This window comes from Sorangium sp. So ce448 (assembly GCF_051520915.1).
Taxonomy (GTDB): Bacteria; Myxococcota_A; Polyangia; order Polyangiales; family Polyangiaceae; genus Sorangium; species Sorangium cellulosum_B.
Map to the genome: position 1 here is coordinate 6,732,403 of NZ_CP150343.1, position 922,746 is coordinate 7,655,148.

702 protein-coding genes, 1 tRNA gene and 7 pseudogenes (1 of these 710 only partly in view) are annotated in these 922,746 nt (G+C 71.3%); 313 read left to right on the forward strand and 397 right to left on the reverse strand.

The genetic code is table 11. The features are described 5' to 3' along the window. Nucleotides 1–55 precede the first annotated feature (55 nt). Nucleotides 56–814 (forward strand): class I SAM-dependent methyltransferase, encoded by a 759-nt coding sequence (locus WMF45_RS25350; protein WP_437719394.1) that lies wholly within the window; start codon nucleotides 56–58, stop codon nucleotides 812–814. Nucleotides 815–832: 18 nt separating this feature from the next. On the opposite strand, the gene WMF45_RS25355 is transcribed toward WMF45_RS25350, so the two are convergent. From WMF45_RS25355 to rpsO, 5 genes are all read right to left on the reverse strand, one after another. Then, nucleotides 833–1,876 (reverse strand): hypothetical protein, encoded by a 1,044-nt coding sequence (locus WMF45_RS25355; protein WP_437719395.1) that lies wholly within the window; start codon nucleotides 1,874–1,876, stop codon nucleotides 833–835. 85 nt (nucleotides 1,877–1,961) lie between these two features. Continuing rightward, nucleotides 1,962–3,881 (reverse strand): serine/threonine-protein kinase, encoded by a 1,920-nt coding sequence (locus WMF45_RS25360; RefSeq protein WP_437719396.1) that lies wholly within the window; start codon nucleotides 3,879–3,881, stop codon nucleotides 1,962–1,964. Next, nucleotides 3,878–5,305, reverse strand: coding sequence for a pyruvate kinase (gene pyk / locus WMF45_RS25365; RefSeq protein ID WP_437719397.1), 1,428 nt, complete (start codon nucleotides 5,303–5,305; stop codon nucleotides 3,878–3,880). Before pyk ends, WMF45_RS25360 begins: the two co-directional genes overlap by 4 nt. A 290-nt stretch (nucleotides 5,306–5,595) precedes the next feature. Next, on the reverse strand, nucleotides 5,596–7,869 hold the full coding sequence (gene pnp, locus WMF45_RS25370; RefSeq protein ID WP_437719398.1) for a polyribonucleotide nucleotidyltransferase: 2,274 nt from the start codon (nucleotides 7,867–7,869) through the stop codon (nucleotides 5,596–5,598). 556 nt (nucleotides 7,870–8,425) lie between these two features. Beyond that, complete coding sequence (rpsO, locus tag WMF45_RS25375; RefSeq protein WP_272093461.1) at nucleotides 8,426–8,692, reverse strand: 30S ribosomal protein S15; 267 nt, start codon at nucleotides 8,690–8,692, stop codon at nucleotides 8,426–8,428. A gap of 356 nt (nucleotides 8,693–9,048) precedes the next feature. Here rpsO and WMF45_RS25380 point away from each other — a divergent pair, with 356 nt between their 5' ends. Next, a complete protein-coding gene (locus WMF45_RS25380; RefSeq protein ID WP_437719399.1) occupies nucleotides 9,049–10,617 on the forward strand; it encodes a serine/threonine-protein kinase in 1,569 nt (522 codons plus the stop codon). Nucleotides 10,618–10,624: 7 nt separating this feature from the next. Here WMF45_RS25380 and ruvX read toward each other — a convergent pair whose 3' ends face one another. Next, nucleotides 10,625–11,050, reverse strand: coding sequence for a Holliday junction resolvase RuvX (ruvX, locus tag WMF45_RS25385; RefSeq protein WP_437719400.1), 426 nt, complete (start codon nucleotides 11,048–11,050; stop codon nucleotides 10,625–10,627). Between the two features lie 138 nt (nucleotides 11,051–11,188). Here ruvX and hisS point away from each other — a divergent pair, with 138 nt between their 5' ends. From hisS to WMF45_RS25400, 3 genes are read left to right on the forward strand one after another with little or no spacing between them, the layout of a single operon-like run. Next, complete coding sequence (gene hisS, locus WMF45_RS25390; protein ID WP_437719401.1) at nucleotides 11,189–12,451, forward strand: histidine--tRNA ligase; 1,263 nt, start codon at nucleotides 11,189–11,191, stop codon at nucleotides 12,449–12,451. Further along, complete coding sequence (locus WMF45_RS25395; RefSeq protein ID WP_437719402.1) at nucleotides 12,448–14,232, forward strand: hypothetical protein; 1,785 nt, start codon at nucleotides 12,448–12,450, stop codon at nucleotides 14,230–14,232. Before hisS ends, WMF45_RS25395 begins: the two co-directional genes overlap by 4 nt. After that, a complete protein-coding gene (locus tag WMF45_RS25400; protein WP_437719403.1) occupies nucleotides 14,229–14,840 on the forward strand; it encodes a COMM domain-containing protein in 612 nt (203 codons plus the stop codon). The genes WMF45_RS25395 and WMF45_RS25400 overlap by 4 nt, the downstream gene beginning before the upstream one ends. 110 nt (nucleotides 14,841–14,950) lie before the next feature. Here WMF45_RS25400 and WMF45_RS25405 read toward each other — a convergent pair whose 3' ends face one another. Together WMF45_RS25405 and WMF45_RS25410 are read right to left on the reverse strand one after the other, a co-directional pair. Further along, a complete protein-coding gene (locus WMF45_RS25405; RefSeq protein ID WP_437719583.1) occupies nucleotides 14,951–17,170 on the reverse strand; it encodes a hybrid sensor histidine kinase/response regulator in 2,220 nt (739 codons plus the stop codon). A 47-nt stretch (nucleotides 17,171–17,217) separates the two neighbouring features. Next, the gene (locus WMF45_RS25410; protein ID WP_437719404.1) at nucleotides 17,218–19,620 is read right to left on the reverse strand and encodes a hypothetical protein; all 2,403 of its coding nucleotides are present in this window, start codon (nucleotides 19,618–19,620) and stop codon (nucleotides 17,218–17,220) included. A 242-nt stretch (nucleotides 19,621–19,862) separates the two neighbouring features. Between WMF45_RS25410 and WMF45_RS25415 the strand changes: the two genes are divergently transcribed. Then, the gene (locus WMF45_RS25415) at nucleotides 19,863–21,122 is read left to right on the forward strand and encodes an MFS transporter (RefSeq protein ID WP_437719405.1); all 1,260 of its coding nucleotides are present in this window, start codon (nucleotides 19,863–19,865) and stop codon (nucleotides 21,120–21,122) included. Between the two features lie 25 nt (nucleotides 21,123–21,147). Here the strand turns inward: WMF45_RS25415 and WMF45_RS25420 are convergent, their stop codons facing one another. The 3 genes from WMF45_RS25420 to WMF45_RS25430 form a co-directional block, all read right to left on the reverse strand. Continuing rightward, complete coding sequence (locus tag WMF45_RS25420; protein WP_437719406.1) at nucleotides 21,148–21,519, reverse strand: WD40 repeat domain-containing protein; 372 nt, start codon at nucleotides 21,517–21,519, stop codon at nucleotides 21,148–21,150. 25 nt (nucleotides 21,520–21,544) lie between these two features. Next, entirely contained in the window at nucleotides 21,545–26,524 is a 4,980-nt protein-coding gene (locus WMF45_RS25425) for an nSTAND1 domain-containing NTPase (protein ID WP_437719407.1), read from the reverse strand. A 975-nt stretch (nucleotides 26,525–27,499) separates the two neighbouring features. After that, nucleotides 27,500–28,405: a hypothetical protein gene (locus WMF45_RS25430; protein ID WP_437719408.1), complete on the reverse strand. Its 906-nt coding sequence runs from the start codon at nucleotides 28,403–28,405 to the stop codon at nucleotides 27,500–27,502. 348 nt (nucleotides 28,406–28,753) lie between these two features. Here WMF45_RS25430 and WMF45_RS25435 point away from each other — a divergent pair, with 348 nt between their 5' ends. After that, complete coding sequence (locus WMF45_RS25435; RefSeq protein WP_437719409.1) at nucleotides 28,754–29,731, forward strand: MATE family efflux transporter; 978 nt, start codon at nucleotides 28,754–28,756, stop codon at nucleotides 29,729–29,731. A gap of 188 nt (nucleotides 29,732–29,919) precedes the next feature. Continuing rightward, nucleotides 29,920–30,522: a carbonic anhydrase gene (locus tag WMF45_RS25440; protein ID WP_437719410.1), complete on the forward strand. Its 603-nt coding sequence runs from the start codon at nucleotides 29,920–29,922 to the stop codon at nucleotides 30,520–30,522. 55 nt (nucleotides 30,523–30,577) lie between these two features. Here WMF45_RS25440 and WMF45_RS25445 read toward each other — a convergent pair whose 3' ends face one another. Next, complete coding sequence (locus WMF45_RS25445) at nucleotides 30,578–34,168, reverse strand: SNF2-related protein (RefSeq protein WP_437719411.1); 3,591 nt, start codon at nucleotides 34,166–34,168, stop codon at nucleotides 30,578–30,580. 374 nt (nucleotides 34,169–34,542) lie between these two features. On the opposite strand from WMF45_RS25445, the gene WMF45_RS25450 reads away from it, so the two are divergent. Then, nucleotides 34,543–35,763, forward strand: coding sequence for a serine/threonine-protein kinase (locus WMF45_RS25450; RefSeq protein WP_437719412.1), 1,221 nt, complete (start codon nucleotides 34,543–34,545; stop codon nucleotides 35,761–35,763). 73 nt (nucleotides 35,764–35,836) lie between these two features. Here the strand turns inward: WMF45_RS25450 and WMF45_RS25455 are convergent, their stop codons facing one another. The 5 genes from WMF45_RS25455 to WMF45_RS25475 form a co-directional block, all read right to left on the reverse strand. After that, the gene (locus WMF45_RS25455; RefSeq protein WP_437719413.1) at nucleotides 35,837–36,427 is read right to left on the reverse strand and encodes a Uma2 family endonuclease; all 591 of its coding nucleotides are present in this window, start codon (nucleotides 36,425–36,427) and stop codon (nucleotides 35,837–35,839) included. Nucleotides 36,428–36,534: 107 nt separating this feature from the next. Beyond that, nucleotides 36,535–37,413, reverse strand: coding sequence for a hypothetical protein (locus tag WMF45_RS25460; RefSeq protein WP_437719414.1), 879 nt, complete (start codon nucleotides 37,411–37,413; stop codon nucleotides 36,535–36,537). A 15-nt stretch (nucleotides 37,414–37,428) separates the two neighbouring features. Then, complete coding sequence (locus WMF45_RS25465) at nucleotides 37,429–38,289, reverse strand: hypothetical protein (protein WP_437719415.1); 861 nt, start codon at nucleotides 38,287–38,289, stop codon at nucleotides 37,429–37,431. A gap of 54 nt (nucleotides 38,290–38,343) precedes the next feature. Further along, entirely contained in the window at nucleotides 38,344–39,918 is a 1,575-nt protein-coding gene (locus WMF45_RS25470) for a protein kinase (RefSeq protein ID WP_437719416.1), read from the reverse strand. Continuing rightward, nucleotides 39,912–40,865 (reverse strand): hypothetical protein, encoded by a 954-nt coding sequence (locus WMF45_RS25475; protein WP_437719417.1) that lies wholly within the window; start codon nucleotides 40,863–40,865, stop codon nucleotides 39,912–39,914. Before WMF45_RS25475 ends, WMF45_RS25470 begins: the two co-directional genes overlap by 7 nt. A gap of 233 nt (nucleotides 40,866–41,098) precedes the next feature. Here WMF45_RS25475 and WMF45_RS25480 point away from each other — a divergent pair, with 233 nt between their 5' ends. Next, the gene (locus WMF45_RS25480; RefSeq protein ID WP_437719418.1) at nucleotides 41,099–41,227 is read left to right on the forward strand and encodes a hypothetical protein; all 129 of its coding nucleotides are present in this window, start codon (nucleotides 41,099–41,101) and stop codon (nucleotides 41,225–41,227) included. Beyond that, entirely contained in the window at nucleotides 41,224–41,499 is a 276-nt protein-coding gene (locus tag WMF45_RS25485; protein ID WP_437719419.1) for a hypothetical protein, read from the forward strand. Before WMF45_RS25480 ends, WMF45_RS25485 begins: the two co-directional genes overlap by 4 nt. A 47-nt stretch (nucleotides 41,500–41,546) precedes the next feature. Here the strand turns inward: WMF45_RS25485 and WMF45_RS25490 are convergent, their stop codons facing one another. The 3 genes from WMF45_RS25490 to WMF45_RS25500 all read right to left on the reverse strand — a co-directional run bounded on the left by WMF45_RS25490 (nucleotide 41,547) and on the right by WMF45_RS25500 (nucleotide 46,140). Next, nucleotides 41,547–43,232: a tetratricopeptide repeat protein gene (locus WMF45_RS25490; RefSeq protein WP_437719420.1), complete on the reverse strand. Its 1,686-nt coding sequence runs from the start codon at nucleotides 43,230–43,232 to the stop codon at nucleotides 41,547–41,549. Then, nucleotides 43,219–44,568 carry a hypothetical protein gene (locus tag WMF45_RS25495; protein WP_437719421.1) on the reverse strand — a complete coding sequence of 450 codons (1,350 nt, stop codon included), beginning with the start codon at nucleotides 44,566–44,568 and terminating at the stop codon, nucleotides 43,219–43,221. The genes WMF45_RS25490 and WMF45_RS25495 overlap by 14 nt, the downstream gene beginning before the upstream one ends. A gap of 357 nt (nucleotides 44,569–44,925) precedes the next feature. Further along, the gene (locus WMF45_RS25500) at nucleotides 44,926–46,140 is read right to left on the reverse strand and encodes an NrdH-redoxin (protein ID WP_437719422.1); all 1,215 of its coding nucleotides are present in this window, start codon (nucleotides 46,138–46,140) and stop codon (nucleotides 44,926–44,928) included. 189 nt (nucleotides 46,141–46,329) lie between these two features. On the opposite strand from WMF45_RS25500, the gene WMF45_RS25505 reads away from it, so the two are divergent. Next, nucleotides 46,330–48,744 (forward strand): heavy metal translocating P-type ATPase, encoded by a 2,415-nt coding sequence (locus WMF45_RS25505; protein WP_437719423.1) that lies wholly within the window; start codon nucleotides 46,330–46,332, stop codon nucleotides 48,742–48,744. Here WMF45_RS25505 and WMF45_RS25510 read toward each other — a convergent pair. After that, a complete protein-coding gene (locus tag WMF45_RS25510) occupies nucleotides 48,645–49,325 on the reverse strand; it encodes a phosphoribosyltransferase (protein WP_437719424.1) in 681 nt (226 codons plus the stop codon). The genes WMF45_RS25505 and WMF45_RS25510 overlap by 100 nt on opposite strands. A gap of 312 nt (nucleotides 49,326–49,637) precedes the next feature. On the opposite strand from WMF45_RS25510, the gene WMF45_RS25515 reads away from it, so the two are divergent. After that, nucleotides 49,638–50,117, forward strand: a complete 480-nt coding sequence (locus tag WMF45_RS25515) for a DsrE family protein (protein ID WP_437719425.1) — start codon at nucleotides 49,638–49,640, stop codon at nucleotides 50,115–50,117. A gap of 59 nt (nucleotides 50,118–50,176) precedes the next feature. On the opposite strand, the gene WMF45_RS25520 is transcribed toward WMF45_RS25515, so the two are convergent. Continuing rightward, nucleotides 50,177–50,395, reverse strand: a complete 219-nt coding sequence (locus WMF45_RS25520) for a hypothetical protein (RefSeq protein ID WP_437719426.1) — start codon at nucleotides 50,393–50,395, stop codon at nucleotides 50,177–50,179. Between the two features lie 443 nt (nucleotides 50,396–50,838). Between WMF45_RS25520 and WMF45_RS25525 the strand changes: the two genes are divergently transcribed. The 3 genes and pseudogenes from WMF45_RS25525 to WMF45_RS25535 all read left to right on the forward strand — a co-directional run. Then, nucleotides 50,839–52,872 (forward strand): multicopper oxidase family protein, encoded by a 2,034-nt coding sequence (locus WMF45_RS25525; protein WP_437719427.1) that lies wholly within the window; start codon nucleotides 50,839–50,841, stop codon nucleotides 52,870–52,872. 326 nt (nucleotides 52,873–53,198) lie between these two features. Next, nucleotides 53,199–53,600, forward strand: a complete 402-nt coding sequence (locus WMF45_RS25530; RefSeq protein ID WP_437719428.1) for a hypothetical protein — start codon at nucleotides 53,199–53,201, stop codon at nucleotides 53,598–53,600. A gap of 146 nt (nucleotides 53,601–53,746) precedes the next feature. Beyond that, nucleotides 53,747–54,877, forward strand: a pseudogene (locus WMF45_RS25535) (ferredoxin reductase family protein); the annotation flags it as partial. A 188-nt stretch (nucleotides 54,878–55,065) separates the two neighbouring features. Here the strand turns inward: WMF45_RS25535 and WMF45_RS25540 are convergent. Next, complete coding sequence (locus tag WMF45_RS25540; protein WP_437719429.1) at nucleotides 55,066–55,974, reverse strand: PLP-dependent cysteine synthase family protein; 909 nt, start codon at nucleotides 55,972–55,974, stop codon at nucleotides 55,066–55,068. 397 nt (nucleotides 55,975–56,371) lie between these two features. Between WMF45_RS25540 and WMF45_RS25545 the strand changes: the two genes are divergently transcribed. The 3 genes from WMF45_RS25545 (at nucleotide 56,372) to gcvPB (ending at nucleotide 61,483) form a co-directional block, all read left to right on the forward strand. Further along, nucleotides 56,372–57,859, forward strand: coding sequence for an APC family permease (locus WMF45_RS25545; RefSeq protein ID WP_437719430.1), 1,488 nt, complete (start codon nucleotides 56,372–56,374; stop codon nucleotides 57,857–57,859). 145 nt (nucleotides 57,860–58,004) lie between these two features. Further along, nucleotides 58,005–59,999 carry an aminomethyl-transferring glycine dehydrogenase subunit GcvPA gene (gene gcvPA / locus WMF45_RS25550; protein WP_437719431.1) on the forward strand — a complete coding sequence of 665 codons (1,995 nt, stop codon included), beginning with the start codon at nucleotides 58,005–58,007 and terminating at the stop codon, nucleotides 59,997–59,999. Then, nucleotides 59,996–61,483, forward strand: coding sequence for an aminomethyl-transferring glycine dehydrogenase subunit GcvPB (gene gcvPB / locus WMF45_RS25555; protein ID WP_437719432.1), 1,488 nt, complete (start codon nucleotides 59,996–59,998; stop codon nucleotides 61,481–61,483). Before gcvPA (WMF45_RS25550) ends, gcvPB begins: the two co-directional genes overlap by 4 nt. 304 nt (nucleotides 61,484–61,787) lie before the next feature. Here gcvPB and WMF45_RS25560 read toward each other — a convergent pair. Further along, nucleotides 61,788–62,009 (reverse strand): annotated as a pseudogene (locus tag WMF45_RS25560) (pyridoxal-phosphate dependent enzyme); the annotation flags it as partial. Nucleotides 62,010–62,247: 238 nt separating this feature from the next. Continuing rightward, nucleotides 62,248–64,035, reverse strand: a complete 1,788-nt coding sequence (gene acsA / locus WMF45_RS25565; protein WP_437719584.1) for an acetate--CoA ligase — start codon at nucleotides 64,033–64,035, stop codon at nucleotides 62,248–62,250. A 331-nt stretch (nucleotides 64,036–64,366) separates the two neighbouring features. On the opposite strand from acsA, the gene WMF45_RS25570 reads away from it, so the two are divergent. The 9 genes from WMF45_RS25570 to WMF45_RS25610 are packed head-to-tail and all read left to right on the forward strand — an operon-like array spanning nucleotide 64,367 to nucleotide 70,903. Then, nucleotides 64,367–64,648: an N-ATPase subunit AtpR gene (locus tag WMF45_RS25570; RefSeq protein WP_437719433.1), complete on the forward strand. Its 282-nt coding sequence runs from the start codon at nucleotides 64,367–64,369 to the stop codon at nucleotides 64,646–64,648. Beyond that, nucleotides 64,645–65,322: a F0F1 ATP synthase subunit A gene (atpB, locus tag WMF45_RS25575; RefSeq protein ID WP_437719434.1), complete on the forward strand. Its 678-nt coding sequence runs from the start codon at nucleotides 64,645–64,647 to the stop codon at nucleotides 65,320–65,322. The genes WMF45_RS25570 and atpB overlap by 4 nt, the downstream gene beginning before the upstream one ends. After that, entirely contained in the window at nucleotides 65,319–65,561 is a 243-nt protein-coding gene (locus WMF45_RS25580) for a F0F1 ATP synthase subunit C (protein ID WP_437329463.1), read from the forward strand. Before atpB ends, WMF45_RS25580 begins: the two co-directional genes overlap by 4 nt. A 3-nt stretch (nucleotides 65,562–65,564) precedes the next feature. Then, complete coding sequence (gene atpF / locus WMF45_RS25585) at nucleotides 65,565–66,317, forward strand: F0F1 ATP synthase subunit B (RefSeq protein WP_437719435.1); 753 nt, start codon at nucleotides 65,565–65,567, stop codon at nucleotides 66,315–66,317. Further along, nucleotides 66,304–67,863 (forward strand): F0F1 ATP synthase subunit alpha, encoded by a 1,560-nt coding sequence (locus tag WMF45_RS25590; protein ID WP_437719436.1) that lies wholly within the window; start codon nucleotides 66,304–66,306, stop codon nucleotides 67,861–67,863. Before atpF ends, WMF45_RS25590 begins: the two co-directional genes overlap by 14 nt. Then, the gene (locus WMF45_RS25595; protein ID WP_437719437.1) at nucleotides 67,850–68,725 is read left to right on the forward strand and encodes a F0F1 ATP synthase subunit gamma; all 876 of its coding nucleotides are present in this window, start codon (nucleotides 67,850–67,852) and stop codon (nucleotides 68,723–68,725) included. The genes WMF45_RS25590 and WMF45_RS25595 overlap by 14 nt, the downstream gene beginning before the upstream one ends. A 2-nt stretch (nucleotides 68,726–68,727) precedes the next feature. Beyond that, nucleotides 68,728–70,146 carry a F0F1 ATP synthase subunit beta gene (gene atpD / locus WMF45_RS25600; protein WP_437719438.1) on the forward strand — a complete coding sequence of 473 codons (1,419 nt, stop codon included), beginning with the start codon at nucleotides 68,728–68,730 and terminating at the stop codon, nucleotides 70,144–70,146. Further along, nucleotides 70,143–70,574: a F0F1 ATP synthase subunit epsilon gene (locus WMF45_RS25605; protein WP_437719439.1), complete on the forward strand. Its 432-nt coding sequence runs from the start codon at nucleotides 70,143–70,145 to the stop codon at nucleotides 70,572–70,574. The genes atpD and WMF45_RS25605 overlap by 4 nt, the downstream gene beginning before the upstream one ends. Further along, nucleotides 70,571–70,903, forward strand: a complete 333-nt coding sequence (locus tag WMF45_RS25610; protein WP_437719440.1) for an AtpZ/AtpI family protein — start codon at nucleotides 70,571–70,573, stop codon at nucleotides 70,901–70,903. Before WMF45_RS25605 ends, WMF45_RS25610 begins: the two co-directional genes overlap by 4 nt. A gap of 2 nt (nucleotides 70,904–70,905) precedes the next feature. Here WMF45_RS25610 and WMF45_RS25615 read toward each other — a convergent pair whose 3' ends face one another. Genes WMF45_RS25615 through WMF45_RS25625 form a run of 3 tightly spaced genes read right to left on the reverse strand, consistent with a single transcriptional unit; the run spans nucleotide 70,906 to nucleotide 73,342 of the window. Next, nucleotides 70,906–71,163: an acyl carrier protein gene (locus WMF45_RS25615; RefSeq protein WP_437719441.1), complete on the reverse strand. Its 258-nt coding sequence runs from the start codon at nucleotides 71,161–71,163 to the stop codon at nucleotides 70,906–70,908. A 3-nt stretch (nucleotides 71,164–71,166) separates the two neighbouring features. Beyond that, a complete protein-coding gene (locus WMF45_RS25620; protein WP_437719442.1) occupies nucleotides 71,167–72,363 on the reverse strand; it encodes a dihydrolipoamide acetyltransferase family protein in 1,197 nt (398 codons plus the stop codon). Beyond that, the gene (locus WMF45_RS25625; protein ID WP_437719443.1) at nucleotides 72,356–73,342 is read right to left on the reverse strand and encodes an alpha-ketoacid dehydrogenase subunit beta; all 987 of its coding nucleotides are present in this window, start codon (nucleotides 73,340–73,342) and stop codon (nucleotides 72,356–72,358) included. The genes WMF45_RS25620 and WMF45_RS25625 overlap by 8 nt, the downstream gene beginning before the upstream one ends. Before the next feature lie 399 nt (nucleotides 73,343–73,741). Here WMF45_RS25625 and WMF45_RS25630 point away from each other — a divergent pair, with 399 nt between their 5' ends. After that, nucleotides 73,742–74,338 carry a DUF981 family protein gene (locus WMF45_RS25630; RefSeq protein ID WP_437719444.1) on the forward strand — a complete coding sequence of 199 codons (597 nt, stop codon included), beginning with the start codon at nucleotides 73,742–73,744 and terminating at the stop codon, nucleotides 74,336–74,338. Nucleotides 74,339–74,409: 71 nt separating this feature from the next. On the opposite strand, the gene mgtA is transcribed toward WMF45_RS25630, so the two are convergent. The 3 genes from mgtA to WMF45_RS25645 form a co-directional block, all read right to left on the reverse strand. Continuing rightward, complete coding sequence (gene mgtA, locus WMF45_RS25635) at nucleotides 74,410–76,974, reverse strand: magnesium-translocating P-type ATPase (RefSeq protein WP_437719445.1); 2,565 nt, start codon at nucleotides 76,972–76,974, stop codon at nucleotides 74,410–74,412. Between the two features lie 24 nt (nucleotides 76,975–76,998). Continuing rightward, nucleotides 76,999–77,979 carry a pyruvate dehydrogenase (acetyl-transferring) E1 component subunit alpha gene (gene pdhA, locus WMF45_RS25640; RefSeq protein WP_437719446.1) on the reverse strand — a complete coding sequence of 327 codons (981 nt, stop codon included), beginning with the start codon at nucleotides 77,977–77,979 and terminating at the stop codon, nucleotides 76,999–77,001. Between the two features lie 154 nt (nucleotides 77,980–78,133). Continuing rightward, nucleotides 78,134–79,093, reverse strand: coding sequence for a ribose-phosphate diphosphokinase (locus tag WMF45_RS25645; protein ID WP_437719447.1), 960 nt, complete (start codon nucleotides 79,091–79,093; stop codon nucleotides 78,134–78,136). Nucleotides 79,094–79,357: 264 nt separating this feature from the next. Between WMF45_RS25645 and WMF45_RS25650 the strand changes: the two genes are divergently transcribed. Further along, a complete protein-coding gene (locus tag WMF45_RS25650) occupies nucleotides 79,358–79,813 on the forward strand; it encodes a CBS domain-containing protein (RefSeq protein WP_437719448.1) in 456 nt (151 codons plus the stop codon). A 64-nt stretch (nucleotides 79,814–79,877) separates the two neighbouring features. Then, nucleotides 79,878–81,233: a phosphoribosyltransferase family protein gene (locus tag WMF45_RS25655; RefSeq protein ID WP_437719449.1), complete on the forward strand. Its 1,356-nt coding sequence runs from the start codon at nucleotides 79,878–79,880 to the stop codon at nucleotides 81,231–81,233. Nucleotides 81,234–81,265: 32 nt separating this feature from the next. On the opposite strand, the gene WMF45_RS25660 is transcribed toward WMF45_RS25655, so the two are convergent. Both WMF45_RS25660 and WMF45_RS25665 read right to left on the reverse strand, forming a co-directional pair. After that, complete coding sequence (locus WMF45_RS25660) at nucleotides 81,266–82,414, reverse strand: CapA family protein (protein WP_437719585.1); 1,149 nt, start codon at nucleotides 82,412–82,414, stop codon at nucleotides 81,266–81,268. A gap of 99 nt (nucleotides 82,415–82,513) precedes the next feature. Beyond that, nucleotides 82,514–83,824 carry a hemolysin family protein gene (locus WMF45_RS25665; RefSeq protein WP_437719450.1) on the reverse strand — a complete coding sequence of 437 codons (1,311 nt, stop codon included), beginning with the start codon at nucleotides 83,822–83,824 and terminating at the stop codon, nucleotides 82,514–82,516. A 211-nt stretch (nucleotides 83,825–84,035) separates the two neighbouring features. Here WMF45_RS25665 and WMF45_RS25670 point away from each other — a divergent pair, with 211 nt between their 5' ends. Further along, entirely contained in the window at nucleotides 84,036–84,461 is a 426-nt protein-coding gene (locus WMF45_RS25670) for a CBS domain-containing protein (protein WP_437719451.1), read from the forward strand. Nucleotides 84,462–84,774: 313 nt separating this feature from the next. Here WMF45_RS25670 and WMF45_RS25675 read toward each other — a convergent pair whose 3' ends face one another. The 3 genes from WMF45_RS25675 to WMF45_RS25685 all read right to left on the reverse strand — a co-directional run bounded on the left by WMF45_RS25675 (nucleotide 84,775) and on the right by WMF45_RS25685 (nucleotide 86,077). Next, complete coding sequence (locus WMF45_RS25675) at nucleotides 84,775–85,044, reverse strand: cold-shock protein (RefSeq protein WP_437719452.1); 270 nt, start codon at nucleotides 85,042–85,044, stop codon at nucleotides 84,775–84,777. A gap of 156 nt (nucleotides 85,045–85,200) precedes the next feature. Next, complete coding sequence (locus tag WMF45_RS25680) at nucleotides 85,201–85,638, reverse strand: CBS domain-containing protein (protein ID WP_437719453.1); 438 nt, start codon at nucleotides 85,636–85,638, stop codon at nucleotides 85,201–85,203. Between the two features lie 13 nt (nucleotides 85,639–85,651). Then, nucleotides 85,652–86,077, reverse strand: a complete 426-nt coding sequence (locus WMF45_RS25685; protein WP_437719454.1) for a CBS domain-containing protein — start codon at nucleotides 86,075–86,077, stop codon at nucleotides 85,652–85,654. Nucleotides 86,078–86,376: 299 nt separating this feature from the next. Here WMF45_RS25685 and WMF45_RS25690 point away from each other — a divergent pair, with 299 nt between their 5' ends. After that, on the forward strand, nucleotides 86,377–86,583 hold the full coding sequence (locus WMF45_RS25690) for a hypothetical protein (protein WP_437719455.1): 207 nt from the start codon (nucleotides 86,377–86,379) through the stop codon (nucleotides 86,581–86,583). A 34-nt stretch (nucleotides 86,584–86,617) separates the two neighbouring features. Here WMF45_RS25690 and WMF45_RS25695 read toward each other — a convergent pair whose 3' ends face one another. Continuing rightward, nucleotides 86,618–86,905: a BON domain-containing protein gene (locus WMF45_RS25695; RefSeq protein WP_437719456.1), complete on the reverse strand. Its 288-nt coding sequence runs from the start codon at nucleotides 86,903–86,905 to the stop codon at nucleotides 86,618–86,620. Between the two features lie 341 nt (nucleotides 86,906–87,246). Here WMF45_RS25695 and WMF45_RS25700 point away from each other — a divergent pair, with 341 nt between their 5' ends. The 5 genes from WMF45_RS25700 (at nucleotide 87,247) to WMF45_RS25720 (ending at nucleotide 92,959) form a co-directional block, all read left to right on the forward strand. Beyond that, complete coding sequence (locus tag WMF45_RS25700; protein WP_437719457.1) at nucleotides 87,247–88,416, forward strand: sigma-70 family RNA polymerase sigma factor; 1,170 nt, start codon at nucleotides 87,247–87,249, stop codon at nucleotides 88,414–88,416. A 76-nt stretch (nucleotides 88,417–88,492) separates the two neighbouring features. After that, a complete protein-coding gene (locus tag WMF45_RS25705; RefSeq protein ID WP_437719458.1) occupies nucleotides 88,493–89,266 on the forward strand; it encodes a DUF72 domain-containing protein in 774 nt (257 codons plus the stop codon). Nucleotides 89,267–89,586: 320 nt separating this feature from the next. Then, the gene (locus tag WMF45_RS25710) at nucleotides 89,587–90,978 is read left to right on the forward strand and encodes a glycoside hydrolase family 15 protein (RefSeq protein WP_437719459.1); all 1,392 of its coding nucleotides are present in this window, start codon (nucleotides 89,587–89,589) and stop codon (nucleotides 90,976–90,978) included. Between the two features lie 371 nt (nucleotides 90,979–91,349). Further along, nucleotides 91,350–92,582 carry a class I SAM-dependent methyltransferase gene (locus WMF45_RS25715; RefSeq protein WP_437719460.1) on the forward strand — a complete coding sequence of 411 codons (1,233 nt, stop codon included), beginning with the start codon at nucleotides 91,350–91,352 and terminating at the stop codon, nucleotides 92,580–92,582. Nucleotides 92,583–92,686: 104 nt separating this feature from the next. Then, on the forward strand, nucleotides 92,687–92,959 hold the full coding sequence (locus WMF45_RS25720) for a hypothetical protein (protein ID WP_437719461.1): 273 nt from the start codon (nucleotides 92,687–92,689) through the stop codon (nucleotides 92,957–92,959). A 74-nt stretch (nucleotides 92,960–93,033) separates the two neighbouring features. Here the strand turns inward: WMF45_RS25720 and polX are convergent, their stop codons facing one another. After that, a complete protein-coding gene (gene polX, locus WMF45_RS25725) occupies nucleotides 93,034–94,812 on the reverse strand; it encodes a DNA polymerase/3'-5' exonuclease PolX (RefSeq protein WP_437719462.1) in 1,779 nt (592 codons plus the stop codon). A 296-nt stretch (nucleotides 94,813–95,108) separates the two neighbouring features. On the opposite strand from polX, the gene WMF45_RS25730 reads away from it, so the two are divergent. Continuing rightward, nucleotides 95,109–95,540 (forward strand): archease, encoded by a 432-nt coding sequence (locus tag WMF45_RS25730; protein ID WP_437719463.1) that lies wholly within the window; start codon nucleotides 95,109–95,111, stop codon nucleotides 95,538–95,540. Then, entirely contained in the window at nucleotides 95,506–96,975 is a 1,470-nt protein-coding gene (locus tag WMF45_RS25735) for an RtcB family protein (protein ID WP_437719464.1), read from the forward strand. The genes WMF45_RS25730 and WMF45_RS25735 overlap by 35 nt, the downstream gene beginning before the upstream one ends. A 179-nt stretch (nucleotides 96,976–97,154) precedes the next feature. Here the strand turns inward: WMF45_RS25735 and WMF45_RS25740 are convergent, their stop codons facing one another. Together WMF45_RS25740 and WMF45_RS25745 are read right to left on the reverse strand one after the other, a co-directional pair. Beyond that, nucleotides 97,155–97,832: a hypothetical protein gene (locus WMF45_RS25740; protein WP_437719465.1), complete on the reverse strand. Its 678-nt coding sequence runs from the start codon at nucleotides 97,830–97,832 to the stop codon at nucleotides 97,155–97,157. Further along, nucleotides 97,829–98,326: a hypothetical protein gene (locus WMF45_RS25745; RefSeq protein ID WP_437719466.1), complete on the reverse strand. Its 498-nt coding sequence runs from the start codon at nucleotides 98,324–98,326 to the stop codon at nucleotides 97,829–97,831. The genes WMF45_RS25740 and WMF45_RS25745 overlap by 4 nt, the downstream gene beginning before the upstream one ends. A gap of 165 nt (nucleotides 98,327–98,491) precedes the next feature. Here WMF45_RS25745 and WMF45_RS25750 point away from each other — a divergent pair, with 165 nt between their 5' ends. Together WMF45_RS25750 and WMF45_RS25755 are read left to right on the forward strand one after the other, a co-directional pair. Next, a complete protein-coding gene (locus WMF45_RS25750; protein ID WP_437719467.1) occupies nucleotides 98,492–98,911 on the forward strand; it encodes a CBS domain-containing protein in 420 nt (139 codons plus the stop codon). A 184-nt stretch (nucleotides 98,912–99,095) separates the two neighbouring features. Next, on the forward strand, nucleotides 99,096–100,106 hold the full coding sequence (locus WMF45_RS25755; RefSeq protein WP_437719468.1) for a universal stress protein: 1,011 nt from the start codon (nucleotides 99,096–99,098) through the stop codon (nucleotides 100,104–100,106). A gap of 36 nt (nucleotides 100,107–100,142) precedes the next feature. Here WMF45_RS25755 and groL read toward each other — a convergent pair whose 3' ends face one another. The 3 genes from groL to WMF45_RS25770 all read right to left on the reverse strand — a co-directional run bounded on the left by groL (nucleotide 100,143) and on the right by WMF45_RS25770 (nucleotide 105,245). Continuing rightward, entirely contained in the window at nucleotides 100,143–101,762 is a 1,620-nt protein-coding gene (groL, locus tag WMF45_RS25760; RefSeq protein WP_437719469.1) for a chaperonin GroEL, read from the reverse strand. A 163-nt stretch (nucleotides 101,763–101,925) separates the two neighbouring features. Beyond that, on the reverse strand, nucleotides 101,926–102,798 hold the full coding sequence (locus tag WMF45_RS25765; protein ID WP_437719586.1) for a 2-oxo acid dehydrogenase subunit E2: 873 nt from the start codon (nucleotides 102,796–102,798) through the stop codon (nucleotides 101,926–101,928). A gap of 89 nt (nucleotides 102,799–102,887) precedes the next feature. Beyond that, a complete protein-coding gene (locus WMF45_RS25770; protein ID WP_437719470.1) occupies nucleotides 102,888–105,245 on the reverse strand; it encodes a PAS domain S-box protein in 2,358 nt (785 codons plus the stop codon). A 258-nt stretch (nucleotides 105,246–105,503) separates the two neighbouring features. Here WMF45_RS25770 and WMF45_RS25775 point away from each other — a divergent pair, with 258 nt between their 5' ends. Next, nucleotides 105,504–108,191 (forward strand): cation-translocating P-type ATPase, encoded by a 2,688-nt coding sequence (locus tag WMF45_RS25775; protein WP_437719471.1) that lies wholly within the window; start codon nucleotides 105,504–105,506, stop codon nucleotides 108,189–108,191. Nucleotides 108,192–108,319: 128 nt separating this feature from the next. On the opposite strand, the gene WMF45_RS25780 is transcribed toward WMF45_RS25775, so the two are convergent. The 3 genes from WMF45_RS25780 to WMF45_RS25790 all read right to left on the reverse strand — a co-directional run bounded on the left by WMF45_RS25780 (nucleotide 108,320) and on the right by WMF45_RS25790 (nucleotide 111,776). Next, nucleotides 108,320–108,634, reverse strand: coding sequence for a hypothetical protein (locus WMF45_RS25780; RefSeq protein WP_437719472.1), 315 nt, complete (start codon nucleotides 108,632–108,634; stop codon nucleotides 108,320–108,322). A 205-nt stretch (nucleotides 108,635–108,839) separates the two neighbouring features. Continuing rightward, the gene (locus tag WMF45_RS25785; RefSeq protein WP_437719473.1) at nucleotides 108,840–109,691 is read right to left on the reverse strand and encodes a polysaccharide deacetylase family protein; all 852 of its coding nucleotides are present in this window, start codon (nucleotides 109,689–109,691) and stop codon (nucleotides 108,840–108,842) included. A gap of 141 nt (nucleotides 109,692–109,832) precedes the next feature. Further along, nucleotides 109,833–111,776, reverse strand: a complete 1,944-nt coding sequence (locus tag WMF45_RS25790; protein WP_437719474.1) for a GNAT family N-acetyltransferase — start codon at nucleotides 111,774–111,776, stop codon at nucleotides 109,833–109,835. Between the two features lie 444 nt (nucleotides 111,777–112,220). Between WMF45_RS25790 and WMF45_RS25795 the strand changes: the two genes are divergently transcribed. The 3 genes from WMF45_RS25795 (at nucleotide 112,221) to WMF45_RS25805 (ending at nucleotide 116,497) form a co-directional block, all read left to right on the forward strand. Beyond that, on the forward strand, nucleotides 112,221–113,300 hold the full coding sequence (locus WMF45_RS25795; RefSeq protein ID WP_437719475.1) for an FG-GAP repeat domain-containing protein: 1,080 nt from the start codon (nucleotides 112,221–112,223) through the stop codon (nucleotides 113,298–113,300). A gap of 542 nt (nucleotides 113,301–113,842) precedes the next feature. Beyond that, on the forward strand, nucleotides 113,843–114,379 hold the full coding sequence (locus WMF45_RS25800; protein ID WP_437719476.1) for a cupin domain-containing protein: 537 nt from the start codon (nucleotides 113,843–113,845) through the stop codon (nucleotides 114,377–114,379). A gap of 465 nt (nucleotides 114,380–114,844) precedes the next feature. Continuing rightward, nucleotides 114,845–116,497 carry a pyridoxal-dependent decarboxylase gene (locus tag WMF45_RS25805; protein ID WP_437719477.1) on the forward strand — a complete coding sequence of 551 codons (1,653 nt, stop codon included), beginning with the start codon at nucleotides 114,845–114,847 and terminating at the stop codon, nucleotides 116,495–116,497. Between the two features lie 92 nt (nucleotides 116,498–116,589). Here WMF45_RS25805 and speB read toward each other — a convergent pair whose 3' ends face one another. Further along, the gene (speB, locus tag WMF45_RS25810; protein WP_437707073.1) at nucleotides 116,590–117,540 is read right to left on the reverse strand and encodes an agmatinase; all 951 of its coding nucleotides are present in this window, start codon (nucleotides 117,538–117,540) and stop codon (nucleotides 116,590–116,592) included. A gap of 261 nt (nucleotides 117,541–117,801) precedes the next feature. On the opposite strand from speB, the gene WMF45_RS25815 reads away from it, so the two are divergent. Beyond that, nucleotides 117,802–118,434, forward strand: coding sequence for a pyruvoyl-dependent arginine decarboxylase (locus WMF45_RS25815; RefSeq protein WP_437707075.1), 633 nt, complete (start codon nucleotides 117,802–117,804; stop codon nucleotides 118,432–118,434). Between the two features lie 64 nt (nucleotides 118,435–118,498). On the opposite strand, the gene WMF45_RS25820 is transcribed toward WMF45_RS25815, so the two are convergent. Genes WMF45_RS25820 through WMF45_RS25835 form a run of 4 tightly spaced genes read right to left on the reverse strand, consistent with a single transcriptional unit; the run spans nucleotide 118,499 to nucleotide 123,095 of the window. After that, a complete protein-coding gene (locus WMF45_RS25820) occupies nucleotides 118,499–119,230 on the reverse strand; it encodes an ABC transporter ATP-binding protein (protein ID WP_437707076.1) in 732 nt (243 codons plus the stop codon). Next, nucleotides 119,205–119,990, reverse strand: a complete 786-nt coding sequence (locus WMF45_RS25825) for an ABC transporter ATP-binding protein (protein WP_437707078.1) — start codon at nucleotides 119,988–119,990, stop codon at nucleotides 119,205–119,207. Before WMF45_RS25825 ends, WMF45_RS25820 begins: the two co-directional genes overlap by 26 nt. Nucleotides 119,991–119,994: 4 nt before the next feature. Continuing rightward, nucleotides 119,995–120,951, reverse strand: coding sequence for a branched-chain amino acid ABC transporter permease (locus WMF45_RS25830; RefSeq protein ID WP_437707080.1), 957 nt, complete (start codon nucleotides 120,949–120,951; stop codon nucleotides 119,995–119,997). A 2-nt stretch (nucleotides 120,952–120,953) separates the two neighbouring features. Beyond that, the gene (locus WMF45_RS25835; RefSeq protein WP_437707082.1) at nucleotides 120,954–123,095 is read right to left on the reverse strand and encodes an ABC transporter substrate-binding protein; all 2,142 of its coding nucleotides are present in this window, start codon (nucleotides 123,093–123,095) and stop codon (nucleotides 120,954–120,956) included. A gap of 261 nt (nucleotides 123,096–123,356) precedes the next feature. On the opposite strand from WMF45_RS25835, the gene WMF45_RS25840 reads away from it, so the two are divergent. The 3 genes from WMF45_RS25840 to prdB all read left to right on the forward strand — a co-directional run bounded on the left by WMF45_RS25840 (nucleotide 123,357) and on the right by prdB (nucleotide 127,044). Further along, the gene (locus WMF45_RS25840; RefSeq protein ID WP_437707084.1) at nucleotides 123,357–124,370 is read left to right on the forward strand and encodes a proline racemase family protein; all 1,014 of its coding nucleotides are present in this window, start codon (nucleotides 123,357–123,359) and stop codon (nucleotides 124,368–124,370) included. Between the two features lie 309 nt (nucleotides 124,371–124,679). After that, the gene (gene prdA, locus WMF45_RS25845; RefSeq protein ID WP_437707086.1) at nucleotides 124,680–126,257 is read left to right on the forward strand and encodes a D-proline reductase (dithiol) proprotein PrdA; all 1,578 of its coding nucleotides are present in this window, start codon (nucleotides 124,680–124,682) and stop codon (nucleotides 126,255–126,257) included. 61 nt (nucleotides 126,258–126,318) lie between these two features. Further along, entirely contained in the window at nucleotides 126,319–127,044 is a 726-nt protein-coding gene (gene prdB, locus WMF45_RS25850) for a D-proline reductase (dithiol) protein PrdB (protein WP_437707088.1), read from the forward strand. A gap of 37 nt (nucleotides 127,045–127,081) precedes the next feature. On the opposite strand, the gene ppsA is transcribed toward prdB, so the two are convergent. From ppsA to WMF45_RS25865, 3 genes are all read right to left on the reverse strand, one after another. After that, nucleotides 127,082–129,409 (reverse strand): phosphoenolpyruvate synthase, encoded by a 2,328-nt coding sequence (ppsA, locus tag WMF45_RS25855; protein ID WP_437707090.1) that lies wholly within the window; start codon nucleotides 129,407–129,409, stop codon nucleotides 127,082–127,084. A gap of 797 nt (nucleotides 129,410–130,206) precedes the next feature. After that, on the reverse strand, nucleotides 130,207–130,635 hold the full coding sequence (locus WMF45_RS25860) for a GxxExxY protein (RefSeq protein ID WP_437707092.1): 429 nt from the start codon (nucleotides 130,633–130,635) through the stop codon (nucleotides 130,207–130,209). A 180-nt stretch (nucleotides 130,636–130,815) separates the two neighbouring features. Continuing rightward, nucleotides 130,816–132,051 (reverse strand): IS701 family transposase, encoded by a 1,236-nt coding sequence (locus WMF45_RS25865; RefSeq protein ID WP_437707094.1) that lies wholly within the window; start codon nucleotides 132,049–132,051, stop codon nucleotides 130,816–130,818. A gap of 174 nt (nucleotides 132,052–132,225) precedes the next feature. On the opposite strand from WMF45_RS25865, the gene WMF45_RS25870 reads away from it, so the two are divergent. Beyond that, nucleotides 132,226–133,131 (forward strand): lipase family protein, encoded by a 906-nt coding sequence (locus WMF45_RS25870; RefSeq protein ID WP_437707096.1) that lies wholly within the window; start codon nucleotides 132,226–132,228, stop codon nucleotides 133,129–133,131. A gap of 218 nt (nucleotides 133,132–133,349) precedes the next feature. On the opposite strand, the gene WMF45_RS25875 is transcribed toward WMF45_RS25870, so the two are convergent. Further along, nucleotides 133,350–133,838, reverse strand: coding sequence for a hypothetical protein (locus WMF45_RS25875; protein ID WP_437707098.1), 489 nt, complete (start codon nucleotides 133,836–133,838; stop codon nucleotides 133,350–133,352). A gap of 448 nt (nucleotides 133,839–134,286) precedes the next feature. Here WMF45_RS25875 and WMF45_RS25880 point away from each other — a divergent pair, with 448 nt between their 5' ends. Genes WMF45_RS25880 through hypE form a run of 11 tightly spaced genes read left to right on the forward strand, consistent with a single transcriptional unit; the run spans nucleotide 134,287 to nucleotide 144,697 of the window. Beyond that, a complete protein-coding gene (locus WMF45_RS25880; RefSeq protein WP_437707100.1) occupies nucleotides 134,287–135,504 on the forward strand; it encodes a 4Fe-4S dicluster domain-containing protein in 1,218 nt (405 codons plus the stop codon). A gap of 6 nt (nucleotides 135,505–135,510) precedes the next feature. After that, nucleotides 135,511–135,978, forward strand: coding sequence for a cyclic nucleotide-binding domain-containing protein (locus WMF45_RS25885; RefSeq protein ID WP_437707102.1), 468 nt, complete (start codon nucleotides 135,511–135,513; stop codon nucleotides 135,976–135,978). Beyond that, nucleotides 135,975–136,853: an FAD/NAD(P)-binding protein gene (locus WMF45_RS25890; protein ID WP_437707104.1), complete on the forward strand. Its 879-nt coding sequence runs from the start codon at nucleotides 135,975–135,977 to the stop codon at nucleotides 136,851–136,853. The genes WMF45_RS25885 and WMF45_RS25890 overlap by 4 nt, the downstream gene beginning before the upstream one ends. 5 nt (nucleotides 136,854–136,858) lie before the next feature. Continuing rightward, a complete protein-coding gene (locus WMF45_RS25895; RefSeq protein WP_437707106.1) occupies nucleotides 136,859–137,635 on the forward strand; it encodes an oxidoreductase in 777 nt (258 codons plus the stop codon). Next, nucleotides 137,625–139,088 (forward strand): Ni/Fe hydrogenase subunit alpha, encoded by a 1,464-nt coding sequence (locus WMF45_RS25900; protein ID WP_437707108.1) that lies wholly within the window; start codon nucleotides 137,625–137,627, stop codon nucleotides 139,086–139,088. The genes WMF45_RS25895 and WMF45_RS25900 overlap by 11 nt, the downstream gene beginning before the upstream one ends. Beyond that, nucleotides 139,085–139,642, forward strand: a complete 558-nt coding sequence (locus WMF45_RS25905; RefSeq protein WP_437707110.1) for a hydrogenase maturation protease — start codon at nucleotides 139,085–139,087, stop codon at nucleotides 139,640–139,642. The genes WMF45_RS25900 and WMF45_RS25905 overlap by 4 nt, the downstream gene beginning before the upstream one ends. A gap of 4 nt (nucleotides 139,643–139,646) precedes the next feature. Beyond that, the gene (locus WMF45_RS25910; protein WP_437329410.1) at nucleotides 139,647–139,988 is read left to right on the forward strand and encodes a hydrogenase maturation nickel metallochaperone HypA; all 342 of its coding nucleotides are present in this window, start codon (nucleotides 139,647–139,649) and stop codon (nucleotides 139,986–139,988) included. Nucleotides 139,989–139,990: 2 nt separating this feature from the next. Continuing rightward, nucleotides 139,991–142,318, forward strand: a complete 2,328-nt coding sequence (hypF, locus tag WMF45_RS25915) for a carbamoyltransferase HypF (RefSeq protein WP_437707112.1) — start codon at nucleotides 139,991–139,993, stop codon at nucleotides 142,316–142,318. A gap of 2 nt (nucleotides 142,319–142,320) precedes the next feature. Then, nucleotides 142,321–142,566: a HypC/HybG/HupF family hydrogenase formation chaperone gene (locus WMF45_RS25920; protein WP_437707114.1), complete on the forward strand. Its 246-nt coding sequence runs from the start codon at nucleotides 142,321–142,323 to the stop codon at nucleotides 142,564–142,566. Beyond that, nucleotides 142,563–143,672: a hydrogenase formation protein HypD gene (hypD, locus tag WMF45_RS25925; RefSeq protein WP_437707115.1), complete on the forward strand. Its 1,110-nt coding sequence runs from the start codon at nucleotides 142,563–142,565 to the stop codon at nucleotides 143,670–143,672. The genes WMF45_RS25920 and hypD overlap by 4 nt, the downstream gene beginning before the upstream one ends. Continuing rightward, on the forward strand, nucleotides 143,669–144,697 hold the full coding sequence (gene hypE / locus WMF45_RS25930) for a hydrogenase expression/formation protein HypE (RefSeq protein ID WP_437707117.1): 1,029 nt from the start codon (nucleotides 143,669–143,671) through the stop codon (nucleotides 144,695–144,697). Before hypD ends, hypE begins: the two co-directional genes overlap by 4 nt. 229 nt (nucleotides 144,698–144,926) lie before the next feature. On the opposite strand, the gene WMF45_RS25935 is transcribed toward hypE, so the two are convergent. Next, a complete protein-coding gene (locus WMF45_RS25935) occupies nucleotides 144,927–146,105 on the reverse strand; it encodes a hypothetical protein (protein ID WP_437707118.1) in 1,179 nt (392 codons plus the stop codon). Between the two features lie 113 nt (nucleotides 146,106–146,218). Between WMF45_RS25935 and WMF45_RS25940 the strand changes: the two genes are divergently transcribed. Next, nucleotides 146,219–147,706: an RCC1 domain-containing protein gene (locus WMF45_RS25940; protein WP_437707120.1), complete on the forward strand. Its 1,488-nt coding sequence runs from the start codon at nucleotides 146,219–146,221 to the stop codon at nucleotides 147,704–147,706. Between the two features lie 18 nt (nucleotides 147,707–147,724). On the opposite strand, the gene WMF45_RS25945 is transcribed toward WMF45_RS25940, so the two are convergent. The 5 genes from WMF45_RS25945 to WMF45_RS25965 form a co-directional block, all read right to left on the reverse strand. After that, complete coding sequence (locus WMF45_RS25945; RefSeq protein WP_437707122.1) at nucleotides 147,725–148,390, reverse strand: hypothetical protein; 666 nt, start codon at nucleotides 148,388–148,390, stop codon at nucleotides 147,725–147,727. Between the two features lie 267 nt (nucleotides 148,391–148,657). Beyond that, nucleotides 148,658–150,358 carry an alpha/beta hydrolase family protein gene (locus WMF45_RS25950; protein WP_437707124.1) on the reverse strand — a complete coding sequence of 567 codons (1,701 nt, stop codon included), beginning with the start codon at nucleotides 150,356–150,358 and terminating at the stop codon, nucleotides 148,658–148,660. Nucleotides 150,359–150,957: 599 nt separating this feature from the next. Next, complete coding sequence (locus WMF45_RS25955; RefSeq protein ID WP_437707126.1) at nucleotides 150,958–152,709, reverse strand: NosD domain-containing protein; 1,752 nt, start codon at nucleotides 152,707–152,709, stop codon at nucleotides 150,958–150,960. A 447-nt stretch (nucleotides 152,710–153,156) separates the two neighbouring features. After that, nucleotides 153,157–153,843, reverse strand: a complete 687-nt coding sequence (locus WMF45_RS25960; RefSeq protein WP_437707128.1) for a hypothetical protein — start codon at nucleotides 153,841–153,843, stop codon at nucleotides 153,157–153,159. A 349-nt stretch (nucleotides 153,844–154,192) separates the two neighbouring features. Further along, nucleotides 154,193–155,707 carry a serine/threonine-protein kinase gene (locus tag WMF45_RS25965; protein WP_437707130.1) on the reverse strand — a complete coding sequence of 505 codons (1,515 nt, stop codon included), beginning with the start codon at nucleotides 155,705–155,707 and terminating at the stop codon, nucleotides 154,193–154,195. Between the two features lie 109 nt (nucleotides 155,708–155,816). On the opposite strand from WMF45_RS25965, the gene WMF45_RS25970 reads away from it, so the two are divergent. Both WMF45_RS25970 and WMF45_RS25975 read left to right on the forward strand, forming a co-directional pair. Continuing rightward, the gene (locus tag WMF45_RS25970) at nucleotides 155,817–159,791 is read left to right on the forward strand and encodes a protein kinase domain-containing protein (RefSeq protein WP_437707132.1); all 3,975 of its coding nucleotides are present in this window, start codon (nucleotides 155,817–155,819) and stop codon (nucleotides 159,789–159,791) included. Nucleotides 159,792–159,841: 50 nt separating this feature from the next. Beyond that, the gene (locus tag WMF45_RS25975; RefSeq protein WP_437707134.1) at nucleotides 159,842–161,575 is read left to right on the forward strand and encodes a hypothetical protein; all 1,734 of its coding nucleotides are present in this window, start codon (nucleotides 159,842–159,844) and stop codon (nucleotides 161,573–161,575) included. Nucleotides 161,576–161,623: 48 nt separating this feature from the next. On the opposite strand, the gene WMF45_RS25980 is transcribed toward WMF45_RS25975, so the two are convergent. Further along, nucleotides 161,624–163,057: a sigma 54-interacting transcriptional regulator gene (locus tag WMF45_RS25980; protein ID WP_437707136.1), complete on the reverse strand. Its 1,434-nt coding sequence runs from the start codon at nucleotides 163,055–163,057 to the stop codon at nucleotides 161,624–161,626. Nucleotides 163,058–163,244: 187 nt separating this feature from the next. Then, nucleotides 163,245–164,366: a hypothetical protein gene (locus WMF45_RS25985; protein WP_437707138.1), complete on the reverse strand. Its 1,122-nt coding sequence runs from the start codon at nucleotides 164,364–164,366 to the stop codon at nucleotides 163,245–163,247. An 822-nt stretch (nucleotides 164,367–165,188) separates the two neighbouring features. On the opposite strand from WMF45_RS25985, the gene WMF45_RS25990 reads away from it, so the two are divergent. The 3 genes from WMF45_RS25990 (at nucleotide 165,189) to WMF45_RS26000 (ending at nucleotide 169,218) form a co-directional block, all read left to right on the forward strand. Further along, nucleotides 165,189–166,721, forward strand: a complete 1,533-nt coding sequence (locus WMF45_RS25990) for an endo-1,4-beta-xylanase (protein WP_437707140.1) — start codon at nucleotides 165,189–165,191, stop codon at nucleotides 166,719–166,721. A 185-nt stretch (nucleotides 166,722–166,906) separates the two neighbouring features. Further along, nucleotides 166,907–168,535 (forward strand): non-reducing end alpha-L-arabinofuranosidase family hydrolase, encoded by a 1,629-nt coding sequence (locus tag WMF45_RS25995; protein ID WP_437707142.1) that lies wholly within the window; start codon nucleotides 166,907–166,909, stop codon nucleotides 168,533–168,535. Between the two features lie 149 nt (nucleotides 168,536–168,684). Beyond that, the gene (locus WMF45_RS26000) at nucleotides 168,685–169,218 is read left to right on the forward strand and encodes a hypothetical protein (RefSeq protein WP_437707144.1); all 534 of its coding nucleotides are present in this window, start codon (nucleotides 168,685–168,687) and stop codon (nucleotides 169,216–169,218) included. Nucleotides 169,219–169,367: 149 nt separating this feature from the next. Here the strand turns inward: WMF45_RS26000 and WMF45_RS26005 are convergent, their stop codons facing one another. Both WMF45_RS26005 and WMF45_RS26010 read right to left on the reverse strand, forming a co-directional pair. Then, the gene (locus WMF45_RS26005; RefSeq protein ID WP_437707146.1) at nucleotides 169,368–170,744 is read right to left on the reverse strand and encodes a DUF1552 domain-containing protein; all 1,377 of its coding nucleotides are present in this window, start codon (nucleotides 170,742–170,744) and stop codon (nucleotides 169,368–169,370) included. Between the two features lie 15 nt (nucleotides 170,745–170,759). Continuing rightward, a complete protein-coding gene (locus WMF45_RS26010; protein ID WP_437707148.1) occupies nucleotides 170,760–172,448 on the reverse strand; it encodes a DUF1592 domain-containing protein in 1,689 nt (562 codons plus the stop codon). Nucleotides 172,449–173,297: 849 nt separating this feature from the next. Here WMF45_RS26010 and WMF45_RS26015 point away from each other — a divergent pair. Both WMF45_RS26015 and WMF45_RS26020 read left to right on the forward strand, forming a co-directional pair. Continuing rightward, nucleotides 173,298–173,534 carry a hypothetical protein gene (locus tag WMF45_RS26015; protein WP_437707150.1) on the forward strand — a complete coding sequence of 79 codons (237 nt, stop codon included), beginning with the start codon at nucleotides 173,298–173,300 and terminating at the stop codon, nucleotides 173,532–173,534. A 160-nt stretch (nucleotides 173,535–173,694) separates the two neighbouring features. Beyond that, the gene (locus WMF45_RS26020) at nucleotides 173,695–174,735 is read left to right on the forward strand and encodes a Gfo/Idh/MocA family protein (RefSeq protein WP_437707152.1); all 1,041 of its coding nucleotides are present in this window, start codon (nucleotides 173,695–173,697) and stop codon (nucleotides 174,733–174,735) included. A gap of 89 nt (nucleotides 174,736–174,824) precedes the next feature. Here the strand turns inward: WMF45_RS26020 and WMF45_RS26025 are convergent, their stop codons facing one another. From WMF45_RS26025 to WMF45_RS26065, 9 genes are all read right to left on the reverse strand, one after another. Next, nucleotides 174,825–176,000: a family 16 glycosylhydrolase gene (locus tag WMF45_RS26025; protein WP_437707154.1), complete on the reverse strand. Its 1,176-nt coding sequence runs from the start codon at nucleotides 175,998–176,000 to the stop codon at nucleotides 174,825–174,827. 30 nt (nucleotides 176,001–176,030) lie between these two features. Continuing rightward, nucleotides 176,031–177,785 (reverse strand): glycoside hydrolase family 43 protein, encoded by a 1,755-nt coding sequence (locus WMF45_RS26030; RefSeq protein WP_437707156.1) that lies wholly within the window; start codon nucleotides 177,783–177,785, stop codon nucleotides 176,031–176,033. 276 nt (nucleotides 177,786–178,061) lie between these two features. Further along, nucleotides 178,062–178,247 (reverse strand): hypothetical protein, encoded by a 186-nt coding sequence (locus WMF45_RS26035; RefSeq protein WP_437707158.1) that lies wholly within the window; start codon nucleotides 178,245–178,247, stop codon nucleotides 178,062–178,064. After that, nucleotides 178,244–179,461 (reverse strand): endo-1,4-beta-xylanase, encoded by a 1,218-nt coding sequence (locus tag WMF45_RS26040; protein ID WP_437707160.1) that lies wholly within the window; start codon nucleotides 179,459–179,461, stop codon nucleotides 178,244–178,246. Before WMF45_RS26040 ends, WMF45_RS26035 begins: the two co-directional genes overlap by 4 nt. A gap of 127 nt (nucleotides 179,462–179,588) precedes the next feature. Next, a complete protein-coding gene (locus WMF45_RS26045) occupies nucleotides 179,589–180,965 on the reverse strand; it encodes a DUF1552 domain-containing protein (protein ID WP_437707162.1) in 1,377 nt (458 codons plus the stop codon). After that, the gene (locus tag WMF45_RS26050; RefSeq protein ID WP_437707164.1) at nucleotides 180,962–182,662 is read right to left on the reverse strand and encodes a DUF1592 domain-containing protein; all 1,701 of its coding nucleotides are present in this window, start codon (nucleotides 182,660–182,662) and stop codon (nucleotides 180,962–180,964) included. Before WMF45_RS26050 ends, WMF45_RS26045 begins: the two co-directional genes overlap by 4 nt. 555 nt (nucleotides 182,663–183,217) lie before the next feature. Beyond that, on the reverse strand, nucleotides 183,218–184,357 hold the full coding sequence (locus WMF45_RS26055; protein WP_437707166.1) for a hypothetical protein: 1,140 nt from the start codon (nucleotides 184,355–184,357) through the stop codon (nucleotides 183,218–183,220). 296 nt (nucleotides 184,358–184,653) lie between these two features. After that, entirely contained in the window at nucleotides 184,654–184,854 is a 201-nt protein-coding gene (locus WMF45_RS26060) for a hypothetical protein (RefSeq protein ID WP_437707167.1), read from the reverse strand. Nucleotides 184,855–185,415: 561 nt separating this feature from the next. Further along, entirely contained in the window at nucleotides 185,416–185,559 is a 144-nt protein-coding gene (locus WMF45_RS26065) for a hypothetical protein (RefSeq protein ID WP_437707168.1), read from the reverse strand. Between the two features lie 46 nt (nucleotides 185,560–185,605). Between WMF45_RS26065 and WMF45_RS26070 the strand changes: the two genes are divergently transcribed. The 6 genes from WMF45_RS26070 to WMF45_RS26095 all read left to right on the forward strand — a co-directional run bounded on the left by WMF45_RS26070 (nucleotide 185,606) and on the right by WMF45_RS26095 (nucleotide 192,813). Beyond that, entirely contained in the window at nucleotides 185,606–186,391 is a 786-nt protein-coding gene (locus WMF45_RS26070; protein ID WP_437707169.1) for an alpha/beta hydrolase family esterase, read from the forward strand. Between the two features lie 340 nt (nucleotides 186,392–186,731). Further along, nucleotides 186,732–188,393, forward strand: coding sequence for a DUF1592 domain-containing protein (locus WMF45_RS26075; protein WP_437707170.1), 1,662 nt, complete (start codon nucleotides 186,732–186,734; stop codon nucleotides 188,391–188,393). Then, on the forward strand, nucleotides 188,390–189,832 hold the full coding sequence (locus WMF45_RS26080; RefSeq protein WP_437707171.1) for a DUF1552 domain-containing protein: 1,443 nt from the start codon (nucleotides 188,390–188,392) through the stop codon (nucleotides 189,830–189,832). Before WMF45_RS26075 ends, WMF45_RS26080 begins: the two co-directional genes overlap by 4 nt. A 143-nt stretch (nucleotides 189,833–189,975) precedes the next feature. Continuing rightward, complete coding sequence (locus WMF45_RS26085) at nucleotides 189,976–191,118, forward strand: poly(ethylene terephthalate) hydrolase family protein (protein ID WP_437707172.1); 1,143 nt, start codon at nucleotides 189,976–189,978, stop codon at nucleotides 191,116–191,118. A 24-nt stretch (nucleotides 191,119–191,142) separates the two neighbouring features. Beyond that, a complete protein-coding gene (locus WMF45_RS26090; RefSeq protein WP_437707173.1) occupies nucleotides 191,143–191,304 on the forward strand; it encodes a hypothetical protein in 162 nt (53 codons plus the stop codon). 426 nt (nucleotides 191,305–191,730) lie between these two features. Continuing rightward, complete coding sequence (locus WMF45_RS26095; RefSeq protein ID WP_437707174.1) at nucleotides 191,731–192,813, forward strand: SGNH/GDSL hydrolase family protein; 1,083 nt, start codon at nucleotides 191,731–191,733, stop codon at nucleotides 192,811–192,813. A 263-nt stretch (nucleotides 192,814–193,076) separates the two neighbouring features. Here the strand turns inward: WMF45_RS26095 and WMF45_RS26100 are convergent, their stop codons facing one another. The 4 genes from WMF45_RS26100 to WMF45_RS26115 all read right to left on the reverse strand — a co-directional run bounded on the left by WMF45_RS26100 (nucleotide 193,077) and on the right by WMF45_RS26115 (nucleotide 200,630). Continuing rightward, a complete protein-coding gene (locus WMF45_RS26100) occupies nucleotides 193,077–194,456 on the reverse strand; it encodes a DUF1552 domain-containing protein (protein ID WP_437707175.1) in 1,380 nt (459 codons plus the stop codon). Then, nucleotides 194,456–196,204: a DUF1592 domain-containing protein gene (locus tag WMF45_RS26105; protein ID WP_437707176.1), complete on the reverse strand. Its 1,749-nt coding sequence runs from the start codon at nucleotides 196,202–196,204 to the stop codon at nucleotides 194,456–194,458. Before WMF45_RS26105 ends, WMF45_RS26100 begins: the two co-directional genes overlap by 1 nt. A 545-nt stretch (nucleotides 196,205–196,749) precedes the next feature. Next, on the reverse strand, nucleotides 196,750–197,847 hold the full coding sequence (locus WMF45_RS26110) for a serine/threonine-protein kinase (RefSeq protein ID WP_437707177.1): 1,098 nt from the start codon (nucleotides 197,845–197,847) through the stop codon (nucleotides 196,750–196,752). 44 nt (nucleotides 197,848–197,891) lie between these two features. Continuing rightward, entirely contained in the window at nucleotides 197,892–200,630 is a 2,739-nt protein-coding gene (locus tag WMF45_RS26115; RefSeq protein WP_437707178.1) for a protein kinase domain-containing protein, read from the reverse strand. Between the two features lie 189 nt (nucleotides 200,631–200,819). Here WMF45_RS26115 and WMF45_RS26120 point away from each other — a divergent pair, with 189 nt between their 5' ends. Both WMF45_RS26120 and WMF45_RS26125 read left to right on the forward strand, forming a co-directional pair. Further along, nucleotides 200,820–202,334, forward strand: a complete 1,515-nt coding sequence (locus WMF45_RS26120) for a protein kinase domain-containing protein (protein WP_437707179.1) — start codon at nucleotides 200,820–200,822, stop codon at nucleotides 202,332–202,334. 471 nt (nucleotides 202,335–202,805) lie between these two features. Then, on the forward strand, nucleotides 202,806–203,288 hold the full coding sequence (locus tag WMF45_RS26125) for a hypothetical protein (RefSeq protein ID WP_437707180.1): 483 nt from the start codon (nucleotides 202,806–202,808) through the stop codon (nucleotides 203,286–203,288). A gap of 16 nt (nucleotides 203,289–203,304) precedes the next feature. On the opposite strand, the gene WMF45_RS26130 is transcribed toward WMF45_RS26125, so the two are convergent. Beyond that, on the reverse strand, nucleotides 203,305–204,471 hold the full coding sequence (locus tag WMF45_RS26130) for a hypothetical protein (protein WP_437707181.1): 1,167 nt from the start codon (nucleotides 204,469–204,471) through the stop codon (nucleotides 203,305–203,307). A gap of 236 nt (nucleotides 204,472–204,707) precedes the next feature. Between WMF45_RS26130 and WMF45_RS26135 the strand changes: the two genes are divergently transcribed. From WMF45_RS26135 to WMF45_RS26145, 3 genes are all read left to right on the forward strand, one after another. Then, nucleotides 204,708–205,190, forward strand: a complete 483-nt coding sequence (locus tag WMF45_RS26135) for a peroxiredoxin (RefSeq protein WP_437707182.1) — start codon at nucleotides 204,708–204,710, stop codon at nucleotides 205,188–205,190. A gap of 115 nt (nucleotides 205,191–205,305) precedes the next feature. Further along, the gene (locus WMF45_RS26140; protein ID WP_437707183.1) at nucleotides 205,306–207,315 is read left to right on the forward strand and encodes a DUF4139 domain-containing protein; all 2,010 of its coding nucleotides are present in this window, start codon (nucleotides 205,306–205,308) and stop codon (nucleotides 207,313–207,315) included. Nucleotides 207,316–207,558: 243 nt separating this feature from the next. Further along, on the forward strand, nucleotides 207,559–210,741 hold the full coding sequence (locus tag WMF45_RS26145) for a kelch repeat-containing protein (protein WP_437707184.1): 3,183 nt from the start codon (nucleotides 207,559–207,561) through the stop codon (nucleotides 210,739–210,741). Between the two features lie 57 nt (nucleotides 210,742–210,798). Here WMF45_RS26145 and WMF45_RS26150 read toward each other — a convergent pair whose 3' ends face one another. Both WMF45_RS26150 and WMF45_RS26155 read right to left on the reverse strand, forming a co-directional pair. Next, nucleotides 210,799–211,770 (reverse strand): DJ-1/PfpI family protein, encoded by a 972-nt coding sequence (locus WMF45_RS26150; RefSeq protein ID WP_437707185.1) that lies wholly within the window; start codon nucleotides 211,768–211,770, stop codon nucleotides 210,799–210,801. A gap of 45 nt (nucleotides 211,771–211,815) precedes the next feature. Further along, nucleotides 211,816–212,427: a Crp/Fnr family transcriptional regulator gene (locus WMF45_RS26155; RefSeq protein ID WP_437707186.1), complete on the reverse strand. Its 612-nt coding sequence runs from the start codon at nucleotides 212,425–212,427 to the stop codon at nucleotides 211,816–211,818. 97 nt (nucleotides 212,428–212,524) lie between these two features. Between WMF45_RS26155 and WMF45_RS26160 the strand changes: the two genes are divergently transcribed. Then, a complete protein-coding gene (locus WMF45_RS26160) occupies nucleotides 212,525–213,118 on the forward strand; it encodes a hypothetical protein (RefSeq protein ID WP_437707187.1) in 594 nt (197 codons plus the stop codon). A gap of 433 nt (nucleotides 213,119–213,551) precedes the next feature. Next, nucleotides 213,552–214,415 carry a mechanosensitive ion channel family protein gene (locus tag WMF45_RS26165; RefSeq protein ID WP_437707188.1) on the forward strand — a complete coding sequence of 288 codons (864 nt, stop codon included), beginning with the start codon at nucleotides 213,552–213,554 and terminating at the stop codon, nucleotides 214,413–214,415. Here WMF45_RS26165 and WMF45_RS26170 read toward each other — a convergent pair. Next, the gene (locus tag WMF45_RS26170) at nucleotides 214,351–215,346 is read right to left on the reverse strand and encodes an aminotransferase class V-fold PLP-dependent enzyme (RefSeq protein WP_437707189.1); all 996 of its coding nucleotides are present in this window, start codon (nucleotides 215,344–215,346) and stop codon (nucleotides 214,351–214,353) included. The genes WMF45_RS26165 and WMF45_RS26170 overlap by 65 nt on opposite strands. Then, a complete protein-coding gene (gene gcvPA / locus WMF45_RS26175; RefSeq protein WP_437707190.1) occupies nucleotides 215,343–216,710 on the reverse strand; it encodes an aminomethyl-transferring glycine dehydrogenase subunit GcvPA in 1,368 nt (455 codons plus the stop codon). Before gcvPA (WMF45_RS26175) ends, WMF45_RS26170 begins: the two co-directional genes overlap by 4 nt. Nucleotides 216,711–217,206: 496 nt before the next feature. On the opposite strand from gcvPA (WMF45_RS26175), the gene WMF45_RS26180 reads away from it, so the two are divergent. Further along, on the forward strand, nucleotides 217,207–218,466 hold the full coding sequence (locus tag WMF45_RS26180) for a saccharopine dehydrogenase C-terminal domain-containing protein (protein ID WP_437707191.1): 1,260 nt from the start codon (nucleotides 217,207–217,209) through the stop codon (nucleotides 218,464–218,466). Here the strand turns inward: WMF45_RS26180 and WMF45_RS26185 are convergent. Genes WMF45_RS26185 through WMF45_RS26195 form a run of 3 tightly spaced genes read right to left on the reverse strand, consistent with a single transcriptional unit; the run spans nucleotide 218,367 to nucleotide 221,215 of the window. Next, nucleotides 218,367–219,266, reverse strand: a complete 900-nt coding sequence (locus WMF45_RS26185; RefSeq protein WP_437707192.1) for an amino acid ABC transporter ATP-binding protein — start codon at nucleotides 219,264–219,266, stop codon at nucleotides 218,367–218,369. The genes WMF45_RS26180 and WMF45_RS26185 overlap by 100 nt on opposite strands. After that, the gene (locus WMF45_RS26190; protein WP_437707193.1) at nucleotides 219,263–220,315 is read right to left on the reverse strand and encodes an amino acid ABC transporter permease; all 1,053 of its coding nucleotides are present in this window, start codon (nucleotides 220,313–220,315) and stop codon (nucleotides 219,263–219,265) included. The genes WMF45_RS26185 and WMF45_RS26190 overlap by 4 nt, the downstream gene beginning before the upstream one ends. Before the next feature lie 15 nt (nucleotides 220,316–220,330). After that, nucleotides 220,331–221,215, reverse strand: a complete 885-nt coding sequence (locus tag WMF45_RS26195) for a transporter substrate-binding domain-containing protein (RefSeq protein WP_437707194.1) — start codon at nucleotides 221,213–221,215, stop codon at nucleotides 220,331–220,333. Nucleotides 221,216–221,385: 170 nt separating this feature from the next. Between WMF45_RS26195 and WMF45_RS26200 the strand changes: the two genes are divergently transcribed. After that, nucleotides 221,386–222,006 carry a nuclear transport factor 2 family protein gene (locus WMF45_RS26200; RefSeq protein WP_437707195.1) on the forward strand — a complete coding sequence of 207 codons (621 nt, stop codon included), beginning with the start codon at nucleotides 221,386–221,388 and terminating at the stop codon, nucleotides 222,004–222,006. 81 nt (nucleotides 222,007–222,087) lie between these two features. Here the strand turns inward: WMF45_RS26200 and WMF45_RS26205 are convergent, their stop codons facing one another. Both WMF45_RS26205 and WMF45_RS26210 read right to left on the reverse strand, forming a co-directional pair. Next, nucleotides 222,088–223,488, reverse strand: coding sequence for a phosphatase PAP2 family protein (locus WMF45_RS26205; RefSeq protein WP_437707196.1), 1,401 nt, complete (start codon nucleotides 223,486–223,488; stop codon nucleotides 222,088–222,090). A 451-nt stretch (nucleotides 223,489–223,939) separates the two neighbouring features. Next, the gene (locus WMF45_RS26210; RefSeq protein WP_437707197.1) at nucleotides 223,940–224,677 is read right to left on the reverse strand and encodes a helix-turn-helix transcriptional regulator; all 738 of its coding nucleotides are present in this window, start codon (nucleotides 224,675–224,677) and stop codon (nucleotides 223,940–223,942) included. 103 nt (nucleotides 224,678–224,780) lie between these two features. Between WMF45_RS26210 and WMF45_RS26215 the strand changes: the two genes are divergently transcribed. Then, on the forward strand, nucleotides 224,781–225,893 hold the full coding sequence (locus WMF45_RS26215; protein WP_437707198.1) for a DNA alkylation repair protein: 1,113 nt from the start codon (nucleotides 224,781–224,783) through the stop codon (nucleotides 225,891–225,893). A gap of 57 nt (nucleotides 225,894–225,950) precedes the next feature. Then, nucleotides 225,951–226,604 carry an HD domain-containing protein gene (locus tag WMF45_RS26220; protein ID WP_437707199.1) on the forward strand — a complete coding sequence of 218 codons (654 nt, stop codon included), beginning with the start codon at nucleotides 225,951–225,953 and terminating at the stop codon, nucleotides 226,602–226,604. A 22-nt stretch (nucleotides 226,605–226,626) separates the two neighbouring features. On the opposite strand, the gene WMF45_RS26225 is transcribed toward WMF45_RS26220, so the two are convergent. After that, a complete protein-coding gene (locus WMF45_RS26225) occupies nucleotides 226,627–227,586 on the reverse strand; it encodes a diacylglycerol/polyprenol kinase family protein (protein ID WP_437707200.1) in 960 nt (319 codons plus the stop codon). 657 nt (nucleotides 227,587–228,243) lie between these two features. On the opposite strand from WMF45_RS26225, the gene WMF45_RS26230 reads away from it, so the two are divergent. Together WMF45_RS26230 and WMF45_RS26235 are read left to right on the forward strand one after the other, a co-directional pair. Beyond that, nucleotides 228,244–232,200, forward strand: a complete 3,957-nt coding sequence (locus WMF45_RS26230; RefSeq protein WP_437707201.1) for a M36 family metallopeptidase — start codon at nucleotides 228,244–228,246, stop codon at nucleotides 232,198–232,200. A gap of 112 nt (nucleotides 232,201–232,312) precedes the next feature. Next, a complete protein-coding gene (locus WMF45_RS26235) occupies nucleotides 232,313–232,972 on the forward strand; it encodes a carbonic anhydrase (protein WP_437707202.1) in 660 nt (219 codons plus the stop codon). 95 nt (nucleotides 232,973–233,067) lie between these two features. On the opposite strand, the gene WMF45_RS26240 is transcribed toward WMF45_RS26235, so the two are convergent. Further along, entirely contained in the window at nucleotides 233,068–234,294 is a 1,227-nt protein-coding gene (locus tag WMF45_RS26240; protein WP_437707203.1) for a cytochrome P450, read from the reverse strand. A 520-nt stretch (nucleotides 234,295–234,814) separates the two neighbouring features. Here WMF45_RS26240 and WMF45_RS26245 point away from each other — a divergent pair. Then, complete coding sequence (locus WMF45_RS26245; RefSeq protein ID WP_437707204.1) at nucleotides 234,815–236,005, forward strand: STAS domain-containing protein; 1,191 nt, start codon at nucleotides 234,815–234,817, stop codon at nucleotides 236,003–236,005. A 193-nt stretch (nucleotides 236,006–236,198) separates the two neighbouring features. On the opposite strand, the gene WMF45_RS26250 is transcribed toward WMF45_RS26245, so the two are convergent. Beyond that, a complete protein-coding gene (locus WMF45_RS26250) occupies nucleotides 236,199–236,972 on the reverse strand; it encodes a hypothetical protein (RefSeq protein WP_437707205.1) in 774 nt (257 codons plus the stop codon). A gap of 256 nt (nucleotides 236,973–237,228) precedes the next feature. On the opposite strand from WMF45_RS26250, the gene WMF45_RS26255 reads away from it, so the two are divergent. Then, nucleotides 237,229–238,365 (forward strand): tetratricopeptide repeat protein, encoded by a 1,137-nt coding sequence (locus WMF45_RS26255; protein ID WP_437707206.1) that lies wholly within the window; start codon nucleotides 237,229–237,231, stop codon nucleotides 238,363–238,365. A 66-nt stretch (nucleotides 238,366–238,431) separates the two neighbouring features. On the opposite strand, the gene WMF45_RS26260 is transcribed toward WMF45_RS26255, so the two are convergent. The 5 genes from WMF45_RS26260 to cysK (WMF45_RS26280) all read right to left on the reverse strand — a co-directional run bounded on the left by WMF45_RS26260 (nucleotide 238,432) and on the right by cysK (WMF45_RS26280) (nucleotide 242,903). Next, nucleotides 238,432–238,968, reverse strand: coding sequence for a hypothetical protein (locus tag WMF45_RS26260; protein ID WP_437707207.1), 537 nt, complete (start codon nucleotides 238,966–238,968; stop codon nucleotides 238,432–238,434). A 476-nt stretch (nucleotides 238,969–239,444) separates the two neighbouring features. Beyond that, nucleotides 239,445–240,155, reverse strand: a complete 711-nt coding sequence (locus WMF45_RS26265) for an HPP family protein (RefSeq protein ID WP_437707208.1) — start codon at nucleotides 240,153–240,155, stop codon at nucleotides 239,445–239,447. 248 nt (nucleotides 240,156–240,403) lie between these two features. Further along, nucleotides 240,404–240,826 carry a hypothetical protein gene (locus WMF45_RS26270; RefSeq protein ID WP_437707209.1) on the reverse strand — a complete coding sequence of 141 codons (423 nt, stop codon included), beginning with the start codon at nucleotides 240,824–240,826 and terminating at the stop codon, nucleotides 240,404–240,406. 107 nt (nucleotides 240,827–240,933) lie between these two features. Continuing rightward, nucleotides 240,934–241,917 (reverse strand): serine O-acetyltransferase EpsC, encoded by a 984-nt coding sequence (gene epsC / locus WMF45_RS26275; RefSeq protein ID WP_437707210.1) that lies wholly within the window; start codon nucleotides 241,915–241,917, stop codon nucleotides 240,934–240,936. Then, nucleotides 241,914–242,903 carry a cysteine synthase A gene (gene cysK / locus WMF45_RS26280; RefSeq protein ID WP_437707211.1) on the reverse strand — a complete coding sequence of 330 codons (990 nt, stop codon included), beginning with the start codon at nucleotides 242,901–242,903 and terminating at the stop codon, nucleotides 241,914–241,916. The genes epsC and cysK (WMF45_RS26280) overlap by 4 nt, the downstream gene beginning before the upstream one ends. Before the next feature lie 483 nt (nucleotides 242,904–243,386). Here cysK (WMF45_RS26280) and WMF45_RS26285 point away from each other — a divergent pair, with 483 nt between their 5' ends. The 5 genes from WMF45_RS26285 (at nucleotide 243,387) to WMF45_RS26305 (ending at nucleotide 249,090) form a co-directional block, all read left to right on the forward strand. Then, nucleotides 243,387–244,295: a family 2A encapsulin nanocompartment shell protein gene (locus tag WMF45_RS26285; protein ID WP_437707212.1), complete on the forward strand. Its 909-nt coding sequence runs from the start codon at nucleotides 243,387–243,389 to the stop codon at nucleotides 244,293–244,295. Further along, on the forward strand, nucleotides 244,282–246,243 hold the full coding sequence (locus WMF45_RS26290) for a family 2A encapsulin nanocompartment cargo protein cysteine desulfurase (RefSeq protein WP_437707213.1): 1,962 nt from the start codon (nucleotides 244,282–244,284) through the stop codon (nucleotides 246,241–246,243). The genes WMF45_RS26285 and WMF45_RS26290 overlap by 14 nt, the downstream gene beginning before the upstream one ends. A gap of 188 nt (nucleotides 246,244–246,431) precedes the next feature. After that, nucleotides 246,432–246,746, forward strand: a complete 315-nt coding sequence (locus WMF45_RS26295; RefSeq protein ID WP_272093559.1) for a rhodanese-like domain-containing protein — start codon at nucleotides 246,432–246,434, stop codon at nucleotides 246,744–246,746. Between the two features lie 126 nt (nucleotides 246,747–246,872). Beyond that, on the forward strand, nucleotides 246,873–248,744 hold the full coding sequence (locus WMF45_RS26300) for a DUF885 domain-containing protein (protein ID WP_437707214.1): 1,872 nt from the start codon (nucleotides 246,873–246,875) through the stop codon (nucleotides 248,742–248,744). A 112-nt stretch (nucleotides 248,745–248,856) separates the two neighbouring features. Next, a complete protein-coding gene (locus WMF45_RS26305; protein ID WP_437707215.1) occupies nucleotides 248,857–249,090 on the forward strand; it encodes a hypothetical protein in 234 nt (77 codons plus the stop codon). 47 nt (nucleotides 249,091–249,137) lie between these two features. On the opposite strand, the gene WMF45_RS26310 is transcribed toward WMF45_RS26305, so the two are convergent. After that, nucleotides 249,138–249,653, reverse strand: a complete 516-nt coding sequence (locus WMF45_RS26310) for a hypothetical protein (RefSeq protein ID WP_437707216.1) — start codon at nucleotides 249,651–249,653, stop codon at nucleotides 249,138–249,140. Nucleotides 249,654–249,841: 188 nt separating this feature from the next. Continuing rightward, a complete protein-coding gene (locus tag WMF45_RS26315; RefSeq protein ID WP_437707217.1) occupies nucleotides 249,842–251,482 on the reverse strand; it encodes a di-heme-cytochrome C peroxidase in 1,641 nt (546 codons plus the stop codon). A gap of 423 nt (nucleotides 251,483–251,905) precedes the next feature. Between WMF45_RS26315 and WMF45_RS26320 the strand changes: the two genes are divergently transcribed. The 3 genes from WMF45_RS26320 to WMF45_RS26330 all read left to right on the forward strand — a co-directional run bounded on the left by WMF45_RS26320 (nucleotide 251,906) and on the right by WMF45_RS26330 (nucleotide 254,365). Further along, the gene (locus tag WMF45_RS26320) at nucleotides 251,906–252,820 is read left to right on the forward strand and encodes an alpha/beta hydrolase (protein ID WP_437707218.1); all 915 of its coding nucleotides are present in this window, start codon (nucleotides 251,906–251,908) and stop codon (nucleotides 252,818–252,820) included. Between the two features lie 124 nt (nucleotides 252,821–252,944). Continuing rightward, the gene (gene ybaK / locus WMF45_RS26325) at nucleotides 252,945–253,430 is read left to right on the forward strand and encodes a Cys-tRNA(Pro) deacylase (RefSeq protein ID WP_437540755.1); all 486 of its coding nucleotides are present in this window, start codon (nucleotides 252,945–252,947) and stop codon (nucleotides 253,428–253,430) included. 53 nt (nucleotides 253,431–253,483) lie between these two features. Continuing rightward, the gene (locus tag WMF45_RS26330; RefSeq protein ID WP_437707219.1) at nucleotides 253,484–254,365 is read left to right on the forward strand and encodes a hypothetical protein; all 882 of its coding nucleotides are present in this window, start codon (nucleotides 253,484–253,486) and stop codon (nucleotides 254,363–254,365) included. On the opposite strand, the gene WMF45_RS26335 is transcribed toward WMF45_RS26330, so the two are convergent. Continuing rightward, nucleotides 254,339–254,857, reverse strand: a complete 519-nt coding sequence (locus WMF45_RS26335; protein ID WP_437707220.1) for a DUF2243 domain-containing protein — start codon at nucleotides 254,855–254,857, stop codon at nucleotides 254,339–254,341. The genes WMF45_RS26330 and WMF45_RS26335 overlap by 27 nt on opposite strands. 227 nt (nucleotides 254,858–255,084) lie before the next feature. Between WMF45_RS26335 and WMF45_RS26340 the strand changes: the two genes are divergently transcribed. Beyond that, complete coding sequence (locus WMF45_RS26340) at nucleotides 255,085–255,909, forward strand: hypothetical protein (RefSeq protein WP_437707221.1); 825 nt, start codon at nucleotides 255,085–255,087, stop codon at nucleotides 255,907–255,909. A gap of 37 nt (nucleotides 255,910–255,946) precedes the next feature. Here the strand turns inward: WMF45_RS26340 and WMF45_RS26345 are convergent, their stop codons facing one another. Next, nucleotides 255,947–256,306 carry a hypothetical protein gene (locus tag WMF45_RS26345; RefSeq protein ID WP_437707222.1) on the reverse strand — a complete coding sequence of 120 codons (360 nt, stop codon included), beginning with the start codon at nucleotides 256,304–256,306 and terminating at the stop codon, nucleotides 255,947–255,949. Nucleotides 256,307–256,407: 101 nt separating this feature from the next. After that, nucleotides 256,408–257,790 (reverse strand): MFS transporter, encoded by a 1,383-nt coding sequence (locus tag WMF45_RS26350; RefSeq protein ID WP_437707223.1) that lies wholly within the window; start codon nucleotides 257,788–257,790, stop codon nucleotides 256,408–256,410. Between the two features lie 568 nt (nucleotides 257,791–258,358). Here WMF45_RS26350 and WMF45_RS26355 point away from each other — a divergent pair. Beyond that, nucleotides 258,359–259,303: a hypothetical protein gene (locus tag WMF45_RS26355; RefSeq protein ID WP_437707224.1), complete on the forward strand. Its 945-nt coding sequence runs from the start codon at nucleotides 258,359–258,361 to the stop codon at nucleotides 259,301–259,303. A 54-nt stretch (nucleotides 259,304–259,357) separates the two neighbouring features. Here the strand turns inward: WMF45_RS26355 and WMF45_RS26360 are convergent, their stop codons facing one another. Together WMF45_RS26360 and WMF45_RS26365 are read right to left on the reverse strand one after the other, a co-directional pair. Next, nucleotides 259,358–261,091, reverse strand: a complete 1,734-nt coding sequence (locus tag WMF45_RS26360) for a DUF6178 family protein (RefSeq protein WP_437707225.1) — start codon at nucleotides 261,089–261,091, stop codon at nucleotides 259,358–259,360. 65 nt (nucleotides 261,092–261,156) lie between these two features. Beyond that, nucleotides 261,157–265,044 carry a serine/threonine-protein kinase gene (locus WMF45_RS26365; protein WP_437707226.1) on the reverse strand — a complete coding sequence of 1,296 codons (3,888 nt, stop codon included), beginning with the start codon at nucleotides 265,042–265,044 and terminating at the stop codon, nucleotides 261,157–261,159. Between the two features lie 316 nt (nucleotides 265,045–265,360). Between WMF45_RS26365 and WMF45_RS26370 the strand changes: the two genes are divergently transcribed. Together WMF45_RS26370 and WMF45_RS26375 are read left to right on the forward strand one after the other, a co-directional pair. Next, entirely contained in the window at nucleotides 265,361–265,627 is a 267-nt protein-coding gene (locus WMF45_RS26370; RefSeq protein WP_437707227.1) for a hypothetical protein, read from the forward strand. Between the two features lie 68 nt (nucleotides 265,628–265,695). After that, complete coding sequence (locus WMF45_RS26375; protein ID WP_437540775.1) at nucleotides 265,696–266,520, forward strand: SDR family oxidoreductase; 825 nt, start codon at nucleotides 265,696–265,698, stop codon at nucleotides 266,518–266,520. Between the two features lie 251 nt (nucleotides 266,521–266,771). Here the strand turns inward: WMF45_RS26375 and WMF45_RS26380 are convergent, their stop codons facing one another. The 8 genes from WMF45_RS26380 to WMF45_RS26415 form a co-directional block, all read right to left on the reverse strand. Then, on the reverse strand, nucleotides 266,772–267,539 hold the full coding sequence (locus WMF45_RS26380; protein WP_437707228.1) for a hypothetical protein: 768 nt from the start codon (nucleotides 267,537–267,539) through the stop codon (nucleotides 266,772–266,774). Between the two features lie 181 nt (nucleotides 267,540–267,720). Beyond that, nucleotides 267,721–270,126: a S8/S53 family peptidase gene (locus tag WMF45_RS26385; RefSeq protein ID WP_437707229.1), complete on the reverse strand. Its 2,406-nt coding sequence runs from the start codon at nucleotides 270,124–270,126 to the stop codon at nucleotides 267,721–267,723. Between the two features lie 122 nt (nucleotides 270,127–270,248). Then, nucleotides 270,249–270,752: a CHAT domain-containing protein gene (locus WMF45_RS26390; protein WP_437707230.1), complete on the reverse strand. Its 504-nt coding sequence runs from the start codon at nucleotides 270,750–270,752 to the stop codon at nucleotides 270,249–270,251. Beyond that, entirely contained in the window at nucleotides 270,688–271,479 is a 792-nt protein-coding gene (locus tag WMF45_RS26395; RefSeq protein ID WP_437707231.1) for a hypothetical protein, read from the reverse strand. The genes WMF45_RS26390 and WMF45_RS26395 overlap by 65 nt, the downstream gene beginning before the upstream one ends. Before the next feature lie 181 nt (nucleotides 271,480–271,660). After that, a complete protein-coding gene (locus tag WMF45_RS26400; protein WP_437707232.1) occupies nucleotides 271,661–273,826 on the reverse strand; it encodes a S8 family serine peptidase in 2,166 nt (721 codons plus the stop codon). A 124-nt stretch (nucleotides 273,827–273,950) separates the two neighbouring features. Continuing rightward, a complete protein-coding gene (locus WMF45_RS26405) occupies nucleotides 273,951–276,500 on the reverse strand; it encodes a CHAT domain-containing protein (protein ID WP_437707233.1) in 2,550 nt (849 codons plus the stop codon). Further along, on the reverse strand, nucleotides 276,497–277,270 hold the full coding sequence (locus tag WMF45_RS26410; RefSeq protein ID WP_437707234.1) for a hypothetical protein: 774 nt from the start codon (nucleotides 277,268–277,270) through the stop codon (nucleotides 276,497–276,499). The genes WMF45_RS26405 and WMF45_RS26410 overlap by 4 nt, the downstream gene beginning before the upstream one ends. Next, nucleotides 277,267–277,950, reverse strand: a complete 684-nt coding sequence (locus WMF45_RS26415; protein WP_437707235.1) for an RNA polymerase sigma factor — start codon at nucleotides 277,948–277,950, stop codon at nucleotides 277,267–277,269. Before WMF45_RS26415 ends, WMF45_RS26410 begins: the two co-directional genes overlap by 4 nt. A 669-nt stretch (nucleotides 277,951–278,619) precedes the next feature. On the opposite strand from WMF45_RS26415, the gene WMF45_RS26420 reads away from it, so the two are divergent. From WMF45_RS26420 to WMF45_RS26440, 5 genes are all read left to right on the forward strand, one after another. Then, nucleotides 278,620–279,678, forward strand: coding sequence for a hypothetical protein (locus WMF45_RS26420; RefSeq protein WP_437707236.1), 1,059 nt, complete (start codon nucleotides 278,620–278,622; stop codon nucleotides 279,676–279,678). Between the two features lie 192 nt (nucleotides 279,679–279,870). Then, nucleotides 279,871–280,941, forward strand: a complete 1,071-nt coding sequence (locus WMF45_RS26425) for a hypothetical protein (RefSeq protein WP_437707237.1) — start codon at nucleotides 279,871–279,873, stop codon at nucleotides 280,939–280,941. A gap of 1,255 nt (nucleotides 280,942–282,196) precedes the next feature. After that, nucleotides 282,197–282,391 (forward strand): hypothetical protein, encoded by a 195-nt coding sequence (locus WMF45_RS26430; protein ID WP_437707238.1) that lies wholly within the window; start codon nucleotides 282,197–282,199, stop codon nucleotides 282,389–282,391. Nucleotides 282,392–282,452: 61 nt separating this feature from the next. Then, the gene (locus WMF45_RS26435; RefSeq protein WP_437707239.1) at nucleotides 282,453–283,004 is read left to right on the forward strand and encodes an ATP-binding cassette domain-containing protein; all 552 of its coding nucleotides are present in this window, start codon (nucleotides 282,453–282,455) and stop codon (nucleotides 283,002–283,004) included. After that, a complete protein-coding gene (locus tag WMF45_RS26440) occupies nucleotides 283,001–284,071 on the forward strand; it encodes an ABC transporter permease (protein ID WP_437707240.1) in 1,071 nt (356 codons plus the stop codon). Before WMF45_RS26435 ends, WMF45_RS26440 begins: the two co-directional genes overlap by 4 nt. Before the next feature lie 11 nt (nucleotides 284,072–284,082). Here the strand turns inward: WMF45_RS26440 and WMF45_RS26445 are convergent, their stop codons facing one another. Continuing rightward, nucleotides 284,083–286,503, reverse strand: coding sequence for a substrate-binding domain-containing protein (locus WMF45_RS26445; protein WP_437707241.1), 2,421 nt, complete (start codon nucleotides 286,501–286,503; stop codon nucleotides 284,083–284,085). Nucleotides 286,504–286,999: 496 nt separating this feature from the next. Between WMF45_RS26445 and WMF45_RS26450 the strand changes: the two genes are divergently transcribed. From WMF45_RS26450 to WMF45_RS26475, 6 genes are all read left to right on the forward strand, one after another. Next, the gene (locus WMF45_RS26450; RefSeq protein WP_437707242.1) at nucleotides 287,000–287,797 is read left to right on the forward strand and encodes a polyphosphate polymerase domain-containing protein; all 798 of its coding nucleotides are present in this window, start codon (nucleotides 287,000–287,002) and stop codon (nucleotides 287,795–287,797) included. Continuing rightward, nucleotides 287,797–288,486 (forward strand): DUF4956 domain-containing protein, encoded by a 690-nt coding sequence (locus tag WMF45_RS26455; protein WP_437707243.1) that lies wholly within the window; start codon nucleotides 287,797–287,799, stop codon nucleotides 288,484–288,486. Before WMF45_RS26450 ends, WMF45_RS26455 begins: the two co-directional genes overlap by 1 nt. A 97-nt stretch (nucleotides 288,487–288,583) precedes the next feature. Further along, on the forward strand, nucleotides 288,584–288,970 hold the full coding sequence (locus tag WMF45_RS26460; protein ID WP_437707244.1) for a VOC family protein: 387 nt from the start codon (nucleotides 288,584–288,586) through the stop codon (nucleotides 288,968–288,970). Between the two features lie 690 nt (nucleotides 288,971–289,660). Continuing rightward, nucleotides 289,661–290,680: an SUMF1/EgtB/PvdO family nonheme iron enzyme gene (locus WMF45_RS26465; protein ID WP_437707245.1), complete on the forward strand. Its 1,020-nt coding sequence runs from the start codon at nucleotides 289,661–289,663 to the stop codon at nucleotides 290,678–290,680. A gap of 458 nt (nucleotides 290,681–291,138) precedes the next feature. Beyond that, on the forward strand, nucleotides 291,139–292,602 hold the full coding sequence (locus tag WMF45_RS26470) for an endo-1,4-beta-xylanase (RefSeq protein ID WP_437707246.1): 1,464 nt from the start codon (nucleotides 291,139–291,141) through the stop codon (nucleotides 292,600–292,602). 48 nt (nucleotides 292,603–292,650) lie between these two features. Further along, on the forward strand, nucleotides 292,651–293,283 hold the full coding sequence (locus WMF45_RS26475) for a DUF6151 family protein (RefSeq protein ID WP_437707247.1): 633 nt from the start codon (nucleotides 292,651–292,653) through the stop codon (nucleotides 293,281–293,283). 46 nt (nucleotides 293,284–293,329) lie between these two features. Here WMF45_RS26475 and WMF45_RS26480 read toward each other — a convergent pair whose 3' ends face one another. Both WMF45_RS26480 and WMF45_RS26485 read right to left on the reverse strand, forming a co-directional pair. Continuing rightward, the gene (locus WMF45_RS26480; protein ID WP_437707248.1) at nucleotides 293,330–294,361 is read right to left on the reverse strand and encodes an endonuclease/exonuclease/phosphatase family protein; all 1,032 of its coding nucleotides are present in this window, start codon (nucleotides 294,359–294,361) and stop codon (nucleotides 293,330–293,332) included. Between the two features lie 222 nt (nucleotides 294,362–294,583). Further along, nucleotides 294,584–295,213 carry an MmcQ/YjbR family DNA-binding protein gene (locus WMF45_RS26485; protein ID WP_437707249.1) on the reverse strand — a complete coding sequence of 210 codons (630 nt, stop codon included), beginning with the start codon at nucleotides 295,211–295,213 and terminating at the stop codon, nucleotides 294,584–294,586. Between the two features lie 126 nt (nucleotides 295,214–295,339). Between WMF45_RS26485 and manA the strand changes: the two genes are divergently transcribed. Further along, nucleotides 295,340–296,539 (forward strand): mannose-6-phosphate isomerase, class I, encoded by a 1,200-nt coding sequence (gene manA / locus WMF45_RS26490; protein WP_437707250.1) that lies wholly within the window; start codon nucleotides 295,340–295,342, stop codon nucleotides 296,537–296,539. Between the two features lie 46 nt (nucleotides 296,540–296,585). Here the strand turns inward: manA and WMF45_RS26495 are convergent, their stop codons facing one another. The 4 genes from WMF45_RS26495 to WMF45_RS26510 are packed head-to-tail and all read right to left on the reverse strand — an operon-like array spanning nucleotide 296,586 to nucleotide 300,371. Then, nucleotides 296,586–296,942 (reverse strand): hypothetical protein, encoded by a 357-nt coding sequence (locus WMF45_RS26495; protein WP_437707251.1) that lies wholly within the window; start codon nucleotides 296,940–296,942, stop codon nucleotides 296,586–296,588. Continuing rightward, on the reverse strand, nucleotides 296,939–297,712 hold the full coding sequence (locus tag WMF45_RS26500) for a nitrate reductase cytochrome c-type subunit (protein ID WP_437707252.1): 774 nt from the start codon (nucleotides 297,710–297,712) through the stop codon (nucleotides 296,939–296,941). The genes WMF45_RS26495 and WMF45_RS26500 overlap by 4 nt, the downstream gene beginning before the upstream one ends. Continuing rightward, nucleotides 297,709–300,132 (reverse strand): molybdopterin-dependent oxidoreductase, encoded by a 2,424-nt coding sequence (locus WMF45_RS26505; RefSeq protein WP_437707253.1) that lies wholly within the window; start codon nucleotides 300,130–300,132, stop codon nucleotides 297,709–297,711. Before WMF45_RS26505 ends, WMF45_RS26500 begins: the two co-directional genes overlap by 4 nt. Next, a complete protein-coding gene (locus WMF45_RS26510) occupies nucleotides 300,129–300,371 on the reverse strand; it encodes a hypothetical protein (protein ID WP_012237335.1) in 243 nt (80 codons plus the stop codon). Before WMF45_RS26510 ends, WMF45_RS26505 begins: the two co-directional genes overlap by 4 nt. Before the next feature lie 268 nt (nucleotides 300,372–300,639). Here WMF45_RS26510 and WMF45_RS26515 point away from each other — a divergent pair, with 268 nt between their 5' ends. The 3 genes from WMF45_RS26515 to dsrP are packed head-to-tail and all read left to right on the forward strand — an operon-like array spanning nucleotide 300,640 to nucleotide 303,449. Next, nucleotides 300,640–301,260, forward strand: a complete 621-nt coding sequence (locus WMF45_RS26515) for a hypothetical protein (protein WP_437707254.1) — start codon at nucleotides 300,640–300,642, stop codon at nucleotides 301,258–301,260. Continuing rightward, on the forward strand, nucleotides 301,257–302,159 hold the full coding sequence (locus WMF45_RS26520) for a 4Fe-4S dicluster domain-containing protein (RefSeq protein WP_437707255.1): 903 nt from the start codon (nucleotides 301,257–301,259) through the stop codon (nucleotides 302,157–302,159). The genes WMF45_RS26515 and WMF45_RS26520 overlap by 4 nt, the downstream gene beginning before the upstream one ends. A 15-nt stretch (nucleotides 302,160–302,174) precedes the next feature. Beyond that, on the forward strand, nucleotides 302,175–303,449 hold the full coding sequence (dsrP, locus tag WMF45_RS26525; protein ID WP_437707256.1) for a sulfate reduction electron transfer complex DsrMKJOP subunit DsrP: 1,275 nt from the start codon (nucleotides 302,175–302,177) through the stop codon (nucleotides 303,447–303,449). Nucleotides 303,450–303,573: 124 nt separating this feature from the next. On the opposite strand, the gene WMF45_RS26530 is transcribed toward dsrP, so the two are convergent. Further along, nucleotides 303,574–305,508 carry a hypothetical protein gene (locus WMF45_RS26530; protein WP_437707257.1) on the reverse strand — a complete coding sequence of 645 codons (1,935 nt, stop codon included), beginning with the start codon at nucleotides 305,506–305,508 and terminating at the stop codon, nucleotides 303,574–303,576. Between the two features lie 300 nt (nucleotides 305,509–305,808). Here WMF45_RS26530 and WMF45_RS26535 point away from each other — a divergent pair, with 300 nt between their 5' ends. Further along, on the forward strand, nucleotides 305,809–307,443 hold the full coding sequence (locus WMF45_RS26535) for a carboxylesterase/lipase family protein (protein WP_437707258.1): 1,635 nt from the start codon (nucleotides 305,809–305,811) through the stop codon (nucleotides 307,441–307,443). Nucleotides 307,444–307,611: 168 nt separating this feature from the next. Further along, nucleotides 307,612–308,244 carry an NUDIX hydrolase gene (locus WMF45_RS26540; protein WP_437707259.1) on the forward strand — a complete coding sequence of 211 codons (633 nt, stop codon included), beginning with the start codon at nucleotides 307,612–307,614 and terminating at the stop codon, nucleotides 308,242–308,244. Nucleotides 308,245–308,310: 66 nt separating this feature from the next. Here the strand turns inward: WMF45_RS26540 and WMF45_RS26545 are convergent, their stop codons facing one another. Then, nucleotides 308,311–310,386, reverse strand: a complete 2,076-nt coding sequence (locus tag WMF45_RS26545) for a TonB-dependent receptor plug domain-containing protein (protein WP_437707260.1) — start codon at nucleotides 310,384–310,386, stop codon at nucleotides 308,311–308,313. 507 nt (nucleotides 310,387–310,893) lie between these two features. Here WMF45_RS26545 and WMF45_RS26550 point away from each other — a divergent pair. Beyond that, nucleotides 310,894–311,370, forward strand: coding sequence for a MarR family winged helix-turn-helix transcriptional regulator (locus WMF45_RS26550; RefSeq protein ID WP_437540856.1), 477 nt, complete (start codon nucleotides 310,894–310,896; stop codon nucleotides 311,368–311,370). Nucleotides 311,371–311,386: 16 nt separating this feature from the next. Then, complete coding sequence (locus WMF45_RS26555; protein ID WP_437707261.1) at nucleotides 311,387–312,085, forward strand: hypothetical protein; 699 nt, start codon at nucleotides 311,387–311,389, stop codon at nucleotides 312,083–312,085. A gap of 21 nt (nucleotides 312,086–312,106) precedes the next feature. Here the strand turns inward: WMF45_RS26555 and WMF45_RS26560 are convergent, their stop codons facing one another. Together WMF45_RS26560 and WMF45_RS26565 are read right to left on the reverse strand one after the other, a co-directional pair. After that, entirely contained in the window at nucleotides 312,107–312,700 is a 594-nt protein-coding gene (locus tag WMF45_RS26560; RefSeq protein WP_437707262.1) for a TetR/AcrR family transcriptional regulator, read from the reverse strand. Nucleotides 312,701–312,705: 5 nt separating this feature from the next. Beyond that, the gene (locus tag WMF45_RS26565; RefSeq protein WP_437707263.1) at nucleotides 312,706–312,984 is read right to left on the reverse strand and encodes a hypothetical protein; all 279 of its coding nucleotides are present in this window, start codon (nucleotides 312,982–312,984) and stop codon (nucleotides 312,706–312,708) included. Nucleotides 312,985–313,486: 502 nt separating this feature from the next. Here WMF45_RS26565 and WMF45_RS26570 point away from each other — a divergent pair. The 5 genes from WMF45_RS26570 (at nucleotide 313,487) to WMF45_RS26590 (ending at nucleotide 319,247) form a co-directional block, all read left to right on the forward strand. Further along, nucleotides 313,487–314,542 carry a hypothetical protein gene (locus tag WMF45_RS26570; RefSeq protein WP_437707264.1) on the forward strand — a complete coding sequence of 352 codons (1,056 nt, stop codon included), beginning with the start codon at nucleotides 313,487–313,489 and terminating at the stop codon, nucleotides 314,540–314,542. 129 nt (nucleotides 314,543–314,671) lie between these two features. After that, nucleotides 314,672–315,670 (forward strand): hypothetical protein, encoded by a 999-nt coding sequence (locus WMF45_RS26575; protein ID WP_437707265.1) that lies wholly within the window; start codon nucleotides 314,672–314,674, stop codon nucleotides 315,668–315,670. A gap of 199 nt (nucleotides 315,671–315,869) precedes the next feature. After that, complete coding sequence (locus tag WMF45_RS26580; RefSeq protein WP_437707266.1) at nucleotides 315,870–316,466, forward strand: hypothetical protein; 597 nt, start codon at nucleotides 315,870–315,872, stop codon at nucleotides 316,464–316,466. Between the two features lie 181 nt (nucleotides 316,467–316,647). Further along, nucleotides 316,648–318,006 carry an AAA family ATPase gene (locus WMF45_RS26585; RefSeq protein ID WP_437707267.1) on the forward strand — a complete coding sequence of 453 codons (1,359 nt, stop codon included), beginning with the start codon at nucleotides 316,648–316,650 and terminating at the stop codon, nucleotides 318,004–318,006. Then, nucleotides 318,003–319,247 (forward strand): vWA domain-containing protein, encoded by a 1,245-nt coding sequence (locus WMF45_RS26590; protein ID WP_437707268.1) that lies wholly within the window; start codon nucleotides 318,003–318,005, stop codon nucleotides 319,245–319,247. Before WMF45_RS26585 ends, WMF45_RS26590 begins: the two co-directional genes overlap by 4 nt. A gap of 59 nt (nucleotides 319,248–319,306) precedes the next feature. Here WMF45_RS26590 and WMF45_RS26595 read toward each other — a convergent pair whose 3' ends face one another. The 3 genes from WMF45_RS26595 to WMF45_RS26605 form a co-directional block, all read right to left on the reverse strand. Beyond that, nucleotides 319,307–322,087: a hypothetical protein gene (locus WMF45_RS26595; RefSeq protein ID WP_437707269.1), complete on the reverse strand. Its 2,781-nt coding sequence runs from the start codon at nucleotides 322,085–322,087 to the stop codon at nucleotides 319,307–319,309. A gap of 440 nt (nucleotides 322,088–322,527) precedes the next feature. Beyond that, a complete protein-coding gene (locus tag WMF45_RS26600) occupies nucleotides 322,528–324,069 on the reverse strand; it encodes an NCS1 family nucleobase:cation symporter-1 (protein ID WP_437707270.1) in 1,542 nt (513 codons plus the stop codon). A gap of 227 nt (nucleotides 324,070–324,296) precedes the next feature. Then, nucleotides 324,297–325,223 carry a PAS domain S-box protein gene (locus WMF45_RS26605; protein WP_437707271.1) on the reverse strand — a complete coding sequence of 309 codons (927 nt, stop codon included), beginning with the start codon at nucleotides 325,221–325,223 and terminating at the stop codon, nucleotides 324,297–324,299. Between the two features lie 668 nt (nucleotides 325,224–325,891). Between WMF45_RS26605 and WMF45_RS26610 the strand changes: the two genes are divergently transcribed. Together WMF45_RS26610 and WMF45_RS26615 are read left to right on the forward strand one after the other, a co-directional pair. After that, on the forward strand, nucleotides 325,892–326,614 hold the full coding sequence (locus WMF45_RS26610) for a hypothetical protein (protein WP_437707272.1): 723 nt from the start codon (nucleotides 325,892–325,894) through the stop codon (nucleotides 326,612–326,614). Further along, a complete protein-coding gene (locus WMF45_RS26615; RefSeq protein WP_437707273.1) occupies nucleotides 326,611–326,937 on the forward strand; it encodes a hypothetical protein in 327 nt (108 codons plus the stop codon). The genes WMF45_RS26610 and WMF45_RS26615 overlap by 4 nt, the downstream gene beginning before the upstream one ends. A gap of 803 nt (nucleotides 326,938–327,740) precedes the next feature. Here the strand turns inward: WMF45_RS26615 and WMF45_RS26620 are convergent. The 5 genes from WMF45_RS26620 to WMF45_RS26640 all read right to left on the reverse strand — a co-directional run bounded on the left by WMF45_RS26620 (nucleotide 327,741) and on the right by WMF45_RS26640 (nucleotide 334,980). Next, a complete protein-coding gene (locus WMF45_RS26620; protein ID WP_437707274.1) occupies nucleotides 327,741–329,936 on the reverse strand; it encodes a thrombospondin type 3 repeat-containing protein in 2,196 nt (731 codons plus the stop codon). Nucleotides 329,937–330,343: 407 nt separating this feature from the next. Further along, nucleotides 330,344–331,765, reverse strand: a complete 1,422-nt coding sequence (locus tag WMF45_RS26625; RefSeq protein WP_437707275.1) for a hypothetical protein — start codon at nucleotides 331,763–331,765, stop codon at nucleotides 330,344–330,346. Continuing rightward, entirely contained in the window at nucleotides 331,765–332,799 is a 1,035-nt protein-coding gene (locus tag WMF45_RS26630) for a hypothetical protein (protein ID WP_437707276.1), read from the reverse strand. Before WMF45_RS26630 ends, WMF45_RS26625 begins: the two co-directional genes overlap by 1 nt. A 67-nt stretch (nucleotides 332,800–332,866) precedes the next feature. Further along, nucleotides 332,867–334,354, reverse strand: a complete 1,488-nt coding sequence (locus tag WMF45_RS26635) for a serine/threonine-protein kinase (RefSeq protein WP_437707277.1) — start codon at nucleotides 334,352–334,354, stop codon at nucleotides 332,867–332,869. Nucleotides 334,355–334,509: 155 nt separating this feature from the next. Beyond that, nucleotides 334,510–334,980 (reverse strand): hypothetical protein, encoded by a 471-nt coding sequence (locus WMF45_RS26640; protein ID WP_437707278.1) that lies wholly within the window; start codon nucleotides 334,978–334,980, stop codon nucleotides 334,510–334,512. Nucleotides 334,981–335,144: 164 nt separating this feature from the next. Here WMF45_RS26640 and WMF45_RS26645 point away from each other — a divergent pair, with 164 nt between their 5' ends. Next, nucleotides 335,145–335,936, forward strand: coding sequence for a hypothetical protein (locus tag WMF45_RS26645; protein WP_437707279.1), 792 nt, complete (start codon nucleotides 335,145–335,147; stop codon nucleotides 335,934–335,936). A gap of 172 nt (nucleotides 335,937–336,108) precedes the next feature. Here the strand turns inward: WMF45_RS26645 and WMF45_RS26650 are convergent, their stop codons facing one another. Further along, complete coding sequence (locus WMF45_RS26650; RefSeq protein WP_437707280.1) at nucleotides 336,109–336,351, reverse strand: hypothetical protein; 243 nt, start codon at nucleotides 336,349–336,351, stop codon at nucleotides 336,109–336,111. Between WMF45_RS26650 and WMF45_RS26655 the strand changes: the two genes are divergently transcribed. The 5 genes from WMF45_RS26655 (at nucleotide 336,320) to WMF45_RS26675 (ending at nucleotide 344,437) form a co-directional block, all read left to right on the forward strand. Then, nucleotides 336,320–339,562 carry a hypothetical protein gene (locus WMF45_RS26655; RefSeq protein WP_437707281.1) on the forward strand — a complete coding sequence of 1,081 codons (3,243 nt, stop codon included), beginning with the start codon at nucleotides 336,320–336,322 and terminating at the stop codon, nucleotides 339,560–339,562. The genes WMF45_RS26650 and WMF45_RS26655 overlap by 32 nt on opposite strands. Before the next feature lie 60 nt (nucleotides 339,563–339,622). After that, nucleotides 339,623–340,969 carry a hypothetical protein gene (locus tag WMF45_RS26660; protein ID WP_437707282.1) on the forward strand — a complete coding sequence of 449 codons (1,347 nt, stop codon included), beginning with the start codon at nucleotides 339,623–339,625 and terminating at the stop codon, nucleotides 340,967–340,969. Continuing rightward, nucleotides 340,966–342,675 carry a hypothetical protein gene (locus WMF45_RS26665; RefSeq protein WP_437707283.1) on the forward strand — a complete coding sequence of 570 codons (1,710 nt, stop codon included), beginning with the start codon at nucleotides 340,966–340,968 and terminating at the stop codon, nucleotides 342,673–342,675. Before WMF45_RS26660 ends, WMF45_RS26665 begins: the two co-directional genes overlap by 4 nt. Before the next feature lie 226 nt (nucleotides 342,676–342,901). Next, complete coding sequence (locus tag WMF45_RS26670) at nucleotides 342,902–343,042, forward strand: hypothetical protein (RefSeq protein WP_437707284.1); 141 nt, start codon at nucleotides 342,902–342,904, stop codon at nucleotides 343,040–343,042. A gap of 438 nt (nucleotides 343,043–343,480) precedes the next feature. Beyond that, nucleotides 343,481–344,437, forward strand: a complete 957-nt coding sequence (locus WMF45_RS26675; RefSeq protein ID WP_437707285.1) for a hypothetical protein — start codon at nucleotides 343,481–343,483, stop codon at nucleotides 344,435–344,437. Between the two features lie 113 nt (nucleotides 344,438–344,550). Here WMF45_RS26675 and WMF45_RS26680 read toward each other — a convergent pair whose 3' ends face one another. From WMF45_RS26680 to WMF45_RS26700, 5 genes are all read right to left on the reverse strand, one after another. Next, a complete protein-coding gene (locus tag WMF45_RS26680; RefSeq protein ID WP_437707286.1) occupies nucleotides 344,551–345,534 on the reverse strand; it encodes an aldo/keto reductase in 984 nt (327 codons plus the stop codon). 152 nt (nucleotides 345,535–345,686) lie between these two features. Beyond that, nucleotides 345,687–347,561, reverse strand: coding sequence for a N,N-dimethylformamidase beta subunit family domain-containing protein (locus WMF45_RS26685; protein ID WP_437707287.1), 1,875 nt, complete (start codon nucleotides 347,559–347,561; stop codon nucleotides 345,687–345,689). Between the two features lie 329 nt (nucleotides 347,562–347,890). Then, nucleotides 347,891–348,244 carry a YciI family protein gene (locus WMF45_RS26690; protein WP_437520323.1) on the reverse strand — a complete coding sequence of 118 codons (354 nt, stop codon included), beginning with the start codon at nucleotides 348,242–348,244 and terminating at the stop codon, nucleotides 347,891–347,893. Between the two features lie 105 nt (nucleotides 348,245–348,349). Beyond that, the gene (locus tag WMF45_RS26695) at nucleotides 348,350–348,778 is read right to left on the reverse strand and encodes a DoxX family protein (RefSeq protein WP_437707288.1); all 429 of its coding nucleotides are present in this window, start codon (nucleotides 348,776–348,778) and stop codon (nucleotides 348,350–348,352) included. A gap of 107 nt (nucleotides 348,779–348,885) precedes the next feature. Next, the gene (locus WMF45_RS26700) at nucleotides 348,886–349,206 is read right to left on the reverse strand and encodes a sigma 54-interacting transcriptional regulator (protein ID WP_437707289.1); all 321 of its coding nucleotides are present in this window, start codon (nucleotides 349,204–349,206) and stop codon (nucleotides 348,886–348,888) included. 20 nt (nucleotides 349,207–349,226) lie between these two features. On the opposite strand from WMF45_RS26700, the gene WMF45_RS26705 reads away from it, so the two are divergent. Next, complete coding sequence (locus WMF45_RS26705) at nucleotides 349,227–351,629, forward strand: hypothetical protein (RefSeq protein ID WP_437707290.1); 2,403 nt, start codon at nucleotides 349,227–349,229, stop codon at nucleotides 351,627–351,629. Nucleotides 351,630–351,673: 44 nt separating this feature from the next. Here WMF45_RS26705 and WMF45_RS26710 read toward each other — a convergent pair whose 3' ends face one another. Next, a complete protein-coding gene (locus WMF45_RS26710; RefSeq protein WP_437707291.1) occupies nucleotides 351,674–352,663 on the reverse strand; it encodes a sigma-70 family RNA polymerase sigma factor in 990 nt (329 codons plus the stop codon). Between the two features lie 4 nt (nucleotides 352,664–352,667). Then, nucleotides 352,668–353,090, reverse strand: a complete 423-nt coding sequence (locus WMF45_RS26715; RefSeq protein ID WP_437707292.1) for an ADP-ribosylation/crystallin J1 — start codon at nucleotides 353,088–353,090, stop codon at nucleotides 352,668–352,670. A gap of 289 nt (nucleotides 353,091–353,379) precedes the next feature. Between WMF45_RS26715 and WMF45_RS26720 the strand changes: the two genes are divergently transcribed. Continuing rightward, the gene (locus tag WMF45_RS26720) at nucleotides 353,380–353,928 is read left to right on the forward strand and encodes an EF-hand domain-containing protein (RefSeq protein ID WP_437707293.1); all 549 of its coding nucleotides are present in this window, start codon (nucleotides 353,380–353,382) and stop codon (nucleotides 353,926–353,928) included. Nucleotides 353,929–353,976: 48 nt separating this feature from the next. Here WMF45_RS26720 and WMF45_RS26725 read toward each other — a convergent pair whose 3' ends face one another. The 3 genes from WMF45_RS26725 to WMF45_RS26735 all read right to left on the reverse strand — a co-directional run bounded on the left by WMF45_RS26725 (nucleotide 353,977) and on the right by WMF45_RS26735 (nucleotide 355,869). Further along, nucleotides 353,977–354,471: a hypothetical protein gene (locus WMF45_RS26725; protein WP_437707294.1), complete on the reverse strand. Its 495-nt coding sequence runs from the start codon at nucleotides 354,469–354,471 to the stop codon at nucleotides 353,977–353,979. A gap of 105 nt (nucleotides 354,472–354,576) precedes the next feature. After that, the gene (locus tag WMF45_RS26730) at nucleotides 354,577–354,972 is read right to left on the reverse strand and encodes a hypothetical protein (RefSeq protein WP_437707295.1); all 396 of its coding nucleotides are present in this window, start codon (nucleotides 354,970–354,972) and stop codon (nucleotides 354,577–354,579) included. Between the two features lie 321 nt (nucleotides 354,973–355,293). Beyond that, on the reverse strand, nucleotides 355,294–355,869 hold the full coding sequence (locus WMF45_RS26735; RefSeq protein ID WP_437707296.1) for a hypothetical protein: 576 nt from the start codon (nucleotides 355,867–355,869) through the stop codon (nucleotides 355,294–355,296). Nucleotides 355,870–356,251: 382 nt separating this feature from the next. On the opposite strand from WMF45_RS26735, the gene WMF45_RS26740 reads away from it, so the two are divergent. Then, on the forward strand, nucleotides 356,252–357,046 hold the full coding sequence (locus WMF45_RS26740; protein WP_437707297.1) for a hypothetical protein: 795 nt from the start codon (nucleotides 356,252–356,254) through the stop codon (nucleotides 357,044–357,046). 79 nt (nucleotides 357,047–357,125) lie between these two features. On the opposite strand, the gene WMF45_RS26745 is transcribed toward WMF45_RS26740, so the two are convergent. Both WMF45_RS26745 and WMF45_RS26750 read right to left on the reverse strand, forming a co-directional pair. Beyond that, on the reverse strand, nucleotides 357,126–357,983 hold the full coding sequence (locus WMF45_RS26745; RefSeq protein ID WP_437707298.1) for a hypothetical protein: 858 nt from the start codon (nucleotides 357,981–357,983) through the stop codon (nucleotides 357,126–357,128). A 349-nt stretch (nucleotides 357,984–358,332) separates the two neighbouring features. Continuing rightward, nucleotides 358,333–358,839, reverse strand: coding sequence for a hypothetical protein (locus WMF45_RS26750; RefSeq protein WP_437707299.1), 507 nt, complete (start codon nucleotides 358,837–358,839; stop codon nucleotides 358,333–358,335). Between the two features lie 316 nt (nucleotides 358,840–359,155). Between WMF45_RS26750 and WMF45_RS26755 the strand changes: the two genes are divergently transcribed. The 13 genes from WMF45_RS26755 to WMF45_RS26815 all read left to right on the forward strand — a co-directional run bounded on the left by WMF45_RS26755 (nucleotide 359,156) and on the right by WMF45_RS26815 (nucleotide 367,204). After that, entirely contained in the window at nucleotides 359,156–359,557 is a 402-nt protein-coding gene (locus WMF45_RS26755; protein ID WP_437707300.1) for a hypothetical protein, read from the forward strand. Next, complete coding sequence (locus WMF45_RS26760; protein ID WP_437707301.1) at nucleotides 359,520–359,942, forward strand: HNH endonuclease; 423 nt, start codon at nucleotides 359,520–359,522, stop codon at nucleotides 359,940–359,942. The genes WMF45_RS26755 and WMF45_RS26760 overlap by 38 nt, the downstream gene beginning before the upstream one ends. After that, a complete protein-coding gene (locus WMF45_RS26765) occupies nucleotides 359,939–360,382 on the forward strand; it encodes a hypothetical protein (RefSeq protein ID WP_437707302.1) in 444 nt (147 codons plus the stop codon). Before WMF45_RS26760 ends, WMF45_RS26765 begins: the two co-directional genes overlap by 4 nt. 129 nt (nucleotides 360,383–360,511) lie before the next feature. After that, nucleotides 360,512–361,045 (forward strand): hypothetical protein, encoded by a 534-nt coding sequence (locus WMF45_RS26770; protein WP_437707303.1) that lies wholly within the window; start codon nucleotides 360,512–360,514, stop codon nucleotides 361,043–361,045. 387 nt (nucleotides 361,046–361,432) lie between these two features. Beyond that, entirely contained in the window at nucleotides 361,433–361,660 is a 228-nt protein-coding gene (locus WMF45_RS26775; RefSeq protein WP_437301609.1) for an addiction module protein, read from the forward strand. Further along, the gene (locus WMF45_RS26780; protein WP_437707304.1) at nucleotides 361,657–361,950 is read left to right on the forward strand and encodes a type II toxin-antitoxin system RelE/ParE family toxin; all 294 of its coding nucleotides are present in this window, start codon (nucleotides 361,657–361,659) and stop codon (nucleotides 361,948–361,950) included. Before WMF45_RS26775 ends, WMF45_RS26780 begins: the two co-directional genes overlap by 4 nt. Nucleotides 361,951–362,047: 97 nt before the next feature. Continuing rightward, nucleotides 362,048–362,656 (forward strand): YdeI/OmpD-associated family protein, encoded by a 609-nt coding sequence (locus WMF45_RS26785; protein WP_437707305.1) that lies wholly within the window; start codon nucleotides 362,048–362,050, stop codon nucleotides 362,654–362,656. Between the two features lie 29 nt (nucleotides 362,657–362,685). After that, nucleotides 362,686–363,030 carry a VOC family protein gene (locus tag WMF45_RS26790; RefSeq protein ID WP_437707306.1) on the forward strand — a complete coding sequence of 115 codons (345 nt, stop codon included), beginning with the start codon at nucleotides 362,686–362,688 and terminating at the stop codon, nucleotides 363,028–363,030. Nucleotides 363,031–363,166: 136 nt separating this feature from the next. Continuing rightward, nucleotides 363,167–364,309, forward strand: coding sequence for a penicillin-binding transpeptidase domain-containing protein (locus WMF45_RS26795; RefSeq protein WP_437707307.1), 1,143 nt, complete (start codon nucleotides 363,167–363,169; stop codon nucleotides 364,307–364,309). Nucleotides 364,310–364,365: 56 nt separating this feature from the next. Then, the gene (gene nth / locus WMF45_RS26800; protein ID WP_437707308.1) at nucleotides 364,366–364,998 is read left to right on the forward strand and encodes an endonuclease III; all 633 of its coding nucleotides are present in this window, start codon (nucleotides 364,366–364,368) and stop codon (nucleotides 364,996–364,998) included. A gap of 7 nt (nucleotides 364,999–365,005) precedes the next feature. Beyond that, nucleotides 365,006–365,689 (forward strand): uracil-DNA glycosylase, encoded by a 684-nt coding sequence (ung, locus tag WMF45_RS26805; protein WP_437707309.1) that lies wholly within the window; start codon nucleotides 365,006–365,008, stop codon nucleotides 365,687–365,689. Nucleotides 365,690–365,696: 7 nt separating this feature from the next. Beyond that, entirely contained in the window at nucleotides 365,697–366,461 is a 765-nt protein-coding gene (locus WMF45_RS26810) for a YkgJ family cysteine cluster protein (protein WP_437707310.1), read from the forward strand. A gap of 125 nt (nucleotides 366,462–366,586) precedes the next feature. Further along, entirely contained in the window at nucleotides 366,587–367,204 is a 618-nt protein-coding gene (locus WMF45_RS26815; RefSeq protein ID WP_437707311.1) for a glutathione S-transferase family protein, read from the forward strand. Nucleotides 367,205–367,345: 141 nt separating this feature from the next. On the opposite strand, the gene WMF45_RS26820 is transcribed toward WMF45_RS26815, so the two are convergent. Next, complete coding sequence (locus WMF45_RS26820; protein WP_437707312.1) at nucleotides 367,346–367,840, reverse strand: DUF4351 domain-containing protein; 495 nt, start codon at nucleotides 367,838–367,840, stop codon at nucleotides 367,346–367,348. After that, a complete protein-coding gene (locus WMF45_RS26825) occupies nucleotides 367,833–368,495 on the reverse strand; it encodes a hypothetical protein (protein WP_437707313.1) in 663 nt (220 codons plus the stop codon). The genes WMF45_RS26820 and WMF45_RS26825 overlap by 8 nt, the downstream gene beginning before the upstream one ends. 299 nt (nucleotides 368,496–368,794) lie before the next feature. On the opposite strand from WMF45_RS26825, the gene WMF45_RS26830 reads away from it, so the two are divergent. Continuing rightward, complete coding sequence (locus WMF45_RS26830; protein WP_437707314.1) at nucleotides 368,795–369,832, forward strand: hypothetical protein; 1,038 nt, start codon at nucleotides 368,795–368,797, stop codon at nucleotides 369,830–369,832. On the opposite strand, the gene WMF45_RS26835 is transcribed toward WMF45_RS26830, so the two are convergent. The 3 genes from WMF45_RS26835 to WMF45_RS26845 form a co-directional block, all read right to left on the reverse strand. Next, nucleotides 369,783–371,096: a sigma 54-interacting transcriptional regulator gene (locus WMF45_RS26835; protein WP_437707315.1), complete on the reverse strand. Its 1,314-nt coding sequence runs from the start codon at nucleotides 371,094–371,096 to the stop codon at nucleotides 369,783–369,785. The genes WMF45_RS26830 and WMF45_RS26835 overlap by 50 nt on opposite strands. 57 nt (nucleotides 371,097–371,153) lie before the next feature. Then, the gene (locus WMF45_RS26840) at nucleotides 371,154–372,965 is read right to left on the reverse strand and encodes a protein kinase domain-containing protein (RefSeq protein ID WP_437707316.1); all 1,812 of its coding nucleotides are present in this window, start codon (nucleotides 372,963–372,965) and stop codon (nucleotides 371,154–371,156) included. 168 nt (nucleotides 372,966–373,133) lie between these two features. Beyond that, nucleotides 373,134–374,021: a phosphotransferase family protein gene (locus WMF45_RS26845; protein ID WP_437707317.1), complete on the reverse strand. Its 888-nt coding sequence runs from the start codon at nucleotides 374,019–374,021 to the stop codon at nucleotides 373,134–373,136. Nucleotides 374,022–374,105: 84 nt separating this feature from the next. On the opposite strand from WMF45_RS26845, the gene WMF45_RS26850 reads away from it, so the two are divergent. Then, entirely contained in the window at nucleotides 374,106–375,026 is a 921-nt protein-coding gene (locus WMF45_RS26850; protein ID WP_437707318.1) for a PP2C family protein-serine/threonine phosphatase, read from the forward strand. Between the two features lie 19 nt (nucleotides 375,027–375,045). On the opposite strand, the gene WMF45_RS26855 is transcribed toward WMF45_RS26850, so the two are convergent. After that, nucleotides 375,046–375,927, reverse strand: a complete 882-nt coding sequence (locus WMF45_RS26855; protein ID WP_437707319.1) for an SCE4755 family polysaccharide monooxygenase-like protein — start codon at nucleotides 375,925–375,927, stop codon at nucleotides 375,046–375,048. 356 nt (nucleotides 375,928–376,283) lie between these two features. On the opposite strand from WMF45_RS26855, the gene WMF45_RS26860 reads away from it, so the two are divergent. Both WMF45_RS26860 and WMF45_RS26865 read left to right on the forward strand, forming a co-directional pair. Further along, nucleotides 376,284–377,129 carry an aldo/keto reductase gene (locus tag WMF45_RS26860; protein WP_437707320.1) on the forward strand — a complete coding sequence of 282 codons (846 nt, stop codon included), beginning with the start codon at nucleotides 376,284–376,286 and terminating at the stop codon, nucleotides 377,127–377,129. A gap of 178 nt (nucleotides 377,130–377,307) precedes the next feature. After that, a complete protein-coding gene (locus WMF45_RS26865) occupies nucleotides 377,308–378,192 on the forward strand; it encodes a hypothetical protein (RefSeq protein ID WP_437707321.1) in 885 nt (294 codons plus the stop codon). Nucleotides 378,193–378,268: 76 nt separating this feature from the next. On the opposite strand, the gene WMF45_RS26870 is transcribed toward WMF45_RS26865, so the two are convergent. Further along, nucleotides 378,269–379,726, reverse strand: coding sequence for a thioredoxin family protein (locus WMF45_RS26870; protein WP_437707322.1), 1,458 nt, complete (start codon nucleotides 379,724–379,726; stop codon nucleotides 378,269–378,271). Nucleotides 379,727–379,896: 170 nt separating this feature from the next. On the opposite strand from WMF45_RS26870, the gene WMF45_RS26875 reads away from it, so the two are divergent. After that, the gene (locus WMF45_RS26875) at nucleotides 379,897–380,562 is read left to right on the forward strand and encodes a hypothetical protein (RefSeq protein WP_437707323.1); all 666 of its coding nucleotides are present in this window, start codon (nucleotides 379,897–379,899) and stop codon (nucleotides 380,560–380,562) included. A gap of 131 nt (nucleotides 380,563–380,693) precedes the next feature. Next, nucleotides 380,694–381,440, forward strand: coding sequence for a hypothetical protein (locus tag WMF45_RS26880; RefSeq protein ID WP_437707324.1), 747 nt, complete (start codon nucleotides 380,694–380,696; stop codon nucleotides 381,438–381,440). 14 nt (nucleotides 381,441–381,454) lie between these two features. On the opposite strand, the gene WMF45_RS26885 is transcribed toward WMF45_RS26880, so the two are convergent. Beyond that, nucleotides 381,455–382,309, reverse strand: coding sequence for an alpha/beta fold hydrolase (locus tag WMF45_RS26885; protein WP_437707325.1), 855 nt, complete (start codon nucleotides 382,307–382,309; stop codon nucleotides 381,455–381,457). Between the two features lie 107 nt (nucleotides 382,310–382,416). On the opposite strand from WMF45_RS26885, the pseudogene WMF45_RS26890 reads away from it, so the two are divergent. The 3 genes and pseudogenes from WMF45_RS26890 to WMF45_RS26900 all read left to right on the forward strand — a co-directional run. Next, nucleotides 382,417–382,728, forward strand: a pseudogene (locus WMF45_RS26890) (type 1 glutamine amidotransferase domain-containing protein); the annotation flags it as partial. A 360-nt stretch (nucleotides 382,729–383,088) separates the two neighbouring features. Beyond that, nucleotides 383,089–385,095: an OPT family oligopeptide transporter gene (locus WMF45_RS26895; protein WP_437707326.1), complete on the forward strand. Its 2,007-nt coding sequence runs from the start codon at nucleotides 383,089–383,091 to the stop codon at nucleotides 385,093–385,095. 645 nt (nucleotides 385,096–385,740) lie between these two features. Next, a complete protein-coding gene (locus tag WMF45_RS26900) occupies nucleotides 385,741–385,977 on the forward strand; it encodes a hypothetical protein (RefSeq protein ID WP_437292665.1) in 237 nt (78 codons plus the stop codon). Here WMF45_RS26900 and WMF45_RS26905 read toward each other — a convergent pair. Next, nucleotides 385,914–386,180, reverse strand: a complete 267-nt coding sequence (locus WMF45_RS26905; RefSeq protein WP_437707327.1) for a hypothetical protein — start codon at nucleotides 386,178–386,180, stop codon at nucleotides 385,914–385,916. The two genes, WMF45_RS26900 and WMF45_RS26905, sit on opposite strands and share 64 nt — an antisense overlap. A gap of 116 nt (nucleotides 386,181–386,296) precedes the next feature. Between WMF45_RS26905 and WMF45_RS26910 the strand changes: the two genes are divergently transcribed. Continuing rightward, entirely contained in the window at nucleotides 386,297–387,220 is a 924-nt protein-coding gene (locus tag WMF45_RS26910; protein WP_437707328.1) for a LysR substrate-binding domain-containing protein, read from the forward strand. 70 nt (nucleotides 387,221–387,290) lie between these two features. Here the strand turns inward: WMF45_RS26910 and WMF45_RS26915 are convergent, their stop codons facing one another. Further along, nucleotides 387,291–388,517, reverse strand: coding sequence for a PAS domain S-box protein (locus tag WMF45_RS26915; RefSeq protein ID WP_437707329.1), 1,227 nt, complete (start codon nucleotides 388,515–388,517; stop codon nucleotides 387,291–387,293). A gap of 269 nt (nucleotides 388,518–388,786) precedes the next feature. Here WMF45_RS26915 and WMF45_RS26920 point away from each other — a divergent pair, with 269 nt between their 5' ends. The 3 genes from WMF45_RS26920 to WMF45_RS26930 are packed head-to-tail and all read left to right on the forward strand — an operon-like array spanning nucleotide 388,787 to nucleotide 391,256. After that, the gene (locus WMF45_RS26920; RefSeq protein ID WP_437707330.1) at nucleotides 388,787–389,656 is read left to right on the forward strand and encodes an ABC transporter ATP-binding protein; all 870 of its coding nucleotides are present in this window, start codon (nucleotides 388,787–388,789) and stop codon (nucleotides 389,654–389,656) included. Then, the gene (locus WMF45_RS26925) at nucleotides 389,649–390,482 is read left to right on the forward strand and encodes an ABC transporter permease (RefSeq protein ID WP_437707331.1); all 834 of its coding nucleotides are present in this window, start codon (nucleotides 389,649–389,651) and stop codon (nucleotides 390,480–390,482) included. The genes WMF45_RS26920 and WMF45_RS26925 overlap by 8 nt, the downstream gene beginning before the upstream one ends. Before the next feature lie 57 nt (nucleotides 390,483–390,539). Next, the gene (locus WMF45_RS26930) at nucleotides 390,540–391,256 is read left to right on the forward strand and encodes an aldo/keto reductase (protein ID WP_437707332.1); all 717 of its coding nucleotides are present in this window, start codon (nucleotides 390,540–390,542) and stop codon (nucleotides 391,254–391,256) included. On the opposite strand, the gene WMF45_RS26935 is transcribed toward WMF45_RS26930, so the two are convergent. From WMF45_RS26935 to WMF45_RS26955, 5 genes are all read right to left on the reverse strand, one after another. Further along, nucleotides 391,237–392,181, reverse strand: coding sequence for an alpha/beta fold hydrolase (locus WMF45_RS26935; RefSeq protein WP_437707333.1), 945 nt, complete (start codon nucleotides 392,179–392,181; stop codon nucleotides 391,237–391,239). The genes WMF45_RS26930 and WMF45_RS26935 overlap by 20 nt on opposite strands. Then, the gene (locus WMF45_RS26940; protein ID WP_437707334.1) at nucleotides 392,178–392,810 is read right to left on the reverse strand and encodes a TetR/AcrR family transcriptional regulator; all 633 of its coding nucleotides are present in this window, start codon (nucleotides 392,808–392,810) and stop codon (nucleotides 392,178–392,180) included. The genes WMF45_RS26935 and WMF45_RS26940 overlap by 4 nt, the downstream gene beginning before the upstream one ends. Nucleotides 392,811–393,397: 587 nt before the next feature. Beyond that, nucleotides 393,398–394,669 (reverse strand): hypothetical protein, encoded by a 1,272-nt coding sequence (locus tag WMF45_RS26945; protein ID WP_437707335.1) that lies wholly within the window; start codon nucleotides 394,667–394,669, stop codon nucleotides 393,398–393,400. Further along, entirely contained in the window at nucleotides 394,608–395,657 is a 1,050-nt protein-coding gene (locus WMF45_RS26950; protein WP_437707336.1) for a matrixin family metalloprotease, read from the reverse strand. The genes WMF45_RS26945 and WMF45_RS26950 overlap by 62 nt, the downstream gene beginning before the upstream one ends. 15 nt (nucleotides 395,658–395,672) lie before the next feature. After that, nucleotides 395,673–397,523: a hypothetical protein gene (locus tag WMF45_RS26955; protein ID WP_437707337.1), complete on the reverse strand. Its 1,851-nt coding sequence runs from the start codon at nucleotides 397,521–397,523 to the stop codon at nucleotides 395,673–395,675. A gap of 122 nt (nucleotides 397,524–397,645) precedes the next feature. On the opposite strand from WMF45_RS26955, the gene WMF45_RS26960 reads away from it, so the two are divergent. Continuing rightward, nucleotides 397,646–398,251, forward strand: coding sequence for an FKBP-type peptidyl-prolyl cis-trans isomerase (locus tag WMF45_RS26960; RefSeq protein ID WP_437707338.1), 606 nt, complete (start codon nucleotides 397,646–397,648; stop codon nucleotides 398,249–398,251). A 40-nt stretch (nucleotides 398,252–398,291) separates the two neighbouring features. Here WMF45_RS26960 and WMF45_RS26965 read toward each other — a convergent pair whose 3' ends face one another. From WMF45_RS26965 to WMF45_RS26975, 3 genes are all read right to left on the reverse strand, one after another. Next, complete coding sequence (locus tag WMF45_RS26965) at nucleotides 398,292–399,407, reverse strand: pyridoxal-phosphate-dependent aminotransferase family protein (RefSeq protein ID WP_437707339.1); 1,116 nt, start codon at nucleotides 399,405–399,407, stop codon at nucleotides 398,292–398,294. A gap of 48 nt (nucleotides 399,408–399,455) precedes the next feature. Further along, nucleotides 399,456–400,313 carry a serine/threonine protein kinase gene (locus WMF45_RS26970; protein ID WP_437707340.1) on the reverse strand — a complete coding sequence of 286 codons (858 nt, stop codon included), beginning with the start codon at nucleotides 400,311–400,313 and terminating at the stop codon, nucleotides 399,456–399,458. A gap of 121 nt (nucleotides 400,314–400,434) precedes the next feature. Beyond that, nucleotides 400,435–400,860, reverse strand: coding sequence for a tellurite resistance TerB family protein (locus WMF45_RS26975; protein WP_437707341.1), 426 nt, complete (start codon nucleotides 400,858–400,860; stop codon nucleotides 400,435–400,437). 163 nt (nucleotides 400,861–401,023) lie between these two features. Here WMF45_RS26975 and WMF45_RS26980 point away from each other — a divergent pair, with 163 nt between their 5' ends. Continuing rightward, nucleotides 401,024–401,761, forward strand: coding sequence for a tetratricopeptide repeat protein (locus tag WMF45_RS26980; protein ID WP_437707342.1), 738 nt, complete (start codon nucleotides 401,024–401,026; stop codon nucleotides 401,759–401,761). A gap of 27 nt (nucleotides 401,762–401,788) precedes the next feature. Here WMF45_RS26980 and WMF45_RS26985 read toward each other — a convergent pair whose 3' ends face one another. Both WMF45_RS26985 and WMF45_RS26990 read right to left on the reverse strand, forming a co-directional pair. Further along, a complete protein-coding gene (locus tag WMF45_RS26985; RefSeq protein WP_437707343.1) occupies nucleotides 401,789–402,157 on the reverse strand; it encodes a hypothetical protein in 369 nt (122 codons plus the stop codon). Between the two features lie 10 nt (nucleotides 402,158–402,167). Next, nucleotides 402,168–402,518, reverse strand: coding sequence for a hypothetical protein (locus WMF45_RS26990; RefSeq protein ID WP_437707344.1), 351 nt, complete (start codon nucleotides 402,516–402,518; stop codon nucleotides 402,168–402,170). A 189-nt stretch (nucleotides 402,519–402,707) separates the two neighbouring features. On the opposite strand from WMF45_RS26990, the gene WMF45_RS26995 reads away from it, so the two are divergent. Beyond that, the gene (locus WMF45_RS26995; RefSeq protein WP_437707345.1) at nucleotides 402,708–403,418 is read left to right on the forward strand and encodes a nucleotidyltransferase family protein; all 711 of its coding nucleotides are present in this window, start codon (nucleotides 402,708–402,710) and stop codon (nucleotides 403,416–403,418) included. Here the strand turns inward: WMF45_RS26995 and WMF45_RS27000 are convergent. The 3 genes from WMF45_RS27000 to WMF45_RS27010 form a co-directional block, all read right to left on the reverse strand. Then, complete coding sequence (locus tag WMF45_RS27000) at nucleotides 403,407–404,552, reverse strand: DegT/DnrJ/EryC1/StrS family aminotransferase (RefSeq protein ID WP_437707346.1); 1,146 nt, start codon at nucleotides 404,550–404,552, stop codon at nucleotides 403,407–403,409. The genes WMF45_RS26995 and WMF45_RS27000 overlap by 12 nt on opposite strands. Before the next feature lie 77 nt (nucleotides 404,553–404,629). After that, nucleotides 404,630–405,628, reverse strand: a complete 999-nt coding sequence (locus tag WMF45_RS27005) for an SDR family NAD(P)-dependent oxidoreductase (RefSeq protein ID WP_437707347.1) — start codon at nucleotides 405,626–405,628, stop codon at nucleotides 404,630–404,632. A gap of 175 nt (nucleotides 405,629–405,803) precedes the next feature. Next, nucleotides 405,804–406,166 carry a hypothetical protein gene (locus WMF45_RS27010; protein WP_437707348.1) on the reverse strand — a complete coding sequence of 121 codons (363 nt, stop codon included), beginning with the start codon at nucleotides 406,164–406,166 and terminating at the stop codon, nucleotides 405,804–405,806. A gap of 179 nt (nucleotides 406,167–406,345) precedes the next feature. Between WMF45_RS27010 and WMF45_RS27015 the strand changes: the two genes are divergently transcribed. Then, on the forward strand, nucleotides 406,346–407,206 hold the full coding sequence (locus tag WMF45_RS27015) for an endonuclease/exonuclease/phosphatase family protein (protein ID WP_437707349.1): 861 nt from the start codon (nucleotides 406,346–406,348) through the stop codon (nucleotides 407,204–407,206). 183 nt (nucleotides 407,207–407,389) lie between these two features. Then, nucleotides 407,390–408,280, forward strand: a complete 891-nt coding sequence (gene cysK / locus WMF45_RS27020; protein WP_437707350.1) for a cysteine synthase A — start codon at nucleotides 407,390–407,392, stop codon at nucleotides 408,278–408,280. A 48-nt stretch (nucleotides 408,281–408,328) separates the two neighbouring features. Here the strand turns inward: cysK (WMF45_RS27020) and WMF45_RS27025 are convergent, their stop codons facing one another. From WMF45_RS27025 to WMF45_RS27040, 4 genes are all read right to left on the reverse strand, one after another. Further along, nucleotides 408,329–409,876, reverse strand: coding sequence for a complex I subunit 4 family protein (locus WMF45_RS27025; protein WP_437707351.1), 1,548 nt, complete (start codon nucleotides 409,874–409,876; stop codon nucleotides 408,329–408,331). Beyond that, the gene (locus WMF45_RS27030; RefSeq protein WP_437707352.1) at nucleotides 409,873–411,306 is read right to left on the reverse strand and encodes a proton-conducting transporter transmembrane domain-containing protein; all 1,434 of its coding nucleotides are present in this window, start codon (nucleotides 411,304–411,306) and stop codon (nucleotides 409,873–409,875) included. The genes WMF45_RS27025 and WMF45_RS27030 overlap by 4 nt, the downstream gene beginning before the upstream one ends. Continuing rightward, nucleotides 411,296–414,355, reverse strand: a complete 3,060-nt coding sequence (locus tag WMF45_RS27035) for a YbcC family protein (RefSeq protein ID WP_437707353.1) — start codon at nucleotides 414,353–414,355, stop codon at nucleotides 411,296–411,298. The genes WMF45_RS27030 and WMF45_RS27035 overlap by 11 nt, the downstream gene beginning before the upstream one ends. A gap of 78 nt (nucleotides 414,356–414,433) precedes the next feature. Further along, nucleotides 414,434–416,074 carry a SulP family inorganic anion transporter gene (locus WMF45_RS27040; protein ID WP_437707354.1) on the reverse strand — a complete coding sequence of 547 codons (1,641 nt, stop codon included), beginning with the start codon at nucleotides 416,072–416,074 and terminating at the stop codon, nucleotides 414,434–414,436. 287 nt (nucleotides 416,075–416,361) lie between these two features. On the opposite strand from WMF45_RS27040, the gene WMF45_RS27045 reads away from it, so the two are divergent. Together WMF45_RS27045 and WMF45_RS27050 are read left to right on the forward strand one after the other, a co-directional pair. Then, the gene (locus WMF45_RS27045; RefSeq protein ID WP_437707355.1) at nucleotides 416,362–416,949 is read left to right on the forward strand and encodes an RNA polymerase sigma factor; all 588 of its coding nucleotides are present in this window, start codon (nucleotides 416,362–416,364) and stop codon (nucleotides 416,947–416,949) included. After that, the gene (locus WMF45_RS27050; RefSeq protein WP_437707356.1) at nucleotides 416,946–417,554 is read left to right on the forward strand and encodes a hypothetical protein; all 609 of its coding nucleotides are present in this window, start codon (nucleotides 416,946–416,948) and stop codon (nucleotides 417,552–417,554) included. Before WMF45_RS27045 ends, WMF45_RS27050 begins: the two co-directional genes overlap by 4 nt. Nucleotides 417,555–417,649: 95 nt before the next feature. Here WMF45_RS27050 and WMF45_RS27055 read toward each other — a convergent pair whose 3' ends face one another. Continuing rightward, on the reverse strand, nucleotides 417,650–418,777 hold the full coding sequence (locus tag WMF45_RS27055; protein ID WP_437707357.1) for a sigma-54 interaction domain-containing protein: 1,128 nt from the start codon (nucleotides 418,775–418,777) through the stop codon (nucleotides 417,650–417,652). A 116-nt stretch (nucleotides 418,778–418,893) separates the two neighbouring features. On the opposite strand from WMF45_RS27055, the pseudogene WMF45_RS27060 reads away from it, so the two are divergent. Both WMF45_RS27060 and WMF45_RS27065 read left to right on the forward strand, forming a co-directional pair. After that, nucleotides 418,894–420,145, forward strand: a pseudogene (locus WMF45_RS27060) (phosphoenolpyruvate carboxykinase domain-containing protein). Nucleotides 420,146–420,163: 18 nt separating this feature from the next. Next, on the forward strand, nucleotides 420,164–420,904 hold the full coding sequence (locus tag WMF45_RS27065) for a hypothetical protein (RefSeq protein ID WP_437707358.1): 741 nt from the start codon (nucleotides 420,164–420,166) through the stop codon (nucleotides 420,902–420,904). A gap of 135 nt (nucleotides 420,905–421,039) precedes the next feature. On the opposite strand, the gene WMF45_RS27070 is transcribed toward WMF45_RS27065, so the two are convergent. Together WMF45_RS27070 and mazG are read right to left on the reverse strand one after the other, a co-directional pair. Next, nucleotides 421,040–421,456 (reverse strand): hypothetical protein, encoded by a 417-nt coding sequence (locus WMF45_RS27070; RefSeq protein WP_437707359.1) that lies wholly within the window; start codon nucleotides 421,454–421,456, stop codon nucleotides 421,040–421,042. 339 nt (nucleotides 421,457–421,795) lie between these two features. Further along, nucleotides 421,796–422,650 (reverse strand): nucleoside triphosphate pyrophosphohydrolase, encoded by an 855-nt coding sequence (mazG, locus tag WMF45_RS27075; RefSeq protein ID WP_437707360.1) that lies wholly within the window; start codon nucleotides 422,648–422,650, stop codon nucleotides 421,796–421,798. 166 nt (nucleotides 422,651–422,816) lie between these two features. Here mazG and WMF45_RS27080 point away from each other — a divergent pair, with 166 nt between their 5' ends. Further along, a complete protein-coding gene (locus WMF45_RS27080; RefSeq protein ID WP_437707361.1) occupies nucleotides 422,817–424,076 on the forward strand; it encodes a hypothetical protein in 1,260 nt (419 codons plus the stop codon). Between the two features lie 315 nt (nucleotides 424,077–424,391). Here the strand turns inward: WMF45_RS27080 and WMF45_RS27085 are convergent, their stop codons facing one another. The 3 genes from WMF45_RS27085 to WMF45_RS27095 form a co-directional block, all read right to left on the reverse strand. After that, nucleotides 424,392–425,312 (reverse strand): transposase, encoded by a 921-nt coding sequence (locus tag WMF45_RS27085; protein WP_437707362.1) that lies wholly within the window; start codon nucleotides 425,310–425,312, stop codon nucleotides 424,392–424,394. A gap of 217 nt (nucleotides 425,313–425,529) precedes the next feature. Beyond that, entirely contained in the window at nucleotides 425,530–426,708 is a 1,179-nt protein-coding gene (locus WMF45_RS27090) for a cytochrome P450 (RefSeq protein WP_437707363.1), read from the reverse strand. A 732-nt stretch (nucleotides 426,709–427,440) separates the two neighbouring features. Continuing rightward, nucleotides 427,441–428,739, reverse strand: a complete 1,299-nt coding sequence (locus WMF45_RS27095) for a flavin-dependent oxidoreductase (protein ID WP_437707364.1) — start codon at nucleotides 428,737–428,739, stop codon at nucleotides 427,441–427,443. Between the two features lie 101 nt (nucleotides 428,740–428,840). On the opposite strand from WMF45_RS27095, the gene WMF45_RS27100 reads away from it, so the two are divergent. Continuing rightward, entirely contained in the window at nucleotides 428,841–430,439 is a 1,599-nt protein-coding gene (locus WMF45_RS27100; RefSeq protein ID WP_437707365.1) for a ferritin-like domain-containing protein, read from the forward strand. Here the strand turns inward: WMF45_RS27100 and WMF45_RS27105 are convergent. After that, on the reverse strand, nucleotides 430,400–431,860 hold the full coding sequence (locus WMF45_RS27105) for a hypothetical protein (RefSeq protein ID WP_437707366.1): 1,461 nt from the start codon (nucleotides 431,858–431,860) through the stop codon (nucleotides 430,400–430,402). The two genes, WMF45_RS27100 and WMF45_RS27105, sit on opposite strands and share 40 nt — an antisense overlap. Nucleotides 431,861–431,865: 5 nt before the next feature. After that, complete coding sequence (locus tag WMF45_RS27110; RefSeq protein WP_437707367.1) at nucleotides 431,866–432,555, reverse strand: hypothetical protein; 690 nt, start codon at nucleotides 432,553–432,555, stop codon at nucleotides 431,866–431,868. A gap of 422 nt (nucleotides 432,556–432,977) precedes the next feature. Between WMF45_RS27110 and WMF45_RS27115 the strand changes: the two genes are divergently transcribed. After that, a complete protein-coding gene (locus WMF45_RS27115; protein WP_437707368.1) occupies nucleotides 432,978–434,018 on the forward strand; it encodes a hypothetical protein in 1,041 nt (346 codons plus the stop codon). An 81-nt stretch (nucleotides 434,019–434,099) separates the two neighbouring features. Here the strand turns inward: WMF45_RS27115 and WMF45_RS27120 are convergent, their stop codons facing one another. The 12 genes from WMF45_RS27120 to WMF45_RS27175 form a co-directional block, all read right to left on the reverse strand. Further along, nucleotides 434,100–434,588 carry an FHA domain-containing protein gene (locus WMF45_RS27120; RefSeq protein ID WP_437707369.1) on the reverse strand — a complete coding sequence of 163 codons (489 nt, stop codon included), beginning with the start codon at nucleotides 434,586–434,588 and terminating at the stop codon, nucleotides 434,100–434,102. Between the two features lie 267 nt (nucleotides 434,589–434,855). Continuing rightward, a complete protein-coding gene (locus WMF45_RS27125; protein WP_437707370.1) occupies nucleotides 434,856–435,077 on the reverse strand; it encodes a hypothetical protein in 222 nt (73 codons plus the stop codon). A 264-nt stretch (nucleotides 435,078–435,341) separates the two neighbouring features. Continuing rightward, on the reverse strand, nucleotides 435,342–436,628 hold the full coding sequence (locus WMF45_RS27130; RefSeq protein ID WP_437707371.1) for a pectate lyase family protein: 1,287 nt from the start codon (nucleotides 436,626–436,628) through the stop codon (nucleotides 435,342–435,344). A 384-nt stretch (nucleotides 436,629–437,012) separates the two neighbouring features. Further along, complete coding sequence (locus WMF45_RS27135; RefSeq protein WP_437707372.1) at nucleotides 437,013–437,660, reverse strand: hypothetical protein; 648 nt, start codon at nucleotides 437,658–437,660, stop codon at nucleotides 437,013–437,015. Between the two features lie 104 nt (nucleotides 437,661–437,764). Next, complete coding sequence (locus WMF45_RS27140; protein WP_437707373.1) at nucleotides 437,765–438,472, reverse strand: SDR family NAD(P)-dependent oxidoreductase; 708 nt, start codon at nucleotides 438,470–438,472, stop codon at nucleotides 437,765–437,767. A 109-nt stretch (nucleotides 438,473–438,581) separates the two neighbouring features. Then, nucleotides 438,582–439,730: a PAS domain-containing protein gene (locus tag WMF45_RS27145; protein ID WP_437707374.1), complete on the reverse strand. Its 1,149-nt coding sequence runs from the start codon at nucleotides 439,728–439,730 to the stop codon at nucleotides 438,582–438,584. 87 nt (nucleotides 439,731–439,817) lie between these two features. After that, nucleotides 439,818–440,543, reverse strand: a complete 726-nt coding sequence (locus tag WMF45_RS27150) for a zf-TFIIB domain-containing protein (RefSeq protein ID WP_437707375.1) — start codon at nucleotides 440,541–440,543, stop codon at nucleotides 439,818–439,820. 127 nt (nucleotides 440,544–440,670) lie between these two features. After that, nucleotides 440,671–441,159: a hypothetical protein gene (locus tag WMF45_RS27155; RefSeq protein ID WP_437707376.1), complete on the reverse strand. Its 489-nt coding sequence runs from the start codon at nucleotides 441,157–441,159 to the stop codon at nucleotides 440,671–440,673. Between the two features lie 327 nt (nucleotides 441,160–441,486). Next, the gene (locus tag WMF45_RS27160; protein WP_437707377.1) at nucleotides 441,487–442,689 is read right to left on the reverse strand and encodes an ABC transporter permease; all 1,203 of its coding nucleotides are present in this window, start codon (nucleotides 442,687–442,689) and stop codon (nucleotides 441,487–441,489) included. Next, nucleotides 442,683–443,414 carry an ABC transporter ATP-binding protein gene (locus WMF45_RS27165; RefSeq protein WP_437707378.1) on the reverse strand — a complete coding sequence of 244 codons (732 nt, stop codon included), beginning with the start codon at nucleotides 443,412–443,414 and terminating at the stop codon, nucleotides 442,683–442,685. Before WMF45_RS27165 ends, WMF45_RS27160 begins: the two co-directional genes overlap by 7 nt. A gap of 1 nt (nucleotide 443,415) precedes the next feature. Continuing rightward, on the reverse strand, nucleotides 443,416–444,678 hold the full coding sequence (locus tag WMF45_RS27170) for an efflux RND transporter periplasmic adaptor subunit (RefSeq protein ID WP_437707379.1): 1,263 nt from the start codon (nucleotides 444,676–444,678) through the stop codon (nucleotides 443,416–443,418). Further along, nucleotides 444,675–446,192 (reverse strand): TolC family protein, encoded by a 1,518-nt coding sequence (locus WMF45_RS27175; protein ID WP_437707380.1) that lies wholly within the window; start codon nucleotides 446,190–446,192, stop codon nucleotides 444,675–444,677. The genes WMF45_RS27170 and WMF45_RS27175 overlap by 4 nt, the downstream gene beginning before the upstream one ends. 116 nt (nucleotides 446,193–446,308) lie before the next feature. Here WMF45_RS27175 and WMF45_RS27180 point away from each other — a divergent pair, with 116 nt between their 5' ends. The 5 genes from WMF45_RS27180 to WMF45_RS27200 all read left to right on the forward strand — a co-directional run bounded on the left by WMF45_RS27180 (nucleotide 446,309) and on the right by WMF45_RS27200 (nucleotide 459,520). Then, entirely contained in the window at nucleotides 446,309–447,055 is a 747-nt protein-coding gene (locus WMF45_RS27180) for a response regulator transcription factor (RefSeq protein ID WP_437707381.1), read from the forward strand. A gap of 25 nt (nucleotides 447,056–447,080) precedes the next feature. Further along, a complete protein-coding gene (locus WMF45_RS27185; protein ID WP_437707382.1) occupies nucleotides 447,081–448,439 on the forward strand; it encodes an ATP-binding protein in 1,359 nt (452 codons plus the stop codon). A gap of 390 nt (nucleotides 448,440–448,829) precedes the next feature. Then, nucleotides 448,830–453,260, forward strand: coding sequence for a hypothetical protein (locus tag WMF45_RS27190; protein ID WP_437707383.1), 4,431 nt, complete (start codon nucleotides 448,830–448,832; stop codon nucleotides 453,258–453,260). A 174-nt stretch (nucleotides 453,261–453,434) separates the two neighbouring features. Beyond that, a complete protein-coding gene (locus WMF45_RS27195; protein WP_437707384.1) occupies nucleotides 453,435–459,170 on the forward strand; it encodes an RHS repeat-associated core domain-containing protein in 5,736 nt (1,911 codons plus the stop codon). Between the two features lie 68 nt (nucleotides 459,171–459,238). After that, the gene (locus WMF45_RS27200; RefSeq protein WP_437707385.1) at nucleotides 459,239–459,520 is read left to right on the forward strand and encodes a pyrimidine/purine nucleoside phosphorylase; all 282 of its coding nucleotides are present in this window, start codon (nucleotides 459,239–459,241) and stop codon (nucleotides 459,518–459,520) included. Nucleotides 459,521–459,543: 23 nt separating this feature from the next. Here WMF45_RS27200 and WMF45_RS27205 read toward each other — a convergent pair whose 3' ends face one another. Then, nucleotides 459,544–463,401: a serine/threonine-protein kinase gene (locus WMF45_RS27205; RefSeq protein WP_437707386.1), complete on the reverse strand. Its 3,858-nt coding sequence runs from the start codon at nucleotides 463,399–463,401 to the stop codon at nucleotides 459,544–459,546. A 596-nt stretch (nucleotides 463,402–463,997) separates the two neighbouring features. Here WMF45_RS27205 and WMF45_RS27210 point away from each other — a divergent pair. The 5 genes from WMF45_RS27210 to WMF45_RS27230 all read left to right on the forward strand — a co-directional run bounded on the left by WMF45_RS27210 (nucleotide 463,998) and on the right by WMF45_RS27230 (nucleotide 471,566). Beyond that, nucleotides 463,998–464,888, forward strand: coding sequence for a serine/threonine-protein kinase (locus WMF45_RS27210; protein WP_437707387.1), 891 nt, complete (start codon nucleotides 463,998–464,000; stop codon nucleotides 464,886–464,888). 858 nt (nucleotides 464,889–465,746) lie between these two features. After that, nucleotides 465,747–466,898, forward strand: a complete 1,152-nt coding sequence (locus WMF45_RS27215) for a CgeB family protein (RefSeq protein WP_437707388.1) — start codon at nucleotides 465,747–465,749, stop codon at nucleotides 466,896–466,898. A gap of 65 nt (nucleotides 466,899–466,963) precedes the next feature. After that, the gene (gene rlmN / locus WMF45_RS27220; RefSeq protein WP_437707389.1) at nucleotides 466,964–468,133 is read left to right on the forward strand and encodes a 23S rRNA (adenine(2503)-C(2))-methyltransferase RlmN; all 1,170 of its coding nucleotides are present in this window, start codon (nucleotides 466,964–466,966) and stop codon (nucleotides 468,131–468,133) included. A gap of 92 nt (nucleotides 468,134–468,225) precedes the next feature. Beyond that, nucleotides 468,226–469,626: an acetyl-CoA carboxylase biotin carboxylase subunit gene (locus WMF45_RS27225; protein WP_437707390.1), complete on the forward strand. Its 1,401-nt coding sequence runs from the start codon at nucleotides 468,226–468,228 to the stop codon at nucleotides 469,624–469,626. Nucleotides 469,627–469,790: 164 nt separating this feature from the next. Then, a complete protein-coding gene (locus tag WMF45_RS27230) occupies nucleotides 469,791–471,566 on the forward strand; it encodes a phospho-sugar mutase (RefSeq protein ID WP_437707391.1) in 1,776 nt (591 codons plus the stop codon). Nucleotides 471,567–471,581: 15 nt separating this feature from the next. Here WMF45_RS27230 and WMF45_RS27235 read toward each other — a convergent pair whose 3' ends face one another. Then, nucleotides 471,582–472,358, reverse strand: coding sequence for a chlorite dismutase family protein (locus tag WMF45_RS27235; RefSeq protein WP_437707392.1), 777 nt, complete (start codon nucleotides 472,356–472,358; stop codon nucleotides 471,582–471,584). Between the two features lie 484 nt (nucleotides 472,359–472,842). Between WMF45_RS27235 and WMF45_RS27240 the strand changes: the two genes are divergently transcribed. Further along, nucleotides 472,843–473,448 (forward strand): hypothetical protein, encoded by a 606-nt coding sequence (locus WMF45_RS27240; protein ID WP_437541087.1) that lies wholly within the window; start codon nucleotides 472,843–472,845, stop codon nucleotides 473,446–473,448. A 295-nt stretch (nucleotides 473,449–473,743) separates the two neighbouring features. Beyond that, nucleotides 473,744–474,490: a TenA family transcriptional regulator gene (locus WMF45_RS27245; protein WP_437707393.1), complete on the forward strand. Its 747-nt coding sequence runs from the start codon at nucleotides 473,744–473,746 to the stop codon at nucleotides 474,488–474,490. A gap of 527 nt (nucleotides 474,491–475,017) precedes the next feature. Here the strand turns inward: WMF45_RS27245 and WMF45_RS27250 are convergent. The 5 genes from WMF45_RS27250 to WMF45_RS27270 all read right to left on the reverse strand — a co-directional run bounded on the left by WMF45_RS27250 (nucleotide 475,018) and on the right by WMF45_RS27270 (nucleotide 480,789). After that, entirely contained in the window at nucleotides 475,018–475,401 is a 384-nt protein-coding gene (locus tag WMF45_RS27250) for a response regulator transcription factor (RefSeq protein ID WP_437707394.1), read from the reverse strand. Nucleotides 475,402–475,633: 232 nt separating this feature from the next. After that, nucleotides 475,634–477,244 carry a 3-dehydroquinate synthase gene (gene aroB, locus WMF45_RS27255; protein WP_437707395.1) on the reverse strand — a complete coding sequence of 537 codons (1,611 nt, stop codon included), beginning with the start codon at nucleotides 477,242–477,244 and terminating at the stop codon, nucleotides 475,634–475,636. A 5-nt stretch (nucleotides 477,245–477,249) separates the two neighbouring features. Beyond that, nucleotides 477,250–478,434: a chorismate synthase gene (aroC, locus tag WMF45_RS27260; RefSeq protein ID WP_437707396.1), complete on the reverse strand. Its 1,185-nt coding sequence runs from the start codon at nucleotides 478,432–478,434 to the stop codon at nucleotides 477,250–477,252. Nucleotides 478,435–478,486: 52 nt separating this feature from the next. Next, nucleotides 478,487–479,416 (reverse strand): glutamate racemase, encoded by a 930-nt coding sequence (gene murI / locus WMF45_RS27265; RefSeq protein WP_437707397.1) that lies wholly within the window; start codon nucleotides 479,414–479,416, stop codon nucleotides 478,487–478,489. After that, a complete protein-coding gene (locus WMF45_RS27270) occupies nucleotides 479,413–480,789 on the reverse strand; it encodes a homoserine dehydrogenase (RefSeq protein WP_437707398.1) in 1,377 nt (458 codons plus the stop codon). The genes murI and WMF45_RS27270 overlap by 4 nt, the downstream gene beginning before the upstream one ends. A gap of 86 nt (nucleotides 480,790–480,875) precedes the next feature. On the opposite strand from WMF45_RS27270, the gene WMF45_RS27275 reads away from it, so the two are divergent. From WMF45_RS27275 to ribA, 3 genes are all read left to right on the forward strand, one after another. Continuing rightward, complete coding sequence (locus WMF45_RS27275; RefSeq protein ID WP_437707399.1) at nucleotides 480,876–482,813, forward strand: type VI secretion system contractile sheath domain-containing protein; 1,938 nt, start codon at nucleotides 480,876–480,878, stop codon at nucleotides 482,811–482,813. Nucleotides 482,814–483,405: 592 nt separating this feature from the next. After that, entirely contained in the window at nucleotides 483,406–484,851 is a 1,446-nt protein-coding gene (locus WMF45_RS27280; protein WP_437707400.1) for an NAD(P)/FAD-dependent oxidoreductase, read from the forward strand. 242 nt (nucleotides 484,852–485,093) lie between these two features. After that, entirely contained in the window at nucleotides 485,094–485,852 is a 759-nt protein-coding gene (ribA, locus tag WMF45_RS27285; RefSeq protein ID WP_437707401.1) for a GTP cyclohydrolase II, read from the forward strand. Between the two features lie 108 nt (nucleotides 485,853–485,960). Here the strand turns inward: ribA and WMF45_RS27290 are convergent, their stop codons facing one another. From WMF45_RS27290 to WMF45_RS27300, 3 genes are all read right to left on the reverse strand, one after another. After that, nucleotides 485,961–486,470 carry a hypothetical protein gene (locus tag WMF45_RS27290; protein ID WP_437707402.1) on the reverse strand — a complete coding sequence of 170 codons (510 nt, stop codon included), beginning with the start codon at nucleotides 486,468–486,470 and terminating at the stop codon, nucleotides 485,961–485,963. A gap of 288 nt (nucleotides 486,471–486,758) precedes the next feature. Then, the gene (locus tag WMF45_RS27295; RefSeq protein ID WP_437707403.1) at nucleotides 486,759–487,622 is read right to left on the reverse strand and encodes a phosphatase PAP2 family protein; all 864 of its coding nucleotides are present in this window, start codon (nucleotides 487,620–487,622) and stop codon (nucleotides 486,759–486,761) included. Between the two features lie 52 nt (nucleotides 487,623–487,674). Next, nucleotides 487,675–488,253, reverse strand: a complete 579-nt coding sequence (locus WMF45_RS27300) for a TetR/AcrR family transcriptional regulator (RefSeq protein ID WP_437707404.1) — start codon at nucleotides 488,251–488,253, stop codon at nucleotides 487,675–487,677. 361 nt (nucleotides 488,254–488,614) lie between these two features. Between WMF45_RS27300 and WMF45_RS27305 the strand changes: the two genes are divergently transcribed. Then, entirely contained in the window at nucleotides 488,615–489,835 is a 1,221-nt protein-coding gene (locus WMF45_RS27305) for an acyl-CoA dehydrogenase family protein (RefSeq protein ID WP_437707405.1), read from the forward strand. Nucleotides 489,836–489,846: 11 nt separating this feature from the next. On the opposite strand, the gene WMF45_RS27310 is transcribed toward WMF45_RS27305, so the two are convergent. The 4 genes from WMF45_RS27310 to WMF45_RS27325 all read right to left on the reverse strand — a co-directional run bounded on the left by WMF45_RS27310 (nucleotide 489,847) and on the right by WMF45_RS27325 (nucleotide 492,689). Beyond that, complete coding sequence (locus WMF45_RS27310; RefSeq protein WP_437707406.1) at nucleotides 489,847–490,806, reverse strand: phosphotransferase enzyme family protein; 960 nt, start codon at nucleotides 490,804–490,806, stop codon at nucleotides 489,847–489,849. Between the two features lie 38 nt (nucleotides 490,807–490,844). After that, the gene (locus WMF45_RS27315; RefSeq protein WP_437707407.1) at nucleotides 490,845–491,306 is read right to left on the reverse strand and encodes a hypothetical protein; all 462 of its coding nucleotides are present in this window, start codon (nucleotides 491,304–491,306) and stop codon (nucleotides 490,845–490,847) included. 226 nt (nucleotides 491,307–491,532) lie between these two features. Beyond that, nucleotides 491,533–492,210 carry a class I SAM-dependent methyltransferase gene (locus tag WMF45_RS27320; RefSeq protein WP_437707408.1) on the reverse strand — a complete coding sequence of 226 codons (678 nt, stop codon included), beginning with the start codon at nucleotides 492,208–492,210 and terminating at the stop codon, nucleotides 491,533–491,535. Nucleotides 492,211–492,224: 14 nt separating this feature from the next. Then, nucleotides 492,225–492,689 carry a DUF1348 family protein gene (locus WMF45_RS27325; protein ID WP_437707409.1) on the reverse strand — a complete coding sequence of 155 codons (465 nt, stop codon included), beginning with the start codon at nucleotides 492,687–492,689 and terminating at the stop codon, nucleotides 492,225–492,227. Between the two features lie 286 nt (nucleotides 492,690–492,975). Between WMF45_RS27325 and WMF45_RS27330 the strand changes: the two genes are divergently transcribed. Beyond that, the gene (locus WMF45_RS27330) at nucleotides 492,976–493,368 is read left to right on the forward strand and encodes an MAPEG family protein (RefSeq protein WP_437707410.1); all 393 of its coding nucleotides are present in this window, start codon (nucleotides 492,976–492,978) and stop codon (nucleotides 493,366–493,368) included. 39 nt (nucleotides 493,369–493,407) lie between these two features. Here WMF45_RS27330 and WMF45_RS27335 read toward each other — a convergent pair whose 3' ends face one another. From WMF45_RS27335 to WMF45_RS27345, 3 genes are all read right to left on the reverse strand, one after another. Continuing rightward, on the reverse strand, nucleotides 493,408–494,484 hold the full coding sequence (locus tag WMF45_RS27335) for an MBL fold metallo-hydrolase (protein ID WP_437707411.1): 1,077 nt from the start codon (nucleotides 494,482–494,484) through the stop codon (nucleotides 493,408–493,410). Further along, a complete protein-coding gene (locus tag WMF45_RS27340) occupies nucleotides 494,481–495,056 on the reverse strand; it encodes a TetR/AcrR family transcriptional regulator (protein WP_437707412.1) in 576 nt (191 codons plus the stop codon). Before WMF45_RS27340 ends, WMF45_RS27335 begins: the two co-directional genes overlap by 4 nt. A gap of 106 nt (nucleotides 495,057–495,162) precedes the next feature. Continuing rightward, nucleotides 495,163–496,707: a dockerin gene (locus WMF45_RS27345; protein ID WP_437707413.1), complete on the reverse strand. Its 1,545-nt coding sequence runs from the start codon at nucleotides 496,705–496,707 to the stop codon at nucleotides 495,163–495,165. A gap of 443 nt (nucleotides 496,708–497,150) precedes the next feature. Between WMF45_RS27345 and WMF45_RS27350 the strand changes: the two genes are divergently transcribed. Together WMF45_RS27350 and WMF45_RS27355 are read left to right on the forward strand one after the other, a co-directional pair. Continuing rightward, nucleotides 497,151–499,364, forward strand: coding sequence for a hypothetical protein (locus WMF45_RS27350; RefSeq protein WP_437707414.1), 2,214 nt, complete (start codon nucleotides 497,151–497,153; stop codon nucleotides 499,362–499,364). 189 nt (nucleotides 499,365–499,553) lie between these two features. Then, on the forward strand, nucleotides 499,554–500,531 hold the full coding sequence (locus tag WMF45_RS27355; protein WP_437707415.1) for a hypothetical protein: 978 nt from the start codon (nucleotides 499,554–499,556) through the stop codon (nucleotides 500,529–500,531). Nucleotides 500,532–500,548: 17 nt separating this feature from the next. On the opposite strand, the gene WMF45_RS27360 is transcribed toward WMF45_RS27355, so the two are convergent. The 3 genes from WMF45_RS27360 to WMF45_RS27370 all read right to left on the reverse strand — a co-directional run bounded on the left by WMF45_RS27360 (nucleotide 500,549) and on the right by WMF45_RS27370 (nucleotide 505,217). Continuing rightward, a complete protein-coding gene (locus tag WMF45_RS27360; protein WP_437707416.1) occupies nucleotides 500,549–503,125 on the reverse strand; it encodes an RHS repeat-associated core domain-containing protein in 2,577 nt (858 codons plus the stop codon). Next, nucleotides 503,047–504,714: a PAAR-like domain-containing protein gene (locus tag WMF45_RS27365; protein WP_437707417.1), complete on the reverse strand. Its 1,668-nt coding sequence runs from the start codon at nucleotides 504,712–504,714 to the stop codon at nucleotides 503,047–503,049. Before WMF45_RS27365 ends, WMF45_RS27360 begins: the two co-directional genes overlap by 79 nt. Nucleotides 504,715–504,812: 98 nt before the next feature. Beyond that, on the reverse strand, nucleotides 504,813–505,217 hold the full coding sequence (locus WMF45_RS27370; protein WP_437707418.1) for a VOC family protein: 405 nt from the start codon (nucleotides 505,215–505,217) through the stop codon (nucleotides 504,813–504,815). 396 nt (nucleotides 505,218–505,613) lie between these two features. Between WMF45_RS27370 and WMF45_RS27375 the strand changes: the two genes are divergently transcribed. Beyond that, nucleotides 505,614–506,039, forward strand: coding sequence for a DUF6968 family protein (locus WMF45_RS27375; RefSeq protein WP_437707419.1), 426 nt, complete (start codon nucleotides 505,614–505,616; stop codon nucleotides 506,037–506,039). A gap of 789 nt (nucleotides 506,040–506,828) precedes the next feature. Here the strand turns inward: WMF45_RS27375 and WMF45_RS27380 are convergent. Then, on the reverse strand, nucleotides 506,829–507,665 hold the full coding sequence (locus tag WMF45_RS27380; RefSeq protein WP_437707420.1) for a hypothetical protein: 837 nt from the start codon (nucleotides 507,663–507,665) through the stop codon (nucleotides 506,829–506,831). Between the two features lie 668 nt (nucleotides 507,666–508,333). On the opposite strand from WMF45_RS27380, the gene WMF45_RS27385 reads away from it, so the two are divergent. From WMF45_RS27385 to WMF45_RS27415, 7 genes are all read left to right on the forward strand, one after another. After that, complete coding sequence (locus tag WMF45_RS27385; protein ID WP_437707421.1) at nucleotides 508,334–511,840, forward strand: helicase-related protein; 3,507 nt, start codon at nucleotides 508,334–508,336, stop codon at nucleotides 511,838–511,840. Beyond that, nucleotides 511,837–513,216: an AAA family ATPase gene (locus WMF45_RS27390; protein ID WP_437707422.1), complete on the forward strand. Its 1,380-nt coding sequence runs from the start codon at nucleotides 511,837–511,839 to the stop codon at nucleotides 513,214–513,216. Before WMF45_RS27385 ends, WMF45_RS27390 begins: the two co-directional genes overlap by 4 nt. Before the next feature lie 3 nt (nucleotides 513,217–513,219). After that, nucleotides 513,220–513,867, forward strand: a complete 648-nt coding sequence (gene ptuB, locus WMF45_RS27395) for a retron Ec78 anti-phage system effector HNH endonuclease PtuB (protein ID WP_437707423.1) — start codon at nucleotides 513,220–513,222, stop codon at nucleotides 513,865–513,867. Between the two features lie 2 nt (nucleotides 513,868–513,869). Beyond that, nucleotides 513,870–516,782, forward strand: coding sequence for a DUF1156 domain-containing protein (locus tag WMF45_RS27400; RefSeq protein ID WP_437707424.1), 2,913 nt, complete (start codon nucleotides 513,870–513,872; stop codon nucleotides 516,780–516,782). After that, nucleotides 516,779–517,912 (forward strand): AAA family ATPase, encoded by a 1,134-nt coding sequence (locus WMF45_RS27405; RefSeq protein WP_437707425.1) that lies wholly within the window; start codon nucleotides 516,779–516,781, stop codon nucleotides 517,910–517,912. Before WMF45_RS27400 ends, WMF45_RS27405 begins: the two co-directional genes overlap by 4 nt. A gap of 1 nt (nucleotide 517,913) precedes the next feature. Next, nucleotides 517,914–520,781, forward strand: a complete 2,868-nt coding sequence (locus WMF45_RS27410; protein WP_437707426.1) for an ATP-binding protein — start codon at nucleotides 517,914–517,916, stop codon at nucleotides 520,779–520,781. A gap of 109 nt (nucleotides 520,782–520,890) precedes the next feature. Then, a complete protein-coding gene (locus tag WMF45_RS27415) occupies nucleotides 520,891–521,067 on the forward strand; it encodes a hypothetical protein (RefSeq protein WP_437707427.1) in 177 nt (58 codons plus the stop codon). A gap of 22 nt (nucleotides 521,068–521,089) precedes the next feature. On the opposite strand, the gene WMF45_RS27420 is transcribed toward WMF45_RS27415, so the two are convergent. Beyond that, nucleotides 521,090–523,591, reverse strand: a complete 2,502-nt coding sequence (locus WMF45_RS27420; RefSeq protein WP_437707428.1) for a hypothetical protein — start codon at nucleotides 523,589–523,591, stop codon at nucleotides 521,090–521,092. Nucleotides 523,592–523,713: 122 nt separating this feature from the next. Between WMF45_RS27420 and WMF45_RS27425 the strand changes: the two genes are divergently transcribed. Next, nucleotides 523,714–523,890 (forward strand): hypothetical protein, encoded by a 177-nt coding sequence (locus WMF45_RS27425; protein ID WP_437707429.1) that lies wholly within the window; start codon nucleotides 523,714–523,716, stop codon nucleotides 523,888–523,890. A 40-nt stretch (nucleotides 523,891–523,930) separates the two neighbouring features. On the opposite strand, the gene WMF45_RS27430 is transcribed toward WMF45_RS27425, so the two are convergent. The 5 genes from WMF45_RS27430 to WMF45_RS27450 are packed head-to-tail and all read right to left on the reverse strand — an operon-like array spanning nucleotide 523,931 to nucleotide 528,284. Then, nucleotides 523,931–525,481 carry a sensor histidine kinase gene (locus tag WMF45_RS27430; RefSeq protein WP_437707430.1) on the reverse strand — a complete coding sequence of 517 codons (1,551 nt, stop codon included), beginning with the start codon at nucleotides 525,479–525,481 and terminating at the stop codon, nucleotides 523,931–523,933. A gap of 10 nt (nucleotides 525,482–525,491) precedes the next feature. Next, the gene (locus WMF45_RS27435; protein WP_437707431.1) at nucleotides 525,492–526,187 is read right to left on the reverse strand and encodes a response regulator; all 696 of its coding nucleotides are present in this window, start codon (nucleotides 526,185–526,187) and stop codon (nucleotides 525,492–525,494) included. Further along, entirely contained in the window at nucleotides 526,184–526,870 is a 687-nt protein-coding gene (locus tag WMF45_RS27440; RefSeq protein ID WP_437707432.1) for a hypothetical protein, read from the reverse strand. Before WMF45_RS27440 ends, WMF45_RS27435 begins: the two co-directional genes overlap by 4 nt. Continuing rightward, entirely contained in the window at nucleotides 526,867–527,568 is a 702-nt protein-coding gene (locus tag WMF45_RS27445) for a hypothetical protein (RefSeq protein WP_437707433.1), read from the reverse strand. The genes WMF45_RS27440 and WMF45_RS27445 overlap by 4 nt, the downstream gene beginning before the upstream one ends. Next, entirely contained in the window at nucleotides 527,565–528,284 is a 720-nt protein-coding gene (locus WMF45_RS27450) for a hypothetical protein (RefSeq protein ID WP_437707434.1), read from the reverse strand. Before WMF45_RS27450 ends, WMF45_RS27445 begins: the two co-directional genes overlap by 4 nt. Before the next feature lie 358 nt (nucleotides 528,285–528,642). Here WMF45_RS27450 and WMF45_RS27455 point away from each other — a divergent pair, with 358 nt between their 5' ends. From WMF45_RS27455 to WMF45_RS27465, 3 genes are all read left to right on the forward strand, one after another. Then, the gene (locus WMF45_RS27455) at nucleotides 528,643–529,824 is read left to right on the forward strand and encodes an LLM class flavin-dependent oxidoreductase (RefSeq protein ID WP_437707435.1); all 1,182 of its coding nucleotides are present in this window, start codon (nucleotides 528,643–528,645) and stop codon (nucleotides 529,822–529,824) included. 271 nt (nucleotides 529,825–530,095) lie between these two features. Beyond that, the gene (gene leuA / locus WMF45_RS27460) at nucleotides 530,096–531,787 is read left to right on the forward strand and encodes a 2-isopropylmalate synthase (RefSeq protein WP_437707436.1); all 1,692 of its coding nucleotides are present in this window, start codon (nucleotides 530,096–530,098) and stop codon (nucleotides 531,785–531,787) included. Between the two features lie 385 nt (nucleotides 531,788–532,172). Beyond that, on the forward strand, nucleotides 532,173–533,744 hold the full coding sequence (locus WMF45_RS27465; RefSeq protein WP_437707437.1) for a glycoside hydrolase family 43 protein: 1,572 nt from the start codon (nucleotides 532,173–532,175) through the stop codon (nucleotides 533,742–533,744). 139 nt (nucleotides 533,745–533,883) lie between these two features. On the opposite strand, the gene WMF45_RS27470 is transcribed toward WMF45_RS27465, so the two are convergent. Both WMF45_RS27470 and WMF45_RS27475 read right to left on the reverse strand, forming a co-directional pair. Continuing rightward, entirely contained in the window at nucleotides 533,884–535,968 is a 2,085-nt protein-coding gene (locus WMF45_RS27470; protein ID WP_437707438.1) for a TonB-dependent receptor, read from the reverse strand. 176 nt (nucleotides 535,969–536,144) lie between these two features. Continuing rightward, nucleotides 536,145–537,122: a fatty acid desaturase family protein gene (locus tag WMF45_RS27475; RefSeq protein WP_437707439.1), complete on the reverse strand. Its 978-nt coding sequence runs from the start codon at nucleotides 537,120–537,122 to the stop codon at nucleotides 536,145–536,147. Between the two features lie 374 nt (nucleotides 537,123–537,496). On the opposite strand from WMF45_RS27475, the gene WMF45_RS27480 reads away from it, so the two are divergent. From WMF45_RS27480 to WMF45_RS27495, 4 genes are all read left to right on the forward strand, one after another. Further along, nucleotides 537,497–538,402, forward strand: coding sequence for an RNA polymerase sigma factor (locus tag WMF45_RS27480; RefSeq protein WP_437707440.1), 906 nt, complete (start codon nucleotides 537,497–537,499; stop codon nucleotides 538,400–538,402). Beyond that, nucleotides 538,399–539,445 (forward strand): hypothetical protein, encoded by a 1,047-nt coding sequence (locus WMF45_RS27485; RefSeq protein ID WP_437707441.1) that lies wholly within the window; start codon nucleotides 538,399–538,401, stop codon nucleotides 539,443–539,445. The genes WMF45_RS27480 and WMF45_RS27485 overlap by 4 nt, the downstream gene beginning before the upstream one ends. Next, nucleotides 539,442–542,318: a CHAT domain-containing protein gene (locus WMF45_RS27490; RefSeq protein ID WP_437707442.1), complete on the forward strand. Its 2,877-nt coding sequence runs from the start codon at nucleotides 539,442–539,444 to the stop codon at nucleotides 542,316–542,318. Before WMF45_RS27485 ends, WMF45_RS27490 begins: the two co-directional genes overlap by 4 nt. Nucleotides 542,319–542,411: 93 nt before the next feature. Continuing rightward, the gene (locus tag WMF45_RS27495; protein WP_437707443.1) at nucleotides 542,412–542,894 is read left to right on the forward strand and encodes a hypothetical protein; all 483 of its coding nucleotides are present in this window, start codon (nucleotides 542,412–542,414) and stop codon (nucleotides 542,892–542,894) included. Nucleotides 542,895–543,079: 185 nt separating this feature from the next. Here WMF45_RS27495 and WMF45_RS27500 read toward each other — a convergent pair whose 3' ends face one another. The 7 genes from WMF45_RS27500 to WMF45_RS27530 form a co-directional block, all read right to left on the reverse strand. Then, complete coding sequence (locus WMF45_RS27500) at nucleotides 543,080–544,735, reverse strand: LamG-like jellyroll fold domain-containing protein (protein ID WP_437707444.1); 1,656 nt, start codon at nucleotides 544,733–544,735, stop codon at nucleotides 543,080–543,082. 1,085 nt (nucleotides 544,736–545,820) lie between these two features. Beyond that, a complete protein-coding gene (locus WMF45_RS27505; protein ID WP_437707445.1) occupies nucleotides 545,821–546,357 on the reverse strand; it encodes a hypothetical protein in 537 nt (178 codons plus the stop codon). Next, nucleotides 546,357–546,686 (reverse strand): hypothetical protein, encoded by a 330-nt coding sequence (locus tag WMF45_RS27510; RefSeq protein WP_437707446.1) that lies wholly within the window; start codon nucleotides 546,684–546,686, stop codon nucleotides 546,357–546,359. Before WMF45_RS27510 ends, WMF45_RS27505 begins: the two co-directional genes overlap by 1 nt. A 285-nt stretch (nucleotides 546,687–546,971) precedes the next feature. After that, entirely contained in the window at nucleotides 546,972–548,453 is a 1,482-nt protein-coding gene (locus WMF45_RS27515; protein WP_437707447.1) for a cytochrome P450, read from the reverse strand. Between the two features lie 94 nt (nucleotides 548,454–548,547). After that, nucleotides 548,548–550,095: an SDR family oxidoreductase gene (locus WMF45_RS27520; RefSeq protein WP_437707448.1), complete on the reverse strand. Its 1,548-nt coding sequence runs from the start codon at nucleotides 550,093–550,095 to the stop codon at nucleotides 548,548–548,550. 30 nt (nucleotides 550,096–550,125) lie between these two features. Further along, complete coding sequence (locus tag WMF45_RS27525; RefSeq protein ID WP_437707449.1) at nucleotides 550,126–550,860, reverse strand: 4'-phosphopantetheinyl transferase superfamily protein; 735 nt, start codon at nucleotides 550,858–550,860, stop codon at nucleotides 550,126–550,128. Further along, a complete protein-coding gene (locus WMF45_RS27530) occupies nucleotides 550,857–557,585 on the reverse strand; it encodes an SDR family NAD(P)-dependent oxidoreductase (protein ID WP_437707450.1) in 6,729 nt (2,242 codons plus the stop codon). Before WMF45_RS27530 ends, WMF45_RS27525 begins: the two co-directional genes overlap by 4 nt. Nucleotides 557,586–557,999: 414 nt before the next feature. Here WMF45_RS27530 and WMF45_RS27535 point away from each other — a divergent pair, with 414 nt between their 5' ends. From WMF45_RS27535 to WMF45_RS27545, 3 genes are all read left to right on the forward strand, one after another. Then, nucleotides 558,000–558,539: a MarR family winged helix-turn-helix transcriptional regulator gene (locus WMF45_RS27535; RefSeq protein WP_437707451.1), complete on the forward strand. Its 540-nt coding sequence runs from the start codon at nucleotides 558,000–558,002 to the stop codon at nucleotides 558,537–558,539. 76 nt (nucleotides 558,540–558,615) lie between these two features. Continuing rightward, nucleotides 558,616–559,233 carry an ECF-type sigma factor gene (locus tag WMF45_RS27540; RefSeq protein WP_437707452.1) on the forward strand — a complete coding sequence of 206 codons (618 nt, stop codon included), beginning with the start codon at nucleotides 558,616–558,618 and terminating at the stop codon, nucleotides 559,231–559,233. Beyond that, complete coding sequence (locus tag WMF45_RS27545) at nucleotides 559,217–560,809, forward strand: serine/threonine-protein kinase (RefSeq protein WP_437707453.1); 1,593 nt, start codon at nucleotides 559,217–559,219, stop codon at nucleotides 560,807–560,809. Before WMF45_RS27540 ends, WMF45_RS27545 begins: the two co-directional genes overlap by 17 nt. Before the next feature lie 88 nt (nucleotides 560,810–560,897). Here WMF45_RS27545 and WMF45_RS27550 read toward each other — a convergent pair whose 3' ends face one another. From WMF45_RS27550 to WMF45_RS27580, 7 genes are all read right to left on the reverse strand, one after another. Continuing rightward, the gene (locus WMF45_RS27550; protein WP_437707454.1) at nucleotides 560,898–562,058 is read right to left on the reverse strand and encodes a homogentisate 1,2-dioxygenase; all 1,161 of its coding nucleotides are present in this window, start codon (nucleotides 562,056–562,058) and stop codon (nucleotides 560,898–560,900) included. Next, nucleotides 562,058–563,209 carry a 4-hydroxyphenylpyruvate dioxygenase family protein gene (locus tag WMF45_RS27555; protein WP_437707456.1) on the reverse strand — a complete coding sequence of 384 codons (1,152 nt, stop codon included), beginning with the start codon at nucleotides 563,207–563,209 and terminating at the stop codon, nucleotides 562,058–562,060. Before WMF45_RS27555 ends, WMF45_RS27550 begins: the two co-directional genes overlap by 1 nt. Then, nucleotides 563,206–564,183: a fumarylacetoacetate hydrolase family protein gene (locus WMF45_RS27560; protein ID WP_437707458.1), complete on the reverse strand. Its 978-nt coding sequence runs from the start codon at nucleotides 564,181–564,183 to the stop codon at nucleotides 563,206–563,208. Before WMF45_RS27560 ends, WMF45_RS27555 begins: the two co-directional genes overlap by 4 nt. Nucleotides 564,184–564,474: 291 nt before the next feature. Then, nucleotides 564,475–565,788 carry a hypothetical protein gene (locus tag WMF45_RS27565; protein WP_437707460.1) on the reverse strand — a complete coding sequence of 438 codons (1,314 nt, stop codon included), beginning with the start codon at nucleotides 565,786–565,788 and terminating at the stop codon, nucleotides 564,475–564,477. A gap of 57 nt (nucleotides 565,789–565,845) precedes the next feature. Further along, nucleotides 565,846–566,292, reverse strand: coding sequence for a DUF3237 domain-containing protein (locus WMF45_RS27570; protein ID WP_437707462.1), 447 nt, complete (start codon nucleotides 566,290–566,292; stop codon nucleotides 565,846–565,848). Further along, nucleotides 566,289–567,515, reverse strand: coding sequence for a flavin-dependent oxidoreductase (locus tag WMF45_RS27575; protein ID WP_437707464.1), 1,227 nt, complete (start codon nucleotides 567,513–567,515; stop codon nucleotides 566,289–566,291). Before WMF45_RS27575 ends, WMF45_RS27570 begins: the two co-directional genes overlap by 4 nt. 216 nt (nucleotides 567,516–567,731) lie before the next feature. Beyond that, nucleotides 567,732–568,931, reverse strand: coding sequence for an MFS transporter (locus WMF45_RS27580; protein ID WP_437707466.1), 1,200 nt, complete (start codon nucleotides 568,929–568,931; stop codon nucleotides 567,732–567,734). Between the two features lie 643 nt (nucleotides 568,932–569,574). Here WMF45_RS27580 and WMF45_RS27585 point away from each other — a divergent pair. Further along, nucleotides 569,575–571,176 (forward strand): PAS domain-containing protein, encoded by a 1,602-nt coding sequence (locus WMF45_RS27585; RefSeq protein WP_437707468.1) that lies wholly within the window; start codon nucleotides 569,575–569,577, stop codon nucleotides 571,174–571,176. Between the two features lie 70 nt (nucleotides 571,177–571,246). On the opposite strand, the gene WMF45_RS27590 is transcribed toward WMF45_RS27585, so the two are convergent. Beyond that, on the reverse strand, nucleotides 571,247–572,059 hold the full coding sequence (locus WMF45_RS27590; protein WP_437707469.1) for a hypothetical protein: 813 nt from the start codon (nucleotides 572,057–572,059) through the stop codon (nucleotides 571,247–571,249). A 201-nt stretch (nucleotides 572,060–572,260) separates the two neighbouring features. Further along, the gene (locus WMF45_RS27595) at nucleotides 572,261–573,256 is read right to left on the reverse strand and encodes a zinc-dependent alcohol dehydrogenase family protein (RefSeq protein WP_437707471.1); all 996 of its coding nucleotides are present in this window, start codon (nucleotides 573,254–573,256) and stop codon (nucleotides 572,261–572,263) included. 669 nt (nucleotides 573,257–573,925) lie between these two features. Between WMF45_RS27595 and WMF45_RS27600 the strand changes: the two genes are divergently transcribed. From WMF45_RS27600 to WMF45_RS27610, 3 genes are all read left to right on the forward strand, one after another. After that, nucleotides 573,926–574,603 (forward strand): RNA polymerase sigma factor, encoded by a 678-nt coding sequence (locus WMF45_RS27600; protein WP_437707473.1) that lies wholly within the window; start codon nucleotides 573,926–573,928, stop codon nucleotides 574,601–574,603. 330 nt (nucleotides 574,604–574,933) lie between these two features. Continuing rightward, nucleotides 574,934–576,376, forward strand: coding sequence for a DUF1592 domain-containing protein (locus WMF45_RS27605; RefSeq protein WP_437707475.1), 1,443 nt, complete (start codon nucleotides 574,934–574,936; stop codon nucleotides 576,374–576,376). 73 nt (nucleotides 576,377–576,449) lie between these two features. Then, nucleotides 576,450–578,012 carry a DUF1552 domain-containing protein gene (locus tag WMF45_RS27610; protein ID WP_437707477.1) on the forward strand — a complete coding sequence of 521 codons (1,563 nt, stop codon included), beginning with the start codon at nucleotides 576,450–576,452 and terminating at the stop codon, nucleotides 578,010–578,012. Nucleotides 578,013–578,050: 38 nt separating this feature from the next. Here the strand turns inward: WMF45_RS27610 and WMF45_RS27615 are convergent, their stop codons facing one another. Both WMF45_RS27615 and WMF45_RS27620 read right to left on the reverse strand, forming a co-directional pair. Then, nucleotides 578,051–578,245 carry a hypothetical protein gene (locus WMF45_RS27615; protein ID WP_437707479.1) on the reverse strand — a complete coding sequence of 65 codons (195 nt, stop codon included), beginning with the start codon at nucleotides 578,243–578,245 and terminating at the stop codon, nucleotides 578,051–578,053. Between the two features lie 40 nt (nucleotides 578,246–578,285). Beyond that, nucleotides 578,286–579,074: an SDR family NAD(P)-dependent oxidoreductase gene (locus WMF45_RS27620; protein ID WP_437707481.1), complete on the reverse strand. Its 789-nt coding sequence runs from the start codon at nucleotides 579,072–579,074 to the stop codon at nucleotides 578,286–578,288. Nucleotides 579,075–579,416: 342 nt separating this feature from the next. Between WMF45_RS27620 and WMF45_RS27625 the strand changes: the two genes are divergently transcribed. Together WMF45_RS27625 and WMF45_RS27630 are read left to right on the forward strand one after the other, a co-directional pair. Beyond that, a complete protein-coding gene (locus WMF45_RS27625) occupies nucleotides 579,417–580,367 on the forward strand; it encodes an STAS domain-containing protein (protein ID WP_437707483.1) in 951 nt (316 codons plus the stop codon). A 110-nt stretch (nucleotides 580,368–580,477) separates the two neighbouring features. Further along, entirely contained in the window at nucleotides 580,478–582,028 is a 1,551-nt protein-coding gene (locus WMF45_RS27630) for a pectate lyase family protein (RefSeq protein ID WP_437707485.1), read from the forward strand. A gap of 36 nt (nucleotides 582,029–582,064) precedes the next feature. On the opposite strand, the gene WMF45_RS27635 is transcribed toward WMF45_RS27630, so the two are convergent. The 3 genes from WMF45_RS27635 to WMF45_RS27645 are packed head-to-tail and all read right to left on the reverse strand — an operon-like array spanning nucleotide 582,065 to nucleotide 584,976. After that, nucleotides 582,065–583,084, reverse strand: a complete 1,020-nt coding sequence (locus WMF45_RS27635) for a hypothetical protein (RefSeq protein WP_437707486.1) — start codon at nucleotides 583,082–583,084, stop codon at nucleotides 582,065–582,067. Nucleotides 583,085–583,087: 3 nt separating this feature from the next. Continuing rightward, the gene (locus tag WMF45_RS27640; RefSeq protein WP_437707488.1) at nucleotides 583,088–584,386 is read right to left on the reverse strand and encodes a FecR domain-containing protein; all 1,299 of its coding nucleotides are present in this window, start codon (nucleotides 584,384–584,386) and stop codon (nucleotides 583,088–583,090) included. Beyond that, entirely contained in the window at nucleotides 584,383–584,976 is a 594-nt protein-coding gene (locus WMF45_RS27645) for an RNA polymerase sigma factor (protein ID WP_437707490.1), read from the reverse strand. Before WMF45_RS27645 ends, WMF45_RS27640 begins: the two co-directional genes overlap by 4 nt. 178 nt (nucleotides 584,977–585,154) lie before the next feature. Here WMF45_RS27645 and WMF45_RS27650 point away from each other — a divergent pair, with 178 nt between their 5' ends. From WMF45_RS27650 to WMF45_RS27670, 5 genes are all read left to right on the forward strand, one after another. Continuing rightward, nucleotides 585,155–586,888: a hypothetical protein gene (locus tag WMF45_RS27650; protein ID WP_437707492.1), complete on the forward strand. Its 1,734-nt coding sequence runs from the start codon at nucleotides 585,155–585,157 to the stop codon at nucleotides 586,886–586,888. Nucleotides 586,889–587,131: 243 nt separating this feature from the next. Then, nucleotides 587,132–588,106 carry a GAF domain-containing protein gene (locus WMF45_RS27655; RefSeq protein WP_437707494.1) on the forward strand — a complete coding sequence of 325 codons (975 nt, stop codon included), beginning with the start codon at nucleotides 587,132–587,134 and terminating at the stop codon, nucleotides 588,104–588,106. Further along, nucleotides 588,103–588,300: a hypothetical protein gene (locus WMF45_RS27660; RefSeq protein ID WP_437707496.1), complete on the forward strand. Its 198-nt coding sequence runs from the start codon at nucleotides 588,103–588,105 to the stop codon at nucleotides 588,298–588,300. Before WMF45_RS27655 ends, WMF45_RS27660 begins: the two co-directional genes overlap by 4 nt. 269 nt (nucleotides 588,301–588,569) lie before the next feature. Further along, nucleotides 588,570–590,234, forward strand: coding sequence for a glycoside hydrolase family 5 protein (locus WMF45_RS27665; RefSeq protein WP_437707498.1), 1,665 nt, complete (start codon nucleotides 588,570–588,572; stop codon nucleotides 590,232–590,234). A gap of 654 nt (nucleotides 590,235–590,888) precedes the next feature. Then, on the forward strand, nucleotides 590,889–593,054 hold the full coding sequence (locus WMF45_RS27670; protein WP_437719587.1) for a cytochrome-c peroxidase: 2,166 nt from the start codon (nucleotides 590,889–590,891) through the stop codon (nucleotides 593,052–593,054). Nucleotides 593,055–593,386: 332 nt separating this feature from the next. Here WMF45_RS27670 and WMF45_RS27675 read toward each other — a convergent pair whose 3' ends face one another. After that, nucleotides 593,387–594,205: a TetR/AcrR family transcriptional regulator gene (locus tag WMF45_RS27675; RefSeq protein WP_437707500.1), complete on the reverse strand. Its 819-nt coding sequence runs from the start codon at nucleotides 594,203–594,205 to the stop codon at nucleotides 593,387–593,389. Between the two features lie 263 nt (nucleotides 594,206–594,468). Between WMF45_RS27675 and WMF45_RS27680 the strand changes: the two genes are divergently transcribed. Further along, nucleotides 594,469–594,711, forward strand: a complete 243-nt coding sequence (locus WMF45_RS27680) for an acetyl-CoA carboxylase biotin carboxyl carrier protein subunit (RefSeq protein WP_437707502.1) — start codon at nucleotides 594,469–594,471, stop codon at nucleotides 594,709–594,711. Between the two features lie 386 nt (nucleotides 594,712–595,097). Here the strand turns inward: WMF45_RS27680 and WMF45_RS27685 are convergent, their stop codons facing one another. Next, nucleotides 595,098–596,672, reverse strand: coding sequence for a hypothetical protein (locus tag WMF45_RS27685; RefSeq protein WP_437707504.1), 1,575 nt, complete (start codon nucleotides 596,670–596,672; stop codon nucleotides 595,098–595,100). A 509-nt stretch (nucleotides 596,673–597,181) separates the two neighbouring features. Further along, nucleotides 597,182–598,321, reverse strand: coding sequence for an FMNH2-dependent alkanesulfonate monooxygenase (gene ssuD, locus WMF45_RS27690; protein WP_437707506.1), 1,140 nt, complete (start codon nucleotides 598,319–598,321; stop codon nucleotides 597,182–597,184). Between the two features lie 2 nt (nucleotides 598,322–598,323). On the opposite strand from ssuD, the gene WMF45_RS27695 reads away from it, so the two are divergent. The 4 genes from WMF45_RS27695 to WMF45_RS27710 all read left to right on the forward strand — a co-directional run bounded on the left by WMF45_RS27695 (nucleotide 598,324) and on the right by WMF45_RS27710 (nucleotide 601,360). Further along, the gene (locus WMF45_RS27695) at nucleotides 598,324–598,491 is read left to right on the forward strand and encodes a hypothetical protein (protein ID WP_437707508.1); all 168 of its coding nucleotides are present in this window, start codon (nucleotides 598,324–598,326) and stop codon (nucleotides 598,489–598,491) included. Nucleotides 598,492–598,666: 175 nt separating this feature from the next. Continuing rightward, nucleotides 598,667–599,710: a sulfonate ABC transporter substrate-binding protein gene (locus WMF45_RS27700; RefSeq protein WP_437707509.1), complete on the forward strand. Its 1,044-nt coding sequence runs from the start codon at nucleotides 598,667–598,669 to the stop codon at nucleotides 599,708–599,710. Continuing rightward, a complete protein-coding gene (locus WMF45_RS27705; RefSeq protein ID WP_437707511.1) occupies nucleotides 599,707–600,516 on the forward strand; it encodes an ABC transporter permease subunit in 810 nt (269 codons plus the stop codon). The genes WMF45_RS27700 and WMF45_RS27705 overlap by 4 nt, the downstream gene beginning before the upstream one ends. A 4-nt stretch (nucleotides 600,517–600,520) precedes the next feature. Continuing rightward, nucleotides 600,521–601,360, forward strand: a complete 840-nt coding sequence (locus WMF45_RS27710) for an ABC transporter ATP-binding protein (RefSeq protein ID WP_437707513.1) — start codon at nucleotides 600,521–600,523, stop codon at nucleotides 601,358–601,360. A 123-nt stretch (nucleotides 601,361–601,483) separates the two neighbouring features. On the opposite strand, the gene WMF45_RS27715 is transcribed toward WMF45_RS27710, so the two are convergent. Beyond that, complete coding sequence (locus WMF45_RS27715; protein ID WP_437707515.1) at nucleotides 601,484–602,095, reverse strand: hypothetical protein; 612 nt, start codon at nucleotides 602,093–602,095, stop codon at nucleotides 601,484–601,486. Between the two features lie 486 nt (nucleotides 602,096–602,581). Here WMF45_RS27715 and WMF45_RS27720 point away from each other — a divergent pair, with 486 nt between their 5' ends. Then, nucleotides 602,582–604,426, forward strand: a complete 1,845-nt coding sequence (locus WMF45_RS27720) for a hypothetical protein (RefSeq protein ID WP_437707517.1) — start codon at nucleotides 602,582–602,584, stop codon at nucleotides 604,424–604,426. Between the two features lie 132 nt (nucleotides 604,427–604,558). On the opposite strand, the gene WMF45_RS27725 is transcribed toward WMF45_RS27720, so the two are convergent. Next, a complete protein-coding gene (locus WMF45_RS27725) occupies nucleotides 604,559–604,834 on the reverse strand; it encodes a hypothetical protein (protein ID WP_437707519.1) in 276 nt (91 codons plus the stop codon). A 1,069-nt stretch (nucleotides 604,835–605,903) separates the two neighbouring features. On the opposite strand from WMF45_RS27725, the gene WMF45_RS27730 reads away from it, so the two are divergent. Next, nucleotides 605,904–607,229 carry a DUF6688 family protein gene (locus WMF45_RS27730; protein WP_437707521.1) on the forward strand — a complete coding sequence of 442 codons (1,326 nt, stop codon included), beginning with the start codon at nucleotides 605,904–605,906 and terminating at the stop codon, nucleotides 607,227–607,229. A 415-nt stretch (nucleotides 607,230–607,644) separates the two neighbouring features. Here WMF45_RS27730 and WMF45_RS27735 read toward each other — a convergent pair whose 3' ends face one another. Continuing rightward, nucleotides 607,645–608,565 (reverse strand): transposase, encoded by a 921-nt coding sequence (locus WMF45_RS27735; RefSeq protein ID WP_437707523.1) that lies wholly within the window; start codon nucleotides 608,563–608,565, stop codon nucleotides 607,645–607,647. A gap of 300 nt (nucleotides 608,566–608,865) precedes the next feature. On the opposite strand from WMF45_RS27735, the gene WMF45_RS27740 reads away from it, so the two are divergent. Further along, nucleotides 608,866–609,462 (forward strand): hypothetical protein, encoded by a 597-nt coding sequence (locus tag WMF45_RS27740; RefSeq protein WP_437707525.1) that lies wholly within the window; start codon nucleotides 608,866–608,868, stop codon nucleotides 609,460–609,462. A 7-nt stretch (nucleotides 609,463–609,469) separates the two neighbouring features. After that, the gene (locus WMF45_RS27745) at nucleotides 609,470–610,174 is read left to right on the forward strand and encodes a CTP synthase C-terminal region-related (seleno)protein (protein WP_437707526.1); all 705 of its coding nucleotides are present in this window, start codon (nucleotides 609,470–609,472) and stop codon (nucleotides 610,172–610,174) included. 201 nt (nucleotides 610,175–610,375) lie between these two features. Here the strand turns inward: WMF45_RS27745 and WMF45_RS27750 are convergent, their stop codons facing one another. From WMF45_RS27750 to WMF45_RS27775, 6 genes are all read right to left on the reverse strand, one after another. Beyond that, nucleotides 610,376–612,043, reverse strand: coding sequence for a hypothetical protein (locus tag WMF45_RS27750; protein ID WP_437707528.1), 1,668 nt, complete (start codon nucleotides 612,041–612,043; stop codon nucleotides 610,376–610,378). After that, nucleotides 612,040–612,432: a DUF4150 domain-containing protein gene (locus WMF45_RS27755; RefSeq protein ID WP_437707530.1), complete on the reverse strand. Its 393-nt coding sequence runs from the start codon at nucleotides 612,430–612,432 to the stop codon at nucleotides 612,040–612,042. The genes WMF45_RS27750 and WMF45_RS27755 overlap by 4 nt, the downstream gene beginning before the upstream one ends. A gap of 52 nt (nucleotides 612,433–612,484) precedes the next feature. After that, complete coding sequence (locus tag WMF45_RS27760) at nucleotides 612,485–613,210, reverse strand: DUF3540 domain-containing protein (protein ID WP_437707532.1); 726 nt, start codon at nucleotides 613,208–613,210, stop codon at nucleotides 612,485–612,487. 177 nt (nucleotides 613,211–613,387) lie between these two features. After that, the gene (locus WMF45_RS27765) at nucleotides 613,388–614,461 is read right to left on the reverse strand and encodes a pentapeptide repeat-containing protein (RefSeq protein ID WP_437707534.1); all 1,074 of its coding nucleotides are present in this window, start codon (nucleotides 614,459–614,461) and stop codon (nucleotides 613,388–613,390) included. Then, on the reverse strand, nucleotides 614,458–617,130 hold the full coding sequence (locus WMF45_RS27770) for a DUF2169 domain-containing protein (RefSeq protein ID WP_437707536.1): 2,673 nt from the start codon (nucleotides 617,128–617,130) through the stop codon (nucleotides 614,458–614,460). Before WMF45_RS27770 ends, WMF45_RS27765 begins: the two co-directional genes overlap by 4 nt. 6 nt (nucleotides 617,131–617,136) lie before the next feature. Further along, a complete protein-coding gene (locus tag WMF45_RS27775; protein ID WP_437707537.1) occupies nucleotides 617,137–619,572 on the reverse strand; it encodes a type VI secretion system Vgr family protein in 2,436 nt (811 codons plus the stop codon). A 303-nt stretch (nucleotides 619,573–619,875) separates the two neighbouring features. On the opposite strand from WMF45_RS27775, the gene WMF45_RS27780 reads away from it, so the two are divergent. Continuing rightward, nucleotides 619,876–621,021, forward strand: a complete 1,146-nt coding sequence (locus WMF45_RS27780; protein ID WP_437707539.1) for a hypothetical protein — start codon at nucleotides 619,876–619,878, stop codon at nucleotides 621,019–621,021. 244 nt (nucleotides 621,022–621,265) lie between these two features. Here WMF45_RS27780 and WMF45_RS27785 read toward each other — a convergent pair whose 3' ends face one another. From WMF45_RS27785 to WMF45_RS27800, 4 genes are all read right to left on the reverse strand, one after another. Next, nucleotides 621,266–622,027: a YbhB/YbcL family Raf kinase inhibitor-like protein gene (locus WMF45_RS27785; RefSeq protein WP_437707541.1), complete on the reverse strand. Its 762-nt coding sequence runs from the start codon at nucleotides 622,025–622,027 to the stop codon at nucleotides 621,266–621,268. A 336-nt stretch (nucleotides 622,028–622,363) separates the two neighbouring features. Further along, nucleotides 622,364–623,026 (reverse strand): pectate lyase, encoded by a 663-nt coding sequence (locus WMF45_RS27790; protein WP_437719588.1) that lies wholly within the window; start codon nucleotides 623,024–623,026, stop codon nucleotides 622,364–622,366. An 883-nt stretch (nucleotides 623,027–623,909) separates the two neighbouring features. After that, entirely contained in the window at nucleotides 623,910–625,760 is a 1,851-nt protein-coding gene (gene asnB / locus WMF45_RS27795; RefSeq protein WP_437707543.1) for an asparagine synthase (glutamine-hydrolyzing), read from the reverse strand. 236 nt (nucleotides 625,761–625,996) lie between these two features. Next, complete coding sequence (locus WMF45_RS27800; protein ID WP_437707545.1) at nucleotides 625,997–628,792, reverse strand: DNRLRE domain-containing protein; 2,796 nt, start codon at nucleotides 628,790–628,792, stop codon at nucleotides 625,997–625,999. Between the two features lie 907 nt (nucleotides 628,793–629,699). Here WMF45_RS27800 and WMF45_RS27805 point away from each other — a divergent pair. Next, nucleotides 629,700–631,598, forward strand: a complete 1,899-nt coding sequence (locus tag WMF45_RS27805; RefSeq protein WP_437707547.1) for a c-type cytochrome — start codon at nucleotides 629,700–629,702, stop codon at nucleotides 631,596–631,598. A gap of 460 nt (nucleotides 631,599–632,058) precedes the next feature. Next, nucleotides 632,059–633,027: a hypothetical protein gene (locus WMF45_RS27810; RefSeq protein ID WP_437707549.1), complete on the forward strand. Its 969-nt coding sequence runs from the start codon at nucleotides 632,059–632,061 to the stop codon at nucleotides 633,025–633,027. Here WMF45_RS27810 and bluB read toward each other — a convergent pair. The 6 genes from bluB to WMF45_RS27840 all read right to left on the reverse strand — a co-directional run bounded on the left by bluB (nucleotide 632,979) and on the right by WMF45_RS27840 (nucleotide 640,122). Beyond that, on the reverse strand, nucleotides 632,979–634,838 hold the full coding sequence (gene bluB, locus WMF45_RS27815) for a 5,6-dimethylbenzimidazole synthase (RefSeq protein ID WP_437707551.1): 1,860 nt from the start codon (nucleotides 634,836–634,838) through the stop codon (nucleotides 632,979–632,981). The genes WMF45_RS27810 and bluB overlap by 49 nt on opposite strands. Nucleotides 634,839–635,033: 195 nt before the next feature. Then, complete coding sequence (locus WMF45_RS27820) at nucleotides 635,034–636,677, reverse strand: flavin-containing monooxygenase (RefSeq protein WP_437707553.1); 1,644 nt, start codon at nucleotides 636,675–636,677, stop codon at nucleotides 635,034–635,036. A 64-nt stretch (nucleotides 636,678–636,741) separates the two neighbouring features. Continuing rightward, on the reverse strand, nucleotides 636,742–637,965 hold the full coding sequence (locus WMF45_RS27825) for an MFS transporter (RefSeq protein ID WP_437707555.1): 1,224 nt from the start codon (nucleotides 637,963–637,965) through the stop codon (nucleotides 636,742–636,744). Further along, nucleotides 637,962–638,501, reverse strand: a complete 540-nt coding sequence (locus WMF45_RS27830; protein ID WP_437707558.1) for a glycine-rich domain-containing protein — start codon at nucleotides 638,499–638,501, stop codon at nucleotides 637,962–637,964. The genes WMF45_RS27825 and WMF45_RS27830 overlap by 4 nt, the downstream gene beginning before the upstream one ends. A gap of 2 nt (nucleotides 638,502–638,503) precedes the next feature. After that, nucleotides 638,504–639,775, reverse strand: a complete 1,272-nt coding sequence (locus WMF45_RS27835; protein ID WP_437707560.1) for a hypothetical protein — start codon at nucleotides 639,773–639,775, stop codon at nucleotides 638,504–638,506. Between the two features lie 137 nt (nucleotides 639,776–639,912). Further along, entirely contained in the window at nucleotides 639,913–640,122 is a 210-nt protein-coding gene (locus tag WMF45_RS27840; protein ID WP_437707562.1) for a hypothetical protein, read from the reverse strand. Nucleotides 640,123–640,543: 421 nt separating this feature from the next. On the opposite strand from WMF45_RS27840, the gene WMF45_RS27845 reads away from it, so the two are divergent. Both WMF45_RS27845 and WMF45_RS27850 read left to right on the forward strand, forming a co-directional pair. Continuing rightward, a complete protein-coding gene (locus WMF45_RS27845) occupies nucleotides 640,544–641,050 on the forward strand; it encodes an SDR family NAD(P)-dependent oxidoreductase (protein WP_437707564.1) in 507 nt (168 codons plus the stop codon). A gap of 441 nt (nucleotides 641,051–641,491) precedes the next feature. Next, complete coding sequence (locus WMF45_RS27850; RefSeq protein WP_437719589.1) at nucleotides 641,492–647,842, forward strand: DUF4215 domain-containing protein; 6,351 nt, start codon at nucleotides 641,492–641,494, stop codon at nucleotides 647,840–647,842. A gap of 171 nt (nucleotides 647,843–648,013) precedes the next feature. Here the strand turns inward: WMF45_RS27850 and WMF45_RS27855 are convergent, their stop codons facing one another. Genes WMF45_RS27855 through WMF45_RS27865 form a run of 3 tightly spaced genes read right to left on the reverse strand, consistent with a single transcriptional unit; the run spans nucleotide 648,014 to nucleotide 653,747 of the window. Then, nucleotides 648,014–649,264: a PEGA domain-containing protein gene (locus tag WMF45_RS27855; protein WP_437707566.1), complete on the reverse strand. Its 1,251-nt coding sequence runs from the start codon at nucleotides 649,262–649,264 to the stop codon at nucleotides 648,014–648,016. After that, nucleotides 649,261–652,050, reverse strand: a complete 2,790-nt coding sequence (locus tag WMF45_RS27860) for an FG-GAP repeat domain-containing protein (RefSeq protein WP_437707568.1) — start codon at nucleotides 652,048–652,050, stop codon at nucleotides 649,261–649,263. The genes WMF45_RS27855 and WMF45_RS27860 overlap by 4 nt, the downstream gene beginning before the upstream one ends. Beyond that, nucleotides 652,047–653,747, reverse strand: coding sequence for a serine/threonine-protein kinase (locus WMF45_RS27865; RefSeq protein WP_437707570.1), 1,701 nt, complete (start codon nucleotides 653,745–653,747; stop codon nucleotides 652,047–652,049). Before WMF45_RS27865 ends, WMF45_RS27860 begins: the two co-directional genes overlap by 4 nt. A 304-nt stretch (nucleotides 653,748–654,051) precedes the next feature. Between WMF45_RS27865 and WMF45_RS27870 the strand changes: the two genes are divergently transcribed. Next, nucleotides 654,052–654,834: a hypothetical protein gene (locus WMF45_RS27870; protein WP_437707572.1), complete on the forward strand. Its 783-nt coding sequence runs from the start codon at nucleotides 654,052–654,054 to the stop codon at nucleotides 654,832–654,834. Nucleotides 654,835–654,976: 142 nt separating this feature from the next. Here the strand turns inward: WMF45_RS27870 and WMF45_RS27875 are convergent. Further along, a pseudogene (locus WMF45_RS27875) lies at nucleotides 654,977–655,234 on the reverse strand (Hsp20/alpha crystallin family protein); the annotation flags it as partial. 63 nt (nucleotides 655,235–655,297) lie between these two features. On the opposite strand from WMF45_RS27875, the gene WMF45_RS27880 reads away from it, so the two are divergent. From WMF45_RS27880 to WMF45_RS27890, 3 genes are all read left to right on the forward strand, one after another. Further along, a complete protein-coding gene (locus WMF45_RS27880; protein WP_437707574.1) occupies nucleotides 655,298–656,428 on the forward strand; it encodes a hybrid sensor histidine kinase/response regulator in 1,131 nt (376 codons plus the stop codon). Further along, a complete protein-coding gene (locus tag WMF45_RS27885; protein WP_437707576.1) occupies nucleotides 656,418–658,427 on the forward strand; it encodes a PAS domain-containing hybrid sensor histidine kinase/response regulator in 2,010 nt (669 codons plus the stop codon). The genes WMF45_RS27880 and WMF45_RS27885 overlap by 11 nt, the downstream gene beginning before the upstream one ends. Nucleotides 658,428–658,540: 113 nt before the next feature. Beyond that, the gene (locus WMF45_RS27890; protein WP_437707578.1) at nucleotides 658,541–659,308 is read left to right on the forward strand and encodes a phosphotransferase enzyme family protein; all 768 of its coding nucleotides are present in this window, start codon (nucleotides 658,541–658,543) and stop codon (nucleotides 659,306–659,308) included. A 24-nt stretch (nucleotides 659,309–659,332) separates the two neighbouring features. On the opposite strand, the gene WMF45_RS27895 is transcribed toward WMF45_RS27890, so the two are convergent. Beyond that, a complete protein-coding gene (locus WMF45_RS27895; RefSeq protein ID WP_437707580.1) occupies nucleotides 659,333–660,199 on the reverse strand; it encodes a HEAT repeat domain-containing protein in 867 nt (288 codons plus the stop codon). 303 nt (nucleotides 660,200–660,502) lie between these two features. Here WMF45_RS27895 and WMF45_RS27900 point away from each other — a divergent pair, with 303 nt between their 5' ends. Next, nucleotides 660,503–661,198 (forward strand): transcriptional regulator, encoded by a 696-nt coding sequence (locus WMF45_RS27900; RefSeq protein ID WP_437707582.1) that lies wholly within the window; start codon nucleotides 660,503–660,505, stop codon nucleotides 661,196–661,198. A 19-nt stretch (nucleotides 661,199–661,217) separates the two neighbouring features. Here the strand turns inward: WMF45_RS27900 and WMF45_RS27905 are convergent, their stop codons facing one another. Beyond that, the gene (locus WMF45_RS27905; protein ID WP_437707584.1) at nucleotides 661,218–662,120 is read right to left on the reverse strand and encodes a nucleoside hydrolase; all 903 of its coding nucleotides are present in this window, start codon (nucleotides 662,118–662,120) and stop codon (nucleotides 661,218–661,220) included. A 147-nt stretch (nucleotides 662,121–662,267) separates the two neighbouring features. Here WMF45_RS27905 and WMF45_RS27910 point away from each other — a divergent pair, with 147 nt between their 5' ends. Next, the gene (locus WMF45_RS27910; protein ID WP_437707586.1) at nucleotides 662,268–663,083 is read left to right on the forward strand and encodes a hypothetical protein; all 816 of its coding nucleotides are present in this window, start codon (nucleotides 662,268–662,270) and stop codon (nucleotides 663,081–663,083) included. Nucleotides 663,084–663,299: 216 nt separating this feature from the next. Continuing rightward, nucleotides 663,300–664,463 carry a PAS domain-containing protein gene (locus WMF45_RS27915; protein ID WP_437707588.1) on the forward strand — a complete coding sequence of 388 codons (1,164 nt, stop codon included), beginning with the start codon at nucleotides 663,300–663,302 and terminating at the stop codon, nucleotides 664,461–664,463. Between the two features lie 68 nt (nucleotides 664,464–664,531). Here WMF45_RS27915 and WMF45_RS27920 read toward each other — a convergent pair whose 3' ends face one another. Further along, on the reverse strand, nucleotides 664,532–666,094 hold the full coding sequence (locus tag WMF45_RS27920; protein ID WP_437707590.1) for a hypothetical protein: 1,563 nt from the start codon (nucleotides 666,092–666,094) through the stop codon (nucleotides 664,532–664,534). Nucleotides 666,095–666,494: 400 nt separating this feature from the next. Continuing rightward, nucleotides 666,495–667,163: a glutathione binding-like protein gene (locus WMF45_RS27925; RefSeq protein ID WP_437707592.1), complete on the reverse strand. Its 669-nt coding sequence runs from the start codon at nucleotides 667,161–667,163 to the stop codon at nucleotides 666,495–666,497. Nucleotides 667,164–667,239: 76 nt separating this feature from the next. On the opposite strand from WMF45_RS27925, the gene WMF45_RS27930 reads away from it, so the two are divergent. Then, complete coding sequence (locus WMF45_RS27930; RefSeq protein ID WP_437707594.1) at nucleotides 667,240–668,208, forward strand: LysR family transcriptional regulator; 969 nt, start codon at nucleotides 667,240–667,242, stop codon at nucleotides 668,206–668,208. A 21-nt stretch (nucleotides 668,209–668,229) separates the two neighbouring features. Here WMF45_RS27930 and argC read toward each other — a convergent pair whose 3' ends face one another. The 10 genes from argC to WMF45_RS27980 form a co-directional block, all read right to left on the reverse strand. Next, nucleotides 668,230–669,180, reverse strand: a complete 951-nt coding sequence (gene argC / locus WMF45_RS27935) for an N-acetyl-gamma-glutamyl-phosphate reductase (protein WP_437707595.1) — start codon at nucleotides 669,178–669,180, stop codon at nucleotides 668,230–668,232. Nucleotides 669,181–669,234: 54 nt separating this feature from the next. Beyond that, nucleotides 669,235–669,492 (reverse strand): hypothetical protein, encoded by a 258-nt coding sequence (locus WMF45_RS27940; RefSeq protein WP_437707597.1) that lies wholly within the window; start codon nucleotides 669,490–669,492, stop codon nucleotides 669,235–669,237. Nucleotides 669,493–669,502: 10 nt separating this feature from the next. Further along, entirely contained in the window at nucleotides 669,503–669,580 is a 78-nt protein-coding gene (locus WMF45_RS27945; RefSeq protein WP_437719590.1) for a hypothetical protein, read from the reverse strand. 298 nt (nucleotides 669,581–669,878) lie between these two features. Continuing rightward, a complete protein-coding gene (locus WMF45_RS27950) occupies nucleotides 669,879–670,136 on the reverse strand; it encodes a hypothetical protein (protein WP_437707599.1) in 258 nt (85 codons plus the stop codon). Nucleotides 670,137–670,159: 23 nt separating this feature from the next. After that, nucleotides 670,160–670,747, reverse strand: coding sequence for an RNA polymerase sigma factor (locus tag WMF45_RS27955; protein ID WP_437707601.1), 588 nt, complete (start codon nucleotides 670,745–670,747; stop codon nucleotides 670,160–670,162). Nucleotides 670,748–670,755: 8 nt separating this feature from the next. Beyond that, on the reverse strand, nucleotides 670,756–670,968 hold the full coding sequence (locus WMF45_RS27960; RefSeq protein ID WP_437707603.1) for a YgaP-like transmembrane domain: 213 nt from the start codon (nucleotides 670,966–670,968) through the stop codon (nucleotides 670,756–670,758). A gap of 201 nt (nucleotides 670,969–671,169) precedes the next feature. Next, nucleotides 671,170–674,226 (reverse strand): hypothetical protein, encoded by a 3,057-nt coding sequence (locus tag WMF45_RS27965; protein ID WP_437707605.1) that lies wholly within the window; start codon nucleotides 674,224–674,226, stop codon nucleotides 671,170–671,172. A gap of 181 nt (nucleotides 674,227–674,407) precedes the next feature. Continuing rightward, nucleotides 674,408–674,809 (reverse strand): group II truncated hemoglobin, encoded by a 402-nt coding sequence (locus tag WMF45_RS27970; protein ID WP_012237604.1) that lies wholly within the window; start codon nucleotides 674,807–674,809, stop codon nucleotides 674,408–674,410. Nucleotides 674,810–674,856: 47 nt separating this feature from the next. After that, the gene (locus WMF45_RS27975) at nucleotides 674,857–676,395 is read right to left on the reverse strand and encodes an FAD-dependent monooxygenase (RefSeq protein ID WP_437707607.1); all 1,539 of its coding nucleotides are present in this window, start codon (nucleotides 676,393–676,395) and stop codon (nucleotides 674,857–674,859) included. Between the two features lie 86 nt (nucleotides 676,396–676,481). Next, complete coding sequence (locus tag WMF45_RS27980; RefSeq protein ID WP_437707609.1) at nucleotides 676,482–677,129, reverse strand: TetR/AcrR family transcriptional regulator; 648 nt, start codon at nucleotides 677,127–677,129, stop codon at nucleotides 676,482–676,484. A gap of 374 nt (nucleotides 677,130–677,503) precedes the next feature. On the opposite strand from WMF45_RS27980, the gene WMF45_RS27985 reads away from it, so the two are divergent. Then, on the forward strand, nucleotides 677,504–679,162 hold the full coding sequence (locus WMF45_RS27985; RefSeq protein WP_437707611.1) for a hypothetical protein: 1,659 nt from the start codon (nucleotides 677,504–677,506) through the stop codon (nucleotides 679,160–679,162). Nucleotides 679,163–679,402: 240 nt separating this feature from the next. Here WMF45_RS27985 and WMF45_RS27990 read toward each other — a convergent pair whose 3' ends face one another. The 4 genes from WMF45_RS27990 to WMF45_RS28005 form a co-directional block, all read right to left on the reverse strand. After that, nucleotides 679,403–680,278 carry a peptidoglycan recognition protein family protein gene (locus tag WMF45_RS27990; protein WP_437707613.1) on the reverse strand — a complete coding sequence of 292 codons (876 nt, stop codon included), beginning with the start codon at nucleotides 680,276–680,278 and terminating at the stop codon, nucleotides 679,403–679,405. Nucleotides 680,279–680,471: 193 nt separating this feature from the next. Beyond that, entirely contained in the window at nucleotides 680,472–681,029 is a 558-nt protein-coding gene (locus WMF45_RS27995) for a chlorite dismutase family protein (protein ID WP_437707615.1), read from the reverse strand. 215 nt (nucleotides 681,030–681,244) lie between these two features. After that, nucleotides 681,245–682,270, reverse strand: coding sequence for an S-adenosylmethionine:tRNA ribosyltransferase-isomerase (locus WMF45_RS28000; RefSeq protein WP_437707617.1), 1,026 nt, complete (start codon nucleotides 682,268–682,270; stop codon nucleotides 681,245–681,247). Beyond that, a complete protein-coding gene (locus WMF45_RS28005; RefSeq protein ID WP_437707619.1) occupies nucleotides 682,267–683,079 on the reverse strand; it encodes an SDR family NAD(P)-dependent oxidoreductase in 813 nt (270 codons plus the stop codon). The genes WMF45_RS28000 and WMF45_RS28005 overlap by 4 nt, the downstream gene beginning before the upstream one ends. A 90-nt stretch (nucleotides 683,080–683,169) precedes the next feature. Between WMF45_RS28005 and WMF45_RS28010 the strand changes: the two genes are divergently transcribed. Beyond that, on the forward strand, nucleotides 683,170–683,730 hold the full coding sequence (locus tag WMF45_RS28010; protein ID WP_437707621.1) for a helix-turn-helix domain-containing protein: 561 nt from the start codon (nucleotides 683,170–683,172) through the stop codon (nucleotides 683,728–683,730). 36 nt (nucleotides 683,731–683,766) lie between these two features. On the opposite strand, the gene WMF45_RS28015 is transcribed toward WMF45_RS28010, so the two are convergent. The 11 genes from WMF45_RS28015 to WMF45_RS28065 all read right to left on the reverse strand — a co-directional run bounded on the left by WMF45_RS28015 (nucleotide 683,767) and on the right by WMF45_RS28065 (nucleotide 701,356). Beyond that, on the reverse strand, nucleotides 683,767–684,357 hold the full coding sequence (locus WMF45_RS28015; protein WP_437707623.1) for a TIGR00730 family Rossman fold protein: 591 nt from the start codon (nucleotides 684,355–684,357) through the stop codon (nucleotides 683,767–683,769). 153 nt (nucleotides 684,358–684,510) lie between these two features. Further along, a complete protein-coding gene (gene tssC / locus WMF45_RS28020; RefSeq protein WP_437707624.1) occupies nucleotides 684,511–685,995 on the reverse strand; it encodes a type VI secretion system contractile sheath large subunit in 1,485 nt (494 codons plus the stop codon). Between the two features lie 3 nt (nucleotides 685,996–685,998). Next, nucleotides 685,999–686,490, reverse strand: coding sequence for a type VI secretion system contractile sheath small subunit (gene tssB, locus WMF45_RS28025; protein WP_012237614.1), 492 nt, complete (start codon nucleotides 686,488–686,490; stop codon nucleotides 685,999–686,001). Nucleotides 686,491–686,637: 147 nt separating this feature from the next. After that, on the reverse strand, nucleotides 686,638–688,317 hold the full coding sequence (tssA, locus tag WMF45_RS28030; RefSeq protein ID WP_437707626.1) for a type VI secretion system protein TssA: 1,680 nt from the start codon (nucleotides 688,315–688,317) through the stop codon (nucleotides 686,638–686,640). A gap of 185 nt (nucleotides 688,318–688,502) precedes the next feature. Beyond that, nucleotides 688,503–689,477 carry a type VI secretion system-associated protein TagF gene (gene tagF, locus WMF45_RS28035; RefSeq protein ID WP_012237616.1) on the reverse strand — a complete coding sequence of 325 codons (975 nt, stop codon included), beginning with the start codon at nucleotides 689,475–689,477 and terminating at the stop codon, nucleotides 688,503–688,505. Between the two features lie 337 nt (nucleotides 689,478–689,814). Continuing rightward, entirely contained in the window at nucleotides 689,815–693,531 is a 3,717-nt protein-coding gene (tssM, locus tag WMF45_RS28040) for a type VI secretion system membrane subunit TssM (protein ID WP_437707629.1), read from the reverse strand. Between the two features lie 41 nt (nucleotides 693,532–693,572). Then, nucleotides 693,573–694,250, reverse strand: coding sequence for a DotU family type IV/VI secretion system protein (locus WMF45_RS28045; protein WP_437274698.1), 678 nt, complete (start codon nucleotides 694,248–694,250; stop codon nucleotides 693,573–693,575). Between the two features lie 34 nt (nucleotides 694,251–694,284). Continuing rightward, complete coding sequence (tssK, locus tag WMF45_RS28050; protein WP_437707631.1) at nucleotides 694,285–695,646, reverse strand: type VI secretion system baseplate subunit TssK; 1,362 nt, start codon at nucleotides 695,644–695,646, stop codon at nucleotides 694,285–694,287. A 190-nt stretch (nucleotides 695,647–695,836) separates the two neighbouring features. After that, entirely contained in the window at nucleotides 695,837–696,595 is a 759-nt protein-coding gene (gene tssJ, locus WMF45_RS28055; RefSeq protein WP_437707633.1) for a type VI secretion system lipoprotein TssJ, read from the reverse strand. A gap of 126 nt (nucleotides 696,596–696,721) precedes the next feature. Next, nucleotides 696,722–699,427: a type VI secretion system ATPase TssH gene (gene tssH, locus WMF45_RS28060; protein ID WP_437707635.1), complete on the reverse strand. Its 2,706-nt coding sequence runs from the start codon at nucleotides 699,425–699,427 to the stop codon at nucleotides 696,722–696,724. A 36-nt stretch (nucleotides 699,428–699,463) separates the two neighbouring features. Further along, the gene (locus tag WMF45_RS28065) at nucleotides 699,464–701,356 is read right to left on the reverse strand and encodes a transglycosylase SLT domain-containing protein (RefSeq protein ID WP_437707637.1); all 1,893 of its coding nucleotides are present in this window, start codon (nucleotides 701,354–701,356) and stop codon (nucleotides 699,464–699,466) included. A gap of 240 nt (nucleotides 701,357–701,596) precedes the next feature. On the opposite strand from WMF45_RS28065, the gene WMF45_RS28070 reads away from it, so the two are divergent. Both WMF45_RS28070 and WMF45_RS28075 read left to right on the forward strand, forming a co-directional pair. Continuing rightward, nucleotides 701,597–702,889, forward strand: a complete 1,293-nt coding sequence (locus WMF45_RS28070) for a type VI secretion system-associated FHA domain protein (protein ID WP_437541428.1) — start codon at nucleotides 701,597–701,599, stop codon at nucleotides 702,887–702,889. A gap of 90 nt (nucleotides 702,890–702,979) precedes the next feature. Next, complete coding sequence (locus WMF45_RS28075; protein WP_437707639.1) at nucleotides 702,980–703,669, forward strand: hypothetical protein; 690 nt, start codon at nucleotides 702,980–702,982, stop codon at nucleotides 703,667–703,669. 256 nt (nucleotides 703,670–703,925) lie between these two features. Here WMF45_RS28075 and WMF45_RS28080 read toward each other — a convergent pair whose 3' ends face one another. After that, nucleotides 703,926–704,843 carry a hypothetical protein gene (locus WMF45_RS28080; protein WP_437707641.1) on the reverse strand — a complete coding sequence of 306 codons (918 nt, stop codon included), beginning with the start codon at nucleotides 704,841–704,843 and terminating at the stop codon, nucleotides 703,926–703,928. A gap of 525 nt (nucleotides 704,844–705,368) precedes the next feature. Here WMF45_RS28080 and WMF45_RS28085 point away from each other — a divergent pair. The 5 genes from WMF45_RS28085 (at nucleotide 705,369) to tssG (ending at nucleotide 709,910) form a co-directional block, all read left to right on the forward strand. Beyond that, nucleotides 705,369–705,881 (forward strand): Hcp family type VI secretion system effector, encoded by a 513-nt coding sequence (locus tag WMF45_RS28085; RefSeq protein ID WP_437292882.1) that lies wholly within the window; start codon nucleotides 705,369–705,371, stop codon nucleotides 705,879–705,881. A 137-nt stretch (nucleotides 705,882–706,018) separates the two neighbouring features. Beyond that, complete coding sequence (tssD, locus tag WMF45_RS28090) at nucleotides 706,019–706,504, forward strand: type VI secretion system tube protein TssD (protein ID WP_437707643.1); 486 nt, start codon at nucleotides 706,019–706,021, stop codon at nucleotides 706,502–706,504. Between the two features lie 46 nt (nucleotides 706,505–706,550). After that, nucleotides 706,551–706,970 (forward strand): type VI secretion system baseplate subunit TssE, encoded by a 420-nt coding sequence (gene tssE / locus WMF45_RS28095; protein ID WP_012237628.1) that lies wholly within the window; start codon nucleotides 706,551–706,553, stop codon nucleotides 706,968–706,970. Between the two features lie 73 nt (nucleotides 706,971–707,043). Further along, entirely contained in the window at nucleotides 707,044–708,813 is a 1,770-nt protein-coding gene (gene tssF / locus WMF45_RS28100; protein WP_437707645.1) for a type VI secretion system baseplate subunit TssF, read from the forward strand. Next, nucleotides 708,777–709,910, forward strand: coding sequence for a type VI secretion system baseplate subunit TssG (tssG, locus tag WMF45_RS28105; protein ID WP_437707646.1), 1,134 nt, complete (start codon nucleotides 708,777–708,779; stop codon nucleotides 709,908–709,910). Before tssF ends, tssG begins: the two co-directional genes overlap by 37 nt. 72 nt (nucleotides 709,911–709,982) lie before the next feature. Here tssG and WMF45_RS28110 read toward each other — a convergent pair whose 3' ends face one another. After that, nucleotides 709,983–710,690, reverse strand: a complete 708-nt coding sequence (locus WMF45_RS28110; RefSeq protein WP_437707647.1) for a hypothetical protein — start codon at nucleotides 710,688–710,690, stop codon at nucleotides 709,983–709,985. A gap of 146 nt (nucleotides 710,691–710,836) precedes the next feature. Here WMF45_RS28110 and WMF45_RS28115 point away from each other — a divergent pair, with 146 nt between their 5' ends. Both WMF45_RS28115 and WMF45_RS28120 read left to right on the forward strand, forming a co-directional pair. Beyond that, nucleotides 710,837–711,550: a hypothetical protein gene (locus WMF45_RS28115; RefSeq protein WP_437707649.1), complete on the forward strand. Its 714-nt coding sequence runs from the start codon at nucleotides 710,837–710,839 to the stop codon at nucleotides 711,548–711,550. A gap of 104 nt (nucleotides 711,551–711,654) precedes the next feature. Then, nucleotides 711,655–712,737 carry a hypothetical protein gene (locus WMF45_RS28120; protein ID WP_437707651.1) on the forward strand — a complete coding sequence of 361 codons (1,083 nt, stop codon included), beginning with the start codon at nucleotides 711,655–711,657 and terminating at the stop codon, nucleotides 712,735–712,737. Between the two features lie 13 nt (nucleotides 712,738–712,750). On the opposite strand, the gene WMF45_RS28125 is transcribed toward WMF45_RS28120, so the two are convergent. Together WMF45_RS28125 and lon are read right to left on the reverse strand one after the other, a co-directional pair. Then, nucleotides 712,751–713,905: an FHA domain-containing protein gene (locus tag WMF45_RS28125; RefSeq protein WP_437707653.1), complete on the reverse strand. Its 1,155-nt coding sequence runs from the start codon at nucleotides 713,903–713,905 to the stop codon at nucleotides 712,751–712,753. Between the two features lie 283 nt (nucleotides 713,906–714,188). Further along, nucleotides 714,189–716,642: an endopeptidase La gene (gene lon / locus WMF45_RS28130; protein ID WP_437707655.1), complete on the reverse strand. Its 2,454-nt coding sequence runs from the start codon at nucleotides 716,640–716,642 to the stop codon at nucleotides 714,189–714,191. A 425-nt stretch (nucleotides 716,643–717,067) separates the two neighbouring features. On the opposite strand from lon, the gene WMF45_RS28135 reads away from it, so the two are divergent. Together WMF45_RS28135 and fmt are read left to right on the forward strand one after the other, a co-directional pair. Next, nucleotides 717,068–717,901 (forward strand): formylglycine-generating enzyme family protein, encoded by an 834-nt coding sequence (locus tag WMF45_RS28135; protein WP_437707657.1) that lies wholly within the window; start codon nucleotides 717,068–717,070, stop codon nucleotides 717,899–717,901. Nucleotides 717,902–717,979: 78 nt separating this feature from the next. Then, complete coding sequence (gene fmt / locus WMF45_RS28140) at nucleotides 717,980–718,915, forward strand: methionyl-tRNA formyltransferase (protein WP_437707659.1); 936 nt, start codon at nucleotides 717,980–717,982, stop codon at nucleotides 718,913–718,915. A 79-nt stretch (nucleotides 718,916–718,994) separates the two neighbouring features. Here fmt and WMF45_RS28145 read toward each other — a convergent pair whose 3' ends face one another. From WMF45_RS28145 to deoC, 3 genes are all read right to left on the reverse strand, one after another. Continuing rightward, complete coding sequence (locus WMF45_RS28145; protein ID WP_437719591.1) at nucleotides 718,995–719,834, reverse strand: aldehyde dehydrogenase family protein; 840 nt, start codon at nucleotides 719,832–719,834, stop codon at nucleotides 718,995–718,997. Between the two features lie 131 nt (nucleotides 719,835–719,965). Beyond that, nucleotides 719,966–721,492 carry an aldehyde dehydrogenase family protein gene (locus WMF45_RS28150; RefSeq protein WP_437707661.1) on the reverse strand — a complete coding sequence of 509 codons (1,527 nt, stop codon included), beginning with the start codon at nucleotides 721,490–721,492 and terminating at the stop codon, nucleotides 719,966–719,968. A 64-nt stretch (nucleotides 721,493–721,556) separates the two neighbouring features. Further along, nucleotides 721,557–722,510 carry a deoxyribose-phosphate aldolase gene (gene deoC, locus WMF45_RS28155; protein WP_437707663.1) on the reverse strand — a complete coding sequence of 318 codons (954 nt, stop codon included), beginning with the start codon at nucleotides 722,508–722,510 and terminating at the stop codon, nucleotides 721,557–721,559. Between the two features lie 78 nt (nucleotides 722,511–722,588). Between deoC and WMF45_RS28160 the strand changes: the two genes are divergently transcribed. The 3 genes from WMF45_RS28160 to WMF45_RS28170 all read left to right on the forward strand — a co-directional run bounded on the left by WMF45_RS28160 (nucleotide 722,589) and on the right by WMF45_RS28170 (nucleotide 724,574). Continuing rightward, the gene (locus WMF45_RS28160; protein WP_437707665.1) at nucleotides 722,589–723,341 is read left to right on the forward strand and encodes a peroxiredoxin; all 753 of its coding nucleotides are present in this window, start codon (nucleotides 722,589–722,591) and stop codon (nucleotides 723,339–723,341) included. A 143-nt stretch (nucleotides 723,342–723,484) separates the two neighbouring features. Further along, nucleotides 723,485–724,444, forward strand: coding sequence for an alpha/beta fold hydrolase (locus WMF45_RS28165; RefSeq protein ID WP_437707667.1), 960 nt, complete (start codon nucleotides 723,485–723,487; stop codon nucleotides 724,442–724,444). A gap of 58 nt (nucleotides 724,445–724,502) precedes the next feature. Further along, nucleotides 724,503–724,574, forward strand: a tRNA-Thr gene (locus tag WMF45_RS28170). A gap of 200 nt (nucleotides 724,575–724,774) precedes the next feature. On the opposite strand, the gene WMF45_RS28175 is transcribed toward WMF45_RS28170, so the two are convergent. From WMF45_RS28175 to WMF45_RS28190, 4 genes are all read right to left on the reverse strand, one after another. Continuing rightward, nucleotides 724,775–725,380 (reverse strand): hypothetical protein, encoded by a 606-nt coding sequence (locus WMF45_RS28175; protein WP_437707669.1) that lies wholly within the window; start codon nucleotides 725,378–725,380, stop codon nucleotides 724,775–724,777. After that, nucleotides 725,377–726,498 carry an AAA family ATPase gene (locus WMF45_RS28180; protein WP_437707671.1) on the reverse strand — a complete coding sequence of 374 codons (1,122 nt, stop codon included), beginning with the start codon at nucleotides 726,496–726,498 and terminating at the stop codon, nucleotides 725,377–725,379. Before WMF45_RS28180 ends, WMF45_RS28175 begins: the two co-directional genes overlap by 4 nt. Next, the gene (locus tag WMF45_RS28185; protein ID WP_437707673.1) at nucleotides 726,495–726,914 is read right to left on the reverse strand and encodes a hypothetical protein; all 420 of its coding nucleotides are present in this window, start codon (nucleotides 726,912–726,914) and stop codon (nucleotides 726,495–726,497) included. Before WMF45_RS28185 ends, WMF45_RS28180 begins: the two co-directional genes overlap by 4 nt. Nucleotides 726,915–726,992: 78 nt before the next feature. Continuing rightward, nucleotides 726,993–728,552, reverse strand: a complete 1,560-nt coding sequence (locus WMF45_RS28190) for a serine/threonine-protein kinase (RefSeq protein WP_437707675.1) — start codon at nucleotides 728,550–728,552, stop codon at nucleotides 726,993–726,995. 170 nt (nucleotides 728,553–728,722) lie between these two features. Between WMF45_RS28190 and WMF45_RS28195 the strand changes: the two genes are divergently transcribed. Both WMF45_RS28195 and WMF45_RS28200 read left to right on the forward strand, forming a co-directional pair. Next, nucleotides 728,723–729,031, forward strand: coding sequence for a hypothetical protein (locus WMF45_RS28195; RefSeq protein WP_437707677.1), 309 nt, complete (start codon nucleotides 728,723–728,725; stop codon nucleotides 729,029–729,031). Then, nucleotides 729,028–729,762, forward strand: a complete 735-nt coding sequence (locus tag WMF45_RS28200) for a sigma-70 family RNA polymerase sigma factor (RefSeq protein WP_437707679.1) — start codon at nucleotides 729,028–729,030, stop codon at nucleotides 729,760–729,762. Before WMF45_RS28195 ends, WMF45_RS28200 begins: the two co-directional genes overlap by 4 nt. A gap of 550 nt (nucleotides 729,763–730,312) precedes the next feature. Here WMF45_RS28200 and WMF45_RS28205 read toward each other — a convergent pair. The 4 genes and pseudogenes from WMF45_RS28205 to WMF45_RS28220 all read right to left on the reverse strand — a co-directional run bounded on the left by WMF45_RS28205 (nucleotide 730,313) and on the right by WMF45_RS28220 (nucleotide 733,918). Beyond that, nucleotides 730,313–731,263 (reverse strand): hypothetical protein, encoded by a 951-nt coding sequence (locus WMF45_RS28205; protein ID WP_437707681.1) that lies wholly within the window; start codon nucleotides 731,261–731,263, stop codon nucleotides 730,313–730,315. A gap of 542 nt (nucleotides 731,264–731,805) precedes the next feature. Further along, nucleotides 731,806–732,839, reverse strand: a pseudogene (locus WMF45_RS28210) (synaptic vesicle VAT-1 family membrane protein). 167 nt (nucleotides 732,840–733,006) lie between these two features. Further along, entirely contained in the window at nucleotides 733,007–733,255 is a 249-nt protein-coding gene (locus tag WMF45_RS28215) for a hypothetical protein (RefSeq protein ID WP_437707683.1), read from the reverse strand. 87 nt (nucleotides 733,256–733,342) lie between these two features. Beyond that, nucleotides 733,343–733,918 carry a TetR/AcrR family transcriptional regulator gene (locus tag WMF45_RS28220; RefSeq protein WP_437707685.1) on the reverse strand — a complete coding sequence of 192 codons (576 nt, stop codon included), beginning with the start codon at nucleotides 733,916–733,918 and terminating at the stop codon, nucleotides 733,343–733,345. 56 nt (nucleotides 733,919–733,974) lie between these two features. Here WMF45_RS28220 and WMF45_RS28225 point away from each other — a divergent pair, with 56 nt between their 5' ends. Then, a complete protein-coding gene (locus tag WMF45_RS28225; RefSeq protein WP_437707687.1) occupies nucleotides 733,975–734,847 on the forward strand; it encodes an SDR family oxidoreductase in 873 nt (290 codons plus the stop codon). Nucleotides 734,848–734,895: 48 nt separating this feature from the next. After that, nucleotides 734,896–735,888: pseudogene (locus WMF45_RS28230) on the forward strand (transposase); the annotation flags it as partial. A gap of 241 nt (nucleotides 735,889–736,129) precedes the next feature. Here the strand turns inward: WMF45_RS28230 and WMF45_RS28235 are convergent. The 11 genes from WMF45_RS28235 to WMF45_RS28285 form a co-directional block, all read right to left on the reverse strand. Continuing rightward, on the reverse strand, nucleotides 736,130–736,918 hold the full coding sequence (locus WMF45_RS28235; RefSeq protein WP_437707689.1) for an Imm49 family immunity protein: 789 nt from the start codon (nucleotides 736,916–736,918) through the stop codon (nucleotides 736,130–736,132). A gap of 21 nt (nucleotides 736,919–736,939) precedes the next feature. Next, on the reverse strand, nucleotides 736,940–737,521 hold the full coding sequence (locus WMF45_RS28240) for an imm11 family protein (RefSeq protein WP_437707691.1): 582 nt from the start codon (nucleotides 737,519–737,521) through the stop codon (nucleotides 736,940–736,942). Nucleotides 737,522–737,533: 12 nt separating this feature from the next. Further along, nucleotides 737,534–738,244, reverse strand: coding sequence for a hypothetical protein (locus tag WMF45_RS28245; RefSeq protein WP_437707693.1), 711 nt, complete (start codon nucleotides 738,242–738,244; stop codon nucleotides 737,534–737,536). 2 nt (nucleotides 738,245–738,246) lie between these two features. Then, nucleotides 738,247–739,335, reverse strand: a complete 1,089-nt coding sequence (locus WMF45_RS28250; RefSeq protein WP_437707695.1) for a hypothetical protein — start codon at nucleotides 739,333–739,335, stop codon at nucleotides 738,247–738,249. Next, nucleotides 739,325–739,792: a DUF4150 domain-containing protein gene (locus WMF45_RS28255; protein ID WP_437707697.1), complete on the reverse strand. Its 468-nt coding sequence runs from the start codon at nucleotides 739,790–739,792 to the stop codon at nucleotides 739,325–739,327. Before WMF45_RS28255 ends, WMF45_RS28250 begins: the two co-directional genes overlap by 11 nt. An 8-nt stretch (nucleotides 739,793–739,800) precedes the next feature. Beyond that, nucleotides 739,801–740,970, reverse strand: a complete 1,170-nt coding sequence (locus WMF45_RS28260) for a DUF2169 family type VI secretion system accessory protein (protein WP_437707699.1) — start codon at nucleotides 740,968–740,970, stop codon at nucleotides 739,801–739,803. A 113-nt stretch (nucleotides 740,971–741,083) separates the two neighbouring features. Continuing rightward, on the reverse strand, nucleotides 741,084–742,313 hold the full coding sequence (locus tag WMF45_RS28265; RefSeq protein WP_437707701.1) for a TIGR02270 family protein: 1,230 nt from the start codon (nucleotides 742,311–742,313) through the stop codon (nucleotides 741,084–741,086). Beyond that, complete coding sequence (locus WMF45_RS28270; RefSeq protein WP_437719592.1) at nucleotides 742,310–742,792, reverse strand: DUF6484 domain-containing protein; 483 nt, start codon at nucleotides 742,790–742,792, stop codon at nucleotides 742,310–742,312. The genes WMF45_RS28265 and WMF45_RS28270 overlap by 4 nt, the downstream gene beginning before the upstream one ends. Nucleotides 742,793–743,008: 216 nt before the next feature. Continuing rightward, nucleotides 743,009–745,195, reverse strand: a complete 2,187-nt coding sequence (locus WMF45_RS28275; protein WP_437707703.1) for a type VI secretion system Vgr family protein — start codon at nucleotides 745,193–745,195, stop codon at nucleotides 743,009–743,011. Nucleotides 745,196–745,398: 203 nt separating this feature from the next. After that, the gene (locus tag WMF45_RS28280) at nucleotides 745,399–747,204 is read right to left on the reverse strand and encodes a DUF2169 domain-containing protein (RefSeq protein ID WP_437707705.1); all 1,806 of its coding nucleotides are present in this window, start codon (nucleotides 747,202–747,204) and stop codon (nucleotides 745,399–745,401) included. Nucleotides 747,205–747,334: 130 nt separating this feature from the next. Next, on the reverse strand, nucleotides 747,335–747,454 hold the full coding sequence (locus WMF45_RS28285; protein ID WP_437707706.1) for a thrombospondin type 3 repeat-containing protein: 120 nt from the start codon (nucleotides 747,452–747,454) through the stop codon (nucleotides 747,335–747,337). A 112-nt stretch (nucleotides 747,455–747,566) separates the two neighbouring features. Here WMF45_RS28285 and WMF45_RS28290 point away from each other — a divergent pair, with 112 nt between their 5' ends. Next, on the forward strand, nucleotides 747,567–749,618 hold the full coding sequence (locus WMF45_RS28290; RefSeq protein ID WP_437707708.1) for a B12-binding domain-containing radical SAM protein: 2,052 nt from the start codon (nucleotides 747,567–747,569) through the stop codon (nucleotides 749,616–749,618). A 106-nt stretch (nucleotides 749,619–749,724) separates the two neighbouring features. Continuing rightward, nucleotides 749,725–750,309 (forward strand): Uma2 family endonuclease, encoded by a 585-nt coding sequence (locus tag WMF45_RS28295; RefSeq protein ID WP_437707712.1) that lies wholly within the window; start codon nucleotides 749,725–749,727, stop codon nucleotides 750,307–750,309. Between the two features lie 111 nt (nucleotides 750,310–750,420). Here WMF45_RS28295 and WMF45_RS28300 read toward each other — a convergent pair whose 3' ends face one another. From WMF45_RS28300 to WMF45_RS28310, 3 genes are all read right to left on the reverse strand, one after another. After that, the gene (locus WMF45_RS28300; protein WP_437707714.1) at nucleotides 750,421–750,846 is read right to left on the reverse strand and encodes a type II toxin-antitoxin system VapC family toxin; all 426 of its coding nucleotides are present in this window, start codon (nucleotides 750,844–750,846) and stop codon (nucleotides 750,421–750,423) included. Beyond that, the gene (locus WMF45_RS28305; RefSeq protein WP_437707716.1) at nucleotides 750,827–751,093 is read right to left on the reverse strand and encodes a hypothetical protein; all 267 of its coding nucleotides are present in this window, start codon (nucleotides 751,091–751,093) and stop codon (nucleotides 750,827–750,829) included. The genes WMF45_RS28300 and WMF45_RS28305 overlap by 20 nt, the downstream gene beginning before the upstream one ends. 169 nt (nucleotides 751,094–751,262) lie before the next feature. Then, nucleotides 751,263–752,570, reverse strand: coding sequence for a DUF362 domain-containing protein (locus WMF45_RS28310; RefSeq protein ID WP_437520870.1), 1,308 nt, complete (start codon nucleotides 752,568–752,570; stop codon nucleotides 751,263–751,265). A gap of 420 nt (nucleotides 752,571–752,990) precedes the next feature. Between WMF45_RS28310 and WMF45_RS28315 the strand changes: the two genes are divergently transcribed. From WMF45_RS28315 to WMF45_RS28325, 3 genes are all read left to right on the forward strand, one after another. Next, a complete protein-coding gene (locus WMF45_RS28315) occupies nucleotides 752,991–753,155 on the forward strand; it encodes a DUF1328 family protein (RefSeq protein WP_012237660.1) in 165 nt (54 codons plus the stop codon). Between the two features lie 66 nt (nucleotides 753,156–753,221). Then, the gene (locus WMF45_RS28320) at nucleotides 753,222–753,518 is read left to right on the forward strand and encodes a hypothetical protein (RefSeq protein ID WP_437707718.1); all 297 of its coding nucleotides are present in this window, start codon (nucleotides 753,222–753,224) and stop codon (nucleotides 753,516–753,518) included. Nucleotides 753,519–753,523: 5 nt separating this feature from the next. Continuing rightward, nucleotides 753,524–758,449 carry a translocation/assembly module TamB domain-containing protein gene (locus tag WMF45_RS28325; RefSeq protein WP_437707719.1) on the forward strand — a complete coding sequence of 1,642 codons (4,926 nt, stop codon included), beginning with the start codon at nucleotides 753,524–753,526 and terminating at the stop codon, nucleotides 758,447–758,449. Between the two features lie 82 nt (nucleotides 758,450–758,531). Here the strand turns inward: WMF45_RS28325 and WMF45_RS28330 are convergent, their stop codons facing one another. The 5 genes from WMF45_RS28330 to WMF45_RS28350 all read right to left on the reverse strand — a co-directional run bounded on the left by WMF45_RS28330 (nucleotide 758,532) and on the right by WMF45_RS28350 (nucleotide 764,823). Beyond that, nucleotides 758,532–759,161, reverse strand: a complete 630-nt coding sequence (locus WMF45_RS28330; protein WP_437707721.1) for a hypothetical protein — start codon at nucleotides 759,159–759,161, stop codon at nucleotides 758,532–758,534. Nucleotides 759,162–759,425: 264 nt separating this feature from the next. Next, the gene (locus tag WMF45_RS28335) at nucleotides 759,426–761,348 is read right to left on the reverse strand and encodes a hypothetical protein (protein ID WP_437707722.1); all 1,923 of its coding nucleotides are present in this window, start codon (nucleotides 761,346–761,348) and stop codon (nucleotides 759,426–759,428) included. Nucleotides 761,349–761,873: 525 nt separating this feature from the next. Beyond that, entirely contained in the window at nucleotides 761,874–763,025 is a 1,152-nt protein-coding gene (locus WMF45_RS28340) for a hypothetical protein (RefSeq protein WP_437707724.1), read from the reverse strand. Then, on the reverse strand, nucleotides 763,022–763,681 hold the full coding sequence (locus WMF45_RS28345; protein WP_437707726.1) for an RNA polymerase sigma factor: 660 nt from the start codon (nucleotides 763,679–763,681) through the stop codon (nucleotides 763,022–763,024). The genes WMF45_RS28340 and WMF45_RS28345 overlap by 4 nt, the downstream gene beginning before the upstream one ends. A 59-nt stretch (nucleotides 763,682–763,740) precedes the next feature. Further along, nucleotides 763,741–764,823: a hypothetical protein gene (locus WMF45_RS28350; RefSeq protein ID WP_437707728.1), complete on the reverse strand. Its 1,083-nt coding sequence runs from the start codon at nucleotides 764,821–764,823 to the stop codon at nucleotides 763,741–763,743. 366 nt (nucleotides 764,824–765,189) lie between these two features. Here WMF45_RS28350 and WMF45_RS28355 point away from each other — a divergent pair, with 366 nt between their 5' ends. From WMF45_RS28355 to WMF45_RS28365, 3 genes are read left to right on the forward strand one after another with little or no spacing between them, the layout of a single operon-like run. Continuing rightward, nucleotides 765,190–765,567, forward strand: coding sequence for a hypothetical protein (locus WMF45_RS28355; RefSeq protein ID WP_157906907.1), 378 nt, complete (start codon nucleotides 765,190–765,192; stop codon nucleotides 765,565–765,567). Continuing rightward, nucleotides 765,567–766,259 (forward strand): DUF4166 domain-containing protein, encoded by a 693-nt coding sequence (locus WMF45_RS28360; protein ID WP_437707730.1) that lies wholly within the window; start codon nucleotides 765,567–765,569, stop codon nucleotides 766,257–766,259. The genes WMF45_RS28355 and WMF45_RS28360 overlap by 1 nt, the downstream gene beginning before the upstream one ends. Then, on the forward strand, nucleotides 766,256–766,792 hold the full coding sequence (locus tag WMF45_RS28365) for a hypothetical protein (protein ID WP_437292931.1): 537 nt from the start codon (nucleotides 766,256–766,258) through the stop codon (nucleotides 766,790–766,792). The genes WMF45_RS28360 and WMF45_RS28365 overlap by 4 nt, the downstream gene beginning before the upstream one ends. Nucleotides 766,793–766,829: 37 nt before the next feature. Here WMF45_RS28365 and WMF45_RS28370 read toward each other — a convergent pair whose 3' ends face one another. The 3 genes from WMF45_RS28370 to WMF45_RS28380 all read right to left on the reverse strand — a co-directional run bounded on the left by WMF45_RS28370 (nucleotide 766,830) and on the right by WMF45_RS28380 (nucleotide 770,161). Next, nucleotides 766,830–767,708 (reverse strand): carbohydrate ABC transporter permease, encoded by an 879-nt coding sequence (locus WMF45_RS28370; protein WP_437707732.1) that lies wholly within the window; start codon nucleotides 767,706–767,708, stop codon nucleotides 766,830–766,832. 1 nt (nucleotide 767,709) lies between these two features. Further along, complete coding sequence (locus WMF45_RS28375; RefSeq protein WP_437707734.1) at nucleotides 767,710–768,642, reverse strand: carbohydrate ABC transporter permease; 933 nt, start codon at nucleotides 768,640–768,642, stop codon at nucleotides 767,710–767,712. 115 nt (nucleotides 768,643–768,757) lie between these two features. Continuing rightward, complete coding sequence (locus WMF45_RS28380) at nucleotides 768,758–770,161, reverse strand: ABC transporter substrate-binding protein (protein ID WP_437541524.1); 1,404 nt, start codon at nucleotides 770,159–770,161, stop codon at nucleotides 768,758–768,760. Between the two features lie 744 nt (nucleotides 770,162–770,905). Here WMF45_RS28380 and WMF45_RS28385 point away from each other — a divergent pair. The 3 genes from WMF45_RS28385 to WMF45_RS28395 all read left to right on the forward strand — a co-directional run bounded on the left by WMF45_RS28385 (nucleotide 770,906) and on the right by WMF45_RS28395 (nucleotide 776,751). Next, on the forward strand, nucleotides 770,906–772,186 hold the full coding sequence (locus WMF45_RS28385; RefSeq protein WP_437707736.1) for an isochorismate synthase: 1,281 nt from the start codon (nucleotides 770,906–770,908) through the stop codon (nucleotides 772,184–772,186). Nucleotides 772,187–772,283: 97 nt separating this feature from the next. Next, entirely contained in the window at nucleotides 772,284–774,491 is a 2,208-nt protein-coding gene (gene pabB / locus WMF45_RS28390; protein WP_437707737.1) for an aminodeoxychorismate synthase component I, read from the forward strand. A gap of 31 nt (nucleotides 774,492–774,522) precedes the next feature. After that, nucleotides 774,523–776,751 (forward strand): anthranilate synthase component I, encoded by a 2,229-nt coding sequence (locus WMF45_RS28395; protein ID WP_437719593.1) that lies wholly within the window; start codon nucleotides 774,523–774,525, stop codon nucleotides 776,749–776,751. A 362-nt stretch (nucleotides 776,752–777,113) separates the two neighbouring features. On the opposite strand, the gene WMF45_RS28400 is transcribed toward WMF45_RS28395, so the two are convergent. Continuing rightward, nucleotides 777,114–777,941, reverse strand: a complete 828-nt coding sequence (locus WMF45_RS28400) for a GNAT family N-acetyltransferase (protein ID WP_437707739.1) — start codon at nucleotides 777,939–777,941, stop codon at nucleotides 777,114–777,116. Between the two features lie 294 nt (nucleotides 777,942–778,235). Between WMF45_RS28400 and argG the strand changes: the two genes are divergently transcribed. Then, a complete protein-coding gene (gene argG, locus WMF45_RS28405) occupies nucleotides 778,236–779,588 on the forward strand; it encodes an argininosuccinate synthase (RefSeq protein WP_437707741.1) in 1,353 nt (450 codons plus the stop codon). 150 nt (nucleotides 779,589–779,738) lie between these two features. Continuing rightward, nucleotides 779,739–780,098, forward strand: coding sequence for a phage holin family protein (locus tag WMF45_RS28410; RefSeq protein ID WP_437520919.1), 360 nt, complete (start codon nucleotides 779,739–779,741; stop codon nucleotides 780,096–780,098). 28 nt (nucleotides 780,099–780,126) lie between these two features. On the opposite strand, the gene WMF45_RS28415 is transcribed toward WMF45_RS28410, so the two are convergent. Together WMF45_RS28415 and WMF45_RS28420 are read right to left on the reverse strand one after the other, a co-directional pair. After that, nucleotides 780,127–781,110 (reverse strand): aldo/keto reductase, encoded by a 984-nt coding sequence (locus WMF45_RS28415; RefSeq protein WP_437707743.1) that lies wholly within the window; start codon nucleotides 781,108–781,110, stop codon nucleotides 780,127–780,129. Between the two features lie 49 nt (nucleotides 781,111–781,159). Then, the gene (locus tag WMF45_RS28420; RefSeq protein ID WP_437707745.1) at nucleotides 781,160–782,875 is read right to left on the reverse strand and encodes a MutS-related protein; all 1,716 of its coding nucleotides are present in this window, start codon (nucleotides 782,873–782,875) and stop codon (nucleotides 781,160–781,162) included. A 208-nt stretch (nucleotides 782,876–783,083) separates the two neighbouring features. Between WMF45_RS28420 and WMF45_RS28425 the strand changes: the two genes are divergently transcribed. Further along, complete coding sequence (locus WMF45_RS28425) at nucleotides 783,084–783,953, forward strand: BON domain-containing protein (RefSeq protein WP_437707747.1); 870 nt, start codon at nucleotides 783,084–783,086, stop codon at nucleotides 783,951–783,953. Nucleotides 783,954–784,189: 236 nt separating this feature from the next. Here the strand turns inward: WMF45_RS28425 and WMF45_RS28430 are convergent, their stop codons facing one another. The 5 genes from WMF45_RS28430 to WMF45_RS28450 form a co-directional block, all read right to left on the reverse strand. Continuing rightward, nucleotides 784,190–785,812: a protein kinase domain-containing protein gene (locus WMF45_RS28430; RefSeq protein WP_437707748.1), complete on the reverse strand. Its 1,623-nt coding sequence runs from the start codon at nucleotides 785,810–785,812 to the stop codon at nucleotides 784,190–784,192. Between the two features lie 643 nt (nucleotides 785,813–786,455). After that, nucleotides 786,456–787,517, reverse strand: coding sequence for a 3-oxoacyl-ACP synthase III family protein (locus WMF45_RS28435; RefSeq protein ID WP_437707750.1), 1,062 nt, complete (start codon nucleotides 787,515–787,517; stop codon nucleotides 786,456–786,458). 226 nt (nucleotides 787,518–787,743) lie between these two features. Further along, the gene (locus WMF45_RS28440; RefSeq protein ID WP_437707752.1) at nucleotides 787,744–788,370 is read right to left on the reverse strand and encodes an endonuclease III domain-containing protein; all 627 of its coding nucleotides are present in this window, start codon (nucleotides 788,368–788,370) and stop codon (nucleotides 787,744–787,746) included. Further along, a complete protein-coding gene (locus tag WMF45_RS28445) occupies nucleotides 788,367–789,122 on the reverse strand; it encodes a c-type cytochrome (protein ID WP_437707754.1) in 756 nt (251 codons plus the stop codon). The genes WMF45_RS28440 and WMF45_RS28445 overlap by 4 nt, the downstream gene beginning before the upstream one ends. Further along, the gene (locus WMF45_RS28450) at nucleotides 789,119–790,357 is read right to left on the reverse strand and encodes a YncE family protein (protein WP_437707756.1); all 1,239 of its coding nucleotides are present in this window, start codon (nucleotides 790,355–790,357) and stop codon (nucleotides 789,119–789,121) included. The genes WMF45_RS28445 and WMF45_RS28450 overlap by 4 nt, the downstream gene beginning before the upstream one ends. 275 nt (nucleotides 790,358–790,632) lie before the next feature. Between WMF45_RS28450 and WMF45_RS28455 the strand changes: the two genes are divergently transcribed. Next, nucleotides 790,633–792,252 (forward strand): metallophosphoesterase, encoded by a 1,620-nt coding sequence (locus WMF45_RS28455; protein WP_437707758.1) that lies wholly within the window; start codon nucleotides 790,633–790,635, stop codon nucleotides 792,250–792,252. 73 nt (nucleotides 792,253–792,325) lie between these two features. Here WMF45_RS28455 and WMF45_RS28460 read toward each other — a convergent pair whose 3' ends face one another. Both WMF45_RS28460 and WMF45_RS28465 read right to left on the reverse strand, forming a co-directional pair. Further along, nucleotides 792,326–793,066: a 4'-phosphopantetheinyl transferase family protein gene (locus tag WMF45_RS28460; protein ID WP_012237689.1), complete on the reverse strand. Its 741-nt coding sequence runs from the start codon at nucleotides 793,064–793,066 to the stop codon at nucleotides 792,326–792,328. After that, complete coding sequence (locus tag WMF45_RS28465; RefSeq protein WP_437707760.1) at nucleotides 793,067–793,906, reverse strand: metallophosphoesterase family protein; 840 nt, start codon at nucleotides 793,904–793,906, stop codon at nucleotides 793,067–793,069. Nucleotides 793,907–794,136: 230 nt separating this feature from the next. Here WMF45_RS28465 and gltB point away from each other — a divergent pair, with 230 nt between their 5' ends. From gltB to WMF45_RS28485, 4 genes are all read left to right on the forward strand, one after another. Then, nucleotides 794,137–798,744 carry a glutamate synthase large subunit gene (gene gltB / locus WMF45_RS28470; RefSeq protein WP_437707762.1) on the forward strand — a complete coding sequence of 1,536 codons (4,608 nt, stop codon included), beginning with the start codon at nucleotides 794,137–794,139 and terminating at the stop codon, nucleotides 798,742–798,744. Beyond that, on the forward strand, nucleotides 798,737–800,176 hold the full coding sequence (locus WMF45_RS28475) for a glutamate synthase subunit beta (protein WP_437707764.1): 1,440 nt from the start codon (nucleotides 798,737–798,739) through the stop codon (nucleotides 800,174–800,176). Before gltB ends, WMF45_RS28475 begins: the two co-directional genes overlap by 8 nt. Nucleotides 800,177–800,185: 9 nt before the next feature. Next, the gene (locus tag WMF45_RS28480) at nucleotides 800,186–801,181 is read left to right on the forward strand and encodes an MDR/zinc-dependent alcohol dehydrogenase-like family protein (protein WP_437707765.1); all 996 of its coding nucleotides are present in this window, start codon (nucleotides 800,186–800,188) and stop codon (nucleotides 801,179–801,181) included. Between the two features lie 146 nt (nucleotides 801,182–801,327). Next, nucleotides 801,328–801,738, forward strand: a complete 411-nt coding sequence (locus WMF45_RS28485; protein WP_437707767.1) for a hypothetical protein — start codon at nucleotides 801,328–801,330, stop codon at nucleotides 801,736–801,738. 106 nt (nucleotides 801,739–801,844) lie between these two features. Here WMF45_RS28485 and WMF45_RS28490 read toward each other — a convergent pair whose 3' ends face one another. Both WMF45_RS28490 and WMF45_RS28495 read right to left on the reverse strand, forming a co-directional pair. After that, nucleotides 801,845–803,149 carry a GRAS family protein gene (locus WMF45_RS28490; RefSeq protein ID WP_437707769.1) on the reverse strand — a complete coding sequence of 435 codons (1,305 nt, stop codon included), beginning with the start codon at nucleotides 803,147–803,149 and terminating at the stop codon, nucleotides 801,845–801,847. Nucleotides 803,150–804,110: 961 nt separating this feature from the next. Next, nucleotides 804,111–805,499: a sigma 54-interacting transcriptional regulator gene (locus WMF45_RS28495; protein ID WP_437707771.1), complete on the reverse strand. Its 1,389-nt coding sequence runs from the start codon at nucleotides 805,497–805,499 to the stop codon at nucleotides 804,111–804,113. Nucleotides 805,500–805,705: 206 nt separating this feature from the next. Here WMF45_RS28495 and WMF45_RS28500 point away from each other — a divergent pair, with 206 nt between their 5' ends. Further along, nucleotides 805,706–806,353 (forward strand): hypothetical protein, encoded by a 648-nt coding sequence (locus WMF45_RS28500; RefSeq protein ID WP_437707773.1) that lies wholly within the window; start codon nucleotides 805,706–805,708, stop codon nucleotides 806,351–806,353. 128 nt (nucleotides 806,354–806,481) lie between these two features. Here WMF45_RS28500 and WMF45_RS28505 read toward each other — a convergent pair whose 3' ends face one another. The 7 genes from WMF45_RS28505 to WMF45_RS28535 form a co-directional block, all read right to left on the reverse strand. Beyond that, complete coding sequence (locus WMF45_RS28505; RefSeq protein ID WP_437707775.1) at nucleotides 806,482–807,888, reverse strand: hypothetical protein; 1,407 nt, start codon at nucleotides 807,886–807,888, stop codon at nucleotides 806,482–806,484. Between the two features lie 101 nt (nucleotides 807,889–807,989). Continuing rightward, complete coding sequence (locus WMF45_RS28510; protein WP_437707777.1) at nucleotides 807,990–810,926, reverse strand: carboxypeptidase regulatory-like domain-containing protein; 2,937 nt, start codon at nucleotides 810,924–810,926, stop codon at nucleotides 807,990–807,992. A 206-nt stretch (nucleotides 810,927–811,132) separates the two neighbouring features. Further along, the gene (locus WMF45_RS28515) at nucleotides 811,133–811,570 is read right to left on the reverse strand and encodes an ExbD/TolR family protein (RefSeq protein ID WP_437707779.1); all 438 of its coding nucleotides are present in this window, start codon (nucleotides 811,568–811,570) and stop codon (nucleotides 811,133–811,135) included. 4 nt (nucleotides 811,571–811,574) lie between these two features. After that, nucleotides 811,575–812,036 (reverse strand): ExbD/TolR family protein, encoded by a 462-nt coding sequence (locus WMF45_RS28520; RefSeq protein WP_437707780.1) that lies wholly within the window; start codon nucleotides 812,034–812,036, stop codon nucleotides 811,575–811,577. Next, nucleotides 811,987–812,697, reverse strand: coding sequence for a MotA/TolQ/ExbB proton channel family protein (locus WMF45_RS28525; RefSeq protein ID WP_437707782.1), 711 nt, complete (start codon nucleotides 812,695–812,697; stop codon nucleotides 811,987–811,989). The genes WMF45_RS28520 and WMF45_RS28525 overlap by 50 nt, the downstream gene beginning before the upstream one ends. Before the next feature lie 59 nt (nucleotides 812,698–812,756). Beyond that, nucleotides 812,757–813,524, reverse strand: coding sequence for an energy transducer TonB (locus tag WMF45_RS28530; protein ID WP_437707783.1), 768 nt, complete (start codon nucleotides 813,522–813,524; stop codon nucleotides 812,757–812,759). A 177-nt stretch (nucleotides 813,525–813,701) separates the two neighbouring features. Next, nucleotides 813,702–814,409: a response regulator gene (locus WMF45_RS28535; RefSeq protein ID WP_437707785.1), complete on the reverse strand. Its 708-nt coding sequence runs from the start codon at nucleotides 814,407–814,409 to the stop codon at nucleotides 813,702–813,704. A 251-nt stretch (nucleotides 814,410–814,660) separates the two neighbouring features. On the opposite strand from WMF45_RS28535, the gene WMF45_RS28540 reads away from it, so the two are divergent. After that, the gene (locus WMF45_RS28540; RefSeq protein ID WP_437707787.1) at nucleotides 814,661–815,230 is read left to right on the forward strand and encodes a serine O-acetyltransferase; all 570 of its coding nucleotides are present in this window, start codon (nucleotides 814,661–814,663) and stop codon (nucleotides 815,228–815,230) included. Between the two features lie 151 nt (nucleotides 815,231–815,381). On the opposite strand, the gene WMF45_RS28545 is transcribed toward WMF45_RS28540, so the two are convergent. The 9 genes from WMF45_RS28545 to WMF45_RS28585 all read right to left on the reverse strand — a co-directional run bounded on the left by WMF45_RS28545 (nucleotide 815,382) and on the right by WMF45_RS28585 (nucleotide 828,410). Beyond that, complete coding sequence (locus WMF45_RS28545; RefSeq protein ID WP_437707789.1) at nucleotides 815,382–816,956, reverse strand: PrsW family glutamic-type intramembrane protease; 1,575 nt, start codon at nucleotides 816,954–816,956, stop codon at nucleotides 815,382–815,384. 481 nt (nucleotides 816,957–817,437) lie between these two features. Then, nucleotides 817,438–818,136, reverse strand: a complete 699-nt coding sequence (locus WMF45_RS28550) for a LolA family protein (protein WP_437707790.1) — start codon at nucleotides 818,134–818,136, stop codon at nucleotides 817,438–817,440. Between the two features lie 285 nt (nucleotides 818,137–818,421). Beyond that, a complete protein-coding gene (gene ruvC / locus WMF45_RS28555; RefSeq protein ID WP_437707792.1) occupies nucleotides 818,422–818,961 on the reverse strand; it encodes a crossover junction endodeoxyribonuclease RuvC in 540 nt (179 codons plus the stop codon). A 4-nt stretch (nucleotides 818,962–818,965) separates the two neighbouring features. After that, nucleotides 818,966–820,474: an FAD-binding oxidoreductase gene (locus tag WMF45_RS28560; protein ID WP_437707794.1), complete on the reverse strand. Its 1,509-nt coding sequence runs from the start codon at nucleotides 820,472–820,474 to the stop codon at nucleotides 818,966–818,968. Between the two features lie 168 nt (nucleotides 820,475–820,642). Continuing rightward, nucleotides 820,643–822,817, reverse strand: coding sequence for a hypothetical protein (locus WMF45_RS28565; RefSeq protein WP_437707796.1), 2,175 nt, complete (start codon nucleotides 822,815–822,817; stop codon nucleotides 820,643–820,645). A 41-nt stretch (nucleotides 822,818–822,858) separates the two neighbouring features. After that, nucleotides 822,859–823,050 (reverse strand): hypothetical protein, encoded by a 192-nt coding sequence (locus WMF45_RS28570; RefSeq protein ID WP_044965791.1) that lies wholly within the window; start codon nucleotides 823,048–823,050, stop codon nucleotides 822,859–822,861. A gap of 211 nt (nucleotides 823,051–823,261) precedes the next feature. After that, nucleotides 823,262–824,794: a PQQ-dependent sugar dehydrogenase gene (locus WMF45_RS28575; protein WP_437707798.1), complete on the reverse strand. Its 1,533-nt coding sequence runs from the start codon at nucleotides 824,792–824,794 to the stop codon at nucleotides 823,262–823,264. 878 nt (nucleotides 824,795–825,672) lie between these two features. Next, nucleotides 825,673–826,830: a hypothetical protein gene (locus tag WMF45_RS28580; RefSeq protein ID WP_437707799.1), complete on the reverse strand. Its 1,158-nt coding sequence runs from the start codon at nucleotides 826,828–826,830 to the stop codon at nucleotides 825,673–825,675. 29 nt (nucleotides 826,831–826,859) lie between these two features. After that, nucleotides 826,860–828,410 carry a protein kinase domain-containing protein gene (locus WMF45_RS28585; protein ID WP_437707801.1) on the reverse strand — a complete coding sequence of 517 codons (1,551 nt, stop codon included), beginning with the start codon at nucleotides 828,408–828,410 and terminating at the stop codon, nucleotides 826,860–826,862. A 243-nt stretch (nucleotides 828,411–828,653) separates the two neighbouring features. On the opposite strand from WMF45_RS28585, the gene pdxH reads away from it, so the two are divergent. Next, a complete protein-coding gene (pdxH, locus tag WMF45_RS28590) occupies nucleotides 828,654–829,241 on the forward strand; it encodes a pyridoxamine 5'-phosphate oxidase (RefSeq protein WP_044965793.1) in 588 nt (195 codons plus the stop codon). Between the two features lie 103 nt (nucleotides 829,242–829,344). Next, nucleotides 829,345–829,758: a secondary thiamine-phosphate synthase enzyme YjbQ gene (locus WMF45_RS28595; RefSeq protein WP_437707803.1), complete on the forward strand. Its 414-nt coding sequence runs from the start codon at nucleotides 829,345–829,347 to the stop codon at nucleotides 829,756–829,758. Between the two features lie 56 nt (nucleotides 829,759–829,814). On the opposite strand, the gene WMF45_RS28600 is transcribed toward WMF45_RS28595, so the two are convergent. Continuing rightward, nucleotides 829,815–830,273, reverse strand: coding sequence for a globin domain-containing protein (locus WMF45_RS28600; protein WP_437707805.1), 459 nt, complete (start codon nucleotides 830,271–830,273; stop codon nucleotides 829,815–829,817). Between the two features lie 329 nt (nucleotides 830,274–830,602). Between WMF45_RS28600 and norR the strand changes: the two genes are divergently transcribed. Beyond that, the gene (norR, locus tag WMF45_RS28605; protein WP_437707807.1) at nucleotides 830,603–832,180 is read left to right on the forward strand and encodes a nitric oxide reductase transcriptional regulator NorR; all 1,578 of its coding nucleotides are present in this window, start codon (nucleotides 830,603–830,605) and stop codon (nucleotides 832,178–832,180) included. A 64-nt stretch (nucleotides 832,181–832,244) separates the two neighbouring features. Here norR and thpR read toward each other — a convergent pair whose 3' ends face one another. Further along, nucleotides 832,245–832,832 carry an RNA 2',3'-cyclic phosphodiesterase gene (thpR, locus tag WMF45_RS28610; RefSeq protein ID WP_437707809.1) on the reverse strand — a complete coding sequence of 196 codons (588 nt, stop codon included), beginning with the start codon at nucleotides 832,830–832,832 and terminating at the stop codon, nucleotides 832,245–832,247. A 27-nt stretch (nucleotides 832,833–832,859) separates the two neighbouring features. After that, nucleotides 832,860–834,806, reverse strand: a complete 1,947-nt coding sequence (locus WMF45_RS28615) for a M2 family metallopeptidase (RefSeq protein ID WP_437719594.1) — start codon at nucleotides 834,804–834,806, stop codon at nucleotides 832,860–832,862. Nucleotides 834,807–835,088: 282 nt separating this feature from the next. On the opposite strand from WMF45_RS28615, the gene WMF45_RS28620 reads away from it, so the two are divergent. Continuing rightward, nucleotides 835,089–835,346, forward strand: coding sequence for a hypothetical protein (locus WMF45_RS28620; RefSeq protein WP_437707811.1), 258 nt, complete (start codon nucleotides 835,089–835,091; stop codon nucleotides 835,344–835,346). Continuing rightward, complete coding sequence (locus WMF45_RS28625) at nucleotides 835,343–836,383, forward strand: phosphatase domain-containing protein (RefSeq protein WP_437707813.1); 1,041 nt, start codon at nucleotides 835,343–835,345, stop codon at nucleotides 836,381–836,383. Before WMF45_RS28620 ends, WMF45_RS28625 begins: the two co-directional genes overlap by 4 nt. A 49-nt stretch (nucleotides 836,384–836,432) precedes the next feature. Here the strand turns inward: WMF45_RS28625 and WMF45_RS28630 are convergent, their stop codons facing one another. The 11 genes from WMF45_RS28630 to WMF45_RS28680 form a co-directional block, all read right to left on the reverse strand. Then, complete coding sequence (locus WMF45_RS28630) at nucleotides 836,433–837,275, reverse strand: glutathione S-transferase family protein (protein WP_437707815.1); 843 nt, start codon at nucleotides 837,273–837,275, stop codon at nucleotides 836,433–836,435. 42 nt (nucleotides 837,276–837,317) lie between these two features. Further along, a complete protein-coding gene (locus tag WMF45_RS28635; protein WP_437707817.1) occupies nucleotides 837,318–838,787 on the reverse strand; it encodes an alpha-amylase family glycosyl hydrolase in 1,470 nt (489 codons plus the stop codon). A gap of 195 nt (nucleotides 838,788–838,982) precedes the next feature. Next, nucleotides 838,983–839,903 (reverse strand): MYXO-CTERM sorting domain-containing protein, encoded by a 921-nt coding sequence (locus WMF45_RS28640; RefSeq protein ID WP_437707819.1) that lies wholly within the window; start codon nucleotides 839,901–839,903, stop codon nucleotides 838,983–838,985. Between the two features lie 137 nt (nucleotides 839,904–840,040). Continuing rightward, on the reverse strand, nucleotides 840,041–840,643 hold the full coding sequence (locus tag WMF45_RS28645) for a hypothetical protein (RefSeq protein WP_437707821.1): 603 nt from the start codon (nucleotides 840,641–840,643) through the stop codon (nucleotides 840,041–840,043). A 70-nt stretch (nucleotides 840,644–840,713) separates the two neighbouring features. Further along, nucleotides 840,714–844,037 (reverse strand): hypothetical protein, encoded by a 3,324-nt coding sequence (locus WMF45_RS28650; RefSeq protein ID WP_437707823.1) that lies wholly within the window; start codon nucleotides 844,035–844,037, stop codon nucleotides 840,714–840,716. 19 nt (nucleotides 844,038–844,056) lie between these two features. Beyond that, entirely contained in the window at nucleotides 844,057–844,944 is an 888-nt protein-coding gene (locus WMF45_RS28655; protein ID WP_437707825.1) for a hypothetical protein, read from the reverse strand. 634 nt (nucleotides 844,945–845,578) lie between these two features. Next, nucleotides 845,579–847,762 carry a metallophosphoesterase family protein gene (locus WMF45_RS28660; RefSeq protein ID WP_437707827.1) on the reverse strand — a complete coding sequence of 728 codons (2,184 nt, stop codon included), beginning with the start codon at nucleotides 847,760–847,762 and terminating at the stop codon, nucleotides 845,579–845,581. Continuing rightward, a complete protein-coding gene (locus WMF45_RS28665) occupies nucleotides 847,763–849,025 on the reverse strand; it encodes an ATP-binding protein (RefSeq protein ID WP_437707829.1) in 1,263 nt (420 codons plus the stop codon). Between the two features lie 117 nt (nucleotides 849,026–849,142). Beyond that, nucleotides 849,143–852,343 (reverse strand): hypothetical protein, encoded by a 3,201-nt coding sequence (locus tag WMF45_RS28670; protein WP_437707831.1) that lies wholly within the window; start codon nucleotides 852,341–852,343, stop codon nucleotides 849,143–849,145. A gap of 58 nt (nucleotides 852,344–852,401) precedes the next feature. Then, nucleotides 852,402–853,844: a sigma 54-interacting transcriptional regulator gene (locus WMF45_RS28675; protein WP_437707833.1), complete on the reverse strand. Its 1,443-nt coding sequence runs from the start codon at nucleotides 853,842–853,844 to the stop codon at nucleotides 852,402–852,404. Between the two features lie 162 nt (nucleotides 853,845–854,006). Beyond that, on the reverse strand, nucleotides 854,007–857,192 hold the full coding sequence (locus WMF45_RS28680; protein WP_437707834.1) for a hypothetical protein: 3,186 nt from the start codon (nucleotides 857,190–857,192) through the stop codon (nucleotides 854,007–854,009). Nucleotides 857,193–857,466: 274 nt separating this feature from the next. Here WMF45_RS28680 and mug point away from each other — a divergent pair, with 274 nt between their 5' ends. Then, nucleotides 857,467–857,979: a G/U mismatch-specific DNA glycosylase gene (gene mug, locus WMF45_RS28685; protein ID WP_437719595.1), complete on the forward strand. Its 513-nt coding sequence runs from the start codon at nucleotides 857,467–857,469 to the stop codon at nucleotides 857,977–857,979. A 189-nt stretch (nucleotides 857,980–858,168) separates the two neighbouring features. Here mug and WMF45_RS28690 read toward each other — a convergent pair whose 3' ends face one another. Continuing rightward, entirely contained in the window at nucleotides 858,169–858,675 is a 507-nt protein-coding gene (locus WMF45_RS28690; RefSeq protein WP_437707836.1) for a hypothetical protein, read from the reverse strand. Nucleotides 858,676–858,955: 280 nt separating this feature from the next. Here WMF45_RS28690 and WMF45_RS28695 point away from each other — a divergent pair, with 280 nt between their 5' ends. The 4 genes from WMF45_RS28695 (at nucleotide 858,956) to WMF45_RS28710 (ending at nucleotide 863,614) form a co-directional block, all read left to right on the forward strand. Next, nucleotides 858,956–861,499 carry a PAS domain S-box protein gene (locus WMF45_RS28695; protein ID WP_437707838.1) on the forward strand — a complete coding sequence of 848 codons (2,544 nt, stop codon included), beginning with the start codon at nucleotides 858,956–858,958 and terminating at the stop codon, nucleotides 861,497–861,499. Between the two features lie 129 nt (nucleotides 861,500–861,628). Next, nucleotides 861,629–862,201, forward strand: coding sequence for an OmpA family protein (locus tag WMF45_RS28700; protein ID WP_437707840.1), 573 nt, complete (start codon nucleotides 861,629–861,631; stop codon nucleotides 862,199–862,201). A gap of 359 nt (nucleotides 862,202–862,560) precedes the next feature. Next, nucleotides 862,561–863,055 carry a YtxH domain-containing protein gene (locus WMF45_RS28705; protein WP_437707842.1) on the forward strand — a complete coding sequence of 165 codons (495 nt, stop codon included), beginning with the start codon at nucleotides 862,561–862,563 and terminating at the stop codon, nucleotides 863,053–863,055. Nucleotides 863,056–863,065: 10 nt separating this feature from the next. Next, on the forward strand, nucleotides 863,066–863,614 hold the full coding sequence (locus WMF45_RS28710; RefSeq protein ID WP_012237734.1) for a hypothetical protein: 549 nt from the start codon (nucleotides 863,066–863,068) through the stop codon (nucleotides 863,612–863,614). 213 nt (nucleotides 863,615–863,827) lie between these two features. On the opposite strand, the gene WMF45_RS28715 is transcribed toward WMF45_RS28710, so the two are convergent. Both WMF45_RS28715 and WMF45_RS28720 read right to left on the reverse strand, forming a co-directional pair. Further along, on the reverse strand, nucleotides 863,828–864,952 hold the full coding sequence (locus WMF45_RS28715; RefSeq protein WP_437707844.1) for a CBS domain-containing protein: 1,125 nt from the start codon (nucleotides 864,950–864,952) through the stop codon (nucleotides 863,828–863,830). A gap of 418 nt (nucleotides 864,953–865,370) precedes the next feature. After that, nucleotides 865,371–866,552 (reverse strand): mechanosensitive ion channel family protein, encoded by a 1,182-nt coding sequence (locus WMF45_RS28720; protein ID WP_437707846.1) that lies wholly within the window; start codon nucleotides 866,550–866,552, stop codon nucleotides 865,371–865,373. A gap of 413 nt (nucleotides 866,553–866,965) precedes the next feature. On the opposite strand from WMF45_RS28720, the gene WMF45_RS28725 reads away from it, so the two are divergent. From WMF45_RS28725 to WMF45_RS28740, 4 genes are all read left to right on the forward strand, one after another. Further along, a complete protein-coding gene (locus WMF45_RS28725; RefSeq protein ID WP_437707848.1) occupies nucleotides 866,966–867,562 on the forward strand; it encodes a hypothetical protein in 597 nt (198 codons plus the stop codon). Between the two features lie 532 nt (nucleotides 867,563–868,094). Continuing rightward, on the forward strand, nucleotides 868,095–873,125 hold the full coding sequence (locus tag WMF45_RS28730) for a HAMP domain-containing protein (RefSeq protein ID WP_437707850.1): 5,031 nt from the start codon (nucleotides 868,095–868,097) through the stop codon (nucleotides 873,123–873,125). A gap of 285 nt (nucleotides 873,126–873,410) precedes the next feature. Further along, nucleotides 873,411–873,917: a hypothetical protein gene (locus WMF45_RS28735; RefSeq protein WP_437707852.1), complete on the forward strand. Its 507-nt coding sequence runs from the start codon at nucleotides 873,411–873,413 to the stop codon at nucleotides 873,915–873,917. A 184-nt stretch (nucleotides 873,918–874,101) separates the two neighbouring features. Continuing rightward, nucleotides 874,102–875,973: a serine/threonine-protein kinase gene (locus WMF45_RS28740; RefSeq protein WP_437707854.1), complete on the forward strand. Its 1,872-nt coding sequence runs from the start codon at nucleotides 874,102–874,104 to the stop codon at nucleotides 875,971–875,973. Nucleotides 875,974–876,157: 184 nt separating this feature from the next. Here the strand turns inward: WMF45_RS28740 and WMF45_RS28745 are convergent, their stop codons facing one another. Then, nucleotides 876,158–877,276, reverse strand: coding sequence for a phospholipase D-like domain-containing protein (locus WMF45_RS28745; RefSeq protein WP_437707856.1), 1,119 nt, complete (start codon nucleotides 877,274–877,276; stop codon nucleotides 876,158–876,160). 240 nt (nucleotides 877,277–877,516) lie between these two features. Between WMF45_RS28745 and WMF45_RS28750 the strand changes: the two genes are divergently transcribed. Together WMF45_RS28750 and WMF45_RS28755 are read left to right on the forward strand one after the other, a co-directional pair. Next, nucleotides 877,517–878,215: a hypothetical protein gene (locus WMF45_RS28750; RefSeq protein WP_437707857.1), complete on the forward strand. Its 699-nt coding sequence runs from the start codon at nucleotides 877,517–877,519 to the stop codon at nucleotides 878,213–878,215. Between the two features lie 7 nt (nucleotides 878,216–878,222). Further along, nucleotides 878,223–878,708 carry a DUF421 domain-containing protein gene (locus WMF45_RS28755; RefSeq protein WP_437707859.1) on the forward strand — a complete coding sequence of 162 codons (486 nt, stop codon included), beginning with the start codon at nucleotides 878,223–878,225 and terminating at the stop codon, nucleotides 878,706–878,708. Nucleotides 878,709–878,715: 7 nt separating this feature from the next. Here WMF45_RS28755 and WMF45_RS28760 read toward each other — a convergent pair whose 3' ends face one another. The 5 genes from WMF45_RS28760 to WMF45_RS28780 form a co-directional block, all read right to left on the reverse strand. After that, nucleotides 878,716–880,206 carry a DUF2330 domain-containing protein gene (locus tag WMF45_RS28760; protein ID WP_437707861.1) on the reverse strand — a complete coding sequence of 497 codons (1,491 nt, stop codon included), beginning with the start codon at nucleotides 880,204–880,206 and terminating at the stop codon, nucleotides 878,716–878,718. A gap of 156 nt (nucleotides 880,207–880,362) precedes the next feature. After that, entirely contained in the window at nucleotides 880,363–881,814 is a 1,452-nt protein-coding gene (gene trmFO / locus WMF45_RS28765) for a methylenetetrahydrofolate--tRNA-(uracil(54)-C(5))-methyltransferase (FADH(2)-oxidizing) TrmFO (RefSeq protein ID WP_437707863.1), read from the reverse strand. A 34-nt stretch (nucleotides 881,815–881,848) separates the two neighbouring features. Further along, nucleotides 881,849–884,443 (reverse strand): type I DNA topoisomerase, encoded by a 2,595-nt coding sequence (gene topA, locus WMF45_RS28770; protein WP_437707865.1) that lies wholly within the window; start codon nucleotides 884,441–884,443, stop codon nucleotides 881,849–881,851. A 127-nt stretch (nucleotides 884,444–884,570) separates the two neighbouring features. Next, on the reverse strand, nucleotides 884,571–885,542 hold the full coding sequence (locus tag WMF45_RS28775; protein WP_437707867.1) for a DNA-processing protein DprA: 972 nt from the start codon (nucleotides 885,540–885,542) through the stop codon (nucleotides 884,571–884,573). A gap of 96 nt (nucleotides 885,543–885,638) precedes the next feature. Continuing rightward, a complete protein-coding gene (locus tag WMF45_RS28780; RefSeq protein ID WP_437707868.1) occupies nucleotides 885,639–886,448 on the reverse strand; it encodes a hypothetical protein in 810 nt (269 codons plus the stop codon). A gap of 79 nt (nucleotides 886,449–886,527) precedes the next feature. Here WMF45_RS28780 and WMF45_RS28785 point away from each other — a divergent pair, with 79 nt between their 5' ends. Together WMF45_RS28785 and WMF45_RS28790 are read left to right on the forward strand one after the other, a co-directional pair. Further along, on the forward strand, nucleotides 886,528–887,532 hold the full coding sequence (locus WMF45_RS28785) for a hypothetical protein (protein ID WP_437707870.1): 1,005 nt from the start codon (nucleotides 886,528–886,530) through the stop codon (nucleotides 887,530–887,532). After that, entirely contained in the window at nucleotides 887,529–888,323 is a 795-nt protein-coding gene (locus tag WMF45_RS28790) for a glycerophosphodiester phosphodiesterase (protein ID WP_012237750.1), read from the forward strand. Before WMF45_RS28785 ends, WMF45_RS28790 begins: the two co-directional genes overlap by 4 nt. Nucleotides 888,324–888,353: 30 nt before the next feature. Here WMF45_RS28790 and WMF45_RS28795 read toward each other — a convergent pair whose 3' ends face one another. The 3 genes from WMF45_RS28795 to WMF45_RS28805 form a co-directional block, all read right to left on the reverse strand. Continuing rightward, nucleotides 888,354–889,838 (reverse strand): protein kinase domain-containing protein, encoded by a 1,485-nt coding sequence (locus WMF45_RS28795; RefSeq protein WP_437707872.1) that lies wholly within the window; start codon nucleotides 889,836–889,838, stop codon nucleotides 888,354–888,356. Nucleotides 889,839–889,999: 161 nt separating this feature from the next. Then, nucleotides 890,000–890,887, reverse strand: coding sequence for a LolA family protein (locus tag WMF45_RS28800; protein ID WP_437707874.1), 888 nt, complete (start codon nucleotides 890,885–890,887; stop codon nucleotides 890,000–890,002). A gap of 194 nt (nucleotides 890,888–891,081) precedes the next feature. Continuing rightward, entirely contained in the window at nucleotides 891,082–892,980 is a 1,899-nt protein-coding gene (locus tag WMF45_RS28805) for an HTH domain-containing protein (protein ID WP_437707876.1), read from the reverse strand. Between the two features lie 858 nt (nucleotides 892,981–893,838). On the opposite strand from WMF45_RS28805, the gene WMF45_RS28810 reads away from it, so the two are divergent. Further along, nucleotides 893,839–894,231: a hypothetical protein gene (locus tag WMF45_RS28810; protein ID WP_012237754.1), complete on the forward strand. Its 393-nt coding sequence runs from the start codon at nucleotides 893,839–893,841 to the stop codon at nucleotides 894,229–894,231. Between the two features lie 33 nt (nucleotides 894,232–894,264). Here WMF45_RS28810 and alaS read toward each other — a convergent pair whose 3' ends face one another. The 4 genes from alaS to WMF45_RS28830 all read right to left on the reverse strand — a co-directional run bounded on the left by alaS (nucleotide 894,265) and on the right by WMF45_RS28830 (nucleotide 900,873). Next, complete coding sequence (alaS, locus tag WMF45_RS28815) at nucleotides 894,265–897,021, reverse strand: alanine--tRNA ligase (protein WP_437707878.1); 2,757 nt, start codon at nucleotides 897,019–897,021, stop codon at nucleotides 894,265–894,267. 161 nt (nucleotides 897,022–897,182) lie between these two features. Then, nucleotides 897,183–898,022 (reverse strand): HEAT repeat domain-containing protein, encoded by an 840-nt coding sequence (locus WMF45_RS28820; protein ID WP_437707880.1) that lies wholly within the window; start codon nucleotides 898,020–898,022, stop codon nucleotides 897,183–897,185. A gap of 283 nt (nucleotides 898,023–898,305) precedes the next feature. After that, the gene (locus tag WMF45_RS28825) at nucleotides 898,306–900,513 is read right to left on the reverse strand and encodes a TIGR04551 family protein (RefSeq protein ID WP_437707882.1); all 2,208 of its coding nucleotides are present in this window, start codon (nucleotides 900,511–900,513) and stop codon (nucleotides 898,306–898,308) included. Between the two features lie 195 nt (nucleotides 900,514–900,708). Further along, nucleotides 900,709–900,873 (reverse strand): hypothetical protein, encoded by a 165-nt coding sequence (locus tag WMF45_RS28830; protein ID WP_437707883.1) that lies wholly within the window; start codon nucleotides 900,871–900,873, stop codon nucleotides 900,709–900,711. A gap of 321 nt (nucleotides 900,874–901,194) precedes the next feature. On the opposite strand from WMF45_RS28830, the gene WMF45_RS28835 reads away from it, so the two are divergent. After that, entirely contained in the window at nucleotides 901,195–901,986 is a 792-nt protein-coding gene (locus WMF45_RS28835; RefSeq protein ID WP_437707885.1) for an OmpA family protein, read from the forward strand. Nucleotides 901,987–902,070: 84 nt separating this feature from the next. On the opposite strand, the gene WMF45_RS28840 is transcribed toward WMF45_RS28835, so the two are convergent. Continuing rightward, a complete protein-coding gene (locus tag WMF45_RS28840) occupies nucleotides 902,071–905,946 on the reverse strand; it encodes a protein kinase domain-containing protein (protein WP_437707887.1) in 3,876 nt (1,291 codons plus the stop codon). A 307-nt stretch (nucleotides 905,947–906,253) separates the two neighbouring features. Here WMF45_RS28840 and WMF45_RS28845 point away from each other — a divergent pair, with 307 nt between their 5' ends. Then, nucleotides 906,254–906,550, forward strand: coding sequence for a hypothetical protein (locus WMF45_RS28845; RefSeq protein ID WP_437707889.1), 297 nt, complete (start codon nucleotides 906,254–906,256; stop codon nucleotides 906,548–906,550). 13 nt (nucleotides 906,551–906,563) lie between these two features. Continuing rightward, complete coding sequence (locus WMF45_RS28850) at nucleotides 906,564–908,114, forward strand: ATP-binding protein (RefSeq protein ID WP_437707891.1); 1,551 nt, start codon at nucleotides 906,564–906,566, stop codon at nucleotides 908,112–908,114. 197 nt (nucleotides 908,115–908,311) lie between these two features. Here the strand turns inward: WMF45_RS28850 and WMF45_RS28855 are convergent, their stop codons facing one another. After that, entirely contained in the window at nucleotides 908,312–912,181 is a 3,870-nt protein-coding gene (locus WMF45_RS28855) for a protein kinase domain-containing protein (protein ID WP_437707893.1), read from the reverse strand. A gap of 360 nt (nucleotides 912,182–912,541) precedes the next feature. Continuing rightward, complete coding sequence (gene valS / locus WMF45_RS28860) at nucleotides 912,542–915,247, reverse strand: valine--tRNA ligase (protein ID WP_437707895.1); 2,706 nt, start codon at nucleotides 915,245–915,247, stop codon at nucleotides 912,542–912,544. Between the two features lie 68 nt (nucleotides 915,248–915,315). On the opposite strand from valS, the gene WMF45_RS28865 reads away from it, so the two are divergent. Then, nucleotides 915,316–915,459: a hypothetical protein gene (locus WMF45_RS28865; protein WP_437707897.1), complete on the forward strand. Its 144-nt coding sequence runs from the start codon at nucleotides 915,316–915,318 to the stop codon at nucleotides 915,457–915,459. Here WMF45_RS28865 and WMF45_RS28870 read toward each other — a convergent pair. The 4 genes from WMF45_RS28870 to WMF45_RS28885 form a co-directional block, all read right to left on the reverse strand. Further along, nucleotides 915,450–916,184: a ferredoxin--NADP reductase gene (locus tag WMF45_RS28870; protein ID WP_437707898.1), complete on the reverse strand. Its 735-nt coding sequence runs from the start codon at nucleotides 916,182–916,184 to the stop codon at nucleotides 915,450–915,452. The genes WMF45_RS28865 and WMF45_RS28870 overlap by 10 nt on opposite strands. Nucleotides 916,185–916,398: 214 nt before the next feature. Then, a complete protein-coding gene (locus WMF45_RS28875; RefSeq protein WP_437707900.1) occupies nucleotides 916,399–916,608 on the reverse strand; it encodes a hypothetical protein in 210 nt (69 codons plus the stop codon). 891 nt (nucleotides 916,609–917,499) lie between these two features. After that, on the reverse strand, nucleotides 917,500–918,180 hold the full coding sequence (locus WMF45_RS28880; protein WP_437707902.1) for a hypothetical protein: 681 nt from the start codon (nucleotides 918,178–918,180) through the stop codon (nucleotides 917,500–917,502). A gap of 158 nt (nucleotides 918,181–918,338) precedes the next feature. After that, nucleotides 918,339–919,664, reverse strand: a complete 1,326-nt coding sequence (locus tag WMF45_RS28885) for a flavohemoglobin expression-modulating QEGLA motif protein (RefSeq protein ID WP_437707904.1) — start codon at nucleotides 919,662–919,664, stop codon at nucleotides 918,339–918,341. Nucleotides 919,665–920,022: 358 nt separating this feature from the next. Here WMF45_RS28885 and WMF45_RS28890 point away from each other — a divergent pair, with 358 nt between their 5' ends. Continuing rightward, on the forward strand, nucleotides 920,023–921,483 hold the full coding sequence (locus WMF45_RS28890) for a serine/threonine protein kinase (protein ID WP_437707905.1): 1,461 nt from the start codon (nucleotides 920,023–920,025) through the stop codon (nucleotides 921,481–921,483). Nucleotides 921,484–921,944: 461 nt separating this feature from the next. Continuing rightward, nucleotides 921,945–922,746: the 5' portion of a serine/threonine-protein kinase gene (locus WMF45_RS28895; protein WP_437707907.1), read on the forward strand. 239 nt of this gene lie beyond the right edge of the window; the window shows 802 of its 1,041 coding nt (coding positions 1–802); it begins with the start codon at nucleotides 921,945–921,947; the stop codon falls past the right edge of the window.

A 922,746-nucleotide genomic window follows, 5' to 3' on the forward strand; every position in this document is an offset into this window, starting at 1 on the left:
GCAAGGAGCGCAAGGAGCGCGGGCAGCCCGCGACGGGGAGTACTATAGCGGGCCCATGGGAGCCCAGACGGTAGAGGTCGGCACGGACGAGCACCTGCGCGCGACGCGGGCGTACTACGACGAGTTCTCGGCGCGCTACGACGCCCGGCGCGGAGGGCGCGATCCCGGGGGCTACCACGACCTCGTCGACGCGCTCGAGGTCGACTTCGTGCGCCGCTTCGGCGAGGGCCGCGACGTGCTCGAGGTGGGGTGTGGGACCGGGCTCCTGCTCGCGCGGATCGGCGCGTTCGCGCGCGCCGCGCGCGGGGTCGATCTCTCGCCCGGCATGCTCGAGCGCGCCCGGGAGCGCGGGCTCGACGTCGTGGAGGGGAGCGCGACCGACCTGCCGTTCGCCGACGAGAGCTTCGACGTCGCGTGCTCGTTCAAGGTGCTCGCCCACGTGGAGGACGTCCGTCGCGCGCTGTCGGAGATGGCGCGCGTGGTGCGGCCCGGCGGGCACGTGATCGCCGAGTTCTACAACCCCTACAGCCTGCGCGGGCTCGTGAAGCGGCTCGGCCCGGCGGGCGCCATCAGCGACAGGACCCGGGAGAGCGCCGTCTTCACGCGCTTCGACGCGCCGAGCGCCGCCGCCGCCCTGATGCCGGACGGCGTGCGCGTCGTCGCCTCGCGCGGGGTGCGCATCGTGACGCCGTTCGCGGCCGTGATGCGCGTGCCGGGCCTCGGGCGCCTCCTGCACAGGGCGGAGTGGGCGCTGTGCGACACGCCGCTCGCGCAGCTCGGCGGGTTCTGGATCGCCGCCGCGCGGAAGGCGTGACCCGCGCGGCGCCCCCGGTCAGAACCGTCCGGTGAGCCCCGCGACCATGCCGCCGGGGACCACGGAGATCGTCGGCGCGGCGGTGAAGCTCGGCGGCGGCGGCGGCACGGGGCGCGTCCGGAAGGAGATCCGCTCGGGGACGAACGTGATCTGCGCGTGGGCGATCCCGGCCGCGACGAGCGTCGCGAACGCCCCGAAGGCCACGCGGTTGACGGCGGCGGCGGTCCCGATACGGCTGTTCAGCGCGTCGATGTCGACGCTCTGCCCCGAGGGCCTCTGCGAGATGTCGACGTTCTCGTAGCTGGCCAGCGCGATCGCCGAGACGATCGAGGTCCCGCCGGCGACGGCCTGGCTCACCAGGAAGAACCAGCCGAGCCCCTCGTCGTCGTTCTGGAACTGCCCCACCCCGAAGGGCAGCATCGCGGTCCAGCGGGAGTTCTGCGCCACGACCCGCTCGCGCCCGGCGAGGTGATGGAGCTCGGAGACCCAGCGGCGCTCGTCCTCGCGGCCCCGCTCGACCCGCAGCCGCGCCGCGCGCTGCGCCTCGGCCTTCTGCCGCGTCACCTCCTCGATGCGCGCCCGGATGCGCGCCCGGACCGCGGTGAACCGATCGATGACCTCGGGCTGGAACACCGCCGGGTTCGGCGAGTACACCGGGTTGTCGAGGAGGATCTTCTCGATGTACGCCTCGGCCTCGCTCGTGCGCCGCAGCGCCACGAGCGCCGCGGCGGCGAGGCCGCGCGCCCGCTCGACCAGGCCGGGCTCGGAGATCCTGCACGGCTTGCCCTCCGCCTCGATCGGGCCGCGCTCGCAGGGCGCGTTCGCGGGATCGAGCATCGCCGCGAAGCGGCTCACGGCCTCCTCGTAGTGCCCGGCGTCGAAGCGCGTCTTGGCGAGCTCGAACTGCTGCACGTCGTCGGCGCGCGCCGGCGCCGCGAAGCAGAGCGCGAGGGCGGCGGCGGCCGCCGCCGCGAGGCGCCGCGGCGCGCGCAGGGCGCGGCGGCCCCCGACCGATGGGAAGCGAGCGCCGGGAGATCTCCTGCCTGGAGTTCGCGCAGCCATGCGGAAGGGGTGCGCCGTGATGTAGCGGAGTTTGGACGGGGATGCTGAGAATTCCGGAGCGGACGCCACAATGACGGCAATGCCGTCAGCCGGACGGCCAGGAAACCGTGTTCGGCTCGCCGGCCACCAGCGTCACGTTGCCGACGCGCGGCGCGGCCTCCGGCGTCGCGGGCGTGAAGAGGCAGCTCCCGCTCCAGGACACGTCGTTCAAGGTCACGGCCTGCGGGGTGCCGGCGTAGCCGATCAGGCCGATCTGCGGGCACGCGACCTGCGCGCTCGGCGGCGCGCCGCTCAGGACGACCGTGCTGGGCAGGATCTCCAGCTTGTGGATGATCCGCTGCGGCGCGGAGACGCCGGGCTTCGGCGCCACGACCGAGATGACGCCCGCGTACGGCTTGCAGCACCGCGAGGTCGGCACGCTGATGTGAACGGTGTGTGTGCCGATCTTGAGGGGCGTGACCTTGTTCGCGCCGAACCAGCTGATCTCGACGCCATCGAGCACCAGCCTGGCGCCGCTCGGGACGATCTGGAAGACGACGTCGCGCACCGCCGGAACGTCCTCCGTCGGCGCGGCCGAGGGCGGGATGTGCGGCAACGGTGGCCGCGCGCGGGGCCGCGGCGCGCTCGCGACCTCCCTGGCGCTCGGCGCGACCGCGCGCACGTTCGGCGACGGGATGAGGGCGTCGATGGGCGTCGGCGACGTCGAGGGCGTCGTCGGCGGCTCGGCCGCCGCGAGCGCGTCCCCGTCCACCGGCGGCGGGTCACGGAGCGCGCGGGCGATCGTGAACGCGGCGAGGCCGAGCGCCACCGACCCGAGCGCGACGAGCAGCGCGCGCAGCGCGAGCTTCTGCCGGTTGCGGCTCGCGTTCAGCTTCGCGAGCCGCTTGAGGATGGCGAGGTCGTTCGGCGCGAGGGCCAGCGCCCGGTTGTAGTCGGCGGCCGCGCCGGGCACGTCGCCGCGCTTGCGGCCGGCCTCCGCGCGCGCCACGAGGCACGGGACGAGCCGCGCGACGTGCCGCTCGGCGTAGCCTGCCGGGTCGGCGAAGTAGGCGGCGAGCTCGGCGCGCGGCTCCGCGATCCCGAGCGCCGTGAGCTCGGCCCTGATCTGATCCGCGAGCGCGCGAGGGGTCGCCGGGCGGGCGGCGATGTCGTGCGCGAGGGCGCCCGCCACGATCCGGCTCCAGCGCGCGCCCACGGTGGCTCGCTCGCGCTCGGCCTCCGGGTAGATCCCCTCGAGCACCTTGCGGAGCACCTGCGCCGGGTTCTTGCCCTCGAACGGCAGGTGCCCGACGAGACACTCGTAGAAGAGCACCCCGAGCGCGAACACGTCGGTGCGCGCGTCGACCTCGCCGCCCTCGATCTGCTCCGGCGCCATGTGCGCCGGAGAGCCGAGCACCTGCCCCGTCGACGTGACGCCCTGAGCGTCGAGGATCTTGGCGATGCCGAAGTCGGTGAGCTTGATCACCACGCTCGCGCCGTCCCGGCTCTCGCCGGCGCGGTCGGAGGGCAGCTCGACGAGCACGTTCTCCGGCTTCACGTCGCGGTGGATGATCCCCGACGCGTGCGCGTGCTCCAGCGCGTCGCAGAGCTCGAGCACCACCGCGGCGCCGATCTCGGCCGGCATCTCGCGGTGGGCGCCCAGGATCTTGCGCAGCGTGGCGCCGCGGAGCAGCTCGACGACGAGGTAGCGCTCGCGGTCCTGCTCGCTGGAGACGTCGTACACCTCGACGATGCCGGGGTGGCGCAGCTTCGCCGCCGCGCGCGCCTCGGCGACGAAGCGGGTGCCGACCTCCGCGTTCTCCCGGAGGTGCTTGTGGATGATCTTGACGGCGACATCGCGGCGGAGCCGCGGGTCGCGGGCGCGGTAGACCGTGGCCATCCCGCCGTGGCCTATCTCCTCGATCAGCTCGTATTTCTCGAGCTTCGGGAGGACTTCTGCGCCCGCGTTTCTGGAGAGGGATTCCTGCTCGCCCGACGAGCCCCTATCGCGGGCGGGCAGGCTCATTCAACGACCTTCACCCGAATCGTGTTGGTCGACCCCGAGACGCCGACAGGAGCGCCGAAGATGGTGACGAGCTTGTCGCCCGGCGAGACGAGGCCGTTCGCAAGCAGGTACCCGGTGGCGCGCTCGATCATCTCGTCCGAGTTCCGGAGCGCGTCGACGGGGAACGGCACCACGCCCCAGAGCAGCGCGAGCCGCCGGCGCGTCGTGTCGTTCGGCGAGAAGGCGACGATCGGCACCACGGGGCGCGCCTTCGACGCGTACCGCGCGGTGAGGCCGCTCTCGGTGAACGCGATGATGAGCTTCGCGCCGATGTCCTTCGCGATGTCGCACGCGGCGCGCGCGGTCGCCTCGGGGACGTTGGCGCGCTGGCCGGGCTGCTCGCTCGAGAGATACCGGTAGAACGAGCTCTGCTCGGCCTCGGTGACGATGCGGGCCATCATCCGCACGACGAGCGGCGGGTGCGCGCCGGTCGCGGTCTCCTGCGAGAGCATGACCGCGTCGGTGCCGTCGAAGACGGCCGTCGCCACGTCGCTCGCCTCGGCGCGCGTCGGGCGCGTCGCGGTCACCATCGACTGGAGCATCTCGGTCGCGACGATGACCGGCTTCTGGTGCACGCGCGCGAGGCCGAGGATCTCGCGCTGGATGATCGGCACCCGCTCCGGGTTGAACTCCACGCCGAGGTCGCCGCGCGCCACCATGACCCCGTCCGAGGCGAGGATGATCGACTCGAGGTTGTCGATGGCGCCTGGCGTCTCGATCTTGGAGACGATCGGCGTCGGGCGACCCCAGGCCTCGCAGATGTCGCGCACGTGCCGGACCTCGTCCGCGTTGCGGACGAACGAGAGGGCGACGTAGTCAACCCCCTGCGCAAGGCCAAAGCTGAGGTCGGCCTTGTCCTTCTCGGTCAGCGCGGAGATGCGCACACGCCTGGCGGGCAGGTGCACGCCGACGCGATCGCGCAGGCGTCCGCCCTGCGTCACGCCGGCCTGGACGCGGTCCCCGTCGACCTTGGTGACGGTGACCACGACGCGGCCGTCGTCGATCAGGACGACGTCGCCCGGCTGCAGGTCGGACGCGAGCCCCTCGTAGAGGATCGGGATCTCGCCGGGCGTGGCGACTGGGCTGTCCCTGTTCGCTTCGATCAGGGTGACCGAAGCCCCGTCAGACACCTCGAAGGTGTTGCCGGGGAAGCGACCGGCTCGGATCTTCGGGCCGCAGAGGTCCTGCAGGATAGCCACAGGCTTCCCGCATGCCTCCGCAGCCGCACGGACCGTGGCGATTGCTTTGCCATGATCCTCATGCGAGCCGTGTGAGAAGTTGAGTCGAGCGACATCCATACCGGCGCGGATGAGCTGCTCCAGCGTCGTTTGAGAGTCACACGAAGGGCCAATGGTACAGACGATTTTCGCTCTGCGTACGAGCACGGGCGGAGCATGCCACGAGCAGGGGTCGCGACACTACCCTGATTGTGAACGGGCCATGCGGACTTCACCGGATTCCAACAAAGCAGCTGGGAGATGAGCCGCTGCGCGGCGCGGCGCACGCGCGCGTCAACGCAGCAGCGGAGCGCGGCGTCCGGCCGTGCGCAGCAGCGACCCGCGCGCACGGCCGCGGATCGCTGCGAATCGGAGATCTCTCGGAGGGGGAGTGAGCGGCGGGACGGCTCGGGCGCGCGCCGCAGCGCGGCATGAGGTCCCGCCTTGAGGTCTTGTGACTAGGAGCGGCGCTCTCGGCGCTCGCGCGGCGGTCCGCCACGATCGCGCTCCATGCCGGGCCGCGATCCGCGATCGCCGCCGCGATCGCCGCCTCGCCCGCCCGGCCCATCGCGCCGCGGCGGCGGGCCGGCGTCGCGCGCCTGCGCCATGCGCTCGCGCGCCCGATCGCCCTCTTCGCCTTCCGGGAGCGGGAGGAGCTCGCGCCGGCTCAGCCGGATCTTCCCCTCGCGATCGACGCTCAGCACCTTCACGTCGAGCGAATCTCCCTCCTTGAGGACGTCCTCGACGCGCTCGACGCGCGTGTGGGCCATCTCCGAGATGTGCAGCAGGCCGTCGGTGTTCGGGAGGATCTCGACGAACGCGCCGAAGTCGGTGATGCGCTTGACCGTCCCCTTGTAGGTCGCGCCGACCTCGGGCTCGGCCGTCAGGCCCTTGATGATGTCAAGCGCCCTCTTCACCGCGTCGGAGTCGGCCGACGCGACGTTCACCGTGCCGTCGTCCTCGACGTCGATCGCGACGCCGGTCTGATCGACGATGCCCTTGATGGTCTTGCCGCCGGGGCCGATGATCAGCCGGATCTGGTCGGGCTTCACGCGCACCGTGGTGATCCGTGGCGCGTACTGGCTGAGCTCGGGCCGCGTGGTCGGCAGCGTCTCGAGCATCTTGCCCAGGATGTGGAGCCGCCCCTCGCGCGCCTGATCCAGCGCCTGCGCCAGGATCTGCCGGCTCAGGCCCGCGATCTTGATGTCCATCTGGATCGCGGTCACGCCGCGCGCCGTGCCGCAGACCTTGAAGTCCATGTCGCCGAGGTGATCTTCGTCGCCGAGGATGTCCGAGAGCACCGCGTAGCGCTGGCCCTCCATGATGAGGCCCATCGCGATGCCCGCGACGGGCGACTTGATCGGCACGCCCGCGTCCATGAGCGAGAGGCACCCGCCGCAGACGGCCGCCATCGACGACGAGCCGTTCGACTCGAGCGTCTCCGACACGATGCGGATCGTGTACGGGAACTGATCCGGCGCCGGGATCATCCGGGAGAGCGCGCGCTCGGCGAGCGCGCCGTGGCCGATCTCGCGCCGGCCGGGGCCGCGCAGCGGCTTCGTCTCGCCCGTCGAGAAGGGGGGGAAGTTGTAGTGGAGGTAGAAGCGCTTCCACGTCTCCCCCATCAGGCCGTCGATCTTCTGCTCGTCGGTCGAGGTGCCGAGCGTCGTCGTGACGATCGCCTGCGTCTCGCCGCGCTGGAACAGGGCGCTGCCGTGCACGCGCGGGAGCAGGCCGACCTCGCACATGATCGGCCGGATGCTCCTGCCGTCGCGGCCGTCGATGCGCTTGCCCTCCTCGGTCACGTAGGTGCGGACGACGTGCGCCTTGCGCTCCTCGAACTCCGCCTTCACGAGCCCCTGGATGGGCAGGAGCTTCTCGGCGCCGAGCTCTGCGCTCAGCGTCTCGGTCAGCTTCTTCTTGAGCACGCTGTAGCCGTCGTAGCGCGCCTTCTTGTCGGTCACCTTCGTCGCGGCCTTCAGGTCCTCGTCGACGATCTGGGCGACGCGCCGCTTGATCTCGTCCGGCAGCGCCGGCGCGACGAACTCGCGCTTCGGCTTGCCCACCGCGGCGCGCATCTTCTCGATCAGATCGATCACCGGCTGCGCGGTCTCGTGCGCGAACATCAGCGCGTCGATGATCTCCGCCTCGGTCGCCTCCGCGGCGCCGCCCTCGACCATCACGATCGCGTCGCGCGAGCAGGCGACGACGAGGTCGATGTCGCAGCGCTCGATGTCGGCGACCGTGGGGTACGCCACGAACTCGCCGTCGAGCCGGCCCACGCGCACGCCCACGACCGGCCCGTGCCAGGGGATGTCCGAGATGTGCAGCGCGGCGCTCGCCCCCGTCAGCGCGAGGACGTCCGCCTTGTTCTGCTTGTCGCTGGAGAGGACGGTCGCGATGATCTGCGTGTCCCGCTTGAAGCCCTCCGGGAAGAGGGGGCGGAGCGGGCGATCCATGAGGCGGCTCGAGAGGATCTCCTCCTCGCGCTGTCGCGCCTCGCGTTTGAAGAAGCCGCCGGGGATCTTGCCGGCGGCGTACGTCTTCTCGACGAACTCGCAGGTGAGGGGGAAGAAGTCGAGGCCCGGCCGCTCGTCTTGCGAGACGGCGGTCACGAGCACCATCGTATCGCCGTAGGTGACGAGCACGGCCCCGTGGGCCTGCTTGGCCAGGCGGCCGGTCTCGAGGGTGAGGGCACGGCCGCCCACCATGACGGATTCACGAACGAACATTGGGATTTCAGCTCTCTCTCGCGCGATCGCGAGGCCGCTGCGTGCGGCGCTACGCCGAGCGCGAGGGGCTGCTCTTCTTCCTCGGTTCCTGCGCAGGAGCCGACCTGCTGCGCACGAAGCGAAGACGAAGACGCGCGGAGCCCGCGCTCGGGAACGGCGAGGCCCGATCGCCCCGCCGGTCCGTGGTCAATGAGTGACCTCCTTAGAGCGTCCGCTCCACTCTCGCCAGCGCAAAACGCAGGCGTTCAGGGGTGCGTCCCGCAAAACTCCCGAACGGAAGGGACCGGAACGGCCGCGCGCGCAGGGGCGCCTGTGCAGAAAGGCGCGCGCGGAGCCGCGGATGAGGCAGACCGCGCGCGTGCGGACCGCGAGCAGGGCCGATCCCACGCGGACGAGCCGCTGGGGGGAACCGCCGGTGGTGGGGTGAAGCAGCAGGTGGGACAGACAGGCCCAGCGGGCCGACAGCAGGCGGGGTCACCTGCCCTCGCGCAGCGCGGGCGTGCGACGCACGCCTCGCGCCGGGACCTCGGGCCTGATTCGGCCCGAGGATCGCGCGTTACTTGCGGAGGTTGAGGCGGCTGATGAGGCCGCGGTAGCGCTCGATGTCGACGCGCTTCAGGTAGTCGAGCTGCCGACGGCGCTGGCTCACCAGCTTCAGCAGGCCGCGGCGGGAGTGGTGGTCCTTCTGGTGCGTGCGGAAGTGCTCCTGCAGCTGGTTGATCCGCTCGCTGAGGAGGGCGATCTGGACCTCCGGCGACCCGGTGTCGCCGTCGTGGATCGCGTACTTCTGGATGATGTCCGTCTTCTGAACCGAGTGCAGCATGGCTGGCTCTCCATGGCCCTGCCGGTGCGCTACCGAGCGTCCGGGCCGGCTCGTCTTCTCCGAAAACGGAAGAACGGGACCGGCGGCTGGCCAAGTGACGCCTGAAGGTGAGCCCCGCGCCCGTAGTGGCGGGAGCCCGCGAAGTTCAGGCCAGTGAGCTGAGGAGCGCGCGAGTATACGCAGGTGCCTCGGTCCGTCAACGCGGTCGACGCGGGCCGCGCGATTTGTCACCCCCAGAACGGCCGATTGGTTACCCTCGGTCGGCGATGCCCGGCACCATGCGGCCCCCCGACGAAGCCTCCCGACCGCAGTCGGACGCGCGCGGCTCGCAGTCGGACCTTCATATCGCGAACGCGATGACGAGCCTCTCCTCTTCCGCTTCCGCCACGGCGCTCCCGACCTCCGGGAGCGACAACTCGACCCCCAAGGTCTGCCCCACCTGCGGGGTCCGGTACCCGGCCGAGTTCAGGGTTTGCCCGCGCGACGCCGCGACGCTCGATGAGTCGGAGGACGACGCGCTCCGCGACGACCTCGTCGGCAAGACGCTCAACGAGACGTACACGGTCGTGCGCGTCGTCGGCGAGGGCGGCATGGGGCGCGTCTACGAGGCGCGCCACACGCGGATCTCCAGCAAGCGGTTCGCCATCAAGATGCTGCACCCGGAGTTCGCGCGGCAGCCCCAGGTGATCTCGCGCTTCCAGCGCGAGGCCGAGGCCGCGGCCGCGGTGCAGAGCCCGTACGTCGTCACCGTCTTCGACGTCCACCGCACCGCGGAGGGCCGGCCGTTCCTCGTGAACGAGTTCCTCGAAGGCAGGGAGCTCGCCGACTACCTCAACGAGGCCGGCAAGATGAAGACCGGCCCCGCCGTGCGCATCGTCCGGCAGATCTGCAAGGCGCTCGCCGCGGCCCACGCGAAGGGCGTGGTGCACCGCGACATGAAGCCGGAGAACGTGTTCCTCACCGGCGACCTCGCGATGCCGACGGCCAAGGTGATCGACTTCGGCATCTCCAAGGTCGACGACGCGCCGGGCGCCGCGCTCACGCAGACCGGCATGATCATGGGCACGCCCTCGTACATGGCGCCGGAGCAGGCCCGCGGCGAGCGCGTCGATCACCGTGCGGACATCTACGCCGTCGGCGCGATCCTCTACTGCGCCCTCACCGGCAGCCGCCCGTTCGACCGCAACGATCCGACCGCGACGCTCACAGCGGTCCTCACCGAGGACCCGCCCCGCCCGCGCTCGCTCGAGCCGAGCATCCCCGAGCCGCTCGAGATGATCATCCAGCGGGCCATGGCGAAGGAGCCCGGCCATCGGTACCAGACGATGGAGGAGCTCGACGCGGAGCTCGCGCTCTACGACACCAGCGAGGCCGAGCCCAAGGAGCTCGACGCCCCCGGGTCGCCCGGGCCGCGCGTGTCGATGCCGTCGGCGCCGCGCGTGGCGCCGACGATGCAGCTCCGCCAGGCGCAGCAGGTGAGCATGGCGAGGCCGCTCATCCTGCTGCTCTTCGCGCTCGGCCTCTTCTGGGTCGCCGGCAGCCTGGTCACGCTCGTCACCGCGATCATCCGCCTTTCGCGCGGCGGCCAGGTGACCGACAACCTGACGGGCCTCGAGGCCGTCCTGCTCGCGTCCGGGATCGGCTTCGCGCTGATCACCCCCGCGCTGATCAGCGCGAGCCACGTGCGCAAGACCGTCTGGAACAACAGCATGAAGGCGGTCGATCTGGCCGACAACCTGCGCCGGCCGATCGTGGTCGGCCTGTGCGCGTACGGCTTCGCGTCGCTGCTCGTCCGGGTTGTGGAGGCCGTCGTCCTCCGGCGCGCGGCCGGCGTCGCGTGGCCCATGTGGGACGTCGTGCTGTTCGCGGTCGGCGCTGTCGGCGCCGCCGGCGCGTACCTCTTGCTCCGCAGCGAGAGCCGCTAGCTCCGCCCTACCGCCGTCCGTCGAGCCACGCCTGGAGCAGCAGCGCCGCCGCCGCGCCGTCGACGCGCTCCTTGCTCTTCCGCCCCGAGACGCCCCCGTCGCGCAGCCGCCGTGCCGCCTCGACCGTCGTCAGCCGCTCGTCGACGAGCTCCACCTCGACGCCGGCCGCGTCCGCCAGCGCCTGCGCGAAGGCCACCGCCCGCCGCGCGGCGGGCCCCTCGTCCCCGTTCATCTCGAGCGGCAGCCCCACGAGGAACCGGGTGAGGCCTTCGTCCCGAGCGAGCGCCGCAAGGGCCTCCAGGAGCGCCTTCCGGTTTCGCCCGTCGAGCAGCGGCCGCGGGTGCGCGTAGAGCCCGAGCTCGTCGGTCACCGCCACGCCCACGCGGGCCTTCCCAAGATCGATCGCCGCAGCGCGTGTCTTCGCCTTCGCCATGCCTCTGGAAAGACCCCATAGTCCTCGGGCGACGCGCCGGCGAGACCCGAGCGTAACCCGGAAGCATCCGACCGGCTTGACCCGCTCGCCAGCACCGACCATAAGCGCCGCGCGATGGAACTGCGCGCGGTACGGGGGATGAACGACATCCTCCCCGAAGAGGTGGAGCGCTGGCACAAGCTCGAGGGGGCCTTCCGCCTCCACGCGGAGCTCCACGGCTATGCCGAGGTGCGCACGCCGCTGCTCGAGCCGACGGAGCTCTTCCGGCACCAGATGGGGGAGACGACGGACGTGGTCGAGAAGGAGATGTACTCCTTCGAACGCCACGGCGATCAGCTCACCGTCCGCCCCGAGGGCACCGCAGGCGCCGCGCGCGCCTACGTCGAGCACGCGGTCCACGCGAAGGAGCCGGTCACCCGCTGGTACTACCTCGGCCCGATGTTCCGCGGCGAACGGCCGGCGAAGGGGCGCTACCGCCAGTTCTACCAGGCCGGCTGCGAGCTCTTCGGCGATCCCGGGCCGCTCTGCGACGCCGAGACGATCGACCTCGTCGCCGGCTTCCTGCAGCACATCGGCGTCGGCGAGTTCGTCGTGCACGTGAACTCGCTCGGCAGCGCGGGCACGCGCGAGCGCTACCGCGAGGCGCTGCTCGCCCACTACACGCCGCGCAAGGCCGAGCTCAGCGAGGACTCGCAGCGCCGCCTCGAGAAGAACCCCCTGCGCATCCTCGACTCGAAGGACCAGCGCGATCACGAGGTGTCGCGCGACGCGCCGTCGATCCTCGATCTGCTCGACGACGCGGACCGGGCGCACTGGGAGGGCGTGCGCCGCTGCCTCGACGTGCTCGGCGTGAACTACGTCGTCGATCGGTCGCTCGTGCGGGGGCTCGACTACTACACGCGCACGCTCTTCGAGGTGAAGGCGACCGCGGGCGATCTCGGCGCCCAGAGCACGCTCGCGGGCGGCGGCCGCTACGACGGCATGGTCGCGGGGCTCGGCGGGCCGAGCGTGCCCGCGATCGGCTTCGCGATGGGGATGGAGCGGCTGCTCACGATGATGCCCGGCGCCTCGCCCCGCCGGAGGCCCGGCTGCTTCCTCGCCCCGCTCGGCCAGAGCGGCGCGGATCAGGCGCTCTTGCTGGCGAAGCAGCTGCGCGCGCTCGGCGTCCCGGTCGAGCTCGACGGGCGCGGCGGGCGGCTCAAGGCGATGCTCCGGCGCGCGGACTCCCTCGGCGCGCGGCTCTGCGTGATCCTGGGCGACGCGGAGATCGAGCGCGGTGTGCTCCAGATCAAGGATCTCGTGGCGCACGTGCAGGAGGAGATCCCGCTGGAGGGTGCGGCGCGTGTGCTCGCGGATCGGGCCCTCGAGGCGTCGCCCGGCGGCCAGCGAGGAGCGCGTTGACCTCCGAGGCGATGGGAGCGCAGGGCTGCTCGCGAGGGGCGCTCGGCGCGCCGGCGGGCGAGGTGCGGGGCCGCGCTCGGCGCGCGGGATCGGCGCTGTCGCTCGCCGCGGCGCTGGCCGCGCTCGCCGCGCCGTCCGTCGCGGCGGCGCAGCTCGGCTTCGGCCAGCCCGGCATGACGCAGCCGCCGCCCTCGAGCGCGCCGCCGAAGCCGCCGCCCGGCACGCCGGAGACGCACGCGGCGCCGACGTCCGAGGAGAGCCCGATCCAGACCCAGGAGCCGACCCTGCCGGAGGACCCGCTGGCGGTGCCGCCCGCGGTCAAGAAGCAGATCGGCACGAACGACGTCGGCGAGTGGGAGCGCGGGCGCGCCGCGGAGATCCAGCGCGACTGGTACGGCCCCTATTACAGCGAGCGGAGCGGCAGCTACCAGTTCAGGACGGTCTTCCCCCTGTGGGCGGAGCGCCGGATGCCCGGCGACCGCGCCACGATGGTGACGCCGCTCTACTACAACCGCCGGAGCAAGGACGTCGACGCCGACGTGCTCTTCCCCTTCTTCTGGAAGCTCCGCGACGAGAACACGTACACGACGATCGTCGGCCCGTTCATGCACCGCGAGTCCGAGGGTCGCCCCGCGAGCCCCGGGCGGGCGGCGGAGCCGGGCCGGCACGACAACTGGCTCGCGCCGCTCTTCTTCGAGGGCAAGCGCGACGACGGGAGCGGCTACTTCCACATCCCTCCCCTGCTGACCTTCACGCACCACACGGCGCGGAGCGGCTTCAACCTGATCGGCCCCCTCTACTGCAGCTGGAAGGGCGGCCCCGCGTGCGACACCCGCTCCGCCGACAAGATCGATCTCGGCCTGGCCCCCCTCTACTTCTACGGCCACGACGAGAGCAGCGAGTACGAGGTCATCCCGCCGCTCCTGCACTACTACCACTACAGCGACGTCGGAGACCGCTCCACGAACGTGTGGGGCCCGCTGATGTGGCAGCACTCCCGCAAGGGCGACGTGTTCAACATCATGCCCTTCTACTGGCACAGCTGGGGCAAGAACCACGATCGCACGACGCTGTTCCCGTTCTTCCACTACGGGTACGAGGGCAACAAGAGCCTGCTCATCACGCCGCTCTTCCTGAAGGCGCGCGGCGAGGAGGGCGAGAGCACCTTCGCGACCTGGGGCTACGCTCGCTACCGAGGGCGGACGGAGCTCGACATGATCACGCCGCTCTTCTGGCAATACCGTGATCCGTCCATCGATCTCGAGCGGACGTTCCTGCTCCCGTTCTATTACCGGAACACCTCGCCGCGCAGCGATGATCTCGTGCTCTTCCCGTTCTATGGCCGCTTCAAGCGCCACGGGTTGAGCGACACCACGTGGCTCACGCCGCTCGTGCGGCACACGCGGGATCTCACCGGCTGGGAGACGGACATCTATCCGTTCTTCTACGCGGGGAGGAACCGCGACTCGACGCACCTCGTCGCCGCGCCGTTCCTCTGGGACTTCGCGTCGCCGACGTCGCGCACCACGGTGGCCCTGCCGTTCTTCTTCCGGTTCGCGGATCCAAACTCGGTGACGCAGGTCGCGCTCAACACCGTGTACCGGGAGCATCGGGTGCGGAACGGCAAGGAGTGGGAGTTCCACCTCGTCCCCCTGTTCTCGTACGGCGAGACCCCGGAAGGTCACTGGTGGAACGTCCTGTTCGGCCTCGCCGGGTACACGCGCGCGGGCACGGCGGCGACGATGCGGGCGCTCTACGTCCCGATCAAGCTGAGCCAATGAACCCGCGCGGTGCCGAGCTCCGCTGCCTCGGCGGAGCGCCGCCGCCCCCGGAGCTCGCCGCCGACCTGCGCCGTCTCCTGGAGCTGCCCGAGGGCGCGCGGCAGCGCCTCTGGGAGGCGCTCGGGCCCAGCCTCGGCGAGCCGGTGCCCGCCGCCGTCGAGCGGCTCCTCGACGCGTTCTGCCGCCGGCACGAGGTCGCGCCCGACGCGCTCGCGCGGGTGCTCAAGGCGTGCCGATTCCTCATCCGCGAGGCGAGCAAGCGCGACCTCGACCGCGCCGCGCTCGCGACCGACCTCGCGGCGCTCGCGCCGGGCGAGGGCGCCGAGGAGCTCCAGGCGATCCTGCTCGCCGGCTACGACCAGGCCCGAGCGGTCGTGCGGCGGGAGATCGTGCGCGGCGCGCTGCTCGACCATGGCAAGCTGCTCACCGGCGTCGACTGGCGCGTCGACACGATCGCGGCCGCGAGCCGCGGGGCGAAGATCGCGGCGCCCGTCGTCGTGCTCACGCTGAGCTACCAGGAGGGCGAACACCGCTCCCGGATCACCTTGCAAGCCACCCCGGACTTGCTGCGGGAGCTCCAGCAGATCTGCGCGCAGCTCCTCGGCTGATCTGTCCGTGACCAGCGCGCTCCAGCGGGCGCGCCGGTCGAATCGCGAGCGCGCAACGTGGACGGCGGTGAGGTCCCGCTGGCGACAGCGCGGGCGCTTCTACCTGCTGCTTACCTGCTGCTGTCGCGCGCCTCCGGGCGGGGCGCGGAGTTCGCGGAGACGACCTCGGCGATCGCGGAGAGCGCGTCCTCGGCGGAGAACGGCTTCTCCAGGAGCGGGCGGCCCGACGAGGCGAGGAACCGCTCGACGTCCGCGCCGAAGCCCACGCCGGTCATGAAGATGAACCCCTGCGCCAGCACCGGGTCGCTCTCGCGGATCCGCGTGTAGAAGACGTCGCCCGACATGCCGGGCATGCGCAGATCGCAGAGCACAACGTCGAAGCGCTGGCCGCCCGCGAGCATCCCCATCGCGGCGTCGGCGCTCGGCGCGAGCGCCACCTCGTGCACGCGGCCCAGCTGATCGGACAGCGCGCGGGCGAGCGACGCCTCGTCCTCCACCACGAGCACCCGCACCCGCTTCGAGACGAGCCGCGGCACCGGCGAGACGCTCGGCGTCGCCTCGTCCGTCCGCCCCGCCGCGGGCAGCGAGATGATGAAGCGCGCGCCGCCGGGCGGGACGCGCCCCGGGACCGGGCTCTCCGCCGTGATCTGCCCGCCCGCGCGCTCGATGATCTCGCGGCTGATCGACAGCCCGAGCCCCGTGCCGACCTCCGGACCCTTCGTCGTGAAGAAGGGCGCCCAGATGCGCGGCAGGTTCTCCTCCGCGATGCCGGCGCCGGTGTCGCTCACCACGATCTCGACCGTCTCGCCGTCGCTCCGCGTCTCGACCGTCACCGTCTGGTCGCGGGCCTCGTGCTTCGAGCCCGGCTTCGGGATCGCCTGGGCCGCGTTGACGAGGAGGTTCACGATGACCTGGCCGAGCCGGCCGTCATCCATGAGGATCGGCGGCACTTCGGTGAGGTTCTTCACGATCTGCGCCCGCTCGATGATCTGGCCGCGCGTGAGGCTCAGCGCGGAATCGACCGTGCGGTTCGCGTCCGTCAGCGTGCGGCGCGAGCCCTCGGGCTGCGGCGGGCTCGCGAACAGCTTGAGATCGCGGACGATGTCGACGATGCGCTTGATCGAGTCGCGCAGCTCCTTCACGAGCTCCGACGCGCTGGAGGCGGCGCTGCCCTCCATGCGCACGTTCGGGCCGCGCAGGAGGCGGTCGAGCATGTCCAGGCCGAGCAGGATGAACGCCGCGGGGTTGTTGATCTCGTGCGCCACGCCGGCCGCGAGCGTGCCGAGCGTGGAGAGGCGATCGACCTGGATGAGCCGCGTGCGCGCCGCGTGCTCGGTGCTCACGTCCGCGAGGACGCCCTCGATCGCCACGACGCGGCCGCGATCCGAGACGAGGGGGTACACCGTGCCGCGCGCGGTGATCGCGTCGCCGCCCCGCCGCCGCAGGCGCGCCTCGTAGGAGGCCGACGGGGCGCCGAGCTTGGCCCGCGCGACCGCGTCCTCGAAGCACATCACGCCCTCCGGGTCGGCGTGGGCCTCCCCGAGGAAGCCCGGCGTCCTGAGCGCCTCGGCCACCGGCACGCCCAGGAGCCGCTCGGCGTGCCGGTTCAGGAACGAGAGCTCGCCGGACTCGGGATCGAGCCGGAAGATGATGAGCGGCGCGTTGTCGAGGAGGTTCCGGTGCTGCTCCTCGAGCTCGCGGATCCTGAGCAGCCGCTCGGCGGCCTCGCGCTCCCCGGCGACGACGCGCAGCGAGCGATCCAGGCCGGCGCCGAGCGCGTCGGCGATCTGCTCGAGGAGCGGGATCGGCGCCGAGGCCGCCGCGCCGGCGTCCCCGTAGCCGACGACGAGCGCCGCGATGATCGGGCAGCCGAAGCCGCCGGCCGCGGCGCCGGCCGGCCCGGAGCGCGCGGCGGGGTGGCCGGGCTCGGCGCCCGGAGGCGCGGCCCGCACCGGGAGCGCGACGTACGAGAGGCACCCCTCGCCGGCCCCCATCTGGGCGAGCGCGTTCCCCGCGCGGTTGTCGTCGCAGGAGAACGGCTCGCCCTCGGCGAACACCCGCCGGAAGAGCGCCGCGGGCGCTGGCAGGCGCGCGCCGAACGGCGCGGCGGCGAGCGCGTCGCCCCGGAAGACCGAGTACGCGCGGAGCCCGCCCTCCGGCTCAGGGAACACCACCGCGAAGAGCTGGAACGCGGCGAACCGGCCGACGGCCCCGGCGAGCTCCTCGAACGGCCTCGGCAGGAGCAGGTTCGAGTGGCGGGCCACGACGGTGAGGACGGCGTTCAGCGCGACGAGGCGGCCAACCCTCTCGCTCGCAGGCTCTGCGTGCATTTCCACGACATCTCACCACGTCAGCGCGCAGGGACGAGAGGCATTCTTCACTTTTCTCCGGCCGGCGGGTCGCCCGCGGTCGCCGGGGACGTAGGCCGGGCCGCCGCGCCGGCGCAGCGCTCGAGCAGGCGGAGGGCGGCGTCCCGGCGCTCCTCGCTCACGGCCGGCCCCATGCCGGCGGCCCCGTCGTGCGCTGCGTACTGGGCGAACATCCTGCGGGCGGTCTCGACGTCCTCGACGCCGCACGCGACAACGAGCCGCAGCCGCTCGGCCTCGATCCAGACCCGCTGGATGGGCAGGTGGGCCGCGAGCGCCCGATCCAGGCGATCGGCGGCCTCATCGAAGCGGCCGTCGCTCAGGTAATGGCGGCCAAGCAGGTAGTTCGGCAGGCCGTCGCCGGGGGATTGCGCGGCCCACGCGCCGAGGAGCTCCGCCGCACGGAGCCTGTCGGGAGCGCCGCCGCGCGTGCCGATCAGCAGCTCGACGATGGCCGCGCGGGCGCGCTCGTCGTTCGCGGCGGCGATCTTCACGTCGAGCGTCCGGAGCCGGTCCTCGTCGACGAGCCGGCCGGCGACCTCGCCGTACCGCGCCGCCGCGCGCTCCCGGTCGCCCGCAGCGAGCGCGACGTCGCCGAGCCGCTCCGCCGCGCGATCGCGCAGGTGGCGCGGGATCGACCCGTCCCCGGCGATGCGCTCGAGCTCGCGGATCCCCTCGCTCCGCTCGCCGGGCGCGTCGCTGGCGAGCCGCGTCTCGGCGATGGCGATGCGCGGCGCGGGGCTCCGGTCGAGCGACAGCACGCGCCGGTACGCGGCGATGGCGCCCTCGTGGTCGCCGCGCGCGCGGAGCTCCTCCGCCTCGTGGGTGCACGCGTCGACCACGTGCGGGCAGCGCCGCTCGAAGAGCGCCGGCCGATCGAAGCGGGCCTTCGCCTGCGCCTTCGCCGCGTCGGGGAGCGTGAGCGCGTCGAGATCGGCGTGCCACGCGCGCTCCATCACCTCCCACGAGGCGCCGGTGATCTCCGGCAGCGCCTTGCCGCCGTACCAGGCGCGCACCGCGTCCGCGCCGTACGTCGCGCGCACGTGGCCGACGAACGCGCCGCTCACGGTGTAGGCGGTCGACGAGTTCTCGGCGAGGAAGCCGAGCGCGAACAGGCGCGCGAGCGGCGGCAAGATCCCGAGATCTTTCATCGCCTTGGCCCACGCGCGCGGGCTCAGGTCCTCGCCCTCCCTTGGCGAGCCGGCGACGGCGATCCCCTCGATGAGCCCCGGGTCGGGGAGCCACCCGCCGAGCCGCCCGGCGACCTTGAACGGGCCGCGGGCGAAGGCGCCGGCGAGCACGTGCATGATCTCGTGCCCGAGCGTCGGGTGCGGGTAGCCGGCGGCCTGCAGGTACACCTCGCGGCGCCACGGCTTCGCGACGTACGTGCGCGACGCGCCCATGAGCGCGCCCTTCTGCGCCGCGCTCTCGAACAGGTAGGCGCGGACCCGGAGCGGCTGGCCGTCGACCACCGCGGGCGCCCCGAGCCAGCGCTCGCCGGCCTCGATGTGGGCGTCGCACTCGCGCACGAAGCGCTGCACGTCGGCCTCACGCACGCCGCGCGGGTGGACGACCTCGCAGCGCTGGCCCTTCGAGAGCGCACCGAGCTCGGCCGCGATGCTCTCGGAGGTCTGGAAGTGACCGAGGCGCGCGCCCTCCAGGAGGGTCGCGGCGCTCAGCGCGGCGCTCGCGACGCCGAGCAGGAGCAGCCCGGGCCGGCCCTGCAGCTGGAACGACACCCGCCCGCCCGCGTCGTGCACGAGGTGCTTCGCGAGCACCGACGCGGCGAACAGGGTGGCCAGCGTCCCGGCGCGGTACGTCAGCAGCCCGGACGCGTCGACGACCGTGTCGTAGAGGGTGCCGCTGAAGAAGCCGGCGAAGGGGTCGTAGGCGAAGACGATCGGGCTCGTGTAGAAGCGGACGGCGCTCACGCCGATCGCGCCGAGGGGGGCGGCGAGCGCCGCGAGGACGGCGATGAGCCGGCGCCGCCACGCCGGGCGGGGAGGCGCGGCGTCGTCGCGGCGGATGCCGGCGGCGAGCTCGCCCGCGACGGCGCCCCAGGCGCCGCCGAGCGCCGCGCCGAGCCCGGGTCCGAGGGCGAAGTGCGCCGAGCCGCCGAGCACGTCGCAGAAGCCGGCGCGCAGGCCGTGCGCCAGCGTGGTGGCGTACGCGACGACCGCGAGCAGGGCGCCGGTCGCGACGCCGCGACGGAACGCCTCGACAGGCGGCGGCCGATGCGCGGCGACGTCGAGGGCGGTCACGATCGCCGCGGCGCCCGGGACGATCAGGCCGGCTGCGAGCGCGCTCTCGTAGCCGGGGCCGTCGAAGAGGGGCAGGAAGCCGACGAGCGCCATCGCGATCGCGACGAGCGCGGCGCCGAGCCTGGTGGCCGGTGAACGCAGCAGCGTGGGCATGGTCGCGTGGAACTCCAGGCCTGCCTTCGTAGCCGCGCCTGCCCGGAGAGGCGAGCGGGATGCTGGCGCCCCGGCGCAATCCAGCGAGCTGCGTTCTCGATGGACGGTCCGGGGAGGAGGGCGGTGTCTTCCGAGGATCCGACGAAACCGTGCGCGGTGATCGCATGGCCGCCGATCAGCCGCGTTCGATAGTGCGCGCTTCTCCTTCCCTCCTCGTTTCTGTTCTGCTCACGCCCCAGACGATGTCCCCTCCGTCCCCTCCCCCCGCCGGCCTCTCACACCATCCCGACTTCCTGCGCCTCTGGGCGGCGCAGGCGGTGAGCGCGGTCGGAAGCCGCATCAGCCGCACGGCGCTGCCCGTGATCGCCATCGTGAGCCTCGGGGCCGACGCGTCGGGCGTGGCGGTCCTCTCCGCGGTGTCCACCGCGCCGGCCGTCCTCGTGGGGCTCTTCGCAGGCGGGCTCGTCGATCGCTCGCGCAAGCGGCCGCTCCTCGTCGGCGCGGATCTCGCGCGCGCGGCGCTGATCCTCTCGGTCCCGATCGCGGCCTGGACCGGCACGCTCACCCTGCTCCAGCTCTGCGTGGTGGCCGCGCTGGTGGGCATGGCCACGTCGCTGTTCCAGATCGCCGACAACGCCTACTTGCCGGCGCTTGTGGGGCAGGACCACCTGGTCAAGGCAAACGCCAGGCTGGAGGGGACCGAGGCCGCCGCGGAGATCGCCGGCCCCGGCGCCGCGGGCATCCTGATCCAGGCGCTGACGGCGCCGGTGACGATGGTGGTGGACGCGCTGTCGTATCTCGTGTCGGCGGCGCTCCTCGGGCGCATCCGGGCGGCGGAGGCGCCGGCCGTCCCCGCGGGCGGCGGAGGCGATGGGGGCGCCTCGTTTGTCGAGGATCTCCGGGTGGGACTGCGCCACGGCCTGGGCCACCCCGTGGTCGGGGCGACGTTCCTGGCGATGGCCGCCCACGCCCTCCTGCTCGGCGGGGTCTTCTCCGCGCTGTACATGCTCTATCTCCTGGAGCATCTGCGGCTGGACACGACAACGGTCGGGCTGATCATCAGCGCGGGCGGCATCGGCGCGCTGGGCGGCAGTTTCCTCGCGGGCTGGCTGGGCCGACGCCTCGGCGCCGGGCCGGCGATGATCCTCAGCCTGTTCATGAGTCAGGCCGGCTGCGCGCTCATCCCGCTGGCGGCGCAGCTCGGACGGCTCGCGGTCCCTGCCCTCGTGGTGCACCAGCTCGTGGGAGACGCGTTCCTCATGGCGTTCATGATCCACGCGGTGAGCGCCCGGCAATCTATGCTGCCATTGAACGTGCTCGGCCGGGTCGACGCCACGCTCCATGTGCTCACCGGGGCGCTCCTGCCGGCGGGCACCCTGGCGGCCGGCTGGCTTGCGGGGCGGATCGGCGTGGAGGCGACCGTCTGGGCGTTCGTCATCGCGGGGTTTGCAGCGCCGCTCCTGCTGCTGCGACCCGCGGTGTGGAGGCTGCGGGCGGCGTGAGGGCGCGCTCGAGGGAGGGTGCTTGTCATCGACCGGCGGTGTCGCTCGGATGGCCGACCGAGTCCGGCTGGGACCAGAGGGCGGCCACGCGGGCCGCTGCGACGCGGCGCAGGCAGTCTTCCTGATGGGTCCGGGCCAGGGCTTCTGGCAGACGGAGAAGCTCTATCCGCCGCTCGATCGGCATGCAGTAGGTGGTCGCAGTCCACAGCTTCGGGTCATCGACGCCGTGGAGCGGCTCGAGGTCGGTCCACACCCGGGCGACCTTGTCGTCGGATCCGGTGACGATGCGCTTGCCATCCGAGCTGAATGCCGCGGCATTCACCGGAGAATCGGAGCCACGAAGAACCACTGGCTCACCCGTGCCATCGGCAGCCCATGCCAGCTTCAGGCGAAACATCCTCACCCCGCATCGATAAGGCTCGTCATCGACCGGCCGTGCCGCGCAGCCGGCCCCCCGAATCCGCCTGCCCCCCCGGCACCGCCGCGAGGACCGCGGCGACCTGCCGCAGACACGCCTCCTGGCTCGCCCGGGCGGCCGACTCGGGCACACGAAGGAGCTCGATCCTCCGCTCGACGGGCATGCAGTAGGTCGTCGCCGTCCACAGCTTCGGGTCATCGACGCCGCGGAGCGGCTCGAGGTCGGTCCACACCCGCGCGACCTTGTCGTCGGATCCGGTGACGATGCGCTTGCCATCGGGGCTGTACGCCACCGCGTTGACGGACGCGTCGGACCCGCGCAGCACCAGGGGCTCGCCCGTGCCGTCGGCATTCCATATCCGCGTCGTCTTGTCGTCGGACGCGGTCACGACATACTTGCCATCAGGGCTGAACACCGCAGCATTGACCAGGTGCTCATGACCACGCAGGACCACGGGCTTGCCTGTGCCGTCGGCGTTCCACACCCGCACCGTCTTGTCCCACGACGCCGTGACGACGCGCTTGCCGTCAGGGCTGAACGCCGCCGATACGACCCAACGATCGTGCCCTCGCAGGACCACGGGCTCGCCCGTGCCATCGGCGTTCCACACACGCGCCGTGTTGTCATACGAGGCGGTGACGATGCGCTCGCCGTCGGGGCTGAACGCCGCCGAACGCACCCTGTCCGCGTGGCCACGGAGCGCCACGAGCTCTCCAGACCCGTCGGCGCTCCACACGCGCGCCGTCTTGTCGAAGGACGCCGTGACGATGCGCTTGCCGTCAGGGCTGAACGCCGCCGAACGCACCCTGTCCGCATGACCACGGATCACCAGCGGTTCCCCCGTGCCGTCGGCGTTCCACACACGGGCCGTCTTGTCGTCGGACGCGGTGACGACGCGCTCGCCGTCAGGGCTGAACGCCGCCGAGAACACCTCTCCCTCGTGGCCACGGAGGATCACTGGCGCCCCCGCGACCTCGGCGTTCCACACCCGCGCTGTCCTGTCCCACGACGCCGTGACGATGCGCCTGCCATCCGGGCTGAACGCAGCCGACGAGACCGAATCCTCGTGACCACGGAGGCTGAGGGGCTCACCCGTGCTCTCGGCGTTCCACACCCGCGCCGTCTTGTCATAAGACGCCGTGACGATGCGCCTGCCGTCGGCGCTGAACACCGCAGAGTAGACCCGATCCTGGTGGCCGCGCAGGATCCGGGGCTCCCCCGACCCATCGGCGTTCCACACCCGCGCCGTCTTGTCCCACGACGCCGTGACGATCCGCTCGCCATCCGGGCTGAACGCAGCCGAGTAGACGACATCCTCGTGACCGCGCAGGATCCGGGGCTCGCCCGACCCATCGGCGTTCCACACCCGTGCCGTCTTGTCCCACGACGCCGTGACGACGCGCTTGCCATCCGGGCTGAACGCAGCCGAGTAGACGGCATCCTCGTGACCGGGGAGGACAACCGGCTCGCCCGTGCCATCCGCCTTCCACACCCGCGCGGTCCGGTCGAACGACGATGTCACGATGCGCCCGCCGTCGAGGCTGAACGCCGCGAAATAGACCGGCTCCGCGTGACCCCGAAGGACGAGGAGCTCACCCGTGCCATCCGCCTTCCACACCCGCGCGGTCCGGTCGAACGACGCCGTCACGATGCGCCCGCCATCGGGGCTGAACGCCGCCGAATAGACCCCCTCCTCGTGACCGCGGAGGACGAGCGGCTCGCCCCCACCCGCCGTGCGCCACACGCGCGCGGTCCTGTCGTCCGACGCCGTCACGACGCGCTCGCCGTCGGGGCTGAACGCCACCGAGTTGATCGGCGCGTCGTGGCCACGAAGGACCAGCGGCTCGCCCGTGCCATCCGCGTTCCACACCCGCACGGCCCTGTCCGCGCAGATCGTCGCGATGTGCTTGCCGTCGGGGCTGAACGCCGCGCGGATGACGAAATCCGGATGGGTGAGCACAACGCGCGCGACCCAGCTGTGCAGCGCCCAGCGCGCGAGGGTGGCCCACCCGCGCGGCACCTCGGGCGGCTCGACCTCCCGCAGGAGCGCCAGCACCGTCGTGGGATCGGATTGCAGCTCGCGCGCCGCGGCCATGCGGGTGGCATTGCGCGCCAGGAGCGCGTCCGCCTGCGCGCGGATCGCCAGGTACGACACCATGACCGCGAACGCGCTGAGCGTCGCGATCACGCCGACAGCGAACTGTCGTCGCAAGCGCCGCGCGCGCTCGGCGAGCTCCACGACGGCCAGGAGATAGCGCTCCTCGCGCTTGCTCAGCCCCGCTCGCCCATCGGCGCCCTGCGCGGCGCGCCGGCGCTCGTACCATGCCCTCGCGTCCTGGGCCGCGCGGTCGCGCCAGAGCAGCCCCTCGGCCCAGCCGCTCGCCTCCCACTGCTGCGCCGAGGCGCGCAGCCGGGCCAGGAACTGCGCGTCTTGCTCGCCCTCGGCGAGCCACTGCCGGAGCTTTGGCCACCGCTCGATCAGCGACTCATGCACCAGCTCCGCCGTCGTGCCCTCGCGCTCGCCCCCGGTCTCGATCAGCAGCAGCCGCGCAGCGGCCAGGTGCTGGACCACCTGCTCGATCGCCTCGCCCGCAGGTCCCCCGCCGGTCTGCGCCACCCCATGGAGCTCCTCCAAGCTGACCACCGCGCGCGTGCGCTCCGGCGTGACAAGGCGCACGAGCACCGCGCGGGCCAGCCGCTGCTCGCGCACCGGCAGCGCCGAGAGCACCGCGTCCGCGTGTGCGGACAGGGCGCCGGCCACGCCGCCCAGCCGCTCGTAGCTGTCTCGCGTCAGCAGCCGGTGCTCGCGATCCCGCGCCTCCCACAGCTTGGCGGCCGTGAACTGCAAGAGCGGCAGCGGGCTCCGCGTGCTCTCCAGCGTGCCCAGCATGTCCTCGATCATCTCGGGCGTCTCGAAACGGTGACCGGCCGCCTCCAGCGGCCTCGTCAGCGCGTCGCGCAGGCCGTCACGCCCCATCGGCGGCAGCAGCGACAGACCGCGCGTCACGTCGATCACGAAGTCGTGATCATCGGCCATGTGATCGAGGAAATCCGAGCGAACGGCGAGCAGCACACGCAGGGGCGATGACGCGTCGTCGGCCACGCCTTCCAGGCAGGCCACGAACGCGGCCCGCTCCTCGCGGCTGGCGCCGAGCGTGTACAGCTCCTCGAACTGATCGACGAAGAGCAGGACATGGTGCCTCGTCCCCTCGCGGCGGCAGCGCGCGCGCAGCCGAGCGCCCAGGTGCCCCGGCTGCGCGCGCAGCGTGGCGACGACCCCGTCGTGGTCGGGGAGCTCGGCCGACCCGGAGCCCGTGCTGGCCACCTCGGACTCGGCCACCTGCACGAGCACGTCGACGAGCGCCGAGAGCGGCCGGCGCCCCGGCCGCACGATGAACGTCTCCCACCGCTCGCTGCCGCGCTTCAACGCGGGGATCACCCCCGCGCGCACGAACGACGACTTGCCCGCCCCCGACGGCCCGACGACCGTGAGGAGCGGCTGGTAGCGCAGCCGCGTCGTCGTGGCGGCGATCTGGCGATCGCGGCCGAAGAAGCGCGCCGCGTCCGACTCCTGGAACGCGGACAGCCCGGCGAACGGGCTCTCGTCGTCGCCCAGCTCGAGCGCCTTTCGGCCGGGCAGCAGCGCCTCCAGCTCCGCGAGCAGCTCCTTGGCCGAGCCGATGCGCTCGTGCTGGCGCTTCTTCAAGCACCGGTCGACAAGATCGCCGAGCGCGCCCACGTCCGGGCGCCGAGCGCTCACGCGCGGCATGGGCAGATCGAGCTTCACGATGTCCGCGAGCCGCGCGACCGAGAACGGGTCGAGCGGGTGCGCCCCCACGAGCAGCGTGTACAGGAGGATGCCCACGGCCCAGAGGTCGCTGCGAGGATCGACGTCCCCGCCCAGCAATTGCTCGGGCGACATGTACGCCGGCGTGCCGATGAGCCCGCTCCGGTGGCCATCGCCGTGGCCTCGCGCGAGCGTCGCCTGCGTGCCCGTGAGCGTCGACATCACCCTGGCGTCGAGCTGCTTCGCGATCCCGAAGTCGAGCACCTTGATGCTCCCGGCGTCGTCGATGAGGATGTTCTCCGGCTTCAGATCGCGGTGGACGATCCCGAGCTCGTGCGCGCACACCAGCGCGCGGACGACAGGGATCATCAGCTCCACCACCTGGCCGGGCGACATCGGGCCCGACGGCCCTATCGCGGCGAGCGGCCCCGGCGCGCTCGGGTGCTCGCGCTGGGTCAGCCATTCGCTCAGCGTGCGGCCCTTGATGTACTCGAGCACCAGGTACGGGTGGCCGCGGATCTCATCGACCTCGTGGATCACCACGATGTTCTCGTGACGGCAGCGCGCCGTGGCGCGCGCCTCGTCCAGGAAGCGCTCGTTTCCCTGTCCGCTGAACTCGAGCAGCAGCTTGATCGCCACGAGGCGCCCGAGCTTCGTGTCCCGGGCCAGGTACACGATCCCCATGCCGCCCCGGCCCAGCTTGCGGATGATCTCGTAATGCTTGATCGTGCCGCCGACGTCGGGCAACGCGGAGCCCGGACCGCGCCCCGTCGGCGTCGCTCCCCCCACCGTGGTTGCGCCGTGCGCGTCGTGTACCGACGGCGCTGCCGCCTCGCGCGCTCGCTCCTCGGGCGTCACGCCGGCCGACGCCTCCGTGGGTGCCAGGCCGGCGAGCGCGAACGTGGTCTCGGCCGGTTCGCCACGCTCGCCGCGCATTCCGCTCGATCCCGGCCGGTCCGGCTGTCTCTGCTCCTGGGCCTCGGCGTCGCGGCGCGGGGTCTCCTTGAGCTCGAGCGTCGCCTGCGGCAGGGTCGCGCCGAGCGCGTGCCGCTGCAGGTCGTCCTCCGAAGGCATCACCTCCCGCAGGGTGTGTCCCGGCATGAGCTCGAAGACGGTATAGAGCCGCCCCTCGCCGGCGTGCCCCCAGTCGACGGGCCGGACGATCGGAGCGTGATGGAGGCGCGTGCCAGAGCGCATCTCCCGCAGGAACCGCGAGATGGAGCGCCGCGCAGGGTGCCTGCCGTCTCCATCGCGAGGCAGATGGAGAATCTGGAGGACAACCGGCCGGCCGCCCCCGATGCGCCGGCCCCTGTAAACGACCGTTCGGCCGCTCGCTCGGCAGCAGGACAGGATCTCATAGCGACCCTGGAACACCGTCCCTGGCGCGAGGGTCTCGCGGCTCATCCTGGCCCCTCCGATCGCTGCCACGCCCGCGCGGCGGCTCCGGGCGAAACGTCCCCACCCCCTGTCGACACGCAACGCTCCCGAATGTCGAGCTCGTCGCGCCGCTCTGGCGAGAGAACCCGAAGGCGTACCCGGACCGATGCTCAAGCAGCCAACCGTCGCTGCCTGTTGGAAGGTTCTATAGCATACCCCCCCACATCGTCCGGTGTCGGCGCCTCGGATGCGTCAGCCCCTCTCCTTCACACCGGGGCTTCCGTCGTTCTCCTCCTGTTCTTCCGTCATTTCGGGGCGCTCGGCATTGCAGTAATTCCCAGGCGCCGACCCGTGGAACACGCGAGGAGCCGGGCTGTGGCTCAGGTGAAGAGCCCAGTCATCACTCAGACTCAGGCGAGGAGCCGGGCTGTGGCTCGGGCGACGGGCACAGGGATGGCCCAGGCGACGAGCCCGAGTCGTGGTTCAGGCGACGAGCCCGAGCCGTGGCTCGGACGACGAGCCCAGTCGACGGGGCGAGTCTCCCTTGCAGCGCGGCCGCCTGCACGCAGCCGTGCTCGTGCCGTGCGGGACGTTCCGCCGGGGCCCTCGGAGCGCAACGTTTTGCTGGATGCCGCAAACCATTGCGGAAGAGAGCAAGCGGTTGCGTAGCCGCCTCCGCGGCCTGGCGCCGCGCGGGCTCCCATCCCACGCCACCTGTGCGGCCTGCGCGCGGGATCTGCGCCGGCAGCGTGGGCGCCGCGGGCGCCGGTCCGGCGCCGCGGCGGCCGAGGAGCGTCAGCCGAGCGGCGGCTGCGCGCCGGTGACCTCGCCGTCGGCGCCCTCGTCCTCGTCGAGCGACACCTCCTCCTCGATCACCTCTCCGGCGGCCGCCGTGCGCCTCACGGCCGTGAGGCCGAGCTGGATCTGCGCCTTCACGGGGAAGACTGGCCGCAGGGTCGTCGCCCAGTCGTTGAACCAGTCCCGCAGGCCCTCGAGCCCCTCCCGTTGCTCCCGCCAGGCCCTCGCCAGCTCGGCCGCCGGCACCCGGGGCGGCTGCGCCTGCGCCCCGGCGCCGGCCTCGAGCTTCGCCAGCAGATCGCGCACCTGCTGCACCTTCGCCTCGGTCAGCCCGCGCGCCGCGAGCATCTTGTGGACCTTCTTCGTGTCGCCATCGCTGTTCCTGGCGAGCCCCTCGAGGCGGCGGAGGTACGTCCCGACCGACATGACCACCGTCGACCCGAGCGGCTGCGGCTCCAGGTGCTTGAAGAACGCGGCCTCAAAGCCGTCGCGCCGCTCGCGCTGCACCACGCGGCGGATGATCGCGCGCGTTCGCGGGAACCACGTGTTCTCGAAGACCTCGACCTCCCGGAGCAGCTGCATCCGCTCGGCGCCCTCGACGCCTCCGCCGCTCGCGACCTCCACCGCGGCCTCCGCGAAGAGGTGCTCGAGCGGGCGCTGCTCGCCCGCGGCGAGCTTGAATAGCCGCCACCCCTCGCGGTGCTCGTTCGCCGCGTAGCCCTCGCGCCGCGCCCGCGCGATGAACGGCGCGGCCTGAACGTTGACGAGGAACCGGAGAGCGCGCCCCAGGAGCTCCTGCTCGGCGGCGGTGAGCGCCAGCGGCAGGGACGCCTCGGAAGGCTCGGACGGCCCGGGCCGCGCTCCCGGGTTCCGGGGTGCGCTCGCGGACTTCGCTTTCGGCATGTCGTTTCTCCTCGCTGGCGCTCGCCGACAGGCCTGGAGCGCTCAGCGGCGTCGGCCGATTGCAAGCTGCGCGCCAGCGGGGTGGACGGTGGACGGTCGCCGCGCGTTCCCTACGTTACGCCGCGATTGAACAGCCCACCACGAGGCCGCTCTCCACCCGCTCCCGGGCGAGGAACCTGATGCAATCGAAGTTTGGAACCGATCTGACGACAGGCAGCATCCCGAGACATATCGTGACGTTCTCGCTCCCGATGCTGATCGGGGGCTTCCTTCAGACGACCTACAGCTTTCGCGCCGTCGGTCAGCTATCTCCGCATCTATCTGCTCTCGCTGCCGTTCAGCTTCGGCATGTTCGCGCTCCGGAGCATGCTGCAAGGCACAGGCGACTCCAGGACGCCGCTCTATTTCCTGCTCGGCTCCGTCGTGCTGACGACCGTCCTCGACCCGCTCCTCATCTTCGGGCGGCTGGGGCTGCCGGAGCTCGGCCTGAACGGGACGGCCTGGGCCACGCTCGTCTCTCAGGCCATCGCGCTCGTGGCGCTCAACCTGTACCTCCACGCCCGCAGGTCGCCGATCGCGCCGGGCTGGCCGCGCTTCGGCCAGCTCGGGCCGACGATCCGGAAGACGCTCCGGATCGGCGTGCCGGCGGCCGTCCAGCAGTCGGTGGTGGCGCTGGGCATGGTCGTCGTGACGGGGATCGTGAACGGGTTCGGGGAGATCGCGACCGCCGCGTTCGGCGCGGCCTCGCGCATCGACCAGATCGCCTTCCTGCCGGCGATCAACATGGGGATGGCGATATCGACGCTCGCCGGGCAGAACCTGGGGGCGGGGCACCACGGCCGCGTGCGCGAGATCTTCGCGTGGGGGTGCGTGTTCAGCGGCGGCATGACGCTCCTCATCTCGGCCGTGGCGGTCGCGTTCCCCGAGGCGCTCCTCAGGGTGTTCATCACCGATCCGGCCGTCATCGAGCTCGGCGTGTCGTACCTGCACACGGTCGGCGCGTGTTACGTGTTCTTCGGCCTCACCTTCGTGAGCAACGGCATCATCAACGGCGCCGGCGCGACCATGATCACGACCGCGACGACGCTGCTCAGCCTCTGGGTCGTCCGCACCCCGCTCGCGTACTGGCTCTCGCGCGAGATGCGCAGCGTGAAGGGCGTCTGGTACGCCATCGCGGCGAGCTTCGTCGTGTCGATGATCGCCGGCACGGCCTACTACACCTCGGGGCGATGGAAGCGGGCCCTCGTCCAGAAGGCGCCTCCGGGCGACGCGGCGAGGCAGGCCGACCCCGCCCAGGCGTTTGCGGGCGAGGTCGGAGAGGCGTGAGGGCGGCGAAGCGCCCGCGCAGGGCGGAAGGTCTCTGATCGCCGCCGCTCGGCAGCCTCGCGCCATGGACGCGCGCCCGGTTTCCCTCGTCCTGTTCGCCCGGTTCGAGGGGATGCTTCAGCTCGGGAACCTGACGCGCGCTCGTTCCGACTCATGCGGGGACCGCTCCTGGTCCGCGAGGAGAACCGATGCAGCTCTCGAACAGCAGGTCACCCGGGGCCCCGGCCTCGACGCGGCGGCGGCGCGCAACCGCAGCGCTGGATCCCCGTCATACGCTGCTGATCTCATGCTTCGACGCCGCGCTTCCCCTCGGGCGGATGGGGCTCGCCGCGGACGGGGTCCCCTGCGCGCAGGTCCGATCGCCGGCGCACCTCGTGGCTCCCTGGGAGAACAACGCCCAGAGCGAGAATGCTTCGCTCCTGCTGTCGCTCTCGATGCGGGAGACCCATGACATCGTGATCTGCGGCCACGTCCGGTGCGCGGCGCTCGAGGTGCTCCTCGACGGAGAGCGCGACCGGCAGGCCTTCGGGCTCCTGTCGCAGGTGCCCGCGGCGCGCGCGACGATCGACCTCGTCCGCCGCAACTACGGCGGCCTCCACCGCGACGCCCTCCGCGAGGTGACGGCCCAGGAGAACGTGCTGACCCAGCTCGATCACCTGCTCACCTACCCGCTCCTGGCGCAGGGAGGCGGGCCGCGCGTCCACGCCTGGCTCTACGACGAGCGCGACACGTCGCTCTGGGCCTATTCCTTCGAGGAGTCGCAGTTCGCGCACCAGATCTCGATCCGGTGAGGAAGAGCGCGAGTCGGAGAGCGCACGTCGAACAGCACGGTACGGAGATCCCGAGTCAGAGATCCCGACTCGGAGGGCGCGAGTCCGAGAGCTCGCCGTCCCCGCCCTCGCCGCCGTCCGGCCCCCGGAGCTGCGCCGAGAGCAGGCCGACGAGCTCCTGCGTCGAGAGCTTGCCGGCGGTGTCCTTGCCGCCGAGCACCTGCGCCACGAGCGAGCGCTTCTCCGCGTGCAGCGAGAGCATCTTCTCCTCGATCGTCCCGAGCGCCACCAGGCGATAGATGGTGACCGGCCGCCGCTGGCCCAGGCGGTGCGCCCTGTCCGAGGCCTGATCCTCGACCGCGGGGTTCCACCAGGGGTCGAGGTGGATCACGTTGGTGGCCGCCGTGAGGTTGATGCCGAACCCCCCCGCCTTCAGCGAGATCAGGAAGAGCGGCGCCGACCCCTCCTGGAACTCGCGTACCCGCTCGGCCCGGGCCTTCCGGGGCGTCTCGCCGTCGAGGTAGACGTACGCGACGCCGCGCGCCTCGAGCGCCTCGCGCACCAGCGCGAGGTGCGACGTGAACTGGCTGAACACGAGCCCGCGCTGCCCCTCCGCGCACAGCTCCTCGACGAGCCCGAGGAAGCGCGCGAGCTTGGACGAGTCGAGCGTCGAGCGCGCGTCGTAGAGGCGCGGGTGCGAGGCGAGCAGCCTGAGGCGCGTGAGCGCCGCCAGCACCTCGACGCGCCGCTCCTGCTCGCGCCGGACCGCCCGAGGCGTCTCGAGGTCGGACAGCGCCGCGAGGCGCGCGTCCTCGTAGAGCTGCCACTCGGCGCCCGAGAGCACGACCGGCACGCGCACCTCGGTGCGCGCCGGCAGCTCGGCCTCCACCTGCGCCTTCGTCCGCCGGAGGAGGAACGGGGCGAGCACGCGCGCGAGCGCGGGCCCCGCGGCAGGGTCGATGTGCCGCTCGATCGGCATGGCGTAGCGGTCGCGGAACGCGTCCCAGCCGCCCAGGAGGCCGGGGAAGACGAGCGCGAAGAGGCTCCAGAGCTCGCCGAGGTGGTTCTCGATCGGCGTGCCCGAGAGCGCGAACCTGAAGTCCGCCTGGAGCGCCCTCGCGGCGCGGAAGCGCTGGGTGGTCGCGTTCTTCAGGCTCTGCGCCTCGTCGAAGACGACGGTGGCGAAGCGCCGCGCCGCGAGGCGCGCGGCGTCGCGCACGAGCAGGCCGTAGCTGAGCACCAGCACGTCGCCCGGGCCGAGCCGCGCGAGCGCGTCGTCGCGATCGGCCTCGTCCGCGTAGATCGTGATGCGGAGAGAGGGCGCGAAGCGCCGCGCCTCGTCCTGCCAGTTGAAGGCCACCGAGGTGGGCGCGACGACGAGCGCCGGCCCGCGCTCGCCGCGCTCGATCAGGACGGCGAGCGCCTGCACCGTCTTGCCGAGGCCCATGTCGTCGGCGAGCACGCCCCCCGCGCCCCAGGCCGCGAGCCGCACGAGCCAGCGGTACCCGTCGAGCTGGTAAGGGCGGAGCTCACCCGCGAGCGCCGCCGGCGCCGCGGGGCAGAGCTCGCCGGCGGCCACCACCCGCTCGACGAGCCCCCGGAACGCGCCGTCCGCCTCGATCGCGGCGCCGGCCCGCTCGAGCTCCCACAGCACCGCGGCGGCCGAGGGGCCCACCGAGAGGCCGTGCGGGGAGTCGTGGACGTGATCGGCCAGGCGCTCGAGGTGGGCGCGCAAGGCCTCGCCCAGCTCCACGTAGGTGGTGGCCTCGACCTGCACGTAGCGCTCGTGGCGGCGCGCCGAGTCGAGCAGCCGGGCCAGCTCCACGCGCTCTCCCGCGACGCTCAGGCCGCCGAGGGCGCCGAACCACTCGCGCCGCTTCTCGAGGACGACCTTGAGCGCGCGGGGTCCGCCGTCGCCCACGACGCGCAGGGGCTCGCTGACCCACTCGAGCTCCGGGGGCGGCTCGCGCCGCGCGCAGGCCGCGAGCAGATCGAGCGCGCCCTGCGCGCTGGCGAAGCGGTAGTGGAACGGGCGGTCCTCGAACGGCTCGGCCCCGGCGAGCGGGAGCTCGGCGGCGAGCGCGGCGGCGAAGTCCTGTTCCCGGCGCAGGTCGCGCACCGCGTGCAGGGCCCTGTCGCCGCGCCGCACGTGGACGTCGCGCGCGCCCGCGCCCGGCACGAGCGGCGGGGCGTCGGCGAGCGGCCGCACGCGCAGCTCGACCTCCACGGCGCCGCGGGGCTGGGCCGTGAGCCGAAGCACCGGGAGCAGCTCCGGCGGGACCGACTCGCCCATCACGCTGCGCGGCATGGCCACGGGCACGCGCAGCGCCCACCGCGAGAGCGCGGCGAGCAGCGCGCCGTGGCTCTCGGGCGGGAAGACGTCGCCCTCGCGCGCGAGCACGTCGAGCAGCGCCCGGATCTCGGCCTTGACGTCGAGCAGCGTGAGCCGCCGCGCGCCCTTGTCCCAGTCCCAGAGGAACAGCACCTCCTCGGGCCGGGCCCGGCGCGCGCGATCGAGCAGCGCGGGGGGCAGCGCCGTGCCCTCGACGCCGGCGCTCACCCGCACGGCGCCGTGGCGCTCCTCGGCCACGACGCCCACCGGCGCGCGCTCGATCCGCACGGCGACGTCGGGCGCCTCGTCGAGGAAGAGGCGCGGGTGGCCGATGAGCGCTTCGAGCAGCGCCCGCGAGGCGAAGGCGTTGCCCTCGGGCAGGAGGGACGCGATGCGGGCGTCCTCGGGGGAGAGCTTTCCGCCGTGCTCCAGCAGGAGGCGCTTCTTGCCGAGCCGCGCCCCGGCGCCGCGCTGCGCCTTCTTGCCCAGCCGGTGGATCCAGGGCGCGACCACGACGCCGGCCGCCTCGACGACGTCCAGCCGGAAGGAGAGCTCGACGCCGCCGCGCGCCCCGGGGCCCTCGTCGAGGGCCCTGTCGAGCGCCAGCAAGGCGCGCTCCCAGGCGGGGCGGCCGAGCTCGTCGAGCGCCTGGAAGAAGGCCTCGCTCGGGGGCTGGCGGAGCCAGAGCAGCGCGGCGTCGATGGCCGCGAGCACGTGGACGCAGCCGGCCGCGCCGCAGTCGCACTCGGCGCGGAGGGCCCCGGGCGCGAGGGTCAGCCGCGCCTCCGGCCTGACGAAGCCGGCGCCCGCGCGGTGCGCCTCGAACGGCCGCGGGTCGTCGAGGCGAAAGCCGGGGAGCGCGGCGTCGAACCGCAGCGCGGCGGCCCGGAGCGCCCGCTCGGGGCGCGGGGCCGCCGCCTCCGGCACGCGCGCGCGCAGCTCGCAGAGCCGCTCGTGCGCCGACTGGGCCCGCGGCTCCTCGGGCGCGCGCAGGAGCGACGCGACGGCGGCGCGCGCGAGGGCGGCGTCGTCGCGCTCGTCCTCCAGGAAGCGAGCCACGAGGGGCGGCAGGACGTCGCGGAGGCGCGAGGGCGCGAGCCACGCGAGCGCGCTTGCGAGCGACTCGGCGCTCGCGAGGTCGATGAGCCGCCGCCGCGCGCCGAGGAGCTGCAGCTCGGGCCAGAGCGTGGGGTCGACGCGCGGCGCCACCGCCTCGAGGCTCAGCCGGGCCAGGTGCGCGACGCCGTGCTGCGCGAGCCAGGCGAGGAGGGCCGCGCGGGTCTCGAAGGGCGCCGCGGGGGCTGCGGGGGGAACGGCCTGGGTGTCGCCGGGCATGACGGGCGGCGTAACGTCGTCGGTGCGAGGGCCCGGTTCAAGGGGTTCCGGCGCGCTGCCCGCCGGGAGCGAGCGCGCTGTAGGGCACGGCGCCGCGCGGCTCGGGTTCGCGTCGCTCGACGAAGGCGAGCTGCGCGAGGCCACACGCCGGCTCTGCACCGCGCTGCGCGCCCGCCCCGACATCCAGCGTGGCCGTACGATGTTGTAAGTGCGTATCCGCGATTGGCGCTCTGCTGGAGGAGCGCAGTCCGGGATTCCCAGGATCGTATGTTCGCGATACGCTCTGGGGATGCCCCGGTCCCTGACCCCAGCGCGTCGCCCGAAAGGGACACCGACGTGGCTGGGACACAGAGGCGGCACGGAGGTGCTCGATCGTGTTCCATTCTTCCTCGTTCGATTCACAACCTGATTCCCAGAGGAGAGACAGCGCGCGCGGCGTGGTCGCGCTCGCTGATCGACCGGCTGACTCGCGCCCGGCCTCTTCGCGCCGCTCGGTACGGCTGCGAGGCCGCCTCATCGACGGGCGTTACCAGGTCGATCAGCTGCTCGGGCGCGGCGCGATGGGCGAGGTCTGGCGCGCGCACGACGGCGTCCGCCGCGCCGATGTCGCGCTGAAGTTCCTCACGGTGGCCCGGGGCGGGCGGAACGTCGACGCGATCGAGCGGTTCCGCCTTGAGGCGCGGGTCGCCGCGCAGCTCGGGCAGAAGACCCGCGGCGTCGTCGCCGTGCTCGACGCCGGCGAGGACCTGGCGGCGGGCCCGTACATCGTGATGGAGCACGTGCGCGGCAGGTCACTGCGGCAGTTGCTGGACGAGCGAGGGACGATCCCCGCCGTCGAGCTCGCGTCGCTGCTCCGCCAGCTGGGAGAGGCGCTGTCGGTGGCGCACGGCCTTGGCGTCGTGCACCGGGACATCAAGCCGTCGAACATCCTTCTTGTGGAGGGGAGCGACGGCCATCTATGCGCCAAGATCACCGACTTCGGGATCGCCAAGTGGGTCGGCCAGGATCGGCCGGCCGATTTCCGCCGCCGCACCGCGGACGGCGTGGTGCTGGGTACGCCGGCGTACCTGAGCCCGGAGCACACGTGTGACGGCCTGGGCGGCCCGCAGCTCGACATGTGGTCGCTCGCCGTCGTCGCGCACGAGGCGCTGACCGGGCGGCAGCCGTTCCCGGGCCGCAACCTGGCCGCGGTGCTCGCGGCCATCCTGGTCAGCGGGCGCCCCCCGCTGGCCACGGTGTGCCCTGGAGCGCCGCCCGCCCTCGAGGCGTGGTTCGCGCGCGCCTTCGCCATCAGCCCGTCGGAGCGGTTCCCCAGCGTCCAGGCGATGATCTCTGCCTTCGAGGCCGCGGCGGGGGTGACGGTGGCACCGCCGGCAGCTCCGCGGAGGCGGCGCTGGCGCGTCGCGGCGGCCGGGGCGGCGCTGGCGCTCGGAATCGCGCTGCCCGCGGCGCTGCTCTGGGGGCCGGCGGGGAGCGACGGCGCGCACCGCGTGGACGAGGTGGTCCGCGACGCGGCGCGCGCCGCCACCCGGGTCGCCGACGCCGCGCAGGCGATGACGGCGCGCCTGCTGGAACGCCAGGGCACGGCGCCCTGATCGCGGATCTCGCGCCGCGTCCGCCTCATGGGGACGCGGGCGGGGCCGTCCAGGAGCTCGGGACGGTGGCCGGCTACTTCGCCCAGAGGACCGAGAGGTCGAGCTCGATCGCCTCGAAGGGCTCGACGCGGACGCGAGCGGCATCGCGGTGGACGGCGGCGGGCCCCCACCCCCGACCCGAGGAGAGCGAGAAGACCTCCAACGTCCGCGCGATCGGGTCGACCAACCACACGTGCCGCACGCCCTCACGCCCGTAGATCGGCATCTTCTCGTCGCGGTCCACATCCTCGGTCGAAGGGCTCAGCACCTCGCAAATCCAATCCGGGGCGAGCGGGAAGAAAGCCGTCGTGGGCAGCTCGGGCATGCGTTCTCTACGCCAGCCAGCGATGTCCGGTACGACCGCCTCCACCTCACCCGGCACCGCTGGGTCCGGGAAATGCAGTTCGGGCGCGTCCAGGATCCACCAGCCGCCAGGCCCCCCTTTCCCTGCATCGAACGGACCGCCGAGCTCGATGCCGAGGCGAGACGATGCGCGTGCATGAGGCGGCGCCGGCCTGGGGAACACGTGCAAGGTGCCCGCGATGAGCTCCGCCACCTTGGTCGGCGGGACGGCCTCGAGATCGGCGTACGTCGCGCGGCGCTGCTTGGCGGCGGGCGGGCCCATGGCGGAAGCCTGCCGGGGGACGAGCGGCGCGGCAAGGCGGCGAGGAGCAGGGGTCCGGCGGCGCGCCGGCCGGGGCGCTCCTCGACGCGGGGGCACGACGGCGACCGCTAGCGATCACAGCACAAGACGTGTGTGACGCCGCGTTCCAGGGAACCGCTCACGATCTCGGAGTCGGTCGACGGGGCGCACGTGCCAGGCTCGTTGAACAAGAACACCGATCGCATCGCCGCAAGCCGCGCGCTCGTCGCCCTGGTGCAAACAGGGGGGCTGTGATTGGTGGTGTACTCAGCCACGACCTCGCTGACGCAGTCTGGATCCTGGTACAGCATAACCTCCGCCGTGCAGTTTCCGCCGCTCGGCGCGCCGCAAGAGCACGGAGAGCATTGGCGGGTGTCGTTGAGCATGGGATACTCGAACTTGCGGTCGTAACCCTTCCAGCACTCACCGTTTTCCTGAGGAGGGTAGCACGTCACACTGAGCGTCGGTGCGTACCCGGGAGGATCGGACTTGCAGGCCCTGATGAACCGTAGACTGCCCATCGACGGTTTCGGTACCGGAGACACCGGAGCGCACGGGGCGAGGGTCGACGGCTCGAACGTCACTGTAGCGACGGCGTCTCCCGGGATCGGCTCTTCGGCTGCTGAACAGGAACCGTCCCATGACGCGCCGGCTTCGAGCGTGCCGACGGCGTCCTCGCGAGAACAGACTGACGCGCTGGCGGTCACCTTCGACGGCAGTTCGCACTCGGCCGGCGTACATTCGCAGGGCTCACACTTGTCCTCCGCGCTGAACCCCTCTGCTTCGAAGTACCCTTCCCATACAAGCTCCGCGCTAAACGCCTCGCACTGCTTGAACGCGCCAGCGCCCTCCATGAGGACATATACTTGCTTGGTTAGATCGGGCTCCGGTAGCTCCGGGGGAAGTTCTATCGAGTAGCACCCGAGCAGTGCGAACACTGCAAGGAGGTATGATGCATTCGACCGCATCGTGGGTACCGCCCTTCAGTTGAATTTGTTGGAGCAGCAGAAAACGCGCGGTTCTCCGCTGACGAGATCGCCGATTACCTGGGAGACGGGCGACGTCGGCGTGCACGTGCCCGGATCTTCATGGGTGAGCGCCGCACGCATCGCCGCGATCGGAAGGGGATCGATGTCGGTGCACCGACTGTCGTTCTGGTCGACGCCGAATCCACCTCCGATGATCTTGGTGGTACAGGTGGTTTCGGCATACACGAGCAATTCAGCCTCGCAGTGTCCACCCACCGGAGCCTCGCAGGAACATGGGGCGCATGTGCGCGCGTCTCCGATTCGTTCCTTGAACTCAAATCGCATGTTGAACCCTGGCGGACACAGTCCGTCATCTTCGGGGGAAATGCACGTTTTCCATTGATGCTCTGGCCGAATCCCTAATCCAATCGGACAGGCCTTTGCAAAGTTGCCGAAGATCGGCGGCGGGTCGAACGACGGCGAGGCAGCGCACTCGGCAGCGAGTGCCGGCGGGTCGAAGGTGACCGAGGCGAACACCTCGCTTGGTACAGGAGGAGCAGCCTTGCGGCACACGCCCCGTTGAAGCTCGTCCGCATTGTGATCATCGAAGACGATCTGGGTTCCGTAGTCGCCGCAGCGCAGCGACCTGTGTGCTGTCACGCTCGACGGCAACGTGCACAGGGCCGGTCCGCACGTGCACACGCCGCACTCCTCGACGGCACGCACGTCAGCCCAACCCTCCCAGAAGTCCAGCCGGTGCCCCGGACATGCTGGCGCATCGGGACTCTCGTCAACCCAGAGCCATACGGCGTTGTCGTCCGTCCGCGGGGCATAGACACCGTACGCATCGAGCCCGTCTCCACACGCTGTCAGCATGACGGCGACACTTACAAAACAAGCGCTCGACCGCATCAGAACCCCTCCCGCCGCTCAGTAAAAGTCCTTCTGACAAGGGATCAGGCCGTCGCAGGGATCGAACTCCTGGGTCGGCGTCTTCATGGCCTGCCGTGCGGGAGCGGCGGGGCGGGTCGCGCGAGGCCGCGGCGGGACGGGCGGCGGCGCAGCCTCGGGGAGCGGCTCAGGGCCTCGAGCGAGCGGTCGAGCGGAGGGCGGCGGCGTGGCTCGAACCGCAGCAGCCTGGACCACCGGCCCCAGGCATGGCGCGGCTCGGCGGGGGGGCTCGCGCCAGAGGACCGCGGCCGCGCTGCCCAGCACGAACGCCAGCGCGAGCACCGCACCGTACCAGCGCGCGCGGGAGCGTCGCTCCGGGGTGGTGCTTGACTCCCGAGGGGTCGAGGGCGCCGGCGCGACCGGCAGCAGCGGAGAAGGCGGAGCGATCGAAGGCGCCGACGCTACCGGCAGCCGCGGATCGAGGTCCGGGAGCTCGGGCGCTGGAGGCGCCGACGGCGCAACCGGCGGCGCGTGGGCGACGTGATCCCGCGCGTCCCGCGGCGGGACGGCGCTCTTGAGCGTGTCGGGCGTATCGGGAGGGCGCGGCGGTGCAACCGGCGCCGCGTGGGTGGCGTGGTCCTGCGCGTCCCGCGGCGGCGCGCTCCTGGCCGTGTCGGGCGCTTCCGAGGGGCGCGGCGTGGGCACCGCGCTGGCTCGGCCCACCTGTTCACCCGAGCCGAGCGGTTCCGCCTCGTCCTCCATCGAGATCGGCGCTTCTTCGTCCAGCTTGCGCCGCGCGCCGGACGGCGCGGCGAAGATGTCCGCGTGGGGAAGCTCCGGCGGCTCGCCGAGCTCTTCCCACGCGCGGGCGAAGGGCGTCAGAACAAGGAGCATCCTTCGGACGCTCACCAGCCGTCGCTTGGGGTTCTCCTCGAGGGCCCCCTTGATCATCATCCGAAGCATCAGAGGCATCCCGACGGGGAAGCTCGTGGGCTCGGTCCACATCGAGAGGGGGCGTTGGCACAAGAGCTCGTACATGACGGTGCCGAAGCCGTAGACATCCGCGCGAAGTCCTATGCGTCCACCGGAGAAGCGCTCCGGCGGTGCGTACCCGTACGGATCGCGCAGAGCGTCGTCTGGGCCGAGCTGAAAGAGCCGAACGAATCCGAAGTGCGTTATCGCGTACCGGCCCTCGCTCACGACGAAGACACGGTCCGGACTGAGGGCGCCATGGATCATGGAGAGCTCATGAGCGCGCTCGAGACAGCGGCCAAGGTCGATCAGCACCTTGAGCGCGGCCGAGCCGAGGTCCTGCCCGCGCATGGCGTCGAGGAGCGGGACCGCGCCGCTGAGCACGGGGGTCGCTGCCCACGCGACGGAGCCGCTCACCCCCCCGTAGAGCACGCGGACGATCTCCGGGACGTCGTCGGAGAGGCGCTGCAGGCGCGCGAGTTCCTCAGCAAACGCGCCCGCGTCGAGGCCCGCGCCCTCGTGGACGTGCAACCAGACGAGGTCTCCTTTGTCGCCGACCTGCCGCGCGAGGAAATGACGGACCAGGCCGCGTTCCTCGTTGAGCAGCTCGTGGCCTTCCCAGATTTCACCCGCCGCTACCATACGAGCGTGACCTCCGCGCCGGCGCCTCGCGGGCGGATCTCGGCCTTCCGCGGCCAGACGACGTAGACGATCGTCGCTGCACCGAGCGCGGCGCCGGCGACGAGCGCAGCCGAGCCCAGGCCACGGAACAGGCTCGCTCGCGTGTCGGCCGCATCCGCTTCGTCATAGATCTGGCGGTACTCCGCGCTGCTGTGGAGCATCGAGCCGTCGTTCAGGCGGGCCACCTTGGCGACGGTTTCGCGCCCGGCGAAGTCGCCTGCGACGTGAAGCCCTGCGCCGGCGCCGAGCAGGGCCGCCGATGCGGCCGCGCCGGAGCCGATGATCCAACGATTGCGCGCCTGCGCTGGAGCACTTGCGGCAGCCTTCGTGGTCTTGAAGGCGAGCGACACGTGCTGCGACTCGCCCTCTGCCACCTTCACGGCCGCACGGGCTTCTTGCCCCTGCGGTCCGGTCGCCGTCACCTCGTGCTGTCCGGGCGCGACGAAGACGGAACGGCCCTCGCTCACCTTGCGACCGTCCACGAGGATCCGCGCCGTGCCCCGCGGGGCGCTCACGTGGAGCTCGGCCACGCGTTGCCGCACCGCCGCGAGATCGGCGCGTCTCACCTCGTAGCGACGGCGCTCGACGTCGTTGGTTGGCTCGGGCATCTGCTCGACGCACGCGGTGAGCTCCTCCGCGGCCTTCTCGATGCGCTCGAGCCGCAAGTCGAACACCCCGAGCTGACACACGGCCATCGTCGAGGGCTCGAGCGCGTTGACCCGCGCCCAGAGATCGCGAGCGCGAGCGAGCTCGAGCCGCTTGGCGGCCTTCTCCGCCTCGTCGATGAGCTCCTGGACCTCGCGGGCCCGCGGGGGAGGGTCCGCGGCCGCGGCTTGGAACGTGGAGGCAAGGACGGCTGCCAGGGCGGCCGCTTGCCACAGATGGCCTCGTAGACTAGACGCACGCACGGTTCACATCGGCGCAAACGAGGGGGACCACAACGCCGCGCTGACCCGTTCAGCGCGGCGTTGCCATTGATATCACATCGCTGACCCGGGCGAGCGTGCAGAAGCGCTGCGTGTTCCGTCCTTGCATTGCGCGCACGCGCCGAAATTTCTCATCTGTAGTCGAGAAAAGCGCAGCAACGGGTGACGGCTCACGCGGCGGTCCATGGCCGCGGAGGGGCGAGGCGCACGGAATCATGGTGGCTGCGGGCGCCAGCCATACGTGCGCGATCCGGCATGACGGCTCTCTCACCTGCCGGGGGGACAACTCGTTCGGCCAGCTGGGTGTTCCGCACGCGATGGCGGTCTATCGAGCACGCCGATGAGCGTGCTTTTTCCCGCGTCGCTCGGCGCGGCGACAATCACGCAGATCGCGTTGACCGAGCAGGCGACCTTCGCCATCGACAGCCAGCTCCGACCCCTCGCCAAGGTCGTCGCGGTGAGCGCCGGCATCTTCCACACGTGCGCGCTCGTCGAGGGGGCGTGCGGCCCCACGGGCCCTGGCCAGGTCCTGTGCTGGGGCAGAGGCACCCTGGGTCAGCTCGGCGACGGCACCGGGACGAGCTCCGCGATCCCCGTCGAGGAGCACGCGCCCTGAGCGCTCTCGCGGACACAGGCCGCGACGCGCCCTGAACGGCTGAAGAGTCACGGAGTCGTGGCATCAGGAGGGCTGGGGAGGGCGTAGGGGTCGCGGCCGGCGTCCTGGAGGCGCTGCGAGGCTGCAGCGATGGCCGCCAGGCGGATGGCTTCGGCATGTTCCTGGAGGTCGGCCCACGCCTCGGCGGACAGCGTGCGCTGCGCCTGTTCAAGGAGGGCAGCGTAGTCCTCGGGGAACTCGACCTCGCGGAGGGAGGTGCAGAGATCGCGGAGTAGGAGGGCGGTGGCGAAGGACGCCTCGTCGTCCTGCAGGCTGAAGAGGCGGAGCTGGAGCTCCAGTGTGATTCTCTGACCAAAGCGATCGTATATCCGCCTGCCGATGTCCAGGGCGCGCTCTGCGAGGATCAACGCCTGGTCCGGAGCGCCGACAGCCGCGGCTGTGTGTGCGAGGTAGCCGTGAACAGCCTGCTCGCCAAGTTGATTCCGCATCTCGCGATGGCGGGCGAGCACCTCCAGGAAGCGCTGAAAGGCTTCCTCGGGCTCGCCGGCCGCAAGCGCCACGAGACCAAGGCTCTGAAGGCAGTTGGCCTCGCCGAGGCGATCGCGAATCTCGCGAAAGATGGCCAGAGCGAGGGTGTGGGAGGCGCGAGCGGCATCGAGGTTTAAAACGCGCCTTTCGACGTCGCCAAGGCTCTGAAGGCAGTTGGCCTCGCCGAGGCGATCGCGAACCTCGCGAAAGATGGCCAGAGCGAGGGTGTGGGAGGCGCGAGCGGCATCGAGGTCGTCGACGCGCATGTCGAGGTCGCCAAGGTGCTTCAGGCAGGTGGCCTCGCCAAGGCGATCCTGGGCCGCACGGGAGATCTCCAGGCCATTCTCGTATGCCTTCCTCGAGCGTTCGAGATCGTCACGGAACCTCGCCACTTCGCCTTCAAGGACCAGGGCAGCCGCAACTGCGCCATGATAGCCGATCCCCTCCGCCAGGCGCCTCGCCTCTCTTGCGCTAACCAGCGCTTCGTCGAGGGCATGGTGATGAACCAGCAGCTTCTGCCCGAGATTCAGCCATGCATCCGCCAGCGCGGCCGGCGGCGGCGCCTCCGGCGAAGCCATCGCCTCGTGAAGCCGGGCTGCTGTCGCCCTCAACTCGTCCAGCTCATCGGTGGATCCCGCCGGGCGTCGCGCTTCTTCGGGCAGTGCTGAATCGCCCAGCGTGGCGCCCGGGAGCGCTTCCACCTCGCATGTCCCTGATCGCACGTCGAACAGATCAGGCGCCACCCGGGGCAGATCGGCGGCGCGGTCCGGCGAAAGCACCAGCACGAGCGGTCCCACGATCACGCGCGCCAACGTATCGCGCGCGACGTTGAGCGCCTGAATTGCGCGACCTTCCGCTGTGTCGAGCAACGACGCTGTATCTGGCACGACGACACCCCGGAGCGGCTGGACAGGCCCCGCGGTCTCCAGGAGCTCTTCCACGGCGCGCACGCCCTGCGCTCCATCCGGCAGGAACTGGAACGCCGGGAGCCCCTCCTGCCCGCTCCATCCTCGCATCCGCCGCAACACCTCGGCCCGCGCTGCGCCAGACGCCAGCACCACGAACAACGCGAACCGGTCCGCGCGCCGCAGTCCCCGGCGGAGCGCCCTGAGCCGCTCCTCGGACTCGTCGGTCAGGTCGGCGATGGGCTCGGCAGCCGACCCCGGCAGGTACGCCCCCCCGCCCGCAGGTTCACCCGTGCTCACGGTACTTCCGGCACCGCTCCACGAGCGGGTGGACCGCGTGCCACGGGTCCGGACCGCCGTTCTGATATTCGAGGACGAACAGGTTGAGCAGCAGGTCGCGCTTCACCCCTTCCTCGCACTGATCCGGAAATCGATTCGTCTCTGCGATGTGGCGCAGAATCGGCACATATCGCTCAGGCAGCGCCCGCTCGAAATCGGCCTGCAAGATGGCGGCGGCCCGCTCTACCGAGGCCGCGGTCACCGGAGGGTCATCGTGCTCATTGCTCGCTGCCCGCACCATGTGGAGCGCGTGCCGGATGCAGCCGCCGCTGAGGCGCGCGATTCGCTCCGCCGCCCTGTCGCCTTCCTCGAATAGACGATCGAACTGCACTCGCTTCTTGAGCAAGTCTACCAGCGCGGTCACGCCGCCCTGGTTGTCCCCACCGCCCTCCGCGGCGCGCCGGCGGACCTCGATCATCGGCACGACGACGATCTCGCCGCCGTAGAGCCCGCTCAGCCCCGCGCCGGCCGGCGCGTAACAGAGGTACAGCGGAACCGTGATGACGAGGTGCGCGTCGAGGCTCTTCAGGGCGCCCATCCGCTCCCGGTAGAGCCGCTCCACCCCCTCATGGTGTGCCTGGCTCAGCTTCTCCATGTTGTCGATCAGCACCACCAGCGGACCCGCGCCGTCGTCCGGCGCCTCCCTGGTCGCGGCGAAGGCCTTGTTCAGCCCCTCGATCAGCACGGCCGTCGTGGAACGCAGAGCAGTGCGGATATCCTTCCGGCGCTCCGCGCTCGGCAGTCGGACCTCGCCGAGGATCCGGGTGAGGGCCTCCGAGATGTCGCCGGGAAGGTTGGTGATCGTCTTGCTCAGCGCCTCCTTGATCTGGTCCCTCCACAGCGGCATGAGCACCTTCACGGCCGCCGCCTTCCGCTGCTCATAAACGAGCTTCCACAGCGCGAGGAGGATGTCCTCGAGGTCGATGTCGGTCCGGTTCAGCATCACGTCGGCGTCGAGGAACAGGACCGTCGCGAGCGGAGCGCCGTGAGAGGCCGTCTCCAGCTGGACCTTCATCCGGAGGAGCTCGGTGGTCTTCCCGCTCCCGAGGTGACCGCTGACGAAGTGGAGGGTTGGGATCCCACCGGACCGACGGATGTTGCGGACGATCCGGCCAAGGCGATCGCTGCCGCGGATGGCCGTCAGGTTGGCGAACAGGCTGGAATCTTCCCGGGGGTCCAGCGGCGAGTAGGGGTCGCAGAGGCGGACGGCATCGTCCAGGTTCTGCGCGGGCGGCGGGGTCAGCACGCGGCTGGAGACCGCATGGCCGCGGAGAGTGGCGATCGGGGCGTTGCTCATGGCAGAGGAGCTCCGGGGCGGACGCTACCACAAGCCTGGCTGCACGGCAGCGTCACCGCCGCCCGCGTCCCCCCGCCGGACTGGCGCGATGGCGACGGCTTCCCCCCTTCGCCACGGCGAGCACCCGAGCCGCACGAACCACCCTCCACGCATCGCTGCCTCGGCACAAGCATCCAGCGCGCTCTTCTCGCTTACCTCGGTAGACCGCTCCTCGACGGGGCGATCCATCCTTGATGCGCTGCGGAGCCTGATCCAGAAGAACACGCCTCCAACAAAAGATGGGTCGCACCCATCTCCGGGGTGGACGCGCCTCGGCTCGTCCAGGATCCACCAGCCGCCAGGACCCCTCCCCGGCGATCACGAGGCCAGCCAGGCGGGCTTGAACAGCAGGAGCAGACCGAGCAGCACCATGATCGCTCCGCTCAGCAGCTTGAGCCATCGTCCCTCTCTCTCCTGCAGCTTGCGGCGGCTCAACGTCGCCACCGCGATGCCGACCATGATCATGTCGTCCGCCATGTAGGCCACGTTGTAGAGCCCGAGATAGGCGTAGTGCTGCCACGCGGGGAGGCGCTTCTCGGCGAGGAGCTGGGTGTAGAGCGCCGGCAGGCCCGCGGTGCAGAGCAGCTCGACCACGTTGACCATGACGGCGAGGACGCCCGCGGCCACGAGCGCGGAGGCCAGGCTCTCCGCCCTGACGACGGCCCGCATCCTCGCGTAGATCCCCGGCTTCACCGGCTCAGGGATGCTGAGCGACACGCCCCGCTTCCACGCGAAGAAGTCCTTGATGTGGACCGAACCGGCGAGCACGGCGATGGCTCCCAGCGCGATCTGCACGGCACGCGAGGCGCCGACCAGGAGGAAGAAGTTCAGCCAGGCAGCCATGAAGGCGAAATAGGCGAGACCGCTCACGAGCACGAACACGCCGGCAATCAGCAGCATCTTCGCCCGGCTCCGCAGCGTGGCGAGGAAGGAGAGGAGAAAGAGGAGCACCCACATGGCGCACGGGTTGAAGCCGTCCACGAGCCCCAGGAGGACGGTGAACGCCGGCAGGCCAAGATCGCGGACGTCCAGTCGCCCGAGGACGGGCACGTCGACGACGCCCGCGCGCGGCGCGGCGCCGTTGGCTGGGCACGGCGGCTGCTCCGGCTCGAGCGGACACGACGCGGCAGGCTCGCCGGCCGCGGTGGGCGGCGGCGGCGCGCTGTCGAGCAACGCCTCGATGCGCCGGCCCGTCGCGTCGCGCCCGGCGTACCCAACGACGAGCACCCCGCGCACATAGAACGCGGGGACGCTCACGGCGGCGGTCGACTGCCCCTCCGCGATCGCCCTCAGCCGGTCGAGCGCCGCGCGGTCCTCGACGACATCCGCGACGATCGTACGCAGGCCGGGCCGACGGCCCTCGAGCTCGGTCAGGAAGCGCTTGGCCTCGTCGCATCGAGGGCATCCTTTACGGGCGAACAGCTCCACATCGGCGCGCGGCTCGATCGGCGCAGCTCGCCCGGAGTCGCTCCAGAGAAGCGAGAAGGCGAGCACGCACGCCACCAGCGCTCGCACGACGACGGCAGGTCGCATGCGGAGCGGCTGTCGCACGATGCATGCTCAGCGGATCACGTGAGCAGTCCACGAGCGCAGCCCACGAGCGCGGTTCACAAGCGCAGCGAGCGGCCTCGAACGTGGCTCGTGATGCATAACGCGCGTTTACAGGGCACAGCGATTGCTGGGTCTGGCGGACACATCACAGCGATCCCGCGAGCATAGTCCATGGTGTCACAGCGCGACGCACCTGGGCCCGAGCGGCCGTCCTTGAGGAGCGGCGCGCTCGTCGTGTCGACGCTCTCCGGCTTGCTGGGCGGCGCCGCGGCGCACCTCGAAGGACGCGCGCGTCTAGGAGACATGCTCTGGGCGGCCGGCGCGCTCATCGCGCTCGCCCTGGTGGGCGCGCGCATCCTGGCCGACGTGCTGAAGAAGCGGGCCGGCGTCGACGTCATCGCGCTCCTCGCCATCGGCGGCGCGCTCTTGCTCCGGGAGTACCTGGCCGGCGCGCTGATCGGGGCGATGATGGCGACCGGCAGCGCCCTGGAGGGGTACGCGGCCGCGCGCGCGCGGCGCGAGCTCTCCGCCCTCCTCGCTCGCGCTCCCCGCACCGCCCACCGCCGCGAGGGGACCGACGTCACGACCATCCCGATCGGCGCCGTCGTCCCCGGCGACCGCCTGCTGGTCAAGCCGGGCGAGATCGTGCCGGTCGACGGGGTCGTCGTGGGCGCGCGGGCGCTCCTCGATGAATCGGCGCTGACCGGAGAGCCGCGGCCGGTCGAGAAGGCACCTGGCGACCGCGTGGGCAGCGGGACCACGAACGCCGGCGCGGCCTTCGAGCTCCGCGCCGTCGCGAGCGCGGACGAGAGCACGTACGCCGGCATCGTCCGCCTCGTGCGGCAGGCGTCCGCCTCGAAGGCGCCGCTCGCCCGCCTCGCCGATCGCCATGCCATGGTGTTCGCCGCGCTCTCGCTCGCCATGGCCGCCGCGGCGTGGGGGCTCTCCGGCGACGCCGGCCGCGGGCTCGCCGTGCTCGTCGTCGCGACCCCCTGCCCGCTGCTCCTCGCGGTGCCCATCGCGATCGTCGGCGGCATCTCGCGCTCGGCCCGGCGCGGCATCGTGGTGAAGGGCGGCGCCGCGCTCGAGGCCCTCGCCCGGGCGGAGATACTGCTCCTCGACAAGACAGGCACGCTCACGTTCGGCGGCCCGCGCGTGACCGGAGTCACGTGCTTCCGGTCGATCGAGGACGACACGGAGGTGCTCCGCCTCGCGGCGTCCCTCGAGCAGATCTCGTCGCACCCGCTCTCCGCGGCCCTGGTGCACGCTGCCCGCGAGCGTCGCCTCGCGCTGTCCTTCCCGGAGGGCGCTCAGGAGGCGGCCGGCGCCGGCATGACGGGCCGGGTGGACGGGCGCGCCGTCCGCGTGGGGAGCGCCGAATGGGCGGCGCAGGGCGCGCCGCTCCCGGAGGACGCCCGCGCGTTCCGGCGCCGCGCGTCCCGCGCCGGTGCGATGACCGTGTTCGTGGCCGTGGACAGCAGCGTCGTCGGCGCGCTGACGCTCGACGACCCGATCCGCCCCGATGCGCCGCGGACCTTGCGGGCGCTGCGGCGGGTCGGCGTTCGCCGTGTCGTGATGGTGACGGGCGATCACCCCCTCGTCGCAGAGACGGTCGGCGCCACGCTCGGCGTGGATCGCGTGCTCGCCCAGCGCTCGCCGGAGGAGAAGGTCGCCGCCGTGCGCGAGGCGCGCGCCGAGGGGCTCACCGTGATGATCGGCGACGGGATCAACGACGCTCCAGCGCTCGCCGCCGCCGACGTCGGCGTCGCGATGGGCGCGCGCGGGGCCACCTCGTCCGCCGAGGCGGCCGACGTGGTGCTGGTGGTGGACAGGCTCGATCGCTTCGCCGAGGCCGTGACGATCGCGCGCCGCGCCCGCGCGATCGCCGCGCAAAGCGCGATCCTCGGCATGGGGCTGTCGCTCTTCGCGATGGGCGCGGCGGCGTTCGGCTTCCTGCCGGCCGCCGCCGGCGCGCTGCTGCAGGAGGCGATCGACGTCGCCGCGATCCTGAGCGCGCTGCGGGCGCAGAGCGGCGGGCGCGGCGCGAGGAGGCCAGCCCTCGGGGAGGCCATGAGCCGCCGGCTGGAGCTGGAGCACGACCAGCTCATCCCGATGCTCGATCGGGTGCGGGTCGTCGCCGAGCGCATCGACCACCTGGCGAGGGAGGCGGCGCGCGCAGAGCTCGATGCGCTCGACCGCTTCCTCCGCGAGCGGCTCCTCCCGCACGAGCGCGCCGACGACGCCGAGGTCTATCCGGTCATCTCCCGGCTGCTCGGCGGCGAGGATCCTCTGGCGCCCATGAGCGCGACGCACCGGGAGATCTTCCGCCTGATCCGGCTGTACGAGCAGCTGCTCGGAGAGCTCGACCCGCGCGGGCCCACGGCCGCGGACGTGCAGGATTTCCAGCGGATCCTCTACGGGCTCCACGCGGTGCTGCGGCTCCATTTCGCGCAAGAGGAGGAGCTCTATGCGTCGCTGAGCGAGCGCTACCACGCAGACGCGCCGGCGGCGCCGTGGCGCGATGCGGTCGGATCGAGCGACTCTCCGAGGAGCCGGCAGACATCCTGCTCGGACACCGGCGAGTAATCCTCGTACCAGAGCCCGACCGAATAGACGGGATCCCGGATATAGCAGTACACGAACTCGCGTGCCCGCCCCGAGAGCTGCGCGACCGCGGCATACGATGCGACGGGGACCGCGATGACGATGCCCGCCGGGCCGCCTTGCTCGACGGCCGTCACGGCGGCGCGCATGCTCGCTCCGGTCGCCACGCCGTCGTCGACGAGGAGAAGCGTCCGATCCCGGATGTCAGGCGCCCTGTGGCAGCCATAATAGACGCGCTCCAGGCGCTCCACCTCCCGGGCCTCCACATCGACGAGCCATTGCACCGTCCTGTCCGAGACCCCCAGCGCACGGCAGAGCTCTTCATCGACGACCCGAACGCCGCCGCTCGCGACGGCGCCGATCGTCATGTGATCATTGTCCGGGGCCACGATCCGGCGCGCAATCAGCACGTCCAGCGGCACCCGCAGCAGCTTCGCTACCTCGAAGCCCACTGGCACCCCGCCCCGCGGCAGCGCCAGGAGGGTCACGTCCTCCCGCCCCGCATAGGCGGTCAGCCGCGACGCGAGCTGGCGGCCGGCGTCGGCCCGATCTCGAAACGGCATGTTCCCCTCTCCATCCGGCGTCGCTGGGATCTCCGGCGGCGCTCGGTGCAGGGTGCAATTGTCTCGCCACGCATCGCGCCTGAGACCACCGGGCCGCTCTGGTCTGGCCGCGTCTCTGGCCGCGTCCGCGCGCGATGTCTGGACGCGACGAGCGCAGCGGCACGCGGGCTGCTTATCCATCCTGCTGAGCCGCCAGACTGGACCAACTGTACTACGAGGTGGCAGGCGTGCGATCGAGCGCGAGCTGGCCGCGACGCGAGGCTCAGTGAAGAGTCCACCCGAGCTGGCGGCGCCGATCGAGAGGGAGCAGCAATGTCGAATCGAGCTGTGTATCGCGCATGGATGCTGGGGCTGGCGATCGCTTCCGCCGTCTCGGCCGGGGCCGGCTGCGCCTCGCCGCCGAAGCAGCCCGCCACCGCGGAGGACGCCCGCCAGCGGACCTTGTTGTTCAACGTGACCAGCGGCCAGGAGGATGTGCACGCGGCGACCATGGCCCTCATGGCCGCGAGCAACTCGCTGGATGCCGGGTGGTCCACGATCCTGTACTTCAACGTGCACGCACCCGCGCTCGTGTCTCGAAATCTCTCGGACAGCGTCGCGCTCGCGGGCGAGCGCCCCGTGAAGGAGCTCCTGGCCGCCGCGATGGCCAAGGGAGCCAAGGTGTTCGTCTGCCCGCATTGCATGCAGGTTGCAGGGGTGAAGGCCGAGGAGCTCGTCGAGGGCGCCAAACCCGCGACCCTGCAGGCCGTGCTCGATCAGCTGCGCGGGGACGTCATTTCCCTCTCGTATTGACCCAGGCGCGACGCCGGGGCGGCGGTCGCCGCGCGCTCAGCGCGACAACCATCGCTCGCTCAGCTACTTCTCCGAGCCTCCGCGTGCACCGCGTCGTCGCGGCGATCGACTGCGGCACGCTGGTCAACCCCGATCCAGTTCGCCCTCTGGGCGTGGAGCGCGTGGAGCGCGTGGAGCGCGTGGAGCGCGTGGAGCGCGTGGGGCCCCCGCCCCGGCAGGATGACGCCGGTGGCCGAGCCGTCGCATGCATCCGGGCTGTCGGCCGAGGCGATGCTCACCGTCGACCTCTCGAGCGACGGGAACACGTATGTCGACGGCAACCACGTGGCGGACGCTGCAGCGGTATTGCCGGGGTGCGCGAGGCCCTGGCACGCCCGGACGGAAAGCCCGTGTCAGTGCACCTCGTGTCGGATCCGGGTCACGGGTTCGGTGCGGCCGCGACGAAATGCGCGCTATCGAGCCGATACGTTGCTGCCCGGAACGGTGAGTGGGAGCCGTTCGAGGGCGTGACACAACCTATCACCGTCAATTTCGTGTGCTGACGCTCGCTCGGCGCACGGGCGTGTGCCCGGCGCCGAGGCGCGCGTGTGATTGCAAACATCGGTGTCGGGCGCGGCCTTGCGGCCTCGATGATGAGAGTCGCGTGGTAGGACATCGTGGTTGCGTCGAAGGGAACCGCCTCTATGCTTGCGCGCCAGTGTTCGACACGGGGGGTGGGGGGATGTTCACACGACGTCAGTTCTTCAAGATCGGGGCGGGGGGCACGACCCTTTTCCTCCTCGACAGGGTCGGCGGCTCCGTTCGCACGGCGTGCGCGGCGATCCCCGGCGGCACGCTCGACCCGCTGGTCGTGGACAAGTACGTGACGCCGATGCTCGTCCCGCCCGCGATGCCGCGAGCGGGCAAGATCACGCTCCACGGCGGCCGGTTCATCGACTACTACGAGATCGCCGTGCGGCAGTTCGCGCAGCAGATCCTGCCTCCTCCCTACCCGGCGACGACCGTGTGGGGATACGGGCCGAAGGTCGCCCAGGGCGAGCCCAGTATCTTCCACGCGCCGTCGCTCACGATCGAGGCGGATCACGAACGACCGGTGCGGATCAAATGGATCAACGAGCTGGTGGACGCCGGCGGCAACTACTTGCCTCATCTCTTGCCGGTCGACCAGACCTTGCACTGGGCGAATCCGCCGGGAGGCAGCGAGGGCCGCGACATGCGCCCGGAGTTCAAGGAGACGCCGGGACGTTACACCGGCCCCGTGCCCATCGTCACCCACGTGCACGGCGCCGTGAACGTCGGCGACGAGAGCGACGGTTACGCCGAGGCGTGGTATCTGCCCGCCGACGCCAACATCCCAGCGGGGTACGCGACCGAGGGGACCTGGTACGATTTCTTCGCGGCGAAGGCGCTCGCCAAGTTCGGCGTGACCTGGGGGCCTGGATTCGCGATCGCCCAGTATCCGAACACGGGTCGGGCCTCCACCCAATGGTATCACGATCACACCCTGGGGATGACGCGCGCGAACGTGTACGCCGGTCCGGCGGGCTTCTACCTGGTCCGCGGCGGCCAGGGCGACGTGGTGCTGGACGCGCGCACCCACAGGCCGGCCGTGCTCCCCGGCCCGGCCCCTTCGCGGGGCGACGCCCCCAACACCCACTATCGCGAGATCCCGATCGCGATCCAGGATCGCTCGTTCAACTCGGACGGGTCGCTGTTCTACCCGGACACCCGGGCCTTCTTCGACGGAATCACCGGTCCGTTCATCCCGCAAACCGACGTCCCGCCGATCTGGAATCCCGAGTTCTTCGGCAACATGATCATGGTGAACGGCAATACCTGGCCGTTCCTGGCGGTCAAACAGCGCCGCTACCGCTTCCGCTTCCTCAACGGCTGCCAGTCGCGTTTCCTGATCCTGGATTTCAATCAGATCCCGGGCGTGGAAGTCTGGATGATCGGAAACGAGGGCGGCTTTCTGGATTCACCCGTGAACCTCACCGCGACCAACGGCAACAGGCTGCTCATGGCGCCGGCCGAGCGCGCGGATCTCATCGTCGACTTCGGCCGTGTCCCGAAGGGCCGCCACATCCTCGCCAACGTCGGCCCGGACGAGCCGTTCCGCGGCGGCGTGCCAGGCGTCGATTTCGACCGGGCGGACCCGGCGTCGACCGGGCAGATCATGGCATTCGACGTGATGCGCACGCCGGGATGCGATCACAGCACACCGCCGTGCTTCCTGCAGTTGCCGCCCGCTCCGCCGCTGCCGTGCGAGGACAGGACGCGACCGCTCGTCCTGAGCGAGGCCACGTCGGTGGACTTCCCGGATGCGCCGGTGGCGGCGCTGCTCGGGAGGATCGAGGACGATAAGGTCGAGCTGCTGGCGTGGGAGGACGAGGTCACCGAGAATCCGCAGGTGGGGGAGACGGAGGTCTGGGCGCTCCACAACTTGACGGGCGACGCCCATCCCATCCACATCCACGAGACCGTGTTCGAGGTGATCAATCGGCAGGCCCTGGACATGGAGGCCTCGTCGGAAGGGCAGTTGCCGCCGCTCGTCGGCGCTCCACGTCCGCGGGAGCCGTGGGAGACGGGCTACAAGGACACGGTGATCGCCTATCCAGGCGAGGTGACGCGCATCCGGGCGCGCTTCGCCACCGCCGGCCAGTACGTGTGGCACTGCCACATCCTCGAGCACGAAGACAACGAGATGATGCGGCCGTACCGCATCGGCCCCGTCCAGCGGGGACAGCCGACCTGAGGGGCGCGACGAGGGGCGAGGCCTTCCACGCGCGGCCGCGGGATCGCAGGACGAAGAGCGCCGCGATGGCGGCGACGAGCAGCCCTCCGGGAGGCTCGCCGCCCGGTGCCGCCGACGACGCCCCCCGCTGTCTCGGTCCGCCGTTACGACGTCGAGGTTCATGCCCTCTGCGCGATGTCGACGCAGTGCACCTGGTCGTGACCGCTGTCTTGCGTCTTGCCGACACCCCACTTGCCTGAGCGTGTGCGACCGCTTCATGCCATGGTCCGCGGGCTGCATGACGGGGCGTGAAACCACGTCTGCTGCGTATCCCCGGAGGTCCTGTGATGAGCACCCGCCAGAGCCCGATCGCCGCCGAGCCGTCCACCGCTGCGCGCCAGGCCAGGCGCTCGGTCGTGCCTGGGACCTCCATGCCTTGGAAGCCAGGCTTGCTCACCTGCGCGGCCTGCGTAGGTCTCGTGGCGTGCAGCGAGACCCGCTCGACCGCCTCGCCGGAGCCGGCGCGGTTCACCGATCGGATCGCTCCGCTGGCCGCCGAGCGATGTGACGGCTGTCACGCCACGGCGCCGGGCGGATCCATGGCGGCATACCGCACCGCGAGATCGTTGGTCACGCCCGGCAAGCCCGACGAGAGCCTTTACTACACCCTGCCGGAACGCCATCCGGCCGCGTGGGGAGACGCTGCCGGGCTGGTGCGCGCGTGGATCGAGGCGGGCGCGCCGGAGTAGCCTCGACCGTGGAAGCATGGGAGGCACCGCGGGCAGCACGCGCGCGCGTCGCTCGGCTGCTCTGGATCGCCGCCTACCTGGCGCTCGCCGCGAGCGTCCTCTTGCTGCTGCTCGTCGGCGCCGTCCCGAAAGGACGAGGACTCGCGGTGGAGATCGCGGCAGGGCTCGGCTACGTCGCGCTGGCGCTCCTTTCGCTGCAGCTCGCGCTGGGGGCGCGGGCGCGGCGTATCGTCAACGCGCTCGGCCTGGACGCGGTGCTCCTCTTCCACCGGCAGGCCGGGCTGTGGACCGCGGCCTTCGTCGCCGCGCACGTCGTGCTCCTCGCCGTCGCCGAGCCCTGGTACGTCGCGCACCTCCTCGACCTCTCCGCGAGCGCGCCGCGCGCGCTGGCCCTGGCCTTCGCGCTGATGGGTCTCCTTCTGCTCGTGCTCGTCCCGCGCCAGCTGACCCGGCTGCGCATCCCCTACGAAGCGTGGCGCGTCGGGCATGGGCTGCTGGCGGTGACCGTCGTGGGGATCGCGCTCTGGCACGTGCTCACGCTCGGACGCGCGAGCGCGACGCCGGTGAAGCAGGCCGCCATCACCGCGCTCGTCGCTGTCCCGGCGGCGGCGCTGGTCGCGTCCCACCTGCTGCGTCCGCTGCTGGCGCTCCGGCGACCGTGGCGTGTCGCCGAGGTGCGCCGCGAGCAGGATCGCGTCTGGACCCTGGTCCTCGAGGCGGCCGGGCATGACGGGCTCCGGTTCCAGCCCGGCCAATCGGTCTGGCTCACGCTGGGCCGGTCGCCGTTCTCGCCCCGGCAGCACCCCTTCACCATCGCGTCGAGCGCGGCCTCGCCGCGGCGCGTGGAGCTCACGATCAAGGAGCTCGGCGATTTCACGCGCACGATCGGGCAGACCCCCGTGGGGACGCGGGCGTACCTCGCCGGGCCCTACGGCGCGTTCGCGCTCGATCTCCGGGCTCCGCGCCCGCTCGTCTGCGTCGCCGGCGGGATCGGCATCACGCCGATGATGAGCATGATCCGCACGCTGCACGACCGGGGTGATCGCCGTCCAGTGCTCCTCGTGTACGCGAGCAGCACCGTCGACAAGATCGTGTTCGCGCCGGAGCTCGACGAGCTCGCCCGCGCCATGGACCTCCGCGTTGTGGACGTCATCGAGAGACCGCCCCCCGGCTGGACCGGGCAGGGCGGGCTCATCGGACGCGAGCTCCTCGACCGCCACCTGACCGACCGGTACGCGGGCGCGGAGGTCTTCGTGTGCGGCCCCGAGCCGATGATGAATGTCGTGGAGCGGGCGCTCCGCGACCGCGCCGTGCCCGGCGGGCGCGTGCACGCAGAGCACTTCGTGCTCGTCGGATCGAGGCCGCCCGGGCGGCGATCGGTGCGGGAGGAGCACATCCGCGTCCTCTCGGCGGGCATCGCGCTGATCCTTCTCGTGGCCGTGCTCCTCGTCGCCGCTGTCCGCGCTCAGCGCGAGAACCAGGACTCGCTCAGGTATTTCTCCCCTTCGTCCGGGAACAGGGTGACCACGTTCTTCAGCTCGGGGCTCTTCTCCTTGACCCGCCTGGCGGCCAGGAGGTTCGCGCCCGAGGAGACCCCGACGAAGCAGCCGTGAACGCTCGCGATCCGCCTCGCCTCCTCGATCGCCTCTCCGTCCTCGACCCGGATGACGTCGTCGATGATCTCGATGTTGTCCTCGATGAGCGCGGGCACGAACCCTTCGCCGATGCCCTCGATCCGGTGGGGCCGGCACACCTCGGGCCGGCGGTGCAGGCGCCCGTGGACGAGGGCGCACCGGGCAGGCTCGACGCCGAAGACCTTGACCTCCGGGTTGACCCGCCGGAAGGCCCGCCCGAGGCCGATCAGGGTCCCTCCGGAGCCGATCGCGGCGACGACCGCGTCGATCCGCCGGCGCCCGAAGGCGCGAAGGATCTCCCCGCCGAGGTGCTCGTCGTGGTCTTCGGCGTTCCAGGGGTTTGCGAACTGGTTCACATGGAAATGACCCTTTTCTTTCGCCAGGGCGCTCGCCCTTCGCACGGCGATATCCATCCGATCCCGCGGGACTGTCCGCACGTCGGCGCCGAACGCCTTCATCATCTTGTAACGCTCCCCGGAGAGACCCTCGGCGATGAAGATCGTCACCTTGTAGCCTTTCACGGCGCCGACCATGGAGACGGCAGCTCCCGTGTTTCCGGACGATGCCTCCACGATCGTGGCGCCCTTCTTCAGGAGCCCTTCCCTCTCCGCCTTCTCGATGATGTACCTGGCGAGCCTGTCTTTGATGGATCCAGAGGGGTTGAGGTACTCGCATTTTACGTGAACGCCGTCGAACGTCAGCAGAGGAGTTTCGCCGATCGCATCGAGTATCGTCTTCATGTCCACGGCCCCGCGTTGTCCAGCGCGTGTACCCGCGACAGCCTCGCGCCGCGCTCGCCATGCGCTGCTCTCCTGGCTCGTCGTGCACGACCTGGTCCGCTCGGCTGCATCACCCACGGAATCGCTCGCGAGGTGGTGAGATCCATCCACGGCGCATCGCGCCGCGTCATGGCCGCTCGTCAGCCCGCGCGGCGAGGTCCTCAGCCGCCCGGGCTACGTCTCGAAGGGGGCTGCCATCGCGCCTCAGCCAGCTGCGGGCGTCGCAGGGCCGTCTCCGGGCGCGGGGGCGCTCGGCGCGGCAGGCTCCGCTTGTCCGGCGGCGCGGGGCCGCTCCCGGCTCGACGCCTCCGGCTTGACGTGCCGGGGGCCGGGCCGCAGAGCCAGCAGACCGAAGGCCATGGGGAGCCGGCTTTTCGTCCGCAAACCGCTGTCGGTCATGAGAGAAGAGCTGCATGGGGAGCACCGCCTCCGGCGGGTCCTCGGGCCGCTGCAGCTCACGAGCATCGGGATCGGCGCCATCGTCGGGACAGGCATCTTCGTGCTCACCGGCCAGGCCGCGCACGACAAGGCAGGTCCTTCCCTGATGCTCTCCTTCGTGGTCGCGGGGATGGCCTGCGTGTTCGCGGCCCTCTGTTACGCGGAGTTCGCGGCGATGGTGCCGGTCGCGGGCTCGGCCTACGCGTACTCGTACGCGACGCTCGGCGAGCTGCCGGCGTGGATCATCGGGTGGGATCTCGTCCTCGAGTACGCCGTCGGCGCCGCCACCGTGGCGCACGGGTGGTCCCATTATTTCCAGGACTTCATCGGGATCTTCGGGGTAGAGCTGCCGAGAGAGCTCAGGAGCGCGCCGTTCGACTACCAACCGGCGCTCGGTGAGCTCGTGTCCACGGGGGCGATCATCGATCTCCCCGCCGCTCTCGTGACGATCGCGGTCACGGTGATCCTGCTCAAGGGCATCCACGAGAGCGCGACGCTCAACGCCGTGATGGTCGCGCTCAAGCTCGCGGTCGTGCTCTTCGTGATCGCGGTGGGCGCGTTCCACGTCGACCCGGACAACTGGAGGCCGTTCGCGCCGTTCGGGTTCGCGGGGCTCAGCTTCTTCGGTCACACCGTCTTGGGCGAGACCGGGAAAGGGGGAGAGCCGCTCGGGATGCTCGCCGGCGCCGCGACCATCTTCTTCGCCTACATCGGGTTCGATTCGGTGTCGACCCACGCCGAGGAGGCGAAGCACCCGCAGCGCGATCTGCCCACGGGCATCGTGGCATCGCTCGTGATCTGCACCCTCCTCTACGTCTCCGTCGCGGCGGTCCTGACGGGCATGGTGCCCTACACCGAGCTGAGCATCGACGCGCCTGTCTCCGATGCCTTCGCGCGCGTCGGCCTCCCGTGGGCGCAGTTCATCATCTCCCTCGGGGCGGTCGCCGGGATCACTTCCGTGCTGCTCGTGCTCATGCTCAGCCAGCCGCGCGTGCTGCTCGCCATGGCCCGTGACGGGCTCCTGCCCAGGCGCTTCTTCGGATCGGTGCACCCGGTCTTCAGGACACCGTGGAAGTCCACCTTGCTCACCGGGTTCGTGGTCGCCACCCTCTCGGCGCTCCTCCCGCTGCGGATCCTCGCGGAGCTCGTCAATATCGGGACGCTCCTTGCGTTCCTGTTCGTCTGCGCGGCGGTCCTGATCATGCGCCGGACGGCGCCGGACGCGCCGCGCCCGTTCCGGGTGCCGCTCTACCCGCTCACCCCGATCCTCGGGATCGTGATCTGTCTCCTCCTCATGTTCTCGCTGCCCACCGAGAACTGGCTGCGCCTCGCGGCCTGGCTCCTGCTCGGGTTCGCGATCTACTTCGGCTACAGCCGCAAGCACAGCGCGATGACGGCGAGCCCGTGACGCTGATCCCTGGGTCCCCGCGCTGCCGCGTGGCAAGGGGGCTCGGCCGAGGCCCGCGGAAGTGGGTCGCTCGTCTTCTCCTGGCGCCGCGGCCGGACAGGCAAGGTCGTTTCACGGCACCTGCGCTCAGCCACGCATCCGTCCTTTGGAGCTCGCCGCGCTCCCGGTCGAGGGGCGAAGCCAGGCATTGCGGTCCGCTCCGGAGGGGCTGACCGAGGCCGAAGCGGCGAGGAGGCGGCTCGCTCACGGCGACAACGAGCTCGCGCCGCCCCGGCGTTCACGTCCGCTCCGGACGCTGCTCGCGCAGCTCACCCATACGCTCGCATTGCTGCTCTGGCTCGGCGCGCGCGCCCGGCGGCCGCGGATCGCCGACACCGCGTTCGATGCGCGCCGGCGCTACATGGCGGTGACGTGCGCGGAAGGCGGCGCCACGCGGGACTTCGTGAAGGGGGCGCCCGAGGCGGTCGTCCCGCTGACCGGCGCGCCGGCGCCCGCGGGCCTCGACGAGGCGGTGGTGGCCGCGGCCGAGCGCGGCGAGCGCGTCCTCCTGCTCGCCCTGAGGGAGGCCGGCGGCCCGCTCACGTGCCTGGGCCTCGCCTGCCTGCACGACCCGACGCGGCCGGAGGTCCCCGCGGCGATCGCCGCGTGCAGGCGCGCAGGCGTGCGGGTCGTGATCCTGACGGGCGATCACCCCGCGACGGCGCGCGACGACGCTGATGGGGCACGACCATTGCTTCGAGCTCGATCGCGTCACCCTCTGGAGTTCGTTACGATGGAGAGTCGTCCCGAGCCGCTCATCTGTGGCTACAACGTCCACCGGGAGGCCGACCGCCAGGCCATGTTGGCGGCCCTCGGGCTCACGAGCATCGCTGAGCTCTTCTCCCCGATTCCCCAGGAAGTGCGCCTCGGCAGGGAGCTTCGCCTGCCTGCTCCCCACAGCGAATGGGCGCTCTGCAGGCACTTGCGGGAGCTTGCGTCCAGGAACGCATCGACCCGGAGCCACCTGAGCTTCCTCGGCGGCGGGGTCTACGAACACCACATCCCCGCGGTCGTCGACAGCCTGACCTCCAGCGAGGAGCTGCTGACCGCCTACACCCCCTACCAGCCGGAGCTGAGCCAGGGCGTGTTGCAAATCCTCTTCGAGTACCAGCGCATGCTCTCGCTGCTGACGGGTCTGCGGGTCGTCAATTCCTCGCTCTACGATGGCGCGACGGCGATGGCCGAGGCAGCCTGGATGGCCTGCGCAGCCACGGGCCGGCGGCGCGTCCTCGCCTCCTCGCACGTCTGGCCCGAGTGGAGGTCGGTCCTCGAGCTCTACATGCGCGGGCGCGGGGTCGAGGTGGCCTACGTCGCCGAGGATCCCGTCTCAGGCCGGCTCGATCCGCGCTCGCTCCAGGAGTCCTTCGCCCGCCCCGCGGCCACCTTCATCCTGCAGACCCCCAATTCCCTCGGCATCCTGGAAGACCTCCCGGCCGCGGCGGCCGTCTGCCGGCAGCACGAGGCGCTCCTCAATGTCTCCTGCTACCCGATGATGCTGGCGCTCCTGAAGCCACCGGGCGAGGTCGGGGCGGACATCGTGACGTGCGAGGGGCAGCCCCTCGGCCTGCCGTTGTCGGCCGGAGGCCCGTCGCTCGGTGTGCTCGCCTGCGCGAAGCGGCTGCGCGCGTTCATGCCGGGGCGCCTCGTCGGAGAGGTGAGGGACATCCATGGCCAGCCAGCCCTCGCGCTCATCATGGAGCGGCGCGAGCAGCAGGTGAGCCGCGAGAAGGCCACGAGCAACATCTGCTCGAACCAGGCGCACCAGGCGATGCGCGCCGCCATCTACCTGGCGTCCCTCGGCGAGCGGGGCTTCCGGGAGCTCGCCACGCAGTGCGCCGCCAAGGCCCGTTACCTTCACGAGAGGCTGCTCGCCATTCCTGGCGTCGAGCCTGCGGCGATCGGCCCGTTCTTTAACGAATTCGCGCTCCGGCTCCCCTGCCCCGTGCCGGTGTTCCTGGAGCGGATGCTGGAGCGGCGCGTGTTCGCCGGATTGGAGATGGACGGAAACCTCCTCGTCGCGGTCACCGAGGTGAGAGCGCGCGCCGAGCTGGACGAGGCCGCGGCCCTGTTCGCGGAAACGATCGGAGCGCTGAGGCAATGAAGCAGACGATCTTCGACCTCTCCCGCCCGGGGGTGAGCGGAGCGGGCCTGCAGGATCCCGACTTCGGGGAGCTCGATCCTTCACGGTGGTTCGACGCGGAGTCGCTCCGGACTGAGCCCATCGGACTGCCCGAGGTCAGCGAGATCGAGCTCGTCCGCCACTACACCGCGCTCGGCCACTGCGCCTATGGCGTGGACGATGGCAGCTATCCGCTCGGGAGCTGCACGATGAAGTACAACCCCAAACGCCACGAGCCGCTGGCGAAGCTGGAGGGCTTCGCCCATGCCCACCCTAGGCAACCCGAAAGCACGCTGCCCGGCCTCTGGGAGCTGCTCTTCCACCTCGCCGAATACTTCGCGGAGCTGACGGGGATGGACCACTTCACCCTGCAGCCCGCGGCCGGAGCCCACGGCGAGTTGACGGCGCTCATGGTCATCCGCGCCTGGTTAGAGTCCCGGGGCACGAGGCGGGACATGATCCTCATCCAGGACTCGGCCCATGGCACCAATTTCGCGTCCGCATCCATGGCGGGCTATCGCTGCAGGATGATCCGGACCACCCCGGAGGGATTGACCGACCTCGACGCGCTCGAGGCCGCGCTCGACGACTCGGTCGCAGCGGTGATGCTGACCAACCCCTCGACCTACGGTCTCTTCGAGAAGAACATTCGTGAGATCGCGGAGCGCGTCCACGCCAATGGCTCGCTCCTCATCTGCGACGGCGCCAACATGAACTCGCTGATGGGGATCGTCCGGCCCGGCGACATGGGATTCGACGTCCTCCAGCTCAACACCCACAAGACGTTCTCGACCCCGCACCTGTCTGGAGGAGCGGGCTCGGGGCCGTGCGGCGTCAAGGCGTTTTTGGAGCCCTTCCTGCCGATTCCAGTGATCCGCCGGGATGCGCGCGGATACTTTCCGGATGAAGACCGTCCGCGATCGATTGGCCGGATGAAGTCGTTCTACGGCCACGTCGGCGTCCTGATCCGGGCCTACTGCTACATCCTGACCTCTGGTCCCCAGGGCCTGCGCACGGTATCCGAGAACGCCGTGCTCAATGCGAACTACGTGCAGGCCCGCTTGTCACCCTACCTGCCTCCGGTCTTCGGCGGCCGGTGCATGCACGAGTGTCTGTTGAGCACTGCGGAGCTCCAGGTGAGCGTGTTCGATTTCGCCAAGCGGCTCATCGACTATAAGGTGCATCCCCCGACGCTGGTGGGCGCCGGCTGCGTGTACTTTCCCGGCCACCTGCGCGACGCGATGCTGATCGAGCCGACGGAGACGGAGACGCGGGAGTCTTTGGATCGGATGATCGAGAAGTTCCTCCGTGTCGCGCGCGAGGCCCTCGAGAATCCGGAGCTGGTCCGGACGGCGCCCCATACCTGCAACGTCGGGAAGATTCTTCCGTCGGGCTCCCGCGACCGAAAGCCGGCGCACGAGCAGAAGCGCCCAGCGCCGGAGCCGCCCGGAGCAGAGCCGCCCTGATTCGGAAGCCAGGAGCTGCCACTGGCGAGAGCATGCCGCCGGCTCCGAGCGTGCCCACTCGCTACGGCAGCTCCGATATCATCTTCCGGATCTCGTCCTCGGTGCACGCCCTGAAGGTTTCGGTGCGCACGGGCACGGCCCGCCGGGCGGGCTCCCCTGCGCGGGCGCGCGCTCAGCGCGAGAACCAGGACTCGCTCAGGTATTTCTCCCCTTCGTCGGGGAACACGGTGACCACGTTCCTCAGCTCGGGGCTCTTCTCCTTGACCCGCCTGGCGGCCAGGAGGTTCGCCCCGGAGGAGACCCCGACGAAGCAGACCATGGCGACGGCAGTTCCCGTGTTTCCGGACGATGCCTCGACGATCGCGCCGCCCTTCCCCAGGAGCCCTGCCTTCTCCGCCTTCTCGATGATGTACCTGGCGAGCCTGTCTTTGACGGAGCCAGACGGGTTGAGGTACTCGCATTTTACGTGAACGCCGTCGAACGTGAGCAGGGGAGTTTCGCCGATCGCATCGAGTATCGTCTTCATGTCCACGGCCCCGCGTCGTCCAGCGCGTGCACCGGCGCGACGGCCTCCCGCCGCGCTCCCGCTGCGCTGCTCTGCTGGCTCGGTGTGCACGAGCTGGGCCGCTCGGCTGCGTCACCGCCGTCATCGCTCGCGAGGCGCGAGATCGAAAGCCACGGCGCGTCGCGCCGCGTCATGCCTTCTCGTCGGCCCGCGCGGCGAGGCCCTCAGCCGCCCGGGCGCCTTCCTGTCCGCGGGGCGCTCACGGCGCCTCCTCCCCGGCCGTGCCGGTCGTCCCCGTGGCCGCCTCGAGCGTGGACAGGTCGCCCTCGGGTAGACCGAGCTCGCGCGCCCGGAGCAGCCGCCGCATGATCTTGCCGCTGCGCGTCCGCGGCACCGAGCCGGCGAAGGCGATCTCGCGCGGCGCGACCGCCGGCCCGAGGTGCTTGCGCGCGAAGCCGATGAGCTCCCGCTCGATGTCCGGGGACGGAGCGTGCCCGGGCTTCAGCGCGACGAACGCCTTGACGACCTCGCCGGCGATCGGATCCGGCCGCCCGATGACGGCGGCCTCGGCCACGGCGGGGTGCATGAGCAGCGTGCTCTCCACCTCGAAGGGTCCGATGAGGTGCCCGGCGCTCTTGATGACGTCATCGTCGCGCCCGATGAACCAGTAGTATCCATCCTCGTCTCGCCGGGCGAGATCGCCGCTCAGGTACCAGCCGCCCGCGAAGCACTTCGCATAACGCTCGGGGTTGTTCCAGTAGGCGCGAAACATCGATGGCCAGCCGGGGCGCAGCGCGATCTCCCCCTCCACGTCAGGCTGCTCGATCACCTCGACACCCCCCTCGGGTGTGCGGCGGACGATCGCCGCCTCCACACCAGGCAGCGGGCGCCCCATGGATCCCGGGCGGACATCCACGGAGGCGAGGTTGGCGATCATGATCCCGCCCGTCTCGGTCTGCCACCAGCCGTCATGGAAGGGGCGACCGAACACCTCGTTGCTCCATGACACCGCGTCCGGATTCAGGGGCTCACCCACGCTGGCCATGAAGCGGAGCGCGCGGAGATCGCGGGCGCGGAGCGGCTCAACGCCGGCTTTCATGAGCATCCTGATCGCCGTCGGCGCGGTGTACCAGACCGTGACGCGCTCTCGCTCGAGGATCTCGTACCAGCGCTCGGCGTCGAAATCGGCCTCGTCGACGACCAGGGTCACGCCGTTCGTCAGCGGCGCGAGGATGCCGTAGGAGGTGCCTGTCACCCATCCCGGGTCCGCCGTGCACCAGAAGATGTCGTCCGGATGGAGGTCGAGGGCGAGCCTCCCGGTCACATGGTGCATCAGCACGGCCGCGTGGACGTGGAGGGCGCCCTTCGGCGTGCCCGTCGTCCCGCTCGTGAAGTGCAGCAGGGCCGGCGCTTCCGGGTCGGTCGGCGGGACCTGCGCCGCGGCGGGCGCCCCGTCGAGCAACCTCCGGTAGGAGAGCGTCCCCGGCGCCTCGCCGTCCACGAGGATCACGTGCTCGAGCCACGGCAGCTCGCCGCGGATCGGCGCGACCCTGCGCGCGTAGAGCCGCGACGTGGTCACCAGCACGCGCGCCTCGCCGATGCTCATCCGCGCGCGCAGCGGCTCGGGGCCGAAGGCCGAGAACAGCGGACAGAAGATCGCCCGGTGCCTGAGCGCGCCGAGCGCGGCGACGTAGAGCTCCGGCGTCCTGCCGAGCAGCGTATAGACGCGATCTCCCGGCCGGACCCCCAGGCCGGCGAGCGCGCCGGCGAAGCGGGCCGTGAGCTCGGCGAGCTCTCCGTAGCGGATGTCCACCCGCTCTCCGTCCTTGCCAAGCCAGCGGATCGCGACGCGATCCCTGCCGGCGCCCGCAGCATGGCGGTCCACGGCCTCGTAGGCCATGTTGAGCCCCTGTCCGCCGGGCAACCCGGTCAGCTCGGCCCGCGCCTCCGCCCACGAGAAGCGGCGGCACGCCTCCGTGTAGTCGGCGAGGTTCGGCGGCGGCTCTCCCGCGCCGCGAAGCTTCTTGATCCGCCTCGGCGCCTCCATCATCACCTCCCCTGACCGGCACGCAACCACCGTACCCGGCGCGGGCTCTTGCCCTCGGCGCCGAAGTGGCGACAAAGAGCCCACGCCGCCCCGGCGGACACGGCCGCTCCGCACGCTGCTCGCGCAGCGCACGCACACGCGCGCTGCGGCGCTTCCGCAGCGCCGGGCTGGCCTTCGCCGCGAGCGCCCCAGAGCTCGGGGTCGCCGTCACCTCCGCTCCGGGGCCGTGGGATCACGCCTTTCGATCGGGCGCCGCTCTCTTATTGATCCGACTTGGTCCGGCGCGCCGCCGGCGCGCGGAGCGGGCGGCCCGGAGCGCAAGGAGCACGGCATGTCGTCCCTCATCTGGTCCCTGGTCGGCGCGTCGCTCGCGGCGGCCTTCTTCGGTGCGCTCGCCCGCTCCGTCCGCCGGCTCCTCGCCGAAGGCGCCACCGCGCGGGCGCTGCTGCTGCACGCGGGGCGGTGGATCCTGCTGCTCTCGGCGCTCACCGCGATCGCGCGGCTCCACGGCCGCGCCCTCCTGCCCGTCGCGGCAGGGTTCGCGCTCGTCCAGGCTGCGCTCTGCATGGTCGCGCGGGCATGGCCGCGTCCGGCGGAGGACAGGCGCGCATGAGCTCGCCGCTCGCCGAGCCCGCCCTCTTCCACGTCGGTCCCGTGCCCTTCGCGGAGAGCACGCTCACGAGCGTCGCCATCACGGCGGCGCTCGGGGGCGCGAGCGCCCTGATCGGACGGCGGCTGTCCGTGAGGCCAGGCAGGCTCCAGGCCGCCATGGAGGTCGTCGTCGTCGCGATCGGCGATCAGATCCGCGCCATCCTCCGGCGCGATCCCGCGCCCTACCTGCCGCTCCTCGGCACGCTCTTCCTCTTCCTCGTCACCGCCAACTGCGCCGGCGTGCTCCCCATGGTCCATGCGCCGACCGAGCGCATCGAGACGCCGCTCGCGCTCGCGCTCATCGTCTTCTTCTCCGTCGCGGGCTACGGCGTCCGCGCGCACGGCCCGCTCGGCTACCTCAAGCATTTCCTCGAGCCGAGCCCGCTGCTCGCGCCGATCCACCTCCTCTCGCAGGCGACCCGGACCTTCTCGCTGATGATGCGCCTGCTCGGGAACATCATGAGCCACGGGCTCGTGCTCGCCGTGGTCGTCTCGGTGGCCGGCCTCCTCGTCCCCATCCCCGTCATGGCGTTCGCGCTGTTCGTGGGGATCGTGCAGTCGTACATCTTCACCGTGCTCGCGGCCGTCTACGTCGGCGCGGCGATCGAGGAGCAGGTCGACGGGAGGGCCGCGTGAGCGCGGAGAGCCTGAGCATCCTCGGCGCCGTGCTCGCGGTCAGCGCCGGGGCCGTCGGGCCGGCGTTCGCCGAGGGCCGCGCGATCGTCGCGGCGATGGAGGCGATCGCCCGCCAGCCGGAGGCGAGCTCGACGATCGCGCGGACCCTGTTCGTCGGCCTCGCGATGATCGAGGCCACGGCGATCTACTGCCTCGTGGTCGCGCTCGTCCTGCTCTTCGCCAACCCGTTCGTGCGCTGAGCCATGCACGTCTCCGGCTGGAACATCGCGCTGCAGACGGTCAATTTCCTCGTGCTCGCCTGGCTCCTCCGGCGCTTCCTGTGGAAGCCGGTGGCCAGGATCGTCGAGGCGCGGCAGCGGGACGCCGCGGCCCTGCTCGGCGATGCGCGCGAGGAGCGCGCGCGGGCGCAGCGGGCCGAGCAGGAGGCGCAGGTCAGGCGCGCGGCGCTCGCCGAGGAGGGGCGCCGCGAGCTCGAGGCGTCGGTGCGCCGCGCCGACGGGGAGGCGCAGCGGGTCCGCGAGGAGGCGGAGCAGAAGGCGCGCTGCCTGCTCGAGCAGGCACGGGCCGAGATCGCGGAGGAGCGGGCGCGCGCTCTCCGCGAGCTCGAGGCGCAGGCGACCGAGCTCGCGATCACGATCGCGGAGAGGCTGCTCCGCGAGGCGTCGGCGGGGCAGGACGCCCTCCTGGTCGCCCGGGCCATGCAGACCCTGGACGAGCCGGAGCAGCGGCGGCTCGTCGCCCGGCAGCTCGACCAGCTCGACGAGGCGCGCGTGGAGGTGGTCTCGGCGAGCCCGCTCGGGAAGGACGCGGAGCAGCGGCTCCGCGCGTGGCTCTCGGGGGTCGCCGCGCGCCCTGTGGCCCTGGAGTTCCAGGTCGATCCGTCGATGGTCGCGGGCCTGGAGCTGCGCTTCCCCCACGGGGTGTGGCAGCTCAGCTACCGGGCGTGGCTCCAGCGGATCGCGGCCGCCCTCGAGGTGCAGGATGGGGCTTGCTGAGGACCTCGGCGGCTGGGTGGGGCGGGCGAGAGACCGCGCGCGCGGCCTCCCTCTCGGACCGGAGGCGCGGGAGGTCGGGCGCGTGCTCCGCGTGGCCGACGGCATCGCGACCGTCAGCGGCCTGCCCAGCGCGAAGCTCGACGAGGTCCTCGTCTTCGAGGACGGCACGCGCGGCCTCGCGGTGGCGCTCGATCCCGGCGCGATCGGCTGCGTGCTGCTCGGTCCGGACAGGGGCATCGCCGCGGGCTCCGCCGTCCAGGGGACGGGCACGGTGATCGACGTGCCGGTCGGGGAGGCGCTGCTCGGGCGCGTCGTCGATCCGCTCGGGGCGCCGATCGACGGGGGCGGGCCCCTCGGCGGGGCGGCGGTCTATCGCGCGCGCGCGCCGATCGAGCGCCGGGCGCCGTCCATCGTCGATCGCGCCCCCGTCGCCGAGCCGCTCTTCACGGGGATCCTCCTCATCGACGCGATGCTCCCGCTCGGGCGCGGCCAGCGCGAGCTCATCATCGGCGACCGCGGCACCGGAAAGACCGCGATCGCGGTCGACGTGATCCTGAGCCAGCGGGAGACCGATGTCGTCTGCATCTATGCGGCGATCGGCCAGACCTCGTCCTCGGTCGGCGCGGTGATCGACGCCGTTCGCCGCTACGGCCCGAGGGACCGGACCACGTGCGTCGTCGCCGCGCCGGACGCCACGGCCGGGCTCCAGTGGCTCACCCCTTACGCGGCCTGCTCGATGGCGGAGCACTTCGTCGAGCGCGGCGGGCACGCGCTGCTCGTCCTCGACGACCTCACGAGCCACGCCCTCGTGCACCGGCAGATCTCGCTCTTGCTGCGCCAGCCCCCGGGGCGCGAGGCGTTCCCGGGCGACGTGTTCTACCTGCACTCGCGGCTGCTGGAGCGGGCCGCGAAGCTGACCGGGGCGCTCGGCGGCGGCTCCCTGACCATGCTGCCGATCGCCGAGACGCAGGCCAGCAACCTGAGCGCGTACATCCCGACCAACCTCATCTCGATCACCGACGGGCAGATCTTCCTCGACCCGCGCCTCTACAACGAGGGATGGAAGCCCGCGATCGACGTCGGCAAGAGCGTGTCCCGCGTCGGCGGCAAGACGCAGGCGCCCGCGATGCGCGCCGTCGCGGAGAGCCTCCGGCTCGAGTACGCGCAGTTCCTGGAGCTCGAGCTGTTCGCGCGCGTCGGCGGGGGCGCGGAGGAGGCCACGAAGCGAGCGCTCGACCGCGGTCGAAGGGCGCGCGCGGCGATGGCGCAGCCGCTTCACCGGCCGCTGTCGGCGGGGCGGCAGATCGCCTTGCTGATGGCGCTCCAGGAGGGCTTGCTCGACCCGCTCCCGGCGGCGGCGCTCGACGCGTTCCGCGAGGCGCTCGACCGCGGGCTCCCGGCGCGGTGTCCCGCGACGCTCGCGCGGCTCGAGGCGGGCCTCGAGCCCGCGCCGGAGGAGCGCCGCGCGCTCCTCGCCGAGCTGGCCGCGATGGCGGCCGAGGTCGGCGCTCGCGGCGACGAGGGGCGAGGCGATGGACGCGGCTGAGCTCGCCGCGCGGATCCGCACGCTCTCGCAGGCGGCGAAGGTGGTCGACGCGATGCGCTCGGTCGCGGCGTCGCACCGGCGGCAGGCCAACGACGCCTTCATGGGGTTCGAGCGCTACGCCGCGGCGACGCGGGAGGCGCTCGGCCAGGCGCTCGATCTGCTCGACGCGGAGGAGGGGCGCGCGCCCACCGAGAAGCCCGCCGGCGCCGCCGGCGCCCGGCGCGTCGTGGTCCTCTTCTCGGAGCACGGGTTCGTCGGCGCGCTCAACGAGCGGCTGCTCGGCGCGGCGCTCCGCGTCGCCCGCGAGGATCCGGGGCCGGCGGAGCTCGCTGCGCTGGGCACGCGGGGGCTCCGGCTCTGCCGCGACCGCGGCGTCGCCGCGCTGGCCTCGGGCCCGCTGCCGTCGACGATCGCGGGCGTCGGCCCGGCCGCGGATCGGCTCACGCGGGACCTGTTCGGCGCGATCGCCGGCGGCGCGATCGCCTGCGTCGATCTGGTGTTCGCGCGGCGCGCCGGCGCGCTCGGGTGGGGGCCCGAGGCGCTCCGGCTGTTCCCGCCGGAGCGCGGGTCCGGGGCGGGGGCGGCGCGGGGCGAGCCCCCGCTGCGCACGTTGCCGGCGGCCGCGCTCGTCGCGCGGATCATCGAGGAGCACTGCCTGGCCCAGGTGGTCTGGGCGCTCGGCGAGGCGTTCGCATGTGAGCGCGCGGCGCGCCTCGCGGCCATGGAGGCGTCGCAGCGCAGCCTGCGGGAGGAGCTCGACGAGCTCTCGCGCGCGGAGCGCACCGCGCGGCAGGAGGCGATCACGAGCGAGCTCCTCGAGATCGCCGCCGGCGCGGAGCCGCTGCGCGAGGCGGAGGGGTGACGATGGCGGGCGGCGGCGGAGCCGGCGCGGGGCGGGCCGAGGGCGCCGTGCGCAGGGTGCGGGGATCGGTGGTCGACGTCGCGTTCCCCGCCGGTGCGCTCCCACGCACGGGCGAGGCGCTGACGCTCGATGTCGACGGCCGCCGCCTCGTGCTCGAGGTGCAGCAGCAGCTCGATCCCGAGCACGTGCGGACGGTGGCCCTCGGGTTCACCGGAGGCCTGCAGCGCGGGGCGCGCGTCGCGGCCGACGGGGCGCCGATCACGGTGCCTGTGGGAGAGGCCGCGCTGGGCCGGCTGGTCGACGTCCTCGGTGACCCGCTCGATCGGCGCGGCGCTTTCCCGCCGGACGCCCCGCGCCGCCCGATCTCCCGCCCGGCGCCGCCGCTCGAGGCCGAGGTGCGGGCGCGCGAGGTCTACCCCACGGGCATCAAGGTGATCGACCTGCTCGCGCCGCTCGCGCGCGGGGGCAAGGCAGGGCTCTTCGGCGGGGCCGGGGTCGGCAAGACGGTGCTCTTGATGGAGCTCATCCGGAGCACGATCTCGAAGCAGCGCGGCGTCGCTGTGTTCGCGGGGATCGGCGAGCGATCGCGCGAGGGGAACGAGCTCTGGCTCGAGATGCGCTCCTCGGGGGTGCTCGACCGGACGGTGCTGGTCTTCGGCCAGATGAACGAGCCGCCGGGCGCGCGCTTCCGCGTCGGGATGACGGCGCTCGCGCACGCCGAGTTCTTCCGCGACGAGCGCGGGCAGGACGTGCTGCTGCTCATCGACAACATCTTCCGCTTCGTCCAGGCCGGCAGCGAGGTCTCCGGCCTCCTCGGGCGCCTGCCCTCCCGGGTGGGCTACCAGCCCACGCTCGCCACGGAGATCGCCGAGATCGAGGAGCGGATCGCCTCCACCGCGCGCGCATCGATGACGTCGATCCAGGCCGTGTACGTCCCCGCCGACGACATGACCGATCCGGCGGTCGCGCAGATCCTCACGCACCTCGACGCGGCGATCGTGCTCTCGCGCAAGCTGTCGAGCGAGGGGATCTATCCGGCGATCGACCCCCTGACCTCGAGCTCGATCCTGATGGATCCGCTCGTCGTCGGCGCGGGCCATTACCGGACCAGCGCGCAGGTCCGCCGCACGCTGGCGGAGTACCGGGAGCTCGCCGACATCATCGCGATGCTCGGGATCGAGGAGCTCTCGCCGGAGGACCGGCGCACGGTCGCGCGGGCGCGGCGGCTCCAGCGGTTCCTCACGCAGCCGTTCGTCGTGACCCAGCCGTTCACGGGGCGCGCGGGCGCGATGGTCGAGGTCGCCGAGTGCATCCGGGGGTGCGACGCGATCCTCGCCGGAGAGTGCGACGACTGGCCGGAGGCCGCGCTGTACATGGTGGGCACGCTCGACGAGGCGCGCGCGCGGGTGAAGGGATCATGAGGCTCACGATCGTGACGCCGGCGGCGCTGATCGCGGACGTGGATCCAGTCCGCCACGTCCGCGCCGAGGACCCGACGGGCTCCTTCGGGATCCTCCCGGGGCACGCGGACCTGCTCACGGTGCTCGTCGTGTCGGTGCTCGTGTACCGGGACGACGCGGGGCGCGAGCGCTTCGTGGCGGTGCGCGGCGGTGTGCTGACCGTCCGCGAGCGGCGGGCGGTCGAGGTCCTCACCCGCGAGGCCGTCGCGAGCGACGACCTGGACCAGCTCGAGCGCGACGTGCTCGTCCGCTATCGCCGCGCGGCCGCCGCCGAGGAGGAGGCCGCCCGCGGCCTGCGCCGGCTGGAGGGAGCGCTGCTGAGCAGGGTGGCCGACCACCTGCGGATCACGGGGCCGCGCCATGGGGTCCCTCGGCTGGAGCCGCGGTGACCTCCCCGGGAAGCGAGGGACCGGGGCGCGCGCCGAGGGAGCGCGATCCCTTGCACGAGGGCGTCGTCCGGTTCGGCGAGCGGCGCAGGCGCTGGGCGTGGGAGCGGGGGCGGCCGCTGGGGCTCGCGCTGTCCCTGGTCGGCCTCGGGTGGCTCGTCGTGCTGCCGGCCCTGCTCGGGCTCTTCGTGGGGAGCTGGCTCGACGCGCGTTTGCGGACAGGCGTCATGCTCCGGGCCGGCCTCGGTCTGCTCGGGCTCGCGCTCGGCTGCACGAGCGCGTGGCGGTACGTCGCGCGCCAGCTCCGGCGCGGTGACCGCGGGCACGGCTGACGCTACGCCGCGCGCTGCGCGAGCGTCTTCGCCAGGTAGTCGGTGCACCCGCGGACCGTCGCGATCCGCCGGTAATCCGACTCGGGCACGCCCACGCCGAGCGCCGCGTCGAGGGCCGTCACGAAGCGAAGGAAATCCATCGAATCGATGTCGAGCTCCTCGCGGACGTCACGGTCCGGGCCGAGCGCCCCGACGTCCGCCTCCGGCGCGATGCGCTGGAGCTCCCGGCGCACGACGGCCTCGATCTCGTCCTTGTTCATCGGTCAAAGTCCCTCAGGTCGTTGCAGGAGCGCGTCGAGCGAGGCGAGGTAGGCGGCCGCGCGGTGGCCGTCCGTCACCCGGTGGTCCGCGGCGAGCGTCGCGTTCACGAGCGGCCGCGGCACCACGCGGCCGTCGACGACCCACGGCCGCTCGGCGATCTTCCCGAGCCCGACGATGGCCACCTGCGGCGGAAAGATGACGGGAAACACCGTCTCCACGCCGCGCTCCCCGAGGCTCGTGACGGTGATCGTGGGGTCGCTCATCTCGGAGCTGCGGAGCGTCCCGGCCCGGGCGCGCTGGACCAGGTCCTTCAAGGCGGCCATCAGCTCGTCGAGCGGCAGCCGGTCCGCGTCGTGCAGCGCCGGCGCCACGAGCCCGCCGCCCCGGAGCGACACCGCCACGCCGAGGTGGATCCTCGGGGCGGGCGGCGCCGCATCCCCCTCCCAGCGGGCGTTCAACTCGGGGACGTCACGCAGGGCGAGCGCCGCCGCCTTGAGGAGGAGCGCGCCCGGCAGGAGCCTCCCGGCCACGTTGCGCTCCGCGTTCTCCCGCTCGATCCAGGACATCGCCGTGCGGAGGTCGATGGTCGTGCCGAGGTAGAAGTGCGGCGCCTCGCGCTTCGATCGGGCCATCGCCGCCGCGATCGCCCGGCGCATGCGGGCCGACGCCTCCTTCGTCATGGCATCGGCCGCCGCCTCCTTCGTGCCGGCCGCCGCCGCCCGCTCGACATCCGCGGCCTCGACGGCGCCGTCCGGTCCCGTCCCCTGGACCCGCGCAAGGTCGACCCCGAGCTCCTGCGCCCGCCGCCTCGCGCGGGGAGACACGCGCGGCCCCTGCGCGAGGGCCGCGGGCGGCGGCGCGGCCTCGCGCGGCGCCGCGGCGGCCGCCGGGGGAGGAAACGGCGGCGCGGGCGCGGCGGGCGCGGCAGGCGCGGCGGGTGGGGGCGCGCCGGCCGCAGCCTCATGCCCCTCGAGGATCACGGCCATCGGCGTGCCGACGGGCACCTTCTGCCCGGGCTCCACGAGGAGCCGGTCGATGACGCCGCTCGTGAACACCTCGACCTCGACGAGCCCCTTCTCCGTCTCGACCTCGGCGATCACGTCGTCGCGCGCGACGCGGTCCCCCACCGCGCGGCGCCACTTCACCAGCGTCCCGGCCTCCATGTCCGCGCCGAGCGAGGGCATCAGGAACTCAGACATCGCGCCGCACCGTCCTCTCCACGGCGGAGACGATGCGCGGGACCTGCGGCAGCGCCGCCTCCTCGAGGTGGCGCGCGTAGGGGATCGGCACCTCGGCGCTGCACACCCGCGCGACGGGCGCGTCGAGCTCGTAGAACGCGCCCTCCATGATCCGCGCGCTCACCTCGGCGGCGAGGCTCCCGCTCCGCCACCCCTCGTCGACGAGCACGGCGCGGTGCGTCCGCCGCACGGTCGCGAGGATCGCCTCCTCGTCGAGCGGCCGCAGGCACCGGAGGTCCAGCACCTCGGCCTCGACGCCGCGGCCCGCGAGCTGCTCGGCCGCGGCGAGCGCCTTCGGGACCGAGCCGCCGTGCGCGATCAGGCTCACGTCGCGGCCCCCGCGCCGCACCGCCGCGCGGAAGGGAGCCGCCGGGGGCGCCTCGTCGTCGAGCTCGCCCTCCATGGGATAGAGGTACTGGTGCTCGAAGACGACCACCGGGTCTGGATCGTCGAGCCCGGCGAGCAGCATGTCGCGCGCGTCCTGCACCGTCGCGGGCGCGAGGGCCTTGAGCCCGGGCACGTGCGCGTACCAGTTCTCGAGGCTGTGCGAGTGCTGCGCGGCGAGCTGGCGGCCGCCCCCCGTGGCCATGCGCACGACGAGCGGGATCGTGAACTGGCCGCCGGACATGTGCCGGAGCGTCGCCGCGTTGTTCACGATCTGGTCGAGCGCGAGCAGGCTGAAGTTGACCGTCATCACCTCGACGATCGGGCGCGCCCCGCCGAGGGCGGCGCCGATGCCGGCGCCGACGAAGGTCGACTCGGCGAGCGGCGTGTCGCGGACCCGCTCCGGGCCGAACTCCTCGAGCAGGCCGGCGCTGCACGCGTAGGCGCCGCCGTAGCGGCCCACGTCCTCGCCCATCAGGAAGGCCCGCGGGTCGCGCCGGAGCGCCTCGCGCAGCCCGGAGCGGACCGCCTCGCGGTAGGTCGCCGTCCGCTTCACGTCACGGGTCCTCCCGGGCGCAGAGCAAGCGGGTCAGGGCCTCGACCGGCGGGGCGGGCCCTGCCGTGCTGCGCGCGTTCGTGGTCTGGCCGGGTGCCTCCCCTCATCACATTCAGGCTCCGAGAGACGCGGCCGAGCAACGAGCGTACCGGCGCCGAGGCGCTCGGGGCTGGCCCGCTCGGCGCTGCGAGCTCAGCGGCGAGGTGCGTCGTGATCACCAGGCGAACCTCTCGTCAGGTCGCTCGCGTGACAAGCGCGCTCGAGGAGCGCTGATATGGAGACACGGAGCAGCGCTCATTGACGTGACCATGAGTCCGTCTCCACACTTCCAGACGGGATGGGCAGGCGCGAGCCGCCGCGCCAGCGCTGAGATGGAGGGATGGAAGGAGAGGATGGAGCATGCTGTACATCAATTACCTGACACTCCCCTTGGCGGCGGTCACCGCCGTCCTCCTCCTTGGAGCGTGGTACGTCGCGAGGGCTGAACGGCGCGAGGACCACCGGAGAGCGTTCGCCGCTGCGTTCGGGGCCGGAGGTCTGATCCTGGCCGTGACCGGGTTTCACCTTACGCTCACATGGCCGATCCCGGGGCAGTACAACATCGTCTTCGGCGAGCCTCTGGCCTACTTCGGCACGCTGCTCGTCATCGGCAGCGTCGCGCTCTCGCGCGGCGTGGACCTCGGGCCGCTCTCCATCCTGGGCGCGCTCGGGGGGGTGACCAACCTCGTGGCGGCCGTGGCGATCTTCCGTTATCGCCTGACGTCGATGCCGATGATCGCCGCAGTGATGTTCGGGGCGAGCGGCCTCGCGGCGGTCCTCTTCCCGCTCCGGAGCAGGAGCGCGCTCGTGCGGTCCTCCGTCGCCGTGCTCCTGCTGATCGCCGGCGCGCTCTTCGGGGTGACGGCCTGTGGGGCCTACCTGCACCACCTCGCGCCGGGCTCCTTCGACCGATGGATCCCTGCCCAGGCGAGGGGGACGCCGGCCGCATGCGAGTGAGGCGGATCGGAATCTCGTGAAATCGGTACGGCCCGGCGTCCGGGCACGGGCGGCCGAGCGGCGGCCCCGCGTCACGCGAAGATGCGCCGCATCAGCGCGCGCTTGATCGCCTCGACGAGGGCAAGGTAGGTCAGCGTCGCGCCCGCGAGGAACAGGAAGAAGCCGGGCGGCAGCGGCACGAAGCCGAGCAGCCCGGCGAAGGGGCTGTACGGCAGCGCGAGGGCCACGGCCACGACGCCGAGCGTGGTCGCCGCGAGCGCGCGGCTCGGAGAGCTCTTGAAGGAGCTGCCCATCGTGCGGATCACGAAGATCACAAGCGTCTGCGTGGCCAGCGACTCGACGAACCAGCCGGTGTGGAAGAGCGAGGCCGGCGCGTGGAACACGTGGAGCAGCGCGTAGAAGGTGAGGAAATCGTACACGGAGCTGATCGGCCCGATCACCATCATGAAGCGGCGGATCAGAGCGATGTTCCAGCGCCGCGGCTTCCGGATGAAGCTCGCGTCGACGTTGTCCGTGGGGATCGTGATCTGCGCGAGATCGTAGAGGAAGTTGTTCAAGAGGATCTGCGCGGGCAGCATCGGCAAGAAGGGGAGGAGCACCGATGCCCCGGCCATGCTGAACATGTTGCCGAAGTTCGAGCTCGTCCCCATGAGCAGGTACTTCATCACGTTGCCGAATGCCTTCCGACCCTCGAGGATGCCGGAGCGCAGCACATCGAGCCTGTGGTCGAGCAGCACGATGTCCGCGGCGTCCCTGGCCACGTCGACGGCGCCGGCGACGGAGATCCCGACGTCGGCGGTGTGCAGCGATGGCGCATCGTTGATGCCGTCGCCGATGTAGCCGACCACGTGGCCGCGGGCCTTGAGCGCGCGGATGACGCGGTTCTTCTGCGCCGGCGAGACGCGCGCGAACACGCGGGTGCGCTCGGCAAGGTGTGAGAGCGCCGCGTCGTCGAGGCGGTCGATCGCGTCGCCGAGGACGATCTCGCCAGGATCGAGGCTGACCTGCTGGCAGACGTGCGCGGCGACGAGCTCGTTGTCGCCTGTCAGGATCTTCACGTCGACCCCTTCCTCGCGGAGCGCGCCCACGATCTCGGCGGCGCCGGGGAGCGGCGGATCGACGAACGCGAGCAGCCCCGCGAGCGTGAGCTCGACCTCGTCGTCGCGCCGATACGCCGGTTTGGCCGGGACGCCGCGATAGGCGACCGCGAGCACCCGATAGCCCTGCCGGCCGAGCGCATGGAAGGCCGCCTCGCATCGCGCGCGGGCGCTCTCGTCGAGCGGCCGCACCTCGCCGTCGACCTCGTACGTGGTCGCGATCGCGAAGACGCCCTCCGGCGCGCCCTTGGTCACGAGCAGCCGCTCGCCCAGGCGCTCGGCGACCACGCTCACGCGGCGCCGCTCGAAGTCGAACGGCAGCTCGTCGAGCTTGTGGAAGCCGTTGATGTCGGGGTGCTCGTGGCGCAGCACCGCCGCGTCGAGCGGGCTCACCGTGGACCTGCGGAGCACGGCCGCGTCGACGGGGTTGTCCACGCCGCTCTCGAAGTAGCTGTTCAGGTAGGCGAGGAGGAACGGCCTCTCCGACGGCTCGCCGAGCGGGTCCACGTGGGCCTCGAGCTCCATCTCGCCCGTGGTGAGCGTCCCCGTCTTGTCGCTGCAGAGCACGTCGATGCTGCCGAAGTTCTGGATGGCCGAGAGGTTGGTGACGATCACCCGCTCGCGCGAGAGCCGCACTGCGCCCTGCGCCAGCGTGACGGTGGTGATCATCGGCAGGAACTCGGGCGTGAGCCCCACGGCCAGGGCCACCGCGAAGAGGAGCGACTCGAGCGGGTCGCGCCGGAGCGCGGCGTTGAGCGCGATGACGAAGAGCACGAGGAAGAGCACGAGCCTGAGGATGAAAGCCCCGAACTGTGCGATGCCCCGCTCGAACTCGGTCTGCGGAGGGCGGGTCGCGAGGGTGCGGGCGATGTCGCCGAAGGCCGTGTCGGAACCGGTCGCGAACACGACCGCGGTCGCGGTGCCGCTCACCACCGACGACCCGAGGAACACCGCGTGGGTCATCTCGACCGGGCTCTTCGCCGCCGAGGGCCCAGGGTCGGGGTCCTTCTCGGCGGGCAGCGACTCGCCGGTGAGCGCGGCCTGGTGCATGTGCAGGTCCTTGGCCGTGAGCAGGCGCGCATCGGCGGGGACCAGGTCGCCCGCGGTGAGCCGGAGAATGTCGCCCCGCACCAGCTCGCGCCGCGGGATCTCGCGGAACACCCCGTCTCGCAGCGCGGTCGCGGTGGGCGCGACCTGTGCGCGGAGCCGCTCGACCGCGCGGTGGGATCGCCGCGTCTGCGCCGATTCGACCGCGACGCTCAGCGCCACGATGACCACGACGACGGCCGAGTTCATCAGATCGCCGAGGGCCGCCGACGCCAGGCTGGCAAGCAGGAGGATGCCCACGAGCGGGTTCGCGAAGCGGCGCAACACCTGGACGACGGCCGCCTCTCGCCTCGTGGCCGCGAGCTCGTTGGGCCCGAACCGCCCGAGCCGCTGCCGCGCCTCCTCGCTGGTCAGCCCGCGCGGTGAGGTCCCGAGCCGCTCGAGCAGCTCCGCGAGGGACAGGCCAGAGAGCCCTTGCGCGTTCGCGTCCATGCGCCGACGACATCCCTCTTCACATCACGGCACCTCCCGGGCGTAGACGAAGCGGGTCAGGTCCTCCACCGGCTCGATCGGCGCCTCCTCCGCGGCCTTCACGGCCGCATCGACCTCGGCCTCGACCTCGCCCAGGATCCGGGCGAGCGCGCCGTCGTCGAGCAGCCCCTCGGCGCGCAGCCGCGCGACGAACAGGTCGATGGGGTCGCGCTCCCGCCAGGCGGCCACCTCGCTCTTGTCCCTGTATCGCTCGGCGTCGTACATCGAGTGCGCGCGGAACCGGTACGTCAGCAGCTCGAGGAAGCGGGGGCCGGCCGCCTCCCTCACGGCCGCGGCCGCGCGCCGCGTGGCCTGCTCCACCGCGAGCACATCCATGCCGTCGACCTGCTCGGCCGGCACGTGGTGAGCCGCGGGGATGTCGATGAGCCGCGGGTTCGCGGCGTGGCGCGCGAGCGCCGTCCCCATCGCGTACTGGTTGTTCTCGCAGAGGAAGAGCACCGGCAGGCTCCAGAGCGCGGCGAGGTTCAGCGACTCGTGGAACTCCCCCTCGTCGGTCGCGCCGTCGCCGAAGAACGCCGCCGTGACCCGCCGCCGGCCGGCGAGCTTGTCGGCAAGCGCGAGCCCCACCGCGATGGGCAGGCCGCCGGCCACGATGGCGTAGCCGCCGTAGAAGCGCCGCTCCGCGCAGAACAGGTGCATCGACCCGCCGCGCCCGCGGGCGCAGCCCGTCGCCTTCCCGTACATCTCGGCCATCGCCGCGGCGGGCGAGACCCCGCGCTGCAGCGCATGGCCGTGCTCGCGGTAGGCGGCGACCACCGCGTCGTCGTCCTCGAGCGCCCGCATCGCCCCGACAACGACCGCCTCTTCACCGATGACCAGGTGGAGAAAGCCGCGGATCTTCTGGAGCGTGTACAGCTCGGCGCACCGCTCCTCGAAGCGGCGGATGAGCAGCATCGCCCGCAGCACGGCGAGCGCCTCGGCAGGAGGGATCCCGAGCGAGCTCATGAGGGCTCCTTCGAACGACGCAGCCTCCTGCTCGGCACGGGCGCCTCCATCCAGCACACCTCCGCGACAGGGCTCGGCTCGGGCAACGATCGTACCGGCGCGGGCGCTTCCCGTCCTCGGCGCCGCTCATGGGTCCTCCTGCTCGGGTGCCGGCTCAGCGCGGAGGGCCCGCGGCCTCGCCGCGCGCGAGCAGCGCCTGCAGCGAACCGCCGTCATGGAGGAGCCGGATCGCCTCGGCCAGGAGCCCGTCCAGACGGACGAGCTCGACGGGGATCGCCGCGCCCGTGGCGGCTGCGACGCTGTCGGTCACGAGGAAACGGCGCACCGGGAGCGCGGAGAGCCGGGCCATCGCCGGGCCGACGAAGAGGCCGTGCGTCGCGATGACGGTGATGTCCGGCGCGCAGCCCGCCGCGAGCAAGGCGTTCACGGCGGCCTCGATCGTCCCGCCGGTGCTGATCATGTCGTCGACGAGGAGGGGCGACCGTCCCCGGACCTCGCCCGTGATGGCGTGGACGCTGACGTCCTCGCCGCTCAGGCGGGTCTTGTGCACGACGGCGACAGGCAAGCGGAGGAGCCGCGCATGGCGATCCGCGAGCTTCGCGGCGCCCAGGTCCGGCGCCACGATGACGCTGCGCTCGGAGATCCAGGATCTCGCCGCATCCGAGAGCAGCGGCACCGCGCTCAGGTGCTCGAGCGGGATGGAGAAGAACCCCTCGAGCGCGGCATTGTGGAGGTCGACGGCCACCACGCGCGAGAGGCCCGCTGTCGTGAAGAGATCGGCGACGAGCCGGGCCCCTACCGGCTCCCTCCCCGAGGCGCGGCGGTCGTGGCGGGCATAGCCGAAATACGGCATGACGGCTGTCAGGCGCGAGGCCCCTGCGCGGCGACATGCATCCGCGAGGAACAGGAGCTCGGCGATGTGCTCGTCGACCGGTGGGCTCGTCGGCTGGAGGAGAACCACGTCCCGCCCTCGCACGCTCTCCCGTAGCTGCACGTGAAGCTCGCCGTCCGCGAAGCGGCGCACCAGGGCGTCGCCCAGGCCGATACCGAGGCGCTCCGCCACGGCCTGTGCGAGAGGGAGGTTCGCGTTGCCCGCGAAGAGGCAGATCTCCATGGCTGCTCCGCTGCGCCGCCTTCCGTGTCGTGGGGGCTCATGGCGCTGCTCATTCGAGCTGTGACCGCTCTCCAGATGCAACCCCAGGGCCTGATCTCTCCAGTGACGTCCGCTCGCCTCCGCGTCATCACGCCTTTCCGCCTGATCTGTCTGATCTGTTTGCTCGCCACGTGCCATGGGAGCGCACCGGCCTCCATGCCCCCTCGGGCATGGGCTTCCCGTAGCCGGCGCCGGCTCCATGGAGCGTTCGCTGGGAGGAATGCCGTGACCACTGCTGGGGAGCTCTGCAATCGAGGCGTCGTCACCATCGGCAAGACCGAGACCGTGATCGAGGCCGCCCGCCGCATGCGGGCGCATCACGTCGGCAGCCTGGTCATCGTCGAGGAGCCGGCCGGGAGGACCGTGCCTGCCGGCATCATCACCGATCGCGACATCGTGGTCGGCGTGGTGGCGACCGCGAGTCCCTACCTGGAGTCTCTCCAGGTGGCGGATGTCGCGACCGAGCGGTTGATCACAGCGCGAGAGCAGGAGGACCTCCTGGACGTCCTCGGTAGGATGCGCGCCGAGGGCATCCGGCGCGTGCCGGTGGTGAACGACGAGGGGGTGCTCCAGGGGATCATCGCCTTCGACGATCTCATCGAGTTCCTGTCGGACGAGCTCTCCGAGCTGAGCGCGCTGGTGACGAGGCAGCAGCGGCGGGAAGCGCAGAGGAGGATCTGAGTGCCGGGTGTATCCACAGGGGCGAGGAGGTCACGGTCAGCACGCGACCGGCGCAGGAGGGTTCATGTTGTTTCGAGATCGCGTTGATGCAGGGCGCCGCCTGGCCTTCGCGCTGGGTCGTTACCGCGACGACACGCCCGTCGTGCTCGGGCTCCCGCGCGGCGGCGTCCCGGTCGCCTACGAGGTCGCCCGGGCGCTCAAGGCGCCGCTCGACGTCTGGGTGGTGCGCAAGCTCGGCGCTCCGGGGTACGAAGAGCTGGGCATGGGCGCCATCTCGGAGGGGGGAGAGGTGTACCTCAATGAGGAGGTGGTCGCGGAGCTCGGCGTGCCCCAGAAGGAGGTCGCGGAGATCGTGGACCGCAAGGCCGCCGAGGTCGAGGCGCGCGTGCAGCGCTTCCGGCGCGGCCGACCGCCCGTCGATGTCGAGGGCCGCACGGTCATCGTCGTCGACGACGGCATCGCGACCGGCGGGACCGTACGCGCCGCGCTCCGGGCCGTCCGGCGGCGCGGGCCGAGGCGCCTCGTCCTCGCGGTCCCGGTCGCGTCGGCGACGACGCTCGAATCGCTGCGCCCCGAGGTCGATGAGGTGGTCTGCCTCGACGCGGATCCGCAGCTGTTCGCGATAGGCGCCTATTACCAGGACTTCCGCCAGACCACGGACGAGGATGTCGTGGAGCTGCTCGAGCGGGCGCGCACCGGCGGCGCGGGCGCGGAAGGCGAGGAGGGGCCGGCGGGCCCGCCGGAGCCGGCAGAGGAGCTCCCCGTCGAGCTCGAGCTCGACGACGGCGCGCGCCTCCAGGGCAGCCTGACGATCCCCGCCGGGGCGACAGGCATCGTCCTGTTCGCCCACGGGAGCGGCAGCAGCCGGCATAGCCCGCGCAACCGGTTCGTCGCAGAGGTGCTCCAGAGCGCCGGGCTGGCCACGTTGCTCTTCGACCTCCTCACCGGCGAGGAAGAGGCGGTGGATGAGCGGACTGGCCACCTCCGGTTCGACATCGAGCTCCTCGCGGGGCGGGTCATGGGCGCGGCCCTGGCCACGCGCGAGCAACCCGAGACGAGCGCGCTCCGGATCGGCTACTTCGGCGCGAGCACCGGCGCCGCGGCTGCGCTGGTCGCCGCGGCGAGGCGTCCGGATCTCGCGGACGCCGTGGTGTCGCGGGGCGGGCGCCCCGATCTCGCCGGCGCGTACCTCGAGCAGGTCCGCGCGCCCACGCTGCTCATCGTCGGGAGCGCGGACACCGAGGTGCTCGCGTTGAACCGGCAGGCGCTCCAGCTCCTGCGCGGACCGCGACAGCTCGCGATCGTGGAGGGAGCGACGCACCTGTTCGAGGAGCCAGGGACGCTGGAAGAGGTCGCGCGCGCGGCCAGCGCCTGGTTCGTTCGCTACCTGGCGCCCCGGGCGCTCGATGCGACCGCGTAACTGCGGGAGAGCAGCGGCGCGGTGCTCGCGGATCAGCGCCAGCGCAGCAGCAGGCTGCCTTCCTCCCCGAGCTCGACGCGCGTCCCGAACCGCGCGCCCTCTCGGCTCAGCACGTCCCTCAGCCAGAGCGCGTCCTCTTGCGCGGCGCGGTGGAGGCGAAACTTGCTCATCCGCAGCGGCACCAGCTCCAGACCGGCGAGCTCCCCGGTCCCCGCGCGCAGCGTGGCAAAGTACATCATGGCCAGATCGCCTCGATAGGCCTCGTGTCCGCTGATGCCCTCATAGTCGTTCACGAAGTCGCCGCAGCCGTAGATGATCAGCCGCCCCGCGTGGACCTCGATCGCCTTCGGATGATGCGAGGAGTGCCCGTGAACCACGTCGACGCCGGCGACGTCGACGAGGGCGTGGGCGAGCGCGATCTGCTCCTCCGGGACCTCGTACCCCCAGTTCGGGCCCCAGTGGATCGAGGCCACGACGATGTCGCCCTCCCGCCTGGCCGCCCGCACCGCGTCCAGCACGCGACCGACCTCCGCGGGAGACGACTCATCGACCAGGTGAATGCCCGGGCGGTCCACCGAGGCGCCCCAGCGCCGCGGGACGCCGCTGGTCTCCGAGCCCAGCGAGAAGATGAGGACCCTCCCCTCGCCCTCGATCTCGATGAGCGCCGGCGCCGCCGCCTCATCGAGATTGCGGCCCGCGCCGGCCGTCGTCACGTTCACCGACCGGAGCGCGGCGATCGTGTCGATCAGCCCGGCAACTCCCCAGTCGAGGACGTGGTTGTTGGCCAGCGCGCAGCAGTCGATCTGCGCCGCAGTGAGGCACGAGACGTTCCCTGGGTGCATCCGGTAATTGATACCCTTGAGACACGGCTCATCGCTGGTCGTGATCGCCGTCTCGAGGTTGACCAGCCGGACGGCGGGCGCCCGCCGGCTCCACGCTTCGAGCGCGGCCCCCCAGACGTACGAGAAATCGACGGGCCGGGGAATGGGGCCGCTCGCGCGCTCGGCGAGCTCGACGTACCCCCTCGCGTCCTCCACGGCCAGCTCGTACAGCACCGGATCGCTCGGACATGGCAGGATCTGATCGATCCCCCGGCCGGTCATCACGTCACCGCAGAGAGAGATGGTGACAGCACCCGCAGCCGACGTGCCCTGGGGCCGCTCCCTCGCCACGCCTTGCATCACGGGTCGCCGCTCCATCGAGCTGCACGAGTTGCAAGGAAGAGACCAGGTGCGGCGCGCGGCCTTGGCCTCCGGACCGCGTGAGCGCGCTCGGCGACATCACAGACAGTGAGGCTCCTCATCCTCCCGGGCGGAGTCGGTCGTCCCTCGCTCCTCCTGACCCTCGTGATCGAGCTCCTCGACGAGGATCTCGGCGATCCGACGGCCGTGGACGCGTTCGGCCGTGAACCTCAGGCTCTCGAGCTCCACCTGCTCCCCCTGGGCCGGCAGGTGACCGAGGACGCCGAGCATGAGGCCGCCCACCGTGTCCCACTCGGTCGTCGGCAGCTTCACGTCGAGCACCTCGCTCAGCTGGTCCACCGACGTGCGCGCGTTCACGCGATAGGCCTTCTCGCCGACGGGCTTCACGTTCGGCTCCTCGCGGTCGTACTCGTCGGCGATCTCGCCGACGATCTCCTCGAGCACATCCTCCAACGTCACGAGCCCGCACAGCGTCCCGTGCTCGTCCACGACGAGCGCCATGTGGAACTTGTCGCGCTGCATCTCCTTGAGCAGCTCGGCGACCTTCTTCGACTCGGGGACGAGGTGAGGCGCCTGGGCGATCCCGGAGAGCGGTCGCTCGACGTGGCCGGCGTGAGACTCGCGCACCACGTCCTTCGCATACAGGACACCGACGATATCATCGAGCCCAGCATCGTAGATCGGGATGCGCGAGTAGCCGCTGTTGATGAACAGGCTCATCGCCTCCGGCAGAGGCGTGCTCGCCGGGGCGGCCACGATGTCGGGCCTCGGCGTCATCACCTCGCGGACCACGGTGTCGCCGAACTCGAAGATCGAGTGGATGAGCTGCTTCTCCTCTTCCTTGATGGCCTCCTCCTTCGACGCCACGTCGGCCATGGCTCGGATCTCTGCCTCGGTGACGAAAGGCCCCTCCTTGAGCCCCTTGCCGGGCAGGATGACGTTGGTGACGCGGATGAGCAGGCGCGCGACCGGCCCGAGCATGGCGCCCAGGGCGACGACCATCGGCGCGAGGCGGAGCGCGATCCGGTCCGTGTGCTGCACGGCGAAGGTCTTGGGCATCGCCTCGGCGAGCACGAACAAGAGCACCGTCATGATCAGCGTGGCGACCAGGTCGCCGTAGCCGCCGAGGACCCGCAGCGCCACGGCGCCGGCGAGGGTGGTGCCCGCGAGCTGGAAGAGCAGGGTGAGCAGGAGTACGACGTTCAGGTGAGGCGCTGGGTCGTCGACCAGCCGCACCAGCGACGCCGCCCCGCGCCGGTCCTCCTCGCGCAGCCGGTAGGCGCGGATGCGGCTCATGCGCGTGATCACGACCTCGGCGGCCGCCATCAGCGCCGCCAGAAGGATCAGGACCGCCACCGCCCCGAGGCCCGCCCAGTCCGCGCTTGTCATCGCCAGCTTGCTCCGGATCGCGAGCGCCGCGCCGCCGCCGACGTTTCTTGGCGGCGGCGGGGCGTATCCGCAACTCGAGCGAGACGCAGCATGCGGGCGCGTCCTCCGGGAGCGACCAGCGGGGCCCGACGCAAAGGCAACGTCCGGACGGGGGCGGCGCGGCTCATCGACGGATCGATCGGTCCGCGAGTTGCACCGAGCGTGGAGCGAGATGCCATTGCCCAGGATCCGCGCCGCCAGGCTCATGACCGAGACCCCCCGGACCGTGCGGGTCGACGACCCCATCGGCGAGGCGGTGGACGTGCTCCAGACGACGGATTTTCGGCACCTTCCGGTCGTCGACGAGCTGGGTGAGCTGGTCGGGATGCTCAGCGATCGCGACCTGCGCGCGCTATGGGTGCCCTACGCGGAGGACACCACGGCGGTGGACGCAGCGCTGCAGAAGGCCCGCGTGCCGGTGTCCGTGATGATGAGCAGCAATGTCGTGAGCGCCAGTCCGGACGCGGACGTGACCGAGCTCATGGAGCTCATGCTCGACAACAAGATCGGCGCGGTCCCGGTCGTCGACGGAGAAGGTGTGTTGCTCGGCATCGTCAGCTATGTGGACGTCTTTCGCGGGATCCTCGGGGAGGCGTGACCCGTCTCCCGTTGCTGCGGCGGCCGCCTCGAAGCGCCGCTGCGGCCGAATTCGAAGTTCCCACATCGATGCCAATGATCGCCATGGTCGACCTCCGCGGGCGGCCCGCTCCTCGTCCACCCGCCGGCCAGCCGCCGAGCCTTCGCCGCTCCGACGCCCGGCGACTGCGCCCTCACATGCCGGATCGCCCTCGATCCGCCCTGCGCTCGGACGCTCACGCTGCGGCCCGCTCCTCGAGCTTCCCGACCGCGGCGTAGTCCGTTCATCTCCAGCTCTGCGAAGAGCGACGACGGACCCGAGCCGCAGGACGTCGTCAGCCTTTGCCGGCGATGAAGACCACGCTCGCCTGCGGCCCCTGCTCGCCCTCCTCCTCCACGAACCGCACCTGGGTGCCGACCGAGAGCCGGTTGAACCCGTGGCCGTGGACGCAATGGCCGTGGAAGTACACCTCGCGGCCGTCGGGCATCTCGATGAAGCCGTACCCCCGGTCCGGGAAGAGCTTCGAGACCCGATCGAGCACCGCCGCCTCGATGGCGTCCGAGCGCTCCAGGTTACGAAACGTCACTTCTGGCGGGATGATCATGAGTCGCCCCCCTCGTCCAGGCCGCCGCCCCGGCGTCCGCTCGGTCCGGGAGGCGCTCCCGACCGTGCTTCCACCATCGGCGCTCCGGTCCACACCAGCAACCGACGTGCGCCGGCCCTCGGTGCGGCCTCCGGGGCCGCGGGGCATCGGCTGTGATCATGAGCGCTGCTGGCTCGCCGTCACTTCTTTTCGCACCGCCTCCCCGAGATCGTGGAGCTCCCGACCGAAGAGGTCGATCAGATCGTCGGCCGAGAGCAGCCCGATGACCTCCCCATCCGGCGAGACCACGGGCATCCTGCGCACCCCGAGCTCTCGCATCCGCGCGGTCGTCGCCTCGAGGCGGTCGAGCGGACCTGCGGTGATCGCCGGCTGGCTCATCACGTCCGCAACCCTGGTGTGCTCGGGGTCGCGCTCCGCCGCCATCACGCGCAGCACGAGGTCCCGATCGGTGACGACCCCGACGGGCCGCGTCCCGTCCGCGACGACGACGAGCGCGCCCACGCCCTGATCAACGAGCAGCTCCGCGGCCGCCCCGACGGACGCCTCCGGCCGCACCGTCACCACATCTCTCCGGCAGAATTCGATCAGCGACATCAGCGCCCTCCCGTCATGGGGCCCCGTCCCCTGCTCCTCCGCGGGTCACCGCGGCAATGTCGGAGAGCTCCCGCCCGAGGAGCTCCACGAGGTCGTCGCAGGTCACGATCCCAACGAGCTCGCCGCCCGCGCCGACGACCGGCAGCCGGCGCACCGCGCGCGCGCGCATGAGCGCCGCCGCCTCCGCGAACGAGGCGTCCGCGGACAGCGTTGCCGCCGGCGCGCTCACGATCTCGGCGAGGCGAAGCTGCTTCGGATCATGCCGCTTGGCGAGCACCCGCACGACCAGATCCCGATCGGTCACGATCCCCGGGCCGCCCGCCGTCTGCACGACGACCGAGCCAATCCCCTGGTCCCGCATGAGCCGCGCCGCCTGGGCGGCGGTCGCATCCGGCTGCAGGGTCTCGACCTTCGCGGTGCAATAATCGATGACAGCCATGGACCAACCCCTCTCGTGATCCCTCGGATCACCGGCGGAGAGGAAGCATGGGGTGTGCCCGCCGCTGCCGATGAGCGGCGCGTGGCCCGTTGCAGACGAGCGGCCCGAGCTTGCCGTGCCGGCGAGCGCGCGGGCTCGCCATCCTCCGCACGCTGCCCGAGAGCGCCGGGGCGCCAGCGAACCAGGACGGCCTTCGCGGCAAGCGCTCCCGATAGCGCAGGAGCGGATGACAGCGAGACGCCGCGTCACCATGTGCCCCTCCGTCGTGGGGACATGCCGCTCGCAGATCGCGGAGAGATATGGCCCAGCTTCATTTCGAGCTCGATGAGCGCGAGGCGAAAGACATGAGGACAGCCTTGTCGATCCGGCTCGTGGGGATGCGTGAAGAGCTGGTCCACACCGACAACCGAGAGTACCGGGCGGACCTGAAGGCGGCGATCGAGCGGATCGAAGTGGTGCTCCGGCGCCTCGATGCGATCCTGGCCGGGCTGGCACCGACACCATAGAGCTCCGTCGGTCCGCCCGCCTGTCCTCGGGGATTCATGAGGCGGCGACAGACCTCCACCGCGCGGAGGCCATGTCCGGGGAGACCTCGATCTCGTTGCTCACGTCGTTCACGCCGAAGACGTACCAGGCGTCGTGCTCGGCGGTCCTGCGTTGCTCCTCGCTCGCCACGAGGCCTCGCAGCGTGACGCGCGAGCGCTCGGTGCTGACCCCGATCTCCGATGCGTCGAGGAGCGGATCCTTCTCGAGGACGATGCGCACCGCGTCGGAGATCTCGTCGTCTTTGTCCTCCTCCGGGGCGTCGACCTCAAGCGCGTTCACCACGTCGCGGGTTCCTGGCGCCCACCGCGCCGGGGCCTTCCGCGAGGCGCTCGCGTGGTTATCATGCATTGCGGCGTAGAGCGTCGGACGAGAGAGCGCCCGCGCATGCTCCGCCGCAATCTCCACACGCTGCGCACGACGCTGCGCATGCGCGCAAACTACCCACGATGAGACAGACCATTTCCATTCTCGACACCGACAACCGTGCTATCCGACCTGAAGAGCCCAGCGAGCCGCGCCGGCGCCCCCCTGCCGCGCCGCACTCCCGAAGGCCCCTGGGTGTGGCCCGGCCGCGCCGCGGCGTGACGCCCGGGCGCGAGGGTGCGAGCCTCTATCTCGGCGGGTTGCGCGGGCGTCCCGCCCTGACGCGCGAGGAAGAGGTCGCGCTCGCCCGCCGCGTCGAGGAGGGGGCGGCAGCCATCCTGCGCGCGCTGGTGGGCTCGCCCGTCGCGCTCCGCGAGCTCGCCAGGATCGGCGAGGAGCTCGCGGCGCACAAGCTGCGTGCGCGCAACATCCTCCGCGCCGCCAACGAGGAGGAGCACGTCGCCGGCGAGCAGAGCGAGGCCCGGCTCGTCGCGCTGCTCGAGCGCGCCGGCACGCTCGCCGAGTCGCTCGAGGCCGGCCGGTCGCGGCGACGCGACCGCGACGCGCTCGCCTCCGGGATCGAGCGCGCCCGGCTGCACCGCCGCGTCCTCGAGCGCGTCGTCGACGCCCTCCGGGCAGCCCCGGCGACGGACGAGGCCGCGCGTGCCACCCTCGAGGCGGTCGAGGAGGGCCGGCGGGCAGCCGATCTCGCCCGGGCCGAGCTGGTCGCGTCATGCCTCCCGCTCGTGGTCAGGTTCGCGACCAGGTACCCGCGCGCGGGCCTGTCGCTCCACGACCTCATCCAGGAGGGCAACATCGGCCTGCTTCGCGCGGCCGACAAGTTCGACGCTGGCCGCGGCGTCCGGTTCGCCACCTACGCCGCGTGGTGGATCAAGCAGCAGATGGCGCGCGCGATCTCCGATCAGGCGCAGACCATCCGCGTGCCGGTGCACATGGTGGAGAGCCGCCGAAAGCTCCTCCGCGCGCGGCGCGCGCTCGCCCAGGAGCACGGACGCGAGCCCGAGGGCGATGAGCTGCTCGAACGGACCGGCTTCTCCCAGGCGAAGATCGAGCTCGCCCTCGGGCTCGCGCCCGCGCCGCTCAGCCTCGACGCCCCCGCCGGTGCGGATCGCGAGGCGTGCGTCGGCGACTTCGTCCCCGACCCGAGCGCGCCGACGCCGGACGAGCAGGTCGCCGAGGGCCGGATGCGTGCGCAGGCGATGCGGCTGCTCGACGAGCTCACGCCGCGCGAGCAGGACGTGCTCCGGCGCCGGTTCGGGCTCGACGGCGCGCCCGAGCTCACCCTCGCGGAGATCGGCGCGTCGATGTCGCTGTCGCGCGAGCGCATCCGCCAGATCGAGGCGAACGCGCTGCGCAAGCTCAAGGCCAGGTCGACGCAGGCGCAGCTCGGCAGCTACCTGGTCCAGTGAGGCTCGGGGCGCGTGGCCCCCCGGGGTGGAGGGCGGGTCCAGGGCGGCCGCCTCCGTGCCATAACTCTTGCTTGTCATGCCGGTGCTCGTCGGCACGTCGGGGTGGCAGTACCCCCACTGGCGAGGACGCTTCTACCCCGAGCGCCTGAGCGCTTCGCGCTGGCTCGAGCACTACGCCCAGCGCTTCCAGGCCGTCGAGGTGAACTCCGCGTTCTACCGGCTCCCCGATGCCTCGACGTGTGAAGACTGGTCCGCCCGCACGCCCGAGGACTTCGTGATGGCGGTCAAGATGAGCCGGTTCCTCACGCACATGCGTCGCCTCGGCGCGCCGGCCGAGCCGGTGGCGCGGTTTCTCGATCGCGTGCAGCACCTGGGCAGCAAGCTCGGCCCGGTGCTGCTGCAGCTCCCGCCCCGGATGAAGGCCGACGCGGGCCGGCTCGCGGCCGCCCTCGACTGCTTCCCGCGGTGCGTCCGCCTGGCCGTCGAGCCCCGGGACGCCTCGTGGTTCACCGAGGAGATATCGGCGCTGCTCTCCGCGCGCGACGCTGCGCTGTGCATCGCCGACAGCCCGTGGTTCAAGACACCCTTCCTCCGGACGGCGACGTGGGCCTACCTGAGATTCCACGCGGGGTGCGCCACGCCGAGCCCGTGCTACGGCGGGGCCGCCCTCCGCGCCGCGGCCGAGCGGCTCGCCTCCACGTGGGGCCCTGGCGCAGACGCCTACGTCTTCTTCAACAACGACGGCGCCGGGTGTGCGGTGCGCGATGCCATCGTGTTCGCGCGTGCGGCAGAGCGAGCTGGGCTGGCGGCGACCAGGGTGCCCCCGCGGCGCGAGGTGCGGGTGGGGTGAGAAGACGGCGCCCAGCTGGGTAGTGCTCGAAATTGAACATGAAGGTGGGAAGGCGGGAAGAAAGATCGATATTCTTCCCGCCTTCCCACCTTCACGTGAACTCTCAGGTCCGGATGATGCGCGAAAATCCGGAGGTCCCCAGGAGGCCGCCGGCCAAGCCCAGCTCTTGCAACGCTCAAGAACGATGGCTCCTCCCGGATCACGCGCCGAGGTCCGAGAGGGCGGCTCCTCCCGGATCGCCCTTCGGATCATGGTGGATTGACCGGTTCGAGGCCGGGCGCAGCGAGATCGCCTCCGTGCGAGGTGGCTAGGAGATCGACGTGAGAGCACAGAGCCTGCGAAAATGCCTCCAGCAGGACACGGAGCGCGCCAAGGAGCTCTTGTTAAAGAATGTATCGCCTCCGGGATCCATCCCAGGAGCCATCGTGGCTTCCCCATCTCGATCGAACCCGAACTACTATTTCCATTGGGTTCGGGACTCTGGCATCGCGGTAAAGGCCATCCTCTCCCTGTACCAGTCGGCGACGCAGCTCGCGGCCCGGCAACGGTATTTCGACCTGCTGATGGACTTCGTGGATTTTTCCAGGGACATTCAGCGGACTGCCACGCACAGCCCTGCCGGGCTGGGTGAGCCGAAGTTCACGATAGACGGAGAGCCCTACTCGGGGCCATGGGGACGTCCGCAGCACGACGGACCTGCCATTCGAGCCATCGAGCTCACTCGTCTGGCCTTCGTCCTTCTGAGCGAGGGCAAGCGGGAGCTGGTGCGTGAAAAGCTCTACGATGCGAAGCTGCCGACCGACTCGGTGATCAAGACGGACCTGGAATACATCTCGCACCACTGGCGCGAGCCCTGCTTCGATCTCTGGGAAGAGGTGTGGGGACACCATTTCTTCACGCGGCTCCTGGAGCGGACGGCGCTCGTCGAGGGGGCCGCGCTCGCAATGAAGCTCGAGGATGCCGGCGCGGCCCGCTGGTATCTCGAGCAGTCGCGAGCGCTGGGTGATGAATTGCTCTTGCATTGGGATCCCGGGCGCAATCACCTCGTCGCGACGCGTGATCAGGGTGGATGGCCGAGCCCGCGGAGCGGCCTGGACAGCTCCGTCATCGTCGCGACGCTGGGCGGATATGCCACGGACGAAGATCTCCACCTCGAAGGGGGCTGTGCTCATCCAGTGGACCAGGAGCAGGTGCTCGCGACGGCCGCGGCGCTGGAGAGCACCTTCGAGGTCATGTACCCGATCAACGATCCGTCGAAGCGGATCGAGGGGATTGCCATCGGCCGCTATCCGGAAGACCGCTACGATGGATATCGCACGGATTCGCTCGGCAACCCGTGGCCAAGTCTCACGATCGGCTTCGCGGTGTTTTACTACAAGCTGGCCGAACGCTACCAGAGGCTGGAGAGGGCCGTCCTCACCTCCACGAACCTGCCGTTCTTCCAGAGGCTGCCGCTGGAAGATGCGCGCTTCCGCCCAGGCGAGGAGCTCCTCCTCGGCGACCCGCGCTTCGACGAGGTCGTCGATGCGCTCCGGCGCAAAGGAGATGCGTTCCTGGGTCGAGTGCATCACCACATCAATCCCGATGGATCGCTGTCAGAGCAAATGAATCGATTCACCGGTTGCCAACAAGGAGCTCCCGATCTGAGCATGAACTACGCCGTCTACATTCTCGCAGCTGAAGTGAGCGAGCATCAGCCGTCTTCTCGTTGATCTTCGAAGAGAATCGGTCGTCGCCGTCGCGCGGATCAGGAGGTGGCGTACGTGCCTCCCGGCAGCGCTGCTCGTCTGCGACGCCTCGAGCCTCCACGTCCGCTTCGCGTGGACGGGGCTCCCGGCGCGCTTCAACCATGGGTGCGCCGGCCTCCTCGGCAGCCTCGGCCAGCGCCTGCCCCGCCCCCCGGGCGAGGGCTTCTCGGCGCGGCCTCCGGGACCTAGGTGCCCACCGGGGAGGCGCTCATGGTCAACGTCGCTGATGGTCAACGTCGGCCGGACGGGCTCTCGTGAGCCGGGAGCAGCGGCGCGAGGTAGCGGGAGCAGCGGCGCGAGGTAGATCGCTGGCAGGCAATGTCCGAGGGGGGTCGATGCTCCTGGTCAAGATCCTGGATAGGCTCATCGACGAGGGCGCGCTCACGTTGATCGACGCCCGCGGTGTGGCCCACCGCTTCGGTCGGTGCGCCGATGACAGCGGCGAGGTCGTGGTGAGGCTCTCCGACCGGCGCCTGCACTGGAAGCTCTTGCTCAACCCGGGCCTGTCCCTGGGCGAGGCGTACACGGACGGCTCACTCACCGTCGAGCGCGGCAGCGTGTACGACTTGCTCGATCTCGGCGCGAGGAACATCGCCCGGCTGAAGCCGCTCCAGGCGGCGCACCTCGGCCGCATCCTGGGTCGATCGTGGACCTTCCTCCAGCAGTACAACCCGCCCGTCCGCGCGCGCCGCAACGCCGCCCATCACTACGATTTACCCGAGGCCCTCTTTGACCATTTCCTCGATCCGGATCGACAATATTCATGTGCCTATTTCGCCGACCCCCACATGACGCTCGAGGAGGCGCAGGAAGCCAAGAAGCGCCATCTCACGACCAAGCTCCTCCTCCGGCCCGGGCAGAGGGTGCTGGACATCGGGAGCGGCTGGGGAGGCCTGTGCCTGCACCTCGCCCGGGTCGCGGACGTCGACGTCACCGGGATCTCGCTCTCGACCCGCCAGGTCGCGGCGGCACGCCGGCGCGCCGCGGAGGCGGGCCTCGAGAGGCGGGTGCGCTTCCACCTCTGCGACTACCGGGGCGAGGTCGGCGAGTACGATCGCATCGTCTCGGTCGGCATGTTCGAGCATGTCGGCGTCCCGCACTACGACTCCTTTTTCCGGAAAGTGCGCGATCTGCTGGCCGATGACGGCGTGGCCGTCCTGCACGCGATCGGGCGCATGGAGGGGCCGAGCGACATGGACCCGTGGCTTCAGAGGTACATCTTCCCGGGCGCGCATATCCCTGCGCTCTCCGAGGTCTTGCCGTCGATCGAGCGGGCGGGCCTGTGGGTGACGGACCTGGAGATCCTCCGGCTGCACTACGCCGAGACGCTCCGGCACTGGCGCCGGCGCTTCCTCGCCAATGCCGAGGCGGTGGCCAGGACCCACGACGCGCGCTTTCGCCGGATGTGGGAGTTCTATCTCGCCGCGAGCGAGGTGGGCTTTCGCCGGTGCGGGCTGATGGTGTTCCAGGTGCAGCTCGCCAAGCGCGTGGACGCCGTGCCGCTCACCCGCGATTATCTGTTCGAGGCCGCGCGCCCGCCGGAAGCCCGGTTGGAGCGCGCGGCGTAGGGAGCTCTCGTCCAGCCGATGACAGCGAGGCGTCGCGTCACCAGGTCTCCCTCGATCGCCTTCGGACAGCGAGAACCTGGCGCACTGCGTCGGGAGGAGCAGCGATGAGCGCCAAGCGAGCAAGCATACGAGAGGCACCGGCCGGCGGCTCGAACAAGCCGCGCAGGCCCGGCGGAGGTGCGCAGCTGCAGGAGCCTACCGAGCGGGAGGGCAACGTAGCCGACAGCGCCGCGGGCAGCGGGCAGGAGGAGGCGCGGGCGGGTGAGGCAGGGGACGAGGGCCTCTCCCCGGAAGCGCTCGAAGAGCCGCGGGAAGAGGAGCACGGCGAGCCTCTGGACCGGGGCCACGTGTGCGAGGACAAGGGGCTCGATCGGTAGGGCGCACGCCCAGGAAGCACCGGCACCCCGCGCGGCGTGGGTGGGCCTGCTGGCCTCGGGCTCGCTCCCGACGCCTACGCGCTGGCAGCGCTCCCGGCCGGGCGCGACGCCGGGGCGGCGGTCGCCGCGCGCCTGCGCCTGCGGATGAGCTCGAGGAACTCCGCGCGAGGCGCGGTGTTGGCGATGTCGGCCGCGGCGCACCAACCCCGCCGCGCCTGATCGATCCCGTGGCGCATGAAGTCGAGCTCTCCCACGGCGTGCGCGTCGGTGGCGACGACGAGCTTCACGCCCGCCTCTCGCGAGAGGCGGATATGAATGTCGCAGAGGTCCAGGCGCTCGGGTTGAGCGTTGATCTCGAGCAGCACGCCGAGCTCTCGCGCGGCGCGCGCGATCCGCGGCATGTCGAGCGCGTACGGCTCACGCTTGCCGAGGAGGCGCCCGGTCGGGTGGCCGAGGGCGGTGACGAACGGGCTCTCGAGCGCGCGGAGAACACGGCGCGTCATCGCCGGCTCCGGCATCGTGAGCTTCGAGTGCACGCTGGCGACGACGTAATCGAGCGCCGCCAGCGTGGCGTCGTCGAGGTCGAGCTCGCCGTCCTCGAGGATGTCGACCTCGGCCCCGTGCAGGATCGTGATCCCGCCGATCGTCCGGCGGAGCCTGTCGATGGCCCGAGCCTGCCCGCGGAACCCCGAGGCGTCGAGCCCGCCCGCCACGCGGACCGCCCGCGTGTGGTCGGTGATGGCCACGTAGTCATACCCGCGGGCCGCGCACGCCCTGACCATCGCCTCGAGCTCGTCGCGTCCGTCGGTGTACGTCGTGTGCACGTGGAGGTCACCCCGGACGGCGCCGACCTCGACGAGCTCGGGGAGCCGCCCTTCGCGCGCGGCCTCGATCTCGCCGGCGCCCTCGCGCAGCTCGGGCGGGATCCAGGGCAATCCCACCGCGCGAAAGACGTCCACCTCCGCCTGGCCCGCGATCCGCCGGTCGCGCCGGAAAACCCCGTATTCGTTGATCTTCAGCCCGCGACCCACGCCCAGCGTGCGGACGGCGATGTTGTGGGCCTTCGAGCCGGTGAAATAGTGGAGGGCCGCGCCGTAGGACTCCGGCGGCACGACGCGGAGGTCGACCTGGAGCCCGGACCGCAGGACGACCGAGCACTTCGTCGCGCCGTGGGCGAGCACCTGCTTGATCTGCGGGTACGCCATCAGGCGCGCCGCGATGGGCTCGCCCTGCCTCGCGGACACGAGGATGTCGACGTCGCCCACCGTCTCCTTGCGGCGCCGGAGGCTGCCAGCCACCTCGACCGCCAGGGCCTCGCGCGCGGCCCGGAGGTGCCTGAGCAGCGGCTCGACCTGCGCCTCGGCGTCCGCGAGCCGCACGCGCCCGGCGGTCGCGCGCCGCTTCACGCAGCCGTCGAGGATCGTCGCGGCGAGCTTCTCACCGAACCCGCGCACGCCGAGGAGGCGACCCGACCGCGCGGCCTGCTCGAGCGCGTCGACCGTCTCGATGCCGAGCCTGTCGTACAAAAGGCGCGCGCGCTTCGGCCCGAGCGACGGGATCCGCATCAGCTCGACGAGGCTCTCGGGGGTCCTCGCCGTCAGCTCTTTCAGCAGCGCCAGCTCGCCGGTCTCGAGGAGCTCGACGATCTTGCCCGCGAGATCCTTGCCGATGCCGGGCAGCTCGGTGAGCGCGCCCGCGCCCTCGCGCTCCACGAGCGCCGCCACGGGCTCGCCGCGCGCCGCGAGGGTGCGCGCCGCGGTGCGGTAGGCCCGCACGCGGAACGGGCTCTCGTCCTGGATCTCGAGCAGATCCGCCACTTCCTCGAAAATGCGAGCAATATCGAAGTTTTCCATGTGTCCCCCGTTCACGCCTGGACCAGCCTTCGGAGCTCGTCTTCCGTCAGCAGATGCCGAGCGCCCTTGCCCGAGCCTGCCGCGCGAGGAGCGCGCCGGGCCGATCACGGACGAGTAACCCCGAAGCCGTTCATCCGGTATCTACCGTGGCGACAGAGGGGCATGGCCGACAGCCCTCTGCGCGACAGGAGCACGGCGCGCTCGCGACCTCGGCGCTGGCCGAACCCCGAGCTCACGCCGCCACCTTGTCAGCGCGGTCGGCGCGACCATGCTTCGTCCGGGGAGGTGATCCGCCCGTGACGCCGCGTCCGACCTCTGGTGCCTCGCACGCCTTCGAGGAGCACACGGGCGAGATCCGCCTCCGCGTCGACGCCCCCGCGCTCGCGGAGCTCTTCGCCGAGGCGGGCCGCGCGCTCGCCCGGATAGCATGCGGCGATCGGCCGCCGCCCTCGCCCGACGGCGAGGCCCAGCCGGTCAGCCTGCGGTCGCACGATCGAGCGGCCCTGCTCGTCGACTGGCTGAACGACCTCATCTTCCGCACCGAGGTCGAGGGCAGGGTCTTCAGCGAGTTCCGCTTCACGCGCCTCACCGATCGCGATCTCGACGCCTGGATCCGCGGCGCGCGAGCTCCAGAGGCGCGGGCGCTGGTCAAGGCCGCGACGCTGCACGATCTCGAGATCACGGAGACCTCTCATGGCGTATCCGCAGCCATCGTCCTCGACGTCTGAGGCGCCCGCCCGCGGGATCCCGCTCACGCGGCTCGGCCCCTTCGAGTACGAGATACCGACCTCCTACCGCCGCGACATGCGCGTCCCAGCGCGCGTGTTCGCGGATCCGGAGCAGCTCGCGGCGATCGAGCGCGACCGGAGCCTTGAGCAGCTCGTCAATGTCACCACCCTCCCCGGCATCGTCGGCGCCGCGCTGGGCATGCCGGACATGCACGAAGGGTATGGCTTCCCCGTCGGCGGCGTCGCCGCGACGCTCCTGCCCGACGGGGTGATCTCCCCCGGCGGGATCGGCTTCGATATCAACTGCGGTGTCCGTCTGCTCGTGTCGCGCCTCGACCGGGCGACCATCGCGCCGCACCTCGAAGCGGTCGTGCACGAGCTGAGCCGCAGCGTGCCCACGGGCGCGGGGCACGGCGGCCCGCTGATGCTGTCGGACGACGAGCTCGATCGGCTGCTCAACGAGGGCGTGCCCTGGCTCCTCCGGGCGCACGGCCTCGGTCGGCCCGAAGATCTCGACGCCATCGAGTCGGGCGGCTGCCTGCCCGGGGCCGAAGCGACGCACGTCTCCTCGCGCGCCAAGCAGCGCGGCCGCGGTCAGCTCGGCTCGCTCGGCAGCGGCAACCACTTCGTCGAGGTCCAGGTGGTCGAGGAGATCTTCGACCAGGCCGGGGCGGAGCGGCTCGGCCTCGCGAGCGACCGCGTCGCCGTGCTGATCCACACCGGGTCGCGCGGCCTCGGTCACCAGGTGTGCGCCGACCACGTGCGCCTGATGGACGAGGCGGCCGGGCGCCTCGGCATCGAGCTGCCGGACCGCCAGCTCGCCTGCGCGCCGCTGTCCTCGCCGGAGGGCCGCCGCTACTTCGCGGCGATGTGCGCCGCGGCGAACTTCGGCTTCGCCAACCGGCAGGTCATCGCCGAGACGGCGCGGCGCGTGTTCGCGCGCGTCTTGGGCGACGGGGAGCTCGCCCTGGTCTACGACGTCGCCCACAACACGGCGAAGATCGAGCGCGCCGCGGGCCGCGAGGTCTGCGTGCACAGGAAGGGCGCGACGCGCGCGTTCGGGCCCTCTAGCTCCGAGATCCCCGCGCGCTACCGCGGGCTCGGCCAGCCCGTGTTCATCCCCGGCAGCATGGGGACGGCCTCGTTCGTCCTCGTGGGCACGGACGCGTCGGCGGCGGTGTCGTTCAGCAGCACCTGCCACGGCGCGGGCAGGACCATGAGCCGCGGCGCGGCGAAGCGCCAGGTGACGGGCCACGAGCTGCGCAAGGAGCTCGAACGGCGCGGCATCGTGGTCCGCTGCCCCTCGAACGCCGAGCTCGCGGAGGAGGCGCCCGTCGCCTACAAGGACGTCGAGCGCGTCGTCGAGGTCGTCCATCGCGCGGGCATCGCGCGGAAGGTCGCGCGGCTCCGGCCGATGGGCGTCGTGAAGGGGTGAGGCCCGGCGTGCCCGCGCGGCAGCGAGCCGATCTCGAGAGGCGGAGTCGTCGACGGGCGCCGGGCGCGCCGCACGACGAGAGACGCTCGGGACCGCCTTCGGCTGCGCGGTTCCGAGCCGTCTGGGCGGCCGGCCTCCATCCTGCCGACGCGCGCGCTCACGGGGCCCTCCCGGCCTGTCTACAGCTTGCACGCGGCGGGATCACAGCGCGCGAAGTGCTCGATCGCCGCGGCGCTCTCCTGCGCGCCGCGCTCTAGGACCTGCCGATCCTTGCTGCCGTAGCGATACACCGTGACCCCCTTGAGCCCGAGCTCCCACGCCCTCCGGTACGCGGCCGCGACGTCATCGGCGGTAGCTGTCTCGGGCAGGTTGATCGTCTTCGAGACCGCGTTGTCCACGTACTTCTGGAATGCCGCCTGGATCCGGAGGTGCGCCTCGGGGCTCATCTCCAGCGCCGTCCGGAAGAGCTCCACGATGGCGCGTGGAACGCCGGCGATCGCGGACAGCGAGCCTTTCGCCGCGAGCTCGGCCGCGAGCGCGTCGGACCAGACGCCGAGCTCGCGCGCGTGCGGCTCGAAGAGAGGGCTCGCCTCCACCAGCGTTTGCCCGCCGAGCACGCCGGTGTGCCGGAACACGAGGCCAAAGAGGGGCTCGATGCCCGCCGAGGCGCCCGCGACGAGGCTGATCGTGCCCGTCGGGGCGATCGAGGTGAGGGTGGCGTTGCGTACCCGCCGGCCGCGCGCCGAAAAGACGCTCTGTTCCCAGGCCGGGAATTGGCCGCGCTCGACGGCGAGCTCCTCCGACGTCGCGAGCGCGCGCTCGGCGATGAAGCCCATGACCTCCTCGGCCGTGCTCACCGCCCGAAGGCGCCGAGCGCGGGCGTCGGGTTGGCGCGGTTGGCCGCATCCAGGAAGAAGAGCCCCGGGTCGCCGCTCCGGTGGGCCGCGCGCGCGATGCGCTCGAACAGACCGTGCGCCGGGATGGTTCGAACGATCTCGCCCGTCCGAGGATGGCGCAGCGGATGGGGGCGATCCGCGCGTTCGTCCTCCATGAAGGCGTCGGTCATGGCCACCGAGAGGTTGAAATTGGAGAAGCTCTGCCCGTCGAGCTTGGCATCGACGAACGCTTCGACGTCCGGGTGATCGACGCGCAGCACGCCCATGTTCGCCCCGCGGCGCCTCCCTCCCTGCTTGATGCTGTCCGTCGCGCAGTCGAAGATCCTCATGAACGACACGGGGCCGGAGGCCGCTCCCCCGGTGGAGGCGACCGGGGCGTCCTTCGGCCGGACGCGAGAGAACGAGAAGCCGGTGCCGCCGCCCGACTGCTGGATGAGGGCCGACGGTGATAGCACCTGCAGTCGACGCGCCCTGGGTCCGCTCCCTCGCCGCGCTTTGCATAGGGGTGGTCGTCGCCCCATCCGAGTTGCAAGGGAGAGACCATGTGGCTCACGCCGGCGGCGCGGCTCATCGCAGGATCCGCTGGTCCGCGAGTTGCCTCAAGCGCGGAGGAGATGCCGTTGCCCAAGATCTGCGCCGCCGAGCTCATGACCGAGAACCCCCGGACCGTGCGGGTCAGCGACCCCATCGGCGAGGCGGTGGACGTGCTCCAGACGATGGACTTCCGCCACGTGCCGGTCGTCAACGAGCAGGGTGAGCTGGTCGGGATGCTCAGCGATCGCGACCTGCGCGCGCTCCAGTTGCCCTACTCGGAGGACACCGCGGTGGTCGACAGGGCGCTGCGGAAGGCCCGCGGGCCGGTGTCCACGATCATGAGCGGCAATGTCGTGAGCGCCAGTCCGGACGCGGACGTGACCGAGCTCATGGAGCTCATGCTCGACAACAAGATCGGCGCGCTCCCAGTCGTCGACGGAGAAGGTGCGCTGGTCGGCATCGTCAGCTATGTGGACGTCTTTCGCGGGCTCCTCGAGGAGGAGTGACCCGTCGCCTCCTTCGCGCGCAGGACACGCTGAAGCCACCCGCTGCGCCGCGGACGCCGCGAGAGCAGGAGGTGCGGGTTGGGTGAGGCAGGCACGGCGATTGCTACGAATTGCTACGATTGGTGGATACGACACGCAAAGCCGGTCCCACGGCGATGGGACATGGACCCGCAGGGGGGGCAGCATGCAGCCTGTGCAGCGGATTCTGGCCGCCACGGATCTCTCGGAGCTCTCGGCCGCGGCCGTGAGGGTCGCCCTGGAACAAGCGCGCTCCTGGAGCGCCGAGCTCCGGATCCTCCACGTCGCAGCGTCCGCGCAGGCACAGCCGAGCGCGGCAGACGCGCTGCGCGGCGTCGTCGCAGAGCTCGGCGATGGGGTTCGCATCGTCCCGCTCGTCCGGGTGGGATCTGCCGCGGAGGAGATCGTCAGCTGTGCTGAGGAAGACGACGTCCAGCTGATCGTGATGGGCCGCCACGGGCACACCGGCACCACGGCCGTGCTGATGGGCAGCGTCGCCGAGCGCGTCGCGCGGACCTCGAGCTGCCCCGTGCTGATGGTGCCCCCGGAGAAGGAAGCCCGCGGGACCGGGGTGATCATGGGTCCGCCGCCGTACGCCTCGCGGTTTCGCTGCCTGCGCTGCGGCGTGCGCTCGGAGTACCAGTTCTGCGCCGCGTGCCGAGCCCAATTCCGCATGTTCGATGTGCGCGCAGGAGGGGGCCCTCCGGAGGCCCCTGCGGCGGGCCCCCTCAGCCCGGAGCGGATCGAGGCGCTCCTCGAGCGCGGCGCCTTCGGCCGGCTGGGCTGCCACGCCGAAGGACGAACGTACGTCGTGCCCATGAGCTACGCCTACGAGAAAGGCCGCCTCTACCTGCGCTCGGCGGAGGGGACCAAGGTCCGGATGATGCGTAAAAATCCGGAGGTCTGCTTCCAGGTCGACCACATCCAGAGCCTCGCTGACTGGGAGAGCGTCATCGTGTTCGGGGTGTTCCGTGAGCTCACCGCGCAGGAGGCGGTCGAGGGCCTGCGGCGCATCCACGACCGGCTGGCGTCCCTCGCCGAGGAGGACGCCTGGCCCCGCCCGTCCGAGGCGTCCGCCGACGACAGGCTTGGCCACCGGGCCTACGTGGGGGCGCGCGGCGCGGTCGTCGGTTGCATCGAGCCCGTGGAGAAGACGGGGCGCTATCAGATGCGCTGAACCTCGGCGGCTCGTCGCGAGGGCTGATGGCGCCGCTCATTCGAGCGAGGGCGCGGCCGCCCGTTCCTTCGCCGGCTCGGGCACATCGGTCAACGTCGCCTCCGTCAGGAGCAGCACGCTCGCCACCGACACGGCGTTCTCGAGCGCGACGCGCACCACCTTGGTCGGGTCGATGATGCCCGACTCGACGAGATCGACGTACGCGCCGCTCGCCGCGTCGAACCCGAGATTGCCGCTGCCGGCGCGCATCCGCTCGACGACGACGCCGGCGTCGACGCCGGAGTTGTCCGCGATCTGCCGCGTCGGGGCCTCGAGCGCGCGGCGCAGGATGCGCACGCCCGTGCGCTCGTCGCCGTCGCAGCGCTGCTCCTCGTGCTCCACCGCGACGCTCGCGCGCAGGAGCGCGAGCCCCGCGCCGGGCACGACGCCCTCGACCACCGCCGCCTTGGTCGCGCTGATCGCGTCCTCAAAAGCCTCTTTCCGAGACTTCATCTCCGTTTCGGACGGCGCCCCGACCCGGACGACCGCCACGCCCCCCACGAGCTTCGCCAGGCGCTCCTCGAGCTTTTCGCGATCGTAGTCGCTCTTCGCCTCCCTCCTCTGCCGCCGGAGCAGCTCGACCCTCGTCTGGATGGCGTGCGCGTCGCCGGCGCCGCCGATGATCGTCGTGTTCTCCTGCTTCACGACGACCCGCGCCGCCCGCCCGAGCTGGTCCCGCGTCACGTGCTCCAGCTTCACCCCTGCTTCTTCGGCGATCACCTGTCCCCCTGTCAGGATCGCGATGTCCTCGAGCATCGCCTTGCGTCGGTCTCCGAAGCCGGGCGCCTTGACCGCGACGCACGCGAGCGTGCCGCGCAGCTTGTTCACGACGAGCGTGGCCAGCGCGTCGCCCTCGACCTCCTCCGCGACGAGCAGGAAGCTCTGCCCCTCTTTTGCGACCTCCTCGAGCAGGGGGAGCAGGTCTTTCATGACGCTGATCCGCCTCTCGTGGATCAGGATGAGCGGCTCCTCCAGCACGCACTCCATGCGCTCCGGGTCCGTCACGAAGTAGGGCGAGAGATACCCGCGGTCGAACTGCATGCCTTGCACGACCTCGACCGCCGTCTCTGTCCCCTTCGCCTCCTCGACGCTGATGACGCCCTCTCCACCGACCTTCTCCACCGCGTCGCCGATGAGCTCGCCGATGGCCGCGTCGTTGTGCGCTGCGACCGTGGCGACCTGGATCTTCTCCTGGCGGCTCTGCACAGGGCGGGAGAGCGACCGCACCGCGTCGACGGCCGCGTGGAGTCCCCGCTCGATGCCGCGCTTGAGGTCGATCGCGCTCGCGCCCGCGGCGATGTTGCGGAGCCCCTCCGCGAAGATCGCATGAGCCAGCAGCGTAGAGGTCGTCGTGCCGTCGCCGACCGCGTCGCCCGTGCGCTCGGCCGCCTCGCGGATGATCTGCACGCCGACGTCCTCTTCCGGGTCCTTGAGGCTCAGCTCCTTGGCGATCGAGACACCATCGTTGCACACGGTGGGGCGCCCCCACGCGCGTCCGATGAGCACGCTCTTCGACTTCGGGCCGAGCGTCACGCGGACCGCGTCGGCGAGCGCCGTGGCGCCGCGCAGGACCTTCTCGCGAGCAGCGGCGTGGAAAAGGAGTTGCTTGTGGGGCATCGCGGAAGACCTCCTGGACGAGCGCGGCCGACCTTCTGTGGCCTCCGTCGAGGATGCAACCTCAGGGCCTGCTCTGTCGGGTGCCGGTCGCGCGCTCCGATCGTCGTCTCCCGAGAGATCGACGGCTCGCCTGCGCCCGCGGCGCCGGCGCCCGTGATGTGTGTCAGCGAGAAGCGGAAATCTCGGCATCCAGCCGATCGAAGCAGCGGAACGGGTCCTCCAGCATCTCGCGCACGGTGCGCGCCAGCACGCTCGCGTGGAAGCCGTCGATGAAGCGGTGATCGAACGTGGCGCTCACGCGCATGACCTTGCCGGGCACCACCTTGCCGTCCTCCACCACCGGCTCGTCCCTCACCGCGCCCGGGACCACGAGGATCGGCGTGCGGGTGTAGGGCACGAGCGGCACGTAGGCCTTCTCCAGGCCGAGCGAGCCGATGTTGGTCACCGTGACCGCGCCGAACGGATCGCGCGGAAGCCCGAGCTTCGACAGGTCCAGGTTGAGCGTGTACATCACGAACGAGAGCAGGCGAAGGAAGGCGTTCATGAAGAGAAACGGGATGTGCCCTATCGCGCGCTTCGTCTCTTCCACCGCCCTGTCGCGCCGATGGCGGGCGCGCTCGATCGTCCGGTCCAGCTCGTCGACGATCTGAACCAGATTTTTCTCATGGGCCCGCTCGATCGTGGTCACGGTGAGATCCACCTCGCCGTCGCCGCCGGCCGGCTGCACGACCAGCACCGAGACGGTGACGCCGCGCCGGAGGTAGACCTTGTTCCAGCGCAAGATCGCATTGGCGTCGGGGCAGCGGCGCAGCGCCTCGGCGCAGGCCTTGGCGACCAGGTGTGTCACCGTGAGCCGGCGGCCGGTGCTGTTGCGGAACGCCTTGATGTAGTCGAGCGCGCGATCCATGCGCAGGGTGAGCGTGCCGTACACCGATGGATCGTATGCGGTGTGCCAGGTGCCGATCGCCAGCTTGCGGAAGCTGGAGATCTCCTGCTTGGGCACGAGATCGAGGTTGGGCTTGATCCACCCGGCCATGGGCTCCATGGCTGCACGGCTCGGGCCAGGGCGTGCTGCGCGCTCCGGCTCCTCTTGTGGCGCGGGCACTCGCCCGCCGCGCCGGGGTGTTACCAGGGCTTCCGGTCTGCAGACTGGGCGCGCTGCCGCAGCGGCAGCGTGAACCGGAAGGTCGTCTTCCCGGGCGCGCTCTCGGCCCAGATCCGCCCCCCGTGGGCCTCGACGAGCCCTCGCACGATGTAGAGGCCGAGGCCCAGCCCGGCGGCGCCTCCTGCCTTCGCCTCGCGCGTCCGGTAATAGCGGGCGAAGAGCCTCGGCAGCTCGTCCGGCGCGATGCCCCTCCCCTCGTTCTCGACCGCCACGAGCACCTCGCCGCTCCGCCGTTCCACCGCGATCCTGATCGGCGTCTCGGACGCGCCGTACTTGGCCGCGTTGGACAGCAGGTTGGTGAGCACCTGCTCCAGGCGCCCGGGATCAGCCAGGAGCGGCGGGATGCCGTCGAGCACCTCGACGTCGACCCGATGTCCCCTCGTCGCGTCGGCCGTCCGCTCCACCGTCGCCCGGATGAGCGCTGGCAGGTCGACCTCGACGTGCCTGAGATCCAGCCGATGTGATTTGAGGCGGGAGACGTCGAGCAGATCGTCGATCATCCGGTTGAGCTGCATCGCGCTGGCCAGGATGTGCTGCGCCTTGTCGCTGCACTGCGGTTGCTTCGAGAGCATGGCGGCCTTGAGGACGATCGTGGTGATCGGCTGACGCAGGTCATGGGCGATGACGCTGGTCCACTCCTCGCGCATCCGCGCGAGCTCCTTCAACGGGCTGATGTCCTCGCCAGCGACGATCGCCCCGGTGATCGTCCCCGCGCTGTCGCGGAGCGGCGCGGCGGCGACGAGGAAGGTCCGGCACGAGCCGTCCGTCTTGGCGACGATGACCTCCTCGCCGGGGATCGTCTCGCCGCGCATCGCCCGGCTCGACGGCAGCTCGTCCACTGTGAGGGCCGTGCCGTCCGGGCGCCGCACGCGACCGACGTACTTGCCCCGCTCCTCCGCGCCCCCGGTGAGATCTCGCGCGTGCGGGTTGCCGAGCATGCGCACTGGGTCGTTTCGATCGATGAGCAGGAGCGGGATGGGCGCGCTCTCGAAGACGGTTCGCAGCGTCCTCCGCTCGGCGTCCAGCTGCGCGAGCAGGCGCTCCCGCTCCTCCTCGGCCCGCTTGCGCGCCGTCACGTCCTCCACCTGGGCGATGTAGTGAATGGGCTCGCCGGCCGCGCGGCGCACGACGGACGCGTGCAGGATGACGGGGATGACCCTTCCGTCCTTGTGGATATAGCGTTTGGCGAGCTGATAGCGCGGGATCTCACCGCGGCGCAGCTGCTCGACCAAGCTCACGTCGATGTCCACGTCGTCGGGGTGGGTGATGTCCTGGAAGCGGAGCTTCGAGAGCTCGTCGGCCGCGTAGCCCACGATCTCGCAGTAGGCGCGGTTGACGCGGATGAACCGTCCGTCGAGCCCGATGATGGCCTTGCCGATGGGCGCGTGCTCGAAGCTGAGCCGGAAGCGCTCCTCGCTCTCACGGAGCGCCTGCTCCGTCTGCTTGCGCTGGGTGACGAACTGGAGGGTTTCGTCGAAGATGGCTCGAAAGCGCTGCTCGCTCTCGCGGAGCGCCCTCTCCAGGTGCTTTGTGCGTCGGAGCTCCTGGGCCATGCGGCCGGAGGTCCGCGCCCGTGATAGCGCGAGCGCGGCGTGCTGTCCGAGCAAGGCCGCCGCGCCTTCATCCTCCTCGGTGAACGCGGCGGCGCCGATCTTGTTGGCAAGGTACAGGACGCCGACGAGCTGCCGACCCTGGAGGAGGGGTATGCCGAGGAAGCTCTTGAGCGGCGGGTGCTCGGGAGAGAAGCCATCGAAGCGCTCGTCTTCGCAGAGCTCCGCGAGGCGCAGCGGCGTCCTGTCTCGATGGACCGCCTGGAGTCGCCCGCGCGGGCGGGGGGCTTGCGCCGATGATCTCTCCCACTCGGCCGTGGCGCTGCTGCAGATCCAGAGATCGAAGGGCGCGCAGAGCTCACGCGTCATGGATGGCCCCCGATCGAGCGAGCGCACATCGCTCATCACCTGAACCCGACCGGAGCTCGCCGCCCACGCATCGAGCAGCGGCGCGCTCCGCTCCACCCGCGCGAGGCAGAGACGGATATCGGCGGGTACGTGGCGATGGGAATGGATCGCGAGCTCGCCGGTGTCCTCGGAGGTCAGGAGCAGGTAGGCAGCGCGCGCGCCGAGCTCCATCGCCTGGTCGAGCAGGAGCCCGGAAAGCTCGTTCAGATCGACTGCGCGCGCCATGCGGAGCGCAGCGCGCTTCACGAGCTCGCCCGGCGCAGGGTGCGGCTCGCGGCACCCGCCCTGGCAGGGGGAGACGATGGAGGCGACCTCCTCGCCGCGGCCGGTCGGCGCATCGAGCTCTTCTGTCGACACCATGGTCCTCGCGTTGGTCAGCAGATTGTTGCACGAGAGCCACGCCGCCTGATGGTCAACACGGTCAGGCCCCTAGGGATGACCCTCTCCGGATCTCGATCTGTTCATGCTCGCCGGCGCCAGGACCTCGGTCCAGTGCCGCGAGCAGGTCGCCCCGGCCGCTCTCGTCAGCGCATGTCCAGTGCGCAGGTGGCCCTCCGACCATCGAGGGGCGGACCCGAGGCTTGCTACTTGCTTACTCCGTGGCCGAGGCCCGCGGAAGTGAGTCGTTCGTCTTCTGTCGTCGCGGCCGGACGGGCAAAGCCGTGTCACGACACCGGCACTCAGCCGCGCAGCCACCCGTCGGAGCTCGCCGCGCTCTCCGTCGAGGGGCGAATTCAGGCATTGCGATCCAATCCGACTGGATTGACGGACGTCGATGCCGCGAGGAGGCGGCTCGCTCACGGCGACAACGAGCTCGCGCCGCCCCGGCGTTCACGTCCGCTCCGGACGCTGCTCGCGCAGCTCACCCATACGCTCGCATTGCTGCTCTGGCTCGGCGCCGGGCTGGCCTTCGCCGCGGGCGCCCCGGAGCTCGGGTTCGCCATCATCGCTGTCGTCGTGCTCAACGGCGCGTTCGCGTTCATCCAGGAGCACCGCGCCGAGCAGGTCGTGAGCAGCCTGATGCGCCGTGTGGCGGTGCGCGCCCGCGTCGTCCGGGCAGGCATCGAGCGGCGTGTGCCCGCGCGCGAGCTCGTCCCGGGCGACGTGGTCCGGCTCGCGGCAGGTGAGATCGTGCCGGCCGACTGCATCTTGGTCGGCGCGGACAGCCTCTCGCTCGACCTCTCGATGCTCACGGGCGAGACGGCGCCGGTCGATCGCGACGCCGCGCCGATCGCCTCGCAGGGCCGCGGCGCGGAGGAGCTCGCGCTCCCGAGCCTGCTCCCGAGCGGCGCGTCCGTGGTGACCGGCGCGGGCGAGGCGCTCGTGTTCGCGACAGGCGCGGAGAGCGCGGCGGGCAAGATCGCCAGGCTCCTCGAGCAGGGCGGGCGCGAGGGCTCGCTGCTCGAGCGCCAGGTCGCGCAGCTCTCGCACGTCACCGCGGCCATCGCGGTGATCGCCGGCGCGGCGACGCTCGTGCTCGCGCAGGCGTTTCATCGCGTCGGCCCGCTCGGCGCGCTCACGTTCGCGATCGGCGTGATCGTGGCGCTCGTCCCCGAGGGGCTGCTCCCGACGCTCAGCGTCTCGCTGGCGATCGGCGCGCAGCGCATGGCGGCGCGCGGGGCTCCGGTGCGGCGCCTCTCGGCGGTCGAGGTGGTCGGGTCGGTGACGACCATCTGCACGGACAAGACGGGGACCCTCACGCAGAACGCGCTCTCGGTGCGCGGCTTCATCCCCGCGCGCGGCGCGCCCCCGGACGCGGAACAGGCGGCGCGGCTCGCGGCCGCGCTGTGCAACAACGCGCGCCCGGCGCCGGCGGGCGGCGACTACGAGGGCGATCCGGTCGACGTGGCCCTCGCGCGCTGGGCCGCGGCCGGCGGCGTGGACCTGGCCGAGGCGCGCGCCCGGCGGCCGCGGATCGCGGACACCGCGTTCGATGCGCGCCGGCGCTACATGGCCGTGACGTGCGCGGAAGGCGGCGCCACGCGGGACTTCGTGAAGGGGGCGCCCGAGGCGGTCGTCGCGCTGACCGGCGCGCCGGCGCCCGCGGGCCTCGACGAGGCGGTGGTGGGCGCGGCCGAGCGCGGCGAGCGCGTCCTCCTGCTCGCCGCGAGGGACGCCGGCGGCCCGCTCACGTGCCTGGGCCTCGCCTGCCTGCACGACCCGACGCGGCCGGAGGTCCCCGCGGCGATCGCCGCGTGCAGGCGCGCGGGCGTGCGGGTCGTGATCCTGACGGGCGATCACCCCGCGACGGCGCGCTCCGTGGCCGCCGCCGTCGGGCTGGATGCGGCGGACCGCATGGTCGAGGGGCCCGAGATCGACGCGATGGACGACCGGGCGCTGCTCGAGCTGCTCCAGGCCGGCGCGAGCCTCGCGCGCACGACGCCGGAGCAGAAGCTGCGGGTCGTGCAGGTGCTGCGGCGGTCCGGCGAGGTGGTCGTGGCGACCGGCGACGGCGTGAACGACGCCCCCGCGCTCCGCGCCGCCGACGTCGGCGTGGCCATGGGCCTGCGCGGCACGGAGGTGGCCAAGCAGGCGGCGGACATCATCCTGTCCGACGACAACTTCGCCACGATCGTGGCGGCCATCGAGGAAGGCCGGGCCATCAAGCAGAATATCCGCCGCTTCGTGAGTTATGTGTTCACGAGCAACGTCGCGGAGCTCGTCCCGTTCCTTCTCTACATCTTCTTTCCGATCCCTCTCCCGCTCGCGATCGTGCAGGTGCTCGCGATCGATCTCGGGACCGACGTGCTCCCCGCGCTGGCGCTCGGCGTGGAGCCGCCGTCGCCCGCGACGTTGCTCGCCCCTCCGGAGCCACCGCGCAAGCCGATCCTCACCCGGGAGCTCGCGCTGCGGACCTTTCTCCTTTACGGGGCCGTCGAGGCGTTGCTCGGCACTGTTGCGTACTTCGGTTTTCACTGGGCGCACGGCTGGAGGCCGTTCGACTCGCTTGAGCCCTTCCGTGCGCTGGAGCGGGAGGCGGCGACGATGACCTTCGTCGGGATCGTCTCGGGCCAGATAGGGTGTCTGTTCGCCCAGCGCGACGGGCCTCTACGGAAGCGGCTCGCGTTCTGGTCGAACCCGTGGGCGGCCGCGGGGCTCGCGATCGAGGTTACGCTGGCGGTCGCGCTGCTCTATGTGCCCGGGCTGAATGGGATGTTTGCGATGGCCCCGGTGGGGCCGGCGTGGCTCCTCTGGCTGCCCGGGGGCGCCGCGGCGATGGTGCTCGTCGATGCGCTGCGGCGCGTCGTGGTGGCGCGCGGCCCTGCTTCAGTGGCGGTAGCAGCGGACGCGTGTAAAGTACCATGAGCAGGTTTCGCAGTATCGACCTGTTCCATTTGCTTCGAAACGCCATGTGCCGTGATCGGTCGGTGGGCCATTCTGGGTCCAATCCCAGTCGATGGGGTATTCGTAGCCCATGGATGCACAGAAGAAGTTCAGCTGAAAATGTTGTAGCAGTGCACCTCGCACTGACTCCTGCGGTTCACGCACTCCCGATAGGCTGCAAGAGCGACCCGATAGGCTGCGAGAGCAGCCGGGTTGCCGAAGGGGGAATGAGGGGGAGGGCCAGGAAATCTACAGTAGTTCACCTCGCTGCACCGCTTGATGCACAGCTCGAGACCCGGGTTTTCCGCCGTCAGCGCTTCGCTGTCCACGTCCGTCATCTCCGGATCGTCCATCTGCGCGGCGGCGTGCCCTTGGAGCACCACGGCAGAAGTTCCCACCATGAGCATCGCCATGGGTTTCTTCATGATTCCCTCCCCATCCGAGTGATGTGATGACGCCCGAGGTGAGCCCGGGCCCGCCGCTGTCGGGAGCGTCAGCTTCCATCTCGAACGTGGTGCACCCGCGGGTCCCCCGGGAGAGGCAGCCCCGGCGTGAGCAGGAGGCGGCGACCGGAGCCGCGGGGGTGGAGGCGGCCGCAGGTCGCCCCCGGCCAGCATCGGAGGGCCGCCTTCACTCCGCAGCCAGCCTGCGGGGCGGAGGCGTCGCGCCGCGGATGACCTGCCGCGCCGTGAGGACGGCGACGCGGCCCGCCTCGCGCTCTTTCGCGAGCCAGTCCAGGAGCGTGGAGAAGTCCTCTGCGGAGATGCTGTAGTCGTCGCAGGCGTCGCAGATATGGTGGAAGATCAGCTGTATCCATCCGTCAACCCGCTGCGCGCGGCGGACGAGAGCCTGGATTCTGGGGAGGCTGTGAACTCGACGGAGGGAGCCGGGGGTGCGGGTGGCCATGGGGGCGCGCGGAGGGATGGTCTCCGCCCATGTGCAGAAGATGCATGGAGGCGAGCCAATCCCGCCAACGTCTCTGGCGCTTTCATAACCGCAGGAGCGCACCTGCTCGGCGCTGGCGCTGTCGTATGCGCCAGCGGGGTACGCGAAGTCGCTCACGTCGAAGCCCAGCGCGCGAAGAGCGCGGCGATCATCGCAGATCTGATGGCGCTGCTCTAGGGTGGGGAGCCCGGGCAGCCGCGCGTGAGCGATGGTGTGGCCCCCGATCTCATGGCCGTCGGACGCGAGCGCGCGGAGCTCGGCGACCGTCAGGTAGCCGGGCCGGTCGAGTCGACCGCTGTTCACGAAGAACGTGGCATGCATCCGGTGCTCGGCGAGGATGGAGCGCGCGGAGAACTGATTTGCCAGGGTGTCGTCGAACTCGAGGGACACGACGGCGATGCCCGGGCGAACCCCTGTCAGGAGGACCGAGGCGAGGACGACGGCGGCGAGGCACGCGCCGACGCAGACCAGCACCGCTTGCCCTTGGCGCGTCGGGAGGCGCCGCGCGCCGCCCTTCTCTGTGCGTAGGATCTCCACAGCAGAGATCGCCGTATCATCTGCCGTACCTGCGCCTCGGGCGTCCTTCCGCAGAAACCAGCGCGCGCTGCGCCTTCCGGGAACGCCTGGCGCTCCTTCCGAGACAGCGAGCGAGGAGCACCGGGTCAGTCGTTCCAGACCTCATGACGGCGAGCGGGGCGCGAGAGCGCCTTGAGGCTCGGGGCGCGGCGCGGAGCTGCTCGGGCCGGCCTCAGGCGCGCCGGCGGCGGCCGCCTCGAAGTGGGCGGTGACGTGGTAAACGCCGGCCTGGAGATCGAGGCAGAGGCGCAGGCCGCTCTTCTCGAGCACCCGCATCATCGCCTTGTTGGTGAGCAGGACGTCCGCCTCGAAGCCCGAGATCCCCCGGGCTCTCGCGATCTCCGCCATCCGCCGCATGAGCAGGGTGCCGACCCCCTTGCCCTGCCACTCATCGCGGACAACGAAGGCGACGTCGGCCAGGTTGTTCTTCGGATCGACGTCGTATCGCGCCATCCCGATGAGGGTCTCGCGCTCCGGACCGGCGCAGGCCACGATGGCCATGTTCTGATCGTAATCGAGGTTCACGAGCTGCTGCATCTCCTCGTGATGATGCTCACGCTTGTGGCTCATGAAGCGGCGGTAGGTGCTCTCGTCCGAGAGGCGATAGAAGAGGTCCTGGAGCGCGGCCTCGTCGGAGAGCCGGACCGGCCGGCAGAGCAGCTCCTCGCCCGCCGGCAGGCGCGCGGCGCGCGTCTCCTGCCAGGGGTAATCCGCGCGCGAGATGACCTGATCGACGAACACGTAGCGGCGCTGCTTGGCCGCGGCGAGGAGGTCGGCGCGGTGGTCGGGGTGGGCGATCTCGATGAGCGCGAGCGCGCGCTGCCGGATGTTCCGGCCCCAGAGATCGGCGACGCCGTGCTCCGTCACCACGTAGTGCACGTCCCCGCGGCTCGTCACGATGCCGGCGCCCTGCTCGAACGCCGGCTGAATCCGGCTGATCTTGCCGTCCTTCGCGGTGGACCGGAGCGCGACGATGGGCTTGCCGCCGCAGCTCCGGGCGGCGCCCCGGATGAAGTCGACCTGACCGCCGATGCCGGAGAAGAAGCGGCCCATCAGCGTGTCGGCGGCGACCTGGCCGGTCAGGTCGACGGCGAGGGCCGCGTTGATGGCGACCATCCTGTCGTTCCTGGCGATCGTCAGCGGATCGTTGGTGAAGGCGGACCCGCGCATCTCGATGACGGGGTTGTCGTGGGCCCAATCGTAGAGGGCGCGGCTCCCGAGGAGGAACGACGTCACGAGCTTCCCTGGCAGGAGGGTCTTCCTGCGGCTCGTGATCACGCCGCGCTCGACGAGATCCATCATGCCGTCCGAGAGCATCTCGGTGTGGACGCCGAGATCGTTCCTGTCGCCGAGCGCGGCGAGGACGGCGTTCGGGATCTTGCCGATGCCCGTCTGGAGCGTGGCGCCGTCGGGCACGAGCGACGCCACGTTGCGGCCAATCGCGCGGTCGATCTCGTCGAGCGGCTCGGCCTCGCGCTCAGGCAACTCCCGGTCGACCGGGACGAGGTGGGTGATCCGGTCCACGTGCAAGAACGAGTCTCCGTGGGTGCGGGGCATTCGCGGGTTGACCTCGGCGAGGACCAGATCCGCAGAGTCGACGGCGGCGCGGACGATATCGACAGAGACGCCGAGGCTGACGAAGCCGTGAGCGTCCGGGGGGCTCACCTGGATGAGGGCCACATCGATGCGCACCCGGCGCGACAGGATTAGATTCGGGATCTCGGAGAGGAATACCGGCATGAAGTCGGCGCGCCCTTCGTGGATCGCCTCGCGGACGTTCTGGCCGATGAAGAACGCCGTGTGACGGAAGCGCCGCTCGAGACCGGGGCGGACGTACGGCGCGGGGCCCTCGGTCATCAGGTGGACGATCTCGTTGTCGGCGAGGTGGTCGCCGGACTCGACCATTGCGTTCACGAGATCGCTCGGCTCCGCGGCGCCTGAGCCGACGAGGATGCGGCGCCCCCGCGGGATCGCGCGGATTGCTCGCTCGGCGGTCGTGGTCTTGTCGGCGAAGCGCGTTTGCCAATTCGTGACCGTTTGCTGCATTGTGTGCCTTCTCCCGTGCTCCTGGTGACGTAAGGAGCGGACCATCGGTCGGAGCTTGGCGCGCACGGCGCCCTCTTCAACGTGGCTGAGCGATATGCCCTGAGCCAGCGTTGTACTCACGGCGGCCGAGCGCCAGGGCGTCGGTAGTGTCAGCTGCGCGCCAGCGCCTGGCGATGCCGCTACCAGGACCAGCGCAGGACCGCGTCGGGCTCGGCCGGCGCGGTCCGCTGCAGCGCCCAGAGCAGTCGAGCCCTCGGGCTCCGGCGAGCCCGGGCTGGGTGAGGATTCCACGCACGCGGCCCCGAGCGCCGCTCACGAGATGCCGCGAAGCGAAGGGGCATCGGAGCGAGCGCCTGCCCGAATGCCCGAATCCGATCTCTCCGGTTAAGCCTCCGTCGGGCTGTCAAGGCCGCACACCACCCACATCACGCGAAATGGCCGAACATGCGATTCTTCAGGAAGAAAGCAGCGTTACTGGGCGCGTTTGCCGCCATCGGAGCCGCAGCGGCTTGCGCTGAGAGCGTGGACTCGCCGGCGGAGCCCGGAGCGGCGGACTGCGCGTCGCCGCCGGTCGGCATCGCCGCACAACGGATAAACGACGCCGGATGGAGGATCGTCGAGGCGGCCGATTTCAACCTCGATGGCATGCAGGACGTCATCTGGAACAATCCTGGAGAGAACCTGATGGCCATCACCCTCCTGAACGGGACCCGCCTCGCCGCGCAAGGACCGAGCATCCTGGGGCCTCCTGGGGAGGGATGGGGCGTCACCACGGCGGGCGACTTCAACGGCGACGGCATGGCGGATGCCTTCTGGACGAACCCAGGACGCAGCTTGATGGCCGTATGGCTGATGGATGGAACTCACGTCCTCGCGCGAGAGCCGGAATTCCCGCGCCCCGACACCTTTGAGCCTGTCACGGGCGTGGGCGACGCCAATTTTGACGGCATGGCAGACATCGTCTGGCACAATCCGGACAGGAGCTTGATGATGCTATGGTTGATGAACGGCCCTCGCCCTCTCGCCGCCGGGCCGGAGATCCCGGCGCCGAGCGGCGCGGGCTGGAGCGGCATCGTGATGGCCGACTTCAACTCCGACGGAATGGCGGACGTGCTCTGGAACAATCCCGATCGGAACGTGATGGCCGTATCGCTCCTGCATGAAACGGAGCTCCTCGCGGAGGGCCCGGCGATCCCGGGACCGGCAGGCAACGGCTGGCGCGTCGTCATGGCGGCTGACTTCAACTCCGACGGGATGGCGGACGTGCTCTGGGGCAATCCAACGATCAGCCAGATGGCCGTGTCGCTCATGAACGGCGCTCACCTCCTCGCACAGGGGCCGGAGCTGCCTGGACCACCCGGCCAAAGCTGGGAAGTGCGCACCACCGGCGATACCAATTTCGACGGCATGGCGGATGGAGTCTGGCAGGTGACCGGGACGAATCGAATGGCCGTCTATCTGATGCACAGCACCCAGCTCTTCGTGCCGGGGCCCGAGCTCTCGGGACCGGAAGGGGGCGAGTGAGCGCCTGCGCAGGCGCCGAGGGGCCGAGCGGTCCATTCGCGGGCTCAGTCGCTCACGGCCTCCTTCACACAGCGAGGGCACGCCGTCGTCGAGCCAGGGAGGCTCGGCGGGGCAATGCTCGATGACCTCGGCCAGGCATGACGCTGGTGGTCAAAAGAACGGTACGCCGACGACGGCCACGTCCACGCCGGCCAGATGACGTGTGGCCGCCATCGAGGAAGGCCGGGCCATCAAGCAGGATATCCGCCGCTTCGTGAGCTATGTGTTCACGAGCAACGTCGCGGAGATCGTCCCGTTCTTTTTCTACGTCTTCTTCCCGATCCCCCTCCCGCTCGCGACGGTCTCGCCGATCCCGCCCGGCTGGCGGACGCGGCCGGTCGAACTACATTCCACGAAGAGGAAGCGCCGCGTTGCGAAGGACGGCCGCCTTCAGGCTGCCCATGAGCGCTCCGGGTGTCGGCCTGTGCCGCTGCCACCTGCCGATCCCGAGCTGCACGCAAGTTGGCGTCGCCGAGAGTTGGCGTCGCCGAGAGGGAGGGGTTATGTTCGATGCACAAGGGACGAGGAGCATTCTCGTTGCAGGGCTGATGGTCGTCGGCCTCACGGCGTGCGCCCACCGCCAGGCGGCCTCGCCGCCCGCCGTGCCCGCGACGAGCGGCAGCATCTACCACGCGGACATCCTGAAAGCTGCGCGCAGCAACACGGCGTATCGACGGGTCGTCTTCACCGGCGCGACGATGCAGATCGTGCTCATGAGCATCCCCCCGGGCGGCGACATCGGCGAGGAGGAGCACCGGAGGGTGGAGCAGATTCTGTTCTGCGCGGAGGGCACCGGCCGCGCCGTCATCCGCGGCGTCGATACGCCTTTCCGGCAGGGAGACGTGGTGTTCGTGGCTTCCGGGGTGCGCCACAACTTCGTCAACGACGGCTCGACGCCGCTGAAGATCTACACGATCTACTCGCCGCCGAACCACCTCCACGGTCGGGTCCAGCAGACCAAGGCGGACGCCGAGGCAGACATCGAGAATCAGGAGTTCAACCGCCGGGTGGATGAGCCTGGGCGGAGCCAGGCGCGCTGAAGCGGTGCTCCCGATGGCCCGCGAGGCCCCCCGCGCGCTGCGCCCCGCCGGCGCGGCGCCGCTCCCTGTGGCGGCCCCGGGTAGTGCTCAATTTTGCCCGAAGAGAGTTCACATGAAGGCGGTAAGGCGGGAAGATCATCGATGATTTTCTTCCCGCCTTACCGCCTTCATGTTCAATTTTGAGCACTACCCGGCGGAGCATCGCGAAGATTCCCGCCCCCCCGACCGCTTGACGCCATTGCTGGCGGGCTCAACCGTATACGCGGTGATGCGTTGTTGACGGATCGACAGCGCTGCGGAACGCGAGGTGGAGCGGGCATGAGCGCAGACCATGATACGGGGAGGACGCGGACTGGCGCGGAGCCCGGCCCCGGGAACGAACCGGCCCCGAGCTCGGCAGTCGAGCCCGCGTGCGCTCCGCGCCCCACGCCTCCCGTCGCGGACCCGTGCGCCGTGTACCCCGAGATGCGAGGAATCGACTGTGAGGCCTTCCGTCTCTCCCGGCAGGGCCTGTCGCCCGAGCAGCGCGCCGAGGCGCTCCGGCAGCTGGTTGAGCATGAATCTCGTCAAAAAGCGACTTTCCTCGGCTACCAGACCAACCTGCGTCCCCGCTATGCGGAGGATCTTGGCCGCTTCCTCGATTATCACCTGAACAACATCGGCGATCCGTTCCGCGGCAGCAGGGTCACGACGAACGTCAAGTGGATAGAGCGCGCCGTGCTCGACTACTACGCCGCGCTGTGGCGAGCGCGCTGGCCGCACGATCGCCTCGACGGCGAGTCCTACTGGGGCTTTGTGCTGACCATGGGGTCGACGGAGGGCAACCTCTACAGCCTGTGGAGCGGCAGGGACTACCTGTCAGGACGGTGCCTGCTCGAGGAGCCGGAAGAAGAGCGAGACGCCTCGCGCGCCGATGTGAGCGGCGAGCGCCGCGCGGCGCCGCAGCGCCTCGTCTATGCGCAGGCGCAGGCGCCGGCCGAGAGCCCGAACGCCTACGCTCCTCTCGCGTTCTACTCGGAGGACACCCACTACTCCATCGTCAAGGCGGTGCAGGCCCTCGACATCCGGACATTCTACGAGATCGGCGCCACGCGCTATCCGAACGACAACCCGCTCGCGCCAGGGCGACCCTGGCCGCGAGAGGTGCCCTCCGTCGGCGGCCCCGGCGGCCCCGGCGTCATCGACATCGCCGCGCTCGCCAGGCTCGTGGAGTTCTTCGCGTCGAAGGGCCACCCGATCCTCGTGTGCTTCAATTACGGGACGACCTTCAAGGGCGCCTACGACGATGTGGAGGAGGCGGGCAACGTCCTTCTCCCGATCTTGCGCAGGTACGGGCTCGACGAGCGCAAGGTCCACTGCGATCCCAGGAGGCCGGAGAAGTACGACGTCCGTACGGGCTACTGGTTCCACGTCGACGGCGCGCTCGGCGCCGCTTACATGCCCTTCCTCGAAATGGCCTACCACTCGGGCAAGATCGCCCAACGAGGGCCCAATTTCGACTTTCGTCTGCCATTCGTGCACTCGATCGTGATGAGCGGACACAAGTGGATCGGCGCGCCCTGGCCCTGCGGCGTCTACATGACGAGGACGAAGTACCTGCTGCGCCCTCCCAGCGTCCCGGAGTACATCGGATCGCCGGATACGACCTTCGCCGGGTCGAGGAACGGGCTGTCGGCCGTCGTCCTCTGGGACCACCTGGCGCGCCGCTCGTACGAGGACCAGGTCGACAAGGCGCTCTACACCGAGTCCATCGCCGCGTACGCGCACCGGCGGCTGCTCGAGCTCCAGGCCCGGCTCGGGCAGGATCTGTGGGTCGCGCGTGCCCATCTTTCGCTGGCGATCCGCTTCAAGGCCGTGAACGCCGCGCTGGAATTCAAGTACACGCTGGCGGTCGAGACGATCTACGTGGAGGGCGAGAAGCGGACTTACAACCATATCTACGCGATGGAGCACGTGACCGCCGAGCTGATCGACGCGTTCATCGAAGATCTGTCGCAGCCAGGCGCGTTCCCGGAGCAAGAGACCGCCGTGCCCCCGCCGCCGAGCGACGGCAGCGCCGCCGCCCCGCGCGGCAGGCGTCTCCACGTACCGCACAACGGGCGCGGCTTCCGGGACTGAACGCTCGCGTTCACTATCCTCGCCCGATCGCAGATGAGGGCGCTCTCACGCGCTCGAGCGCGAAGCCCGCCGATCCGGGCTCGACGTCGCCTTCAGGACCGCCGGGCCCGCCGCACGGCCATCAACGACAGCAGCTCGAACGCCAGGTTGGCGGCCAGGATCGAGGTGATATCACCATGATCGTACGGCGGGCACACCTCCACGACATCGCACCCCACGAGCTCGACCCCGCGCAGCCCTCGTACGAGCTGCAGCATCTGCTGGCTGGTGAAGCCGCCCACCTCCGGCGTGCCGGTGCCGGGCGCGAAGGCCGGGTCGGCGGCGTCGATGTCGAGCGAGACGTAGATCGGGCCGCGGAGGGCCTCTCGGATCGTCCGGATGGCAGCGGGCAGGCCGAGCTCCACGACGTCATCCATCGTGATCGCGCGCACGCCGCGCTCGCGCGCCCACTGCCAGTCCACCGCCTCGGGCGTCGGACCGCGCAGCCCCACCTGGACGTAGCGCGAAGGATCGAGGATCTTCTCCTCGATGGCGCGGCGAAACGACGTCCCGTGGCTGTAGGGCTGCTCGTCGAACTCGCGGTGCCAGGTGTCCGGGTGGGCGTCGAAGTGCACGACCCCGAGCGGGCCGAACTTCCTGGCGTGAGCGCGCATCAGCGGCAGGCTGACCGAGTGATCGCCGCCGAGGGCCAGCACCGTCGCGCCCGCCGCCAGCACGGCGTCGGCTCGGGCCTCGATGTTGGCCATCGACTCGGTGATGGATGGAGGAATGACGTTCACGTCGCCGTAGTCCACCACCTTGAGCACGTCGAGCGGCTTGACGGCGAGGGCGTTGTTGTACCCCCACAGCATCACGGACGCCTCGCGGATCCGTCGCGGCCCGAGGCGAGCGCCGCTGCGGTAGGACGTGCCGCCGTCGTACGGTACGCCGACGACGGCCACGTCCACGCCGGTCAGGTCGCGTGTGACCGGAAGACGCATGAACGACGTTATCCCGGCGAAGGGCTCGAGCTCGGCGCCAAAACCAGATTCCGGTGTGGTCATGAGGCGCTCCTGCGATGAGGGGACCCGCGCCATCCTGACCGCTCCCGCGCGCTCCAGCCAGCGCTCCGATCGACGCGCCGGGCAGCGCGGACAGCGCGAGTCCGTCGCCGTGGTCCTCGCGGGCGCCGGAGACGCGGGGGGCAGCGCCGGCATCTCATGCTGCCGGGGCGCGGGCCCGGGCACACGCGCGAGCACCACGGATCTCGCGAGCAAACGCCGGGACGTGCCGCGCGGAACCTGGACGTCCCGGAGGCGAGGCCGATGCAGCGAGAACCAGATTACCTCACCCGCGTGCCGCTGGCCTATTTCGTCACTTCGGGATACGGAGACACCGACTTCGGCGGTGGGCTCGATCCGTGGCATACGGGGTCGTTCGATCTGGCCCTGGCGATGGGCGGCGTCGAGAACTTCAATGTCGTCCTCTGCAGCTCGGTGATCCCGCCGGAGGCGTACGAGATCCCCATCGAGGTCGCAAAGGCCCACTTCCGCCACGGTGCGGTGATGGAGGTGATCATGGCCTCCGTGAACGGGAAGGCAGGCGAGACCGTCACGGCGGGGCTGGGCCGCGTGCGCGTCCGCGATCGGTTGACCGGCGCCTGTATCGGCGGGTTCGCCGCCGAGTACGAGGGGCACGACGACGCCGCCACGGCCGCAAGCACGCTCCGTCGCGAGCTGGAGGGAATTGCGCTGCGCCGCTATGGCGCCGCGCAGGTCGACCTCGAGTTCGCCGAGCCGGCGATCGCCTCGCGCCAGGTACAGAACAAGTACGGCACCGCCATCGCCGCGCTGTGCTGGCTCACCTATTCGCTCCCGCAGCTGACCGAGCCGCAGCGCGAGGCGCTGCGCGCCGCGGAGAAGGTGGATCGCTGGCCTCCGGCGCCCGCGAAACGGTGAATGCGCCCTGGCCGATGCGCTCGAATCCGCGTGGAGCGACGCCGCGGCCGAGGCATGCGATGGGCTATCCTCGACCGCCGAGGTAGGCGGAGCTCACGGCCAGGTCCGTGCTCAGCTCGCCAGCGGAGCCCTGCAGCGTGATGCGGCCCGCCTCCAGGACGTACGCGCGGCTCGCCACGCGGAGCGCCGCGCGGGCGTTCTGCTCGACCATGAGCACGGTCGTGCCTGCCTCGTTGATCTCCCGGACCGTCCGGAAGATGAAGCGCCGCAGGTTCGGCGAGAGCCCCATGGACGACTCGTCGAGCATGAGGAGCACGGGGCGGGCCATCAGCGCGCGCCCGAGGGCGAGCATCTGCTGCTCGCCTCCGGAGAGCGTGCCTGCCATGTGGCTCCGCAGCCCGAGGAGCTGGGGAAACATCCCGTAGATCCGGCGCAGGTCCTCCTTCACGCGCTCTCGCTGCGCTCGGACCGAGAACGCCCCCACGAGGAGGTTCTCCTCGACGGTGAGCGGCTCGAAGATGCGCCGGCCCTCGGGCGCTTGCACGACGCCCATGCGGACGATCTCTTCGGGGCGACGCCCGGTGATGTCCTGGCCCCGAAACAAGATCTCGCCCTGCCTGGGCTTCACGATGCCCGAGATGGCCCCGAGGACCGTGCTCTTGCCCGCGCCGTTGTTGCCCAGGAGGGTCACGATCTCCCCCTCGTCGACGTGGAGGTCGATGCCCTTGAGCGCCTCGACCGTGCCATGGAAGGCATGGACGCCCTTCAGCTCAAGGAGCTTGTTCGATGTCCTCATCCGACTCCCTCCCGAGGTAGGCGTCGATCACCCTCGGGTCGCGCCGGACCTCGGCCGGCGCCCCCTCGGCGAGCTTCTCTCCGTGATCCAGCACGATCAGCCTGGAGGTGATCGACATGATCAAGGTCATGTCGTGATCGATGAGGAGGAGGGTGACGCCGGCGTCCCGGATCCTGTGGATGAGATCCATGAGCGCGATCTTCTCCGGCGTGCTCAGCCCCGCGGCCGGCTCGTCGAGGAGCAGCAGCGTGGGGCGGACCGCCATGGCGCGGGCGATCTCCAGGCGGCGCTGGGCGCCGTAGGGCAGGTTGCCGGCCGCCCGCCTGGCCTCGCCGGCGAGGCCGACGAACTCCAGCCAGCGCCGGGCCTGCGCCCGGGCCTCCCGCTCCTCGCGCACCTGCGAGGGCAGGCGCAGCACGGAGGAGAGGAGCCTCGCCCGGGTGCGGCAGTGCGTGCCGGACAGGACGTTCTCCTCCGCAGAGAGCTGGGGGAACAGGCGCAGGTTCTGGAAGGTGCGGGAGAGCCCCAGGGCCGCGCGCTCGTCGGGGCGCAGGCGCAACAGCGATCGCCCGCCGAACACGATCGAACCGGCGAAGGGACGATAAAAGCCGCTGATGCAGTTGAACACGCACGTCTTGCCGGCGCCGTTCGGGCCGATGAGCCCCAGCGTCTCTCCCGCCTCCACGCAGAAGCTCAGGGACCGGATCGCGGTGTGGCCGCCGAAACGAAGGCTCATGTCCTCGACCTCCAGCAGCGCCACGGCGCTACTCCTCTGCTCTCCTCGGAGCCGGCCACAGCCCGGTCGGACGAAAGAGCATGAGCAGCACGAGCGCTGCGCCGAAGATCAGATATCGAAACCCGGCGACCGGCCGGAGGAGCTCGGGGAGGATCGTGACCAGCGCGCCGCCCAGGATGGCGCCGGGCACGCTGCCGGCGCCGCCCACGATCACGGCCAGGAGAAAGAGGACGGAGCGCATGAAGCTGAAGCTCGCCGGGGCGACCGCGGTCATCTTCATCGCGAAGACCGCGCCGGCGACGCCGGCGCAGAAGGTGCCTATCTGGTAGGCGAGGAGCCGGTAGCTCAACGTGCGGATGCCCATGGCCTCTGCGGCCTCCTCGTCTTCCCGCAAGAAGGCCCATGCTCGTCCGATGCGAGATTCGCGCAGGCGGGCCGCGGCGCACGCGGCGATGACCAGCAATGCCAGCGTCGTGTAGTAGTAGTGCACCGGTCGCTCCAGCCGGAGCCCGAGGAGCGACGGAGGAGCGAGGCCGAAGATGCCGCTGGGGCCGCCGGTCGCGTCCAGGTTGGTGGCGGTGATCCGGGTGATCTCGCCGAAGCCCAGCGTCACGATGGCCAGATAATCGCGGCGGAGCCGGAGCACGAGGAGGCCGATGAGGGAGCCCAGCGCCATGGCGGCGGCGCCGCTGGCGGGCAAGGCCAGCGTGAAGGAGAGCCCGGCGCGCTGGGTGAGGAGCGCCGCCGTGTACGCGCCGACGGCGAAGTATGCGGCGTGCCCGAGATCGAGGAGGCCGGCATAACCGACGACGACGTTCAGGCCCACGGCCACCGTCATGTAAATGAGGGCCATGACCGCGATGTCCATGAGATAAGGATCCTGCACCCCGAGCGGCAGGGCGACCGCGAGCAACAGCAGCGCTGCGGCCCCCCACCGCCGGAGGAGCCGCCTTCCGCCGGAGCCGATCGCAGCGAGGCGCCCCACCCTCACATCCTCTTGCCGACGCGCTCGCCGAGCAGCCCGGTGGGCTTGATGAGCAGGATCGCGATGAGGGCGGCGAACGCGAAGACATCCTTCCACTGGCCGCCCACGCTCCGCGTCCCGATGACCTCCAGGAGCCCGAGCATCATCCCGCCCACCACGGCGCCCGAGAGGTTCCCGATGCCACCCAGGACCGAGGCGGTGAACGCCTTGATCCCGACGATGAAGCCCATCAGGAAGTTGATCTGGCCATAATACAGGCCGGCCATCACGCCCCCTGCCGCCGCCATGACGGCTCCCAGGAGGAACGCGAGGGAGATCATCCTGTCGACGTCGATGCCCATCAGCTGGGCTGTCTCGGCGTCGAAGGCCGTGGCGCGCATGGCCAGGCCGACGGTGGACCCCCCGATGATCCGGCGCAAGGCCCACATCAGCGCGAGCGCGGTCGCCAGGATGGCGATGTGGGCATATCCCACGTGGACGCCCAGCAGCGACGTCCCGGCTCGCGTCAGGACGACGGGATATACACGGAAGCTGGGCCCCCAGGGCTCGAAGAGCATGATGGCATTCTCCAGGAGGAGCGACATGCCGACGGCCGTGATGAGGAGGACGAGCCTGGGAGAGCGGCGCAGCGGGCGATAGGCGACCCGCTCCATCAGCGCGCCCACGCCGCCCGTGACGGCCATGGCGGCGAGCAAGGCAAGGCCGATCCCGAGCGCGCCCGCGCCGAGGAAGGACCCGCTCGCGAGCGCGAGGGCGCTGTAGCCGACGAAGGCGCCGAGCGCGTAGAGGTCGCCGTGCGCGAAGTTGATCATGCGCATGATCCCGTAAACCATGCTGTATCCCAGGGCGACCAGGGCGTAGAACGAACCGATGACCAGCGCGTTCAAGAGCTGCTCGAGCGCGTTCGAGAGGCGGCTCGTGGAGCCAGCGGGGGGCCCGGGCTCCGCCGCCGCGCGCGGCGGCGGAGAGGGCGCGGCATCGGCGCGCGGGGCGGCGGGCCCCTGGACGAGCGTGAATCTGCCCTTCCTGATCTCGAGGACCACGAAGGCCGCGTTCTGTCGCCTGCCGGAGGCGTCGAAGGAGACCGCGCCGGTCACGCCATCGTAGTGAATGGCGCGAATGGCCGCGGCGACCGCGGCGCGGTCGGTGGAGCCCGCCGCCTGGATGGCCGCTGCGACGATCTGCGCGGCGTCGTACGCCTGCGCGCTGTAAGGGCCTGGCTCGCCGTGAGCCGCCGCGTAGCGCCGCGCCCAGCCCGCGGCGCCCGGCAGCTCGGCCGCGCTCGGGGGGCTCGTGACGAACACGCCCTCTGCGCTGGCGAGGCCGGCGGTGGCGATGAGGGCGGCGTCGCGCGAGCCGTCGCCGACCATGATCGAGGCGTCGATGCCCTGACCACGGGCCTGCCTGATGATGAGGCCCCCCTCGGCGTAGTATCCAGTCCAGTAGATGGCGTCCGGGCGCCTGGCCTTGAGGTGCGTCAGCACGGCGGAGAAGTCCCGCTCGCCGGGCGTCACCGCATCGAAGGCGACGACGTCGGCCTTCCCGCGGAGCTCCTCCCGCGTGAGATCGGCCAGCTCCCTTGCGAACGCGGAGTTGTCGTGGAGGATGGCGATCCTCCGTTTGCCCAGCGTGGAGGTGAGGAAGTCGGCGGCCGTGCGGGCCTGGACCTGGTTGTTCGGGAGCATCAGGTTGATGGTGTCAAACCCCTGCATCGTCAGCTTGACGGCGTTGGCCCCCGGGACGACGGCGCCCATGCGGGCGCCGTGATAGACAGGCTCGGCGGGCAGGAGGGCGCCGCTGCAATAGCCGGAGATGGCCGCGACGGCGCCCTGCGCGGCGAGCTTGTGGGCCGCGGCCACCGCGGCCTCTGCGTCGCAGGCGTCGTCCTCGAACCTGACCTCCAGCCTGCGATCCAGCACGCCGCCGCGACCGTTGATCTCGTCGACGGCCATCTCGATGGCCTGTCTCATGTCCTGCCCCATCTTGGCGCTGGAGCCGGTGAGCGGGACCGCCGAGCCGATGACGATGGCGTCGCCAGCGCTGCGTTCGCCACGGATCGGGCCGCACGCTCCGGCGACGAGCGCGACGCACGTAGCAACCAGGCGCAGCAGGCGACCGGGCGAAGGCTTGCTCTCGAGACGCACGTTACCGTCCGGCTATTGGGCGCATGCTGCGCGCGTCAAGGTGCCCGTCAGACACGGCCGGGGGCGGCCATCACCGCGCTCAACCACGCCTGCCCGGCGCCCGGACGCCTGAGGCGCCCCAGGCGACGGCCCTGACGTGACGCTCGCCGTTACGCATCCCATAGTTGCGTAGTTGCGCTCTCGGCGGCTACGGAGCAGCAGGCCGTGCCGCGCTGCGCGTGCTCGATGCGCCGGCGCGAGCAGGCGCACCCAGGAGGAACCATGGCAAGGCTGTCCCATGTTCTCTCTGCCATCGATACCCATAGCGGCGGCGAGCCGAATCGCATCCTCATGAGCGGTGTGCCGCCCCTGCCGGGAGCCACGATGGCCGAGAGGAAGGAGTACATGCGGGCGCACCTGGATCACATCCGTACGCTCGCGGTACAGGAGCCCAGGGGGCACCGTGACATGCTGGGCGCCGTGCTCACGCCCCCCGTGACGGCCGGCGCCCACCACGGCGTGATCTTCATCGAGGGCAGGAGCTACCCCGATATGTGCGGCCACGGGATCGTCTGCATCGCGACCGCGCTCCTCGAGACCGGCGCGATCCTGCCTCACGCGCCGGAGGGCTCCCTCGTCTTCGATACGCCCGCAGGGACCGTCGAAGCGCATGCGCGGATCGAAGGGCATCAGGTGGCCGATGTGACCGTGGTCAATGTCCCCTCCTTCCTTTACGCCGATGGCGTCGAGGTTCAGCTCCCGGGCGGCAGGGAAGTCAAGATCGCCGTGGCGTTCGGCGGCAACTTCTTCGCCCTGGCGAGAGCGGAGGACCTCGGGGTCTCGATCCGCCCCGAGAATGCGGCGAGGCTGGTCCAGCTGGGCGTGGCGCTGAGGAAGGCGGTCAATGAATCGATGCGGGTGCGCCACCCGACGGCGCCGCACATCACCACGGTCGAGATGGTCGAGATCTACGAGGCGCCGGCGCCGGGAGGCCATGGCGCGAAGAACGCGGTCATCTTCGGAGAGGGACAGCTGGATCGGTCGCCCTGCGGTACCGGCACCTCGGCCATCATGGCCATGCTCCACGCGCGAGGGGACCTCCCGCTGGGCGTGGAGTTCGCCAATGAGAGCATCCTGGGAACGAGGTTTCTCGGGAGGCTCACGCGACAATGGCAGATAGGCGAGACTTGCGTGGTCGAGCCGGTCTTCACCGGACAGGCGTACATCACCGGGCTCCAGCAGTTGCTCGTCGACCCGGACGATCCGTTCCGGTTCGGCTTCGTGCTGGGGAGATAGCGGGGTCTTCTTGGCGCCCTTGGCGGCCTGGCGGTTCGCTTCCCCCGCCGACTTCCCGCAGCTCATCTACGCATGGAAGGGTGCCGCCTTCACTCCACAGCCAGCCTGCGGGAGATGGGAGGTGCGGGTGTCGGAGGCGGGCGCGCGTCCGAGGTCATCCGTCTCCCCGCGCCCGGCTCTTGCATGACCATGACGACGACACGAGCCGCGGGAGCGGTGACGAGCCATGGTGCAGTTTCCACACGAGATCTCGGCGATCGAACGCACCCGGCTGGATAGCCCACCAGGAGCCAGAAGAGGGAATGCCGTATGTCCATTTCCTTGAAAGCCGCGAATCTCCACAGGAACGCCCCTGCCGTCCTCTGCTGCCGGGCGCCGAAGGGCGCCGTCATCGGCGCCGTACACCTGGAGGATCCCTCCATTTTCACCGAGCTCGAGGGCTCGGGGCTCCTTTCGATCCCCGCGGGCGCGCTGACCATCGGCCAGGTGCTGGGGGCGACGCTCAAGGAGACCGCCGACGCCCTCACTCCGCTGACCGCGGCGCTCGTCGAAGACCTCCCCGGCTCCGCCGCGTGCTGCGCCGCGCCCCTCGAGCCTGCCGCGCCGCCGGGATGGGTTGTGCGCACGCTCACGCACAGGAACTACGACGTCAGCCGGGTAGAAATCAGTGGCGTGACCTACTTCGAGGACGGGCGGCTGACGGTCCGCGAGTCGCTGTGCAGGGAGTCGCTGAAGGCCGATCCCCTCGTCAAAAAGGTGGAGATGGATGTCATCACGCCCGACAGGCGGCACGTCTTCTCCAATACCATCATGGATGTGATCCCGGTCGCCACGAAGGTGGAGGGCAAGCTCGGCGAGGGCGTGACTCACGTGATGGATGGCGTGGTGTTCATCCTCACGGGCGTGGACGAAGCTGGCATTCAGCTTCACGAGTTCGGCTCCTGCGAGGGATATCTGGATGAGAAGATCAGCTTCGGCCGCCCGGGCTGCCCGGACTCCGGCGACCTCATGGTGCGCGTCAACGTCGTCATCCAGGCCGGCACCGGCATGGAGCGCCGCGGCCCCTATGCGGCGCACAAGGCGTGCGATGCCATCATGCAAGAGGTCCGCGAAGCGCTCAAGAGAGCCCCCACGAGCGGCCGCATCGGGGGGAAGACCTACAGCGACATGAAGAAGCCCGGCAGGCCGCGCGTCGTGCTCGTCAAGGAGATCATGGGCCAGGGCGCGATGCACGAGAAGTTGCTGCTGCCCGCCGAGCCCGCGGGCGTCGAGGGCGGCCGCCGGAATGTCGACCTTGGCAACGTGCCGGTCGTGCTCTCCCCCAACGAGGTGCGCGACGGCGGCATCCACGCGCTGACCTGCGTCGGCCCCGCGACCAAGGAGGGCACGCGCCACTATTTCCGTGAGCCGCTGCTGCGCCTGATGGCGGAGGACGAGGAGATCGGCCTCGTGGGGGTCGTCTTCATCGGCAGCCCGCAAGTCAATGATGAGAAGGCGTTCGTCTCGGCGCGGCTCGGGGCGCTCGTGGAGGCGCTCGACGTGGACGGCGCGATCGTCACGACCGAGGGCTTCGGCAACAACCATATCGACTTCGCCGACAGCATCGAGCAAATCGGCGCGCGCGGGGTCAGCGTGGTCGGCGTGTCGTTCTCTGCCTGTCAGGGCCAGCTCGTCGTCGGCAACCGATACATGGACGCGATGATCGAGCTCAACAAGAACCCGGAGGGCCGTGAGAGCGAGATCCTCGGTGAGAGCACCTTGTGCCTCGAGGACGCGCGGCGCGCCCTTCTCATGCTCAAGACGAAGATGGCGGGTATCCCGATCGCGCCTGCCAACCGCAGGTGGACCCAGTCGGTCATCGACGCAAACCAGAGGCTCGTCAAGTGAGGGAGCGGCATGGAGTACGCGCTGGAGCCCAGACCGCTGCTCTGACGTGAGGAGAGGCGCCATGAAGCTGACGACGGCGACAGGGCTGAAGAGCGAGATAGTTGTTCCGATCACGCCGCCTGCGGTCTGGACCCCCCTCGCGAAGCCGCTGGCTGAGTGCGTCGTGGCCCTCTGCACGGCGGGCGGCGTCCACCTGAAATCCCAGAGGCCGTTCGTCCTGTCCGGCGATCACACGTTTCGCGAAATCCCATCGACGACGCCCTCGTCCGAGCTGATGGTCAGCCACGGCGGCTTCGACAACAGCGACGTCAACAGGGACATCAACGCGATGTTCCCGATTGACCGACTGCGCGAGCTCGAGGCCGAGGGCTTCGTCGGCAAGGTCGCGCCGACGCTGATCGGGTTCATGGGGGGCGGCGGCGACGTGGACAGATTCCGCGGCGAGAGCGGGCCGGCCATCGCAGAGATCCTGAAGGACGAGGGCGTGGACATCGCTGTGTTCACGGGCGGCTGCGGTACATGCCACCGCTCGGCGGTCGTGGTGCAGCGCGCCGTGGAGACCGCGGGCATGTCCACGATCCTCATCGCGGCGCTGCCTCCGATCGCCAGGCAGCAGGGCGCGCCCCGCGTCACCGCGCCCCGTGTGCCCATCGGTTCGAACGCCGGCGAGCCCCGCAACGTGGAGATGCAGACGGCGATCCTCAAGGATACCCTCCGCGCCGTCGAGGAGATGACTCATTTCGGGCAGATGAAGGCGCTTCCGTACGAATACCGGCACGACGTGTGAGCCCGCACGTCCGCTGCCGGTGGTCTCGTCGCCGCCCTCACGGCCGCCGCGCCGCGTCGAGCAAGAGCCGCCGCTCGGCCGCCGCGATGACCTGGCGCGCCGCGGGCTCGGCGTCCGGGTTCACCGAGATCGAGGTGATACCGAGCCGCACGAGGTGCTCGGCGAACTCGGGGCGGTTCGACGGCGCCTGGCCGCAGAGCGACGAGGTGATCCCGGCCGCCCTGCACGCCTGGATGATCCGCCCGATGGCGTCGAGCACCGCCGCGTCGGACTCGTCGAACAGCTCGGCGCACACCGCGGAGTCGCGGTCCACCCCGAGCATGAGCTGGGTCAGATCGTTCGAGCCGATCGAGACGCCGTCGATGCCCATGCGCGCATACTCCGGGATCCAGAACGCGACGGAGGGCACCTCCGCCATGACCCAGCGGTGCAGCCCGCGCTGGCGGCCGAGCGGGCTCCGATCGATGAGCTCCAGACAAGCGGCGAGCTCCCAGCGCGTGCGGACGAACGGGATCATGACATGCAGGTTCGGCGTCTCCTCGCGGACGCGGGCGAGCACCTCGAGCTCGAGCGCGAACAGCTCCGGCTCCCGGACGTACCGGTAGCAGCCGCGGTATCCGATCATCGGGTTCTCCTCGGCGGGCTCGAATTGCTCACCCCCCTTGAGCCCGCGGAACTCGTTGGTGCGGAAATCGTAGGTCCGGTAGATGACCGGACGGGGCTGGAAAGCGCGGGTGATGCGGAGCAGCGAGGCCGACATCTTCTGGAGGAACTCGTCGCGGCCGCCCGACGCGATCAGGGCCTTCGGATGCACGCCGCCGAGCGCGTCGAGCAGCATGAACTCGGCCCGGAGCAGCCCCACGCCGTCGACGGGCAACGCGGCCACCTCCTCGGCGCGCTCGGCGATCGCCAGGTTCACGTAGAGCCGCGTGCCGAGCACCGCCGGCGAAGCCGCGCGCGAGCCGGCGGCGGCCGGCACGCGCTCGGCCGGCGCTTCGGCCTTCGCGGCGGCCCCGGCTCCCGCACCCGCGGGTGCCCCGTCCGGAGCGGCCCTAGGCGCCTCCGCGGCGGGCCGGGCCCCTTCGAGGACCTTGCCGTGCGCGCCGTCGACGGTGACGATCTCGCCGTCCCGCAGGGTCCGCGTGGCGGCGCGCGTGCCCACGACACAGGGGATGCGGAGCTCGCGGCTGACGATCGCGGCGTGGCAGGTCATCCCGCCGCTGTCCGTGACGAGGGCCGCCGCGCGCCGGATGGCGGGCACCCAGTCGGGCGACGTCATGGGCGCCACGAGGACCTCGCCGGCCTTCAGCCGTTGCCCCTCCTCCGGCGAGCGGAGCACGCGCACCGTCCCGGAGGCCGTGCCCGGGGACGCGCCGAGCCCCGAGACAAGGAGCTCTCCGGGGGCGGGGTGCGGCGCGCCCAGCGTGGTGATCGGGCGGGTCTGCACCAGGTACGTCGCCCCGCCCTCGACAGCCCACTCGATGTCCTGGGGAGCGTCGTAATGCCCTTCGACCTGCAGCGCGAGGCGCGCGAGCTCGAGCACCTCGTCGTCCTTGAGCACGCGCCGCGCGCCCTCGTCCTCCGGCAGATCCACGCGCAGCTCTCCGCCGTCCGGCGCGCGCACCAGCTTGAACGCCTTGTGGCCGACGCGCGCCTCCAGCAGCTGCGGCCCGCGCTTCGCGACCGTGTACGTGTCCGGCTCGACCTGCCCGCCCACCACGACCTCGCCGAGCCCGAACGCCGCCTCGATGACGAGGCGTGACGTGTCCTTCGTGGCGGGATCCGCGGTGAAGATGACGCCGGAGCGCTCGGAGCTCACCATGCGCTGCACGACGACCGCCAGGGCGGGCTCCTCCGTCAGGCGCTGGGATTTCCGATAGCTGACCACGCGCTCGCCGAAGGCGGAGGCCCAGCAGTCGCGCACGCGATCCAGCAACGCTTGCTCGCCGGTCACGTCGGTGTACGTCTCGTGCATGCCTGCGAACGAGGTCGACGCCGAGTCCTCCGAGGTGGCGGACGACCGGACGGCCACGATGGTGTCGAGCCCCAGCCTCCGGTAGGCATCGACGATCTCCACCTGGATCTCTGCCGGGAGCGGCGCGGCCCGGACGAGGCGCTGCAGCGCGGCGCAGGTCGCGCGCAGCCCGGCCGGGTCGCTCGGATCGGCCTCGGTGAAGAGCGCTACGAGCTGCTTTCGCACGCCCGCTGCGTCCATCGCCGCGAGGTACGCGTCCGCGGTGATGACGAAGCCCGGTGGCACGGGCAGGCCGGCGCGCGTGAGCTCCCCGAGGTTGCTGCCCTTTCCGCCGGCGGACGCGACGTCCGCGCGAGACAACGAATCGAACCAGAGGACGTGTTCGGTCACCGTGTCTCCTCGTCGAGAGCAGATGAACCCGCTCGGCGCTGCGACGCCGGCGGCACGCTCGAGCACCCGCGCGTGCGCGGGGTACGGGAGCAACATCCGGACCCGGCGCCGCACACACGAGCGCGCTCACGGGCAGTGCGCCACGCCGCCCGGGCTCGTCGGTTGCCCTCGATCTCGCATCGCGTCGCGGTCAGCCTCGTCCCCGACGCTCGTGGCCAGCAGCGAGCGCGCGGGGGGCGTCGTCTCGAACGTCGCCGCGCAGAGCTCGCTGGCGCTCCGGCCCGGACTCTCATCAACCTGCCACCTCGCGCAGGCGGCCTCGGCGTTATACACTGCATCGAAGCCATACGAGCGCGCGAGGTTGGCGGCGCTTGTCCGAGAGTACAGTCCGGCAGGGGCGCATGCGCTGTGTCTCCTTTGCAGGTCCGTTCTCCTCTGGCGAGATCCGTTCGCGCAGCTGAGTGCTCCACGTGCCGAGACACAGCGAGGGATGAGTCATGATCTTGGACGGCATTCATTGCGCGGGCCTGAATAGCTGCAAGCCCTCGTGCACCGGTGAAGAAAAATCGCGTCGGGGTCAACTCGGATCCTCGACGGACATCGCCACGTACTTGGCGGGCCTCAGGAAAGGGATTTATGACCAGAGGGCTGCAGAGATCCTTGCGTTCGCGTCGTCGTGGGCATACTCGGACGTCAGCACGTTTGCGTTTGCGATGGCTCAGCGCGGGCTCTATCACTACTGCGGGAGGTTCGTCGCGGAAAGAGAGGAACCGCCAAGAACGCCAAGAACGCCAAATTTACGGGGAATGAACCACGCGCCTGACACCGGTACGGAGGAAGGCCACTTTGAAGGTGATCAAGAGGCCAAGCCGTAGTCTTGCCGCCTTGAGGTACGACAGAAGCTGCGCAACGTGGATCGGGGCAATGCCCTCGGTGGCCTTGAGCTCGACGACGAGCTGACCATCCACCACGAGATCCAATCGAGCCTGGCCCACCAGATTCCCCTTGTAGTCCACGCCGATGGGCACTTGCCGGGCGAACGGAATGCGGCGCAAGGAAAGCTCGACGCAGAGCGCTTCCTCGTAGATAGCTTCGAGGAAGCCAGGGCCGAGAGTTCGGTGCACTTCAAGCGCGGCGCCGATCACGCAGTGGGCGAGGCGATCCAACTCCGCGTCGGGCTCGCTCCTCACTTCTTCCTTGGCGTCCTTGGTGTCTTGGCGGTTCATCTCGTGTCTATCGACACAACCCCGCCCTCAGTTGTGCACTCCGCCGCAAAAGAATGCAGTTGACCCTTTGGAGAGTGTGGGATCCCTCGACGGTGACACAGAGGGCATCGAGGGAGCCACGCGATGAGGGCGTACGCTATGGCGAGGCGGAGAGTGGTGAAGGAGTCGGCGAAGTGGCGCTCAGGCCGCGCTACGGAGCGCGTAGCCTTGCGCTTCCCCTCGGACCGAGGGGGGAAAATGCCGCACGCGTTCAGCAACAATGAACGCGTAGCAGCACAGGACGACGGACACGTGATGGTGCCATCCAGGGAACGACCGTCCTTCATAGTGGTCGAGCCCCAGCTCCCCTTTGAGCTCCTCGTAGGCGTGTTCGGTGCGCCATCGTTCCTTCAGGGTTCTGACGATCTGCTTCTTGCTCATCCGGCGAGGCAGCGTGGTCAGGGCAAACTTCGTCGGCTTCGTTTCGTCGTGCGGCCACTCGATCACGAGCCACAGGACCTCTCTGTCCTTGGGCTCGGACCCATCGTCATGGGCCGCCTTCACTCTGCGAAAGCAGAAGCGGCTGGCGAGCTTTCCGCGTGTTCCTGTGCGCCACGTCACTCGCCGGAAGGCCTGCAGCCCGAGCTCGATGCCGAGCTTCTGAACGCCGACGGCGGCGCCGCGGCGTCGTTCCTTGGCGTCGAGCAACCACACGCCCGTGGTCGCGTTGACGGCCACGGCGAAGTCAAGCCCATAGCTTCGCAGCGCGTCACGAAAACCGGACGAGGTGCCATAGGCCGCATCCGCGAGAACGATGTCTCCCGGGATCTCGTCGGCTATTGCGCGGGCGATCATGTCGAGCGCGAGATCCGGCTTGGTCTTGAACACCTGATCGGACGGAATCCTGGCCTCCTTCCGGCGCTCCTCGTCATCCAGCCACTGCTGAGGGAGGTACAGCTCAAAATCGAGAGGGACGTGCTCGGTTCTGTTTGCGGCGCAGAGGCTCACGCCAACCTGGCAGTTCGTGATCTTCCCTGCGGTGCCTGTGTACTGGCGCTGGACACCGACAGAGTGGTCCCCTTGCTTGAGGAAGCCCGTGTCATCGACGATCCAGACCGAGATCGGATCCTGTTCGTGCATGGCCCTCGTCACATAGTGCGCAGCCTCACGGCGGACATCGCGATCGCTCCACGGCGAGTCCCTCAAGAAGTGGAGAAGCCGGTCATGGGCGCGCTGCGTCTCGCGTGGCTCTCCGAACGCGCGCGCCGCGATGGGCTCGACGCTCTTTCTCTCCCCCTCGCCCAGAATGCCAAAGGCGTAAGCCGCGAACGACGCCCGCTGCTCCTTTCGTCGTAGGTGGGCGCCGATCTGGGCAAAGTAGTCATCCAACCGAGACTTCGCTGCGTTGTCCAGCGTGTATGTCATCGCGACGCCCATCTTGGGCACCCGACCGCAGATGGAAACCCCCTGTTCTAACTTTCGGAGGACAAAGTGAGAAACAAACGACACCAACCGACCAGGTGGCTGTCGCCGGCCTACTCAGGTCTCACCAACTTCCCGCAGTAGAACTATGGCTGTGATTGCGTATGCATAAGCCTCGCGAACGACACCTTGTTCGTCGACGCGTCCATTTACCTGCTTCAAAGCAAGGATTGCAAGACGACGATCCTTTGCTTTCGGGGCACGGAGCCGAGGAATGCCATCAACTGGCTCTCTGACCTGAGCGCTCGCCCTGAATCGTTCCTCTCTGCCGGAAAAGTTCACGGCGGCTTCCATCGCACCATCCGAGCGATGTGGCCCTTGCTAAGGCCGCTCCTTTGTTCTGCGTCGAAAGGGGAATCGATCTGTAAAAAATTGAAGGCCATGGATGGCCAGTGGCTGAAGCGCTGTCCAGGTACTAAGGTGAGCGGGACGCAGACCCAACTGCAGGAGCCCTCGCCGCAGGAACATCCGGAAGCGTCCTGCGATACACAGGCTGCGAACGAGCCCGAGTTCGAGCCCGCGCTCTACGTTGCGGGGCATAGCTTGGGTGGCGCCTTGGCGGTTCTCGCTGCGGTGCTCATCGACTGGGACGATGACCTCCATAAAAAGAGCAACTTCTTGCGTGGGGTCTACACGTACGGACAGCCCATGGTCGGCGATTACACGTTCTTTCGCGAGCACAGGGAAGGCGTCGGGCAAATGGTGTTCCGCCATGTTTATGGAAGAGATATCGTGCCGCGGTTGCCGCCGCTCGCGATGGGGTGCTTCTGGCACATCGGCCGGGAGTATCGCTCGTCCGACGCAGGGTGGGAGTTGCAGGTGTGGCCTGTGCCGCATGTCCTCACGCTCGGCTTGAGCAATCTCGTCGGCGTGCTGGCCTGGTTTACCCAGGACGTGCTGCCACTCCATGGATTGAAGTTGCCGCTTTCCTGGGGGCATCATTCTCCGATGAACTACATGCGCACGTCGATGATGGCTAGCCCTGGTGCGGAATTCGATCCCTCGGCGCCGGCGCCCACGCCGGAGGACGGCTGATCTGGTGATCTGCGAGCGGCAGCCGCGGGGAAGTGCTGCTCGCTGCGGAGCTGGCTGCCGCCATGGTCGCGCCGCTCCGCGGTGCCAGCGGAGCGCCCATCCAGCGGCGAGAGGTGCACGCTCGGCACGCCGCCGCAGCGATGTGATCGGGCGCCCCCGTGGAGCTCGAGCCGCGTTGGCTCGCTCGGCTCTTCCCGGCGGCCCGTGTACCGCAGATTCTATGTTGGAGCCTGTCGGCGGCGCGCATGATAGCCGAGCAGCCCGTACGCTATCCCGGCGCCTACCAGGAAAAATTTCGCCTGCGCGCACCGGCGCGCGAGCGGCGGCCAGAGCGGTTCGTCGGACCCGCGCAGGATCCTGAGCAAGGCGGCGTTCTCCGTCGCATCCAGCAGGCCGGCGAGCCACTGCCCCCACGCGAGCGGCGCGCCCAGGCCCGCCGCCGGCAGGCCGCGCGTCCTCAGCGCGTCCGCGCCCATCACACAGGCCAGCGCGAGCCCGTTGGCGTAGGCCGCCATGAAGAGATAGTCGACGCCCAGACTGAACGCAGCGCTGAGGCGCGCATCATCACCCCAGGACTCGAGGATGCGGCGGACACGCGCCCTGGTCCCCGCCAGCTCGAACGAGATGATCCCGCACGGAGCAGCCTCGGTCCGCAGGCGTTTGTCGGCGCTCAGCGCCGCCGCACCGCTCGCGACGGCGAGGCCCATGAGCGACCAGAACAGCGCTGTACGTTGTCCCTCTGGAATCGACTCGAACGGATGTCTCACGGTCGAACCCCCCGGAGCATCTAGCACGACGAGGCTCGAGCCGCTCGACGCCGCCGAGCGCTGACGCTCACGACGGGTGCTGCTCGACGACACGAGCGCGCGACGAGCGCGGACACGAGCGCGCGGACACGGGCGCGCGATGGTCGCCGCCCGAGCTCGCCGCCGGAGCCGGTGCGCACATAGAGAGCGGGCCGCCGAACGCCGCCCGCCGGATCTGCGCCAGCTCCTGGCCGGCCGCCCTGTGCGGCGCCGGCGCACGCCGCGGGCGCGCAGCGCCCTCGCGACACCGCACGAGCGCCGGAAGCCGGAAGGGGAGCGGCCTGGAGCACGCGCGCTGGTCGTCTGCGGCTCGAACTCCAGCGGCACGTACCGTGCTCACCGGCCCCGCATGAGCAGCGCAGAGACCGGCTTTCATCCTGGCGATCGCGCCGTCCTCGGTCGGCCGGGGATCGCGGCGCTCCTCCAGGGCCTGCGGGAGGAGGGATACCGCCTCATCGGTCCCACGCTCCGCGGCGGGGCCATCGTGTACGACGAGATCCAGGGCGCGGAGGAGCTCCCCGCCGGCTGGACCGAGCAGCAGGAGGCCGGCCGCTACCGGCTCGCCAGGCGCGCAGACGAGGCGCTGTTCGGCTACGCGGTGGGGCCGCGGTCGCTCAAGCACCTCCTGTTCGTCCCCCGGCTTCGCCTGGTGCAGCTCAGGCGGCGCGGCGGATCCATCTCGCGGACCGACGAGGCCGAGGCCCCTCCGCGCCTCGCCGTCCTCGGCGCGCGGGCGTGTGATCTTGCCGCGATCGACGTGCAGGACCGCGTCTTCGTCGACGGCCCGCATCCGGATCCCGACTATGCGGCGCGCCGCAGGGGCCTCTTCGTGATCGCGGTGCAGTGCGGGCAGGCCGGCGGGACGTGCTTCTGTGTGTCGATGCGTACGGGGCCGCGCGCAGAGCGCGGCTTCGACCTCGCGCTGACCGAGCTCCTCGACGATGGCCACCGTTTCTTCGTCGAGGTGGGCAGCGACGCCGGCGCTTCCTTGCTCGCTCGCGCGGGCGCGTCCAGCGCGGGTGAGGACGACGCCCGCGCAGCCTTCGAGGTCTCGCGCCGCACGGCGACCCAGATGGGCAGGAAGCTCGAGACGGACGGCATCAAGGAGCTCCTCTATCGAAACCTCGAGCACCCCCGCTGGGACGACGTGGCCGAGCGTTGCCTCGGATGCACCAACTGCACGCTCGCGTGCCCGACGTGCTTCTGCAGCACGATCGAGGACGCGACGGACCTCCCGGTCGACGCGGGTCAGGACGTCGTCAACATGGGTCGGGACTCCGCGTCCGCGGGTCCCTCCGCCGAGACGGCCGAGCGCTTCCGGCGCTGGGACTCGTGCTTCTCCCTCGACCACTCGTACCTGCACGGCGGCAGCGTCCGCGCCTCTCTCCGGGCCCGCTACAGGCAATGGCTCACGCACAAGCTGGCCACGTGGATCGATCAGTTCGGCACGTCCGGCTGCGTCGGCTGCGGCCGGTGCATCACGTGGTGCCCCGTCGGGATCGACATCACCGAAGAGGCGGCCGCCATCCGGGCCGGAGACGGCGCCGTCGCCGCCGGGAAGGGATAGGCGCCGATGAAGGCCGAGGAGCTCCTCCCCCCTCTCGGAGCCCACCCGTTCCTGGAAGGGCTCCCGGCCGCGCACCTCGCGCGCCTGGCCGAGGGCGCGTTTGCGCGGAGCTTCCCGGAGGGGGCGTTCCTCCTCCGGGAGGGAGGCGAGGCGGACACGCTCTACCTGCTCGCGCAGGGGCGCGTGACGCTCGAGATCCACCGCCCCGGTCGCGACCCGGTGCAGGTCGAGAGCCTGGCGGGCGGGGACATCCTGGGCCTGCACTGGCTCTTCCCGCCGCGGCGATGGGTGCTCGACGCGCGGGCGGCCACGCCGGTCCGCTCGATCGGGCTCGACGCAGCGCACCTGCGCGCGTGCTCGGACGCCGATCCCGCGCTCGGGTACGCCGTGTCCCTGCGCCTCCTGCGGCAGCTCTACGCGCGGCTGGAGCGCGTGCGGCTGCAGCGGCTCGACGTCTACAGGGCCGAGCCATGACCTTCGTGCCGCGAGACGTCCCCCTGCCCTTCGCGCCGGACGCCGCGATGCCAAGCCCCTGGGCGCCGGAGCCGGCGCGCGTGCGGCGCGTCCACCGCGAGACGGAGACGACCTTCACGGCGACGATCGACCTGCCGGGCCGCCCGGGCGGCCTCGTCTTCGCGCCCGGCCAGTTCAACATGCTCTACGCCTTCGGGGTCGGCGAGGTCGCGATCTCGATCAGCGGGGATCCCGCGCGGCCCGATCGGCTCCTGCACACGATCCGCGAGGCGGGCTCGGTCACGCGCGCGCTCGGGCGCCTCCGCTCGGGCATGGCGCTCGGGCTGCGCGGCCCGTTCGGGAGCCCGTGGCCCGTCGAGGAGGCGCGCGGCGCGGACGTGCTGCTCCTCGCCGGCGGGCTCGGGATGGCGCCGCTGCGGCCGGCGCTCTGCCACATCCTCCGGCACCGGGCCGCCTATGGCCACGTCGCGCTGCTCTACGGCGCCCGCGGGCCCGAGGACCTGCTCTACCGCAGGGAGCTCGATCGCTGGAGCCGTCGCGCCGACCTGCAGGTGCTCGTGACCGTGGACCGCGCAGGGCCCGGGTGGCGCGGGTACGTCGGGGTCGTGCCGGCCCTCCTGCGCCTCGCCGACTTCGAGCCGGGCCGCGCGGTCGCGTTCGTCTGCGGGCCGGAGGTGATGATGCGCTTCACGGCGCGCGAGCTCGAGCGCCGCGGCGTCCCCGGCGAGCGCGTCCACGCCTCGCTGGAGCGGAACATGAAGTGCGCGGTGGGCTTCTGCGGCCGCTGCCAGCTCGGGCCGAGCTTCGTCTGCAAGGACGGCCCCGTGCTCCGCTACGACCGCGTGGGGCCGCTGCTCGCGGTCCGGGAGCTGTGAGCGCCATGGCGCGCCGCGCGAAGCCGAAGCTCGCCGTGTGGAAGTTCGCCTCGTGCGACGGCTGTCAGCTCAGCGTCCTCGACCTCGAGGACGAGCTCCTGTCGCTCGCCGCCGCGATCGACATCGCCTACTTCAAGGAGGCGACGCGCCTCGAGCGCGCGGGGCCGTTCGACCTGTCGCTGGTCGAGGGGTCGATCACGACGCCCGCCGACGCCGAGCGGATCCGCGAGGTCCGGCGGCTGTCGAAGGCGCTCGTCACGATCGGCGCCTGCGCCACGGCCGGGGGCATCCAGGCGCTGCGCAACTTCGCGAATGTACGTGAGTTTTTGTCGGTCGTGTACGCCTCGCCCGCGTACATCGAGACCCTCGCCACCTCCACGGCGATCGCCGACCACGTCCCCGTCGACTTCGAGCTGCGGGGCTGCCCGGTGAACAAGCGCCAGCTCCTGGAGGTGATCAGCGCCTTTCTCCACGGGCGCCGGCCCAATGTCGCGAGCCACAGCGTCTGCGTCGAGTGCAAGAGCCGCGGCAACGTGTGCGTGATGGTGACCGGGACGCCTTGCCTCGGGCCGGTGACGCACGCTGGCTGCGGGGCGCTCTGCCCGACCTACCAGCGCGGCTGCTACGGCTGCTTCGGGCCCATGGAGGCGCCGAACATGGAGTCGCTCTCGCGCGCATTCCAGGCGGCGGGCGTGCCGGAGCGCGACCTCGTGCGGCTCCACCGCACCTTCAACGCGAACGCCCCGGCGTTCCGCGCGGAGAGCGAGCGGCATGAGCGCTGAAACGCGCACCATCGCGGTCGACTACCTCGCCCGCGTCGAGGGCGAGGGCTCGCTGACGCTCGTGATCGAGGACGGGCGGGCGAAGGAGGCGCGCCTGTCGATCTTCGAGCCGCCGCGGTTCTTCGAGGCGTTCCTCCGCGGCCGGGGCTTCGCGGAGGCGCCCGACATCACGTCCCGCATCTGCGGCATCTGTCCGGTCGCGTACATCACGAGCGCGTGCCGCGCGATGGAGGACGCGCTCGGCATCGAGCTCGGCCCGGAGCTCCGCGCGCTCAGGCGCCTCCTCTACTGCGGCGAGTGGATCGAGAGCCACGCCCTGCACGTCTTCCTGCTGCACGCGCCCGACTTCCTCGGCTACCCGGACGCGGTCGCCATGGCGCGCGACCACCGCGACTGGGTCGCGAAGGGCCTCGCCATCAAGAAGGCGGGGAACGCGATCGTCGCGCTCCTCGGGGGCCGCGAGATCCACCCGGTCAACACCCGCGTCGGCGGCTTCTACAGCGCGCCGTCCCGCGCGGACCTCGAGGGCCTGCTCCCCGAGCTGCGCGCCGGGAGTGAGCGCACGCGCGCGTGCCTCTCCTGGATGGCGACGCTGCCGTGCCCGGAGCTCGAGCGGCCCTACGAGTTCGTCGCGCTCCGCAGCGACGACGTGTACGCGATCGCCGAGGGGCGCCTCGTCTCCTCGGGCGGGCTCGACATCGAGGTGCGCGACTACGACGCCCATTTCGTCGAGGAGCACGTCTCCTGGTCGACCGCGTTGAGGTCGAGGATCCGGGGTTCGGGGCGCAGGGCGCCGTCAGGCGACCCGGAGCCCCGAGCGTTGGACCGGGGTTCGGGGCGCAGGGCGCCGTCAGGCGACCCGGAGCCCCGAGCGTTGGACCGGGGTTCGGGGCGCAGGGCGCCGTCAGGCGACCCGGAGCCCCGGACGTCCGAACACAGCGGCAGCTACCTGTGCGGCCCGCTCGCGCGCTTCAACCTGAGCTTCGATCGCCTGCTCCCCGAGGTCCAGGACGCGGCGCGCGCGGCCGGCCTCGCCGTCCCGTGCCGCAACCCGTTCCGGAGCCTGCTTGTGCGCCTCGTGGAGATCCTTCAGGCGTTCGAGGAGTCGATCCGGATCATCGCGGCGTACGCGCCCCCGCCTTCGCCGTTCGTCGCGCCCCCCGCGGTCCGCGCGGGCACGGGCCACGGCGGCTCCGAGGCGCCGCGCGGCTTCCTGTACCACCGCTACACGCTCGACGCCGAGGGGACGATCCTGGACGCCAAGATCGTCCCGCCCACGTCGCAGAACCAGCTCTCGATCGAGGAGGACCTCTGCGCGCTGTCGCCGTCCCTGGCGTCGCTGCCGCTCCGCGAGGCGACCGCGCGCGCCGAGCAGGCCGTGCGCAACCACGACCCCTGCATCTCCTGCGCGACGCACTTCCTCACCCTGCGCGTCGAGGAGGCGCCGCGATGACCGCGCGGATCATCGGCCTCGGGCAACGCGCCGCCGGGGACGACGCTGCCGGGCTCGCCGTGATCGAGGCGCTGCGCCGCCGGGGTCTGCCGGGCGACACGGAGGTCGTCGAGGCGAGGGACGCGACCGCGCTCGTCTCGCTCCTCCAGACGCCCTCGGCGGTCGTGGTCGTCGACGCCGTGCTCGCGTCGCCGCCCGGGGAGGTGCTCGATCTCTCGCCCTCGGACCTCGCCGCCGGTGCGCCCGTCCCGGTCTCGACGCACGGCCTCGGCGTCGGGCAGGCCATCGAGCTCGCTCGCATCACGGCGCCGGATCGGCTCTCACCCGACATCCGCATCGTCGGCGTGAGCATCGGCGGGCCGTGTCAGCGGGGTTCGGGGCGCAGGGCGCCGTCAGGCGACCCGGAGCCCCGAGCGTTGGACCGGGGTTCGGGGCGCAGGGCGCCGTCAGGCGACCCGGAGCCCCGAGCGTTCGACGAGCGCGGCCTGTCGCCCGACGTGGCCGCGGCGGTCCCCCGGGCTGTCGCCCGCGTCCTCTCGTTCGTCGGAGGGTGAGCCCGTGCACGAGTCGTCCATCGCTCGACAGCTGCTCTCCGCCGCGCTGGACCGCGCCGCGGCCGAGGGGGCGACGCGGGTCGTCTCGGTGCGCGGCTGGGTGGCCGAGGCCGAGGCGCTCTCGCCCGAGAGCCTCTCGCTCCACTTCGCGGCGCACGCGCGCGGCACGCCGGCCGAGGGGGCGCGCCTCGATCTGCGGCTCCACCGCGTCGAGGCGCGCTGCCTCTCCTGCGGCGGCACGTACGCGCCCGACCATCACGTGCTGCTTTGCCCGCGCTGCGGCGGCGACCAGGCGACGCTCCTCGGGCGCCTGGGGCTCGGCCTGGATGCCATGGAGGTGGAGTAGCCGTGCCGCGCCTCGCGCTCCGCGTGTACGGCATCGTCCAGGGGGTGGGCTTCCGGCCGCTCGTCTACCGGTGCGCCTCCGCGCTCGGCCTGGGCGGCTGGGTGCGGAACCGCCCCGGCGGGGTCGAGATCGAGGTGCAGGGGCCGGAGCGCAGCCTGCACGCCTTCCTCGCCGGCCTGACCCGCGAGCCCAGCGCGCCCGCGCGCGTCGAGCGCATCGAGCTCGAGCGGCGGGCCGAGGAGGACGCCGGCCCGTTCCAGATCCTCGGCAGCGAGGCGGAGAGCGGTGCGCGCCCGTCGGTGCCCGCGGATCTCGCCGTCTGCGAGCAGTGCGCCCGCGACGTGGACAGCGAGACCGGCCGCCGCCGCCGCTACCCCTTCACGAGCTGCGCCCAGTGCGGTCCCCGCTACACCATCCTCTCGGGGCTCCCGTACGACCGGGCCAGGACCACGATGGATCGCTTCCCGATGTGCCCCGCGTGCGCCGCGGAGTACGCGGATCCCGCGGACCGGCGCTTCCATGCGGAGCCCATCGCCTGCCCGGCATGCGGCCCGCGCGTCGAGCTCGTCGCCGCAGCGGGAGACCCGATGGAGCCCGGCCTTCGGGGCTCCGGGTCGCCCGAGGGCGCTCTCCGCGAGGCCGCGGCCGCGGTGCTGGCGGGGAAGGTGGTCGCCGTGAAGGGGCTCGGTGGTTTCCATCTGCTGGTCGACGCGACGTCGCCGGACGCGGTCGCGCTCCTGCGCCGGCGGAAGCGCCGCGACGCCAAGCCGTTCGCGGTGATGTTCGGCTCGCTCGACGCCGTGCGCGGCGCCTGCAGCGTGTCTCCCGAGGAGGCGGGCGCGCTGACCGGCCCCGAGGCGCCGATCGTGCTGCTGCGGCGCCTCTCCCCCGCCGCCGCGCGGGTCGCCCTCGCCGACGCGGTCGCGCCGGGCATGCCGCGCCTGGGCGCGCTGCTCCCCTACACCCCGCTCCACCGGCTGGTGCTGGAGCTCGTCGGCCGGCCCGTGGTCTGCACGAGCGGCAACCTCTCGGACGAGCCCATCTGCACCGACACATCGGACGCGCTGGAGCGCCTGGGCTGCGTCGCCGACCTGTTCCTCGTGCACGACCGGCCGATCGTGCGCCCGCTCGACGACTCCGTGGCCCGCGTCGGGCCGGCTGGCGTCGAGCTCCTCCGCCGCGCGCGCGGCTTCACCCCGCTGTCTCTCCCGCTGCGGGTCGCTGCCCCGCCGATCCTCGCCCTCGGCGGCCACCTGAAGAGCACGACGGCGCTCTTCTTCGAGGGCCAGGTGGTCGTCAGCCAGCACCTCGGCGACGCGCACACCGCGGAGGGCGCCGCGCTCATCGAGCGCACGGCCCTCGACCTCTTGCGCCTGTTCCGGGTGCGGCCGGAGCGCGTCGCCTGTGATCTCCACCCCGACTACGCGGGGAGCCGCATCGCCGAGCAGCTCGCGGCGGCCTTCCGCGCGCCGCTCGTCCGGGTGCAGCACCACCACGCGCACGTCGCCGCCTGCGTGGCCGAGCACGGCCTCGACGGACCTGTCCTCGGACTCGCGTGGGACGGCGCCGGCTACGGGCTCGACGGCGCCCTCTGGGGCGGCGAGGCGCTGATCGTGGACGGGGCGTCTTTCCGCCGCGCGGCGCACCTCCGCTCCTTCCCGCTGCCAGGCGGCGAGCGCGCCATGAGGGAGCCGCGCCGCTCCGCGCTCGGGCTGCTCTGGGAGCTCCTCGGCGAGGGCGCCCGGGACCACGCGCGCGCCTGGTTCCGCGAGGCCGAGCTCGGCCCGCTGTTCTCCATGCTGTCGCGCGGGACGGGCTCGCCGCGCACGACGAGCGTGGGGCGCCTCTTCGACGGGGTGGCGGCGCTCGCGGGCCTGCGCGGGGCGGCGAGCTTCGAGGGACAGGCCGCCATGGAGCTGGAGTGCCTGGCCGAGGCGGCCGGTGAGCAGGCGGGCTATCCGCTGCCGCTGCGCGCAAGCGCGCCGGGGGCGCCGGCGGTGATCGACTTCGGACCGCTGATCGATGCGGTGCTCGGCGATCGGCGTGACGGTGTGCCGCCGGGCGTCATCGCGGCCCGCTTTCACGCGGCGCTCGCGGACGTCGCCGAGGCGCTCGCCGCCGCGAGCGGCCTCGGGCGCGTCGTGCTCGCGGGCGGGTGCTTCCAGAACGCGCTCCTCGCCGCGTCGATCCGCGAGCGCCTCGCCGCGCGGGGCGTCGAGGTCTTCACGCCGAGGCTCTACCCGCCGGGCGACGGCGGCCTGTCGCTCGGCCAGGTCCTCGTGGCCGCGCGGCGCGGCACAGACGTGGAATCGAACGTGGTGGAGATGTGACGATGTGCCTCGGCGTCCCCGGCAGGGTCCTCGGCGTCACGGGCGGCGACCTCCGGCTCGGCCGCGTCGCCTTCGGCGGGATCGTCAAGGAGATCTGCCTCGCCTACGTGCCGGAGGCGGAGGCCGGCGACTACGTGATCGTGCACGCGGGCTTCGCGATCAGCCGCATCGACGAGGCGTCGGCGCGACGGACGCTCTCCTACCTCGACGAGCTCGGCGCGGCGCGCGAGGGGGAGGAGCCGCGATGAGGTTCATCGACGAGTACCGCGACGCGCAGCGCGTCGGGCCGTACGTGGAGGCGATCCGGCGGGTGGTCTCTCGCCCCTGGTCGATCATGGAGGTCTGCGGCGGTCAGACGCACGCCATCGTCCGCTTCGGCCTGGACGAGCTCTTGCCCCCGGAGATCTCGCTCCTGCACGGCCCTGGCTGCCCGGTGTGCGTCACGCCGGTCGAGCTCATCGATCGCGCGCTCGAGATCGCCTCGCGCCGTGAGGTCACGTTCTGCTCGTTCGGCGACATGCTGCGCGTCCCCGGCTCCAGCGACGACCTGTTCGCGGTGAAGTCGAGGGGCGGCGACGTGCGCGTCGTCTACTCGCCGCTCGACGCGCTCGCGCTCGCCGAGCGCCTGCCGGATCGCGAGGTCGTCTTCTTCGCGGTCGGCTTCGAGACCACGGCGCCCGCGAACGCCATGGCGGTGTTCGAGGCGCGGCGCCGCGGCATCCGGAACTTCTCCCTCCTCGTGTCGCACGTGCTCGTCCCGCCCGCGATGGAGGTGATCCTCCGGGCGCCGGATCGGCGCGTCGACGGGTTCCTCGCCGCGGGCCACGTGTGCACGGTGATGGGCATCGACGCCTACCGTCCGCTCGCCGCCGAGCACCGCGTCCCCATCGTGGTCACGGGCTTCGAGCCGCTGGACATCCTCCAGGGCATCTTCATGTGCGTCCGGCAGCTCGAGGAGGGCCGCGCCGACGTGGAGAACCAGTACGCCCGCTCGGTGCGCGAGGCCGGCAACGAGGCCGCGCAGCGCATGATCCGGGAGGTCTTCGAGATCGTGCCCCGGACCTGGCGAGGCATCGGTCCCATCGCCGGGAGCGGGCTCGGGCTCCGGGCGCCGTACGCGGACCACGACGCAGAGCGGCGGTGGGCGCCGGCAGGCGACCCGGAGCCCCGGGCATCGACCACCTGCAAGAGCGGCCTCGTGCTCCAGGGGGTGATCAAGCCGCCGGACTGCCCCGCGTTCGGTGTGCGCTGCACGCCGGAGACTCCGCTGGGCGCCACGATGGTCTCCTCGGAAGGCGCGTGTGCGGCCTACTACCGTTACCGGAGGGCGGACCCGCCGCGCGGTTCGAGATGAGCTGCCCCGCGCCGCTGCGCCAGAGGACGGTCCAGCTCGCTCACGGCGGCGGCGGGCGGCTCATGCGTGAGCTCATCGAGCACGTCTTCCTGCCCGCGTTCGACAGCGCTCCACTCTCGACACGCCATGACGGCGCCGTGGTGCGGCTCGGCGGCGCGTCCCTCGCGTTCACCACGGACACCTATGTCGTGCATCCGCGCTTCTTCCCCGGAGGCGACATCGGCACGCTGTCCGTCTATGGCACGGTGAACGACCTGGCCATGACGGGCGCCCGGCCCGCTTACCTGAGCGCCGGCTTCATCGTGGAAGAGGGGCTGTCCATCGGCGAGCTCCAGCAGATCGCGCTGTCGATGCGCGCCGCTGCGGACGCGTGCGGGGTCGAGCTCGTGACGGGCGACACCAAGGTGGTCGACCGGGGCAAGGGAGATGGGCTGTTCATCAACACCGCCGGCATCGGCGTGGTGCCCGAGGGCGTGGTCATCGCGCCGCGCCGGGTCCGGCCGGATGATGCCGTGCTCGTGTCCGGCGACGTGGGGCGGCACGGGATCGCGGTGCTGTCCGTGCGTGAGGCGCTGGCGTTCGAGGAGCCCGTGGAGAGCGATTGCGCGCCTGTCGCCGAGCTCGCTGCGGCGCTGATCGAGTCGGGCATCGACGTCCACTGCCTGCGGGATCCGACCCGCGGCGGGCTCGCGGCCGTATTGAACGAGATCGCGCTCGACGCGGGCGTCCACGTCGAGGTGGAGGAAGCGCAGATCCCCGTGGAACCTGCGGTCCTCGGGGCGTGCGAGCTGCTCGGGCTCGACCCGCTGTACGTGGCGTGCGAGGGCCGGCTCGTCGCGTTCCTGCCGGAGGACCAGGCGGAGCGCGCCCTGGCGAGCCTGCGCGACCACCCCCTTGGCCGGGGGGCCGCGCGCATCGGTCGGATCGTCGGAGAGGGGAAAGGGAGCGTCGTCCTGAGGACCCGGCTCGGGACCCGGCGCACGCTCGATCTGCTCTCCGGCGAGCAGCTCCCGCGCATCTGCTGAGGCCGCGAATCGAGGCGCACGAAGCCTTCGTGTCGGGCGAGCCATGCACGGATCGGGATCGAGCGTCACGCGCGCCCAGGCGTCATGGTCCTCCCATTTCGACGAGGAGAATCGGCGGGTCGGGGGCGTGCATTCGCTGGCCGCCGGAAAAAAAAGACGCCAGGAAAACAACAAATCTTGGTGTCTCGACTTCTCGCTGTTTGCGTGCGGCTTCAACCCGTTTGTCGCTCTAATCGGCGAGCTGCCTGGCCCACGCGATGTAGACATCGTAGCGCGGGGGATACGCGACCGTGGGCGGCTGGGCGGCGCGGCGCTCGAAGAGCTCCAGGGCGCGTGCGGCGAGGCCACGGCTGATCTCCGCCGCCTCCGACGCGGTGACGGCCGGCGGACCGGGCTCGTTCTTCAGGCGCCGCTCCGCGAAGGGGTGCGCGCCGTCGGCGACCTGGCGGAACACCTTGGCGACCTTCCACGAGGTGATGGCGCAGAGGTCGTCCACGTGGCTGTCCGCCCGCACCCAGGGCGAGCGCAGGTGCCCCGAGCCGTCGGCGATGGCGCGCAGGCGCAGCAGCGTGCGCCCGGCCTCGGCCGGCTCGTTCGAGGCGAGCAGCGCCTCGTAGCGCAGCGGCAAGAGGCCTGGGATCGCCGCGCCGTACGCCAGCAGGAGGTCGAGCATCGGCAGCGCCTCCGGGTAGGCAGCGCGCGAGACCAGGCGCGTGACCCAGCGCTCGATCACGCCCATGGCGCCCTCGCGCCAGAGCCCCACGCCCTGGCGACACACGGGCAACACGTGTTGCACGAGCAAGCGATGAATGCCGAGCACCTTCGTCGGGTTCTCCCGCATGGCATCGCGCAACCAGTAGAGCGCCTCCAGGCGCTCGAGGGGGCTGGCGCTGCCCAGGAATTCCAGCGGTATCTTCACGAGCTCCACGGTCGAGAGAGCGCTCTTCCCCGCGAAGGCCGCCTTCTGCGCGGCCGGGATCGCGCCGCGGGCGAACGGGTGCTCGCCGTGGATCGACTCGGCGAAGGAGGCGGAGCATCGACACGCGAGGGCCTCGAGCGCATCCGGCAGGGACGCCTCGAGCGTGCGCAGCGCCGACGCCACGGCGTCCGCCTCGAGCAGGCGCTGCATGGGTGCCCACACCGCGCCGTCGAAGTCGGAGAGCGTGGGCAGCAGGATCTCGAGCGCTCGCGCGCGCTCGTCCGGCAGGGCCTGCACCCAGAGCCGGCCGCACAGGCGCTTCCACTCGGACGCGTGCTCCTCGAGCACGCCGCGGCTCGTGGTCAGACGGATCCTCGGCCCGTCGAGGCTCACCTCGTACGGAGGCGCCGCGTCGCCGGGCGCGAAGCTCGCGCCGAACGCGGAGATCAGGCTGTGGACGGCATCGACCGGCGACGGCGCGGGGGACATCGGCCCGGTGTATATCCGCGGCCGCCGCGGGTCGCCAGCGTGGCCCTTCCCCTCTTGCCCTCCGTGCGGTAAGGCTGTTTGAGGGACGCTGGGAGTGTAGCCGGATGCTTGAGATGAAGAGAACCACCCAGACGCGACCGAACTTCTGCTCCTTTCTCGTCGTCGCCGCCACCCTCGCTGCGGGGGCGGGATGCACCGCTGCTGACCGGCGTTTCTCGGACAGCGGCGCGGGTGGCGGAACGGGCGGCGGTCCGAGCGATGCGCAGGGCGGCGGGGGCGCCGGCGCGTCCGGCGGTGGGGGCGAGGGCGGCGGGACCGCGTCCGGCGGTGGGGGCGAGGGCGGCGGGGGCGCGTCCGGCGGTGGGGGCGGAGGCGGCGGGGGTGATCCTGGATGCCAGATCCCGCCGGACAGCCCCACGCTCGCCGACGCCATCATGGTGGCCGCGGGCGGCAGCCATACGTGCGCGATCCGGCATGACGGCTCTCTCGCCTGCTGGGGGGACAACTCGTTCGGCCAGCTGGGTGTTCCGCAGGCGATGGCGGTCTCCTCGAGCACGCCGGTGAGAGTGCATTTTCCCGCGTCGCTCGGCGCGGCGACGATCACGCAGATCGCGCTGACCGAGCAGGCGACCTTCGCCATCGACAGCCAGCTCCGACTCTGGGCCTGGGGAAACAACGAGACCGGCATCCTCGGGAATGGCTCCAAGGACGCGATGGCCCACGACGTGCCCGCGATCGTCAATGACGGTGCGGCCCCGTTGCTCGTGCGCAAGATCGCGCCGGAGTGGTACTCGGCGTGCGCGCTCACCTCGACCAGCAGCATCTACTGCTGGGGGTCCAACCTGTTCTCGAGCCTCGGGCCGGAGGCGACCGGCGAGGAGAGCCTCGTCCCGGTGAAGGCGTTCAACTTCACCGCGACGGCCGGTCCGAGGGCCATCCTCGCGCGGGGCATCGGCTCGATAGGCACCTGCTTCTCGACCGGGGCCGCGGAGGAGGGGCTGCGTTGCTGGGGCGCGATGGGCGGCGGATACATCCTCACGAACACCGCCACCAGCTCCGAGGGCGGCGTGAACTACAGCGCGCACATGCCGCTGATCGCGGCGGGAGCGAAGCTGCCCTTCTCCGAGATCTCCTATGGCACGAACTTCGGCTGTGCGCGCGATGACGTGGGAGGCCTCTTCTGCTGGGGGACGAACAACAGCTCAGGTCAGCACGGCACCGAGGCTCCCCCGGCCGGGACGGCGGCCGCGATCCCGGGTGTCTGGGGTCCGATGTCCACCGGCTACGTCTTCGTCTGCGCGATCGACGACCAGCGGCAGCTCCGCTGCCGTGGCAGCAACGAGCAAGGGCAGCTCGGTCGCAGCACGCCGACCAGGGCCGATCCTATGCGAATGGACCCCGTCGTCCTCGGCGACGGCACCGCGCTCGCCAAGGTCGTCGCGGTGAGCGCCGGCTTCTTCCACACCTGCGCGATCGTCGAGGGGGCGTGCGGCCCCACCGGCCCTGGCCAGGTCCTGTGCTGGGGCAGAGGCACCCTGGGTCAGCTCGGCGACGGCGCCGGGGCGAGCTCCACGGTCCCCGTCGAGGTGAAGGCGCCCTGACGCCACCTGTCCGTGCCGCTACCCAAGGAGCGGCCGGAACACGTCGGGCAGGACGCCTCGATCCGCGGCGCGCCGGAGCGCGTCGCGGCACGCGGCGCACCCCGGCGCGTGCTCGCGGTAGCTCGGCGTGAGGCCGTCCGTGCGGAAGATGCCGGCAGCCGCGGCCTCCGTGTCCGGGTGCACGTGGAGCTGGACCGGCACGCCGAGCGCAACCAGCGGCGCGCCGTCGCTCCGCAGCACGTAAAGCGAGTAAGGCGTGTCATCGCCCGTGCGCCACCCGTCGATGGAGAAGAGATACGGTGCCTCGCCCGCGGCGTCGGCGTGCCGGCGAAGAAAGCCCACGTCGCCCGCATACGAGACGAGCTCGTCGAGGTCGGTCGCCACCGAGACGGGGATCGGGTGCTCCAGCCATCGCTCGAGCGCGAGCCACACGGCCCCGAGGACCGCCGGGTCGGCTGCGGCGTGCTCGTCCACAACGAACGCGCGGTCCACGGCGCTCGCCTCCGAGGGACCGCGCACGCCGTAGACCGAGGCCAGCGCCGAGAGCGCGATCTCGGCGTCGAGCGGCGCGCCGCCTCGCTCCTTGTCGCACGCCGCCGCGAACGCCGCGGCGTCGATCTGGGTCGCGAGGCCCGCGCGTCGCAGGCTCGTGAGCGCTTCCTCGGGGCGGAGGGGGGTCGTCATGCGCTCACGTCCTCCGTCCAGCGCCGCCGCGGGATCGCGGCGCATCCGCAGGGCACCATCGTCCGATGATGCACGATCCCGCCGTGGAAAGATATGCCCGGGAGCGCACTCGATGGCTCGATGGGCACGTCCTTCTCATCATCTTACCCTGTTACCCTGGCTCTCCCTGCGAGCGTGTCGCCCGGCCTGTACCCCCCGGCGCCCACGCGCGGGCTCGAGTGGGCGGCGGCGCTCCACGAGCAAGTAGAGCCCTGAGGTTTCGGGCCGCTACTTCTCCTCGTTCTTCTCGTGGTTCACCATGTCGAGGAGCTGCCCGGCGACGGTCTCCTCCACCCGGATCGGCACGACCCCGAAGCTCGCTGCCACCGCGTCCTGCTCGAACAAGAAGCGCCGCAGCACCTCGCTCGGATACTCCTCGAGCGGCAGCGCGTACGCCCCGTACGGCGTGCCGTCGAGCGCCAGCGCGTGGTGCGCCCGAGCGTTGACGCCACGGAAGCTGTGGCACTTGACGCACCCTTGTTCGCCGATCAGCGCCTCGCGCAGCCCGCCGGAGAGCGAGCGGAGCGGCGCGAGCGGATCGCTCTCTACCCAGCGAAAGCTCGCCGCATTGAGCCCGAATGCCGCGTAGGTCTTGTTCCCCAGGTCCGCGGGCAGCGGCGTCCGGAAGTGCAGGAACGCGCCGAGCGGCCGGATCATCATTGGCATCGGCTCCTCGCCCTCGATCCACGAGTAGGCGCGCTTCAGCCGGTAGAAGTCGACGATGCGGTAGAGATTGTCCTCGTCGTCGAGTCCGACCACGATGACCGCCTGCGCCTTCTTCAGCACCTCGCGAGAGAAGTACTGTTGCTCGCCCCGGAGGTTCGAGACCACCAGCCAGTCCCCCTCGCCCACCTCGGACTTCGGCCGCTCGGCCAGGTAGGCGAGCAGATCGATGGCCTGATACGTCTTGCCGGGCAAGGGGTAGCGCTCGAGCCCCCCCTTGCCGAAAAGGCCGCTGATCGTCTCCCGCAGCGCGGCGTCGACCGGGTAGGTGGCGATGGCCCGGGGATCCTTGCGGAGCTCCGCCATCTCGAGCGGCGGCCGTGAACCCCAGCGGCGGAGCACGCCGAAGGGGTTGTCGACGGAGAGGTCCTTGAGGCCCGAGGCGACGAAGGGGAACACCAGATCGCCGACCATGTCTCCCCTTCCGCCCCAGTGCACGATGCTGTGCGCATCGCGCCTGGGGACGACAAAGTAGTCTATCTCGGGCGCGCCCGCATTCTGGAGCGCGCGCGCGAAGGGGCGAGCGAGGCGCGCCCAGCCGACGTCGTCCTCCGCGCCGAACAGCATCAAGAACGGCGGCGCATCGGACCGCGCGTACGTGATGGGCGAGGACTCCCTGCGATCTTCGATCGAGTTTGCGAAGAACGCCGCGTCGGGGTGCCCCGCGAGCGCCGCCTCGCCGAGGTCGTAGGTGCCACGCAACAGGATGACCCCATCGACGCGCCTGGGATCCATGCCGGCCCCCTCGAGGAGCCGCCGATCGAGCGCAAGGAGGGACGCCATCCACGCGCCGAGGCCGCGACCGGCGAGGACCACGCGCGTCGGGTTGCGCGCGCTCGTGACCTCTTGCAAGACCCGGGCGACGTCCGCCGCGCACGCGCGCAGCGTGTAGCCGGCGTGGATGTTGAACGAGACGGCGGCGGCGGCGACCCCGTTTCGCTGCAGGGAGTCGCCTACGTTCGCGGCGAAGGCGAGCCGCTCGTCGGGCTGCGAGGGCTCGTTCCCCTGCAAGAGGACGACCAGCGGGCCGCCCTTGCTCGCGCGCGGCGGCGCGTAGAGGTCGACGCTGACGTTCGGCCCGTCAGGCCCCTGCCGCTGCATCCAGGCATACGTCACCGTGGCTACGGAGCGGGCTCCAGCGCCTGCGCGCCGCTTGAGGAGCTGTGTGCCGAGGACGATGAGCGCCGCGAGGAGGCCGACGCCCACCCATTGTCGCGTTCGACCGAGCCATTGCCACGTTCGACCGAGCCATTGTCGCGTTCGACCCAGCCATTGTCGCCTTCCAATACCCAACATGGATCCGCTCTGGTGCCCGACGTCGAGCGCGTCAAGCAGCAGCGTCGCCGGTCGCCTCCCGGCGACACCGGGTTGACCAGCGCAAACGAACGCGACTTCGAGAGGGAATGGCGACTGCGCGTGCGCCCGTGGCGGTGGTTTCCGTCGAAGTGCGGTATCGTGGATACCTCTGACACGCCGGTCAAGGTGTCGATCGTGAATGCCGCCGGCTGCGCCGCCTTCGACGGAACCCCGGGGCCCTCCTGGAATACCTTGGTGACGAAGGCTGCGATGGTCGCGCCACGTCGTCGTCAGCGTGTGTCCCCTCAGCCTCGCGGAACGCCGCGGGCGGAACGGCGCGCAGCTGCCATGTGCAGCGAGCTCTCTTCTTCCTCGGGCGAGGAGCGCGCTCGATCTACCCGACCTCCCCGGCCCACAGGCGTTGACCGACCTTCGCGCCGCGTTCTCCTGCATCCGAACGTTCACGTTCACGCCGAAGCGCGCGGCGGCTGCCGAGCCCGGACGGAGGCCTATTTGCAGCGAGCGTGACCGATCACATAATTACAGCTGGAGGACTGGATCGCGCCCTGGGTAGGCGAGCTGCTGTTGCCCGTCGCGCCGCTGCCGCAGTATTGCTTCTCGCTCCCGCCCGTCGCCTGGTCGATGCCGTGACTTCCCAGCTCGTAGTTACAGGAAGCAGCGGGTGAGAAGGCCATGGTGTTATTGAACTGATTGTACGCGATGGTGTTCTGCGAGACGCGGGCGGTCGAGCTCCCAGGAGCGCCCAGAAGCTTGATGTTCGTCTCGTTGTTCTGGACCACGTTGCCCGCCGCGGCGAAGGTGCCGCGCGCGACGCCTATTCCATTGTACGAGCTGCCATAGAGGACGCCGGCGGTCGGCGTCGTCCTCGAGCCCGAGCCGGCCGAGAGCTGGATGCCGACGTTCGCGTTCCTGACGGTGTTGCTCCAGAGGAAGTTGCTGTCGGACTCGGAGAGATGGATGCCAATCGACCCCGCGTGGCTGCGGCCTGGACCATTGACGGTATTTCCCGACACGTCGCAGCTGTGGTCGCGGTGGAACTGGATGCCGCGCGCATTCGCCATGGCTGGCATATTGATGATGTTGCCGCTGATGGTGACCTGGCTGTTGTACCCCTTGACTTGCCCCACCCCCTGCGCGGAAACGTAGGCGTTCCACCTGTCCATGCACTGCTCGGGCGTGTCGTTCGCGGTGCAGCTGCACGCGGGATCTCCGTTGACGCAAGCGGCAAGAAAGCTGCCGTCGAGGCCGATCCCGACGCCGATTCCGTTGATATTGTTGCCGGTGATCTCGATATTGCTGTAGCCGCCATACACGAGGATCCCGTTGAACGCGGTGCTGACGGGCGGGCTGTTCGTGACCGTGCAGCCGTGGACCTTGTTGTGATGCCCCATGACGACGATCGTGTCGCCTGGCACGTTCTCCGTGTAGCAATACTGAACGAGGTTCTTGGCCTCCGCGCTGCTGCCGTTGAACGCCCAGAGCTTCGATCGGAGCTTGCCGATCGCGGCGTCCCACTGTGGGTTCGCCGGGTCGAACCAACCCAGCACGATCGCGCGCGCCGTATCTCGGGCGTTGAATCGCTCCAGCGAGACATTGCCCGTGGACGTGAAGCCCCACAGCGCGTTGTGTACGGCAGGCGACCCGTTGGCGTAGAAGCCCCGGATCTTGATGTTCTTGATGACGATGTTGCTCACGGGCTTGTCCCGATCCGCGTAGGTCGCGTACCCCGCGGGGTCGACCAACATCACACCGGCGGAGAAGGTTTGACCGATGTCGAGCTGCTGGACCCAGGACCCTGCCTCCCACCCGTTGGCGGCGACGGTGCCTTCCACCTGGAAATTCGAGGGGACGAGCACCCCCCCGGTGAGGCCGCCGTAGGCGGGCTGCGGGACCATCCAGAACGGCTTGCTGTCCGGACTCGGCGTTCGATCGAGCCGGATCTGCCTGCGACCATTCACGTAGGGCGCATGGGCGGACGCCCAGGTGATCGCATCCTGCAGCGCCGTTGCGCTCACCTGCTGGCACGTCGTGCTGGAGGACAGCCGGTCGCTGCGGCAGGCCTGCCCTGGAGAGCCGGTGCTGCAGAAGGAGCGGAGCGACGCATCGCTCGCATCCACCACATGGACACATGGAGCGGTCTCATCGATGATCGCGCTGCTCACCGACTCCGTGTCCTCCACGTCCGGGGAGCCGCCACATGCGGCGAGAAGCACGACGAACGCAACGCGAGCGGATTTCATGGGTCCTCCTTGAAGCGCCGGGCAAGGCAGATGCAGACTGATCTTCAGGTCGACGCGCGTGGAGCAAAGCAGCGCATGTACCAACCCGGCCCGCTCCGTCGGTCGAGAGGGGAGCAAGCAAACGTTGCGCGCGAGCGTGGGATCGTGGCGAGCAAGGATTGCCTGACTCGGCAAAGATTGCCGCACACCGCGCCGGGAGTGGCACGGCCGCGGCGGCGCTTCGCGGCAGAGCGCCATCGCAAGCGCCTTGCCAGGACGGCTCTGCCTGCGTCGCGTCCCCCGCCGAGGGCCATGCCCACCGGCGGCGTGGGAGCGACGCGCAGCGAGGCGCCGCTCGCGACCGCCGGTGCGCTCGCTGCAGGACGCTCCGCGCCGCTCGAGCGCCGCGCCTGCCGCAGCCCGGCTGTCCCTGTCACACCGCCCCTGTGCTGCCCCTCGCTGGCCCCCTCAGGGCTGCAGCTCTCTGCAGTGGATCTCCAGGACCCGGATCTTCCCCTCGACCGTATCGTACCTGAGATCCAGCCCCGTCAGCACCTGCTGGGCCGGGCAGTTCAGGGTCACGTTGTTCCCGGCGTACCCGATCGCATAGCTCGTGTGGGAAGACGAGGCGAGGTCGAGCGCCGTATTGGCCGCGTTCCTCGGAGCGTAGTTGATGCGCACGTCCTTCACATAGGTGTTGGCGCCGTCCACCTTGAGCCGCAGACCGGTGGGGTAGTTGGCGCCCGTGACGGCGGCGCTGAGCGCGCCGGCGCGGAAGCCGCCCGGCCACGAGAAGATGGTCTTCGCGTCGATCGCGCCGGTCCGCGGGAGGTTGGGCAGCAGGAGGTCGAACTCCCGGCACACGCCGGACAGCCTGGCGATGAACTCGTCAGGTTCGGTGAGGGGCTCCTGGAACGCGCTGAGGTCGGTCAACATGAATCCAGCGCCATCATCGATGTGGCAGTGGATATACTCCCAGGCCGAGAGGTTGGCGTTCAGGCCCGAGTCCCAGCGCGCGTTGACCGCGGCGTTGCTGACGGTCCAGGTCTCCGACAGGGACGGGGCGTCCTCCATGAGCTCAGGGTCGGCCGCCTCGACGGCGCAGCCAGCGGCGAACAGGGCGACGAGGGGGAACGCAGAGCGAACGATGCGCATGACGAGATCTCCTCAGCTCTCTCGAGCTCTCTTGTTGTCGAACCGGAGGCAGCCCGCCGCGCAGCGCGCCGGGAGCGGCGCGGCCGCGGCGGCGCCTCGCGGCGGAGCCTCATCGCAAGCGCCTTGCCAACGCGCAGCGCTGGCGACCTCGCGTTGCCCCCCGAGGGCGATTCCCACCGATCACCTGGGAGCGACGCGCCGCCGACGCGCCCCTCGCGGCCGTCGCGGTGCTCGCAGCAGGACAGCCCCGCGCCGCAGAGGCGCCCCGCCTGCCACATCCCGGCTGTCCCCTGTCACACCGCCCCTGTGACACCCTGTGGCAGCGCGCGCCCGCGTCAGGCCGCGGCGCTCACGGCGCCACCCGGCGCAGCGCGCCGCCCTCTCCCCGGAGCGGCGCGCGGTCGATCTCCCCCGCCTCCCCGTCCCTCGCCTCCCCCTCCCCGGCCTCCCCGGCGAGCCCCTCGGCGAACGCGTCGGTCACGAACACGCCCGCCCCGGTCGCGGCGGGCGCCCAGCCGCGCAGCGCCTCGGGCTCGGCCGCGTGCAGCGCGAGGCGCGGGAAGACCTCGGGGCTCGCGCCGGCCCGCGCGCCGAGCTCCGCCCAGAGCTCGAGGGCCCAGCCGAGCGCCCGCTCCGGCGCGCGATCGTACGGCGCGGGCAGCGCCGCCAGCAGCGCGTCGGCGCTCTCGACCACGAGCGTCGCCCCGAGCCCGACGAGCGCCGCGCGCGCCGCCTGGACCAGGCGCTCCACGTCGGCGAGCGCCTCGTCGCCGGCGTCGTCCGGCGCCGAGAGCCGGGCCTCGACGAGCAGCGCGGCGCACGGCCCCGCCGGCGCGCAGTGCCCCTGCGCGCAGGTGCCCGCGAGGCGAACGTCGGCCGGCGAGCGCGCCGCGGGCGCCATGATCTGGCGGCCCGGCGCGCCGACCGCCCGGGCGACCGCCTGGCGGAGCGCGGCGAGCAGCTCGGGCACGCCCGCGTACCTGTCCGCCGGCTCCTTGGCGAGGCAGCGGCGCACCACCGCGCCGAACGCCGCCGACACGGGCGCGCGGTCGCTCGGGCAGGGCGGCGGCGCGCGCAGGTGCATCTCCTCGGTCTCGACCGCGTCGGCGCCCTGGAACGGCAGCTCGCCCGTCACGAGCTGGTAGGCGAGCAGGCCCACCGCGTAGATGTCCGTGCGCGCGTCCACCACCCCGCCGAGGATCTGCTCCGGGGCCATCGTGAGCGGCGTGCCGAGGATCAGGCTGCTGCTCTTGGCGCCGCGCGCGGCGCCCGGAGGGCGGAGGAGCTTGGCGATGCCGAAGTCGACGAGCTTCACGCCCGGCGCGCCGAGCCCGCCCGCGCCAGGGCAGACCATGACGTTCTGGGCCTTCACGTCGCGGTGCACGACGCCGATCGCGTGCGCGGCGGCGAGCGCGCCGCCGACCTCCTCGAGCAGGGCGACCGCCTCGGGCGGCGAGAAGGCGCCCCGCGCGCTCAGCTCCGCCGCGAGGCTCCGGCCCTCGACCCACTCCATCGCGATGTACGGCCGGCCGTCGTCCAGGGCGCCCACGCCGCGGACCTCGACGATCGCCGGGTGCTCGAGCCGCGCGAGCACCTCCGCCTCCCGCTGGAAGCGCCGGAGGATCGCCGGCAGGAGCGACAGGCCGCGGCGGAGGACCTTCAGCGCGACCGGCGCGCCGCCCCCGACCGGGACGGCGCGGTGCACGACGCCGAAGCCGCCTCCGAGCCGCACGTCGTCGAGCACGTAACCCCCGACCACCGCGCCGGCAGGGAGCGCGTCGCCGGCGGCGCTCGCCTCGAGCTCCAGCGGTCGGCCCGAGATGACGGCTGTCTCGTCCTGATTGGGCTCGGCAGGCGTCCGCATGGCACCTACCCCAGTATACTCGCGCCCCATGCGCTGCTCCGAGTGCCATCGCCGCCTCCCAGCGCGGGCCGGCGCCGCGTGCCCGGCGCACCCCCTGGCTCCATCGCCGGTGACGAGCGCCGAAGAGCGCGAGCACGAGGCGCTCGAGCAGGATCCGTCGCCGCTGGTCCCCGGGCTCCTCGTCGGAGGGTTCCGTATCGAGCGGCTGCTGGGGCAAGGGGGGTTCGCGCGCGTCTACGCGGCGACGCGCGAGGGCGACGGCCACGCCGTGGCGCTCAAGGTGGCGCGCCGGCGAGACGACGGCCGGATCGAGCGCGAGGCCGCGGCGCTCGCCCGCCTCGCGCCGCCGCTGGTCCCCGCGCTGCTCGGCCGCGGGCGCTCGGGGGAGCTCGGCCCGTTCCTCGTGCTGGAGCGGCTCGAGGGCAGCTCGCTCGCGCGCTGCCTCTCGGACCTGCCGGGCACCGGCGCGATGCCGATCGAGCAGGCGTCGGCGATCGCGCGCGCGCTCTCGGTCGCGCTGGACGCGGCGCACGACGCCGGGCTGGTGCACCGCGATCTCAAGCCCGAGAACGTGTGGCTGCGGCCCGGCGGGGAGGTCGCGCTGATCGACTTCGGCCTGGCCGCGCAGGCGCGCGCCGGCGGCGATGCGCGCGCGGCGCTCGGCCCCGACCTGACGCAGACCGGGGCGATCCTTGGGACGGCGGCGTACATGGCGCCGGAGCAGTGCCTCGGCGCGCGCGCCGTCGACGCGCGCGCCGACATCTACGCGCTCGGCGTGATGCTCTTCGAGCTGCTCACCGGCCGGCCGCCGTTCGTCGGTGAGGCGGCCGAGGTGCGGCAGGCCCACGTGGCGCGCCGCCCCGACCCGCCCTCCTCGCTCGCGCCGCTGCCGGAGGGCGCCGACGAGGCGGTCCTCCGCTGCCTCGCGAAGGATCCCGAGGCCCGCCCGGCCCGCGCCGGCGACGTGGCGCGCGCGCTCGCGGCGTCGCTGGAAGCGCGCGTCGCCCCGTCCCGAGGGCGCGCGGCTTCCTCCGGCGCGCCCGCTCCCGTCCCCGGCCCACGCCGCGCGGTGGCGCTGCTTGCCCTGCGCACGCGCGAGCGCGCGGACGCGCTCGTCGACATCGCCCGCGCCGAAGGGGGCATCCTGGCGCGCTTTCGCGGGGAGCGCATGGTGCTCGCCTTCCCCGCCGCCGACGCGCCAGGCGACGGCGTGCGCGCGGCGGTGCGGGTGGCCCAGCGCGTCGCCGCGGCCGGCGCAGCGGAGCCGCCCCTCGTGGTCCACCTGACTCCGCTCCGGGTGCGCGAGGGCACGCACGGCGTCACGCTCGCGGGCGCCGCGCTCGAGAACGCGGAGACCTGGGGGGCCTGCCCGGGCGACGCGGACGCCATTCCGCCGGCGATCCTCACGGCCGAAGCGCGGCGCGCGCTCGCGGACGGCCAGCACGATACCCCGCCCTCTCCGCGCGGTGTGGCCCCCGATCTCCGCGATCCGCCCCTCGATCCGCGCAACGCGCCCCCCGACGAGCCCGGCGAGACCGCCCTGCGCGGCCGCGATGAGGCGCTCTGCGCGGCCCTCGCGGCCGCGCAGGAGGCGCTCGCCGGCGGCGGGCCGGCGCTCGTCACCGCGCTCGGCGCGGAAGGGCACGGAAAGAGCCGGTTTCTCGGGGCGCTCGCGGCGGCGCTCCACGCCGGCGGCGCGACCGTGCACGCCGCGGCGGCGCTCCGGCCAGAGGCGGCCGAGCACGGCGCGACGCTCGTCGCGCTCCTGCGCGCGTCCCTGGATCTCCCGGCCAGCGGCGAGCGCGACGCGAATGCCCAGGAGGCGCTCGTCCAGCGGCTCGGCGCGGCGGAGGCCGCGCGCGCCTGGCCGGCCGTCGGGCTCGCCCTTGGGCGGCTCGCCCCGGGAGACCCGGCCGCCGCGCCGCTGCTCGGGGCGCCGGGCGCGCGCCGCCACGCCGAGGCCCGCGCGCTCGCGGCCGCCCTCGCGGCCGCCGCGCCGCTCGCGCTGCTGCTCGACGACGCCGACCTCGCCGACGCGTCCGCGCTCGACGCCATCGAGCTCGCCACGGCCGAGGGCAGCGCGGCGCGCCTCGCGATCGTGCTCGCCGCGCGGCCCTCGATCGCGTCGCTCCGTCCGGGGCTCGGGGAGCGCGCCGCCCGCCGCGTGGCGCTCGATCTCGGCCCGCTCGACGCCCAGGCCGCGGGCGCGCTGCTCCAGGACCGCCTCCGCCCCGTCGAGTTCGTCCCCCGCCCCGTGCTCGATCGCCTCCACGCGCTGGCGCGCGGCGTCCCGCGCGACCTCGTCGAGGTGGCGTGCGCGCTGCGCGTCGGCGGCGCCATCCAGCGCGCCCGGGGCGGCGAGGGGTGGACGCTCGCGCCGCATGAGCTGCTCTCCCTGTCGGCCGCGCCGCTCGGCGAGCGCCTCGCCGAGCGCGCGCTCGCGGCCCTGCCGCCGCCGCTCGTGGACCTGCTCGAGCGCGCGTCGATCCTCGGCGACGACCTCTCCCCGGCCGAGCTCGAGGCCGCCTTGCGCGCGGTGGATCGCGCCGCCGACGCGCCGCCGCCGGCCGGCGCGCTGGACCCGGGCGTCGGCCTCGCGCGCCTCGCCCGGGCCGGCTTGCTCGTCGCCCGCTCGGCCTCGCCGCCGCGTTACGCCTTCCGGCACCCGCTCCTGCGCGAGGCCGTCGAGGCGCGCATCCCGCCCGCCCGCCGCCGCGCGCTGCACGCCGCCGTCCTCCAGGGCCTCCTTGGCGCGCCGCGCGCCGCGGGGGCGCGCGCCCGGATCGCCCGCCACGCGGCCGCCGCGGGAGACCTGGCCGCCGCGGCGGCGGCGCACGCAGAGCTCGCGGACGAGGCGCTCGCCCGGCACGACGTCGTCGAGGCCGAGCAGCGCTTCACCGCCGCCCTGCGCCTCGCCGGCCTCCTCGAGCGCGACGACGCCTCGACCCGCGCCCGCGCCCGCGCGCTCGCGGGCCGAGGCCGCGCGCGCTACCGCCTGCAGCGCTTCGAGGAGTCGCTCGCCGATCTGCGCGCCGCCCGCGCGCTGGCCGAGGCCGCGGGCGACCGGGCCTGCGCCGCCGAGCTCCTGCTCGAGGAGGCGACCGCGCTCGACTGGCTCGAGGACTTCCCCGCCTCCGCGGCCCTCGCGGCGCGCGCCGCCGAGCTCTGCGCCGGCCTCGGCGACGCCCGCCTCGACGCGCGCTGCCTGCTCGCGGGCGGCCGCTCGGACTGCCGCGACCAGCGGGTCGACGAGGGGATCCCCAAGCTGGAGCGGGCCGCCCGCGGCGCGCTCGCCGTCGGCGACCACGATGCGCACGTCATCGCCCGGCTGGTGCTCGTCGCGTCGCTCTCGATGGCCCGCCGGCTCGACGAGGCCGAGCGCCACGCCGAGGCCGTCGTCGAGGCCTGCCTGCGCGCCGGCGACGTCTTCCACCTGTGCACCGCGTACATCAACCGCGTCTTCATGTGGGTGAAGCGACGGGAGGAAGGGCGCGCTGTCGCGGACCAGCGGGAGGCCGTCCGCCTCGCCCGCGAGCTCGGGCACGCCCAGCTCGAGCGCTGGGCCACGCTGAACCTGGCGGAGCTGCGGTACTGGCTGGGCGCGCCGGACGAAGCTCTCCCGCTCGCGCGCCGCAGCCTCGACCTCCAGCGGCGTTATTTCAACAAGCGCCCTTCGCCGGACGACGTCCTCCTCCTCGCCCGCATCCACCTCGCCCGGGGCGAGCACGACGAGGCGGCCCGCCACCTGGCCGAGGCCCGCGCGAGCCTCCCCGAGCCCGACCTCACCCCTTGCGCCCGGACGCTGGCACGCCTGGTGCAGCAAGCCCTGGACGACCGGGCAGCCGGTCGGTTCAACGCTGCGGCATGGCGCACGCTCGTGGAGGAGGCGCGGCATACCGCGATCCTTCACGAGCACGCCGAGGCGCTCCACAGCGCGGCCCTCTCGGCGCTCCGCGCGGGCGAGGGCGGCGAAGCGCGCCTGTTCCTCGCCGAAGCGAGGGCGATGTCGGCGGGCTGCTGGCAGCAGCGGTTCGACGAGATCGAGCGCGCCCTGCTCACGCCCGGAGCGACCGGCGCCGCGTGAACCGACCGGTCGGATCGCCCGGACCAGAGACAGGAAAGGAATCTGACCGCGTGAAGATCTACCGGACACGAGGGTTGATTGCGCTGTGCTTCGGGCTCTCGCTCGTGGGCGCGGGCTGCGCCGTCGCGGGCGGCGACGCCTCCCCGCTCGACGGACCGCCGCGCGCGGCGCCGGCGGGGAGCGGCTCATCGACCGGGTCGGTCGTCGGGCCGGCCAGCGGCGGGTCGGCCAGCGGCGGGTCGGCCACCGATCTGGTGGCTTCCATCGCGGACGCGGTGCAGGGCGTCTGGGGCAACGGCCTCTCCGCCGAGGCGCTCACCCGCAACGCGCTGATCACGAACCCGCGGGCCAACCCCGTCATGGTGACCGTCCCGCTCGCGACCGAGAGCTACGCCGACGACAGCAAGTACCCGGAGCTCCGCTACCAGCTCCGCCACGAGCCCACGCGCGAGGTGATGGACTACCTCGTCGCCTGCGCCCTCGAACAGGGCCAGAGCGTCTCGTACACCGACACGTCGACAGGCGAGGAATTCACGTTCGACGGCGAGATCGGGATCTGCCCACTCTGGGCCGTCGACAAGGCGGGGCCGAAGTGCCAGCAGCTCGTCTCGGCGTGCATGCTCTCGCTCGTGAACGCCATGGGCCGCTCGATCACCGTCTCGTTGCGAGGCCAGGCGTTCCCGGAGCACCGGCCGGGGCTCCTCACGCCGGCGCCCTCCGTCCGCGTGGTGAGGAACACGGAGGACGGCGACACCCTTCCGAGCTTCAGGCGGTGCGCGATCGATTCTACGGGCGCGTCGCGCAACTGTGGATGGACGCCCCAGCACGTCGGCTCGTGCACCCCGGGCTCGACCGTGTTCATCGCGACCGGGGACGCGCCCCTGACCGACTGCTCCGACGACCCGGCGAGCGCCGCCGGGCTGCCCGTCAGCGATACGGTGCTTCGCGTCTGCAGCGGTATCCGGGGCTGCGACGCCGACTCACCCGATCACATCGATCCGAGCGAGGTGCGCTGCGACAGCCGCCCCGAGCCCGCGCTCCGCTTCGCCTGCCCTCAAAGCGCCTTCTTCAGCCTCATGAGCGGCCCGCGGACGAGCGGCCGCGCCGGCCTCCTGACGCCGGGCGGAGGAGGCCTCGCCGCGGTGCTGGAGAGGAGCCGCCGCTTCAGCGTCGCGAGCCACGCGCGGCCGGGCCCCACGCCACCGTCCGGCGCCGTCTCCATCAACGAGGCCACGTTCCGCCCCGAGGTGTATCCGGCGGCGGAGGCCGATGTCTTCGGCTGGCGCGAGGGCGCGTTCTTCGGGAACCTGTGGGGCAATGAGCCCCTCCACCCCCGGCTCCAGGTGGGGATGAATGAAGTGGACGAGAAGGGCGAATTCCACCGTGCTCCGACCCCCGGGGAGGACTCCGGGCAGGCCATCTATCAGCACGCCTTCGCCTGCACGGGTGAATACTGGACCGATCACGCCGCGTACGTGGGGGAACGCCTCTGCGCCGGCGCCGAGGGCGAGGTCGACTGCGTCGCGACCCCGGTCGGCGCCTGCGACGAATCGCTCCTCGTCGCGGAGTGTCCGACGCTCCACCAGTGCGCCGTCGACGACGGGGTGCTCGTGGAGGGCGACAGGGACTTCCAGCAGTGCAAGGGCGGCGGGCTCACATGGCGCCATCCGATCACCGTGTTTCTCAACCACCCGTCGGATGTCGTCCGGGACTTCCCGTTCTCCCCGTTCGCGCCGATGTTGCCCGGCAGCGTGCTGTCCGCCGGCGCGCTGTACTGCCCCTGAGCGGCGGCCGCCGCGGCCGCGCTGACGCGCGGCCGACCCACCGCGCGCTCACCCGTCCCTGTAGTCGCCAGGCTCGATGCCATAACGCGCGATCCACCGGTGGATCTGCGTTCTCCCCTTCCCCATCGCCCGCGCCACGGCGCTGACGTTCCCGCGGTGCTCGCGGAAGAGGCGGATGAGCGCCTCGCGCCGCTGCTGGTCCTCCTCGGCGGGCCGCTGGCGGTCGGCGGGCTGGGCGTCGGGCTTCGAGGCCTCGCGCGGGTGGCTGCTCCGCGGCACGACGACGGGCGGCGGCAGGTGGTCGAGCTCCACCCGGCCGCCGCCGGCGAGCACGATCGCGGTCGCCAGGCACTTCTCCAGCTCGCGGACGTTGAGCCGCCACTCGCGCAGGAGGAGCGCGCGCGCCGCCTCGCAGCCGAGCGCGATCGACGCGGCCTTGTCCGGGGCGGCGCGGCGGAGCAGCGCGGCGATGACCAGCCCGAGATCCTCCCGGCGCCTGCGCAGGGGCGGCAGCTCGAGCACGAAGCCCGAGAGTCGCGCGAAGAGATCGCCCCTGAACTCGCCGCGCTCGACCATCGCAGGGAGGTCGCGGTGCGTGGCCACGACCACGCGGAGGTCGACCTTCACGGGGCGCGTCGCGCCCACCGCGACGACCTCCGACTCCTGCAGCACGCGCAGGAACGCGGTCTGCGACGCCGCGGGCAGATCGCCTATCTCGTCGAGGAAGAGCGTGCCGCGGTCGGACGCGCGGATGAGGCCGGGCCGGTCCTCGGCGGCGCCGGAGAACGCGCCCTTCTTGTGGCCGAACAGCTCGGACTCGATGAGGCTCTCGGGCAGCGCGCCGCAGTTGATGGCGACGAACGGGCCGGGCCGCCCCGAGAGCGCGTGGACGGCGCGCGCGACGACCTCCTTGCCGGTGCCGCTCTCGCCCTGGAGGACGACGGGGATGGGCGCGGGCGCGACGGCCCGGAGGGAGGCGAAGCGCTCGGCCAGCTCGGGTGAGAAGGTGGCGAGGCCGAACGGCTGATCCGCCGCCTGGGCCGCGTCGCTCGCCGCCTCGTCGGGCACCGCGACCTCGCGGAACAGGAAGAACGTGTGCCCGAGCTCGATCAGGTCCCCCTCGGCGAGCGTCGCGCTCCGCCGTGGCACGCCGTTCACGAAGGTGCCGTTCGTCGAGCCGAGGTCCTCCAGGCAGAGCTGGCCGCCGTCGCGCGTGATCCGCGCGTGGCGGGACGACACCCAGCCGTCCTCGAGGCGCACGTCGAGCAGCGCCCGGTCCGCCTCGGTCCGCCGGTCGATCGAGCGCACCGGCCCTCGCCCGAACCGCACCTCGTCGACCCCGTCGAGCGCCAGCCGCGCCGGCGGATCCATCGGCCGCTGGCACTGCAAGACGAGGAAGAGGAACGGCCGCGGCTCGGCGGCGGAGCCGGCGCGCCGCCGGGTGCGGACCAGCGTCGACGGCTCGTCCCGACCCGCGCTCATCCTGCCCCTCTCCGCCCCTGGCAGGCCGCGCACGGAGGAGGCGCCAGGGAATCGACCCGAGGCTGCATGCCGCAGGCCCACGATCTATCACGCCCGCCAGCCAGTGGAGCAAGCTCAGGCGCGCGGAGCTCACGCGCTGGTCGTCCTGTCGCGGCGCCCCGGGCTGGCAGGGCGGCTCGCCGCGCCGTCAGCGGTAGGGCCCGTGCGGCGCGGGCGCCGCCAGGGAGGAGACGATCGCGATCGCGCGCTCGATCCGGTCGCGCCCCGTCTCGATGCGGCCGAACACAAGCTTGACCGCGGCCTCATCGCCCACGACGGCCGCCGGGCGGAGCGCGGCGATCTCGCGCCTCACCTCGTCGGTGAGGCGCCACGCCACCCGGTCCGGCGCTTCGGCCTGCACCTCGTACGCCCGCGACAGGCCGCCGTCGTCGGGCTGCCCGGAGTTCGCCCGGTCCGGCCCGCGCCTCTGCCGGCGCTTCACGATGAACCGCTCCGACGGGGACGCGGCGCGGGCGACGCGCACCTGCGTGCCGAACGCCCCCCGCCTTCCATCGCGGCCGAACGTCACGGCGAGGCGCCGGCCGCGGTGCTCGAGCTCGATGGTCATGCCTCCTCCGGGCGAGGTCGTCCCGGCGCCGGACAGGAGGCGCCCGCCGAGCTGTTGCGAGAGCGCCCGCAGCTCCTTCGCGAGCGCCCGGCCGCGGCCGGCGACGAGCGCCGCGGCGCGGATGGCGCCCGCGAGCTTCTCGGCGTCGTCCTCCAGCCCGGCGCGGATCGCGGTCAGCCGGTGCGCCTCGAGCGTGAGCTGGTATTCGGACGCCGCGCGGAGCGCCTCGCGCATCTCCCGCGTGAGCCACCAGCGCGCGAGCGCCGGGCTGCTCGCCTGCACGACGAAGGCGCCGTCGTCCGCCCGGTCGCCGGCGTCCACCCGCCGCGCCCGGAAGCCCCCACCGCTCAGCCGGTCGAGCTGATGCTCGTTGACCCGGAGCCTGAGGCCCGACGGGTTGCTCACCGTGCCCGTGATGCGGGTGCTGTAGCGCACGACGGCCGCGCCGCTGCGATCGACGTCGTGATCGACGAGGAGCGCGACGCCGTCGAGCACCGCGGAGATCTGCATCCGCGGGTCTCCCGATGGGCCCGGACCCGACCGGAACTCCCCCCCGACGAGGGCCGCTGCGCGCTGCCACATGGGCCGTGCGAGCCGCCAGCGGGCCTCGGCCGCCCGCCGCGCGTCGTTGCGCGCGTACGCGAAGAAGCGCGCGAGCCCCGCGATCCCCGAGATGATCATCAGGACGAAGATGGGCTCCATCCTCGCCCAGGGTATCGCCCCCGCGAGGGTGCGCCCAGGCGAGACCGGCCCGAGGGCGGCCGATCTCGCCCGGGCGGGCCGCCGCGCAGCAGGGCGCGGCGGGCCGCCGCCTACCGATCGCCGTGGATCGAGAGAGGATAGGTGTTGCCGGGGTCCACCTGCGAGATGGCGACCGCGTACGTATCGTTGTCTTCTGTCTCGTCCTTCACCGCAGCGCATGGCCAGAGCGGGGCCAGCAGCGATGACGAGCCGAGATATCGCGCGACACGCGGCCGTGTCCGATGAATCTCACGCTCCGTCCCCTGCCGCCGCCGGGCTACGGGACGAGCGGCGTCTGCGCGCGGCGCAGCTGGCGCCTGTTGAGGGAGAAGGGACTCCAATGTAGGAAACGAGGGAGACCCGGTGTGGGAGAATGAACCCCAATGTGGAAGAGCAGAGAGGGAAATCCAACCCCTCCGGAGACGTCAAGTCCCAGCTGCGGAAGCTGCCTTGGACCGACAGAGTATTTTTCCACGCATCCGGCGCCCCTGAAAAAGCGACACTATATCAACAACTTACCCATCGATCGAAGGAGCCGCCTTCCCTCAACAGCCTTCCGTGATTGACATCGGAGATGTGAGCGCTCACATTGGCACTCGTCGGTATTCTTTTGCTTCGTTTCGGAAAGGCAGTCATGCGCACTGAGACCTTCGTCAGCCGAGCGATCTCGGCATCGGTTCCGGTCGCTCGGTCGTCACGGACGCGAGCAACGGTGAGCCAGCGAACGTTCCGGTCGCGCCTTCACGCCACGACGACATTCCCGCTTAAGCACAGGAGAACCTTATGAGAATGCGATTTGAACGCTGGACCCTGCTGACGACGATCGCGCTCAGCGCGTGCATCTCCGCCGAGCAGCTCGATGAAGACGGCTACGAGTTCGAAGAGCTCTCCGAGAGCGTCACCATCGACACCGCGGCGACCTACACGATCACCGGCGTCCAGAGTGGAAAATGCGTCGAGGTGGCTGGAGGCAGCACCGCGGACGCAGCCGCCTTGCAGATCGCCAGCTGCAACGGCTCGACGCGGCAACAGTTCCGCATGGAATCGGCGGGCGGCGGCTATTACCGCATCCGCAACGTCAACAGCAACCGTTGCATGGACGTCGCCGGCGCCTCCACCAGCGACGGCGCCCGCATCCAGCAATACTCCTGCTGGACCGGGGAAAACCAGCAGTGGTCCTTCACGGACGTCGCCAACGGCGTCGTGCGCCTCACCGCACGCAACAGCGGCAAGTCCCTGGACGTCTACGCCCGCGGCACCGCGGACGGCACCGCCTTGGTTCAATGGGCATCGAACGGCGGGACCAACCAGCAATTCCGGATCGCCCCCGTGAGCTCAGGCACCGGCACCAGCACCAGCACTGGCACCGGCGGCAGCGGCGGCACCGGCGGCACCGGCGGCGCCGGCGGCGCCGGCGGCGGCACCGGCGGCAGCGGCGGCGCCGGCGGCGGCACCGCCGGCAAGTTCGTCGGCAACATCACGACCGGCGGGCAGGTGCGATCGGATCTGTCCCGGTACTGGAACCAGCTCAGCCCGGAGAACGAGGGCAAGTGGGGCTCCGTCGAGCCCACGCGGGACGTCATGAACTGGGCCGGCATGGACCGAGTCCGGGATTACGCTCGTCAGAAGGGCATTCCCTACAAGGGCCACACCCTGATCTGGGGTGCCCAGCAGCCGGGCTGGATCGCCAATCTGTCGCAGAGCGAGCAACGCGCAGAGGTAGAAGAGTGGATCCAGGCGTTCTGCCAGCGATACCCGGACGTCGCCATCATCGACGTCGTGAACGAGCCGCCCCCGCACACCACCCCGTCGTACATGAACGCCCTCGGCGGCGCGGGCTCGAGCGGCTACGACTGGATCGTGCAAGCGTTCAAGTGGGCGCGGCAGTACTGCCCGAACGCCAAGCTGCTGCTCAACGACTACAACAACATCGAGTACAGCAACGACAATCAGAACACGCTCAACATCGTCAATCGGATCAGGGCCGCGGGGGCTCCCATCGACGGCATCGGCGCTCAGGCGCACGACGCGTACAAGCTCAACACCAGCACCGTCAAGGGCTTCCTCGATAAGCTCGCCGGCACCGGCCTGCCGGTCTACATCACCGAGTACGATATCAACCTGGCGAACGACACGCAGCAGCTCAACGTGATGCAGAGCCAGTTCCCCATGTTCTACGAGCATCCGAGCGTGAAGGGCATCACGCTGTGGGGGTACATCAGCGGCCAGACGTGGGTGACCAACTCAGGGCTCATGAGCAGCAGCGGCCAGATGCGGCCCGCCATGTCCTGGCTGATGAGCTACCTGGGGCGCTGAGGCCCGACGCGCTCACGCGCGGTTCACGGAGATCCACGCGCCCGGAGATCGCTGCGCAGGCTCGCCGGCTCGGTCGCAGGTCGACGGAGTCGACCCGCGAGGCCAGCGCCTGCGCGGCCGATCCCGGGCGCTTTCCCGTGTGTCTTGCTTCCCGCTTCGTATGCCTTTGAACAGAGGGGATGATGATGAGAATCCGATTCAGACGATGGGCGCTGCTCACGACGCTGGCCGCCACGGCCGCCTGCGTCTCCGCCGAGCAGCTCGATGAAGGCGGCCCCGAGCTCGACGAGCTCGCCGAGAGCGTCACCATCGACACCGCGGCGACCTACACGATCACCGGTGTCCAGAGCGGAAAGTGCGTCGAGGTGGCTGGAGGCAGCACCGCGGACGCGGCGGCCATGCAGATCGCCAGCTGCAACGGCTCGACGCGGCAACAGTTCCGCATGGAATCGGCGGGCGGCGGCTACTACCGCATCCGCAACGTCAACAGCAACCGTTGCATGGACGTCGCCGGCGCCTCCACCAGCGACGGCGCCCGCATCCAGCAATACTCCTGCTGGACCGGGGAGAACCAGCAGTGGTCCTTCACGGACGTCGCCAGCGGCGTCGTGCGCCTCACCGCACGCAACAGCGGCAAGTCCCTGGACGTCTACGCCCGCGGCACCGCGGACGGCACCGCCTTGGTGCAATGGGCATCGAACGGCGGGACCAACCAGCAATTCCGGATCACCCCCGTGAGCTCGGGCACCGGCACCAGCACCAGCACTGGCACCGGAGGCACAGGCGGCAGCGGCGGCACGGGCGGCAGCGGCGGCACCGGAGGCACCGGGGGTAGCGGCGGCACCGGCGGCAGCGGGGGCGGCGAAGGTTGCGGCTTGCCCACCACCTTCCGCTGGCAGTCGAGCGGCGCGCTGGTAAGCCCCAAGTCCGACGCGACTCACAATATCGTGTCCATCAAGGATCCGACGGTCTCCTTCTTCAACGATCGCTGGCACATCTACGCCACCACGGCGAACACCGCCGGGAACTGGCAGATGACGTACCTGAATTTCACCGACTGGTCCCAGGCGGCGTCCGCATCGCACTACTACATGGATCGCACGCCCGGCTTCAGCGGCTATCGGTGCGCGCCGCAGATGTTCTTCTTCAGGCCTCAGAACAAGTGGTACCTCATCTATCAGTCGCAGCCGCCGCAGTTCTCCACGACCAGCGACCCGAGCCGCCCGGACACCTGGACCAGACCCCAGAACTTCTTCGCGTCCACGCCCGCTGGCCTGCCCAGCCTGCCCATCGATTACTGGGTGATCTGCGACAGCGCCAACTGTTACCTCTTCTTCACCGGCGACGACGGTCGGATGTACCGCAGCCAGACCACTGTGCAGAACTTCCCGAACGGGTTTGGCCCGGTCTCGATCGCCCTTCAGGACTCGAACCGTAACAACCTGTTCGAGGGGAGCTCCACGTACAAGATCAAGGGCATGAACAAGTATTTGACGCTGATCGAGGCCATCGGCCCGACGGGCGCCAGGTTCTATCGCTCGTTCACCGCGGATCGCCTCGACGGCGCGTGGACCCCGCTCGCGCATACCTGGAACGCGCCGTTCGCAGGTCAAAACAACGTCACCTACGCGTCAGGCGTGGCGGACTGGAGCGACGACGTCAGCCATGGCGAGCTGGTGCGCGATGGCAACGACGAGACCGCGACGATCGACACCTGCAATCTGCAGTTCCTGTATCAAGGACGCAACCCGAGCTCGGGCGGCGAATACTCGCAGCTCCCGTACCGCCTCGGCCTGTTGAAGGCGGTTCGCTAGAACGCTGTTCACGGCGGAGTCCGGAGAAAGTCAATCGAAGAGAAGACGAACCGGTAGAGTAGCGGGGGGCCGGCGTTTCCGCCGGCCCCTCGCCGGGATCCTTCGCGCGTGTCTCGCCGGGATCCTTCGCGCGTGTTAAGATGCCCCGCATGGTGCGGGTGGTCCTCTTGGGTGCGCTCCTCTTCGCGAGCGCCTGTGAAAGCGCCGTCGACGTTCGCGAGGACGGCCATGGCGCGAGCAGCGACGGCGACGGCGAAACGTCAGCACCAGGCGCCGGGAGCAGCGACACCAGCAGCTCGTCCTCATCACCCGGTTGGACGGTGCCGCCCGATCGGGTCTACAGCCACATCGAGTGCGGCGACGAGGCCGCCGGCACGACGCTCTTCATGGAGATCTCGCCGAGGGGCTCCAGCTGTCTGCCCGCGCCGGACGTCTTGGACGATGTGCTCGTGTTCGGGATCGTGAGGTGGGACGGGCAACCGGGAACGTTCACGCTCGGTGTCGAGACGCCGCACGGCATGGCGCAGGCCGCCAGGGGCTTGCAGCCCGATCGCCTCACCGGCACGCTCACGATCGTGCCCTACGTCGGGACACCTTCGGTGGTCGCGTGGGATCTCTCCGTGGGCGCTGGCCGCACCGACCTGTCCGTTTGCGGCCGCTTCGACGACTTCCCGTGCCGGTGAGCCTCATTCGCGTTTGACGAACGGCACGTCGAACGAGCCCTCCGGCACGCTCGCGAGGTGGGTTGTCTTGGAGCCGGGGACGATGGGGCGGCGCGGGCAGGTCGGCGAGCGCCTGCCGAGCGCCTCCTCCAGACGCGGCGGCGCCGCGCTCAGACCTGGATGCCCGCGAGCGGCGACGTGACCCGCCCCGCGTCGGCGCCGATCTCCGTCACGTTCACGCCCATGACCTGGGCGATCGTCAGGAGCGCCTTGCTCAGGTTGTCGCCGGGGAAGTTGCGGTGCTCGTCGCCGCGCAGCCGCCCTCCGGCCTTGCCGGCGAAGAGCACCGGCCATTCCGTCCTCGTGTGCACCTTACCCCACGCGGTGTCGGACGTGACGTACACGAGCGAGCTGTCGAGCAGGTTCGAGCTGCCGTGCGGCGTGTTCTTGAGCTTCGTCAAGAACTCGTTCAGGCAGCGCATCGTGTAAATCACGCCCTTGTCGACGCGAGGCTGGCTCGATTGATCCCCGGCATCTCCGTGGCAGATGGTGTCGTGGAAGTCGTCGTTCATGTCCTGCGCGAGGTGCCGATAGTAGACGTGCGCGGCGGGCAGCGAGAACATGAACGAGAGCACGCGGGTCCTCTCGCAGGCGAGCGCGAGCGCCGAGAGCTCGACCATCGCGGAGTTCACCGCAGGGGGCGCCTCGCTCTGCGAGTCCTTGCCGGCGGTGGGGGCCGTCGGGCTCTTGCACGCCGCCGTCGCACCGTCGCCGGACGACATGGTATCGAGGCGCTGCTCGATGGCGCGGATCGACTCGAGGTGCTCCTCGATACGATGCCTGTCGGCCGCCCCGAGCCGCTGCTTCAGGCTCGCGCCGTCCTGCTGGACGGAGTCGAGCACGCTCTTCCGGACGTTCGCGAGCTTCTTGGCCTGCTCCGCGCCGTCGTCGCTGGGCTCGGGCAAGCCGCTCATGAACAATCGGTTGAACACGGCCTTCGGATCGAACTCCGGGTTGTTGCGCGCGTTCGGCCCCCTGTGCGAGACCGTGTGCAGCGAGTCCTGAGGGCCGCCCGGCGTCGCCGGCGTCAATCCCACCTCGAGAGAGCGGTACGGCGCCCCCTCCGAGATGGCGTTCGCGACGACCTGGTCGATGGACGCGGCCCGCACGGCGTTCCCGCTGAGCGGCGCGCCCGTCGTGGCCCCCGCCGACCCCGTGGGGTGCTCGACGCCGGAGACCACGAGCTTGTTCTCGAGGCCGCTGATCACCGTGAGGTACGACTTGAGGTCCGCGAGCGGCTGGAGCTCGGGGCTGAGCTCCCAGGCCTGGCCGGCGCCCGTGCGCGTCGGCTTCCAGCGACCGGGCAGCGTGCCGTTCCCGAAGAACCACGTGACGTAGAGCGGCGACACCGGCGTCTTCGTCTGAGCGTGCGCCGTGCCGCTCTCGTTCAGCATGATCTCCAGCAAGGGGAGCGGGATGGTGACGGCGGCGCCCGTCGCCAGCATGCCCCGGAGAACAGTTCGTCGGCTCAAAACTTTGTTCGTCATTGGGGGTACCTGCGATCAGGGTTGGGGGGCGACGGACGAGAAAGCATCGTTGGTCACGACGTCGAGGACCAGCTCGCGCAGCCTGTACCCCGACCCTTCGAACGAGGCGGTCAGCGCGTTCAGCACGCGCTTGTCCACCTTTCTCTCCTCGTGACCCGCTGCATACGTGTAGTACTTGCGGACGAGGCACTCCGCGACCGAGGCGTCCGAGCTGAGGGTCATGCCGAGCGCGCGCGCGTCGGCGACCGGTACCCCGTCGAACTCGCCGCTCGGGTCGATCGGCAGGCCGTGGTCGGTCGTGCGGAAGCGGCCGATCGCGTCGAACGTCTCGAGCGGCAGGCCCAGCGGGTCCATGTACGAATGGCAGCCCGCGCAGGCGGGCTCGGTCCGGTGGATCTCGAGCCGCTGACGCTTCGTGAGGGGCTTGTCCGCGGGCGGCTCCGGGAGCTCGAGGGCGACGTCGCCGGGGGGCGGCGGGATGGGCGTGCACATGAGGGCGTCACGCATGAACTTGCCGCGCAACGTGGGAGAGCCCTCCTTCTGGTTCGCGAACTGCGAGAGGAAGCCCGCCTTGCTGAGGATCCCGATGCGCGGGCCGTCCGCGGGCAGCGAGCGGACCTCGAAGGCGCCCGCGCCGAGGCCGGCCGTGTCGATACCGTAGAGCTGGGCGAGCTCGGTGTTGACGACGACCTTCGTTGTCGAGAACAGGTCGAGCGCGCTCGCCTGATCGTCGAACGCGAGCGCCTCCCAGGTGCCCCGCATGTCGCGGACCATCGCCGCTTGCAGCGCGGGGCTGTACTCCGGAAAGAGCCCCGTGTCTTTTGCCTGCGTGCCGAGCCGATCGAGCCGCATGTACTCCTCGGCGAAGGCGCCGACCGCCTCGCGCCCGGCAGGCGCCTCGAGCAGCCGCGTCGCCGCGGCGCGGAGCCCCTCCACCGTTGCGAGCTCCCCGCTCGCGGCCTGGTCGAGCAGCTCCTGGTCTGGCAGGCTGTTCCACAACAAGAACGCGAGCCGGGACGCCATCTCGTAGCCCGTCAGGCGAAGCGAGCCGTCGGCGCTCGGAGCGCCGAGCTCCGGGCGATACAGGAAGTTCGGAGACGTGAAGAGGGCCACTGTCGCCCAGCGGGCCCCCTCGACGGCGCTCTCGAGCTGGGTCGCGGCGTTCGCGGCGACGGCCGCGAGCCGGTCGACCTCGGCGGCCTCGAGCGGGCGGCGCCACGCACGGAGCCCCAGCGCCTCGATGAAGCCGCGCACACACGCGTCGTTCTCCGCGCCGCTGGGCGTGCAGCCGATGAACTGGTCTCGCCTCGCGCGATCCGCGAACACCGCGTCGACGGCGCCCTCGATGGCCGCGTGGTACTGCTCGACGCCTCGCTCCGAGGTCACGACGGTCGCGGCGCCGATGACTGCAAAGTTCCCGTTCCAGCTGTCGGCGTCGAGGTCATTGAGATTGACCTCCACGCCGAAGACGTCGCGCACGGCATTGCGAAATTGCGTTCTCGTCAAACGGCGCAGCATCCCGGCCGCGGGTTGGAACTGCGGCGGGTTCGAGCCCGTCGGCGGCTCATCTCCCCCGGAAGAGGATGCCCCAGGGCCCTCCGACGGGTCACCCAGCGCGCCCGTGCACGCGGCCGCGAACGCGAGCGCGCAAACGCCGGCGACTTCTCTCGAGAAACGGAGCTCGTGCCATGACGGCTTCTTCATCTTGCTCTCCGATAATGCAAGGGGGGTGACGACGCGCGGGAACCCACATCTCGCGACATGCCTCAGAGCAGGCGCTCGCATCACGGAGCCCATTTCGCCCGGCGTGATGGAGCCTGGAGCGCCAGATACCGGACTGGGCCGGTGTGATGACACTGCTGCGTCCGAGGAGGGGCTGAGCTTGGCCCGCCGCAACATAGGTCACGCCGCCCCCGAAGCTGCCATCCGACCGCTTCGCCGGACTCCCAAGAAAATTCCAGTGAACAGCACCTGGGATTTCACGACAGCCGTCGAATCAGCAAGGCTTGTCGTGGCCTCTGGCGAATCACCTCTGGCGAGACACCAAGCACCATCAAACGTGCAATCGCTCCAGCGACGGCCGAGCGAACGGAATCGGCACCGGGACCGGGACCGATCACGAAGACGAACCTCTCGGCGCGCACGATGCCCCACCGAGGGCAAAGCAAAAGGATGCCCCTGAGCGCAATGTGAACGATCACATCCCGGGAGTCAACGCGAATCGACCGGCAGGCGGGCCCCCTCGAGGCCGGGGGAGGACGACGCTGACGGGGTCCTCCGGAGCCGCGCGCATCCTGGTCGAAGGCAAGCCGGTACAGCGCAAGAGCCCCCTCCGGGCTCCGCGGAACCCACGATCTCGCACAAACCAAGCTCGTGTGACAGCTCACGCGGGCGCCGCGGCCGGCCGCCGCCACGCATCGATTGCAGCCGAGGATGGCTGCGCACCGGTCATTTTTGATTGACCCCCCTCATGTGAACGATCACAATTCGTCGTGAAGCTGCGATCATGCGGCTGAGCTTGCCCCTTCCCTGATCAGGAGACATCGGATGTGGATGAGCGTGAAGCTGATAGGTGCCGTGATGATGAGCGTCGGCACTGGCTTTGCCTTCGGGTTTGCGGGCGGCTTTGCGGGCGCCGCATGGGCCGCGGGCGGGACGGCGGACGTCCCCGCGTCGATTGCCGAAGGGAAGGATTTCAGCTGCGGCGACAAAGGACAGAGAGCCTGTCCGAACCAGGGGCTGGATCAAGACGGCTCTGTACAAGGTGGAGCACGAGGCGAAGCGCCGTGACGACGCCTTCTGAGGCGCCGCGCCCTGCTCTCGCCCTCTCCGCTCCTCGCGCAGGGCGGGCGCTCTCGCTCCAGCGCCTGGCCTGACCCGTCGGGTCGATTCACGTCGAGCGTTCTCAGACGCGCCGTCGGCCACCAGCGTCGCGCGCTGCAAGGTGCCTATGTCCACATCCCCGCAAGATCCGAAGTCGAGCGAATCCATCACCCCCGTGCGCTGGGGCGTCCTCGGGGCGAGCAACTTCGCGTTGAAGGTCAGCCTGCCCAGCATGAGGCGGGGCCCCCTGACCCAGGTCGCCGCGCTGGCCTCGCGCGACGTCGACAAGGCGCGCGCCGCCGCGGAGCCGCTCGGGATCCCGAAGGCGTATGGAAGCTATGATGAGCTGCTCGACGATCCGGAGATCGAGGCCGTCTACATCCCGCTGCCCAACCACCTGCACGTGAAGTGGTCGGCGCGCGCGGCCCGCGCCGGCAAGCACGTCCTGTGCGAGAAGCCGATCGCGCTCAGCGCCAAGGACGCCGCGGCGCTTGTCGACGTCCAGCACGAGACGGGCAAGCGGATCGCCGAAGCGTTCATGGTCCGCTATCACCCGCAGTGGCAGCAGGCCAGGGACTGGGTGCGAAGCGGCCGGATCGGCGAGCTGGTCAGCGTCCAGGCGGCGTTCTCGTATTTCAACCGCGACGCGACCAACATCCGCAACAGGGAGCAGGTCGGGGGCGGCGCGCTCTACGACATCGGCTGTTACGCCGTGAACACGTCGCGCTTGCTGTTCGGACGCGAGCCCGTGCGGGCGATCGCGCTCGTCGAGCGCGATCCCGAGTTCGGCACCGATCGCCTGACCTCGGGCCTGCTCGATTACGGCGGCGCGCACCTGACGTTCACGTGCAGCACGCAGGCGGTGGCCTACCAGCGCGTGAACGCGCTCGGCACCAAGGGCCGCATCGAGATCGAGATCCCGTTCAACGCCCCCGCCGACCAGCCGTGCAAGATCTTCCTCGACGACGGCTCGACGCTGAACTGCAGCTCGGCCAAGGTCACCTCCTTCCCCGTCGTCGACCAGTACCAGCTGCAGAGCGAGGCGTTCTCGCGCGCCATCCGCACAGGCAGCCCGGTCGAGAATTCGATCGATGTCGCGGTCGGCAACATGCGGGTCATCGACGCGCTGTTCCGTTCCGCCGAGAGCCGGCGCTGGGAGAAGGTCTAGCGGCGCCCCGCGGCGCCCGCCCTGGTGACGGCCGCGGCGGCGAGGGAGCCCCTCCCCCGCCCCGCGGCGCCTTCGAGCATCCTGATAGGTCAGCCGCGGGGCCGGCGCCGCCGCATCGCCAGGGCGGAGAGCCCCAGGGCGAGCGCCGCGGCCCACGAGCTCGACGTGGTGCCGGCTCCGGCGGCGGCGCACCCGCCACCTGCGTCGGAGGACCCCTCGTCCGGCGTGGTTCCGCCGACCCCACCTCCCTCGCCCGATGCGTCACCGCTGCCGGACGAGCTGGCCGCCGTCCCTACCGCGCCCACGCCGTTGCCGGAGGAGCTGGCCGCCGTCGCCGCCCCGCCCTCGCCGCTGCCGGACGAGCTGGCCGCCGTCGCCGCCCCGCCCTCGCCGCTGCCGGACGAGCTGGCCGCCGTCTCCGCCCCGCCCGCGCCGGTGGCGGAGGAGCTGGCCGCGGTCGCCGCCCCGCCCGCGCCCGACCCGGTGTCCTCATCGCGGGGCACATTTCCGGTGAACCCGGTCTGCCCCTCCCGTGTCAGCGACAGCACCAGCGTGCCGTCCTTCACCGTCACGTTCTGCGGGTCGAAGTCCACGCGGTTCCCGTCGAACGTCCAGTCCGCTTTGCTCCATCGCGCGCTGTCCACGGAGTTGAAGTCGTCCTGCCACGCGAGCTCGAAGTTCCCGTTGTTGTAGCGATAATACTTGATCCAGTTGACGAACTGGTGCTGCGGGAGGACGGAATCGTCGAACGCTCCGACCCATTCGGTGGCCTCCGAGGACCACATGTTGAAGCGGAAAGACTGGGGATTCTTCAGGGCGGTCACCTGCGCCCCCGTCGACCTCTTGATCTCTCGCCCGTCGATGCTCCAGGACACGTAGTCCGGCGTCCACTCCAGCGCGTAGGTGTGATAGCCGTCCGCGAGGGAGACGCCCGCGTCGTGCACCCCCTCCGACGTCACCCTCGTGCCCATCCCGGTGATGATGTTGGACTGCCAGCTCCGGGCGTTGTTCTTCCCGAAGACCTCGATGTCGATCTCCTCCCAGAACGCGCCGGACATCTCGGAGCCGTTCTTGTAGGTGAAGAAGGTCGACAGGATGCCGCTCCCGCGCGCCATGCGCATGCGCATCTCCATGCGGCCATGAAGATAGCTCTGGGCCGAGTAAAGCTCTGCGCCCTTGTAAGGCTTCGCTGCCGCGGTCGAGCTGACCGCGAGCGCCAGCGAGGCAGCGGCGAGCATCAGACCTGCGCGGACTCTCGTGAACATGATCAAACCTCCAATGATTGCATCAGACCGTCAATTCGCGGCGGATCCGCTCCGCCCGGCTCCTCGGGCACGACGCCGCCGCGCGGCGACCGCGCCGAGCGCGATCAAGGCGGCGAGCGCGCCCGCGGGGGAGCTGGGCCCCGATTGGACCCGGAAGGCGCACCCGCCCTCGTCGCCGCTTTCGCCGTCAGCGGGGGTACCGCCGGCGCCGCCGGCGCCGCCCGTGCCGCTCCCCGCCGTCGCTCCGCTCCCCGCCGTCGCTCCGCTGCCGGTCGTCGCTGCGCTGCTGCTGCTGCTCGCACCCTCGCCCGACCCGCCGCTGCCCGCCGCTCCCCCTTCACCCACGTCCGGAGCGCCCCCCGCCCCAGCGCCCCCCGCGCCGGTCGGATCCGGCACGTCGCGCGGAGTGAACTTCCACCAGTTGACATTGAACAGGAAACCGTTCCCACCGGCGAACTTCAGGTACAGATCGTGGTTCCCTGTCGCACCGTCGACCGCACAGGACGTGGTGGCCCAGGTCTGCCAGCCGCCGGTCCCCTGAACCATGCAGGTCCCCACCAGCGTGCCCGTCGCGCTGCCGAGGCGCAGCTCGATGCTGCCGCCGCTGGTCGCCGAGGCCACCCTCGCGTCGAAGGACACCGCGCCGGTGCCAAAATCGACGCCCTTCACCTTGATGTAGTCCCCGTTCTCGATCGACCCGACATTCATTCCCCCCTCGCCGCACACCTCGGTCTCGATCCCGGATCCCCAGGCGATGGTCTCGGCCTCCGTCATGACATACGGATTCAGGCTGCCGACGCCGGGAGGGCCGTCCTTGGTCATCTTGATCGTGGGGAATGTACCGTCGGCGTTGAACGTGAACCGCTCGACGGCCGCCGAGCGGTGATAACCGCCACCGCCCGGCAAGGCGCCGTTGTGATAGAAGAAGTAGGAGCTCCCCTTGAAGTCGATGACGCCCGCGTGGTTGGTGAAGCTGCTGCCCTCCGTGGGCATGATGACCCCCCGGTACGTCCACGGCCCGGTGGGTTTGGTGCTCGTCGAGTAGGCGATGTATTCGGAGATGGGGCCCGCCGCGTACACCAGGTAGTACAGCCCATCGCGCTTGTAGAGCCACGGGCCTTCCTCGTACTTGGTCTTGTGGCGACCATCGTCGTTCCCGGTGCGCTGTCCGAAGCTCTCCGCCGTCATGGGCACGCGCACGACGTCTCCCTGGTAGGAGATCATGTCCTGGTTCAGCTTCACGTAGCACACGCTCGGGTTTCCCCAGTACAGATACGCCTGGCCATCGTCGTCGATGAACGGCGTCGGATCGATGTCTCCGCAATCGGCCGTGATCAACGGCCGTCCCAGGGCGTCTTTGAACGGACCGGTGGGGCTGTCCGACACGGCCACGCCGATGGTCATCCTGTTCAGCGAGCGGCTCGAGACAGGAACGTAATAGTAGAACTTCCCGTTCCTGTGGATGGCCTGGCCTGCCCACGCGTCTCCCTTTGCCCAGCTGAAATCGCTGAATTTCAGCGGCGACCCGTGATCCGTCCAGTTCACCATGTCCTTGGAGGAGTACACCCTCCATTCGTTCATCGTGAACCAGTCCGTGGCGCTGTCCTCGTCATGCCCGGTATACAGGTATACCGTGTCATCGTGGACCATGGGAGCAGGATCGGGTGTATAAATGGTCTGTACGACGGGGTTGTCTGCCAGGGAGACCGACGGAAACGCGGTCACGCCACAGAGCAACAACGCCGCGAGGAGCTCACGTTGGAGGGAGTTCGTGCTCGTCGTCATTCTTGAATCCTTACTGCTCTACTGAAACTCGGTCAGGCATTGTCCATGTCGTGGGTCGCTCGGCTCGCGGCGCTCCGGCGCATCCCGCCGGGGTGGTTCGCCGCGAAGACAGCCCGCTGGGCGAGCCGGGGGTGCTCTCTTCCGCGGAAGGTGAACATCGGCGGCAGACGACGCTCGAGCTCCCCGCCCGGCGACTCTCCGACGAAGCGCGCCGGGCGCCGTCGCTCAACCCTCAGCTCGGAGCTGCGTAAGGAAATCCCAGACCTCGCGACGATCCTAGATCGACGGCTGGCCGTTGTCCTTCGGCGAGGGGGTGTGATCCCCGTCGAACGCACACCAGCGCGTGGGGTGCCCGCTCGAGCAGCCCGTATACGAAGCGCAGCCGTGCGCGCCGCTGCCCTTGGCCGGCCCGGGCGGCTCTCGCGCCGCCCAGCCGTTGTTCTTCAGCGTGACATCAATCACTGACGATCCAGGAAGTCCATCAGCCATTGCATGGCCGGCCGCATCCTGCCGTCATCATACTGGATGCCGGTGTTGTCACGCCAGGTGGTGCCGACGATGTAGCCCCACAAGGTGATGCCCTGGACCGAGGGGTGGTTCCAGTACATCGTGAACTGCTCCTCCATGATCTGCTTCTGCCTGTTGTCGTTCGCCTCGCCGATGTCGTACTCGGTGATGTACACAGGCTTGCCCAGCGAGGCGAGCTGGTCAACGAAGCCCTTGACGGTGTTGGTGTTGATCTTGTACGCGTCGTGCGCCTGCGCGCCGATGGCGTCGACCGGGGCGCCCGCCCCGATCACCGCCCGCGCGATCTTCATGAAGTTGTTGTGGTCGTTCTGGTACTCGATGTTGTTGTAGTCGTTGAGGATCAGCTTCGCGTTCGGGCAGAACTCGCGGGCCCACTTGAAGGAGTTGACGATCCAGTCCCAGCCGCTGGCGCCGTCGCCGCCGATGCCGTTCTTGTACGAGGGCGTGGTGTGGGGCGGCGGCTCGTTGACCACGTCGATGTACTTCGTATTGGGGTAGCGCTCGCAGAACGACTTCATCCAGTCCCGCACGGCCGCCTGCTGCTCGTTGCCGGGGAGGTTCGCGACCCAGGTGGGCTGCTGGGAGCCCCACACGAAGACGTGGTGCTTGAAGATGATGTTGTTGTCCTGCGCGTACTTGTAGATCCTGTCGAGCTTGCTCCAGTCCTTGTTCCCGCGGCTCTTCTCGACCTCGCCCCACTTCCCCTCGTTCTCGGGCGTGATCTGGTTCCAGTACTTCGCGAAGCCGTCGCGCACGGCGCCGCGCGTCGTGATGTTGCCGACGAACTTCCCCGTGGGCTCGGAGCCGCCGGTTCCGGCGGACGTGCTGGTCGTGCTGCTCGCGGCGTCCGAACCGCCGCCGCCCTCGTTCGAGCCGCCGCTGCTGGAGCTGGTCGCGCCGGGGCCCGTCGTGCTGGCGCTGGTCGAGCCGGGGCCCGTCGTGCCGGCGCTGGTCGAGCCGGGGCCCGTCGTGCCGGCGCTGGTCGAGCCGGGGCCCGTCGTGCCGGCGCTCGTGGTGGTGCTGCCGGCTCCCCCCGAGCCGCCCGCGCCATTGTCGTCGCCCCCATCGCCGCACGCAGAGAGAGTCGCGAGCCCGAGCGCGATCAACGTCGTACCGCGCAGCCATCGAGTAGAACGGTTCTTGTTCATGTTGGATTTCCGCAAAGTGAGCGATTGAAGATGGCGATGCTTTGAGCGGCGAGCCTATAGCCAGCGGCTCGAGCTCCGAAACGTCCGGAATCTTTGCTTCTTCAGGCGATGTCTTCAGGCGATGTCTTCACGCGATGATCGAGTCGACGAGCCCGCCTTCGAGGCTCTCGTCGCCGAAGTCGTCGAGCGGCCCTCCCTGGCTGTTGGTGCATCCGACCGCCGCGCCGATCGTGTTGAGCAGCTTGTTGTTGGTGATCTTGATGTCGACGAACTGGCCCGTCTTCAGGTAGTCCGCGGCGCCGCCGGCGAGGATGTAGGGGACCTTCCGGAACCCGTGGTACTTGTCGGCGTTGTCGTTGAGCCACACCGCCACGCCGTGATCGAGGAGCGTCCCCGAGCCGAGCTCGTACGACGAGAGCCTGTCGAGCAGGTGCTTGAAGAGGCGCGCGTGGATCCGGTCGATCTGGTGGTGCAGCTCCTGAGCGCCCTCGATCGGCGGGCCCGAGGTGCCGTCGCTGTCGATGCGGTGGGAGATCTTGTGGTAGCTCTTCTGCCGGACGCCGTTGATCGTGTACTCGGTCCCGTCGTTGCCGTCGCCCACCTGGAGCGTCGCCGCGCGCGTGACGCCGCACGCCATCGCGAGCGCGATGATATCCATCTGCATCCGCGTGACGGCCTCCACGTTCTCGGATCTGCCGACGTTCGGCGAGATCGCGTCCATCTCGGCGACCTGCTCCTCCGGGAGCTTGCACGCGAGCGCGACCTCGAGATCGCGGATGCTGTCGAAGTGGAGCTGTAGCCGCTCTCGATCGCTCTTGCTGATGTCCTTCCGGCTCATGAGCGCCTTCATCTCCCCGCGCACCAGGTCGTTGACGCTGGTGCGGCGCTCGACCAGCGACTGCTGGACCTCGGTGTCCACGTCGGCGAGCCCGAAGAGCTTCTTGTACGCGTTGGCCGGGTTGCGCTCGGCTGCGCGCAGCTGCTTCGGCCCGCGGTACGAGAGCACCTCGTTGATGTAGCCGGACATCCTGCCCGCGTAGAGCGTCAGCGGCTCGACGCCCGCCGGGTTGAGCTCGGTCGCGATGCGGTTGTCGATCGACTCGCCCATCGCCAGCGACTCGTTGCCCGCCGGCTGGTCCGACACGCGCGCGGCCGTGAGGCACTGGTTGCCGCCGCCGGAGTGGCCGCACCCGTTGGCCTTGAACGCGAATTCCACGCCGCGCAGCATGATGAGCTTGCTCGCGTAGTCCTTGAGCTCGCTGACCGCGCGGTCGCTGTCCCGCTCCATCGACGCGGCGGTCAGCGCGCCTGTCTCGCTGGGCCAGAACATCTCGGGCTCGTCGCCGGCCGCCTGCGCCACGCCGTTCGCCTGGCGCATGAAGATCGCGAAGGGCGGCACGTCCCCCGTGCCGGCCGAGGCGCGCCGCGGCGCGAAGGTCTCCAGGAACGGGAGCGCGACCGTGACGCCGAACAGGCCTCGAAGCACACGTCGTCGGGTGATCATGGCGCCTCCGCGGTAACTCGAGCGAGGAACGGAGTGGACGAGACGATCTCGAGGAGGAGCTCCTTGGTCGAGGAGCCGCCGCGCGACGCCTCGCCGAGCTGCTTGACGAACGCCCTGTCCTTCGCGTCCGCGTCGCGGCCGTGGGCGAACTCGAGCCAGCGCTCCGCGTAGCACGCGTGCGCCTCGCTGCTCTCGGCGAGCAGCTGGCTGAACTCGATGGCATCCGCGTACTTCCGCGACTGGCCGCCGAGCGTGTAGGCGTCGGCGGAGTTGATCGGCATCCCGTTGTCGGTCGTGCGGTATTTGCCGATCGCGTCGTAATGCTCGAAGGCGAACCCCACCGGATTGATGAGCGCCCCATGGCACGACGCGCCGCACGTCCCCTTGCCCGTGTGCGCCTCGACGCGCTCGCGGTTGGTCGCGAGCTCGCCCGGCGGCAGCGAGGTCGCGTCGTCGGGCGGCGGCGGCAGCGCGGCGCAGAGGACCCTGAGGTTCACGAAGACGCCGCGGTGGATCGAGTCCGGCTGCCGCGCCGTCGCCTTGGCCGCGAGGAAGCCGAGGCGCGTGAGCAGCCCCGAGCGCTCGGCCTCGTCGAGCTCCACCTGCTCGAACCCGTCCGAGAAGTCGCCCTCGACGCCATAGACCGCCGCGAGGTGGTCGTTCACGAACGCCGTGCGCGACGTGAGCAGCTCGGTGAGCCCGCCCTCCCTTTCGAAGACGACATGCTCCACGAAGAGCTCCGCCTCGCGCTGCATGTCGTCGCCCATCTCGGGGACGAACTCGGGGTAGAGCGCCTGGTCCTTGTTGAGGTCGTGGTACTGCTCGTAGTCGTAGAGCTGCCGGTGGAACGCGCCGACGACCTCGCGGGCGCGCGGATCCTCGAGCATCCCCTCCGTGTAGGCGCGCACGGCCTCGGGGGTCGAGAGCTCGCCCGCCTTCGCCGCCTCGAGGAGCGCGTCGGACGGCATCGAGTTCCAGAAGAGGTACGAGAGCTTGGCCGCGATCTCGTGGCCGCTCAGCCGGATGAGCCCGCCCTTCGCCGGCCCGGCGCCGCTCTCGACCCGGTAGACGAAATGGGGTGACTGCAGAAACGCCTCGAGCGCCGCGCGCACGCCGGCCGCGAACGGCTCCTCGCCCTCGAAGAGCTCCACGCCGCGACGGAACAGCGCGACATACGTGTCCCGCTCCTCGGCCGTGAGCGGGCGCCGGAACGCCCGCTCGCCGAACCGCTCGATGAACGCCTGCGCCCGCGCCTCCCCCTCGGCCGGCAGGTCCGCCGGCAGGAGCCGGCCGAGCTTGTCCTCGTCGGCGGTCACCATCGCCGCGAGCTCCTCGGCAGCGCGCTGGTAATCGCTCCAGAGGCCCGGCGTCACCAGGAGAGCGGCTTCGTTGTTGTCGAACACGCCGCCGAGCGGATCGGTCGTGAAGGACGCCGAGAGGCCGGGCCTGTCGTCGAGGCGCAGGAGATCGCGCACCGTGTTCTCCCACTGCGCGTGGCTCAGCCGCGGAAACATGCTGCGCTCGGCGACTTGCGGCGCCGCCGCGCCGCCCGGCAAGGGGCCGTCGCCCTCGTCCTCGTCGTGCGCGCCCAGAGAGCCCGTGCACCCCGCGAGCAGGAGCGCCCCAGCGCAGAGCGGCGCGCCCAGCGCGCGCCTCCAGCGCGGCAGGAGGATCATCGAAATAGACGGTGTGGCCATCGTCTCTCTCTCCTGGCGAAGCGCTGGCGACCGGGCGGCCAGTTCAGCGGGGCTCTCAACGCGACGACCATCCAACAGAAGCCGTGGTGTTCACTCCGTCATCGAGCGCGGCGTCGATCTTGCGTGTTGCATGGGACCCGCAGCCGTTAGACACTGGACGATTCAAACACGATCGAAACTCGTGAGCTCGCGTACGAAAGCGATCACGAGAGATCGCGCGGCCCTGCGGCCTCAGGGGCGCCGATCCGACGCCTGCGGCGCGCGCCGCCGAGCGAACGGTGCCGGTGCCGACATCCATCGAAGGACGAAGGTCTCGGTCCGCGTGACGACCCACCCAAGACGAAGCAAAAGGATATCGCTCCGAGGCACTGTGAACGATCACAAGATCGATGTCAAACCCAATCGACCCACCCACATGGTCCCTCCGGCCCGATCGAGGACGCTGGTATGGCCGTGGGACCGTGAGGACTGGAACTTTCCGCCAGTGACACGCATGCTGAGAGCGCCGTTGCGTACGTCGAGCGACGTGAAGGCGCGCGGCGAGCGCGGAGGCTGCTAGCGGTCGAAGAAGTCGAAGACGTCGGGCAGCACGAGCGGCACCATGCCTGGATGGTCCGCGTCGACTTCCTTGTATGTGATCGTGTAGCCGCCAGCCATCATCCAGTCGCGCAGCGCCCGGCTGCCCGCCAGGGAGGGCGTGGCGCCGGTCCCTTCCGTCACGAAGATGGGCACGTCGAGCAGCCGGTCCCATGGATAGCCCGACTCCTGGACGAAGGGGCCGGACATGGGCGCAAGAGCCGTCCAGTAGTCGGCGTACTTCGCGCCGATGTACCAGGTGCCGCCGCTCCCCATCGAGTGTCCGGTGAGGAACATCGCGCTGCGATCGATCGGGTACTCATGCAGCACCAGCTCCAGGACGTTGATGACGTCCTTCTCGCTGAGCTCCTGGGCGCGTTCTCGCTCGGGCGTACGCATGGCCAGGAGCTTCTCCGCCTCCGCGGGTTGCCCGAACACGGCCGGCAGCCGCAGAAAGGTGCCGTAGGCGCCCTGGTAGCCGAGCGGCGAGACCAGGAGAACACCATGCTGGTCGGCCAGATTCACCATCTGCTTGTTGTTCTGATCCAGGTACGAGCTCTCGTCGTTCCCTGCGCCGTGCAAGAACATCACGAGGGGCAGCTTCGACGTGCCGTCCCAGCCATTCGGGACGCAGACGCGGTAAGGAACGTCGGCGCCCGCTTCCGGGAAGCGATACGTCCTGCGCTGGTCCCCTTTGGTCCGCCACTGCGGAGAGCCGGGATCGGCGACGGACTCGGCGAGCGCCCGCGCCTCGAGCACCTGGGTGCGCGGATCGAGCGTGGTCCCGAACGAGATGGTCACCGGCGCGAATTCGTCTGAACCGCCCGCCCCGCCCGCCCCTGGCGCGCCGCCTTCGCCGCCGGCCGCCGTCGTCCCGCCGCTGGGCGCTTCGCCGCCCGTGCCGGCGCCCGCTTGACCTCCCGCGCTGGCCGAGGCGCTTCCAGGAGAGCCCCCGCCGGGGCCGCTGGAGGCGGCGTCCGGCGCGCCGGCGCCGCCCCCACCCTGGCCACCTTGGCCGGTGGAGGCGGCGCCGCTGCCGGCATCATCGCTCCCGCAGGCGGCGAGCGACAGCGCGCAGCCGATGCAGGCCAGTGACGAAAGGAATCGACGTGTCGTCATGCTCACTCCGGGGACGAGATCAGCCCGTTCTGGGCGCCCTGCCGAGCGTTCGTGCCTCTCCGAGGCCCCTTGGCGCGCGACTCGATGGCTTGTTCACGGCTCGCAGAAAAATGCACCGATACCAACCAAGCTCACGTCACGAGGGAGCTGCTGGCGCCCGTAGAGTCCGGGGGCCCCCAGCGCGACGCCTTGAGCCGTTCCGCTGGACCGCCGATTCGCGCATCGCGGCTCGTGTGCCTGCGCAAATACGATGTCAGCAGCAGGACCCCCCGAGGGCGCACCGTGAACGATCACATTCAGGGCGTCAAACAAAATTGAGCCGCCCGCACCTCTCCTCGATCCCGGGTGTTCTGGTCGGGTTCGAGCCAGTTGCGCGACCTGGTGAGGTGCCCCACCGTCCGGTGGCCCGGATCGGGGAAATGGCGGCGCACGGCCGCCTCACCGCCGTGCTGGTCGACCGCGACCACCACGTTCGAATCGACCGGCCTTCTCTCCACACAGCGCCCACCAGATGGTCAGAGATGACGTGGCGGAGCACGTCCACCGTCGTCGCTTCTATTGCGCTGAGGGGCGACTGTTACGATGCCATTGGCACCCTCGTCGTACAGGCCCTCTCTGACGCGCGGCCCGGTGCCCGCTTGACGCGCCGCTTCGTCGGAGGAGCCACGCCGGCCCTGTCCTCCGTCGGGCTCGAGGAACTCCGCGGTCCCGTCGACAGGAGTTGACATCGATCATGTGAACGATCACAATGAACACCTTCCCGCGACGAGCAAAAATCCAGCGAGACGGCTTGTTTACATCAAAGTCGCGCAAGCTCGCTGAATCCCAGCTCGGCCGTCGGACTCGGATCCTTCAATCAACTGGAAACGGCCTCACGCTGCGGGCGAACCTCCTCGTGGAACGCCGCTGGTGAGGAAAAAATCGCGCCTGGGTATTCGAATGACGAACCAATCTACACTCGTTCGAGCCACATTGTTCGCGGCGCTGGCCGGCTCTTGCGCTCTCTCGGCTTGCGCAGGTGGCGCCGATGACGGCGCGAGCTCGTCAGGTGACGACCCTCAGGCCGGGACGGGCGGGGCCGCCGTCTCAGGCAGCACCAGCAGCAGCAGCAGCACCACGACGGGCGGCGCCACGACCAGCGGCGGCACCACGACCGGCAACGGCGGCGCGACCGCCGGTGGAACGGGCGGTGAGGGAGGCACGAGCGGAAGCGGCGGTTCGCCGGGAGCGGGCGGTGAGGGCGGATCGATGGGAGGCAAGGCCCCCCCGGAGCCGAGCACGGGTTGCGGCAAGGCCAACCCGCAGACGGGCAGCGCGCAGAGCCCGCTCACCGTATCGGGTCACCAGTACTACGTGAAGCTGCCGACCAACTACGACGCCAGCAAGCCGTACCCGGTGATGATCATGTTCAACCCGACGGGCAACCCGATCAGCTGGGCAGAGCAGAACGCGGGCTTCGAGGTGACCGGCCCCAAGGAAGCCTGGATCCGCGTCTACCCTCACCCGGCCAACTCCAGCTCCGGCTGGGGGGCGAACGACGTCTCCTTCTTTCAGCCGTTCTACGATCAGATCACCGGCAACCTCTGCATCGACAAGGCTCGCGTGTTCGCGGCGGGCGAGAGCTCGGGCGGCGACTTCTCGAGCATCCTCGGCTGCGAGCACGCGGACAAGCTGCGCGCTGTGGGCCCGTGCGCCACCAAGAACGTACAGGGATACCCGCTCAACGCCGACACCCGGAAGTGTACCGGGCAGGTCACGGCGGTCGTCATCCACGGAAAGCGCGACAACGTGGTCGGGACGGAGAACGGCCCGAAGACGCGCGACTTCTATACCGATCTGAACCACTGCGAGGCGGGCACGACGCCGGTCGACGGGTACACGGACGATCGCTCGAACTGCGTCCTGGCTCAGGGCTGTGACGAGGACTATCCGGTCTACTGGTGCCAGCACGGAGACCCGAACTACAACAACACCAATCATGGCTGGCCCGCGTTCGCGCCCAAGTTCCTCTGGAGCCTGTTCTCGACCTATTGAGAATCGTGGTTGGCCCGGCGGCGCCCGGTGCATGACGCCCGCATCAACCGGCGGGAGGTGGCGGACCTCCCGCGATAGCCCGAGCCCCCGGCGAGCAGAAGCGAGCGAGACGGTGTCCTTATGAGTCGATCTGTGTTTGGACTGAACGTTCTTTTCACCGCCGGCGTGGCGCGGCCTCCCGCAGGCCGTGGAGTGAACGCGATGTCTTCGATGCATGGATTCTCGATTTTCAGATGAACAAGACTGTTGCTGGCTGATGGTTGCATTGTAATTGCGCTGAACAACTGATTTGTCACCCGAGCTTGGTCAGGAGGCTATGATGACCCCACCGTCTTTTTTGATGACCGGCTTGCCACGCGGCAGGCGGGCGCTGGGCGCGGGGCTCTGCGTCACCGCGCTCCTGCTGGCGGGATGCACGGGCGCCCTGGGCGATCTGGATCCGGAGGGGGGCGGCGGCCCTCCTCCGGACGTCGGCGGCGACCCACCCACCGGCGGAGTGGCGCGCGGCATCGATATGCCGGGGGCGCCGCAGTTCCACCGATTCGTGCGCCTCACGAACTCGCAGTGGGCGCGCAGCGTGCAGGTGGTTCTGAATCTCGCCGATCCTTCGTCGCTGTCCGACGGGTTCGAGAAACCTGTCTCGGGCATTACGGACTTCACGAACAACGAGCACCTGCTGAGCGTGAACCAGCGCTCGTGGGGCGACTACCAATCGGCGGCGGAGGCGCTCGCCGAGGAGGTGACGGATTCGGATGCGGCGCTCGCCAGGGTCTACCCGGATAAGGACGAGACCGGCTTCATCGAAACCGTGGGGCGCCGTGCGTATCGCCGTCCGCTGACGGACGACGAGGTCGCCAGGTACTCGGAGCTCTTCGAGACCGGCGCGGCGATGTCCGGCACGAAGAGCACGTTCGCCAAGGGCGCGCAGCTCGTGATCCGGACGATGCTCCAGTCGCCGCACTTCCTCTACCGCACGGAGCTCGGCGAAACGCGCAAGCCGCTCGATGGTTACGAGGTCGCGGCGAAGCTCTCGCTCTGGCTGCGCGACGCCGCGCCGGGCGACGAGCTGCTCGACAAGGCGCCCACGCTCACGACGCCGGAAGCGATCGCCGCGGTCGCCAAGACCATGCTGGAGGAGCCCACCGCGGTCAAGGGCATGCGGTACTTCCATGGCGAGCTGCTCCACTTCGATCGCTACACCACGATCAGCAAGCTCGGCGTGCCGAACTACAACGAATCGTTGAACGCGGAGTACGAGGAGAGCGCGTACCTGTTCTTCGACAAGATCTTCACCGAGGGTCTCGGGGTCAAGGAGATCCTCACGTCCACCAAGGGCTTCGTGGGGCCGGGGATGGCGAGCCTCTACGGCCTGGCGCCGAGCGGGAGCCGCATGGTGGAGCAAGACCTCGGTCCCGATCGCGTCGGCTTCTTCTCGCAGCTCCCCTACCTGACGCTGAACGCCCTGAACGAGGAGTCGGACTCGATCCACCGCGGCGTCAGCATCAACCTCGACATGCTGTGCGCGCCGCTCGGCGCGCCGGCCCCCAACATTCCACCGGTCCCGCCGCTCGAGCCCGGGCAGACGAACCGTCAACGCATCACGCGGCTCACCTCCGGCTGCGGCGGCACGTGCCACAACCAGCTCATCAATCCCGTCGGCTTCGCCTTCGAGCACTTCGACGGCATGGGGCAATATCGCGACGAGGAGAACGGAGGTCTGCCGGTCGACAGCAGCGGCGTCTACGCGTTCTCCGAAGGGACCAAGTCGTTCGCGGACGCCGGCGAGCTGATGCACTACATGGCGGAGGGCGAGCAGGCTCACCTCTGCTACGCGAAGAAGCTCGCGAGCTTCGCGCTCCAGCGCGACGTCGTCCCGGCGGACTTGCCGTTCGTCGAGACGCTTGCCGAGGTGAGCCGCGGCGCCAGCGGCTCGGTGAAAGAGATCATGCTCGAGCTCGTGAAGAACGACGCATTCCGGACTCACATGGGAGGTACGCTGTGAACCCGAAGATCGCAATGAACCTCGCTCCTCCGAGCGCAGCGCCCCGGCGCGGCATGAATCGACGCGCGTTCCTGCGCGCGGGCGGCGTCGCCATCGCCCTTCCGTTCCTCGAGGGTTTGCCGTCGCGCTCCGCCTGGGCCGCGGACAGCTCGCCCGTGTTCAGCCTCTACATCGTGGCGGCGTGCGGCGTGGTGGGTAAGAAGTTCTTCCCGGACAAGACTGGCGAGCTCACCACCGACGGGCTCGCCGCCATGACGGAGAAGGCGACGCACGTGCTCGCGCCTCACGCCCCGAACCTGCTGTTCATCCGCGGGATCAACTTCCCCATGGGGGGCCCCACCAACTGCGGCCACGCGCAGGGCCTGTGTCAGTCGCTCACCGCGCGCCCGGCGCAGGGCGGCGGCAGCACCGCATCCTCGGGCGGCGTGTCCGCGGACGTGCAGATCGCCAAGCTGGTGAACGAGGGCGGCGCCGAGCCGCTCACGCTCTACGCCGGTAACCGCAGGAACGGGTACATCGCCGAGCGCATCTCTTTCAAGGGCGGTGGCGCCGGGCAGGTGCGTTCTGCGGACGACAACCCGTACACGCTCTACGCCAAGCTCGTCGGCCTGGCGGAAAGCGGCGGCGGCAGCAGCGGCGGCAACGGCGGGCAGGTCGCCGACGAGCTCATCCGCAGCCGCAAGAGCGCGAACGACTTCGTGCGCGAGGAGCTGAACAGCCTGATGCGCATGTCGGCGCTGAGCTCCGCTGACAAGAAGCGCCTCCAGCAGCATTTCGAGGCCATCCGCGACGCCGAGGTCACGATGGGCCAGATGGCCAGCACCTGCAGCCAGGCGGGCCTCTCGACGTCGGAGCTCGATGCGCTCAAGAGCGGCTTCGCGTTCAAGACGAACGGCATGATCGAAGACGTCGCGAAGCTCCATCTCGAGCTCGTGGCGCTGGCGTTCGCCTGCAACTTCAACCGCGTGGCGACGCTGCAGCACGGCGACGGCACGGATGGGACGAGGTATTCGGTGCCGGCGAACGCGACGCTCGGGTGGCCCTTCCACCACATCAGCCATCGTGTGCAATCGGACGCCGCTACGGGCAACAACCCGACGGCCGAGCAAGCGCACGCCGAGATCGACGTGCTCCGCATGAAGACGCTGCTCCACGGCCTCGATCAGTTCAAGGCGCGCGGCCTGTTCGACAAGTCCATCATCATGTGGACGAACCACGTGTCGGACGGCCCGTCGCACAGCTTCCAGAACGTTCCGACGATCATCGCCGGGGACGGCGGCGGCTACCTGAAGCAGGGTGCTTACATCGACGCCGGAGGCGTCACGAACAACCGGCTCTTCAACGGCCTCATCGCCGCCGCCGTTCGGGACAAGACCCAGTGGACGGAGAACTTCGGCGAGGGCAAGGGCTCCGGGCCCATCGACGGCATGCTCGCCTGAACGGCACCGCCCGCGGCGTGCCTCCCTGACGTTGTCACACAGAATTGTGCACGCCCCCATGGGCTCCGGGAGACACCCGTGAGCAGACGACGACGCACGTCGTGAGCGTGGCGATCGCACGACAGGAGATCTTGATGCAAGCAATGACGCAAGGAATGGCAGCGGCCATCGCCGTCCTCCTGTTCGGCTGCGGTGCTGACGACGCGCTGCCCTCGGGGACCAGCGGCACCCCGGCGGGGTCGAGCGGAGCTGCCGGCTCCACCGGCTCCGCCAGCGCTGCGACCACAGGCGCTGCGTCCGCGGGCAGCGGCGGCGGCGATGTGAGCGCGACCAGTGGCACGGCGGGTGGGGGCGCCTCCGACGGAGCGGCGGGCGGCTCCAGCGGAGCGGCGGGCCACGGTGGCGCGGGCGGCGCGGGGGCGGGTGGCGCGGGGGCGGGCGCGGGTGGCGCGGCGACGTGTGACCCCGCGGACGAGACCCCCGATCCGACGCCGGTCAACGTGAGAGCCATGGGAGCCGCGTTCACCGGCTCACACGAGGTCGTGGTCGAGAAGGATCCTGGTCTGTCTGGCCGCACGATTTACAGGCCGAAGGACCTGGGCGGCGCCGAGAGGTACCCGATCGTTGCCTGGGGAGAGGGTGCCTGTTCCTTGAACGGCACCACCAACCCAGATTTTCTGGGCGAGCTCGCGTCGCACGGGTACCTGGTGATCTCCGACGGCGAGCCGAACGGCTCCGGCTCGAGGCCCATGGTCGAGGACTACAAGGCCATGGGAAAGCCCCTGATCGAGTCCCTGGATTGGGCCATCAAGGAGAACGGGCGAGCGTGCAGCCAGTACTACCGGAGCCTGGCTGCCGACAAGACCGCGGTCATGGGTTGGTCCTGCGGCGGACTGATGGCCGAGGGGGCTGCCGGCGACCCGCGCGTGACGACCGCGGTGATCTGGAGCAGCGGGATGATCAATCCCGATCAGAAGATCCTCGACGCGCTCCACGCGCCGATCGCGTTCATCCTCGGCGGCCCCGATGACGTCGCTTACCCGAACGGGACCCGGGACTACCGGAACACCCGCGACGTGCCCGCCGTCCTTGCGAGCACCAACGTGGGCCACGGCGGCACCTACGGCCAGGACAACGGCGGAGTCTTCGGCAAGGTCGGCGTCGCCTGGCTGGGCTGGCAGCTGAAGGGGGACATGGGCGCGACCGGCAAGGGCATGTTCGTCGGCGCGAATTGCGGCCTGTGCACCGACCGGGCATGGACCATCGAGTCGAAGAACATGAACTGAGGTGGGGCGCGCGACCGGCGCTAGATGCTCGGCGCGCGCGTGGTGCTCACGGGCATCCGCCCCGAGGTGGCGCCCGCCCTGATCGAGCTCGGCGCGGACCTCACCGGCATCGTCACGACGGGCACCTTGCAGAGCGGCATCGCATACGTGCTCCGGCCCACGGAGCGCCCGCGCGTCGCCCGGTGAAGCGCGCCATGGCTGCATCCTAAAGAGACCGAGACCCCTCCCCCGCGCGTCGCCCGGTGAAGCGCGCGACCCGGCTACGAGCTCGCCCCGACGCTCGCGAACGCGCCGGGCGTGACCGCCGTGCTCGAAGGCCGCGCGCCAGTCCATTTTCTTTGACACCAGCAGTGTGAACGCTCACTGTGCGCCTTGGGGTTTCCTTTCGCGTTGCCCTGAACAGGCCGTCGTTCGCGCCGGCCCTTCGTCCCTGGGCTCGGGCTCGCCCTCTGCGCCGATTCCATTCGCCTGGTCGTCGCGGACGCGAGCAACGGCGAGGTCGCGAGGGCGTCGCGTGTCGTTTCGACGGCTCTCGGTCGATCATCCCGACGGCGCAGCGGAGCTCGCATCCTGCGGCTCTCCGCTTCGGCGTGCGTGGGACGGAGGAATGCGATGCGTATGGTTCAAGAGAATGGTTCGCTGTGTGGGTCGCGCGAGCGGAGCGATGCGGAGATCCGGAGACCGCGCCGCTCGACGTGGGCCACGCTGGTGGGGACTGCCGCGCTGGTGGCGATGCTCTGCGGGTGTTCCGATGATCCGGAAGGAGCGACGTCGACCAGCTCCGGAACCAGCGCAAGCGCTACGACGGGCGCGACCAGCGAGGGGGTGACGAGCGGCGGCGTGACCAGCGGGAGCGCTGGAGGGGGAGTCGCCACGAGCGGCTCGACAGGCTCGGCCGGCGGTGACGGCAGCGGCACCGGGGGCGCCGGCGAAGCGGGCTCGGGTGGCATGGGCGGCGCATCCGACGGTGTCGGAGGTGCCGCGGGCGACGGAGGTGCAGGGGGCAGCGCTGGCGCGGGCGGCGGCCCGGCATTCCAGCCCTGCCCGGCGAGCGGCCCCTGCAAGATCATGCCCTTCGGCGATTCAATCACGCAGGGTTTCAACGTCGCCGGCGGCTACCGCGCCCCGCTGTTCCACCTCGCGCTCGAAGCGAACCGCGACATCACCTTCGTCGGTTCCGCCAATGATTACAGCGTGCCCATGGTGGACGGAGTGACGTTCCCGAGGAACCACGAGGGTCACGGCGGCTGGACGATCGAGGGCAACAACGGCATCGCGAAGCTCGTGGGCACCAGCATTCCGAATTACAAGCCCAACATCATTACGTTGATGATCGGAACGAACGACATCAACGGTAACATCAACCTTGCGGACGCACCGAATCGCCTGGGCAAGCTGCTCGACTCGATTTTCATGCGTGATCCGAACATCCTCGTGGTGCTCGCGCAGATCGTGCCGACGAGAACGGACGGCACGAACAACGCCGTCAAGGCCTACAATGCGGCCATGCCCGACCTGGTTTCGACGCGCGTCAGCAAGGGGCAGCACATCGTGCTGGTGGACATGTACACAGCGTTCACCAACGACACGAACTACAAGCAGTCCCTCTTCGCCGACAATCTCCACCCGAACCAGGCAGGGTATAACCGCATGGCCGAGGTTTGGTTCCAGGCGTTGAGTCCGTACCTTCGCTGAAATCGAAAGGCGAACGCACACCGGATTTCCGACAGCGGAGCTCCCGGACAGGAACCACCCGAACGAGGCCGGCTACGTGCGCATGGCGAACGTCTGGTACGGGGCGATCGGCGACCTCTTGCGGTGAGACGAGGTCGCGGTCGCGCCTTCCCCCGCGAGCCTATTGCTCGCGCCGCGTCGCGTGACGGCGCCGGCCAGTGCATCGAGGAGCGCCGGCCGGCGTCGTCGAGCTCGCGCCGGCCGGCGTTCCGCCCTTGTGATGGCTACGTCAGGTTCGTGAGCGGCCCGGTGCAGAACCTCGCGTCGCCGAACGTGTTCCGGCTGTCGCCGAACAGGTTCAAGATCGAGACGAGCAGATCGTTGTGCGGGCGATTGTTGTACCGGAGCCAGCGTCCAGCGCGCAGGCCTCCGCCGCCGCCGGCCAGCAAGAACGGCATGTTCGACTTGTTGTGGCTCGGCGGATCCTGGAGCTCGGACCCGAAGAAGACGACGCTCTCGTCGAGCAGCGAGTGTCCACCCATGTCGACCTTCGCCATCTCCTGCAGCAGATAGAGGTGCTGCTTCGAATACCAGTTGCAAATGAGCTCGCACTCGTTTGCCCTGAAGCCGCCGTCGTGCTGGTAGAAATGGTGGTGCTCGCTCAGGTTGAGCCAGGGGAAGGTGTGCTTCGCCTCGGTGTCGCTCCACTGCAGCGTGCCGACCGCGGTGATGTCGCAGGCGAGCGACATCACCATCATGTCCATCATCAGCTTGCCGACCTTCGGGATCGCCGCGTCGGTCGAGGTGTCCTTGACCTTGCCGTCGTTGTCCGCGCTGAGCCCCGTGCGCGGGTTGTAGTCGGACGTGTCGACCTTCGTCGGCGCCTTGCACGCGCTCGTCTCGACCGGCGGCGCGCTGTCGAGGCTCTTCTCGATCTCGCGGAGCTTCGTCAGGTGCTGATCGATCTTCTGCTTGTCGGCGGCGCCGAGCCGATTGGACAGGGCGGAGTAGCGCCCGTCGAGGAAATCGAGGATCGATTTCTTTCGCGCGAGTCGGCGGGCGGCGTCGTTGCCGGCGCTGGGATCCAGCGTGCCGAAGAGATCGGTGAAGATCTCCGTCGGATCGAGGCGCGGCGAGATCGGCCTGAACGGCGCGGCGCTCTCGAAATTCGCGGAGTTCATCGGTGACAGCAGGCCGTGGGACTTGCCCGTCGCCCAGCGCACCGCGATCTCGATGCTCGCCTTCGCCTTCTGACCGGCGGAGATCCGGGAGGCGATCACCTGATCGACGGACGGTCCGCCCGCGTAGCCGCCGTTCGGGGCCTGGGTCGTGCCCGAGAGCCAAGCGATGATCCCGGCCTGGTGCTGCTCACCGATCGCGCTCTTCATGTCGAGGCCGTCGACGACGATCAGCTTGTCCTGCACCGGCGCGAGCGGCGACAGGATGGGCCCCAGGGTGAAGTTCGTCTCGTTGCCGGTCGGCCGCCAGCGGTTGAGCACGGTCCCGCCCGGCGTGTAGACGCCGAGGAAACGCTTGGCGGGGGTGGCTTGCGCGCTCGCCGTGCGCTCGGGGCCCATGATCTCCAGCCAGGGGAGCGCGATGGCGATGGCGCCAGCGCCGCGCAGCACGGCACGTCGGCTCAAACGAAAGTTCGACATAACCATCACTCCTCCTGGGCAGCCATGTAGTGGAAGGCATCCGTCTGCGTGAGCTCGATCAGGAGCTGCTTCACATTGTATCCGGACGCCTTGAAGGCGTCCGTGACAGCCTTCTTGGTGCAAGCGTCCCCGGCGCGAAGGGTGAGACCATAGCCGTACTCGGCCCAGTGCGTCGCGAAGCAGTTCTGCACCGCCTCGGTCTGGGCGAGCCCCTGCACCAGCTCGACCGGCCCGTTCACCTTGATGTCCGTGCCCGGGACCGCGCCGCTCGCGTCGATCAGGACGTCGTTCTCCGTCGTGCGGAACAGCCCGACCGCGTCGTAGTTCTCGAGCGCGAACCCGACCGGATCCATGAACTGGTGGCACGTCGCGCAGACCGGATCCTTGCTGTGCTGGCTGAAGCGATCCCGCGCCGTCGCGCCGGTGTACGGATCCGGCGGCTTCACCCTCTCCAGGATGTCGCCGGTGGGGAGCGGGATCTTCTGGCACATCAGCTTGTCGAGCACGAACGCGCCGCGGACCACGGGGTTCGTGTTGTTCGAGTGCGTCGTCCCGGCCATCACGCCCGCCTGGGTGAGGAGCCCGAGGCGCTGGGTCGTGTCGAGCTGCACCCGCTGGAACTCGTCGCCCGTCACGCCGGAGACGCCGTAGAACGCCGCGAGAGGTCCGTTCATGAACGAGTACGGGGCCGTCAAGACGGACGCCCAGGTGCCGTTCTCCTCGAAGATCTCGTGCTCGATCAATCGCTGCGTCTCTTCGTGCAGGAGCGAGCCGATCGTCCGCGAGAAGGTCGGGAACAACTCCGCCTTTCGCTCGAGATCCGCGAGGCTGCTGATGGGGAACAGGTTGTCGAAGAAGTACCGGACGGTGGCCCGCGACCGGGGATCCTCGAGCATGCGCTCGGCATGAGCGCGCACGCCCTCCTTGGTCGAGAGCTCGCCCGCCTGCGCCGCCGTGCGCAGCTTCTCGTCGGGCATCGTGCCCCAGAGCAGGTACGATAGGCGCGTCGCCATCTCGTCGCCGGTGGGCCGTCGGAGGTCGGGGCGCTCCGCGTCGGGCGCGCCAAACTCGATGCGGTAGAGGAAATCCGGCGATTGAAGCAGCCCCTCGATCACCGTCGCGATGCCGACGCCGAACGTGGCGTCCGTCCGGCCGGCGCTGTACAGCGCGAGGAGCTCGTTCGCCTCGCCGTCGGCGAGCGGCCTCCGGTACGCGAGCGGCGCGAGTCGCTCGATGATCGTGCGCGCGCACGCTTCCTCGCCCTCCGCCGTCACGCCGCGCGCGCAAGGGTCGAGCTTCGCGAGCGCCTCCGGGGTGGCGGTCGCGCGCTTGGCGACGCCCTCCGCGACGGTGCCCAGCTGCTCGGCGAGCAGGCTCGAGACCGACAGCGTGTCCGCGTCATTGCCGAAGCCGTTCCCGACATCCTCGCTCGGCAGCGAAATGGCTGGATCGGTCGTGTCGCCCAGGAGGTCGCGGACGGTCTTGTTGTATTCGTAGCGCGTCAGCCGCCGCAGCGGCGCTCGCCCGGGGTACACCGTGCCGTCCTCGCAAGCGGCCGGGTCCGTCGGGCCCGTGCCCGTCCCCGTCCCCGTCGAGGTGGTCGACGGGTCGTTCGGGTCGTTCGGGTTGGAATCCTCGGAGCGAAACCCGCCCAGGTCTCCCGTGCAGCCGCTGGCCACGATCAACGCGATCGAGACAGCTAACCGAGAGCCCAGGAGAGGACGCGCCTTCTCATGATCTGAGGGCCTAACCATGTTCTCTCTCCTCGCCCGCTGTGGGCACGCTAAAGTGGAGCGCAGGCGGGATCTGGTGTTTACCCTCGCCCGTATCGCGACAGATCGTGGCCAGTTCGGCCTGATGATATTTCTACTACCTGCTGAGAAAATCCATCGACCACTCCATGGCGGGCCGCGACTGGCCATCCCTGATGAGGCCCAAGCCCCTCACCGGCGTCGTGCCATGAACGTAGCCCCCAGAGCGTGATGCCTTTGGTGTACGACCGAACGCAGCCGGCACCAGGATCGACCCGATACCCGACCACGGGGCTCGCAATGCGCATGGACCCACCCAGAGCAAAGCGAAAGGATACCTCTGCAATGTGAACGCTCACATAGCGGATGTCAACGCCTATCGACCGATCCGCGCGCGTCCGCCAGGCGGAGGGAGGACAAGGCCGGCGGAGCTTTTCCGGAGCGCCGCGTCACGAGGAGCGGAGGTCGTGCAGCTGAACGAGATTATGGCGATGAGCGTATACCCACGTTCCGGGCTCCCCGCGGAGGCCGGAGCCGCAGCAGCGGACTCAGCCGCGCGAGGGCCGCCGCTGTTCCAGGAGGCCGCCCGATTCCCCCTCACCCACCGGCCCCGCCGCGCACATCGACTGCAAGGCAGCGACGATCTCCTCCGTGACGCACGGCCCGCCCGAGACGTAGGACGGCGCGAGCGGCTTCAGCGGCGGCGGGAGCACCTCGGCGACCCGCGCGCCGATGGCGTCGCGCGACGCCGCGTGCCCCTCCTCCCCGGCCGCGGCCCGGAGCGCCTGCGCGAAATCGGCCGCGGTGGGCCAGCGCGCGTCGCGATCGCGCTCGATCGCCCGCGCGACGGCGGCCGTGACGGCCTGGCCCACACCCTCGCGCTCGCTCGAGAGCGGCGGCACCTCGCGCTCGAGGACGGCGTGGAGGGTCGAGACCATGTTGCCGCCGGCGAACAGCCGCCTGCCCGCCAGCACCTCCCACGCCACGACCCCGAGCGAGAACACGTCCGAGCGCCGATCCAGCGGCCTCGCGTTCGCCTGCTCCGGCGAGAAATAGCTCAGCTTCCCCTTCACCATCCCGGTCTTCGTCCGCGTCGTCCGGCGCAGGGCATACGCGAGCCCGAGATCGCAGATGGACGCCCGACCGTCGACGCCGACAAGGATGTTGGATGGCGAGATGTCCCGGTGGATCACCTGGAGCAGCTCCCCCGAGCTGTCGCGCGCCTCGTGCGCCGCGTGCAGCCCCTCGGCGGCCTGCGCGATGAGCTCGATCGCGTCGCCGACCCCGAGCGCATCGGGAGCCCGGGTCAGGTGCTTGAGGGTGACCCCCACGACGAGCTCCATGACGATGTACGGCGCGCCCTCGTCGAGACCGTAATCGAGGACGGGGACGAAATGGGGGCTCGCGACGCGCGACGCGATGCCCGCCTCGTCGAAGAGCATGGACGCATAGCTCGACTCGTACCGCAGATCGGCCCGGATCCGCTTCACCGCCACGAGCGACGCGCGCTCCAGACCCGCGCCGTCCGCGTCCCCTCCGCCCGCAGCGCAGGCGCGACGCGCGATGAAGACCTCGGCCGAGCCGCCCCTGGCCAGCTGCAACAGCAGCTCGTAAGGACCGACGGCGCCCAGGTCAGAAGAATCCATGCTCACTGCTCCGGGCGGCGGGTTATCACGTCAATGGTTGTTCATCAACCTTGGCCCCCTCGCGCTTCGCTCCGTTCACGCTCTGATTTGCGCTCCGGGGGGCGCCCCTGTCCTCCCCCTCCTCCGCCGCCGCGATCCGGCGCGGGGCCGCGGGCGACGAGGCCCTCGCCGTCCGTGGGGGCGTCGCCGCCGCGCTCGGCGTGCTCGGCCAGCACCCGCTCGTCGGTCTCGCCCACCGAGCGCAGCCAGCGCGCCGCAGCCCGGTGGCCGGCGGTGCGATCGCCGTCCGTGAGCATCCCGTAGGCGGCGTCACGCACGAGGGCGTGACGGAACGTGAGCTCGTCGTGCCCGGGGTAGCGCGAAACGCCGCGCCGGGCGACGAGCTCCTCCGAGAGCAGGCTCTTGAGCCAGCGGTCGAGCGACTCGGCCGAGGTGCCGGCGCCGAGCAGCTGCCGCACGCCGTCCGGCCAGAAGCTGCCGCCGAACAGGCTCGCCGCCCGCAGCGTGCGCCGCGCTTCGGCCGGCAGCGCCTCGATGCGCGCGTGCATCAGCGCCACGACCGTGGGCGGCATGTCGCTCCGGCCCTCCGCGCGCGCGCGCATCAGCTCCTCGAGGAAGAAGGGGTGGCCGTCGGCGTGCTCGACGAGGCGCGCCACCTCGGGCAGCGCGAGCTCCTCGCCGAACACGCTGCGGACGAGCCGCTCGGCCGCGCGCTGGCTGAGCGCGCCGAGCTTGATGTGCTGCACGCCGCGCGAGCCCCAGAGGCCGGGGAACGTCTCCATCACGCTGTGGCGCGCGAAGCCGAGCACGAGGAGCGGGCGATCCGAGAGCGCCTGGAGCGCCTCGTCCAGCACCGAGACCGAGGCGTGATCGCTCCAGTGCATGTCCTCGAGCACCACCACGACCGGCCCCTCGCCCGAGCGCGCGGCGAGCCACTCGAGCACGGCGCGGCGGGCCTGATCGCCCATGGCGACCGCGTCCCCGCGGGGGGCGCGCAGCTCCACATCGGGGTCGTCGAACGGCGTGCCCGCGATCTCGCCGAGGTACCAGGCGACGCGCGGGGCGTCGTCGGCCGGCGCGGGCAGGGTCCGCGCGACGTGCTCGCGGATCTTGGCGCGGCGCGCATCGAGCGCCTCGCCGGGCAGGCAGCCGGCGGCCGCGAGGACGATCTCGCCCAGCATGCCGAACGGCGCGCCCGCGCCGAGGGGGTCGCCCCGCGCCACGTAGACCGACGCGCGCGCGTCGCGCTCGCGCACGGCGCGGATGAGCTCGCAGCGGAGGCGCGTCTTGCCGATGCCGGCCTCGCCGAGGACGAGCGCGGCGCGCGCCACGGGCTCGTCGGCGCTCTGCTCGAAGAGGCCGCACAGCGTCGCGAGCTCGCGGTCGCGCCCGACGAACGAGGTGACGCGGCCGAAGAGCGTGCGCTCGGGCTCGGTGCCGTCGCGCTCGCCCATCAGCAGGAACGAGGGGCCGTCGCCGATCACCTCGAAGCGCGGCGCCGCGAGCCCCGCGGTGACCTCGTCGATGCGCACGTCGCCCTCTGCCTCGCGGAGGCGGGCGACCGCGCGGTCGATCACGTCGCCCGCGGGCAGGCGCTCGCCCACCTGCGCGCGGCCCGTGGCGAGCGCGACCGGGCGCCCGGGCAGGCGCGCCTTCAGCGCGAGCGCGCACTGCGCGGCGCGCGCCGCGAGATCGAAGGCGGCCATCGTGCCGGCGCCGCCGCGGCCGGAGAACACCTCGTCGGTCTGCGAGGACAGGAGCACCAGGCGCGTGCCGCCCGGGAGCCGCACGCGCTCGCCGCCGAACGCCTCGGCGAGCTCCGCGACGATGCGCTCGACGCCGCGATCGCTCGCCGGCTCCGGGTCGGCGGCGCCCAGATCGACGAGGACGACGCTGACGAGCCGCCGCTCGTCGTCCGTGACCGACGCCGGCGCGCCGTCCGCGCCCGCGCTGGACGCGCGCGCGAGCAGGGCGCGCGCCTCCGCGAGCGCGGCCGCCGCGGCGCGGCCGTCCGCGGGGCGCGCCGCCGGGTCCTTCGCCAGGAGGCGCGCGGCGAGCTCGTCGAGGAAGGGCGGCACGTCCGGGCGCCGTTCGACGAGGCGCGGCGCCTCCTCGAGGAGGATGCGGCACACCTCGGCGAGCGGGTCGTCGGCCGCGAAGGGGCGCTGCCCGGCGAGGCACTCGAAGAGCAGGACGCCGAGCCCGAAGACGTCGGCGCGCGCGTCGACCTCGACGTCGCCGCGCGCCTGCTCGGGCGCGATGTAGCCGAGCGAGCCGACCAGCGAGCTAGCCTCCGTGACGAGCGAGGTCGACGCCGCCGCCCGGGCGACGCCGAAGTCGAGCAGGACAACGCCGTCGACCCTGCCGTCGCGCAGGAGCACGTTGCTCGGCTTGAGATCGCGGTGCGTGATCCCGATCGCGTGGATGGCGGCGAGCGCCTCCGCGATCTGGTGAGCGACGAGCAGCGCGTCGGCCACGGGGAGCGCCCCCCCCTCCTCCAGGCGCGCGTCGAGCGTGACGCCCTCGAGCCACTCCATCGCGAGCCACAGGGCGCCGTCGTCGCCCGTGCCGTGCGCGATGTGCTGCACGATGAGCGGGTGCTGCACGGCCTCGAGCATGCGCGCCTCGCGCCGGAAGCGGGCGGCGAGCTCGGGGGGCGCGACCTTGAGCGCGACGGGGCGCCCGGTCAGCTGGTCGATCGCCCGGTAGACCGTGCCCATCCCGCCGGCGCCGGCAAGGCGGTGCACCTCGAACCGGCCGGAAACCAGCGTGCCCTCGCGCATGGTGCCAGCTTATCCGAGAGCTCCCGTCAGGTGCGCGGCGCGAGCGCTCGGTGGTGACGGTCCAGGGTGTTTGTTGTACGCTGTGCGCGCCGACACGCGCCGACACGCGCCAACATCCAGAGCGCCGCGCCGCCCGCACAGGACGCCCCCCCAGGGTCGCCGGCTCGGCCGATCGAAGAGGGACCCCCGATGAACCCCGGACAGCAGGTGACGAGCACGCTCAGGCTGGCGCGCGAGCTCGGGAAGGGGGCGATGGGGAGCGTGTGGGTGGCCGACCACCTCACGCTCGGGACGCAGGTGGCGGTGAAGTTCATGGCGCCGGCCTACGCGGACCAGAGCGGCTTCGTGGAGCGCTTCCGGCGGGAGGCGATGGCGGCCGCGCAGATCAAGAGCCCGCACGTCGCGCAGGTCTTCGACCACGGCGTCACGCCGGACGGGGTGCCGTTCATCGTGATGGAGCTGCTCGAGGGCGAGGACCTCAAGAGCCGCATGCAGCGGCTGGGCGCGCTGCCGCCCGTCGAGGTCACGACGATCGTGTCGCAGACCGCCAAGGCCCTCGGCCGGGCCCACCAGGCCGGGATCGTCCACCGCGACATCAAGCCGGACAATATCTTCCTGCTCGACGTCGAGGGCGAGCTGTTCGTGAAGGTGCTCGATTTCGGGGTGGCCAAGCGGGTCCAAGGCGAGCTCGGCATGACGTCGACCGGGAGCGTGCTGGGCACGCCGCTCTACATGAGCCCCGAGCAGCTGCTCAGCGCGAAGCACGTCGACTTCCGCGCGGATCTCTGGGGGCTCGCGGTGGTCGCCTACCACGCGCTCACCGAGCATGTCCCGTTCCGGGGCGAGACGCTGGGCGCGCTGTCGGTGGTGCTCCACACCGGGATCTTCACGCCGCCGAGCGAGGTGAGGCCGGAGCTCTCTCCGGCGATCGACGCCTGGATGAAGAAGGCGCTGGCGCACGATCCGGCGGCGCGCTTCTCGTCGGCGCGGCAGATGGCGGAGGCGCTGGAGCGCGCGGTCCTCGGGATCGCGCGCACGGCGTTCACGACCGAGCCCTCGTCCGCGGGGGAGCGAGCCCTCCACGGGAGCGCGTCGCAGCCGGTGCTGTTCGGGGAGCCGACGCCGCTGCCGCCGGCGCCGGGCGCGCGGCTCTCGACGACCGGCACGCCGCCGTCGTCGGCGCCGGGCGCGCGGCTCTCGACGGACGGCGCGCCGGGGCGGACGCTCGCCGGCATGGCGACGTCGGGGACGGACGGGGCCCGGCGGTGGGCGCCGGCCATCCTGGCGGCCGCGCTCGCGTTCGGAGCGCTCGTGGCGGCGGTCGTCTTCCTGGCAACGAAGCGGCCGCCCACGGCCGAGGTGACCCCCTCGTCGGAGGCGCCGGCCCGGCAGGCCGCGCCCGTCGTGGCGCAGCCGGTGGTGCCGGCGCCGGCGAGCGCCGCCGCGCCGGTCCCGGCAGGGCCCGCGAGCGCGACGCCCGCGGCCGATACCGCGCAGCCAGAGGCCACGGCGGCGACAGCGCAGCCAGCGGCCACGGCAGAGCCGGCGGCCACGGCGAGCCCGCGCGCGGCGGGGAGGCCGGGCGCGACGGCGGCGCCGCGCGGCACCTCGGAGGGGCGCGGCCGCGCCACGCCGCGGGAGGCGTCGACGGGCCGCCCGACCGGGACGAGGCCGCCACCGGTCGAGGACACGATCGGCTTCTGACGCGGCCTCCGGTCGGAGGGTGAGTCCTTATCCCACCCTCTGGAACCGCCAGGGCGCCATGAGACGCCAAGAACCCTTGTACGCCTCATGGCGACCTGGTGGCTCATGAGACCCACCTTGGGCCAACGTACTACCCCACCCCGCTCGGGCCCCATCACGCTCCAGGCGCCCCAGGCGCCCGTGGACGCGGCCTCCAGACGACCTGGTCAGACAGAGCCCGCCGAAATGGGGCCCTCGCGCCGATCGACGGAGAAATATGGAATCAACCGCGCTGGCACGGGCGATGTCGACATCGGAAGGTGAGGCCCAGGGGGCGCACTGCGACATCCCGCCTCACTCCTCCAGCGGAAGGGGCACTGAAATCGGCGCAAACGCACCGAGGCGCGAGAATTTCGGATTGGCACAGAGCGTGCGGTATCCGTCGCCGGGGCCCTGAGCGAGGACGCGCTCGACGCGAAGGAGGTCTCTTTCATGGAGAAGCTGGTAATTGGCCTGGTGCAGACGCACGACGAGGCGGAAGCCGCGGCGGAACGCATCATCGACTGCGGCTACACCCGACAGGAGGTCAGCCTGCTGATGACCGACGCGACACGCCACAGGTGCTTCCGGACCCCGGACGGAGCGCCGCCGTCACAGACGTTCGGCGCGGCGGTCGCGATGAGCGTCGTGGTCCCCGATCTCGGGTTCGTTGTCGCCGGCCCGCTGGCCGCCGTCGTGGCCAGCGCGGTCGGCGCCGGGATCACGGGCGGCCTGCGCGAGATCCTCATGACCGCGGGCGTCCCGAAGCACTGGGCGGAACGCTACGAGGCCGGCGTCCGGCAGGGCGGGATCCTCGTGAGCGTATTCGCCCGCACGGAGCGAGACGTCGGTCTGCTCCATCTGGTCCTGGACGACAACGGCCTCTACGCGGTCCGGCACGCCGCCGAACGCGAGGCGTACGATATCTATCTCTGATCGAGAGCAGAGCGAATCAACCCCCGAGCGACCTGAGCCGCGCGCGCAACATCAGGGCCCCGATGAGATCTTCCTCCGCGTCGCTCCGGCGCGACCAGCCGAGCGACAGGTAGCGCAGGAGCTCGCCGAACGTCGGCCCGGCCGGCGCCGCGCTCGTGCCGCCGCGGACGACCCAGAGCTGCTCGCCGTCGGCGCCGAGCGCGACGACCGCGCGATCGGCTCGAGCCGCCGCGCCGCCGCCGAGCGCCGAGCCCGAGAGGCGCGCGATCGGGTAGAGCTGGCGCGCCGCCGCCGCCTCCCAGCCCGGCTCGCGGTCGTGGCCGAGGAGCTCGCCCTCGCGGAGGAAGCGCAGCGTGCCCTCGACGGCGCCGATCGCGAGCTCGCGGTAGAGGTCCTCCGGATCCGCCGGATCGGCCCAGTCGTAGGCGCGCACGAACGCCGTGTACGTCGCCGGCGGGGCGACGCCGCGGATGGGCGGCGGGGACGCGGGCGCGCCGCGGCCGTCTTCGCGGCGGAGCACCCGGTTGAGCCGCGCGACCTCGTCGGCGATCGACCCCGGCCCGGGCGCGACGAGGTGCACCTGGACGCGGCGCTCGGGCGCGAAGAGGGCGCCCATGAGCGCGCCCAGCACCGGGGCGCCCAGCTCGGCCGCGAGGAACGTCGAGCCGCGGTGCGGCCGGATCGCCCGGTCCATGGCCTCGCGCTCCTCCGCCGCGGTCGCGCCCTCCGGCAGGTCGACGTCGACCTCGACGAGGTCGCTCCGGTCGGGCGCCTCCACGCCGGCCTCGACGCCCTCGTCCCCTTCCCTCACGAAGTGGCGGACGAACCCGCTCGCCTCGAAGCGCCAGCCGTCGTCGTGGACGACGTCCTCCGAGAACACGAGCGCGAAGACCGTGGCGCCGGGGTGGCCGAGCTCGGCGGCCGCGTCGAGCACGGCGACGGGCGGAGAGAGCTCGTCCTCGAAGAGCTCGGCGAGGTGGTCGAGCTCGTCGTCCCCGCCGCCGGCGGGCTCGCCGCTCGAGTAAAACGCGGCCGAGTGCCCTGGCACGCCGGGGAGCGGCGCGATGAACAGGCGCGGCGAGGCGACGTCCCAGCCACCGAGCGCCACGGCAAAGCCCTGGGACAGCGCGCGGTCCGGGATGTCGGCGGGTCGAAAGATCAACGCAGCGAACGTGGTGGCCATGAGGCGCTCAGGGTAACCCGATCGCCGGCCCGCGGCCGGCGTCCGTCGCGCCCGGCGCGCCTTCATAACCGCTTACTCAAGTTCTCCCTGGTCCGGGGTGCGGGCGCCGCCACGGCGGGAAATCGCGAAGGACGCTGCGGAGAGCCCGGCTCGCCGCGCCCCGCCTGCCGGCGAGCCGCCGCGCTCCGCCCGGGGGACCTTGGACGCGGCGCGGCGTATCGGGTAGAGGACACACCATGCTCGGTAAATCCACCCTGTCCGTCGGTGAGACCGCCCCTGATTTCACCCTGCAATCGCAGAAGCGGGAGACGGTGAAGCTCTCCGACTTCCGCGGCAAGAAGACCGTTGTCCTCTTCTTCTATCCCAAGGACGACACCCCGGGGTGCACCGCGGAGTCGTGCGCGTTCCGCGACCATTACGATGCGTTCGCGGAGGCGGGCGCCGAGGTCCTCGGCGTGAGCGCCGACTCGGCCGGGTCCCACCAGCAATTCGCCGACAAATACCGCCTGCCCATGACGCTGCTCAGCGATCCTGGCGGGGAGACCGCCGCGCGTTACGGCGTCAAGTCGCTCTTTGGCCTCCTCCCGGGCCGCGTGACGTTCGTCATCGATCGCGACGGCATCGTTCGACATGCCTTCTCCTCCCAGCTCCGCGCGACCCGCCACGTCGACGAGGCGCTCGCGGTCGTGAAGCAGCTCGAGGCCTCGCAGCGCGGCTGACGCGCGGCGCCGCGCCCCTTCTCCCGGCCAGCCACCGTCGTTGACGCTCCCCGGAGGGGCGTTATGGACACCCCCAGGGCGGGGCCATCGCACGCCTCCGCCGGGGGAGGCGACGATGAACCATGGATTGAGGACCACAGCGACGCTGCGGGCCGCCGCGATGGATCCGGCCCGATCGGGGGCCGCGTCGGACACGCTGCTGCTGAGGCGGGTGGTGCTCTCGACGGGCGGAGTCGGGTATTTCGAGCACGAGGCGCGCGTGCGCGGCGACGCCGAGCTCCGGCTCGAGGTGCGGCTCGATCAGGTCGACGATGTATTGAAGAGCATCGTTGTCTATGACGATCGCGGCGTGACGGGGAATATCACGCTTCCCGGGAGGGAGCCGCTGCGCGATCTGTTCCGCGAGCTGCCGTTCGACGAGGGCGCGCTCGAGTCCGAGGCCGCCCTGCTGAACGCGCTCCGCGGCGCCGAGGTGCGGACGCGAGGGGCGCAAGGGGCCATCACCGGGCGGATCGTCGGGGTCACCACGGCGCAGGCGGCGCTGCCGCACGGCGGCTCGGAGGACCGGCACCGGCTCGCGCTGATGTCGGAGGGCGCGCTGAAGCAGGTCGTCCTGGAGGAGCTCGAGAGCGTGGAGCTCGTCGAGGAGCGGCTGCGGCAGCAGGTCGGCGCGGCGCTGGTCGGGCTCTCGAGCCGGCGGGAGCGCAACCGCCGCGAGCTCGTCGTGCGCACGGCCGGCGAGGGCGAGCGGGTGGTCCGCGTGGCCTACGTCATCGAGGTGCCGCTCTGGAAGACGACGTATCGGCTCACGGTGCCGGAGGACGCGCAGGCGAAGACGGGGGCGCTCGCCGGGTGGGCCGTCGTCGAGAACCAGAGCGGCAGCGACTGGCAGAACGTGGATTTCACCCTGGTGTCGGGAGACCCGGTGACGTTCCGCCAGGCGCTCTACGAGATCTATTACGTGGCCCGGCCGGAGGTGCCCGTCGACGTCGCCGAGCGCGTGCTGCCGCGGCTCGACGAGGGCGCCGCGGGGCTCGCGGCCAGGGCGGCACGGCGCATGGGCTACCGCGCCGGCGGGAGCGCCGACGAGGCCCGCGCGCCCGCCGCGGCGGTCACCGTGCCCTCCGAGAAGGTCGAGCCGGAGCCCGCGGAGGCGGCGACGCAGGTCGTGTTCCACTTCCCGGCGCCGCTCACGATCGCGAGCGGGCAGACGGCGCTCCTCCCGATCGTCCAGCGCGAGATGCCGGCGGAGCGGCTGTGGCTCTATCAGCCGGAGGCGAGCACGCGCAGCCCGCTCGCCTCGGTCCGCCTGAGGAACGACGGCGACACGACCCTCCCGGCCGGCGCGATCACGGTCTACGAGCGCTCAAGCCGAGGGGTCGTCACCTACGTTGGCGACGCGCGGCTCTCGCCGCTGCCGCCGGGAGAATCGCGGATCGTGAGCTTCGCCGTGGACCGGAAGGTGCGAATCGACCGCGAGGAGCGGGGCGAGGAGGTGTTCTCGCGCGCCAGGATCCAGGGCGGCATGCTCGAGATCGTCAGGACCGCCCGCAAGGTGACGGTCTACACGATCGTGGGCGCGGCGCGCGAGCCGCGCGTCCTGCTCATCGAGCACCCGCGCATCGCCGGCTGGGACCTCGCCGAGCCCAGGGAAGGCGTCGAGGCGACAAGCGACCGCTACCGCGTCCGGCGCGAGGTCGCAGCGGGCGAGACGGCGCGCGTGACCGTGGCGCTGGAGCAGCCCATCTCGCACACGGTGGCGCTCACGGGCCTCTCCAGCGAGCAGATCGAGGTGGTCCTGTCGTCGCGCGAGATCCCCGAGGCGCTGCGCGCGGCGCTGGCGCGGCTCGCGGAGCTCAAGGCCGCGGTCGCCGAGAGGCAGCGCGCGCTCTCGGCCCTCGAGTCCGACCTCGCGGCGCTGCGCGTGGAGCAGGAGCGCGTGCGCAACAACCTCAAGGCGGTGCCCGCGGGGAACGCGCTCCACGAGCGCTACCTCAAGACGCTGGGCGAGCAGGAGGACCGGATCGCGGCCGTGTCGGCGAAGCTCCCGGGCGCGCGGGAGGCGGTGGCCAGCGCCGAGCGGGCGCTCGCCGAGTACGTGCGCGGCCTGTCGCTCACGACGTAGCGAACAGCGGAGGCCGCGCGCGCCCGGCGCGCTCCTGCGCGGCCTCCGCTGCCCTCCTGCGCGGTTGAATGCCACCCACCTCGAGCAAGCGCGGTAAATCGAGCGTTCCGGCGGACGCTGCGGCATCCCGCCGCGAACTTCTGAATTTTTGCGATGCGAGCTGCACCCCACGGAGGGCCGTGCGCGCTGGGCGGCAGGCCCGATGTGCTCGCAGGAGACTCGCTCGCGAGGATCGAGGAGGGTATGGGCTCAAGCAGGGTTCCCTGGGCTGGGTGGCGCTTCGCGCGATGCGTGGCGCTGCTCTGGACTGTCTATCTGATGTGCGCGCTCGGCTGCGCGGCGCCCTCGAGCGAGGCGCTCGACGTCGAGGCGCTGGAGGCGCAGTTCGCGGAGCGCGCCCGCGCCGCGCTCCGCGGCGACGACGCGCTCGTGTCCACCTCAGGGGGCTTCGAGCTCGCGGCGAGCCCGTCGCGCGGCGGCCTGACGCTCGCGTTCCCCGCGGACGGGAGCGGCGCCGTGCGGTTCGACCTGCCGGGTGGCCTCGGCATCGAGGTGCGCGAGCGCGGCGCGCTCGGTGAGGTCCAGAAGATCGGCGCTGCCCTCGCATACCCGCGCGCGGGCGGCTTCGCGCTCTGGACGGCGCAGCGGCACGGCGCGGAAGAGTGGCTCTGGTTCCCCGACGGTGCGCCCGCCGCGGGACCTGTTGCGTCATGGCGAGTCGAGGGGGCGCGCCTCCGCCGTCACGGCGCGAACGTGGAGGTCCTCGACGCGGCAGGGGAGCCGCGGATCATCGTGGCGGCTCCCGAGGCCTATGCGTCGCCGCTCCAGCGCGTCCCGACGCGCCTGGAGGTAGAAGGCGATGAGATCTCGCTCTGGGTCGAGGAGACGGGCTCGCCGCTCCTCGTGGACCCGTCATGGACCGTCACGGCCGCCTCCGAGGCGACGCTCCGCCACGAGCACACCGCGACCACGCTGCCCGACGGCAGGGTGCTCATCGCGGGCGGGCGGCGATGGCTCGGCTCGTCAGACCAGTACCACCTCGCCAGCGCGGCCCTCTATGATCCCGCGCTCGAAGCGTGGTTGCCCGCTGCTCCGATGAGCCAGCCGCGGTCGGCTCACACGGCGACCTTGCTCGCCGACGGCAGGGTGCTGGTCACGGGCGGCGCCATGGCCGGCGCAGCGTGGGTCGACACCGCGGAGCTCTACGATCCGACGACGGACTCGTGGATCCCCGCCGCGACCATGACCTCGCAGCGCTCGGGGCACACAGCGACCGAGCTCGCCGACGGGCGGGTGCTCGTCGCCGGGGGCGCTCCGGCGGGTGCCGCTCCTGCCGCTGCCGCCGAGCTCTACGATCCCGCGTCGGACGCCTGGACGCCGACGCCCGCGGCGCTCGTCGTGCGCAGGGAGCACGCGGCGACGCGCTTGCAGGACGGCCGCGTGCTGGTCGCCGGAGGCAGGATCATAGGAGCCAGCGTGGTGTCGAGCGTCGAGATCTACGATCCCGCGACGGGCGCGTGGACCCCGGGGCCGGACATGCTCCGCGCCAGGTGGATGCTCACGGCGACCTTGCTGGAGGACGGTGACGTGCTGGTGACCGGCTATGACTGGGATTCCGAGGCCGAGACCTACGATCCCGAAGGGAACACATGGACGCTCGCGAAGAACAAGATGAGCTTTCGGCGCGGCTGGCACACGGCGACGCGGCTCTGCGACGGGCGGGTCTTCGTCTCTGGCAACCAGCCGCCCGATCTTTACGATCCGAGCACGCGGACCTTCTCGACAGCGCCCAGGAGCGAAGTGAGCCGCGGCAGCGCCACGGCGACGCTGCTCCCGGATGGCCGGGTCCTCTTGGTCGGCGGGACGTCGACCGCGCCGGGCGCCGAGATCTATGACCCGTCGGTCGCGCCCTCGGGGACGCAGCTCGGCCCCCTGAGCGCCTTGCGGAATTACGCGAAGACCGTGGAGCTGGAGGACGGGAAGATCCTTGTCGCGGGCGGCAACGCCGGCACGAAGACCACCGAGCTCTACGATCCATCGAGCACGACGTTTTCCCTGGCGGCGCCTCTGAACTTCGAGCGGTCTCTCCCCGACCTGACACGCCTCGCCGACGGCAGGGTGTTGATCAGCGGGGGCCGCTTCGATGATTCCGAGACGGATCTGTACAACGAAATCTACGACCCGGCAGCGGATGCCTGGACGCTGGCCGCCCCCGACGAGGAGCGTCGATACAACCACACGGCGACCTTGCTCGGAAGCGGCGACGTGCTCATCGCGGGAGGCGCGGTGATGGATTACCCGATGGAGCCGTTCCGCGTCCGCAGGACCGGATCGGCTGCGCTGTATCGTCCAGCCGACGACACCTGGGTCCCTGTCGAGCCGATGAAAGCAAGCCGGGCGGAGCACGCGGCGACGCTGCTGAACGACGGCAGGGTGCTGGTCGTCGGCGGGATACAGGGATTCGACGATTACGACATCTCGACCGCGGAGCCGCTCGCCAGCGCCGAGATCTACGATCCCGCGACCCGGCGCTGGTCTCTCGTGGCGCCCATGACGGTGCCTCGGGGCAAGCCCACGGCGACGCGGCTCCTGGACGGTCGCGTGCTCGTCGTCGGGGGAGCCGCAGAGACCTACGACCCGGCGATGAACGTCTGGACTCCCACAGGGTCCATGAGCCAGCTGTCGGGTGGCAGTCACATTGCCACGCTGCTGACGACAGGCGAGGTGCTCGTCGTCTCAGGGACGACGGCGCAGATTTACAGCCCCGCGACGAACGCCTGGACACCTGCCCCGTCGACCTTGCTCTCGCATGGCTTTTCCACGTCCGCGCTCCTGCCGAGCGGCCATGTCCTCATCGTCGGCCCCAACAGGGACGCGGAGCTGTACGATCCTCGATGGCACGGCCCCGGGGACAACGGCTGCAGCACGGGCGCCGGCGGCGAGGGCGGCGCTGATTCCGGTGCAGGAGGCGCGGGCGGCGCGGGCGGCGCGGGCGGGGGTGAGCCAGGAACTGGCGGCGTCGGCGGCGGAACGTCCGCGACTGGCGGTGCTAGCAGCGGTGGATCCGGGACCGGCGGCGCCGGTGGTGGTGCGTCCGGTTCTGGCGGCATTGGCGGCGCTGGCGGCGATGCCGGCGCCGGAGGCGAGGGCGGCGTCTCGGCGAGCGGAAGCTCGACGAGCACCACCTCCGGCGATGGCGGCTCGGGGATGGCGACCGCATCCAGCAGCGCTGCAGGTGCCGGCGGCGATGAAACCCCGGGTCCGACGAGCGCTTCGAGCGGCCCCGGAGTGGACGAGCCGGCAGACACTGGCTGCACCATGGCGCAAGGGGCGTCCGGCAACGGCGCGAGCGCCTTCTACCTCGCTGTGATCGGGGGCGCTCTCCGGCGGAGGCTCCGCCGCTCCAGGGCGGCAATCCCGCGGTGAACTCTGATCGCCGGCTGCTCCCGCTGAACTGCATGGCCCTCGCTCTGCCGAGCAGGCCTATCGATCGCCCTCGCGGGCATCCTCGGCGCAGCGGGCGCCGCGCCGGTAGTCGGCCAGGGCCTCCAGATAAAGCGCGCTGAACCGATCCGTGGAGAAGGGATTCTGGCTGGTCACGAGGTTGCAATCCCGCCGCGCGTAGGCGCTCCCGGGGAATGCGGCCTCGTGCTCGTAACCGTGATCCTCGAGCTGCTCGCCGATGCCCCGGACCTGGGCGTCGGCCCCCATCACGAAGGTCTCGATATAAAACTCCTCGAGCGACGAGACCGACGTCACCGTCCGACCGCCGAGCGAATGCGGCTGCCGCATGCGGGTGAGCACCGCCGGCGCGTGGCAGATGAGCCCCACGGGCTGGTGTTTCGCGCCAAAGTGGGCGAGCAGCGCGTGCAGATCCGCGTTGTCGAGCAGGTCGACCATCACGCCCTGTCCCCCGGGAACGACGATGCCGTCGAACGAGTCGGCCGCCGCGCGCGCCGCCTTCAGGCTCAGCGGCGCGCGGACCTCCGGCGCGCGCTCGACGAAGCGCTGCGCTTGCGCGCGCCGCGCCCCGTCTCCCCAGTACCGCTCGCCGAGGCTCTCCGGGTCGATCGCCGGGGCGGCGCCGCCGTCGGTCGCGAACACGACCTCGTGCCCCGCGCCGGTGAGGGCCAGGTACGGCTCGTAGAACTCGCCGAGGAAGGTGCCGGTCGCGCGCTTCGAGCTGTCGGCGAGCGTCTGCTCTCGCGCGGCGCTGAGGACGAACAGGATCTTCCCTCTGGGCTTCTCTGCCACAGGGCGCTCGGGGAACACGGGGTGGAGCCTCGGCGCCGCCGCGCCGCACGCGACAAGCGCCGAGCCGGCGAGCACGACCGCGAGGCCCGCGATCAGCGCCGTCCTTCGGGCCGCGCCGCGCGGCGCACTGCGGCGCTCCGGGCCGCGCGTGGGTTCTGTCGCTGTGCGCTCGCCGTCTCGCTTGGTTCGTTCCGTCGTCATGCGGGAGACCATGACCAGCGGAGCGAGATCGCACCTTGACCTAGGTCAAGAAGCAGCGGTCCTGGTCGCTGCGCGCTTCAGGCGGCTCAGGGCCTCGGGTGTGATGCCGAGATAGGCGGCGATGTGGTAGTCGGGCACGCGGCGCGCCACGGCCCCGTGCTCTGCGAGGAACGCGCGATAGCGCTCGGCGGCCGGATCCATCAGCAGCGACGCCTCGCGGCGCACCTTCTTCAGGTACACCCGCTCCACGATCCGGCGGCTCACCCGCTCCCAGTAGATGTCGCGCTCACAGAGCTCGCTCAGCCGCGAGTAGGGCGCGACGAAGAGCTGCATCGGGGTCAGCGCCTGGATCGTCAGCCGGGCGGGCTCCCTCGTGATCAGCGCCTCCAGCACCGACATGAAGTCCGGCGCGGAGATGAACCCCTTGTTGAACTCCTTCCCATCGCTCCGCGTGTAAAACATCCTCGCGATGCCGGAGTTGACGAGCGCCACCGAGTCGCTCGCCTCGCCCGCCCGCACGAACGCCTCGCCCTTCCTGAGATTCTTTCCGTGAAACAGGGCCGCGAAGGCGTCGAAGCGCGGCGCCGGCCGGGCGTCGAGCGCGGCGATCATGCGCGCGAGCGCCGCGACCTGCTCCGCGCGCGAGAGCTGCACCATGGCAGGGGAGCCTAGCACGGCGCTCCCGGAGCGCGTCTTCCGCTCGCCCAAGCCTTCATCGTGACGGGTCGAGTCGCATGGGCTAGATCACAGATGCATGAACCATTCGGCGGTCACGGCGGTCCTTGTCGGCGCTTGCCTTCTCGTCGGCTCCGCATCGGCGCACGCGGACGGCGTGCCCCCCGCGGGGAGCCCTCCCCCCGTGGTGTATCCCGCGGAAGGTTGGCCCAATGTGGGGCGCCCCGGCGACCCGGTCGTGAGCGTGGGGGGCCTCTTCAGCTATACTGGCCGCGAGAACGCCGATGACGCCGTGGGCGCCGGCGTCGAGGGTAGCCTCGCGTGGTACGGACAACGCTCGTTCGCCTGGATAGGCGCCGTCGTGCAGGCGCAGCTCGTCGCCGACCGCCCGGCCCACGAGAGGTTGGCGCTCGGCTTCCAGGGTGGGTTCGGCCCGGTCGGCGCGGAGCTCTCGATGTACACCGAGGGCGCGGGCCGGTCGAACGCCCGGACGTATGGGGCGCAGATCGTCCCCTTCATCGCGATCCCCATCGCCTACGCGGGCATTCGACTCGCCCTTCCGTTCGACGGGGGAGCTGGCGCGACGATACCTTCCTACGGCACGGAGTACGGGTTGGTCATTGGCTTGAAATTCCCGATCAACCCGAGAGCCTTTGGACATAGTTTTCATTGAGCCGGTTCACGGCCCCGCACGCCGGCCACGCCGTTCTCTGCCCACGCCGCTGGCCCGCGGCCGCTCTCCGCTCGTCGAGCATCACCTCGGCGGCGACCAAGATCGCATCGGCCTGCTCCTTGGCTGGACACACCCGCCTGGCGCGCTCGCTTGCTCCTGTGCCCTTGCACGTCGGCCGCTCGATCGCCGCCGCACGCCGCGCGCGGCCCCGCCGCCCGTTGCTGCTTCGCTACAACGAGGTATCCGCTCCGCGGCCGCCTGATGTCCGCAGGCCGCAGCGCTGAGGCTCGAAAATCTCGGTCACGCCCCTCGCGTAGCGGCCCGCCGCTGTGATAAGGCTGGCCGCCGGGGGGCAGCTCCAGGAAGGCGTGTCGCGCATGCGCCTTGCACGGACGCCCCCGCGAGCGGCGCATACGTCGTCAGGAGGCTTGAGATGGACGAGAGGGTTCAGCGGTACGTGGACATGGGGGTAGCGCTCGGGGTGAGCGTCGGCGGGAAGATCGTGGGCGCGATCCTGGTCTGGGTCATCGGCCGCATGATCATCCGGGGGATCCTGTCGATGATGCAGCGCAGCTCCGCGCTGAAGAAGCTCGACACGACGCTGGCTCATTACCTGGAGTCGGCGGCGTCCGTGCTGCTGAACATCCTGCTCGTCATCGCCGTGCTCAGCGTCTTCGGCGTCGAGACGACCACCTTCGCCAGCCTGCTCGCCGCGATCGGCATCGCCGTCGGCATGGCATGGTCCGGCCTCCTGGCGAACCTCGCGGCCGGCATCTTCATGATCCTCCTGCGCCCCTTCAAGACCGGGGATTACGTGACGGCCGGCGGCGTGACGGGCACCGTTCACTCGATCGGCCTGTTCGCGACCACCCTCGACACGCCCGACAACGTCCGCACCATCGTGGGCAACAACAAGATCTTCAGCGACACGATCCAGAACTTCAGCACGAACCCGGTCCGCCGCGTCGACTGCACCGCGCAGCTCGCCCACGGCGCGGATCACGAGGCGGCGATCACGCGGCTCAAGGCGCACCTCGCGCTCATCCCCAACGTCGCGAAGACCCCTGCGCCCAGCGTCGAGATCCTGGATTTCACCCTCGCCGGGCCCGTGCTGGCCGTGCGGCCGTTCTGCCATACCGATCATTACTGGGACGTCTACTTCGCCACGACCAAGATCATCCGCGAGGAGCTCGGCAAGCTGGGGCTCCCCGTCCCGAGCCAGCACGTGCACATCAACCAGCTCGCGGCGGCGCCTCCCCAGCGCCTTGCGAGCGCGGAGTCGCATCCGACGGCATGATGCCCCGCCGGTCGACCCCGCGCGCGTCCCGGCGGATCACGGGAATCGGAAGGAAGGGCTCCAGAAACGCCTTGACGCCGCACGGCCCCGCGCCCGCTCCACCGGACAGGTGCGGGGTCGAGAACGTCTTGTGGGTGTTGAGCTGGAGGACGTCGACCCCCATGTCGCCGGGCCGGACGATCCCCATCAGCGAGTTCATGTTGGCGCCGTCACCGATGAGGAGCGAGCCATTGTCGTGCACGCGCTCCGCGATCTCCTGGATGTTCTTCTCGAAGAGCCCGAAGGTCGATGGGTTGGTCAGCATCACCGCCGCGACCGAGTCGTCGAGCGCGGCCTCGAGCGCGTCGAGGTCGGTCAATCCCTCCGGGGTGGTCCTGATCATCTCGCAGCGATAACCCGCCATCGACGCGGACGCGGGATTGGTGCCATGGGCCGAGTCCTGGACGAGGACCACGTCCCGCTCGATGCCCCGGGACTCGAACCACGCGCGGGTCATCAGGAGCCCCGTGAGCTCGCCGTGGGCTCCGGCCGCGGGCTGCAGGGTGACGTGGTCCATCCCAGAGATCTCGGCCAGGTGTTCGGCGAGGTGGAAGAGGAGCTCCCAGAGGCCGGGCAGCGTGCTTTCGGGTTGCCTCGGGTGCGCATGGGCGAACCCCGAGAGGCTCGCCAGGGGCTCGTGGCGCTTGGGGTTGTACTTCATCGTGCAGCTCCCGAGCGGATAGCTGCCATCGTCCACGCCGTAGGCGCGGCGGCCGAGCGCGGTGTAATGGCGGACGAGCTCGATCTCGCTGACCTCGGGCAGGCCGATGGGCTCGGTCCGGAGCGGCTCCGCGTCGAACCAATCGGAAGGATCGAGCGCCCCGAATTCGGGATCCTGGAGGCCCGCTCCGCTCACGCCCGGGCGGGACAGGTCGAAGATCGTCTCCTTCATGGTCTCAGCGCTCCGATCGTCTCCGCAAACAGGGCCGCGGCCTCGTCCAGCTCGGCGCGCGCTCTCACCTCGGTGACCGCGACGAGGAGGTTGCCCTCCACCTCGAATCCGGCGAACACGCCCCGCTCCAGCATCCGCTCCAAAAACACCGGCACGCGGCAGGGGAGCCGGAGCGCGAATTCATTGAAGAAGGGGCCGGTCGCCGCGGGCTCGACGCCGGGAATGGCGACCAGCTTCTCGTGAAGGTAACGGGCCTTGGCGGCGCACTGCGCGGCGATCTCCCGAAAGCCCCGCTCGCCGAGGGCCGCCAGGTAGACGGCGGCGCGCATCGCCTGGTGCGCCTGGTTCGTGCAGATGTTGCTCGTGGCCTTCTCGCGGCTCACCTGCTGCTCGCGCCGCTCCAGGACGAGCGCGAGGGCTGGCTTCCCATGGATGTCCCGCACCTCTCCGACGAGGCGCCCCGGCATGAACTCGCGCAGCCGCTTCTCGCAGGCGAGCACCCCGAGATAGGGACCTCCGGCCGAGAGCGGCAGGCCGAGGGGCTGCCCCTCGCACGTCACGATGTTCGCCCCGAGCTCGCCGGGGGGCTTCAGGAGCGCCAGCGTCGTCGGATAGCAGGAGACATTGAGGAGGGCCTCGTGCTGCCGGCAGCGAGCCGCCGCGGCCGGGATGTCCTCCAGGATGCCGAGGGAATTCGGGGTCTGCAGGATGAAGGTGGCCGCGGGGCGCGCGAAGGATGCCTGGAGCGATCGCGGTTCGAGCCGGCCCGAGATGGAATCCGCGGCGACGTAGGCCACCTCGACCCCGCGCCCGCGCATGTAGAGCTCGAGGACCGACTTCCACTCGGGCCAGATGCGCGAGGAGGCGAGGACGCGCCGACGGCCCGTGGCGGCGCAGGCCATCCAGGCCGCCTCGGCCATGGCCGTCGCCCCGTCGTACAGCGAGGAATTGACGACGCGCAGGCCCAAGAGCAGCGAGAGCATGCGCTGGTACTCGAAGAGGATCTGCAGCAAGCCCTGGCTCAGCTCCGGCTGGTAGGGGGTGTAGGCCGTCAGCAGCGCGTCGCTGGAGGTAAGGCTGTCGACGACCGCGGGGATGTGGTGCTCGTAGACCCCGCCGCCAAGGAAGCTCAGGTGGCTCCGGGTCGATGCGTTTTTTCCCGCGAGCTCCCGCAGGTGCTTGCCGAGCGCCCATTCGCTGTGGGGAGCAGGCAGGCGGAGCTCCCTGCCGAGGCGCACTTCCTGGGGAATGGGGGAGAAGAGGTCGACGATGCTCGTGAGCCTGAGGGCCTCCAGCAATGCCTTCCGGTCGGCCTCCCGGTGGACGTTGTAGCCACAGATGAGCGGCTCGGGATGACTCTCCATCGTATCGTGACGGGCTCCGGAGGGTGACGCGCTCGAGCGCGAAGCTGGGGTCGGCCTCCGTGGATCGCAAGACCACGAAGAAAATCGACGACGACACCGGGCGATCGGCTTCGGCTCGGCCTCCCAGGCGCATCGGAGGGTTTGACCAGGCGACGTCGACTGGCCCCAGCGGCGGGAGCGAACGTTCCGGCGCGACGGCGAGCGCCGCCCGAGCCACGGGCGGGGTTGCCGTTCGCCGGCGGAGCAACGACTAAGAACCAAGAATTGCATTGATGACGACGCGGGGTCTTCAATGTCATCTCCAACGTCCCGCCGCAGGCTCCTTGGCGCCGCCGAAATCACCTTCGCCCGCGTGGGCATCATCCCGGGGGAGGGCATTCCTACGCTGCTCGGATCCCGCCGAGCGTCCTGCTGCTCGGGCTCGCTCACCGTGATCGGAGCGCGCTCGAGCCTTGAGATGATTTGACACGCTCGGCGCTGGTCCTATGAGGCAGCGATGAAGATCCTCGTGTTGGGAGCCTCCGGAAAGATGGGTTCGGCCGTGGCTTGGGATCTCGCGAGGGCCCCGGAGGTGAAGCAGATCGGCCTGCTCGGTCGGCGCCGCGAGGCACTGGAGCAGACTCGCCGCTTCATCGGGGCCGGCAACCTCATCTGTCATGCGGTGGACGCCGCCGACCTCCGGGCGGCGCGCGAGGCCATGAAGGGATATGACGCCGGCGCGCTGGCCCTCCCTGATCGCAGGATGAGCTATCGTATCGTCCAGACCGCGATCGAGGCTGGGCTCCCCATCGTGGACATGCTGGAGGAGTATCATCGCACCCCCGACGCCCACGAGACCGAGCGGATCGAGGTGCCCGCCGGCATGAGCCTCGCACGCTATGGCGAGTGGCTCCACGAAGAGGCCGTGGCCCGCGGGGTCCCGTTCATCGATGGAATGGGCTTCTCGCCCGGCCTGGCCAATATCACGGTCGGCGACGGGATCAAGAAGCTCGACCGGGCCGTGAGCGCCGTGGCGCGGGTCGGAGGGATCCCGGAGAAATCGGCGGCAGAGAGGCGGCCGCTCAGCTACATGATCACGTGGGCCTTCCACCATGTCCTCCGCGAGTACATGGTCAAGGTCCTGCTGCGGAGAGGCGGGGAGGTGGTCGAAGTGGAGGCCGGGACCAGCCGCGAGCAGCTCCGCTTCGAGCGGTTCGGCAAGCACGAAGTGCTGGAGTGCGCCGTGACCCCCGGCATGGCCAGCTTCATCACATCGAGGCCCGAGCTCCAGGACTTCGCCGTGAAGACGGTCCGCTGGCCAGGGCACTGGGCCGGTGTGCAGACGCTGAAGGAGTGCGGGCTCCTCGACCTGACCCCGGTCGCGTTTCAGGGCCGCGATATCGTCCCACGGGAGTTCCTGCACTCGCTCCTCGTCCCTCGCCTCCGGGCGGGCGAAGGGGACCAGGACGTGTGCGTCATGGCCAACACCGTGCACGGTACGAAGGACGGCGAGGCCGCGACGGTGGAACATTTCATGTGGGTCGAGTCCGGAGACGGGCTCTCGGCGATGGCGCGAGCGACCGGGTTCCCCGTCGCGATCGCGGCCAGGCTCCTCGCGAGCGGCAGGATCCGGCGAGCCGGCATCCTCCCGCCGGAAGACTGCATCCACGGGGAGCTCTATCGCTGGTTCTTGGGCGAGCTCGAGGAGCGCGGCATCCGGATAGAAGAGGTCGTCTCCTGGGGAGCGGCCCCCCCGCCCGCCTCGCGCGCCGCGTGAGGGCCGGAGCGACCTTCAGCCGCAGGACAGGAGAGGAACCTCCTTGTCCGCGGGTCCTTCGGATCTCCGAACACCGCCTCCGGCGAGCCCTGCTCGACGATCATGCCATCATCCATGAACACGACGCGCGTCGCCACGTCACGCGCGAAGCCCATCTCGTGGGTGACCACGACCATGGTCATCCCGTTCCGCGCGAGCCGCCGCATCACCTCCAGCACGCCGCCCACCAACCTGGGGTCGAGCGCCGAGGTGACCTCATCGAAGAGCATCACGTCCGGCCGCATGGAGAGGGCGCGGGCGATGGCCACCCGCTGCTGCTCGCCCCCCGAGAGCTGCCTGGGATAGCTATCGGCCTTGTGCGAGAGCCCCACGCGCTCGAGCTCGGCCATGGCCCGAGCTCTTGCCCGATCCCGTGGGGCGCGCAGCACCTTCTCCAGGGCCAGCGTGATGTTCTCCAGAGCTGTCCGGTGAGGAAAGAGGTTGAATGCTTGAAACACGATCCCCATGTGCGTCCGGACCTCGTTCAGGTTCACCCGGACATCGGTGATGTCCCGGCCCTTGAACCAGACGTGGCCGGACGTCGGCTCGTCCAGCCTATCGATGCAGCGGAGGAGCGTGGACTTGCCCGACCCGGATGGGCCGATCAGCCCCAGCACCTGACCGGGCATGACGTCGAGGTCGATCCCCCGGAGCACGTGCAGGCCGCCAAACCACTTGTGGATGCCCTCCAGCCGGACGAGCGGCTCGCCCGCCGGGCTTGGCCCGCCCGGCCAGGGGGCGTCCTCGCACACCGTGCTCATGCCCCCACCGCCAGCATCCCGCTCCGCAGCCGCGTCTCGGCCCACGTCACGAGTCGGATCAACGGCAGCGTGACGACGAGGTAACCGAGCCCGGAGGCGATGTAGAACGTAGCGTTGAAGAACTGCGAATACCCCTGCGCGCCGACGGAGAACAGATCACGCTGGGCGAACGAGAGCCCCAGAAAGGCGATCAGAGAGGTGTCCTTGATCAGGATGACGAACTCGTTCATGAGCGGCGGGATGACCCTCCGCACGGCCTGCGGCACGATGACGTGCCGCATTGATTGCAGGTAGGTCAGCCCCAGCCCCCGCGCCGCGTCCATCTGGCCGGGCTCGATCGACTGCAGGCCGGCGCGGAGCACCTCCGCGGAGTAGGCCCCGGTGTTCAGCGTGAACGCCACGACGGCGGCCATGTAGGGCGACAACTCGATGCCGAGGCCGAGGGCGAGGCCGAAGTAGATCAACGAGAGCTGGAGCAGGAGCGGCGTCCCCCGGAGCAGGTTGATGTACACGCGCGCCGGGGCCCGCACGACCGCGCGCCGGGAGATCGTGACCATCGCGAGCAGGAGGCCCAGGATCACGCCGAACAGCTCGCCCGCCCCGGCCAGGATGAGCGTGTTCGCCGCTCCTGCCACGAAGGCCGGGAGCTGCGGGATCACCTGCTCGAAGCTGAGGAAGTTGCGGCAGAACCTCTCCATATCGCCCTGCACGAACACCACCAGAGCGCCCGCGTAGAGGGTGGCCTCCAGGCCCAGCACCGCCCCGGCGATCGCCTGCTCCCGTGACACCCTCGTGGGCATCCGCCGGTAGATTCCCCATCCGAGCGCCATGGATGCCGCGCCGAGGCTCATCCCGATCACGAGGATCGTCGCGAGCTCGCTCGATCGCAGCGACGCAGCGATGAGATCCGCGCGGCCGAGCCCGCCATGGGCCAGCACCACGGCGGTGCCCAGGAGCCCCACCGAGAGGCTCAGCGCCCCCATGGCCGCGCTCACCACCCCGAGGGGCGAGCTCCCCGCGCGGAGCGCCGTGATCCATGCGGGCCCCACCGTGACCCCGCCCGTTCAGCCGCTCACCTTCACGGTGAGCGATAGCAGGGACGCGAAATAGGGCCTCGTGAACGATACGATCTGCTGCCGGGCCTTGACCGTCGCGTACGACGGAGATCCCTCGGGCGCGTACGCCGTCACCGCGGAGGCCACCGCGTCGAACTTGCCGGCCGCGAGGCTGGTGAAGATGGTGTCGAAATTCGTCTGCACCCACCGCGGGGTGAGGCAAAGCTCCCTGGCAACGGCGTTCATGAGGTCGACGTCGAACCCCGTGACGTCCCCGCCCTCGGTGAACATCTCGAACGGTGGAGAGGGGATGTCCGAGCCGATGGTCAGCGTCTCATCGTGCCTTGTCTTCACCTTCGGACAGGCGGAGAAGGGCGCGGCCTTCACCCCCTCCGTGTACGACGGGAGCCGCCGGCCAGGGAAGTATCTCTCGAAGAGCGCCTTGTAGGTGCCGTCCGCGAAGAGGTTCCCGAGCGCGCGGTCGATCTCGCGGAGCAGGCCGGGGTTCTCCTTGTTGACGGCGAACGCGTACCCCTCGGCGGTCTCGATCTGCTGGACGATCTTCAGGAGAGGCTTCTGCTTTATCACCTCCTCGGAGAGGAGCAGGTCGCTGATGACCGCCCGGATCTGCCCCCCCTCGAGCGCGTTGTACATATCGGGCGCCTTGAGGAACGTCACGAGCTTGATGCGCCTCGGCGCCAGGATTTCCTGCGCGTAGAAGGCGCCGGTGGTACCCCGCTGTACGCCCGCTGCCTGTCCGGGCGAGAGGTCGTTCACGCCCGTGATCGGCCCATGATGGGACGAGCCCGCCTCGCCGCCGGAAGGTGCGCCGCGCTCCTGGCACGACGCCCCGGCGGCGAGCAGGATCAGCGGCCAGGCCAACCACGTCTGCATGGCTCCAGGAGTGTGGCTCTCTGTAGAGGGGATGACAACCCCGGCGTGGTCCGATGACCAGGCCTGGATCGGGCAAGCGAGCCGAAGGCAGGCCACGCGCTGCTCGGCAGCCCTCGAGGCCGCCGGGCAGATCCTCTACGCGCGGGCGGCGCGCACGCCGTCGGCGCACCATGCACCTCGAGGAACTGGCACCTTCCGCCGCCACGCTCAGGGCGATCGCCACCGCCATCATCATCCTCGCCGCGGGTGGTCTCGCGAGCCAATGGGCGTACCGGCTCGCCGCCACGGCCCTGGCCAAGACGCACCTGGACGCCGTCGAGGCTCTTGCGCCCGCGCTGGCCGGGGAGCATGGTCGCTGCATGAGCGTCGAGGAGCGCGTCGCGGCGGAACGGCTTGTCCTGGCCGCAAACGAGGCCTTTTACGAGGCGTTCCGCGCCGGGGATTACCAGGCGATGTGCCGGGTGTGGGCCGAGCGGGCGCCCGTGGCCTGCGCCCATCCCGGCATGGAGGCGCTCTCCGGGCGCGCCAGCGTGCTCGAGAGCTGGAGCCAGCTCTTGCGCCAGACCTCGCCCCTGCGCATGCGCTGCCAGGGCGCCTCGGCGCACCTCTTCGGGGACTTCGCCTTCGTCACCTGCTACGAGGCGAACGGCGACGAGCCTGCGCACCTGTGCGCGACCAACGTGTTCGTCCGCGAAGACGGGCAATGGAAGATGGTCCATCACCACGCGGGTCCGCTCTCCGCGCCGCGGCCCGAGCGGTGGGCGCCCGCTCGCTCCCGGCTCATGAACTGAGAGGCTGGCCGGGGCCGGGGCGACGCGCCATGAGGCGACGGATCTCCGCTCGATGGATCGAGCGGCTCCCCGGCGAGCTCGTCAAGGAAGCGGCTGGAGGATCCTGTCGAAGACGGCGTCTCCGACGCGCTTGCCCTGACGGATCCCCTGCTCGCCATCGAACCTCCAGTGGACGCCCAGGTAGATGCGGCTGATCGCGTTCTCCCAGGACGCCTCCTCGAAGCTGGAATAGCAGCGCGTGATCTCGGGGCGGACATTGCCCCGCTCGTCCGTCGTTACCCCGTTGTACTCGTCGGACATGAAGCAGAAGGGGATGCGATCTGTCCCATAATAACGGGTCAACACCTGGAACATGGCAGCCCCGAAGCTCGCGTGCCCGGAGGTGTACGCCGGGAACGCTGGGGTCATGCGCGGCGGGCCCTGGTTGCTGCCGGGGGATCCGAGGGGCGTCCACCTCCTGTCGGCTATCGTGAGCGAGTTGCCATCCCTGTCGGCCCGACGGATCGCGACGATCGGCCGCCAGAATTCGTAATGGTATTTCGTCTCCCACGTGGCGATGGCGGCGTCGGCCAGCGCGACGTTGACGAGCGCAAAGTAACGAGCGTTCGCGATCTCCGAGTTGCGCTCCTTGACCGCGAGGACCCGCGCGATCTGGTTGTAGAGCCGGGGCGGCTCCCCGAGGCCCGGGGCGGCGTCATACGACCAGAAGATCCCGATGACGGTCTGTTCCGGAGTGCGCGCGGTCGGGGTGCGCTGGCCATCGCCCCCCAGCAGGAAGACCTCATAGAAGCTCAGCGCGTACGCCAGGCTCCACAGCGGCGGCGGCGGCGGCGACCGGAACTCGGCGCCGCTCTCGATGGCGAACGGCCGAACCCTCCCCCACCTCGGGGTCAAGTACCCCTGATCGGGATAGAGCGGATCGACGCGATGCCGGCCGGGGGCGATGTCTGGGGTGTAAGGCATCGGGGCGTCTGACCTGTCATTCTCCCGCTCCGCCAGGATCTCGTCGCCGACAGCGCCGCCCAGCGCACGACCGTCCTCCTTGGCGTCGCTCTCGGGGATCTCCTTCAGGTACTCACAGAGCCTCTCGTCGAGCAGCGCCCTCTGCCTCGGGAACAACGCCGTCAGCGTGCGGTGAGCTGCCGTGGCCACCGCCGCATCGATGGATGCATCCGGCATGTCGAGGAGGATGGAGTACGGCTCGTACGTCGGGACGATCGAGTTCACGGCGTCGAAGATCGCCGCATGGACGATCGCGAGGGCCCGTGAGACGCGCGTCGGCCCGCGCTGGTCCGGCCCGCGCGCGCGGGCGGTGTCCTCCGCGACGGCGTCCAGAGCGACGGCGTTCCAGTCGAGGACCGCGTCCCTGTCCGGCGGATCTCCCTGCGCCGCCGGCACGCGCGCGGACGCTGGACCTCCGAGCAGAGAGGCAGTCAGGGCAGCGAAGGAGATGGACGCCCATCTCGCGGCTGAACGGTTCATTCAAGCTCCTTGGTTCGAACCCTCAAGGATGGCCATCACACACAATGGCCCCTTGTTCGTCGGCTGGATGGGGGGCCATCCAGCGACGAGAGGCATGCATCAACAACCTCGGCGAGCACGAAGCCCTTATCTATTCATGCGACACCGGCCAGCGCGCGCAGGCGAGCACGGCCTGAGGGGCATGTGGGCCACGCGCCATCGATCGCTGGTCACTGCTCGGCGGGAGCTCTCTCCCTGCAATCGCCCGGAATCGAGCACACACCCCGTGTACCGGACGTCGCTCTTCGTTGTGGTCACTCGCCAGGATGTCGTGTGTTGTATCAAACCAAAGCTATCAGCCAGAGCCGATGCGCGCAACCATACGACACCGGGACTCCCAGGCTCCGCCGGGTCGAACCGTTGTGGGCACAGGATCGGAGCCTGAACGGTGTCCGTCCGTTTTGGCCGAGCTTCATGGTCGGTCGCCGAGGAGCGGCCGCCACGCGCACTCCTCCGGCAGGAGCGCCCAGATGACATCGGCGCTCGGACGAAACGCGATCTCCCGCAGGACGCGGGGGGTCGAGATGCGATCCATCCTGAACATTCGCGGCTCGCTCTTCCCCGTGTCCAGGGCGAGCACGTACCAGACAGGGCTCTGGATCAGGAGGCCGTGCGGCTCGACGCGTCGCCTCGACGTCCTCCCCTCGCGGTCTTGGTAGTCGAACCCGAGGCCGACGCCGGCGGAGAACGACTCCTCGAAGAGCCTCACCAGCTCTGCAGGGGGCGCGCCGGCTCCGGCGCGCACTGGCCCGCTCGCCGGATCGCCGACGATGACCCTGCGGCAGAGGGCGCGCAGCTCTCGCGCTCGCTCGGGAGGAAGGCTGCTGAGCAGCTTGGCCAGCGCGGAGCTGGCTGCGTCGCTCCACGGGAGGTCGCTCGCGGCCCGAGAGAGGCGCGCGGAGAGCCAGAGCGTCACGATCTCGGCGACCGAGAGGTGCACGGCGGTGACGCCCCGGCCGGCGTCGAGCCGGATCCCCCCGCCGGGGCCGGCCTCGCCCTCGATGTTGAGGCCGCGCTCCCTCAGCGTCGCGAGGTCCCTGCGCACGGTGCGGGCGCTGACCCCGAGCGCGGCGGCCAGCTCGCCGACGGTCGTCGCTCCCCGCGCGCGAAGCAGGTCGGAGAGCTCCATGACGCGGACGGCGCGCGACATATGGTGACAGAATCTGTCAGGGTCTCACGCTAGTCAACGCCCATGTCCAACCTGACGAAAACCTGGCCAATCGGCCTCGTCGTCCTCGCACCGACGGATGCCCATGGCTGACCGGCTGAAGGACCTCTTCGACGAGCGGTGCGTCCGCTCGATCGCCCGCAATCTCCGCTCGGCGCACCCTGGCCTCGACGAGCGCGGCTTCGCCCGCGACTGCCTGGCCGGCCTCTCCGATCTGGAGCTGACGGGCCGCGCCTCCCACATCGCGGACGTGATGCACGACCATCTTCCGCAGCCCTTTCCGGAGACAGCTCGGGTGATCGTCGCCTCCCTCGGGCCCGAGCTCGATCGGAGCGACGCATTCGGCCTCGCGCCGCTGCAGTACATGCCGCACGTGTTCTACGTCGCGAAGCACGGTCTCGATCACTTCGAGGACGCGATGACCGCGCAAGTCGAGCTGACGAAGCGGTTCTCCGCCGAGTTCAGCATCCGCGCGTTCCTGACGAGGTACCCCGACGCGACGCTCCGGCGGCTCCGCACGTGGGCGACCGACCCGAACGTCCATGTCCGGCGGCTCGTCTCCGAGGGGACGCGCCCGCGGCTGCCGTGGGCGCCGCGGCTCCGCGCTTTCCAGCAGGATCCAGGGCCGGTCATCGAGCTGCTCGAGATCCTGAAGGACGATCCGGAGCGCTACGTGCAGCGCTCCGTCGCCAACAACCTCAATGACATCGGCAAGGACCACCCGGACATCGCGGCGAGCCTCTGCCGGCGCTGGCTCGACGGCGCGCCGCCCGGGCGGCAATGGATCGTGCGCCACGCGCTGCGCTCGCTCGTCAAGAAGGGCGATCGCGGCGCGCTCGACGCGCTCGGCTTCGGCGGGGCGCCGAGCGTCGCGATCGCCTCGGCGGCGCTGTCCCCGCGATCGGTGAAGCTCGGCGGCGAGCTACGCTTCTCGTTCGAGCTCGCGTCGACGGCCCCGCGCGACCAGGAGCTGATCGTCGACTGCGCCGTGCACTTCGTGAAGGCGAACGGCGCGACGCGGCCCAAGGTCTTCAAGCTGCGGAAGCTCGTCTTGCCGCCGTCGGGTCGAGCCGAGATCACCGGCAAGGTCTCCTTCGAGGAGATGACGACCCGCCGTCACTATCCCGGTCGCCACAGCATCGATGTGATGGTCAACGGCGTGGCGCACCCCCTCGGGCACTTCGATGTGCGCCGGTGACTCGGGCGCCGCGCCGAGCCGTTGCGCGGGTCGGGGTCCGCGTCTATGAGGCGGGAGATGAAGGACTGGGAAGCGCTCTTCGCAAAGAAGCTCGAGCAGACCGACCTCGGCAAGGATCCGGCCCATGATCTGGCGCACTTCGCGAGGGTGGTCGCCACCGCCAAGGCGCTCGCGGCGGACGAAGGGGCAAGGAGCGAGATCGTCGTCCCCGCGGCGTGGCTGCACGATCTCGTCAACGTGCCCAAGAACGACCCCAGGCGCTCCCAGGCGTCGCGGCTCTCCGCGGAGGAGGCGCTGCGGTTCCTGCGGAGCGTGGAGTACCCCGAGGCGTTCCTCCCCGACATCGCCCACGCCATCGAGAGCCACAGCTACAGCGCTGGGATCGAGCCGACGACCCTCGAGGCCAGGGTGGTCCAGGACGCCGACCGCCTCGACGGCCTGGGCGCGATCGGGATCGCCCGCTGCTTCGCCGTGGGCGGCCTGCTCGGCGTGCGGTTCTACGACCCCGGGGATCCGTTCGCCGAGCGGAGGCCGTGGGACGACCGGGTGAACGCGATCGACCACTTCCACGTGAAGCTGTTCAAGACCGCCGAGAGCCTCACGACGGCCGCAGGGCGCCGCGAGGGCGCGCGACGCGCGGAGTTCATGAGACAGTACCTCGCTCGCCTCGCGCTGGAGATCGGCGGCGAGATGGCGCCCGACGTCGTCTGACGTCACATGACGTCAGTTGACGTCAGCCCGCGCCGGCGACCGTCACCGCGGCCGCCACGGCGACCGGGATCGTGAAGTTGTCGTCCATCCGCGTGGAGAACAGCTCGGTCGCCGCCCCGGCCAGGCCCGCGACGGCGGCCAGGAGCAGCCGCGAGGAGAGCGACGCCGGACCGAGCGCCCACATCACGGCGAGGGCGCTCAGCGCGCCCGCCGCGAAGAAGGCGAGCGTGCCCTCCAGCGAGCGGCCGTCGCGCAGCCGCGTGCGGCCGAAGCGCCGGCCGATGAGGGCCGCCGCGGGATCGGCCACCGCGAGCACCACCACGGCGAGCGACTGGCTCAGCCGCGTCCCGAACAGCGCCAGCAAGAAGAGCGCTGTCACGTACCAGGTCGACGAGTTCACCCGGTAGCGCTCGTGCGGGTGCGCCACGAGCCGGAAAGCCCCCATCAGCCGCTCATTGACCCGCTCGCTGACCCGGCGTGCGATCTCCATCGACCACACCGCCACCACGAACGCGCCGCTCGCGGCCACGAGCCAGCCGCGCTCCGGCAGGAGCTGGATCAGCCCGAGCACCGAGAGCCCCGAGCCCACGTGCCACAGGCTGCGCACATGGTTCGTCGGCCTGACGCTCGGCGGCGCGGCGACCACGCCGCGCAGCGTCAGCAGCAGCGACTCGTAGGCAGGCTGCACCTCTCGCTGGAACGCAATCCACGCCGCCTTGGGCGAGGGTGTTCCGGTCGGGGTCGCCCGCTCGACCGCCGCGAGCAGCACGCGGAGCCGCTCGCGGAGCCGCTCGAGCCTGCCCCCGGAATCGTCGCGCTCGGCCGCCACGACGAGCTCGCGGAGCCGTGACGCCACCCGCTCGACCCGGGCGCGAACCTCGGGTTCGTCGTGGAAGACGAAGACGGCGGGATCGACCTGACGCAACAGTACGCAGAGCTCTTCGGAGACGAGCTTGGTCTCGACGTGCAAGGCGTGGATCACGTTGGGTTTTGCGAAGATAATCCCCGGGGGTCGGGCGCCATGTCAGCGCTTCGTCATACCGGCACCCCGCGCGTGAGCTGGCTCGCGGCGCCAGCCCTGCATGAGTCCGCACCACACGGGCTCGCCCCCCCCACGAGCCGGCGCTGCACGACGCGCCGCGCGAGTCCGCACCCCACGAGCCGGCGCTGCACGACGCGCCGCGCGAGTCCGCACCTTCACGAGCCGGCGCTGCACGACGCGCCGCGCGAGCCGACCCGACGCCGTCCAGTCCCGGAGCAGATCGCGGGCGCGACAACCGCCCTCCTGCCACCCCGCGGCCACCGAGGGAACCGCTCGGCTCGCCTCGCGAGGGCGCATGACACGGCAATTCATGGATTCATGCAATGCGCCAGCAAGGATTGCTTCTCTATTCCATTCTGATGCCGGCGCCGCATGACTCGCGCTCTCGGGAGCGCCCGGACGAAATCGCATGAGAGGCGCCTTACGACGCCGGACAGAGCGAGAGCCGTCGCGCTTTCCCTGCGCGCACGCTGCGGCTAGGTTGCCTCGCGCCGCGGATTCGACGGGTGGGCGCGAGGCGCCCGGGGAGGCCGCGCGCGGCCTAGCCGCGCGCGGCCGGTCATGCGTCGTCCCCTCGGAGTCGGAGAATCGATGAACATGAAGGTCTCAGTTCGGTACACCGCGCTATCGCTCGCGCTGCTCGCAGGCCCCATCGCCCATGCGCGGGAGCGCCCGAACTACGACGCATACTTCAAGGCCCCACCCGCGCCGCCCGTCCGCGCGACGCGCCGCGCGCGCGTCATCGACGTCGACGAGCGCGCGCCGGGCGCCGTCGTCGCGTCGACCGATCCGCAGCGCGGGGTGCCCACCTTCGTGTGGGCGACGTCCCCGGGCCACCGCCCGCCGGCCGCGACCCACGCGACGCCCGAGGCCGCCGCCCGGTGGTACGTGCAGCGGTACGCGCGCCTCTACGGCCTTCCGCAGGCCGCGCTCGATACGGCCGTGGTGCGCCACGTCCACGACACCGGGCGCGGCGGCATCGTCGTGACGCTGGGCCAGGACGTCGACGGGATCCCGGTCTTCCGGAGCGGGCTCAAGGTGCTCATGAAGCGCGACCTCGGGCTCGTCGCCCTCGCGGGCAACCTCCACGCGTCGGCCGTCCCCCTGCCGCCCGGCGCCGCCTCGCCGGCGGCCGGCTCGCTCCGCGGCCGGGCGTTCTCCGGCTCGCCGGCGCAGGCGGTCGTCCGCGCCCTGCGCGACGCGCACCGCATCGACCTCAAGACGGCCGACCTCCGCGAGCTCGGGGAGGCGAAGGGCGGGTATCGGCTCTTCGACATCGCGGACACCGATCACGCGCGCCAGCGCGCCGGGAGCCTGCGCTTCACGCAGCCGGCGCGGGTCAGGAAGGTGCTCTTCCCCCTGCCCGACCGGCTCGTCGCCGGCTACTTCGTCGAGCTCGTCTCGGGCGACGCCGGCGGCACGAGCTCCGCGGCGTACGCCTGGGTGTTCGGGGCCAGCGACGGGCAGATGCTCTCCCGGGAGAACCTCTCCCACGCCGCGTTCGATTACCGGGTCTGGGCGGAGGAAGGGGGCGATCACACGCCGCTCGACGGCCCCCTCGCGGATCTCTCGCCGCACCCGACCGGGCGACCCGACGGCCAGGTCCCTCGGTTCGTCGCGCCGAACCTCATCTCCATCGATGGCTTCAACACGAACCCGGGCGGCGGGGCCGATCCGTGGCTGCCGGCCGACGCGACCTCGACCCGCGGCAACAACGTCGACGCCTACGCGGACCACAACGCGCCCGACGGGTTCTCCAGCGGCGATATCCGCGCGGCGCTCTCGGGGCCGGGCTCGTTCGATCACCTCTATGACCCGCTCGCCGAGCCGCTCGCCACGCCCGAGCAGACCATGGCGGCCGTCACCCAGATCTTCTACGTCACGAACTGGCTCCATGACTGGTACTACGACTCCGGCTTCACGGAGGCGGCGGGCAACGCCCAGCGCGACAACCTCGGCCGGGGCGGCCTCGACGGCGATCCGCTCCTCGCGGAGGCGCAGGACGACGCGACCGGCGGCAGCCGCGACAACGCGAACATGGACGCGACGTACGACGGCGCGTCGCCCCGGATGCAGATGTACCTGTGGTCCGGGCCGGACCAGCGCTCGCTGAGCGTCACGCCGCAGAACGCCAGCTACGCGTCGAACACCGCCCTGTTCGGGCCCCAGCGCTACGAGGTCACCGGCGAGCTCGCCCTCGCCCAGGACGGCGTCGAGCCCCGCGGCGACGCGTGCGGGCCGATCACGAGCGACGTGGCCGGCAAGATCGCCCTCGTCGACCGGGGCGGGTGCACCTTCGCCGAGAAGGCGCAGAGCGCGCAGGCGGCGGGCGCCGTCGGCGTGATCATCGCCAACAACCGGGAGAGCGACGGGGCGCCGCGGCTGTCCGGCGAGGCCCCCGAGGTGACGACCCCCGCCCAGAGCATCTCGCACGAGGACGGCAGCGCGCTCAAGGCGGCGCTCGCCGCCGCGGACGCGCCGCTCACGGTCACCATGACCCGCGAGCCCGGCGTCGAGCGCGACGGCACGATCGACAACACCATCGTGGCGCACGAGTGGGGCCATTACATCCACCTCCGTCAGGTCGCGTGCGGCACGAAGATGTGCGGCGCGCAGAGCGAGGGGTGGGGCGACTTCATCGCCCTGCACATGGCGCTGCGCGACGGCGACGACCTCGACGGCGTCTTCCCGCTCTCGAGCTACGGGAGCGCGGCGCTCGGCGACAGCTACTTCGGCATCCGCCGCGCCCCCTACTCCGTCGACTTCAGCAGGAACGGGCTGACGTTCAAGCACATCTCGGAGGGCGCCCGCCTCCCCGACCACCCGCTCAGCTCCTCTTTCTCCGACAACTCCGAGGAGCACAACGCGGGGGAGGTCTGGGCGAGCATGCTGTTCGAGGCCTACGTCGGGCTGATCCGGCACGGCAGCGGCCTGACCCCGCCGCGCGCGTTCGAGCAGACCCGGCGGCGGATGAGCGATTACGTGGTGGCCGGCATGCAGCTCGCGCCGGTGAGCCCGACGTACACCGAGCAGCGCGACGCCCTCCTCGCCGCCGCGCTCGCCAGCGATCAGGGCGACTTCCTGGCGATGGCGGAGGCGTTCGCCCGGCGCGGCGCCGGCACGTGCGCCGTGTCCCCGCGCGCCGACTCGCACGATTTCTCCGGCGTCGTGGAGAGCTTCAGCGTCCAGCCCGAGATCTCGCTGGTCCGGGCGGAGCTCGACGACAGCGCCGGCTCGTGCGACCGCGACGGGCTGCTCGACGCAGAGGAGTCCGGCACGATCACCATCGAGATCGTCAACCGCGGCGCGGCGCCCCTGACCGGGGCGGTGGCGTCCATCGAGGTGCCTTCCGCCGGGGTGACGTTCCCGGACGGCGCGCGCGCGTCGTTCGGCGACATCGCGCCGTTCGCGACCGGGACCGCGACCGTGGCGGTGAAGCTCGACCGGACCGTGGCGCCCGCCGAGGACCTCGAGCTCGGCCTGACGCTGAAGAGCGCCGCGGCGTGCACGCCGGTGCGGGTCGAGGCCCTGGTGCGCCGCGTGAACTTCGACGAGCGGCCGGCGTCCTCGGCGGTCGACGACGTGGAGGCGCAGAGCACGACCTGGCGCGTCGAGGGGCTCTCCAGCGAGCTCGTCTGGTCGCGCGCCGAGGGGACCGCGCCGAACCGCGTGTGGCGCGGCGTCAACCTCGGGAGCGTGTCCGACACGGCGCTTGTGTCGCCGGCCCTGGAGGTCAGCGATACGGAGCGCTTCGTGCTGACGTTCGCGCACAGGCACCAGTTCGAGACGAGCGACGAGACGTTCTGGGACGGCGCGGTGGTCGAGATCAGCGCCGACGGCGGCGCGACGTGGCGGGACATCGGGAGTCGCGCGCAGCCCGGCTACACCGGGAGGGTCACCGTCGAGTCGGGCAATCCGCTGGGCAGGCGGAGGGCCTTCGTCGGCCAGAGCCCCTCGTGGCCCGAGGTCGACAACGTCGCGATCGACCTGGGGACCGCGTTCGCCGGGAAGACGGTGCAGGTGCGGTTCCGCGTCGGCACGGACGCGGCCGCGGGCGACACCGGCTGGGAGCTCGACGACATCGGGTTCGCGGGCCTGAAGAACAAGCCGTTCGCGACGGTGGTCGAGGACACCGCCTCCTGCCAGGGCGGGCCCGTGGCCGACGCGGGGGCGGACCAGGCGGTCGCGATCGGCGAGCTCGTGACGCTCGACGCCTCGGGGAGCTCGGACCCCGAGGAGGACGCGCTGACGTTCTCCTGGGTGCAGACGGCGGGGCCCGCGGTCGAGCTGACCGGCGACGGCGCGCGGGCGACCTTCGTGGCGCCCGAGGTCGCCGCGACGACGACCCTGGCGTTCGAGGTGACGGTCAGCGACGGGATCCTGGAGGCGACCGACCAGGTCAGCGTGGTGGTCGATCTGGCGAAGGAGCCGGCAGCTGAAGGCTGCGGGTGCGCGATCCCGGGGGGCGCGCCGCGCGGGCCGCTGGCCGCGCTCGGTGCCGCCGCGGCGCTCGCGGCGTTTGCGAGGCGGCGGCGCGGCGGTGGGCCCAGGTGAGCGATGAGCGATGAGCGGTGAGCCATGAGCCATGAGCCCGGCAGCTGACATGGTAGGCGGAAAATTCACCCATTGACGCCCGCGGCCCGGTCCCCCACGGTGGCTGGTCAGCATGGGACTCAGCAACGCTCCGCCCGCCTCTCCCGTCGTGACGGCCGATCAGGCGCTGGAACGCCTGATCGAGGGCAACCGGCGCTTCGCGGAAAACATCCGCGGCGACCACGTCGTGATGGGAGCGCGGGCGCGGGCCGCGCTCGCGGAGGGGCAGCAGCCCTTCGCCATCATCCTCAGCTGCTCGGACTCGCGGGCGCCGTCGGAGCTCATCTTCGACCAGGGGCTCGGGGACCTGTTCGTCATCCGGGTCGCGGGCAACGTGGTGGCGCCCTCGCTCGTGGGCAGCGTGGAGTTCGCCGCCGCCGCCTTCGGGACCCGCCTTGCCGTGGTGATGGGCCACTCGCGTTGCGGCGCCATCGACGCCACGCTGAGCGAGCTGCTCGACGAGGACCACGGCGGCCACCTCACCGACAACATCCGCGATATCGTCGAGCGCTGCCGAGCTCCCGTCGAGACGGTGGTGAGCGCCGCCGGCCGCCACGCCGACAGGAGCTTTCTCATGCGCGAGGCGGTGCGCGCCAACGTGCGCAACTCGTGCGATCACCTCCGGCACGGCAGCCGGCTGCTCGAGCGGCTGTGCACCGAGGAAGGCATGCTGATCGTCGGCGCCGAGTACGCCCTCGAGACCGGCAAGGTGACGTTCCTCCCGCGCGCGTGACGCCCCGGCGCGCCTCGTCGCTGCACGCCAGTCGGCGCCCCGGCGCATGAGACGAGATCACCTGATAAGGCCGCTGCGGAGAAAGCGCTCCGAGATCAGGGTCTGGCGCCGCTCCGGCGCAGGACGAGCGGGAGCGACTCGAACCCGAGCGGCATGATCGCCCGCGTCTGCCGCAGCGGAGGCGCCTCGCCGGGCGTGATGGACTCATAGCAATCGAGGAGCGCGTTCAGGGCGATCCGCGTTTCCATCCGCGCCAGCGCCGCGCCGATGCAGAAATGGGTCCCCTGCCCGAACGCCAGGTGCTCCACCGGAGGCCGGTCGAGCCGGAACGCGTCCGGCGCCTCGAAGACGGCCGGATCCCGGTTCGCCGCGCCGAACACGACGTCGATCAGGTGCCCGGCCGGTATCGTCACGCCGCTCACGTCCACCGGCCGCGTGGCGACGCGCAGGAGGCGCTGCACCGGGCTCGAATGGCGCAGCGTCTCCTCGATGATCGGCTCCACCAGACTCCGGTCCTGCTGCGCGCGCCGGTAGAGCTCGGGCCGCTCGGACAGGAGGTGCGCCATGTTGCCGATGAGGTTCGTCGTCGTGTCATTGCCGGCGACGAGCAGGCCGACGCAGAAGCCGACCGCCTCGGGCGTGTCGAGGCGCGCGCCGTCGATCTCGGCCTCCACGAGCGCCGAGATGAGATCGCCTGACGGCGCGCGCCGTCGCGCCGCGAGCTCCGCCGCGAAGAAGTCGACCATCGCTTTACCGCGGCTCGCGCGCTCCTCCGCCGGGATACGGCTGTAGGACATCACGGACTCGGACCAGCTCCGAAATTGCACATAGCGCTCCGCCGGGATACCGAGCAGGGTGGCGATCACCATCATCGGCAGGGGCATCGCGAAGGTGCCCATGAGGTCTGACGGCCCGTCGCCCGTCGCTTCGAGCAGCGAGGCGGCGAGGCGGCCAATCCACGGCTCGAGCTCTGCGATGCGCCGCGGCGTGAACGATCGGCTGACGAGCCTGCGGAGGTGGGTGTGCCGGGGCGGATCGTCATGCAGCAGCGTGATCCGCGGCAGGACACGGATCTTGTCCGTGACGTTCGACGAAAACGTCTGGGGATCCCGCAGCGCGGCGAGCACCTCCGCGTGGCGCAGGAGCGCGTAGGCACGGATTGGCTCGCCGAGGCCCGCCGCGCCGCCCGCCGGCACGCGCGCATAGAGCACCGGAGATCGCCCGCGCAGCGCGTGGTACGCGGGGTAAGGATCGGCTATCACCGAAGGCGCGGAGAGGTCGATCTGCTCGGGCGAGGGGCTTGGGGCGGTCTCGGTTTCCATGTCAAGCTCACAGCGGCGCGGCCGCGCCGCCGGACAGCACATCCAAGCAATTCGTGGAAGTCAAGTCCTTTCCCCTGGCGGGACGACAGCATAGGTGACCCCATGAAACTCCGGGCGGCGCCCGCTGGATCACCGTCATGAGGCACCGTCGTGAGGCACCGTCATGATCTCGTCTGAATCCCCCTCGCCTCGCGAGCGCTTCCGGGCCGAACGGATTCGACAGCATCCTGGACGCCGATCACGAACACACATCGGGAATGGCCTTAGCGCGAGTTCCGGATCTACCCGGCCTCAGCCAGAGATGTGCGGCTTGTAATCTCGCAATGCAAGCTGGAACCCTCGCTGGGATCGAAGCGTTTGCGTATCTCCGAGCGCTCGTCATCGCGCTCGCGGGTCCTGAGAGGGGTGAGTCTGCTGACGCCGATTCTTGGTCAAAACCATGCGCGATCCACGGCCCCTACGAACGAGGTGAGCACAGGTAGGAGGCTTTAATCGGGCTTGGGGGAGGGCACCATTCGTCATGACACAGCATTACACGAGTACACGCGACACGTGGGAGGCAGCCTATCTCTACTCCCCCGAGGCGCTGTTCGTAGCGAATGTCGACGGCACGCTGTCGCACTGGAGCGAGTCCTTCGGCCACACGGTCGGGCACGCGGCCACGCCGGGGACGGCGTTCTTCCAGCTCTTTCACGACGACGACCGGGAGGCGGCCCGTGCGACGTGGTCCGGGCTCCTGGAGGCGACCGGGGCCGTGGAGCTCCGCGGGCGGGTGATGACGGCGGGGAACGTGTATGCGTCCTTCTCCTGCGTGCTGCGCAGAGCGCCGCACGGCCAGGCGGTCTACGGCTCGCTGCACGCGACGTCCGGCGCCGACGATCACCCCTCCGCCGAGACCGGGAAGGGAGAGGCCGCGGACATGCTCCGGGCCCTCTCCGACAACCTCCCTGTCATCGTCTGGTCGTGCGATCCGGCGGGCGTCATCACCCGCCATGACGGGAGGGGCCTGGCGGGGCTCGGCCTCGAGCGGGGGCAGCTCGTCGGGACGAACCTGTTCGACCTCTTTGCCGACGCCCCCGAAGGCACGGAGAACGTGAGGAGGGCGCTCCGCGGGTCTCCCTCCCATTCCATGAGCCACGTCCCCGCCAACAATTCGTTCTGGGAGAACTGGATGGTGCCGATCCAGAGTCCGCTCGGAAACGTCGAGTCCGTGATCGGGCTCTCGCTCGATGTCTCCGAGGCGAAGAGAGCGGAAGAGGAGCTCCGACTACGGCTGTTGCAGATCCAGAAGCAGCAGGAGGTCATCGGCAAGCTCTCGACGCCCATCATCCAGGTCTGGGACGGGGTGGTCGCGCTGCCCATGGTCGGCGTCGTCGACAGCGCGAGGACCGCAGACGTCATGCAGAACTTGCTCGACGAGATCGTCCGCACCAGCGCGCGGTATGCCATCCTGGATCTCACGGGCGTCGAGATGGTGGACACGCAGGTCGCGAATCACCTGCTCAAGCTCGTGAACGCGATCCGGCTCCTCGGCGCGGACGGGATCATCTGCGGCATCAGGCCGTCGGTCGCGCAGACGATCGTCGAGCTGGGCCTCGATCTGAACAGCATGGTCACGCGGTCGAACCTGCGGGCTGGAATCATGTTCTGCATCAACCAGATGCGCCAGCTCGCGTCAGCGCCGGCGACGAACGGCGCTTCGGGCCGCTGACCCGCGGCGTCTCCCCGCCTGCTCGCGCGGCGCTAGCAGGGGCTCAGGAGAGCGCCTTCGCCATGGCGGCGATGCGCTCGGCGCCGGCGGGGCTGAGCTCGCCGAGCGCGCGGACGAAGCTCGGGTGGGTCATGCCCGAGCCGAGGAACGTCCAGCGGTAGGAGCGCTGCTGCGCCTCGAAGATCTCGGCCTTCTAGACCTCGGCGAGGGGGCGGCCGGCGGCGCGCTCCAGGGCCTCGATGTCGAGCCTGGCCTGCGCGGCGAGGCCGCCGTCGAGCATCGTGCCGATGGATACGTAGTCGTCGAAGGCCCGGGCGATGCCCTCCGGCCCGGCCTCGCGGGCGAGCTTGGCGACGAGCAGCGTGTCGACTTTGGCGTGCTGGGCCTCCTCCATCCAGTGGTGGCGGAGCAGGCTCGAGAACTGCGGGTCGAGGCCCTCGGCGTCACCCTCCTTGACGCTGTCGAGGTAGTGGCGCTGCGTCATCCACTCGAGGTGCAGGGTCACCAACGCGACGCCGAGCGCGCCGTGCTTCAGGATCGCCGCCGCGACGTCCTTCGCGGGGCCGATGGCCCCGCACTCCGCGCCGAAGCCGCGCGCGAACTCCGCGGAGAACCGGCGGAAGAGGTGGATATGCTTCGCCTCCTCGTCGGCGAACGTGACGAGCGCGCGCACCTCGACCGCGTCGGCGCCGTGGACCGCGGTGCGCGCCTGATCGAGCACGAACGGCAGGATGAACTCCTCCACGAAGCCAAAGAGATAAAGATAGCTGTTGCCGCGGATCTGGTTGAGCAGGAGCCTCTCTCGCGCGCTCAGACAGCGGATCGACGCCGTGCCCGCGAGCGACTCGGGCAGGAAGGGCTTCGAGAAATCGAGCTGCTTGTCACCGCCGATGATGTCCTCGACGCGCCAGGCGATCTTGTGTGAATCCGCCAGGGTCGCCTCGTAGGTGTAGCTGTGCGTGAGCATGATCCTCCCTTTCCTGGTCGAGCCGCTCGACGTCGCGCGAAGAGCAGCAGAACGAGAGCACACGAGCGCTCGCCAGACGTCAAGGCGCGCCGGCGCGACGTGCGCGCGATCGCCAACCGCATCTCGTGCCATGTGGTCAATCCGCTCCTCCCTCACGCGCTCGCCGCCCCCTGGCGCGCGCTCGCCGGATCGCCGATCCTCCCTGCCCCATGCGAGACTCCACGATCGTCCTCCTGACCGGCGGCGCCGACAGCTCGTGAGCGCCTCCCCCGCGCCCACCCCTCGCGTGGCGCGGCTGGCGCGGGGACAGGCCGCTGCGGGCGCCCGCGCCTTCCGTGAGCGCGCCCTCCGCCATCTCTCCATGGGCATGCTCGGCGAGGCGCGGTCGGATGCGGGCGAGGCGCTCGCGCTCGTCGAGCGGGAGCTCGGGCCCGCCGACCCGGAGGCGGCCGGCGCGCTGCTCGTGCTCTGGCGGATCGCGGCGGCGTCCGGCGACCCTCCCGCCGCCGAGGCGCACGCGCGCGGCGCCGTCCTCGTGCTCGCGCGGGCGCGGCGGGGCGGCGAGGTCAAGCGGCTCCGCGTCCACGCGTGGCTCGCCCTGGCCGCGACCGCGCGGCTCCAGGGGCGCTACGCAGACGCGGCGGCGCGCGCCCGACGCGCGCTCCGGCTGGCCGAGGCCGCCTTCGGCGCCCGCGACGTCGAGGTCGCCGCCTGCCTCAACGAGCTGGCGATGAGCTGCAAGTACCGCGCGCGCTTCGCCGAGGGGGCGCGCCTCTACCGCCGGGCGATCCGCGTCCTCGAGCGGGTGCTCGGGCCGGATCACCCCGATCTCGCGCCCCTGCTCCACAACCTCGGCGGGCTCGAGCACGCTCGCGGCAGGGCCGCCCGTGGCGAGCCGTTCGCGCGCCGCTCGGTGGCGCTGCGCGAGGCGGCGCTCGGGCCCGAGCACCCGCTCGTCGCCGAGGACGCGGCCGCGCTCGCGGCCATCCTCGACGCGCAGGGCAAGCGCGGCGAGGCGGCGGCGCTCTACCGGCGCGCGCTGGCCATCTTCGAGCGCGCGTACGGCCCCGCGCACCACGAGGTCGCCTTCACCACGAGCAACCTCGCCGCCCTGCTCTACGCCGAGGGCGAGCTCGACGCCGCTGCGCGCCTGTTCCGCAAGGCGATCGGGACGATGGAGGCGCTCCTCGGCCCGACCCACCCTGACCTGGCGATGGCGCTCAACAACCTCGGCGTGCTGCGCCTCCGGCAGGGCAAGCGGGCGGCGGCGCGCCGGCTGCTGGAGCGGGCGCTCTCCATCTACGAGGCGACGCTCGGCCCGGGCCACCCGACGATCGCGGCTTGCCGGGAGAATCTGGCGGAGGCGGGTCATCCTGCCTCGATCGTGGCCTGACGAGCCACCACGCCGCGCCGTCGCTGCGGCTCGCTGGCTCCGGCCCGCGGCGCCACGCGTCGTGGGTCACCGCGCGCGCCGCGTGGAGCGTGCGGCGCCCGCGGTCCGCGCCGGCCGCGCGGCCTTGCGCCCGCCCCTCGGCTTCGCGCCGCCGGCCCGGAGGAGCGTGCCGTTGTGGTTGGCGCCGATGGGAACGACGGCGCTCAGATTGCTGCTGGCAGAGGGCGAGGACGGCCCTCCGCACGTGATGCTGAACGTCGCGGTATAGGTCCCCGGTGACCCTGGCGCAGTGAAGGACACGTCGACGTTCCGCTGGCCTTTGAAGGAGACGGGGCAGTTCGAGACGCCGAAGTGCTGGCTCGAGACGCTGCACTGGCAGCCAGCCAGGGTCACCCCCTGGCTGTCCACGGTGACCGTACGCCAGGCCGTGGTCTGCGCCTGAACTTGCCCGAAGTCACGGAGCGCCGGGCTGGACGCCAGCGCCTGCTCTGCCTCGCCGAGGGCGTCTTCGCCTCCCTCGTTCTCGACGCTCTCCACCACGCAGCCCGCGGTTCCCAGGCTCGCGAGCAGCAGCGTCCCGACCATCACACATGAATGTTTCATAAAACCTCCGTCGATGGACTCCACACATGACGTGCGGGGCCCCAACGACCAAGGCGACGATCGCCGCCGGGCCAGGCCCCAGAGCCCCTCTCGGAGCCGCCCCAGCAATCGGTGCGCCAGCGCCCGGGAAAACACGACCTCTCCGCTGCAGCCGCTCGACGTGGATCTCCGTGGCCCGAGCGGGCGGCGAATCCTGCTGAATCGGGCCCATTCGTCTGACGCAGCGGAGCGCGGAGCCCAACCCCATCTCCGATGGGCGGCCGTGACAAGTCACGCCGCGACCGTGACAAGTCACGCCGCGGCCGTGACATGTCACGCCGCGACCGTGACATGTCACGCCGCGACCGTGACATGTCACGCCGCGACCGTGGCATCGCAGACAGACGCGGCGCGACGCGCGACGAGGCGCCCTGCTGGCATGGAGCGACGACGCGAGTCGCCCGTCCTCGGCCGCCCGTCAACGGGCGGCCCCTGGATCAAGGAGGAGGCGGAGGCGGCGGATCCTGCTCCGGGCGCGCCTGCCGCGGGGCCCACAGCGGGTAGTCGACGCCGGCGAGGCGATTGATGACGATGGCCTGGAGCGTGAGCAGGACGACCCCGCCGAGGAGCACGAGGAGCATCGGGGGCCGCGACAGGATGCCCAGCGAGACGATGAGCGTGGTCGCGCCCGCGGGAGGGTGTGGCGCGCGGGCGAGCACCATGAGGCCGGCCGTGAGCCCCAGCGAGAGCGCCGCGGCGATGGCGCGCGGGAGGGTCACGCCGGTCGCCGTCGCCGGACCTGCGTGCGTGAGCCCGGTGATGAGCAGGCTCATGTACGCGACCGCGATGCCGATGCTGTGCCCAACGATGGTGGTGCGCGGCGCGGCCGACGCCGCCGTGGGAGTGTAAAAGAACAGGAAGGCCGTTGGCCCGAGCGACGGAAAGACGAAGGGCGACTTCGTCACCACGGCGAGGGCCGCCATCAGACCGATGCTCACGAACCCGTTCACGCAGCTGAAGACCGCGAGCACCGGTATCTTGGCGTAGCGCTGGAGGAGCCACGGGAGCCTGAGGCGCGTGAAGATGCCGCGCACCACGTCCGTCATCTCGCCGCCGAGCGGGTGCCGCGGCGAGATCGGGCCGTAACCGCGCCCGTTTCCCCACAGCTCCGCCGCCGCGGGGGTCGATTGCCTGTCTCTCTCTGTCATCCTTCGTTCCTCGCGAGCGGGCCGCGTGTCCACGCGGCGCGCGCTCGCTTCCGCGGCTACACGCTCGCCGACGGGCGCCACGGCCAGCTCACCACGATTCTACCCCGGGCTCCGCGAGATGGATCGGGGATCTCGCCCGGCGCGCTCGGGCCCGCCGGGCAGCGCGCCTGCGCGCGGAGCGCGCGACCGATGGCGCGGCCTGTCGAGTTCGTCCCCGGCTCGGTCCGGAGCTCAGCCCCCCGGAGGAGCTACGGGCTCCCCGGCGCATCCCTCCACTGCCGCACGAAGAACGGCCACGCGTCGTGGAGGTACAGGCCGAAGGGGATCCACCAGACGAGATCGTTCGTCAAGCAGAGGACGGCGGACCGAGGCGGCCACTGCCCGGTGACGAGCAACGCCGCGAGGCCGATCGGCCCGAGCACCTTGCCGAGCAGACCGACGCCCGCAAGGAGGAACCCGCGCTCGGGCGCGCGCGCGACCTCCGCGTAGAGGATGGCGTACACCCCGACGACCATCCCCAGACAGGCGAAGATCGGCGGGTGATTGAGGGGTTCCATGCCCGCGAAGCGAAAGAGCCATTGCGGGTCGGCGGCGGCGTAGAGCCCCCAGCAGGCGTTGTAGAGGGCAGCCAGCGCGAAGACGGCGCGGTGCAGGCGGCGGCGGGGGATCATCGCGGGGCGACCTCGGCGGAAGGCCGGCGCTCATACACCGCGCCGGCGCCGGGCACGAGCCGGATCTCGCCCGCGCCGAGCGCGCCATGACGGCGCGCTCGGACCCGTCAGATGCCGCCGCCGTCCTCGAAGACGTCGCTCCGCACCTGGGCCTGGCTGATACGGCTGTTCGCCGGGACGCTGCGCGTGAGCCACACATTGCCGCCGATGCTCGATCCGCGGCCGATGGTGATGCGCCCGAGGATCGTCGCGCCGGCATACACCACCACGTGGTCCTCGACGATGGGGTGGCGGTCGATCCCCTTGATGGGGTTCCCGCTCGCGTCGCGCGGGAAGCTCTTCGCGCCGAGGGTGACGCCCTGGTAGAGGCGCACGCGCTCGCCGATACGGCACGTCTCCCCGATGACGACGCCCGTCCCGTGATCGATGAAGAAGCTCGCCCCGATCTCGGCGCCGGGGTGGATGTCGATGCCGGTGTCGGCGTGCGCGATCTCGGCGAGGATGCGCGGGATGAGCGGTACGCCGAGCGTGTAGAGCAGGTGCGCGATCCGGTGGTGCATGATCGCCGTGATGCCCGGATAGCAGAACACCGCCTCGTCGATGCTGGTCGCCGCCGGGTCGCCCTCGAACGCCGCGCGCACGTCGGTCTCGAGCAGCTCCTGCACCGCGGGGAGGCCCGCGGCGAAGTCGCGCACGATCTCGGCGGCGCGGCCCTCGCGGCGGGCGGCCTCGCGGGCGTCGAGCTCCCTCGGGAAGCCAAGGCCCCTCCGGACCTGCTCGTGGAGCGCGAGCAGCGCCGCGTCGAGCGTGTGCCCGACGAAGTAGTCGGTCCCCTCGTCGGTGAGATCCGCGGGCCCGAAGTGCGCCGGGAAGAACACGGCGCGCAGATCGCGCGCGATGCCGACGAGCACCTCGCGCGACGGCAGCGCCTGCCGCCCGAGCTTCTGACGCGCGCCGTCGATCCCCCGGCCGGCGGCGCGCAGCTCCGCGACCACCGAGCCGAGCGCCCAGGACGCGCCGGACACGGCGGGCGCGGCGGGCGCGGCGGGCGCGGCGGGCACGCGGAACCCCCCGTGATCGGCCTCGCTCATGTCGCGAGCCCCTTCTCGTCGAAGAGCCCCTCGAAGAGGGCCGTGCTCAGGTAGCGCTCGCCCGAGTCGGGGAGGATGACCACGATCGTCTTGCCCTCGCTCTCCTTGCGCCTCGCGATCCGCGCCGCGACCGCCACCGCCGCGCCGGACGAGATCCCCGAGAGGATGCCCTCCTCGCGCGTCAGCCGCCGCGCATAGGCGATCGCCTCCTCGTTGGTCACCTGCTCGATCTGATCGACGATCGACAGATCGAGCACGTCGGGCACGAAGCCCGCGCCGATCCCCTGGATCTTGTGCGGCCCCGGCCTGAGCGGCTCCCCGGCGCGCGTCTGCGTGAGCACCGGGCTGTGCGCGGGCTCGACCGCGACGGAGGTGATCGCCTTGCCCTTCTGGTGCTTGATGAAGCGCGAAACGCCCGTGATCGTGCCGCCGGTCCCGACGCCGGACACGAGGATATCGACCTTCCCGGCCGTGTCGTCCCAGATCTCCGGGCCCGTCGTCCGCTCGTGGATCGCGGCGTTCGCCGGGTTCTTGAACTGCTGCAGGAGCACGTACCGGCTCGGGTTCGACGCGACGATCTCCTCCGCCTTCGCGATGGCGCCGCTCATCCCCCGGGGCCCCTCGGTGAGCACCAGCTTCGCGCCGTAACCGACGAGGAGCTTGCGGCGCTCGATGCTCATCGTCTCGGGCATGGTCAGCGTGAGCGGATAGCCGCGCGCCGCCGCGACGAAGGCCAGCGCGATGCCCGTGTTGCCGCTCGTCGGCTCGACGATCTCCTTCCCCGGACCGAGGAGCCCCCGCTTCTCGGCGTCCCACACGAGCGCCGCGCCGAGGCGGCACTTCACGGAATACGCCGGGTTGCGTCCCTCGATCTTCGCGAGCACGAGCGCGCCCGCGCCCTCGACGACGCGACGGAGGCGCACGAGCGGCGTGCGGCCGATGGATTCTGCGTTGTCTTCGAACCAGCCGCGTGTGACGTTCGACATGGGCCCTCTGGGGTGCGACGGCATGCCTCCGCGTCCTCGAGGTCGGAGGACGTCGAGCGGGCAGCGAACGCCGCGCTTGATTACCAGCGGATGTTCATCTAACATAACGGACGAAATCCGCCAAGCAATTTGTGTCCCGCCGATGCGGTCTCCGGGGTCGTGGCGCGCCGGTGAATCGAGGCTGTCACTCCATCGCCTGGCTTCTGTCCTCAACACCGCAACGCCGCCGCAACCCCCTTGGGCCTTGAGCTCAGCTGAGGTCCGCCCGCGTCACCACGGCGCGCGCGGCTTTACTCCACGATCATGGAAAACCATCCGTTTTAGAGGAGTCCAGCATGGTGGAAAACACATCTGTTTTACAGGAGGAAAGCGTCCAGGGCGTCATGAGCGCCATTGCGCCAACACGAGTAAAAATTGTAGTAATGGGCCAGCTTTGGCTGAGATAATCCCCCCACACGCCAGAGATCGAGGAAGAGCCCTGCCATGACGAACCACGAAAGCCATTTGCTTGGCGAGCGCGCCGCAAGGCAACACGCCAACACGAGCAAGACGCCGCCCCAGTGGGCCGGTTCCACCCCGCGTTGGCTCGTGCAGCTGCTCCCCTGGACGCCCGTCGAAGCAGGCGTGTACCGCCTCAACCGGGTCGTCGATAACGATTTCGCGGTCGATTGCAGCCCGGATGACGCGGCCGAGCTGCCCACGGCGCGCATCCACTATGAAGAGCAGCCGCGCGAGTTCGTGCTCAACACGGTGACCACGACGATCCAGGTGCACACCCGGATCTCCGACCTGTTCCGCAGCCCGATGGATCAGGTGAAGGAGCAGCTCACGGTCCTCGTCGAGAAGCTCAAGGAGAAGCAAGAGGACGAGCTGATCAACAACGGCAACTACGGCCTGCTGAACAGCGTGCATGAGAGCATGCGGATCAAGCCGCGCGGCGCCGGCCCCACGCCGGACGATCTCGATGAGCTGATCACGAAGGTGTGGAAGGAGCCCGCCTTTTTCCTGGCGCACCCGCGCGCCATCGCGGCGTTCGGTCGCGAATGCACGAAGCGCGGCGTTCCGCCGCCCACGGTGACCCTGTTCGGCTCGCCGTTCCTCACGTGGCGCGGCCTGCCGCTCATCCCCACCGACAAGCTGCACCTCGCGGGCAACAAGACCGATATCCTGCTGGTCCGCACCGGCGAGAAGAAGCGCGGTGTCGTGGGCCTGTTCCAGCCGGGGATCCAGGGCGAGGTGAGCCCGAGCCTGTCGATTCGCTTCATGGGCATCAACCAGCTCGGGGCTGCCTCGTACCTCGCGTCCCTCTATTGCTCGGCGGCGGTTCTGACCGAAGATGCGCTCGGCGTGCTCGAGGGCGTCCAGGTGGACAGCTACTATGAGTACAAGTGAGATCCATACAGCGGATCTCCAGGGTGCTCTGCTGCAGGTGACTCGCGCCGTAGGGAGCTCTGGGATCGCGCCCTTGAACGTGCCTCTCACGGCGCCGGGCGGCGCGCCGTCGCCCGCCGCCGTCGGCTTCGACCCCGCCTCCCTGGCCACGGTGATCGCGCAGCTCGCGAACGAGATGCTCGGCGCGCCGTTCAATCAGGGGGCGGCTGCGCAGGCGGCGCCGCTGCCTGGCGCCGCGCCGTCGCAGTCGCCCGTCCCGCACCTGGCGGCGGCTAGTGCGGCGCCGTCACCTGTCCCGGGGCCGTCCGCGGCGTCGGCCCCCGTCTATCCCGGGTCGGCCCCCGCCTACTCCGGCTCTGTCCCCGCCTATTCCGGCTCTGTCCCTCCCTATTCCGGCGCGGCGCCCGCCTTCCCCGGCTCTGTCCCCGCTCATTCCGGCGCGACGCCCGCCTTCCCCGGCGAGGTGTCGCTGCCGGACTCGACGGTGCGCGCCGGGTTCGTCCGCGTCCCGCTCTTGGGCTCCGATCCGCTGAGCCTGGGAGCGGCCGACGAGGTGCTCCGCATCCCGGTGCTGGGCGATCTCGCGGGCCGCGACGCCGACCCGTACTTCGTGCCCGGCGCGCCCGCGCTGGGCATCGAGTCGCCGGTCGGCCCTCCCCAGGTCGAAGCGCACGAGATCCGCGCCGTGGATCCGGCGCTGGTCCGCGGCGTGAGCGGCTCCGCCGGCATCCTGGACCCCCACGCGATCCGCCGCGACTTCCCCATCCTCGAGGAGCGGGTCCACAGCAAGCGGCTCGTCTGGCTCGACAACGCGGCGACGACCCAGAAGCCCCGGGCCGTCATCGATCGGCTCTCGTACTTCTACGAGCACGAGAACTCGAACATCCACCGCGCGGCGCACGCGCTCGCGGCCCGCGCGACGGACGCGTACGAGGCGGCGCGCGAGGCGACGCGCCGCTTCATCAACGCCCCGTCCACGCGCGAGATCGTGTTCGTGCGCGGCACCACCGAGGGGATCAACCTGATCGCCCAGAGCTGGGGCCGGAGGAACGTGGGCCCGGGCGACGAGATCGTCATCACGTGGCTCGAGCACCACGCCAACATCGTGCCGTGGCAGCAGCTCTGCTCCGAGAAGGGCGCAAGGCTCCGCGTCGCTCCGGTGGACGACCGGGGCCAGGTGATCCTCGAGGAGTACGAGAAGCTGCTCGGCCCGCGGACGCGCATCGTCTCGATCACGCAGGTGTCGAACGCGCTCGGCACCATCACGCCCGCCCGCGAGATGGTGGCGATGGCGCACCGGCACGGCGCGCGCGTGGTCGTGGACGGCGCGCAAGCGGTGTCCCACATGCGCGCGGACGTGCAGCTCCTCGACTGCGACTTCTACGTGTTCTCGGGCCACAAGGTGTTCGGTCCCACGGGCATCGGCGCCGTGTTCGGCAAGAGCGAGGTGCTCGACGCGATGCCGCCCTGGCAGGGCGGCGGCAACATGATCGCGGACGTCACCTTCGAGCGGACGATCTACCATCCGCCGCCCGCGCGCTTCGAGGCCGGCACCGGCAACATCGCGGACGCGGTCGGCCTCGGGGCCGCGCTCGACTACGTGACGCGGATCGGGATCGAGAACATCGGCCGCTACGAGCACGAGCTGCTCCACTACGCGACCCACGCCCTCGCGACCGTCCCCGGGCTGCGGCTCATCGGCACCGCCGCCGACAAGGCGGGCGTGCTCTCCTTCGTCCTCGATGGGCAGCGCACCGAGGACGTGGGCGGGGCGCTCGACCGGGAGGGCATCGCGGTGCGCTCGGGCCACCACTGCGCGCAGCCCATCCTGCGCCGCTTCGGCCTGGAGAGCACCGTGCGCGCGTCCCTCGCCCCCTACAACACCTGCGAGGACATCGACGCGCTGGTTGACGCGCTGCGTAGGATCCAGATCGGAAGGTCGCGCTGACCTGACGCCCGGCGGTTGTCCGCTGAGACGGACACCGCCGGGCTCCCTGCTGACCGACTTCGCCGCCCAACCCCTCGGTCGGGTCTCCAAATCAGGCTGAACACACGGGATTTCGAAGGATTTCGTCTCGACGGCGATCTTGTGTCCCCCGGGTTGCCACTGTCGCAGGCGTCCGTTATAATGGACGCATGATCCAGACGATATCGCCCAGGGACGCGGACGAGCTGATCAAGAGCGGGGAGGTGGACGTTGTGGATGTACGCGAGCCACGCGAGTGGTCGGTCGGACACGTGCCGCACGCGCGGCTGGTGCCCCTCGATCAACTGAGAGCGGATCCGCAGCGGGCCCTGCCGCGCGATCGGGTGGTGTTCGTGTGCGCGAAGGGCGCCCGCAGCCTGACGGCGGCGAAGCTGGCAGAGCGGCTCGGGTTCAACCAGCTCTACAACCTGGATGGCGGCACGAGCGGTTGGGTCAAGGCGGGGCTTCCGCTCGAGCACAGCTGAGCTGCTCGATAAAGAACATCCAGGAGTCGCGCGAAGCGCTGGTGTGGTGCCGCCGATCGCGGCGCGCACCTCGGTTTGCACCGCGCTGCGGTTGGCGCGCGGCGCCGCCGTCACAAGGTGTGCGGCATGCATCTGCGCAGACTCCGCACCTTCGTCCTCGTTCCCCTGTTCGCCGCTGCGTGCGCCCGCGGCGCCCCGCCTCCCGCGGCCGCGCCGGCTCCCCTGCCCTCGCCGGCGCCCACGGCGGCCGCGAGCACGGCGCCCGCCGCGCGCTCGGCACCTGCGACGGCCCAGCGACTCCCGGCCTGGGTCGAGCGCAGCAACGAGCACGCGAAGGTCCTCCTCGACGCGCTCGTCCGGTTCTCGCCGGAGCGCGCCGGCTACCTGGGGATCGAGCGCGCGGACCGGGAGATCTCGGACCTCTCACCCGGGGTCGAGGCGCAGAAGCGCGCGGCCTACCGCGCGGCCATCGTGGAGCTCCAGAAACGACGAGAGACAGAGAAGGACCCGGCGGTCGTCGAGGATCTGCAGATCTTGCTGGACGCCGCGGACCGGGCCGTTCGCAGCTCGGAGCTCGAGGAGAAGCACAGCGTCACCTACGTGAACGTCACGGGGCTCGTGTTCGAGGGCATCTCGAACCTGCTGGACGACCGGGTACCGCCGGCGCGGCGGGCCGCGGCCCGCACGCGCCTCCGGCGTTATGCCGGCATGGAGGCGGGCTACGTGCCCATCGCCGAGCAGGCCATGGCCAGGCTCCTCCAGGACCTCGAGAAGCCCGGATTGCTCGCCCCGCCCAGGATGGAGATCGAGCGGCACCTCGCCACGAATGCCCGCGTGCGGGAGGGCATCGGTGAGCTGTTCAGGAAATACGGCATCAGCGGCCATGACGAGCCGCTCGCGGCGCTGAATCGCCAGCTCGAGGCGTACGACGCGGCGCTGCGCAGCGACGTGCTCCCCCGGGCGCGGACCGACTTCGCGTTGCCGCGGCCGCTCTATGCGTTCGCGCTCGAGTCGTACGGCGTCGATCTGCCGCCCGCCGAGCTCGCGCCCCTGGCCCACGCCGCCTTCGAGGATCTGACGGCGCAGATGCAGGAGCTCTCGAGCTCGGTCGCCCGGGCGCGCAAGCTGCCAGGCGCGGATTACCGCGACGTGCTCCGCGCCCTGAAGAAAGAGCAGCTGGTGGGCGAGGCCATCTTGCCGCATTACAAGGCGCGGCTGGCCCAGATAGAGGACATCATCAGGAAAGAGCGCCTCGTCACGCTGCCCGAGCGGCCTGCGCGCATCCGTCTCGGCACCGCCGCCGAGAGCGCCGAGACGCCGGCGCCACACATGCGGCCGCCGCGGCTGCTCGGCAACCAGGGGGAAGTGGGGGAGTTCGTGTTGCCGCTCAGCCTCCCGGGCCCCCCCGGCGCCGCGGACGATCTGCAGAAGGTCGATGACTTCACCCATGCAGCGGCGTCGTGGACGCTCACCGCCCACGAGGTGCGCCCCGGACACGAGCTCCAGTTCGCCTCGCTCGTCGAGCACGGCGTCTCGATCGCCCGGGCGGTCTTCGCGATGAACAGCGCCAACGTCGAGGGGTGGGGGCTGTACTCCGAGGCCCTCGTGTTCCCGTTCATGCCGCCCGAGGGTCAGCTCGTCTCGCTGCAATACCGCCTGCTGCGGGCCGCGCGCGCCTTCCTGGACCCGGAGCTCCAGGCCGGCAAGATCACGCCTGCGGCCGCGCGCGCGTTCCTCGAGCAGGAAGTGGTGCTGTCGGCGCCGTTCGCTCGGTCCGAGGTGGAGCGCTACACGTTCCGCTCGCCGGGACAGGCGACATCGTATTTCTACGGGTTCACCCGGCTGATGGAGCTCCGGGCAGAGGTCGAGTCCATGATGGGCCCTCGCTTCGATGCGCAGCGATTTCACGATTTCGTGCTCGCCCAGGGGATCCTGCCGCCGAAGCTGCTGCGCAAGGCCGTGTTCGAGCGATTCGTCGGGGATCAGCCGGCGCGCTGAGCAAGGAGGAGCGAGCGAGCGAGGGCGATCGCGATCCAGCGCGGCGTCCCGCTTGCGGCGCGCCTCGCCGGCTCCACCTGTCGTGTCGGGCACGGGAGCGCCGGAGGGTGACATGGGAATGAACGAGAAGAAGGCAGCGGAGCGACAGCCGGAATCGCCTGAAGGCGCCGCGGCCGGCCCCGAGGCGACGAGGGCGAAGACACGCAAGGAGCGGAGCCCGCAGACACCGCTCGATCGCGGCGGGGCGCCCTCGCAGCGCGAGGCGTGGGAGCCGGTGGACGAGGCGTCGGACGAGTCGTTCCCGGCGAGCGACCCGCCGGCCTGGACACCGATCCACCCGGGCTGAGCGCCGCGGCATGGCGGCGGCGAGGCCCCTCGCCGGCCGCGCGCCTGTCACGGCTCGGGAACGCCCTCTTCGAGCCAGGCCCGCGCGCTCTCGGCGGTGAGCTTGAAGTTCGGGGGCACCCTCGACCGCCTGACGGTCTCCCCTGCCGCGTCTCGCCCCGTGAGGATGGCGTGGGGATCGTCCTCGTCGGGCACGATGTCGAGGTCCACCCGCATCCGGGCGCCGCCCCCGACCACCGTCGTCACGCTCCGGTGCAGCTGCGCCCGGCGTTGCTGGTCGTGCCGCGCAAGGATCTCGTTCGCCGTCTTCACCAGGGTGGCGAAGGCGCTCGCGTCGAGCGGCTTCGGGTTCTTCTTGTCACGCCCCATCGTCCACGGCCCCACCAGCGAGGGCTCGCTCTGGCCGTCGCACGTCATCTCGACGGCCCATCCGTCGTCGTCCTCGTTCTTGATCACCCGCGCCGTCCACCCGTTCCCCTTCCACAGCTTGGGGTCCTGATCTTCAGGGCGGATCGGGCGCGTCTGCCCGACCTCGTCGTCCGTCCCGTCGTGCGTCGTGTCCATGGGCGCGTCGGTGTACCCGCTGCGCGCCCGGCGCGTCCACCCCGCCGCGCACGCCTCGGGCATTTCCTGTCAGCACCTGGCAGCCCTGGACCTCCTCCACGGCGATCATCGAGCCCCCTCCGGCAGGCCAGCAGGCGGCGCTCCCCCGCGCCGCCATGGCTCGGCGCGCCTCGCCAGGCGCGCGCCCGTCACAGCGTCTTCAGGTACTCGACCAGATCCCAGCGCTCCTGCTCGGTCAGCGCGGGTCCGATGACGCCGTTTCCGCGCGGCCCGTCGCGGTACTCGTGCCCGGCGTTCGAGTTGCCGGGGGTGTCCGTCACGAGCTCGAACCCTCCCTGGAAGGGCTTCACCCGGAGCCCGACGTACTTCGGGTCGAACTCCCCACTGCCGAGATAGAACCTCTTCGAGCGCCGCTCCGCCGGAAGGAGCAGCTCGTACAGGTTCGGGACGGAGCCATTGTGGAGGTACGGCGCCGTCGCCCAGATCCCGTTGAGCTCCCGCGCCTTGTACGCGCGCGGCGCGCGCCACCGGTTCGGGCGATACCCGTCCCACGCGAGCCGTTGCTCCGCCGACAGGCCGTACTCCTCGTACTTCACGTCGCGGATCGCCGACGTGCCGAGCTCCAGCGCCTGCGCCATCCCCATCTTCCCGAGCCCGAGCGCCCCCAGATCCGCCGTGCGCTCGTTGAAATTCACAGCGTGGGTCGGGTCGGTGCCGATCAGCTCGAGCGGGGACATCGTCGCTATCCGAAGGCGCTTGCCGCGCTCGTCCGGGGGAGTCAGCCCTGGGACGTGGCAGCTCGCGCAGTGCACGCTGTAGAGACGCTCGCCGCGCGCCGCCCGCTCCCGATCGATGCTGCCGAGCAGGTGCTCTGGCCAGCGCGGAGCGCGGAGCTTCTCGACCTGCTGCTCTATCAGGTGCAGGTTGTCCACCCGGATGCTCGACTGGAGTTGCACCCTCGCCCCTTGTGGCGCGGGGTCGATCCGCGTGTGGGTGCCCACCCCAAGGGCCTCCCCGATGTTGCGCCCCATCGGCTGCAGGATGGATCCGTTCCATTGGACCCAGTCGTAGCTCGGCGCATCCCAGAGGTGAGGATAGTCGACCGGCGCGTCGGCCGCGCGCAGGTTCTCCGGATTGAGCTGACCGAACAGCAGGTTGCCGGCGCGCCCGAGCGCGTCCAGCCTGCCAAACCCGGCAACGGCGGCGTGGGGCCCCGCCGCGCCCCCGGTGAACGCCTGCAGCCGGACCACCTCCAGCATCTTCTCCATCTGCGCTCGCAAGGCGCGCGTGGAGTCCTCGCCGTAACGGTCCTTGAGGACCGCCCTGGCGAAGCGATCCAGCTTTTCCGGCGTCTTCAGCGTGCGGTCGAGCGCGCCGAAGATCGCGTCGGTGAAGGCGACAACGTCGATCGCCGCAGGGCCGCCGTCGATCCGGATCCTCGTGCCACGATAGGAGATCTGGCGGGTGTGGCAAGTCCCGCACGTGAACCCGACGTACACCTCGCCCGTCGCGGGATCGACGTCCCTGGCGAACCCCACCGGGAGGCGCTCCGGGTTGTTCTTCGAGTCCCGATCTTCGATGAAGCGATAGCGCGCCACATAGTCGCTCGCGGCGAACCGCTCGGCGCTGTCTTCCCGCTCGAGCGCAAGGAACCACCCGACCGGGACCAGCCTGGCGCCCTGGGAGGTACGGTAGAAGATCCGGCGCTCCTCGGCGCCCCATCCCTGGTCGAGGTACACGACATCGCTCGCGCCTCGGCCGCCCTTCGCGTGCGCGCAGCCGGCCGCCGCGACCGCCGCGAGCGCGATCGCCCCCATCTGGATCCACATGACCGCCCCCCCTTCGACAAGCCCCACTGGCGACGCCCGCGGCCGCCAACACCGCATGTCAGAATATGTCGATAGCTCGTTTTCCCTGATCGGCTCTGTCGAGCACGATACGGTTCCATCCGCGCGCCGCCGCGGTCCATCCAGAACAGCGCGCGGCGGCGCGACACCGTCGCAGGGAGCCTACGACCGCACAAAGCCGAGTCAAGCCGCCGGCAGCGAAGGGGGCGACTCCGGTGCTTCGGTGTTTTGGACGTGCGTTGGAAGAGCGTCTTCCCAGGAACTCTGGGGCTCGATGACCTGGCGTCAGATCCCGAAAGGCCACCGCCCGCGCAGCGCAGCTCCCGGACGCCGCTCGTAGACGCCGCGCGACGCGGATCGGAGGCGCGGGCTGGCTGACGGCCGCGGAGCTGCGACACTCCGCGCATGCTCCTCCACCGGCGCCCCTTCCTGGCCCTGTGCGCCGCCGCCCTCGCCCCGCGCGCCGCCCTGGCCGACCCCGCCGCGCCGCCCTCGCCGCCGCCCCCCGCTTCCCCGCCCGCCTTCGACATCCGCGACCTCCAGGTCCCCGGCGATCGCGCCCTCGGCCGGCGGTTCACGCTGCTCGTCCCGAAGCACCTCGCCCCGGGCGAGCGCGTGCCGCTGCTCGTGCTCCTCCACGGCCTCGGCGAGACCGGCGACGAGCGCCTCGGCGCCTTCGCGTGGCTGGAGCGGTACGGCCTCGGCTCGGCCTACGAGCGGCTGCGCCGCCCGCCGCTCGGCCGCACCTCGCGCCGGAAGGACTGGAGCGACGCACGGCTCGCCGAGGTGAACGCCGCGCTCGCGGCGCGGCCGTTCTGCGGCCTCGCGATCGCGTGCCCCTTCACGCCCAACGTCCGCAAGGCGCCGAACCCCGCCGCGGCGCTCGACGGCTACGCGCGCTGGCTCGCCGAGGTGGTCGTCCCCCGCGCCCGCGCCGAGGCGCCCGCGTTCGACGACGCGGCCCGCACCTCGCTCGACGGCTGCTCCCTCGGCGGCTTCATCGGGATCGAGGTGTTCCTCCGCCGGCCCGAGCTCTTCGGCGCCCTCGGCGGCGTGCAGTCCGCCATCAGCGCCCACCGCGCCCCTGCCTACGCCGACCGGCTCGCCAGGGCCGTCGCCGCGGCGGGCCCGCGCGACCTCCACCTGCTCACCAGCGAGGGAGACCCGTTCCGCGACGCGAACGCCGCCCTCGCCTCGCAGCTCGCGAAGCGGTCCATCCCCCACACCCTCCGCGTCCTGCCGGGCCCGCACGACCAGCCCTGGCTCCGCGAGGCCGGCACCATCGAGATGCTCCTCTTCCACGACCGGCGCCCGCGCTGAGGCGGCGCCGCGCGCCCTCGCAAGGCCCGCGAGGCGGACGAAGCGGTTCGGCCGGCCTCGGGGAGCTTCTTCTCGGTCGTCATCGGCGCAGCCGGCGCGTATAGCATGGCCCGGCCCACCCCCCATGAAGACCAACGCCGCGCGCATCCTCGACAGCCTCGGCATCCCGTACGAGCTGCGCACCTACGAGGTCGACCCGAGCGACCTGACCGCGGGCACCGTGGCCAGGAAGATCGGCCTGCCCCCGGAGCAGGTGTGGAAGACGCTGGTGGCGCGCGGCGATCGCCACGGCGTCTGCTTCGCGGTGGTGCCGGGCAACGCCCAGCTCGATCTGAAGGCGATGGCCAGGCTCACCGGCGACCGGAAGGTCGACACGGTATCGCTGAAGGAGGTCCAGCCGCTCACCGGTTACGTGCGCGGCGGGGTCACGGCGCTGGGCGCGAAGAAGGCCTATCCCGTCTACGCGGACGAGACGATCGAGCTCTTCGAGGTCGTCTCCATCTCGGCCGGCGTGCGCGGCACCCAGATCCTCGTCGCTCCCGGCGATTATCTGCGCGCGACGAGGGCGAAGGTCGGCGCCATCGCGTCGCCCGGGGGCGACGCGGATTGAGGCGTCGCCGGGCGGCGACGCGGATTGAACCCGCGCGCCGCCGGATCCGCGGTATGCTGGCAGAGCTCGCCTCCGGTCCGGCGCCGGGCGGCGACGAGGATATGACCAGAGCGGCCTGCGACCTGCGCGATCCGAGCGAGCTGAGCACCGCCGAGCTGCGGCAGCGGTGCCGGGGCTGCAAGCCGTGGGAGCTCGGGCTCGGCGCGGTCCAGCTGGCCGCCTCGGCGGCGGCCGGAGGCGCCGTGCTCGCGGCGGCCGGCGCCTGCATTCCGGGGCTGGTCCAGTGCATCAGCGTGGGTCCGGCGCTCGCGGCCGGGCTCGCTGTCTGGGAGTCGATCGGCGTGGCCAGGGGGTGGCTCCCGGGCGCGGCGTACCGCGATGAGCTCGCGTTCCGCGCATGGCACGCGGGGCTCTCGCCGTGGGTCGGGCCAGCTGCGCAGCGTCGCTGGGCGAGGCGCGCGCTGGTGCGCCGGCCCGCGGCCCCCGACTGGCTGCTCGTCCTCGAGGGCGTCGCGCCGGCCGGCGGAGGGCGCCGCTGGGTCAAGGTCGAGCTCTCGCTGTCCCCCTCCTCGGACGGCCCGTTCCGCTCGCAGGCCAGCGGGCACGCGCTGCTGCGCGCGGGCGGCGACGGCGCAGAAGCCCCGCACGAGCGGCGCCTGGCGCACGAGGAGCTCGACGACCTGAAGCGGGCCGTCGCGGAGCTCCCGGCGGGGCTCTCGCTGTCCCCCCCGGCCTCGCCCCGGGACCCCGCGGTCTTCAACGGCCGCTGCGAGCTGCTCATCGCCAGGAGGACGCCGTTCGCCGCGGCCCAGCTGACGAGCGCGTTTCCGTCGCTCGAGGCGGGCCCTCAGGCGCCCTCGCTGTCGCTGCTGCACCGCCTGGTCCAGCTGGCCTGGTGCGGGGGCGAGTCAGGTCCGAGCCGGCGCGGCGGCTGACGCGGGCGCCTCGCGCATCAGGCGCCGGCCGACCAGCACCAGCAGGACACCGGACGCGAGGAAGGCCAGGTCCCAGCCGAGCTGCCCCGGACCTGGACGGACATGGTGGATCTGCAGGAGGTGATGGTCGATCACCCCCTCGACCAGGTTGAACAGCCCCCAGCCCATGGCGGCGGCGCCCGGGAGCATCCGTCCCGGGAGCTCGGCTCCGCCCACGCGCAGGGCGCCCCAGAGCTTGAACACACCTGCCACAGTGAGGCCCAATGCGACAACGCCGAACAGACCGTCGGCGAAGATGTTCCGCCTCACATCGTCGATGGTCGCGCCTGGATGGCAGCTGAAGCAGATCAGGTGATGCCACTGCAGGAGCTGATGAAACAAGATGCCGTCGATCAGGCCACCTGCGCCCATACCGAAGATCACGCCCGCCGTCTTCACGGCGCGTGATGCCCTCGTGGCGGTGGTGAAATCGAGCGGGCGGGCTGTGCTCATGAAATCCTCCTGAGCGCGCCCGCATGCGAGCGGCAAACCACAGACGTCGGGCGGCGGAGGACGGATCCAGCGGGCTGGCGGAGCGGCCGGTTCGCCGCCGCGGCGCCTCGCCGGCCGGCCACGATCTGGCAGCACCCCGACGCCGTGAGCTGGCCAGGTCGGACCTGGCATGGAGTTGGCACATGCAAGGATCCCACGTAGCCGCAGAAGTCGCTGAAAGGTGCCAGATGGACAATCGAATGAACCCGGAACGCGCCGCAGGAACGGCGGAGCCGGAGCACCAGGGTCCCAGGCCGGTCCCCTACACGTACCATGACGGTCGCGAGGACTACCTCCATGTCGGCCGCCGGGAAGGCGCGGAGTCGGATCAGCCCGAGGCGCTGGTCCCGCCTTCCGAGCGGGTGACGTCACCTGTCCAGGCGACGTCCCTGCCGCCCGAAACCGCGTCCATGACCCCCGAGGCGACGGCGCCGCCGCCCGAGGCGACCGCCCTGCCGCCCGAGGCCCCCGAGTCGACGGCGCTGCCGCCCGAGGCGACCGCCCTGCCGCCCGCGGCGACACCCGGGTCTCCCTGGGAGACGCCTCGCGCAGCGGCGCAGCGCCCTCAGCAGGCGCTCCGGATGAGCGAGATCGTCACGCGCGGGCTGCGGACCGGCGCCGTGCTGACGGCAGCGACGATGTGCACGATGATGGCAGCGTCCACCCTCAAGCGCGGATCGCCCTGGGCCGCCATGAACGCCATGGCGGCGGCGGTCGGCCTCGGGGGTCGCCGCGCGAAGCGCCGATTCGACCCGGTCGCCACGCCCGCAGGGATGGCGGCGCTCGCCGGGGGCCTGCTCGTGTGGGGCATCGGCTACGAGAAGGCGCTCGACGCGGCGGGGCGGCGCGGCGGCGCGCTCACGGGCGCCCTGTCGGCGCTCGGCGGCTTCCTGCTCGACGACCTGGTCTTGCCCAACCGGCTCATGAAGGGCTTCCGCGACACGATGGGCGTGGCCGGCACCGTCGGCAAATACGTCGCCCTCGGCGTCGCGAGCGCCGTCGCCCCGCGCTGAGCGCGCGAGGCGCAGGCGCAAGCGCCGCTGCGCCCCGCTACCTCTGCCCGGCGGCCTTGCGCTCCTTCTCGCCCGGCTCCTCGTGCTGGGGCAACGCGCCTCTCGGCTGCGCCTGTTCGGTCGCGCCGCTCTCCGGCGGTGGCTCCTCCTCGGGCGGGGCTGCCGCGCCCGCGGCCGCGGCCTCCGCGCCGGTCTCCCGCAGCTCGAGCGAGCCCGCGGGGCCGCCGCGGCCCGACTCCTCGTACGGCCCGCCGCCGAGCGAGCCCGGCGTGCGGAGCTCGGCGTCCTTGGGGTGCGGCCCGTCGAGCCGGAAGATCCCCTTCGATTGATCGACCTCGTCGAACCGCGCGTTCTCCTGCGCCTGCGCCTCGGACCGCTGCTTGGCCTTTTGCCCCATGATCCCCTCCCTCGCCCGGCGCGCAGTGCGTCGACCGCACACACGCCCGCCTCGACCCGCGGCGTGCATGCGAGGTGCCGGACCGCGCCGGCCCCGCCCGCTCACGCCGGCCGCGCCGCGCCCTGCTCCTCCGAGGCGGCCCCCACCGCGACCGGCTGGGTAAGCTGCTCCGAGGGCGTCCCGGCGGCCATCTGCTGGGCGATGATCAGCTCCCGCGCCTGCCGCCGCAGCCCGGGGAGCCTCGCGGCGAACACCGCCGCCGCGACGACGCAGCACGCGCCGCCCGAGGCGACGGTCGCGGGCGCGCCGATCTTGCCCGCGAGCCAGCCGGCGAGCAGCGCGCCGAGCGGGGCCATCCCCATGAACATCATCGCGTAGACCGCCATGACGCGCCCGCGGAGCGCGTCCGGCACCATCGCCTGCACGAGCGTGTTCGACCCCGCCATCTGCACCATCATCGAGAAGCCGACGGGCACGAGCAGGAGCGCCGAGAGCCAGAACGACCGCGACAGCGCGAACAGCCCGAGCGCCACGCCGAACCCCGCGCAGGCCGCGGCGACCCAGCGGCCGAGGCCACTGAGCCGCCTCCGGCTGGCGAGGACGAGCGCGCCGAGCAGCGCCCCGACGCCCGACGCGCCCATCAGGATGCCGAGCCCCTGCGCCCCCCCGCGCAGGATCCGATCGGCGAAGATCGGCATCAGCACCGCGTACGGCATCGCGGTGACGCTCACGACCCCGAGCAGGAGGAGGAGCGCGCGGATGGCCCTGGTGCGCGCGACGAACCGGAAGCCCTCGACCGTATGGGCGAACGCGGAGCCGCGCCCGGCGGCGGCCGGACGGGGCGCGACGCGCATCGCCAGGAGGCTCCCGAGCACGGCAAGGAAGCTCACCCCGTTCGCGATGAAGCACCACCCCTCGCCGATCGCGCCGACGAGGATGCCCGCCACCGCCGGGCCGAGGATCCGCGCGCCGTTGAACATCGAGGAGTTGAGCGCGATGGCGTTGGCGAGGTCCTCCCTGCCGACCATCTCGACGACGAACGCCTGCCGCGTCGGGATGTCGAACGCGTTCACGACGCCGAGGAGCACGCTGAAGCCGAGGATGTGCGGGACCTGGACGTGCCCGCTCAGGGTGAGCGCGCCGAGCCCGAAGGCGAGCGCCATCGCGGCGGACTGCGTGGCGAGCAGGATGCGGTGGCGGCTCCGCCGGTCGGCCACCGTGCCGCCGATCGGGGCGAGCAGGAAGACGGGGATCTGCGTCGCGAACCCGACGGCGCCGAGCAGCAGCGACGAGCCCGTCAGCCGGTAGACGAGCCACGACTGGGCGACCGACTGCATCCAGGTGCCGACAAGCGAGACGAGCTGGCCGGCGAAGAAGAGCTGGTAGTTCCGGTGGCGGAGCGCGCGCAACAGCGACGGGGCGGAGGCCGCCGGGCGCTCGCCACGACCCGCCGCGGGGGGCGGCTCCGCTTCAGGCTGACCCATGGCCGAAGTATGGGGCGCAGGAGGCTCGGGAACCCGGGATTCGGAGGATCCGGGCGCGGCGGGGTGAGGCGCGTGGCCTCCGGCCGGGCTCCGCCGCGGCGCGCTCCCCCGGGCGCCGCCGCGGCGCGCGGATCAGCCCCCGCCCGCGTAGTTGGCGGGCCACGCCGCCGAGAGGAGGCCCCCGTTGACTGCGACCAGAGCTCCCATGCCTCACATCCCTCGCGAAGGTGGCCGGCGCCTCCGTGACAGGCGCCGGCGCTTGTGAAATGCAGAGTTAAGGAACAACCGTCTTCGACCGTCTGGAGCGCAAATTGAACGCGCAGAGCGGGCCCGTGACGATGCCAAGGGCGGGTACGAAAGGGGAGCGATTCCGGCGGTCTACACGCCTCAACACGACGCGCACACGACGCGCACACGACGCGCAACATGGCTCCTTGTGCCGTGGTGTCGCGCGTGCGTCGCCCTGGTCGCGCCCGGCTGCGCGGATGTGGGTCACGTCACCCTTGACCGAGGTGGCGTCGGCGCGGAGCGCGCGGCCACGGCGGAGATGGGCTATAGGCCAGCGTCCATGAACCGACCGTACCTTATCGCCGGCGCGCTCTTCCTGGCCGGCCACCTCTTCGCGCTCGGCTGCAGCGCCCCCAAGCCGGAGCCCGAGATCGCGTCCTCGGCCTCGCAGAGCGGCTACGCGGAGCGCTACCCGGCCGAGCTTCAGGCGACGGCCACGTCGTTCGGCGAGCGCGATGACCTCGCGAAGCGCGCGACAGGGCAGTTCGCGGGCTATCCCGACCAGCTCAAGAAGCCGGACTGGAAGCAGGTCCTCGACGTCATCGAGCAGGCGGACGCGGCCGGCAGGAGCTACGACTACGTGGAGCGCGTGCGCGCCGTGGACGGCGCGGTGGCGTTCTTCAACGACAACAAGGACGACCTCACCCGCAAGGTGGGCGGAGCCGCGCAGTACGTCGTCAAACAGAAGGGGTGTGACGTCGACGTCACCGGACCCACGGCGCACGCGCTCCAGGAGGGCGTCGAGCGCCAGCTCGAGAAGTACGTCCGCGAGCGCAGCGAGGCGCACCGTCGCCTCGAGCGTTACCGCGACTCGCTCGGCAAGGAGAACACCGCGACGCTCGAGAAGCAGGCCGACGCCGTGAGCTTCGTGAGCTACGTCGTCCACATCGACATGGTCGAGCACAAGCTCCGGCTCCGCCGGATGCTCGAGGAGATCGAGACGATCAAGAAGTCGATCGACGAGGCGGTCGAGGCGGAGCGAGCATTCCAGTCCTCGGGCAAGCGCACCGACGAGGAGAAGAAGGCGTCGGAGGCGCGCATCGAGGAGCTCGGGCGCAGCAAGGCGATGCTCGACTCGTCCGCGACCCAGGCGAAGCAGATCGACGAGACGATGGAGGAGCGCGTCGCCGCAGCCCAGAAGACCTACCGTGAGGCGATCGACCGCCTGATCGCCACCCTCCGCAAGAACGCCGGCCTGCCGGAGGCCCCGCCGCGCGAGGGCTGATCGCCCGCCGCTCGCCCCTCCCGCGAGGCGACCCCGGCGCGGCGGGCCGATCCGCTACTTCCGACGGCCGGCTCCAGGCGGAGGGCGCTTGCGCTGGGGCTTGTCGGGCGCAGCGGGCGCGGCCCGCGACGCTGCGCCCTTCGCCCGGCGCACCTCCGGCGGCGCCAGCATCGCCTGGATGGCCTGAACCTGCGCGGCGCTCGAGATGAAGCGCGAGCCCCGCGCCGCCTTCGCCCGCGCCCCTTCGCCCAGGCCGGGGGGCAGCTCCGGGAGCTCGTCCAGCAGCGCGCGATAGGCCGACGTCGCCTCGGCCCCCAGCGCGCGCGCGATCCGATCGAGCTTGCCCCGCGAGCGCCACGGCTTGCCCGCGGCGGCGTCCGACCCGAGCCCCGCGGCCAGGCGCTCGATCTCGCGGGCCGCCTGCGCGTCGGACGGGCTCACGACAAGCGCTGCCAGCGCCTCCCGGAGCGCGCCGGCGGCGAAGAGCACCACCTCGTGGTGCAGAATGTTCCACCCGGCCATGAACACCTTCACCGCGTCGTGCTCGGTCACCCACGAGACCAGCTCGTCCGGCCCCGGCCTCTTGCGCTCCGCGCGCCCTCCGAGGAGGCGCTCCAGCCCGAGGTTGCAGGTGCAGAGCGCGGCCTCGACGGCCTCGAACGGCCGGAGCGCGCGGCCGTCGTGGCTGCACCCGGAGAGGAGCACGTTCACGAGGTAGCTCAGCTCCATCAGCCGCTTCCCGTAGAGCGCCGCGTCGCGCGCCATCACCTCGCGGATCGCCGACGTGAACAGCAGATCTCCCCCGCGCTGCGCGCCGGCCGCGAGGAGCCGCGGCTCGGTCGCGGGCGGCAGGATGTCCGCCTCGCGCAGCACCTCCAGGAAGCTCTGGACGCTCCCCGCGGTCGGCGCGTCCCTGTCCTCGCCGGGCTTCGGCCGCCGGGACGGCGCGGCGGGGGATCGCGTCCCCGCCGCCGATCGGAAATGCGCGCGCGTGACGGCATCGTACGTCCTGGACTTCAGGATCTCTTCCAGCGGCGTGATCCTCGACAGATCGAGGAAGCTCAGGGCCGCGGACGGCGCGACGAACCCCTCTTGCTCGCGCCGCTCTTCCCGCTCCGCGGCCACGTCGGACTCCAGCATCTCCTCGGAGGTGAGGACGTCGTAGAGGCCGCCGGAGTCGTCGATGTACTCGGTGGAGATGGCGCAGCAGCGCTCGAGCAGCGCGCGCAGGAGCGCGTGGCGCTCCCTGTCGAGCTCGACCAGCACCAGGAGGATCGCGTCCCAGCTCCGCTGGTCCTTCGCGATGACGCGGAACTCCTCGAACTCCTGATACAGGCAGCCCTCGAGCGCCTTTTCCACGAGATCGTCGTCGTCCGAGCGCTCCGAGCTCGACATCTGCACGGTGAGCCCGTCGATGTCGATCACCAGGACGTGCTTGCACAGGGCCATCGTGACGAAGTCCTCGTCGAGCTCGGCGATCTTCTGCGCCGCGAACGCCTCGCCGGCCTCGAGCATGACCTCGAGCCAGAGGGCGAATCGATCCGCGTCGAACGTCTCGTCCTTGCCCGGGCGCTCGCTGCGCCACAGATCCTCGTCGAAGATCCCCTTGAGCTGCTCGGTCGTCGCAAGCGCGACGATCTCTCCCGCGTCCTCCAGGCCGATGTGGCGGATCAGCCGGGTGAGGACCGGGGCCTCCAGCCCCTGCACGAGGCCCACGAGGTCCGGCCGCTCGAGGAGCCTCGCCACGAGGTGGCGCGGGCGGGCCGACTTGGCGAACGTCGTCGTCATATCGAGTGTCCCCTTTCTCGCGGTGCTCCCAGGAGAGAAACCCTCCCCGTCCCTCTCCGTCGCTCCTATCCCGCCCACCGCTGGGCCATCTCCAGCGTCCGCTGGTTCTCCGGTATCGTGAGGAACCGCTCCCGCCACACCGGATCGCTGATCTTCCCCGCCCTCTCCATCAACCTCTCCCTCGCCGCCGCGATCGCCGCCGCGCAGTCCGCCTCCATCCCGTTCGCCGCCAGCGCCTCCGCGTAGACGTTCCTCACCGCGGACTCCCCCTCCTCGATCGCCCCGAGCGCCTTCAGCATCGAGAACGCCTCCCCCGCCGCGGACAGCGCCTCGTCGAACCTCCCCAGCCCGAGCAGCGCCCTCGCCCTCGCCGCCACCGCCGCCGCGCGCAGCGGCGGCGCGCTCTGCAGGAGCTCCGCCGCCGCCCTCGCCTCCTGCTCCGCCCCCTCGAAATCCCGCGCGAGGAGCGCGATCCGCGCGAGGTACGTCCGCGCGCTCCCCTCCGTGCGCGGATCCCCGAGCCGCTGCGACAGCGCGATCGCCTCGCGCTCGGTCCGCTCCGCCTCCTCGATCCGCCCCCGGTAGCCGAGGACGTGCCCCAGGTTGCTGAGCGTCGCCACCGCGAGATCGTGCAACCCCATCCGCTCCGCGCCCGAGAGCGCGCTGCGCAGCACCTCCTCCGCGCCCGCGAAATCCCCGAGCTCCGCGTGCATGTACCCGACGTTCATGCGGAACGCGCACGCGTTGCCGCGGTCGCCCGCGCGCTCGAACGCCGCGAGCGCCGCGGACAGCCCCGCGAGGCACGCGCTGGGATCGCCGCTCACGAGCGCCCGGGCCGACCGCGCCGCGTGCAGCCGCGCCGCCACCTCGACCTCCCGCTCCGCGAGATCCGTCCCGTCGCCCTCGACCGCCTCGATCAGCGCGTCCGCGAACGCGTAGCGCCCCCCGAACACGAGCAGCAGCGCCGCCTCGCCGAGGCACATGTGCTTCGCCACGAGCGCGCCCTCCGCCTCCGCCTCGGTGGCCTGCGCCGCGCTCATCCAGCGCTCCACCCGCTCGAAGCCGCCCAGCTTGCCCGCGGCCATGGCGACGTGCTTGATCGCCGAGAACCACGCCGCGGAGCCGGCGGGCAGCCGGTCCACCGCCTCGGTCCCGCGCTGCTCCGCGAGCGCGAGCTCCCCGCGCCAGACGTGCGCCTCGGCCTCCACGAGGCGCAGCGCGCCGAGCGCCTGCGCGTTCGGGCCGCACGCGACGCCGCGCTCGGCGCGCTCGATCGCCGCGGCGAGGTCCTGCGCCCGCAGCGCCTGCTCCGCCGCGCGGCAGTACGCGGCCGCGGCCCGCGACAGCTCGCCGCCGCGCTCGAAGTGCTCGCCGAGCGCCATCGCGTCCACAGCGCCAGTGCCCGCGCGCGACAGCCACTCGCCGGCGAGCCGGTGCCCGAGCCGCCGGTCGCCGTCCGTCAGCATCCCGTAGGCCGCCTCCCGCACGATCGCGTGCTGGAAGCCGTACTCCACCTCGCCGGGGAGGCTGCCCTCGCCGCGCCGGGAGATCACCTCGCGCTGCTCCAGCTCGACCAGCGTCGGCGCGACCTGCGCCCCGCCCACGAGCGCCGACACCCCGCCCTGCCAGAACGTCTGCCCGAAGACGCTCGCCGCCCGCAGCGCCCGCCGCGCCTCGATGTCGAGCGCCTCGATGCGCGCCTGCACCATCGCCACCACCGTCTCGGGCAGGTCGGCGCCCTTGCCGTCGGCCACCGCGCGGAGCTGCTCCTCCAGGTAGAACGCGTTGCCGTCGGCGCGATCGACGATCATCGCGAGGAGCTCCGGCGCGACGTCCTCGCCGAGCACCTGGCGCACCAGCCGCTCGCTCGCGCGCCGCGGCAGCCCCGACAGCTGCACCTCGTGGACGCCGCGCCCCGCCCAGAGCTTCGGGAAGATCTCCCGCACCTCCGGCCGGCCGAGCGCGAGCACCATCAGCCGCTGATCGCCGAGGTTGCGGAGCGCCGAGTCGACGAGCAGCACGCTCGGCAGATCGCCCCAGTGCAGGTCCTCGAGCACGAGCAGCACGGGCCTCGCCGAGCACTCGGCCCTGAGGAGCTCCTCCCAGGCGACGCGGATCTGGTCGCTCATCAGCACGGGGCTGCGCCGCGCCGCCATCAGCTGCACGCTGTCGCCGTCGGGGAACGGCACGCCGACGAGCTCCCCGAGGAACGCCGCGGTGCGCGCCGACTCGGCGTGGCCGTACCGCGCGACGCGCGCGCGGAGCTTGCGCTGCCGCGCCTCGATGGGCTCACCCTCGAAGAGGCCGATGGCGCGCCGCAGCGCCGGCGCGAGCAGCGCGAAGGCCGAGCCGGCGCTCATCGGGTCGCCGCGCCCGATCCACACCTCCAGGTCCTCGCCGCGGTCGCGGAGCCGCCGGATCAGCTCGGAGCGCATGCGGGATTTCCCCGCGCCCGCGGGCGCCGTCACGAGCACGGCGCTCGGCGTCGACTCCTCGACGCAGTGCGAGAACGCCGCCTCCAGCAGGGCGAGCTCGCGGTCGCGCCCGACGCACGGCGTCGGCTTGCCGAGCAGCGGCGGCGTGGAGGCGAGCTCCTCGCGCTCGCCGTGCAGGCGGAGGCCGCCCGCGTCGCGGGTCACGTCGAACCGGGCGCCGAGCAGCCCTGCGGTCACCTCGTCCATGCAGACCGCGTGCGCGCCGGCGGGCGCGGGCGCGTGCGCGAGCGGCAGCAGGTGGACCGCGCGGTCGATGAGCTCGCCGACCGGCAGCCGCGCGGACATCTCCGCGCGGCCCGTGACGAGCGCGACCGGCACGCTGCCGAGCAGCGCGTTCAGCGCGAGCGCGCAGCGGGCGGACTGCGCCGCGAGGTCGGTCGGGGCGCCGCCGGCGGTGAGCACGATGAGCGGCGAGCGGGACTCCAGGATCTCGAGCTCGCCCTGGTAGCGCTCGGCGACGGCGATGAGCGCCTTGCTGCGCTCCAGGTCCTCCTCCTGCGAGCGCGTCGCCTCGGCGTCGCCGCTCGCGTCGCGCGCGAGCACGAGGCACATCATCTTGCGCTCGTTCGTGGTGATCTCGCCCCCGCGCAGGGTGTTCGACGGGCGGCTGCTCGCGGCGCCGACGCCCACGTCGTCGAGCGCGAGCAGCTCCGCCGCGACCGCGTCGCCGTCGCGGGGCCGGTCCTTCTGCGGCTTCGCGAGCATGCGCGCGACGAGGTCGTCGAGCGCCTCGGGGATATCCCCGCGCAGCTCCCGGAGCCGCGGCGGATCCTCGAGGATGACCTTGATGAGCACCGAGAGCCCGTCGGCGCCCTGGAACGCCGAGCGCCCGGTGAGGCACTTGAAGAGCACGCAGCCGAGCGAGAAGACGTCGGCGCGTGGGTCGATGTTCGGCTCGCTGCGGGCCTGCTCCGGCGCCATGTAGCCCGGGGTGCCGAGCATCGTCCCGGGCATGGTGAGGTGCCTGTCCATGGCGCCGAGGCGCACCACGCCGAAGTCGATGAGCGTGACCCCCTCGATCGCGCCGCCCACGAGGAGCAGGTTGCTCGGCTTGAGGTCGCGGTGGACGATGCCGGCGCGGTGCACGACGCCGAGCGTCGACGCGATGCGCGACGCGAGCGCGATGCTCTCGGCGATCGTGAGCGAGCTGCGGGTGAGCCGCTCGGTCAGCGTCTCGCCGGCGAGCCACTCCATCGCGAGGTAGGGCTGCCCCGCGTCGGTCGCGCCGTGTCCGATGTAGCGCACGATGCCCGGGTGCCGCAGCGCGGTGAGCGCCTCGAGCGCCTCGACCTCGCGCGCGAACCGGATCGCCTCCTGGAGCCCTCGCCGCTGCAAGACCTTCAGCGCCACCGGCTCGTTCGTGACCAGATCGCAGGCGCGGTAGACGTCCCCCATCCCGCCCGAGCTGGCGAGGCGCTCGATCAGGAAGCGACGGTCGATGACGTCTCCCACGCGCATCTCGTCCCCGCCTTACCTGAGACCTCGCATGAGCCTGCTTACAACGGAGTAAACGAACTCGGCCCCGATCGCCAGCGACTCCGCCCCCAGCGGCCGGACGAGGCGATCCGCCGGCGGCCGCAAGTCCGCCTGGACTGTGAGCTTCCCAACATGACTGGTCGTAGCGCAGGCGGCATGCCCCATGGGAAGGGGCATTTTCACCCCACCGAGGCAAAACGTCCTGTCTGCGGGGCGCGTGTCGCGGGGGCGCATTGCGCTCGTCACCGCGCATCGGCCTCGATCGCCATGGCATGACCCCTGCTGAGCTGATGGGATCATGAAGGCGAAGCTCTCGAAGAAGCAAAAGAGGAAGCTCAACAAGCTCGCCCGGAGAGCCCTCCGGCCGGTGGCCGCGGCGGCGAGCCTCGCAGCGGTGTTCGCGGCAGGCCTGTACAGCGGTGAGGCGAGAAACTATCTGAGCAGCGCGAGGACCGCCGTGAGCCGGAAGGTGAGGGCGTGGGCGGGCGCGCTGTGCGGTTTGATGCTGGCCAATGGCGTATCGGGGAGGGCTCACCCCGACGTCGAGCTGGCGCAGCCGTCATGAGGCGCGCCGCCGCGGGCCTGAACGACCGCCTCGCGCCTCGGGCGGTCCTGGGGTAGGTTCGGCCGCCGATGGACACCCGAACTTATTTCCAGGGCAAGAGCGTTCTCATCACCGGCGGTTCGAGCGGCATCGGGCTGTCGTTCGCGAGGCTCGTCGCGGGATACGGCGCCGCGGTCACGCTGGTGGCGCGCCGCCGCGCCCTCCTCGACGAGGCCGCCGTGGGCATCCGGCGCGAGCACCCGTCCGCGCGGGTCGACGTCCTGGAGCTGGACATCAGCCGGGCGGACGACGTGGCGCGGGCGATGGAGTCGCGGCTCGCCGAGCGGCCGATCGATCACCTCGTGAACAACGCGGGCGTGGTGATGCCGGGGCGCTTCCTCGAGCTGCCGGTGGATCAGTTCCGCGGCATGATGGACGTGAACTTCTTTGGCGCGGTGCACCTGTGCAAGGCGGTGCTCCCGGCGATGGCGGCGCGCGGCAGCGGCCATGTGCTCAACGTCTCGTCGCTCGCGGGCGTGATCGGCATCTACGGTTACACGCCGTACGCGGCGAGCAAGTTCGCGCTGATCGGCTTCTCGCAGGCGCTGCGCGCGGAGATGTGGCCTCACGGCGTGCGGGTGAGCGTGTGCATGCCGCCCGACACCGACACTCCGCAGCTGGCGTTCGAGAACCAGTACAAGCCGGCGGAGACGAAGGCCATCGCGGGCAACGTCAAGACGCTCGAGCCGGACGCCGTGGCGCGCAGCATGGCCGACGGCATGGCGCGCGGGCGGTTCGAGATCTACCCCGACGTCGGCTCGCGCGTGAGCGCGATCGCGCAGGGGGTCATCCCCGGGGTGGTCCGGTGGGTCTGCGACAGCGCGCAGCGGAAGGCCGGGCCTGCGGTGGGGTGAGCGGCGCGTCGCCTGCGATCCTCGCTGCTTGAGGGCGAGATCTCGGCGAATTGCCCGGCCCCCGGGGAAGGTGCTCGCTGCGCGGAAGCGATGGAAGAGCGGTAGTTCGGGAGAGCTGGCGCGGACCGGGCATCGTCTCCCGAGATCTCAGCGCTCCTCTCCTGGGATAGGTTCTACCTGCAGCACAGCTCGTGATCCGCCGTCACCGTGCCGGCCACGTCGAGGCCGGTCGGCCCGGGACATCCGCTCGATCACGGATTCCAGCAGTTCCCAGGCTGGTCGTTGATGTGGACCCAGAAGCGGTTGTTCGGGTCATGGGAGGCGACGCTGATGTCGTAGAGGTCGTTGATGTTCCCGTAGGCTCGCCAGGCCCACCCGCCGCCGCCGTCGTGGTGCTCGGCCATTTCCCAGCCGGCGCCGAAGGTCGAGACGCACTGCGCGTTGGCCGCGGCGAGCGACGTCAGCGCGGTCCCCGCCACCGGCGGCGTGAGCCCGATGTTGCCGGCGGCCCACCCGTCGTAGAAGCTGGGCGCGAAGCCGTTGCTCCCCGAGCCGTCCTTGGCGATGCAGAGGATCGGCCGGCTCTCCGTGCACGCCGTGTCGCCGACGTACGCCCCGCAGTCGCCGGTACAACCGACCTTGTCCTGCCCCAGCGCGTCGTCGTGGAAGTACTTCCTCCACGTCATACCCATCTTGCCAGGCGACACCCCGCCTCCCGCTCCGCCGCTGCCGCCCGTCGTGGTGGTGCTTCTCGCTGCCGTGACCGCCACCGCCGCGCCGGTCGGCGCGGCGGCCTCGCCGTCGCCGCTTTCGCCGCCGTCATCTCCCCCCTCGCCATCCGGCGTCGTGTTGCTCGTGGAACCCTCTCCGGCCGGGCTATCGTCGTACCCATGGAACTGGCACGCGGTCACCTGCCACGCACCGGAGATCATCAGCGCGGCCGTGAAGGCGCGGGCGACGCCCCTCCGGCGAAGGGCGCAGATCGTCGTGAGGCACGTGGCGGAATGGTCATGATTCATGGAGTCCTCCTCATCAGATGAACGGGTCTTCTCCACGGCCGGCTCTGTGCTCGGACGCGTCCCGCTCCTTCAATGGATTACGCCGCCCGATGGAGGATCTATCAAACGCACAAAAGAAAAGAGGCGGAGGTCGTCGACCTCCGCCTCCCGGCGCCGCAGGGCGCGCCGGCGATTCATGATCTCATGGCATCAACAGGATCGTCCCCGTCGATGAACCGATCACGCCGTTGCTCTCCACCTCGAACGAGATCACGGCCTGCGCGATATTCTGGGGCCACATCGAGGACGACGACATGTTGATCGTGTAGCTCAGCTTCGCACCAGCGCTCATCCCCATGGGAGAGGGAGGAGGTAGATCGAGGCGTACCTTGTCGCCATTGGCATTGTTGACGACGAGCGTCGCCTTGTTGATGTTCGAGGAGAAATCGGGGTTGATGTAGATGTCCACCTCGTGCGTCCCCAGGCTGAAGCCGCATTTCGCGCAAGGGATGGTTTCGGGCTGCGGATGAATCCAGGACGGCGTGGAGAGGTTCTGGAACGTGTCGGACGGAGCGGCAGAGGACAGATCCGATGGGCCCAAGTCTAGATTCGTCCAGATGGCGTCGGCAAAGAGGGCGTCGAAGTGCGGCACGAGCGCGCTCAGGTCTGGGTTCTGTATCGGGCTCGGCGCGCTCCCTCTGCAGGCTTCGAACGACGTTGTGGGGCACGCCGCGGGCGGTGTCGCCGAGTTGCAGATCTCAAAGACTGCAGCGCACACGGAGGGCCGCCTTGCCTCATGCGGCGCCAGGTCCCAGTCGACCTCCGCGGGCCGGACTGCGCCCAGCGCGTCGCGGATCGGGCGTCCGGTGGCGTAGAGGAGATCGATGAGCTCGCGCGCCGTGAGCTCCGGTTGGTACGCCCAGGTGTTGACCGCCGTGGCCGTCCAGGCCGCGGCGCCGAGCGACGAGCCTGTCATCGGCGGCGGGAAGGGGAGCATCGGGTTCTCTCTCGCGGTCCCCAGGATGCCGAGGGCCACGTTGCGGGGGAGAGCGCCGTCGCGCGCGTTGGGCAGGAGAGCGTTGGAGGAATCGACGCCAGCGACCGGCACCAGGAGCGGCGTGTCGTTCCACTCTCCCTCCTCGGTGGACCGGCTGAAGGGGGCGAACCCCTTCTGGATGAATTCGGCATCGTAGTCTTTTCCTTCAACTCCCTCGCACTCGTCTCTCGAGATCATCCGCGTCCAGGCAGCCGGGCACGTTCCCCCCGAGATGGCGGACGCCGCGTTCGAGCCGTCGATGCCCGGCTCGTGTCGAAACGGCCCGCCGGGGCTGTTGCCGGCGGCAGCGACCACGAGCGCGCCCTGACATGTCGCGTGCCTGATCGCGTCGTACAAGGACTGCGCCGAGCACGAGAGTTCTTGGACGTACGGGCCGCAGTCCGGCCCAGGCTGCGCGCCGATGCTGGCGTTGATCACCAGCCGAGGATTGACAGGGGGCACGCGAGGAGCTGTATAGTTGTCCGATTGCCAGGAGCTCACGGAGCGATAGATCGCGGTCGCGACCTGGCTCATGCTCCCGAAATGGCCTCCGCTGCTGCCCAGGTTGCTGTTGTCGAGTTGCGGCAGGCCGAGCTCGTAGGTCACGTCGGCGGCGCAGCGAACGTCAGGATCCAAGCAGGTCAGATCGCGGATCAGCCCTCCGACAACGGTGGCGTGAGGGTCAACCGGCAACTGGCTACCGGCCTTGGTGTCGATCACCGCAACCCGGGCGATCGCCGGGGTTGCGCCCGCGTTCACCGGCGGCAGCGCCACGCCGTTGACCTGCTGGATGAACTCGTCGTGAAGGAAGCTCCTCATGGCGTCGACATCCCTCGCGTCCGCGTCGCCGAGCGGGCCGACAGTGACGCAGTCCTCGGCGAACGTGCAGTCGCTTGCCCTGCCGACGGCGGCCTGCAGCGCAGCGGTCTCGGCGGGGTCGGGTTCGCCCCTGCCGGCATACTCATAAACGCAGTACTCGTCGAGGAACGCGGGTGCTTCGATCTCGCTCTGGAAGAGCTTCTTGCCCCTCCAGGGCATGCCCATAGGGTCCGGGCAGACGCCGCCGGGAAACCTGCCTACCCAGCGGCGCCCGGTGCAACCGGCCACCACCTCCGCAGGCGCGGAGCCGCCGCCTCCCCCAGACGACGTGGAGCCGCCGCCTCCCCCAGACGTGGAGCCGCCGCTTCCCCCAGATGTGGAGCCGCCGCCTCCCTCAGACGCGGAGCCGCCGCCTCCCTCAGACGCGGAGCCGCCGCCTCCCTCAGACGCGGAGCCGCCGCCTCCCTCAGACGCGGAGCCGCCGCCTCCCTCAGACGCGGAGCCGCCGCCTCCCTCAGACGCAGAGCCGCCGCCTCCCCCAGATGTGGAGCCGCCGCCTCCCTCAGACACGGAGCCGCCGCCTCCCTCAGACGCAGAGCCGCCGCCTCCCTCAGACACGGAGCCGCCGCCTCCCTCCGGCGGCCGGACCGGGTCCCTGCCCTCGGGGTCGCAGGCAGAGAGCGCGGCGAGGGTCAGGGACACGAAGGCCAGGCGAGGGGGAACGGAACGCAAACTACGGTGTTGCGTCGGCATGAGACGAACCTCCGGGCGCCCGACAGGCGCCAGGGTGAAGGGTGAGTCGGCCCGCGCGATCCGCGGCCTCTCCTGCACTACGCCCCTTCAGGCGCTGGTCTATCAGCCCGGTGCAGTTTTCTTCAGGGCACGATCACCCGGAAGCTCGCCCAGTCGGCGGCAGGCTCCTCGGCCCGGATCCGGAGCGCCGCCTCGCGCAGCGCGAGCGCGGGGTCGTCCGGCGCGCCGAGCGGGAGCGCCGTATAGAACGCGCGCATCGTCCGCGCAGCCACCCCGTCGTCGATGCGACGGAGGCTGCTCACCACCGCGCCCGAGCCTGCCACCGCGAACGCCTGCGCCAGGCCGAGGCCCTCGGCCCGGCCCGTCTCGCAGCTGGAGAGGACGACCTGCGCAGGTGTCCGGGGGAGCGCCAGGATGTCCGCGACCGTCAGGCGGCCGTCGTGGGCTGAAGTAGCGTGGGAAACAGAGAGACCTGACAACCCTGGATGGGGCTCGCGCCCTGACCGCCTTGCTGCGCAGCGCGAGGACCGCCGTGAGCCGGAATGGCTCAGATCCGCTCGATCACGGATTCCAGCAGTTCCCAGGCTGGTCGTTGATGTGGACCCAGAAGCGGTTGTTCGGGTCATGGGAGGCGACGCTGATGTCGTAGAGGTCGTTGATGTTCCCGTAGGCCCTCCAGGCCCACCCGCCGCCGCCGTCGTGGTGCTCGGCCATTTGCCAGCCGGCGCCGAAGGTCGAGACGCACTGCGCGTTGGCCGCGGCGAGCGACGTGAGCGCGGTCCCCGCCACCGGCGGCGTGAGCCCGATGTTGCCGGCGGCCCACCCGTCGTAGAAGCTGGGCTGGAAGCCGTTGCTCCCCGAGCCGTCCTTGGCGATGCAGAGGATCGGCCGGCTCTCCGTGCACGCCGTGTCGCCGACATATGCCCCGCAGTCACCGGTACAACCGACCTTGTCCTGCCCCAGCGCGTCGTCGTGGAAGTACTTCCTCCACGTCATGCCCATCTTGCCAGGCGACACCCCGCCTCCCGCTCCGCCGCTGCCGCGCGTCGTGGTGGTGCTGCTCGCTGCCGTGACCGCCACCGCCGGTCTCGCTGCGCCTGCCGCCGCCGCGCCGGTCGGCGCGGCGGCCTCGCCGTCGCCGTTCTCGCCGCCGTCATCTCCACCCTCGCCGCCCGTCGTCGTGGTGCTCGTGGAGCCCTCTCCGGCCGGGCTATCGTCGTACCCATGGTACTGGCACGCGGTCACCTGCCACGCACCGGAGATCATCAGCGCGGCCGTGAAGACGCGGGCGGCGCCCCTCCGGCGAAGGGCGCAGATCGTCGTGAAGCGCGTGGCGGAATGGTCATGATTCATGGAGTCCTCCTCATCAGATGAACGGGCATTCTCCACGGCCGGCTCTGTGCTCGGACGCGTCCCGCTCCTTCAATGGATTACGCCGCCCGATGGAGGATCTATCAAACGCACAAAAGAAAAGAGGCGGAGGTCGTCGACCTCCGCCTCCCGGCGCCGCAGGGCGCGCCGGCGACTCATGATCTCATGGCATCAACAGGATCGTTCCCGTCGATGAACCGGTCACGCCGTCGCTCTCCACCTCGAACGACATCTCGGCCTGCGCGGCTCCCGCAGGCAAGTTATCGAGCGTGTAGCTCAGCTTCGCGGAAGCGCTCATCCCCGACGGGAGAGGCAGGAGAGCGCTACCTAGCCTATCGCCATTGGCATTGTTGAGGAGGAGCCTCGCCGTGAGGATCGTCGAAGTGAAACTGGGATTGATGTAGATGTCCACGTTGCCCAGCCCCAGGTTGAAGGCGCAGTTCCCGCAAGGGAAGGTCTCGGGCTGCGGATGAATCCAGGACGGCGTGGACAAATTCCGGAGCGTGTCGCCTGGGACATCAGGGGACGGCTTTGGGGTGGAGCCGAAGGATGCTTTCGTCGCGGTGGTGTTGGCGAAGAGAACTTCGAAGCGCGCCTGGAGCGTGCTCAGGTGGTTCTGTGTTGGGCTCGACGCGAACGGTGCGCAGGCCGGCATCGGCATCGCGGGGCACGCCGCGGGCGGCGAGGTCGAGCTGCAGATCTTCGCGATTGCGGCGCACGCGGACGGCCGCTTCACCTTCTCAGGCGGCACCGCGTGGTCCCAGTCGACCTTCGCGGTCCGGACCGCGTTCTGCGCGTCGTAGATCGGGCTTCCGGTGGCGTGGAGGAGATCGATGAGCTCGCGCGCCGTGAGCTCCGGTTGGTACGCCCAGGTGTTGACCGCCGTGGCCGTCCAGGCCGCGGCGCCAAGCGACGAGCCCGTCATCGGCGGCGGGAAGGGGAGCGCCGGGTCCTCTGTCGCCGTCCCCAGGAGGCCGAAGGCCACGTTGCGGGGGAGAGAGCCCTTGCGCGCGTTGGGCAGGAGGGCGTTGGAGGCATCGACGCCAGCGACCGGCACCAGGAGCGGCGTCTTGGTCCACACCCCCGGCGAGGACTGGCTGAAGGGGGCGTACCCCTCGTTGATGAACGGGGCGTCGTAATTCGACCCTTCGATTTTCTCGCAGTCGTTTCTCGAGATCATCCGCGTCCAGGCAGCCGGGCACGTTCCCCCTGCGAGCCCGACCTCCTCGTCCGAGAAGTCATACGGGCCCGAGCCGTCGATGGCTGGCTCGCGTCGCAACTCCCCGCCGGGGCTGTTGCCGGCGGCAGCCACCACGAGTGCGCCCTGACATGTCGCGTGCCTGATCGCGTCGTACGCGGACTGCGCCGCGCACGAGAGCTGTTCGGCGTTCGGGCCGCAGTCCGACCCAGGCTGCGCGCCGATGCTGGCGTTGATCACCAGCCGGGGATTGACGGGAGGCCCGCCCGGCGCTGTATAGTTCTGCGATTGCCAGTCGCTCACGGAGCGGTAGATCGCCGCCGCGACCTGGCTCATGCTCCCGAAATGGCCTCCACTGGGGCTCAGCTTGCTGTTGTGGATGTGCGGCAGGCCGAGCTCGTAGGTCACATCGGCGGCGCAGTGAACGCCAGGATCCGAGCAGGTCAGATCGCGGATCAGCCCTCCGACCACGGTGGCGTGAGGGTTCTCCGGCGTCTGGGCCCCGGCCTGGGTGTCGATCACCGCGACTCGGGCGATCGCCAGGGTTTCGCCCGGGTTCACCGGCGGGAGCGCCGCGCCGTTGACCTGCTCGATGAACTCGTCGTGCAGGATGCTCCTCGTGCCATCGACCTCCTTCTCGTCGGTGAGCGGGCCGACTGTGACGCAGTCCTCGGCAAACGTGCAATCGCTGCTCCCGGCAACGGCGGCCTTCAGCGCAGCGGTCGCGGCGGGGTCGGGCGCACCCGCGCCGGAATACTCGTAAACGCAGTACTCGTCGAGGAAGGCGGGCACTTCGATCTCGCTCTGGAAGAGCTTCCTGCCCTTCCAGGGCATGTCCGTAGGGGCCGCCGGGCAGACGCCGCCGGGGAACCTGCCCACCCAGCGGCGCCCGGTGCAACCGGCCACCACCGCCACAGGCGCGGAGCCGCCGCCTCCGTCAGACGTGGAGCCGCCGCCGCCATCCGGCCCGGCGCCTCCGCCTCCCTCCGACGTGGAGCCGCCGCCGCCATCCGACGGCTGGTTCGGCTCTATTCCTTCGGGACCGCAGGCGGACAACACGGCTGCGAGGGGCAAGGCCGCGAAGGCCAGGAGCAGGAAAATGGAAGATGGAATACGGTTTTGCGTCAACATGGGGTGAACCTCGGGGCGCCCGAGCAGCGCCTGGGGTGATGGGGAGCGTCAGTCCGCGCGATCCGCGGCCTCTCCTGCACTACGCCCCTTCGACCGCTGGTCTATCAGGCCGGCGCAGTTTTCTTCAGGGCACGATCACCCGGAAGCTCGCCCAGTCGGCGGCTGGCTCCTCGGCCCGGATCCGGAGCGCCGCCTCGCGCAGCGCGAGCGCGGGGTCGTCCGGCGCGCCGAGCGGGAGCGCCGTGTAGAACGAGCGCATCGTCCGCGCCGCCACCCCGTCGTCGATGCGACGGAGGCTGCTCACCACCGCGCCCGAACCTGCCACCACGAACGCCTGCGCCAGGCCGAGGCCCTCGGCCCGCCCCGTCTCGCACCCGGAGAGGACGACCTGCGCAGGTGTCCGGGGGAGCGCCAGGATGTCCGCGACCGTCAGGCGGCCGTCGTGGGCGAGGCACAGACCGCTCTTCCAGCCGTCCAGGCCCGAGAAGTCGGCGTGCCCGGCGAAGTGCAGGAGCTCGACCGCCGGGGCCGCGAGGGCGCGCATCACCGCCTCGTAGGTCGCCCGCTCCCCGTCGAGGCGCTCCACGCGCCACCCGCGCTGCGTCAGCGCGGCTTCGACCTGGTCGCCCTCGTCGCGGGCGCGAGGGAGGCTGTCCCCGGGGTCGATCACGAGCAACGCCACCGGCCGCGCGGGCGCGCCGTCCGGCGCCGGCGGCTCCAGGCCTCCCTCGCGATCGACGGCGCCCTCTGGCCCGCGTTTCCGCGGAAGCTCGACGCCATAGGCCACCGGGGCGAGCGCGGCGAGCGGTTGCCCCTCCAAGGGAAGAGCGTGAAAGTCGACTCCTTGGAGCGAGCCGTACGGCACGAGCCGGATCTGCTCGGCGCTGCGGATCAGGCCCGCGAACGGGCCGAGGAGCTGCGCGGCGAGCCGCTCGTGCGGGGCGCGCAGGTCGACAACGCCGAGCCGGCGGGCGGCGACGCCGGCGGTCGTGAGGGCGAAGCCGACCCAGCCCTCCTCGACGGGGTGATAGACGAGGACGAGCTCCCCCGGGGCGGGGTCGGCCCGCTCGACGCCGCTCCCCGACGCGCGGAGCCGGCGAAGGCCCGGCGCGGCGCCCTCCAGGTCGACACGGAGCCGGTCCTGACCGTCCTGGTAACGTGCGACAGCCTGGTTCAGGGTCGCCGCGGGCGCGTCCCAGCGCACGTTCACGAGCGCCGCCTCCAGCGCGGCGCGCCCGCCCCGGTACCTCGAGAGCGCCTCCTCCCATCGCGAGCGCTCGTCCGGGGGCAGCGCGTCGCGCTCGCTGAGCCATTGCGAGGTCGCGAGCAGCCGCGCGCGCCCCCTCCGCGCGACCTCGACCGCCGCCGCCTCGCCGCCCGGCCGCCGGAGGAGGGCTTCGATCCAGAGGCGCGCGCCGCGCTCGCGCTGCGCGAGGAAGTCGTCGCGCCCCTCGCCGAGGGGCACGGACAGGCTCCAGTCCTCGATCCGCCGCTCGGCCTCGGCGAACGCCTCGTCGGCCGCCCCCGAGCTGCCGCGCCGCTCCTCCGCGAGCGCGCGCGTCATGGCCGCCTCGATCTGCGCTTCGGGAAGGCCTCCGCTGGCGCCGAGCCCGGCGAGCTCGCTCGCCACGAGGAGCGTCCGCTCCACCGCCCCCTCCGCGAGCGCCATCCGGCCCTCGAGGATCAGCCACCACGCCCTGGTCTTGGCGCTCGGGTTCGGGTCCGCCGCGCGGGCGCTGTCCAGGTGCTCGCGGGCCCGCGCCGATCTCCCCTGGTCGAGCTCTGCGATCGCGAGGTTGGTGAAGACGTTCGCGAGGTTCGCGCCCTCCCGGCACGGTCCCTGTTGATAGAGCCCGCGCGCCCGATCGAGCAGCGGAATGGGGTCCCGCTTCCGGGGTGCGCCCTCGCCGATCGCCATCTCGGCCCGGAGCGCGGCCCACCCAGCGTTGTTGAAGAACGCGGCCCGATCGCAGTGGCCGAGCTCCGAGGGGAGCTGATCCTCGAGCAGGGCAAAGCGGTCGAGGGCGTCGCCGGAGCGCCCCAGGTTCGAGAGCAGCGTGGCCTCGAGCTGGAGCGCGTCGAACCGGGCGCGCGCCATCCCGAGCCGCAGCGCCTCCGCCTGCGCTTCGCGGAGCAGGCGCAGCGCGGCCCGGAAATCCCCGGCCTCGTAAGGGATCAGCGCCTCGTAATAGAGCGCGTCGGCCCGCGCCGCCGGGTCCTCGGCGAGCAGCGGCCGCAGCGAATCCATCACCTCCCGGGCCTCGCCGAAGCGGCGGTCTGCCGTGATCAGCGTGAACACAAGGACCATCCCGTCCGAGATCTCCTGCGCGCGCAGCCCGGCCGCGCGGTCCATGCGCATGGCCTGATAGAGGAGGTCCTTGGCCTTCGCGGCGTCGCCCCGCGTCCTGGCGATCCTCGCGAGCTTGCCGACGGCCTGCGCCTGCACGGCGGCCCGCGGGTCACCCAGGAGGGTGAGGAGCTGCGCCTCCGCCTCATCGAGCTTGCCGCTTCGCCGCAGCGACTCGGCAACGCCGAGCTCGGGCGCGGCGTCCTTGGGACGCGCGGCGTCCCTTGGCTGCGCGGCCTGCTCGGCGTGGGGTGCGAGCGAGAGGCCCGCGAGGAACACCGCTGTGGAGAGGCGCCGCGCTGTCCGCGACCTCCGACCTCCGCTCAAGGCGGCTCCAGGATCACCTGCTGCCGCAGCACGCGGATGCCGTCCCGCGGCTCGGCGCGGGCGATCGCGTCAGCGCCCTCCGGGAGGGCCTCGGGCCGGCCGACGGCCAGCACGATCTCGTAGGCCCCGATCGCGCCATCCGGGAACAGCACCTCGCGGGTGCCGGCGATCTTCACCGCGCCGGTGGGAGAGATCTGCGCCGCGCCAGCGGGCAGGTCCCAGAGCGCCGCGCGTCGCTCGTGCACGAGCGCCGCCCGCAGGATCACCGGCCCGCTCACCGCCTCCTCGGGTCGGAGCGTCATCGTGAGGCTGCCGCCCGCCCGGAGGTGGACAGCGGGCCCGGCCGCCGGCTCCCCGCGCTCTGCCGAGGTCAACAGCGCATATGCGGGAAGCGCCTCCGGCGAACGAGGGAGCACCAGCAGGGCCAGCGCGGCAGCGGCCGCCAGCGCCGCAGCCGGGACGGCCTTGCGCCATGGGAAGCGCCGAACCGCCGCGCCCGCAGCCGCCGTGCCCGCAGCCGCCGTGCCCGCCTTGCCTCGCCGTTCGGCCAGGAGGCGCCGGACCTTGAGCCTCCGCTCCTCGACGTCGAACGGCCGGAGCATCTCCTCCGCCAGCCGTCCCTCTTCGGAGCGCTGCATCTCCGCGCGGAACGCCTCCGCTTCCTGCCCGGAGAGCTTCCCTTCGGCGAGCGCCTCCCAGCGCGGATCGACGAAAGGATCCCGTTCCCGTGCTGCTCTCCCCAGCGCCTCCAGAAGCTCCTCGTCCCTCATGGCTCACCATCCACGGTACTACGCGGGGAGCCGAGCAGTTCTCGCAGCGCGGTGCCGACGACCGCCTTGAGCCGCTCCAGCAGCCGGTGCTTGTCGTTGTAGACCTGCGCGCGGCTCCGCCCCGTCAGCTCGCAGACCTGCTCGGCCGAGAGCTCGAGGTCATAGAACCAGCGGAAGAGCTGGGCGTCCTTCGCGCCGAGGCCGTGCTCGACGGCGTCGAGCACGAGGGCGCGGCGCTCGGCGTCCCCGAACACGTCCTCGACGCTCCCCTCGATCTCGCGTTGCCGCTCGATCTCCTGGTCATCGACCGGCTGCTCGAGCGACGGGTTCTGGCGTCTGCTACGGAGGATCCCGATGATCCGGTTCCGCGCGAGGACCGCGACGAACCCCTGGAGGCCCGCGCCGCGCGCAGGGTCCCACTGGCGGAGCCGGTGCCAGCGATCCTCCGCGAGGAACATCAGCACCTCATTCAAGAGGTCTTCGACCTCCCAGCGCGCGTCGTGCCCGTGCGCGCGGCACCCGCGGAGGAGGCGGGCGGCGACGGGCTGAATGGCCGGCTCGAGCGCGAGGCAGAGATCCTCCTCGGCGCGCGGATCCTGCCCTGCTGCGCGCTGCACCAGCGCGAACGTGAGCGCGGGTCTCGTGGAGATAGAAGCCGAGGCGGTCGAATGTTCGGGCATCGAGCGGGGGGCCACCGGCGGCCTGTCCATCAAGACAGCGCTTGCCGGAGACGAAGGTAGGACGAGCAACGCCGATCTCGCAACGCAGGAGCTCCGTCGTCCGCATCGCCGCCGGGTGGCGCCGGCGCGAGCAGGCTCGCCGGAAGCGCCGCGGGACACCTGTGGCGGTGAAGACGCGACGGTCCGCCACTCCTCATCGGGCCGAACATGCCGGGTGGCGTCGTCGCATGATGAGGCGAGAGCCATCATAACCGATGGCTCATCGGACTTGTCAAGTCTCGCGTGGCCTCCTCCGCGCCAGGAGGGCCGCGATGGCGCCGGTTCCGAGGCGCCTTCTCGGGGTGTTGATTCCGCTCTTGATGCTCCTCATCGCAGGTGCGCCACACCATCCCTGCAAGCGACCGATATCCCACCTCGCGCCAGGCCTCGAGACGAACATCGTGAAGAATCGCCGGTGATCAGCCCTCGATGGCGGCTGGAGATCTGGCGCGCACCGCCACAGCCCGCGAGATCGCGCCTGGCCAACCTCCATCGCCTGGCCCCCTCCGCGTCCCGGCGTCTTCCAGGGCTTCCACCGACAGCCTCCTTCTGGTACGTGGGGCCGTCGCCCGGGGCCCTGGCTCCGGAGCGGCCCTTCAGACCAAGGCTCGGCCAAGGAGATCCGCACCCGTGCTAAGGAACACACGCCGCGTCGCCGCGCTCCCGCTGTGCATCGCCCTGCTGGCCGGCGCGGCGGAGGGTCGCGCCGAGGGCCCGCCGGAGGCGGTCGCGCGGCTCATGGCGCAGGCGAACGCGGCCGCCCGCGAGGATCGGCTCGCCGACTCGCGCGACCTGTGGATGGCGGTCTGGCGGCTGGAGCGCGCCCAGGTCGCCGCGTGCAACATCGGGGCGCTGTCGCTCCGGCTCGGCGACGCGCCGGCCGCCGTGCGCTGGCTGTCGCTCTGCCAGGAGATCATGCGCGCGCCCAGGACGCCCGCGGAGCGCGCGCTCGTCGCGTCGCGGCTCAGCGACCTGGCCCGCGCGCGGCAGCTCGCCGGCGAGCTCCACGTGGTCGCCCCCGCGGGCTCGAAGATCACGATCGACGGCGCGCCCGCCGAGATCGAGGGCGACAAGCCCATCCCCGTCGCCCCCGGCCACCACGTGGTGCGCGCCGCGCTGGACGGCGACGTCGCGACGGCCGAGATCGACGTGCCGCGCGGCGAGGCCCGGGAAGTCGTGCTCACGTTCGCTGCCCGGCCCGCCGGCGTCCCTGCGCCGCCCCCAGGCCTCCCGGCCGCGCCCGCAGGCGCGCCGGCACCGCCCCCAGGCCTCCCGGCCGCGCCCGCAGGCGCGCCGGCACCGCCCCCAGGCCCCCGCGCCTCCCCCCTCGCCCCCCCGCCTCCCCGACCCGGACCGCGGCCGGAGCTCGTCGCCGGCGGCTTCGGGCTCTCCGCCACCCTGGCGGCCATCGGCGGCGTGATGCTCGTCGGCGCGGAGAAGAAGGACGACGCGGGCGACACCGCCGCGCTCTCCGCAGGGCCGAACCGTTGCTTCCGGCTGACCCAGCCGGTTTGCCAGCAATCGGCGTCGGCCTACGACGACGCGATCACCTACCGGGGCGTGGGCCTCGCCGGCCTCATCGCGGGAGGGGCCGTCCTGGCCGCCACGCTCGGTTACACATTCTATCCGCGCGGGCCAGCGGAGATCACGGTGTCGGCCAAGGGGCTTACGTTGACGAGCACGTTTTGATGTGCGATTCGACCGTGCGCCTGCTCTGATCGAAGGACGCTTCGCACGCCGCGCGATCTTGCGAAAACTTGCGTGACGGCGGCCGCCTGACCGCGGCATACTGCGCCCCGAGACGAACTGGCAAACGACACCCCGGCGGATTGGGGCCGCCTGGGTGCCCGCGCCACAGCCTCGTGCCGGAGGACTGGACGCATGGGTAGACCCATCGCGCGTTGTGCTGCTGCTCTGCTCTTTCTCATCATTTCGGCGACCTTCTTTGCGTGCGGCGACGGGCCGTACGTGGGTGGAAGGTGCGCGACAACGGACCACTGCCAGTCGGACCAGCAGAATGTGCCGGGCACGATCTGCGTCGATGAGCACTGCGAGTGTGGCGAGCCGGGGAAGGTCATCTGCTGCGCGCGCGGCGACGACAAGCCGAACTGCTTCGAGGAGTGCCGGACCTGCGACGAGTGCGCCGAGGGCACGGAGGAGTGCTCGGGGGTGCCGGTCCCGCCCGGGAGCTGCGAGGGCGACGCGGAGTGCCCCGGCCCGCCGGACCCGCGGTGCGGGGTCGGGAGGTGCGCGGACGGCGCGTGCGTCGTGGAGATCGAACGAGGGCCGATCGCCTCGCAGATCCGCGGCGACTGCAAGGTCGAGGAGTGCACGGCCGACGGCCGCGTGGTCAGCGTGACGGCCGTCGACCCCTACGACGACGGCAACCAGTGCACCCTCGACACGTGCGAGATCGACGAGCCGCGACACCTCCTGTTGGATGGTGTCGCATGTCCCGCCTCGGGCGCCGGACGATGCCATGAGGGCGCGTGCGTGCAGTGCGTGGACACAGACCCGACGCCGCTGTGCCCTGGCGGGCTCGCGTGTGATGGTGTCTGGTGCGTGCCGGAGCACTGCGTGAACGGTGCGCGAGATGAGGGGCTCCGCGAGACCGGACTGGACTGCGGCGGCGCGTGCCGTCCCTGCCCATCGAGCGAGCGCTGCGAGGCCGCCACGGACTGTGAGAGCGGCGTGTGCACGAACGGAAGCTGCATGATCCCGACGTGCAGCGACGGGATAAAGAACGGCCGCGAGGCCGGCGTCGACTGCGGCAAGCAATATTGCCCGCGCTGCCCGCCGGGCGGGGGCTGCGAGACCGGAGCAGACTGCCTGAGCAGCGTGTGCTGGAGCGGCATCTGCGAGGCGCCCACCTGCACCGACGGCGTGAAGAACGGCGACGAGGCCGGCGTCGACTGCGGCGGCGCGGCTTGCGCCGCGGCGTGCCCCGGGTGATCGCGCCGCAGGCAGGAGGCCGACGACGACCACGAGCGTCCAGGACCGTCGTTGATCCCTGAGTCCCTCGGGATCCCACGGGCGCCTCCACCACCGCTCCGTCCGCCAAGTACAAGCGCTCAGGCCACACGAGCTCACCTGAGACGCCGCCATCCCCTTCGTCAGGGCCAGACGCCGCCCCCCTACGAACGCGCTGCCGCCGATCAGGGCGCTCCCGCTTGCCTCTCGCGGCCACGGCGCCGCATGGACACGGCCGACGCCCGCGCAAGCACCTCGTGCAGGCGATGACGGCGTTCGTGTGGAAACACGGAATCAGCGAAGCATCAGGGGAGGACAGGGCCGAAAATGACGAGCAAGATCATCTTCAAGGTTGCCGCGCTGTGGACATGCACCGCGCTTGGCGCGCGATCGCTCGCCGGTTGTGTCGTCGACAGCTCATCTTACCAAGAGACACCGCAGGACGGAGACCCGTCAGAAGCCATGCCGGCCCAGAGCGCCCTCCGCCGCGCGCCGCAGGGGGACCTCGCCACGGCAGTGCCCTGGTCTGACTCCCCTCACGTCTGCGACTTCGGCTTCCTCGGGGGCGCGGGGTGCGACCAGTACTGCAAGAGCCAAAGGCACGCATTGTGCGGTTATTGCGAATGGAATGACACCGAGCGTAGAAATCAGTGCCAATGCCAATCCGAGCCTCAGCGCTGCTCGCAGTAGCCGCCGCTCCGCGATGTCCCTGAGGCGTCTCGGCCTCCGGGAGCCCATCTCCAACAGGGCCCTCCGTCAGGTCACCCCGCGCCGCGGTTCCCCAGGGTGAACCGCCGCGGATCAAACGCCGCACTGCCCCCCCCACATCATGAGCTCATGTCGCCCCCGCTCCCAGGAACAGGTGGGTTCGCACACGACCCCCATCCCTGCGGTACCCAAAACTCCGATACGCTGCCCCCGATTTTTCCGTTTGGGTCGTTCACGCGAGGCGCGACATCGCCGGGGTACGTCCGCTAACCTCGCGTCGGGGGATTCGTGTGTCGCGGCTCGGCGACATTGACATCGACGCGCTTTTCGCAGGCAAGGTGGGGGAGAACTGCCGTGAAAGACAAGAATCGTTTCTGGAAGCTAGCGTTTGCAGCGTTCGCCGTGCTGTCCATGACATGGATCGCCGGCTGCGATCAGGGGGGCGGAGACGAGGCGGCCAAGGGCCACGACGGCGACGGCAAGATTCGACGAGGAGGACGCGACGCTCAGCGGCATCGAGAACGGCACCGTGGCGTGCACCGTCGTGCAGAAGCCGTTCCAGTTCGGCTACCTGTCGAGCAAGTGGATGCACGAGCTCGCGACGAAGGGCGACGCGGCCATGGCCGCCATCCCCAAGGACAGGATGGTCGACACCGGCGTCGACGTGATCCGCAAGGAGAACGTGGCAGAGTTCAAGGCCAGGCTCGTGGAGCTGAAGAAATAGCCTCCTTGTCCGGCGGCTCGCTCGGGGGCGCCCCCTCGATCGAGCGCCGCGATCCCGGCCCATGACGTCGACTCCCGATCTCCCAGCCCTGCTCGCGATGCGCGGGATCGTCAAGCGGTTCCCGGGCGTCACCGCGCTCTCAGGGGTGTCGCTCTCGCTCCGCGCCGGCGAGGTGCTCGCGCTCGTGGGAGAGAACGGCGCAGGCAAGAGCACGCTCATGAAGATCCTCGGCGGCGCTTGCCAGCCCGATGAGGGGCAGATCTTCATCGACGGGGCGCCCGTGTCGCTCAGCGGGGTGCGCGCGGCCAAGCGCCTCGTCGTCCCCGGCGCGCCCGCGGGCGCGCGCTTCACGGCGCTGCGCGGGGAGATCCTCGGCTTCGCGGGGCTGGTCGGCTCGGGGGCCGCGCTCGCCGCGGAAGGGATCACGCTCTTGATGGTCAGCTCGGACATGGAGGAGGTGCTCGGCATGAGCGATCGCGTGGTCGTCATGCACGAGCGCCGGATCACGGGCGTGCTCCCGCGCGAAGGGCTGACGCAGCAGCGCGTCGCCGCGCTGATGACGGGGAGCGCGAGGGGCGCGGAAGGGGACGTGGAAAACGCGGTGACCGCATGAGACGTGAGCTGGGCATGAGCGTCGTGCTCGTCCTGATGTGCGCGGGGCTCTGGATCTCCAACCCCGATTTCCTCGGGCAATCGAACGTCGTCAACACCACGCGGCAGATCGCGATGCTCGGCATCTTCGCGATGGGCATGGGGTTCGTCATCATCACCGGCGGCATCGACCTGTCGATCGGCTCGGTGATCGGCCTCACCGGCGTCCTGCTGGCCAAGATCTCGTCCTCGGGGATGGCGTGCCTTGGCTACCCGCTCTGGGTCGGCATCCCGACCGCGCTCGCCGCCGCGATGCTGGTGGGGCTCGCGCAGGGGCTGCTGATCACGCGGCTCAAGCTGCAGCCGTTCGTCGTCACGCTCGGCGGCATGCTCCTCGTGCGCGGCGTCTCGCAGACGGTGGCCGAGGGCGGCACGCTGAGCTTCGGCGACTCGCCGTTCCTCGGCCTCGCCAACGGCGGGCTGCTGCGCGTGGGAAGCGACGCGCTCATCCCCTACCCGCTCGTCATCTTCCTCGTGGTCCTCGCCGCCGGCGCGTACGTGCTGCACTTCACCGTGCTCGGGCGCTACATGTACGCGATCGGGGGCAACCGCGAGGCCGCCGAGTACTCGGGCATCGACGTGCGCCGGGTGGAGGTCTCGACGTACGTCATCTCGTCGGCCGCCGGCGGGATCGCGGGCATCTGCTACGCGTCCTACATCGGCCAGATGTCGCAGCAGGTCGGGATGGGCTACGAGCTCTACGCGATCGCGGCCGCCGTGCTCGGAGGCTGCTCGCTGCGCGGCGGCGAGGGCGGCGCGCTCGGGATCCTCATCGGCTCTGCCCTCATGCGGGTGATCGACAACGGCATCAACATGTTCCAGATCCGCCACAGCGACAGCGGCGGGCCGCGCATCTGGCGCCTCGACCCGAACTGGACGTTCATCATCATCGGCGCCGTCATCCTCGTGGCCGTCGTCTTCGACCAGGTGGTGCACGTGGCCCAGGCGCAGCGGCGCGCCCGGCGCGCCGGCGAGGCGAAGACCGCCGAGCCGCACCCCATCGAGGCGCCGCCCGCCGGGGCGGAGTAGCCGCCGCGCGGTCAGCGGCGCTTCGCGCGGCGGCGCACCCTCGAGAGCGCATGGCGGAAGCCGCTCGCCAGGTTGGCGTGCGTCACCATCGAGCCGACGTCCAGGCCTTGCCGGACCATCATCTGCGCGGCCTCCGGCCGGACGCCGACGAGCACCGCCTCGGCGCCGAGCAGCGCGGCCGCCTGCGCCGCCTCGACGAGCCGCGACGCCGCCGTCGCGTCGACGAACGCCATGCCGGTGACGTCGATCAGCACGACGCGCGCGCGCTTCGCGTCGATCTCGCGGAGCATCGACGCGATGAAGTCGCCGGAGCGCTGGGCATCCATGACGCCCACGACGGGCATCACGAGGATGCCGTCCGCGATGGGCACCACGGGGCTCGAGAGCTCGCGGATCGTCTGGAGCATCGCCGCTTGCTGCAGGTTGGCGCGCTCGAGCTCCTCGCTCCGCGCGGAGATGCGGCGGAGCAGCCGGGCGTTCTCGACGCCGATCGCCACCGTGCCGGCGACGCGGACCAGGAACGCCACGTCGCCCGCGCCGCACGCCTCCCTGCGAGCGCTGCTCAGGACGAGGGCGCCGAGGACGTCGCCGCGGCCTTGCAGCGGCACCGCGATGGCCGTGCGCGCGCCGTCGTGCGCGGCAGGCAGGGCGGCGTCCGCGCCCCCCTCGGCGGGGTCGATCGCGACCGGGCGGCCCGACGCGATCGCGCGGCGCACGAGCGAGCGCGCCGGGATCGAGACCTGGTCCTCGACGACGGCGCTCGAGGGGGGCGCGACCCCGATCATCATGACCTCGATCTCGGGGGCGACGGGCGCGATCCGACCGCCGTTCCCGGCCGCGGCCCGGCGGGCGGCCTCGAGAGAGAGGTAATCGCTCAGCGTCGTGGACCACGGCGTCTGCTCGAGGGTGACGCAATCGACGCGGGTGTGGAGGACACGGGAAGGCGGCAGCTCGGCGAGGGTCGGCCCGACGCCGCGCGTGATCATCCGGTGGATCGTCTCGATGGCGCGGAAGCCCATGTCGTCCTCGCGCTGGACGATCGTCGCGTGGATCGCCCCCTGCCTGAGCAGGGCGACCGTACGGGCGACGAGATCGAAGCCGACGACCTTGAGATCTCCGGCCCTGCCGAGGGCTCGCGCCGCGCGGCCCCAGGACGGCCCGTTGTCCGCCGCGGCGCCGAAGGCGCCCGCGACGTCGGGCCGCCCCTCCAGCGCCACCGCGGCGAGCCTCGTCCCGGCCTCCTGATCCCAGTCGCACGGGATCGTCGGCAGCACCGTGAGGTTCGATCCGAGCGCCGCCGCCCAGAAGCCATCGACGCGCTCGCGGATGTTCAGCGCGAGCCCCACGGCGCCGAGGGACGCGACGACGCCGCCGCCCGGGAGCAGCCGCTTCATCACCTCGGCCGCCAACCTGCCCGACGCCACGTTGTCCGTCCCGATGTAGAGCGGCGCCCGGCTGCCCGGGAGCGGAGGCGTGTCGATCACGACGACCGGGATGTCCCTCTCGGCCGCCCGCCGGAACGCGTCCTCCGCGCTCTCGGGGTTGCTGGGCGCGACGATGATGCCGGACATGCGCCGGTCGATCGCCTCATCGAGCAGGGCGCGCTGAGAGCCGTCGCCTTCGCCGCCGTGGCCGGTCCGCCAGTCGATGGAGACGCCGAGGGGCCCCGCGGCGCTCTCCGCGCCGGCGCGGATGTTCTGGAAGTAGGTCGTCGGCTCCGACGCCGGGGCCCGGTAGACGCTGGCGCGCAGGTCGCCCCGCGCGAGCCCAGGGCCGTCCCCGGCGAGGTCCTCCTCGAGCAGCCAGATCTCCACCGTGTCCCAGCTCGGATCGAGCTGCACGCTCTTGATGCCGTGAGCGATGGTCTCGATGAGGTCGTGCAGCGGGAGCGTCGTGCCCACCGCGTGGAGCAGCCGCTCGAACAGGCGGATCTCCTGCGCCGCGCTCGCCTTGTCGTCATAGAGCCTGTGCCGCTCCAGCGCATCTCCGGCCGTGCCCGCGAGGACCTCGATCATGGCGCGGCGCTCCTCCCCGGGAGACTCCATGGTGGCCTGCTCGATGGCGAGATAGCCGGCCGGCTCGCCGCACAGCTGGATGGGCGCGACCAGCACCCCGGCGCCTTCGGGGACGCCGCAGCCCGCCCCGAGCGCGAAAGGCAGGTACGTCCGGTACCACGCCCGCGCATCGACGATGCGGCCCGCGTGCGCGCCGTCGCAAGGCGCCGCCGCGCCGAGCGCGCCGCCCTCGACCTCCGCGCCGACCGGAACGCGCGAGGAAACCCCAGGTGGCGCGTCGAACCCGACCAGGGCTCGGGCCACGAAGCGCTCCCCCTCGCGGAGCAGCAGGCTCCCGCGCGGCGCGTGCGGGAGGACGGCCATGGCCCGCCGCACAGTCTGCTGAAGGACGGCGAGGAGGTCGGGTACCTGACGCATGCGTATCGTTCCACGATCTCGCCTGGATCCAGGCGGCCTTCAACAAATTCGCGCGAGATCGATCGCTCGATCCGGTCAATCACGGGGGTCGAAAGAGACTGCGCGGCCGAGCGGCGGCGCGCCTCGCGAGGAGCCGCTCACGACATCGACTCATGACGACGCGATCATGAGCCGGGCGCTCGTGGCACAAACAGGCAGCGACCTCCGCCCCGGGCGCGGGGAGCGCGCCGGCCCGCGTCACCCCGGCAGCCGAAGGCCCGCCCCGCTGGCGCCGGCCCCGAGCCCCTGTCAGCCCACCGCAAGGAGCAGCGCCCGCGCGGGCCCCGAACCGCGCCGGGCGCTCCCCCAGCAGCGCTGCCGCAGGCGCGCAGGTTGCAGGGAAAGCACAAAGATCTCGCGGAGCGGCCATGGATTCCGCTTGCGGACGCCGGCGAAATTTGTGTCATTATTGCGCGGTTACCGTAACAACCTTGCGACGCGTAGCAGCGCGGCGCGCTTGCCCTTGACGACCGAGGAGGCGAGAGTCCTGGACGTCATCGAACGATACGAGTTCAAATACCTGGTGCCGGAGCGTCTGGTGCCAGCGATCCGGGCCACGGCCTGCGCGATCGGCCGGCTGGACCGGTACGCCGGGCCGGGCGGCGTGTACCGCATCCGGTCGCTCTACCTCGACACCCGCGGGTTCGACCTCTACTGGGCCAACGCCCGCGAGCAGCGCGACCGCTTCAAGCTGCGGGTGCGCACCTATCCCGGGAAGACCAGCCCGGCCTTCCTGGAGGTGAAGCGGCGCGTCCAGGATGTGATCATCAAGTCGCGCGCGGCGGTGCCAGCGAGCGAGTGGCGCGATCTGCTCGCGCACGGCCGCCCCCCCTCGCTCGATCACCTCTCGCCGGGCGCGCGGAAGGGCGCGGAGAAGTTCATCGGCGCGTTCCACCGACACGACCTCAGACCGACGCTCCTGGTCGACTACGAGCGCGAGGCGTACGAGAGCACCATCGACACCTACGCGCGCCTGACGTTCGACCGGAAGATCGTCTGTCAGCGCAGGGAAACGATGGATCTCGACGCCTCCGAGGGGGGGTGGCGCCCGGTCGACCACCCCGTCCAGACGCAGACGCCGGAGCCCGTCTGCGTCCTCGAGCTCAAGTTCGAGCGCAGGCCGCCTCCGTGGATGGTGGCGCTCGTGCGGCGCCTCGACCTCGTCCGGCACTCGTTCTCCAAGTACTGCTACGGCGTCACCGCGCAGCTGACGCTCCCGGAGGCGCGGGCGACGCGGGTCGCAGGGTGGCAGTGATGGACTGGCTGACCGCGCTCTCGCACGGCGAGGCCGTCGAGTGGCGCGACGCGCTCGTCGCCCTGCTCGTCGCCTTCGGGCTCACGCAGGGCATCGCCGGCGTCTACATGCTCACGTTCCGCGGCCTCTCCTACTCCCGGACGGTCGTCCAGAGCATGGCGCTGGGCAGCATCATCACGTGCACGCTCATGCTCGCCGTCGGCAACAACATCGCGGCCGGCATCGGGATCGCCGGGGGTGTCTCCGCGATCCGGTTCCGCACCACGCTGCGCGACCCGCGCGACGTCGTGTTCGTCTTCGCGTCGCTCACCATCGGCATGGCGAGCGGCGCGCGGGCCTACGGCGCGGCGATCGCGGGGGCGGCGATGTTCGGCGTCGCGACGCTCTTGCTCCACGTCACCGGCTACGGGTCGCGCCGGCAGCCGGACGGGCTGCTCCGGTTCGTGGCGCCGGCCGGCCAGGCCGGCGCGGAGATCGCCGGCCCGATCGCGGGCATCCTCCGCGAGCACTGCGGCAGCTTCTCGCTCGTGACCCTGCGCGAGGCGGCGCAGGGCACCGTCATGGAGCACGCCTACCAGATCCGCGTTCGCCACCCCGACATGCGGGCCGGCCTCGTGACGAGCCTGCAGGCGTTGCCCGGCGTGGCGGACGTGAGCCTGATGCTCCAGGAGCCGACGCTGGACCTCTGACCACGGCGACGCACCACATCCGCTGGTGCATGGGCAGCAATCTCACCTGGGCGCCTCGCGTCGCCGCCGCACCGTGGTAGCCGTGCTAGCAGATCGCATGCACAAGAGTCGCCTGGCTGGGTTCATCATCGACTGCCGAACCGACGATCTCGATGGCGCCGCCCGCTTCTGGAGCGCGGCGCTCGGGATGCGATCGCGCGGCCAAGACGGCGAGGCCTACGTCCGCCTGGACGCGTCTGCGCGCGATCTCTCGGTCGAAGTGCAGAGCGTGAAGCACGGGAGCCGCGTCCACCTCGACATCGAGACCGACGACGTCGAAGCCGAGGTGCGCCGCCTCGAGCGGCTCGGCGCCAAGCGGGTCACGCAGGCCTCGACGTGGTGGGTGCTCGAGGCGCCGACCGGCCAGCGCTTCTGCGTGGTGAGGACCCATCATCCGGACGCGCACGGCTTCTCCACGTGGGACGACGAGGGGAACCCCGTATAGAAGCGACGGCCCTGGCCTCGACGCCTGCACTGGGCAACTCATTGCCTCGTGCAATTCACCATGATGTAATACAACCCTCCCCATTCTTGCGCTCACGCCCGCTCCTCTGCAAAACTCGATAAAGCGGCCCTGGCGAACTGGTTCCGAGCCCGATCCATCCGCGCATCCCCGTCGAGCGCCGTGGCGCCACGGTGCCCGTTCGCATCGCTCGGCCGTCGGCACAGGCGCCAGCGCCCGCGGCGCACACCGAGGCTTCCAGACCTGCAAAGAGTCGTGCAGTTCCGCGGATACTGGACGCACCTTGACCTCCTGAGGTGCACCGCCTGCGGCGTGCCGGCGTGACAGGAGTGAGGCCCAGATCCCCGCCCGAGCCCTCCGGTCGCCGCGACGTGACGGCGGCGACCGACCCGCCGCGCAAGAGGACGCAGGGCGCGCAGTTCGCGCGCTGGCCGATGTGCCGGGGTGGCCGCGCTGGCCGGCCATCCTGGACCACCGGGCGGCCACACCACGGGACAAAGCCCCGGCCAACAGCCCCGTAGCCCGGCTTTCCGGGGCGGCGAGGCAGGCCGGGATTTTGCAATGCCTCCGGACGGCTCCCGACGCTCGCGAGAAATCGAGGCGAGCCCGGGTCAGCATCAATTTTGGCCCACGCCTGTAGGCTGATGTAGCCAAACGTGGGAAGAGGTTAACGTGCGTATCCTGGGTTTCACGGTACTGACACTGCTTGGCGTTGCGACCTCGAGCTGCACCGGTCCCTCGGACGGCGGCGGGAGCGGGGGCGGAGGTGGAGGCGACGCCCGGCACGTCGAGATTCCCGAGCAGTCGACGGAGACGTACGACCCGCTGCCGGTCGAGACGCCGGCGACGGAGGCGGAGGTATCGGACCCGCTGTCGGTCGAGCCTCCGGCCGCGGAGAACGACGAGCCGCTGGACCAGCCGGCGATGATCGAGGTGCCGATCGCGCTGCCCGGCTCGACCCAGGGCTGCCCCGACGGGATGCTGCGGGTGGAGGGCGAGTATTGCAGCGCCGTGGTGCAGGAATGCCTCGAGTACCACCCCGAATGGACAAAGCGCCACGGCGAGCCGGGGGTCGCCGCCCGATGCTTGCGATTCCGCGAGCCGTCGCGGTGCGTCGCCGGGAAGACCGAGCACCTCTCGTTCTGCATGGACCGGTACGAGTACCCGAATGTCCCGGGCGCGCTGCCGCGCACGCTCACCTCGTGGGAGCAAGCCGCCGGGCTCTGCGCGGCGGAGGGCAAGCGGCTCTGCACCGAGGCCGAGTTCAATTTCGCGTGTGAAGGCCCCGAATCGCTGCCTTACGTCTACGGCTACGAGCGGAATGCCGAGACGTGCAATCAGGACCGAGACTACCGCTTTCCAGACCACTCGCAGCGGCTGCTCCACTACCAAGCGTGCCAGCAGAACGCGCGATGCGCCGCCGAGCTCGCGCGCCTGGACGGCCGCGAGCCGGCCGGCGGGCGCGCGGAGTGCGCCTCGTGGGCGGGCGTCTTCGACCTGAACGGCAACGTCAACGAGTGGGTGGTGCGCACCGATCAGAAGGCCCCTTACCGCAGCGGGCTCAAGGGCGGATGGTGGGGTCCGATCCGGAGCGCATGCCGCCCGATGACGACCTTTCACAAGGAAGACGACTACGGCTACGAGGTCGGCTTCCGCTGCTGCGCGGACGCCGAGACACACCCCGCGGGGTGAGCGCGGCCCGCGGGCCACACATCCGCCCGGGCCTCTGACCTCGCGCCCGCGGGGCGCGGGAGCGACGGTATCGCCCTGAGCGCATAGCTCGACAATCGAATCATCGTTGCAGCTTCAGGAGGGCGGACGGCACGCACGCCGTTCCGTCGCGGGCCAGTGAATGCGACGTGACTGTATCAGGAGACCGATCGCGCGAAGCGCTTGACATCGGCTCCCAGTTGCGTGCTTAAGTCACATGCCATGCTCGGCATCGCCTCATGCCGCGCATGGCATGTGTAAACCTTGCTTCGACAGTCACGGTGTGATCGTGCAACGGCCATTGTCGATCGCAACTCGCTCTGGCCGCAATCTTACAAACTCGACCCGACGGGCGGCAGGGCTCGCAGACGCAACTCTGTTTTACTTATTCGCTTTGAGCACAACCCTGCGGCTCGGCCGGCCGGATCATGGAGAACCTTATGCGTATCGATCGCTTACTTGGCCCTGTCTCCTTTTCGTTCGCGTGCTGCCTGGTCGCCTGCGCGATGGAGCCTGCTGACCTGGAGGACAGCGACGCCCTCGAGTCGGGGCTGAGCAGCCCGGACAACACGATGAAGGCCGAGCTCGCGTTCCAGTCCCAATGGACCGGCGGGTACTGCGCGAACGTGACGGTGACGAACACGAGCAACGGCCCGGCCACGTCGTGGGGTCTGGTCGTCGGGCTCAACGGCGCCACGGTGACCAACCTGTGGAACGCGCGCTACACGACGTCCGGCGGGCAGCTGAACGTCACCAACGAGAACTACAATGGCTCGATCGCTGCAGGCCGCTCGACGTCATGGGGGTTCTGCGCGAGCGGCACCGGGAGCCCCACGATCGTCTCGGTCAAGGGCAATGGAGGCTCGAGCACCAGCACGAGCGCTTCCTCATCGAGCAGCAGCAGCTCGAGCTCCTCATCGAGCAGCAGCAGCTCGAGCTCGTCCTCGAGCTCCTCGGCGAGCAGCGGCGGGGGCGGTGCAGGCGGCTCCGGGGGCGGGGGCGGTTCGGGCGGCTCTGGCGGCTCCGGCGGCGGCACCCCGACCGGCGCGAAGTTCGTTGGCAACATCACGACGAATGGCGCCGTCCGCGCCGGCTTCGCGAACTACTGGAACCAGATCACGCCCGAGAACGAGGGCAAGTGGGGCTCCGTCGAGAGGACGCGCGGCCAGAAAGACTGGAGCAAGCTCGACACGATCTACAAGTACGCGAAGGACAACCGCATCCCGTTCAAGCAGCACACCTTCGTGTGGGGCAGCCAGCAGCCAGAGTGGCTCGCGGGCCTCTCCGGGTCGGACCAGCAGGCGGCCGTGAGGGACTGGATGCGGTCGTTCTGCACGCGCTACCCCGACACCAAGTACATCGACGTCGTCAACGAGCCGCCGCCCCACACGACGCCCTCGTACAAGAACGGCATCGGCGGCGACGGCGCCAGCGGCTATGACTGGATCGTCAACTCCTTCAAGTGGGCTCGCGAGTTCTGCCCGAACGCGAAGCTGATCCTCAACGACTACAACAACATCGAGTACGAGGGTGACCACCAGAACTTCATGCGGATCGCGAGGGCGGTGATCAACGCAGGCGCCCCGGTCGACGCGCTCGGCGCGCAGGCCCACGACGCGTACAAGCTCAACACGAGCACGGTGAAAGGGTACATCGACAAGCTCGCGTCGCTGGGCAAGCCCGTGTACATCACCGAGTACGATATCGGCATCGCGAACGACGAGGACCAGCGACGGGTGATGCAGGAACAGTTCACCATGTTCTGGAATCACCCTTCCGTTCCCGGCATCACGCTGTGGGGCTACATCGTCGGCTCCACCTGGAGGGCCAACACGGGCCTCCAGCAGTCGAACGGCACCATGCGGCCGGCCATGACCTGGCTGATGGACTTCCTCGACCGCTGACGACCAGAAGCGCGCGCGGCGCGCGTCGAGCCGTGCTATGCGAGCCGGATGTCCAGAGACGTCGAGCTCCAGTGTCGCTGCGGAAAGGTCCATGGATGGCTGCGCGGTGCATCGCCGGACGCGGTGAACCGCGCAGTCTGCTACTGCGACGACTGTCAGGCGTTCCTGCACCATCTCGGCCGCGCCGAGCTGCTCGATGAGCAGGGCGGCACGGACATCGTGCAGGTGGCCCCTTCGTCGGTCTCCTTCGACCGCGGCAGCGAGCTCGTCGCCGCGGTGCGCCTGACGCCCAAGGGCCTCTATCGCTGGTACGCGAGCTGCTGCAAGACGCCGCTCGGCAACACGTTGACGCCGCGACTGCCGTTCGTCGGCATCGTCACCGAGCTGTTCCAGCAAGCCCCGAGCGCGCGCCCGTGCGACGAGGTCTTCGGCGCGCCGCGCGGCGCGATCCTCGGCAAGTTCGCCATCGGCGAGCCGCCGCCCGGGTCGCTGAGGCCGAGCGTGCGCTTCCTCGCGCACGTGGCCCGGAAGCTGCTCGGCTGGAAGCTCCGCGGCAAGGCGTGGCCGCATCCGTTCTTCGATCGCGCGAGCGGCGATCCGAAGTACCCCATCACGGTGCTGTCCGCGGCCGAGCGCGAGGCGCTGCGCCCGCTCTGCGGCCCGCGCCCCGCGCGCGCATGACGGGCCGGGTCGAACCTCCCCCGCTCGTCCTCGCGGCGTCGCCGCGCTAGCGCTCCGCGCGCCCTTCGCGCGGGGTACCGCCCCAGCGCAGGTCGGCGACGACGGGGAGGTGATCCGAGCCGAGATCCGGGCCGATCCATGCGCGCTCGGTCGTCCAGCCAGGCCCGGCGAGCACGTGGTCGATGCGGACGCCAAACCACCGCGTGCGCTTCGTCGCGCCGAACCCCAGGCCGGCGCGCGAGAACGCGTTCTCGAAGCCCGCCCAGAAGCGCCGATAGATGGCGCTGTCGACCGGCATGTTGAAGTCGCCGGCGATGACGACCGGATAGGGCGCCTCGTCGGCCCACTGCCGCGCGAGCTGGGACTCCCAGACACGCAATGCGATGACGCGGTCGTGCTCCGCTGCCTGCTTCCACAGGCCGTGGATCAACGCCTCGATCGCCTCGCGGGGCGTCTCCAGATGCAGGTTGAGGAAGCTGAAGACGCGGGTCCCGCGCGGCTCCTCTGAGCTCGGCCGTGGCGCGTCCGGAAGCGCGATCTCGTAGCGCAGGATCGCGCCGTGGCCGCCTTGATCCCAGACGTCGCGGCGATCCCTGGACTCGGCCTTGAGGAGAGGGTACCGGCTCACAAGGCACATCCCGGTATCGACGTGGACGGACCATCCTGGAAATGCTGCGTTCAGCTCCGACTCCGACGCCGAGCACTCCTGCAGCGCGATCACGTCGGGCCGGGTCGCGGCCACGAAGCCCTTGAGTCGATCGATGTCCATCGCGCGACTGCCCGTGTTGAAGGACGCGACGCGCAGGTCGGCGCTGTCGGCGTCTCCGGTAAGGGCCCGGAGAGAGAACGTGAAACCGAGGATCGGCCCGGCCACGATCGCGGATGCCAGGGCCGCCGGGAGGAGAGCGCGGCGCTGCACGAGGAGCGCGGCGGGCACGATCACGAGGAGAGGGAGGGCGACGATCCGGCGCGGGCCGAAGAGAAAGAGCGTCCCCGGCCACCACCGGTCGCCCACGAGGGGCAGGGCGAGCCAGATCGACGCGACAGCGAGGAGGTAGAGCACAGCGACGGCGAGCACGACGAACCGGAGCCGGCGCCAGCGTGGTGGGGACGAAGGACGCCTGGCGGGTTGTGGTTGCGGCTCGGACGACGCATCCCTGGATGGCTCGCGGTCGCGCATCGATGTTCCTCCGTCGGGGTGTAGAGTCCGTCTCGACGCGCGGGGGCGGCGACGAACGCACTCAGCCTCACCGGCCGGGCGCGCTGGCCGCCTCCAACGGCGCCGCCTCGGTCACAAGCGTCATGGACTTCGCCGGCTCTCCTTCTCCGCCGCCTTCTTGGCGGAAGACCCCTTCTTCGCCGCAGCCTTCGTGGCGGGAGTCCCCTTCTCCGCTGCAGCCTTCTTCTCCGGAGCTCCCTTCTCCGCTGCCACCTTCTTGACGGGAGTCCTCTTCTTCGCCAAAGCCTTCTTCTCCGGAGCTCCCTTCGCCGCCGCCACCTTCTTGGCGGGAGACCCCTTCTTCACTGGCTTCCCTGGACTCCCCGGCACCGGCGCCGCGCCACCCAGCGACTGCAACGCTCGCTTCGGCGCCACCGCGCGATAGCTCTCCTCGATCCACTCGAGCAGCATCGCCTCGGGCACGCGATCTTTCGGGCCGAAGCGCGCCGTCACCCAGCCGCTCTTGCCGAGGTTGTACCCCGTGGGCTCCGCGAACGGCAGCATGAGCGCGGCCTCGCCCGACTGCGGGAGCTTCGCCGTGACAAGGAGCTTCCCTTCATGGATGTTGAGGAAGACGAAGATCTTCCCGCGCACCTTGGCGACACGGTCGCCCCAGGGGAACTCCTCCACGGCCTCTGGATAGGCCAGCGCAGCGCCGCGCAGCCTCGCAAGGATGGGCGTGAACCGCGCGTCGTCCCCGGGCGTCGTCATCCGGCGAGCGTAGAGCGCTCGCACGACCTCGTAAAGCCGGAACCGCGCCGGCGCACGGCCCGCTCAAGAGCTGATTTCTCCGCTTCGCTGAGGTAGGGTGGCGCCTTGCAGGAGCACGCTATCCCAATGTTTTCACTCGAGAACCGTGTTCAGGAGTACGCCTGGGGCTCCCGGGACGCCATCGCGACGCTGCTCGGACAGCGCCCCTCCGACAAGCCGCAGGCCGAGCTCTGGATGGGAGCCCACCCGGCGGCCTCCTCGTGCATCGAGCTCGACGGGAGCCGAGAGCGCCTGATCGACGCCATCTCCAGGCACGCAGACGCCTTCCTCGGAGGACCGACGCGCGAACGCTTCGGCGCTCGGCTCCCCTTTCTGCTCAAGGTGCTCGCGGCCGACCAGCCGCTGTCGCTGCAGGCACACCCGGACGAAGCGCAGGCGCGGCGCGGGTTCGACGCGGAGAACGCCGCCGGCGTCCCGGTCGACGCCCCCGAGCGCACCTACCGCGACCCGCACCACAAACCCGAGCTCATCTGCGCGCTCACCCCGTTCGACGCCCTCTGCGGTTTCCGGCCGGCCACGTCCCTGACGGAGGTCTTCGAGCTCCTCGCCGGAGGCCCTGGGGACGCGCTCGTCCCGCGCGGCGCCGATGTGATCGACGCGGCCGCGGTCGCGCGGCTCGTCCAGGGCCTGCTCGCGCTCGAACCGGCCGCCCGGCGCGAGCTCGTGTCCTCGGTGGTCGAGGCGTGCCGGGAGCGCGCCCAGGCGGGCGGATGGCTCGCGCGGGCCGCTGGCTGGGCGCTCCGCCTGCACGAGCTCTACCCGGGGGACGTCGGCGTCGTGATCGCGCTCCTGCTCAACGACGTGCACCTCGAGCCGGGCGAGGCGCTGTACCTGCCGCCGCGCCGCCTGCACGCCTATGTGCAAGGGGTCGGGATCGAGATCATGGCGAGCTCCGACAACGTGCTGCGCGGCGGGCTCACGCCGAAGCGCGTCAACGTCGACGAGCTCGTTCGCGTCCTCGATTTCGCGCCGTGGCGTGTCGAGCCCATCGTGCCACGCCAGGTGGGCGTGGAGTCCTTCTATGACACCCCAGCGCCGGAGTTCCGGCTCTCGCGCATCGAGCTCGACGCCGCGGCCCCCTGGAGGACGGATGACCGCCGCGGCCCCGAGATCGTCCTCTGCACCAGGGGACAGGCCTCGCTGGTCGACGCGCGCGGCGCTGCCCGCGAGCTCCGCCAGGGTGGCTCGATCTTCGTCCCGTTCTCGTCGGGGAGCTACGCCATCGAGGGACACGGCCAGCTCTTCCGGGCCACCGTCGGCCTCTGAGCCGCTCTCCGGTCGTCGAATGACGGCGCCACCCGTGCGCGACGCGCTATCGGAGGGCGTCCTCGATCCGGACGCGCACGAGGCGCACGCCGGAGGGAATCCGGAGCAGCGTGTCCCACCACTCCGAGCCCGCGAAGCGATAACGGATCTGCACCCCGAGCGCGGTCCCGTCGCCGAGCGCGCGGCGGGCGAGGGCGAGCTCGTCGCCCGCGCTGCCGGCCCGCGGGAGATCGCCGGCGCGGGCAGTCGCACCGGCCTTGAGCGACACCGAGACGAGCTCCGCTGCCTCGGCGAGGTCGAAGAAGAGCTGATCGAGGGTCGCCTCGTCGAGCACCGCCTCCTGCAAGGGAGGCAGCGGGATCTCGGGATCGACAGCCCTCTCATCCGCGGAGGGGAGCTTCATGGCCTGTCCGCTCCCATGCTCGGCGGCGGCCACGCGGAGAGAGGCGTGGGCGCGCGCTGATCCAGCTCGGCCGAAGGGGCGTGGCACTGGGTGCAGCTCTGCCGGTAAGGGTGGGTCGAGCGAATGCCCAGGGCGCCATGGACGCCATGGCAGCTCGCGCACTCGGAGCGCATCAGCGTCGGGTGCGGGATCGTGGGCGGCGCGCCCTCGTAGGCGCGGGCGCCTCGCCGCGGCGACGGCATGCCAGCAAAGGTGTTGTCGGGCGGAGGCGGCGTCTCCGCGAGCGGCCTCGGGTCGGCGCCGACGACATGGCACTGCGTGCAGCTCTCGTAGCGACGGTGGCTCATCCTGGGCGCGGTGAGGTTCGCGACGCGCAGCCCGCGCTCGTGGCACGAAAGGCAATCCGGCACGCCGAGCTGCTCGATGCGATGCGGGATCGTGGGCGGCGCGCCGTCGTAGGCGCGGCGGGAAGCGCGCCGCTCGAGCGCCGCCTCTCGATCGGCCTCCGACTGCTCGACAGGCGCGTAGAGATCGGCGTCCGCCGCCTCGAGCCGTGCGAATGCGCCCTCGTACATGCCGGCGTTCGGGCCGTGCGCGCGCTCGCGCATGTCGGCGTAGCTGCGCGCCTCGACGCTCGCCGAGGGCGGAGGGGGATCGCCGTGCAGCTCGGCGACCCCCTGCTCCGTGCCGCGGACTCCCGAGAAGTAGCCCGCCGCCGCGACAGCGACGATCGCGGCGAGGCCGACGTGAAGGCCGCGAGCGTCCTTCATCGCGCCTCTCCTCGCTTGCCCTGCGGTTTGCGGCGGATCCTGACCGCGCACTTCTTGTAATCAGGCTGCTTCGAGAGCGGATCGTACGCCTCGAGCGTCGCGCGGTTCACCATCACGGTCTCATCGAAGAACGGCACGAACACCGTGCCAGGCGGCGGCGCGCCACGGCCCTCGATCCAGACAGGCAGCTCGAGCGCGCCGCGCCGGCTCTCCAGGATCACGACCTCGCCGTCGCCGACACCGAGCCTCCGCGCGTCCTCGCGGTTCATCTCCAGGTACGACTGCGGCATCGCCCGCTGGAGCTGGGGTATCCTCATGGTGAGCGACCCCGTGTGCCAGTGCTCGAGGACGCGGCCCGTGCACAGCCAGAAGGGATACTCCGCGTCGGGCGACTCGGGCGGCGGCTCGTAGGGGTGAAACCAGATGAGCGCCCGGTCGTCCTTGGTCACCGAGTGGTAAAACTGGATCTCCTCCTTCGTCGCATAAGGGTCGTCGAACCTCGCGAAGCGGAACCGCGTCTCCCGCCACGAGCCGTCGGGCTGCTCGACGACGGGCCAGCGCAGGCCCCGCGCCTTGACGTACTCGCGGTACGGCGCCAGGTCCTTGTGCTTGAACCGGCTGAACTCGCGGTACTCCTCGAAGAGGTGCTCGTCGACGTTGACGTCGTGGTAATGCTTGTAGTCCCAGACCGGCACCTCCTTGCCGTCCTTCCGGATGTCGAACAGGAAACGGCCGTCCTTGTCCTTCATCCCGGCGAGCCCCATGTCGTGGAGCTTGCGCGCCACGGCGATGATCTGCCATGCATCGTCCCGCGCCTCGCCGGGCGGCTCGACCATCTTGAACCACTGCTGCGTACGGCGCTCGGAGTTGCCGAACATCCCGTTCTTCTCGACCCACATGGCCGAGGGCAGGACGAGGTCCGCGGCGCGCACCGTGGCCGTCGGGTAGACGTCGGACACGATCAGGAACTTGCCCGGGATCTTGCGGCTCGCGTCGAAGAGCTCGTTCGTGTTCGGCAACGACTGGCCTGGATTGGTCACCATGACCCAGATGGTGTCGATGTCGCCCCCCTGCTCCTTCGGGGTCGAGAAGCGCTTCCAGAGCTCGACCGTGTGGTAGCCGGGCTTCGGGTTGATCCGCCCCTCGGGCAGCTTCCAGAGGTGCTCGGCCTCCTTCCGGTGCTCTGCGTTCGTGACGACGAGGCCGCCGGGGAGCCCGTGGGCGAGCGTGCCGACCTCGCGCACCGTGCCGCAGGCCGACGGCTGGCCCGTCAGGCTGGTCGGGGCGTCGCCGGGCTTGCCGAAATGGCCGCTGAGCAGGTGCACGCCGTGCACCAGATCGTTGATCGCGGTGCCGCGGGTGTGCTGGTTCATCCCCATGCACCAGACGCTCGTGATCCGCAGATCGCGGCGCCCGAAGAGATCCGCCAGCATCCGGATGTCCTTGGCGGCGACGCCCGAGATCGCCTCCACCCGCTCCGGGGTGTATTCGGCGAGCGCCGTCTTGTACTCCTCGAAGCTCATCGGCTGCCCCTCGAGGGTGGGGTGCTCCGTCCGCTTGCGGAAGTTGCAGAACCTGTCGACGAACGCCCGGTCGAACGTCCCGCGCTCGACGAGCAGGTGCGCGATGCCGTTCGCGATCGCAAGATCGGTGTTCGGCTTGAAATACAGCGTGTGCTGGCAGAAGGCCGAGGTGCGGGTGCGCCGCGTCGTGAGATCGATGAGGAGCACCTGCTCGCCCCTCGATCGCCGGTCGACGACGCGCGAGAAGAGCACGGGGTGCATCTCGGCCGGGTTGTTCCCCCACATGAGGAGGACATCGCACTTGTCGAGATCCTCGTAGCAGCCGGCCGGCTCGTCCACGCCGTAGGTGGAGAGGAAGCCTGTCACCGCAGACGCCATGCAGAGGCGCGCGTTCGGGTCGATCTGGTTGTTGCCGAGCCCGGCCTTCACGAGCTTGTTCGCCGCGTACCCCTCGGGGATCGTCCACTGGCCGCTGCCGTAGAGCGCGAACCCCGCCGGGTTCTGCATCGCGCGCCGCGCGACGATCGCGATGGCCTCGTCCCAGCCGATGGGCTCGAGCTTGCCGTTCTTGCGGAGCAGCGGCTTCGTGAGCCGGTCTCTGCCGTAGAGGGCGAGGCCGACGTGATACCCCTTCACGCAGAGCAGGCCCTTGTTGACGTCCGCGCTCTGGTCGCCCGCGACCGCGACCACGCGGCCCCCCTTCACGCCCACCTGCACGTGGCAGCCGGTGCCGCAGAACCTGCACGGCGCCTTGTTCCAGATCACATCGGAGGCGGTCCCCGCCCCGGGCGCCGCCTGGGCGGCGGCGATGCCGTCCTTGCCCAGCGCGAGCCGATTGGCGGCCACGGTCGCCGCGCCCATCGCGGAGCACCTCAGAAAATCGCGGCGATCCATCATGGCTCCAGATCCGAGAAGTCGACCGAGACCACATCGACGAAGTCCACCCCGTCGGTGCAGAGCATCCGCTCCACGAGCTCTTCCCCCGCGAGCAGGGTCGCTGTCTCGGCGATCGCGGGCAGCCTCGAGCCACACGGCGGACCGAGCGAGAGCGCCGCCTCCGCGGCGAGAGAACGACACGCCCGCGCTCGCGCGCTGGGCTCATCGGAGAGCGTGATGACAAGAGCACTGAGGGGCATCGGGACGCCTGTCTGGGGTTGATCGGGTGGATGGGATCGAGCGGGTCAAACGCCACATCGCAAGGTCCACGCCACACGAGATCGTCGCCGGAAGGCCCGTCCATCGCGGCCGGCGGCCTGCGCCTCACCGGAGATCCCTGGCGCGCGCGGACCGCGGGTCAGCGCAAACGGTGCGTCGGAACGCGCGCCCTGCACCGCGCCGAGCCGCGGGCCGCGGCGCCGCCCCGGACGCGCGCGATGGCACGTGGCGTGCGATGCGAAACGCGCCGTGCACTCCTCTCTTCATCTTCCCGGGGCCGCCGCGCTCCTGGGCCTCCTGTGCGTGGCGCACGCGGCAGGCTGCCAGGGTCGCGACCAGCCGCCCGGGCTGCGCCCCACGCTCGACGCGACGCCGGTCGCCTCCGCGAGCATCCACTACCCTGACAAGCTCTCCGGTGTCGCCACGGACAAGCGGGACTCGCTGGGCCGGCCGATCCGCGCGGCGTGCGTGACGTGCCATTCGCTCCGCAGGCCCGATGCGCTGCCGACCTCGACGGCGGAGCTCGACGAGTTCCACGTCGGGCTGAGGTTCGAGCACGGCGGGCTGAGCTGCGCCTCGTGCCATGTGATCGGCGAGCAGGACACGCTCCGCAAGGCCGATGGCACGCTCCTCCCGATGCGCGACGCCATGCAGCTGTGCGCCCAGTGCCACGGCCCCCAGCTCCGCGACTACGCGAACGGGGCTCATGGGGGGATGAACGGCAGCTACGCGGGCGGCGCGCGGGTGCGCAACCACTGCGTCGACTGCCACGATCCGCACGTGCCGGCGTTCCAGCCGTCGATGCCTGTCCTGCCCCCGCGAGACCGCTTCGTGGAGGCGCACGGCGCAGGAGAAGGAGCCCACCGATGACCCAGACATCCAGGCGCGTCGCGCTCAAGGTGCTCGGAGCGACGCTCGGCGCCTCCGCGTTCGCCCACGCGATGGAGCCGCTCCGCGCGTGGAGCAAGGACCTCTCGCTCGATCAGTTCCTGCAGCGCCATTACAAGGAGCTCACGAGGGAAGAGCTCGCCGAGGTCATCGACCGCCTCGAGCGAGAGACGCGCGAGGAGTACGGCCGCGAGGTCACGATCCGCGACGTCCGCCCGCAGGAAGGGGTGCAGTTCGGCTACGCGCTCAGCCTGAGCGTGTGCATCGGCTGCCGCAAGTGCGTGGAGGCGTGCCACGTGGAGAACAACCACGATCGGCGCACGAACAACTCCTACATCCGCGTGCTCGAGATGGATCAGGGCAGCTTCGACATGGAGAAGGGCGACGCGACGTACGAGCACGCCGTGCCCGCGAAGGGCAAGTACTACCTGCCGGTGCAGTGCCAGCAGTGCGACAACGCGCCTTGCGTGAAGGTCTGCCCCGTCCAGGCGACCTGGAAGGAGCCCGACGGCATCGTCGCCGTCGATTACCACTGGTGCATCGGCTGCCGCTACTGCGAGGCCGCCTGCCCCTATCACGCGCGGCGCTTCAACTGGACGAAGCCCGAGGTGCCCGCGGAGGAGATCAACCCGGACCAGGGTTACCTGTCGAATCGCATCCGGCCCCAGGGCGTCGTGGAGAAATGCACCTTCTGCCTGCACCGGACGCGCGAGGGCCGGATGCCGGCCTGCCTCGAGGCCTGCCCCACGGGCGCGCGCGTCTTCGGCAACCTCCTGGATCCGAAGAGCGAGATCCGCTGGGTGCTCGAGAACAAGCGGATCTTCATCCTCAAGGAGGAGCTCGGCACGCGGCCGCGCTTCTTCTACTTCTTCGACGTCTGAGCGAGCGGAGCCACGATGGGCAACGACACACACGCCATCACCTACCCGCGCTTCCTGCTCCGGGTCATCGGCCAGAGCTTCGAGGGCTCGTGGCGCTTCTATCTCTGGATGACCGTGCTCACGGCGATCGCCCTCGTCGGCGCGAACGCCTGGGCCCACCAGCTCGCCGAGGGCATGCGGGTCACCGGCATGAGCGACCACGTCTCGTGGGGCCTTTACATCGCGAACTTCACCTTCGGCGTGGGGCTCGCGGCGGGCGCCGTGATGATGGTGATCCCGGCGTATCTCTACGACGACCACGAGATGCACGACGTCGTGATCCTCGGCGAGCTGCTCGCGATCGCCGCCATCGTCGTGTGCCTCCTGTTCATCGTGGCGGACATGGGGCGCCCGGACAGGTTCTGGCACATCTTGCCCGGGCTCGGGCGGTTCAACTGGCCGATCTCGATGCTGACATGGGACGTCATCGTCCTGAACGGCTACCTGTTCATCAACCTGCACATCTCGGGCTACCTCATCTACACGAGGTACCTGGGCAGGAAGCCGGACAGGAAGTGGTATCTGCCGTTCGTGTTCCTGTCCATTGGCTGGGCGGTGTCGATCCACACGGTGACGGCGTTCCTCTACTCGGGCCTCGGCGGGCGCCCCTTCTGGAACTCGGCGCTGCTCGCCCCCCGCTTCATCGCCTCTGCGTTCATCACGGGCCCGGCCTTCGTGATCCTGCTGCTCCAGCTCGTCGCCCGGCTGACCCGGTTTCGCGTGGGCGACGGGCCGATCCGCACGCTCACCTCCGTGCTCCGCGTGACCGTCCTGCTCAACCTGTTCATGCTGGGCTCGGAGCTCTTCACGTCGCTCTACACCGGCGGCACGCACGGCGCCGCGGTGACCTACCTGTTCTTCGGCCTGCACGGCAAGAGCGCGCTCGTGCCGTGGATCTGGTCGGCGGTCGCGCTGAACGTGGCCTCCGCGGCGCTCCTGCACCTGCCGGCGAGCCGCGGGAGCCGCGCCTACCTCAACGCGGCCTGCGTCGCCGCCTTCGCCGGCGTCTGGATCGAGAAGGGCATGGGCCTCATCATCCCGGGCTTCGTGCCGAGCACCCTGCACGAGCTCGTCGAGTACGTGCCCTCGATGGCCGAGTGGAAGATCACGGCGGGCATCTGGGCCGTCGGGTTCATGGTGCTCACGATCGCCATCAAGGTCGCGCTGACGGTGCTCACCGGCGAGATGTCGGTCGAACCGCGCTCCGGTGCCACCCGCGCAGACGAGCACGCGCCGCCGCTCGCGCAATAGCGCCGCGGAGCGGGATGGCGCGCCGCCAGACCACCTCAGGCTCGTCACGCTGGGCTGCGGGCCTGACCCGGCGAGGCCGGCGACGCGCCCCGCGTGGACAGCTGAGCCCGCGGCGCTGCCCCGCTCACTCCGCGACGATCGCGATGGAGGCCGGGAGCGCCCCGATCTCCGCCGTGACAACGCCGTCCTCGTACGAGAAGGGCACCACGCGATCTTCCTCGAAGTCGATCGACGCGACAGTGACCTGCGTCGGGCTCGCGTCCACGGGGAAGCTCACCGTCACGCCCGCCTGCTCCACGACACCTGCGCTGTACTCGTGGTTGATCACGTGGAGCACCGTGCGGCCGTCCGCGAGGCGCACGAGGTTGTGGCTCATCTTCTTCTCGCCCGCGCACGCCTCGGGCTGCTCGGCGGACGCGCACTCCTCGAAGGAGAGGGTCACGGGCCCTGTGACGTCGGTCGCTCCGTGGACCAGGTCCTCGTGGGACTTGTAGAAGTCGCGGAAGCGCGCGAAGAACTCCATCATCTCGAGCGCGGTCGCGGTGCTCTCGTCCGTCGTCGTGTGCAGCGGCAGGGCGAAGTACAGGCCGTTCGCGTAGACCTCCGCGGCGAAGATGCGGAAATAGTCCTTCCGCTCCTCCAGCGGGAGCCCGTAGTAGCGGTTCATCATGTCGTTGGGCCAGTCCAGGAACAGCATCAGCGGGACTTCCTTGCCGCCGACGAGCTCTTGAACGCGCTTCGAGCGCGCCTTGAGCCCCCGCAGGGCCGTCTGGAACGACACGGTCCCGTCGAGGTGTCCCTCCACGACAGGCACCCAGTTCATGCCGCGCGGGCCGTCGCCGTCGATGTTCCAGTCGTACAGGCCCACGCTCTGCAGGTCGACGAACGGCACGATGCCGTTCGATGAGATGAAGATCTCGCGGCCGTGCTGCTCGCGCGCGTAGCGGCGGAGCTCGAGCACCACCTCCTGCCAGTAGACGAGCGCCGGATAGACCTCGACGAAGGTCCCGAGCTGCGGGTCAGGACGGTTTCCCACCGTCCGGCCCCACTCCTCGACGAGCAGCTTGTTCCCGCTGTCGAAGGGCTTCGCCGTGGCGTTCACGCGCTGGAGGTAACCGCGAAAATCGAAGCCTCTCCCGGCGGTCTCGGGCGCTCCTCCGCAGTCGAGCCCGTCCTCGGGGAGGAGATCGAACCCCTTCTGCCAGCCGTCCGGACGGCCGCCGTGCCTGCGGCAGAGGTAGTTGCCGAAGTCCGCGACATGGTGGTCGTCGAACCCCTCGTTGCCGTCGTACTCCGCGCCCCCGTAGCCGCCGTTGATCTCGTCGAAGTTCAGCCCGTCGACGCCGAGGTCGATCTGGAGCTTGCCCATCTCGACGAGCCGCGCGCGGTAGCTCGGGGACGCCATGCTCGAGCGGTGCGCGCCTGGCACGATCTGGTCGTGGGCGACGAGCTCGCCCGCGGCGTTGCGCGTTGTCTGCTCCAGAAACTGCTCCTCGCTGTCGACCTCGTCCTCGAAGACGATGGATGCGGTGCTGCCCGCGACGAAGCGGATGCCGCGCTCGCGGCAGCTCGCCAGGTACTCGGCGTCATAATCGTCGGCCTGGATCCCTGTGTCACGCCAGCGCTGCCACGCTCTCGGGACCATGTCCGGGGCGAGCTCGATCACCTGGGGATCCGCCTGGTGCACCTCCACCTGGCTGAACGCGAACACCGTCAGCTCCGACGTGTCGAACGTGCCGAACACCTCGGGGTGGATATCGGGCATGACCGGCGTGACGTCGCCTCCACCCCCCTCTCCTCCCGCGCCCGTCGCCGTTGTCGCTCCCCCGCCGCCCGCGCTCCCGCTGGACGCGGCCATGCCGCCGGTTCCCCCGGTCCCCCCGGGGTCCGGATCCGAGCTGCACGCGCTCCCGGCCAGGGCGCCGGCGATGGCCGTGCACGCCAGCAGCCCGGACCAGCCTGATTTCCCGATGCGGGCCGCGCGGCCCTGGTACCCATGCGCCGAAGCCCCTCGACGCCCGGCGCCGCCCGCGATCCCGTCGTTCCGATGAGTTGCCATGGGCACAGGAGGAGTTCGCGCCGCTCGCCATGTCAAGGTTGCCCTGCCCACGGCACGAAGCCGTCACCGTGGGAGCTTCTCAGACAACGACGTCAAATTCCAGCACCAGCGCTCACGCTTCATGGTTGAATTCCGCGTGCACAGAACGTCGCTCCGCCGACTGGCGGCCTTCATCGCCCCCTGCGTCCTCGGCGCCGCGCTCTCCTCTTCCCATTCCCACGATCCCGCATTCACGATTTGCTCTTGACGGAGACGATCATGCCCATTCGACCTTCATTGTCGCACACGATTCTTCTTGGCTTGCTCACTGCCGCCTGCAGCTCGAGCGAGCCGGCTCTTGAGGGCTCCGGCGGCGCGGGCGGCGCCGGTGGCTCGGGCGGCGCCGGTGGCTCCGGCGGCGCCGGTGGCTCGGGCGGCGGCGACGTGGCTGCGCCGCTCGTCGAGACGGAGGCGGGTCCGGTGGAGGGCGCGCTCGTCGGCGCGACGCGCACCTTCCTGGGCATCCCGTACGCCGCGCCGCCGGTCGGGGACCTGCGCTGGAGATCGCCCGCGCCGCACGAGCCGTGGACCGAGCCGCGGGCTGCCGTCGAGGTGGGCATCCCCTGCTCGCAGCTGAACCTGCTCACCCCGGGCTTCAATGAGAGCTCGGGAGAGGACTGCCTCACCCTGAACGTCTGGACGCCCGAGCGCCCGGCGTCCTCGTCCGTACCCGTCCTCGCCTGGATTCATGGCGGCGGCTTCGAGCTCGGCAGCGGCGGGGAGGCCGATTACGACGGCCGGGCGCTCTCCGAGGCGACCGGATCGGTGGTGGTCACCTTCAACTACCGCCTTGGCCCGCTCGGGTTCCTCGCCCTCCCGGAGCTCAAGTCGGAGGATCCCGATCACCCCTCGACGGGCGCGTACGGCCTGGAAGACCAGCGCGCCGCGCTCCAATGGGTCAAGGCCAACATCGCCGCGTTCGGCGGGGATCCTGGCAGGGTCACCCTGTTCGGCGAGTCCGCGGGCGGCATCAGCGTCTGCATGCACATGGTGTCGCCCAGGAGCAAAGGCCTCTTCCAGACCGCCATCATCGAGAGCGGACCGTGCGACTCCGCCGCGGACGAGGCGACGGCCAGCGCGCAGGGGCAAGAGTTCGTCGAGGCGCTGGGCTGCACCGACGCGCCATCCGTCCTCGAGTGCCTTCGCGGCAAATCGGCCGAGGAGATCATGAGCGCGCTGCCGCGGGGCGCGGCCTTCCTCGAGGGCGCCGGCCCGACGTGGTTCCCGGTCGTCGACGGATGGAACCTCCCCGACACGCCGGGCAAGCTCCTCGAGGCCGGGAGCTTCGAGAAGGTGCCGACGATCCTCGGCAGCAACGCGGACGAAGGCACGCTCTTCGTCTCGCTCTGGGGCGAGTCCGCGGCGGTCGCCGACGACACCGCGTTCGAGGCGTTCGCCGAGGTGCTCGCCCCGGGCCACGGCGAGGAAGTGGTGGCGCTCTACCCGAGCGAGACCTACGGCTCGGCGCAGGCGGCGGCGAACGCGGCGCTGGGCGACTCGATGTTCGTGTGCCCGACGCGGCGGGCGGCGCGCGCGATCGCGGGCGCCGGCGCGGCCACGTATCTCTATCATTTCACCTATGCGCCCGAGAGCTCGCTGCTCGGCGATCTCGGCTCCTTCCATTCTGCCGAGATCAAGTTCGTGTTCGGCAACCCGACGCTGGTGTTGCCGGAGCCGCTGACCGAGGGGGAGCTCGAGATGTCGCAGAAAATCATGGGGTACTGGTCGCGCCACGCGGCGAGCGGGGACCCCAACGGCGAGGGCGCCGTCGCGTGGCCGAGGTATGACGCAGAGGGGGACGAGAGCCTCGCCCTCGATCGCGACATCGCGCCGCAGGCCGGCCTGAAGGGAGAGCAGTGCGACGCGTGGGACACCTTCGCCACGGCGGCCCCCTGACGGTGCTCGCACGGAGGGCCGCGACGCGTCACGCCATGGCGCCATGGCCGGGATCCGGCGAGCGGCCTGCGCGGCTCGAGTGTCGAGTCCGGGCCCGCCGCGCGCGCGATCCCCGAGCGCAGCCGCCGCGCGCTAAATAGCGATAAATATTATGCTATCCTGACCACGGTGCTCTCCTCCTACGACCTCGCCGCCATCATGGCCCGCCTCGACGCGCGCGAGGCCGCGCTCGACCTGCTCACGCAGGAGCGCCAGGCCGCGGTCGCCGCGATCTTGCGGTCGCCGGCGGGGTCTCCGGGCACGGCGCTCGATCCTGCGGGGGGCCGGGAGCCCGAGGAGGCCGAGCTCCTCCTGATCCGCCGGGCCGATCACCCGGCCGATCCCTGGTCGGGGCACATGGCGCTCCCGGGCGGGCGGCGCGAGCCGGCGGACGAGAGCCTGCTCGCCACCGCGATCCGCGAGACGCGGGAGGAGGTGGGGATCGATCTCGCGGCGCACGGGACCCTGCTCGCGCGCCTGCCCGAGGTCCCGGCGGTCGCGCGCGGGCGGCGCGCCGGGATGATCGTCGCCCCGTTCGTCTTCGCGCTGCGCTGCACGCCGGAGCTCACCCTGAGCGACGAGGTGGCCGAGGCGCTCTGGACGCCGCTCGGGCCGCTCGCGCGCGGCGAACGCACCTCGCGTTATGCGTACACGCACGAGGGAAACGTCCTCCAGCTCCCGTGCCTGCTCGTGGACGAGCGGGTCGTCTGGGGGCTGACGTACCTCATGCTGAAGCAGCTCTTCGAGGTGCTCCACCGGTAGCTCCCGTAGCCGCCGGATCAGCCGGTCTGCCGCGGCATCGCTGGCCGCATTCCCCTCAGGTTCCCCTCAGAAACCGCCCTCGATCGCGAGCCCCGGCATCGTGATGGGCCCGATCTTCCGCGGCGTGCACGCGCCGTCATCGCAGCTCACGTCGAACACCTCCTTCGCCAGCGTCGCGTTCTGCACGTCGAACACGAGCCCGAGGTACCTCCGCGCGCCCAGCGCCCAGCGCTTCGACAGGCGCATGTCGAGCCGATAGAACGGCGCGACGCGATCCGGGTGCTCGCTCGGGGGGCGGCCCGGGGCGGCCTCGTCGGCGGGAAAGCCGGTGTAGAAGACGTGGCGGATGCCGGCGCGCCAGCCCGCGCCGAGGTCGTAGAGCAGCGCGAGGTGCGCCACGTGCGTCCGGTCGTAGGCGGAGGGGATCGTCGCCCTGCCCCGCGTGCGCGTGGAGCGCGACAGCGTGTACGACGCCAGGAAGAACATGTCCCGGCGGAGCGCCCCGCGCGCCCCGAGCTCGAGACCGTACGTGTCGCCGAGGCTCCGCGTGAGGAAGCGCTCCGTGCTGAGGTTCGTGCCGCGGCCCGTCCCGATCGGATCGCTCAGGCCGAAGGTCGCCTGTCGAAACACCGTGGCGCTGACGTTGACCGGGCCCGCGTCGACCTCGACACCGAAGCTCGACTGCAGGCTGCGCTGCAGCCCCCCCGGGATGCCGCCGATCTGGAGCGCCGGCAGCGGAGCGAGGCCGGGCAGCTGCGAGGCGAGGCCGAACGCCGGGATGAGCCGCACGTGGTCGCCGACGCCGAAGCGGCCGACGATCCTCGGGTCGACGGCGAGCGCGCTCTTGCCGAGCGAGGTGTAGTGGTCCACGCGCACGCCGGGCGTGATCGTCGACCGCTCGTCGAGCACGAGCAGCGCGTCGGCCCACGCGCCCAGCGCGAGGTCGAGCCGGCTGCGGAAGAGCTCGGGGAAGCTCTCGTCGAGCTGGGCCGTCCCCTCCGCGGGCGTGTCCTCCTCGTCGGTGGACGCGCCGCCTCCGGGCTCGCCGTCCGGCGCGCCGGGGTGCGGCGTCACCACGTAGCGGTCGACCGCGGCGTCGACGCCCACCCGCACGAGCGCGCGCCCCGCGAGGAGGGGCCGGGCCAAGCTCATCCGCGCGTTGAGCTTCCAGGCCTCGGCGCTCTCCACGCCGACCCCGCGCGACCGGTCGAGCCCGAGGGTGAGCGCCGACCTGACGCGCGTGCCCGAGGCGGCGTCGTCGCGGTCGTAGCGCAGGTCCAGGCGGTGGAAATCGCTGTCGAGGAGGACGTCGGTCTCTTTGGCGCCGTCCTCCTCGCCGATGCTGGCGAGGTAGTCGTACGCGCCGAAGGCGAAGACGGTGATGCGCTCCTCCGGCCCGAGCCGGTGCGTCATCCGGCCCTGGTAGTCGGCGTAACCCACGTCGACGCTCGGGACGAGCGCCGAGGTGAGCGCCGCGCCGGCGGCGTAGCGCCCTCCCACGAGGACGTGGGTGTCGCTGTCCATCGGCCCCTCCACGACGCCGCCGAGGTCGACGAACCGGAGGCTCCCCTCCCCGCGCCAGACGTCGGACGGCGGCGCGCTCTCGGCCTCGATCGCCGCGCCCGCGAGCCGCCCGATGTCCGCGGGATAGGGGCCGAGGTGCATCTCGACGCGCTGGACCATCGCGGCCGGGATGACGCTGGGGCCGGCGCCCACGTGAAAGAGGAGCGGGACCTGGATGCCGTTGAAGAAGTAGCCGATGTTCCCCGGCGGCGCGCCGCGGATGTAGTAGTACGGCATGCCGCTCGCGATGGAGGTCACGCCGGGCTGGATCTCGATGGCGCGGTAGGGGTCGCCGAGGGCGCCGGGCAGCTCGCGGACGTCGCGCCGCGTGAGCGAGACCGAGCCCGGCGGAGCCCGGTTGCCCTCGACGGTGACCTCGATCCCGGCGGGCGCGATGGCCTGTCCGTCGGGGACGACGGGAGACGGCGGCTCGGCCGGGGCCGCGCCGGGCGCCTGCGCCACCTCGGCTCCTGCCGGCTCACCGGCCGGGCGGCCTGCAGGCTGAGGGCGCGCCTCGCCCGCATGCAAGGTGGCGGCGGCCGCGAGCGCGAGGGAGAAGAGTGCGCCTGGGGATCTCACGCGGATGTCGTAGCTACGCCGCCGGGCAGCCGGGAGAACCTCCCCCGTGGCGCCCCGGGATTAGCAAATCCATCGGCTCGGCGGAAGCCGGGGAGTCCATCCACGCTCGGCCACCCACGCGCCCTGGACGCGCATCCCCGCGCTCGCGAGGCGCCCGTCAGTCCCATCGACGGGCGGCGCGTCCCTCGCGCGATCCTAGGGAGACAAAAAACAGAGCGCCCATTCGACGGCGGGGGGGGGAAGCCGTCACGGGCGCTCTGACGTCCGTGTTTTGCAGGACACGGGCCAAGGCTACTCCCTTCTGTATTCCTGGGGTTACCCTTAAGGACACCCCCGATACCTTTCGATTCTGAGATCTCTGCTTTCAAACCTGGCATGGGATCCGCTCCTTGAAACATCCCGCCGGGCCTCCCTGCCGCGCCGAGCTCCCTGAGATGCACGCCAGGCCGAGGACATCGGCACAGCGCTCAATTGACAATCAATTGTCAATATGACAGGTTGTTTCCAATGACGAGGCTCACCGCGGAGGCGACCGCGCTCAGCGAGCTGGTGATCGAGGTGTTCCGCTTGAATGGTCTGGCGCTCGAGGCCGGGGACGCCCTGGCCAGGCCGGCGGGGCTCACGAGCGCGCGCTGGCAGGTGCTCGGCGTCGTGGACCACGGCGCGGCGCCGGTCTCGAACGTCGCTCGGACGATGGGGCTGACCCGCCAGGGCGTGCAGCAGATAGCGGACGCCCTCGAGCGCGAGGGGTTCGTCGAGTATGTCGAGAACCCTCACCACCGCACGGCCAAGCTCATCGCGATGACGGCGGCAGGGCGCGAGGCCCTGCGGCAGGTAGAGGCGCGCCACGCCGCGTGGGCGGACCGGATCGGCAAGCGGCTCGACCTGTCGAGCCTGCACGCGACCCTCGATGCGCTGCGACAGGCCCGACGTGTGCTCGAAGAGGACGCGGCGTCGCCTGCGCGACCCGCTCGAAAGGCGTGATCCCATGAGCGGAGCGATGACGATTCCCGTGCTCCCGTGCGTGTCGCTGCCCGAGACCCTGGCGTTCTACGGCGCCCTGGGCTTCGAGGTCACCCACCAGCAGACAGCGCCGAACGTGTATGCGGCGACGCGCCGCGGGGAGGTCCACCTGCACTTCATGGGCCTCAAGGGGCTGGATCCCGGGCAGGCGTACAGCACATGCCTGGTGATCGTCCCCGAGGTCGAGCGGCTCCACGAGACGTTCGCGGAGGGGCTGCGGCGGGCGTACGGCAAGCTGCCGATCGCCGGCCTGCCCAGGATCTCGCGCATGAAGAAGGGGCAGAGCCGCTTCACGGTGGTCGACGTCGCGGGCAACTCGGTGATCTTCATCCGGCGGGACGCGCCGAACGACGACGAGGGGGCCGCCGGGTCGCACTCGGACTCGAGGCTGGGCAAGGCCCTGCGCGCGGCGGCGCGGCTGCGCGACTTCAAGAACGACGATGCCGCGGCCGCCAGGGTCCTCGACGTGGCGCTCGCCCGGAAGGAGCCGGACGACCCCCTCGAGCGCGCCCGCGCCCTCGCCGCCCGGCTGGAGCTCGCCGTCGCCCTGGGCGAACAGGCGCGCGCCCGGGCCCTGCGCGACGAGATCGACGAGGCGCCGCTCTCCCACGAGGAGCGCGCCCTGCTCCGGCCTCAGCTCGACGCCGTGGACGCGTTCGAGCGGTCGCAGCGATAGGCACGCCTGCGCCGCCAGGCCTCACGTCGCTCGCCGCCTCCGTGCCGCGCCCGGCGGACGCGCGACACGCTCGTCCTTGGCCAGGAGCTCGAGCGCGCGATCGAGCGCGAGCCCCAGCGAGCGCGCGCCCTCGACCGAGAGGTCGGAGAAGAGCATCTGCGCGCCGACGAAGGCCGCGTACTCCAGCCGCGCGAGCAGCAAGGCGGCGCCGCGCGCGCGCCCCTCGGAGGCGTACAGGGACGCGAGGTACTCGACGCGGCGCGCGTCGACCCGCCGGAGCACGGCCGCGGCGCGCTCGTCCCGGAGCGCCCACGCCCGCACGGCGAGCTCGAGCCGGCCGTCGAGCGAGCGCACGACAGCGGAGAGCCGCTGCCGCTTCTGCTCTGGGCTCCCGCCCGCCTCGGCGTGGTGGATCGGCGCCGACGTCTGCCGCTCCTCCCAGCGAGCGAGGAGCGCCGCGAGGAACGCCGCGATGTCCTCGAAGTGATGGTAGAACGAGCCCTTCGTTCGCCCGAGCCTCGCGCAGAGCCCGTCGATCGTCAGCGCGCCCTCGCCGCCGTCGCGGAGCGCGTCGAGCCCCTGGTCGAGCCAGTCGTTCCTCGAGGTGCGCGCCATGCGGGTCAGTCGAGCGCGGCGCCCGCGACGGCGGCGGCGAGGGTGAGCGAGAGCGGCGAGTACACGAGGCGGTTCAGCCGGTGATACGGCAGCGCGCGCGTGCCGGGCCGCAGGCGAGCCTCGAGGTAACCGCCGACGCCCCGCGCCCCGGCCGCGCACAGGATCGCGAGCAGGCCAAGCAGCGTCCATGGCGACACGCCGCGCGGCGCTCCGAGCCGGGACACGCCGGCGACGAGCACGAGGAGCGGGGCGACGACCGCCGCGCTCGAGAGAAGTCGATCCATCGTGGCCTCACCTTCAAACCATACCATACGGTATGGTATGGCTCTGGACAAGCGTCTGCGCCTCACTGAACGCACGGCGCAGGGACCGTCGCTTATCGCGCTCCGCCACGGACGCTCCGGAGCCGCGCGAGGCGCTCGGCTCCTCGGGGTGCTCTCGCCCGCCACCGTGCCTTCCACCCTCCTCGGTGAGATTCTCACGAAAAGCGCCCGACCAGCAAATGCTGAGATCTTCTCGGGGCCTATCGAAATACACTCGATATACACTGGATTCATCGCGCCTTCATGGCCGATTCGGCTTCCTTGTCCTCGCCTGCCCAAGTATGAAATAGGAGTTCGAGCTCTCCTTGGCTCCGAAGTGACAAGGGCGCCGCGCGCCCCCGGTCGGGTCGCCTCGCCGGCGTGAAGGAGCGGGAAGAGAGAGGCTTGGGGCAGCGCCGAGCGATCGTCGCGGTGCCCCTTGCCGAAGAGCCGAAACGCGACACGCGAGAGAAGGACCATCACGATGAGGAGAAGGAAGGACCCGTTCGGCATGGCGCTCGCGCTCGCCGGCGCCGGCAGCTTCGCGGGCTGCTGGGAAGGCGGCGCTGTCCAGATCTATTCGTGCAATGAGCCGTGCTTCAGCCTGGATGCTCACGAGTGCAATGATCCGTGCCCCGTGTGCGACGGCGCGTGCGTGCCGCCGCCGTCCGTCGGGTTCGACGATCCCATCCTGCTCTGGAGGGGCGACGCGACCGGCGGGACGTCCCCACCGGAGTGCCCGGTGGAGGCGCCGGATCTCCTGTTCGACGGTTACAGCGGATTCGCCGGCGAGCACACATGTCCGACGTGCCTTTGCACGAAGCCCTCCTGCGAGCTGCCTTCGGGCCTTCTGGGGAGCGCCTCGGCCACGTGCGACGGGACGGCGTCCACGCCGTTCGCCGCCCCCGAGGGGTGGAGCGGCGCGTGCACCGCGCCGGCCGCGGCGACCCCGGGCGAGCTCGGCTCGCTCCTCATCCCGGCGCCGACCGTGAGCGCGTGCGCTCCGGCGCACGATCCCGGAGGAGCGCCGCCCGAGCTGGCCGCCCCCGCGAGCACCCGGGTGCGCGCGTGCACCGGCGCGGCCGACAAGAACAAGTGCAGAGATCCCTCGATGATGTGTGTCGCGGCCCCCAGGCAGCGATCCGGGGGCTTCACGATGTGCATCCGCTATCTCCTTCAGTACACGCCGGAGTGCCCCGAGCCATATCCCGATCTGCTGGCGATCGCCGAGGGCTTCGACGACACGCGCAGCTGCACGCCTTGCGCGTGCGAGGAGCTCGAGGACGCCACGTGCGCCGCGCTCGTCTCTGTCTACGAGGACGGCAGCTGTCGCGAGCTCCTCGGCGCAGAGACGGTGACGATGGCCGGGCCGAAGTGCGTCGCGGGGCCGGATCTGCGGCTCGAGAGCATGGTGGCGCGCTGGATCAGGGACGACCCAGGCCGGTGCGCCCCGACCGGAGGAGTCGCCACGGGCGAGGTGACACCGCAGAGTCCGGCTTACTATTGCTGCCAGTCAGACGAGGTCATCCCTATCTACTGATGACTCCGCCCGCCAAGGGCTGTTCGAGCTGTTCGACCCGGACGCCCCATTGAGCGAGGGTGCGACTTCGTGTACCCGTACGCGCGCTTCGCGGCTATAAGAGCGAATCACGCGAAAGGGAGAGCGGATATGCGAATCGCACGATGGTGCTTCTGGATCGCGCTCGCCGCGGCCGGTTGCAGCGCGTCCAACCGCGGCACGTCCGCGACGGAGGCCGACCCGTCCTCGGGCGCCGGAGAGAGCGGCGAAGGGAGCGGTGAAGGGAGCGGCGTAGGCGGCCAGGACGACCCGTTTGGCTCCGGCACCGATATCGGCGGAAACAGCGGAGACGTCGGGAATGAGGGCAGCGGGAGTGGGGCCCCTGACAACGGGTGCATCGAGCGAGCATCCCTCGTGTATGTGCTCTCACAGGACAACGAGCTCTACAGCTTCAGGCCCGATCGTAAGGAGTTCACGAAGATTGGTGTCCTGGGGTGCCGGACCGGCATGGATCCGAACTCGATGGCGATCGATCGCAACGCGGTGGCGTGGGTCAACTACGTCGAGCCCGACGACAGCGAGGGGACGTTGTTCAAGGTCAGCACCGAGGACGCGAGCTGCGAGCCCTCCGGGGCCACGCTCTCCGACGGGTGGTCCCGGCTCGGCATGGGCTTCTCGAGCGACCTCTCGCGCCCGGACACCGAGGAGCTGTTCGTGGCGGGCGCCACGGGCACGCCCGGCATCGGGCTGGGGAGGATCGACGGCGCGTCCGTGACGCCGGTCGGCGAGTTCAGCGGCTCGATGCGCGACATCTCGGCGGAGCTCACCGGCACCGGGGATGGACGCCTCTTCGGCTTCTTCACGACCACCCCGGTGCAGCTCGCCGAGATCGACAAGGAGACCGGCGAGATCATCGAGACCACGGACCTGCCGGGCATCGAGACCCCCAGCGCCTGGGCGTTCTCGTTCTGGGGTGGCGACTTCTATTTCTACACCGCCCCGAGCGAGTTCGGGTCGTCGCGCACCACCAACGTGAGCCGCTATCGCCCGTCCGACGGCTCGATCGACACGGACTACATGACGAACATCGGCTTCCGCATCGTCGGCGCCGGCGTCTCTACCTGCGCCCCCCTAGAGCTGCCGCGGTAGAGCGGCATGTGGCTGAGGTGGGCGGAATGAGAGGAGGCCTCGGGACGGACTCGGCGGGGGCGTCCACGATGGCATCGGGAACGGATCCGGGAAGCGCGCTCCCGGCGGTGCAGGCGTCTACCGGTCGGGCATCGCCGGCATCACGTTGCGCGTGGCCGATCGGGCACACCCGATAGGGCGGCGAGGTGTTGCGATGCGGATGAACCTTCTCCCCGGGCGCGGTCACTGGCTACTCGCGCTGGCGCTCACCGCGGCGTGCGGGACGGCGCCGGGCGCGGAATCCCCGGCGCGAGAGGACATTTTCCGCGCCGCGGGGCCGAACGAGTTCATCCTGCTGACCGCCCAGGGCGAGCTCGTCAGCGCCGACATCGAGCCGGGGCGCGTGGTCGGGCCGGACGTGAACCTCGGCGTGTACGCCGCCGACAGGGGGCGAGACGGGCAGACGGTCCGGGGCGTGGCGTTCGACCGGACCGTGAACGTCACAGCGACGGGGCAGCGCGCGGCCGGCATCGTCGGCGCCATGCCGCTGGAGCTCTCTGTGACCCGGGCGGAGGAAGGGCTCCGCGCGCAAGGCCTCCTGGCCGGCACCCTCTCCGACTACCGGCTGGACGAGCGGCAGCTCAGGGGCACGATCGGGCGCTGCAGCTACGAGCTCACGCGAGCGGGGCGCACCTACGAGGGGTCGCGGCGCTGCGAAGGCCCGCCTCATCACGCGACCGTGCTCCTGCCCCGCGGGCTGTCCTCGTGGAGCGACGCCGCGCTCGCGGCCGCCCTCGGGCTGCTCCTTGGCGCCTGAGCGCGCCGCGGCCCGCACCGCCGCGTGGCGAATGACAGGTCGCGCAGCGGCTGCTAGAGCTCGGGGCGACCCGGCAAGAAAGACGAAGCGCGCCGGAAGCCCGTCGGGTACGGAAGGGCCGAGCCTCCTGGGCCCCGGCGGTCCTTTCTTCGCGCCCTCGCGCGGCACCCCCTCTTCCTCCGTGACGAAGCCCAGATCCGATGGCAACGCGCCGGGCAGGCCGACCCCGGCGACTTCACCGAACCTCCTCGAGGGACGCTCCGCGCCCATCCCGATCGGGCCGCGCCTCGAGGCCGTGCTCGAGCTCGCCTACCGCGCGCGCCGCGCGGTGCTGCTCGAGGGACCCACCGGGATCGGCAAGAGCGAGCTCGTCCGGCAGCTCGCCGAGCGGCTCGGCATCGCCACCGTCGTGCTCGATCTGAGCCTGCTCGAGCCGCCCGACCTCGTGGGCCTGCCGGTCATCCGGGACGGCCGGACCAGCTACGCGGCGCCGTCGGTGCTGCCCCAGGACGGCGCCGGCATCCTGATGCTCGAAGAGCTCAACCGGGCGGAGCGGTACATCCAGCAGCCGGCGCTCCAGCTGCTCAGCGCCCGGCGGCTGCACGAGTACGAGCTGCCCGCGGGCTGGGTGTGCTTTGCCGCCGTGAACCCCGAGTCAGCCGATTACCAGGTGACCCCCCTCGATCGCGCGCTCCGCGCGCGGTTCCTCCACCTGACCGTCCGCGCGGACCGGGCGTCCTGGCTCGCCTGGGCGCAGGTGAACGGGCTCCACCCGGGCGTGATCGCCCTCGCGCAGGGGCACGAGCGCATCCTGGACGACGTGCCCCCGCGCACCTGGACCTATGCGTCGCACGTGCTGAGCGCGCTCCGCCTTGAGGAGCTCGCGGACGGCGTGCTGCTGCGCGACGCCCTGGGCGGGTACCTGCCCCCGAGCTGGGTCGAGCTCCTGCTCGCGTCGAAGGACACCTGGTCGACGCGGCTGCCGTTCGATCTGCGCGCGCTGCTCGCCGATTACGGGCCGAGCTCGCCGGCGGGCAAGGTGCTGCGCGGGGCGCGCGAGCGCGGGGAGACCGACCGGTTCGACGAGGTGACGACGCGGCTCGCGCCGCTGCTCGAGGGGCCGGAGGTCGGCGTGCTCGCGGCGCAGCGCAAGCTGTCGCTGGGGGCGTTCGAGGCGCTGCTCGCCGACCTGCCGGGCGACCACCGCGAGCGGCTCCAGGACGCGCTCGGCGGCAACGCGACGGCCACGCAGCTCATCGACGTCCGCCCCGAGGAGCTGCTCCAGAACTACGCGGGCAGCGCCGCCGAGCAGAAGGTGCTGGCGTGGCGCGCCGATCCGCTGCGGCAGCACCGCGTGGGGCTCGTCGTGACCGCGCTGTCGGCGCACCTCGCCCAGCAGGCGAAGCTCGTCGACGTGCGGCGGAGCAACGTCGCGCGCGTGTGCCTGGGCCAGCTGCTCGCGCAGCTGCCGGAGCGCTGGGCCCTGCGGCTCGCGGGGACGCTGAAGAAGCACGGCGTCACGCCGGTCCGGCCACAATGAGCGAGGCGGCGGGGCGCGGCGGGCGCGGCGAGGCGCCCGAGGACGCGGTCGCCGCGTGGCTCGACGCCTTCGTGCGCGATCCCGGCTTCCTGGAGCGGTACCCCTGCTACGCGGCGATCCTCGCGCGGCTCGCGCCGGTCGCGGACCCCTCGGTCAAGCGCATGGCCGTCTCGCTGTTCGATGGCCGCTTCTTCCTCCACGTCAACGTGGAGTCGTTCATGAACGAGCCCGTGTTCCTGCGGGGCGTGCTCCTCCACGAGGTGCACCACGTCGCGCTCGGGCACCTGTGCCACCCCAAGTTCGCGGGCGCGGACGAGCCGGAGCTCATGGACCTCGCCCTGGAGATGTCGGCCAACGAGTACATCGAGGAGCCGCTGCCCGATCCGATCCGCTGGCAGCCCTACGCCCCGATCGGCCTGCGCGGCGGCCAGAGCACGCTCGAGCGCTACGAGCTGCTCGTGAGCGCGGCGCGCGAGGGCAAGCTCCCGCAGCGCGGCGGAGAGGCCGTCGACGATCACCGCGTGCTCCGTCGCCCCTCGCGGGAGCCGGGCGCGGTGGAGCAGACGCGGCAGCTCCTGCTGCGCGCCGCCGAGGAGGCGGACGCGCTCGCGAACGACGGCGATCCGGCGGACGTGCCCGGCCTCTTGCTCGCGGGCAAGACGCCGGGGCGGCTCATCGAGGAGCTGACGGACGCGCTGGGCCCGCCCGCGCACCCGCTCGACTGGAAGACCGCGCTCAGGATGTTCGTGGCGAGGGAGCGCGCGCCGGTGCACACGTACGCGCGGCCGAACCGGCGCTTCCCGGGCCGCGTCGGCGAGGTCCCGGGCAGGACGTACGCGCCCCGCGCGATCACGAAGCCGTCGGTGCTCGTGGCGATCGACACGTCGATGAGCATGCGGCGCGACGAGCTCTCGGAGATCGCCCGGCAGCTGCAGGTGATGAGCGAGTCGGCGCGCATCACCGTCGTCGAGTGCGACGTGGAGATCGGGCGCGTGTACGCGTTCGACGGGCGGCTCGACGAGGTCGGCGGCCGCGGCGGGACCGATCTGCGGCCGGTGTTCGCCCCGGAGTTCCTGGCGGCGCGGAAGGTCTCCGGCGTGATCTATTTCACGGACGGCGCGGGGCCCACGCCCCCGGCGCCGCCGCCGCTGCCGGTGCTCTGGATCCTGACGAAGCCGCTCGATTTCACGTGCCCGTGGGGAGACCGGGCGTGGCTCGCGAGGAAGCCTCGGCCACGGTGAGCTGCGCGGTCATCGGGCGTGGATGACCGCGCGCGAGGCGGTGCGCCGCGGCCCCAGGCTCAGGGCACGCTGGCCGGATCGGCCGGGTCGGTCAACGCGTCCGCCTCGTCGCCGTCGAGCGCCCCATCGCTGTCGCGGTCGAGCGCCATCCGCACCCCCGATCCCGGCGGCGCGCAGGTGAAGGTCAGCGCCTTGCCCGACGCCGCGATCGCGCGCAGCGCCGTCGCGCTGATCGCCGCGCTCGCCGCCCTGTCCCGCAGGAATGTGCCCGTGCCCTGTTGATAGAGGAAGCCCTCCTCGTCCCCGTGCCTGCGGACCTTCGCCACCAGATCGCACTCCCCCGCGTCGGCGCGCGCGATCAGGAGATCCACCCGCAGCTCGGCGGCCGTGTCGCCAACGCCGGAGAGCGTCGCTTGCTGGCCCACGATCGGCGCCAGGTTGCTGTCGAAGGCGTGAAGAAAGGAGGTCACCTGCCCGCGCAGCACGTCGCCCGCCGCGCCCGGCGGGAAGCCGTTGACCCCCGGCACCTCGTTGAAGCCGTTCTGATCGTGGAAGCGGAAGATCGTATCCATCGTCCCGTTGTGGCCAATGCCGAACCCGCGGATCTGATCGCCCTGGAACTCGAAATTCCGGTTGTTGAAGCGGGGGTTCTCCACCATGCCGAACATCCCCACCTTCTGATAGACGTTACGGAGCTGGGCGACCTTGAAGCTCTGCGTGATGAACGCGAACGTGTAGCGCCCGTCGGTCCCGAAGAAGCCGGGGAACGGGACCCCGTACTCGGCGTTACCCGTGGGATCGAGCACGTGGCACGAAGCGCACGGCCCGCCCTCGCTGGCCGGCAGCATGAAGAATGCCTTGCCCGCCGCCTGATCGGCGGTGAGGCTGTTGTCCAGCGCGCGGATGGGGTTGGGCGGATACATCACCTGGAGGATGAAGTCGGAGAACGCCTGCATGTCCGCCGCGGGGATGGGCGCGTCCCGCCCGAGCAGGCCGACGAAGGCGACGCTGAACTTCTTGAACGCCGCCTCCTCGTCGAAGGTGCCGCTGTCCGGCTGCGCGCTCGGCGCGTCGTTCCCGCCGGTGCGGTCTCCGCGCCAGTGCATCGGCCCGTGGTTGGCCATCCCGCGCAGGCTCTGCGTCGTCATCGGCCCCTTGAGCGCGGCGAACTCGGCGGGCGCGCCGAAGAGCGTCGGATCGAGGATGAACGGGCCCGGCATCGGCGTGTTCGCCGCGTCGGGGTCGCCGAGGTCCCACGACAGGCTGTCGAGATCGCCGAAGACATGGCAGCTCGCGCAGGCCGAGTCGCCGTGGCTCGACGTGAACGAGGCGTCGTAGAGGAAGCGGCGGCCGCGGACCACGCTCTCCGGCTCGGGGCTGTACATGGGCACGTGCGCGATCTCGGCCTTGGCATCGACGTCGATGATCGAGATGGAGTTGTCGAAGCGCGTGAGGGCGTAGAGCTGCCCGCGCGCCTCGTCCAGCACCACGCCGGTCGGCCCGCCGCCGGAGACGGGGATCTGGCGCGCGCGCCTCGGCACGAAGGTGTCGGCCTCGAGCGCCGCGGTGTTGAAGACGCCGATCTTGTCCGAGCCGAGCGCGGCGACGTAGAGCCTCTTTCCGTTGCTGGAGACGGCCATGCCCGTGGGCAGCGCGAGGCTCTTCCGGCTCTCGGCGTTCGGGACCGGGGCGCAGCACGCGCTGTAGTCGATGTGTTTGTTCAGGTGCCGCGGGGCGACGCCGCCCGTCGCGGGGTCGAGCACCGTGATGTTGTTGTGGTTGAACCGGCCGCGCACGCTGTGGCCCGCGAAGACGCCGGCGCCCTCGAAGCGATTCTCGTTGAACGCGTCCGTGTTGGCCACGTAGACGCGCCCGCTCACCGGGTTGACGGCCATGTTGTAGAGGACCGTGCCGACTCCCTGGAACACGCCCCCGGGCCCGTCGACGGGCGCGGGCGGGTTGGCCAGGGCGTCGATGACGAAGACGTCCTTGTCGGGCAGCGAGAAGTTCACCTCGTCGTCCCAGGATCGGTTCAGCTCGTCCACCCAGTGCGTCCCGTTGAACTTGACGATGAGGGGTATCGGGGGCTGCGGGGCCCCGGCGGCGTTGGTGGTCGGCGGGGGCAGGCCGAGGCCCTGGTTCACCAGGTTGATCTCGATCGCGGTGGTGCGGTTTCCGGAGTGGAAGGCCGCCGCATAGACGCGTGAGCCGTCGGGCGTGGCGGCGAGCGCGCGCGGCGTGTCGCTGAAGAGGGTGATGATGTTGAGCGGCGCGGGGCTCGAGCTCGCCGCCGAGAAGACCCAGACGTCGGCGCGGCCAACGCCCGGTGTTGTGAGCGCCGGATCCACGGGGCTGTTCTGTCCGCGGTGCGCCGTGGTGATGAAGGCGCGGCCCTTGCCGGCGCCGGCGAAGACGATATCGCGGGGCTCGTCGCCGACGAGCAGGGTGCGCACGACGCGGGGCTTCCTCGGCTTCGAGACGTCGACGACGCTCACGCTGTCGGAGAGGTGGTTGACGACCCAGACCTCGTCGTCGCTGCGCGCCGCGACGGCGACCGGCTCCAGGCCCACGGCGACGGAGCCGCGGTGCTCGAGCCCGCCGCTCCTGACCTTGAAGATCTCGAGGCGGTTGTCAGGCGTGTTGACGGCGAAGAGCATCGAGCCGTCGGGCGAGAGGGCGAGAGGGCGGACCTGGCCGCTCTCGAAGAGGGAGTAGGGCCGGGCGGCGGCGACCGTGATCGGAGCCCTCGCGACGGTCGGGGTTTCGTCGACAGGCGTACCGCTGTCAGCGCATGCGGCCAGGGCGAGAGCCGGGAGCGACCAGAGGACGAGCTTGTTCATGGGCACCTCGAAGGCGGGAGAAGAGCGACATTTTATGATCCATCGAAAGGCGCCCACGGAGCAATAGACAGACGGATGGAATCAACCCACGTTGTTTGGCAAGACACTTTTAAAGCGCGGAGCGCCTCGGCGGCAGGAGCGCTCCACAACACGCCACAGGTCTCCCACGGTGGGGCCCCGCCCCACAACAACGTTGTTGCCATCGGCGAGTCCCGTCGTTGATCACGAGATGAATGCCCGCATACACAAAAAAAAAAAACGACCCGTCGGGGCGGCGCGCGCAGGCGAGGAGCCGGCGGCGCCCCCGAGGCAGAGGGCCTCCTCGGCCTCGGGCGCGCGCCGCGGGGACGACGCGGCGTTCGCCGGGGACCCGCGCTGATACGGAGTTGGAGAGTTGGAGGGGAGGCGGGCTCGCGCGCCTCGCCGCGAGGCGACGCGGATCAGGCCGCGGCGAGCTTGGCCGGGCGGCGAATCAGCGAGAGGGCGACGTAGACGACGAACGAGATGGCGAAGCCCGTGAACCAGGCGTAGCTGTAGAGATCCATCCATGCCTGGGAGACCGTCGCGACCTTGATGGTGCCGAGGAAGCCGGGCAAATTGGGCAAGACGCCGAGGACGAGGGCGACGATCGCGACGGGGTTCCACCCGCCCGCGTACCAGTAGATCCCTTCCCGCTTGTAGAGCTGGGTGAGATCGAGGTTGGTCCTGCGGACGACGTAGTACTCCGCGATCAGGATCGCGCCGAGGGGGCCGAGCAGCGCGGAGTAGCCGACGAGCCAGGTGAAGATATACCCCGTCGGGTCGCTGACGAGCCGCCACGGCTGCATCAGGATCCCGATGATGCCGGTGATGAGGCCGCCGGTGCGGAAGGAGATCCGCGACGGCCAGAGGTTCGAGAAATCGTTGGCCGGGCTCACGACGTTCGCGGCGATGTTGGTCGCCAGGTTGGCGATGCAGAGGGCCGCGAGCGAGATGATCAAGACGACCGGGTTCTCGAAGCGGGTGATGACGACGACCGGATCCCAGAGCGTCTCGCCGTAGATGACGACCGTGGCGGAGGTGACGGCGACGCCGATGAACGAGAAGAACGCCATCGTGGGCGGCAGGCCGATCGCCTGCCCGATGACCTGATCGCGCTGCGAATGCGCGTAGCGCGTGAAGTCCGGGATGTTGAGGGCCAGGGTGGCCCAGAAGCCGACCATCGCCGTGAGCGCCGGGAAGAAGAAGACCCAGAACTGGCCCTCCTTGGGCTGCCCCACCCCGAAGGACGAGGGCTTCTCGAGCATCGGGCCGAACCCGCCGGCGCGGCTGTACGCCCAGAGGAGCAGCGCCAGGCCGAGGCCGATCAAAAGAGGCGCCTTGATGTTCAGCAGGATCCGGATCGACTCGATGCCCATGCGAATGATCCAGATGTTGACGCCCCAGAAGAGCAGGAAGCACGCGAGCTGCGCGACGTTGATGCCCAGCGGCGTCGGCGGCAGCTGCTCTATCGACGGGACGAAGACCGCGACGATCTTGTAGATGGCCCACCCGCCGAGCCACGTCCCGATCCCGAACCAGCCGCAGGCCACGAGGGCGCGCAGCACCGCGGGCACGTTCGCCCCGCGGATGCCGAAGGCGCTCCGGCAGTAGACGGGGAACGGGATGCCGTACTTCGTGCCCGCGTGCGCGTTGAGGATCATGGGCATGAGCACGATGACGTTGCCGAGCAGGATCGTGAGGACGGCCTGCCCCCAGCTCATCCCCTCGGCGATCAGGCCCGAGGCGAGCATGTACGTCGGGGTGCATGCGCACATGGAGACCCACAGCGCAGCGATGTCCTTCATCCCCCATTTGCGCTGATCCAGGCGCACGGGCGCGATATCTTCGTTGATGTAGCGCGAGTCGATGTCCCCTCCTATCTGCTGAAAGCCCTCGCTGGCCTTCGCGCCGTGAGCAGCCGAATGCACGTCGGGTTGAGCCGTCGTTTGCGTGTGCGCCATCGTCGATGAGGCTACACGATCGCACGTGAGACGGGATAGTGGGCAGGCGCGCCCTCTCCGGCGCTCGCCGGCTGTCCGGTGAGCCCGAACGAGCAGGCGCGGCGCGCGCGGCGCTCGCTTTGTTTCCTTTGTTTCCTCGATGTTGCGCGCCGGGCCTCGGCGTCCGCTCCGCGGTTGTTCTGGTTCCGTGGTGCGGTGATCCCTGGCGGGATCTCCGAGGCTCGGAGCTAGCTGCCCTGGCGGGCCGAAGGTCGAGGGGCGGTGAGCCCGCGCTGCAGGGCGAACGCGATACCCTCTTTCAGGGTCCGGAGCGTCACGACGCCACCCACGCCGACGCCCTGCGCGACCAGCGTCTGCGCGATCCGCGGCTGGATGCCGGTGAGCACCACCTGGGAGCCGAGGAGGTTCACCGCCTTGGCCAGCCGGATGAGCGAGTCGGCGACCTGGGAGTCGATGACCCCCACGCCGGTGATGTCGAGGACCACCGTCCTGGCGCTGTGCGTGATGACCCCGTTGAGCACTGTCTCGAGCGTCGAGGCGGCGCGGTCGCTGTCGAGGAAGCCGATCAGCGGCACCGCGATGACCTGATCCGCCACCGGCATGAGCGGGGTCGACAGCTCGCGGACCATCTGCTCGAGCCGCTTCGTCTTGTCCGCCACGCGCAGCTCGAGCTCGGCGTTGAGGCGCCTCACCTCGTCCTCGGCGTGCCGGCGCTCGGTGACATCGACGCCGATCGCCTGGAACTCGGCGAGCGGCCCCCCCTCGCCGAGCGGGGCGCGGTTGGTCCAGTGCAACCAGCGCACCGCGCCGTTCGGGAGGATGACGCGGTGCTCTGTGTGGACGATCGGGTTCTCGGGGCCGAGCTTCGCGAACTGCCGGGCGAGGTACGGCCCCTCCTCTTCGGGGACCATCGGCATGAAGCGGTGGCCGACCAGCTCCTCCCGCGTCTTCTCGAAGTACCGGCAGTAGATGTCGTTGACGAAGGTCAGCGTGCCATCCATCCGAAAGCGGCAAATGAGCTCGGTCTGGTCCTCGACGATGCCCCGGTAGCGCGCCTCGCTCTCCCGCAGGTCGTTCTCGACGCGCTGCTTCTCGGCGAGCTCCCGCTCGAGCTCGGCGTTGCGCCAGCGGAGCAGCTCCAATTCCGCTCGCATCGTAGCGAGAACATTCGCTTCGCCGTCGTTCATGATCCGGTGATTCCTTGGCGCGCCGTGTGGACAGTTACGTCCGTCCTAGCTATCTTATCAAAGGACGACCCCGCAGGGTGAACTTCGAGCGTGCCGAGGGCGCGCGCAGCGCTTCCTACAGCGCACGTCCTCGTGTCCCGTCGACGCACCCTGACGCAGCGGAGCCGCTGTCTGCTCCACGCACCTCGCGGTTGGCCTCGTGTGCGAGCGTGCGCTTCTGGGCGCGACCACTCCACGGGCCCGGACGAGCCGCCGCCCCGCCGCACGACAGGCACCGAGCGCCGCGCGGGCAGCGCCGTGAACGTCATGGCGCGATACGTGGCGCTCCCCGGCGGACCGAACACCGCTCTGAAAGGCGCACGGCGCGCCTCGGCTGACGTGGCGACTCCACGGCGACGCGACGAGAGAACCCCACCGGAAGGCCCCATCGCCCCCGCGGGCCCCGGCCCCGCTGCGTGAGCGAAAGTAGATGGCGCGCGAGTCGCTCCCTGAGGGCAGCACCCACCGTCAATCCAACCACAAAGACATACATTGACCCACCAAAATCACAAAATGTCTTCTTTAAGTGATAATTTATTCTACGTAGATGCAATGTTCAGATGTATCACGTGCCTGTGTCAGCACGTGCTGCGCGGGTGAAGCGCAGTGCCGGAGGCGGGTCGGAGCCGGAGCCGGGGAAGCGCGGGCGCGGCGTCACGCTCGACTCGCTGGAGGCGGTGCTCCGCGCCAGCGCCTCGCCGCGGCAGTGGGGCAGGTTCGTCGAGGCCACGGGCATGTCGCCGATCCCGGGTGCGGGGAAGAGCGGGACGAAGGTCGACTACTCCGCTTATTTCTACGCGCTCCCGACGGGGACGACCGCGGAGGTGGGTCCCCTGTACCTCTACGGAGATCTCCGTCCGGTCCCCGGAGAGGAGACGAGCGCCCAGCTCAAGCTGCGCTGGGAGATGATGCCGGAAGGCTCCATCCCGCAGCGGATCAAGGGCTCCAGCCGCGCCGTCGGAGGGTGGCCGAAGGTGCTTCACCGCATCGCGACAGGCTGGCCAGGGGGCGAGGCGGCGAGCGTCGATGTGACGGCGACCTTCGTGATCGATGAAGGGGCCTACAGGCCGCTCCCGGCGCTCAGGCTCAAGTCGAGGCCGTCGATCGCGGGCTCGCACCGGCTGACCCAGACGGCCGTCGCGTGGTCCGTCGATCCGCCGAGCGGACCGGTGGCGCGGCTGTCCGTCGCGCTCCTCCGCGCGACGGAGCTCGTCCTCGTGGCCTCGGGGCGACACGCGCTGACGCTGGGCCCGGACATGGCAGCAGAGCTGGAAGGTGCGGTATGGGAAGGCGCCCGCAGGTTCCTCAAGGCGACGTGACCGCGCCCGGGCGCCGGCGCTCGCCGCGCGCGTCCGCGAGGCTCTGGTCGGGGGGCGAGGTGACGCAGCCGCCCTCCACCGCGAAGGAGCCGGAGACGATGCGGGTGTCGCGCACCACGGTCTACGAGCTCGGAGGCCCGGAGACACCGCCGACGCTCGCCGCGCACGAGGACCGCCTCCGCAGCCTGGAGCAGCAGGTCGCGCAGCTCGGGATCCAGGTGGAGGAGGGCGTCGGCCGCCTCGCGCGGCAGATCAAGCACCTGCGGCGCGACGTCGACGGGCTCGCCCGCGAGCCGGCGCGGGGCGCTCGCCGGCCTGGTTGACGGGTACGGCAGGAACGGCAGGAAGCGGCGCGCCGAACGGCTCACCGAGGTAGGGGTCGGCGAGCCAGGGACGATCCGACCGCCGGCCCTTCCATGCAGGCTGGGACGACGCGAGCTGGGCGAGCTCAGCGAGCGAGGAGCTCGCTGCCGGGAGCGCTCGCGCCGCTCCGTCCACCGCTGCCCGGCCGCGCGACGGGTCCGGAAGCGCCTGGGCGTCACCTGCGGCGCGCCGGATGAGCGGATCACCCGACGCGCCTTCACCGCGTTGCGACACGAGGTCTCCCCTGTGGAGTCGACTCGCCATGAGCCGACAGTCAGGCCGTGCGTGACGGACTAGAGCCGCCGGGGCGGTGACGCAAGGTCAAGAACGCCGAGCTGCGCACGCAGAACGGCCGCCGGAGCATTACGCCGACGCGTCACGATTTCTCATCCGGCGAGTGAAATTCAGCGCATTACCCGAGCCGGTTCGATTTTCTCAGCTGAAGAGACTTACCGAGCACGGGCCAGATTTCGCCCTGGATCGCGCCTGCCTCGTACGGGATGGGGTCGTCCTCGAGCGGCTTCGGCCGCCACGCCCTGGCGCCCGCGGCGCGGTTGGCTGCGCACGGCCAACGCGGCAAGCGCCGGACGAGCTCGTACGTGAGGGCGGACGCTGCACGGCGTCCGGGGAACATCGGGATCATCCCGTGTCGGACAGGCGGTGCACCGGAGGATCGCCGGACGTTCGACGGAAGGCGCGAGGGCGCCCCCTGCCCGGTACCGCCGGGCTGATGGGAGATGGGACGTGAGGGCCGTGGTCCCGCTTATCTACGGTGGCGGGTGATGGGAGGGCAGTGCGATCGCCGGCGCGCGCGGAGGCCGACGACGCCAAGGAGCGACGCCGCGAGGGCGAACGCTGCGTCGCGCGCGCCGCCGGGTGCCAGCGCACACGCGAGGCCGGAGGCGATCTCCTCCGAGGAGGGTCGGTTCGCGCCGTCAGCGCCAGAGCTCTCGCCGCCCGCGCCGCCTGCACCGCCGACGCCGTCGCAGGGGGCATCGCCGCCGTCGCCATCGGCGCCGGCCTGGCCGGGGTTCACTCCGAAGGGGCAATCGTCGTCGGGATCGGCGATGCCGTCGTTGTCGGCATCATCGTCGCAGGCGTCGCCGGTGCCGTCGCCGTCGGCGTCGATCTGCTCGGGATTGGCGGCGAGAGGGCAGTTGTCGACGGGATCGGCGATGCCGTCGTCGTCGTCGTCACCGTCGTCGCCGTCGCAGGCGTCGCCGAGGCCGTCGCCGTCCGAGTCGGTCTGGTCGGGGGTTGGAACGAGAGGGCAGGTGTCGGAGGCGTCCGGAAAACCGTCGTTGTCCGAATCGTCGTCGCACGCGTCGCCGGCGCCATCACCGTCGATGTCGGTCTGGTCGGGGTTCGCGGTCGAGGCGCAGTTGTCCGCGAGATCCGAGATGAGGTCGCCGTCGCTGTCGTCGCAGACATTGCCCACGCCGTCATCGTCGGCGTCCGTCTGGTCGGGGTTGGGGACGAGTCGGCAGTTGTCGTCGGCGTCGATCACGCCGTCGCGGTCGGCGTCGAGCGCGGGGTCCGGATCGCAGGCGTCGCCGCGGCCGTCGCCGTCGGCGTCGGCCTGGTCCTCGTTCACGGCGAAAGGACAGTTGTCAGCGCTATCCGGCAAGCCGTCGTCGTCGTCGTCCTCGTCGCACGCGTCACCGAGGGCGTCGCGATCCGCGTTCTCCTGGAAGAGGTTGGGCGCCGAGGGGCAGTTGTCGGCGGTGTCGGGGATGCCGTCAACATCGCTATCGGAAGGGCGATCGCAGGCATCGCCGATGCCGTCGCCGTCCTCATCGAGCTGCGCCACATTGGCGACGATAGGGCAGTTATCACAGGCGTTGCCGAGACTGTCGCCGTCACCGTCGGCCTGGTCGGTGTTAGCGACCTCGGGGCAGTTGTCGCAAGCATTGCCGACATTATCGGCATCGCCATCGGCCTGGTTCGGTGTAATGGTGAGCGGACAGATGTCGCACGCGTCGCCGAAGCCATCGCCGTCGGAGTCGAGGTTGGTCAGCGTCGCGACGTACGGACAGTTGTCGCACACGTTTCCGAAGGCGTCGCCGTCCTCGTTCAGCTGATCGTTCGCACGATCGACGCAGTTGTCGCACGCGTCGCCGACCGTGTCGCCGTCCCTATCTTCCTGGCCCGGGTTGGATCTACCAGCGCAGTTGTCGCACGCATCGCCGACCGTGTCGCCGTCCCTATTTTCCTGGCCGGGGTTGGATCTACCAGCGCAGTTGTCGCACGCATCGCCGACCCCGTCGCTGTCACCGTCAGCCTGGTTGGTATTGGCAGCATCAGGACAATTGTCACAGACATCACCGAAAAGGTCCCCGTCGGAGTTGGACTGATCGGTGTTCGGGTCGAGGTGGCAATTGTCGCATCCATCGCCGACGCCATCGTTGTCCGTGTCCCGCTGATCGTTGTTGTACGCAGTGGGGCAGTTGTCGCAGGCGTCGCCGTAGTTGTCGCCATCGGCATTGCGCTGGTCGGCGTTCGAGACGTTGAGGCAATTGTCGTTGAAGTCGGTGACACCATCGGCGTCGTTGTCGGTCTCGCAGATGTTGCCCCGCCCGTCGCTATCGCTGTCGAGCTGGTCCTCGTTGCGGTCACCGTCACAGTTGTCGCAGACATCCGGAAGGCCGTCGCCGTCGCCGTCGAAGTCTGGATCCGCGGCCATGGGCGTGGGAATCGTCGGACACGCATCCTCCTCGTCCAGGATGCCATCGTTGTCGTCATCGGGGTCTGTGTCGTCCGGGGGGGCCTCGCCGTCGTCATCGGGGTCACAGGCGTCACCGATCCCATCCCCGTCACCGTCGTACTGGCTCCGGTTGCTGACCCCAGGGCAGTTGTCGACGCCGTTCGCGACCTCGTCGTTGTCCGTGTCCCACAGCGCCGCGCTCGCCGGCCGCGGCGCGAGCGCCACGAGCGCGAGCACGCCCGCGAGCAACGGCACGATCCCGCGTCGCGCGGCGCCAGCGTGCGCGATGTGGCGGGACATCCAAGCCAAGGCGGGGAAAGTCATCGCGTCTCCTCGCGGTCGCGCCGCGCACGTATCGCCGGCAGGCGCGGTCCGGTCTGTCGTCCTCGAACCCAGGCTGCGCATCATCGGATCGTTGTCCATCGCGTTGGGCACGGCGTCCCCATCGCGGACGTCTTCCAAACCATCGACGTCGTGGTGGCGCTGATCAGCGTTACAAATAATCCGACCGTTATCCATGGCTTCGGGCATCCCACGGCACTCGATATCTTCACGCCCCGCCCACGCTTCGGACGGCGCGGCGAACGCCGCGACCCTTTGGCTATCCCCAGCCCCGCATCGTCTTCGCCAGCTCGGCCCCCTCTCCATGCTCCGCTCCCCGCTCACGGCGACAGCTTCGCCACGAAGACATCCGCCCCCGCGCCGCTGTCGAGCGACGTCTCGCCGAACGCCACGCTCCCGCTGAACGCCCCCGTCACGACCGCCGCCCCGTCCAGATCGATCGCCACCCCCGTCCCCCGGTCCTCCCCTGCCCCGCCGAATCGCCGCGCCCACACGACCTCGCCGTCTCGATCGAGCTTCACGACGAACGCGTCGTCCTCTCCCGCGCTCATCAGCACGCTCCGCCCGATCCTGGCCTCACCCCGGAAGCTGCCGACGACCAGCACGTTGCCCACCCCATCCACGACCACCTGACCCAGCGACGCGCCTTGCTCCCCGATCCGCCGGCTCCACACGTGCTCCCCCTCGGCGTCGAGCTTCGCCACGAAGACCGCCTCCCCCGCACCGGCGTTCCGCGCCCCCCCGCCGAAGTCGACAGTCCCGACCATCGCCCCGCCCACCAGCACGGCGCCGGCCCCGTCCACCGCGATCGCCAGCGCCCGCTGCGCCCCCGCGTCGCCGAACCGGCGGCTCCACACGTGTTTCCCGTCGGGATCGAGCTTTGCCACGAACACGTCGTAGTCGCCGGCGCTCTCGATCGGGCCACCCCCGAAGTCGATCGCTCCCGCGAACTCGCCCGCCACGATCGCGTTCTCCTGCGCGTCCACCGCCACCGCGCGGGCCCGCTGATCGAAGCCGTCCCCGAACCGCTCGCTCCACAGCAGCGCTCCCTCGGCGTCGAAGCTCGCCGCGAACACATCGTTCCCGCCTGCGCTCGTGTACGTCACCGCCCCGATCGCCAGCGTCCCGGAGAAGCGTCCCGCCGCCACCACGCGCCCGTTCACGCCCGCTGCCACCGAGGTCCCGGCCTGGTAGCCCATCCCGCCGAGCGGCTGCAGCCACGCCTCGTGTCCCTCGGCGTCGAGCCGCACGAGATAGCCGTCCCGCCCTCCGGTGCTCGTGCGCGGGGCGCCGCCGAACTCCAGCGTCCCCGAGAACTCCCCGGCGACCAGCAGATCGCCGTTCCCGTCCGCCGCGAGCGCATTGACGATCTGCGGATCGAACGCCCCGAACCTCCGCAGCCCGAGCCCCGCCCCATCGCTCCCGGCGACGCGCGCCAGGAACACGTTGTCCCCTCCGATCGCGGACACCCGCTCCTCATCGAGCTTCACATCGCCCGCGAGCCTGCCGAGCAGCGCCGCCGCGCCGTCACCGGCCACCGCCACGCTCGGCCCGGCCTGGTCCGAGTCGCCGCCGAGGGCGCGCGCCCACATCACCTCGCCTTGCGGCGCGCCTGGGGCGCCGCCGCCCCCGCCGCCCCCGCCGGACCCGTCCTCCGCCTCGGAGAGGTAGAGTTCCGGCGCACAGCCGGTCCACAGCGCCATCGCGACGATCGCGCGGCCCGCTCGCTTCGTGATTCTCATCAGAACACCCCGCTCCACGCGACGCCCTGCACGCCCGGCCCCACGAGCGGCACGAGCGCCGCTCGCTCGCTCTTCATCTGCGGCCGCAGCACTACCCCGCCCACCGCGGCGCCGATGCCCGCGGCCCCGGCAACGCCGAGCGTCACCGAGAGGCCGAGGCTCCAGTTCCAGCGCGACCTCAGCGCCTGCATGCGCTCCACGTCGTACTCCCGCCGATCACAGACCGAGCCCGGACACTCCCTGTCGATCTTCGCGCGCGCCGCCGCGTGATCCACCGCGAACGCCACGCTGGCCGCCAGCCCCGCGAGCCCCGCTCCGCCGGCGACCCACGCCCACGTCGGCACCGGCACGCGCTCTTCGCGAGGCGCCGCAGGCGTTTGCGGCGCCAGCGGCCCCTTCGTGACGGGGACCTCGCTCGCCTGGACTGGCACGAGGACGACCTCGACCTCCACGGGCGCGACCTCCGCGTCTTTCAAGGTGATCTCCCGCCGCTCGGTCACGAAGCCGCCCGCCTCCACCGTCACCTCGTGTGATCCCGGGTTGAGCTTTCGCGGCTGGCCAAGCGCCACACGCGGGATCGGCTCGCCGTCCACCCGCGCCACGATCAGCTCCTCCGGCGCCCCCTGGATGCGGAGGCGGAGCGACGGGATCCGGGCTTCCAGCGCGGTCGAGAGGTCGGCGGCCTCCGCGCGCGCCTCGGCGAACGCCTCGGGCTCCCGCGGTCTGACCGGCAGCAGCGTCACCTCGTGCGCGGTCGCGCGCCCCTCGACGAGCAGGCCGAGCGCGACCTGAGCCCGCGCGAGATCGAGCCCGGTCGTCGGCACCTGCATGATCGCGTGCGCGGCGTTGAAGTCCACGAGCGCCCCCTTGGCGTCACCTGCCGCGAGCTTGTTGCGCCCCTCGATCAACAGGGTCCGCGCGGTCTGCCGATCCGCGGCGGATGGCTCGGCCTGCGCGGCGCCCGGCGCGAGCGCCACCGTCAGGCCGAGCGCGACGCTCGCCAGAAGGGCGAGCCGAGTGCGTGATGAAGCCATAGAGATAACCCCGTTCGACATTCGCACAGGCGCACTACGCCATTTCTTGCTGCGCGGCTATGACGCGTCAGAAACCGATGGTGTCTTTGGCCGGCTTGCGTGTCGGTGGTTTGGCCGTGGCGCTCGCCGCGCCCGCAGGCAGCGACGGTTCCAGCTTCAGCCGCGGCGCGCTCGTCGCCTTGGCGGCCGGCGCCGTGACGGGCGCCGGCGTCGCGCTCGCGCTCGCAGCCGGCGAGACAGCGGCCATTGCCGGTGCGACCGGCGTCGTCTCTGCCGCAGGTACAGGCGCCGGCACGACAGGCGGCGTGGCTGCCGCATCCGGCGCAGCGCTGACGGCCGGCCCCGCGGCGTCCGCGCTCGGCTCCGCGGCGCTCGCGCTCGGCGCAGCCGCAGAGGCGTTCGCCATGAACGCCGCCGGGTCCCCCGTCACTCGCTCCGATGCCCCCAAGTACACGCCTGTTCCCACGAGCGCGACGCTCGCGAGCGCTGCCCCAGCGATGCCGACCACGGGCACCCGCCGCTTCACGGCGCTGCCGGTGCTCGCCATCCCGCCGAGCGTGCGACCAGGCACCCCGCCTTGGGCGTGCTGCGCCACGCCGGCAGCGCCATGGCCGGAGTTCCTGTTCATCGAGCCCGACTGGCTGAGCCGCTCGGCGCCGGGCGACCGCGACGAGGCCGCGATCTCACCGCCCGACGCGAACGACGCCCGCGGCGCCCCGAAGACCGCCATCTCGAGCGCCTCGGCCAGCTCCTTCGCCGAGCCGAAGCGCAATTCCGGCATGGTCTGCAGCGCCCGCTGCATCCACGCATCGACGGCTGGCGGGAGCCCCGGCCGGACATGGCTCGGCGGCGCGAACACCCCGCTGTGCAGCGCCACCGACAGCGCGCCGAACGTCTCGCCAGAGAACGGGAACTGCCCGGTCAGCGCACGGTAGGCGACGACGCCGAGCCCCCAGAGATCCGCGTGGAAATCGACGTGCTTCGAGCTCAGGACCTGCTCCGGGCTCATGTAGAGCGGCGTCCCCAGCACGCTCCCGGTCGCCGTCATGGCGAGCTCGCCTTCGGCGATGTGCTTGGCGACCCCGAAATCGAGCACTTTGACGAACGGCTCTCCGTCCAGATCCAGCAGGAAGAGGTTGTCCGGCTTGATGTCGCGATGGACGATCCCGAGCTGGTGCGCGCGCCCGAGCGCCTTGGCCGCCTGCGACACGATGCGCGCGACCTCCGGCGGCGGCAGCGCGCCGAGCCGCTCCAGGCGGCGCTTGAGGTCCTCGCCCTCGAGCAGCTCCATCACGATGTACGGCGCGCCGTCCGGGGTCACCCCGTGATCGAAGACCTGCACGACATGGGGGCTCTTGATCTGCGCCGCCGCCAGCGCCTCGCGCCGGAACCTCTCGACCAGGCCGCGGTTCTGCGCGTAGGCAGTCGATATGAACTTGACGGCGACCTGGGTTTTGAGCGCGAGGTGGTCCGCGACCCACACGCTCCCCATGGCCCCCTGCCCGAGAGGGCGCGCTAACCTCAGCGTATCGGTCACCTGCTGGCCGGCGATCATCGCGATCTGCCTCCTTTGAGTTGGCGACCGAGCTTACAGCAAACGGGGCTGCGCCGTCCGCGCCATCTCACGTCCTCCGCGCCTCCGTCCACATCGTGGGGGAGGCCATGAAATGGCTCCTTGTCGATAGCGCGCGGGAGAGGTGCGTCGTCGGATTACTGCGCCCGCCGGAGCGTGGCGACGCCCTTCCAGGGCGGCGTCTGCGCGTGCACGACGAGCTCCCCCTGCTCCGAGAACTCGCACAGCGCCTCGTAGGCGACCCCCGCCTCGTCGTAGGAGACCAGCTTGAACCGATCCCAGGCGGGATCGCGGATCTCGTAGACGCGGTCCACGTGGAGGCCGGGTGAGTCCGCAAGGATGCGCTTGCCATCGAAGCGGACGACCAGGTGCGCGTACTGGAACTCGAGCATCGACGCGAGCATCGGCTCGAGCGGGACCTCGGGCTCGAACCGGACGAGCCGGAAGCTGCCGCGCAGGCGCGCGTCGATCGACGTGATCTCGGCGCCCGCGTCGGGCCCCCGGGCGGCGCCCGAGCCGCAGCCGGCGGCCAGCGCGGCCAGGAGAGCGGCGCAGGCGACGAGGAGGGAGCGGGAAGAGGGGGATGGACGGCTCGCCGGGGGCGACATGGGGCGGAGCTTAGGGCGAGCGGACGGACAGCGCAAAGCGGCGCAGGAGCGCGCGGCCGTGGGCACACCGCAGGCGAGAGCGCAAAACCTCTTCCTGCCGCGTCCGCTTCCGCTCACGCTTCCACCTGGAGCGCCGCGGTCGCGCTCGCGGGAGGGAGGGGAGCATGACAGACGTCCTGAGAGGCACCGATTTCGTCGCAGGCCTTCCAGAGCACGCGTGCGCCGCGCGCGAGGAGGCCATCCTCGAAGCGGTGCAGGCCGGCCACCTGGCGCCGATCTCATGGGTCCCGGTGTACAGCCAGCTCGACGAGCACCGCGCGACGTTCCTCGTGAGCGCCGACGCGCTCCGCATCGGCGACGCGGAGGACTCCGTCCGCGTCAACGCCTCGGCCCGGACGACCCAGCGAATCGCGGATCTGCTCGAGTGCGCGATGCTGACGACGCGCCTCTGCGACCTCGTGTGGGAACAGGCCACCGTGCGGATCCCGCCGTGCATCGGCGCCCCGGATGCCTCGATGGCGAACACCTCCCGCATGCTGGAGCACCACCGCCGCCTCGACGAGCAGGTCGCGGAGAGGACCGGGCTCATCGAGAACGTGGGCAAGCACTGGGTACTGACCAACCGCCTCGCGGACCGCCCCGACCGGGCCGCGAACTACGGCTGGTTCGACCCAGGCGCGGCCCACACGTATGGCCAGCACAGGCTGTGGCAACCTCTCGGGCTCGCGCACGATCCGGATCATGTGGACTACTCGCAGGTCGTCCGCCTCGTGCGTCGACGGTGCACGGTCGACGAAGCGGAGCGCGACCTTCACGAGGTGATGACCGACCCGGCGCTCGCCGGCCTGCTCTCGTCCGAAGGCCCCCTGCGCGTCCTCCGGCTGCCCGGGGTGCCCGAAGAGGCGTGGATCGCGGCGCCCCTGAAGGAGCGCGCGGAAGTAGCTGCATTGAAGTAGCCGCAAGCAGGACCACCGGAGATCTGTTCGGCCTCCAGCACCAGTCGCCGACCGGCGTCGCTGACGCCATGGTGGGGTCCGATCACGACGCCGTGGACATCGCATGTCTTCAACGTGCCTCGCGGTCGACATCGATGAACGCGCGCTGATACCGTCCCGGCGGCTCATCCATTCAGAGCGCGGCGAACGTCGGGTTCGCTGGCATGGCCACCGGGAGGTGCTTCGTGTCATCGTCTTCCAGTCGAGCGGTGTTGTTGTTGGCGGGGTGCGCCGCGGCGTGCAGCGCCCCGGCACCGCAGGCGGTCGGGAAAGGTCCGGCCGAGCGTCCTGCGGAGAGCGCGGTCCCGCCGAGCGGCGCGGCGCCGATCGAGCTCGGGCAGATCGTGAGCCGGGCGCGGGCGCGCTTTCGATCCACGCCGCAGGGGTTATCCGCCGAGGGGGTCGCCCATCGAATCGACCTCGAGGGCGGCGCGGCGCGGATCCGCGCGAGGCCCTCGGCGACGGCCGCGCGCAGGGAGCGAGGAGGGCAGATCCAGGCGCTCCTCGAGGCGCGCTCCGCCGCCGAGCTCGCGGCGCGCCGCCGCGAGCTCCGCGGGTCCCTCCTTGTGGGCGCGTCCGGCGAGCCCCCGAAAGGGGCGGCGCTCACGCTGACGACGCGGTCGATCGCCCGTGCCGGCTACGAGTGCGTGAACGGCGAGGCCCGCGCGCGCATCGCCGAGGACGGCGGCGTGGAGCGCGCGTTCGAGACGTGCAGCGAGCTGTGGAACAACCACGAGGCGAACGCCGAGCAGGCGTTCCGGTTCCCCGGGCGGCCCGGCGGGCACGGCGATCTCGTCGTGCGCGTGAGCGCCCGGCTAGACGCCGCGGACGCCGCTCCCTCGATCGCGAGCGTCGCGACCGATGCGCGCGGCCTCGTCCTCGGCGCGGCGCCCGGCCAGCGGTTCGTGTACGGCCACGGCACGTGGATCGACGCGTCGGGCCGCCGCGTGCCGGTGCCGGCCCGCTGGTCGGACGGCCACATCGAGCTGCGCGTGCCCGCCTCCGTCGTCGAGGAGAGCCGCTATCCGGCGTTGCTCGATCCGGAGGTCGGCTCCGAGATCGGGACGGATCCGCCGGTGCCCGTCCAGCAGGACGTCGGCTCCGATCCGGAGATAGCGACCGACGGGGCCGGCCATGTCGTCGCGTTCGAGGACTTCGCGCGCATTCGCGCCGTCCGCGTCGACGCGAGCGGGAACGTGCTCGACCTCGACTGGCTGGATCTGGGCGAGGAGGGCGTCGGGCAGCTCCTGCCCAGCGTGGCGTACGGCGGCGGCCGTTACTTCTTCACGTGGTGCCGCTATGACGGCGACGGGTTCACCATTCACGGCCGCATGATGCGGCCCGACGGCACGCTCGAAGGGTCGGCGAGCTTCGCGATCCCGTCGTCCGGCGAGGGCCTGTCGCCCTCGGTCGAGTGGAACGGGGAGCGCTTCGTGGTCTCCTGGCTCAGCCTGACCGGTGCCGGCGTCGAGGACGTCCACGTGACGCTCGTCGACCCGAGCGGCAGCGTCGTGCCCGGCGCCGAGCGCGCCGTCTCCACGAGCGGCCAGGCGGGGCGCCCGGTGATCACCTCCGGGGCGGGTGTCTCCGTCGTGGCCTGGGACGACGCAAACGGCGGCGAGCGCGCCGTCCGCGCCGCGCGGGTGGCCGGCGATGGGATGGTGCTCGACGTCGGCGGCATCCCGATCTCGGAGGGCCCGGTCAACGCGCGCCTGCCCGCGCTCGCGTCGAGCGGGGCGAGCTTCCTCGTGACGTGGGTCCGGGACGACTGGCCGAGCGCGATCCGGGGCGCGGTGCTGGGCGCGGACGGCACGATCACCGCGCGGGACTTCCCCATCTCCCGGTCGAGCCCGGACGCCCAGGCCCCCACCGCGGCGTTCGACGGCCATGGCTACCTCGTGGCCTGGGCGGACGAGCGGGACCGTCGCTCGATGGTCGGGGCCCGCGTCTCGGTCGAGGGCGTCGTCCAGGGGACCGCCGACGTCCGGCTCGCCGACGGCTCGCCGCGCTCCGTCGTGGATTCCGATCGAAACTCGCTCGTCTGGAACGGCTCGCACTTCCTGCTCGCCTTCCACGGCGAGGGCATCGAGGGCAGCTTGATCGGCCCGGATCTCGCGCTGGCCGTGGGGCCGCTCGTGCTCAGCCCCATGCCGAACAGACAACGGAATCCGCGCGTGGTCTGGACCGGCGAGAGCTACCTCGTGGCCTGGAGCGACGAGCGGGACCCGGACCTGGAGCGGGCCGACGTGCACGTGCGCGCGGTGCGCGTGAGCGCCGCGGGCGAGGTCATCGACCCGGCCGGAATCGATCTCTTGAGCCGCGCCATGTCGCTCGACCTGGCGTCGAACGGCGAGGGTACCTCCGTGCTCACCTGGAGCGAGATGCGCGACAGGGAGTACCTGCGCCCGATCGCGAGCGACGGCACGCCCGGGGAGAGGGTGGCGGTCTCGCCGCTCTCCCTGACGTCAGCGCCGGCGATCGCGAGCGACGGCGACGGTTATCTGGTGACGTTCGCGGAGAGGAGCGCGGATGAGCCTTATGTGTACACCGCGTTGGGCCGCCTGCTCGATGCTTCGGGGAACGCTGGCCCGGCGTTCCCGCTCGCGCCCGCTACCGGATCGGCGTCGTCTGCGTTCCCGCTCCCTGCCGGGCAGGGCTACCTGGTGGTCCACGGGAACGGGGACGAGGGCGTGCGTCTCGTGCCCGTGAGCCGCACGGGAGAGGTCGGGGAGAGCGTCTTCCTGTCGGACCCACCGATCTCCGTCTCCGGGGCGACGGACGGCACGCACACCCTCGTGGTCTGGACGAGGGCCGCGGCATGGCCGAATCGCACCGACGGGCTGATCCGCGGCCGCGTCTACGCGGATGGCGGCTGGCGGGGCGAGGCGTTCGAGATCTCGCCGGCGAGCGCGGGTCATTCGGCGGCCGTGGCCTGGGACGGCGCGAGCTACCAGGTGGTCTGGGAAGAGGCGGAGACCCAGAGGCTCCGCATCCGCGCCATTGCGCCCGACGGGGCACTGGGCACGGAAGCGCTGCTCGTCGACGAAGCGTGCGCTTTTCCAACGCTCGCCAGCAGCGGGGACGGCCGGCTCCTCCTGACCTATGAAAAGCCCCGCTTCGCCGGGTATTTCCGGCGCGTCGTGTCGCGTCTGCTCACCCCGGCGCTCTCATCCGTGACCGGTGCAGGCGGCAGCGGTGGCGCAGAGGCGGGCGCTGGTGGCAGCGGCGGCGCGGAGCCCGGCTCCGGCAGCAGCGGTGGCGCAGAGACGGGCGCTGGCGGCACCGGCGGCGCGGCGCCCGGCTCAGGCGGCGGCTTCTCCAGCGTCTCTGCCTCCAGCGGCGGGAACGACGGGCCCAGCGGTTCCTCCAGCGTCTCGGCCTCCAGCGGCGGGAACGACGGGCCCAGCGGCCCCGGCGATGACACGCAATGCAGCTTCCGCGGCGGCGCCGACCTGTCCGGCCATCTCGGGCTCGCCGTCTCCCTCTTCGGCCTCGCCCTCGTCGCGCGACGCCGCGGCGCCGGGGGAGCCTGCAGGCCAAGGGCGAGACCGCCGGAGATCCCCGCGCCTCTGCCTGGGACGCCTTGACGGGCGACCTCCCGCGGCCTCCTTGGCGCCCGCGTGCGCTCCGCGGTACCGTGCCGCGCGATGACGGTCCCGCGTGACGATCTGAAGCGCTTCTACGCCGCCTGCGATCCGAACAAGTCCCTCTCGGGGACGGACGAGCGGTACGTCCCCCTCGACCGGGCCCGTGGCAGCATCGGTCCGAGCTGCGTGGACCTCCTGGAGCAGACGGTCCTCATCGCCGAGGAGTCCTGTCAGCTCTTCACCGGGTTCCCCGGGACGGGGAAGACCACCGAGCTCCGTCGCCTCCAGCAGCGCCTCGACGAGGCGAAGGACCTGCCCACCCACGTCGTCTACGTCGATCTCGAAGAGTACATCGACATCTTCTCGCCGATCTCCATCACGGACGTCCTGCGCATCCTCGCATACTGCATGGATCGCGAGGCGACGCGGATGGAGGGAGACGATCCGGACAAGAAGGCCGGCTATCTCCAGCGGTTCATCAAGTTCCTGGAGCGGACGGAGATCGAGCTGCCCAAGGGCGAGGCTGGCGCGTTCGGCGCGAAGCTCATGCTCGAGCTCAAGAATAGCCCCGACTTCTCTCAGCGCGTGGAGAAGGCGCTCAGCGGGCGGTTCCAGCTCTTCGTCGACGAGGCGAAGCAGAGCATGACGAGCTCGGTGGTGCGCTTGAAGAGCGCGCGGGGCTCCCAGGCCCAGCGGATCGTGGTCATCGCCGATGGCCTGGAGAAGCTCCGGCCGCGCAAGGAGCAGGAGCGGGAGGCGGTCACCGCGGGCGTGGAGCTCCTGTTCTCCACACACGCCCCGCTCCTGCGGCTGCCTTGCCACATCATCTACACCTTCCCCTTGTGGCTCCGGTACCGGCGCCCCGATCTCGGAGCGACCTACGACGGCGAGCCGCTCGTCCTGCCCATGGTGAAGGTCGCGATGCCCGGGGGAGAGGAGCCGGTGCGGGAAGGCATCGCGTGCTTGACGGAGGTCATCGGCAAGCGGCTCGATCTCGAGAGCATCTTCGGCGCCGAGCCGTCGCGCGTGCTCGACCCCATCCTCCTCGCGACGGGCGGCTATCCGCGGGATCTCCTGCGCGTCGTGCGCAATCTGCTCACCTCGGGCGGCGGCTTTCCGGTGACGTCCGAGCAGGTCGAGCGGCAGATCGACCGGCTCGCGCAGGACTACGCGATGGCGCTCTACGGGGACGAGATCGACGTGCTCGTCGAGGTCGCGAAGACGAACGCGGTCCCGCTGGACAACGACGTAGAGGTGGCGCGGTTCATCCGCCTGCTCGATCGCTGGCTCGTGCTGGCCTACAGGAACGGGAAGGAATGGTACGACCTGCACCCGATGGCGCGCCGGGATCCGAGGGTCCAAGCGCGCCTAACGAAGCCGAGCTCGACCGCGCCGAGCGGGGGGTGAACCCGATCGCAGAGGCGCCGCCGTTCGCGCGGCCCTACCTCGGGCACTTCGCGGAGCTGCGCGCGGCGCTCGCGCTGCACGAGGGCTTCGTGCTCGCGCCGGTGGAGGTGCCTTCGATGGACGTCGGCCGCGAGCTCGCGGCGTCGTTCGAACGGGCGGGCACGAAGGTAGCGCGCGTGGTGGTGACGCCGGGGCAGGGCGTCGAATTCGCCGCGACCTTGCTGGCCGTGCCGGCGAGCGAGGTGGACGTGGTGATCGTGCTCGGACCGCGAGACGTGACGGACGACGTTCGCGAGGGCCTCAAACGGCTCAACTTGCAGCGCGACACGCTGGCAAAGCGGCTCGGGAAGACGCTCGTCTGGTGTGGGCTCCGGACGTTCCTGAACGCGACGTGGGAGGAGGCGCCGGACCTCTGGTCCATCCGCGATCTGACGTTCCGGATTCCGCTGCTCGGCGTGAACGACATGCAGCGAGCCTCCTCGACGACGATGCCGGGGAGCTCGGAGGTCGATCGCGACGAGACGCCGCGCCTGATCGAGGCGGCGCGGAAGGTCGGGGATGACAGGAACCTCGGGCGGTTGCTGCTGCGTCATGCGCAGGAGCTCCTCTCCCGGGGAGAGCCACGGAGCGCCGAGGCTCGTCTTGCCGAGGGGGCCGCGATCCTGAGAGGCCTCGCGTCGTTGCACGGCACCTACGAGGAGGCGCTCTGCGAGGAGCTGCGGGGGGACGTCGACATGCGGCTATATAGCCCCCGCGAGGGCGTGGCCGCCTATGGTCGCGCGCTGGCGATGTACCAGGCACTCGAGCGAGCCGCGGATTGCGGACGCATCTTCTTGAAGCGCGCAGAAGCGTCGGACGATGTGGAGACGAGCCTTCAGGATCTGGAGCGCGCGCTCGTTTCGTTCGACCAGACAGGAGACCGCCTCGGACAGGCAAACGTCCTTCAAGCACGAGGCGACCTCCGACAAAGAAAGGCCGACCTCGACGGCGCTCTCCTCGACTACGAGCGCGCTCTGGAGCTCTACCTCCTCGTCGACTCCCGCCTCGGACAGGCAAACGTCCTGAAAGCTCGCGGCGACCTCCGACGAAGAAAGGCCGACCTCGACGGCGCTCTCCTCGACTACGAGCGCGCTCTGGAGCTCTTCCTCCTCATCGACGACCGCCTCGGACAGGCAAACGTCCTTCAAACACGAGGCGACCTCCGACGAAGAAAGGCCGACCTCGACGGCGCTCTTCTCGACTACGAGCGCGCTCTGGAGCTCTACCTCCTCGTCGACTCCCGCCTCGGACAGGCAAACGTCCTGAAAGCTCGCGGCGACGTCCGACGATTCAAGGCCGACCTCGACGGCGCTCTCCTCGACTACGAGCGCGCTTTGGAGCTCTACCTCCTCGTCGACTCCCGCCTCGGACAGGCAAACGTCCATCAAGCACGCGGCGACGTGGAGATCGCCCGCGAGAACCTCGCGGCCGCCCCGCCCCACTACCGGGCCGCGCTGGCGCTGTACGAGGCCATCGACGATCCCCTGGGGCTCTCCAACGTCGTCGCCAAGCTCGCCCGCACCCACGCGCTCCTCGGCCAAGCCACCGAAGCCCGTGTCGCCGCCGCGCGCGCCATCCCCCTCGCCAAGCGTGCCCAGAACCGCCACGCGCTCGAACTCGCCACCGCCATCCTCTCCGCCCTGCCCTCCCCACCCGACGCCCCGTGACGGCCTCCTCGACCCTGCCCGCCCCACCTCCTGGGCGAAAACCTGCACGCTCCTGACGGTGGTGGGGTACTTACCCGACGCTGCCTGAATGATGGAACCGCCAAGCCGCCATGAGACGCCAAGATTCTTGTGTTTTTATTGGCGTCCTTGGCGGCTTGGCGGTTCAAAAGACCCCACTTTCGGTCCAAGGACCCCGCCCCCCGAAGCGGAGCGCGATCTGCACGAGATGATGACCGACCCGACGCGCGCCGGTCTGGTCTCGTCCGAGGGTCCCCTGCGCGTCCTCCGGCTGCCCGGGGTGCCCGAAGAGGCGAGGTTCGCCGCGCGCCCGAAGGAGCGCGCCGGCCGCAAGCCCGAAGAGGTGTGATCGCCGCGCGCCCCTCGGGGCGTCCGCCCCACATCCCGCTCAGTCGCGGGCTGGCGCCCTGTGTAACGCGCCTTCGTGCCGCGCGGATGTCCCCGCCGCTGTGCCCCGCGCGCTTGGCCATTCCTGCGCAACGCCGCCCCGATTGCGCGAGTCCCTGCTCAAGTTGCGCAAACCAGCGTAGGCCACCCCGCGCTAGCGCCGCGCGGCGTCGCGTCCCCGGAGCGCCTGGCCAGGTCGTGGGCCCTCGACGCTAGGCGTGGCACGGAGCGTGATTCGACGCCGGCCGTGGGGAACGAGGACACCCGCGGGAGACGTCTCTCGGCGACCTCCAGGTGCCCGACACCGCTTCAACCCACATCGCCTCGCGCCGGGACACGCCGGGGGCTCAACGTCGAGCCGAGGTTTCCTCAGACACCCAAGGCCACAAAGGATCGCGCCATGACTGACAGAACTCACAGGCTTCTCGCCAACACGCCTCGCCGAACGTACCGAGCCGCGCCCCTGCTCGCCGCGGCATTCATGATGGGCTGCACCGCCGCGTCGACCGAGGCGGACGACGCCGCCCCTCTCGCCCAGCCCTCGGCGGACGGCGGGCTGCGCTTCGCGAGCGAGCACGACGCGCTCGGGTGGGTCGCCAGGCGGGCCGAAGAGCTCGAGATGGGCCCGGTGGCGGTCGAACGAGACGAGGACGGCCAGCTCATCAAGGTGGCCGGCGTGTCGATCGGCTCGCCCGACGAGATCGCCGCGGCGAAGGCGGGCTTGATCAACGAGCTGGGTGGTGAAGACCATGCGGTCGAGATCGCGGGGGAGCGCTATCTCCTGGAAGGCCAGGAGTCCGGGCTGTTCGCCGCGGTCGCCCACTGCAACGGCGGCCTCTGCACGAATGACGAGTCGTTCAAGAACGACTACGTTTTGTATCGAGAGCTCGGCAGCCGAACCTCGGTGACGTCAGGGGGGTTCGAGACCCGGCGCCAGACGATCCAGGGCCGCGGAGAGTACGAGTGCGTGGACCTGCCGGGGCCCCTGCCCGTCAAATGCACCGGCTACTGCACGTATGCGTCCAGCTGCCCTTCCGGTTTCACGGTGGAGAGCACCGCCGGCTACCCCACGTGCAGGACGACCTGCGTCGGCCAGGTGCGCAACGTGACGCTCTCGATCTCGATCGAGGGCTTCGAGTTCTTCGAGTCGAGCGGCATCCTCGTCCCCTCCATCCCGGCGCGAAGCGGCACGACCCACGACTCGAGCCTCGAGGTGAAATACTGGGAGTACGGCATCGGCATCGACTCCGTGATCTCGGACGCCGATGGGCTGTGCGGCGCACACTCGACGTCCGGCCCGGAGGGGTTCGTCGTCGCCAGGAGCCACTGGGGCAGCGTGCCCACCGCGTGCCAGTAGGGTGCTGCAAGCACGGTCGCTGCTCGCTCACAGGACGCCGCTCCCTCGATCGCGAGCGACGCGCGCGGCGCCCGGCGAGCGCGGGCCGAGGCGCGCTCTTCAGGCCGCCTCGGTCACCGGTTCACGGACTGCATGCCGGCCTCCGGATAGCGGAGGCCCACGGCCGCGCCCTTCGGCACCACCGCCTCGAGGCGCCGCAGATCGGCCTCGCCGAGCGTGAGCGCCGCCGCGGCGACGTTCTCCTCGAGGTAGGTGCGGCGCTTCGTGCCAGGGATCGGGACGATGAAGTCCCCTTGCGCGAGCACCCACGCGAGCGCGAGCTGCGACGCCTTCACGCCCTTCTCCCGCGCGACGCCCTCGACCTTCGCGACGAGATCGAGGTTCCGCTGGAAGTTCTCGCCCTGGAATCGCGGCGAGATGCGGCGGTAGTCGTCCGGCGCGAGATCCTCGAAGCGCCGGATCTGCCCCGTCAGGAAGCCGCGGCCGAGGGGGCTGTACGCGAGGAAGCCGATGCCCAGCTCGCGGCACGTGGCGAGCACGTCGTCCTCGGGATCGCGCGTCCAGAGCGAGTACTCCGTCTGCACCGACGCGAGCGGGTGCACCGCGTGGGCGCGCCGGAGCGTCGACGAGCTCGCCTCCGAGAGGCCGATCGCGCGCACCTTGCCGGCCTTCACGAGGTCCGCCATCGCGCCGACGCTGTCCTCGATGGGCGTCTTCGGATCCACGCGGTGCAGCTGATAGAGATCGATCACATCGACGCGCAGGCGTCGCAGGCTCGCGTCGCACGCCGAGCGGATGTACTCCGGCGTGCCGTTGATGCCGCGGACCGTGACGTCGTTCGGGTCGCGGACGATGCCGCACTTGGTCGCGAGGACGACGCGATCGCGCCGGCCCGCGATGGCCCTGCCGACGAGCTCCTCGTTCGTGAAGGGACCATACATGTCCGCGGTGTCGAGCAGCGTGACGCCGAGCTCGATGGCGCGGTGGATCGTGGCGATCGACTCGGCCTCATCGCGCTCGCCGTAGAAATCGCTCATGCCCATGCAGCCGAGGCCGAGGGCGGAGACCTGGAGAGTTCCGAGCTTGCGTGTGTGCATGGTTGGGCTCCTTGGCGCCGCGGAGAGGCGGCGGCGGACACCACCGTAGGAGGTAGCGGGCGGCCTGCGTCAAGAGGCAGCCGGCGCGGCGGCGCGGCGACGAACCGCCGTGGCGGTTTTCTGCCTGTCCGGGGCAAGTCCCCGCAGCAGCGCTAGAAGCCGTCCCTCGCCAGCAGCGCGCCCGTGCCCGTCGCTGCGAAGAGCCTCCCCTGCGCGCCCGCGAGCGCGCGCACGTCCTTCGCCTCTCCGATCGAGACCCACGGGCTCTCGTGGCGCACCGGCGCACGCCATGAGAGGCGCCCCTCCCCCGTGACCGCAACCACCTTCCCATTGATCGCCGCCATGGCGACCACGCCCTCCGCGCGCCCGACGGGCTTCCAGGGGACATCGCCGCCCCGCGTGGGGCGCGTGAGCAAGAGGCCGCCGCTCGTCGCGGCGAACAGATCGAAATGGGTCGTGGCCATCGCCACGATACCGGGCGCAACGCCGACCGGCCGCCAGACGACCTCCTCGCGCAAGGGCTCGCGGAAGAAGAGGCGGCCCTCGGCGGTCACAAGGAAGATCCCGATCGGCTGCTCCGCCTCGGCCTCGACAGGGCACGCCATGGCGACGACGCCGCGGGCCACCCCCGCGGACCTCCAGGGGAGGTTCTGGCTCGACGGCTCCCGCCACAGCAGCGCGCCGTCCTCGGTGGCCGCGAAGAGGAGGCCCTCGGCGCCCGTCATCGCCGCGATGCGCGGCGCGCTGCCCACCCGCTGCCAGCCGTGCTCGGGGTACCGGCGCGAGAGCTTCTCGAGCACATTGCGCGTGATGCGCTCGATCTCCGGAGCGGTCCCCCTGTCGAACGGGGCCGCCCAGTCGACGCTCGCGGCCGTGAATACCGTGCCTCCGCGGCGGTAAATGCCCATGGTCGCGAGCCCACCTTGCCCCTGCGCCCGCCATTGCCGGAGATCGGCGACGGCCAGCACCACGAACGTCGGCGGCGTGCCGCCCAGCCCGGTCGCGCGCGCGATCCCGTCGACATCGACGAGTTCGGCCGCGTCGGTCTCGTAGCCGACCGAGCCTCTCCCGAAGGCGTCTCCGAGCGCGAGCCCCGTGCCGTCGAAGACCCAGTGCTCGGGGAAATTCACCCGGTAGACCGCCTCCTTCTGCGCCTCCGGGTCGAGCCAGTTGCCGGCGCCAACGCGGTAGCCCACGCCCGTCATGTGGTTCTCCGGGCGATCCACCGGGGCGTTGGCCCATTGCACGGTCACACGATCGTTGTCGATCCCCGCCAGCGGATCCTCGACGGCGTCGCGGTAGCAGACCATCGTGCGGCCCTGGTCCTCGATGCGGACCTGCCAGTAGCACGTATTGCCGCTCAGGAACGCCACGTTGCCGCCTGAGCGCACGAATGCCTCGACCGTATCGCGCATCTCTCTGGACCAGTACTCGTCGTGGCCCGTGCTGACGAGGAGCTGAACACCTCGCAAGAGGCCGGGCTCCGCGTGCAGGTCCATGCTGGAGCAATAATCGACCGCGATCTGCTCCCTCTCCAGCCAGCGCACGAGCGGCAGCGCGCTCTTCGCTTCCGTGCCGCCGGGGCGCTCGAAGGACACCCTCCTGGAGCGGTCCGGCGAGGCCCATGGATAGAGCCGGTTGCCACCCCAGCCATTGTAGGCCTCGTCCGTGAAGAACGGGATGCAGACGAGGATGCTCGCGCCAGGGGCGCGGGCTCTCACCACGAAGCGCAGCGACGCCTCCTCGCCATCCGTGTTCTTCAGGGTGGCCAGATAGACGCCGCTCGGCCAATCGGGAGGGACGAGCCATTCATGGGCGCAGGGCCAGCCGCAGCCCACCGCGTAGGCGTCCGGCGGCGTCGCGTGGGCGCCCGCGGAAAACCTGACAGAAGCGCCGAGCGACGCGCGCGCCCCGATCCGCTCGATGGCCATCTGCACCGCGGGATCCGCCGCGGTGTTGCTCACGTGAAACCCGATCGCCTCTCCCTGCATGACCGATTTGCGCGCGGTATACGCGTCGATAGCCATGAGCCTCCTGCCCTTCCGCTTCCCCCGGGAGCAACGGGCGGGCCGCGGTCAGGCGTGCGGGGGGGTGACGGCTACGCCCGGAATCACCGCGCCAGGAATCACGGCCGTTCCATGGAATGGAGTCCAAGCACTTCGGAAACGTCAAGCCCCGATCACCGAACCTGCCCCGGCACCCGCTCCGCCGCGCTCGCGGGCGACAGACCACGCTCGGACCACCGGGCGGAGGCTGTCGACACCTTCCCGGGAGAGATGAAACTCTGGCCGGAGGCTTCAGACAGCCGTCACACTGTACAATTCACATGATAACGTAATCGTCGCAGCTTGCGCGCTCAGGAGGGCGGAGGCCCATCCATCAGCGGTAGCACCTCGCAGTGACCATCCCCGGCGACCTGGAGGAAGCGCTTCGCCCCCGCGATCGCCTCCTCCTTCGAGGCCGCCCGGATCAGCGCGTAGCCGACCATCGGATCCTTCATGTCCGGGAGCGCCCCGTCGCTCACGGTGAGCTCGGCGCCTGCTCTCCGGACGCGCGCGCCCATCGCGGTGGGGAGGAGCGCGTCGGTGCCGAGGAGCACGCCCTCCCGCGTCATCTCGTCGATGAGCTTCCCCATCTGCGCCATGTGCTCCGGATCGGGTGCGCAGAGCTCCTGGCTTTTGTCGGGCCGATACAGCATCAAGAATCGCATCGTCGTCTCTCCTTGGGTGCTCGCCCGGCACGGCGGGCGTTCCTCGATCAAAGACCGCGCGACCCGCTCGGATTCATCGGTCGCGCGACGATTTCTCGATCCCCGCTACCTCCGGAGCGGGAGCAGCGCGCGCAGCCGCTCATCGCGCAGGAGCAGCCCGCCCCAGATCATCGCGGCGACGTACACAGGGAACAGGACGTGGCTGAACAGCGGGTTGTCGACGCGCACGTGCGTGGCGACGGCGCCGCCCAGGAAGCCCGTCAGCAGGATCGCGCCGAGCACGGAGGTGCGCGGGATGATGTAGGTGACGACGCTCGCCAGCAGGACGAGCCCGATGCCGCGGACCGCGCTCACGGGATAGCCGAGCTGCTCCGACCCCTCCAGCACCTGGGGCACCATCATCAGCTTCCCGATGCTGTCGAAGAGCAGGAACGCCACCGAGAGGCCGCTGAGGATCCGCCCGGCCCAGACCTTCTTGTTCGACACAACCACCGGCTGCGCGTGCTGCTCCGACATCGAGGCGCTCGTCTCCATCGTCGTCTCCTCCTGGCTCGCTCTGGACAGATCGGTCCTCCCGCCCCGGCGTCATGGCGGCGCGGCGCGGCCGATTCGATCCCTAGGACGCCGCGGCGGCGCCCGATTCATCGGTCGTCCGGAGTTTTTTCTTGGGCCGCTCCCGGCGGTGGCGCACGAGCGCCCGGAGCGCCGCCGACACGCCTCCGGCGTGTTCTGAAGCGTTCGCTGGAGTTTGCCGCGCCTGCGCCGATCATCGGCCTGCGCACCCGGGCCGACCGGTGGTGCAGCGCCGCGGCGGCGTTCTCCTTCCCATCCCCGATTTCGCCCAGGGCGAGGACCGACAGCTCGCTGGTGGCGAACCGGCGGCTCAGCGCCGCGACAGCGGCAGCGCGTGCCTGTCGTTCTGTCCGACAGTGTACGCTCGGAGCGCTTGACTCACGGGCCACGACGCAAGAGGCTCCGCTCCATGAGGGGAAGAAGCGGGGGAGCAACAGCGACGGTCTGGCTCTGGACCGCTGCTGCGGCCGTGTCTGGCGGCTGCGCGCAGGTCATCGGTGCGGAATGGGGCAAGTATGAGCAGGGCGCCCCAGAGGGCACGAACCTCGAGCGGCTGATGCAGTACTCGGTCGACAAGATCGACGTCCTCCTGGCGATCGACAACTCGAACTCAATGGCCGACAAACAGGCCATCCTCGCGAACGCGATCCCCGACCTCGTCCAGGGTCTCGTCAACCCGCGCTGCATCCACAAGAGCGGCACGATGCCCCCGACTACGGTCGGCTCGCCGAACGAGGAATGTCCGCAGGGCTACATGCGCGAGTTCGCGCCGGTTAAGGACATTCACATCGGCATCATCAGCTCGAGCCTCGGCGGCCACGGGTCGGGCGCCTGCCAAGGGACGACGAGCGCCTCGAACGTGGACATGGCGCACCTCCTCGCGCGCAGCAACGAGAGCTCCATCGACCTCCCGACGTATCTCAACCGGGGCTTCCTGGCCTGGGATCCGGATCAGAAGCTCGACGGCGAGCCGGAGATTCCGGATCCGAACGACGGCGAGGCGGACATCACCGTCGATTCGAACGCCGACCTCAACACCACGTCGCTGGTCGGGCAGCTCACCGCGATGGTTCAAGGTACGGGGCAGACCGGCTGCGGCTTCGAGGCGCAGCTCGAGAGCGTGTACCGCTTCCTCGTCGACCCGGAGCCCTACGAGACAATCGGCATTGACGCGCAAGCCAACATCGTCGTCACCGGCGAGGATGCCGTCGTCAAGCAGCAGCGCGCCGACTTCATGCGGGCGAGCTCGCTCCTCGCGATCATCTTGCTCACCGACGAGAACGACTGCTCAATCCGCGAGGAGGGCAGGAACTACCTCGTGGCAGAGACCGGGCCGGGCTTCCGCCTGTGGCGGCCACGCACCGAGTGCGCCAGGGATCCGGGCGACAAGTGCTGCAGGTCGTGCAGCCAGAAACAGGACGGCTGCCCCAAGGACGATACGTGCATGGGCGCGGACGGCAACGCCGCCAGGCTGAGCCCCGCGGAGGACCCGGTCGACTCTCGCTGCTGGGATCAGAAGCGCCGGTTCGGCTTCGACTTCCTCTACCCGATCGACCGCTACCGGCGCGCCTTCACCGAGGCGCAGATCCCGAACCGCAAGGGCGAGCTGGTCCCGAACCCGATCTTCAGCGATCCGAACCCGGAGGACCTCGACTCCAACGTCCGCGATCCCGGGCTCGTCTTCTTCGCCGGTATCGTCGGCGTGCCGTGGCAGGACATCGCGCGTCAGAACGCGCAAGGCCAGCCCGACCTGCTGAACGGCCTCAACCAGGACGGCGAGCCGGTCGGCGGGTTCAAGAACTCCGACGAGCTCAGCGCTCCGGTGGCCGGCGCCGCCAGCACCTGGGAGCTCATCCTCGGCGATCCCGCGAAGTACCAGCCGCCGAAGGATCCCTTCATGGTCGAGTCGATGAAGCCTCGCTCGGGCACGAACCCGATCACCAACGACACGATCGTCGCGCCGACGGAGGCGGGCTGGAACGGCATCAACGGCCGCGAGTACACGATCCCGGAGGGGAGCACGGGGGACCTCCAGTACGCTTGCATCTTCGATCTCCCCCAGAACGCCGTGAAGACCTGCGACGGGGCGGCTCAGAGCTGCGACTGCAGGGCGGTGGGCGGTCAGCCGACCGACAACCCGCTGTGCAGGCCTGACGCGGGGAACGATCAGGAGGAGCCGGAGCCCAGGTCGACGACGCAGATCAAGGCGAAGGCCTACCCGGGCCTCCGCGAGCTGCAGCTCATCCGGGAGCTCGGCCCCCAGGGCATCGTCGGCTCGGTGTGCCCGCACCAGCTCCTGAACTCCAGCGCGGCCGACTACGGCTACCGGCCGGCGATCGGCGCCATCATCGACCGCCTGAAGACGGTGCTCGGCGGCCAGTGCCTGCCGCGCGCGCTGACGTCCGAGGCCGGAGGGGAGGTCGCCTGTCTGATCCTCGAGGCGCGCAACACGCACGGCGCGTGCAACTGCGCTGACATACCGGCGCGCGCCGACGTCCCGGAGGAGCTCGCGGCGGCGAAGGGAAAGGTGCTCGCCGATCCGATCGGGAACGCCGCCGGCTGGGATTGCGTGTGCGAGATCGAGCAGCTCGCAGGCGCAGCGGGCGAGACGTGCAGGCACGACGCGAACGATGCCCTCGAGACGGGCGGCGAGCCGATACACGGGTGGTGCTACGTCGACCCGGCGAATGGCCGCGGCGACCCGGCCATCGTCGCCGACTGCCCGCCAACCGAGCGCCGCAAGATCCGGTTCGTCGGCAAGGGTGAACAACAGCAAGGCGCCACGCTGTTCATCGCCTGCCCCGGCGAGTAGGCCGCCCGCGTCCACCGGGAACAGGACGTGGCTGGTTGTTGGAGCTACGGCTCGGGCCGCAGGGGCAGGCCGAAGAGCGGGAAGAGCCGCTCGGCGTCGAGGAACGAGCACACCCCGACGATCTCCCCGGCGGACACGTCGATGACCTGGATCGCCCACGGGACGAAGGCGCCGCCAGGGCCGCTCGGCCGGTACTGCCCCAGCGCGAAGGATCCGTTCGCCGCCACCGGCAGGAGCCGCGAGCCTCTGCACCCCTCGCCCACCTTGAGGAGCCAGGCGTGCACCGAGGGACGCCCGCGCAGCCACAGCCGGTAGGGCGGCATCGACCAGGTCGCGTCCTCGCGCAGCAGCGAGACAAGCGCGTCGACGTCCTGCCGCTCGAAGGCCGCGACGTAGCGGCCGAGCAGGGACCGCTGCGCCTCGTTCGTCGGCTCATGGAGGTCGCTCTTCTCCTCCTGGCCCAGCGTCGCCCGGGCGCGCTGCAGCGCGCTGTTGACCGAGGCGACGGTCATCCCGAGCAGCTCCGCGATCTCCGCGGCCTCCCAGGACAGGACCTCCTTCAGCAGCAGCGCGGCGCGCTGCCGGGGCGGGAGCCGCTGGAGCGCGGCCACGAACGCGAGCCGGATCGTCTGCCGCGACGAGACGAGCTCCGCCGGGTCGCAGGACGCCGCCAGCACCCGACCCTCGGGGATCGGCAGCACCCACGTCGCCTCCGCCAGCGTGTCGAGGACCGGGTTCTCGGCCGAGCCCGCCGGGCCGAGATCCATCGGTCGAGCCCGCCTCGACCGGCCCCGCAGCATGTCGAGGCACACGTTGGTGGCGATGCGGTAGAGCCACGATCGCAGGGCGGCGCTGCCCTCGAGCTGATCGAAGCTCCGCCACGCCCGCACCATCGTCTCCTGCACGGCGTCGTCCGCGTCGAACGCGGAGCCGAGCATCCGGTAACAGTGGCCTGTCAGCTCCTGCCGGTGCTGCTCCAGGCGCAACTCCATCTCGCGGGGAGGGGGGTTCGCTGCGAGGGTCGAGAGCTCCATGGCCTCAGCTGACCTTCGTGGGCGGGTCGCGGAGCCAGCCGAGGGGGAGGCGGGTCGCAGGGTCGATGTCTCCCTGAAACTTCGGCCCGCAATAGACCTCGGTGACCTCGATGGTCCCGACGAGATGCCTGTTGAACTCCTCCAGCTCCTCGGCGGGCACCCAGAGCTCCTCGTGGGAGCGTCCGCCCGCGATCTGCACAGGATACCTGCGGGCAAAATCGTCCTCGACCTCGAACCGCGTCACCCACCCCGCGAACCCGGAGGTCTCGTCGGCGGTGTTCCAGTCGCGGGCGATCTTGCGCGCGTACTCCTCGGTCAGCACCGGATAGAAGATGGGCTGATGCGACAGGCGCGGCGGGAACGCTCGATAGCCGGCCTCTGCGATGAGCCGGAGCTCGGCGAGGCCCACGGGTCGGTACAAGATCATCGTCGTCTCTGCTTCCTTTATACCCCCGCTGGACGTGGATCTCAGCGTCCGTCGACGGGAGCCGACGCTGCGACCTCGATGCGATGCGCGGAGGCTCACACCGGCGGCCGCGCGCGGCCCCTGCCCACGGGCGGGTGGTGGCGGGCCGGGGCCGAGCGAGGTGCCGTGGGCCACGGCCGCGCCCGCTGAAAAAAGATCGAGGGGCGCGTAGGGAGGGCGGCCCGGGGCGCGTCTCACGAACAGAAGCCGGCAAGAACACGCTGGCCCTTGCACCAAGGAGCACGACCCAATGACCCTCGCCCTCTTCTCCAACAAGACCCACAGCGCGATCCGTCGCCTCGTCCTCGGCAGCTTCCTTGCCGCGGCCGTCCTCGCCGGCGGCGGAGCGGCCTACGCGGCGAACGACGCGGGCGGCACGGGGGGCAAGCCGGCGCCGCACCAGGGCCAGGGCAAGGACGCCCGCCGCCAGCACGGCCCGAAGGACCCGGCCCGCCTCATCAAGCGCTTCGACAAGAACGGCGACGGCAAGCTGACCGTCGCTGAGCTCCCCGAGAAGGCGCAGAAGCGGCTCGGCAAGGCCGACACGAACAACGACGGCTCCCTGTCGGCCGAGGAGCTCAAGGCGCACGCCGAGCTGCGCATGAAGGACCGGGCGGCGAAGCAGAAGGCGCGCTTCGCCAAGAAGGACAAGAACGGCGACGGCTTCCTCACCAGGGACGAGGTGGGTGACAAGCGCTGGGAGCGGGTGAAGGCCGCGGACGCGAACCGCGACGGCAAGGTGAGCGCCGACGAGCTGCGCGCGGCGCGCCCCGCGCACAAGCCGCCGGCAGCCCGGTAGCTCCGAGGAGAGCGCGCGACGCGGAGAGCCGTGGCCGGCCTGCTCCGTTCATGGCTCCGGCGCGGACCGGAGCAGCTCATCGCCGAGCGCTCGCAGCCCGCTCTCCAGCGCCGGCAGGTCGCTCCCCTCGATCTCCCAGTCCTTCCGGCTGTAGTACTTCGCTGCGCCCCGCGGAGCGCCGCTCAGATCGAGGCAGTAGTCGAAGCCCTTCACGTCGCACGGCCGCGCATCGAAGGCGACCTCGTGCCTCGATTTGTCCTGCGGGAAGAGCAGCTGCACCTTGTCGTTGCCGCGGAGCTCGTAACGAAACAGCGCAAACGAGCCCTCGTACTGAGAGGAACGCCGGAAGATGCCGATCGGCTCGTCGGCGAGCAGCACGACGAGCTCGACAAGGTCCGTGTCGCCCCTCGGAAGCCGCTCGATCCAGACGCGGCCGACCAGCGTCTTCGGGTCGGAAACGCGCGAGCTCAGGAGCCCGTAGCCGGCTGCCACCCCCGCGAGCGCGATCGCCGTGACCGTCATCCTCCTGGAAACGCGGTTCATGGGCGGCATCCTACCCCTTGCAGCGCCGCACGGGGCCCGAGATCGAGGCCCGCGGTCCGCCTGCCGCGGCGCCGCGATCCGCGGCACGTCGTCGAGCCCCGGCGATCAAGAGCCGAGCGGCGCGCCGCATCGATCGCACCCCTTCGCTCGGTACGAGTGCTTCGCCTCGCAGTTCAGGCAGTGCTTCGGCAGGAAGTAGAGGAGCGCCAGGCCGATGCAGGTGCCCAGCCCCACGATCCCCCACGCGCCGCTCCGGCCGCGCATCTTCGCGTAAACCACGAGGGCGGTGATGAACAGGGCGACGCCGAGGAGCGTGATGGCAGCGTTGTCCGTCGCGCGACCTACCGATTGCAGCACGATCCCCGGCAACCCGAAGAGGAAGCTCAAGGTGCTGAAGCGACTCAGCTTCTTCTGGATCTCGAGGCGCCGCTCCGGGCTGATCTGCTCGACGCCCGCGGCGTGAAGCTCGGTGGATGCGGTCGGAGGTGCATAAGGGTTCATGCGTTCGTCCTTCCCGGCGCGCGTTCCGGCGCGGTCTCGCTGCGCGCCGCGCAGCAAGGATCCCAGGGTATGCACCTTCCCCGACCCGGAATAGCGGGATCCTCCTGCCGGGCTCTCTCTCCTGGAAAAGATCGAGGGGCGCGTAGGGAGGGCGGAACGGGGGCAAGCCGGCGCCGCACCAGGGCCAGGGCAAGGAAGCCCGCCACCCGCTGAGCGCCGACGAGCTGCGGGCGGCGCGCCCCGCGCGCAAGCCGCCGGCGGCGCGGTAGCTCCGAGGCGAGCGACCGAGCTTCGAGGTACCCCCACCGCGCCAGGCGCCCGTCAGCGGCGCGGCGCTGTCTCCTCGCCCGGCGCCGTCGCCTCGCCCGGCGCTGTCTCCTCACCGGCGCCCGCTGCCGCCGCGGCGCTGCGCTTCCTCGTACGCTTCGGAAAGAGCGGGAGCTGCCGCTCCAGCACCTGGCTCCGCCAGGCGAGCAGGGTCTGCGCGCGCCGGCGCGCCGTCTCCTTCCCGATGCCCGCGGTGAAGCGGAAGATGCGCCGCGCGAGCGCCTCCCGCGTCGGCGCCGCGGGCTCGAGGAGATCCGGCGCGACCTCCTTCACGACCTCGCACGCGAAGATCGCGCGCCGCAGGTGCGTCCGCTCGTCGGCAGAGCCCGACGAGGTGGCGAGAAGCTCGCGAGCCGCGGGCGTGATCGAGGCGCCGTCGTCGCCGAGCCAGCCGAGGACGCGGGCAGCGGCGAGCGCATAGCCGACGTGCCGCAAGGAGATGCCCGTCTGCTCGGAGATCTGCTCCTTCTCGGTCACCCCGCCCGAGAGCGCCTCCAGCACGCGCCGCACGTTGGCGAGGTTGTCGGCCTGGGGGATCTCGGCGCTGTGCAACAGGCGGGTCGTCGGCATGGGCGGCAAGGAACCCCCGGCCCCCGGCCGGGAGACGACACCATAGCGCGCCAAGGCACGGCGTGGGTCTCGAAGACGCCCGCCGCGGCCGGCGCGCCGTCGCCGCAGCTCTCCAGCGCGCACGCCGCGCCTGCCGGGCCGTGGGCGCCTGGTTCCTGTGCCAGAGCTGTCTGCGCCTGGCACACGTGGCGCAGCGCGCTGGCGAGCGCGCTCGGGAAAACGCCCGGTTTGCGCGGAGCGCGCGATGGAACGGTTGCTGCCAAGTCTGCCAGGGCCGACGCTCGCGTCGACCCCGCCGCGGCCCTCCGGGACATCGCGCCTGAAGGAGGGAGCGCTCCGGCTCTCCCCTTTACAGCGCCCTCGCGTGTTCCAGGTGCTCCTCATGAGATCTTTCCTTCGCGCATTGACCCGCCGGCAGGCGACTCCCGTGTTCACCCTCGCGCTGCTGTGTCTCCACTGCGGCTCGAGCGTCGAGGCGGACGCGATGGGCGGCGGCGGCTCCACCGGCGAGGGCGGCGGCGGTAGTTCCACCAGCGAGGGGAGCGTCCCCAGCACCTCGACCGGCGAGGGCGGCGGCGGCGCCGGAAGCTCGAATGGAGCGGGCGCCGGCGGCTCCACGGGAGAAGGCGGCGGAAGCTCCGCAGGCGAAGGCGGCAGCTCCACGGGGGCGGGCGGTGGCGGCGGGTGCCGCCTGCCGGACGACCCCGCGGTGTTCGAGATCGGGACCGGCGAGACCTGCTTCGAGAGCATCGAGGAGGGGGCCACGCTGCCGGTGATGGCCGGGCCCCAGGGCGGATATCATCTCTGGTTCGCCGTCGGCTGCAGCGATTGCGGCGCGAGGGTCCGTGTGCGGTACAGCGTCAAGGACCCTGCCACCGGGGACCTGTTCCCGCCGGGCGTGCCGCAGGAGGGGATGGTCGAGCTCCTCCCCGGGGAGTTCCCGCACGCGTTCGGGCTCATCGCGTTCCTCCCCGGAAGGCAGTGGCAGCCGGAAACCGTGCTCAAGGAGGGGACCCACGTGCTCCTCGCGGCGGAGGCGCGCAACGACGACGGCTCGACGAAGCACACGGCCGAGGTGGAGGTCGTCCTCGGCGCCACCGTGGCCTGGGGGCTGCCGTGCAGCGACGATCCGGCGACCTGCGACGCCCCCGGCGGGGCCCCGTGCTGCACCGATTGAGCGACGCGGCGCGGAGCCCATGTTCGGCGCGCCCGGCGCGGGTTCTCTCGACTTCCGCGCCGAGCGGCGCCTGCGTGGTTCAGAAGACGACGGCGCCGGGCGAGCAATACTGGTCGAGGAGGGGTGAAGGCGTCGCCGACACGTTGGCGTCGTCCACGTAGTACACGGCCGGCCCGCCTATCGTGTAGATGAAGACCTCGTTGTTGAACGACGTGCCGCAGGTCTGGAGGTACTCCCACTTTCCGGTCTGGGTCGATGTCCTGGTTGTGTAACCCGTCCCGCCGCTGCCGAGCCCTATCGTCACCTGCCCGGTCACCGTATAGACCCAGACGCTGAACCGCAGGTAGGCGTTGTTCGGCGGCGAGCTGGCGGATGTCCAGTACTGCTGGGCGATGCCGCCGTTGGTCGTCGTCGCGGACACGAGGAGGCTGCGCTTGTTGGCGGTGTGCACGACGTCGGTCTTGAGCCATGTCGCGATGGCGCCGTAATTCAGGTCATTGCTCGTGGCAGGCCAGGAGTCCGCCGCGGTCCCCCAGCCGGCGAACCAGGACGCGTTGGCGCTGCCATGATCGATGAACCCCGACGGGATCCCGGCCTGCGCGTTCTCGAAGCCGGGGTTAAGAAGCAGGTTGACGATCGGGAGCTGGAGGAGGACGAGGGACTGCGCGCCGCCGCCCAAGCTGACCGCGATCTCTGCGCCGGACTTCCCGGCGGGGCTCAGCGCCTGCTGGGCGAGGGCGTCCGCGGCCGGCGCCGTGTTCTGCGCGCCGATGCCTTCGAACGGCTGCACCTCCACCGGGGCGCGCGCTGCCTCGGGGGAGGCGGTCGCCTCCTCGACGTCCATGAGCCCCTCGTCGTGAGGTTCGGAGTCCGAGACGCAACCGACGAGGGCGAAGGGGACAACGAGGCTGCTGAGGATGAATGCGGTAGATTTCATGATGGGTTCTCTCCGGTCGGGGATTGATTGAACGATTGACTGTCCTTCCCCCTGAGCACGCTGAGCACGCAGCGTGCCGGCTCGGCGGGCGTGGATTTCGGGTGATCTTGAGGGGGCGCTCGTGGAGCGAGCGCCGGAGAGGGAGCACGCCAACAGTCCTGCTACAATGCTCCAGGCGCCGGTGTGAAGGCTGGGGCCTGGAGGCCAGGACCTCCAGGCGCAGAGGCTTGCCCCTCCAGAACGCCGCGCCGGCGGTGCTGCCTGCGCGCGAGCGCCGCGTGGACGGAGGACGCGCTGCGCAGGAGCGTGCTGTGGCGCCGTCGGGCGTCAGCTCGGCGGGAGCAGGGGGTCAGCCCGGCGGGAGCAGGGCGAGCAGCGCTCTGGCGGCGACCTTCTTGTCGAGGACAAGCACGCTCCGGATCAGCCTTGCGCTCCCCGTGAGCTTCTCGCCCAGCGCCTCGCCGGTGATCTCGAGCCGGCAGGCCAGCAGGCGCTGGGGGTAGCGGGAGAGGAGCGCGTCGCAGTCGCGATAGAAGCGGGTGCTGCCGTCGCTCGCGAGAAAGAGGATGCGGGACGCGCGGGCGTTCTGCGGGCTCTCCGGGGCCTTCCTGGCCGCGGCGTCCAGCCCCTTCTGCTCCCTCGCGAGCTTGTCTGCGATGAGCTCGAGGCCGTGGCAGGCGTGCTCGGCCGCGAGCGCGCCGCGGAGCTCCGCGGCCAGCGCGTCGGTCATCGGGAGCGTCGCCACCCGGTTTCGACCGCTCTCCCACAAGAGACCCGCATGCTTGGTGAGGAGGTCGGACACCGCGTCATGGCGCGGATCGGCGACGAGATCTTTCGGCAGCTTGAGCACAGGCACCTCTGCGCGCACCCTACCAGACCCGGCGCTCGGCGACGACCGCCGCGGCGGCGGGCCTCCCGCACGCGGCTCCGTCGGACCAGGCCATCCCTTCCGTGGGCTCGCGCGCTCGGCATTCCGGAGCTTCCAGCGGGAACCCTAGCCACGCGTGGATCTCCCTCGCCATCACGGGCTCAGTGTTGGGCCGACGAGGATACCGATCATGGCACGGCAGAGGAGAACGGCCGGCTGCGCGTCGCGCTGCGCCTTGTACCGCAGAGCTTGCTGGCCTCGACGGCCCCTCGTAAACTAGGATATGGCCGTTCAAGCCGTTACCGTGAACCTGCCCGAGCCGTTGTACGAGCGGCTGGCTCGCCGCGCGCAGAAAACGCAACGAACCGTCGAGGCCGAGCTCGTCGACGCGGTGGCAACCTCCCTCCCTGACGAACCCGACGAGCGGGCGGTCGACATGGCGGAGGCCATCGCCGCGCTGCACCTGCTAGGTGACGAGGATCTCTGGCGGGCCGCCAGGCAGAGCCTCGCCCCGGAGAAGGCAGCAGACCTCGAGGATCTGCACATCAAGCGCCAGAGCGAAGGGCTCTCCGCGTCGGACATCGAGGCGCTCGCGACGCTCATGAAGGAGTACACGCGGATCATGCTGGTTCGCTCCCGATCTGCCGCGCTGCTCAAGCAGCGAGGCCATGACGTCTCGGGGCTTCGCCAAGGACATGAGCCGTAGCTACATCGGGAGGGCGCTGCGTGAGCAGGTCGCCGGTGAGGCGCGCCATCGCTGCGGTTATTGCCTGACCTCGGCGCGTATCATCGGCACACCGATGGAGATCGACCACATTATCCCTGCGTCGCTGGGCGGGCCGACTGCCAGAGAAAACCTCTGGCTCGCATGCTCGATGTGCAACGATCACAAGGGCAATCGAATCGCTGCTCCCGACCCGCACACCGGGGAAGTCGTGCGTCTCTTCAAGCCACGACAGCAGGTCTGGCTGGATCATTTCGGCTGGAACACGGAGGGATCTCTGATCATCGGCAAGACGCCAACATCGCGTCTGCCATGGCGCTCTTCAACGGGCAAACGCGCTCTCTTAATCGACGCCTCGCCACCATGAGCGACGAAGAGCTTCGGCGGATGTCCAACAAGGAGCGACTGCGCATCACCAATAACTTTGTAAGCGCTATGACCGACATGAAGAGCGCACTATTCGCCCAGCTGCCGAGCTTCTCGCAATCTATTCAGGAGGTTTTTGGATCCATGAGTGGGATCACGCACCTCCTTGGCAGCCTGCCTCCTTCTCGATCTCGCGAGACTCTTGAAGCGAACGCTGCAGTGGTCGAAGGCTATCGAGACCAATTGGGGGAAGCAGCCGAAGCGCTTGAGCAGTATCGAGACAGTTTTGGGCTACTGCCGAAACTGACCTACGAACTCGATGCGGTCCGCCAGGAGGCGGTCAACGTGCTTGCTCAACTGATCGGGAACCTCGCACGCGCACGCGACCTGGCAAATGGCGTCTTGTCCCGCACCCAGGCTCTTCTGCAGACGGCGACGTGACACCGGGCGAATCCCCACACAAGCCGCCCAACATGGCGCTGGTGACCGACGCGTGGGTGCCCTGTGCGCACCCACGCGCGGCAGAAGCTGTAGCTGTTGGGCGGATGCGCGTGTATACCAGAGCGAATCATGAGCCCGAAGAAGGAGCGCCGGCAGATACCTCTTGAAAGCGAACGACGCCAAGAGATCGAACTCGCCGTCGCCACGCCGCGTGATCCGCACGATATGACATGGGGCTTCTTCGGCGTGGGTGCGTTGCAGGCACAGTTCATTCGTCGCCCATCGCGGCAACCATGTGTGTGTTACGAGATCCGCGGCGACGTCGGCAACCTGCACCTCTTCCGCTCTCTCTCGACCAGCGCGGGAGCCGATCTCGTGGTTGGTTACGATCAAATCGCAGCCAAGCCCGCAACGCTATGGCGATTGCTCCGGAAGCTGGAGGAACTGCAAGTTCCCGTCCGTCGGCCGCTCGAGCAGTTCGGAGTTCTCGACGGCGTGGTTCTTGAGGCCACCGTGTGCGGTGGCGTGCAGGCGATTGCCCGGTTCACCTGGCAACGCGGGGCAGCCCCGAATGGTTGGCAGCCGCTGGCAGAGTTCGTGGAGTTGTCGATCGAGGAGTTCGACGCGCTTGAGGTCGTCAACGAGGAAAGGCCTCATGCATAGAGCCGAAGGGGGTAACAACCGCCCAACAAGCCGCTGATGCGCGATGATCCGGGCAGCCTCGCTTCACTCGGCCGCCTGGCCCGCTGCGCGGCGGCCAGCCGTTAGACTGGAGAGCTCAGCCAGAGAGATGTCTCGTCGATCATGCTCCCGACCGCTCTCTCCGTCCCGTGCGCGGAGTACAGGGTTGTCTCTGCTCTACCCGCGCGTGGGGGCCGAGCCCTCTCGGCCGGCACGGCCCCGGACTGGCGCGGGCGTCGCATAAGATGCTGGAATCATTGGACAATGTGGACAGAATGGCCCGCGGACACCCTGGCGTGAGGCACGGCCCGCTGGGCGTGATCTCCCGTGGCGTTTGCGGTATATTTGCCGGATATGTCCCTCCCGGCGATGCCCCCTCCAGGTTTCGACGATCTCTCCCCCGCTGAGAAGCTTGATTACGTCCAGGCCCTCTGGGACCGCGTCGCGCTCCATCCTGAGGCAGTTCCCGCCCTCGAGTGGCATCGCGAAATCATCGCCGAACGCCTGGCAGCGCACCGAGCTGGTCAGGGTTCAAGCCGCTCGTGGGAGGAGGCCCGCCGAGACCTGCTCTCGCGCCTGCGCGCCGCGCAGCGATGAGACGGCTTGAAATCCGCCAGGAATCGGAGGTCGAAATCTTTGAGGCTGCGCTTCGCTACGAGCGGGAGCGACGCGATCTCGGATTCCGATTCGAGTCTGAAGTGGATGCCACGATCCGCCGTACCCTAGAGAATCCTCTCCAGTTTCCTGAGATCGAGCCCGGCATTCGTCGCGCACTGGTTCGAATCTTTCCTTACGGCGTCTTCTTCGTACTCGAAGAACCCTTGGTGCTCGTGATAGCGGTGCTTCATCTGCACCGCCATCCGGACGCGCGGAAAGATCGGCTGTAAGCACCGAGCTGCGCAGCAAAGCTCTGGTACGTACAGTGCCCCCGGCGCGCAGGCTCCCTTGGCTCCTTGATCGATAGGCTTCAACCCGGACCTTTTCATGGCACCGATCATTCCCAATCCAGACAAGATCAAGAGCTTCCCCACCGAGGCGGCCTTCGAAGCCTGGATGGCCGCGAACCACGCCCGCGAGACCGAGCTGTGGCTGAAGATTCACAAGAAGGACTCGGGCGTGCCGACGGTGACCTACGCGCAGGCGCTGGACGTGGCCCTGTGCTGGGGGTGGATCGACGGCATCCGGAAGGCCTTCGACGAAGTCTCGTTTCTGCAGCGGTACACCCCTCGCAAGGCGAAGAGCGTCTGGAGCCAGATCAACAGGGATCACATCGCTCGGCTCACAGCGGCCGGCCGGATGACCCCGCACGGCCAGCGGCAGGTCGACGCCGCGATGGCGGATGGCCGCTGGGAGGCCGCCTACGCCCCCATCCGCAGCGCGACCGAAGCCACCCTTCCCGACGACCTTCGCGCGGCCATCGAGGCGAACCCACGGGCGCGCAAGACGTTCCAGACCCTCGGACGCCAGAACCTCTTCGCGCTGGCGTTTCGCATGAACAACATCAAGACGCCCGCCGGGCGCGCGAAGAAGATCGCGACGCTGGTGGCGATGCTGGCGCGCGGTGAGACCATCGTGCCGGAAGGGCGGCGCTGACCTCGGTCAGCGCGCGCAGCCCCCCTCCAATGAGCGTGCAACGTGTTGCCTACGTGGTCCTCCGGTGCGCGGACCTCGAGCGCTCGCGGCGGTTCTACGAAGGCCTTGGCCTGCGCTTGTCCCCGGAACAGCACGGCAGCGGAGCGAAGCACTACTCGTGCGATGTGGGTGGAATGGTCCTCGAGCTCTATCCGCTCTCGGACAGGCCGACGTCCGGCCTCCGCCTGGGGCTCGTCGTTTCCGACCTCGATCGGATCCTGGAGTCGCTCCGAGCGCTGGGCGCGGTGGTCGGCGCCATCGGCTCCGAGGGCAGCTCGCCCGTGACGGTCATCGATCCCGATGGCCATCGGATCGCCCTGGAACAAGAACGCTGAGCCGCCCAGGGCAAAGGCGGGGCGCGAGCCCAGCCCCTCGCGAGCCGCCCCCGCCCCTCCTCGCTGCGACGAGGCACCCGTCGCGAACCCCGCGCGGAACTTGGCCCTCCGGCGCGCCCCCTGGCATCTCCGCGGGGTGCGATCGCGTCTCTTCCTCGCGCTCGCCGCCGCGATCGCCATCGGGATCGCGCCGGCGACGGCATCCCCGGCCCCGCCGGGCGTCCGAAAGCTCCACGTCGAGGCCGGCGCGGTCCACGCCACGGTCGGCGCGTCGGGCAAGCAGGTGCGCCTCACGCTCGATCCCGAGCTCCAGCGCGCCGCCGAGCGCCTCCTCGCCCGCTCCGGCGCCCCCGAGGGCGCCATCGTCGCCTCCGACGTCCGCACCGGCCGCATCCTCGTGTGGGCGAGCCGCGGAGACCGGGACTACGTCGCCACCCCGCTCGCCCCGAGCGCGAGCCTCTTCAAGATCGTCACCGCGGCGGCCCTGCTCGAGGGCCGCAAGGTGAACATCGCGACGCCCGTCTGTTACACGGGCGGCATGAGCGCCATCACCGCGGCCGATCTGGAGGGCCGCGGCGCCACCTGCACCGTCTTCGGCGAGGCGCTCGGCCGCAGCATCAACGGCGTCTTCGCCCGCCTCGCAGGCCGGCACCTCACGGCCGACGACCTGCGCAACAAGGCCCGCGACCTCGGCTTCGACGGCGAGGTCCCCATCGACATCCCCGTCGCGCCGAGCGCCGCCAACATCCCCGCCGGCGGGCTCGGCCTCGCCCGCGCCGCCGCGGGCTTCTGGAGCGGGCGGCTCAGCCCGCTCGGCGCCCTGTTCGCGATGCAGACGATCGCCAACGACGGCGAGCGCGTCCGCCTCTCGCTGCTCGCGCCGCCGGGCGCGCAGGACCGCGAGGACGCGGGCGCCGTCACGCCGCGGAGCACCGACGGCCGCGGCCTGCGGGCCGATGTCGCGCGCACCCTCCGGTCGATGCTCGAGATCACCACGCGGCGGGGCACCTGCGCCAAGGCGTTCCGCAAGCCCGACGGCACCCGCGCCCTCGGCACCATGCCCGTCGCCGCCAAGACCGGCACGCTGGTCGGCGGCAGCCCGTCGCGGATGTTCTCGTGGTTCGCCTCGTTCGCGCCGTCGGATCGCCCCGAGATCGCGGTCTCCGTGATGCTGGCCAACGACATCGCGTGGCGCACCAAGGCGAACCTCGTGGGGCGCGAGCTGCTCGAGATCTACTTCGGCCGGAGGCGCCCGGGGCCCGTGGCGCGGCGGCGCTGAGGGGCCGAGCCCCGCTGACGGGCGGCCCGGGGCTGGGTTACGCTGCGACGACCCTCATGAACGCCCGAGACCGCATCCCCCTCCTCCTCGAGCAGCTGCGCAAGGAGTACCCCGACGCGCGTTACGAGCTCGACTGGAAGACGCCGCTCGATCTGCTCGTCGCGACCATCCTGGCCGCGCAGTGCACGGACGAGCGCGTCAACCGGGTGACCGCCACGCTCTTCCCGAAGTACCCGACGGCGCAGGCGTACGCCGACGCGCCCACGGCGGAGCTCGAGGAAGAGCTCAAGCCGACCGGCTTCTACCGCCAGAAGACGAAGACGGTGCAGGCCGCGTGCAGGGAGCTCGTCGCGCGCTTCGGCGGCGAGGTGCCCGCGACCATGGCCGAGCTCACCACGCTGCCGGGCGTGGCCAGGAAGACGGCGAACGTCGTGCTCAACACGGCGTTCGACATCCCCTCGGGGATCATCGTCGACACCCACGTCGCCCGACTCAGCGGGCGCATCGGCCTCTCGAAGCGCGAGAAGCCCGAGCAGATCGAGGAGGATCTGATGAAGATCGTGCCGAAGGACGAATGGACGTTCTTCGGCCCTGCGCTGGTGCTGCACGGCCGCTACACCTGCGTCGCCAGGAAGCCGAAGTGCGGGGAGTGCCGGATGAGCGAGTTCTGTCCGAAGGAAGGGGTCTGAACGAGAGATGAAGATCGATCTACCTGCCTCGTGGGAGCGCGTGCTCGCCGGAGAGCTGGAGCAGCCGTACTTCAAGAAGCTGGCGCGCTTCGTCGAGGACGAGCGGAAGGCGCACCAGGTGTTTCCGGCGGAGGAGGACGTCTTCGCCGCGTTCAAGCTCACGCCGTACGAGAGCGTCCGCGTGCTGCTCCTCGGCCAGGACCCGTACCACGACGACGGGCAGGCCCACGGGCTGTGCTTCTCCGTGCGCCCGGGCATCACGCCGCCGCCGTCGCTGGCCAACATGTACAAGGAGGCGGTCTCGGATCTGCCGGGCTTCACGATCCCGCGCCACGGCTGCCTCACCACGTGGGCGACCCAGGGGGTGCTGCTGCTGAACACCGTGCTCACCGTCCGGGCGCACACGCCGAACTCCCACAAGAACCAGGGCTGGGAGTCGTTCACCGACGCGGTCATCAAGAAGGTCAACGACAGGCCCGACGGGGTTGTGTTCGTGCTCTGGGGCGGCTACGCGCAGAAGAAGGCGAAGCTCATCGACGCGAAGCGCCACACGGTCATCAAGACGGCGCACCCCTCGCCGCTGTCGGCGAGGAACGGCTTCTTCGGCAGCAAGCCGTTCTCGACCATCAACAGCGCCCTCCGCGCCCGCGGCAGCGACGAGATCGACTGGCGGCTCCCGGAGACCGCGTAGCGCCGCGATGACGCGGCCGAAGCGCTCCCTGCCGCTCGCCCCCGGGACGCGGTACACCCCCGCCGTCCTCGAGGGGATCGCCGACGGGGAGCGCGCCGCGCTCGCGCTGTCGCTCGCCGCGCGCACCGAGGCCGGCGCGGTGTCGGCCGCGGCCTCGGCGCTCGCGCGGGCGGAGGCGCTGCAAGGGGCATCGGTCGCCGCAGAGCCGCCCGATCGGCCCATCGCCTGCAGGGCCGGCTGCGCGACCTGCTGCGTCAGCAAGGTGCTCGTGCTGGCGCCGGAGGTTCTCCGGATCGCGGCCCACCTGCGCGCCACGCGGAGCCAGGTGGAGGTCGCCGCGCTGGAGGAGCGCGTCCGCGCCGCCGACGCGGCGACGCGCGGGCTCTCCCGCCTGGAACGCGCCGAGGCCGGCGTCCCCTGCCCGCTGCTCGACGAGCGCGGCGCCTGTTCGATCCACGCTGTCCGCCCGATCGTGTGCGCGGCCTGGAGCTCCCTCGACGCCGCCGCGTGCGAGCGCCACTTCGCCGCGCCGGCGTCCATCCCCACGGCGCCGATGCACCGCCCGAGCTACGAGGTCGCCAACGCCGTCCTCGCCGGCCTGGGATGGGCTGCGAAGGAGCAGGGCCTCGACGCCGCGCCGCTCGAGCTGATCGCGGCCCTGCGCATCGCGCTCGAGCGCCCGAACGCCGGCGAGCGGTGGCTCGCGCGCCTCCCCGTCTTCGCCGCGGCGCGCGACGCCGAGTGGCAAGAGGATCGGCGGCGCGAGGGCTGATCGCGCGCCGCGGTCGGCCCGCGTCATCCGGGCGCTCGCGGTCGGAGAAATCCGTTTAGGCTAGCGCGCCGCAGAGGCCGCCGCCGGTCGGCGCCTCGCGACGGAAAACAGGACAAGGAGACGCGATGAAGATCTACGGACATCCCATGAGCACGTGTACGCGCAAGGTCCTGACGGTCCTCGCCGAGAAGGGCCAGGAGGCGCAGTTCGTGCTCGTCGACCTGATGAAGGGCGCGCACAAGCAGCCCGAGCACCTCGCGCGCCACCCCTTCGGCATGATCCCGGTGCTCGAGGACGAGGACTTCACGCTCTACGAGTCGAGGGCGATCATGCGTTACCTCGATCACAAGCTTCCGGGAGCTTCGCTGACACCGACCGAGCTCAGGGCCAGGGCGCTCATGGATCAGTGGCTCAGCGTGGAGCAATCGTACTTCGGCACCCCGGCGGTCAAGATCTGCTTCCAGCGGGTCTTCCTGCCGATGCAGGGCAAGCCAGGCGACGAGGCGATCGTCGATGCGTCCAAGGCCGAGGTCTCGACGGCGCTCGACGCGGTCGAGAAGGCGCTGGCCGGCCACGAGTACCTCGCGGGCTCGAGCTACTCGCTGGCCGACATCTCGTGGATGCCGTACCTCCAGTGTCTCGTGGTGTCGAAGCTCGGGGATCTCATCACCGATCGGCCGAACGTCGCGGCGTGGTGGAAGCGGATCAGCGAGCGTCCCGCCTGGGTGAAGGTGTCGTCCTGACGCCTGCCGGCCTGCCCTGAGCGGGCATCTTCTGAGCAGAAAGCCACGGGGGTCGGCAACGCCGGGACGCCGGCGCATCGCTGCCGCCCCGGAGCGGCCGTGCCAATCGACGGCCGGACGCGGCGGGTGCTCCTCGGTCCTTCAGCTCGGGGCGCCGAGCACCTCGTCGAGCGTCCGCGCGGCGAGCACCCGATCGCCCCACCGCTCGAGCTCGGCCACGTCGGCTGCATCGATGCGAGCGACGACGGCGGCTGGCAGCTCGCCGAAGCGGGCCCGGAGCAGCCGCAGCAGGAGGTTGCGCTCCCCTTCCTTCAGCCCCTCGTTGCGCAGCTTTTGCTGGTAATCCTCGAACCACGCCCGGATCTCTGCGCTCACGTCGTCCTCCTCGCTCGTCGCCTGCTCATCGAGCCCGAGCTGGAAATGTACCAGGAGAGGCGTGGCGACGCTCCTCTCCCAGGCGTCCTCCGGCATCGCCGCCAGATCGGCGAGCGCCTCGCGCAGCACGCGCCCGGAGCCGAGGTGTTTCGAGCGCTGCGGCCGCCGTCGAGGGGCTCGACACCCATAGAACGCCACGACGTCGCCGCTGGCCAGCAGGCCTGATAAGGGGGCGAATTCCGGCAATGCGCCTTCACGCACCGGGGAAGAGCAGAGGGACCACGACAGCGCTCCCGAGAGCATAAGCGCTCAAACCGGCGATGATGCCACACGCCGTCAGGATGCCTGCGAAGAACGACGAGCTATGCGCGCAAGCCCACAGCGCGCGCATCGCTCTCCACCATGCGTTGAAGAGCGCCCAGGACGCGAGGATAACGAGCGTCGCTGCCCCTCCGATCACGCCTGCGCCGCGAATGGAGCTCGGCACCTCGACGACCCCCGCATACGCGAGCGGCAACAGGACGAGATCAACGATCAGCAACGCGCAACCCAGGCCAACGAAGGATTGCCAGAAGAGCCACGGAACATGCGGCGCCGACGACATCGCAACAGCGTTCGAACGGCGTTGCCTGAATTCGACGAGCTTGCCTGCAAAGGCCGCCCCGGATGCGAAGACCATCACTTTGCCGGTCAGATCGACAGCGGCGGCGAAGCCCTGCGGATCCATTCCTCCGGTCGCGTCGAGGAGGCCTGCGGCAGCGACGACCAGGACAGCGGCCCAAAGGACCAAGAAGAGCAGCGCGGCCGGCACGGCGATCAGGAGCGACCAGACGGCGAGCGCGATCGCCGCGAGCACAACCTGCCAACGGCTCGAGACAGAAGAGGACGCGGAAGCGTTCGAGGTGGGCGTCGTCATGTGCTTTCGGCCGAAGGTGCAAGTCGCCGGCCAGCGTCTCGCGAAAAGCCCACGCACGCGCGGCCACGTGAACGGAGCAGGACGACGCCCGATGGCGCGTGTTGCCGAAGCCAGGCTCCGGCGCCGCGAGGTGATCGCGTTCAGGGTGCGCGGCCGTGCGGGTGATCGCGATCAGCAGCGAGGGAAATCGACGCGCTGGCGCGCTCGCGTCACAGGAGCAGGCTGCGCGCTTCGAAACGCACAGCGCGCCCTCGGCATGCCGGGTGCTTCAGAGGGGCGCCCAGCAGGAGGTCATGAGCATGAGCGTCACCCAGCTCGTTCAGCGCAAGGACGTACGGGATATATTGGACCGAGTCATCCCTCCCTACAAGCGGGCGCAACGAACCGTGATGAGAGTACTCGGGTCGTCGTGCAGCCCACGCCTCGTTGGCACCGCGTTCGACTACGCGCTGCGCTTCGATGTGCTGCGGCGCTGCCCGCGAGCGCACGATCGACCGTGGGTCGCGGAAGCTTCGATCGAGCGGCTCGAGGGAAGGCTGGCGAGCGTGCGCGCGGCGGGCGGCCCGATGGGCCTCGCCGGAGCTCCGAGCGCTCTGGTCGACGGCGCGCACCTCCGGAGAATCGTCCGGCGTGCACGCCGACGCGTCGAGAACGCGAGGACGTTCCTCCGCAAGCACATCCGAAGGCGCGCTTGTGATCGCTCCTGGATGACGCGGCTCGCCGAGCATTCGCTGAAGCTCGCGAGGCTCGACGCCATCTACCGCGCAGGCTACCTCGGCGATGATCTGTTCGCCGACAACACGCCCGAGCTGCGCGATCAGGTCGTCTCGCTCCTGGAGCACGCGGCGTTCGATACGCTCCTCGACGGCGCTGATGTGGTGTTGAACCCGACGTTCGGCGCCTGCTCCAGGCTCGTGGGCGGAGCCGATGCGGACCTGCTCGTGGGAGGACGCCTGATCGATCTCAAGGTGTCTGCGCGCGACGATGTGGAGCGGCCCATGGTGCGCCAGCTCGTCGCCTACCTGATCCTGGCCGAGCGAGCGCGGCGCGAGGGGCAACCTCTGCCGCAGATCACATCCCTGGAGCTCTACTTTGCCCGGCACGCGCACCTCTGGACGCTGCGCGCGGACCAGATCCTGACCCACCCGGAATATCCGGAGGTCGAGCGGAGATTTTTCGAGATCGCTGTCGGAGTCATGCGTCGGGCGAGCACGACGCCTTCGATCGTGCCCGCGCGCGTGACGGCGATGCATCGACGTTCGTCCGCGCTCGGGACCAGCTCGCCGCTTACCGCTTTCGCGCTGGCCGCTCGCCGGCCTCGTTGTGAATGGCCTTGAGCCGCCGGAGCAGCTGAGCCCGGGACAGCCCGAGACGCTTCGCCGCCTGGCTCTGGTTACCGCCGCAGGCGTCGAGCGCCTCCTGGATCGCCTCCCGCGTCGTCGGTGGCGGCGCGGCCGTCGATGCGCGTACACCGAGCACCTGCTCCACGATCGAGAGCTTGAGCCCCACCGCCGGATCCGCCGCCGCGACCAGCTGGTTCACGCCCCGCACGTTCGCCGGCCAGTCGTGGAGCATCATGAGCTCCACGGCCTCCACGTCCACCCTCATGCGACCGAGCTGCAGAGGGCCGTACGCGCGCTCCCAGAGCGCCCCGAGGATCGCGAACACATCCTCCGGTCGCTCCCGCAGCGGCGGCAGCGAAATGCGCACCGGAAACCGCGCCAGCAGGTCGAGGCGGAACCTGCCCAGCTGGACGGCCTCCTCGAGTGGACGGTTGGTCGCCGCGATGACGGCGATATCCACGTGCGCCGGTTCCTTCGCGCCGACTGCGAGCACCTCCTGGTTCTCGAGGACGCGCAGCAGCTTGGGTTGCAGCTCGACCGGCAGCTCGCCGATCTCGTCGAGGAACACCGCTCCTCCAGCGCTCGCTCGCAGCAGCCCAGGGTTACTCGCGCCGCTCCCCGAGAACGCCCCGCGCTCCCAACCGAAGAGCTGCCCCTCGAACACGCTCGCGGCGATGCCCGCCACGTTGACGCGCGTGAAAGGACCGTTCGAACGCCTGAGGGCCCGCACGACCGCCTCGGCAAGCATCTCCTTGCCCGTACCGCTCTCCCCTGTGATGAGGACGTTGCGCACGGGCCGCGTGGCCAGCCGGTCTAGCTCCGCGCGAACTGCGCGGAGCCCCCACGGCCCCGCGAGGCCGCCAACGGCCGGCTCCGGTTCGGCTGGCCCCGCGTACGCCTCGCGATAGACAAGCAGGGTTTCGCCCACGCGCAAGATGGCCCCATCCTCGATGGGCACCGGCTCGCCCGCTGGGAGCCGATGGCCGTCGAGCCATGTCCCGTTGCGCGAGCCCACATCCTCGATCTGCAGGCGCCCTCCCGCCCGCGTCAGGCGAAGGTGGTTGGACGAGACCTTGGTGTCGTTGAGGCCCGCCGCCGCGAGCCATGCCCGTCCGACATAAACCCCGGGGGACGGGAGAGGCACGGCGATATTGGCAGGAAAGGCGGCGAGCAGCGCTGGCGTTCCTCGGTCGCGGCGCGTGCCGGTCGGGGGCCGGTGCTCGTCGGTGGGCGCATCGCGCGGCGGCCGGGTGTTCATCGCGCCCTCGTCATCGGCCCCCTCGGAGCGGCTCCCTCTCAAGCCTACCGCGCCCTCTCATTCTGCGTCCAACGCGACTGCGACCCGCACCGAGGCGCTGGCCTTCTCGCCCACGAAGAGCAGCAAGCCCTGGCACAGCACGCTGCTCTTGAGCCAGTCGTAGTTGGCCGCGACGTGCCCCTCCGAGAGCGGCACGCCTGCCTCCGTCACCCGGATCACGACCTCACCACGCACCAGCTCGGCCGTCGTGATCTGCAGTCGTTCGGGCTCACCTCGCGCTGCCGGGTCCTGCGTGAACGGGATGCAGATCTCTTCGCCGGTGGACTGGCGGCGCACACATGCTTGTGCGGCCGGGTGAGTCCTGGACATGTCCTCGGTGAACCTCGTTTCGCCGTCCGGCCGCCGGGCAACCCCCGTGAGCCGCAGCAACCACGAACGATCCGGCAAGGGGACGTCCTCGCACGGGGCCGGCAGGCAGGTCATGCCCTTGGAAAAGCAGTCTCCCTGCTTGTTGCAGCACGGCGTCACCTCGGGCTGCTTCGGCGGCGCAACCTGGAGCGGATCGGGCCGCACGGACACCACGCCCGGCGCGGCGGGCAGCGTCATCTGCGCCACCTCGCCGGCGTCGGGCTCCGGTCGACCCGCGAGCATCGATGCGCCCGCAGAGGCCGCGGCCCCGAGCGCCAACCCCACCGCCAGGAGGAGCGCCGTTCGACCCGGCTTGCCAGGCGTGGAGGGCGGCTCCGCGCGCACGGCGTGCGTGCTCCGCGCGGGGACGGACGTCGCCGAAGACTGCCGCGAGCCGTCAACCGGTGAGAGCGTCGGGAGGGAGGGCCGCAGCGCCGCGGATGGCGGTGACGGCATCGGCGTGGTGCGGGGCGGGTGGCTCGCGCGCGGTCCGGGCCAGGAGGTTCGTCCTGCGTGCACTTGGAGCTCGGTCGGGCCGAGATGCGGGTCCGTCGCGCTCGCGCGCGGCAACGCGACGCGCAGCTGCCTCTGGCTCGCCCGCGCCGCTGTCTCGATCCGCTCCAAGAGCGCAGCGCCATGACTTGGCCGCCGCCGCGGCTGGATCTCGAGACACGCGCGGATCACCTCGGCCCAGAAGGCGTCCGGCACCTGGGGCGGCCAGGGGCGATGCCCTTCCTCCGCGGCGACATAGGCGTCGATGAACGCCTCCACCGACGCATCGACGGAGAGCCCAGTCGGGTGCGCTCCGCCGAGCATCTCGCACGCGAGAACGCCGAACGCGAACACGTCGCGGGTGAACCCCTCGCGCAGCGGGAGCCAGCGCCCAGGCGCGAGCAGCTCGGGCGCCATGTACGCGACGGTGCCGATGACCGCGCCCGTGGCCGTCAGCGGCCTAGGGTTCCCGACGGGCGCGGCGATCCCGAAGTCGATGAGCCGCACGCTGCCGGGCGCATCCGCGGCGCCCCAGAACGCGTCGGTGATGAGCACGTTGGCGGGCTTCAGATCGCGATGCAGGAGGCCAAGACCATGGACATGGGCCAGCGCGGCCGCGATCTGAGCCAGCACGGCGCCGCGCTGAGCGAGCGACATACGCGTCGCCGCATCCGCGAGCGACTGGCCTTGCACGAAGTCGAAGACCAGCCCCACGACCCCGTCCGCAGGCGCTTCGAAGAGGGCGCGGCAGGGAACCAGGGTCGGATGGACGGCGCCGGCGACGGCTCTTGCCTCGCGCCGGGCGCGTTCCGCGGCTCCTCCCTCGAGGCCGCTCAAGAAGAACAGCTTGAGGGCACGCACGCTCCCGTCGAGCGGATCGTGGACCTTCCACACGGCGCCCTGCCCTCCCCGGCCGAGGGGTTCCATCAAGGTGTAGCGGTCGACACGGACGCCGGGGCGAAGCTGCACGATCTATAGTTACCGCAGCGGTCTGCCCGACAGAAGGGGTGATTCTGAGAGGATAGGCAAGGCTGGCCGACGAGGGCTGCTGGCTCAGCCCTTGTGGCCCGTGCCTGGACGCGCCACGCTGGAGTCGTCCGTTCCACATGTTCTCTCGCATCGAGCGAGCAGCCCTGATCAACGCTCGACGACTTCCGAGATGCGGCCACGGACATCGGCCGCCCGGCGCGTCGCTGGCTCCACCCCGTCGAGCAGCCCCACCAGGTTGAACAGGTCGAACGCCGCGGCCCAGCGCTCGAACCCCTCGGGAAGCGGCGCGCTCTCGCGGTAAGCGCCAGCGAACGCCGCGACGAACTCGGGCCCGGGGCTCCAGCGCAGGAGCTGGCCGACGTCCATCAGGCTCGGTCCCGCGTACGCGAACTCCCAGTCGAGCACGAGGAGCTCGCCCGACGACAGCCAGTGCAGGTTCGACGCCTTGAAATCCCCGTGGAGGAGCACGGGCGCCGACGCCAGCGCGCGAAGCGCCTCGGTGTTCGCGTCGAGGAACGCGCGCACGCGCTCGCCCAGCTCGCCGCGCAGGGCAGGAGCCAGCCTGTCGAGGACCGCGTCCACATGGGCCCGCAGCGCGCCGATGCAGTCGGCGAACGGCACGGAGACGGCGAGCTCCGGCCCCAGGAAACCCGCGCTGTCGTAGCCGACGGCGTGAATCTCCGCGAGCGCGCGCCCGACCGCAGCGCCGCACGTCGCTGTGTCCTGGAGCGGAACGTGCGGGACGTGCTCGAGGACGAGGAAATCCTCACCCGCCGACAGGACCGCCGGGACGCGGAACGACCTCCAGCCCCGCGCGAGCAGGCTGGCCTCCTTCGGCGCCGCCGCCGCGTCTCGGCGGTACACCCGCAGCACGCGCTCGGCGCCGAGGCGCACGTTCACGTTGGCGTGGCCGCCGGAGAGCACCTCCGCTTCGCCGGTGAAGTGCGGGATCCGCCGCTCGATCTCGGCGCGCGCGAGGGTCTGGACGTGCGCGGCGCGCTCCCACGCGCGCTCGGGGTTGGGAAGCAGCTTCATGCGGTCTCTCTTCATTTCAGGCACGAGGCGCGCCGCGCGTCGAGCGCCCTCCCTCGGGCAGCGCCCCCGCTGTACGATGCGCGCATGCCCGTGTACCGCACGTCCGCCGTCGAACACGCCGCGGCGATCGCCGTGGCGGTCCGGACCGACGTGGGCCTCAGCCGCGAGCACAACGAGGATACCTTCCTGATCAGCGATCTCGCGCGCGGGCTCGCCCATGGGCCCGCGGCCGCCCAGGCGTCCGCCGCCCAGGCGTCCGTCGCGCCGCCGCTCGCCGTGTCGCTCGGCGTCTACGACGGCTCCGGCGGCGCGTCGTCCCCCGACGCGGCGAGCCGGCTCGCGGCGCGCATCGTCCACGAAATCCTCACCCGCTCCGCGCCCCGATCGAGCGACGCCCTCGAGCGGAGCCTCCTCGAGGCGATCGGCGAGGCCGGGCGCGCCGTCCGCGACAACGCCCGCCGGAGCTCACCGCACCGGAACAGCGGCACCACGGCGACCGTGGCCGCGCTCTGCGATGAGCGCCTCCTGCTCGCGCAGGTCGGCGACAGCCGCGCCTACCTCCTCCGCAGCGGCGTCCTCACCCAGCTCACCCGCGACCAGACCCTCCTCCAGTCGCTGCTCGACAGGGGCACGCTGCGGCCCGAAGAGGCCGCCACCTTCGAGCACAGGGGCGCGATGCTCCAGGCGCTCGGGCTCCGCGAACACCTCACGATCGCGCTCTCCGCCGTCGAGCTCCGCCGCGAGGACACCCTGCTGCTCTGCACCGACGGGCTGAGCGACCTCGTCGACGATCGGCACATCGCCGCCACGCTCGACGCCCACCCCGACCCCGCGGCGGCCGCCGGCGCCCTGATCGACGCCGCGCTCGCCGCCGGAGGCCGCGACAACGTGACCGCGCTGGTCACGCGGTTCGACGGCCCCTGGCTCCCCCCGCCGGCCAGCGACCGCGCCGCGGAGATCATCGAGATCGCCAGGTTCGCCGAAGGGCCGACCCGCCGCTCCTGACGGCGCGCCGGCCCCGCGATCACGAGCGCCGCGACCCGCGACAGGCAGCGTCCTGCCGCGGCGCCAGCCGGCCTCGCCTCCGCCCGCGCGCCGCGAGCGCGAGGGCGGCGAGCGCGCCGAGCCCCGCCGAGATCGGAGCCCCGCCCGCCGCGCCGCCGAAGCTGCACCCGCCGTCGTCCTCCGCCGCGCCAGAGCCCTCGTCAACGCCGGCGCCCGTCGTCGCGCCCCCGCCCGTGCCCGCGCCCGCGCCTGTCGTCGCGCCCGCGCCCGTGGCCGCGCCCGTCGTCGCGTCTCCGCCTGCGCCCGCCGTGGCGCTGCTGCTCGCGCTCGTCGCCGCGTCCCCGCCCGCGCCCGTCGCGCCGCCGCCCGTGCCGGCGCCGGAGCTCGCGGCGCTCGTCGCGGCACCAGGGTCGGAGGACTTGAGCACCAGATCCGCACAACGGTAGTAGAGGGTGGCCGGCCTCCTGTCCGTCATGACCTGGATGAGCTGAAGCGTGCAGTTGTCACACTCCACGTCCGGGAGCGTGACCTCCGCCGAGTACGATCCTCCTTTCTTGTCGGCGATGCCGTCGAGCAGGCAGCCCTTGTCCACCCCCGGCTCGCAGAGATCGTTCTCATTGGCCGGCTCCGGGAAATCGTCGAAGCCGTCGTCGTCGAACATGATCCGGAAATGCCCGGGGTGATCGATCGTCTCGTTCCACGTCACCGCGATGGTCTCGCCCGGCTCGAACACGGTGACCGTCTCGCCCCGCGCATCGCCGCGAGCACCGCAAGGCGCCACCTTCTGCTGGTCGTCCGCGTGCCTCGGCGCGGGGGACGTGAGGTCGATGTGCGCGCGGCTCAAGCCAGCGAACGACATCACGGCGGCCAGCACGAACGATCCCATCAGCATGCAACGCATCGATCCACCTCCTCGGAGCCCGCGGGCAGCGCAATCTACACAGCGGCTCATCGTCTGTCTGCGACGTCCTCAAGCAAGGAATTTTCCACGAACGGGGCGCCAGCGACCGACGTCGCGAACCGCCGGGCTCAGCCCGGTAAAGGCGCTCGGGCTTGCTTTTCGTGGTGAATTCAGCGATCCCACCCGGGGTGGAGGGGCGCCTCTGGACCGCCGATCAGGTAGAAGACGCTGTGTCCATGCGGCTCTCCGTGAAGGGAGGCCAGCGCGGACCGCGTGGGGGTGGGGCCCGGCCGGCTCTGCCGGCGGGCGGGGGCGGCGCGTGCCGCCCCCGGTGACGAAAGCGGAGGTTCATCATCATGGAGCAGCGCGCACTCGGTTCTACTGGCGTCGAGATCCCGGTCGTCGGACAGGGCACCTGGCAGATGGAGATGGACGATGAGGCGGCCTGCATCGACGCCATCCGGCGGGGGATCGACGCGGGCATGACGCACATCGACACGGCGGAGATGTACGGCTCGGGCGCGGTCGAGGCGCTCGTCGGCAAGGCGATCACCGGCCGCCGCGACGAGGTGTTCCTCGCCTCCAAGGTGCTGCCCAGCAACGCGAGCTACGCCGGCACGATCGCGGCGTGCGAGCGCAGCCTGGAGCAGCTCCGCACCGACCGGCTCGACCTCTACCTCCTCCACTGGCCCGGGTCGTACCCGCTCGAGGAGACGTTCCGCGCCTTCAAGGACCTGAGGGACAAGGGCAAGATCCGGTATTTCGGCGTCAGCAACTTCGACCAGGCGGAGCTGTCGAAGGCGATCGCCATCGCCGGAGCGCGCGAGATCGCCTGCAACCAGGTGCTCTATCACCTGCTCGAGCGGTCGATCGAGCACCGGGTGCTGCCGCTCTGCGAGCGGCACGGCATCGCGGTCGTCGCCTACAGCCCGTTCGGCTCGGGCCGATTCCCGGCGCCGGACAGCGCCGCGGGCAGGGTGCTCGCGTCGATCGCCGCCGCCCACCGCGCGACGCCGTGGCAGGTCGCGCTGCGCTTCCTGCTCCGCCGCCAGCCGGTCTTCGTGATCCCCAAGGCCGCGAACGCCGCGCACGCGCTCGACAACGCGGCCGCGGGCGATCTGCGCCTCGGCAGCGAGGACATCGCCCGCCTCGAGACGGCCTTCCCGCTCGGCCGGGATCGCGGCGTGCTGCCGACGCTGTAAAGCGGGCGGCGAACAGAGGAACCGTGAGGACGCCACGAGCCACCAAGAGTGGAATTTCCCCTTGGTGTCATCTGGCGCCTTGGCATGTCTTTCCTTCAGGAGCCTCGCGAGCCCCGCTTCGTTCCGCTGAACGGCAGGGGCTCTCCTGGCGGGAGGCCGAACGTGGCATACTGCGGACATGAGCCACGCACGCTTATCCTCGCTTCTCTTCGGGCTTTTTCTCGCCGCCTGCAGCGGCACGGTCGAGATCCCGTCGAGCAGCGGCAGCGACGACGTTCGCAATCTCTGCGGCGGCACGGTCGATATGCCGTCCGGCAGCGGCGGCGGCAGCGGTGGCAGCGGTGGCAGCGGCGGCACCGGCGGCACCGGCGACAGCGGCAGCACCGGCGGTGCTGGGGGCTCCGCCAGCTCGACCTCGAGCGGCGCGATACCGCTCGCGTGCGGAGGGCGCAGCGGGGGGATCTGCGGCAAGGAGGACTTCTGCGACTTCCCCGACGACTCGTGCGGAACGTTCGACACCACAGGCCGGTGCACACCCCGGCCCGGGGGGTGCCCGGAGGACTGCCCGGGCGTCTGCGGGTGCGACAACAAGTTCTACTGCAATGCGTGCGCTGCGCAGCAGGCCGGGGTGGATGTCTCGGCGAATGCCTCCTGCGTCGAGCCCGAGGTCGGCCGCTACACCGCCTCTTACTGGCCCGGCGGGCTCGATCACCTCACCGTCTACAGGGCCCGGCCAGAGGCGGACCTCTGCGTGGTGCTCTATGCCGAGGCGCCGAGCAGGCAGTCGCCTGCGGGGTTCGACATCGTCACGGTCCCGGAGGCGTGGCGTGTGTCGCGCATCCTGATGCGCAAGGGGGCGGCCAGCTGCGCGCCGGACGCCCAGGGCTCAGCGGACGCCGCCGTGAGCGCGACCAGCGCGACCGGGAGCCTGACGGTGCAAACCTTGGGGAGCACCTCCATGCCCTCCACCATCGACATGGACATCACCGTGATCTTCCCGGAGGAGCACGCGAGCGACCGCCTCCGCGTGACGGGCCTTGTCGTGGGCACCGAGGGGACGTAGCGGGCGCCGGAAGCCACGGGCGGCGCTTCTTCACACCGCCGCCGCGCTGGGCCTCCTCCGCCTCGGCGCGCCGCGGTCAGCGCTTCTTCACACCGCCGCCGCGCTGGGCCTTCTCCGCCTCGGCGAGCCGCCGCCGCGCGTCGTCCAGGGCCGCCTGGCTGGCGTGGCCCTTCGGCAGCGCCTCGTAGCCGGCCACCTCCTCGCGCAGCGTGGCGATCTGCTCCGCGCCCCGCCCGAGCCGCTGCTGGATCTCCGCGCGGAGCTTCAGGTAGCGCAGCCGGCGCGGGCCATAGGCGCGCCCGATGGCCCGCTCCACCGCGGCGAGCGCCTCCGCCTCGCGGCCCATCGCGTGGAGCACCTGCGCGAGCCGCGCGGGCGGCTCGTACGAGGCGGGCATCTGCGCCTCGCGCTCCGAGAGCATCGCGACCGCCTCCTCGCCGCGGCCGAGCGCGATGTACGCCATGGCGCGCCCGTAGTCGTATGCGGCGGCCGCCTCGGGCGTCTTCGCCTCCTTCGCGGCGCGCTCCAGCACGGCGAGCTTCGACTCGCTCGCAGCGCGGGCCCCGCCCGCGTCGCCGAGCGCCTCGAGCCCCTCGGCGAGCAGGCCCCACGCGTCGGCCCTGTCGTCCGCGCTCGCGTCCGCGGGCGGGCTCGCGACGATCGACCGCAGCCGGGCGACCGCCGCCTCGCGCGCGGCCCGCTGGGCCTTGCCGCCGGGGAGCGCCGCCGCGCAGGAGAGCAGGACGCTCGCGAAATCAGCGGGCAGCGCCGCGCCCTTCACCTCGCCGACGTGCGCGCTGCCGAGCTCCGCGCACGCCGCGGCGTCCTTCTTGCGGTAGAGCGCCGCCAGCAGGCCGAGCAGCGCCTCGCTGCGCCGCGGCCAGGCCTCCCCGCCCCGGGCCAGGGCGCGCCGGTAGGCGGACACCGCCGCGGCGTGGTCCCCGGCGCTGTGGGCCCGCTTCGCCTCGACAAGCAGGCGGTTCGGATCGTCCGCGGGCAGCGCCGAAGCAGCCTTGGAATCCATCGCGAGCAGCGCCTCGCGGATCAGCTCGCGCAGTTCCTCGACCGAGGCGGCGCCCCGCCATAGCCCGATCACCTCGCCGCCCGCCGGCTCGAGGACGAAGAACGTCGGCCACACCGTCACCTCGTGCCGCTCCAGGAACGGCGCGCTCTCCGGTCGATCCGTGTCGACGTCCGCGAACACCACCCGATCGGCGAACGGGCGCAGCGACGGATCGGTCAGCACGTAGTGCTTCATGCTCAGGCAGGTGTGGCACCAGGGCGCCCACGCATCGACGAACAGCGCCTTGCCCTCGGTCCGGGCCTTCTCGTGCGCCCGCGGCACGTCGTCGTGGATGAATTCGAGCGGCGGCTGCGTGGCCGTCGGCTCCGGGCCGGCAGCGGGCGAGGGGGCCGCGGCTGGCGGCGACGGCGCGGCGACCGGAGGCGCCGGCGCGCGTGGCGGCGGCTCGGCGGCGCAGGCAGCGAGGGCGGCGGCGGAGACGAGGGCGGGGAGCAGGGCCGGGGCACGCACGGCCGGACATGGTAGCCGAACCGCGGGGGGCTCGCCCTCGCTGCGACGGGCGAGCGCGGCACCGGGACCGAGCGCGGCACCGGGACCGGATCGCGGCGTCGCTGGCAGGCGCCTCGGTGCGTCGACAAGGCGCTCCCCGACAGCCGCAAAGCTGGTACAGTCCCGCCGCAGTGAACGATTACGCGGGTCGGTGCGGCAGCTGCGCGGCATTCACCCGGGCGCACGACGATCCAGCGCGCGGCCGCGTCGGCGAGTGCGCCCTCGAGGTGTACCCGCCGCCGATCAAGGCGACAGCGACGTGCGCCCGTTACCGTGCCAAGGGCGCGCCTCCGCCGCCACCGCCACCCCGGGCGGCGGGCCAGCCGCGCGGCACCGGCGTCAGGCCGCGGGCGCCCGAGCGCGCCCCGTTGCCGGAGCGCCGGCCGAGCGCGGCGCCGCAGCCCTTCCGTTCGACGCTGCCAAGGGAGATCGACATCGACATGGATATCGACGAGTTCCGCCGTGTGCTGCGCGAGGTGCTGTCCGAGGAGCTCGGCGTCGGCCGCGCGGAGATCGGCGGCCGCTGGGAAGGCGGGGAGATCGTGCTCCGGCCCGGCAAGGAGGGCACGGCCGAGAAGCGCATCCCGCTCGACGTGTTCTTCCACAAGATCGTGATGCTCCGCGACAAGCTGCGCGTGCTGGAGCAGAAGATCAACGGGCACGAGGGGCTGAGCGACGCGGAGAAGGTCCAGCTCCAGGCGTACATCACGGGCTGTTACGGGACGCTCACGACGTTCAACGTCCTCTTCGCGCGCCGGGAAGACGGGTTCACAGGCAGCGGCCGAGACAGCGACTGATACCCCATCTGACCTGCGCCGGGAGCGCGATGGCTCTCCATCTCGTGCCTCGTGCGGGCCATGGGGCCTGATCACTCCCTCGGCCCTCCGCTTCGGCCTGCTGGGCCCGGGCGCGGCGCTATACTTGCCCCGTGTTCCGTTCCGATCGAGACGCGCTCGCGGGCAAGCTCGACGACGTTCAGGCCGAGAACGAGCGCCTGCGCCGACAGAACGAGGCCATGCGTCACGCCCTGCTGGCGCAGCGCGTCGGCGGCCAGCCTGTTGCCTCCAACACGTATCGCGGCGGCGTGGCGCGGCTGGGCGCCGGTGAGCGGGTCGCGCTCGCGCGGCATCAGCTCGAGGCGTTTCCTGTGTGGGCCACGGCGCTGCTGCACGTCGTGACGTTCGGAATCGTGTCGTTCGTCCGCTTCAATGCGATGCACGCCCAGCTGCCCCGGGCCGAGCGCGACGATCCGTCCGTGGGGAAGGCCATCGGCCTGCACCTCGCCCCGTACTTCAACTACTACTGGGTCTTCTGGAACGGCCTCAGGCTCTGTGATCGCGTGAACCTGCAGTGCCGCCTGCGGGGCATGCCCGACGGCGTGCCGCGGGGCCTGGTCATCGCGGCGTGCGTGGCGAGCGTCATCCCGTACATCCAGCTCCTGGCCGGCCCGATCACCTGGCTGTTCGTCGCCATCGCCATGCAGCGCACGGTGAACCGGATCGTCGAGCTCGACGCGCGCACCACGAGCCAGCGCGTCGAGCCCGTCGACGCGGGGGCTGGCGTGTTCGGCGCGCGGTTCCCTGCGGTTCAGGCGCTGCCGGACGACGTCGCCGTCCAGGCGGAGGCCGAGGCGGAGGCCGCGGCGGCGCTCGCCGAGCAGCGGCAACGCCGCTAGCGCGCCGCCCTGCGCTATCGGCAGTCGGCCGCGTCCTCTGGCTTCTTCGTATCCATCCAGCGAAGCGCCATCGTCGTTGCCATCACGGCGAAGCTCCAGACCAGGGTGAGCAACGCCTCGGGGTTCTCGATCTGCGGGAGGTGGCCAGTGTCGGCGAGGAGCTCGAAGCGGGCGCCGGGGATGGCCGCTGCGTAAGCGCGGCCGTAGTCGGGCGTGCTGATGCGGTCACTGTCGCCCCAGACGATGAGGGTGGGAAGGGTGATGGCGGACAGCCGGGAGCGCAGGGTCGGGTCCGTCATGCTGCCGCCGTAGATGCGCAGGGCGGCGAAGTTGCCGGCGATCGAAGCCTCCATTGCGGCGCGCTGGGCCTCGCTGAGGCGGGACACGTCGATGCGGAAGGGCGCAGGGTCGTGGTAGCTAAGCTCGGCGAGCTGGCCCTTGGGCAAGCCGAACACGTCGGCGACGGGCTGGTCGGCGACGTGGATGCCGACGGCATCGACGAGGACGATGCCGTGGATTCGAGGGCTGCCAAGCAGCGCGAGCTCGGCGGCGATCCAGCCGCCGATGGAGTTGCCGACGACGGTGACCTCGGTGAGGTCGAGCTGATCGAGCAGGGCGCGGTAGAGCCGGGCGAGGGCGGGAATGCTGTCCAGCCATTCCGGTCGGGGGGTGCCGCGGAAGCCGGGGTGGGTGGGCGCGATCACCCGGGCGTGTTCGCGCTTGGCGAGGGTCTGGGCGAAGCGGTCCACCGACTGAGGGCCGGCGCCGCCGTGCAGCAGCAGGATCGGCCGCCCCTCGCCGCGGGCAGCGACGGTCACCTCGGCAAGCCCGCAGTCGGGGACGGTGACAGCGTACGTCGTGGTGGTCACGAAGAGGTCCTCTCGCGTCGGATGACAGGCGCCGACTCGAGCCGAGGTTAACACGGCCCGACGCCGGTTGGCGCGGGCGGCTCGGCTCGGATTGGCGTATGCGATGCGGCGTCGTGGGCGCCGTGTGCCACGGGCCCGCGGCGCTCGTGAACGTGCGCCTCTCGTCCGGACAGTACCTCGTCGCCGGCAAGCCGGTGAGCGCGTTCACGAACGAAGAGGAACGCGCTGTGAAGCTCGACGCCGTCGTGCCGTTCCTCCTCCAGGATCGGCTCGTCGAGCGCGGCGCGCTCTTCCAGCCTGCAGCGCCGTGGCAGGAGCAGGTCGTCGTCGCCGAGCGCCTGGTGACCGGGCAAAACCCTGCGTCGGCCGCGGGCGTCGCCGAGGCGATGGTCCGCCTGCTCCACCCCGAAACGCGTTGAAGGGGTCGTGCCCCCGATGCGCTCACTGGGCGGCGAGGCCGGAGAGCGCGTATCCGAGCCGGTGCGACGTTGAGGAAGACAGGAACGCTCCGCGGAGGTGAGACAGCCTCCGGCCGGGCCCGCGAGCGGCGCCGACAGGCGCGAGCCTCGTGACACGGGGCCAGCAATTCCGTCGCAGCATGGGTTCGCCGGGATCGTCGGCGGGGCGCGGGGGCGACGGCGTGAACGGGGAATCGGCGAGATCTGCGCCGTGGGCGCTCGCCGAAGAGATGCGCGGCGCGTCGCCCACCATGGTACAAGGTGCGAGGAGGTCGCCGCGCAATGGCCATCAAACAGCTCACGCCAGAGCAGGTTCACACCATGTCCCTCGAAGAGAAGGACACATGGTGGCTGAAGAACGTCTACCGCGGCGACATGCCCCAGCTCACGTGGCGCTCGGCGATCACAGGCATGCTCCTCGGCGCGTTCCTGTCGCTCACGAACCTGTACATCGGCGCGCGCACCGGCTGGTCGCTCGGCGTCGGGATCACGAGCGTGATCCTGGCCTTCGGGCTCTTCAAGGTGCTCTCCAGGCTCGGCCTCGGCAGCGACATGACCGTGCTCGAGAACAACGCGATGCAGTCCATCGCGACGTCGGCCGGATACATGAACGCGCCGCTCTTCACGAGCCTCGCGGCCTACTCGATGGTCACGACGACGATCATCCCCATGGGCCAGGCGATGATCTGGATGTTCGTCCTCGCCATCCTGGGCGTGCTCTTCGCCTTCCCGATGAAGAAGCGCTTCATCAACGACGAGCAGCAGCCCTTCCCCGAGGGGATGGCCGCCGGCGTCGTGATGGACGCGCTGCACGAGAGCGACGAGAAGGAGGGCCTCTTCAAGGCGAAGCTCCTCCTCGGCGGCGGCCTCCTGAGCGCCGCGCTCGAGCTCCTCCGCGACGACAAGGTGATGCGCGCGCTCTTCGCGCTCAAGAACATCCCGCATTACTACGACGAGTTCCTCTATGGCGGGGGCTTCGCCGATCTGCTCAAGCGCTGGGGCCTCTCGCCGGCCATCCGCGGCACCCCCCTGAACGAGCTCACCATCCGGTTCGACACGAGCATCATCTTCGTCGCCACGGGCGGCCTGATGGGCATCCGGACCGGCGTGTCGCTCCTCCTCGGCGGCATCCTCAACTACTGGGTCCTCGCCCCTCTGCTGATCGAGCGCGGGATCATCCTGCCGAAGAACGGGCATTTCGGGTTCGGGGCGATCACCCTCTGGGCGCTGTGGGGCGGCGTCGCGTGCATGACGACGTCCTCTCTCTACGCCTTCTTCTCGAAGCCCAAGGTGATCATCGACGCGTTCAAGGGCCTCACCAAGAAGGGCGGAGCGACCGACGTGCTCGCGGACATCGAGCTTCCGGTGAAGGTGTCGATCATCGGCATACCCGTCGTCGGCGCGGTGATCGTGGTGCTCGGGCAGCTCTGGTTCGGGATCTCCTGGTGGCTCGGGGCGCTCGCGATCCCGCTCGTCTTCATCTTCTCGCTCATCGCGGTCAACTCGACGGGCATCACGGCGATCACCCCGACCGGGGCGCTCGGCAAGCTGACGCAGCTCACCTACGGCGCGCTCGCGCCGAAGAACATCACGACGAACCTGATGACGGCCGGGATCACCGCCGAGGTCGCGAGCAACACGGCGAACCTGCTGATGGATATCAAGCCGGGCTACATGCTCGGCGGCAAGCCGCGCCACCAGGCGATGGGGCACGTGCTCGGGACGGTCGCGGGGCTCGTGCTCTCGGTGCCCGTCTGGTACCTCGTGCTCATCCAGGGCGACATCGGCCGCTACGGGACGGAGCGGCTGCCGGTCCCGAGCGCGCTCACGTGGAAGGCCGTCGCCGAGGTGCTGATGAAGGGGCTCGATTTCCTCCACCCGACGGCCAAGTCCGCGGTGGTGGTCGGGGCGATCGTCGGGATCCTCGTCGAGATCACGAGGCAGGTCACGAAGAACCGATTCCCCCTCTCCGCGGTCGCCCTGGGGCTCGCGTTCATCCTCAACTTCACCGATATCTGGTCGATGTTCCTCGGCTCGTTCCTCTTCTGGCTGCTCGAGCGGCGCGCCGCGCTCTGGCGCAAGAAGCGCGAGCAGGAGACACGGCTCAGCGAGACGGCGCCGGGCGGGCGCTCGGACGCGCCGCCCGCGCGGCCCTGGTACGCGCTCGCCGCGGACAACACCGAGGCCATCTGCGCGGGCGTGATCGCCGGAGGCTCGCTGATGGGCATCGGCCTCAGCGTGCTCGGCGTGCTTGTGCTGCCCGACGTGCTGGAAGCCGAGAGCCTCACCAAGGCGCTCGGACAGATCCTTCAGTTCCTCCCGAAGTGAAGCGCTGGCGGCCGCGAGCGGGCCCATCCGGCTCGCTCGCGGCCGCCTGCTGAACCCGATCCGCCGCGCCGGCGAGCTCGGGACGGCGCCTCGCCGTGCGAGCGCACGCGGAGGTGGAGGTGCGTTGGCGGCTCGCCGTGCCGGCCCAGCCATGCAGCGGCGCCTCACTGTGACAGGAATGCGCGCCGTGGAGGGCCTCGGCGAGCGCGCACCAGGACCGCGCGGGCGCAGCACGTCGCGCTGTCGAGCCGCTCCGCTCGGAGTCGCTCGTGGCGCGGTTCATGCAGCCTTGTTTGCACCGCGTCAACACGAGGTCAGCCAAGGACGCGCGAGGAAAGAACCGTCCATGCCGGTGAATGCGCCCCCCTCCCGAGGAACGCCCAACCCCGAGCCCGTCGGTGATCCCGGACGGGGTCCGCCGGTGCAGGATCCGGCGCCGAGCGAGCCCCCGCGCCGCGATCCCGATCCTGGCGAGCCGGCGCGTCGGGACCCCCCTCCCCCTCCACCAGCGCCCGGAGAGCCCTCTCCGGAGATCGAAGACCCGCCGGCGCCGGGACAGCCACCCAAGGAGCCCGGGGTGATCGCGAGGGCCGGCCGCGCTCGGCGCGCGGCGCAACGTCATCCCCTAACCGTCGAGAGGTTTCCATGAACACGTGTGACTGCTGCGGCAACAGCTACGACAAGGCATTTCAGATCATGGTGAGCGGCACGAGCTACACCTTCGATTGCTTCGAGTGCGCGATTCACAAGCTCGCGCCCGTGTGCGCCCACTGCGCCTGCCGCATCGTGGGGCACGGCATCGAGGCCGGCGGGGCGTTCTACTGCTGTGCGCACTGCTCCAAGCAGGAGGGCGTGGAGGGGGCCATCGATCGCGTGGCCTGAACCGCCGCCGCGGTGCCGGCCGCGCTCAGCCCGCCGTTCGCGCGGCCCCGCGGGTCGATCTGCGCGAGGTCGTACCGCGCGCTCGGCGGGGTCGACCCGCCCTGCACCGGGGGCGTCGCCGCGAGCCGATCTGCGACCAGGGTGGCGGCCAGGATGAAGAGCAGCAGCGCGACGCCCGTGTGCCCGCGAGCCTGCGTGAGCATAGATGCCTCCTTCGCGGCGAGGCGATCGCCTCGCGCTCCAGGAAACTAGATCTTGGACGCGCGTATGATAATGCTGGCCCGCCGACGAGGATTGCGTCGCGGAAGGAACGAATGGGATGGAGCCGGCGGGCGGTCACCTCGGTGAGATGAGGGCGTTCCTCGAGGTGGCGCGGCGGCAGAGCTTCTCGGCGGCGGCGAGGGCGCTCGGGCTCACGTCGTCGTCGGTCAGCAAGCAGATCGCGCGGCTGGAGGAGCGCCTCGGCGCGCAGCTCCTCCGGCGCACCACGCGCCGCGTGAGCCTCACGGAGGCGGGGAACCTGTACGCCGAGCGCGCAGACCGGATCCTCTCGGACATCGAGGAGGCGCAGCGGGCGGTCGCGGATCTCGACGGGACGCCCCGCGGGACGCTGCGCATCTCGGCGCCGACCGTCCTCGGCTCGATCCGCGTCGCGCCCGCGGTGCTGGCCTGTCGCGCGAGGTACCCGGAGCTCCGCATCGATCTCGACCTCACCGACCGCATCGTCGATCTGGTGGCCGAGCGCATCGACGTGGCGGTGCGCCTGGCCGCCGAGATCTCGCCTGCTTCCCTCGTCGCGCGGCGGCTCGCCGACGACCTGCGCGTGCTCTGCGCGAGCCCCCGGTACCTTCGGCGCCACGGGACGCCGCGCTGCCTCGAGGACCTGGCCGACCACGACTGCATCACGCTCAACCTCGAGCCTGTCGCCCGGTGGACGCTCGTGGGCCCCGAGGGCGAGCGCGTCGTCCCGGTGAGCGGCACGTTCCGCTCCAGCGACACGATCACGCTGCGCGACGCCGCGGTCGCTGGCGTCGGCCTGGCGAACCTCCCCGACTACGTCGTCCAGGATCAGCTCGAGAGCGGCGCGCTGCGGCGCGTGCTGCCGGAGTACGGCGCCTCGAAGCGCGCCAGCTTCGCGGTCTACGCCGCGCCCGCGCGCGCCGCGGTCCGCGTCGTCGTCGACGCGCTGGCCAGGGCGATGGGTCCAGCGGAGACGGCGAAGCCGACGCCGCGGAAGCCGTGAGCCAGCGCGGCGATGGTGAGGGATCGCAGGGGAGCCGAGGGAGCGCCGCGCCGGAGCGGCCGCGGCGCTGTCACAGGAGCCGCGGAGCAGCGCCCTGGGGCGAAGCGTGCGCTGCGCCGGCCGCGCGCTCCTTGCCCATCTGACGGATGCAGTACTGGAGCGCCGCCCGGAGGTTCCCGAGGGTGGTGATGTTGGCCAGATCGAGCCCGAGGCTGACGATGGTCTGGGCGACGTTCGAGCGGATGCCGGCGACGATGCCCTCGGCGCCGAGCAGCCTGATCGCGGCGACGAGATCGAGGAGGTAGCTCGCGGTCTTCGTGTCGACCAGCTCGACGCCGGTGAGATCGAGGATGGCGAAGCGCGAGCCCGTGCGGACGATCGCGTCGAGCAGGGTATCCATCACCTCCGCTGTCCTGGCGCTGTCGAGCACGCCGATCATCGGCAGGGTCAGCACGCCGTCCCACACCTGGATGATGGGAGTCGACAGGTCGCGGATGACCCGCTGTTGCCGCTCGATGAGCTCCAGCCTGGCCCTGAGCTCCTGCTCGGTGTTCTTTGGCTTGCTGATATCGAGGGTGAAGCCGACGACCGAGGACACCTCGCCCTTCTCGTCGCGCATGGGGACCTCCCAGTTGTCCCAGAACACCCCGTGCGTCAGGGACTCCGAATGGCTCGCTTCGCCCGCGAGCGCCCGCCGCAGCACCTCGCACCCGTGCGGGTTGCTCGCGTAGAGGTCGAACACGTTCTTGCCGATGTGCGCGCCCTGCTGGAGCCCGATGCCCTCGAGCGCCTTTCCCTCGTGGCACGTGAAGATCCCCTCGAGGTCGATGGCCCAGACGATGATCGGGAGCGACTGCGTGATGGCCTGCAGGATCACCTCTCTCTGATGGTGGCGGCGAGCCTGCTCGGCCCGCTCCGTCACGTCCTGCCCGAACACGCCGACGCCGATGATCTCTCCATGCTCGTCGAGGATGCGCTCGTGGCGCCACTCGACGCTCACCACGGCGCCGTCCTTCCTGACGTGGCTCCACACCCGGGGAGCCGCCCCGTCCTCCGCGAGGAGCTGCTGCCACGCGTCGGGGCTGCCGGACGCCGGCAGGAGCTCGTCCACGCGCTGGCCGAGCGCTTCCTTCGGCGCGTGGCCGAGCAGGCGCTCGGCCGCGCCGTTCCAGTCCTCGATCGTGAGCTCCTTGCCGTACTGGACGATCGCGACCGGCGCTCGCTCGAAGAGGCGTGCGCGCCTTCCGGCGAGTTTCTCGGCGTCGACTTCTGCCCATGACGTGGTGGCGGCGGTCATGGGGTGAAATTTACCCGGGGCGTTCGCGCACGTCGAAATAACTGCCATTCGTCTTCGTCGGACAGTCTGCAGAGCACCCTAGGTTCGTAAGGACGGATCCACTGTTGCTGTAGCAACACTCCGTGAGCAAGCGCCTGCTGCTCCAGCAGCAGGCCGCCATCTGTTATAACGGATTAGCGTCCAGGAAGCCGGCTCACGCTTGGTACGGGGCGTGCTCAACGGCGGTTCGTGAGGGGCTCCCTCGTCAAGGTTCGGGAGCAGGAGGAGCCATGAGCAGCAAGATCCAGTTCCACAATGTGAGCAAGACATTCGCCGTCAAGGGGCCTGCCGGCGCCAGGGAGAGCGCGCGGTTCACGGCCATCGAGGACATCAACCTCGACGTGAGGGCCGGCGAGCTGATGGTCCTCGTCGGGCCGAGCGGGTGCGGCAAGTCGACGCTCATCGATCTGCTCGGCGGCCTGTCGAAGCCGAGCAGCGGCAAGCTCCTGCTCGACGGCAAGCCGATCACGGGCCCGGCCCTCGATCGAGGGATCGTGTTCCAGCAGTATGCGCTGTTCCCGTGGCGGACGGCGCGCGAGAACGTCGAGTTCGGACTCGAGGCCAAGGGCGTCCCGGAGAGCCGGCGCAAGGAGATCGCCCAGGATTACCTGGATCTGGTCAGCCTCTCCGGCTTCGAGGATCGGTATCCGCACGAGCTGTCGGGCGGCATGAAGCAGCGGGTGGCCATCGCGAGGAGCCTCGCCTACGACCCGGAGGTGCTGATGATGGACGAGCCGTTCGCGGCGCTGGACGCGCAGACGCGCGAGTCGCTGCAGGCGGAGCTGCTCCGGATCTGGGAGAAGTCGCGCAAGACGATCCTGTTCATCACGCACAGCATCGACGAGGCGGTGTTCCTCGGGCAGCGGGTCGCGATCATGACGTCCCGGCCCGGCCGGGTGAAGCGGGTCATCGATATCCCGGAGGAGATCCGGGGCTATGAGGACGCGCGGTCGACGCCGGAGTTCGGCAGGCTGCGGCACGAGATCTGGACGCTGCTGCGCGAGGAGGTGCTGAAGGCCGAGGAGCAGGAGCGGAGCAAGCGGCAGAAGCGCGCGGCGGAGAGCCGCCCCGTGGCGGGCGTGGTGGCGGTCAATGGCTAGTTTGGAGCAATCGATTCCGCTGCCCGAGGAGTCGCAGCAAGGGCAGCTCGTGGGCGACGCGGCGCGGTGGCTCGGCCGCGCCCTCGCGCGGTCGGGGATCCTCCTCGCGGTCGCCGCGCTGTGGGAGACGGCGCCGCGGGTGGGCCTCGTGGAGGGGGCGTTCCTTCCGCCGCTCTCCGAGGTGCTGGGGACCGGGTGGCAGCTGCTCCAGAACGGGCAGCTCCTGAGCCACATCAAGGCGAGCCTGTCGCGCTCCCTCGTCGGCTTCACGCTGGCGATCTCGGTGGGCGTGCCGCTCGGGCTCGCGATCGGGTGGTACAAGGGCGTGGCGGACGCGCTGAACCCGCTGCTCGAGGTGCTGCGCAACACGGCGGCGCTCGCGCTCCTGCCCGTGTTCCTGCTGCTGCTCGGGATCGGGGAGTCCTCGAAGATCGCGCTCGTCATCTACTCGTGCACCTGGCCGATCCTGCTCAACACGATCAGCGGGGTGCGCGGGGTCGATCCGCTGCTCATCAAGTCGGCGCGCACGATGGGGCTGTCGCCGCTCCAGCTGTTCCGCAAGGTCATCCTGCCGGCCGCGGTCCCGACGATCTTCGTGGGTATCCGCCTGGCGGGCGCGTACTCGCTGCTCGTCCTCGTCGCGGCGGAGATGATCGGGGCCAAGGCGGGGCTCGGATACCTGATCATCTACGCGCAATACAATTTCCAGATCCCGAGCATGTATGTCGGCATCTTGACCATCACGGCGCTCGGGCTGACGTTCAATCACCTGCTCATGCGCGTCGAGCGGCGGTTCACGTCGTGGAAGGTCGCCCCGAAGGAGTGAGCCCAGGCCCTGCGGGGGCGCCGTGAAGATCACCGTTCATCGAGGGAGAGGACGAGCGTGAATCGAATCATCCTGGGCCGGACCGGCCTCGAGGTCAGCGTGCTCGGCCTGGGCGCGGGCGGCGACAGCCGGCTCGGGTCCGGGCGCATCGCGGAGGCCGAGTCGCTCCGGCTCGTCCGTGCGGCCGTGGAGCGCGGCGTGAACTTCATCGACACGGCGGAGGCGTACGGGACCGAGGGGCTCATCGGCAAGGCGCTCCGCGAGGTGCCGCGCGACAGCGTGGTGCTCTCGACGAAGAAGACGACGCGCCTCGAGGCGCCGCTCCGGCCGGAAGACGTTGTGTCGTCGCTGCATGGGAGCCTCGAGCGGCTCGGCACGGATCACGTCGACATCTACCATCTGCACGGCGTGCTGCCGGATCAGTACGCCGATCTGCGCGAGCGGATCGTCCCCGTGCTGCTGCGCCTGCGCGAGCAGGGCAAGATCCGCTTCCTCGGCATCACGGAGGCGTTCGCCGCCGATCCGACGCACGCGACGCTCGAGCAGGCGCTCCGCGACGATGTGTGGGACGTCGTGATGGTCGGGTTCAACCTTCTGAACCAGTCGGCGCGAGCGCGGGTGTTCCCGCTGACGCGGGCGAAGGACATCGGGACGCTGATCATGTTCGCGGTCCGGCGGGCGCTGAGCCGGCCCGATCGGCTGCGGGGTGTCGGGGCACTGAGGGGCGCTCGCCGGCGGGAGCGCGGGCGGAGGGTCACGCGACCGGCGCGGTGAGCCCGGGCGGCGCGGGAGGCGGCGCGACGTCGGCGGCGTCACGCGCGGCGTCGCTCCCGAGGAAGCGCGAGATCCGCCCGCAGAGCCGCGCGCGGAAGGCGTCATCGGTGGGGGGAGAGTGGCGGCACCCCTCGAGCAGCTCGGTCTCGGCGTGCGGCAGGAGCTCCTTCGCGCGCGCGAGCAGCTTCGCGCCGGGGAAGCTCACGTCGTCGTCGGCGCCGAACACGAGCGCGGGCCGCGTGAACCCGGCGAGGGACGCGGGCGTGGCGAGCGGCGGCGGGCGGAAATCGAGCCGGTAGCTGCGCACGGCGTCGCCGAAGTAGGAGCACCACAGGTCGTCGTGCGTGGAGAAGAGCCCGGAGACGAGGCGGGCGAGGCGCTCCTCCGAGGGGAAGGCGCGGTAGAGGGCCATCGGGATCGCGATGCGGGTGAGGCCTTGCCACGCCGAGCCCGACACCAGGGCCGCCGGCACGATCAGGACGAGCCGGTCGACGCGGGCGGGCGCGACCTGGGCCATGCGCAGGGCCGCGAAGCCGCCCCAGCTCACGCCGAGGAGGTGGACGCGCGCGAGGCCCAGCGCGTCGAGGACGTCGGTGAGCCACTCGGCGTAGGCGGGCCCGTCGATCGGCAGGCGGACGTCGGCGCTCTTGACGGACTGGCCGATGACGTCGACGACGTGGACGCGGTGGTGCGCGAGGAGCGGGCCGAGCTCGGGCATGAGGTGCGCGGAGCTGGCGAGCGCGCCGTGCAGGCAGACGAGCGGCGGGGCGTTCTCGGGGCCGGCGATGAGGACGTGCGTGGCGCCGAAGCGGGTGGAGACCTCGCGCGATCGGGTCGGGACCGGGAGCTTCTCGTGGAACCTGTCGAACCACGCCGCGATGCGCGCGCGCGCCTCTGGACTGCGGAACATGATGGATGACGTCATCGAGCCCTCCTGACGTTGGCTGCGGGGCGGAGGCCGCAGAGGTGCTGAGCGACGAGCCGATCGAGCAAGGCGATGGGCGACGGGTGCGCGCCCTGGGCCCAGGCGATCAGCGCGAAGTAGTAGAAGGAGAAGAAGGCGACGCCGAAGAGCGCGGGGTCGGCGTCGTCGGCGACCTCCCCCTGCGCGCGGGCGGCGTTGAAGAGCTCGACGACGCGGCCGTGCACGGCGGCGACCTGCTCGGTGAAGCGGGCCTGCCAGGGCGGGTCGGCGAACAGGGCGTCACGGAGCAGCGTCTTCGAGAGGGCCGGCCGGCGGGCGTAGTACGCGAAGAAGGCGGCCCCGAGCCGGTGGAGCCGCTGCTCGAGGGAGCCGGGCTCCTCGTCGCGGACGGCCTCGGCCGCGGTGGCGGCGAGGTCGTCGAACAGCGCGGCGTGGAGCAGGTCGCGCTTGTCGGCGAAGTGGAGGAGGACCGTGCCGGCGGCCACGCCCGCGTCCGCGGCGATGGCACGGACGTTGGCGGCCTCGAAGCCGTGGCGCTCGAAGTGGTCGCGCGCGGCCTCAAGGATCCGGGCGCGCGTCGCGTCTTTCTGGGCGTCGCGCCGGCCGGGCTTTTGGGTGAACGCGTTCACTGAACTAGTTCATTACATGAGAAAGAGTGGCGTACAATGAGAATTGAGCCCGGCGCGCAACGGGGTTGAGGGCGTCCCGTCTGGGCATCCGACCCAGGTTGAGGACGCCCGTCTGGGCAGACCCTGGGGCATCCGACCCAGGTTGAGGACGCCCGACCCAGGACGCCCGACCCAGGTTGAGGACGCCCGACCCAGGTTGAGGACGCCCGCCCGTCTTGGCATTCGACTCTGGGCACCCGACCCAGGTTGAGGGTGCCCGTCCGGGCATCCGAGCGAGCGTCCGACCCAGGTTGAGGACGCCCGACCCAGGTTGAGGACGCTCGCCCGTCTTGGCATTCGACTCTGGGCACCCGACCCAGGTTGAGGACGCCCAGAGGACGCCCAGGTTGAGGGTGCCCGTCCGGGCATCCGAGCGAGCGTCCGACCCAGGTTGAGGGCGTCCGACCCAGGTTGAGGGCGAGAACGAGGGGCGAGCGAAGGTGCGTCCGACCCAGGTCAAGAGCGTCCGCCCCCGCGACGTTCGAGCGGCGCCGCGCCGGACATCTTTTTGCGTAGCCCCCCGCGCAGGCGGCGATCGCCGGGACGGCTCAGCCCGCCGCCGGGGCCTGCTGCGCCTGGGCGCGCGCCCGGAGGCGCTGCTTGGCGGAGGGGCCGCCGGCGTGGCGCACCGAGGCGACGGCGCGATCCATCGCGTCCTGCCAGTAGCGCGCGACGTCCTCGCGCTCGGTGAGGAGGGCGTCGATGGGCCCGTGGTCGGTCTCGATCTCGACAGCGAACCGATCGCCGCGCGGGAGCACGCGGATATCGCGGACCTCCCCGGCGGAGATGGCCGCCCCCAGCCGACCCTCGGGGCGCAGGTCGATCGCGCCGGTGCGGCTCACCCAGGGGGCGACGACGAAGCGGCCCGGGCCGAACGACACGACCGGGGCGGAGCGCGCCGCGTAACGGGACGAGAACCTCGCGACGCCAAGGAAGGCGTAGCCCGCGAGCGAGAGCAGCACGGCGGCGCTGCCGACGCCGATGGCGATGCCGCTGTCGCCCGCGGAGACGCTCCGCATGACCTGGATCCAGAGCGCGAGCGCGCCGAGCAGCAGCGCGGCCCCGATGAGCGCATTGCGGGCCGCCGAGCCACGCGGGCCGTGGCTCGCGTGGTCCCGCAAGACGAGGAGCTCGCCCTCGCTCCGGATCGCGAACCGCGACAGCGCGGCGGCCGGCAGCGCTGGCGGCGGAGTCGGGGCAGGCTCCGGGAGGGGCCGCGGCGCGATGGCACCGGGCGGCTCGGTACCCCGCGCCGTTTCCAGCGGGACGCCCAGCGCGGCCGCGAGCGGCGCCGCCACCGCCTCGACGAGCGCCTCCGCCCGCGCGGCCTCGAGATCCTGCGCCTCGGCGACGAGCAGGCGCCGCGCCGCCGTGACGCGCGCAGGCGCGGGCGCGGCGAGCGCGAGCCAGGCGGCGACGTAGGTCCGCTCGCGCGCGCACGTGGGTGCGCCGCAGCATGGGCGCCGCTCCGAGATCACCTGAACGCCCACCGCGTCGCGAGGCTCGGCCGTGCCCTCCCCCGTCCCGCCCGCGAGCCTCAGCGGCGCCAGCCGGAGGAGGCTCGCGCCGCGCTCGATCCGGAGCCATACGGGGTCCCGCGGCGCCGGGCCGAAGCCTGTATCCTGCTCCCGCCGCGGCGCGCCAAGCTCGGGCGCCGCCCGGAGGATCAGCGGCGCGCCGCCGCCCTCCGCCGCGAGGGCACGCGCCGCCCCGGCCGGATCGCCGAGCGGATCGAGGGCGGAAACGGAGCTGTCGGCCTCAAGGGAGCGGAGGGCACGCGCGACCTCCGCCTCGAACGCTGCGGTGCTCGGCTCGGGCATGGCGGGACGTTTGCCCCGGCTGCGCTGGGTTGTAAAGCGCACCCGTCCGCGCGACAACACGGGGGGCGCGCTCTCCTGCCCCGCCCGATCGCCGCCGCTCGCGCAGGGTCCAGCGCGGCCGCCGGCGCCAGAAGGCCAGCAGCGCGCCGAGCGCCGTCATCGGCAGGGCGCCGGGAGCGATCGGCGGCTGGCCAGCGCCCGAGCAGGAGCAGCCGGCGTCACCCTCGGCCTCGTCCACATTGCCGCTCTTCGGCCTGTCCTCGCCCTCCGACGCCGCGCCGCCCGATCCGCCCGAGGCCGCCGTCGCGCCCGCGCCGGAGCCGCCGCCACCCGCGCTCGCAGCGCTCGCCCCGGCGAGCGGGTAGAGGGCACAGACCCCTTCGATGTCGTCGTCCTCGAGCGTGCGCGCCGACGTGCCGCCCGGGTAGAACGCCAGCATCGTCGCGCCGCGCACGTTCGTGTGACCGAGGCCGAGGAAGTGCCCTTCTTCGTGCGTCGCGATCGACCGCATATCGATGCAGTCTCCATCGCCCGTGTCGTTCCAGCAGAAGCCGACGTCGTTGAAGATCATGTCGGCCTCGCCGATGACACCGTCGGCATCCCAGACCGGCATCGTGACGGCGATCACCGAGTCGGCTTGCCCGAGCTCTCCAGGCCAGCTGTCGCTGATCCAGAGAAATACGCTCTTGCCGTCGTCGAAGTCGTAGCCGTCACCCGTGTCGCCGAGGAGCTCGGCCTCCCACGCCGTGCATCCGGGGCTCGACCAGGCCGCGAAGCCGGCCTCGATGCTGGCAGCGGCGAAGCTGGAGAGCGGCCCCGGGATCGTCCCCCCGTTGATGTGGTAGCGGGCCGGCAGCGCGCGCCAGCGAGGGACGACATCGAGATCGAGCGGCGCCCACCCGGCGGCCTCGCGGGCCCCCGCGAGCTGCGCCAGCGCGGCGGCGAGCGGGGCGACCAGGGCGAGCGCGGCCCTGAAGCCTCTCTTCATCCCTCCATCATCGGTTCATCGGTCCTGCGGGACCACCTCGAGTTCCTCGGGCGCCGCGCTCCCCTCGAGGGGCAGCGTCACCTCCACCCCCTCGTGCACCGGCAGGGTCGCCGTGACGGGCCAGGAGCGCGGCGCGCTGCCCTCGCCCGCAGCGACCTCGCGCAGCGTCACGCCGCGCACCGGATTCACGCCGCCGTTGAAGAGACACGCGCGCAGCCGCCCCTCGACGACCGCGGCCGAGCACGGGATGACATCGGCCGTCGCGCGCCGGATCCGGCCGAGCATCACCTCCTCCGCGGGCGCGGCGGGCAGGAGCGCCACGAGCGCGTCGCGGGCGCGCGGGTCGCGGAGCCAGGCGAGCATCATCGCCGCGTGGATGCGCACAACGCGGTAGCGCGCGCGCGTCAGCTGGAAGAAGGCGTCGGGCGACGCCACGCCGGTCTCGCCGTCGAGCATGCCCGTCACGCCGGGCTCGATCTTCACCTCCGTCCCGGGCGCCTCGACGTGCCACTTCACCGCGCGCCCCGGCCCGAGCGCGCCTTCCCAGAACAGCCCGCGCTCGGTGATGCCGGCGCGCTCGCCGCGGCGATCGCGCCGCGCGAACGTGAGCAGCACGCGGAAGTCGCTGACGGGCGCGCCGCTGTTGTTCACGACCGCGAGCTCGAAGTCGTAGCGGCCGCGCGCCGGCCGCGTCGCGCCGCCGTCCCGGCCCGCGTCGCCCGGCGCCGCCCCGGCGTCGCCCTGCTCCCCGGCGGCGTCGCCCTGCCCCGCGCCGGCCTCGCTCTCCGCATCGTCGTCCGCGCGGTCCTGCCGCAGGATCGGCGCGATCACCCCGGCGCCGTCGTCCGGCCCGGTCGATCCGAGCAGGCTGAGGATCGGCACCCCCGCCCGCCAGAGCGGCGAGTCGGCGCGATCGCAGAGGCAGTGCGGGAACGACGGCTCGGCGCGCTCCCGGACCTCGCCCGCGAGGAGCGCGGCCGTGGCTCCGCGGGTCGCCTGCCCGACGCCGCGCGCCGCCTGCCGCTCGGCCGGCGGCTGATCGCGAGGCGCCGCGAACCGCTGCACGAACGCCATCGTCGCCACGATGCCGATCACCGCGAGCGCCGCGGGAACGAGCACGCGGGCCCGGAGCGGGAGCGCGTCGATCCCCTCCTCGACGCCGCGCCTTGGTTCGCGCCCCGGCCGCTCGCCGAGCGGCGTCGGGCGGGGCGCGAACACGGGCGCAGCCGGCGAGCCGGGGGACAGGGCGGCCGCGAGCCGCTCCGACGCGAAGCCCATGCGGCTCGACATCTCCGCCACGAGCGCGTCGCGCAGGCGGTCCGAGGGCGGCCCTCCCCAGGTCGCGAGCCGCGCGACGAAGCGCAGCGCGAGCCAGGTCGCGAGCGCGACGAGGCACGCGAGCGACGCGGTCCCGAGCGGGCCGCTCGCGAGATAGTCGGGGGACAGGGCGGCCGCGAGCACGCCGAGCGGCGCCGGCGCGATCCAGCTCGCCATGCGGGCGTTGAGGCGCGCGCGGTAGGCGCTCTCCATCGCCTCCATCGCCGCCGGCGAGGTCACGCCGGGCACGCCGGGCAGATCGCCCTCGAAGCGCGCGAGGACGAAGCAGTTGTGCGGCGAGCACGCGGACGGATCGAGCGCGACGCAGAGCGCCTTGCCGCGCCGGAAGAGGCCGCGGATCGCCGTGTAGGGCACCCCGAAGCGGACCGGCGCCGCCACGGCGCCCAGGGCGAACCCCTCGGCATAGCCGGCGACCCGGACCAGCTCGACCTCGAGCTCCGCCTCGGCGCAGGTGAAGCGCACCGCGCCAACGGCATTGGCGCCCCCCTCGGCGATCGCCAGGGCAGCGACGGAGAACGCGCGAGCCAAGGTGGCCGCACCCTAACCGCGCGGGCCGGAGCGCTGCAACGGAAACCCGGACGGCCGGGAGGCCCCCGGGCGCGTCGGGTGACCGTTGATCGCCCAGCGCCGGGTGCGTAAGACGTGGCGCCATGAAGCCCCTCCAAATCGTCATCGCCATCTCCTGCGCTGTCCTCCTCGGCCCGGTCGCGGGCTGCGAGGAGAAGGTCCCCGAGCCGGATCTGCCGCCGGGCAGCGCCGTGCCGGTGGTGAAGCCCGCCGAGCCGGAGCCCGCCGATCTCATCAAGGAAGACACCGTCGTGGGCACCGGCCCGGAGGCGAAGGACGGCGACAAAGTCCGCGTCCACTACACGGGGCGCCTGCTGAAGAACAACGCCGAGTTCGACTCCTCCGTCGGCCGCGAGCCGTTCGAGTTCACGCTCGGCGCGTCGGAGGTCATCAAGGGCTGGGACCAGGGCGTGGCCGGGATGAAGGTGGGCGGCAAGCGCAAGCTCACGATCCCCTCCCGCCTCGGCTACGGCGACGCGGGCAGCCCGCCGAAGATCCCGGCCAAGGCGACGCTGGTCTTCGACATCGAGCTGCTCGGCGTCGGCGACGCGGCGAAGGACGCGGCCGGGGACAAGGCCGGGAAGACCACGGCCGACAAGGCGGCCAAGCCCGCGGGCGACAAGGCGGCCAAGGGCGACAAGCCCGCCGCGCCGGCCGAGAAGAAGGAGGCACCCAAGGAGGCGAAGTGAGCCGCAGGTGGCCGCGCGGAGCGAGCCGCGGGCCCCGCGCTCAGACGACGCGCGCGAGCGCCTTCAGGAAGATCTCGTAGGCCTCGAGCGGGTACTCACCCATGTGGAAGATCCGGAACAGCCGGTCCGAGAGCTTCCCCTGGGCCGCGTAGATCTCGAACACGTGCCCATCGACCGGCTCGCTGGCGAGCCGGCTCGCCATCTCGTCGTAGGTCCGCCCGGCCGGGATGTGCAGCGCCGTCCCGATCGACTGGAGCGGCATGTTCTCCCAGCGCGCGATCGTCAGCCCGAGGCGCTCGTAGCCGGGGCGCAGGATCGCGCAGCGCGCCTTGTACACGGCGTGACGCCCGGCGACGCCGCCGGTGGCGGCGAGGTGATCGAGCGCCGCGATCACCTGGCAGAGGCTCATCGGATCGATCGTGTACGGGTGCGCGCCGCCCTGCTGGGCGCGCCAGCTCTTGTGGAGCTCCAGGCTCGGGACGCGGGCGGGGATCCGCTCCATCTCTGCGAGCAGGTCCTTCCGGACCAGCGCCACGGTCAGGTTCGGGTGGCTGTGCAGGCCCTTGTTGCACGAGCCCATGACGGCGGCGATGCCTGAACCTTCGAGGGCCAGCGGCTCGACGAAGAGCGCGCTGATGCCGTCGACGAGGAGCTTCTTGCCGTACTTCCGGGCAAGCGCGCCCACCTCGGGCAAGGGGTTCAACGTGCACGTCGACGTGCCCCCGTAGACCATGGCCACCGCGTCGACCTCGTCCGCCGCCAGGATGGCCTCGATCTTCGCGAGGTCCGGCCTCTCGCCGTAGGGCAGGCACATGTCGACGACCGGCTGGCCGAGCGTGGCGGCGTACTCGAAGATCCGGTCGCCGTAGGCGCCGTTCCGGACGACGAGGAGCCGCTCGTCGCGCCGCAAGCAGGAGCCGAGCACGGCGGCCATGGAGGTCGAGCCCGAGCCAGTGAGGAGGATGGCCTCGTAGCTGGGCGCGCCGAGGGCCTCGACGATGCCGTGCCGTGCCCGGTCGAGCAGCGGCCGGAGCCGGGGGCCACGCGGGACGATCGGGCTCTCCCCGTAGGTGCGGGAGACCTGGTTCACCGCGTCCGGCAGGTGGAAGACCGCGGGCGTGAGCGAGACGACGCGTGGCGTTTCGGCGGCGATCATGCCGCGAGATCTAGCCCGGAACGCGCGCGGGACGCAGCGGAGATTGCGCTAGGCCCAGCGGAGCTGGCGCAGATCGTCCCAGACATCGCGCGCGCAGTGGTAGCGGTAGGCGTCGCGGCGGCGCAGCAGCTTGGCGATCACCTGGCTGAGCGGCGTGCCGAGCGCCTCGGCCTTCTGCCGGGGGGTGCCCTCGGCGATCTGCCGCGTGATCTCCTCGTACGCGACGTTCACGTCGATGGCCGGCTGCCCGGTGTGCATCTGGTACATGAGCAGGCCGAGCTGGTAGAGGTCGCTCTGCGTCGTCGTGTAGCCCGCCGTCACGAGCTCTGGCACGAGGATCTTCGGGTTCGCGACCTGCGGGCGGAACCAGCGGGTGACGCCGTCGAGCTGGTGCGCCACGCCGAAGTCGGTGAGCTTGACGAGCGGCCTGTGGTCGAGCTGGGAGATGAGCACGTTGCCCGCGTGCAGGTCGGCGTGCACGACGCCGTTGTCGTGCAGGTACTGCAGCGTCATCAGCAGCTGGCGCGAGAGCTCCAGGAGCAGCGGCGGCTGGAACGGGGCGCCGAGCAGCGCCCGGAGGCTCGTGTCGCACCGCTCGAGCGCCAGGTAGAACAGGTAATTCACCTCGAACGCGTCGTGGATGTAGACGATGTTCGGGTGGCGGAAGCTCTCCAGGCGGAGCATCTCGCGCGACCACTCTTCCTTGACGACCTGGTAGGGCTTGTTCGCCGGCCGCAGCATCTTCAGGGCGTACACCTGATCGAACGGCCCGCTGCACTCGTACACCGAGCCATACTGCCCGTCGCCGATGAGCGCCCCGATCACGTACGTCCCCCGGGTGGAGGTCAGCGCTGAGCCCGGCACCGGAAACGGGATCAGGAAACTGCCAGTGGAAGACCAGGTCACGGCGAGGCCATCGTAACCGAAAACGCCGGCGCCCGTTCACCCCGCCGCGCGCGCCCCGCGTTCGCGACGCAGGGGGCGCCCATGTCCCCCCGCACGCGGCGCGCCGAGGGCGGCCGGCCGCTCATGAAGCGGCGAGCTTCCGCACGATCTCCGCGGCCTCGGCCTGATCGAGCTCGAGCGCCGCGGCGACGTCGAGCAAGAGCTCGCGCTCGCTGCTCCTGACGATCCCGTCGGCGACCACGACCTGAGCGGCCAGGAAGAAGGCGACCTTCCGGGCCTGCGGGCTGGCCAGCCGTTCCTTGAGCGACGCGAGCCGGGCCGCGCGGCCCTCCTTGTGGAGCTGCTCCACCACGGTCTGGAGGAGCGTGTCCATGGTGCTCTGCGGGATCCGTCGATCCGTGAGCGACTCTACGCTCCGGGCGAAATGGACCTTCTCCTCCGGGCTGAACTCGCCGTCGGCGAACGCCGCGAGGAACATCAGCTCGACGAGCGCCTCGAGGTTCGGCTCATCAAGCGTTTGCAGCGGAGGAGGGCTCATCTGGGGCATCGGCTCCGTGTACACCGAGGCCCGGCGCGGGACCAGCCCTGGAGCGTCCGCTGTACCCCGCGCGCCCGGGGCAAACGCGCGCGCCCGGGCCAAACGCGGCGGGGTTGAACGCGCCCGAGGGGCGGCATTGGGAGAGCGCTCCCTGTGTGTCATGAGTTCGAGCATGCACGTGCGCGAACTCGCCCAGCCGCTCCTCGGCGCGCTCTTCCTCTGCGGCTGCAGCAGCGCGACCGCGGCGCGGCGCCCTGCCGATCCGGGCCGACCTGCACCCGAGGGGCGCGCGGCGACGCCGCAGGCCGCGGCGAGCGCCGAGGCGGCCCCGCCGCCGCTGCGGCTGCCCTGCGAGGCGGACGATCTCGTCGGCTGCACGAACGGCTGCGCCGACCACCAGATCGAGGACTGCGTGACGCTGGGATCGATGTACCTCGGCGGAGCGATCGTCTCGATCGACGTGGAGCGAGCGATGACGCTGTTCGAGAAGGCGTGCGCGGAGGGGAGCGCGCGCGGCTGCTTGCGGCTCGGCGACGCCTACCACGATCGGCTCGCGCGCGCGGACGGCGCCGGCGGGGCGAGCGAGGCGGACGAGGCGGCGCTCTACTGGCACGCGCGCGCATGCCACGCGGGCGCGAACCTCGGATGCCTCGCGGCAGGCAGGGCCTACCTCCACGGCCAGGGCGCGAGCGCCGATCCCGGGCGCGCGGCCGCGCTGTTCCAGCGCGTCTGCGAGCGCGGGAACGCCCCCGCCTGCGTCGAGCTCGGACATCTCCACGCGGAGGGCGAGGGCGTGAAGCGCGATGACCGGAAGGCGGTCGAGCTGTTCACGAAGGCCTGCAAGCTGGGCCTCGACGAGGGGTGCCTGCGGGCGAGCCGGTCCGGCGACGTCCTCCCGCCGCGCGACTGACGCGCCCTCGACCGCCGCTCTTCGCCGTCAGTCGGTCCGGCGGCGCTGGGCGATGTCCAGCGCCGCCGTGATCATCGCGGTGAGCTGTGTGTCCGACACGTTCTCGGAGGGGAGCACCACGAGCTCGGCGCCGATGCGCCGCGACAGCTCCATGAACCCTTCCGGATCGAACGCCCGCACGTCGTGCGTCATCACGATGGCCAGCGGGTTCAGCCACGCCGCGCTGCCGCGCAGCGACACGAGATCGCACGCGAGCAGGTCGGCGCCTTCGACGAAGACCAGCCGCCGGCAACGCTCCGCGAGCTGCTCGCTGGCGCTCACGATGAGCACCACCGAGGCCGATGCCGTCCGCTTGCTGCGCCCTGCTGGGCGCGTCGGTAGTTCTCGCGTGCTCATGAAGCCCAGCTCAGCGAGCGAGCAGCGGGCGCCCGTACGGGACGGGCCCGGCGCCCGGCGCCCCAGCCCGCGCCTCGTCGGCGAGGGCGAGATCCATGACGAAGGAGCCGAACGGCAACCGGAAATCCCGGTCGTTCGGTTGGGTCGCGTAGAGGGCGAGCAGCGAGAGCACGCTCCCGATCTGCGCCGCGGCCGGATCGCCCTCGCACGCGTTGAAGCGGTCGGCGAGCGTGCACAGCTGCCGGAAGAGCGGACCGCCCGGGTGCGGGCCGGCGCTGCACATGGCGAAGGTGCCGCTGCCGCGATATCCGAGCTTCCGGCGCTTCCTGGCGGGGGTACGGGACGGAGGTACCATCGTCATGATTGCTGCCCAAGTCGCCTGTGAGGGGTGAATCGCCCCACGCCGGGGCTGACCTGCCGCGGGACGCTCTCCAACCAGTAATAGAGCAGCCCGAAGAGAGTCAATCGGAGAGGACGCCGCGGGCCGGGCGAGCGTGAAATTCTGCGGAATGGTCACCCGTCCGGGCAGCGCGTGGGTATACGTCATCGCATGAAGGCAGTCGTGCTTGCCGGCGGCAAAGGCTCCCGGCTCCGCCCCTACACCGCCCTTATCCCGAAGCCGCTCATGCCGATCGGGGATCACACGATCGTCGAGATCCTCCTCCGGCAGCTGGCGCGGGCGGGGGTCACCGACGTCGTGATGTGCGTCGGCCACCAGGCCGCGCTCATCGAGGCGGTCGTCGGCGAGGGGAGCCGGTACGGGCTGCGCATCGCCTACCAGCGCGAGGACACGCCGCTCGGGACCGTGGGTCCGCTCCGGGTCATCGAGCGGGACCTGCCGGAGCGCTTCCTCGTGATGAACGGCGACATCCTCAGCGATCTCGACTTCACGGCGCTCCACAGGACGGGCGAGTCGACCGGATCGCCGCTCACCGTCGCCGTCTGCGAGCGCGCCTCGAAGATCGACCTGGGGGTGCTCGACCTCGGCCCCGAGGGGCGCGTCGTCAGCTTCCGCGAGAAGCCGACGTACACGTTCTGGGTCAGCATGGGCATCTACGCGATGAGCCGCGGCGTGCTGCGCTTCATCCCCGAGGGCCGGCCGTTCGGGTTCGACGACCTGATGCACGCGCTGCTCGGCGCCGGCGAGCCGGTGGCCACCTTCCCCTTCCAGGGCCACTGGCTCGACATCGGAAGGAGCGACGACTTCGCCGAGGCGCAGGACGAGTTCGAGAAGAACCGGCAGCGGTACCTACCGGACTGACGCGGCGAGCGCCTCGCACACGGCGTCGACGTCGGCGTCGGCCATGCGCGGGTGGAGCGGCAGCGTGAGCTGGCGGCCCGCGATCGCGTCCGTCCGCGAGAGCCCGTCCTTGCGCACCCGGTCGGAGGCGCCGTGGTGCGAGAAGCGGTGGATCGGCGTGTAATGCACGCTCGTCTGGACCCCGCGCGCCTTCATGGCCTCCATCACGGCCTCGCGCGAGGTGCCCTCGGGCAGGAGCACCGGCATGAGGTGGTGCGCGCTCTCCCCCAGCCCGCGCGCGTAGAAGCCGCGGTACGGCAGCCCGAGGCCCCGCATCCCGGCGAGGCGCTCGTGGTAGCGCGCCACGAGCGCGCGCCGGCGCGCGTTGCCCGCCGCGAGCCGGCCGAGCTGCACGAGGCCGATGGCGCTGCGGATCTCGTCGATGCGGTAGTTCATGCCCGCGTCCACGACGTCATAGGTGAACGCGTGCCCCTTGTGCCGATCGAGGGTGAGCGTCGTCATCCCGTGCGCGCGGAGGAGCCGCATGCGCGCGTGGAGCGCGTCGTCCTTCGCGATCACGGCGCCCCCCTCGCCGACCGCGAGGTTCTTGTTCGAGAAGAAGCTCAGGCAGCCGACGTCCCCCAGCGTCCCGAGCGCCCTGCCCCGGTAGCTCGCGAGCGGCGCGTGCGCCGCGTCCTCGACCACCGCGAGCCCCCGCTCGGCCGCGATCGCGCAGATCGCATCCATGTCGCAAGGGTAGCCGGCGTAATGGACGACCGCGATCGCCCGCGTCCTCGGGGTGATCTTGCGGACGATGTCGGCGGGATCGATGCCGAGGTCGTCGTCGCCGACGATGTCGGCGAGCACCACGTTGGCCCCGCACAGGAGCGCGGCGTTGGCGGTCGCCACGAACGTGAGGCTCGGGCAGATCACCTCGTCGCCGGGGCCCACGGAGAGCGCGATGTACGCGAGGTGCAGCGCGGCGGTGCAGTTCGTCACGGCGAGCACCCGCGGGGTGCCGAGCGCCTCGCCGAGCTCCCGCTCGAACTGCGCCGTCCGCTCCCCCATCGTCAACCAGCCCGACGCGACGACCTGCCGCGCGGCCTCGGCTTCTTCAGGCCCGAACGAGAGATCGCTGAGAGGTATCTTCCACATGGCCATCCATCCATCCAGCCGGCGCCTCGCGGAGAGGGCGCGCGAGGCGCCGGCCCCCGGCCGCGCGGCGGCGTGCGTCAGATCGCGTACTCGCGCGGCCGGTAATCGGTGAGGTGACGCTCGACATAGGCGTACGTCCGCGCGAGCCCCTCCTCGAGCGTCACGCGGGGCGCGTAGCCGACGAGCTCCGCGGCGCGGCGGAAGTCCGCGAGCAGCACCATGACCTCGCTCGCGTCGGGGCGCACCCGGCCCTCGTCCGTCACGAGCTCCGCGCGCTTGCCCGTCACCTCGAAGATGAGGTGGACCAGATCGCCGATCGAGATGGCGCGCCCGCTCCCGACGTTGAGCGTCTGCCCCACGGCCCGCGCGCTCGATCCGACGAGGAGGAAGCCGGCGACGGTGTCGGTCACGAAGTTGAGGTCCCGCACCGGGGCGGTGCTGCCGATGCGGAGCGCGGCGCTGCCGGCGGCGAGCTGCTGCATCACGCTCGGGATGATCGCGCGCGACGACTGCCGCGGGCCGTAGGTGTTGAACGGCCGGATGGTCGCCACCTCGAGGCCGAACGAGAGGTGATAGCTCTCGGCGAGCTTGTCGGCGCCGATCTTCGTGGCCGAGTACGGGGACTGGCCGGTCAGGGGGTGCGCCTCGTCGATGGGCGTGTAGCGCGCCGTGCCGTAGGTCTCGCTCGTCGACGTGTGGACCACGCGCGCGCCGTGCTCGCGCGCCGCCTCGAGGACGTTCAGCGTGCCCTGCACGTTCGTCGCCACGTACTGCTGCGGGGCCACGTACGAGTACGGGATCCCGATCAGGGCCGCGAGGTGGAACACGACGTCGGCGCCCCGCACGAGCGACCGGACCGCGCCCGCGTCCTCCACGTTGCCGGGGGCGACCTCGACCTGCGCGAGGACGTCCTCGGGGAGCCGGTCGAGGTGCCCGCGCCGCGAGCCCGAGGTGTACCGGACGAGCGCCCTCACGCGCGCGCCCTCCCGGACCAGCGCCTCGACGAGGTGGCTGCCGATGAACCCGCCGGCGCCGGTCACCACGACGCGCTTGCCGCGATAGAAGCCTTCGCTCACGGCCGCGTCCGTGGCCCCTGCGGGTTCGCGCGTCAAGCGCGTACCGAGGCGGCGCGCCCGTTTGCGCCCGGCAGCGCGGCCCCGCGCGCGGCGCGCGCCGGCCCGCGCCGCGCTCGGGCAGCGCCGCCGCCGCGCAGCGGCCCGCGGGGCTCGCTGGCGGACGGCGTGGCGGGGATCACTGGATCTGGATCTGGTCGGTGGGCGTGTTGCCCGCCCCCTCCGGCGTGCCGATCTCGCGGTGCACGCAGAGCCCCTGCTTGCAGTACGAGTCCGGCGGGGCCTTGCAGTCCACCTTGGGCTCCTCGCACTTGCCCGTCTTGTAGCTCTCCGAGAGGGGCTTGATCTTGTCGAAGGTCGCGTTGCTGATGGGCTTCGCACAGCCCGGCCACTCGCTCTGACGGCAGTCGGCGTCCGTGTTGCAGTGCTGCGCCTTGTTCACCATCTCGAAGGCGTCGCCGCGGACTTTGTCGCACTCCTTGGGATCCATCTTGCTCTCGCAACCGGCGACCAGCGCGAGCAGGAGGAAGCCCGCGGTCATGCAGAGCGAGTTCCGAGGTCGGAAGGAGGCCGATCCAGGCCGCCCGCGTCGACGAGCACACGTGATCATTCAGGTTCTCCCGGTCAAGGCCGCCCTTCCGCGCCGGAGGGGCAGCGGCCTGCGCCGGGCCCTTCGTATCACGGCTGGATCCGGGCGCGCAGCTGGCGTAGCCCGTCGACATGGAACGTCCTCGAGAAGGCTCCGGGATCAGCGGCTCCCCGCACGGCGGATCCGGCATCCGTGTTCGCAGCTCCCTCCGGGTGCTCAGCCTGAACATCTGGAACCGCCACGACCCGTGGGAGGCGCGCCTCGAGCTCATCCGGGAGGGTCTCCGCGAGCTCGATCCCGACGTGGTCGGCCTCCAGGAGGTGCTGTCGTACGAGGGCCGCTCGCTGGCCGACGGCATCGCGGACGGGCTCGGCTACGAGGTCGCGTTCGGCGCCGCGCACGACCTCGGCGGCGGCGTGCTCTTCGGCAACGCCGTGCTGTCGCGCTGGCCGATCGCTCGGAGCCAGGCGTTCCCCCTGCCCACGGGCGAGACCGACGAGAAGCGCTCGATCCTGCTCGCCGAGCTCGGGTCGCCCCACGGCGCGATCCCGTTCTTCGTCACCCACCTCAACTGGAAGTTCCACCACGGCGCCGTGCGCGAGGCGCAGGTCGCGGCCGTGGCCGACATCGTCATGCGCGAGGCGCCCATGGAGGGCCTGCCGCCCATCGTCGTCGGCGACTTCAACGCGCAGCCCGAGGCCACGGAGATCCGGTTCATGAAGGGGCTGCACGCCCTGAACCAGAAGAGCGTGTACTTCGCCGACACCTTCGACCAGACGGGCAAGGGCCCCGGATTCACCTTCGATCCGGTGCGGAACCCGTTCGCGGCCATCACGAACGAGTACCCGCGCCGCATCGATTACGTCTTCGTCCGCGGCCCGGACGCGCAGGGGCGAGGCAAGCCGCTCTCGTCGAGGGTCGTCTTCGAGGAGATCCGCAACGGCGTCGCCGCTTCGGATCATTACGGGGTTCTCTCGGAGATCGCGATGTAAAGCCGGGCCGGCGCCCCTCACGGGGCGTGCGCTCCGGCACGTGCCCGGAGATGCCCTGTTCACGTGTACACTGGCGGCATGTCGTCCCCTCGAGCACCGGGCGACGGACCGCCTAGTCCGCCCCACGCGCCTGGTGAGAGCTCGGCTCTTCCGCCTGCGGGCGCGGTCCGCGTCGGTCCGGTCGTGCCGGACGCCCTGTCGCTCATCGGCGGCACGCCGCTCGTCCGCCTTGCCCGGGTCTCGCCCGAGGGTGGAGGCGTCGTCTACGGCAAGCTCGAGTCGATGAACCCGGGCGGCAGCGTCAAGGACAGGGCGGCGCTCGGCATGGTGCTCTGCGCCGAGCGCGAAGGGATCCTCAGGAGAGGGTCGACCATCGTCGAGGCGACGAGCGGCAACACGGGGATCAGCCTCGCGATGATCGCCGCCGTGCGCGGCTACCGCTGCGTGGTGGTCATGCCCGAGGACATGAGCGTCGAGCGCCGGCACGTCCTCCGCGCATACGGCGCCGAGATCGTCCTCACGCCCGAGGGCCAGGGCATGGCCGGCGCGGTCGCCCGCGCGATCGAGATCTGCGAGGCGACCCCCGGCGGGTGGATGAGCCAGCAGTTCCAGAACCCGGCGAACCCCGGCGCCCACGCGCGCGCCACCGGCCTCGAGATCCTCGCGCAGACCGGCGGCGACATCGCGGCCTTCGTCGTCGGCGTGGGCACCGGCGGCACGCTGACCGGCTGCGGGCGCGTGCTCCGGGATCAGCTCGGCGGCGCGGTCCGCATCTGCGCCGTCGAGCCGGCGAAGAGCGCCGTGCTCTCCGGGCGAGGCCCCGGCCCCCACGGCATCCAGGGCCTCGGCCCCGGCTTCGTCCCGGCGATCCTCGAGCGGTCGCTCATCGACGAGATCCTGACGGTGACCGAAGCGGGCGCCTCGCGCATGGCGCGGCGGCTCGCCCGCGAGGAGGGGCTCCTCGTCGGGCCGAGCTCCGGCGCCAACGTCCACGCGGCCGTGGAGATCGCGCGCAGGGTGCGCGGGACGATCGTGACCGTGCTGCCCGACTCGGGAGAGCGCTACCTGCTCTGACCCACGTCCGGCGGCGGCGAGCGCAGCGCGCCATCCGCCGGACGCGGCTCAGTGCGACGGTCGTCCGTCACGGCGGGGCGCTCGGCCGTCCGCGTCGATGGAGCGGCGGTTCGCCGCTGCCGCGAGGCGCGCCTGCGCGCCGTGCGCCACGTCGTGGAGTACCCGCTCGACCACCGGCTCATGGATCGCGATCACCCGCGCCGGGGCCACCCCCAGGACCACGGTGAGCGCGACCAGCGCGAGCAGGAACGCTCGCTCGCGGAGCACGAGCGCCTCCACCGCGGCGCCCTTCAGGTGGCGCCGGAGCGGCCCCAGGAAGGTCCGCTGGAACGCCCGGAACAGCGTGATCCCGTTGAGCGCCGCCGCCGTCAGCGCCAGCACCGCGAGCACGGGATGGACGTGCAAGATTCCATGCAGGAGCAGGTCCTCGCTCACGAACGAGAGCGCCCCCGGCATCCCGATCATGGCGCACGCGAGCAGGAAGAAAAAGGCGGCCATGCGGGGCGTCCGGGCGACGAGGCCGCCGAGCTCCCGCGTGTCCGCCGTGCCAGCGCGCGCCTCGATCGCGCCGACGACCATCGTGAGCCCCGTGATCGCGATCGACAGGGCGACGCTCTGCAGGAGCGCGCCGCTCACGCTCTGCGGGCTCAGCGAGGCGACCCCCAGGAGCACGAGCCCCTTCTGGCTCGCCACGAGGTAGCCGAGCAGCCGGCGCAGATCGGTCTGGACCAGCGCGAGCACCGCGCCGTGCAGCGCGCTGATCAGGCCGAGCACGGCGAGGATCGGCATGCCGTCGGCGGAGCCCACGGGCAGGAGCGTCACCCCCACGCGAACGAGCACGCAGACGCCGACCTGCATCTGGGCGAGCAGGATGGTCACGCCGAGCGGCCCCCGCTCCAGCAGCACCGGCAGCCAGCCGTGGAACGGCACGGCGGCCATGCGCATCAGCACGGCGATGCCGACGAGCGCGAACAGCGGCGACTGCCATGCCTCGGGGACGCCGACGCGGGCGATCTCCTCGACGTCGAACGGCAGCGCGGCGCCCTGGCGCGCGGCGAGCACGGCGATGGCGCCGATCGCGACGACGAGCGGCGCCGTGCCCCCCAGCAGGAAGATGCGGCAGGTGCGCCGGAGGAGCGGGTCCTGGGCGCCCTTCCTGGCGACCAGGCGCTCCACCGGCACGAGGGCGGCGACCCACGCGGCCGCGAGCACCGCGAGATCGACCGCGCAGAACACGCCGAGGATGGCGCTGCCGGTGACGAGCAGCGCGGCGGCGCCGGGCGCATCGATCGCTGCGCGCGGGCTCGCGGCGAGCAGGGCGAGCAGGACGAAGCCGAGCAGCGGGAGCAGCGTGATGGTAAAGCCGTCGAGGCCGAGGCGGAGGCGCGCTCCGAGGAGCGGCAAGGTGGGCCCCCCGGCGGTGAGCGCGACGCCGGCGTGGGAGAGCGCGAGCGGCAGCAGCGAGAGGAGCAGGGTGAGCGCCGCGCCGATGAGGGCGACGCGGCGCGCGCGCTCGTCGCTGCGCGCCCGGGCGGCGAACAGCGCCGCGATCGCGGGCGTGAGGATGAGCGTCCCGAGGAGCGGAAATGCGTTCACGTGCGAGCCCTCTTCGTATCGCGCGCGCGCGGCTGGAAGGCCGTCGCGCCCTCTGTCGCGTCGCGGGCGTCCTCGTCGCCGGGCGCTGCGGGGGCGCGCTCAGGCCAGCCGCTCAGCGCCGCCACCCAGCGGCGCTCGCTCCGGTCGAGCAGGCGCCCGAGGCGCATCAGCGGCGCGGCGACGAGCCGCTCCTGCAGCCCCTCGATGTGGAAGCGGTCGAGGGACAGCCAGTACGCGCGCCGCACGACCGCCGCCGGCAGCAGCCGGCCAGCGAGCCCGAGGTGCGGCAGCGGCTCGCCGGCGTGCGCGGACCGGATGTCCTGCGCGTCGCGGAGCGCCGAGGGGGCGCGCAGCAGCTGGAGGCAGCGCAGGCAGGCGTGGGCGAACATGTGGACGAGCGCGAGCCAGTAGAGACCGAGCCCGATCTCCACGAACATGAGCCCCACCTGCGTCATCGTCGCGTGGGCGAGCGCGCCCTTCACGTCCGCCTGCACGCGCCCCACCATCGTGCCGTAGACGGCCGTCGCCGCCCCGACGCAGGCGATCACCACGCTCGCGGCGAGCGAGCGCTGGAGCAGCGGGGCCGCGCGGAGCATGAGGTACACCCCGGCGTGCACCGAGATGGCGCCGTAGAAGAGCGCGCTCGATGGCGTCGGCCCCTCCATGGCCCGCGGCAGCCAGCTGCCCAGAGGAAACTGCGCGCTCTTGCCCATCGCGGCGAGGAACAGGCACAGCGCGAGCGCCGTGGCCGCGCCGGGCCCGAGCGACGCGGCGGTCCCGGGCCAGGGCGAGCCGCCGAACACCTCGCCCCACTGCGAGGAGCGGGCGACGTCGTGCATGAGCACCGCGCCTCCGAGCAGCCCGATGTCGCAGAGCCGGTAGGTGATGTACACGCGCACCGCGGCCCGCGGCGGCGCCTCGCGCTCGTGGAAGAAGGCGACGAGCAGCACGCTCGTCGCGCCGACGAGCTCCCAGCCGGCGAAGAGGAGGTCGACGGTGCCCGCCGAAACGAGCCCCAGCATCCCCGTCGAGAACAGCGCGAGGAGCAGGAAGAAGCGCGCGAAGCCCGGCTCGCGGTGCAGGTACGCCACCGAGAACCTGCCGACCAGGAGCGCGATCAGCGAGACGAGGAGCATCATCGTCGCCGACAGCCGATCGACGAGCAGGACGACCTCGAACGCATAATCGCCGAGCTCGAACCAGTGGCCGAGCGCCACCGGGACGAACGCGTAGGGCGCCGCGATGGCCGAGAGCCATATCGCCAGCGAGGCCGCGAGCGAGAGCGCGAGCGTGGAGAGCACGACGCGCGACACGACGCGCTCGCTCGGCGTGCGAAGGAGCAGCAGGTAGGCGCCGAGCGCGGCGAACGCCGCCGCCGGAGAGAGCACGGCGAGCGCGGCGAGCTTGCCGAGGAGCACATCAGACAGCATGGTCGACGACCTCACGTGGCCGCGTGGACGCGGCTCGAATGAGCGCAGGCGGAACGAAGCCGGATCTCCCGGCGTACCAGTCGGCGGAGCGCTGGACAGCGGGCAAGGGTTGATCCGGCGGAGAGAACGGCGCGAAGCCGTCGCCCGTGAAGCACGCGATCCGGCGCGTCTCCGGATCGACGCAGGCGAGCTGGATCCAGCCGTTGCCGATGAGCTCGCGGAGGGCCGGCTGCCGCGCGTACAGCGCGGCGGCCGTTTCCGTGCTCGCCTCGACGATGACGAGCAGGCGCACCGGCTCGTGGATCTCGATCATCTGCTTCGGCAGCCCGGTGCGCAGGTCGCTCAGCGATCCCTCCATGACCCCGAGCAGCGAGGCGAGGTTGTGGGGGAGCTTGGTGCCGGCGCCGTAACGGCGGTTGTCGATGCAGGAGAAGTAGTACTCGAGGTTGATCCCTGCCCCGACCGGGCCGACCGCGAGCAGGATGCGCTCGAGGATCGCTCCGCCCTGGTCCTGGGTCGGGTCGTACGAGACGAGGAACGCCCTGCGGTCGAGGAACAGCCCGCGGGTGAGCGCGCGGCGGCCGACGACGCAGACCGCGTTGGTCACGTGCCCCAGCTCGGGCCGCGCCTCGCTGAGATCCGCGGCGCGCGCCTCGACGTGCGCGAGCGCCCGCGCGGCGTCGCCCTCGCGCGGCGCCGACGCGAACCTCCGGCAGCGCTCGTGCGCGTGCTGCTGGCGCGCGGCGTCGAGCGCTCCGATCAGCGCCGAGAGCTCGCCGCGGTGGGACGCCGGCACGAGTTGCTGGTCGTAGAGGACGATCTCGTCCGTCGTCGTGTTGTTCATGCCGCCGAGGAAGAAGGTCTCGTCCGGGATGTCGATCCCGCGCCCGGCGAGCAGCACGCGGACCTCGGGATCGTTCGCCATGGCCGCGAACAGCCGCGCGTTCGGGCCGCCGTGGCGGCCGCCGCACGCGCCGCAGTCGTACGCCGACTGGTGCGGGTTGTTCACGCTGGTCGCCCCGTGGCCGAGCACGACAACGATCGGCGCGAAGCTGCGCGTGAGGCCCATGTTCTCCAGCGTGGCGGCCACGCGGGCCGCCTTGGCCGCGGCGGTGAACGGCTGCCCCTCGCCGCCCGCGGCGGAGCCCTCGTCATGCGGGCTGTGGAGCCGCGTCGGCACCGGCGGGAGCAGGCGCCGCTCGAGGGCGCGGCGCAGCCGCGCCACCGCCCGCGGAAAGAGGGTGCGTCCCACGAGCGGGACGGTGGACAGGAGGCCGAGGGTCGGGGTGAGCAGCACGCCCCGCGCCATGGTGCGGGTGCCGCGCCCCAGCGCGTGCAGGACCCGCGCCCAGCGCTTGCGGCGAGCCTTTCGGCGCCAGCCCGCCTCTTCTTCGTGCGGCCGCTCGACGATCTCGTGCGCCGGCTCCACGCCGACCGGGCAGAGGCTCACGTGGCCGGCGTCGTCGAGCCCGCGGTAGCGGATCGGCACGCCGAAGAACCCGGCAACGCCGAAGGTCTCGTGCCGCGGCGAGAGCTCCTCGAAATGCCTCCGGAGGCCCTCGCAGCGGTCGTCGATGCAGAACGCGACCTGGAAGCGGGGCGCCTCCACGGAGCGCTCCTCCTCCGGGCGGCGGAGGTTCGCGGCGATCCCGTGCAGCACCTCGGTCCGGTGGTGGTGCTCGTAGGCCTCGTGCAGGACGCGGCGCCGCGCGATCTCGTCGAACGCCTCGAGCGCCTCGAGCGCCCAGACGCGCTCCGCCTTGGACAGCGGCTCGATGTCGGCGGCCGAGAGGCCGGCGAGCTGAGCGAGCTGGAACAGACGGAACGGCCGAGCATGATCAGGCGAGCTCGACGGCGGCGCAGGCGGCCGGGCGGCGCGCCGGGCATGCTCGACGAGGCCGGCGAGCGGTCCTCGGTATCCCAGCCGCCGCTGCGCGACGTCGCGCAGCGCGTACCGGGCGAGCGTGAGGCGCACGGCGAGGTACTCGACCAGCGACACGGGCGGTGATCCCGCAGGCCGGTCGCTCGGCGTGTGCTCGAGGCGGTGGATCATGCCGGCCCAGCCCGGCAGCTCGAGCAGCACGCGTGTCACGTACACGTCCCAGTGGTCCTGGGCGACGGAGAGCTCCTCGAGGGCGCGGACGGCGATGGCGGGCGGCGACAGCGCCTCCGCGTCGAACCGGCGGAGCTCCGCGTCGAGCCCGACGAAGGCCGGGGCGGCCAGCCGGGAGCCCTCGAGCGCCATGCCGCAAAAGCAGCGCCAGAGCCCCTTCGCTCGATCGGGCATCGTCCAGTGTGCAATGCCCTCGTCGAGGTAGGCGCCGAGGAACCGGATCATGAGCGCATCGACGAGCTCGGCCGGATCCTCGCCAGCCAGCTCGACAAGCAGATCGCGGTGCGACCGATCGGCGCCCACGCGCTCGACGAGCGGCGGCTCCAGGGGCGGGGCGGGCGGCAGCGGCACGGCGCGGCACGCGTCCCAGAGCGCGAGGGCGGCGCGCGACTCCGGCTCGCGGCCCCCCCGGTCGAGGAGGCGCGCCGCGATCTCCGGGCGCGCCTCGAGCCAGCGCTCCGTGCTGTAGACGATGCGCCGGCGTCGCTCGTCGGGGACGTCGGCCCGGAGCCTGCGCGTCTCCCCGGCCTCGGAGATACGCCACAGGAGGCCCGCCGCCGTCTCCGCGTCGATCGGATGGCGCAGCGCGAGCCGCTCGATCTCGTGCCGGGACAGCGGGCCCCGGCGCTCATCCGGCTGCGCGGCGAACCGCCCCGCGAGCGCGGCCTCGAGGTCCTCGTCGCCGATCCGACCCGACGCGATGTGCGCGCGGTAGTCTGCCTCGGAGAGGTACGGCTCGGCCTCGAAGACAGCGCTCGCCGCGGCGAGCGCGTCATGGAACGGCAGGTGCTGGAACGCGTGCAACGTGTTGTGGTGGACGAACACGCCGATCGGCCCCTGCGCCGGCAGCAGGTGTCCGGCGTGCTCGACCACGTCGCGCAGGTGCTTCTGCCGGGCGGCGCTCGCGCGAAGATCCTGAGAAAGCTCGCTGTTCATGGGGTTCCCGAGTGGCAGTTGTACCTGGAGAGCCCCACGCGCGCTTCCCCCTTTCGCGCCATGGTGTCTCGACTCGATTCAGCGCTCGACGACGGGGCTGATGACAGGCCGCTTCCTCGCCGAGAGCGGGTGGGATGACATCTGGAAATGATCGCCGAGGCCGGCGAGGGTCAACGTCCGCCCATTTCGCTCCATCACGCCCTGGAGCTCATGCAGGTTGGACATGACGGTGTGATCGACCAGGCGGGCATTCGCGAAGTCGATCTCGATGTTCGAGACGTGCGCGTGGTTGTCGATCTTCCGCTGGATGCTGAGGTAATTGCTGAAGATGGCGGCGTGCTTGACGCGCAGCACGACCCGCCCCTCCTCGACGCGCTCGTCCACCTCGGAGCGGAAGAGGACGCGCAGCGGCGCGCCGTTCGTCAGGTGGATGAGCAGCTTCACGGCGATGCCGGCCGCGACGCCGACGAGCAGATCGGAGACGATGCACATCGCGGCCGTGGTGGCGAAGATGACGAGCTGCTCCCTGCCGATGCGGAGCGTCTTCGCGAACTCCTTGGGCGACGCGAGGCGGGTGCCCGTGAAGGTGAGCATCGCGGCGAGCGCGGCGAGCGGGATCCGGTGGATGAGGCCCGGCGCGAAGGCCACGAAGAGGAGGAGGAAGGTCCCGTGAAAGAAGTTGGACAGCCGGCTCTTCGCGCCGTAGCCGATGTTCGCGGAGCTGCGAACGATCTCGGAGATCATCGGCAGCCCTCCGAGCAGGCCCGCGATGAGGTTGCCCACGCCCGTGGCGAGCAGATCCTTGTCGAGGTCGGAGCGGCGCTTCGCAGGATCGAGCGCGTCGACGGCCTTCGCGGACAGGAGCGACTCGATGCTGCCCACCAGCGAGAACATGACGATATATTTGATGGACGAGGGCGTGCCGACGTGGCTGAAGTCCGGGAAGACGATCGCCTGGACGAGGTTGCCCGGCAGGTTCACGAGGAAGCTCGGCCCGATCGCGTACGTCGAGTGGGTCGCCGCGAGCGTGTACGTGTGCTCGTGCTCGAGATCGAAGACATAGGCGAGCGGCACGGACAGCGCCAGCACCAGCATCGGCGCGGGGATCTTCTGCATCCAGCGAGCTCTCTTGGCGATCACTGGATAGCCGAAGAGGAGGATCATCGAGAGGATGCCGATCGAGGCGATCTCGGGGTTCAGGCGCAACAGGCTGCGCGGGATCTCCAGGATCAGGTGGAGCGGGTCTTTCGCCGCAGGCGTGACGCCGACGAGCGTGTGGACCTGTTTCGAGCAGATGATGATCCCGATGGCCGCCAGCATGCCGTGGACCACCGAGGAGGGGAAAAAGTCGCCGAGCGTGCCCGCGCGCGCCAGGGCGAAGACGATCTGTGTCACCGCGGCGATGGCGATGCAGGCGAGCGCGCGGCGATAGCCCACGGCGTTGTCCCCGCCGCCGAGCTCCTGAACGGCGCCCAGCGCAATGACGATGAGGCCCGCGGCGGGCCCCTTGATGGTCAGCGGCGCGCTGCCGAGCCAGGTGGCGACCATGCCACCGACGACGGCGGTGAGCACGCCCGCGATAGGGGGGAACCCGCTCGCCATGGCGATGCCCAGGCAGAGCGGCAGGGCGATCAAGAAAACGAGGAACCCTGAAACCAGGTCGTTCCTCCATGTGGACGCCGAGGACGTCGACGCCCTCGAAATGCTCGGATTGGACATGCGGTGCTCGCCTTGGAGTTGGGGCACCATGTGGGCCCGCTGTTCGTCAGAACACGGCCCAGGACGGGACCACTCGGCCGGAGGTTCCCGCTCGGGGTGACGATTTTGTGCACCGCCCAGGAACCTCGGCGCGGATCCGTTCCGTCCCAGGGCAGCCGATGGACATTTCTTCCTCCTTCGGGGCGACGTCGCTCGCCCCCTCGCGGCGCGAGCGGCGGGCGCTACCCGTCCGTCCATTCCACGCTAGAGTTCCGGCCTTCGACGCTCTAGATGCTCGAGCGGCCCTCATGACCGAATCGCGCCCCCCCCTCGGTGAATCGCGCGCGGAGTTCGAGTCGGCGGTGCGCCCGGTGCTCCCTCGGCTCTATCGGTTCTGCGCCTCGCTCTGCGGCGCGCGAGACCAGGCGGACGATCTGTTCCAGAACGCGTTGCTGAAGGCCTACCTGCACGCGGCGTCCTTCGAGGGACGCTCCGACCTCGGCGTCTGGCTCTGCGGGATCGCTCGGCACGAGTACCTGGAGGCTTACCGGACCGAGGCGCGGCGCCGCGGCCTGCTCGATCGGCTCGTCGAGGCGTGCACCGACGCGCTCGGCATCGTCCCTCGCGCAGAGGTCTCGAGCCCGGAGGCGGCCGCGATCTTGAGCCAGGACACCGGGGTGCTCCTTGCGTGCCTCCAGGAGCTGCCAGAGGAATTTCGCACCGTGGTGGTGCTATGCGACATCGAGGAAGTCGGGTATGACAGCGTGGCCGAGATCCTCGGGATCCCCAAGGGGACGGTGAAGAGCCGCCACGCCCGAGGGCGCGCGCGGCTGCGCGACGCCTATGAGCGTCTGGCGGCGCCGCGCGCCGTCGCCGAGCGGGAGGGTTCGACGTGAGCGAGCGCGACGACGATCTGCCTCCGATTCCGCAGGATCTGGCGGCGAGCATGCGGGAGCTGCGCTCGATGAGCCCCTCCGATGCGCTCGTCGAGCGCGCGCTGAGCAAGCTCCCCGAGCGACCGGAGCGCCCAGCGGCGGCCAGCAGCGCGCGAGCGCAGCGGGCGAGCGACCGCAGCGGGTGGAGGGTGTTCATCGCGGCCCCGGCGCTCGCCGCGCTGGCGGCCGCCGCCTTCGTGGCGGGCGACAGGGGCGCGTGCTCTCCGGCGATCGAGCGATCCGAGGAGCGCGCCGTCGCCTTGCCTGAGGAAGGGCACGCGTGGACGCACCTCGATCTGTGGACCCACCGCCACGCGGACGAGCCGGCGGTGGTCCAGCTCGAGGTGCCGGAGCACGTGCGCGTGCGGTTGCCTGACGGCGAAGGTGGATCGCTGGAGCAGCACTGCCGGCAGGAGCGCTGCTCGCACAGGCTGACGCGCTACCGCGGCGACGCCCCGCTAGGCGTGGCCGTGGCTCAGCCGGGCCGGTATGAGATCCACGTCCATCACGAGTCGAACGAGGCGCGCGTGCGCGAGCGCTTCATTCTGATAGCTGAACGCGAGTGAGCCCGGCGAGACATGTTACCGCAACCTGGGTGGCTCCGGTCGTTACCGCGACCTGCAGGCAGCCCCAACCCAGGTAGCCGGCCGGGCCGGCCGGCTCATTTCTTTGCCGCCCTCCGCTCTCCAGGGACAGGCCCGCTTGGCACCCGCACGCGCCCCGCTGCGACGTAGCGTTGCACCGTCCTCAGGCTGATCCGAAGTCGCGCCGCCGCCTTGACCTTGTCGCCCCCGTCGCGCTCCAGCGCCGCCTCGACGATGTTCTGGATGAGCGACTCCAATCCGTCGTCGAGGTCGAGCGCGGGCGAGGTGCTTGCGCGCGACACGCCCGCGGCGGCTTCCTCCGGCACGATCAGCGAACGGACGCTCTCGGGCAGATCGGCCACGCGCACCTGCCGCCCATCCCGGAGCAAGCAGAGCGTCTCCACGACGTTCCGGAGCTCGCGCACGTTGCCAGGCCAGTCGTAACGGAGCAGCAGCGCCTTGGCCTGTCGGCTGAACCTCGGCGGGCGAACCCCGTGTCGCGCCGAGTGCTGCGCGGTGAACTGATTCAGCAGGGGCGCGATGTCAGCGCGTCGCTCACGCAAAGCGGGGACATTGAGCGTGATGCCCTGGATTCGATAGAACAGGTCGGCGCGAAAACGGCCCGCGCGCACCTCCTGATCGAGGGGTCGTAGCGTGGCAAACATCAACCGGACATCCGCCTCGATCTTCGTCGCGCCGCCGACGCGCATGTACCGGCGGTTTTCGAGGAATCGCAGGAGCTTCGCCTGCATCGGCATCGGCAGTTCACCGATCTCATCGAGCAAGAGCGTGCCCCGCTCGGCCGCTTCGACTTTGCCCTTCGCTCGCTCGCTCGCCCCGGTGAACGCGCCGCGCTCGTGACCGAAGAGCTCGCTTTCAAAGAGCGCGTCGGGGATGGCCGCGCAATTGATGGGCACGAACGGCCCTCGCCGACGCTCGGAGAGCTCGTGCGCGCGCCTCGCCAGCACCTCCTTGCCGGAGCCGCTCTCGCCGATCAGCGTCAGGGTGACGTCCTTCGCGGCGACGGCGCGAAGGATCTGGTCCGCCTTCTTCATGGCGTGGGAGCGCATGATCGGCTCAAACACCACGTCAGGTCGTCGTTTTCGCTCTCGCACGCGAGAAATAGTGAGCGATCTGGTCGCAATCCGCAAGCCCGACCACGAAATCGGCTCCGGCGATCCACGTCGCCCCTCGACCGGCGACATTCGTCGGCTGTTCGCCGTGGAAATGCCGAGAGAGCGCGCGGCTTCGAGCGCTCCTGGCGCGGTTCATGGCCAGCCCCTGCTCCGGCACGGATTCTGCTGTGACCAGGACCAAGACCATGAACGAAGCTCCCACGACGAACCGCGCGCTCCGCGCCTGGGTCCAGGCGATCGCCGAACACACGCGACCCGCGCGCATCCGTTGGTGTGACGGCAGCGAGGAGGAGCGGACCGCCCTCGAGCGCGACATGGCGCTCTGCGGCTCGTTCATCGAGCTGGATCCACGGACCCACCCTCGTTCATTCCTGCATCGATCGGATCCAACGGACGTCGCGAGGACGGAGCACCTCACCTTCATCTCGACGCCACGACAGGAGGACGCGGGGCCCAGGAACCACTGGATGAGCCGAGAGGAGGCGCAGACGCGCAATTTGCTGGATGCACCCTGGCAGCGACGGACGGCTCTGGGCCATCAACCCGGAGAACGGCATGTTCGGCGTCGCGCCAGGGACCAGCCTCAGGACCAACCCGAACGCGATGCAGTCGCTCACGCACGATGTGATCTTCACGAACGTCGCGCTGCGCGCGGGCCGTCGCGTATGGTGGGAGGGGATGTCGCAGCTCGACGAGCATGAGGTCATCGAAGACTGGCGCGGCGCGAAGTGGACGAACGGCTCCGCGACGTCTCCTGCCGCGCATCCAAACTCGCGCTTCACCGTCCCGCTGCGGCAGTGTCCCAGCGCGGCAGGCTCCTTCGATCTCGCCACGGGGGTGCCGATCTCGGCCATCCTCTTCGGGGGGCGCCGTTCGAAGCTCGCCCCTCTCGTCCACGAAGCGCGGAGCTTTCGTCACGGCGTGTACGTCGGCGCGACCATGGCGAGCGAGACGACCGCCGCGGCGACCGGCGCTGTCGGCGTCCTCAGAAACGATCCCATGGCGATGCTCCCCTTCTGCGGGTACAACATGGGCGATTACTTTGCGCACTGGATGGCCGTCGGGAAGGGGCTCAGTCGTCCGCCGAAGATCTTTCATGTCAACTGGTTCCGGACGGGGGACGACGGGCGCGTCCTGTGGCCCGGGTTCGGCGACAATATCCGCGTCCTCAAGTGGATCCTCGAGCGTGTCGAGGGCACGGCGGCCGCGCGCGAGTCCGCAATTGGCCTCCTTCCGCATGAACGGGGAATCGATCTGACCGGGATGGACCTCTCGAAAGACGCGCTCTTCCAGCTGCTCGCGGTCGACAGCGGCGCGTGGTTGAGGGAGGCCGACGGCGTCCTCGAGTTCCTTCGCAAGTTCGCGGATCGACTCTCCGCGGCGCTGCTGGCCGAGCACCGATCGCTCGTCAAGCGGCTGCACGATTCACTGCATTGAGCTGAGCTGGGAGGACCCGTGGAAAACGATACCAAATCTTCGGCGGCGAACGTCTGTCGTGACAGAGACCATTCCTCCGTGGATGGCCGCGCGGCCGGACCGCTGGCAGGTGCCGTCGCGGCGGCGCTGCGAGCGGGGCGCAGCCCCAGAAATCACGACTTCGACCGCTTCCTTCCTGACGAGCTACGCCGCGTCTCCGCTCAGTTCTGGACGCCGATCGAGGTCGCTGTTCGCGCGGCCCGGTGGCTGGACGAGCTCGACGTTCGCACCGTCGTCGATGTCGGGTCGGGCGCCGGCAAGTTCTGCGTGGCGGCGGCGCTGGCGGGACGCAGCCACTTCACGGGGATCGAGCAGCGACCTCGGCTCGTCATGGCGGCGCGCGGGCTCGCGCGGGTCTACGAGATCGAGGACCGCGTTCGCTTCGTCGAAGCCGCCCTGGGGAGAGCGGAGGTTCCTCGCGCGGACGCCTACTACTTCTTCAACCCGTTCGGCGAGAATCTCTTCGGACGAGAAGACCACCTCGATGAAGACGTCGAGCTGGGCGTCGATCGATACCAGCGCGACACCGCGGCCGCCGAAGAGCTCCTCGACGAGGCGCCACTCGGGACCTATCTCCTGACGTACAACGGATTCGGCGGGCGGGTGCCGGACAGCTATGACGAAGTCCGCATCGATCGGGAGCTCCCGAACGTCCTGCGGATGTGGCGAAAGGCGCGCCTCGTGGCTGCCGGTCCGGGTCTACGCGCGGATGAGCTCTGATCACCACGACGGCGCGTGATGCGCCGTTGCGCATCACGCGATCCCGAGCAGATCGAGTACCGCGTTCACGAAGGTGAGCGGGCGCGGTGGACATTGCGCCATCAGGAGGTCAGTCCCGGCGAATTATCGAAGCAGTCATCGGGACTCCGCATGAGCGTGCGCACGAAGAGCGTCGAGGATGGTCCAGCCAAACGCCGGCTTCGGCAGCACCATGGGCGGCAAGGAGTGGCCGTCTGGTCCCAGCGCGGAGCGAAAGGACTGTGGTGTGCCCGTCACGAGGAGAATGAGGAGCTTCGGTCGCGCGCTCCGCAGCGACGAGATGAACGTCACGATGTCGCCGGGATCGAAGTCGTCTGGAAACAGAACCAGGGCGGTCGCGGCGGGCGCCACCCTGTTCGCGTCGTTCAATGTCCTTTTGCCGTTCGACGCAACCCCGGCCTGGCTGAAATAGGCATGAAGCGCGTCGATCGTCTCTGGATTGTCCGCGACGACGGCAACGTGGAGCAACCTGGCGGAAGAGCGGTTTGCCATGGCTGCCCGGGCGTCTAGCAAGCCGTGGGCCGCCTCGTGAAAGGCGCAAGAACCTTGAGGACGCGCCTATCGGGATGGAAGAGCTGACGACCCTTTCGGAGAACAGCGGCTCAAAACGACAGATTGACGCGATAGACAGGAAAGGTTCACGTGAATTTCGTCTTGATCAGACCGCATTTCGATGGGATGGCGCCTCCTTGACCGCTCCGAAGGCCGGCCAGCGGAGGCAGCGGCGCGTCGGTCGCGGCGCCGTCGGAGCGCCGCTCGCCCGGGGTTGGCCGCTTGCTGAGAGGCCGCATAGATGAATGACGCCGGATGCTCCCCGGCGCGCATCTCGCCAAGACGGTGCGCGCGCCGCGGTCAGGTCTGCCGCTCCGCGCGCTTGGCCTCGTCCCAGTAGCCGTCGAGCTCCTCCAGCGTGAGCGTGTCGTGGGACGCCTTGACAGGCCAGCCCCCGTGCCGCTCAATGACCCGCCGTTCGACGTGATCGAAGCGCCGGGTGAACTTGTCGATCGTCCGACGCAGGGCCCCCTCTGCGTCCACGCCGGCGTGGCGCGCCAGGTTCCCGAGCGCGAAGAGCACGTCCCCGAGCTCCTCCTCGATCGCGGCGGAATCGCCGCTTTCGAGGGCCCGATCGAGCTCCCCGAGCTCCTCGTCCACCTTCGCGCGCGAGCCCCGCGCGTCCGGCCAGTCGAAACCCACGCGCGCGACCTTCTCGCCTACCCGCTGCGCCCGGGTCAGCGCCGGCAGGCTGCGGGGAACGCCGCCGAGCACGCCGCGGTCCTTCCCCTGCCTCGCCCGCTCGTCCGCCTTGATGCGCTCCCAGTTCTGAAGCACCTCGTCGGCGTTCTCGGCGCTCTCGTCCGCGAACACGTGGGGGTGGCGCCGCACGAGCTTCTCGCAGATCGCAGCGATCACATCGTCCGGCCCGAACGCCCCCTCGGCCCGGGCGAGCTCGGCCTGGAAGACGACCTGGAGCAAGAGATCGCCGAGCTCCGCGCACAGCTCCTTGCGGTCGCCGCCGTCGATGGCGTCGATGACCTCGCACGCCTCCTCGAGCACGTAGCGCCGGAGCGTCGCGAAGCTCTGCTCGCGATCCCAAGGACATCCGTCCGGTGCGAGGAGCCGCTGCATCAGCTCGACCATGCGCGGAAACGTACGACCGACCTGCTCGGGGAGCGGCGGTGCCTTCACGGGCTCGAAGGAACGAGGCATGCAGTGGTACTAGCGCAAACCGCCCCCGCTCCGGAAGCAGAGGCAGAGGAAGCAGAGGAAGAGGAGACGATGCAGGGCGCGCTATCGCAGAGCGTCATCCTGGCTTCCGAGGCCGTAGCATGAGAAAAGTACGGAGGGCATCGAGGCTCCGACGACGAGGACGACCATGAAGAGCGCAGGCTATGTGGTGCTGTTCGCGATCGCCGGCTGCTCGCAGGGGGTGTGTCGGAGCATCGGGAGCGCGCCGGGCGCGGCGCCGAACCCGGGAGCAGCGGCGGAGGAGCCCGTGACGGCGGCCCTGGTCAACAGCGGCGAGCAGGAGGTGCTGGACGAGGAGATCACCCCGCTGCGCAAGGGTGGGCGCCACCTCATCGCGGAGCCGCCGGACGACGCGGAGGAGCTGACGTACGCCGCATGGATCGCGGCGGCAGGGCTCGCCGCGCAGAACAGGCAGCCGCCGCCGGCCGCGCCACCGGGGTTCGCGCTGCGGGCGGTCCGCGGGCGCGACCTGTGGGTGTTGTCCGAGGACGGCACGCGCCGCCGCGGAGCAGCCGCGGTCGTGCTGCGCGTAGGAGCGGCCGTGCCGCTGATCGTCGAGGCGCCGCACACGTTCTTCGATCGGGGAACGCTGCCCGTCGCCCTGGCCATCTTCGAGGCGCAACGGGCGCGCGCGCTGATCGTGAATACGTCGCACCGGTACGGCGGGGGTCCCAACCCACGCAACGCCAGCGTGGACGAAGAGGGCGCAGAAGGCGGGCGCCCCAACCTGGGTGCGGCTGCCGGCGCAGAAGGCGGGCGCCCCAACCTGGGTGCGGCTGCCGGGGGCGGGCGCAACCCGGGTCACACCGCGGATGGTGACGAGAGCACGGAAGGCGCTGGTGGCGAGGACGGCGGTGATGAAGCCGTCGACGGCAACACCACGCAGGACGCCGCCCAGGGCACCGGCGGCAGCGCTCGTGGAGACAACCGTGCTTCACGAGAGCGGCTGATTGCGTCGCTCGCCTTCGCAGACGTAGCCCACGCCGAGCGTTCGTTCTTCCTGTCCGTGCACCGGGCGCTGCTCCAGAGCTTCCCCGGCACGCCCACCGTGCAGCTGCACGGCTTTCAAGACCGTTCGGCTCCGAATGCCGCCATTATCGCCAGCGCGGTGGGGCACGGCGCCGCGCTGGATCGGCTGCTCGCCCCTCTACGGGCGTTCATCAACGATGGGAAGGTCCTCGCCTACCCCACCGAGATCGATAGGTTGGGGGGTGCCACGAACGTGCAAGCACGCTGGTCGCGTCAGATGGGCGCACCGTTCTACCATGTTGAGATGTCCCGAACGCTGCGCGACAAGCTGATCGTGGATACGGATTTCCGGCGCCGCTTCGCGGCGGCCTTCTCGGGGCTCACAGTCGGAACGAGTCGGATGCGCGACCCAGGTTGACCGCAACGGTATTGTCCGCAACGACCCGGCTCAACGGATGCCAAGCATTCGTTCTGCACGGCGAGCCGCTCCAGATCGTCCCAACAACCGGTGAACTATCGGCGTCCGCCGAGCAAACGCAATCAGCGTCACCCGGGGCCGAGCCCATCCGCGATCGACACCGCATCCCTCGGTCGTAGGCGTGCGCGCAGCGCCCTATGAACACTTCGCCCGCCCGCGTCAGCTCCTCCAAACGGATGTTCCCATGAGACGGCAACGACCCGTCGGAGCCGCCCCTTCCTATTCCGCGCCGCCGTGAAGCTCGCCTCCCGCTATCTACACGGTGAGCCCGAAATCCCTCGTGCTGGCGCCGTGGAACGTGCACATCCACCACGTCCCCGCCGGAAATACCACGCTGCGCACCCCGGCGCGCCACCATTCGAGCGCAGCGCGGTACGACGCGCGAAACGCCCGCACAGCGGCGCCAGCGATTCGACGTGCGTCCCCCTGCTCGCGGCCGACTGCAAAGGTCGGATTGCGTTCACCCGGCGCCTCAAAGCTCGTTACGCGCTCGTACGGGCAGATCTTGGTGACTCGCTCAGCACCAAGAAAACGACGCCCCTGCTCCTGCAGCACCGAATGGGCCTTCGCCTCCAGTACATTGAGTTCGGCGGCAACATCGTGGCGAAAGTCATCAACGCTGTCCTGTTCTACCGCCGGTGGCAACGCGAGAGGCAACGTCACTTCCTCGGGCCATTGCGGATTTTCCGGGTCAAGATACGCGACGGGACGCGCCGCTCGCAGCACGCCGCAGCCGAGCTCTCTCACATCGACTTTCGCCCCCGGCCACTCACGTGCATGCCGGACGAGGCCAGCGGCTACAGGGTTTGCGAGTACGTAGGCTATTTTTTCCACCACGGCAGCGCGCGTCAGGAGTCGCACGACGCTCGTGGCTTCGTGGTCCCATACCGGTCCTTCCCACGCGCGAAGCACCTTGGTCCCGAGCGCCACGATACGATGAAAGAACTGCAAGAAGCGCGGCAGGACTCCATTCACGTCCGTCACGACCAGGTGCAGATGGGTTGACATCGCGCAGAACGCGTGAACCTCGATCCCGAAGCGCCGGGCCGAGATCGCGAGGGCGTAGACCAGGAGCTCGGTGATGGCTGCGTCGGGGCGAAAGAGCAGGTGCCGACGCAAGACGCGACGGGTGATCATATAGGTAGCGCCGGGTGCGATCTCGCGGGGGTGGCTCATGGCCCGTCCACATCAACAAACGCTGTGCCAGAGATCGCAGTCAATCATTTCAAGGGATTGCCGTGCCCGGCAGGTGGCGGCTCCTACGCCGGGGGTGGCGGCCGCCATGCCACTCGGATAGCCCTCCCCGGGTAGAGTCCTCGTCGAGTCCACAACGTGGGTCGGGTCGCGGGCCGTCAACCTGGGTCGGGTCGCGACCTGGGTCGGGTCGCGAAAATTACACGAGTAGAGCCGGAATCTGGTCAGGTCCGAACGCGGCCGCGCCGCGCGGCGCCGTTGAGAACGTCGGTTGCACGGTCGGATCGGCCCGCAGCGCCGGAAAGCGCTCGAGCAGGAGCGAGACGCCGATCCTCGCCTCCATCCGCGCAAGCGGCGCCCCGACACAGTAGTGCGGACCGCCGCCGAAGTTCAGCATCCCCACGGGTCGTCGATGGATGTCGAAGGTCTCCGGTCGCGGGTAGATCTCCTCGTCGTAATGGCGAGCGATCAGCGACAGGTAGAGGATCGTCCCCGCGGCCAGCGTTTCGCCGCCGAGCGTCGCCTCACGCTCGACGAACCGCACGATGCCCGCCGCGCTGTTGCACCAGCGGGTCGACTCCTCGATGGCCTGCGGCAGGAGCGAAGGTTGCTGACGCAGCTGGTTCATCGCGTCGGGGTGGGCGAGCAGCGCCACGAGCAGGTTGGCCAGCATCCAGCTGGTCGTCTCGTAGCTGCCGAGGATCAACGTGAGCACGACCCCCTCGCACGCCTCCACTCCGCCTAGGCCCTCCGCGACGATCGCCCGCGCAATCTCGCCGAGCAGCGTATCGCTCGGGTGCGCCACCTCGCGCTCGGCGATCTCCCGCAGCTGCGCTTCCATCGCGGCGTGGGCGCTCCGCCCTTCGGCCACGACGACGGGATCCTGCGGCATCACGACGCTACGGATCATCTTGCGAATCAGCACGTCATTCTCGGCGATCCGCTCCTCCGGGAGCCCGAAGAGGGCGCTCGTCACGCCCATGGGCATCGACATCGCAAAATCATCAAAAAGATCCGCCCGCTCCTTCCGCACGAGCCGTTCCACGACCCTGCGCGCCACCGGGGTCACGGTCGCCTCCTCGTAGCGGGAGATCACGCGTGGGGAGAGGACCGCGTTGAAGAGCCGCCGCATGCGCGTGTGCGACTCACCGTTGAGCGTCACGAGCGCCCCTTTCAGGATCCCGGTGTCGTAGGCCCGGGTGCTGAAGGTCTCGCTGTCGCGCAGCACCGCGGCCACATCGGCCCCGCGGAGTACGACCGGCACGCCGAGTCCCTCGTCGAAATAGACGGAGTGCTCCCTCGCCGCAGCGGCGAGATGGATCCCGAACGCCGAAGGGTCTTTCGAGGTGAAAGAAAATAGATTCCTACGAGGCAGCATACATAAAACCTAGTATTCCATCTCGAAACGCGGATCAAGCCGCATTGCCATGACTTCGGATGGGACGTCGGTGTGGAAGAGCGGTTATAGCGGACGCTTCTCCCACGTTGGCTTCGCGTGCGGGCCCTGTAGGTGCCCCCCGCCTGGTCTTGGGTCACGCCCGCCCGCCCGCACCGTGGTTGTGTCGCTGTCGGCGATCTGCGGCGATCGACGCTGATGGCGATCACCCTACGGACGGCATGGAGCGGCGCCTTCATGGCGCTCGAGAGGTCGGTGCCGCGCCGCGGACGAGCCGAGATCCGTCCATGGTGGTTCGTCGAATCCCTGGCGACGAAAAACCGCTCAACTCGGGAGTCAGGCCGGTCACCGAGAGGATCGATAGATCCCACCGCCTGCCTTGAGAAAGCGCCGGAAGCCGCCAGCAGGCGCGAGCGCATCCGTCATGGACGGTCGCCAGGCCCCATGAGCCGAGCCAGAGACTCATCGTGCCCTGCACCGGCGCCTATGGCAGGAGCACAAAACAACAGAGCGCCCATTCGACGGTGGGGGGAAACCGTCACGGGCGCTCTGCTTGCGTCTCTTGCAGGAGGTGAGCCAAGGACGTCCCTGCCTGATTTCAGATGCTTTCCCTACAGCGACAGATGTGCACCTGTCGGTTGTGGAATCGTAGCTTGCTGCGTTGCGAGCGGAGCGTGGCGGCCTTCGGCCAGCGGCTCGCCGGAACCGCGCCGATCAGCTGGAGCCGTTCGGCTCTCCCGGCGCCTCCCGTCCCCCGCCGACGCCCCACGACGGCCGGGCGTTGAGCTCCTCAACGTCGGTTCCAATCATCTCCGTGTAGCTGCGACCCATCTCCTCGAGCTCGTCGCTGCTCAGCACGTCCTCGATCCGGGCGAAGCCCGCCGGCGCTCGCTGCTCCACCATCGAGAGGACCCGGTCGGCGCCCATCGCTCGGTTCGCGAGGACGAGGGAGCTCGTCGGCGGACGGCGCGCAGCTTCATACGAGGCGAGCGCCTCTTCGGGGGCGCTCGTCCGGGCGAGGTGCCAGGCCAGCACGCGAGCATCGAGGATCGCCTGGGAGGCCCCGTTGGAACCGACAGGGTACATGGGATGTGCCGCGTCGCCGAGCAGGGTGACCCGGCCAGCGCCCCACCACGGCAGCGGATCGCGATCGATCATGGGATACTCGAAGATGACGGGCGCCGCGGCGATGAGCGCCGGAATGTCGAGCCAGGAGAAGCGCCACGCCGCGAAGTGGGGCAGCACGTCTTCCAGGCGTCCGCGGCGGTTCCAGCTCCCCGGCGCGACCGCCGCCCCTTCGTGCAGCCGCACCTCCGCCACCCAGTTGATCGCGGACCGGTCGCGGAGCTCCGCGCGGCGGGAGATGGGATAAGCGACGAACTTGGCGGCCAGGTTGCTGCCGGCCATGATCATGCTGCGCCCCCCCAGGAACGGCTCGCCCTCGGTCACGCCGCGCCACATGTGAATGCCGTTCCACCGGGGCGGCCCCTCCGCCGGGTGGAGCTGCGCGCGAACCACGGAGTGGATGCCGTCGGCCCCGACGAGCATGTCCGCAGGGACCACGTCGCGCTCACCGGTCCGCCGATCCCGCACCGTGACCTGCACCTCGGACGTCGTCTGCTCGAACCCCTCCACCGCCAGCCCGACGCGCACGCTGGAGGCCCCCAGGCGCCGCTGCACCGCCGCGAGCAACATCAACTGGAGCTCACCACGGTGGATCGACACCTGTGGCCAGCGATACCCGGCGGAGATACCCCGCGGATGGCCCCAGATCCGACCCCCGAACCGATCGTGGTGAACGAGCTCGGCGGTCGGGATCCCTGTCGCCACCAGCGCATCTTCGAGGCCAAGCTCCGTCAGCTCTCGCACGGCGTGAGGAAGGAGGTTGATGCCGACACCGAGCGGCCTGATCTCTCGCGCGGCCTCCACGACACACGCATCGATGCCGGCCGCGTGCAGGCTCAGGGCCGCCGTCAGCCCGCCGATCCCCCCGCCCGCGATCAACACCCGCATCACGCGACGCTCGCACGGCGCGCCGGACGCGGCAACGAGGCTCGCGGCGCCCGCGACCGCGGCGCCGAATCCGGGTAAGATCTTCGAACGAGGGACATACCATGCGATTGCTCGTCTCGATGGACTCTTGGGGTGCGAGGCTGCTCTCGGTGCTGGCGATCGCGCCTGCGCTGAGCTGCGGTGGAAACGTCACGTCCGGTGAAGGCTCGGGCGGCGGCACAGGTGAAGGCACCTCCAGCAGCACAGGTGAAGGCACCTCCAGCAGCACAGGTGAAGGCACCTCCAGCAGCACAGGTGAAGGCACCTCCAGCAGCACAGGCGGCCTGCCGCCCGAAGGGTTTCCGTTCGGTTGCGACGATCCGGAGCCCATCGTCGTCGCGGACCAGGACACGGGGTACGTGCGCTGCGCCGACGGCTGGATCCACCGCGCGGAGGTCGTGACCTGTCCCAGCCCGCTCCCGCGTGCCAAGGCCTGCGCGGACCCGAGCGGCGCGACGGGGAACTGCACCTCCGACGCCGACTGCACCGAGCAGCCACACGGCCACTGCGACGTCATGACCGGAGGCGAGGTGGCTCCAGGGTGCTTCTGCCAGTACGGGTGCACGACCGACGCCGACTGCGGCGAGGGGCAGATCTGCCTGTGCGGCGATCCGGTCGGGCAGTGCGTGCCCTCGCGGTGCACCAGCGACAAGGACTGTGGAAGGCTGCTCTGCTCCAGCTATGTCCTGCACCCCGGATGCGGCGGGACCGCCTTCGCGTGCCAGACGGCCGCCGACGAGTGCGCCAGCGACCAGGACTGCTCAGGGGACGAGCAATGCTCGCTCGAGGCCCTTCGGCACACCTGCACGGCGGAGATCTGCGCGATCGGCCGGCCGTTCCTCGTGGAAGGCGTCGTGCGCGCCGCGCAGCCCGCCGCGCGCGACGACTGGCGGACCGCCGCTCCGGACGCGCCGCCTCGCCTGGCAGAGCTGTCCGTCGAGCAACGGGCGGCCCTCGCCGAGCACTGGACCCGCGCCGCCCTCCTCGAGCACGCGTCGATCGCCGCGTTCGCGCGGTTCGCGCTTCAGCTCCTGTCGCTCGGCGCGCCGCCGGAGCTCGTCGCTGCCGCGCAGGCGGCCATGGGCGACGAGGCCGACCACGCGCGCACGTGCTTCGAGCTGGCCAGCGCGTTCGCCGGCCGCGGCGTCGGCCCAGGGCCGCTCGCCATCGACGGCGCCCTCGGCGGCGAAGGCGCCCGCGAGATCCTCGTGACGACCCTGCGCGAGGGGTGCATCGGCGAGACCATCGCCGCGATCGAGGCGGCAGAGGCCGCCCTCCACGCGACCGATCCCGCGGTGCGGCGCGCGCTCGAGAAGATCGCCGAGGACGAGACGCGGCACGCCGAGCTCGCCTTCCGGTTCGCGGCCTGGGCCCTCGACCGCGATCCTTCCCTCGCGAGCGCCATCGTCGACGAGCTCGCCGCGGCCTCCTCGGAGCTCCCCGCCCCGAGCGAGGCGAGCCACGGCGGCCCGCTGCTCGGCTTCGGCGTGCTCTCCCCGCAGCACCGGCGCGCGATCCGGGAGCGCGCGCTCGCTCAGGTCATCGCGCCCTGCGCGCGGGCGCTGCTCTCGCGCGGCGGCGGCAGCATCGAGCGCAGCCGCCCCCGCCCGGCGGACGGCCGTCAGCGCGAGGAGACCGACAGCTTGGCGACGAACAGCTGACCGTCCTCGACCTCGACAGGGCAGTTCAGGAGCGCGAAGTCGGCGCCGGACGTGCCTGCGAGGAACACGTCCGTTCCGGAGACGGCGAGCGCCAGGATCCGCTGGAGCGCAGGGCCGCCGAGCGCGCCCAGCCACTCGACCTCGCCGTCCGTGGCCCGGAGCCGCGCGAGGAAGGCGTCCCCCTCGCCGGCCTCCCCGCCGATCTCGACGTCATCGATCGTCATCTGCTGATCGAAATGCCCGGCCACGACGATCTTTCCGAGCTCGTCTACGCCGACGACCTGCGCCGATTGAGCCCCGCTGCCCCCGAGCTGCTTGGCCCACGTGGCGGCGCCGCTCCGGTCGAGGTGCGCGGCGAAGCCGTCCTCTCCGGTGGAGACGCTCTCGCCGGCGAGATCGATCTGCCCCTCGAACGAGCCGGTCAAGACGACGCCCGCCTCGAGCATCGCCACGGCGCTGGTGCGCTGATCGCCGCGGAGAGCGGAGTAGTGTCGATACCAGACGTCCGCCCCATCGGCGCGCCATCCATCACAGATCCACGACGCCGGAAACGACGCCAGGAGCGCGTCGATCCCGTCCGAGGCCGCGCCGCCGGGCGGCAGCGCGCTCTCGAAGCCGGGGAAGCCCACGTTCACCCGGCCCTCGAAATCGGCGATCACGAAGGCGTCGCCGGAGGCCACTCGGAGATCGCGAGGCCAGAAACGCGCTCCCTCACGGCCCGCGAAGACGCCGCTGCACGGATTCAGGAGGGTCTGTGCATCGTAGCTGGAGAACCCGATGTCCAGCCCGCCCTGGAGCGACGTCAGGACGAAGACGCGGTCGCCCTCCGCCGCGACCGCCTTCACCTCGTCAAGACCGCTGGACCCGTGCGTCGCGCACGCCGCGACCCCGTCGGGATCGCTCTTGTCGAGCCGCGCCACGAACGCGTCGCCGGCGCCCTCGGGCAGCCCGCACTCCGCGCCGAACGACAGGCTGCCCGTGAAGTCGCCCGCCACGTAAACGCTGCCGCCGTCCAGCGCGATCGCGGTCGCCTGGTGGACGTGGGTCGCGGTGTCGTTCTCCGCGTTCCCGAAGCGCTCGCTCCACACGTGGTTCCCGTCCCGCGCGAGGTGCGCCACGAAGACGTCCTTGCCGGCGCCTCCCGCCGTGAGCGGCGCGCCGCCGGCAACGGTGAGGTCCCCCTTGAAGCCGCCCGCCAGCCACAGGGTGCCGTCCTCGTCGGCCGCGATCCCGCCGAGCGTGGTCTCGGCGTCACCGAAAGACATCACCCACTGGCACGTATAGCCGGGCTCGCTGAACGAGCCGCCGCCGACGCCCTGCTCGTCGATGAGCTGAATGCCGACGATCTCCGCGCAGCCCGCGCTGCTCGCCGCCAGGAGAGAGCTCGCCAGCCACAGCCGAGCGCGCCTTTCGAGCCTCATCGTCATCAGAACGCCCCGACGACCGAGCCACCGACGACGCCCGGAGCGAGCTGGACGCGGGCGGTCGCGCGCGGCCCGTCCGAGGGCAGCGTCAGCCAGAGGACGGCCGTGCCGGCGAGCGCCATGCCCGCGGCGATGAAGGAGAAATCGGACACGGTCGCATACGACATCGCCTTGCTGGACAGATCGGGCACCGGCTGCGCGCAGTCCCTGTAACGCCTCGGATTCGCGCACGCCGTCTTCGCCGCGTCGTCGACCTTGTCCCACGTGGAGATCGCCAGGCCACCAAAGGTGCTTCCGAGCGCGATGCCCGCCAGCGTGAGCCCGCCCGTCACCCACATCAGGCTCCGGTGGATCGGATCCGGCCTTACGTCGTAGAGCGTCGGCCTGCGCGGCTCGATGTCGCCGGCGGAAGGCGCGGGCTCCTGCGGCGCTGCCGCGCTCGGCGCGAGCGCCCTCACGGGGACCTCGGCGGCCTCTCCCGGCCGCGTCACCTCGACGTCGCGCGCGAGGGCGTACCTCGCGGGCGCAGCCGCGATGACCTTGTGCTTCCCCGGCTCGACAGGGCGAGCCGCGCCGGCCCCTTTCGCGGCCACGCCGTCGAGCGTCACCGCGCGCCCCGGGAGCGCCTTCACCTCATCGGCGGTCGGCTCGGCCTGGGCCGCGCCCGCCTGCGCCCAGGCGGCCAGCGTCACGAGGAGACCGAGCGCGGGCCGACCGAGCCCCCTTCGCCCCGCGCGCCCCACACCCTTTGCGGAGCGCCGGGAGCCTCTGCTGATCGCTTCAGGCATCGAGTCCCCTGGAAGGTCGGCGAGCGACACCTGCTTCAGGTCCCCGCGCTGGACCACGATGACCGATAACAGGGCACCGCGACGAGCGCCAGACGAAAGACCCCCCCACGCCAGCCGCCACGCCGCGCCCCTTGCTGCCCCCCTGCGCCCCTTACGACCCTTGCGCCGTGTTCCCGCTTCGACGCACGCGGCCTTTGCGCTAGCGTTCCGCTCGCGGTTCCTCGCGGTTGCTCTCGTTCCTCTCGTTCCTCTCGGTTCCGGTCTCGCCCCTCGCTCCCAGGTCGTCGAGCGTACCGGCTGGAGCGCCCTCGCGAACAGGTGCCCTGATGTCCTCCGTGCCAGCCCCCAAGAAGAAGCGGTCCAAGAAGAGCGCGCGCTCGCTGCCTCGCAGGGACGAGGAGTGGATCGGCGGCTTCTTCTCCCTGCGCGCGTTCGTGCACGAGGGCGACGACGCGTACCGCCCCGAGGCGGTCGTCTGGATGACCGAGCGCGGCTTCGTCCTGAACTGCGCCGCGCTGCGCCCCGGCGACGTCGTGACGGGCGCGGTCGACAGCTTCGAGGCCGCCGCCAGAGGTCCCCTGGAGGGCAAGCCGCGGCTGCCCGAGCGCGTGCGCGTGGCCTCGCCGGCGCTCGCGGAGGCCCTGCGGGCGCGGCTCGGCCCGGAGGTCGAGGTCCGCGTCGCGCCCACGCCGGAGATCGACGTCGTGGCCGAGGACCTGGAGGCCCACCTCGGCGCGCGGGACGGCCGCCTGACGCCGAGCTTCCTCGGGGGCGGCATCGAGGCGCCGGCCATGGCCTCGTTCTTCCGCGCGGCGGCCGCGCTCTACCGCGCTACGCCCTGGAAGGCGGTGCCCAGCGACGCCGACATCATGGCGCTGTCGATCCCGTCGCTCGGCGCGCGCGATCTCGCGCTGTGCGTCGTCGGGCAGGCTGGCCAGAGCCACGGCGTCCTCCTGTTCGAGAGCGCGCGCGGGTTCGAGCTCTACCTGGCCGAGACGGCCAAGCTCCCGGACGCGCCGCCCGCGTCGCTGCCGGCGAGCTTCTTCTCGCTGAGCTTCGATCGCGCGAGCGACCTGCACCCCGCGCTGCGCGCCGAGGTCGCCGAGCAGCGCTGGGAGCTGGCCGACCCGGACGCGTACCCCACGCTCGCGATGGTCGACGAGGACCTCATCGGCCGCAAGCCGACGCCGAAGGAGCTCACGGCCTCCGAGGCGCTCGCGCTCGGCCTTGTCGAGCTGATGAAGCGGCGCAAGGAGATCACGAAGGCGTTCCGCGACGGCGCCCCGGTGGAGGCGAGCTACGTCGTGGAGACGCACGCGGGCCCGGTGGAGGTGCTCTTCCGCGCGCCCCACCCGGAGCGGAGCTGATCCCGGCGGCGGCTCCGGCGAATCCGTCATCAGGGCTCGGGCGATCCGACGGGCGAGCGCAGCAGCGGGGAAGCCCCGCCCTCAGCGAGCGACGAGCCGGTAGAGATCGGCGTTCACGATGAACTCGCAGAGGACGTTGCCGAGCTGGAGCATGTCGCCGCTGCGGAGGGGCACGCCGTCCCCGGACGGCGCCATGAGCCGGTCGTTCAGGAAGGTCCCGTTGGTGCTCTTTCTCGCGTGGAGCATCGGGGTGTCCGCGACCAGCACCGAGATGTGGGCGTGGACCTTGGAGACGGACGCGTCGCGGAGCACGATATCGCTGTTCAGCGCCCGCCCGATGAGGATGCGATCCTGCCAGGGGCTCTCGGGGCGCTTCGCCACAGGCAGGAGCTCGCAGCCGTGCGACGTGGCGATCATCCCCGACGAGATCCGGTGACGGGACGAGGTCGGCTGGCCGCTCATGCCAGGCGCTGTCCCGGCGACGAGGGTCTTGAACGACGGAGGAGGTTGGTCATCGGGGCCGAGCTCCCGGAGCAACCAGGCGTGCGGGTACTTCCGATCGAACGCCATCCGTGAAATCGCCCGGCTCTGAGCAGAAAGCGCCGCGAAGGTCAACATGACGAGATCTTCCCCCAGGTTCCGGGCCGTTCGAGCGAGCTGAGCTGCCCGAGCGGCGCATCGCCCAATTCGGCGGGGCCCGATAGGCCCTTATACATCAGGAGACGACGGAATCACCGGGCGCCACGAGACACCTTCGAGACGACCTCCGGCGCTGAACGGACCACATCGTCGGCGCTCGCCCCACTCCGCCGATCGCCCGCCCGCGCCCCGCCGCCATCACCGCGGCGCGCAGGCGGCCTTCACGGCGGCGACGTGGACGCCGCTCGGGTAGGTCGTGAGGTAGCGACGTCGGGCCTCCTCGCATGCGGCTCGTTTCCCCTGGCCATCGTGGAGCCGGACAAGGCGGGCGCGCGCATCTTCGTGGACCGACGAGCCTGCCACCGACGAGGCGGCGGTCTTGAGCGCGTCCTTGGCGTTCGTGCCCTGGCCTCGCTCCATCTCGATCGGCCGAGCTCGGCGAGCCGGCCCAGAGCCACCGGCGGCCATGGCGAGCGCCCCGGGCCTCGAGCCGCTCCTCGATGCGCTGCCACGGGCGCGCCACGCTCCCCTGGGTGAGGGGCGGTCGCACCCACGCGCGGAGGGGCGGCTCGGGGTTCATGCTGACGATGTACCCCGACGGGCCGGGAACGGCTCAGCCGGCAGGCGCGAGCATGGGCGCGCGCCCGCCTGGAGCCGCCGAGACGAGGAACGCGGCGGCGGCGCTCAGGGCAGGTTCGCCAGCGGGTCCGTCTTGCCGACGCCCGCGTGCTCCACGACGAGCGCCTTGACGGCGGCCGCGCGGTCGAGCGGGTAGTCGTACGGCGCGGCCCAGGAGCAGTCTTGCCCCGACTCCTGCGTCCCGGTGGTCTGCTCGAACAGGTTGTCGATGCGGTGCGTACCGCCGGCAGGGCTGTCCAGGGTGGTGATGGGGTTCTTCACCTTGTAGAAGTGATTGCCCTCCACCCTCAGACAGGCGCCGACCCGCGAGTTCACCCCCGACGCGGGGACGTCCTCGAAGTAGTTGTTGAAGACGTGCCCGTTGCCGCCGCGATAGCTCGGGACGCGGGAGTTCACGTTGCGGAAGCGGTTGTGATGGAAGGTGATGCGGCGATCGCTGTTGTCCTTGTCCGACGAGCCGACCAGCATGCCCTTCCAGTGGTCGTGCAGGTAGGTCCACGAGATCGTGATGTTCGAGGACTCGTGGGTCGCGTCGATGAGGCCATCGTACTTGTCCTTGTCGGAGTTCACGGCGGGAGACTCGGCCCAGAGCTCGCAGTGGTCGATCCAGACGTTGTGGCTCTCGTCCATGTGGATGCCGTCGCCGTTGCCGCTGCTGGCCAGCACGTGGTGGATCTTCAGGTTGCGGACGATGATGTTGGAGGCCCTCCTCAGATTGAGCCCGATCCCCTCCAGCTCTCCGCTCGACCCGACCCCCACGAGGGTCTTGTCGGAGGCGACGTCCACGTCGTCGCCGCTGCCGCTGATCTTGCCGGTAATCTGGATGATCAAGGCGCCGTCCCTCGCGGCCTCCCTCCTCAGAGCGTCGAGCGAGCTCACCGAGACGACCTGTCCGCCCTTGCCGCCGGTGGTGCCGTCGCCGGTCGTGGCGTAGCCGTAGAGCCTGAAGTCGACAGCGCCGGGGTCGCCGTCGCCGGCGCCGCTGCCCGAGCCGCCCGCGCCGCTGCTCGAGCCGCCGGCGCCTTCGTCCGAGCCGCCTGCACCGCTGCTCGATCCGCCGGTGCCTTCGTCCGAGCCGCCCTCACCGCTGCTGGATCCCCCCTCACCGCTGCCGGAGCCCCCGGTCCCGCCGCTGGAGCTGCCCGCGCCGGTCCCACCGGTCCCGGCAGCGCCGACACCGACGCTCGCCGTGGCGCCTGCGCTCCCGCTGCTCGTCGGCTGCCCCGCGTCGTCTTCCGGCTCTGATGTCTCCGAGCCGCACCCGACCACCGAAACGCCGAGGATGCCGAGCGCGATCAGCGCAGCCCAAGCGACTCGAGATTCGCACTTCATGAGCAAGTCACCTTTCCGTGATGAGCCAAGGCCAAGCAGCTCGCGCGACGCGGGCGGAGACGCCGGACAGCACACAAGCCGTTCGCCGGGGCATAACAGCAACGCACATGCCATCAGTTCAGGGCGGCCTGGCCCCGTCTGGAGCGCTCGGTTCCACCGCATTTCCCGCGGGAACCGCTGCCACGCCGCTCCTCTCCCCCGGGGCTCCCGGGCAGGCGCCGCGACCGAGGCTGTCAACCACGGGTTGACACGGTGGACACGTGCAACACCGCGTCATCAGCCCTGGCGCGCTCGGATGCCCGCCAGCCCTGGCGCGCTCGGATGCCGGCGGTATCGAGCGCCGCGGCGTGGTCCCGTGCTCGGCTCCGCGGAGCCTCCCGGGGATCAGGGGCCGATTCGAACGAGCTCGACCCAGTCGAGCCTCGCCGCGTCCTCGCGGCACCCGAACGAGACGATGTGCATCCCGGGATCGAGCGCGAACTTGAGCAGCAGCCCTGTCGCGTCCTTCGAGTCGTGAACGTAATCCTCGTGGAACTCGGTCCCGTTGAAGTCGTACCTGGTTCCTAGCTCCGGCTCATGGTCCACGCGGACCAGGAACGAGTTGTCCGTGCTCTCGTCGGGCCCCGTGGCGACCCTGGCCCTGATCTGGAACGTGCCGGCCTCGCCGACCTCGAACGAGCAGTCGACCCGATCGCTCTCGCAATTCGCCTCCTCGGGGACCGCCACGTACGTCCCGCCGCTCGCCAGCGGGTCGTCCACGCGCTCGAAGCGGCCGGAGAGCTCGCAGTCCTCGGCCTCGATCCTGATCCTGGACAAGCTGCTCCCCCCTCCCGCGGCCGCCGGCGAGGCGTCCCACGCCGCGGACAACCCCTCCAGCGAGCACGCGCAGGCCAGCACCGGCAGGAGCGCCCCCCAGCGCCCCCATCGCGCTGCACGCGCGACGGCCGCCGTCGCGAGCGCCGTGGGAGCCTCCCCCGCGCCGCGGCCCGCGCGAGGTCCCGTGTCCGCCCCAGGTCCCGAGCTCTCGTTCATCTCCCACGACGCTAGCAAGGCGCGCACCGGCGGCGCGGCACAACTTGTCGAGCCGGCGCGATTCACACGGGGCGCGCGGTCGTCAGAAGCACGCCCCGCGCGTGTCAGCGCGCGGCGGGACGCGCGTAGTCCTGCGCGCGGAAGAGCACCCCGTGGACCTCGCCGTCGACCAGCGCCGGGACGAGCGCCCCAGGCAGCACCGACTCGACGTCGTTCGGCGCCTTCGGCCCGCCGAGATCGGTCCGCAGCCACCCCGGGTCGAGGAGGTTCATCAGCACGCCCGTGCCACGGAGCGAAGGCGCCATGTCGCGCACGAACTTGTCGAGCGCGGCCTTCGACGCCGCGTAGGCCATCAGCTCGGGCTGATCCTGGATCCCGGAGGTCACCTGCACGATTCGCCCGAACCGCCGCTCCAGCATCGTCGGCAGCAGCCGGTACGTGATCCGTATCGGGCTGATGACGTTCACCTCGAAGCTGAGCCGGTAATCGTCCGCCGGCGTCTGCAGGTGCGAGGCGCGGAACGGCGTCATGATGGCGGCGTTGTTGAACAGGAGGTCGATCCCGCCCGACGCCGCGATGGCGTCGTCCAGCATGCGGTCGACCGCCGCCTGATCCGACAGCTCGCCCGAGACCGCGCTCACCCGGATCCCCTTGCCGGCGAGCTCCCCTTCGAGCTCGCGCGTGTGCGCCGCGTCGCGGCTGTGCAGGACGACGTTGCAGCCGAGGTCCGCGAGGCCGCGCGCGATCCGCTTTCCGATACCCCGGCTCGCGCCGGTGACAAGCGCCCACTTTCCGTTAATTTCAAGCTTCATGGCGGCCTCTTATGGCAGAGGCCGCCCGGCCTGGCAGCTCGAAAGCGCTGCGGCGGGCGCAGGCGCCGCGGGGACGCCGCTCCGGGCGGCGCCGCGCGCGCCGGCGCCTCTACGCCCGGCGCCGCGCCGCAGCGCGCTTCCGGCTGAACTCCAGGCCGCGGCCGAGGCTGCGCAGGACGAGCAGCTCCTCGCCGAGGTCGACGTCGACGAGCGCGCGCGCGACCTCCGGGCGGACGCCGGTGAGGATCGGCCTGGAGCCGAGCAGCTGGATCGCGTGCGCCAGCCGCTCCAGGGCCGCGGCGCCGTCCGGATCGAGCGCCTCCGCGCCGGTGACGTCGAGGACCACGTGGGACGCCCGCTGCGCCACGATCGCGGGGAGGAGCCGCTCTCCGAGCTCGCCGCCGCGCTCCGCGTCGAGCCGCCCGATGAGCGGCACCGCGAGCGTGCCCCGGCCGACGTCGAGGATCGGCGCGGAGAGGTTCAGGATCTGCCGCCGTTGCTCCTCCACGAGGGCGAGCGAGCGGTTCAGCTGGTCGATGAGCCGGCCCTGCTCCTCGACCTGCCCCTCGGCGCGCCGCTGCGCCGTGACGTCGAGCTGCTGCACGAGCACCGCGCGCGCGCCGGTCACGGGATCGGTCGTGGGGCGCGCCTCCACCTGGTGCCACCGCTCGCCGTCGGTCGTGACGACCCGCACTTCCCCTGCCCACGCCGCCTCGGCGTCGATCGCGCCGCGCACCTTCGCGCTCACGCCCTCGTCCGGGAACGCCGCGTCGATCGTCGGCGCGTCGCCGAGGGCGCGCAGCGCCGCGGGGTTGTGGAAGAGCACCGTCCCCTCCCGGTCGACGAGGCTGACCAGCACCGACGAGTGGCGGACCGCCTCCACGCCCCGCACCATCGAGGCGCCGACGCTGGCGGCCTGAGGGAGCGCCTGGAACAGGATCGCGAGCCGCCCGTCATCGAGGTCGATCGGCTGCCCGTGGAGCGTCACGGTCGCGGGCGTCCCGCGCGGGTAGAGCGTCCAGTCCTCCAGCACCGTCTCCCCTTCCGCGAGGACGCGGAGGTAGCCGTCGAGCCGCGCGCGGACGGCCGGCGACAGGTCCGAGAGGTCGCGGGAGAGCAGCTCGGCGCGATCCGTCGCGTGCCAGAACGGGATGGCCTTCGCGTTCACCCAGGGGAACCGGTGCCGGCCGTGGTCGTAGACCCAGGTCGGCAGGACGGACAGATCGAGCGCCGACAGGCGCTGGTCGAGGGACGTCATGGCGTGGCGGCACGTCATACGACGCCCCAGTCCGTCCTGCACGCCCCTTAACGTCTCTTCACCGGCGCGGTCGGCGCGCGCGGACACTCAGCGGGTGATCTGCCATAAGAGCTCGAGCAGCTCCTGCACGGCGGCCCGCCGGCCGTTCCAGCGGGATTCCCAGGACGAGGCAGCCACGACGGCGCTCGCCCGACGCGCCGCCTCCCTGGCGATCTCGGCCTCCCGGCGCGACCGCGCCTCTTCCTCGATCTGCTGCTGCCGCGCCCTCGCGGTGCCGCCCGACGCGGCGAAGGCGAGGAGCTGCGGGAGCTCGCCCCGGTCGAACCAGGTGCCGTGTTCCCTGCAGATGTCGACGATGATGCCGCTCCTGCCGGCGAAGTTCTTGCGGTTCATCGGCTGGCCGCACGCCGGGCACCGGACGTAGCGCACGCGGACGTCGACGTGCTCCGGCCGCCGCGGCGGCCTCGGCGCGCTCGTCCCATAGCTCTCCCGGCGCTCCAGGAGGTCCCGCAAGAGCGCGTTGTCGACGAGCTGGCCGCCGCACCGGCCGCAGTCGCGCAGGAGGCCCGCCGCGGCGCGGAACGCCGAGAAGGGCACGCCGCAATCGGAGCAGAGGAGCGCGTCGGGCTCGGGGATGGGCTCCAGGCCGAGCTCGTGCCCGCACCCGTCGCAGCGCTCCGCGTCGGGGAGGTTCAGCTGGTAGCAGCCGCCGCAGCGCACGGTGGCGAGCGGCCCCTGGCAGCCGGGGTAACAGCGCCCCTCGGCGTTGATCAGGAGGCCGCATCGCGGGCACGTGCTGCGATCGGCGCGCACCCTGGGAGTCTAGACGCCCAGCGCGCTCACGAGAAGCGCCGCGACAGGCGCGCTCACGAGAAGCGCCGCGACAGGCGCCCTCGCTCCGAGCGCCGGAGCGGCCTTCACGTCGCCGTGCTGCTCGGGCTCAGCGCTGCCTGGCGGGGCGCATCCAGGGATGGGTAGGGGAGCTCCGGGGCCGGCTGTGCGGCGGCGCGCTGGACCGGCGCACCTGCTTTCCGAGCTCCTCGAGCAGATATCCCACCGCGGTGTCATCGTCCTGAAGCACGACGACATGGTCGTTGTTCTCCTCACGTAGGAGCCGGTTCACCTGGAGGGCGCCGACCGCCGTCCGCACGACGATGGCGACGCAGGCGAACTCGCTGACGAGCATGCTGCGCGTACGCATCGTCGCAGCCTCGAACGCCGGATCGTTGTTCATCGGAGCCCGGCGGAGGTCGAGCAGGTGGCCGAGACACCAGCGATCGAGCGACTCGTAGACCTTGAGCGCCTCGGAGTGGACCCGGATGAAATCGTCGGGAGACGGATAGGGGAACTCGGAGCGGATGCTGCGGACGATCGACATCTCCTGATCGAGCGTGACCGTCAGGTGGTCGTTCTGCAGCAGGACATCCATCCCACCACAGGATAGCGAGCCGGCGGCGCGCCGGCACTGAAAAGCAATGGCGAGCTCAGCGCTGCGCCGGCGAATCCTGCGTGATCGGCCAGAACGGACCGCCGCGCAGCGGCGTGGGTTCGGGTGTGCGTGGAGCGATGAGCGGCCCAGAACCAGCGGCGTCTGCATTCCCTCGCGATGGGCGCGGGCGGCGGGAACGAGTCTCCGTCAGGCCAGCGAGTTCGGTTCTCGGGACGACGACCGGCGGTCATGTGGTTTGGTCATGTTGGTTGATCGTCCAGCACGCCCTGGACTCGCCGCTTCAACCCGCGCCGCCCCCATTGCCGCTCACTCGAACCGCAGCGCCTCCACCGGATCGAGCCTCGACGCGCGCCTCGCCGGCCCCACGCCGAACGTGATCCCGATGAGGATCGACACGCCGAGCGCCAGCCCGACCGCGTACGTCGGCACGATGGTGGCCCACTCCCCGAACCGCGACAGCAGCACCGCCGCCCCGTACCCGAGGCCCACCCCGGCCACGCCGCCCGCGAGCGACACAACGACCGCCTCGACAAGGAACTGCCGCAGGATGTCCCCGCGCCGCGCACCCACCGCCATCCGCACGCCGATCTCGCGCGTCCGCTCCCGCACCGAGACCAGCATGATGTTCATGATCCCGATGCCCCCCACGATGAGGGACACCGCCGCCACGCTGCCGAGCAGCATCGTGAAGGTGCCCGTGATCTGCCCCATCGTCGCCAGCATCTCGGCCTGCGACCGCACCTCGAAATCGCTCGGCTGATCCGCGCGCAGCCGGTGGCGCAGGCGCAGCAGCTGCTCGAGCTGCGCGATCACCGTGTCCGACCGCTCCTCGCTCGCCAGCTGCAGCGAGATCGTCGACAGGTGATCCTGCCCGAACAGCACCGACCGGTGCGTCGACAGCGGCACGAACACCCCGTCGTCCGGCGAGCCCATGCCCGACCCCTTCTCCGCCAGCACCCCGACCACCCGGAACGCGTTCCCGTTGATCTGGAGCCGCGTCCCGAGCGGCGACCCCCCCGGATAGAGCTGCCGCGCGACGTTTGCCCCGAGCACGACGACGCGCGCCCGCTGCTGCTCGTCCAGGTCGGAGAACGAGACGCCGCTCGCCACCGAGAGCGAGCGGACCTCGAGGTACGCCGGCGTGATCCCCGTCACGGACGCGTTCAGGTTGCTCGCCATGTACCGCAGCTGCGCGCTGCCGCTCCGCTCCGGCGCGACCGCCGCCACGCCGTCGAGCCCCTTGAGCGCCTCGGCGTCGCCCTCGGTCAGCGTCTTCACCGTGCCCGACCGGACCCCGCTCGCCGACGCGGAACCCGGGCGCACCATCAGCAGGTTCGCGCCGAGCGACCGGATCCGCCCCTCGACGCTGCTGCGCGCGCCCTCCCCGATCCCGAGCACCGCCACGACCGCCGCGGTCCCGATGATCATGCCGAGCATCGTCAGCAGCGTGCGCAGGCGGTTCGAGGCGAGCGAGCGCCACGCGCTCTTCGCCGTCTCCTTGATCAGCATGCCGCCTCCATCTCGCCCGCGTGGAACGCCGACACCACGTCGGCCGAAGGCCCGTCGGCCACGATGTGCCCGTCCCTCATGTGGATGGCGCGCGAGAGCGACCGCGCCACGGCGAGGTCGTGGGTCACCATGATCAGCGTCGTCCCGTCCGCGTTCAGCGACAGGAGCAGCTCCAGCACGTCGCGCCCCGTCTTGCTGTCGAGCGCGCCCGTCGGCTCGTCGCACAGCAGGATCGACGGCCGCGTCACGATCGCCCGCGCGATCGCCACGCGCTGCCGCTGCCCGCCGGAGAGCTCCGACGGCAAGTGCCGCGCGCGCGCCGCGAGCCCCACGCGATCGAGCGCGCCCTCCGCGAGCGCGCGGCTGTTCTTCACCGCCCCGTAGAGCAGCGGCAGCTCGACGTTCTCCGCCGCCGTCATCCGCGGCAGCAGGTTGAAGCTCTGGAACACGAACCCGATGTGGCGGTTCCTGAGCGCCGCGAGCTCGTCGTCGTCGAGCTCCGCCACGTTGCGCCCCCCGAGCCGGTACGTGCCCTCCGTCGGCCTATCCAGGCACCCGAGGATGTTCAGCAGGCTCGACTTCCCGCAGCCGGAGGGCCCGATGATCGCCACCGACTCGCCCCGGCGCACCTCGAAGCCGATCCGGTCGACCGCCCGCACCGCGAGGTCCTCGCGATCGGCGTGGTACACCTTCGAGAGCCCGCTCACGAGGACGGGGACGTCCATCTCAGCGCCCTCCTCGACCGGCGCCGGCGCCCATCCCCATGCCCATCCCCCGCATCGGGTTCTGGCCGCCGCCCTGCCGCTGCCCCTGCCCCTGCCCCTGCGGCCCCGCCGCGCTCGAGACGGGCGCGCTCGCGAGCACGTCGTCGCCCTCGCTCAGCCCCGCGGTCACGACCATCTGCGAGCCGTCCGTCGCCCCGGTCTGGATCGGCCGCTCCTCGCCGCTCGCCAGCCGCACGAACCGCCGCTTGCCCTGCGACTGCACGGCCAGGAGCGGCACGAGCAGCACGTCCTTCTGCTCCGCGGTCACGATCTCCACGTCCGCGCTCATCCCCGACCGGAGCAGCGACGCGTCCTTGTCGTTGACGACGATCTCGACGTCGAAGGTCACGACGCTCGACACCTCCTTGCCGAGCGGGCTCACCCGGTCGACGACGCCCTGGAACACCCGGTCCCCGTAGGCGTCGACGCGGATGTCGACCCGCTGGCCCGGCGCGACGCGCCCGATCTGCGCCTCGTCGATCGCGCCGACGATGCGCAGGTTCGACAGATCGGCGAGCGTCATCACGGCGCTGCCGCCGCTCACGTTGGTGAGCGCCGACGAGACGAGCGTCCCCTTCTCCACGGCCACGTCGAGCACCGTCCCGGCGATCGGCGCGTAGATCTGCGTCTCCTTCAGCCGCGTCTCGGCGTCCTGCACCGCCAGCTCGGCCGCCTTGAGCTGCGCCTGGGTCGAGCTCAGCTGCGCCCGCCGCAGCGTGATGTTGGCGCCCGCGACCTTCGTCGAGTGCGCCGCCGTGCGGGCCGCGTCGGTCGGCCCGAGGCCCATCTCGGCGCTCTTCTCGGCGACCTCCTGGCTCGTCTGGCTGTTCTTGCGCTCGAGCTCGGCGACCGCGACCGACGCGTTCGCCGCGGCGAGATCGGCCTTCACGCGGTCGCGCGCCACGCGCGCCGCGGCGAGATCGCGCTCCGCGTCCGTCGGGTCCAGGCGCACGAGGAGCTGCCCCGCCTCGACCGTATCGCCCTCCTTCACGAGGACCTCGATGACCTGCCCCGGGGCGCGCGACTTCACCTCGACCTGCACGTCGGGCTCGATCTTCCCGGACGCGGCCGCGGTCTCGGTCAGGCTCCCGCGGCGGATCTCGACGGTGGGGCCGGCGGGGGTCTTCTCGGGCTGCTTGTACCAGGCGTACCCGCCGATCGCGAAGCTCGCCACGGCCAACGCGGCCACGCCGGACATCAGGTAGCGCTTCTTGTTCCTGTTCATGACGACCTCCTGGGCAGCACCGACGCGAAGCGGACGAGCAGCGCGCCCGTCTCGTGATCGAGCTGGAGGCGCGACGTCAGCTCCGTCACGGCGGCGCGCAGCCTGCGGAGCTCGGCCTCCCTCCGCGTCTGCTCCGCCTGCACCACGTCCGCCGACGTCGCGGTCCCGAGCGAGAGCCGCTGGCGCTCGGCCTCGGCCAGCTCGCCCGCCATGCGCGCCGTCTCGGTGGCCAGCGCGACCTGATCGGCCGCGGCCTCGAGGCTCGCGCGCAGCGAGCTCACGTCGGCCGCGATCGCCTCGGCGCGCGCCTGGTACCGCGCCTCCGCGGCCGCGAGCTGCGTGCGCGCGCGGGCCGCGTCCGCGGAGGCCCGCCCGCCGCCGAGCGGCAGCTCGACCTCGATCCCGCCCAGCACCCCGAACGCGGGCCGGCCGCCCGGCAGCGAGAGCCCCGGCAGGCCGTCGCGCACCCACTGCCCGTCCATCGAGGCCGTCGCGAACAGGTCGAGGCGGATCTGGTCCGCGTCCTCCGCCGCGCCCACCCGCGCGCGCTGCGCGTCGAGGTCGGCGCGCAGGGCCGCGAGCTCCAGGGACCGCTCGCTCGCCGCGCGCACGAGCGCGTCGGCCGGCGGCAGGGCCCCGAGCGACGGCGGCGCGCCGGTCGGGGCGAGCGACGCCGCGCTCGCCGGGGCCATGCCGAGCGCGCGCCCGAGCGCGATGGCCCGCGCCGCGCGCGTCGCCCGCGCCTGCGACAGCGCGTCCGCGATCGACGCGGCCGAGGTCGAGAAGCGCAGGACGTCCACCTTCGTGCCGGTACCGAGCGTCTCGGCGCGCGCCTTCGCGTCCGCTCGCAGCCGCTCTGCGGCCGCGAGCGCCTGCTCCTGCACGAGGATCGCCTGCTCCGCGTACCAGAGCTCCCAGTACGCCCCGAGCACGTCGAGCGCTGTCTGGCTCGCGGCGAGCTCGCGGTCTTGCTCCGCGGCGACGGCCGACGCCTGCGCCTGCGCGTACGGCGCGAGGACCGCGTCGGTCCCGGCCCCCCGCAGGAGCGGCTGCCGCGCCGAGACGTAGGCCTGCGCGCCGTAGTTCGGCCCCGGGGTCCCGTCCGCGGGCGAGCGCGCCGACGCGCCCACCTCGAGGCTCGTCCCGACGTCGGTCGTGTACCGCAGCGCCGCGTTCGACGCGACGGACGCGCCGCCGGAGCGCTGGAGCGCGCCGGATCCATTGCCCGGGGCGCCTCCGTTGGCGTCGGCGATCCTGCCGTAGGACTCCTGGTACTGTCCGGTCACCGAGGCCGAGAGCGTGGGCCTGCGGGCGCCCTCCTCGGCGGCGACGGCCTGCCGCGCCGCGGTGGCCTCGAGCAGCGCCGCGCGGAGGGACGGGTTCTGGGAGGCCGCGCGGCGTACCGCCTCCTCGGCGGTGAGCGTCTCGGCGCGCGCCGCGACGCTCAGCGAGCACGTGGCGGCGAGGGCGAGAGTCGCCAGCCACGGCAAGGGAACGGAGCGAGTGAACGTCATGCACCGCAACCTAGAGGGCAGTGTCTCAAGAGGTGTCCTGGTCGTGTAAAGATTCGTCAAGACGCCTCTTGACCAGGCCTTACACGGCGGTGCGACAGCCGCGCTACAGTCGCGACATGACGGATCCGCCCCAGATCCTGGTCATCGACGACGACGCCGAGCTCTGCGAGCTCCTGGCCGAGCTGCTCGGTCAGGAGGGTTACGCCGTGGAGAGCGCGCGCGACGCGATCTCCGGCCTCGCGCGCGCCCAGGAGGAGAGGGAGAAGCCGTTCACGCTCGTGGTGCTCGACGTGATGCTGCCCGGGCTCAACGGGTTCGAGGTCCTCACGCGGCTGCGGCAGAGCTCGCGGGTCCCTGTCCTGATGCTCACCGCGCGGGGCGAGGACGTCGACCGCATCGTCGGCCTCGAGATGGGCGCCGACGACTACCTGCCCAAGCCGTTCAACCCGCGCGAGCTGGTCGCCCGCGTGCGGGCGCTCCACCGGCGCGCCTCTCACGCCGGCGCGGCGGCCGGGCCGGGCGCGGCGGCCGGTCCTTCCGCCGCCGAGGCGCAGGGCGCGCTGACGGTCGACGATCTCGAGGTGCTCCCCGCCGCGCGGCGCGTCCGTGTCCGCGGCGAGGAGGTCCGGCTCACGACGGCCGAGTTCGACCTGCTCGAGGTCCTGGCGCGGCAGGCGGGGACGGTGGTCTCGCGCGAGGACCTCGCGCGGCGCGTCCTCGGACGCCGGCTCGCGGCGTACGACCGCGGCATCGACATGCACGTCTCGAACCTCCGCCGCAAGCTCGGGCCTGGGCCTGGCGGCGGCGAGCGCATCAAGACGGTCCGCAACGCGGGCTACATCCTCGCGCGGGAGCGCGCGTGAAGCGCCTCCTTCCCGGAGGGCGGCCGTGAAGAGCCTCTTTTTGCGCCTCCTCGTCTCGCTGTGGCTCGCCATGGCGCTGCTCGTCGGCCTGCTCGCCGTGATCCACGGCTGGGCGTTCTCCGCCGAGCCGAGCGGGCTGCGCCGCCGCCTGAACACGCGCAGCGTCGAGCTCCGGGCGGAGGGCGCGCTCGCCTGCGCGCGGGACGGGCTCCCCGGCTGCGAGCAGCGCCTCGCGCCGCTCGATCCGCGGGATCAGCGCGTCGCGGTCTACCGGGCCGGCGCGCTCGTGATGGGCGAGCCCATCGACGGCGCGCCGCTCGCCGAGGACAGGGCGCGCCGCTCGGCCGACGGCATCGCCATCGAGGTCGGCGAGGAGCGGGAGCTCGTCGCGGTCGTCCTGCGCCGCGACCCTGCCCTCGCCGCGGTCGCGGCCGGCCCTGTCCGGTCGCCGTGGATGTTCTTCATCGTGCCGGAGACGTTGCCGCAGCGGCTCCTCGCCATCGTCGCCGTCACCGGGCTCGTCGCGGTGCTCCTCGCGCGGTACCTGTCCCGTCCGATCCGCATCCTGCGCGGCGCCACGCAGCGGATGGCCGCGGGCGATCTCTCGGTGCGCGTCGCGCAGAAGCTCGCGGGCGCGGACGGCGAGACGCTGGCGCTCGGGCGCGACATGGACCGGATGGCCGAGCGCATCGACGAGCTCCTGGAGACGCAGCGCCGGCTCCTGCGCGACGTCTCGCACGAGCTCCGGTCGCCGCTCGCGCGGCTCAACATCGCGCTCGAGCTCGTCCGCCGGCGCTCGCCGCCGGACGTGGAGCCGGCGTTCGACCGGATCGAGCGGGAGACCGAGCGGCTCAACGGGATGATCGGCGAGCTGCTCACGCTGAGCCGCCTGGAGTCGGGCCGGGGTATGGAGCGCACCGAGCGGGTCGATCTCGCGGCGCTCCTGGAGCAGCTGGTCGAGGACGCCGCGTTCGAGGCCGAGCAGCGGGGTTGCTCGGTCGAGCTCGGGGCGCGCGACGCGTGCTCGCTGGACGGGAACGAGGAGCTGCTCCGGCGCGCCATCGAGAACGTCGTGCGCAACGCGGTGCGCTTCACCGAGCCGGGCACCGCGGTCCGCGTCGATCTCGAGTGCTCCGGCGGGACGGCCGAGGTGCGCGTCCGCGATCGCGGCCCGGGCGTCCCCGAGGGCGCGCTTGAGGACATCTGGAGGCCGTTCTACCGGGTCGACGACCACAGGGCGCGCGGCGCGGGCGGCACGGGGATCGGGCTGGCCATCACGCGGCGGGCGGTGCGGATCCACGGCGGCGAGGTCGAGGCGAGGAACGCGGACGGCGGCGGGCTCGAGGTCGCGCTGCGGCTGCCGGTCGGCGCGGCAGGCGCATGACGCGCCGGCTGCGTTATCGGGCGCGACTCGCCGCTTCGCGCCCGACGCGGGTCACGCCCTGGCCGTTCGATTGAGCGCTGTTCCCCGGCAGGAACAGGTGTCTCCTCCAGAGAGACAGGGCGCTCGACAGCGCCTCCCCGCAGGCCGCCGAGCGAAGATCGCTCCTTCGAGCCGCGCATTCGCTCCTTTGCGCCAGGTCTGCGCAATCTGTCGGGCCGCGCCTTCGCTCCTTTGCGCGAGGTCTGCGCAACAGCCGTCGCCGGCTCGCCCGGCCCCGGCCCAGAGCGCTCCGAGCTCGCGCGCCGCGCGGCGACTCGTCCTCACGAAAGCGCGGCGCGGCCGAGACAACCGTCGATGGATCGGGGATTGCAGCGTGGCGCACATATGCACTTGCGCCTGCAACCGCGACTGCGACCCAGACCGAGCGGGGCGATCGTCACCTCGCCCCCACCCCGCCTGCGCCGGACAATCTTCCTGGCGCTGGCCTTCACGACACTCCTCTTCAGCAACGCCGCCTGGGCGCAGGCCACATGGGCGAGCCCGGAGTGCGCCGACGCCGGCCTCGAGTCGCCCGCGGGCACGTGTGATGGCCCGTGGCGCTACAGCTGGCGGCGCCTCTGCCAGGATCCGGCGATCTGCGGCTACTCTGGCGTCTGCGCGAATTACAACAGCTGCACGACCTACGGCGCCGGGATCAACGAGTCGAACATCGTCGAGCGCCCGAGCACCCAGTACACCTCGACCTGCCAGACGACGTACGGAGGTCCCAATGACGGTCTGACGACCTGCCCCCCGGACACGACGACGATCTGCAGCAACCTCGCCACGAACCGGAAGAACGCGATCAGGAGCTCCGTCGTACCGACGACCGGCCCCAATTACAGCACGTGGCTCTCGCGGTTCAACGTGCAGCCGCGGACCGTCATCCTCAGCGACAGGACCACCCAGAGCGGAGGCTTTCCGCTGGAGAGGATACGGACGATCACCTACAGGTGCGAGCTCAACATCACGAGCTTCCCGCAGCCCAACACCGGGCCAGCCCCCGAATGCGGCTGTCACGACTACAGGCCCAACGAGTGCGCCTGCGAGACGGGCACCACGCTGACCACGCCTTCACCCAACGCGCCGGCGCCGACCGCGCCGAGCGGCCCCGGCCAGACGTTCCCCCCGAGCTCGGCGCCGGTCTGCCTCACCTGCGATGACCCCGACTTCGTCGCCGACAGCGACGCTCACGCGATGGCCGCCTGCCTCGTCGACAAGATGGCGGGCGCGCCCGCCCACGTGGCGCAGGCTCAAGCCGCCCGGCTCAAGCTGGTCCTCGAGCTCGCCGCCCACCGGCTCAGCGCGTCGGAGCGCGCTCAAATCGAGCTCCTCTACAGCTCCTTCGCGGGCGCGCCCGCGTGCCAGCTCCCGCTCGCGATCGATCCGGCGTGCGCCGCGTCGGCCGTGAGCCCGAGCGGCATGAACATCGCCAGCCAGCTCCAGCTGTGCGCCGACCTCGACGCCGCCCACGTCCCCGTGGAGGCCGTGCGCGCCGAGCTCCCCCATTGCCTCGACGTGCTCGCCGAGCTGCCCGAGCTGCCCGAGAGCGCCTGTCGCGGGACGTTGCTCGCGCTCGGCGCGGAGACCGTCGCGACCCTGATCGAGCGCACGATGTCGACGTACAGCGCGGCGGGCGGGCTGGAGGACGATCTGCTCGAGAGCCTCCGCCACCTCGACGCCTGGTACGACGCCGTCGCCCCGATCGGGGATCCCGGCTGGGTGCGCGCGCAGAGCGGCGCCCTCGCCGGCCGCATCTGGGAGCGAGCCCACGAGACGGCCGAGCCCTTGCCCGCGAACGCCGGCAGCGACGCCGCCGCGGCCGCGCTCCTCGCCGACGTCGCCGCCTCGGGCCTCGCCGTCGACTGGGCGATGCTCCGCGCCGCGTTCCACCCCTCGAAGCCGATCGCCTCGCCGCCGCTCCTGTTCATCGTCGGCGACGCGCTGCGCGGCACGCTCGATCGCCTCCAGCAGGTGAGCCCGATCCACGACGTCGCCTGCAGGTTCGCCGGGTGCGCGCCCGCAGCGCCGGGCGGCGCGCCGCTCGCGACGCCGGCCTCCGAGGCGTGGCGCGCCCTCGCCGCCATCGACGACGCGGGGGCGCTCGCCGACGTGCTCGGCCACGCCGGCGCGCTCGGCAGCCAGCAGCCCGCGCTCGTCGCCGCCCTCGCGGCCTTGGTCCAGCAGCACGCGGCGCTCGCCGAGGCCTGGAGCAGGGCCGGCGGCTCGTCCCTGGCCGCGCTCGCCGACCCGAACGCCGAGGTGCCGATCGAGGCCGAGGGCCTGGCCGCGCTCGTGCGCGCCGCGCGCGGCGCCGCCGCGAGCTACGCCGCCACCGGCCTGATCGCCGCGTCGCCCGCGCGCCTCAGCTCGGCCGTGCTCAAGCGCGAGCAGCTCGTCGGGTACATCGACTACGGCGTCAGCGCGGTCGACGGCGCGGCCGACGACTTCGCCGCCGCCCGGCTCGCCACGACGAACGACCTGCTCGCGCAGACGCGCGCGGCGGGCGAGACCCGGAGCGTCCTCGACCGCGTGGCGTCGCAGGTGCACGAGGCCCGCGCGCTCCTCGGCCGGCTCGACGGCCTGCGCTCCCGCGAGGCGTCGGAGCACGCCGCGATCGGCGACTTCATGAGCGCGTTCGAGGCCGTGATCGCGTCGGGCGCCTTCGACGCCGACGCCGCCTACCAGGTCGACACGCTGCCGCCCGTCGAGATCAGCCCGGACGACGCGCGCTTCCCCGTCGGCGGCGCGCTCGACCTGCCCTCGATGCACGCGGCCGTGGTGACCCTCTTGCCCGGCGAGATCCTCGACGTCGACATGCCCGACCGGACGTGGACGCCCACGTGCGCGCTCGACCTCTCCCAGATCGCCTCGCCCACCGGCGCCGCCGCGGACATCGACGTGCTCGGCGCCGTCGCCGGCCCCGAGGGCTACTACATCACGTGGTCGAACACGCAGTACGAAGCTGACGGCGTGAACCAGAGCCACACGCAGATCGAATCGAGCCTGGAGATGTTCGAGCGGTGCACCGGCTTCAGCGCCTCCTGGCCGCCGAGCATCCCGGAGCTGCCCAGCTCGCCCCTCGTGGCCTCGTACACCGAGCGGCGCTGCACGAGCGAGAGCTGGGGTACGACCGATTCGTACGGGACCTCGCACACGATCGGCACCGACGCGCGCATGAGCGCCAGCTTCAACGGCGGGCTGCGGCTGCCCATCGTGCCGGTGCCCGCGGCGCCGGTCGGGAGCCTCCTTGCCGTGCTCACCCTGCACGACCAGCCGGACGTCATCCTCGACGTGCGCGTCGTCAACCCGCGCGACGCGATCCAGGCGCCGGCGGTCGACCCGGCCATGGAGACGGAGATCGACGTCCACTTCCTTGTCAACGACGTCACGGGCGGCTGCGCGCGCCCGACCGCCGACTCCCTCCTGCTGAGCATGCGGGTGATCACGCCCATCGGGCTCGTCGCGCGCTCGCTGGGCGCAGGGATGGCCAAGACGATCGACGCGATCGAGGCGCAGGCCGCGGACATCCTCGCCCAGGGCGGCATGACGAGCCAGGACGCGGGCGCGCTGCGCGCGGACGCGTGGTCCCGGCTCACCCTCCTGCTCGCCGCGCAGGGCAACGGCCTGCAAGGCCTGCCGGTCGAGCTGAAGAACCTCTACGAAGCGTGGATCGAGAAGGAGATCGCGAGCCTCGGCCGGCGCGGCGAGATCCACCGCGTCCAGCACGACATCGCGCGCATCGGCCTCGACCTGCTCGCGCTCGAGCACGAGCTGAGCAACACGGAGGCCGCGTCGCGCCTCTTGCGCCTCATCCCGCGCTGGCGCCTGCGCGACCTCGCCGGCGTGGAGCTGCGCCCCGCGATCGAGTCGCTCCGGGAGATCCTCTCGGACTACGCGGCGCCGATCTTCCAGCTGCGCGATCCCGCGGGCCTCGGCGGCCTCCGCGCCTCCGCGGCCGGGCAGCTCGCGGCGCTGCTCGGCGTGAGCTTCGCCGCCCCGCTCGACGAGGTCGCGGACGATCTGCGCCGCTTCGCTGTCCGCGCCCGCAACAGCCTGGTGGCGGCGCAGTTCGAGCTGCCGAGCGACGCGCGCCGGACGGTCGTGGTGGCGTTTCCGCGCGATCCCGAGGCGTGCGAGGGCCTGTGCGACGAGTTCCGGAGCGCCTCGGAGCAGGCGTCGGAGCGGGCGTGGCGCGGCATCGAGCAGGACGGCCACGTCGCCGAGCTCGCGGTGCAGGCCGCTGACCTCTACGCGTTCTCGGGCGGCAACGCGCGCCTGTCGTGCCACGACGTCGCGCCGGTCGTGCGCCGAGCGTCGGTCTACATGCTGAACCCCGTGAACACGTCGATCGACTTCACGGCGCTCGGCCGCGAGCTGCCCGCCGTCGCAGGCGCGGGCGCCGCGCGCTTCTCGTTCCCGCGCGTCGGCGGCGTCCTCGAGCTCACGGCCGACACCGAGGCGGGCGTCCCGCTCAGCCTGCCTGTCATCAACGGGCCAGGCGGCGACGTGCTCAGCGACTTCGGGGCCAGCAACGAGCTCGGCGCGGGCGCGGGCATCTCGCCGTTCACGACCTTCTCGGTCGACTTCACGAGCTTCTACACCGATCCGCCGGCGACCTTCATCGACGAGACGCTCGCGGTGCTGCTGGTGCTCGAGGTCGAGCGCCGCGTGAACACCGGCCTCAGCTTCGTACCCGCCGTCTGCCAGAACAGCGTGAACCTCGCCGGAGGCGGCCTGATCGAAGAGCTGCCGCCACAGCTGCCGCCGGAAGAGCTCTAGACACGAGCGCAGAGGGGGCGCGGGCGCGAGCGGACCGCGCGGTGGCTGGGTCGCCCGGGGCGACCCCCTCGCGCGGGGTGCGCCCGCGACCCCCTCGACCGGTCCTCTTTTGCGCCCGTCTCCGGCGGGACGCGTTGTTCGTCAACACCCTTTCCATCTCACCTTCAGGAGCCCATGATGAACTGGTTACGTCATGCTTTGCCTGCGACAGCGGGCCTCGCCGCCGCTCTCGGGGCCCACGAGGCTGCGGCCGCGGGGCCGTTCAAGGACCAGCTGGTGCAGCCGCCCAGCATCGGACAGCCCGAGCGCGGCTCGATCGCCGGCAGCCTCTCGCGGCTGGCGTTCGGACCGTCGGCGCTCGCGCGAGGCGCGTATTCGCTGCCGCTGCCGATCGACGCGCCGGCGGAGAGAGGCGGCCTCCTCGCCTCGGTCGTGCCCTCGTATTCCGCCGAGGGCGGGGTCGGCGAGTGGGGCGTCGGCTGGCAGACCGACCTGACCATCCGGCGGCACCGGGTGGTCGGCGAGATCGATTTCACCGCGGACGACTCCTTCACGAGCCCGTGGGGCCGGCTTGTCGAGGGAGACGACGGCGCCTACTACCCGGCCGGCCTGCGCAGCATGGTGCGCCTCCGCCTCAGCGACGAGGGGTGGGTGGCGACGACCTCGGACGGCACGCGTCATCGCTTCGACGCCGCGGACGCCAGCGTCACGCCGGACGGCACCTACTCCTGGAACCTGAGCCGCGTGGAGACCCTCTTCGGCGACTCGACGACCTTGACCTGGACTCACAACGACACGGGGCGGGCGTTCCTCTCCGAGGTCCGCTGGGGCGGCCGCTTCGACGGAGACCAGTACCGGATGACGTTCACCTACGAGCCGCTGTCCACGCCGTTCGCCACCTTCGTCTCGGGCGCGAAGACGCTGCTCGATCGGCGCGTCACCCGCGTCGCTGTGTCGGCCTGGAGCGGCGCGTACCTCGAGCGCTATCGCTACGACCTGACGTATCAGACCTCGCCGACCGGCCCGGCGTTCTACCTGGCGAGCGTGACCAAGCGCTACGCCTCGGGCGCGACCGAGCCGCCCGTCACCTACCGCTACGACTTCTCGACCGACCAGCTGGCGAACGCCACGTTCCAGCCGGCCCCCGCGCTCGACGGGTACCTCGCCACGTACGGATCAGGCGCCATTCAGCCCGACAAGGCGGCCATGACCGACCTCGAGCGCAACGGCCTCACCGACATGGAGGTGCACCTCGACCAGACGCTCGTTCGGCAGACCGAGACAGGCTATGTCTTCGAGGCGCTGCCCGCCCCCACGGGCGCCGAGAACCCGCTCTGCCGGCCGGCCCCGTCGGCGACGAACAAACCGCGCTTCCTGGCGCGCATGCACGGCGACGCCACCGAGCCCAACGTGGTCGTGACGGCCGCGAGCTCGACGGGGGCGCAGACGCGCGTGATCGTCTGCGATCGCGCCGGCTTCACGCAGCTCGATCAGTGGTTCACGGGCTCCTGGGCCACCGGGCCGAACACCCGCCTCGCCGATCTCGATCTCGACCAGCGGCCGGACATCGTGCGGGTCTCGTACGGCAGCGCGCAGGTGCTGCGGAACACCTCGATCTCGCCCGCTCAGGCGTCGTTCGCGCCGGGCGCGACCTCATCGCTCTTGCCGAGGGTGACGCCCACGGCGAGCTGGGTCCTCGACGTCAACGGCGACGGGCGGCCCGACCTCATGGTGCGCCACAGCGGCGGCGTGGTGGTCTGGCGCGGCGTCGGCTCCGGCCGCTTCGAGCCGACCGGGACATCGTACCTGTTCACCACCGCGTCTGGACTGCCCCTCTCGGGGCTCTCCACCTACGAGTTCAGCCACGGCGACTTCAACAACGACGGCCTGTCCGACCTCATCCTGACCAAGGGCCAGACGGTCCTCCTCTTCACGAACCGCGGCAGCTCCTTCGTCGAGACCCCGGTGTCCGCCTTCGCGTCGATCCCCTGGTCGGTCTCCTTTCCGGTGGTCGTCGATCTGTCGGGCTCGGGCAACGAGCAGATCGTCATGGCGAACGGCGCGCACGCCGAGGTGCTGCAGCTGTCGCGGCCGTCCACCGGCCTCCTGCTCTCGTCCGACGACGGCAAGGGCACCGTCGTCCACTTCGGCTACGGCCGGGTGCGCCCGGCGCCCGGGGTGAACCAGCTCTATTCGATCCTCACGTCGATGCGCGTCGAGTCCTCGGGCTACGACCCTGTCACGTACACCTACGAGTATGGCTCGCCCGTATGGCACACGGCGGGCAAGTACCTTGTCGGGTTCGAAGAGGCGCGCAAGGCGTCTCCCTACCTGCACGAGACGGTCGCTTTCCATAACGACAACGACATCGCGGGCGTCGTCACGGGCACGCGCGACGAGGACGACCGCATCCCCGGCCTCGTGCGCTTCTCGGAGCGAGGCCTGGAGCCGGCCGCCTTCCACGGCGTCCCGTGGCTCCGGGTGCTGTGGGAGGAGCGCGGATGGCAGGCGGAGGACGGCAGCGCGGCGGTGACGACCCGCACCGACTTCCGCGAGTACCACGACGGGATCTGCCCGACCGTTGTCGAGACCACGGGGCCGGACGGCATCGGCCGGCAGGAGACGACGCTGATGGAGGTGGCCGAGCTCGATCCCGAGCTCGTCTGCCTCACCGGCTCGCAGCGCGTCATCGGCGCACACGACGACGCGACCCTCGATTACGACTACCGCGTCGACATCGAGCGGGACGACTTCGGCCGTGTCACCCGCGCCTCGCAGGCCGGGCCGACAGGCCCGGTCGTGCTGCAGGAGGTGGCCTACGACGACGACCATCGGGTCGCGTCCATCGGCTCGCCGGGCGCCGGCACCTCGCTCTACACCTACGATCCCGTGACCGGGCAGCTCAGCACGGTGACGTCGCCCGACGGCGTGGTGGAGAGCGTGGTTGGCCGCGATCCGATCACCGACGCGCTCCGCCACTCGCGGATCACCCGCGGCGGCGCCGCCTGGAACAACTTCGCCGACTATGACGGCCTGGAGCGCCTGCGCGCCACCTGGGACGACCTCTCCGGCGCCACGCCCGCCCATCCGCTCAACCAGATCGACTATGTCTGGGCGACGGCCGCGGCGCCGGGTCAGATCCTCGAGCGCCACCTCGTCGACGCCGCGACCGGCGCGGCCACCGAGATGGCGGACCTCCTCGCCGCGGACGGCTCGGTGCTGGCCAAGGCCGCGCTGCAGCCCGGCGGCTACAGCCTGTCTCGAGTGACGCAGGTGAGCCGCTCGTCCGCGGAGGTGCGCGAGTTCGCGCGCGATCCCCTGCCCTCGCTGGGCGGCTTGACGCACGCGTCCTTGCTCGCAGGCGCGACGCTGCTCGGCGTGTCCACGAAGACGGGCGCCGGCAGCGACCTCTCGTCGTGGTCGACGGTGCAGAGCGGCGTCATCGGCGAGAACGAGGTGATCCGCGAGATCGCCGGCGGCGAGCTGGTGGTGACCGCGATCGAGAACGGCGCCTACGCGACGCGGACCGGCGCGGGGGCCGACGGCCGGCCGCGCTGGTTCGAAGATCAGAGCGGGGCGGTGACCTCCTACGCCCACGACGCCATGGGCCGGCTCCGCCGGGTCTACACGCCGGCCGGCGTCCACAGCGTCGACTTCGACGCGTACGGCCGCCCCTCCGTCGTCCAGCGCGAGGACGTGCAGCGCGTCGAGTGGTCGTACGCCGCGGAGACAGGGCGGATGACCGAGCGGCGCGAGCTGTCGACGGCCGGCGTGCTCGACAGGAGGACGAGGTACGAGCACGACGCGATCGGGCGCATCACCCGCACCGTCGAGACGAAGTCGTCGAGCGGCGAGACCCGCACGGTCGAGACGGGCTGGGATGGCGCGCTGCCGGGCGGGCTCACCCTCCCTGGCCAGCTCGGCTTCGCGACCACGGTGACGACGGGCGAGATCACGAAGGTCACGACGCGCCGAGCGGACGGAAAGGTCTCGGCGACACGATGGGATCTCGACGGGTGGCGCAAGCTCGATCAGGACATCTCGCTCTACGCGAACGGCGCGACAAAGAGCGTGACGCTCCGCGTGTCGGACCGCAACGACGCGCCCCTCCTCGTGACGACGAGGGCGTACGACTACGACGCTTACGGCCGACTCGTCAGCTGCCGGCTGGACGGCGCGCTCCTGTTCACGATGACGTACGACGGCGAGGGCCGGCCCGAGGCCGTGTACTTCGAGGACGGCGCGCTCGACCTGAGCTACGACCCCATGACGCGGGCGCGGCGAGGTTATGAGATGAGCGGGAGCGTCTCCGGCGCGGTGAGCTGGGAGAAGAACGCGCGTGGCCTGATGGCGGCGGAGCTCTTCGAGCTCGGCGACGACACGTCGCGCCGCGGCTATCGGTACGACGCGCGCGGCTTCCTCGTCGGCTCGTCCGACGGCGCAGGCTCGGCGAGCTACAGCTACGACGCGTCCGGGCTGATCGCGTCGGCGAGCGACGAGCTCGGCGACCGGCCCATCGCGCGCAGCGCCGCCGCCATCACGGCGGGCGGCGAGAGCTACCAGGTCGACGCCATGGGCCGCGTGACCGCGCACGACGACCTCACGGTCGAGTACGGACCGAGCGGCGACGTCGAGCGTGCCTATCGCGGCGCCGACGAGCTTCGCTTCGCGTACGACGAGGCAGGGCAGCGGGTGCTCAAGTACAGGAACGGCGTGCCCGTGGCGGGGTACGTGGCGGGCGCCTACCTCAGCGAGGACGGGCTCGTCGAGCCGGTGAACGTCGCGGGCATCACGGTCGGCGTGATCGAGAACGGCGTGTTCGAGCGCTTGCCGTTCGACCCGCGCGGCACGAGCATCTCCGACGAGGCCGGCGCGCTCTCGCTCGCCTCGGCCTACGGGGCGCGGATCGAGTACGGCCCCCTCGCCGAGGCGATCGACTATGTGCAGAAGGGCTATGACCGCGATCTCGGCCTCGTCCGCATGGGCGTCCGCGACTATGACCCGCTCCTCGGGCAGTTCTGGACGCCGGATCCCCTGTTCTTGACCAGCATCGACAAGTGCGTCGCGTCGCCGGCCGAGTGCAACCTCTACGGCTACGCCAAGAACAACCCGGTCAGCTACGTCGATCCGACGGGCACCGACGCGGACAACCGGAGGACGCCTCCGGAGCTCGACGGAGGGGACAACAAGCGCGTGGCGGAGATGAGGGCCAAGACGGGGCTCCGCTACGAGAACAGCCACGCCCTCGCGGCGGGCGACAGGGTGATCTCCGGCATCGATTACGCCGTCACGCTCGATAGCATCAAGCAGCGCTGGGACGCCACGAACGGGGAGATCTACTACCGCGACTGGGGTCTCTGGACGAGCAGCAGGTGGCTCGAGGGCAGCATCCCGCAGCGGGATTTGAACGAGATCGACAAGCAGCTCCGGACGTTTCCGACCGGCGTCGGCGACTGGACGTTCACGACCTCGAACGGCTACGAGGTGCGCATCATGGTCATCACGCCGATCGCCGGCACGCTGAGCGAGGCATCGATGACGTCTGGAACGTCGGAGAAGATCACGCTCGGCATGACGTTCAAGGAGTATACCGAGACCGCGACGAAGAGCGGCGCCAACCTCGGACTCTCGGCCGGAGACTCCAAGTCCGCGAGCGCGAGCTTCGGGACCTCCTACGAGGAGGCGACGAAATCCGGCACCGAGCGCACCAGCCAATCGACCAGCGAGACGGGGCGGAGCGCCAACGTCACGTACAAGTACAGCCATCAGGCGGAGTCGGCGAAGATCCTGGTCGGCGTATGGAAGAGCGGTAAGCAAGGCGTCTGGACCACGCTGGCGACGAGCCACGAGGGCTCGGACAACCACCTCATCCAGCACGCCTACGTGCCGATCCCGGGCGGGAAGCCGTAGCTCGCCGGGCGGACCTCTCCCGTCCGTCCGGGCTGGTCTCTCGCGGCGGGACGCGGTAGGAGGGCGCCATGCTCAAGCACAACAGCTACTTCAACGGCAACGTCCAGAGCGTCGGCTTCGAGCGCCATGGGCGCCGTCAGACGGTGGGTGTCATCGACGCCGGCGAGTTCCACTTCTCGACCGAGGCGCCGGAGCGGATGACGGTCGTCGCCGGCGAGCTCGCGATCCGCATCGACGGCTCCACGGAGTGGCGCGCCTATCCGGCAGGGACGTCGTTCGAGGTGGCAGGCAAGAGCGGCTTCGACGTCAGGGCCACCCAGCCCACCGGCTACCTCTGCGAGTTCCTCTGAGCGCGCCGGCGGCGTAGAGCGGCCTAGTCCTCGAGCCAGCGCCGCTCCAGCTCCAGCGTGGCCACGTTGTCCGGCACGTTGCCGAGGAACTTCCCGCGCCACACAGGATCGCCGATCTTCCGCGCCCGCTCGAGCAGGCGCTCCCGCGCCGAGGCGATCGCCATCATCGCCTCCCGCCCGTGGCCGCAGGCCGAGAGCGCCTCGGCGTGCGAGAGGCGCACAAGCGACTCGCCCACCTCGGCCCCCATCGACTCCAGCAGGCAGAGCGCCTCGGTCGTCGCCGCGAGCGCGTCCACCGCCTGCCCCGCGTCGAGCAGCGCCCGCCCGAGCACCGCGTACGCGAAGGCCCGCAAGGGCGGCGCGCCGTACAGGATCGCCACCGCGGCGCGCGCCTCGCGCTCGGCCCCCCCGAGATCGCCCGCCTGGAGCACGATCCTCGCGAGGCACGCCCGCCCGGCGCCCTCCCCGCGCGCGTCGCCGAGGCGCTGGGACGTCGCGATCGCCTCCTCCGCCGTCTGCCGCGCTTCCTCGACGAGGCCCCGCTGCGCGAGCACCGGACCGAGGTTGAGGAGCGCGCCGAGCCGCACGTCCGACAGGCCCATCCGCTCCGCGTCCGCGAGCGACGCGCGCAGCGCCGCCTCGGCGCCCTCGAAGTCGCCGAGCTCCGCGTAGCAGGAGCCCAGGTTGTTCCTCGCCCAGCAGGCGTTGCGCCGATCGCCCGCGTGCTCGAACGCCGCGAGCGCCGCCTCGAAGCCCGCGAGGCACGCGCCGGGATCGCCGACCGCCATCGCCCGGTACGCGCGCGCCTCGTGGAGCCGCGCCAGCACCTCGACCTCCTGCTCGGTCTCCTCGGCGTCCTGCTCGATCCCGTCGAGCAGCTCGTCCGCGAGCTGGTACCGCCCTCCGAACACGAGCCGCCCGGCGCCCGCGCACAGGCACACGCTGCGGGCGGGGCGCGCCGACCGCCGCGCCTCGGTGCCCTGCGCCAGGCGCAGCAGGCCCTCGACCTGGTCGTGGTTGCCGCGCTTCGAGGCGGCGAGGATCACCTGCGTGAGCGCCGAGAACCACGGCGCCGACCCGGGCGCGAGCCGCTCCAGGGCCTCGGTCCCCCGCCGCTCCGCCAGCGCGAACTCGCCCCGCCAGAGGTGCGCCTCCGCCTGGCAGAGCCGCAGCGCCCCGGCCGTCGCCTTCGAGGCGCCGCGCGCGATGCCGCGCTCGACGCGCTCGATCGCCGCGCCCAGGTCGCTCCCCAGCAGCGCCTGCTCGGCCGCGCGCAGGGTCGCCGCCGCGGCCCGCGCCGGCTCGCCGCCGCGCTCGAAATGCTCGGCGAGGGCCATCGGATCCGCCACGCCCGTCCGCTCGAGCCACTCGCCGGCGAGCCGGTGGCCGAGGCGGCGATCGTGATCGGTCAGCATCCCGTACGCCGCCTCGCGCACGAGCGCGTGCCGGAACCGGTACTCGGCCGCCTCCGGCGCGCCCTCCACGGAACGCCGGACGATGAGCTCCCGCACCTCGAGCTCGGCGAGCAGCGGCTCGACCTCCGCCCGGCCGACCAGCGCGGCGACCCCGCTCCGCGAGAAGGTCTCGCCGAAGATCGCCCCGGCCCGCAGCGCCCGCCGCGCGCCCACGTCGAGCGCGTCGAGCTCCGCCTGCACCATCGCCAGCACCGTCTCGGGCAGGTCCACGCCCTTGCCCGCCGCCGCCGCGCGGATCTGCTCCTCGAGGTAGAAGGCGTTGCCGTCCGCGCGCTCGACCAGCGTCGCCACGAGCGCCGGGCTCTCGCGCTCGCCGAGCACCTGGCGCACGAGCCGCTCGCTCGACCGGCGCGAGATCCCCGCGAGGCGGAGCTTGTGCCCGCGCCGCTCGTCCCACAGCTTCGGGAAGAGCTCGTGCACCTCGGGCCGGCCGAGCGCCATGACCATGAACGGCCGGTCCTTCAGGTTCCGGAGCGCGGCGTCGACCATCGTGATCGTGGGCAGGTCGCCCCAGTGCAGGTCCTCGAGCACCAGGAGGACCGGCTGCACCGCGCACTCGGCGCGCAGGAAGTCCTCCCAGGCGAGGCGCAGCTGATCGCCCATGAGCATCGGGTTGCGCCGCGCCGCCCGGAGCTGCACGTCGTCGTCCGGGAACGGCGCGCCGACGAGCTCGCCGAGGAACGTCGCGACCCGCGCGGCGTCGAGCGCCGCGTGCCGCTCGACCCGCGCCCGCACCTTGCGCCGCCGCTCCTCGACGGGATCGGCGTCCGTGAGGCCGATCGCCCGGCGGAGCGCGTGCGCGAGCAGGCCGAAGGCCGACCCGGCGCTCATCGGGTCCACCTGGCCGAGCCACACCTCGACCGGCTCGCCGTCCTCCCGGATCGCGCGGACGAGCTCGTGGCGGAGCCGCGACTTGCCGATGCCCGCCGGCCCCGTGACGAGCACGACGCTCGGGGTCGACTCCTCGACGCAGCGGGCGAGCTCGTCCCGGATCAGCGCGAGCTCCCGCTCGCGCCCGACGCACGACGTCGCCTTGCCGAGCACGTGGGGCGGCGCCTCCGGCTCCTCGCGCGCGCCGTGGAGCCAGGGGCCGCCCCCGTCGGACGTGATCTCGAACCGCGCGCCGAGCAGGCCCGCCGTCACCTCGTCGATGCGGATCGCCGGCGCGCGGGACGTCGCGCGGCCCTCGGGGAGCAGCTGGACCACGCGGTCGATGAGGTCGCCGATCGGCATGCGCGAGGCGATCTCCGCCCTGCCCGTGACGACGGCGACCGGCGCGCCGCCGAGGAGCGCCTGGACGGCGAGCGCGCAGCGGGCGGCCCGGGCCGCGAGGTCGGTCGTCGCGCCGGCGCCGGACAGCACGACGAGCGGCAGCCGCGCGTCGACGAGCTCGAGCTGGCCCTTGTAGCGCGCCGCCGTGGTCGAGAGCGCCTGCGCGCGCGCCTGCTCGTCGACCTCGGGGAGCGAGGGTTCGGCGGTGGAGAGGCCGTCACGGGCGAGGACGAGGCACATCACCTTGCGCTCGCCGGTCGTGAGCTCCGGCGGGCGGACGGACATCGAGGGCGGGCGGACGGAGATCGCCGCGGGATCCATGAGCCCGGCGAGCTCGATCGCGACCGCGTTGCCGTCGCTCGGCCGCCCCTCGGGCGACTTCGACAGCATCCGCTGGACCAGGGCGTCGAGCGCCTCGGGCACGTCGTCGCGGAGCCAGCGGAGCGACGGCGGCTCCTCGATCAGCACCTTGACGAGCACGGCGAGCCCGCGCGCGCCGCGGAACGGGGCGCGCCCCGAGATGCACTTGTAGAGCAGGCAGCCGAGCGCGAAGACGTCGGCACGCGCGTCGACGTGCGCCTCGCCGCGGGCCTGCTCCGGCGCCATGTAGCCGGGGGTGCCGAGGATGGCGCCGGGCATGGTGAGCTGCTGGTCGATGCCGGACATCCGGACGACGCCGAAATCGATGAGCGTGATGCGGTCGATGGTGCCGCCGACGAGGAGCAGGTTGCTCGGCTTGAGATCGCGGTGGACGACGCCGAGCCGGTGCACGGAGCCGAGGGTGGTCGCGACGCGCCGGGCGAGCTTGAGGCTCTCCTCCAGGGTGAACGCCTGCCGGGCAAGGCGCTGGGAGAGGGTCTCGCCGGTGAGCCACTCCATGGCGAGGTAGGGGTGGCCGTGCTCCGTGCGGCCGTGCGAGATGTACCGCACCACCCCCGGCACCCGCAGCGTCGCGAGCGCCTGCGCCTCGCGCGCGAGGCGGTTCGAGTCCTGGGAGGCGGCGTTCTGGAGGACCTTGAGGGCGATGGTCTCGCCGGTCTTGAGGTCGCGCGAGCGGAAGACGTGGCCCATGCCGCCGGCGCCCGCGAGCTCCATGATCTCGAACCGGCCGTCGATGACGTCTCCCGCTCGCATTGCCTGCCGTCGCTCCGGATCGTCCGCCCTGTGTGGGAGCTACGCGAAGTTCACCTGAATGGCCAGCGGTTCGGGGTTACGTGCGTGTCACCGGAAACCGGGGCCGCGCGGCGCCGCCGCCGTCATGCAATCACCACCGATTGCCGCGCTCCGGTGCGCATCGTCACCAGAGAGCGCGGCCAGGGGCAACTCTGCAGCGTCGAAGCGCCGGCGGCCCCGCTGACACAGGCGCGGCCGTGGTGGCCCAGGCGCTCGCCGCTCCCGCCGCCGCGACGCGCCTCGGCGGGCCACCCGCGCTCCGGCTCCCCGGACCGCCTTCGCCCCGTCGTCCCGCGGGCCGCGCCCCTTTTTTCCCCGTCCCGTGCCCCGCGGCTTTTTCGTCCAGGCGACCTCGGGCGCGACGGGCGGCCGATGTGAAGCGGCGCGCGCCGGAAAACAAAAAAACAAGGCGCGGGGGCCCTTCGTCGTGTGACGCTGCGCGCGGCGCTTCCTCTGTCGCGTCTGCGTGATAAATGAGCTTGTCTGGGGAGAGGGGGGAGGCGACCGGAACGCGCTGGACCCCCTTTGTCAAGCGAAGGAGGCCGCTCTTGTCAATCGTGCCCGGAACCGTTCTGCTCCAGCGCTACCGCGTGGTACGTCATCTCCGCCGCGAAGGCCTCGGTGAGGTGTTCAGCGCCGAGGACGCGAGCACCGGCCGGCGCGTCGCGGTCAAGGTGCTCGGGGAGCCCCCGGTGCGCCAGGAGCCGGGAGGCGTGCTCAACACGCCAGAGCGCATGCCCCAGCAGGAGGCCGAGGCGCGCTTCCGGCGAGAGGCGGTGGCGTGCGAGCGGCTGCGGGGCCCACACACACTGCCCTCGCTCGGCGGCGGCAAGGACCCGACGCACGGTCCTCTCCTCGTGTTCGAGCTGCGCGAGGGGGAGCTCCTCAGCGAGCGCATCTCCCGGGAGGGGCCGCTCCCGTTCAGCGCCGTTCACCGGCTGGGCGAGCAGCTCTGGTCGGCGATCGCCGAGCTGCACGAGATTGGCATCATCCACCGCGACATCAGCTCCGCGAACGTGCTCCTCGACCAGGGTCCTGACGGCGAGCGGCTGACGCTCCTGGATCTCGGCTCGTGCAAGCTCCCTCCCGGGCTCTCCGACGCGGCGCCGACGTTACCGAGCCGGTGTCTCGGCGATTTCAGGTTCGCGCCGCCCGAGCAGCTCACGAAGGGGAAGACGGTGGATCACCGGGCCGACCTCTATGCGGCCATGACGGTGATCTTTCACGCGCTCACCGGCGAGCTCCCCTACGCCGCGCGCAATCTGATGATGCTCGCCGATCTCAAGACGAGGACGCCGCCGCGCCGCCTGGGCAGCCTGATGCCTCCGCCGGTCGACCGGGAGATCGAGGTGTTCGTGAACAGGGGTCTGGCGCACAGCCCGGACCGCCGCTTCGCGAGCATCGCCGAGGTGATCCAGGGCTGGCAGGCGCTGAGCCCCGCCACCTGAACGTCTCGACGGCTCTCGCGCGGCCCCACCGCCGCTGAAGGCTGGACACCCGGCCTGCCGATTCCACCGCAGCGTCCACGCACCGACAGGAAGGCACCCGGACAGCGCCGCGCGCTTCCTGCCTTCCTGCTCCCCCGCCCGATTTCTCCGCGAGGCCAGGCGCCCCTGCCCGGCCGAGGCCGCCGGTTCGCCGGCGAGCTCAGCTGGATGGCGGAATGCCCTGCCGCCGGCCGCGCCCAGAGGCCCCGTCGCTCCGCGACGTACGCGTCCGACAGCGCTCGCCGGCCTGGGCGGCGCTTCGCCAGCGCTGCCCCGGCGTTCCGGAGCAGGGCTCCCCCGTCGACGCTCCGTTCGACCAGCAGCCGTCACAGACCATTGCGACAACGTCCCTCTTTTTCTCACCATCATCGCTTCCGAACAGCGTTTACCGCACAGGCCGGTTCCTCTGCGATGCGAGGACGGTTGCCGTCGGGTGCTTTACCCGAACGAGCCGCGTTATCCCGGAGCAAGCAGCGATTTCGCGCGCTTCGTCGTCACGGGAAAAGGGCGGGCCTTACCGCCTGGCGTCTGACGAGGAATACGCACCTTCGATCAAGAAACTGCATCTCACAGCATTGCAGAGGGTGAGCACGCATGTTAATCCCGGGTGCGCTCGTCGCCGCGCCCTCTCGCGCGGCGCCAGGGCAACTGGATCGGCGTGCCGCTCGTTTTGCGCACGTTACGCATGTTGCGCACGTTGCGCAGGTGTCCGCGAGGCGTCTTTCGCCTCTCCGGGGCCGCCGCGGTGTACCTCGGGACCGGCGCATTCCGGGCCGGCACGCCGTCTGGGATCTCTCAACCCTTGCCGCCACCACGCCTATGACGACAACTACCTACCGCTATGTCTTCCTGGGGCTCTCCATCACGTCTTCGTGGGGCAACGGCCACGCCACGACGTACAGAGCGCTCCTCCGGGCGCTCGCGTCGCGCGGCCACCGGGTGCTCTTTCTGGAGCGGAACCTCCCCATCTACGATCAGCACCGCGACCTGCCCAACCCGCCTTACGGCACGACCGAGCAGTACTCGAGCATTACCGAGCTCCGCGATAGATTCTCACGCGCCGTGCGCGAAGCCGATCTCGTGATCGTCGGCTCCTTCGTGCCGGAAGGGGCGACGGTCGGGGCGTGGATCACGGAAGAGGCCCGCGGAAAGGCCGCGTTCTACGATCTGGACACGCCCGTCACCCTGGGCCGGCTGGCGCACGGGGATCACGCGTACCTGACGCCGGCGCTGATCCCGCGGTATGATCTCTATCTGTCGGCGACGGGGGGCCCGACGCTGGAGCGGCTGGAGCGCAGCCACGGCGCGGTGCGCCCGCGGGCGCTCTACTGCTCGGCGGACACGGACGTGTACCATCCCCAGCCGGCGCCGATGCGCTGGGATCTCGGCTACCTCGGGACCTACAGCGACGACCGGCAGGCGGCCGTCGAGCGGCTCCTCCTCGAGCCGGCGCGGCGCATGCGCCGCGGGCGCTTCGCGGTGGCGGGCGCGCAGTACCCGGCGTCGCTCGCGTGGCCGGACAACGTCTCCAGGACGGAGCACCTCCCGCCGGACGAGCACCGCATCTTCTACAACTCCCAGCGCTTCACGCTGAACCTGACCCGCCGTGCGATGGTGGAGTCCGGGTGGTCGCCGAGCGCGCGCCTGTTCGAGGCGGCCGCGTGCGGGACCCCTGTCCTGAGCGACACCTGGCCGGGTATCGAGACGTTCTTCCAGCCCGGCGAGGAGATCCTGCTCGTGCGCTCGCCGGAGGACGTGCTCCGGAAGCTCAGGGAGATGAAGGAGGACAAGCGCCTCACGGTGGGCCAGCGGGCGAGGCAGCGCGTCTTCGCCGAGCACACGGCGATGCACCGGGCCGAGGCGTTCGAGCGCTACACCCGCGAGGTGCTCGAGGCCGCCAGCCGGACGCGCGCGCGCCGCGAGCGCGACGGGCAGCTCACGACGTCACAGGTCGAGAGCCAGAGCGGCTGACACTTTGGCCTGGCCGCCCGCCTGCTCCCCTTGCCGCTGGGGGCGGCGCGCAGTAGGTCAGGCAGGTGCGCTCCACGCCGCTTCACCCCGTCGCCCGGCTGCCTGAAGAGTGGTCGGCCTCGCTGGCTGCCCGCGGAGAGCGGTCGTTCACGGCGAAGCAGGTATTCCAGTGGATCCATCGCCGCGGCGTCCTCGATCCGGCCGCGATGACGAACCTCCCGGCGCGGCTGCGCGAGCACCTCGCCGCGGAGGGGCTGGGTGAGGTGCTGACGCCCGAGCGGGTTCATCGCTCCGAGGACGGCACACGCAAGCTGCTCCTGCGCCTCCACGACGGCGCGACCATCGAGACGGTCCTGCTCCCGGCGGTGTCGGGCCACGGCTCGCAGGCGCAGCTCGACGCCGACGCGGCGGCGGCGCTCGATGACGACGAGGACGACGAGGCGGCCGCGGAGGCGGACGCCGCGCCGCGCGTCCGCGTCACCCAGTGCATCTCGACGCAGGTCGGCTGCGCCATGGGGTGCGGCTTCTGCGCAAGCGGCGTGGCGGGGCTCAAGCGCCACCTCGGGGCCGAGGAGATCGCGGGCCAGGTGCTCCTCGGGCGGGCGATGCTCGAGGAGGGTGAGGAGCTCCGCAACGTCGTGTACATGGGCATGGGCGAGCCGCTCCACAACTACGAAGCGACCGCTCGCTCGCTGCGCCTGCTCACGCATCCCGAAGGGATCAACCTCTCGACGCGGCGGGTCACGGTGTCCACCTCGGGCCTCGTGCCCGAGATCGCGCGGCTCGGAGCGGATTTTGGCGGGCAGATCGCGCTGGCGATCTCGCTGCACGCCGCGGACGACGAGACCCGCTCGGCGCTGATGCCCATCAACCGCAAGCACCCGCTCGACGAGCTGCTCGCGGCGCTGCGCGCTTACCCGCTGCCTCGGCGCCGGCGCATCACCATCGAATACACGCTCGTCGCCGGGCAGAACGACGATCCCGCCGAGGCGCGGCGGCTGGCGAAGCTCCTGCGCGGGCTCCCGGTGAAGATCAACCTCATCCCGATGAACCCGATCGAGGCCTCCTCGCTGGGTCCGCCGGCCCAGGAGCGCGTGGCGGCGTTCCAGGAGGTGCTCACCCAGGCGGGATACTCCTGCTTCGTTCGCCGCCGGCGCGGCGATGACGTCTCGGCGGCCTGCGGGCAGCTCGTGCTGCTCGGGGCCAAGCCGAAGGTGCGGCGGGCGCTCGGCTGAGCTCGCCCGCTCGCCTTCCGGGAGCGCGCGGGCGAGCGCTGCCTGCAGCGGGCGTCTTGACGCGCCGCCGCGCGGGGGCGTAGCTGTCGGCCGTGTTGAAGAAGATCCTCGTCGCCAACCGTGGAGAGATCGCCTGCCGCGTCCTCCGGACCTGCAAACGGCTCGGGATCGCGACGGTCGCCGTGTATTCCGACGCGGACGCGAGCGCGCCGCACGTCGCGATGGCCGACGAGGCGGTGCGCATCGGGCCGCCGCCGGTCCGGGACAGCTACCTGGTCATCCATGCGATCGTCGAGGCGGCCCGCGCGACGGGCGCCGACGGCATCCACCCCGGGTACGGGCTGCTCAGCGAGAACCAGGCGTTCGCCGAGGCCGTCGTCGAGGCCGGCGTCACGTTCATCGGCCCGCCGCCCGCGGTCCTCCACGCCTTCGGCGACAAGATCCTCGCGCGGGATCACGCGCGCGGGGCCGGCGTCTTCCCACCGCCGGGCACGGGCGGTCCGGTCGACCCCGCCGACGTCGAGGCCGCCCAGCGCGCCGCCGAGAGCATCGGCTTCCCGCTGCTCGTCAAGGCCGCGGGCGGCGGCGGCGGCATCGGCATGCAGGTCGTCACCGATCCGGGCAAGCTGTCGCGCGCCCTCACCGCGTGCTCCGACCGCGGACGCGCGGCGTTCGGGGACCCGCGCGTGTACATGGAGCGGTACATCGAGCGCCCGCGCCACATCGAGGTGCAGGTGCTCTGCGATGGGCAGGGCGGCGCCGTCGCGCTCGGCGAGCGCGAATGCAGCGCGCAGCGCCGGCACCAGAAGATCGTCGAGGAGACCCCGTCGCCGGCCGCGTTCTTCCAGGGAGCGGCGGGCGAGGTCCGCCGGAAGGAGCTCCACGACAGCGCCCTCCGGGTCGTGACGGCCGCCGGCTACGTCGGCGCGGGCACCGTCGAGTTCGTCGCGGCGGAGAGCGGCGAGCTCTTCTTCCTGGAGGTCAACGCGCGGCTCCAGGTCGAGCACTGCGTCACGGAGATGTGCACCGGGCTCGACCTTGTCGAGCACCAGATCCGCATCGCGTCGGGCGAGCCGCTCGCGCCGGAGGTCCGGGGCCACACCTACCGTGGCCACTCCATCGAGGCGCGCCTCTACGCGGAGGATCCGGCGAAGAAGTTCGCCCCCCAGCCCGGCCGCATCACCGCGCTCCGCTGGCCGGCCGCCGGCGACGACCTGCGGATCGAGACCGGCGTCGCCGAGGGGCTCGAGGTGACGCCGTTCTACGACCCGCTGCTCGCCAAGATCGTCGCCCACGGCCCGACCCGCGACGAGGCGATCGCTCGCCTCGACCGGGCGCTGGCGGAGACGACGATCGAGCTCACCGGTCCGGCCGGGCCCGCCGCGACCAACCTCGCGTTCCTCCGCCAGATCCTGCAGGACGGTGATTTCCGCGGCGGACAGTACGACACGCGCTTCGCCGAGGCGCTCGCCGCCGGCAAGAAGGCGGGCTGACGCCCGGCCGAGCGGGCTGAGCGGTCCGAGCTGGCCGGGAGCCGCCAGCGACATCGGCGCCGGGCCGGGCGGGCCGGCGCGCGGCGGTCGCCGCCCGCGCCGCCGCCGCGCTGAATCACGCGCTCGTGGTGCAAACCACGGCCGGCATGAACTAAATATCAGGCGTGAGCCACGACTTCGTCCTCGAGCCCGCCGAACGCTGGGTTGCCCACGACCCCGATCCGGAGACCCAGAGCGAGCTGCGCCGGCTCATCGACGCGGCCAGGGCGGGCGAGGACGGCGTCCGCGCCGAGCTCGCCGAGCGCTTCGCCGGCCCGCTGGAGTTCGGCACCGCGGGCATCCGCGGCGTCCTCGGCGCCGGCGAGAGCCGGATGAACCGCGCCGTCATCCTCCGCACGACCGCGGGGCTCGCCCGTCACCTCCTCGAGGCGATCGGCGACAAGGCGCGGAGCGCCGGCGTCGTCATCGGCTACGACGGCCGCCGGATGAGCCGAGAGTTCGCGGAGGACACCGCCTGCGCCCTCGCCGCCGCGGGCATCCCGAGCCACCTCTCGCCCGTCCCCTGCCCCACGCCCGTCGCGGCGTTCGCGGTCGGCCACCTCGGCGCGGCCGCGGGCGTGATGGTGACGGCGAGCCACAACCCGCCCGAGTACAACGGCTTCAAGGTGTACTGGGACAACGCCGCACAGATCATCCCACCCCACGACACAAGCATCGCGACGGCGATCGACGCCTCGCCGCCGGCGGATCAGGTCGCCCGCATGCCCCTCGACGAGGCGAGGAGGCTCGGGCTGGTGCGCGACTTCCCCGAGGAGCTGGAGCGGAGCTACCTCGGCGCGATCCGCGGCCTCGCGGTGCGGAGCGACGGGGATCGCGACCTCTGCATCGTCTACACGCCGCTTCACGGCGTCGGCAACCGCCTGGTCCGCCAGGCGCTCGGCGAGGCCGGCTTCACGCGCGTGGCGAGCGTGCCCGAGCAGGCCGAGCCGGACGGCGCGTTCCCCACGGTCGCGTTCCCGAACCCCGAGGAGAAGGGCGCCATGGACCTGGCGTTCGCCCTCGCGAAGCGGGAGGGCGCCGACCTCGTCCTCGCCAACGATCCCGACGTCGACCGGCTCGCCGTGGCGGTGAGGCGCCCTGATGGCGAGTACGTGCAGCTCACGGGCAACCAGGTCGGCGTGCTCCTCGGCCATTACCTGCTCACGGAGGGGCGCGCGCAGGGCGCGGACGAGCGCCGGCTCGTGCTGGCGTCCTGCGTCTCGACTCCTATGCTGGGCGTCATCGCCGCGGCGCTCGGGGTTCACTACGAGGAGACGCTGACCGGGTTCAAGTGGATCGCCAACCGGGCGATGGACATCGAGCGCTCGACAGGGGCCCGCTTCGTGTTCGGCTTCGAGGAGGCGCTCGGCTACACCGTCGGCCCGGTCGTGCGCGACAAGGACGGCATCAGCGCCGCGGCGCTGGTCGCCGAGCTCGCGGCGGTGCGCAAGGCCGAGGGCAGGACCCTGCTCGACGAGCTCCAGGCGATCACCCGCAAGTACGGCCTCTACATGAGCGGGCAGCGCTCGTACACCCTGCGCGGCGTCGACGGCCTCGAGAAGATCGCGGCGATCATGGACGCGCTGAGGAAGAGGCCGCCTGCAGCGATCGGCGGCGTCCCCGTGGTGGCGTGGCGCGATTTCGAGGCGCGCACGCGCACCACGAGCGACGGCCTCGTCGAGCCGCTCGTGCTGCCTCCGAGCAACGTGCTCGTGTACGAGCTCGACGACGGGAGCCGGCTCATCGCCCGCCCGAGCGGCACGGAGCCGAAGATCAAGTTCTACTTCGACGTGCGCGAGGAGGTCGCCGCGGACGAGCCGCTGGGCGACGCCGAGGCCCGCGCGGCGGCGCGGCTCGACGCCCTGGCCCGGGCGTTCTCGGGCCTCGCCGGCATCGGCTGAGGGGGAGCGGTCCCGTCAGCCGCCCGGGCTGCGGAAGGCGGCGCGGCCCACGAAGAACGGGCCCATCTGGCTGATGAACTCCGAGGTCTGGCGGGTCTTCCGCATCGTCTGCACGATGTGGGAGAGCGGGTGGAGTTCCTTGCCGACGAGCCCGATCACGAACTCGTTGTCGCGGGCGTCGAGGCCGTGGCACGCGAGGCGGATGTCGTGGGCGAGGTCCTGGGCGCCATAGGCCCTGCCGATGGTCCCGTGCTCGCGCAGGATGCTCCCTTGCTCGCGCCCCTCGAGCTTGGAGAACGCGCCGCTGCGGCGGAGCGGATACCACACCGCCCACGGCCAGGCGGGGTTCAAGACGGTCTCGGCAGGGCGCCGGAGCAGCCAGAAGTCGAGCTCCTGCTCGTAGCCGGTCGAGTACGTGCGCCCCAGCATGGTGAAATCGGGGCGAAGCTCCAGGGCCCGGAGCTCGCTGCGGTTGAGCGCCGGGCGGACGGTCTGGACGAAGACGGCGGGGTCCTCCGCCCACGTGAGCACGGCGATCCCGCGCGGATCGTTGATGTCCTCGTAGACGACCGCGCCGACGCGCTGCGACGCGAGCGCCTGGCCGGCTGCGCGGGTCAGCTCCGCCGGATCGGCGTCGCCGGTGCAACGGAACACGAGCAGCTGCATGAACAGCCGGCCGTCGATGACCTGCGGCCGGCCGTCGCGCGGCGCCCCCCGCTCGGCGACGTCGATGTGCGGCAGCTCGGGTTCCGCGTGGCCGGCGGCGGGCCGGCCCGTGGTGGGTTCGCTCATGGGCGTAGGGGTACCGAGGTTCGCGGAGGACGGCAACTGCCAGGCGCAGCACCTCCGCAGGCGACGCGCGGCCCCCGCCGCGAGCGCCCGTCGCCGCCGCGAGCCCCCGTCACCGCGACGAGCGCCCGTCGACGGCCACGACGACCGACGAGCGCCGCACGAAATCACGTAATGCGCATCACACCATTGCGCGCGCTGACGTCTGCGGCGGTCGCCGGGGGTCTGGCGTCTCGGGTCGAAAGGAGAGCTGGACAACCGGCGTGATCTTGCGCAGGGCCACGTCGGCTCGTGTCGTACGGCTGCTCCCACGTAATCATCTCTTGCCATCGAGCCCGACTCACGCTCCCCTGCAAGGTACAACCACGACTCCTGGAGTTGCCCCGACGATGTGCTCCCGGGCAGGGTTTCCCGCCCGAGGGTACGTGCGCCGCGCCCCCGATCGGGCTCAGCTTCGCCGGGGCCTTCCCGCCGTAGGTTCGCCGCGATGAAGACGCACGAGACGAAGACCAAGACCTCGATCCCCGCCGGTAGATGCAAAGGAACGTTGCTGGTCAACCTCCGGTCGTTCGTCACGACGACCCGCGACGCCGGTTCATGGGAGCGCCTGGTGACGTCGCTGCCCAAGTCAGACCGGGACGTACTCTCTCAGCCGCTGCTGGCGAGCAGCTGGTATCCGATCGGCGTCTGGAACCGCGCCTTGCGAACGCACGCGCGGACTGCGAGCGACCAAACCGCTGAGCTCAAGCGGTTTGCCCGCTACGTCGCGGATCGCGACCTCAATACGGTGTTGAAGTTCGCGCTCTCGATCGCCATGCCCGACACGATCGTCGCCCGGACTGGAATGTTCTGGTCGCGCTACTTCGACGCCGGGAAGGTCTTCCCGCGCATGGTGAAGCCGCGGGAGTGGGTGCTGACCATCACAGGCCCGACCGGGGACGACGAGGGGCCCTCCGCGATGAACTGCGGAGAAGGCGTCTGCGGCTGGGTCGAGCAGGCGCTCCTCCTGTGCGGTGCATCCACCCCCAAAGTAACCCACCAGCGGTGCCGGTTCCGCGGCGCGACGGAGTGCCTCTCCGAGGTCGTATGGTGAGCGACCTGAGCGCGATCGGCCCTCTTGTCGTTGCGGCGGCGCCCTCGTTTGTCTATTGACTTGCTCCTTCACCTTGATCCAGACTGGATGCAGGCAGGACACATGTACACGAAGCCTCCCCTGGTGAGGTCCTCGCGCTGCCCCTCTCGTCCTTCGTGCTCGGGGTCAGCATCGTGCCTGCTGTGCGGATTGTCTCCTGACGGCCGCTGACCGGTCAGCCTGCGGGGGTTCGGTGGGGCAGAGGCCGGCGGGCAGCCACGAGGCGGATTGACCCAGCAACCCAACAGGTAATTTCATGCTGTCACCTCGCTCGCAGCGGCATAAGGAAGTCAAGGACAGCCTTCAGGCGACGCCGCACCCGGTCTGGGTCGAGGACATGCTCGAATCTCTGGCCGACCAGTGGAAGGCCGCGGTCTACACGCCGCCGATCGCGCAGACGATGACGGAGCCGGTCGATCAGGAGATGTGGAAGGGGCTCCTCCGGGAGTTCTTCTGCGTGGTCGAGGCGTTCCCGAAGTACATGGGGCTCAGCCTCGCCAAGACGACCTATGGCCAGACGCCGCGCGACTCCCTGGTGCGAGACTGGCTCATCGGCAACATCCGGGTCGAGGCGCTGCACGTGCGCTGGTACCTCGACTGGGCGGCGTGGCACGGGCACAGCACCTCGGACATCACGAGCCACCGCCCGAGCCCGGAGATCGCGTCGCTCTTCGAGTGGCTCTGGTCGGTGTCCTACCGCGGCTCCCTGGCGGAGGCGGTCGGCGCGGTGAACTATGCGATCGAGGGGGTCATCGGCGAGTGTTCTCGCGTGGTGATGCCGAGCTTCACGAAGCTCTATGGCGAGGGGAGCAAGTCGCTGACGTGGCTCGCCGCGCATGCGAACTACGATGATGCCCACCCGCGCGAGGCGCTCGAGATCGTGAAGCTCGCGACCACCTCCGCCGAGGAGATCCGCCGGGTGCATTCGAGCATCTCCCGCTCGCTCGAGCTGTTCGAGAAGGCGTTCAGGGCCTGCAGCGTCCCGCACCGCGGCGGCCGCTGACGCGGGCACCTCCTGCCGGCGCCGCGCACGACCGGCGCCGAGCCCCAGCGGAGATACGAGATCTCCTAAGAAACCTCATAGAACACAACGCGAGCGCCCCGCGGTGCCGGCGCGTGACGGCGGCAGAAACCTCCGGGATTCCTCCCCTACCGCACCAAGCAGCACGCGAGAAACGGACCTGTTCGAGGCGAGAGACCTCGGCGATGCCAAGATCGCCAGTCGGCCTTCTCCCCATCTCTTAACCCTTCGCCATTCGCCCCATTGACTAGCGCGCCCCCCACCGCGACCAGACCCGCCCCCCCGCTTCGGTTCCCCCCGCCCCCTGCTACGGTTTCCCCCCGCCCCTCTGCCGCGGTTTCCCCCCGCCCCGCTGTCCGCCGGGGCAGAGCGGCGGTCTCTCGCACAGGAGACGGGCCCAGATCGGCGTTTTCGGCGCGCAAGCGCACTCCTGTGCGCTGAGCACCGAAAACGTCGAGGTGGGCCCGTATCCGAAGCGAGTGACCGCCGCTCTAGCGAGTGACCGCCGCTCAACGGCCGTAGACGGCTTTGCGGACCTTTTTCTTGAGATCGTCGAGCACGAAGGGCTTCGTGATGTAATGGCGTGCGCCCGCCTGGATGCCGGCGATGACGTCCATCGGATCCGACTTGGCGGTCAGGAAGATGATCGGCACCCGGCGCATCGGCTCGTGCTCGCGGAGCCGCTTCGTCATGCTCACGCCGTCGAGCTTCGGCATCATGATGTCCACGATCACCAGATCGGGCAGCGGCTCCTGCTGGGCCAGCGCGAGCCCATCGACCCCGTTCGTCGCGACCACGGTGTCGAACTCGTCGCCGAGGAACCGGGCGATCATCGCCGCCGTGTCCTGCTCGTCCTCCACCACCAGGATTCTCTTCTTCGTCGCGGTCACCATCGGCGCCGGGAAAGATAGCGCGGAGCGGACGATGCGGGCGGTGTGCCGGGATTTTTTTCCGAAGAACGTTGGTAACACATCGATTTTATTCACCGACAGCGCAAGCGCCGTCTGCGCCGGAGGCGCTCAGCGAGGAGGGCCATCGACGCACGCAGCCCGGAGAGCATCTCGGGAGAGAACGCCCGGGACCAAACGAGGTCGCGCGTCCGAAGGCGGACGTGGCGTGAAGGGATCAGGTCGCGCGGGCGGCCGCGCGCTCGAGGAGCGAGGCGAGGCGATCGAGCGGCATCGGCTCCGCGAACGTGCTGCCGATGTCCCGCATCAGCACCGTCCGGACCGACGAGCCCCGGCGCTTCTTGTCGAGCGACAGGAAGCGCAGCGCGGCGGAGACCGGCTCGTCCTCGATCCGGGTGGGCAGACCGAGCCGCGCGAGCAGGCGGACCACCCGGTCGGCCGCCGCGCGATCGGTCACGCCGAGCGCGCAGCCGACGCGGAAGATGGCCACCATGCCGAGCGCCACCGCCTCGCCGTGCGCCAGCCGGACGAACCCCCCCTCGGCCTCGAGGGCGTGCCCCAGCGTGTGGCCGAGGTTCAGGAGGGCGCGGTCGCCCGACTCGCGCTCATCGCGGGCGACGATGGCCGCCTTCACGGCGATCGAGCGGCGGATGACCTCGGCGAGCACGCCGGGGTCGCGCGCGAGGACGCGGTCGGCCTCGCGCTCGAGCAGCGTGAGCAGCTCCGGATCGCCGATGCATGCCGATTTCACCACCTCCGCGAACCCGCTCCGGTAAGCGCGGTCGGTCTCGGTGGCGAGCGCCGCCGGGCTCGCGACGACCGCGGAGGGCTGGTGGAACGTTCCGACGGCGTTCTTCGCGGGCCCGAGGTCGACCCCCGTCTTGCCGCCGACCGAGGCGTCGACCATCGAGAGGAGCGTGGTCGGCGCCGCGACCCAGCGGACGCCCCGCAGCAGCAGGGACGCAGCGAAGCCGCCGATGTCGGTCACCACACCCCCGCCGTGCGCGAGCACCACCGCGCCGCGATCGGCGCCGGCGTCGATCATCGCCGTCAGCGCCGCCTCGACGGCCGCGAGCCGCTTGTGCTCCTCGCCGGGCTTGAGCACCGTGACGGCCGCGGCCGGCGTCCCCTGCGCCGCGAGCGCGGCGAGCAGCGGCGCGCCCCAGAGGCGGCTCACGTTCTCGTCCGTGACGACGAAGACGGACGTCGGCGCCAGCGCGGCGATGGCGTCCGCCGTGGACGCCGCCCCGTCGGAGGCGATGCGCACCGCGTAGCTCTTGTCGCCGAGCGGCACGAAGAGCGGGCGATCCGCGTAGGCGCGGAGGACCCGCGCCGCGACGTCCGCGGGGGAGACGCCGTCGGTCACGACGCGCGCGTGGGCCTCGGCATAGACGGGGGCGCGCGCGGCCAGGAGCTCCCGGATGCGCGCCTCGCGATCCGGCGCGCCGTCGAGGAGCGGGCGGTTGCCGTTCGGCGTGCGCGCGGCGATCGTGCGCGGGGTAGCGGTGAGCGCGACGACGCAGCCGCGCTCGAGCGCCTCGGCGCGGAGCGCGGGATCGACCAGGGCGCCGCCGCCGAGGGCGATGATGCGCGGGCCGCGCGCCGCGAGGAGCCGGCGCAGGGTCGCCGCCTCCAGCGCGCGGAAGCCAGCCTCGCCGCGCTTCGCGAAGAGCGAAGAGACGCTCTCGCCGGCCTCCTCGACGATGGCGTCGTCGAGATCGAGGAACGGGAGCCCCGTGCGCGCGGCGGCGATGCGGCCCACGGTGGACTTGCCTGCCCCCATGAAGCCGGTGAGCAGGAGCGGAGGTGCGTCGGGAAGGAATTCCATGGCCTTCAGTAAGAGCGGACCTGCTGGAGGTAGCTGTCGACGTTGCGCGAGAGCTCCGTGAGGCTGTCGCCGCCGAATTTCTCGAGCAGGGCGGCGGCGAGCGTGATCGCCACCATCGCCTCGCCGACGACCGAGGCGGCCGCGACGGCGCAGACGTCGCTGCGCTCGAAGGCGGCGTCGAACTGCTCCTTGGTGCGCACGTCGACCGACGGGAGCGCGCGCTTGAGCGTCGCGATCGGCTTCATGGCGGCGCGGCAGATGAGCGGCATGCCGTTGGTGATGCCGCCCTCGAGGCCGCCGGCGCGGTTCGACGGGCGGGTGAACGCGTGCGCCCCCTGATCGTAGGCGATGGGGTCGTGCACCTCGGAGCCCGAGATGCGCGCGGCCTCGAAGCCGATGCCGATCTCGACGCCCTTGATCGCCTGGATGCTCATCAGCGCCTGCGCGAGCCGTCCGTCGAGCTTGCGGTCCCACTGCACGTGGCTCCCGAGCCCGGGCGGAAGGCCGGTGGCGATCACCTCGAAGACGCCGCCGAGCGTGTCGCCCCGGTGCGCCGCCTCGCGGATGGCGTCGCGCATCGCCTGCGCGGCGACGGCATCGACGCACGCGAGATCCGAGGCGCGGGCGCGCTCCCGGAGCTCGGGGAGCGGGAGCTCACCCCCGCCCGAGGCGGCGGAGGTCGGCGACGCCACCGGGCCGATCGACAGGACGTGGGCGAAGACCTCGACGCCGACGGACCGGAGGAGCTTGCGGCAAACGCCGCCCACCGCGACGCGCGCCGCGGTCTCGCGCGCGCTCGCCCGCTCGAGCACGTCGCGCAGGTCCCGCCGGGCGTACTTCAGGCCGCCGGCCAGATCCGCGTGGCCAGGGCGCGGGCGGGTCAGCGCCTCGGGCGGCTCGGGGAACGGCTCAGGGCCCATCCGCCCGGCCCAGCTCGCGTGATCGCGGTTCTCGATCACCATGGCGATGGGGCCGCCGAGCGTCTCGCCGCCACGCACGCCGGCGACGAGGCGGACGCGATCGGTCTCGATCTTCATCCGCCCGCCGCGCCCGTAGCCGCGCTGGCGACGCGCCAGATCCTCGTCGATGTCCTCCGCGAGGAGCGGCATGCCCGCCGGAATACCCTCGACGGTCGCCACGAGCTCCGGCCCGTGCGACTCGCCGGCCGAAAGCCACCTGAGCTGCGTCATCGTGTGGAAAACCTCCTCCGCGCCCGGAGCCCCGGGCGAAGCTTGCTGCGTATTACAGGTCGATCTGCTCCACGTCGACGCCTTGGGCGGAAAAAGGGGAAGAATGGCCAGCGGCGTCTCCGCCAACCTGGGTCGAAGAGCGGACAGCGGCGCCAGCCTGGCTCGACGAGCGCACGGCACCGTCCGCGACGACCGGCTCCCCGAGGAACCTGGCCGCCACGGTGGCGAAGCTCTTCGGTAGATCCGTGACGAGGAGCGAGAGGCCGCCCGGCGTGCTCCGGGAGGTCGCGAGCCCCCGCTCGGCGAGGAACGAGGCCACTTCCTCGGCGGTCGCCGAGGCGCTGTCCACGATAGGGAGAGGGCCACCGGCGAGCGATGCCGTCTCGGCCTCGATCGCGGCGCGAAGCAGCGGGAAATGCGTGCACCCGAGCACGATCGAGCGGGCGCCCGCGCCGATGAGCGGCTCCAGGTACCGCCGCGCGACGAGCCGCGGGACCTCGCCCTCGATCCATCCCTCCTCCGCCAGCGAGACGAGCAGCGGGGCCGCCTGGCCGGCGACCTCGGTGCGGGTGCTGAGCGACGCCACGGCGCGGGGATAGGCGCCGGACGCGATGGTCCCGGCCGTCCCGAGCACGCCGATCGTCGCGCCGCGCGACGCGGCGACGGCGGCGCGGGCGCCGGGCAGGATGACCCCGAGGACAGGCAGATCCAGCTCGACCCGGAGCATGTCGATCGCGACGGCGCTCACCGTGTTGCACGCGACGACGATCGCCTTGACGCCGCGGCCGATCAGCACGCGCGCGCAGCCGAGCGCGTAGCGGACCACCGTCTCCGGCGACCGCGTGCCGTACGGGACCCGCGCCGTGTCGCCCAGGTAGACGATGTCCTCCGCCGGGCAGCGCCTGCGCAGCGCGCGCACGACCGTGAGGCCGCCGAGGCCCGAGTCGAACACGCCGAGCGGCGCGTCGCTGTGGGACGTCACGGCTCCTCGATGCGGAACAGGTGCACCGGCTCGCGGAGGAACTGCTCGCGCGCGATCGCGTCGAGCGCGTTCCGCACGAGCCCCTCCCGCGCGTCATGCGTGATGAGCACGACGTCCACCGCGGGCTGACGAGCGGCCGCCCCGCCCGCGGGCGCCGCGCCCGAGCCCGTCGGCCCCTGCTGCACGATCTGCTCGATGCTGACGCCCGCGTCGCCGAGCGCGCCGGCGAGGCGCCCCATGACGCCGGGCCGGTCCTCGACCGCGAAGCGCAGGTAGTACCGGGAGACGATCTCGCCCAGCGGGCGGACCGCGCGGGGCTTGATCGACATGCCTCGGCTCTGCATGCCCGCGACGCCCGACGCGATCGAGCGGGCGACGTCGAGGATGTCGGAGACGACGCTGACCGCGGTCGGCAGGTCGCCGGCGCCTCGGCCGTAGACGAGCGACGGGCCGACGGCGCGCCCCTCGAGCAGCACGGCGTTGAGCACGCCGGACACATTGGCGAGCACGCTCTGCTTCGGGATCAGCGTGGGGTGCACGCGCAGCTCGATGGAATCGCCGAGATCGCGGCCGATCGCCAGGTGCTTGATGGTGTAGCCGAACCGATCGGCGTAGCGGTGATCGGCCTCCTCGATGCTCCGGATCCCGGAGGTGTGCACGTCGGCGCTGTCGACCTGCGCCCCGAAGGCGAGCATCGCCAGCACGATCAGCTTGTGCGCGGCGTCGTGGCCGTCGACGTCGAGCGACGGGTCGGCCTCGGCGTAGCCGAGCGCCTGCGCCTCGCGCAGCGCGGCGTCGAACGACGCGCCCGTGTCGCGCATGCGCGTGAGGATGTAGTTGCAGGTCCCGTTCAGGATCGCGGTGACGCGCTCGACCCAGTCGCTCGCGAACGCGTCCCGGAGCGTCCGGATGATCGGGATGCCGCCGCCGACCGCCCCCTCGAACGCGAGATCGACCTGCCGCGCCGAGGCCCGCGCGAGGAGCGCGGGGCCGTGGGCGGCGAGCAGCAGCTTGTTCGCGGTGACCACGCCCTTGCCGCGGTCGATGGCGCGCTCGATCAGCGCGCGCGCGGGCGTCTCGCCGCCCATCACCTCGACGACGACGTCGATCGCGGGGTCGTCGACGACCTCCTCGGGGTTCGTGGTGAGCAGGCCGCGATCCAGGGCGCCGACGCGCTCCTTCTCGAGGTCGCGCACGACCACGCGCTTCACGACGAGGGGGACGCCCGCGCGCTCCGCCAGGTAACCGGAGTTCTCGGCCAGGAGGCGCAGGACGCCGCCGCCCACCGTCCCGCAGCCGAGGAGCCCGATCTGGATCGGGGCGCCCCCGCGAAGGCGCCTGCGATCGCTGGCGGCGTGAGGTTCAGGGTTCAAGTTCAAGGGCGGACCGCCTTCCGTCTTCATGCGCGCGGAGCTTAGCGCTTCTCGCGCCGATAGGTGACGCCTATGCTGCGCTGGCCATGACGGAAAAGGGCGTTCTGGGCGACGAGTTCAGGTTCCACGTGGGCGAGGACGGGGACGCCGTGGAGCGGGGGCCGCTGCTCCCGCTGCGCGTGCTCGTCGTCGCCGATCTCACCCCGCGCGATCCGCACAACGCCGGCGCGAGCCCGCCCGCGGGCGCGATCCGCGTCGACGCGAGCCGCTTCGATAACCTCTTCACGATGCTCCGGCCACGGCTCGCGATCGAGGTGCCGAGCGTGCTCGCGGCGGGCCGGGCGGTGCGCGTCGACCTCGCGCCCGCCGGGCTGAAGAGCTTCCGGCCCGACGCGCTGTGCGCCGAGGTGCCGCTGCTGCGCTCGCTGCTCGACGGCCGCCGGGTCCTGGATCGGCTGCGCGACGGCTCGGCCACGCTCGACCAGGCGCGCGCCGAGCTCGATCGGCTCTGGGGCGGCTCCCCGCTGGTGCGCGACATCCTGGGCCTCCTCCCGGAGCGCCGCGACGCCTCGCCCGACCGCTCCGCGCCCGCCGCGGAGCGGCCCGCGGCGCCGGCGCCCGCGCCCGCGCCCGCGCCCGGCTCGGACGTGGACGCGCTGCTCTCGATGGTCGACCTCGGCGGGGGCGAGGGCGCCGAGGCGGCGCCCCCACCCGGGGCGCCGGGCAGCTTCGATCAGAAGCCGGCGGAGGCAGGGCGGTTCTCGGAGCTCATCGCGACCGTGGCGGCGAGCGCCCGCCCGCGCGCGGGCCAGCCCGCTCGGCCAGCGGAGGCGATCGCGCAGATCGAGCGCGCGATCGGCGCGCAGCTCGGCGCGATCCTGCAGCACCCCGAGGTGCGGCGCCTCGAGGAGGCGTGGCGCGGGCTGAGCCTGCTCGTGGAGCGCGCGAAGGCGGCGGAGGGCGTCCGGTTCGACGTCGTCAGCGCGCGCCCGGACGAGGCGGCCGGCGCGCTCGCGCGGGTGCTCGCGCAGACGGCGAGCTCCGAGCCGCCGGCGTCGGTCGCCATCGTGGACGTCGCGATCGACGGCAGCGCCGCGTCATTCGCGCGGCTCGAGGAGATCGCGCGCGTCGCCGAGGCGCACGCGCTCCCCGCCGTCGTGAACGGCGACGCGCGCCTGCTCGGGGTCGACGATCTCGGCGGCGTCGAGCGGCTCGACAACAAGGCCGCGCTGTTCCGGGCGCCGCACCGCGCGCCGTGGCGCTCCGCGGCAGCGCGGCATGGCGCGCGGTGGGTCGCGATCGCGATGAACCGCGTGCTCGGCCGGCTGCCGTACGACCGGTCGACCTCCCGGATCCGGGAAGCGACGATCGCCGAGCAGCCCGGCGATGAGGGCGGCCGCGTCTGGATCTCGCCGGCGTACGTCGTCGGCGCGCTGATCGCGGGGAGCTTCCGCGAGACGGCGTGGCCCTGCCGCGTCACGGGCGCGAAGGGCGGCGGCACGCTCGGGGACCTGCCGGTGCACGAGGTCAAGGGCGCGTACGAGGGCGACGAGGGCGTCGCGATCCCGACCGAGGCGTTCGTGTCCACGGACACCCAGCGCGAGCTCTCGAAGAGCGGCGTGCTCCTGCTCGCGTCGGCCCCGAACAGCGACGCTGTGTACGTCCTCGCCGCGCCGACGGCCTACGTCCCGCCGGAGAAGCTCACGTACGACAGCCCGACGGCCGAGCCGGACGAGCGCCTCGAGCGCGTCTCGCTCGTCGATCAGCTCTTCGTCGCGCGCGTCGTCCAGTTCCTGCGCGCGCTCTGCGCGAAGCTGCCCCCGGACAGCGACCCGGCGGAGGTCCAGCCGGTCGTCGAGGGTGCCCTCTGGGCGCTGTTCGAGAGCGCGCCGCCCGCCAGCATCGAGCTCACCGTCAAGGCGGGCCGCGGCGAGGGCGGCGCGCAGATCGCGGTCACGGTGCGCCCGCGCCGCTTCCTCGGCGTCGGGCTCGACGAGGTGTCGCTGGAGATGCCGCTCGGCTGAGCGCCCCGGATTGACGCCGCCCGTCGCGCGGGGGAGGATCGCCTGCATGCGGCTCCGCGTGGCGATCCTCCTCGCTGTCCTGAGCACCCTCGTGACCACGTGCCAGCGGCCTGCGGCGCCGCATGCGCCGACGTCCGACTGCGGCTGCCGCAAGAAGTAGCCCGGCGCCCATCGCGGGACGACGGGTCACGTCGCGCAGCTCCGGGCGCGCGGCATTGCAATGCACGTCGAGCGCCTCTCACGAAGACGCGAGGACCGGATCGTGAGCGGTGCTCTCTCTCACACCCGCCGCGGAGCGGCCACCTGCCAGCGGGGCGCGGCGCCTCGATACGACCTCTCCGCGCCTGTCGCGCCGGAGGTCCATCTTTGATGGCGACGAAGAGCGCGGGAGTGATCGTCGCTTTCATCTCGACGGAGCGCGTGGAGTTGCGTAGTTGCGCAGCTGCTCAGTCGGGCGCTGGCACGTCGCGCGGGTCGCGCGCGATGTGCGCAGCGCGCGCAACCCGGGTTGAGCGCCTCATCACGAAGCGAGCATTGCGCCGGCCTTGCCAGTCCTCAGGGGCGGCCCGAGGATTGCAATCCTGGCGCCTTCATGAAGCCCTGCACCCAGGAGGACATCCGCTCCAATCGCCCGTTCGCCGGCCGCAGGGCGGTGGTGATCGGTGGGAGCATCGCGGGCCTGGTCGCAGCCCGCGTGCTCGCCGACCATTTCGGCGAGGTGGCCGTCGTCGAGCGCGACGCCATCCCGGATGACCTCCGCGAGGCCCGCAAGGGGGTACCCCAGGCTCGCCAGCTCCACGGGCTGCTCGCCCAGGGAGAGCGGATCCTGAACGACCTGTTTCCCGGCTTCACCGGGGATTTGCTCCAGGACGGAGCCATCGCGTACGACTTCGGGCTCGGCCTGGCGTGGCATCACCACGGCGCCTGGAAGCCGCGCTTCGAGACGGGGGTGCGGACCGTGTGCATGACCCGTCCGCTGCTCGAGGCGCACGTGCGCCGCCGCGCGTTCGCGCTGCCGAGAGTGCGGCGCCTGGACCAGCGCGAGGTGGTGGAGCTCTCGGCGTCCCGCGATCGCTCCCGGATCACGGGCGTCGTGCTCCGGCAACGCGACGAGGGCGGCCAGATCGAGCGGCTGCCGGCGGAGCTCGTGGTGGACGCCAGCGGGCGCGGCTCGCGCGCGCCGGCGTGGCTCGAGGCGCTCGGCTACCGGCGGCCCGACGAGTCGACAATCCAGGTCCGGGTGGGGTACGCCAGCCGGCAGTACCGGCCGCGGGATCCGGCAGAGCTCCCGTGGAAGTCGCTGTACGTGCTCGGCTCGCCGTCCGACAGCCGGCGGTTCGGCTGCATCGCGCCGATCGAGGGCGGGCGCTGGATCGTGGTGCTGGCGGGCCTGTTCGGCGATCACCCGCCCGCCGATCCCGAGGGCTTCCTGGAGTTCGCCCGGGGCCTGCCCAACGACGCGCTCTACCGGGCGCTGCTCGGGGCCGAGCCGGTGACGGACGTCGCGGTCTCCAAGTTCCCGGCGCACCTCCGGCGGCACTACGAGCGGATGGCGCGGATGCCCGAGGGGCTCGCCGTGCTGGGCGACGCGCTCGCCAGCTTCAACCCCGTTTACGGCCAGGGGATGACGTCGGCCTGCCTCCAGGCGCTGGCGCTCGACGCCGCGCTCAAGGAGCAGCGCCGCCGCGCGGAGCGCGGCGCGATCGCGGGCCTCACCCGCCGCTACCACGCGGCCGCGGCGAGGGCGGTCGACCTGCCGTGGCGGATGTCCACGGGGGAAGACCTCGCTTACCCCGAGACCACGGGCCGGCGGCCGTTCCTCCAGCCGATCATGCGCTGGTACACCGGGATGCTGCACCGGGCCGCGCAGGTCGATCGCGAGGTCTACGTGCGGTTCGTGCGCGCGTTGCACATGCTCGACGGGCCGGAGGCGCTCCTGGATCCTCGCTTGATCCTGCGCGTGCTTCGCGCGGGGCGGTCAGGGTCGCTGCCGGAGGTGGCCGCGGCCGGCGCGGCCGACGGAGGGCAGCCCGGATGACGCCTGAATAGCTGAGCCCGTTACCTTGCTCCGGTCGCGTGATGACGGCGACGGCTCCGCGCCGCGCGAGGCCGGTATCGGCGGGACGAACGCCCCGTGGTGCCATGTCGACAGGCCTCCTCCGGCGGGGGGCCGCCCCGCGCGGCTGCAGAGCGTTGCCTGGCCGTCGTGTTCTGGTAAGAACTGCGCGCCTTTACCCACGACGGATCGGCTCGCGAGGCGGCTCCTCGCGGAGGCAGGACATGACCGACTCGATGAATGCGCTCCTGGGGCTCGTCGCCCGCGATCGAGAGCACGACTGCGATGGGGTTGGCGACGTGAACGTCTGCGTGCGGGTGGTCGGCGTCGCCGAGCTGCCGACACGCGCCGGCCACTTCCGCATCGTGGCGTTCTGGAACAACCGAGACGCCAAGGAGCACATCGCGATGGTGCACGGCGACGTCATCGGCGCCTCGAACGTACCGACGCGGCTGCACTCCGAGTGCGTGACAGGCGACGTCATGGGCTCGCTGCGCTGCGACTGCCGCGATCAGCTCCTCGAAGGGTTGAAGAAGATCCAGAGCATGGATCGGGGCATCCTGCTCTATCTGCGCCAGGAGGGCCGAGGGATCGGGCTCATCAACAAGATCCGGGCCTACGCGCTGCAGGACCAGGGGCTCGACACGGTCGAGGCCAACCTGGCGCTCGGCTTCAGGGACGATGAGCGCGACTACGCCGTCGCGGCGCACATGCTGCGCAGCCTGAACGTGAGATCGATCGAGCTCATCACGAACAACCCCAACAAGGTCCAGCAGCTGACGCAATACGGAGTCTCCGTGGCCGGGCGCATCCCGCACGTGATACCGCCGAACGATCACAACCGCTTCTACCTGGAGACCAAGGCGAAGCGGTCGGGGCATTTCATCGACACGTGGGGCAAGCCGCACCTGGTCGAGCAGAGCGATCCGGTCGTGGTCGACGGGATGGCGCCCCCGGAATCCGAGCCGGCGCCCGCGGGCTGAGGCCCCCGCGGGCGCGGGGGCCAAGGCTCAACCGCCTTCGCGGCCGCGAGCCTCGATCGATGCCCGTCCGGCGCTACGGCGGCGCCGTGCGGCGGTGTCGAGATCGTCTCATGGCGCGGCGCCGGTCAGGCGGCGAACCCGGTCCGCGTGGGGGCTCGACGGGAAATGCGAGAGGAAATCGCCGGCGCGGGCGCGCGCCTGGTCGGCGCGCCCGCTGCGCAGCAGCGCGTCGATAGCGACGATCTCCCGGTCGGCCGCGAGGCGCCCCTCCGGGAACTCGGCCCGGTGCTCGTCGAGCAGGGCGAGCGGCGCCTCCGGCGATCGCGCGAGCACCGCCCTGATCTCCGCGAGCCGCCCGGCCTCCCGGAGCAGCTCGTCGCGCTCCAGGAGCGCGGCCGCCGTCGCGGCGGGCCGAAGCGTGGGCTCGCCCTGACCGGCGCTCCCCTGGGACAGCTCCTGGCCCACGCCGGGCGCGGACCGAAGCGGCAGCTCGGCGCCGGGCGCCGGCACGGGCGCCCCGAGCGCTTGATCGCTGCAACCTGCGAGGAGGGCGAGGAGCGGGGCGGCGAGGCCTCCCGCGATCCACCGGGTGTGTGACGAATGGTGAACGACATGCATGTCGTCGACTCCTTCATGGGGCCGAGCTGGCGGAACCCCGCCGAGACGGGCCCGCGAAAACGCGCGTGCCCATCGCGGGACCGCAGCTCGCCGTCGCCATGGCCGCCAGCGCGGCACGGCGTATTCGACGTAATGAGCTGGCGCTCCAGCAACGACGGCCCGAGCACCAGCATTCCCAGCTGACAGGCGTATTGTAAAAATGAACTATCGGTTTGTCAATACTGCTTACTTATGCCGTCCGAAAGCAGCGCTTGCCGCTTGCCGATGGCCGAAATCGCGCTATCCGGCTCAGAAGGCGCCGGCGATGCCCACACCCGCACCGCCGCCCGTCGGCGCGAGCGAGAGGCGAAAACGCCGGGTGCCGGAGCTGGCAACGCCCGGGCGCGGGGGATGAAACAGAGCCGGGATCAGCACGCCGGAGGCGGCGCCGAATACGGCGCCCGTGAGCACATCGGTGAAATAATGGCGATCGCCGGCGATGCGCAGGTAGCCGGAGAGCGCGGCGATCGCCATTCCGTTCGCCCATACCCACGGCGCCGCGCGATAGCCGCGCATCGACGCCACGGTGCCGCTCGCGGCGGCGAGAGAGAAGACGGCCGTCGAGTGGCCGGAGAAGAACGAGAGATCGTCGTCGTGAGGGAGGGGGCCCGAGGTGCCCTCGCCCGCGCGGAGCACATCCAGGTTGTCGTGATGGGCATATGGCCGCTGGCGGCCGACCATGTACTTGGTGATCTGGTTCATGTTCATCGCCACCACCATCGCTTCGGTGACGATCACGAGATCGGCGGCGATGTTGTCGGAGCGGCCGTCGTACCACGCGGCGAGCGCCGTGAGGCCCAGCGCTGCGGCGGGCGCGACGCCGAGGACCGTCACGTTGCTGACGTCATGAGCGGTGTTCGGGTTGCCTCTCCAGACCAGCGCGTCGCGGACCGACGTGTCGAGGGCGTTGGCCGAGCACCAGCGGCACGACTCGGGGGCGAGGCCCTTCTTCGCGAGTTCGGACGCGATCCATGCGGCGCCGCCGACGACGGTGATGGGCAGATCGATCTCGGGCCGGTACGTGAGCTCGGGGGACGGGTCGGCGGCAGCGGCCGGCGAGCACGAGACGGCGGCGAGGAAGGCGGACAGCGCGAGCGCGGCGGTGGCACGCATGAGGGGCGCGAGCGTAGCCGGGGCGGAGGGGCGCGGAAATCCGTCGCGGGCGTCAGGCGCGCGACGGCCCCGGCGTGGCGAGGAGCAGCCCGTCGAGCAGGCGCGCGTGGGCGTCGTCGACAAGGTTCCGGAGCGCCGCCGGCCCGGCCTTGGAAAGGGCCCCTGACGCCGCGAGGGTCGCGAGGCCGTGGTGCATCGCCCAGATCGGGACCGCGAGCGCCCACGGATCGCCGGGCGGGAACGCGCCGGCGCGCTGCGCCTCCTCGATGAACCCGAGGAGCACCCCCAGGTTCTGCGAGGTGGCCGCCGCGACCCGCGGGTCGTCCACGTCCACCTCGCCCGAGTACATCACGTGGAAGGGCGCGGGGTGCTCCAGCGCGAAGGCGACGTAGGCGAAGCCAGCGGCCAGGAACCGCGCCCGGAGGTCGCCCCCGGCGCCCTCGAGGGCGGCCGAGATCCGCGCGCCGAGCGCCGCGCTCGCCTGGACGGCGAGCTCGGTCATCAAGGCGCGCTTGTCCGCGAAGTGCCGGTAAGGCGCGGCGTGCGAGACGCCGATGCGCCGCGCGACCTCGCGCAGCGTGAAGCTCGCGTTCCCTTGCTCCTCGATGAGCGAGAGCGCCTCCTCCAGCACGGCGCGCCGGAGGTCGCCATGGTGGTAGGGCCGGTCGACGGGGCGCGTCGCAGGCGCGGGTGAAGGGCGCGTCGCAGGCGCGGGTGAAGGGCGCGACGCGGTTGCGGGTGAGGTGCGCGCGCGCGGACGGCGGCGCCTTGCGGGGGAAGCCACAGCGCAGGCGCACGATACCACGAAGGCCGCGGTCCACCGAGCCGCGGGGCCCGGGATCGCGGATGCAGGGCCGCGAGCTCGGGCGCTGCAGGGCATCGCGAAGAAAATGTAGTCAGTGGAAACTTTCCCCATGTTGCCAGTGTCATCATCGGGCGTGCGGGCGGCCGGTGGCCGGCGCGCTGCACCTGATCCAGGAAAGGAGCCCCGTATGTCCGAGCCCCGTCGATCCCCCGAGCGCGAACGCCTCCTCACCGCCGTGGAGCGCGTCCGCGGCGTCGCCACCGCCCACGCCGAGGCGTCCGAGCGGCTGCGCACCCTCGCGCCCGCGGTCGTCGACGCCCTGCAATCGAGCGGCCTGCTCGCGATGGCCGCGCCGCGCGCGCTCGGCGGCGTCGAGAGCGACCCGCTGACCCAGGTCGAGGTCTTCGAGGCGATGGCGCGCGCGGACGCGTCGGCGGGGTGGTCGCTGATGATCAGCGCGCTGCTCGCCTCCCTCGCCGGGGGCACCCTGCCGGACGAGGGGGCCCGCCAGGTGTTCTCGGGGCCATTCCCGACGTTCGCAGGGCTCCAGATCCCGACCGGCCTCGCGCGGCGCGTCTCCGGGGGGTACGTGCTCGAGGGCCGCTGGGCCTTCGGCAGCGGCGTGCGGCACGCGTCATGGGTGTTCACCTGCGCCATCGTGGCCCCGGAGGGCGCGGCCCCTCCGGCGGGGCCGCCCGAGATGATCAGCCTCGCGGTCCCGCGCGAGCAGGTGGTGATCGAGGACACGTGGGACGTGGCCGGCCTGCGCGGCACGGGGAGCGACCACTACCGGATCGAGGGCGCGCTCGTGCCCGAGGCGCGGACGTGCCCCTTCCCGGCGGCGCCTCCGCGGCGCGGCGGCGCGCTGTACTCGCTGCCGTTGCTTGCCCTGCTCGCGGCCGGTCACGTCGGCTTCGCGCTCGGCGTCGGGCGGCGCGCGCTCGACGAGATCGCCGCGGTCGCCCCGCGCCGCGTGAAGGCGTGGCCGCAGCTCGCGCTGGGCAGCCACGCGGCCTTCCACATGGACCTCGGGCGCGCGGAGGCGAAGCTCGCCGCGGCGCGGGCCTATGCGTTCGACGTGCTCGCGCGGATGTGGGACCAGGCGCGCGCTGGAGAAGCGCTCTCGGTCGAGGACTGGGCGGCGATCCGGCTCGTCCAGACGGTTGTGACCGACGTCGCCGCGGAGGTCACGGGCTTCGCCTACCGGGCCGGCGGCGGGGGCGCGCTCTACGCGGCGAGCCCGCTGCAGCGGTGCTTCCGGGACATCCACGCGGCGACGCAGCACATCGCCGCGACCGACGACGCCTACGAGTTCGCGGGGCGCGCGCGGCTCGGGATCGCCGAGCTGCACCCGATGCTCGCGCCGCGGCCGCCCTCGGGCGGTGGGTTAGCTCGACAGGGCGGCTGAGCGACCCGCCCTCAGCCAGCCTCCGGCCACGCCGGCTGATCGCCGAGGATGCGCGGCTTGTGGCGCTCCAGATAGGCGCGACACCAGGCGTCCGGCGCCTCGCGCCGGCTGACCCTGCGGATCGCCGTGTAGAGCACGAGCTCGCGCAGTTTCATGAACCGGTCCATCTCGGCCAGCCACCGCGCCGAGAGCGCGTTCTCCCGGGCGTAGCCGTCCAGAAATCTGTCGCGGAACATCCGGAGGAGCTCGGGCGGCCGCCCGGGCCCGAGCGGGTCGATCGCGACATAGAAGAGGACGATGCCGAGATCGCTCGCGAACCACTCGTAGGCGCAGTCGTCGAAATCGATCAGCGTCAGCGCGCCGCCGTCCTTGAGCACGTTCCCGAAATGGGCGTCGGTGTGCACAAGGCCGAAGGCGTCGCGGTCCGTCGGCAAGGCCCGGAGCTCCGCGATGAGCCGCTCCAGCCGGCCGCCGATCGGGTCGCGCTCGTCTTCCGGCAAGAGCTCCCGCGCGCCGGTGAAGTCGCCGTCCTCATGCCACGCATGACGCCGCCTCGCCGACGGCGGAACATACACCTTGGTCGCGCCGTGAAGTCGCCCCAGGAGCCGCCCCCAGGCCGTCGCCACGTCCGGCGTCAGATCGTCCGCACAGAGCGGAGCGCCTGGCGCCTTCGCGTACGCGCGCACGCAGACGGCCCGGCCGGGCCCGCCGAGCAACGCCGCGTAGCTGCCGTCAGCGGCCCGGATCGCCGGGGCGGCGCGGACGCCATTCGCTGTCAGGTACTCCAGCCATTCGCACTCCGCCTCGACCGCGTCCAGGGACCTGCGCCCGGGATCCCCGAGCTTCAGGACGAAGGTACCGTCGCCCCGCCGCGCCTCGAACACCTGGCTCTCGAAGCCGCCGATGTGCCGGCAGGTCGCCGGATCGAAACCGTAGAGCGCAAGAGCGCGATCGAGGAGCGCGGGATCCACGGGAGTCGTATCGTCCGCTCCGAAGGGCGGCCCCGCGGTCAGGGCTGGCTGCCTTCCGGCGGGCACGCGACCCTCTGGGGCGGCGGCGGGTTGCACATGATGACCACGGGAGGGCCTCCGTCGCGAGAGGGCTGAGGCGGCGGGCAGGTGTTCGGGAGAAACTGCCTGCACGTCCCGTCCGGGCCCCGCACCACCTTCGCTCCCCGCGCAGGCTGCGGAAGCGGCTCCTCCTCGCCCTGCGCCGACGTCGTCCCGGCGTCCTGCGACGTCTCCGGTGCCGCCGCGTCCTGCGTCTCCGTCGTCCCGGCGTCGCTGGACGCGGCCGCATCCCCCACGCCAGACGAAGACGTCTGCATGAGCTCCAGGCGCGGCGGGTTGGCGATCAGCTCCGGCGGATCGGGCGGCGGCTGAGACGTGCCACAAGCCGCAGCGCCGCCGGCCACCGTGACGACGAACGAGGACGCGAGCACGCGGCGGCGCCGGTGCGACGGGAGCTTCATAGTAGACCATCATAGACCGATGGCCCGACCCACGTCACCCGAAGGGCGATCGCTGCGGCGCGCTCCGCGCGCGACGCGGCGAACCGCCGCCGCGCGCTGCGCGGCTCTGGGGGTTGTAGTGGAGCTTCATCGCAATCTCCCTCGCAGGGTTGATGGGACGGCCCGGAGCACGGTAGAGCACGCTTCAAGCGTCGTGAGGAACAGGAACCGTCGTTCAGGACGTCGTTCAAGCCCCATGCGGCTGGCGTGCCGTGCGCCTGAGCTGCACGGACAGGAGCCGCGGCGGGTCGCTCCTGACGGCCTCCGCGTCGCGCCACTCGCCCAGGTGAACGAGCTCGAACCCGGCCCCCAGGCCGCCGTTCACGTACTGTGACACGTCATGCAGGAACGCGGTCACACGCTCCGGCTGGCCCGTCTCCGGGTTGACGAAATTGGCCTGGCCCCCGCGCATCTGTCGCACGGGGTGCAGCTCGCACAGGAAGAGCTCTCCTCCCGCGCGCAAGGCGCGGGCAGCCTCGGCGAAGACCGCGTCGATGTCCTCGATATGCTCCAGCACGAGCATGGCAATCACGACGTCGGACGAGCCCTCCGCGAGGGGCCAGGAAGCGCGGATGTCGTGCTGCACGAACCGGACGCGCGGAGAAGACACGCGGGCCCTCGCGCGACGCAACATCCCCTCGGAGAAATCAAGCGCGAGGACGCTCCTCGCCTGCTCGTCGAGCCACTGCGTGTTGCGCCCGGTGCCGCAGCCGATCTCGAGAACGTCCCGGCCGGCCAGCGCCAGGCCGCGCTGCCGGAGGACCTCCGCCGCCAGCTCTCGCGTCCGGTTGAAATCGTCATCGTACGTCGCGGCCCAGCGATCGTAGGCCGTGGCGATCTCGGGCTTGTCTATAGAGCTGGACATGAGCTCGCTCGGCATCACAAGCTGAGCTCGCTCAGCCCCGGATGCTCGTCGGGTCGCCGCCCGAGCGGCCAGTGGAACTTCCGCTCCTCCGCCGCGATCCGCACGTCATTGATGCTCGCCTCGCGCCGCCGCATCAGCCCCTGCGCATCGAACTCCCACTGCTCGTTGCCATGGGACCGGTACCAGTTGCCGCTGTCGTCGTGCCATTCATAGGCGAAGCGCACCGCGATCCGGTCCCCGGTGAACGCCCAGACCTCCTTGATCAGGCGGTAGTCCAGCTCCCGTTGCCATTTGCGTTGAAGAAACGCCTCGATCGCCGCCCGCCCCTGGAAGAACTCCGCCCGGTTCCGCCAGCGGCTATCGACGGTGTAGGCCTGAGCCACGCGCGCGGGATCCCGGCTGTTCCAGGCGTCCTCCGCCAGCCGCGCTTTCCGCGCGGCGGTCTCGGCGGTGAAGGGCGGCAGCGGCGGGCGCGACATGACAGGATCTTCGCTCAAGGTGCACCTGGACGAACCTTCCTCGAATCTCCCATCCCCGGCAACCCCTTTTCACGCGAAGCTCCCCAGGGCCGTACCGCGGACCGGCCGCTCCCGTCCTGCTACCGGCACGCCTCCGTCGCTCGCGCTCGCCGCCCCGCGGACCGCCCTGCCCGCTCCGGCGCAGGCGCCGTGGGAGCGGCCACGACGCTTGGCGCTCGCGCCGGCGGCGGGAGCTCGTTAGAGTCGCTCCGCGCTTCGAGGAGCCTGTGCGCTCGAGAGGGATCCGATGACCATTCCGTTGACGTGCGTTTTCATCTCACTTCTCTTGATCTACGTGGCCCGCCTGTTCGTCGCCAAGGCGCAGTCACAGCAGCCGGAGGGCCTGGACAACCGCAACCCGCGCGACCAGCAGGCCAAGCTCACCGGCGTCGGGCGCCGCGCCCTCGCCGCCCACCAGAACGGCTTCGAGGCGTTTGCGCCCTTCGCCGCCGCCGTCTTCACGGCCCACCTCGCGGGCGCCGACGCTCGCTGGAGCGCCATCCTCGCGGTCACCCACGTCGCCGCGCGCGTTCTCTATCTGGTCATGTACATCGGCGACAAGGCCTCTGCCCGGACCGCTGTCTGGATCATCGGCTTCGCCGCCACCGTGGGCCTCTTCGTCCTGAAGTGGCTGGTCTGAACGCCGAACAGCCGGCGCGGCGGGGGCGCCGTGGCAGGCTCAGCGCGGCAGGGGCATCCACGCGCCGTCCGTCGGGACGTGGATCTGCGCGGGCAGGTTCTTCGAGACGGCGCGCTGGGTGAACGCCGTCACGGGCTCGCGGTAATGGGCGAACGTTGTGTGGTGGATGGGGATCACGTGGCGGGCGCGGAGCAGCGCGGCGGCGGCGACCGCCTCCTCCGCGTCCATCGTGCGGAGGCCGCGCGCGCCGTCGACGCCGACCGCGCCGAGGTGCGGCAGCCAGAGATCGATGGGCGCAAAGCGAGCCGCCACCGCGCGCATCGGCTCGCCGAAGACCGAATCGCCGGTCCAGTAGATCGAATAGGGCGTCGCGCCCTCCCAGCGGAGCACATACCCGTTGCCCTTGCCGAGCGTCGCGTCGAGCGCAGCATCGTGGGTGTGGTTCGCCGGGACGGCGAGGATCCGCAGGTGGCCGGCGCGGGTCGGGAGGACGGTCTCCTGGTCCCAATCGAGCGGCGTCAGCTTCGTGAATCCGGCGGCGCGCGCCGCCTCGACCGCGTCGGGAGGGAGGACGAAGGTGACGTCCTTCGGGAGCGTCTCCTTCGCGACCACGTCGAAATGGTCAGCGTGGTTATGGCTGAGGAGGATGACGTCGAGGTGCCCAATCGGCTCCGCCGGAGGATCGGTATAGCGGGCGACCGGCGCGTTCTCGACGCCTGTCGACGGGTGCTTTGGGAACGCGAACGCCGCCGGGCCGCGCGGGCCAAGGACGGGATCGGTGAGCAGCCGGAGGCCGTCGCGCTCGAGGATCGCCGTCGGGCCGCCGCGCCACTGGAGGCGCCCGCTCGAGGCCTCGGCCGCGGCGGCTTCGCCGGCCGGCGGCGCGGTCGCGGCGGCCGCGCCGGCCGGCGGCGCGCTGGCTCCGCCGCGGTCCGGCGATGCACAGGCCGCCAGGGAGAGCGCGAGCAGCGCGGCGACCACCGCGCCCACGGGCGCCCGTGGCCTGCGCGGGCGACCCATCGAGGGCGCGCCTGCGCCGGGCTCGGCCCCGGCGGGCTGCGGGAGCTGCTCGGCACGTCCATTCCACCTGCTCGGGACACCCGTGATGCGGTTCATCGTCGTCGCCTTCCTGGCCGCGCTGTTGCAATGAGGTTCTCGGCGAGGGACCGCGCGCGCGCGGCGGCGCCCGGTCCCCCCTCGCGGACGGCGGTCACGATCGCGCCGTCGATCAGCAGCAGGATCTGCGGCGCCAGCGCGCTGGCCGAAGGCACGCCGGCCTCGCGCAAGAGCCGCTCGAAATAGTCGATGAGCCGCAGCTTGTGGCGCTGCGCGGCCTGGTGCGCGGGGTGGCTCCGGCTCGCGACCTCGACCATCGTGTTGAGGAACGCGCAGCCGCGAAAGTCGTCCGCGGCGAACAGCTCGGCGAGCGCGTCGAAGACGGCGAGCGGCCGGTCCCGCGGATCGTCCGCTGCCGCCTCGACGCGCCCGGCCAGCCACTCGCGGAAGCGCGCGTCGCGCGCGTCCAGCACCGCCACGAGCAGGTCGTCCTTCGTCGGGAAGTGGCGGTAGAAGGTGGCCTTGGCGACGTCCGCCTCGGCGATCAAACGGTCGACGCCGACGGCGCGATACCCCTCGGCGTAGAAGAGGCGCTCCGCGACCTCGAGGATGTGGCGCCTGGCGTCCCGCACGACGCTCTTCTAGACAGACAGGTCTGTCTTGTCAAGCGCGCGGAGAGGCGCCTGCGGACCGCCGCCCGCAGGCTCTCCGATCGGAACGCCGCGCCGGAGTCGCCCGTCAGGGCACGTTCATCTCGAACGCCACGCTGTAGTTCGGCTGGGCCTTGCCCGTCGTCGAGCCGACGAACGGATCGGAGTCGCGCAGCTGGCCCCAGCGGATCGTGCCGCCCGTCATCGACGTGCCGTCGGTCGTCATCGCATAGCCGACCATCACGCCGGACGCGGGGAGGTTCCGCGCGGTGATCTGCACCGAACCGCCGGAGATCTCGACGCCGCTGATCGGGATCCGGGTGTTGCCGCTCCAGAGCTCGAAGCCGCGGCCCTGCGCCCACTCCGTGAACGCGGTCTGGTGGGGAGACGGCAGCGCGCTGTCCCAGGCGAGCGGCGGCACCGGGACATGGAAGTGCACGGTGACGACGTCGCCGCTGCGCTCGACGCGCGTCGGCTGGAGCGGCTGCCAGTCCTTCCCGAGGACGACCTTCTCGAAGTAGATCTGGCCGAATTTCTCGCCGAGCTGCTGGTAGCCGTTCGCGTTCAGGTGGATGTGATCGTTCGCATACGGATACTGGTACTTCGGACCCGAGCAGACGATATCGCCCGGGTGATCCACGCCCACGCGCCACTGCGCCTGCGTCGACGTCGACCGCGTGCCGGCGTCGGTGTGCACCGAGTTCTGCTGGGACACGAGCAGGGGAATGCTCCGCGACTGGCCGGTGATCCGGAGGAGATCCTGGTTGTAGTCGGACCACAGCTTGACCAGTTCATCCCCGTAGGTCGCGCTGCCGGCGTCGGCCTCGCCGTGCGTGATCACGATGGCGCCGACGCCGTACGTCTTGCCGGCACCCCTGGCGAGGCGCGCGATGGCCTCCGCCTCGAACAGCGTCGCCGCGTAGGCGCGGCCCATCGACGTGTCGCCCGAGGCCGTCTGGGTGGCGCCCTTCCGGAGGACGCTCATCGGCTGCCCGCTCTCGCCGACGACGGTGTGCACCGTGACGTGGTCGCCGCGGGCGGATGCCTCCGCGAGGGACGAGACCTGGTCGGCCATGGCCGTGTGCGGCGTCTCGCCATAGATGTTCTTCGGGTAAGCGCTGGGGTAGGTCGTCGCGAACCCGCGGATCGGCTCGACGAGCGGCACCAGGGAGAGGGCCGTGCTGGCCGCATCGAAGGGGGGCACGCTCGCGTTCCCGAGGGACAGCTTCAGGTTGTGAAAGCGCTGCGTCGTGGTGCGGGGCGGCGTGCCCTCCGCGCCGACCGAGAGGCTCTGTCCCGTGCCGACGATGCCGGTCCAGTCCCAGAGCGGCGCGGGCGGCGCGCCGCCACCCCCTTCGCCAGCGCCGCCAGCGCCGCCGGTGCCTGCCGCACCGCCGCCCCCTTCGCCGCCGCCGCCGGTGCCCGCCGCGCCGCCGGAGCCGCTCGCGCTGCCCGTCGCGCCGTGACCGCCGGAGCCGCCGGAGCCGCTCGCGCTGCTCGTCGCGCCCTGACCGCCGGCGCCCTGAGCGCCGGCGCCAGAGGACGACCCGTCCGACGAGTCGCATCCGAACGCCGCGAGGAGGAGAGCGAGAGTGCCTGACGAACCGAGGCTCAAGAACGATGATTGTCGCATGCTGGCTCCTTGCCGCTGCACGAGCGGGCCGGGTGATCGCGCGGCCCGGAGCGTCGATCGTCAGGCCGCGTGGTGGAAACCAGGACCGGCCATACCACGGAGGCGCAGAAAAACTGAACCGATTCAGTTGCTGGAGACCGCAACCTCGGTCGGGAGCTCCGCCTGGGCGTCGAGCTCGGGGGGCAACCTCGGTCGGGTCTCACGGGCCTCATCACGCCGGAGCCTCGCAACCTCGACCAGGGTCGGTCTCACCCGGGCCCCTCCATCGGCTCGCCGCCCGCGTACCCATCGCCGAGCACATGCTACGGTCGCTCCCGATGCAGGCCAATGCAGCGTTGCACGACGCCCTCGCGGAGTTTTTCGCGCTCTTTTCATCGAATTTCCTCCAAGGAACGCGCGAAGTCCCCCCGTTCACTGCGAGGCTCGTCGGGACGTCGATCGAAGTGGCCCTCCAGGCAGGCGAGGGCGGGACGACCCTCATCCGCCAGCGGGGCTCCGCCCTCTACCTCCTCGCCGGGCGGCTCTGGGCCGAGGCCCGCGCGAGCGAGGGGCACGGCCTCCGCTGCCTGCTGCCGACGCTCACCCCTTATCCCCTCAGCTTCTCGACGCAATGGAAGAACTGGCAGAACCTCCAGCAGGCGGCGCTGCCGGCGGTGGGCCGGATCGCCCTCGGGCTCGATGACGATGCGCACGAAGAGGCGGTCCTCCTCCTCCGGCACGTCCTTGACGTCGACTCCGGCTATTGGCTGGAGCTCGAGCGCGCCGTGCCAAACGGGCTCCGGGAGGAGGTGCTCGCGAAGCTGCCGGAGCTCGATCAGCGGACCAGCTCGGCCTCCTCGCTCGGCGGCCACCTGAAGGCGCTCGCGCCTCACGCCGGGAGCAGCGATCCTCGCGAGCGGCTCTTCGTGGCCAAGCATTATCGAGCCACAACGAAGCACCTCTCGAACGACAATCACCTCACGTTCATGAAGAGCATCCAGCCTGCGCTCGAGGGGTGGCTGAAAGAAGGGGACGGCGCCGTCTTCGAGACAGCGGTGGGGATCGCCGAGATGCTCGGGTACAAGCTGTTCGAGCGCAGCGCCTACGCCGAGGCCGAGCCGTGGCTATCAGCGGCGCTCGACGCGGGGATCGCCAGCGCAGAGCTGCTCCGCGCCCGCTGGGAGTGCCGGCTCTACCGGGGCGACGAACGCGCCGCCGCGGAAGACTGGCGCGCGGCCGAGCCGATCGACGACCCGGCGCAAGGACTCTCGCTCGGCTTCTTTCATCGGGGCGACCGGCAGGATCGAAAGGCGAAGGGGCTCGCGCGGGTGGCGCGATCCCTCGGGAAGCTCGCGGGCGGGGAAGACCCCTGCCGCGACCGCCCGAAGACCAAGAAAGCCAAGGCCATCTCCGAGACAGAGCGTTCGTCGCTCCTCCCGAGGGCGCGCGTGCTCGCCGAGGAGGCGGTCGCCCTCGTCGACGAGCGCGCTCGAGGTGACGAGGCGCGCGCCCGCGCGGGCCAAGGGGTCACGGATCGCGGCTTCGAGGCGCGCATCTTCGCCGCGCGGGCCTTGGTCCGCGAAGGAGCCGGAGATACCGCCGGCGCGCTCGACGATTATCGCCGGGCGCGGACGCTCGCTACCGCCGCCGGGCTCTCCTGGCAAGGCGACCTCCACGGGGAGGACATCCGGCGCCTCGAGCGTGCAGGCAAGGAGAATGGCGGCGCGATCCCGGAGCATTTCGACCCAGAGTGGTTCCTCGCGAGCGAGCGTGGCGACGACGAACGCAGCCGAGCGGCCGCCGTCTGGTGCGCACAGCCCTGGCGGGTGGTCCCCGACGCACGCGAGCGCGGCACGTCGATCCCGATCGCCTTCGCCCTGGTCAAGGCCATCGTCGATCACTCGGCGGCCCTGTGGAAGCTCGGCGAGGAGGACGGCGTGAAGCTGCCCGATCGGCTCGAACTCGCGCAGCGGGCCCGACCGCTCCTCGATCGCTTCGCCGACCGGCGCGACGCCGACCGTCTGGAGAGCGTCCTCGACGACGCGCACGAGATCGCATTCGATATCTTGCCCCGCCATGAGAAGGCCGAGCGCGCGGCCTTCTTCGCGTTCCTGCGAGCGCTCGGCGGCGCCGAGGCGATCGACGAGGAGCAGGTCCTCTCCGCGCTCGGCGACGACGCGTGGAGCCGCTTGAGGCGGCGTCTCGAGGCCAAGCTCGACGAGCTCGACCCGCTGCGCGACGTCTTCGACGCGACGGTCCACACCGGCGCGCCGGTGGAGGCGGTGGTCGCGGCGCTCGCCGCCTACCAGCAGCTCTTCCGGAACGATTGGGCATCCTTCGCCACGCCGCGGCCGGCCTGGGTGAAGCTCGCCAGACCGCTCGATCGGGCGGACGGCGCGAAGCTCGCCCCGGCGCTGATCGAGCTCATCCGACGCGAGCAATCCGTGCCAGGTCATCATGGCCTGGCGCGCCTACCGGCGAAGTCCCTCTGGCCGCTCTTCTACGCATGGCACCCCTCGACCGAGGCATTCCTGCTCGAGGTGCTCGCGGGGAAGCTCGACAATGGAAAGAGCATTTCCGCAACGCAACGCAAGACGCGCCACGAATGCCTCTCCTGGTTTGCCGACGAGAAAAAGCTCGCCAAGCTCGGCGCGGCGCTGGCGAAGAGGCGCCGGTAGCATCCCGATGCGAGGGACGAGCGGACCGAAGCGGCTGAATGCCCTCGAAATCTCGGGAGCTCCCTGCCTCGATTCCGATCCTCCGCGCCCGACGTCGGCGAGGCGCGCGAGCCCAAGCTCGCGCCGCTGGTCAGCGATCCCAGGTGCCGATTTCCTCCTGATCGACGTACAGTGCACGACGAGCAGATCATGACCGCCCCCCTGGTGACGCCGACGCTCGAGCACGCGCTGCCGATCGACCGTGACCTCATCCACTGTGCGACGTTCGCGCTCGCGTGGGCGGAGCTCCAGCGGCAGCTCGGATCCGAGGACGTGCTGGTCGAGCCCACGGAGCTCTCGCGGGCGCTGGGCCGCGCAGCTGCCGTCGCCGCCGGCGCCGTGGATTCAGCGGAGTCATTCGCCTGCGCAGGAGAGGGTGATGCGGCGGTCGCTGCGATCCGTGCCGAGCTGGCTCGCCGGTTCGGCGATGCGCAGACGCGGCTATTGCCGCAGAGCGTGCCGGCGCACGCTCTCGTGGCATTCGCCTTGCTGCGGACCAGGGTTGCATTCGAGCGGCCCTTTGTCCGCGATCGCTCAGCGGGGCTCTCGTTCCTGGGGAGCCGCGTGCAGTGCTTCGGCCACTGGGGCGGCGCCGGGGCGAGCGCCTATGCGGGCGCCGCGACCGTACACCGTTACGAGTCGCCGGGTGATTTCGTCATCGAGCTCCGCGGCCGCGGCGGCGCGTCGGTCGTCGTCGCTCGCCGTGGAGGCTGGTCGACGCTCGCGGAGGCGACGCACGACGCGCTCGGCGCGGTCGATCGTGGGCCTGGCCGGTGGGCTCGTCTGTGGGGGCAGACCTCGCTGCAGGACGACGACATCTTCCAGGTCCCGGTCGTGTCGCTGCGCGTCGATGCGTCCTTCGACGAGCTCGTCGGCAAGCCCATCGTGCCGGGGGATCGCGTCCTCGTCGCCGCGTTTCAGACGCTGGAGCTCGACGTCGACGAGCACGGAGCACGGCTCGTGTCCGAGGCGCTCGCCCTCGGCATGAAGAGCCGCCATCGCCGTGGGCGCGAGCTCGTGTGCGACGGACCGTTCTTGCTCGCGCTGCGACGCGCCGGCGCACCAGCGCCGTACTTCGCCGCGTGGCTGCAATCGGGCGCGGCGTTCGTTCCCGTGGAGCCTGGGTGAGCGGGTGAGCGCGGCTCCTAGAAGGGCCGCGGATCCACCGTGGTCCATGAGCCCTTGATCACCTTCTCGTGGACCGGGGGGCCGGGTTTGGTGATCGTCGCGCCATACGAGGGGACGATCTTCCCTATGATCGCGTCGGAGCCGAGGTACGCGCCGACACGGCTGTCCGCCTTGGCGCCCGAGGTCGGCGCGAGCGTCGTGTCGGCCACCCCCTGCGCCATGCTCGGCCCGAAGAGCGGCTTGGTGGCGCCGTTGCAGGAGGCGACGTCGACCTTGGCGCCAGGCGCCGCGCCGTTGAATCCGGCGGCGTTGAGCTGTTTACCGAGCTCCCTACCCCCGATGCTCTTCTTTTTGCCGTTCCACTCGATCGAGCCTGGATCGCCGTGGGAAACCACGATCACGTGATCCTCACCGGCGAGGTTCGCGCTCGGCAGCTGGTGTCCCTGGATCACCGTCGCTCCGGGATACTGCTTCTGGTACATGGCCACCGAGTCGTTGATGACCTTGTCGTTGCTCCCCTGGATGATGACGACGAGCCCGAGCGGGTCGAGGTGGAAGGTCGCGTTCGGCAGGAACCCGATGTCCTGAAACGAGGCCGGAAAGCCGAGCGGGTCTGGCGTGAGATAGACGCCGAGGTCAGGGTCGTAGTACCGGAACCGGTTGTAATGCAGGCCCGTCCGCGGATCGGCGCGGTGCCCAGCGAAGCGCAGCGCGCCGATCGCGCCGCTCGAGCGCGCGACGCGGCCCCACGCCGACAGGTCGACGTCGGCGAGCTCGCCGCTCGGCGCCGCATAGAGCCAGGGCGTCGCGGTCAGATCCGTGGCGATGAGGCGCCACTCTCCCTCCACGGTGCGCTCCGCGAGCGGCGTGAAGCCGTCGTCATCGAAGACACGCCTTACCGAGCGCAGATGACTCGAATCGACCTCCTCGACGAGCGCCTCGTCGTCCCAGAGGAAGAACGTGCTCCGGCCGTCGTCGCCGAGCTCCGCGAGCCGTCGTCCGAAGGCATCGTAGACGTAGCGCACGCGGTGGCCGGCGTCGGATCGCGCGAGGACGAGCCGGTCCTCGGCGTCGTACTCGAACGTCCAGCTCCTCGCTGCGCTACCGGTCACCTTCCGCACGAGCCGGCCGCGGTCGTCCCAGGAGAGCTCGGCGGCGGTGGTGCGGAGTGGCCGCCCGCCAGGGCCGAGCTGCCAGCTGGCGCCGCGCGGCACCGCGGTCCCCTGAGGGGCGATCTCGAATGCCTCGTTCGCCCCGAGCCCGCGCACCGAGAGCGGCCGCCCGATCGAATCGAGCACGTAGCTCCGCGCGCCGTGGCGATCGTCGTCGATGTGGGCGACAGGCCCGCGCGGATCCCACGCGTACGCGCGTGTGCGCAGGGTCTGGTCCGCCCGCCGCAGCGAGACGCGCGTCGGGAACCCGAGGGCGCTGCGCTCGGTCGTGAGGCGAAGATCCCCGAGCGAGCGCGCGACCTCGCGGCGCTCGTGGTCGCGCTCGAGGGACAGATCGAGCGACGCCGTGCCGCGTTCGTCCTCGCGCGACCCGACGCGGGCGAGCCAGCCGCCAGCGCCGCGCTGCAGCTCGGCCGACCATCCGGTCGAGTAGCGTCGCGCGACGATCCGACCGAGGAGGTCGTGCGTGTACTCCACCGTGAAGCGGTGGCCGCCGCACTCCTGTACCTCCCGCGCCACGCGGCCGAGCGGGTCGCGTTCGAAGAGGACCGACGTGGAGGCGTTCGACGCGCGGCGCACTTCGCCGAACGTGTCGTACTCGAACCGCGCGCGCTCGCCGCTCGAGTGCTGGCGCTCGACGACGCGGCCGAGCTGGTCGAGGACGAAGCGCACGAACGTCCCGTCCGGGCGGGAGATCGTGACGGGCCGATCGCCGCCGTCGTAGTCGAAGCGGGTCCACAGGCCCGCGAACGACCGCTCGCTGACGAGCCGCCCGCGGCCGTCGTACTGTCGCTCGTGGCGCTCGCCAGCCGGGTTCTCGATCCAGCGCAGCCGGAGCAGGGCGTCGTATCCGGCGCGGATGCGCGTGCCGTCCGGCCGCATCCGCTCGACGAGCGCACCGGCGATATGGCGGAACGACTCGCGGCCGCCGCCTGGCCACTCGACGTCGACGACGTGCTGCGCGGCATCGATCGTCCACCTCGTGCGCTGCCCCTCGGGCCCCTCGAGCGCGACGAGGTCTCCGCGCGAGTCGTAGGACAGATCGAAGGTGGCGCCCGTCGGGAGTCGCAGGCGGACCGGCAAACCGAACAGGTCGAACGTGTACTGCCAGACGGCCCCCACCGCGTCGACGATCTCGATCACGTTGCCGTGGGCATCGTATTGAAAGCGGGTCGTGGAGCCGTCTGGCCAGTCGACGGCGCGGTTCCTGCCGCGATCGTCGTACGACGCGCGCGTGGCGGCGCCCGAGGGCGAGATATGCTCGAGCGTGCGCCCGTTGCGCGTGCACTCCGTCACGGACAGCCCGTTCGGCAGCCGGCTGATCCGCGCGCCGTCCTTGACGCTCACGTGCGCGCGGGCGTCGTTGGCGCTCGTGCGCGCCGGCGTGCCGGCGTGCCGGTGGCATCGTACGCACGCGACCATCGGAGTCCGTTCGGCTGGATGGAGGAGACGGCCCGCCCGGCTGCATCGTAGGTGAAGTGCGTCGCGTAGCCGCACGGATCGATGTAATGCTTGATGAGGCCGAGCTCGTTGCCCCAGTAGCGATGGACACCACCGCACGCGTCGACCATCGTGGTCTCGTGGAGTCCTGGCCCGTACACGAAGCGGGTGTGAAAGATGCCTTTCGGCCGGTCTGGCGCGCTTGCCTCCGGCGCGCCGAGCGCCGCGAGCACGTCCTCGCCTTTCAGGTCGCCCCATGTCTCGACGCAGCGCCGCTGTCCGAACGCGGTCTTGTACACGAAATGGTAGCGAATTTTGTCCGGCCGCTCCTCGAGCACGAGGTAATGGTCTTCATCGTACTCGTAGCGCGTCTCGGCCCCACCAGCATCCACGGCGCCCACCAGGTCCCCGCGCTCATCGAGCTCGTAAGTGACCAGGCGTTGGCGGTGCACGCGTCCCTGCTCGTCCGACGCAGCGACCCACCAGATCACGAACCGGTCGTCGCGTTCGAGCCAAGCGCGTCGCCCTACCGAGTCGACGATCTCGACGACCGCGCCGTCCCGCCAGCGGACCTCGGCGACGTTCCCGCTCGGATCGCGTAGCTCCGCGAGCTCCCACCGATGGCGCGTCGGCGAGGGCGCGAGCACGCGGAGGATGCCATCCTGCAGATCGACGAAGAGGCGGTCTTGCTCGCGCCAGAGGCGCCGCCCGTAGGGGAGCAGCAGCGTTTCCTCGGCGCTCGGTAGGGCAAGCGTGGTCCGCCGGAACGTCTCATCGACGAGCACGAGGTGGTCGCCGTGGCGCTCTGCGTACCAGAGCAGGCTGTGCGACCATCCACGCCCTATGCCGGCGTCGAACGCGACCGACGAGGTCCTGTAGTGTCGGATCAGCGTGACCCATAAGAAGCCCGGAAGCTGGAAGTCGACGACAGGCTCTGTGAACAGCGTGCCTGTTACGACGTCGACGGGGTGGCCACCGGCGGCCTGCCCCTCCGTACCCGGGGGCGCCGGGGGGCTGGGCGGTGCTGCTCCCTGGTTGCTCCCGCCGCCGCCTCCACCCCCGTTGCCGGCGCCCTGCGGCCCGCCCCCACCCGGCCCGCCCGCGCCGCCGCCGCCGCCGCCGCCGCCTCCCCCGGCGCCGCCGCCCGCGCCGCTCGCCGTCGCGCCCGCACCGACGGTGATCGACTTGTTCATCTGCCCCATGCTGCCGGTGATGCCGGCCATGCCGAGCTCGATGATGACGTTCGGCGCGCCGAGCCATGGGAAGCAGGGCCCTCCGGTGTTGAGGCTGACAACCTCCTTGAGCGTGCCGGGCTCGTTGCCGTGGCATGCCTTCATGCAGCCGCCCACGGTGAGGATCTTCGCCCCTTCGATCTTGGTGCGCATGCACGGATCGATGATCCCCTCGGCCACGGTGCCCATCGTGGGATAGGGGATCGGCAAGGGGCTCGGGGCGGCAGGGGTGAGGCACACGCTCACCGCCATGCCGGTCATCTGGTGACCGGATTTCTCGGTGATGGTGTCCATGTGGAGCGCCGTGACCTTGCCCATGGTGGTGAGATGGTCGCACATGGAAGACATGCGAGGGAAGCCGCCGTGCCAGGCAGCGATGGCCGCGCAGGCGGGTCAGGGCATGACGTGAGGCGCCTTGCGGCGCGTCCGGCAGCACCTCAACCTGGGTCGGTGCCTCCTGCGCCGGCGCGCACCGCGGGGAGCGGGCGGCGCCGGCAGCTCACCTCGATGAGGATGTCGCCGGGCGCCTTGAAATAGAACATCACGCCGCGGCCGTTCTCGCTCACGGGGCCGCTGTCGACGCCCGCCGCGACGATCGCCGCGTGCTTGTCGTACACGGTGGCCACGTCGCCGACGATGAAGCCGACGTGGAAGCCCTCCGGGTAAGGGCCGTCCACCTCGCGCCGGCGCTGGAGGACGAGCGTGAAGTCGCCGGGCCCCGTGAGGATGGCGATCGCCGGCGAGTGCCGGTTGCCGTGGACCTCGAACTGGAAGTGCCGCTCGAAGAACGCGGCCGTTTCGAGGACGTCGGGGACCTGGAGATCGATGTGATTGAGATGCATGGGAGCCTCCACGGAGGACGCACGTGCGTCCAGGTGCCGTGGGACCTCACTCCGTGGTGGAGGGGACATGGGCTCCCGTCATGGGAGTGGCCGGGGCTCGCCTGAACCGGCCTACCTCTTTCGGCGACGAAGAAGATAGCGAAGCGATCGCGATCTGGCAACGTCCGGCGAGACGTCGACGCGCCGGCGTGGTGGTCGAGGGGAGCACCGCGCGCGCTCGGCGAGGCGACGGGACCGCGCGCGCTCGGCGAGGCGACGGGGTGGACGAGCCAGCTCGGCGCGCGAGCGTTGCCGCTCGGCGGCGCCGAGATCGGGAACCTCAACCCCGGTGAGCGGCAGCGGCGGTGCCTCAACCTGGGTCGGGCCTCGACGACGAATTCTAGCTACCCTGCGTGGGTGGCTCGACGAAAATTCAGGGTCATAGCCGTTCGTCGGTATAGCGTCGAAGGTGAACCAGGTCGCGAGATCGTCCTGAAGATCGGCGAACCAATACAACCGGCCTCGCCCAGCGGCTCGTGGACGTGCCCTGTTCTTCTTGATGGGCTGGAGCCGGACATCCAGTATGTCGAAGGGGTCGACGCCGTCCAGGCAATCCAAAGTGCCATGCGTTATGCGCGACACGCGCTCGAGAAATGCGGGCTGCCGATCACATGGCTGGGCCAAGAGCCCGGAGACCTCGGGCTGCCGCTTCCTATAGATGGTCCGTTCGGGCTCTGGTTTCAGCGCAGACTAGAAAAGCTCGTAGATGATGAAACGGAGCGCGTGGGCGAGATCGTGGCTGCGGCTCTCAAGGAGCGCGCACGGAGGAAGCGCGGGCCTTGAGGCTCGCTCGGTCTGGTGCTCCCCCGCTTCCGCGCGCACCCCCGACGGCACCAGGAGGTAGGGATGGGACGGAGAACGCGGAGGGCCGTCACGCCCGATTTCAAGACGGAGGCGGTACGGCTGGTGAAGGCGGGCGACCGGAGCATCGGACATGTGGCGAAGGGCCTCGACCTGACCGAGACGGCGGAACCTCAACCTCAGCGGGCGGTGGGGCGGTGGCGGTGCCTCAACCTGGGTCGGGCCTCAACGCTCGAGGCGATGGGCGGTCGGCCAGCGGCCGCTCCGCGTTGCGATCCGGAGCGGTATGGCGCCCCCGCAGGCGCTCGGCGTTGCGATCCGGAGGGGTCCGGCACCTCGGCAGGCGCTCTTCATTGCGGTCCGGAGGGGTCCGGACCCCTCCATCTGGCACAATAAGCTGCGGATCCGGGGGTCGATGGCACAGAAAATCGACATGGACAGCGATATTTGACACAACTTGACCCCGGTGAGACGCTCTGCGGAGCACCGCGAAGGGGTCCGGACCCCGGTGTGTCGCAATGCATTGCGGTTGAGCCAGTGTCGGCCCTCCCTGATCTGGCACAGATCGGGGCCGAGGCGGCACAGGGTGCGGCGCTGGTCGCTCCGGGATGGGTCGGAGCACGGTGAGGGCACCGGCGGGCGGCGGCGAGGGCCACGCCGTCCGGAGCGTAAAGAGGAGTCTGCGGGGACTTGGCCCCGGGACGGGGTCACGAGGAGGGGACGAGGCGGGCGGAGATCGCGGCGCTGGCGGTGCGCGTCAGGCAGCCGGGATCAGCTATCGGCGGGCGCGGGCGCAGCCGTCGGCGCGCCGGGCTGGAGGGGAACGCCGGGCGGGGCGGGCGCCGCGGTGTCGCCCTCGGGCTTGTCGTTCTTCCGGGGCGCGCCGCGGCCGCTCGACCCGACGCTCCAGCTCGCGAGCGGCGCGAGCAGCCTGTCGGCGAGTTCCTGCGTCTCCGGCTCGTCGGGCTCGACGGAGCCCATCACCTTGATCACGTAGGCGCGCAGCGCCTCGGTGAATGCGGCGAGCGCGTCGCGCACGCTGGGCGGCGCCGCCGCGGCCGTGGCCGCGGGCGCGGTGACGCCGAGCGCCTTGCCGTACGCGGCGTGAGCGGCCTCCAGGGCGGAGAGGAAGCGCTTGCCGCCGAGCGCCTCGATGCGCGCGTCGAGGCCGCTCTTGCGAATGCGCTGCATCCGGAGCTCGCTCTCGGACCACTCCAGGACATACGTGAGCTGGAGGAACTTGAGCCCTCCGGTAAAGAGCGCCGCCTTCAGCGCGCTCGCCTCGGCGGCCTCGGGCGCGCCGGGCGGCAGCTTGGTATACGCGGTCAGGAAGTCGTGGAGACCGCTCCAGCAATTGTCGAGGACGCGATCGCACTGGACAGCATCCTCGCTCGCCTCCCCTCCCTCCGAAAGCGACACCTGATCGCGCAGCGCCGACGCGAGATCGTCGTGGCGCGAGGCCAGCGCGGCGAGCACCCGCGCGACGCCCTTCGCGAGCTGCTTCTTCGCCGGCTTCGCCGCCGTGAGCAGCTGCTCGCCGAGCGCCATCGCCCCCACGGCCGTGAAGCGGGGGAGCTGGATCACTTCCGATGCTGTGTATTTGCTCATGAGATCACCCTCGTCCGCGGCAGGAGCGCGGGATTGCGCTGGAATGCCAGACGGGCCATCGTGAGCTATCGATGAAACGAACATGGTTGTCCAGGGATATTTTGATGAGGTGGCGATTTAGAGAAGAAGGCGCGGTGTCGAATTCCTGCTGTTCGGGGGTGATGGCGAAGGAAGGGAGGGTGAGAAGGTCGAGGGATGTTGCGGGGATAGCGGGGTTGGCACTGTTCTGGTCAGGAGGGGACACGAGGAGCCCTGTCCGGGATGGGGTGGGGATCACGGCGAGGGGTCGCTCTCGGTGGGGGGGCCCTCGCCGTTCGTAAGGCTCGCTTCGGTCGAGCGCGTCCGTCCGGCGGCGTCGCTCCCGCGGTGTCGACGAGACGGCGGTCCTCGAAGAACGGCCGTCCACCCGCACCTCCGCGAACGCCTCGTCGACGCACTCCGCTTTGCCCAGCGGACGGCCGCGCAGTGGCCGTGGAAACGTCGACCACGGGGAGGATCAGCGTGGCGAGGGCGTGGTTCGCGCTGTCCCAAGGGCGAGGACCCGCTGGCGGGGGGCGGTTCGCACTGTCCAGCACCGCGCCGCGGTCGTCGGCCCTTGTTGGGCGAGCCTGGTCCGGCTACGGTGCGTCGCCTCGCGGCATGCTCGCGTCGATCGGAAGGGGAACACGTTGAAGCTCGAGGACGTCACGAACGGCGCGAGCCTGGAAGGCGTGGAGCCGTCGAGCGTCGTCACCGTGGTCGCGGCGATCCCGATCCCGCCGGGCTCGCTCCAGCTCATCTACCGGCTGCCGGACGGCGCGCTGCGCGAACGGCTCCTGTCGCGCGCCGACGAGGCCGTGCTCGCGTTCGCGACCGCTGCGCGTCCGTGGTCGTTCGACGGCGATGGCGCCGCCTTCCAGCTCACCGCGGAGGCGAAGCGCATCGATCTCGCCTTCCTCTTCGACCCGATGATGGCGGTCCACACGTCCAACGTGGAGCCGCTGCCCCACCAGATCACCGCGGTCTACGAGGCGATGCTCCCCCGCCAGCCCCTTCGCTTCGTGCTCGCGGACGATCCCGGCGCCGGCAAGACGATCATGGCGGGGCTCTACATCCGCGAGCTCGTGATGCGCGCAGACGCGCGGCGCGTGCTGATCGTCGCGCCCGGCGGCCTCGTCGAGCAGTGGCGCGACGAGCTCTTCGAGAAGTTCGGCCTCGAGTTCCGCGTGTTCTCGAAGGAGCTCGAGCTCGCCTCGCCGAGCGGAAACCCCTTCGAAGACGTCGACCACCTCATCGTCAGGCTCGACCAGCTGGCGCGCGCCGACGAGCTGCACGACAAGCTCTGCGCCACTCCCTGGGACCTCGTCGTGTTCGACGAGGCGCACAAGCTGTCGGCCCACTTCTTCGGCCAGAAGCTGGAGCGGACGAAGCGCTACGCGCTCGCCGAGAAGCTCGGCGCGCACACGCGGCACCTCTTGCTCATGACGGCAACGCCGCACAACGGAAAGGAGGAGGATTTTCAGCTCTTCCTCTGCCTCCTCGACGCGGATCGCTTCTACGGACGGTTCCGCGACGGCGTGCACGAGGTCGACACGTCGGACCTCATGCGCCGCATGGTCAAGGAGGAGCTCGTCAAGTTCGACGGGACGCCGCTCTTCCCTGAGCGCCGCGCCTACACGGTCAACTACAAGCTCTCGGATCTCGAGGCCGCGCTCTACGAGCGGGTCACGACGTACGTGAAGGAACAGATGGGCAAGGCGGACGAGCTCGACGGCCAGCGCCGCGGCTCCGTCGGCTTTGCGCTGACCGCCCTGCAGCGACGGCTCGCTTCGAGCCCGGAGGCCATCTACCAGTCGCTCAAGCGGCGCCACGCCCGCCTCGAGCAACGCCTCCGCGATGAGCGGCTCGCCCCGCGGGGTCGCGGCGCCCACGGGGAGCCCTTCGCGGCCGTCCCGGAGGATGACGACGAGCTCGGCGCCGACGAGCAGGAGCGGCTCGAGGAGACGCTCGTCGACCAGGCCACTGCGGCTCGAACGGTCGGCGAGCTCGAGGGCGAGGTCCTCGTCCTCCAGGCGCTCGTGCAGCGGGCGCTCGACGTCGTCGATGCCGACCGGGACCGCAAGTGGGAGGAGCTGTCGCGCATCCTCCAGGACGACCCGCGGGTGCGCGACCCGCAGGGCCGCGTGCGCAAGCTCATCGTCTTCACGGAGCACCGGGACACCCTCAATTACCTGCACAGGAAAATTGGCGGACTGATCGGGGATCGCGAGCACGAGGCGGTCGTGACCATCCACGGCGGCACGCCCCGCGACGAGCGCAAGAGGATCCAGGCCGCGTTCTGGAGCGACCCCGACGTGCGCGTCCTCATCGCGACGGACGCGGCGGGAGAAGGGGTGAACCTCCAGTGCGCCAACCTGATGGTGAACTACGACCTGCCGTGGAACCCGAACCGCCTCGAGCAGCGCTTCGGTCGCATCCACCGCATCGGCCAGCAGGAGGTCTGTCACCTGTGGAACCTGGTCGCCAAGGAGACGCGGGAGGGCGCCGTGTATCACCGCCTCCTCCAGAAGCTGGCGGTCGAGAGCGAGGCGCTGAAAGGGCGCGTGTTCGACATTCTGGGAGAGGTCTTCGAGGACACGAGCCTGAAGGAGCTGCTTCTCGAAGCCATTCGTTATGGTGACCAGCCCGAGGTCCGGGCCAAGCTCTACCGGAAGGTCGAGAAGGCGCTCGACACCGGCCATCTGAAGAAGATCCTCGATCGCAACGCGCTGGCCGAGGAGTCGATGAACCCCGAGCGGCTCTTCGCGGTGAAAGAGGAGATGGAGAAGGCCGAGGCCCGCCGCCTCCAGCCGTTCTTCGTGCGGTCGTTCTTCCTGAAGGCGTTCGAGAGCCTCGGCGGGTCCATCCATCCCCGCGAGCTCGGGCGCTTCGAGATCACCTACGTCCCGACGTCGATCCGCGAGCGAGATCGCCGGATCACGGGCCGCAATCGCAGGGATACGACGCCGGTCGTGAGGCGTTACGAGCGCGTTTGCTTCACCAAGGACGCGGTGCAGCCGAGCAAGCCGGGCGTCGCCCGCGCAGCCATGATCCATCCGGGGCACCCGCTCATGCTCTCGCTGACGGACCTCGTGCTCGAGCAGCACGAGAACCTCCTGCGCGAGGGGGCCGTGCTCGTCGACCCCGCGGACGACGGCCTGGAGCCGCACCTGCTCTTTCTGCTCACCCACGAGATCAAGAGCGGTCATGGACAGGTCATCTCGAAGCGGCTCCAGTTCGTTCGCGTCGCGCCGGATGGGACCGCGGCGTTCGCAGGGTGGGCGCCTCACCTGGATCTCGAGCCGCTCGACGAGCGCGATCGCCCGCGGCTGAAGGCCGCTCTCGATGCGCCGTGGATCCGCGCCGACCTGGAGACGAGGGCGCTGACCCTGGCCATGACGGCGCTCGTGCCCGCGCATCACGAGGAGGTCGCGGCGCGCCGGATCGCGCATGTCGACAAGACCCTCGCGGCCGTGCACGAGCGACTGAGCAAGGAGATCGCGTTCTGGTCCGACCGCTGGATGAAGCTGCGCGACGATCAGCAGGCGGGCAAGGACGTGCGCCTGAACCTGGAGAACGCGCGGCGGACCATCACGGATCTGGAAGGCCGCCTGGAGGGCCGGCGTCGCGAGCTGCAAGCGATGCGGCACGTCGCGTCGGCGACGCCCGTGGTGCTCGGCGGCGCCCTGGTGGTCCCCGTGGGGCTCCTGCGCGCGCTGCGGGGCGAGGAGGCCCCGGACGTGGGGTTCTCCGCCGATCCAGCGGCGCGGAGCCGCATCGAGCGGCTGGCGATGGCCGCGGTGCGCAGCGCCGAGGAGGCGCGGGGGTGCCGCGTGGTCGACGTGTCCTCGCAGAAGTGCGGGTGGGATCTGACGTCGTACCCCCCCGCGGTTGACGGCAAGCTGCCCGAGGCGCGGCACATCGAGGTGAAGGGCCGGGCGAGAGGGGCGTCCACCGTGACGGTGACGCGCAACGAGATGCTCTATGCCCTGAACCAGGCCGAGAAGTTCCTGCTCGCGATCGTGATCGTCGCGGAGGACGACGGCATCGAGGGGCCGTATTACCTGCGCAATCCGTTCGAGCACGAGCCGGGCTGGGGGGTGTCGTCCGTCAATTTCGAGCTCGACGCGCTGCTCGGACGCGCGGAGCGCGCGTGAGCTCGGCCGGCATGCTCCACCTGGACAGGCTGAGCTTGCGCAACTTCCGTTGCTTCGCGGCGTGCGAGGTCGAGCTGCACGGGAAGCTCACGGTGCTCGTCGCCGACAACGGGCGCGGCAAGACGGCGATCCTCGACGCGATCGGGATCGCGCTCGGGTTGTTCGTGGACACCGTGTCGGGGATCCCCAAATATCGCGGCTTCGATCGCGAGGACGTGCGTCACGTGCCTGCCGCGGACGGCGCGATGAGGGCGGCGCTGCCGACCGAGATCGAGGCGTCCGGCTCCGTGGACGGGAAGCGCATCCGCTGGAGCCGTGCGCTCGTGGGCGACGGCGCCCGGGCGCGGACCACCACGAAGGACGCCGGGGAGCTCCGGCGGGCGGCGCAGGGGCTTCGCGACCGCATCGACGCGTTCGCGGCGGGACCAGGGAAGGCCCGGCCGCTCTTGCCGCTCGTGGCCTTCTACGGCACCGGCCGCCTGTGGAGCGAACATCGGCTGACGGAGGGCAAGAGAGCGCCGGATCCCGCGACGCTGGGCCGGCTGTCCGGATACCTCGACTGCCTCTCGTCGTCGTCCTCGTTCAAGACGTTCGTGGCCTGGTACGAGGACACGGCGAACGCGGCGCGCAGCCCGGCCTCGGTGGCCTACGGACCCCACGAGCGACCGGAGAAGCTGCTCGCGGCGGTCCGGAAGGCGACGCGCACGGTGCTCGCTCCCACGGGATGGCATTCGCTGGACTGGGACTTCGAGCGGCGGAAGCTCGTCGTCGAGCACGCGCAGCACGGCCGGCTGCCGCTGTCGGTGCTGAGCGACGGCGTGCGCAACATGGTCGCGCTCGTGGCCGATCTGGCGCACCGATGCGTCCGGCTGAACCCGCATTTCGGCGAGGAGGCCGCGCGGTCCACGCCCGGGATCCTGCTGATCGACGAGGTCGACATGCACCTTCACCCGCGCTGGCAGCAGCTCGTCGTCGATCTGCTCCGGGAGGTCTTCCCGCAGATGCAGATGGTGCTGACCACGCACAGCCCGCACGTGCTGTCCACGGTCGACGTGGATTCGATCCGCGTCATCCGGCTTCGCGACGGCGAGGCCGTGCTCGACACGCCGGCGTTCCAGACGCGCGGGGTGGAGAGCGCCGACGTGCTGGCGGCAATCATGGACGTCGATCCGGTCCCGCAGGTGGAGCAGGCGCGCTGGCTCAGCCGCTATCGGGCGCTCATCGAAGACGGCATGGCCGAAGCGCCGGACGCCCAAGCTCTCCGCGAGAAGCTCGTGCAGCACTTCGCGCCGAACCACCCGGTGATCCTCGACTGCGATCGCCTGCGCCGCTTCCAGGCGTTCAAGCTCCGTCGAGCTCGTCCGGAGGGCGTCTGAGGCATGCGAAAGCTCGACCGGGGTGGGGTAGCATCGCCGCCTTGTCTCGCCGGCTACCGGCACGGCGCTCACACCTGGGAGCACCTCGATGCGGCAGACAAAACGGCGATCCGGGCAGCGCTGCAGCAGATGCAGGGCCGCCGGTGCGCGTATTGCGAAGGGGATCTCGATGCGCTGGGGCAGCACATCGAGCACTTTCGCCGAAAGCACACGTTCCCGCATCTCACGTTCGCATGGGCCAACCTGTACTGGTCGTGCGATCAACGCGACTCGTGCGGCCGGCACAAGGACCATGATGCCGGCCCGTACGATTGCGATGACCTTCTCGACCCAGGCGTGGACGACCCCGACCGATTCTTCCGGTTTCGATCGGACGGGACCATCGATGTGCGATCGGGCCTCTCCGCGAGCGACGCGCAAAGAGCCCGCGAGACATTGCGGGTGTTCAACCTGGATCCGGACCACGGTCGCCTGCGCTCGATGCGTCGCCGTGTGCTGGAGGCCTACTGCGCGCTGGAGCCTGACATCCTGTCAGCGCTGGAGGGCTTCACGCCGGAAGAGCGGCTCGCGTTCATCTCCGAGGAGCTGATGCGCACGAGCGGCGAACCGTTCTCCACCATCATCCGACATTTCTTCGAGGGCGTCGTCTGATCATGAATTACGTTGTGAAGTCACCGAAGAAGCTGATCGAGGTCGCCCTGCCGCTCGATGCGATCAACGCCGCGGCCGCGCGCGAGAAGTCGATCCGCCACGGGCACCCGAGCACGCTGCACCTCTGGTGGGCGCGCCGTCCGCTCGCCGCAGCACGGGCGGTCATCTTCGCCCAGCTCGTGAACGATCCGGGGTTCCAGCAGGGGAAGGGCTTCCGGTACGGGAAGAACAAGAAGGAGGCGGAGGTCGAGCGGAAGCGGCTCTTCGGGATCCTCGAAGAGCTCGTGAAGTGGGAGAACACCACGAACGAGAAGGTGCTCGAGGCCGCGCGCGCCGAGATCCGTCGTTCGTGGCGGGAGGTCTGCGAGCTCAACAAGGATCATCCGCAAGCCGCGGAGCTGTTCAACCCGGACAGGCTGCCGGGGCTGCACGATCCGTTCGCCGGCGGCGGGACGATCCCGCTCGAGGCGCAGCGGCTCGGGCTCGAGGCGTTCGCGTCGGACCTGAATCCGGTCGCGGTGCTGATCAACAAGGCGATGATCGAGATCCCGCCGAAGTTCGCGGGACGCCCGCCGGTGGGGCCCTTGCCGAAGGGTGAACAGGTCACCGCGAAGGACTGGCCCGGCGCCACGGGGCTCGCCGAGGACGTGCGGCGCTACGGGGCGTGGATGCGCGCGGAGGCGGAGAAGCGAATCGGGCACCTGTATCCGAAGGTGGAGATCACGGCGGAGATGGCGCGGGAGCGACCGGATCTCAAGGCGCTGGTGGGGCAGAAGCTCACCGTGATCGCGTGGCTCTGGGCGAGGACAGTGAAGAGCCCCAATCCGGCGTTTTCGCACGTTGAGGTCCCGCTTGCGTCAACATTCATCCTATCGAATATGCAGCAAAGGGAGGCGCACATCGAACCAGCAATAGACGGCGACAGATACTGGTTCACGGTGAAGGCGAGCAAGCCGCCAGCGAACGCGAAGAACGGCACCAAGATTTCCCGAGGGGCATTCTCCTGCATCTTGTCCGGAACGCCCATTAGCTATGCGTATATCGACGAGGAGGCAAACGCCGGACGAATGGGCAGTCGACTCATGGCGACTGTAGCAGAGGGATCGCAGGGGCGGGTCTACCTCGGGCCAACGCAGGAGATGGAAAACATCGCCCGTCAAGCGAAGCCGCAGTGGAAGCCGGAAACACCGTGCCGAGGGACGTTTGCCTCCAATGCCCAAGGACGAATCTATGGATTTAAAGTATTCGGCGACTACTTTACAGCGCGGCAACTCGTATCGCTGACAACCTTCAGCGATCTAGTGGGCGAGGTGCGCGAGCGTGCAAAGCATGACGCACTCACCGCAGGAACCGATGACGACGGCAGGGGCATAGACGCTGGTGGCATCGGTGCAAGCGCGTACGCAGAAGCCGTATCAACGCTGCTTGCGTTCAGCATCAGTCGGCTAGCAGACCGCTCCGCAAGCGTTTGCACGTGGGACTTGCGAGATGGCCAGGGCCGCAAACCGGGAGTTCGCAATGTGTTTTCGCGACAGGCAATCCCAATGTCGTGGGACTTCGCCGAGGCAAATCCATTCTCGGGCATTGCCGCAAGCTCGGACAGCGCAATCGATCGAGTTTCCGACGTAGTCAAACTTCTCGTTCCTGGCATCGCTGGGCATGCTGCTCAGGCCGACGCAACTAGCAACGAGTCTCCTGGGGGGCGCATCATATCCACCGACCCTCCCTACTACGACAACATCGGCTACGCGGACTTGTCGGATTTTTTCTATGTCTGGCTTCGCCGAGCGCTGCGTAGCATATATCCTTCGCTTCTGGCCACGATGGCAGTTCCGAAGGCCGAGGAGCTTGTTGCGACTCCCTACCGACATGGCTCTAAGGAGAAGGCGGAAGCGTTCTTTTTACACGGAATGACTGCCGCGATGCGTCGACTCGCGACCCAGGCGCATCCCAGCGCTCCTCTGACCATATACTACGCATTCAAGCAGTCCGAAACGAAAGGCGATGAAGGAACCTCATCGACGGGCTGGGAGACCTTCCTCGAAGCTGTCCACCGCGCAGGCCTGGCGCTCACAGGAACGTGGCCCATGCGCACGGAGCTCTCGAACCGGATGATCGGCTCGGGCACCAACGCTCTAGCCTCCAGCATCATCCTCGTCTGCCGTCCCCGCCCGGCCGACGCCCCCACCGTCTCCCGCCGCGAGTTCCTCCGCGAGCTCAACGCCGTCCTCCCCGACGCCCTCGACGAGATGACCAAGGGCTCCGGCGACGACCGCTCCCCCGTCGCGCCCGTCGACCTCTCGCAGGCCATCATCGGCCCCGGGATGGCCGTCTTCTCGAAATACGCGGCCGTCCTCGAGGCCGACGGCCGCCCGATGTCGGTCCGCACGGCGCTCCAGCTCATCAACCGCTTCCTCGCCGAGGACGACTTCGATCACGACACGCAGTTCTGCCTCCACTGGCTCGAGCAGCACGGCTGGTCCAGCGGCGCCTACGGCGAGGCCGACGTCCTCGCCCGCGCCAAGGCGACCAGCGTGGGCGGCCTCGCCGACGCGGGGGTGCTCCAGACCAGCAGCGGCAAGGTCCGGTTGCTCCGGCCCAGCGAGTACCCCGCCGCCTGGGACCCCCGCAGCGACACCCGCGTCCCGGTCTGGGAAGCCCTCCACCAGCTCATCCGCGCGCTGCGAAGCGAAGGCGAGAGCGGCGCCGGCCGCCTGCTCGCCGCGGTCAAGCCCAAGAGCGAGGCGATCCGCCAGCTCGCCTACCGGCTCTACACCCTGTGCGAGCGCCGCGGCGAGGCCGAGAGGGCGCGCGCCTACAACGAGCTCATCACCTCCTGGTCCGCCATCGAGGCCGCGGCCAGCGAGGTCCCGGAAACGAAGGACCAGCTCGATCTGTTCGAAGGCAAGACATGATCAGGTCGCTTCATGTCAAGAATTTCACCGTCTTCAGCGAGGCGGATCTCGACTTCGGGCAGCACCTGAACGTGTTCGTGGGAGAGAACGGCACCGGAAAGACGCAGGCGCTGAAGCTCGCCTACTCCCTCCTCGCGACGAGCTGGGAGGAGGGGCGCAAGCCGAACGCCGCGCCCCCGACCAAGGCGGCTCTGCAGACACGCCTCGCGGACAAGCTCGTCAGCGTGTTCCGCCCGGAGGCCCTGGGACGCCTCGCCCGGCGGAAGCAAGGTCGTGAGCGCTGCGATGTGCGGATGACCTGCACCAACGAGGCCTGGGATATCTCGTTCGGCTTCTCGACGCAGAGCAAGTCGGACGTCTCGATCGACGCGCTCCCCACGGAATGGGTGGACGCCGCGCCGACCTACCTGCCGGCCCGGGAACTCCTCACCATCTATCCAGGCTTCATGTCCGTGTACGAGAACCACTATCTCGAGTTCGAGGAGACATGGCGTGATACCTGCCTGCTCCTCGGCGCGCCGCTCAAGAGGGGCGCCAAGGAGAAGCGCGTCCGGGAGCTGCTTGCCCCTCTGGAGGAGGCGATGGGGGGGGCGATCGAGCTCGACAAGAACGGTCGATTCTATTTTCGCACCGGGAGCGGCCGCATGGAGATGCCGGTCGTCGCGGAGGGCCTCCGCAAGCTCGGCATGCTCGCCCGCCTCATCGCGACAGGGGCCTTGCTCGACAAAGGGTGCCTGTTCTGGGACGAGCCGGAGGCGAACCTGAACCCGCGCATCATCAAGAAGGTCGCCGGCAGCATCGTCGATCTGAGCCTCGGCGGCATCCAGGTGTTCATCGCGACGCACAGCCTGTTCCTGCTGCGCGAGATCGAGATGCTGCTCGCGCGCAAGGAGGGGGAGGTCGACGCGCGCTTCTTCGGGCTGCACCTGTCGGACGCCGGTGTCTCGGTGCAGCAAGGGCCCTCCGTGGACGACATGGGGGCCATCGCCGCGCTCGACGAGGAGCTCGAGCAGTCCGACCGCTTCCTGAGCCCGGAAGGCTGCGCCATGCCGACCGTCGCCGTCGATGGCCTGAGTTTCAAGTTCCCGAGTGCCCAACGAGCCGCATGGGCTCCCTCGTCTGGAGAGTGACATGACCCCCACAAAGCCCTGGCGCGAAGTCGCGGTCCCCCACCCCGACGTGCTGCAAGGCACGTTCCAGCAATCCGAGTTCGCGGCGGACATCTCCGCCGTGCGTGACGGCAAGGCGTCACACGAGTACCAAAACGCGGCCGCGTTCTTCCAGCGCACCTTCATCACGGAAGGCATGCGCCTCCTGCTCACGCAGGTCGCGCAGCGGTTGAACGGCAAGGGCGGCGAACCCGTCATCCAGCTCCAGACCGCGTTCGGCGGCGGCAAGACGCACACGATGCTCGCCGTCTACCACCTCGCCACGCGCCGCGGGCCCCTCAAGGAGCTCGCCGGCATCCCCGCGCTGCTCGACCAGGCCGGGCTCATGGATGTGCCAACGGCCCGCGTCGCCGTGCTGGACGGGTCGGCTCGAGGTCCCGCAGAACCCTATATATGCGGGCAAACGCGCGTCCATACCCTCTGGGGCGAGCTCGCGTTCCAGCTCGGCGGCGACGACGGGTACGCCCTCGTCCGTGACTCCGATCTCTCCGGGACCTCGCCCGGCAAGGCGGCGCTGCGCGCCCTGCTGGAGCGGTTCGCGCCGTGCGTCGTGCTCGTGGACGAGCTCGTCGCCTACATCCGGCAGTTCTCGGACGCCACGCCGCTCGCGGGCGGCACCTACGACAGCAACCTCTCGTTCGCGCAGGCCCTCACCGAGGCGGCGAAGCTCGTGCCGACGGCGATCGTGCTCGCCTCGCTGCCCGAATCGGAGGTCGAGGCGGGCAGCTCGCGGGGCGTGGCCGCGCTGAAGGCGCTCGAGAAGACGTTCGGGCGGGTCCAGGCGCTCTGGAAGCCGGTCGCCGCGGAGGAGGCGTTCGAGATCGTCCGCCGCCGTCTCTTCGAGCCCATCCGCGACATGGAGACGCGCAACGCGGTCTGCCGCGCGTTCTCGAACGCCTACGCGGCGGAGGCGAAGCTCCCCTCCGAGACGCACGAGGCCCGTTACCACGACCGGTTGGTGCGGGCCTACCCCATCCACCCGGAGGTCTTCGACAGGCTCTACGAGGACTGGACAACGCTCGAGAGCTTCCAGCGGACACGCGGCGTCCTGAAGCTCATGGCGCGCGTCATCCATCGGCTCTGGCAGGGGCAGAACCAGGATCTCATGATCCTGCCCGGCAGCATCCCGCTCTCCGACAGCGGTACACGCGACGAGCTGATGTATCACCTCCCGCCGGGATGGGATGCCGTCATCGAGCGGGACATCGACGGTCATGACGCGGAGACGGCGGCGCTCGAGCGGAGGGAGCCGCGCTTCGGCGCCGTGAACGCGGCCCACCGCGTCGCCCGGACGGTGTTCCTCGGCAGCGCGCCGTCCTCCGGAGGCACACACAAGGGGATCCGAGGCGTCGAGCGCGCGCGCGTGCTGCTGGGATGCCTCCAGCCCGGACAGTCGGCGTCCACGTTCTCCGATGCGCTCAACCGGCTGTGCGACAGGCTGCATTACCTGAACAGCTCCGGAGACAAGGAGCACGACGCCACGCGGTTCTGGTTCGACACCCGGGCGAACCTGCGCCGGGAGATGGAGGACCGGAAGAACCGTTTCGACGATCGCGTGGAGGTGCGCGCTGCGATCGCCGAGGCCCTGAAGAAGCTCGTGGCAGGAGCGAGCCTCTTCGAGGCGGTGCACGTCTTCACGCCGAGCGGCGACATCCCCGACGACAGCGCCCTCCGGCTGGTGGTCTTGCCGGTCGACAAGGCGTTCAGCAAGCAGGAGGCCAGGACGGCGGAGGCCGAGGTGCTCGAGATCGTGCGCACCAACGGCTCGAAGCCGCGCTACCGAGGCAACCGTCTGGTCTTCCTGGCGCCGGACCAGGGCGCGCTCGCCCGCCTGCGCGACTGCGTTCGTACGGCGCTGGCATGGAATTCGATCGTGGCCGACATCGGGGCGGGGCGGCTGAACATCGATCGCCTCCAGGAGCAGCGGGCGAAGGAGGAGCTTCACAAGGCCGGGCAGGCGGTGCCCGGGGCGGCCCGGGAGTGCTTCAGGTGGCTGCTCTGCCCGGTGATGGCGTCGCCCACGGACCGGGAGGGCTCGGTCGAGTCATACGCGCTCCCCACGAGCAGCGGCACGTTCGCGGAGGCGGTGGAGCGGGTATGCGAAGAGAACGAGCTCGTCATCTCGGCGTGGTCGCCGATCCACCTGCGGAGCAAGCTGCGGGAGCTGTACTGGAAGGAGGCGACCGTCGCGGTGCGCGCGGCCTCGGTCTGGGAGGACATGCAGCGCTATCTCTACATGCCCCGGCTGAAGCGTCGCGCGGTGCTGGAACAGGTGATCGCGACGGGCGCGGGAAGCAGAGACTTCTTCGGCACCGCGTACGGCCAGAGCGGAGACCGGCTGGAAGGCTTCAAGCTGGGTGACGCGAACGTGCAGGTCGACGATACGCTGCTGCTCGTCGAGCCCGCGGCGGCCGCGGCGTACGAGTCGGCGCAGCAGAGGCCCGCCTCGGTCCCGCCAAGCGCAGGGGGCGCGCGCGGGCAGGGCGGCCAGAGCGGTGACAGCACGGCCACGGCGGGCGGTGGCAGCAAGACGTCCGGCACCGGTGGAGCTGCCCCGCGGCCCGAGGCGGCCTTCGTGTCGCCGGGCCCCGCGGCCTCCCGGCCGAAGGCGTTCTTCGGATCGGTCGACGTGAACGCGACGACCGCGAAGATGAAGCTCGTCTCCATCGCCGAGGAAATCATCGCTGTGCTCGCGGTGGATCCCAACGCGAGCGTGAAGGTCACGGTGGAGATCTCCGCCGAGTTCCCGGCAGGAGCATCGGAACAGACGAGGCGTGCGGTCTCGGAGAATGCGGCGGCGCTCGGATTCAAGAGCAAGTCATGGGAGTAGTGGCGTTTTGTTAGCCGCCACAGCGGCTAGCTCATCGGAGGACGTCAACGACCGGAGCGGACTCTCGCATGAGGTCATTCCCGGCTCCCCCTGGTGCTAGACTCGGAGCATGGCCGAACCTCTGGAGCTTCCTGCCGAGGAGCGGGACGACAGCCCCTACGACGAGAACGGGGTAGACCGCTCCCTCGTCCGCTGGATGCTCAGCCTGTCCCCTACGGAGCGGCTGGGGCAGGTGCAGGGCGCGATCGATCTGATCATGAGCGTGCGCGAGCCACCCGCGCCTTGACCTGACCTCCGGATCGGGGGCATCAAGCAGCGGACTCGTGTCGAAGGCCGACGAGCATGCGCCCGAAGTCGCAGAGCGCCGAGGCGCCGCCGAGGCGCAGGATGAGCTGGAGGACGGCCTCGGCGTGGAGGTAGTGCTCCGACGGCAGATAGGTGAAGAGGGCGGGATCGCTGATGTCGATGGTGCGTCGCCACGCGTCGGCGCGTGCGCGCGTCGACCAGATCGCCCGGAGCGAGGCGTCGGGCAGGTTCGCCATGGTGTCGCAGAGCACGCCGTCCTTCACGTCCGGTTGCGCGAGAACTGCACGCACCGCAGCATCGATCTCCGGCGCGAGGGCGGTGCGCTCGGCCTCGGACAACGACGCCGCCTCGCTGACCCATCTGCGGAGCCGCTGCGCGGGCGACAGCTCTCCTCCCGCGCCCCCGGCATCGGGCTCGGCGGCGCTCGGCGAGGCGTCGTCTCCGCCCTCACTCGCGGGCGAAGACGCGCTGGCGTGCACCTCGAGTAAGGCGCGGACCTCGTGTGGCAAGGTCTTCTGCCGCCAGGATGTCCAATCGAAGAACTCGGCCCCTTCCTCCAGCGCCCAGCGCAAGGCCGGTTCCCACCTGGACGCCGGTAGGACGGCCCACACCGGATCCTGGATGGCCATCAGCCGATCGCCTGCCTGCGTCCTGCCGATCTGCCCCTCCGCGACGGCATCGAGTACCCGCCCGGTGAGATCCACGGCGCGCGCCGCGGGAACCAGCGGCATCACCGCGGCGATCGCCTCGACGCGGTCCTCCTCGCCGAGGTGCTCGCACGTCTCGACCTCCGCCAGCACCTCGTCCACGAGCGCCGCACGCTGGTCGCCCTCGGCAAGGGAGGCCGCGGTGAAGAGCCCCCTCAGCCGCACGCACCCGCCGCGCTCGCGCACCTCGTCGAGGTAGAGCGAGAGGAGGACGCCGCGGGGCGTTCCGGTGGCGAGCTGAGCGGCGCGCCCCAGCGTGTGGAGGATCTCCACGTCGGCCGGCCGCTCACGGCGCGCGAGCACCTCCCGCAGGTGCCCGCGCTGCTCCTCGGGGGAGAATAGCTCGGCGAATGCAGGGAATTCATAGAGCTCCTCGCCGCTCTGGAGCAGCGCCCGGGCGAGCCGGACGCGCCGCTCGCCCTGGAGCGAGCGCGCGAACTCCAACACGAGCGCCATGTGGTCGCCAGCGGCGTGGTGCTCGGCGAAATCCAGCACCGATTCGAAGCCTCTGTCCGTGCGGATCCTGGCGGCGTGCTCCGGGCCGAAGAGCAGTTGTCCGAGCCGCGACTCCACCGCTTCGACAGGGACGGGCGCCCCACGCGCCTCGGCCTCCCTCGCCGCCTGCGCCACCCGCTCGCCCAGCACCGCGCGCTCGCGCTCGGTCAGCGACGGTCGGTGATCCGCGGCCCAGTCCGCGACCCACTCGAGCGCGTCCGAAGCGGCGTCACCGAGCGGCTCGATCCGGCGAAACGCCTCGTGGAACAGCGCCGACGCGCGCGGCTCTCCGAGGTGCGCCGCGACGCGAAGGAGAGCGTCTGCCGCCGTGACCGGGTTGGCCTCACCGCGCGCGCACGCGACCGCCTCGTCCGCGAGCGCCGGACACATCGCCACCGTGTCCGCGAGCGCCGCAGCCAGGTACCGGCTCGTTCGAGCGCGCTCCAGCGCGATCCGCGCGATCCGCGCGCGCGACTCGCCCGGGTGCTCGCGCGCCACGGACAGCAGATCATCGACGTTGTCGAGCCCCTGACACTCGGCCTCCGACGCCTCGAACATCCCCGCAACCGCGAACGCCTCCGCGGCGCGCTTGCGCGCCGAGAACCCCCAGCGCGGCCCGTCTTCCGCCTCCTTGGCCTCGAGGGCCGCGCGCAGCCGGACGACCTCGCCGCGCGCCCGCTCGCGCTCTCGGGCGGGCACGAGCGGCAGGAGATCGCACCCCACGAAGAACGCCACGACCGGCTCAGTCCCGGGGAGCCACGCCTCGATCTCCGACACGGCGCGCGCGATCTCCGCCGCGGAGAGATACGGTGCGCACGAGCGCAGCGCCTCGCCGCGGCGCGCGCTCAGCGCGCGGATCGCGTCGAGCGCCGCGTCGTGCTGCCCGGCGCGCGCGAGGCGCACCGCGACCGCGGTCAGCGCCGCCTCGTCCGCGAACCACTCCGCGCCATCGCCGGACTGCGGCTGCCGTACGAGCGCGAGCACTGCACGAAGCGAGGCATCGGGAAACACCCGAAGGTGGTGGAAGACGAACACGTGACGGCCGACGAAATCGATGCGCCGGAGCCCATCGATCGCCTCCTCCGCGCTCCACAGCCCGGTCTCCACCGCTTTTACGCGCAGGCTGAATGGGATATCGTTCTCGGCCCAGTACGTGCGCTCCACGATCTCCCTCGCCTGGAGTTGCCGCAGCATCGCCCCGGCGCGCGCTCGCTCGGAGTCGGCCTCTTCGAAGGACACATCCGCGAGGCGCCACTCGTCGAGCGAGCGTGCCAGAGCATCTTTCCCGGGTGAGGTGTCCATCAGCGACTCCGTCGCGTGCAGCGCGGCACGAGCAATTTTCCCGGCGCTCCTGCTGCCGCACCGGCAGTTCCACCATGAAGGGTGCCCACGGCCTGCCGGCCCCCGCATGCTAGGCTCGGAGCATGCCCGAGCCTCTGGAGCCTCCCGCCGAAGAGCGGGACGACAGCCCCTACGACGAGAACGGCGTGGACCGCTCCCTCGTCCGCTGGATGCTTAGCCTGTCTCCGACAGAGCGGCTGGCGCAGGTGCAGAGCTCGATCGATCTGATCATGAGCGTGCGTGAGCCACCCGCGCCCTGATCTGCACATCCAGCAGCCCCCTGGCCCCTCCCCGCACTCCTCACTGCCGCACCGGCAGCTCCACCACGAAGCTCGCCCCCTCCCCCGGCGCGCTCTCCACGGTCACCGCCCCGCCGTGCGCCTCGACCACGCTCTTCACGATCGCCAGCCCGAGCCCCGTCCCGTCGCGGCCCTCGTCGGTCGTGAAGAACCTGTCGAAGATCCTCGGCAGGTGCTGCGGCGGCACCCCCGGCCCCCGGTCGCGCACCGCGATCCTCGCCGTCCGCTCCCCTTCCCGCCCCTCCCCGCCCTCGACGGTCACCACCACCGGCTCCCCCGGCGGTGAAAACTTCACCGCGTTGTCGACGAGGTTCAAGAGCGCCGTCTCCAGGTCCGTTTGCCGCGCCCGGAGCAGCCATGTCCGCATCTCGTACCGCAGCTCCACCGGTTGCCCCGGGCTCACGCGCCGCTCCACCACGCGCGCCACGAGCGCCTCCAGATCGAGCACCGTCATCGCCTCGCTCGAGGCCTCGATCCGGCTCAGCTCCAGCAGCCTCGACACGAGCCGGTCGAGCCGCGCCACGTCGAGCTCGATGTTGCGCAGGAAGCGCCGCCGCGCCTCGAGATCGTCCGCCGCCCCCTCGTCGAGCAGCTCGGCGGCGCCCCGGATCGACGTCAGCGGCGACTTGAACTCGTGCGCCACGTCGGCCGCGAAATCCGAGATGTACCGCAGCCGCGCCCCCAGCCGCTCGTTCATCGCGGCGAACGACTCGCCGAGCTCGCGGATCTCGCCGGTCCCCGACACGGGCACCACGACGTCGCGCTCGCCGGCCGCGATGCGCTTCGCCGCGCGCGACAGCTTGCCGAGCGGCCTCGATATCGACCACGCGAGCGCCAGCGTGACGAGGCCCGTGAACAGGCTCGCGACCACGAGGACCTTGATGAGCCCCGAGCGGATCCGGTGCAGCTCGACCAGCACCGGCTGCGTCGAGCGGACAACGTACACGGCGCCGAGCACCTCGCCGCTCCGCCGGATCGGCTCGGCCAGGAACAGGAAGACCGCCAGCTCCTGATGCCGGACACGCGTCCGCGCCGCGCGGCGCCCGGCGAGCGCCTCGCGCACCTCCGGTCGATCCGGGACCTCGGACCAGCCCTCGCGCGCGCCCTTTCCGATCGGCTGCACGTTGTCGGCGAGCTCCCGGAAGTCCGCCGAGCTCGGGCGATGGCCGCGCGTCGACATGAGCGCGGGGGCCGCCGGCTCGGGCCCCTCGGGCGGGCCGTTCTCGTGCGAGTCGGCGACGACCGCGCCCGACCTGTCGAGGATCCGGACGCGCGTGCGCGTGAGCCTCGCGGCCTGGGTCAAGATGTCGCCGTGCTCGGGCGCGTCGAGCTCGAGCCCCCGGTCGAGATCCGACGCGAGCATCGCCGCGACAAGGACCGCCTGGTTCGCCATGTCGCGCTCCAGCGAGCCGAGCAGCTGCCGCTCGTAGAGGCGCGCGAACTCGAGCCCCGCCACCGGCACGAGCAGCACCACCAGGTTCACGACAAGCAGCCGGACGCGGATCCGGCCGAGCTCCCAGCGCAGGCGCTCGATCATCGTGGGGCCAGGCATCGCGGCCCGGCTACGCCCCCTGCAGCTTGTAGCCGACGCCGTGCACGGTCGCGATCGGATCGCCGCCAACCATGCGGAACTTCGCGCGAATCCGGCGAACGTGCGTGTCGATGGTGCGCTCCGTGATCAGGTTGTCGTAGCGGTAGGCGCGCTGCATGAGCTGACCGCGCGAGAGCACCACCCCGGGCCGCTCCAGCAGCGCGCCGAGCACGCCGAGCTCCGTCGCCGTGAGCGACACCGGCTGGCCGAGGTACCGCGCCTCGTGACGCTCGGTGTCGACCTCGATCGGGCCGTGGCGGAGGACCGCAGCGCGCGCCTCCGCCGGCGCGGGCGGCGGGGGCGCCTCGGTCCGCCGGAGCAGCGCGCGCACCCGCGCCACGAGCTCGCGCGGCGAGAACGGCTTCGTGAGGTAGTCGTCGCCGCCGAGCTCCAGGCCGACGATCCGGTCGACCTCGTCGGCGCGCGCCGACAGGAACAGGATCGGCGTCCTGCTCCCGGCGCGCAGCCGCCGGCACACCTCGAGGCCGTCGAGCTCGGGGAGCATCACGTCCAGCACCACGAGGTCCACCGTGCCCGCCCCGGCCGCCTCGACGGCGGCGCGCCCGTCGGCCACCGCCGTCACGGCGTACCCCTCCTTTTGCAGGGCGTAGAGCAGCACCTCGCGGATGCGCGCCTCATCGTCGACGACCAGGATGTGCTTGCTCACGTCGCGATCGGTCCCTCTGTTCCGGCGCCGTGCGCGTCGATCGCCGCGCCGAGGCCCTCCACGCGCGCCCAGACCTCGGACACGATACCACCGACGCCCTCGACCGAGGATCCGGCGAAGCGCGCCAGCACGAGCTGCGTGCGCAGCGCCTGGACGAGATCCGCGAGCTCCTCGAGGGCGCGGGCGTCGCGGTCGCGCATCGCCCGCAGGCGCCGGATGTTCTCGAGGTGGAGGTGCGCCGTCGCCAGCGACCGCCCCCCCGCACCACCCCGCTCGATCTCCGCGACGCGCGCCGCGGCGGCGCCCTCGTCGAAGCCGCTCTGGCGCAGCAGCGCGTCGAGCTCGGCGTGGCGGGCAGCGGCGCGCGCCACCTCGGCCTCGATCCGCGAGGCCGCCTCGCGCGACAGGAGCGCCTCGAACGAGGTGCCAGCGCAGGCGCTGACCCCCTCGCGCAGCGCGCCCTGGACGCGGGCGGCGGCCTCACCCGCGGCGCCGGCCACGCGCCCGCCGCCCTCCCCGCGGCCCGCCGTGAGCGCGACGGGCGCCCAGATGGGCCAGAGCGGCACGCAGAGCGCCGCGGACAGGGCGGCGCGGCGGCGCCCCTCGGGCGAGGCGCGGTACACCGCGACCGCGCACGCGAGCCCGGCGATCAGGTACAGCACCGCGAGGTCGCGAAGGCTCATCGCGCCTCCTCCGCCACGCCGTCGAGCGAGCGCAGATCCCGGTCGTAGATCCCGAGCGAGGAGCGGAAGCTCTTCACGAGCGCGTCGGAGAAGCTCCCCTCGCGGGCGCGCAGGAACGGGACGTCCTTCTCGCTCGGCCGCCCGAGGTAGGGGCGGAGGATCCACGCGGCCTGACCGCCGACGGCGAAGAAGACGGCCATGAAGGCGGCCGCGGTGAGCCAGCGGCCCCGGCCCGCGCCGATGCCCCGCACGAGCACGCCGAGCGCCGCGAGGCCCGCGACGGCGTAGGCGAGCCAGGCGGCGACCGACGACGCGTGGTAGCCGAGCCCCACGTCGATGGCCAGCCAGAGCACGGGCGCGAAAGCGAGCAGCACCAGCGACGACCGGCCCGCCGACGCGAGGGCGAGCGCGATGACGGACCGCATGGGCCACGGGCGCCCGAGCACCGCCGAGAACGCGTGGAGCGCCGGGACCGAGAGCGCGAGCGTGATCAGCATCGCCAGCGGCACCTTGACGGCCGCAAAGACGATCTGCTCGCTGCCGCGGAAGCTCCCGATCACGCCGCCGAACACGGCCGAGCCGAGGCCGATCGCGCCGAGCGACGCGAGCGCGATGGCGCGGATGTCCCTGTCTTCACGGCAGCTCGCGGCCACCTCGGAGGGCGCCCGGAGGAGACGGCTCACGACGGAGGCGCTCACAGGGCACCTCCCTTCAGGATCGGCAGCATCCCCCACCACACGCGCAGCGCGAGCACCACGGCGAACGCCGCGAACACGACGAGCGCCGCCGTCGACCGGGACACGCCGGCGAGGCCGCCCTCGCGCTGGAGCACCGCGCCGAGGTCGCGCAGCAGGACGCAGATGCCGACGGCGCCGCCCACCGCGAGGCCGAGCAGCCCCATGAGGGCCGCTGTCGCGTCCGCCCCGCTCGTCACGACGAAGAGCGCCGAGGCGGGCGCGAGGCCGCCGAGCACGAGGCCCGTCGCGGCGGCGGCGCGCGCCGTCGCCGAGAGCGCGCGTGGCGGGTCGAGCGGCGCGTCGAAGAGCGTCAGCACGATCGTGAGCGCCGGCACGCCGACGCAAGCAACGGCGATCATGGCCGCAGGGACGCCGGCCGCGTGGCGGACGAACGACACGCCGCCCTGCCGCGCGCCGAGCGAGAGGCCGTACAGCGAGGCGAGGCCGAGGCCGACGCCGAAGCGGGACAGCTCCTCGCGGAGCGAGCCAGAGGGCCGCTCCGCAAGGAGGGCGGCCGTCCAGCTGCGGTGTCCGGCGCCTGCGGTGGGCTCCGCGGCGGGGCCGGGCACGGGGGCCGCGGAGGCGTCGTCTCGACGCTCCGCGGGCTCGTTCGCGCCGGCGTCCGTGCCGGCCTCGAGCGATGACGTTACAGGGAGACAGGTAGCTTGCGCCTGCACGAGGACCTCCATCGGGGTGAGCGCTGCGCGGCCTGGTCACGACCGCCGCAGACCTCCCTGCGCGTACCCCCCGGGTGAGGCGCGCCCGCGCGCCCGACGAGGAACAAACGCGGAGAGGTTGTGGCGAAGACGTGGCAATCGCTCGCGCCCTCCCGAGCGCCCCGGAGCCGGGACCGCCGGCACCCGAGAAGCCCTCCACCGGAGGTCTCCCGCGACGGGCCACACGCACATCACATCCTCTGAGCGCCCGACTCCGGCGATCCATCGACATGTAGATCAGTGTGCGTCAAACCACACATTGCCGTTTTGTACGCGACGGATCGATGCTTGGCGCGCAGCACTCGCGAGGGAGGAAGTAATGAAGATCGACCTGTTCACAGAGATGCAGAGTCCCCGTCCGTGGTCGGAGGACCACGAGCACAGGGTCATCATGAACACCCTCGAGCAGGCGAAGCTCGCCGATCGGCTCGGGTACGGCTGCTGGTGGCAGGTCGAGCACCATACGGCCGAGGAGTTCAGCTACTCGTCGGCGCCGGAGGTGATGCTCGCGGCGATCTCGCAGCACACGACGTCGATGCGGCTCGGGCACGCCTCGGTGCTGTCGCCGTTCCGGTTCAACCACCCCATCCGCGTCGCCGAGCGCGCGGCCATGCTCGATCACCTGAGCGGCGGGCGCCTTGAGCTCGGACTGGCCCGCTCGACCATCCCGGAGTGGCGCACGTTCAACATCCCTCCGGACCGGACGCGCGACCAGATGCAGCAGGCGTTCGAGATGATCCCGAAGATGTGGACGCAGGAGCGGTTCTCGTGGAAGAGCGAGGACGCCGAGATCAACAACGTCCCCATCCTCCCGAAGCCGTACCAGAAGCCCCACCCGCCCCTCTGGCAGGCCTGCTCGAGCCTGGCCTCGTTCGAGCAGGCCGGGCGCAACGGGGTCGGCGCGCTCGGCGTCACGCTGTGGGCGCCGCCCGACCAGGTGAAGGAGTGGATTGGCATCTACCGCGAGGCCATCCGCCGGTGTGAGCGGCCCGTCGGCGCGTTCATCAACAACCAGGTCGGGTTCTTCACGTTCGCTCACTGCGCCGAGACGGACCAGCAGGCCATGGAGAACGGCGCCGCCTCCGCGGCCGCGTGGTACACGAACGGGTCCTTCACGTTCTTCGAGGCGAAGGAGCACTTCCTGCGGACCCACGCCGAGGAGCAGGCGCTGGCCAAGGACCCGGCGGGCGGCGGCCTCGTGGGCCAGCTCCTGCGCGATCGCGCGGGGAAGACGCCGGCCGAGACCAAGGCCAACGCCGTCCTCGCCCGCATCATGCAGAACGAAGAGGTCCCGAACGAGGAGGTGTTCGACGCCCTGAAGGAGCAGAACTCGCTCATCGTCGGCAGCCCGGAGACGTGCCGGCAGAAGATCAAGTTCTACCAGGACCTCGGCATCGATCGCCTGCTGTCCTTCCAACAGGTCGGGCGCCTTTCGAACGAGCAGGTCATGAGCAGCATTCGCCAGATCGGCAAGCTCATCCCCGAGTTCGACAAGCCCTGAAGCGGGTCGCGCGGCCCCCCCCGAGGTTCGCCTCGCGCTCCGGCGCTGGACAGGCGCGCGAACGTTCGCTAGGCTGCACCTCGATGTCCGTCCCTCGCGCGCGCTCCCTACGCCCCTGCCTAGGCCTACGGCCCGGGGGCCTTTTCGCGCGCTGCTGACGACATCGCTCCTCGCAGTACGGCCCCCTCGGTTCTCTTGGTCCCGGTGGGGGTCCTCCGCCTCGTCGTCGTGTCGTGACGACTCCCATCGCTAGCTTTCAGGGAGTCCTGTCATGTCCACGATGCCTGTCCACAAGTACAAGCCCTTTCAACCCATCCACCTGCCCGATCGCCGCTGGCCCAGCCGCGTGATCGAGAGGGCGCCGCGCTGGTGCAGCGTGGACCTGCGCGACGGCAACCAGGCCCTCGTCGAGCCCATGGGCCTCGAGCGGAAGCTCCGCATGTGGCACGAGCTCGTGCGCATGGGGTTCAAGGAGATCGAGGTGGGCTTCCCCAGCGCGTCGCAGCCCGATTTCGACTTCGTGCGCTGGATCATCGACCAGGGGCTCATCCCGGACGACGTGACGATCCAGGTGCTCACCCAGGCGCGCGCCGAGCTGATCGAGCGCACCTTCGAGGCCATCCGCGGGGCGCGCCGCGCCATCGTCCACCTCTACAACTCCACCTCGACGCTCCAGCGGCGCGTGGTGTTCGGCCTGGATCGCGCGGGCATCACCGAGATCGCCGTGCGCGGGGCGCGGCTGGTGAAGGAGCTCGCGGCGCGGTCGCCCGGGACCGAGGTCGCGCTGGAGTACTCCCCCGAGAGCTTCACGGGCACCGAGCTCGATTTCGCGAAGGAGATCTGCGAGGCCGTGATGGACGTCTGGGAGCCCACGCCCTCACGGAAGATCATCCTGAACCTGCCCGCCACCGTCGAGATGTCGACGCCGAACGTGTACGCGGATCAGATCGAGTGGATGCACAGGAACCTGAAGCAGCGCGACAGCATCGTGCTGAGCGTGCACCCGCACAACGACCGCGGCACCGCCGTGGCCGCGGCGGAGCTGGCCGTGATGGCAGGCGCCGACCGCGTCGAGGGCACGCTGTTCGGGAACGGCGAGCGCACGGGCAACGTCGACGTCGTGACGCTGGCGCTCAACCTGATGTCCCAGGGCGTGGATCCCGAGCTCGAGATCCATGACGTCCAGTCGATCAAGGAGACGGTCGAGCACTGCAACCGCCTGCCGGTCCACCCGCGCCACCCGTACGTCGGCGAGCTCGTGTACACGGCCTTCTCCGGGTCGCACCAGGACGCGATCAAGAAGGGGTTCAAGGCGCTGCGCGAGGGCGGGAGCCCGCTCTGGGAGGTGCCGTACCTGCCCATCGATCCGCAGGACGTCGGGCGCAGCTACGAGGCGGTGATCCGCGTGAACAGCCAGTCGGGCAAGGGCGGCGTGGCCTACGTGCTCGAGCACGACCACGGCTACGCGCTGCCGAGGGGGCTCGCCGTCGAGGTGAGCCAGGCCGTGCAGCGCAGGGCGGAGCGGACCGAGGGCGAGGTGCAGAAGGCCGAGATCCTGGCGATCTTCGAGCGGGAGTACGTGAACCGCGCAGGGCCGCTCCGCGTCACCCGGCACAGGCGCGCCGGCCAGGGCGCGGACGAACGACACGAGTTCCACGTGCAGATCCGAGGCGCCGCCCACGTGCTGAGCGCCGCCGGCGGCAGCCCCGTCGAGGCGCTCGCGAGCGCGCTCTCGCGCCACGCGGGGATCGCGATCGCGGTGGACGAGCACGCGGCGCACGCGCGCCCGAGGAGCGCCGGCGACGAGACGGCGGCTTACGTGGCCCTCTCGGTCGGGCGCAAGCGCAGCTTCGGGGCGGGGACGCACGGGGACGCCGACATGGCGTCGCTCGCCGCCGTGGCGTCCGCCTGGAACCGCGCGCGGCCGGCGGATGCGGCGCAGCTCGCGGCGGCAGCGGAGTGAGCGGGCGCGCGGTCGCTGGAGCCCGAACGAGGCGCCCGCGCAGCGAGACGAAGCGCCTGGACGTGCGCGCGCACGGTGCTACCCTCGCGCGCCGACGGCGGAGCTCCTCCGGCAGGTCCGGCCGCGCGGCCACAGACGGCAGATGCGGGAACCAGCAGGGGCGACGTTGCTGACGCCACGTTCCCCTATGATGCCTTCTCCCCCACGCCGCATCCCGAGCTCGCGCCGCATCCCGAGCTGCCGCGGACACGCACCTCCGGTGCCTCGCCCGAGCGCGCGAGCGGTGGGACCTGGCAGGGGGCGCCTGCGGTGCCGGGCGTATCCGTCGAGCTCTGGAAGCAGGACTGGCTGCGCTGGAACACAACGAGACAATCAAGGTGAGTGAATGAGCAAGGTGGAAAATCCGGCACTGAGAGGGTTCAACCCCGATCCGTCGATCGTTCGCGTGGGGGACGATTACTACATCGCGACCTCGACGTTCGAGTGGTACCCGGGCGTCCAGATCTCCCATTCGAAAGATCTCGTCAACTGGCGGGTGGTCGCGCGGCCGCTGGAGCGGTACTCGCAGCTGGACATGCGCGGCAACCCCAACTCCGGCGGGATCTGGGCGCCGTGCCTGACCTACGCGGACGGCTTGTTTCACCTCATCTACACGAATTCGCGACGCTGGGCGTCGTCGTTCAAGGACGTCCACAACTACCTGGTCACCGCGCCTTCCATCACCGGTCCGTGGTCGGAGCCCGTCTACCTGAACAGCTCGGGGTTCGATCCTTCGCTGTTCCACGACGACGACGGCCGCAAGTGGCTCGTGAACATGGTGTGGGATCACCGGCCGGGCAACAACCCGTTCGGTGGGATCTTGCTCCAGGAGTACAGCCCGAAGGAGAAGAAGCTCGTCGGTCCGGTGGAGAACATCTTCCGAGGCACCGCGCTCGGGCTCGTGGAGGGGCCGCACCTCTACAAGCGAGATGGCTACTACTACCTGCTCACCGCGGAGGGTGGCACGTTCATCACGCACGCCGCGACGGTGGCCCGCTCTCGCTCGATTCACGGGCCTTACGAGGTCATGCCCAACAACCCGCTCATCTCCAGCGCGTCCCACCCCGAGCTGCTGCTCCAGAGCGCCGGTCACGGTAGCTTCGTGGAGAACAAGGACGGCTCGTGGGCGTTCGCGCACCTGTGCCGCCGCCCGCTGAAGAATGGCCGGTCGACGCTGGGACGCGAGACGGCGCTCCAGGGGATCACCTGGGTCGAGGGGTGGCCGCGGCTGACTTCGGGCGGGCAGGTTCCGCTGGACGTCTACGAGGGGCCGAACCTGGCTCGCCACGAATGGCCGAAGACGCCCGAGCGCGACGACTTCGACAAGCCCACGCTGGGCATCGAGTGGCAGTCGCCGCGCGTGCTGCCGGCAGACGTGAGCAGCCTCGCCGCCCGACCCGGGTACCTGCGCCTGATCGGGCGCGAGAGCATCACCTCGACCTTCGAGCAGAGCCTCGTCGCGCGGCGCCAGCAGGCCAAACACGTGCAAGCGACGACGTGCATGCAGTTCGCCCCTCAGCACTTTCAGCAGATGGCGGGCCTCGTTGCGTTCTACAGCACGGACTCGTTCTACTATCTCTACGTCTCGCGGGCGGATCACGCCGAGAAGGCCCTTTCGCTCATCAAGTGCGAGCGGGGGAACCTGACGTTCCCGATCGAGAAGGAGTACGTGCTGGACGGGGTGGAGAACATCTTCCTGCGGCTCGAGATCAAGGACGATCGGATATCGTTCTTCTACTCGCGGGATGGCGTCACCTACCACGCGGTGGGGTGGGAGCACGACGCGTCGATCCTGTCGGACGAGCACGCGATACCCTGCGCGTTCACGGGCAATTTCGTCGGGATGGCGTGCCAGGACCTGGCCGGCACACGCCTGCACGCGGACTTCGACTGGTTCGACTACCGCGAGATCGGGTGACGTCCACACAGGGGACAGCCTAAGAAATCCCTTAAATTCTTCGGAAAATTCACAGGGAGGCGGGGAGACGGGGAGAGAAATTTTCAAATACTCCCTGACTCCCCGCCTCCCTGTTCAATTTCTCCGCTTAAAAGGGCGGCTAATAGGCCGGCTCCGGCGCGCGCTCCTTGCCACGGAGGTGGATCTGGAGCGTCAGCATCCACGCAGTCGGCGCCGCGACGAGCACGTGCGGCGACGGCAGCGGGGGCGCGCTGTCCTTCGCGAAGCTCGAGGCGTAGACGTACTGCGCGTCGTAATACTGCAGGCCCAGGAGGTTCGTGCCGTTCAGGGCGAGCTCCATGCCGCGCCACCCGACCGCCGCGACGGCATCGAGGCTGACAGCGTCCTTGCCGTCCCGCCCGCCCGGGAGGGAGCGACCCGCCATGCCCTCGACGCCGGCGCCCACGCGGACCGTCACCTCCTTGCCGGAGAGCCGGCCGACGACCCCCGAGGCGAACACATCGTCGCGCAGGACGAACGCCGGAGCGTAAGGCACCGGGTCGCCTTCGGCGAAGCGCGCGTCGGAGCCGGTGAAGCGAGCGTGGGTGTACGTGCCGCTCAGGTGCGCGCCGAACGGGCCGGAGCGCGCGCTCATCACGACCTGCGCGCCTGCGCGCACCGACGGCGGGGCCTCGACGTGCTGCCGGGACGCCGCGTCGAACACGCGATCATTGCCGAGCCACGAGCCGAACCCCACGGCCGAGCCCTGGAAGGTCTTGCCCCCCTTGAGCCGGACGCCCGCCTCGACGCTGCGCACCCTGGTGAACGGCACGCGCTCGCCCTCGTCGAGGTCGCGCGCCTGCGGGGAACGGAACCCCTCGCCGTAGCTCGCCACGAGGTGCACACCGCCGCTGACCGCGATGTCGGCCATGGCCTTGCTCGACACGACGAAGCCCTGCGCGGTGCGCTCGAGCCCGGCGTTGCTCGTGCGATCCCGCACGCCGTACGAGAGCGAGTCGAGGCGCGCGCCGCCGCGGACGACCACGCGCTTGATCGGATAGAGCGAGAGATCGGCATACGCGGCCACGTTCGTGGCGTCGATCGTCGCGTCGACGAGCGCGGCGTTCCTCGTGCCGTCCTCGAACAGGCGCGTGTCGGTCTGGTCGACCGTGTCCACGCGCGCGTAGACGCCCATCTCGATGGAATCGCGCTTCGAGGTGATCTCGACGCCATGGCGGTAAAGCACCGTGAGGCCGAAGGTCGAGGCGTCGTTCACCATCTCGCTGTCGTCGCTCCGGACGATCGGCTCGCCGGCGAGCTGGTCGAGCGCGTACCCGGTGAGGTTCTGGTGAAACGTCGTCTTGGTCTTGCCCGCGAAGCCGCCGATGCCCATCGTGCCCTCGCCGAGGCTCCACAGGACATCGGAGCCGACGAGCGCCTGCGATGTCCTGTCGCGGCCGAGCGGCCGCTGGGCCGCGTAGAGGGCGGCGCCCCGCTCCACGGGGCCCTGCGGCAGGTAGCCGGGAAAGTCGAAGCGCGCAGAGCCGATGGCCACCGTCGCGCGGAACTGGACCTGGTTCGAGCCCCCGCCGAGCTGCCCGACGAAGGAGCTGCGCTCGCCGCCGCGCACGCCGCCCGGCCCGTCCGTGGCGTCGGTCTCGAAGGCCGCGAACGTGTCCATCATCTCGTCGTGCTCGGGCGCAAACGCGATGAGGACACGCCTCGTCCCGAACGAGCCGACTCCCCCCTTCAACCAGAAGCCCGGCGCCTCCAGGCCGAGATCCATGCGGAGCGAGCCGGCGACGCCGAAATCGCCTTGCCTCGGGTCGTGAGGGCCGCTGGCGATCCGGACGGAACGGACCACCTCCGGCATGATGAGGCGCATGTCGGCATATCCAGGAGCACGGATGTGCGAGACCTGGTTCATCGGGATGTTGCCGGCGAAGATCTCGACGTCTTGACCCGAGGTGCCGTCGAAGCCGCGCAGCGACAGGTGCGGCGCGCGACCGGGCAGGCCGCGATCGCTCATGAAGACGCCCGGGAGGACCCGCAGCACGTCGGCGCCCGAGCCGTGCGGCGCCGCGGCGAGGACCTGCGCGTCCGCCTCGACGTCGGAGGCGCTCCGGGCAGGCGACTTCGCCCGCACCCTCACCTCGAGGGGCTCGTCCTTGGGGGCGCAGGCGTCGATCTCGGCCTGGGTCGCCGCCTCGCGGACGCACCGCTCGTAGCCGTCGGCGCGGGCCACCGAAGGCCACAGCGAGGCACAGAGGAGCGGGACGGCGACGGCCAGCGCTCCTGTCGGCCCGGGCCGCCGTGACGGCCATCCCCTCGATCCAGGTCCCCGGCGGTGCCTCATGAGGCGATGATACCGACGACGAGGGCGGAGCTTGGGAGGGAAACGCCCGTCGCGTACGTCGAATCTCAGCGCGGCAAGAGGCGGCTGCGGATGCCTGGCGTGACGCAGCGGCGCAGCGAGTCAAGGATGGTTCGCTCGCACTGTGCGTGCGCTCGAAACCCCGGCTGTTGCGCCAGCAGCGCGTGCAGCTCCGGCAGCCGATAGAACGGCACGCTCGGATACCAATGATGCTCGATGTGATAGCCGATGTTGCGCGGCAGGACCAAGAAACGTCCGATCAAGCCAGGGATCGTCGTGCGGGCATCGGCATAACGTGGATCCTCGGACTGGATCGCCGAGTGTTCGCACGTCAGGCGGATGTACTGGGCCGCGATGTGCCAGGTACAGTAGGGCACCACCCAGTACACGAGGAGCTCCGGCCAGGCGTCGAACACCGTCAACAGCCAGGCGACAGCGGACCATAACAGGAGCCGCACGACATGGCCGAGCGGCGAGACACCGAACATGAAGCCGCCGATCAGCCCACGGACGATCCAGAACAGGCCCGTCAAGAGAAACACGCGACGCGCGAGCTTCAGCGCGTACCCCAGGGGCGTCTTGGGATAGCGCCACTCCCATGTGAGGCGACCTCCGGCGTCATGGGTGCTCCACAGCGCGCGGTTGCCGTCCCCCTCGCGGTTGAGGTGGCGATGGTGCTCACCGTGGTAGTGCCGAAAGCCCTGGACCGAAATGAACATCGGCCAGGCGAGCAGCACGTTGCCCACCCAGTCGTTGAGCTGACGATGGGGTAAGAGGCGAAAGTGCGCGGCGTCGTGGGCGATGACCGTGAGCGCGTGCTGGCGCGCGCCGATCACCACGATCGCGAGGAGGGTCACGGGCCACGCATCGACACGGGTCGCGACCGCGATCGCCAGCGCGACGATCGACCACTCGACCGCGATGGCTGCGACCGCCCGGGCTGGCGCGAGCACCGACAATCGACGGACTTCGCGGGGATCGAGGCGTTCGGGGATGGCGCCGACGAGATCGTGCGGGTGTTCCATGGGGTTTCGCTCAGGTCGGGGCCCCGTCCATGGCCGTCTCCGCGACCTCGGCGGAAACCAGCTCCGCGAGCGCGGCAAAACCAGGCTGACACGCTGCCATCAACGCGCGTTGCCCTCCGGACGCGAGCTCGGTGAAGCGCGAGCGCGCCGGGCGCACACGAGCACGGCGCCGAGAAGCCCGGTCGCCCCGGTCACGAAGTGCGCTTTCCTTCATGTCTGAGATGAATAGCATCGCGTATGCGAGGATTATCTGTCAACCCACGCTGCGGACGACGCATCTGGCTCTTCGGGGAAGCCAGTTTGACGGTACCACCCTGTCCGATGTCTGGTACTTCGATCTCCACGCCGGGACCTGGACTCGCGTGGACACGGCGATGACGGGTCGACGCCGCGGCCCTGAGCAGCGCCCGCAAAAGGAGCTCGATGTCCTCGCCGCGCTCGCGCAGCGGGGGCACCGAGAGCTCGACCACGGCCCGCGCGGCGGAGACGTGGCTCGATTGACGGGCGTATCGAGCGCGTCTATCCGTGCGCTGATGGCCCCGAGCTCTCCCTTGCCCGCGCAGCCGCGGACGATCGCCGAGGACGCACGGCGGGGATCCCCGGGCGCCGCTCCGCCGGGCCCGGAGGCCGCGCTCATCGCGCGGGCGGTGGCGGGAGAGCCGGCCGCGGTGAGGGCGCTCGTCGACCTGCTGACACCCACCATCCAGGAGCGGGTGATGCGGCCGCTGCTCCGCCGGCGGCGGGCGGCGGGGCACCGCGACGTGAGGCAGGAGGTCGAGGACCTGACCCAGAGCGTGTTCCTCGCGCTCTTCGCGGACGGCGGGCGCACGCTGCGCCAGTGGGACGCCGGCCGGGGGCTGCCGCTCACGAGCTTCGTTGGGCTCGTGGCCGAGCGCGAGGCGTGCTCGATCCTGCGCAGCCGCCGCAGGAACCCCTGGACCGAGCAGCCCACCGAGGACGACGCGCTCGAGCGCGCGGACGGCGCCTCCGTGTCGCCGGAGCCCGCGGCGATCTCGCGGGAGCTGCTCGCGGCGATCGCGCGAACGCTCCGCGATCGGCTGAGCGAGCGCGGGATGGAGCTCTTCTACCTGCTGCTCGTCGACGAGCGATCCACCGAGGAAGCATGCGCCATCACCGGCATGACGGCGGACGCCGTGTATGCGTGGCGGAGCCGCATCGCCCGGCTCGTCCGGCAGATCGCCGCGGAGCTCGCGGCCGAGGCGGAGCCGAGAGGGCGCGGCGCGTCGCCGAGCGCGGCGAGCCCGGGAGGGGGACGATGAACGACGACGATCTGCTGAAGGCGCTGGCGCGCGCCGCGCGCGAGCACGACCGGGCGAGCGATCCGCGCTGGTCCGCGAGGGCGCTGGGGACGCTCGAGGCCGGCGAGCGCGACGCGCTCGAGGCCGAGGCGCAGCGCTCCCCGGAGGACCGCGAGGCGTGGGAGGCCTCACGCCCGCTGGACGGCGAGGCGCGGGCGAGGATCGCAGACCGGATCCTGGCCGGGCTGCAGGCGAGCGCGGGCGAGCGAGGCGCGGAGACTGGAGGCGCCGCCGCGGATGCGGCGGAGGCGGCAGGCGCTGCCGCGGAGGTGGCAGGCGCCGCCGCGGCGGCAGGCGCGGAGGCGGCAGGCGCGGAGGCGGCAGGCCCGCCACCTCCGGGGCAGCGCGCGGCGGAAGCGCGCGGCGGCCAGGTGCTCCCGCTCCCGCGAAAGCCGGGCCGAGCGCCCTGGCGGACCGCGGCGACGGCCCTGGCGGCGGCCGCCGCGGCGGTCCTCGTCGTGCGGCTCTCGCTGGAGGGCGACAGGCACCATCCGCGCGGCCTGCTCGACGATCCGGGCGCGGTGGCCATGCTCCCGGTGCCCGCCTACGCCATGACGCTCGCCGGCGGCGAGGTCCGCGAGCGCTCCGCCTCCAGCGGCGCCGGCGCGACAGCGCGGCTCGGGCCCGGATCGAGGCTCGAGATCACCCTGCGGCCCGCAACCCGGGTCGACGGCCCCGTCGCGGTGCGCGCCTTCCTGATCCAGGGCGAAACGGCGCGCCCCTGGGACGTGCACGCCGACCTCTCGGAGCAGGGCGCGGCGCGCATCGAAGGCGACACGGATACGCTCTTCCCCGGCGTGCCCGAGGGCGAGTGGGAGATCGCGATCGCGATCGGACGGCCGGCGGCGCTGCCAGACAGCGCGGCCAGACTCGCGGACGCGCGGCCGTCCGAAGAAGAAGACAATAAATTCAGAATCTTACGCTTCAACGTGCTCCTCCTGCCGCACGCAGCGCCGCCCCCCCTCCCCACCGCCCGACCCGACGCGCCCTCGAAGGACCCGTGACGCGCTGGCGAGCGCTCCGGCCCGCGCTGGGCGCGGCGATCCTCGGCGCGGCGGCGCTGGCGCCGGGATGCGACGCGCGCCGCCCGACGGGGACCGCGGCCCCGGCGACCTCCGGGGCGTCCGCATCCCCGGCGACCGCCGCGGCACCCGCGCCGCCCCTCGAGGTGGAGTTCGCCGGCTGCAGCGCCGTACACGCTGGACCCGCCTGCGCGCTTCCAGACGACCGGACCCTCCGCATCTGGGTGAAGGCCCCCGCGGACGCCCGCGTCGCGATCGCCGTCGACGCGGCCGTCGCGGCGGACACCCCGCTCTCCGCGCTCGATGGGACGCGCGTCCAGGGAGGCGTGCTGGCGCGCGTCCCCGTTCCGGAGGGCGCCCGCGCCCTCTCGGTGACCGCCGAGCGGGGCGGCGGGCGCGCGTCGTTCCGCCTGGATCTCCGCCCGGCCATCGACGCGCCCCGGCTGAAGGAGGCCGAGGCGCTGCGCCGGCGCGGCGACCTCGACGCGGCGTCCTCGGCGCTCGACGCGCTGGCGTCCGGCGCGGACCCCGCCGTCCAGGCCCTGGCGATCGGCAAGCGCGCGCGCGTGGACCTCGCGCGCGGCAGGATCCCGGAGGCGATCGCGGGCTTCGAGGCGTCGATCCGGGCGCACCGGGCGGCGGGGCGGATCTCCGACGAGTTCCTCGACCGCTTCGCGCTCTCGTACACGCTCCTCTACAACGGGCGCAGGTTCGCGGAGGCGCGGGCGGCGCTCGACGCGCTCGGGCCGCTCGAGGCGAGCCATCCGGAAGGGCGCGCGGTGAAGCCGTACTACGCGGCGCTGCTCGCGTCCGAGGCCGGCGACCTGCGCGCGGCGCTCCGGCAGCTGGACGCGTCGGCGGCGGGCGCGGAGCGCCTCGGCCTGAGCGACCACCGGCTGCACGTGCTCCAGGAGCGCGCCGACGTGCTCCAGACCCTGGGCCGACCGCTGGAGGCGCAGGCGCTGCTGCGCGACGTGCAGGCGTCCTCCCCCGCCGGGAGGGCCCCGTGCGAGCGAGCCTCCCTGCTGAACGACCTCGGCTGGAACGCCCTCCAGATCGCGTGGGCGAGCGGCGGGTCCGGCGGGCAGCCCGCGCGCGCCGAGCGGCCTCGATCCCTCGCGGACGCGGAGGCGCCGCTCACGGCCGCGCTCGAGCTGTACGGGGCCGCGTGCCCGAGGCCGGCGCAGCGCGCGAACGCGCTGACGAACCTGGCCCTCGCCAAGCTGGAAGCCGGCCAGGCGAACGCGGCGCGCGCCCTCCTCGACGAGGCCCGGCGGACGGACGCGCGCCCCGACGCCGGCGTGGCGATGTACTGGCTCGAGATCGAGGGGCGCATCGCGCTGGGCAGCGGCGATCCCGCGAGGGCGCTGGAGATCTACGGCCGGCTCGCGCGGCTCGCGGACGCGAGCGAGCTGCCGGAGGGCCGCTACCGCGCGGCGCTCGGCCGCGGGCGGGCGCTCGAGGCGATGGGGCGGCTCGACGCGGCCGCCCTGGCCTACGAGCAAGCGGAGGAGGTGCGGGGCGACCTCGGCGCGCTCGTGCCGCTCGGGCAGGGCCGGGGCGGGTACCTGGGGCGCCTCGAGGAGAGCGCGCGGCGGCTCGTCGACCTCCTGCTCCGGCGCGATCCGCGCCGCGCCCTGCGCGCCGCGCGGCGATCACGCGCGCGCGCTCTCGCGACGCTCCGCTGGATCGACCGCATCGAGGCGCTCGGCGGCGAGGAGCGGGCGCGCTGGGAGAGCGCCCTCGCGGCGTACCACGACGCGCGGGCGGCCTTCGACGAGGAGGGGCGCGACGACTGGCGGCTCTCGTCGGACGAGCTCGAGGCGGTCCGCGTCGCCCGGGCCGCGCGCGGGCGGTCGATCCGCGCGTTGGTCGACGAGGCGCTGCTCCTGGTGCGGCACGGGGAGCCGGCAGCGGCGGAGGTCGAGGCGGCGCCGGCGCTGGAAGAGGGCGAGCTGATGCTCGTGGTCCATCCGATCCACGAAGGATGGGCCGGCTTCGCCGTGACCCGCGACGGCGTCGTGGCCCAGCGACTGCCGGCGCTCGACGTCTCGGCCCCCGCCGCGGCGCTGGCCCCGCGGCTGCTCGCGCGGTTCGATGCGCAGCTGCGCGCCGCGACGCGCCTCCGCGTCGCCGCCCATGGCGAGCTCGCTCGCGTCGACTTCCACGCCTTGCCCTGGGACGGCGCGCCGCTCGTCGCGCACATGCCGGTGACGTACGGCCTGGATCTGCCCCGGCGCGGCGCGCGGCCCGCGGAGGGCGCCGGCGCGGGGCAAGCGCCGGAGCGCGCGCTCGTCGTGGCGGATCCGCGGCGCGATCTGCCGGCCGCGCGGCGCGAGGCGGACGCGGTCGCGGCGGCGCTCACCGGGAAGGGGCTCCGCGTCGAGCAACTGTCGGGAGGGCTCGCCACGCGCCGCGCGGTGGCCGGCGCGCTGGAGGAGCCCGGGCTCGCGCTCTTCCACTACGCGGGCCACGGCGTCTTCGGGGGCCTCGACGGCTGGGACAGCAGCCTCGCGCTCTCCGGCGGGAGCGAGCTCGCCGTGGGCGACATCCTGGCGCTGCGTCGAGCGCCCGCGCGGGCGGTCCTGTCCGGCTGCGACACGGCGCGCACGGAGGCAGCGTCCGGGGCTCGGGGGCTCGGGCTCGGCCTGGCCCAGGCGCTGCTGATCGCCGGCGCGCGCTCGGTGATCGCGGCGTCGCGCCCGGTCGACGACGCCCTCGCGGAGCGGGTGATGGCCGCGCTCTACGCCGGCGAGCGAGGAGATCCAGGCGCGCAGCTGCGCGAGGCGACCCTCGCGGCGCTGCGCGCGGATCCGTCGAGCGACTGGGCGAGCTTCCGGGCGCTGGTCCCCTGACAGCCCCGGAGAACGCTCGAGATCTGTCAGAGGCCAGGAGGCGACGGCGAACAACACCTCGACCCCGGAGACGACCTACGGAGGATGTGAACGATGCGTACCTCGATTTTCGGTCTGAGCGCCCTTGTCCTCACCGCGTGCGGTCCATCGATGGACACCACACCTGTCGAGTCGGCCGCGGAGACCGGCCAGGCGGCGCAAGCGCTGTCATTCGGCCGGCGGCCGCAACCGCAAGGCCGGATCAAGGACGAGCCCATGCAACCGGCAGATCCTCAGTGCGGCGCGTGCGCGGCGTACGTCCTGAGCGCTCGGACGCTGTACCTGTTCATCGCGCAGAGGGAGTCGATGCCCAACGTCTCGATGACGCTCTACTCGATGAGGGGTATGCCGCTGGCGACCTACAAGGTCGCTCCGAGGCCCGACGGCTCCGCAAAGGCCCTCTACGCCGTGGACCAGGGGCTCGTCAAAGATGTGGGATGGGTCACCGTGCGATGGCTGGACCAGGGCGTGACGCAGGAGCTCCGCGCAGGCGTGCAGACGACGTGGAGCGGGTGGGCCGTCCTGGGCCAGCAATGACGGTCGGAGGCTGAGGAGAGGTGGCGCGCTGGGCCGTCGGAGCGAAGAGCGACGGCCCGCGCCGCGCCGGCGCTGCGCGAGAGACAGCGACGGCGCCTGCCACGGTTGGCGGGCGCCGTCGCTCGAGGTGGCCAGGGATGACGCCGCTCGTCAGCGCGGCGGCGTCACATCGAGGACCGCTCCCTTCAGGGGTGGAAGTTCACCGACACCTTGTTGCTCGCGCCGCTCCCGTTGCGCACGCGGATGTACCCGGGGCCGACGCCGCTCGGGACCTGCACCGTGAGGCTGGTCGCGCCGATGCTGGTCGGGCTGGCGAGGGTGGTGTGCGTGGCGTCAACGAACTCGACCTGCGCGCCGGGCCCGAAGCCCGAGCCCGTCAGGCTCACCGTCGTGTTCCAGTGCATGACGTCGGCGTTGTTGAAGTCGAGCCAGGGCCCGCCGCGCACGAACACGCCGGACGAGAGCATCGGGCTCTCCTGGAGGATCAGCTGCTCGTGATCGAGGAAGTCGGTCGTCGGATAGTCGCCGTGCCACGCCATGATCGTCGTGCCCGAGTAGCCGTCCGGGTGGTGCAGGCCGAACGAGTGCCCGAGCTCGTGGGCGACAGTCCCCTTCGGCACGCCGCCGTTGCACTGCCACGTGGCGTATCCGCAGTGGATCGCGAGCGGCTCCCGCACGCCGGAGAGGGGCTCGAGCACCCAGTCGCCCACGAGGGCGAATCCGGTGGTATCGCCCTGGAGGTTGGCGCCCGCCCAGCCGCCGCCGCCCTGCGCGAAGACCAGCGTGGACTGCCGCGCAGGGAAGCCGCCGACGGCCTGTGACACCGCGTTGAGCCAGTTCGGAAGCTCCTGCGGGTTGCTCTGGCAGGCGCTCGTCGGCGTCGGGCCGCAGCGCATGGTCAGGTAGTTCTGCGACGAGCGCACCGGCTGGACGAAGCCCACCAGGTGGAACGAGCCGCCCGACTCCTCGCGGTACCAGCCTCGCAGCTCGTCGAGGTACGTGTTGATGGCGTCGACGTACTCCTGGTGATACGGCTGGTCGCTCGGATAGACGTAATACGCCTTCACCGGGTAGACCTCGCCCCCCGCGAGCTGCGCCACCTGCGCGTCGCTCAGGGCCTGCTGGTAGAGGCGGACCTCGTCGATCAGGCCATTGTAGGCGTTCCAGCTGGGGTGTCCGCCGATGACGATGGGCCGCGTCGATTGCTGGAGCGCGCCCGACGCGGGCGTCGACGCGCGGAGCACGCCGTTGACGTAGAGCTTGAGCGCCGCGCCGTCGTACACGCCGGCGACGTGCGCCCACGCGTTGGCGACGGCCGGGGCCTGGACGATCGCATGCCGGCCGGCGCCTCCGTCGGGGAAGGCCACGGAGAAGAAGTACTTGCCGTTGTCGATGCCGAGCAGGAACGAGTCCGCGGCGTACCACTGGTTGATGATGGTGCGGCTGCCCGTCACGCTCCGCGGGTTGACCCAGGCCGCCGCGGTGATCCGGTCCTGGAAGTGGAGGTAGCTCCTCCCCTCGCTGCTGATCTCCACACGATCCCCCGCCCCGTCGAAATCACCGGCCGACAGGGACCATCCGGGGCTGCAAAGACGGCGGCCGGACATCACGCCGAACGCCCCCCGGCCCGAGTCCTCGCGAACGCGCGTGATCGCGCCGGCCGCGCAGGTGTCGAAGCTCCAGTAAGCCGCCGGCGTCGGCAGGCTGGCCCGGTCCGCGACGAGCGGGGCAGAGGCCGCAGCTGTCGCCTCGTCTTCGGGCTCGTCGGCAGGGCCGGCCGCGACGCAGCCCGAGAGGCTCGCCGCCAGGGTGAGGACGATCGATCGAGAACCCGTGTGCATGGGGGTCCGCATGGGAATGGATGCCTTTCTCGCCTGGCGCGGGCGCTCCTCGTCGGAATGCGCAACGCGCCGGCCATGCCAGTGCCGTGGAAGAAGGCAGCGCTCAGGGGTTCGTCCCGAGCCGTCCGCCTGCCTGCCTGTTACTTCGCCGCGGCTCCCCGGGGCCTGACATGGACCGAGAAAAAAAGAACGCCGGCGCCGAGCCGACTGCGCTGGTTCGACGAGACGTGCGAAAGACCGTCCGCCAGAAATCGCCCGGGGGCATCAAGCCGCGACGTGAGCCTGCGGGAGCCTCGCCGTGCACGAACGCTTCCTGAAGGAGCCAGCATCCCCAGCCCGAAGCGCGTCATCACGCAGCGCCGTGCGTGCGGGCGAATCGAGTGCCGGTCCCGAAGGCACATCATCCCGCGCAGGGACCGTCGGGAACGACCCCGCTCCCAGGGCCGCATGCGCGGGAGCACGCTGAGGTGGCGCAGCATACATCTCCATGTACGCCAGTTCACTTTAACGCAATACATCATCCATTTGTGCCAGCGAGCGACCAGATTTCTGTGAGAAAACATGCACAAATGCATGCCGGCGCCTCGAGAAATGATGCACAGATTACAAATTTTCATCCTGCGGCCGGCCGAGCTCATCGCGCGCACGCAGATCGACGTGGTTGGCAGCAAGATCCCCAGGACGGGCGTGCTTCACCCTGTGCGGGAAGACCGCGGTAGCGCCTGTGCGAGACAGGAGCCCACCTACCGTCTGCGCCTGTATCTTTCGCGCCTTTGCTGAAGGAGCCAGCAGCCTCGCGATGACCGGAACGACGAGGCCGGGACGCGGATGACCCCAGCGCCGCTGGGCTCGCGCATGCGCCTGCGGGACGGGATAGGACGGCACAGGAAGGCGGACGGCATGCAGAGCGAGTTGAACAACCCGTCCACGATTCCTGGTGACGCTGGGCCCGGCGTGCTCGAGGGCTCCTGTGTCGCCTTCGATACGACCAGGCTTGTGTCACGAGTAGGCGCGCTACGTGCGCCCACTCATCGGTCACCAAGCCTGAGTTGGGCGGCACCTGGCGGTCACCAACGAGCTGCTACCTACTGAATGTGCAACCGTTCGAAATCCTTAAACGCCCTCTCGACGAGATTCATCACGGCGCGACCGCCTGGTTGCTGCAGCATCGCGAGGTTCGGAAATCCAAATCTACATGGAATCAGGATTTGCTCATCGCGCTCCCATGGATACTCTGCATTCTCGGGAGAAGCCAACCGATCCGTGGCGGGCGCAAGTTTCTCGATTTCTCGAGCAAGGGTCGTCGCATTTCGCTGCAAGGCCTGCAATGCCGCGTCGCGCTCTCGATACTCGTCACGAATCTGCTCGCAACGAAAGAACTGATTGACAAATTCAACGAATCCAGTGTGATGCCTGACCAGCTCGTCAACGTCTGCTGCCGTATCACGAATTCGATATGCCTTGGCGATCTTCTCGGTCGCCATCTGCAGATAGTGCAGCGCGTGACACTGCGAAAGGCTTGGTTTCGTCAGCGCCGCAAGATGTTTGTACACTTCCCAGTCCGACCGGCCTTGGGCTGCAAACGCTTCAGCAAACGCCTGACGTCTTGCTGCTGCGTCCATCACGCTGCCCGTTGGTCTCGCGTAAACCTCTGTGCGCCCTCAAGGCTCCAGCCCTGCGGGAGTCGTGAACGGCCGCCTTGAAGTGCTTCGAATTCCGCCGGCGTTACCTCGGCGATGATCGTGGGGAACGGGACGTCCTGGGTCGGTGCGAACTCGAAAGGGGTCACCTCACCGGTGGCTACGGTGGCGGCATTGACCTCCAACAGCTTGATCGGTTCGGTCACGCTGGCTTCGTTCTCCGTCATCACGCGATATACCGCCTGAAGATGCGGCTCGACGTTGAAGTGCGCTTCGATGAGTTCTCGGGCAACCTGATCCTTCGAGGGCATAGCTGTACTTTACCTCACGGGAATGCCCCTGACAACGCCGGGGTACCGCCCAAGTGCAGGATCAACCGGACGCGTCGCGCTTGAGCTAGCTCGTCACGTCCGCGGTGCACGGGTGAGCGCAGTCGATCCAGTGCGTCCGCCCGCCCACAACTACAACGATTTCGATGCCAGGACATCGGTGTTCCTCGCCTGTACATGCGCAAGGTCATCGACGTGGCGTGATGGCCGGGCCCTGCTCGCCGACGAGCGCCGTCAGAGCCGAAGCCCTGTCAGCCGGCACGCGCGTCAGGCACCTGTGCTGTACGGGCAGCCGTGGGCGCTCATGGCAGCCGCCACGGGCTCCGTCACCTCAGGCTCCGCCGCCGCGGGCTCCTCCCGCCCCGCCGGCGCCGCGCGTACGGCGCTCGACGGCTCCCGCCGCTTCAGGATCATGCGCATCCCGTTCACCGGCTGAAGCGAGATGAACCCGCGGCAACGCGGGTCGAAGCCGGGGACCAGCCGGAGCCGGTAACGCTGCAGCGCCATCGCGACCATGATCTTGCCCTCGAGCTGCCCCATGAACTCGCCCAGGCAGATCCGCTGGCCGGCGCCGAACGGGATGAAGGCGAGCTTGTCGTCCGCGCTCCGCCGGTGGTTCGCGAAGCGCTCGGGCTTGAACTCCAGCGGATCGCTCCAGAACTCCGGGTGCCGGTGCGTGACCCACGGGACGATGGCCACCGTCGACCCCGCGGCGACCTGGTAGCCGCCGAGGACGTCGTCCTCCAGCGGGCTGCGGAGGATGAACGGCACCGAGGGCAGGAGCCGGAGGCACTCGTTGAAGACCATGGCGAGGTAAGGCATCGACTCGATGTCCCTGGCCGTCGGAGACCGGCCGCCGAGGACGCGATCGATCTCGTCGGTGAGGCGAGCGCACACCTCGGGGTGCTGCGCGACCTGGTAGAGCGCCCACGAGGCGGTGACGCTCGAGGTCTCGTGCCCGACCATCAGGATGGTCTTGATCTCGTCCCGCAGCTGCGCGCGGTCCATCTTCGCGCCGCTCTCGGGATCGACGGAGTTCATGAGGCGGACGAGCACGTTGTCCTCGCCGCCCGCGCCGCGCTGGTAGCCGTCGATGATGCCGTCGATCACGGTGTGCACGCGGTCCATGGCCCGGCGGAAGCGCAGGTGGCTGGGTAACGGCCAGGACAGGGGCGGGTTGACGAGCGAGTACATCCGCTTGAGCGCGATCGAGAGCGCATATTTGAACGCCTCGCGGACGGTGTCCGTGTGGGCCTCCAGCGCGGCGCCGAAGAACGCCTCGCCCGCGATACCGAACGTCACGTCCATCATGTCGTCGTTGATGTCCCGCTCGAACTCGCCCGGCTGGGCGTCCCAGCGACGCAGCACCGCCTCCATGTGGTCGACGATGATGGGGACGAACTTGAGCGTGTTGGCATGGTTGAACTGAGGCTGCACGTGCCTGCGCTGGCGCCGCCAGAGCTCGCCCTCGCTGTTCACGAGGCCCCAGCCCAGCACGGGCGCGAGCTCGTGGTAGCGCTTGCCCTTGGGGTAGTTCCGGGCGTTCGTGCGAAGGACGTGCGCGATGTCGTTCGGGTGAAACGCCATGACGAAGTCCTCGGCCCCGGGCGCCCGCAGGCGCACGACGTCGCCATGACGCGCGAAGAGGTCCTCGTAATGACGCATGTCACCGGTCCTGAAATTCGCCAGGTACCGCAGGCTGGCGAGCGGGCCAGGGCCGGGGGGCTGCCGATCGAGCGTGGCACTCATGATTTCTCCTTCTTCGAGAGCTCCAAGGAAGCTGACGTGAGCTGCTCCGCGCGGACCTGCGCCGAGCGCACCCCGGCGCCGCCCATCGCTGCGGTCAGATGCACAGCGAGCCCCCGCCGTCGACGGTCAGCGTCGCGCCGTTGATCCTCCGCGCCCCGTCCGAGAGCAGCAGCAGGACGGCCTCGGCGACGTCGTCCTCGGTGCAGAGCCGGCCGCCCGGCGTGCGCGACTCCCAGTACGGGAGGATCCGCTCGTGATCCGGGTAGTTGCTCGTCACATGGCCGTAGATCGGCCCGGCGGAGACGCAGTTGACCTGCACGTTGCGCGGGGCGAGCTCGACGGCGAGCGCGCGCGTGAGCGACTCCACCGCGGCCTTCACGGCGCCCATGGCGCCGAAGTGCTCGAGGTACCTCGACGAGCCGTTCGACGAGAGCGCGACGATCCGACCGCCGCCGTGGCGCTCCATCAGGCGCGCCGCGCGCATGGCGCACAGGTGGTAGCCGATGACGTTCGTGCGGAAGGCCAGCTCCCAGTGCTCCGGGGTCGTCTGCTCGAGGGGGCCGAAGCGGCCGTTCGACGCGTTGCTGACGAAGTGGTCCAGCTCGCCGACGTCGCGCGCGATCGCGTCGAAGAGCCTGTCGATGTGCGCGGGGTTGGCGACCGAGCCCCAGACGTGCACGGCGTCGCCGCCGGCCCCGCGGATCTCGTCGGCGACCGCCTCGCCGTCGTCCCGCGAGTGGAAGCTGTTGACGACGACCCGCGCGCCGGCGCGCCCGAGCTTCGCGGCGATGGCGCGGCCCAGCCCGCGGCTCGATCCGGTCACGAGGACGGTCTTGCCCGCGAGCGCCACCCCGGGGACAGGGAGCGCCCGCTGCGCCGCGGGGGCCACAGCGGCGCGCGCCGCGGTGACCTGCGCGGGCGGCGCGGATTCGACGAGGCGCGCGAGATCGCCGACCGTGCGGGCCTCGTCGAGCGCCACGTCGAGCGCGCCCGGCTGGGCGCCGCGCTGCCAGAGGAGCGCGCGGAGCTCGTCGCGGCGGCGGCGGTCGACCCCGAGGTCCTCCTCGAGGCGCGCGTCGGGGACGAGCAGATCGACCGGATGGCGGGTCGCGTCCGCGAGCGCCTGAACCACGACATGGAGCGCCTCGCCCCCGTGGCCATTGGCGTGCCTTCCGGCCTCCACGTGGCCATTGGCATGCCCTCCGGCTTCCACATGACCATTGGCGTGTTTCTCCGCCTCTCTATGACCATTGGCGTGCTTCGCCGCCTCCACATGGCCATTGGCGCGCCCTTCGGCTTCCACGTGGCCATTGGCGTGTGCTCCGGCCTCGATATGACCATTGGCGTGGTTTCCGGTCTCCACCGGACCATCGGCGTGCTCTCCGGCCTCCGCGCTGGCCGCGATCGTTCGCGACAGGAACTCGCTGACGCGGGCCACCGTGCGCAGCTCTTCGGGCGCCGCCTTGAGGGCGTTCGCGAGACCGAAATCGGCGCGCAGCGTCGCGAGGATCTCGCCGCGCTTCACGGAGTCGATGCCGAGGTCCTGCTCCAGATCGGCGTCGGCGACGACGACCTCGTCGGGGTAACGCGTCATGCGCACGAAGACGGAGCGAACGTGGTCGAGGAGATCATGAGATTGCATCGTCGAAACCTCGTGGTTGGTGAGTGCCATTCATCCGAGAGCGGCGACCGGCGGCACCGGGACGGCCGCGACGAGCGCGAACGCACCGGTCAGCACGGCCCGGCCGAAGAACTGCCCGCCCCGCGCGCCCAGCGCGAAGGAACGGACCGAGGGCTGCGCGAGGCGCGCGCCCCCCGGCGGGAACGCGACGTCGATGTCCTGGAACGAGAACCGCGCCGGCAGCGCGAGCGCCCCCGTCTTGTAGAGCGCCTCCTTGGCGCTCCAGAGCAACGTCTCGAGGGCGGCGCGCGGGGCGCCCGCCGCGGCGCCCCGCGCGAGGCCCTCGCGCTCGCGCGGGGTGAAGTGCTCGTCGGCGAAGCTCGCCGCGCGCGCCTCGACCCGCTCCACGTCGACGCCGACCGCGCGCGCCGTGGTGACCGCGGCCGCCGCGAGCTCGCCCGCGTGCGAGAGCGACAGCGCGAACGCGCCGTCCTCGAAGCGCGGGCGGCGGCCGGACGGCCCCGTCACCGCGCAGGCGAGGTAGTCCGCGCGCGGGTGCGCCTCGAGCGAGGCCGCGTCCAGCGCGACCAGCGGTGCGCCGCGGCCGGCGGCGAGCTCGAGGCGCAGCCACTTCGCCGCGACGCGCGCGCACGCGGACTGCGCACGCCGGGCCGCGACGCGCTGCGCGGCGCACGCGCGGCGCTCGCCGGCCGTCAGGTAGGGCTCGAGGCGCGCCGCGGTCTCGGCGTCCGCCCGCGCGACCGCGATGGCGAGCGGCGGCGTCACGGCGCCCCCAGCGTCAGCGCCGCCTGCGCCGCCGGGCGGGCGTCCGCGGCCACGCGCCCCATGACACGCCCCTCGAGCCCCTCGACCTCCAGAAGCACGCCGCCCGAGGGGTCGAGCGCCTGCGCCCACGCGCCGAGGACGCGATCGCCCGCCGCGGTCGGGACCGTGGCGACGAGCCGGATGGGGACGCCCGCGTCGCGGAGCGCGAGGTCGTTGGCCGCCGTCCCGAAGCGGATCCGGTCGACGCCCCCCGCCGCGCACACCGGGAACGCGCCCGCCTCGTCGCGGCGCAGGGTGCCCAGCGACAGGAGCGCGTCGAGCAGGAGGAACGGCGTGGCCGCCCGGCGCTGCCCAGCGAGGGCGCCGTCGGTCGTGAGGCGGAACCGGGCCTCCTTGAGCGCGGCCCCGAGCACGAAGGTGCCGAGGTGATCGAACCAGCCCGCGTGCCGGACCGGCGAGCCAGGGCTCGCGTACGGGTCGCGGACCAGGGGCCCGTCGACCCACCCGGCGTGCCGCGGAGCGAGGCTACCGCGGTCGACGTGGATCGGGCCGAGCTCGACCACGCAGGTCGCGAAGACCACGCCGGCGCGGAGGATCACGCCCGACCGGTGCACGAAGTCGCCGCGCACCTCCACGGCGCACGCGACGCGGCCGCCGGCGAGGCGCTCGCGGCGGGTCGTCACCGCGCGCACGTCGCGCGGCGCGTCGTCGGCGAGGCGCAGGAACTCGAGGAAGCGCACGTCGCGCACCTCGCGGACGAGCGCGCCGCCGCCCGAGGTCGCGAGCGCGTGCCGGACGGCCAGGTCGACGAGGTAGGCCCCGGCAGCGACGGCGCTCGAGCGCGCCCGGTGGTCGGAGAGCCACGGATCGACGCCTGGATCGAGCGTCCACGCGCTCGCGGGCGCGCCGTCCGCCGCGACTGCTGCGTCTGCCTCAACCGCCGCGTCCTCCGCGACGATGCGCGGAGCGAAGCGCTCGATCTCGCCGTCGCCGAGCAGGACCTGGGCCGCGCCGGCGGGCGGCTCGGCGACGAGGTCGAGGAAGATCCGCCTCCCCTCCTCCGGCTCGACGCCCCGGAGCCCGCGCGCCGCGCCGAGCGCGCTGTACTCGGACCCGGCGGTCATGCCGACGCCGTTCCAGCCGAGCCACGCGATGCTCGACCACGGGCCCGCGCCCGCCTCGGCGGCGAAGTACGCCGCGGCGCGGTTCATCGCCTCGTTCGCCGCGCCGTAGTCCGGCTGCCCGTCGTTGCCGAGCACGCTGAACGCCGAGGTGACGAGGTGGACGTGCGGGCGCGCGTCGGGCAGGTGGCGCGCGAGGGCGCGGCGGAGGTGGGCGAGGCCGGCGAGCTTCGTGTCGACGATCCGCTCGAACAGATCGAGCGGCTTCGACGTGAGCCGGCTCGACACCTGGATGCCGGCGCCGTGCACGACCAGATCGACCCGGCCGTACGCCGCCGCGACCGCCGCGACGGCGCGGTCGACGTCCTCGCCGCGCGTCACGTCGACGGCGTGGTAGTCGACGACGCGGCGACCGGCGCCCCCGGCGCGCAGCTGGGCGAGGACCCGGTGCGCCTCGCGCGCCGCGCGGAGGCGCGCGTAGCGGTCGCGCAGGACGCCCATCCTCAGGCCCGGGCTCTCGCGCAGGGCCTCGGCATAGAAGTCCCGCTCGTACGCGTCGAACGCCGCGTCGGTCATCGCGAGCGCGCGGGCCGGAGCGTCCTCCAGCCGCGAGCGGCCGAGGAGCACGGCGCGGCAGCCGAAGCGGTCGAGCAGGCCCTCGACGAGCTCCGCCGTGATGCCGCGCGCGCCGCCCGTCACGAGCACGACCGAATCGGCGCCGAGCTGCGGTACGGCGCGCGCGCGCGGCCTCGCGGAGGCGCGGGCGAGCTGCACGGCGTGCCGCGCGCCGCCGAGATCGACCACCTCCTCGGGCACGGCGGGCCGGGCGTGGCGCCACTCCTCGGAGAGCGCGCCGAGCGCGGCCGCGGCGTCGCGCGCGCCGGTGTGGACGACGCGCACGTCGCCGCCAGGGAGCTCGCGCGCCAGGGATTTCACGAAGCCGCCGACCGCGCCGCTCACCGGCGCGAGCCGCCCATGGAGGTCCACGGCGGAGGCGACGACGGCGGCGAAGGCCACCTCGCCGCGCGCAATGGCGCCGTAATAGCGGCGCGCCGCGCCGAACAGCGCGCGCAGCGCCGGCCTGTACGAGCCCGGCGCGCCGTCGACGAACGCGAGCGCGTCCGTGGCGCGGGTGAGCACGACGACCGCGTCGACGTCATCCGGGGCCAGGGCCGCGAACGACGCGCCGAGCCGCGCCTCGTCGCGGGCGTCGAGCGAGGGCGCACCGCCGGACGCCTCTGCTCCAGGCGCGGCGAGATCGCGCGGGGTCCCGGCCTCCGCCGTGCCGGACGCCTCCTCGACGGCGAGCGCGAGGACGCGCGCGCGCTCCTCGTCGGAGCGGGCGGCGCGCCGCACCTCCGCGGCGAGCGCCGCGTCGGTGCAGACGTGGAGGACGCGGGATGGGACGCGCGCCGACGGCCCTGTCGCCGGCGCGGGGGCGATCTCGGGGACGAAGCCGTGGATCGGCGTGCCCGTCGCGAAGCCCGAGGCCGCTCGCGCCGGCGCGACCGACGCGGCCTCGGGGGGCGTGACCTGGACGGCGCGGGGATCGGACGGCCAGCGCACCAACGCGGCGCCGTGCGTGCGCGCGCCCCGGATCGCCGCGTGGAGCTCGACGGCGCCCTCGGCCCCGCGCAGCCGCGCGCTCGATCCGCCGACCGCGAGCTCGCGGGCCGAGGGGCCGCGCCCCGCCGCGCCGCCGACGCCCTCGGCCGCGCCGGCGACGAGGTGCAGGCGAGCGAGCACCGGCCAGGCGTGGCGCGCGGCGGTGTCCTCGGTGCACAGCGCGACGAGCAGCGCCGCCTCGCCGACCGGCCGCGGGTCACAGGTAGCGGACGCGCCCCGCGCGACGTCGTCGCTGAAGGCGCTGACCGCCCCCGCGAGCACGACGTCGCAGTCCTCGTCGAGCACGAGATCGGCGGCCGCGAGCGCGTCGAGCAGCGAGGTCGCCGAGGTGTCGACGACGAAGTTCGGCCCGCGCAGGCCGAAGACGTTGGCGACGCGCCCGGAGATGACGTTGGGCATGTTGCCCGGCTGCGTGTACGGCCCCGTCGCGGGCGATCCCCCGCGGAGCGCGTCGGCCGTCGCGGAGGCCAGCGCGGGGCTGACGCCGCGCGCCCGGAGCGCCCGCGCCACGCGGTCGGCGAAGATGCGCTCGTTGGCGCGGGCGCCGCGGCGCGTCTTGCCCTCGTGGCCGACGACGACGCCGATGCGCTCGCAGAGCTCGCGCGCGGGCAGCGCCGCGAGCGCCTCCTCCGCGGCCATCGCCGCGAGCAGCTGCGTCGGGTCCATCGCCTCGAGGGCGTCCGGGAGGACCGGCGCGCGGGCCGGCAGCCGGAGCGCGCCCTCGTCGAACGCGAGGACGTCCGACGGGGAGCCCGCGGTCGCGCCTCCTGTGGCTGGGAACACGGACCCGACCCCGACGACGCACAGCGCGCGGCATCCTCCGCGCGCGCGCGGACGCGCGGGGTGGCGCTCGAGGCGGTGCTCCTCGACGACGAGGTGGGCGTTGGTGCCGCCGAAGCCGAAGCTGTCGAGCGCGGCGCGCAGCGGGGCTCCGCCCTCGGCGGTCCAGGGGGCGGCCGCCGTCGGGATGGCGAACGGCGAGCGCGCCAGATCGATGCGCGCGCTCGGCGCCTGGAACCCGTGCTGCGGGAAGAGCGTGCGCTCCCGGATCGCGAGCACGACCTTGATGAGCGACGCGACGCCCGCGGTCCAGCCCGTGTGGCCGAGCAGCGACTTGACGCTGCCCAGGGCGATGCGCGGGGCGCCGGCGTCGCCTGCGTCGCTCGCGAACACCTCGGCGAGCGCCTGGAACTCGGTGGCGTCGCCGACGGGCGTCGCCGTGGCGTGCGCCTCGACGTACTGGACGCTCCGCGCCTCGACGCCGGCCCGCGCGTGGGCGCGCCGCATCGCCAGGGCCTGCCCGCGGCGCTGCGGCACCGTGACCGACGGGCTCGGGCCGTCGCTCGACAGGCCGCTGCCCAGGAGCACGGCGTCGACCCGATCGCCCCGCGATCGGGCGTCGTCGAGCCGCTCGAGCACGACGACCGCGGCGCCCTCGCCGAACACGACGCCGTCGGCGGACGCGTCGAAGGGGCGGCTGCCGGTCGCGGAGAGCCCGCCGAACTGCGAGAACTGGCACGCGTTCGTCGGGCCGGGCTGGTAGGCGCCGCCGGCGATCACGACGTCGGCGAGGCCGCGGTGAAGCATCGCGGCGCCCAGATGCACCGCGTGCATCGACGACGCGCAGGCCGCGTCGACGAGGACGGTGCGCGCGCCCTCCCCCACCACGTCGCGCACGACGCGCGCGAGCGGCTCGAGGTGGCCGCGGCACGCCGCGCGCCGCCCGGCGTCGAGCCCGAGCTCGGCCGCCAGCGCGTCCACCACGGCGGCCCGGGCCGCCTCGTCCGCGGCGGCGCCGTCGAGCGCGCGCTCGACGCCGAGCAGCAGCGTGGCCTCGTCGTGCTCGATCGAGCCGTCGGCCGTGGACCCGAGGAGGCATACGATCCGCAGGGGCGCGCCGCCGCGGAGCGCGGCCGCGTGCGATCGGGCCTCGGCGAGCGCGCACGCCAGCATGCGGGCCGTCTTGGGCAGCCGCTCGAGCGCGCGCGTGTCGTAACCGGTCTGCTCGGCGTAGGGGCCGAGGGCGTCGACCGTGCCGACCAGCAGGCTGTAGGTCTTGTCGGCGGCGCGGCCGCGGTTCAGGAAGTCGGTCGCGAGCTCCGGGTGCCGCTCGCCGGTGTCGGCGATCCCGCACGTGCCCGCGAGCAGCTGCGCGAGGTAGGCGTCGACGCCGCCGGCCCCCGGCAGCACCGCGCCCATGCCCACGATCGCGATCGGCGCCGCACCCGCAGCGGAGGCGGCGTCCTCGCGCGGGCTCGCGGCGGCGTCGGGGCTCACGGAGCCCGCGGCAGCGGCGGGGCTCGCGGCCTCGCGCGGGCGGCGGCCCTCCGGTTCCTCCGCCGGGCGCGGCGCGACCGCCGTGAGCGCGCGCCCCGGGGCGCGCAGCGCGTCGATCACGCGCCGGTGCTCGGCCACGACGTCTTCTCCCGCGCGGAACGTCGAGATCACGCGCAGATCGGTCCCGGGCGGCGCGCTCCGCCGCGCGAGCGCTGTCAGGGCGCCGCCGCCGCCGCACTCGACGAAGGTGCGTACCCCCGCCGCGAGGAGGTCGCGCACGGCCGCCTCGAAGTCGAGCGGCGTCACGATGTGCACCGGGAGCAGGCGCGCGGGCGCGAGCGGGCCGTCGCCGTAGTGGACGCGATCGATCGGCGAGTACGTGGCCAGCGCGGGCCGCGCCGCGCCGGCGCGCACGAGGGCGCTCGCGAACGGACCGACCGCCGGCGCGAGCAGCGGCGAGTGGAAGGCGTAGCGGCTCGCGAGCACCGTCGCGCGAACGCCGGCGCCGGTGAGCCGCCGCTCGAGCGCCGCGATGCCGTCCGCCGTGCCCGACGCGACCGCCTGATCGGCCGCGTTCACCACCGCGACGAACACGTCGTCCCGGCCGAGCGCATGCACCTCGTCGCGCAGGCGCTCCGCGCCGGTGTGGGCGGCGAGCATGCGGCCGGGCGGCGCGCCGCGGAGGGCGAGCACCCGGCGGCACACGACCTCGGCGGCCGTCGCGAGGGGAAACGCGCCGCCCGCGGCCAGCGCGGCGATCTCCCCGAGGCTGTGCCCCGCCACGACGTCCGGCTCGAGCCCGGCGGACCGGAGCAGCGCGACGGCGACGTGGTCCTGGACGAGGATCCCGAGCTGATCGAGATCGACGCACGCCTCGAGGGCGGCCCGCGCCTCCGCCTCGCCGGCGGTCACGAGCGCCGCGAGCGAGGCGCCGAGCAGCTCGCGCGCCGCGGGCTCGGCCGCGGCCACGGCCTCGCGCGCGGCGTCAAAGCGCGCGTGGAGCGCTCGCAGGAGCCGGAGGTCGAACGAGCCCTGGCCCGGCAGGAGCAGCGCGATCTTGCCGGCGACGCCGCCGCCCTCCCGCGCGGCCTCCCCGGAGCGCCCAGGCGCGGCCTCCCCGCCCGCCGCGGCGTCCGCGCCCCACCGCGCCCTGTGCGGGCGCGCCTCGTGGAGCGGCCCCCGCGCGACCTCGGCGGCGTGCCGGAGCAGGCGCTCGGGGAAGAGCTCGCGCATCGCGGAGCCGCCGCGCAGGCAGAGCTCGACGAAGCGCTGATGCGGAACGCGCTCGTCGAGGGCCCCGACGTGCGCCGTCACCGACCTGGGCAGCGGCGCGAGCTCGTCGCTCGCCGAGGCGACGGCGACGATGCGCTGGTAGCCGCACGCCACGGGCTCGCCGTCGAAGCGGACCGTGCGGAAGTAGCCGTACGCGCTCGAGCGCGTCACGGCGCCGAGGCTCATGAAGATCGCGACGCGCTCGCCCACGCGCACCGGCGCGAGGTTCCGGCTGTACCCCTCGGTGGTGAGCAGCCGGATCGCGGCGCGATCCTCCTCGTGCGGGAGCGTGCCGTCCGCGGCCTCGGCGAAGTAGAGCGTCTCGCGCGCGATGCACTGGAAGCGGAAGTTCGTGAGGTAGTGATGGCTGCCATAGGCCATGCTGTCCTCGAACTTCACGCAGTACGGAACGACGAAGAACTCGCCCATAGATCCTCTCCACGCAGCCCGCCCGCGGCCGGCGCCGACGCACGCCTGGCACCGCGTGCCAGCCGCTGTTTCGTGCGCTCCTCACCGTTGCGCCGCTCGGGCTGTTCGAATAAGTGTACCTACACGTAAATGCTCGGAGCGCGCCGCGGGCCAGTGGCCTCCGGTCGCGCGGGTGATGCCGCGATGCTCGCCTCGGCGCCGCCGCGCCCCTTGGCGACGGATGACCGATCGCTTCGAGGGATCGGCCAGCGCGCGCCGGGGCCGCCAGGACCGCCGACGCCGAGCAGGCGTCGTGCGGACGAGGCGGATCCACGTCGTCGAGGACGAGATAGGTGTAGCTACACCTGAACGGATGTCAAGCCGCGATCCTGGACGTGATTTGACGGACCCGGTCGAAACGGTGTAGATACACTGGTGACCGATTTTGCCCGCGCCGCCCAGATCATCGCGAGCCAGTGCGCCCTCGTGCGCGTCCGCCGCGCGTCGCGCGCGCTGACGCGGCTCTACGACGACAGCCTGCGCGCGGCTGGGCTCCAGTCGACGCAGCTCACGATGCTCGCCGCGGTCGCGACGTGCGGCGACGAGGGCGTGCAGCTCAGCGCGCTCGCGGACGGGCTCGTCATGGATCGCACGACGCTGACGAGAAACCTCGTGCCGCTCGAGAAGGCGGGCCTGCTCCGCGTGGCGCGGGCGCCCGGCGACGCGCGCGTCCGCATCATCTCCCTGACGCGCCAGGGAGAGCGCGCGATCGAGGCGGCGTTCCCGCTGTGGGAGCGGACGCAGAAGCACGTCCGCGAGCAGCTCGGCGAGAGCAGGGCCGACGCGCTCCGCGAGGAGCTCGGCCGCGTCGTGGCCCTGGCCACCCGGCCCGAGAAGGCGGCGGAACCCGAGCGGACGAAGCAGAGGGCGCCGACGCAGCAGAAGGCGCGGACGGGCAAGCGCAAGGCGACGTGAGGGGCGTGGAGCGCGCGGTCGGGCTCGTCGGCGCGGCCACTTGGTGTACGCTCCGGCCTGATCGAGGCGTATCCCCATGAACGCGAGCGACCGACGCGCCCCCGGACCGAGCACCGGCGAGGCCATCACGGGCCTCCTGCACGCCGCCCAGGAGGGCCAGAGGGACGCCGCGGACGCCCTCCTCCGCGCCGTCTATGCCGAGCTCAAGACGATCGCCTTCGCCCGGGTCCGCCACCTCCGCGCCGGGCAGACCCTCGGCCCCACAGCGCTCGTCCACGAGGCGTACGAGAAGCTCTTCCGTGACGGCGAGGCCCGCTTCCAGAGCCGCGCCCATTTCTTCGGCGCCGCCTCCCAGGCGATGCGCGATCTCCTCGTCGATTACGCGCGCCACAAGGCCGCCCGGAAGCGGGGCGGCGATCTGGTGCGCGCCCCCGAGGAGGACATGCACGAGCTGCCCCTCGCGCTCGATCTCCCCGTCGAGGACCTCCTCGCCCTCGACGATGCCCTGCGCAGGATGAGCCAGGAGCACCCGCGCAAGGCCGAGATCGTGATGCTGCGCTACTTCGCGGGCCTGACCGAGGACGAGATCGCCGAGCTCTCGGGCGTGACGACGCGCACGGTCGAGCGTGACTGGCGCTTCGCGAAGGCGTGGCTCTACCGGGCGCTCCACGGCGGAGATGAGCCCGCCCCTTGATCCGAGCGAGGTAGAGGCGCTCTTCGAGGCGGCGCTCGATGAGCGCGACGAGCACCGCCGGGCGTTCCTCGAGGCGCGGTGCGCGGGCCGCCCGGAGCTCCTCCGGGAGGTGTGGAGCCTGCTCCGGAGCGACGGCGCCCAGCCGGACGGGTTCCTGAAGGGCGCCGCCATCGCCCTCCCCGGCAGCGACGAATCGCTGAGCCCCGGCGCGCGCATCGGGCGGTTCACGGTGCTCGCCAAGGCCGGCCAGGGCGGGATGGGCGTCGTCTATGCGGCCTACGACGCGGAGCTCGACCGACGCGTCGCCCTCAAGCTCATCGCGCCGGGGAGGTTCGATCCGGAGGACCGGGCCCGCCTCGTGCGCGAGGCGCAGGTGATGGCCAGGCTGTCGCACCCCAACGTCGTCCCCATCTACGAGATCGGCGAGCACGAGCGGGGCGTGTTCGTGGCGATGGAGTTCGTCGACGGCCGGACGCTGCGCGACCTGCGCGGCGAGCAGCCCCGCGCGTGGGAGGCCACGCTCGCCGCCGGGATCCAGGCGGGCCGCGGCCTCGCGGCGGCGCACCAGGAGGGGCTCGTCCACCGCGACGTCAAGCCGGACAACATCCTGATCGGCAAGGACGGCCGGGCGCGCATCGCCGATTTCGGGCTCGCGCGCCTCCACGTCGAGGAGGAGCGGCCCCTCTCCGGCGGGGGCCCCGAAGCCGACATCGCCGGGGCGGACGCGCTCCGCGCGCCGCTCACGGCCGGGAGCGCGTTCATGGGGACGCCGGCGTACATGGCCCCCGAGCAGGCCGAGCGGAGGCCGGCGACGGCGAGGAGCGATCAGTGGAGCTTCTGCGCGACGCTCTACGAGGCGCTCTACGGGGAGCCGCCGTTCGAGGGCGAGGACGTCCGAGCGCGGCTCGACGGGGCGCGGCGCGATCTCCTGAGGCCGGCGCCGGCCGGCTCGAAGGTGCCCGCGCGGGTCCGCGGCGCGCTCGCGCGCGGGCTCCGCGCCCGGCCCGAGGAGCGGTGGCCGAGGCTCGACGATCTGCTGGGCGTCCTCGCCGACGAGCTGGCGAGGAGCTCCGAGTTCGATCTCACGGTCTCCAGGCGCGAGCGCATCCGCTTCGGCCTCCTGATCGGCGCCCTCGGCGTCGTGATGGCGACGGTGGGTATCGGCCGCGTCGTCCCGGTGGTCCGCCCCGTGGACCTCTTCGCCATGGGCTGCGTCACGGCGCTCGCCGTGCTCACGCTGCTCCGGGTCTTCCGCCGCCCTCTCTCGAAGAGCGCGGTGAACCGGCGGATCGGCCACGTGGTGAAGGTGCTGCTCGTCGCGATGCTCTTCCACCGGGCGCTCGCCGTGATCACGGACGAGCCCGTGGAGCGCGCGCTCGCGACGAACCTGCTCCTCTTCGCGGCCGTCCACGCGACCGCCGCGCCGAGCCTGCCGAGGGCGAGCTGGCTAGCCGCCGCGCTCTGCGCGGCGTGCGCGGCGGCCGCCGCGGTCTTCCCGGAGCACGCCGCCGCGATCTACGTCACGGGCGTGCTGGGCTCGCTGACGATCGCCATCGTTGTGTGGCACCTCGAGTAGCGCGCTGTCGCCTGTCGCTGATCGATTCACGACGCACGGCGCGCGCTGGAATCCAGCGAGAAGATCGTCGGCCGAGCGCCCGACCCCGCTAGGGGCCCGCGATGAAGCTGTCCTGGTAGCCCGGGTCCTCCACCGCGAGCGCGGCCGCGGTGGCCGAGAGCGGGCGGGTCGTGTCGAGCATGACCGCGAGCTCGCTCGTCTCGCGCGCCCCGAGGCTCGCCTCGTACGCGCCCGGGTGCGGCCCGTGCGGGACGCCGGCCGGATGGTGCGAGATGCTGCCGGGGCCGACGCCGCGGCGCGAGGTGAAGTTGCCGCGGCAGTAGAACAGGAGCTCGTCGCAATCGACCGACGCGTGGGGGTACGGGCAGGGGATCGCCTCCGGGTGGAAGTCGGTCGGGCGCGGCACGAAGCTGCAGACGAGGGCGCCGCGCGCGGCGAACGTCCCGTGCCAGTCCGGAGGCAGGTGCACGAGCCCGACGCGCGCCTGGAAGCGCTGGATCGGGAACGCGAACGGGTACACCGCCCCGTCCCAGCCGACGACGTCGAGCGGCGAGCGCTCGAGGGTGAAGCCGTGGAAGGCGCCGCTGCGCTTCACGACGAGCGCGCGGATGCCCTCGTCGAGGGGGCCGACGAACGTGGGCCGCCGGAAATCACGGTGCGAGTACGGCGCGTCCATCCGCAGCTGACCGACGTCGTTGCGCCACTTGCCCGGGAGGTGGATGTCCGCGGCCTCGATCGAGAGCCACCGCTGGGGCGCGGCGTCCGGGAGGAAGCGGTAAAAGAGCCCCTTCGGGATGACGACGTAGTCGTCCTGCTCGAAGCGGAGATCGCCGAGCATCGTGCGCAGCACGCCGCCCCCGTGGAAGACGAAGAACAGCTCGTCGGCGTCCGCGTTCGCGAAGTACACAGGATCGGCCGCGTCCGGCTGGGCGAGCCCGATCACCACGTCGTCGTTGAAGAGCAGCGGCACGCGGCAGTCGACGGCGGGCCCGCCCCGCCGCGGCAGATCCTGCGACCGGTAGTGCCGCTTCGCCAGCGGGCGCGCCGGCGCGGCGACCGGCAGCGTGAAGCCGTGCGCGGCCTCCGCGACCCGGTGCTCGTGCGGCCGGCGCTCGTGGTAGGCGATCGTGTAGGGGCCGTCGAAGCCCGCCCGCGTCAGGCACTCCTCGTAGCGGAGATCCCCCGCCTCGCTCCGCAGGGCGATGTGGTGCTTGGGCGGGACGATCCCGGCGACGACGCGATCGAGCATCAGCCGTGCCCCGCCTTCTGCTGCCGCTCGATGCTCTCGAACAGCGCCCGGAAGTTGCCGGCGCCGAAGCCGCGGTCCCCCTTGCGCTGGATGAGCTCGAAGAAGAACGGCCCGGCGTCGGGATCGCGGTGCGTGCCCGACGACTCCTTGAGGAAGATCTGGAGCAGGTAGGACCTCGCGCCGTCGCCGTCGACGAGCACCTCGAGCTCGCGCAGCTCCGCCACGTCCTCGTCGATCTGCCCGATGCCGAGCCGCTGCAGGCGCTCGGGCAGCATGTCGTAATAGGCGGCCGGGGTCGGCATGAACTCCACGCCGCGGCCGCGCATCGCGCGCACGGCGGCGAGGATGTCCTCCACGGCGAGCGCCACGTGCTGCACCCCGTCGCCGCGGTGCTCCTCGTTGAAGACGTTGATCTGCGAGCTCTTGAAGTGCGGCCGGTAAGGCTCGTTGTTCGCGAACTTCACGCCCGAGGCCGGGTCCCACATCACGGCCGAGCGCAGGCCCGAGCCGTGGTCCGCGTCCTTCGCCACGTCGTTCGTGTGGAACGCGATCTGCCAGAACGGCTCGAGCCCCAGCACGTGCTCCATCCAGAGCAGGGCGGGCGCCATCGTCTGGAAATTCGAGGTGATGTGATCGAACCGGGCGATCCCGAAGCGGTTCTCGCCGCCGCGCGGCGCGTCGTAGGCCACGCAGCCGGGGAACAGCGCCCTGTATCCGCGCCGCTCCACGAAGCGGAAGGTGGTGTCTCCGAACGGCGTCGTGATCGAGAACGAGGCGAAGGTGCCGCCCTCGTCCGTCGCCCTGTGAATCTCGTCGATCGGCGTGCCCCCGCGGCCGTCGAGCAGCCGGAAGGCGCGGTCGATGTCCTCCACCTCGAAGATGACCGTGCCCACGCCGTCGGGGTGCTTGCGCAGGTACCGCCACGCCCGCCCGCCCTCGCCGGCGGGCTGCGAGCAGACGACGACGCACTCGCCGGCCTGGAAGACGACCGACTGCTGCGCCGCCGCCGCCGTGAGCTCCGGCGAGCTCGCGGCGATCTCCTGGAAATCGAGCTTCTCCGTGTAGAACCTGCGGCTCCGCTCCAGGTCGCGCACGTAGTAGTGCAGCGCCTCCACCCGCTTGATGCCGATCGACTCCACCCTGGCGCTCATCCGGGTACCACCCGCTGCGCGATGCGCCCGAACAGGCTCTCTCCCGCGCGATTCAGCATCTCGATCATGATCGTGTCTCCTGGCTTCATGAAAGGCGTCGTGGCCGCGCCGTCCGAGAGGATCTCGAGCATGCGCTTCTCGGCCAGGCACGACACGCCGCGCGCCGGATCCCGGTTCGAGACGGTGCCGCTGCCGAGGAGCGTCCCCGCCGTGAAGCTGCGCGTCCTGGCGATGTGCTCGATGAGCTCGAAGAACGAGAAATGCATCTCCGGGCCGGCCTCGGGATCACCGATGAGCGCGCCGTTGTAGGTCGAGCGGAGCCTCAGGTGGACGCGCCCGTCGCGGAGCGCGTCGCCGAGCTCGTCGGGCGTGATCGCGAACGGCGAGAACGCGGTGGCGGGCTTGGAGCGGAAGAACCCGAACCCCTTCGCGAGCTCGGCGGGCACGAGGTTGCGCAGCGTCACGTCGTTGGCCAGCAGGAAGAGGCGGATATGCCGGTGGGCCTCTTCGCGGCGCGTGCCCTGCGGGGTATCGCCGAGGACGGCGCAGACCTCGGCCTCGAAATCGAGGCCCCAGGCCTCGTCGCGCAGGACGATGTCCTCGGTCGGGCCGAGGAGGACGCCCGAGCCGCCCTGGTACACGAGCGGATCGGTCGTCAGCGTCTCGGGGGGCTCGGCGCCGCGCGCCTTGCGCACGAGCACGATGTGGTGGATGTACGCCGAGCCGTCGACCCACTCGTAGGCGCGCGGAAGCGGCGCCGCAAGATCTTCCACGGCGAGCGGGGTCACCGCCGCGTCGCCCCGCTCGATATCGTCCGCAATGCGGCGGAGCGCGGGCTCGGCGCGCTCCCAGTCGTCGAGCGCGGCCTGGAGCGTGGGGAGGGCGGCGCCGGCGGGCGCGTAGGCGAGGCCGTCGCGACGGACGACGACGAGCGTGCCATCGCGGCCGGGGCCGCGGAGAGAGGCGAGCTTCATGCGCGTGCGATCTCCCCATGGCGCCCCGGCAGTCGCTTCGTCTCCGCCGGACGAGCAGGAACCCCGTCGCGCCTTCCAGGGCTCGTCCTCGTTTGCGCGCTGTGCACCGGGTGACCGGTTGAACGGATCCGCATGAACACCGGATTCAATGGTTTCACGACGCCCCACGATCTCGCGCGGAGCGCCATGGAGGTGATTGCAATGATTTCGTACCCGATCCCTCTGACTCGCGGCATAGGCATACGCGCCTATGCCACGGATCGCAGGCGCGACCCCCCACCGTCCCGGGGATCACTTTTGCAGCTGGACGCCCAGGAACAGGGCGTTCCCCTTCGCCCCCGACAGATCGCTTCTTTGATAGCCGAGCGCGACACGCGCGGCGTGCCCCTCGATGATGTAGCCCACCTGGGCATCGATGAGCAGATAGGAGTCGGCGTTCTTCGGCTTCGCCTGTTGCAGTCGGACCAGAGGCTGCAACTTCCCGACGCCGACGTTGCTCGGCGTGAGGTAGCTCGCGAGCGCAAAATAAGAATAGTCGAACCTCTCGAAGTCGCCGAAGTACTTGTAGAACGCGCCCTCGAGCGTGAGGGTGCCCGACGCGCCGAGGTTCTTCTCGAACAGGAGGTCGGCGTTGACCTCGCCGTAGGTGTCCTTGCGCGGGATGCCTGCGGGCTCGCCCGCCGCAGGGGGAGGCAGCGATTCGACCGAACCTTCCTTCTGCACCTCACCCGCCACGCCGAGCGCGAGGATGCTCTTCTCCCCGAGGTACGTGGCCTTCTGGTAATAGGCTGGCTCCGGGTCGAGCACGCTCAGGTTGAGCCTCGCCGTGTAAAGCGGGCTCACCGAAGAGTCATGCAGGTTGAAGGCCCCCACGTAGTACTTGAACAGGCCGCCCGCCGCCTTGCCCCAGGCGGTCACCCCATCGTTGCGCCCGAAAGGCCCCTGTCTCGGCCCGATCGGCGGCGCGTAGGGCTCGAAGAACCCGGGGTAGTTCCAGGGCCCCATCGACCACGGCCCGGAGAATGCGGAGCGATCCGACGGCACGATCATTCGACCGATCCAGACGTTCAGCAGATCATGAAACTGGAACTTGGCGATGACGTCACGGATGGTCACGCTGCCCGTGATGTTGCCCCCGGTCGGGGTCGGCCCGAACTGAGCGACGACCGCGCCCTGCAGGCCGATGAATCGGTTGATTTCGCCTGAAAACGAAAGATCCAGCTCTCCGTCCCCGAGCAGCCGGTCCATCTTCTCGCGCTCGCCGGGGTTCTGTAAGCGACCTCCGACGCGGGCCCAGGCCGCGACGCTGACCGGCTTCTTCCATGGCTCCTTCTCCGCCGGCGGCGCCGTCGAAGCTGCACCAGGCCCGGCAGCGCCCTGCGGCGCCGGCGCGCCGGCGTTGGCTTCCGCAGGCGGCGCTGGCGCCGCGCTCGCGTCTGCAGCGGGGGCCGCGATCGGCGGAGCTTCGCCCGCGGGCGCCGGCGGCGCCTCGGGCGGCGGTTGTGCGCCTGCCGAACGATGGAAGGAAGTGATGCCGAGGATGACGGCCAAGAACCCTGCGCCGACATCGCCCCGGCGTCTCGCCGCTCTCGTCTGTGTGCTCATGCGTTCTCCGTGTCAGGCCATCCGAGGCCTTGAAGCTCTCAGCCGCGCTCGCGCCCCCTAGCCAATCTCGTACACCGTGAGCCGCACCCGGTCGGCGAGCCGCTCGCCCACGGACAGGGCCAGCACGGCGTTCAGCCGCAGGAGCCCCGGCGCCGAGGTGCGCATGCGGATGGCGGTTCGGAAGTAGTAGAGCCCGGGGTCCACGGCCTCGCCGCGCCCGAGCGCCGCCAGCACCTCCGGCGGCCCGGCGCGGACGCCTTCGGAGAGGATCTCCACTGTCCCATGGCCGGCGATGTCGAGGATGTAGTGGGCGGAGATGTCCATCCGCCCGTCGGCCCAGATCGTCTGCCAGTCGCCGCCCGGCAGCACCCGCCCCTCGAGGCCGCCGGCCACCGTGCCGCCGACAATCGGGATGAAGCGCCGGCCGGGCGAGCTCGGATTGATGGTGACCGGCGGGTCCACCGCCACCTCGAGCGTCATCAGAGGGATGAGGCGAGGGCTCACGCGCGGGGCTCCGAGGCGCGCTTCAGCCCGGTCAGCACCTTGTAGCGGGCGGCGATGGCCTCCAGCTCGCCCGGGGCGAAGACGTCCTCGATACGGTCGAATCCGTCGGGCGCGCGGTCCTGGGCCATCTGCATGCACTGCTCCGGACCGTTGCCGCGATTGGCCGCGACGATGGCGGCGGTGGCGGGCAGGCGCTGCGCCTCGTACGCGGCCAGCGCTTCCACGGGATCGGCGTGGGCGGCGAGCGCGCGGACCAGGGCGCGGGCGTCCAGGATGGCCTGGCTCGCCCCGTTGGAGCCGATGGGATACATCGGATGGGCGGCGTCCCCCAGCAGCGTCATGCGCCCATGGCTCCAGCGCGGCAGCGGATCGCGGTCGACCAGCGGGAACTCGTAGATCGCCTCGGCGTTCCGGATCAGGCCGGGCACATCCAGCCAGTCGAAGTGCCAGGCCTCGAACCTGGGCAGGAAGTCGGCGGGATCGCCCCGCCGATTCCAGTCCTCCCGTCGCAGGCTCTCGGCGACGGTGAGCTCGGCGATCCAGTTGATCGTCTGGCGGCCGTCCGGCCCCGGTGGGGAGATGGGATAAGCGACGAACTTCTGGTCCTGATGCCCGGCCATGATCATGCTGGCGCCGGTGAGGAAGGGCGCCGCCACGCTGGTCGCCCGCCACAGGATGCGACCGCCATAGACCGGCGGCCCCTCGTCCGGATAGAGGCCGGCGCGCGCGGCCGAATGGATGCCGTCGGCGCAGATCAGGAGATCGGCCGCAACCGTCCTGACCACGCCCTCGCGGTCGACGAAGCGCGCCACGATGCGGCCCTCGCCCTCTTCGTGGGCCAGGAGGCGCCGGTCGCAGATCACCCGGTCTGTGCCCAGCCGCTCGACGGCGGCGTCGAACAGCACGCCTTGCAGGGCGCCGCGGTGCAGGGAGATCTGCGGCGCGGCGTGACCCGCGAAGCGGCCGCGCGGCTCGCCCCAGATGCGCTGGCCGAAGCGGTTGAAATAGACAAGCTCGCGGGTCGCCACCCCGTGGGCCATCAAGGCCTCGACGAGGCCCAGCTCGTCCAGCACCTCGGCGGCGTGGGGCAGGAGGTTGATGCCGACCCCGAGCGGCAGGATGGTGGGCACGGCCTCGAACACCGTCACCTCGTGGCCCGAGGCGTGTAACGCCAGAGCTGCGGCCAGGCCGCCGATCCCGGCGCCCGCGACGATTACCTGCATGAGTCCTCCCGCAGACATGCGGCGTGACGCCGCACCTCGTTGAAGCCGCCGCCGAGCGGGCGAAGCGCGCGACGAACAGCGCCGCCAGCGCCAGCAGCAGCCAGTCCTCTCGAACGATCCAGCAGGCGGCGACCCTCGGGACGGCGCAGGCCGAAGGCCCCGCCGCCCCAATGGCGCCCGGCGCGCGGCCGGGCGCGGATCGCCTCCGCCCTTTGCTCACTCAGCGGCATAACGTCCACGAATGGTCATCACCGCGGCGGCCACCCCGGCCGACAGGACCACTGGCACCATGGCCATGGCCACGCCGGCGGGGCCCCAGCCCTGCCCCAGCAGGTGGCCCGCCACCAGCGGCCCGCCAATGGATCCCAGCCGGCCGGCGGCGATGGAGGCGCCGGTGGCCAGCCCGCGCGCCCGCGCCGGGTAATAGAGCGGGATGACGCCATAGAGCGAATATTGCGCGCCCAGCAAGAAGAAGCCGGCCAGCCCGGCGAGCGCCAGCACCGGCAGCAGGCTGCTCGCCCCCGCCAGGCCGAACAGCGACAGGGCCAGGGCGGGATAGGCCGCGATGATGGGGAGGCGCGGCCCGAGCCGATCCACCAGCAATCCGATGACCCAGCAGCCGATGACGCTCCCGACATTGAAGGCGAAGGCGGCGCCAGCACCCCCCGTTCCGCCCAGGCCCTTGGCCGCCACCAGCGACGGCAGCCAGTTGAGCAGCAGATACAGCACCAGCAGCGTCAGGCCGAAGGTGAACCAGGCCAGCAGCGTGACCAGCAGCCGGCCATGGCCGAACAGCGCCTGCCCCCCGCCTGGCTGCTGGGCGCCGCTGGCCGCGGCTGCGCGGCTGTCGGGCATCAGCCGCGCCATGACCGGCAACAGCAGCAGCGGCAGCACGCCGCCGGCCACGAAGATGCTGTGCCAGCCGAACCGCGCCAGAAAGCCGGCCGCGAACAGCGCCGCCAGCGCGCCGCCGGCCGGCATGCCGCTGAACATCAACGTGGTGGTGCGGGTCCGCCGGTCGGCCGGCGCGATCTCCAGGGCGATGGCCACCAGGGTGGGCATCGCCGCCCCCAGCCCTGTCCCGGCCAGGAGCCGGTAGAGGCCCAGCGACACCGGTCCTCCCGCCACCACGGTCGCCAGCGTGAACAGGCCAAACACGCCGACGGCCAGCATCAGCAGCGGCTTCCGGCCCATGCGGTCGGCCATCCAGCCGCCGGCCAGCGCGCCGCAGACCAGCCCGACCATGCCGGCCCCGAACACGACGCCCGCCTGCCCCGGCGTCAGGCCGAGGGCGGGGATCAGCAGGGGGGCGGCCACGCCGACGGCCTGGATGTCGAACCCTTCCAGCAGCGCGATGAAGAAGCACAGCGACAGCGTGACGGCGCCGCGCGGCGCGTGAGGGGGCGATGCGCCCATGGGGAAACCTCCCGTTTCGTTCCCGTTGCCCGGGATGGTTGCAGCCGGCGGCAGCCGAACCGATGCGGTGTTTGAACGTAGCTGGTGGAGCGTGACGGACCCGAGGTGACTGCAACGACTTCGTACCCGAGCCCTCCGGCTCGAGGCATAGGCATACCCGCCTATGCCTCGAGGCGAGCCGTTCTCAGGCGACAGGATTTTTGCTGCCGCGATGGGGGTCGGGGCGGAGGCGGGCGCGGAGGCTGCCGGATCGCTGACACGCGCCCTCGTCGAGAGCCCGGAGCGGTGCTCTCTGGATCCACTCTCGCTCTCGCGCCGACTCGCGGCCAACGTCCCGCTCTGGCCGACTGCCCTCCTGGTGAGGACAACAGCACAAGTGACCTGACGAGCTCAGCGACGAGGAGAGGAATGGAGGGATGAATCACACAATGTGTGGGTGCATGGGCGGACAATGCCAGGATGGCAACCCGGTGCGCCGCGGCGCGCGGTGGTCCAGGAGGCGCGGCGCCGGCAGCGGCCGTCGTCCGGCGGTTCACGGGACCTCGCCCGGGCTGAGCTCGACCAGCGGCTCCGCTGCCTGTCGATGCGTCGTGGGATCACCGAGGCTGACACCCTGAGGAGCTCTTGCTCTACGCTCCTCCCGATGCCTAGCGACGCTCCTGCCGATCTCTGCTCGCTCGCCTTCACCTGCAGCGTCGACCCGCTGCTCATGCTCGATGGAAGCGGTCGGATCCTGGCGCTGAACCCCGCCGCCGAGCGCCTCTCCTCCACGCCCGGCGCGACGGCGCTGGGGAGGCCCGTCGATGAGGTCCTGCGGCCCGATGCGCCCCTCGGCGCGCTGCTCGAGCAGGTGCTCCGCGATCGCGCCCCGCGCGCCCTGCCGCCCGACTTCACCCTCCACCTCGCGAACGAGCGCGCCGTCCTCGCCGAAGGCAGCCTCAGCCCGCTCGTCGACGCTGCGGGCGCGTGCGCCGCCGTGCTCCTCGCGCTGCGCGACGTGACCGAGCAACGCCGGGCCGAGCGGGCGGCGTGCGAGCAGGGAGCGCGCCTGCAAGCGGCCGTCGAGGCGCTCGACGTCGGCTTCGTCATCTACGATACCGAGGAGCGGCTCCGCTTCTTCAACACGGCTTACAAATCGCTCTACCCCGAATGTGCCACCGCCATTCAGCTGGGCAATACGTTCGAAGAGGTCGTCCGCGAGGGCTGCCGGAAGGGGATCCACCTCCACAGCGGCCTCGGCGAAGAGGAGTGGGTCGCCGCTCGCCTCGCGGAGCATCGCCGCCCCGGGGACGTCTTCGTGCGGCGGTTCGGGGACCGCTGGATCACCCTCAAGAGCGGCCGCCTCCCCGACGGCGGCTTCGTCGGGCTGCGGATCGACACCACCGCGCTCAAGGAGGCAGAGCTCGACCTCGAGCGCGAGCGGCAGTTCATCCGCCTCGTGCTCGACACCATCCCGATCGTCGTCACGGTCAAGGATCGGGACGGCAAGATGAAGCTCGTCAGCAAGAGCTACGCCGAGCTGTACAACACCACGGTGGAGAGCGCGGTGGGAAAGACCGTTGACGATCTGCCGCGCTCCCACGCCGAGCTCTCCGCCATCGGCGAGATGGACCGGGAGGTGCTCGCGCGCATGCAGCCGGTCTCGCGGGTTCAGCCCGTCACGCGCCCGAACAGCAAGACGCGGTGGATGTCCGTCGTCAAGGTGCCTCTCGTCGAGCAGGACGGCACGGCGCACATCCTCGCCATTGGAACGGACATCACCGCCCAGCGGGAGCACGAGGAGCACATGACCGCCACCATCGCCGAGCTCGAGCGGCAGAAGCAGGCCATCGCCGGTCAGCTCGCGGTCATCCAGCGCCAGCAGGCGCTCATCCGCGCGCTGTCCACGCCCATCCTCCAGGTCGCCGAGGGCGTGCTCGCCGTGCCCCTCATCGGCGCGCTCGACGACGCCCGCGCGGCCGACGTCACCGGCAAGCTCCTCGACGAGGTCGTGCGCACAGGCGCTCGCTTCGCCATCATCGACGTCACCGGCATCGAGAGCGTCGACGCCGCGACGGCCGATCACCTCGTCCGCATCGTCCGCGCGATCCGCCTGCTCGGCGCGCGCGGCGTCCTCACCGGCATCGGGCCTGCCGTCGCCCAATCCATGTGCGGCATCGGGGTCGACCTCTCGGGCGTCACCACACACGGCAACCTCCGCGCCGGCATCGAGGTCTGCCTCCGCGCGCTGTCAGGTCGGCGCTGAGCGATGCCGGCGTTTTCCGTCCTCCGCGAGGGCGACGAGGAAAGGAGCGTGTCTGCGGCCGCCGCGTCCTCTACTGCAAGAAGATGGTGACAGAGCCGTTATAGGCGCTCGTGCCGCTCGGGAACTTGCCGGAGGTGTTGCGCGGTTGATCGCGGCAGTTCGAGTAGCTCCCATCGCCTTGCGGCTTGTCGCACGCGTCGCGGCAGCTGCCGACGGCCGTGACGACGCAGTCGTCCAGCGATGACCCGCACACCCGCTGGATCGAGGTCTGATCGGGTGACAGGCAAGCGTAGTAAAGAGGCGGAGTCGCGAAGATGTTGCCATAGTAGGCCCCTTCGCGCGTCGCGTACGCGGCCCGCTCCGCCGAGTCGGAGGACAGCTCGCTCTTGTTCCCTCGCATCGAGATGGGGGTCGGGATCCCGAGGTGGTTGATCCTGGAAAGTACGCATGCCGACACCCACGCCTTGCACGCATTGTCGCAGGATCCGCCCGAGTCGCCCCATTTCTTGTGGAGGCCGATCCCGCCATCGAACCCATAGACCACGCCGTCGATATCGATATCGAAGTGCGCCCCCAGCGGCAGGGCGCAGCTCACAACGTACTTGAGCAACTGGCGCGCGAGCGGATCTCGGAGCGCGTTCGACGTCAACGCGTTCGACGTCAGCGCGTTCGATGTCAGCGCGTTCGACGTCAGCGCGTTCGATGTCAGCGCGTTCGACGTCAGCGCGTTCGACGTCAGCGCGTTCGACGTCAGCGAGTTGTCGACGACGGCGGCCTGCTCCGCGACGCCGACGTCGGACGGTTCTTCTCCCGGCAGGCCCACGCAAGCGACCAGCGACGTCACCAGGGCAGGACACAGAACCAGAGCGCTTCGGTACTTCATGGACAATACCCCCCTTGTCCATCTTATTTCCAGATGAGCCTCCATGGAACCGACTCGCTGTACGAACCACGTATCCGGGCAGAGTTCGAATCTCTACCGGGGTGCGCCTGAGTCACGCTTCGCGAACGGTTCACCGGGCCGCCCCAGACAGCGTGGGACTCCTCCTGCCGCTGAACGGCGCGGCGCTCGGTGAGCGCTGGTTCACGGCGGCACGAGCACCGCTGCCCCGGACATGCGGCCGTTCCGCAGATCGTCGAGCGCCTCGTTGGCCGCAGCCAGCGGATAGACGTTCACCTCCGTCCGCACCGGCACCCGCGGCGCGAGCGCGAGGAACTCCTCGCCGTCGCGGCGCGTCAGGTTCGCCACCGACCGCAGCACCCGCTCGCCCCACAGGATCGAATAAGGGAACGAGGGGATGTCGCTCATGTGGATTCCCCCGCAGACAACGGCGCCGCCCTTGCGTACGGCGCGCAGCGCGGCCGGCACCAGCTCGCCGGCCGGGGCAAAGATCAGCGCCGCGTCGAGCTCCTCGGGGGGCGCGTCGAAGGAAGCGCCCGCCCACTCGGCCCCCATCGACAGCGCGAACGCGCGCGCAGCGTCGTCCCCCGGCCGGACGAACCCGAAGACGCGCCGGCCCTCGAAGCGGGCGACCTGCGCCACGAGGTGGGCGGCGGCGCCGAACCCGTAGATGCCAATCCGCTCCGCGTCCCCCGCCAGACGCAGCGTCCTGTACCCGATGAGCCCGGCGCAGAGCAGCGGCGCGGCCGAGAGGTCCGGGAAGCCGTCGGGGATCGGGAAGCAGAAGCGCGCGTCCGCGACCGCGAGCTCCGCATACCCGCCGTCGATCTGGTACCCGGTGAAGCGCGCCCGATCGCAGAGGTTTTCCCGTCCTGCACGGCAATACGCGCACACGCCGCAGGTCCAGCCGAGCCAGGGCACGCCGACGCGTGCGCCGGTCGCGAACCGCGGCCCGTTGCCGGGCGTTGGCGCCTCCTCGAGGACCTCGCCCACGATCTGATGCCCGGGCACGAGCGGCAGCCTGGGGTCCGGCAGCTCACCGTCGACCACGTGCAGATCGGTGCGGCACACGGCGCAGGCGCGCACGCGGAGCAGCACCTCGCCGGGCCCAGGCCGTGGAGCGGGCCGATCCTCCATCACGAGCGGGCTCTTCGGGGCTCTCAGGACGAGGGCGCGCATGGCTCCACGCCGAGCATATTGCGGACCGCGCCCCCCGTCCTGCACGCGAGCCCACGAGATCGCCTCCCCGGCGAAGAGGGCGTCGCCGTCCACGCCGGGACCGCTGTACAGGCCGGGATCTCCCACCCCTTCTCGCGGATGGTCTCGAGCGTGTCCAGCCTGGCTGCCTCGTTTCGATAGCAATGCACGCCGAGCCTCGCCCCTCGAACCGGCACCGGCGCTCCGGAGGGGCCCCGCCAGCCGTGCCCTCCCCCGCGATCGAGGATACCCAAGGTCCCGCCGATAGCAGTTGACACTGCGCGTGTGAGCGTTCACAATCTGCGTCAGCGGGTATCCTTTCGCTTCCCCGGTGAAGGGGTCGCCACGCGCGCCGAGACCTTGATGTCCCGTTCGACGTCGGCATCGATTCGCTCGGTCGTCGCGGAAGCGAGTGACGGTGAGCTCAATCAATTTGTCCGCGGCTGGAATCGCAGTCCTGGCCAGTGGCAATCTTTGTACAGCAGCGATACCAGCTGCGGTTCATGTGTTGATATAGCATCGCTTTGTCAGAAATATCTCCCTCTCGCCGCCCCTGACGCGCGGCGCTGTCGTGTTGAAGTCCGGGCCCGCTGAGAGGGCCATCCATGCCGCACTCTCGAGAGGTTGAGCCAGGGATGGGGGAGATGTTCCATGCGGATTGCAACTCCTCTCGAAGGGAGCTCCGATGCTACCGGCGGCGAGGTGCAGCCCGTGACCGCGCGCGCGGCGGTCGCTCCGTCGACGCCTCCGCCCGCCGGCGCAGTCTCCGCGGCCGGCGTGCAGGCCACGCCGCTCGACTTCGCCGAGGTGTACGAGGAGCTCTTTCCCTTGGTCTTTCGGACCGTGCGCCGCCTCGTCGCGGACGTCTCCGCGCGCGAGGACGTATGTCAGGAGGTGTTCGCCGTCGTGCACCGGCGGCTCCCGGAGTTCCGGGGACGCTCGTCGCTGAAGACGTGGGTTTTCGGGATCGTGGTCAACGTCGTGCAGGCGCACCGGAGGTCGCAGCGCCGCCAGAGCCCGGCCCACCGCGGGACAGGGGAGATCGTGGATCCCGAGGAGCTCGCGGGGCCGAGCGACCTCAGCCCCTACGAGGTCATGAAGAGGGCGGAGGCCGCGCGCGTGGTGCACGACCTCCTCGCGTCGCTCGACGAGGAGAAGCGCGTGGTGCTCCTCTTGGCCGAGCTGGAAGAGCTTCCGGCGTCGGAGATCGCGGAGGGGATCGGGGTGAACATCAACACCGTGTATGCGCGGCTGAGGGCCGCTCGACAGGCGTTCTCCGACGCGGTGCAGCGCCACCACGCCAAGATCCGAGGAGGCCGCCATGGATGAGCCGAGGGCTGGCGAGCAGGCGCTCGCCGCCGACCCTGGATTCATACGACCCACCGCGATCTTCACCGCCATGCCCACACCCGGTCGATTTGATCACAAAAACAGTGCGCTCCGGTCACAAGACGGAACTGCCGATTCCACACGCGGGAGCCGACGATGACATTTAGACTGGACCGAGTGTTCGCGAGTCCATGGATCGCTGCCGGGGGGTGCCTCCTGAGCATCTCGTGCACCGGCGCCCTCGGGGACGATGGCCCTTCGGAGGATACTCCGGGGCAGACCCCGGACCAGGGTGCCGCCATCGCTGTAGACAGGATGCCTCTCCACCACATGACAGCGTCGGAGTACAACTCCACCGTCGCCCATCTCCTGGGAACGAGCCTGCGGCCCGCGGACGGATTCCCGGCCTTCGGCGCGAAGGGCTTCGACGCAAACGTCAACGCGCTCTCGAACCTCTCGCAGGTCCTGGTCCAGGGGTATTATGACGCCGCCAGGACGCTCGCCGAGGACGCGTTCTCGGACGAGGCGCAGCGCGCCAAGATCCTCGTGTGCGAGCCGGGAGAGGGCGCGGGCGACGCGTGCGCGCGCCAGATCATCGAGCGCTTCGGGCTGCGCGCCTTCCGGCGCCCGCTCGAGGCGGCGGAGGTCGACCGGTACGCGGCGCAGTACGACGACGCGCGGACCACCCTCGAGATGTCCCCGGTCGAGGCGGTGCAGCACGTCGTCCGGACCGTGCTCACGTCGCCGCATTTCATCCTCCGGATCGAGCTGGGCCCCGACTCGGCGAGATCGCCGGGCGCCCTCAACGGCTACGAGGTCGCGTCGCGCCTCTCGTACCTGCTCTGGAGCTCGCTCCCGGACGACGAGCTCTTCGACGCGGCGGAGGACGATCAGCTGGCCACCGCGGACGAGCTCGAGGAGCAGGTGGACCGCATGCTGGCCGACCCGAAGAGCGCCGCCTTCTTCCAGAACTTCTACGGGCAGTGGCTCGGCACGCGCACGCTCCCCAGCCACAACGCCGACACGAGCCAGTTCCCGAACTGGGACGATGAGCTGAAGAGCGCGATGCTCGACCAGGTCAACGACTACTTCGCCAGCTTCACGACCGGCGGGCGGCCGTGGTCCGAGTTCCTCACGGCGCCCCACCCGGAGAGCCGGCTGATCGAGCCGCTCTATGCGAACGACCCCGAGGGCGTGCGCGAGGGGTTCCTCACGCTCCCAGCGTTCCTGACGCTGTCGTCCCGCGCCGACCGGACCTCTCCCACGTCCCGCGCGAAGACGATCCTGGAGCAGCTCTTCTGCGCGCCCATGGTGCCGCCCGCCAACGTGGATATCCCGGAGCTCGGCGCCGCGGACGGGGAGGAGGGCGGCGTCACCAACGTGCGCAAGGAGCTCGAGAAGCACCGCGCGTCGCCCGACTGCGCGGGCTGCCACGACGTGCTCGACCCGATCGGGTTGAGCCTGGAGAACTTCGACCCGATCGGCGCCTACCGGACCCAGTACCCGAACGGCGACCCGATCGACGCGACGGGGGTGTACGAGGGCGCGGCGTTCGAGGACATCTCCGGCCTCGTGCCGGCGCTCGTGGAGGCCGCCCGGTCGGGGGCCTGCCCGTCCGAGCAGCTCTTCAGCTATGCCCTGCGCCGGCGCCCGAGCGCCGGGGACAGGACCAGGATCAAGGAGATCGCCGCGCGCTGGGGCGGCGGCACGATCGCGGATCTGGCGAAGCAGGTGGTGGCCAGCGAGGCGTTCCGCCTTCGAGCGAAGGACTAGGCGCGGTGAGGCTGCACGCGTTGTTTCTGCACAAGACGAAGCACGAAGGAGCGATGCGCACATGAAACGCTTGATGACACGCAGAAATCTGTTGCGCGGCGCGGGCGTCTGCCTGGCGCTGCCGTTCCTCGAGAGCCTCGCGCCGCGCACCGCGCGCGGCGGGGAGCCTGGCACCCCGAAGCGCTTCGTGCTCTGTACCTTCCCGAACGGGGCGCCCCATCACTGGTGGGAGACGGCCCCGGCGTTCGGAAAGACGCTGAAGGGCGCCGATTTCAAGCTGCCGAGGGTGCTCGAGCACTTCGCGCCGGTGAAGTCGAAGATGCTCATGATAAGCCGCCTCGGCAACTACACGTGGAGCACGGAGAAGCACCCCTACATCGAGCCTTCCCACTCGCGCCTCGGCGCGGCGCTCTCGACCTGCGTGGACGCCGATCAGCTGGGGAGGGACGCGCGGCAGGACCTCGGCGAGTGGGTGGGCAACGGCGTCTCGGTCGACCAGCTCATCGTCCAGAAGGCAGGCCCGGAGCAGGCGACCCGCATCCCGTCGCTGCAGACGGGGCTCGGCGTCAAGCCCGGCTTCTTCGACCAGCGCAGCTACGCCTACAACCAGGTCCTCTCCTGGAAGAGCCAGCGCGAGCCGCTGAAGCGCTCGGTCAACCCGAAGGCGGTGTTCGACGCGCTCGTCGGCGCGGGCGCGGCGGGGTCCATGCCAGGGCAGAGCGACGAGCAGGCCAGGATCGAGGCGGAGCGCCGCGCGGCGATGGAGAAGAGCGTCATCGACGGCGTGCTTGCGGACGCGAACTCGCTCATGAACCGGGTCGGCTCCGACGATCGCAAGATCGTCCAGCAATACCTGGACTCGCTGCGCGAGATCGAGAAGAACGCGACCCGCGTCCAGTCGACGATGACCCCGCAGACGGGCCTGGGCTGCACCCCGATCAGCCAGCCCGGCGTGGTCCCCGAGCCGCCGGGCCAGGCGGAGGGGCTCAACGAGAACGACAACACGGGAGCCGGCCCGTACAAGCACGAAGATCACGCGAAGGTCATGATCGACCTCATCGTCATGGCCATTCAATGCGACGTGACGCGCGTGATCACCCACATGCACGACGACATGCGCTCCGAGTTCGAGTACCGGTGCATCCCGGAGGACGTCCGCGCCAAGGTGGGACTCGCGTACAGGAGAGAGGCCAGCCTGCACTACCACTCCTCCCAGCACGCCGCCGGCAACCTCGACCGCGCGACCCAGAACGGCCAGTACAAGATCCTCGCGCAGAGCAACCTCGACTACGCGGCGATCAACTGCTGGCTCAACCAGAAGAGCGCGCAGCTCGCGCAGCGGCTCGACGCGATCCCCGAGGGCGACGGCACGGTGCTCGATCACTGCGTCATGGTGCACATGAGCGAGATGCGCTCGCACGACCACGACGGGTACGACCTGCCCATCGTGCTCCTCGGCGGCGACGGCGTCTTCTTGAACGACGCGCACGTCGCCTACGACGCCCTCGGCAACGATCGCCAGCTCCGCGATCTGTGGTTCACCATCATGAACCAGTACTACGGCCTGGGCGTCTCGTCGTTCGGCGAGGATCGCCGGGGCGTGAAGAACGCGCTCCTCGAGGAGATCCTGCGGTAGCCGAGCCCGCAGGATCGCGTCGCTGACCGTCGAGCTGGCTAGAGCCGCGCTCCCCTCGCGAACATCGCGAGGATCTCCGCCCCGTCCCCCGCCACCGTCACATACGCCCCCTCGACGCCGAGCACGTCGCCCTTCTGCGCGAGCGCCTGCACGGCGCTCGCCGCCTTCTGGAGCTGCACGCCCACCGCGCCGCCCCCGATGCGCACCGGCATCCCGCGCTTGCGCTCGATCACGTAAGATCACTCTCGGACCGCAGATCCTCCGGGCTCGCTCCTACGGCCCATAGCCAGGCAGCAGATGAGCCCGCGCCGACGCAGCGACCCGCGCCTCGAGGAAGGCCGGAAAGAGCCCGGCGAGCCGCAAGAGAAGCCGATAGACGGGGCTCCCCGCGAATTGCCGGGGCGCCCGATCGACGGCGCGGAGCAGCTCCTTCGCCGTGTAGTCGACAGGCAAGCTCACCACGCCGTCGAAGCGGGTGGCGCGGCCACACGCCGTGTCGGTGTGGGGCGCCACGAACACGACGACCTTGACGCCGAAGCGGCCCACCTCGCCTCGGAGCGCATGCGACCACGCGCCGAGCGCCGCCTTCGTCGCCGAGTAATTGGCCGCCGTCGGTGAGGCGATGACCCCGAGCAACGACGAGACGTTCACGATGACGCCCGCGCGGCGCGCCAGCATCGACGGCAGCAGCGCGCGCGTCACCCGCATCGGACCCCAGTAATTGAGATCCATCTCGGCGCGTCGCGTGCTCATGTCCTGCGCCATGAAATCCGTCTGGTCGCAGGAACCTGCGTTGTTGATCACGACGTCGCACGGCCCCGCCTCGAGGAGCCGCGCGATCCCGCGCTCGACGCTCCCGTCGTCCGTGACATCCATCGGGACGACCTCGGCCCGCCCGCCGGCGTCAGCGATCTCGCGGGCGAGCGACCTCAACGCATGCTCGTCGCGCGCAGCGAGCACCACCGTGTGTCCCTGCCTGCCGAGCGCGAGCGCGGCCGCGCGCCCGATCCCGCGCGACGCGCCGGTGACCAGGATTCGTCTGGAAGTGCTCAGTGTGCCCATGGTGTCCCCTACCATCCTCTCCAAGGTAGACCGGGCCGTCCGGTCACCAAACACCGTACGGCGGGCAGGACCTGCACCGCATCTCCGGGGCTGCGGATGAGTTCTCCTGGCTTGCTGTGGGCTCATCGCGGAGACTCAACAAGGAAGACGACGGTGTTGTGTAGGCGAGCCTACGACCGCGATGAGGACGTCCTGCCTGGCTTTCCAGTAGATCGAGGACCGTTCTCTCGCTTATAGTTCATCGCGCCTCTGGGACACGGCGGCTCGCAGGAACACGTCTTGTGATGCTGTGCGCCGCGCAGGGGCGAGCGTGCGAGAACAAGCCAGCATGAGGGGAGCTCCATGAGCATGGATGGCCGACTCGATCCGGGCGACGCCTCGGCGCTGCGGGAGCGCGTCGTCCGCCTGGAGCAGGAGCAGGCCCAGCGCGAGCGCGAGCTGGCCGAGCACAGGCGGGAGATCCAGGCGCTGCACGAGCGCGTGGCGCAGCTCATCACGATCGAGGCGGCGCAGAAGCGGCTCGCCGCCGTGGCGGAGAACAGCTCGGATTTCATCGGCATCGCCTCGATGGACGGCGTCGCCCAGTACCTCAACGAGGCCGGGATGCAGCTCGTCGGCCTCGAGGCGAGCGAGCTGCCGCGCGTGACGATTGGCAGCTTCTTCTTCCCCGACGACCTCCCTTACATCGAGCAGCACATCATGCCCGCGACGATGGAGCACGGCCGCTGGGTCGGGGAGTTCAGGTTCCGGCACTTCAAGACCGGGGCTGCGGTTCCGGTCCTTTACAACTCCTTCCTGATCAGGGACCCGGAGACAGGGGAGCCCATGGCGCTGGCCACCGTGACGGCCGACCTCACCGAGCGCAAGCGCGCCGAGGAGGAGCGCGTCCGCCTGAAGGACGAGATGATCCGGGTCCAGGCCGCTACCCTCCGCGAGCTGTCGACCCCCCTGCTCCGCATCGGCGATCGGGCCGTCCTCATGCCGCTCATCGGCGCGATGGACTCGAGCCGCGCCGCGGCGGTCCTCGAGGGGCTGCTCCAGGGCGTCAGCGCCGAGCAGTCCAGGGTGGTGATCCTCGACATCACGGGCGTATCGAACGTGGACTCACAGGTCGCCGACGCGCTCATCCGGACGGCCAAGGCCGTACGCCTGCTCGGCGCGCAGATGGTCCTCACCGGCATCCGCCCGGAGGTCGCGCAGATCCTCGTGGCGCTCGGCGTCGATCTGGGCAGCATCGTCACGATGGGCTCGCTCCAGAGCGGCATCGCGTTTGCGTTGGGCCAGGCGCGTTGAGCTCGGCGCGCCCGCCTCCGCTGAGTCCGGTGGCAACACGGCCAGGACCTTCGCGGCGTCACGTGCGACCCAGCACGCCGCCCCGCGCCGCGGGTGACGATTTCTGAAAGGTGAGCAGGGGCTGGATCAACTCCGGGCGCATGAAGACCTGGGCGCGATGCCCGCCAGGCCGGGCGAGCCTCTCTTGGCTGTCACTTCTTGCTCTGGGCGCGGCCGCGTGGGCCTGTTCCGGGACACCGCACGACGGCTCCGGGAGCGGCGGAGCTCCCTCGACGGAGCCTGCTGGCGCGGGCGGAGCGACGCCGGGCGGAGAGGCCTCGGGCAGCGACGCCGCCTCCGGGGCGACGACGGGAGCTGGAGGGGCCGGCGGCGCGCCGAGCCCGGGCGCGGGCGGCGGCGCGCCGAGCCCGGGTGTGGGCGGCGGCGCCGGGACGGGCGGGTCGGGCGCCGTCGCGCTCGGGGCCTTCCCCGGCGCCGAGGGATTCGGGCGGATGGCCACCGGCGCGCGCGGCGGCGACGTCTACCATGTCACCAACCTGAACGATGCGGGGCCCGGCTCCCTGCGGGATGCCATCAGCCAGCCGAATCGCACCGTGGTCTTCGACGTCGGCGGCGTCATCAAGCTCGACGCTCGCCTGGTGTTCAAGAATAACCAGACGATCGCCGGGCAAACCGCGCCGGGCGGCGGCATCACCCTCTACGGGAACGGCACCTCCTTCTCCGGCGCGTCGAACACGATCGTTCGCTACGTGCGGTTTCGCATGGGCAAGATCGGCGACTCGGGCAAGGACACCATCACCATGGCCAGCGGGCATGACGTGATCTGGGACCATTGCTCGCTGAGCTGGGGGCGCGACGGCACCTTCGATCTGAACCGGGAGAGCGGGGCGGAGCTCTACAACATCACGCTTCAAGATTCGATCGTCGCACAGGGGCTCCAGACCCACAGCACAGGCGGCATCGTCAACACGACCGGCACGTCGATCATCCGGTCCTTGTACATCGACAACAATTCCCGTAACCCCAAGGCCCGCGGGACGCTGCAGTTCGTCAACAACGTCGTCTACAACTGGGTCACCTCGGGGTACATCCTGGGCGACACGAGCGGGCGCTCGGACGGGGTGATGGTCGGCAATACCCTGATCCCCGGCCCGGAGACGAACGGCGGCACCCTGGACAGCCCCACGCCCGAGTACCACCTCCATGCCGTCGACAACTGGTATGACAGCAACAAGGACGGTGTCCTGAACGGCCGCCTGCTCGGCCAGGGGGACTTCGGCTCGGTGACCTGGGAGGCGGCGCCGAGCGTCGCGGTTCCCGACGTGCCCGCGATGAGCGCAAAGGACGCCTTCGATCACGTGATGAAGCACGCCGGGGCGTCTCGCTGGCGTGATCCGGTCGACGACTTCTTGATGAAAGAGCTCGCGTCCCTCGGCACCAAGGGCGCCACGATCAGCGACGAGAAGAGCCTCGGCCTCCCCAACACCGTTGGAGACATCCCGGGGGGCGCTGCGCCCACGGACACGGATCAGGACGGGATGCCCGATGCGTGGGAGGCCTCCGCCTCGCTCGATCCTCACGACCCGGAGGATCGCAATGGCGACCGCAACGGCGACGGCTGGACGAACCTCGAGGAGTACATCAACTCCCTCGTCCCGTGACGCATCGAGGACGCGCGCGCGCCTCGCCATGCTCCCTCAGAAGGAGACCCCCAGGCTGAGCGTGCCCAGGGCTTGAGCGATGAGCGGAGCGGTGCGCTCCTCATCGACGGCGATGACGGGGCGCGGCAGGAGCGTGAGACAGGTGAGCTCGAGACCGAGGCCCACGCTCGGATGAAAGAAGTACTGGACGCTCAGCCCCGCGTCCGCGGCGAAGCTGAAGAACTCCTGGCTGCGCCCCACGAGCGGCGGCGCGACATGGCCGGTGGCCTGGAGGTGGTAGGCGCCGACGCCAAGGAGCGGCCCCCATTCCCAGTGACGACCGGCAGCCGCTTGCCCGAGGTTCCAGCTGGCCCGGAGGAGCGCGAGCTCCTGGCGCACCTGGGCGGCGCCGCCTGCTGCACGGAACTCGGCGCCGAAGAGGGGACCGCCGAGGAGCAGGCCGAGGCGGAAGCGCTCGTCGAGGCGGGTGTGCGCCCCGATCTGCGCGCCGACGCCGCCGCCCACCGACGGCGTGAAGAGGACGAGGCCTCCCGCGCGCACGTGAAAGCGGGGCGGCTCCCGGGAGAAGCGGAGCACCTCGGGGGCGGGCGGCTGGGCCTCGACGCCGAGCACATCCCGCGCGGGAGCCTGGCCCGGGCCCAGCTCGAGGAGGCTTGCGCGCAGCAGATCGACCGCGCGCACGGCGAGGAGCATCGGGCCATCGCTGGAGGGATCGATGAGGAGCTTTCGCGTGGTCGTCTTGCCGGTCACGCGATCCACGATGCACACCTCGGCGGCCGTGCCGCTTCCGTCGCGCCGCAGCGCAACAGCCGCGAAGGCCTCGCTCTCCTGCGCCTCGTGCTCGAGCTCCTCGGCCCCGGGCGAGCGCGCGGCGCTCCCGAGCACGATGACCTCGAAGGACTGCAGCTCCAGCTCGGCAGAGAGCCGCCCGAAGGCCTCGAAGAGCGTGGCGTCGCGCGGATCCGGTCGGACGACGAGCACGCGCTGCGCCCACGCCGGTCGAGGGCAGACGAGCAGCAGGAGCAGGACGAGGAGCGTTCGCGCCCGCCGGACCATGGATCAGGGCTGAGCGGCGAGCTGTCGAGCCGTCTTGGCGTGGACCCCGCTCGGATAGAGGCGCAGGTACTCTTGCGCCACCACGCGCGCGGCGGCCGGTCCTTCGAGGCCCTGGACCGCGCGCATCTTTCCCGCGAGCGCTTCGGCGGCAAAGGCGCCGCCCGGCGCCTCGCGAAGGGCCGTCTCGTACCAGGTCCTGGCGCGCGCGGCGGCGCCGCGGCTCTCGTGAAGGCGCCCGAGCAAGAAGGCCGCGCGGCTCCCCGCGGTCGATGCATAGCGCGCGCGGAGGGCGAGCAGGGCCTGCTCGGCGAGCTCGTTCTGCCCCACGTAGCGAGCGGCGTCGGCCAGGGCGTTCAGATCGGCGGCATCACAGGAGGTGAGACAGCTCTGCGTGCCCCGCGCCGCGGCCTCCTGGACGACGCGCCGGAACTCGCCCTGGGAAACGAGCTTGCTCCAGGGCGGTCTGGTGCTCGGCGGGGCGACCAGGGGCGCCGGGGTTTCAGCGGAGCTCGGCGCCGGGGGAGCAGCGGGCTCCGGCGGCGGTGCAGCGACCTCGGCGAGCTGTCCCTGCGCCGCGGGAGGCGCTGGCTCCGGGCCTTGCGCCGCCGTGTCGGGGCCTTGCGTCGCCGTGTCGGGGCCTTGCGCCGTCGTGTCGCTGACGTGCAGGGTCCTCGCCTGAGCGTCCCCCACGAAGCGCTGCCCCGCGCGCACGCTCACGGCGCCGGAGCCGGCGTAGCCCTCCACCTCGACCGCCCCCTCGCGCAGGATCACCTCGAGCCGCTCGCGGTCAGCGTCCCAGAGGAGCTCGAAGCGCGTGCCCACCACGCGGACCACGAAGGGACCCGCGACGAAGCGCCACTCGCTGTGCCCGGTGTGCGTGACCTCGGCTTCGACCCGGCCGCGTTCGATCGAGATGCGGGCGCCGCGCTCGTTCCTGGTCTCGTCGATACGGAGCCGCGCCCCCGCCGCGGCCCGGATCCGCGTCTGATCGGAGAAGGTGATGGCGGCCGGGTGATCGACGGGTACGCGCACATAGCCGCTCTCGTTCACCGCGCCCTCGACGACGTAATCGAGATCTCGCTCCGTTCGCCAGAAGAAGAGAACGACCATCAGCACGCTCGCGGCGAGCGCGAGCGGAGCCACCCAGCGAACGACCACCCGCGCCTTGCTCGCGCGCGCCTGCTCCTCGTCGACGCGGCGCAGGAAGGCGGCGCGCGCCTCGCGGCGCTCCGGCTCGCTCAGCTGAGCGGCTCTCTGCAGGAGGGCCGCGACGGGATCGAGCTGTCGTTCGGGTTCGCTCATGGCCAAAGTCCTTCACACCGGGACAGGAACTCCTGGAGGGCTGGCTCGCGCGCCTTGAGCAAGAACGCGCGCGCGCTCTCGAGCTCACGGCGCACCGTCGACTCGGACACGCCGAGCGCCGCGGCCGTCTCGAGCATCTCGAGGCCTTGCACGTGGCGCAGCACGAAGGCCATGCGCCGGCGCGTGCTCAGCCTGTCGAGCACACGGTGGAGGGCGCTGAGCACCTCGCGATGCTCGAAGTCGACGCGCTCGAGGGCGCGCTCGGGGAGCTCGCCGCTCGGGGAAAGGCCCACCCAGCGGCGTATCTTGCGCTTCCGGATCTCGAGCGCTGCCTGCCGCGCCGCCACGGACGCAAGATAGCCACGAAGGGCCCCCCCGTCCTGGATGCGCGCCGCCCCCTGGATCAGGCCCAGGAAGACCTCCTGGACCAGATCTTCGAGGCTCGTATCGGGACCGAGGGCGCCATACAGCACACCTCGCACGAGACCCGAGTACCTGTCCCAGATGACGGCGAGGGCCTCCCGCTCTCCAGCGGCGGCGCCGGCGACCAAGCTCGCGTCCGACCGCCTGTCGGCGGGAAAGCGGGCCAAGGTGGGTCCGGGCGGCGGGGCGGAGCGCGTGGGTTGAGCCACTCTCTCCTAGTTACTTGGGGGCATCCCGAGCCTCCAGAAAAATTCGCCCGCCGCCAGGGCGCTGGATCGGAGCAGGCGACTCGGAGCATTTGGGTTGCGCTCCCGCGCGTCGCCCCGCAGCTTTGCCCTGTTCGCAATGCGCCTCTCCTGCCCCACCTGGCTCCTCGGGGTCGCCGCGCTCCCGGCCTTGGCCTGGGGGCTCTCCTGTGAGGATCAGCTCCTCCAGACGGCCACCCGACCCCCGGGGAACGCGGGTGTCGGCGGCAGCTCTCCTGCCCTCCCGGAGCTCGCCTGCGACGGTGAGCCGCCCGCGGCGGAGCTGCCTCCGGGGGCCGCCTTCGGAGAGGGAGAGGAGCTCGCGAGTTCGCCGCTCGTCAGCGCGAGCTATGGCGCGCTCGAGGGCCCCGGTCTCTCGATCACGGCGCGCGATACCTTCCGCGTCCACGTCAACGGGGCTCTCATCGCCGCGAGCGAGTCGGCGCGCGCTCCGATCTTCGTGCCCCTCTCCTTGTTGCCGGGAGAAAACGTGATCGCCGTGAGCGTTCACGCCGCAGCGGGGACCCCCGCGGCGCTCGTCCACCTCGACGAGCTCGAGCGCAGCCATGGGAGCGGCAGCGACTGGAAGCTGAGCACCGCGCCGGAAGGAGACTGGACCGCGCCCGGCTACGACGACAGCGGCTGGACGGCGGCGCGCGAGCTGGGGAGCGCTGGAGATCTGCCGGGCTGCGATCCCGAGGCGGCCTTCCCCGCGAGCACGGAGGCTCGCTGGATCGGGCCCGCGCCGGGGGCGCGGGGGCCCATCGCCCTCCGCAAGGTGATGCGGGTCGAGGCGATCGGCTTTGGCGAGGGCACCACGGGGGGCGCGGGGGCGACGCCCGTGCTTGTCTCGAGCTGGACCGAGCTCGAGGCGCTCGCCCGCTCGGACGAGCCGGCGGTGATCTTGCTCGCTGAAGGCCTGCACGACTTCCGCCGCACAGGCTCGGAGGTCCAGGACATCGAGGTCTGTCCAAGCACCTGCTCGGGGGAGCCCGAGAAGACGTTCTATCAGGTCCTCACCGGGGACGCGACCTGTGAGCGTCCGCTCGTCGGGGCGACGCGTAACCATCGTGTCCTCCAGTTCGGTTCCAACAAGACCCTCGTCGGGCTCGGGCGCGGCGCGGCGCTGCCGGGCGTGAACATGGATCTCAACGAGAGCGAGAACGTGATCCTCCGCAACCTCGCCCTCTACGATCTGAACTCGAACGTGCACGAAGCGGGCGATGCGTTCACGCTGACGCAAGCCTCCAGGGTCTGGATCGATCACACGACCGTCCAGCGGATCAGCGACGCCTTCGCCGACGTCCACGCGGGCACGAGCGGGGTCACCTTCTCCTACGGCCACTTCGACGGCAGCAACGAGGCCGAGTGCGGCGGCCGCGAGCGCTGGGCCTGCACGATCACCGACGCCGAGGTGACGATGCACCACTGTCGCTTCGATGAAGTGAGGACGCGCGCCCCCCTCGCCACCGGGTCGCGAGCGCGCGCCCACCTCTTCAACAATGTGTTCTCGAACATCTCGGACTGGGCGGTCGGCGCCGCCTGTGAGGGGCAGGTGCTGCTCGAGGCGAGCGTGTTCGAGAACGCCGACGCGGCGACGCGGCGCTCGGACTGCAGCGATGCGACGGGCCGGGGACTCCTCCTGGCCGCCCCTGGCTCGAACGTCTACCGCGACGAGAGCGGCGTTCACCTGGGCGGGGACGGGGAGCCAGCCGATGACGTCTTCACGCCCCCCTACGACTACGCGCCCGAGCGGGCGAATGAAGCGTTGCTCCAGGTGATCTCTCGCGCCGGGGCCGGAGGGCCCTGGGCGCTGCCGCTCGCACGCGAGTAGTCGGCGTGAAGGCGGGAGAAAAACCCGACAGAGGATCGAGCGTGATCTGCGCCAGGGCGGGCCAGCGAAGCCGCCGGCCTGCAGTGTGGACATCGGTGGGATCGTGTCCCCTCAAGCGCGGAGCCGATGAAGCGCCCGCGGGGGCAGCTCGAGGCGCCGGGTTGCGGTAAGGTCGTGGGCCGGGCGCAGGCACCGCGGCGCTCGCGGTTGAGCCCGCCCTGTCGCCCCGGCAAGAACACCCCCATGGCCGATTTGAACGATCCCGCGCGCCTCGCCGAGCTGCACCACGTGCTGCTGCGCGACGACGCGGACGCCATCCTGGACGCCTGCGTCGAGCGGGCGGCCGAGCTCGCCCGGGCGCCGATGGCGCTCGTGAGCCTGGTGGTCCGACACATCCAGCTGTTCCGCGCGCACCGCGGCCTGCCGCCCGAGCTGGGCGTCAGCTGCGCGACCTCACGGAGCAGCTCGTTCTGCCAGCTCGTGGTGCGCCACGAGGCGCCGCTCGTGGTCGAGGACGCCGTGCACGACGAGCGCGTGCCCAGGGAGCTGGTGGAGCGTTATGGCATCCGCGCGTACGCGGGTGTGCCGGTGCGGGTGCGCCGTCATGTGGTCGGTTCGCTCTGCGTGATCGACCTCGTCCCGCGCACCTTCGAGCCAGGCGTCGTCGAGGGCCTCCATCGGCTCGCCGCCGAGGCCGGCGCGCGGCTCGAGGCGCTGGAGAGCGACACGCCGCCGCCGAGCCGCACCGCGAGGGAGCGCCTCGCCCGGTTCGGGCAGACCGCGCGTGCGCTGGAGCGCGCGCTCATGGCCATCGCTCCCGTGATCGCCGAGGCGCAGCGCGCGGCGGCGACGCTGCCGGAGGCGCCGCTGCTCGCGCCGAGCCCGGACGATCTCCGCGCGGCGGTCGACTGCTACCGGGACATGTTCGCGATCGCGGCCGAGCTGGCCGACGACGCCATGGCCCTCTCGCGCTCCGCTCCGGCCGAGGCGGCGTCCGAGCTCGCCCAGGCGACGCGGTCCCTCACGCGGGACATGGTCGAGATCAGCCCGCTCGTCCGGCTCGCCGAGAGCGTGCTCGGAGGCACGCTCGACGAGGGCGCCGCCGCGAGGGCAGCGCACGTCGTGCGGGACGCGTTCGCGGCGCACGAGACAGCGACCGCCGCGGTGCGCCGGGTCATCACCACCGTCGAGCGCGCGCGGACAGCGGAGGCGTTGTGAAAGGCCGAGCTTACCAGCTGCTCCGCTCCTGTCTTGGCGACAAGGACCCTCCGAACGCGCGCGACGCGTTCATCTATGCGCGTGTCATCATGCGCGCGCGCGTCGTGCCCGAGGAGATCACGCCGGCGCTCGACGACCCCGCCATCGAGCGCCGACTGGAGAGCGCGCTGCAAGACATCGTCCGCCGCGCGTAGGGAGGGGCCGTCGGCCCCTCGCGCCGGCAGGCTCCGAGAGAGACGGCCACGAGCGGAATGCAGGGTGATCCCGCGAGGGATCGCGCGGATCGCGAATCGTGTGGATTGCGCGTGCAGGCGTGCAGGGCTCGGCGGTTCTCCCACTTTCACCTTCACCCGTCGCGCCGGGCCTGCTATGCAGCGGGTTGCCTTCTTTGCCGATGTCCTTGCTTGACGCCCGCGGTTGAGTCCGGGCGCGCCGTGCGAGGCGCCTTCCTTGGAGAATTACGATGAGCCATGACTTGACCCCTGGACTGTTCACCGGGCCGAAGTGGACGCGCGGCCTTCTGCAGCTCGCCTTGCCGGCGATGGTGCTGCTCGCGTGCGGAAGCCCGTCGGAAGACTCGGCATCAGGGGGCGGCGACGCATCGACCGTGGCGCCAGCGTCAGCCTCCTCCGGCGGCGGCGTCGATGCGACGGCGTCGACCTCCTCGGGCGGCAATGGCGGCTCGGGCGGCAATGGCGGCATCGGCGGCTCGGGCGGCATCGGCGGCTCGGGCGGCAATGGCGGCTCGGACGGCATCGGCGGCTCAGGCGGCATCGGCGGCTCGGGCGGCAATGGCGGCTCGGGCGGCAATGGCGGTGACGATGCCTCGACGGTGGCCTCGTCGTCGGCGTCCTCGGGCGGCACGAGCGGCGCTGGCGGCACAGGAGGCGACGACGCGTCGACCGTCGCCTCCTCGTCGGCGTCCTCGGGCGGGGCCGCCACGTCGACGTCGACCGTCGCTTCCTCGTCGGCCTCCTCGAGCAGCGCCGGTGGCGCGGGCGGCGGCGATGCCTCGACATCGACCGTGGCCTCCTCGTCGGCCTCCTCCGGCGGTGGCGGCGCGGGCGGCGGCGATGCCTCGACGTCGGCCGTGGCGTCCTCGTCGGCCTCCTCCGGCGGCGGCGGCGGCATGGGTGGCGGCGATGCCTCGACGTCGAGCGTGACCACCACCTCGAGCGGCATGAGCTCGACCACCTCGACCGGCACGGGCCCCCTCGCGAGGACGCCGGTGGAGCGGCACGGCCGCCTGAAGGTGATGGGCAACCGCGTCGTCGACGAGCACGGCGAAGAGCTCCAGCTCAAGGGCATGAGCATGTTCTGGAGCGTCTGGGAGGGCGAGAAGTTCTACAACGCGTCCGCCGTCAACACGCTCGTGAACGACTGGGATGCGACCGTCGTCCGCGCCGCAATGACCGCCAGCATATCGGGGCTCGGCTATGTCCACAACCCGGACGCGGAGAAGCGGAAGGTCAAGGCGATCGTCGACGCCGCCATCGCCAGAGGCATCTACGTGCTCATCGACTGGCACGATCACGACGCGATCCAGCCCCGGAACAAGGAGGCCGCGAAGCGCTTCTTCCGGGAGATGGCGACGGAGTACGGCGATGAGCCCGCCGTGATCTTCGAGGTGTTCAACGAGCCCGACACCGAGACCTGGGCGCAGGTGAAGGCGTATGCCGAGGAGGTGATCCGGGAGATCCGCGGCGCCGGCTCCGACAACCTCGTGATCGTCGGGTCGCCGAACTGGTCGCAGGACGTGGACGTCGCCGCCAACAACCCGATCACGAGCTACGACAACATCGCCTACACGCTCCACTTCTATGCGGCGACGCACAAGAATGAGCTGCGCGCCAAGGCGACGACCGCGATGGCCAAGGGCCTCGCGCTGTTCGTCACCGAGTGGGGCACCTGCGCCAGCACCGGGAACGGCGCGCTGGATCTCGGCGAGGCGCAGCGGTGGCTCGACTTCATGGCCAGCAACAGCATCAGCTGGCTCAACTGGTCGATCGTCGACAAGGACGAGTCCTGCGCCGCGCTCAGGCCCGGCGCGAGCGCCGGCGGCCCGTGGTCGAATGGCCAGCTGACCGAGTCGGGGCGCTGGGTGAAGCAGAAGATCCAGGCGCCTTGACGCGGGGAGCCCGCCGAGGGGCGCCGTCGAGGCCGGGGGCGCTCCGCCCGGGTCGGTCGCGCGGCGCCACGTCGCCTCGGGCGCGGACAGCGAAGCTCCCGCGGCGCGCTTTCCGTTCCTTCGAGGCCTCCTCGAAGACCAGAGTCTAGCTCTCTCGCCTTCGCCTCGTTCACCAGGCGATCCGCGCTCGATCGGCTCACTCCCGCGCTTCCTCATCGACGACATTGCCCGAACTCGGTGGATGAGTCAGGGTTTCGGCGACGCACACGGCCGCGCCTGCTCGGCGCGGTGACGGCAAGAGGAAGGGATATGTCCTGTCCCTTCATCCCACTTCGTCCGGTCCTCGACAGAGGTCGTCTTCTCCCTCGAATCCCCCGCGCGCGCCGATGCGCTCGCGACATGAGGAGACGCCCGGCCGAGACGAGGCAGGACGAGACGTCGATGCGCGCCCTGGACAAGCGCTGTCTTTCTGAAGTTCGGATGGCTTGAAGAGACTCGAACGATGCCGGGCGGAACCCCGTCGAGCGTCGGCGCTCGCGACATCCGCTCATCGCAGGACGGACGAACATGCCGGCGACCCGCGGAGTCCCGCGAGGACGCTGGCTCGCGCCGCCTGTCATTCACTCGCGCAGCAGCGAAGGAGGCTTCCTCGTGATGGTTAGAGATCGTTCTGGAGACCCGCGCACGGGCGAGATCGGGGCGTGGATCCTCGTCGTCCTGATGGGTCTATCGTCAACCGCCGGCTGCTGGCCCGAGGGACGCGAGCCTCCGTGCTCGGGATGCGGGAGGCCCGGACCGTCTTCGTCGCTCGGGGACGGCGGGTCTTCGTCGCTCGGGGGCAGCGGCTCATCGTCGCTCGGGGGCGGCGGGTCTTCGTCGCTCGGGGACAGCGGGTCCTCGTCGCCGGTCACGCCCGGGAGCGGTGACCCGCCGTCGGATCCGCCGGACGACGGCGCGACGCCCACCCCAGCCGCTCCGCCGCCGTCCCTCGGCTCGCTCCGAGGCGTCGCCGTCCCGGAGCCGCGCGACCTGTCCCGGTACGTCAAGAGCAGGGAGACGGCCGTGGCCCTCGGAAAGGCGCTGTTCTGGGACATGCAGGTCGGCAGCGACGGCGTGGCGTGCGCGACGTGCCACTTCCACGCCGGCGCCGACCACCGCAAGAGAAACCAGATCAACCCCGGGCTCAACAACCAGGATCCCGAGCGGCGCACGCGGTTCGAAGCCACGAGGTCGGACGCGAAGGGCGGACCGAACTACGCGCTCGTGGCGAGCGACTGGACTTTCCGCCGCGACTTCCCCGCGGATGCCGACGACGTCATCTCTTCGCAGGGGGTGTTCCACGCTCGATTCAACGGCATCGTGCCCGAGAGCGAGAGGGACGACTGCACGGTGCTGCCGGACGTCTTCCAGGTGCAAGGGGTGAACGTGCGGCGCGTCGAGCCGCGGCAGACGCCGACCGTCATCAACGCGGTGTTCAACTTCCGCAACTTCTGGGACGGACGCGCGAGCAACCATTTCAACGGAGTGAACCCGTTCGGCAGGCGAGATCCGGACGCCGCCGTCCACGCCGTGCGCGACGGCGCCCTGGTCCGCGAGAGGGTCGACCTGGAGAACTCGAGCCTCGCGTCTCAGGCCGTAGGCCCGCCGATCAACGCCTTCGAGATGTCGTGTGAGGGGAGGACGTACGCTGACGTCGCCGCGAAGCTCTTGCCGCGCAGGGCGCTCGCTGGCCAGATCGTGGACCCCACGGACAGCATCCTCGGCGAGCTGCGCGATTCGAGCGGAAAAGGGCTCGCTCCGTCCTATGGAGAGCTCGTCGAAGAGGCCTTCGTGGACGCGTACTGGCGGTCGGATCAACGCGTCGGCGATCGGTCGCTCGTGGAAGCGAACTTCTCTCTCTTCTTTGGCCTCGCCATCCAGCTCTACGAGGCCACGCTCGTGTCCGACAACAGCCGGTTCGATCGCTTCGCCGACGGGGACAGCGCCGCCCTGAGCGAGGAGGAGCGCGCGGGGCTCGCGATCTTCCAGGGCAAGGGCAGGTGCATCAACTGCCACCATGGTCCCGAGTTCACCAGCGCCGCCAGCCGCCTGCAGCGCGAGGAGCAGGTGGGCGGTTTGATCTCGCGGATGCGGGTCGGGGACGGCGGCGCCGCGCTCTACGACAGGGGCTACTACAACATTGGCGTTCGGCCGACCGAGGAGGACATCGGCGCCGGAGGGGTCGACCCCTTCGGTCATCCGTTCTCGTTCGCGCGGCAAGGGAAGCTGCTTGCCGCGGGCGAGGGCGCCCCGGACGTATTCGGCATCAACCCGGCGTCGTTCGAGGTCGAATCAGGGCTGCCGATCGCGCCGCTCGAGCGCGATGCGGTCGACGGCGCCTTCAAGGTCCCGACGCTCCGGAACATCGAGCTGACGGGCCCTTATTTCCACAACGGAGGCGCGCTGACGCTGCGGCAAGTCGTCGAATTTTACAACGGTGGCGGCGGCCGGCGAGAACGGGAGGGCGGCGACACGACGGGGTTTGGGACCAACGGGACGAACCTCGCTCCGAACATTCAGCCGCTCGGGCTGACGGAAGAGGAGAAGAAGGCGCTCGTGGCGTTCCTGGCGACGCTCACGGACGAGCGGGTCCGGTTCGAGGAGGCGCCGTTCGATCACCCGCAGCTGTTCGTCGTCGACGGTCACTTCTGGAATGAATGGACCGTGGTGGATGACGGCACGGGGCGTGCTCGCGAGAAGATCAAGGAGGTCCAGGCGGTCGGCGCCGGAGGGCGCAAGCCGAAGGACCTCCCGGGGCTTACGCCTTTCAACCCGCTCTGAGCGCCCCGGCGATCCCAACCTGCGGCGATCCCTACCTGCGGCGATCCCAACCTGGGTGGGCAATCTCAACCTGGGTCGGGCAATCTCAACCTGGGTCGGGTCGCCCCAGCGGCCCCAACCTGGGTCGGGTCGACGGTTCCGCTCAACCTGGGTCGGGCAATCTCCTCAACCTCGGTCCGGCGATCTCAACCCGGGTCGGGCAATCTGGGTGGTCGCCTCAACCTGGGTCGGGTCGCCCCAGCGGCCCCAACCTGGGTCGGGTCGACGAACCTGGGTCGGGCAACCTCAACCTGGGCCGGGCAATCTCCTCAACCTCGGTCGGCTCCCTCACCTCAACCTCGGTCGGCTCCCCCTGCCTTCCTCCGGAGCGCCGCCAGCCTCGACGGCCGCACCAGCAGCCCGCCGACCGTCTGATCCGCCACGAGCTCCGCGATCTGCTCCGGCCCGTAGCCCACCGCCGCCGGATCGCTGGCCGCGAGCGGATGCACGCGCCCTCCTCCCTCCGGCCGGCACCAGTTCTGCACGCTCTCGTCCTGGGCCAGCACCGTCAGCGCGCACAGGTAGGCGTCCACCTCGCGGAACCTCCCCTCCCCCATCCCGCGCCCCACCATCGCGGCCACGGCCTCGGTCAGCGCGCGCCGCTCGGCCCAGTACGTCGCGAACGCCCCCGGATCCCGCTCGCTGAACCGGTGGATCTCCGTGATCTCCAGGGGAAACCCGCACACCGTCTGCACGTCGAAGCGCACGAAGCGCCATAGCTGCACGTCCGCCGTCTCACCGGTCGCCTCGAGGCTCCGCGCGTACGACAGCGGCAGCCGGTTCACCTGCTGCAGGATCTCCGCGACGATGAGCTCCTTGCGCCGGAACCAGTAGTACAGCGACGACTGCCGGAGCCCCGCCGCCTGCGCGACCTCCAGCATCGACACCTCGGCCACCCCCCGCTCGGCGAACAGCCGGCCCGCCACCTGCAGAATCTGCTCCCGCGGCGCGAGATCGCTCCGCTGCGGCGCCTTGCGCGGCCGGCCCATGCGGCGCGGGCTCCCCTCGGCCTTCTGCTCGCCTCCGGCGTTCCGCCCCCCTTCCGCCGGCTGCCTTCCTTCGGCGCTGTGCCTGCCGTCGGTCTTCGGAGGAGGAGCCATCTCTGTCTTCATCGTCATCGTCCGAGGTGGCCATCACGCGGCCGCGCGATCGCCGTCGCGCCCTCATGCCGCCTCGCCCTCCCGCGCGTCAATCGGCTCCGCGCTCGCCCCATGCGCCATCCGCTCTTCATCACCCAATCCACCACCCACACCGCCACCAAGAAAATTCACCACCTCCGGGAAAAAGCGCGCGCGCCCTGCATTTTACCCTCACGAAACAGCCTGTAAATCCTGGCCCCGGATAGTCGGCCCATAGTTTCGATTGTATATCGAAAGTGAGGCGAGGGCCGCCGCCGACGACGCCATCCCCCCGGGTGCTGCCGGTGACGGCGCCGCTCACCGCGTGCGTGTGGAAGGTCGACGTGGCCGAAGGCCAGCGCCTGGCCGTGCTCGGGGCGATGAAGATGGAGTTCCCCGTGGTGGCTGACGTGGCCGGGGCCGTCGGCTGGATCGGCTGCCGCCCGGGCCAGAGGGTCAGCGCGGGCCAGCCGCTCGTGGGGGTGTCGGCCGATGCGTGACCCCATCTCGACCGCCGCCCGAGGCGCACGCCGTCCTCGGCCGCCAGCGACACGGCCTCCCAGCCCGCCGGCGAAGGCTCGGATGAGGGCGGGGTCCCGCGGCGGGTGAGACCGCGCGCCACCAGCGCGCCGCTGCCCCCCCAGGCGAGGGCCAGGGTGACCAGGATCAGCAGCGCGAGGCGGACGAAGCGACGCACGGTGACGCCCTTGATAGACCCCCCCGCCCGCGAAGACGAGGAGGAAAGCCGGGCGCCCCGTTCACGAGAGCGCGGCGCGGATCAGCTCTCGAATCGGACCTTGTCCATGCAGTAAGGACCGGTGTTGGGGGTCACGGAGAGCGTGAGCTGCTGAGCGGCCGCGGCGGTTCGGGCTGAGGGTGCCCGCGATCAGGGAGCGGGCGTGACGCTGAGCGCGCCCGAGGCGCTGAGGGACGCCTTGTAGTTCCCGGGCGCAGGGTAGGTGATGCGGAACCCTGCGAGGTCGGGCGAGAGGGTCTTCGTTTGGCCCGACGCCTGCGTGCCGCCGGCCGGCACCCAGTACTGGGCGCACGGATCCCACTGCCCGGCGGTGTGCGTCTGGACGAGCGTGCAGACGTCTCCACCATTCTGGGCCGCGATGCTCTGGCTGACCTGGTACGTGAGCACGAGGGCGCCGTTGTCCTCCGTGAGCTTGGTCGCTGCGTTCATCGAGGTCGTGTCGGTCGCGCCGCACTTCAGGTACCAGTGGCTGGGCGCGTCGGCGCATGCGGGGATCGGCGCGGCCGCCGTGCCGCGGGTCACCTTGACCGTCGCCTCGGACGGCGAGACCCCGAGCAACGAGATGGCCAGGTCCGCGTCGCGATCGACGAACGTATGACCCCAGGGGAGCGCCTCGCGCGAGACGTTCGCGGGATAATTAGCTACGTCGATCGGCACGGAGGGCGTCATGTTGACGATGCGCGTCGGGGTCCCCTCCAGCGTGCCCCGGTGCACGACGATTCCGCTCGCGACCGGCGAGCCCGCCGTGAACCGCTGGGAGTCGAAGAGGCCGAGCGGCTGGCGATACTCAACCTGGTACGTCTCGTCCCCGCCGGGGATGGGGACGACGAGCCGCTGCACGCCGTCCGAAGCCAGCTCGATCGGCTCGACGCTGACGATGGAGGTCCCGCTCGCGCTCACGGTCTCCGTGTTCTCCGGGTCGAACCAGCCGAGCAGCGCCTTCTCCGGAGCATTGTAGTGCAGGAACTGGCCCCCCATCGTGCTGAACGAGTCGCCGTACTCTTGCACACAGCTCGTGCTCCCCGCGTTGAGCTCGCCGCTGTTCGCGCACGCAGGCAGGTTGGGTTGAGCGCAGCTCGTGCTCATCGACGCCCAGTTCCCGGCAGCGTTGGCGCAATTCAGCAGGTCGGAGTGTCCCAGCCCCAGGTTGTGTCCCAGCTCGTGCGCGAAGGTGCCAGAGTCGGCGGCGCTGTAAAAATAGGTACTGGAGCCCAGGGCTGCAGCTCCGTCGGTACAACCCGCCGGCCTCTCGGCGAAAAAGTACATCGTGTGCTGGTAATTGGACTCCACGTAGCCCGCCACCGTCGCGGCGATCGCCCTGCCCATCGCCGCGTAGGCGGGTCGCAGCGAGCAGCTCGTGGGCTCCGCGTTGATCGTGTACCAGCCGAAATAGTCCCCGTTGGGGTTGACGTGGCCGGTCAGGCTCATCTTCCCGTAGGAGGCTTCAATGAAGAAGTTGTTGGTCGAATCCGCGTTGCTGAAGAGGCGGTCTCGCACGTCATCGGAGGTGTAGGTCGGTTCCGGGCTGTTCTTGAATCGGATGAAGATCGCCGCGACCTTGCGATTGCCGATGACAGCGGGCTGCTGGACGGCGGAGATCGTCTCGACCTCGTCCACCTCGCCCTCCATCGCAGTGCCGCAGGCGGAGACCGCGAGGCAGAGAATGAGAAACCCGCTGCGATGGGTGAACGAAACGTTGCGCATTGTACCTCTGTGGTGTCGAAAAAAGCGCGTGGCAGTGCCGGACGCGAGCGTGCATGGAGTCACGGACTCCAGACCTCGAACCCACGCGCAGGCTCGGGGCTCACGACGTGACGATCGGCCGGGCCGCCCTTGAACGAGTCCTCGAAGGCAGCGGGCCCGGGGGAAGGTCCAGACGCTTCGGGGCCGTCAAGCCCCAGCCGCGGGACCTGCGTGGACCGGGTTCATCGAACCCTCTTCTGCTCACTGGATGCGGCCAGGCCCCGTCGCCCTTCACGAAATCGTGACGGCCCGGCCGATTCGCGGGCGAGTCCACCGCACAGGGGCGCCGCGGTCCCGTCCCGAACCGCCAGGCCGCGCATCGCGTCATCGAGAGCCCGGGCCCGGCCCGCCTCGATGCCTTTGCGTCGTGCGTCGAGAGGGCGATGAGCGACCTCGATCTGCCGCGGCGCGCCCTCGACGACGCCGATCCCGAGGATCTCGAATGACGCCTCGGAGCGAGGTCGGCCGCCTCAGCTCTGCGATCGGTGCGGGACGATGTCGTTGGCGATGATCTCGCCGAACGGCCCCGTGAGGTTCGGGCGGACGCCTGCGGCTCGCCGCTCGACGGGGAGCCGCGGGAAGAGCAGCTCGGCGACCCGATAGGCCTCTTCGAGGTGCGGATACCCCGACAGGATGAACGTCTCGATCCCGAGCTCCGCGTACTCGTTCATGCGGCGCGCGACCGTCTCCGCGTCGCCCACGAGCGCCGTCCCGGCCCCGCCGCGCACGAGCCCGACGCCGGCCCAGAGGTTCGGGCTCACCTCGAGCGCGTCGCGCCGCCCCTTGTGAAGCGCCGCCATGCGGCGTTGCCCCTCGGAGTCGAGGCGCCCGAAGGCCTGCTGCGCCGCGGCGATGGTGCTGTCGTCGAGGTGCCGGATCAGGTCGTTCGCGGCGGCCCACGCCGCCTCGGCCGTCTCGCGGACGATGACGTGAAGGCGGATCCCGAAGCGCACCGCGCGCTGCTCCGCGGCCGCGCGGCGGCGCACGTCCGCGATCTTCTCGGCCACCGCGGCCGGCGGCTCTCCCCAGGTCAGGTAGACGTCGACGTGGCGCGCCGCGAGCGCGTGCGCCGCGGGCGACGACCCCCCGAAGTAGAGCGGCGGGTGCGGCGCCTGGAGCGGCGGAAACAGGATCTTCGCGCCCTTCACGCGCAGCTGCTGCCCCGTGAAGTCGACCGTCTCGCCCGCCATGACCCGCCGCCAGATGCCGAGGAACTCGTCGGTGACGACGTAGCGCTCGTCGTGCTTCAGGAAGACGCCATCCCCCTCGGACTCCGCCGGATCACCGCCGGTCACGACGTTGACGAGCAGGCGGCCGTCGGACAGGCGATCGACCGTGGACGCCATGCGGGCGGCCCACGTGGGCGAGACGACGCCCGGCCGCACGGCGACGAGGAAGCGAAGCCGCTGCGTCAGCGGGATCATGGCCGACGCGACCGCCCAGGCGTCGTCGCACGATCGTCCGGTGGGGACCAGCACGCCGTGATAGCCGAGGTCGTCGGCGGCCTGCGCGATCTGACGAAGATAAGGGAGCGTGACGGGGCGCGCCCCCTCGGCGGTGCCAAGGTAGCGGCCGTCCCCGTGCGTCGGGAGAAACCAGAAGACGTTCATCGATGGAGAAGCTCCTCGCCCGTGAGTCGCCGGGTCAGGCGCGCGAGAGCACGATCCGCACCGCGCGCCGCTGCGCGCCGGAGCCCGCGGCGCCAAGGAACCTCGCCGGGCAGGCCGCCGCGACGCCGCTGCTGCCCCGGCAACACAAGCTGCTGATCGACTGCTGCTGAAGCAGCAATCGACCGCCCCTCCACGGGTCCTCCCCGGCGGAGCGCCGCGCCTCGACCTGGCACAGGGGCTGCTGGACGGAGGTTCACACCACGCATCCGCTACAAATGCAATTTCACATCATACATATCATCCTTACGTGCGGACGTGGGTTGTAGAGGAGGCGAAGGAGCCCTCATGATCAGGTACATCTCGTTCACGACGGTCCGCTCCGCGCTGCTGGGCTGCGCAGCTCTCTCGAGCTTGTTGCTGCTCGGGTGCGGCCGCGACGGCGGCGAGGCGGGCGCCACGGGCGAGAAGGCGGCGAACGCCGGGCAGGCGGCCGAGGACACGCGGGCGGCGGTGGTGGTCCGGCTGGGGTACCAGAAGATCGGCACGCCCTTTCTCCTCAAGGAGCGCGCGGAGGCCCTGACGAAGGCGCTCGAGGCGAGGAACGCCCGGGCCGAGTGGGTCGAGTTTCAGGCCGGTCCTCCGCTGCTCGAGGCGATGCGCGCGGGCGCCGTGGACGTCGGCCACGTCGGCGAGACGCCGCCGGTGTTCGCGCAGGCGGGCGGCGTGCCCTTCGTCTATGCCGCCAGCGACGCGCCGGCGCCCAGGGCCGAGGCGATCGTCGTCAAGAAGGACTCTCCGATCCGCACGCTCGCGGCCTTGAAAGGCAAGCGCGTCGCCCTCAACCGCGGCTCCAACGTGCATTACCTGCTGGTTCGAGCCCTCGAGAGCGCCGGGCTGACGCTGGACGACATCCAGGTCGTCTTCCTCGCGCCCGCCGACGCGCGGACCGCGTTCGAGGGTGGCAATGTCGATGCCTGGGTGATCTGGGATCCTTTCCTGGCAGCGGCCGAGCTCGCCGGGGCCCGTATCCTCCAGGACGGCGAGGGGCTCGTCGACAACCGCCTCTTCTATGTCGTCCGGCGAGAGTTCGCGGAAGAGCAGCCGGCGATCTTGCAGATCGTGTTCGACGAGTACCGCGCGCTGAGCGCCTGGGAGGACGGGCACCGCGAGGAAGCCTCGCAGATCCTCGCGAAATCTTCGGGGATCTCGTACGAGGCGTTCCTGCGGTCCGAGCACCGGCGCGCGTTCCAGATCCTGCCGATCACGCCCGAGATCGTGCAAAGGCAGCAGGCCATCGCCGATACGTTCCACAAGCTCGCGATCATCCCGCGCGACATCCGCGTCGAGGAGGCGCTCCTGCCGGGCGCCGCGATCGGAGGCGCGCGATGACGGCCGGCGAAGCGCCGGGCGGCCGCGCGGTGCGCGGGCTCGGCGTGCGCATCGCGCCCTGGCTGGCCCCGCTGGCCCTCGTGATCCTCTGGGAGGTCCTGTCGCGGCTGCAGATCATCCCGAAGAGCCTGCTGCCGTCGCCCGTCGAGGTGCTCGTGGCCGCCTCGAGCGCCACGAGGAGCGGCGAGCTGCCCGCGCACCTCGGCGTGAGCGCGCTGCGGGCGGTGGGCGGGCTCGTCGTCGGCGCGGCCGTCGGGCTCGCGCTCGGCCTCGGCACGGGGCTCTCGCGCCCGCTGCAGCTGGTCATCGACGGGCCGCTGCAGATGCTCCGGGCGATCCCCGCGCTGGCGCTCGTGCCGCTCGTGATCCTGTGGTTCGGGCTCGGCGAGACCGCGAAGCTCTTCATCGTCGCGATCACGGTGCTGTTCCCCGTCTACCTGAACACGTTCCACGGCGTGCGCAGCGTGGATCCGCAGCTCATCGAGATGGCGCAGGTCTATGACGTGCGGGGGTTCGCGCTCTACCGCGAGGTCATCTTCCCGGGCGCGCTCCCCTCGATCCTCGTGGGTCTGCGCTTCGCGCTCGGGCTCTCGTGGCTCGTGCTCATCGTCGCGGAGACGCTCGGCGCGAGCCAGGGCCTGGGCTATGTCGCGATGAACGCCCGCGAGTTCATGCAGATGGATCTCCTGGTGCTCACGATCGTGCTCTGGGCCCTGCTCGGCAAGCTGGCCGACTCCCTGGCGCGGTGGCTCGAGCGCCGGCTCCTGCCGTGGCAGCCACCGCTGCAGCGGCTCGAGGCGAGGTGAGCGAATGAGCGGTTCGGGCGATCAGACCGCCGGCGCGCGCGTCGTGCTGGAGCAGGTCGACAAGCGGTACGGTGACCGGCTCGCGCTCTCGGGCATCGAGCTCGACATCCGCCCTGGCGAGTTCGTGACGATCGTCGGGCGGAGCGGCTCGGGCAAGAGCACGCTGCTCCGCGTCCTGTGCGGCCTCGAGCAGCCGACGCGCGGCGCGGCGCGCGTCCTGGCCTCGAGGGAGGTCGCGGCGCGCGAGGCGGTGCGCGTCGTCTTCCAGGAGCCCCGGCTGCTGCCCTGGCGCACGGTGCTGGAGAACACGTGCATCGGCGGTCCGAGAGGGCGCGACGCGCGCGCGCGCGACGTGCTCGACCGGGTCGGGCTCGGAGATCGGCTGAACGACTACCCGGGCGTGCTCTCGGGAGGTCAGCGGCAGCGGGTCGCCCTCGCGCGCGCGCTCGTCCACGACCCGAAGGTGCTGCTGCTCGACGAGCCGTTCGGCGCGCTCGACGCCCTGACGCGGATCGGGGCGCAACGCCTTGTCGAGTCGCTGTGGGCGCAGCGCCGCTTCACGGCCGTCCTGGTGACGCACGACGTGGAGGAGGCGGTCCTGCTCGGAGATCGCGTGCTGGTGTTCGACGAGGGGCGCATCGTGGAGAGCGTCGCGGTCGATCTGCCGCGCCCCCGGGCCAGGGAGTTCCCGGAGGTCGGCCGCCTGGCCGGTGTGCTCCTCGACGCGATCTTCAGGAGATCCCCGGAAGAAGCAGGGCTGTCACGGCGCGCCTCGCGCGAGGACGTCTGCAGGCATCCCGCGACCCTCCTGGCCCCCACCGGCCTCGAGGTTGCTCGCCATTGACTGGATCCCTCGCTCCGGCGCCGCTGGCACCGAAGGAGCATTCGCACCTTCGAGCTATTTCCGGACGTCGGGCAATCGTGCAGCCTGAATGGCGGGGCAGCCGCGTCGACGCGGATTGAAAGGTCAGTGTGCCTTCGGCCGGTTTCCCTTGGCCGTCCGGCGCACGAGCTTCATTCGCTCGGCTCCCTGGGGCTCGAACACGAGCGTCTCGGTCCAACCCCAGGACTTGCCGCCAGGCCCCGTCGTGCCGGCAGCCTCGTAGTCGACCGTCGTGCGCGCGTCGACGGTGGAGAACGTGAGCTCGACGAGGATTTCCTGCTGATAGGCTGTATCCGGCTTCTGCGAACACCTGCTCGGCGTATCCTCCTGAAACCAGCGGCGCAGGAACTCTCGGTGTTTGTCCTCGCACTGATAGCCAAGGCCCAGGGCCGAGGTATAGGGGCAGTCCAGGTGACCTCTCGCGCCGTCGCTCGGCAGCTCGGCCCAATCGCAGTGGCTCACGAGCTCGGCCGACACGTAACCTACGGCCGCGCGCTCGGCCTCCGAGAGGCATGCAACCACGTCCCTGGCGACGACCGGCGTGCAGCACCCCTCGGTCCAGTAGAGCTTCGTGGGTCGGTCGTGCGGCGTGCACGACGACACGTCGGCGGTCGCGCTCGGCTCGGGCGCCGACGGCGGCGTCGCGGAGGGTCGCGGGGCGGAGATCGATGATTGGACGGGGAGCGACGTCTGCATAGGCGCTCCAGACGAGCGCTCTGGCGTGCACGCCGCGACGCACGCCGCCGCGACGAGGAGGGCAAAGCGCCTTCGCTCCATTGCGGTCCGTGGAGCCCACGCGCCCGTCACGTCGCCTGCGCGCCGAACGTCGGCGAACCGTGGCGAGGAGCGGGCGCCGCCTGCGGCTCGTCCGCCGCATGGGCTCACGGGGCTCGGCCGTCGCGGAGTGCGCATGGGTCCAGGTCAGCAGATGGCCGAGGCGATGGCCAGCGCGGAGCACCGCGAGCGCTCCCCCTGGTGATTCCCATCGGGAGGCTGGTAGCACGGTGGACCAGGAGACCCTTCCTGCATGGTGGCTTCGCGGCTCGCGCTCCTCCCCCTCCCGCTCCTCGCCGCTTCGTGTGGTCCCGCCGCCGGGTCGGCCCCCGCGGCGCTCGCGCCGACCTCGGTCGCCATCCCGCCCGCCCGCTGGAGGCGCCCGCGCGCGCCGCGGACACGCCGGCCGTGGATCCCTCGGCCCCGCTGACATTGCCGATCGCCGCCATCCCGCCCGCAACCTGGGTCGAGCCGCCCCTCGGAGAGCAGGAGCGGACGAGGGCCGGTCGGGACCCGTTCCGCGAGCACACCGAGATCGCCCTCGGCGAGCGCGTCGCGATTTTCGCAGCGAAAGGAGGCGGCGCCGACCCCGCGGGCGGAGCCTTCGCGGTCGACGAGAAGCTCGGCGTCGTCGGTCCCCTGAAGCTGCCCGCACGCCTCACCTGGGTTGGCGTCGCCGGCCCGCGGATCGACGCGCTCTATGCGGCCACGCCGGAGGGCACGCTCCACCGCGCCGCCGGCGTCCGCGATGCGCTGAGGGCGGACGGCTTCGAGCCGCGCGGCAGCGTGCCTGGCGCGACGGCCTGGGACGCCGCCGGCGCCCTCATCGCGGCCGCGGCGGGAGAGCGCGTCAGCGTCTCCGCCGACGAGGGCCGCAGCTTCACCTCGGCCGTGGTCGCGCCCGGCAAGGCGGTGCGCGCGGTGCTCGTGCGACCCGACGGCGTGCTCGCGGCCGTGGTCCAGGCGCCGGCGCGCGGCCAGCAGCCGGCGGCGCCCGACACGTTCCTCTCGCTGGATCGCGGGCAGACCTGGAAGCGATCTGCGTTCCAGCCGCGCTCGATCGAGCGCGCAGGATCCTGGATCTGGAACGGCAATGCGAGCTGCCCCGCCGTGCTGAGCCGCGACGGCCAAGCGTGGGCCAGGATCGCTGCTGCGTCCTTGTACACCACGTCCTTATACGCCCGACCCACGTTGGGCATCGCGCTGCACCTCTCCCCCACGATCCGCGCCATCGAGGCCGGCTGGTTCCGCTCGTCCGTCGTTCCGCCAGCGCCCGAGCCGCCCCGGCGCGGCGACACCGCGGTCGGGCGGGAACCGCCGTGCAAAACCGACGACGGGGGCGTCGTGGGCGGTATCGGACTCATGGGCGCGGCTGGCGTCTCGTGCAGAGGCGCGCTCTGCCTGCTCGAAAGCGCCACGCCGCTGCCACAGCCGACGCGCACACGGATCGCGACGTTCGGCGACGGGATCTGCGGACCGACGAGCGCGCGACCGCCCGGCAGCGACTGCGCCGCGCACCTCACGCGGCCACCGACGTTCGCGGTCGTCGACCACATCGCGAGCACCGTGATGCCCGTCGCGGCGCCCGAGGGGTGCCCGCAGCCGGTCGCGCTGCACAACGCGGCCGGCATCGGCGTGCTGATCTGCCGCGGAGGCAGCGGGGGCGCCGTCCTCTTCATGCGGGGCGCGCAAGGTCCGTGGCACGCGGAGGGGAGCCAGGCGACCCCGGCCGAGGCCCTCCAGTGGATCGCCGCGGCGCCGGATGGCACGCTGCTCCTGCTCGAACCGACACCGCCCGCAAGCGCCCAGCAGCGCGAGCCGCAGCAGGCGCTCGTGCGAAGCCCGCTGCCGCTCGGCGCACCGCAAGCGTGGCGCCGGATCACGGCGCCGGACGGTGTCGCGGCGCTTCCCGCTCCCGGCGGCGCGGCGCTACTCGCGAGCTCGCCCGCGGCCTCGGCCGGCAGGCGCCTCGATGTGACGCTGGATCGCCCGGGGCAGCCGTCGCTCACCTTGGCGCGCGACGTGGAGGTCTATCAGGACCTGACGCTGATGGAGATGCGGGACGGGCAGGTGCGGTTCCGCGTGCGTCCAAATCCTGCGCCGGACGTCAAGGGAAGGCTGGGGCCCCCGCCGCCCGAGGCGCGGGATGCGCGCTGGCACGTGCTGACCCACGGCGGCGAGCTCGTGCCGGAGACGCCCACCGGACCGACGCCTCCGACCGAGGGGCGCTTGTTCGGCCCAGCGGGGCGCTAGCGCCGCGTCCGCGGGACCCAACCACGTGGCGGGACCCAACCACGTCACGGGCCATGGGCCGTCGCGGGACCCAACCACGTCACGGGCGATCGTTGGCGATAGCCGTAGAAGCCCCCGCCGCCGTCGCCTGGGTCAGCGGTCCCGGAGAAGCCGGACCATCCGCCGACGAAGCTCCTCGCTGCTCTCGCGCCTCGCAGCCTCGTTCAGCAGCTCGATCGCCGGCCCGCGCAGGACGGCGGCATGCTCGATCCCTTCGATCGCCAACCTCCGGGCGATCTCACACGGCAGGGACAGCGCCGCGCTCCACACCGCGCCGTCGTAGAGACAGCCGCGCAGGCCGCCGGTCGCCACGGCCCCGAGGGCGCGGAGCAGCGCTTTTTCCGGGCCAGGGACGCGGTCCGGATGCACGGGAGCAGGTGCGCCTGATCCACGGTGAACTCCCGTCCAAGCCTGTCGAGGAACGCAGCGCAGTCCTCGTCGGGCATGCGGTCGAGCTCCTCGATCCGCGCCGCGGGAACCGGCGGCAGTCGGGCCTCCTCCCCGGACTCGAACACTTTCCTGGCCCCGTCGAGCGCCCTCTGGACCGAATCCTTGTCCGAGGCCTCCGCCGCCCGCGCTTCCAGCATCAGCGCGGCCAGCAACGCCTCGCCGGCGCGCCGGTGCTGCCCCGGATTCCTGACGACGAGGGCCGCCATCACGGGGGCGCGCCGCCACGGATCCGGAGCGGCGAGGGCACGCTGGAGCGCCGACTCGGCGGTACTCGCGGAGGACGAGCGACGCGGCGTGGAGGTCCCGCAGCGACGCCGACCGCTCGATGAACCGCTGGATCGAGGCGATGACGTGGGGATCGTTGCGTTCGTAGCCCGAGATGACGTGCCGGAGCACCGGCAAGATGTCGCTATCCAGGCCGTCCGGGTCCTGCGCTGCCAGAAGCGACACGAGGAGCGGAGCATCGCCTGGGCGACCGGCTACCCACAGGACGAGGAGCGCGCTCCTGTGATTCCCGCTGTGTTGCCCGGGCGGGCCCCTGAGCGCCTTGATCGCCTGGACGCGCATCGCCCCGGCGATCTCGTGCAGGGGGTTGTCTCTTCCCCACCGGGTCTCGGCCTGGCGTCGCTGGAAGTACTCGAAGATACGGTTGATCGCCTCTCGAGAGCCGGACCTGAGCACGATGCGCGCGAGCCTCACCTGCTCCTCGTCGCTCATGGCCGACATAAAGAGATCCTCGGCGATCGCGTGCGCCCGCCGCCAGAGCGGTCGCCCTTCGGGCGAGGTCGGGGGGCGCGGACGGCGCTTTCGGTCCGGGCTCATGCCAGATCCCATGGATCCTATCAGCCTCCGTTCGCCACGACAGGGGTTCCCTGCGGGAGCAGCAAGCACGGCTCACTCTCCAACGTGCGACGCGGCCCGTGAAGGACGCGCGCTCCACCTCGCAGGATGGATCTCCTGGGACTGGAGCCGTTAGCATGGTGGACGCATGCCGCAGCAGCCACCGACCGAGCCACAGCAGTCACCGACCGGACCGCAGCAGCCACCGACCGGACCGCAGCAGCCACCGACCGGACCGCAGCAGCCACCGACCGAGCAGCCTTTCTCGCTGACAGACGGCGCCCTCGCCGCGTTGGTCGCCACCGGCTACGGCGTTCCGGCGCTCGCGGCGCTGCTCTTCGGCGCGGGGCAGCTGGTCCGACTCGATGCCGCGATCTTCGCCGTCGGAGCGCTCGGGCTGGCCGGTTGGATCGGCCTGACCGTATGGACATACCGCGCGATACGGCGCCGGGGGCGCGCCCCCTTCCAGGTGGCGGCCGAGGTGCTCACGCTGCTCCTCCTGCCCGCCTGGGGCCTGGCGTACAGCCATGATGCCCCCGGGACGTGCACTGTCTCGGCGTGCGACGCCGGCACCACGGCGTTCCGGCCGCTCGCCGAGCCCGAAGTCCACGGCCTGATCGCGCTGCACGCCCTCACCGCGCTCGCCTATGTCGTGTCACGGCGCCGGAAAGAAGCGCTGCCTGGCCCTGCAGAGCTCGTCGTCCATGCAGCGCTGCTCGTCGGAATTGCGCTCCACGTCCTGCTGGCGGTGCACTTCGGCCCCTGGGTCGCGGCCGGCCTGCTCGTGCCGCCGCTGCTCCTGCCGTGCGTCGCGCCGGTGTTCACTGTCGTCTTCTATTACGCCGAGCTGCGCGCTCGCCTCTTGAGGCGGGGCGTCGAGGCCGGCGCGCCTGCTCCGTTGGCCGCTGCCGATCCCGCCTATCGCGCGGGGCCGCCGCAAGTCCCGCTCCCGCCGCCGCCCGCGATTCACCGACCCACGTTGTGGCGCGCCCTCGCGGCTTCCCCGCTGCTGCTCGGGGTTCACGCCGTCCTGCACGCGGCCTGGCTGGGACATCCGGCGGCCGCCCTCCAGGTCTTCACCCGCACATGCGGGTACACACTGTCGCAGCTCCCGATCGTGAAGCTGCCCGGCGATTGCCACTACTTGTGCACCGTCGCAGCGCGCGGCCACGCCTGGCTTGTGCGCCCGATCCGGCTCGGACGACGGGGCGGCACGCCGATCCTCGTCAATCGCCAGCTCGCCATCGCCAACGCCTTCGAGGATCTGCTGCACGAGCGCTGGCCGCGCTTCGGCCGCGCGGCGCGCCAGTTCTACGACCGGATGGGGCTGCCCGTGAGCCGATACATCGGCGCCGCTTGGGCTGCAGATCTCGTCTATCTCGCGATGAAGCCGCTGGAGTGGGCGTTCTACCTGACGCTCCTGCTGCTCGACCCGCGCGCCCCCGAAGAGCGGATCGACCGTATGTACAGGTGAGAGCGCCCCAGCGGCCCGGCCCACTACTCGACCGACCCAGGTTGAGCCATCGCAATCCAGGTTGAGCCATCGCACGAAAGCGTACGCAAGATGAAACTTGACCCGCGTTGCAGGGCACCGGGACTGCGCACCCCCCAATTCATGGATTGACTCGGCTTGATCCAATCAATTCGGCTCACCTATCGACCCATAACCATCCGGCCCGTCAGTCAGAGCCTGTCTAAAGTCACCGATTCAATCGCCGCATTCGCACTCGCCCCGGCATCCCCCGTTCCCAGGCGTACGCGCTGCGCCAGACAAACGCTCCGCCCGCCGGCTCTGGCTTCTTCAAACGGACGTTCTCCACAACACGACAACAACGCGTCGAAGCCGCTCCCGCGCTTCTCGCATCGCTGTGAACAGCGCCACGCGGTATCTACACCAGGAGTTTGAGGTCCGTCACGCTGGCGCCGTGGAACGTGCGCATCCACCAGGTTCCCGCCGGGAACACCACGTTGCGTACCCCGGCGCGCCACCACTCAAGCGCCGCGCGGTACGACGCACGAAACGCCCGCACCGCTGCGCCAGCGATTCGCCATGCATCACCCTGCTCCCGGCCAACCGCAAAGGTCGGATTGCGTTCGCCCAGCGCCTCGGCGCTCGTAACACGCTCGTACGGGGAGATCTTGCTGACTCGATCAGCACCAAGAAAGCGACGCCCTTGCTGCTGCAGCGCCGCATGGGCCTGCGCCTCCTGTTCCTTGAGCGCGGCGGCGACCAGGTGTCGAAAGTCATCGATTCCGTCCTGCTCGACCGCCGGTGGCAGCGCGAGAGGCAGCATCACTTCCTCGGGCCACTGTGGATTTTCCGGGTCAAGATACGCCACAGGACGCGCCGCACGCAGCACGCCGCAGCCGAGCTCTCTCACATCGACTTTAGCTCCCGGCCACTCACGCGCATGCCGGACGAGGCCAGCAGCGACAGGGTTCGCGAGCACGTAGGCGATCTTCTCCACGACGGCAGCGCGCGTGAGGAGGCGAACAACGCTCGTGGCTTCGTGGTCCCATACCGGTCCTTCCCACGCGCGAAGCACCTTGGTCCCGAGCGCCACAATGCGATGAAAGAACTGCAAGAAGCGCGGCAGGACGCCATTCACGTCCGTCACGACCAGGTGCAGATGCGTTGACATCGCGCAGAACGCGTGTACCTCGATCCCGAAGCGATTGGCTGATACCCCGAGGGCGTAGACTAAGAGCTGGGTGATGGCTGCGTCGGGGCGCAAGAGCAGGTGCCGGCGCAAGACGCGACGGGTGATCATGTAGGTAGCGCCGGGCGAGATCTCGCGGGGGTGGCTCATGGCCCGTCCATATCAACAAACGCTGTGCCAAAGATTGTAGTCAATAATTTCAAGCACTTGCCACGCACCACAGGTGGCGATTGCTGCGCCAGGGGTGGCGGCCGCCATGCACAACACAACCCGACCTAAGTTGAGATTTGGGTGCGGTCAGGTCTCAACCTGGGTCAGGTCTCAACCTGGATCGATCTGTGGTCTGTGGATGGGTCCAACCTGGCAGCAGGTCTCAACCTGGGTCAGGTCTGGGTGGGTGGGGTCGGATCTGGATGGGTCCAACCTGGGTCGGGTCTCACCAACTTGGTCGTGGTCGCGACGCCGACCGAATACCAGAAGCTGGTCTGGACGAAGCCCTCGGACGGGCCAGCATACCCGTCGATCTATCGCTATCCGTACATGGTGGAGCTCGATGGAGCGTGGCCCGCCGGGTTTCAGGACGGTCAGCTCGATGCGTGTCCGCGGGGCACGACAAGGCACGCGAACGGCGGCGGCTGCGCGCCCGAGGGCACGCCGTCGAGCGTCTACGTCGGTCCCTACGCGACCATCCTCGGCGGAGAGGTGAGCGGCGACGTCCGCGTCGAGGATCATGCGACCATCGTCAACGGCGTGATCTCCGGCGGCCGTGTCGGCGCGCTCAGCCTGGTCGGGCAACGCGGCTCGGGCATCCAGGCGCGCGGGTTCAACGTGAGCGGCTCGGCGAACGTGCAGACCAGCTTCTATCCCCTCGGCTGGTTCGGCGATCGCCAGCCCGTCTCCGGAACAGCAAAGCTGCTCGGGGATATCGAGTTCGTCGCCACATCGAAATCGGGCAGCACGTTCTACGGGTTCGTCCCCGACGACTGGGCGGGCGTCTCGACGGTCACCGAGGTGACGGTCGCGCCGCCGTGCACCTGGCGGCGTTGAGGCTACGATGCAGCCGATGCTTCATGTTGGGCTCATCGGTGACCGCGACGACGCCGTGACGGCCCACCGGGCCATCCCGGTGGCGCTGCGACTGGCGGGAGAGGCGCTGTCCGCGCCGCTCTCATTGGAATGGGTGCCGACCGAGGAGGTGACCGACGCCTCGCGGGTGGCTCGTTACGACGCCCTGTGGTGCGTTCCGGCGAGCCCGTACAGGAGCATGGATGGCGCGCTGCGCGCGATCCGCTTCGCCCGCGAGCAGCGGCGCCCGTTCCTCGGCACCTGCGGTGGCTTCCAGCACGCGGTCGTCGAGTACGCGCGCCATGTGCTGGGCTGGTCGGACGCCGAGCACGCGGAGACCGCGCCGGAGGCGAAGCGCGCGGTGATCGCGCCGCTTGCGTGCTCGCTGGTGGAGGCCACCGGCACGATTCGCTTCAACGCCGGAACCCGCATCGCGCGGGCGTATGGCTGCCCTGAGGCCACGGAAGGATATCGGTGCCGCTACGGCCTGAACCCGGAGTTCCAGGCCGCGCTGGTCTCGGGCCCGCTGCGCATCGGCGCCGAGGACGACGCCGGCGACGTGCGCGCCGTGGAGCTCGACGGCCATCCGTTCTTCGTCGCCACGCTGTTCCAGCCGGAGCGCGCCGCGCTCGCCGGTCGGCTGCCGCCGCTCGTGGCCGAGCTCATTCGAGCCTGCTCGAGCGCCGCCGGCTGAACGCCGGCGCGGGCGCACCGTTCAACGAAGGAAGGATCCGCCAGAGCGTCGACGACGCCGAGCTCTGGATCTCTTCCTGGCGTCCGGCGCCTTGTGGGTTTCGAACCTCGGCCGGCTTCAGCGTTCCGGTGCGTCTGCTGCTCCACGAGGTGTTCCTGCGAGGCGCTGCGCGTGCGGCGCCGGCGCGTGCGACGCCGGCGTTCAGCGCGATTGCAGGAAGTACCTGCGCGCGGCCTCGCAGAGTTCGGGCCAGCGCTGGGCAAGCGCGGGATCTGCTGCGAAGCGGCCTGCCCAGAAGGCGTCGAGGGCGGCGCGCGCCGCGGGGGTCGGCACCCCGTAGCGTGCGTTCGTGCTCTCCACGTAGGCGGGGTACAGCTCGCACGCGACAACGAGCCCGGCGTACTGGTTGAGCGTGAGCGAGGGTGGCGGGCGCGCGCTGAGCGGGTCGCTCACGCTCGCGGGGGCCGGCGTGGAGGCGGGCGGGACACTCGGCGTGGCGGCCGGCAGCGCGCCCGACGCGGCGACCGGCAGCGCGCTCGGTGTGGCGACCAGCGGCGCGCTCGGCGTGGCGACCGGCGGCACGCTCGACGCGGCGACCGGCAGCGGGCTCGCCGTGGCAGCGGCCTGCGCACTCGGCGCAGCGACCGGTAGCGGGCTCGCCGTGGCAGCGGCCTGCGCGCTCGGCGTGGCCGCGACGGAATGACGCTCGTCGTGGAGCGGCACCGCTGGGGAGTGGTGCGCGGGCGCCGGACCAGGCTCGCGCACCGGCTGTCCATCGGGGTTGGCGACGGGCTGAAACGGCAGCGCCGAGTCGAAACGAGCCACGGACGGCCGAGGGCGCTCTTCGGAGGCCACCGGGATGAAGGGCAGCGCGGAGTCGACGACCCGCGGCGTATCGGGGAGCGTCTTGCTCAGAGGCTTCGACTCCGCGCCGCTCACCGGCGGGTCCGTCCGAGGAACCGACGTAGGCGCGGGAACAGGCACGATCGCGGGCTGGGTGACGGATTGGGGTGCGGGTGTGGACGCAGGCGCCGGGGCGGGCTCGGGTGCGGCCACAGGTGCGGGCGCGGCCACAGGTGCGGGCGCGGCCACAGGTGCGGGCGCGGCCACAGGTACTGCCATCGGTGCCGGCGGGGGTACTGCGAGCGGCGCGGGCACACCGAGCGGCGCTGGCGCGGGCACACCGAGCGGCGCCGGCGCGGGCACCGCCGCCGGCGCCGCCATCGGCGCGGGCATTGGCGCCGCCGCCGGCACGAAGGGCAGCCCCCCGCCCAGGCGAGACAGCGGCCCCTGCGCCTCGACCAGCGCCGGCGCACTCGTCGTCGCGGTGACCTCCTCCGCTTCATGCTTCGCCGCGGTCGGCTGCACGAAGGGCAGCCCTCCGCCCAGGCGAGACAGCGGCCCCTGCGCCTCGACCAGCGCCGGCGCGCCCGTCGTCGCCGCGGCCTCCTCCGCCGCGCGCTTCGCCGCCGCCTCATCCGCCGCGCGCTGCGCCGCCGCCCGCCTCGCCTCCGCCAGCCGCTCGTCGAGCGCCCTGTGCACGTCCTTCAGCACGACAAGCGCCTCGGCGCTCTCGCCCTCCGGACCGAGGACGCGGCCGATCGCCAGGAGCATCTCTCGCGCGGCGCGCAGCGCCGTCTCGTCCGCCGCGCGGTCGGGCAGGTGCCGCCTGGCGAACGCCGTGAGCTCGTCGTCCTCGCATCGAACGAGATCCGCGATCCGGGCCGCCACGCGGCGCCGATCCGGATCGACGCTGCTGCCCGACGGCCTGCGCATCGCCGCGTCGAGCTTCGCGAGCGCCTCGGTCAGCGTGCTCTTCTCCGGCGCCGTCCCTGAATCCGTGGCGGACCCCTTGCTCGCGACCCTCACGGCGCGAGCACGAGGACGGTGGTGACGCTCGGCACGATCGCCATGCCGGGCGCGTTCGTGCTGTTCTGGATCGAGATGCTCGTCAGGCGCGTCATGGGCGCGCAGCCGACGATCACCGTGAAGGCCGCGGTCACGTTGCGCGACGGGCCCATCACCATCCCGGACGCGACGCCGAGCGCGACGCCCGGGTTGTCCCCCATCGTGAGCGGCGCGACCGTCAGCAGGTTGTGCGCCGGCGCGCAGGTGACGAGCACGTTCGGCACGAAGAGCACGCTCATCGGATGGAGCGAGATGTTCGGGTACGGGATCGGCACCGGGGCCGGCGTCGGGGTCAGGCACACGTCCGGGAACGCCAGGCACATCCCCCCTGCGGTCGTCTTCGCGAGCATCGCTTCACCCCTCGTCGTTGCTGGCGCCCGCGCCCTCGCGCGGCGCGCCCCTTCAGCCGATCTTGACCTGCTCGCCGTCGAGCTTCGCGAGCGTCCGCGCGGCGACGATCGTGTTCTCCCCACGCACCGCCGCGAGGCCCTCCGCGCGGAGATCGAAGACGCCCGCGCGCACCTGCTCGAGCGCCTCGACGAAGCGAAACGCCTGCTTCGCGCGCTGGACGAGCCGGTCCGCGCGCGCCTCCATGCGCTCGGCGACGACGACGGCCTTCTGGAAGTGCGCCTCGAGCGACCGGCCGACGAGCCCGATCTCCTCGATCGCCGCCGCCGCCGCCTGCGCGCGGACCTGCAGCTTGCCCGCGAACAGCCCGACCTCCCTGGCGGCGGCGATCTCGATCTGATCGCCGGCGCCGAGCCCGAGCCGCCCCGTCGCCTGCACCTTCAGATCGCCCTCGGCGACGATCCGCGTCGTCGCGCCCGCCTCGCCCTCCAGCACCGCGAGGACGAAGACCTGCTCGCCCTCCACCGCGCAGAGCACCCGATCCCCCGCGTCGGGCGCGACGAGGCAGCTCTTCGCGCGCCGCGCCGCGACCGGCCCGCCGCCGAGCTCGACAACGAGCCCCGACGCCGTGCCCCGGACGACGCCCGTCTCCAGCGACGGCACGCGTCGCGGCGAGGGCGAGCGCTCGATCGCGGGCAGATCCACCGCGGCCAGGAGGTCGTCCTGCGCGCTGTCGTCGTGTGCCACCGTCAGGGGCTCGCGGGCCGCCATGCTCTGCATCTCGGGTCTCCTCGGCCTGGATCCGCCCGGTCAGGACGTGCGCGCCGCAACGCTAGTTTCAACGATTTCACGGCAAAAATCAATGAATTTCGTGGAACGCGGCCTCGCCCCAGGTCTCACAGCTCGCGGTCTCGGTCTCGGTCTCGTGGTTCCGCACGGCGCGCGCAGCAGGCACGGTCACGCGCGCTGCCCATCGCGCTCGCCGCCGCGGCGCGGCTTCCAGTCCTCGATCGCGGCGAGCTTCTCGTCGTCGCCGAGCCAGCCCCCGCCCGCCGGCACCTTCGCCCCGTCGCGGCGAGCGCGGTGCAGCTTGGTGCGGAACATCGCTGCCTGCGTGAAGTCCGCGCCCGAGAGGTCGCAGTGCGAGAAGTCCGCGTACGCGAGCTTCGCGCCGACGAAGCGCGCGCCGGCGCACGACGCGAAGGCGAGGTACGCCTCGACGAGCTCCGCCCCCGAGAAGTCGGCCTCGGCGAGCGCGGCCCGCTCGAAGATGGAGTTCTGCAGCTTCGCCCGAGGAAACCGCGCCTTCGCCGCGCTCGCCTCGACGAAGAGCGCCTGCGTCAGGACCGCATCGGAGAAATCGCAGTCGGACACGTCGACCCCGGTGAAGTTGCACTGCGTCGCGTCGCAGCCCGCGAAGCTCGATCCAGCGACGCTGCCGCGCATGAACTGCGTGCGGAACAGCTTTGTTCCCTGGAACGCCCGCGCGCCCAGCGCCGCCTCGACCAGCGTCGTGAGCGTCAGGTTCGCGCCGTCGAGCAGCGCGGTGCGCAGGTCGAGCTTGTACAACGTCGCCTTCTCGAGGTTCGCGCGAGAGAAGTTCGCGCCGCCGGCCTTGACCTCGACGAGGTTCGCCCGGTCGAGGTTCGCCCCCTCGAACGAGGCGCCCTCCAGCGAGCACGTCGTCCAGCTGGCGATGGGCGCCTCCGCGCCCGACAGCACCGCGCCCTCGAAGCTCGACTCGACGAAGGTCACGCCGATGAGCCTCGCCCCCGAGAGCGTCGCCCCGTCGAGGCGGCTCCGGAAGAACGTCGTCAGGTGCAGGTCCACGCCCGCCGCGTCCACGCCCGACAGATCGCACTCCGAGAACGTCGACTCCTTGACGAGCGCGCCCCGCATCACGCGCGGCATCCGGACCCGGTCGAACACCGCGCCCGAGAGATCCGCGCCCGTCAGGTCGAGCCCGGAGATGTCCACGGCCTGGATCGGGTCCCCGTGGCGGACCCTGTCGAGCACCTCGTCGCGGTTCATGTCGCGCCTCCAGGAGCCGGCGCCGCCTGCCGGTCGAACCGGGTGAACTCGACGCTCGCCTCGGCGAACGTCGTCCGGTTGTCGCCGTGCGCGCGGCTGAAATCGGCCCGGCAGAGCTGCGCGCCCGTGAAGTCGGCCCCCGCCAGGCGCGATTTCGAGAGGATCGCCTCCGTCAGGTTGCACCCGCGGAGCGACGCGCCGTCGAGGTTCGTCCGGATCAAGAGGGCGTTCTTCATGACGGCGCGGTCGAAGGTCGCGCCCGTCGCGTCCGCCTCGGAGAGATCGGTCATCGTCATCTGGGCTCGATCGAAGCGCGCGCCGCGCAGGTCCGTCGTCCGGAAGCAGGTCTTGTCGAGCACGGCGTCGCGGAAGTCGGCCTCCGGCAGGCCGCTCTTGTGGACCGCGACCCCCTCGGAGAAGCGCGCCCCCGCGAAGCGCGCCTTCGCGCCGGTGCAGCTCATCAGCGACGTCTTGTGCAGCCGAGCGCCCGAGAAGTCCGTGCCGTCGAGCGAGCACTCGAGCAGCATCGCCCGCTCGAGGTTCGCCCCGGCGAGGTTCGCCCCGGCGAAGCTCGTCTGGAGGAACGAGCAGAGCGAGAGATCCGCGCCCGAGAGATCCACGCCGCCCCAGCTCACCTGGAGGGCGTCGGCGCGCTCGAGCTTCGCCCGCTTCAGGCTCGCCCCGGCGAGCCTCGCGCCCATCAGGACGGCCTCGGTCAGATCGGCGTCGTCGAACACCGCGCCCTCGAGGTTCGCCTTGCCCAGGTTCGCGCCCCGGAGCCGCGCGCCCGTGAGGTTCGCGCCCGTGAGGTCGGCCTTCGCGAGCACCGCGCCCTCGAGCACCGCGCCCGAGAGGTCGCAGCCGCGCAGGTCGGCCCCCTCGAGGAACGCGCGCGCGAAGCGCATCCCCCGCAGGTCGACCCCGCGGAAGTCCGCGCCGGTCAGATCGCGCTCGTCGAGCGGCTCGCCCGCCTCGCGCGCCGCGTCGACGACGACGCGCGCCATCTCCGAGGCCTCGGCGGTCATCGGCAGGGCCGCGGACCTCAGGTGCGCCGAGCCGCGGTAGCCCTCGCGCGCCGCTTGCTCCAGGCGGAGCAGCTGCTCGGGGAAGCCTGGATCCGCGAGCATCGCCTCCAGCTCGAGGTTCGGCACGCCGCCGAGGCGCCCCGCCTCGGCCAGCTCCGCGTACTGCTGGAGCTGCGCCTTGGCCGAGAAGCGCGGCGGGCCTCCCGGCGGCTCCTCCCCGGTCTGGCCGCGCCGGAGCGCCTCCTCGGACACGTCCATCTCCGCGGCCTGCGCCTTCAGGCGCTCCTCGGCCTCCTTCTTCAGGCGCTCGGCCCTCTCCTTCTCCTCCTCCATCTTCCGCGACGCCGCGTCGAGGTACGTCACCAGCGCGTCGAGATCGTCGACCGGCGGAGGCGCTTCCTCTTCCGGCAGCGGCGCGTCGAGGCCGAATCGCGCCGGGTCGATGCCGTCCGCGAGCAGCTCCTCGCGGCGGCGCTCGCGCTCCCGCTCCGCGCCGCGCCGCAGGTTCTGCATGGCGAGGTTCTCGCTCTTGAGCCACTGCACCATCTCGATGCCGGCGACGTTCGCGGCGACGCCCGACTCGCGCGGCGGCATGAGATCGCTGTCGCTGAGGGACGCGATCGAGCCCCGGTCCTTGTCGATCCGCCGGGCGAGCGCCTCGCGGTAGTGCTCGATCGGCCGGGGGCGGCCGATCTCCTCGCAGGCGACGACGAGGTCGACGATCTCCCCGGCGTCGTCGTCCGCCACGGGCATCGAGCCGTGGAAGATCACGACGCCGAGGTTGGCCGAGGGGAAGAGCCACACCGTGTCGCAGCGGACGGGCAGCTCCAGGAACGCCTCCCCGCTCGCGTCGCGGCGGGTGACGAGCACGCGCGCGGCGAGGCCGGGGAGCGCGCCCTCGATGCGCGGGCGCGTCGGGTGCATGTTCTCCACGAGGAACGCCTCGTCGCCGCGGAGCGGCTCGGCGATCCATTGATCGCTCGGCGCGACGTTGAAGAAGGCGGGATCGACGTCGGGCGGCAGGCCGGGCGCCCACTTCTCGGCGTAGTCCGCGCCGTATGTCCCCGCGCGAGCGCGGCGCTGGCCGAACGTCACGTCCATCGCGAGGAAGGACGCCGGGCCTGGCCGGTCGCCGGGCGAGCGGATCAGCGCGCCGTAGTGCTCCACGTTCGGCAGCGGCCGGACGCGCTGCCCGCCGCGCTCGATCTCCTCGATCCCCTTCCCGTAGGGGTTCGCCGCGTCCTTCGGCCCGCCGAGCGCGCGCGCCCAGTCGATGGGCATCTCCGAGAACGGCTCCGGCTCCGTGAAGCCGTGGCCGCTCCAGTACCGGTCGCCCAGCACGGCCAGGCGCTTGTCGACGGAGCCGAGCCGCGCGCGGACGAACGACGCGCCGACGCGGCGGCCCTCCGGGGCGTAGCACCGGCCCGCGACGAGCAGCTCGCCGCGCGCCTTCGTGATGCCGTCGTCGAGCGGGAGGCTCCCGAGCGCCGCCGTCGCGGCCTGCCAGAACGACATCTCATCGACGAGCGCGCGCGGCGCGTCGAGGGGGAACGCCATCATGGCGCCCACGTGGAACCTGAGGCGCCGCGCGACCTCGACGACGCGCGTGAGCGCCGGGACCTTGAGGGGTTTGACGACTCGCATCCGCGCTCAGATCTTCGTGAAGGCGCTGTTCCACGCGATGACCCCCGCGAGGGTCAGGGCGATCGCCTGCTGCTTCATGTAGGTGCCGAACTGATCCATCTTCGCGCCGACAGCCTTCTTATCGAACGCGGCGAAGTCGAGCTTGATCAACGACGTCTCGAGCTTGAGCAGGTAGGCCTGCTGGGCGAGCGCGGCATGGTCCGTCTTGATGACGCCGGTCGCCCCCTTGTAGACGAAGAGCTCGTGCTTGTTCGGCGTGAGGTCGAACGTCAGCCCGAGCACCTCCCACTTCAGGTTGGTGGCCGTGATCTTCGCGTTGGGCGCCTTGATCAGGAAGTTCGTGTCGGACTTCAGGTCGACGTCCGCGCCGAAGTGGCCCTTCCAGGTGGTGGCGACCTCGGTCTTCCAGCTCTTGTAGTCGTCGAAGTTCTCGGCCGTGACCTTGTGCATCCACGGCCCGGTCACCGTCGACGAGCCCTCCGGCTCGATCGTCTGCTCGAACTTGCCGTGGACGTCGTGCTTCATCCCGCCGCTCGTGATGGTCAGCGTCATCCCGTCGGTGATGGTCTGCTTCATCCCGCCGGCTTCGACCGTGTCCTCGCGGCCCGTCTTGATCGTGGTCTTGCGCGTCGCGTAGTAGGTCTCCGTCGCCGCGGCGGTGACCTGGAGCGTGTACGTCCCGCCGATGCCCGCCCAGAGGTTGCAGACCACCATGCTGAACTTGTTGCCGCTGACGTTCTCCCAGGAGTCGCCGCCGATCCATGAGCCGCCGTCTCCCGCGGTCGTCTCGAGATAGCTGAACGTGACGTCGACGAGGCTGCTGCCGGCGATGGCCGGGTCGGCGTTCTCGGGGGACAGGAACGTGCCGGTCTGCGTGTCGCCGTCGCCCGTGTAGACCGACCCGTGGTTGCCGCTCGGCGTCCCCATGTAGATGCCGGTGCGGTTGTTCGGCGTGCTGAGGAAGATGAACTCCTTGCCCTGCTCGTCCTCGAGCACGAGCTGGTTGCCGCTCCCGGTCCGGATGATGTTCTGGCTGAGGTTGCGCTCCGCGACGACGCTCGGCCGGTGCGCGTTGGGCACGACGCCGGCGATGAAGGGCCGGTCCGGGTCGCCGCCGAGGAAGGCGATCATCACCTCGGTGCCCTTGCGCAGCGGGAAATGGAAGCCCTCCGTCGTCCCGCCGTGCGGCTGCATCATGCGCACCCGCGTCGAGATGCGCGCGTCGGGCAGGCCGCTCGTGTCGAACTCGAAGCGCACGAGGTAGCGGCCGTCGGCGTCGATCTGCGCGTACTGGCTGTCGGCGGGGCCGCAGACGATCGCGTTCTCGAGCCCGTAGATGCGCGGCCACGGCGTCGCCTGCGGCGCGCGGAACTGCACGTCGGCCGGGATCGCGAGCAGCTTGATCGCGTAGATGTCCTTGGCCGAGAGCCCCGTCAGCCGCGCGACCTCGGGCGTGATCCCGGCGACCGACGCGCTGTGCTGCACCTCGAGCGCGAGCCACTGGTCGACCACGTCGGCGGGCTGGTCGTCCAGCGAGAACCGGTACCCGGCCCGCGGCCCGAGCGCGTCGCCGCTCCCGCGCAGGATCACCTCGCGGCAGCCGATCGACTGCGCGCGCACCTGCGCGAGGCGCTCGGCGTCGCTCTGCACGAAGACGCGGAAGCCGTACTCGCGGATCGCCCCCACCCCGTTCGCGGTGATGCTGCTCTCGCCCTTCACCGACGCGGACGGGTTCGAGTAGTTGTAGTCGGCGATGGTGACCGTCTTCGGCAGCCACTGCACGGTCTGCTCGATCTGGTGCAGGCCCGGCGGCGCGGTCACGTCGTCGCCGAAGAGCGGGACGTAGCGCACGACCCCGCCGCCCGGGAAGTCGTCGTGCAGCCCGCGATCGTCGACGATGACGAGCACCTCGCCGGGCCCGTCCTCCGGGTGCTCGAAGAAGTAGTAGAGGCCCTCGCGCTCGAGCCACCGGTGAAAGAACGCGAGGTGCGTCTCGCGGTACTGCGCGACGAACTCCTCGACCGGGTAGTCGCCGTCGTTGATCGAGAACCGGAATTCTCCGCCCGCGAGCCCGCCGTTCTGGAGCGTCGCGGAGAGGAACTCCTTGACGGGCTGGTTCGTGAAGACGTGGCTGCGCCAGAAGTGGCGCAAAAACCAGAGCTTCGGCACGAGCAGCGCCTGGTACAGCGCCCGCTCCGCGTTCTGGTGCAAGAGGCGAACGCTCGCGATGACGCCGTGCACGACGAGCGGGTCCTTCCCGTCGCCGCGGCTCGCGCGCACCGTCGCCCGCTCGCCCACCGCCTTGCGCACGTCGGTGCTCGTCGGGACCGAGAAGAAGAGCTCGAACTCGTACGGCTGCGAGACGTGCTCGGTACCGCGGAAACCGATGAAAGCAACGCTGGCGAGTGCCGAGCACGAGAGCGAGAAACCGTCTGGGCGCATGGAGAGCCTCATCATCCCGGGCCTGGTGTTGAGGGCGGAATCTCCGTGCGTCGCGTCGCGGCGTCAACGTCTGCATGCGCCACGAGGGTGCTGTGGAACAGCGGATCCGTTGGTGGGACGAGCGCGCACCTGTGCGACGTTCGCCGAGCAGGGCGGGCTCGACGGCGCGCGCTCGACGACGATCGGCCTCGCCGTGTCAGGCTCGTGGAAGGGAGGCGGCGTGGCAGACATCGTTCCTCCGGAAGGCAGGCGCGCGCCGGGTTTTTCGCACGGGCGCGCCGGTTTGCGCTCTCATGGCCGGCCATGGAACCCCGGATCTGGCTGCTCGCGAGCCGATACCACCTCGACGCCGGGCTGTCGTCGCTCCTGGTGGACGGCGTCGCGACGGCCGGCTTGCTCGTCCTCGCGGCGCTCGCGCTCCGGCTCTCGCGCCGGCAGCGCCGCGCCGCCGCGCAGGCCGAGGCCTCGTTCATGCCCGGCGCCGCGCTCGCGCCCGGCGAGGCCGTCGTCGTGGGCACCGTCGAGCGGGAGCAAGGCGCGGACGTGGCGGTGCGCGTCGAGGTCGAGCAGGAAGGGTCCGAGTCCGAGACCTCCGGGGTCTGGACCCATCAGTGGGCCGAGACCGGCCGCAAGGTCCGAGTCCACCCCTTCTATCTCCGCCACGCGTCCGGCGCGCGCATCCGGGTCGAGCCGGGCGATGACGTGCAGCTCGTCGACGCGCTCGACGGCATGATCCGGGTCGATCTCACCCGGCGCGTCCGCGTGGCCGAGCTCATTCCAGGCGAGCGGGTCTTCGCGATCGGCGAGCTCCGGCGCGCGCCCGATCCCGAGGCGCAGGCCCAGGGGTACCGCGAGCAGGCGCAGGGGTACCTGCTCGCGCCCCCCCGCGGGGGGCGCATGCTCCTCTCGTCCGAGCCGCTCGGCGAGCGGTTCGCGCGCAGGGCGGCGTTCCACATGCGGTGGGCCATCGCCGCGGCCGTCGGGTCGCTCGTGTTCAACATGGCCTTCGCGGCCTTCCACGCGCGCCGCTGGCTGGGCGAGACGGTGGACGTCCGCGTGACGCGGCTCCAGGAGCACGAGGACGGCGACCACACCCGGTTCGAGGTCACGATGCAGGGCGGAGGCGGCGCCGCCTTCTCCGACGAGGTGTCCCACGGCGCGTTCGCCCGGCTCCGCGAGGGCGAGACGGTGAAGGCGCGTTATGTCCCCTCGTGGAGCTCAGCCAGCGCGATCGGCCCCGACGTGACGGCCCACTCCGTGGCCTACGCCGCCTTGCCGCTCCTCGGCGTCATCGCGCTCGCGTATCTCGCTCGCGCGCACGCCACACGGCCCTGGTACGAGAAGAAGCTGTTCGAACAGGGGAGCGGCAAGCTCGCAGAGACCCTGTCTTCCCCGCAGCAGGCCCCGAAGCGTCCGGAGGGCCGCCGCCGGGACCCCGCTTCTGGATGACGGACGGATCGAGTCGGCAGGCTCCGCGCGTCCGACGACGGTCATCGAGACATCGCATCTGCGACCCCGGGGTCACGCTGTAGAGCTGACCAATCCCCTCATCTTATTGGCATTCCGGAGAAGAAAAGCTTGAACAGGGAGGCGAGGAGACAGGGAGATTCATAAAGTGGTACTCCCCGCCTCCCTGTGAATCTTCTCGAAACGCTCGAGAGGATATTTCAGGACCGAGAAAGCAGCGACCGCTTCAGCGAGTCGAGAAGGCGTTGGACGTGCCGGTGAGCTTCGCGCTGCCCAGGTTCTTCGCCTCGAGCTTGGTCTCCGCGTCCTTCACTGCAGCCGTGCCGGTCCCCGTGATCGTGATCGAGTCCTCGGCGAGCGCGTAGATCGTGAACTCGTAGGTGTCGGTCTTCGTGCCGGTGCTGGCGCCGAAATTGGGGCAAGGCCCGAGGTAGTTCGAGTTCTGCTTGGCGCCGAGCTGCGCCGCGTCCGCCTGCTTGAAGCCCTCGGGCAGCGAGGTGGTGGTGGGAGGAATGTTGTACAGAACCCAGTGATAGCCGTTGGGCTGCGACGGCGTCGCGTGCGCCAGGGTGACATCGATGAAGGTGATGGCGTAGCTCTTTGTGCCCGCGGGCCCCGGGGTCCAGTGGAGCTCCGGCATGACGCTGTTCTGGAAGCCGGCGGTCTGGCAGGTGTACTTGTCGGCGAACTTGGCGCCTTCCGCGTGATTGGTGCTCGCGAGCCCGAACTCCTCGGAGGGCGCGCCGCCGCTCCCTCCGGAGCCGCCCTCTCCGCTTCCGCCGACTCCCGTCGCGCCACCCTCTCCGCTGCCCCCTGCCCCCGACGTCGTGGCGGTCGTGGGGTCGCCGCCGCTCGAGCTCGAGCTGTTGGCGCTGCTGCTGGCGCTGCTGCTGCTGGCGCTCGGTGAGCCGGAGCTCGCCGCGGTCCCGCCGCCGTCCCCCGACACATCGGGATCGTCGCTGGAGCAGTTCAGGATGGCGAATGGCATGGCCGCGAAGGCGAGGTATCGAGCGGTACGTGTGAGCCTATCCGTGATGGTACGCATTGGCGCATGATGCCACACCGGCGTTCCTATCGCGATGACAGTCGCTTCTCCGCTTGCGACAAAGATCCGCAATTTAGCGGTACATTTCCCGGAACAGTGAGTGATCGAAGAATGTGAACGTTGACATGAGCGCGCCTGACGCGACACATCGCTCCAGGTCTCTCGCCACCTCGCCAGAGAGGAAGAGGCGGAGCGGAGGGCCCTTGACACCGCGCAAGAGCGAGCAGGAGCGCCCGCGAGGACGCTCCTGCCCTGGCGGAAATGTCCAGGACCGCCGGGTCAGTATTGCGTGTTGTTGGACGTCGTGATCTTCGAGGAGCTCACGCCCATGAAGAGCGCCTTGCCGATGCTGCTGTAGCGGGTGTTCGTCATCGTCACGCTGCTGCTGCCGCTGTCCGTCCTGAAGATGGACTCCTTCATCTTCGAGATGTCGCACCGGTCGATGAAGACGTCGACCTTGAAGTCGGTCCCCCCGTTCTGCCGGATGAACTTGCCGGCGTTCTGCGCCGTGAAGTTCGACACCTTGAACGTGCTGGCCGCGTTGATCTGGAACACCTTGTCGTCGCCGTTCTTCGCGGAGCCGCCGTTCAGCACCACGGTGCCGGACTTCTTGACCGTCAAGGCGTCTTCGCCGATGTCCTCCCAGACGATGTTCTCGAGCGTGACGTTGCCGTACGTGTGAATGCCGTCGGCCGCCGGCGCGCCGAGGACCACGTTCTTCAGCTTCGCGCCGTCCTCGAGCTTGAACACCGGCTTCTGGTCCTCGGCCTGGCTGCCGTCCCCGAGCGTGTTCTTGTCGGCGATGTACCGCTTGCCGCCGCCGTCGAACGTCTCGCCCGCCTTGACGATGATCGTCGAGCTGACGACGCCGCCGTTCCCGGCCGTCGTGGTGCCGCCGCCCGAGCTGCCGCCGCCCGAGCTCCCGCCAGAGTCGCCGCCCACCGGCACGAGCTCGATGTAGTCGACCTTCAGGTCGTACCCCGACGACGAGGAGTTCTTGCCCTTGCACGTGAGCGCGAACTCGACATTGCCAGAGAGCGACTTCTCCCCGAGCGTCGCGGTCGTCCAGCTGTCGCCGGTGGAGGAGCCATAAGCGTCGAAGGACGTCACCGACGATCCCTTCACGGCGAGCTCGTACTTGCCGTACACGTTCCGCTTGGCGTAACGCAGGACGATCTTGTACGTGCCGGACGCGACCGACGCGGAGAACTTGAAGGTGTCCCCGCTCTGGTTGGCGCGGAGCTTCACGTTGTCCGCGTTGTCTTCGATCTTGTCGCCCGACGAGATGGACCAGCTCTGGTTCTCGGCCTCGATCCTCACGGCGCTGAGCGCGTCGCTCGCCGAGTCCACGTCCACATCCAGGTCGGCGCCGTCCGCCGCGAGGCAGCCGGCGAGACCGAACGACAGCAGGGCACCGAAAGCATAGGTCAATTTCAAGCTCATGAGTTTATCCCTCAATCGTTGACGTTGCGCGCGACCGACGACCCCCACCCTTCACCCCCTCTGCGCACCCCTCCCCCCACGGGTCGTCATGTCCTCGCGATGTCCGCGTGATGTCTTGTCCTGTCTTCACGTGGAGAGCAATGCCCAGGCCACGGCGCGCCATCACCACCGGCCGCAGCTCAGGGCACCATGATTGCACTTTTCCGCTGAAGGACGGCGTTTCACCCGCTCCGGCGAACAGGCACGCTCGCCGCTGTCATGGGCCGCCGTCAACGACGTCAACCGGCGGTTGACACATGAGCCCGCCGGCGGCTCGACGGCGCGAGCCTGCCCTCCGGGCGCGGCCACGGTCGCGCTCGCCGACGGCGCCGGCCGCGGCGGCTCAGAGCGCTAGCCTGATCTGATAACGAGTCAGCCAGTCGTTGAGCAGGAGTACCTGATGCATGCTCGACCGGGCGAGCTCATCGACCACGCCTCCGGACTCCGAGGCGACGGCGCGGGCGCGGGCCATGTCGAGGAGCGGCAGCACCGGCGCGTCCTTCCGGGCGAGGAGCCCCGCGAGCTGCCCTCGGAGCCGCTCGGTATACGCTGGATCCTGCGTCGCCGGATACGGGCTCTTGCGACGGTCGAGCACCGAGCGCGGCAGGAGATCCTCGGACGCGGCGCGCAGCAGGCTCTTCTCGCGCCCATCGAAGGTCTTCATCGACCACGGCGCGTTGAACACGTACTCCACGAGCCGGTGGTCGCAGAACGGGACCCGGACCTCGAGGCCGGTCGCCATGCTCATGCGATCCTTGCGGTCGAGCAGGATCGGCAGGAACCGCGTCAGGTGCAAATATCCTATCTCCCGCATGCGCCGCTCCGCTCCGTCCTCGCCCGGCAGGCGCGGGACCTCGGCGAGGGCTTCCCGGTAGCGCGCGGCGACGTGGCCCGGAAGGTCGATCTGCGCGAGGAGCGCGGGGGCGAGCAGGTGAGCGGCGACGCTCGCGCCACGGATCTTCATGCGCATGGCGATCCAGGGGAACGTCTCTGCCGCCACCGTCTCCGGATCGTGGAACCAGAGGTATCCGCCGAAGACCTCGTCGGCCGACTCGCCGGAGAGCGCCACCGTGGAGCGCTCCCTGATGGCGCGGAAGAGGAGGTACAGCGAAGTATCCAGGTCACCGAAGGCGATCGGGACATCCCGGGCGCGCAGCACGGCGGCGCGGATCTCGGGGTCGGCCAGCTGGGCTGCGGAGAGCACGATGCCCGCGTGGTCCGCTCCGACGTGCCGCGCGACCTCGGCGACGTACGGCGTGTCCGGCGTGCTCCGCAGCGCGTCCGGCGTGAAGTGCTCGGCGTGCCCCGCGAACTCGACGGAGAAGGAGCGCACGGGCCCCGCGCCCTCTGCCCTGAGCGCCCGCTGCGCGAGGGCGGTCACCGCGCTCGAGTCGAGCCCTCCGGACAGGAGGGAGCAGAGGGGCACATCGGAGATGAGCTGTCGCGCCACGATGTCCTCGAGCAGCCCGCGGACCGCGCGGATCGTGGCCTGCAGGTCGTCCTCGTGCGGCCTGGACTCGAGCGCCCAGTAGGGGCGCTCGGAGATCCCATCCCTCCGCACGTGCACGACATGGCCTGGGCGGACCTCTCGCATGTCGCGGAACACGCAGGCTCCGGGCGTCTTGACGAACGCGAGGAGCTCGCGCAGGCCGCCCACGTCCACGACCGGCGACGCGAGCGGGTTCGCGAGGATCGCCTTGGGCTCCGAGCCGAAGAGCACCGCCGAGCCGATCCGCTGGTAGAACAGCGGCTTGATGCCCAGCCGATCCCGGACGAGCAGGAGCTCCTCTGCGCGAACGTCCCAGAGGGCGAAGGCGAACATTCCGTTGAGACGCCGGGGGAAGCCCGCGCCCCACTCGAGATACGCATGGAGCACGACCTCGGTGTCGCTGTGCGTCTTGAAGCGGTGGCCCCGGGCCTCGAGCTCGCCGCGCAGCTCGCGGAAATTGTAGACCTCGCCCGTGTAGATGAGCACGGCCACCGGCGCGCCGTCCTGGTCGGCGATCATCGGCTGGCGGCCCCCGTCGAGATCGATGATGGCGAGACGGCGGTGCCCGAGGGCCGCGCGCGGAGCGAGCCATACCCCTTCGTCGTCCGGGCCGCGGAGCTTCATGGTCGCTGTCATCGTCTGCAGGAGATCGCGCTCCAGCGTCAGATCGCGCTCGTAGTCCACCCATCCAGCAATGCCGCACATGGACGATCCCCTCCCTTTCAGCGTCACCGCGCGAGAGCGGCGGGCCTCGACAGCCCGCCGCGGCGCTCGCGGATCGCTCGCTGTTCGGCGGACGAGCGTAGACAGTGCGGCTGGGCCGCGCAACCAAGCTGGCCAGCGCGGCGCTCAGCGTTGACTAGGGATGGATCGGAGATCGTGGACGCGCGGGGGGCGACGAGGCCGGCCGGCGATGTCCGCCGGGGCGTCGCCGCGCGCGGTCACTCTGCGTAGCAGACCTCGAGGCGCGGGCGGCGCGACGCCGTTGTGTCTTCGCTGGCCCGCCACTGCGTCGCCCCCGCCACGTCCTCTTCCATCACGAACCCGTAATTCGGGAGGACGCCGCTCACCCAGTCCTGCACCAGGTCGGTGAGGTTGGCGGTCCGATCGCCGGTGCCGTTGACGGTGACGATCGACGCGAAGCTGAGCGGCTCCCAGCTCTGGTTGTAGCTGTTCCAGCTCACGGTCGTCTCGCCCCAGGGCGCGAGGGCCTCGTGGAGACGAACGGTGGTGACCGACGACTTGTACACCTGATTCATCGTCAAGGTGGCCGAATAGACCGGCGCGCCCGCGGGGATGAACGAGAGGTCGAACCAGACCAGCGCAGCACGGAAGCCTCCGGTGCCGGCTCCGCCCGTGTAGATCGACGGGTACGACCCTTCCTTGTAGGTCGGCGAAGCCGACCAGAGCGTCGCGTCCCAGACCGTGCCGAAGACGCCGCGCTGCACGGTCCTGCACACGGGCGTGCCTCCGGAGCCCGCGCCGCCGGCTCCGCCCGCGCCGCCGCTGCCCACGCTCATCGAGCTGCTCATCATGACGCTGCCTGTGCTCGTGCTCGAGGCGCTCGAGCTGCTGCTCGTGCTGGATACGCTCGTGCTCGAGGCGCTCGAGCTGCTGCTCGTGCTGGACGAGCTCGAGCTGCTGGACGAGCTCGAGCTGCTGCTGCTCCCGCTGCCGGGTGGCGCATAGGTGAGCGTCAGCTCCATGTCGAAGGACAGATCGGTCGAATTGGGGGCCGCTTGCTTGACCATCACGGCGAGGATGTTGCTTCCGACCACGAACGAGCTCGGGGAGAGCGTCACCGTGGTGAGCTCGTCGTCGCGCGACTCCGCGGACGCATAGTCACCGTAGGCCGTGTTGGTCACACGCTTCGATGCGACCTGAGTGCCGTTGAGCCAGACGACGACGCCGTCGTCGTGGATGAGCTTCATGGTCGCCTGCGCGACCGGCCCGTCGATCGGGATGATCTTGCGGAAGTAGGCGGTGGGATACGACGGCGTGGCCCGGTAGAGGACCGTGCTCTCCCCGCCGTCGCCGTAGCCGAGCTGCCCCCAGCCCCCCTTCCACGAGGAGTCGTCGAACGTGAGGTTCCGCCAGGCCGTACCCCGATCGACGCCCAGGTCGTCGTAAACCCAGTAGTCGCCGAAGTAGACCGCCGTGCGGGGGAGGCTCTGGATCGTGAAGCCGGCGTTGCTCTCGTCGGAGAGCAGCGGGTGCTCGGCGTCCGAGACGCGCACGAGGGCCGTCGTCGTGTCGGTGGAGGGAACCACCCAGTTGTAGCGGCCCGTGTTGGCGGTGCTGCTCGTGATCGTCGTCCAGGTCGCGCCGTTGTCCGTCGTGTACTCGATCCGAACGGTGGGGATGTTCCCCACGGTCGCCCAGCGGATCGGGAAGATGCCGCCCGGCGGCAGGCGCTCCCCGCCGTCGGGCGCCGCGACGTCGAGGGCCGTTCCCTTCACGATCGCGAAGCGATCGGTGATCACGCCGTCGTAGCGAACGTTGGACACCGTGAGCCGGTTGTCCTCGACGTCGAGGAGGCACGAGCCGCTCTGCGCCTCGCTGAAGTACATGAGCGGGTGGCCTCCCGAGCCGCCCACGTACGTGCCGTGACCGGCGACGACATGGACAGCCCCTTCGTGGCTCCCCTTGCCAGGGAGCTTCACGTACGGGCCGTCGCCGAGCGGCTTGCCGTCGCGCCCATCGACGATGTGCCCGGCCGCCGTGGTCGGCGTATCGTAGGCGCCGTCCACGAGGAACGAGCGCTCGTAGTTGTGCGAATGGCCCGAGAGCACCAGGTCGACCCCGCCCGCGTCGAGGATGGGCGCGAGGAACTCCCGGTGCTCGATGGTCAGCCAGTCCTCGTCCGAGTCGTGGGTGCCCTTCGTGTACATCGGAAAGTGCATATACGCGACGATCCAGTCCTGTTCCGTCGCAGCGAGATCGGCGGCGAGCCAGTCCGCCATCGCGCCGGTCGAGTAACGCGAGGAGCCATAGCCGTCGAGCACGACGAAGTGGACGTTCGCATAGTCGTACGAGTAGTAAGCCTCCGTACCGGAGGGGACTCCTCCGGCCTCCCCGGCGGCGGGGAGCACGTAGGCGGTGTAATAAGGACCGGTCTGCGTCGCCGAGTCGGAGCTCAGGCCCTCGTGGTTGCCGAACGTCGGCCACACCACCGTGTTGCGAAGGATCGCTGCGTACTGATTGAAGAAGCCGTTGGTGAACTCCTCGGTGGTGCCGAAGTTGTACGCCATGTCCCCCATGTGCAGGAACAGGTTGGGGCGGTACGCGCCGGCGACGCTCAGCATCGCGTCTCGTGTCGCCCAGGGCGCTGTGCCGCCGTAGCCGGTGTCGCCGATGATCCACGCCCGGAACTTCTTCGGCGTGGACACGGGCGGCGCCGTCTCGAAGTAGAAGGAGGAGGAGCCGCCTGCCAGCACCGCGCTCGATGTACCGACGCTGTAGTAGTAGCGGGTGTTCGGCGTCAGCCCGCTGATGAGCACCTCGTGCTGGGTCGCGAGCGCGCCGAGGTCCACCGTCTGCGTCAGATTCGCAGGATCGGTCCCGTAGCGCACGCGGCTGTCCGTGCCCACGTCGGTCGTCCACACCACGTAGACCGAGTTGGGCGTCAACGACTGCAGATAGGGCTGCCTCATCACCGACTGGGCGGCCGCCTGACCGGCCCACGCCATCGTCACTGCCACCGACGCTGCGGCCAGATGTCCGGGGTTCAATTTCATTGCTTCACCCTCCGAGCTTCCTGATTCATCCCGCCTTGCCTCCAACAAACGCCCGCCATGCGGCGAGCCGGGCGCCTTCCCGGCACGGCCACGCCAGCGATCGCATCGCGCCCGATACCGTTCGCGATCAGCGCATCGGACGTGAACGCGCTGCTACCATCTTACCGAAACCACACATGAGAGATCATCTTAAATCGGAGAGCCTCGCGCCGATGGCAGACCACTCCGGTGTCTGTCTCTGAGCCGCCTCTGAGCCGCCTCTGAGCCGCGCCGCAGGGCAGCGATTGCCGGGGCGTGCTCAAGGCACAACAGAATTCCGTCGTCACTGTCGAGCGAGCGCGCCAGCACTGGCCAACACTGGCCAACACTGAATACGTGCCCGGCGCCGACAGTCGGCGGCGCTCGTCGTCCCAGCGCTCCACCACGTGTCACGTCCGTCACGTGCGTCACGTGCGTCACGTGCATCACGTGCGTCACGTCCGCCGCGTCCGCTTGCTTTGCGCGGACGGCTCGCACGGGAGGATGGACGCCGGGGCCTTCGCCCTTAGCCGCCTCGCGCGACAGCGGTAGGTCAGTCTTGCAAAACCTTTCTGCTCCCTGGCCAGCCGGTGCGGCGCCCCTGAGCGCCACGCTGCGGGATCATCATGAGGACCTCAAAGCATTGTCGTCGAGCAGCGGGTCGCTGCACGATCGAGGGAAGCTAGCATGAACTCTTTTTCGATTGTATGAGGGATATGTGTCATCGCGATTTCTGGTTGTTCTTCACCTTCGCCTCCGCCTCCGCGCGCGGCCAGGGCGCATGATCGCGACGGGGGTGTGCGCTGGATCGCCGGCGCGGGCCGGCTCCACCCCGTGCTTCCCGCGACTCCCGCGTATCCCGCGAGCAACGACGGCCGGGCGCACCGCCGTGGCGGCGGTCCGCGCGGCGGCCATGGCCGCCGTCCTGCTCCTGGGCGAGCGCCCTGCGCTGGCGGATCCGGGGGAGCCGGCCGAGGTCGAGGCGCGCCGCCTCGTCCATGTGCTCGGCTATGTCGCCATGGACTATGGCGGGAGCGTCGCGAACGGCGCCGTCACCAGCATCATCGAGTATGACGAGCAGCTGGCGCTGCTCGGCGAGGCGGTCCAGGTCGCCACCCGCATCCAGCCGTCCGCGCTCGAGAGCGAGGCGGGCGACCTCGCGCAGGGCATCGTCGGCGTGCGTGAGCTCGTCGAGGCGAAGGTCGCTGCGGATCGAGTCGCCATCGCGGCCAGGGGCGCGCGCGACCGGGTCGCATCCGCCTTCCGGCTGGCGGAGGCGCCGCTCTCGCGGCCCGACGCGGCGCGCGGCGCGGCCCTCTACCAGGAGAACTGCGCCATCTGCCACGGCCCGACGGGGCACGCCGATACCCGGCGCGCGGCGAGCCTGGTCCCGCCCCCGGCGAACTTCCACGACCCGATCATCGCCGAGCAGCTCGCGCCCGTCGGCGTCGAGTCCGCGGTTCGATTCGGCGTCAGCGGCACGGCCATGGTGCCGTTCACCTTTCTCTCCGCCCGCGACCGCTGGGAACTCGCCTTCCACGTCGCCGGCCTCCACCACCCCGAGCCCGGCGAGAGCCCGAGGCCGCTCGACCTGCCGGACTACTCCATGGTCGAGCTCGCGGTCCGCTCCGACGCGGACCTGCGCGCCGAGCTCTCCGCGCGCGGGATCCCCGCCGAGCGGCACGCGGCGCTCCTCGCGGAGCTCCGGCGGCGCGTCGCCTATGGCGGCGAGGCCGCGTCACACCCCCTCTCCATCGCGCGCGCCGCGCTCGACAGGGGGCGCGCCGCGCTGCGCGAGGGCAGGCTCGTGGACGCGCGCGCGGCGCTCAGCACAGCCCAGCTCGACGGCATCGACGTGGCCGAGGCGAGCGTCCGCACCGTGAACGAGGCGCTCGCGAACGACCTCGGCGACGGCGCCTTCGCCCTTCGAGCGGCGCTCGCGGCAGGCGCGACGACTGACACGCTCGACGCGGGCATGGCCACGCTCCTGCGCGACGCGACCTACGCCGAGGTCGCGCTCGCGCGGTCCGGGGGCGCGCCAGGTCGGCTCGTGGCCCAGGTCTCGAGCCGCTTGGCGCTGCGCGAGCTCGCCGCTGCGGCGCTCTTCCTCGCCGCGCTCGCCGCCGTCGCGTCGTCACGGAGCCGGCGTGTCGTCCACGTCGCGTCGGGCGCGGCGCTGCTGCTCGCGCTCGCCGCCTGGGTCGCGGCGGCGCTCGGGCACATGGCCGGCTTCTGGCGAACGCTCACGGCAGGCGCGACGATCTCCGTCGCGCTCGCGGCGCTCGCCGGCGCGGCGGCGCTCGCCCGGCGGCGCGGCGCGCGGCAGGTGCGCTCGCAGGATCCATTGGATGGCGGCCTGTCGCGAGGCGGCCGAGCGGCCGTGTTCGCGGCCGCGCTGCTGGCCGGCTTCGGCGCGGCGTTCTCGGCGTTCGACGCCGCGCTCGGGGTGTCGCTCCCCGTCGCGCCGCCCGCCGTGGCCGGGGTGTCGATCACGCTCGCGCTGCTCGCCGCCGGCGCGGCGCTCGTCACCCGCGCGAGCCGGGAGGCCGCGCGCCGCTGGGCGAGCCCCCCCGCCTGGCTCGCCTGTCTGCTGTGCGTCCCGCTCGCCGGCCGCGCCGTGGCCGCCTTCCAGATCTGCGGGTTGTTGCCGCTCCACCGGCTGCCTCTCCCTCGATTCACCGCGCTCGGCATCTACCCTGCGGTGGAGACATGCCTCGTCCAGGCAGCGCTGCTCGGGCTCGCGCTCGCCGGCGCGGCCCGCGGCCGCCGCGCCGAAGGCGCGTGTTGACAGACGCCACGCTACGATCGGTAACACCCGGTGACGCCGCGCTACGATCGGTAACGCGGTCAGTTCATCGACTTCGCTCGAACACGCCGCGCCGCGCGTCCGCGCAGCTTCAGCACGTATGGTGTTGCAATGCGTGGTCGAGGAAGAGCGCTCCTGCACCTCACACGGTCGACGCCACAGGGCTGTCGCCACGGAGCTCGCCAGAGCTGCCGAGTCACCAACAGGCGATGGCGGAGTCTTCCTCACGCCGACAGTTCATGTAGGGAACGGTCGCCCCGCGCACGCGCAGCCGAGCTGCCTTGATTCGACAGGCTGAGCAGCGCTGGGCCGGCGAGGGGCCGAAGACCGTTGTCTCGAGCCCGCGCCGCGGCGGCTCGCGTCGCGACCGACGCGCTTCCATTCTGGGACGCAGCGTCCTATCGTGATTGGCTGAAGCTTCTCGGAGATCCCTTCCATGACCATGAACAGCAAGCTGGCTTTTGCGCGGTGGACCAGCGGGTGCCTCATTGCGGTGCTCGGGGCTGGATGTGCCCAGATCTTCGGCTTCGATAAGTTGTACGAGGTCGCGCAGGGCAACACCGGAGGCGGGGGCGCCGGCGGCGAAGGCGGGAACACGGGAGGCGGGGGCGCCGGCGGCGAGGGCGGTACGACCAGCAGCACCAGCGGCACGAGCGCGGGAGGCGGGGGCGCCGGCGGCGAAGGCGGCGCCGGCGGGGACGCGGGAGGTGGCGGAGAGGGGGCAGGATGCCCGGAGCCGCCGATGGGCGACCCCACCCTGGAACTGTCGATGATCGACGACATGGAAGATGACAACGACACCATCATCAAAGTGGTGGATGAAACGAACCCCCGGCAAGGGGCCTGGTACGTGGGGAACGATGGCGAGGGGACGCAAACGCCCGACGTGGGTGAGCCGTTCACCATGAGCCTCCTCGAGCCGCCGCGCGGCGACAGCACGTTGGCAGTGCACGTCGAGGGCGATGACCTGTTTTCGAAGTGGGGTGCCCTGTTCGGCTTCCAATTGAACAGCGCTTCGGCGTCCAATCAGGGCCTCTACGACGCCTCCGCGTACAGCGGCATCACCTTCTTTGCCTATGCGGATGGCCCCGCCTCGACGAAGGTGACCGTTGACGTGGCCGACGTGCAGACCTGGAGCAAGGGCGGCATCTGCACCACCGAAGGGGGCGGGTGCGACGACCATTTCACCAGGGTCGTCACCCTGAAGAATTGCTGGGCTCAGTTCAAGGTGCCCTTCTCCGCCCTCGCGCAGTCCAGCTGGGGCCAGCAGTTCGAGGCGATCGACCTGACGAAGATCTGGGCCGTCCAGTTCCGCTTCTCGGCGAGCCGTGCATTCAGCGTGTGGATCGACGACGTGGCGTTCTACAAGGAGCCGGCGCCGGAGACGGACCCCGGGGCCACGACCCCGTGAGCGCCGGAGCCGCGCGCGAGCTCGCGACGAGGGTCGAGCCCGCTCAGCGTCGAGACGCAGGTGCCGACGAGGTGCAGCCCGAGCACGGCGCCCATCCCCTCGCCCGCCCCTAGGCCCAGGTCGAAGAGCGGATCGAGACCGAGCTCGGTGAGCGCGAGGGCCGCCGCCGGCTCGGCCGGGCGGTGCGCAGCGAGGAGCCATGGGCGGAGCGCCGGGGCCATCCTGACGGCGCAGAGGGCCGCGGTGCACGCCGTCAGCCCGTCGACGACGACGCCCATGCGCAGCCGCGCGGCCTCCAGCGCGAAGCCGGCCATCGCGGCGATCTCCAGCCCACCGACCTTCGCCAGCACATCGAGAGGGTCGGTGGGATCGGGCACGTGAAGCGCGAGCGCGTCGGCGACGACGCCGGCCATGCGCGCGACGCCCTCCGCGTCGAGGCCGGCGTCGAGGCCGGCGCCCGGTCCCGCGAGGCTCGCCGGCGGCGCGCCCGTGAGGGCGCACAGGATGGCTGTCGCCGCGGTCGTGTTGCCGACGCCGATGTCGCCGGCGCCCGCCAGCGTGACGCCCTCCGCGGCGAGCGCGCGGGCGGTCTCGGCGCCCGCCTCCATCGCGCATGCCGCCTCGTCGCGCGTCATCGCCGGCTCGCGCCGCAGGTTGCCGGTGCCACGCCGCACCCCCCGCGCCGCCAGCGGGACGACAGGCGCGCACGGCAGCGCCGAGAGATCGCCCGCCAGGCCGACGTCGACAGCGACGAGCCGCACGCCGTGGCGCCCCGCAAGCGCCGAGACCGCCGCGCCCCCGGCCATCACGTTCGCGAGCCTCGCCGTCGTCGCCGGCGAGGGGTGAGCGCTCACGCCCTCCGCGACGACGCCGTGGTCCGCGCAGAACACGGCCAGCCCAGGCGCGGGCGGCGAGAGCGGGAGATCGCCGCGCACGCCGGCCCACCACGCCGCGAGCTGCCCGAGCCGCCCCAGGCCGCCCGCCGGCAGCCCGAGCGCGGCCTGGCGCGCGCGGGAGGCCTCCATCGCGGCGGCGTCGAGCGGCGAGATCGCCGTCGTGCGGAGCGATGAGCGCGGCGGCTCGCTCGACCGGCCCGCCGCGGGCGTGCCGGCGTCGTCGCGGTCTTGCCAGATGCCATGTTCGTGGACGACCTCATCGACCGCGCGCCGCTCTCGCCAGCCGCTCTCTTCGAGCATCGGTCGCCGCCGGAACGCGACGGGGTGGCCCATGCAGAGATACGCAATCGGCTCCACGCCCGGCGGGAGGCGCAGCTCGGCGCGGAGGACGGCGGGCTCCACGATGCTGACCCAGCCGACACCGACGCCCTCGGCGCGCGCGGCGAGCCAGAGGTTCTGCACCGCGCAGCACGCGCTCGCGCGCACCGCCTCGGGCTGGACGATGGTGCCCAGGATCGCCTCCCCGCGCGGCCTCAGATCGACCGCGACGCACACGTTGAGCGACGCCTCGAGGATCCCCTCGAGGCGATAGGCGAGGTACTGCTCGCGCCGTCCCTCCGGAAAACGGGCAGCCTCCGCCTGGCGGCAGCGAAGGAAGCTCTCGCGGATCCGCGCGCGCTGCGCCTCGTCACGCACCACGACGAAGCCCCAGGGCTGGGAGAATCCCACGCTGGGCGCCAGGTGGGCGGCCTCGAGGATGCGCCGCAGGACAGCCCGGTCGAGCGCGCGCCCCGGCTCGAAATGCCGCACGTCCCGCCGCAGGGCGATGACGTCATAGACCGCCTGCCGCGCTCCCTCGTCGAAGGCGGCGACGGCCTCCTGGACCAGGTACGACGGTTCGTGTGTGGCGTTCACGGCGGTCAGCTACCACAGTTGCCAGGCGATGGGCAGCCGGCGGCCGTGCGCTGCAGAGGGCCCCCTCGCGCGTCTTCCTTCGAGCCAGCGAGCCGCGCCGATGGGGCTCCGGGCAAACGGGGACCGCCGTGCTCGGCCTCCGCGCCGATCCCGCCGATCCCGCCCATCACGAGGGCCCACCCGGGTTGGACGCGTCTACCCTGCCCTCGACAGGGAAAACCCCTCGTATCCCTGAGCCGCGACCGCCTCGCACCGCTTTCTGTAGGCGCCGACGCCCCCGGCATAGGGCATGAGGACGCGCGGCTTGCCAGGGATGTTCGCCCCGACGTACCAGGAGTGGGCCAGCGGATACAGCGTGCCGCTGGCCACCTCGCTGGCGTGCGCGACCCACCCCTCCTCCGCCTCGGCGGTGGCCTCGATGCACGCGAAGCCTCGCTCTCGCAGGTACGAGATGCAGTCCGCGATCCATTCCACGTGCTGCTCGATGGAGACGATCGCATTGCTGAACACGGACGGGCTCCCAGGCCCGGTGATCGTGAACAGGTTCGGGAAGCCGGCGATGGCGACGCCGAGGTACGTGCGCGGGCCGTCGGCCCACCTCGCCGCGAGCGGCTCGCCGCCCCTCCCGCGGAGCTCGATCCTGGTCAAGGCGCCCGTCATGGCGTCGAAGCCCGTGGCGAACACGAGGCTGTCGAGCGTGTACTCCGCGCTCCGCGTCCGGAGCCCGGTCTTCGTGATCTCCTCGATGGGTGACGCCTTGACGTCGACCAGCGTGACGTTCTCCCGGTTGAAGGTCTCGTAATAGCCTGTGTCGACGCAGAGCCGCCGGGTGCCCAGCGGATACCCCCTCGGCGACAGCGCCTCGGCGACGGCAGGGTCGCTGACCGTCGCGCGGATCCGGGATCGGACGAACTCGGCGGCGGTCTCGTTGGCTTCCCGCGACCGCATCACGTCCGAGAACGTGGCGAGGAAGCCTGTGCCGCCCTGCTCCCAGCGAGCCTGATACGCGCGCTCCCGCTCCTCGGGCGGCACCTCCAGCGCGGACCGCGGGTCGACGTCCATGATGACGCCGGCGCGCGTCTCGCGGGCCCTCTGCCGGTGCTCCGCGTAGTTCGCCTTCATCCACGATTCATAGGCCGCCTCCAGGGGCGCGTTGCGCGCCGGCACGCTGAAGCACGGGGTCCGCTGGAAGACGAAGAGGCGCGCCGCCTGCTCGGCGATGGCGGGGATGACCTGGACGCCGGACGAGCCCGTGCCGATGACGCCGACGCGCTTGCCGGTGAAGTCGACGCCGCCGTGCGGCCAGTGGCTCGTGTGGTATCGCTCGCCCCGGAACGCCTCGAGCCCCTGGATGTCGGGCACCTTCGCGGCGGACAGGCAGCCTGTCGCCATGATCAAGAACCCGGCGGACACGCTGGCGCCGTCGTCGGTCCGGATCACCCACCGATCCGTCGCCTCGTCGAAGGCGGCCGCGGTCACCCGCGTCCGGAGCCGGATGTGCGCGCGGAGCTCGAACCTGTCCGCGACGTGCTCGAGATAACGCAGGATCTCCGGCTGCGTGGCGTATCGCTCGGTCCACGTCCATTCCTGCTGGAGCTCTGGAGAGAACGAATAGGAGTAGTCCATGCTCGCGATGTCGCAGCGCGCGCCGGGGTAGCGGTTCCAGTACCAGGTGCCGCCCACCCCGCCGCCCGCCTCGTAGACGCGGACCGAGAGGCCGAGCCGGCGCAGGCGGTAGAGCATGTACAGACCCGCGAACCCGGCGCCGACGACGACGGCGTCGACGCGGCCCAGGGGCGCAAGGCTGTCTCCTGAACGATTCGACTGCACGTCAGACATGATGTTCGCCTCCCTCTCCGGACATGGGTGCGCGGGAGGCCGCCCGAGGCCCCGCGCGATCGCTTCAGAGACGCGCGCCGCCCTGCGCCGGCGCCGGGCGTGGGGCGCGGTGGACGCGAAGGGCGAGCGCCATCAAGCTCAGGACCAGCACCACCCCGAGGTGCACGAGGCCGCTCCACCCCAGCGCCGACAGGAGCGCGCCGGACGTGAGCGACGCCGCGCCGCTGGCGGCGAACACGCACAGATCATTGACGCCCTGCGCCCGGAAACGCTCGGGGCCGGACCGGCTGCGCGCGACGAGGGTCGTCGCGGTCACGAACACATAACACCACCCGACCCCGACCAGCGAGAGCCCGACAAGGTGCCCTTCGAACCCTGGAGCCAGGCTGATCACGAACCCCGCGAGCAAGAACAGCAGCCCGAGCCCCTGGAGCGCCGCGATCGACATCCGCTTCAGGAGGGCGCCGACCGAGAGCGAAGGCAGGTACATGCTCAGGAGGTGCACCTCGATCACCCAGCCCGCCTGCCGGATCGAGCTCTGCTCGACGCCGCACATCTGGAGCGGCGTCGGCACCATGAGGAGGCTCATCACGAGGAATGCGCCGGCGCCCATCGCCACCATGGGCCAGTACAGCGCGGAAGCCCCCGCGTCGGGCGCGGCGAAGGCCTCCGCGACCCGCGCTTCCTGCGGCCGGTACGACACGAACGCGAGCGCCGCGACGACCTGGAGCGCCGAAAGGACGAGCAGGGCAGAGGGCAGCTCGCTGGACGTCCGTCCTTCCAGAAGGCCGAAGAGCGAGATGCCAGGGACGATGCCGAGCGCGCTGGCGAGCTGGATCATCGTCAAGAGGCGCGGCGCCCGGTGGCTCTCCTGCCCTTCGAGGATCGCGAAGCGATATTGCTGCACGAAGGCGCCGTGCAGGCCGACGCCGGAGACCGCCGCGCAGAACAGCGGGAGATCGGAGCGGTCCACCGCGCGCGCCGCGAGCGCGAGGCAGCCGGCGGACAGGAGCGCCGCGGCGATGAAGCAGGGCTTGCGCCCGAAGCGGCGCATCAGCTGGCTGGCCGGCCAGGTGCCCAGGGCCGAGGACAGCACGAGCACGGCCACCGGGACCGTCGCGAGCCGCATGTCCCGCGCAAGCCGCTCACCCACCACGCTGCCGGCGAACTGGACCGACACCACGGAAGCGATCCCCAGGACCTGGCAAAGCAGCAGGACCAGCGTGTTGACGGACGTGGCGGGCGCGGGCACGGGCACGGGCACGCCGACGACAGCCTGACGGCTCAACGGACGCGCTCCACGGAAGGCAGGGCGCCCACGTTCCCCGCGTCGAGCGCGGCGATCGCCTCGAGGGAGAGGCCCAGGCGCTGATGGAGGAAGCGCACCATCGTCCAGTGAGGCAGCGCGCCCTCGTCGAAGGGGCCGAACTCGTCACGGTAGAGCGGCAGCCAGCGCAGCGCCTCCTCGATCGCCTGCTCGCGGCTGGCCTGCGCCTCCTGATAGTCCTCGTAGGGCAAGCTGCGGTGATGGATGAAGAAGCGCCCCGGGAGGCGCTCCTCGCACAGCTCGCGGTACTCCCGCGTCTGCAAGATCAGGTAATGCCAGACCTCGTCGATCGCCTGCTCCACGGGCAAGAACAGCCCGGCCAGCGGCTCCGGATAGCGCGATATCAGGTAGAGGTACCGCAGGCATTCGAGCACCTGACGCTCGACGGTCGCGGGCTCCTCGCCTGTAGTCCGCACGAAATGGCGCACAACGCCGGAGAAGAACGCGTCGTCGAGCCGCGCCTTCAGCGCTGCGGCCGTCACCCTGGGTCGTTCCATCGTCACGAGCCACCTCGCTCCGCGGCCTCGCCGCGCTGGACCAGCCATGCGTACTTCCCGGACTTGCCGATCGCGACATGGGCGCGGTGCTCGAGGACGCAATCGAGTCCGGCGCCCTCCCAGATCCGCTCTCGCAGCGCCCGCGCCGCGGCCGGAGCGACGGGCGCGCCGTCGAAGGTGGTATAGAGCAATCGGCCCCGCCGCTGCCCCTCCGCGTGGAGCTGATAGACGAAGACGGACGGCGCGGAGACGGCGATCCAGTCATCGAGATCGGCCTGCGAGATCGGGCCCCTCTCCTCGGCCCTGAGGAGCTCCCGCTCGCGCCCGCAGAACCGGCGGATCCGGAGCGGATCGGGGGAGCCGTCGACCGTCTCGGCGCAGTCGCCCGAGCGATAACGGATGAGCGGCATGCAGGGGTTGCGCACGCTCGAGACGATGAGGCTGTAGATCGCGCTGCCCTCCTCGACAGGGATCAGCTCCAGGTGCATCTGGTCCAGGTAAGGCCAGTAGCGGCCGTGCCGATCGCTGTAATACAGATATCCGAGCTCGGTGCTGCCGAAGAGGTCGACGATCGGGCACTCGAGGTGCTCCGCCAGGAACCGCCGCACGTTCCTCGGCGTGAGCTCGTAGGCGTGAACGATGCTGGCCGGCCTCGGAAAGCGCTCCCACGCTCCGATGTCCATGGCCTTCTTCACCAGGTGAGCGAGGTGGTAGCCATCGCAGTCGAGGTGGTAAAGGCCTCGCGGGTGCGCCTCCCGGACGGCGGTCATCTCGGCGAGCATGCGCTCGACGTCGCCGCGATCCCAGAGCGCCGGGTCGAGCCGCAGGTTGATATAGAGCGTCCGCTCGTCGAGCCGGCGATCCTCGAGGCCGGGGAGCGCCGGCGCCTCGGCGCCGCGCCGCCTCGCGGCGAGCCGCGCCACGTGCTCGGTCGCCAGCACCGTGGTGATCGAGACGCGCTGGCAGCCCTCATGCCAGGTGACCGCGATGTCGGGGTGCTCGCTCCACAGGCGGTAGTACGACTTCAGAAGAAAGAAAGGCGGGCGGATGATCTGCATCCGCGCGTGGTTGGTCCCGGTCGAGAGCACGAGCTCCGCCTCGCCGGCCTTCAGCGCCTCGGCGAGCCTCGGGGTCATCCAGTTGTCCGGAAAGCCTCTTGCGATCTCCGGCTTGTCCAGGATCGGGAAAGAGCCCTCCTCGATCGACCGTCGGTAGATAGGGATGTCCCTGACCTGATCGATCATCGCCGCGAGCGTCGGTCCTTGGGCGTCCATCGGTCGACTCCAGGAAAAAGGTTGAACAGCCATCGAGAAGCGCGGCCCCCATCGGTCCGGGCGCGCGCGAGCGAGGCGGAAGACCACGGCAAGATGAACATGGTCCTGCCGCCCCGCTCGCGGCCCCGGCGGCTCCGTCAGCTGATGCAGCCGGCCTTCTTCGAGATACAGCCGGCCTTCTTCGAGACGCAGCCGGCCTTCTTCGAGACGCAGCCGGCCTTCTTCGAGATGCAGCCCTCCTTCCGCGAGATGCAGCCGGCGTCGAGGGTCGGCCCACCGGACGTGTTGGCCGCGATCCACTGCTTCCAGAGACGATCCTGGGCGATCTGCCGAATCAGGTGTTCCATTCGAACCTCCGATGATGTGATGGTGGACGATGCAACCACGGCGCACACGTCCACGACCCGCGCAGGGCGGCGGTCGTGTGCTCGACGGTCCGGCAGACACCATTTGTGGGCAGCCCGACCGTCTGGCTGACTATACGGTTCAACCCAAAGGGGTCAAGGCGGGCAATCCGTGGGTGGATCGCGCCGCCCGGCCATCCGCCGAGTCGGCCGCTCCAGGACCGATGGAACTATCCCGGAGCGCGCACGCGCGAGCGTACGATTCGACCGCTGCAATTCGCGTTGAAATCGATCCTGTCGCGACGATACCCAGACGAGGGCGTGGCAAATTGTCCCGCGCACCGCGACGATCGCCGTTCGCCGGTTCCACGGGGGATCCAGCGCGATACGCTCCTTGCCCCCCCTTTCGAAAGCGAGCGAGAGAATGACCCGAGAGCTCCGTTCCCTCATCACAGGATCCAGCAGCGGCTTCGGCCGCGCGACCGCCGTCACCCTCGCCCGCGCGGGACACCGCGTCTTCGCCGGGATGCGCGCGATCGCGTCGAAGAACGCGGGGCCGGCCTCCGAGCTCGAGGAGCTCGCCGCGCGCGAGGGGCTCGCGCTCCGCGTGATCGAGCTCGACGTGACGAGCGACGCCTCGGTCGACGCGGGCGTGGCGCGCGCGCTCGACGAGGCGGGCGGCGTCGACGTCGTGATCAACAACGCGGGCGTCCTGTCGCAGGGGCGCCAGGGTCCGCCGGACCCGCAGCAGGTCGCGGACGCGATCCTGAAGCTCACGGAGCTGCCGGCCGGGGAGCGGCCGCTGCGCACCGTGCTCGACCCGCTGGGCAACGGCGCCGCGGAGGAGATCAACCGCAGGACCGAGGACGTGCAGCGGGCATACATCGAGTGGATGGGCCTCGGCGGCGTGCTCAGGCGAGCCGGCGGATAGCGCGCCGCGGCCTGGATCCGCGGGGCGCGGAGGTCTCCGCGCCTCCTTGGGACACAAACCATCTCCGAGCTCCCGTCATAGCGCGATTGTCAAGACCGAACCGGGCCGCCAGCCTGGCTCGCGCGCCTGTGCACCGGCAGCTGAAATGAAACACCGTGTCCATCCGTCGCTGCGCCGCGCAACGCGCGTCATTCGTCAGCGGTGCTCCGCAGACTCCGCTGCGAACGGGCGCTCCAGCGGGTGTGGCTGAGTGGCGCAGGATGAGGTGATTTTCGCCTAGGGGTGCGAAGGGCGGCCGGGCTACCCTGGAGACGGGTCGTCGGCCTTTCTGCCCGAGCGCAGCCGCTCGTGTTCGTCCTGCTCCTGCCCGAGCGCAGCCGCTCGTGTTCGTCGAGGTGTGTCGTGAGGTTGAGAACGTCTTATCTGGCTTTGGCCGTGGGATTGCTGCAAATACTCGCCGCCTGTGGAGGGGGATCGCCCTCCACCACGGGCGATCCTGGCGTGGGCGGCGCGGGGAGCGTGACCTCCAGCGGCTCCGGCGACGGCGGCAGCGACTTCGGCTCGGGCGTCGCCTCCGGCGGCGGCGGAAGCGGCGGCGGGCCCGATCCCTGCGCCGTCGACGACCCGCCCCCCGAGTGCCTCTTGCCCCAGGAGCCCGCCTGCGGCGACGGCGAGATCAACCAGGCCAGCGAGGCGTGCGACGACGGCAACAGCCTGCCCGGCGATTGCTGTTCCGGTCTGTGCGAGATCGAGCCTTACTGTGCATGTCCGACGCCCGGCGCGCCGTGCGTGCTGACCATCGCGTGCGGCGATGGCATCGTCGATCCGGGCGAGTTCTGCGACGACGGCAACACCGCGGACGGCGACGGCTGCAGCGCAGACTGCATCTTCGTCGATCCCTCGTACGTCTGTCCGAGGCCGGGCGAGCCGTGCAAGCTGCTCTACGACTGCGGCGATGGCCGCGTGAACGGCTCCGAGGAGTGCGATGACCTCAACGAGACGCCCGGCGACGGCTGCGGCGCGGACTGCAAGCGGGAGGCGGGCTTCGTGTGCCCGAAGCCCGGGCAGCCGTGCGAGCGCCTGCCGGTCTGCGGCAACGGGGTCAAGGAGGCCGGCGAGCTCTGCGACGACGGCAACGCCGCGAGCGGCGACGGCTGCTCGAGCCTCTGCCGGCAGGAGTCCTTCTACGTCTGCACGACGCCGGGGCAGCCCTGCGAGCTCCTGATCCGGTGCGGCGACGGCGCTGTGGATCCGGGCGAGATCTGCGACGACGGCAACGCCCAGGGCGGCGACGGCTGCAGCGCCGACTGCAAGACGCTGGATCCGCTTTACGCGTGCTCCGAGCCGGGGAAGCCCTGCATCCTCCTCTATCGCTGCGGCGACGGGCGCGTGAACAACGGCGAGCAATGCGAGGACGGCGACGACCCGCCCGCCTCCGGCGACGGCTGCAGCGCGACCTGCATGCGCGAGTCCGGCTTCGTGTGCTCGAAGCCCGGGCAGGCGTGCGAGCGCCTGCCGGTCTGCGGCAACGGCGCCCTGGAGAGCGGCGAGCAGTGCGACGACGGCAACACCGCGAGCGGCGACGGCTGCTCGAACCTGTGCCGTCAGGAGTCCTTCTACACCTGCCCGACCCCGGGCCGGCCCTGCACCCTCCTCTACTGGTGCGGCGACGGCGCGATCAACCCGGGCGAGGTCTGCGACGACGGCAATACGGTGGGCGGTGACGGCTGCAGCGCCGACTGCAGCGCGGTGGACCCGATCTACACGTGCCCCAGGCCGGGTCAGCCCTGCACCCGCCTCTACTGGTGCGGTGACGGCCGCGTGAACGACGGCGAGCAGTGCGAGGACGGGAACACCCGGAGCGGCGACGGCTGCAGCGCCACCTGCATGCGCGAGGAGGGGTATCAGTGCAGCCGCCCCGGTCAGCCGTGCACCCGGCCGCCGGCCTGCGGCAACGGCCTCAAGGAGACCGGCGAGCAGTGCGATGACGGCAACACGGCGAGCGGCGACGGCTGCTCGAGCCTGTGCCGGCAGGAGTCCTTCTACAGCTGCACGACGCCGGGGCAGCCCTGCGTGTTCTTGATCCGGTGCGGCGACGGCGTGCTCAGCCCAGGCGAGGTCTGCGACGACGGCAACACCGTGGGCGGCGACGGCTGCAGCGCCGACTGCAGCGGGGTGGACCCGATCTACACGTGCACAACCCCGGGCCAGCCCTGCACCCTCAACTACTGGTGCGGCGACGGCCGCGTGAACGACGGCGAGCAGTGCGAGGACGGCGGCTCCCCGCCTGCGTCCGGCGACGGCTGCAGCGCGGACTGCATGCGCGAGCCGGGGTATCAGTGCAACCTGCCGGGCCAGCCGTGCACGCGGCTGCCGGCCTGCGGCAACGGCCTCAAGGAGACGGGCGAGCAGTGCGATGACGGCAACACCGCGGGCGGCGACGGCTGCTCGAGCCTGTGCCGGCAGGAGTCCTTCTACAGCTGCACGACCCCGGGCCAGCCCTGCGTGCTCCTGTTCCGGTGCGGCGATGGCGCCGTGAACCCCGGCGAGCTCTGCGACGACGGCAACACCGCGGGCGGCGACGGCTGCAGCGCGGATTGCAAGACGGTGGACCCGGCGTACGTGTGCCCCGAGCCGGGCAAGGCCTGCGTCCTCGTCTTCCAGTGCGGCGATGGCCGGGTCAACAACGGCGAAGAGTGCGACGACGGCCGCAAACCGCCCGCGTCGGGCGACGGCTGCACGGCGGATTGCCGGCTCGAGCAGGGCTGGATCTGCAAGCCCGGCCAGCCCTGCACCGTGAGGACCTATTGCGGTGACGGCACGGTGCAGCTCGGCGAGCAGTGCGACGACGGCGGCGGGGAAAACCCTGTCGGCGGCGACGGCTGCACCGCGCAGTGCAGGATCGAGGTCGGCTGGACGTGCCCGCCGGGCGGCGGGCGCTGCACCCCGCCGCCGCCGCCCGTGTGCGGCGACGGCAAGATCGGCGGCACCGAGGTGTGCGACGACGGGAAGCAGCCGCCGGCGAGCGGCGACGGCTGCAGCGCCGACTGCCGGACGATCGAGGTGGGCTGGGACTGCTCGCGCGTCGGGTTCCCCTGCAAGACCGTCTGCGGCGACGGCGTCAAGAACGGCGCCGAGCAGTGCGACGACGGCAATCCCTTCTCGGACGACGGCTGCGACGAGACCTGCCGGATCGAGCCCGGAAGCGTCTGCGACAACGGAGAGCCCCAGGATTGCACGGGCTTCTCGGTCTGCGGCAACGGCATCCGCGAGGGCACCGAGGCCTGCGACGACGGCAACGGCAACTGGCGCGACGGCTGCACGCCGGACTGCAAGGGCGAGCCGGACTGCAGCGGCGGCGCGTGCATCTCGAAGTGCGGCGACGGCATGCTCCTGCCCGGCGACGCCACCGAGGCGTGCGACGACGGCAACACCGTGAGCGGCGACGGATGCTCCGCGACGTGCACGATCGAGCCGGGCTACACCTGCAGGGTTCAGACCAGCGAGATGCGGCTGCCGATGGTCATCCGCGACTTCATCGGCTGGTGCCCGCCCGACTACAACCGCAACGTCAGCAACGCCGCGTGCGACGCCAACGTGAACGACAGGCTCGTCGGCCACTTCGATTTCGAGATCACCCCCAGCGGCAATCAGATCGACAGGATCGTCCAGCCGACGCTCGACACCGCCGGCAAGCCCGTGAGCAGGTTCGGCCCCGGCTTCGTCACGCCGGACGATTCGAACGGCTGGACCACGGGGCAGAACAACTTCCAGTGGTGGTACCGGGACAACCCGGACTTCAACAGGACGCTCGTCACCACCATCGAGCTGACCCCGCAGGCCGACAGGTACGTGTACCAGCGGAACCCGTTCTGGCCCGTGGACCGCACCCCGCCGAACGGCGATCCCGTGCTCAGCAACAACCTGGTCTCCACCGGGCTGGAGCGGGCGCAGCAGACCAACCCCTCGCACAACTACTACTTCACGAGCGAGGTCCGGTACTGGTTCCAGTTCAATCCGAACGGCGCCGCGGCCGATCCGGTGCTCACCTTCTTCGGTGACGACGACGTCTGGGTGTTCATCAAGAACACGCTGACCGCGGACATCGGCAGCATTCACGCGCAGCTCCAGGAGAGCGTGACCATCCTGGACAACGGCGACGCCCGCGTGACCCCCTGCCCCGCCACCTCCGGCTGCACGGACCGCGGCACCAGCTACGTGGTCGACCTGAACCTCGAGCCGGGCAAGGTCTACGAGATCGCGGTGTTCCAGGCCGAGCGCCACGTCACCGGGTCGAACTACCAGCTCACGCTGTCGGGCTTCAGCGCCGGCACGTCGGTGTGCTCGCCGCAGTGCGGGGTCGACCCGCCGGTCGTGACGCCGGGCGAGGAGTGCGACGACGGCAGCAAGAACGGGACGGGCTACGGCCAGTGCAACAACTGCCAGCTCGGTCCGTACTGCGGTGACGGCGTCAGGAACGGCATGGAGACCTGCGACAACGGGGTCAACAACAGCACGTACGCCAACGCCTCGAACGCCTGCGCGCCCGGGTGCGTGGCCCCGCCCCGGTGCGGCGACGGCGCGGTCAACGCGCCGTACGAGGCGTGCGACCTCGGCTCCGGCAACACGACGAGCGGCTACGGCGGCTGCACGCGCGAGTGCCAGATCGGGCCGTACTGCGGCGACGGCAGGAGGAACGGCACCGAGGGGTGCGATGACGGCGTCAACGACGGCTTCTACGGCACCTGCAACCCGAACTGCACGCCGGCGCCGATGTGCGGCGACAACCGCGTCGACGCGGACTGGGGCGAGGAGTGCGACAGCGCGACCGACCCGAACTGCGTGAGCTGCCAGCGCGGCGAGCACTGCGGCGACGGGGCCACGCAGCGGGACCTCGGCGAGGAGTGCGACGACGGCGTCAACGACGGCGGCTACGGCCAGTGCGGGCTCTCGTGCCTCTACGGGCCGCGCTGCGGCGACGGCATCGTCCAGCCCGAGGAAGAGCGCTGCGATCTCGGCAGCGGCCAGAACACCGGCGGGTACGGCGGGTGCACCGCGACCTGCAACTACGGTCCGTACTGCGGCGACGGCATCAGGAACGGCGCCGAGGCGTGCGACGACGGCAAGAACGACGGCGCTTACGGCACCTGCAACCCGAGCTGCACGCCGGCGCCGAGGTGCGGCGACAACCGTGTCGACGCCGAGTGGGGCGAGGAGTGCGACAACGCGGCCGACCCGAACTGCCTGAACTGCCAGCTCCCCCCGCAATGCGGCAACGGGATCACGCAGCCGGCCCTCGGTGAGGAGTGCGACGACGGCGTCAACGACGGCGGGTACGGCCAGTGCGGCCCCGCGTGCCTCCACGGGCCGCGCTGCGGCGACGGCATCGTCCAGCCCGACGAAGAGCGCTGCGACCTCGGCAGCGCGCAGAACACCGGCGGGTACGGCGGGTGCACCGCCTCCTGCAACTACGGTCCGTACTGCGGCGACGGCATCAGGAACGGCGCCGAGGGGTGCGACGACGGCGTGAACGACGGCGCGTACGGCACCTGCAACCCGAGCTGCACGCCGGCGCCGAGGTGCGGTGACAACCGCGTCGACACCGAGTGGGGCGAGGAGTGCGACAACGCGGCTGACCCGAACTGCGTGAGCTGCCGGCTCCCCGCGCAGTGCGGCAACGGGGTCACGCAGCCGGCCCTCGGCGAGGAGTGCGACGACGGCGTCAACGACGGCGGGTACGGCCAGTGCGGCCCCGCGTGCCTCCACGGGCCGCGCTGCGGCGACGGCATCGTCCAGCCCACCGAGGAGGACTGCGATCTCGGCAGCGCGCAGAACACCGGCGGGTACGGCGGGTGCACCGCGACCTGCGACTACGGGCCGTACTGCGGCGACGGCATCAGGAACGGCGCCGAGGCGTGCGACGACGGCGTGAACGACGGCACCTACGGCACCTGCGCGCCGGGCTGCACGCCGGCGCCGAGGTGCGGCGACAACCGCGTCGACGCGGACTGGGGCGAGGAGTGCGACAGCGCGACCGACCCGAACTGCGTGAGCTGCCGGCTCGGCGCGCACTGCGGCGACGGGGTGATCCAGCCGCAGTTCGGCGAGGAGTGCGACGACGGGATCAACGACGGCGAGTACGACAAGTGCGGGCCCTCGTGCATCTTCGGGCCGCGCTGCGGCGACGGCATCGTCCAGCCCGCGGAGGAGGACTGCGATCTCGGCGAGGGCGAGAACAGCGGCGAGTACAACGGGTGCGATGCCCTCTGCCAGTACGGGCCGTACTGCGGCGACGGCCGCGTCAACGGCGCCGAGACCTGCGACGACGGCGTGAACGACGGCTTCTACGGGAGCTGCATGCCCGACTGCAGCCCGGCGGCGAAGTGCGGTGACCGCCGCGTGGACGAGGAGTGGGGCGAGCAGTGCGATCCCCCGAACGAGGCCACGGGCTGCAGCAACAACTGCCGCCTCGGCGGGCAGTGCGGCGACGGCGTGGTCCAGCCGGGCGAGCAGTGCGACGACGGCAAGAACGACGGCGGCTACGGCCAGTGCGGCCCGCGCTGCCAGCTCGGCCCGCGCTGCGGCGACGGCATCCGCAACGGCTCGGAGCAGTGCGACGACGGCGACGGCAAGAACACCGGCGGCTACGGCAAGTGCGCGCCGGGCTGCGTCTACGGCCCGTACTGCGGCGACGGCAAGGTGCAGAGGGCCTACGAGGCGTGCGACGACGGCAACCGCACGGGCGGCGACGGCTGCAGCCTGACCTGCCAGTTCGACGGGTTCCCCAACTGATCGAGCGAAGGCGGGCGCGCGGGGCGAAGGCGTCGTTCGACGCCTCCCCCGCGGGCCCGCGACGCCGGCGCAGCGCCGCGCGTCGCGCGGGTCGACCTCCTCCCAGATACCGCCGCTAGCTCGCGATGGCCGCCCTCGGCGGCCCGGGGCGCTGCGGCGCCTTCACCAGATTCACCAGAACCGGCCGACGAGCCCCGCCCCGCCGAGCCCCGGCCCGAGGATCGGCGCGGCCGAGAGCTCGAGCATCGGGCCGCCCGTGCGCGCGGGCGCGGGGTCCGTGCGCGCGGGCAGCGGCGGCGGGTTCGGCGTGTCGAACGCGTAGAACACGAAGCCGCCGAGGGCGAACGCCGCGGCCGTGCCGAACAGGCCGACGGTCGCGTTCGCGAGCTCGTCGCGCGTGTCGAGGTGAGCCCGGTAGTCGCCCAGCTCCTTCTCCGAGATCCCCTGCGCCGCGCGCTTCTCCGCGATCTCGCGCGCCTGGTCCTCTTCCTCGAGGCCCGAGGCCAGCGTCAGCACGCCGACGCCGGCGGACAGGACCCCCATCGCGACGAGGCCATAGGACAGCTTCCGCTGGAAGGAGCTCGTGAGGCCCACCTCGATGACGAGGCGCTCGCCGCGGCGCAGCGACAGCTCGCGGGAGAACGGCATGTGGCCGTTCTTCGTGGCGACGAAGAACCGCTTGCCCGGGGCGACCTGGAGGAGCGGCAGCGGCGTCGTGCCGACGAAGCGCCCGTCCAGCGTGACCTGCGCGCCGACGGGGGCCTTCACCTGGAGGAGCGCGGGCCGCTCGCGCAGCTCCCGGTCGATCCCGAGGATGTCCCCCTCGATCGCGACCACCTCGCGCTCCTCGTCGACGTGGCCGTCGGCCGTGATCTTGATCCGGTGCTTGCCCGGCTGCACCTCGGCCATCAGCGGCACGTCGGCCAGCGCGCCGCCGTCGATGGACACGCGGGCGCCCGCGGTCGGCGAGGTGACGTTGATGCGGGTCCGCGGCCTGACGTCGGGCGGCGCCGCCTCCGGCGCGGCGGGCGACGACGGAGCGCTCGCCTCGAGGCGCGCGGCGATCACCCCGAGCTCGCTCAGGGCCTCGGTCGCGTCCGCGCGGCGCCCGCCCTGCGGGACCTGCTCCAGATAGCGCCGGTAGTTCGCGATGGCGGCCCGCAGCGCCTCGGGGCTCTGCTCGACCACGTACAGGCGCCGGTAGGCCTGGGCCAGCGAGAACAGCAGAGCAGGGCGCGGCGCCTTCCTGTACGCCGCCTCGAACGACTGCACCGCGTCGCGGTACCGCGTCGCCGCGTAGGCCTGGGCGCCGGCGTTGTAGAGCGCCTTCGCCTGCTCGATGTCCTCCTCCGCCGAGGCCGCGCTCGGCGCGAGCGCGGTCGCCGCGAAGGCCATGAGCACGACGCACAGCGAGGTCTTCATCGGCGGATCGGGACTCCTTCGTGGACGCGGAGCGCGCCGTCGCTGAGCACCGCGAGATCGTCGACCCCATCGCCGAGGACGTCGCACGTCGCGATCGCGGAGCCGCCGGGGATGCCGTCCAGCTTGCGGAGCTGGTGCTGGCCGAGATCATGGCAGCCCGCCGCGCCGTCGCCGCACACGTCGAGCGCGTAGGCCGCGCTGCGCGTGAGCACGACGAGCGACCGTCCCATCCCGTCGTCGACGCGGGCGAAGTCGGCGCTGGTGACCTCGCTCGCGAGGTCCTCGAGGCTGGGGTCGGGTACCTCGAGCTCGATCGGCGCGTCGAGCGCGCCCTCGCCCGTGTTCCAGAAGACGGCGAGCCGGCTCGCCGTGATCGTTCGCGTCCCCGGCGCCAGCTCGTACGCGATGCCCACGACGTCCGCGTGGCCATCGCCGTCCATGTCGCCGGCGCGGAGCCCCCCGTACAGCGTGTGAGGCGCGGGCGAGAAGGCCGCCTCCGGCGCCTCGAAGGCGCCGCTCGCGCCGCGGCGCACGAGGGTGATCGCGCCGGCCAGGGCCGGCGTCCCCGGCTCCGCCGCCGCGTCCTCCTCCGCGACCTCGATCGGCAGCGAGAGGACGAGCTCGTCGGTTCCATCGCCATCGAGATCGACGGCGACCCCATCCAGCGCCCACGCGGGCTCCCGGGAGGGAACGAGCTCCGCGGGGAGCGAGACGCGGTGCTTGGCCTCGTCGACCATGGCGATGGCGCCCGAGTCGACCGCCGGCAAGAGCCAGAGCTCGGCCGAGCCCCGGGAGGAGCCAGGGCTCGGAGGAGCGATCGTCAGCGAGGCGACCTCCGCCCGATCGCCACCGAAGCGGCCGGCGACGCTCCTCACGGCGCGCAGCTCGCCTGCGTGCCGCACGTCGCCCGAGCGGACGAGCGGCAACGGCGGCAGCAGCGACCGCGAGCTGCTGCCCTCGATGAGGCTGAACGCGACGTCGCCGCCGTGCGAGAAGAGCACGCTGATGTCGTCCACGGCGTCGTCCGGCTCGGGGAGCCGCACCGCCGCGATGTCGAGGAGCCCCTCGAAGGCGCCGAGCCGCACCGGCGGCTCCGGCGCCTTCATGTACCGCCCGAAGCAGACGGCCAGCGTCGGGTGCTCCGCGCTCGACAGCGAGCTGCCGGCGCTCTCGGCGAACAAGAGGTCCGGCAGGAGATCGCCGTCGAAGTCGCCAACGACGAAGCTCGAGACGTTGCCCAGCGTCGGGATCTTGAGCTCATTGAGCTTGAAATCGGCGGCCTCGGCGCCGGGGACGCCGTTGAAGAACGTCAGATCCGTCGCGTCGGCGGAGCCGGCGACGACGTCGGGCGCGCCGTTGCCGGTCAGGTCCGCGATCACCGCGCTGGTCCAGCGCCGGCCGTTCGCCGGCGCGAGCCGGTCGAACTCGACCTGGTAGGGAGGAGACGGCCGGATCTTTCCGAGCCTCACGGCGTCGGGATCGACGATGTCGAGCACCCCGTCGCCGTTGAGATCGCCGATCGCGACGGGGGCCCCGAGGCCGGGCAAGCGCCCGGCGCTCATGTCGCCCGCCGGGTACGAGAGATCGCCGTACGGCGCCATGCCGCCGAACGCGCCGCCGCCTGCGCCCTCCGCGACGTCGAGCTCGTAGCAAGGCGCGCCCGCGGGCAAGCGGGGGTCAGGCTGCGCGCACGTGGCGCCCACGAGCAGATCGAGGACCTCGTCGCCGTTCACGTCCCGGAGGAAGGCCGCGCCCGCGATCCGCGCCCCTGCCGGGAGCTCCACCGCGGTGTGCGCGCCGTCGTCGGGCGAGTAGATGTGCACGGCCGAGTCGTCCACGAGGGCGACGACCACCTCGTGCAGCGGGCCGCCGCCGAGCTCCGCGCTCGCGAGCGGACCGGCGACGTCGCGCAGCCCGCGCTGCCGATCGATGAACGACAGCCGGCCGCTCTCCGACCCTCGCACGACGGCGACGACATCCTCCGGCGCCGCGCCGCGCGTGTCGGTCCCGGCGACCAGGGCGACCCACGTCTGTCCTTCCTCGCGCGTGCTGCCGACGGGCAAGAGCCGCGCGCCGCGGAGGGTCGTCGCCTCGGGCGCCGCGCCGAGCAGCGAGCCCAGGGGAAACACCGACGCGAGCACGGGGACCGGCGCGAACGTGCGGCCCGGCTCGCCTCTCAGGATCGCCACGCCAGGCCCCACGCTGAGCGCGATGTCCGTCGTCTCGTCGTCGGTGAGGCGCGCGAGCGCGGGCGTGTCCCCTGCCGAGGGGATCGACACCTGGGTCCCCACCGTGCTGTTCGCATCGAAATAGAGCGCCTCTAGACTCGTCGAGCCGACGCCCACGAGGTCGCCGCGGCCGTCGCCGTCGAGATCACCCGTGATCAGCCGCTGCGCGCCGAGCGGCAGCGCGGCGCCGAGCGGCTTGAAATTGCCCGTGGAGGCGCGGCACACGCCGTCGACCCCGCAGCCCCACCCGCTCGGGCACGTGGCGTCCACGTCGGTGCACACGAAGCGGCACTCGTTCTCGCTTCCGCGCGGGTTGCACCAGGTCGTCGAGGCCGCGCCCTGCGCGTCCTGCGTCTTCACCTCGCAGGGCGCGCTGGCCTCGAAGCAGTCGCAGTCCTCGTTGCGCGACGGCTCGATGACGCCGTTGCCGCACACGCCCGGGGAGATCTCGCCGAGCTCCACGCACCCGGCGGAGCCGGCGGCCGCGGCGAGCAGCGCCGCGGCCCCCCCGATCGCCCGCACGTATCGCCTGAAGCTGGGCCGCGCGCGCATGCTCACTGGAACGGGTTTTCCAGGTCGCCCTTCCTGACGGCGCCCCTCGCGGTCGGCGCTGCCCTCTTCAACGACACGGTGATCGCGCCGTCCGCTTGGGCCGGGACCTCCTGCGCCTGCTCCTGGTACCCGGGCGCCTTGAAGGTGAGCGTCACGGCGCGCCCGCGCGGCAGGCGCAGCGGCCCCGGCGCCCTGCCCACGAGCTTGCCCTCGCTCCACACCTCGAGCTCCTTCGGCGTCGCCTGGATCCGGAGCTCGACGACGGGCGGCGCCGCGTCGGCGCTCGCCGCGGCTGCGGCGGTCGCCTCCGGCGCGGCCGACTCCGGCGTGGCCGCGGGGGCGGCGGAAGCCGGCAGGACCGGCGCGACCAGCGCGGCCTCCGTCCTCGGCACCGCCGCGGCCGACGCGGGCGCGCGCGGGGCGTCGGCCGCCGGCTCGCTGTGCCCGAGGTGCAGCGTGAGCGCCGCGGCCGCGGCGACGCCGAGGACGGCGACCGCCGTGAGCGCCGCCCTCCGCCGCGACGCCGTGGCCGGCGTGCTCTCCAGGTTGCTCGGCAGCGACCCCTGCAGCAACGTCTCGTTCCCGTGCAGCCCCGAGCTCGCTTCCGCGGCGGGGCCGCGCTGCGTCGGTGCGAGCCCAGCGTCCTGCGCCTCGACGGCCGCGCGGCGCCGCGCGGCGGCCTCGCCGGCGCCTCGCCCGACGGCGGCGTCGCTCGCCCGCAGCAGGCCGCCGGGCAGCTCGTACCCCGCGCCGCGCGCGGCCTCCACGAGCGCCGCGGTCGCCTCGAGCAGCGACGCCGGGCGGCTCGCGGGCTCCTTCTCGAGCATCCGCAGGAGCGGCGCGTCGAGCGCCGGCGAGAGGTGCGTCGCCACGGTCGACACAGGGGGCGCCGCCTCCGACGTGTGCTTGATCAGGAGGTCGAACGCGTTCTCGCCGTCGAACGGCGGCGCGCCGGCGAGCAGCTCGTGCGCGAGGATCCCGAACGAGTAGATGTCCGTCCGGTGATCGACGTTCTTGCCGCGGCACTGCTCGGGGGACATGTAGAGCGGCGTCCCGATCAGGTGCCCCGTCCGCGTCTTGTGCACCGTGCTCGAGGACTCGCCGAGCAGCTTGGCGATGCCGAAGTCGAGCAGCTTCGGGAAGATCGCGCCGTCCTCGTCGAAGACCAGGAACACGTTCTCGGGCTTGAGGTCGCGGTGCGCGATGCCCGCCGCGTGCGCCGCGTCGAGCGCGCGCGCGATCTTGACGAGGATGGGCAGCGCCTCGGCGGGCGGGAGGCGCCCGCGCTTGCGGCGGTACGCGTCGAGGGTCATCCCCTCGAGCAGCTCCATCACGTAGTAGTGCCGGCCGTCCTCGAGGGCGCCGAACGAGAAGATGTCGATGATGTTGCGGTGCCTGATCTGGTTCACGGCCCGCGCCTCCGCGACGAAGCGGGAGACGAGCTGCGGGTTCGCTGAGCACTGGCGGCTCAGGACCTTGATGGCCGCCGCCTTGCCGATGACGGGGTGGATCGCGCGGTAGACCGTGCCGAAGCCCCCTGCCCCGATCTTGGCCTCGACGCGGTACTCGCCGACCGGCGTTCCCGGCGCGAGCTCCGGATCGGCGCCAGGCGGCGCGGGCTCCGCCGCGAGCGTCTCGGCGTCCGGCGCGCACGCAGCGACGCCGTCCGCATGCTCGGTTCGGCACGTAGGGCATGTCGACATGAGAAAGCCACGGAGAGCGTACACGGGGAGCCCGGCGCAGCCCAGAGCCCCCGAGCGTCGCAAACCGGCGGGCGCGCTGTCTCCGCTCCGGCCTCCGGCCTCCGGCGGGCGAGCGCAGCGTGAAGCGTCGCTTCGCCGCCGCCCGCCCGCGTCGAGGCCCGGCCTCGCGGCCCCGCGGGGCGCGAGGCGCGCGCCGGAGGTCTGACCACCTCGAGGCGCCGAGCAGGAGAGCCTCTGGCATTGTCTCACATGGGGTGTTGCCCTACAGGGCCCCGCGAGCCATGCGTGTCGTGCGGCGCGATCGATGGAGGCGCTGGCCTTCGTGCTGCTGAAGCTCGCGCTGGTGGGCGCGTCGGTGCTGCTCTCCTCGCTGGCGGCGCGGCGCTTCGGCCACGCCGTGGGCGGCACGATCGCCGGGCTGCCGATGATCGTGGGACCGATCATGGGCTTCGTGCTCCTGCAGGAGACGCCCGCCCACGCGGGCGCGATCGCGCTCGCGACGCTGGTGTGCGTCCCGGCCACGATCGTTCATGTGCTCACCTTCGCCTGGTGCGCGCGGTGGGAGCGGCGCTGGGGCGTGGCGCTGCTCGCGGCCAACGCGGCGTTCCTGTGCGTGGGCGCGGCGCTGCTCGCGCTGCGGTTGCCCCCGCCGCTGGCGTGCGCCGCGGCGCTTTTGTCGCCCGCCCTGGGCGCGCTCGCCTTGCCGCGCCTGCGCGAGCCGCCCGCGGCGGTGGCCATTCCGCGCGTGGAGCTCGCCTGCCGGGTGGTCGCGGCGATGGCCATGGCCTGGTGCATCGTGCGCAGCGCTGGCGCCGCGCCGGCGGGCGTGAGCGGCCTGCTGCTCGCGATCCCGATCACCGGCAACGTCCTGCCGTGCTTCACCCTGCCCCGGCACGGCGCGGCCGCCACGGTGGCCCTGCTCGCGGGCTTCGTGCGCGGCCTGCTCGGCTTCGCCTCGTTCTTCGCGGCGCTCTACGTGGGGCTCGCGTGGTTGTCTCCGGCGGCCGCCTATGTCCTCGCGTGGCTGTGCGCGCTGCTCGCGGCGCTGGCGCTGCGCGCGACGCGCACCTGGACAGTTGTCCGTTGATTGGGTCACAACCGAATGAGCTGTTTCGCCTCGTGGGTGCCAGCGTCGAGCGCCGCGGACCGATGGGCGTCCAGCTGCATCCGACCGGTTCAGCACAAGAGCGTCCTGTGACGGGCTCCGCCGCCTCGGAGCGACCGACGCCCGCGGGCAGGGTGAAGCTCCGGCTGAAGGTGCCATAAGAGCGCTCGAACGACTGATACGTCTCCTTCTCTTCGCGTCTCTCCCCCTCGCGCTTCCCGCTCGCAATGAGGCGGTTGCCCGCGAAGGACACGTCGACGTCCTTCTCCTGCATGCCCGGCAGGTCCGCCTTGAAGACGTATGCGTTGAAGACGTATGCGTTCCCGCTCTCCTTCACGTCGAAGTCGGGAGTGAACAGGGCCTCGCGCGCCGCTCGGACCATGACCTGAACGCTGTGGTAGGGCCGTTGCCTCTCATGTAATCTCGCGCCCGGAGCCGAGGCCGCATGGAACAGCACGAGCCCAGATCCAGGGTGCTGGTCGTCGATGACAACGAACAGAACCGCGCCCTGGCGCAGGCCACGCTCGAGGACGACGGCTACGAGGTCGTGCTCGCCGTCACGGGCGAGGAGGGAATCGAGCAATTCCAGCGCCACAAGCCGGATTGCGTGCTCCTCGACGTGCGGATGCCGGGGATGGACGGGTTCGCGGTGTGCTCCCGGATCCGCGGCCTGCCCGAGGGCGCGAGCACGCCGATCGTGTTCTTGACGGCGCTCCGCGACGTCGACACGTTCGACAGCGCGCTGCGCGCCGGCGGCGACGACTTCCTGACGAAGCCGATCCGCCCGTCGGAGCTGCTCGTGCGGGTCCAGGCCGCCCTGAGGCTGCGCCGGCTCGGCGCGGAGCTGCGCGAGCACGTCGAGCTCGTCCGGCAGCAGCGCGACGCGCTGATGCGCCTCCAGCTCCAGAAGGAGCGGCTCATGGCGTTCGTCGTGCACGATCTGAAGAACCCGGTGAGCAGCATGGACCTGCACGCGCAGTTCCTGCTCCGGGATCGCGCGCTCCCGGAGCAGGCGCGCGACTCCGCGCGGCACATCCGCGACCAGGCGCGTGCCCTGCTGCGGCTCATCTACAACCTGCTCGACATCAGCAAGAGCGAGGAAGGGATGCTCGCCCCCGAGCGAGGGAGCGTCGATCTCCGCGCGCTCGTGCTCGAGGTGTTCGCCGCGCTCGACCTGCGCGCGGGCTCCCGGTCGCTCTCGCTGCGCGAGGCCGTCGAGGTGCCCGCCGTCAGGGCCGACCCGGACCTGCTCCGCCGCACGCTCGAGAACCTCCTCGAGAACGCGATCGTCCACGCCCCGGCCGGGACCGCGGTGACCGTGAGCGCCGCGAAGCACGGCGCCCACGTGGAGATCCGCGTCGCGGACGCGGGCCCGGGCATCCCCGCCGAGATGCGCGCGCAGGTGTTCGATCGCTTCGTCCAGCTCGGAGGCGACGCCCCGGCCCTCCACCGCGCCGGCCGCGGCCTGGGGCTCGCGTTCTGCAAGATGGCCGTCGAGGCGCACGGCGGCGACATCCGGATCGAGGACAACGCCCCTGGCGCCGTGTTCTGTGTGAGGCTCCCCGATGACACATGAGATCTCCTCCGTCGAACGCCTGTCAGCGCCCGAGCAGGCGCCTCATGAGCCTGGCGCTCGCCAGATCGACGACAGCACGTTCCGCATGCTCATCGACGCGGCGCCCGACGCCATGGTGGTCGTCGACGAGCACGGACGTATCGTGTTCGTCAACGTCCAGACCGAGCGGATGTTCGGTTACACGCGCGGCGGGCTCATCGGGCAGGCGATCGAGATCCTGCTCCCGGAGCGATTCCAGCGGTCTCATGTCGCGAACCGCTCGGCGTTCATCGCCGCGCCCAGGGCGCGCTCCATGGGGTCGGGCCTGGAGCTGTTCGGCCGCCGGAGGGACGGCAGCGAGTTCCCTGTCGAGATCAGCCTCAGCCCGCTGACGACCGAGGGGGGCACGCTCTTCTCGAGCGCCATCCGCGACATCAGCGACCGCAAGAGCCTGGAGGCCGTGGCGCAGCGCACGAGCGACCTCCTGCGGAGCGCGGTCGAGAGCTTCCAGGGCGCGTTCGCCGTCTTCGACGCGCAGGATCGGCTCGCGCTCTGCAACAGCGTCTACAGGCACTGGCTCGGCGCGCGGGTGAACGGCCCCATGATCGGGCGGAGCTATGATGAGATCGTCGGCGAGAGCCTCGCCGCGGGGCTGTTCGCCCTCGGCGGCGAGCCTGCGGCCGCGTTCCGCGAGAGGATGCTCGCCTACCACGCGGAGCCGGATGGCACGCTGGATCTCTGCACGAGCGACGGGCGCAGCCTGCGCGCGACCGAGCGCCGCACGGCCGAGGGCGGGACGGTGTGCACCCTCTGGGACATGACCGGCGACGTGCAGCGCGAGGAGGAGCTGCGCAAGGCGCGGGGCATCGCCGAGGCCGCGAGCTCCGCGAAGAGCGAGTTCCTCGCCTCGATGAGCCACGAGCTCCGCACGCCGCTCAACGCGATCCTCGGCTTCGCGCAGCTCTTGCACCGCGACAGGAAGACGCCGCTCACCGATCGCCAGAAGGAGCGGATAGAGCACGTCCTCAAGGGCGGCGAGCACCTGCTCAAGCTCATCGACGACATCCTGGATCTCTCGCGCATCGAGGCGGGCCGCGTCACGGTGTCGATCGAGCCGGTGAACGTGCCCGAGGTGCTGGTCGAGGTGAAGACGACGCTCGACCCGATGGCCCAGCGCGCCGGCATCGAGATCGCGCTCGCGCCCCTCCCCGCGGAGCTCCCCAAGATCACGGCGGATCGCACGCGATTCGCGCAGATCCTCATGAACTACGGCTCGAACGCGATCAAGTACGGCCGCAGGGGGGGCCGCGCCACGATCGCGGTGTCGATGCCCGAGGACGGGGTCGTGAAGATCTGCGTGATCGACAACGGCATCGGCATCCCCCAGGAGCAGCACCCGAAGATCTTCCAGCCCTTCCAGCGCGCAGGCCAGGAGACGGGGCCGATCGAGGGGACCGGGATCGGCCTCGCCATCACGAAGCGGCTCGCGGAGCTCATGGGCGGCGGCGTCGGCTTCGCCAGCATACCGGGCGAAGGGTCCGAGTTCTGGATCGAGCTCCCGGCGCACCAGGAGCCGCCGGCGGTCGCCGCCCCGGCGCAGCCGGATGCGCGCCTGGAGGTGTCGCCGCTCGCCGGGCCCGGCGGCGTCCGCCATTCGGTCCTGTACGTCGAAGACAACCCGTCGAACATCGCGTTCATGGAGGAGCTCATCTCCGAGTTCGAGCGCGTCCACCTGATCACCGCGCCGAACGCCGAGATCGGCATCGAGCTCGCGCGCTCGCGGCAGCCCGAGGTCGTCATCATGGATATCAACCTCCCCGGGATGAGCGGCTACGAGGCCATGCGCAAGCTCGAGGAGTGGCCGGAGACGCGCGACATCCCCGTGATCGCGCTCAGCGCGGCGGCGATGGCCCGGGATACCCGCCGCGCCGAGCAGACCGGGTTCTATCGGTACCTGACCAAGCCGGTGAGGGTCGACGAGCTGACCACCGTCCTCGAGGAGCTCCTCCTCCGGACGTAGCGCGCCGAGGCGGTCGAGGTGCGTCAGGGGAGACCCGCTATTCCGCGGACAGCGACGAAACAGGGGCCGACTCCGCCACCGCGGCGCTGGCGCCCCGGCGGAGAGGGCTTTGCATGGTCGACGAGCAGGTATTCAAGGGCGGCGTCAACACCGTGCGCCGGCGCGGCGACAGGGTCCACCGGCCCGCGACGGCGGCCACGCCTGCCATCCACAGGCTCCTTCGGCACCTCCGGGCGGCGGGCTTCGGCGCGGCGCCGGAGCCGCTCGGGCGCGACGACGAGGGGAACGAGGTGCTGTCGTACCTCGATGGCGAGGTGCACAACCCGCTCCCGGCCGAGCTGCGCACGCCCGAGCTCCTCGCGTCCGCCGCCACCCTGCTGCGCCGGTTCCACGACGCGAGCGCGACGTTCGCGTCAGGGCCGGACGACCGGTGGCAGCTCCCGCCCCGCCCGCCGGCCGAGGTGATCTGTCACGGCGACCTCGCGCCCTACAACTGTGTCGTCCGCGGCGGCCGGGTCGTCGGCTTCATCGATTTCGATACCGCTCATCCGGGCCCGCGCGTGTGGGACGTGGCGTATGCTGTCTACCGTTTCGCGCCGCTGCACGCGCCGAGCAACCCGGACAGCGAGGGCAGCCCCGAGGACCAGGCGCGGCACGCAGCTCGGTTCTGCCGCGCTTATGGCCTCCCGCCAGGGCCCCTGTTGCTCGACACCGTGGCCGATCGACTCGCGGCGCTGCTCGCCTCCATGCGCGCGCGGGCCGCGGCCGGCGACGCCGCGTCCCAGGCGCACATCGCGGCCGGGCACCCTGCGCTGTACGAAGAGGACATCCGCTATGTGCGGGTGCAGCGCGATCGGCTGCTGCGGGCATTCACCCCGTGACAGGCCGACGCCCCTCGCCAGCCATCAAGGGGCCAGAGGGCGCGGGACGCGAAGGCTGGGCCTGAGAGCGCGGCGGGCCACCGCCCGGACGGCGGCGTCCGGATCGCGCTCGGCGAGCGACGCGAAGCGCTCCTCCGCCCGCGCGATCTCGCTTCCCTTCGCGCCCGGGCGCATCGCGACGAGCGCCCGGATCGCGGCGCGCCGCACGCCGCCCTGCTCGTGTCGGAGCAGCGTCGTCAGAGGACGCACCGCCTCGCGCGCGACGCTCGGGGCCGCCCGCGAGAGCCCGCGCGCGGCCGCCTCGACGACGGGCGCGTACGGATGCTCGAGCGCCGCGAGCAGCGCCGCGCGGTGATGAAGCGCGCTCTCCGGATGTCGCGCGAGGAGCTCCGCCGCGCCCAGGGCGATCCTGCGGGACGCCGGCGCGAGGAGCTCCGCCACGACGCCGGCCGGCACGCTCCTCCCCGCCTGCGGGCCCAGCCGGCGCAGCGCATCGAGCACGCTGACCCGGGCGAGGATCTGCTCGTGGCGCACCGACGAGGCCGAGCAGCACATGGGCGAGCACCGCTCCCCGAGCGGCTCACGCAGCGTCTCGACGAGCACCGGCACCGCGACGGCGGCGCGAAGACCCATCCTCCCGAGCGTGCGCGCCACGTGTCCGCGCAGGTGCGCGACGTCCAGACGTGCATAGAGCTTCTCGTCGTACCCCTCCGCAGGACGTCGCAGGGCGAGGACCTGCACCAGAAGCTCGGCCGAGAGCTCGGCCGGCGCCGGACCGCGGCGGAGCGGCATGAGCGCTCTGGCCGACGCCTGCCAGAGCGCGCGACGCTGCGGCTCCTGGAGGAGCGCCTCGAGGACGTCCGCCGGCCGCCGGCGATCGACCGTGCTCATCTCCTGACCTCGCGCAACGCCTGCTCGAATCCCATCCCGCGAAGACCCTCGCCGAGGCCGGCCCTCTTCCCGTGGAACCGTGGAACGCGAGGCCGGCCGCCAGGGAGGGTATCTTAACACACGCGGTGGAGCTCACGTTCGGGACGGCCATCAGGCCTGCACATATCGCACCTTCCGCTCCTCGACGCGTCGGCCACACCACGTTGTCATCCTGGCTCAGTCCGCTCGCCGGCGGTCGTTCCGGTCCGCGACGAGGCCCATTTCGCTCGACGAAACTGCGCTCGATCGGCGTAGCGTGGCTGTATGACCCGAAGGCGCGATCATGCCCTCTCCTGCACGACGCTCTTGCTCATCGCGTGTGGACTGGCCGGCTGCGGCAAGGCCTCCACGCCGCCCGCGGCCGCCCCCGAGCCGCTCGCACCGCTCACGTTCCGGCGATCGGCGGACGACATCATCCTCGCCGCGAAGCTGCCGCCAGAGACCGCGCCCCGCGCATCGCTCGAGATCCACCGCCTCGACGCTTACGCCGCGTGCAACGCGGCGCAGGTGCGCCTCTCCGCCGGCGTGAGCGCGCGCGCGGACGCGGGGCCGAGCGCGCTCACGCTGTCGAGCCTCGTCATCGGCGGCCTCGGGCTCGCGGGCGGCATCGCCACCACCGCGCTCGCCGCGGGCCTCGAGGCGAAGCCGATCCCGGCAGGCACGCCGTCGCTCCCGGACGCGGAGCCGCCGGACGTGGACGGCAAGACGGGCGTGATCGTGGCCGGCGTCGTCACGGGCGTCGTCGTCGTGGGGGCGGTCGTCGGGACGCTCCTGCTCGTCGGCGGCGACGACGACGAGGATCGCAAGCACAAGCTCGATCTCGGCGCCGGCGGCGCGGGGGGCCTCCGCGACGCCATCCGCGCCTTCGAGGCCGCGTGCCCGGACGAGCCGCCCGAGGACGCCCTCGCCGCGTGCATCGACAAGGCGCGCGCCCTCCGCACGACCTGCGCAGCCCGGTGAGGCAGGCCCCGCCGGCGGCTCAGCGCGCGAGCACGTCGAGGAAGCGCTCCTCGTGGAACCCGACCGAGATCCACGTGTTCGTACCCTCCATAACGCGCGCCCCCCATTCGCCCTTCTCGCGGTAGATCTCGACCTCGACGAAGTCGCAGACGCGATCGTCGAGCGCGCAGGCGGCCGCCACGAGATCGTGCATCGCCTTGCCCACGCCCTTGCCTGCCAGGTACCGATCGAGCGCGTCGATCATCCTCGTCAGGCCGCTCCGCGGCGATCGCCCGGAGACCCGGCGGTCCAGCGCGTCGCGCATGGCCTCGGTATAAACGACCCCGTGACATACGTTCTTCGAGACGAACCTCCGCTCTCCGATCTGCGGTGAGGCGAGCAGCGCGAGCGTCTCCCGGGGCGCGCCGCCGGGGTTATAGCTCGGGCAGGTGAGGCGCCCGCGGAACTTCTCGAGCGGCTCGGCGACCAGGTTGTCGCCCGCGAAGCCGCCTTGCTGGACCCAGCGAGCGAGCCGGAGCCCCGGGACGTCCGTGAACGCCTTGCCGATGTTCTTGGGCGCGGCCCCGACGAGCACCGTGGCGTCGGGCTCGCGGAGCAGCTCGGCGAGCAGCGCGGGGCCGCCCGCGACCTCGCCGGCCGGGTGCTCCAGGATGCCGGGGCCGTAGCACGCCTGGTGGAAGCCGGAGACCCGCGCCTTCTTGCCCTCGCTCGTCGCCCACCACGCGGGCCCGTGCAGCGCGCCGATCGGGACCTCCGCCCGCCCGCAGCCATCCAGCCCCCAGCGGACCAGCCGGCACTGATCCTCGGAGCCGGGCGTGACGAGCACGCCGAGCAGCTCGACGTCGGGGTGATCGGCGAGCCAGAGCAGCGTCATGAAATCATCCGGGTCCGCGGTCTCCATCTCGAAGATCATGCGCCTCACGCCGCACCTCCATGCCATCGCGCCGCAGAGCAAAATTGAATAGACTCGATCCAACCGGGCAGCCGGAGAGACGACCGGCCGCCCGACGGCGCCAGCGCTCGACCCGCGCTGCCGCGCGCGGTCAGGCCGCACGACCCCGAGGAGCGAATGAAGCGCATACACCTGTTCGAGATAGAGGATTTCAGCTGGTTCCCCGGGTGGCTACGGGCCTGCATGACACGCCTGCTCGTGATCATGCACAGGGCGCTGGGCACGCGCGAGGCGCTGGTCGAGCTGGTCGCCAGAGCCTTGAAGGAGTCGAACACATCGAACATCGTCGACCTCTGCTCCGGGAGCGGCGGGCCGATGATCGACGTCGTACGGACCCTGCGCGAGAAGCCCGGGTTCGAGGGCATCCAGCTGACGCTCACGGACCTGTACCCTAACAAAGAGGCGGCGGAGCGCATCAACGACCAGGAAGGGAGTCACGTATCCTACCAGACAACCCCGGTGGACGCCACGAAGATCGGCGGCGACATCGCTGGGTTCAACCATGGCCTCAGAACCATGGTCAGCAGCTTTCATCACATGAGGCCGGACAACGCGAGGAAGATACTGGAGTCGGCCCAGAGGAGCAGGCAGCCCATCTGTATCTTCGAGATCAGCGACAACAGTCATCCGCTGTTCCTCGGGTGGCTCGCCCTCCCGATCAACTTCGTGATGTGCCTCTTCATCACGCCCCTGGCGAGGCCCATGACCCTTCGGCAGCTCGTCTTCACCTATATCGTTCCGATCATCCCGCTGTGCTTCGCGTGGGACGGGGCGGTCTCGAACGCGAGGACCTACACGCTCGCTGACCTCGATGAGCTGTTGAGCGGGCTCCAGAACGAAGATTACAGATGGGAGAAGGGCGTGATCGGCGGGAGAGCGAAGAAGCTCTATCTGCTCGGCATTCCTACCCGCGACGCCAGCGCCGGCGGCTGAGCCGCTCCGACGCGGACGAACCGGTACGTACCGGTCGTACAGATCGCCGGAGATCGTGGCCCGAGGCCGTATGTCCCCCTCGTGCGCTCCGATGATTGGAGTAAGGCCATGCCTTCGTGCGCGTCGCGGATTGCACCCTACTATTCGCTTGCGGTCATCGATCTACCTTGTTACGCGCAATCCCGGTATGCCTGTCCGGTTGCGGAGGGGAATACGATGGCTGACGCAAACGGAGCACTGAGCTCGCTGGATGACTTTATCGCTCACTCCACGGAGATGCTGTTCGTCGCCGGAGGCGACGGCGCGCTGCTGCGATGGAGCGACGCGCTGGGCCGGACGATCGGGCCCGCGCTCGCGCAAGGAACCCCGTTGACCGAGCTCTTCCACCCGGAGGACCGCGGCGCGCTCACCACAAGGTGGGAGCAAGTGCGTGAGAGCACGGCCCCCATTCACGTCCACGGCCGCGTCATGAGCGCGGAGCGCAGCTACAAACCGCTCGCGTGCGTCGTGCGCGGCGCGCGCTCGGAGGGGCTCGTCTACGGCTCGTTCCGTGACGCGCCGGCCGGCGACGGCGCGCTCGACGAGCTGACCGAGCTGAGGGCGCGGGACAGGATGCTCCGCGCCTTGATCAACGCTCTTCCTATAGCGATGTGGGCCGTCGATACCGACGGAACGTATCTCTACCATGAAGGCAAGGGGCTGGAGGCCGTCGGCCATCAACCTGGACAGCTCGTCGGCGCGAACATCTTTGACCTCTACGGCGAGGCCAGGGGCGCCGTCAGGCGCGCGCTCGCCGGTGACCCGGTGCACGGGCTGGCCGAGGTGCACGGCTGTGTATGGGAGAGCTGGATGGTCCCCCTCGCGGAGGAAGAGGGGCACGTCAGCACCGTCGTCGGGTTCTCGCTCGACGTGACGGAGGGGCAGCGCGCGCAGCAGGCCCTCCAGACGAAGCTCGACGTGATCGAGGCGCAGCAGCGGGTCATCCGGGAGCTCGCGGCGCCGATCATCGAGGTATGGGACGGCGTGCTGGCGCTGCCCATGATCGGCGTCGTCGACAGCGCGAGGACGGCCGACGCGATGGAGAGCTTGCTCGAGGCGATCTCGAGCCGCGGGGCGCGCTTCGCGGTCCTTGACCTCACCGGCGTGCAGATGGTGGACACGAAGGTCGCCGATCACCTGATCAAGCTCGTGCGGGCCATCCAGCTGCTCGGCGCCGAGGGGATCATCTGCGGCATCCGCCCGACGGTGGCGCAGACGATGGTGGCGCTGGGGCTCGACCTCAGCGCCATCGTGACCAAGGCCAACCTGCGGGCCGGCCTGATGCACTGCATGCGGCTTTTGACCGCGCGCCCGGCGCCGCCCCCCCGCAACGTCGCCTGACACGACAGCGGAGGACGAGGCCCCCGGGAGCAGCACCAGCGCTGGCGCTGCTCCCTGGGTGCCCGAGCTCAGAACAGCTGGACGTCGTCGATCTCGATGCGCAGCGGCTGTCCCACGGGCGTGCGCCAGTTCAGGTTCATGACGTTCCACGGCTCGAACGGCACGAGCGTGCCCCACCCCTGCTGCATCAGATCCCACCAGCGCAGCTCCACGGTGACCCACTCCGGTCCGACCCAGAGGTCGATACCGTGGCTGTCGTAGCAAGCCGAGCAGAGCCCGCCCTCAGGCGTCGTCAGGAGCGTGCCGACGTCGAAGCGAACCTGCGTGCCCTGGCCACGGATGTGGAAGCGGATGCCCTGGAACGGCGACACATCGACGGGCCACATCTCGAAGGACAGCGCCACGCCGGCGCCCGACGCGGACGGCACCCCCGAGGAGTACGCCGCGAGCGCCGTCGAGCTCAAAGGCCCCGCACCGGGCAACAGGTTGACCGGCGGGACGGTCCCGTCGTCGTACGTCACCCACGGCCCCGTGAACGGCGGGGCGCTGCCCGCGTACGGCGCGGAGAAGAGGAAATCGCCGTCCTCGAAGTCCTCGATGACGAGGCCCGGCATCGCGCAGACGGGCAACCACACGCAGTCCGGATCGGCGCAATCCGTGAGACCGTCCGCATCGTCATCGGAGCCGTTGCTGCAGGCCCAATCGGTGTCCTCGCGCCACGACATGCAGTACGGCTGCGACTGGCAGTCCAGATCGGCGCAATCCGTGAGACCGTCCCCGTCGTCGTCGGCGCCGTTGCTGCACGTCCAGTCGGTGTCCTCGCGCACCGGCATGCAGTACGGCATCCACTGGCATTCCGGATCGGCGCAATCCGCGAGGCCGTCCCCGTCGTCATCGGAGCCGTTGCTGCACGCCCAATCGGTGTCCTCGCGCCACGGCGAGCAGAACGGATACGGCTGGCATTCCGGATCGGCGCAATCCGGGAGGCCGTCCATGTCGTCGTCGTAGCCGTTGCTGCACGCCCACTCGTTGTCCTCGCGCGGCGGCGCGCAGAACGGCTGCGATTGGCAGTCCGGATCGGAGCAATCCGGGCGGCCGTCGCCATCGTCGTCGTAGCCATTGCTGCACGCCCACTCGTTGTCCTCGCGCGGCGGCGTCGTGTCGTCGACCCCGATGACGATGTCGAGCCTCCCCTGCCCGACCGAAATGACGTCGCCATCGGCCCGGAACTGGAACGCCACGGTCGACGTCGTACCTTCGCCGATGTAGACCCACGTCGGGTTCGCGGACGTGAGGGACGCCGAGACGGGCTGGTAGCCGCCGCCGGTCCACCGCTCGAGGACCCAGCCCGGCTGGAGCGCCACGTTATAACCGCCGACCGGCAGCACCTCCGCGAGCACCGGCGTGTCGACCCCTCCGTAGATGGTCCGCGCCGTCGGGCCGTAGATATCGAACCACGCTTGGGACAGGCGGTACGTCGCGCCCGAGGAGCTGTTCCCGACGAGGGCCAGGCTGAGCGAGCCGACCTCGGACTCCTGCTCGGCGTCCTCCGGCGCGTCCGCCGTGCAGCCGACCGGGATCGCAGCAATGGCCAGGACCGAACATACGAAGAGTTGTCGCAAGTGTCTCATAATGACTCTCGTATCAGAGCCGGTCGCGCGTGAAAAGCTGGAACCGTGGGGGCGCCATGACGTCGCGCGACCGTCGGTCATGCGGTCATTGACCGACGGTCATTGACCGTTGGTCATCGGCTGGCCGGCGGCCATTGGCCGGCCATTGGCCGGCCATACGCCCATGCGCCTATGCGCCTATGCCTTGGTTGCGCCGCCCCCTCCCATCATTCATCGAATCTTTCGGTCCTCCCATCGCCGCTTCTCATCGCCTCATCGCCCGTCGCCGGCTATCGCCTCCTCTCGCATTCCGTCCACTTTGTCGGCTCGCGTCGCACGCATCGTCGCCCCGGTCCCGGTCCGCGATCGCAGCGGACCCAGCGCGCCCGCCGCCGGGCGCGCCGGGCGCGCTCCGCTCGGGTCAACCGTTCGGCGCCGGCGCGTCGACGGCCTCGGCGGCCTTCGCGTGCCGCGCTTGCTCCCGGAAGTAGCCCTCACGCTCCTCGGCGAAGGCGCGCGCGACGCTCGGACGTCCATGGAGGCGCGCGTGGTACGCGGCGAGCGCCGGCCAGGACTTCAGGTCGATCGGCGTGACAACGGACCAGTTGAGCACCGCGAAGAGGTACGCGTCGGCGACCGAGAAACGGTCGAGAAGGAACTCCCGCCCTTCGAGCCGATCGGCCGCCCAGCCGAGGCGGCGCGGCGCCCCGGCCAGCGCATGGGCCTTGACCTCGGCCGAGGCCGTCTTGTCCAGGAGCGGCATGTAGACCGCCTTGTGGAGCTCGCTCCCGATGAAGCCGAGCCACTGCTGGAGGCGCGCCCGGCCGAGCGGATCCCGCGGCGCGAGCTCCGCCTCCGGGAACCGATCCGCCACGAGCTGAAGGATCGCCGCGTTCTCGGCGAGGATCTCGCCTCCTTCGATCTCGAGCGCGGGGACGAACCCGAGCGGGTGGATCGCACGGTAGTCGGCGCCCCCCTCGGTCCGCTTCGTCTTCAGGTCGACCTCCACATACGAGGCCTCCGCGCCGGCCTCGTAGAGGGCGATGCGCGTGGCGAGAGAACATGCGAGCGGAGCGAAATAGAGCTTCATGAAAACCTCCTGACGGCGCCCAAGGTGCGCCTTGCAAGGCTGTGCGTCCAACGCATCGTCGTGATAGGGTCTATGCGTGCCACGCATAGCGTCTCCCCCTGCGCCTCCCGCGATCGGACCGCGGCCTCAGCTCGAGATCCGCGATCTGGAGCTCGTCCTCTCCCTGGCGGCCGCCGGGAGCACGGCCGGCGCCGCCTCGGCGATGCACATCACGCAGTCCGCCGTGAGCCGGGCGCTCGCCCAGGCGGAGGACCGCGTCGGCGCGCGCCTCTTCGAGCGCACCGCGCGCGGGGTCATGCCGACCGCCGCGGGAGAGCGGCTCATCGCGGGCGCCGGGCTCGTCCTCGCGCAGCTCCGGGAGCTCGAGCGAGAGGTCGCGGCGCCGGTCGCCGCGACGACGCGCGTCCGCCTCGTGTGCGAGTGCTACACGGCGTACCGCTGGCTCCCCTCCGCGATGACGACCCTCCGGCGCAGGCTGCCCCGCCTCGAGATCGTGCTCGCCGTCGAGCACACCCACGATCCGGTCGCCGCGCTCGTCCGGGGGGACATCGACGTCGCGCTGCTCACCACGTCGTCCCTGCCGAGCGACCGCGAGGCGGGCTGCGCGCTCGTCGAGCGGCCGCTCTTCTCGGACGAGGTCGTCTTCGTGATCTCGAGCTCGCACCCGCTCGCCGGGCGGGCCTCGCTCACGCGGGATCACCTCCGCGAGGGCCCGCTGATCACGCCGAACGCGACGCCGGCCGAGGCGCGCTGGTTCACGGGCGCCGTCTTCGGGCGGCAGCGGCCCAAGATCGAGCTCCTGCGCTTCCCGCTCACGGAGGCCGTTGTCGACGCGGCGCGCGCCGGGATGGGGATCGCGATCCTCTCCGAATGGGTGGCGGAAACCTACCTCGGCGGCGGCGACCTTCTGGTCAAGCGGCTCTCGTCCGGCCCGCTCCGCCGGCCCTGGCGGATCGCGTTCCGGCGCGCGTCGGCCGACGCCGCGGAGCGCCTGATCGGCGCCCTCGAGAGCTCGGCGCCGCGGCTCTACACGCGCGCCGGGTGACCCGGGTGACCCGGGTGACGCTCAGTCGAGGCCGGTGGCCTCCGGCGCGCCCAGCATCAGGTTCAGGTTCTGCACCGCCGCGCCCGAGGCGCCTTTGCCGAGGTTGTCGAGGCGCGCCATCACCAGGATCTGGTCCGGCTTGCCGAACACGAACACGTCGAGTCGGTTCGTGTCGTTGCACTCCACCGCGCCGAGGTAGCCGTCGTCCAGCGCGCCCTGGCCGCCGAGCGGCATCACCCGGATGAACGGCTCGCCGGCGTAATAGGATGTGTAGAGCTCGTGGACCGCGGCGGGCGTCGCCGCCCGGGCGAGGGCGTCCGCGAACAGGGGCACCGAGACGAGCATGCCCTTGTAGAAGTCCCCCACGACCGGCTGGAACAGGGGCGCCCTGTCGAGGCCCGCGATGGCGCGCATCTCCGGCAGGTGCTTGTGCTGCAGCGTGAGCCCGTACGGGCGCGGGCCGCGGAGCTGCTCGCGGCGCGCCCCTTCGGCCTGCTCGTAGGCCTGGATCATCTTGCGCCCGCCGCCGCTGTAGCCGGTGAGCGAGTGCGCGATCACGCGGGCGTCCCTGGGCAGGAGCCCCTGGTCGACGAGCGGCACCACGAGCGCGAGGAACCCGGTCGCATGACACCCCGGGACGGCGACGCGCCCCGCGCCGCGGACGGCCTCGCGCTGGCCGGGGCGGAGCTCCGGGAAGCCGTATACCCACCCGTCGGCCGTGCGGTGCGCGGTGCTCGGATCGATGACGCGCGTCCTCGGGTTCTCGATCCATCCGATGGATTCGCGGGCGGCGTCGTCGGGCAGGCACGTGATGAGCACATCCGCCTCGTTGATCAGCGCGCGGCGCGCCGCCGGGTCCTTGCGGCGCTCGGGGTCGATCTCGAGCAGCTGGAGGTCGCGGCGGCCCTGCAGCCGCTCGCGGATCTGGAGCCCCGTCGTACCTTCCTGTCCGTCGATGAACACCCGATGCATGGTGGCCGTGTTCATACGCCGAGCGCGCCCCAGGGACCAGCGCTTCGCGCGAGCTCACCGACGCCTCCTCGACGCCGTCGCACACCCGCCGTCGTCGCATAGCCCGCGAGGGCGCTCCCCCCGCGCCCGGGCGGCGATCATCTGGATCAGGCCCACCGTCCAGCACATCGGGCACCCGCGCAGCGCCACGAGCGCGACCGGCAGCAGCGCGACCGGCGCCCAGAGGGACGCCCGCGCGAGGAACGCCGCGGCCGCGAGGGCCCCGAGGCCGATCGCCCCGCGCGCGAGGTGCGCCGCGAGGCTCTTGCTCACGAACACCGCCTCAGCCCCGCGGGCGCGGGCAGGTGGACCTGCCGAGCAGAGCGTACCCGAGGCATGTGCCCGAGAGCGCCGTGAACATCACGTACACGCCCGCCAGACCGAACGCCGCGAGGCGCGCGGCAGCGGCGCCGCCCAGGCGCACGCCATCAGGGCGAGCGCACCGAGACCACGGAACAGCCGATCCTGCGTACCCACATTCCGTTTCATGAGCTCCTCCGTCCTTCACCCGGAGAAGCCCCGTCGCGGGGCGGAGGATTCAGGAAATCGTCACCGACGCGCGAGCTGATCCAGGACGAAGGCCAGGCGTCTTCTGGCGTCTTCTGGCGTCTCAACTTCTCGCTGTTTGCGTGCGGCTTCAACCCGTTTGTCGCGCTAGCTCACCGGCGGCTCTGCGGCGCCCAGGCGCATCCGCCGTCGTCGCACGGCTCTTCGAGGTGCTCCCCTCGCGCCCTGGCCTTGACCATCTGGATCAACCCCAGCGTCCAGCACATCGGGCATCCGCCCACCGCCACCAGCGCGACCGGCAACAGCGCCATCGCCAGCCAGAGGGAAGCGCGCGCGACGAGCACCGAGGCCACGAGGGCCGCGAGGAAGATCGCCCCGCGCGCGAAGTGCTCCACAAGGCTCCTGCTCATGAACATGGCTTGTTTCTCCTCTCCTACCCTCCCCGCACCCCCGAGGCGGAAGGCGCGCCCTCCTGCCGGAGGACCTCCCGCCGCACCAGTTGCCGCGCCCGGTGCAGACGGCTCTTCATGGCCGCCTCGCCGAGCCCGAGCATCTGGCACACCTCCTCGCCCGTCAGCCCCTCGACGTCGCGCAGCACGAGCACCTCCCGATAGGGCCGCTCCAGCATGGCGATCGCCTCATGCACGGCGCGGACCAGCCGCCAGCGCTCGAAGGCTGCCTGAGGATCGAGATCGCCCGATGGCACCGCATCGATGTCGTCCACCCGCTCCCCCAGCCGCGAGCGCTCCCGCGCGAAGGGGCGAAGCATGCGCAGGCACGCGTTCCGGACCACCGTCATCAGCCAGGAGAGGGCGCCCGGATCGCGCGCCACCTCGGGGCGGCGAGCGAGCTTCGTGAAGGCCTCCTGGACCGCATCGTCGGCGTCGAAGGCGTCGCGGCACGCGCGCAGCCCGAAGCGGTACACCCGGTCGTGGTAGGCGCGGACGAGCAGCTCCAGCGCGCCGTCATCGCCGCGCGCCGCCGCCGTGAAGACCGGATCGTGGGCTCTCGATGCTTCCATTCAGCGCCTCAGCTCCGCTGGAGGGGGCATGTGGCTCTGCCCATCAGAGCGTACCCGAAGCACGTGCCCGAGAGCGTCGTAAACAGCATGTAAACGCCCGACAGACCGAACACGGTGAGGCGCGTCACGAGCGTCAGCGGCGCCGCCCAGGCGCACGCCAGCAGCGCAAGCGCACCCAGACCACGCAGCACCCGATCCATGTTCCCCACATTGCGTTTCATGAGCTCCTCCGTCTTTCGTCCGGAGAAGCCCTGGCGCGGGGTGGAGGATTCACGAAATCGTTGCGCCAATGGCGCAAAAAGCGACCGAGCGACGCCTACGCGATGCATCCACGCCTGCGCGACGCATCCACGCCTACGCGATGCATCCACGCCTGCGCGACGCATTCACGCCTACGCGATGCATCGCAACGCTCGCCGCACTCAGGCCGGCGCGACGCGGCTGGCGACGTCGCCTGGTCCTACGGCGCGGGGCTCGGGGCGAAGGTCCTCCACGGTGCTCGCCCAGCTCTTGCCCGCGCTCCCCGTCGCGTCGTCCAGCGTGCGCACCACCTCGTGAGCGAGCGCCTCACCGAGCAGCCGGTACGCCTCGAACTGGGCTTCGTCGAAGAACTGATCCGCGGTCGTCTGGTGCGGAAACTCGGGGTGAGACTCCGCATAACGCTGGACGTCGAGCGGCAGTCCGGGCAAGAGGCCGGCCTTGACGTAGACCACCGTGACCTCCTTGGTCGCCTCGGTCTTCTCGCCCGGATCCGGCTTGAACTTCCCCACCAGGATCGGCGTGCTCGGGGTGCGTTGCTCCCAGCTACCTCGCGGATCCTTCGGGCGAACGCGCTCGAGATCCTCGCGCTTCAGCTCGAAGTTCAGCCCACGGTCCACGCGCAGGATGCGCGCCGCCTTCGCGAGCTCGTCGCACGTCCACTCGGGATCGGCGCCCGCGTCGATGCACAGGATGAGCTCACACTCTCGCTCGACGAGCGTGGTCAGCCCCAGGTTGTCGTGGTGACCGCCATCGGAGACGAAGACCAGCGTGTCGCTCTCCTTGTTCCGCGCGAAGATCTCTTTGACATGATAGGCGCTCCAGAAGTGCGCCCACCTCCGGAAGAGCACGAGCTGCTTGCCGGCGCGCCTCGCGAAGCGCGGGTTCCGGACCCAGACCCCGAGACCGCAGTTGAGCAGGGTGAGGACGACGCGCGCCCACCGCGGGATCAACGTGCCGCCCTGGCTGTTCACGGCTGCGGCGCTGATGGCGATCGAATGCGCCAGGGTGAGCGCGTCGCCATAGGCCTCGGCGGGCCCCCACCCGGTCGCGGGCCCGCCGACGGCATAGGGGCTGAACTCGAACCGCGCGGTGCCCCGTTTGTAGAGGACGGGGTCGTCCGACCCCGGGGTGTTGACCGTGGCGGTCACGACGTGGAGCGGCGCGCCGCGGCGCGGCCCGCCCAGGTTCCAGGGCGCCGGGTCCGCCGCGTGCGTCCTCTCGACGCGCGACCCGTTCGATGGCCTCAGCGCCGCGAGCGGCCAGGCGGAGGGCGAATCGCTGGCTGCCCGACCGGAGTCGCCCGGCAGCGACAGGTAGGCGCGGCGGATCTGGTTGGCCCAGAACCTGTTGATCCCCGCGTAGTTCCTCGACGTCAGGAAGCTGAGCCCGATGAACACAAGGCACAGCGTCGCCCCGAACGTCAGCTCGACGACCTTCATCGGGTCCTGCTGGACAGGCACGTGGACGAGCCCGTCGATCGACCGAGCGAGCTTGATCGGCGCCAAGAGCAGCTGGTGAAGCATGCTCGCCCATGTCGACGTCACGCCCTTCACGACATCGTAGAGATCCGTGAACCTGAGCGCGAACACCTGTCCGCTGATGGCGACCCCGATGACCGCGAGGAGCTGCTCGCGCTTCAGGCGACTCAGCAGGACAGCGAGCGCGACGGCCAGGGCAGCGCACAGCACGAAGAGGGTGAGCAGCGGATCGGCCCGCAGCGCCAGCAGGGAGCCCCACGTGAGCACCACGAGCAGCGCCGCGCGAGCGGCGAGCCAGGTCCCCGCCTCGTGGACGGACGGCCACGAGAAGAGGATCCCGAGGTACATGACGAGCAGGGCGGCGAGAAGGACACCCCCTATCAACGCCAGGGCGAACACGAGGAGGTCGAGCACGGGGAGGTGTCTTGCGATCGCGTCAGGCAAACTGCCTGGCGCCGCAGAGGCCGTGGTAAAGAAGAGAGATCGCGCTCCGTCGACGTGGCAGACCATCGCGGTCACGCTGTGCTCGACCACGCGCGCGAGGAACGCCTTCGGCGATCTCGCGCTCGAGTGGTGGAGGAACACGATCGCCGCGAACCCGGCGGTGAGGAGCGACAGCGCGTTGGCGATCGCGCCGACGAAGATCATGAGGAGGGGCTGGAGCGTGTTCGCGGTGAGGCCGATTCCGCCTGGAATGAGGTAGTCGCCTCGCAGGCGGATCCTGTCGAGGAGGCGGTTCCATGACGCGGCTTCCAGCGGGTCGAAGCGGCGCTCACGCTCCGCGTCCCCCTCCGGCCGAGGGCCGGACGTCCGAGCCGTGAGCGCGCCCCCCGCCCAGCCGCCGCCGGACACGGAGCTCATGTAATCGACATACCTGAGGATCACCTCACCGCTCTTCGTCGGGACCGTGGCGAGCCCCTTCAGGAAGCCGAGGCAGATGGTCGCCGAGCGGATGCCTCCGCCGGAGAGCGATAGCCCGACGAGGTGCGCGCCGCGCGGATCGCCGTCGCCCGCGGCCTCGTGCTTCAGGTTCGCCGCGCGGCGCCGCGCCTGGATCCACTCGGCCTCGAGCGCGCGAAGCCGACCGATGTCGGGGTACACGGCTTCGTCCCTCGAAGGCCTCTCGGCGGACTCCCACGACTGCAGGATCGTCAGCAGCGTGCCGAGGATCAGCATCAGGAAGACGATGAACGAGCAACCCGCCTTGAACAGCGGGTCGGTGTGCTCGTTCCCGTGGACCGCGTACCACAGCGCCACCCCCCATACGGTGAGAAACGTGCTCACCATCAGACCGACGGCGATCAAGAGCCCGCCGCGGCTCATGTGCTTGAGCCGGATCGAGCCCGCCGCCGGGGGTGGATCCTGCGGCGGGCGCCGGAAGAAGCCCCACAGGACAAACGCCTGAGGTGCCATGGACAGCAAGAAGACCAAGCTGATCGGGACCGCGTGCGCCGCCGCGCTGGCGAGCGCGCCGCGCTGCTCGATGACCGGAGTGACGAGCTTCGGCGGCACCCTGAACAGCACCGCCGCGACGATCACGCAGTAGGGCACCAGGAGCCGCCGAACGCGCGGATGCAGCTCGCCAAGGAGGCGCCTTACCCATGGCCACGGGCTGCGCCCCCCGGTGCGCGGCCCCTGCCGATCCGGCGCGTCATCGACGCGGGTGCTCCCTTGCTGCAGCGCGCGACCTTCGTCCGGCGGCGTGGGCTTGGTCATCGGGTGCTCGTTCGGTTGGGACATCGTTCCCCGCACGGGTTCCAGGCGCCGCACGCCTGCCGTGACGCCGCGGATTCCGCGGCGCTGGCGGCAGGCGTCTCGCGCGACCTCACGAGAGCGGACGACGTATCGTACGGAAATCGGTGAGCGATGGGGGCGTCCCGACGCGCGCGCCTCGCGCGCCGCGCCGCGCCGGCTGTTCCTGTCAGCCCGGACGGTTTCGCATGAAGTCCGCCACCTCGGCGAAGCGCTGGTCGAGGAAGGCGCGGAGCGGCGCGGGCACGTCGAGCTCGGCCATCGCCGCCCGCATGCAGCGCATCCAGGCGTCGCGCATCGCCACATCGACAGGGACGCGCGCGTGGCGCATCCGCAACCGCGGGTGGCCGTGCGCCGCGATGTAGTCCTGCGGCCCGCCAAGCCAGCCGATCAGGAAGAGCGCGAATCGGTCGCGGCTCTCACGGGCGACCTGGCCGCCCTCGTCGCAGACGTGGAGGCGCGCGAGCGCCGGCTCGTCGCGGCCCATGAGATCGTAGAAGCGCTCGACGAGCCGGCGCACCGCCGGCTCGCCGCCCAGCAGATCGAAAGGGGTCTCGGACGGCTCGGCCATGGGCGATGCCCTCTACCGGATCTGCGCCGGCGCTGCACGCCGCCGGCTCAAGCCGCCGCGGAGCTGCCGCAGGCCGCGCCGAACCACGCGGCGAGCGCGCGGCGCAGCCGCCGGTGGGCGGAGGCCTCGGGCTCGCCTGCGTCGGCCGCCCAGGCCACGTAGCCGTCGGGGCGAATCAGCAGCGCCTCCGCGGGGCGCGGCAGCGCGGCGCAGCGCGCGCTCACGACGTCCACGCGATCGCCCCAGGGCGCGGCCACGCCGCCGAGCGCGGCGCCGCCGGTCAGGTCGAGCAGCAGGCCCCTGGCCCCGTGCATGAGCTGCGCGACCCGCGTCTCCCCCTTCTGCGTGGTCAGCGCGACGTCCGGCGCCCAGCGCCCGAGCAGCGGGTGCTGCTCGCCGGGCTCGGTCGGCATCTCGTAACGGACGTCGGCCGCGTCCAGCATCTCGACGACATACCGCAGGCTCTGCTCGTGCTTGAGCAGCTCGCCGACCAGCTCGCGCAGCGCGGCGACGCGCTCGTCCCGCATCATCAGCGCGCCCTGCGCCCGCGTGTGCATGATCACGCGCTTGCCCTCGGGGTACCGCTCCGCGTGGTAGGTGTCGAGAAGCCCCGGCGGCGCCCAGCCGTGGACCTCCGCGGCCAGCTTCCAGCCGAGGTTGACCGCGTCCTGCAATCCGGTGGTGAGGCCTGGCCCGCCGGCGGGGAGATGGATGTGCGCCGCGTCGCCCACGAGCAGCACGCGGCCCGCGCGGTACGTATCCGCCTGGCGGCTCGCGTCGGTGAACCGAGACAACCACCGCGCCTCGCGGACGGGCAGATCCTCGCCGAGCGCCGCGCGAACGCTGGCCTGCAGCTCGTCGAGCGTCATCGGCGCGTCGCGGTCGAAGTCCGGCGGATACGGCTCCGACGTGACCACGCGAAACACGCCCGCTCCCAGTGGAACGACGGCGATCCCGCCGAGCCCGAACCGAACCCGGCGGCCCCCGGAGAGGACGAGGTGCCCGTCCTCCGTCGCGCCCTCGGCCAGCGTGACGTCGGCGAGGCGCAGGAGCCGGGAGGGCGGGAGTCCAGGAAAGCCGATCCCGGCCAGCTTGCGCACGGCGCTGCGGCCGCCGTCACACCCCACGACGAAGCGCGCCCGAAGCGGGTAGTCGCCGTCCGGGCCTCGGACGGTGACCGTCGCGCCCTCCCCGTCCTGATCCAGCCCGATGAGCTCGTGACCTCGACGGATCTCCGTCGTCAGCTCGCGCGCGCGCTCTTCCAGCAGCGCCTCTATGCGCGCCTGATGGATGCTCAGGAAGCGCCTGGAGACGCGCGAGAGGTCGCCGCCGAGGGCCAGCGGTATCCCGCCGAAGTGCGCGAAGCGCGTCATCTCTGCGGCGCTCTGCTCCCCGCGGAAGCGATCGAGGAGGCCCCTGTGGTCGAGGATCTCCACGGCGCGCCCGCCGAGGCCGAGCGCCTTGGAGAGCCCCGTGGGCTCGGGCAACCGCTCCAGCACGACGGGGCGGACGCCGGCCAGCCGCAGCTCGCAGGCCAGCATCAACCCGGTCGGACCGCCGCCCACGATGACGACATCGACGTTCATACGCGTTCTCCTTGTCGAACAACGATCGATTGACAACGATTGATCAGCGACGACCTGCGGGCGGCGACGGACGAACGAGGCTCACGTCACGTGGCCTCTCCGGTGCCCGCGCGGCCGCCCCATCCAGGCGTGGTCACGCCGTCCAGCACGAGGCTCACGGTCTGCTCGCCGAGGCGCGCGGCGAGCTCGAGATCGCACGAGAGTCGCGCCCGGAGGTCCGAGAAGCGCGGCCCGAAGATGCCGATCCCGGCCAGCGCGCCCATGACGGTGCAATACAGGAGCTCGAACTCGCAGTCGCGCCGGAACACCCCGCCAGCTTGACCTCGCTCGTAGAGATCGCGCAGCTGCGACGGCAGCATCGCGAGCGTCGCGGGCGGCGCGGCTTGCCAGCCGCTCATCGCCTCGTGCATCGCGAGCGGCATGCACAGCGGGCGCGAGAGGAGCAGCCGGAAGAACATCGAGAACGCGCGCCAGAGCCCCTCGCGCGGCTCGAGCGCCGCCGACGCCTCGAGCGCCGGCCGCCACCCCTCCATGAGGCCGGACCACTGGTCCTCTAGGACCGCGCGGTAGAGGCCCTCCTTGCTCCCGAAGTGATGGTAAATCATGCGCTCGTTGACCCCGGCGCGCCCCACGATGGCGTGCACGCGGGCCCCGTCAGGCCCATGCCGCGCGAACTCCTCGGCGGCGGCGTCGAGGAGCGCCCGCCGCGTCTCCTTTTTCTCGGCTCCCGGCATCAGGTAAATGTTTATTTACTCATGAACGGGCGGCGGTCAAGGGCGCGACCCGGCCGTGTTCCCCTCGCGCGGTGGAACAGGCGCCGGGCGCGAGCTCTCCCATCTCGAGCATCGGCGATCGGGCCCGCGTTGGATCCATGCCTCGCGGGCGGCTGGGTCCTCTTCCGCTGTGGCTCGATGTGGGCTCAACCGGCCGCCTCCAGCGCGGCGCACCGGACGCGGAGCTCGGCGCCGCGGACAACGCGCGATCGAGCGGCGAGCGGCGCCAGACCTCACCGATTCGACTCGTCAGAGAAAACCGGCGGTTCCCGGGGCATCTTGCTGTAGGCTCGGCCCCAGGTCAGGTCTGGCCCCTGGCCAATGTGCTTATTAGCATGAACCAGAAAACGACATTCCTCCCTGCGTTGGTGCTCGCGGCGGGCGCGCTCACGGTGAACCTGACCGGCTGCGAGCTCATCGTCGCCGTCGATCGCAGCCGGATCTCCGACACGGGCGGCGCTGACGGCGCCGGCGGGACCGGTGGCTCCGGAGGCGGCACGACGACGAGCAGCAGCGCTAGCTCGTCGTCAGGCACCGGCGGCTCGGATGGCACCGGCGGCTCGGGCGGCACCGGCGGTTCGGGCGGCACCGGCGGCTCGGATGGCACCGGCGGCTCGGGCGGCACCGGCGGTTCGGGCGGCACCGGCGGCTCGGACGGCACCGGCGGCGCAATGGCATGCCCCGGCGGCGCGACACCGTGCGACACGATCGGCGATTGCCCGGCCCCGGCCACGGAGTGCGTGAAGACCACGTGCGAAGCGCGGTGCTGCGGCACGACCAACGTGCCCGACGGCACCGTCACGATGGCGGGCCAGACGGCGGGTGACTGCAAGCAGCAGGTCTGCGACGGCGACGGCGGCACGACGTCGATCCGCGACGACACCGACAAGCCGGCCGACGACGAATGCAACGTCGGCACGTGCGCGGGCGGCTCTCCGGGCAGCTCACCGAAGAACGCTGGCACGAGCTGTACTACCGGCGGCAAGGTCTGCGACGGTAGCGGCGCCTGCGTCGGCTGCCTCGCAGCCACCCACTGCACCGCGCCCCAGATCTGCGATCCGGGGGGCACGCACACGTGCGTCAACGTGTCGTGCACCGACGGCCTGCTGAACGGCGGCGAGACCGACGTCGACTGCGGCGGCGGCGACGACGGCTCCGGCTGCGCGCCCTGCGCCGACGACCTGGAGTGCGCGCTCGGTTCGGACTGCGCGAGCGGCTACTGCAACACGGCCGGCAAGTGTGCGACGCCCAGCTGCATGGACACCGACAAGAACGGCGACGAGACCGACGTCGACTGCGGCGGCGCGTCCTTCCAGGGCGCTCCGGCCTGCGACAAGTGCGGTGTCGGGCAGACGTGCGGCGTCGCGGACGACTGCACAACGGGCTTCTGCAGCGGCGGCACCTGCGCGGCCAAGCCGGACGGCGCGTCCTGCGTGACCAACGCCGAGTGCGCCAGCGCGCGCTGCGTTGACGGGGTCTGTTGCGACACGGCGTGCACCGGCGCCTGCCAGGCGTGCTCCGCGGCCAAGAAGCTCGGCGGCTCCGACGGCGTCTGCGGCACCATCGCGGCCGGAGGTGATCCGGACGACGAGTGCCCGGACACCGGCGCGGCGTCGTGCGGGACCAACGGGTTCTGCGACGGTGCGGGCGCCTGCCAGCGCTACGCAGCGGGCACGGAGGTGCCCGCCGGGCAGACACCGGGCGATTGCCAGCAGCGCGTGTGCAACGGCGCCGGCGGCACCACGACGGACGAAGACGTCACCGATCTCCCGGTCTCAGCGACCGTCTGCTCGATGGACCCCACGTGCACGGGCACGCCGGCCATGCCGAGCTTCACGACAGCGCCGGCGGGCACCGACTGCACCGCCGACGGCCAGCCTGGCAAGACGGTGTGCGGCAGCGGGCTCGCGGCTGGCACGTGCGTCGAGTGCAACGACGACTCGAGCTGCACCTCGCCGGCCACGTGCAACACGACGACGAACGCCTGCGAGTGATCGCGACAGCGTGGAGGGCGCCCGGGGCGACCTGGGCGCCTTCTTCGTTTTGTCGGCCTGCTCGGGGTTCAGCAGACCTCGAGGCGAGGACGACCCCAAAGAAGCCCGACGAGCGCGATGCGGGCTCTCTGCTCGACCGCCTGCCCCTCGACCCCGAGGAGCGCCGCGCCCGGGTCCGACGCGCCACCGATCGTCGAGCCCCGGATCGCGCCACGCGGCGATCCGCGCCCTCCGGCGGTGTCACCGGCCACAGAGGGAGGTGGACCAGGCGTCGGCCTGGAGGATTACGGCGTTCGAAGCGCCAGGGGACTCGGTGATGTCCGTAAGGTCGCTCTTCGCCACGTACATGGGGCCGCTGGGCACGCCCGCCATGCGCGGGATCTTGGGGTCGAGCAGCGCCCAGCTACCACCGTAGGTGAAGTTCGTGACCTCGACCAGCGCTGCGCGGTTCAGCTTGCCGACGATCTTCCGAGGGCGCGACGGAGCATCCACGTTGTAGACGTTGGCTCCGGTCGACGACGCTCGGTAGGTCCTCAGAAAGCGGGTCAAGTCGGTTCGAAAGACGTTCATATCGGTGTTCCGGCCCGGGCACGTCTTGATCCCTTTGCCGTCCCACGTAGGCGGATACATGATCGTACCGGTCGCCTTGTCCTTCCACGAGCACTCGCGATGCCCAGGCACCGTGTTCGCAGTGATGTCGCTCAAGGGCAATTCGCACCACCGCATAAGAGAGCGGATCATGCAAAATGCTCTGTTACGGAGATCCGGCAACATCGTCTCTCTGTCGTAGTTTCCTACGATCTCGATGCCGAGCGTCCGGGCGTTCCAGTCCCCGGCGTGGATGCCCACCTGATTCGGAGGCGTGCCGACCCAGATGCCATCCGGCGCATTGAAGAGGTGGGGGCCGGCGGTCCAGTTGGGCTTGGCCTTGTACGTCGCCATGAGACTGGGCATGTCGACCTTCCCATTCCACGATGCGCGGAATCCCTCCGTATGGTGAATGACGATGCCCTTCACCCACGCGGGGCCCCGCTTGCCGAGCGTCGACAAGTAGCTATCGAACGCCGCCATATCGCGGAGTTGCCTACCATCCCAGACAAAATCGACGTTTCCCATGGCAAGCGCCTCCCGCCGGAGGGTACCAAAGGGGGCTGGCGAGCTCAACAGTCATCACGGATGTCGCAGGGCTGCCCCGCCCGTTCCGTTGGCACGGCAATAAGGCAGACGCGGGGTTCGGGTCGCAGCCCCAGGGAAGCACCCGATCGCGACGGTTCACCCCCCCATCAAATCATCCTTCGGCAACTCCGTACTATGCGCGCGACAGGCGCACCTCGACCTCCCGCTCCACGTAGGCCCACTCCTCCGTCTCGCGCAGCCTGCCCACGAGATCGTCGAAGGCGCCGGCGTCGCCCACGGCGAACTCGAACCAGGTCAGGAAGTCGAACGGGCCGCCGAGATCCCGGCTGTGGTAGAGCCGCCTCGCCACGGCCGGCAGGTAGTCGAGGCCGATCTCGATATGGCGCGACCGCGCCTCGAAGATGGCCCGCCGCTCGTCCTGCGCGAGCGCCCACCACGCCTTCGATTTTCTGAGCGGGATCAGCGCCGCCTGCGCGCTCGACGCCCGGCCCAGGTCTTCCTGGACCGCGACGAGGCGCCTCCTCTCCTCGAGCTCGACATAGCGCTCGTTGCTCCTCACGCCGCCCAGCACCCAGGTCGCCTCCGGCGGCGCGACGAAGCTGCCCCCCTCGATGCGCTGCAGCCGCGGCGCCGCCGGCAACCCCTCGCCTCGCACCGTGATCATCCGCTCGACCCGCCACTCCCCGGCGGGACCCGCGACGAAACTCACCCGAACAGGATTTCCTTCCATGGCTCGCTCCGAGACGACGGCAATGCCGGACCAACGCCGTCTCCGCCCGACGGCAAGGGCGGCCCGATCACACGCCCTCTCGGCGCGAGAGCGCGCCGGGAAGGCCGCTGCGCTCGGGCTCGCCGCGCCGGCCGAGCCCGACACGCAACGCGGTCGATGATGTGCGGACAGGGGTTTCGCCGTCGTTTCCGCGCGATGATTTTCCGTCGCCCGGGTCAGCTCAGAACAAGATAGGAGTCGCCGAACTCGTGACAGAGATACCCTGCCTCCTCCGCATAGGAGTTCGCGCGGTGGAGCAGCGAGGCAGGCGCGAACGCCTCGAGGAGCCGGAAGTGGCTCTCTGTCGGATCGTGCACGCCGGTCAGGAGCCCGTCGACCACCCTCGGCCGGAAGCCGTGGTGAAGGATCAGATCGGTGACCCCCGGCCCGGCCCGCAGCTCACCCCCGTGCTGGGCGGCGCAGCCCTCGAGGGCGCGCGTCACCGTCGTGCCGACCGCGATGACGCGGCGCCCGCTCGCCTTGGCCTCGCGCACCGCAGCCACCATCTCTTCCGGGATGTCGAAGCGCTCCGGCAGCGGGAGCAAGGCGTCGAGCGCCGGATCGCCGGTCGACGAGATCCCTGCGGCGTGGGTGAGCGAGGCGATCCGGACGCCGCGGCGGATCAGCTCGAGCAAGAGCCCCCAGACGAGCGGCCGCCCGGCCGACGGGAGCTCGGCGCAGAGAGGCCGGCTCGCGTAGCGCGTCTGCGTGTGCCAGATCGCGAGCGGGGCCGCGACGTACGCATACTGGATCGGGCGCCCCCTCCGGTAGAGGGCCGACCACAGCGCGGCGCCCCGCTCGCGAAAGGCGATCTCGACGAGGCGCGGCGAGGCCGGTGACACGCGCTCGACCGTAACCGACAGGTCCTCTCCGAACGTCACCGCGTCCCCCGGGCCGAGGGCGGGCGGCGCCGGGCGATCCTCGGTGCGCGTGTGCCAGTCGCCGGCGCCGAACAGCAGGGCCGAATAGCGCCCCTCGAACAGCTCGCCGATGAGACGGACTTCCACCTCCTCACCGCGCTCGGTCGCGCCGTGGAGCGAGGCCGGCAGCGTGGCGCCGTCGTTGACGACCAGGAGATCGCCCGGCTCGAGGAGCGCGGGCAGATCTGCGATGCGCGCGTCCCGCAGGCGCCCCTCTCGCGGGTCCACGTGGAGGAGCCGCTCCTCGAGCGGGCTCTCGCGGGGCCACGTCGCGGGGCTCATGGCGCCTCCGGGAGCCGCGCGGCCTCTACGCGCGCGCCGCTCGGGACCTCGCCGGCGCGGCCGACGAGCGCGACGATGCGCCTCGCCACGTCCGCAGGATCGGCCAGCGTGCTCGGGTCGGCGTCGGGGATGGCCTCCGCGTGCATCCGCGTGTTCATCTCGCCCGGATCCACCGCGTAGAACGCGACGCCCGTCCCCTCGAGCTCGGCGGCCCAGGTGCGGCTCAGGTGATCGAGCGCCGCCTTCGAGGCGCCGTAAGCGCCCCACCGCGGATAGGCGTTCACCGCCGCGTCCGAGCTGATGTGGACGACGACCCCGCGCCGCCGCAGCGCCATCGCGCCGGCGACCACCTTCGTCAGGCGGAACGGGCCGACCACGTTGACCTCGAGCACGCGCGCGAGATCCTCGCACTCCGTGTCGAGCAGGATCGGCAGCGGCGTCTTGCCGAGCGTGCTCGCGTTGTGGATGAGCAGGTCGATCGGCCCGACCAGCGCCGCCGCCGCGCCTGCGATCGCGTGCGTCTGGCCCTTGTCCCCGATGTCCGCCGCGAGCGCGTGCGCCTCCCCGCCCTGCGCGGCGATCTCGGCCGCGACGGCCTCGAGCGGCGCGCGCTCGCGCGCCACGAGGACCACCTTCGCCCCTTGCCGGGCGAGCTCCCTGGCGAGCGCGGCGCCGAGCCCGCGGCTCGCCCCCGTGACCAGCGCCGCCCGCGGCGCGAACCGCTCGCCCCGCGCGGCGCGGGGGAGCGACGGGTGGGAGCTCGTTTCGGCCTGGATCAGCGCCTCGCTTCCGGTCGATTCGTCGTTCATGGTGCCTTCCTCCTGGACACCAGCCTAATCCGCGCGGGTTCTCCGGTTGGAGCGGGCGCCAATATCCTGGAAGAGTGCTAATCTCCGGGCATGGACCAGGACGCGGAGCTCGCGGGGCGGCTGGCGAAGAACATCAAGCAGCTGCGCGAGGCGCGCGGGCTGACGCAGCAGCAGCTGGCCAAGCTCGCCGGCGTGCCGCGGGCGACCTGGGCGCACCTCGAGTCCGGCGCGGCGAACCCGACGCTCGGCGTGCTGCACCGGGCCGCCGCCGCGCTCCAGGTCTCCATCGAGGAGATGCTCTCCGCGCCCCGCGCCACGTGCCAGCTCTACGCGCGCGACGCGCTCCCCACGCGCTCTCCCGGGCAGGCGTTCGTCCGCAAGCTCCTGCCGGACCCGATCCCGGGCATGGAGATGGATCGCATCGCGATCCCCCCGGGCGGGCGGATGACGGGCGTCCCGCACACCCCGGGCACCCGCGAGTACCTGACGTGCGAGTCGGGGGAGCTCCAGCTCGTGGTCAGCGGAGAGCGGTTCACGCTCGGCTCCGGCGACGTCGCCGTGTTCCGCGGCGATCAGCGCCACTCGTACCACAACCCCGGCAAGCAGCCGGCGGTCGGCTACTCGGTCGTGGTCCTCGCGCGCGTGCTCTGAAGGGGCGGCGGCGCGCATCACACGGCGCCGCGGCGCCTACCGCTCGCCGGGCGCCATCCACTTGGGCTCGGCGCCCGGGCGCCACGCGGCGAGCAGATCCAGGAGAACCGGCGCCTCCTCGGCGACCTGCAGCACGGCGCGGTGGGCCGGCTTCATGAACTGCTCGGCCACGACGTGATCCAGAAAGGCGATCAGCGGGCGGTAATACCCCGCCACATTGAGCAGCCCGACCGGCTTGTCCTGCGAGCCGAGCTGCGTCCATGTCCACACCTCGAACAGCTCTTCCAGCGTCCCGACGCCCCCCGGCAGGGCGATGAACGCGTCCGCGAGGGCGGCCATCTCCGCCTTGCGCTGGTGCATCGTCTCGACCACGCGGAGATCGGTCAGCCCGCGGTGCTCGATCTCCCGCTGGTTGAGGAACCCCGGGATGACGCCGATCACCTCACCGCCGCGCGCGAGCACCGCGTCGGCGATCACGCCCATGAGCCCGACGCGGCCCCCGCCGTACACGAGCCCGATCCCTCTCGCCGCGAGGAGCTCGCCGAGCCGCACGGCCGCCTCGCGGTAGGCCGGCGACGCGCCGGGGTTCGACCCGCAGTAAACGCAGATCCTGGAGAGCGTTCTCATGGGCCGGAGCCTACGCCGGCAGGCGAGCTCGTCCAAGCGGGGAGCGGTGGGCCGGCGCGCCGTGGAGGGTAGCCTTCTCCCCGGCGGCGCGCCCTGGCGCCCCCGCTTCGCGGCCCGGCACCCCCGCGCGGCGGCGGTGCCGTGGCCGGCGGATCACTCCTTGTCGAGCTTGCCGACGAGGCTCAGCGTGAAGAAGGCGCCCATGTACTTGAAGTGCGGGCGCACCTGCATGTCGACCTTGTACCAGCCGGCGTTCCCCGGCACCTCGGTCACGATGATGCGCGCCTTGCGGAGCGGCCTGCGCCCGCGGGTCGCCGCGGAGACCACGTCCTGATCGGCGACGTACTGGCCGATCCAGTCGTTGAGCTCCTTCTCGAGATCGCCGCGCTCCTTCCACGTACCGATCTGCTCGCGCTGCAGCACCTTCAGGTAGTGCGCGATGCGGCACATGATGAACATGTACGGCAGCTGCGTGCCGAGCCGGTAGTTCATCTCGGCCGCCCTGCCCTCGTCGCTCTGCCCGAAGAACTTCGCCTTCTGGGCGGAGTTGGCCGAGAAGAAGCAGGCGTTGTCCGAGTCCTTGCGGAACGTGAGCCCGATGAAGCCCTCCTCGGAGAGCTCGAACTCGCGCCGCTCGGTGAGCATGATCTCGGTCGGCACCTTCGTCTGGATCTCGCCCATCGCCTCGTACTGGTGGAGCGGCAGGTTCTCCACGGAGCCGCCCGCCTGGGGGCCGATGATGTTCGGACACCAGCGGTACTTGGCGAAGCTGTCGGCGAGCCGGGTGGCGAAGGCGTACGTCGCGTTGCCCCAGCAGTACGCGTCGTGCTGGCCGACCACGTCCTCCTCGTAGTTGAACGCCTTCACCGGGACGGTGTTGGCGCCGAAGGGCAGGCGGAGCAGGAAGCGCGGCATGACGAGCCCGACGTAGCGCGCGTCCTCGGTCTCGCGGAACGCGTTCCACTTCGTGTACTGCGGCCCCTCGAAGAGCGCCTTGAGGTCCTTCAGGTTGGGCAGCCCCTGGAAGTCCTTCAGGCCGAAGAACTGCGGCCCTGCCGCCGCGATGAAGGGCGCGTGCGACATCGTCGCGACCGCGGCGCACTTCTGGAGGAGCGCGATGTCCTGGGGGCCCGGGCCGAACTCGTAGTTCGCGATGATCGCGCCGACCGGCTTGCCGCCGAACTGCCCGAACTCGGCCGAGTAGACGATCTTGTAGAGCCCGCTCTTCGGCACCTCGGGGGCGTCCTCGAAATCGGCGAGGAGGTCCTCCTTGGAGCAGTTGAGCATCTCGACCTTGACGTTCTCGCGGAAGTCACACCGGTCGATGACGAACTTGAGGCCGCGCCACGCGGACTCGAGCTTCTGGAAGCTCGGGTTGTGGAGGATCTCGTCGATCTGCCGCGACAGCTTGACGTCGATCTCCGCGATCAGCGCGTCGACGAAGGCCTTGTCGACCTTCTCCCCCTCGCGCCGCGGGGCGACGAGCTCCGAGATGAAGGCCTGCACGCCGCGCTTGGCGATCTCGTACCCCTCGTCGCCGGGCGTCATCTTCGTCTCGGCGAGGATCTCGTCGAGCAGCGACCCCCCCTCGAGGGTCTGGACGCCCGCGCTCCCCGCGGCCTGTGTCTCCGTCGCCATCGCTTACTCCCCTTCCTTGTCGAGCCCGAGCTCGCTCACGATCTTGTTGCGCTGAGCCGGGTCGCTCAGGATCTGCTGAATCTTGTTGCGGAACGCCTTCTCGTTTCCGAGCGGGCCCTTGAGGGCCGTCAGCGCGGCGCGCAGGTCGAGCAGCTTCTTGAGCTCCGGCACCTGGTTCGCGATCGCCTCGGGCTCCATGTCGCTCAGGCGGCGGAACTTGAGGTTGACCGTGAGCTCGCTGTTCTCCTGCTCGGACAGGACGTCCTTCACGTTGAAGGTGAGCGCGAGCTTCTGCTCGCTCATGACCTTCTGGAAGTTGTCCTTGTCCACGTTGATGGGCTTGCGGTCCTCGAGGGGCCGCGGATCCGGCCGCTGCGTGTAGTCGCCGAGCATCAGGAGCTTCAGCGGCAGCTCGACGTCCTCCTTCGCGTTCCCGGTGGCCGGCTTGTACGTGATGTTCACGCGCTCTTTCGGCGCGACCGATCCCTCTTTCATCGCAGGCTCCTTTCCCCGTCAGCAGCGGGCGGAGCGCCCGCAGGCCGAACGAGCATAGAACAAAACCCCCGCCCCTCGGGCAAGCTTCTCGGCGCGACGCGCATCCCCGTCTTTGCCACTCGCCCACGCTGCCCCCTGCCCCCCGGCTCACTCCCCCAGCGACATCTTCAAGGCGAGCGCCGCGTCGAGCTGGCAGACGCGCTCGAAGCAGAGCGTCTCCTTCGCCTTGGCCTCGGGGGTGGCCTCGTAGCCCTGGTTCAGGACCCGGTAGCACGTGTGGAGCGCGGCGTAGAGCTCCGCGCAGAGATCCGGCTGCCAGGTGGTGAGTCGGTGGTGGTCGACGAGGTGCTCCAGCGCCTCGAGCTGCGCCCGCGCCACGAGGAACTGGGACAGCTCGATGTTGATCTGGGCCATCGCGAGCCTCACGCGGAAGCGGTCCAGCGCCGTCGGAGCCGCGGCGGCGGCCTTCTCGAGGAGCGCCATCGCGTCGATGGGCTGCTGGTTCGCGACGAGCCCTCTGGCGTCGGACAGCGGCTTGTCGAGGTAGCTCCGCGGCCTCGCCGGGGCTGCGGCGCCGCTCGCGCCCGAGCCGCCGAGCGCGGCCGCGACCTCGGACGAGAGCCACGCCTGCGTCTCGCCGTCGGCGAACGGCGTGCCGTCGCTGAACTTGAGGGTCGGCAGGAGCGGCGCGCGGAGCAGCAGCGCGCCCACCTCGACGAGCACCGCCCGCTTGGCGTCGGCGTAGTCGTCGCCGAGCTGCTCGAGCGCGTTCGCGACGTACCTGTGCGGATCGAGCCAGAGGGGGTAGCTCTGCGCGTACTCGTCGGCGACCTGCAGCAGATCGGCGAACGCCCCCTGGGTCGTGAGCGCCGGGAGCGTCTGCAGCACGTGCTCGGGCGGCGCCGGGATCGCCGTGCTGCCCGTCGGAGACGACGCGCCCGGATCGTCGAGGAGGTCGACCCAGAGCCCCACCCGGAGGATGCGGTACGCGGACGCCCGCTTCGGATCCGCCGCCCGCAGCGCGTCGCCCGCGCGCGCCATCAGGGGCGAGCACTTGCCGAGGGCGGCGAGCGCGGAGTCTTCGTCGACGATCGCCTCGAGGCTGAGCGCCGGATCACCCGCGGCAGCCACGGGCGCGGGCGCGGGCGGCGGTGCGGCGGCCGCAACCGTGGCCACCGGCGGCGCCTCGACCTTCGGCGGCTCGACCCGCGGAGGAGGAGGCGGCGGGGGAGGCGGCGGAGGAGGCGGCGGCGGCGCCTCCGCGGGCAGGCTCGCGACGAGGCTGCGCATCGCGTTCCGGAGCGGGCCGAGCCCTCCGTACGCGTCGCCGAGCTTGTCGGCGAGGTCGACGTCCAGGGCGCGGCTCACCTGGTCGATGGCGTTCACCACGTCGCGGTCCGCGGCGGAGACGGTGATGCCCGTGAGCGTCCCTGCCGCGATGTCTCCGAACCAGGAGCACAGGTTGCCGCGCGCCTTGGGCCGCTTGATCGCGGGATACATGGTGTCCCAGAACGCGTTGTTCAGCTCTTGCACGAGCACGAGCCCGTCGAGCAGGCCGGGCAGCTTGTCGATCTGCGACTTCGCCGCCGCGTAGTAGAGCGCGACGCGGAAGTCCTTGGACTTCTCGCTCAGGAGCTCATCGGCGACGCTCGCGATGCGCCCCCAGTCGACCTTGCCGCCCGCGAGCGACTGCAGCTTGTCGACCTCGTTCTTGAGGCCCTCGAACGCCTCGTCGTAGGTGACGTCGGCGCCGACGCCACCGTTGATGGGCGCGTACAGCGCCTCGATCCGCTCTTTGGATTGTTGGATGGCGTCTTCAGCGGCCATGGGGCGCGCAGGATATCAAGGCGTCCTGGCTGTGGACGGCGAATCAGACGCCGACTGCACGACGACTGCACGACGACGGCACGGCGACCGCGCGACGGCTGCACGCCGACTCCGGCGGTGAGCCGGACGCCGCGCCGGAGCGGCGCGCGCGGCGTGGAGCGGGTCCCTTCGGCTCGGGCGTCGGCTCAGCCGAGGGCTTCCAGGAAGCTGTCGAGCGACAGGTCGGTCCGGGCGACGAGCGCGTCGAGCTCTGGTCCGAGCGCATGTCGGGAAACGTGCTCCTCGACGCGTGGTGGTCCGCAGAGGTCGGCGATGTGTTCGGCCTGGGTGGTGGGCGCGATCATCTCGCGGAACGAGCCCACGTGGGGGGTACCGAGGTGGAGGAGCAGGGTGCGCTGGGGTGTCCAGAACGCGTTCATCAGCGTGCGTCCCCATTTCGACAGGCGGCGGGTCATGTCCATCCACACGGCGGCGGCGTAGGCGTCTCCTGCGCCGAGCGGCAGCCTGAGGGCGAGCCCTGTCCTCGGGAGCTCCTGACCGCGGAATGGGATCACCGAGTCGAGGATGTTCTGCAGCACCCAGAAGCGGCTCGCGTCGGTGCCGAAGCCGGCGTCCCAGAGCGCCTTCATCGGCTGGGTCTTCAGCCATGCGCGGTAGGCGGCCTGCGCCGATTCGGGGTCGTCGAGTGACGGCGGCGCGATCTGGGAGACGCGGTGGAGGAAGGCGTCGACGGGCAGGGTCCTGCCGTTCGTCGCGGCGTCGTGGGCGGCGGCGAGGAGGGGGAACAGGGTGATGGGGAGCGACGGCCCGGCGGAGACGAGTTGATCGTAATCGTAGGACCCGAACACCACCATCGGGTAGAGCCGCCCGGCGTTATCGCCGCTGGCGGCCCAGGCGCCCACGAGCCCGCGGGTGGGCGGCTCGTCGCCTTTCGGTTCGCCGTGGAAGACGAAGAGGCCCAGGGCTGTCTGGTAGTGCGCATCGAAATGGGCGCCCATGGCGCGCCGGGCGAAATCGATGGACGCGCCCAGCCAGCGGTCGAAGGCCGCGAGCTCTTCTCCACCTGCGTTCAGCCGGATGAAATCGCCCGTGGCGGGCAGCTTGCCGAAGCAGCCGATCTGCGGCGGAGCGGCAGGGCCCTTCTTGCGGCGCCAGAACATGACTGCTGGGAGTGAACCACGAACTGCTCACCGAGCGCTACCACCTTCCCGGTTGCGCCAAGAACGTGCGAGCGCCCCCTGAACGACGCCCTCAACGCCCCCCCTCTCTCCCCTCTTTTCACAAAGAGCCAGCGGGGGAGGGGGTGTCGTGCGGGGGGCCGGCGGGGTAGGGCCCCGCGAACCCGAGCGCCGGCCCGCATCGGAGCCGGTCGCGCACGGTCTCGGCCCCCCCGTTCACACGGCACCAGCCCCCCAAAAGGCGCGAGTTCGCGGGAGGGGGTCCCCGCCGGCCCCCCGCACGACGCCCCCTCCCCCGCTGGCTCCGTTGCTGCCTAGATCACCCTTTGCCGAAGCGATCCCCGATGCTGGCAGGGCAGTTGGTCGCCCGGAAGAAGCTCGTCGGGAACGGGTGGTTCCCTCGGGTCGGCCTGATCTCCATGGTCACGGTCACCGGCGGCGCCGTCATCTGCCAGGTCACCGTGAACAGCTCGTCGTTGTCCTTCTGGGCGGTGGTCGTCCCGGCCTCGAAGAGCCGGAAGATCCCCCACGGCCCTTCGCGCACGAGCTCCTCGTCGAGCCCTCCCGCGCCGCGCACCTGGATCCTCGCGCCCTTCGCGCCTTCGCCCGGCCAGTTGAAGGTGTGCCAGAACTCTTTCTCGTTGCGATAGAGCCTCTTCTGACCGTCGACCTCGAAGACCACCTCGCTCACGATCGGGCTGACCGTCTTCATGTTGATGTGGAAGACGACCTTCGGATCCGCCCCCCCGCTGCTCCCGAAGAGCGCGTCGGAGATCTCGTTCGAGCGCCTCAGGCAGTTGTACAGGTTCGCGCTGAACGGCGTGAACGGCTTCGCCGCCTGCGGCTGCCCCGACAGGTGCGCCTTCGGGAAGAACTCGTGCCCGACCTGGTAGTGGAAGCCCTTGAGGTACGTCTCGTAGAAGCCCCAGAGCACCCCGTCCTTCGGCTTGAAGAAGGCCATCGCGTCCTCGAGCGAGGCGTCGCGTGACGACGCGAGGTTGAACGGGTAGCGGTCCTTGATCTTGTCGCGGTAGTGCGGCCAGACCTCGACCTCCCAGATCCCGCTCGCCGCGCCGCCTGCGCGCCGCACGACGGCCTTGTACGCCTGCCGGAGGGGGTTCATGAGGAGCGGCTCCATCAGCCGCTGCCCGTTCTGGTCCATCGAGAGCAGCAGCCCCTGGGTCTCTTTCACCGCGTCCTGGAACGCCTCCGTGGCCTTCGAGGTGTCCGCGTCCGGCGGCCCGTCCTCGACGACGCTCATCTCCCCTGCCAGCCGCTCGAGGTGGCCCACGTACTGGCCGAGCTTGGGCGGGGGCGGCGGGGGCTGCCCTTCGCCCGCCGGCGGCTGGGGCACCCCGAAGCTGGCCATCGACTCGAACTTGTCAGGCACCGGATCGTAGTGCTGGCGCTGGTTCCCCGTGAGCATCGAGTCGATCCGCACGCCCGTCCGCTGGTCGACCTTCTGCGCGATCATGTCCTTGGCCCTGTCGAGCAGGCCGCCGTCCGCCGTCAGCAGGCTCGGCTTCTCGTCCTTCCCGAACTGCGTCTCGTCCGAGAGCCGCTGGAGCAGCCGCCGGTAGGGCCAGTCGGGCGTGGAGAGCACCCTGAACTCGTGGATCGCGTCCCGGTTCGTCCTGGGGACGTCGACCTGGATGTCGCGGAAGAACGCCTCCCACTGCGCGATGTACGCGTTGTCGTAGTCCTGCCGGACGCGGTCGAGCTCCTTCTGGATCTGGTCGCCCTGCCGCTTCTCGTCGCTCGACAGGGGGAGCACCCAGAGCTCGCGCTCGAGCTTCTTCCTCCCCTCCTTCAGCGACTCGAGCACCTGCGCGTGCCCCTTGGCCGTGTAGGGCCCCTGCACCTCGAACCACGTCCCGCCCCGGTTCTTCTGCGCGCTGTGGACGACGGTCAGCACCTCGGGCCGATCCGCGAACATCTCGTTGAGCGACACCGGCGGGTACTTCAGGTTCTCCGGCGTGTTCGGCCCCGACTCGTCGTACTTCTGATCGATCAGGCTCGTTACAAACTGATCGTAGTAGCGCTTCGTCGGGTCGACCCGCAGCAGGTCGGCGCGCGCCCGGGCGATGAGCGGCTCGTTCAGCTCCTCGGCCTCGAGCTTCTTCCGCCGCACGAGGTCGATGTAGTACGCGACGTGCGGCGTGAGCCGCTCCTTGAGCTCGCTCTCGGGCAGATCGGTGAACGGCTTCAGGGTGTCGGCCCAGACCTGGACGAGCCGCCCGGTCTGCCACCGCGCCGCCTGCTCATCCATGTGGCCCTGGTACTCCTTGCCGAGCAGGAGGTAGCTCCGCAGGGCGTTGTAGCCGTCCAGGAACTCCCCGTCGCGCACCCTCTCGAGCTTCGCCTCGAGCTGCGCCTTCGCAGGGCTGACGAAGCCCTGCTTCAAGCTCGTGATGTACTGGCCCATCGTCGGCGGGAACAGCTTGTCCCCCTGGAACATGAACCAGCCGTACTCGATCGGCGTGTTCTCGACATAGCCGTCGAGCCGCCCCACGTGCTCCTGCAGCCGATCGAGCTTGTCGATGTTCGCGCGCACGTTCGGCGGCGTGCCGCTCCGCCCCGACCAGTCCACGAACGCGATCTCGTCCGAGATGCGCCGGGTCTCGGCGACGAGCCCCTTGTTGTTGAAATACGAGATCACCGCCGGCAGGAGGAACAGGAGCGCCACGAGCGCCGCGGCCGCGGCCACTAGGATCCGCTGCATCCGCCGCCGCCGGAGCTCCGCCTCGGAGCGCGCGGCGAGGTCCTGATCCGGGAAGACGACGTTGGTGAAGACGTCGTGCAGGAAGAAGCTCTTCGACTCCTTCGGGGCCGCCGCGTCCTCCTCGCCCTCGCCGAGCCCGGCGCGGAGCCCGAACGCGCGCCCCATCGCCCCGACCACGCGGTCGAGCGGCCGCCCCTCCTGGACGCCGCTCGTGAAGTAGAACCCGCGCAGGATCGGCGTGGGCGCCGCGCCCGCCTTGGGCGCGAACGCCGCCGCGACGAAGTCCGACAGGTTGCGCTTCACCGCCGCGAACTCGAGCGGGAACTGGTAGCTCTTCTCCTTCACCTCGCGGTTGCGCTCGCCGATGAGGCGCTTCGTGAGGCGCGCGTGGAGCTTCTCGACGAGCACGTCGAACTCGCGATCGAAGATCTTCCCGGGCTCGTCCTTGTTCTCGTCGAGCCGCACGGTGGCGCCCCACGCCTGGGCGCGCTCGCTCTTCTTCAGGTCGCCGAAGTACTCGGTGAAGCCCGCAACCAGGTCGCTCTTCGTGAAGAGCACGTAGACCGGCAGGACCATGTGCAGCGTCTGCTGCATCTCGTCGATGCGCGCGCGGATCTTCTTGCCGGTCTGATCGATCTGCTCGTCGCTCGCGTCGAGCAGCTCGCTCAGGCTCACCGCGACGATGACGCCGTTCAGCGGCTTCTGCTCGCGGTGCTGCAGCAGGGTCTCGAGGAACGCCATCCACTCGTCGTGGTCGTCGCTCTCGGTCGTGTACCGGCCGGCGGTGTCGAGGAGGATCGCCTCGTTCGTGAACCACCACTCGCAGTTCCTGGTGCCGCCGACGCCGCGCACGCCGGTGCGCTCGGGGTCGATGTACGGGAACACGAGCCCGGAGTGCCGGAGGGCGGTGGTCTTGCCTGCCCCGGGCGGGCCGACCATCACGTACCAGGGGAGGACGTAGAGCGCGTCGGCGCCCCGCTTGCCCCCGCCGAGCTTCGAGGCCTTGAGCGCGGCGATGCCCTCCTGCATCTGCCGGTTGAGCTCCTGGATCTCCGCGCGCCGCTCCGGCTTCGCGTTGATCACCTGCTCCTGCGCCTGCTGCGCGATCGCCTTCTCGAGCGCCCGCGCGGCGCGCGCCGCGCGGATGCGCCGATAGACCGCCAGCCCGACGAGCACGGCGAGGACGACCGCCGTCGCCACGAGCGGGATCTCGATCGGGAACGCCTCGGCCCCCTCCCCTGCCGCCGGGCGCAGCATGAACCACACTCCCCACACGGCGGTGAGGAACAGGGCGCTCAGGATCCACAGCCACATCGGAAGTCTCCCTCGGGAACAGCAGAGGACGGCGTAGTCGCCTAGGTCCCCGTGCTGATCAGCTTCTTGATCTGGTCGGCCACGCCCTCCGCGTCCGAGGCCACGACGAGCCGGAGCACGATGACCACGAGGACGGCCAGCACGAGCAGCCCGAGCGCGATGGCCAGGTAGGGCAGCTCGCGGCGCACCGCGTTCGCCCCGCCGTCCTTGCGCTCCGCGTTCGGCGCGAGGGCCTCACCGCCGCCCTCGGCGACTGCGACGTGGTTGCCCACGCCCTCGATGACGGCGCCGAGACCCTCTTGCTGGCGCAGACGATATTTCCCCTGGAAGCCGAGGGCCAAGCAGAGGAAGTAGATTTGCGCGACGTGGTTCCTTCCGCGCTGGCCGTAGAGGTTGTCGAGGTTCGTGAAGAACCCGTCGCCGGCCGTGTTCAGCTGGAAGAACTGGAACTGCAGCGGGTTCTGGAGCCACTGCGTCCTCCCCGGCCAGTTCGAGTTGAAGATCACCTCGTCGGCGAAGGCCGCGAGCGCGAACTTCGCGTCGATCATGTCCTGCTCGGGGATGCGCGCCTCCCGGCCGTTCTGCATCATCGTGTCGAACAGGCCGAGGACGCGCCGCTGGAGGATGTCGGGCGCCGGAAGGTCGCGCGAGTTCCTGAGCTGCAGGATCAGCGAGAGCACGTCGGAGCACACAAAGTACATCGTCTGCGAGAGGCTCATGGGCTCCTCACCCGGAAGGGGCGGCCTGACACGTTCACTTTCCTGCCGGGACGGCGATCAGCCGGAGATCGACCTTTTGCGGTTCGATCGGCTGGTAGATAGCGATCGTGCCAGAGCCGAGGATATCGTTCCAGTAATCGCCGTTCTGGTTGACGCGGAGGTAGACGAGCCCCGGCTTGACCGGGATGGCGCCCGGCGGCCGGTACTCGATGGCGACGTTCACGCCGGGCGTCGCGGAGTGCAGGATGTGGCCGATCTGCGTCCACGAGCCGATCTTGAGCAAGCGCGGGAGCCGCTCGCGCAGCGTGGCCTCGTCCGTGCCCTTCGCCTCGAGGAACATCTCGTGGCTGCGGGGCAGCTTCGGGTCCTCGAACCTGCCGAGGTACATGCCGTCCTCGCGCTTCTCGAGCGGCACGATGACGAACTGCTCGGTGACAACCTCGTTGATGAGCTTCCAGGCCCGGTCGAACATCGGGTCGAGGACGCCATCGAGCTCGAGGTAGTTGAACTTGGGGATCGTCGTCGGATCGCTGTCGGTGGCCGCAAACGTGCAGAGCTCTCCGATGAGCGAGCCCAGGACGACATAACACTGCTCCGGGTGCGCGCCGCCGTGGTCGACGAGGTGCGACACGATCGGGATGTACGAGTTCAGCGTGTGGAGCAGCCAGAACTTGGTGAGGTCGGAGGCCTGGAAGTCGACCGACGCCGCGTTGCGCATGCGCCGCCCCTCGACGAGCGACTTCTGCTTGCCGACGAGCGCCGAGAGCACGCGGCGGAGGCCCGACATGATGTGCTCCGACGTGTTGATGCGAAGGACCGACGGGATGAAGCTCTTCCGCAGGGCGATCGCGCCGGAGCTGTCGCGGACGAGCTGCGCGACGCGCACGGTCTGGTACGCGTCGCGCGGCTCGGTGCCGAAGAGGAGCCGCAGGTTGGTGCGGGCCCAGGTGACCGACTGCTCGTTGCGGCCGGAGTTCACGTCCGGGACCGTCGTCTGGGCGGCCACGAACCGCTGGGCGGGGCCCGCCTTCGCCGGGTCCAGGCTGATGTTCGCCGCGGTCTCGCGCAGGTTCGGGATGCCGAGGAAGACGTCGAGCGTCTTCAACGCGGCCGGGAAGGCGCCCTCGAGCGGCCGCGCCTCGACCTGATCTTCGCCGCGATCGCCGATGAAGAACGGCGTGCCATCGGGGAAGACGCCGTGGCATTTGACGACCTTGAACTGCCCGGCGGAGAGCGCGCGCTCATCGAACTGGGCGGACGTGATGCCCCAGTCGTAGCCCACGACGGCATGGAGGCGCGCATGGAGCAGCGTCTCGTGGTAGGCGTCCGTTTGCTGCAGGTGCTGAGGGGTCATGAAGAGCCCCTCGGTCCAGACCGGCTTGCGCGGGTGAATCATGTCGCCCGTCCAGTCTTATCAGATGTGCCGTGCGCGGCGTCGCGAAAGCGGGTCAGGCGCGGGGCGCGCCGACGCTGCGCTGCGCGCGACGTGACCGCGCGGCCGCTCGTCGTCGCCGAGGGCCGCGCGGTCACGTCGCGCGCGCCGCGTGGACTGCCGCTGGGAGGACGACCTGCGCGCGCCACGGCGATCACTTCCCCGGGCGAGCGGGCGCCTCTGGCGCGGCCACCTTCTTCGGCAGGCTGAGCCGGCGAACGGCGCTCGCGTTGGGGAACATCGACTCGTCGAACTCGACCCCGTTGTCGATCTTTGTCGAGTCGATGAAGAACGCGACCCGCGGATCGGCCACGGGCGGACCTGCGTCGGCCTCGCGGCCGCCGCACTGCGCCTCTCCGGGCGGGAGCGGGAACTCGTAGAAGGTCTTCCAGCTGTTGCCCTTCGGGCTGTGGAACAGGGCGGCGCCGACGAGGTGGCTCGCGTCGGGCAGGCGCTCGAACTTCACCTCGACGAGGTCGTTCGGGAAGACCTCGACCTCGTCGACCTTGGCGAGGTCGTCCTCGAGCGTCTCCTTGTCCTTGAGGAGGATCTGGTCGTAGGTCGCGTTCTCCATGCGCGCGCTGCTCTTCAGCTGGTAGAGCCGCACGACCACGGGCCGCGGGTTCCCGTTCTCGTTGGGGTTGATGTTGTCGGACGCGTAGATCGAGAGCGTCACGATCTGGACGTCGCACGGCTCGGGGGCCGCGGGCGGCGGCGCGGCGGACGTGCAGCCCGAGAGCGCGGCGGGCAGCGCAGCGCCGAGGAAGGCGGCGAAGGTCGCCGCGGCGATGGCCGCCGCGACCTTCGCCGGGGCCGCCCCGCGGAGGAGCGACGCCGGCCGACGTCGAGGCCCCGGCTGGCGCGCCGAGCCCTCCCCTGCGGGGGAGGGCGAACGGGGCTCCCCGATCCACATCGAACGCTGTAGGAGCTTGGCGAACGGGACCATGCTCCGCCCAATTTATGCGGAGTCTCGTGGCCAGTACAACTTTCGGTATGCGAGCGGCGTCGATCGGTCCGATTCAGTCCGTTTCAGTCCGTTTCAGTCCGAGAACGCGATCGTGAAGTTCTTCTCGGCGTCGACCCCGATCTGGAGCCGCTTGGGGAGCGGCCCATCCGCCATCTTCTCGAGGACGGCGACCGAGAGCAGCGGCAGGAGCGACGCCCGGAGGATATGGTCGATGTTGCGCGCCCCCGTGTCGACCTCGGTGCAGCGCGCCGCGATCGTCTCGACGAGCGCGTCCGAGTACGACGCCTCGATCCGCTGGCTCTTGCGCAGGCGGTCGACGAGCGCGTCGAGCTTGAGCCGCGTGATCTCGCCGAGCGCGTCGGGCGAGATCGGCAGGTACGGCACCGTCGTCATGCGCGCGAGCAGCGCCGGCTTGAAGTGCGCGGAGAGCGTCGGCTTGATCGACTCGACGATCTCCTTGATGAACTCGCCGTCGGCGTCGAGGCGGCGCGACGGGTCTTCTTCCCGCGCGGCGACCGTCATGTTCGTGATCTTGTCGGTCGCGAGGTTGCTCGTCAGGATGATGACCGTGTTCTTGAAGTCGACGAGCCGTCCCTCGCCGTCGCTCAGCATGCCCTTGTCGAACACCTGGTAGAACAGGTTCATCACGTCGGGGTCGGCCTTCTCGACCTCGTCGAGGAGCACCACCGTGTAGGGCCGCTGGCGCACGGCCTCGGTGAGCATGCCGCCCTCGCCGTAGCCGACGTAGCCCGGGGGCGAGCCGATGAGCCGGGAGACGGTGTGCTTCTCCTGGAACTCGGACATGTTGATGACCGTCATCATCCGCTCGCCGCCGAACATGAGGTCGGCGATCCCGAGCGCGGTCTCCGTCTTGCCGACGCCGCTGGGCCCCACGAGCAGGAACACGCCCTGCGGCGTGCTCAGCGGCTTCAGGCCCGCGCGCGCGCTCCGGAGCTCCTTCGAGATGCTCACGATGCCGTGCGTCTGCCCCTTGATCCGCCGGGTCAGCCGGTCCTCCATCTCGAGGAGCGCCTTCACGTCGTCCTGGACCATCTTGCCGACGGGGATGCCCGTCCACGCCGCGACCACGCTCGCGACCATGGCCTCGTCGACGTCCGGCCGGATCAGCGGAACCTCGCCCTGGCTCTGCTTGAGCTCGTCGAGGGCCTTCACCACGTCGCGGCGCGCGGCGTCCCGCTCCTCGCTCGTCTTGGCCTCGTCCATCTTCTTGCGGGCGTCGATGACCCGCTGCGTGCCCGCCGTCTCCTTCGCGTAGTCGGCGCGCACCGACTCGAGCTCGGCCTTCGCCTTGGCGAGCTTGTCCTTGAGCTCCGCGACCCGCTCTTGATCGATGTGGACGCCCTTGTCGCGATCCCGCTCGAGCGCCTTGAGCTCGGTCTCGGTGTTCACGATGAGGATCTCGGCGTCCTCGACCGCGGCGGGGCGCTGCTGCAGCGCGACCTTCACGCGGGCCGCGCAGGTGTCGAGCAGGTCGACCGCCTTGTCGGGCAGCTGCCTGCCGGTCAGGTAGCGCGCCGACAGCCGCACGGCTGCGGTCACCGCCTCATCCTGGATGATGACGTTGTGGGCCGCCTCGAACTTCGGCCGGAGCCCCCGGAGCATGACGACGGCCGCCGGCTCGCTCGGCTCGTCGACCTTCACCGGCTGGAAGCGCCGCTCCAGCGCCGCGTCCTTCTCGAAGTATTTCTTGTACTCGCTCCACGTCGTGGCCGCGATCGTCCGGAGCTCGCCGCGGGCGAGCGCCGGCTTGAGCAGGTTGGCCGCGTCGCCGCCGCCTTGCTGGCCGCCCGCGCCGATGAGCGTGTGCGCCTCGTCGATGAAGAGGATGATCGGCTTCGACGACCCCTTCACCTCGGCGATCACCTGCTTCATCCGGTTCTCGAACTCGCCCTTCACGCCGGCCCCTGCCTGGAGCAGCCCCATGTCGAGCCCGAGGATGTCGACGCCCTGCAGGAGCGGCGGCACCTTCGGGTTCTCCGGCGTGCTCTCGACGATGAGCAGGGCGAGCCCCTCGACGAGCGCCGTCTTCCCGACGCCCGCGTCGCCGACGATGATCGGGTTGTTCTTGCGCCGCCGCGCGAGGATATCGATGACCTGCCGGATCTCCCGCTCGCGGCCGAAGATCGGATCGATCTGCCCCGCGCGCGCCTTCCCCGTGTAGTCCACGCAGAACTTCGCCAGCGCCGAGTCGGGCCCGGCGCTCGCCATCCCGGCCGGCAGCTTCCCGGCCCCGGGCGCGCCTGCGCCCGCCGCCGCCGCGGCGGCCTCCGCCTCCTCCTTGGAGCCGGAGACGATCTTGGGGAGGTTGTTCTTGAGATCGTCTTTCGAGATGCCCTCGAGATACGCGCCGATGCTGCTCACCGAGTACCGGGTCGGCTGCTGGACGAGGCGCTGGAAGAGCACGCCGCTCCGGACCCGCTGGTAGCCGTACTCCATGGATCCGACGAGATAGGCGTCCTGCATCCACTCGAGCATCGTCGGCGAGAGCACGGGCCTCCCGGCGTTGCCCTTCCTCAGCTCTTCCAGGCTGCGCTGGAGCGCGGCGCGGAGGTGCGACGGGTCGAGATCATAGTGGGATACGAGAAACGCGATGTCGGAGTTCGCGTCGTCGAGCAGCGCGAGGAGCAGGTGCTCGAGCGTTACCTCGTAGTGGCGCGCGTTGACACACTGGCCAATCGCCGCCTCGAGGGCAGAGGTGCAGTTCTTGGTGAGTCGCTTGACGATGGCTTTGGTGTCGACGAGCTGCATGCGCGGCATGCTAACCGAGGCGCGCCCTCGTCCGAAAGCGCCTCGTCAGCCTCGCCCCTTGCGCTTCTTGTCCGCGGCCTCCGGGGCGCGGCCCTCGGCCCCGCTCGCCTCTCCGCGCTCCCGCGCGGCCGGCTTGGCCCCCCCGCGGGTCGCGTCGCCTCGCGGCGCCGGCGCGGCGTCGTGGGCGCTGTCGTCCTTTTCCTGCGCGGCGAGCGGCTCGCCGGCCGCGACGCGGTCCACCATGTCGGGCCGAATCCGCAGCTTGAGCAGGGCGCCAACGCGGAGCTTCTGGTCCGGCTCAATACGGTTATCGCGCGCGACGTCCTCGACGTCTATGACGAACTGCCGCGCCACGCCGATCAGCGTATCGCCGGGCGCGACGCGGTAGAGCATCACCTCGCGCGCGGACCGCGACTGCCCGCGCGCGGCGCGCGTCCGCAGCGGGGCGCGCGAGGCGTCGACAGCGTCGTCGTCGGACGAGCCCTCCGCGCCGTCGTCGAGCGACGACACGGCCACGGGATCGCGCATCGAGCGTCGCTTGCCGAGCGCAGGCCGGTCGTCGTCGTCCGCGTCCGCCGTCTCGGCCGCCCGCTTCCGCGCGGGCTTCGGGAGGAGCGAGAGCAGGCTCTCGTCGTCCCGGCCCCCCCTCCGCGGCGCGAAGTCGCGTCCGCCGAGCAGATCGACCGGATCGAGGATCGACGCGTCGTCCGTGGAGAGCAGCTCCGTGGAGAGCATCGCGGGCAGGGCGGCCTGCGCTCGAGCGAGCGTGTCCGGCGGGAGCATCACGAGGTAGTCTCCCCGTCCGGGCGGCACGCGGTCCCCCAGGATGTCGGGGTTCAGCTTCCGCAGCGTCGAGGTCCCGATGCCGGCGGCCTTCGCCAGCGTCTTGAGCGGCGTCCCCGGGGACACCGCGATCTCGGCGGCGTCGATCGGCCGGCTCACCGCGACCTCATCGAACCCAAACCGCTCCAGGTTGTTCGCCACGATCGCCGCCGCCCCGATCTTCGGCACGTACGCGGCCGTCTCCGAGGGGATCGCCTCCTGACGCGCCAGCTCGTTGAAGTCGGACGTCCCGTAGCGATCGATGCGGTCGAGCAGCTGCTCGTAGCCCATGTTGTAGGCCGCGAGCGCGAGATCCCAGCTGCCGAAGCGCAGGTAGAGATCGCGCAGGTGGTGCGCCGCCGCCTGCGTGGCGAGGCGCGGGTTCTTCCGCTGGTCGAGGTGCCGCGTCTGCTGGAGCCCGTAGACCGCGCCGGTGGCGGGCATGAACTGCCAGAGCCCCACGGCGCCCATCGGCGATTTCGCCCGCGGATCGAAGCCGCTCTCGATCATGGACACCCAGATGAGATCCTCCGGGAGCCGTCGCTCCCTGAGCTCGGCCTGGATCATCTCCTGGTAGCGCCCGCTCCGCTTCAGCCACGTCTCGAACATCTGCCGCCCGCGGTCGGTGCGCGTGAAGAAGCGGACGTACTTCAGGGTACGGCGCGACACGGCGAGCCGGAGGTCGGGCAGCTGCAGCTTCGAGAGCGCCTCGGCGCCGGCCGAGTCGAGGTCGTCCACGTCGTCCGCGTAGCTGCCTTCGGCCGAGAACGCGCGCGGCGGCCGCGAGAAGCTCGGCCGATCGAGCTCGCACGCGGCGCCCTCCCGCGCGTCGCGCCCCGCCGCCTCGCGCAGCCGCCACAGCTCCCGCGACTCGCCCCCCGGCGGCGCTGCCGGACCGTCGGCCCCTCGCGCCGGCGCCGCGTGCGGCGGCGGCGCCGCGGCGAGCGCCCCGACCGGCGCCGTGGCCCGCGCTGCCCCCAGCTGGTAGGTCGATACCGCCGACTGGACCGACGTGATCGCCGACTGGGGCGCCGCCATCCCGACCCCGTAGCCAAACGCCAGGGCCGAGACCAGGGGAGGGATCTTGTGGACGAGGCTCATTGATGTGTGGTTCAACGTCGCACCATGTAGGCAAACAGGTCAACAAACCGACCGGCCCGGACGAGCCGGGCTCGGCGCGCCGCTGGGCGGGCCGGCCTCGGCGTGGCCTCTGGGCGGGCCGGCCTCGGCGTGGCCTCTGGGCGGGCCGGCCTCGGCGTGGCCTCTGGGTGGGCTGCACGCAGACTGGCGGGCGGCAGGGTGCGGATGGACGTCAGGCACTCCCGTCCGGCGAAGCGGGTCTGCTAGTCTGCACCCATGCCGGCGGCGCTCTCGGCCCGCGTGTCCGACACCCAGGCCAACCAAAGCTTCGACGTTTCGTTCGAGCGCTTCCCTGTCCGGATCGGCAGGAATCAGCTGAACGACCTTCACATCGACCGGCCCTACATCTCCCAGTTCCATGCGGCGGTGGACGTCCGCGATCGCCGGATCTTCGTGCGCGACCTCGGCTCCACCAACGGGACGATGTTCGCGGGGCACCGGCTGGCGCGCGACACCTCGGTGGACGTGACCGGCCAGCCGGAGATCACGATCGGCCCGATCCAGATCCGGCTCGCGATCATCGAGGCGCCGCTGAAGTCCGAGAGCCCGAACGACGGCACGCTGCTCGGCACCGGCGGAGACAACCTCTCCGCGCTGATCAGCCCGCAGAAGCGCGCTGCTCCCGGCGGCGAAGACCCCTACCTGCGTCAGGTGGTCCCGTACCTGGAGGCGTACCGGACCGCGTGGGCCGCGGTCTACCGGATGATCTGGGATCACCTCGCGCGCCTCCCGCCCGACGCGCGCCAGAGCTACTTGCGCCGGCTTGGCGAGGAGCACCCGAGCGTGCTCGCGGAGCGGGATTTTCAGAAGATCTCTCAGTACTACGGCGTGGACTACCGCACGCTCGGCGAGCTGGCCCCCGCGAACGCGGCGTTCGCGGCGCTCTCCGAGCTGGCGGGCGCCCTCGCGCCCGGCGCGAAGCCCCCGGACGACGTCGCGGGCATCGTCAACTTCGCGCGGCGGCTCCGCGACACGATGGAGGTCTTCCTGAAGTGCTTCGTGAGCTTGCGCGACGGCTATCAGGAGTTCGAGGCCGAGGTGCTGGCGCGCGATCGCTCCGCCGAGACGGACAAGGTCGCGAACGCGCAGGACGCGAAGGAGCTCGGCACGGTCCTGCTCACGCCGGTCGGGGGCCCGGACGCCGCGCGGCACCTCCACGAGATCTTCGTGGATGTCATGAGCCACCAGATCGCGCTCCTGAACGGCGTGATGGGGGGCGTGAGATCGCTGCTCGTCAAGCTCTCCCCGAAGACGCTCGAGGAGAAGCTCGAGCGCGCGGGCAAGAAAGGCGGGCTGTTCTCGAACAAGTACGAGGAGCTCTGGAAGCTCTACGAGCGCCGCCACGGCGACTATTCGGGGGAGGACAAGGAGACTTTTCGGGAAATATTTGGCGAGCAGTTCTCTCGGGCGTACGCTGCGACCGCCGCGGAGGACTATGGGTCGTCCGGCGAGTCGGGAGGCCGGAGCATCGTCCGCTTCCCCGGCTCTGGGAATCCGAACAAACGCTAGCGCCCCAACACGGCGGGGTTTCGCGCGGCGAGCCGCGCCTTGGGCTCGCCGATCTTCGCCGGAGGCGCGGCCGAACGCGAGGCGCCGTTCATGCGAATCAGGGAGAAAGTCGTAGCAGCAGGTTGTCTGGCCGTCGCCGCGTGCCTCCTCGCCCCGCGCGAGGCGGCCGCGCAGACGGTCCAACGCGATAAGAACTGGGCCACGGTCTCGGACGTGAGCCTCGTGCTGGGAAGCTCCGTCGTTTTCCTGATGCCGCGTGTCTATTACAGCGATCCCGAGGCCACGGTCGGCTGGAAGGGGCGCTGGCATTTCTCGGTCATGGCGCCCGCCATGACGATGACGGCGCTGACGCTGCTCGTGGACCTGCCGATCAAGAACGCGCTCGAGTCGACGCGCCGTGGCTGCTCGATCGACGAGACGAAGGCGGCGGTGTCCGACTCGGGCTGCGAGTCGTTCGGCGGCCCGTCGACGCACGCGTTCGCCTCTTGGGGCGCGACGGGCGCGGGGACGGGCATCTTCGTGGTCGATACGTTCCGCTACTCGTCTGGCCGCTTCAACGCCGGCGCCTTCATCGGCAATGTGGCCTTCCCCCTCACCGCCTCGGTCGTCACCACCATCGCCCGCGGCGTCGCCCCCGGCGAAAACCGGCCGCACGAGCACGCCGGTCAGATCGCGATCGGCGGCGTCACCGGCTTCCTGAGCGGCCTCGCCGTCGGCACCGCCTACGCGATGCTCCAGCGCCCGAACTGCGGCTACGGCAACGCGCTGTTCTGCTGGTAGCCGCCTCTCCGGTACGCCTCCCGTCCCCTCTCCGGCAGGCCTTCCTCCTCCCCTCGCCAGCAAGCCTCCCTTCGCTCGCTGGCGAGCCTCCCTCCGCTCGCTGGCGCGGCCAGGGGTCGTGGGGGGGGCAGCCCCAGGTTCGAGAAGCTCACGCGCGCCTCGACCGCGCCATGCGCGGGCGAGACGCGCGTACTAGGGGTCCGGCGGCCCGCGCCTGCCCCCCGCGCTCCCCCACCCCCTGGCCTCGACTGCTGTTCTAGTCCTGTCCGACGACGCGCTCCCAGAGCGGATCGTTCGACGAGAAGAGCGTATCCCGCTCCACCCGGAGGAATCGCTGGAACTCGACGCGGCGGAGCTCGCGGTCGCTGTCGCGGTTGCCGTCGTCGTGCTTCACGATCTTCACCCGCACCTGCTCGAGCAGCTGAATGCCGTTCGGTTTGTAGGAGACGTCGGTGCGCAGCACGTAGCGGGCGTAGAGCCCGCGCTCGGTGACGGAGGGCACCACCGCCGTCCGCTCCAGGTCGACGGATGCGGCCTCGATCAGCCGCCCCCTTCGCGCAAGGTAGAAGTGCGCTCGTTGTCGGCAGTCGTCGGGATCAGGGCAGTCCTTCGTCTCGGCCACGACGAGGTTGTCGTTGCCGAGGCGCACCGGGGACAGCTTGGTCCCCTTCGCGGGCGCGCGGAAGCTGCCAACCCCGTAGACGTCCGCGCGATCGCCGGCCGCTCGCACGAGCGCGACGAGGCCGCCCTCGTCGCCGTTCTCGAACTTGAGGACGCGCACCCACACGGCGCGAAGCCCCTCGGGCCCGGAGCGGATCTCGACCTCGTCGGGGTCGATCTTGCGGGGCCAGCCGGACTTGGAGATGCCGCCGCGCAGGGTCTCGTTGGCGAACACGTACTGGCCGGTACAGTCGACGTCGGTCGGCCCGATCCCTCGTTCCTCGCTGTAGCCGGGAATGACGACGCTCAGCCACTGGTCTGGGTCGAGGGTGCGGACGGCCGCCTTGCCGCCTGCCCCGCGCTTCGCAGGCGGCAGCTGGGCCGTGCACACCGGGATCGGATTCTGCTTGCGTGTCTGGAGCTCGCCGTGTGGCTGCTCTGGGTACGATCCGCAGCCCGCGAGGGCGGCGGCAAGCCCCAGGCCGACGACGGAGCCGAAGCGAACGATGCTCACGCGCTCTTCGTATCATGCAAGGCGTCGCCAAGGCGAGTTCGCGACCTAACGCCGTGGCCGGCCAACGGGGCTGGCCGGCCAACGGCTCTGGCCGGCCAACGGCTCTGGCCGGCCAATCCGCCTCGTTCTCTCCGGGTCGGCGGTCGCGCGCATGCCAGATCACGCCGGCGCCCCGCGCGTCGTCACGTTCCCCACACGTCCGCAACGCGATGGACACGCCCGCGCCCTCTTATCGAAGCGATGGCCTCGTGGCGGAATATTGCGCGCCGTCAGGAACCAGACGCGAACCCAAAGCGAACCGAATGCCAAGAAACCCGCGCTGCCCCGGGACACAAAAGTCTTGACGCTCCCAAAGAGGGAGTTACCTTCTGGACTCCCTGAGACGAACAGGGGTAGAGATACGATAAGAGTCTTATCTCTGCGTCTCTGAACTCCTAGTCCCGACGGAGCGCACCGTCTGCCAGCGCGCAATGGGGCGTAGACTGAGCCCAGGCGGCGAGTTCTTGAAGGAAGAGGCATTTGATCATGGCGTTGCAAGCTCACCTCGTTTTGAAGGGCGTTACCCAGGGCCCGATCGATGGCTCGGTCACCCAGAAGGGTCGCGAGAAGTCGATCGCTGTCATCTCGGTGCAGCATCAGGTCGTGAGCCCGCGTGACCCGGCGACCGGGCTGCCCAGTGGGAAGCGCCAGCACAAGCCCTTCGTGATCACGAAGGAGCTCGATAAGGCAACCCCCCTTCTCTACAACGCCCTGGTCAACAACGAGAGCATCTCGGAGTGGACCCTCAAGTTCTACACGCCGGGCACCGCGGCATCGAAGAACGTCGGCAAGGAGCAGAACCACTACACGGTCAAGCTCACGAACGCGACGGTCGCGAGCATCGACTTCCACATGGACAACACGCGCGGCGGTGACGGCGCGAAGGATCGGCCGGAGTACGAGCGGGTCTCCTTCACGTACCAGAAGATCGAGTGGTCGTTCGATGACGGCGACGGCGCGCGTCAGGCGGACGACGACTGGGAGACGCCGCAGGGGTAGTACCTAGCTGCTGAGGTCTCGTCGCACCGGGCGACCTTCGGGTCGCCCGGTTGCGTTTGTCGTCCTGACGTTGGGGCATCAGGGGATTCCTCAAAATCAGGCATGGCCATCACGCGCAGCAAGCTCAGAATGTTGGCATGCCCCTCAGCGCCTACCTCAGACTCGTCGGCGAAAGACAAGGGGAAATCAGGGGCTCCGTCACCCAGAAGGGGCGAGAGGGTAGCATCCTCGTCACCGAGGTGTTCCACTCGCTGGTGGGGCCACGCGACCCGGTCACCGGGCGCCCGACGGGCAAGCGGATGCACAAGCCCTTCATCGTCACGAAGGACCTCGATCGGTCCACGCCGCTCCTCCTCAGCATCCTCAGCCACAACGAGAGCATCCCCCGCTGGGAGCTCCAGTTCTACAGGTCGATCGCGATCGGCGTCGAGAAGCCTGTCTTCACGGTCCAGCTCACGAATGCGAACATCTCGAGCATCCAGTTCCACATGCTCAACGTGAGGAACCCGGGGCAATCGCGCCTGCCCGAGCAGGAGGAGGTCGCGTTCACGTACCAGAAGGTCGTCTGGACCTGGAACGACGGGGGCGTCTCCGCGGAAGACGACTGGCTCACCCCGCGCTGAGCGGGCGGGCTTCCGCTCGAGGCGCGAGCTGAGCTACGATCCCACCGTGGCCGGCGCCTCCCTCCTCACCCGAATCGCGCACGCGGCCGACCCGCACTCGACGGAGCGGCACACCTACCGGGATCACGACCTCGAGTCGGCCATCCTGACGCACCTCGGGCACATGCTGAACACCCGCCAGGGGAGCTCGCTGACCTGCCCGGACTACGGCCTCATGGAGGTCTCGGAGGTCCTGCATGAGTTCCCAGAGGCGATCGGCCTGGTGCAGCGCTCGCTCAAGAACTGCATCCAGACCTACGAGCCGCGGCTGAAGAACGTGCAGGTCCGGCACCTGCGCACCGACACGGTCCAGTCGATGGTCCTCGAGTTCGAGATCACCGCGCAGATCCACTTTCCCGATGGCCGCCGGCAAGCGCTCCGGCTCGGCGCTGCAGTGGACCAGAGCGGCAACGTCCGGATGACGTAGCCCCCGCCCGGAGGCCTGGCTCACGGCGGTTGACAGCCTTCGGCCCCGGCGGTCGACTGGCGGTGGCGAGAGGATGTTCAACAAGTACTACCAGGACGAGCTCACCTACCTGCGGGATCTGGGGCGCGAGTTCGCCGCCGCCTACCCCGGGATCGCGCCCATGCTCGCGGAGAAGGGCGGGGACCCCGACGTCGAGCGCCTGCTCGAGGGCGTCGCGTTCCTGACCGGCAAGATCCGCCAGAAGCTCGACGACGAGCTCCCCGAGGTGATCCACTCGGTCGCGTCGCTGCTCTTTCCGCACTACCTCCGCCAGATCCCGGCGACCTCGATCATCGAGTTCACGCCGCTCCCGAACGTGGTGCGCGAGAAGCTCGTCGTCGCTCGGCACGCGGAGGTCGGGTCGGTGCCGGTCGACGGCGTCTCGTGCCGGTTCCGCACGACCCAGGACGTCGAGCTCGTCCCGCTCGCGGTGGAGGACGTGCGCGTCGACACGGGCGCGCAGCTCGCGCAGACGCTCCGCATCGAGCTCCGCCTGACCGGCGGCGCCGCGCTGTCGGGCCTGTCGCTCTCCTCGCTGCGCTTCTACATCCACGGCGAGCGCAGGCTGCAGGACGACCTCCGCCTCTGGGTCGGGGCGCACGTCGACACCGTCGCGCTCGCCGCGGTGGACGCCGCGGGGCGCGACACGACGATCGCGTCGCTCCCGGCGCGCGCCGTGCGGCTCACCGGCTTCTCGGATGAAGAGTCGCTGATCCCGTACCCGAAGACGGTCTACCCGGGGTTCCGGCTCCTGCAGGAGTTCTTCACGCTCCCGCAGAAGTTCGCGTTCTTCGAGGTGACCGGCCTCCAGGCGCTCTCGGCGGAGCGGATCTCCGACCGGTTCGCGATCCTGCTGCAGTTCAGGGACGGGCTCCCGCCGGGGACGCGGATCGGCAAGGAGAACATCCGGCTGTTTTGCTCGCCGGTCGTGAACCTGTTCGAGCACACCAGCGATCCGATCAAGCCCGAGGCCACGAAGCACGAGTACCTCTGCCGCCCGGCGGGCGCGGCGCCCGCGGCCTTCGAGATCCACAGCATCGACAAGGTCGTCGGCATCGCCCGGCGCACGAGCCAGCGCGTCGAGATCCCCTCGTTCTTCAGCTTCCAGCACGAGCTCGACCCCGAGGCCGCCGCGCGGACGATCTTCTACCAGGCGCACCTCCGCCCGGCCGCCATCGGCGACGGCATCGACATGTACCTCTCGTTCGGCTCCCCGCAGGACGCGGGGGCTCTCCCCGAGTTCGACGTGATCAGCATCGAGGCGACGAGCACCAACCGCCGCCTGCCGGCGCAGCTGAAGCTCGGCGACCTCAGGGTGCCGACGGCGACCTCACCCGCGGTGGCGAGCTTCACCAACCTCACCGGCGTCACCGCGCCGCTCCCGCCGCCGCTCGGGCGCGAGCTGCAGTGGCGCGTGCTGGCCCACATGGCGATGAGCTACCGCTCGATCACCGAGCTCGAGGTGCTCCGGGCGACGGTCGATCTCTACAATTTTCAGGCGATCGTCGATCGTCAGGCGGCGCGCGCGAACCAGCTCCGCCTGGCCGCGATCAAGACGATCCGGGTGCGGCCGACAGATCGGCTGTACCGAGGGGCGCCGGTGCGCGGCGTCGCGGTCGACATCGAGCTCGACGAGGGCGGCTTCGTCGGCGAGGGGGAGATGTACCTGTTCGCGAGCATCCTGAACGAGATGCTCGGGTCCTACGTCTCGCTGAACTCGTTCACGCAGCTGACGGTCACCGGCACGAATACACGCGTGGTGCACAAATGGGACCCGAAGAGCGGCAGCCTGACGCTGATCTGAGGCCGGCTGCGCCGAGAGGCGCCGCGAGCGCCGACCCCGTCGCGCTGGAGACGCTCCGGCGCTTCGCGGATACCGCGCCGCGCTTCTCGTACTACCGCCTCATCTACCTGCTCGAGCGGCTCTTCCCTGCCGCGCCGCCGGTGGGCCAGCTCGGGCCGGTGCAGGACGAGCGCATCCGGCTGCGCGGCGACCCCTCGCTCATCTTCGCCTCGAGCGACGTGAGCGAGCTCGCGCCGGTCAAGGCCGCTGACGGCGTGGAGCGCGCCCGTGTCTCGACCACGTTCCTCGCCCTGTACGGCTCGGTGTCGCCGCTGCCGGCGTACTTCATCGAGCAGATCGCGCAGGCCGACTACCAGGGCGGCCCGCAGCCGATCCGCGAGCTCCTCGACGTCTTCCACCACCGGCTCCTGTCGCTGCTCTACCGCGCGTGGACGAAGTACCGCCTGCCCGTCACGTACCGCAAGCAGGGCGCCGATCCCTTCTCGCGCCGGATGCTCTGCGCGGTCGGCATCGACGGCTTCCGCGGCTACGAGACGCCGCTCGATCGCTTCTTCTTCCTCCGCTACGCGTCGGTCCTCGCCTCGAAGTCGCGCTCGGCGAGGAACCTGGAGACGGTGCTGTCCGAGATGCTCGGCAACATCGGCGTGAAGATCGAGCAGTTCGTCGGTCACTGGACGAAGATCGAGAAGCCGTTCAGGAACAAGCTCGGCGTGATGAACCATCAGCTGGGCGAGAGCCTGACCCTGGGGCGCTACGTGTTCGACGGCTCCGGCCGCTACAAGGTCGTGCTCGGCCCGGTGGGCTACGACGAGTACCTCTCCTTCTTGCCCGGCGGTCGGCGGCAGGATCTGGTCCGCGGCGTCATCGAGACGTTCACGCCGGGCATCCACGACGTGATGCTCGAGATCCACGTGGACACGGAGGAGGCTCCGCGGTTCCAGCTCGGCTCGCCGCGCGCCGCGACGCTCAAGCGCACCGCGTGGATCGGCGGATCTGCGGCGGAGCGGCTCGTGATCACGATCCCCCTCGACGACAAGCACCTCGCGGGCGGCGACGACGAGGACGACGACGATCGGGGCGAGCCCCCGCCGATGTGAACCAGGCCGAGCGCCGCCGCCACGGGCCACCGGGAGGCGCGGCGGCGCTCGCGCCGTGGACTCGCCCTGCGCTCAGTAAACGGTGAGGCTCTGCAGCGCGGCCGAGATCTCGTCGGCGTTTGCGTCGACGTTCTCGTGGTGCACGATCTGCACGAGCAGGATGCGGCGGGGGCTCCGGAGCAGGATCTCGTGGGCGAAGGCATCCGAGATGGGCTTCGACGGGATCTTCGCCTTGACGAGGTAGCTGCGCCCCTGCGTGTTCGCCGTGGCCACGGGCGCGCGGCCGGAGAGGATCTCGGCGCCCTGCTCCTCGAGGTCCGCCTCGTAGCGCTTGAGCACGTCGGGCCACGGATCCTCGGGGCTGTCGATGCGCTCGTAGATCGAGAACAGGAACTGCCGCGGAGACTGGTACGTGATGAAGCGGCGCTCGGGCGTGTAGTCGGCGCCGCCGACGTTCCAGTCCATCGGGCGGCTCATGCGGACGTCGCCGTTCATGAGGCCCACGCCGATCCGGCGCGGCACCCGCTCCGTCGCCGGCGCGTCGAGCGGCGGGAAGTACACCTCGAAGCTCGAGTCCTTGCTCAGGGCACCGGCGGCGCCGTGGAGGTAGAAGACGTCGTCCTGCTTGGGGGCGGTCGGCGAGCCGCCGCAGCCGGCGAGCAGCGTGATCGCAGCCACGGCGGCGCAGGCCACGCCCGCGCGCCCCGCTCCGGCGGCGAGCGGACGGCGGGCGCAGAAGGCGGGGACGCGCGCGAGCATCGGCATTCCGAGGTGCCTCATCGGGGGGAACTCTAGGCCAGCGAGGGCACGCCAGCCAAATGTTCGCCGAGGAGTTTGCCCTCGGGGTGCCCGGCATTGAATGATTGCCCGGCCCGGGCAGCGCTGCGCCCGCCGATCGAGGCGGTACCCCGTGCCGCGAGAGAGACATGTCCAACGAAAGCAAACCGAGTCGCAAGGGCGAGCCCGCCGGAGCACCGGCGGCGAGCGCGCCGAGCCCCCCCTCCACCAGCACGAGCCAGGGCCACGAGCGTGCTCCGGCGTTTGGCCGCCGCGCGCCCCGGCGCCCCGCGCTCGCGGCAGCCTTCGCGCTTGCGCTGGCGGCCCCGGCGTGCAGCGGCATCGACGCCGGCGTGGAGTACCCGAACGATCTGCCCGCGATCGATCGGTACCTCTTGACTCCCGAGAACGGCCCCGAGGCGCCGCTCGCGCTGGGTGAGTTCAAGATCGGCCCCGAGACGTGCAGCGGCGTCGACACGCACCCGGTCACCCAGAAGCTCTCGCCCGAGGATCTCAGCCGCTTCCTCGCGGCGCAGGGCGCAGGGAGCATCACCCCGAAGCTGGCGAGGTCGAACCTGTACTGGTTCGACTTCCCCGCGCGCGACAAGTCGTTCGTCCGGCTGCGCCTTGCGGTGCTCGAGGACTCCAAGCACGCGACGCAGGATCTCCACGACGCGGTGCTGCAGCACGGGCCGGGCTGGTGGGGCGTCCGCCGCTCGAACCTCGCCGTGCTCGCGCCGAAGGCGAACCTGAGGGAGGCGATGGCGTTCGCCATCAAGTACAAGCTCGTCTGCTGGGGCGTCTTCACGTACGCGGCCAACGACGACGCGTACGTCGTCCCCGGGCCCTACGCCGAGCTGTGAGGGGAGCTGGCGGCGCGCGGGGCGGAGGCGCACGCCGCCGGCGCGCCGTCGGCAAACCTCTGCGAAGCTGGCCCACGCTCGGGGAGAACGCGTAGACTGCGCCCATGCGCCGTTACGTCTTGCTCGCCGCCGCCGTCGCTCCGATCCTCGCCGTGACCGCAGCCGTCTCCATGCCCGGCTGCAGCGAGGAGTTCGAGAACATCTGCGCGTTCCTCGACGATCCCGACAGCTGCTACCACGCGTTCCAATCCGAAACCGCGACTGGGTGCTGGACGCCGGGGGAGAAGGGGCCGAGCGGTAGCTTTGCGAGCCGCGACAAGCTTGACGTCTGCTTCCTCGACGGAGGTGGGCAGATCGTCTTCGATCCCGCGCTCGACATCACGGCGTTCCCACCCAAGAGCATCGCTCTCAAACGCCTCGATGCGCTGGCAGCAGAGTGCGGATCGATCACGTACTCAGGAGAGTTCAGCTACTCGGTGACCGTCAAGGTGCCGTGCACCGGCGCCGATATCGACGCGGGCGCAGAGGAATGCGAGGACGCCGGCGCCGACAACAATAGCACGATCGGCAGGACGCTCACGCTGACGACTCCGGAGGGCAGGAGTACCCTCGACGTGAGTTGTCCAGGCGGCAAGTCTCACCACTTCAATCGCGTCGACATCCAGGAGTGCGCGAACGAAGGACAAGACAGGTTGCAGCCTCGAGCCGTGCTCGAGACGAGCGCGGGCAACCAGCCCCCGCCGCAGCCCTCGCTGGATGCTGGCACGACGGACACGGGGCTATATGAAGGCTCCGTCAAGCTCAGCGTTCACTACCCGCCGGGTGACTCGATAGTGGAGGTAGTGAAGGACGGGAAGAAAATAAAGGAGGCAACGAAAAAGCCTGTCGTGGTCGAGTACTTCAATTGCCGTATCCCAGCTCCGGCGCCGCTCTGCTTGAACGGCCAGAAGGACGGATTGGAGACCGACATCGACTGCGGGGGGACGGTCTGCGAAAAGCAGTGTGATGAAGGCCAGTCCTGTGCTCGACCCGACGATTGCTCGACGAGAAGGTGTGCCATAGACGGCACCGGCTTTCTCAAATGCCAGGCAGCTGCCAGCAGCAGCGCAAGCGCCACCACCGGAGGCGGTGCGGGCGCAGGCGGCGCAGATGGTACTGGCGGTGCAGGCGGCGCCAGCGGCCAGTAGCCGCGCTCTCCGCTCAGGCGACTAGCACCTTCACCACGAACGTCGTGCTCCCGAGGCGCAGCCGGTCGTTGTCGCGCAGCTGCCGGCGCTCGCCCTGTCCGAGGCGCTGCTCGTTGACGAAGGTGCCGTTGCGGGAGCCGTCGTCCTCGATGAAGACCTGACCCGTCGTCGGATCCGCGTGGATCGATGCGTGCCGTGAGGACGCGCTCGCATCCGCGAGCCCGATCTCCGTCGCGGTGTCCGCCCCGGCGCGCCCCACCTGCGTCCGGCCGCTGTATATCGGCCAGAAGCTGCCTCCGGGATCGTTCTGGAACGTCACGATGAAGCCGACGAGGACACGGGCGGGCTGCGCCGACACCTGCGGCACCGCGCCCGAGACCGCGCCCTGGACGATCGACGGCGCGACGATCGCAGGCGCCCTGGCCTGAGCGACCGCCGGCACCCCGCCCTGCACCATCGGCGGCGGCGCGAGCGCCCCCCCCTGCACCATCGGCGGCGGCGCCACCACGCCCCCCTGCACCATCGGCGGCGGCGCGAGCGCACCCCCCTGCACCATCGGCGGCGCGACCAGCCCAGACGCCCCCGTCGGCACGACCATCGGCGGGGGCGCAACCATCTGCGGAGGCGCGCCGAAGACCGGCGCCGGCGCCACGGGCTGCTGCCCCATCGCGCCACCCATGGACGGGCCAGGTACCATGCCCGGGCCCGGCGCCCCGAGCGCCGGCTGGGCCGGCGGGACGCCCGGCGCGTTCATCGGAGGAGACGCCGGCTGCGACGTGAGCCCCGCAGAAGGTGCGGCTCGGGCCCAGGGTGAGACCGGGAAGGAAGCTTCCGCGCCCGTCGAGAAGGCGACGCCTCCCCCCGGCGATGCCGGCACCGAGATCCCGCCTCCCCCGACCCCGTAGGCCTGAGGAGGAGGCGGATAGGCGCCCTGCGCGCCCCCCGCCCCGTAGCCTGGCGACGCCGCGCCGCCATAACCCGAGACGGCCGGCTGCGCTGGATAGCCCGGCGGGCCAGGCGGAGCATAGGCGCCAGCCCCCGCCTGCACCGGCGGAGGCGCGACCGGAACGGAGGCTCCAGGCGCTGCGCCCGCCACGCTCGTACCGCACATCGAGCAGGCAGCGTCGGTCTCCTTGAGCATCCACGCGCAGTTCGGACACGGCCTCATGCGATCTCGAGGCTACCGATTCGCTTGACATCCGTCGAGGCGAAAGCCGCGCTTTGGCGAGAGCGCGCGAGCCCGCCGCGCAGCTCGGCGTGCGCAGCGCAGGCGATGCGATGTCGCTGCCACGCGCCGGCGCGCGAGCGCGCCAAGCTCGCCGAGAGGAGAGGCGTCCGTCGCCGCCGCGCGGGCGTCTTCACGAGAAAAGCACGAAAAAAAGGCGCCGCACGTTCAAGCCGCGCGGCGCCCCGGAGACAGGTCGCTCAGCGATCGCTGGCGACGGCCGTCATCAGTTGCTGGCGATCGAGCTCTTCTCCGACTTCTCGAGCTCCTTCTTCTCGCCGTCCTTCGACTCCTCGGTCGCGGGCGCGGGCTCGGGCAGCCGCTCGAGCGCGGCCTCCAGGACCTGCTCCATCCGGCTGACGAAGAAGAACTGCAGCTCGTCCACGACCTCCTTCGGGACCTCCTCGAGATCCGCCCGGTTGCGCTCGGGGACGATGATGCGCTTGATGCCGGCGCGGTGCGCCGCCAGCACCTTCTCCTTCAGGCCTCCGATCGGGAGCACGCGACCGCGGAGCGTGATCTCGCCCGTCATCGCGACGTCGTGGCGGACCTTGATCCCGGTGAGGAGCGAGACGAGCGCCGTGAACATCGTCACGCCCGCGCTCGGCCCGTCCTTGGGCATCGCGCCGGCGGGGATGTGGATGTGCAGATCGCTCTTCTCGAGGAAGTCCTTCGCGATGCTGAACCTCGCCGCGTTGCTGCGCACGAAGGACAGCGCCGCCTGCGCCGACTCCTTCATCACGTCGCCGAGCTGGCCGGTCAGCTGGAGCTTGCCCGTGCCGTACATCCGCGTCGCCTCGATGAAGAGGATCTCGCCGCCGACGCTCGTCCACGCGAGGCCCGTCGCGACGCCGCTCTCGGCGGTGCGCTCCGCGACCTCGCTCGTGTACTTCGCCGGGCCGAGGAACTCGTGCAGGTCGTCCTCGTTGTCGACGCGCCGCTTCTGCGTGTCGCCCTCGGCGACCTTCACCGCCACGCCGCGGATGACGCCCGCGATCTGCCGCTCAAGCGACCGGACGCCGGCCTCGCGCGTGTAGTGATCGATGATCTCCTCCAGCGCCTTGTCCGTGACCTCCAGCTGCTCGGTCGTGAGCCCGTGCTCCGACAGCTGCTTCGGGAGCAGGTGCTGCCGCGCGATCGCGAGCTTCTCCTTCCGCGTGTAGCCGGGGATCTCGAGGATCTCCATGCGGTCGCGGAGGGGCGGCGGGATCGGATCCGCCACGTTCGCGGTCGCGACGAACATCACGTGCGACAGGTCGTACGGGATCTCCAGGTAGTGATCCGCGAACGTGTTGTTCTGCTCCGGATCAAGCACCTCGAGCAGCGCCGCCGACGGATCGCCGCGGAAGTCGTGCCCGATCTTGTCGACCTCATCCATCATGAAGACCGGGTTGATCGTGCCCGACTTCTTCATGCCCTGGATGATCTGGCCAGGGAGCGCGCCGACGTAGGTGCGCCGGTGGCCGCGGATCGCCGCCTCGTCGTGCACGCCGCCGAGCGAGACCCGGTGGAACTTGCGGCCGAGGGCGCGCGCGATGCTCCGGCCGAGCGACGTCTTTCCGACGCCGGGAGGCCCGAGCAAGCAGAGGATCGGGCCCTTCTTGTCCTGCTTCAGCTTCCGGACCGCCAGGTACTCGAGGATGCGCTTCTTGACCTTCTCCAGGCCGTAGTGGTCCTCGTCGAGCACCTTGCGGACGCTGCCGATGTCGAGGTTGTCCTGCGTCGACTGCGTCCAGGGCACGTCGAGGATCCAGTCGAGGTACGTCCGCACGACGGTGTACTCGGCCGACCCGACCTGCATCGTGCGCAGCCGCTTCAGCTGCTTCTTCGCGACGGTCTCCGCCTCGGTCGGCAGGTTCGCCTTCGCGATGCGATCCTCGAGCCCGTCGAGATCGCCCTGATCGCCGTCGTCCTCGCCCAGCTCCTCCTTGATGGCCTTGAGCTGCTGGCGCAGCACGTACTCGCGCTGGTTCTTGCCCATCTCCTCCTTGATCTGGGAGTTGATGCGCTCGCGCATCTTCAGGATCTCGAGCTGCCGCGTGAGCAGCCGCAGCACCTTGCGGATGCGCTCCTTCACGTCGATCGTCTCGATGAGCTGCGCCTTCTCCTCGACGGGAGCGTCGAGGTTCGCCGCGACGAGATCGGCGAGCGCGCCGGGCGCCTGGATGGAGTCGATGAGCGAGCCCGCCTCGCGCGGGAGCTCCGGCATCAGCTGGATGACCTGCTTCGCGATGTCGCGCAGGCTCATCGCCAGGGCCTCCGCCTCGACGTCCTCCGTCGCCGGCTCGTCCATCCGGCGGATCTTGGCGCGCAGGTACGGCGTGTGGGCCGTGACGGTGTCGAGCCGGATCCGCGTGAGGCCCTGCAAGATCAACGAGTAGTTGCCCGAGCTGTGCTTCAGCGCCTTCAGCACGCGCGCGGCGCAGCCCATCGGGTACAGGTCCTCCGCCCCGGGATCGTCGGTCGACGGATCGCGCTGGGCGAAGATCGCGATGACCGGGCCGGGGAGGTTGTCGACATCCTCCACCAGCGCGACCGACTTCTCGCGGCCGACATCGAAGGGCGCGACGGCGCCCGGGAACAGCACCGCATTGCGGATCGGCAGAACCGGCAGCTCGTCGCCGAAGACGACCTCTTCCTCGGAGCGCGGCGGCATCGGCGGGTTCTTTTTCTCGGACATGGCGATCTCCTCTAGGCACCCGACCGGGGGAGGTAAACCCCTTCATCAACACGCAGCCGGGCCGCGCGGCCACCGCGCGCCCCGGTCATCTTGGCTTGCATCCAGACGGATGCGGATGGTGCAACGCGGAGCCCTGCTGGCAGTTCTTGGTGGAAGACAGCCCGCGAGGCTACGGGAACTCACCATAGACACGGCGCATGCCGCGTGCCACAGCCCTGGCCATTTTTTTGAATGAGGATACGCTGCGGGTGGTCAGCTCCGACTCCGACCTGCAGCGCTCGCTCGTCACGCTCGTCACCACCTGGCGCGCGCGGCGCGGCGCTGAATCCTCGGCGGCCGGGTCAACGAGGCGCGCCTCGGCCTTGCCGCGCGGCGCGGCCGAGGCTGCGCCCGGCACGGAGCGACACCCTGGGCCTCGCTGAACGATGATCGATCCCTTGCTCGGCCTCGGCGCGCTCGCGATCGCGATGCTCGGCCTGCCGGCGGCGCCGTCGCTCGATCCAGGGCCCAGCCCGGCGTGCCCGGCGGACATGCGGCTCGTCACCGGCGCGCACCGCGACGAGGTGCAGCACGTCTGCGTGGAGCCGGTCAAGAGCGGCAAGGCGACGCACTGCTTCGCGTACTGGGAGGACATCACGGCCGAGGAAGGGCCGTCGACCGAGATCTCCGTGTGCATGGACCAGTTCGAGGCGCCGAACCAGCGGGGGGCGAAGCCGCTCGTCATGCAGTCCTTCGAGACGGCCACCGCGTGGTGCGCCGCGCGCGGCAAGCGGGTGTGCGCCGAGCAGGAGTGGGAGCTCGCGTGCGAGGGCCCCGAGCGGCGTCCCCTCGCCTACGGCTGGCGCGTGGACAAGGCGGTCTGCAACAGCGGCAAGGCCTGGCGGCCGGTCGACGAGCGGAAGCTAGGCGCCTCCGGCGAGGCGGCGCAGCGCGAGGTCGAGCGGCTCTGGCAGGGCGCGCCGAGCGGCTCCCATCCGGGGTGCGCCTCGACCTTCGGCATCTTCGACATGATGGGCAACGTCGAGGAGTGGGTCGCCTCGCGCCGCGGCCGCCGGTGGCCAGGCGCGCTCATGGGCGGCTTCTGGGCCAAGCCGTGGACCGGCTGCCGCGGGACGAACGACGCGCACGATCCGAAGTTCGTGTTCTACGAGACCGGCTTCCGCTGCTGCGCCGATCCGCGCTCGGCTCTCCCTTCGCGCGGCGCGGCGACGCCCGCGGCGGACGAAGAGCGCGGCGGGCGCCGAGCGCCCGGGCCCTGAGGCCGGGCCTCCACGGCGGCGCTCGCCGCGAGCGAAGAAGGCGGCACGACGGGCGCAGCTCCTGCTAGAAGCCAGGGCGTGCGCGCCCTGTTCTTCGGTACCCCCGCCATCGCCGTGCCGTCGCTCGAGGCGCTCGCGTCGATCGCGGACGTCGTCGGCGTCGTCTGTCAGCCGGATCGGCCGGCCGGCCGCGGGCTCGAGCTGAAGGCGCCGCCGGTGAAGGTGAAGGCGCTGGAGCTCGGCGTGCCCGTGCTGCAGCCCGAGAAGGTTCGCACGCCCGAGTTCGCCGCGTGGGTCGCGGGCGCCGGAGCGGACGTCGCGCTGGTGATCGCCTACGGGCGCATCCTGCCGAAGGCGGTGCTCGAGGCGCCGCGGCGCGGCTGCATGAACCTGCACGCGTCGATCCTGCCGCGCTACCGCGGCGCCGCGCCGATCACCTGGGCGATCGTCGGGGGCGAGGCCGAGACGGGCATCTCGCTGATGCAGATGGACGAGGGCATGGACACGGGGCCCGTCTACGCGGTGCGCCGGACGCCGATCGGCCCGGACACGACCGCCGACGAGCTCGCGATCGATCTCGGGGCGCTCGCCGCGCGCGTCGTGCGCGAGGACCTCCGCCGCGCGGTGGACGGCGAGCTCCCGCTGACGCCGCAGGACCACGAGGCGGCGACGCACGCGGCGCTCCTGAAGAAGGAAGACGGGCGCATCCGGTGGGAGCGGAGCGCCCGGCAGATCCACGACCACATCCGGGGGATGACCTCGTGGCCAGGCGCCTTCACGACGATCGACGGCAAGGTGCTCAAGGTGCTGGCCGCGCATGTCGAGAGCGAGGCCGACCAGGCCGGCGCGCCGCCGGGGACCGTGGTGATGGCCGGCCGCAGCGTCGTGATCGTCGCCTGCGGCGCGGGCGCGATCCAGATCGTGCGAGCCCAGGCCGAGGGGCGGAAGCCGCTCGCGGCGGCGGACCTCGTCGCCGGGCGGACGCTCCAGACGGGGATGGTGCTCGGTCGATGAGCGCCAAGGGCGCCGTTCACGGCGCCCCGTCGATGAGCGCGCCCGCGTCACGGCGCCCGTTCGTCGAGCGCCGCCCGCGTCACGGCCCGGCCGGGTGCCAGATCGTCTTCATCTCGACGAACCGCTCGATCCAGCGGGGGGACGTCGCAGCCCTGTCGTCGAACCACTCCGCCTCGCCGAGCGATCGGGCGCGCACCCGCTTGACGCTGGCCGCGGCCGCCTCCTCGAGGCGCTTCGTCAGCGCCGCGTCCACGCCGTGCAGATCGAGCGCGGCGACGTCCATGTGCGCGGCGAGGTGCGGCAGCACCTCCGCGAGCTGGCCGGTGAGGACGTTGACGACGCCGCCCGGGAGATCGCTCGTGGCGAGCGCCTCGCCGAAGACGAGCGCCGTGCGCGGATCCGCCTCGCTCGCGACCACGACGCAGGTGTTGCCGGCGGTGATCACCGGCAGGAGAGCGCCCGCGAGGCCGAGCAGCGCCGGCCGCGGCGGCGCCGCGATGACGACGACCCCCATCGGCTCGGGCACCGTGAAGGTGAAGTGCGGGCCGGACACGGGGTTCAGGCTCGCGAAGAGGCTCTGGTACTTGTCGGCCCAGCCCGCATAAGCGACCGCCCGATCGATCGCCGCCAGGACCTCGCGCTCGGCGGCGCCTGCGCCCTGCCCGCCGCGCTCGAGCGAGGCCGCGAGCTCCGCGCGCCGCGCCTCGAGCATCTCGGCGAGGCGGTAGAGGATCTGCCCGCGGTTGTACGCGGCGCGCGCCGACCAGCCGCCGAGCGCGCCGGCCGCCGCGAGCACGGCGTCGCGCCCGTCCTTGCGCGAGGCGCGCGGGATGTTCTCGACCGCGCCCGCGCCTCCGTGATCGCGCACCTGCGTGTACCTCCCGGACTCCGAGCGCACGAACGCGCCGCCGACGAACATCTTGTACGCCTTGCGCACGCCGACCCGCGCGCGCGCCTCGCCCGGAGGCGCGTCGAGCGCAGCCGCGCCGGCTCGCTCCCCGATCGGCGTGCACGCCTCGTCGCCGCCGCTGTCCTTGTCGCCGAGCGCCATCAGTCCACCTCGAGGTAGGCGAGCAGCCCCTGGCGCCCGCCCTCGCGGCCGAAGCCGCTCTCCTTGTAGCCGCCGAACGGCGCGCTGGGATCGAACTTGTTGAAGGTGTTCGCCCAGACGACGCCGGCGCGGAGGCGCTGCGCGACCCAGAAGCTCTTCGAGCCCTTGCCGGTCCAGACGCCCGCCGACAGCCCGTACATGGTGTTGTTCGCCTTCTCGATCGCCTCGTCGGGCGTGCGGAAGGTCAAGATCGAGAGCACCGGGCCGAAGATCTCCTCGCGCGCGATCCGGTGCGACTGCGCGACGCCCGTGAACAGCGTCGGCGCGAACCAGTAGCCCCGCTGCGGGAGCGCGCAGCTCACCGAGAAGCGCGCGGCCCCCTCGCGCTCCCCCGCCGCCACGAGCTCCTCGATCTTCGCGAGCTGCGCCCGCGAGTTGATGGCACCCACGTCCGTGTTCTTGTCGAGCGGATCGCCGACGCGCAGGGTCGCCATGCGCTCGCGCAGCTTGAAGAGGAGCGCGTCGTGGACGCTCTCCTCGACCAGGAGGCGCGAGCCCGCGCAGCAGACGTGGCCCTGGTTGAAGAAGATGCCGCCGATGATCCCCTCGACGGCCTGATCGAGCGGCGCGTCCTCGAACACGATGTTCGCGGCCTTGCCGCCGAGCTCGAGGGTGAGCCGCTTCCCGGTGCCGGCGAGCGCGCGCTGGATGCGCTTGCCGACCTCGGTCGACCCGGTGAACGCGACCTTGTCGACGCCGGGGTGGCCGACGACCGCGGCGCCGGTCGCGCCGGCGCCCGTGACCACGTTGACGACGCCGGGCGGGAGATCGGCCTCCTCGATGATCTTCGCGAGGAGCAGCGCGGTGAGCGGCGTCGTCTCGGCGGGCTTGAGGACGCACGTGTTGCCCGCCGCGAGCGCGGGGGCGAGCTTCCACGCCGCCATGAGCAGCGGGAAGTTCCACGGGATCACCTGGCCCGCGACGCCGAGCGGCCGGGGGTCGCGCCCCGGGAAGGCGTGCTCGATCTTGTCCGCCCAGCCCGCGTGGTAGAAGAAGTGCGCGGCCGCGAGCGGGAGATCGACGTCGCGGGACTCCTTGATGGGCTTGCCCCCGTCGAGCGACTCGACGACGGCGAGCTCGCGCGCCTTCTCCTGGAGGGCCCGGGCGACGCGGTAGAGGTACTTGCCGCGATCGAGCGGGCGCATGCGCGACCAGTGCTTCTCGTACGCGGCCCGCGCCGCCTGCACGGCGAGATCGACGTCCTGCTCCGAGGCCTCGGCGAACTCGCAGAGCTTCTCCTCGGTCGACGGGCTGATGCTGTCGAGGTAGCGGCCCGAGGCCGGAGCGCGCCACGCGCCGCCGATGAAGAGCTCGTACCGCGGCGCGATCTTCACGTGGTCGCGCCCCTCGGGCGCCGGCGCGTAGCGCCAGGCATCGCCGAACACGACGGCCGCGTCCCGCGCCGCGGTCGCGTCCCGGGGCGAGCCCCCGTCGCCGGCAGCCGCGGCGGTGCTGTTGTCGCTCATGCGGCGCACTCTACGCCCGCGGCCGCGCGTTGAACACCGACGCGGACCCGCCCTCACGGCGCCGTCAGTCCTTGCTGAAATGGTCCGCGCTCTGGTAGGCGCCCGTCCGCTCCTTCTCGAGCTGCATGAGCACGTCGTTGAGGAGCGTCGACGCGCCGAAGCGGAACAGGTCGCTCGTGAGCCAGGCGTCGCCGAGGGTCTCCTTGACCAGCACGAGGTAGTGGAGCGCCTGCTTCGCGGTGCGGATCCCGCCGGCCGGCTTCATCCCGACCCGCCGCCCGGTCGCCTGCGCGTGATCGCGGATCGCCTCGAGCATCACCAGCGTCACCGGAGGCGTCGCCGCCGGCGTGATCTTCCCGGTCGAGGTCTTGATGAAGTCGGCGCCCGCGAGCATCGCGATGCGGCTCGCCTTGCGGACGCGATCGTAGGTCCCGAGCTCGCCCGTCTCCAGGATCACCTTGAGGTGCGCGTGCCCGCACGCCTCCTTGGTCGCGGCGATCTCGTCGTACACCGCGCCGTACTCGCCGGAGAGCATCGCGCCGCGGTCGATCACCATGTCGATCTCGTCGGCGCCGAGCTCGACCGCCTGCCGGACGTCGGCGAGCTTGACGGCGAGCGTGGAGAGGCCGCTCGGGAAGGCGGTCGCCACACTGGCCACCTTGACGGTCGAGCCCGAGACCGCTCGCTTCGCCACAGCGACGAGCTTGGGATAGACGCACACCGCCGCACAGGAAGGGATGTCCGCGCGCTCGTGGGGTCGAAGCGCCTTCTGACAGAGCTGCTCAACTTTTCCCGGGGAGTCTTTCCCCTCGAGCGTGGTGAGGTCCATCATCGAGATGGCGAGCTTGAGGCCGGCGACCTTGGCGGGGCCTTTGATGCTCCTTTTGCCGAGGCCGGCTGCTCGCTCTTCGACCATGACCTTATCCACGGTGGGCGAAGAGAAATCGGGGTAGGTGACCTCCCTGCCCTGGCGCACCACGCCGGGCGCGGCGCCGCTGTCGTTTCCGAAGATCGCCATCGGCCTCGTCTCCTGGCGCGGGAACGTACCAGAAGCGTCGGATCGATCCTACCGAGTGCGTGCTAACGTGGCGCTCTGATGAAGAGACGCTTCCCGATTGCCGTCGTTTTTGTCGTACTTGCTGTCGTCTTTGCCTTTGCCTCGCTGCTCGGCTGTGGCGCGGCCGAGCGACCCGATGGTGGACAAGGGCTGATCCCGGTCGGCGCGGCGGCGCCCGACGTGTTCGCCGCGGATCAGCACGGCGCGATCCAGCGGCTGTCCGACCAGCGGGGTCGGGCCGTGGTCGTGTACTTCTATCCGAAGGACGGGACGCCGGGCTGCACCGAGGAGGCGTGCGCGTTCCGCGACGCGTGGGATCGCTTCAAGCAGGCCAACGTGCAGGTCTTCGGCGTGTCTTCCGACACCCGCGAGTCGCACGAGCAGTTCGCGACCGAGAACAAGCTGCCGTTCCCGATCCTCGTCGACACCGATCACGTGTGGGCCACGGCGTTCGGCGTGCCGATGCGGCTCGGTGCGACGGCGCGCGTGACGTTCCTCGTCGATCCGGACGGCAAGATCGCGAAGGTCTATCCGGACGTGGATCCCGGGGTGCACGCGGACGAGGTGCTGAAGGACGCCGCGCAGCTCACGGGCGCCGCGCTCCCGGTCGCGCCAGCGGCGTCGGGCAGCGCAGCGCCGGCCGGAGCGGACACCGCGGCGCCGACCACCACCGCGGCGGCGCCCGCGGGAGCGGCGGAGCCGGCCACCGCCGCTCCGGTGGCGACGGGGACGATGCTGCCCCCGGCGGCCCCCGCGGCGCCCCCGGCGAAAGGTCCGCCGGGGAGGCGGTGACGCCCGCGCGCATACGCGGCGGGCGGTGACGCCCGCGCGCATACGCGGCGCAGGAGCGCCGGCGGGTCGCGCGCGGGCCACGCGGAGGGCTGGCGGGAGATCTGCAGACGGGAGCGCGCGTGGTGCGTAGGTCGTCGGAATTTTTGAACACCAACGGGTTGGATCTCTGCGTCCATCGCTTCCGCGACGACCACGCGCAGCCGACCGGCCTCACGCTGCTGCTGCTCCACGGCTTCCTCGACGCCGGGAGCACGTGGGACCTCGTGGCCGAACCGCTCGCGCGGGCGGGGCACGACGTCGTCGCGCCGGACCTGCGCGGGTTCGGCCGGAGCGCCCGCGTCGGCGCGGGCAGCTACTACTACTTCCCCGACTACATCGCCGACGTCGCGGCGCTCGTGGACGCGCTCGCGCCGGCGCGCCTCGGCGTGGTGGGCCACTCGATGGGCGGCGCGGTCGCCGTGTACTACGCGGGCGCGTGCCCCGGCCGCGTCGAGCGCCTGGCGCTGCTCGAAGGCATGGGGCCGCCGGCGAGCGGGCCCGAGGTCGCCGTGGTGCGCGTCGAGGCGTGGCTGCGCCAGATGGCGGAGCTCGATCGCGCGCCGCGGAAGCTCTCGTCGATGCAGGACGCGATCGCGCGGCTCGTGGCGAACCACCCGCGCGTGCCGCGCGAGGTGCTGGCGACGCGCGCGCCGCTGCTCACGCGGGAAGAGCCGGACGGCGGGCTCGCGTGGGCGTACGATCCGATGCACCGGACGACGTCGCCGCTGCTGTTCCAGGTGGAGGCGTTCATGACCTTCCTGGAGCGCATCGCGTGCCCGACGCTGCTCGTGAGCGGCGGGCCTACGGGGTGGCACCCGGAGGGTGAAGCGGAGCGGGTAGCGAGGCTCAAGCGCGCGGAGCACGTCGAGCTGCCGGAGGCCGGGCACATGATGCACTGGTCGGCGGCGGCGGAGCTGGCGGAGCGGCTGGGCGAGTTCTTCGCCGCGGGAGGAGACGCCGGGGACGCGGCGGGCGCGGAGGGGAAGGGAATCGCGGAAGCAGCCGAGGCAGCCGAAGCTGCGGCAACAGCGAGCGAAATCGGGTCCCTCCGAGGACGGAAATAAAAGAGCTTGACTCGGCAGGGCGAGTGGGTAATCTGCGCGCCTCCTCGACGAGAGGCATGCCACCTTAGCTCAGTGGTAGAGCAACGGTTTCGTAAACCGTAGGTCTCGAGTTCAAATCTCGAAGGTGGCTCAACGTGAATGCCAGCGTGTTCGCTGCCCTGTGGGCGAGCAGGTGACGCGCTGGGTGCGGTCATGTACGCGCCGCGCAGAGAACTCTCTTGCTCGGGCGCGTGGTCCACGAGCCGCGGCGGCGCGTGGGTGATCCACCGGTTGAGCCGGCGCGTCCCGGACACCGCAGGCCATACGAGCTCATGCGGGATCGACGCGGATCTACGTGGATTCGCCGAACGCCTGACGCGCGCGCCCGATCCATCGCCGCAACGAGTGCGCGTCAGCGGGGATGCTGGTCAGGCCGTGCTCCCCCACGAGGCGCACCATGGCGGCGGTGTCCTTCTCGTTCATCCCGAGCTCGGCGAGCCTCTCTTGCGGCCTGCGCATCGCTTCGGAGCCATGGTGGCCGGCAACGGCCACCAGCAACGACTCCAGCTTCTCGATGGCAACACCGCCAACGACAGCCGGCGGCTGATCCGCGGTACTTCCCAGCCCTTCGATCGCCCGTTCAATGCCGTCCTCGCGGTGGGCGAACTTGACCTTGTCGCGGTCGCGCGTGAACGCAAAGACCTCGCACCCACGCTTCTTGGCATGGTGGAAGGCGCGCTGGACGTTGAGCTCCTCGCCCTTTCCACCAATACCCACGCGGAGCTTGGGGATGCTCTTCCAGAGGATGGCGTCCACGACCTTCCACCCCTCGGGACGGACCTGCCGCAGCAGCGCCTCCACCACGCCGGGCTCGGGATTGTCGTCGCGGAAGCTCGGCTCGGCTGCGAAGCCGCCGAGCTCGTTCTTTCCCTCACCGGCGAGAATGACGCGGATCAAGGCTCGGTGCCCTCGAGAAGCGGCGCCTCGTCCTCGCCGTTGGCATAGGCGATCCACAGCTCGCCGAGCGCGTAGACCTTGGAGCGCTCTTCGAAATCGGGCGTATCCTTGATGCGCTTGACCCGGGTGCCCTCATCGGCGGTGCGGGTGACGACGGACACCTCGTCGGGTTTGAGCTCGTTCACGACGAGCGGGCTATGGGTCGCCATGAGGACCTGTGTACCGCTCTCCTCGACGATGGCACGGAGGATGCGCATGACCTCGGCGATGCGCGCCGGATGCAGGCCGTTCTCGGGCTCTTCCACGAGCAGGAGCGAGACCGGGTCCATGTAGCGGAGCGCGGCAAACGCCAGATAGTAAAGGAGGCCCTCGCTGAGCCGAGCGGCCTCCACCCGCGCGCCATTCACGAGCTCGACCTCCAGGACGACCTCGCTGCTCGTCACTACCTTGACACGAAGACCTTTGATCGTCGGGAAGTGGCGGCGAACGTCGTCGACGATGCGGGAAAAAGCGTCGTCGTTGCGGTTGCGAATGGCGAAGTAGATGCCGGCCAGGCCATGACCCCGGTCGTCGAGGAAGCCGACCGGCTGCGTTTCGGGGATCAGACCGCTTGGCTCACGCAGCGCATCCGGGTCGAAGCGAACAAGCCTCGCCTGATAAATCTGGCTCAGGATATGCCGCTCGGATGGATGTTTGCCCTCCTGCGGTGCGTCCCGCGGTACGGTGCTCAACCAGGTACTGGGCCGAGGAACAACCGAACGGCCATGATATAGAGACGTATCGCTGCTGCGCCGCTCGCCGGTACGCTCTTCGAGACCTCGCAGCCCCGTTTTGATAGCGTACCATCCCCCCTCGACCCCGCACTCGAGCAGGATGTCGTGCGGGGTTTGAGGTAGTTCATGGGATGGAGGCTCTGTGGGAAGATAGGGATCAAACGGCTTCCATCTACCCTTATCCTGCTGAAAGTGGGATCCGGCGAACTGCACCAGGGTCCGCATACCGTGCAGCAGTGTGCTCTTGCCGCTATCGTTCGGGCCGATGAACGCATGAAGCGGGGTCAGCGAGGCCTCGGTATCGACCAGGCAGCCGTAGTTCCGAGCGTAGAAGGTGTGAATCATCGCAGCTCCACGTGGGCGTCAGCCGCTCGCCTGCTCTGAAGGGCGTGCATGCTCTCCGTCCGCAGGTCGAGCCGCTCCCGAGGGCGAGGGAAGGCTTGCAGCCGCTCGAAGCCGCGCCGGCTCGGTTCATCCTCGAGGGCTTCGGGCCGGAACTCCGCGCCGAGAGGACTGCAGGCCGAGCTCCGGCCAGCCGCTGCAGCAGCCGCCTTCTCGCGGCTCCCGTCGCCGAGGCCGAGGCCGCGGCAGAGCTCCTTCAGGCGGTCGCAGGAGATGCCGGCGAGCAGCTCGGGCCCGTGGCCATCGAGCATGTCGGCGAGCTGGGCCTTGCCATCCGGAACGAGCAGATTGTAGCGGCCGACGAGCTCCACGAGCTCGTCACGGGGCAGGAGGTCGAGAACCTGGCGCTTGCTGGGCATGAGCGGGGCGAAGAGTACGCCAGGAATCGCGGATGTGGAGCCTGGACTCTCGAACCACAGCCCGCCGACAGCGGTGCGTCACGCCGGGGCGAGACCCAGCATTACCGCAGCAAATAGCGCCATGACCACGCCGAGCACGACGAGCACGACGAGCCCCCACCTGGTCCGCGGAGATGCCGCACGCGCTCCCGACGACCGCGCGCCAGCCCTCGCCGCATCCCATGGCTCGGTCCTCACCAGCCGCTCTGCTCCTGGCACCGCCGCCGTGATGGCCGCTGCCCCCTCCCACCGCTCCGTGCTGACCCGCGTCCCCGCTCCTGTCGCCGGAGCAGCCGCGCCCTCCCACCGCTCCGTGCTCACCAGCAGGCTGGTTCCCGCGCCGGCTTCGATCACGCTCGCGCCCTCCCCCGGCGCCAGCCTCGCCACTTCACCCCCTGCTGCCGGCAGCACCGGCCCCCGCAGTGGCTGCCCGGCTACCGCATCCTCGCTCCGGGTCCCCGTCCCCGCGCTCGCCGCACCCAGCCCCCACGCCGGCTCTACCCTGAAGCTCTGCGCCATCGCCAGCCTGCTCCGCGCATCCGCGCCCGGCGCCGCGCTCGCCGGCATCACGCCCTGTCCCGGCAGCGCCGTCACCAGCTGCACCGGGCTCGGCATTCTCTCCTCCCGAGGCGTCCCAGCGCGCTCGCGGATCGCCCGCTCCCTTGCCGCGTCCGCCGCCTCGCTCAGGAGCTGCCGCGCGCCCGCGTCGTCCACGGCCCTCTCGGCCGTCACCGCGGTCCCCGCCACCTCGCGCAGCGCCGCCGCGAGCTCCGCCGCCCGCGCAAACCGCGCTTCAGGCCGCTTGGCGAGGCACCTGGCCACCGCGCTCCAGAGCGCCTCCGGACACCCCGGGAGCACCTCCGGCAGGGGCGTCGCTTCCAGGTGCACGTGCGCCGCCTGGATCTCCGTCTCCCCGATGCCCGACGCCTCGTCGAGCACCGCGTACGGGTGCGCCCCGGCCAGCGTCTCGTACAGGACCACGCCGAGCGCATACAGATCCGCGCGCGCGTCCACGGCGCCCCCGGCGACCTGCTCCGGGGCCATGTAGCGCGACGTCCCGACCGCCCTCCCTTGCCCGGTCAGCCCGAGGCCCACGCCCCGCGCGTCCTTCGCCACACCGAAGTCGACGAGCCGCGCACGCACGCCGTCGCTCACCAGGATGTTCTCGGGCTTCACGTCGCGGTGCACGAGGTCGGCTTCGTGCGCCGTCGAGAGCGCGTCCGCGATCTGGATCGCGTAGTGGAGCGCGCGCACCGGATCGAGCGGCACGCCGCCCGCGATGATCTCCCGCAGCGGCACGCCCGAGGCGCGCTCCATCACCATGAAGAGCCGCCCGTCCGCGGCCCTGCCGGCGTCGTACAGCCGCACGATGTTCGGGTGCGCGACCCGCGCGGCGAGCTTCGTCTCCCGGAGGAAACGCTCGGCATAACGCGCCTCCCCCGCGAGGGAGCGGTGGATGATCTTGATCGCCACCGGCCGCTCCAGCGCCGTGTCGACGGCGGCCCAGACCTCGCCCATCCCGCCGCGTCCGAGGAGGCGATCGATCAGGAAGCGCCCCTGGAACAGCGCCCCGGGGCTCAGCGGCTCATCGACGCTCATTACCTCGCGACACCCTACCTCCCAGCAGCCGACGATGGCGAACGAGCGCCCCCGCCCCCTCGCTTCTCGGCCCTTGTTGACCCTCCCTGGGAAAGGTAGCGTCGGGTGTCCATTGCGCGAAGCGCGCCGAGCGCATGCAGCGCCAGCGGGCAGCGCGCCCCCGGAGCCCGATGTCGAGCCCCCGCCCCGACCCCGATGCCGGCGATCCGACCCTCGAGGCCCGCGTCGCCCACGCCGTCGCGCCGTACGCCGATCTCCTGCCCGCCGAGGATCTCGAGGCGCTGCGCGCGCTGACCGCGCGCTTCCTCGCGACGCACCCCGTCGCCGCGCCGCTCGTCGACCGGCTCCGCCCGCGCACGCCCCCCGCCGCGAGCGGCGAGGTCGATCGGCGCGAGCCCGCGGCGCTGGCCGAGGCCGCGCAGCGGCTCGCCGCGAAGGCGGGCGCTGCCAAAGGCCGAGGGCAAGGCGGCGCCCGATGAACCACGGCGACCGGCCGCGGAGGCCCCTCCGCCCCGACCAGCAGGCGCTCGTCGCGGAGGCCGTGCCGCTCGTCGAGAAGCTCTGCGGCCACTTCCTCCGGCGGACGCGCGCGCACTACGTGGCCGACGATCTCCGCTCCGCCGCCGTCCAGGCGCTGCACGAGGCCGCGCTCGGCTACGATCCCGCCCGCGGCGTCCCCTTCCAGGTCTACGCGTGGCGGCGCGTCGACGGCGCGCTGTCGGACGCGCTGCGGCAGGAGTCGAAGCACTGGCGCGCCGCCCGCGAGGACGGCTACGACGCCGCCGAGGCGGCGCAGGACACGAGCGACGTGCTCGCCGACGGCGACGCCGAGACGACCGCGCAGGCCGACGGGATGGCCGACCAGGTCGCGGCCGCCGCGGTGCTCGGCCTCGTCGGCCGCGCGCTCACAGCGCAGGGCGAGGAGGGCGAGCGGCTCCGCGCCACGTACGACCACGCCATCCGCGCGGTGGAGGCCGCCCTGTCGCGGCTCCCGGACGAGGAGCGGCGCGTCCTCGTGCTCCGCCACGTCGAGGAGCGGACCTGGCAGGCGATCGGCGCGGCGCTCGGCTGCTCGGATCGGACCGCGAAGCGGCGCAGCGCGGAGGCCCAGAAGCGGTTCGCCGGCGCGCTGCGAGCGGACCGAGAGCGCGCGCAGGGAGGCGCCGTCGCGCCGGATCGGGTGGGGCTGGCTGGCGCGACATCGGGATGAGTCGAGGAGCTCCCATCGCCACCCTGAAATCGCAAGCTGGCCAGCGGCCATCCGCCTTCGCACGCCGCGCGTGCGCGAGGTACGCTTGACGCATGCAAGACGCCCAGGCACGGCGGCTCGCGCGGGCGAGCTGGCAGACACGGATCTTCCGGAACGACCCGGAAGGCGAAGCCGACGCAGACGCTCGTTTCTGGGCGGAGATGTCGCCGGCCGAGCGCGTCCTTGCCGCGTGGGCGCTGAGCCAGGAGATGCATGCCCTTGCCCACCCCGATGCTCCCCCCGCTGAGCCCGGACTTTCGCGATCCGTTGTACGAGTTATCCGCAGCTGAGGCGCGCTTCCTCATCGTGGGCGGGTACGCCGTCGCGCTCCACGGCCGCCCGCGGCGCGGCAGGGAGGCCACAAGACCTCGCCGATGTGGCTGCGCTTGAAGTTGCAAAAGCCTAGCCGCCAGAGGGATGAACCCTATCCGCTGGGTGAGCGAGCGCTGCGCTCCAGCACACTCTCCGCCCGGAGGCCAGGGTGCGTGCAGCGCAGCACCTCGGCGCCAGCTCAGCCAGGGCTCTCCGTCACGAGCTCCGGGACGACAGGAGTCGCCCCCGGCTCCTCCCCGCTGCCGCTCCCACCACCGCCGCCGCCATCGCCGCGCCCGTTCCCCTCGCCTCCCTTCGGCGACTCCTTCCTCGTCCGGCCCGAGTTGGGCCTGCCCACCGCGAACAGCGACGGGAACCGCTCCTGCATGCGCGAGTTCTTCCGCCACAGCCACAGCGCTGCCGCCCGCACCTCCTCGTAGCGCAGGCAGAGCAGCGTCCAGACCCGTACGTACCGGTCGAAGGCCTGCCGGGCCCTCGGCGTCATCGCCGCCGAGAGCTTCTGGATCATCGCCCCGGCCAGCTCGCGCGCGCGCGCCGCGTCGTCAGCCCGGTAGTGCTTCGGGTCCGCCTTCACGACGTCCGCGCGCAGCTCGTAGATCCGCGCGTAGCCGAGCAGATCGTTCGCGAGGTCGCGGTGCCCGGTGCCCGGCCGCAGCCGGTCGAGCTCCGGCTTGATCGCGGGGTCGTCCGCGAGCTGGTACTCGCAGAGCGCCTGCATGCGCCCCTCGACCTCCAGCGCCTCGGTGACCAGCGCGACCGGCAGCCGCGCCTCCGTCTCGAGCGCGCCGGCGGCCCGGGCCTCCGCGAGCGCGTGCAGCGCGGCGAAACACGCGAGCTCCAGCTCGTCGACGTGCATGACATCGAACTCCTCCCGGGGCAGCCGCGCGAAGCGCGCGCGCACGTCGGGCGAGGACACGAACCCGACGACGCCGAGGGCCGCGTACGTGGCCGCCTCGACATCCATCCTCACGGTGATGAGCTCGGCCTCGGCGAGGCGGTCGAGCTCCGGGGCGAGCGCCTCGAGCGCCTTCTTGCCAGCGGCGGGATCGTAGATGGGCGGAGCGTACGACGGCTCCAGAGAGGCGGCAGCGGTCGCGGAGCGCTTCTTCGACTTCGTCACAGCAGGCATGTCTCTCCTCCTGAAATCTCCTCGAAAAGGGAGGCTGTTGGTTGCGTTCGACCCGAGCCGTCGCCGCGCCGCGCAGGCAGCGCGAGCGAACGATGGACCAGGGCCACCGGGACCGAGCGCGTCGCGCGAAGGGGATCCGTCGCCCGGCGTCCTTCCGTCCCGTCGAGGAGATCAATCGGGAGCGCGACCCCGATCGGGTCACGAGAATCGACCTGGGTCGGTCGATTTCTTTGTGGCTCCGGCGCGCACGAGCCCTGCTTGCGCGAAGTTTCACCAACACCAGAAAAAGAGGCCCACAGGGCTCTCGACAGCCTCCGCCCAGAGTTTCATCTCTCCCGGCGGCTCTCGACAGCCTCCGCCCAGAGGTTCATCTCTCCCGGCGGCTCTCGACAGCCTCCGCCCAGAGGTTCATCTCTCCCGGGAGCCTCTCGACAGCCTCCGCCCAGAGTTTCATCTCTCCCGGGAGCCTCTCGACAGCCTCGGGGAGGCTACGTGGAGGCGGCCGCCAGCGGCAACCCGCGCGACGCGGCGAGCAGCCGCCGCTAGAGCGTGAGCACCAGCTTGCCCACGGTGCTGCCTGACTCCAGCGCCCGGTGCGCCTCGCCCGCTCTCTCCAGCGGGAACGTCTTCACAGGCGGCGCCGAGAGGCGACCCTCCTCCACCCAGCCGATGAGCCTCTCCATGGCCTCGCGCAGGATCTCCGTCCTGTGGAAGAGATACGAGAGGTTGAAGGCCAGCACGCTCTTGTTGTCGTTGCAGAGATCGAGCGGGTTGAAGCGCGGCATCCGGAGGAAGTCGACCGCGAGCTTCGGGTAGCTCGGGCGGCCGCCCTGCCGCGGAAGCATCGTATGGAAGCCGTACACCACGAGCTTGCCGGCCGAGGCCACGTGCCGGTAGCTCTGCCGCAGCGTCTCGACCCCGTTCGCGTCGAGCACCACGTCGTAGCCCTCGGGCGCGAGCCGCTCCGCCGCCGCCCAGAGCGGCTCGCTGCTCTTGTCGATCACCGCGTCCGCGCCGAGGTGCCTCGCCGTCTCGACCTTGTGCGCCGCGCCCACCACGCCGACCACCCGACAGCCGGCGATCTTGCCGAGCTGCACCAGGGCGCTGCCCACCCCGCCGCGGCCGAGTGCACAAGCAAGGACATGCCCGGCCGCAACCGCACGAGCTCGAAGAGAGCGTAGTAGGCCGTCATGAACACCGCCGGGAAGCCGGCCGCCTGTTCTGGAGTAAGCCGCGCCGGCAGCGGGAAGACCTGGTGGCGCGGGACCGCGACGCGCGAGGCGTAGCCGCCGAAGCGCGTCACGCCGAAGACGGGCGCCCCCGGCGCGAGATCATCGGAGACGCCCTCGCCGAGCGCGGCGACGGTGCCGGAGAACTCGAAGCCGGGCGTGATCGGCCAGCCGACGTACTTCTTCGCCGACTCGTAAAGGCCCATGCGGACGACGCAGTCGGCGTAGTTGACGCCCGCCGCGCGCACGTCGACGAGCACCTCGCCGCGCGCGGGGACCGGATCGGGGTGCTCCTCGACCAGGAGCTTGTCGTGACTGCCGGGATCGTGGACGACGATCTTGCGCATGGGCACCTTGTGTAAAGGATCGACGCTGGAGAAGCATCCGCCAGCGGGGCTCGTACCGGTTCATCGGCAGGAGCCCGCCGGACGTGTCTCACCTACTCCTTCTCTTTTAGATTAGTACGAGCGCTTCACAGCACCGACGCTCGCAGGGTGCGTCTCGGCTCCGGGCTTCAAAGCCCGCCGTCACCGCCCGCGCCGCTTTCGCCGCCGGCTGCGTTATCGTGCGCGCTGCAGCTGATGCAGCCTTCGATGCCGCACGATGCTGCCGCTTGATTCGCGGTCGCAAAGCACTGCCAGGGAGTGCTGTTGGCGCACGCAAACAGCCTGTCCTTCGGGCAACAGGCGACGAATGCACCGTAGGCCGGCACCGTGAGGTGTTTCGAGAACGGACAACGCAGGTCGAGATAACCCTCCGGCAAGCCGGTCGCTGGACATCTTCGAACACCACGCGCGACAGGTCGACTTTCAAGGCGTCACGCCCCGGACGTCCCTGGCGTGGCGCGCGGTCACTTGCTCTGGGAAGGAAGGAGCCCGATGAGCAGCTCCAGGACGGCGTCACCGTCGGTGTGCCACTTGTCGACGGTGAGGTGTCCGCTCTGCTCGAGGCCAGCGATGCCGTGTGCGTTGGTCAAGAGCAGCGCCGCAATCTTGTTGGCTCGTCGACCTCCGACGAGTGCGGACACGAACTCGATGAAGAGGTGATGGGTGCGCGTCGCGGCGCGAGCCAAGGCGGTCGGATCCGATGACGGCATCGTGAACATCAGGCGGTAGAGGTGGGGACGCGTACGGCTGATCGTGATCAAGTCCGTCAACGCTACGCGCAAGCGCTTCTGAGGCGAGCCATCCGTTTTTGCAAGGGCTTGCATCCTGTCGCCGAGCCTTTCCCAAGCGATGGTCGCAAGCTCGGTCAGCAAGCTCTCCTTGTTCGCGAAGTGACGATAGGGGGCGGTGCGCGAAACCCCGGAGCGGGCGCCGACCTCGCGGAGCGTGACGGCTTCCGGCCCGCCTTCGTCCAGCAGTGCCCCAGCCGCTTCCAGCAGCGCCTCGCGCGTTGCCGCCGTCGTGTCTGCCCGGACTGTCATACCTCCCTGATACCTTTCCAGTTGACGACGTCAACTTTTTGGCTAAGGTGTTGACAATGTCAACTCAAACGAGCCTTCCCGTCCGCGAGATCGTCGTCGTGACTGGCGCTTCGACCGGCATCGGTGCCGCCACGGCCCGCGAGCTCGCCAAGCGCGGTTTTCATGTCCTGGCGGGCGTTCGCCGAGATGTGGACGCGGCGGCGATCCGCGCCCCGAACATCGAGCCGGTCCTCCTCGACGTCACGAGCGAGCCGGAGATCGGGGCGCTCGCGAAGCGCCTCTCCGAGGATCCAGAGCGTCGCGTGCTGCGCGCCCTGATCAACAATGCGGGGATCGCCATCAACGCGCCGGTGGAGGTGCTGCCGCTTTCCGAATGGCGGCGGCAGTTCGACGTCAACTTCTTCGGGCAGGTCGCGGTGACCCAGGCTCTCTTGCCCCTGCTCATCCGGCATCGAGGCACGGTCGTCAACATCAGCTCGGTTGGGGGCAAAGTTGCGCTTCCAACCTACGGTGCCTACGCAGGCTCGAAGTTCGCGCTCGAAGGAGTGAGCGATGCTCTCCGCCGAGAGCTCGCACCGCTCGGCGTGAAGGTCATCGTCATCGAGCCGGGAGGAGTGAAGACCGAGATGACCGGTCGCGGCATCGTCACCGCCGAACGCATCACCAGCAAGATGAGCGATGAGCAGCGCGGTCGCTATGCGGCGCTCATGCAGGCCATCATCTCGCAGGCGGAGACCTTCACGCGGAAGGGAATGTCCGCTGAAGATGCGGCGAAGGTCATCGTGAACGCGCTGACCAGCAAGCGACCGCGCACGCGCTACACCGTTGGCCGAGACGCGGCGATCTTCGTTCGCCTCGCACGATGGATCTCTGACCGGATGCTCGATGGTCTCGTTGCGCGCGATATCAAAAACTACCTTCCCGCGTAAGAGCAGGCGAAAGTCCTCTCCTTGTTAATGAGCTTCGACTCTGGAGCGTCCTTCATCCGGGGGCTCGGCGTCGACGCGGCCTTGAGCCGCAGCTTCTTCCGGCTGAAGTCGGGTCGCTCGGTCATCTACCCGATGGCCGCGCAGATGCGCCTGCTGATGGACGGCGCCCTCGCCGGCGAGGAGCGGGTCTTCGGCATCGAGGCGCTCGCCGTCGATCCGCTCTTCGTACGCCTCGCCGGCGGGGTCGTCCCGAGCATCGACACCGTCTACCGGGACCTGTGCCGCTTCGATGATGATGCGCTCGAGGCGCTGCACAGCATGGTCGTCGACCACGGGCTTCCCTTCGTCGAGGAGTGCGTCGACCGGGTACGCGCCGCAGCTCCGAGCGCGGCCATCTACGTACGGATCGATGGAGCTGGGGATTGCAGCGCCTTGATGCACGCCGTTGCTGCGAAGGGATGCTTCTTCCTGACCAAGGCGCGGATGAGCCCCGATCTGGTGGGCAGGGTCGCGTACGCCACCGGATGGCGGACCGTCGACCGAGATGCCGATGGTCGTCCTCGACGCCAGGTGACCGAGGTCCCCTTCCGGCGCCGCGATTGGCTCGATGGGGTCCGCGTCATCGCCGTACGCACACGCGACCGGGAGAATGGCAAGCAGATCTACCTTTGGGACGGGCTCGACTACACGGTGCAGGTCTTCTTGACCAACGAGCCGGTCGAAGCGCCGGAGGACGTCGCGGCGCGGTATGATCTGCGCGCAGGCATCGAGCCGCTCATTGGCGAGCTCAAGCACGGGTGGGGATGCGGTCGCGTGCCGAGCCAGTGCTTCAACGCCAATCATGCCGCGCTGCTGCTGAAGCTGCTGACGGCCAACCTGATGCGCCGCTATGTGCTGGAGCATGTTCCGCACCTGGCGAGCTGGCGAACGCCGTGGTTGCGCCGCGCGCTGATCCTCGTTCCGGGAAGGTTGGCCCGGTCGGGTCGGGGCACGACCCTGCACGTGCTGGCGTGCTCGCAGCTCGCCCGCTGGCTCAATTGAGCATGGAACCAGCCGAAATGATCGTGGGGGTAAGGGGGACGTGTGCCTTCGTGACGCTGTGGGCGCAGCCAATTGTAGTTTAAGCCGCATTCTCTTGGCCGAGCGCCGGTCGCACGGCACCTTCGGCTCGCTCGTGCCCCCTGGGCGCGAAATCCACGTTTAGCCTGAGGCGCATGATCGCACCGTCAGCTCCTGAGCCCGGCCCCCTTCCTTGGTTGCAGGAAAGGAAGCTGCGTGAGCGTCACGGTCCGCCCTGCTCGAGTTCGTCGAAGAGGTCCTCCGGCTGCGGGCTGATCGACACGGCGCGCGCGACGTACGGGCAGCGCGGGTACTCGCGCCGGCGCGGGCCCAGCCCGCGCAGCTCGGCGAGCCGCAGCAGCGCGAGGCCCTCGACGAAGACGCTGGCCCGCGGCCCGTAGGTGACCTCGCCCGTGAAGAGCTTCTTATCCGCGTCGACACGGGCGTTGCGGGCATCGACGAGCGCCGCGAAGGCGAGCTCGAAGGCATCGGCGTCCTCGGCCTGGAAGGCCTTGATCACATCGAGCCTGGGAGAGGGCCCGCCCTGCGCGGCCTCCATCTGCCCGACGAGCGGCGCGGTCGCGTCCGACCCCGCGCCATCGAGCAGGAGGTGGAGGAAGCGGAAGTAGGCGAAGTCCTCCTCGTACTCGCCGTCCGGGAGCCACGCGGCTGGAGAGAGCGCGCCGATCTCGACCGCGAGCGCGGGATCGCCCGCCGCGAGCGCGCAGAAGAACGAGTCGCAACGGCTGCGGGCCACGTGGTGATCGGCGCTCTGCTCGGCGTGGCTGCGCCGGAGGAAACGGCGTCTGGCGTAGCCGGCGAAGACCAGGAACCGGTGGAAGCGCTCGACGTCGAGGTCGAGAAGCAGGTTGCAGCAGGCGAGGGCCTCGAGGCCGCGCGCCGCGTCCTCGTAGGTGACCCCGAGCCTGCTCGCCGGGGCGCCGCCGGCGAGCACGTCGAGAGACTCCTCGATGTTCTCGATGATCTCCTCTTTGGTCTCGCGCAGACTCAAGGGACCTCCAGCGGGCCGCCGCTACTCCACGTACTCGTCGATCGCGGTGAAGCTCAGCCCGGTGAAGTCCCCCTCCTCGATCGCGTCGGCGAGGTCCTGTCGCACCAGCACGATGGTCTCGAGGTACTTGGGCCGAAAAAGGACGAGCTCTGGCGGGATCTTCGCCTCGTCGAGGACGAGCTCGTTGCAGCACGAAATCATGGTGGGGTCGATCGGGTTCCACTCGATGCGCGACGCAGTCTGATCGATACAGTCGACGATCGCGAGCGGGTTCACGACCCAGTACGGCTTACCCGCGTCACGCCCTTTGTGGTTGATGATGCGTACGGGCAAGAGCTCGACGGAGGGCGGCGATCGGCCCTCGATGAGCTCCTTTAGGGGCTCGGAGACGACGACCATCCGCGCGCGGTTGTGGGCGCTGTCTGCCAGCGCGACTTGCTTGGGGAAGCGCTTGTTCATCTGGAACGAGGCGTCGCTGGGGAAACCGTTCGCCCTGGAGACGCCGCGCGTGATCTCGTACTCGTCCGTGACGCCGCGGAGCGCGCCCAAGGAGCAGAATTTGGTACCCGCCTCCGACTCCCAAACGACGAATCCTGTGCTCATCGAAGCTACTCCTCACCTCAGGTTGAACAGCCCCGTCGCGTACTTGCGCTTGGCGCCCGGCTCGCGGTGCCGGGGCTTCTTTCCCATCGAGAAGGGCTTGTACCACTTCTTCGCGTACGACTCCTCGTGCCTGTTCTTCCAGCCATCCTTCTTGCCCGGGGGCCGCGTTCCGCGTGTCGTGAGCTGTCCGTGGAAATGGGTCTCCCCCTGCTTGAGCGCTTTCAGGATGGCCTCGGCGCTGGTCTCGTGCTTCTTCCGCTTGTCACGCACGGTGCTCCAGACGTTCTTGTAGAGCCACGCCTGCACCTCGTCCGTGTAGCCGTCCGTGGTGAGGTGATCGACCTGATGCGACGGCCACTGGAGAGGCGTCCACTTGGTCTCGTCGGTGGTCGACGCCCAGTCGGCCCGGAACCGCCGGTTGCGGGGCATCCCGACGAGGTTGTCGACGTTGTTGATATCCCACTTGGTGATCCACAGGCAGTCCTCGATGTACTGCACGGTGGCGTCGTCCAGCCCGTTGTCCTTGTAGTCCTCGAAGCGCAGCGTGACCGAGATCTCGCAGACGATGTGGTGCACCTCGGATCTCGGCCTGTCGTCCGCGAATTTGTCGGTGTTGTTGTACCCCTTGTTCGCGTTCTGGGCCGTCTTCGCGTAGGTGGTGTTCTTCTCGAGCTCCGACGCTTTGTTCTCCGGGGTCCGCGTAAAGTGATCCCTCGCAGCCATGGTTATCCCCTCGCTCCCGTCGCCACGGCGGCCGCCCGCGGCCTCTCGATGACCAAGGCGAGGCGCTCCGGCCCCTCGCCGCTCGCGATCACCAGCGCCCGATCGCCCACCGCATAGCCGCGGGCGAACGCGCGCGTCGCCAGCCCGGCGGCCAGGATCGACGACGCGACCCCGGTGTCCCCGAAGCTCGCCGCCGGCATCTCCTGCGCCCAGCCGTCCACTTGGCGCGCGCTCTGCGCCCGCATCAGGGCCATCCCCCAGTCGGCGGCGCGGAACTCCTCTCCGTTGAGATCCAGGTAGAGCGTGCCGCGATCGCCCTGCCCGAGCGTGGCGCGCAGCAGGCGCGCGAGCGCGCCGCCCGTGAGGGGCTTGTCGGCGGCGTGGTTGTTCGCCTCGATCTCCTCGCGCACGTCGGTGAGGAGCGCGTCGGGCGCCCGGCGCCCGCCCCCAGGGGAGCCCGGGCGCTCCAGCAGGAGGAAGACGGCGGCCTCGCCGGGGGTGAAGCCGACCGGATTGTTGAGCGTCTTGAGCCTGCCAAGGTCGGCGCTCTGCTGGAGGCGGACCGCGTCGACCCAGCTGTCGCAGGCGCCCACGACGGCGTGTTCGCAGCGGCCAGCCCACAGCGCCTCAGCGGCCTCGCGAAGCGCGCGGCCCGTGCCGTGGTGCCCGAGGGCATGGACGCGCACGAGATCCGCGGGCGCTCCCAGCGCGCGGGCAAGGCTCTTGCCCACGATGCGCGCCTCGCCCTCGGTCATGGCCGGCAGGGCCAGGAAGCACTGCATTCGTCGTGGATTGATCCAGTCGGCGGCGGAGGCCAGCTCCTCGACGGCGAGCGCGCTCATGCGGCCGAGCCGCCCCGCGCCCTCGAAGCCGTCGGTGACGCCGACGATGGGCGCCCCCGCGGCCGGCATGGTCTCCTTCGAGTCGTCATCGACGTAGGTCAGGTCCGGTAGGTCGCGTGCGCGCGATAGACCCGCGCGCGCGGCCGCCGCGGCGGTGGTCATGCCGCCGAAGCAGGTGGCGGCGCCGAGCGCGGAAATCGCCAGCGGTCCGGGCCAGGGCGCGGCGCCGGCGGAGCGATCAGTACTCATGGTCGCAGACGGCGCAGAGGCGCTTGGCCCCCTCGCCCGTCTCGATCACGATGACCGGCCCCTGCATCACCGGAAACGGCGGCGTGTTCTTGTCGTTGTGGAGCATCATGTCCATCGCGCGCGCCACCCCCTTGCCCTCGAACTTCACGTCGAACGAGTAATTGACGAACTCCGCCTTGCCCTTGATCTTGTTCGATGCGACGCCGCCGCCCGCGCTCCCCGCCTCGTCCCCGCTGCTCATGCTGAAGTTGGACTTGGCGATGCAAACGGGGTTGCCGTCGCACTTCACCTTCTGCGTCCCGCTCGCGGTGTCGCTCGACATCGCGATGTTCGGGTAAGGGATCGGCACCGGCCCGCCCGGCGTCGGCGTCTTGCACACGTCCGGGAACGCCTGGGTGATCCCGCTCGAGCTCGCGTGGACCACCGACATGCCGTTGACTCCCACCGTTACCGGCATCGCTCACCTCATCTCGCCGTCGCGGCCGCTCTCGGCGGCTGCCATTCTAGCCCAGGCGCCTCGATCGCTATCGCCTTCACGTCGTGCGGCCCGTTCCGCAGCGGGACGTGCCCGCGCCACGTCAGGTACACGCGTTCGTCGTCGGTGTTCACCACCACGGTGTCGAGCCGGGTCTCCACGATCGCGTCCTCGCGCCGCGCGATCACCACGCGGCACACAGGCCGCGGCGCGCCCGGGAGGCGGAGCGACAAGCTCCCGAACGGCGACGCGCCCACCACCGCCACCTGCTCGTCCCCGCGCAGGAAGCCGGGCGCGACGAGGCCCGGCGCCGCGGCGTTGAAGAAGCGGCGATCGAAGTCGCGAGGCAGGAGCGGCATCCGCTCCTTCATCCACGCTTCGTCGTAAGTGCCGCCGAGCAGGACGCGAGGGTGCCAGTTGGCGGAGGTGAAGCCGAATCCGACGGGCGTCACCGCCTGTCCCCAGCTGCGGATGGGGTGCGCGGGATCTTCGATGTTGGGGAGGCGAACGCCCTCCTGGAACGAGCCGTTGCGCGAGCGGAAGCCCGTGCCCACGGGGTTTCTCGGCTCGTACGCGGGGCGCTCGGGCGTGCCCGCGGTGGGATCCCAGCCGCCGAAGGCGCGCTCCCACGTGAGCGGGATCTTCTCGAAGGGCTGCGGGCGGGTCATCACCGCGTCGCCGCCCCTCGGCGTCCACACGCGATCGCCGAAGACCCTCGCGGAGCGCGAGACGGGGCCGACCTGGAAGCCGACATCCATCTCGGTGATCCCCGCGCGCGACGCGTACGCGTGCCCGATGAGCACCACGTCGGTCGCGAGCTTGACGAACGCCATCTCGGGCTCGAGCTTCCAGCTCGAGGTCGCCGCGTCGCCGCCCCACAGCTCGCCGGCGACGCACACCGGAGCCTGCTTCTCGGCGATCTCGAGGCGGCGACCGACGATGTCGTAGGTCGCGCGAATCACGGTCACGAGCAGCGGGCGCGCCTCTTCGTCGGTGAGGTACACCGGCTCGAACCCGAACGGCGTGCGGTTGTCGATGCTCGGGTGCCCCATGGCCGCCTCACCGAGGAGAGCGCGGATCGTTCGCGGGAGCAAGCCGATGCTCGGGTGCTCTCGGCCGAAGGAATCGGACTCCACGCCCGCGCGTCCCGAGCCGGACATTCACGCGAACATTGCAATGAGCTTGTTCTTCTCGGTTGCGTTCCTGGTTGCGCTGATCGCGTGTCGTGATCGACGTGCGCCTGCGCTCGGCCCCGCTCCGAAGAGGCACCCTTTCACCGCGCGGGCGCCCTCACCTCGACCACCTCCCGCCGCGCCCGCCGCAACGAAAGCTCCACCGCCGCCGCCACCCGCGCCGGCTGGCTCCCCCTCTGCAGCACCTCCCCAATCCACTCCACCGTCATTGGCCGCCCCAGCAGGTGCCGCGTCCCCCGCTTCAGCTCCTTCCCCCGACTCCCCCACCACGTCGCGACCTTCTCCCTGTCCGGCCACGGCAGGCTCTCGTCCGGATCCATGGCCACGTCGTCGTCCTCCGGATCATCGTTCGGCCCGACCTGAAACCCCGGCGGCCGTGCCCCCCGCAGCTTCGCCTCCTCGAGGCTCACCCCGGTGATCAGGGTGAACGCCCCGCCCGCCGCCCGCGCGAGCTCCGGCGTCCCCATGCACTCGATGATCCACGGCATGAGCGCCGGATCCCCGAGCGCCGCCGCCCCCGCGAGCGCCACGCGCGCCCCGCGCATCGTCCCGGCGATCCCGCGCAGCCAGCTGGAGGACGCCGTCCCCGGCTCCATCCGCCGCATCGCCATCGCGCAAGCCCGCTCCGCGAACGGCCCGCCACGATCCGCGATGGCCCCGAGCGCCTTCAGCGCCGCCGCATCGCCGAGCAGCGCCGCCGACCACGCCGCCGCGAACCGACACGCCTCATCCTCGCTGCCTAGCTCTGCCCGCACCTCATTCAGCAGATCGCCCCGCCCGAGCTCGCCCACGGCGCGCAGCGCCCGCGCCTTCAAGCGCGCATCGCGCGACATCACCGCGTAGCCCAAGGCCCCCCCCGGATCCTGCCGGTGGACCGCGCACGCCGCGATCCCGATGCGGCGCAGCTCCGGCCCGACCCGGTGCGAGAGCAGCCCCGGGAGTATCGCCCGAACCTTCGAGAACGACGCCCACCCCAGCGCCGACACAATCGCCCGCGCCAGCGCCGGCACGCCCCCGCCCACGTCGAGCACCCCGGCGATGCCTCTCAGATCCGTCCGCTCCACCGCCAGCACCATCGGCGCAAACAGGCTTCCCGGCTCCTCCTCGTCGATGGCGTTCTTGCAAATCTCCCACCCTGCATCGCCAGCGAGCCGCAGGCCGTCGACATGCGCCTCCAACCGCACGTCCAGCTCACCGAGGCGCTGCACATCGTAGAGCGGGTCCACCGCCGCGGCGTCCCGGTACGACCACAGGAACGCCGCCTCGAAGGCGTGCTGCTCGAAGGTCTCGGCCTCGATCGTCGAGATCAATTGATCTGCACCGATCCACCCTGGATCCGGTTCACGCCGGAGGACCGGGTCAGCAGATAAGCGCCCCGAATCAAGATCTTCCCAGCGCGCGTCAGCGTGATGCTGGCCTTCCCGCACTGGAGCACGATCTCCTTCTCCGCGGTGAACACCAGCCGCTCGCCGTCCGAGGTCGCCGTCGCTCCGTCGCGCACCGCCGCGCTCGCGCTCTCCCCGGCCACGTGCATCCGCCCCATCACCACCGGCCTGTCGCGCCGCCCGCCTTCGAACAGGAGCGCGACCTCCCGCCCCTCGTCCTCCGGTCCGAGCGCCGTCATCGCCCGCGCCGGGATCCCCCCACGCGCTCCCTCTCCCAGGACAGCCGCCTCGACGAGCGGATCGCCGTTCTGCCCGAACCCCACGATCCGCCCCACCACGACGCCCTCGATCGGCCCGGCCTCCTCGGCTGCCGCTCGAACGCGCTCCTCGTGCGCTGCGACCACCAGCTCGAGGAGCCCCTCCGCGCCCTCGAGCGCTCCCGCTTCTCCCCCGCCCTCGCCCGCCACCTCCCCGCCGGCGGCCGCCGCCTCCCCTTCCCCGTCCTCGATCAGGATCACCTCGCCGCTCGACTCCGCCGCCGGAGCCCGCCCGTCGTCCCTCATCGCCCTGCTCCTCTGCTCCCCCCTCATCCCGAAGCGCCCGCGATCCCCCGCTCCGCCTCAGTTCACCCCAACGTTGCTCCCCTTGATCTTGACGTTCCCCGAAGCCTCGACGTTCACCGCCCCCTCGCTCTTCACGTCGAGCTTCTTCCCCTCGACACGGACCGGCCCCTCGCCCTTCACCGTGATCTTCTTCCCCTGCACCATCACGTTCCCGTTCTTCTCGATCGTGATCGTGGCGTCCCCGCATTGGATCGAGAGCTTCTCCCCGATGATCATCGTCTTCTTCTCCTGCACCTCCTCCTTCGCGCTCTTCTTGATCGTCACCGTCATGTCCTTGCCCACGGTCAACGAGTACTCCTCGTCCACGCGGGTCGACTTGCCCTTGGAGACGCTCTCCGAGCTCGATCCGCCCACCGTTTCGCTCTTGTTCTTGCTGATCGACACGCTCTGGGCCTTGCCCACGTCGATCGACTGGCTTCCCCCGACCGACTCGGTGTGATCCCCCTCCACGCTGACCGACTGGCTCCCCTCGACCGACTCGGTGTGATTCCCGTCCACGCTGACCGACCGATTCCCGCCGACCGAGAGGCTCTCGTCCTCGCCGATGCTCTCGGTGTGGTTCTTCGCGACGTCGATGCTCTTGTTGCCGCCGATCTGCTCGCTCTGGTCGTTCCCCACCACCTTGCTCCGGTCGTGGTCCACCTCGAGCGCCTCGTCATTCCCGATCCACTGCTTCTTGTCGTGCTCGATCGCGATGTTCCAGTCCTTCTGACCGTGCAGGAAGATCTCCTCCGAGCCCTTCTTGTCCTCGAACCGGAGCTCGTTGGACCCCCCGCCGCCCTTCGAGGTGTTCGACTTGATGGTGCTCTTCGTCTTCTCCGCAGGGAGCGCGTACGGCGGCACGTTGGTCCCATGGTAGACGCTCCCCACCACGAGCGGCCGGTCCGGATCGCCCTCCAGGAAGTCGACGACCACCTCGTGGCCGATCCGCGGCAGGAACACCGCGCCCCACGCAGAGCCCGCCCAGATCTGGCTCACGCGGATCCAGCACGAGCTCTGCGCGTCCTTCTTGCCCTCCCGATCCCAGTGGAACTGGACCTTGATGCGGCCATGCTCGTCCGTATAGACCTCCTCGCCAGCAGGGCCGACCACGATCGCCGTCTGGATCCCCTTGATCGTCGGCCAAGGCGTCACCGACTGCGGACGGAAGGGGACATCGGACGGCACGACCTGGAACTCGTTCCGGTAGGCCGCGGCGTCGCCCTCGGGGACAGCGTCCACCGTGGGCTCGTGGCCCTCATGGCGCACGGACACCAGCAGATACTCCCGGTTGAAATCGTCGCGCGCGTGCTCCGCGAGCGTGAAGGTCTGGCCAGGAACGAAGCGCGGGCAGACGCTCTCGCCGCTGCCGGTCTTGCGTGAGGTCTGGATCTGCTCGAGCCGGATCTTGGCGATGCTCGATCCCGCGCCGGGCGCGTCGTAGTCCCCAGGATAGTCGTAGACCTCGAGATCGTCGTCCGCCTCGGCCTGGGCGTTGCTCTCGAGCGACAGGCCGGGCTTCTTGAAGTTGTAGTCGCGCAGCGTCACCTTCCCGGAGCGCACCCGCTCTGCATAACGGAAGCGGGAGACGTGCTCGCTCTGGTGGAGCGCGCCGAGCGGCGGCCGGAACACGACGGTGCTCTCCCCCGCGATCGACCCGTGCCCCGACGCACCGTCAGAGAACACGAGCACGTGGCCACCCTCGTCGTGCTCGAAGTAATAACAGATGCCCTCCTCCTCGATCAGGCGCGACACGAAGGCGAAGTCGCTCTCCCGGTACTGCACGCAGTACTCCCGCGGGCGATAGGCGCCGCTCAGCACGAAGCGATAGCCCTTGCTCGCGATCCCGGCCGCGCGCAGGACCTTCTCGATGATCTCCGGGGTGGAGAGCGCCTGGAAGATTCGGCTGTTCCTGCGGTGCTTGAGGCGGGAGACATCGGGCACGATCGTGGCGTGATAGGCCGTGACCCGCTTGCCCTCCTCACCTTGCTCGAAGCTCGCGACGACACCGTGAACGTGCCGCGGCAGCTCGCCGACCTGCCAGGTGAGCAGCGCCGTCTTGCCCACGACGTCAGCGAACGCGATGTCCCTGTCGGCGCAAGCGACGAGCACATCGAAGTGGAAGAGCTCGGAGATGCCCTCGCGCCCCTCGAACCGCGTCACACGGAGCTCCTGCTCCAGTCCGTCGACCTGAAACGAGTGCATGGACTCTCCCCTGTTCAGAGCGCGTGCGCGGACAGACCGCGGGCAGCATTCAACCGGAGTCATCCTACATGCTGCGACCGCTCGACCGCAATGGACGGTTGAGCTCGATGCCAGTGAGGCGCGTCGGGACAGCCGAACGTGGCGTCGGCGCGGCCGACGGGCGCGCGCCGGAGCGGCGCGGCCTCGGCAGTCCCCCCGGGGTGCTAGCCGTGAGGCAGCCCTGCCTCGGCCATCGCGGCAAGGAACTGAGCGCCGAGCGCCTCCGGCAAAGCGCCCGCATCGCCGAGGCTCTGCGGATGCACGATGGGCGGCGCCGCATGGACCTGCGCGGTGACGAGAGGCGCTGGCGAGAGAAGCGAAGGGGGCGCTGGAGGCGCGCTGGATGACGCTGCCTGGCGCGGAGGCGCGGCAGGCGCGGCGACCGGAGCTCGGCGCGCGTCGAACGGCGTCGCCACGGAAGCAACCGCCCTGGCCGCGTCCTCGGGATCGAGCGAGGTCGTCTCCCCGAGCAGATCGCGGACGCCGCCGGGCCGCGCGGGAGGGGCCGCGGCAACGCGCGGGGCGACGGCCGGCTGCGACGTCGCCGGCGTCGCCGAGCGCGCAGCCTCCGATGGCCCTCGCGTCGTGCTGAACGGCATCGCCCCGGCGGCCACCAGCCTGGCGGCGTCCTCGGGATCGAGCGCGTCCGTCTCCCCGAGCAGATCGCGGACGCCGCCAGCCCGCGCCGGCTCGGCGGCTGCAGCCCGCGCGGCGACGGCCGGCTGCGACGTCGCCGGCGTCGCCGAGCGCGCAGCCTCCGATGGCCCTCGCGTCGTGCTGAACGGCATCGCCCCGGCGGCCACCAGCCTGGCGGCGTCCTCGGGATCGAGCGCGTCCGTCTCCCCGAGCAGATCGCGGACGCCGCCAGCCCGCGCCGGCGCGGCGGCTGCAGCCCGCGGGGCGACGGCCGGCTCCGAGGTCGCCGGCGTCGCGGGGCGCGCAGGCGTCGAAGGCCCTCGCGTTGCGCTGAACGGCGTCGCCGCCGCCGCGACCACCCTGGCGGCGTCCTCGGGGCTGAGCTGGTTGGTGCCGTCGAGCGTGCTGACCTTGGCGTTTTGCTGCGAGGCCGATCCAGAGGGCGCGGCGCGCGCAGCGGGCGCGCTGCCGGCGGCGAACGGATCGGCCCAGGCGATCGGCTGCGCCGGGAGCTCCACGCCCGCGAGCACGCGCAGCGACTCGATCTCCGCCTCCTCGACGGGCGTATGGCCTCGCCACACCACGGAGCAGCGCCGCCGATCCACGTCGACGTGCACCGTGTCGGCGCGGAGCGAGATCGGCTCCCCGGCGCGCGGCGAGGCAAGCTTCTGGCGGTACAGCCGCGCGACGCCGCGCGCCTGGGGCAGCTGCGTCCGGAGCTTCGGACGCTGCGCGATCATGCCTCCGAGCACGATCCACTCGTCGCCGCGCAGCGCCGGGATGCGCTGATCCATGGGCGCCGCCTGGAAGTAGCTCCAGTCGAGCCCCTCGGGGATGTCGAGCAGCGAGCCGTGAACGCGACGCGCGTCGACCGCGCCGAGCAGCCGGCTGCGCAGCGGCGAGGTGCGGGGAAGCGGCCCCAGGCCGTCGATACGGACGTGGGAGCGGGCTGGCCCGACGCGCGCGGAGCCGTCGAGATGAGCTTGCTTGTCGATGCGGACCTGACCGTCCTGCACGACCGTGAGCCGGACCATGGCGTGCGGCGACGAGAAGCCCGGCGGCAGCTCTGCATGGCCGATCGCCACGACGCCGCACGGATCGAGGTACGGCGCGAGATCGCTCGCGATCTGGAGTCGCTGGCCAGAAGGATCCGACTGCTCCTCCGCCGCGATCGGGTCCGGGGCGACGGGCGACATGCGCCCCTCGGGGACGAGCGCGAACGTGGCCTTCACGACGACCGTGACATGGATCTGGCCGCGAAGGCGCCAGATGACCGTCGCGGCGGCGGAAGGGCCGAGGGGGGTGATCGCAACGTGCCGCGTCGGTGGGATCATCGAAGCCGGGACATCATGCCTGACCGCCATACCGGCATCTAGCGGGTTCGGCTGCGGTCGTTCGAGGCTCCAGAAGAGCCCTGTCGCCCAGCGCGACACACGGGCTCGATGTTCCTCGGGTCGAGATACGTCAGCAGCCATCGGCGTCGGCGTCGGCTTGATCGGGATTGGCAACGAGGGGGCAGCCGTCGTCCCCGTCGGGAATGCCGTCCTCGTCGGCGTCGAGTCGGCACGCCCCCCCGCGATGCATCTGTCGCTCAGGCACTCGAGCGGCGCGTCGCAGCAGGCGCCCTCCGCCTTCGTGGGGATCGCGGCCAGGCGACCCCACGCTCCGCCCCCGGGTGTGCTAGACCGCCGCCCCGATGCGCATCGCGCTCGTTTACCCGCCGACCTGCGATCCCACGGCCCCGTACCTCGCGGTGCCGATGCTGACCGGCTTCCTCCGCGCGAACGGCGTGGAGGTCCTGCCCGTCGACGCGAACGTCGAGGCCTTCGACGCGCTCCTCACGCCCGAGCGCATGGCCGGCCTCCGCGACCGCCTCGAGGCGCGCCTCGGGGAGCTCGACCGCCGCCCCGCGCTCCCGCACACAGACCAGCTCGAGTACCTCGCCCTCGCCCGCGCGCGCGGCGACGCGCACGCCGTCCCGGAGGCGGTGGACCTCGCCAAGGCCACGCTCCGCTCCCCTGACGCCTTCTACGATCCGGACGCCTACGCCCGCGCGGTCGCGACGCTCGACGCGGCGCTCGGCGTCGTGTCCGCCACGCACCACCCGCTCAAGCTCGACTTCACGGCGTACCGCACGCCGTTCGGCCTCACGTCGATGGACGAGATCGCCCGGTCGAGCCGGCCGGAGCACGACCCCTTCGACGCCTGGGTGCAGCAGACGCTCGTGCCCCGGCTCCGCGACGCGCGCGCCGACATCGTGGGCCTCTCCGTGTGCTTCCCGGGCCAGCTCCAGCCGGCCTACGCGTTCGCGCACAAGATCAAGCAGGCGCTGCCCGGCGCGCACGTCACGTGCGGCGGTCCCGGCGTCACGCAGCTGCTGCTCCGGCTGTCGGGCGAGCGGCTGGCGCGCGCGCTCGGCCCGTTCGACTCGGCGTGCCTGTTCGAGGGCGAGCACACCCTCCTCGGGCTCGCGCGCGCGCTCGACGAGGGCCGGCCGCTCCGGGACGTGCCGAACGTCGTCGCGCGCGATCGCCTGATGGGCGCGCGCTGGACGCCCGGTCACGGCATGGAGGACCTGAAGGCGCTCCCCGCGCCCGACTTCGATGGGCTCCCCCTCGAGGCGTACCTCGCGCCGGCGCTCGTGCTCCCGTACGACCCGACGCGGGGCTGCTACTGGGGCAAATGCACCTTCTGCCATTACGGGCTCGCGGAGGTCGGCACGGCGGCGTACCGCGAGCGCGCCGTCGAGAGCATCGTGGCGCACCTCGCGGCCCTCGGCGCGCGGCACGGCACACGCCACTTCTACCTGTCGCAGGACTCGGTCGCGCCGAAGACGCTCGTGAAGATGGCGCAGGCGATCCTCGACGCCGGCCTCGACGTGCGATGGGCCACCGATCTCAAGCCGGAGAAGTACCTGACCAGGGAGCGCGCGGACGTGCTGCGCCGCGCGGGCGCCGTCGCGTGCGCGCTCGGCGTCGAGTCCGGGTCGCCGCGCGTCCTCGGCCTCATCGACAAGGGCGCGCCCGTCGAGGTCGTCTCCGACGTCATCGACCACCTCGCGTCCGCGGGCGTGGCCGCCGAGGCGATGTGCTTCACGGACTTCCCCACCGAGACGCACGCCGAGGCCGTCGAGACGCTCGACTTCCTGCGCGCGCGGCGGGAGGCGCTCGCTGTCTACATCGTCGGCGAGTTCGGGCTGACGCACGGCTCGCTCGTCGCGCAGACCCCGGAGCGCTTCGGGATCGACGAGGTGTTCGCGCTCGAGGGCGACGAGCTCGGGCTCGGCCTGTTCTTCGTCCCGCGGGAGCCGTGGAAGACCGACGCCGAGCGCGCCGACGTCGACGCGCGGCTCTCCGACCTGTCGCGCGGCTGGACCTTGCGCAGCTATCCGTGGGCCGGCGCCGTGTCGACCGCGCACACGATCCTCCAGTACGACCGCTTCGGCCCCGGCGTCTTCCGCGATCGCGCGGCGCGCCGCCCCGACGACAGCATCCCCGGGGCCAGCACCATCGAGCGCGGGCTGCGCTTCGATCCGCGCGCCGCCGAGCACGCGGAGGCGCGCGAGGCGGAGATCTGGGCGACGCTCGTCCACGAGGAGCGGCGCGTGGGGCGCGACGCTTACGAGCGGCTCGCCCGGTCGCTGCCGCCGCTCCGGCCGAGGCCGGTGCGCGTCAGGTTCGTCGCGGGCGCCGCGCCGGCCGTGACGTCGGGGCGACGGCCGTCGCACGCGACCAGCGCGGCACGCTGAGCCTCGGCCAGGGGGCGCTCCCGGGACCACCCACCCCGCGCTGTCCCGCCGCCGCCCCGTCTCCCCGCCGGCCGCGTGCGCTCGGGCGAGCATGGTAGAATCCGGCATGGCCCAGAAGGCGCCCCAGGCGAAGCTGTCGCCGGAGGAGTACCTCGCGCTCGAGCGCTCCTCCGAGGTGAAGCACGAGTACGCTGACGGCGAGGTGTTCGCGATGTCGGGCGGCACGCGCGAGCACAGCCTCATCGCCTCCAACGTGGTGGGTGAGCTCCGCAGTTCGCTGAGAGCGCGTCCCTGCGAGGCGCACGCGTCCGACCTGCGGATCAAGAACGTAAAGATCGGCCGCTACGTCTACCCGGACGCCTCGGTCGTCTGCGGCCAGCCGCTGTTCGAGGACGAACACCGCGACACCCTGCTCAACCCCACAGCCGTCTTCGAGGTGCTCTCCGACTCCTCGGAGAGCTACGACCGCGGCGGCAAATTCGCCCTGTATCGGGGGATTCCATCGATCGCCGATTACGTCCTGCTGTCCCAGAAGCAGGTGGAGGTCGAGCACTTCCGCCGCCAGCCGGATGGAACCTGGCTGCTCCGTGTGCTCGGCCCGGGCGAGCGACTCCAGATAGCGTCGATCGGCTGCGACCTGGCAGTGGACGAGCTCTACCTCAAGGTCTTCGCTCGACCCACGGGCGATTGAGCGGCTCCGCTCGATGCTCAGCCCGACGGGTGCGGGCCATCGTATGCGCGGGTACGTCCGGGCGCTGCTGGGGTGCCAGAACGGCCGTCCCCATGATCCCCGACGATAAAGTCATACCGGCTCTCTCCAGTTCTCCAGAACCAGCGGGTAGCCGGCTGATTGAACACGGCTGTAATCGGACGTGTTGCCTGTCACGAGGGGCAACCCATGATGAATCGCCGTCGCGGCGATCATCGTATCCGGTACACCGATCGGCGTGCCGGCCATCCGTAGATCGGCCAGGATGCGACCAGCGAGCTCGGCCGCGGTCGCATCGAAGAGCAAGACCTCGCTCCGGTGTGCCATTTCCAGGAACCGCCGCGTCTTCTGGTCGGCCCGCTGCTGCGAGTAGCCAGCGACGACCTCCATGACCGAGACGACGGAGAACGTGAAGCGGCCGTAGGCGGCGATGTACGAGCGCGCGCGCTCCACGACAGCCGGGCTCCTGGCCTTGGTGATCTCGGACAGAATGTCCGTGTCAAGGAGGGCCCTGCTCATCCTCTCCCTCCACATCACGCAGCCTGGAAGAGCGACGATTCTCCTGGACGACCTCCATCATGGCATCGACGGCCTCGGGGTCATCGGCGAAGAGCCCGATCAGGGAGGGTGCTGCCTCGGCTTCACGCGGCAAGCCCTCGCTCGCGGATCCATCCGCGAGCTCATGGACCACACGCTCGATGAGCCGGAGCCGCTCCTGGACCGGCAGGCCCTGGATGGCCTGGAAAATTTGCTCGACGCTGGTCACCCGGCGGACCTCCTGTTCGCGCGAACCATAGCCAAGCGTACCCCGTCCGAGGGCGCACGGGGTTCCCCTCTCCGTGCGCAGGCGGGCCCCCGCCTGGGCCGGCTCGCAGACGCCCATCAGCGCGCCCGCGCGACCGTTCCCCGGCGAAGGGCCCCTCCCCCCGGGCCTCCTACACCGCCGCCGCCCCGCCCCCGCCGGCCGCCTGCGCGCGCGCCCGCTTGCGGACCATGATCTCCGGCGACTCCGCGACCGCCATCCCCACGAGGCGCATGCCCTCCAGGAAGTGCTTTACCCCGCTCCGGACGAGCTCGTGGCTCGCCTCGCCGACCTCCGGGTAACCCTGCCCCGCCGCGTCGGGCTGCACCTTGCCCCAGTTCGCGAAGAGGCGACCCCAGGGGCTCTCCAGCACGGGGGCCATCTTCTCCTTCGCGTAGCGCGGGTACCAGAACATGTCGTGATACGTGACCGACGCCACGTAGGCCCAGGGAGCGAGCCACGTCTTGAGCGACCACTCGATCGGCTTCTTCAGGGGACCCCAGTAGATGCGGTGCTGGTTGCGCGAGGCGAACGTCATCTCCTTGAACGGTCCATCGAAGTTCCACTGCTCGTTCGCCGCGTCCACGTCGCCCACGAGCTCGATGTCGCGCACGTCGCCCGTCCCTAGGCCGAGGTCGTGCGCCAGCCGCACGAACTTGAGATCGCGCAGCGGGTCGAACCCCATCAGCTTCGCCGCCACGGCGTCGATCGCCACCTGGTCCGAGGACGCGAGCAGCACGTTCTTCACGTGCGGCACCATGCAGCGCGGCCCCGGGCCGTCGCCCGCGAACGTCCCGTCCATCACGGCGAAGACCCCGCGGTGGATCTTCTTCTGGATCATCAGGAGATCCACGAGCGTCTCGTGGATCACCGGGTGCGTCCAGTGCCGGTGCTCGTTCAGGAGGCCGCCGAACGCGTTCTTCATCGCGCCCGTCGTCGTCGTGAAGATGTGGGTCTTCACCGTCGGCAGGTGGATGATGTTCTCCCCGATGAAGCGCTTCGGGATCGAGAACCCCTTCGGGTACACCTCGTTCAGACAGAGGAACTTCTTCCGCAGATCGCCGACCGCGTCCCCGATCGGGATCCACTCCTCCCCTTCGTAGAGGTGGACGTTGCGCAGGCCGTGCGCCTGCACGACGTCGATCTGCTTGTTCTCGCGCTCTCCGAGGTGGGCGTCGATGACGACCGTGCGGTTGTGGCAGGCGTGGATCAGGTCCTTCGAGTACCCGTCCTGCGTCATCGCCCGGATGACCCCCTCGAGCTGCCAGGGCGTCGTGGATGAGCTCGGGTAGAAGAAGTGCCAGGAGATGTTCACCTTGAGCGCCGTGTCGGCGTCCTTGGCGACCACATCCTGGTAACCGGCCAGGTTCATCAGCCGGTGGTAGTCCGAGAGCACCGTCGCAGGCGACGTGCGGATCACAGCGACCTTCGATTTCGGCATGGCCGGGTCCTTATAGCCCGTCCAGAGTCGCCCGTTCCGGGAAGTTGCAGGGCGTCCGCGTGGAGCCTCCGTGCAGGCGCCGTCGACACGGAGCAGCGCGGCGCAGGGGCGCGCGCTCGCCCGACGCCCCTGTTGCGCGCTCCGCCCACGCGCAGGTCACCCTGTCACGATCGAGGCATCTTGCCCCAGACGTGAAGCGCAGCACGCGTGCCCGGACGGAAGCGGCTGGGCCGATCTCGGCGCTAGCCGCCTCGCGCCGCCGAGAACGCGCCGGCCGGCAGCCTCTGCCGCCGGCCGGCACGGGGACTGCAACAGCCAAGGAACAGCAAGGAACAGCGGCGAACAGCCGCCATCAGGAACCACGTTGAGGTCGTCTCCACAAAACAACGGATCGACCCCTGACCCCCCTTGGAGGACATCATGCTCGGCTGGACTGTCACCTTCTTCATCATCGCGATCATCGCCGCAATCTTCGGCTTCGGCGGGATCGCCGCCAGCGCCGCGTCGATCGCGAAGATCCTGTTCGTCGCGTTCCTGGTGCTCGCCGTGATCTCGCTCGCGCTCGGGCGCCGCATGCCGGCATGAACCGGAGACAGGGTGGAGGCCATGAAGAACGCGTCGCAATCGCGGAACGGTGAGAGGAACGGTACGTTGAACAGCACGTTGAACAGCACGTTGAACAGCGCGCCGAACGGTGATCCCTGGAAGCCCGGCGCGCCACAGCCTGCGGCGAGCCCCCCCGGCGAACCGCCGGCCAACCCTGACTCGCCCGGCCGCACGTCTCCGGACCGTGAGATCCAGCTCCCGGGGACGGCGCAGCCCGGAGGAGATCCGGGGACGAGGCACCAGCCCGAGGTGCCTGCGCCCGCGCACACGCAGGAGATCCCGGCGCCGCCGCCTCACGAGGTCCCCGGCCACGATTTTCCGCGCGCCCGGAGCGGTCCCTAGGCGATATGCCAGAGACTCCCGCCGTCCCTCCCGCGCCCGGCACCGGCGTCCCGCGCCGGCAAGGCCGCTTTCGCCGGGCGCTGGCCCGCGCGGCCGCCGTGTCGGCCAGCGTGATCGGCCTGGGCGGCGTCTTCGTCGCTGCGACTGCGGTCGGCGCGGTCGTTCACCTGAACTCCCCGTCGACCCGCAACCTGACAAGGCAGCTCGTCAATGACACCCTGAGGTCCAGCCTCGAGGGACGGATCGAGATCGAGCACATCGACCGCCTCGGCCTCTTCACCGCAGACGTCTCCAAGGTGACGGTGAGCCACCCGAACGGAACCGAGCACCTGCGCGTCAGCGGCGTCCACGCCGAGTTCAACGCGCTCTCGATCGCGGCGGAGCTGCTCCTCGGTGACGGGGACCTCGCCGTCACGATCCCGCTCGTCCGGGTCGCGGACGCGGACATCTTGCTCGAGCAGGACGAGCAGGGCGCGCTCACCCTGGCCGAGGATTTCACGCCGAAGCCGCCTTCGGAGCCGAACGCCGAGCCTGCGCGGCCGCTCCGCCTCGAGCTGTCGCGCGTCGTGCTCGATCGCGCGGCGGTCCACGGCACCGTCGCGCCAGGGAGCCCCATCGACGCCACGATCGAGGACCTCGCCGGCGGCATCGTCGTCGCGGACCGGAGCCGGTACGCGCTCGAGCGCGTGCGCATCACGGAGCGGCGCCTGCTGCCGGTCCCGGTCGAGGCGACCAGCATCTCCGGGAGCGTCAGCGTGCCGACGGACGCGCCGATGGAGCTCACCGCGAAGCTCGAAGGGAGCGTCGGCGCGATCCCGCTCACGGCCGAGGGGACCCTGAAGGACGAGCGCCTCACGGCGCGGGTCTCGTCCGCGCGCGTGACGCCCGAGGCGGCCCTCGCGATCGATCCGAGCGCGCCGCTCGCCCGGCCGCTCTCGGTGCTCGTTACGGCCGACGGAGCGCTCTCGGACCTGGCCGTCACGGCGCGCGTCGCGGTCCTCGATCCGCTCGTCGCGGGCGACGCCGTGACCGGCGAGGTCACCGCCAGCGCCCGGCTCGACGCGCTCGATCCGAAGCGCATCACCGCCGAGGTGCGGATCTCGGAGCTCGACCCGCGCGCCTTCGTCGGGGCGGCGCCCGCCGCGCGGGTGAGCGCGGAGGCCCGAGGGGAGATCCACCTCGACGAGGAGGGCGGGCCGCGCATCGTCGCCGAGGCCAGGACGGAGCCGTTCGTCGTCGCGGGGCAGCGCGTGCCGGCGACGGAGGCGCGCGCGACGCTCGAGCGCGGCGCGCTGCGGGCCGCGGCGACGATCCACGAGCCCGGAGCGCCCATCGAGGCCAGCGTCGCCCGCTCGAAGGACGGGGTGCTCGAGTTCGAGGCGCAGAGCGAGATCCCGTCGCTCGGCGCGGTGCAGCGCGTCCCGCGCGGCATCCACGGCAGCGCCGCGCTCCACGTCGAGGGAGCGCTCAGGGACGAGGCGCTCGACGCCAAGGCGACCGTGCGCGTCGCCGGGCTCCGCGTCGGGTCGGATCTGCAGCTCGGGCGCGGCGAGGTCCGGGCCAAGGCCAGGGGGCCGCTCGACAAGCTCACGATCGACGGCGTGTTCCGCGGAGCCGACCTCCGCGCGCAGCAGTACGCGTTCCGCAGCGTGGCGGCGAGCGCCGCGGGGCCCGTCACCGCGCCGCGTGTCCGCGTGTCGCTGGCCAGCGCGGAGCGCCGGATCACGGCCTCCGCCCACCTCGATCTGCCGCGGAGCGAGGCGCGGCAGCTCCGCGTCGAGGTGGCGCGCGGGGAGGACGAGGTGACCGCGCAGGCCGCCCGCGTCGCGTGGGACCGCGGGATTGCCCTCCGCGGGCTCGCGCTGCGCGGCGACGGCGTGGGGGAGATCGAGGGGAGCCTCTCGCTCGCCGGGGACGAGATCGAAGGAGACCTCCGCGGCACCGCGATCGACCTCGCGCGCATCGCCGACATCACGGGTGCGCCGCTCGGGATAGGAGGCCTCGCCAACCTCGACGTGTCGGTGCACGGCCGGGGGGCGCGCCGCGCGGGGCGCGTCCAGATCGAGCTCGAGGACGGCTCGGTCCCGGGCGTGGCGCCGCGGCTCTCGATGAACGTGACGGCGCGCCTCGACGGGGAGGCGCTGAAGGCGGACGGCCTGGTCCGGCTGCTCGCGCCGCCCGAGCCGCCGCCCGCGCAGGCGCAGGAGGCCCAGCGCCGGGGCGCGACGCCCGAGCAGACGTTGACCACGGCCTTCGACACCGCGCCGCAGCAGAAGGCGCCACCCCCGCCGGTGTGCCACGGCGCCATCGCGCGCGTGCTGGTCGACGGGAGCGCGGCGAGGCTGCGCGGGCCGCTCCTCTCGGCGCGCACCTGGCAGACCGTCACCGGCTCGGCCCGCATGGACGCCGACGCGTGGCAGCTCGGGTGCCTGGCGCAGGCGTCGCCGGTCCAGCTCGCCCTGAGCGAGCTCTCGGGCCGGCTCACCGCGCGCCTCGCGGTGGCGCGCGAGGCGGGAGAGCGGCTCCCGTCGGTGCGGAGCCTCCTTGTCCGCACGGAGGGCCTGCGCGCGGCCGGGCCGCTCGACGCGCAGACAGGCGCGCCGGCGTGGGTGTCGAGGAAGCTCGACGCGCGGATCGCGGGGGATCTCGACGCGGAGACCGGCGACGCCCACGTCACGCTGTCGGTGTTCGATCGCCAGCTCGTGGCGGAGCTCTCGGCCGCGCTCGACGCCGATCTGCCGGCGCTCCTCGCCGATCCGGCCGCGGCGCTCCCGCGGACGCCGATCGCCGCGCACCTCCGCGTGCCGCGCCGCCGGCTCAACGATCTCACGGAGCTGGCCGCCTTCGGGAAGCGGACGCCGGTGCTCTCCGGCTCCGCGGGGCTCGACGTGTACTTCGCGGGGAAGCTCGCCGAGCCCCGGCTCGTGGCCCGCGCGACGGCGGCGAACGTGGGCGGCACGGCCGGCCCCTCGCTCTTCGGCAAGCTCCGGGTCGACACGCTGCTCGTCTATGACGGGCGCGACGCCGCGCTCGACGCGTACGCGTTCCGCGGCCCGCTCACGTACATGACGGCGAAGGCGAAGCTGGGCGCGGACGCCGCCGCCCTCCTCGGCGGGGCCCCTTCTGCTCGGCGCTTCAGCAACGGCAGCCTCGAGGCGAAGATCGCGGATCTGCCGCTCGCGGAGGTCCCCGTCCTCGCCGACATGCAGATCGGCGGCGAGGCGCGCGGCGAGATCTCCGTGCGCGGGCTGTTCGAGGCCGCGCCCGAGGTCAGGGCGCACCTTCAGTTCCCGGGCCTCACGCTCGGCCCCGACGCGCGGTACGAGACCGCCGAGGCGTCGCTCGACATCGCGCCGCCGGGCGGCGCGGGGCGCACCGCGGCCGTGGCCAGCGTGCGGCTCGAGGGGCAGGACGGCGGCCGGCTCGAGGCCAAGGCCCAGGCGCCCATGGTGTGGGACGCGAACGCGATCCCGACGCTCACCGACGATCGGAACGCCTCCGTGTCGCTCGCTGTCGATCGCTTCCGCCTGAGGGCGCTGGAGCCGTTCGTGCAGGGCTCGGTGAACCGGCTCGACGGCACGCTCGACGGCGAGGTGCGTCTCGGGCTCGGCGCGCAGGCGGGCTTCTCCGGCGAGATGCGCCTCGAGGGCGGCGTCGTCCAGGTGGCCACGATCGGCCAGCCGTTCGAGAACGCCTCGTTCCGCGTCGCCGCGAGCCCCTCCGGCGAGCTCCGCGTCGACGACCTCCGCGCCGACGCAGGCAACGGCCAGCTCCGCGGGAACGCGACCCTCCAGATGGAAGGGTTCGCGTTCCGGAACGCCCGCGCCGAGCTCTCGATCCCCAGCGGCCGTGCCCTCCCGATCGCGCTGGAGGGCGTCCCGATGGGCGAGGTGCGCGGCCGGGTGACGCTCGCGGCGGAGAAGCGGGCCGAGGAGATCGCCGTCCGTGTCGACGTGCCCTCGCTCGATCTGAAGCTGCCGCCCACGATCGGGCGGAGCGTACAGCCGCTCGGCGAGAACGCGGACATCACGACGTCGGCGCCGCTCAGCCAGGAGGAGTACGAGGCGCGGCGAGCGCCGGCCGAGCCGCCGGAGCAGGCGAAGGAGAGCGCGGGCGGCACGCCGATCGCCATGGAGGTCCACCTGGGCAGGATCGGCGTCGAGGGCGACATGGTGCGGGCCTCGCTGTCCGGGGATCGGGCGCACCCCCTCCGCATCAAGGTCGCGGGAGAGACCGAGATCCGGGGCAACGTGAACATCGTGTCGGGCAGGCTCGAGGTGCTCGGCAAGGAGTTCGAGATCGAGCCTGGCGTGGTCGCCCTGCAGGGGGATCCGTCGAATCCGTTCCTGAACGTGAGGGCGTTCCACGACACGCCGGAGGGGACGCGCATCTTCATCGACTATGTGGGGCAGCTCAACCCGATCACCGAGGACAAGATCACCTTCCGTTCGGAGCCGCCGCGCCCGGAGAACGAGGTGATCGCCGAGCTCCTGCTCGGCAGGGAGTTCGCGGAAGGGACGCTGGCGGGCGGCACGTCCGAGCAGCCCGCGTCGGGCGGCGGCAGCGCCGCCGGCGGGGTCGCGGCCAGCGTGGGGACGGGGCTCGCGTCCGCGCAGCTCAACATGATCCTCCAGAGCATCGGTCCGCTCCGGAACTTCGAGACGAAGCTGGGCACGACCGAAGAAGGCGCGCTGAAGACGACCGTGGGCTACCAGCTCGGGCAGCAGGTGACCGCGAGCGCGAGCTACGAGGCGGGGCCGACAGGGCAAGGACAGGGGCCAGGGTCCGAGGGCGGCAACACCGGCGCGCAGGCGCGCACCGAGGTGAGCCTCGAGTGGCGCTTCCGCCGGGACTGGTCCGTGCGGGCGGCGATGGCCACCGGCGCGAACCCGGCCACGAGCCTCGACCTGCTCTGGAAGCACCGCTACTGAGCGCCGTCGCGCTGCGGGCGCGCCCGTTCGTCAGGGCGGCGCATCCGCTTCGGCGCCGGCTGCGCGCCGGCTGCGCGCCGGCTCAGCGCGCGACGCAGATGCCGCCGCAGTCCGCGCCGATCGGCGGGCTGCAGTCGTCGCCGGGATCGTCGATGCAGGTGAGCCCCTCGGGGCACGGGCGCGCCGTGATGCCGCCGCACGCCTGCGGCCGCGGCTCGGGCACCACGCAGATGCCGCCGCAGTCCGCCCCGCCGTGCTTCGGGTCGCAGTCGTCGCTCGGATCGTCGATGCACTCGAGCCCCTCGGGGCACTCGAACCCCGCGAACCCCCCGCAAAACGGCGGCCTGGGCGTCGGTTCCACGCAGATGCCGCCGCAGTCCGCCCCGCCGCGCTCCGGGTCGCAGTCGTCGCTCGGATCGTCCACGCACTCGAGCCCGTCGGGACACGGGAAACCCGCGAATCCCCCGCACATCGTCGTCGGCGGGTCCTCGACGCACACGCCGGGACAGTCCGCGCCGCCGTGCTCGGGGTCGCAGTCGTCGCTCGGATCGTCGACGCAGGCGAGCCCGTCGGGACAAGGGGTCCCGAGGAACCCGCCGCACGTCTCTGATCCGGGTGGATCCGGCGGCTCACCGGTGTCGCCGCCGCCGTCTCTGTGGCAGCCCACGAGCCCGATCACGATCAGCAAGAGAGCCATCCCTGTGTGGCGCATCAGAACCTCCGCGTTGTGTTTGTCCGAACCCCACCATGAAGCAGCTTCGGTGCCACGGGAAGCGGACGCAATTCGGGCGGAGCGGGCGGTCCTCGGCGCGGGCACCGCGATCGCGGTGTCTTGCTGTGTCGCAGTTGTGCCAATGGCTTGACGGGAGGATCCGCGGGAGCGTGCGGAAGTCGTCTCCTCCGCGAGCCCAGGGGCGGCACATGCATTCCGTGCGCCGTCCCTGGGTGGGGCCGCGTCGATGGGGGCGCCGGCGCGTCAGAGCGCGGTGGAGAGCCGGTCGAGCACGGCGTTCATGATCGGCCGATAGCCGTAGTCAGGCGACGAGGTGTCGTCCAGCTGCGTCGGGCAGATCGAGCCGGCGATCCCGCGCTCCCCGAGGCTCCGGATCAGCTGCAGCTCGCGGAGGCCCGGATAGGCCTTGGCGTGATCCTGCACGTTGGACCGCGCCCCGGGGTCCGCCGGGTCGTTCGCGCCTTCGGGCCTGCACAGCGGGTTGTCGCTGGGCACGCCGGCGATCGGCCTGCAATCGCACGACTGGGCCGCACCGTCGCAAATGCGCTCCTCGACGAGGGGGAAGATGCAGGCGTACTGGAGATCTCCAGTGCTCCCTTGCGGGATCGTGTACTCGCGGCCGTTGATCGCGTTCCAGCCCGCGCTGCTCGGGTGGATGATCGCGCCGCCGGTGATCGGGTTCACGCCCGAGCGGGGCGCCATCGACTCGATCATGAGCGGATCCGCGGACGGGATGTAGTTCGCCGGATCGCCGAGGATAGCTTCCCAGGTGCTGCTGAGGGTCGTGCCGGACGGCGGATCGGCGAGCTCGGCGGCGTTCTTGAGCCCGCCGACCGGCTGGCCGAACTGGTTCAGGCCGTGCAGGAGATCGGGCTGGCCGAGCGCGTTCTGGCGCGCGAGGTCCTGCCACGGCACGCCGACGATGCCGGTGAACACGATGTGCTGCGGCCCTCGCGTCCGGGTGTTGTCGTCGCTCGGGTCCAGATCCGAGAAGATCGGGTTCGGCACGATGTCTCCGCTGCGCGACACCACGGTGCGTTCCGTGAGCGCCCGGGTGTACCGCTCGATCGGGTAGAGGAAGTCGATCCCGAAGCGGCGCTTCTGGTCCCAGCACCGGCTGTTCACCGGGTCTTCCGCCGCGGAGAGCCTGGCGACGGTGCCATCGGGGGCGGTGCAGGCCGGATCGACGGGGCAACCGTCCTGCTGCTGTGCGCAGGACGTGCAGCACGGACTGTTCGGGTCGGTGGCGCACTCGCTCCGCGGCCGCCACACCCTGAAGCCCGGTCCCGTCTCGGCGACGAGGTAGTTCTTGCCTTCCTCCCTGATCGAGCAATCGTTCTCGTCGGAGAGCATCACGATGAGCAGGAGCGAGTCCGGCCGGAGGAAGGCCTTTCGCTGCGCCAGGAGCGTCGTGTCGAGCCCGGTCACTGCAATGTCCTCGCTCGACGACACGCCGATCGTGTCATACGGTTCGGGATCGACGAGGAAGCGATAGAAGCTCTCCAGCGGCGCCTCGAAGCCGCACCCGGCTTGCCCGACCCCTTGCACGATGTCGCTGAGCTTCTCGGCGAGCGCCACCGGATCGGAGTCTCCCGCGGGGACGTGGCTTCCGGTCGGGTCCCACACGAGGAAGCCCTTGTCCTGGTACGTCGGCAGGTCGTTCTCGTTCGACGACTCATTGGAGCGCGCGAGGAGGTGGGCCATGTCGACGTTCGAAGCGGACGTGGCCCCCTGGCAGGCGCCCGACCCGTGGCCGCCGAGGCTGCTGCTGATGACGCCGATGTGCATGTCCTGCACCGGAGTGCGCACGCGCAATGTGCCAGCGGGGCATGCGCTCAACCCGCTCGGGGGCTGGACGGGGGGAGCAGCACCGGTCGGATCCACGCAGAACGGGTTGGTCATGCCGTCGACGAAATCGGCGAGCACCAGGCGCATCAGCTCCTGCTTGTCCGCCATCGAGCCGGAGTTGTCGACAACGAAGAGGAGATCGACCTTGTCCGGCGTGAACTGCGGCGGGATCCAGCCGCCCGCGCCCGTGCTGGAGTCGCCGCCGCCAACCCCGGTACCATCGCCGCCGCCGCCAACCCCGGTACCATCGCTGCCGCCGACTCCCGAGCTGGAGCTCCCCCCGGGCCCGCCGAGGGAGACGTCGACTTGACATGCCACGAGCGAGACGGCGCTCAGGACGAGAAAGGGCGATAGTGCTCTTGATAGCCTCGAAGACATAATTCCTCCTTGCGCGGTGCCGTGACGCGCCGTCCAACACCGGCAGTGACCGAACGTGAAGGGACGCCCGCCCCGTTTCCCATTTCAAAAAAGCCACCTGACCTCAAAACGATGCGGACAGCCCTCCTTGCCCGCCCCTCCCCAGATCGCCCCCGCAGATCGCAGAGCGGCGCTCTCCCGCACAGGACACGGGCCCAGATCGGCGTTTTCGGTACGGAAACGCGCTCAAGTGCGCTGAGCACCGACAGCGTAGAGCTGGGTCCGACTCCGAAGCGGGAGCGCTCCGCTCAAATGCCGTCCACCAGAGGTCCGGAGAGAGAGAATTCAACGCAAAGGCGCCAAGACGCAAAGGCGCAAGAAGAACAAATCCTCGTGTCTTTTTGCGTCTTTGCGCCTTTGCGCCTTTGCGTTGAACTCTCCCTCGGCTCGCGAGGCAGATCCCTGGCAGGACTTCTGCCCCGCGGTCTAGTGAGTGGTGAAGGAGCGGAGTCGGGGTACGTGCGGGCTCGACGGATAGGCGAGGAGGAACGCCGACGCGCGCTGCGCTGCCGCCGCGCGATCGCCGCTCTGCCAGAGCGCCTCGATGGTGAGCGCCTCGCGCTCCTGCGCCAGCGCGCCGCCGGGGAAGCGGAGCCGCGCCTGCTCGGCGATCCTCAGCGCGCCGGAGGCGTCGCCGCGCCGGAGCGCCGCGCGCGCGTCGCCGAGGAGCGTCAGCTCCTCACGCAGCCGGCTCTCCCGCAACCCCGGGCTGGACGCGCCCTCCGCGCCGAGCTCCGCGCCTGTGGCCTCGGGCGCGGGCGCCGCTTCGAGGACGTCCGCCCCGGTCGCGGGCCGCGCGCTCGCGGCGCGCTCCGGTAGCGGCGCGCCCGGGCTCGCGGGCGTCGCGGCCGCGCGGGGGCCGGTCCGCGCGGGTGACCTGTCCGGCAGCGGCGCATTGGCCGGCGGAAGCGGCCTGGATCGCAGCGGCGCCTCGACCGGCGGCGGCTCGGCGGGTGCCGGCTCGACAGACGGCAGCGCGGCGGGCGCCGGCTCGACAGGCGGCGGCGCGGCAGGTGCCGGCTCGGCCTGCGCGGCAGGCCCGCGGCCCTCCTGCGGCGAAACCGGCGCGGATACCGGCGCCGCGACGGCCTCCGCGGCCTCGACGATCCGAGCCGGCGGCGCCTCGCTCGACGGAGCCACGACGACATAGCCGGCGACGATCAGGCCCCCGCAGGCGGCGCCGAACAGCATCGCCTTCAGGATACCCGCCGCGCCCGCCGCCGCGCCCGCCGCCGCGGCCGCGCCGCCGGTGACCGCCGCGCCGGCAGCGCCGGCGCCCGCCGCTGCGGATACCACCTTGCCCGCGGACACGGCCGCGGCGATCTCGCCAGCGCCCGCGCTCGCCGCGCCGCCCGCGCTCGCCGTACCGCCCCCGTTCACCGGGAGCGCCCCTCCCGCGGCGCCTTGCGCCCCTCCGAGCGCGGCGGCTCCGGCGAGGCCGATCTGCGCGGCCATCGCGGCCCACACCCGCTCCTGCGCCCCGTCGGGCGGGTCCGCCGACGGCGCTGCCCGCAGGAGCTCCCGCTCCGTCTCGAGCGCGTTCGCCTCGGCGTCGAGCCAGCGCACCGGATCGCTCATCGCTCCCCTCCTGCGCGCTTCCAGACGGGTTGCCGCTCCACCTCCGGCAGCGGAAGGACGACCGAGGGATGCCCCTCGGGCACCGGCGCGGCCTCGATGGCCGCCTTCAACACGGGCTGCGACCGCATGACCCGGGGCCCGCCCACGTGGAACTCGTCGCGCGCCTTCAGGCGCGCGACGGCGCGGCGAAACGCATCGCGGGCGAGGCGGAGGCGCGAGTAGACGGTCCCCAGCGGGACGTCGAGCAGCTCGGCGACCTCCTCGCCGCCCATGCCGTCGAGCTCGAAGAGCGTGAACACGGCGCGCTGATCGAGGGGCAGCTCGTCGAGGATCGCCTCGAGCAGCGTGATCGCCTGCCGCCGCTCCGCCTCCGCGCCGACGTCGGCCCGGTCATCGGCGCAGTCGAGCAGCGGCTCGTCGTCATGAGCGCGCCGCCTCATATGCGCGAGCTTGCGCCGGTCACGGGCGGCGTGAAAGCAGATGCTGTAGAGCCAGGTCGTAATTTTCGACCTTCCCTCGAACTCGGACAACCGCCGATGGACGACCAGGAACACGTCCTGGACCGCGTCCGCGACGTCGCTCTCGGGCACGCCGAGGCGTCGCAGCGACCGCCACACGAACCGGAAGTGCTGCGCATAGACCTCTCCGAAGGTCATCCTGTCCTGCCGCTTCTCGCCATGCCCATCGCCTCCGTGGCGGGTCCCGTGGCTCGCCATCAAAAAATCGACACGCGGGCGCTCAGGCCGACGAGCAGCCCCACCGGGGAGGGGTCGAGCGCCACGTCCTGCGTCATGGGCGCGCCGGCCTCGCCGCCCGCGCGGCGCTCGACCGTGAAGCGCGCCCGCGCGACCGGCGCGAGGAGCGTCGCGCGCGCGGACCAGCCCAGCGCGCTGGAGCCGAGGAGGGTCCCTTCCGCGACGGCCGAGCCGCCGAGGGCGAACCAGGGCGCGGAGGCCTCGCGGTCCGGGGCGAACCCCTTGCCGGCGCCGTACACGGCGCCCAGCACCGCCGCCGCGCAGGCCGAGAGCCGGAGGCCGTCGAGATCGCCGGCGATCGTCGCGCAGCCGCGCGCCGTGGCGGCGCCGAGCCCGAGGGAGACGACGCCCGGCGCGAGCTCGGTGTCCTGGGGAGGCAGCCATACCCCACCGACGCCTGCGGACCATGCGCGGCGCCGCAGGGAGACCTCGGCGATCGCGGCCGCCCGGAAGGGATCGAGCATGCCCACGGTCTGCGCGGCGCCGAGCTCCATCGAGACGTCCCCGCGCGCCGCCCGAGGCGGAGGACGCGGCGGCGCGGGCGCCGCAGGAGCCGGCGCGGGCGCGACAGCGGCGGGCGCAGGCGCGGGCCCTGCCGGCGCGGGCGCAGGCGCGACAGGGGCCGGCGCAGGCGGATCGCTGTCGAGCAGGATGGCGAGGGTCAGCGCCACCGCCTCGACGAGCTCGCCGCACGAGGCCCCCACCTCGGACGAGAGCTGCCGGGTGCGACCACCTGCCTGAAGAACGGCTGTGTAGGCGGCGCCGTCGCGGAGAAAGTGGACCTCGAGCTCAGCCGCCCCGTCCGCGCTCGCCAGGGCGCCGCCCGCGTTCGCTGACGTGTCGCCAGGAGGGGCGCCGCCCGCGTTCGCCGGCGTGTCGCCGGCAGGGGCGCCGTCGCCTGTGGGAGGGCCGGCGGTGCTCACGGGGTCGAGAGCCCGCCTCTCCATCACGCGTTCGACCGCGACTACGAGCGACGGCGCGTCCGGGCAGTCGGCCGCAGCGGGCGCCCGCTGGACCGCGAGCCGCGGGAGCGGGGCAGCCACGACGACGCTCGGCCAACCGAGGGACAAGGCGCACACGGCCAGGACGCACGGCGCGCCCCTGCGCGAGGGATGAGGGCAGGTCACAGGATGCCTCCCATTACTGCAAGGAACGGCGCAAGCGGAATTAGGACGCGCAGAGCGCTGTGGCCTTGGGCGAAATCGCTGCGAGGGCGAGACCGCCAGACGGCCGGGCCCCCGGCGCCTGCGGGAGACGCCGGTCGCGACGGCGCGCGTCTCATGGCGGAGGCGTCACCGCCTGCCACGCCGGAGCGCACGACGCCGCCGCCCGTGGCGCGGCCCAGCGACCGATCGAACGACGGCGACGCCGGTCGCGAGCGCGGCACAGGATCGGATAGAGTGCGCCGCATGAACTCCTACGAGCTGGTGACGTGCGCGAGCTGTTATGGCGAAGGCGAGATCAACACGGACTCCGGCCCCTATCTGTGCAAGGACTGTCACGGAAACGGCCGCATCCTCCCGACCGGAGAGCAGATCGAGGAGCGCATCCGCGAGATCGAGGTCGAGCTGGAGCGCCACCCCCAGGAGGCGAAGCCGGAGACCCGCTGGCTCGTCTTCGAGCTGCGGCGCACCCGCAAGCTGCTCTGGCAGATCCGGTCGTACTGCGAGGAGGCGCGGAGCGACGCGGACGACGCGATCATCGTCAAGATCCGCGATCTCGCCGACGCGGCCGTCGCCCCGAGGAGCCCTGCGGTGCCGCGGGAGATGCTCCCCGAGGACGCCTGATGCCCGGCTCCGCCGAGGAGCCGGACCCTCGACCCAGGGGAGTTCCCGCGTCCCGCTCGAGCGCGACGCGGGATATTCCAGCGCCTGCCCTCTACCCTGCCCTCCTCGGCGCCGCGTGGGCCGCGCTCGCGCCGCCGGTGCAGCGTCTCCACGCGGGCGGCGTGCGCGCTCGCGGCCGCTTCCGCGTGCGGCGCGGCCGGGGGCTCGCGGCGCGCCTGGTCGCCGGCCTGCTGCGCATGCCGGAGGCGGCCGAGGACGTGGCCGTGACGCTCGCCGTCGAGCCGGCGGGCGACGGGGAGCGGTGGCTCCGCACCTTCGGGGTTCGCCCGCTCTTCTCCTCGCAGTGGCGCGCGGGTGATCTCCTGGTGGAGGGGCTCGGCCTCATCCAGTGCTGGTTCCGGCTCCGCGCCGAGGGCGGAGCGCTCGTGTTCGAGCAGGTGAGGTCGACGCTCGGGCTCCGCCGCCTCGGGCTGCCGCTGCCCCGGTGGCTCGCCCCGCGGGTCGAGGGGCGGGCCGGGCCGCTCCAGGACGAGGTCCACGTCGACGTGCGGATCTTCGCGCCGGTCGCCGGGCTGCTCGTGGCGTACGAGGGGCGCGTGGCGAACGAGGCGGGCGGCGAGGCGCCCCCGGCTCACGCCGGCAAGTCCACGCCGGAATCGCCCGCGCTGTCAGCGCCGGAGCCCCACGCGTGATCACGGCGCTCGTGCTCCTCGCCGTGCAGGGCGCGCTCGGCGCCTTCGACACGCTCTATTACCACGAGTGGCGGGCGCGCCTGCCCGGCGGCGTGCCGGGCACGGCGCCCGAGCTTGTCCTCCACGGCGCGCGCGATCTCCTGTACGCGGTGCTCTTCGCCTCCTTGCCGTTCGTGCGCTGGGAGGGGCTGGCCGCGTGGGCGCTCGCGGCGCTGCTCCTCGCGGAGATCGCGATCACGCTCCGCGATTTCGTCGTCGAGGACACGGTCCGGAGGCCGCTCGGCGGCGTCTACCCGGGAGAGCGGGTGATGCACGCCGTGATGGGCATCATTTACGGCGGAGCGCTCGCCCACCTCGTCCCCGAGATCTGGCGCTGGGCGCGCGGCCCCACCGGCTTTTCCCGCTGGGATGCGCCGCTCTCGCTCCGCGTGATCCTGCCGCTCATGGCCGCAGGCGTGCTGCTCTCGGGGCTGCGCGACCTCGGCGCCGCCTGCGGGCCTCGCTGGCTGCGCTTCCCGTGGGGGCGCGCGTGAGCCGCCGCCCGCGCCGCGCGCGCCGCCTGACGCGCCGTCAGCCCTTCACCGCGCCCGCCGTGAGCCCCGCGAGGATCCGCCGCTGGAAGACCAGCGTCAGCACCACGAGCGGCACGGTCACGACGATGGAGGCCGCCATGGTCTGCCCCCAGGGGATCTCGTAGAGCCCGCTGCTCGTCGTCGAGAACGCCTGGATCGCGTAGGTCACGGTGCGCTTGTCCGGCGTCTGGGTGAAGGAGAGCGCGAACAGGAACTCGTTCCAGGCGGCGATGAAGGCGAGGATGCCCGTCGTCGCCATCCCGGGGACCGAGAGCGGCAGCATGACCCGGGTGAACACCTGCCAGTGCGTCGCGCCGTCGACGTAGGCCGCCTCCTCGATCTCGCGCGGGATCGCCTTCATGAAGCCCGTCAGCACCCACACCGTGAAGGGAAGCGTGAAGATGAGGTATGTCAGGATCAGCGCGGGGAGCTGGTTGTACAGCTTGAAGAAGTTGATCATCTGGAACAGGGCGCCGAGGACGGCGATCTGCGGAAAGATGGTCATCCCCAGGACCACGTAGAGCACGAGGCTGCGCCCGCGGAAGCGGAACCTCCCCAGCGCGTAGGCGGCCAGCGAGCCCACGGCGAGCGAGACCGCCGTGACCGAGACGGCGACGATCACGCTGTTCAGGAGCGCCGTCTGGAACTCGCCGTTCGCCAGCACGAGGCGGTAGTTGTCGAGCGTCGCGCGGCCGGGCCAGTAGCGGACCGGGGTCGTGAAGAGCTCGTCGTCGGGCTTGATGGAGGAGACGAACGCCCAGACGAACGGGAAGACGGTGAACACGAGCACCGCGGCGACGAGCAGGTAGAGCAGGGCCCGCAAGGCGCCCTGTCCCGGCGAACGGCGCCGCCCTGCGCCTCGCGGAGCGCCGCTCATCTCACACCTCCTCGGCGCGGAACACCGCGAGATAGATCATGATGAACACCGCGATGATGAGGAAGAGCGCGACGGAGATCGCCGAGCCGTAGCCGATGTCCGAGACGCTGACGAGGGTCTGCTGCGCGTAGGTCGCCATGGTCTGCATGTCCGGCCGGTTGCCGAACATGACGAAGAAGACGTCGAACACCCGGAGCGCGTCGAGCGTGCGGAAGATGAGCGCGACCAGCATCGCGGGCCTGAGGAGCGGCAGCGTGATCCGGGTGAACTGCTGGAGCGCCGTCGCGCCGTCGACCCGCGCGGCCTCGTAGAGATCGTGCGGGATGAGCTGCAGCCCGGCGAGGAGGAGGAGCGCCATGAACGGCGTCGTCTTCCAGACGTCGATGAGCGCCACGGCCCAGAACGACACCGCAGGATCGGCGACGAAGGCGATGTTGCGGTCCAGGACGCCGAGCTGGTTGACGAGCAGGTCGTTGAAGACGCCGTAGACGTCGTTGTACATCCACTTCCACATCTGGGCCGAGATGACGGTCGGTATGGCCCAGGGGATGAGCATGGCCGCGCGCACCGCCGAGCGCCCCTTGAAGCGGGAGTTGACGACGAGCGCGACGCCGAGCCCGAGGGCGAGCTCGCCGAGCACGGTGACGACCGTGAAGAGCACCGTGAGCAGGACCGCGTCGTGGAAGTAGCTGTCCTGCGCGAGATCGACGTAGTTCTGCGCCCCGATGATCCTGGCCGGCTCCCCGGTGCCGAGGCGCGCGTTCGTGAAGCTCAGGTAGAACGTCTCGGCGAGGGGGTAGAGGGCGATGAACGCGACGACCGCGAGCGTCGGCAGGAGGAACAGCCACGCGCGCCGCTGCCGCCTCGCGTCGAGCGACGGGTGGTCTGGAGGGGCCGCCGCGCTCGTGGCCGCTGGGTTCGCCGGCATGCTCATGGGAAATCCGTTCTCGCGAGGTGGTGTGGCCGGGAGATCTCGTGGGCCGCGCCGCGCGCCGCGCGCCGCGCGCCACGCAACCGCCAGGCGAGGCGCGCGAGGGCGGCGCGCGGTGTCAGCGAAGCGCGCGCGTGAGCCGCTGCTCCACCTGCCCGAGCACCGCCTTCGGCTCCTTGCCCTGCAGGACCTGGCTCACCCCCTGGAAGAAGGCGATCGACGCCTCGTTGTACCGGGCGCCGGTGCTGTTCGACGGGCGCGGCACGAGCGCGATGTCCTTCGCGCTCGCCAGGAAGGGCAGCGACTTCACCACCTCCGCGTCCTGCTGCACCGATCGGATCGTCGGGAGGAAGGAGCCCGCGGTCGCGCGGAACCGCTGCGCCTCGGGGCTCGTCATGTAGCGGACGAGCTCGATCGCCGCGTCCTTGTTCGGTGAGAACTTCGACACAGCGAGCTGCCATCCGCCGATGGTGCCCGCGCTCTTCTGTCCGGGCTCGTGCGGCAGCGGGCCGGCCGCGAACTTGCCCTTGATCGGCGACCGCTCGGCGTTGCCCGCCGCGTAGGCATAAGGCCAGTTGCGCATGAAGGCGGCGTTGCCGCCCTGGAACGCGTTGCGCGCGTCCTCTTCCTCGTAGCTCGTCACGCCGGCGGAGGAGATCGAGCCCACCCAGCCCCTGGCGCGCGCGAGCGCCTTCTGGGCTTCCGGGTTGTTCACGGTGATCTTGCCCTCCTCGATGATCGCGCCGCCGCCGTGGGAGGCGATCCACTCCAGCGCGTTGCAGGTCAGCCCCTCGTAGGCCTTGCCCTGCCAGACGAAGCCGAGGAAGTTCGGGCTCGCCGCCCGCTCGCCGTCCTGGATCTTCTTCGCCATCTGCTCCAGCTCGTCCCACGTCTCCGGCGGCTTCTGATACCCGTACTTCTCCAGAAGATCGGTGCGGTAGTAGAGCAGCCCGAAGTCGGTGAACCACGGCATCGCCACGAGCTTGCCGTCGACCGTGTTGTTCTGGACGATGCTCTCGATGTGCTGCTTCGCCGCCTCGCCGAGCTTCTCGCTCAGATCGACGAGGTTCTGCGCGAAGGCGCCGGGCCAGATGACGTCCAGCATCATGACGTCGACGTCCCCGGACTGCGCCTGGAAGAGGCGCTGGTAGACGGAGTAGGTCTCGGTCGCGTCCTTGGGACGGGGGATGATGGTCACCTCGATGCCGGTGTCCTTCTGGAACTGCTGGATCATCACCCTGTCGAGCTCGGCGCCCACGCCCACCGGCTCGCTGTAATACTTGAGCTTGCTGCCGGCGTATCGCTTCGCCTCGGCGGCGTTCGGCACGGCGGGGGGCTGCGCCTTGATCGCCTTCTCGCCCGGCGCCTCCGACACCGCGGCCGCCGTCGTGGCGGCGGCGCCAGGGGGGTTCTCGCGGGCAGGCGGGCTCTTGTCTCCGCGGCAGGCGCACAGCCCGACGACGAAGAAGATGAGCGCTGCGGTTCGCCATGCGCGGAGATCATGCTGCCGAGTGGGGTCCATCGCAGGATCCTTTCTGAGCTCTGTTCTGGAGAATTTTCGCATTCCCGGTGGCCGGCAGAGCTATCGAGACGCGCCGCTCACGCCCGCGCCGCGAAGGGCGAGTGCCCTCGGCAGCATCGACCAGATGCGCGCTCGGGGGCAAGGGATCGCGCCGCCTCTCCAGGGGTAAAAAGCCCAGGAAAGAGCCGTCGATCACAGACGGGACGGAGCGCGCGCTGATCGGCACTGCTCTGCTCGCTGATCGCTGGCAGCGCAGCAGACGGCGCGCGGCGCGCCGCACGCAACGCATGGCGAGGGCGCGTGGCGCGTGGCGCGTGGTGCGGAGGGCTATGCGCCGCTCGGAGACGCGAAGCGCGCTGGCGGCGAGGTGAGGTGAGACAGCAGCGCTGGCGGCGAGACGCGACACGACGCGCGCCGGCGACGAGATGAGGTGAGACGAAACGCGATGCGCCTGCGTCGCGCGGAGACAACGCGCGCAATACGTGCGCGACCGCGCGCCCGCGCGCCGACGCCGCCACCTCGCCTCGAAGCGCAATTTCAGCGGCAATTCAGCGGTAGGCGCGCGTCGCACGCGCCCTGAACGTGGGCTGCTTTGCGCTTGCGGAGCCTTTCCGGAGGCGGTAGAGCCGATGCTGCGTGGCCGGCGCTCGCGATCCGGCACGGTGCCGCGGGCTCGTGGCCTGCTGGCTCCAGGCTGGTCCTGCCGAGCAGGACGAGCCCGAACCGGCCTGCGCACGGCGGTGCATGACTCCCCTGACGTTCTCCTCCTCGGCCGACGCCCCCCGCCAGGCGGCGCGGCTCGTCGCCCGCACCTTCCGGCTCGACGCCGACACGCTCGCGAAGCTGCCCGGCGGCGTCTCGTCGCTCATGGGAGACGGCGCGCGCGTCTGGCTGCACCCCGGCACCCAGCTGATCGCGCACGGGGTCGCCGCGCGCTTGGAGCTGCCGCACGGCATCGAGGGCGGCGTGGCGTGGATCAAGGAGGCGCTCGCGTCGATCGAGGTCGCCGACGCCGTGGGACGCCCGGGCTGCGGCCCGGTGGCGCTCGGCGCCCTGCCGTTCGACCGGACGGAGCCGGCCGCGCTCGTCGTGCCGGCCCAGATCGTCGGCGCGGCCCCCGACGGGACCGCGTGGGTCACGACCATCGGCGAGGGCGCCGCCCCGGCGCCGCACCTGGAGCGGGCCGAGGGCCACCGGCGCTCGCCCGACAGCTTCACGCTCCGCTCCGCGCTCCCGCACGAGGAGTGGTGCGGGCGCGTCGCGCGCGCGGTGGCCGACATCCAGCAGGGGGCCCTCTCCAAGGTCGTGCTGGCCCGCGCGGTCGACGTCGAGGCGAACCGCCCCATCGTCGTCGAGGAGGTCCTGCGCCGCCTGACCGCGCTCTACCCCTCGTGCGCGATCTTCCACGTCGACGGCTTCCTCGGCGCGAGCCCCGAGCTCCTGCTCTCGCGCCGCGGGCGCGCCGTCTCCTCGCACCCCCTCGCCGGCACCTACGCGGTCTCCGCCGACGTCGACGCCGACCGCCGGTTCGCCGAGGTCCTGCGGCGCTCGGCCAAGGACCAGCGCGAGCACCGCTTCGTGGTCGACGCCGTGGCCGCCGCGCTCGCGCCCGAGTGCGCGTCGCTCGAGGTCCCCAGCGAGCCGTCGATCCTGAGCCTCCGCAACGTGATGCACCTCGGCACCCTGATCCACGGCCAGCTCGCGGAGGCGGCGCCGGACGCCCTCACGCTCGCCGCGCGGCTTCACCCGACGCCCGCCGTGTGCGGCACGCCGCGCCAGGCGGCGGAGGCCTGGCTGGGCGCGCACGAGGGCATCCGGCGCGGGCTCTACGCGGGGCTCGTGGGCTGGGTCGACGCCCGCGGCGACGGCGACTGGTTCATCGGCATCCGCAGCGCCACGGTCGACGGCGCGCGCGCGCGGATGGTCGCAGGCGTCGGGGTCGTCGCGGGCTCGAACCCGGACGCCGAGCTGGTCGAGACGCAGCTCAAGCTCCAGGCCATGCTCGCCGCCATCATCCGCCCCTGATGCCGCGCCCGCCGCCGGGGCGCCTCACCCGAGCCGGGATCCGCGCCGGCTCGCCTGGATTGACGGCCTCGATGCGAGCCCGAAGGCGAGCTTCGCCGTGAAGACACTCCTCATCGACAACTACGACTCGTACACCCACATCCTTGGGCAGTACCTCTGGGAGGTGAGCGGCGAGGAGCCGATCATCGTCAAGAACGACAGCCTCTCGCTCGCCGAGATCGAGGGCCTGGAGCTCGACAGCATCGTCATCTCGCCCGGCCCCGGCCGCCCGGAGCGCCGGGCCGATTTCGGCGTCTGCGCCGAGGTGATCGAGGCCCTCACCGGGACCCCGATCCTCGGCGTCTGCCTTGGCCACCAGGGGCTCGCGGCGCGCTTCGGCGGGCGCGTCGAGCACGCCCCCCGGGTCATGCACGGCAAGATCGTCGAGATCGAGCACGACGGCGCCGGGCTCTTCGAGGGCGTGCCCAGCCCGTTCCAGGTGGTGCGCTACCACTCGCTCATCGTCGGCGACGGCGGACTGCCGGCGGAGATCCAGGTCACCGCGCGCACGCGCGGCGACGGGCTCATCATGGCCCTCAAGATCAAGGACCGGCCGTTCTACGGCGTGCAGTTTCACCCCGAGTCGATCGGCACCGAGCACGGCAAGAGGATCATCCGCAACTTCAGGAATATCGCCATGAACACGCCGCGCGACCGGAGGGGCGCGGCGCTCCACCGGATCGCGCGCGCGCCGGGCCTCTCCGCAGGCGCGCTGGGCGATTGCGCGCCGGGCGCGCTGGCGGGCGCGCGGCGACGCGGGCGCGTGCGTCACCTCCGGCTCCCGTGGGTCGATCCCGAGCGGGCCTTCGCCGGGCTCTTCGCCGCGGCCCCTTATGCCTTCTGGCTCGACTCGAGCGCGACCGGCCGTGACGGGCGCTTCTCGTTCATGGGGAGCGCGACCGAGGCGATCGAGTGCCGCGGCGCCGCCGTGACGCGGTGGAGCGCCGGCGGCCCTGGAGACGCGCTCACCTCGACCACGTCCGAGGGGAGCCCGTTCGCCGCGCTCCGGCGGGAGCTCGCCTCGATATCGCTCGATCCGAGCGGCCTGCCCTTCCACTTCACCGGTGGCCTCGTGGGCTACCTCGGCTACGAGCTCAAGGAGCACCTCGGCTTCGGCGCGTCCGCTCACCCGCGCCGCGCGCTCCCGGACAGCGCGATGATGATCGCGCGGCGGATCCTGGCCTTCGACCATGTCGAGCGCACGGTATACGCGTGCGCGATCGACGCGATCGACGCGATCGACGCGCTCGACGCCGACGAGCCTGCGTCGCCCCCGTCCGGACCGTGGCTGGACGAGATCGCGGCGCGCCTCCAGAGCCTCCCAGCGCTCTCGGAGCCGCTCCTGCCGGCCGTCCCGGAGGGCTTCGCCGACCGGATCGCGCACGCGCCGCGCCTCTCGCGCCGGGAGCACCTCGACGCCATCGAGGCCATCCTCCGCGAGATCCGCGAGGGCGAGACGTACGAGGTGTGCCTCACGAACGAGTTCCACGTGCCGATCTCGCTGGATCCGTTCGCCCTCTACCGCGTCCTGCGCCGCACGAACCCCGCGCAGTTCTCGGCGTTCCTCAGGCTGCCGGAGGGCGCGGTGCTCTCGTCCTCGCCGGAGCGGTTCCTGGCGGTCGACCGGGAGCGGCGGGTGCGCAGCGAGCCCATCAAGGGGACGCGACCGAAGGGCGCCACCGAGGAAGAGACCCTGGCCCTGCGCCGCGATCTCGCGACCAGCGACAAGGACCGCTCCGAGCTCCTCATGATCACCGACCTCGTCCGCAACGACCTCAGCCGCGTCTGCGCGATGGGCTCGATCGACGTCGAAGCGCTCCAGCGGATCACGGAGCACGCGACCCTGTTCCAGCTCTCCTCGGTGGTCACGGGCGCGCTGCGCGAGGGGAAGGGCGCGCTCGACGCGCTCGAGGCGTGCTTCCCCGGCGGGTCCATCACCGGCGCGCCGAAGCACCGGACGATCTCGATCATCGACGCGCTGGAGCGGCGCACGCGGGGCGTGTACACCGGCTCGATCGGGTACCTCGCGTACGAGGGCCCCATGGACATGAACATCGCCATACGGACCCTCGTCGCCGACGGCCGGGGGCTCAGCTTCGGCAGCGGCGGCGCGGTGGTCGCGGAGTCGAGCGCGGAGGCCGAGTACGAGGAGGTCCTCGTCAAGAGCTTCCCCCTGCTCCGCGCCATCTACCTCGCGGAGCGCGCCGCGGACGGCGGTCGAGCGCCCGCGCGGGACGCGCGCGCCACGAGCGCGCAGCGCGGATGACGCGCCCGACGGAACCATGCACGCGGCGAAGATGCCGGTACGGCGCGCATGCCGCGCCGCGTATACTCATCGCACAGAAGGAGACGCGGTCGTGAAACGAGAGAGCAACATTACGCGGAGGGGCGTCGCGGTGCGGCGGACGGTCGAGGACCTCGCCGTCGACGGCGCCATCCAGCCCATCGTCGAGGCGCTCGACAGCCACCTCGGCGTGGTCCTGGCGTCCAGCTACGAGGTCCCGGGCCGGTACACGCGCTGGGACATCGGCTTCGTCGATCCGCCGCTCGTGCTCGTCTCCCGGGGCCGCGACTTCCGGTTCACCGCGCTGAACGAGCGCGGGCGCGTGCTGCTGCCGGCCATCGACGAGGCCCTCCGTGATCTCGACGCTGTCGCGGGCCTCGAGCGGCGCGGCGACGAGGTGGTCGGCGCGGTCCGGCCGCCGGGCGAGCGGGTGCCGGAGGAGCTGCGCAGCCGGCAGCCGTCCATCTTCTCGGTGCTGCGCCGGCTCATCGAGCTCTTCGGGGTCCCCGGCGACCCGCTCTTCGGGCTCTACGGCGCGTTCGCGTACGATCTCGCCTTCCAGTTCGAGCCCATCCGGCTCCGCCTGGAGCGCCCGGCGGATCAGCGGGATCTCGTCCTCTACCTCCCCGACGAGATCATCGCCGTCGACCACCGCCGCGAGCGCGCGACGCGCACGCGCTACGAGCTGAAATACGGCGATCGCTCGACCGAAGGGCTGCCGCGCGAGGGCGCGACGCACGCCTACGTCGGCGCCGACCGCGCGCCCCAGAACGAGTACGCGCCGGGCGAGTACGCCGAGCTCGTCCGGCTGGCGCGCGAGTCCTTCAAGCGGGGCGATCTCTTCGAGGTCGTGCCGGGGCAGACGCTCTTCGAGCCGTGCCCGGTCGCGCCCACCGAGCTGTTTTACCGCCTGCGCGAGCGCAACCCGGCGCCCTATGGCTTCCTGATGAACCTCGGCAACGCCGAGTACCTGATCGGCGCCTCGCCGGAGATGTACGTCCGCGTCGAGGGCAATCGCGTCGAGACCTGCCCCATCTCAGGCACGATCCCGCGCGGCAGCGACCCGCTCGCCGACGCCGCGCAGATCGCGCGCCTGCTCGCGTCCGCGAAGGACGAGTCGGAGCTCACGATGTGCACCGACGTCGACCGCAACGACAAGTCCCGCATCTGCGTGCCGGGGAGCGTCCGGGTGATCGGGCGCCGGCAGATCGAGATGTACTCGCGGCTGATCCACACGGTCGATCACATCGAGGGCCGCCTGCGCGACGGATTCGACGCGCTCGACGCGTTCCTGGCGCACACGTGGGCGGTCACGGTCACGGGGGCGCCGAAGGCCTGGGCCATGCAGTTCATCGAGGATCACGAGCGCTCGCCGCGCGCGTGGTACGGGGCGGCGGTCGGCATCGTCGGCTTCGACGGCAGCATGAACACGGGGCTCACGCTGCGCACGATCCGCGTCAAGGACGGCGTGGCCCAGGTCCGGGTCGGCGCGACGCTGCTCTTCGACTCCGATCCCGACGAGGAGGAGCGCGAGACCCAGGTGAAGGCGTCGGCGCTCCTCGACGCGATCCGGAGGCCGCGCGGCGACGCCGCGCCGCCTCCGGCGGCCATCCAGCCGGTGCCTGGCGGCACGCGCAAGGTCCTCCTCGTGGATCACCAGGACTCCTTCGTGCACACGCTGGCCAACTACCTCCGGCAGACGGGCGCCGAGGTGATGACGCTCCGCGCCGGCTTCCCTCACGAGGAGCTCGACGCCTACGCTCCCGACCTCGTTGTGCTCTCACCCGGCCCTGGCACGCCGAGCGATTTCGATCTCTCGGGCACGCTCGCGGCGCTGCTCCAGCGGCGGCTGCCCGTCTTCGGCGTCTGCCTCGGCCTGCAGGGGATGGTCGAGCACTTCGGCGGCAAGCTCGGCGTCCTCGACTACCCGATGCACGGCAAGGCCTCGCAGGTGCGCGTGCTCGGCGGGCGCCTCTTCGAGGGGCTGCCCCGCGAGTTCCGCGCGGGGCGCTACCACTCGCTCTACGCGTTGCGCGACGCGCTCCCTCCGTCGCTGAAGGTCACGGCCGAGACCGAGGATGGGGTCGTGATGGCGATCGAGCACACGGAGCTGCCCCTCGCGGCCGTCCAGTTCCATCCGGAGTCGATCCTGTCGCAGGACGACAACGTGGGGCTCCGGCTCGTGAGGAACGCGGTCACCGAGCTGCAGCGGAGCGCCGGGGGCCTCACGCCGGCTTCATGACCCAACGGACCTGCGCCCCACCCGCGTGGAGGAGGGGCGCACTCCCTCGCTCGGAGCCGGGCGTCGAGCCAGAGTCCGCTCTTCCTGGCTGGAGGATTGCTGATCTTCCGAAGGGCGATGAGGGCGTGACCGATCCGCGTCAGGCCACAAAATGAAAAAGCGCCGCCGGGGCCTTGGGGGGGGAAAGGCCACGCCAGCGACGCTGAACCAGAATGTCAGCATGAGGCGTGCCATCGCGCACTTCCGTCAGGGTCGGGCATTTCGCATGGATGTCCTGGGCGTTCATTTCGGTTCTGCACGAACAGCGCTGCACACCTGAAATATGCGCCGCCCTCGACGAGGCCCGGGGCGCCGGGAGCGGCTCAGGCGGGCGCCTCTGGGCTCTCGCTCCGCCGCGTGAAGATCCCCTTGCTGTACGCCATGAAGAAGCCGAGCCGCATCGCGTTGCGCTCCGTGGGGATACCGGGGCTCGCGCTGATGCACGCCAGCAGGCGACCCTGCTCGCGCACCCGCTCCAGGCGGCGGGCGATGAGCGCTTGCTGGATGCCGCGCTCGCGGAACCGGGGGAGCACCGAGGCGCCGAAGAGCGCCGCGCTCTCGCCGGAGATCTCCACGCTGCCGCCGCCGGCGGGCTCGCCGTTCACGAGCGCCAGGTACGAGTCGCATCCGGGGTGCGCGACCACGCGGCGCGTGATCTCGAAGAGCACCGGCGAGATCGGCGCGTCCTCGGGCCGGAAGCCGCTGGTCGCGATCTCGATGAACACCCGGACCTGCGCCTCGTCGCCCGGATCGATGCGCATGATCTCCAGCTCCCCGGGGCCACCGTACGACGCCAGCGCGCGGAGGTCCTCGTCCGGCGCGAGCTCGCGCGCGAGCACGTTCTCGAACTCGCGCAGCACGAACCCTCGATCGGCGAGGCCGCGCACCAGCGATCCGTGCGCGAAGGGGCAGACCTGTATCTGCGGCTCCGCGCCGCGCGCCGCGTAGAACGCCACGAGGTGATCGAGCTCCTCGCCGGAGACAGGCCCATCGAGCCCGAGCCCGACAGCGAAGTTTCCCCAGGAACCCTCTCCATCAAAGGCCATCCACCCGCCCGCGATGGGCTCCGCGCAGGCGACCACGGCGGCGATGCCGACCGCCAGCCGGCGCTCCTCGATCCGGGCGATCTCGGCGTACGACAGCTTCGGCATGGATTTGCACCTCATTTGCGAGCAGAGCTCGCGTGACACGGTGTCCTCCATCCTAGTCCGATGAGGCCCGGCCTGCGCCGTTTCGTGCAAGCCAGCGCGCTTCCGGTGGAGGCGCCTGAGGGCCTGCCTGCCCGCGCGCGGGGGCAGGCGGCGATCGCGCCGCCCCCGCGGAGCGGGCGGGCGGAGCCTCTGACGTCGCGCTCTCTCGCGCGCACACACGCGCCGTCACGCGCCTCCGCCGCCCCGCGATCTCCGCTCGCGCGCTCGCGGGCGTTGCGATTATGCTGCGCCGCCATGAGCAGGATCTTCCGTTCACTCCCCCCGGCGGGCACCCACCTCGGCATCGCGTTCTCGGGCGGCCTCGACACGCGCTGCGCGGTGGCGTGGCTCTCGCGCAACGGGCTCAAGGTGCACGCGTACACCGCCGATCTGGCGCAGCCGGACGAGGACTCCCCCGGCGACATCCCGCCGATCGCCCTGCAGCACGGCGCGGTCTCCGCCAAGCTGGTGGACTGTCGCGAGGCGCTCGTCCGCGAGGGCATCCTCGCCATCCAGTGCGGCGCCTTCCACCTCTCGACGGGCGGCAAGAAGTACTTCAACACCACGCCGCTCGGCCGCGCGGTGACCACGACCGCGATCGTCCGCGCGATGCGCGACGACGACGTCCACGTCTTCGGCGACGGCAGCACGCACAAGGGCAACGACATCCAGCGGTTCTACCGTTATGGCATCTTCGTCGACCCCTCGCTCAAGATCTACAAGCCCTGGCTCGACCCGAGGTTCGTGGGAGAGCTCGGCGGGCGCAAGGAGATGAGCGAGTACCTCGAGCGCGCCGGGCTGCCCTACCGCATGGGGACGGAGAAGGCGTACAGCACCGACGCCAACGTGCTCGGCGCGACGCACGAGGCGAAGGACCTCGAGCACCTGAACACCGGGATCAAGATCGTCCAGCCCATCATGGGCGTCGCCTCCTTCCGGCCGGAGGTCGCCATCGAGGCCGAGACGGTGACCCTCGGGTTCGAGCGCGGCGTCCCGACGACGATCAACGGCAAGCGCTTCGGCTCCCTGTTCGAGCTGTTCGTCGAGTGCAACCGGATCGGCGGGCGCCACGGGCTCGGCATGAGCGACCAGATCGAGAACCGGGTGATCGACGCGAAGAGCCGCGGCATCTACGAGGCGCCGGGCATGGCGCTGCTCCACGCCGTCTACGAGCGGCTCCTGTCCGCCATTCACAACGAGAACACCCTCGACGTGTACTTCACCCAGGGCAGGCGCCTCGGGCGTCTGCTCTACGAGGGCAAGTGGTACGACCCCGAGGCCATGATGCTGAAGGACGCGCTCTCGCGCTGGATCGCCCCCGGCGTGACCGGCGAGGTGACGCTCGAGCTGCGCCGCGGCGACGATTACAACATCCTGAACACGCGCGCCGACTACATGGCCTATGCGCCGCACAAGCTCTCGATGGAGAAGGTCGAGGAGGCCTATTTCACCCCCGAGGACCGCATCGGCGCGCTCGAGCTCCAGAACCTCTCGGTGACGGACAACCGCCAGTTCCTGATCCACCTCATCGAGAGCACGCAGGCCCTCGGCCCGGGCGGCGCCCCCGCCATCGGCGAGCTGCTCGGCGGCGACAAGCCGAAGGAATGAGCCGGGGGCGGCGCCGCTGAGGCTGAGCGGAGGCCGCGCGCCGGCTCCGCTCCCGGCGCGCCGGACGAGGTTGCGCCCGGCACCTCCCTGGGTCACGAGGAAGGTGCGAACGCCGGCCCGCCCGAGCGGTGCCGGCCCAGGGAGGTGGTCATGAAGGCGCTCATCATCCAGGCACTCGCCGCGGGCCTCGCGGTCCTCGTCGGAACGAAGATCCTGCCCGGCGTGCGGATCCGAAAGACCCAGACGGCGCTCGTCGTCGCCGCCGTGTTCACCGTCCTCAACCTGCTGCTCGGCTGGCTCGTGAAGTTCCTGGTCGCGGTGGCGCTCCTGCCCGCCGCCGTCCTCACGCTGGGCCTGGCGTATCTCTTCTTCGGCCTCGTCGTGAACTCGGTGCTGCTCTACGCCACCGACAAGCTGATCGACGATTTCGAGATCCGGGGGCTAGGGCCGCTCTTCGGCACGGCGGCCCTCATCTCGTTCGCAGGATGGCTGTTGCCGCGCATCTTGTGAGCCTTCGCAGCCCTCGCCCGGGCGGCGTCTACCAGCGCTGGTGAACCTGAGGCCGGAGCCGCCGGTCGTAGATCGCGCGGATCTTCGCCATCGTCTCCTGCGGCACGGGCGGCAGGTCCGCCGCGCTCGCGTTCTCGTCCACCTGCTCGGGCCGCTTCGCGCCGGGGATCACGCACGTCACCGCGTCCTGCATCAGGATCCAGCGCATCGTCCACGCGCCCATGCTCACGCCGGCGGGCACGAGCGGGCGGAGCTCCTCGACGACCTCGAGGCCCAGGTCGTAGTCGACGCCCGAGAACGTCTCGCCCTTGTCGAACGCGGCGCCCTCGCGGTTGAAATTGCGGTGATCGTCGGCCGCGAACCGGGTCGCCGCGCTCATCTTTCCGGTGAGCAGCCCCGAGGAGAGCGGCAGTCGCGCCAGGACCCCGACCTGCCGGCGCTTCGCCTCGGGGAAGAAGAGCTCGGCCGGGCGCTGCCGGAGGACGTTGTAGATGATCTGCACCGACTGCACGCCGGGGTACTCGATGGCCTTGAGCGCCTCTTCCACCCGCTCTACGCTGACGCCGTAAAACCGGATCTTGCCCGCCTTCACGAGCCTATCGAGGGCGTCGAACACCTCGGGCCGATAGTAGACGTCCGTCGGCGGGCAGTGCAGCTGGAGGAGGTCGAGCGCGTCCGTCTCGAGGTTCTTCAGGCTGCGCTCGACGAAGGCCGTGAGGTTCCCCTCATCGTAGCTTGCCGCCGTGTGCGGGCTCAGGCGCCGGCCCGCCTTCGTCGCGACGACGATCTCCTCGCGCCGCTCGCGCCTGAGCCGCGCGAGCAGCCGCTCGCTCCGGCCGTCCCCGTACGCGTCCGCGGTGTCGAAGAAATTCACGCCTCGATCGACGGCCCGGTGCAACGCCGCGAGCGACTCCTTGTCGTCGACGTCGCCCCAGGTGCCCCCGATCGCCCAGGCCCCGAAGCTCACCGAGGAGACGCGGAAACCCGTCCTGCCAAGAGGTCGATACTCCATGGCGGCGCATACAACCAGATTTCCCCCGCCACGGCGAGCGTGGCGGCGCTCAGGCGGGCTCGGCCCCGCGGCGGCGGTGCGCGCGCTTGCTGCGCTCGACGAGCGCGACGAGCTCCTCGCGCGTGACCCCGAGCCGCGCCGCCGTCCGGTGCGCGAGCGAGGTCCGGGCGACCCCGTCGACGAACTGGTATGTCGGCCACTGCTGCGCGTCGAGCTCGACCTGCAGGAACACGAGCCGATCGACCGGCCGCTCCCGCTCGAGCCGCGCCGCGAGCTCGAGGAAATGCGTCGTGATGAAGGCCTGAGGGCGGAGCTCCGAGAGGAGCGAGATCACGAGCTGGAAGATCTCCTCTCCTTCCGACGGGTTCGTGCCCGAGCAGAGCTCGTCGAGCACCACCATGTCGCCGACCTGCATCGCCTCGAACAGCGACCTGATGCGGAGCAGCTCCATCCCGAGGCGGCCCTCGCTCTGATCGGCCTGCGCCTGCTCGATCAGCGACACGAAGAGCCCGTGGCACGGCGAGAGGCGCGCCTCCGCGGCCGGCACGAAGAAGCCCGCCTGCCCCATCATCTGGGCCAGCGAGAGCGCCTCGAGCAGCCGGGTCTTCCCCCCCGAGTTCGGCCCGGTCACGATGACGGTCGCGTCGTGGTGATCGGTCGCGATGTCGCACGGGACCGTGCTCACGGAGCTCGCCAGGAGCAGCGGGTTGAACAGCCCCTTGAGCTGGCGGCCGGGGCTCCCGCCGCGCGCGCCGTGCGCGCCGTCGGAGGCGCCCGGCGAGACGAGCTCGGGCAGACAGACGGAGAGCCCGACCGCGCGTGCGCGGTCGCGGAGCGCGAGGCCGGCGAGGTAGAACTCGAGATCTCCGAGCAGCTGGACGAGCGCGACGAGATCGTCCTCGATGCCATCGAACACGCTGTTGACGTGGCGGGTGAGCAGCTCGTCGTCGCTGAACCGGTACCCCCTCCACAGCATCACGAGCTTCGTGACCAGGCGCCCGAGCGGCGACTGATAGAAGCGGTTCTCGCTGTTCTCGCGGATCGACAGGGCGCGCAGATCGCGGACGTGGCCGTCGGAGCCGACGCGGATCCGGACATCCAGCGTCGCGATCTCCTCGTCGTACGCGAGCAGATCCGCGAGGCGGCGGTACGCCTCGCCCTCGCGCACGGCCGCGCCGAACGCCGAGAGCCGCGACAGGCCCGAGCGAGCGCCCGCGAACCCACCGGCGAGCGCGTCGAACGCGTCCTTGGCGGCGGCGAGGATGTCCAGCCGGCGCCGGCTGCCTTCGCCGCGAGAGATGGGGATCGTCTCGATCTGGCCCACCCAGCGGCGCAGCGCCGCGTAGGCGCGCTCGAGATCGCGGCGCTGCGCCTCCGACCCGGTGAGCTCCCGGAAGATCGCGCGCCGGAGCTCGACGGTGTCGCGATCGCTCGGCGGCTGGGAGAGGGCGCGGCCCAGCAGCGCTGGGCTCGGGATGTACGTGCGGCCTTCGCTCGTGAAATGGAGGCAGCCCACGATGAGCTCGCGCAGGAAGACGTGCTGCGCGAAGCGGGCTGGATCCCATGTCGACGCGGGCAGCGACGCCGACTCGACGTGCCGATCGAACGCCCCCGCGGGCGCGCCGCCCGCGAACGCGAACGCCAGCGACTCCTTGACCGCCCGCGCGTCGATCCGGAGCGCCGGCCGGTGCGAGAGGAGATCGGGCGCGGAGCGCTGTCCGGGCGGGGCGTCAGGCAGGACGGGTTCCGGCGGCGCCGCGCTCACGACCTCGAGCCTACTACGATGCGTCGGGCCGGAGCGCTCGTCCGGTGTCCGGTGCCGCCGCTGCGCGGTGGCCAGGGAGGGTCTCGGCATGACCCCGTCGACACGCGCGGCGCGCCGTTGTTCCCGGGCGGCCGGGAACGACCGAGTTCCTGGCACGACGTCTGCCTCGGTGTGTCCCCGGAGATGCACCATGAGCTATCGCTGCACGATGAGCAGAATACGCTGGTTCTGCGGCCCAACCGTCCTCGCGCTGGCGCTCGCCGGCACGGCCTGCAGGAGCGAGAGCGAGAGAGCTGAAGGAGCGGTCCGCGAGCCAGGGGACCAGACGACCAGGAGAGGCGAACCGCCTCCGGGCCCGAAGCAGGCGCCCGGCAAAGACCTGCGCGAGCAGGCCGGGCGCGTGGGCGAAAAGGCGGAGCAGCTCGCCCAGGAGGGCAAGGAGCTCGGCAAGGAGGCGCGAGAGCAGGCCGGGCGCGCGGGTGACAAGGCAGAGCAGCTCGCCCGGGAGGGTCAGCAGCTCGGCCAGGAGACGCGCGAGAAGGCCGAGCAGCTCGCCGAGCGCGGGCGCCAGGCGGGCCACGATGTCGGCAACCAGATGAACAGGGTCGGCGAGCAGACCGGTGCGCTCAAGGACAACCACGGCGCGCGCCCGCAGTCGGCGCCGCCTGCCGCTCCCAGGGACAAGGCCGCGCCGCAGCCCCCGCAACAGGGCCAGGCTGAGGGAGCCAAGAAGCAGGAGGGGAATGCCGCCGCGATGGAGCGCGACGAGTGGACGAAGGCAGCGAAGGACAACGACTATCAGGTCACCTTCGGCCGCGACGGCTCGGTCATCGCCACGAAGGAGGCCAAGCGGACCGGCGCGCGCCCGTCCGACGAGACGCTCCGCAACGCGGTCGGCGGCAAGCTCGCGGACAGCGATCACGACGCGGTGAAGAAGCTGCACGTCACGGTGCGCGACGGCGTGGTCACGCTGCAGGGCACCGTCGCCAGCGTGAAGGAGGCGACCGAGGCGGTGAAGGAGGCCATGGACGCCGACGGCGTCACCAAGGTGATCTCCTACATCCGTCACGGCTCATGAGGCCATGAGCTCGTCGTCCTACCCGTGATCTCAGGGTGCATCCGCCCGCCGGCAGGCGGATGCCCCCCAGATCATCCGGTCTCCCCCCTCTTCACCCTCCAAAGCCGCAGCAGAGCGGCGGTCACCCGCACAGGAGACGGGCCCAGATCGGCGTTTTCGGCGCGGAAGCGCACTCCCGTGCGCTGAGCACCGAAAACGCCGAGGTGGGCCCGTATCCGAAGCGGGTGACCGCCGCTCTAGTGGGTGAAGTCTTTGGGGCGGAGCTTGACGGAGCGCTCCACGGCCTCCGCGGGTGAGAGCGCCAGCATGAGCGTCTCATCGAAGCAGTCGGACCTCGACACGACAACGACCTGCGTGCCCACGGGCAGCTCGGTCTTGAGCGGCGTCTTGCCGAGCGTCTTTCCCTTCCAGCTCACGGTCGCGTCGGGCGGATCGCTCGAGATCGTCACGCTCGCCCTGGGGCCCTCCTCGGGCTTCTTCTCGACGGTCTCCCCGGCCTCGGCGACGAGTGAAGCGACCACGGCCGCGGGAGCATCGGGGGCGGGCGCGCGCTGGTTCGCGACGTGAACCGCGCCGCCGACCAGCGCGACCAGCGCGGTCAGGGCGGACGCGCCGATCAGGTAGCCCCGCTTCGAGGCCGACACGGGCCCCGACGTGGTCGCTCGCAGGCTCACCGAGTCGCTCACGGGGGTCCTGGGCCGCTCGACGCCCGACGCCCGCTCGAGGCCCGACACGCGCTCGACGCCCGACCGGCTGGACTCCCCGACATAGGGGAGCCTGCTGCCCGAGCCGGAGCTCGATGGAACCATCGCGATGCCGATGCCGCTCATCGTCACCTGGCTGGAGGCGTCGCTCAGCAGCGACGCGCTGGCCACCCGCTCGATCTGCGCCTTGATCTGCTGGCGTATGGAGGCCCGGCTCTCGGCGAAGATCCCCCGCATGCAGGCGCCGAGGAACTCGCTGCGGACGTCCTCGCCCGACCACTGAAGGTAGTTCTCGAGCACATCGCACATCTCCTGCGCCGTCGCGAAGCGCTTCGATGGCTCGCGATCAAGGGCCTTCGCGGCGATCTGATCGAGCGCGATGGGGATCCCCGGAACGACGGTGGAGAGGCGCGGTATTTTCCCCAGCAGGAGCTGGTGCATCACGGTGATCTGATCGCCCTCGAACAGCCGCCGCCCGGCGAGGAGCTCCCAGAGCACGACGCCGACCGCGAAGATGTCTGCCCGGCGATCCACCGTCTTGCCCGCCGTGACCTGCTCGGGCGCCATATACGTCAGCTTGCCCTTGAAGGTCCCGCTCTCGGTGCTGGAGGCGTTGACGACGGCCTTGGCCACGCCGAAATCCACGAGCTTCACCGCGCCCTCGTACGTGATGAAGATGTTGTGCGGCGAGACATCGCGATGCACGATGCCGAGCGGCCGACCGTCGAAATCGCAGAGCTCATGCGCGTAATGGAGCCCGCGCAGCACCTCGGCCACGATCCGGATCCACGTGCCACGGACGAGCCCGCCCGTGCCGGACTCCCGCTCGACAGCCGCCTTCATGACGCGCTTCAGCGGCTGGCCCTCCAGGTACTCCATCAGAATGAAGTAGCCGTCCCGATCGCTACCGACCTCGTAGGTCTGGACGACATTCGGGTGGTTCATGCGAGCGGAGAGCTTGGCCTCGTCCATGAACATGAGGACCTGGCGATCCTCCTCGTCCCCGGAGCTGCGGAGACGCTTGACGACGACCAGCTTGTTCACCGAGGCGGGCCCGTGAGCCATCGCGAGGAAGACGTCCGCCATCCCGCCGCGGCCGAGCTTCGCGATGGGACGATACCGGCCGAGCCCAAGCTGGGTCGGTGTGTCTCTCAAGATCGACGCTCCGTGTTCTCCGATCACACTCACCTCAGTGTGCAAAATCCAATAATTGCGCGTCCGAGTCAATGCGAAGAGTTTGCGTCCTCGCCATCAAGGAAAACATCCTCCAATGAAGTGAATGGCCTACAACCGTACGAGCAAGAGCGGCAAGAGACGACATCCGAACACACGCGCACACGCAGTCGCGCGTATTCACGCGTATTCACGCGTATTCACGCGTATTCACGCGCATTCACACACTCGCGAACACCGCACCCCCGCACGTAGGTCCCGCGCTGCGCTTTGCCTGCTGCGCGTTACCTGCTCCGCATGAGGTGCTGCGTGCGCAATTCGTCGCTGGCCGGGGAGGGGCCGTGCCGCCGAGCCCTGAGGTGACTCCCTTCCCGGTAGCGCCCGCGCAAGGTCACCAGGTCGATCGCATTACAAACACGGGGTCTGCTGCGGGCGTTGATGGAAACGTAACAAGGGATACGCCACGTGCAATCCGTCGCGACACGATCGCACGAAATTTCTGCAGCGTTCCGCGCCGGACGCAAAACGCCGCGCGTTACCGCGCCAGCTCGATGACGATGACGATGACGATGACGATGACGAGGAGGACGGGACGCCTGCGAGCGAGGCGCCGCCGCTCAGCCGCTCAGAGCTTCCAGAGCGCGCAGCCCCAGTGGACGCCGGTCCCGAGCGCGAGCACCATGGCGAGTTGCCCTTTCTTCACCCTTCCGGCGCGCATCTCCTCGTCGATGAGGATGGGCACGGTGGCGCCGCTCGTGTTGCCGAATCGCTCGATGTTGCTCGGAAGCTTCTCGACGGGCACGCCGAGGTCCTTGCGAATGTGCTCGTTGATCCGGCCGTTCGCCTGGTGCGCGAGGAACACGTCGATCTGCTCGATCGCGAGGCCCTGAGAGGCGCAGAGCTCCCGCGCGGTCGCCGGGAGCTTGGTCACCGCGAACTTGAAGAGCTCGCGGCCATCCATGCGGGGGATATGCAGGTCCTCGTCGAACGACGTCGGCTTCCAGTACGGGCGCGAGCGGAAGCCGCCGCCTGGCACGAAGAGGAGCTCGGCGAAGCGTCCATCCGAGCAGATCTTGTTGGCGCGCAGGCCCGCGTCGCGATCGGTCGCGCGGAGGACGAGCGCGCCCGACCCGTCCCCGAACAGGACGGCGAGGTTCCGGTGGCGGTCGGCGTGCGCCCGCGCCTCCGGCGTCGCGGATCGGCCATTCTTCGGGTCGAGCGCTCCCCAGTCCTCCCAGGGCATGAAGCCGGCGTGCGCCTCCGCGCCCACGAACAGGATGGTCTTGGCGGCCCCGGTCTGGATCAGCCCGTCGATCGTCTGGAGGCCGAACAGCATCGCGGCACACTGCTGCCGGATGTCGAGCGCGGGGACGCCTGGAATGCCCAGCTTCGCGCCGAGCAGCGCCCCGGAGCCGGGGAAAATATAGTCCGGCGTCATCGTGGCAAAGAGGATATAATCGATCTCCGACGGCGCGATGCGCGCCGACGCGATCGCGCGCTTCGCCGCTTCGCACGCGAGATCGCTCACCCCCACGCCGTCCGGCGCGTAATGGCGCTGGCGGATACCGGAGCGCTGGTAGATCCACTCGTCGGAGGTCGTGATCACCCGCGCGAGGTCGTCGTTGGTGACAGGTTCTCCGGGCACGTAGTGGCCCGTCCCGATGATCTCAAATCCAATCTTTGTCACAGAAGTGCCTTACCCGAACCGCAGGCGCGCGGCGACCGGGAACCGCACACCCGCACACGACCGCGCCCGGCCGCCTCGCGCCGCAGCGCGGCGGCCGGTGCTCGCGCTCATGAGATCGCCGGGACGTTGCACCCTGCTTGACGGAGACGCGCCGCCTCGATAGGCTCCCAGCCGCGCTGGCGGCGTTGTACCCGCTCCCCTCTTCGGCGGCCGCCGGGCGCCGCGATCATCGTCGGCGCGCGGCCCAGCTGCAAATGGGGCAGCCGCTCATGTCGTGGCGCAGCGCCGGGCAGTGCTCGCGGCCGAAGTAGATGAGCTGCAGGTGGAGCTTGTTCCACTGTTCGGGTGGGAACGTACGCTTCAGGTCGCGCTCCGTCTCGACGACGTCCTTTCCGGACGACAGCCCCCAGCGGAACGCGAGCCGGTGAATGTGGGTATCGACCGGGAAGGCGGGGTGGCCGAAGGCCTGTGCCATGACCACCGAGGCCGTCTTGTGACCCACCCCCGGCAGAGCCTCGAGGGCCTCGAACGAGGCGGGGACGACGCCGCCGTGCTCGGTCGCGATCCGCTCGCTCAGCGCCTTCAGGTGCCGCGCCTTGGTGGGCGCGAAACCGATCCTCCGGATGAGCTGGGCGATCTCCTCGGTGGGCACTGCCGCCATGGCCGCGGGCGTCCGGGCGCGCGCGAGGAGCGCCGGCATCACCGCGTTGACCATCTTGTCCGTCGTCTGGGCGCTGAGCATCACCGCGACGAGCAGCGAATAGGGATCGTCGTGGGCCAGCGGAATGGGCGGGGCCGGGTACAATCGGTCGAGGATCTCGGCGATCCTCGCGGCTTTCTCGGCGCGCTTCACGGAGGCCAGGGCAGCCCGTAGAACGAGAGCAGATCGCCGAGCTCCTCATCGGAGAGGACCTCGCGGGAGAACGGCGGCATCTGCCCGCCATAGCCGACGAACCCGCCGTGCCGGACCTTCTCGATGAAGACAAGCCGCCGGTCGGCCTCCGTGTACTCGCCGAGCGGGTGCTCCTTCAGCGTCTGGTCGGGCAGCGCCGGCGCCCGCGCCACGAGCCGGCCTTCCCCCGAATGGGCGCGCCCATGACAGGAGGCGCAGGCGCGCTCGTGGATGCGCCCGCCCGCGGCCGCGTCGCCGGCCGGGATCTGGCTCAGCTCGTACACCGGCGTGAAGGGGACGGCCTCGGCCGCGCCTCCATCGCTGGGCAGCGACTCCAGGTAGGCATAGACGGCCTGCGCGGCGTCGTCGTCCGCGGTCCAGGGCAGGTCCTTCGTCATGAAGTAATAGAGGCAATGGTTGATCGCGCCGAGGAGCTCGACCTCCTGCCCGCCCCAGTAATACGGGCGCTCGACGGCGCCGGCCAGCGGGGCGCCCGGGAGCATGGCGTCGCCCGCGTCGCCGGCGACAGCTTCATGGCAGGTCGAACAGGAATAGCGATTGAAGCGCGTCTCCGCGATCGACGGGTCCCGGAAGAGCGCCGCGCCGTGGTCGACGGCCGTCGCGTCGACGACCTTCGTCTCCGGATCCCCCGGACAGCCGCACAGGAGCGCCGCGCACGCGAGCGCGGCCGCAAGGCTGCAGGGCGCCCTCACGGCGCCTCCGGCGCGACGCGCACGAGCCCGTCGGGATAGAGGCCCACCTCCGTGTCGCTGAGCGTCTCCAGCGTCTCCGGATCGAGCCGGAGCACCCTGCCGGGCGTCGCGCTCCGATCGCCCTCGCAGACGAGGAAGAGCCCGTGCGCCTCGTCGAGCTGCGCGAGGTGCGGCCGCATGCATTCATCGGCGATATTCCGTGTGACTGCGCCGTCGTCGTCCGGGGTCACGCCGATCCGCACGATGGTGTCGGGCACCTGGGTCGGCACATAGATGGCGCTCCCATCGGGGGTCCACGCGGGGAAGTAGGGCGCGCCGATCGTGAGGATCTTCCGGGAATCGTCGAACGTCTCCGACGCGACATCGAAGAAGCGCACGTCCCGGCTCTCCGTGCTGCTCACGGCGATGGTCTTCCCGTCGGGCGACATGACGGCCGCGTAGGGTCCGTACTTGTTGGAATGGGGCGACGGGCTCAAGGTAGGCCCCACGGGCACGCGCTTCACCTCGGCGGAAGGGTCCGTCAGGTCGACGATCGCGAGCACGTCCTCGCCGTAGCAAGCGACGTAGGCGCGGGCGCCGTCCGGGCGCGAGAGGGCGACTCCGTGGGCGGCCATGCAGACCGGGATGAACACCGGATCGGGCGACCCCGAGAGCAGGACCTTCTCGGGATCGATCACCGCGAGGGACGAGCGCGCCGCCTCGACGTCGTCGCGGTTGTCGAGCGCGCGTTTCAGATCGAAATGAGAGACGACCACGCGCTTGCCGTCCTCCGAGATCACGATATCACCCGGGTTGGCCTCGACGCGCACCTGCCCGAGGATGCGCAGATCGTCGAGCGCGAGCTTCTGGACGTAGCCCGCCACCACGCTCCCGCCGTGCACCGCGTGGGGGCCGATCGCGCCGGCGACGTCAGGGTACGACAGCGCGACGTAGACGGCGCCGCCTTCGGCGTCCACGGCCACATGGTGAGGCCCGTCGATCGTCACGGGATCGCGGCCCACGGGGTGGACGCCGAACCGCTCCCCGGTCGCGAGCGAGACAAGAGAGATCGTATCGGAGAGGCTATCGCTCACCAGGCCCATCCCGCCCTCCGGAATCGTGATCTCCGGGAGCCGGTCCGGATACGCGTCGCCCTCGTAGGCGCTGTAGCGGTATTCGATGATGGGCTCGGGATCGCTGCAGCTCACCAGCATGGCCGCCGCGAGCGCGCAACCCAGGAATCGGGAAATGACCATAGATGACCTCGAGACGAGCGCCTCTGGCTCGGACGCGCCGCATCCTAGCAGCCGCCGGCGCGCCGGCCGCGGCTCCGCCCTACCATGGCTCGGCTCGCTCGTGCGCCTCGACGTGACGCTCCGCCGACGTCCGCCGCCGCGCAGCGCGACGTGGGACGTACTACGCGCGTTCGGCGCTCTCTCTTCCTCGGTCGGCGCCAGCCCTCAGCGGCAACGCTACCGCCGGAGTGAACATTTCTTGCTCGGGCGCTGTGGTGTTGTCATGTAAGGAAGCGATGAGCCAGACACGAGCGGTGGGCCTCGCAACATGGGAGCCCGGTCGGCGGTTGATCGCGCGAGCGCGCCCTGGTCGCCCCGCGGCGAGCTTCTTCCTTGCGTCCCTTGCGCTCGCCGCGTGTGCCGGGGAGGAGTCCATCGCTCCGGCGCCGCTCCCCGCGCCGGTACCGCTGCCAGCGCTCCGCGGCGCGCCGCCGCTGACGACCGCTCGCACCTGGGTGCCGCGCGCCGCGGTGGCCGATCCACCGGACAGGAGCCCCGCTGTCCCGGCGGAGATCGAGCAGATGCTCGCGGAGGGCTACGGCGAGCTCGAGAGCGGGCCGGGGCAGCCGCTCGCCCCGGCAGCGCTCGACGACACCCCTCCACCGCCGCGCGGTAAGCGGCCGACGCTCCTGACGAGGTTCGTCCACCTCGCCGACACCCAGCTCGCGGACGACGAGTCGCCCGCTCGGCTGGCGATCTTCGACTCGCCCGGCGTGTTCGCGTCGGCGTTCCGCCCGCAGGAAGGGCACGAGTGCCGGATCCTCAACGCCGCCGTCCGCACGATCAACGCGCTCCACCGGAGCACGCCGATCGACTTCGTCCTGCTCGGCGGCGACAACGCCGACAGCGCGCAGACGAACGAGATCGCGTGGTTCTCGGCCATCCTCGACGGCGCCGAGCGCGTCGAGTGCGACTCGGGCGCTGACGACGACCCCGTGCCAGGCCCCGACAACGATCCCAAGGATCCGTTCTTCGCAGAGGGGCTGCTCGTGCCCTGGCGATGGGTGACCGGCAACCACGATGTCCTGCACCAGGGGAACTTCCCGGTGCACACGCGCGCCGAGCTCGCGACCGGGAGCTGGTCGGACGGCGGGACGCGCGACTGGTCTCTCCCCGGCGCGCCGGTGATCACGGGCAACGTCGTCCCCGACTCGAGGAGAGCGCTGCTGACCGGCCCCGAGCTGCTCGATCGGGTCGCGGCGACCGGCGACGGGCACGGGATCGGGCCCGACGAGCGCGCGTACGGCAAAGCGTTCTACGAGTTCGACATGAAGGACACCCCCCTTCGCGTCATCGTGCTCGATACGGCCGCCGAGACGGGCGGGCCGAACGGCGTGATCCTTCAGGACGACGTCGATCGGTTCATCCGCCCCGCGCTCGACCGCGCGAAGCGCGAGCGCAGGTGGGTCATCCTCACCTCCCACCACGCGTCGCGCTCGCTCGGGGACGGCTCCTTCGCCGCGACGGGCACCCCCGCCGTGCCCGGCGCGATCGGCGTCGAGGCGTGGCAGTCGCTCGTCGGCGGCTACGACAACGTCCTGCTCCACCTCGCCGGACACACCCACGTGCACCGGGTGACCCGGGTCTCTCCAGCCGGCGGGCACGCGTACTGGGAGCTCGAGACCTCCGCGCTCGCCGACTACCCCCATCAGGTCCGCGTCATCGAGATCTGGGACGAGGACAACGGCCTCGTCGCCATCCGGGGCGCCGCCCTCGACTACGCCGTCGACGACGACCCGATCGCCGCGGAAGGGCGCCGCCGGGCCGTCGTGGACGTCACCTCCGGCTTCGGCGACGACGGCCGCGGAGAGCCCTCGTGGCGCAACGTCGAGCTCTCGATCGCGCGGCCTGACTGACCTCGCCCGCCGCGCGCCGGGGCCGCGCACCGGGGCCGCGCGGCAGCCTCGCGCGGGCGGCCCCAGCCGTCGCTCATCCGCCGTCGCGCAGCGGCACCGTCTCCCTCAGCTCGATCGACAGCGGGGGTCCGCCCCCGCTGCGGATCGCGGCGGCCATCGTGTGCCGCGCCGAGGGCTGGTAGAGCGCGAACTGCCAGGCCGAGCGGTCGTCGCCGAGCCGAGGATCGAACGAGATGCCGATCGCCGGTCCATCGTCCAGGTGGAACGAGAACTGATCGAGCGGGATCGCGAGCCCCATCCCGCGCGCCTTGATGTACGACTCCTTGAGCGTCCAGTACTCGAAGAAGCGCGCGCGCTGCCTCTCCGGCGGCAGCGCGCGCAGCGCCCTCACCTCGCCCGGCGAGAAGAAGCGATCCGCGATGTCCACCGCGCTGCTCGCGCGCTCGGTGTCCTCGACGTCGACGCCCACGTCGCGATCCAGCGCGACCAGGCAGGCGATCAGCCCCCGCGTGTTCGACAGGTTGAACCGGATCGGCGGCACCCCCGGAGGTCCGGCGATCTGCGGGCGGCCAAATTCGTTCCGGACGAACGACCACGCCTCGGGCGCGACGTTCGCGTACTTCGAGAGGACCGTGCGCACGAGGGCGCGCGTGAGCAGGTACTCGTGCCGGTTCTCGGCGAACAGGAAGCGCGCCTGCTGCGCCGCCTCGTCAGGCGCCATCAGCCGGTGGTACGCCTCGAGCAACGCCTCGTCACGAGCCGAGTCGCAGAAGACGTACCAGAGGTGCGCGGCGCCGGGACCGATCGTGAGCATCTACACCCTCGGCGGCGCCGCGCCTGCGGGGCCCGGCAGGATCTCCCGAAGGCAGCTGTCGGCGCTGCGCTCGATGGGCCGCTGGCGCGGATATCCGAACGACACCTCCTCGAAACGAACACCGTCGATCCAGTCGGTGCGGGGGATGTGGAGGTGCCCTGACACGACCACCCGCGCGCGGAACCGCGTGTGCCAGTCGTGCGTGCGCCGCGTCCCGCACCAGATCGAAAAACGCGGGATGTGCTGCAGCCGCACGAGCTCTTCGCGCAGCGGGAAGTGGTTGATGAGCACCGTGGGGCGCCCCTCGATCGCGCCGAGGCGGGCCTCCGTCGCGGCGAGGCGGGCCCGGCACCACGCGGGCCGGCTGGCGTAGGGGGCCGGGTCGAGCAGCTCCTCGTCGCTGCAGAGGACGCCGCTCTCCATGGCCCACGCCACCGCGTCGCGCTCCGGCACGCCGTCCGGCCGGAAGCTGTAGTCGTAGAGCAGGAACATCGGCGCCAGCACGTGCGGTCCGCCCTCGCCCTCCCAGAGCACGTAGGGGTCTTCCGGCGTGAGCACGCCGCGGCTCCGACACAGCTCGACCAGCCGCTCGTACCGGGCCTGGCCGCGCGGACCGCCGCGCTCACTCGGCATCGTATAGAGCTCGTGGTTGCCCGGCGTCCACACGAGCCGCTTGAACCGCGGACCGAGGGTCTCGAGGACGTAGATGAGGTGCTGCTCCGTCTCCCCGAGATCACCCGCGAGGATGAGCCAGTCGCTCGGCCGCGGCGTCATGCGCTCGATGGCCCACCGGTTCTCCGCATACCCGACGTGGAGATCGCTGAGTGCGAAGAGCTTCATCCGAATACCGCGCCGCCGGGGGCCCGACCGGCAAGCCTGCCGCCCCCACCCACACCACGGTCGACGACGGGCGTCCACTGCCGAGCGCCGCCGCCGGGCGCAGCGGCCCCCTGGGCAAGGCGACACCCCTTCCCCATTTTGCGCCCGGTTCCGCGGCTCCTGGCGCGCCGCATTAAACTAGGGCTCCAATCCTTCTGCCATCTGTGCTACGCGCGTGTGAAGTCAGCACCATGCCTCTGCCCCAACGACAAGGTCTTTACGATCCGGCTTTCGAACACGACGCATGCGGTCTCGGATTCGTCGCCACGCTCCGCCGTGAAGCGACGCACGAGGTCGTCTGCCAAGCGCTCGAGATCCTCGAAAATCTAACCCATCGCGGCGCCGCTGGCTGCGACCCCTGCACCGGCGATGGCGCGGGCGTCCTCCTCCAGATCCCGCACGAGCTGTACGCCACGTCCCTGGCCGCCCTTGGCATCGCGCTGCCTGCTCCCGGCGACTACGCCGTCGCGACGGCGTTCTTCTCCCAGCTCCCGTCGCGGCGCCGCCAGTGCGAGGCGATCCTCGAGGCCGCGGTCGTGCACCACGGACAGCGCGTCCTCGGCTGGCGCGACGTCCCCATCGACGACGCGGCGCTCGGCCCGATCGCGCGCGACTCGCGCCCCGCGATCCGCCAGCTGTTCATCGGCAGGGTCGCGCCTCGCCAGTCCTTCGAGCAGGTCCTGTATGCGATCCGCAAGCGCGCCGGCCGCGCCGCCAACGCCGACGACTTCTACATCACGTCGTGCTCGTCGCGGACGGTCGTCTACAAGGGCCTGATGCTCGCGGAGCAGGTCGCGGCGTTCTACCCCGATCTGTCCGACAAGCGCACCGTGTCGCGGCTCGCGATGGTGCACTCGCGCTTCTCCACGAACACCTTCCCCACGTGGGAGCGCGCGCACCCGTACCGGGTCATCGCGCACAACGGCGAGATCAACACCGTGCGCGGCAACACCGCGTGGATGTCGGCGCGCGAGGCGCTGCTGAAGAGCGATGTCTTCGCGAACGCGATCGAGGACTTCAAGCCGATCATCCGCCCGGGCGGCTCCGACTCGTCCGCGCTCGACAACGTTGTCGACTTCCTGCTCGCGAGCGGCCGCTCGCTGCCCCACGTGATGATGATGCTCGTGCCCGAGGCCTGGGCGCTCGACCCGGACATGTCGGCCGAGAAGAAGGCGTTCTACGAGTACCACGGCTGTCTGATCGAGCCGTGGGACGGCCCCGCGGCGCTGTGCTTCACGGACGGACGGCTGATCGGCGCGACGCTCGACCGGAACGGGCTGCGCCCCGCGAAGTACGTCGTGACGAGCGACGGGCTCGTCGTGCTCGCGAGCGAGTTCGGCGTCCTCGACATCGAGCCGGCGCGCGTGATCCAGAAGGGGCGCCTCCAGCCGGGCAAGATGTTCCTCGTCGACACGACCGAGGGTCGCGTCGTCAGCGACGACGAGATCAAGCGCCGCGTCGCGACGCAGAAGCCCTACGCGGCGTGGGTCGCCGAGAACAAGATCGATCTGCGCGCCCTCGAGGACGTGCCGAGCCTCTACACCATCCCGCACGCGGACCTCCGGGGCCTGCAGCAGGCGTTCGGCTACACCGAGGAGGACCTGCGGATGATCCTCGGGCCGATGGCCACCCTCGGCGAGGAGCCGGTGGGCTCGATGGGCATCGACATCCCGCTCGCCGTGCTCTCCGAGAAGCCCCAGCTGCTCTTCCGCTACTTCAAGCAGCTGTTCGCGCAGGTCACGAACCCGCCGATCGACCCGCTCCGCGAGGAGATCGTGATGTCGCTCGTGAGCTGCGTCGGCGGCGAGGGCAACCTCCTCGAGGAGACGCCCCGCCAGTGCCGGATGCTCGAGCTGCCGCACCCGATCCTGACGCAGGACGACCTGTCGAAGCTGCGGAAGAACGTCTTCCCCGACTTCCGCGCGGCCACGCTGCCCATGTACTTCCCGGTCGACGGCGACCCGGAGGACAACCTGCGCGCCGCGCTCGCGAAGCTCTGCAAGGACGCGAGCCGCGCGATCGCCGACGGCGCGAGCATCCTCATCCTCAGCGACCGCGGCATCGACGAGACGCTCGCCCCCATCCCGAGCCTGCTCGCGGTGGGCGCCGTGCACCACCACCTCATCAACGAGGGGGCGCGCACGCGCGCGGGCATCATCGTCGAGACCGGCGAGGCGCGCGAGGTCGGCCACATGGCGCTGCTCATCGGCTACGGCGCCGGCGCGGTGAACCCGTACCTCGCGTTCGAGTCGATCGCGGCGATGTGCCGCGACAAGACGCTCGGCGCCGACCTCTCGCCGACCGCGGCGGGCTCGCGCTACGTGAAGGGGCTCAAGAAGGGCATCCTGAAGATCATGTCGAAGATGGGGATCAGCGCGCTCTCCAGCTACCAGGGCGCGCAGATCTTCGAGGCGATCGGCATCGATCAGCTCGTCATCGACGCGTACTTCACCGGCACGGCGTCGCGCGTCCGCGGCGTCGGGCTGCGCGAGATCGCGGAGGAGGCGCTCGCGCGCCACCACGCGGCGTACGGCGAGCGGGCGCGCGCGCACCTCGACGTCGGCGGCCACCACCACTTCCGCGTGTCCGGCGAGCGGCACCTCTGGACGCCGCAGTCGATCGCGTCGCTCCAGCGGGCGGTCCGCCTCGACGACGCGAAGAGCTACGCCGAGTACGCCTCCGTCATCAACGAGCAGCAGGAGCACCCGATGTCGCTCCGCGGGCTGTGGGACTTCAGGCCCGCGGGCCCGCCGGTGCCGATCGAGGAGGTCGAGCCCGCCGCCTCGATCGTGAAGCGCTTCGCCACGGGCGCCATGTCCTTCGGGAGCATCTCGAAGGAGGCGCACGAGACGCTCGCGATCGCGATGAACCGGATCGGCGCGCGGTCGAACACCGGCGAGGGCGGCGAGGACCCGGCGCGCTTCCTCCGGCTGCCGAACGGCGACTCGAAGCGGAGCGCGGTGAAGCAGGTCGCCTCGGCGCGGTTCGGCGTCACGGCCGAGTACCTCGTGAACGCCGACGAGCTGCAGATCAAGATGGCGCAGGGGGCCAAGCCCGGCGAGGGCGGCCAGCTCCCGGGCCACAAGGTCGACGCGGTGATCGCGAAGGTGCGGCACTCGACGCCCGGCGTGACGCTGATCTCGCCGCCGCCGCACCACGACATCTACTCGATCGAGGATCTCGCGCAGCTCATCTTCGACCTGAAGAACATCAACTCGAAGGCGCGCATCAGCGTGAAGCTCGTCGCCGAGGCGGGCGTCGGCACCATCGCCGCGGGCGTCGTGAAGGCGCACGCCGACGTGGTGCTGATCAGCGGCGACTCGGGCGGCACCGGCGCCTCCCCGCTCACGTCGATCCACCACGCGGGCGTCGCGTGGGAGCTCGGCCTCGCCGAGGCGCACCAGGTGCTCGTGATGAACGGGCTCCGCGGCCGCGCCATCGTGCAGACCGACGGCAAGCTGATGACGGGCCGCGACGTCGCGTTCGCCGCGCTGCTCGGCGCCGAGGAGTTCGGCTTCTCCACGGCGCCGCTCGTCGCGACCGGCTGCATCATGATGCGCAAGTGCCACCTCAACACCTGCCCGGTCGGCATCGCCACGCAGGACCCCGAGCTTCGCAAGAAGTTCACGGGCGCGCCGGAGCACGTCATCAACTTCTTCTTCTACGTGGCCGAGGAGCTCCGGCAGATCATGGCGCGCCTGGGCTTCCGCACGCTGACCGAGATGGTCGGGCGCTCCGACTGCATCGTGCAGCGGAGCGCCGGGCTCCACCCGAAGGCGAGGAAGATCGACTGCTCCGAGGTGCTGTACCGCCCGAAGGAGGCGCTCACGAGCCCGACCCACTGCGTGGAGCTGCAGGACCACAAGCTCGACCGGGTGCTCGACCTCAAGCTCATCGAGAAGGCGCGCGCGACGATCGACGGCGGGGCTCCCGTCGTCATCGAGACCCGCGTCAAGAACTCGGATCGGACGCTCGGCGCGATGCTGAGCGGCGAGATCGCGCGCCGCCACGGCAGCGCCGGGCTCCCCGAGGACAGCATCGTGGTCAGGTGCGCCGGCAGCGCCGGCCAGAGCTTCGGCGCCTTCGCCTCGCGGGGCATGACCCTCGAGCTCGAAGGCGACGCGAACGACTACGTCGGCAAGGGCCTCTCGGGCGGCGTGGTCGCGGTGCGGCCGCCGCGCGAGGCGCCGTTCCGGCCGGACGATCAGGTCATCGTGGGCAACGTCGTGCTGTACGGCGCGACGAACGGCCGCGCGTTCTTCAACGGCCGCGCCGGCGAGCGCTTCGCGGTCAGGAACAGCGGGGCCACCACCGTCGTCGAGGGCGTGGGCGACCACGGCTGCGAGTACATGACGGGCGGCACCGTGATCATCCTCGGCACCACCGGCCGCAACTTCGGGGCCGGCATGAGCGGCGGGCTCGCCTACGTCTTCGACGAGGACGCGCTCTTCGAGGCGCGCTGCAACAAGGAGATGGTGCAGCTCGAGACGATGACCGCGGCCGACGCCGAGTCGGTGCGGGCGCTGCTCGAGGAGCACGTGCGGCGCACGGGCAGCCGGAAGGCGATCGAGCTGCTCGATTCCTGGCAGGCCGTCCTGTCGAAGTTCGTGAAGGTCGTCCCGAGCGAGTACCGCCGCGCCCTGGAGGCCGCGGCGTCGCCCGCGACGAACGGAGCGGACGGGTCCGACAGGCTCGTGTCTCTCCTTTCTCCTTCAACCCCCTATGTTTCCACTGGACGTTACATCCCCGCCAACGCGGGTCCCCTGAGCACGGGAGAGAGGTCGGCCGCCCATGGGTAAGGTACGAGGCTTCCTCGAGATCCAGCGGGTCGACATCAAGAAGCGGCCCGTCTCCGAGCGTTTGAACGACTGGCAGGAGTTCGAGCTCCCGGTCCCCGACGCCGAGCTGCGCGATCAGGCAGCGCGGTGCATGGACTGCGGCATCCCGTTCTGTCACGACGGATGCCCGCTCGGGAACCTGATCCCCGACTGGAACGATCACATGTTCCGCGATCGCCTCCCCGAGGCGATCGCGTCGCTCGACGCGACGAACAACTTCCCCGAGTTCACGGGGCGCGTGTGCCCCGCGCCTTGCGAGGCGGGGTGCGTGCTGAACATCGAGGGCAAGCCGGTCACCATCAAGAACGTCGAGCGCGCGATCGCTGATCGCGCGTTCGACCGGAACCTGGTGGCGCCGGTCATCGCGAAGCAGCGCACGGGCAAGAAGGTCGCGGTGATCGGCTCGGGGCCCGCCGGGCTCGCTGCTGCCCAGCAGCTCGCGCGCAAGGGCCACGACGTGACGCTCTTCGAGCGCGACGACCGCATCGGCGGCCTGCTCCGGTACGGCATCCCCGACTTCAAGATGGAGAAGCACCTCATCGACCGGCGCATGGAGCAGATGCAGGCCGAGGGGGTGACCTTCCGCACGGGCGTCCACTGCGGCGTCGACATCACCGGCGACGCCCTGCGCGAGCAGTACGACGCCGTCGTGCTGTGCGGCGGGGCGCGCCGGCCGCGCGACCTGCCGGTGCCCGGCCGGGAGCTGAAGGGCGTCCATTTCGCGATGGATTTCCTGACCCAGCAGAACAAGCGGGTCGCCGGCGATGTGATCCCCGACAGCGAGGCGATCTTCGCCACGGACAAGCGGGTGGTCGTCATCGGCGGCGGCGACACCGGCTCCGACTGCGTGGGCACGAGCCACCGCCACCGCGCGGCGCACGTGACGCAGCTCGAGCTCCTCCCCCGCCCCCCCGAGCAGCGCTCCCTGACGAACCCGTGGCCTGCGTGGCCGCTCATCCTCCGCACGTCCTCCTCGCACGAGGAGGGCGGCGAGCGCGACTGGTCGGTGTCGACCACCGCGTTCCTCGGAGACGAGCACGGGCACCTCCGCGCGCTCCAGGCGGCGCGGGTGAAGCTGGAAGGTGGGAAGTTCGTGCCGGTCCCCGGGAGCGAGTTCGAGATCCCGTGCGAGCTCGTCCTGCTCGCGATGGGCTTCGTCGGCTCCGAGCGCGAGGGGCTGCTCGATCAGCTCGGCGTCGAGATGGACCAGCGCGGCAACGTGAAGGCCCACGGCGGGCGCACCAGCGTGGAGGGCGTCTTCGCCGCCGGCGACATGTCGCGCGGACAGAGCCTCGTCGTCTGGGCCATCGCCGAGGGGCGCAAGGCCGCGGACGCGGTCGACGCGTACCTGATGCAGCCGGCGAAGCGCCGGCTGGCGCTCGCGGCGGGCTAGAGCGCGATCGTGCGAGCGCTGGTCTGGGACGGAACGGCCGCGCGCGTCATCGACCGCGACCCCCCCTCGACCACGGCCGGCATGGCCGTGGTCGAGGTGCGGTGCGCCGGGATCTGCAACACGGATCTCGAGATCATCCAAGGTTACATGGGCTTCCGCGGCACGCTCGGCCACGAGTTCGTCGGCGACGTCGTGGAGGGCCCGGCCGCCTGGCTTGGCCGCCGCGTGGTGGGCGAGATCAACTTCGCGTGCGGCCGCTGCGAGAGCTGCGCGCGCGGGCTGGGCAGGCACTGCCCGACGCGCACCGTCATGGGCATCGTCGGCGCCGACGGCGCGCTGGCGGAGCGCGTCGCTGTGCCCGTGGCGAACCTCCACGCCGTGGCCGACGGGGTCGACGACGAAGAGGCGGTGTTCGCGGAGCCGCTCGCGGCGGCGTTCGCGATCCTGGAGCAGGTGCGTGTGTCGCCGGGCGCGTCGGCGCTCGTGTTCGGCGACGGCAAGCTCGGCCTGCTCATCGCGCAGGTGCTCCACCAGGCTGGCGCCCGCGTCCTCGCGGTCGGCAAACACGAGGAGAAGCTTGCCCTGCTGCGCGCGCAGGGCATCGCGACAGAGCTCGTTCGCCCGGAGCCCTCGGGCCAGGCCGACGCCGGTGCCTCGCCGCCTCTGGGCGCCTGGGCCGGAGATCCGGCCGAGCTGGTGGTCGAGGCCACCGGCACCGCCGAGGGGTTCGTGAGGGCCGTCCGCGCGACCCGGCCCAGGGGCACGCTCGTGCTCAAGAGCACGGTGGCCGGGCTCTCCAGCGTCCACCTCGCCGAGCTCGTCATCAACGAGATCTCCGTCGTCGGCTCGCGCTGCGGGCTGTTCGGGCCAGCGCTGCGCGCCCTCGAGGCCCGGACCGTCGATGTCCGCTCCCTCGTGTCGGCGCGGCTCCCGCTGGAGCGCGCCGCAGAGGCGCTGGCGGCCGCCGCGGCGCCCGGCGCTCTCAAGGTGCTCGTCACCCGCTGAGCTCGGCGCGCTGGCTGTCAGCTCGTCCGGGTGGCCTGCGGCCAGCGCGGTATGTTCGCCAGGCGCATTGCGTGAGAATTTCTCGCGGCTGGCCGGAATAGATCCTCCTAGGGGGCCGCGGGCCGCGCCCCCGATCAGGAGCTGCGATGAGCGCGAAGGACAGCCCACACCACGACGACCGCCGAGAGGACGCGCACAACGAGGCCCGGCGGGCCAGGGAGATCTGGGAGCAGCAGCGGCTACGGGAGCTCGACCTCGTCGGCATCGAAGAGGATGCATCGACGTTTTGCCTTCATTGTCGCCGTGAGCTGCTGGGGCAGCTCGCACGGGCCCAGGCGCGCGGCTCGGTGCTGTTCGAGCTCGTCAGGCGCGAAGGGCTGAGCCCTCTTCCCCTCCACGACCCTCGGTCTGCGGCCGAGGGCGGTCACACGCCGGGGTACCGGCGCGACCTCCGGGAAACCGCAATGCACAAGCGCCGCGCCCTGTGGATCCCCCTCGCGTGCCTCGCGCTCGGCGCGCTGGTGCTCTGGGTGGCATTCGTCCTCCTGAGGCGCTGAGGGCGAGGGGCCGCTCGCGTCCGGATGGGATTCGGACAGGGAAGCGGTTGTCGGAAGAGGGGCGCAGACTCGTGCGTTATGGGCTCACCTGCGCCGTTCGGCGCTCCTAGCGGCGGAACAGGCCGGACATGAACCGCGATGGCGGCGGGAGCTGCCGCGGACGCCACGCCGACGCGGCCACGATGGACACGCCGTTGCGCATGAGCAGGAGCGCGGGCTCGTCGCCCCGGACGTCGAACCCCTGGTTCAGGCGGAGCGCTCCGCGGACCAGCGACTCGTGCGGCGAGACGCGGAGCGGCTCGAAGCCGTTCATGCGGAGGCGGCGCTGCCAGGCGCCCCGGCGCTCGTGCCGCTCGACCCGCGCGGCCCCCTCGCCCACCACCACGTTCATCACCTCCTGCCCGAAGAAGACCTGCTCGATGGTCTCCCGCGCGGCGATGTGCGGCGGGAGCAGCGCCTCGAGCGCCTGGAATACCGCGTAGTAATGGCCGATCGCCTCCGACAGCCGCGGGAGGAACTGGTGCGCGTTGTGCTCCACATCCGGCTCGACGAGCGTCAGCACGCGCGGCGACAGCGCCCGGATCCTCGTGAGGATGGTGTCGCGGTTCGCGGTGGCGTGCACCGAGGCATCCGGCACGTGGTGCAATGCGAACGCCGCATTGACCGCAATGGGCGCCGTGGAGCGGGACGCGATACGGCTCCAGTCGACGCGCTCCACCGAGGACGCGACGCCGTGGAACTCGAAGGGGACCTTCAGGCGCTCCGCCCACCCCCCGATGAACGCGCCCGCCCAGCGCAGCCGCTGCTCGGGATCGGGGCCCCGGCACGGCAGGTCGATACCGGTCAGCCGGACCCGCGGCGGGCCGCCGGGCCGCGTCGCCAGCCGGTGTAGCAGGAATGGCCACTGCGTACCGCCGCCAACGCCGATGTCGATGACATGGATCTCCCCTTCGTCCTGGAACGCCTCGACGATGGCCGCGTTCGCGCTGAGGTAGCCGAACCGGATGAGCGGCGTCGCGTGCACGAGCAGCTGAAACGCCGCGAGCATGTCCCGCGGCCCGGCGCTGCGCAGGTACAGATTCCCGTCGCCGGAGCGATCTCCGTCCAGGCGGGCGAGCAGCGCCCGGCCAAACACGCCAGAAATGCGCTCGGACGCGTCCCCCGTATCGGGCTCGGCCCGCAGGATGCCCTCGATTAGGGCCCTCGCGCGCTCGCTGTCCCCCGCGTCGATCGCCTCGCCCGCCGCCAGGAGGCGGCTCAGGAACGGGCGGCGACGCGAGTGGGTCTGGCGGGTCCCGGAGCTCGGCTGCTGCCCTGGGCTGGACGCGGTCGAGCTGGTGGGCCCCTCGATGTGCGCTCGTAGGCTAAGAGGCGCCTCTTCGGCCGATACGTGTCTACGGATCGCGTTCATGGTGTCCAGGGCTGTTCAACCAGGCAGCCCGCCGTCCTGGCTGGGCTCTCCGCGGGCAGCCGATTTCAGGCGAGAACGCATGACGTCGGCCACCTCGCAGGAGCCAGGGGTTTCAATGTTTGCAGATGTCGCTGAGGGAGAGCCCGACGGCGAGCAAGGGGCAGGCGCTCGGCGGCCGCGCGCCCGCGGCAAGGCCGCGAAGCGCGGCGCCCGCCCGTGACGCGACGGGGCCTGAGCTCGCAAGGAGACCCGACAGACAACTCTCTGTACATCGATGAAGCCGCCCGTCCGGTCAAGTCCAAGATCGTCATTGTGCGTCGCGCCCCCGTCCTCGTGTTCCGCGCGCCGTCCGAGCGTGTCTTGTGGCGACAGACGTAGGCACTCGTAGGCGTCCCGCGAGGCGCGCGTGATCGCGTCGCAGGCGGGAGCCCCGCCGGCCCCGGCGCGCGCGGATCGCGAGGAGCGCTGCGTCGATGACGCAGGCCGCGCGCGACGCGCAGGCCACGGCGCACTTCACCGGTGGTCTCTTCAGGGCGCATCGTGGGCTCCGACCTGGCGAGCACGCGCCGGACTCGTTGAGTTGACCGTGGTCGTGACAGCACCTCGCTGGGGACGGGGCTTACACACCACATTACAACCCGCATAATCAGCTCTGTAAAGTCCCTATACATGGGCGTTCGGTCGATCGAGACCACGTTGCGTCGCCGGATGGAGGCAACCCTGCGACGATCGGGCGCTTCTTCGCCGGAGAAACAGCGCCGCGAAGGCCTTCAGGCCTTCGGAAGGAGCAGAGCGTTTGGTGGAGGTGATGTATGGAACGACCGCCCCCTCGGGCTCAGCAGCCTACGCCGGGAGTGAATTCGTCATCGCGACGCAGCCGGAAGACGAGCGCTCTCCAGCGACGCGGCGGCACCATTGACGCACTCGTGCACCTGTGCATGCGACGGCGGGCGCCAGCGGTTCAGTCGTTGTCGGACAGGTCGCTTCCCTCGGCGAAGTGGGAGCGATCGACGCCATTCTTCTCGAGCCAGCGTCGAATTCGATTCCTGTGCACTCCGAGCCTGGTGGCCGCGCGAGACACATTGCCTCGCTCGAGGCGAAGCGCCTCGGCGATCTCATCTTCGGGCGGCGCCTGTCCTGCGCGCGCCGGTCGAGCTTCGCTCGCCGCCGGCCGGGCCTGCGGCTCCATCGACTCCGGGCTCAGCCCGACGCCGGCGAGCGGATCCAGATCCTTGGCCTCGACCGTGCGCCGCCCCTCGTCGAGCGCGCGCGTCACGGCGCGCCGCGCCTCGCCGACGAACTCGCGCAGATTCCCCGGCCATCGGCGCATCGCGCACGCGATGATCATCGAATGGTGAATCGCCGGCGGCGCGCTTTGAGCGGCCGCGCCGACCGCCTTTGCGCATTGCGCGAGCAGCCACGGGATCTCCTCGGTCCTCTCGCGGAGGGGCGGCAGCCGGACCTCGGGCCGGCCGATACGGTAGTAGAGATCATCCCGGAAGCGGCCCTGGGCGACGCGGGCGCGGAGGTCGTGTGTCGCCGCGCAGATCCGGATCTGCACCGGGCGAGGCGCGACCGCGCCGAGCTCGAGGACCTGCCGGGTGTCGATCGTCCGCAGCAGCTTCGCCTGGACGGCCGCGTCGAGCTCCGCCACCTCGTCGAGGAAGAGCGTGCCTCCGTGGGCGGCCTGCACATAGCCGTCGGTGTCGTGCGTCGCGCCGGAGTAAGCGCCGCGCCTGGCGCCGAAGAGGAGCCGCTCCGCCAGGCCCTCCGGGATGGCCGCGCAGTTGACAGCGACGAATGGGCCGCGCGCCTGCGGCCCCGCCTCGTGGTAGGCGCGCGCCGCGAGCTCTTTGCCCGTGCCGCTTTCGCCCGTCACGAGGAGGCTGTCTCCCCCGGCCGCGGCGCGGATGATCGTGTCGTAAATCAGCTGAAGCCTCGGCCCGAGGACGCTCTCCTTTTCGAGGCGTACGCCCCCGCGCGCGAAGCTCCGGATGTCGCTGAGCGCGAGGAACACCGACGTCCCCGCGCCGATGACCTGGATCGCGTCCCTCCGCACCTCGCCGCGGATCGGCTCGCCGTTGACCGACGTCCCGTTCGTGCTGCCGAGGTCCTCCACGGTCCAGGAGCCGCCGTCGTACGCGATGCGGGCGTGTCGCCGCGACATGAGCGAGTCGTCCATGAGCGGCACGCCGCCGACGCCTCCGCGACCCACCACCACGGAGCCACGATCCAGCGGGATGGGAGCGCAGCGCGGCTGATCCCCCGAGAAGATCAGCACGATGCCGGGGACAGGCTCGGCGACCGAGGGCTCCGGTGCAACCGAGACGCGGACGGTGGAGTGGTCCATCGGGCACAATCTTACCCGTTGAAGAACCTGGCCGGCCAGTGGCCGGCCATCCCAACGGCATGCGAAGGCTCTCTGGGCAGAACTCCCAGCAAATCCAGGTCGCCCCGTTCGCCAGGTTCGGCACAAGTTGTGCTTGTTCCCTCGGCATGGTGGCCTCTGCAAGAGCTCGCATCCATCGGGACCGGGGGTCTGCCCTCGAGGTGAACATGGGATCCGGCCGCAACATCGAGGAGGCGAGCCGCCGCTCGTCCCGGCGTCTGCACACATCCCGCACCCTGCCGAGCCTCCCCACCCACCCCGGTCTCCAGAGCATCAGCGGCCTCCGCGGCGCTCTCGAGTTCCTGGAGTGGCCGGCGTCCGAGTGGACGCCCAAGGACCTCCAGGACTGGTTCGTGGACCACCTCGTGACCCCGGGCCTGATGAAGCGCCCCCAGATCGTGCGCGAGCCCGGCGCGACGCCCGTCATGCTCGATCCCCGGGCCGACGGCGGCAGCAACCTCGAGGAGCTCATCCACAAGGCCCGCGGGCGCGTCATCACGGCCCTCCGGGGGCTGATCGCGCCCGTCGCCGACGATCGGTTCCTGAACGCGGCGATCTACGGGGGCAGGGTCCGCCGGGCGGCGGTCGGCGGCCGTCCCGTCTGGGTCGCCTCGCCGCGCGAGATCGACTTCCTCGGCGACATTGTGCTCAGTTTGCTCGCCGCCGACATCCTGCTCGACCGGGAGTTCTATCGCGCACACCTGTGCATCTGCGAGGTGTGCGGAAGGGTGTCATTCAAGGAGACCGCGGACGCGCGAGGCGTATGCAGCGAGCATCGCAGCAGTGTGTCCGGGTTCACGCCGCGGGTGCGCTGAGCGCCTGCGGCGGAGTCGTGACGCCAGAGACGATAAAGGCCGGCTGAAGAGCCGGCCTTCGTCATTGCTCTCGCCACGGATCCGGTCCGCCCGCCGCATCGCGAAGGGCCGGCGCGGACGGCGCCGCGTCAGTTCGCGTCGAACGAGACCCAGGCGCCCGTCGCCCAGGTGTCATCGGCCTTGAAGGCGCCGATGTAGCTCGCCTCCGGGTCGAAGAAGCCGTCATCCGGCGGGGTCGCCGCGTTCTCGGTGAGCGTGGCCTCAGGCCGGAAGTCGGGCGTGGCGGCGAAGCAGTCGGCGAGCCCGGGATCTTCGGTGCTGTTGGTCGCCTCGCCCTCGAACCACGCGACCTCGTCCGTGCCAGCGTCGTCGTCGTCGTCGAGCTTCGACTCGGTCGTCGCCTCGGTATCGGTCTCTTCGTAGGCGATGTTCGCCTCGATGTTGCCGAAGAAGATCGAGCTCGCGAGCTCGACCTCGGTGAGCTCGTTGCGGAGATCCACCCCCGCCTCGAAGCCGGTCACGATGGTGTTGAAGATGTGGGCCTTCGTCGAGCGGCGGAGCAGCATGCCGTACTGCTGCTTGTCGACCTCCTTGTTCTTGCCGCACAGGGTCGCGTTGTAGATCGTCGGCTCGCTGAGGGGCGTGTTGGCCGACGAGTCGGCGTCGTTGTCGCCCTCGAAGCCGTTCGTCTCGTCGGCGACGGACGGGTCCTGCTGGAGCGCGAGGAACTGGAGCTTGCCTGTGTAGCCGAGGTCGAAGTCGAAGCCGTCGTCGCCGTTCCGCGCGCAGATGAGGTGCTTCGCGTTGACGGTGCCGCCGAAGAACTCGAAGCAATCGTCGAGCGTGTGGTGCACCATCACGTGATCGACGGTCGTCCCGGAGCCCACGCCGGCGAAGGTGAGGCCGTTGACCTCGTTGTCCTGGGAGAGGAGGATCCCGCTGTACTCGATGCGCACGTACTCGAGGACACCGCTGCTGTCCGCGGGCTTGTCGCCGCCGTACTCCGTGCCTTCGCCGGTGATGCCCTCGACGCTGGCCTTGCCGCCTTCGACGTTGACGGGCGCCTCGCCGAGCAGGATGACGCCGCCCCAGTCGCCGGCGGCGCGATCGCCCTCCTCGCCCTGGCTCGTGAACACGATGGGCTTGCTCGCCGTGCCCTTGGCGTTGATCTTGGCGCCGGGCTTCACGACGAGCGTGGCGAGGCTCACCTTCTCGCCCATGATCTTCGTTCCGGGCTCGATGGTCAGCGTCGCGCCGCGCTCGACAAAGATGATTCCCTTCATGAGGTAGCACTTGTCGGCGGTCCACTTGGTGCTGGCGGTGATCGCCTCGCTGACCTCCACCGGGGAGGAGCAATCGGCGCTGACGTCGCCACCACCGCCGCCGTCACCACCGCCGCCCTCGCCGCCACCGCCACCGTCACCGCCGCTGGCGGAGCTGCTCGCGGACGAGGTGCTGGTCGAGGTCGGAGAGATCGCGTCGTCATCGCCGCACGCGGCGAACGCCGCGACGGAGAGCGCCGAGGCGCAGACCAAGCCCAATTTGAATGTACGCAATTTATTCTACCTCCTCCCCCAACATGGCGCATGTAGGAAAACTCGTGACGAGCGGCGCGTGACGATTCAATGGCAGGTGCTCAGTAGGTGAACGCCGCGCTCAACGTCACAGTCGTCCCGACGCTGTACTGGCTGGCGATCTTGTCCTCATCACCGTCGCTCCCCCTGGTGACGCGGACGGGCGCATCGATGAGGTTCTCGCCGGCCAGCTTCACCTCGACGTGCTCGCCGAGGCGCTGGGCCACGGTCAGGTCGATCTGGTGCCGCGGCTGCTCGTACTCGTCCGCCAGCCCGTTGCGACCCACCCGCTTGAGCCGGGCGCCGAACACGTTGTAGAGGAGCCGGGCGCTCGTGCCGGTCGACTCTCTGGCGTAATCGAGCCCCAGGTTCACGACGAAGGGAGACTGGCCCTGGAGCGGGTGCGTCGGGGTGCTCTCGATGGTGACCCCTCCCTCGGTGTTCTCGGGATCGATCGTCACCTCCGACTGCACGAACGTGAGGTTTCCGAGCGCCGTGACCTCTTTCAGGAGCGGGGTGATGAAGCCCAGGTCCTTCCTGAGCTCGAGCTCGACCCCGGCGACATAACCGGCTTCTCCGTTCACGTAGCTGAGCCTGCCCCTGCCGCTGTTCGGGACGACGATCTCCTCGATCGGATCCTGGAAGTGCTTGTAAAAGACGCTGACCGCGGCCACCTCGCCGGCCGTCGGGAAGACCTCGAAGCGGAGATCGGCGTTCACGACGCTCGTCCGCCCGAGGTCCGGATTGCCTTTCGCCTCCATCCCGCTGTATCCCTCCTGATACAACGTCGGGCTGAGCTCGCGGAGCTGGGGTCGGGCCAGCGTCCTGGATACGCCGAGCCTCACATTCGAGATCGAGCTCGCCTTGAAGATGACGTTGGCCGCAGGCAAGATGTCGATTTTGTCGCTCTCCTCCTTGATCTCCGGGCTCGCCGGGGAGTACCTGTCGAACGCCCTCAGCGACAGCGTGGAGGCCTCGATCCGGGCGCCGATCACCGCGCGGAGCCATCGTGTGATGGCGGCGTCGGTCATCACGTAGCCTGCATAGAGATCGCTCTTCGCCGTGTAGGAGTCGGTCTCGCGCGTGATCTCCTCCAGCTCGAGCGCCGTGCCGATGTTCTCGTCCGAGAACAGCTGGCCCGGCTCCTGGCGGAAGGTCGTCGGGTCCGAGCCCGGGCGCTGCTTGAACCGGAACCGGCGCGCGTTGAACTCGCGCTCTCGAAGGTTGAACAGACCGCCCAGCTTCAGCCGAGTCGGAGCGTCCCCACGGGCGAGAGGCTGGGTATAGGAGAGCTGCCCACCGTAGTTCGTATCGGTCATGTCGCTGAAGAAGTGGGCGCCGCTCAGCGTGCCCTCGTCCCACGCGTAGGCTCCGCTCGTGTCGTCCCTGATGTAGACGGTCTCCCTCGTATCGGGCTCGTCCGAGGACGCGTGGGAGATGGACGCCTTCCAGTCGAGGGTGCCGCCGTCCAGCGCTCCGAGGCGGTGCTCTCCCTGGAGCTGACCCAAGGAGAGGGCGCGGGAGATGAACCGCTGCTGGGTGTCGCGAAACGCGCTGCTGCCGTCTGTAGGGTTCCCCCTGATCTCGCTGGCCAGATCCTCCGACGAGCGGCTGTGGAGTCCGGTGATCGTCACCTTGTGGTTTTGATCCGGGTTGTAGGTGACGCTGGCGAAGGTGCCCCAGGACACCTGATCACGGATGCTTCCGGTGCTGGTGTCGCCGTTGGGTGCGGGCTCGCCGCCCAGAGGATCGGGATCGAAGGTTCTGGTGCGCTCTTCAGCGCGCGGAGCGAATTTTCGACCATAGGTCAGGGTGGCGATGTAACCGAGGCGCTGCTCGCCGCCGAGCTTCAGGGTGTCGCCGACGACCACGCTGCCGCTCCCGTTCGGCGGGGTGAACGACCGCGTCGTCACCATCGATGAGTTGATCGCCCGCCCATAGGCCGTCATCTCGTCCCTCGTGATGGTGCCGCCGCCGGGCTTGGGGCCGAGCCGCACCACCTTGTAGTCGGGGATCTCGCCGGGGAGCGCGCGCGCGCCGCCGTCGATCCCGAGCCAGTCGGTGCCCGATCCGGCGTAGGTCAGGCGATCACGGAACGTCGCCTGGCTGTTCAACCCGAGCGACAGCGACGCCTGGAAGAGGAACTTCGTCGGGAGCTCGCGTGTGTTGATCTGGACCGAGCCGCCCGCGAAGTCGCCGGGGAGATCGGGCGTGAACGTCTTCACGACGGTGATGTCGCTGAGGACCAGCGACGGAAAGAGGTCGAGCGGGACGGCCTGCCGGTCGGGCTCGGGGCTCGGCAGCGGGGCGCCGTTCAGGAGCGCGTTCGTGTAGCGCTCGCCCAGGCCGCGGACGTAGACGTACCTGTTGTCGACAACGGTGGCGCCGACGATGCGCTTCGCGGCCTCGGCGGCGTTGCGATCGGGGGTCTTCGCGATCTCCTTCGCGCCGATGGCGTCGCCCACGTGGGCCGCGTTCTTCCGGATGAGCAGCTGCGCGGCGACGCTCGCCCGCTCCGGCTCGAACTCGACCTCGATGACCTCCTCTGTCTGCTGATCGGGATCGAGGCCGACATCGACCTGGACCACCTGCCCGGCGGTCACACGTACGTCCTGCACGCGCTGCGGCTTGTGCGCCTCGTACCAGACCCGCAGCTGATGGGTGCCCGGCGGGAGCTCCAGCCGATACCGCCCGTCGAGGTCCGCGATCGCCTTGAGCTTCGTCCCCACGACGGACACCTGGGCGTCGAGCAAGGGCTCTTTCGTGGCGGTGTCCGTGACGACGCCCCACACAACGCCTCTCCCCGCGGGCGGCGGGCGCGACGGGCTCGGCTCGTCGAGCCCCGCGACGTCCTCCGCCGCAGGACCGCCGGCCTGAGGCGCCGCGCCGTCTGGCTGCGGCGCAGCGGCTCCGGGGTCGCCCTGCGCGAGGGCCGTGGCCCCCCAGCAAAGCGGTGTCACCAGCGCTGCGACTACCCCCGAGATCCTTCTGCGACTCATGCACCTGTCCCTTCGCGCGCTCCGAGCCCGGGCGCGACACTCGATTCGATGGCCGGGCGCACGCGCGCCCGTCTGATGAGGAGAGCGGAGGGCCACCTCGCGCCCTCTCCCGTGCACCCCGCCGCGCTCGCGCGCTCGAGCGACGCGGCGGCGGCTCCCGCGCGCCTCGACTTCACCTCATCGAGTCATCGAGCCTCTGCCCTGGCTCAGCGCGCGGGCTTCTCCGTCAGGACGGCGATCGTCTTGGCCCCGCCCATGCGCGCGGCGTCCATGGCCTCCACGGCGACCGCGTAGACGGCCTCGTCATCCGCGTCGAAGTAAAGAACGTTGTCCGAGCGCGCCGCGAAGATGCGCGCGAGCCGCTCCTTCAGCTCGCCGCGCTGCACCTCGGCCTGGTTGATGCGGAGGACGCCGCGCTGATCCACCGTGAGCACCACGGGCTTGTCGGCGTCGACGGGAGGCGGCGCGAGCTTCGCGGTGTCGTCCTTCTTGGGCAGATTCAGCCAGAGCTGCTTGGCGAGCAGCGGGGCCACGACCATGAAGATGATGAGGAGCACGAGCACCACGTCGACGAGCGGCGTCACGTTCATGCTCGGCGCGACGCCGCCCTTCTTGCCTCCGCCCTGCGAAACGCTCATCCCCACGGCGCTATCCCTCCTCCGGCTCCGCGGACGCCCCGCCGCCCCGCTGGCTCACCTGCAGCGAGATCCCGGCGAACCCGACCTCCTGGCACAGCGCGAAGGCCTCCCGGACGCGGCCGTACCGCACCGAGGAGTCGCCCTTGATGACCACACGGCGCTCCGGCTCGGCTGCGCGGATGGCCCGCAGCCGCTCGCCGAGCGCGCCGAGGTCGGCGACAGCCTCCTTCTCGAGGAACACGGTGCCTGCGCCTGTGATCGTCACGTAGATCGGATCGAGCTTCGATTTCGACCTCGGATCCGGCTGAAACACCGCCGGGAGCTCGACCCGCTCGCCGTGCTCCATCTGGGGCGCGATCACCATGAAGATGATGAGGAGCACGAGCACCACGTCGACGAGCGGCGTGACGTTGATCTCCGGCTCAGGCGGCGGCTGCCGACCCGAGCGACCGCTCTCCGCTCGAACGCCCATGTTCGTTCTCCATCTCGTCGATGAGCTCACCCGCGCTGCGCTCGAGCGCGAGCTCCACAGCGGCGATACGGGTGGTGAGGTAGTTGAAGCAAAGCACCGCCGGGATGGCGACCGCGAGCCCGAGCGCGGTGACGATGAGCGCCTCGGAGATGCCGGCGCTCACGGCGCCGAGGCCGCCCGAGCCGGTGGAGGCGATGGTCTGAAAGGCCGTGATGATGCCGATGACGGTGCCGAGCAGCCCGACGAACGGGGCCACCGAGCCGACCGTCGCGAGCACCGAGAGGCCGCGGCGCAGGTCGGCGGAGATCGCCTCCCGGCGCCGCGACACCTCGCGGCGCGCGAGCTCCACCGGCGGCACGCCGCCGTCGCCGGCCTCGACGGCTCGCTGGAAGCGGCGCACGGCCGCTCCGACGAGCCGGGCGAGCGCGGAGCGGCCGTGCTCGTCGGCGATCGAGACGAGCCGCGCGGTGTCCCAGGCCTCCATCACGGGGCGCGCCTCCCGCGCGAAGCGCCGGGTCTCCGACGCCTGACGCGCGAGCGCGATGAGCCGCTCCACAACGACGGCGACGCTCGCCAGCGCCATGAGCACGAGGGCGAACGCGACGAGCTTGCTCAAAAGCCCCATGGTCGCCCAGATGTGCCCGAGATCAAACTGCATCATGGTTACAACCTCCTTCGTTCCTCACGCGAGAGGCCGCGTCCGCGGCCGCGCGCTCGACGTCATCTCTTCGCCTTGAACGGGATCCGGACCGTCTTGAAGGTCGACACCGGCCTCCCCTCGTGGATCGCCGGCCGGTAGCGCCACGTCTTCACCGTCGCGAGCACCACGTCGTTGAACAGCGGATGGCCGCGGACGATGGTCACGTTCGTGACCTCGCCGGTCTCGGTCACGACGAACCTGACGACCACGGTGGCCTCTATCCCCGCGCTCCGCGCCGCCTCGGGGATGGGAGGGAGTGAATTGGAGAGCGCGACAGGCGGCGTGGCGTTCTCGGGGAGGTGAATCGGCCCTTTCGGCTGCGGAGGCGGCGGCGGCGGCGGCGGCGCGGGCGCAGCCACGGCGGCCGTCCCCGTGCCACCGGGGACCCCGCCGGGCACGCCGCCCGGTACGCCTCCTGGCTCTCCGTAGGTGTCGTCGTCGCTCGCCTTGGCCTGGCTCGGGTCCGCCTCCGCCGGCGCCTCGCTGGGCACCGCGGTCGGCGCGACGAGCGCCGGGCGCCTGGGCGCCGCGGGGCGAGGCGCCGGAGCCTCCGCCGCCGGCGGCGGGGGCGCGGGCGCCGGGGCCACGGGGGGCGCCTCGGGGATCTGGGTGGCCAGCTTGACCTCGACGACCTCCTCCTCGGGCGGAGGAGGCGCGATCGCGCCGCTCAGGCGGGCAGCGGCGAGCGCGATGGCCGCGAACAGCAGGAGCCCTGCCGCAACCCCGATCGCGAGGCGCTTCGCCCGCTCAGGATCGGCCTCCCCTGCATTCCACGTTTCAAGATACATCGAGGCTCCCGGCACACGCCGGCGACAACACAAGAGCTCCGCCGGACCTCATGAGAGGTACCGGCAGGCTCCAGCGATGTCGCCCAGCATGTGAATCACCGTCTGCACGGTACACTGGCTGCCGTTGCAGCCCGGTGACGGTGTGGCAACGATTGTCGTGCTCGCCCGGCAGGGCGCTCAGGCGCTGCGGCTCTCGGGGACGTCGGGCGAAGCGGCGAATCGATAGCCGATGCCGCGGACGGTCTGGATATAATCGCCAGCGCGGCGCAGCTTGTCGCGAAGCCGCTTGACGTGGGTGTCCACGGTCCTCGTCGTGATGCTCACGTCGATGCCCCAGACGCCGTCGAGGAGCGCGGTGCGCGTCTGCACGCGCTCGCGCGCCTCGTACAGCGCGACGAGGAGCTTGAACTCGAGGAGCGTCAGCTCGACCTCCTCGCGCTCGACCCACACGCGGTGAGCGCCCTCGTCGATCCGCAAGCACCCGAACTCGATGCTCCGCTCCCCCTCTCCGGAGGACTTCGCGCGGCGGAGCACGGCTTGCACGCGCAGCACGAGCTCCCGCACGCTGAACGGTTTGACGACATAGTCGACGGCGCCGAGCTCGAAGCCGACGATGCGGTCGACCTCGTCCCCGCGTGCCGACACGATCATCACGGGGATCCGCTGGGTGCCATCGCTCTGCTGGAGAGCACGGCACACCTCGGTCCCCGGGATGTCGGGCAGCATGAGATCCAGCAAGACGAGATCGGGCCGCTGGTCCGTGGCCAGCCGGACCCCCTCACCGCCCTGCCCCGCGAGGAGCACCTCATGCCCGGCTTGCCTGAGGTTGTAATCGAGCACCTTCTGGAGCGCCGGCTCGTCCTCGATGACTAAAATCCGCGCCATGGTGAAGAGCGCGTGTACCCGAGCGATGTGACGGAGCGATGACCGGATGGCAACAGGGCGGTGCGCCGGCGAAAAGACCGCGCGGGCACGCAGGCGCAGCGGACGCCGACGGGATGTAGCAGGGGAGCGCAGGCACGGCGAAAGGTCACGCGGGCGCGGCGCGACGAGACGCGACGCGACGAGACGAGGCGCCCCGAGCGCGCGCGGCGAAAGGTCGCACGGGCGGGGCGAGATGCGCTAGGCTCGTCGGGATGCTGCGGACTTTGCGACTCATCGCGGCCGACGTACGCCAGAAGGCCACATGGTGCTACGGCAGCGATCCACTGCCGACCATCCTGAAGACGCTGGCGACCGACGGCACGGCGGCGATGGTCCTCTACAGGTTCACGCAGGCCGCGCGAGCCCACCGGATGCCGGTGCTCGAGATGGTGCTCAACAAGGCGACCAACCTGGCCGGCGGCTGCGTGATCGGGCGCGGCGCGGACTTCGGTCCCGGGTTCGTGCTCATCCACTCGAACGGCGTTGTCATCAATGGCAACGTCCGAGGTGGCTCGAACGTGCTCATCGAGCACCAGGTCACCATCGGCGCCGATCGGCGGCAAACACCGGTGCTCGGGAGCAACCTCTTCATCGGCGCGGGGGCGAAGATCGTCGGCGGGGTCACGGTCGGTGACGGCGCCAGGATCGGCGCCAATGCCGTGGTCGTGCACGATGTCGCGCCGAACACCACGGTCGTGGGCATCCCGGCGAAGCCCGTGCAGCGGCGCGAGGACCGCGCCGCGCGCCCAGCCGCGGACGGGACCAACACCTCGCAGAGCTGACCGGCGCACGGCGGATCGAGGGTTCCCGAGCGGCGGTCACCCGCACAGGAGACGGGTCCAGATCGGCGTTTTCGGCGCGGAAGCGCACTCACGTGCGCTGAGCACCGAAAACGTCGAGATGGGCCCGTATCCGACGCGGGTGACCGCCGCTCTACCGGGGCGCTCGGGCCAGAAGCTCGTGCCTGAGCTGCGCGATCTCTTGCCGGAGCGGGCCGATGAAATCGGCGCTCAGGGTGCGGTTCCGGCCCTGCAGCGCGCGCGCCGTGTGCCACTTGCTGAGCGCGAGCCGCGCGCCGGCGCGGATGAAGCTCCGCCCCGTGGCGCCGCGCCAGCCCAGGGTGCACCGGAGCCGGCCGATCGGCGAGCAGACGAGCTCGAGCTCGTCCTGGGTGAGCATGCCGAGCGCGACCTCGTCGCGCAGATGATCCCGGATCACCCAGCCCTTGCGGATCACGAGCGCCACGATGATCCCGAAGAACGACGCGACGAAGCACAACCAGAGCAGGAGCCACGGCATGAAGATGTCCCCCATCGCGCGCCCCAGGGCGGTGGGGAGGAAGTTCCATACCGCGTGCAGCGCGACGCCGAGCAGGTACCCGCCGATCGGGGCCGCCGCGCGCACCCACGTCTTCGACGACTCCCGGGCGAGCCCGAAGCCGATGCCGGTCATCGACGTGAACAGCGGGTGGAGCCAGGGCGTGAAGACGCCCCGCAGGACGAAGGTGCCGGCGAGAACGTCGCTGCCCTGCATCGAGGCGCGCGCGTAATAGAGCACGTTCTCCACCGCGGCGAAGCCGAGCGCGCAGAACGTGGCGTAGATGATGCCGTCGACGATCCCGTCGAACTCCCGGCGCAGGAAGTAGAAGAAGCCGAACACGCCGAGCCCCTTGAAGAGCTCCTCTGCGAACGGCGCGCTGACCGATGCGCTGACGAGCTCGCCGGCCGGCTCGCCGAAGTTGCTTGAGACGCCGATGTGGACGCCCGTGTTGATCAGGATCGAGAAGCCGGTCGCCGCGAGCGCGCCCCAGAGGAACGCCATCAGCAGGCACCACCACGGCTCGGGATCGTACCGATCGATGATCATCGGGACGAACAGGTAGAGGACGAGCGGTGGGAACGCGAAGAGCGCCCCGACCAGCATGGCGCTCAGCATGCTCACCCCGGACTCGATGACGCCGAGGAGCGTGAAGAGCACATTGAGGACCGCGCCCGCGATGAGGCCGATGGCCCACAGCCACAGCCCGGCGATGCGCAGCCGCCGGTCCGGGTCGAACCTCCGAACGGCCGCCGGGTAGCCTGCGTGGTGATGCGCGTACGCGTGCCCCTGCTGCCCCCGCGCGTGGCCCTGGGGTGCCTGCGGGTACGCGTGACCCTGCTGCGCCTGCGCATGGCCCTGCGGCCCCTGCGCGTACGCGTGCCCCTGCGCGTAGCCCTGGGGTGCCTGCGGGTACGCGTGCCCCTGCGCGTAGCCCTGGGGTGCCTGCGGATACGCGTGCTCCTGCGCGTAGCCCTGCGGCCCTTGCGCATAGCCCTGCGGCCCCTGCGCGTATGCGTGGCCCTGCGCATAGCCCTGCGGCCCCTGCGGATACGCGTGCCCCTGCGGTCCGTGCGCGTAGCCCTGCGGCCCCTGGGGAGTTGCGTGCCCCTGGCCGTAGCCCTGCGCTGGCTGCGCGTACCCCTGCGGCGGCTGCCCGTGGCCCTGCTGCCCGTACTGCGGCTGCCCCATGGAGCTCTGCTCAGCGCCTTGCGCCGGATACCCCGAAGGGCCCTGCCCGCCACCCTGCGCGCGCTCACCCAGGCGCTCCGCCGGCCGGGGTTGTTGCGGCACGCCGGGGGAATCGGGACGATGTCCGTGGGGATTGTTCATGGATCGAGCGCTCTCGCGAAAGCCTCGTGACAGCGGGTGACCGTTCAGCCGAGGCGAATCCCCGCCGCGCGCGTGGAGCCGAAAGCAGCGGTGACGATCCGCGGCGGGCGACGCCAGCCTCGGAGCTGTCGCTCACGCCCGTGGGATCGAAGTATCACGGAATATTTCTACCACGGCAGGGACGCGCCGGGCATATATCCCAGCAGCTTCACCACGGCGCGCCGCCGGCGAGGAGCGCGGAGGCTGTGACGCTCCGCTTCCACGGGTTCCACGAGCTGTCGGGGGTCGGCGGGACAACGCGGCAGCGGCTTCTCCGCGCCGGGAACGTGGCGGGAGAACGTCAGGGGCGGACGACGCGCGTGCCCGGTGGAGGCGTGAAATCGAACTCGGTCTTCCCGACCGGCTGATTCACGACCGGCGACGAGAAGTCGAACCGGTTCCGGTTGCCCTGCGCGTCGAGGATCAGCACGCGGCGGACCTGGTTGGTCTGCCCGTCCACGTAGAGGAGCATCTTCTGATACGCAGGGGTCGCCTCCTTCGGCGTCCCCTCGAGGACATAGCCGCCCTCGAACTTCATCTGCGCCGGATCCAGCAGGCGCAGCGAGAAATCCTTCGTGAGCTGCCCCTTGCCCATCAAGAACGAGAGCGCCGCCGGATACTGAGAGCCCTTCACCGGGGTCTCGAACATCTGCTCGTTGTCCTTCTCGTAGACCTTGATCGTGATGCCGTCGGAGACGACGCGGTTTCCGTTCGGCGCGTCGTAGATCCAGCTCATCTTGCCCGGCTTCTCGAAGGTCACCTTGCCGGTGGAGACCTTCTTCACGTCCTGGACCTTGATCGTGTAGGTCTGGGTGAAGCTCGCCTTGAAGGTCTTCGTGGAGTCGTAGAACTGCTGGACGCGCCTGCCGAGCTCTTCGGCGGTGGGGCCCGCGGCCTGGGACTCGCCGGCGGTCGCGAGCGTCGCGAGCACGACCGTGAGGGGCGCCGTCAGCCCGATGAGGCACGCGGCGGCGAGGCGGTTGAGTGAGGTTCGCGTCATCCTTCCCGATCTCCTTTGATGTCCAGAGGCGTCTCGCCCCCGCCCGTCGGCGGCGGGGGCGCCGGCGATGCACCGCCGGTTCCGTGCCCTGGCAGCCGCACCCTCGCTGAAGCCGGGGCGCGCCGCACGTTTTCATGTTGGACGCGGCGCGGGAGCGTCCGATGCAGGCTCCATAGCACACGGGATGTGCGCCAGGACCGCCCCCGCCGGCCCCCAGTCACGCAGTCAGGCGAGGCGCCGCGCCGGCGTCCCCATGCGCAACCAGGGAGCCGCGCCGGCCGACGCTCACCCGAGGCGCGCACGTCGCGGCCGGGCGCGGCGCGGGGCGGGCGCGCCCGACGCCGCCAGCGCGGCCGCGAAGCCCGCGGCGCTGAGGTGGGTCATCGCGATGGCCAGCGCGTCGGCAGCGTCCGGCCGCGGAGGCGCGGCGAGGCGCAGGACCGCGGTCATCACCTGCGCGACCTGCGCCTTCTCGGCCGCGCCCCGGCCGACGATGGTCCGCTTCACCAGCGCCGGCGGATACTCCGAGATCGGCACGCCCGCGCGCGCCAGCCGCAGCAGCACGACCCCGCGCGCGTGGCCGAGCTTCGCGGCGCTCTGCGCGTCCTTGGCGAAGAACAGGCTCTCCACCGCGGCCGCGTCGGGCGCGAGCGACGCGATCACCTTGCCGAGCTCGTCGTCGATCTCCACGAGCCGGGCGGCGAACGTCCCGCTCGTGTCGATGTCGATGACGCCGTGCGCGACGTGCTCGATGCGCGTGCCCTGCCGCACGAGCAGGCCCCAGCCGAGGTGGCGCGAGCCGGGATCGATGCCGAGGACCCGCATCGGCTCAGCAGGCCCCGTGCGAGGGCGCCACGACGTGGGTCGGGAAGCCCGGCGCGCGCTCGACGCCCCCGTCGCGCTCGCCCCGCTCGGCCGCCTCGAGCGTCCGCCGCGGGAAGATCTTGTGCGGGTTGAGCAGGCCCTTCGGGTCGAACAGCGCCTTGATCTTGCGCTCGATCGCGATGAGCTCCGGCGACTGCTCGAGCGCGAGGAAGTCCGCCTTCGACGTCCCGATGCCGTGCTCGCCGCTCAGCGTGCCGCGCATGCCGATCACCGCGCGGAACAGGCGCGACAGCGCCGTCTCCACCTGGGGGACGAGGTCCGGGTCGTTCCAGAGCAGGTTGACGTGGAGGTTGCCGTCCCCGGCGTGGCCGTACGTCAGCATGCGGACGCCCGTCGCCGCCGAGATCTCCGCGACCTCGTCGAGCAGCGCCGGGATCTTGTCGCGCGGGACCACGACGTCCTCCGAGATCTTGTAGCGCGCCATGGCGCGCGTCGTGGGCGAGAGCTGGCGGCGCGCCTCCCAGAGCCGCTCGCGCTGCGCCTCGTCCTGCGCGACGAGCACGTCGAGCGCCCCGGCATCCATGCAGACCTCCCCCACCCGCTCGGCCTGGACCTCGCAGTCCGCGGGCTCGCCGTCGACCTCGATGATCAGCATCGCGCCCGCGCGCTCGTCGACCCCGACGCCGCGCGCGCGCACCGCGTCGAGCGTGGGGCGATCGAGCAGCTCGAGGCAGCGCGGGACGACGCCGGCGGCGACCAGGGCGCTCACCGCGCGCCCGCTGGCGCGCACGTCCGGGAACAGGCAGAGCAGCGTCATGACCGACGGGGGCTTCGCGATGAGCCGGAGCGTCGCCTCCGTCGTGATCGCCAGCGTGCCCTCGCTGCCGACGAGCAGCGCCGTGACGTCGTACCCCGTCACGCCCTTCACCGTGCGCCGGCCGGTGCGGAGGCGCGTGCCGTCGATGAGGATCGCGTCGAGCCCGAGCACGTACTCGCGCGTGACGCCGTACTTGAAGGCGCGTGGGCCGGCCGCGTTCTCGGCGATGTTGCCGCCGAGCGCGCACATCTTGAGCGAGTTCGGATCGGGCGGGTAGAAGAGCCCCTCGGCCTCGACGGCCGCGTGCAGGTCGGCGAGGATGACGCCCGGCTCGACGACCGCGATCTGCTCCTCGCGGCTGATCTCCTTGATGGAGTTCATGCCGATCGTGGCGATGACGATCCCGCCCCCGACCGGCACCGCGCCGCCCGACTTGCCGCTGCCAGCGGCGCGCGGCACGACCGGCACCTCCGCCTCGCTCGCCGCCCGCACCGCCTTCTCGATGTCGGCGGCCGAGGACGCGAGCACGACCGCATCCGGGCTCACCGGCGGCTGATCCGACTCGTCGCCCCCGTAGGCCGCGCACCCGTCGGCCGACGTGATGACCTTCGAGGGCCCGAGCGCGCGCTCGAGGAGCCGGCGCGCCTTGTCGATGGCCGACGCCGACGGGCGGGGGAACGTGGGGTGCTGTCGCATCTCCCCCATTTACCGCGGATCGCACGGCGATGCTGGGGGATCCGCGCGGGCGGGCTCAGGGCTGGCCGCCGCCGGAATCGGGTACACGCGGGGCGCACGCGGACACGCGCGCTCCGCGCGGCGTGCCCACGGTCTGCCTGCCCGAGGGCGAGCGGACGCGCCGCGCGATCAGAGCAGATCGAGGAAGGCGAGGAGCGCCTCGATCGCGCCGGCGTCCAGCGCGACGAGGCCCTCGCCCGCGGGCGCGCCGTCGTGGAAGAAGGCGCCCGGCGCAGCGGCAGCGGCCGTGCTGCGGTCATCGCCGGCGGCGCGGCCGCCCGTGTCCTCGAAGCGCGCCCGCTCGAGCACATCGCGCAGCGTCTTCGCGGAGCCGTTCGTGAAGTAGGGCCGCTTCTTGTAGAGCCGCCGGAGCGACGGCACCCGCGCGCCGTCCTCGTGCACGTACGGCACGACGCCGGTCTTCTCGTAGCCGGCCCTCCCCCACACGATCGGGCCCTCGGGCGCGAGCACGAGCGCCTCCCAGCGCTCGAACGGTGCCGCGGAGCCGGGGTCGTCGCTGCGGAGCACCGGCGCGTGGCAGCGAGCGCAGCGGTCCCGGAACACCCGGGCGCCGTCGCGCTCGAGCGGGGTGAAGCGCGTCCGGCCGAGGACGGAGGGGTTCGCGCGGTGCGAGAACGCCATGAGGAAGCTCATGAGCGCGCGGCGGAGCGCCTCGGGCGGCCGCGCCGCGCGCCCGGCGTCCGCGAGCCCGAGATCGGCGAGCCACGGCGCGGCCTCGCTCGAGATCGAGAACCATGGGTCGTGGCCGCTCAGCGCGCCGGCGACGCGGAACTCGTTGTCGGCCACCGCGGTGAGATCCGGATCGAGGGCGCGGGAGAAGTGGGGGCGGTTGTTGAACAGGCCGAGCAGCGGCTTGGTCGTGGCGCGCACGTCGCCTCGACCGGTGTGGTGCGTGCGGCCGTCGACGTAGCCCTCGAAGTGGCACGTCTCGCACGTGAACCGGCTGAGCGGGCCGTCGGCCTTGTTCCACGGGGCCATCAGCGAGGTGAAGAAGAGCGCCTCGCCAATACGGATCTCGTCGGAGCGGGCGTCCTCGCCGCCGTCCCGGACCGGCTGCTTCACGACCGCGCCGTCGCCCGCGTCGAGCAGCCACGCGTCGAGCAACGGGTTCGCATAGGCGAAGGCGCCGCCGCCGAGCGCGGCCATGGCGGCCACGCCGGGGGAAAGCGGGCGGGTGGAGACCTCCGGCGCGCTCGCGAGGCCGGCGTCCGTGGCGCGGAAGAGGAGCTCGGCCCGGCGATCGCCGCCATAACCGGTCGCGATCACCCGCACGCCGCTCGATCCGGGGATCGCCCAGAGCGCGACGGCCTTCGGGGTGAGGACGCCGAGCTCCGAGACGTTGACGGCCGAGAGCCGCGTCACCTCGGGCCGGGCGCCGGCGGCGACGCGATAGAGGAAGACGAACGAGTCGATGTACCCGAACGAGCCGCCGGTCCTGTCGAGCGGGTGGTCCTCGACCCCGCCCGCCGCGAGAAGGAGCCCGCCCCCGGCGCCGCCCGTCTCGAGCGCGTCGAAGCTCCAGATCGGGCCGTCGTGGCGGACGCGCGCCGCGCCGCCCGGGAGCGGGCGGCCGTCGGCGCCGACCGGGAGCACGACGAGCGTCTGGTCGAGGAGGCAATCGACGATCAGGTGATGCGCGAGGCGCACGACGCGGAACGGGCCAGCGCCGATCGGCTCGTCCCATCGCTCGACCTCGATGCGCCCGTCCGCGCCGGTGGGACCAGGGCGCAGCGTGACGAGCGTGCCAGCGCGCTCGTCGAGCGCGTAAAGGAGGCCCTCGGGGCCGGCCGCGACGTCCCGGACGCCGTGGAGGCCCGCGAGCTCGATGCGCCCCGCGGGCTCGAGCGAGGCGCCGCGGACGGCGTAGCGGAAGAGCGAGGGCGACGCCTCGCCGCTCGCGAAGACCTCGCCGGTGGGCGTGACCGCGACCCCTGTCGGCGAGGCCGGCGCGGGGGCACGGGCGAGCTCGCGAAGCGACGCGTCGAGCAGGACGAGCGCGTCGCGGCCGCGGAGCGGAGAGAGCAGCGCGGGCGCGCCCGGCGCGGCGGGGCGGCCCAGCGGATCCACGGGGCGGAGCGCGATCGGGTCGGGCCCGAACAGCCGGTCGGAGCCGGGTGCGCGGGAGAAATCGGCCTCCGCTCGGCGCGCCGCCTCGAAGCGCCGCAGCGGCTCGAGCGGGTCCGGATCGGGGGCGCCGCCGTGGACCGGGGGTGCAGGGCGGCCGTCGCACGCCACGGCGGCCAGGCCGAGCGAGAGCGCGAGCGCGAGGCGGACCGCGGCCATGCGCCTGCGCCGGGAGGCAGCGGGCCGCGCCGCCGCGCCGATCACCAGCCGCCGGTGCTCGCCGGCTTCGCGGTCTCGGCCGGCGCCGCCTTCTCCGGCTCGGCCTTGGGCGCGGGCTTCGCCGCCTCGGTCGTGGCCGCGGGCTTCGCCTCGGGCGTCGCCTGGGGCTTGCCCTCGCAGCCGAAGAGACACAGAGCGCCGAGCGCCACAAGCACTGTCAAGACATTCTTCATGGGACTCCTCCTGAACGAGCGGGGCAAGCGAAGCACATCCGCTGTGCGCTCGGAAGGGGGGCGCGCGTCCGCTGCCATCGGAGGCGACGCGACGGCGGCTGCGCGGGGCTGGATGCGTCGGCGGAGGCGGAGCGGGCGCGCGTGCAGGAGCGGGCGCGCTGGATCCAGGGCCGGGCGCGAGATTCCGGCGCCCGCGCCCTGGGCGGCCTGGTCAGGTCCCGGGAACGATCTTCACGAGGCTGTTGCGGTTCGCGACGAAGTATTGCTCGCCGTCGTTGTCCTCGACGATCGCGGTGAGCGCGTTGAAGGTCGGCAGGCTGCCCTGACGCGCGAATGCCGGAGCGTTCGGCGCGTTCGGATCCGGGTTCTTGCTGATGGCCGTGATGGGCGACGTCTGCGCCCCGCACTGCATGAGCGCGCCCATTTTCCCGCCGGTGTAGTCGCCGAACAGGTAGACGCCCCGGAGCTGCGGCAGCTGGCTGCCCCGGTACACGAATCCGCTGACGATCGACTTGTAGTCGCGGTACGGCCCTGTCGCGCTCTGCCGCCGATCCATGTCGGTGATGGGCGGGGTGTGCGTATCGCCCGCGCGCATGGTGCGCCCCTGGCAGGTATCCGCGTGGGTGCCTTCCCACTTCGGCCAGCCAAAGTTCAGCCCCGAGGTGCCCGCAGGAACGTAGTCGATCTCCTCGTAGCTATCCTGACCGACATCGCCGATGAAGAGGTCGCCCGTCCCCCGGTCGAAGGTGAAAGAATACGGGTTGCGCAGACCATAGTGCCAGACCCGCGAGGCCGCGCCGTCGAGGGGATTGCCGGCCGCGGCGTACGGCTCGGCAGCGTTCGGATCGAGGCGCAGGATCTTGCCGAACAGCGAGGCCGGGTCCTGCGACCCGCCAGGCTTGTCGCTGTTGCAGGACCCTCCCCCGTCGCCCGTGCCGACGTAGAGCATGCCGTCGGGCCCGAACGCGATATGGCCGCCGTTGTGATTCACCGCGGACGTGTCGAGCCGCACGATCGTCTTCGCCGAGTTTGCATCCGCCACGTAAGGATCGCTGGACCGCTTGTACTCGACCACCATGTCACGGTTCATGTTCGTGCCCGAGGTCGCCGTCATCATGATGTAGAACTTGCCGCTCGTCGCGTAGTCGGGCGGGAACGCCATGCTGATGAGCCCGCGCTCGTCGTCGAAGGCGCCGGAGCTGAGCGAGATCTGATTGCTCACGTCGAGGAAGGCCCCGCTGCGCAGCTGGCCGCCGGAGAACACGCGGATCTGCCCGGTCTGCAGCACGAGATACCAGTCGCTCGACCCCTTCGGCTGAGCGGCGTAAACCAGCTTGTCCACGCCGGTGGTGACGACGGGAGCGAGCGCCAGCTTCCCGACGTCAGGCGCCGCGCTGGCATCGCACGCCACCGGGTCGCCGCCGCCGGCGCCGGAGCCGCCCTGTCCCGCGGTGGTCCCGGACGACGAGGTGCTGCTGCCACCGCCGGTGCCGGTGCCGGAACCAGAGCCGGAGCCGGAACCAGAGCCGGAGCCAGCGCCTGCGCCGGAGCTGGAGGCAGAGCCAGCGCCGGCCCCCGTCCCCGTCTGCGCACCGGAGGAGCCCTGGTTCCCCCCGCTCGTCACGGTGTCGCCAGAGCTGCTCGCCCCATCGTCGCTGCACGCACCGGCGCCCAGCGCGAGACACGCGCCGCCACCCAGCGCGAAGGTCATCCACAAAGCAAAGGTTGAACGCTGTTTCGTCATGAGACGCATTCTATACATGACAAGCGCCGTGGCGCACTCATGAACTACCGCCGGGCGAAAGAACAGGACATCGGGGCCCCGGGTAAGCAGGTGACGGATCATGCCTGCAGAACGCCAACACGCGCTCGCCTGGCCGGCCGACGGCGCACGTTTGCTCGATGCGAGCGCGGAGACGCCGGCGCGCTGCTCTCCCCAGGGTTTGTGGGCTCAAGGGCAGTCGACAGGCTCGCTCGACGGGTCGCCACCGCGATCGAACCATGGGAGAACAGCGCCCCTCGACCGGCGTCGAGCAGCATTGCCCATGATTCGATCAGCCGTTCAGATGAAATGCCCCTGGCGCACGCCAGCGTGGGCCAGGGATGCGCTGCTCACCCGTCGAGGTGAATATTTGAAGCAGAGCGGCACGTGCGAGTCCCCGAGGTCCGGTCGGGGCCTGGGCTATATTCCCGTCCAGGACCCGTCTGATCATCGCCTGCGACGGATCATCGCTCGCCACGCCCTCGCCGCCGGCGCTCGCTGACCGGCGCGCAGCGTCACCAGCAGGCCAGCCGCGTCGCGCCATAGCGCGACGGCGCCTGGCTCACCGCGCCGGACGAGCCCCGGCGGAGAGACGTGCTGTATTGCACCCGTGCACCGCAATCGATGCCGGCCGACTCGGCATCATCGATCAGCTCGCCGCACGGCGCCATGTCGGAGAGGGGATCCGTGTCAATCGAGGCGCCGCGCTGAACGCGGGTATCTCCGGGCGCCCCCGCTCACTCCGGCTCTGCTCTGTCCTCGGTGCCAATCGGCTCGCCCGGCTCGATGCCGGACGTCGTAGGGCATCCCGCGAGCTCCCCGCTGCGACGACGCCCCCTCCTGCTCCTGTGGCGCTCCGCTCAGAGAGCGCCCGAGATCCACACGCTCCCGGGGCCCAGGCCGACGCGCGCGCGCCAGGGGGCGTCGGCCGTCGGCCCGCGGCCGCGCGCGGACGCCGCGGCGTCAGGCGCAGACGGCGCGGTGATCCAGAGGATCGCCCCGCCCACGGCGAGGGCCGCCCCCGCGATGAACACCGCCGTCCCGAGGTTGCCCTTCGCCACCGCGTCGTCGCGCAGATCGAGGCCCGTCTGATCGACGCAGCGACCCGCCTCGTCGCAATGGCCGCCCTCGGTGGCCTTGTCGAACGTCGATTTCGCCATGAAGCCGAGCGCCGTCCCGACGCCGAGCCCGACCACGCCGAGCCCGACCCCGACGATGCCGAGCGGCTTGCGGATGCTCCCCCCCTGCGCCGAGGGCGGGTCGCTCGCCGGCGGACGGACCGGAGGCGGCGCCGCGACCGGCGGCGTCGACGCGCCGCCCGATCCCGGGGCGGAGGCCGGCTCCGTGGCGCGCTCGAGCGCCGGCACCGTGACGCTCACAACCCCCGGCTTGTCGATCGTGACCTTCACCTCCCAGGGCTCGTACCCAGGCGCGGCGGCGGCGATCCGATGCTCGCCCGGGTCGAGCGGCACCGCCGTCCCCCAGAGCGCCCTGCCCACGGCGACCCCATCCCGCGTGAGGCCCAGGCCCGCGATCGACGCCGCCGGCGGGACCACGATCTGGAGGCGGGAGAGCCGCGGCTCGAGCGCGGTGGCCCGGGCGCGCGCCACCCGCTCGCGCTCCGTCTGCCCGGCAGAGAGCGAGGCGGCCGCGACATCGCGAAAGCCGATCCACGCGGTCGCGATCTTGCCGGTGCGCTCGTAGCAGTCGGAGAGGTTGAAGAGGGTGCCGATGCCCGGGTCGATCGCATGGCTCTCGGCGAGCTTCGGACAGGCCTCGGCGTGCTTCCCCGCGGCCATCAGCGCGCGGCCCTCGTCGAACAGCGCGACCGCGGCGGCGCGCTCCTCCCGGGTCGGCTCGGCGGCGCGCGCGGCCGGCGCGAGCGAGGCGAGCGCAGCGAGCGCCGGCAGGAGCGCTACCGCTCGACGGCGACCGGCCCCGGAGAGCGGCGCGCGGGAGACCGCAGCAGGGCTGCCGGACTCCGGACAGGGGCTCGAGAGACGACGATGGCAAAGCAAGACGGCACCTCTCCTGGGCTCACGGGATGTCATCGCGGATCGGAAAAGAAGTCTTGCGGCGCGGTCGATGTGGGGCGGGTCGACGGCGGGGCCCGCCCCGACGGCCGCGCCCCCTTCGACGACGCCGGCGGCCGCGGCGCCGCAGACCCGCTCGCGGTCGGCCGCGCGGTCGCGACCTCGGACACGGGCGCTTCGGGCGGCGGCGCAGGGCCGCCGTCGAGGAGCTCGGCCGCCTTGCCCGCCGCCAGATCGGCCGCGGGCACCGCCGCGTCGCGCGAGGGTGCCTCCGGCGCCAGCGGCGCCTCCGAGGGCGCCGACGCGGCGAGCGGCGCCCCACCCGACGCGGGGACGCGGAGCGCGAACCACACGAGCCACGCGAGCCCCGCGGCGCCCACGAGCGCCGCCGCCAGGGCCGCCGCGATCCCCAGGGTGCGCGCCCCGCCGCGCTGGCCCGACGAGGCGCGCGTGCCGCCCCAGGAGCGATCCGTCGCCGCGCCGTCCGAGAGGAGCGCCGTGGGCGCGCCATCCCACGCGGAGCCGGCCGCCACGCCCTTCCCATCCGGGTCGCTGGACGACGGCGTCCCGCCTGCGGGCCCAGGCGACGTGGAGCTCGAGCGCCGGGGCGGCCCGGGCGCGCGGCCCGCCTCGGCGCTCGCGTCGAGGCGGATCTGCAGCACGCGCGCGACGCGATCGGCCAGGTGCCGCGCGTGCGGCGGCGCGAACTGGGCGAGCTCGGCGGCGAGCTCGGCGATGTTGCCGAAGCGATCGGCAGGGCTCTTCTGGAGGCAGCGCTGGACCACCCAGCCGAGGCGCTCGGGCGCGTCGGACCGCTGCGCGTCGAGCCGCGGCGGTCCCTCGAGGATGCGGTCGTAGATGGCCATCGCGGAGTCGCCCCGGAAGGGGACGGCGCCCGTGAGCAGCTGATAGAGCATGGCGCCCATCGACCAGACGTCGGCCCGCGCGTCGACGCTCTTCGAGGAGACCATCTGCTCGGGCGCCATGTAGAACGGCGAGCCCAGCATCGCCGAGCTCTCGGTCATGTCGTGCGCCTTGGGCGCTGTCGCCTCCGCCGCGAGGGCCATCTTGGAGATGCCGAAGTCGATGACCTTGATGAGCGGGCTGCCGTCGGCCCGCTGGGTCAGGAACAGGTTGGCCGGCTTCAGGTCCCGATGGATGATGCCGAGCGCGTGCGCCTCCGCGAGCGCGTCGCACGCCTGGAGCAGGTAGTCGCAGGCGAGCGCGACCGGGAGCGGCCCGCGATCGCGCAGGACGGCCTTCAGGTCGGTCCCCTCGAGGTACTCCATGACGAGGTAAGGCTCGCCGCGCGCGAGCGTGCCGACGTCGTACACGCGCGTCACGTGCTCGCTCCGGATGCGCGCCGCGACCTGCCCCTCGCGCAGGAAGCGGGCGACGAGGTCCGCGCGCTCGCGGGCCTGGGGCAGCAGGAACTTGATGGCCACCCGCTCGCCGAGCAGGAGATGGCGGGCGGCGACGACCACGCCCATCCCGCCTTCACCGAGGACGCGCTCGACCTCGTATTTCTCCGCGAGGACGTCCCCCACGCTCACCGGTACGACCATGCACGCCCTCGCTCTGCCCCTCCGCTAGTATCAAAACAGCGCGTGCGCGACAACGCGAGCTTTCCCGGAAATCAGCGAGGGGCGAGGGAAGCCGCCGCGCCGCCATAGCCACGCAGCCACGCAGCCACGCAGCCACGCAGCCACCCGAGCTCGCGCGCGTTGCTCGCATGCATCGCGGGTTCGCCAGCGGCGCGCTCCGCTTGTATATGCATGACGCAATTTCACCATGAGCACCGTTTCACCATGATCACCGAGCCGACCGATCCGTTCGTCCTCGCGCGCGAGCTCCTCGAGCAGCGGCAAACCACCGAACCGACCGACGCGACCGCCATGACGCTGGCCACGGCGGACGCGTCCGGGCGCCCCTCGGCGCGGATGGTGCTGCTGAAGGGCATCGACGATCGAGGGTTCGTGTTCTTCACCAACTACGAGAGCCGCAAGTCGATGGATCTCGCGGCGAACCCGTTCGCCGCGCTGTGCATCCACTGGGCGAAGGCCGCGGAGCAGATCCGCGTCGAGGGGCGGATCGAGCGGGTCAGCGACGCGGAGTCGGACGCCTACTTCGAGACCCGCGGGCGGGGCAGCCAGATCGGCGCGTGGGCGTCCCGGCAGAGCGCGCCGCTGCCCTCGCGCGAGGCGCTCCTCGATCGGGTGCGCGAGATCGAGCGCCGCTTCGAGGGCCGGCCGGTGCCTCGACCGGAGTTCTGGGGCGGCTACCGGGTGGTGCCGGAGCGCGTCGAGTTCTGGTACGGCCAGGAGAACCGCCTGCACGACCGCGTGGTGTACGTCCGCCACGGCGACGGCTGGCGCGTCGAGCGGCTCTACCCCTGAGCGCGGCGCCGCGAGGAGGGAGCGCCCGCGGCGGCAGGCGGCCGCGGCGCGCTCGTCGATCACGCGCTCCGTCACGCCCCGTGACCCGCGCGGAGGAGAAGCCATGAAATCGAAGACCGATTATTTCTACTTCGAGACGAAGGCCAGGCGCGAGCTCATCAACGTCACCGAGCGCGTCGCGGCCGTCGTCACCGCCAGCGGCATCCAAGAGGGCATGGTCCTCGTGAGCGCCATGCACATCACCGCCGGCGTGTTCGTGAACGACCACGAGCCGGGCCTCTGGGAGGACATCTGGGCGTGGCTCCAGCAGCTCGCCCCCGAGGGGCCCGACTACAAGCACCACAGGACCGGCGAGGACAACGGCGACGCCCACCTCAAATCGATCCTCGTGCACCACCAGGTGATCGTGCCCATCACCGCGGGGAAGCTCGATCTCGGGCCCTGGCAGCAGATCTTCTACGCGGAGTTCGATGGCGGCCGGCGCAAGCGCGTCGTCGTGAAGGCGATGGGAGAGTGACGCCGCCGGCCGACGCGCGGGCTCCGCGGGCGACAGGGTCGAGGGCGCTCGTCTCGCTAGCCGCCCGCGGGCGCCGCGGGTGGCGGCGCGTGGGGCCTCGCGGCGCCGTACTCCCTCGCACCGCGCTGCATGAGCGAGGCGATCGCGCCGAGCGCGTCCGTCCAGACCTCCTGGTGCGCCGGGGACCAGTCCGCGCCCGCGACCTCGGCCATCGCGGAGATCAACGCGTCGGCGACCCAGGGGTACATCGCGTCCGTGACGCCGTAATCGACGTGCTTTGCCCCCATCGCCATGAGCTTCTCCTCGAGCCACGACGCGTCCTCCAGCCGGTCGATGACCGCGGCGAGCGCCTCCGTGAGCATCTTCTCTTGCTGCTCCTGGCTATTGCGCCCGAAGAGCGGCTTCACCTGCGGATACCGAGAGAAGAGGATCCCGTAGAAACGGTGCGTGAGGTCGGGCGCCCTCTCGATCACGAGCTCGAAGCTCTCCCGCAGCAAGCCAACATTCAATCCCATGAAAACCTCCAGGCCGGGCGCCGTGCCCGTGATAGCCGTCGTCGGCGGTCGATTCGCCCGTCGGCGCGCGCTGGCCAAACGCGCTCGCACGGGCCGTGCCAGGGGCGTTTCTCCGGGGATCGCGCCGATCCTCGCCGGATCGGCGCGATATCGGCAGCCGGCGGCGGTTTCCCACGGGAAACCTGGCCCGCTGCCGAGGGCGGCCGCTCCGGCGGCGCCCACCCGCCCGCCGCCCCGACGGGCGCCTTGCTCCGCTGCACCCCACGGTGTTTCCTGCCGGTGTCTCCGACAGGAAACCTCCGTCGCCTCCGTCTCCTCGAGGAACCCGCGTGACCCTGCTCGACGCCGTGCTCAGCCTGTCCGAAGCGCCCACCCGCGACGAGGCGCTGCAGCGGATCCTGCGCGCGCTCGCGCGGGTGACGGCGGCGGACGCGCTCTCGGTGCTCACGGCGGCGGAGGACGGCTCGGTCGGCGTCGCCGCGCAGATCGGGCTGTCGCCGGCCGCCCTGGGGATGAGCTTCCGGCCCGCGGAGCACCCGCGCCTCCGCAGGGCGACGCAGGCGGCCGGGCCGATCCGCTTCCTCGATCCGAGCGAGCCCGACCCCTACAGCGGCTGGCTGCTCGGCAGCCCCGGAGAGATCCACCCGATCCACGCCTGCATGGCCGTGCCGCTGCACGTGCAGGGCCGCCTCGCCGGGCTGCTCACGCTGGACGCCTGCGATCCCCACGGCCTCCGCGGCCTGCGCGACGAGGACGCGCGCGTGTTCGCGGGGCTCTGCGCCGGCGCGCTGCGGCTCGACGCCGGCGCCGGGCTGCTCGACGCCGGCCCGGTGGCGCGCCGCGCGATCGGCCCGGCGTCGAGCAGCCCGGCGCCGGCGAGCCGCTCGTCCGGGATGCAGCGGATCGAGCGCGAGATCGCGGTGCTCGCCCCGCTGTCGGTGCCGGTGCTCGTGACGGGCGAGACGGGCGTGGGGAAAGAGCTCGTCGCCCGCGCGCTGCACGAGCGATCGCCCCGGGCGAGCCGGGCGCTCGTGATCGTCAACTGCGCGGCGATCCCCGCGCAGCTGGTCGAATCGGAGCTCTTCGGCCACAGGAGGGGCGCGTTCACAGGCGCCACGGCCGCGCGCGCTGGCAGGTTCGAGGCGGCGCACGGCGGGACGATCTTCCTCGACGAGATCGGCGAGCTCCCGCTCTCGGCGCAGGCGCAGCTGCTGCGCGCGCTGCAGGAGGGGGAGATCCAGCCCGTGGGCGAGGACCGGGCGCGCCGCGTCGACGCGCGGGTCGTCGCGGCCACGAACCGCGATCTCCGGCGAGAGGTCGCCGAGGGGCGCTTTCGCGCCGATCTGTTCCATCGGCTCTGGGTCTACCCGATCTGCGTGCCGCCCCTGCGCGAGCGGCGCGAGGACATCCCCGCCCTCTGCGAGCGCTTCGCCGCCGAGCTCGCGGCCGAGCTCGGCGCGGGGCGGGTGGACTTCACCGAGACGGCGCTGGGCGCGCTCGCGCAGGGAGCGTGGCCTGGCAACGTCCGCGAGCTGAAGAACGCCGTGGAGCGCGCCGTGCTTCGCCGGACGATCGCGGAGGGCAAGAGCGCGGCCGGCAGGGCGCTCGTCGTGCGGCGCGAGGATCTCGACGCGATCGACGGCGGCGCGCAGGAGCGCTCGCTCGCCCCGCGGCTCGAGCTCCCCGGGGAGCGGCTGGGGCTCGCGGACGCGTCGCCGGGGCAGCCCGTGGAGCTCCTGGCAGAGGCGCTCGAGAGGGCCCGCCGCGAGGCGTTCGCCCGAGCGTTCCGGGCAGCAGGCGGCAACGCGGCGACGGCCGGACGGCTGCTCGGGCTGAGCCGATCGTTCGCCTACAAGGAGGCGGTGCGCCTCGGGCTCATCCCTCCGGCCGGGCCGCGCAAGCGCTGAGGAGCCCGAGCGAGACGCCGTCCTCTCGAAGGACGGCGCGCGGCGCCTCCACGGAGGACGACGCTCAGCGCGCCTGCTCGGGGGTGCCGATCCCCTCGAGCGGCACGCGCGCGAGCGCCGTGTAGCGCGCCCCCTTCGGGGTCAGCTCGCTCTGGTAGACGATGATCTCCTCGACCCGCGTCTCGCCGAAGTCGACGCTGCCGACCGCCTGAGCGCAGGCGTCGAGCGCCGGATCGCCGCGCGGATCGCGCGAGCGGGCAAGGGTGAGGTGCGGCTCGAACGGCCGGTCCTCGGGGACGTAGCCCGTCGACATCGAGAGCGTCTGCTCCAGGTCGCGGTGGATCGCGGTGAGGGCGCCGACAGCGCCGCCCACGCCGAGCCAGAGCACGCGCGGACGACGCCGCGTCCCGAACGCGCCGCCCTTCTCGACGCGCAACGTGAGCGGCCTGTGGAACGCGGCGACGCTCCCGGCAGCAGCGATGACGAGCGGCAGGCGCTCCTCTCCGATCTCGCCCATGAAGGCGAGCGTGATATGCAGCCCAGCAGGCTCCACCCACTTGGCGGACGGAGCCCGCGGCGAGATCTCCCGCAGGAGATCTCCGATCTTGGCGAGGAGCTCGGCTCCCGGATCAACAGCGACGAAGACGCGCACAGCTCACCTACGCTCACCCACGCTCAATTACCACCCACAGACTTCACCCTTGTTCTGCTCCTTGAGCCACCTCCGGAGCGGCTCGAAGTACTCGAGCATGGCGCCCGGATCGGCCGCGGTCTCCCCCGTCACCGCCTGCATCGCCTCCTGCCACGGGCGGCTCGCGCCGAGCGAGAGCATGGCGCGCAGCTTCTCGCCCGCGGCCGCGCTGCCGTGGATCGAGCACGCGTGGAGCGGCCCCGTGTGCCCGGCCGCCTTGCACAGCGCGCGGTGGAACTGGAACTGATAGACGTGCGCCAGGAAGTAGCGCATGTACGGGACGCCCGCCGCGACGTGGAACTTCGCCCCCGGGTCGAAATCGGCCTCGCTGCGCTGCACCGGCGGCGCGACGCCCTGGTACTTCAGCCGCAGCGCCCACCACGCCGCGTTGTAGTCGGCCGGCTTCGTCTTGCCCGAGAAGACATCCCACCGCCACTGGTCGATGAGCTTGCCGAACGGGAGGAACGCGATCTTGTCGAGCGCCTTCTTGAAGAGGAAGTTGATGACCCCCTTCTCGTCCTCGGACACCCTGTCGAGCAGCCCCAGCGACCTCAGGTAGCTCGGCGTCACGGAGAGGGCCAGCGTGTCCCCGATCCCCTCGTGGAAGCCCTCGTTGGCGCCCGACTGGAACAGGATCGGGAGCTTGTAATACTGGTGGTAGTAGTAGATGTGCCCGAGCTCGTGGTGGATCGTGATGAGATCCTCCTCGCTCGGCTCGATGCACATCTTGAGGCGGAGATCGCCCCGGTCGCCCACGTCCCAGGCGTTCGCGTGGCAGACGACCTCGCGGTCGACCGGCTTCTTGAGCAGCGATCGCTCCCAGAAGGTCGACGGCAGCGGGTCGAACCCGAGCGAGGTGAAGAACCGCTCGCCGAGCGCGACCATCTGCTTCCCGTCGAGCTTCTTCGCCTTGATCTTCCGCGTCACGTCGAGCGAGGGCTGGCCCTTGTACGGCTCCATGAGCGCGTAGACGTTGGACCACTCCTGCGCCCACATGTTGCCGAGGAGGTGCGCCGGGATCGGGGCCTTCTCGCCGATCCTGTCCTTGCCGTGGATCGCGCGCAGCCTCGCGCGCACATAGCAGTGCAGCTCGTCGTAGAGCGGCTTCAGCTTGCCCCAGAGCCGCTCGGTCTCGGCCTCGAACGCGTCGGGGGACATGTCGTATCCGGCGCGCCAGAGCGCGCCGACGTCCGGGAGGCCGAGCTCCGCCGCCCCCTTGTTGCCCAGGGCGACGTAACGCTCGAACTTCGGCCGGAGCGGCGGGGCGATCGCGTGCCAGCCCGCCCACGCATCGAGCAGCTCGTCCCAGTCGCGGCTGGTCTTCAGGAGGTTGGACAGCTCGTCGAGCGCGAGGCACTTCGGCTCGGCCCCGGCGCCCGCGCGCGCGGCGCGCGCCGCGCCCAAGCCCGCGGTCGTCGCCCTCCCTGGCCTGGCCTTCGGGCAGTGCTTGCCCTTGCCGTACAGGCTCGTCATCTCGACCGAGAGCGCGGCGAGCTCGGCGCGCTCCGCCGGGTCGCTCGGCGCCGGAAGGGAGGTCGAGATCTTGAGGAGCGAAAGCTGGCGGGCGACGTCCGCGGGCAACGCGAGCCCGTCGAAGCGCGCCGCCGCCTTCATCGCGCGGTTCAGGTACTCCATGCTCGCCTCCTCGGCAGAGGCGGCGAGCGCGTCGGTGTCGTCCGTGAGGTAGGTCTGGTTGACCCAGGACGCGCGCGCGGACTGGATCCGCAGCCTGCGCAGCTCCCGGTCGACGGAGGCCACGAAGGACTGCGCCTCGGCCGGGCTGGGAGGCGCCGCCTGCGGGGGGGCGGCCTCCGGCCGGACCGCCGCGGGCGCCGTGGTCGCGGGCGCCTCCTCCCCCTGACGCGGCGGCGCTGGCGCCGTCGCCGGCGGAGCGGCGCCGCTGCACGCCGCGCCCAGCCCGAGCGCGACGAGCATCAGCGGACGCGCGATGGCCGTCCGGGCGAGGGCAAAGCGGACCACGGGCCCTTCATACACGCCGGACCGTGCCGAGGGAACCAGGAGCGACGTGCGATCGTCGGGGCGCGGCCCCCGCCGCGTCGCCCCTCCGGATTCAGCCGCCCCCCCGCCAGTCACCCCCACCGTCCGCGATTCACCCGTACCGTCCGCGATTCGCACGGGTCGGCGCGACCTGGACGAACCCCCCCGCTGTGACGGCTGCCATGCGGCGGTGAACTGCCGTTACAATGCTCCCCCACCATGAGGAATGCCCTTGCGCCCAGGCCCACGCTCTCGGCGGTCCTCGGCCTCGTCGCCGCCGCCCGCCCGGCGCCCCGCTCGCCCGCAGGACGGACGAGCGGCCCGCCGCCCGACGGCCCGGAGCAGCCGCTCCCGGTCGCCTCGCAGCGCGAGGCGGCGAAGCGCCGCGACGAGCTGCGACCTCGAGGTGAGGTGCAGACGGATGCCCTACCCCGAGGCGCGAGCCACGACCTCCTGCGCACCGAGCGACGGCCATGAGTGAGCTCGAAAATTTCTCGTTCATGATCCCCGGCGAGCTCGCCGGCATGGCCTATCCCCACGCGCCCCAGGCGGTCGAGGAGCTCGCGGAGCTCGGCTTCCGCAGCCTGGTGTCGCTCTCGCGTCGGGCGCCACCGCCCGCGGCGGTGGGCCCGCTCATCCACCTGCATTGCCCGCTCGCCGACTTCACGCGCATCCCGAGCGTGGACCTCCTCCGCGCCGTGGCGTTCCTCGGCCGGGCGCCGCGGCCGATCGCCGTTCACGGGGAGGGCGGCGTCGGGCGCACCGGCGTCGTGCTGGCGTGCCGCCTCGTGTCGCTGGGCAGGTCGGCGGCCGAGGCCATCGCCGAGGTGCGGCGCGTGCGGCCAGGCTCCATCGACGACCCCGAGCTCGAGGCGTCGGTCGCGGAGTTCGAGCTGTTCTACCGGAGCGCCCACGAGCAGGCGACGCCGGCCCCCTTCAACTTCGCGCCCGCGTCGCCGCTCGACCGGGTCGTGCACGGCGCGGAGCGGCCCGGCTTCGGGATGGCGAACTGGTCGGCTTCCGGGATCCGCTCGTCCGTCGTCGCGCCGCCGAGCTCGGCAGCTCACCCGGATCCGAGCGACGCGCCCGTCGAGGCGTGGCTCGCCTTCATGGCGCGGCACGGGATACGCGAGGTGCTCTGCCTGCTCGACGAGGGAGAGCTGGCGCTCCACCGGATCCCGCTCCTCGGCCGCTACCAGCGCGAGTTCCTCCGGGTGACGCACGTGCCGCTCGACGGAGGCGCGCTCCCCTCGCCCGACGCGCTGGAGCGCGCGCTCGACGCGCTCAGGCGCGCCGAGTCCAGCGGCGCGCCCGCCGTCGTGCACTGCGCGTCCGGCGCGGGCCGCGCGGGCGTCGTGCTCGCAGCGTGGCTGCGCGCCCGGCACGGCCTCGCCCCCGAGGCGGCGATCGGCGCGGTCCGGGATCACGCGCGGCACTTCGGCGCGCACCGCGACCCGCTGAAGGCAGGGCCTGCGGCGCGGGATCTCATCGCGGGCGTGCCGGCGCTCGCGTGAGCGCGCCGGCCGACGCCGGCGCCGGCCCGCGGCCGGGCGGCGTCGAGCGTCACCCGCCGGCGCTTTGCCCGGGCCTCGCGCGCCGCTGCTCGCGGTACATGCGCAAGGCGAACGCGCCGGCCGGCTCGGCGCGGAGCCCTTCGACGAGCGCGCTGAGCTCGGACGGCAGCTCGGAGGGCGGCGGGAGCGGTGACGGGTGGTGCTCGGGCACGAGCAGCGGCGCGGCGAGCGCGGCGAACGTGAGATCGGCGGCCGAGAAGCGGTCGCCGACGAGGAACGGGCGCCCATCGCGCAGGCGTTCGTTCACCGCGTCGAAGACCGCGCGGATCTTGCCTCGCGAGCGCTCGGCGGCGGCGGGGTCGATGCGCATGACGCGCTTCATGACCGCTCGCGCGACCGGGTAGTAAACGCGGAAGGTGCCACGCCCGAACCACCAGGGCGGCGCCGCGGCCGCGCCTTCGAGCCCGCGGAACGACCCGCCCATCAAGGCGAACGCGCCCTCCTCGTCGGGCAGGAGGTGAAAGTACGCGACGCGGCGGGTCGCGGGGCCGAGGTCGGCGTCGAAGCGCTCCTCGAGCGCCTCGACCTCGGCGCGGTCCGCGTCGGGCTCGCGGGAACCCTGGAAGAAGAGCGCGCGCTCCGGCGGCACGAGCGTGTCGGCGTAGCGCAGGATGTCGGTCGAGTCGGCGAGCACGCCCGCTGGCGAGACGAGCACCGGGACGGAGCGGCGCCCGCCGGCCCTCAGCGACGGGAGCGCGTGGGCGAGCGGGAGGTAGGCGTCCTCCCGGTACCGCGCGCCGGCGCGATCGAGCGCCCACCGCGCCTTCTCGCAGAAGTGGCTCCAGGGAATGGTGATGAGGCGGAGGGGCGCGCCCGCGCCCGGATCAGACATGAGGATCTCCAAGGTCCCCGAGCGACCCGGGCGCGACGCGCATCAGCGCCGGATCTCGAAGAGGTGGATGCCGTACGCGGGGAGCTCGACGCCGAGGCCGCGCGACAGATCGACGAGCTCGTCGCCGTCGCGCGGGTGCTCGTTGCCGGTCATGAGGTCGGCGAGCAGGACCTTGCGGCCGGCGATGCCGGCGATGTCGAGCGGGATGCGGCACCCGCTGCGCGACGGGGCGAAGTTGATCACGGCCACGAGGGGCGCCGCGCTCCGGGGCGCGCCGCAGGCCGGGAGCGGCTCCCACCGGTAGGCGACGAACGCGTCGGCGCCCGGCCCGCGCGCGGTGAGCGTGGCGAAGCTCCCGGTGCGCAGGATGGGGCGGCGCACGGCCGCGAGCAGCCGCTCGTGGAAGGCGAGGCAGGCCTGATCGACCGGCTCCTCGGGGGCGCGGGCGAGGTGCAGCGAGGCGCGCACCGTCCGCCCCTCGAGCTGGCCGTGGTGGATGAACCGCATCCCCGGCACCGTCGCCGCGATGAACTCGGCGGCCCGGCGCCGATCCGGGGGGAGCACGGCGGCGATGCGCGGCTCGTCGTGGTGCTCGATGAAGCGGACGCTCCGCCGCTGGTAGTCGGGCGTCGCCGCGAGGTGGCCGCGGACCGACGACGCGGAGGCGTGGCTCAGCCGGTCGTAAAGGCTCTTGTCGAAGGTGTAGTCGAACCCGAGCATCTGCAGGCGCCACTCGAGGTCCCAGAAGGCCTCGGCGATGAAGACGAAGCTCGGGTGGTCGCGGCGGACGGCGTCGATGGCCTCGGCCCAGAACTCGCCGGTGGCCTCGGCCTTTCGCTCCGCAGGCGGGCGCTTGGACCACGTGCGCCGGAAGACGTCGTCGAGCACCAGCATCGCCATGTCGCAGCGGACACCGTCGCACCGCGACGCGACGCTGCGGAGCGCCTCGACGGACGCGGCGCGCGTCGCCGCGAGGCGGTAATCGAGCTGGGCCGTGTCGGGCCACGGCGGGATGTAGGGGTCGCGCCCGCTGAGCGGGGCGCCGTCGTCGCCGGCGATGAAGAGCTCGGGCTTCTCCTTCACCCAGTGGTGATCGCGCGCGACGTGGTTGGGAACGAAGTCGAGGATGACCCCGATGCCCCGCGCCGCGAGGCGCCGGCGCAGATCCGCGAGGCCGGCGTCGCCGCCGAACGCGGGGCTCACCTCGTAGCGCGCGACCGCGAACGGGGAGCCAGCCACGTCGGCCTCGGTCCAGTCCGGCAGCACGCGGTCGTACTCGGCGCGCAGGTCGGGATCCGTGAGCGAGCGGCGCGGGCCCTCCTCGCCGAGCGTCCAGACGCCCAACAGGTGCACGTAGTCGACCCCGAGCGCGGCGAGCCGGTCGAGCGCCGCGTCGGGCACGCTGGCGAGCGTCACCCTGGCCTTGGCGGCGCGCGAGAGCTCGTGGAGCCAGACACGCACGAAGATCGCGTACAGCAGGGGGTGCTGGTGGGCAGGGACTAGGGAGCTCATCGATTGGATTGGGGACGGCGGGCCCGCGAGGGAGTCGCGGACAGCGGTCGTCGGCCGGGGATTGTCTGCGGGCTCGGGTGGTCCCTGCAAGCGCGATCACGATGTGCTGCTGCAGGCGCGGCCGGTCGAGGGAGCGCGCAACGTCCAGCACAGAGGCTGCCTCGCGCGATCCCGGGCGCTCGCAGCGCGGCGCTGTCAGGCGCGGCGCGCGCGGCGCTCGCCGCGCCTTCGCGCGAGCGCGGCGGCCGCGCCGAGGGCGACGAGCGGCAGGGCGAGGGGCGTCGCGGCCTCGTCGGGCGAGAGCCGGCAGCCGCAGCCGCCCTGCTTGGGCTCCACCGGCGGCGGCGCCTCGGCCGGCGGCGCGTCGTCGACGGGCGCCTCCGCCTCGGCGGCGCCCTCCGCGGGCTCGCCCTCGGGCGCCTCTTCCTTGGCGGGATCGCTCTTCTCGGCCTCGGCCTTGTCCGCCTTCTCGTCCTTCTTTTTCTTCTCGCCGCTGAAGACGATCGCGCGACGATCCATGATGGGGTTGTCGCCCTGCAGGGTGATCTTCTGCTTCTGCCCCATCTGCACGCCGTCGCTCGCGCGCTTGATCACGAGCTCGTACTCGCCGGCCTCGAAGTCCCGATCGCGCCGGAGGACGAAGTCGAACTTGGTGATCGCAAAGATCTTGCCGCTGCTGTCGGAGAAGCTGACGTCCATGCTCTCGTTGATCGACTGCTGGTTCTGGAGCGGGATGCGGACGAGGACCGGGGTATCGGGCGACTTGTCGGTGAGCGCTCGCTCGTAGTGCACCGTCGGCGTGAACGAGAACAGCATCGGGATGTGCCCGAGGTGCGGCATCCCTCCGTAGTTCATCGTCATCTTCAGCTTCCATCGGCCGTTGTCCTCCTTGGGCGAGCGGTCGACGATGGTGACGGTGCCCGCCGCGTGCGCGGCGCTCGCGGGCAGCCACGCCCCGATCAGCGCGAGCGCGGCGGCGACCACGCGCGCGGCGAGGAAGAGGCGGCGTGCCGCGCCGGGCTGGGTCGCGGCGGGGCGGGCGTGAGGACGCGCGGCGCGCGGACGCAGCGCGCCGAGCTGAGACAGGGGACCGGTTCGAGATCGGGCGGTTCGCATACGCGGCACGCTACCAGGGATTTCGTGGAAGCGAGCCGCGGACGAGAGGGCTGGGCGGCGCGGACGAGAGGGCTGGCGGCGTGGACGAGAAGATCACCGCCAGCGTGGACGAGGCGACGACCGCCAGCGCGCGGGGCTCAGTCGGGGAACCAGAGCAGCGCGTCGGAGGTGGGCTTGTAACAGGCCTGGCGGCCCGCCTCCTCGTTGTCGGTGCAGCTCGCGTTCTCGAGGCAGTCGATGATCTCGTAGCGGCCGGTGGCGTTGTAGATGGTGGTGAACATCGCGCGCTGGGCCCCCTCGAGCTTGCTGAACGCGCTCTTGCACGCGGGGACGGGCACCCTCTCGCAGCGGGCCATGCGCGCGCAGCGGGACTCGATGACCGGCGCCGCCGTCGGCTCGTCCGGGTTGAGCTTGACGGCCACCTCGTCGTTGCACTCCAGGATGATCTGGCTCCGGTCCGGCGAGCTCTCGGTGGCGGCCTCCATGCGGCGCGAGAAGCAGCTCGTCATCGCGCGGAGGTACGTGGGCGATGAGGTCGGGTAGGCGGCCTTGCACGCGTTGAGGTGCTCCCAGGAGGCACCGGCGCGCTGGAGCTTGGCCAGCGCGGCGCACCACTCGGCCTGAGCGGCGATGACCCCGTCGCGATCGGGGAAGCTGGTGGGCCGCTCAGAGCATGCGTTCAGCGCGAGCATCGACGCGGCCACCGCGATCGGCAGGGCCAAGGATCGAAGGGCGAGCATTGGCGGACCCTAGCACGATAGGTCCGCCGACGCGGAATCTCCGGATGCTCGCCGCCCGTCATGGCCGGTTTCACAGAAGCTCGCAGCGGAGTCTCACGCCGCCCCCGCCCCCGCCGTCGCGGAGCGCGGCGGCGCCCTCGGGGCCGAAGACCACACCGAGGTCCAGCCCGCCCCGGGCCGCGGCGCGGATCTCGATGGCCTCGATGCAGAGGGCGCCGCGGCCGCCGGAGAGCAGCGCGGACGCGGGGGCGTCCCCCTCGAACAGCGGCGCCCCGCTCCTCGAAGCCACCCGCAGCGTGGCGGGCAGCTCGGCGATGAACCGGTGCGACGGTCGCGCGCCGCCGCAGCCGCCGGCGCCCATCTCCGCGAGCGACGCGAGGGTCCCGAGCGGCTCGAGCGGACCGACCTGGCCACGGGCGACGTCGATCGGCCCCGCGACCACCTCCCCGGATACGACGGAGTAACCGATGAGGGCCACGCCGGGGGCGTCGAGCCGGCGGCCCAGGGTGAGGCGGGCGCCCGCGAGCTCGGGGACACGCGCGAGCCCGAAGGCCGGAAAGGTGCCCTGCCGCACGGCGACGACGAAGCTGCGCCTCCCGGCGTCGAGGGCGAGCAGCTCACCGCCCGGCAGCTCGACCGCGGCGGCGATCGTGCCGGCGTGGTCGAACGGCAGGAGCGCCGGGGGCTCGGCGCCCGCGCGCACGCGGAGGCCGCGCCGCCCGTGCGTGCCGCTCGCGTCGAGCAGAAGCAGCAGATCCGCGGGCGCCCTGGCGCCGGGCGCGAGCAGCACGGGGACGATGTCGCCGGACGCCGCGCCGAGCGAGCCGTCGCGGAGCGACAGGCGGCGCGGCGCTCCGGCGCGCGCGAACGGCAGGAGCACGCTCGCGGTGAAGGTGCCGTCGCGGAGCGCGCCCAGGGGCGAGGACGGGGTGGTCGACAGCGAGACGACAGGGGGCGCGTTGCCGGTCGGACGGGCCGTCGCGGGCACGCCCCCTGCCGCGGGCGTGCCCCGGGGAGCACGGCGACCCGAGGGGGGCGGCGCCGGGGCGGCCGACGGCGGCGGGAAGGACGAGGGGTCGTCGTCGAGGCGGCAGGAGACGAGCGGCGGAGGAGCCGCGCGGAGCGCCGGGTTCACCGCGGGAGCGAAGGGCGGCGGCGCGCCGCGCGGCGAGGGCGGAGGGCCGCCCCAGCCGAGGCGGACGAGGCCGTGCTCACCCATCGCGCAGCCGATCGGGGAGCAGGCGAAGGGGGCGCCTTCGTCGAAGGGAGGCTCGATCTGGCGCGCGGGCGGGCCCTCGACCGGGCGCCACGAGCGGCCGCCGTCGGTCGACTCGAAGAAGGCCGGCGGGTCGTCGCCGGTGGCGGCGAGCGCGAACCGCCCGCCGACGACGACGTTCTGGACGCCGGCCGGGAGGGGAAAGACGGTGACGCCGCCGCGCGCGTCGATGCGCAGGCCGGCGATGCGGCCGCCGCGGCGGCCCGAGAGCAGCCGCTCCGCTCGACGGGCGCGCGCGGGAGAGCCCGCCTCCGGCAGCGCCTCGCGGGCGGGCGAGACGCCGCCGGCCTCCTCGGGCAGGTGCAGCCAGCCGCGCACGAGGCCGTCCTCGTCCTCCCAGAAATCGGTGTCGATGAGGCGCGGCGGCGATACGGCGTCGGCGGACCCGGGGAAGATGCCGCCCGCGAGCGCCGGGAAGGCGCCGCCCGCGAGCGCCGGGTCGCGATCGCGTACGCGGACCACGCGGACGCCGTCGGGCGGGCCCGCAGGACGACGTTCGCGCCCGCGCACGGGGGGGCCGGGAGGCGACCTCCGCGGCGCGCCGTCTTCCTCCTCGCCCTCGGAGGTCCGGCGCACTCCCTCGTCAGATTCCTCGTCCTCCTCGGAGGGCCGTGGCCGCGGCCCCTCCGGCGCCTCCAGCACGAGCGCGGTGACGTTCCCGCGCTCGCCGACGATCCAGCGGTAGAGGCGGTCGGCGTCCTCGCCCTCGATCCGGCGCTCGACCCAGCGGCCGCCGCCGACACGCACGCACACGCGCGCAACACCTTCCTCTGCGGGCTCGCGGCTCGAGGCGTCCCCTTGCAGCTCGTCGGGCGAAAGCCGCTCGAAGCGCCGGGGCCATGGCGTTTCGTCGTCGGTCGGGCCGGCGTCTCCCGGGCTCTCCGGAAAGTCGTGGAGCCCAGGGGGGACGCTGCCGCACCGGCCGAGGAAGGCGAGGCGGCCGCGATCGTCGCCGACGAACGCGCCCTGCGAGCTCGCGATCGGGTCGAGGCCTCGGCCGCGGGGCGGGAACGTGGCCTCCAGCCGCGGCGCGGAGAGCGTCGTCTCGAGCCGGAGCACCTGGGCGGCCTCGTGAGCGCACGCGAGCAAGACGTCGTCGCCCGACCGGAACGGCTGGCAGCGCGCATAGCCCGGATCGAGGCTCTCGATCGCCGCCTCCGCGAGGGGCTGGGCGGTCGCCGCCGCGAGCACGGCGAGGCCACCGTCGCGGGTGACGAGCAACCGGCCGCCAGGGAGGAGAGCGCCGGAGGCCGCGGCCAGCGCGACCCCCGCTGGAGCGAGCGCGCGGACCGAGGAGGCGCCGAGCGTGGGGTCCCGCGCAGGCGGGAGAGAGAGCGAGGCGCTCGGCCCGGCCCGCGGCGGCGCGGGCACCACGGGTACGAGGCCGGCGGCGCTCACGTGGAGCGTGGCGCCGCCCTGCGGACCGAGGAGCGCGACCGCTCTGCCGCCGTCCTGCTCCTCGAGGAGCGACGTGGCGAGCCCGCGCGTCTCGAGCACGTCGACCCAGGTGCCGCCCCCGTCGAGGGTGACCGAGGCGCGGCCGAGCAGGTCGAGGCGCGCCGCGCGGCGCGCGTCGACGGCCACAGCGTCGACAACGCCCGCGGCGCCGAAGCGGCGAACGGCGAGCGTGGAGGGATCGATCTCGAGGAGCCCCCGATCGCTGCGCAGGAGGATCGCGTCGAGGTACGGCCGCGCGCCGCCGGGAGCGCCGACGTCGGCGATGGGCGCGAGCTCGCCGAGGAAGTCGGCGGCGCGGTAGACGCGGCCCTCGGACCACAGGAGGAACCCGCCCCCGAGGCGCGCCGGGATCGACCGGAACCCGCGGAGCGGCTCGGCCGCGGGGGCGTCGGCGAGCACGACGCCGCCCTCGAGGCGCACGCGGCGCCCTTCGAAGAGCGCGGGCTCCGGGCGGGGCGCGGGCGCGCGTTCGTCGGCCCCGACAGCGGCGTCGAGGAGGACGCCGATGTCCTCGGTGAGCACGTAACGCGCGGGCGAGAGCGGCAGCGGGTCGGCGAGCGCGGCGACCCGCGGCTGCGCGGGCCGCGGAGGGCGCTCCGGGGCGGCGCTGCACGCGGCGAGGACGGCGGCGAGGACAGCGGCGAGCGCGCGGGGCGTCACTTCCTGGCCCGCACCGGGATCAGCCCTCGTCCGGCGCGCCGCCTCGGTCGCTGCCGGACGCGCCGCTGCCGTTCGGCTTCTTCGCCTTGCGCGCGGTGCGCGCGAGCAGCGGCGGCACGTGCGCGTCGACCTCGCCGATCCACAGCCACATGCCGGCGCGGCGGAGCTGCTCTTCGTGACGCCGGCCGAGGAGCGTCCAGAGCCGATCGCGCGCCTCCACCGCGCTCTTCACGGGCTCCGGCGCCTTGGCCTTGGGCCCCTTGGGCCCCTTGGGCTTGAGGAGCGAGAGGAGCTGATCGCCGATGGCCGCGGTCTCGTCGATCTGCGCCCTGGTGATCGCGGTCTTGCCTTTGACCTCCGCGGCGTGATCGCGGAAGAGCTGGGCGAGGTCCACGCAGTCCTGCACCATGTCGCGCGCGCCGCTGCCGGCCATGATCTTCTTCACCCGCTGGGCCGGCAGGACGCCCGCCTTCATGAGGGCCACCGCTGCGCTGAGCAGGAGGTCGCGGAGCTCGTGCGCGCGCTGGAGGAGCTTCTTCGTGGTGCCCGGCGACGAGCGGTCCACCTGCGCCGCGGCATAGACCAGGCCGAGGGAGAGCCGGCCGAGCGACTTCATCGCGCCGAGGTCGAAGGGAGCGGGCAGCTTCAGGAGCTCGGCCTCGCGCGGCCCCACCGCGTCGAGCCCCGCGCGGATGTTGTGGTGGACGAGCGCGACGTCCGCGCGGAGCGGGCGGATCTCGCGCGCGGGGATGCGCCGCGCTTCATCCATGAACTCGGCGGCTGCCTCGGCCGAGCCCGGGAGCGCGGGAGCGCCGTCGGCGCGGTCAGGCGCCGCGGCGGGCGTCTTCTGGGTGTTCTTGTCGCTGTTCTTGCCGGCGGGCTTCTTCGTTGCGGGTGCTCTCGGCATCGCATCTCCTCGCTGGGTACGCGTCCTCGACTGTAAAGTACGCGCTGGGCGAGGGGGCCGGGAAGAGGTTCCGTGCGAGCAGCCAGGGCGCGCCTTCCGCCTGGGCACGCCCCCATCGCGTGCATCGGCCGGCGCAGCCGAGCGATGGGGGACGGCGCGGCGGCGACTGCTGCACGGCGGGCTCGGGGAGATCCGCCACCTTGCCTGGACCACTGCACGGTGGTCTCGTGGAGGTTCGCCGCCTTGTCGGGACCACTGCGCGGTGGTCTCGCGAGGCGTCACGACCTTGCCGGGACCACTGCGCGGTGGTCTCGCGGAGGTCCACCACCTTGCCGGGACCACTGCGCGGTGGTCTCGCGAGGCGTCACGACCTTGCCGCAACCCACGCACCGCGGTGTTCTACGAATGTCAGAAATCCTGTCAGGGAGCTGCCTCGCGAGCGGAGAGAATTCAACGCAAAGACGCAAAGACGCAAAGACGCATGTATTTTGTTTTTTTGCGCCTTTGCGCCTTTGCGCCTTGGCGTTGAACTCTCTCTCCGGATCCCGGGCCGGCCCCCTCCCCTGGTGGCCGGAAGTCGCCCAGTGGCTTGTCGCCGTCCCGGCGCATGGGACCGCGATACGTCGACGGAGGGCTAGAGCCGGAGCAGCAGCACCTCGCGCCCGGCGGGGGTCTGCGCGTGCTCGATTCGAGGCTCGTCAGCCGACGGCGCAACCGCACCTACCAAGATCGACGCGGCATGATCCGCACCGGAAACGCGGACGTACATGTCAAGCTCCGCGACGCTTTTGACGTCCCAGTCGAGGGTAGGATCGCGGACCAGGTCCACCTGGATGACGGCGCGCTGCGAGCTCGGCTCGCTCGGAGTCCCGATAACGAGATGTGAACGCACGTCGGTAAGCGTAGAAACGGAGGCTTGGCGATAGACCGGGCCGTCAACGATCAACTCCAGAGCGGAACGGATCACCAAGGGTGCGTCTCTCCTGAACGCCTCGCGATCGCTATCGAAGTCGCTCTCAAAGCGACGGAAGGCATGAGCCGTACGCACGAGCGCCTTTTCCAGAAACTGAGGATCCGTCCTTTCGATACGGGGCGCATCCTTGCTCTGTTCTTCCATCACCTCGCGGACCAGCCGAACCCATCTGCCGAGGGCCCACAAGCGCGCGACTTCCGGCGTGAGCGCGACCGCCCTGGAAGCCTTCCGCAAGGACTCCGCCGACAACCGCCCCTCCGGCACCGAGATCCCGAGCTCGGCCGCCAGCTCGCGCTGCTTCGCGGGAGGCGCGGACGAGAGGGCAATCGCCGCGCCGCGCTCCAGCTGTTTTGCCACGACGCTCTTGATGCGCCGCTTCTCCGGCAGAGAAAACGTACGGCAGTAGTGCTGCTCCGCGTCATCCGGGAAGACCTTCGGGTCGAGCACCCACGGGTCGGCGCCGGATGAGAACGCATAGGGTCGCAGCCGCACCGCGCGGCGGCGCGCCTGGATCTCCCCGAGAAAGCAGCCGTTCGGCCATTGACTCCCCTGGTAGGCCGCCGGCCCAGCCACCTCCACATAGCCGCCTCGCGGGCTCAGGATCGTCCGCGCCTTGTCCTTGTGCAGGTGACCGCGCAGGACGAGCTCGAACGAGCGCTCGAAGATCCGCTCGACCTCCTCGCGCTCCACCTCGTGCAGGTAGTCGAACGGGTGGTGCAGCAGCGCGATCGCAAAGGAGACGCCCTCGTCCGCGAGCCGCTGTGCCGCACCATGCGCGCTGGGCTCGCCCAGCCAGAGCTTGCCATGATCGTCATCCCCCTGCGCGAACCACGCCGAGTTGAACGACGCTACGCCGATGCGCGCGCCGCGCACGTCCACGACCTCGACGGCGTCCGCGCCCGCCGCGAGCCCTAGCGGGCGCGAAGCGCCGAGCAGATCGCGGAGACCTCCGCCGTAGGCCTCGAACTTCTTCTCGTGGAAGCCTCGGCTCGCCGGCTCCTCGAAGAACGCGATCGCTTCGTCGTCTCTGCTCAGGGTCCGGAGCAGCCACCGGCCCACGTCGCGATCCACGTCGTGGTTCCCGGGGATCACGAAGAGCCGCTCCGGCGGCACGCCCGTCACCTCGATCAGCTTGCGGAGGAAGTCCACCACGAGCGCGTACTCCTCGCGCTTTCCCGACTGCGCGAGATCGCCCGTCAAGAACACCAGGTCGAGCGGGAACTCGGCCCGGTCGCGCTCCAGGAACTCGAGGAGACCGCGCAACACGCGATCCTGGTCGTAGCGCTTGACCCGCTGAGGGCGGAGATGGATGTCCGACAGGTGCAGGAACCGGATCGGCTCGTCCTGCGGCGCGGGCGCCTCGACGGCCGACGGCGCGACGCCGAGCCGCGCGGCGATCGCCGCCATCTCGCCGGCGGGAGGGACCTCGTAGCTCTGCGCGATCCACGTGAAGAAATCGGGCGCGTGGCTCCGGAGGATGCGCTCCGTGTCGCGCGGCACGAGCAGCACCATGGGGCCGGCGAGCTGGCGCAGGAGCTCACGCTCGGCGTTCAAGAGGCGCGCGAACGCGGCGCCCGCGAGCGCCCCCCGGGGGTTCGCCGCCAGCACGAAGGCGTCCGCAGGCGCGCCGCGCGTGAGCTCCGCCCAGCGCGCTGGCCCGTCGTTGAACGAGCACTCGCCGAGGTCGGCAACGGACATCGGCGCCGCGCGAAGCACGTCGAGTAGAAAGCGCCGCGAAGGCTCGAGATCGACCTCGCTGGCGACGGTGGCGAGCAGCAGCGTGGCGGCGCCCCGCGCGAGCGACAGCCGCGCCCTGAGCTCCTCCATGCGCGCCTCGGGCGACACTCAGCCGCGCTCCATCTGGCGAAGGAGCTGCTCCACCGGCTCGGGCAGGCTGTACCACGCCGTGCCGTTCCGGTACTCGACCACCCAGAGCCCGTAGAGGAGCTGCTTGCTCACCTCCCCGCCGCCCTCCAGCTGGCACTCGTCCCGGACCTTCTTCAGCACGGGAAGGAACCTGGGCTCGTAGGCGCGCCGGAACGACTCGCGCTGATCCGCGATGGCCGCCTCGACGTCCTGCGGCTCGACGAAGCTGCCGCGCCGCACGTGCGCCTTCACGACGCTCGACTGCATGAGCCGCGAGAGCTCGCGGATGTTGCCTCCAGAGCCGACGATGGCGCGGTCGAGCGCCTCGCTCATCACGATCCCGAGGTCGATCGGGTTGACCCGCGCCTCGACGATCCTCCGCAGGATGCGCTCGCCCTTGCTGGATCTCCGCCGCTCGCGCGTGTTCGAATCGAAGTCCCAGAGCCGCACGGCCGGGAGCACGGCGCTGTCGGCGTTGTTGTACCGCTCGCTGAGCACGTTGAACGTCGGCTCGTACACGATGGAGAGCGGGATCGTGAGGATGGCCGACCCCGGCGCCTCGGCCATCGGCTTCCGCTTGTCGTCCAGAAAGGTGTCGCGCGCCTGCGCCGGAGGCAGCTTGTCCAGCCCGTCCAGGATCACGACCGGCCGCCGATCGGACAGATCCTGAAGCATCAGGGTGAGCAGCTGCAGGGTATGGTCCGCGCCGCCCTGCGCGGCCCGGTCACGCAGCTCTTTGCGGATGCCATCGCTGTCCCGAGCCCTCGCGAGATGGCGCCTCAAGGCGGTCGCGAGCCCGTCGGGATCGGGAGGTGGCGCCGAGCCCTCCAGCTCCTCGATCCAGCCCCGGCAGGCCTCGATCGTGCCGGCCGACGGCACCGCTCCCGTCCCTCTGGCCTGCGAAAGGAGCGCGGCCATCGCGGCGAGGTGCATCTCGACGGCGCCGAGGTCCTGCACCGCGGTCTGCGCCTCGAGGTCCACGAACGCGGCGATCCGCCCTTGGCTGCGCAGCCACTGGGCCACGCTGAGGAGCAGCGTCGTCTTGCCGCACCCGGGCTGGCCGGCGACCAGGAGCTTCGCATTGTCGTTGAGGTCGAGCGCTGCCTCGAGCTGCTCGCGGTAACCTTCGTGGGCCTCGCGCACGTACGAGGAGCCCGGGCCGTCCCCGGCGTCCTGGTAGGGCCGGTAGATCGGATCGAAGACCCGCGTCAGCTCCCGGAACTTCTCTCGCGCATCGATCATGGCGTCCCCGCGACCCGAAGCGCAGGCAACGCACGATACGCCGCGGGGATCGGGCCTGCAAGCGAGCCAAAGCGCTGCCCGCCGAGCGCCGCGCGCCCGCCTCAGCGCGCGCTCGGCTCAGCGCACGCCCACGACCGCCTTGCACTGCACCGGCTGCCGGCTCTCCTGGCCGTACAGGACGAGCGCGAGCGTGCCGCCGCCGGCGCCCTGCGCCGGCTCGCTCCGCCGCGCCGCAGCGGGGCCAGGCCCGCCGCGCACGCCGAGCGGCATCGCGTGCGTCGGCCCCGCGAAGCGCGCGATGAGCTTCTTCACGACGCCGGGCGGCTCGTAGAAGCCGACGCCGCCGTCGTAGCGCTCGTCGCGCACGACGAGCTCCACGGCGTCGAGGCACGCGCGCTCGCGCGACCACCGGATCACCGCGACGCCGGCCGTCCCGGCCGCGGTGATCCCCGGCAGCGCGCCGGGCACGAGGCCGATCTCCGAATCGAACGACAGGACCACGCGCGCCTCCCGGCCGCGCGGCGCGCAGGCGGGGTCGCCGCCCGCGCCGAGCGCGCCGAGCGGGGCGAGGGCCTCCTCGGGCCCCAGGGTGCCGAGCACGGGGTCGACCACCGAGAGCACCGCGCCGCCGTCTCCTGCCACCGCCACGAAGACGGGCGCGCCCGCGCGAGCGCCTGCGCCGAAGGCGAAACGCGCCCGATCCGCCCCCGTGGCGCGCGCGGTGCGCTGCACGTGGAGCTCCCGGATCGCCGGAGGCGGCCCGCCGCCCGCGGGCCGCGCGAGAGGAGCCTCGCCGCGCGCGCCGCGGAAGTCGACCGAGCTCACCGCGAGGCCGTCGTTCCGCGGGTTCAGGAACACCGCGCGATCGCCGAGATCGACGCCGATCGCGGGCTGGGGGGCGCAGCCGCCGACCGGCCGCGTGACGCCCGCGGCGTCCAGCAGGCCGGCGAGGCACGCCTCCGCCGGGCCGGCCGCGACCGGGGTCACGCGACCGTCGCGATCGATGACGAGCCCGATCGGCGCCTCGTACGGCCGGTACGCGAGCTGGAGCAGCCCGGCGCTCGCGAGCGGCACGGTGGCGCGGTGGATCTCGGCGCGCAGGTCGAGCGGCGCGATCCACGCGAGCTCCGCGTCGGCAAAGGAGCGGCCCGGCAGGCCGCCGCTGCCCGACTGGCCAACGCTGCCCGACTGGCCAGCGCCGAACGACGGCAGCGTCAGCATCCCGAGGGTGCCGAGCCACAGCGTGCCCCCCATGCGCGCGGGCGGCGCGGCGACGGCGCCGAACCCGGACGACTCCGGCACGCGCGCGGCGTCGAGCGGCCCCGCGAAGCTGCAGGCGAGCCGCGCGAGGGGCGGCGGCGGCAGAGGCCGCACCCTGTCGCGATCGGGCGCGAGCCGCGCAGGGGGCGGCTCCGCCAGGGCCGCGCCGGGCGGCGACGCGGCGCGGCCTCCGCCGCCGCCGCCGGAGCGCGGGGCCGACGCCCACCCCAGCCGGAGGAACGTGCCGAGGCTGCAGCCCACCGCCGAGCAGGCGTTGAGGCGCGCGGCCCCGCCGCCCGGCGGCGGAGCGACGGGCGTCCACCGCTGCCCTCGATCGATCGTCTCGAAGAGCCCGCCGTCCTCGGTCTCGGCGAGCGCGAAGGGGCCCGACGCCGCGATCGAGCGCGCGCGCGCCGGCACGGCGTGGCGGCGCAGCCGGCCGGCGGGATCGATCGTGATCGGCGCGGGATCGGCCGCGTAGCCGTGCAAGGGGAGCCAGCCCTCGATGGCGCCGTCCGCGCGCACGGCGAGCGCGCGCGAGAGCAGCTCCGCCCGCTCCTCGCCGTACGGAGGCCAGACGAGCGGCGGCTCGCCCCGCGCGAGCCGCACGACGCGCAGCGCGCCGCGCACCTCGACGCGCTCGCCGTCCGGCAGGAACGTGCCGGGGCGCGCGATGAGCGCGACCGCGCCCCCGCCGCGGCGCGGGATCCAGGCGAGGGCGTCGGTCGCGTCCGCCGCGTCGAGGCGGTGCTCGACCCAGTCCCCCGGCGCGCGCCGCACGCAGAACACCGCGCTCTGTTGCGTCACGTCGCCGCCGAGCGCCCCTTGAGAGAGCGCGCGGAGATCGAGCCGCGGCCTCGGCCGCCCCTCGCATGGCCCCACGTAACCGAGCGCCTCGCCGTCGACGCCGACGAAGCGATCGGTCTCCCGCGCCGGCTCGGGCAGGAGCTCGAACGAGCGCTCGACGCGGAGCGCGCGCGCGTCGCTGGAGAGGTCGACGACGCTCGCGCGCTCCGGGCCGGCGCAGACGGCGAGCAGCGCGTCGCCCGCGCGGAACGGCGCGCACTCGCCGCTGCCCGGCGGGAGCGGCGCGACGGACGAGGCGCGGCCGGTGGCGAGGTCGACGCGGCCGATGAGGCCCTCCACGGCGAGCGCGGCCCCGCCGTCGGCGAGCGGCAGGCCCGAGGCGACGGCGTCCGCGAGCTGCTCGAAGGGCGCGCGGCCGAGCCACCCGGGATCGACGCCGGCCACCGGCGGCGCGCGCCGCGCGCGGGGCTCGCCGAGGCGACCGCTTGGCTCGACGGCGCGCTCGAGGCCGAAGGCCAGCGAGGCGACGATCTCCTCGCCGCGGACGTCGAGCGCGATCGCGTCGCCGAGCTCCGCCGTGACGTCGCGGTACGACGCGCCCGCGTCCAGCGTGAGGAGCGCGCGCCCGAAGACGGTCAGGACGAGCGCGCGGCGCTCGCTGGCCGCCGCGGCCGCGACGAGGGACGGCGAGCCGAGCGGCCGCAGCGCGCCGCTCGCGCCCTGGACGACGAAGCTCCCGGCCGCGGTGAGCAGCCCGATGCCGTCCAGCCATGGGAACGCGCTGGCGACGTCGCCCGGCAGGGTCGCGAGCTTGCGGAGCTCCCCGCCGAAGCTCTCGGCGGCGTAGATGTCGCCGCCGCTCCAGAACAGGTAGCGCGCGGCGCGCGTGACGCGCGTGACGCGCGTCACGCCGACAACGCGCGCGCCGGGCCGGGCCCACGCGGGGAACGCCGCGCCGCCGGCGAGCACCACGCCGCCCGCGCCCAGCGGCTCGAGCCGATCGAGGCCGTGCAGCTCGGCGCGCTGGCCGTTGACGATCGCCCTGTCGACCTCCCGGCCGTCGATGACCACGCGCTCGACAAGGCCGAGGTAGGGCTGCGCGACGTACCGGGCCGGGCCGAGCGCGACGGTCGAGGGGGCGCGGGGAGGCGGTTCGAGCGCGCCAGGCGGCGCGGCCGCCGGCTCGGCCACGCCGCACGCCGCGAGCGCGAGCGCAACGAGGAGAGGAGCCACGACATCTTCGGCGGTCATGCGGGTGCGGCCTCGGCGGGCGCGAGTGGCGCCGCTCTGCGCGGCGCCGAGCGCGATGCTACCCGCGAAACGTGTCGGCCTTGAGGTTGTACCGCCTCATCCAGCGGTGCACCTGCACGCGATCCCTCCCCAGCACGCGCGCCACGGCGGCGACGTTCCCCTGGTGCCTCGCCAGGAGCTCCCGAAGCACGCTCTCCTCCGGGGCGGTCCTCGGCGGCAGCGGGCCGCCCGGCGCGGACGCTCCGTCCTCCGAGGGCTCCTCGTCGTACTGCGGGTAGACCGTGGCGCGGGAGTCCTCCGCGAGCGGGCTCGCGAGGGCAGCGCCCCGGGCCCCGTACGTCTTCATCCGATCGCGGATGCTGTCGCTGAGATCCTGGATGCCGAACTCGGTGCCGCGATCCGCGGCGGCCCAGCGCTTCAGGAGCGCCTCGAGCTCCCGCACGTTGTAGGGGAAATCGTGGTGGAGCAGGGCCGCCATGGAGACCAGGCTGGGCCGGATCTCGGACCGGCCGTGGCGCGCCGCAAGCGCGGTGCAGAGCAAGAACATGTCTTCCTTGCGTTCGCGGAGGGGGGGCAGGGTCACGCTGTGCTCGTTCAGACGACCGAACAGATCGGCGCGGAAGGCGCCCGTCTGCTGGAGCTTGTCGAGATCGCGGTGCGTGGCGGCGACGATCCGCACGTCGATCCGCTCGGCCTGCGTCGCGCCGAGCGGCGTGAACTCCTTCGACTGGATCACCCGGAGGAGCTTCGCCTGGGCTTCCACCGGCATGTCCCCGATCTCGTCGAGGAAGAGCGTGCCCTCGTGGGCCGCGCGGAGGATGCCCGCCCTGTCGCGGTCGGCGCCCGAGAACGCGCCGCGCCGGTGCCCGAAGAGCTCCCCCTCGACGAGGGCGGCGGGGATGGCGGCGCAGTTGACGGCCAGGAACGGGCCGCGCCGGCCGCTCCAGTCGTGGAGCTGCTGGGCGAAGATCTCCTTTCCCGTCCCGCTCTCACCGCGGATCAGCACCGAGAGCTCGCTGCGCGCGATCTCGTACAGGCTGCGGGCGAGGCTCCGGGTCTGGTAGCCGCCCACGATCCGCCCCATCGAGAAGCTCGGCGGCCCCTCCTGCGAGCCCGGCGCCTCGAGGGTTGCGCCGTCGATGCGGTAGCGGGCGTAGCTCTCGACGTCGCGCTCGACGAACTTGAAGATGGCGTCGCCGACCCGGACCTGATCGAGGTGCGCGATGGGCGCCTCCGTGACGAACTCGCCGTTGCAGAGCGTACCGTTGCGGCCGCCGAGGTCGGTCAGCCGCCAGACGCCGCCCCGCCGCTCGATCCGGGCATGATGGCGCGAAGCGCTCCGCGTCGGCACGGACACATCCGCGGTGGGATCGCGGCCGAGGACCGAGCCTTGCTCGAGCACGGGGTACGCAGGGAGAAATTGCTCGTAGTTGTCGGCGTAGAGCAACACGAGCCCCGCCCCGGCGCTGGTCTGCCGGGAGAATGGAGCACGAAATTGCATCGACGCTGTACTATCGATGTCCTTCGACCGTTCTGTCCCGTCGCCGTGCATTGGGAATGGTGATGGTACCAACCTAGCCGTCCGCCGGGCGCATCATTCGTCCGAGCCGATCGTGCTCGCGGCGGGGTCTTCGGAGCGGCTGACCCACATCCACGCCGCGCCTCAGCCGTCCTCGGGCCGCGCGCCCACGGAGCACACGAGGCGCTGCGTCGTCGCCTGCGCTCGCAGCGCGCCTTGTCCTGCGCCGGCGCCGCTCTCCTGCCCCCGCGCGGCCGTCCACCGCGCGATCAGCGCCGCGCCCTCCGCGCGCTCACCGCGCCGCCTCGAGTCGGAGGCCGCGAGGTGCAGCGCTTCGAGGCAGACGCGCTCGCGCCCCCAGCGCACTTGCGCGAGGCCCTGGTTCCCGAGCGCGATCGCGGGCAGCGCCCTCCTGTCGAGGCGCAGCGCGCGCTCCGGATCGAGCGCCACGAGCGCGCGCCACGCGCCCCTCTGGGCGCGGCAGCGCGCGTCGCTGGCGGCGGTCAGCGTCGCCCAGGGCGCGAGCGCGACCACCTCGCCCGCGGTCCCCCCCATGCGGTCCAGCACGGCCGCGCCCGCGATCTCGAAGGCCGAGCCGTCGAGCACCAGCACGCCGGCCTCCCCATCGTCGCGCCACGCGAGGGTCATCGGCCGGCCCCGGAGCTCCTCGCGGTCGAGCGCCACGAGGCGCGCAGGCCGCCGGGGCTCCGGCGTGTGCTCCTCGACGGTCACGCGGCGCCGGAGCTCGCCGAGCACGAGCGCGCGGCCAGGACCGAGCAGGAGACCCGGGGCCCGCCCCGGCGCGGTGTCCGCGTAACCTCGGCGCGGCTCGAACGCCGGGAGCGCCCGCGCGCCCTGCGGGCCGAGCAGCAGCTCGCCCGCCTCGGTGAGGACGAGCAGCCCGACCTCGCCGCTCGCAGCGAGCAGCGGCATCGACGCGCTGCGCTTCCCGTCGTGCCCGCCGCTCGGCGGGAGCCCGGTCGCGTTCAGCCGCAGCGCCTCGCCGCGCAGATCGAACGGCGGGAGGTAGAGCACGCTGTGCGTCCGGACCGCCGCGACCTTCGGACCTCCCTTTCCCGGCGCCGCGCCGCCCTTGCCCGACGCCGCGACGTTGGGCGGCGCCTCCTCGGGCGCGGCGTCCTCGGCGGGCGGCGCCTCCTCGGCTGGCCGCGCGGCGCGCCCAGGCGGCGGCGCGTCGGCGACGACATCGAGCGCCTCGCCATACGACGTCAGCACGGTCCATCGCTCCGAGCCAGCCTCGGGCGCGGCGCGCGGGCGCAGCGCCGGCAGCTCGATCGGCGCACAGGAGAGCGACGGCAGCGCCGCCGGCGGCTCGTCGATCCGAGCGACGCCGCCCCCGCAAGCCGCCGCGTCGGCCCCCGGGGCGCCCGCGCGGCTGGCCTCCGCCGCCCCGCAGCCGGGGCCCCGCGCGGCGGCGATGGCCGGCGACGCCTCGCCCGCGCCCCAGCCGAGCCGCACCACGCCGCTCAACGCACAGCCGAGCGCGGAGCACCCGCCCTGGAACGACGGCGGCGGCAGCGGCGAGCGCCCGGCGGCGCGCCACGTGCGGCCGTGATCGAGCGTCTCGTAGAGCTCCGCGCCCGCCGTGACGAGCACGCCGTGGTCGCCGGTCACCACCATCGCCGCCGGATCCGGCGGCAGGGCGTGCGGCGAGACCGTCCCGTCGTCCGCGATCGTGACGCCCAGGCTCGCCTGCGCGACGGCATCGGGCCACTCGACCGACGACAGCCACCCGTCGACCCCGCCGTCCTCGCGCGCGCGGAAGCGCCTGTCGACGAGCGCCCGTGCCCCGTCGCGCGGGGGCGGCGTCCAGTACCAGCCGGGGAGGTGCCCGCGGAGCTGCACGACCCGCGCACCCCCCTCGTCGCGGCCCCGCGGCGCCCCGACGGGCGCTGGCAGCCGCGCGTCGCGCTCGCCCCTCAGCAGCGCGATCGCGCTCCCGTCGCGGCGCGGCGCCCAGCCGACCAGCGTCTGCGACTCGCCGAGCTCGATCGCATGCTCGACCCAGTCGTCCGGGCCGCGCCGCACGCAGATCCTCGGGTGGACCACGACCTCGCCGTAGCGGCGCTCTCGCTCCTCGTCGCTGGCGACCCGCGGCGACGCCGCGCAGCCGCCGACGTAGCCGAGCGCGCCGCCGTCGTCGGCCACGAAGAACCCCTCGTCGCTGAAGGCGCGCTCCATCCGCGGCGCCTCGCCGCGCTCGGAGCGCAGGACGTAGCTGCCGTAGTTGTCGTAATCGTCCCACACGCAGAGGAAGAGCGGCCCGTCGCTCGCAGGCACCGGCGCGCAGCCCAGCCCGTCCGGGAGCCAGCCGGAGAACCGCTCGCGCACCGCGCCCGTGCTCACGTCGATCCGCGCGACGCCGCCCTCGAACACCCCGAGCGCGGTCCCGTCGGGCAAGAGCGCGCCCGCGGAGACGGCCGCCGCGAGCGGCGCGAGATCGTCGAGGACGGGGGCGTCGCGCGAGGCGGCCTGGGCGCCCGCGAAGAGCAGCTGGAACGACCCGCTCGGCTGCCACATCGCGCGGACATCGCCGTCCGGCCGGCCGAGCGATCCGTCCGGGAGGACGGGCACGCGCCCGAGCGCCGTGTCGAGCGAGAGCGCGTCCGGAGCGACGCTCACGCGCACGGCGAGCCCGAGACGCTGGCCGACATCGATCCACGTCCTGCCTCCGTCCGCCGTCGTCGCGGCGCGGCCGAAGACGTCGAGGCGCGCCGCGCGCGCGGCGTCCAGCGCGGCCAGATCGTGGATGGCCGGCGTGTCGAGCGCACGGCCCCGATCCTCGCCCGGCAGGAGCTCCCGCGGCCCCTGCTCCGTGAAGACCACGACGCCTCGCAGGCCGTTGCGGGCGCCCCGCACCGCGCCGCCGCCGCCGAGCGCCACCTCCGCGAGCGGCCCCGTGAAGCCGCGCGAGCGGAAGGCCCTGCGCCGGGTCCAGTGCAGGAAGCCGCCGCCGAGGTGGGGCGCGATCGCGAGCGATCCGACGACGGGCTCGCCGGACGCCCACAGATCGGCCTCCCACGCCGCCGCGGCGATACGCCCGTCTCCGCCGAGCTCGAGCCGCGCGCCCTCCGTGACGACGCGCGCCGCGACGGCCGCGGCCGGTCCGTCGTGCGTTGCCCGGAACACGCCCTCGGAGAGCGCCTGGAAATAGCGAGCCCCCGCCGGAGCAGCGCTGGCGGAGCCGGCCGCGCCCGACGCACGCGCGGCCCGAGCAGCCCCCGCGCCGCTCGCCGGGCTCGGCTCGGGCGCACGCGCGCAGGCGGCCGCGAGGAGAGCCGAGATCAGACCGAGCGAGCGCACAAGCATCTGGGGAAAGCACGACGGTATCCGTTGCCGCGCCCCCGTCCAGCGTCGATCCTCGTCCTCGCCCCCGGCGGCCGCGTCCTCGCCCCCGACGGCGCCCGTCGTCCCCGGCTCCCGCGCTCCCGCGCTCCTCGCCCTCGGCTTCCGCGCTCCTTCGCGCGGCGGAGTCGTAAGCTGCAGCCGCGGCGCCCTGCGCCCGCCCGGAAAGCCTGTGCACTCCCCTCCCCGACCCCGACGACCCACCCGCGACGAGCTCCTCGCCGCCGCCGGCAAGACGGTGCCGGACGTCATCGCCCCGGACCTCGACGTCCTCTTCTGCGGCATCAACCCGGGCCTCTACACCGCCGCCGTCGGGCACAACTTCGCCCGCCCCGGCAACCGGTTCTGGCCGGCGCTGCACGCCGGCGGATTCACCGATCGCGTGCTCTCCCCGTCCGAGGAGCGCGAGCTGCTCGATCTGGGGTATGGGATCACCAACGTGGTCGAGCGCGCGACCGCCTCGGCGGACGAGCTGTCCGCCGAGGAGCTCGCCGCGGGCGGGCGGCGGCTCGAGACCACGGTGCGGCGCTACCGTCCTCGCTTCCTCGCCGTGCTCGGGATTGGCGCCTACCGAGGCGCATTCGGCAGGCCCCGCGCCGTGCCCGGCCCCCAGACAGAGACGCTCGGCGCAACGCGGCTCTGGGTGCTGCCGAACCCCAGCGGGCTCAACGCCAGCTACCAGCCGGACAGGCTCGCGGCGATGTTCCGCGCCCTCCACGAGGCGGTCACGTCGACCCGGGCCTCGCGGTGAGCGGCGGACGCGCGCCGGCGCCGATCCCCCGAGGGGAAGATCGAGCCTGCCGCCGCCGCCCCGCGCGACATTCGTCCTGCGCCGACTCGGCTCCTCCGCTTCAGGCCAGCTCAGCGGCGGACAGGGCGGACATGGCGGACAGACACGCGGTCTCCTGGCGCGCACTCGCGGCGTGACTCGCCGGCGCGCCTACTCGGGCAGCGCGCTCGCCTCCTCCTGAGGCACCTTCGCGCGCGCGCGGCGGGCCTCTTCCCGGACGGCCGCGAGGCCGGGCGGCCCCTCGGGCGATCGCCCGCCGCGGTTGGTCACCGCGGCGAGCCACGCGAACGGCGAGTCGGGCGCGCTCTGCGCGACGAGCAAGACGGCGCGGGACGCGTAACGCGAACAACCGTCCTCGCACACGGGCAGCACGAGGCGGAGCCCTCCGCCCCCACCTCGGCCCACGAGGGGCGCCACGCGGAGCTCCGACGGAGGCGGCGCCAGCACGGCCATCACCGCGCGCGTCATCAGATCGACGAACGTCGCTCCGGACATCGCAGGCGGCTCGGAGGTCGGCATCCCCGCGACGTCCGCCGCGTCGAGCCGGCCCGGCGGGAGCGCGAAGAGCCCCGCTCCGTCGGCCGCCGCCGCCGGCGACGGCAGCAGCGCACCCGCGAGCGCTCCCACGAATGAAGCCAGCTTGAGTCCGAATCGCATACGTGCTCCCTCTGCGGCACGTCCAGCAGGCCCCATGCCAGCCACGCGCTGCTGGTCGCGGCGTCGCGGCGCCGCATCCACGACGGTCCGCTCCGTTCGGCGCGCGTGACGGATCGCCACAGCGTGGCGCGCGGAGCCCGATCCCGCGCGGCCGTGTCGCTGCGCGCTGGAGGCGCCGCGGCGAGCCGGAGATGCCCGCTTCGAGCAGGAGAATGGCCCTCGCCACGCGAGCGCCGCTTTCGCTTGCCAGAAGGTCCGGGCGCCGTTAACCGTCTTCGTCATGCCCGACCGAAAGCCAGGGCTGAGCCCGCTTCAGGTGAAGTCCTCGGTCCAGCCGGGCACTCCCCTCCCGTCCGCTCCGTCCGAGCCGGTGGCGAGCATCCTGCTCGTCGACGATCACCGCGCGAACCTCCTCGCCCTCGAGGCCGTGCTCGATCCGCTGCGCCAGCGGCTCGTCACCGCGCAATCCGGCGAGGAGGCGCTGGAACACCTCAACCGCGAGGAGTTCGCGCTGATCCTCATGGACGTGAAGATGCGCGGAATCGACGGCTTCGAGACGGCCGCCCGCGTGAGGGGGCTCGATCGGGCGAGGCACACGCCGATCATCTTCATCTCGGGGCTGCCGGAGGACGAGGACCGACGGTATCGCGGCTATCGCGAGGGCGCGGTCGACTACGTACTCAAGCCGTTCAATCCCGACATCCTCCGCGCCAAGGTGGCGGTCTTCGTCGAGCTGCACCGGAGGGCCGAGCAGATCAAGCGGCAGGAGGCCACGCTCCGCCAGCTGGAGCGCCAGGCGAGCGACGAGGTGTTCCGGCGCATCATGGACACCAGCATGATGGGCCTGCTCTTCAGCGACTACGAAGGGCGCGTCATCGAGGCGAACGACTGCTTCCTCTCGATGGTCGGCTACACCCGCGAGGACCTCAAGGCGGGCCTGCTCAGCTGGCAGGAGCTCTCCCCGCCGGAGTACGAGCATGTCCACCACGACGCGGTCAACGAGCTGAGCCTCCACGGCGTCACGAGGCAGTTCGAGAAGGAGTACATCCGCAAGGACGGCAAGCGCGTGGCGGTCCTCGTCGGGTCCGCGCGCATCGAGACGCAGCGGCGCAACCTCACCTACGTGCTCGACATCAGCGAGCGCAAGCGCGCCGAGGCCAACGTCAGCCTCCTCGCCGGCGCGGGCGAGATCCTCTCGTCTTCGCTCGACTTCCGCGAGACGCTCGGGCAGCTCGCCCGGCTCGTCGTCCCGCTCCTCGCCGACTGGTGCGCCGTGGACATCCAGGGCCAGGACGGCGCGATCCAGCGCGTCGCCGTCCAGCACACCGACCCTCAGAAGGTGGAGCTCGTCCGCCGGATCGAGCAGAGCTATCCTGTCGATCCCGCGGCGAGCCGGGGTGTGCCGAAGGTGCTCCGGACGGGCGAGGTCGAGTGGGCCTCCGAGATCCCGGACTCCCTGCTCGTCGAGAACGCGCGGGACGAGGAGCACCTCCGGATGGCGCGCGAGCTCGGCCTCCGGTCGTACCTGGTCGTGCCGCTGGCGGCGCGCGGCCGCGTCCTCGGCGCGATCACGCTCGCGCACGCCGAGTCGGGCCGGCACTACACGAAGGTCGACGTGCAGTTCGCCGAGGAGCTCGCCCGGCGCGCCGCCCTCAGCGTCGACAACGCCCTCCTCTTCGAGCGCGAGGTCACCGTGCGCAAGGAGGTCGAGACGCTCGCGGAGGAGCTGAAGCACAGCGAGGCGCAGTTCCGGCTGCTCGCCGAGACGATGCCGCAGCTCGTGTGGACGAACCGCCCGGACGGCCACCACGAGTATTTCAACCGGCGCTGGTACGACTACACGGGGCTCACCGCGGAGGACACCGGCGGCGAGGGCTGGAGCCGGATCATCCACGCCGACGAGCACGAGCGGGCGATCGAGGCCTTCCGGGAGGCGCTCCGCACGGGCGAGCCGTACGAGAGCCAGTGCCGGCTCCGGCGCGCGGACGGCGTGTACCGCTGGTTCATCGGCCGGGCGGTCGCCGCGCGCGACGGGTCGGGCCGCATCGTCCGCTGGTTCGGCACGTACACGGACATCGACGATCAGAAGCGCGCCGAGGAGGAGCGGCAGCGGCTCGTCCAGGCGCTGGAGCGCAGCAACAAGGAGCTCGATCAGTTCGCGTACGTCACGAGCCACGACCTCAAGGCGCCGCTCAGGGGCATCGCCAACCTCTCGCAGTGGATCGAGGAGGACCTGAACGACAAGATGACGGCCGAGAGCCGCAAGCAGCTCGATCTGCTGCGCGGGCGCGTCCACCGGCTCGAGAACCTCATCGACGGGATCCTGAGCTACTCGCGGGCGGGCCGCGCCCGCGAGAAGCCCGAGGCGATCGACGTCGGCAAGCTCCTCCGGGAGATCATCGAGCTGCTCGCGCCCCCGCCGGAGACGCTCGTGGAGATCGCCCCCGACATGCCCGTCCTCGTCACGGAGCGCGCTCCGCTCCAGCAGACGTTTTTGAACCTGATCGGCAACGCGCTGAAGCACGCCGGGGGCGCCGATCCGGAGGTCCGGATCAGCGCGCGCGACGCCGGGCCGTTCTGGGAGTTCTCGGTCTCCGACAACGGGGCGGGCATCGCACCCGAGTACCACGACCGCATCTGGGGCATCTTTCAGACGCTGAAGGCGCGCGACAAGGTCGAGGGCACCGGCATCGGCCTGTCGGTCGTGCAGAAGATCGTCCAGAGCAAGGGCGGGCGCGCCTGGGTCGAGTCCGCTGTCGGCGCCGGCGCCACGTTCCGGTTCACCTGGCCCAAGCTCGAGGCCAGAGAGCCTTCATCCCCCTGATGAGCCCGCCTCGAGCGCGGGGCGTGGCGCGCGGCGAAACGCCTCGATCGCCGGACAGGCACGGAGCTTGAACAACCTCCTCGGAACACGAGGCGGCCTATCGCGGCCGACCTCGAAAGGAGGGTTCACATGCTGTCGATGTCCAACCTGCCCAGGCTCTGCCTGGGCGCGCTTGCGCTCTCGCTGTTCACCGCGTGCGCCGCGGCACCTCCCCCGCAGCAGGCTCGGACCGAGCCGAGGTTGCCGAACCCGGGCCCGGATGGAGTCTACAAGGTCGAATGGCCCGATCTCAGGGAAGGCGAAGATCGGTTCATCGGCCTCACCCTCGGGGCCGACATCGCCGACGTCTGCCGCCTGCCCAAGACGAGCTTCGCCTTCGACTCCTCCGAGCCGCTCCCGCAAGAGCACGTGGAGCTCCGGGCGCTCGTCGACTGCCTGCTCTCATCGAGCCTGAAGGGCGCGAGGATCGAGCTCGTCGGCCGCGCCGATCCGCGCGGCACCCCTGCGTACAACCAGGATCTCTCGCTCCGCCGCGCCGCGCGGGTGAAGGAGATCCTCGTGGAGGAGGGCATCCCCGCGGATCGCATCACGACGCGCGCGACGGGCGCCGCCGGGGCGGTCGGAGCTCAACCGATGTACTCCTATGGCTATGATCGCAGGGTCGACGTCGCGCTGATCGGCGTCGCCCATGCCCCTCGGTGACGCGCGCTCGCCCGTTCGCCCGCTCGGCGGACGCGGCTCGGAGCCCTGCCGGAGCGGCGCTGCAGCTGGCTCTCTCCCTCTCGGCAGGGCCGCTCTCTTCCTCCAATTCCACCTATTCCGTTGGCGACGGCGCCGCGCGCCGCGGCCCTTGGTTCACCACCGGCGCTCGTCTCACGGCGCGTGTTGCGCCCGAGGCGCGTCACGACAGCTGTGGCGTTTCGTCACGCAGGCGCCACGGCGGCGCTCCGCGGCCTCGGGAACAGGCGCTCTGGGCGCAAGCTCTCGGTTGGTCCGGGCCCTGCAATGGTTTCCTGACACGAACCGGCGGATGTCGTGTCCGTCACGAGGAGACAAGAGCCATGACGAACCGAATGAGCAACGCGGTGGGGACTGCGAAGGGTGTGGTTGAGTCGGCGGCTACCGGCGCGGGCGTCGCCGCGACGGCGGCCAGGACGACGGCGTTCGACGTCGCGAAGGCGGTCGTCGGCGTCGCCGCCACGGTCGGGGCGCTCGGCTTCGACGACGTGCTCGGCTGGGTCGGGCTCTCGCGCAAGCGGAGCCCGCTCACGGCGCTCGGCCTCTTCGGCGCCGGCCTCGCGGTGGGCGCGGGCGTGGCCCTGCTGCTCTCGCCGACGTCGGGCGAGGCGCTGCGCCGCGAGCTCCTGACCCGCCTCGACGGCCTGAAGCGTCAGGCGACGCAGGCCGAGCGCAAGGTCCAGGACAAGGTCGGCAGCGCGGTCGACGCGGTGAAGGGCGCGGTCGCGCCGTCCGACGCGAGCTCCGCGAACTCGCATTACGGCATCGAGGGAGCTGGGCTGTCCCACGGCGGCGAGAGCGGCCATCACCTGAGCTGAGGCGCTGGCTGTGTGGCTCGAAGCCATCATCACGCGGGAGGATCTCGCGCAGATCCTGGGCGAGTTCCTCCCGGTGAAGATCCACCTGGACGACGACGAGACGACCGATCGCTGGCTGTACCTGGGCAAGGCGACCGAGATTGCCCTGGCCGACGACCTGGGCTTGCGGGTCACGTGCCCGGCGGAGCTCCAGTGGTCCATCGCGGGCGTCAACCCCACCATCCGGCTCGATGAGCTCAAGGTGCTGATTTGCCCCGAGATCATCGAGAGGAACAAGGGGAGTGTCCTGGCGTTCAACGTCGAGCTCGAGGAGGCGGACATCCGCGGGATCCCCTCGATCCTCGACCACACCGTCATGAAGGCGGTCAACGCGGCCCTCGCGAACAAGCGGCCTGAGTGGAACTTCACGAAGACGCTCACGCACACCGTGGGGCTCCCCTCCAACCTCGATCCGATCGAGGGGCTGCACATCGGGGTCGCCTGGGGCAAGCGCCGCATCAGTCAGGACGCGCTCGTGCTCGTGGTCTCCTTCAAGCTCAATTTCGTTCGAGGCGATTGAGCTTCGCGGTTCCCGACAAGCGCCCCGCCCCCCCTCTCCGGGTTGGCGGGGCGCTTCGCTCGAGCGTTGTTGTATCCGGAACCACGCTCGCCCTTTACCTCGCGATCCCGGAGGGGACGGGCATCCCGCCGAGGCCCCACCGTCGGTCACCAACGTGAACGTCAACGTAAACGTTCGGAGGTGGGAGGACGCGGCGCGAAATGGTTAACGCTGTTAGGCCGAGCCGACCTGAGGAGCCAGGTGGATCCTCCCGAGCCGACCCCCGCGCCCGCGCGTGAGCGCGCCCGCGATGTCCGAGTGCTTGACGAGCCCGAGGTAGCTCTCTCCGTCGAAGACGGCGACCACCGGCGTGTTCTTCTCGATCATCTGCCGCCCCACCTCGTCGAGCGACACGTCCGCCGCCACCCGGGGCACATCGCAGCGCATGATCCATGCGATGAACGACCCCTCCTTGCCGGCGGCCAGCGCGCGCATGACGTCCGTGCGCGTCACGACCCCGATCACGCGGTCCTCGTAGACGACCGGGAAATCCGGCTCCTGGCTCGCGAGGATCCGCCGCGCGGCGTCGCCCACGAGCTCGCCAGGCCACAGCTGGACCGCCCTGCCCTCGCTCTGAGGCTCTTCGGGCGGCGCCGCGGGCGCCATCACCGCCTGCGCCGCGCGCCACTCCCGCCGCGCCTCCACGAAGAGGAGCGCCGACAGCGCGGCCACGACGAGCTGACCGCCGAACAGGCCCATGAAGAACAGCACCGCCGCCGCCGCTTGCCCGAGCGCCGCCGTCATCGACGTCGCGAGCCAGGCGCCCGTGAGCGGCGAGAGCGCCTCGCGCAACGCGCGCCCCGCCTCGAGCGGCAACGCCGGCAGCAGGCCGAGCAGGGCGATCCCCAGGTTCGCGCTGGCGAGCCACACGATCGCGGCCTCGCGCGAGGGCGCTTCGGCGGCCTGAAGGACCGAGATCCACCCGAGCTCGCCCACCCCGCCCCGGGCCTCGACGGCCAGCACGAAGAGCGCTGCGAAGGCCACGTTCGCCGCGAGGCCGAGCGCGCGGCCCTGCGCCCGTCCCACAGCAGGACGCGAGCGGCTGACGATCGGGCCGAGCGGCGAGAGCTGGATCTCGCGCAGCCTCAGCCCGAGCTGCCTCGCCACGATCCCACGCACGAGCGCCTGCAACGCCACGCACCCGAGCAGCGCCGCGCCCAGCGCGCAGCCGAAGAGCACGCCGCTCCAGCCGTGCCGCGCTCCCCACTGGAGCGCCCCGATCGGGAGCAGCACGCCGAACGCCGCATGCGCAAACACATCAACACCGCCGAGCCGCGTGATCCTGATGACCGACTTCATGGTGTCTTGCTCCTGGGTTCCCGCAGGCACCTGCACATGGCGCGAGGCGCAGTTCCGACGTGCCACTGCCTCCTCCCCCGGGGCGTGGCGAACACCTCGTCGCACGATCGACGGCTCGGCTGACGGGCACTTGTCCCAGATCTTTCTGATTTTACTGCAAATCACGTGCCGATTTCCTGCGCCTCACCTGCAAGGGAGCGGCGCGCGGAGCCATTCTGGCGTTCAGGGAGGGCGCGACTGGCCTGAAGGGCTATTCCGCGGCGCTGATCGTCATCGCGTCGTCATCGCGTCGGAGCGCCTGCGGCAGAGCCTGGACCGGCCTCCGACACTCCCGAGGCGCGCAGCGCATGCGCCGGGCTCATCGCACGTCGCCTGAATGCCGCGGTGTGGCGTTCCGCTACATGGTGGGCGCACGCCGTCACGGCGCCACATCGGGCAGCCTGTCGCCCGCTCCAGCCCGGCGCGCGCGGCCCGAGGCCGGACCACGACCCTCTGCCGCTTCCGAGAGAGAGGCGCTCCGGGTCAAACGCTCCTGCGGCAGGTACGCGCCGCCATCCAGCTCCTGGACCCAGCGGAGCATCTCCTCGCGAAGCCAGCACCGCAGATCGAACAGCTGCCCAGGATCGCGCGCCGAGACGAGCAAACGCACCTCGATCGTGCGCTCTGTCACATTCGTGACCTGAACAGCCTTCACGCGCTCATCCCAGAGCTCGCTGCTCGGGAGGATCGACTCGAAGTGCCGCCGCAGGGCGTCCACCGGGGTCCGGTAATCCACGTGGAGCTCGACGGTGCCCAGCTTCTCCGCCCCGTGCTTCGTCCAGTTCTGAAACGACTGGTCCAGGAGCCTCGCCGTCGGGACGATGAGCCGCCGCTCGTCCCAGATCTTCACGACCACGTGGGTCAGCCGGATCTCCTCGATCGTCCCGAACTCGCCGTCCACCACGACCTTGTCGCCGAGATCGATGGGCCGGGTGAACAGGATATGGAGGCCCGACAGGATCGCGCCGACCGGCTTCTGCGCCGCGAGGCCGAGCACGACGCCCGCGATGCCGGCCGACGCCAGCAACGAGACGCCGACGTTCCTCACCGCCTCGAAGTTCAGGAGCACGAGCGCGCTCGCCACGATCACGATGAGCACCCGCGCGACCCGCTCGAGCACGCGCGCCTGCGTGCGGAGCCCGCGGGACGACTCGCTCCCCTCCTCGAGGTGACGCACGGCGCGCGCGTCCAGCACCTCCGTGAGGATCCCCACAATGCGCAGAAGGAGCCACGCCACCCCGCCGATGAACAGCGCCGAGAGGAGCGAGCGCAGATCGCTCACGAGGCCCTGGCCGAGGCGCGTGAGCTTGGCGAGGCCCGCTGTCAGGACGACCCCGAGACAAAGGGTCACGGGGCCGATTGCCGCGTCGAGTGTCTTTTCGTCCCACGGCGTCGCGGTCCGTCGCGCGACGACCGAACCGGCGCGCCGGAAGACGCCCGCGGCGATCCGAGCGAGCCCGAAGCCGACCGGAACGCTCGCCGCGACGATCACCCACGGCCACAGTCCATCCCCCGGGATCCCCAGCCGGGCGCCGAGCGATTCAACGTACGAGTTCTGCATGCGTCCATTCCTTCACCAGCGCACCAGCGCCCCGCGCCCCTCCGTGGCCTGGAGCCCCGGGGACACGGGCCTCCCCGCCGCGCTCTGGAGAGCGGCGGAGAGGTCTGCGACCGAGCAAGGCACGCCGGGCTCATCCATTGTGTGTGTGTGGCGTCCCGACGGCACAGGGCGTGCCGCCGAACCCTCCCCCGCGTGTCCGGCCAGATCCCCGCCGCTCGCCGACAAGAGATCGCGAGGACGGATGGAGGCAGGCGCGCCCCGTTGCGGCGATCCGCACCAGCGTCGCTCGACCTCCGCCGGGTGCGTGCGACCGACCCGAGCGGCGCGGCATGCGGTGTGCACACGCAACGGGAGGTGCAGCGGAGCCGACGGGGCGTCGAGATCGGCTGACGAGACGCGGCAAAGGATCGTTTATGTCAGAGCGCAGAAGCCAGGTCGATGATTTCACTCGGCTCACCGAGGAGGATTTCACGCGGCTCACGCAGGAGACCGAGCGGCTCGCGAGGCACGTCGAGGATCTCCGGCACCGGATCGCCGCGACGACCGCGAAGCGGCGCGCGTCCTCCGGCACGCTCCCTGCGCAGAGCGCCGCCCCGTTCGCACCGCCGCACGGATCCCCCTCGGAGCGGACGCACAACGCGACCCCGGAGCGGCCGTGCGACGCCGCCGCGGAGCGGCCGTATGAGACCGCCGTGGAACGGCCGTATGATGGGCCACCGGAGCGGCCGTATGACGCCGCCGAAGAGCGGACGCACGACGCCGCATCGGAGCGGCCGCTGCGCGGTGCGACGGAGAGGCCGCCCCCCCGTCACTCCCCCTTTCCCGAGCGCACCTCGTGCCTCGCGAACGTGTCGCGATGGCTGCCGCCGCTCAGGACTGCGAGAGATCCCATGGAGTCGGGCGTCCATGAGAGGGTGGGAGAGGCAGGGCGTTACAGCATCATCACGCCGCGCAACAAGCCGAGCGATCTCCCGACGAGGCGCCGCTCGCCCAAATCCGACGTGGCCTGAGGCGCCGGCTCGGAGGGCCGCCGCGCCGGCGCAGCGGCCCCTTCCCCCGGTGTCCCGCCGCGGCCTCCCGCGCGCGCTCGGCCGACCGCGCGCCGCGGACACGCGCGCCTTGCGCGCCGTACGCGCGCGCTGCGTGCCGCGCGTGGCGCGAAGCTTGCCCGGCTGAGCGCCAGCTAGTAATACGAGCCCATGCTGCTGCGCGGTGGGAGCAGAAGCGCATGGCCGACGTGCCATGAAGCCTGAACCCGAGGGGACCCCGACGGCCGCCTCGCGGCCTATCAGCGAGGGCGCCGCTCCTCGGCGGCGGGAAGCGTCTCGCAGAGCCCCAGCGCAGCCTCGACCGATGAGACCGCCATCCAGGCGAGAGGGCCTGTCCTCCTGCCGTCCTCTCGCGCGGCGCCCTGGGATCACGCCGGGGCACCGGGTCCGACGGCCTCCAGCGCCCCTGGGCCCCTCCGCGCCCGGGGCGCGCGCTCATTTCCCTTGGTGACCGATCGGTCCTGCCCGCAGGCGGGACCAGGAGAACAGCGGCATGGAGCAGCGAAGCGACCTCGACAAGGCGGCCCGCAAGGCGAGAGCCGGCAATGGCAAGAGCAAGAAGGCCGCGTCCGGGGATGGGCTGCAGGACGGCGCCGCGCGCGCGAGGAAGGCCCGCCCGGCCGAGCGCCCCCGGGCCGCCGCGCCGCTCGAGAGCGACGAGCTCGACCGGCGGACGCTGCTGATGTCGCTGACGGGCCTGAAGAAGGGCGATTTCTCGGTGCGGCTGCCCGTCCACTGGCTCGGGCTCGACGGGAAGATCGCCGACACGTTCAACGATGTCGTCGAGCGCAACGAGAAGCTCGCGAAGGAGCTCGACCGCCTGAGCCGCGCGGTGGGCAAGGAGGGCAAGCTCTCCCAGCGTGCCTTCATCGGCGAGGTGAGCGGCGCCTGGGCCGACGAGATCGCGTGCATCAACGCCCTGATCGGCGATCTCGTCCACCCCACCGCCGAGACGGCGCGCGTCATCGGCGCCGTGGCCAAGGGCGATCTCTCGCAGACGATGGCCCTCGAGGTGGACGGCAGGCCGCTCGACGGCGAGTTCCTCCGGACCGCCAAGACCGTCAACACGATGGTCGAGCAGCTCGGCTCTTTCGCCTCCGAGGTCATCCGCGTCGCCCGAGAGGTCGGCACCGAGGGAAAGCTCGGCGGGCAGGCCGATGTCCGCGGCGTCGCGGGCAGCTGGAAGGACCTCACCGACTCCGTCAACTCGATGGCCGGCAACCTCACCTCCCAGGTGCGCAACATCGCCGCCGTCACCACCGCCGTCGCCACGGGCGATCTCTCGAAGAAGATCACCGTCGACGTGAAGGGCGAGATCCTGGAGCTCAAGGACACCATCAACACGATGGTCGATCAGCTCCGCTCCTTCGCCTCCGAGGTCACCCGCGTCGCCCGCGAGGTCGGCACCGAGGGAAAGCTCGGCGGGCAGGCCGACGTCCGCGGCGTCGCAGGCACCTGGAAGGACCTCACCGACTCCGTCAACTCGATGGCCGGCAACCTCACCTCCCAGGTGCGCAACATCGCCGCCGTCACCACCGCCGTCGCCAACGGCGATCTCTCGAAGAAGATCACCGTCGACGTCAAGGGCGAGATCCTGGAGCTCAAGAACACCATCAACACGATGGTCGACCAGCTCAACTCCTTCGCCTCCGAGGTCACCCGCGTCGCCCGCGAGGTCGGCACCGAGGGAAAGCTCGGCGGGCAGGCCGACGTCCGCGGCGTCGCAGGCACCTGGAAGGACCTCACCGACTCCGTCAACTCGATGGCGTCGAACCTCACGGCCCAGGTGCGCAACATCGCGACCGTCACAACCGCCGTCGCCAAGGGCGATCTCTCGAAGAAGATCACCGTCGACGTGAAGGGCGAGATCCTGGAGCTCAAGAACACCATCAACACGATGGTCGACCAGCTCAACTCCTTCGCCTCCGAGGTCACCCGCGTCGCCCGCGAGGTCGGCACCGAGGGAAAGCTCGGCGGGCAGGCCGACGTCCGCGGCGTCGCAGGCACCTGGAAGGACCTCACCGACTCCGTCAACTCGATGGCCGGCAACCTCACCTCCCAGGTGCGCAACATCGCCGCCGTCACCACCGCCGTCGCCAACGGCGATCTCTCCGAGAAGATCACGGTCGACGTGAAGGGCGAGATCCTGGAGCTCAAGAACACCATCAACACGATGGTCGATCAGCTCCGCTCCTTCGCCTCCGAGGTCACCCGCGTCGCCCGCGAGGTCGGCACCGAGGGAAAGCTCGGCGGGCAGGCCGACGTCCGCGGCGTCGCAGGCACCTGGAAGGACCTCACCGACAACGTGAACTCGATGGCCGGCAACCTGACGAACCAGGTGCGCGGCATCGCCAAGGTCGTGACCGCGGTCGCCAACGGCGATCTCAAGCGCAAGCTGGTCGTCGACGCCAAGGGGGAGATCGCCGCGCTCGCGGACACGATCAACGGCATGATCGAGACGCTCGCGACGTTCGCGGATCAGGTGACGACGGTGGCGCGCGAGGTCGGCGTCGAGGGCAAGCTCGGCGGGCAGGCGAGCGTGCCCGGCGCGGCCGGCACGTGGAAGGACCTCACCGACAACGTGAACCAGCTCGCGGCGAACCTCACCACGCAGGTGCGCGCGATCGCCGAGGTCGCCACCGCCGTGACCAAGGGCGATCTCACCCGGTCCATCAAGGTCGAGGCGCAGGGCGAGGTCGCCGCGCTGAAGGACAACATCAATGAGATGATCCGGAACCTCAAGGACACGACGCTGAAGAACAGCGAGACGGACTGGCTCAAGAGCAACCTCGCCAAGTTCTCGCGCATGCTCCAGGGGCAGAAGGATCTGCTCACCGTCGGCCGGAGGATCCTGTCCGAGCTCGCCACCGTCGTCACGGCGCAGCAGGGCGTCTTTTACATCATGGATGCTTCCCGGGAGGAGCCCGTCCTGAAGCTGCTCGCGAGCTACGCGTTCAAGGAGCGCAAGCACGTCGACAACCAGTTCAAGCTGGGCGAGGGGCTCGTCGGGCAGTGCGCGCTCGAGAAGGAGAAGATCCTCCTCGTCAACGCGCCCCACGACTACATCACGATCACGAGCGGCCTCGGCGACGCGCCCCCGGTCAACATCATCGTGATGCCGGTGCTCTTCGAGGGGCAGGTGAAGGCCGTCATCGAGCTCGCGTCGCTCGAGCGCTTCAGCCCGACCCACCAGGCGTTCCTCGACCAGCTCACCGAGTCGATCGGCATCGTGCTCAACACGATCGAGGCCAACATGCGCACCGAGGACCTGCTCAAGCAGTCGCAGTCGCTGGCGCGCGAGCTCCAGAGCCAGCAGGAGGAGCTCCAGGAGACGAACGCCGCGCTCGGCGAGAAGGCGCGGCTCCTGGCGGAGCAGAACGTGGAGGTCGAGCGGAAGAACCACGAGGTCGAGCAGGCCCGCCAGGCCCTGGAGGAGAAGGCGCGCCAGCTCGCCCTCACCTCCAAGTACAAGTCGGAGTTCATGGCGAACATGTCCCATGAGCTCAGGACCCCGCTGAACAGCCTCCTCATCCTGTCGGACCAGCTCTCCAGGAACAACGACCAGAACCTCACGGCGAGGCAGGTCGAGTACGCGAAGACGATCCACGCGTCAGGGACCGATCTCCTGGGGCTCATCAACGACATCCTCGATCTCACGAAGATCGAGTCGGGCACCGTCGTCGTCGACGTCGGAGAGATCAGCTTCACGGACCTCTCGGACTACGTGCGCCGCACGTTCCGGCACGTCGCCGAGGCCAAGAAGCTCGAATTCGAGCTCTCCTTCTCGTCGACGCTGCCGGCGTCGATGTTCACCGACGCGAAGCGGCTGCAGCAGGTGATCAAGAACCTGCTCTCCAACGCCTTCAAGTTCACCGAGCGCGGCAAGGTGGTCCTGGAGGTGACAGTGGCCCGCAGCGGCTGGAGCCGTGAGAACGAAGTGCTCAGCCGGGCCGACGCGGTGATCGCGCTCTCCGTCCATGACACAGGGATCGGGATCGCGCCGGACAAGCAGCAGATCGTCTTCGAGGCGTTCCAGCAGGCCGACGGCAGCACGAGCCGCAAATACGGCGGCACCGGGCTCGGGCTCGCGATCAGCCGGGAGATCGCGGGGATGCTCGGCGGCGATCTCACGCTGGTCAGCGCGCCGGGCCGCGGCAGCACGTTCACGCTCTACCTGCCGCGCACCTTCCGGCCCGTGCGGGCGGCGCGGCGGCAGCCGACTCACGTCCTCGACGCGCCGCCGTCCATCGATGATGCCGTCCACAGCAGCCGGCCGTCGGATCGCACGTCCGCGAGCGCGGACGTCCAGATCATCGACGACAGCGAGAGCGTCCGCCCCGGCGACCGCGCGATCCTGATCGTGGAGAACGACACCGTGTTCGCCCGCTTCCTCGTGGATGTCGCGCGGGAGCACGGCTTCAAGGCGGTCGTCGCGCTCCGCAGCGCGACCGCGCTCGCGCTGGTGCGAGAGATCCAGCCCGCGGCGATCACGCTGGACATCAACATGCCGGACGTCGACGGGTGGCGCGTGCTCGACGGCCTGAAGCGCGATCTCTCGGCGCGGCACATCCCTGTCCAGGTGATCACGACAGAGACGGAGGAGGAGCGGAGCCGAGCGCGGCGGATGGGCGCGGTGGGCCTGCTCAACAAGCCGCTCAGCAGCAGGACGGCGCTCGACGAGGCGTTCGCGCGGCTCGCCGGGCTGATCGGCTCGCCGCTGCGCCGGCTGCTCGCCGTCGCGCCGGACGAGGCCTCCTTCGCCCCGGTGACCGAGCTGCTCAGGGACGCGGAGGTCACGGTCGCCAGCGCGACGACGGCCCAGGAGGCGCTCGACGCGCTCGATCGCGAGGCGTTCGACGCGATCTTGCTCGACCTGCGCCTGCCGGACATGCCCGGCCTCGAGCTCATCGAGCGCCTCGATCGCGCAGGGCGCTTCGTCGATCTCACGGCCATCGTGTACGCGCCGGCCGGCGTCGCCGGGGACGACGAGGCGCAGCTCTCCCGGCTGGCGCAGAAGCTGCCCGTGAAGCATGTCCAGTCGAGAGAGCGCCTGCTCGACGAGGTTACGCTCGCGCTGCACCGCCGGGTCTCCGATCTGCCGGAGCCGGCGCGGCTCATCGTGGAGCAGCTCCACGAGTCGGCCGCGGCGCTCTCCGGCAAGTGTGCGCTGATCGTCGACGACGATTTCCGCAACATCTATGCGCTGAAGACCGTCCTCGAGAGCTACGGGATGACCACCCTCACCGCCGACACGGGGAAGGCCGCCATCGAGCGCCTGGCGAGCACGAGCGGGATCGACGTCGTGCTCATGGACATCATGATGCCGGAGATGGACGGATACGACACGATCCGCGCAATCCGCAAACAGCCGGCATTCCAGACGCTGCCGATCATCGCCGTCACGGCGAGGGCGATGAAAGGCGACCGGGAGAAGTGCCTGGAGGCAGGCGCGACCGACTACACCTCGAAGCCGGTCGACACGGAGCAGCTGCTGGCGCAGCTCCGCATCTGGCTGCATCGCTGAGCTCGCCTCATCTCCGTCACCCCCGCTCCCCACAACACACCACATCACGTCGAGCGATCACCCCCGAGCACGCCCGGCGGTTTCGTCTGCGTTGCAACGACGCCTCAGTGTGGCGCACCTGCGCGAGCTCTTGTGCGGCACACGGACGATCGACTGCGCAGAGTACCGAGCATTTCCCCGCATTTTCATCTGGCATGCCGCCTGCTGTCGCCTGCTGCGACGATGTGGGTTTCCAGAACACAGACAGGGCGCGCGCGAGGACCTTCGTCGGGAAAGGAGCTGTAGGTGAGGCCAAAGCTGGTGACCGGTCTCGTCAGGACATGGTCGGACGCCGAGAGGTCGGTTGAGCGCGTGATGAGCTGCGGATACACGCGTGACGCCATCAGCCTTGTCATGAGCGACGCGGGGCGCGACCAGCGCGCCGTGGACGGAACCGCGGGCGCGGCGGCGGACGTCGGCGGGGCGGCGGGGGCGGCCTCGACCGCGCTCGTGGTGCTCGGCGCGAGCGTGGTGTTCCCCGGCCTGGGGCTCGTGGCGGCAGGGCCCATCGAGGCCGCGCTCGCGGGAGCGGGCGCGGCGGGCGGGCTCGTCGATGCGCTCGTCAGCGCCGGCATTCCCGAGCACCGGGCGAGCATCTACGACAGCGGCCTACGACAAGGTGCGATCCTCGTGGGCGTAAATGCTTCCTCCGAGCGAGACGCAGAGATCCTGGAATTGATCCTCGAGGTTGCCGGCGCCGAGGACGTCCGGAGCGAGAGCTCGCAGCGGCGTCCTTACGACAGCTTCATCTGAGCGGTCGCGGGAAGGCGGAAGGCACGTGGCAACTTGCCTCGCTGAGGCGCGCTGCCGCTGACGCGCCCGTGCAGGGTTTCAGGAGCTCCCCGAGCGGATCGCCTGGCACACGCGATGCTCCAGACTCGACGCGTGCCGTCGCGTGGCGAGCGGCGGATGGCCGGAGCAGACGGCAGGAGAGCGCATGTCGAGCAACATGACCCAGGCGTTCGAGCACACCTCAGGGGAATGCTTCGAGGTCGACACGGTGGTGGGCGAGAAGTACCAGCTCCTCCGCAAAGCGGGAGAGGGCGCGATGGGGTCTGTCTGGGTCGCCACGAACACGGCGCTCGAGGCCAATGTGGCCATCAAGGTGCTGCGGCCGGAGATGCGCTCTCCCGCGATCGCCGAGCGCCTGCTGCGCGAGGCGCGGGCCGCGGCGAAGCTGAGCCATCCCGGGATCGTGCGTGTCTTCGATCTCGGCAAGACCGCGAGCGGCACCCCGTACATCGTGATGGAGCTCCTGGAGGGCGAGGCCCTCCGGGACGTGCTCTGCCGCGAGCGCCGGCTCGCTCCCGAGGTGGCGCTCGCGATCCTGCTGCCGGTCGCGAGCGCGATGCACGCGGCCCACGAGCGGGGCGTCGTTCACCGGGATCTCAAGCCGGACAACGTGATGCTCGCGAATCAGGGCGACGGGCGGATAAGGCCCAAGGTCGTCGATTTCGGGATCGCGAAGGTGACGTGGACCGAGCCCGAGTCCGGATCGACGGGCGCGGCCGTGATCGGGACTCCGCAGTACATGCCGCCGGAGCAGGCGCTCGGGCAAGGCCACATCGATCATCGCGCGGACATCTGGGCGCTCTGCACGATGCTGTACGAGGCGATCGCGGGTGAGACCCCGTATGCCGGGGAGCACGGGTTCGGGACGCTGCGCGCGATCATCCAGGATCCGGTGCGCTCGCTCGTCGAGCGGTGCGGCTCGGATCCGGCGCTGTGGTCGATCATCGAGCGCGGGCTGCGCAAGGATCCGGCGGATCGCTGGGGGAGCATGCGCGAGCTGGGTATCGCGCTCGCGACGTGGCTCGTCTCGAGGGGAGTCTCGGAGGACGTGTGCGGCGCGTCGCTCCGCGCGCAATGGCTGGACGAGCGGGCCAGCCAGATCCCGTCGCCGTCGCCGCGGCCGATGATGGTGAGCTCCGTGCCGACGCTGCACTCGCGCCGCGCCGACGACTCCCTGGAGCTGCAGGTGCCCATGACGGCCGCGCAGAGGGCGCCGGGGGCGGTGGAGCGCAAGGGGATCGAGGAGAGCGGGGAGCGCGCGTGGTCCGAGGCGACCGCGATGGTGAATCTGCCGGGGGCGGCGTCTCCGTCGCCGCGCTCGTCGTGGCGGGAGCGCTTTCCGCTCCGCGGCGTCGCGGCGGCCGGGCTCGTGGCCCTGGTGGGAGCGGCGGTGTGGAGCGTCGCGCTGGGCACGGCGGGTCGCGCGGGCGAGTCGACGCCGGCGCCGCTGGTCCAGCCCATGGCGATGGTCGCCGCGGCGCCGCCTCCGGCGCAGCCATCGCTCGAGGTGAGCTCCCTTCCGGCCGGCGTGGCGCAGGGGAGCGCGGCGCCGCCGGTCGGACCCACGACATCGCGCCCGGCGCGCGCGGTGAAGGCCGCGGTCCCCGCGCCTCAGGCGCCGGCCGCGGCCGCCGCCCGGGCTGCGATCGCAGCGCCGGCAGCGAACGCGCCAGCCGCGACCGGGAAGTCGCCGGCGCCAGCGGCGAGCCCGCCGCCCAGCTCGTCCGGGCCCAACGCGGGCGCGGAGGCGCCGGCCTCGTCTGCGCAGCCGGTCTCCGCCGGCTCGGCGCACGCGCCAGGGAGCGCCGCCTGTGCGGCTGGCGGAGGCCTGGAAGGCGGGGAAGCGGCCTGCCCGCCGGCCGCCGAGGCGCCGACGAGCGCCGTGGAGGTCTACGATGACGCCGGGGCGGCCGAGAAGGAGCCGGGCGTCCACCGTCCGGCGAACACCGAGGAGGCGCCGCCGGCCGCGGATGCCGGCGCAGCGGAGGGCTCTTCGAGCGCTCCAGCGGCGCCGTAGCGACCCGGACGCCGGCCCGGCCGGCGGGCTAAAGCGACAAACGGGTTGAAACCACGAGAAAAAGCAGGAATTTCACAGGGAGGCGGGGAGCGAGAGACGGCAAGAGAAAGAAATTCATTCTTTCTTCCTCCCCGCCTCCTCGCCTCCCTGTGAAAATTCTCCGGGTTTCAACATGCTCGGTGTTCTAGACGCCGAGCGCCTGCAGGAACCCTCCCTCACGCTCGGCCTCGGGGAGCGCGCCCGCATAGCGAGGCTCCACCAGGTCGAGGCCGAAGCTCCACAGCGCGTTGCGCGCCCGCGCGAAGGGGCCCTGCCTGGGCAGGTTGTCGAGGCGTACAGCCTCGCTCCGCCCGAGGTCCTGCTCGAACAGGCGGGCCGCGTCCCTCACGAAGGCGGGTTGCTTGACGATGAGGTTCGCCTCGCTCACCCACCTCAGGCTCGTCGAGTTCGCGTTGAAGGTCCCCACCGTCGCCCAGTCGTCGTCGATCACCGCGAACTTCGCGTGGAGCATCGACGGGAGGAACTCGTGGATCTGGAGCCCGTTCTCCAGCCATGACCGGTACCGCGCGAGGCTCGCGTGGCGGATGGCCGGAAGGTCGGAGTCGCGCGGCACGATGATCTTCACGTCGATCCCGCGGCGCGCGGCGTCGATGAGCTCGCGCTCCAGCCCGCGCGGAGGGCAGAAGTAGGCGTTCTCGATCCACACCCGCCGCCTCGCCGCGCGCACCCGCGCGAGGTGGCGCTCGTAGATGACCGCGGGCGGCGTGGGCGCGTCGGTGATGAACTCCACGTCGTCGTAGAAGCCGCCCGTCCAGTAATCGAAGGAGCGCCCCGCGGCCTCGTCGGCGAGCATCCAGCGGCACTCGAACGCCCGCGCCATGTCGGTCACGCAGGGCCCCATCACCCGGCTACAGACCTCGTGCCAGCCGTCGCCGCCCTCGTCGCGCGGCAGCCACTCGTCGGCCCACGCAGCGCCGCCGACGTACCCGGCGCCGTCGATCACCACGATGCGCGAGTGCTCCCGCGGGAACAGGGCGCCCCCGCGGAGCACGGCGCCCAGCGGCCTGTAGGCGCGGGCGCGGATGCCGCGAGCCCTCATGTCCTCGAAGAACGCCGCCGGCGTCGTGTGGCTGCCGAGCGCGTCGTACAGGAGCCGGACATCCACGCCGCGCCGCGCGGCGCTCGCGAAGGCGTCGGCGAAGCGACGACCCATGAGATCGTTGCGGTAGATGTACGTGGAGATCCATATCCGCTCCCGGGCGAGCGCGATGTCATCGAGGAGCGACTCGAGCAACCATTTCATCCCGGGGAGGAGGCGCGTCGTGTGCAGAGCGCCCCCTGCCGCGGCGCGACCGGTGCTGGAGTCCGCCCTGGAGCCTGGAAACGTCGGCGCCGAGCAGGTCATGTCGAGTCCCGAACGCCGGGCGGATGCAGCTCGATTGCCACAGCGGCCCGCGCGCTCACCGCCGTGGCTCAAGCAGCCCGTGTGCCACATTGCCAAGGCGCGATAGCGCCGGGATGTCGGCTGGAGGAGGGTCACCACGTGGCAAAGCGCCACGCTCACGGCGCCGTCCGCGGCGCGTGCGGGGCAAGCGGCCTCTCCGGCGCAGCGGCCGCCCTCGCGAGCGGGCCGCGCGTGCGGGAGCTGGCCGCGGCACCAGTCTTGAACGGCGTGAGCGCGATGATCCCCGCCACCCGCGAGCTCTCCGCTCCTCGGCCCGCCCGGACGCGCACCAGGTCGCGCCGGGCGCCGTCCGAACCCGTGCCCACACCGCCGTCCGCGCCGCCCCTGCGGCGCCGGCTCGCCCTGGATCCTCTGCACGCGATCGGCGCGCTCGCGCTCGCCTGCGTGGCCGCGAGCGCCCTGTTCATGCACGCGCTGCAGACGCGCGAGGCGACGGCGCAGGGGCTCACCCTCCGCGTCGCCTACCCCGAGCGGATGCGCTTCCGCGACATGGAGCGGGTCACGCTCGACGTGGAGAACACGGCGGGCGAGCCCTGCCGGGCGGCCGCGCTCACGATCGACGAGGCGTACCTGGACAGCTTCGAGGAGCACCACACAACGCCTCTGGAGGCGGCGTTCGGGCGCTTCGCGCTGGGCGACCTCGCGCCCGGCGAGCGCCGCCGGATCGACATCGAGCTCCGCGGCGAGCGCAGCTGGCTCGCCTCGGGCAACGCGACCCTGTCGTGCGGTGGGGAGCGCGGCGTCCACGTGCCGCTCCGCACGTTCATCTTCCCCTGAGATCACCATGGAGACCGTCGCCCGCGTCGCCGTCGTCTATGTGTTCCTCGCCGTCGCGTTCCGCGTGCTCGGCAAGCGCGAGCTCAGCTCGATGTCGCCGTTCGAGCTCGTCACGCTCATGCTGATCCCCGAGATCGTCTCTCAGGCCCTCGTCCGCGAGGCGTCGCTCGCGAACGCGCTCGCGGGCGTGTCCACCGTCCTCGTGCTCGTGTTCCTGACGTCCGTCCTGACGCACCTCTTCCCGAAGGCGTCCGAGGTCATCGACGGCTCGCCCACGGTGCTGGTCGCGAAGGGCCGTATCCTGGAGGAGGCGTGCAATCGCGAGCGGATCCAGCCGGAGGAGATCCTGTCCGAGATGCACAAGAGCGGGCTGGAGCGCCTCTCCCAGGTGCGATGGGCGATCCTGGAGGCGGACGGCGCTCTCACCATCGTCCCGGAGCAGGGCCACGGCCTGCCCGTCGCCCGGGCCAGGACGCGGGACGAAGGCGTGTGAGCGCTGCTCAGGCCGGGCGGGAGGCGAAGCGGCGCGCCCCGCGTCGGGCGATCGCCGCCGCGAGGGCGAGGGCGCCGAGCGTCATGCCCACGAGCGTGCCCTGCCCGCGGGTCCGCGAGGGGCGATCGCCGTCGAGGACCGGGATCGCCGCGCCGCAGAGCACGTCGGCGTGGACGCTGACGCGGGCGCGAAGCCAGTTGTCGACCCGCTCCTGCGGCGCGGGGCTCAGGACGAGGTCCGTGTCGAGCGCGGCGCGCGGCAGGTTCGCCTCGAGACGCGTCAGCCAGACGTCCTTCGGGTGCAGGCCGACCATCGCGATCGCGAGGTCGTCGAGCGCCCCGCACGCGAGCTCGCGCGCGTCGATCTGGCCGGCGGCGACCTCCCCGCAGCTCGGATCGGACAGCGGGACGCCGGCAGGGCACGGGTTCGCCACGGCGCGGCTCTCGGTCGCGATCTCGGCGAAGCGCACGGCGCACGCGGCGTCCTGGACCTCGCCGGTCTCGCCGTTGGCGAGCCCCTGCTGGGCGAACGCGGCGGCGATCGTGTCGACCGGGGTGGTCGAGCCGCTCGTCGTGTAGCGCACGCCGAACGGCGCCGCGGGGCTCGACACGGGCGAGAACAGCGAGCCCTGCTGCGCGTAGGGGGTGAGGAACGCGCGGCCGCCGTCGGCCGCCGCGATCGCCTTCTCGCGGAGCACGCCGTAGTTCGACTCCTGCGAGGCGAAGTCCCACGCGAGGAGGTCGATGGGGACGGCCGCGGCCGCGAACCCCTCGGGGGCGAGCCGCGCCTCGCTGATGGTGAACAGGGTGATCGCGACGTTCGCGCCCGTCCCGGCGGCGACCATCCGGAGCGGGAGCGCGGGGTTCGCCCCCGGCGTGACGACCCGCACCGGCGTCATCTCCTTCACGTCCTTGCCCGGCTGGAGCCGGATGGCGATGAAGTCGAAGCCCTCGTCGACATAGGCGTCGATGATCGGCTGCGTCGACTCGTCGACGTTGAAGCCGTTCGTCTCCAGCCACGTGTTCAACGCGCCGGGCGTGTCCGTCGCGAGCGTCACGGTCTCGTACGGACCGACGGTGCCGCGGTGGAGCACGGTGACCTGATCGCCGCCGCCGAACGCCTCCCCCGCCGCGTCCGCGGTGCCGAGGGTCGCGCCGCAGCCCCCGCCGCTACGGGCGCAGGTGGAGCTCGGCGCGGTGATGCGCACCGACGTGGCCGCGTCGAGCGTCTCGAACCAGGCGTCCGAGCCTACCTCGAGGATCGCTCCGCGCTTCACCGGGAGCACCCACCCGAACGCGCTCGGATCGCCGGAGTACTGGATCTGATCCCAGAGCACCGACTGGACGGGCGACACGGAGAGCACCATCCGGTGCGCGTTGACGACCGTCGTCTCGGTGGGCGGGGCGAAGCACCCGCCGCAGGCGAGCGCCTCGCGCGGCGACAGGAGCGTCGCGGAAGGAATGGCGAGCGCAAGGAGCGCGAACAAGCGAAGTTTCATCGGCTACCTCCATGGGGGCGGCCGCGCGGGCGGGCTCTCGGGAGCGCGCGGGCGGCGCGCGGCGCACCACCGCCAGGCTATCCAAGCCGGCGCGCTGCGGGCAGCCTGCGCACGATTGGCGCGCCGCGCGCCATGCGGGAGCGCGGCGAGCCGCCGTCAGCCCGCGGCCCACCACGCGTCGAGGTCGCGGAGGGCGCGCTCGGCCATCACCTCGTAGCGGGCGCGCTTGCGCAGCTTGCCGTGCGCCGGATCGAGCGGCGCGATGTGCGCCCAGGTGATGTTGGACGGCTGATACGTGGGCTGCTTCCGGCCGAGGTGCGTGAGGATGCCGCCGAGCGCCGTCGTGGGCGGCGGCGGCCGGAGCGGCTCGTTCCGCAGCTGCTGCGCGAGGAGGATCGCGCACACGAACCCCGCCGCGGCGCTCTCCACGTAGCCCTCGACGCCCGAGATCTGGCCGGCCAGGTGCACGCCCGGCAGCGCGCGGAGCTCCATCGCGGGGCCGAGGAGCGCCGGCGCGTCGACGAAGGTGTTGCGGTGCACGGAGCCCATGCGGAGGAACTCGGCCTCCTCGAGGCCGGGCACCATCCGGAACACCCGCAGCTGCTCGGCGTACTTCATGCGCGTCTGGAAGCCGACCAGGTTGTACGCCGTCGCCGCCTCGTCCTCCGGGCGCAGCTGGAGCACCGCGTAGGGGCGCCGGCCGGTGCGCGGATCGGTGAGCCCCACCGGCTTCATCGGCCCGAACGAGAGCGTCTGCTCGCCGCGCGCCGCCATCACCTCGCAGGGCAGGCACCCCTCGAAGTAGCGCACCTCCTCGAAGGCGCGGGCCTCCACCTTCTCCGACGCGACGAGGGCCTGGACGAACGCCTTGTACTGCGCCTCGTCGAAGGGGCAGTTCACGTACGCCTCGTCGCCGGCCTCGGCGTCGTCGCGGCGCTCGGCCGCGTCCTCCGGCGGCGCGGTTTGCTCCCGCTGCGCGGCCCGGTCCGGCTGCGCGGTTTGCTCCCGCTGCGCGGCCCGGTCGCCGCGGACCGCGCCCCCCTTGCCGTAGCGCGACTGCTTCCACACGCGCGACCAGTCGATCGAGTCGGCGCTGACGATCGGCGCGATCGCGTCGTAGTAGGCGAGGTGCTCGGCGCCGACGGCCGCGGCGAGGCTCGCCGCGAGGGCGTCGGAGGTGAGCGGCCCCGTCGCGAGGATCACGGGCCGCTCGGCGGGGATCTCCGTCACCTCCCGGTGCTCGACGGTGATCCGGGGGTGGGCCTCGATCGCCCGCGTCATCGCCTCGGCGAACCGCTCGCGGTCGACCGCCAGCGCGCCTCCGGCCGGCACCGAGGTCTCGTCGGCGCACCGCAAGGCGAGCGAGCCCACGCGCCGGAGCTCCTCCTTGAGGAGCCCCACCGCGTTGCTCAGCGCGGCGCCGCGCAGCGAGTTCGAGCACACGAGCTCGGCCAGCCGATCGCTCGTCTGCGCAGGCGTGCGCCGGTGAGGTTTCATCTCGACGAGGCGCACGCGCAGCCCGCGCTGCGCGAGCTGGTACGCCGCCTCGCAACCGGCCAGGCCGCCTCCGACGACGACGACGTCGTGCGGGCTCTCCGCTCCGTTCATACAGCTCACCAGGGTGGGGGGTCTCGCGGGCTTCTTAGCTCGCCGTGCGGCGGGCGCGCACGGCCCGGGCGGGCTTTTCGGCGGCCCCCGGGGCCGCGCCAGCGCCTTGCGGCGCGGCCTCGGGCCGGCCGGCTGGCGTGGGCTCGGTTGACGCGGGCCGGTCCGCCGGCGCCGGGGCGGCGCTCGCGACGACTGCCGCGGCGTCCGGGGCGGCGGCGCCGTCGGCGGCGCCGTCCTCCCCTTCCCCCTCGACGATCTCCTGCTTGAAGCCGCAGTCCTTCGTCGCGCAGACGAGCATCGCCTTCTTGCCGCCGGTGCGGGTGACGAACTTCGCGCCGCACTGCGGGCACGGGACCGGCACCGGCTTCTGCCAGAGCTTGAACTCGCACTTCTGCTCGGCGTTCCAGTTGGAGCAGCCGTAGAAGGTGCGCCCGCCCTTCTTGCGCGGCCGGATCTCGATGAGATCGCCGCCGCAGCTCGGGCACGCGACGCCGAGCGGAACCGGGCGCGTGTTCTTGCAGGCCGGGTACCCCGTGCACGACAGGAAGTCGCCGAAGCGGCCCGTCTTGATGATCATCGGCTTCCCGCACTTGTCGCACGAGATGTCGGTCTCACGGACGGCGGCGGTCCCCCGCGCGTCGGACAGGTCGCGCGTCGCCTTGCACTTCGGGTAGCGCTCGCAGCTCAAGAACCAGCCGTTCTTGCCCCACTTCTTGAGCATCATCGACCCACATTCGTCGCAGACGATGTCGGTCTTCTCGGCCTCGGGCTTCCACGGCGCGAGCTTCTTCGACTTGTCGAGCTGCTCCCTGAACTTCTTGTAGAAGGTCTTGAGCAGCTGCTCGCGCTTCAGGTTGCCGGCGCCGACGGCGTCGAGCTCCTCCTCCATCTGCGCCGTGAAGTTCGGATCCATGATGTCGAGGTTCGACCGGACGAGGCCGTCGACCACGAACTTCCCGAGGAGCGTCGGCTGGAACGCGCCGCCGTCCCGCTTCTCGACGTACGCGCGCTGCTGCACCTTGCTGATGATCTCGGCGTACGTCGACGGGCGGCCGATGCCGCGCTTCTCCAGCTCGCGCACGAGCGAGCCCTCGTTGTAGCGGGGCGGCGGCTGCGTGAACTTCTGGTCGGTGATGACGCCCGGGGGCGACACGGCGAGCGCCTCGCCCTCCTTCATGTCGGGCAGGAGCGCCTCCGAGTCCTCCTCGGCCGACGGCCCCGGCGCCGCGCGCTCCGCCTCGGCGGCGGTCGCCTCGGGGGCCGGCGCGGCGGCGCCGCCCTCCGCGGCTGCGCCTGCGCTCTCCTCCTCGCCGGCGAACTCCTGCTGGCCCTCGGTCACCTGCAGCCAGCCGGCGAACTTGAGGATCCGCCCGGTCGCCCGGGCGAGATAGCTCCGGTACGCGGGCGCCGCGACCGTCGGCGCGACGTCGATCTCGACCGTCGTGCGGTCGTACACCGCCGGGGTCATCTGCGAGGCGACGAAGCGGTTCCAGATGAGCTTGTACAGCTTGTACTGCTCGTCCTTGAGGTGCTTCTTGATCGAGTCCGGGTGGATCTCGACGCTCGTCGGCCGGATCGCCTCGTGCGCGTCCTGCGCGTTCTTCTTCGACTTGTAGACGTTCGGGCGCTCGGGGACGAACTCCTTGCCGTACCGCTTCGCGACCACGCCGCGCACCTCGGCGATCGCGTCGTCGCTGACGCGCGTCGAGTCGGTACGCATGTACGTGATGAGGCCGACGGGGCCGCCGTCGCGCTTGAGGTCGATGCCCTCGTAGAGCGCCTGGGCGATCTGCATCGTCCGCTTGGCGCCGAAGTGCAGGTAGTTCGTCGCGTCCTGCTGGAGCTTCGAGGTGGTGTACGGCGCGGGCGGGTTGCGCTTCTGCTCGCGCCGCACGACCTTCGCCACCCGGTAGCGGGCGGTCTCGAGGTCGGCGCGCACCTTCCCGGCGACCTCGCCGTTCGTCACCTCGAGCTTCTTTCCGTCGGCGGAGGCGAGCTTCGCGACGAACGGAGCGCGCTGCGGCGGGCTCGCCGCGCCGAGGCCGACCGCGATGTTCCAGTACTCCTCGGGGACGAACGCCTCGACCTCGCGCTCGCGGTCCACGATGAGCCGCAGCGCGACAGACTGCACCCGCCCCGCCGAGAGGCCGAACGCGAGCTTCGACCAGACGAGCGCCGAGACGTCGTAGCCGACGATGCGGTCGAGCACGCGCCGCGCCCGCTGCGCGTCGTACAGGTTCTCGTCGAGCTTGCGGGGGTTGTGGACGCCGTGGTCGACCCCCTTCTTCGTGATCTCGTGGAACTCGACCCGCGCCACCTTCAGCTTCGGGTTCTTGATCTCCTCCGAGATGTGGAACGCGATCGCCTCCCCTTCGCGATCGGGGTCGGTCGCCAGGAGCACCTCGTCCGCCTTCTTCGCGGCGGACTTCAGCTCCTCCAGGACCTTCTCCTTGCCCTCGATGACCTCGTAGGTCTCGGCAAAATCGTTCTGCACGTCGACGGCGTTCTGCTTCTTGGGCAGGTCTTTGACGTGCCCCTTCGAGGCGAACACCTCGTACCCGTTGCCGAGATATTTCTTGATGGTCTTCGCCTTCGCCGGCGACTCCACGATGACGAGCGTCTTGGCCATCACCACCTTCTGAGCAACGAGATCGGGCTTGTGAGGATTGAAGGGCGCCCTTCGGTGCGAGGGAGGCCCCCCCGCGAGGAGGCGGCCACCCGAAACCGCACTGGGCAGGGTGAGCCGGCGCGCCCCTTCAACGAAGAGCCCGCCGAAACAACCCGGCGGGCCCCTCTACTACTACGGCGTGGAGCGTCAACGTCAAGAGTGCCTCCACGGCGCGTCTGGGCGGAAGCCCTGTCCTCTCGCAGACCTCATCCACGTGCGCCGGCCGGGCGTCCAGGGCGTCGAGGACCGCGCGTTCGGCCGCGCTCAGCGACGGAGGTGGCCCATTTTCCTCGGGCGAAACGCCCGGCCGCGCCCCGGAGGCGGCCTCCGGGAGCGGCAGCGTGCCCCCGCCGGACGGCCTGTTGCGCGCCGAGCGCCGCGCTCGCCGGCGGGGCGGCGGCGCCTGCCCCCCGAGGACGTCGATGACGTCGGCCGCGCGCGTGATGGGGCGCGCGCCCGAGACGAGCTCCAGCGCGCAGCCCACGCCGCGCGGGCTCCACGGGGCGTGGGGGACGACGCAGAGGTGGCGGCCGAGGCGGCGGGCCGCCGCGGCGGCGGAGCGGGCGCCGCTCTCGACCCCCGCCTCGACCACGACGGTCGCGAGCGTGAGCGCGGCGAGGACCGCGTTGCGCTGGAGGAACAGCGCCGGCAGCGGCGGCGTGTCGTCGGGGACGCGCGCGAGCAGCGCGCCGCCCGCGGCGAGGACGCGCGCGAACAGCGCCTTGTGCTCGCGCGGGTACGGGTGCGCGTGGCCGCCGCCGCCGACGACGACCGTCGGCGCGCGCGCGTCGAGCGCGCCCTCGTGCGCGGCCGCGTCGACGCCGCGCGCGCCGCCCGACCAGATCGAGAAGCCCGCCTCGCCGAGCGCCGCGGCGAGCGCGCGGGTGAACCGGAGCGCCTCGTCGCTCGCGGCGCGCGTCCCGACGATCGCGACGCCCGGGCACGCCGGGAGCGCGCCGCGGAGGTAGAGCGTCGGCGGCGCGGCCTCGGTCTCCGTCACGAGGGCCCAGAGCTGCGCGGGGTAGGAGGGATCTGCGGGCTGGATCTCGATCGACGCCATACGCGGCGTGTCGACCGACGCCCGGGACGAGTTGCGCGAAATGAGGACCGCGGCACGACGAGCGCGCGGCCGCCCGCTCCCTGCGCGGTCGTCGCGCTACCGGGGCGGCACGCGGCGCGGAGCGCCGGGCGGCGCGGCGCTCGGCGGCGCCGTGTCAGGCGGGGTCGCGCCGGGCGGCGCTGCGCCGGGAGGCGCTGCGCCGGGAGGCGCTGCGCCGGGAGGCGCTGCGCCGGGAGGCGGGGCCGGGCGCGCGCCCCGGAAGCCCTGGACGAGCACGACGCCCGCGCCGCGCCGCACCTGCGCGTGGAGCTCCATGGCGAGCGGCGCGGCGCCGGGCGCCGAGAGGCACGCTCCCCGGCCGCCGATCACCGCGACCGGCCCGCGGTCCGCGTCCTGGGCGACGATCTCGAGCGCGGGCGGCGCGCCCTTCGTGACGAAGAGATCGACCTCGATCACGCCGAGCCCGCCCTGCGCGATGAACACCGCGCACTCGTCGACACCGCGCGGGACGCGCACGGGGATCGCGGCGCTCTCCCCCTCCGCGATCGCGAGCGACACGACGTCGCCGAGGGGCGCCATGCCCCTCGCCTCCCCGCGCGCAGTGTTGGCGAGCGCGAGCGCCGTCACGCGCGGCACCGGCGCGCTCGCCGCGGGCCGCTGCTCCGCCGCGCGGCTCAGGAACAGGCGCGACGCCTCCGGGTCCGGCTCGGGCGCGTCGCGCGGAGGCGGCGGGTTCCGCGGCGTGTCGGGCGGGGGCGAGGAGGCCGGCGGAGGCGGCGGGCTAGGGCGCAGGACCTCGGCGCGGCCTCCGCCGCAAGCCGACACGGCGAGCGCGAGCGACGCAGCGAGCAGGCGGCGCGCCGGCCCGAACGGATGCAGTTCGACGAGAGCGAGAGCGCGCCGCACCGCGCGGAGCCTACCAGAACCGCCGCGCCGCGCTCGGCCTGCGAGCGGCCGGCCGTGGGTCGTGCTACCCACTCGCCCGATGAAACCCAGGGACATCGTCGTCGCGACGCATGGTCACTGCTTCGACGGCATGGCGAGCGCGGCGCTGTTCACCCGCCTGATGCAGGCGCTCCGCCCCGGCGAGCCGCTCGCGCTGCGGTACCGCTCCTGCGGGTACGGCCCGGGCATGACGATGATTCCGCCTTCGTGGCTCGACGGTGACGAGAACGCGATCCTCGACTTCCGCTACACGCCGACGAAGAAGCTGACCTGGTACTTCGACCACCACGTCACCGGGTTCGGCTCGGACGAGGAGCGCGACGCGGCGCTCGCCGGCGCGTCGCGCGCGAAGGTCGCGGGCGACGCGCCTCAGGTCTTCTACGACGCCGCCTACGGCTCGTGCACGAAGCTCATCGCGGACGTCGCCCGCGATCACTTCGGCGTCGAGATGTCCGGCGCCGATGAGCTCATCCGGTGGGCCGACCTCATCGACACCGCGCGCTTCCCCTCGGCCGAGGCCGCCGTGAGCCGGGAGGAGCCGATCATGCAGCTCGCCTCCGTGGTGGAGCACCACGGGGACGGGCCGTTCCTCGCCTCCGTGGTGCCCCGGCTCGTCGAGCGGCCCGTGAGCGAGGTGGCGCGCGAGGCGGACATCCAGGCGCTCTGGCGTCCCCTCTCCGTCTCGCGGCAGACGTTCGTCACGCGCATCGAGCGCGGCGCGCGGAAGCTCGGCCGCGTGGTGCTCGTCGACCTCTCCGACGCGCCGCTCGAGGCGGTCGGCAAGTTCATGACGTACGCGATGTACCCGGACTGCGTGTACTCGGTCACGCTCTCCCGGCAGAAGCAGCACTACAAGCTCTCGGTCGGCTACAACCCCTGGTGCGGCGTCCCCCGCGATCGCGACATCGCCCCCATCTGCCGCCGCTACGAGGGGGGCGGGCACCCGGCGGTCGGCGCGGCGTCCTTCCCGCTCTCCGCGCTCGAGCGCGCGCGCGAGGCCGCCCGCGCCGTCGCCGAGGAGCTCGACGGGGAGCCCGCGCGGTGACCTGGGCCGAGCAGCGCTTCCGCAGGAGCGCGCGCGAGACGGGGCGGGCAGCGTCATCGCGCGCGGCGGCGACACGCGCGCCGCTCCTCTTCGGGCACCGGGGCGTGCGCGGCGAGGGCGCCCCCGCGGAGAACACCCTCGCCGCCTTCGAGGAAGCCGCGGCGCAGGGGGCCGACGGGATCGAGCTCGACGTGCGGGTGTGCGGCTCGGGCGAGCTCGTGGCGCTGCACGACCCGGACCTCGCGCGGGTGACCGAGGGCGCGGACCCGCGCGCCGCCGCGGCGCTCCCCTGGGACGAGCTCCGGCGGGTCGACCTCCGCGGCGACCGGGTGCCGCTCCTGTCCGAGGTGCTCGCGTTCGCGCGCGGCCGGCGGCTCGCCGTCAACATCGAGATGAAGCGGGACGTGCCCGATCGCACCGCCGTCGTGCTCGCGACCGCGCGACTCGTGCGCGCCTGGGATCCGCGCCACGCCTTGCTCGTCTCGTCGTTCGACCCGGTCATGATCGCCTCCTTCGGCGCCCTGGTGCCGGCCGTCCCGCGCGCGCTCCTCGTGCACCGGAGCCGCTACCACGACGCGGCCGTGCGCCTCGCGCCGGCGCTCGGGGCGCTCGCCGCGCACATCGAGCGGACGATCGCGTCCCCCGAGCGCATCGCGCTCCTGAAGCGGCAGGGCCGCGTGATCAACGTGTGGACGGTGAACGACCCGCGGGAAGCGCAGGACCTCGCGGCGCTCGGCGTCGACGGGCTCATCACGGACGCGCCGCGCCGCATCCGCGACGCGCTCGCATAGCCGGCTTCGTCGGACCGGCGCGGCCGCGCGCTACCTTCGCTGCCAGGGGTCGATGATCTCGCGCGAGCGGCGCGGGCCCCGGCGCGGGGCCGACGGAGCCGGGGGGGCCTTTCGCTCGGCGGACGCCGCCGGCTCCGCCGTGGCCGCGAGCAGCGCGGCGTCCGCGGCGGGCACGTCCTCGGCCAGGGGCAAGCGTGCCATCACAGGGGTCGACGCGCGGACCACCTGCAGAGTCGGCGCAGCCGAGCTCACGCTCTCGGGCTCGATCGGCGCGATCACGTGGTAGGGCGCGGCGCCCTCCACACCGACGGGCCGCAGCGCCGTGACCGCGACCGTCGCGCTGATCGCGGACAGCGCGGCGCACGCCACGAGCCAGCGGAGCGTCGCGCTCGCGTGAGGCCTGCGGTCCGCGCGCACCTCGCCGGTCGCTGCCGCCGTCAGCGTGCCGGGCTGGGACGGATCGGCCAGCGAGGCGAGCGTGTCCTGCCGCGGGCGCGGGCCCTGGTCCTCGGCCTGGGAGAGCGGGGCGAGCTCCCCTGAACCCTCCAGCGCGCCCGTGCCGCCCGGCGACAGACCGAGCAGCGTCCCCGTGCGCGACGTCACAGGTGCCGGCCGCAATGTCGAGGGCGCCGGCGCCGAGGGCACGGGCAGCGGGATCCCCGGATCGCCCGCCGCGACGACGAAGGCGTGCACCATCTCCTGCGCCGACTGGAACCGCTGGGCCCTGTCGCGCGAGAGCGCGCGCAGGAAGAAGAGGTCGAGATCGGCCGGCACGTCGGGCGCGAGGTGCGTCGCGAGCGGGATCGGCTCGACGAGGATGCGCGACAGGACCGCGCCGAGCACATCGCCCTCGAACGGGAGCTTGCCCGTGACCGCGCGGAAGAGGATCACCCCGAGCGACCACAGGTCGCTCCGCGCGTCGAGGTTCCTGTCGCCGCGCGCCTGCTCCGGGCTCATGTAGAACGGCGAGCCCAGGAGCTCGCCGGTCCTCGTGGTCTCGTCGGTGAGGAGCTTGCCGGTGAGCTGCTTTGCGATGCCGAAGTCGAGGACCTTGACGATCTCCTCGTCCTCGTCGACGCGCGAGAGGAACAGGTTGCCGGGCTTGAGATCGCGGTGGACGAGCCCGGACTCGTGCGCGCGGCGCAGCGCCTTGCCGGTCTGGATCGCGATGCGCGCCGCCTCGGCGAGGGAGATGCGGCGGACGCGCCTCAGGCGACGGCTGAGATCCTCGCCCCGGAGCAGCTCCATGACGAGGTACGGGACAGCCCCCCAGATCCCGTAGTCCTGCACGCTCACGACGTGCGGGCTACCGAGGTTCGCCGCGGTCCGCGCCTCGCGGTAGAAGCGCGCGCGGAACTCCGGCGAGGCCGCGTGCTCCGGATCCATGAACTTGATCGCCGCCGGCGCCCCGAGCTGGAGGTGCCGCGCCAGCCACACCGAGCCCATCCCGCCCCGCGAGAGCGGCCCCTCCAGGCGGTATTTGTCGCCGACGATCGTTCCCGGCTCAGCGTCCATCGCCGACTCCTCCCGCCACGGCGAGGTGGATTGCGTCTGTCTAGACGCTCGAGCGAGCGGCGTCCACGCCATCAGGCGAGCGCTGCCGTACGCCGGCGGGCGCCAGCCGTGATGGCCTTTGTCCTTTCAGGAGCCACCTGAGCGCGCCTGCTCAGAGCACCTTAGTCCTGGCAGTCGACATGACGGCGGACGACGCCGCCCGGGACCGGCTGCGTGAATGCCCCCGAGATGAGGGGCGGATTCCACTTCGCCTCCTTGTACTGAAAGATCACGTCGTCCTCGGTGTTGGGCACCCGCATGCGGATCGAGCGGGGGATCTCGGCCAGGCAGGCGCCGCCGCTCGGCGGGATCGGATCGTCGATCCCCTCCGGATCGACGCGCGGCGGCGCCGTGCGGATGGCCTCGTGGTGGCTCAGCTCCACCTGATAGAGGTCTGTCCCGCGCTGGGCGACGCGGACCTCGCGGACGCGCAGGCGCTGCTGGCTCCACGGCGCGAGAAAGTCGCGGGGGTGCGGCTCGAGGTGGATCTCCTCCACGGCGTCGCGGGAGCCCTGGATCAGCACACGGTAGAACCCGTCGCCGTCCCAGGCGATCGAGGCGCCGTGCGGCTCGTGAGCGAGCACCGGCGCCTCGCCGCGGAGCAGCGAGACGAGGGCGTGCCCGGGGATGGGCACCCGGGTGAGCCGCGCCAGGTTGCACGCGCTCGCGGGCCCGTGCAGGAGCTGCTTCTCCCCGACATCGAGCATCTGGAACTGGGTGCCATTCGACGTGAGCGTGAAGAGCGTCGCGCCGAACGGGCTCACCACGTCGAAGCGCACCCGATCCGGATTGACCGCGAGGATGTACATGTCCCCGCGGAGCCGCCCCTGGCGCGAGAAATGGTCGACCTTGGCGGTGCCCTGGACGCCGTTCACGCAGGCATAGGAGGCCTTCATCCGGTCGAGCGCCGCGTCGGCGGTCGGGAACCGGGACGCGGGCGGATCCACGGAGGCACAGCCGGTCACGAGCACGGCGAGGGGCGCGGCCCAGGCGATCGCGCGATGGCGCATGGGCGCGGACGCTGGCAAGGATCGCCGAGCCCGTCAACCGCGGAAGCGGCGCCGAGCCCATCCGCCGGAGCGGCGCGAGGGGCATGACCGTGGAGGAAGGTTGTCGAGGGAGGGCCGAGGGCCCAGGAGACGGCGGCGGGAGAGCCGCGCGTCCGGCCCGGAGCGAGCCCCCGGCCGGACGCGCGCGAGCTGGATCAGGACGCCCGGAGCGCCTCGAGCAGATCGACGTCGGGGATCGCGACAGGGAGGCGGGCGCGGAGGACGGCGACGTCGTTGTCCTCGCAGAGGCGAGCCACCGCGAGCCCATCGAAGAGGGAGATGGGCGCGGTCCCCACGATCGCGGCCTCTTCGCGCGCACCGGAGAGCATCTGACCAGCGGTCAGGATCCAGCCGGCGGTCGCGGGGCCGTAGTGGTGGAGCGAGCCGCGAAGCTCGGTGACCCGCTCGCGGCCGACCTCGCGGCCGTCCCGCCGGATGACCAGCGCGATCTTGATCTCATCACCCGCCGTGCGGAGCGCGCCGGAGAAGTGGCTCTCGCCGCCCGGCGCCCCGGCGCGGCGCACCGCGCGCAGCTGGCCGATGCCGATGCGCTCGAGGGCGAGGACGCAGATCTCGACGAAGGCATGGCCCGGGAGCTCGGAGAGCTTGCGCACGAAGGCGCGGCGCGCGGCATCGCGGTAGCGCTCCACCGCGGCGAGCGCCTCCTGCTCCAGCCGCGCGAGGTCGCCCGGCAGCAGCCAGTCCGTCAGCGCGATCCTGCCGCCGGCGAAGCGGAAGCGGGGCCGCTGCCCCGCGGCGGTGCGGCGCGCGTTGTCGGCGCGCACGGCGGCCGCGACCTGGGACTGCACGAGCTGCACGTCGCCGGCGAGGCGGCCGCGGCGCTGCGCCGTCTCGGCGATCTGCCGGAGCGAGACCGCGCCCGCGTTCCGATCGAAGGTCGAGAGGATGCCGGCGACCGCATCGGCGAGATCGCGGCCGGCGAGGTCGTCGAGCGCGTGCCCTTCGCCGCCCGTGAGCTCGATGACCTGCGGACCGCGGTAGACCGGCTCGGCGCCAAAGCTGTCGGGGCGGTCCGCCCGGTCGGTGCGCTCGACGCGATCGGTGCGCTCGACCCGGTCGGTGCGCTCGGCCCGGTCGGTGCGCTCGCCTCGCTCGGGACGATCGAAGCGCTCGGTCCGGTCGGAGCGCGGCGGCTCGCGGCCGTTCTCGCGCCGCGCCTCGAACACCGGCGTCGCGACGTAGGAAGGCAGCCCACCGGTGCTCGGGTTGGCCTCCGCGGTCCCGCGGCCGCGGCGGCGACGGCGGCGGCGGCGACGGCCCTCGCCCTGCTCACCCGACGAGCCGGGCGTCGCGCGGTCGTCGCCGCCGAGGATCGGCTGATCGTCGTCGTCCTCTTCGTCGAAGAGCTCCGCGGCGCCGGCGACGGCCTCGGCCCGCATCGCCTCGTCCGGGCCCGGCGGCTCGGCGTCGTCGAGCTCGCCCTCTTCCTCGTCGATGTACGTGCTCGCGGCGCGCGGGGACGACGGCGTCGGCGGCGGCACGGGCTCGCGCGCTGCCGCGATCTCCACGCCGTTCAGCCCGGCCGCGCTCGTCGCGCCGGCCGCGACCTTCTCGTCGTCCTCGTCCTCATCGTCGATCGCAGGCGCGGCCTGCGCCGCCGCGGCCGCGGCTCCGCCCTCGACCTCGACCGCGCCGCTCTCCGCCTCGAGCTCCGCGGGAGCGCCAAGATCGCTCTCCTCCACCGCGTCGTCGTCGGCGCCCGCGTCGAACAGGGTCGGCTGCTCCTCGTCCTTGCGCGCCTTGGCCGCCTCGGGCTTTCCGCCGCGCTTCGCCTTCTTGCCGTCGAGCCCGGACTTGATGGTCTTCTCGTCCCACTCGCGCAGCGCGAACACGCCCGGCTTCACGCGCACCAGGGGGTTGTCCGCCGTGTCCTTCTTCAACGTCGCCGCCAGGCGGGCGCCCATCGTCACCTCTGGGCTCTTTCCAACGTGGCTAAGGAGGTTCTTCTCGATCGCGATATCGGTGATCTCTTTATAGTGAAGCGGTCTACCGATGAGGCGAAGCACCTCGGCGGCTGCATCCGTGAACGTCATCTTTGTTCGCCCTTCGGGCGCGCCGCCCGGCGGGCGCCCTCGTCGTCCCCATCGCGGCCGCCCCGTCCAAAGTGGCTGACGAAGCGCGCGGGATACCCCACCGCAGCCGGGAAACGCACATTCGCTCCCACTCGGCCACGACGCGCGGAACGGCCTGCTCGTAGCACGCTCGGAAACGGCGGTCAACGGGACGCACGATCCGGCTCAGGAGAAGCCGCTGGCCGACCTCTAGGGCACGGAACCTGGGGGCGGGCGGCGCGAGGCCCGGATCGACCGGGCGCCGCGCCGAGGCGAGCGCGCGGCGGCCGGCAACGGCAGGCTGGATGAACGATGAACGCTTGGCGCGCAGTCAACGGCGCGCGCGGGCCCCTGGACGAGCATCGATGTGACGCGTGAGCGGATGTCGGCCAGTCCGGAGCACGGGAGAGGACCAAGGGAGAAGAGGAGTTGGTCTGCTGAGATGTTGAGTATGAGTGCGTCGATAGGCCCGGGAGTCCAGGAGTCGAAGGCTCTCCATCGACTCACCGCATCGCCGCACGACCGCACCACCACCGCGCGGCCGAGGAGAGCTATGCGATGATGGAGGAAGCGATTGGCCGGAGCGCACCGGACGGACCGGGCCTCACCGTACATGACAACGCGTAATCGTGCGTAACCGTGCGTCACCGCGCGTCATCATGCACAACGACACGTAACCGCGTGTAACCTGGCGTCGACGGGAGCTCCCGGACGGCGCGCCGCGATCGTCACGCGGCCGTCACGGCCGCGGCTCGCCTGGCTAGCAGTGGCGCAACGCGGCGCGGGCGACAGCGCTTTTGCGCTTTGCCATCTGCCGGACAGGAGGGTTACGCTAGGTGGGTGGAGCTTTCGCGGTTGCTCGACGAGCTCACCCTGGCGGCGGACAAGGTCGGCATCGCCGTCAGGATGGAAGCGTTCGATCCGCACCTGTCGGACGCGCGCAATCCGCGGGGCGGGCTCTGCACGGTGCTCGGCCGGCGGATCATCCTGGTCGACGCCAACGCGTCGCTGCCCGATCGCATCGCCACGGTCGCGGCCGCGCTCGCGCGCGTCGATCTGGAGTCCGTGTTCCTGCCGCCGATCGTGCGCGCGACCATCGGCGCTCACGCCCGCGGCGCGCGGCCCCGGGCGGCCGCGCCGGGCGAGCCAGCGCGGCTGCCGGCGCGCCCCGCGCGGGGCGGGAAAGCCCCGAAGCTGCTCCCGCTCGCCCGCACCAAGTGGCGTGACGCCTGAACGACTGTCCCGGCAGGGCACAGGCGGCGCGCGCTACGACGCGAGCGCCCGCTCGACCTCGGCGTAGAGCGCCGCGATCGCCGCGTCGAGCTGCGCCACGTCGGTCCCGCCGGCCTGCGCCATGTCCGGGCGGCCGCCGCCGGAGCCGCCCACGATGCGGGCGATCGGTTTGATGAGCTCGCCGGCCTTGAGCCGCTCGGTGGCCGACTTCGAGAGCATCACGGCGAGCTGCGCCTTGTCGCCCACGGCCGCGCCGAGCAGCACCGCCGAGCGATCGCCGAGCTTGTCGCGCAGCTTCTCCGCGAGATCGCGCAGCGCGCCCGGGTTGGTGCCGTCCGGCACCCGGCGCGCGAGCACCTTGATCCCGCCGATGTCCCGGGCGCCGTCCAGCATCGCGTCGATGCCGCCCCCCCCGCCGCCGCCCTGCGCGGGGCCCGCCCCCTCCAGGATCCGGCGCTCGAGCTCGGCGACCTTCTTCTCGAGCTCCCGCTCGTGCGCCACGATCTTCCCGATCTTCTCGGCGAGATCGCCGCCCTGCGCCTTCGCGATCTGGCGCGCCCGGGCGAGCTCGGCCTCGACGCCCCGCGCATACGCGAGCGCGTTCAGGCCGGTCGACGCGAGGATCCGCCGCACGCCCGCGGCCACGCCGCCCTCGCTCGTGATCTTGAACAGCCCGATGTCCCCCAGCGCGCACGCGTGCGTGCCGCCGCAGAGCTCCACCACCTCGGGCGTCATCGTGAGCATCCGCACCGTGTCGCCGTACTTCTCCTCGAAGATGGCCATCGCGCCCCGCCGCCGCGCCTCGTCCATCTGCAGGATCTCGGTCGTCACCTTCGCGTTCGTCAGGACCTTCTCGTTCACCAGATCCTCGATCCGCGCGATCTCCTCGCGGGTGAGGGGCCGGTTGTGCGTGAAGTCGAAGCGGAGGACATCCGGGCCGACCCGCGAGCCCTTCTGCTGCGCGTGCTCGCCGAGCACCTTGCGCAGCGCCCAGTGCAGGACGTGCGTGGCCGAGTGATTGCGCCGCGTCGCCGACCGCGCCGCGTGGTCCACCGAAAGGTGGACGCGCTGCCCCACGGCGAGCGCCCCCTCGCTGACCACGCCCTCGTGCACGACCAGCCCGGCGAGCGGTTTCTGCGTGTCCTTCACCTCGACGCGCGCCCCGTCCGCCGTCACCTCGCCGACGTCGCCCACCTGGCCGCCCGACTCGGCGTAGAACGGCGTCTCGCGCACGACGATCTCGACCGTCGCCCCCGCCTCCGCGCGCTCGACCAGCGCACGGACCTTGCGCGCCCGGTCGCCTTCGCCCTGGACGTCGACCCGGACGATCGCGACGATCTCGCTGTCGCCCTCCTCGTGCTCGTAACCCGTGAACACCACCGGCTGCGCGAGCTTGGCGCGGGCCTCGCGGTGCGCGGGGTCCACCGCGGCGGTCGGATCGATCGGGCCGTCCGCCTCGCCAGCGCCCTTGATGATCGCGTCGGCCCCCTGGACGTCGACGCCGAAGTTCGACTCGGCGCAGATGACCTGGGTCAGATCGAGCGGGAAGCCGTAGGTGGTGTAGAGATCGGCCGCGGCGGCGGCCGGGAGCGTCCGCTCGCCGGACGAGCGCATCTCGTCGAAGCGCTCGTCGAGGATCTTCATCCCGCGCTTCAGCGTGGAGCGGAAGCGGACCTCCTCGTCCTCGGTGACGCGGGCGATGAGCTCTCGCCGATCGCGGAGCTCGGGGTACGTCTCGCCCATCCGGCGGACCACCTCGAGCGCGACCTCGTGCAGGAACGGCCGCTCGATCCCGAGCCGGTGCCCGTGGCGGATCGCGCGGCGCATCACCCGGCGGAGCACGTACTCGCGCCGCTGCTTCTCGGGCATCACCCCCTCGGCCATCAGAAACGCGGCTGTCCGCGCGTGATCCGCGATGACCCGCATCGACACGTCGTCGTCGGCGCTGCCCCCCGTGTACGGCTTGCCGCTGAGCTCGGCGGCCTTGTCGACGAGCCCGCGGAGCAGGTCCGTGTCGTAGTTCGACGTCACGCCCTGGAGCACGCTCGCGAGCCGCTCGAGGCCCATGCCGGTGTCGATGCTGGGCGCCGGCAAGGGCACGAGCGGGCCGTCCTTCTCGGCGCGCTCGTACTGCATGAACACGTTGTTCCAGATCTCGGTCCAGCCCGTGCCGTCGATGCGCGGCTCCTCGCCGAAGCGCGCGACGTCGGGCTCCTTCCCGTGGAAGAAGTGGATCTCCGAGCAGGGGCCGCACGGGCCGACGTCACCCATCGTCCAGAAGTTGTCGGCCAGGCCGAGCCGGAGGATCCGGTCGTCGCCGAAGCCCGTGACCTTGCGCCAGATCGCCGCGGCCTCGTCGTCGGCCGGGAAGCCCCCCTCGCCGTTGTAGATGGTGACAACGAGCCGCGACGGCGAGATATCGTAGACCTTCGTCAGGAGCTCCCAGGCGAAGGCGATCGCGTCTTCCTTGAAGTAGTCGCCAAAGCTGAAGTTGCCGAGCATCTCGAAGAACGTCTGGTGGCGCGCGGTGACGCCGACGTTCTCGAGATCGTTGTGCTTGCCGCTGATCCGGATGCACTTCTGGCTCGAGGCGGCGCGCTGGTACGGGCGCCTGTCCTTGCCCGTGAAGACGTCCTTGAACTGCACCATGCCCGCGTTCACGAACATCAGCGTCGGATCGTTCTGGGGCACGAGCGGCGCGCTCGGGACGATCTCGTGCCCGCGCTGGGCGAAGAACTCGAGGAATGTGCGGCGGAGCAGGTCGGAGCTGGCAGGCGTTGCGATGGACATAGGAGGACGCGCGGTCTAGCACGACCGGAGAGCGGCTTCCGCCTGCTCGACGCGCGCCCGCCGCGGAAGACGCGCGCGCCGGGCCGGTTTGCGCCGGGCCGGTGTCCGATCCCGCTCGCGCTGGGCGCGCCGGACCACGCCGGCGAGGCCGGACCGCCGGGTCAGCGGCCGGAGGCGACGACGCTGCTGCCGGAGGCGGCCTCGAGCGCGAGCGGCGCCCTCTGGAGCGCGCTCTCGATCGCGCCCGCGACGGCGTCGCTCTGCAGCTGGGCGAGCTCCCTCAGGCCCTGGGCGCGCTTCGCCTCGCCGAGCGCCTGGGCCGAGCCGGTCATCGAGCCCTTCAGCGTCTGGCTCGGCATCTCCCGGATCACGTACTCGACCTTGGCGGCGAAGCCGACCCCGTCCGCCCCATGGCGCTTGCTCAGGTGCGTGACCGAGCCGTCCAGCGTGAAGGCCGGCAGCTTGCGGCTCTTGCCTTCCGCAGCCAGGTCGGTGCCGTCGGCCACGATCTCGATGTCGGCGAACTGCGCCACGCGGTTGCGCGTCTGCTGCTTGAGCTGCGGTCCGAGCTTCGCGTCCTTCACGCCGGAGCGGTTCTCGAACTTGCCCAGGCTGACCAGGAAGCGCGCCTTGGACGACGAGCGCGACAGCTTCTCGATGGCGGCCTCGATCGGGCGCTTCAGGTTGGGGGCAGGCTCGAGGTTGAGCGCCGCCTTGAGCGCCGGGACCGCCGCGGGGTTGCCCAGCGCGCCGAGCGCCGCCGCGGCCGACGCGCGCACCGCCGGGTGCGGATCCCTGAGCGCCTTCTCGAGGGCGGGCCGCGCGCCGGGGCTCTTCGACCTGCTGAGCGACAGCGCCGCCGCGACACGGAGCCGATAGTCCTTGCCGACCGCGATGTCGCGGAAAGCGGACGTGTCTGCGTCCTGGGCGACGGACAGGGCGGTCGACCCGAGCACCATCGACGCCGCCAAGAACATCGCAATGAAGAGACGACGAACCATCACGTCCCTCCGGAGAACGGCGGCTCGCGCCACCCGTTCTCCTCGGTGAACCAGGGAAGTATCGCGACGCGCCTGGCGTCCAGACAATCCTATCCTTGGCCAGGACGGTCGCGAGATCAAGGGCTCTTTGGCCCCGGATGGCTCATGCAGGACTCATGACGAGAGCGACGACGTCGCCGTTTCGCACCGTTTGGCACGGTTCCGCGCCGCTTCGCCGCCCCGAGCGCTCATTTCCAGACACGCGGCGACGCGCGAGGCAGGCTGAGCGCCGGGCCGGTTCGGCTCAGAAGAGGATACCGAGATACCAGCGCACCGTCTGTGCGGTCTCGAGATCGATCTTCTGGACCGTGTCTTCCCCCCTCAGCTGGCCGAGCCCGCCGAGAGGAAACAGCACGCCGTACTGCACCGCCGTGTAGAAGCCGCCCATCTTGTCGGGGTCGTCGTTGAGCGTCCCGTCCTTGGACTGGAAGTACAGCTGCGCGTTCAGCTCGATGCCGAGATCCCGGGAGTTGCCGGGAGCCTGGAGGAACTCGGAGGCGCGGCTCCAGATGGCCGCGGCGCCGAGGCCGGCGCGCTGGCCGTTCTTGTCGCGGGCGAAGTCCCAGTCGACGCCGGGGCGGAAATAATAGGCGCCCTGGACCCGAGAGAGGATGTTCCTGAAGAGGATCTGGTCGACCCGGTAATCGGGGTGGAAGCGGAATGTCGAGTAGGTGCGATCGGTCGAGTTCTGGGGATCCATGGCCCCGAACTCCGTCCCCCGCGGCTTGAGGGCGGGCGCGTCGTCGTCGCCGGTCGCGTACCCGAAGCCGAAGTGGACGCGCAGCCGGCCCTCCATCTCGGTGAGCTCGGCCTGCGTGGCGAGCCCGAACTGCCGGACGCCCCAGCCGGTGTCCTTCGGCGAGAGGACGTTCGCATAATCGCTCTCGTCCTGCCCGCGCAGATCGAGGGATCCGTAGATCATCGCCGCCTCGAGCTCGAAGCGGAACTTCTTGTAAAGCAGCTGGAACCACACGTCGGGGATGATCATCTCCGCACCCCGATGCACGTACCCCGCAGCGACGTTGTCGGCGCTCTGGCCGAGCGCCGCGGACGGGGCGGTGGTGGTGGTGTCGCCGGCGGTGACGTCGTTCGCCAGCGTCTGCTGCCGGTAAGCGAAGTAGACACCGCCGTTCATGACCATGTTGCCGCGGGCGAGCTCGAGCTTCTGGAGCTCGGGATTCTTGCGGCGGACGGCGACGAACACGTACTGATCGACGTCATCGGACTGGGCGAGGTCGTACGGCTGGCCCTCGAGGTCCTGGATCGACGCGCTCGTCGCGCCCTCGTTGGCCCAGTCCCACGCACCGGCGAAGTAGATGTCGTATTTCTTGATACCCGTGACGAACATCAGCCGGTCGACGGTCGACTGGTAGTCTGAGTCGTACCCGTCACCGCTGTTCGCCACCATACCGAGGCCCCAGTGGTTCGGCATGCGGCCGAAGCGGAGGAGACCGACGGGGGTCATGTACTCTCCCCAGATCCGCTTGACGGAGATCGAGTCCTTCGTCGAGTTGATGCCGGCGCTGGGCGCCCACTGGGTGCTGGAGAAGGCCCCGAGCGGCGAGTAGCCGCCCCGGCGGGCGACCTGGTAGCCGCCGCCCGCCGCAGGCTGGTTCGCGTAGCCGTCCGGGGTCGAGCCGAGCACCACGTTGTCGAGGAGATCGACCTGCGTGAGGATGCGCAGGTTGTCGCTGATGTGCAGCTCGGGATTGAGCCGGAACCGCATGTTCGCGCCGGCCTGGGTGTCGTTCTTGCACGAGTCGAACGAGCGGGTGCCGCCGCTCGTGGTCTCGCTCGGGTTGCAGAGCGAGACCACGTTCCCCTTGTAGGAGTTGTCGGCCGGCTGCGGCCAGAGCGCCTCATTGCGGGGGTCGATGCGGCCGAGGGCGAAGCTGTTGAAGAGCTCCCAGCGGAGACGGTAGTAGCCGTGGAACTCGAACGTCGGTCGCGCGTGGGACCACCAGTCCTCGGCGTAGACCTCGCTGGGCCGGGCGCCGATCTCCGCCTGGATCGCCTGCCGCTCGGGCTGCTCGGCCGCCGCAGCGGCTGCGGGCGCCTCCGGGGCCGCCGGCGTGGCCGGCTGCGGCGCGGAGGGAGCGGCCGTGTCGGCCGGCGGCAGGAGCGGCTGGCGCGCCGCCGGGGGTTCGGGCGTCTCGGCGCCGGCCGGCGCCGCGCCGGGCTGCGCAGGCGTCGCGCCGGGCTGGGCCGGTGCCGCGGTCGGCGCTGCGGCCGGCGGCGCTGCGGCGGGCTGGGCCGGTGCGGCGGGCTGCGCTGCGCCGGGCTGCGCTGCGCCGGGCTGGGCCGGCGCGGCGGGCTGGGCCGGCCGGCGTGCCGGCTGGGCGGACGCGGAAGACGCGCCCAGCACGAGCGCGAGCGCGAGGCCCGACCGGAGGCGACGGCGAGGGGTGCCAGGGCGGCACGACGTACCCGGAGACCGCGACGAGATGGGCATCTGCTTGGTTTCGTTCGCGCGTTTTCGCCCCGCGCGCAGGAAGAGGTTGAAGATCCGAGCTCTCGGTGGCCCGGAGGCCGGGGGCCGATGTCTCACGCCCGGCCTGTGTGGTCAAGGCACCGCTCGGCCCGGAGCCCTGGAACCCGGTCACGGATGCACACCCGGGACGCATCGGAGCAGGGGCCACCGGCCACCTCAACCCCGGTCGGCTGGCAGGAACGCCGGTCGGCTGGCAGGAACGGCTGGCGGGGCCACCTCAACCTCGGTCGGGTTCGCCTCAACCTCGGTCGGGTCCGCCTCAACCTCGGTCGGGTCCGCCTCAACCTCGGTCGGGTCCGCCTCAACCTCGGTCGGGGCCACCTCAACCTCGGTCGGAGCCGCCTCAACCTCGGTCGGGTCCGCCTCCGGTCGGGGCCACCTCAACCTCGGTCGGGGCGGGCGCCAGCAACGCCCGCGGCTGCGCCGCCGCCGGCGTCCCCGCTCGCGCCAGCGCCGTCGCCGGCCGCGCCGCCGCCGCTCTCACCTGCGCCGCAGGAGCCCCGATCCCGCCTCACCTGCAGCGCACGGCCGCGCGGACGGGCGGATCTCGCCGTCCTCCCCTCTGGATCTCTCGCCCGAGCTGAGCGACGCTCTCGCCCGCAGCATCCCGCTCCCGCCGACGGAGCCATGGAGAAAGCGCTCATGAACCGGACACTCATTGCACTACCCCTCGCGCTGTCGTCGCTGCTCGCCGCGGGCTGCGGCCACTCCGAGCAGGAGTGGAAGGCGCAGCTCGACAAGTACAACCAGCTCCAGAACCGGAGCCAGAAGAGGGAGGCCGAGCTCGAGAAGGAGCTCGCCGACGCGAAGCAGCGCGTCGAGGAGCTCGAGAAGAAGCTCGCGGACCAGGGCGCCGACATCTCGAAGATGAGCTCGACGCTGGAGGACCGCGAGAAGGCGCTGGCCGAGTACAAGGCGCGCGCCAAGCAGCTCGAGGCGATCCAGGCGCGGTTCGACCTGCTCCGGAAGAAGCTCGAGGAGCTCGTCAAGCTCGGCCTGGAGGTCCAGGTCCGCAGGAACCGGATGGTCATCTCGCTGCCCGGAGACGTCCTGTTCGACTCGGGCAAGGACACGCTGAGCAAGGACGGCCAGCAGATCCTGAAGAAGATCTCGGACGTCATCCGGGGCGACAAGTCGCTCGTGGACCGCGACTACCAGGTCGCCGGGCACACCGACAGCCAGCCCTACAAGAGCGGCCCGTTCCAGGACAACTGGGGGCTGTCGCTGATGCGCGCCCGGGCCGTGCTGCTGTTCCTGATCGGCAAGGAGGGCCAGCTGCCGACGAGGCACTGGAGCGCGGCCGGGTTCGCGGACACGGACCCGATCGCGAGCAACAACACGCCGGCCGGCAAGCAGAAGAACCGCCGGTGCGACCTGATCGTGCTGCCGGACGTCGATGAAATGCTCGACCTGACGAAGCTCGCCACGAAGTAAGCGCCGGCAAGCGAGGGGCCCGGGGCGCCGCTTCGTGCGCCACGGGCTCACCGGCGTCGTTCGGCGCGCGAGCAGCGCGAGGGCTCAGCCGCCGAGCCACTGCCGCGCGAGCTCGAGCGTGCGGGCGTTGTCCGGCACGTCGCGGAGGAAGCGCTCGCGCCAGGCCGGATCGCTGAGCTGCTCGGCGCGCGCGAGCAGCGCCGTCCTGGCCGACGCGATCGCTGCCTCGGCCTCGGCGCGCCTCCCGCTCGCGGCGAGCGCCTCGACATACGCCAGCCGGACGAGCGACTCGCCCTCTTCCAGCGTGCCAAACTCAGCCAACCGCGCGCTCGCCTCGGCGGCAGCCCGCATCGCCTCGTCGATGCGCCCGAGCTCGATCAGCACGCGAGCGAGGATGGAGAAGGCCTGCACGCAGAGCGTGGGCGCGCTCTCGAAGAGCGCGATGGCGGCGCGCGCCTCGCGCTCGGCGGCCTCGAAATCGCTCATGGCGAGGGCGATCTTCGCCAGGTAGCAGCGAGCGAAGAGCTCCGTGCGCACCATGCCCGCTCCCTGGCTCGACGCGACCGCCTCCTCGGCGAGCGCCCGCCCTTCGGCGAGCTGACCACGGTACCCGAGGACCTGCGCGAGGTTGGCCTGTGCAGCGACCTTCAGCTCGTCCAGGTGCATCCGGTCGGCCGCCTCCATGGCTGCCCGCAGCATCGACTGCGCCGTCTCGAAGTCGCCGAGCTCCATGCACACGGCGCCAAGGCTCGTCCGGCCGCTGAGCGCGTTGCGATGGTCGCCAGCCTGCTCGAAGGCGAGCAACGCGGCTTCCTGGCTGCCGGCACAGGAGCCCAGGTCGCCTCTGCACATCTCATAGGCCGCGCGCGCGTCGTGGAGGTGCGCGACCACCTCGATATCCCTCGTCTCCGCGCTCGCGAGGGCGCGCTGCACCACATCGAGCAACGCGGCGCCTTCGGCGTACCGCCCCCCCAGCGCCAGCGCGCTCGCGCCCGCGGACAGGCAGCGGAGCTTCGCGCTCTGCGCGTCGCCGGAGGCGGCCACGCCCACCGCCTCGTTCATCCAGCGCTCGACCTCGTCCAGCCGCCCCAGCTTGGACGTGGCCCATACCAGGGGGATGATGGCCGAGAACCACGCGGCCGAGCCGCGCTCCACCAGGCCCAGCGCCTCGCTCCCCCGCTCCGCGGAGAGCGCGAGATCGCCGCGCCACACATGAGCCTCCGCCTGGACCCAGCGGAGCCTGCCGGCGGCGTCCCCGGCCGCGCCGCAGCCGAGACCCCGGTCGGCCCGCGCGATCGCCGCGTCGAGATCGCCGCCGCGGAGCGCCTCCTCCGCCGCGCGCAAATACGCCTCCGCCGCCCGCGCCGGCGCGCCGCCGAGCTCGAAGTGCTCCGCAAGCACCGTCGCGTCCGCCCCGCCAGCCCGCGCCAGCCAGTCGCCCGCAAGACCGTGCCCGACGCGGCGGTCGCGCTCGGTCAGCATGCCGTAGGCCGCCTCCCGCACCAGCGCGTGCCGGAACTCGTATTCCACCTCGCCCGCGATCCGCGCCTCGCGCCGCCGCACGAGCAGCTCCCGCCGCCCCAGCTCCGCGAGCGGCTGCGCCACCGGCCCCCCGCCCACCAGCGCAGCCACCGCGCCTTCCCACGACGTCTCGCCGAACACGCTCGCCGCGCGCAGCACCCGCCGCTCCTCCACGCCCAGCGCCTCCAGCCGCGCCTGCACCATCGCGAGCGCCGTCTCCGGCATCCCCTCGCCACGGCCCTCGGCCACCGCCCGGATCTGCTCCTCCAGCACGAACGCGTTGCCCTCGGCGCGCGCCAGCAGCTCGTCCACCTGCGCCGCGCTCACGCCGTCGCCCAGCACCTCCCGCACCAGCCGCTCGCTCGCGCGCCGGGGCAGCGCCGCGAGCCGCAGCCGGAGCCCGACCCGCTGGCGCCAGAGCTCCGGAAACAGCTCGTCCACCTCGGGGCGCGCCAGCGCCAGCACCAGCAGCGGCAGGTCCCTCGCGTGCTGGAGCGCCGCGTCGATCAGCCGCACCGTCGGCAGGTCGCCCCAGTGCAGATCCTCCAGCACCAGCAGCACCGGCTGCCGCTCGCACTCGGCCCGAACGAAGTCCTCGAACGCCTGGCGGATGCGGTCGCCCATCAGCACCGGGCTCTGGCGCGCCGCCTGCAGCTGCACATCGCCCTCGTCAGGGAAGGGCGCCCCCACCAGCTCGCCGAGGAACGCCGCCACGTGCGGCCCCTTGCTCCCGAGCCCGTCGAGCCGTTCTACCCGCGCCAGCACCTTGCTCCGCCGCACCTCCAGCGCCTCGCCGTCGAGCAGCCCCATGGCGCGGCGGAGCGCCTGGGCGACGAGGCCGAACGCCGAGCCGGCCGCCATCGCATCGGCCCTGCCGATCCACACCTCGGCGGCCTCGCGCTGCTCCTCGATGGCGCGCAGGAACTCCCAGGCGAGGCGCGACTTGCCCATGCCCGCGGCCCCCACGACGACCACCGCGCTCGCGGCGGGCTCGTCCACGCAATGGCGCCACTCGGCCGCGAGCTGCGAGAGCTCTCGCTCGCGCCCCACGCACGGCGTCGGCTTCCCGAGCAGCCTCGGCACCGTGTCCGGCTCCTCCTTCCGGCCGCGCAGCCAGCATCCTTCGGGCCCCCGCGCCGTATCGAAGCGGCTCGCGAGCAGGCTCGCCGTCGCGCTGTCGAGCCGGATACCCCCGGACGGCGAGCCGTCGCGCCCCACGATCAGCTGGGCCACCCGATCGACCAGCTCACCGACAGGCAGCCTCCCCTCGATCTCCGCCAGCCCCGTCGCGACCGACATGGGCACGCCGCCAACCACCGTCCGGAGCGCGAGCGCGCAATGGGCGGCTCGCACAGCGAGGTCCGTCGGAGACTCGGCCCCCGACAGCGCGATGAGCAGCCACTTCGACTGCAGGACATCGAGCCTCCCACCGTGGCGCGCAGCGATGTCCCGCAGCGCCTGGGCCTGCGCGACCCCGTCGGCCTCCGCCAGCGTCGCGCCGGTCTCCTCGATGCCATGGGCGGCCAGGATGACGCACATGACCCGCCGCTCCGATGTCGTGATCTCCTCGCCGGGCGCGCGCGGCGCCGCGACAACGCTCCCTCCCGCGGCGAGCCCCTCGCCGGCGAAGACGGCCAGCTCCGCCGCGACGGCGGCGCCGTCGCGCGGCCGGTGCTCCGCCGACTTCGACAGCATCCGGGCCACGAGGCAGTCGAGCGGCTCGGGGATGCCGTCGCGCAGCTCCCCGAGCCGCGGCGGCTCCTCCAGCACGACCTTCACGAGCAGCGAGAGCAGGTTGTCGCCCAGGAACGGCCGGCGCCCCGCGAGGCACTCGAACAGGATGCACCCGAGCGCGAACACATCCGCGCGGGCGTCCACCGGCGCCTCGCCGCTCGCCTGCTCGGGGGCCATGTACCCGGCCGTTCCAAGGATCGCTCCGGGCGCCGTCAGGCTCTGCGTGAGCCAGAGCTCGCGCGCGATGCCGAAGTCGAGCAGCGTCGCTCGCTCGACCGCGCCGCCCACCAGCATCAGGTTGCTCGGCTTCAGGTCGCGGTGGACGATGCCCTGCTGGTGGACCGCGCCCAGCGTCGTCGCCACCTGCGCCGCCAGCGTCACGCTCTCCGCCATCGAGAGCGGTCCTTGAGCGAGCCTCTGCTCCAGCGTCACGCCCTCCAGCCACTCCATCGCCAGGTACGGCTGTCCTGCGCCCGTCGTCCCGTGCGCCACGTACCGCACGACCCCTGGCAGCCGGAGCGTGACGAGCGCCTTCGCCTCCCGAGCGAACCGGCGCAGATCGCCCGCGCTCGCGCTGTGCAGCACCTTGAGCGCGACCGCCTCCCCCGACCGCCGGTCACGCGCGCGATAGACCTCCCCCATCCCGCCACTTCCGGCGAACCGCTCGATCTCGAACCGATCCTCGACCACGTCCAAATCGCGCATTGCGCCTGCGATGTCGTTCACACGGGCCTCCAGCGACGGCCCTCACCCGCAGGATCACGGTACCCTGTCGGGAGTCATATGTGATCTACACAACGATCACCCCGGCGTGTGGCCGATCTCGGGCGCCTGGCTCGCAGGGCGACCCCAACGCGCTCTGGTGCTCGGGCGTCCGGGGGCATTCGCGACGACAGCGCGTTCCGGCGCCCGGGCGCCGAGTTCCTGGCCCGCCGGGTAGGGCAGCGCGCGGCGTGATCTCAACCGCCGGAAGTTGCGCAGCCGGCCAATCCGACGAGGGGGAGGGCTGGAGATGCCGGGCATCGCCACGACGGCATGGTCGAGACCTCCAGAGACCCAGCCGCCATCGGGCAGCGCGGCCAGCGCGGTCACCTCGCCCGCGTGTGCGGACCACCGGCTCGCGAGCGAGCACGTGGCCGTCGACCACGCGCTGACGTTGCCGGCGCCGTCGCCGACGAGCACGGCTTGCCCTGCCGCCACGCTGCGCATCCGCCGCTGCGCGATCCCCAGCTGCCTCAGCGAGGTTCGCCGCCGCCGGGCGAACGCGACCGGCGTCGCCGCGCTGGTCACCCGGCGCCGCCGCCCTTAGGCTCACCGCCGCGATGCACCGCTGGTTCAACACCGCAGGTCCCTGCAACCCGGCCGATCACTACATGCTCCCGGCCGAGGAGCGCCTGCCCGGGGTGCGCGAGCTCATCGATCGCAAAGCCTACTTCGTCCTGCACGCGCCGCGGCAGATCGGAAAGACGACCTCGCTGCGTACGCTCGCCCGGGATCTCACGGCCGAAGGGCGCTATGTGGCGGTCCTCGTCTCGGCGGAGATCGGCGCTCCCTTCCCCGACGACCCTGGCGCAGCCGAGCTCGCGATGCTCGCCGAATGGCGCGGCACCGCCGGCTCGCAGCTCCCGGCCGATCTGCAGCCGCCACCGTTCCCCGATGCCCCCCCCGGCCAGCGCATCGGAGCGGCCCTGCGCGCCTGGGCCAAGGCTGCGCCGCGTCCGCTCGTCGTCTTCCTCGATGAGGCCGACGCCCTGCGCGACGCGACGCTCGTCTCCCTGCTGCGCCAGATCCGCAGCGGCTATCCCGATCGCCCGAGTGACTTCCCGCACGCGCTCGCGCTCGTCGGCCTGCGCGATGTGCGCGACTACAAGGTCACGTCCGGCGGCAGCGACAGGCTCGGGACGTCGAGCCCCTTCAACATCAAGGTCGAGTCCCTCACCCTGCGCAACTTCACGCACGACGAGGTCGCGGCGCTCTACGCCCAGCACACGGCCGAAACCGGCCAGGTCTTCCGTCCGGACGCCGTGGACCGGGCCTTCGAGCTCACCCAGGGTCAGCCATGGCTCGTGAACGCGCTCGCCCGCCAGCTCGTCGATGTCCTGGTCAAGGATCGCGCGCTGCCCATCGCGGCCCCGGACGTGGATCGCGCCAGGGAGATCCTTATCGAGCGGCAGGACACGCACCTCGACAGCCTGGTGGACCGGCTGCGCCAGCCGCGCATCCGCGCCGTGATCGAGCCCATGCTCGCCGGCACCACCCTCGGCGATGTGCCCGAAGACGACCGGCGCTTCGCTGTCGACCTGGGCCTCGTGCGCCGAACGGCGGAAGGCGGTCTCGTCATCGCCAACCCCATCTACCGCGAGATCATCGTCCGTGAGCTCGCGAGCGGGGTGCGCGACTCGCTGCCGCGCATCCCGGCGACCTGGCTCACTCAGGACGGCCGCCTCGACGCCGATCGCCTGCTCGACGCCTTTCTCTCCTTCTGGCGCCAGCACGGCGAGCCGCTGCTCAGGGCGGCGCCCTACCACGAGATCGCGCCGCACCTCGTGGTCATGGCCTTCCTCCACCGCGTCGTGAACGGCGGCGGCACCATCGATCGCGAGTACGCCATCGGCCGGGGCAGGATGGATCTCTGCGTTCGTTATGCGGGCGAGACGCTCGCGATCGAGCTCAAGGTCTGGCGAGACGGCCGCCCGGATCCCCTTGGCGAAGGGCTTACCCAGCTGGACGAGTACCTCGCCGGGTTGGGGCTCCAGCGCGGATGGCTCATCCTCTTCGACCAGCGCTCGGGACAGCCTCCCATCGCCGAGCGCACGCGCCGCGAGCTCGCGTCGACCCCCGCGGGACGCGAGGTCGTCGTGATTCGCGCCTGATCTCTCCGGGTTTCAGCAATGCGCGATGCCACGCCAGGGGCTGCTTGCGCCTCCCGCCACCTCGGTGTGGGTCGTTGTTCACGGCGCCGCCGCTGCGCTGGAGCGCAGCACCTCGCGGGCACACTGGCCAACCTTCGTGGCGCACCGGGACATGGCATGTGTGCAGGGTGCATCGACCTCGCCCAGCCCCCGATTGTTCACCCGCCGAGCCACCGCCGCGCGAGCTCGAGCGTGCGGGCATTGTCCGGAACGTCGCGGAGGAAGCGCTCGCGCCAGGTCGGATCGCTGAGCTTATCGGCGCGCGCGAGCAGCGCCGTCCTGGCCGAAGCGATCGCAGCGGCAGCCTCCGCGTGTCTGCCGCTCGCGGCGAGCGCCTCGGCATAGGTCAAGCGGACGAACGACTCGCCTTCTTCCAGCGTACCGAGCTCCGCCAGCTTCAAGCTCGCCTCGGCGGCAGCCCGCATCGCCTCGTCGGTGCGCTCGAGTCCGAGCAGCGCACAGGCGAGGACAGCGGAGGCGTATGCGCCGAGCGTCGGGACGCTCTGCGAGAGCGCCACCACAGCGCGCGCGTCGCGCTCGGCGGCCTCGAAATCGCCCATCGCGAGGGCAATCTTCGCAAGGTAGCTGCGAGCCCCTACCTCCGTGCGTACCAGGCCCGCTGACCGGCTCGCCGACGCAGTGGATTCGGCGAGCGCCCGCGCCTCGGTCAGTTGACCACGAGATGCCAGGACCCGCGCGAGGTTGTTTCTGGCAACGAGCTTCACCTCCTGCAAATGCATTCGGTCAGCCTCCATCAGCGCGACGCGCAGCGTCGAGTGCGCCCTCGTGAAATCGCCGAGCTCCGCATAGACGGCGCCCATGTTGCCGCGTGTGGTGCAAGCGTTACGACGATCACCGGCCTGCTCGTAGGCGTCGCTGGCGGCTTCCATGCCATCCAAACTGGCGACCAGGTCACCCGTGCAGAGGGCATGAGCAGCACGCGCCTCGTGGAGGTGCGCGACCGCCTCGACGTCGAGCACATCGGTGCTCCCATAGGCGTGCTCGACCGTGTCGAGCAGAGCGCGCCCTTCTGCATAGCGACCGGCCAGCGTCAGTGTGCTTGCGCCATCGGTAAGACAGATGAGCTTGACGCGCTGCGCGTCGACCATGGCGACCGTGCTCGCAGCTACGCTCATCCAGCGCTCGGCCTCATCGAGCCGGCCCAGCAGGTACAACGCAACGACCACGTGCGTGATGGCTGGAAACCATGCGGCCGAGCCACGCTCGATCCGCTCGATCGCCTCCGTGCCTCGCTCCGCGGCCAGGGAGAGATCGCCGCGCCATACGTGCGCCTCAGCCTGAACCAGGCGAAGCCTGCCGACGAGCTCTGGAGCCGCCCCGCAGCCGATACCACGCTCGGCCCGTGCGATCGCCGCACCGAGATCGCCGCCACGGAGCGCCTCCTCGGCCGCACGCTGGTACGCCTCCGCCGCGCGCACCGGCGCGCCGCCGATCTCGAAATGCTCGGCCAGCGACATCGCGTCCGCGCCCCCGGCGCAGTCCAGCCAGTCGCCCGCAAGGCCGTGCCCGACGCGGCGATCGCGCTCGGTGAGCATCTCGTAAGCTGCTTCTCGCACCAGCGCGTGCCGGAACTCGTACTCCACCTCGCCCGCGACGCGCGCCTCGCGCCGCCGCCGGATGAGCTCTCGACGGGCGAGCTCGGTGAGCTGCCGCGCCACCGGCGCGCCGCCCACCAGAGCGACTACCCCGCTTTCCCAGAACGTCTCGCCAAAGACGCTCGCCGCGCGCAACACGCGGCGCTCCTCGACGCCTAGCGCCCCGAGCCGCGCCTGCAACATCGCCAGCGCCGTCTCGGGTATGCCCTCACCCCTGCCGTCGGCCACGGCGCGAATCTGCTCCTCCAGCACGAACGCATTGCCCTCGGCGCGCACGACGAGCGCTTCCACCTGCTCGGGTCCGACGCCATCACCGAGCACCTCGCGCACGAGCCGCTCGCTCTCACGCCGGGGTAGCGGCCCAAGGCGGATCCGGAGCCCGTGACGCTCGCTCCAGAGCGTCGGGAAGAGCTCGTGGACCTCCGGACGGGCGAGCGCCAGCACGAAGAACGGCAGATCTCCGGCGCGCTGGAGCGCGGCGTCGACCAGCGTCACCGTGGGCAGGTCGCCCCAGTGCAGATCCTCCAGCACGAGGAGCACCGGCTGCCGTTGGCACTCGGCCTGAATGAAGTCCTCGAACGCCTCGCGGAGGCGGTCCCCCATCAGCACGGGGCTCTGGCGCGCCGCCTGGAGCTGCACATCTCCCTCACCGGGGAAGGGCGCCCCTACCAGCTCACCGAGGAACGCCGCGACGTGTGGGGCCTTGGCCCCGAGCTCGCCGAGCCGCTCCACCCGGGCGAGCACCTTGCGCCGCCGCACCTCCCGCGGCTCGCCGTCGAGGATGCCCATGGCGCGGCGGAGCGCCTGGGCGAGCAGCCCGAACGCGGAGCCGGCGGCCATGGGGTCGGCCCTCCCGATCCAGACCTCGGCGGCATCGCTCCTCTCACGAAGGAACTCCGAGGCGAGGCGCGACTTGCCTAGCCCGGAGGCGCCGACGACGACCACGGCGCTCGCGGTGGGCTCGTCCACGCAATGGCGCCACTCGGCCGCGAGCTGCAAAAGCTCGCGATCGCGCCCCACACAGGGCGTCGGCTTGCCGAGGAGCCGGGGGACGGTGTCCGGCTCCTCCTTCGGGCCACGGAGCCAGGCTCCTTCGTCCGCCTGCGCTATGTCGAAGGATCTGGCGAGCAGGCCCGCCGTCGCGCCGTCGACCCGGATGCCCGACTCTGGCGAGCGAGCGCGCTGCGGGAAGAGCTGTACGACGCGGTCGATCAGCGCGCCGACCGGCAGCCGCCCGGCGACCTCGGCCATCCCCGTGGCGATGGACATGGGCACGCCGCCGAGCTCAATCCGCAGCGCGAACGCGCAATGGGCCGCACGCGCGGCGAGATCGGTCGGGGCCTCGGCGCCGGACAGCGCGATGAGCAGCCACTGCGATTGAAGGAGTTCGAGGCGCCCGCCGTGACGCGCGGCGATGTCCCGCAGCGCCTCTGTGCGAGCGGCGCCCTCGGCCTCCGAGAGCGTGGCGTCCGTCTCCGCGCTGCCATCAGCGGCCAGGATGACGCAGATAACCCGGCGCTCCGCCGTCGTGATCTCCACGCTCAGCGCGGGCGGCTCCGCGGTCTCGCCCTCTCCGCCGGGGAGCGCCCCGTGCGCCAAGGTTGCGAGCTCCTCGGCGACAGCGGCGCCGTCGCGCGGCCGCTGCCGCGCCTCTTTCGACAGCATCCGGGCCACGAGGCGCTCGAGAGGCTCCGGGAGACCGTCGCGGAGCTCTCCGAGCCGCGGCGGCTCTTCCAGCACGACCTTCATGAGGAGCGAGAGCGCGTTATCGCCCACGAATGGCGGGCGCCCCGCGAGGCACTCGAACAGCATGCAGCCGAGCGCAAACACATCGGCGCGGGCATCGACGGACGGCTCGCCGCGCGCCTGCTCGGGGGCCATGTACCCGGGTGTGCCGAGGATCGCACCGGGCGCTGTCAGGCTCCGCGCGAGCCGGATATCCCGAGCAATGCCGAAGTCGAGGAGCGTCGCGCGCTCGACGGCGCCATCTACAAGCATCAGGTTGCTCGGCTTCAGGTCGCGGTGAACGATGCCGAGCTGGTGAACCGCGCCGAGCGTCGTCGCCACCCGTGCTGCCAGGATCATGCTCTCGGCGATCGAGAGCGGTCCTTGAGCGAGCCTCTCTTCCAGGGTGATGCCGTCGAGCCACTCCATGGCAAGGTAGGGCCGCCCCATGATGACGGTCATTCCGTGCGCCACGTACCGCACGACCCCTGGCAGCCGGAGCGTGACGAGGGCCTCAGCCTCCCGCGAGAGCCGACTCAGGTCGCGTACGTTCGCGCTCTGCAGCACCTTGAGCGCGACCGCCTGCCCCGACCGCCGGTCCCGCGCACGGTAGACGTCGCCCATCCCACCGGAGCCGGCGAGCCGCTCGATTTCGAACCGATCCTCGACCACGTCCGATGCGCGCATCGCCCTTTCCTATGGGCTTCGCGCGAGCCCCCCAGGTGCCTGCTTCTCGCGCGCGACACGCACAGGTCACCACAAGAGCGAGGCGATTTCCATCGCCTGAGCGCTGGGTTCCTCTCGATGCCTCGGGTCCGCGTGCCTCGGGACGCCGCGATGCTCTCTCGCCCTACAGCAAAGCCGTAGGCCCTCGTGGAGGGAGCCCGCCGCGCGGCGCGCGCACGGGCTGTTGTCTGAGCCCATTGGACGTCCTGTGTCCGGCGCGCGCAGCGCGACGGGCACAGGACGTCTCAGGCGAGTTCAGCCCGTGCGCGCGCCGCGCGGCACGCTCCCTCCACGAGGGCCGGGCTACCACCTCGATCCGGGCTACTCCGTGGCCGCCGCAGCCTCCCCCGTCCCGGCCGCCGCCGCAGCCGCCACCTCCAGCTCGCAGCGCACCACCTGGACCTCGCCGTCCGCAAGCTCCGCCCGCTCCACCAGCTCGTGCGCCCCCCCTGCGCGCACCGCCGCGAGCACGTCCCCCAGCGCCGGCTTCAGCCGCGTCAGCGTCGCCGCGTTCGCGCCGAACGCCAGATCCGTCACAACGCGCCCCACGCTCGCGCCGAGCTCGCTCTTCCGCTTGTTGACCGCCGCCATCGCCGCAGCCGCCAGCTCCAGGAGCCCCGGGTCCGCCGGCGCCGCGACCTCCGCGAAATCGCCCGCCGCGGGCCACTTCGCCCGGTGGATCGACCGCTGCCCCGTCTCCTCGGCGTACACCCAGGCCCAGACCTCGTCGGTGATGTACGGGAGCACCGGCGCGAACAGCCGCAGCAGCACCGAGAGCCCGAGCCGCAGCGCAGCCACCGCCGAGCCCCGCGCCGCATCACCGGCGCCGCCCTCGCCGCGCGCCCGCGCCTTGGCCAGCTCCAGGTAAGCGTCGGTGAACCAGCGCCAGAAGAAATCCTCCGTCCGCTCGAGCGCCGCCGCGAACTCCTGCGCCTCGAACGAGCGCGTCGCGTCCGCCACCACCGCCGACAGCTTGTGCAAGAACGCCCGATCCAGCTCCTCGGAGACCGGATGGACCTCCGCCGACTGGCTGAGCACGTACTTGCCCGCATTCCAGATCTTCGTGACGAGGCGCTTGCCGATCTTCAGCACCTTCTCGTCAAAGGCCGTGTCCGTGCCGAGCCGCGCGCTCGCCGACCAGTAGCGGACCGCGTCCGACGAGTAGTTGTCGAGCAGGTGCATCGGCGTCACGACATTGCCCTTGCTCTTCGACATCTTCTTGCGATCGGGGTCGAGGATCCACCCCGAGATCGCGATATGACGCCACGGCACCGACGCCTCGTGCAGCATCGCCTTCGCGATCGTGTAGAAGGCCCACGTCCGGATGATGTCGTGCGCCTGCGGGCGCAGATCGGCCGGGAACAGCCGCGCGTGGCGCCCCTCGTCGAGGCCCCAGTACGAGCTGATCTGCGGCGTGAGCGAGCTCGTGAACCACGTGTCGAACACGTCGGACTCCGCCGTGAAGCCGCCCGGCTTGTCCCGCTGAGACGCGTCGTACCCGGGCGGCACGTCGACCGTCGGATCGACCGGGAGCATCTCGCGCGTCGCGAGCAGCGGCCTACCGTGATCCGGGTTGCCCTCGGCGTCGAGCGGATACCAGACCGGGAACTGCACGCCGAAGTACCGCTGGCGGCTGATGCACCAGTCGCCCTGGAGGCCCTCGGTCCAGTTGCGGTACCTGAGGCGCATGAAATCCGGGTGCCACTCGATCTTGTCGCCGAACTCGAGGAGCTTTTCCTTCTTGTCGGCGAGCCGGACGAACCACTGCCGCGTGGGCACGAACTCGAGCGGCTGATCGCCCTTCTCGAAGAACTTCACCGCCCGCTCGATCGGCTTCGGCTCGCCCCGCAGCGCCGGGCCCGTGCCGGGCGCCGCCGCGTGCTCCTCGCGGCGGAGGAGCTCGACGACGGCCGTGCGCGCCTGCTTCACCCCCTTGCCCTGGAGCGGCGCATACGCCGCGTTCGCGGCGGCCGGATCGCGGCTCTGAAAGTCGCCCTCCCCGAACGTCACCGGGAGGAGTCGGCCGTTCTTGCCGAGCATCTGCCGGAGAGGGAGCTTCTGCTCCCGCCACCAGATCACGTCCGTCGCGTCGCCGAAGGTGCAGACCATCAGGATGCCCGTGCCCTTCTCGCGATCCACGAGCGTGCTCGGGAAGATGGGCACCGGCGCGCGGAAGATCGGCGTGAGCGCCGTCTTGCCGAAGAGGTGCTGATACCGCGGATCCTCGGGGTGCGCCGTCACGCCCACGCAGGCCGCCAAGAGCTCCGGGCGCGTCGTCGCGATGACGAGCTGCTCGCCCGTGCCCTCCACCGCGAACGCGATGTCGTGGAACGCGCCGGACTGCGGGCGATCCTCGACCTCCGCCTGGGCGACCGCGGTCTGGAAATCGACGTCCCACATCGTGGGCGCGAAGACCGAGTAGAGGTGGCCCTTCTCGTGCAGATCCAGGAACGACAGCTGCGCCGTCCTGCGGCAGTGATCATCGATGGTGGCATACTCGTACTGCCAGTCGACCGAGAGGCCCACCCGGCGGAAGAGCGCCTTGAAGACCTGCTCGTCCTCGCGCGTGACCTTGTGGCATAGCTCGATGAAGTTCGGCCGCGACACGATGCGCGGCTGCTCCTTCTTGAGCGCCTCCGGCGCCGCCTGCGGCAGCGAGAGGCCGCGCTCGTACGGCGTGCGCACGTCCGTGCGGACGTGGAAATAGTTCTGCACGCGCCGCTCGGTGGGCAGGCCGTTGTCGTCCCAGCCCATGGGATAGAAGATGTTGAACCCGAGCATCCGGCGCTGCCGGACGATGACGTCCGTGTGCGTGTAGCTGAAGACGTGGCCGATGTGCAGCGAGCCCGAGGCGGTCGGCGGAGGCGTGTCGACCACGAAGGTCTCCTCGCGGGGGCGCGAGGGGTCATAACGGTACGTCCCGTCGGCCTCCCACGCGTCGGCCAGGCGCTGCTCGGCGACGGGCGAGTCGAAATGCTTCGGGAGCGTCGCTGGATCGATGGTGCGGAACGTCTTCTTGGTCGTCACGTGATCACCTGCAGAACTGACCCCGCAGGTACCGCCCGCGGGGGCGCGCATCCTACGTCGTACCCAGGGTGACGCTCAAGGCGCGCCGCGTCACCGGAGGGCGATCGGCGCTCGCGTCCGCCCGAGATCGGCGGCTCCTTCCTGGAGAGGCCGGCGGCTCCGTCGCGGCGCTCGACGTGGACGCGCTCGCCGGGACGGCGGCTCAGTCGTAGCGCTCGACGTGGACGTGCTTGCGGGGGACGCCGAGCTCGCCGCGGGCGAGCTCGCGCACGAGCGAGACCATCCGATCGAGGCCGCAGATGAAGACGTGCGGGGCCGGATCCCCGCTCGCCCCGGCCAGCTCCCTGTAGAGCTCGGGCACGTGCGCCTGCACGTAGCCGCGGCGGCCCGACCAGGACGGGCCGCCGCGCGAGAGCGTGATCTCGTAGCGGATCCGGTCCGAGCGGCGCGCGAGCGCCTCGAGCTCGTCGCGGTAGATGACGTCCTCCTCGAAGCGCGCGCCGAACAGGATCCACAGGTGCGCGGCCGCCCCGGCGCGCAGCGACGCGCGCAGCATGCTCCGGAGCGGCGTGACGCCGGTGCCGGTGGCGACGAACAGCGAGGGCGCAGGGCTCTCGGGATCGCGCGTGAAGAGCCCGTGCGGGCCGACGGCGCGGAGCGTCGCGCCGGGCTCCAGGCGGTGCAGGTGCTCCGAGCCGGCCCCGCCCTCCACGCGCGTGACCGCCAGATCGAAGCGAGGCGAGCCGTCGGGGGCAGAGGCGATCGAGTAGGCGCGCTTCACCTCACCCCCCGGGAGCGGGAGGATGAGGTTGACCCATTGCCCGGCCTCGAACAGGAACGCCCTGCCGTCGGCGCGCTCGAACGAGAGCTCTCGCACGAAGGAGCTGAGAGGCCGGACGGCGACGAGGCGGGCTTCGAACGGTTCGGCTTGGATCATGATCGGGCCTCTGCGCGGCCTCAGGCTGCCGGGCCGCGCGGGTGGCGAGGTCTTACCGCAGCCCTCGCCCTGGCCCAATCACGATCGGAGCCGCCATGGCGCAGCCGGGCGGCGTGGAGTCGCGGAAGTCTAGGCCTTCCGGCTCCACGCCGCCGGAGCGCACGGCCGGACCGCCGCCCGTTTGCGGCGCTCCGGCGCCGGAGCGGCGGCGGATCTACCGCTGCACGCCCATGCGGCGGCGCTGCGGGATGTTCAGCGCCGGTCGGGAGCGATCCTGGTTCGGGAGCTTGCTCGGCGGGCGGGGCTCCCGGTGCGCGGGCCTCGGCGCGGGGACATGCCCCGTCTGCGGCGGGCGCCGCTCGGGCGTCTTGGCCGAGCCGAGCTCCTGTGCGCGCTCGGGGAGATGGGCGGGTCGCTCGGTCATGGAATCCTCCATTCGATCACTCATCACCACGGCAGAAAGAGCACCAAGGCTGAACGAACCCTTCGAAGAACCAGCTCTCATACACCCTCCATTCATCGTACGACCCCGGATTGCAGGCACACCGATGCCGCGACGGACGCTGGCTCCGGACGCCGCCCCAAGGCCGCTCGACTGGCGCTCTCGCGCGATGGACGCACCTCCACGCATCGCCGGGGCAGGGCGGTCCGCATCACCACACGCCCCCTGGCAAGGCGCCTCAGCGCCTCGCCGTCAGGGGAGATGGCGAGTCGGCCCGCCGCGCCACGAACCATCCGGCTCGGTGCTTCGCGCGAGCGGCCAGCGAGCGAGGGCCTGCGACCGCGAGGTCAACGACCTCCAGCGCATCGGACTCGTTCGCAGCTTGGCCACGCTCCGTCCCCACGAGCGCACGACCACGCACGCGCGGGGTTCCGCGGGCGGCTGTCGTGGCTGCTCACGCGCGGCAGCAGAAGGGCGCCGTGCCTACCTGGGCAACAGGCGCTTCCCCTTCGGGGCCGCGTGACGGAGCGGTGGTATCAGAGGAAAGTGTCCATGATTGACGCGGGCGACGCGTCGACAGCAACGCTAGCACCGGAGCCAGAGATCGCCCAGCACTTTCTGGTGGTGGGGTGCTCCGGCCGAAATGGGGTCTTTTGAACCGCCAAAGGACGCCCAAAGACGCCAAATTTTTGTGTTTTCTTGGCGTCTTTGTGGCGTCTTGGCGGTCATTCAGGGTTGGGGAATTCCCCCACCACCCACGTTCTGTGTCCGTGGAGGAGCGCTATCCTCGCGGAGCGTTCCTCTCATTGAACTTCTGCTTTTCCCCCCGCTCCACGAGCGGCAGGAGCTCGCACGGGCGCGCCGAGCCACCGCTCAGAACGCGAGGCGCAGCCCCACGCCGAGGGGGACCGCTCCAGGCGACGCGGCGACGGCGCCCGGACCGACGAGGAGGCGCGCAGCGGCCAGCCCGCGCATGTCGAGCCCTTTCCGCAGCACCCGCTTCTTGCCGATCACGTAGAGCGGCAGGCCGACGCCAACCGCGGCCGCGCCCCCGACCGCCGTCGCCACGGCCACCGTGTACGTGTCACGGTGCTTCGCGGCGGCCTCGTCGTGGTTCGCGGTGATCAGCACGGCGCCGGTGACGAGGGCGGCTGCTCCGAGGCCCGCGAGGACGATCCCCGAGACCATCATGACCGTGCTGTTCCGCTCGGTCGTCCGCTCCATGAAGTTGCGGAGCTCTCTCTTCGTCGCCTCGATCTCCAGCTCGATCTGGCGCCCGTGGGCGTCTCGCATGTCTTCGTCTTCAACAAAATCGTGGACGGTGTCCGCCTCGTACTTGAGCGCCTTGATCCTTGCCTCGTACGCAGCGACCGTCGCCTCCCACATCACCTGCGGCGGGAGCTCCTCCGCGGCCGGCGCGGCAGGGGGCGCCGAGGGCGCGAGCTGCGGGGGCGGCGTGTGCTCCGCGCCCTCCGCCGGCGTCTGCGCGGCCGCGCTCGACGCGAGCACCGCGCCGGCAACGGCGAGCCCCCACGCGACGAGGCGGCGACGCACCGCGGCCGCGGAAGTGGAAGACGCGCGCGCCGGGGGCGCGGGGGGATGCGCGAAACGGGAATGGACTGGTCCCATCGACGAGCGGCATACCTCAACCGTGGCGCAGGGACATCCGTCGCGTCCCGCTCGCCCGGTCTGCGCCCGCGATCGCGGCGCCCTCATCCCTCCCGCGGCCGGCCGCGGCGCTTGCTCCCCTCCCCGTCCCCGACCGGCCGCGCCTCGGCGGCCACGCGGAGCAGCTCCTGGAAGTGCCGCTCCACCGGGCCGAGGTCGATGCCATCCATGAACGAGGTGAACGCAAAATAAGGCAGCAACGTCTGCCAGGCGCGAAGCCAGCCCGGCAGGTAGCGCGGCCGCTCCAGCACGCCGGCCGCGCGCAGCTCCGCCAGCACCGCGATGTCATCGAGCGCGATCCGGCCGCAGACGAGCAGCTCGACCTCGTCGCGCAGGCCGCCGCGCAGGACCGCGGCCAGGAAGGCGTAGACCTCGAGCAGGCCGGCCAGGTAACAGGCGTCCTTCGTGAAGGGCGCGCCGCCCTCGACGAGCCCGCCGCGGCAGACGCGCTGGGCGTCGAAATAGGCGTCGCGGCGCCCGGCCCCGCGCTCGCGCAGGTACCGGTAGAGATCGAGGAAGCTCGCGCCCTGCTCGGCCATGTCCACGAGCCGCACCCGCTCGGCGAGCCGGGTGAGGCGGCCGATGGAGAGCGAGCGGCTGTACAGCTCGGCGAAGATGGCGAGCCCCTCCTGCGTGCGCGTTGTGCGCGGGCCGCCCGACCGCAGGAACGCGCACCGCGGCTGCGCCGCGCCGTTGTGCGCGGTGAGCGCGTGCGTCTCCACCTCGTGGTGCCATAGCCCCTCGGCCTCCCAGGACGCGAACGTGGCCTCGGGGCGGATGCGGACGCGGCTCATGCCGGCCACCACCTTGGCCGTGATCCGCGGGTCGAGCACGATCTCGATGTCGAGCGGCGGCGTGCGCGCGGCGACGCGGGCGGCGAGCAGCTCCCGGAGCGCGCCGGCGTCGAGCGGCTCCTCGTCGGGATCGCTGGCCTCGTCCCAGCCGTGGACGCGCAGGCGCGCGGTGAGGTGCTCGGCGAGGTCGATGTTGCGGACCTCGCCGCCGAAGAACCGCGAGCGCGCGCCGCCGTAGAGCGCCCGCGAGCGCTCGGCGAACGCGCGGGTCCCCGCCGCCTCGAGCAGCTCCGCGGCCTGGATCTGCGCGCGGACGTTGTCCCGCAGCCAGTCGAGCGCAGGCGCGTCGCCGTCGATCGATCCGAGGAGCTCACGCAGCTCGGCGATGCGCCGCGCGAGCCCGTCGCGATCGACGCGGTGCTCGATCTCGGGGAGGTGATCCTCGCCGGCGGCGAAGAAGCGCTCCTCGACCTCGCGAGGCCACGCGATGTCGTCGAGCAGCCGGAGCGCCTTGCCCTCGGAGAGGCGGGCGCCGACCCGATCGAGCTGCTCCAGCACGGCGCGGTCGATGCTCATGGCCCCATGCTCGCGCGAACCGCGGGTCGCGGAAAGCCGCCGGCGCGGGCGCTCGCGGCTCCGGCGCGGATCCGGGGCTGGATCGCGAGCGCGCCTGGGTCCGCCTGCCGGCGATCCCTGGCGGGACGATGTCGCGGAGGCGAACCGCCGCGATCCCGCCCGCGGGCTCTGCTGAGATCGCCCATGCGCAGCCGTTGCGTGCCGAAGCGCCCCGAAGGCCTCCGGCAACGTGTTGTCGGCAACCAGCAGGCCTGTGCCGGGGAGGCAAGCGCGAGGGTGTGCGCCGCCGCTCCCCGTGGCCACGCCGAGCATGTTGTTCAGCTCCTCGCATCCGGGATACATTGGAGCCTGAACCTCGATGAATGATGATCCCCAGCTGGCACACTGCACAGCACGAATCGGAACTGTCCTCCGGGGCAAATGGCGCATCGATTCGCTCATCGGCGTCGGCGGGATGGCTGCGGTTTACGAGGCGACACACAGGATCGGCCGGCGCTGCGCGATCAAGATCCTCCACCCGGAAATCGCGGTCTCGAAGGAGCTTCGAGCCAGGTTCGAGCAAGAGGCGCTCGCGGTGAACCAGCTCGGTCACCCCGCAGCCGTCAATGTCCTCGACATCGACACGAGCGAAGATGGCTCGCCGTTCCTGGTGATGGAGCTGCTCGACGGTGAATCGCTCGGCAAGCGCGCCCACAGCTCCGGCGGCATCGAGGAGCGCGAGCTGCTCCGCGCTATCTCGACCGTGCTCGAGGTGCTCGATGTCGCGCACGGGCTCGGCATCGTCCATCGAGACATCAAGCCTGACAATCTGTTCTTGACCTCCTCAGGCGGCGTCAAAGTCCTCGACTTCGGGATCGCTCGAATGCAACAGGGCGGCTCCAATGTTCATACACGCACCGGCGCGATGCTCGGGACGATACCCTACATGTCACCCGAACAGCTCACTGGCGGCCAGATCGACGGGCGGGCCGACGTCTTCGCCGTTGGCGCGACGATGTTTCGAGTCCTGACAAAACGCCATGTGCACGAGGGATCCATGGAAAGCGAGCTCCTCATCAAGATGGCGACGCAGCCCGCGCCGGCCCTGCGCACCGTTGCCCCCGCTGTCAGCCCAGAGGTCTGCGCCATCGTCGATCGCGCGCTCGCTTTCGATCCATCGCGCCGCTATCCAACGGCCCGCGCCATGCGCGAAGACATCGAGCGAGTCTTGGGCACCAAGGCTCCCCCTCACGCGCCAGCCCCAGTGTCGATCCGAGCCGACGTGTCGTCGCCAATCAGCGTCGATGCCCCGACGATGGCTGCTCCTGCCCCCGGCCAAGCGATGCAGGCGCAAATGGCCGTACCCGTGCCGCCTCGATCCGCTGCAACCAGCCAACGAGCGAGCTCGAACTCGCCACTCTTGATCATTGCAGTGCTCGGCTCGTTTGCTGTCGCCGTTTGCCTCGCCGCCGTCTTCTTCGTTGTTCGTTCGCGAGACTCCGCCGAAGACACTCGTGAGAGCGCGGACGATGAGACATCGCAAGAGGACAAGGCGAGCGGCAGCTCTCGCACGATGGCCACGTCTTCCAGCGCCGGCACGCCATCCCCGCCATCCTCGACCGCTGGGCCCCCATCGACGCGCCGGCCCGCCTCCGACGGCAAGTATCGCCTCCTCGTCAAGGACGGCAAATATCCATTTTGCGTCACGTCGAAGCTGAAACACGCCTATCCGGTACGCACGAACGACGAGGGCGTCAAAGTGTGCACCGGCACCCCCGACGGGCCCATTCCGATTGACGGGCTCAAAGCCTACCACCCGTCCGAGCTTCAATGGCAATAGCTTTGTGAGGTGCGGCGGCCTTCGGGGCGGGGCTTGCGGGGCTTGAGGTTCCGGCGATGCGGGCGGCGACCAGCGAGCTGCGGTTCGATGCACTGTGGACATCCTTGTAGGCTGGCGTCGGCGCACGGAACCAGATCCGCCAACATCGCGTAATTGCACAGCTTTTCCCCACAAAGAGTGGATTGAGCAGGATGTCCACTCGGACGGCGGTGCGGTTCCTCCGCTCTCAGCGCCTTTGTCCGTGTACAGTCCTCGGCATGCCGGGGACAATCCCGCCCAAGGGGCGCTCAAGCACCGACGACGTCACGGTGCCGATGCTCGGGAGACAGGGCGACACATCTGTCGTTGAGCTCACAAGCTCGGCGCTGGTGGAAGAAATCGAGACTGCGGCGCGGCCGTGGTCGGACGACGCACCCACGTTGGTGCGCTCAGACGACAGAGCGCCAGCGCTGATCGGGAGCTTGATCTCGGAGCGGTACCGCGTCCACGAGCTCATCGGGGAGGGCGGCATGGGAGCCGTGTACCGCGGCGAGCAGGTGCACCTCCGCAAGCAGGTCGCGATCAAAGTCCTCCAGCCGAGCGCCCGGAACCTCCCCCAGATCGTGGCGCGCTTCGAGCGCGAGGCGATCGCGGGGGCGCATATCCAGCATCCGAACGTGGTCTCGGCAAGCGACTTCGGTCAGCTCGCGGATCGGTCGCATTTTCTCGTCCTCGAGTATGTCGAGGGCACCCCGCTCCAGGACGTGATCGCCTCGGCGCCGCTCCCCGCGCGACGCGCGCTCCACATCGCGCGGCAGATCGCGTCTGCTCTGGAGGCGGTGCACGCGAAGGGGATCGTGCACCGCGATGTGAAGCCGCAGAACATCCTTCTCGGCGCCCATGATCAGGTGAAGCTCATCGACTTCGGCCTCGCCAAGGTGAACGTGGAGCTCCTGTCCACGGCAAGCCGCGAGGCCGCGCGCAAAGGCCAGGATCTCACCGCCGCCGACCAGGTCCTCGGCACGCTCAGTTATCTCGCGCCGGAGGCCGTGCGCGGCATGGATGCCGTCGATGCTCGCGCAGATCTCTATGCGCTTGGACTCATCTTGTACGAAATGCTGTCCGGGAGGAGCCCGTTCGACGCGAGCGACGGCCAATCTTCCTTCCGGAAGCGGCTCGTCGAGGATGCGCCCCCGCTCCGCCAGCGTGCTCCCGGATCAAGCATCCGCCCCGAAGTGGAGGCGCTCGTGATGCGGCTCGTCCAGCGAGACCCGATCCAGCGCT

What these genes read in the sequence shown, in the direction of transcription:
- WMF45_RS25350 (WP_437719394.1), top strand. Translation starts at nt 56, where the DNA reads ATGGGAGCCCAGACGGTAGAGGTCGGCACGGACGAGCACCTGCGCGCG.
- WMF45_RS25355 (WP_437719395.1), bottom strand. Translation starts at nt 1,876, where the DNA reads ATGGCTGCGCGAACTCCAGGCAGGAGATCTCCCGGCGCTCGCTTCCCA.
- WMF45_RS25360 (WP_437719396.1), bottom strand. Translation starts at nt 3,881, where the DNA reads ATGAGCCTGCCCGCCCGCGATAGGGGCTCGTCGGGCGAGCAGGAATCC.
- pnp (WP_437719398.1), bottom strand. Translation starts at nt 7,869, where the DNA reads ATGTTCGTTCGTGAATCCGTCATGGTGGGCGGCCGTGCCCTCACCCTC.
- rpsO (WP_272093461.1), bottom strand. Translation starts at nt 8,692, where the DNA reads ATGCTGCACTCGGTTCAGAAGACGGACATCATCCAGAAGTACGCGATC.
- WMF45_RS25380 (WP_437719399.1), top strand. Translation starts at nt 9,049, where the DNA reads ATGACGAGCCTCTCCTCTTCCGCTTCCGCCACGGCGCTCCCGACCTCC.
- ruvX (WP_437719400.1), bottom strand. Translation starts at nt 11,050, where the DNA reads ATGGCGAAGGCGAAGACACGCGCTGCGGCGATCGATCTTGGGAAGGCC.
- hisS (WP_437719401.1), top strand. Translation starts at nt 11,189, where the DNA reads ATGAACGACATCCTCCCCGAAGAGGTGGAGCGCTGGCACAAGCTCGAG.
- WMF45_RS25400 (WP_437719403.1), top strand. Translation starts at nt 14,229, where the DNA reads ATGAACCCGCGCGGTGCCGAGCTCCGCTGCCTCGGCGGAGCGCCGCCG.
- WMF45_RS25405 (WP_437719583.1), bottom strand. Translation starts at nt 17,170, where the DNA reads ATGCACGCAGAGCCTGCGAGCGAGAGGGTTGGCCGCCTCGTCGCGCTG.
- WMF45_RS25410 (WP_437719404.1), bottom strand. Translation starts at nt 19,620, where the DNA reads ATGCCCACGCTGCTGCGTTCACCGGCCACCAGGCTCGGCGCCGCGCTC.
- WMF45_RS25415 (WP_437719405.1), top strand. Translation starts at nt 19,863, where the DNA reads ATGTCCCCTCCGTCCCCTCCCCCCGCCGGCCTCTCACACCATCCCGAC.
- WMF45_RS25420 (WP_437719406.1), bottom strand. Translation starts at nt 21,519, where the DNA reads ATGTTTCGCCTGAAGCTGGCATGGGCTGCCGATGGCACGGGTGAGCCA.
- WMF45_RS25425 (WP_437719407.1), bottom strand. Translation starts at nt 26,524, where the DNA reads ATGCGCTCTGGCACGCGCCTCCATCACGCTCCGATCGTCCGGCCCGTC.
- WMF45_RS25430 (WP_437719408.1), bottom strand. Translation starts at nt 28,405, where the DNA reads ATGCCGAAAGCGAAGTCCGCGAGCGCACCCCGGAACCCGGGAGCGCGG.
- WMF45_RS25435 (WP_437719409.1), top strand. Translation starts at nt 28,754, where the DNA reads ATGTTCGCGCTCCGGAGCATGCTGCAAGGCACAGGCGACTCCAGGACG.
- WMF45_RS25440 (WP_437719410.1), top strand. Translation starts at nt 29,920, where the DNA reads ATGCAGCTCTCGAACAGCAGGTCACCCGGGGCCCCGGCCTCGACGCGG.
- WMF45_RS25445 (WP_437719411.1), bottom strand. Translation starts at nt 34,168, where the DNA reads ATGCCCGGCGACACCCAGGCCGTTCCCCCCGCAGCCCCCGCGGCGCCC.
- WMF45_RS25455 (WP_437719413.1), bottom strand. Translation starts at nt 36,427, where the DNA reads ATGGGCCCGCCCGCCGCCAAGCAGCGCCGCGCGACGTACGCCGATCTC.
- WMF45_RS25460 (WP_437719414.1), bottom strand. Translation starts at nt 37,413, where the DNA reads ATGCGGTCGAATGCATCATACCTCCTTGCAGTGTTCGCACTGCTCGGG.
- WMF45_RS25465 (WP_437719415.1), bottom strand. Translation starts at nt 38,289, where the DNA reads ATGCTGACAGCGTGTGGAGACGGGCTCGATGCGTACGGTGTCTATGCC.
- WMF45_RS25470 (WP_437719416.1), bottom strand. Translation starts at nt 39,918, where the DNA reads ATGGTAGCGGCGGGTGAAATCTGGGAAGGCCACGAGCTGCTCAACGAG.
- WMF45_RS25480 (WP_437719418.1), top strand. Translation starts at nt 41,099, where the DNA reads ATGGTGGCTGCGGGCGCCAGCCATACGTGCGCGATCCGGCATGACGGC.
- WMF45_RS25485 (WP_437719419.1), top strand. Translation starts at nt 41,224, where the DNA reads ATGAGCGTGCTTTTTCCCGCGTCGCTCGGCGCGGCGACAATCACGCAG.
- WMF45_RS25495 (WP_437719421.1), bottom strand. Translation starts at nt 44,568, where the DNA reads ATGAGCAACGCCCCGATCGCCACTCTCCGCGGCCATGCGGTCTCCAGC.
- WMF45_RS25500 (WP_437719422.1), bottom strand. Translation starts at nt 46,140, where the DNA reads ATGCGACCTGCCGTCGTCGTGCGAGCGCTGGTGGCGTGCGTGCTCGCC.
- WMF45_RS25505 (WP_437719423.1), top strand. Translation starts at nt 46,330, where the DNA reads ATGGTGTCACAGCGCGACGCACCTGGGCCCGAGCGGCCGTCCTTGAGG.
- WMF45_RS25510 (WP_437719424.1), bottom strand. Translation starts at nt 49,325, where the DNA reads ATGCCGTTTCGAGATCGGGCCGACGCCGGCCGCCAGCTCGCGTCGCGG.
- WMF45_RS25515 (WP_437719425.1), top strand. Translation starts at nt 49,638, where the DNA reads ATGTCGAATCGAGCTGTGTATCGCGCATGGATGCTGGGGCTGGCGATC.
- WMF45_RS25525 (WP_437719427.1), top strand. Translation starts at nt 50,839, where the DNA reads ATGTTCACACGACGTCAGTTCTTCAAGATCGGGGCGGGGGGCACGACC.
- WMF45_RS25530 (WP_437719428.1), top strand. Translation starts at nt 53,199, where the DNA reads ATGAGCACCCGCCAGAGCCCGATCGCCGCCGAGCCGTCCACCGCTGCG.
- WMF45_RS25540 (WP_437719429.1), bottom strand. Translation starts at nt 55,974, where the DNA reads ATGAAGACGATACTCGATGCGATCGGCGAAACTCCTCTGCTGACGTTC.
- WMF45_RS25545 (WP_437719430.1), top strand. Translation starts at nt 56,372, where the DNA reads ATGGGGAGCCGGCTTTTCGTCCGCAAACCGCTGTCGGTCATGAGAGAA.
- gcvPB (WP_437719432.1), top strand. Translation starts at nt 59,996, where the DNA reads ATGAAGCAGACGATCTTCGACCTCTCCCGCCCGGGGGTGAGCGGAGCG.
- acsA (WP_437719584.1), bottom strand. Translation starts at nt 64,035, where the DNA reads ATGGAGGCGCCGAGGCGGATCAAGAAGCTTCGCGGCGCGGGAGAGCCG.
- WMF45_RS25570 (WP_437719433.1), top strand. Translation starts at nt 64,367, where the DNA reads ATGTCGTCCCTCATCTGGTCCCTGGTCGGCGCGTCGCTCGCGGCGGCC.
- atpB (WP_437719434.1), top strand. Translation starts at nt 64,645, where the DNA reads ATGAGCTCGCCGCTCGCCGAGCCCGCCCTCTTCCACGTCGGTCCCGTG.
- atpF (WP_437719435.1), top strand. Translation starts at nt 65,565, where the DNA reads ATGCACGTCTCCGGCTGGAACATCGCGCTGCAGACGGTCAATTTCCTC.
- WMF45_RS25590 (WP_437719436.1), top strand. Translation starts at nt 66,304, where the DNA reads ATGGGGCTTGCTGAGGACCTCGGCGGCTGGGTGGGGCGGGCGAGAGAC.
- WMF45_RS25595 (WP_437719437.1), top strand. Translation starts at nt 67,850, where the DNA reads ATGGACGCGGCTGAGCTCGCCGCGCGGATCCGCACGCTCTCGCAGGCG.
- atpD (WP_437719438.1), top strand. Translation starts at nt 68,728, where the DNA reads ATGGCGGGCGGCGGCGGAGCCGGCGCGGGGCGGGCCGAGGGCGCCGTG.
- WMF45_RS25605 (WP_437719439.1), top strand. Translation starts at nt 70,143, where the DNA reads ATGAGGCTCACGATCGTGACGCCGGCGGCGCTGATCGCGGACGTGGAT.
- WMF45_RS25615 (WP_437719441.1), bottom strand. Translation starts at nt 71,163, where the DNA reads ATGAACAAGGACGAGATCGAGGCCGTCGTGCGCCGGGAGCTCCAGCGC.
- WMF45_RS25620 (WP_437719442.1), bottom strand. Translation starts at nt 72,363, where the DNA reads ATGTCTGAGTTCCTGATGCCCTCGCTCGGCGCGGACATGGAGGCCGGG.
- WMF45_RS25630 (WP_437719444.1), top strand. Translation starts at nt 73,742, where the DNA reads ATGCTGTACATCAATTACCTGACACTCCCCTTGGCGGCGGTCACCGCC.
- mgtA (WP_437719445.1), bottom strand. Translation starts at nt 76,974, where the DNA reads ATGGACGCGAACGCGCAAGGGCTCTCTGGCCTGTCCCTCGCGGAGCTG.
- pdhA (WP_437719446.1), bottom strand. Translation starts at nt 77,979, where the DNA reads ATGAGCTCGCTCGGGATCCCTCCTGCCGAGGCGCTCGCCGTGCTGCGG.
- WMF45_RS25645 (WP_437719447.1), bottom strand. Translation starts at nt 79,093, where the DNA reads ATGGAGATCTGCCTCTTCGCGGGCAACGCGAACCTCCCTCTCGCACAG.
- WMF45_RS25655 (WP_437719449.1), top strand. Translation starts at nt 79,878, where the DNA reads ATGTTGTTTCGAGATCGCGTTGATGCAGGGCGCCGCCTGGCCTTCGCG.
- WMF45_RS25660 (WP_437719585.1), bottom strand. Translation starts at nt 82,414, where the DNA reads ATGCAAGGCGTGGCGAGGGAGCGGCCCCAGGGCACGTCGGCTGCGGGT.
- WMF45_RS25665 (WP_437719450.1), bottom strand. Translation starts at nt 83,824, where the DNA reads ATGACAAGCGCGGACTGGGCGGGCCTCGGGGCGGTGGCGGTCCTGATC.
- WMF45_RS25670 (WP_437719451.1), top strand. Translation starts at nt 84,036, where the DNA reads ATGCCATTGCCCAGGATCCGCGCCGCCAGGCTCATGACCGAGACCCCC.
- WMF45_RS25675 (WP_437719452.1), bottom strand. Translation starts at nt 85,044, where the DNA reads ATGATCATCCCGCCAGAAGTGACGTTTCGTAACCTGGAGCGCTCGGAC.
- WMF45_RS25680 (WP_437719453.1), bottom strand. Translation starts at nt 85,638, where the DNA reads ATGTCGCTGATCGAATTCTGCCGGAGAGATGTGGTGACGGTGCGGCCG.
- WMF45_RS25685 (WP_437719454.1), bottom strand. Translation starts at nt 86,077, where the DNA reads ATGGCTGTCATCGATTATTGCACCGCGAAGGTCGAGACCCTGCAGCCG.
- WMF45_RS25690 (WP_437719455.1), top strand. Translation starts at nt 86,377, where the DNA reads ATGGCCCAGCTTCATTTCGAGCTCGATGAGCGCGAGGCGAAAGACATG.
- WMF45_RS25705 (WP_437719458.1), top strand. Translation starts at nt 88,493, where the DNA reads ATGCCGGTGCTCGTCGGCACGTCGGGGTGGCAGTACCCCCACTGGCGA.
- WMF45_RS25715 (WP_437719460.1), top strand. Translation starts at nt 91,350, where the DNA reads ATGCTCCTGGTCAAGATCCTGGATAGGCTCATCGACGAGGGCGCGCTC.
- WMF45_RS25720 (WP_437719461.1), top strand. Translation starts at nt 92,687, where the DNA reads ATGAGCGCCAAGCGAGCAAGCATACGAGAGGCACCGGCCGGCGGCTCG.
- polX (WP_437719462.1), bottom strand. Translation starts at nt 94,812, where the DNA reads ATGGAAAACTTCGATATTGCTCGCATTTTCGAGGAAGTGGCGGATCTG.
- WMF45_RS25735 (WP_437719464.1), top strand. Translation starts at nt 95,506, where the DNA reads ATGGCGTATCCGCAGCCATCGTCCTCGACGTCTGAGGCGCCCGCCCGC.
- WMF45_RS25755 (WP_437719468.1), top strand. Translation starts at nt 99,096, where the DNA reads ATGCAGCCTGTGCAGCGGATTCTGGCCGCCACGGATCTCTCGGAGCTC.
- groL (WP_437719469.1), bottom strand. Translation starts at nt 101,762, where the DNA reads ATGCCCCACAAGCAACTCCTTTTCCACGCCGCTGCTCGCGAGAAGGTC.
- WMF45_RS25765 (WP_437719586.1), bottom strand. Translation starts at nt 102,798, where the DNA reads ATGGCCGGGTGGATCAAGCCCAACCTCGATCTCGTGCCCAAGCAGGAG.
- WMF45_RS25770 (WP_437719470.1), bottom strand. Translation starts at nt 105,245, where the DNA reads ATGGTGTCGACAGAAGAGCTCGATGCGCCGACCGGCCGCGGCGAGGAG.
- WMF45_RS25780 (WP_437719472.1), bottom strand. Translation starts at nt 108,634, where the DNA reads ATGAAGAAACCCATGGCGATGCTCATGGTGGGAACTTCTGCCGTGGTG.
- WMF45_RS25790 (WP_437719474.1), bottom strand. Translation starts at nt 111,776, where the DNA reads ATGCAGCAAACGGTCACGAATTGGCAAACGCGCTTCGCCGACAAGACC.
- WMF45_RS25795 (WP_437719475.1), top strand. Translation starts at nt 112,221, where the DNA reads ATGCGATTCTTCAGGAAGAAAGCAGCGTTACTGGGCGCGTTTGCCGCC.
- WMF45_RS25800 (WP_437719476.1), top strand. Translation starts at nt 113,843, where the DNA reads ATGTTCGATGCACAAGGGACGAGGAGCATTCTCGTTGCAGGGCTGATG.
- WMF45_RS25805 (WP_437719477.1), top strand. Translation starts at nt 114,845, where the DNA reads ATGCGAGGAATCGACTGTGAGGCCTTCCGTCTCTCCCGGCAGGGCCTG.
- speB (WP_437707073.1), bottom strand. Translation starts at nt 117,540, where the DNA reads ATGACCACACCGGAATCTGGTTTTGGCGCCGAGCTCGAGCCCTTCGCC.
- WMF45_RS25815 (WP_437707075.1), top strand. Translation starts at nt 117,802, where the DNA reads ATGCAGCGAGAACCAGATTACCTCACCCGCGTGCCGCTGGCCTATTTC.
- WMF45_RS25820 (WP_437707076.1), bottom strand. Translation starts at nt 119,230, where the DNA reads ATGAGGACATCGAACAAGCTCCTTGAGCTGAAGGGCGTCCATGCCTTC.
- WMF45_RS25840 (WP_437707084.1), top strand. Translation starts at nt 123,357, where the DNA reads ATGGCAAGGCTGTCCCATGTTCTCTCTGCCATCGATACCCATAGCGGC.
- prdA (WP_437707086.1), top strand. Translation starts at nt 124,680, where the DNA reads ATGTCCATTTCCTTGAAAGCCGCGAATCTCCACAGGAACGCCCCTGCC.
- prdB (WP_437707088.1), top strand. Translation starts at nt 126,319, where the DNA reads ATGAAGCTGACGACGGCGACAGGGCTGAAGAGCGAGATAGTTGTTCCG.
- WMF45_RS25860 (WP_437707092.1), bottom strand. Translation starts at nt 130,635, where the DNA reads ATGAACCGCCAAGACACCAAGGACGCCAAGGAAGAAGTGAGGAGCGAG.
- WMF45_RS25865 (WP_437707094.1), bottom strand. Translation starts at nt 132,051, where the DNA reads ATGGGCGTCGCGATGACATACACGCTGGACAACGCAGCGAAGTCTCGG.
- WMF45_RS25875 (WP_437707098.1), bottom strand. Translation starts at nt 133,838, where the DNA reads ATGGGCCTCGCCGTCGCGAGCGGTGCGGCGGCGCTGAGCGCCGACAAA.
- WMF45_RS25880 (WP_437707100.1), top strand. Translation starts at nt 134,287, where the DNA reads ATGAGCAGCGCAGAGACCGGCTTTCATCCTGGCGATCGCGCCGTCCTC.
- WMF45_RS25885 (WP_437707102.1), top strand. Translation starts at nt 135,511, where the DNA reads ATGAAGGCCGAGGAGCTCCTCCCCCCTCTCGGAGCCCACCCGTTCCTG.
- WMF45_RS25890 (WP_437707104.1), top strand. Translation starts at nt 135,975, where the DNA reads ATGACCTTCGTGCCGCGAGACGTCCCCCTGCCCTTCGCGCCGGACGCC.
- WMF45_RS25895 (WP_437707106.1), top strand. Translation starts at nt 136,859, where the DNA reads ATGGCGCGCCGCGCGAAGCCGAAGCTCGCCGTGTGGAAGTTCGCCTCG.
- WMF45_RS25900 (WP_437707108.1), top strand. Translation starts at nt 137,625, where the DNA reads ATGAGCGCTGAAACGCGCACCATCGCGGTCGACTACCTCGCCCGCGTC.
- WMF45_RS25905 (WP_437707110.1), top strand. Translation starts at nt 139,085, where the DNA reads ATGACCGCGCGGATCATCGGCCTCGGGCAACGCGCCGCCGGGGACGAC.
- WMF45_RS25920 (WP_437707114.1), top strand. Translation starts at nt 142,321, where the DNA reads ATGTGCCTCGGCGTCCCCGGCAGGGTCCTCGGCGTCACGGGCGGCGAC.
- hypD (WP_437707115.1), top strand. Translation starts at nt 142,563, where the DNA reads ATGAGGTTCATCGACGAGTACCGCGACGCGCAGCGCGTCGGGCCGTAC.
- hypE (WP_437707117.1), top strand. Translation starts at nt 143,669, where the DNA reads ATGAGCTGCCCCGCGCCGCTGCGCCAGAGGACGGTCCAGCTCGCTCAC.
- WMF45_RS25935 (WP_437707118.1), bottom strand. Translation starts at nt 146,105, where the DNA reads ATGTCCCCCGCGCCGTCGCCGGTCGATGCCGTCCACAGCCTGATCTCC.
- WMF45_RS25940 (WP_437707120.1), top strand. Translation starts at nt 146,219, where the DNA reads ATGAAGAGAACCACCCAGACGCGACCGAACTTCTGCTCCTTTCTCGTC.
- WMF45_RS25945 (WP_437707122.1), bottom strand. Translation starts at nt 148,390, where the DNA reads ATGACGACCCCCCTCCGCCCCGAGGAAGCGCTCACGAGCCTGCGACGC.
- WMF45_RS25955 (WP_437707126.1), bottom strand. Translation starts at nt 152,709, where the DNA reads ATGAAATCCGCTCGCGTTGCGTTCGTCGTGCTTCTCGCCGCATGTGGC.
- WMF45_RS25960 (WP_437707128.1), bottom strand. Translation starts at nt 153,843, where the DNA reads ATGCGCATCGTTCGCTCTGCGTTCCCCCTCGTCGCCCTGTTCGCCGCT.
- WMF45_RS25965 (WP_437707130.1), bottom strand. Translation starts at nt 155,707, where the DNA reads ATGCGGACGCCTGCCGAGCCCAATCAGGACGAGACAGCCGTCATCTCG.
- WMF45_RS25980 (WP_437707136.1), bottom strand. Translation starts at nt 163,057, where the DNA reads ATGAGCGCGGGTCGGGACGAGCCGTCGACGCTGGTCCGCACCCGGCGG.
- WMF45_RS25985 (WP_437707138.1), bottom strand. Translation starts at nt 164,366, where the DNA reads ATGGAGCCCATCTTCGTCCTGATGATCATCTCGGGGATCGCGGGGCTC.
- WMF45_RS25990 (WP_437707140.1), top strand. Translation starts at nt 165,189, where the DNA reads ATGAGAATGCGATTTGAACGCTGGACCCTGCTGACGACGATCGCGCTC.
- WMF45_RS25995 (WP_437707142.1), top strand. Translation starts at nt 166,907, where the DNA reads ATGAGAATCCGATTCAGACGATGGGCGCTGCTCACGACGCTGGCCGCC.
- WMF45_RS26000 (WP_437707144.1), top strand. Translation starts at nt 168,685, where the DNA reads ATGGTGCGGGTGGTCCTCTTGGGTGCGCTCCTCTTCGCGAGCGCCTGT.
- WMF45_RS26005 (WP_437707146.1), bottom strand. Translation starts at nt 170,744, where the DNA reads ATGACGAACAAAGTTTTGAGCCGACGAACTGTTCTCCGGGGCATGCTG.
- WMF45_RS26010 (WP_437707148.1), bottom strand. Translation starts at nt 172,448, where the DNA reads ATGAAGAAGCCGTCATGGCACGAGCTCCGTTTCTCGAGAGAAGTCGCC.
- WMF45_RS26015 (WP_437707150.1), top strand. Translation starts at nt 173,298, where the DNA reads ATGAGCGTGAAGCTGATAGGTGCCGTGATGATGAGCGTCGGCACTGGC.
- WMF45_RS26020 (WP_437707152.1), top strand. Translation starts at nt 173,695, where the DNA reads ATGTCCACATCCCCGCAAGATCCGAAGTCGAGCGAATCCATCACCCCC.
- WMF45_RS26025 (WP_437707154.1), bottom strand. Translation starts at nt 176,000, where the DNA reads ATGTTCACGAGAGTCCGCGCAGGTCTGATGCTCGCCGCTGCCTCGCTG.
- WMF45_RS26030 (WP_437707156.1), bottom strand. Translation starts at nt 177,785, where the DNA reads ATGACGACGAGCACGAACTCCCTCCAACGTGAGCTCCTCGCGGCGTTG.
- WMF45_RS26040 (WP_437707160.1), bottom strand. Translation starts at nt 179,461, where the DNA reads ATGAACAAGAACCGTTCTACTCGATGGCTGCGCGGTACGACGTTGATC.
- WMF45_RS26045 (WP_437707162.1), bottom strand. Translation starts at nt 180,965, where the DNA reads ATGATCACCCGACGACGTGTGCTTCGAGGCCTGTTCGGCGTCACGGTC.
- WMF45_RS26050 (WP_437707164.1), bottom strand. Translation starts at nt 182,662, where the DNA reads ATGGCCACACCGTCTATTTCGATGATCCTCCTGCCGCGCTGGAGGCGC.
- WMF45_RS26055 (WP_437707166.1), bottom strand. Translation starts at nt 184,357, where the DNA reads ATGACGACACGTCGATTCCTTTCGTCACTGGCCTGCATCGGCTGCGCG.
- WMF45_RS26070 (WP_437707169.1), top strand. Translation starts at nt 185,606, where the DNA reads ATGGGAGGCAAGGCCCCCCCGGAGCCGAGCACGGGTTGCGGCAAGGCC.
- WMF45_RS26075 (WP_437707170.1), top strand. Translation starts at nt 186,732, where the DNA reads ATGACCGGCTTGCCACGCGGCAGGCGGGCGCTGGGCGCGGGGCTCTGC.
- WMF45_RS26085 (WP_437707172.1), top strand. Translation starts at nt 189,976, where the DNA reads ATGACGCAAGGAATGGCAGCGGCCATCGCCGTCCTCCTGTTCGGCTGC.
- WMF45_RS26090 (WP_437707173.1), top strand. Translation starts at nt 191,143, where the DNA reads ATGCTCGGCGCGCGCGTGGTGCTCACGGGCATCCGCCCCGAGGTGGCG.
- WMF45_RS26095 (WP_437707174.1), top strand. Translation starts at nt 191,731, where the DNA reads ATGCGTATGGTTCAAGAGAATGGTTCGCTGTGTGGGTCGCGCGAGCGG.
- WMF45_RS26100 (WP_437707175.1), bottom strand. Translation starts at nt 194,456, where the DNA reads ATGGTTATGTCGAACTTTCGTTTGAGCCGACGTGCCGTGCTGCGCGGC.
- WMF45_RS26105 (WP_437707176.1), bottom strand. Translation starts at nt 196,204, where the DNA reads ATGGTTAGGCCCTCAGATCATGAGAAGGCGCGTCCTCTCCTGGGCTCT.
- WMF45_RS26110 (WP_437707177.1), bottom strand. Translation starts at nt 197,847, where the DNA reads ATGGATTCTTCTGACCTGGGCGCCGTCGGTCCTTACGAGCTGCTGTTG.
- WMF45_RS26115 (WP_437707178.1), bottom strand. Translation starts at nt 200,630, where the DNA reads ATGCGCGAGGGCACGCTGGTTTCCGGCCGGTTCGAGGTGCACCGCCTT.
- WMF45_RS26120 (WP_437707179.1), top strand. Translation starts at nt 200,820, where the DNA reads ATGAACCCCGGACAGCAGGTGACGAGCACGCTCAGGCTGGCGCGCGAG.
- WMF45_RS26125 (WP_437707180.1), top strand. Translation starts at nt 202,806, where the DNA reads ATGGAGAAGCTGGTAATTGGCCTGGTGCAGACGCACGACGAGGCGGAA.
- WMF45_RS26130 (WP_437707181.1), bottom strand. Translation starts at nt 204,471, where the DNA reads ATGGCCACCACGTTCGCTGCGTTGATCTTTCGACCCGCCGACATCCCG.
- WMF45_RS26135 (WP_437707182.1), top strand. Translation starts at nt 204,708, where the DNA reads ATGCTCGGTAAATCCACCCTGTCCGTCGGTGAGACCGCCCCTGATTTC.
- WMF45_RS26140 (WP_437707183.1), top strand. Translation starts at nt 205,306, where the DNA reads ATGAACCATGGATTGAGGACCACAGCGACGCTGCGGGCCGCCGCGATG.
- WMF45_RS26145 (WP_437707184.1), top strand. Translation starts at nt 207,559, where the DNA reads ATGGGCTCAAGCAGGGTTCCCTGGGCTGGGTGGCGCTTCGCGCGATGC.
- WMF45_RS26150 (WP_437707185.1), bottom strand. Translation starts at nt 211,770, where the DNA reads ATGACGACGGAACGAACCAAGCGAGACGGCGAGCGCACAGCGACAGAA.
- WMF45_RS26155 (WP_437707186.1), bottom strand. Translation starts at nt 212,427, where the DNA reads ATGGTGCAGCTCTCGCGCGCGGAGCAGGTCGCGGCGCTCGCGCGCATG.
- WMF45_RS26160 (WP_437707187.1), top strand. Translation starts at nt 212,525, where the DNA reads ATGAACCATTCGGCGGTCACGGCGGTCCTTGTCGGCGCTTGCCTTCTC.
- WMF45_RS26165 (WP_437707188.1), top strand. Translation starts at nt 213,552, where the DNA reads ATGGACGAGAGGGTTCAGCGGTACGTGGACATGGGGGTAGCGCTCGGG.
- WMF45_RS26170 (WP_437707189.1), bottom strand. Translation starts at nt 215,346, where the DNA reads ATGAAGGAGACGATCTTCGACCTGTCCCGCCCGGGCGTGAGCGGAGCG.
- gcvPA (WP_437707190.1), bottom strand. Translation starts at nt 216,710, where the DNA reads ATGGAGAGTCATCCCGAGCCGCTCATCTGTGGCTACAACGTCCACCGG.
- WMF45_RS26180 (WP_437707191.1), top strand. Translation starts at nt 217,207, where the DNA reads ATGAAGATCCTCGTGTTGGGAGCCTCCGGAAAGATGGGTTCGGCCGTG.
- WMF45_RS26185 (WP_437707192.1), bottom strand. Translation starts at nt 219,266, where the DNA reads ATGAGCACGGTGTGCGAGGACGCCCCCTGGCCGGGCGGGCCAAGCCCG.
- WMF45_RS26195 (WP_437707194.1), bottom strand. Translation starts at nt 221,215, where the DNA reads ATGCAGACGTGGTTGGCCTGGCCGCTGATCCTGCTCGCCGCCGGGGCG.
- WMF45_RS26200 (WP_437707195.1), top strand. Translation starts at nt 221,386, where the DNA reads ATGCACCTCGAGGAACTGGCACCTTCCGCCGCCACGCTCAGGGCGATC.
- WMF45_RS26205 (WP_437707196.1), bottom strand. Translation starts at nt 223,488, where the DNA reads ATGAACCGTTCAGCCGCGAGATGGGCGTCCATCTCCTTCGCTGCCCTG.
- WMF45_RS26210 (WP_437707197.1), bottom strand. Translation starts at nt 224,677, where the DNA reads ATGTCGCGCGCCGTCCGCGTCATGGAGCTCTCCGACCTGCTTCGCGCG.
- WMF45_RS26215 (WP_437707198.1), top strand. Translation starts at nt 224,781, where the DNA reads ATGGCTGACCGGCTGAAGGACCTCTTCGACGAGCGGTGCGTCCGCTCG.
- WMF45_RS26220 (WP_437707199.1), top strand. Translation starts at nt 225,951, where the DNA reads ATGAAGGACTGGGAAGCGCTCTTCGCAAAGAAGCTCGAGCAGACCGAC.
- WMF45_RS26230 (WP_437707201.1), top strand. Translation starts at nt 228,244, where the DNA reads ATGAAGGTCTCAGTTCGGTACACCGCGCTATCGCTCGCGCTGCTCGCA.
- WMF45_RS26235 (WP_437707202.1), top strand. Translation starts at nt 232,313, where the DNA reads ATGGGACTCAGCAACGCTCCGCCCGCCTCTCCCGTCGTGACGGCCGAT.
- WMF45_RS26240 (WP_437707203.1), bottom strand. Translation starts at nt 234,294, where the DNA reads ATGGAAACCGAGACCGCCCCAAGCCCCTCGCCCGAGCAGATCGACCTC.
- WMF45_RS26245 (WP_437707204.1), top strand. Translation starts at nt 234,815, where the DNA reads ATGACACAGCATTACACGAGTACACGCGACACGTGGGAGGCAGCCTAT.
- WMF45_RS26250 (WP_437707205.1), bottom strand. Translation starts at nt 236,972, where the DNA reads ATGCTCACGCACAGCTACACCTACGAGGCGACCCTGGCGGATTCACAC.
- WMF45_RS26260 (WP_437707207.1), bottom strand. Translation starts at nt 238,968, where the DNA reads ATGAAACATTCATGTGTGATGGTCGGGACGCTGCTGCTCGCGAGCCTG.
- WMF45_RS26265 (WP_437707208.1), bottom strand. Translation starts at nt 240,155, where the DNA reads ATGACAGAGAGAGACAGGCAATCGACCCCCGCGGCGGCGGAGCTGTGG.
- WMF45_RS26270 (WP_437707209.1), bottom strand. Translation starts at nt 240,826, where the DNA reads ATGATCCCCCGCCGCCGCCTGCACCGCGCCGTCTTCGCGCTGGCTGCC.
- epsC (WP_437707210.1), bottom strand. Translation starts at nt 241,917, where the DNA reads ATGAGCGAGGCCGATCACGGGGGGTTCCGCGTGCCCGCCGCGCCCGCC.
- cysK (WP_437707211.1), bottom strand. Translation starts at nt 242,903, where the DNA reads ATGTCGAACGTCACACGCGGCTGGTTCGAAGACAACGCAGAATCCATC.
- WMF45_RS26285 (WP_437707212.1), top strand. Translation starts at nt 243,387, where the DNA reads ATGACGAACCACGAAAGCCATTTGCTTGGCGAGCGCGCCGCAAGGCAA.
- WMF45_RS26290 (WP_437707213.1), top strand. Translation starts at nt 244,282, where the DNA reads ATGAGTACAAGTGAGATCCATACAGCGGATCTCCAGGGTGCTCTGCTG.
- WMF45_RS26295 (WP_272093559.1), top strand. Translation starts at nt 246,432, where the DNA reads ATGATCCAGACGATATCGCCCAGGGACGCGGACGAGCTGATCAAGAGC.
- WMF45_RS26300 (WP_437707214.1), top strand. Translation starts at nt 246,873, where the DNA reads ATGCATCTGCGCAGACTCCGCACCTTCGTCCTCGTTCCCCTGTTCGCC.
- WMF45_RS26305 (WP_437707215.1), top strand. Translation starts at nt 248,857, where the DNA reads ATGGGAATGAACGAGAAGAAGGCAGCGGAGCGACAGCCGGAATCGCCT.
- WMF45_RS26310 (WP_437707216.1), bottom strand. Translation starts at nt 249,653, where the DNA reads ATGGACACGACGCACGACGGGACGGACGACGAGGTCGGGCAGACGCGC.
- WMF45_RS26315 (WP_437707217.1), bottom strand. Translation starts at nt 251,482, where the DNA reads ATGTGGATCCAGATGGGGGCGATCGCGCTCGCGGCGGTCGCGGCGGCC.
- WMF45_RS26320 (WP_437707218.1), top strand. Translation starts at nt 251,906, where the DNA reads ATGCTCCTCCACCGGCGCCCCTTCCTGGCCCTGTGCGCCGCCGCCCTC.
- ybaK (WP_437540755.1), top strand. Translation starts at nt 252,945, where the DNA reads ATGAAGACCAACGCCGCGCGCATCCTCGACAGCCTCGGCATCCCGTAC.
- WMF45_RS26330 (WP_437707219.1), top strand. Translation starts at nt 253,484, where the DNA reads ATGCTGGCAGAGCTCGCCTCCGGTCCGGCGCCGGGCGGCGACGAGGAT.
- WMF45_RS26335 (WP_437707220.1), bottom strand. Translation starts at nt 254,857, where the DNA reads ATGAGCACAGCCCGCCCGCTCGATTTCACCACCGCCACGAGGGCATCA.
- WMF45_RS26340 (WP_437707221.1), top strand. Translation starts at nt 255,085, where the DNA reads ATGGACAATCGAATGAACCCGGAACGCGCCGCAGGAACGGCGGAGCCG.
- WMF45_RS26345 (WP_437707222.1), bottom strand. Translation starts at nt 256,306, where the DNA reads ATGGGGCAAAAGGCCAAGCAGCGGTCCGAGGCGCAGGCGCAGGAGAAC.
- WMF45_RS26350 (WP_437707223.1), bottom strand. Translation starts at nt 257,790, where the DNA reads ATGGGTCAGCCTGAAGCGGAGCCGCCCCCCGCGGCGGGTCGTGGCGAG.
- WMF45_RS26355 (WP_437707224.1), top strand. Translation starts at nt 258,359, where the DNA reads ATGAACCGACCGTACCTTATCGCCGGCGCGCTCTTCCTGGCCGGCCAC.
- WMF45_RS26360 (WP_437707225.1), bottom strand. Translation starts at nt 261,091, where the DNA reads ATGACGACGACGTTCGCCAAGTCGGCCCGCCCGCGCCACCTCGTGGCG.
- WMF45_RS26365 (WP_437707226.1), bottom strand. Translation starts at nt 265,044, where the DNA reads ATGCGCGTGGGAGACGTCATCGACCGTCGCTTCCTGATCGAGCGCCTC.
- WMF45_RS26370 (WP_437707227.1), top strand. Translation starts at nt 265,361, where the DNA reads ATGAAGGCGAAGCTCTCGAAGAAGCAAAAGAGGAAGCTCAACAAGCTC.
- WMF45_RS26375 (WP_437540775.1), top strand. Translation starts at nt 265,696, where the DNA reads ATGGACACCCGAACTTATTTCCAGGGCAAGAGCGTTCTCATCACCGGC.
- WMF45_RS26380 (WP_437707228.1), bottom strand. Translation starts at nt 267,539, where the DNA reads ATGAATCATGACCATTCCGCCACGTGCCTCACGACGATCTGCGCCCTT.
- WMF45_RS26385 (WP_437707229.1), bottom strand. Translation starts at nt 270,126, where the DNA reads ATGCCGACGCAACACCGTAGTTTGCGTTCCGTTCCCCCTCGCCTGGCC.
- WMF45_RS26390 (WP_437707230.1), bottom strand. Translation starts at nt 270,752, where the DNA reads ATGACCCGAACAACCGCTTCTGGGTCCACATCAACGACCAGCCTGGGA.
- WMF45_RS26395 (WP_437707231.1), bottom strand. Translation starts at nt 271,479, where the DNA reads ATGAATCATGACCATTCCGCCACGCGCTTCACGACGATCTGCGCCCTT.
- WMF45_RS26400 (WP_437707232.1), bottom strand. Translation starts at nt 273,826, where the DNA reads ATGTTGACGCAAAACCGTATTCCATCTTCCATTTTCCTGCTCCTGGCC.
- WMF45_RS26410 (WP_437707234.1), bottom strand. Translation starts at nt 277,270, where the DNA reads ATGAGGGACGAGGAGCTTCTGGAGGCGCTGGGGAGAGCAGCACGGGAA.
- WMF45_RS26415 (WP_437707235.1), bottom strand. Translation starts at nt 277,950, where the DNA reads ATGCCCGAACATTCGACCGCCTCGGCTTCTATCTCCACGAGACCCGCG.
- WMF45_RS26425 (WP_437707237.1), top strand. Translation starts at nt 279,871, where the DNA reads ATGGGTAGACCCATCGCGCGTTGTGCTGCTGCTCTGCTCTTTCTCATC.
- WMF45_RS26435 (WP_437707239.1), top strand. Translation starts at nt 282,453, where the DNA reads ATGACGTCGACTCCCGATCTCCCAGCCCTGCTCGCGATGCGCGGGATC.
- WMF45_RS26440 (WP_437707240.1), top strand. Translation starts at nt 283,001, where the DNA reads ATGAGACGTGAGCTGGGCATGAGCGTCGTGCTCGTCCTGATGTGCGCG.
- WMF45_RS26445 (WP_437707241.1), bottom strand. Translation starts at nt 286,503, where the DNA reads ATGCGTCAGGTACCCGACCTCCTCGCCGTCCTTCAGCAGACTGTGCGG.
- WMF45_RS26455 (WP_437707243.1), top strand. Translation starts at nt 287,797, where the DNA reads ATGGACTGGCTGACCGCGCTCTCGCACGGCGAGGCCGTCGAGTGGCGC.
- WMF45_RS26460 (WP_437707244.1), top strand. Translation starts at nt 288,584, where the DNA reads ATGCACAAGAGTCGCCTGGCTGGGTTCATCATCGACTGCCGAACCGAC.
- WMF45_RS26470 (WP_437707246.1), top strand. Translation starts at nt 291,139, where the DNA reads ATGCGTATCGATCGCTTACTTGGCCCTGTCTCCTTTTCGTTCGCGTGC.
- WMF45_RS26475 (WP_437707247.1), top strand. Translation starts at nt 292,651, where the DNA reads ATGTCCAGAGACGTCGAGCTCCAGTGTCGCTGCGGAAAGGTCCATGGA.
- WMF45_RS26485 (WP_437707249.1), bottom strand. Translation starts at nt 295,213, where the DNA reads ATGACGACGCCCGGGGACGACGCGCGGTTCACGCCCATCCTTGCGAGG.
- manA (WP_437707250.1), top strand. Translation starts at nt 295,340, where the DNA reads ATGTTTTCACTCGAGAACCGTGTTCAGGAGTACGCCTGGGGCTCCCGG.
- WMF45_RS26495 (WP_437707251.1), bottom strand. Translation starts at nt 296,942, where the DNA reads ATGAAGCTCCCCTCCGCGGATGAGAGGGCTGTCGATCCCGAGATCCCG.
- WMF45_RS26500 (WP_437707252.1), bottom strand. Translation starts at nt 297,712, where the DNA reads ATGAAGGACGCTCGCGGCCTTCACGTCGGCCTCGCCGCGATCGTCGCT.
- WMF45_RS26505 (WP_437707253.1), bottom strand. Translation starts at nt 300,132, where the DNA reads ATGATGGATCGCCGCGATTTTCTGAGGTGCTCCGCGATGGGCGCGGCG.
- WMF45_RS26510 (WP_012237335.1), bottom strand. Translation starts at nt 300,371, where the DNA reads ATGCCCCTCAGTGCTCTTGTCATCACGCTCTCCGATGAGCCCAGCGCG.
- WMF45_RS26520 (WP_437707255.1), top strand. Translation starts at nt 301,257, where the DNA reads ATGACCCAGACATCCAGGCGCGTCGCGCTCAAGGTGCTCGGAGCGACG.
- dsrP (WP_437707256.1), top strand. Translation starts at nt 302,175, where the DNA reads ATGGGCAACGACACACACGCCATCACCTACCCGCGCTTCCTGCTCCGG.
- WMF45_RS26530 (WP_437707257.1), bottom strand. Translation starts at nt 305,508, where the DNA reads ATGGCAACTCATCGGAACGACGGGATCGCGGGCGGCGCCGGGCGTCGA.
- WMF45_RS26550 (WP_437540856.1), top strand. Translation starts at nt 310,894, where the DNA reads ATGACGAGGCTCACCGCGGAGGCGACCGCGCTCAGCGAGCTGGTGATC.
- WMF45_RS26555 (WP_437707261.1), top strand. Translation starts at nt 311,387, where the DNA reads ATGACGATTCCCGTGCTCCCGTGCGTGTCGCTGCCCGAGACCCTGGCG.
- WMF45_RS26560 (WP_437707262.1), bottom strand. Translation starts at nt 312,700, where the DNA reads ATGGCGCGCACCTCGAGGAACGACTGGCTCGACCAGGGGCTCGACGCG.
- WMF45_RS26565 (WP_437707263.1), bottom strand. Translation starts at nt 312,984, where the DNA reads ATGGATCGACTTCTCTCGAGCGCGGCGGTCGTCGCCCCGCTCCTCGTG.
- WMF45_RS26570 (WP_437707264.1), top strand. Translation starts at nt 313,487, where the DNA reads ATGAGGAGAAGGAAGGACCCGTTCGGCATGGCGCTCGCGCTCGCCGGC.
- WMF45_RS26575 (WP_437707265.1), top strand. Translation starts at nt 314,672, where the DNA reads ATGCGAATCGCACGATGGTGCTTCTGGATCGCGCTCGCCGCGGCCGGT.
- WMF45_RS26580 (WP_437707266.1), top strand. Translation starts at nt 315,870, where the DNA reads ATGAACCTTCTCCCCGGGCGCGGTCACTGGCTACTCGCGCTGGCGCTC.
- WMF45_RS26590 (WP_437707268.1), top strand. Translation starts at nt 318,003, where the DNA reads ATGAGCGAGGCGGCGGGGCGCGGCGGGCGCGGCGAGGCGCCCGAGGAC.
- WMF45_RS26595 (WP_437707269.1), bottom strand. Translation starts at nt 322,087, where the DNA reads ATGAACAAGCTCGTCCTCTGGTCGCTCCCGGCTCTCGCCCTGGCCGCA.
- WMF45_RS26600 (WP_437707270.1), bottom strand. Translation starts at nt 324,069, where the DNA reads ATGGCGCACACGCAAACGACGGCTCAACCCGACGTGCATTCGGCTGCT.
- WMF45_RS26605 (WP_437707271.1), bottom strand. Translation starts at nt 325,223, where the DNA reads ATGCGAGCGGAATTGGAGCTGCTCCGCTGGCGCAACGCCGAGCTCGAG.
- WMF45_RS26625 (WP_437707275.1), bottom strand. Translation starts at nt 331,765, where the DNA reads ATGAGAATCACGAAGCGAGCGGGCCGCGCGATCGTCGCGATGGCGCTG.
- WMF45_RS26630 (WP_437707276.1), bottom strand. Translation starts at nt 332,799, where the DNA reads ATGGCTTCATCACGCACTCGGCTCGCCCTTCTGGCGAGCGTCGCGCTC.
- WMF45_RS26635 (WP_437707277.1), bottom strand. Translation starts at nt 334,354, where the DNA reads ATGATCGCCGGCCAGCAGGTGACCGATACGCTGAGGTTAGCGCGCCCT.
- WMF45_RS26640 (WP_437707278.1), bottom strand. Translation starts at nt 334,980, where the DNA reads ATGTCGCCCCCGGCGAGCCGTCCATCCCCCTCTTCCCGCTCCCTCCTC.
- WMF45_RS26645 (WP_437707279.1), top strand. Translation starts at nt 335,145, where the DNA reads ATGACAGACGTCCTGAGAGGCACCGATTTCGTCGCAGGCCTTCCAGAG.
- WMF45_RS26660 (WP_437707282.1), top strand. Translation starts at nt 339,623, where the DNA reads ATGACGGTCCCGCGTGACGATCTGAAGCGCTTCTACGCCGCCTGCGAT.
- WMF45_RS26670 (WP_437707284.1), top strand. Translation starts at nt 342,902, where the DNA reads ATGATGACCGACCCGACGCGCGCCGGTCTGGTCTCGTCCGAGGGTCCC.
- WMF45_RS26675 (WP_437707285.1), top strand. Translation starts at nt 343,481, where the DNA reads ATGACTGACAGAACTCACAGGCTTCTCGCCAACACGCCTCGCCGAACG.
- WMF45_RS26680 (WP_437707286.1), bottom strand. Translation starts at nt 345,534, where the DNA reads ATGCACACACGCAAGCTCGGAACTCTCCAGGTCTCCGCCCTCGGCCTC.
- WMF45_RS26685 (WP_437707287.1), bottom strand. Translation starts at nt 347,561, where the DNA reads ATGGCTATCGACGCGTATACCGCGCGCAAATCGGTCATGCAGGGAGAG.
- WMF45_RS26690 (WP_437520323.1), bottom strand. Translation starts at nt 348,244, where the DNA reads ATGCGATTCTTGATGCTGTATCGGCCCGACAAAAGCCAGGAGCTCTGC.
- WMF45_RS26695 (WP_437707288.1), bottom strand. Translation starts at nt 348,778, where the DNA reads ATGGAGACGAGCGCCTCGATGTCGGAGCAGCACGCGCAGCCGGTGGTT.
- WMF45_RS26705 (WP_437707290.1), top strand. Translation starts at nt 349,227, where the DNA reads ATGAGGGGAAGAAGCGGGGGAGCAACAGCGACGGTCTGGCTCTGGACC.
- WMF45_RS26710 (WP_437707291.1), bottom strand. Translation starts at nt 352,663, where the DNA reads ATGGAGCTCTCGACCCTCGCAGCGAACCCCCCTCCCCGCGAGATGGAG.
- WMF45_RS26715 (WP_437707292.1), bottom strand. Translation starts at nt 353,090, where the DNA reads ATGATCTTGTACCGACCCGTGGGCCTCGCCGAGCTCCGGCTCATCGCA.
- WMF45_RS26720 (WP_437707293.1), top strand. Translation starts at nt 353,380, where the DNA reads ATGACCCTCGCCCTCTTCTCCAACAAGACCCACAGCGCGATCCGTCGC.
- WMF45_RS26725 (WP_437707294.1), bottom strand. Translation starts at nt 354,471, where the DNA reads ATGAACCGCGTTTCCAGGAGGATGACGGTCACGGCGATCGCGCTCGCG.
- WMF45_RS26730 (WP_437707295.1), bottom strand. Translation starts at nt 354,972, where the DNA reads ATGAACCCTTATGCACCTCCGACCGCATCCACCGAGCTTCACGCCGCG.
- WMF45_RS26735 (WP_437707296.1), bottom strand. Translation starts at nt 355,869, where the DNA reads ATGCCGACGACCCGCCTGTTGCACAGCGCCGAGATCCCCCAGGCCGAC.
- WMF45_RS26740 (WP_437707297.1), top strand. Translation starts at nt 356,252, where the DNA reads ATGAGATCTTTCCTTCGCGCATTGACCCGCCGGCAGGCGACTCCCGTG.
- WMF45_RS26745 (WP_437707298.1), bottom strand. Translation starts at nt 357,983, where the DNA reads ATGAAATCTACCGCATTCATCCTCAGCAGCCTCGTTGTCCCCTTCGCC.
- WMF45_RS26760 (WP_437707301.1), top strand. Translation starts at nt 359,520, where the DNA reads ATGACGTCTCGGGGCTTCGCCAAGGACATGAGCCGTAGCTACATCGGG.
- WMF45_RS26765 (WP_437707302.1), top strand. Translation starts at nt 359,939, where the DNA reads ATGAGCGACGAAGAGCTTCGGCGGATGTCCAACAAGGAGCGACTGCGC.
- WMF45_RS26770 (WP_437707303.1), top strand. Translation starts at nt 360,512, where the DNA reads ATGAGCCCGAAGAAGGAGCGCCGGCAGATACCTCTTGAAAGCGAACGA.
- WMF45_RS26775 (WP_437301609.1), top strand. Translation starts at nt 361,433, where the DNA reads ATGCCCCCTCCAGGTTTCGACGATCTCTCCCCCGCTGAGAAGCTTGAT.
- WMF45_RS26780 (WP_437707304.1), top strand. Translation starts at nt 361,657, where the DNA reads ATGAGACGGCTTGAAATCCGCCAGGAATCGGAGGTCGAAATCTTTGAG.
- WMF45_RS26785 (WP_437707305.1), top strand. Translation starts at nt 362,048, where the DNA reads ATGGCACCGATCATTCCCAATCCAGACAAGATCAAGAGCTTCCCCACC.
- WMF45_RS26790 (WP_437707306.1), top strand. Translation starts at nt 362,686, where the DNA reads ATGAGCGTGCAACGTGTTGCCTACGTGGTCCTCCGGTGCGCGGACCTC.
- nth (WP_437707308.1), top strand. Translation starts at nt 364,366, where the DNA reads ATGAACGCCCGAGACCGCATCCCCCTCCTCCTCGAGCAGCTGCGCAAG.
- ung (WP_437707309.1), top strand. Translation starts at nt 365,006, where the DNA reads ATGAAGATCGATCTACCTGCCTCGTGGGAGCGCGTGCTCGCCGGAGAG.
- WMF45_RS26810 (WP_437707310.1), top strand. Translation starts at nt 365,697, where the DNA reads ATGACGCGGCCGAAGCGCTCCCTGCCGCTCGCCCCCGGGACGCGGTAC.
- WMF45_RS26815 (WP_437707311.1), top strand. Translation starts at nt 366,587, where the DNA reads ATGAAGATCTACGGACATCCCATGAGCACGTGTACGCGCAAGGTCCTG.
- WMF45_RS26825 (WP_437707313.1), bottom strand. Translation starts at nt 368,495, where the DNA reads ATGACGACGCCCACCTCGAACGCTTCCGCGTCCTCTTCTGTCTCGAGC.
- WMF45_RS26830 (WP_437707314.1), top strand. Translation starts at nt 368,795, where the DNA reads ATGAGCGTCACCCAGCTCGTTCAGCGCAAGGACGTACGGGATATATTG.
- WMF45_RS26835 (WP_437707315.1), bottom strand. Translation starts at nt 371,096, where the DNA reads ATGAACACCCGGCCGCCGCGCGATGCGCCCACCGACGAGCACCGGCCC.
- WMF45_RS26845 (WP_437707317.1), bottom strand. Translation starts at nt 374,021, where the DNA reads ATGAAGCTGCTTCCCAACCCCGAGCGCGCGTGGGAGCGCGCCGCGCAC.
- WMF45_RS26850 (WP_437707318.1), top strand. Translation starts at nt 374,106, where the DNA reads ATGCCCGTGTACCGCACGTCCGCCGTCGAACACGCCGCGGCGATCGCC.
- WMF45_RS26855 (WP_437707319.1), bottom strand. Translation starts at nt 375,927, where the DNA reads ATGCGTTGCATGCTGATGGGATCGTTCGTGCTGGCCGCCGTGATGTCG.
- WMF45_RS26860 (WP_437707320.1), top strand. Translation starts at nt 376,284, where the DNA reads ATGGAGCAGCGCGCACTCGGTTCTACTGGCGTCGAGATCCCGGTCGTC.
- WMF45_RS26865 (WP_437707321.1), top strand. Translation starts at nt 377,308, where the DNA reads ATGAGCCACGCACGCTTATCCTCGCTTCTCTTCGGGCTTTTTCTCGCC.
- WMF45_RS26895 (WP_437707326.1), top strand. Translation starts at nt 383,089, where the DNA reads ATGTCCCTCGAAGAGAAGGACACATGGTGGCTGAAGAACGTCTACCGC.
- WMF45_RS26900 (WP_437292665.1), top strand. Translation starts at nt 385,741, where the DNA reads ATGAACACGTGTGACTGCTGCGGCAACAGCTACGACAAGGCATTTCAG.
- WMF45_RS26905 (WP_437707327.1), bottom strand. Translation starts at nt 386,180, where the DNA reads ATGCTCACGCAGGCTCGCGGGCACACGGGCGTCGCGCTGCTGCTCTTC.
- WMF45_RS26910 (WP_437707328.1), top strand. Translation starts at nt 386,297, where the DNA reads ATGGAGCCGGCGGGCGGTCACCTCGGTGAGATGAGGGCGTTCCTCGAG.
- WMF45_RS26915 (WP_437707329.1), bottom strand. Translation starts at nt 388,517, where the DNA reads ATGACCGCCGCCACCACGTCATGGGCAGAAGTCGACGCCGAGAAACTC.
- WMF45_RS26920 (WP_437707330.1), top strand. Translation starts at nt 388,787, where the DNA reads ATGAGCAGCAAGATCCAGTTCCACAATGTGAGCAAGACATTCGCCGTC.
- WMF45_RS26925 (WP_437707331.1), top strand. Translation starts at nt 389,649, where the DNA reads ATGGCTAGTTTGGAGCAATCGATTCCGCTGCCCGAGGAGTCGCAGCAA.
- WMF45_RS26935 (WP_437707333.1), bottom strand. Translation starts at nt 392,181, where the DNA reads ATGACGTCATCCATCATGTTCCGCAGTCCAGAGGCGCGCGCGCGCATC.
- WMF45_RS26945 (WP_437707335.1), bottom strand. Translation starts at nt 394,669, where the DNA reads ATGCCCGAGCCGAGCACCGCAGCGTTCGAGGCGGAGGTCGCGCGTGCC.
- WMF45_RS26950 (WP_437707336.1), bottom strand. Translation starts at nt 395,657, where the DNA reads ATGAAGAGAGGCTTCAGGGCCGCGCTCGCCCTGGTCGCCCCGCTCGCC.
- WMF45_RS26960 (WP_437707338.1), top strand. Translation starts at nt 397,646, where the DNA reads ATGAAGCCCCTCCAAATCGTCATCGCCATCTCCTGCGCTGTCCTCCTC.
- WMF45_RS26965 (WP_437707339.1), bottom strand. Translation starts at nt 399,407, where the DNA reads ATGATCGCCGCCGAAACGCCACGCGTCGTCTCGCTCACGCCCGCGGTC.
- WMF45_RS26975 (WP_437707341.1), bottom strand. Translation starts at nt 400,860, where the DNA reads ATGCCCCAGATGAGCCCTCCTCCGCTGCAAACGCTTGATGAGCCGAAC.
- WMF45_RS26980 (WP_437707342.1), top strand. Translation starts at nt 401,024, where the DNA reads ATGCACGTGCGCGAACTCGCCCAGCCGCTCCTCGGCGCGCTCTTCCTC.
- WMF45_RS26985 (WP_437707343.1), bottom strand. Translation starts at nt 402,157, where the DNA reads ATGAGCACGCGAGAACTACCGACGCGCCCAGCAGGGCGCAGCAAGCGG.
- WMF45_RS26990 (WP_437707344.1), bottom strand. Translation starts at nt 402,518, where the DNA reads ATGACGATGGTACCTCCGTCCCGTACCCCCGCCAGGAAGCGCCGGAAG.
- WMF45_RS26995 (WP_437707345.1), top strand. Translation starts at nt 402,708, where the DNA reads ATGAAGGCAGTCGTGCTTGCCGGCGGCAAAGGCTCCCGGCTCCGCCCC.
- WMF45_RS27000 (WP_437707346.1), bottom strand. Translation starts at nt 404,552, where the DNA reads ATGTGGAAGATACCTCTCAGCGATCTCTCGTTCGGGCCTGAAGAAGCC.
- WMF45_RS27010 (WP_437707348.1), bottom strand. Translation starts at nt 406,166, where the DNA reads ATGACCGCGGGCTTCCTCCTGCTCGCGCTGGTCGCCGGTTGCGAGAGC.
- WMF45_RS27015 (WP_437707349.1), top strand. Translation starts at nt 406,346, where the DNA reads ATGGAACGTCCTCGAGAAGGCTCCGGGATCAGCGGCTCCCCGCACGGC.
- WMF45_RS27030 (WP_437707352.1), bottom strand. Translation starts at nt 411,306, where the DNA reads ATGCTGTCTGATGTGCTCCTCGGCAAGCTCGCCGCGCTCGCCGTGCTC.
- WMF45_RS27035 (WP_437707353.1), bottom strand. Translation starts at nt 414,355, where the DNA reads ATGAACAGCGAGCTTTCTCAGGATCTTCGCGCGAGCGCCGCCCGGCAG.
- WMF45_RS27040 (WP_437707354.1), bottom strand. Translation starts at nt 416,074, where the DNA reads ATGTCCAATCCGAGCATTTCGAGGGCGTCGACGTCCTCGGCGTCCACA.
- WMF45_RS27045 (WP_437707355.1), top strand. Translation starts at nt 416,362, where the DNA reads ATGACCGAATCGCGCCCCCCCCTCGGTGAATCGCGCGCGGAGTTCGAG.
- WMF45_RS27055 (WP_437707357.1), bottom strand. Translation starts at nt 418,777, where the DNA reads ATGTCGCCGGTCGAGGGGCGACGTGGATCGCCGGAGCCGATTTCGTGG.
- mazG (WP_437707360.1), bottom strand. Translation starts at nt 422,650, where the DNA reads ATGCCTCGTTCCTTCGAGCCCGTGAAGGCACCGCCGCTCCCCGAGCAG.
- WMF45_RS27080 (WP_437707361.1), top strand. Translation starts at nt 422,817, where the DNA reads ATGAAGAGCGCAGGCTATGTGGTGCTGTTCGCGATCGCCGGCTGCTCG.
- WMF45_RS27085 (WP_437707362.1), bottom strand. Translation starts at nt 425,312, where the DNA reads ATGAGCCACCCCCGCGAGATCGCACCCGGCGCTACCTATATGATCACC.
- WMF45_RS27090 (WP_437707363.1), bottom strand. Translation starts at nt 426,708, where the DNA reads ATGCTGCCTCGTAGGAATCTATTTTCTTTCACCTCGAAAGACCCTTCG.
- WMF45_RS27095 (WP_437707364.1), bottom strand. Translation starts at nt 428,739, where the DNA reads ATGCGGGTGTTGATCGCGGGCGGGGGGATCGGCGGGCTGACGGCGGCC.
- WMF45_RS27100 (WP_437707365.1), top strand. Translation starts at nt 428,841, where the DNA reads ATGCGATTGCTCGTCTCGATGGACTCTTGGGGTGCGAGGCTGCTCTCG.
- WMF45_RS27105 (WP_437707366.1), bottom strand. Translation starts at nt 431,860, where the DNA reads ATGAGGCTCGAAAGGCGCGCTCGGCTGTGGCTGGCGAGCTCTCTCCTG.
- WMF45_RS27115 (WP_437707368.1), top strand. Translation starts at nt 432,978, where the DNA reads ATGTCCTCCGTGCCAGCCCCCAAGAAGAAGCGGTCCAAGAAGAGCGCG.
- WMF45_RS27120 (WP_437707369.1), bottom strand. Translation starts at nt 434,588, where the DNA reads ATGGCGTTCGATCGGAAGTACCCGCACGCCTGGTTGCTCCGGGAGCTC.
- WMF45_RS27125 (WP_437707370.1), bottom strand. Translation starts at nt 435,077, where the DNA reads ATGGAGCGAGGCCAGGGCACGAACGCCAAGGACGCGCTCAAGACCGCC.
- WMF45_RS27130 (WP_437707371.1), bottom strand. Translation starts at nt 436,628, where the DNA reads ATGAAGTGCGAATCTCGAGTCGCTTGGGCTGCGCTGATCGCGCTCGGC.
- WMF45_RS27135 (WP_437707372.1), bottom strand. Translation starts at nt 437,660, where the DNA reads ATGAACGAGAGCTCGGGACCTGGGGCGGACACGGGACCTCGCGCGGGC.
- WMF45_RS27140 (WP_437707373.1), bottom strand. Translation starts at nt 438,472, where the DNA reads ATGAAGCTTGAAATTAACGGAAAGTGGGCGCTTGTCACCGGCGCGAGC.
- WMF45_RS27145 (WP_437707374.1), bottom strand. Translation starts at nt 439,730, where the DNA reads ATGACGTCCCTCGACCAGCGCCTGTCGGCGCTCGATCTGTCCGTCCTG.
- WMF45_RS27155 (WP_437707376.1), bottom strand. Translation starts at nt 441,159, where the DNA reads ATGGATGTCCTGCTGCAGAACGACCACCTGACGGTCACGCTCGATCAG.
- WMF45_RS27160 (WP_437707377.1), bottom strand. Translation starts at nt 442,689, where the DNA reads ATGCTGATCAAGGAGACGGCGAAGAGCGCGTGGCGCTCGCTCGCCTCG.
- WMF45_RS27165 (WP_437707378.1), bottom strand. Translation starts at nt 443,414, where the DNA reads ATGGACGTCCCCGTCCTCGTGAGCGGGCTCTCGAAGGTGTACCACGCC.
- WMF45_RS27170 (WP_437707379.1), bottom strand. Translation starts at nt 444,678, where the DNA reads ATGAACAGGAACAAGAAGCGCTACCTGATGTCCGGCGTGGCCGCGTTG.
- WMF45_RS27175 (WP_437707380.1), bottom strand. Translation starts at nt 446,192, where the DNA reads ATGACGTTCACTCGCTCCGTTCCCTTGCCGTGGCTGGCGACTCTCGCC.
- WMF45_RS27180 (WP_437707381.1), top strand. Translation starts at nt 446,309, where the DNA reads ATGACGGATCCGCCCCAGATCCTGGTCATCGACGACGACGCCGAGCTC.
- WMF45_RS27195 (WP_437707384.1), top strand. Translation starts at nt 453,435, where the DNA reads ATGATGAACTGGTTACGTCATGCTTTGCCTGCGACAGCGGGCCTCGCC.
- WMF45_RS27200 (WP_437707385.1), top strand. Translation starts at nt 459,239, where the DNA reads ATGCTCAAGCACAACAGCTACTTCAACGGCAACGTCCAGAGCGTCGGC.
- WMF45_RS27205 (WP_437707386.1), bottom strand. Translation starts at nt 463,401, where the DNA reads ATGCGAGCGGGAGACGTCATCGACGGCCGGTTCGAGATCATGGAGCTC.
- WMF45_RS27215 (WP_437707388.1), top strand. Translation starts at nt 465,747, where the DNA reads ATGACGACAACTACCTACCGCTATGTCTTCCTGGGGCTCTCCATCACG.
- WMF45_RS27235 (WP_437707392.1), bottom strand. Translation starts at nt 472,358, where the DNA reads ATGAGCGAACCCACCACGGGCCGGCCCGCCGCCGGCCACGCGGAACCC.
- WMF45_RS27240 (WP_437541087.1), top strand. Translation starts at nt 472,843, where the DNA reads ATGAAGACGCACGAGACGAAGACCAAGACCTCGATCCCCGCCGGTAGA.
- WMF45_RS27245 (WP_437707393.1), top strand. Translation starts at nt 473,744, where the DNA reads ATGCTGTCACCTCGCTCGCAGCGGCATAAGGAAGTCAAGGACAGCCTT.
- WMF45_RS27250 (WP_437707394.1), bottom strand. Translation starts at nt 475,401, where the DNA reads ATGGTGACCGCGACGAAGAAGAGAATCCTGGTGGTGGAGGACGAGCAG.
- aroB (WP_437707395.1), bottom strand. Translation starts at nt 477,244, where the DNA reads ATGGAATTCCTTCCCGACGCACCTCCGCTCCTGCTCACCGGCTTCATG.
- aroC (WP_437707396.1), bottom strand. Translation starts at nt 478,434, where the DNA reads ATGACGCAGCTCAGGTGGCTTTCGGCCGGCGAGTCGCACGGGCCGGAG.
- WMF45_RS27275 (WP_437707399.1), top strand. Translation starts at nt 480,876, where the DNA reads ATGACGGAAAAGGGCGTTCTGGGCGACGAGTTCAGGTTCCACGTGGGC.
- WMF45_RS27280 (WP_437707400.1), top strand. Translation starts at nt 483,406, where the DNA reads ATGAAGCCCTGCACCCAGGAGGACATCCGCTCCAATCGCCCGTTCGCC.
- ribA (WP_437707401.1), top strand. Translation starts at nt 485,094, where the DNA reads ATGACCGACTCGATGAATGCGCTCCTGGGGCTCGTCGCCCGCGATCGA.
- WMF45_RS27290 (WP_437707402.1), bottom strand. Translation starts at nt 486,470, where the DNA reads ATGCATGTCGTTCACCATTCGTCACACACCCGGTGGATCGCGGGAGGC.
- WMF45_RS27295 (WP_437707403.1), bottom strand. Translation starts at nt 487,622, where the DNA reads ATGCGTGCCACCGCCGCGCTCGCGCTGTCCGCCTTCCTCGCCGCCGTC.
- WMF45_RS27305 (WP_437707405.1), top strand. Translation starts at nt 488,615, where the DNA reads ATGTCCGAGCCCCGTCGATCCCCCGAGCGCGAACGCCTCCTCACCGCC.
- WMF45_RS27315 (WP_437707407.1), bottom strand. Translation starts at nt 491,306, where the DNA reads ATGAAGCTCCCGTCGCACCGGCGCCGCCGCGTGCTCGCGTCCTCGTTC.
- WMF45_RS27320 (WP_437707408.1), bottom strand. Translation starts at nt 492,210, where the DNA reads ATGTCCAGCTCTATAGACAAGCCCGAGATCGCCACGGCCTACGATCGC.
- WMF45_RS27325 (WP_437707409.1), bottom strand. Translation starts at nt 492,689, where the DNA reads ATGTCGCGCCCGCCGCTGCCGCCCTTCACCGCCGAGACCGCCGCGCGG.
- WMF45_RS27330 (WP_437707410.1), top strand. Translation starts at nt 492,976, where the DNA reads ATGACCATTCCGTTGACGTGCGTTTTCATCTCACTTCTCTTGATCTAC.
- WMF45_RS27335 (WP_437707411.1), bottom strand. Translation starts at nt 494,484, where the DNA reads ATGAACCGCATCACGGGTGTCCCGAGCAGGTGGAATGGACGTGCCGAG.
- WMF45_RS27345 (WP_437707413.1), bottom strand. Translation starts at nt 496,707, where the DNA reads ATGCGACAATCATCGTTCTTGAGCCTCGGTTCGTCAGGCACTCTCGCT.
- WMF45_RS27355 (WP_437707415.1), top strand. Translation starts at nt 499,554, where the DNA reads ATGACCGCCCCCCTGGTGACGCCGACGCTCGAGCACGCGCTGCCGATC.
- WMF45_RS27360 (WP_437707416.1), bottom strand. Translation starts at nt 503,125, where the DNA reads ATGGTCGCGTGCGTACGATGCCACCGGCACGCCGGCACGCCGGCGCGC.
- WMF45_RS27365 (WP_437707417.1), bottom strand. Translation starts at nt 504,714, where the DNA reads ATGTGCGACCATCTCACCACCATGGGCAAGGTCACGGCGCTCCACATG.
- WMF45_RS27370 (WP_437707418.1), bottom strand. Translation starts at nt 505,217, where the DNA reads ATGCATCTCAATCACATCGATCTCCAGGTCCCCGACGTCCTCGAAACG.
- WMF45_RS27380 (WP_437707420.1), bottom strand. Translation starts at nt 507,665, where the DNA reads ATGAGCAAATACACAGCATCGGAAGTGATCCAGCTCCCCCGCTTCACG.
- ptuB (WP_437707423.1), top strand. Translation starts at nt 513,220, where the DNA reads ATGCGAAAGCTCGACCGGGGTGGGGTAGCATCGCCGCCTTGTCTCGCC.
- WMF45_RS27400 (WP_437707424.1), top strand. Translation starts at nt 513,870, where the DNA reads ATGAATTACGTTGTGAAGTCACCGAAGAAGCTGATCGAGGTCGCCCTG.
- WMF45_RS27405 (WP_437707425.1), top strand. Translation starts at nt 516,779, where the DNA reads ATGATCAGGTCGCTTCATGTCAAGAATTTCACCGTCTTCAGCGAGGCG.
- WMF45_RS27410 (WP_437707426.1), top strand. Translation starts at nt 517,914, where the DNA reads ATGACCCCCACAAAGCCCTGGCGCGAAGTCGCGGTCCCCCACCCCGAC.
- WMF45_RS27415 (WP_437707427.1), top strand. Translation starts at nt 520,891, where the DNA reads ATGGCCGAACCTCTGGAGCTTCCTGCCGAGGAGCGGGACGACAGCCCC.
- WMF45_RS27420 (WP_437707428.1), bottom strand. Translation starts at nt 523,591, where the DNA reads ATGGACACCTCACCCGGGAAAGATGCTCTGGCACGCTCGCTCGACGAG.
- WMF45_RS27425 (WP_437707429.1), top strand. Translation starts at nt 523,714, where the DNA reads ATGCCCGAGCCTCTGGAGCCTCCCGCCGAAGAGCGGGACGACAGCCCC.
- WMF45_RS27430 (WP_437707430.1), bottom strand. Translation starts at nt 525,481, where the DNA reads ATGCCTGGCCCCACGATGATCGAGCGCCTGCGCTGGGAGCTCGGCCGG.
- WMF45_RS27440 (WP_437707432.1), bottom strand. Translation starts at nt 526,870, where the DNA reads ATGAGCCTTCGCGACCTCGCGGTGCTGTACCTGATCGCCGGGCTCGCG.
- WMF45_RS27455 (WP_437707435.1), top strand. Translation starts at nt 528,643, where the DNA reads ATGAAGATCGACCTGTTCACAGAGATGCAGAGTCCCCGTCCGTGGTCG.
- leuA (WP_437707436.1), top strand. Translation starts at nt 530,096, where the DNA reads ATGTCCACGATGCCTGTCCACAAGTACAAGCCCTTTCAACCCATCCAC.
- WMF45_RS27465 (WP_437707437.1), top strand. Translation starts at nt 532,173, where the DNA reads ATGAGCAAGGTGGAAAATCCGGCACTGAGAGGGTTCAACCCCGATCCG.
- WMF45_RS27475 (WP_437707439.1), bottom strand. Translation starts at nt 537,122, where the DNA reads ATGGAACACCCGCACGATCTCGTCGGCGCCATCCCCGAACGCCTCGAT.
- WMF45_RS27480 (WP_437707440.1), top strand. Translation starts at nt 537,497, where the DNA reads ATGACGGGTCGACGCCGCGGCCCTGAGCAGCGCCCGCAAAAGGAGCTC.
- WMF45_RS27485 (WP_437707441.1), top strand. Translation starts at nt 538,399, where the DNA reads ATGAACGACGACGATCTGCTGAAGGCGCTGGCGCGCGCCGCGCGCGAG.
- WMF45_RS27495 (WP_437707443.1), top strand. Translation starts at nt 542,412, where the DNA reads ATGCGTACCTCGATTTTCGGTCTGAGCGCCCTTGTCCTCACCGCGTGC.
- WMF45_RS27500 (WP_437707444.1), bottom strand. Translation starts at nt 544,735, where the DNA reads ATGCACACGGGTTCTCGATCGATCGTCCTCACCCTGGCGGCGAGCCTC.
- WMF45_RS27505 (WP_437707445.1), bottom strand. Translation starts at nt 546,357, where the DNA reads ATGGACGCAGCAGCAAGACGTCAGGCGTTTGCTGAAGCGTTTGCAGCC.
- WMF45_RS27510 (WP_437707446.1), bottom strand. Translation starts at nt 546,686, where the DNA reads ATGCCCTCGAAGGATCAGGTTGCCCGAGAACTCATCGAAGCGCACTTC.
- WMF45_RS27515 (WP_437707447.1), bottom strand. Translation starts at nt 548,453, where the DNA reads ATGAGTGCCACGCTCGATCGGCAGCCCCCCGGCCCTGGCCCGCTCGCC.
- WMF45_RS27520 (WP_437707448.1), bottom strand. Translation starts at nt 550,095, where the DNA reads ATGCAATCTCATGATCTCCTCGACCACGTTCGCTCCGTCTTCGTGCGC.
- WMF45_RS27530 (WP_437707450.1), bottom strand. Translation starts at nt 557,585, where the DNA reads ATGGGCGAGTTCTTCGTCGTTCCGTACTGCGTGAAGTTCGAGGACAGC.
- WMF45_RS27540 (WP_437707452.1), top strand. Translation starts at nt 558,616, where the DNA reads ATGAACGCGAGCGACCGACGCGCCCCCGGACCGAGCACCGGCGAGGCC.
- WMF45_RS27545 (WP_437707453.1), top strand. Translation starts at nt 559,217, where the DNA reads ATGAGCCCGCCCCTTGATCCGAGCGAGGTAGAGGCGCTCTTCGAGGCG.
- WMF45_RS27550 (WP_437707454.1), bottom strand. Translation starts at nt 562,058, where the DNA reads ATGCTCGATCGCGTCGTCGCCGGGATCGTCCCGCCCAAGCACCACATC.
- WMF45_RS27555 (WP_437707456.1), bottom strand. Translation starts at nt 563,209, where the DNA reads ATGAGCGCCAGGGTGGAGTCGATCGGCATCAAGCGGGTGGAGGCGCTG.
- WMF45_RS27560 (WP_437707458.1), bottom strand. Translation starts at nt 564,183, where the DNA reads ATGAAGCTCGCCTCTCTCCGCGGCCCCGGCCGCGATGGCACGCTCGTC.
- WMF45_RS27565 (WP_437707460.1), bottom strand. Translation starts at nt 565,788, where the DNA reads ATGAGCACACAGACGAGAGCGGCGAGACGCCGGGGCGATGTCGGCGCA.
- WMF45_RS27575 (WP_437707464.1), bottom strand. Translation starts at nt 567,515, where the DNA reads ATGCAGGTAATCGTCGCGGGCGCCGGGATCGGCGGCCTGGCCGCAGCT.
- WMF45_RS27580 (WP_437707466.1), bottom strand. Translation starts at nt 568,931, where the DNA reads ATGGGCGCATCGCCCCCTCACGCGCCGCGCGGCGCCGTCACGCTGTCG.
- WMF45_RS27585 (WP_437707468.1), top strand. Translation starts at nt 569,575, where the DNA reads ATGCCTAGCGACGCTCCTGCCGATCTCTGCTCGCTCGCCTTCACCTGC.
- WMF45_RS27590 (WP_437707469.1), bottom strand. Translation starts at nt 572,059, where the DNA reads ATGAAGTACCGAAGCGCTCTGGTTCTGTGTCCTGCCCTGGTGACGTCG.
- WMF45_RS27595 (WP_437707471.1), bottom strand. Translation starts at nt 573,256, where the DNA reads ATGCGCGCCCTCGTCCTGAGAGCCCCGAAGAGCCCGCTCGTGATGGAG.
- WMF45_RS27600 (WP_437707473.1), top strand. Translation starts at nt 573,926, where the DNA reads ATGCGGATTGCAACTCCTCTCGAAGGGAGCTCCGATGCTACCGGCGGC.
- WMF45_RS27605 (WP_437707475.1), top strand. Translation starts at nt 574,934, where the DNA reads ATGACAGCGTCGGAGTACAACTCCACCGTCGCCCATCTCCTGGGAACG.
- WMF45_RS27610 (WP_437707477.1), top strand. Translation starts at nt 576,450, where the DNA reads ATGACACGCAGAAATCTGTTGCGCGGCGCGGGCGTCTGCCTGGCGCTG.
- WMF45_RS27620 (WP_437707481.1), bottom strand. Translation starts at nt 579,074, where the DNA reads ATGGGCACACTGAGCACTTCCAGACGAATCCTGGTCACCGGCGCGTCG.
- WMF45_RS27625 (WP_437707483.1), top strand. Translation starts at nt 579,417, where the DNA reads ATGAGCATGGATGGCCGACTCGATCCGGGCGACGCCTCGGCGCTGCGG.
- WMF45_RS27635 (WP_437707486.1), bottom strand. Translation starts at nt 583,084, where the DNA reads ATGGTCCGGCGGGCGCGAACGCTCCTCGTCCTGCTCCTGCTGCTCGTC.
- WMF45_RS27640 (WP_437707488.1), bottom strand. Translation starts at nt 584,386, where the DNA reads ATGAGCGAACCCGAACGACAGCTCGATCCCGTCGCGGCCCTCCTGCAG.
- WMF45_RS27650 (WP_437707492.1), top strand. Translation starts at nt 585,155, where the DNA reads ATGCGCCTCTCCTGCCCCACCTGGCTCCTCGGGGTCGCCGCGCTCCCG.
- WMF45_RS27655 (WP_437707494.1), top strand. Translation starts at nt 587,132, where the DNA reads ATGGCCGATTTGAACGATCCCGCGCGCCTCGCCGAGCTGCACCACGTG.
- WMF45_RS27665 (WP_437707498.1), top strand. Translation starts at nt 588,570, where the DNA reads ATGAGCCATGACTTGACCCCTGGACTGTTCACCGGGCCGAAGTGGACG.
- WMF45_RS27670 (WP_437719587.1), top strand. Translation starts at nt 590,889, where the DNA reads ATGGTTAGAGATCGTTCTGGAGACCCGCGCACGGGCGAGATCGGGGCG.
- WMF45_RS27675 (WP_437707500.1), bottom strand. Translation starts at nt 594,205, where the DNA reads ATGAAGACAGAGATGGCTCCTCCTCCGAAGACCGACGGCAGGCACAGC.
- WMF45_RS27685 (WP_437707504.1), bottom strand. Translation starts at nt 596,672, where the DNA reads ATGCGCAACGTTTCGTTCACCCATCGCAGCGGGTTTCTCATTCTCTGC.
- ssuD (WP_437707506.1), bottom strand. Translation starts at nt 598,321, where the DNA reads ATGAACGTCTTCTGGTTTCTCCCGACGCACGGGGACGGCCGCTACCTT.
- WMF45_RS27695 (WP_437707508.1), top strand. Translation starts at nt 598,324, where the DNA reads ATGGAGAAGCTCCTCGCCCGTGAGTCGCCGGGTCAGGCGCGCGAGAGC.
- WMF45_RS27700 (WP_437707509.1), top strand. Translation starts at nt 598,667, where the DNA reads ATGATCAGGTACATCTCGTTCACGACGGTCCGCTCCGCGCTGCTGGGC.
- WMF45_RS27705 (WP_437707511.1), top strand. Translation starts at nt 599,707, where the DNA reads ATGACGGCCGGCGAAGCGCCGGGCGGCCGCGCGGTGCGCGGGCTCGGC.
- WMF45_RS27710 (WP_437707513.1), top strand. Translation starts at nt 600,521, where the DNA reads ATGAGCGGTTCGGGCGATCAGACCGCCGGCGCGCGCGTCGTGCTGGAG.
- WMF45_RS27715 (WP_437707515.1), bottom strand. Translation starts at nt 602,095, where the DNA reads ATGCAGACGTCGCTCCCCGTCCAATCATCGATCTCCGCCCCGCGACCC.
- WMF45_RS27730 (WP_437707521.1), top strand. Translation starts at nt 605,904, where the DNA reads ATGCCGCAGCAGCCACCGACCGAGCCACAGCAGTCACCGACCGGACCG.
- WMF45_RS27735 (WP_437707523.1), bottom strand. Translation starts at nt 608,565, where the DNA reads ATGAGCCACCCCCGCGAGATCTCGCCCGGCGCTACCTACATGATCACC.
- WMF45_RS27745 (WP_437707526.1), top strand. Translation starts at nt 609,470, where the DNA reads ATGCAGCCGATGCTTCATGTTGGGCTCATCGGTGACCGCGACGACGCC.
- WMF45_RS27755 (WP_437707530.1), bottom strand. Translation starts at nt 612,432, where the DNA reads ATGCTCGCGAAGACGACCGCAGGGGGGATGTGCCTGGCGTTCCCGGAC.
- WMF45_RS27760 (WP_437707532.1), bottom strand. Translation starts at nt 613,210, where the DNA reads ATGCAGAGCATGGCGGCCCGCGAGCCCCTGACGGTGGCACACGACGAC.
- WMF45_RS27765 (WP_437707534.1), bottom strand. Translation starts at nt 614,461, where the DNA reads ATGAACCGCGACGAGGTGCTCGACAGGGTCCGCCACGGGGACCCGATC.
- WMF45_RS27770 (WP_437707536.1), bottom strand. Translation starts at nt 617,130, where the DNA reads ATGCGAGTCGTCAAACCCCTCAAGGTCCCGGCGCTCACGCGCGTCGTC.
- WMF45_RS27775 (WP_437707537.1), bottom strand. Translation starts at nt 619,572, where the DNA reads ATGCGCCCAGACGGTTTCTCGCTCTCGTGCTCGGCACTCGCCAGCGTT.
- WMF45_RS27780 (WP_437707539.1), top strand. Translation starts at nt 619,876, where the DNA reads ATGGAACCCCGGATCTGGCTGCTCGCGAGCCGATACCACCTCGACGCC.
- WMF45_RS27785 (WP_437707541.1), bottom strand. Translation starts at nt 622,027, where the DNA reads ATGCCATTCGCCATCCTGAACTGCTCCAGCGACGATCCCGATGTGTCG.
- asnB (WP_437707543.1), bottom strand. Translation starts at nt 625,760, where the DNA reads ATGTGCGGCATTGCTGGATGGGTGGACTACGAGCGCGATCTGACGCTG.
- WMF45_RS27800 (WP_437707545.1), bottom strand. Translation starts at nt 628,792, where the DNA reads ATGAAATTGAACCCCGGACATCTGGCCGCAGCGTCGGTGGCAGTGACG.
- WMF45_RS27810 (WP_437707549.1), top strand. Translation starts at nt 632,059, where the DNA reads ATGAACAGCAAGCTGGCTTTTGCGCGGTGGACCAGCGGGTGCCTCATT.
- WMF45_RS27820 (WP_437707553.1), bottom strand. Translation starts at nt 636,677, where the DNA reads ATGTCTGACGTGCAGTCGAATCGTTCAGGAGACAGCCTTGCGCCCCTG.
- WMF45_RS27830 (WP_437707558.1), bottom strand. Translation starts at nt 638,501, where the DNA reads ATGGAACGACCCAGGGTGACGGCCGCAGCGCTGAAGGCGCGGCTCGAC.
- WMF45_RS27835 (WP_437707560.1), bottom strand. Translation starts at nt 639,775, where the DNA reads ATGGACGCCCAAGGACCGACGCTCGCGGCGATGATCGATCAGGTCAGG.
- WMF45_RS27840 (WP_437707562.1), bottom strand. Translation starts at nt 640,122, where the DNA reads ATGGAACACCTGATTCGGCAGATCGCCCAGGATCGTCTCTGGAAGCAG.
- WMF45_RS27845 (WP_437707564.1), top strand. Translation starts at nt 640,544, where the DNA reads ATGACCCGAGAGCTCCGTTCCCTCATCACAGGATCCAGCAGCGGCTTC.
- WMF45_RS27855 (WP_437707566.1), bottom strand. Translation starts at nt 649,264, where the DNA reads ATGAAGACCTCGCTGTGCGTCGTGCTCATGGCCTTCGCGGCGACCGCG.
- WMF45_RS27865 (WP_437707570.1), bottom strand. Translation starts at nt 653,747, where the DNA reads ATGTCGACATGCCCTACGTGCCGAACCGAGCATGCGGACGGCGTCGCT.
- WMF45_RS27870 (WP_437707572.1), top strand. Translation starts at nt 654,052, where the DNA reads ATGGAGGCGCTGGCCTTCGTGCTGCTGAAGCTCGCGCTGGTGGGCGCG.
- WMF45_RS27880 (WP_437707574.1), top strand. Translation starts at nt 655,298, where the DNA reads ATGGAACAGCACGAGCCCAGATCCAGGGTGCTGGTCGTCGATGACAAC.
- WMF45_RS27885 (WP_437707576.1), top strand. Translation starts at nt 656,418, where the DNA reads ATGACACATGAGATCTCCTCCGTCGAACGCCTGTCAGCGCCCGAGCAG.
- WMF45_RS27890 (WP_437707578.1), top strand. Translation starts at nt 658,541, where the DNA reads ATGGTCGACGAGCAGGTATTCAAGGGCGGCGTCAACACCGTGCGCCGG.
- WMF45_RS27895 (WP_437707580.1), bottom strand. Translation starts at nt 660,199, where the DNA reads ATGAGCACGGTCGATCGCCGGCGGCCGGCGGACGTCCTCGAGGCGCTC.
- WMF45_RS27900 (WP_437707582.1), top strand. Translation starts at nt 660,503, where the DNA reads ATGACCCGAAGGCGCGATCATGCCCTCTCCTGCACGACGCTCTTGCTC.
- WMF45_RS27910 (WP_437707586.1), top strand. Translation starts at nt 662,268, where the DNA reads ATGAAGCGCATACACCTGTTCGAGATAGAGGATTTCAGCTGGTTCCCC.
- WMF45_RS27915 (WP_437707588.1), top strand. Translation starts at nt 663,300, where the DNA reads ATGGCTGACGCAAACGGAGCACTGAGCTCGCTGGATGACTTTATCGCT.
- WMF45_RS27920 (WP_437707590.1), bottom strand. Translation starts at nt 666,094, where the DNA reads ATGAGACACTTGCGACAACTCTTCGTATGTTCGGTCCTGGCCATTGCT.
- WMF45_RS27925 (WP_437707592.1), bottom strand. Translation starts at nt 667,163, where the DNA reads ATGAAGCTCTATTTCGCTCCGCTCGCATGTTCTCTCGCCACGCGCATC.
- argC (WP_437707595.1), bottom strand. Translation starts at nt 669,180, where the DNA reads ATGCATCGGGTGTTCATCGACGGACAGGAAGGTACGACGGGGCTCCAG.
- WMF45_RS27945 (WP_437719590.1), bottom strand. Translation starts at nt 669,580, where the DNA reads ATGTTCACGGCGCTCTCGGGCACATGCCTCGGGTACGCTCTGCTCGGC.
- WMF45_RS27950 (WP_437707599.1), bottom strand. Translation starts at nt 670,136, where the DNA reads ATGAGCAGGAGCCTTGTGGAGCACTTCGCGCGCGGGGCGATCTTCCTC.
- WMF45_RS27955 (WP_437707601.1), bottom strand. Translation starts at nt 670,747, where the DNA reads ATGGAAGCATCGAGAGCCCACGATCCGGTCTTCACGGCGGCGGCGCGC.
- WMF45_RS27960 (WP_437707603.1), bottom strand. Translation starts at nt 670,968, where the DNA reads ATGAAACGCAATGTGGGGAACATGGATCGGGTGCTGCGTGGTCTGGGT.
- WMF45_RS27965 (WP_437707605.1), bottom strand. Translation starts at nt 674,226, where the DNA reads ATGTCCCAACCGAACGAGCACCCGATGACCAAGCCCACGCCGCCGGAC.
- WMF45_RS27970 (WP_012237604.1), bottom strand. Translation starts at nt 674,809, where the DNA reads ATGGCCGAGCCGTCCGAGACCCCTTTCGATCTGCTGGGCGGCGAGCCG.
- WMF45_RS27975 (WP_437707607.1), bottom strand. Translation starts at nt 676,395, where the DNA reads ATGAACGTCGATGTCGTCATCGTGGGCGGCGGTCCGACCGGGTTGATG.
- WMF45_RS27980 (WP_437707609.1), bottom strand. Translation starts at nt 677,129, where the DNA reads ATGCCGGGAGCCGAGAAAAAGGAGACGCGGCGGGCGCTCCTCGACGCC.
- WMF45_RS27985 (WP_437707611.1), top strand. Translation starts at nt 677,504, where the DNA reads ATGAACCAGAAAACGACATTCCTCCCTGCGTTGGTGCTCGCGGCGGGC.
- WMF45_RS27990 (WP_437707613.1), bottom strand. Translation starts at nt 680,278, where the DNA reads ATGGGAAACGTCGATTTTGTCTGGGATGGTAGGCAACTCCGCGATATG.
- WMF45_RS27995 (WP_437707615.1), bottom strand. Translation starts at nt 681,029, where the DNA reads ATGGAAGGAAATCCTGTTCGGGTGAGTTTCGTCGCGGGTCCCGCCGGG.
- WMF45_RS28000 (WP_437707617.1), bottom strand. Translation starts at nt 682,270, where the DNA reads ATGAGCCCCGCGACGTGGCCCCGCGAGAGCCCGCTCGAGGAGCGGCTC.
- WMF45_RS28005 (WP_437707619.1), bottom strand. Translation starts at nt 683,079, where the DNA reads ATGAACGACGAATCGACCGGAAGCGAGGCGCTGATCCAGGCCGAAACG.
- WMF45_RS28010 (WP_437707621.1), top strand. Translation starts at nt 683,170, where the DNA reads ATGGACCAGGACGCGGAGCTCGCGGGGCGGCTGGCGAAGAACATCAAG.
- WMF45_RS28015 (WP_437707623.1), bottom strand. Translation starts at nt 684,357, where the DNA reads ATGAGAACGCTCTCCAGGATCTGCGTTTACTGCGGGTCGAACCCCGGC.
- tssC (WP_437707624.1), bottom strand. Translation starts at nt 685,995, where the DNA reads ATGGCGACGGAGACACAGGCCGCGGGGAGCGCGGGCGTCCAGACCCTC.
- tssB (WP_012237614.1), bottom strand. Translation starts at nt 686,490, where the DNA reads ATGAAAGAGGGATCGGTCGCGCCGAAAGAGCGCGTGAACATCACGTAC.
- tssA (WP_437707626.1), bottom strand. Translation starts at nt 688,317, where the DNA reads ATGGCCGCTGAAGACGCCATCCAACAATCCAAAGAGCGGATCGAGGCG.
- tagF (WP_012237616.1), bottom strand. Translation starts at nt 689,477, where the DNA reads ATGTTCTGGCGCCGCAAGAAGGGCCCTGCCGCTCCGCCGCAGATCGGC.
- tssM (WP_437707629.1), bottom strand. Translation starts at nt 693,531, where the DNA reads ATGTGGCTGTGGATCCTGAGCGCCCTGTTCCTCACCGCCGTGTGGGGA.
- WMF45_RS28045 (WP_437274698.1), bottom strand. Translation starts at nt 694,250, where the DNA reads ATGAGCCTCTCGCAGACGATGTACTTTGTGTGCTCCGACGTGCTCTCG.
- tssK (WP_437707631.1), bottom strand. Translation starts at nt 695,646, where the DNA reads ATGATTCACCCGCGCAAGCCGGTCTGGACCGAGGGGCTCTTCATGACC.
- tssJ (WP_437707633.1), bottom strand. Translation starts at nt 696,595, where the DNA reads ATGTGGATCGGGGAGCCCCGTTCGCCCTCCCCCGCAGGGGAGGGCTCG.
- tssH (WP_437707635.1), bottom strand. Translation starts at nt 699,427, where the DNA reads ATGCCGCGCATGCAGCTCGTCGACACCAAAGCCATCGTCAAGCGACTC.
- WMF45_RS28070 (WP_437541428.1), top strand. Translation starts at nt 701,597, where the DNA reads ATGCCGGCGGCGCTCTCGGCCCGCGTGTCCGACACCCAGGCCAACCAA.
- WMF45_RS28075 (WP_437707639.1), top strand. Translation starts at nt 702,980, where the DNA reads ATGCGAATCAGGGAGAAAGTCGTAGCAGCAGGTTGTCTGGCCGTCGCC.
- WMF45_RS28085 (WP_437292882.1), top strand. Translation starts at nt 705,369, where the DNA reads ATGGCGTTGCAAGCTCACCTCGTTTTGAAGGGCGTTACCCAGGGCCCG.
- tssD (WP_437707643.1), top strand. Translation starts at nt 706,019, where the DNA reads ATGCCCCTCAGCGCCTACCTCAGACTCGTCGGCGAAAGACAAGGGGAA.
- tssF (WP_437707645.1), top strand. Translation starts at nt 707,044, where the DNA reads ATGTTCAACAAGTACTACCAGGACGAGCTCACCTACCTGCGGGATCTG.
- tssG (WP_437707646.1), top strand. Translation starts at nt 708,777, where the DNA reads ATGGGACCCGAAGAGCGGCAGCCTGACGCTGATCTGAGGCCGGCTGCG.
- WMF45_RS28110 (WP_437707647.1), bottom strand. Translation starts at nt 710,690, where the DNA reads ATGAGGCACCTCGGAATGCCGATGCTCGCGCGCGTCCCCGCCTTCTGC.
- WMF45_RS28115 (WP_437707649.1), top strand. Translation starts at nt 710,837, where the DNA reads ATGTCCAACGAAAGCAAACCGAGTCGCAAGGGCGAGCCCGCCGGAGCA.
- WMF45_RS28120 (WP_437707651.1), top strand. Translation starts at nt 711,655, where the DNA reads ATGCGCCGTTACGTCTTGCTCGCCGCCGCCGTCGCTCCGATCCTCGCC.
- WMF45_RS28125 (WP_437707653.1), bottom strand. Translation starts at nt 713,905, where the DNA reads ATGAGGCCGTGTCCGAACTGCGCGTGGATGCTCAAGGAGACCGACGCT.
- lon (WP_437707655.1), bottom strand. Translation starts at nt 716,642, where the DNA reads ATGTCCGAGAAAAAGAACCCGCCGATGCCGCCGCGCTCCGAGGAAGAG.
- WMF45_RS28135 (WP_437707657.1), top strand. Translation starts at nt 717,068, where the DNA reads ATGATCGATCCCTTGCTCGGCCTCGGCGCGCTCGCGATCGCGATGCTC.
- WMF45_RS28145 (WP_437719591.1), bottom strand. Translation starts at nt 719,834, where the DNA reads ATGTTCGTCGGCGGCGCGTTCGTGCGCTCGGAGTCCGGGAGGTACACG.
- WMF45_RS28150 (WP_437707661.1), bottom strand. Translation starts at nt 721,492, where the DNA reads ATGAGCGACAACAGCACCGCCGCGGCTGCCGGCGACGGGGGCTCGCCC.
- deoC (WP_437707663.1), bottom strand. Translation starts at nt 722,510, where the DNA reads ATGGCGATCTTCGGAAACGACAGCGGCGCCGCGCCCGGCGTGGTGCGC.
- WMF45_RS28160 (WP_437707665.1), top strand. Translation starts at nt 722,589, where the DNA reads ATGAAGAGACGCTTCCCGATTGCCGTCGTTTTTGTCGTACTTGCTGTC.
- WMF45_RS28180 (WP_437707671.1), bottom strand. Translation starts at nt 726,498, where the DNA reads ATGATTCACACCTTCTACGCTCGGAACTACGGCTGCCTGGTCGATACC.
- WMF45_RS28185 (WP_437707673.1), bottom strand. Translation starts at nt 726,914, where the DNA reads ATGCCCAGCAAGCGCCAGGTTCTCGACCTCCTGCCCCGTGACGAGCTC.
- WMF45_RS28190 (WP_437707675.1), bottom strand. Translation starts at nt 728,552, where the DNA reads ATGAGCGTCGATGAGCCGCTGAGCCCCGGGGCGCTGTTCCAGGGGCGC.
- WMF45_RS28195 (WP_437707677.1), top strand. Translation starts at nt 728,723, where the DNA reads ATGTCGAGCCCCCGCCCCGACCCCGATGCCGGCGATCCGACCCTCGAG.
- WMF45_RS28200 (WP_437707679.1), top strand. Translation starts at nt 729,028, where the DNA reads ATGAACCACGGCGACCGGCCGCGGAGGCCCCTCCGCCCCGACCAGCAG.
- WMF45_RS28205 (WP_437707681.1), bottom strand. Translation starts at nt 731,263, where the DNA reads ATGCCTGCTGTGACGAAGTCGAAGAAGCGCTCCGCGACCGCTGCCGCC.
- WMF45_RS28220 (WP_437707685.1), bottom strand. Translation starts at nt 733,918, where the DNA reads ATGACAGTCCGGGCAGACACGACGGCGGCAACGCGCGAGGCGCTGCTG.
- WMF45_RS28225 (WP_437707687.1), top strand. Translation starts at nt 733,975, where the DNA reads ATGTCAACTCAAACGAGCCTTCCCGTCCGCGAGATCGTCGTCGTGACT.
- WMF45_RS28240 (WP_437707691.1), bottom strand. Translation starts at nt 737,521, where the DNA reads ATGAGCACAGGATTCGTCGTTTGGGAGTCGGAGGCGGGTACCAAATTC.
- WMF45_RS28245 (WP_437707693.1), bottom strand. Translation starts at nt 738,244, where the DNA reads ATGGCTGCGAGGGATCACTTTACGCGGACCCCGGAGAACAAAGCGTCG.
- WMF45_RS28250 (WP_437707695.1), bottom strand. Translation starts at nt 739,335, where the DNA reads ATGAGTACTGATCGCTCCGCCGGCGCCGCGCCCTGGCCCGGACCGCTG.
- WMF45_RS28255 (WP_437707697.1), bottom strand. Translation starts at nt 739,792, where the DNA reads ATGCCGGTAACGGTGGGAGTCAACGGCATGTCGGTGGTCCACGCGAGC.
- WMF45_RS28260 (WP_437707699.1), bottom strand. Translation starts at nt 740,970, where the DNA reads ATGTCCGGCTCGGGACGCGCGGGCGTGGAGTCCGATTCCTTCGGCCGA.
- WMF45_RS28275 (WP_437707703.1), bottom strand. Translation starts at nt 745,195, where the DNA reads ATGCACTCGTTTCAGGTCGACGGACTGGAGCAGGAGCTCCGTGTGACG.
- WMF45_RS28280 (WP_437707705.1), bottom strand. Translation starts at nt 747,204, where the DNA reads ATGATCCCACCGACGCGGCACGTTGCGATCACCCCCCTCGGCCCTTCC.
- WMF45_RS28285 (WP_437707706.1), bottom strand. Translation starts at nt 747,454, where the DNA reads ATGCATCGCGGGGGGGCGTGCCGACTCGACGCCGACGAGGACGGCATT.
- WMF45_RS28290 (WP_437707708.1), top strand. Translation starts at nt 747,567, where the DNA reads ATGCGCATCGCGCTCGTTTACCCGCCGACCTGCGATCCCACGGCCCCG.
- WMF45_RS28295 (WP_437707712.1), top strand. Translation starts at nt 749,725, where the DNA reads ATGGCCCAGAAGGCGCCCCAGGCGAAGCTGTCGCCGGAGGAGTACCTC.
- WMF45_RS28300 (WP_437707714.1), bottom strand. Translation starts at nt 750,846, where the DNA reads ATGAGCAGGGCCCTCCTTGACACGGACATTCTGTCCGAGATCACCAAG.
- WMF45_RS28310 (WP_437520870.1), bottom strand. Translation starts at nt 752,570, where the DNA reads ATGCCGAAATCGAAGGTCGCTGTGATCCGCACGTCGCCTGCGACGGTG.
- WMF45_RS28315 (WP_012237660.1), top strand. Translation starts at nt 752,991, where the DNA reads ATGCTCGGCTGGACTGTCACCTTCTTCATCATCGCGATCATCGCCGCA.
- WMF45_RS28325 (WP_437707719.1), top strand. Translation starts at nt 753,524, where the DNA reads ATGCCAGAGACTCCCGCCGTCCCTCCCGCGCCCGGCACCGGCGTCCCG.
- WMF45_RS28330 (WP_437707721.1), bottom strand. Translation starts at nt 759,161, where the DNA reads ATGCGCCACACAGGGATGGCTCTCTTGCTGATCGTGATCGGGCTCGTG.
- WMF45_RS28340 (WP_437707724.1), bottom strand. Translation starts at nt 763,025, where the DNA reads ATGAGCGATCCGGTGCGCTGGCTCGACGCCGAGGCGAACGCGCTCGAG.
- WMF45_RS28345 (WP_437707726.1), bottom strand. Translation starts at nt 763,681, where the DNA reads ATGACCTTCGGAGAGGTCTATGCGCAGCACTTCCGGTTCGTGTGGCGG.
- WMF45_RS28355 (WP_157906907.1), top strand. Translation starts at nt 765,190, where the DNA reads ATGAACTCCTACGAGCTGGTGACGTGCGCGAGCTGTTATGGCGAAGGC.
- WMF45_RS28360 (WP_437707730.1), top strand. Translation starts at nt 765,567, where the DNA reads ATGCCCGGCTCCGCCGAGGAGCCGGACCCTCGACCCAGGGGAGTTCCC.
- WMF45_RS28370 (WP_437707732.1), bottom strand. Translation starts at nt 767,708, where the DNA reads ATGAGCGGCGCTCCGCGAGGCGCAGGGCGGCGCCGTTCGCCGGGACAG.
- WMF45_RS28375 (WP_437707734.1), bottom strand. Translation starts at nt 768,642, where the DNA reads ATGAGCATGCCGGCGAACCCAGCGGCCACGAGCGCGGCGGCCCCTCCA.
- WMF45_RS28380 (WP_437541524.1), bottom strand. Translation starts at nt 770,161, where the DNA reads ATGGACCCCACTCGGCAGCATGATCTCCGCGCATGGCGAACCGCAGCG.
- WMF45_RS28385 (WP_437707736.1), top strand. Translation starts at nt 770,906, where the DNA reads ATGACTCCCCTGACGTTCTCCTCCTCGGCCGACGCCCCCCGCCAGGCG.
- WMF45_RS28395 (WP_437719593.1), top strand. Translation starts at nt 774,523, where the DNA reads ATGCCGGTACGGCGCGCATGCCGCGCCGCGTATACTCATCGCACAGAA.
- WMF45_RS28400 (WP_437707739.1), bottom strand. Translation starts at nt 777,941, where the DNA reads ATGCCGAAGCTGTCGTACGCCGAGATCGCCCGGATCGAGGAGCGCCGG.
- argG (WP_437707741.1), top strand. Translation starts at nt 778,236, where the DNA reads ATGAGCAGGATCTTCCGTTCACTCCCCCCGGCGGGCACCCACCTCGGC.
- WMF45_RS28410 (WP_437520919.1), top strand. Translation starts at nt 779,739, where the DNA reads ATGAAGGCGCTCATCATCCAGGCACTCGCCGCGGGCCTCGCGGTCCTC.
- WMF45_RS28415 (WP_437707743.1), bottom strand. Translation starts at nt 781,110, where the DNA reads ATGGAGTATCGACCTCTTGGCAGGACGGGTTTCCGCGTCTCCTCGGTG.
- WMF45_RS28425 (WP_437707747.1), top strand. Translation starts at nt 783,084, where the DNA reads ATGAGCAGAATACGCTGGTTCTGCGGCCCAACCGTCCTCGCGCTGGCG.
- WMF45_RS28450 (WP_437707756.1), bottom strand. Translation starts at nt 790,357, where the DNA reads ATGGTCATTTCCCGATTCCTGGGTTGCGCGCTCGCGGCGGCCATGCTG.
- WMF45_RS28455 (WP_437707758.1), top strand. Translation starts at nt 790,633, where the DNA reads ATGAGCCAGACACGAGCGGTGGGCCTCGCAACATGGGAGCCCGGTCGG.
- WMF45_RS28460 (WP_012237689.1), bottom strand. Translation starts at nt 793,066, where the DNA reads ATGCTCACGATCGGTCCCGGCGCCGCGCACCTCTGGTACGTCTTCTGC.
- WMF45_RS28465 (WP_437707760.1), bottom strand. Translation starts at nt 793,906, where the DNA reads ATGAAGCTCTTCGCACTCAGCGATCTCCACGTCGGGTATGCGGAGAAC.
- gltB (WP_437707762.1), top strand. Translation starts at nt 794,137, where the DNA reads ATGCCTCTGCCCCAACGACAAGGTCTTTACGATCCGGCTTTCGAACAC.
- WMF45_RS28475 (WP_437707764.1), top strand. Translation starts at nt 798,737, where the DNA reads ATGGGTAAGGTACGAGGCTTCCTCGAGATCCAGCGGGTCGACATCAAG.
- WMF45_RS28485 (WP_437707767.1), top strand. Translation starts at nt 801,328, where the DNA reads ATGAGCGCGAAGGACAGCCCACACCACGACGACCGCCGAGAGGACGCG.
- WMF45_RS28490 (WP_437707769.1), bottom strand. Translation starts at nt 803,149, where the DNA reads ATGAACGCGATCCGTAGACACGTATCGGCCGAAGAGGCGCCTCTTAGC.
- WMF45_RS28495 (WP_437707771.1), bottom strand. Translation starts at nt 805,499, where the DNA reads ATGGACCACTCCACCGTCCGCGTCTCGGTTGCACCGGAGCCCTCGGTC.
- WMF45_RS28500 (WP_437707773.1), top strand. Translation starts at nt 805,706, where the DNA reads ATGGGATCCGGCCGCAACATCGAGGAGGCGAGCCGCCGCTCGTCCCGG.
- WMF45_RS28510 (WP_437707777.1), bottom strand. Translation starts at nt 810,926, where the DNA reads ATGAGTCGCAGAAGGATCTCGGGGGTAGTCGCAGCGCTGGTGACACCG.
- WMF45_RS28520 (WP_437707780.1), bottom strand. Translation starts at nt 812,036, where the DNA reads ATGGGCGTTCGAGCGGAGAGCGGTCGCTCGGGTCGGCAGCCGCCGCCT.
- WMF45_RS28525 (WP_437707782.1), bottom strand. Translation starts at nt 812,697, where the DNA reads ATGATGCAGTTTGATCTCGGGCACATCTGGGCGACCATGGGGCTTTTG.
- WMF45_RS28530 (WP_437707783.1), bottom strand. Translation starts at nt 813,524, where the DNA reads ATGTATCTTGAAACGTGGAATGCAGGGGAGGCCGATCCTGAGCGGGCG.
- WMF45_RS28535 (WP_437707785.1), bottom strand. Translation starts at nt 814,409, where the DNA reads ATGGCGCGGATTTTAGTCATCGAGGACGAGCCGGCGCTCCAGAAGGTG.
- WMF45_RS28540 (WP_437707787.1), top strand. Translation starts at nt 814,661, where the DNA reads ATGCTGCGGACTTTGCGACTCATCGCGGCCGACGTACGCCAGAAGGCC.
- WMF45_RS28545 (WP_437707789.1), bottom strand. Translation starts at nt 816,956, where the DNA reads ATGGGGCAGCCGCAGTACGGGCAGCAGGGCCACGGGCAGCCGCCGCAG.
- WMF45_RS28550 (WP_437707790.1), bottom strand. Translation starts at nt 818,136, where the DNA reads ATGACGCGAACCTCACTCAACCGCCTCGCCGCCGCGTGCCTCATCGGG.
- ruvC (WP_437707792.1), bottom strand. Translation starts at nt 818,961, where the DNA reads ATGCGGGTCCTCGGCATCGATCCCGGCTCGCGCCACCTCGGCTGGGGC.
- WMF45_RS28560 (WP_437707794.1), bottom strand. Translation starts at nt 820,474, where the DNA reads ATGCGACAGCACCCCACGTTCCCCCGCCCGTCGGCGTCGGCCATCGAC.
- WMF45_RS28565 (WP_437707796.1), bottom strand. Translation starts at nt 822,817, where the DNA reads ATGGCCGCGGTCCGCCTCGCGCTCGCGCTCTCGCTCGGCCTGGCCGCC.
- WMF45_RS28570 (WP_044965791.1), bottom strand. Translation starts at nt 823,050, where the DNA reads ATGAAGAATGTCTTGACAGTGCTTGTGGCGCTCGGCGCTCTGTGTCTC.
- WMF45_RS28575 (WP_437707798.1), bottom strand. Translation starts at nt 824,794, where the DNA reads ATGACGAAACAGCGTTCAACCTTTGCTTTGTGGATGACCTTCGCGCTG.
- WMF45_RS28585 (WP_437707801.1), bottom strand. Translation starts at nt 828,410, where the DNA reads ATGGTCGTACCGGTGAGCGTGGGGGACGTCCTCGCGGAGAAATACGAG.
- pdxH (WP_044965793.1), top strand. Translation starts at nt 828,654, where the DNA reads ATGATCACCGAGCCGACCGATCCGTTCGTCCTCGCGCGCGAGCTCCTC.
- WMF45_RS28595 (WP_437707803.1), top strand. Translation starts at nt 829,345, where the DNA reads ATGAAATCGAAGACCGATTATTTCTACTTCGAGACGAAGGCCAGGCGC.
- WMF45_RS28600 (WP_437707805.1), bottom strand. Translation starts at nt 830,273, where the DNA reads ATGGGATTGAATGTTGGCTTGCTGCGGGAGAGCTTCGAGCTCGTGATC.
- WMF45_RS28615 (WP_437719594.1), bottom strand. Translation starts at nt 834,806, where the DNA reads ATGCTCGTCGCGCTCGGGCTGGGCGCGGCGTGCAGCGGCGCCGCTCCG.
- WMF45_RS28620 (WP_437707811.1), top strand. Translation starts at nt 835,089, where the DNA reads ATGAGGAATGCCCTTGCGCCCAGGCCCACGCTCTCGGCGGTCCTCGGC.
- WMF45_RS28625 (WP_437707813.1), top strand. Translation starts at nt 835,343, where the DNA reads ATGAGTGAGCTCGAAAATTTCTCGTTCATGATCCCCGGCGAGCTCGCC.
- WMF45_RS28630 (WP_437707815.1), bottom strand. Translation starts at nt 837,275, where the DNA reads ATGTCTGATCCGGGCGCGGGCGCGCCCCTCCGCCTCATCACCATTCCC.
- WMF45_RS28635 (WP_437707817.1), bottom strand. Translation starts at nt 838,787, where the DNA reads ATGAGCTCCCTAGTCCCTGCCCACCAGCACCCCCTGCTGTACGCGATC.
- WMF45_RS28640 (WP_437707819.1), bottom strand. Translation starts at nt 839,903, where the DNA reads ATGCGAACCGCCCGATCTCGAACCGGTCCCCTGTCTCAGCTCGGCGCG.
- WMF45_RS28645 (WP_437707821.1), bottom strand. Translation starts at nt 840,643, where the DNA reads ATGCTCGCCCTTCGATCCTTGGCCCTGCCGATCGCGGTGGCCGCGTCG.
- WMF45_RS28655 (WP_437707825.1), bottom strand. Translation starts at nt 844,944, where the DNA reads ATGCCGAGAGCACCCGCAACGAAGAAGCCCGCCGGCAAGAACAGCGAC.
- WMF45_RS28665 (WP_437707829.1), bottom strand. Translation starts at nt 849,025, where the DNA reads ATGATCGATGCGCGAGAGAAGTTCCGGGAGCTGACGCGGGTCTTCGAT.
- WMF45_RS28670 (WP_437707831.1), bottom strand. Translation starts at nt 852,343, where the DNA reads ATGACCGCCGAAGATGTCGTGGCTCCTCTCCTCGTTGCGCTCGCGCTC.
- WMF45_RS28675 (WP_437707833.1), bottom strand. Translation starts at nt 853,844, where the DNA reads ATGCAATTTCGTGCTCCATTCTCCCGGCAGACCAGCGCCGGGGCGGGG.
- WMF45_RS28680 (WP_437707834.1), bottom strand. Translation starts at nt 857,192, where the DNA reads ATGCTTGTGCGCTCGCTCGGTCTGATCTCGGCTCTCCTCGCGGCCGCC.
- WMF45_RS28690 (WP_437707836.1), bottom strand. Translation starts at nt 858,675, where the DNA reads ATGCGATTCGGACTCAAGCTGGCTTCATTCGTGGGAGCGCTCGCGGGT.
- WMF45_RS28695 (WP_437707838.1), top strand. Translation starts at nt 858,956, where the DNA reads ATGCCCGACCGAAAGCCAGGGCTGAGCCCGCTTCAGGTGAAGTCCTCG.
- WMF45_RS28700 (WP_437707840.1), top strand. Translation starts at nt 861,629, where the DNA reads ATGCTGTCGATGTCCAACCTGCCCAGGCTCTGCCTGGGCGCGCTTGCG.
- WMF45_RS28705 (WP_437707842.1), top strand. Translation starts at nt 862,561, where the DNA reads ATGACGAACCGAATGAGCAACGCGGTGGGGACTGCGAAGGGTGTGGTT.
- WMF45_RS28715 (WP_437707844.1), bottom strand. Translation starts at nt 864,952, where the DNA reads ATGAAGTCGGTCATCAGGATCACGCGGCTCGGCGGTGTTGATGTGTTT.
- WMF45_RS28720 (WP_437707846.1), bottom strand. Translation starts at nt 866,552, where the DNA reads ATGCAGAACTCGTACGTTGAATCGCTCGGCGCCCGGCTGGGGATCCCG.
- WMF45_RS28725 (WP_437707848.1), top strand. Translation starts at nt 866,966, where the DNA reads ATGTCAGAGCGCAGAAGCCAGGTCGATGATTTCACTCGGCTCACCGAG.
- WMF45_RS28730 (WP_437707850.1), top strand. Translation starts at nt 868,095, where the DNA reads ATGGAGCAGCGAAGCGACCTCGACAAGGCGGCCCGCAAGGCGAGAGCC.
- WMF45_RS28740 (WP_437707854.1), top strand. Translation starts at nt 874,102, where the DNA reads ATGTCGAGCAACATGACCCAGGCGTTCGAGCACACCTCAGGGGAATGC.
- WMF45_RS28745 (WP_437707856.1), bottom strand. Translation starts at nt 877,276, where the DNA reads ATGAAATGGTTGCTCGAGTCGCTCCTCGATGACATCGCGCTCGCCCGG.
- WMF45_RS28755 (WP_437707859.1), top strand. Translation starts at nt 878,223, where the DNA reads ATGGAGACCGTCGCCCGCGTCGCCGTCGTCTATGTGTTCCTCGCCGTC.
- WMF45_RS28760 (WP_437707861.1), bottom strand. Translation starts at nt 880,206, where the DNA reads ATGAAACTTCGCTTGTTCGCGCTCCTTGCGCTCGCCATTCCTTCCGCG.
- trmFO (WP_437707863.1), bottom strand. Translation starts at nt 881,814, where the DNA reads ATGAACGGAGCGGAGAGCCCGCACGACGTCGTCGTCGTCGGAGGCGGC.
- topA (WP_437707865.1), bottom strand. Translation starts at nt 884,443, where the DNA reads ATGGCCAAGACGCTCGTCATCGTGGAGTCGCCGGCGAAGGCGAAGACC.
- WMF45_RS28775 (WP_437707867.1), bottom strand. Translation starts at nt 885,542, where the DNA reads ATGGCGTCGATCGAGATCCAGCCCGCAGATCCCTCCTACCCCGCGCAG.
- WMF45_RS28785 (WP_437707870.1), top strand. Translation starts at nt 886,528, where the DNA reads ATGAAACCCAGGGACATCGTCGTCGCGACGCATGGTCACTGCTTCGAC.
- WMF45_RS28795 (WP_437707872.1), bottom strand. Translation starts at nt 889,838, where the DNA reads ATGGACGCTGAGCCGGGAACGATCGTCGGCGACAAATACCGCCTGGAG.
- WMF45_RS28800 (WP_437707874.1), bottom strand. Translation starts at nt 890,887, where the DNA reads ATGCGCCATCGCGCGATCGCCTGGGCCGCGCCCCTCGCCGTGCTCGTG.
- WMF45_RS28805 (WP_437707876.1), bottom strand. Translation starts at nt 892,980, where the DNA reads ATGACGTTCACGGATGCAGCCGCCGAGGTGCTTCGCCTCATCGGTAGA.
- alaS (WP_437707878.1), bottom strand. Translation starts at nt 897,021, where the DNA reads ATGTCCATCGCAACGCCTGCCAGCTCCGACCTGCTCCGCCGCACATTC.
- WMF45_RS28820 (WP_437707880.1), bottom strand. Translation starts at nt 898,022, where the DNA reads ATGGTTCGTCGTCTCTTCATTGCGATGTTCTTGGCGGCGTCGATGGTG.
- WMF45_RS28825 (WP_437707882.1), bottom strand. Translation starts at nt 900,513, where the DNA reads ATGCCCATCTCGTCGCGGTCTCCGGGTACGTCGTGCCGCCCTGGCACC.
- WMF45_RS28835 (WP_437707885.1), top strand. Translation starts at nt 901,195, where the DNA reads ATGAACCGGACACTCATTGCACTACCCCTCGCGCTGTCGTCGCTGCTC.
- WMF45_RS28840 (WP_437707887.1), bottom strand. Translation starts at nt 905,946, where the DNA reads ATGCGCGATTTGGACGTGGTCGAGGATCGGTTCGAGATCGAGCGGTTC.
- WMF45_RS28845 (WP_437707889.1), top strand. Translation starts at nt 906,254, where the DNA reads ATGCCGGGCATCGCCACGACGGCATGGTCGAGACCTCCAGAGACCCAG.
- WMF45_RS28850 (WP_437707891.1), top strand. Translation starts at nt 906,564, where the DNA reads ATGCACCGCTGGTTCAACACCGCAGGTCCCTGCAACCCGGCCGATCAC.
- WMF45_RS28855 (WP_437707893.1), bottom strand. Translation starts at nt 912,181, where the DNA reads ATGCGCGCATCGGACGTGGTCGAGGATCGGTTCGAAATCGAGCGGCTC.
- WMF45_RS28870 (WP_437707898.1), bottom strand. Translation starts at nt 916,184, where the DNA reads ATGATCCAAGCCGAACCGTTCGAAGCCCGCCTCGTCGCCGTCCGGCCT.
- WMF45_RS28875 (WP_437707900.1), bottom strand. Translation starts at nt 916,608, where the DNA reads ATGACCGAGCGACCCGCCCATCTCCCCGAGCGCGCACAGGAGCTCGGC.
- WMF45_RS28885 (WP_437707904.1), bottom strand. Translation starts at nt 919,664, where the DNA reads ATGAGCATCGACCGCGCCGTGCTGGAGCAGCTCGATCGGGTCGGCGCC.
- WMF45_RS28890 (WP_437707905.1), top strand. Translation starts at nt 920,023, where the DNA reads ATGAATGATGATCCCCAGCTGGCACACTGCACAGCACGAATCGGAACT.